Genomic DNA, 922,746 nt, shown 5'->3' on the forward strand with positions numbered 1-922,746 from the left:
TTATTATTTTATGTGTCTGCTCATTGTAAATAACCACTGCATTTTGTCCTGGAGACTGCTGTAACATCTCTTTTACATCAATCAATATTTGATCACCTTGATGTTCTTTATCTAACCTTATAAAAAGTGTATGTTCTTCATGCACTGCTTCTTCAACCTTTTCCTGTAATGGTTCTACCTCATTGATGATGAGTTGAAGCTGGTTATTTCGATCTTCCACCTTCCCTTTTATCACAAGTAAGGCCTCCATTTTTAAATGCTTGGAAAACTTTGTATAGGATTTAGGAAAAGCAACAGCTTCAAGCTCGCCCGAATCATCACTAATAGTTAGGAAGGCCATTACTTCCCCTTTTTTCGTTCGAATCGTTCTTTCTTTTGTAATAAAACCACCGATTACAATGTTTTGATGAAGATAGGTAGATGCCTCTGAAATTGAAATAGCACCATTTTTACGTAAATATTGTTCATAAGAGGAAAGCGGATGACTGGATAAATAAAAACCTAACGCCTCTTTTTCAAAGCGTAGCTTTTCCATTTCCTTAAATGGCTCGACCTCAACATATTTGGGCTTTAGTCCGAAATCATCCTCAAATGTAAGTTCAAACTGATTTTCCTCGTCCTTTGGTCGCACAAGTTCAGCGTGCTCAAGCGCAACATCTAACGTAGCTAAGAGTGTGGCTCTATGTTGATCAAATTCGTCAAACGCTCCCGAACATATTAAGGCCTCTATTGTTCGGCGATTTATACTTTTGGTTGATGTTCGTACGCAGAAATCGAATAAATCAGCAAAAGGTTTTACCTTCCTTGTTTCGATGATTTCCTTTAATGCAGAAACTCCTACTCCCTTAATTCCAGCTAAGCTAAATCGAATCGACTTTTTCTCTACAATGAAAGGAAAAAAGCTCTTATTAATGGAAGGTGGCAAGATACTTATCCCTTTTTGTTTTGCTTCACGTATATATTGCCCAAGCTTATCATCGTTCCCAATAACGCTTGTTAGTAATGCTGACATAAAATAAAGTGGGAAGTTCGCTTTTAAATATGCTAGTTGGTAGGCAATCATACTATATGCTACAGCATGGCTTCTATTAAAACCATAATTGGCAAAACGCACAATCAAATCGTATATGTCATGAGCTGTTTTTTCGCTATAACCCTTTGCAAGACTTCCTTGGACAAAGTGCTGTCTCTCTTGATCGAGTACTTCTTTTTTCTTTTTACTAACAGCTCTTCTTAATAAATCAGCTTCTCCAAGACTAAACCCTGCCATTTTGGAAGCAATTTGCATAATCTGTTCTTGATATACAATGACACCATATGTCATTTGAAGGAGCGACTCTAGGTCTGGGTGTGGGTATTGCACCGCTTCTTTCTTATGTTTACGAGAAATATACAATGGTATATTTTCCATTGGACCTGGTCGATATAATGCATTCACTGCTACAATATCCTCTAGCTCATTAGGTTGAAGTCGAGTTAACACACTTCTCATTCCACTTGATTCTAATTGGAAAACTCCTGTTGTATCACCTTGACTTAGTAACGTAAATGTCTTTTGATCATCTAACGGAATGGTAGAAAGGTCTATTCTTTTTCCGGTTCCCCGTTGAATGAGGGATTGTATATTTTGAATTAGGGTCAAATTTCGAAGACCAAGGAAATCCATTTTTAACAATCCTATTTCCTCGAGGATATCCATCGGAAATTGTGTTAAATACACGTCATTATGTCCTTCTTGGATTGCAATTAAATTAGTGAGTGGTTGTTCACTTATCACAACCCCGGCAGCATGAGTAGATGTATGCCTTGGAAGTCCTTCAATTTTTATCGCTGTTTCAAATATTTTACGTCCAATTTCAATATTTGTAATATAGTCACGTAATCCCTGTGATTCCTCATAGGCCTGTTTAAGCGTAATTCCTAGCCTACTAGGTACTTGTTTGGCAAGAAAGTCAGCTTCCTTAGGAGATATCCCCATCACTCTTCCGACGTCTCTAAGAGCTGCTCTAGCTGCAAGTGTTCCAAATGTAATAATTTGTGCGACATGAAGTCTACCATATTTTTTTGACACATATTCAATCATTTCATCTCGTCGGTTATCCGGAAAATCAATATCAATATCTGGCATTGATATTCTTTCAGGGTTTAAGAAACGTTCAAATAATAGCTGGTGTTCTAATGGATCAACATCCGTAATATGTAGAACATACGCGACCAATGAACCTGCTGCAGAACCCCTGCCAGGACCTGTGACAATGCCGTTCTCATGTGCATATTTCATAAAATCCCAAACGATTAAAAAGTAATCGCTAAAGTTCATCTTTCTAATAACTTCGAGCTCATATTGTAACCGGTCTAGCTGTTCATCGCTAGGATGTTGATACCTCTCATGTAACCCTTTTAAACAAATACGTGACAAATAATCCGCTGCGGGTTCATGATTGGGTACCGGATATTTTGGCAAAGCAAATTTTCCAAGTTCAATTTCCACATTACATTGCTGGGCGATCTTTAATGTATTTTCAATAACCACTGGTGTTTCAAAAAAAAGATCAATCATTTCGGTTGGCGATTTCAAATAATATTCTTTGCTCGGTAAGACAACTCGATCCTCATCTGCTAGCTTTGTACCATTTTTTATCGATAACAGGCATTCATGTGCAAATGAATCACTTTTCTCTATATATTGGACATGATTGGTAGCAACTACTGGTATTTCTAAATCATTGCCAATCATCAGTTTCAATTCATTGATCTTATCTTCATTATGTACGTTGTGGTTTTGCACTGATAAATAAAAAGAGCCTGGTTCAAATATTTGTTTATATGAATTAGCACATCTTTTAGCTTCCTCAACATTTCCAACTTTAAGGTTTTGTTCGACGTCTCCCATTCGCCCCGGAGAAATACCGATGAGTCCTTCACGATATTGACTTAACCATCTTCTAGGAAGTCCTGCTTTTGACTTAGTTTGGATGGCACTACTAATTTTTAATAGGTTTTGATATCCTTTATTATTTTTGGCGAGTAATACTAACGGATAAGCAGTACCTTGCCCGTCTTCTTCAGATAGTATCTGTGCAGTCAATCCAATAATAGGTTTTATTCCATACTTTCTACATTCTTTATAGAAGGCAACCGCCCCATACATCACATTTTCATCTGTTAACGCCAACGCTTTAAGTCCTAAGCTGCTCGCTTTTTTAACCAAATCTTCTAATTTTGCAGCGCTAGATAAAAGACTGTAGGCGCTTTGAACCTGTAAGTGAACAAAAGGCAATTAAATCCACACCTTTATCATGTTATATTTTTTCTCCTTTGGTACTAGCTTCTTCTAATTTTCATACCAAAAATACGTTCTTATCGTTACTTTCATTATAGTCTTATTTACAAAACAAGCAAAACAAAACTCATACTAGCAATGGTTTGTCCATATACATAGAGTTAAAGAGGATTAAAAAAGAAATGACTATTTAACAAATCCAAAAAGAGGGTGTCCATATGGAAGTTAAAGAGGCTTTTATGCCCGCATTTATTCATAGTTTTTTTATTGCGCTTGGAGTCTTATTAGGTGGATCCCTTATAGGCGGGCTTGGAGCATTTATCTCCGGTCAAGCTCCGTTATCTGAAATCTATTCAGTTGCGAGCAAGCTAAAAATTTGGGCACTTGTCGCCGCAATTGGTGGAACATTTGATGCTTTTTATAGCTTTGAAAGAGGAATTTTTCTTGGGCAAACAAAGGATGTCTTTAAGCAATTTTTATTAATTCTATCTGCAATGGGAGGCGCTCAGTTCGGTTGGAGAATCATTGAATGGTTAACGCAGGAGCATATCACCTAATGAGAGTGGCTCCATATTATCAAAAACCAGGTTGGCAAAGGTTTTTTGCTGGTATAGTTGTTGGCGCCTTAATAAGTTGGTTTGTCTTTTTATATCAGTTTGGAGTACTGCAAGAAAAACAGATTCAATTAATCACAGAACAAGAAAGTGAAATTAAGGACTTACAGGATAGTAAAGATATACTTATTGATGATATAAAAAAATTAAATACTGAGAACAAAAACAAACTAAAAGTCCAGGATTTCAAGGTCGAGTTTGCAAACCGTAAAAAATTTGACCTAAGTTCACTCAATCTCCATATTATGCAAAACGCAGTAATAGAGGATCTTAATTATCTAATTGGACAGGATATTCAAAGTCTATCAAAAAATAAAGAGTTACTACGAGGTACAATTGAGAATAGGGATTTTGAATTGGATGATAAAACCTATAAGCTTAAAATACACACGATCTATTTTGATACAACTTTAGAAATATCACTCAACATAGAGCTAGTTAAATAAATCTCTTTCTAAAAAGTTGAATATGTGAACCAACGTTTACGAGACCGCTTAGGATATCTATGTAATCTCAGATTACCATACAAAACTTAGTGTAGCCTCCTTCTAGGAGGCTTCAGACTGTAGACAAACGCTCGCATACGGTGTTGCTTACCTCGCTCGTCCGCTCATGAAGGCAACTTCTATTCGCGTCTTCGCTCGGGCAGCGCGCATTGTCTGACAAACGTTTTCAAGACAGTCTGGGTTCATAATCTTACGAGGGATTTTCATACTAAAAGAGTGCAGCCTCCTTCTGGGAGGCTTTTTCCTTTTTAAGATATGAAATTTTTGTTACAGATTTTTAAAAGTTTTTAGAAAATTATAAAATTATATAGTATTTCTGGGTAGAAATGAAATACAATAAACATATGAGGAGGAGGGAAAAAATGTATATTAATCGTAGAACGATGTTAAATGAAAAAATGGCACGAATAAAAAACGGGTACTCGGCTTATGCAGAATCCTCTGAAGTGGTGAATGCAATTAAGAAAGAAATACAAGCCTTAAATTTAAACGTACATGAGGAAGTAACAGAAGTGGGTTCATGGTTTATCCCAGAGAAAGTAAAAAACTAAAGAAAAAGTCGCACAAATTAGAGCGACTTTATTTTTTAGTTTACTTGATTGCAAACCTTTTGTATATCTGCAATTACTTTATCAACCTCTTGCCAGGAATAAATAGATGCTCCAGAAGCGAGTGGATGTCCCCCACCGTTATATTTTTTTGCTACTCCATTTATCACTGGTCCATTTGACCGAAGTCGAACACGTATTTGATCTTTTTCTTCTACGAAAAATGCCCATGCTTTGATATTTTCAATATTTCCTAAGCTGCTTACAAGTTGTGAGGCTTCAATTGGTGTTACATTAAATTTTTGAAGAATCTCATTTGATATCACCATTGCTCCTACACCATCTTCAGTGACCTTATAATTCTGATACACATAGCCACTAAGGCGAGCTACATTTTCTTTTGTTCGGTATAAATTTTCGTAAATATCGGGAAATGAAAAACCAAATTTAATTAATTCTCCAGCATATGTAAAGGTCTTTGGATTTGTACTGGGAAACAAGAACCTTCCAGTATCGCCTACAATTCCAGCAAAGATGAGCCTTGCTGCTTCCTTTGATAAGGTTAATCCTTGTTCTTTTCCATGTAAGTAAAATTCATACACCATTTCACTACACGAACTTGCATTTGTGTCCACCCATAGAAGATCACCATAGGGGTCCTCATTTGGATGATGGTCAATTTTTATTAGCTTAGTCCCACGATTATAGCGTGTATCTGATATTCGTCCTTGGTTGGCTGTATCGCACACAATTACAAGTGCATCTTTATATGTTTCATCCGGTATCTTATCCATTTCCTTCAGAAAAAGTAAAGAAGGTTCATCCTCCCCTACTACATACACTTTTTTCGTAGGAAAGGAGGCTTTTAGTATTTCCGCTAGTCCATTTTGTGATCCATACGCATCCGGGTCAGGACGGACATGCCTATGAATAATAATTGTTTCAAATTGTTTGATTGTATCAATAATTTCTTGAATCATTTTATTCTCCTTTTTACATTATATTGGCTCGTTCTTCACGAAGTTTCCACATTCTATTCACTAGCATTTTAGAAAACTACCCGTTACAATAGGAATAGCAATCTAGAATTGGAGGAAGCTTTTTCATGCAAATTTTAGTTATGTTAATTATCTTTTCTTTTGTATTTTATTTCTATTATAAAACAAAATATTTCCGTACGAGACGCCCAATCGAAAAACAATGGTTGTCTGCGAAATCCAGTATAGCTCTTGGCTTATTCGTTGCCCTATTTGGTATAAATACACTTTTTGTTCATCCTTCAGTAATTTCAACTGTCATTGGGATTATGCTCATATTAGTAGGCGGTGGAAGCACATGGGCAGGATTTCGCGCCTATAAGCATTACCTACCATTAGTAGTGAAAGAAGCAGCGGAACAACAAGGATAATTACAAAACCGCAAACGCCTCAAAAGAGGAACATCGACTAACATCTGCCACGTCCTGTGGCAAACGTCAAAATGTCAGCACATCCTATGCAAGTCCTACAAGAAAAACTCGAGGGACTAGGCGCTGAAACTGGATGTCGAAACGCTTATCCTAAATCCTTATGATTTATATAACGATAATAAAAAGGGACGCCCGAATGCGTCTCTTTTTTTATGTTAAGTAAGTATAGGATTCAGAAAATGCTTTCGTTGTCTAACTCCAGGAGCGCTTAACGCTTTTCTCTCTATCTTTCAATTAATTGAGCCATCATCATTGCTTTTCCAACAACGACACCGCCATTAAAAACTTCGACATCTACTTTTCCAAATTTTCTACCAACCTCTAAAATCCTCGGGCGGATTTCCAACATACTTTCAATTTGAACTGGTTTCATAAAATATACAGTCATGTTTTCGATTACTAAATCACCTTTTTTAAATGATTTGAGTACTCTGCTTGCTGCTTCTGTGACTATCGTTGTAAAAACACCATATGAGATAGTCCCTAAGTAGTTTGTCATTTGGGGAGTTACTTCACACTGATAGATTGCTTCACCCTCTGACGAAATATCAACAAATTGATTGGTTACAATGTCATCAAGTGTTTCTCCTACCTGTGGTTGACGTCCGACCATTTGTAATGCTTTTAGTACATCTTGACGACTAATAATTCCTTGTAAACGGTTGGATTGATCAACAACTGGTAAAACTTCAATTCCTTCCCATACCATCATATGTGAAACAGATGCTACAGATGTCTTTTCATTGACTGTCATTGGTTGTTTTGTCATTACTTTGTCAATAGTTGTTTGTAAATCCTGACCCATAATGTCTTTTGCTGTAACCATGCCGACAACTTTGGATTGTTTATCAATTACAGGATATCGACCATGACCCGTTTCGGTATTATATTGATACCATTGTTCAACCTTATCGGAGAGTTGAAGACTAATTGTTTCAGCTTTTGGAGTTAATATATCCTCAACTAGCACAATTTCTTTTTTTATAAGTTGATCATAAATAGCGCGGTTGATCATTGTTCCGACCGTAAAGGTATCATAGCTACTAGAGATGATAGGTAGTTGTAACTCATCTGCTAACTTTTTCACATGATCCTCTGTGTCAAAACCACCTGTTATTAATACTGCTGCTCCCGCATTTAATGCATACTCATGTGCTTTTGTTCGGTTACCTACAATCAAGAGATTACCTGCGCCTGTATAACGCATCATCGCTTCAAGCTTCATGGCACCAATAACAAATTTATTTAGCGTTTTATGTAGTCCCGCTTTTCCACCGAGCACTTGTCCATCTACAATATTAACAACCTCTGCAAATGTTAGCTTCTCAATGTTTTCCTTCTTTTTTCGTTCAATTCGGATTGTGCCAACTCGTTCAATCGTGCTCACATAGCCTTTATTTTCAGCTTCCTTAATTGCCCGATAAGCTGTCCCTTCACTTACCTTCATGTCCTTCGCAATCTGTCGAACAGAAATCTTCTCACCAATCGGAAGTGTATCGATATATTGCAAAATTTGCTCATGCTTTGTCGCCAAGCTCTTCACCCTCTAATAATCATAATCATTCTATTTCTATACCGTTGGTTTCTTATGTCTATTATACGGGTGAAAAAGGCTTTATTCAATCTTGGCTAGATTATGTGTCAAAAAGGAGGATGAAAAGGACCAAGAAGTTCGAGGCGGCGCTGTTTTGAGTAGCGGAACGTATGCAGTTAATACGTGAGCAACGGAAAAACAAGCCAACGAGCTTCCACAGGAAGTGGTGACTTCGACGTTCGACACAGGACGTGTCGGCAGGTAGTCGAAGCTCTTCTAGGGATGTGTCATTTTCACCGGACATTTTGACCATCCTTTATTGGTACATACGCATTCTTTGTCTTTTGTTTGAAGCAACTGTTACTGTTTTTGTCACTTTTTTTGTTGTTTTTGGATTGTATAAGAGTCCAATTAGATTTCCACTTACAACAATCAGTGCAAATACGAGCCATGAAAGGGCAAATATCCCCTCCAAGCCACTAGCTCCAACTGACAATCTTGGTACACCATAATACAGTAAAACCCCACACAGTAATAAGCATAGTAATAATCTATTGTGCATCCTTATTCCCTCCTTACTATATGCTTGTATCATTCTATGAAAGGTTGTACAAAAAAAGACGTGAATCATAGCATGATATTCACGTCTTTCTCCAATTTATAATTCAATTACGTCTCCAGGTGATAATACCTTGCCATCCGCAGAGGTAAGCCTTGACACATAATCTTCTGGATCCTGTTCAATTACAGGGAAGGTATTGTAATGAATTGGAACTACTATCTTTGCCTTTAGCCATTCTGCTGCAATTAGTGCATCGTCTGGTCCCATTGTGAAATTATCTCCAATTGGTAAAAAGGCAACATCGATATCATTAAGTTCCCCAATAAGCTTCATATCATAAAATAATGCTGTATCCCCTGCATGATAGATTGTTTTATCCTCAGCAGTAAAGACAATTCCACCTGGCATTCCTGTATAGATAAGCTCCTTTTCATCAGGTATCTCAACACTTGATCCGTGAAACGCAAGCGTATATTTCACTTTTCCAAAGTCAAACTGATGTGAACCACCAATATGCATCGGATGAACATTTATCCCTTGCCACCCTAGATAGACAGCAAGTTCATTTGGCGCAACCACCAAACTCGAATTACGCTTTGCCAGCTCAACAGTGTCTCCTAGGTGATCTCCGTGGCCATGTGTTAATAAGATTACATCAACTTTTTCTTCGGAAGCTATTAAATCGGTTTGAGGGTTCCCAGTAATAAAAGGATCAATGATAATTGACTTCCCCCCGGTTTCAATTTTTACAACAGAATGACCATGATAGGATATTTTCATATGTATCTCCCCTTTTTATTTAATCGTTACTAATAACTTCTTTATTCCTGCTTACATTCCTTCTTTTTTATACCCTTTTCCTCTTTAAAACAAACATACCTAACATGACAACATAGAATTGCTATAGTTTACAATTTTGATATTAATTGCTACTCTTAATTTATCTTTTTTAAAGGATGTGTCACTATGAATCAAAGATTAAAACAGCTTTCTAATTGGCTGGTGGAAAAGGATATTACATGTAGCTTCATTACTTCCACTCCCAATGTTTTTTATTTAACAAACTTCTATACAGAACCACATGAGAGACTTCTCGGATTGTTTGTTTTTCAAAATGAGGAACCAATATTGATTTGTCCTAATATGGAGGTGGGACAGGCTCGGACTGCTGGATGGCAGTATGAAATTATCGGTTTTAGTGATACTGATAATCCGTGGGAACTCATACAACAATCGTTCTCAAAACGAAACATAGCCGTCACAACAGTAGCTCTTGAAAAAGAACATCTAACTGTTGAAAGGTTTGAAAAGGTTCAAGAATTGTTCCCTTCATCCTCATTTGTATCTGCTGAGGAAAAATTACATACATTACGCATGATTAAAGAAGATAAAGAGGTTTCCATTCTGAGAGAGGCAGCTAAACTTGCTGATTATGGTGTTGAAGTTGGAGTGCAAGCCATAGCTGAGGGAAAAACAGAATTAGATATCCTTGCAACCATTGAATTTGAACTGAAGAAAAAAGGGATTCGTCAAATGTCCTTCGATACTATGGTCCTAACAGGTCTAAAAACTGCTGCACCACACGGTAAACCAGGGCTAGAAACGATTTCTAAAGGGGATTTTGTCCTTTTTGATTTAGGCGTTGTACTTGATGGATATTGTTCAGATATTACCCGAACTGTCGCGTTTGGAGAGATTTCCGATATACAGCGTGACGTGTATGATACTGTTTTAAAAGCTCAATTAGCTGCAGTAAATATAAGTAAGCCAGGTACAAAGGTTGGAGATATTGATCGTGCTGCACGTACGATTATTTCCGATGCTGGTTATGGAGAATATTTTACTCATCGAATTGGTCATGGGCTAGGTATTGATGTACACGAGTTCCCTTCCATGAATGAAACAAACAATATGCTATTACAAAAAGGAATGGCATATACGATTGAACCCGGTATCTACGTGCCTGAAATTGGCGGAGTACGCATTGAAGACGATATGCTGATTACGGCAGACGGTTCAGAAACACTTACAAAATTCCCAAAGGAATTACTAACAAGATAAGTATAAAGGACCTCACCTGGAGGTCCTTTACTTTTGTCTAATTATAGCCCCTTCTGCTCTCCGGTCTACGCAAATCGCTTCGGAAGGTATAATGTACCCTCTTCAACGCTCGTCTTATGCTTCTCGCCGATAAGCGAAGGGTTATGCTTTCTTAGTTCACGGCATTTTCTTCCTCTTCAAATTTTGAACAAAGATACTCAAACAGCTTATGATTAAAATTATCCTGATTCCGGACATAATCAAATAAAATATCGTATTGCTCTTTGTTAGACTGGATACTATTTAGAACCTTAAAGAATAATTCCTTTTGTTCATTAATGGTTTCAACTAGTTCGTGATCTCTTTCCTCTTTATTCTCAAAGCTCTTAGAAATGGTCTCTTTTATCAGTTCATGCCCTTTTAGTGATTCAACAATTTGGTCAAATTGTTCCTTTACAAGATTAATATTTTCAGAAACTTTCTGGTTAAACATTTCTTGATTTTGAACAATCCGTTGGAGAATTTCAAGCTGTTCCCTATGTTCCTCATGCTGTTTTGTGGCTGTCTCGTTGTATTTTTCTTGTTTCTTCATAAAGCCTACAACCACCTCCAATAGATTTTTCTGTTCTTTCATTTTTTTAGTGAGCTTTTCATCCTTCTCTGATTGATTTCGTTCTTGGTGGAAAAATTGCTGTTGCAACCCCTTTTGTTCGTCTACTAATTTCTTAATTAGTCCCTCATTGCTTTTCATAAATTCTTTAACTGTTTTATTATATTTTTCCTGTAATTTTATGTGTTCCATTACAAAGTTAGAATAATAGGTTGATTGATTTGGATTTTTTGGCATGGAAGCTGTAGCTGTTGGGCGATGAACATAGGGTGCTAATGATTGATTATAAAAAACTGGTGAACCCATCTACCTGCACTCCTCTCTCTTACCTTTATTCAGCAAAAAGTCCCTCACTTCTATAAGGGGGGAACGAATGCACTAAGAGTAAACAATTCAGATGCGACTAACCCGACTGAATTCAAGTTAAAACCACTGGCAGATACCTCGATTTTTAAAAGGAAATTTCTTCGAGCAGTAAGAGGTCAAAGACTAAATACGCCACTTCCTTTGGTCCTAAAAATCGGGCGCAAATACGCAAAGGTGCATTTGATTAAATGCCATACAACTATTCTATATCATATTTTTATGCCTAAAGAATGGTTACAATGATTAGTCAAAGCAAAAGGAAAAAGGATACCCTAAACAAAGGTACCCTTTCAACATTATTATTTATTTTCTAGTAGTGTTTTTGCATCTGAAAATGATGTTTCGTGTGCTTCTGCAACAGCTTGGAAGGTAACATATCCGTCCAATGTGTTAATTCCTTTTAGTAGCGCTTCATTCTCTACACATGCTTGTTTATAGCCCTTGTTTGCAATTTGTAATGCATAAGGAACTGTTACGTTGGTTAGTGCCATTGTTGATGTACGAGGAACAGCACCAGGCATGTTTGCAACTGCATAGTGAACAACATCGTGCTTTACATAGGTTGGGTTATCATGCGTTGTTATTCGGTCGGTTGTTTCAAAGATTCCACCTTGGTCAATTGCAATATCAACGACCACCGATCCTGGAGCCATCGTTTTTATCATATCCTCTGTGACGAGCTTAGGAGCCTTAGCACCTGGTATTAGAACTGCTCCAACCACAAGGTCAGATTCTTTCACAGCTTCTGCAATATTTAACGGATTTGACATTAAGGTTGTTACATCAGAACCAAAGATATCATCGAGCTGACGGAGACGTTCTGGATTCAAATCTATAATCGTTACCTGAGCACCAAGTCCAATTGCCATTTTGGCTGCATTGGTACCTGCCACTCCCCCACCAATAATCGTTACTTTACCACGCTGTACTCCTGGAACACCAGCTAATAAGATACCTTTTCCACCATGTGGTTTTTCTAAAAATTGGGCTCCTATTTGCGTTGCCATTCTGCCAGCTACTTCGCTCATCGGTGTTAAAAGTGGAAGAGAACGATTTGGTAACTGTACGGTTTCATAAGCAATTCCTATTACCTTACTATCAACAAGTGCTCTCGTTAATTCTGGCTCAGCAGCTAAATGTAAATACGTAAATAAGAGTAGGCCTTCACGGAAATATTGATATTCCTCTGAAAGGGGTTCTTTTACTTTCATTACCATGTCCATTGACCATGCTTCACTTGCTGTATTTACAATTGTTGCACCAGCTTCAGCATATTGTTCATCTGTAAAACCAGATCCAGTTCCAGCATTCGTTTCAATAAATACTTCGTGACCGAAGCTTACAAGATTAACAACACCAGCTGGCGTCATTGCAACCCGGTTTTCGTTATTTTTAATCTCTCGAGGTATACCAATACGCATGAAAATACACTCCTCTTTTAGTTATCAAACTTCATTTCCTATAAAATACAAGTCTTATTATATCAAGGATGAAAACACTTACATCATAGTATTTTTCTTTCTAATAATCAAGCGAAAGTTCACTATTTCTACAATTATGCTTCATATTCTTAGAGGAGGACAATGCTATATTAATACTAGAAAGACATTTCTATATTTTAGGGGGCTAATAATATGCTAGTTACCTATAAAAAAGTTCTTGTTGCTGTAGATGGATCTAAAGAAGCGGAATGGGCTTTAAAAAAAGCAATCGACGTATGTAAGCGCTATGATGCAGAGTTGTTTATTACACATGTAATTAACCAAAGACAATTTGCCGTTATTGGAGCTTATAATACAAATTTTACGCAACAAGCAGAGGAATATGGAAAGGATTTACTAACAAGCTATAAAGGTATTGTTAAGGATTCTGGTATTGAAAATTGTAAAACATTATTAGAATTTGGATCTCCAAAGATCAAAATTGCAAAGGATATCGCTACGAAGAATAATGTTGATTTAATAATTTGTGGTGCTACAGGATTAAATGCTGTTGAACGTTTATTAATGGGAAGCGTGTCTGAACATATAACTCGCTATGCAAAATGCGATGTTATGGTTGTGAGAACAGAAAAAGATCTATAAAAATATAGTATGGAAAACAAAAAAATCGTGATCGTCTCACGATTTTTTTGTTTTATTTATTTTCTGCAGTACCTTACGAACTTCATCAAAACCTGTTCCGCCAGCACTTTTACGACGTGATACTGCAGTCTTAGGCAATAGGACTTCATAAATATCCTCATCAAAGAGTAGGGATGAATCTTTAAATACCTCTAATGGTAAATCCCCTAAAAAGACACCACGTTCAATACAAGTTAATACAAGCTTTCCTACAACTTCATGAGCTTCTCTAAATGGTAGGCCCTTTGCCGCTAGGTAATCAGCAAGTTCCGTTGCATTTGAGAAATCTTTCTTAACAGCAGTTGCCATAACTTCGGTCTTTACCTTCATCGTTGACACCATTCCAGCAAATATCTTCAAGGATCCTTTTACTGTATTTACGGTATCAAACATGCCCTCTTTATCTTCTTGCATGTCTTTGTTGTATGCAAGTGGCGTCCCTTTAAGAACAGTTAATAGTCCAACAAGATTTCCATAGACTCTCCCTGTCTTCCCACGAATTAGCTCCGCCATATCTGGGTTTTTCTTCTGTGGCATAATACTGCTTCCAGTAGCAAAGGCATCATCCATTTCAATGAAATTAAATTCCTGTGAGGACCATAGAATAAGTTCTTCACAAAAACGTGAAAGATGCATCATAATTAATGAGCTATTGCTTAAAAACTCGATAATAAAGTCACGATCACTAACAGCATCAATACTATTTTCATAGATTTTATCAAAGCCTAAAAGCTCAGCACTATAATAACGATCGATTGGAAAGGTTGTACCCGCTAACGCACCTGCTCCTAATGGAGACATATTAATTCTCTTTACTGAATCTTGTAAGCGCTCCTTGTCCCTCTCGAGCATCCAATAATAAGCCAATAAATGGTGAGCAAAAGAAATCGGTTGTGCTCTCTGTAAATGGGTATAACCCGGTGCAATCGTTTCGACATGTTCGTTCGCTTGTTCAATTATAGATTCCTGGAGTTCTTCTACTAACCCAATGATTTCATCAACTTGGCTGCGAAGGTATAAATGCATATCCGTTGCAACTTGGTCATTTCTACTTCTTCCAGTATGGAGTTTTCCACCAACCTGACCGACTTCATCGATTAACATTTTTTCAATGTTTAAGTGAATGTCTTCATTTGCGATTGAATATTCCAATTGATCATTTTTCGCTTTTTCTAACAAGGTAAGAAGCCCTGTTTTTATAGTATCAACTTCGTCTTTGGAAATGATTCCACATTTTCCTAGCATTGTAACATGAGCGATACTACCTTCAATATCTTCCTTCACAAGTTCCTGATCAAAGGAGATAGATGCACCAAACTCATCTACCCATTGTTCAGCACTTTTTGTAAATCTGCCTCCCCAAAGCTTTTTCATACTTGTACCTTCTTACCGTTATTTACAATACTATTTACCTTTGTCGGTAAGCCCCATAATGAAATGAAACCAACAGCCGCTTTATGATCAAATTCATCGTCAGAAGTATAAGTAGCTAGTTTCTCATCATACAATGAATTTTCTGATTTACGTCCTTCTACAATTGCATGACCTTTAAATAATTTCACACGAACAGTTCCATTTACATATTTTTGCGTTTCTTTTAAGAAGCCAAGTAATGCATCTTTTAATGGGGAAAACCATAGTCCGTTGTAAATTAATTCAGTAAGCTTTTGCTCGATAACTGGTTTGAAATGTGCAACTTCTTTTACAAGTGTGAGGTCTTCTAGTTCCTTATGTGCTGTAATTAAAGTCATTGCACCTGGACATTCATATACTTCACGAGATTTAATCCCAACTAGACGGTTTTCCACATGGTCGATACGACCTACACCATGTTTACCAGCGATTTGGTTTAATTCGAGTATTAACTCAGCTAATGTATACTGCTGGCCATTAATTGTTTTTGGTACACCCTCTTCAAACCCGATTTCAATAATATCTGGTGTATTTGGTGATTCTTCAAGGGATACGGTTAATTCATACGCATCTGCTGGTGGAGCTGCCCAAGGGTCTTCTAAAATTCCACACTCATTACTGCGTCCCCAAAGATTCTGATCAATTGAAAATGGACTGTCTAAATTAATTGGAATAGGAATATTATGTTGTTTTGCATATTCAATTTCCTCTTCACGAGACCAGCTCCATTCACGAACAGGTGCTAAGACTTCAAGATTAGGATTTAATGCATTAATTGAAACCTCAAATCGAACTTGGTCATTTCCTTTTCCAGTACATCCATGTGCTACAGCTACAGCATTTTCTTGCTCTGCAACTTCAACTAGCTTTTTCGCAATCAACGGACGAGATAAAGCTGAAACTAATGGATATTTTCCTTCATAAAGTGTATGAGCTTGTAATGCCGCAAGTGCAAACTCTTGTGCAAATTCTTCTTTTGCATCAATTACATAGGAAGATACAGCTCCTACCGTAATCGCCTTTTCTTTAATAAAGGTAAGGTCTTTTCCTTCACCTACATCTAAACAACAAGCAACGACATCATATCCTTGCTCCTGTAACCACTTCACAGCAACGCTTGTATCTAAACCACCAGAATATGCTAAAACGACTTTCTTTTTACTCATGTTGTATCTCCCTCTCGAATAATAATTCATTTATTTTTATATTTATACATTTATAATGTATAACTTTAGCAACTCTTTCTACTTTTTTCAATAGCATTCTGAAGAAAATTTAAATTCTTTTTTTACATAGATAATAACAAGGCGGTATTGTAAAATAAGTACAGGAGCCAGTAGGAGTGGATATAATGGATATAATCAGTACCTTTTTTTCATATGACGAACGGCTGGGTATTCAACTTCCCCACCTTAATGATAGTTGGGAAGAGTATTCTGATGACGTTCAACAGTCAATCTTGTTAGAATGGGAAAAAATCAGGGGACATATTCCAGATCGGATTTCTGAGATTGAAACAGTTATAAACAAAAAACAAGAACAACTTGGCAATGAACTTAATTTTGAGCGTTCTTGTGAATTGAATAATGAGATTTCTGAGTGTGCCTCTATTATTAATGACTTATGGATTTGGTATAGAATGAATCAGGGAATATCTCAAAAAATTCATCACTAAAAAGGGCTAATCTGTTGTAAGAGATTAGCCCTTTTTTATATCCTTTTTTATCTCGTTAACTACATGCACAAGTTCAGGAAGAATTAACTTTGTCATCGCAAGCCGCACAGCTCCTGTAGAACCCGGTGTAGAAAAAACAGCTGTATCATGGATAACACCTGCGATTGCTCTTGAAAGTATAGCAGCTGAACCAATATCCTCCGTATAGCTTAGCATCCGAAACAGCTCCCCGAAACCAACAATTTCTTTATCTAGCAACCTCGAAACCGTTTCGATTGTTACATCACGCTTTGCGATACCTGTTCCGCCATTCAATAGGATTACATCGATTTCCTCGTTCTCATAACCCGCTTTAATAGCTTTTTCAATAAAGATTTGCTCATCCTTAACAATCTCGTATTCGTACACATTAAACCCACTATCCTGGAGCAGTGTTATCATTAATTGCCCACTTTTATCTGTTGACTTTGTCCTTGTATCACTTACTGTAATGATTTTACAATTAATCTGGGCTGATAATGCCTTTTTATGGTCTGTAACACTCATGCTACTTACTCCTTCTCTTTTAAATACCGCATCCTGTAGTAATTGTGAGCAAACTCACTAACCTGCCTGGTTAACTGATAATTCATTCCTGCACCGATTGCCATACTTATAAGTGGTATTCCTTGAATCATACGTTTTCTAAGCAACGAGATTGTTACCGCCTTAATAATATGCTTCAGAGGTAGCTCCAGCCATGTTTCATCAGTCAACTCATCGGAACCCTGATAGAAATATTGATTCTTATTGTAGCCTTCTGTTTCATCAATGAGAGCTTCCCAGCCGTTGTATCGCATTCTCTTTGGTAATGTTGCTGCATGGAACACCTTTAATGAAGTCATCATTTCATATGGTGTATTGACCTCGTATCCATATGTCATTGCAATTAATTGTACAATACGAAGGTTAAGCACTGTAATTGCAGGAATATCTGTACCAAGAAGGAGAAGTCCACCTGTACCTGACAGACCACCATGCGCAAATGAATAGAGACGATGTTTTGCAATTTGGTGTTCGGTTAGATAAATAAGCTGATCAATTGATAATTCCTTAAGATCTGAAATATCCTCAATTTCCGAGTTAAAGACGCGAGCGGATTGAATAAGACGTTGTCGAGCGTCCATTTGAAACTGGGTCCCTTGAAGTATTGCATGTAGATGAAATAACCAATTGTCTAGTTTGGAAAAGAACTCTGTTCGTACACCCTCTGGAATTAGCTGTAATGAGTTTTCAAGCCATCGATCATATGTCATTTCAAAGTCAGTTTGTTCATACTGTAATTTCTCCGACCATCTTTCAATATCAGTTAAAATTTGTTGTTCACGACTTGTGAGTTCCATAATAATCCTCCGTTTCCACCATTCACTATGAACGTATTATACCATAAAGTGTAAGCGGACAAGATGAGCCCACCAAAGAACAAATGCGGAGGCGTCTTGAAAGTGAACGTCCACTAAAGACTGCCACGTCCTGTGGCAAATGTGGACATCAGCACATCATGTGCAAGTCCCGACAAGCATAAGACGAGACGGTGAGAAGGTTGCTCTTTACCTTCTTTACGCATTGGCTTATGACCTCGAGGGGCTAGGCGCTGAAGCTAGATGTAGATAAACTCATACACAACTCATTCACAAGGTTGAATTTTAAAATTTCTTAAACAATGAAAAAGACAAAGCCAAAAAATGACTTTGTCTACTATATACGAACAACCTTTTTAAAAGTTTGTCCATTTGCTATTTAGTTAAACGAATTACATCGCGAGCAATCATAACTTCTTCATTTGTTGGAATTACAATTACTTTAACAGGGGAATGTGGATAACTAATAAACGTTTCCTTCCCTCTAACTTGATTTAAAACTGGGTCCCAGTATACGCCCATAAATTCTAGACCTGTAAGGACTCTTGCACGTATTGTATCACTATTTTCGCCAATACCAGCTGTAAAAATAATTGCATCAACACCATGCATACGAGCTGCATAGGAACCGATATATTTATGAATTCTGCTAGCAAAAACTTCTAGTGCCAGTTCCGCACGTTCATTACCTTTTCCAGCTTCTAGTTCAACATCACGTAAATCACTTGAAAAACCAGATACCCCTAACATACCACTTTTCTTATTTAAAACATCTAATACCTCATCTGCTGTCTTTCCTGTTTTTTCCATAATATATGGAATTAATGCTGGATCAATGTTACCAGATCGAGTTCCCATTGTTACACCAGCTAGAGGTGTAAAGCCCATCGATGTATCAATGGATTTACCCCCTTCAATTGCAGCAATACTCGCACCATTTCCAAGATGACAAGACAATAGACGAAGCTGTTCTAAAGGTCTACCTAATAATTCAGCAGCTCTCTCTGACACATATTTATGTGATGTTCCATGGAATCCATATTTTCTTATTCCATATTCTTTATAGTATTCATAAGGAAGACTATATAAGAAAGATTTTTCAGGCATTGTTTGATGGAAGGCTGTATCAAAAACTGCTACTGCAGGAACATTTGGTAATACTTCCTGAAACGCTCTAATCCCAGTCGCATTAGCTGTATTATGCAGCGGTGCTAATTCGGCAAGCTTTTCTATTTCCTGTAAAACCTCTTCAGTAATAGGAGCTGAATCATCAAAGGATTCACCACCATGAACAACCCTATGTCCAATACCTTCAATTTCATCTAACGATTTAATAATTCCTAACTCAGTTAATTTGCTTAGGAGTATTTTAACTGCTACCGAGTGATCAGGGATTTCTATTTCAGTTGTTTGTTTTTCATCATTAACTGAAATAGTAAAAACTCCTTGTTCAAGACCAATGCGTTCAAATATTCCTTTTGTAATTACTTCTTCACTTGGCATTTCAAATAATTGAAATTTTAGCGATGAGCTTCCTGCATTTATGGCAATTACTTTCGACATCGTATACGCTCCTTTTTTAAATTTATCCTTAGGTATGTATTTAGACCATTCTCCATTATTCTGTACAAAACAACACTCTTTCATCGATGACCACTATCATTTAAACACCGGGAGTTTGACATTTCAAGCACTATGCCATTTTGTTACCGTTTTCTCCATAAAGTTCTTTAATTCAGATAATAGAAAGCGCTGTTAAGAACAAAAGTGTAAGCGCCTCGTTCAGCCCTGACAAGCATAAGACGATTTAGAATAGAAGGTGCTCTTTGCCTTCAATTCTAAATTGACTTATGACCTCGAGGGGCTAGGCGCTGGAACTAGATGTTTAAACTCATCTCCGCAGTGCAAAATTTATTGCTTAATAATAACTAAAAAAGACCCTCTTATTTAGGGTCTCCTGATTTGTGAATATATTACGTACTAGTGTTTTTTTTCATTATTAAACCAGTTATCAATTTGTTCAATAATGCCTGACATTGCCACCTGATTCGAAAACTTAGGTAAATCTACTAATAGTGCTTGCTTTGGAACCTTTACTTCAGGTCCTTTCTTCTGGATGATAAATATACTTTTTGCTGCCTTTTCATTCTTAAATAAAGAAAGTGGTAGCTGAATCATGCCTTGGATGATAGCATGTTCTTTCAGATATTCATTTAACTCTTTTGCATGATCACTAGTAAATAAATTATTTGGTACTAGAAACAGAAGGTATCCGCCTTCTTTTGTATATGTAAGGCTTTGCTCAATAAAAAGATGATGTGCATAGGAATGCCCTTCCTTTGCGCGAAGCTTGAAATTCGCTGCACCAAATGCGTTTGGGTAATAGCCAACTGGCAAATCACACACAACTAAGTCTACAGGGTCTATGTATAGTGGTTGGAGACTATCTTGATTGAAAAGTTGGATCGAATGCTGTTGTAGATTTGCATTAACATACGCAACCTTAATAAGTAGGTCGTCAACATCAATCCCAAAAGCCTCGACTTCCTTAGATTGGTTTTGATTTAAAACAGTTGTTAATAAATTTCCGGTACCAACTGCTGGATCAAAGATACGAAGTTGCTTCCAGTCCTCGGAGAACTTTGATACTAGATATCCCATGAAGATAGCAACAGCATCTGGTGTCATTTCGTGATTTGGCTGTGTAGCCTCTTTCATACCTTTTAAGGCACTTAGTTGATAGGCTTTACGAATTTCTTCTACGCCGAAACGATCCAGCTTAATTTGACTGTACTCTTTCTCTAATCTTTTCTTAGATAGCTCACTTACCTCCTCTTGCAAGATTGTGTTTTGAAAGAGGTTTTCCCCTGTTTCTGCAACAGCTTCTAGATACGTACATGATAGCTCTTCTCTTAAAATCGTTGCTGTGTTATCTATTACTGTAAACAATTTCTCGACCGCTGATATTTTTTCCATATATTTTCTCCTTTTTCGAATCATAGCATATCTCTCTATTTTATAAGAAATCTATATGTAGTTCAAATAACAAGCTGTATGGTAGAAAAAAAGAACCCCAATTATGTCTGGGGTTCTCTTTATAGAGTAGTTTATTGAGCAGCCTTTGCCGCTTCTAATGCAGCTTCATAGTTCGGGTGATTTGTAGCCTCACTAACGTATTCAGCATATGTTACAGTGTCATTACTATCAACAACAAACACAGCTCGCGCTAGAAGACGAAGTTCTTTAATACCAACCCCATATGCTTCACCAAACGAAAGTTCACGATGATCGGATAAAGTTTGAACGTTTTCAATACCGTTTGCACCACACCAACGCTTTTGAGCAAATGGCAAATCAACACTCACTGTTAAGATCTTCACATTTTCAAGTGAAGCTGCTTCTTCGTTAAAACGTCGAGTCTGTGCATCACAAACACCTGTATCAAGGGAAGGGACTACACTTATTAAACGAACAGATCCTTTTGAATCTGCTAATGTTACTGGTGATAAATCATTTGCTAATACAGTAAAATCGGGAGCTTTGTCCCCAACCTTTACTTCATTTCCTAATAAAGTGACTGGATTGTTTTTAAATGTGATATTTGCCATTTTACCAAAATCCTCCTTTAAATTATATGTACAGTGTAAATGATATCTGTATTTTAAAATGATTGCAATGATTTCGACCAAAGAAAAGAGTTAACTGGGAACTGAACTGCCCCCTGTCAAGTAGACAGCGGAAATAATAAAAATGACCTAAGCGGCTTTAGCTCTATATTCCATAGGGCTGAGGCCGTTTAGTCGTTTTTGATATCTGTTGTGATTATAGAAATGGATATACTCATCTATTGCTTTAGACAAATCTTCAAACGTCCCATACTTATGTAAATAATACTTCTCGCATTTGAGTGTTCCCCAGAAAGATTCGATTGGCCCATTATCAATACATCTGCCTACTCGTGACATGCTTTGTGTCATCTTCGCTTTATCTATCCTGCGTTTGAACCCATGAGAGGTGTATTGGAATCCACGGTCACTATGAATAAGTGGACGATCCTCGTCCAATAGCTTTGTTGCTTTATCCAGGGTTTTAAATACAAGGTTATTATTATTTGAATGTCCCAAAACATAACTAACAATCGATCCATCATATAGGTCTCGAATGGCACTTAAATAAGCTTTCTTTGACGAACCATATTTGAATTCTGTTACATCCGTTACCCATTTTTGATTTGGTTTTTCTGCAGAAAATTCACGGTTTAATACGTTTTCCGTCACATGTTGAGGGGTTGAGCGCTTATAATGTTTCTTCTTTTTACGAATAACAGACTTTATTCCGGTCACTTTCATCAGTCTATAGAAGCGTTTGTGGTTGAATTTTTTCCCGAGTTTTCGATTTATGGTCATCATCATTCTACGGTAACCATAGATGCCTTCCACTTTTTCATGAAGAGCTTTTATCTCATTAATTATTTCTTCATTCTGAAGTTCACGCTCAGATGGTTTACGTTTCAACCACTTATAGTAAGCAGCTCGTGAAATAACAGCGATTTCACAAAGTAAGATAATACTCAAGCCTTCTTGTGCATGAAGTTCTTGAATTGCGATGTATTTGTCTTCAAATCGTAATTGGCCTACTTCCGCCTCCTTTCGATCTCCTCTAACTTTTTTAAGAATAAATTCTCCGCACGTAAGCGTTCATTTTCTCTTTCTAACTTTTTCATCTGAAGCTGCATAATCTTTTCTGAGGTTAATTCCGCTTCTTCTTTTTTCCTTCCACGCTTATCCTTCAGCGCTTCATCTCCGCCATTCTCATACTTCTTAACCCACTGGTATACCTGTTGATAAGAGACCTCATAGGTATCAGCTGTTCTTTGATACTCTTTTCCGTTCCCTAAACAATCCATTACTATTTCTATCCGTTCAACCCAAGTAGTTTTTCTCCCTTTAGTCATAGAGCTCGTCCTTCCTTTCGACGTATCCTTTAAATCTCTATGACTATTATACTTATTAATCCACTTAATGAGGACAGAATCACTTGATATTTCATATTTTCTAACAACTTCACGTATTGAATAATTACCTGAAAGATAATCCTTTACTGCAGAAAGTTTTAATACCCTAGTATATTGTTTCCAAGTTGATGATTCTTCGAGACCTTCGGTTCCGTATTTATCGAATTTATATTTCCACTCCAGAATAGAAGACACATTCACCTTATACTTCTTAGCAAGTTCCCTTAATGAATATGTACCTTCCTCCCACGCTTTTAAGACCTCGAGCTTATGCTCTACAGTGAAAGCTCTTTTGGACATAAAAAATACTCCCCTTTAGTAGTCAGATTTTTATTTTTTAATCTGTCTACATAAAGGGGAGCATATCAAACAGTCAACTCTCATTTCATTTATCTATCTTTTTAGATATCAAAATCCTGTTTCGGTTTGTCTTGATTTTCTTGATTTTGCTTGTCTTTACTATTGCTTTTTAGCATTTGTTGGATTTTATCAACGGCTTGTGGGGCAAGCTCAATTAGTTTTTCAAATAAGTGTGTACCTTCATCAAGATGAAGCATCTTAACGCCACTTGGGCTTACGATTAAGAAGGCGATTGGCGTGATAGAAACTCCACCACCACTACCTCCTCCAAACGGGAGCTTAGAGCCTTGTTGCTCTTTCTCTCCACCTTCCTTATCCTTTCCACCCTCACCTTGTGCTCCCTTGAATTCACTACCACCTGCAGCAAATCCAAAACCAACCTTGGACACCGTTAATATAACGCTACCATCTGGTGTTTCAACAGGGTCACCAATAATTGTATTTACATCAATCATTTGTTTTAGATTTTCCATCGCAGTTTTCATTAGACCCTGTATTGGATGATCAGACATTCTTAATTCCTCCTGACATTCTACACTGATTTTTTATCCGAGTCGGTTTCATTAAGCTTAGAAAGGGTTGGGGATTTGAACTTCGGTAACCCACCCCTCCACTTTTTAACCAATCTTATTCCGGCTACCATAGCTTGCCCGATTCGGAAGTGAAACATGCACCCTAGCTTTGTTTCTGAAACGGTATGTTGGAAATATGGGGTTATAGAGTAGTCAGGATGCACTTTAAGGTTTAGATAATGACTTATAACACCTACAATTGTTCCTTTAATTGACCAACCTACCCCTGTAACAATCCCGGTTTGCGCTGCATCACCAGTCCCAATTTGGGAATGCCACTCAAATTTTGTAATGGTTACCTTCTTTAAAAAGTCCTTTATTATAGGAATCAAGTCAACTACTCTGTTCAAGATAACTTTAGAATCGTGTGCATATGCCAGGAAGTCTTTTATAGGGTGTTTCTTTTTCTTCTCTTTTTTCTTTGAGATCCTATCCGTTTGAGTTTCTTTTTTACGTTCAATATCTGATGTATCCTTATCATCCTTGCCATTTGGGATAGTAATTGTATATCTTATCAAACCGAACCAGATACTAAACCTTATTTTTATTTGGTTATTGTTCTGTGAGTGATTTGCTTGAACATAGACAGTGAGCTTAGTTATTGCAATTAGTAGAATTAGAAAAATAATGAATAAAAGGAATAGAAATAGATATAATAGCCACTTCATACACTCACACCCTTTCAATGTTTCATTATCACCTACCAGGTAGAAAATAATACTTAAAAATCCATTGTTTGGTAATGTAAAAAAGAGTGCCCGATTGGACACTCTTTGAAAGACACGAACCGAAGCTCCGTATAACGATGTTGTAGTTCGTGTAAAAGAAAAAGAGTGTCCGTTTGGCTACTCTTTACTTATCCTCATGTACTACTGTTGTATCAGAAAATAAGTCATGTATTCCTTGTTTTTTAGGTAGAAAAGCAACAAGGATATAACCTATAAAAAATAGTTTTGAAATATATCTACCAATAAACTCTCTAAATAGAACAGTTTGCCAAGATAGATTAGGTTTATCAAGCGAGATAACTTTTATTCCAAAAATCATCTTTCCCAATGTTTGTCTAAAAAACTTTGTCATTAGTATAAAATATAGATAAAATACCGCAGCAGTAGAGATTGAAGCTGCACTAAAAATTTCCGCTTTTGATAATGGAATATCAAGTGCTCTGAACGCTGGATAAATAAGAATACGATTTATACTCCCGATAACAAGTAAATCCAATAAATAAGCCCAAAAACGCATCCAAAAGCCTGCGTAACGAGTCGGTACTTGAATAATTCGTTCCCCGGCGTTTTCGAGGACGTGATTATTTTCCTTAAGCCCATCATGTGTTACATCCATATTATTTTCTCCCCTCCTATTCCGCGTATAAATACATCATTCTAGGCGAATTTGGCTGTGATAGGAGATTAACTAAAGTAGCCATCTCTATTTCATCGCTGAAGATTTTTTTGGCACTCATAGAGAATAAAGAACCAAAACCAACATTAGTTTCATATTCAACCACTCTTACATTACCAAGTTTATGATCTTTTTTCATTGCTTCAACAGTATCCTCAAAATAGCCTAACTCATCTATAAGATTTATTTCTTTCGCTTGTCTACCGTCATAAATACGTCCATCTGCAATTTTCCGTACCTGCTCCTCTGACATATTTCTTCCTTGTGCAATAACGTCTACAAACCCTTGATATGCATTGTCGACCATTGATTGCATGATTTCTCGCTCTTCATCGGTCATTTCTCTGCTAGCAGACATAATGTCTTTGTATGGTCCACTCTTAATTGTTTCGAATGTAACACCATATTTCTCGGCAAGTCCACTATAGTTGATACCTTGCATAATAACACCTAACGAACCAGTCATCGTATCAGGTGTCGCAAATATTTTGTCAGCTGGTGCAGCAATGTAGTAACCTCCAGACGCAGCCATTGCTCCCATCGACACATAGATTGGTTTATCTGTAGCTTTCTTCAGATCTGTTAGTTTTTTATGTATTTCTGCACTTTCCACAACACCCCCGCCAGGAGAGTTAACCTTAAGAATAATTCCTTTCACAGTCTTATCTTCTTCTGCTTTTTCAATCATTTTTAAGAAAGACTCATGCTGGTAGCCAGCTGCTTGAAAAAATGAGGAAACATCTTCACCAGTGTCTTGAATGACTCCATTCACATGTAGAACAAGAATCTTATTTGTCCCCTTACCCTCGATCAAGACATTTTCTAGAAATTCTTCATTGGTCCCCGCAAGTAGATCATCGGATAATCTACTAAAATTCTTCGATGCTACATTTGATGCAAAATTAAAAAAGACTGAAAATACAAATATACCTGCAGCTATACCTAAGGCTGCCCATCTTTTCCCATTCATTTTACTTTCCTCCTAAAAATATGGATACTATTCAAAAAATGTTCAAAAATAAATACGATTCAGATGCGAAATAGTTTCATTTAATTGTTAAACTATTAGTAGAACCTTCAATAAATAGATATGGTAAGCAATAAAAAGATCCTTACTAGGGTTAAATGTTTTCATTCTTACTATTCATCCAAAACAAGGGAGTGTTATGTTACATGGATCGTCGTAACCTCTATTTCTTTTATCGAAAAGATAAAGAAACTGTTGAGTACGTAAACAAATTGTACAAGCTTGCGGAGGAACATCAATTCACAATTGTAGAAGATTATAATAAAGCGAACGTGATTGTAAGTATCGGTGGTGATGGAACTTTTCTTCAAGCTGTAAGAAAAACGAACTTTAGACAAGATTGTCTCTATGCAGGAATTTCAACAACGGGTGCACTAAACCTTTATTGCGATTTTCATTCAAATGAAACCGATAAAATGGTAGAAGCTATGCAAAATGAACAAATCGAGGTTCGCCGTTATCCTTTACTTGAGGTAAAAGTGGATGATAACCCTTCTTTTTATTGTTTAAATGAGTGTTCCATTCGTTCAGCAATCATCAAAACCTTTGTCCTTGAGGTTTACATTGATGACCTACATTTTGAGACATTCCGAGGTGATGGTTTAATTGTTTCGACACCAACTGGTAGTACAGCCTACAATAAGTCTGTTAAAGGGGCTGTTGTTGATCCATTACTTCCATGCATGCAAGTGAGTGAACTTGCTTCATTGAATACGAATCAATATAGAACATTGGGTTCTTCATTTATCTTAAGTGATGCTCGAAAATTAACATTACGAGATGTACAGGATGGAAATGACTTTCCAACAATCGGAATGGACAATGAAGCACTCAGCATTCGAAATGTGAAACAAATTGATATCAAGCTTAGTGACAAAAGAATTAAAACCGTTAAATTAAAGGATAATTCCTTTTGGGAAAAGGTTAAGCGTACATTTTTATAAACAAAAAGTAGTCTGAACTAAGACCAAGCTACCTATCAAGATAGCTTGGTCTTGTCCTTATCTCTCAAACATTACTGTATCATCGACAACTGTCATCATGACTTTTGTCTGTAAAATATCTTCCTCTACTATTTGAAAGATATCTTGTTCAAGAATCGTAAAATCTGCTTTATAACCCGGCGCAATCTTACCCATACAATCCTCTTTACCGATTGCATAAGCACTTCCGGTAGTAAATAGCTGCACTGCCTCGTAAACTGACAGCCTTTCTTCCGGCATATATATTTCTGTTTCCCCAGTTTTTTTTCTAGTTACCGCTGCATAAATTCCTTGGAGTGGATCTACTGGTTCAATGGGAGCATCTGATCCTCCAGCACAATGAAATCCTGCTTCTAACAGTGTTTTCCATGCATAGCAATAATCCATATTATGTTCACCAATTCTTTCAACGACCCACGGAAAGTCTGAAATAACAAATCTAGGTTGGATATCTAAAATAAGTGGCAATTGCATTGCGCGATCTACTAATTCTTTTCGTAGTATTTGTGCATGTATCAATCGATCCCGCTGATATGGTAATGGAGGAAATTCCTCTATCGCATCAAGGATATATTCGAAGGCTAAATCACCGATGGCATGTACCGCTACTGGCATTTTATATGAGCGTGCTTTCTGTACAAGCTTTTTCAGTTCTTCCAAAGAATAGATAGCTACTCCACTAGTATCCGGAGAATCATTGTAAGGATGACTAAGTAATGCTGTTCGACCACCTAGGGATCCGTCCGCAAAAATTTTCATTGCTCCAAATTCACAAAACTCCCCACCATCTCCAAATGAATACCCTGCGTGATGCATATCGTCTATAACCTCATGGTGAACGAGAAGGTTTGTCCTAAATTTTAGTCTATTCTTTTTGAAGGCTTTGTAGGTTCGTTCAAAACCCCCATAATAATTTAAATCCTCCGTGTGTCCTCCAACAAGCCCTAAGCGAAGGCAATCACGAATAGATATAGTAAGGGCATCCTGAATGTATTCCTCTGTTACCATTGGGATTACTGCTTTTACAAGTTCCTGTGCCTGATCCAATAAATAGCCTGTGGCATGTCCTTCTGCATCCCTCACAATGACTCCACCCTCTGGATTTGGAGTACTATCCGTTATTCCTGCTAGTTCAAGTGCCTTAGAATTTACCACGACTGCATGACGGCAGATCCTTTTTAATAGCATTGGATTTTGGGGTGATATCTCATCCAATTCGGTTCGATGGAAGATTTTTCGGTCTGGGAGATTATTCTCATTCCATCCCTCCCCGATAATCCATTCACCTACAGATTTTCCTTTACTATAATCTTTGAGTGCACAAATTATATCCTTTGAAGATGTCATTTCTGAAAAGTCGAGTTTCATTAATTTTTCACCGTGTCCTATCACGTGCATATGACTATCGACAAATCCTGGAAACATTGTATTTCCTTTTATATGAACTACCTTTGTTATTCTATCTTTGTATTTATTTTGCAAGTCTTGTTCTATCCCTGTAGCTACAATAATACCTTCCTCTACATAAATAGCTTCCACAACATCATGTTCTTTCTCCATGGTGTAGATTTTTCCACCTGTCCATAAGGTTCCCATATTTTTCACCTACTGTATAATACTGTTTTCTCTTTATTAATTTACCATAGAAAAAGCAGATAGTAATCATACTATCTGCTGACCTTTTTTCAAATTTTCACCTATTACCCTACTGGGAGGCTTTTAGTCCGGCTACTTCTGCCTGCCTAAGTTCAATCCTTCTAATTTTTCCAGAAGTCGTTTTAGGAAGATCCTCTACAAACTCTACCTTTCGAGGGTACTTATATGGAGCGGTTAATTCTTTTACATGGTCTTGCAAATCCTTCACAAGTTCGTCATTAGATATAATACCTTCACGTAAGACAACGAAAGCTTTAACAATATTGCCACGAACTTCGTCTGGACTCGCAACTACAGCACACTCTTTTACAGAAGGATGCTTTACAAGTGCATCTTCTACTTCAAATGGTCCAATTGTATAACCCGAGCTAATAATGATGTCATCTGACCGGCCTTCAAACCAGAAGTAGCCATCCTCATCCTTTTTGGCTTTATCACCGGTTATATAATAGTCTCCCCTATATTGCATAGCCGTTCTTTCTGGATCCTTATAGTACTCTTTGAAAAGAGCTGGTGTATCCACATGAACACCAATATCACCAACTTCTCCAACTTTACAAGGGTTCCCGTACTCATCTACAATTTCAACATTATTTCCTGGTGTTGGTAGACCCATTGATCCAGGTTTTATTTTCATTCCTTTTAATACACCAACTAACAAGGTGTTTTCCGTTTGTCCATATCCATCACGAACCTCTACATTAAACTCTCTTTTGAAGGTATCAATTACTTCCCGATTTAGTGGTTCTCCAGCAGACACTGCACTATGCAAAGCTGGAAGAGAGTATTCAGATAGATTTTTCACCTTTGCCATCAGGCGATATTCTGTCGGTGTACAACACAAGACATTAATTTTGTATGAGCTTAATAGTTCTAAGTATTTATTTGGGTCAAATTTACCGTTATACACAAAGCCTGTTGCACCACTTCCAAGTGTAGAGAGGAAAGGGCTCCAGATCCATTTTTGCCAGCCAGGTCCTGCAGTTGCCCATACTGTATCTCCTTCTCCAATGCTTAACCAATAAGGTGCTGCTGTCTTTAAATGAGCGTATGCCCATCCATGGGTATGGACTACTCCCTTTGGATTGCCTGTAGTCCCAGATGTATAGGATAAAAAGGCAGTATCATCTTTACCAGTTTCTACAGTAAGAAATTCATCAGATTGCTCTGTCATTTCCTGATCTAGGGAAATCCATCCTTCCGTTTTTTCTCCAACTACGAATTTATTTATGTGTTCAATATTATCAATACCTGAGAACTGGTCACAATACGGAAAATAACTAATGATTGCTTTTACATCACCATGTACGATTCGATATTGGAGGTCTTTTGCTCGAAGCATTTCTGAGCTAGGAATCACAACTAGTCCTGCTTTTAAGGCCCCCAAATAAACCATATATGCTTCAACTAGTCGAGGTATAATAACTAATACTGTATCACCTTTGGTAAGGCCATGCTTTTGAAAAGTATTCCCGATGCGGTTTACATTATTGAAGAGGTCTACATATGTAATTTCTTTTTGGTTGCCCTGTTCATCTTCCCACTTCAATGCAACCTTATTTGGGTCCTTCGTATATTTTTCGATTTCTTGAACCAAATTATAGCGTGCCGGTGCGAGTAAATCTTCTCTCTTCACAAACATACCTCCTCGTTTTTTATATTCTAATTATATAAAATATTTCAGACAATTTGGAGGTTTTTTGTGAATTTTTTATGACCAGGTAATATGTTCTGATAATAAAAAGGACGGGAAGAATCCCGTCCTTGTAGCCATCTATTTTTATTTTTAGAAAGAACCACCGCTCATATTTTGTTGAGCGAAAGATACTAAACGCTTAGTGATTTCTCCACCAACTGAACCGTTAGCGCGAGAAGTAGTATCTGCACCAAGGTTTACACCAAACTCTTGTGCAATTTCAAGTTTCATTTGGTCGATTGCTTGTTGAGCACCAGCTACTAAAAGTTGATTACTATTGTTGTTGTTTGCCATGTGCTATCACCTCCTTGTGAGTATAGATTGTGTAAAAACACATGGCAACATACATCCAATTCACTGGTAAATCTTCACAACAGATGTACGATTTTCTAATAAGATATCAAAAAGGTAAGCTACCTTTTAAAAGGCTAAAACAGCTCTTCCATTTCTTGTTTGTGAGATCCGTCAAGAGTTAATACTTCTGTATTTTTTACTGCCTTTTCAATTAAGCCCTCAAAATCAACATAGCTTTCATAGTGAGTTACCTTTTCAAGCTTAGGTCGGGTCTTTGGTGCTGCTGGTGCAAATATCGTACAACAGTCTTCATATGGTCTGATAGATATATCATGCGTATTGATTTTCTTGGCAAGATCAATAATATCAAATTTGTCTACTGCAATAAGTGGTCGAATAATAGGTGTTGTCGTAACATTATTAATCACATACATGCTTTCTAATGTTTGACTTGCTACCTGACCAAGACTTTCCCCTGTAGCAATCGCAAGGCCGTTCCGATTTTTGCGGATCGCATCTGTTATCCGTAACATCATCCTTCTTGTTGAAATGAGGGAGTAGTTCTCAGGGATTTGTCTTTGAATGACCTGTTGGATTTCTGTAAACGGGACAATGTGTAATTTAATCATTCCCGAGAATTGTGTTAACTGTTTTGCAAGATCGATTACCTTTTGCCTCGCACGTTCGCTTGTATATGGGGGACTATGGAAATGTACGGCCTCTATGGTTAGTCCCCGCTTCATTGATAGAAAGCCGGCTACAGGGCTATCTAGCCCTCCTGAAAGCATAAGCATCGCTTTCCCGCTAGTTCCAACTGGAAGACCGCCTAAGCCTGCCACATCTTTAAACGTGATATACGTAGCTTCCTTCCGAACCTCAACCCGGATATCTATATCCGGTGTATGCACATTTACATGTATGCTATCAATATTCTTTAATATATGACTTCCCAGTTCATGATTTAACTGATTGGTGTCTAAAGGAAAGCTTTTGTCTGAGCGTTTTGTTGAAATTTTAAAGGATCTGTCGCTATAGTCTAATTGTTTAAAGGCCGCTAGGACCCCATCTTTTATTTCGTTTAGCTCACTCTCCGTCTTTAACGCTAGGCTAAAGGATTGTATGCCAATAATATTTTTAAGCACTTCTACAATCCCTTCATGCGGTTCTCCATTTAGTTTGATATAAATTCGGTCTCTTGTTTTTTCAAACGTTAGCTTCTCATACTCTGTTAGCTTTACTTGTATATTTTTCGATAATTTATTGATAAACAGACTTCGATTTCGACCTTTTGTTGTTATCTCGCCAAATCGTATTAAAATGTGATCATATTCCATGACTTTACCTCATTACTTTTTGTAGTTTTTGTATAGATGTTCTGATACTTTCAATTATCATCGGAACCTCTTCCAACTGGTTCATGTATGATAGACTTATTCGAATGGAGCTATTTGCCTGAATCTCTGGTACTCCCATTGCAATCAGGGTTTTACTAGGTGTATTTTTTTTTGATGAACATGCTGAAGTAGTAGACACATATATATTTTTTTCCTCTAATAAATGTACAAAAACTTCCGGCTTTAATCCATTAATTGAAAAATTGATAATATGTGGAGCACTAGCTTTTTCTGGTGTCAGTATAGTAATACCTTCTATTTCTAAAAGTTGCTTTCTAATGTTTTCCTTTAACATTGAAAGATACTCAGTTTTTTCCCCAACATCCGTTAGCGTCAACCGTAGCGCCTTTGCGAGCGCTACAAATCCAGCTACATTTTCCGTTCCTGCACGTACTTGTAACTCTTGCTCTCCACCAGCTATTAATGACTTTAGTTTTACACCTTGACGAACATAGAGTAATCCTGTTCCTTTAACGCCATTAAATTTGTGTCCTGAAATCGTACATAAATCTATATGAGCCCTTTTAAAATCTAGCGGCACCTTACCTATTCCTTGAACATGATCAACGTGAAAAAAGATTTTAGGGTGCTTTGTTAAAAGTTCTCCAATTTCTTCAATTGGTTGAATTGTACCAACTTCATTATTTACATGAATCATCGAGACAAGAATCGTATCTTCACGAATCGCTTTCTCAACTGATTCAATTGAGACAACTCCTCCTTTATCCACAGGAAGATACGTTATTTCGAAGCCAAGGTCCGTAAGTTGATTACAAGTCTCACTTACAGAAGGATGCTCAATTGCTGTTGTAATGATATGCTTGCCTCTATTTCGGTGTTGCAGAGCGACACCCTTTATCGCTAAATTATTCCCTTCAGATCCACCAGAAGTAAAGATTATTTCTTGTGGCTTTACATGTAAAAGAGATGCGATTTGCGCTCTCGATTGGCTTAATAGTTTTTCTGCTTGTCCACCAATCCCATGTAAAGAGGAAGGATTCCCAAAGTAGTTTTTTGCTACTTTTATATAAGATTCAATAACATCATCGAATGGTTTTGTTGTTGCGCTATTATCTAAATAAATCATCTAGTTTACACCTCAACTAATAAATACTACGACTATCTTGAGCCCATTAGAGCAATTATTTGCTACAAAATCATACCATACATTTATGATTTTATAAAAAAAAAAGGACCACCTATTTGGGCCCTTAAATGTTAATTATCGATTTCAATTAATTGTTCAATTTTTTTCAATGCTCCTGGATCAACATCTTCTATTGCTGTTGCAGCTTGTTCTAACGCTAGTGCATATTCGTAATTTCTAAATGACATTTCGGCTTCAAGTAGACTACTAGCAATTTTCGGATTTCGGCTGCGGTAACGATTACCATATTGAATGACTTTTTCAGCTAAATATACCTGCTCAATCATTTCTTCTGTATTCTGATATGTTTTTGCTACTAAATCAAGTGCATTTTGTAATGTTTGATTTACTGTTTTCATGTTAAGTGGTTTTTCCTCTAAGCTTGAACCTACCTGCGTTAGTGCTAATTTAGCTTCTGACATAAGTTCCTTGTACTGAGAAGGTAGACCAGGAATGTTACTTTTTGATATGAGTCGTCTTGCATCGGCAAGTTGTTTTATCATTTCTGAAATCTGTTCTCTTGCATGTAGCTCATCCTTACGAAGGGTTTTTAGCATCTCTGAATATTGTAAATGCTCCTCCTTAACACCTTGGATGCTACCATAGATCTCATCTAATTCTTCTTTAATTATAGAGTATGCTATTTGATCTTGATCAAGTTTTGATTGAATCGTAACATACTGCTTTACTAGTTGTTTAATTTGCTTCACTAAGTTTCTGTGTTTCTCAAGATCCTGATCATGTAATTGATAGCTTTGTTGAACAAAGGCTGTTTCCTCCTCCGTCTTTTTACTACCTTCTTGTAGATCCTCTAGATCTTGTTCAATTTTTTCTACCTCATTTTTCACGAATTGATTTGCCTTCACTTCTTCCTCAAGCAAATCGTAAATCGTTTCAAGGGCTTCACTTATTTCTTCAATACCTTTTTTTACTTCTTCAAGCTTAAGCTCTTCGATTAATTTTACTAACTCCGTTACCCGCACTCTCATTCTCTCGATTTCTTTATCAACTTGATGATGCTCTAGAGCATACCCTTCTTGTTGCATTTGATTAAATCCTTCAGACACTTCATTTAGTTGATTTGGTATGCTTGTCTGGCATTCGTGTAATAAATGAGGAATCTCGTCCATTTGCTTACTAGTTGCAGATAATGAGTCCTTGATTAACAAAACAATTTCTCTCGCCTCAAAGTAATTTCCGTTCGATGTAGCTTCTTCAAACAACTTGAAACTCCCATTGATGCTATCAAGTTGAGTCTCTAACTGTGTTTCTGCTTGACCAAAAGTATGACGGTGGGCTAATAAGGTCTTTTTTAGCTCCCGGTATAATTTAGTAAATTCGTCAATTTCAATTCGATTTTTTTCTTCACTACCAACCAAGTCTTTAAGTTCATCTAAAATAACAACAATATTTGCTTCTGCATCATTTAAAATAGCTTCGATTTGCCCTAAAATTCTTTTCGCTTTTCCAAACCGGTATTTATCTGCTAAATCCTCAGCATCAAATAATAATTCTTCTACATCAGGAAGCATTACGGTTACAATTTCATCCCATTGCTTTCTCCATCGTTCAAATAATTCCTCAGTTTGTCCAGTCATATTAAGCTCTTTGACCTTCGCTATTTCATCCGTAACAGGTCGGTTCATCATATCGATCTTCCAAGCCTCCAGTTTATCCACGGCTTTATAGATCTTTTTTCTGGAATAAAAACCAAATATTACAATTACACTTGCTAATATAATTATGCCGATTATGATTTCCATAATTTGGCCTCCTTGCTCCCACAATCAATCTAGTCTAGATATATATGTAAAAATTACTTATATGTATATAAATTCTATTTGAATGTTTTTATAATGTATTTATGATACCATGTAAACGACATTTTTTGACTAAAACTTTTAAAATTTTTTACAAATTTTATATAAAAATGGAGGATTTGTCGATGAAAGCTGATGGTCATATTCATACACCCTTTTGTCCACATGGTACAAAGGATATTTTTGAGGAATATATTTCACGTGCAAAGCACTTAGGATTTACTGAAATTTCATTTACCGAGCATGCTCCATTGCCTTTGCGTTTCAGTGATCCGACTCCAGAAAAGGACAGTGGAATGGATTTTAAGGATTTGGATACTTACTTTTCTGTGTTGTCAGCCCTTCAAACTCGATTTGCTTCTGATATAAAAATTAATATTGGATTAGAGGTTGATTACATAGAGGGGTATGAAGAGGATACGAGGAACTTTTTAGATGAGTATGGTCGCTTTTTAGATGACAGCATTCTTTCCGTTCATTTTTTAAAGAACAACGAAGATTACTACTGTCTAGACTATAGTCCTGATACGTTTCAAACGATGATCCAAAAGTTTTCATCTGTTGAAGCTATTTATGAAGCCTATTTTACAACACTTTCACGTTCCATTGCATCCAATCTTGGACGTTATAAACCGAAAAGGATTGGACATATCACGCTAGTTCATAAATTTCAAAAAAAGTTTCCACTTGCTCAGTCTTTCGATAAAGAAATTCGTGATATATTAGACCAAATAGCTGAGCAAGGTTTGGCAATTGATTATAATGGAGCAGGTGTTAATAAACCCCTTTGTCGGGAAGTTTATCCGCCTGATCGAGTAATTAAGGAAGCTATCAAACGAAAAATCCCTCTTGTCTATGGATCAGATGCTCATAGCTCGAAGGATTTAAATCAAGGCTTTGACTCACTTTTAAATAATGCCAAACTAGAGTCACCTACAATATAATCTTAATCAAATATGCCTTGGGATGTTTGCTCCCAGATTTCGGCCCACGGGAAGTGGGACAAAAAGAACTTGCCATAGTAACTGGTGTTCTTAGTCATTGATCTAACTGCTTGAAAAACTTCGATCGAAAATCTGTGGCATCCCCCGGACTACTTTTTTCAGCATCTGCTGAAATAGAGTTAGATATTTACTGGCAATGGTGTTACTTTATATTTTATTCCTTGTATCTGTTTGCAAATTGTTGTGTTCACCCATTTTTCTATTTCATGGCAATATTGCTCGGTCACATACATTTCATATGGCATAATATGCAGAACTTCAGACATATATTGAGGATGTAAATAAGGCATTGAGAGCATACCCTTAAGCTGCATGATAGCATACGGGATTGGAATATGGGTGAATTCCTGTTGTTTGATTCCAGTCTCAAAAATAACTTGAAAATAATATTTTTCCTTTGTCATATAGGTTGTCATTACTTCCCGAATCAAGGTGGTATCGAATGTGATTTCCCTTAGGACAAACCTAGTTAAGTGACGATTGTCCTTTTGATATTCCATAATTCCTTTAATAGCAAGTAATAAACATTCTCTTGCGGATCTATTGTCTAGCTCAATATAGGCTGACTCTATCATTTTCAAATATCCTTCTAAGTAGGTTGAAACGAGGTGCTCTAATAAACCCTCTTTGTTTCCGAAGTAGTAGGAGATGTTAGCTACGTTACAATTTGCTTTTTTCGCAATTTCACGTACAGTTGTTCCATCGAAACCCTTTGTATTAAATAAAAATGCAGCCGATTCAATTACTTTTTGTTTCATGCTTTTATTTTTCATAACCAACCCACCTTACCCTTAATAGTATATAGATTTCGGTAATAAAAGGCAGATTCCTTTAAGATTTTATCGACAAGTCATGCGCTATAACCCGTTTTTTGATATTATTTATGTAGGAAATACTCAAATGGAGGAGAACTATCATGTTTCATGTCGAACAATATAAAGGCAACAAAGAAGAAGACTATCAACTTGTAATAAAACAGCTTCAGGCTTTACTAGAAGACGAACCGGATCAAATTGCAAACCTTGCAAATGCTTCGGCTTTATTAAATCAATTTTTGGACAAAATTAACTGGGTTGGCTTTTACATCATGAGGGATGGAGAACTTGTTTTAGGACCATTCCAAGGCCTACCAGCTTGTGTTCGGATTCCTGTCGGTCGTGGTGTTTGTGGAACTGCTGTACAAAATAAAGCTACCCAAAGAATTGCAGATGTTCACTTATTCCCTGGACATATTGCGTGTGACAGTGCCTCACAATCGGAAATTGTCATTCCACTTATGAAGGATGGCGAGGTTTTTGGAGTGTTGGATATTGACAGTCCAATCAAAGACCGTTTTACTGAAGTTGATCAAAAATGTTTAGAAGAACTGGTTACTGTACTTGAAAAGTATATCTAATTTATGAAAGGACAGTGAGGTTTCCCTCACTGTTTTTTTTATCCGTTTAACGCTTGATTTAAATCTTCCCATATATCCTCCCATGCTTCTAAACCAACTGAGAGACGAATTAAATTATCTGTTATTCCCATTTGCAGTCTTACCTCTTCTGGAACCACTGCATGGGTCATTGTTGCAGGATGTTGAATGAGGGTTTCCGTATCCCCAAGACTTACTGCAATTTTTATTAACGTAAGTCGATTAAGAATTTCTTGAGCGTCCTTTTTTGACCCGTTTATGGTAAAGGATAGTAAACCACCAGGCTGTCTCATTTGTTTTCTCATAATGTTATAATCTGTGTTATTTGGGTCCCCTGGGTAATATATAGTATTTATGTTTTTGTGTTCTTTTAGTAAGGTTGCGATTCTAGCCGCATTTTGACAGTGTCGGTCCATTCTGACAGGCAAGGTTTTTAAGCCGCGTAATAGAAGCCATGCATCGAAAGGTGAGATAATCCCGCCTATATCTTTTTTTGTTGTCATGGAAACAAGTTGAATAAATTCCTTCTTTCCTACTACAAGACCTGCAATCACATCACCATGCCCCCCAATATATTTGGTTGCACTATGAATCACAATGTCACACCCAAGCTTAATTGGTTGTTGTAAATATGGTGAGCTAAAGGTGTTATCGACTACAACAGGTATTTGATATTGCTTAGCTATCTTTACAACCTTTTGCAAATCAATTAGCTTCATTGTTGGATTTATTGGAGTTTCAATATAAATTAGTTTTGTATCCTGTCTAATCTTCGAAATTATTTCTTCCTCATCTTCCATGATGCTAAAATCATGCTCGATATTATATTTCTCTTTCATCATCTGAAGGAGGCCAAATGTACAACCATACAACCCCTGAGAACAAAGAATATGGTCACCTGAACTAGTTAATGAGAGTAAAACAGCTGACACAGCAGCCATTCCCGAACCAAAGGCTAGACCTGCTTCTCCATTCTCTAATAATGCGATTCTATCCTCTAATAGCTTTACAGTTGGGTTTCCTAATCTAGAATAAATATATCCCTCTTCCGCTCCAGCAAAACGTGCCTCCCCTTGCTCAGCAGTCTGAAATGTAAAGGTCGAAGTTTGGTAAAGTGGTGGTGTTAGGCTTCCATTGGAGGTTTCAGACTGCCCCCCGTGAATGGCTAATGTATCAAAATTTTTACTTTCCTTACTCATTTTCTCCTATTCCCCCTTGAATACATTGATTCTATCAATAGCATATGACAAGTAAGGTTGTTTTGAAAGCGTTTTCTAAAAACAGAGCGGTTTAGTCACTTTTTAGGAATGTTGTGTTAAATCAATAAAGTGTATATGAAGGAATTTGATCTTAAGATAAGTTGCACTGCCTTTCCAGTTGAGTTGATTGTCATGCCTTTTCCATTGCTTTTGTTACGTCCTTTTCCACCTTCTTTAATTCTTCATATTTACAAACATACAAAAAGACATTCCATTAGGAATGTCCCAGACTGTTGACAAACGCTCGCATACTGCGTTGCTTGCCTCTCTCGTCCGCTCATGAAGGCAACTTCTATTCGCGTCTTCGATCGGCTTCACGCCTTGTCTGACAAGCGTTTTCATGACAGTCTTAGTACATAATGTAACCAGAGATTTTCATACTAAGAGAGTGTAGACATTCCATTAGGAATGTCCTTCACTTACTGTATTTTCACTTGCTACAACTTGATTTTTACCTGATTGTTTCGCTACGTAGAGTGCATTGTCTGTTCGATGGAACAAACTTTGAAATGTTTCCTTAGAATCCTGATACCATGTTGCAACACCACATGATATAGTAACTTTTGGGTTGGAGTATTTTTCCACTCTTTTACCTAGTCGCTCAGCAACAGCTATGCCAGAAGGGAGATCCACTCTAGGTAAATAAATGGCCAATTCTTCACCACCCCATCTAGCTCCTATATCATTGTCGCGAATATTGTCTTTAATGAGATTTGCAATTTGAACAATTGCTTCATCCCCTACTTGATGTCCATATGTGTCATTAATCCCTTTGAAATTATCAATATCAATTAATATAAACGTCCCATAGGCATCTGTGTCCATTGATTCCTGTACACAATCTTCTAGATAATTACGAGAATAGAGCTTTGTTAAATAATCAGTTATCACTAATTTTTCAAGCTCTTCCCGTAAGATTGAGTTTGTAAATGCCAGGGATGAATGATGGATTAAAGATTGAAGAAGTTTAAACTTTTCAAACGAAAAGTAATATGGTAATTCATGTAAAATTATGGCTACCCCAAGAATTTCATCTCGTTGGATTATCGGGACAGACATCATTGAACGATAAGAAGCTCCTTTAAAAGTTGGTTCTAGTCGTAAATCCCCTATGAAGAGTGGCTCCTTTTCCGTTAAAATCCTACTCAGACTATATAGAACATATTGTTCCCCGTATCCACCCTCAAAAAAGGCAGTACTACCAGGAAGCACCTCTATTTGACTGCTTGTTTGTAGAAAGAATCCAACCTCATTTGCTCCAAAGGAACTTTTTATCTGGGATGACATAAAAGTCATAGTATCTGTTAACCGTAAGTTCGAATTGAGTTTATGCGATGTTTCATTAATCAACTGAAGATCAGCGATTAATTGTTTCGATTGTTGGTAGAGTTGAGCATTTTCAAACGCATTTCCTGCTGTATTTGCTAGCAGCTCAATAAATTGTATTTCCGATTTTGGCAAACCAATGGCGTAATGTGCATTTATTTGTAAGACCCCATATACTCCTTGTCTGCCTTTTAATGGAGCATAAATGATTGACTTTTTATCTTTCAAGGAATCCTCGAGCTGTAACTTTCCCGTTACAAACGCTTCCATTACAAGTGAATTTTCACCATGCTCATATTGTTGAATATCCTTTATAGGTATAACATTGTGTGTTGTGTTATCATGTGCAAGAAATAAGGTATAAGTAAAAGATGGGTATACATCTTGTAATGTATTGATAACCTCTTCTAGCACAGCATCTATATCCATTGTAGAATGAAACTTAGAGGTTACTCTAAATAGTTGCTCATATCTCATTTCTTCATTAGGAAACTTCATCATTATCACCCATCTGAAATCAAATGCGCCTTGGCGTATTTGCACCCGATTTATTTAGGCCCACACAATGTGGGTCACAATACGTTGCCACAGAATGTGGCTTTCTTAGTCCGAGGTATTCGCCGGAGGCTTTAACTTTATTCAACCGGGTTAGACCCCGCTTAAAATGTATACTATATATACCACCCACCCATCACACTACCTAAAAATAGTGGAAGTTTGATGAATATAGTTACATACTTTATAAATCTATTATAATAGATATTGTAGGAAAAGTGTTTCATTATCTCTCAAAAAAAGAAATTTATTACTATATTTGGGTAAAAAATAGCATTTTTGTAATTACAATTTACAATAACAGCTTATTACATGTATATTTCAGAGAAAACTTGACTTCCTTTTCTAAAAATCATATAATGAGCGTTGTGTAAAATATTGCAGCATTTGTGAGTAGGTTTTTGTTCTATTTTGTTCCTCTGCTGAGCATTTTGCTCTAAGATGGTGTATCTTGTAACTCTTTGCTGCTGGGGCGAGGATACATGAAAACAAAATAGTCGAGAGCGTCTAGCACATCTGTTTTTATTTTACAACAAAATAAAAACATTGAAGGAGGAGTCATTCATGGCTCGTTATACAGGTCCAAGCTGGAAATTATCCCGTCGTCTTGGCATTTCATTAAGTGGTACAGGTAAAGAATTAGAAAAGCGTCCTTACGCTCCTGGACAACATGGTCCAAACCAACGTAAGAAGCTTTCTGAGTATGGTTTACAATTACAAGAAAAGCAAAAGCTTCGTCATATGTATGGTATGAATGAGCGTCAATTCCGCAATTTATTTGATTCTGCAAGTAAAATGCAAGGTGTTGTTGGTGAAAACTTCATGATTCTTCTTGAATCACGTTTAGATAACCTAGTTTACCGTCTTGGTCTTGCTCGTACTCGTCGTGCAGCACGTCAATTAGTTAACCATGGTCATATTGTAGTTGATGGTAGTCGCGTTGACATCCCATCATACCGTGTAAAACCTGGTCAAACAATCTCAGTTCGTGAAAAGTCACGTAACTTAGTTGCGATCAAAGAAGCACTTGAAGCTACTAACTTTGTACCAGAATATCTAACATTTGATGCTGATAAACTAGAAGGAACTTTTACTCGTTTACCTGAGCGTTCTGAATTACCGGCAGAAATTAACGAAGCATTCATCGTTGAGTTCTACTCACGTTAATCTTCATAGAAAAGGAAAGGGAGTCTCCCTTTCCTTTTTTTGTTGGCAAAAATACCGGGTGCTCCTAGTAGGAACACCCGGTATTTTTTAGTATTTAATTAAGAAGTATTTTTTCTTGCCACGGCGAATCACGGTGAATTGACCTTCGATTCTATCTTGTTCAGTCAAATTTACCTCTATTTCTTGGACTCTTTCTCCGTTTACATAGATTGCACCATTTGCAATATCTTCACGCGCCTGACGTTTGGACGGCGATATTTTACTCATCACTAAAAGATCAACTAATCCTACCTCGGCTTCGCCTTTATATTCAAACGAAGGTACATCCTTAAATCCTTGTTTAACTTCCTCCGCCGTTAATTCACTAATAGACCCACTGAATAAAGCAGTTGAAATTTTTACAGCTTGCTCAAATGCTTCTGGTCCGTGTACCAACTTTGTAACCTCTTCTGCCAGTGTCTTTTGAGCGAGTCTTTTTTCTGGAGCTTCTTGGATTTCTGATTCAAGCTTTTCAATTTCTTCTTTTGATAGGAACGTAAAATATTTTAAATAACGAATTACATCTCGATCATCGGTATTAATCCAGAATTGATAGAATTCATATGGTGATGTTTTGTCTTTGTCTAGCCATATAGTCCCGCCTTCTGTCTTACCGAATTTCGTCCCATCGGATTTAGTCACAAGTGGGATTGTTAGTCCATACGCTTTCGCGTCATCTACTGTTTTACGGATTAATTCTAAGCCTGCTGTGATATTTCCCCATTGGTCACTTCCCCCAATTTGCAGGCGACAACCTTCGTTTTCATATAGCTTTAAGAAGTCGTAAGATTGTAATATCATATAGCTAAACTCTGTAAAGGATATTCCTGCATCTAAACGAGATTGTACAGAATCCTTTGCAAGCATGTAATTTAATCCAAAGCTTTTACCAATATCACGTAAGAACGTAATAAGATCTAAGCTACCTATCCAATCATAGTTATTTGCAATTTGTGCTGGATTTCCTTCAGCTTCAAAATCTAAAAAGCGAGAAAGTTGGTCCTTGATACTACTACTAAATTGCTCAACTACTTCTTTCGTATTTAATGTTCTTTCTGCCTTTTTGCCGCTAGGATCACCAATCAAACCTGTTGCACCACCCACGAGAGCAATTGGTTGATGGCCCGCTAATTGAAATCTTCTCAAAGATAAAACACCTACTAGATGACCGATATGTAAGCTGTCTGCTGTTGGATCAAATCCACAATATAATTTAATTTTTTCATTCTCAAGTGTGTTGCGAAGTCCTTCTTCATCAGTGACTTGATTAATAAGACCCCGATAAGCTAAATCTTGGATAACGTCCATGTTCTAATCTCCTTTTAATTGGTGTTCAAAAATCCGGTAAAATGACTTTGATTATCTGTCATTTTCATCCTCTTTTTTGAGTAACCTACTCTTAATCATATAGAGCTTTTCTATCATATTCAGATTCAAAATGTCAAATTAAATATTGGAAATTCACAAAATAATACTAAAGTCCGTACTGTATATGCTATAATGAACTTGGATTTTTAGGGGGATGATTATGAATTTTAATAAATCACAGATTTTTGAAAAGATTAGTTCAATTCATCAAAGAATTTCAACAAATAAACTAATTAAAGGAATAACTGGAAATAGAGTACGTAAAGGTGCGAGGGTTACATACGGTGTTGTATGGAATATGTTTTTAATCTTTTTCATCATTGCGCTTTTAGGTTTCGGCTTTGCTGGTGGCGCGGGCGCTGGCTATTTTGCTTCTCTTGTAAAGGACGAACCTGTACGGACTTATGAGAATTTGAAGAAAGACATTTATAATTATGAGGAAAATACAGAGGTGTATTTTGCAAATGAGGTCTATCTTGGCCAATTACGTGCAGACCTCCAGCGTGAGGAAATTACACTAAACGATGTTTCTGAGCATCTTAAAAATGCTGTTATCGCAACTGAAGATCAATATTTCTACGAGCATGACGGGGTTGTTCCAAAATCAATCCTACGTGCCATCTTACAGGATGTAACAAATTCGCCAATTCAAACGGGTGGAAGTACGTTAACACAACAATTGATTAAGAACCAGATACTTTCAAATGAAGTATCATTTGATCGGAAAGCGAAGGAAATCTTAATTGCTCTACGTCTTGAAAAGTTTTTTAATAAAGATGAAATCCTTGAAGCATATTTAAATATCATTCCATATGGTCGGAATTCTTCAGGTCGAAATATTGCTGGAGTACAAACAGCTGCAAAAGGTATTTTTGGTGTTGATGCGAAGGACTTATCCCTTCCACAAGCAGCCTATATTGCTGGATTACCTCAAAACCCATATGTATATACTCCTTTCTCTAATAAAGGTGGACAAGTGAAGGAAAATCTAGAACCTGGTATTAACAGAATGAAAACCGTCTTAGAACGCATGCTCTCAGCAGGATTCATTACAGAACAAGAATACGAAGAAGCACTCACCTATGATGTACGTGCAAATTTAGTTCCACCTAAGTCAGAGCCAACTGAAAAATATCCATGGCTGACTGTTGAAGTTGAAAAAAGAGCTACAGATATTTTAATGAAGAAACTGGCTAAGGAAGATGGATACGAAGAAAAGGATTTAGAAGAAAACGATGATTTAAGTTCACACTACAGGGTAATTGCTGATCGAAACCTCCGTCAAAATGGGTATAAAATATATACAACCATCGACAAGGATGTTTATGATGTCATGCAAGAGGCTGTAAAAAACTATCAATTTTTTGGTCCTGATAAAACGGAAACAAAGAAAGATCTTGAAACAAATCAAGATGTCCAAGTAGTAGAACCAGAGGAAGTAGGTTCCGTCCTAATTGAAAATAAGACTGGGCGAATTATTAGTTTTGTCGGTGGGCGTGACTTTGAACGTGAACAAACAAATCACGCACTAAAAGCAGTACGTCCTAACGGTTCAACGATGAAACCATTATTGGATTATGCACCGGCAATGGAATTAGGTACATTACAGCCAGGTAGTGTAATTGCAGACGTTAAGTTTTCATATGGTAAATACGCCCCACAAAACGTTGGTGGCGCTAATGATTTTGATGGTTTGATGTCTGCAAGACATGCTTTACAAGTTTCTAAAAACATACCTGCAATAAAAACATATTTAAATAACTTCGATAACCGTCCAATTACTTTCTTAGAGAAAATGGGGTTCACCTCATTAGATGAAAGAGACTACCATGCGCCAGCACTTGCAATTGGCGGTATGACTTACGGTGTTACAGTCGAAGAAAATGTAAATGCATATGCAACTTTTGCTAACGAAGGTAAGTTTATTGATGCATATATGATTGAAAAAATCGTCACAAACGATGGAGAAGTTGTATATGAACATGAAGTAAAACCTGTTGAGGTATTCTCTCCACAAACTGCTTATTTAACAATCGATATGATGCGAGATGTTATCAATGGCGGTACAGCGGCATCTATGAACAGCTACTTAAAGTTCAATGCCGATTGGGCTGGTAAGACAGGTACAACGAATAACTGGGAAGATATTTGGTTTGTTGCTACAAACCCAAATGTAACCTTTGGTACATGGATTGGCTATGATACACCAAAACCAGTAGCTCTAAACTATAAAGGGCTCTATAATTCAAGAAGAAATATTCAACTATGGGCACAACAATTAAATGCAGTATATGATATTAAACCTGAGCTTGTTAAGCCAAAAGAAAACTTTAAAATGCCAGGTGGAATTGTATCTCGTTCTTACTGCGGACTTTCTGGTTTACTTCCATCAGATTTATGTCGTGAAGCAGGTCTTGTTCAATCTGATATCTATAATGCAAAACATGTGCCGACAAAAGTTGATGATAATCTTGTAAAAGGCAAATATATTGAAGTCGATGGAAAAGCATATCGTGTTCCAGGAAGTGCACCTCAGGAATTTGTCCAAGAGGGAATCATGATTAAAAAAGAATTCTTAGAAAAGCATGGTTTAACAGATTCAAGAGCAATAGAACAGTTGCTTCCTAATAATAACCGTTGGAAGAACCTTGTTATAACAGAGACTGCAGAGTTAAAAGATAATGGCTCTGTTCCTTCACAGGTAACAGGTGCTTCAATCTCCTCTGGTGTTCTGAAATGGGCAAAGCATGGTCATAATGATGTAATTGGCTATCGTATTTATGGTGCAGCTAATTTCACAAAGGACTTCAAGAAAATTGGAAGTGTACCTGCTACAAAGAACCTACAATATTCAGTTGGAAATACAATCGGTGCTTATTATATTACAGCAGTTGATGTATCAGGGAATGAAACCCCGCTTTCTGATTCAGTATTAATAAAAAGTGGCGATTATAAACCAGAACCAGAGGTAGTTACTCCTCCACCACCCCCACCGACTAATGAAGTCGATGGAGATGGTCAGGAGAATGGTAATAAAAACGGAAATGGCAATGGTAAAGAAAAAGAAAACAACGGGAATAATGAATAAATAAAAACAAGAGGTGATCCAAATGGATCACCTCTTCTTCTTCCATCTACTATTAATCTTCCATTGTTGATAGATCTCCAGTTGGTAAATCTAGCTCCCATGCTTTTAGGACACGTCTCATGATTTTACCACTGCGTGTTTTTGGTAATTTATCCTTAAACTCAATCTCTCGAGGAGCTGCATGAGCAGCTAAGCCTTTTTTAACAAAGTCTCGTATTTCCTCTTTTAACAAATCTGTAGCCTCATAGCCTTCCCGTAAAGCTACAAACGCCTTAATTATTTCGCCTCGAACGGGGTCTGGTTTTCCTATAACACCCGCTTCTGCAATTGCAGGGTGTTCAACCAACTTACTTTCAACCTCGAATGGTCCTACCCTCTCACCGGAGGTCATGATGACATCATCTACTCGACCTTGGAACCAGAAATATCCATCTTCATCCATATAAGCAGAGTCACCTGAGACATACCAGTCACCAGGCATAAAGTAAGATTCATACTTTGCTTGATTGTTCCAAATCGTATGCATCATAGAAGGCCAACCCTTCTTTATAGCTAGGTTACCCATCCGGTATGGTGGAAGTTCATTCCCTTGGTCATCAACAATTGCTGCCTGAACTCCTGGGAAAGGTTTCCCCATAGATCCAGGTTTAATTTCCATACACGGATAGTTACTAATCAATTGAGCACCTGTTTCCGTCATCCACCAGTTATCATGAATTCGTAAATTAAAGACCTTTAGTCCCCATCTAACTACCTCCGGATTAAGTGGTTCTCCGACACTTAATACGTGGCGCAATGTGCGTAAGTCAAATTGTTTAACTAGCTCATCACCAGCACCCATTAACATTCTGAACGCAGTAGGTGCACTATACCAAATCGTAATACCAAAGTCCTCGATAGTTTGGTACCAGTTCTCTGGTCTAAAACGCCCCCCTACAATTACGTTAGATGCACCGTTTAACCATGGTCCAAAAATACCATATGAAGTTCCTGTAACCCATCCCGGGTCTGCAGTACACCAGTAAATGTCATCTTCTTTTAAGTCAAGAACCCATTTAGCCGTTTGATATTGTTGTACCATTGCATTATGAACATGTAATACGCCTTTTGGTTTCCCAGTTGAACCAGAAGTATAATGTAGAAGCATACCATCTGTTCTATCAACCCATTCAATTTGAAGCTCTTTACTAGCAGTTTTTAAACGACCATTAAAGTCTACAAATGGACCATCCTCGGTAATGTCTTCACCGACAAGGACAATATGTTGTAATGCAGGTAAATCTTTAAATGGAACTCGATCCAGAAGCTCCGGAGTCGTTACAATTACCTTTGCTTCACTATCTTCTAATCGATCACGGACTGCCCCTTCCATGAATGCTTCAAATAGTGGCCCTACGATAGCTCCTAGTTTAATAGCACCGAGTACCGCAAAATATAATTCAGGAGAACGTGGCATGAATACAAATACTCTGTCCCCTTTTTCTACATCAGCTGCTTGTTTTAAGACATTCGCAGCTCGATTGGTATATTCCTTCATTTCTTTGAATGTATATTTTTCTTCACGGGATGGATCACGATAATAAAGAGCTACTTTATTTTTTCGAGCACCCTCTGCATGGCGATCAATTGCTTCATAGGCAATATTGACTCTACCTGTTTCAGACCAAGTAAAGTTTTTTTCTACATCTGCCCAATTAAAGTTCGCATATGCTTCATCATAATCTTTTAAATTATAATTACCCTTCGTCACCGGTAGCGCTTCCACTTTCATTTGCATATCCCCCTTATGTAATTAATTTACTATTCTATTATAAATTATCTCACCTCTTTTCTCAATTTTTAAAATTTTATATATATATTAATTTTACATAAAATTGTATAATTATTGTAGATTAATTTGAAAACGCTTAATAATTTTCAGATTCATGTATAATCATATATGAATTTACAGATGGTGGTGACCAATGTGGAGCACAAAAAAACGTATAATGCAAAAGAACTAAAGACACCTCATGGTACGCTTATTATTGAAGGCCCAATTTCTGGTGAAGCTTTGGCTGGATATGAATTTCATCAGGATTTGGTAGCATTTCGTCAACCAACTCAGCAACATATGGCACTTATTGGGATTGCCGATTTGCCTGAAGGAAGAATTCTAATTGCTAGAGAACATAATACAATAGTCGGGTACGTTACATATCTCTACCCAGACCCACTAGAGCGATGGTCTGAGGGTAAAATAGAAAATTTAATAGAATTGGGTGCCATTGAGGTTATCCCCAAATATAGAGGGTGTGGAGTTGGAAAAAACCTACTAATTGTCTCAATGATGGATGATGCAATGGAAGACTATCTTATCATTACGACGGAATATTACTGGCATTGGGATTTAAAAGGGACTGGTCTTAATGTTTGGGAGTATCGAAAGGTTATGGAAAAAATGATGAACGCGGGCGGGCTTGAATGGTACGCAACAGATGACCCTGAAATTAGTTCACACCCTGCTAATTGTTTAATGGCGAGAATTGGAAAACGGATTGACCATGATACCGTTGAGAGGTTTGATAGACTTCGGTTCATGAATCGATTCATGTACTAAAGAAAGGGGATTACCATGATAGTTGAAGAAATAATGAAAAAAAATGTAACAACTCTTTCACCAGACGATTCCATTTCGACTGCAATAAATATTATGGACGAGAAAAAAATTAGGCATATTCCAATCACAAATCATAAAAATGAGATTGTTGGACTAATTAGTGACCGTGATATACGAGATGCAAAACCATCCATACTAGATTTCTCAGATCAGGAAAAAACGCTAGAGTCTCCTATTAAAGAGATTATGGTAAAAGAAGTTATCACAGGACATCCATTGGATTTTGTAGAAGAAGTATCCGCCATCTTTTTTGAGCATCGAATTGGCTGCCTTCCAATTGAATCGGATGGAAGATTAGTCGGAATCATTACTGAAACGGATTTACTACATACATTTGTTCAATTAACAGGTGCCAATCAACCGGGGTCTCAATTAGAAATCAAGGTTCCTAACCGTGCAGGTGCCTTGGCAGAGGTTGTTACTGTCATAAAAAATCATAATGTAAATATACATAGTGTTCTTGTCTATCCCGACAAAGACGGACAGTTTAAAATAATCGTTCTTCGGGTGCAAACAATGAATCCAACGGGGATCATTACAAATCTAAAAAAAGAAGGCTATACCGTAATGTGGCCAAATCTACCAGGGATTTCATCATGAAAAAGGAAGCTGTCTTTGTCTATTCAGATCAATTGTTAAAATATAGATTTAGTGATGATCATCCCTTTAATCAAACTCGAGTTAAATTGACTTATGATTTACTAAAGAATCTGAACATGTTAGATGAAATGGATATTATTAAACCTAGAATGGCAACAGATGAAGAACTAGAGCTTGTACATGACCCAAAATTTATAGAGGCAGTGAAGCTTGCTGGTGAAGGAAAGCTCTCTAAAGAAATAGGGTACAACTATGGAATAGGTACAGAAGATACCCCTATATTTCCAGGAATGCATGAGGCAAGTGCTTTACTTGTTGGAGCAACTCTATCGGCTGTTGACCATGTAATGTCTGGAAAATCAGAACATGCTTTAAATCTTAGTGGCGGTTTGCATCATGGGTTTCGAGGCAAAGCTTCAGGGTTTTGTGTATACAATGACAGTGCAGTAGCCATCCGTTATATGCAAAAGAAATATAATGTGAGGGTTCTATATGTAGATACTGATGCACATCATGGTGATGGAGTTCAATGGACCTTCTATGACGACCCTGATGTGTGTACCTTGTCCATTCATGAAACAGGTCGTTATCTCTTCCCTGGGACAGGAAATGTGACTGAGAGAGGTGCAGGGAAAGGCTATGGGTATTCCTTTAATATACCTGTAGATGCTTTTACCGAGGATGATTCATGGTTACACGCATATACGACTTCCCTTAAGGAAGTAACAGAATTCTTTAAGCCAGATGTTATTTTTACTCAAAATGGCGTTGACTCACATTATTTTGACCCGCTAACCCATTTATCTGCTACGATGAAAATTTACCGTGAGATCCCTAAGCTTGCTCACGAGCTTGCACATCAATATTGTAATGGAAGATGGATTGCAGTTGGCGGTGGTGGGTATGATATTTGGAGAGTTGTACCGCGAGCATGGTCCCTTATATGGCTAGAGATGATTGGAAAAGCAGATATATCTGGACCACTACCAGTTCAATGGATCAACAATTGGCAGCCAAAGGCAAAAGTAACCCTACCAGCATACTGGGATGACGAGGAAAATATCTACCCCCCTATCCCAAGAAAAGCCGAGATTGAGGAAAAAAATGCGTTGACTGTAACAAAGGCACTTTACCCAATACGAAATAAATAAAAACACGGCATTTAATTTGGTATGCCGTGTTTCCCTACTTATTGCTTGGTTGATTGTCTATATTCAATACGGTGTGGAAGTACCACAATCTCTTGGTCAACATTTTCTTTGTTCATGTACTTGGTTAAAAGTCTCATCGCAACCGCACCAATATCGTACATAGGTTGAACGACTGTTGTTAGTTGAGGACGAACCATGAGCGCCAATCTTGTATTATCAAACCCAATTACTTCAATATCATTTGGGATGGAGTAACCTAAGTCTTGAGCACTATGTATGACACCAAGTGCCATTTCATCCGTACCAACAAATACTGCAGTAGGTTTGTCAGCTAACTCATGAATCTTTTCAAAGCCTTCAATTGCAGAATCATATGTGTAATCTCCTTCGACTACATATTCTTCATTGAATGCTAAGCCAGCAGCTTCAATTGCACGCTTATATCCAGCTAATTTCTTTTCTCCATTAATTGGCTCATTTAAAGGACCACTTACAAAAGCAATCTTTTTATGTCCACGTCCGGCTAGTTCCGTCACTGCATCGAAAGCTGCTTGCTCTACATCAATGGTAACAGACGGAACAGTATTTGAACTCTCAACAGATGCCGCTAAAACAATCGGAGCAGGAGATTTTTTAAATTCTTCAACATGTTCAGCCGTAATGTTTCCGCTCATGAAAACAATTCCATCTACTTGCTTTCCGAGCATCGTATTTAATAAATGAAACTCTTTATCTTTATTTTGATCGGAATTACTAAGGATAATATTGTATTTATACATTGTAGCAATATCTTCTATACCACGCGCCAATTCCGAATAAAAGATATTTGAAATATCAGGAATAATAACCCCTACGGTTGTAGTCTTCTTACTAGCCAGTCCACGGGCAACTGCATTTGGGCGATAACCTAGTCTATCAATCGCCTCTAATACTTTCTTTCGTGTAGTTGGCTTTACATTTGGGTTGCCATTCACAACACGTGAAACGGTAGCCATCGATACATTGGCTTCCCTCGCAACATCATAAATTGTCACATTCATTGACAGCACTCCTTATATCAAATTACCACTTATATCTTATTATGAACTATTAAACAGAAACAAATGTCATGTTTGCTCACTTTATGTAGATTATCATACGATACTTACAGACTAAGGGCAATTACTTTGTGCACTTTTTAACAATATTCAGTGGAAAATTTACCATCAAAACAAAAAAATGTAAAAAGTGATAAAAAACCCTCCTACTTTTGGCAGTAGGAGGTTTTCATAAAGATGACTATACACGAACAGCTTGAGAAGCTTTAAGTTCTGTAATCCATTTTTCGAATTGATCAAAATCCATTTGCTGTGCTGAATCGGATAAAGCAATAGCTGGATCTGGATGAACCTCCGCCATAACACCATCTGCTCCAATTGCAAGAGCAGCTTTCGCACATGGCAATAATAAATCACGACGTCCAGTAGAATGTGTAACGTCAACAAATACTGGTAAATGTGTTTCTTGTTTTAAAATAGGAACTGCAGAAATATCTAGAGTATTACGAGTTGCTCTTTCGTAAGTACGGATACCTCTTTCACAAAGAATGATTTGGTCATTTCCTTGAGATATGATATATTCTGCTGCATTTACAAACTCATCTAATGTAGCAGCTAATCCTCGTTTTAACAACACCGGTTTTTTTACAGATCCTGCAGCTTTTAAAAGTTCGAAGTTCTGCATATTACGAGCACCGATTTGGATGACATCAATGTAGTCACATGCAACTTCAATATCAGCCGGGTTAACGATTTCACTGATTACAGCCATATCAAACTCATCCGCAACGCGTTTTAAAATCTTTAATCCTTCAAGCCCTAAACCTTGGAAATCGTAAGGAGATGTTCTAGGTTTGAAAGCACCACCACGTAATAGTTTTAGTCCATATTTCTTCGCTTCTGCAGCAACAGACGCTGTTTGTTCGTAACTTTCTACCGCACAAGGTCCTACAATAAAATGTTGTTGTCCATTTCCAATCTTTTCACCTTTAATATCAACGATTGTATTCTCAGGCTTTTTCTTTCGAGATACAAGAAGAGCTTTGCGGTGATCATCTTCCTGTATTTCAAGACCTGCTTTAAAGATTTCTTTGAAAATATGTTGAACCGTTGATGTTTCAAAAGGTCCTTCATTGTGTTCTAGAATGGTATTTAACATATCTCTTTCTCGTACGGGGTCATAACGGTTAACCCCTTGTGCTTCTTTCACTTTTCCTATTTCTTGAACTAACTTTCCACGTTCACTAATAAGCTTAAGAATTTCTAAGTTAATTTCTTCAACTCTTCCACGTAGGTTATCTAATTCTACTTTACTCATCTCAATCTTCCTCTCACCTTGTTAGTGTCGCAATATAATTGAAAATATGGTACATTTCTAGTAATTAGAATTCATTATAAACGAAAAATTTCAATATGTCACGATAAACTTTATTAATTAAACGCTTTTAAGCGATAAAGTATTGTATGACGTTTGTAAGTATAGGTGAATACGTTATGGAAAAAGATTCAACAATATTTGCACTTGATATTGGTACCCGAACAGTAGTCGGCCTCATCGTAAAAAAAACGGAATCTTCTTTTAAAGTTATCGATATCGTGATTCGGGAACATAAAGAAAGAGCCATGGTCGATGGACAAATTCACGATGTAATTGCCGTTTCAAATGTAATCCGTGAAATCAAAGAAATACTCGAGGTTAGACATGGAAAACTAACTAAAGCTGCAGTAGCCGCTGCAGGTAGAGCGCTAAAAACGGAACGATCAACTGTAACAATTGATATTTCCGCAAAACCACTAATTCAAAAAGAAGATATTCTACATTTAGAGCTTAGTGCTGTCCAACAAGCGCAATACGCCATTGCTGAACAGGACCAAACAGATAAAAGCTATGAGTATTATTGTGTCGGTTATTCAGTTATCCATTATTTTTTGGATAACCAAGAAATCGGTAACCTTATTGACCAACAAGGGAACAAAGCAAGTGTAGAAATTATTTCAACCTTTCTACCAAAGGTGGTTGTAGAATCACTAATTTCCGCCTTACAAAGAGCTGACCTAAGTATTCAGGCACTTACTCTTGAGCCGATCGCAGCAATAAATGTTCTCATTCCACAATCTATGAGAAGGCTGAATATTGCTTTGGTGGACATTGGAGCTGGTACCTCTGATATAGCGATAACAGATGAGGGAACTGTTGTTGCATATGGTATGGTTCCAATTGCGGGTGACGAAATAACAGAAGCTGTCAGTGATCAACTCCTGTTGGACTTTCCGTTAGCGGAACAAGCAAAACGAGATTTAGTATCTAAAGATGAAATTAAAGTAGTAGATATTTTAGGCTTTGAAACAGAGTTCCCCAAAAAGGTTGTAATTGAAAAGATCTCGGACTCGATAGACAAACTATCTGAATCCATAAAAAATGAAATACTACTCTTAAATAAAAACAACCCACCAAAAGCGGTCATGCTTGTTGGCGGTGGAAGTCTAACCCCAGAACTCCCTAAACGGTTAGCTGCTTCTCTTGGCTTACCAGAAAACCGAGTCGCAATTCGTGGGATAGATGCTATCGGACAGGTTGAAATCACCGAAAATATGAACAAAGGTCCTGAACTTGTAACTCCAATCGGGATTGCACTAGCATCCACCAAAACACCGGTTCACTATGTGAATGTAACTGTGAATCAAAGACCTGTACGGCTCTTTGAAATGAAACGACTGACTGTCGGTGATTGTTTACTTGCTGCTGGTATTAAGATGTACACATTATATGGAAAACCTGGTCTGGCAATGATTGTGAAGGTAAATAATCAATCAGTCACGATACCTGGCAGTCATGGTGCCCCCCCAATTATCTTAAGAAACGGAACCCCATGTTCCCTAGAAGATGAAATTTATAATGGTGACGATATATTTGTTAGTAAGGGAAAAGATGGGACAAAAGCGACAGTTATGATAAAAGATTTACTTGATGATATCCCTAGTAAGAGTATAACCATTAATGGGGAAACTTGTATGGTAAAGGCTACAATCACTCAAAATATGCAATCAGTACATCCTGAAAACTATGTTCATGACCATGATGAAATTTCATTCTATTTCCCCGAAACCATTGGAGAAGCACTATTAGCACTCAATCATCCGGTATGTAACGAAATATTGCAAGAGTACAGGATATCGTTAAATGATCAACCTATTCGTCTTAGTGAATATACAAGTACATTAATGAAAAACGGGATAGAGGTACCTTTACATTCTACATACATGAATCAAGATACTTTTGAGATAAAACAAGGTATGGTTCTTACTTTGAAGGGACTTGCTAACGCGCAAAAACTAAAAGTAGAGGATTCCATTCAAGTATTTTTTCAAGAAAAAGAAGTGACCCTTACCAAGCCTTTACTCGAATTTTATCGGCATGGCACTAAAGTAAACCTCCAAGATAGAATAAACCATGGAGATAAATTACAAATGACAACAAAAAACAGCGAACCTTTTATTTTTCAAGATTTGTTCCGTTTTATTGATCTTCAATTACCCGCGACCGCTTCAGGAGGGTTCAAACTCCTAAAAAATGGAGAAGAATGCACCTTCTATGATGTCCTCTCACCAGGAGATCACTTAGCTATTAACTGGCCGGAAAATACATGTATATAGGCACAGAAAAAGTCCACGTTTTAACGTGGACTTTAGACTGTTGACAAACGCTCGCATACTGCGTTGCTTGCCTCTCTCGTCCGCTCATGAAGGCAACTTCTATTCGCGTCTTCGATCGACTGCGCGCCTTGTCTGACAACCGTTTTCAAGACAGTCTGGGGAAAGTAATTTCTTTTTAGATATACTGTGAAAAATCGTGTAGACAAAGTCAGTACTGACTTTGTCTACACTCTGAAGTCCACGTTTTAACGTGGACTTTATTTGCATTCTTACTTATAAACAAAAAAGTATTATTCTCCAGCAGTTGCTAATGCTTCTTTTGTGATGTTTCGATGTGATGCATTCCATTTTACGGTACCATCTTCAAAAAGTAGAGCTTGTGGTGATTCATGTTTAATGCCAAAGTTTTGCGCAATATGGGTAGATAGTTCTTTTGCTTCTTGTACATATAGATAATATGTAGGTACATTTCCATGTTCAGAAACAAATTGTTCATATTCATCAAATGCAGCCTTACTTATTGGACATGTTAAGCTGTGTTTAACCAGAATAAATTTATTTTCCTTCTCAAGAACTTGATTAAAATCTTCAATAGATTCAACTTTTGTTTTCCCCATCTTTATTCACTCCTACTGATTTGTCTGTGTATTTTTTTCTGCGTCTGTTAATGCTTGCTGAGCTTCCGCAAGTTTTTCTTGGAACAACTTTTCGTTTGATTCATTTTCAGAGACAGTACTCTCGGTTGTAGCATTTCTAACCTGGTCCTCATTTTCTTGTTGACCTATAAATTCCTTTTGAGTGGGTACTTTAAGATCTTTTACTTTAGTAAGAATTTGATTTGATTGTTCTGAGAACGTTTTTGAAAGTGTATTCGTTTTTTCCTTCACAACAGATGCTTGGTCATTTATTTGTTGTCTTAATTCCTGTCCTGTTTTTGGTGCAAGAAACAACGCGGTTGCAGCTCCAACGGCTGCTCCGATAATTGTACCTAAAATAAAGGTTGAACTTCCATTATTTTTTCCCATTTTTTATCCCCTTTCTCGTTCCAAAGTATGTTTGTCATGCTTTTGTTTCTTATCTTTCCATTTATCCCAAATCTCTATTACAGCATTTCCTACTTGAACAACTTGTGAGATTTTGGTCTTATTTCTTTCCAATTGAACAGAAACCTCTTCTGACACATTGCCAACTGACTTATTAAAGCGTTGTAATGATACTCCGACATCTTTTACTGCGTCTACTACAGTATTTAGGCTTTCGGACTTATGTTGGATATCTTCTGCAAGCTGGTTGGTTTTATGTAAAAGGGCCGTTGTTTCACTAGTAACCCCCTCCATCTGTCTTTCTAACCCAGATAATGTTCCTGCGACATTGTCTAATGTCTTTTGCAGGGAACGAAGTGTCTTTGATAGATAAATCACTAAAATCAAAAATGCCACTGCAATAACCGCAACGCTTATGTACACGATGATAATCAATTGATGCACCTCCTTATATCTTTCTTACCCGATTTCAACGTAATTAATCAAATAATAAGCTTATAGTTTTACTTTCGACATTATCCACTGAATTCCTTCACATTTTTAATCTGATCGTACTATTCTATAAAATTTCCGTATTTGCACCAGATAATTTCTAGTTTGCTCGAAAATTATCTTTTAAAATCTGATGCTTCCTCCCGTCTTTAACTTAACTGGGTATTTAACACCAAATAATTACTCAATAAATCCTATTGATAAAAAGTTAAACAATTTGCATTTTTTCGGTTACAATATAGGAGTACATATGCAAATTGAATAATGGAGGCATTTTCTCATGAAGGATCCACGTATTGAAACACTGGCTAGAAATCTAATTAATTATTCCGTAAGGCTTCAAAAAGGAGAAAAAGTTCTGATCGAAAACTTTGGTTTGCAGCGTGAACTTGTGATTGCCCTAGTTAATGAAGCTTATAAAGCTGGCGGATATCCGTTTGTATCGTTAAAAGATCATCAGGTAGACCGTGCTTTATTACTTGGTGCACAAGAAGAACAATTCGAGATGAAGGCTGATTTTGAAGCAAATGTAATGAGTAACATGGATGCATATATCGGCCTACGTTCTGGTGATAATATCAATGAACATGCAGATGTTCCGGACGATAAAATGAAGATTGAAGGAAATACAGTTGGCAAAAAGGTACATCGTGAAATTCGTGTACCAAAAACAAAATGGGTCGTCCTTCGATACCCGAATTCTTCAATGGCTCAACTAGCAAAAATGAGTACCGAAGGATTCGAGGATTTTTACTTCAATGTATGTAATCTTGACTACGGAAAAATGAGCGACGCAATGGATTCACTTGTTGAACTCATGGATAAAACGGATAAGGTTCGTATTACTGGACCTGGAACAGACTTATCATTCTCAATTAAAGGAATTAAAGCAATCAAGTGTGCTGGTGAAATGAATATCCCAGATGGTGAAGTGTATACTGCACCTGTTCGTGATTCGGTCAATGGTACTCTTACATATAATACACCTTCTCCGTACCAAGGATTCACCTTTGAAAATGTTTCTTTAACTTTTAAAGACGGAAAGATTGTAGAGGCAACTGCAAACGATACTGACCGAATTAATAAAATTCTTGATACAGACGAAGGTGCACGTTATATTGGTGAGTTTGCAATCGGTGTAAACCCATATATCCAACATCCAATGCAAGATATATTATTTGACGAAAAAATTGATGGTAGTTTCCATTTTACACCTGGTCAATGCTATGATGATGCCTATAATGGAAACAAATCCAATATCCATTGGGATATGGTAAATATCCAACGTCCTGAATATGGCGGAGGAGAAATGTATTTTGATGATGTCCTCATTCGGAAAGATGGACGTTTTGTCATTCCAGAGCTAGATGCATTAAATCCAGAGAACTTGAAATAAGATAGAAATGCTCAAGCGCATTTAAAAACAGAAGATATGACGATTTAGAATAGAAGACGCTATTTGTATTCAATTCTAAATGGCTTATGACCTCGAGGGGCAAGGCGGTAGAGCTGGACATAATAGAGAAAAGGGACTTTGCAAATGAAATCGCAAGGTCCCTTTTCTTTTGAACTATACAACAAGTTCCTTTTCGTATGCATTTTGAAACTTTTGAATATCTCCCGCTCCCATAAATATTAACACACTATTTTCATGTGTCTTAAGTATAGAAGTGTTGTCTTCCGTAATTAATTCAGCTCCAGGGATTTTCCCTCGAAGGTCATCAATGGAGAGCTCGCCTTTATTCTCACGTGCTGAGCCAAAAATATCACAAAGATAGACTCGATCCGCCTTAGCAAGGCTTTCAGCAAAATCATCCAAAAATGTCTGAGTTCTCGTAAATGTATGTGGCTGAAAAATAGCTACGATTTCACGATCAGGATATTTTTGTCGGGCTGCTTCAATGGTTGCATTGATTTCAGTTGGATGATGAGCATAGTCATCAATTAATATTTGCTGTCCAAGCCTCTTTTCAGAGAACCTACGTTTAACACCCTGGAAGGATAAGAGTCGTTCTTGAATGATGGACACGTCAATATTTTCATAATGACAAAGCGCAATTACGCCAAGTGCATTTAACACATTATGATTTCCATATCCATGAATGGTAAAGCTTGCAAAAAAGGTATTTCTTACAAACACATCAAAAGTAGAGCCTTCAGTGTTTTTTTGAACATTACGAGCTTGGAAATCATTTTCTTCTCCAAATCCATAAAATACAACGGGAACCTTTGTATGAATGCTTTGGAGATACTCATCGTCTCCACAGGCAATAATTCCTTTTTTAACTTGTAATGCCATTTCCTGAAATGCATTAAAGACATCATCAACATTCGCGAAATAATCGGGATGATCAAAGTCAATATTTGTCATGATTGCATAGTCAGGATAATAGCTCAAGAAATGACGTCTGTATTCACATGCTTCAAAAACAAAGTATTTATTATTCTCAGACCCTTTTCCACTACCATCTCCAATTAAATATGAAGTCGGCTCTGCTCCCTGCATAACATGTGCAAGTAGTCCAGTAGTGGATGTTTTCCCATGTGAACCTGTAACGGCAACACTTGTATATTTCTTCATAAATTCACCTAAAAAACGGTGATATCGAATAACAGGTAACCCCATTTCGATTGCTTGCGTTATTTCCTCATGAGTATCAGGAAAGGCATTTCCGGCAATGACCGTAAGACCTTCACGAATATTTTCCTTGTTAAAAGGTAATATCTTTATTCCTCTTTGTTCCAACGGTAATTGTGTGAAATAAAACTTTTCATGGTCAGACCCCTGAACTTCATACTTCATGTCATGAAGTATCTGTGCCAATGAACTCATGCCAGTACCTTTAATTCCAACGAAGTGGTAAACTGTCATATAAAGAACCTCCAACATTGTCTATCTGTAAGACAGTATATGAAATTCATCTTGATTTGATAATTGTACCCATGATTTTGAGATAGGTGCTAATTAATTTGAACTTTTTATGTATATACAATCATCTCACATTTTTTCATTATAGCATTAATCAATGGTGAAGACCATTACGAAAAAGTAACTAGTACGTATTTTACATTTTGTAGATTTCTCCCAACCCATAATAGAATAGGCATGAATTATTTTTATTATGAACGTAGCACCTTATAATTAACCTAGTTGTTTATCTTAAATTGTTTGGTTTTAACAAAATTAAAGGTCTTTTCACCTGATCGTAAAGTCTCTTTTTGTTTCCAAATTAAGTAATCCAAAAAAAAGAAGACTGATTTTATCAGCCTTCATAAATTGTTGCTAATTCTTCTTCTGTTATTAGTACTTCTCTTGGTTTACTCCCACGCGATTCAGAAATAATTCCCTGATCTTCCATCATATCAATTAATCGTGCAGCACGGTTATAGCCAATCCTAAAACGTCTTTGTACACTAGAGGTTGATGCCCCTCCATGTTCCAGAACGAATTCACAAGCTTCTAAAAAGAGCTCATCCTCATCATTTGAAACTGCATTCTTTTTCAAAAGTTCGTCTTGCTCGAACATATAGGTTGGTTTCATTTCTGATTTAACAAATTCCACGACTTGCTCTATTTCATCATCCGAAACAAAATTCCCTTGAACACGAAACGGTTTTGAAGAGCCATTTTCTAAGAAAAGCATATCCCCTTTTCCTAGTAATTTTTCAGCTCCACTTGAATCAATAATAGTCCTAGAATCTATCTGTGAGGACACTGAAAACGCAATTCGAGTTGGGATATTTGCCTTAATTAAGCCAGTAATGACGTCAACAGACGGACGTTGTGTAGCCAATAACAAATGGATACCACAAGCTCTGGCTTTTTGAGCAATTCGAATAATAGAATCCTCGACGTCACCTGGTGCTACCATCATTAGATCAGCGAGCTCATCAATTATTATGACGAGATATGGAAGCTTCCCGCTTTTTTCATCGTGTCTTTTCACCATTTCATTGTATCTACCTATATCGCGAACACCACTATGTGCAAATAATTCATATCTTCTTTCCATCTCCTCAACAGCCCATTTAAGAGAAGCTGTTGCAGCCTTTACATCTGTTATGACAGGACTAACGAGGTGTGGAATATGATTGTATGGAGCAAGCTCCACCATTTTGGGATCTATCAACAAAAGCTTCACTTCATCAGGGGAAGCTTTATATAATAAACTCACCAACATAGCATTGATGCACACACTTTTACCGGACCCAGTTGCACCAGCAATTAGTCCATGCGGCATCTTTTGTAAGTCTGTAATAATGGGCTTTCCTGAAATATCTAACCCCATTGCTACAGTTAATGGAGATTTATTTGTTATGAATTCAGGACTTTGGAGAATTTCCTTTAAAAGTACCGGTTTACTTTTTTTATTTGGAACCTCAATTCCGATTGTATTTTTACCCGGAATGGGTGCTTCCATTCGAATATCCTTCGCAGCCATACTTAGTTTGATATCATCGGATAGATTTGTAATTTTATTTACCTTTACCCCAGGTTCTGGATGAACCTCAAATCTTGTAACAGCAGGTCCTTGCGTAACATTTACAACCTTTGCCCCTACTTTAAAGTTTCGCAACGTTAGGTCGAGTATATCGCGTTGTTCCATTAACCACTCACTATCGTCGTATTGTTCCGCTGGAGGGGACAGCAAAAATGAAAGTTCTGGAAAAGAATACCCTACCTTCATTTCAGTATCTGTATCTGTATCTGTATCTGTATCTGTATTGTCCTGTTGTTCAGGTGTTTCATTTATCTGGATAGGATCCATTTGTTTCTGTTCACTATCCTTTTGTGACATTTTTTGCTTATCCTTTTTAAACATAAGGACATTGAAAGGGATATGCGACCTTCTAGGTGTAGTATATTCCTTTTCTTGTTCAGTTTCTTCAGTATTGGTTTCATAAGAAGATTGTTCGGTTATATCTGGTTCAACATGAACTTGTTCCTGTTCTACAACCTGTGGTTCTATGTGCTCCTCAGCCTTAACATCAGAAGTTTCAAGGGTAGGCATATTCATTTCAGGTCTAACAATTTCTTCAAGAGTCTCTGGTTCACTGTGAGTTTGCGCTTTATCACCCTCATACGATGAGATACGCACATGTGACATCTGAGAATCATCCACTGATGTAAAGGTTGAAACCATTTTATTTTCTGCTTCTGTCATCGGCATTTCTGCTTTGACTACCTTTACCGTAACCTCTGACTCCTCTTGTTCTTTCATCAATTCATCTGCAAAGTTCATTACTTTTTCTTGTTCTACAACTGAAAAAGGAGATTCTATTCTGTTTCCTATTTCAACTGTGTCGGTTACTAGATTAGTAGAAGCAACCTCATCGTGAGCTTCCTTCCACGCCTTAGCAATTAGTTCTGTATCCTCAATAGGTGATGAAGGTAGTTCAAATTCTACAATGTCCTTTGATAATACAGGCTTAGTTAATCCATGTACAGGAGATGGTGTTTCAGTTGGCCGAAAGGGTTGTTTATCCTGTGCCTTGTATACGGGTTTAGGTGTTGACTGTTTTTTCGTTTGAGGAGTTCTCGTTCGATTTACTTGTACTTTTTCTACTTTAGTAGATTCGTTATCCGGAATTAATGGAAAACGAAAATTTCCTTTTGGGTATTGATATGTAACTCTTGCCTCAACATGTTTGTTTTGTCGGATTTGAGTTGGTTTCATCTCAATTGGATCATCATCGTCCGCATGTATATATTGTAGTAGTTTTTTTATCCAATTCACAACTATCACTCTTCTCCATTCGCGTTTCTATTATTTTATTGTATCAAGAAATAAGAAAAGCGCAAGATGTCCCATTGCCCGCTAAAACAGACATGACCTATGTTTATCACCGGATTGCACAACTTTAGCAAGGTAAATTAGCACAAAAGTTAGGGTCATTCTTCCCTTTTGGATTGATAGACTACTATGCCTTTCGTACCCCGTAACTATCAATTGAAAAAGCCACTAGATTTCCCTAGTGGCATTTCATCATAAATAATTCTATTTCTTTGGACGATTTTTCCCAAGTATGAAAATAGGCTCAAGTTCATTTTCTTCATAAAGGAAGGAAAGTGCTGTAATAGGTACTCTTCCCGCAGCAAAAAAACTCATTGTCATTTGTGCTAAGATGTCATACCCTGTATCGTTTTGAATATCGGCTATAAGTAAAACGTCCTGATGTGGGACAGCGACTGCCATTGTCCCTTTTATTTGCTGGCTCATTTTTTGTAAAAACGAATCATTAAGAATTCTGCTAGCGTCATAACCGTCATTTTGGTTTACAAAATAAAAGGTATTTCCGGCCACAACATCCGTTTTGTAGGAGACCTCCAATGAGCGGAGATTAAATTTTGCAATCTCACGAATTCGTTCAAACTTCCAATTTTCTTTTTGAAGAAGCTTTGTATCGATTAAGCGATAAGTCGTACCCAAATCGAGGGCATAATAAATTCTCGTTTCAGCAGTATGATCGTCGTATACGAGATCTATTCCTTCATTTGATTGAGTAGGAAACGATGTAGAACGGATAACAGGAAAAATATTTTTCTCTTTTCCTTCAAGATCCATCTCACTATTCATAACCGTTAAGGATTCTTCAATATAATAAATAACTTCATCAAGGCTTCCCGGGCCATCTTCCTTATATTTAGCAATAATACCTGGGAGTGTTACAGTAGTCCCTTTTTTCGTTTCCTTATCTTCAATACGTAAGGTGTCCTTTTCACGGTCAAATGTAAACTCCCAATTATGGCTTCCTAGTCTATCTTGAATCATCTTCTTTAGCTTTTTTGAGTCCATACTATTTGACCTCCTCTCTATTTTTTGGGTTTAAGAGAGACCTGTAATAAATTGTTCAATTTCTTCCTTAGTCTTTCTGTCCTTACTTACAAAACGTCCAGTCTCTTTCCCATCTTCGAATGCTACGAAACTTGGGATGCCAAAAACACTTAAGGCAGCACATAAATCTATGAATTCATCGCGGTCTACATAATAGAATGTATAGTCCGGAAAGGAGTTTTCAATCTCAGGCAAGACTGGGTCGATAAAACGACAGTCTGGGCACCAATCGGCTGAAAACATTAAAATATTCTTGCCTTTTTGTATTAGTTCTTCATATTGCTCTATACTTTTAAGCTTTTGCATTGTCATTCCCTCCAAATTACAAGTGTGATTCCATTATCATATATTCTCTATCTAAAAACAAATAAAAGCCCCTACCTCCTGTAGGGACTTATCACAGTTCTAATACTGAACAGATGAAATAATCTTCATCATCTCAGTCGCACTTTCTGAGATTTCACTAACCTTTGCTTCTGTTGTCATTTTTACGCCGCCAATACCAACCGATACAAGATAGTAATCATCATCTATTTCAAAAACTTTTACATACCCAAATCGTTCTTTATCAGTAAATGTTTTGTCAACTTCGAATTCTTTCGCATCGATTGCCTTATACAAAACATCACTTGTCGATGCTTCATTAGGATTCACAAATAATATATATGTTTGATTCCCTTCAGCAAGGATTACATTGTTCTCATCTTTTTCTTCAATCTTCATTGAAGTAGGTAAATAAAAGGAGACATCTCCATTTTCACTGTTTGTTTTTTCTGGCTGTGCCTGAAACGCACTTTCTACTGCTGTTTCCGTTTCCTTAGATTCTTCTTCTATTGATGCACAACCAGTCAAAAGTCCTATAAGTAAAAACGAGGATACGGTTAGGACTTTCCATAGTTTCATTTTCTCTATCACCCCTTAATCAAGTGCGTTTTTGGGTATTTACGCCTAATTTTTCGGTCCACCGAGGTGGGTCAGTAAGACAATTCCACGTGATGTGCGTCTTATGTTGCACGAAAAGGTTCATTTGAAAGATCGTGCACCCGCTGGAGGCTTTACCTTTATTCAGCAGAATTGAGGTGATTCTGCTGAATAAAGGTAATAAAGGTTTCTATTTATCTATTTTATATAATAAACCTATTAATTTCTCCATTGCAAGGGTATTCTATCAATTTCAATCAATAACCTTCATATGAAATAAGTACCAGTATCGATTTTGTCTTGCAAATACTTTATCTCTATACTGTTTTTATTTTGTAAGTATATTGGCCCACTAGAAGTTTTACAACATGACTAAACATTTCCGTACGATTTACATAGCTATTTGTAAAAATACCAATGGCTCCCTCTTTACTTCGAATATCCCTTTGTTTGGTGAATTCCACCATCACGTCGCCAAGCTCAACTCCATTTTCTAATTTTGCTGCTATTTCATCCGGCAAAAGAATTCTCGCTCCGCCGGCTATAATGGGTTTACTATCCTGATCAACAATGGCTCCCCAATTACATAAAAAAAGCCCAAATTCTGTAGAAACTACTCCACCTTCTAGGCCGATACCAAGTTCTGCATCCTCTTCTTGACGCGCGTTCCTTGCTCGATTTATCGCACCCTTTATCGTTTCCTCATCGGAAAACGGCTGAGCCGAAACTCCCGAAGCAACTGAAGTTGGTATAAAAGTTGCTTCTATACCAGCAAAACCACTTATTATGGCATCCACTTTCGCCGGATTTTTTGTACCAATCGCTACTCGTACCACATACTCACCTCTATTACAGTACTATTATTCATAAGGAAAGCTCGGTCGTAGCCGAGCTAGTAAAAAAATGGTTATATATGCCTTTCTGCTTACTGAAAGGTACCAAAATACAATGAAATGAGTGAGCAAGTAAGCTTACTTCTTGTATTTTGGTAAACTGATTTTAAAATTAATATAGTCTTTCAAATCAGCTATTTTGACGGATTGAATCCACTGTTGCACGATCTGAAGACTTTACAAGTTTCACTAGTAGCTCTTTTGCTGCTGCATAGTCATCCACATGAATCATAGATGCGTGTGTGTGAATATAACGTGAGCAAATACCAATAACGGCAGAAGGAACACCTTCGTTTGATAAATGGACTTGACCAGCATCAGTTCCTCCTTGTGAGACAAAGTACTGGTACTTAATATTATTAGACTCTGCAGTATCTAAAATAAATTCTCTCATACCACGGTGCGTGACCATTGTTCGGTCAAAGATTCGTAGTAAAGCTCCTTGACCAAGCTTTCCAAAAGCATTTTTATCACCAGACATATCATTAGCTGGACTTGCATCAAGTGCATAAAAAATGTCGGGATTAATCATAGTTGCTGCTGTTCGTGCTCCCCTTAATCCTACTTCCTCCTGAACTGTTGCTCCAGAATAAAGTGTATTAGGAAGGTCGACGCCCTGTAATTCCTTTAATAACTCAATGGAAAGTCCACATCCATAACGGTTATCCCAGGATTTTGCTAATATCTTCTTTTTATTTGCCATTGGTGTAAATGGACAGATTGGTAGTACTTGCTGACCAGGTTTTATCCCGATACGAATTGCATCTTCACGATCATCTGCTCCAATATCAATTAGCATATTCTTAATATCCATTGGCTTATTACGTTGGCTATCTTCTAAGAGATGTGGAGGAATTGAACCGATTACACCAATTACCGGCCCATTGTCTGTAATTACTTGGACTCGTTGTGCTAGTAAAACCTGGCTCCACCAGCCACCAAGTGTTTGGAAACGGATCATGCCATTTTCTGTGATAGAGGTTACCATAAATCCAACCTCATCCATATGTCCTGCAACCATGACGGTTGGTCCATTTTCATTTCCACGACGCACTCCAAAAATACTACCTAATCCATCTTGTAGGACCTCATCTGAGTATTTTTCAAGCTGAGAGCGCATAAACTTTCTTACCTGGTGTTCATTCCCTGGAGCCCCAGGTAGCTCGGTTAGGGTTTTAAATAGCTCTAAAGTATCCTGATTCAAAAGTATTCTCCTTCCGGTTAAAAAAAGTGGTAGGCAAGTAGTAACTACTAAGTGATTCTATCTATGTACATTATTTAGTATATCGAAATTGTTTTTTAGTTACCATAGGAAACATAGCGATTTTTTCATAATTTAGTATACTTATGATATCGAGTAAATTGCATAAGGAGGGATAAAATGAGCTGGAAAAAGTTTGTGCTTGGTTTTGGCGTTGGTTTCGCTAGTGCTCTTCTCCTAAAAGAAGTGATGAATGACTCCGCTATTCCCGGAGACAAAGCCCTTAGATTGGCTAAGGAGGCATTCAAGAAAAACGGCACGATTGATGGTTCTTGGATACAAATGAACCCTGAAGACTTCACAAAGTCAGGGATGCATTATCAGGTTTATAGAGGTGGCATTACCCGAAAAATGAATCAAGAAAGCCACCAATATGAATTTATCATGGATGCAAAAACAGGAACAATTCTAGAGGTAAACCCTTTATAGTAAATATAAATCAAACGGTATCTTGGGACAAAAGCCTTTAGGGTATAGTGCATAATTATCCTACATTAAGACCTAAAGGCTTTGTAACACCGAGATGATGCATATCATTCGTTTTTTTTGAACATCCTCTATAAATTATCTTTCCTGATCTTCTTTACAGAATCAATGATTTCTCCATTTTGATCCCATTTGATTGCTCGATAATATGCATCGTGATAAAAGGTATACCATGCCCCTTCAGAAGTTCCTACATTCATCCATTTTTGTTTTTGCTCAATTGATTTCATCGGATAATCATCGTAAGCCATTACCCATAAAACGTTTTGGTGAGCGTGGGTTGGCATGATATCTGCCATATGAATTGCTTTTTCATTTTTACTCTCAAATAAAATAATAGAATGTCCATCACTATGCCCACCCGTATGTATCATTGTAACCCCTTGTACAACCTCAATTTTATCCGAAAAAGTCTTCACTTGATCTTCAATGGCTTCCCAGTTATCCTTCCAGTAGGTGGATTTTGATCGTATATTTGGATTTCTCATTTCCTCCCACTCAACTTCTGAAGCAATAATGGTAGCGTTCTCAAAAGTCGGGACTAACTTACCATGTTCCCATTTCGTAAGACCACAAGCATGATCAAAATGAAGATGCGTCATTAGTACAAGATCAATATCTTTTGTAGTTAGACCTAGCTCTGATAATGAATCATCTAGAGATGATTCTTCAAGCACACCAAAATTTCGCTTTAGCTTATCTGAGAGTTTTTGATTCCCAATTCCTGATTCAATTAGTATGTTTTTCGAACCAGCTTTAACTAAAATCGGATCTGTTCGAAGCTCAATTTGGTTTTTTTCATTATGTGGATATTTTCTTGACCAAAGTGGTTTTGGTACAACACCAAACATGGCACCACCATCTAAATTTGTAACACCACCATTTAACCAAGTAAGTGTAATATCACCAATTGTTAGCTGTTCCATTCTTTCCCCACCCTTCTACCATATACACTCCCATTTTATCATTATTGTGAATTTTAATAAAATACTATAAAACGGAAGTGTAATAAAGGTTACAAAAAATAAGAAATCCCAAAACCTTAAAGGTACTTGGGATTGCAAGCTTATTTCTTATTCTGATATTTAACCTCAGATCGATAAATGGGATGACCCATTTCTGAGAATTTTTCTTCATACTCCGTCATGATATTGCCTTCAAAATCAGATTTATGCAAATCAAGACTTACAAAGGTAAGGAGAAGGCCATATTCCGAAAAACTGCGTAATGAGAATTCAAATAATCCACGATTATCTGTTTTAAAATGAATTTCTCCTTCTTCTACAAGTATATCCTCATACATTTGTAGGAATGATTTATACGTTAAGCGACGTTTTTCATGGCGTGTTTTAGGCCATGGATCAGAAAAGTTAAGATAGACGCGGTCAATTTCTCCCTTATCGAAGAATTCACGGAGGTTTACTGCATTCTTATTCAATAATTTAATGTTAGGAATGTCTGCCTCAATTACACGGTCTAAAGCCGCAACAATGACACTTTCATATACTTCAATCCCAATGTAATTGATGTCTGGATGGGCTTTTGCCATCTCCGTTACAAACCTACCTTTTCCAGTACCTACCTCTATATGAATCGGATTATCATTTCCAAATAATTGATTCCATTTTCCTTTATGTTTTGTCGGATTATCGATCACATACTGTGGGTATGATGCTAATTTCTCACTAGCCCACGGTTTATTACGTAAACGCATGATTGCCACCTCATTTAAGTTGTATCGCAAAAAAGGATAACATGTCCTTCTTATTCACGCAAGATATTATGCACATAAAGTTGACTTCATCTAATAAAGGTAAAAAAAAAACCCACCGGTCGGTGAGTTATGTTATATATTATTCATCGAATAAAAAAGGGCGTTTCTTGGAAATGTAGTATATATGACTACAATTAAAAAGGAAGTGTTCTTATGCCTATAAATCATACACATCAGATGGATATTTTAAAGGATATCCTATCAAATCATCAAATGGATTGCTGTGGTACTGTTGCTGAATGTCAACAATTAGAACGTTTGATTCAATCGCTAATTGCTAATCCAAGCATCGACCAAAATGTAAAACAAGTGTTAACGGATGTCTACTCTTATAGTCAACAAGGACAGTATACACAACATCTGGACAATCATATTGAATCACATCAAAACCAAATTAATCAATGGATAACTGATATTGACCAGTTTTCATAGTAGTTGATCTAAATAGTGAAGCCAATATTGAACTTCTTTATCCTTATTTTTTGACTGATACCACGTAAGAGAATTCAATGTCTGTGCAACGACATACCATTTCATACGTAAAAGCAAATGATCTGTAAATTCAATTCCGTAAAGACTGATCCATTCTGGCCAGTCTTCTTTTTTTATATACCAGTGTAGCAGCATCCCAATATCCATCGCAGGATCAGCAATCATCGCTCCATCCCAATCAATCAGGTAGAGCTCCTGGCTATCTGATAACAACCAATTGTTATGGTTAACATCAGAATGACATACCACATTGTGGTCATTTTTCACATTTCCTAATTGACTCTGTAGGAAATCGAGGGCTTTCGTAACACCAGTAACATGAGTTAATTCAGTATGTAACGTTCTTGTAACTTCATGTAAAATATCCTCAGGTAAGATAGGCTTCTTTCCCAAACGCCTCAACATATCTAATAACTCTTTTGAGCGATGAATTTTCTTAAGAAGTCCTGCTACATTGTCTCCATACATTTCAACTGGCTTTAATTCTCTCCCACTAAGCCATTTCTGTGCTGTTACGACATCACCATTTTCCAATCGTTTCGTCCAAATTAATTTTGGGACAATACCTTCTGCTGAAAGAACCGCAAGAAAGGGGGATGAGTTTCGTTTAAGAAATATTTTTTTATCATCAAGTTGAGCAAAATACGCATCTCCCGTTGCACCACCCGCTGGGGAGATTTCCCATTCATTGCCTAATACGTATGTAAGCCAGTTTATCTCCAATTTCAACACAACATTTCTTAATAATTATAAACAAATAAAAAAGACAGCTATTGAGATTCTATAAAACAATAGCTATCTTACTAGATTTTAGCGTTTTTTTACAATTGAAGTCAAGAAAAAGTCACTTTTGGAATGTAGAAAATAGTAAAATAATCACTAGAAAATGATACCAATTAGGCTTATTTTACCAAAAATGGCATACTCCTATGTTGAACCTCTACTTCAATAGGTAAGTGTCCAATTATTTCACCATCTGCATGGACTGCCATCTTCCCTCCAGATTCAAGCATTATACGCTTTCCCTGATGTTGGGTTATCTCTTTAAAAGTTGTGTGTACTCCAAAGAACACTGTCACAAACACAAAGAGAAGCTTTATTCTCGAGAGATTATGGACAACCGTAATATCAAAAAGACCATCAGTTGTACTTGCTTTTGGTGCAATCTTCATCCCACCACCATAATAGCGCTGATTTGAAACCGTAACAAACCACACATTTTGATAGTGGTACGTTTTCCCATCTATCTTTACATCCACTGTTGTAAGTTGATAGGTAAAAAGAAGTCGGATTAGAGCCCCTACATACGCTAGTGAACCAAGGTGAACTTTATTTAGGTATTTTTTCATTTTAGATTCATTTGTAAGTTTTGAAACAGCAGCATCGAACCCTGTTCCCAAGCTACTAACGAAATAAGTAGATTTTTTCTTACCTTTCATTCTACAATTTCCAATATCAAAAAGTTTTCCTTTGTTCCCTTTGTTCCGAATAATAAAAGTTAGAGCTTCTAAGGGTGACTTCGGAACGGAAAAACCTCTTGAAAAGTCATTACCTGAGCCTGCAGGTATATATCCTACTTTTACTTCGGGATAATCTACGATCCCGTTCACAACTTCATGAATGGTTCCATCCCCACCAACTGCAATAACCGCCTCCAGCTTTTCATCAAACATGGAACCAATCTGTCTGGCTAATTCTTCAGCGTGCTTGGGATGCTTGGTAAAAAAGGAACGATAATTGATATTCTTTTGCTCAAGCTCCTGCTTAAGCTTTGCCCATACCTTATATCCTTTACCATTTCCTGCATGTGTATTTACAATAAAAATCAATAGTTTCATAGTTTATCCTCAAGTAAAATACGACTTTCTATGCTCTAATAGTATTTTATAAACGCTATCTTTACAATAGAAAAAACAAAAGCGCCTTTAAAGTGAGCGTCCGCTAAAGACTGCACGTCCTGTGGCAAACGCGGACGTTAGCACTTCGTAGTGCAAGTCCGACAAGCATAAGGCGATTTAGAATAGAAGGTGCTCTTTGCCTTCAATTCTAAATTAGCTTATGACCTCGAGGGGGCTAGGCACTGGAACTAGATGGAAATGCTTAGCCTAAATTCTAAGCTTATAAAAAGGATGTACATCTCATACATCCTAATCCATTCTTCGTACACAAACTGTTTGGCAATATTGTAATAACGCGTTCCCCGCTTTTAACTGCATATGCTTTAATGGTGAAACAACATTGCGCAGACTGGAAAACCACGTTTCATAGTTTCTGCTTTCAATTAACTCGATATCATACGGTACCAAAGGAAAGTCAAAATATCCTGTCCGATTCAAAATGACCTTTCGTATTGGTAGTTCGATACTATGCAAGGAATATATAGTCCGCACAATCCCCTCCATCCGATCCAAAGCAATTAGTGGGGACAAGACCTTTTTCTCCTGCTTACCGTTACGTTCTGTCCAGAACCTTTCATTTGATCCTAAAAATACGCTATTTTCATCACCTTCAAGTATGGTGATTAACCAAGTTGTCGTAGGACTTACAAGAATTATTTCAACTTCAACTGGTGCTTTCTTAAGGAGAAATATAGGTCGATACAAAATGAGGTACGTATCAGGAAATCGTTGAAGAAAATATTTTAAATTTGGGTCCTGGTAAAACTCCTTGTCAACATATGATTTTTCTCGCACCGTTGAACTCGCCCATTTCATTTGAAAGTCAAGTATCTGATCCAAAAATTGTTGTTTCAGCTCACTCATCGTCCTTGGTTTTGAGGACCACTCTATTGTTTGCATACCCTCTTCATTTTTACTAGTAAAGGTATTGCCAGTATTCTGTTTAACAGGTCTTTTTAGAAAAGGCAGAAGTGGTCGTTTTTCCTCAAACTGGTCAAACTTATCATTCGTTATAGTAGGTTCGTATACAGTGTGAAGGGTTCCCTCCTCCCATGCATTCGTAACCTTTTCCCACTGTTGTTTTTTTAGGCGGATAAATTGGCTCGGATAACGGAACATATCAACCTCGTATCGCGATATATAATCTTGTAATTTTATAAGTTGTCCCAACGTCATTCCACCTTATTCAAATCTTAAAATAATAGAGAAATCATGACTGGTAAAATCATAGCCGTATAAATTGCACTTAATGTCATGGCAATCGAACTAATAGCTCCAGTGTTTGAACCAATTTCCAAGGCACGAGCCGTACCAATTCCATGTGAAGCCGTGCCGAATCCTAAGCCTATTCCCACATAATGATTAACTCTAAACAGTTTGAAAAGAATAGGACCTGTCATTGCTCCAAAGACACCCGCTATGGTCACATATACTGCAGCTAATGCCGGTATCCCACCTGTCATAGACGCAATATCCATCGCTACCGGTGTCGTCACAGATTTCGGACCAATTGAATAAATAATTTCAGGATCAATCGATAGTACTTTTGAGAGATAAAGACCGGATACAACTCCTACCGTTGCACCGGCGATGACACCAACAATAATCGGAACAAAAAACTCTTTTAGAGATTTCCGATTTTGATATAGGGGATAAGCCAGCGCTACAACTGCAGGACCCAATAGTTCATCAATCCATTTTCCACCTATCATATATGTCTTATAGGGGATGGAGAATACCAGCAATAATAAGATAATCAAAAATGTAGTCGTAATAATCGGCATTAATAAAGGAACGGTAAATCGTTTATAGAGCTTTGTCATGCAAAGATAAATAATGATGGTACTAGTAACCGCACCAATTGCATAGGCAGCGTTCATGCTCCAAAGCCCTCCTCTACTTTTTTGTTCTGCTTTTGTTGTTTTCTACTTGCCAATCTCTCTCCGACTACGCTAGATAATACCATGACAATAAATGTACTCACGAGTACAATACCTATGGTTACGAGTCCACTCCCTTTAAATAAAGGTAAGTAATCAATAAGTCCGACAAGTGCAGGTACAAATAAAAGAGTCAAATACGCTAGTAAATACTGAGCACCACTTGCAAGCCATTTCTCTTTTATTATATTTGTTTGCAATAGAACAAACAGTAATACCATGCCAATAATACTGCCTGGTATAGAAGTATGTAGGATGCCTTGTATGAACGTTCCTACCCAATAAATCAAATAAATGATAAAAATTTGAATAACTATTTGTATATATCTCATTTTACATCCCCATTATCGTTTAGTGAAAAAATAGATAAGGGCTGATACTTAGGCGTTCGTTTTAAATGAGTTTGATATAAAACAAAATGTTCAGCTGAAAATTCGCGCAGCTCTACCTTCGGCTGTACAATTTCATGTAACTGATTTGGGAAAAAGTTTGTCTCCGACTTCCATCTTCTTGCCAGTGTGATATGAGGGGTAAATCGACGTTTATCCAGAGTAAATCCCAACTCCGTACAAGCATAATACACATCATGCTGTAACGACCGTAAAGGCTCACTTTCTTCTACACCAGCCCATAGAATTCTAGGCGCTTCTTGTTTCCCAAACGTCCCTAACTCACTAAGCTGTAGAGTGAAAGCAGAATGTTGCTTCGCAATTTCTGGCATCTTCCTCTTAATCTCAGTAAGCTGTCCAAAAGTGGCCTGCCCTCCTAAAAAAGCAAGTGTAATATGTAAATCATCTGGATGAACCCAAGACTTAAAATGCATTCGAGGTTCAAGCAATTCCCGCCATTTGAATAATAGCTCTTTCGTTTGTCCCGGAAGTGCGAGTGCGAGAAAATAATGGGTTTGTTGTTCCATCTTAACGGCCCCTTTTTAATGACTTGTTTTATTCAGTTATTTTAGCAAACTTTGTACGAAAGGGAAACTTAAGGAGAGATGTTGGAGTCCACAACTACGAGAAAAAATATACTCTGTGTCGGAGATTGCCTTTGTGATTGAGGTTAAGGGATACTAGTATGTTGGGGGCGGCTGTTGGAAATGGCAAATTAAGAAAATCCCTAAGTTGACTATTTGTAATCGTGTTCCCAATGAGAAGCTGATAATCTGTTATCGAATTATTATAGGCCTTATTGGAGGAATACTGACAGGATGGACAAATCCATAGTCTCTGTGTCTTTGCATAGGAAGTTTTCCGCAATTGGGGTATGAAACTCCCTTTATTATTTCATTTTGGCTTCTATCGATTTTAACTTATTTTTCCGCAATAAAAGCCCGCACCTAGGCGGGCTTTCAAATACTTACTTTGCTAATTCATAAATCGCTTGTGCGTAAATAGCGGTTGCTTTTAGTAGATCGTCTACTACTATATATTCATCCTTTTGGTGGGCAACATCAGGGCGTCCTGGGAACAACGGTCCAAAGGCTACTCCCGCCTCCAATGATCTTGCATACGTGCCACCACCGATGGAAACTAAGGTAGCCTCTTCACCAGTTTGTTCTTCGTACACTTTTTGAAGTGTTTGAATTAATGGATTATTTTTATCAACATGGTGTGGGCGTGAATTACTAAAATTAACTACTTCAAACCCTGAATCTCCACATACCTCATTGATCTTCTTCTGTGTTGCTTCCATATTGTTAGTAACAGGGTAACGAAGATTTAATCCTAGCGTTCCACCTTCTTCATATGTATAGGAGAGCTTTCCAACATTGAGGGTTAAATCACCTGTGATATCATCGCTATAAGCCACTCCTAGTGATCTTCCTCTTGAATCATCTACAAAATATTTATTTACAAAGCGTAAATATTGCTGTGCTCTATCATCTAATGAATATTCCTTTAAAAACAAGGCTAGGTACAAGCCCGCATTTTTTCCATGATCTGGCTCCATCCCATGTGCGGATACACCTTCTACTTGGAAGGCAATCGTGTCTTCATCAAAGATGCCACGCCCCTTTAACGAATGACGCCGTAAAAAATCTTGAAACTCATTCACCATTTCTTGAAAGTTTCCTTCACCTTGGAGCTTCGCCTCTGCAAAGTCCGGGACCATATTGTAACGACGGCCAGACTGTAGCGACTCTAAACGCAATGCTCCTTCAGATGAAAGAGTGGATGTTTGAATAATATCAAAATCAGCAATCCCTTTTTCAGCATAGATGATAGGAAAATCTGCATCTGGTGCAAATCCCATTGTTGGCATTTCTTCATGCTTGAAATAATGGTCAACGCAGCGCCAATCACTTTCTTCATCTGTTCCTATAATCATTCGTACACGCTTTGAAAGTGGCAAATTCAATTCTTTCACTATTTTCATTGCATAGTATGCTGCCATTGTTGGACCTTTGTCATCTAATGAACCTCTTGCAATTATCTTACCATCATGAATTTCAGCCCCGAATGGATCGCTAGACCACCCATCACCCTCTGGGACTACATCAATGTGACATAGGACTCCGATTAATTCTTGTCCGCCCCCCATCTCCAAATGACCTGCTAATCCATCTAGATTTTTAGAAGTGAACCCGTCCTCGCTTCCTTTATCCAATAAAAAATGGAGTGCCTCATCAATTCCTGCTCCAAATGGTGCAGTCGGTGTGCCATTTTCTTCGTCAAGTACACTCTTAATTTTTAAAAAGTCTTGTGTATCCTTTATTAATTGCTCTTTACGTTTTGTTACTTCTTCTAACCAGTTTATTTGTTCCATACTAAATTCTCCTTTTAACCTACAAGATAAGTAGCAAAATTAGTAGTCCTACTATTGATAGTACAGGAATCGATATGAGATTCACAATATAGTGTTCCGCCTGCAAGCGTATACTATCATCTTTTCTTACAGTAATGATAAAGTGGTTTGACATAATACGTTTATATACAGTTTTTACCCACATTCTCAAAAAAACGTTCAACGCCAAGAATAGTAGACATTTTATCCAGATCGGTGGTATAGCAATAATTGCACCAATAGTGATTCCCGTAATTTGAAAATATTGAAGTAAATAGGTTTTGTTGCGGATAAAGGCCTTAATAAATAATTCCTGCAAGCTTTTCTGACGATTTCGTTTTTTATAGATACGTTTTGAATTTTTATAGAATATGGAACTCCTTTTCCTTTGACCTGGCACTTTTTCGACATATTCCGAAAAGACAAAAATGCTTTTTACATATTTTAATTTTTCCATCTTATCTACATAAACATCTTTGGAGAAGGTTGTAAGTAGCCTTACTCTTCTAGATGATTGTAAGAAAAATAGGAGCCATTGTACGAATCCAAGCACCACTAAAAATAAACTGTTTGTAGTAACGATCCACGGGACAAAAGAAATAGTAAAGGTCCCAACTGCAAGAAATAGGATTACTGTACAAAAGCCATTCTTCCACACAGAATTGATATCGTCTAAGGATTGTTTCAATCCAAGAATGAATGATTTTAGACTACTAAAGTAGAATGTGACCGACAGGATATCAAACCATGAAAGCTTGTATTCTTGATATAAAAATGGAGCCAATAGCATGACTACAGTTATGATTCCAAGACTATATCCAGTTAAATAGAAATTCCTTGTCTGCTTTTTTAATCGCATCACATGCGAACGTTTTTGGAGTAAAAATAACTGGTCTGCTTCCTCTAAAAATGTTCGTATACGTCCCTGCCAGCAGATGATATAAAGGATAATTATTATAATTGAAAGTGGAATTCGATCAAACCAACCTGGTATCTCGTTCCACCATGTATAATAGTGATACCCTCCAATTATTAGAGGAGGAATAAATATGTAGATGAATATTGTCCAATCTACTACACTTTTCCATACTCCCCATTGGTATGTACATTCTTTGCGTAGTCGATGTAAAAATAGGTTACCACTCATGAGTATTTCTTACCTTGGACGATACGATTAAAACAACGTAAAAGTGAGCCTTCAGGTAGATTCGAGTGAGCCCTAATTTCTTCTAGTTTTCCCTGGGCTTTCATTCTTCCACCTGCAACTAATAAAAACCGATCACACACCTTTTCAGCCGTATCCAAGACATGGGTACACATGAGAATTCCTGCACCACGTTGTTTCTCCATTTCAACTAGTGTTAAAAGGTCCTGCATCGCCATAGGATCCAGTCCAACAAAAGGTTCATCGATAATATAAATATCTGGTTTAATGAGGAATGCTGTTAGAAGCATCACCTTTTGCTGCATTCCTTTTGAAAATGTACTTGGGAGCTTATGTCTAACTTTTTCCATATGAAAGAGTGTTAGTAGCTTCTCAGCCCTTTCATGAAAATCATTGTCCTCAATTGACATAACCCCTGCTGCAAGATCCAGATGCTCCCATAATGTTAACTCATCATAGAATACTGGCCTTTCGGGAATATACGCATATGTGTGGTCATTAAAAAAATCAATTTTTCCATTACTATTCTCTAATAATCCCAAAATCGTTTTGATGGTTGTACTTTTCCCCGCTCCATTCGGTCCAATTAGCCCAACAATTTCACCTCGGTTTATGGTAAATGAAATATCCTCTATAACTTTACTATCTTCATACCCTGCATCTTTTATTGCTACTTCCAATAGTTTTCCGTTCACTTTCATCCCTCCATTACTACATACGAATTTCTTTAGGAAAGGTTACATTTTCTTATCTATGTAAACAGGCTTCACCTAACTGTAACCAAACTGTAAAAAACAGAATAGTAGAAATAATTTATGATAATAATAGAGATATAAGTAAAGCGCAAGGCGACCGTCTATCGGCGACAAGCACAAGACAAGCGGTGACAGAAGGCGTTTTTTGCCTTCAGAAGCGATTGGATCGTGAACTCGAGCCGATGGCACCTGAAGATAGACATCGAAAACTAAGTACGAAATTTTAGACTCTCTTTTCTTTTGAAAAATCTACCCTCAGTGAGGCTAGCCCCTCAATACGGGATAAATGTAGATTCTTGACAAATATTGCAGAAATAGTCATACTATTCAGATACAACTATATATATATAGCAAACGCACCTATACGAAAGATGAGGTGATATGGACATATATATACGATTGTTAGATAACCCGTTATTGATCGCTATTTTCGGATATTAATTTTGTTTAGTGATAGGTAAGACTGAAGCATGTTGATCATGGACAAATCTGATAAGGAGTGGTTTTTTGAAACCTTCAACAAACCGTATGTTAACTCGTATCAAATCAGTCTACATGTTTATTAATGAAAAAGGGACTGTAACAACACAAGAGCTTGTGGATGAATTTGGAATTACATCAAGAACCATTCAACGTGATTTGAATGTGTTAGCATATAATGATTTGGTTCGTAGCCCTAGTAGAGGAAAATGGACAATCACAAAGAAGAAAGTGAAAATAACATCCTAATAGTACAATACAGGGTACAAACGAAGGTAGCTACTAAACTTTACAAAATAAAGCCTTTTCAAATACAGCATACATATAGAAAACAAATTGCACAAAAAAGGGCTTGTCAGGATCGACAGCCCTTTTTCGAATGACTATTGACTTACTCGTAACTCGTATTAGGTAGTCTGAGAAGTAAAGATCAACCGAATCTTACGAATTAATTTATACTGACCTTTTATCATATTCTTTTAAAAGTAGTACCTCTTCATCCGTTAGCTCTCGATATTCACCTAGCTCTAATGTTTCATCTAGGGGCAGTGGACCCATCCTTGTTCTCTTCAGATATATCACTCTCTTACCTACCGCTTCAAACATTCTTTTCACCTGATGGTATTTGCCTTCTTCAATAATAACCTCAATTTCAGAGCGTAAGCCGCTACTACTAATCGTTAATATTGCGGGCATTGTTTCATACCCATCATCTAGAGTTACACCTTGGCGAAAGGCCTCTACATCTTCTTCTGTTACTTCGCCCTCAATAATAGCCATGTATGTCTTGGGAACATGTTTTTTCGGAGACAGTAATTGATGCGCAAGTTGTCCATCATTTGTTAACAATAATAACCCTTCCGTATCTTTATCTAAACGCCCTACAGGAAATGGTTTATATACAGCATCTTCCATTTCTAATAAATCAAGCACTGTATCTTGTTGGTAATCTTCAGTAGCCGAGATGACACCTTGAGGTTTATTGAGCATTAAATAGATAAATTCCTTATATTCAACAACCTCTCCATGTACAGTTATTTTGTCTATTTCAACCTTTACATGGGTACTAGAATCCTTTACTGGTACTCCATTAATTTGAACAGCACCTGATTTTAGAAGACCCTTTACCTCTTTACGGCTTCCAAAGCCCCGATTTGCTAATAGTTTATCAATTCGCATTCAAATTCCTCCTTAACTCTTCCGCTAATACCCAACTTTACGAGAATAGGCGTTTTATTCATAGCACAAACGCCCTCTATACATACACTAATATCGAATTTCAAAATAGATAAGGAGCGATACACACATGTATTATTATGATTATCGTCAACAACCTCAAGGCAGCTTTTTCCCGGGCTTTCCTGGATTTCCAGGTGGCGGTGGAAATGTAGACCGCCGTATTGAAAGACTTGAGCGTCAAATGCAAAGACTAGAGAACCAAATCGATCGTCTAGATCGTCGCGTTGATAGAATCGAGCGTCGCTTAGGCATAGGTACTTTCCAAGGCTAATTCCCAGAAAATACACCTACTAGCTACTAAGGTCTTACCTTAGCATCTCACACAAAAAAAGAAGGTATCAAAAAGGCGAGTGTAGACTCAAGTTTTTGGTGACTGTGTCTACACTCGTTTTACTTTACTGAACACCTTTTTCCTTATTCCGTGACAAGATTGAAAATCTATTTCCAAGAAGGACTTCTAATAATCGTGAACGATACGCTACAAATAGATATACAATAGCACCTACGGCAACGCCTATAAGGAGTACAAGTACAGATTGCCATCTCCCTGTTTCGAAGGAGATGACAAACGACAATAGCCATTCGACTAATAAAATCACGAAAGCCATAAATGTAGCAAATATCGCCATGAGAAGAGATCTTCTAGCAAACAGAGAAAAACGGTAGCCTGCATGTCTAGCTATCATCCAAAAGCTATATGCGATTGCTACAGTGTAACCCAGTGCGGTTGCAAGAATAGAACCAATTTCACCAAACCAAGTAATAAATGGACCATTAAATACAATCTTTAGGATTAGCCCCATAAACAAACTAACGACTGCGAATTTTTGCTTATTAATGCCTTGTAAAATGGCTGCTGAAATTGAAAAGAAAGAAAAGAGGATCGCGACCGGCGCATACCACCTTAAAATACGACCACCCTCAGCACTCATTTCAAAAAATGCATTAAAGGCTGGATACGCTAATACGGATAACCCTACAACTGCGGGTAATACCAATAAGACACAAATTTGAAACGTTTTATCAATTTGGCTCCTAAGTTGTTTAAAATCTCCTGAGGTAAATGAATTCGTGATTGTAGGTACAAGGGTCAAACTAAACGCTGTTGCTAGTGAGACTGGAATCATTACTAGTTTTGGAACCATAAATGTTACATATCCAAATAAGCCCTCTGTTACAGCTTTTTCCACTCCATTTTCAATCATGACTCTGTTAAAAGTAAGCTGGTCAACATATTGATAAAGTGGAATAGCCAAACCAACAATAACAAATGGTCCTGCGTACGATAACAATTCTTTGAACATTTCCTTAGTTGTCATGTCAGTTTGTGGTTTACTCTTAGCCAGCATTTCATCTAAGTAGGGCTTCCGTTTAAACCAAAACCAAAGGAGTACAGCCACGCCACCAAGTGCTCCTATAAATGCTGCAAAGGTAGATAACCCAACTGCAAGGACTCTTTCTCCATCGATCACCCTCATCACAATGAAAGCAGCAGAAAGCAAGAATAGAATACGTACAACCTGTTCAACCACCTGTGATATGGCAGTCGGCCCCATTGATTGATGCCCTTGGAAGAATCCCCGCTGTATACTCATGATTGGAACAACTAATAAGGCAAAACTGACCATTCTTATGACATACGTAACGTCCTCGACAGTATTTACAGCATCTTCCCCACCGAGAACAATCGGTGCTAAAAACGGTGCAGCAAGATTCAGTATTGCAAACCCTACTAAACCAGTAAGCCCCATTACAACAAGTCCCGATTTGTACATTCTCATTCCAGTATGATAATCACCTAATGAGTTATATTTTGAAACAAACTTTGAAACAGCAGCTGGAATACCTGCTGTAGATATAAATAAAAAGATGGTATATTGTGCGTAACCGTATGAATACAAAGCAGATCCAAATTTCCCGACTAAGTAAACGAAAGGAAATACATAAATCATCCCAAGTATTCTAGATATATATGTACCAAGGGTTAGGATAAAGGTTCCGCGTAGTAATTTCGAAGAATCTGACATACAAAATCCCCAATCTAATTTTTCAAATGCACCTTGACTATTTAGAGCTTACTGCTAGTTAAATGCAGTAAAGCCTTCCCCTAAAAAATCCGGGGCGTCCGCCGAAAGGCTAACTTATCAAGTTTAGCACATTTTTACTTTTACCAGCCTGCAATTGTTCTTTTTAATGAAATATTTGATAGTGTAAGAAATGGTGTATTTTCTTTTATCTCTTCAAAGGATTGATTCGTAACTACAATTGTAAATTCACCATAGGCTTCCTCTTCCATAAGTAGCATACCCGCATGTTCTCTTTGAAAAAGGATCCCAAACTCCTGTCTACTTGGAAGTTTAAAACAAAATATGTATGAATCTAATGATTGATTATAAAGCCATGCATAATCAAATGTATCGTTTTGAACGTGAAAAACTTCGTCAGGTAGCGGCACTGAAAGTAGCAAAATTTCCGTTTCCCCTTCGTGTCCCCAACCTGCATCCTCGGGATAGACTCCTTCGGAAACAGAAGGTGTATATGTCATGGTTTTTCCCCTTTCTTATCATGTATAGTTTAGACTTGTTACGCTCCATTTTCAACGATTTACTTAATTATCTATATATATCACAATCTTTGCCTCACATGCTATTATGTATGTATAGTTACAAAAGGGGCTGATGAGCAATGAAAGATATCATTCTATTTGATGGCGTCTGTAATTTTTGCAATAGCAGCATCCAATTCATTCTTAAAAGGGATTTAAAGGAACGTTATGTATTTGCATCTCTCCAAAGTGAAATCGGAAAAGAATTGCTAAGAAAATATAGCATTCCGGAAGATTTGAATAGTTTTGTATTAATTGAAGATGATTGCTTTTATACAAAATCAAGTGCGGCCTTACGGATTTGCCGGCATCTAAAGGGACCATATCGTTTTTTTTCCGTTTTAACTTTTATTCCGGCACCAATTCGAGATATATTTTATCACGTAATTGCCAATAATCGATATAAATGGTTTGGAAAAATGGATAGCTGTATGATCCCTTCCCCTGAAGTTCGGAAGCGATTTTTAGATTGACGGAAATTAGCTCCAATGAAGGTAAGTGGTATTTGGATTATAAGGAGTGTTTTAGTTGAAATACGATGTAGTCATTATTGGAGGAGGACCATCTGGCTTGATGGCTGCTATAGCAGCTGGAGAGCAGGGGGCAAAAGTTCTTCTCATTGATAAAGGAGACAAGCTTGGTAGAAAGCTTGCGATTTCTGGTGGTGGTCGTTGCAATGTAACAAACCGACTACCAATCGATGAAATTATCAAACATATTCCGGGTAATGGACGATTTTTATATAGTGCATTTTCTGTGTTTAACAATGAAGATATTATCGCTTTTTTTGAGAAATTGGGAATAGAGCTTAAGGAAGAAGACCACGGGCGAATGTTTCCCACAACAGATAAAGCACAGTCTGTTGTCGATGCACTTATCGACCGATTGAATTCTTTAGATGTACATCTTCGAACAAATACGCCAGTCGCTAAACTTGAATATAAGAATGAACAGATTGCTGGTGTTCACCTAAAAAATGGTGAATATATTGAGACTTCCTGTGTAGTTGTGGCAGTAGGTGGTAAGTCTGTCCCGCAGACAGGTTCAACAGGGGATGGTTATGCCTGGGCAAAAGCAGCAGGACACACCATCACAGATCTTTTCCCAACTGAGGTACCCGTTACCTCGGATGAGGACTTTATTAAGAATAAAAGCTTACAGGGGTTAGCCTTACGCGATATAGCATTAAGTGTGTTAAATCCTAAAGGGAAAACTGTGATTACACATAAAATGGACATGCTTTTCACCCATTTTGGGGTATCTGGTCCTGCTGTTCTTCGTTGTAGCCAGTTTGTTGTAAAAACGATGAAGAAATTTAACGTGAATCGTGTTGTCATGAGTATTGATGCGCTTCCATCAATGAACGAAGAGCAAATATTTCAACACATTATTAAGATAACGAAAGACGAGCCGAAAAAAGCATTAAAAAATAGTTTAAAAGGCTTTTTACCAGAACGGTACTTATTATTTCTTCTGGAAAAAAATCAAATTGATCCTCAAGTCACATATGCGAACCTCTCTCACGAAAGTGTTCGAGCATTTGCAAAGGATTGTAAACAATTTCAGTTTACGGTAAATGGTACGTTGCCAATCGAAAAGGCATTTGTAACAGGTGGTGGTGTCTCTGTTAAAGAGGTACATCCAAAAGAAATGGAGTCAAAGTTCATGAAGGGACTATTTTTCTGTGGAGAAATACTAGATATCCATGGGTATACTGGCGGGTATAATATTACTTCAGCACTTGTTACAGGTAGATTAGCTGGTGAAAATGCTGGAAAGCAAGCAACAGCCATTCAAAAGTAAACAATAGCCTAACCCTACCGTTTCATTGGGGTTAGGCTCTATATATAATCATCGCAGAAAAACAAAAGATTTGGTCATCCTCCTGATCACAGGAGACGCCGACCTGGTATTTAATATCAATAATATCTCCCTCACTAACCCTCTCTAGGAAACGATTCATTTCGTGCTCTAAATCTGATTCATGCTCTTCATCAAATACCTTTACTTTCAAACCCATTTTATCTACCTCCGTCATACTCAGTATTGACAGAGTTTTAGAATAATAAGCTTACAATCTATGCTTTTTTCATTTTTTTGCCTATAAAATATCCTCCGACTAATACAATCACAATAATAAATATATATATGGGTAGATTTGATTTACCCAGTTCATCTTGTAAATCCACTTCTTCTGTTGGTTTCTTGCCTTGACCTAGAATTTCTAGATCCTCACTGGCGTCAGATAACAGTGTCGTTCTTTCACAGTACCCTGTCTCCAAATTGTCATTGTCTCCATAGGCATATACGATATACTCCTTGTTTTTTTCAAATTCGTATCCACAGCTTGCATCATCTCTCGCTGTACGTACAATAGTTTGGGAAGAATTAACACCCTTCCAACTTTCATTAACCTCAAATAATACCTTTATCGGATCTGCACTTGAATTGAGTGCAATACTTTGTTTTTCTTCGACTATATCAATGACCTTTCCTGTAAAAACAGCCGTTTTTCTATCCAGTTCTGCCTTTACTGAATCTGGGTAGGCACAAGAGCATGCAGATACATCTCGAGGTAACAGACCGATAAAAACCATAAAAAGCAACAGCACAACAAGTATGCCTTTTATATATTTCAAATTTTCTCCCCCTTTTTAAATATAGTCGAAAAAAAGAGGAGAAAGTTTCAAAGTGCAAATACACAGTCGTTATTGTTATTTCAATATAATTACTTACGTTATAATAGAGTGTATACTGTTTTGGAGGTGAACTAGTTTGGTAAAAAATCTCCCTTTGCTAATCGCGATGTTACTGGTTGGCTGTAGTGCCTTAACCATTTCTTTAACAGCACAACTACCCCAGTTTGTGGAATGGCTATTGCTAGTAGTTGCTGTTGTTTTAAATACATGGAGTGCCATTGCATTGGTTATGCACGTGGGTCTACAAAAAGTTAGTCAAAACTAAAACGTCATCGATTAAGAGAATTCTAGCTAAAAGCTACGTATGTAAAACAAAACACTCAGCAAAGGATGTATTTGCGTCCTACTGAGTGTTTCATATCTTTTTAATTAGTTGATTAATGAGTTACTCTTTTTTCAAATACTCCCGTGAATAAGAAACAGGTTATGAATGCTACGAAGGTTACAAAGATTGCCATTACAAGTCCAATGAATGCCATAAATGTATCATCACCGGGAAATTGAGGTTCTAGTGTAACAATCCAATAAACAAAAACAAAAGTGAGAATGAGATAAAAGCTGCTTCCAACGAATCCACGAAGTATACGCCCCTTTTTATCACCATTCCAAGCATTAAGAAGTATAATCCAGACGAACAAACTAACGAATACTGCCCCTAACATAATGACAAGATGGATATAAGGGATTGTCAGGAAGCTCAGTCCATAAAGTATAAGCAAAGTGGTACCGAATAAAACTGCATTTAATACAAATAAAAACATCCCGCTACGCCACGGATTTTGAAACCATACATAACCTGAAAGTTTCTTAACCATTCGATTTTCTTCACCGAGTAAATTTACTAGTTTGTTACGAAAGATTCCTATAATAACTAGTAATACTATACCGAACAACAAAAAAAGTGACATTTTTCCCCTCCTAAATATACGTTATTGTTCATTTAGAGAATATGTGATTACAATTAGTTTACTAATTTACATATTGTTTTGCAATAAAAAAATATTGTTTTATTTCCGATAAAAATAAAAAACGTGAATCCGATAGTGAATTCACGTACTTTAGAATTTATTTAGATTTTGCATTCGAGTTACTTATTTCGTTTCTCCCATCCAATTCATCATCCCGCCGACCATGTTTCTTACCTTGTAGCCTTGGTCATCGAGGTACGCACAGACATTGAAGCTTCTTCCACCAGAACGACAAATAATAATATACTCTGTATCTTTATCAAAGTAGTCTAGATTATCAGGAATTTCTCCCATTTTTATATGTTTTGCTCCTGGGATCATCCCTCCTGCAACTTCTTCATCTTCACGAACATCAACTAGTTCTAGTTTTTCGCCATTTTCAAGCTTTTGCTTTAATTCTTCTGTTGTAATTTCCTCAATCATTACGATCATCCCTTCTAATGCTAATCTCAAACATTATAGCAAAGACAAAACTAAGATTACAATTTTACACAACCCAATACTCCATACAATCCCTACTACGCTTCATAAAACCGTATTCTATCAAGTGTCTTCTTACTAATACATGGTCATGATAAATCGTTTTTAAAACATCATTGACTTCCTTTTCTGTATAAGTAATCTCCATTTCAAAGTACTCCTGTACAATATGTTCTAAAAGGATTAATTTTCTTCGTTCTTTTCCTGGTAGCTGTTGTATTCTAGTCCCGTTTTTAAAATAAGTTGTGATGATTTCTTTTTTTTCAACCGAATCTATTTCATGTAATTTACTTTTCATTTTATACACCCCTTTGGTTAGATATATATCTAATTAGATAGTATTCAAATTATTAGTTTTTGTCAAACTAGAATTTCGATATAAAAAGGAGTATGATGTAACTAGCTTAGAAGAAGGGGGAAATAAACTTGGCTTATCCAAATACTGATGAAACAATTCAACTTATTAAGGAACTAGTTTCAATTCCTAGTCCATCAGGTAATACAAATGAAGTTATTACATATGTAGAAAAGCTTCTTGCTGAAATAAATATCGATACATACAGAAATCGAAAAGGTGGGCTTATCGCAACCTTGCCTGGTAAGAACACTCAAAAACATCGTATGCTTACTGCTCATGTTGATACGTTAGGAGCAATCGTGAAGGAAATTAAACCAAGTGGTCGATTAAAGCTAGATCTTATTGGTGGGTTTAAATATAACTCTATTGAAGGGGAATATTGCCGCATTGAAACCTCTACTGGTAAATTCTTTTCTGGAACAATTCTTATGCATCAGCAGTCTGTGCATGTATATAAGGATGCTGGTAAAGCAGAGAGAAACCAGGATAATATGGAAGTTCGTATTGATGAAAAAGTGAAAAACGCAGATGAGGTTCGTGCACTTGGTATCGAGGTAGGTGACTTTGTTTCTTTTGATCCACGAGTCGAGGTTACAGGAAATGGCTTTATCAAATCTCGTCACTTAGATGATAAAGCCAGTGTTGGTATTCTATTGCAATTGATCAAACAAGTAAAAACAGATAACATTGAACTTCCTTACACTACCCATTTCCTTATCTCAAACAATGAAGAAATAGGCTATGGTGGAAACTCAAACATTACACCTGAGACGATTGAATATCTAGCAGTCGATATGGGAGCAATGGGTGATGGTCAATCAACTGATGAATTTACGGTTTCTATTTGTGTGAAGGATGCAAGTGGTCCATATCACTATGAGTTCCGAAAAAAACTTGTACTACTTGCTGAAAAACATGAAATTGGGTATAAATTAGATATCTATCCTTACTATGGTTCTGATGCTTCTGCAGCTATTCGTTCCGGACATGATATCGTTCATGGATTAATTGGCCCTGGGATTGATTCTTCTCACGCATTTGAGCGTACACATAAGGATTCTATTGAAAATACAACCAAGCTCATCTATCACTATCTGCAATCAGAAATGGTCGAATAAGCTTACAAAGGGTGCCACTCGGCATCCTTTTTTACTTTTCATATCGCCTTATTTTCCCGGACTTTTGGGATGTTACTGGATATCTCTTCATAACGGGCTGATATAACTGAACCTTTGGATGTTACTGAAAACTCTCAATTTATAAACGCCTGCTATCTATGGGATTTTTTTAAATTTGCTTTTCACTCCAAAAATGAACTAAAAAAGCTCTCCATATATATGGAGAGCCGTTTCATTAATTCGCTACAATATTTACAAGCTTACCTGGTACTGCAATTACCTTACGTACCGTTTTACCTTCGATTTGCTCTTTCACAGGGTCTGCACCCATCGCGATTTGTTCAAGTACCTCTTTTGTTGCATCAGCAGGTACATGAAGTTTTGCTTTCATTTTACCATTTACTTGAATGACGATTTCAATTTCAGTTTCAACTAATTTTGCTTCATCAAATGCAGGCCATGATTCATATGCAATCGATCCTGTATTTCCAAGCTTCTCCCAAAGTTCTTCAGCAAGATGTGGTGCAACAGGAGAAAGTAATTTTACAAAGCCTTCAATAAATGACTTTGGTAATTCATTCACCTTATATGCGTCATTGATGAATACCATTAATTGAGAGATCGCAGTATTGAATCGTAGTCCTTCATAATCCTCAGTTACCTTTTTCACAGTTTGGTGATACACACGCTCAAGTGCTGTATCGTTTGAGTCCGCTTTTACTTTAGCTGTTAGATTGCCTTTGTCATCAACAAGTAGTCGCCATATACGATCTAGGAAACGACGTGATCCATCAAGTCCGTTTGTTGACCAAGCAATAGAAGCATCTAAAGGACCCATAAACATTTCATATAAACGTAAAGTATCTGCTCCGTGAGTTTCGATGATGTCATCAGGATTTACAACATTTCCTTTTGACTTACTCATTTTTTCGTTACCTTCCCCAAGTATCATTCCTTGGTTAAATAGCTTTTGGAAAGGTTCCTTGGTTGTAACTACCCCAATATCGTATAGCACTTTATGCCAGAATCTTGCATACAACAAGTGAAGTACCGCATGCTCTGCTCCACCAATATAGATATCCACTGGCAACCATTCTTTTAGCTTTTCTGGGTCTGCCAAAACTTCATCATTATGTGGATCAATGTATCGTAAATAGTACCAACAGCTTCCAGCCCATTGTGGCATAGTGTTGGTTTCACGACGTCCTTTTTTACCCGTTTTTTCATCCACTACATTTACCCATTCAGAAATGTTTGCTAGTGGAGATTCTCCTGTACCAGAAGGTTTAATTTCTGTCGTTTTCGGAAGCTCAAGTGGTAATTCCTCCAAAGGTACAGTCGTCATTGTGCCATCTTCCCATTGGATAACTGGAATTGGTTCACCCCAGTATCGCTGACGGCTAAATAACCAATCACGTAGTTTATAGGTGATTTCCTTTTTACCTAGTTTGTTTTCCTCTAACCAAGAGATCATCTTACTAATGGCATCTTCTTTATTTAATCCATTAAGGAATCCTGAATTTACATGTTCTCCGTCACCAGTGTATGCTTCCTTCGTAACATCTCCACCTGCAACAACCTCTTGGATTGGCAGGTCAAATTTCCCCGCAAATTCATAGTCACGTTCGTCATGCGCTGGAACTGCCATAATTGCACCGGTACCGTAGCTCATTAATACATAATCAGCAATCCAGATCGGCATTTTTTCTTGGTTTACAGGGTTAATCGCATAAGCACCAGTGAATACCCCTGTTTTATCTTTTGCTAAATCTGTACGTTCTAGATCACTCTTCGCCTTAACTTTATCTAGGTAAGCTTTAACAGCTTCCTTTTGTTCAGGAGTCGTAATTTTATCCACAAACGGATGCTCCGGAGCTAGTACCGCATAAGTTGCACCGAATAAGGTATCAGGACGAGTGGTAAAAACAGTGAATGTATCCTCATGTCCATCAATTGTAAAAGTTACATGTGCGCCTTCTGAACGGCCAATCCAGTTACGCTGCATTTCTTTTAAGCTTTCTGGCCAATCTAGTTCATCTAAATCCTCCAGCAAGCGATCTGCATAGGCAGTGATTTTTAAAACCCATTGTCTCATAGGGCGTCTTTCAACAGGATGCCCTCCACGTTCACTTTTTCCATCTATTACTTCTTCGTTTGCTAATACTGTTCCTAATGCAGGGCACCAGTTAACAGGTATCTCATCCACATATGCTAAGCCTTTTTCAAATAACTTTGTAAAAATCCATTGAGTCCATTTATAGTAACCAGGGTCTGTCGTATTGATTTCACGATCCCAATCATATGAAAAACCTAGTTCCTTAATTTGTCGACGGAAGGTATTGATATTTTTTTCTGTAAATTCAGCAGGGTCATTTCCTGTATCTAACGCATATTGCTCTGCTGGTAAACCGAATGCATCCCAGCCCATCGGATGAAGTACATTGTACCCTTGCATCCGCTTCATTCTTGATAATATATCTGTAGCCGTGTAGCCCTCGGGATGCCCTACATGAAGACCTGCACCAGATGGATATGGAAACATATCTAATGCGTAAAATTTACGTTTACCTTTGTCTTCTGTTGTTTTAAATGTTTTGTTCTGTTCCCAGTACTGTTGCCACTTTTTCTCGATCTTTTGGTGATTAAAACTCATAAGACTGCCTCCTAATCAAATACAAATTGCTAAAAGAACCTATATAAAACAAAAAACCTCTAATCCCAAAAGGGACGAGAGGATATGTATTCTTCCCGCGGTACCACCCACATTAGTGACAAATTGTGCACTCACTTCATTCATCCTTAACGCGGACCTCACGATAAGCACTAGTTTGCACAGCATTTCATGCTTATTACTCAAAGGCGAGTTCATGTTCATCAACGATTGACTTGCACCACCCGTCAATTCTCTAAGACGTGTATAGAACACTACTACTCCTTCTCATCGTATAAATTGATGTTCAAAACAGTCCGATGAAAATGACACATCGAATTTCTTCGTTGGCTTGTTTTTCCGTTGCTCACGTATTGACTACATACGTTCCGCTACTCAAAACTGCGCCGCCTCGAACTTCTTGGTCCTTTTCATCCTCCTTTTTGAACACTCTATTAGTAAATTATGATTATAATCAGTATTGTATAGAATTTAGATAAGAACTGCAAGCATAATAGAAAAAAATGGGCTTTTCCCCAAACATTCTTCCCATTTTTTTCTTTATATAAACTTTACTAAGGCCATTCGCACTATTTTATCCAGCCTTGTTTTCCTTCTATTGGACAATTGGTTCGAAGACTAATTTTGTGAAGAAAGAGTGTCAAAAAACCCACTACCAAAGGCATTAAAACACTTACCACTATTGGAACATTGCATATATGCTCACCTTTTCACAAACTGTACACAGAATACATTCGAAAGCGTGATTTATATCACCTTTCAGAGGGGCATCACGGAATAATATGAAGGTGTAGAAAGCAATTAATATCCTAAGGGGGTAAAATTCATGAACAAGCAAATTAAATTGATAGTAGCATCTATTGTGGGAGCTTCAATTGTTTTATCTGGTTGTGGAAAGCAAGACATTGCAGTTGAAAAAAAGGTAGAAGCCGAAACGACTGTTTCAGAGTCTACACAGGGAGAAATAATTACTCCTCACAAAGACCTTAACCAAGAACCTGTTCCATTAAAAGTTGAAAGAGTTTCAGAGAATGAAGTTAATGTTGAAATGACTGCGCAAATAACAGACATCGAGATTGACAAAGGCTATATCTATAAAGCATGGACTTTTAACGGGGAGGCTCCAGGACCTGTTGTAGTCGTAAATGAAGGCGACACAATTAACTTTACACTTAAAAATATGGATCCTGCGATTCCACATAGTATGGACTTTCACGCGGTACATGCGGCACCTTCAAAGGATTTCATTGATGTAATGCCAGATGAAACAGGAACATTCTCTTATCCTGCAAATAATCCAGGAGTATTCATGTACCACTGTGGTACAAAGCCCGTCCTCTCACATATCGCAAACGGTATGCACGGTACTATCATTGTTAAACCAAAAGACGGATACCCAACAGATAAGGAGATTGATAGAGAATACCTTATCATTCAAAATGAATGGTATAAATACAATGACCTAGAAGATTTCACAAATGGAGTGCCAAGCCAAGTAGTATTTGCAACAAAAGCACTTAAAGACGGAGACTTAAATACAAATGGTGATACATTCTCATTAAAAGAAACACCACTACTTGCAAAAGTTGGGGACAAAGTTAGACTCTACATTAACAACGTCGGTCCAAATGAAGTTAGCTCATTTCACGTAGTAGGTACAATTTTCGATGATGTGTACATGGATGGTAACCCATACAACCATATGAAAGGCTTACAAACAGTTATGCTTCCAGCCAGTGGTGGTGCTGTTGTAGAATTCACTGTAACTAGAGAAGGAACATACTCAATCGTTACTCACCAATTCAACCACGCTACTAAAGGAGCAGTTGCATTATTAAAGGTTACTGCAGACGGAAAAGATGACGGCAGTGCCGCAGTCGGACATTAAAAAAGACCCTATAAAAAGCGCATATATCGCACTTCTTTACAAGGTCAACAAAAAAGTCTAAATAAAGTTTACCATAAAAATAGAAAAAGAGAAGAAAAGAATCTCAGATTTTGAGATTCTTTTTTGATGTTATTGTGCAGTATAGCCACCATCAATTACACAAGCCTGACCAGTTATCCCTTTTGCATGATTGCTTGCCAAAAACATAACATAATTTGCAATTTCTTCTACATCTAATAGACGTCTCTGTGGAACAAGAGGGTAAATAACTTCCTCTAGGACCTTTTCGAGTTCCACATTTCGTGTGTTAGCTAAATCAGTTAACTGGTTTCTTACAAGTGGTGTATCAACATATCCAGGGCATACAGCATTTACCGTAATTCCATGTTCTGCTCCCTCTAAGGCTGCAACCTTCGTTAATCCAATAAGACCATGTTTTGCGCTATTATAAGCAGCTTTACCTGCAAATCCAATTAGTCCATTAATAGATGCCATATTTATTATTCGGCCATACCCCTGTTGTTTCATGATGGGAAACACATTCTGAATTGCTAGAAAGGGTGCTGTAAGCATGACTGATAGTAATAGTTCAAACTTTTGCTTTGGAAATGTTTCAATTGGTGATACATGCTGCAACCCAGCATTGTTTATCAAACAATCAATTCTTCCATTCTGATTAACTGTCTCTTTAACTACCTCACTAATTTCGGTTTCACTTGTGACATCACATCTTAAACCTTTTACATTATATCCCGATTCTTGAAGCTGCAAAGCGGACTTTTTCACCCTCGCTTCATCAATATCTGTTAATACAACACGAGCACCATTTCGCGCAAAAATGTTACCAATTTCAAAACCTATTCCACTTGCTGCACCGGTAATTAGTACAACCTGATTCGTAACCATAACGTCCTCCTAAATCCCAAGACCTAATGAGAATAAAATAATTGCTAAGATTAAACCAATTGTAGGAACAATAACTGTTAATGCCCCAACTGCACCATATGCATCCTTATGTGACTCTCCACATATTGAGCGAACGGTAGTTACAACATATCCATTATGTGGAAGTGAATCTAAGGCACCTGAAGAAATTGCAACAACCCTGTGAAGAGCTTCTGTATTAACTCCTGTTTCAATATAATGAGGAGCTAATAGCGGAAGCGCAATTGCCTGACCACCTGAGGCCGAACCTGTCATCCCAGCAATGACACTTACTGCAATTGCCCCACCGATTAAAGGACTACCAGGAATACTTGTCATTGCATCAACTGCTACCTGAAATGCCGGCACAGCCTTTGCAACACCACCAAACCCTACAACAGCTGCTGTATTACCAATAGCAATTAACGCACCAAGGGTTCCATCAGAAAGTGCTTTTCCAACAGATTTAAAATACTTGCGATTCAATAAATAGGTTGATATTACTCCACCTAACAAAGCAATAATAAGAGCGGATTGTGCAAGCTCTTCATGAAAAATAAATGAAATGATAAGAACAACAACTAACGGAATGAGTCCTGTGATTGGATGTGGCAACTCTTTATTTTCAACAATAGGGTCATTCTCTCTTGAAACGAAGGTTTCTCCTTTTGCAACTGCTTTAGTTATCATCCGTTTTAACCACCAGCCGCCGAAAATCATCATAAATAAGGCGACAATTGCGCTAACTTCCCATCCTGCTAAATGTGATGTACCTAAAAATTCAATTGGAATCCAATTTTGAATTTCTGGTGATCCTGCTGATGTCATCGTAAACGTAACAGATCCAAATGCTAGTGTAGCTGGAATAAATCTTCTTGGTAAATTCGCCTCTTTAAATAAGCTGATTGCCATTGGATAAACAGAAAAGGCTACAACAAATAAACTTACTCCGCCATATGTTAAAACAGCACATGCAAGAACAATAGCAAAAACTGCATATTTCATCCCAAGTTTATCAACAATCCACTTTGATACACTATCCGCAGCACCGCTATCCTCCATCACTTTTCCAAAAATGGCACCTAGTAAGAACATGAGGTACCATGATGTTACAAAGCTAGAAAATCCACTCATATAATTTCCAACAAAATTTGCTTCTCCTTCTCCCACCAACTGCGGAAATAATGGTAGTCCACTTAATAGTGCAACAAACAAAGCACATAACGGTCCTGCAATTAACAAGTTCATACCTCTCATTGTTAAAACAATAAGTAGCACTAAGCCACCCACTAACCCAATCATACTTAGCATCTTTTTGTATCCCCCTTATTCAAACTTTATTATTTTTACGTCCTCTACAATAAGAGTCGGCTCTGTCACGCTTTGAATCTCCTCAACCGTATACCCTTCCATAATCTCAACAAGTAGTAACCCTTTTTCTGTCACATCAATAACGGCTCTATCTGTAATGATTCGGTTCACTACTCTCTTTCCTGTTAAGGGTAAACTACAAGATTTTACGATCTTAGGGGCGCCATTTTTACTGACATGTTCCATAATCACAATGATTTTCTTTGCTCCATGTACCAGATCCATGGCACCACCCATACCTTTTATCATTTTCCCAGGAATCATCCAGTTCGCTAGATCACCAGATTCAGAGACTTCCATTCCACCTAAAATAGCAAGATCAATATGTCCCCCACGAATCATTGCAAAAGAATCTGCACTGTCAAAGAATGAAGATCCAGGGATAGCTGTAACAGTTTCTTTCCCTGCATTAATTAAATCCGGGTCTACCTCATCCTCCCTTGGATACGGTCCAATCCCTAATAATCCATTTTCAGATTGGAGAACTACCTGCTTTGAAGGATCTATGTAGTTCGCAACCAAAGTTGGCATTCCAATTCCAAGATTCACATAGTAACCGCTTTCAATTTCCTCCTGCGCTCTTTTAGCAATTTGTTCTCTACTTGTTTTAGTCATCATATTTTCCACACCTACTTCATTATTGTTAACCGCTCAATACGTTTTTCTTGTTTTCCCACGATTAGTTTTTGGACGTAAATACTTGGTGTGTGAATCTCATCTGGATTCAGGTCACCAATTTCAACTAACTCTTCTACCTCAACAATCGTTACATTTCCTGCAGCAGCAATCATTGGATTGAAATTTCGAGCTGTCTTGTTGTAGACGAGATTCCCCATTTTGTCTCCCCTGTGTGCTCGAATTAAGCTAAAATCGGCTACCAAAGCTTTTTCGAGTAGGTACTCTTTTCCCTTAAAGTTTCGTACCTCTTTCCCTGCCGCTACCGTAGTTCCTACACCTGCAGGGTATAAAATGCAGGAATGCCTGCACCTCCCGCTCGTATCTTCTCAGCGAGAGTTCCCTGTGGGAGTAGCTCAGCCTCTAACTCCCCAGATAATACTTGCCTCTCAAACTCTTTGTTTTCTCCTACATATGAACCAATCATTTTTTTGATTTGATGATTTTTTAATAAGAGTCCAAGCCCCCAATCATAAACTCCACAGTTATTTGATATAACCGTTAACTCTTTTACTTCCGTTTCAACAAGTGCCAGAATCAAATTTTCTGGAATACCAACAAGTCCGAATCCCCCAACCATAATTGTTGATCCATCTTTTATCTCTCTAACTGCTTCAATAAATGAATCGAATAGTGGCTTCAAATTTCGTTTACCTCCTTTTGTTAAGGTTCACCGTTATTTAATGCAAGTAGTGTGCCAAAACTAAAAAGGTCAATAAATCGCCATATTTTTGTTATATTTTATGGTTCTATTCCAGGATTCCGGAATCATAGATTTATCATTTTATTGAAAACGCATGTATATCAATAAAAAAAGAAGTCCAGAAAACTGGAATGTTATTCCGATTTTCTGGAAACTATTAATCTAGCTTACACTTTTTTAGTTTTTCATACATACTAGACTTACTAATACCAAGCGCTTTTGCGGCTAATTGTTTGTCATCATTGTACTTTTGAAGTGTTTTTTCAAGGACTCTTTTTTCAGTATCTTCAAGAATTTCCTTCAAAGACTTTTGTCCGATTAGTAATTTTGGATCATCAACTAAGTAATCAGGCAAAGAGCTAATCTGGATTCTTTCTCCACTTGTTAAATGGACTGCTGCTTCTATCACATTCTCAAGTTCACGTAAATTTCCCGGCCATTGGTGTTGACGAAAAATAGTCATCACCTCTTCATCAATGGAAGAAATCCTTTTTCCAGAACGCTTTGAGATTTTTTCAATAAAGAATTGAGTTAATGGTACAATATCTTCCGGTCGTTCCCTAAGTGGAGGGATGGTAAATGGAATCACATTGATTCGATAAAATAAATCCTCTCGAAATCGTTTTTCTTCAATCATTTGTTCTAATGGACGATTTGTCGCGGCTATTACGCGTACATCCACCGGTATTGGTTCTAATCCTCCAACAGGCTCTACCTCTTTTTCCTGGAGGACTCGTAAAAGCTTGATTTGCATGGGTAACGGCATATCCCCAACTTCATCTAGAAAAATCGTTCCGCCATGAGCAAGAACAAACTTTCCTTTTTTACCTCCTTTTTTGGCACCTGTGAAAGCCCCCTCTTCATAGCCAAACAACTCTGATTCCAACAAATGCTCCGGGATTGCACCACAATTGATTTTAATAAAAGGATTGTGACTTCTCCCGCTTAATTGATGAATACTATGGGCAAATAATTCCTTGCCAGTACCACTTTCTCCTCTAATTAGCACTGAGATATCGCCAGAGGCAATGCTTTTTACCTTTTCCTTTAATTCGAGAACCTGCCTTGACTGAGTTTTAATATCATTCAATGAATATTTAGCCCCATTGTTTTCTTGCCAATCCTCAATATAGGTTTGCAGTTGTGACATTAAACTTTTAATCTGGCTGTTCATTTTATTTAATTCCTTTGGATCTTTAAAAATAACCGTCCCAACAGCCCCAACAATCTTATCATCTGAAAGAATCGGAATTCGATTCGCAATCATATAGTTTCCTTTTATGTAATGCGGACTGCCAATCTCTTCCTTACCGGTTTGAACGACAATATGCATGCGGGTATTTTCAATGACGTCTGTTACATGTAATCCAATGACATCCTCTCGATTAACTTCTAGAAAATCACAATAATTTTTATTGAAGTAGATAATTCTCCCTTGATGATCGACTACAACAATCCATTCATAGGCGCTGTCAATGATTGTTTCGAGAATTTTGTTTTTGAACTCCACATCATCATTTATAAACATGTTTCTCACATCCCTTACCCATATATCATTCATCATATCATCCTAATCAGTATTCATTAAAGGGCAAAAAAAAAACCTGATACATGTAATTTGTATCAAGTCTTCTTTATTACGCACTTAGTACGACATTGTTTTTCTCTTTTATTTTCTTATCATAGATGATTGTTGTAAAAATGGAGACAAGTAATAGAACCGCTAATACGGTAAATAACATACTCATTCCGTATAAGTCGACTAGCACTCCACCCAAGAAAGGACCAATCATTCTTCCTCCAGTAGCTGCACTATTCACTATCCCTTGATAAAAGCCTTCACGCCCCTTAGGTGCAAGGTCATTTGCAATGGTCGGTACAGCTGGCCAAACAAACATTTCACCTATTGTTAAAATAATCATAGCGACCAAAAATCCGCTAAATGAGGAGGCTGTTGAAACAAGTAAAAAGGAACCAATAAAGATGATAATTCCTATGACAATTTGTTTCTTTAACGATTTTGCGATGAACTTTATCGCAAGATTTAGAAATGGCTGCCCAAGGACGATTAAACCACCATTAATAGTCCATAGTAAGCTATATTGCTTTAATGAGATTCCAATGTCCTGAGTATAACTTGAAATGGTTGCCTGCCATTGTACGTAAGCCACCCAGCAAATAATATATCCGACACAAAGCACGAGTAATGCCGTTAACTTGGAACGATTTTTAACAGTTTTTGATTGTTCTAGTAAGCTTGATTGGGATGCTTTTTCAGCTTGTATTCCTCGATAACCAAACAAAGCCACTAGGAAGAACAAGACATACATCACTGTATTTGCCATAAATATATAATCAAACGAATAGGAGGCAACAAATCCACCAAGACCTGAACCAACTGCTACCCCTAGGTTTTGTGCGATATAGACTGAGTTAAATGCCTTTCTTCCACCTTCAGGCCAGACAGCCCCAGCCATTGCAAACATTGCTGGAAATACCATGCCTGAACCAAAGCCGATGATTGTTAAGAAGATAACATAATGCGGCCATCCGTGATAAAAAGTAAGACCTGTGAGTGATACTAACGAGACTATGACTCCTGCAAGTATAGTTTTATACCCACCAATTTTATCAAATACGATACCACCAACTAAATTCCCAATTACGGTTGCACCCGCATTTACCATTAATACTAGACCAGCAACAGATAAAGACTTTCCAAGATGACCGTGAATATATATGGCATTTAAAGGCCATAAAAAGGACGATCCAGTTACATTTATAATCATACCAATAATAATCATCCAAAGTGCTCTCGGCATTACGGGCACCTCCTTTTTACGTTAATTTCATTTTCCAAAATAAATTCTATTCCTTTCCACTTCTATAATCAATTTAAAAAAGTATTCCGACAAGTGGACGAGTTGGTGTGGGGTGGGTGGGACTAAAATACTGAATGGGTGTTTAACGTAAGAAGTGATTTTGATATACCTTGTATGGCGAAAACTCAGCTAGCTTGTACCTCTAGAACCATCTTGACCTACATGCTTTGCCCGAATATCCTGCTAGCTTGAACCGCTAGAACCTTCTTAACCTACATGCTTAAGCGAAATCTACACGAGCGTGTACCGCCATTCACCCTTGACCTACACGTCTTGCCTAAATCTACATGGGTATGTACCGCAACATCCAGTTTTACCTACATTCTTCGTCGATACTCAAGCGTGCTTGTATTGTAAGGATGACCTCCGGCTAGAATACCTCAACAAAAAACTAAAAAATCAGCAAGTGGCATCCCACTTGCTGATTCATAATTATTCCGGACGTTGTTTTGATTTTATAGGTTGACCCTTTTTGAGATACTTTTGCTTTGATTCCTTTACTGGATCGTAATCTTGGCCAAACTCTAGATCATTACTGTTAACCCCATTTTTTGTTTTTTGCTCTGGATTGTTTTGCTTTGAACGCTTTTTCATGATTTCATCCCCTATTTATACTCTTGAATAATAGTTTCATCCAATGTCATATCATTTTGAAGCTGTTGTAACTGTATCCTCATGCGGTGCAATCGCTCACGCTGCTGATCATTACAGCTTTGTGCAAGCTTAGCTAATTCATTTGTTACTTCTTCTAATTGCATTTGAGCATCAGTATATTCCGTATCATTATAATGCTCTTGTTTCCTTGCAACTGTAATTTGTTCTTGGGCATACTGAATTGAATCTTCACAGCGTTGCAAAAACGCATCAACTGATTGTCGAGTAGCCATACTTCCCCTCCTAATCAAATGCTTCCGCACAAATAAGGTAACTTGAGAAGCAAAATCTTCTCCTTTATAGTTTGTTCATCCTCTATTACTTTTCTCAAAAAGTTATTTCCAATTTGTGTTTGCCACACGAAGTGGTCGAAAAGTTGTTGCCTCAGAAGTGACGTTCTTAAACTTTGATCTTTTAATTTCCATTTGAGTTACTAAAAGGACCCATGCTAAAATTCAATGAGGACTTTTTTAATAAGGAGGGGCTGAGCATGTCTCAGAGTAACCCGTTTACATTTTCTACAGATAACAAGAGATACCATACGTGGAATTACCACTTACGTCATACATTTGGTCATAAAGTGTTTAAGGTAGCACTTGATGGAGGTTTCGACTGTCCAAATCGAGATGGTACAGTTGCACATGGAGGCTGTACTTTTTGTAGTGTTTCTGGCTCAGGTGACTTCGCTGGCAACCGAGCGGATGATATTCTAACACAATTTACAACCATTAAAAATAAAATGCATGAAAAATGGAAAGATGGTAAGTACATGGCTTATTTTCAAGCCTTCACCAATACACATGCACCTGTTGAGGTACTTCGTGAGCGTTTCGAACCTGTTTTGCGTCAAGAAGGTGTCGTAGGCATATCCATTGCAACAAGACCCGATTGCCTACCTGACGATGTTGTTGAGTACTTAGCTGAATTAAATGAACGAACCTATTTATGGGTAGAATTAGGACTGCAAACTGTACATGAAGAAACAGCGAAGCTCATTAACCGTGCCCATGATTTTCAATGCTATGTTGACGGGGTAAATAAGCTACGCAAGCATAATATTCGGATATGCTCCCATATTATTAATGGGTTACCACAAGAAGACACAGAAATGATGATGGAAACTGCAAGAGAAGTTGCCAAATTAGATGTTCAAGGAATAAAAATTCACTTGTTACATTTGTTAAAAGGAACCCCAATGGTTAAGCAATATGAAAAAGGTCTTTTGGAATTTCTCTCTTTCGATGACTATATACAGTTAGTTTGTGATCAATTAGAAATTTTACCACCGGAAATGATTGTCCATCGCATTACAGGAGACGGACCCATTGATTTAATGGTTGGACCGATGTGGAGTGTCAACAAATGGGAAGTATTAAACACAATTGATGCCGAACTTAAACGACGTGACAGTTATCAAGGTAAATTTTACAAGAAGGTAGCTGAAACGATATGAAATTAGAGCGTATCCTACCTTTTTCGCGAAAATTACTCCAGTTAGCCATTTCAGAAGGGGATTTTGTTGTTGATGCAACAGTTGGCAACGGGCATGACACGCTAATGCTGGCAGGTTTAGTTGGTGACAACGGGCAAGTATTCGGTTATGACATTCAAGTAGAAGCTATAGAAAGCACAGCTACCCGGTTAGAAGAGCATAAAGTAAAGCATCGTGTCACATTATTTCATCAAAGTCATGATCAGCTCATGTCTTCTATCCCACAAGATGCACATGGAAAGATTAGTGGAGCAGTTTTTAACTTAGGCTATTTACCAGGCGGTAAAAAAGAAATTGTGACAAAACCCACCTCAACGATTGAAGCAATTGAGCAGTTACTCACTATAATGAAACCAGAGGGTATCATTGTAGTCGTTGTGTACCATGGCCATGAAGAGGGTGCCGTAGAAAGGGATAGGCTGTTAGAGTACTGTTCAACACTTGACCAAAAGAAAGCTCATGTCTTAATGTACCGATTTATGAATCAAGTGAACCATCCTCCATTTGTTATTGCAATTGAGAAAAGATAGAGGATTCTGTACTAAATTTTCGATGTCTGACACTAGGCGCAATCGGCTCTCTGGTATAAGTCAATCGCATTGAAGGCAAAAAGCGCCTTCTGTCGGCGCTTGACTTATACTTGTCGCCTAAGGCTGAGCGCCTTACGCTTTTCCTTATCCAAAAACGCTTTGCAATCGACGATAAGCTCGTCCATTTATATAAAAGAAAAAGGAAGTTTTTCCGCCAAGTCTAATCATTTTCTTAGCAATCTTCAATACACTCCGTTGGCTTCTTACCTTTTCGTCTGATAGATAAACTCCCAATAAACCTCGATTAATAAGACGATGAAATTTTTCATTCGGCAAACCTGCTGTATGCTTGTCAGCCTCAATCATAAAATGTTTTAGTCGACTAACAAGCTCATTTTCATGCGGGTAGTAAAAGCAAAAATTCAAATCGCCGCCTTTACGGTCTTCTTCCTGATCGATAAAATAATCCAAAAGAATATGTAAACCTTGGATATAAGGAAAGTAGCCGCTTCTAATTTTTTCAGCCATTTCATCATTAAATTCGTCATGAAACGCATACGCAACTAAGCAAAAAATACCTAGTGTGGAACCAGAGCAAGCAGAGAATTCATACCATTCCATAGTCGGTAAATTATGTTGATAGGTTTTAAACCACGTCTCTAATCGCGGTACACGCTCCTCTACCGTTACGTGCTTATGGACTTGTAAATCACAATAATAGCTAGACAGCTCTTGTAAGTAGCCAGAAATCTTATTATAGTGTGGAATGTTTTGTAGGACCTGCTGACATTTTTGCACGAGACTCTCTAAGTAGCCACCATCATCCTGTTCAGCTCTATATTTGTAATAATTTTTTGTAGGTTGCCAGGGTCGCAATGCATCTGGCATTGAATCGTGTAGGGTTCGAAAATCAACTGGATCTAGGGATGTACTGCGATCACAGAGATTATCTAGGTAATCACTTATCGTTTGATAGGCAACGATAAATTGAATACATTCGTCGATCTTACCCTCTGACAATAACGCAAGGATTGCTCCTCCTTCACAGTGAAAGGTTTTAGAATGAATACTTGCTAGAGCCTGTGTACGAAGCTCGTCATTTGGAATCGCTTCTGCTTTCTTTCTCCAGAAGGCCAATTCGCGGTGTACAATCGGAAATACCTCACGATACACTTTCTTCATTAAACCAATTGGGTGTGTTGGTACCAAGGATATCACCTCATTTTCTACAAACAGGATGTAATGTTAATTTACGATTATTGTGAAAGTTGCTACACTAACAGTAAATGATTTTTCTTCGAATATCAAATATAGTGAGAAAGGGCGTACCTATATGATTTATCCATACAAAGGGAAATATCCAACAATTGCTGATTCGGTTTTTATAGCTGATTATGCGACTATAACAGGTGATGTCACAATTGGTGAGGAAACGAATATTTGGTTTAATACCGTTATTCGTGGAGATGTTGCACCAACGGTTATTGGAAAAAGAGTTAGTATTCAAGATAATTCCACCCTTCACCAAAGTCCAAATAATACGTTACTCATTGAGGACGATGTCACAATTGGCCATCAGGTTATCCTACATAGCTCTATCGTTCGAAAAGATGCCTTAATTGGGATGGGTTCAATCATTCTAGACGGTGCAGAAATTGGAGAAGGGGCGTTTATCGGAGCAGGAAGCCTAGTTCCACAAGGTAAAAAAATACCACCTCATACATTAGCCTTTGGGAGACCGGCAAAGGTAATCCGCGAATTAAACGAAGCGGATAAAAAAGACATGGCAAGAATTCGCAGAGAGTATGTTGAAAAAGGTCAGCATTATAAAGAACTACAAGAAGAACAGAAGAAGAAATAAAAAGCTCGCCACCCTTGGCGAGCTTTTCTCCTATTATTTTGTTGCTTGTGTCTTAAGAGCCTCTGCTTTATCCGTACGCTCCCATGGTAGGTCAATATCATTTCTACCAAAATGACCATATGCAGCAGTTTGCTTATAGATTGGACGACGAAGATCTAACATCTTAATGATACCAGCTGGACGCAAGTCAAAATTAGTGCGAACTAAGTCAACTAGTACATCTTCTGAAACTGTTCCAGTTCCAAATGTATCTACAGAGATGGATACAGGTTGAGCAACACCGATAGCATAAGCAAGCTGAACTTCACATTTTTCTGCTAATCCAGCCGCAACAATATTCTTCGCTACGTAACGTGCAGCATATGCAGCAGAACGGTCTACTTTTGTAGGATCCTTTCCAGAGAATGCACCACCACCATGACGTGCATAACCTCCGTACGTATCAACGATAATTTTACGCCCTGTTAACCCAGCATCCCCTTGAGGACCTCCGATTACAAAACGTCCTGTTGGGTTAATAAAGTACTTTGTATTCTCATCAATAAGATCATTAGGAACAACAGGATTGATAACGTGTTCCTTAAGATTACGTTGAATTTGTTCTAAAGAGATTTCAGGATGGTGCTGAGTAGAAATAACAATTGTATCAATGCGCACAGGTTTGTCATTCTCATCGTATTCTACAGTAACCTGAGTTTTCCCGTCCGGACGTAGATATGGAAGAATTTCATCTTTACGAACTTCCGTTAATCTTCGTGCTAGCTTATGAGCTAATGAAATGGGAAGAGGCATTAATTCCTTCGTTTCATTACAAGCAAAACCAAACATTAAGCCTTGATCTCCTGCACCAATTGCATCAATTTGCTCATCTGTCATTTGACCTTCACGAGCTTCTAAGGCTTGGTCTACCCCCATAGCAATATCAGGTGATTGCTCATCGATAGAAGTTAACACAGCACAAGTTTCAGCATCAAAGCCATATTTCGCACGGGTATAACCAATCTCGCGCACCGTTTCACGAACAATTTTTGGGATATCTACATATGTAGAAGTTGTAATTTCACCTGCAACAAGTACAAGCCCTGTTGTAACAGAAGTTTCACACGCTACACGTGCATTTGCATCACTTGCTAAAATGGCATCTAAAATAGAATCTGATATTTGGTCACAGATTTTATCTGGATGGCCCTCTGTAACAGACTCGGAAGTAAATAAACGACGTCTATTTGTCACAAATGTTTCCTCCTTTAACATTCAGAATTCGAAAAGTTCGACTCTGACATTCTTTTTGATACGGTACTCATTCCCTTAGTATTGTTACCTACACAATTTTCTATCCTATCTTAACAAGCCTATAATAGGAACTTCGCTGCTAATTTATCGTGATGAGCACATCAAAGTGCTTGTGTTAGTAACATCTTGAAACCACAAGATCGTTTCAAAAAAAGAAATAAAAAACCTTTCCCACTTTGAGGAAAGGTATATTGTTCATTTCGCCTTTCACTCTTATCGATCAAGGTCATGCCTTGCTCAGGTTAGCACCTTATCACTTTTAACAGATTTTTACCTATATGTAATAGGGTTCGCATAAAATCGTTTGATATGTAAAAAAAAGTGATGGTTGCCGGGTTTCATTGGGCCTGTCCCTCCGCCAGCTCGGGATAAGAGAGTATCCGTTCAATGACCAATCATATCGCAGACATCCTTTTCATGTCAATAAATTTAATAAAAATATATGTAGAAACGTGTCATATTTTTTCATCAAAAAATTCGCACTGCAAAAAGGTCTATGCAACAATGACTATTTTACAATCTGTACGCACTTTTTGTAGATAAGTTACGTAAAATACGTTAAATAGTATAGACTATTTTTACTAATGTGTTATACTAATTGTAAAATCGAGTTTCTTTCTTTCGTATAAAAATAGAAAAAGGATGGTTTTTCATGAATTCAGTTGAAGTTTCAAATGAGCTGCTTTTGGAATTAGTCAATGGAAAAAATGCACTTCATAACCTATCTGTTCCTATTTTAGTTGAAAAAGTACTTGCTAGACAAGAGGGTATTCTTACTTCGACTGGTGCTGTACGTGCAACAACGGGAAAATACACAGGAAGATCACCAGAAGATAAATATATTGTAGAAGAAGCGTCTACTAAGGAAAAAATCGATTGGGGCAAAGTAAATCAGCCAATCTCAGAAACAGTATTTGATAATCTATATAAAAAAGTACTTACTTATTTAAAAGAAAAAGAAGAATTCTTTGTGTTCAATGGATTTGCAGGGGCTGACAAAAAGGTTCGTATGCCGATTCAAGTCATTAACGAATTCGCATGGCATAATCTTTTTTCACAACAATTGTTTATTCGACCAACAGAAGATGAGCTAAACACTCATAAACCAGAATTCACAGTCATAAGTGCACCAAATTTTAAAGCGGTTCCAGAAGTTGATGGCACGCACTCTGAAACCTTTATCATTATCTCTTTTGAGAAACGTACTATCTTAATCGGCGGAACTGAATATGCGGGAGAAATTAAAAAATCTATCTTCTCTGTTATGAACTATGTATTGCCAGAAAGAAATATCCTCTCTATGCATTGTTCCTCCAATGTAGGTTCAGAAGGAGATGTAGCGTTATTCTTTGGTTTGTCTGGAACCGGAAAGACAACGCTTTCAGCAGATCCAAAACGTCGTCTGATTGGAGATGATGAGCATGGCTGGTCTAGTTCTGGGGTGTTTAATATTGAAGGTGGATGTTATGCGAAATGTATTAATTTATCGCGTGAGAAAGAACCGCAAATATTCGATGCAATCAGATTTGGCTCTGTTCTAGAAAATGTAGCAGTTGATGAAGAAACCAGAATAGCAGATTATGATAATGGCTCCCTAACAGAAAACACAAGAGCAGCATACCAAATTGAAAACATCGATAATATTATTGTACCAAGTATAGCAGGGCACCCTACTACAATCGTCTTCCTAACAGCAGATGCATTCGGGGTACTGCCTCCTATTAGTAAATTAACAAAGGAACAAGCCATGTATCATTTCTTAAGTGGATACACAAGTAAGTTAGCTGGTACTGAGCGTGGAATTACGTCTCCACAAGCTACTTTCTCAACATGCTTTGGGTCCCCGTTCCTTCCATTACCTGCAACAGTATATGCAGAAATGCTTGGTAGAATGATAGATGAGCATAATGTAAAAGTCTTTTTAGTAAATACAGGTTGGACAGGTGGAGAATATGGAGTAGGAAGCCGTATGAAACTATCTTACACTCGTGCGATGGTTCAGGCTGCTTTAGAGGGTGAGTTAAATAATGCTGAAACCGTTAAAAATGATATATTCGGTTTAGAGATTCCGATTCATATACCAGGTGTTCCAGACGATGTTTTACAACCTTCCAAAACGTGGGCTGATCAAAGTGCTTATTATGTAAAAGCGAAGGAATTGGCCCTTAAGTTCAAAGAAAACTTTAAAAAGTTCTCTGAGGTTTCAAAGGATATTGAACTACTAGGGGGACCAAGGGTTTAAATAAACAATGTGCAAGCACCTAGTTCAGCCCCGACAAGCATAGACGATAAGAAATAGAAGGCTCTCTTTGCCTTCTATTTTTTTAGTGGTCATGACCACTGAGGGCTAGTCGCTGGAACTGAATGTGAAACGCCTACGCCTACCCTAAGTCCAAGAGATAAACTCTTTTTAAAGGCTTATAAGTCGTAGGAATTAATACATGAGATCCACTCAAATCCTTTATTTTTGCTCCCTTGCCTTCATCCATTCCGTCAGTCGTCTTACAGTATCTCGATTTTCACTCGGTGGAAAATAATGTGTGAAATTTGGAAAATACCAACTCTCTACTTCTTTCCCCAATTCCTTTACCCTTTTTTCAAGGCGATAGGAATGCTCAACCGATACATTTTTATCCTTCTCTCCATGAATAATAAGTAAGGGTGCCTTGAGATCTTCAAGTTGATATAAAGGAGTTCTCCACCTATATCGTTCAGGATATTTCGTAGGCGTTCCTCCGATAACTCGTTTCAGCATTCGTCGTAGGTCATTTCTTTCTACGTAGGTTAAGCTTAAATCACTTACCCCTCCCCACGATACAACCGAACAAACTTGAGGTTGATGAATGGCAGTTAATAATGCCATAACTCCGCCACGAGAAAAGCCAAAAACATGAATTCGCCTCGAATTTACTTTTTCGTGCTCTTCAAGAACTTTTACAGCTGAAAATGCATCATACCTATCCTGACCTGCAAAATCCTCATTGCCTTCTCCCCCTTGATTTCCGCGATAGAAGGGTGCCATCACAACAAATCCCTCAGAGGCAAATTGGACGATTCTTCCAATCCTTACCTTACCAACATTTTTTATTCCCCCGCGCAAGTATAAAAATCCGTCATAGCTTCCTTCCGCCTTGGGCTCAGCTAAATAACCTTTAATTTTTAATCCCTTGCTCCAATAGGTAATTAAAAATAAATCTATAACAGGATTTGGGGAAGGAAATCTCTGCTTTTCAATAATTGTGCCATCTACCATCAAATCCATCCTTTCTATATTGTTATTACCTCAAATGAAGAGTAAAACCCTTTTAGATTACATTTAAAAAAAGAAAAAAATAGGCATTCACACATTTTTGTCACGTCTCATATTCTATCTTAAAGTAATTACTAATGCCGACAGAAAGACTGTCAAGGAGGAATGTTTACATGCGTCGTTTTTTTGCTTTCATATTTGCATTACTGCTTATTGTACCATTAGCGGCCTGTAATAATGAGCAAGTTCAAAAAATACGGATTGCTGAAGTAACACGCTCTGTCTTTTATGCACCTCAGTATGTAGCTGTAACAGAAGGATTTTTTGAAGAGGAAGGTTTGGAAATCGAATTAACTACCGTTCCTGGTGGTGACAAGACCATGACTGCGTTAATTTCCGGTGGTGCCGATGTAGCCCTGGTCGGTTCCGAAACATCTATTTATGTTGAAGCACAGGGATCGACTGATCCTGTTATCAACTTTGCGGCTCTTACTCAAACGGACGGAACATTTTTAGTTGCAAGAGAGAAAATCGAAAACTTTAGTTGGGATCAAGTAAAGGATAGTACCTTCCTAGGTCAGCGAAAAGGTGGAATGCCACAAATGGTTGGGGAGTTCGTGCTAAAGAAACATGACATTGATCCTCAGTCCGACTTAAATCTCATTCAAAACATTGATTTTGCTAATATCTCAAGTGCATATGCTTCCGGAACTGGCGAGTTTGTACAATTATTTGAGCCGACTGCTAGTTTGTTTGAAAAAGAAGGCAGAGGATATATTGTTGCATCATTCGGTGAGGAGTCTGGAAAGGTTCCCTATACATCATTCATGACAAAGCAGAGCTTTATTGATGAAAAGGAAGAAGCAATCGAAAAGTTCACACGTGCTGTATATAAGGCACAACAATGGGTTGACTCCCACAGTGCAGAAGAAATCGCTAACTCCATTCAAGAGTTTTTCCCAGATACACCACTTGATTTAATTACTTCCTCTGTTGAGCGTTATAAAAGCCAGGGCTCTTATGCTACTAGTCCAGTATTAACTGAGGAAGCTTGGAATAACCTGCAGGACATTATGGATGAAGCGGGTGAACTACCAAAGAGAATTGATTACGAGACACTTGTTAATACAAGTATTGCAGAAAAAGTAATTTCCAAATAGGAGTGTTAGTATGAACTTCTTGTCAGTTAAAGATATACACCATGTTTATTTTTCAAAGGATCAGGCAACGACAGCACTCGAGGATATTTCACTAACAATTGAGGAGGGGGAATTTATTTCCCTTCTCGGCCCTAGTGGGTGTGGAAAAACAACACTACTCTCGATTATTGCAGGTTTGTTAAAACCTACATCTGGAGAAGTTTTGATAGAAGGAAAGTCTATCACTAAAGCTAAATCATATATTGGCTATATGCTTCAGCAGGATTACTTATTTCCATGGAAGACCATAGAAGAAAACATCCTCGTTGGGCTACAAATTATGAATCAACTAACCGAACAAAATAGAAAAAACACTTTGGACCTTCTTGAAGAAATTGGGTTAAAGGGTGTAGAAAAGTCTTACCCTAAGCAACTCTCTGGTGGAATGAGGCAACGTGCAGCGTTAGTTCGTACCCTTGCAACAAACCCAAAGATCCTTTTACTAGATGAACCATTTTCGGCATTAGACTTTCAAACAAAATTAAAACTAGAAGACCTCGTTTCAGATACATTAAAGGAATATGGTAAAACAGCCATTCTGGTTACTCACGATATTGGAGAAGCAATCGCAATGAGCGACCGCATTTTCATGCTATCAAAACGTCCGGGAAAAATTGAGAATATCTTTGATGTCCCTAAAACCCTTCGAGACCAATCACCATTTGACGCAAGACAGGACCCAGATTATTCAATCCTTTTTCAGCAAATTTGGGAGGAGTTAGATAAACTTGAAACAAAACCTGAACATTAAAGAACTACACCACCAATATTTACATTCCATCAAAAAAGAAAAGCAGCTGGTTCGCTCTTATCAACTCCTGATATTTATTGTCTTTTTCGGACTTTGGGAGATAGCCAGTCATAATAACTGGATAGATCCATTAATCTTTAGTGCACCTTCAAAGATATGGAATTTATTCTTGGATAAATTGAATGATGGAACATTATTGAACAATCTTGCGGTAACGCTATTTGAAACAGTACTTGGTTTTATCTTAGGAACCTTACTAGGTGCTGTCATTGCTGCAGTACTCTGGTGGTCTGAACGACTTTCAAACATTCTTGACCCTTATTTGGTAGTCCTTAATGCCATGCCAAAGGTTGCATTGGGACCAATCTTAATAGTTGCCCTAGGAACAGGATATGTATCAATCATTGCAATGGGTGCGATTATTTCCATCATCATCACAACAATAGTCGTGTACACTTCCTTCAAGGAAGTAGATTATAACTATATAAAAGTACTACAGACCTTTGGAGCAAACCGAAAACAAATTTTCCGCAATGTTATTCTCCCTTCCTCCTTTCCTGCAATAATATCAACCTTAAAGGTGAATGTTGGATTGTCATGGGTTGGGGTTATCGTTGGAGAATTTCTAGTCTCTAAACAAGGGTTAGGGTATTTAATTATCTATGGATTCCAAGTATTTAACTTCACACTCATTTTTTTAAGTTTATTACTAATCGCTGTTTGTGCTACGTTAATGTACCAAGGTGTAGAGTATCTTGAAAGAAAACTAATAAAAGATAAATAAAAAAGCTCTTCTAGTTTTTTACTAGAGAGCTTTTTTTGCCATAAGGTATTTTTCAACAAATTCGATGCTATGAGCTAACACATCATCCTTCATGATAAAACTATAGCCTCTGTCATTCTTAACAGTATCTAGGGGAATTTCATCGATCAACACGGGTCCCTTCGTTTCAAAATAATCCATCTGTTCAAGAATTCGTTCAATTTCTGCAAAATAAATATTTTTTATAATCGTTTTTCCTTTTCCAATAACCTTATATTGCCCAACATACTTTAGTTCCTTAACCTCTGCACCAGTTTCCTCCATTACTTCCCGAAAAGCTGCAGCTTCTGGGGTTTCGCCGTACTCTACCTTACCACCAGGAAATTCTAAGCCACGTTGTGAATGATTTGTTAAAAGCCATTGGTCTTGGTATCTGCAGATGACCCAAACATGCTTTGGGCTCGAAGAAAAAGGGGATGATTCAAAGGATAAATTTACTTCGTTATGGTACATATCATGAAAAACAATCATAGTATCTTTGTCTCCATTCAAATCAAATGCGCCTTGGCAAACCGTCCGTCCGATTTTTTTAGGAAAGTGTCCTACCTTTTAATCGAGGTTCTGCCGGTGGCTTTAACCTTATACATTATGGTTTATATCCAAATTGGATTTGAACCACCACAACCAGCAATGGTGAAGTTAAATAAAGTTAAATGAATTACTACTATCATATCATAAAGTTGAATTCGATTCAGTCAGGGGGAATGATGAGAAACAAAAAAACAAGCCGCTTCATTTTTGAAGTGGCCTAATCAATATTGCCTAATACATCAAGTATTCCTTGGGATTGAATGAAATCCTTTGCCTCTTGGTCTCCTAGCTGATATATCATTTTAAAAACCTGCAACATAGTTGAGTCATACTTGTCATTTGACGAGTCATTATGATACTCAACATACGGTACGTGAGCACGTAAAAATCCTTCTATCTCATTTGAATAGTTTTCGTTAAAAAGTGAACGCAATTTGTGAACTTCTTCATCCGTTGCTTCGATTTTATATTCCCAAGTGGAGCTCGATTTCGATTGGGAAATTTCCCCACTTCCAACAGAAATATAATACGTCTTCTTAGGTTGTTGTTCCAATATCTTCACTCCTAATACTGTCTTTCGTACTTTTAGCTTTTTCATCGCACACCAAAAATATTCACATATACGTGTCATATAAAATGATTCGCCTAATCACAATACTTTTAGTATCTTTTGTTACGTAACCCCATATACTAAATTCCAAGAAAAGAAGAAAAGCGCAAGACGCGCAGCCATAGGCGACAAGCATAAACAAGCGCCCGACAGAAGGTGCTTTTTCCTTCCGAAGCAATTGGCTTATGACCAGAAAGCCGATGGCGCCTGCAGCTAGATAGTAAAAACTAGGTTAAAAATGCGGAATTTGCGGAATTTAGGGGGAGCCATTTATGAAAATTATTGATGAAATTTACGACATGTACCGAGATAAATTAACTGGGGATGAGGAAGATGCGGATATCATTGCGTTTTCCGTACTCGAACAATTTGAGCGGGAAGACCTACTCTCTCTCGTAAATGATTTATCCGATCAAGAATTACGTAACCTTGTAGGTTTCTATATGATAGAAAATTTAAAAGCAAAAATGGCACGCGATGGAATTGGACACGCGAAGATGCTAACAATTGAACAACTGAGAGATATTCACTAAAATTTCGGGTAGAGATAGAGTCTCTTTTCAAAATAGTAGGCTCTATCGATTTTATATGTCAACTGCCAGTTTCAATAGTATTCACCCTAATTTAAATTTCCAACTAACAAAAAAGGATTATCGCGCCATGCTTTGACAATCCTTTTTAACAATAAAGTTATAATTTATTTACAATGCTTAGTGCTTTTTCAATTGACTCTCTGTCTACATCATAATGAGTGGTAAATCGAACTAACTCTGGTCCAAACGTAGAGACTAAAACACCGTGTTCCTTAAGAATTTCAGCAAACTGGCCAGAGTTCAAACCCCGGGCACTCACATCAACTAAAATAATGTTCGTTTCAACCTGATTCACAACATGTATGCCCTTGCTATTTCCAAGTCCCTCTGCAAGTATTTTTGCATGTTCATGGTCGATTGCAAGACGATCCACCATGCTTCGTAGAGCCACTAGCCCAGGAGCTGCTATGATTCCTACTTGTCTCAATCCACCACCTAGACGCTTTCTCCACTTACGAGCACGATTAATAAACTCTTGGCTTCCAGCGATGATAGAACCTACTGGGGCACCTAAACCTTTTGATAAACAAAACTGTACTGAATCCGTAAACTGTGCAATATCACTCACAGGGCGACCGAGTGCAACAGATGCGTTAAAAAGACGCGCTCCGTCCAAATGAACAGGGATACTATTTGTTGTGGCAATGTTATAGATTGCTTCCATGTTTTCTAGTGGTATGATCGCACCACCGGCTCGATTATGGGTATTCTCTATACAAATCAAACCCGTCTCAGGATTATGTACATCCTCCACTTGTATTGCAGCTTCTACTGCAGAAGGTTCCATTGCACCTCTGTTTCCTTTTATTGTTCGTGGCTGAACACCTGCAAATGCTGAAATAGCAGCACCTTCATAATTGAAAATATGTGAATCCTGTTCTACAATAATTTCATTTCCATTTCTGCAATGAGATAAAACAGCTATTTGATTTCCTTGAGTTCCGCTTGTGACGAACAATGCAGCTTGTTTACCAAGCATCTCAGCTGCCGTACTCTCTAACTCTATAACTGTTGGGTCCTCTTGGTATACATCATCACCAACTTCTGCTTCATAGGCAGCTCTTCTCATTTCAGCCGTTGGCTTAGTAACTGTATCACTTCGTAAATCAATCATCTTACTCTCCCCCTTATTAACTTAAATAGTACAAAAAAAACCATCTTTCTACAAGAAAGATGGGTCTGCTTACTAATAAGTTAGTTATAAATCTAAACGTAGTTTTTGCTGTCCTGTTCCACGCCTACCCCTTCAGGAAAGTTTCACCACTCTCACGGTGCACAATAGCCTCCTCGTCGGGGTTCGTAGCGCTTGCCAGGGCTGAGCAAGGAGTTTACGCATTTCGTTTTTATTTTCCTAAGAAGGATTGTAGCATCCATATATGCTTTTCGAGACTTTGGTGAATCGCAAGTAACATATCACCTGTCGTTTCGTCGTCTACTTCTTCAGCCACCTTCATTCCCTCTTTTAATTCACCTGTTAAAATCGAAAAATCATTTGAAATGTTTTCAACCATTTCTTCCGCATTTTCGCTTCCACTAGCTTCGCTTATTGAAGTAGCTTCTAGTATCTCTTTCATGGTTGCAACAGGATGTCCGCCTAGGGCTAGTAAACGCTCTGCTAATTCATCGATATGAACTGCTGCCTCATTATAAAACTCTTCGAACTTTACATGCAAGGTAAAAAATTGAGATCCTTTCACATACCAATGATAATTATGTAACTTAATATAAAGGACACTCCAGTTTGCAATTTGTTTATTAACCAATTCTGTTAATTGTGTATTCATTCCTATCTCCTCCTTATTTTTAACATACCCCCTTTCTTTGGTACCAAAACATTTTATTTTTCAAAATGTATTCCTTCGAATATTCTCGATTGAATTTTCAATGACCAACTTTATCTCTACATGATAAAATAAAGAAAAAGAGGGGGGTACTATGCTAACAGTATTAATTATTTCTATTATCATTGTTTTTGTTGTTTTGTTTTTAGCAGTAGGTACTACATCGAAAGCCTATAAATACAAACATACAGTAGACGAACTTGAAAACAATCCAAATGTGGAAAGTAATCATGATCATGAGGAGAATACAGATGGAAATTAAATTTCTTCAAGAGCTAGAGAGCACGTGGCTAACTGAAGCAACAATTGAATCCATTCAAGAGAAATTCGAGAAAGAGGAGCTTACTGCCAAACAGTTAGTGCTTATGTATTTACACAGAATATCTACCTTCGATTCTGAGATAAAATCAATTATCGAAATCAATCCAGATGCACTACATATCGCAATGGCATTAGATGCAGAGCGAAAGGAAATAGGCCCTCGTGGTCCACTCCATGGAATTCCAGTTCTACTAAAGGATAATATTAATACAAATGACAAAATGCATACATCTGCTGGATCTCTAGCGTTAGCAGAATCGTATGCCCCTGAGGATTCCTATGTTGCTTATCTATTGCGTGAGGCTGGTGCAATTATATTAGGTAAAACAAATATGACGGAATGGGCAAATTTTATGACGGAAGGAATGCCTAGTGGCTATAGTTCCCGTGGTGGACAAACGTTGAACCCTTATGGACCGGGTAAATTTGATGTTGGAGGATCCAGTGCTGGTTCTGGTGCCGCGATAGCCGCAAACTTTGCAGTAGTTGCCGTTGGAACGGAAACATCAGGTTCTATATTAAGTCCTGCTAGTCAAAACTCCCTCGTTGGCATTAAGCCAACCGTTGGTTTAGTTAGCCGTGAGGGAATTATTCCAATTGCGCACACTCAGGACACGGCTGGGCCAATGGCACGATCTGTAAAGGACGCAGCACTTTTACTATCTGCTTTAGCAGGAGTAGACGAACGAGATCCTATTACATATACAAGTAGAATTTTGACACAAACAGATTTTACACAATATTTAGACGTTAATGGCTTAAAGGGTGCGCGTATTGGTATAGCAAGAGAAGTGTATTTTGATTATCTTAGTGAGGATAAACGAAAGATACTAGACTCAGCAATTATGATGTTAGAGGAATTAGGAGCAACTATTATTGAAGATGTGAAAATTCCTTCTACAAGAATCAAATGGAGTTATGATGTACTAACCTATGAATTTAAAGTAGATCTTAACAATTATTTAGGAAAATTAGCACCTTCTGTAAAGGTACGAAATTTGGCGGATGTCATTGCTTTTAATAAGGAAAATGAAACCCAAATGCTTACGTACGGACAAGTGCTATTAGAAAGAGCGGAGGCTACTAGTGGAAAATTAAAAGAACTAGAATACATTCAAGCACTGGAACATGACCATTACCATTCAACCGAGAATGGCATTGATTATGTCCTAAAAGAGCATCAATTAGATGCTATCGTGTTTCCGAATAATATTGGAGCTGGCATTCCTGCAAAAGCAGGTTATCCATCCATTACAGTACCTGCTGGTTATACACCAGAAGGAGAACCTGTAGGTATTACATTTACTAGTACTGCTTTTTCAGAGCCGACACTCCTTAAGCTATCCTATGGATTTGAACAAGGGACAAAATATCGAATCCCACCTTCACTATAAATAAACAACCTCAGCCATCTGCTGAGGTTGTTCTTTGTGTCTTGCTTGCTACAGGAACATTTTGAATTCGGTGATTATCCAAAGACTTTATGAAGATCTTCTTTTGATTGTGAAAGCCAGAAACGCATTAATCGTTTCGCTCCCTCTAAATCATGAAGCTTCGCTTGGCCACATTGTGTTTCGTTTGCAGCAGGGATTTCTGTAATTTCTACAGCTGTTTTCATTGTATCTTCCATTAAATCAATAATTTCAGATACAGTGGGTTCCCCACTAACCACAAGATAGTAACCTGTTTGACATCCCATTGGTGAAATATCAATTATATCAAAATGGTTATATTTTTCAGCATGTTCGCGAAGGTTAAAAGCCAATAAATGCTCAAGGGTATGGATTACATCTGGTTTCATTGCTTGTTTATTCGGCTGACAAAAACGAATATCGAATTTATTTACAACTCCATCTGTACCGACTTTGTGTACACCACAATGTCTTACATAGGGAGCCTTTACTGCATTATGATCGAGTTCAAAACTTTCTACTGATGGCATTTAATGTCACTCCTTACTATTTTCTTCTCTTTATCATAACGCGAATTCCGATTTTTTTCATCTATTTAATTTGAAATAAATTTTCCATTCCAAGAAGTTGGTGGATTTCAGTAATGTACTTATTCCACATTCCAAGACTTACGGGGACGTGGCATTCTCTATCCTTCGTTATATCTTCTACTATTTACTGTAACTCTACTAGAATCGTTAGCTTTATATTTGGTTGTTCAATGATTTAAAATTCGGCTAACAATAGAAACAAGTGATATTGGTGCTTATAGAGACTCAAGAACGTGCTTTTATCAACCGCCTATAGTATAGTAAAAATACGCAAAACTAGTAAGGGATGTAGAAAAAATTGCTGCAAGCGGTATTCATAGGAATTATTCGTACCTATCAAAAGTTCATCTCTCCATTAAAGCCACCCACATGTCGCTTCTACCCTACTTGCTCACAGTATGGTCTTGAGGCAATAAAGCGTTTTGGAGCGATTAAAGGTGGATGGTTAACAATCAAACGTCTTCTTAAGTGTCACCCATTTCATCCTGGAGGGATAGATTTCGTTCCCGAAAAAAAGGAAGGGAAGCATCATCATTGATGTTTCCCTTTTGTAATCTTATTTTCATTTTATCGTTGTTGTCTTCTCTAAGTGTTCGTGTATGTCATCTTTTTCAATGTGAACTTGAATATGATATGTTCCCGTATCGGCAAACGTGTAGGCAGCTTGATAAGTACCATTTCCTGTCTCATTCGCATCTATAAACTCGTGTTTCTCTGCTTCTTCCTTCCAAACTTCAAATCGTACCCTAGCTTCTGTTAGCGGTTCACCCGATTCAGCAAACGAAACTTGTAGTGTTGTTTCTTTTCCTTTTGTATACTCATTTTCTAACGGGAAGTTGATAGAAACATGACCTTCTCCATGATGATGGTCACTTCCATGTTGATGTTCCTCTTTTTTAGTTTCATCTATTGGTGATGTTGTAAGATTTGGATTCCCAATAGTAAGTTCTACTTTTGGCATCGTATGCATACTTCTAGCTGTCACATGGGCTGTTACAAAATAAACTCCGTCTTCGTGAAATGTAGTAGTTGCAGTATACTCACCGTCTGCAGCATGCTCACCATCTATAAATTCACTGTCATCATTTCCCTTTTGCTCGATTTCAAATTGAACCTCATCAGCATCTTCAACTGATTCTTCTCCCTGTGTTACGTATGCATGTAATGTAACTTCTTCACCTGGATTTATCTTTTCTGGATCAATTTTTAAATCAACTGCAATTGGAATCAACTCAGGAGTATCCACATTCTTTGATTCTTTTTCAGTATTACAAGCAACAAGAGTTACTAGTAAACCCACTAAAATAAAAAGGAGTCCTTTTTTCATTTCCTTCACCTCTAGACTATAGTACATCAAATTATTATTTTTTCCTGTGTCTTTTTTATGACAGTTCCTAGTTATCATAGTAACCAATAAGTGCTCTCTTTTAACCCGTTTACAAGAATTTCAAAAAAAAAGAGGCCAAGAGACCCCTTATCTTATTTATTTCCTTTTACAACTACATCTAATTTTCCTGTTTCTGGATTTATGACGAGACCATGAACAGGTACATCCCGTGGAAGTAATGGATGATTCTGAACCATCTCTACACTATGTTTTACACTATCCTCAACACCACTAAATCCTTCAAACCATTTTTCAATTTGAATACCCGAGTATTTTAATGTATCTATTTTTCCTTGTGTTACTCCTCTATCTTTAATTTTATGTAAAATTCCTTCAGCATCGATATTACTCATACCGCAGTCATGATGACCGATAATACAAACCTCATCTGCACCTAATTCATACACAGCAACTAATATACTTCTCATCACACTACCAAATGGATGTGAAACAATCCCACCAGCAACTTTAATAAGTTTTACATCACCATTTCCAATATTCATCGCCTTAGGTAATAACTCAACTAGACGTGTATCCATGCAAGTTACGATTACCATTTTCTTATTGGGAAGCTTTGTTGTTTGATATTTTTCATATTCTTTGGTCTCTACAAATTGTTGGTTATACTTCAAGATACTATCTAATGACATATATTTCACCTTCTCTTTCATATTTCTCTTATTTTAACAAAAACTTTTCTTAGTGAGTATTATTTTATTTTTACTTATAGAAAAGAAATGACAAATACTACATATAATATCAATTGTGAAATAGTTTTTTGTTCTCAAATCGGAATAATTACGATATAATATGAAAGGATTTGAAACAGAGGCCTTTTTGGTACTCGAGAGGAGACATTCAAAATGAAACAAATAGGTAGATTTTTCGTTCTACTTTTATTCCTAACTATTCTTTCAGCTTGTGGGGCAGATAAAAATATAACTACAAATCAGAATGAGAAGCTTCTCATTTTTACAACTGTGTTTCCATTAACAGATTTCGCTCAAAAGATTGGTGGAGAGGATGTAACAGTTACAAGTGTATACCCTCCCGGAGCAGACGCACACTCCTTTGAGCCTACACCTAGAGACATGACCAAAATTGCAGATGCTGATGCATTTATTTATACAGGTGTTGGTGTTGAGGGGTTTGTAACTGCAGCATTAGAAACATTGAAAGATGAAAAAGTAAAAATGGTTGAAGCAGGTAATGGTATAGATTTTTTACATACTTCAGAACATGACCATAATCATGAGGACAGAAATCATGATCATGGAGATATTGACCCACATATATGGTTGGATCCGATATACTCCATACAACTTGCTGAAACTATAAAGAACGCACTAGTTGAATTAAATCCCTCCTCACAGGAACAATACGAAGAAAATTTCAGCACTTTAAAAAATCAATTGGAAAATATCAACTCTGAATTTGAAAAAGTAGTTGAATCTTCCAATAGAAAAGAGATTTTAGTTGCTCATTCTGCATACGGATATTGGGAAGAGCGCTACGGTATAAAACAAATAAGTATCACTGGCTATTCACCTACCAATGAGCCTTCTCAAAAAGAACTGAAAAATATAATCGAACTTGTAAAGGAACACGAACTGGAATATATTATTTTTGAACAAAACATTTCGTCTAGAATTGCTGAAACCGTCCAACGAGAAACTGGTACGAAATCCTTAACACTTCACAATCTAGAGGCAATAACAGAAAAAGAAATAACAAACAACGAAGACTATATAAGTTTGATGAAGCATAATCTTGATACCCTGAAACAGGCTCTAAACTAAATACCACCTTTGGGAGATGTTACTTGCATCTACACCTACTACTTGGAGAACCTAATAGGTGCTAGACCATATTCCTAAGAAAGAGGTGTAGTACATTGGCACAAGATGTTTTATGTGAGGTAAATAATTGTCATTATTGGGCAAAGGGAAATAAATGTAGTGCTGATGCAATTTATGTTGTAAGTCATACGGGAAAAACGGCATCTGAACAAACGGAAACAGACTGCAAAACCTTTGTTCCAGAAGGTGAAATATAATTTTGAATTGAGAAGGCAACTGAATCATTCAGTTGCCTTTTTGTTGTTCCACTCTTTAAAAAAATGTCGAACCTGAAACAATTTAAGAACTCACAGCATATTCTTTATATGCAGTAAAGAGTCTTACCCCATTAAAGGTAATGAATTGGGCCAATCCTGGCTCATTAACAAATACCATACGGCAAACAATACTGGTCCAAATTTCCCTATGCGTATTAAATAAAGTTTGATAATTAAAACAAATTAATTGACAAAAATAAAAAATGAACATATGATACTCTTAAAAGTTGCACACAGGAAACATTTATTCGTTTGGTAAAAAACTATTAAAATAAGAGGAGAATAGGCGATGTATGAAAATTTGCTACTTGCTTTTGGTTTAACCCTATTCGCAGGTCTTGCAACTGGAATCGGAAGTTTAATTTCGCTGTTTACATCAACAACTAATACAAAGTTCCTCTCATTAACTCTCGGCTTTTCTGCAGGGGTTATGATTTATGTATCCATGATAGAGATCTTCGTCAAAGCGAAAGATGCTCTTGTTTCCGAAATGGGACCACAATTAGGAAACTGGGTCACAGTTGGAGGATTTTTCGGGGGAATGCTCCTTATTGCTTTAATTGACAAATTTGTGCCTGAAAGTAGTAATCCTCATGAAGTTAAGAAAGTAGAAGATATGAATCTTTCTTCCGAAGAAGCTGAAAAGGCATCTTTATTAAAAATGGGAACATTCACGGCTCTTGCAATTGGTATTCACAATTTTCCTGAAGGCATTGCGACATTCACCTCTGCTTTACAGGATCCAGGATTAGGAATAGCAATTGCAGTTGCGGTGGCAATTCATAATATTCCTGAAGGCATTGCAGTTGCGGTGCCCGTGTATTTCGCAACTGGAGACAAAAAAAGAGCATTTAAGCTCTCTTTTCTCTCTGGATTAGCTGAGCCGATTGGCGCAATTGTAGCGTTCATTATTCTAATGCCTTTTTTAAATGATATTATGTTTGGGATAATTTTTGCTGCAGTAGCAGGGATTATGGTGTTTATTTCTCTTGATGAATTACTTCCTGCATCAAAGAGATATGATAGTGGCCATTTATCCATCTATGGGCTAATTGCAGGAATGGCTGTAATGGCCCTAAGTCTTTTGTTATTTATTTAAAGCAATAAAATCAATGATGACATTCATCCAGTAGCATTGCCGAACTTACATTATTATTGTAGAATAACTTTCTCTTTTGTTACTTTCTTAATCCAATTTCTATCTACTATATATCCAATCCCAGGCTGTTTTGGGACGGCAATGCAACCATTTTCGATTGTTACTTCCGGGGTAATGACATCCTTTGACCAATATCTCGAAGATGCAGAAATATCCCCTGGTATTGTAAAATTCGGAAGACTTGCTAACGCAATATTATGAGCTCTTGAAATGCCTGTTTCAAGCATTCCTCCACACCAGACAGGAATTTCATGAGACATACATAAGTTATGAATTCGAATAGCCTCAGTAATACCGCCAACGCGCCCAATCTTAATATTCATCACTCGACAGCTTCCCAGCTCAATCGCCTTACGGGCATCCTCAACAGTAGTAATACTTTCATCTAAGCAAATCGGAGTAATGATTTCTTTTTGTAACTTTGAATGGTCAACTATATCCTCTTCTCCCAAAGGCTGTTCAATCATCATTAATCCAAATTCATCTAGTGCTTTTAACTTCTCGATATCACGTAAAGTATACGCCGAATTAGCATCCACCATTAATGGTACAGTGGGGAATTCCCTTCTAATTTGTGTAAGAACGTTATAATCCATGCCTGGTTTAATTTTAATTTTTATCCTCTTGTATCCTTCGTCATTATGTTCTTTTATCTTATGCAAGACTTGTTCAATAGAATTGATGCTGACGACTACACCAGAGTCAATCGTGTCCCTTGTCCCACCAATCACTTTAGAAAGCGGTAACCCTTGTTTTTTGGCATATAGATCCCATAGAGCCATGTCAATACTTGCTTTTGCCATATGATTTCGTTTTACAAATTGAAAGCTTTCCTGTAGTTGCTCCGGATGTTCAATAACTTGTTTTAAAATGTGGGGAACTAAAAAGTCTGTTAGCATATGCCAGCTAGTTTTTATTGTTTCTTCTGTATACCAAGGTGACGAAAAGGCAACAACCTCCCCCCATCCTACTGCACCATCGGAATCCTCTAACTCGACTAGAATACTCTCCCTCTCACTAACTTTTCCTGCACTAGACACAAAAGGTGATAATAGGTTTTGTTCGATAAGATGTAGGGTAACTTTTTTAATTGTAATCATTCTCTATTATCCGCCTTTAGTAGCTCCATTAATTTGCGTCTCATCAGTTTGTTAGACGCATTGCGTGGGAGCTGATTCACAAAATAAATGGCTGTTGGAACCTTATACTTAGCAATCCGTTCCTTACAAAATGTGATGATTTCTTCTTCACTAATCATGCTCGCATCATCTATCTTCACAAAAGCAACAGGGACCTGTCCCCATTTTGCATCTTCAACACCAGTAACACCTGCTTCGATTATGTGTGGATGACCTAATAAAGTAGCTTCAATTTCAGCAGGATAAATATTCTCGCCACCCGATATAATAAGATCCGAACGTCTATCCATCACAAACAGAAATCCATCATCATCTACATATCCTATATCTCCGGTATAAAACCAGCCATTAACAATAGAGGCTTTTGTTGCGTCGCTTCGATTCAAATATCCCTTCGTAACATTAGGTGCTTTTACTAAAATTTCCCCAATCTCATTTGGGTTAGCCTTCCTTCCATCCTTCTCAATTCTAATCTGTACTGGAAAAAGAGGTTTTCCCGCAGAGCCTAACTTTGAAATGCTATATTCGGGAGCTAATGTCACAACCTGTGAGGCAGTTTCCGTCATACCATATGTTTGGAATACGGGTACATTGTGTTTTATACACTCCTCTAGCAATGGTTTTGGTGCTGGTCCACCTCCTAATAGCATACACCTAAATGTTTCAGGATAACTCCTGTTCTCTAAGTCCTTTAACATTCTTGTTAGCATGACACTGACAATAGACATAATCGTGACACCCTGATATAAAATCGCATGGTTTGCTTTCTTTTGATCAAAACCGTCATGTACAATAGCTGGAATCCCATATATAACGCTTCGGTAGAGGATCGACAACCCACTAATATGAAACATAGGAACAGTTAAAAGCCAACAATCGTCTTGATGTAACCCTAAGTTCAAACTAGATCCAATCGCACTCCACCAATGATTTCCGTATGTATGGATGACCCCTTTAGGCTTGCCTGTTGTACCTGATGTATACATAATTGTATCAACTGCATCAAGAGAAAACGTCTCTTGTATCGTACATTTTTTTTCAGGTAATACTTGAATGTCTTTAATCAGTAAAGTATGAAAATCGCTTACCTTTTCTACAAGTTGGTCTTCTGTAATAATTACCTTCGCACTAGAATCGTTGATTTGAAATGCTAGTTCATTACTTGTCAACTTAACATTAAGTAATACAGTAACAGCTCCTATGTATTTCAAAGCGTGTATTATTTCAATCATCTCAATACTATTTTTCATAAGTACTGCAACTACATCATCCTTATTAATACCTGCAGATGTTAATTGATTTGCCATTTTCTCTACCCGATTGTGCAGTGCAAGAAAAGACACTTCTGTTTGTTCCATTTTAACTGCAATTCGATTCGGTGTTAGGAAGGAACGTTGTTTGAGCCAATTAGGTATTTCTGTTGTATTCATGTACGTTTCAAACCCCTTATGCCGTAATAATGTAAAAAACAGCTTGATGAAGGATTCACCAAGCTGTAATCAAATGCTCCTAGGCGTAATTGCGCCAAGTTTTTTAGGCCCACATACGGTGGGTCATGATGAAGTTGCCACAGGCTATGGCGTTCTTAGTCTTCGAGGCAATGCTCGAAAAATTCCTTAAAAATCTGAGATATCCCCCGGAGGCTTAGCTTTATCCAGTTAGGGTCCTCCTCTGTTTGGAATGCATTACAACGCCCCTAAAAGAAAGTGGTACAACCCTGAATAAAGTTATTAAGGGAAACGCGGGAATTGCTTAAAGTCCGGCTTACGCTTTTCTTTAAACGAATCGCGTCCTTCCTTCGCTTCATCTGTTGTGTAATACAGAAGTGTAGCATCCCCAGCAAATTGTTGAAGACCTGCTAAACCATCCGTATCAGCGTTCATCGCAGCTTTTAAGAAACGAAGTGCAGTTGGGCTCTTATCAAGCATTTCTTCACACCATTGTATTGTTTCCTCTTCAAGTTTTTCTAAAGGAACAACGGTATTTACAAGACCCATATCCAATGCTTCTTGTGCATTATATTGACGACATAGGTACCATATTTCACGAGCCTTCTTATGTCCTACAATACGTGCAAGATATCCAGAACCATAACCTGCATCAAAGCTTCCCACTTTCGGACCTGTTTGTCCAAAAATGGCATTATCCGCAGCAATTGTTAAATCACAAACAATATGTAAAACATGCCCACCACCAATTGCATAACCTGAAACCATTGCAACAACTGGTTTAGGAATTACACGAATCAATCGTTGTAAATCCAGAACATTCAAGCGTGGAATTTGGTCTTCTCCAACATACCCACCGTGTCCTCTTACCTTTTGGTCACCTCCGGAACAGAATGCTTCATCTCCTGCACCAGCAAGAACGATAACTCCAATATTTGAATCGTCCCTTGCATATGCAAAAGCATCAATCATTTCTGTTACCGTTTTTGGAGTAAAGGCATTTCTAACTTCTGGACGGTTTATTGTTATTTTAGCGATGCCATTGTATGTTTCATATAAAATCTCATCATACTTGCGTTCGGCAACCCATTCAACTGTAGCCATTAGCTTGTCCTCCTTTATGTTGTTTGTAAGTAGTGATCAAACTGTTTGTTGATCAAAAACAAACTCATTTACTATTTTACCAAAAATATCTGGTTGTTCCACATGAATTGCATGACCAGCATTTTTTATTTTCTTCACGCTTGCATGATACATGCTAGAATTCATCTGTTCGGCGATGTTACAAAACTTTGAATCAAGTCCTCCACAAAGTAATAATGTTGGAATTGAAAGTTCTGATAACCGATGCCAATACGAAGGTTGAGCACCAGTTCCCATCCCTCGAAGGCTATTTGCTAAGCCCTTTGGATTATTTCTCAAACGTTGTTTCCGGATTTCTAATTGTTTTTCTTTTGATAGTAACCTTTGTGACGAAAATAGAGGGATAGTTTCCCAGTAGTCCACAAAACTTTTTATACCCTCTAGAACAATTTGTCTTGCTAATTGTTCGTCAGATTGTAATCGTAGAAACCTTTCTTCCTCCGTTCGTAAACCAGGAGAACTACTCTCAAGAATCAAGTTCTCAACCCTCGATTGATGTAGAATTGCTGTTGCTAAAGCTAGTCTGCCTCCCATAGAGTACCCAACAATTGTTACTTTTGGGATATCTAGTTGATCAAGAATTTGAATAATATCTTGAGCAACATGAGGAATAGAGTATCTATGAAAATCCGTTGGCGAATCTGTTTTACCATGTCCAATGATATCTATCAATACACATGTATAGTGATTTTTTAGGCTATCAGCTACCTGTTTCCAATTTGATATACTCCCCGTAAATCCATGAAGAAATAGTAAGGGCATCCCATTTCCGACAACTTTAACATGGTAATTGACTCCATGTGATGAAATAAACATAGTTTTATTGTTCCTCATTTAAATAATGATATATTTCCTGGGAAACATTATTCCACAATTTTCGATGAATCATGACATTTTCTTTTCTGTCAGATTTCACTTCAACAACTGTTAGCCCTTTGTTAGAAAGTGAAGTTAGGATCGTCTCCTTGAATTCTGTCCAATTTGTAACACTTATAAAGTTTCCTCCATACATTTTGACCGCATGCTCATAATCAAGACCGATAGGAGTACCAAATAGCGTCTCAAAGTGTTTTTCTTCTGCTGACTGAGGTAAGAATGAGAAGATACCGCCACCATCATTATTAATTAACACTATGGTAATGTTTAAATTATGCTGTTTTGCTGCTAACAATCCATTTAAGTCGTGATAAAAGGATAAATCCCCAATCACTAAAACGGTATGTTGGTGTTTTGAGCTAACTCCAATGGCTGTTGAAACAAGTCCATCAATTCCATTAGCACCACGATTTGCAAGTACTTTTATTGACTTCTCATTGTTTGTAAAGAAAGTATCTAAATCGCGGATAGGCATACTATTTCCAACAAACAATGTTGAATTCTTTGGTAAAATTTCTTGTAGTTCTGAAAAAACCTTTCCTTCAAATAAAGCTTCTTCCGTATGTACAGCGCTTAAATTCTGTTTCGTAATCTCATTTACTGTTATCCAAGCGTTTACCCAACTAGGATTATTTCTTTTTTGTATCCGCGCAACTACTTTGTTACAAAAATCAATTTCATCACAATACACCATATCTGTTGCTGATAGGGTTGGGTCTCGCCATCCACCATCGCCATCGACAATAATCTGTGTTGAGTCCTTGTGCTTTTGAATATATTGGAGTAATGACTTTGATACAGGCATCGCTCCAAAACGTATAATCACATCGGGAGAAAATCGATTTCGAAAATGCTCGTCCCGTAAAAATGCATCATATCCTTCTAGAACAAATGATTTCACATGTTCCCCACTCCGAAGTTGTGAAAGCGGATCAGCAAGAATCGGGAACTGGAGAGCCTCTGCCAAGTCTACGACGGCTTGTCCAAATTCATCATCAAAATGGGCACCACACACAATAATTCCTTTTTTTCCATTATTAATAAGTTCGATAATATGATGGGTATGTTCTTCACTCATTTTCGGTGTTCCAACAACTAAATTGATATTTTTCGTTGAGTAGTTTTCGTTTGAACACCATAAGTTATCTATCTCCAAATCGGGTATCAGCGGTTCACGAAACGGAAAATTCAAGTGAACAGGTCCTGCAGGTGCTGACAACGCTGTTCCAGCAGCTCTTCCCGCTACTGTGCGTACATATGACAGCATTTGCTCAGACTCTTCAGGTAGAGCCATTTCCACAAACCACTTTGCAAAATTCCCATAAAGCTGGTTTTGATTGATTGCTTGAGGAGCTCCTACGTCACGCAACTCATGAGGACGATCTGCCGTTAATACAATTAAAGGCACTCTTGAATGATAGGCCTCAACGATTGCCGGATAATAATTAGCTGCTGCTGTTCCAGAGGTACATAGGATGGCAACTGGCTTCTTTGTTGCCTTTGCAACTCCTAATGCATAAAACGCGGAAGAACGTTCATCTATATTCACTGTGATATTCATTTTCGGATGCTCGGCCATTAAAATTGCCATTGGTGTAGAACGAGAACCAGGACTTACAATCGTCTCGGTTACTCCTACACGGACAAGTTCATCAACAAATGAGGCCACATATCGAGTTAATGCATGATTATTCATTATCTAAGCCTCCTAGAGCAGACAGCATTGGTGTAAATTTAATCATTGTTTCCTTATATTCACTTTCCGGCTCGGAATCCCCAACAATTCCACAGCCAGCAAATAAGGAAGCTTTCTCTTCATTTAGTAAACCTGACCTTATCGCAACAGCAAACTCACCATTATCTTTTGAATCTAACCAACCTACTGGACTTCCATACCAACCTCTATCCAAAATCTCTAACTCACGAATAATTTCAATCGCTTTTTGCTTTGGCTGTCCCCCAAGTGCTGGTGTAGGGTGTAGGCGACCTACCATTGTGAGCAACGAAATATTTTGCTTCGCAATTCCTTTTACAGGTGTATATAAATGTTGGATATCCCTCATTTTCAAGATTCCAGGATGAGATGGTGCTGATATACTTGTGCATGAATTTTCCATCGCTTTTTTTATCATTTGTACGACAACATCATGCTCATGTAAATTTTTCGAATCACCGAGTAGCTCATCCTCTAGCTTTTCATCTTCAGAAGTTGTTTTTCCACGACGAATAGAACCAGCCAAACATGTTGTTAGGAATTCTTCACCTTTTTTCTTAATAAGCCTCTCAGGTGAAGCTCCAATAAAGCAGGATTCACCATATTCAATTGCAAATAAATAACTCATTGGTTGTTCTTCTTTTAGGCGAGCAAGCACTTGGCTTGCTTGAATTTTATTTTCAAAATGTAATTTAATCTCCCTGGCTAAAACAACCTTCTCAACCTCACCAGATTGAACCTTTTTAGCAGCATCGCGTACGGACTCCATCCACTCAGCAGGCTCAATTTCTTCCTTTGTAAAAGATGAGGTATGTTGAAACCTGTTCTCTTCTTCAAAGAGCAGCTTTAGCTGTTCCAAGCTAATTTCCGTACTAGAAGCTCCTGAAGGCTCACAGATAATATTCCTAGTGAGGAATGTCTTTCCCTTGTAAACTGATAGCATAATTGTGGGTAAAACAAATTTTGCATCATCAAAATTATTCCACAGAGCTGTCCTCTGTTTTAAAGGATCAAAAGAGAATCCTCCCATTAAAATAGGACCAGTCGAATAAGGGTGATTATTATCAACAATCATTTGATTTTTTATAAGGCTTTTCCACTTGTCTTCTACAATTTCAAAGTGTTCTGTAGATTGATTAACACTAATCGAAAAGGCTTCCCCAAGTCCGACGATAATTGTATCATTTGTAGGATTGGACCAAAAGCATCGCGTTTGAAAAGGCACCTTTTTTCCGACAGAAAAGAACAATAGGGGGTCAATGCTCTGTATTTCTGTCACCTGACTTACAAGTACAGGCTTGGAAAGCTCCTTTGCACGGATGATTCCTTGCTTTATGTAATCTTTCAAGTTTTTTTGTTGTATCATGACCAACTTTTATCCCCCCGACATTTGTTGCTACTTTATTTTTTCAATAAAATATGTAAGTATAGTATATCATTTACTCCAAGAATTACTGTGATAAAAATCCTAGAGAGGTATCCAAAACTTTCTTAAACATATACCTCATTATCACCAGATGTCAACAAACTTGATTCTACCATACACTAACGGATAATGACTACTTACTTCCTATTATAAGTATTTTTAGGTTTGGTTAGTCGGGGTTATGTCCGATTTGTAGGCTATTCGAACTGTGTGTCCATGACTTTGACTGTGGACTTTCTACGTCCCTTTTGTCTGTGCTTTCGTTTCCCTTATACGTTTCATTCTAGGTACCAATATTCAGGAGATGTTTTGCTACATTAAACCATTGACAGTGCTTGTCTAATTCACTAAACTTTATTGTGGATATACATGACTTGACGTGAGAGGAGAAGGTAATTATGCAAACAGGGCTTCAGTCAAATCAGAAGTTATCTAAGCCTTCAAATAGGTTTCAAGTATGGTGGAGACTTATGCGCCCACATACACTTACAGCATCATTTGTTCCAGTCATTTTAGGAACGGTTCTTGCATTTCCTGAAACAGAAATCAATCTACCTCTATTTTTGGTCATGTTATTGGCCTGCCTTCTTATTCAAGCAGCAACTAATATGATAAATGAATATTTTGATTACAAACGTGGACTAGATACTGCTGAATCAGTTGGAATTGGTGGAACCATTGTAAGGGACGGAGTGAAACCAAAGGTAATTTTAAACCTTGCATTCATATTCTTTGGAGTTTCAATGTTACTAGGAGTATATATTTGTTTAAATAGTAGCTGGTGGTTGGCGTTGATTGGTACCATTTGCATGTCAATTGGATACTTTTATACTGGTGGACCACTCCCGATTTCTTCCACACCTTTCGGAGAACTTGCATCAGGCTTTTTTATGGGTCTAATCATTATTTTACTATCATTTTTCATTCAAACTGGTACAGTTACTACAGTTAGTGTGTTAATCGCTTTACCTATTATGATTCTTGTAGGGGCAATTAATATGTCTAACAATATTAGGGACTTGGATGGGGATAAAAAGAATGGTCGTAGAACTCTACCGATATTATTAGGAAGAGAAAAATCCATTAAGTTCTTAGCTTTTCTTTTTACCATTTCATACTTATGGATAATTTTATTAACTTTTGCTGGTATTTCCCCTCTATGGAGTCTACTAGTTTTAGTTAGTATTCCTAAGGCTGTTCAAGCTGTGAAAGGGTTTGTTGGCAAATCAGAGCCAATTCAAATGATGCCTGCAATGAAAGCAACTGCTCAGACGAATACTTTCTTTGGATTTTTATTATCAATTGGTTTGTTTATTAGCTACTTCTTTTAAAAAACACGATTTTATATCGTGTTTTTTTATTTTTAGCTATGTTTAAGGCTAGATGAGCTGATTTAGTGGCATGGCTACAAAATACATCGACCGATATTTATGTTAGTTTCAATTTCTTGATAGTATCCAACATAGAATTAATCATGTAATGGTTAGCAAAATGATAGTTGAAAGTAGCTTATGTTCTATATACGTAACATATGATAAAATTAGACTGTGAGAATTTACCGAGGTTATTATATGTTATAAAATTCTTTGGAGGCGATTGCTCTATGGAAAAAAGAAGAAAATGGTGGAGCATAAGTCTACTAAAATATAGTAGTTCTGTGCGTATTTATTATTTTCTAACTTTGATTTTAATGATATTTGGGAGTAATGTTATCTTTAAGGCGTATTTTATGCTACCTGATATTGATTGGAAACTTTTTTCATCTATAGTAATTATTTTTGCATTCATATACACTCTTACACGTTGTATTAAAAAAGTGAAGAAAGAGTACGAAGAAAAAGAACTTGGTTATTAAACTATATCGTACTTTACTTGAGGGAACCTTTTTATATGGTTCCCTTTTCTGTTTGCATAAAACAACAATATTATTTAACATTCGGTTTTCATTGTCCAGCTCCAGGCGCCAACGGCTCTTTGGTCTAAGCCAGTCGCTTCAGAAGGTAAAATACACCTTCTGTCAGCGCTTTTCTTATACTTGTCGCCAATAAAGTACGCTTTATGGTTTTCTTAATCATACAAGCACTTTTTTACATTTATGATTTTTGTGTTTATGTAAATAATACATAACAAGATTAGTTACGAAAGTTATTATGGAAGGAGTGCTTTACATGTTAACGAATGAGCAATTATCAACCTTCCGTTCACAGTTGATAAAGGCAAAAAAAGAGGTTGAAGAGCAGTTAAGAGATGGTGATCATTTTGATTTAGAACAAGGTCATTTTCATGAATCCGTTGGAGAACTTTCCTCTTATGATAACCATCCTGGAGATGAGGCTACCGAATTATATGAGAGAGAGAAAGACATAGCATTAAATGAACATGTCGAAAAAGAACTAGAGGATATTAATTATGCCTTACAGGCTATTCAAGAAGGAACCTATGGTACATGTCAAAAATGCGGTAAAGACATCCCATTTGACCGTTTAGATGCAATTCCAACCACTACCTATTGTGTTGAACACAGTCCAACACAGGTTGTTTCTCATAACCGACCTATAGAGGAAGGGGTTTTGATGCCTCCGTTTGGAAAGTTTGAATTAGATGAAGAAGATGAGTCAGTGAGTTTTGATGCAGAGGATTCGTGGCAGGAAGTAGCACGATACGGAACATCTGAATCCCCTTCTGACCTAACTGATTCTGTTGATCACTACAATGAGGCTTTCATTGAATCTGGAGAAAATGTTGGTTATGTGGAAGATTACGAAAACTTTGTTGCAACTGATATTGAAGGTAAGGAAATAATCATCTATCCAAACAATCAACATGAACGTTATGAAGACGCGCTAGATGAAGAAGGACTAATGACGATATTTGGAGACCTCCCTCCGTACGAAAAGGAACCATATACCGAGGATGAAGCTGAAGACAAGTAAAAACTAGATAAAGAACAAAAAGGCAGTGGAGATTCACTGCCTTTTACTTTACTTCTTAGGCTTTAAGATAAGTCTATATCCATCCTTTTTATACCTTTCCCTATCATTGTATGTGATATGATATTTACCTGTTGTCCAATCATTGATTTGATCATGGTAAAATTTACTCAATACATGACCCGATTGCCCTGGGCCAACAACATTATAGCTTTGAGAAAGGTTTGATAGGTCCGTTACCGATCTCCACGCAGCTCCATGTGTCACTAAACCTGTTTTCTTATTGAAACTAGCCGCTGCAACGGTTATAGCACTTCCACCTATTGGGGTTGTTCCATTACTATTAAATAAATAATGCAAGGGTTTGATTGCAGACAATGGATGTTTAAATGGAACTTGGTGAAACTCACCCCATACCCATTTGCTTGGATTGTCTCCTTGTTGCTCCACTGCAAAATCTACTGCTCGTTGGAAGGACTTCAATGTTACCTCCTCCAACCCACCAGCTTCTGTTAACCAAATTCCTTCTTTACCTTTTACAGCGTTCCGAATCATTTCGTCTACAATTTGCCCTTTCCCTTCAAACAGTTTATCAATATCTTGTGGAATTGAGTCTTCAAACATAATATTCGCAAACTGTTCCATCCATTTATGAAATACTAACGGCTGTCCTGCCTCTATGCCATCTATATAGTCCCATGCTTCTAATTGTTTGATTACATCGATATCAATATCTCGAAGCTGTGCTTCCTTAGAAGATAAAACATTCAATAATAAAGGAACAAACTCCTCTGCTTGTAAATTATGGTGATCAAATTGAAGTTCAAGCATATCCTCTGTGGTGAAGACATCCTTACTTGTTAGTACATCACGAATCCTCTGTTGTCGGTATGGTTGAGCCCATGTGTTGGTTATATGGTACGGATACTCATCCGTAACAATTTTGTTATTAGCGGTTGAGATGAAGCCCTCATCTGGATTTACAATCGTCGGTAATTCCTCCCATGGAATAAACCCTTCCCATTCATATTCATCCGTCCAACCAGGGACAGGTAATGTGCTGTCACCATTTTTGCGTATAGGGATTAAACCATTTGCACGATAAGCAATTGTCCCGTCTGTCGCTGCAAAGACAAAATTTTGTGCTGGAGTATGAAACCTTGTTAGTGCCTCTTTGAATTCCTCCCAATTCTTAGCTTTATTAAATAGAAGTACTGCTTCCAATTCTGTCGAAGGATCCAAAGCTGTCCACCTTAATGATAAGGCAGTATCTTCCTGATGATCATGGGTGAATTCTGAGATGATTGGTCCATGTCGTGTAATTTGAACTTGATAAGGAATCGTTTCACCATCTTTGACCTTTATCGGCTCTTCAATGACGGTTGCTTCCTCCCATTTTCCCATATATTCAAATTGATTAGGATTACTTGGATTTCTCTTTTCAATATATAAATCCTGTACATCTGGTCCAACATTTGTTACTCCCCATGCAATATGCTGGTTACGTCCTAAAATAATCCCCGGAACCCCAGCAAATATGACACCACTCACATCCATCTCATCCGTTTGCAAATGTGTTTCATACCAAATAGATGGAGTGGCCAGACCTAAATGAGGATCATCCGCAAGTATGGGTAGACCTGATTCAGTTTTATCACCGCTTATGACCCAGTTATTACTTCCATTAAACTCATTTGGAAAAGGAGCCTTTGCAATACTTTTTGTAATGTCTAATGGATTGTCTTTTATAGCCTGAAGTACAGTTGCACCATTATCTGGATATGCAGGAAATAACTCTAGCACTTTTTCTTCAGAAACATGCTGTGCCATATAGTATCTGAATGCTTGCCCTTTATAATGTCCACCTAAATCATAGGCCATATATTTTCCAATCGTTAGTGAATCAATTGGACTCCATTCCACTGGTTCATATCCAGCTAGAGTAAATTCAGTAGGTAAGGTGCCCTTTTCTTTAGCTTCTCTAATAAAAGCATTTACACCATCGGCATATGTCTTTAACACAACCTGTGCCTCTTCAGAATACCCTTCAAAAGAAATTTCTGCTGCCCTACGTAAACCAAGGGTTCGAAAGTATTTATCCTGCTCGATCAATGATTCTCCAATTACTTCGCTTAACTCACCAGAAGCCTGTCTACGACTTAAATCCATTTGAAATAAGCGGTCCTGTGCCGTAACGTACCCTTGTGCAAAATATAAGTCATGCTCGTTATTTGCAAGTACATGTGGTACTCCATTCGAATCACGTAATACCTCTACTTCTTCGGTTACCCCTTCTACAAGAATCTCTCCTTCTATAACAGGTAAACTTTTTCTCAAAAATAAATAACCTGCTGCAATAGCTGAAACTAGAAGAAATGCAGCCACTATTCCAATTGTGAAAAGGGCTTTCCATCGTTTCTTCCTTGGCCATATCCTTTTTTTAACGGCTACATCTGGCTTCATAAGGTCCTCCTATCAATCATTATATCAAGAAAATTCTAAATATATTATAATATTCTTGTTTGTATTTGTCATTTAAATCCAGTCCCTTCTATTCGACATACTTCTTCCTCCAAGGGAATAATTTTCAACTTCTTTAGTCAGTCATAAAGGAAGATACTATTGTAATGGAGAATTACAAGTATATAAACATCTTTTTTTAGAAAGGAAGAAGACGTAATGAATGCACATGAGATTGAGTATAAGCTGTATGGAGATGACATGCAGTTTGTCGAGATAGAATTAGATCCACAAGAAAGTGTCATAGCTGAAGCAGGGGCTATGATGATGATGGAAGATGGTATATCGATGGAAACTATCTTTGGAGACGGATCAGACTCCAATGGTGGAGGTCTATTAGGAAAGCTTTTTGGTGCTGGGAAGCGAGTTCTAACAGGTGAAAGTCTATTTATGACTGTATTTACTAACAGCCATAGCGGAAAGAAACATGTTTCTTTTGCAGCCCCTTACCCGGGTAAAATAATTCCAATTGACTTAAGTGAGCTAGGGGGAAAAGTCATTTGTCAAAAGGATTCATTTCTTTGCGCGGCAAAAGGTGTATCAGTTGGAATCGATTTTCAACGGAAATTAGGTACTGGCTTTTTTGGTGGAGAAGGCTTCATCATGCAGAAATTAGAGGGAGATGGCCTTGCCTTTCTGCATGCGGGAGGAACAATTCATAAAAGGGTGTTAGAGCCAGGTGAAGTGTTACGAATTGATACGGGTTGTCTCGTAGGAATGACCAAAGAAGTGGATTACAATATTGAATTTGTAGGTAAAGTTAAAACAGCATTCTTTGGTGGTGAAGGATTATTTTATGCAACAGTAAGGGGACCTGGAGCTGTGTGGGTACAATCACTGCCATTTAGCCGTCTAGCAGATCGTATCTTCGCAAGTGCACCTAAGAATGGAGGAAGCACTGGTGAAGGAAGTATTCTAGGAGGAATCGGTAATTTGTTAAATGGTGATAACAGATAGCAAGAATAATTAAAGGTTTATCTGGGAGGATAATAAATGGAGGTGTAGAAGGTGAAACGTGAAGATGAAACTAACAGCGTGAAGCGCGATGCTCCATTATTTGATGCTCCTGATGATAAAATTTTAGCATTTGATATGTTTCGAGGAATATCCCCTGGAATATTTTCAGACGTTGATTTAAATAACCCAGGAAAAAAAATAGAAGACGATATCCTGGATCAAGACTAAAACACCTGGCAACAGGTGTTTTTGCATTCCTACAATTCCATTTTAGGGAGCAGTAGTAATGAAGAGAAAGGAGTACGATTAGAACGAAAACAAAGCACAAAACAGCTAAAAAACTGAAAGAACAAAAGCGCAAGCGTCTTGAAAGTAAACGCCCACTAAAGGCTGCCACGTCTTGTGGCAAACGCGGACGTCAGCACATTCCTCGAAAATGCTATGCATTTTCTTCGTGCGATGATTATGCTATCGAAGCTTCCCTTGTCCTGTGCATCCGACAAGCATAAGACTAAACGGCGAGAAGGTTGCTCTTTGACCTTCTTGACGGATTGGCTTATGACCTCGAGGGACTAGGCGCTGGAGCTAGATGTAGATAAACCCATTTATAACTTATCATAAGGTTGAATTTTTTAATTTCCTAAACAATAAAAAAAACGCTATGAGATATTCTCATAACGCTTGATGACCCGTACGGGATTCGAACCCGTGTTACCGCCGTGAAAGGGCGGTGTCTTAACCGCTTGACCAACGGGCCAGATTAATAAGATTGCTAGATTATTGAATATATAAATCACATGGCGGAGAAGGAGGGATTTGAACCCTCGCGCCGCTTACGCGACCTACACCCTTAGCAGGGGCGCCTCTTCAGCCACTTGAGTACTTCCCCAAAAAAAATGGCTCCACAGGCAGGATTCGAACCTGCGACCGATCGGTTAACAGCCGATAGCTCTACCACTGAGCTACTGTGGAATAAAATATGGTGGGCCTAAATGGACTCGAACCATCGACCTCACGCTTATCAGGCGTGCGCTCTAACCAGCTGAGCTATAGGCCCATTGATTTAAAAATATGGAGCGGGTGATGAGAATCGAACTCACGACATCAGCTTGGAAGGCTGAGGTTTTACCATTAAACTACACCCGCATAAAAATAATATAAGATATTTTATTCAACTAAAGCCTACGGATAATATATGGGGCGACTGATGGGAATCGAACCCACGAATGTCGGAACCACAATCCGATGCGTTAACCACTTCGCCACAATCGCCATTAAGTTTAGTAAAATATGGTGGCTCAGGACGGAATCGAACCGCCGACACAAGGATTTTCAGTCCTTTGCTCTACCGACTGAGCTACTGAGCCAACAAAATAATTAATATGGCGGTCCCGACCGGGATCGAACCGGCGATCTCCTGCGTGACAGGCAGGCATGTTAACCGCTACACCACGGGACCATTTGGTTGCGGGGACAGGATTTGAACCTGCGACCTTCGGGTTATGAGCCCGACGAGCTACCAGACTGCTCCACCCCGCGATAATAAGAATTATAAATTGTACTGTATGCGCCAAGCTTCTAATGACTGTCCCTTCCTCTGCTAGCCTAAGCAGGAAGTTTATCCGTCGGGACAACTCGCAGTTTATTCGACGAAGCAATGCTCGTTGCTCCACCCCGCGAAAATAAGAATTATAAGTCATTAAGTAAATATGGCGGAGGAAGAGGGATTCGAACCCCCGCGGGCTTTAACACCCCTGTCGGTTTTCAAGACCGATCCCTTCAGCCGGACTTGGGTATTCCTCCGTATAAGAAAGTTGAAAATGGTGGACCTTGTAGGACTCGAACCTACGACCGGACGGTTATGAGCCGTCTGCTCTAACCAGCTGAGCTAAAGGTCCTCTAGTATTTAAAATGGTAGCGGCGGAGGGGATCGAACCCCCGACCTCACGGGTATGAACCGTACGCTCTAGCCAGCTGAGCTACACCGCCATAATTAAGAATACTGTTAAGGTTTTTGGTGGAGCCTAGCGGGATCGAACCGCTGACCTCCTGCGTGCAAGGCAGGCGCTCTCCCAGCTGAGCTAAGGCCCCAAAACATTATTATTTAGATGGTCGGGAAGACAGGATTCGAACCTGCGACCCCTTGGTCCCAAACCAAGTGCTCTACCAAGCTGAGCTACTTCCCGTAATGGCGCGCCCGAAAGGAGTCGAACCCATAACCTTCTGATCCGTAGTCAGACGCTCTATCCAATTGAGCTACGGGCGCATTACTTATTAATATGGTGCCGAGGACCGGAATCGAACCGGTACGGTAGTCACCTACCGCAGGATTTTAAGTCCTGTGCGTCTGCCAGTTCCGCCACCCCGGCATTTAAAATGAAGTTCTGGAGCGGAAGACGGGATTCGAACCCGCGACCCCCACCTTGGCAAGGTGGTGTTCTACCACTGAACTACTTCCGCATAATGCGGGTGAAGGGACTCGAACCCCCACGTCAAAGACACTAGATCCTAAGTCTAGCGCGTCTGCCAATTCCGCCACACCCGCATATTAATTAAAATGGTGAGCCATGAAGGACTCGAACCTTCGACCCTCTGATTAAAAGTCAGATGCTCTACCAACTGAGCTAATGGCTCTCACAAATGGTGCCGGCGATAGGAGTCGAACCCACGACCTACTGATTACAAGTCAGTTGCTCTACCAACTGAGCTACACCGGCATATTATATAGGTAGTACATATGGTGGAGGATGACGGGATCGAACCGCCGACCCCCTGCTTGTAAGGCAGGTGCTCTCCCAGCTGAGCTAATCCTCCATCTCTTCCAACCTAGCGACGTCCTACTCTCACAGGGACAAAGTCCCAACTACCATCGGCGCTGAGAAGCTTAACTTCCGTGTTCGGTATGGGAACGGGTGTGACCTCTTCGCTATCGTCACTAGATAAAGTAGAGACAAGATATATTATACTATCTTTTCTACAAAAATCAAGAAGAATTTTTCATTTCTTCAAAACTAGATAACATAATTTCATTCATTGAAATGATTTGGTTAAGTCCTCGATCGATTAGTATCAGTCAGCTACACATGTCACCATGCTTACACCTCTGACCTATCAACCTCGTCATCTTCGAGGGATCTTACTAGTTTAACACTATGGGAAATCTCATCTTGAGGGGGGCTTCATGCTTAGATGCTTTCAGCACTTATCCCTTCCACACATAGCTACCCAGCGATGCCCTTGGCAGAACAACTGGTACACCAGCGGTGTGTCCATCCCGGTCCTCTCGTACTAAGGACAGCTCCTCTCAAATTTCCTACGCCCACGACGGATAGGGACCGAACTGTCTCACGACGTTCTGAACCCAGCTCGCGTACCGCTTTAATGGGCGAACAGCCCAACCCTTGGGACCGACTACAGCCCCAGGATGCGATGAGCCGACATCGAGGTGCCAAACCTCCCCGTCGATGTGGACTCTTGGGGGAGATAAGCCTGTTATCCCCGGGGTAGCTTTTATCCGTTGAGCGATGGCCCTTCCATGCGGAACCACCGGATCACTAAGCCCGACTTTCGTCCCTGCTCGACTTGTAGGTCTCGCAGTCAAGCTCCCTTGTGCCTTTACACTCTACGAATGATTTCCAACCATTCTGAGGGAACCTTTGGGCGCCTCCGTTACTTTTTAGGAGGCGACCGCCCCAGTCAAACTGCCCACCTGACACTGTCTCCAAGGCCGATAAGGCCTTCGGGTTAGAATTTCAATACAGCCAGGGTAGTATCCCACCGACGCCTCCACCGAAGCTAGCGCTCCGGCTTCCAAGGCTCCTACCTATCCTGTACAAGCTGTACCAAAATTCAATATCAGGCTGCAGTAAAGCTCCACGGGGTCTTTCCGTCCTGTCGCGGGTAACCTGCATCTTCACAGGTACTATAATTTCACCGAGTCTCTCGTTGAGACAGTGCCCAGATCGTTACACCTTTCGTGCGGGTCAGAACTTACCTGACAAGGAATTTCGCTACCTTAGGACCGTTATAGTTACGGCCGCCGTTTACTGGGGCTTCGATTCAGAGCTTCGCTTAGAGCTAACCCCTCCTCTTAACCTTCCAGCACCGGGCAGGTGTCAGCCCCTATACTTCGCCTTGCGGCTTCGCAGAGACCTGTGTTTTTGCTAAACAGTCGCCTGGGCCTATTCACTGCGGCTTTTCAGGGCTATTCACCCTAAAAAGCACCCCTTCTCCCGAAGTTACGGGGTCATTTTGCCGAGTTCCTTAACGAGAGTTCTCTCGATCACCTTAGGATTCTCTCCTCGCCTACCTGTGTCGGTTTGCGGTACGGGCACCATTTACCTCGCTAGAAGCTTTTCTTGGCAGTGTGGAATCAGGAACTTCGGTACTATATTTCCCTCGCCATCACAGCTCAACCTTCGCGGTAAGCGGATTTGCCTACTTACCAGTCTAACTGCTTGGACGCGCATATCCAACAGCGCGCTTACCCTATCCTCCTGCGTCCCTCCATCGCTCAAACGGTAAAGAGGTGGTACAGGAATATCAACCTGTTGTCCATCGCCTACGCCTTTCGGCCTCGGCTTAGGTCCCGACTAACCCTGAGCGGACGAGCCTTCCTCAGGAAACCTTAGGCATTCGGTGGAGGGGATTCTCACCCCTCTTTCGCTACTCATACCGGCATTCTCACTTCTAAGCGCTCCACCAGTCCTTCCGGTCTGACTTCGCTGCACTTAGAACGCTCTCCTACCATTGTTCGTAAGAACAATCCACAGCTTCGGTGATACGTTTAGCCCCGGTACATTTTCGGCGCAGAGTCACTCGACCAGTGAGCTATTACGCACTCTTTAAATGGTGGCTGCTTCTAAGCCAACATCCTGGTTGTCTAAGCAACTCCACATCCTTTTCCACTTAACGTATACTTTGGGACCTTAGCTGGTGGTCTGGGCTGTTTCCCTCTTGACTACGGATCTTATCACTCGCAGTCTGACTCCCGAGAATCAAGTCTTTGGCATTCGGAGTTTGACTGAATTCGGTAACCCGATGAGGGCCCCTAGTCCAATCAGTGCTCTACCTCCAAGACTCTATACTCGAGGCTAGCCCTAAAGCTATTTCGGAGAGAACCAGCTATCTCCAAGTTCGATTGGAATTTCTCCGCTACCCACACCTCATCCCCGCACTTTTCAACGTGCGTGGGTTCGGGCCTCCATTCAGTGTTACCTGAACTTCACCCTGGACATGGGTAGATCACCTGGTTTCGGGTCTACGACCACGTACTATTTCGCCCTATTCAGACTCGCTTTCGCTGCGGCTCCGTCTCTTCAACTTAACCTTGCACGGGATCGTAACTCGCCGGTTCATTCTACAAAAGGCACGCCATCACACATAAATGTGCTTTGACTACTTGTAGGCACACGGTTTCAGGTTCTATTTCACTCCCCTTCCGGGGTGCTTTTCACCTTTCCCTCACGGTACTGGTTCACTATCGGTCACTAGGGAGTATTTAGCCTTGGGAGATGGTCCTCCCAGCTTCCGACGGGATTTCTCGTGTCCCGCCGTACTCAGGATCCACTCAAGAGAGAACGAAGTTTCGACTACAGGGTTGTTACCTTCTCTGACGGACCTTTCCAGGTCGCTTCGTCTACTCCGTTCTTTTGTAACTCCGTATAGAGTGTCCTACAACCCCAAGAGGCAAGCCTCTTGGTTTGGGCTATCTTCCGTTTCGCTCGCCGCTACTCAGGAAATCGCGTTTGCTTTCTCTTCCTCCGGGTACTAAGATGTTTCAGTTCCCCGGGTCTACCTTCTCATACCCTATGAATTCAGGTATGGATACTACCCCATTACGGGCAGTGGGTTTCCCCATTCGGAAATCTTCGGATCAATGCTTACTTACAGCTCCCCGAAGCATATCGGTGTTAGTACCGTCCTTCATCGGCTCCTAGTGCCAAGGCATCCACCGTGCGCCCTTCATAACTTAACCTATTCGGCTTTGATAAGCGTCGAATCTCTTTGTCACCGCTGTCGTCATCATCCTCACGTACCCTAAAGTACGCTCCGGTGATTCCTCCATCGGTTCCTCGACCTTCTCGCTTCTCGTTCACCTTTAAGTTTTAAAGAACTTTACTTACTTCAATGAATGTTTTGTTACGTTATCTAGTTTTCAAGGAACGAGGCTACTGACTTCAATCACATCGTGATTAATCATCAGTGTTTCGGCATCATGCTGCCTTGCGCTGAGGAATCAATCATCTTCGATTCATCTTGTAGACGCAAGCGCAATGATTTTTGCAACAAGCAAAAATCTACCTTTGAGAGAAAAAGCACTCTCAAAACTGACCACAATACAAAGCGTCTTTTTATGAAGTTCGTAGAACTTCTAATGTCTAGTTACGGCTCCTAGCCTCTCGAGGTTGCTTCACTTCTTCTGTCAAAGTCTATTGACTTTTCCGACAGAAGCTCCAGCACTTGTCGAGGCTGTACAGTCGCCTTCACTTTTCGACTTTTTCCTTAGAAAGGAGGTGATCCAGCCGCACCTTCCGATACGGCTACCTTGTTACGACTTCACCCCAATCATCTGTCCCACCTTAGGCGGCTGGCTCCTTACGGTTACCCCACCGACTTCGGGTGTTACAAACTCTCGTGGTGTGACGGGCGGTGTGTACAAGGCCCGGGAACGTATTCACCGCGGCATGCTGATCCGCGATTACTAGCGATTCCGGCTTCATGCAGGCGAGTTGCAGCCTGCAATCCGAACTGAGAATGGTTTTATGGGATTTGCTTAACCTCGCGGTTTCGCTGCCCTTTGTACCATCCATTGTAGCACGTGTGTAGCCCAGGTCATAAGGGGCATGATGATTTGACGTCATCCCCACCTTCCTCCGGTTTGTCACCGGCAGTCACCTTAGAGTGCCCAACTGAATGCTGGCAACTAAGATCAAGGGTTGCGCTCGTTGCGGGACTTAACCCAACATCTCACGACACGAGCTGACGACAACCATGCACCACCTGTCACCATGTCCCCGAAGGGAAAGCCCTATCTCTAGAGTTGTCATGGGATGTCAAGACCTGGTAAGGTTCTTCGCGTTGCTTCGAATTAAACCACATGCTCCACCGCTTGTGCGGGCCCCCGTCAATTCCTTTGAGTTTCAGTCTTGCGACCGTACTCCCCAGGCGGAGTGCTTAATGCGTTTGCTGCAGCACTAAAGGGCGGAAACCCTCTAACACTTAGCACTCATCGTTTACGGCGTGGACTACCAGGGTATCTAATCCTGTTCGCTCCCCACGCTTTCGCGCCTCAGCGTCAGTTACAGACCAGAGAGCCGCCTTCGCCACTGGTGTTCCTCCACATCTCTACGCATTTCACCGCTACACGTGGAATTCCGCTCTCCTCTTCTGCACTCAAGTCCCCCAGTTTCCAATGACCCTCCACGGTTGAGCCGTGGGCTTTCACATCAGACTTAAAGGACCGCCTGCGCGCGCTTTACGCCCAATAATTCCGGATAACGCTTGCCACCTACGTATTACCGCGGCTGCTGGCACGTAGTTAGCCGTGGCTTTCTGGTTAGGTACCGTCAAGGTACCGCCCTATTCGAACGGTACTTGTTCTTCCCTAACAACAGAGCTTTACGACCCGAAGGCCTTCATCGCTCACGCGGCGTTGCTCCGTCAGACTTTCGTCCATTGCGGAAGATTCCCTACTGCTGCCTCCCGTAGGAGTCTGGGCCGTGTCTCAGTCCCAGTGTGGCCGATCACCCTCTCAGGTCGGCTACGCATCGTCGCCTTGGTGAGCCGTTACCTCACCAACTAGCTAATGCGCCGCGGGTCCATCTGTAAGTGATAGCTAAAAGCCATCTTTTAATATAAGACCATGTGGTCTTATATGTTATCCGGTATTAGCTCCGGTTTCCCGAAGTTATCCCAGTCTTACAGGCAGGTTACCCACGTGTTACTCACCCGTCCGCCGCTAATCTTTGGGAGCAAGCTCCCAAAGATCCGCTCGACTTGCATGTATTAGGCACGCCGCCAGCGTTCATCCTGAGCCAGGATCAAACTCTCCAATAAGAGTATTGATTGCTCAATAATTTGTTACTTAGAATTAAAACGTTGACGCTTGTATTGTGTTCAGTTTTCAAAGAACTTTTTAATCTGTCGCCCCGAAGCGACTTTTCTAATATAACATTTTCGTTAATGAGTGTCAACACTTTTTGAAAACTTTTTTCTGTTAGCACTCTTTAATTTGTCGCTTGTTTTGGCGACGAAGATTAATATATCATGTATTATTTTTAATTTCAATACTTTTTTAGAAAAAGTTTTTCATTTAAATAAGTTAATACACTTTAGCTTTCGATTTAATCTTAGATTGTTTTTATTATACATGTAATAGTTTTTCTATTATATAGTAGCTCCATTCTTCCTTCAAGTCAGGTTACTATTAACTCTATTACTTTCTATATCGATGTACGTAAATTCTCTATTATTTTAATCATAATTACTAGAATCGGTCATATATTTTACTAAAGAGTCTAGGAAGGAGGAAATGTGTTGTTTTTTGAATTTCTTAAAGCTTTTGGAATGCTTTTATCATTATCCATGTGTTTATTCTTATTTTCTTATGTATATATTGAGGGTTTAAAAATTAGTAATAATGAGGGAAAAATAGAAGTAAGTACTTTTATTACATTTGTTTCTTCTATCATTTTAGCCTTTGTTTTTAGCTTTTTTGCTAGTTCATTTTATTAAAATTGAGTTTCTCCTATTTGATGCTGACGTTCCTCCATAATTGGAACGTCAGTTTTTTTGGTTTTTTTTAAAAAATTTTATATTAAGATGAAAGACGGGGATTGTTTAATCGTCTAATTTATAAAGCAACTTTGTTAAGGGGGTTCACTGATTGGATCGAGTTTGCCAGATTGAGGAATGGTTTTACAAATATGGTGATGATGTTTATAACTATCTGATTTATTATACTGGTTCGTTAGATGTTGAGGATCTTGTCCAAGAAGTTTTTTTGAAAGCGTTAAAGTCATTATCTTCCTTTGAAGAACGTGCAAATCCTAAAACATGGTTACTATCAATTGCTAGAAACTTGGTAATCGATATAAGTCGCCGGAAAAAATTACTTTCATTCTTATCTTTAAGCGTAGTGTCAAATAAGCAATTACAAATTGATACCTCAAATCCTATAACAACTATAGTCTCTAACGAAGTTCTTTTAGAAATACACAGTACTATCCTTTCCCTTAGAAAGTCTTATATGGATGTGCTTGTTTCGCGCCTCATTTTAGAACTAAGCGTTGAAGAAACTGCTTCTATATTAAGTTGGTCAACTAGCAAAGTTTCATTAACTTACCATCGAGCTATTAAAGCTTTACAAAAGAGTCTCAAACAAAACTACGAAAGGAATGAAGCAGACTATGAAGGAATCTTACCTAAGTAAAGAGAGTAAATTTCCCAAACATAAGCTAAATCAAGAACAAAGGTCTCGTATCATTTCAACTATTAGCTTAGCAGGTCTCAGAAAGAATCATTATAAAAATCTTATTCCTTTATTTACGGGTGTAGTTATTCTTTTTCTTGCAATTGTGATTGGCAGTTACTCCTATCATTCCATTTTTATAAAAGAAAATAGAATTGCAAGTAATCCCTCTTCATTTACAATTAAACTTCCTTGTGAAATCTTAATTGAAGAACAGGAAGGGAACCATATTTTTCTGAAGGAAGGAACCGTTGTTGGTGGGGTTACCAAAATAGATGAAACAGAAAAACAACTACTTTTATCACAGCCAGGGATATATGAGAAGAATGCAATTGAAGACTTCAAGGAACCGACACAACGAGTTCTTATTCATGTGAAACAAATGCACGCCATACAAACTATCCATTATCTTATAGAACCCTCCGGAAAGAACATAATCTATGATTTATATTTTCACGCGAATACTCCTGGTTATTTTGGGACAATAGATTACAATACAGACATTGAGATGATTCACGAAATTGCTAAAACATTTCAGATTAAATAATATTCTTTCATTTCTAAAGCCTTTATTATGTTTTTGTCCTATTCACACTTACTATGAATTATTTGGTAAAAGTTGAAAATACTACAACTATGAATATAAAGGCTTGGAGGAAGAGGAATGAAAAAGTGTTTATTAGTTGGAGCTATCCTAGGATTCCAGCTGTCGTTCTTTTCGTTTGGGGTATCTGCAGAAGTTACTCCTACTGACTTACAGCAATACACGAACGAAACTGGTTTATCCGAGGATGAGCTCGAGGATTATTTGGCAGTTTACGATCTGTCTTTGAAGGACTTCGAAAATGTGAATGAATTGGTATCCTATCTAGGAGAACCAGTCAATTCGGAGACCATTCAAACTCTATTAGCAAAACACAACATTGATAAAGAAGAATTACATCATATCCTAGGTGGTTTTGGTGAATCTGTAGAAGACTACTTATTCATAAAAGATCTAGAGACCACAGTTGATTTTTATGTGAATCATGCAGAAGTTCTAGTAGAAGCTGAGAGAATGCTTTCAGAGATTGGATTAACACAAGATGAAATTGATGGTCTATTTCTTCATTTTTTAAGTCTAAATGATTTGAATCTGGAAGAGAAAATGAAGTCTATCAGCTCTAACTTAGAGCATTACTTTTCGTACAATGATTCAGAAGGGCTAACATCTGAACAGCAAAAAGAACTTCTTGTTATGTATGATAAAATGATTGAAATATTCGAATTACAGCCTAGATACTATTTACTTACAGATGGAGCAAAACAAGCAATTGCTTATAATCAACTTCTTGAAAAGGAATCCCTTGACGGTGCAGAACTCTTAGTTGAGCTATATAGAGCAAATGACGAATATCTTTTAGATCTTAAAGTGTCGGAGGAAATGCTTGCATCAGACTTTATTATTGAGCGTGGTGAGAAACTTCTGACTGTCGCTACTCTTGCAACCGAAATGAGTGTCAAGGTTCAAGGTAATAAGCTCCCTACAACTGCAAATCCATATATCAACCTTTTAATAGTAGGAGCTTTACTTATTATTATTGGTGTAAGTACAGTTTTCATTAATCGAAAATACGCCTAAATGGAAAAAAGCCATGTCTATCAATTTTGATAAACTGGCTTTTTGTTTTTAGCTTACACTTTGCTCAGATAATTGGACCTGCTGTTTTTTCTTCCTTTCTCCTACCGAATATAGCCAAATCCCTAGTACAATGATGACTGCGCCTATAACTTGTGTAAGAATGATTTTTTCAGACAAGATAAAATATGCGAGTATCGCAGCACCGACTGGTTCAAAAAGAATACTGACGGAAATCGTAGACGTACTAACCCATTTTAACGACCAATTAAAGAGATTATGTCCTAATAGAGTTGGGATAATTGCTAAAAGTAAAAAATACATCCAATCATGATTCGAGTATCCGCCTAAAGGGTATTTAAAGATAACTACATATAAAAACAATGTAATCGTACTTATGCTATAAACGACAAATGTATATGTCACAAGTGATAGTCGTTTTCGAACAGTTTGCCCGAATAAGAGATAAGCCGTTACCATGATACAAGATACAATTGCCAAGAAATCCCCAAACAAGGCACTTCCACTTATCTGGAAATCCCCCCAACTAATGACCATACTGCCTGCTAATGCAAGAAAAGTACTTAGTAAAGCACCCATACTTATTTTTTCTTTAAATATGAAATAAGTACCTATAAAAGCAAAAACAGGCTGCATTGTTACGAGTACAGTAGAACTAGTTACCGACGTGTAATTTAGCGATTCAAACCACAAGATAAAATGTAGTGCAAGGAACACACCTGAGATACTTGAGAACAGCCAGTCTTTTTTTGTGATGACTCGTAGTTCTTTTCTGTATTTCCATAAAAATACTGGTGACATTAGTAATACTGTAAAAAAAAGTCTGTAAAAAGCAATAACTGGCGCTGGTGCATTTGCCAGTTTAACAAAGATTGCTGAACTAGAAACCGCAACTACACCTATACCTAGTACGAGATACGGATTTATTTTTGGTTGATCCATTGATGTCCCTTCATTTCCTATATAATTAATCCTTAGTATATAAGAAATACATACAAAAAGGATAGAAGAAATTTCTACCCTTTTTTAAGTAATGTTATCTTAAGGACGCTTCCGTTATTTTCTTGTAGTCCTTACTGTTATAAGCAGATATCTTAGTTGGTGATAGCGCATAAAGTGTGTCGCCTATAGTTAACATACGTTGAATTTCATCTTCCCATGTTTCATACGGCCCTACGTGATGTGATAGTTTTGATTTTAAATGGATTCCTTCTGGACTCACGTCATACACGTAGGCACCTTGAAATTCAAATTTTTGTTCATATGCAGCACCTTCTATGTTTTGATAAACAGTTATTGGAAATGCAAATATTCCTTTATCTTTACTAAATAGTAGGGCCTTATGATCATAATTCAAAGAAGAATATGTCCCTCTTCCGCCAATTATTTCTGTAAATTTCTCCTTAGGATTATTCACATCTTGAATATCAAACAGGGAGATTTTTATTCCGTCTGTGTAAACCCTTGGTTCTCCACTAATTGATTTATCTGCTACAACCTTGGTATCATACCCAAAACCAATTAGATGGTTTTCATCATATGGATGTAGGTAGTTACTAAAGCCTGGAATTTTCAGTTCTCCAAGTACATTAGGATTTGAGGGATTACTTGCGTCAATTACAAACAATGGATCAACCTGTTTAAAAGTTACAATGTATATTCGTTCTCCCATAAACCGTGCAGAATAAATACGTTCACCCCTAGCTAAATCTTGCAATGAACCAATTTGTTTTAAATTTTCATCGTAGATAAAAAGATTATTTGCCGATGGACTGTTTACATCCCAGGTATCTCCTTTGGTTGTTGCTACACGGAAATTACCCTTGTATTCATCCATAGAAAACTGATTTAATATGGTACCAGGTACATCTGCAGAGCTATGAAATTGAACTTGATCCCCTTCCACTGAAAATTTGTAAATACTTGTATCAGGTGAGTACGATTGACTGTCTCTATATGGAATCGCATGATAGTTTGTAACGGCTATATAGATGTTCTCCTTAGACATATACAATTGATCCCCACTACCTAAGTAAGAAGTAATGGAAGCTTCACTCTCGGGTTCATCCAAATTAAAAGCTGCAAGTAAGGTAAAATTTGTTTCTTTTGAACCCGGCATATATTGAATCTTTTCATATGGGATGAAGGAGCTTTCCTCACTAGACACCGAGTCAGAGTATCGAGGCCGCAATTCTACATCATCATCCTTGATATCCTCCATGATCCAGTAATTCGGATAGTGATTTGCAACTAGATAGACGTAATTGTTAATTCTTCTGGATGTTACGTGATGCCCCTCTACCTCAACTCTTCGTATCTCCTTCGGCTTACTTGGGTCCTTAATGTCGTACACTATAGCCATTGTTGTCTCAAAGTGTCTAGGTGGATATATCATAGTACGCTTGTTGTTGGTAAAAGTATCACCATGAAATGAATGACCTATTGCAACGAGTTGATTCTCATATAGGAACATCTGGCTCGGTGAAAATGAGTGAGTAAAAGGTATGGATGCTACGAGCTTCATATCTGTAGCTGGTGCCGCTTTAATAATATTTAGCTTCCCATCTACAATTTGATAGATATGTTTTCCATCAGTCTTCACAATATCTGCTTCATCAACACCACTCACTTGAGTATTAGTTTCTGAATGACCTTCACTACTTTTTGCTGAGTTGTCCCCACCAGCAGCCTCTTCAGAAACGGCCATATCTTCACTTGAGGATTCTCTTGAAAAGAAGCTTGATTTCTGATTTTGTTTTTCCTCGGCTATGGCAGTCTGAAAGATTTCTTTTAGCTTTTCTCTGTTGCCAACGGTTGGAAGGTCTTCCTTCACAACAAAAGAGATATCCTTACCAGAACGTAACTTACGCCCAACTGGGGATTTTACATTTTTATCAATATGGAGAGTATATCTCTCGTCAGAAGCATAACCGTTCTTTGGGGGATGAATCGTAATTGCTTTTTGATCTGAGCTTAATGTTACTGTTACATCCTCCTTCTCTCCATTTGCATCTTGTACAAATATCAACGATTTAGCCACACTGGCTTTATCTATTTTCTCAGAAAATTGAATCGTCCATGCTTTATTCGCAAGAACAGTCTGAATCTCTGAATCATACTTGCTAATGATGGCTGGTTTTGAAAAGGTAATGACAGCAGTAATAACTGCGAATGTGAAGAGAAACGCAATAAATAATATCCATTTTCTACCCATTGATAACACCCCTTTACCAGTTAGACGATAATTGGCAGGATTTGTTACAAAAAAAAGCCCTCCTATATAGAAGGCTTTTTCTCGTTCGTATATTGATCTAGCAAGAGCTCGAAGGCTTTTAACATTTTTTGAATCGTTTTATCATCATAGGTGCTTAAACACGAGATTTGTAGCCACTTCTTTTCCTGTAGATAACTACTTTCATAATGAAGGTAGTACCCCTGAAGTGCCATATCATCACCGAAATCCTTTGAAGATATATGTTCCGGTAATAAAACGGTCATAATAGCCGGTGACGAATGTTTAGGTGGTGTTACTATATGAAGCCCAATGGATTCGATTCGCTCTCGGATGATTTGATAACGAGATTTAATTTCATTAAAATGGTTACCATTTTCATACTTTCGAAGCGCCTCTTGTAAGGCTTCTAGCATGTTCGAGGAATGCGAATAGGGAATACTATCATTACTCGCATACATCCCTAAATCAAGATATCTTGGAATGGATCGATTTGGCACCACATCAAGATTGTGGAATACAAACGATAAACCTGTATAGCCCCCGATTGCTTTTCCACTTACACCCGATGCCAAATATACATCTTGAAAATTTAAAGGAACGGCACCTATTGTACTAATGCAATCAAGACAGAGTTTCACATGATGATTTTTACAAAGCACCTTAAGTTCCTCTACATCTGTAAGCATTCCAGTTGAGGTTTCACTGTGAACTCCCCAAATCCATCTATAATCACCAGTTTGTAGCTCTTGTTCAATTTCAGCTCTCTTAATAGGAATACCCCATTCTTTTTCTAGCTTTTTAAAAGCTAATCCCGCTCGATTCGCATGATCGATTAGTCTTGCTCCAAATTCACCATTGCTCAAAATTATTCCCTTTCCACCTAATAGAGCAAGTTGTGCTGCAATCACATCATTTGCTAGAGTTCCTGAGCCTACTAGAATTTCAGCAAACTTAGAGTTAGTCATCCAGCAGAGTTTCTCTCTAACAGTATTCATTCGTCTCGTAAATTCATTTGAACGATGAGAAATCGGTTTTTGTTCAAGGGCCGCTTTCACATTGTCTTCAACTTTAATTGGCCCTGGTAAAAAACTAATTGGCTCTCGAACTATTCTTCCTGCCAATGACTCCTCAAAGGTTTGCTTCGTTAAATACATAGGCCAAAACGAAGCCTCCGAGGTTCCTGTTAATGAAGCAAATGGCTTAAAACCCATTTGACGATATAATTTTTCCTGTCTCGTTGTTCCAGAAATTAAAGCAAGGTCATAGCCTTCATTTAAACAATAATTAATCATTAGCTGGGCAAGCCCGAGGAATACACGGCCATGATTTCGATATTCTGGTTCAACTGCTAGCAGACGAATTTCACATGGCTTATTCATTTTCACAGGCAGCTTCTCTTCTAAATTAGAAAGCTTATGGTCTAATGAAAATGGACGGTTGCCTCGGACCGCAATCATACCGATTAATTCGTGGTTTTTCACACAAATTAAATAGGTATTTTCATTGTGAAATTTATCAATTAACATTCGTTCTTCATTTTGTTCATGCTGTGGAATCTCTTCCACAAATGTTTTGTAGTTTAATTTATGAATTTTTTTAAATTCTTCTTTTGTCCTTGCAATCTTATAGACAAATGACACGTACGAATCACTCCACTAATTAATTTTTACTTATTTTTTCCTTAAGGTTTTCACGGTGAGCAAATAACAATATAGCAATTACAAGAAAAACTAGAAAACATTCAAGGTTGGAATAATTCATAAACCAATAAATAATTGGCAATGTAAAAAACGCTGTCATGCCTGCCAGTGTAAAACTTCTTAAAAGAGCTAATAAGATAAGAAAAATAAGTCCAAATACTAGAAATGGCTGATAGGCCAATATAAGAAGTCCACCCGCCGCCGTAGCGATCCCTTTTCCACCTTTAAATCTAAGCGTAATCGGCCAAACATGTCCTACAACTACCGCAATCAATGAAACAATTTGTTCGTCAAATGAAAAATCAAGGTATTTCGCACCAACAACAACAAGCATCCCTTTTACAACATCGCCAATTGCCGTTAACAAAAAACCTTTCTTACCTAGTAATCTACCAGCATTCCTTGCACCTACATTTCCACTCCCAAGCTTACGAATATCCTCACCCTTGCTTACCATCATGACGACATAGGCAGTCATGATGGTTCCAATAAAATAGGAAGCCACTACATATAAATAAATCACGCGTTCACCACCATATCGAAGGTTTACTAAAATCTTACCATTTATTGTTTATTGTTTAAATTACTTTCTTACTAGAAATGGACAACTTCTTTTTAGTAGAAATATATGTTCTCTTGAACATCTACATGCAAAAAGAAATTCTAATTTTTAAAGCCTCATTGGAAACCAAGATAGATACTTATAACCATTTTCAAAAAATTAAAACTAATGCATTGACGGTTTATAATGAAAGTGCTAATATCTTACTAATCCTATTAGTTAACTAAGGATTAAGATGATTCCTTATGGAGATCCCAAAACAGTAAAAAGGAGTTTTGTACAATGATAAAGAAAAAATTTTTACATGTTGTAGCAACAGGATTGGCGGCAGTAGTCCTATTGGCAGGTTGTGGGTCAAGCACAAACACTGGCGCAGAGGCAGACTCCTCCAGCAGTGGTTCAGATGTTAGGAAGGTAAAAGTTGCTTATGACCAGGCATCAAAACCCATTTCCTGGTTAGACGAGGATGGGAAACCAACAGGATATGATGTAGAAGTGATGAAATTGGTTGATGAAATACTTACAGACTACGAATTTGAATATGTTGGAACGTCAAGTGAAGACTTATTAATTGGTGTCCAACAAGGCAAATACCATGTAGGTGTAAAAAATGCTTTTTGGACTGAGGAAAGAACCAAGAATTTTATCTATCCTAAGGAATTCCTTGGTCTTAGTAGCACTGGACTTATATTAAAGAAAGAAAACGAGCATATTAAATCTCTTGCAGATTTTGCATCTGCAGGGATGACGTTAGCACCGATTGCTGCTAACAACGCGCAATATACAGTTATTGATGAATATAATCAAGCAAATCCTAAAAACCCAGTCAAATTAAAAGCTGGTGATCAATTTTCAGTTGATGTTGTTCAATGGGTAAATGAAGGTCGTGTAGATGGTGGTGTCATGATTGAAGGTCCATTTAAAAAACAAGTGGTTGAAGAAGATGGTCCCTATCATAATTTAGCGAATGATGTGATTTACAATGAGTTTGCTGTTATTAAAACATGGCCTCTGTTCAATAAGGAAGAACAGGAATTTGCGGATGCGTATGATAAAGCTATCAAGCAGATCAAAGAAGAGAAGAAGACAAATGAGCTAAGCGAAACGTTTTATGGAAGAGATCTGTTTGAGGTATTGGACTCTGTAGAAAGATAAAAAAATAAGAAGTCAAAGTTAAAAAACAGTATTTATGACTTGTCACCTTCTATTTTAGGGGTCAATCCTACGTAGAATGTGACAGGTTTTTACATTTATGAATCTCATACATTGCTAAATATGGGTGGTGATGAAAGTTGGAAAAGTATTTTGACGCATCTTACATAATTGAGTCAATACCAATGTTACTTCCATTTTTAAAAGTAACATTTATGATAGCTGGTCTATCCGTACTGTTTGGAACAATCCTAGGTTTTATCCTAGCCATTATGAAACTAGGAAAAAATAAGATTGCTCAAAAAATTGCACATGGCTTTACCACTATTTTAAGGTGTACACCATCAATTGTTCTTCTTTTTTTAGTGTATTATGGCCTTCCAGCCATCGGTGATAATTTCGGGATCAACTTAAATGACCTTAATACTGCAATATTTGTCGTAATCACTTTTACACTTCAGTTTGGAGCTTTAATGTCTGAAGTAATTAGGTCGGCGTATGAATCAATTGACAAAGGACAATATGAAGCTGCAGTAAGTGTTGGGCTATCTAATACGCAGGCTTTATGGAGAATAATTTTACCACAGGCATTTGTAGTTGCCTTACCAAACTTCGGCAATAGCTTACTTGAATTACTAAAAGAAGGAGCTCTAGCCTATACAATTGGATTAATCGATATTATGGGAAAAGCAAACCTTATTATCGCAAGCAATATAAATGCGCATGCATTGGAGATTTATATCGGATTATCGATTATTTATTGGGTCCTTTCCATTGCCATTGAACAATTCTTCTTAAAGCTTGAAAGACTGTTTAGTAAAGGAAAACAAGTGATCAAAACTACATAAGGTGGTGAGACCCGTGTCAGATGGGCTTGACTATAAATTTTTAGTGGATACTTTTTTTGTAGCATTATCAGGGGTTCCAACAGCACTACTTATTACAATTATTTCCCTACTAATTGCGCTACCATTGGGTTTTTTATTGGCCTTAACAAGGATTAACCGGATCCCCATTTTACATCGTTTTGCACAAGTTTATGTTTCATTTGTAAGAGGGACACCGATTATCGTTCAAATATTTATAATCTACAACAGTGTCCCTATTTTACTCAATTCATTGTTTACTAAATTGGGGATTGAATCAAATGTTTATGACGTCAATCCAATTTGGTACGCTTTCATTGTCTTTTCCTTAAATACGACAGCAATTCTTATTGAAGTGTTTCGATCTGCTATCAGTACAGTTAGTAAGGGGCAACTGGAAGCTGCTCAGTCAGTTGGATTAACTAATACACAAGCATTTAGAAGAATCATTATTCCACAAACGTTAGTTGTAGCATTACCGAATATTTGTACGGCAACAGTCAATCTTATTAAAGCGACCTCTTTGGGCTATGCAATGTCATTGCAAGAGATAACGTTAAGAGCACAAGTGGCAGCCAATGTAGGCTACAATTATGTTGAAGCTTATATTGACATTTTCCTCATATATTTGATTATTTGTAGTTTAGTAGAGTATGCATTCAAACGATATGAAAAACGTTTAACAAAATTCAAAGTTGCAAGTGCCTGAGATAAAAGCAGGAGGCGAAAAACATGTTAGAAATAAAGAATATCCATAAATCATTCGGTAAAAATGAAATTTTAAGAGGCGTAGATTTAAAAATAGACAAAGGAGATGTCGTGGTTATCCTTGGGCCAAGTGGTTCTGGTAAAACAACTTTACTTCGTTGTATCAACTTTCTAGAAAAGGCAGATCAGGGACATGCAGTTTTCGGTAAAACTGAATTGAACCTTAAAACAGCTTCAAGAAAACAAATTCATGAAATCAGACAGAAGATAGCTTTTGTATTTCAAAATTATAATCTGTTTAATAATAAAACAGCAATTGAAAATGTTACAGAAGGGCTAATTGTCGTAAGAAAGGTACCAAAAGAAAAGGCATATGAGATTGGTAGGAAAGCGTTAGATAAAGTAGGGCTGTCAGAAAAATACGATGCTTATCCTAGTGAACTATCAGGTGGACAGCAACAACGTGTTGGTATTGCAAGAGCAGTTGCTTTAAATCCTGACATCATTTTGTTTGACGAGCCTACCTCCGCTCTTGACCCGGAACTAGTTGGTGAAGTGTTAACTGTTATGAAGAATATTGCCAAAGAAGGAACAACAATGTTGGTTGTTACACATGAAATGTCGTTTGCAAAGGATGTGGCAAACAGAGTGCTCTTTATGGATGATGGTGTCGTAGTTGAAGAAGGAACACCGAATGAATTTTTTAAGCATCCAAAAGAAGAAAGAACACGAAAGTTCTTAAAAAGAGTACTTCCAGAAGACTATACGTACTATATCTAAAAATTCAAAAAACTACCAATCATTTTAGAGATTGGTAGTTTTTTTATAAATCAATGTCTTGGCCAAGACGCCTTGTGTTTTGTTATTTACCTGCACTTTTAGCGAGTAACATGATTGTCATGTCATCCATCGGAGGATTGTGAAGACCGGCGCGGACATCACGATAATATCTTTGCAGTGGATTTTTTTGTGATAAGCTCCGAGCACCTACTACTCTCATAGCTAAGTCTACAACTACTATCGCCGCATTTGTAACAGCAAGTTTTACTGCACCTAATTCAGGTGTTAACTTATTTCGTTGTTCTTCACTTGATTCGTCCCACTGTTTTGCGACCGAATGTAGAAAATGTCTTGCTCTCATTAATTCTAATTCCATTTCCCCTATCTTTTGTTGCACATTTGGTAAGTCAAAAATGGAACCTTTAATACTATTTGGAGAATAGTCTTTTGCGAAATTAATCGCATAGGATTGGGCAGCTTGTGCTATGCCCAGGTAGCAAGCTGGAATATGAAGTAACCATCCGGATGCGCTCCTTTGACCAGGTTCAGCCAATTGGACTAGATATTCTTCATCCACTTTGACGTTATTTAATACTAAATCATGACTTCCTGTCCCTCGCATGGCGATACTATCCCAGGTTTCTTCTATTTCTAATCCTGCACTAGATTTAGGGATTAAGAAAAAACCCACTTCATCACTTTCTGGAATCGTCGCTGTCACGTTAAAATAATCGAGTATTGGAGACATAGTTGAGAAGGTTTTTACGCCGTTAATTACCCACCTGCCACCTTCTTTCACAGCAGTTGTTGTAGGCTTCCCTCCACGAGTGGGACTCCCGGTTTGTCGCTCTGATGCACAATTATTTATTAGTGCCCCATCCTTAACATCCCTAAATACCATCTGTAGCATTGATTCTTTCCACGGCTTTTTTTCTCCAAGATCTTTAACGATTCCCATGTGCCAACCTATTGATAAAGCCGTTGATCCATCGCCTCTTGCAATATACTCTTGAAAATGAACAAAGTCATAAAGAGAGATTCCTTCCCCACCATATTCTTTTGGTAAGGTTAATGAGGTATATCCAGAGCTTTTGAGCTCAGAAATATTTTCAAACGGAAAACTCATTTCTTCATCAATCTTTGCTGCCTTTGATAAAAAACGTTGGGACAATTCCTCCATTAATTGGAGCCGTTCCTCCATTCTATTTACATCTTGAAATCTCATAATACAATCATCACCCTTGTCTTTATTCTTATTGCGAAACATATAACATACTAATCCTATCGGTTTTTATATATAACCTTTATTATACAGTTATTTATGTTTTGTACCAATAAAGTTTTATAATTTTTTTGGGAATTTCTATTGTATTTTTTTTCTATATGTACTAAAGTTAAAAAAAATTGTTTTTTTCGAAAATTTCATATTTCATTCTTATCAAGAGAGACGGAGGGATTTGGCCCAATGATGTCTCAGCAACCAACCTGGTTAGGTCCGGTGCTAATTCCAATAGGTTACAACTACCTTGAAGATAAGAGGATTCTCAATATTAACTAGGGACCTTCTTCTTACAGAAGGTCCTCATTTTTTTATTTTTTTAGAGAGAAGGATGAATAACATGACAAACAGAAGTTTGGAAACAAGATTAGTACAATTAGGTAATAAGAGTGATAAGACAACAGGGGCAGTTAACCCTCCCATTTATTTATCAACTGCATATCAGCATGATGGCCTTGGTCAGTCGACTGGATACGACTATACGCGTACGAAAAATCCAACCCGTACAATATTGGAAGATGGAATCGCGAATTTAGAGTCAGGTGACCGCGGATACGCATGCAGTTCTGGAATGGCTGCCATTCAATTAGTCCTTTCTCTATTTCGTTCTGGGGATGAACTAATTGTTCCTGAAGATGTCTATGGTGGCACATTCCGTTTACTAGAATATTATTCAAATACTTATGATATTCAAACAACCTATTCACCTTTTAAAGATATTAACGAGACAGAGAAGTTAATAACACAGAAAACAAAGGCCATTTTCATTGAAACTCCCTCTAACCCACTAATGCAAGAAATTGATATTAAGGTGTACGCACAGCTTGCACAAGACTTCAACTTATTACTTATTGTTGATAACACCTTTTTAACACCTATTTTTCAAAGACCACTCGAATTAGGGGCAGATATTATAATTCATAGCGCTACTAAATATATAGGGGGCCATAATGACGTATTAGCAGGTATTGTCGTGGCCAAAGGAGACACTATTTGCGAGAGGTTATCTACCCTTCATAACGCAACTGGTGCTGTCCTTTCTCCTTTTGATTCTTGGCTCTTAATAAGGGGGATAAAAACACTTTCTTTACGAATGAAAAAACATGATGAAAATGCAAAGAAAATCGTTGAGTATTTACGTGATGAACCTCTGGTTACCGACGTTCTATACCCAGGGAAAGGTGGCATGCTTTCATTTCGGTTAAAGGAAAGCAAATGGATTAGCCCCTTTTTAGAAAATTTACAATTGATTACCTTTGCGGAAAGTCTGGGTGGTGTTGAAAGTTTTATCACATACCCTACGACACAGACACATGCAGATATTCCAGAAGAGGAACGAAAACGTCGTGGAATTTCTGATACCTTATTACGATTTTCTGTTGGTATTGAAGAGGCGGAAGACTTAATTACGGATTTAAAACATGTATTTTCTATATTAGTTCAGGAGGTTAATGTTTTATGAGCACCTACAAAACTAAATTAGAAACAAAGTTTATTCATTCCTCATTAGGCGTTGAGCAAAAAACAGGTGCGGTAAACACTCCTATTTATTTATCATCGACCTTTCATCAAGAAAGCTTTGATAAATTCGGTCCATTTGATTATAGTAGGTCGGGAAATCCGACTAGACAGGCCCTAGAACAGGCAATTGCCGAATTAGAGGGTGGTTCAAGAGGTCTCGCATTTGCATCTGGCATGGCAGCCATTTCTTCTGCGTTTATGTTACTTACTTCAGGTGACCATGTTGTTATTTCCGAAGATGTGTATGGTGGAACTTATCGTTTTGTTACTGAAGTATTAAATAAATACATGATTGATCATACCTTTGTAAATATGACAAATTTAGAAGAGGTATGTAGGGCTGTCCGACCAAATACAAAAGTTATTTACATGGAAACTCCATCAAATCCTTGTTTGAACATAACAGATATTGAAGGGGTTGTAAAAATTGCCAAGCAAAATCATTGCTTAACTTTTCTCGATAACACCTTTATGACACCACTTTATCAAAATCCAATTGAGTTAGGCGTAGACATTGTGTTACATAGCGCAACAAAGTTTTTATCAGGACATAGTGATATTATCGCTGGATTAGCTGTAACAAAAACGGAAGAACTTGGTGAAAAATTAGCCTTTATTCAAAATTCGTTTGGGGCTATTTTAGGTGCACAGGATTCATATCATTTAATCCAAGGAATTAAAACATTAGGTGCTAGGTTAAAACAATCATCAGAATCTGCACATATAATTGCAAATTATCTTAAGGATCACCCATTAGTTGAAGATGTTTTTTATCCAGGCTTACCTTCTCATCCAGGGTATGATATACACAAAAAACAATCAAAAGGCTTCGGGGCTGTTCTTTCGTTCCGATTACCCGATAAATTAACAGTGAAAGCATTTGTCGAACAAATTCAATTGCCTGTTTTTGCTGTCAGCCTCGGGGCTGTTGAATCGATTCTTTCATACCCAGCGCAAATGTCTCATGCAGCAATGCCTAGAAAGGAAAGAGAGAAACGAGGAATTTCCGACGGATTATTACGATTTTCAGTAGGACTCGAGCATGTTGATGATTTACTTTCAGATATTGAACAGGCACTCCGAGTAGCTAGTATTCAAGCTGAGACAGGAAGTTTAACAAAATAATAGATCGAATACGCCTTCACGTGTTGCCTGTCAGCTACCGAGCGGATTGGTACTTACTCGGGTTGAACTTCAACGGCTTACTGGGCATGCAAAAACTAAAACCCTTCTCTATTAAGAGAAGGGTTACTTTATATATTAAGTATACAGAGTCCCCGTGGTCCCTATCTCATCACGTTGAAGTATCTGGCTTCTGGGTGGGCGAATACCATGGCTGAGACGGATGCTTCTGGTTCCATCATGTAACCGTCGGTTAGGTGGACGCCGATTTCTTCTGGGTGGATGAGGCCGAATAATTTCTTTTGGTCCTCTAGTTCAGGGCAGGCTGGGTAGCCGAACGAGTAGCGCTGTCCTGGGTAGCGAGCCGCAAAGCGTTCCTGCATGGTAAAATCTACAGGGTCTGGGAAGCCCCAACGGTCGCGCATTTGCCGGTGAATTAATTCAGCAAAGCCTTCTGCGCTTTCAAGTGCTAATGACTGTAGGGCGTGACATTCCAGAAAACGTCCTTCCTGCTTCAACTGATCGGCTATCTCACGGATGCCGCGGCCTGCTGTAACAGTAAAGAATCCGACGTAATCCATCACCCCGCTGTCGACCGATTTTAAGTAATCAGGTAAACAAAGAAAGGGTTCTGAATCTTGACGTGGAAATTCAAATGTTTCAATGACTTTCTCCACGTTGTCAGGATCATAAATATAGATTTTTTCGCCATCTGATTGGGCCGGAAAGAATTGATAAACAGCAGCTGGTGTAATCCACTGATTGTTTTTTGCATCGAGCAGAAGGCGATCCACCGTTTCTTTTACCTTTACCGCTTTCTCATCCTTCTGCTCAAGTAAGTTCTTAATTTTACCTTTCACACCAAGATGATGGCCGAGCAGCATTTGCATATTTATATACGGCTCGATATGTGAGATCGAATATGAGCGCAACACATGTCGTTTTGTATCCTGAGGAACAAAGACCGGCACATCTGTTGATACACGCGGCTTTACCGCTAATGATGTCGTCGTCCGTCTTGGTAGGTCAATCGTGACAGGTTTGGCCGCTAATTTTTCTTCTTTTATCGCAAAAAGTCGTTCCCGCTCCTCAGTGGAATGTAAGGAATTTGCAAGGGACAGCCCTGACATCGCATCTTTCGCATAGAGAACAAGTCCATCATACTCCTTGGAAATTTTCGAATCCGTGAATTTACGAGAAAGCGCAGCACCGCCTACTAAAATGGGCAAGGAAATTCCCGCGGCTTTCATATCCTGTGCCGTTAGGACCATTTGCTGGGCTGATTTTACCAAAAGACCTGAGAGGCCAACGATATCCGGCTTTTCTTCACGGATTACTTTTATCAATTCAGCTGGCGCCACCTTGATTCCCAAATCAAGCACATCATAGCCGTTATTGCTAAGAATGATATCAACGAGATTTTTTCCGATATCATGGACATCGCCCTTCACCGTGGCGAGAACAATCTTCCCTTTAGAAGCGGAGACGTCCCCTTTTTCCATAAATGGCTCTAAATACGCAACAGATGCTTTCATTACCTCGGCACTTTGGAGAACTTCAGCGACAATTAGCTGGTTATCATTAAATAACCGGCCAACTTCCTTCATCCCATCCATTAAGGGTCCATTGATAATTTCAAGTGGGGCAGGATATTTTGCTAGTGCCTGCTCAAGGTCTGGAATTAATCCTTCCTTGGTACCTTCGACAACATAGTATGCTAACCGTTCCGCAAGACTCATATTGAGTACGGCACCCTTATCCTCTTTCTTCTTATCCCGATAAAAGTCGGTAAATACCGCTAATGCCTCATCGGTTGTTCTAAATAAAAGATCCTCCGCCAATTGAATCTCTTCTTTTGAAATTGAGGCAAACCGCTCTAGTTTCTCGGTATTCACAATCGCGTAATCAAGGCCCGCCTGTGTACAGTGGTAGAGAAAGACGGAGTTCAGGACTTCACGCCCGACTGGTGGTAGCCCAAAGGATACATTACTCACGCCAAGAATGGCTTGGACCTCAGGGAATCTTTCTTTTATCAACCGAATCCCTTCAACGGTTGCTTTTGCTGAGCCAATGTATTGCTCATCCCCCGTTCCAACCGGGAAGACCAATGGGTCAAAAATGAGATCCTGTGGCTTCATCTTATATTTATTCACGAGGATGTCATAGGAACGCTCGGCAATTTCCAACTTTCGTTCAGCGGTAACACCCATCCCTTCCTCATCAATTGTCCCGACAACAGCTGCAGCACCATAAAGATGGATCAATGGAACAACCGCTTCAAAGCGCTCTTCCCCATCCTCAAGGTTAATGGAATTGATAATCGCTTTTCCTTGCGAATATTTAAGTGCCCTTTCGATGACCTTCTCGTCTGTTGAGTCAATAACAAGAGGCACCTTGACCTTTTTCACAACTTCTTTTATAAAGTTCTCCATATCAGTAATCTCTTCACGGTCTGGGTCAGCAAGACAAAGGTCGATTACATGAGCCCCACCCTTCACTTGGGCACGTGCAATTTCGGCTGCCTCTTCAATTTTTCCTTCTTTAATTAACCGTTTGAATTTACGAGAGCCGATGACATTTGTCCGCTCTCCAACCATGATTGGTCGAAGTCTCGGATCATCATAAATAAATGGTTCAATTCCGGATACCATATGCAGGGAGTGTGACTTCATTTCCCTTGGCTGATGCTGTTTCATCTCCTTTGCAATGGCGCGAATATGCTCTGGTGTTGTTCCACAGCAGCCGCCAACGATATTCAGCCAGCCCTGTGCTGCAAACTCCCCAAGCTTCTTCGCAAGCATATCGGGTGTTTCATGATAATTTCCTTCCTCATCCGGCAGCCCCGCATTCGGATAACAGCTAACAGCCGCCTGTGCCAGCCCAGACAGAGAGCGAATATGGTCCTGCATGAATTCCGGTCCGGTGGCGCAATTCAATCCAACGGCTAGAGGATTCATATGCTCAATTGAAATGTAAAAGGAATCAATCGTCTGACCCGCAAGCGTTGTACCCATTGGTTCAATCGTACCGGAAACGATAAGCGGTATGATTTTTCCAGTTTGTTCAAAGGCTTTCTGCATGCCAATATAGGCCGCCTTCACATTCAGCAAGTCCTGACTTGTTTCTAAAAGTAAAAGATCCACGCCACCATCAATCAATCCGATTGTTTGCTCCTCGTAGCTGGCGGATAATTCATCAAAGGTAGCCCCCCCTGTCACACTCAGTGTTTTCGTGGTCGGTCCGATTGAACCTGCGACATACCGTGGCCAAGCCTCAGTGGACAATTTTTCCGCTTCCTTGACAGCAAGGTGTGCCGCGATTTTATTAATTTCATAGGCTTTGTACCCGATATTATATTCATTCAGGACGAGATTTGTCGCGCCAAAGGTATTGGTTTCAATGATATCGGCACCAGCTTCTAAATACTCGCGGTGAATTCTAGAAAGCACCTCAGGCGCTGTTAACACGAGATGTTCATTACAGCCATCATATTCCTCACCGCCAAAATCCTCAGGTGTCAGCCCCGCATTTTGAAGCATCGTCCCCATCGCACCATCCATGATAAGGATTCGTTTGTTGATTTGTTCACTAATTGGTTGTTTTGGCATAGTTGTTCCCCCTTATATCCTTTGCACGCTGACGGGCATATTGTGCCAACTCAACCGTCAGTTCATAGCGTAAAAATGGTGTAATTAAATAGATTCCATTGAATAAATCCAAAGTAGCATCAATGAGTGATTTGGTAATTTCAATCCCTTCTGCGGCCGACTGGACCGGGTCATTTTGTAAAAAGGCCATCCGTTCTCGGATACTATCGGCAATTTTGATTCCCGGTACTTCATTGTGTAAGAACTCTGCATTTTTACTATTTAAAAGTGGCATCAAACCGATGTAAATTGGTGCTTCTAAGTGTTTCGTATGTTCATAGATTTCAAGCAGCCTTTCCTCTGAAAAAACCGGTTGAGAGATGAAATAATCGGCCCCACAAGCAACCTTTTTTTCCAGCCTTTTTACCGCATTTTCTAATGATTTTACATTTGGATTAAAGGCACCTGCAATGCTAAATGCCGTCCTTGCCCCTAAGTCTTTTCCAGAATAGGACAGGCCTTGATTAAGTTGTTTGATCATTTGAATTAATTCAAATGAAGCCATATCATACACTGATGAAGCCCCAGGAAAATCACCGACGCGAGCAGGGTCTCCAGTAATTGCAAGCACATCATGTAAGCCGAGCGTATGCAGGCCCATGAGATGGGATTGCAAACCAATCAGATTCCGGTCTCGACAAGCGATATGAATGAGCGGCCTCATGCCGGAATCCCTTTTTAAAAGATAGCCAAGGGAGTCATTTGCGATTCTGACCTGGGCAAGAGAGTTATCCGCTAATGTGACCGCATCTATGCCCGCATTCTTAAGGGCACGTGCCCCTTCAAAGAATTTTGTCGTATCGAGCTTCCGTGGTGGGTCTAATTCGACAATCACGGATGGTCGTTCCTTCACAATTTCCTGGAGTGGCGGGAAGCTCCTTTTTCCTGCAAAATCGGATACGACAACTTGCGTTGGTGTTGCTTTCACTGTTTTTTCGGTAATTGGTGGGCAGTTAAGTAGAGATGTGGCAAAAGCTCGGATATGCTCAGGTGTTGTGCCACAGCATCCGCCAAGCAGCCGGACCCCTTGCTTTCGGAATTCAAGGGCTGCTCTTTCAAAATAGTCGGCATCTCCTCCATAATAGAATTTCCCGTCCGTATAAGCCGGCAGACTGGCATTCGGATAGGCAGAGAGGTAGGCATGCTTTGGTAGCTCAATTTGTTCAAGCGCCGTCAGCATATGGTGCGGCCCCAACCGACAATTCAGTCCGACGACATCTGCCCCAAGTCCTTCCAGTCTCTTGATTGCCTCATTTACTGGGGTGGATTCCTGCAAGATGCCAGGTTCCTGATGGGACACTTGGGCAATAATCGGCAGCTTCGTTTCCTTTCTCGCAATTGTCAGGACGGTTTCAAGTTCCTCAAGATCCCAGAACGTCTCGAGTATCAGCCCGTCTACTCCTTCTAGCAAAAGACAATAGAGCTGCTCCCGAAAGCTTCGCTTGATTTCGTCTAGCTTAATTGAACTAGCTTTCACTCCTCGGTTCCCGCCCAATGTCCCCAACACATAGACCTGTTTTTGATACTGATTTGAATTTTCATTTTGTGCTTGCAAAGCTTTTTTGGCATGACGTACTGCAGCGCTGTTGATGCTTTTCACACTGTCCTCAAGGCCATATCTGCCAAGCTTCAAATAATTCGCTGCATATGTATTGGTTTGAATCACATCTGCCCCCGCTTCGATATAGGCCCTATGAATGTTCTGGATTTGTTCTGGCTGCGACAGATTCAGTTCCTCGAAACAACTACCAGCGCCATAGGAGTAAAGCAGCGTCCCCATCGCTCCATCGCCAATCACAATTTGTGTCTCAAATTTTTTTAATAAGCTCATTGTCACTCTCCTTGTCATCATCAAAACTCTCAAATAAAAACAAAAAAGCCTTCTATTAAGAAGAAGACTTTTGTAAGTGAAATCACATTATCTTTCTCCTTATCTTGCAAATGAAAAATCACTCGCAGGAATTAGCACCTTTTCAATGGACAAAGCATTGAAGGTTGCTGAGGTGTCATCGGGCCTTTCCCTCAACCTCTCTCGATAAGAAACCGAAATATTTTACATTTTCTAAAATTTACTACAACTTGCCATAAGTGTCAAGTTCAATGATATTGTAAAAAATGATTGTCTATCAAAAAATGGCATGATATAATTTTGCTACATTCAAAATTCATACGGGGTTGTAGCTCAGGGGGAGAGCATTTGCCTGGCAGGCAAAGGGTCGTGGGTTCGATTCCCATCAACTCCATTTACAAAAAGCCATTTCTAGTTAAAGCTAGAAGTGGCTTTTTTCTTTCTATAAAATATACATAGCATGATTAGTAGAGTTAAACAATAATCCAAGCACAGTCGATAGGATTAGAAGTAGCTGTTGTAACACGAGTGGTCGAGTGACTTAACACCATAATTTTATTACAAATATAGATTGTCCCATAATGGTATCTGAAACAAGGAGTGATTGAATATGCAAAAAATAATGATTGTTGAGGATGATCCTAAAATTGCAGAACACTTGAAAACACATATTGAAAAATATAGCTACGATGTGACGTGCGTGATTGATTTTGAACATGTAACAAATACATTTAATGATATAAAACCAGATCTGGTTCTTTTAGACATTAATTTACCAAGTTTTGATGGGTATTATTGGTGCAGGCAGATTCGGAAAGAGTCAGTGTGCCCCGTGATTTTTATCTCGGCAAGGATTGGGGAAATGGATCAGGTGATGGCATTAGAAAATGGTGGAGATGATTATATTACCAAGCCATTTAGTTCGGAAATTGTTATGGCCAAAATCCGTAGCCAATTGCGCCGTGCTTATGGCGAATATGCCACAAGACATGAAGATCGGGTATTAGAAAATGCTGGTCTTACATTCTTTCCAGAAAGGATGGAGTTGATCTTTGGCAAAAAAACCATCTCCTTATCAAAGAAAGAAGCAGATATTATCGAAAGCTTGATGGAACGATATCCTCGGGTGGCTGGTCGTGAAGACTTACTTGAGAAACTTTGGGATGACCAAAGCTATGTCGATGAAAATACATTGAATGTGAATATCACGAGGGTTCGGAAAAAATTTCAGGAAATTGGATTACAAGATGCAGTGGAAACAGTCAGAGGGGCTGGGTATCGGTTAAACGTTTCATGGAAGGAAGATAAGGCATGAGATTGTTTTTTAAGGAATATTCCTTACTGATTATTGTACAGGCTGTTCAAATGCTCGTCATCCTTTCAATCTTCTGGTTTGATGGATATCGAGATATCCATCTATTTTTTTACGTAATTTTTCTCAATTTTTTCATTCTTGGTTGCTATCTACTTTATTATTATTTATCACGTCGGAAGTTGTACCAGCGCTTGAATCAGCCGCTAGAATCACTAGATGACAGCTTTCAAAAAACAGATGATACGCCGGTTTCTATTGCTTTTGATCAAGTATTGCGTAACCAATACAAGCTTTTTCAAAGTCAATTAGAATCAGTAGAAAAAGAGCAGGAGGAGCATCGAAAGTTTATGGATCAATGGGTTCATCAGATGAAAACCCCTTTGTCGGTTATAGAACTCACTGCCCAAAATTTAGATGAACCTGAGTCCTCCAGCATCCGAGAAGAGACCGAGCGGATGCAAACGGGCTTGAACACGGTCCTCTATATTGCACGGCTAAAAACGATTGAGCAGGATTTTCATATTAAGCCGGTGAATCTCGCGAAATTGGTAGATGAAGTGAACGGAGAGAATAAACGATTTTATATTCGCAACAAAGTCTATCCTAAGCTAGAAGTGGAAAAGGAAGGATTGACGGTGGAGACCGATGAAAAGTGGCTTTTTTTTATCCTCTCTCAGCTTATCAATAATGCCGTTAAATATTCTTCCGGAACCAGTAATCGGATTGTTATTTCCATTTATGAAAGAGGGAAAGAAGCCATCCTAGAGGTAAAAGACTTTGGAATTGGCATTCCTGATGCGGATCAACGGCGGATATTTGATCCCTTTTATACCGGGGAAAATGGCAGGAAATTTAGAGAATCCACGGGTATGGGGCTGTATTTGACGAAGGAGACACTAGACACCCTCGGGCACCGGATTGAAATGGAGTCAGAGTTTGGTAAAGGTACAACCTTCCGCATCATTTTTACAGAAACTCAAAACCTTACAAGCTTGTAAGGAAAGTGAAAGAAGAATCGATAGGTAAGATAGCGAAGAGCAAGGTATACTAATCACAGATCAGAATTTGGAAGGGGATCTTGTGATGTTAGAAGTAAAACAGGTTAGTAAAATTTATGAAGGTAAAATGGCCTATAAAGCATTAAACAATATTAATTTCTCCGTTGAAGATGGGGAATTTGTTGGTATCATGGGGCCATCTGGTAGTGGGAAAACGACCCTTTTGAATATGATTGCTACAATTGATGAACCAACAATCGGTGAGATATTGATCAATGGAAAGAATCCACATCAACTTAAAAGAGAGGCCTTGGCAAAATTCCGAAGACGAGAACTCGGATTTGTTTTCCAGGACTTTAATTTGCTTCATACCTTAACCGTGGAGGAAAATATTGTCCTTCCGTTGACTCTCGATGGAAAAAAGGTCAAAGAGATGAAGCAGAAGGCGCGTGTTATCGCGGAAAAATTGGGGATTACCCCTATTATGAACAAGCGCACCTATGAAATCTCTGGTGGTCAGGCACAAAGGGCAGCTGTTGCAAGGGCGATGATTCATGTGCCCAAGATGCTACTCGCTGATGAACCGACTGGGAACCTTGATACGAAGTCGTCGAAGGATGTCATGGAAATGTTGGAATCGATAAATAAGAATGAGCGTGCAACGATGTTATTGGTGACCCATGATCCACAAGCAGCTAGTTATTGCAATCGGGTCATTTTTATCCGGGACGGACAGTTCTTTTCAGAAATTCATCGTGGAGATAATCGCCAAGCCTTTTTCCAAAAGATCATCGATACTCTTTCTTTACTAGGAGGGGATGGCCATGACCTTTCGCAGATTCGCGTTTAATAATGTCGTTCGCAATAAACGGTTGTATGCAGCATACTTTTTAAGCAGCATATTTACGGTGATGGTATTTTTTACATTTTCGATTTTCGCCTTCCACCCGGTTTTAGCCGGAGGTGAGATGAATTCAAATGTACAAAAGGGGATGAATATTGTAGCAGGAATCATCTATGTCTTTTCCTTTTTCTTCATTCTATATTCGATGAGTTCATTCTTGAATACCCGGAAGAAAGAGTTCGGGTTATTGATGATACAGGGCATGTCCGTTAGGCAAATTCGTCTAATGGTATTCATGGAAAACCTGTTGATTGGCTTTTTCGCAACTTTAGGCGGGATATTGTTGGGATTGATTTTTTCTAAAGGGATTTTATTGATAGCGGAAAATGTGCTTGTCATGGATAACTCACTAGACTTTTATATTCCGATTCAAGCAGTTATCATAACTTTTGTTTCCTTTATTTTGTTATTTTTCTTCATTTCGTTATTTGTATCTTATGTATTACGTAGTCGAAAGCTGATCGACTTAATTAAAGGAAATAAGAAGTCAAAAGGCGAACCAAAGGCGAATATCTTTCTAACGATTTTAGCAGTATTTCTGATTGGAATCGGATATGCAGTTGCTTTAATTGTGGAGGGAACCACCGTAATATTCGCAATGCTTCCAGTGATTATTGTCGTGATCATCGGTACCTATTTGTTGTTCACCCAGTTAAGTGTTTATTTGATCCGCAAGATTAAAAAGAATGACAACATCTTTTGGAAGAAAACGAACATGATTTTATTATCCGATCTATCGTTCCGAATGAAGGATAATGCTCGCACCTTTTTTATGGTAGCGATTGTTTCCACTGTCGCATTTAGTGCAATCGGGACGTTGTTCGGGTTTCAAACCATTCTTACAGCAGGGATTAAAATTAACAATCCTTATACTTTTTCATATACAGCTGTTGACCCGGAAGAGCAGAATGTTGCTTTAATTAATGAAACGATCAGGGAAGAAAATATGGAAGCGAATCAAGAGCAAACGATGCTTACGTTTTATGAGATTGGGCAAGATTCTATCCTCATAGCTAGGGAATCGGATTTTAATCGATTTGCTATAATGCTTGGAGAAGATACAATTGATATTCAAAATGGCCAGCTTAAAGTTGTAGAATTTACGGGGAATGAATTTGGACAAACTGAAGAGCTGCTCGAGCAAACGATTGAATTGAATTCTGGTGTTACCTTACTTCCAGAGGAAGTGATTTATTCAAGAGCCCTACCAGCAACTGATTCTTATTATGTAGTTTCTGATCAGGATTTCGAGGAACTGCCAGCTCCGTCAAGGGAAGATCACTATCATGCATGGCAGGTAACGGATGGGGAAGAAAACATATTAGCAGCTTCCAGAAAGATAGTGGAAGTACTCCCTCCTTATGAATTTTCTGCTAGGGATTATAGGATCTATCAATTAAATAAGGATTATGGTCTTGTATTGTTTGTAGGGTTGTTTATCGGGATTGTCTTTTTTGTTTCGGCTGGAAGTTTCCTTTATTTCCGACTTTACGCTGATTTAGAAGAAGACAAACAAAAATTCCGTTCAATTGCAAAAATGGGCTTAACAGAGAAAGAATTGAAAAAGGTTCTTACTAGACAAACTGCCATTCTCTTCTTCACACCGATTCTAGTGGCACTGATTCATGGAGCGGTGGCTCTGACCGCTTTGTCTCACCTTTTTTATTATGACTTAACAAAAGTATCCATAGCGGTACTAGGTGTATTTTTACTAATCCAAATCGTGTACTTTTATATTGTCCGCTTTTTCTACACTAAGCAGGTTAGAACTGTCCTTTGATGTAAAAATGAAGCAATTGGATTTAGATATGAATTTAGAGTTCCTTACATTTTGTAAGGAACTTTTTTAGGTTTCTATTGGGATGCATAAGTATTACCTTCAAGGCAAAACTATTACAAGAAAATGCCAGAAATTAAGGTGGATCCTAATGAATGGAAAGCTGATTAGTGCAATTCATATATATGTTCTAATGATAATGTCTACCGGATTTATGGTACATGTCCTGCTAATACCAATACTATTATCAACCTCTAACAGGGTTTCTTGGTTAAGTGTCATTTTTAGTACAATACCTTTCATTCTCTTTATATTACTTGTCTTCTATCTTTATAAAAAAGTGGATAAAACAGAAGATATTCTATCATTACTTAAAAAAAAATGTAAAAGTAATTGGATTTATATTTTTCTTACCATTATAATTGTGGGTTATTTTTTTGTAGTTGCCTTAATTACGCTAAAGTTCACATTTTTATGGGCAAAAGGGAACTATACCCTCGATACTCCGGATTTGGTCATAATATTAGCTTTTGCTTTGGTTTGCTATTATTCGACATCGAAAGGATTACTGACGATAAGTACAATCTCTCTTCTAACTTTGCCGATTGTTTCTATGTTTGGATTTTTGGTCGGGATCGGAAATTCTCCAAATAAAAATTACGAATTGCTATTCCCAATTTTCGAAAATGGGTACAGCGAATTTTTGTACGGAATTATTTATTCTTGCTCTGGTTTATTTGATATCATTTTTTTATTGTTTTTAACCCCTTTTATTAAGAACAAACTAAAGGTTAAGTGGCTTATCGTAACTGGCGTCATCCTTGTGTGTTTAATAGTAGGACCACTTACAGGAGCCATATCTGAATTTGGGCCACATGAAGCAGTAAAATTAAGAAATCCTGCTTATGAGGAGTGGAGATTATTAAAGATAGGTGAACACATTACCCGTTTAGATTCTCTATCTATTTTTCAGTGGCTATCAGGGGCATTTATTCGAATAAGCTTATCTATGTTTATTGTTGAGAAGATCGTTACCTATAAAAAAAAGACAAAATGGGTACTTCCTACCCTTTATTTGATTGTATTCGTTAGTGCTTCTATTCAATGGGATGCAAACTCGTTTTATTTATTTTTAAAAAATTACTATTTTCCAATTAGCCTTGTCCTTCAAATCGGTATCTTACTAATTCTTTTAATAATGATTCATTCGGTAGGTGAACAACATGGAGAAAGTACAAACGAACCAAGTTAAAGTCATTATAAATAAATTAAAGATTTGGTTTGAAGGTTCCTCAGATGTCGTGGTAAAAAAGAAAACATATCAAGATCATACATTAGAATTTATGTATTGCCCCCAACTTGTAGATATGAATAATATGAATGAAGTAATTTTCCCCGCCATTTTTCATGTGTGGGAAACGAATGGATTCATAACCAATGACTTACTAAATAATGTACTAGAAACGAGTAGACTCAAAGATTTAAATAATGCAAAACAAGAGATAGAGGAAAAGATTTTTTCTGGTGAATTGCTCGTCTTTCATCATAATAGTAATGATCTTTTTTTTATCCCAGTATCAAAAATTCCAAAGCGAAGTCCTGAAGAATCAAATTTAGAATCCTCCATTAGAGGGCCAAGGGATGGACTAGTTGAGAATATTTCTGATAACATGGCGTTAATCCGTCAAAGGTTAAAAACCTCTTCACTTAAAAGTATCGAATTCTCACTAGGCGAAAGAAGTAGAACCAAAATAGTTCTACTGTATATAGACGATATTATAAACCCGTCTGTATTAGAAGAAGTCAAAAACCGAATCGAATCCATTAAAGTTGATATTCTCATTAGCAGTTATGAAATTGAGGAACGACTTTATGATAAAACCTTTTCTCTTTTTCCCTTATTGGATCATTCAGGAAGACCTGATTTCGCAGTTAAATCTTTAACCCAAGGTAGATTTGTCATTTTAGTAGATGGAAATCCATCATGTTTGATAGGTCCTACATCTTTTAACCAAACTCTATTTTCACCAGAGGACATGCACGATAGTTTTTTTTACATCAGTTTTGTTCGATTGTTTCGGTTCATCGCTCTCCTTACAACCATTTTTCTACCTGGGTTTTATATATCTTTAATAACCTTTCAGCTGGATCAGATACCCTATTCACTAGTCGCAACCATCTCAGCATCTCGATTAGGCCTCCCCTTATCCGCTCCGATGGAGACATTTTTGATGCTCGCCTTATTTGAATTATTTAAAGAGGCTGGAGTACGTCTTCCAAAACCAGTTGGACAAACAGTTGCTGTTCTAGGTGGATTATTTATTGGAGATGCAGCGATACGTGCAGGATTAACTTCTCCTTCTTGTTTAGTCGTTATCTCAATCACAGTTATTTCTGGTTATATACTTATTAATCAAACTATTTCAAATAATATTGTCATATTGCGATTTTTTGTATTATTCATCTCTTCTGCCTTAGGGTTATATGGTTTTTTCCTCGCCTTTTTAAGCATTACAACAGCACTCGTTTCTTTAGAGAGTTTTGGTTTTCCCTATTTATCAAACCTATCTCAACCTAATCTAGGTAATCTGATCAAGAGTTTTATTAGGGTACCCTTTCAATTCATGAAGAAACGTAACCAAGCATATCAACCTACTGATCGTGATACACAGAAGGAGTAGTATATGAAAAAAACACTTCTCTTTATAATACTTTGGGTTAGCCTTATGAGTCTTGTTGGCTGCGGCTCAAAGGAAATTCAAAGTCAAGCATATATTACAGGTATAGGGATTGATTACGCAGATGGTGAATTTACTGTATATACCCAGGCACAAAATTTTGCAAATATCGCAAAACAAGATGGTACAACTTCACTTCAACAACCCGTACCTATTTTGGTAGGGGAAGCTAAGGCTAAGAGCATACACACAGCGCTAAACACATTAGAACAAAATGCACCACTCCCATTTTATTATGGACATGTTAATACAATACTTTTAAGCGAGAGTGTCATTAAGGATAAATTAAATTCTGTTATTGAATTTATTGGACAAAATCCTTTCCTTCGATACAATATTTGGCTTTTTGGAACAAAGGAGAATGTTAAAGAAATTTTATTAGGTGAAAGTTTCTTTAATTTCCCTTCACATTACACAATTATTCATAATCCAGATTTACTTTTGAAAAATAACTTTTTCATTCCCATTGAAGAGTATAATAAATTTATTTCATCCTACTATCAGCCGGCTGGTTCGTTTATCATCCCTTCCCTTTCATTAAAGGATACATATTTCTCTGAGGATGATAAGAATAAGATTTCAATTGCTACTGGTGGGTTTGCTCTCTCACACAAAAAGTTCAAAGGATGGGTTTCTAAAGAGGATTTAGTCGGATTAAAATGGTTTTCAAAAGAAGCGAACAACATTAAATATACACTGTTTGAAGATAAAGTTAGCTTGATTGTGCAAAATCCTACATACAACATTAAGGTTATTAGTGGCTCAAGCCCCAGCTATCATTTAACTTTGAAAGTAAATGCCCAAATTGCCCAAAATCAGGAGAAGATGAGTTATGATCAAATAAAAAAGGAAGTAGAAAAGAAAATTACAGATGAAATTGTAACAACTATGGAGAAAAGTGAAGCATTGCAAACTGATCTATTAAATATAAGTAATAAAGCATATCGATATCACTTACATGAATGGGATATTGATACTATTAATTCGGTAAGTAAAGATTCCATTAAAAAGATAACAGTTAAAGTTAACATTATTAAAACTGTGCATTATAAGCAATAGGTTTTGAAAGCTAGTAATTTCGTTTCTTTAACGTAACAGAATGCAGAAACACCACCTATTAACTGGTGGTGTTTTCAATGTTTTCTCTTAACACATGTTCTTTCATTAGTGTAAGAAAAGTTGTAAGTTCCTTCGTTTGCTTTAGCTCCGGACACATTTCCAATGACAAAAGTGAACTCTCGATCAGGAAGAGACGCGGAGTTTTATTGTTCATTACTTCCTCTTGAATAAAATCGACTAATTGTTGATATTTCACTTTCTCCGGTTCGTTTTGATGAATTTTCATGATTGCTTTTTTCAGAGCGCTTGATTTATGGATAAAGTCGTTCTGAAAATTATCCTCATTATTCTTTTCTGGCACCCATGTTTTAAGCAGGTCTGGGTTAAGTAATTGTGAATTTGAATCATCTAAATCATTTACCAAAGTAATTAAGCGATCAACACAATACCGAATGATACCTACCCGATCTACTAATGGCCCATTTGCAAAAAAGTTATATTGAAAGGTTTGCTGTAACATTCCAGTAAACAGAATGGCACAATCTAACATATACCGACGTTTGTCTTCACCAAACAAATCAATGAACCGATAATACAACCATCTGATGTGTAACAATTGAACCCGCTTGATAAATACCTTTAAATCGGGATCATTTGATACATAAACCTCTTCAATTAAAGTAAATAGTTTATTACGTTTATTATTATAAAAGAAGAGTTCTAATTGCTTAATGAATATTTCAATATCCGCCAGGTTTTCTCCAATTAATAATTTATTCCGCTCTTCTTCATGTTTCTCTTGTATGGAGTTAAAAACTGCCTTAAAAAGCTCACTTTTAGAAGAAAAATAATTATAGAAGGTTCCCTTTGAAATACCGCTATAGTCAAGGATATCTTGGATGGATGTTGCCTGAAAACCTTTTTCCATAAACAACTGATGGGCTTTTGATAAAACATGTTGTTTTCGTTCGTTCATTTTATCTACCTACTTTGGAACTACGTTATTAAAATCATACTACATCAATTCAAGTGTGAATTCAATTTGACTGACCTTCTCTAATTGCACTTTATGCCAACTAAATAGAAAAATGTCGAAAAAAGCTGTCGGAATTTTTTTCCATAAATTGATTGATTACTAGTTTTAAAATGTTACCATTATACTGTAAGCGTTATCAAAATGACGCTTATATTGCTAGTTTTTTTACTATAAGGAGGAATAAAATGAGCCAATTAACAATTGCATTACGAGAAAAAGTAGAGGCATTCTTGAATGGGTCAAAGAAACTTTATATCAATGGAGAATTTGTAGAAAGTGCTTCCGGGAAAACCTTTGAATCTTATAACCCTGCTACTGGAGAAGTGTTAGCAACGGTTTATGAAGCAGGTCCAGAGGATATTGATCGTGCTGTAAAAGCTGCTCGAAAAGCCTTTGACGAAGGTCCTTGGTCAAAAATGACTGCAGCTGCGAGAAGTCGTTTAATGTATAAATTGGCAGATTTAATGGAACTACATAAAGACGAGTTGGCACAATTAGAAACATTGGATAATGGTAAACCAATTCGCGAAACAACAAATGCTGATATTCCCCTTGCAATTGAACATATGCGCTACTATGCAGGATGGTCTACGAAAATTGTTGGACAAACAATTCCTGTAAATGGACCATTTTTTAACTATACTCGCCATGAGGCAGTTGGGGTAGTTGGACAAATTATTCCTTGGAATTTCCCACTGTTGATGGCAATGTGGAAGCTTGGAGCAGCACTAGCTACTGGTTGTACAATTGTATTGAAACCAGCCGAGCAAACACCTCTTTCTGTCCTTTATTTAGCTGAGCTAGTAGAAGAAGCAGGATTCCCACCTGGCGTTTTAAATATCGTTCCTGGATTTGGTGAGACAGCTGGACAGCCTCTTGTGGACCATCCACAAGTTGATAAGATTGCGTTTACCGGATCAACTGAAGTTGGAAAGATGATTATGCAAAGAGCCTCTCAATCATTAAAGAGAGTAACTTTAGAGTTAGGTGGAAAATCTCCAAATATTATTTTACCTGATGCCGATCTTTCAAAAGCAATTCCTGGAGCATTAAACGGGGTTATGTTTAACCAAGGTCAGGTATGCTGTGCTGGCTCACGTGTATTCATTCAGAAGAAGCAATTTGACAATGTTGTGGCAGATATGGCCAGCCACGCAGAAAAAATCAAACAGGGCGCTGGACTTCATTCAGATACAGAAATTGGACCACTTGTTTCAATTGAACAACAAAAACGTGTCCTAGGCTATATTGAAAAAGGTCTAAATGAGGGTGCGGAGTTAGTAGTCGGCGGTCAAAATCCATATGAAGAAGGCTATTTTGTATCTCCAACTATTTTTGCCAACGTGAAAGATGAAATGACAATTGCAAAGGAAGAAATCTTCGGCCCAGTTATATCAGCAATGCCTTATGATGACCTTGATGAATTAATTGCCCGTGCAAATAATTCAGAGTATGGTCTTGCAGCAGGCGTATGGACGCAAGATGTAACGAAAGCACATTATATTGCAAATAACCTTCGCGCTGGAACAGTATGGGTGAACTGCTATAATGCCTTTGATGCAGCCTCACCATTTGGTGGATACAAGCAATCTGGAATTGGCCGTGAAATGGGATCCTATGCTCTAAACAACTACACAGAAGTTAAGAGTGTATGGATTTCTATGAATTAAAACAAAAGTGCAAGCGCCTCGTTCAGCCCCGACAAGCATAAGACGATTTAGAATAGAAGGTGCTCTTTGCCTTCAATTCTAAATTGGCTTATGACCTCGAGGGGCTAGGCGCTGGAACTGGATGTCGAAACGCTTAGCCTAAAGTCTTAATAATTAGAAAAGCGCAAGGCGCCCGCGTATCGGCGAGAATCATAAGTCAAGCCCAACCTTCCTAAGTGATTGGCTAGATCGGAGAGTCGAGATGCTTTTTTATCTATTAAGAAATTAGAAAGGCAAAACGAAAGCGAGAACCTTTTGGCTCTCGCTTTCTTAATGTATTGCAGCATTTTCTTGGTTCTGTTTTTGTTTATTTGAAAGCGACATTCTGCAGACAATATCTAATATTCTTGTACTAATAAATTGACCAATAACCGCAAAAATAATAATCTTCCAATCTACGATAATTCCTGTTGTAAGCAGAATGGTACCATTAATAGCAAAAAGCGTCTTCCCCGGTGAGTATCCTCTTAACTTAGATATAATTAATGCTAGTATATCCATTCCACCTGAAGAGGCACCCATACGAAATAAAATCCCAATCCCAACACCAAAAATAATTGATCCCAATAGTAAATCTAGTACAACATTTGTAATCTGCCCAGTTATAAAAGGAGAAATTAGACCAACTGTTACTGAGGTAACCGTTACACAATACAAAGTCCAAATGGCGGTTCCTTTTCCTAGCCATTTTATCGCAGCAAAGAGTAAACCTGCATTTAGTATCCAAAGCGTAATTTCGAAGGGAGTATTGAGAATATAATTAAACAATACAGCAAGACTTGCTGCTCCCCCTGTTGGGATAAAGTGTGGAAATAAGAACATAGCCATTGCAAATCCTTGAATACTGGCTGCAATGCCTAGCATCAAACCCTTACTAATCGTGTTCATAACATAACTCCCTATTTGTTCTCACTTTTTCTATATTTACTAGTAATCGTATCATTATTTTTCTGAAAGGTAAAACCCACATGGAGTTATGATTTCTCATTTTTATTATTTCCTTCGAGTCTAGCTAGCAATTCATAAGGGCGTACTTTGAAGGCTTCATATGGAACATAATCTCCTTTCATTGCATCAAGAACACGAGGTTTATATTTAGGTCGTTTGATGTATTGGTCAATATTGGATTCGTCAACTTTCACAAAAGAGACGTCCATTGTTTCATTTGAAGTTGTTAAATTGCCACTGACATATTCACCACGTAAAACAATGGTAACTACACTCCCATTCGAATATACTCCAGTTACACCCTTTATAACTACTTGAGCCCCTGTTTCCTCATAGATTTCCCTATAAAGAGCTTGATCCAGTGTCTCACCTTCATCTACTCCCCCTCCAGGGAGCTCCCAAGTATCAGAACGCCAGTATGTCTTTACCAATAATGTTTCCTGTTTAGCGTTGGTTATATATCCACTTACACTTACTGAGTGTTTTGGTGAATCGAATGTCCCTGTTGGAGATAAATAATCCTCCGTATAATCTAAAATAAGGCTTCTCATTTCCTCCATCTTTTCTTTTTGATTTTTCTTGTCCTTGTTCATTCTTTTTTCAATATTTATATATTCGTCATAGTTAGGGTACTCCCAGATTGCAATTATCTCACTGTTTGATTCAGTGATCCATTGCCCAACTAACTTTGCACCATTTCTAATCCCAATTGGAATAACAAAGGTATTCAAAAATTTAGTACAATCATAAGTCTTTTCGGGAAGAATTTGATAGGTAATTCTTTTAAAGAACATAAAATCATCCTTACTATCAAAGATTACTGTATCATACGTTATACTCTTCAAATTGTTTGGACGTAAAATATAAAAGACCTGCTTAGCTGATTCATTCAGATAAGCAGGTCTTTCTTTTTGATTAGTCTTTCCAAGTAATTTCACCCGATTTTGTTGTAGGATCGATTTCAACCTCGAAATCATGTTTTTCATAAAAATAGACGAGACGGTCCACATGGTCCCAATCTCTCTTCGCTATATCTCCAGTAATTACTGGAATGTTCTGTTCACGCGCAATATCCTTTAAGTGAGTAATGCAGATTGAACCATAACCTTGATTTGCAGGTCCTTTTATATCACCAATGTGAATCGCATGATCCTCTTGATATTGAGCCTGAAGGGAAAAATCCCAATTTCCTTTATAGGCTGAGTCACAGTCATTCACCATAATTTGACATCGATTTCCATCATCAAATGCAGAAACTATAACCCACTTTTCTTCCTTTGATTGGTCAATACCTATGATTTGATGTCTCTTTGAGATTTCCTTGATGTTATCTTGCATGCGGAAAAGCTGAAATTGCAATTCCTCTAAGTCCTGTTTGACCTCTGACGGGCTCTTGTCTAGATCCTCTTTCATTAGCAAACTTTGAAAATACATTACAAACACCTTTCTCGTATATTTTTTGCATAAAGCATTCTTTCCATTTATATGGATAAAAAGGGAAATGTTTACGTTTATTACAGCAAACATACAAATTCCTATTATAGTAGACTATTAGTGAAATTGCAAATAAAGCTCTTCTATACCTTTGTTGTCATATTATTATCAAATCCTTATAACATGTTTGTAATCAAATTGTCATTTTTATATGTTACGATTATGCCTTGAGTAGGACAAAGGTCTTATGAAGGAGGTAGGATACCATGAAAAAGAAACGAACCCTTCTCTATTTAACCGGTTTTCTATTCATTATTGGAGTAAGTATCTTCGTTACACAGCATCCCTCAGATGCCAAAACGATAGAGAAAAAGGACGAATATGCCCAAAAAGCAGCTAAAGAAGAATCCAATCAAAAAGAACAACATATAGAGCCTGTTCAGATGGCTTCTAAAAATTATAATATAAAGCAAGAAAATACAATTACCGGCCCTGAACTTGACGAACATCTAAAGGGAAATCTAAAGGGCTTAGGAACTAAGTTTGTAAAATCTGGTGAAGAGCATGAGATTGATCCAGTATTTTTAGCTGCATTAGCTGCACAAGAAACTGGATGGGGCAATTCAGATATCGCAGAGTCTCCATGGAATAATATTGGTGGGATTACTTGTATGCCAGATATTTATCAAGATATCTTCGGTGAGGACTATCCTAATCCAGGTTGTGAAGAGTTAGTGGCAGGTGGAACGAAGTGGCAAAAATTCCTTTCTACCGAAGATAGCATTCGTTTTAAAGCTATCTATTTAAAGAAATACTATGTGGAGAATGGAAAAAATACCATTAGTGAAATCCAATCTACCTACGCACCTAATGAAGCTTCAAATGATGCGACCGGTTTAAATAATCACTGGGTAAAAAATATAGTATCAATTATGAACGATGTAAAGGAAAAACAGACATTATAAAAGGTATCTCAATTTGAGGTACCTTTTTTTGTATTAATCACAAATATTTTTAGTGGCAGTGAACTTTTTCATAATATTATTCGTATTAAATTTGTAATTCAAAAATGAAATGTAAAGATAAGGGTGATAAGAATGACGGTGTTTTTTATCTTTTGGCTAGCTGCAACGATTGGGGCTATCGCGGTTATGCCGTATCAATTTAAAATGTTAAAAGGAAAAATGGAGGAAGATGCAAAAAACAATCCTACGAAAAAGATTCCCCCGACTCCGGTACTCGCTCTACTTAGTATCGTTCAAAGTGTTGTTTTGTTAGGCATATCTGCATTTGTTGGAACCCTTTTAGCTCCAAAAGTTGATCTACATTGGTGGTTAATTGATTACCTGTTACATCGTACCCCTATTCCGTACTCCATTTTGGACACGATCTTGTTTAGTATTGTAATTGGTTTTGTTGTGTCCGTCATACTTATCGTATTGGATTTCTTGTTCATGAAGAAAATGCCAAAGGTTCAAATGGATGAACCCTCAAAACTACAGGCACTTCTAGCTTCCTTTTACGGAGGCATATCAGAGGAAGTTTTAACGCGACTCTTTATAATGACCTTGGTTGTATATATTTCGAAACTTTTAGGTGTTGAAAATTTCGCCTATTGGATAGGAATACTATTTGCAGCGCTCCTCTTTGGTATCGGACATTTACCTGCAGCTATTTCGTTATTTGGAAAAACGAAACTGGTAATTATTCGAACCATAGTCCTTAATACGATTCCTGGAATCATGTTTGGATTATTATATTGGAAATATGGAATCGAGGTTGCAATGATTTCTCATTTTACTGGGGATATATTTTTGCACGTAATTTTTGGACCAATTATTAGAAAAAACGCGGTATAGTATACGCTCACGAGTCTTCGTGGGCTTTTCCGCTTGTTTGTTTAGTAAATTTTTACACCCATCACATTCAAACCTAATATACTACACAAACGATTTCTTTAGGAAGGAGCTCTATCATGTACTATTATGAACCCTGGGTGAATCGTACGGTTCCAACAAGGGGTAACAACGCTATCCAAAACAGAATTAAGGTGATTGGAGAAGGAACTGTAAAGGCTGTTCCCGATTCAGCAACCATCACCTTAGGTGTCATTACAGAAAATACTACCGTTACAATTGCGCAGGAGCAGAATAACGAAATCACTAAAAAGGTGATTGATGCTCTTATAGCCGCAGGAATCCCAAATGAGCAAATCAAGACTGTAGATTTTCGAATAGATATTATCTATGACTACGAAAATTCAACACAAACCCTAAAAGGTTATCGAGTTACTCATATGATCCAAATTTCGGGTGTGCCAATCGAAGCCGCCGGAGGCATTGTTGATACAGCTGTTCAAAATAGCGCGAATACGGTTACTAGTATTGACTTTACCATCCAAAGTCCACAAGCTTATTATGCGAGAGCACTAGGAGATGCTGTACAGGATGCTCAGGCAAAGGCTCGTACCATCGCAAATAACGTAAGAGTACAACTCCAAGAAACTCCTATTCATATGCAGGAACTCTCTCAACAATCTCCCCCAATCCCATTTCAAACGGCAATGTTTGCTAAGAGTGAAGCTGATACACCTCTTCAACCTGGAGAATTAACCATAAGCGCTAGAATTGAAGCCACATTTATTTTTATGATCTAAGTTGTAAAAAGGCACAAAATAGCGCTGCCTCAGAGTGTAGACAAAGTCAGTATTGACTTTGTCTACACGATTTTTCACAGTACTTCTAAAAATAAATTACTTTCCCCAGACTGTCTTGAAAACACTTGTCAGACAAGGCGCGCAGTCGATCGAAGACGCGAATTAAAGTTACCTTATGAGCCAGACGAGAGAGGCAAGCAACGCAGTATGCAAGAGTTTGTCAACAGTCTAAGGCACAAAGTAGGGCCTTTTTCATTTACATATAATCAAGCTCGATTAAATCCCAAGACGTAATGATACCTAAAGGCTTTCCATCCATCTTCCCATTTGCCGTGATAATGACAGCCTCGAGTTTTTTGCCATGTGCATGGCGTTTTTCAAACATTTCTTCTACTTCAAAAATTTCTCTATCTTTATCTACAAAATCAATCAAATGCTTTGTCTCATAGGGAATTATTTCACCTACTCGAATATCTCTTAGTTCTATGGTTTCCTGTGATAAACGCTTGGCCATCCATTTTAGAATTGCTCCCGAAGTTAAGATACCAATGCATGAGCCATTTTTATATATTGGGAACTTTGTATAAGTATTAGTTTGTATAGCAAGCACGACATCCTTAATAGAGGATTGAAAATTAAAATAAACAACAGGGCCATTGGAAAAAGATAGGGCTGTTCGAGGCATTTCCAATAGAGCAGCAATTTCCTCAATCCGTTCGACAACCTCTCTATGAGGCTCCGCAATATAAAAATCCGCTCGTAGTTTTTCATGAACAATTGCATTTCGAAGCTTTGCAAATTGATAGAGCTCATCTTTATAAGAACGGATAATTGCATGCCTTTTTGCACCATGTGTTACCAACTGACTAAAAATATCACCATTCACATTTTTTACCATTTTACTCAAAGCCTTATGAATACGATTGAAGGCTACTTCAAACCGCACTGATAACTCTATTTCTATTGCTTCCATTTCTGTACTCCCCCCTATTAGTAGTATAAGTTACTACGAATAAAGTAGGGCAAAAAAAGTAGCCAAATGGCTACTTTTTTTTAGTTACACTTATTTATTTTCTTTATCTTCAACTAAATCAAAATATAGTTTTCGTAGGATGTATGTTTTGTATGTCTCGAGCTTTTTTCGTTCAACCGGATGTTGATGAATTCCCTTTTCCTTTAGTAGCTTAATATACCAACCCTTTGATCCTGGATATGCCATTTTCTACTCCCCCTCTTTTCTCGCTTGTCCTAAATGTATGCTGGGAATATGGAAAGAATGACTATGGTGGTATTAGAACTCCTTAATTTTTTTAAAAAATAAGTGAAACGATTTCTAATTATAAATGCTAACCTAAGAATGTACAAAAGTGATTGTTTAAATATGTACACTTTTGACGAATTATCTGCATAATATTCTTGGAGGGGAATATCATGCATATGCAGATAAATATTAATACTGACATAGAAATTAATAGTCTATTAGATTTACCGAAATTAAAAATGTTAATGGAGAGCTTAAACATGAAAGTTAATAAGAGTAAATTAGCTCGAGATATGGGAGTTGATCGGAGGACGATTGAAAAATATCTTAATGGTTATCTGCCTAAAAAGAATCGAGATAGGTCATCAAAGATTGATGATTATTATGAAATTATAAAGCTACTTCTTTCGGAGGAGTCAAAACAAGTATTTTATTATAAACGAGTTTTATGGCAATACCTACAGGATAATCATGGATTAATGTGTGGTCAATCCACATTTCGAGCGTACATATCAAGCATACCTGAATTCCAAAGTTATTTTGATTCAGGAAATCGAAAGAGTTCCAACAGCGAAGTAATTCGATTTGAAACTCCACCAGGTGAACAAGCCCAGTTGGATTGGAAGGAAAATATTCGATACATCACTAAAGATGGGGAGATTTTGTATATAAATGTTTGTGTACTTTTACTCGCCCATTCAAGGTTTCGAACATTTAATCTATCAATCTCAAAATCACAAAGTGTGTTACTGTCATTTATTACGGAAAGTTTTGAGGTATTTGGGGGTGTTCCAAAAACGATTGTAACGGATAACATGAAGACGGTCATGGATGAAGCACGAACAGAGTATCAAAAAGGAAAAGTGAATGAACGGTTTTATCAATTCTCAAAGGATATGGGATTTGAAGTAAGGCCTTGTATAGCTGGAAGACCAAGAACCAAAGCAAAAGTGGAAGCCCCAATGAAATTTCTTGATGAAATTCATGCTTATCAAGGAAAATTTGATTATGAAGAACTACATCAATTTATACAAAAGTTATGTAATCGTATAAATAATAGTTACCACCAGGGTACAGGAAAAATACCAATATTAGCACTAAAAAAAGAAAGAAACCTCTTATCCCAATTACCACAAAAGAGAATAAGAGATTTCTATAAAATTGACCATATACCTGCGAAAGTGAATACATCAAATATGATCACTTTCAAGTCCAATCAGTATTCAGTCCCACCTGGATACATAGGAAAAACTCTTAGTTTACAAGTATATGATAACCATATCTTTGTTTATTATAACACGGATTTAATTGTCCAACACCCTATTAGCCATCAAAAACTTAATTACAAACCTGAACATTATGTTGATGCATTGGCTAGAGGGCTTCCTTCTTCGACCAATATTGAGGAGCTAGCAAGGAAAAATTTAGAGGCGATTAATGAGGTGTATAAAAATGAATAGTAGTTATAGCAAGCTAGTACAAAATTTAGAGTATTTAAAGTTGAAACAAATGATAGCTCATCTTGATGACACAATTGATTTTATGACTAAAAATCAATTGTCATTTACGGATACACTACTCAAACTTACGGACTATGAAATTGATATGAAAGAAATAAACATGGTGAAATCAATGGTAAAGGTAGGTGCCTTTCCACATTTCAAAGAAATTAAAGACTTTGATTTTGATTTTCAGCCTTCAATTAATAAACAGCAGATATTGGATTTCTCCACCTTACGGTTTATTGAGCAAAAAGAAAACATCGTTTTCTTAGGCACAAGTGGAGTTGGGAAAACCCATTTGGCGACCTCTATTGGAATAGCAGCTGCCAAGAAAAGGACGAGTACGTATTTTATAAAGTGTAATGATTTAATCATGAATCTAAAAAGAGCAAAACTTGAAAACCGCCTGGAAAATAGACTTAAACATTATGCGAAATATAAGCTGCTTATCATCGATGAGATTGGTTATTTGCCTATTGATGCAGAAGATGCCAAGTTGTTTTTTCAGTTGATTGACTTGCGGTATGAGCAGAAAAGTACCATTTTAACAACGAACGCTAGTTTTAAAACCTGGGGTGAGATATTTCAAGACCCCAAAATAGCCAATGCGATTTTAGATCGTGTCCTCCATCACGCAACAGTGGTGAATATTATCGGAGATTCATACCGTCTAAAAAACCATTTCGATAAAGAAAACAGCAAACAAGGAGATCGATGAAATGAATGCATTGGTGTTAACAGAAACTATAAAGTTCTTTCGCTCATACGGATTAAAATGTGATGAGAGGTTGGTTGAGGAATGGCTAGAAACTACTCCCGATACCAAAATATTTAATTTTCAAGTGTCTGAGGATGATCTTTACGATTTTAATGAATGGTGCAGATGGAAAGGTACAGCATGTGAGAATGGAATAGATGATAAGACGAAAATCGCAAGATTATTAGATGAAATAAACGAACTGAAATGTGAATTATCATTATTAAAAAAGGAGAAAGAACGTTTAGAAGGTAAACTAGAGATTTTTTGAATTAATAAATCCTCCCCTATCCTGATTAACGACTGCTTGGGGAGGATTCATAAAAATAGTTGAGAAGCAAAATTGTACATCCTTAAACGAGCGAAAATGTACATTTTATCATTGACATTTATACTAATTTGATGCGTCTAATTCTTTGAAGATTTCATTTCTCTCTTGCCTCTAATTACTCTCTCATAATTGGAGGCATTTTTTTCTTGCCCCTTATCTTATTTTTATATAGTCAAAAGCCCTCTAGGAATACCTAGAGGGCTTTTGTATATGATAAAAATATAGTGTGTTGGAAATAGTATGTAACAGAGGTGATTGTTTGAAGAAGGAGACAGTAAGTTGGCTGATTACAGGAATTGTAATTGCTTTATTTCTTAGCTCATTCTTTTACTTTAGCTCGGACATATTTCAAAAGTTCATTAGTGGATTTTGGGATTGATTAAGCTCCCCGCTATACTTGCTAGGGAGCTTGATTCTAGATTTCTTCTAATTCTGATACAGGCACAACATTTTTCTCATCTGCTCTCTCTCTTAAGTGTACCGTACACATATTTCCCTGCTCGTCACAGCTGTCAATCCAAACAGAAGTCCCTTGATAATGTACAGTCACATCATTTGGAGAAGATAATATCTGCTTCGCTCTCCGAATATCCATTCTTTTTTCACTCCTTTTATCTATTAGTAGTAGAATCATTCCCTTCAATAGTTTCTTTATTAACAGGAAATTTATGCAATCACAGCTAGCTTTTTGTACACACTATAAAGGAAGGTACTAAAAAAGAGGAGTTATATCATGAAGTTAAATGAGACTGATAAAAAGTCACTTAGTGATTCAATCGATAAATTAAATGAAGGCCTAGACGTCGTTATTCAGCTTTACAATGATGCCGAAGAGGATAAGCCGATTATTGAATTCGATCAAGAAGTCATCGAGGCAATTGAAAAAGCCAAAGAAACCTTTGGCGAAGAAGAAATAACACGTCGAATAAATACGATTATAAAAGAGATTTTTGCCTTTCTACCGAAAGATGAAAACAAAAAAGAATGATACCATCTTCATCTTTACGAAAGGAGTGGCACGCGTTTGTTATCTAGTATTTTATCGTCTTTCTTTAAACGTTTCCTATTTGCAAAATTAATTGGATTTGTATTAGCAGTTGTGTCAATCTTTGGTGTCCTCATTTATTTAATAGAGCCGGAAAGCTTTCCTACTATATTCGATGGTATCTGGTGGGCAATCGTAACGGCAGCTACAGTTGGTTACGGGGACTATGCTCCCGCTTCCTTCTTTGGAAGAATTGTAGGAATATTACTCATATTTATAGGAGTAGGATTAGTAACAAGGTATTTTGCGGCAATTTCCACATCTACCTTTGTGAATCAAAACGCCTACCTTGAAGGAACATCTGATTTTCTAGGAAAAAGACATATTATCATAATCGGTTGGAACGAACGTGTTAGAGAAACCATTTCTCTCCTACAAACACCTGGTTCTACAAAGGATATTATCTTAATCGATGAATCATTAGAAAAAAATCCTATGCCTGGAAACCACTTTCATTTCATAAAAGGGAACCCTACTCGTGATGAGACACTAAAAAAAGCAAATATACACGAAGCTGAAATGGTCCTTATCACAGCAGATCAAGGTAAAGACGAAGTTCAAGCTGACATGATTACAATCCTTACGCTACTGGCAGTAAAAGGCTTAAACCCAACAATCTATACGATTGTAGAAATCCTCACCATTCACCAGCTACAAAATGCAAAGCGCGGTGGTGCAGACGAAATTATCCAAACGAACAGGATTTCTAGCTTGGTTATGGTAAATAGCCTTCTCTCACACGGAGTTTCTGATGCTCTACTTGCCATGCTAGTAGATCTAAAAGGCTGTAAACTACAATTCTTAGATGTAACCTTTGATTTAATTGGCATGACCTTCCAAAGGTCAAGTGAAGCACTGTTAAAAGAGGGGAAAATTCTAATTGGGATAAAACGTGAGGAAGAAATTACAATCAATCCACCACTTGCACTTGAGATTCGAAAACATGATCAAGTTCTCATTATTAAAAGTTAAAGGGATTCCATTTCTAGGAATCCCTTCTAATATGCATTATAATCTTTTTTCTAGTTCTGCTTTCTTTTCTTCGTATCCAGGTTTACCTAATAGTGCAAACATATTTACTTTGTATGCTTCAACACCTGGTTGGTCAAATGGATTAACTCCTAATAAATACCCACTCATTGCACAAGCTTTTTCGAAGAAGTAAACAAGATAACCAAATGAATACTCGTCCATTTGCGGAACATTGACAATTAGGTTTGGTACGCCACCATCTGTATGTGCTAGCATAGTTCCTTGAAATGCCTTCTTATTTACGAAATCCACTGATTTTCCAGCTAAGTAATTTAGTCCATCTAAATCACTGTCTTCTGCCTCAACGATTAACTCATGACGTGATGTTTCGATATTGATCACTGTTTCAAATAAATCACGTCTACCTTCTTGCACATATTGGCCAAGTGAATGAAGGTCAGTCGAGAAGTTTGCAGATGATGGGAAAATTCCTTTTTGGTCCTTCCCTTCACTTTCTCCAAATAATTGCTTCCACCATTCAGAAAAATATTGAAGTCCTGGTTCATAATTTATTAGCATTTCAATCGTTTTTCCTTTATTATAGAGCGCATTACGAACGGCAGCATACTGGTAAGCTGGGTTTTCTTCGAGTTCAGATTTAGAAAAATCAACACTAGCTGCCTGTGCACCCTGCATCATTTCTTCGATGTTCGCACCGCTAACAGCAATTGGTAGTAAACCAACGGCAGTTAATACAGAATATCTGCCACCAACATCATCAGGTATCACAAATGATTCGTAGCCTTCCTCAGTTGCTAGTGTTTTTAATGCGCCACGAGCTTTATCTGTAGTTGCATAGATTCGCTTACGTGCCTCTTCTACTCCGTATTTTTCTACTAACAGCTTACGGAAAATACGGAAAGCAAGTGCTGGCTCTGTAGTTGTTCCAGACTTAGAAATAACGTTTAGAGAAAAGTCTTTCCCTTCTAGTAAATCCATGAGGTCCTTCATATATGTAGAACTAATACTGTTACCAACAAATACAATTTGTGGAGTCTTACGCTGTTCCTTCGTTAATGAATTATAAAAAGAATGATTTAACCAATCAATCGCAGCCTTTGCACCTAAATAAGAACCGCCAATTCCAATTACAAGTAAAATATCAGAATCTGATTTGATTTTTTCAGCACTTGTTACAATGCGTGAGAATTCTTCTTTATCATAATCTGTTGGAAGATCAACCCAACCTAAGAAATCACTACCTGCGCCTGTTTTTTCATGTATTGAATGGTGAGCGACCTTTACTGCATCACGTAGATATGTAACTTCATGTTCTCCGATAAAAGATAACGCCTTTGAATAGTCAAAACTTACATGTGTCATTTTTCCACTACCTCCACCCTGTATTTTCGAAATCTCTTTTCAACTGTAACCAAACTTATCCATGAAATCAAGACCGCTTAATTGCTGTAAGCGCAACCAATTAAAAGTTTTTTAAAATCGTCATTTTATTACAAATTTTGCATCTAGATAGGCATACCTATTTCCAAAATAAGAATTCCACATTTCGCCATATCATCTGTATAGCCATTAACATTCACTATGTTTGACAATTTACTATCTATAGGAGATCATTCTACAACTACTTTCTTGAGGATAAGGACTTGAATTCGTAACCGTTTCTAGTTCCTTATAGAGTATGTGTCAATTGTTATGTATGGTTATATATTATGGTTGTAGTATGTTCATAAATGAAAAAATGTATTTAGCGTGATAGGTAATATAACGGAAAAACCCAGCCACCCTTATAAAAAAGGAAGCTGGGTTGATTATTTTTATAAAGATGCACGTAGAATTTCAAGAGAATCTCGTTTAGTAAGTTGCTTAAATCTACCAAACTCACCATACACAACTGTTTTGTCTGCCATTAGTTCAAGGTTTTCTTCACCAATGCCATAATCAGCTAGTCTAGACGGTGCACCAATACTATTCCAAAACTCCCTGAGTTTTTCAATGCCTTCGAGTGCAACATCGCGATCCTCTTTCCCTTCCGTGGAAACATTGAATACTCGAACTGCCATTTGTTTGTAGCGACCTACATTTTCATCAAGAGTATGTTTCATCCAATTTGGAAAGATAATGGCAAGTCCACCACCATGTGGGATATCATACACGGCAGAAACAGCGTGTTCGATATTATGTGTTGCCCAATCACCACTATATCCCATATTTAACATACCATTTAGTGCAAGGGTTCCATTCAGCATAATAGTTGCTCTGTAATCGTAATTCTCTAAATCATTTAGTAACTTTGGAGCTGTTTCGATAACCGTGCGTAGAATGGATTCACACCATTGGTCCTGGGTGAGTGTGTTTGCCTCATGGTGAAAATAATGTTCAAATACATGGGACATCATATCCACCATTCCATACACTGTCTGGTCCTTTGGAAGACTATACGTATAAACTGGGTCTAAAATTGAGAACTTTGGAAATACAGCAGGACTTCCCCATCCATATTTTTCATTTGTTTCCCAATTTGTAATAACAGATCCAGCATTCATTTCTGAACCTGTTGCAGCGATCGTTAACACAGTCCCTAAAGGAAGGGCAGCTGTTGCTACTGCTTTGCGAGTCATGAAATCCCATACGTCTCCATCGTATTTAGCACCAGCAGCAATTGCTTTTGTACAGTCAATGACACTCCCACCACCAACTGCTAGTAAAAATTCAATCCCTTCACTTTGGCAAATATCGATTCCTTTTCGCACTGTAGACAAACGAGGATTTGGTTCAACACCTGGAAGTTCGTATACCTCTGCACCCATTTCACCAAGTATGCTACTTACTTGATCATACAAGCCGTTTCTTTTAATACTACCGCCGCCGTATACAAGTAACACCTTTTTACCGTATTGCGGAATCTCATTCTTAAGCTCCTCCAACTGCCCTTTCCCAAAAATAAGTTTGGTTGGATTATAATATGTAAAGTTTTGCATAAATACGCCTCCCGAAAAAGTTATGTAGATTAGCCTCTATATAGTATCCCTACCATTCTCCTAGGCATTCTTAAGAGAAGAAAAAGAGGCAATTACAAATCGCCTCTTCTTAGTAGTTATTAGTTAAAATTAGATTGTTCAATCCACTCTTCAAGCTTGTCTTTTAAAGTATTAAACCCTTGAGGAGATTCATTGTTTGTTTGTTGTGCTTGAGCTTGACGCTTTTTAGGCTTTGCTGTCGCTCTAGGTGCAGCTGCTGGCTTTTCTGGTGCTTCTTGTGTAGCACGAATTGATAAACCGATTTTACCCGCTGCTTCATCAATAGATAAGATTTTTACTTCAACCTCATCGCCAACCTTAACATGCTCATTAATATCCTTAACAAAGCCATGTGTTACCTCTGAAATATGAACTAAACCTTGTGTATTTTCGTCTAAAGCAACAAAAGCTCCGTAAGGCTGAATTCCTGTAATTTTACCTTTAACGACACTTCCTACTTCAAATGTTTCTGTCATGGTACCCAACTCCTAAAACTAAATTTATATACCTTTTACATACGCAATATAAAATTATATCACAAAAAAGCAATATATACAAAAAGGATTCATTTTTCAATATTAGATTTACCATAAACAGAAGAAAATATGAAGCAGGTAATATTTATCAATCATTTAGTAAACTTCCAATAAATACGTTATCCAACAAGGTTGTTATTCGTTAAAAATCTACCCATACGCTTGACTGCCTCTTGTAGCTGTTCAAGAGAAGATGCATACGAACAGCGGATAAAGCCTTCTCCACTTTCTCCAAATACATTCCCAGGAACAACTGCAACTTTTTCCTCCATAAGCAAACGATGGGCAAACTCTTCTGATGTCAAACCTGTTTGTTTAACAGATGGGAAGGCATAGAAAGCACCTCCCGGAAGATGACAAGGTAACCCAATTTCTTGTAGCGAAGTCACAAAGAAGTTTCTTCGCTGTCGATAGCTTTTTCTCATATATTCAACTTCAGATAGGCCGTTACGAAGTGCTTCAATTGCTCCGTATTGAGCCATTGTGGAAGCACACATCATTGTATATTGGTGAATTTTCAGCATAGCTTCTGCGATAACAGTTGGGGCTGCAGCATAGCCTAACCGCCATCCTGTCATTGCAAAACCCTTTGAGAAACCTGACACAAGGACTGTTCGTTCAAACATACCGGGTATACTCGAAAAACTCGTGTATGTATCTTCATAAGAAAGCTCTGCATAGATTTCATCTGAAATCACAAGTAAATCATATTTTTCTACTATTTTTGCAATCGCCTCAAGTTCACTCTTATCCAGCATAGTACCTGTTGGATTATTTGGAGAACAAATGATTATCGCTTTTGTACGATCAGTAACTACTTTTTCAATTTCATCCGGCTGGAGTTTAAACTCATTCTCACTTTTTGTATGTACTGGAACGGGGATTCCACCAGCCAGTGAAACGATTGGACTATATGCTACGAAGGTTGGTTCTACAATAATAACCTCATCACCGGGGTCAATTATTGACCGTATGGCTAAATCGATAGCCTGACTTCCCCCTACTGTCACGATAATATCCTTTTCAGGAGAATAGTCTATTTGGAATGATCTTTTTAAGTAAGAAGCAATTTCTTGACGCAATTCAAGTAATCCTGCATTTCCAGTATAAGACGTTATTCCACTTTCTATAGACTGGATACTTGCTTCTCTAATTGACCATGGTGTAACGAAATCAGGCTCACCTACACCTAATGAGATAACCCCCTCCATCGTCACCGCTAAATCAAAAAATCGGCGAATTCCAGAAGGCTTCAATTCTTGTACTTTTTTAGAAAGGTAGTGAGAGGTCATGGTGTCACCACAATCCGTTTGTCATCGTCACCTTGATCAAAAATAGTCCCATCGTGCTTATATTTCTTCAAAATAAAATGAGTCGTTGTAGAAAGGACAGAATCAAGAGTTGAGAGCTTTTGAGATACAAATGTTCCTACCTCTGACATTGTTTTTCCCTCGATAACAACCGACAAATCATATGCACCTGACATTAAATAAACAGACTTCACTTCCTTAAAGCGATAAATTCGTTTGGCAATTTCATCAAATCCAACGCCTCTTTTTGGGGTTACTTTAACATCTATCATAGCTGTTACACCCTCATGACCTTCAACTTTCCTCCAGTCAACTATCGTGTTATATTCCACTATAATTTTTTGCTCTTCAAGTTTATGAATAATGCCTTGTACTTCTTCGATAGTTTTGCCGACTAATTTTGCAATTGTTTCTACAGGGAGTCGTCCATTATTTTCAATTATCTCTAATATTTCTATTTCATTTTCCTGTAACTGCATATAGGTCACTCCTAGAAAATTTGTTTAATCAAATGCGCCCTGGCGTCATTGTGCCCAATTTTCCACTTTGAAAATCAGTGACATTTGCCAAAGCTACTTTATTCAAAAAAATGAAAATAATCATTCAGTCATCACTGAATAAAGTTATTGAATTATTTCAATTATTATACCAGAGATATGAATCGTATATTGAAAAAATTTTTAATTTCTTTAAAACTGATGTGTTTTTCGGAGGGGTTTGGTAAAAATAGGGATAATGCTTTTATACAGGATGTGGATTTTTCAGTAATGAATACAATACAAATTAACGGAATACATCTTCATTATGAATTATATCAACAGGATTCTGATAAGCCTGTTCTCGTTTTATTACATGGATTTCTTTCTTCTTCTTTTAGCTTCCGCAGGCTAATACCCTTTTTGAAAGAGAAGTACACAATCCTTTCAGTTGATATTCCACCTTTTGGAAAGAGTGAAAAATCAACTCGGTTTACCTACTCATATACAAACATAGCATCAGTTGTATGCAACTTAATCCGTTCCTTTCAATTTACTACTATAAACGTAGTAGGTCATTCAATGGGGGGGCAAATTTGTTTGTACATTGCAAAACAAGAACCAACGCTCGTGAATAGAGTTGTATTACTGTGTAGTTCAGGTTATTTGAAACGAATGCCAAGGTCTTTGATCTACTCGTCGTATCTTCCTTATTTCCATTTCATTGTGAAAAGAAAACTTGCAAAACAAGGTGTAACACATAACTTAAAAAATGTCGTCAACAACCATACCCTAATCGATCAAGAGATGATTGACGGATATATGGAGCCTTTTTCAGATAATCGTATTTTCATGGCGTTAACAAGAATGATTCGTCATCGAGAGGGTGATTTACCAAGTGAGGAATTAAAGAACATCAAACATCCTATCTTACTAATCTGGGGGGAAAAAGATCGTGTTGTCCCCATTTCTGTTGGAAAAAGACTTCATCACGATTTACCAAACTCAACATTTATTTCAATAAAGGATGCGGGACATTTAGTACCTGAGGAATGTCCGGAGAGCGTGTCTGCCTATATTTCGGAGTTTATTTAATCAAATGCGCTTTTGATGTATTTGAGCGCATTTTTTTGCCTACATGGTGTGGGTCACAAAGGCGTTGTCACAGGAGGTGGCGCTCTTAGACTTTGATCAAGTTAAAAAAAGATGGGATAGCTAGTCCCATCTTTTATCATGATATTATAATTCACATGTCGCATTATTTTTAATTGATAATAATGTAACAGCCATCGTTTCACATTCTTTTAATGGGATAATTTCCTCGAAGGAAAATTCAAAAATAGCTTGGATTTTTCTAGCTAATTTAGTAGGATCATTAATTTGATGAGTAGCCTGCAAAATATCTACAGCCTCAGTCTCATAGAAACCTATACCGTAACCTAGTGGATCCCACTCTTGAAGAACTATCATGATTTGCAAATTTGCATTTTGATTTTCCATACAATCACCTTATGAAAACCTTACTTGGTTATATTATTTTTTTCTTGTTCTAAAATTTGTCTCTCTAGTTCCTCAGCTTTTGCTTGTTCTTTTTTTGAAAGCTTGATAAACAAACGGAAGGCTAAAAAAGCGAAAATGACAAATACAATACTTGTTATTCCAGCCGGAATGTATTCTGACTTATCTTCAGGAAAATATAGAAACAGGTTTAATACCGAAATTAGCAGCATGTTTACACACCTTTCAAACCAAATTCGTAACTCGTATCATTATAACACAAACAAAAGTGAGTGTTATAGATGCTTGTTCAAGTTGGGTCAGTTATAATGGTCGTAGTAAAACTCTGTTATATCGTCCAAGAACATTTTACAAAGGGGTGCTAGAATTGACACAAACTGAATTTAACATAGGCGACATTGTAACTGGTATTTATAAAACGGGAAAATACATAGGAGAGATTACTGCTACTAAGCCCGAGCATTATCTAGTGAAGGTAAAGTCTGTTCTTAAACACCCAATGCAGGGTGATATTCATTCACCAAAGGATGTAAATGTTCCTCTCTTTCAGGAACGAAGAGCGCTAGCATTTAATGAGCAAACGAACGTGCCCAAAAAGATGGTGAGAATTTATTCTGATGATATTCCTGAATACAAGGTTTCTTTAAGAGAGGCTGTAGATCGCATTAAACAAGAGTTAGAAGACGAGGGAACAGAATGGGCAATGCGAAGCTTAGAAAATATGAAGGTATTAGAGAAGGATTATTTTAAATAATACAAGTTGATATTTATAACCATAACGAACCTACGGAAGTTGTTGTTTCCGTAGGTTTTTCTTTTAATATACTCGTTTTGCCCCCACATAATATTTGGACCAATACGAATTGTCCATTGAAACAACGTCAATCCCTTTAGAGGACGTTGCAGATATAAATTCATTGTTTCCAACGTAAAAACCAACATGTGATATTCTACCTGTGTCATTTACTGCAAAAAATACAAGATCTCCTGGTTGAAGATTAGCCTTAGAAACGGGTGTCCCCATATTATAATAACTTGCTGAGGTAGTTCGAGGTATATCAATTCCATGGCGTGAATGCATAAAGGAAACAAAGCCAGAGCAATCGAATCCAGCTGTTGTGGTTCCTCCCCATCGATACGGAACTCCGACAAAATTAAAAGAATCTTGTACCAATGCTTGAAGGACTTGCTCGCGATTTTGTACTCCTGACTCGGTCTGAGAATTTCCATTAACCTTTAGAACTTGTCCAATTGCAAGTGTATTGGTAGTTAGATTATTTAAACTTTTTAGTTCTGTAACGCTCATATTAGTAGCTCTTGCAATACCATATAAGGTATCACCAGCCTTAACTGTATATGTAGCACCTGCTACGTTTTGACCTGGGGATATTGTTGTTTCTCCAAGCTTTAGAGTCTGACCAACATAAATGGTTGCTGAAGATAGGTTATTATTCTTCATTATCTGATCCACAGTTGTATTCGAACGTTGTGCGATGGAATATAATGAATCCCCTGCTTGTACAACATAAGTCTGCCCTTGTACTTGAGTGGACTGTTGTACCGGACCTAATACCTGCAGAGATTCTCCTACTTGAAGGGTGTTAGATGTTAAATTATTCAATTGTTTTAATTGGTCGACACTCATATTATAGGCATTAGCAATTGAATAAAGCGTGTCGCCACGATTTACAGTATATGAAGATGTCGTTTTTTCAGGCACTGTTTCGCTAACAACGAGTGTTTGTCCGGGATATATCATATCACCAGTGAGATGGTTAAGCTGTTTAAGCTGAGGAACGGTTAAATTATATTGCCTTGCCAATCCATACAATGTATCTCCGTTGACTACGGTATGTGTTACTCTCGTTTGATTATCTACCTGGCTGTTACTGGCAGCCTCTACCGAGGACGTATTATGTCCCCCCACTAAAGATACTGAGGCAATTACAATTGAACCAAGCACCACTTTCACGACATTGGGATGAAGATTGGGTACCTTTTCTTTAAGGTACATTCGAATACTTTCGTTTAAATGGAGCTTTTTGCCATGATCCTGCTCTCCTAGTTCACTTGAAAATTCATGTAATTGAGGGTCAATAAATAATGTAATTGTTTGATTATTTTCTATCTTGTGGCCAATAAACATAAGCATCCCTCCTTTTTACGTTAGGATATCCTATCGGGATGCGATTATTGTTTCTTTTATTTGTTAAAAGTTGTCTTTAGTAATCAAATGCGCCTTGGCGTAATTGCGCCCAGATTTTTTAGGCCCACACGATGTGGGTCATGAAGACGTTGCCATAGGATGAGGCGTTCTTAGTCTTCGGTCCTATACTCGAAAAACTTACTCTAAAAAATCTGTGGTATCTGCCGGAGGCTTGCTTTATTCAGTCCGGGTTTGAACCCCACTTAGAATTACTTTTATCATTCATTTTCCACTTATAGAAGCGAGGGACTTCTGTTGAATAAGTTAAATAAAACCAATTCACTATTGTAGCGAATTGGTTGCTTATAAAGCGAATTTATTTAATACCTTTGAGAAATCAACTCTGTCTCCAATTGTTGTTGGCTCTGGTTTAGCTAAATAACGTTTATCATTTTCCACTAATTTGAAGATATTAAAAGTTGTGAGCGCATCATCTAGGGCACAGTGATGCTTGCCCGTCCCTTCTTTTCCATATTCCTGGACAGCCTTCCATAGACCTGTCTGATTTTGGTCCCCAAAGAAGCGTTTATACTCCATCGACAAATCCCGTTGCTTCCCTTTAAAAGGGAATATTATACCAGCACTTTGACAATTATGGCGAAGGACTTTCATATCCATATTCCCCCAAGTAACAATAGTGCTTGGAACGATAGTCTCATAATTAGATAGCATCTTGACAAGTTGGGAAAAGGGGATACCGTTGTCCACTTGTTCTTGAGAAATATTTAAGAAGGATTTGCATCGTTCTGTTAATTTTGGAAATTTAATTGGTTTTACATATGATGAGTATTGGTCAATTATTTTTTGATTTTTAACGGATACGAGACCAACTTCGATTATTTCGGGGTAAAATCCTTGTGGGTTGTATTTACCCTCAGGCATTGTAAATTCAAAGTCTATAAACAAATATTGATGTTGATCATTCACTCCCTTAACCTCCTTTTCATATTACTTTGTAAAAGCAAAACAATGAGCAATCATCATCCTCTTTCAGCTGCTCTTTTCGCTTACATATCATAAGTATGAAACAGAACTATTTCACCACTTGACGAACATCATTTTATATATTATAGCACGCTTTTTGTTATTTTTCAGAATATATTTATAAATATACAAGACTTTTAGTACTTTAATTACGTACAATAATATTCTATAATATTTAGTAAATCGAAATAATTGGAATGAGAAGGTGTTATCCATCCAAACAGCAAAACGAAATCTAATAATCATGTGGTTTGCGAATTTTTTCGTTGCTGCAAGCGCTACTATGATTATGCCATTTCTATCGTTATATATTGAAACATTTGGAGATTACTCTGATAGCTATGTACAACGTTGGGCAGGGATTGTATTTGCAGCAACATTTGTAACAGCTTTTTTTATGTCTCCTCTTTGGGGACGGTTTGGTGACCGAAATGGCTATAAAAAGATTCTTTTACTAACAGGGACGGGCATTGCGATTAGTATTTTCTTAATGGGATATGTGACTTCTGTTGAACAATTATTTTTCCTACGACTCTTCATGGGCGCAGTTACCGGATTTATTCCAACCTCCCTTGCCCTTATTTCGGCACAAACACCTAAAGAAATCGCCGGTAAAACATTAGGAACACTTCAAATGGGTAACGTCTCTGGGAGCTTATTTGGTCCTTTACTAGGCGGACTATTAGCAGACGCTGTAGGGTTCCAATATACGTTTGTTATTACTGCATCTGTTATTTTATTAGCAGTTGCTTTAGTCGGAATTGGTATTAAGGAAGTTAGGCCACAAGAAACAAACGAAAGAAGTAAGAAATATACTCGTAAAGAGGTCTTAGTCTATATCTTTAAACATCCTGTATTACTGACCGTTATGTTTATATCTTTATTAATTCAAGTCGCGAATTTTAGTGTACAGCCCCTACTTGCATTATATGTCACTCAATTAACAGACAGTAGTAATATTGTGTTTTTAGCTGGAATGGCTTTTTCTGCCACTGGTTTTGGTAATTTATTATTTACTAGGCAATGGGGCAAATTTGGGGACCGATTCGGCCACGAGAAAATAGTAACAATCCTTCTTATCTCGTCTTCCATCATGTTTATCCCCCAGGGACTTGTTAGCGAACTTTGGCAACTGGTACTATGTAGGTTTTTATTTGGAATGGCAGTTGGTGGATTAATCCCTTGTATGACAGCATATATTCGCCAGGTAGCACCACTTTCAATGCAGGGTGAGGTTCAGGGGTATAATGTTAGCTTTCGCTTCTTAGGAAATTTCATTGGTCCGGTATCTGGTGGAATACTAAGTGGATTTTTCGGTATTTCTACCGTCTTCTTTGTAACTAGTGGCCTTTTTCTAGTGGCTGGTATCATATTATGGCTAAGTGTTGCCCGTCACTCGGAGAAATCAGCGCAACGAGCAGCATAACTCAACAGATGGTGAACACCATCTGTTTTTTCATTTAATAATTTCTTATAATTAAAGAATCATATACCGAAAGAGTGTTTTGATATGAGACGACATACTGGATATTTCATTACCTTCAGTTTATTTTTAATGTTCATTTTTGTATTATTCCTAGTTAATGGTGAGTTAAAAGTTGCAAAAAGCTTTCCTGAAGTCTTAGATTCAGAAATCCCGATTGAGGACGTTTCACTTACGCAAACGAGCTATATCAAAGACACAAACGGTGCTATCGTATCTGAAATTCACCATAATGAATCTAGGACAGCTCTCCCTTTTGAAGAAATCCCACAGATTATTAAGGATTTGTTTATAACAATTGAGGATCAGCATTTTTTTGAACACCTTGGCTTTGACATTACCGGTATTGGCAGAGCTGCTTTTATTAATTTACACAATGATTCAATTGATCAAGGTGGAAGTACAATTACCCAACAGCTAGCTAGAAATTTGTATTTAACAAATGAAAAAACCTATAATCGAAAATTAAGTGAGCTACTTTATTCATATCAGTTGGAACGAGTACTAACAAAAGAGGAAATTTTAGGATTATACATTAACGCTATATACTTCCAAAATGGGGCTTACGGGATTGAGGCAGCCTCTCAGCTATATTTTAATCACTCTATTAAAGAGGCATCATTAGCTGAAATTGCATTTTTAAGTGCGATACCAAACAACCCAACACTATACAATCCCATCACTAATTTTTCAAAAACAAAAGAACGGCAGGAACGTATTTTAAGAGATTTAGTTGAAAAAAAAATTATTTCTAATGAGGAATATAACACAGCTGTTAATGATCCAATTAAGGTAACGATTCGAGAAAAAATTGATCTCTACCCCGATTATACAACCTATATTTTTAACGAATTTGAAGAATTAATTGCTCAAAAAGAAGGTTTTTTCAAAAAAATCAATCATACTACGACACCGAATGAAAAGGATAAGCTACAAAAGAGCTTGGACAACCGTGTTCGAGAAGTTCTGGAGTCAGGAATTATTATTGAAACAGCATTGAATCCGCAAATTCAAGAAAAAGCTGTACAGTCTCTGAATCAATACATACCACATGAAAACGTTCAAGGTGCAACTGCAGTTATTGATCATACAACAGATAAACTAGTAGCATTAGTTGGAGGAAAAAACTATGAAAAATTTTCCTTCCATAGAGGATTCCAAGCATATCGACAGCCAGGTTCCGCAATCAAGCCTTTGCTTGTGTATGCCCCTTATTTTGATCAAACTGGCGCATCAATTTCACAAACTATCAATGCGAATAACTATTGTAAAAATGGGTATTGCCCCAGAAATTATGGCGGTGGCCAATATGGAGATGTGAGTTTACGTACAGCTTTCAAGTATTCGTATAATACTCCCGCTGTAAGGTTATTAGAGAGGGTGGGAATTGAACAAGCATTTTCTTATTTAAACAAGCTTCAGTTTTCAAATGTTGTCAAAGACGATCAGAACTTGCCAGCTGCGATTGGAGGTTTCACATATGGAATGTCACCTTTAGAGATGACAAATGCATTTTCTGTATTTGCCAATAATGGGCAGTTTATTCGAGCACGAGGCATAACAAAGGTAACCGATTTACAAGGCACAATCCTTTATGAATGGGAGGAACAACCGGTATCAGTTTGGAGTACGGATACAACCAAAAAGATGAGGGCGCTGCTTTCAGACGTTGTAAAATCAGGAACTGGGAAGGAAGCGAATATCTCATCCGGCTATGTGGGTGGGAAAACTGGCACGACTAATCATGTAAAAGACCTCTGGTTTATCGGTTTAACAGATACATATACTGCTGGGGTTTGGGTAGGTAACGACCAATCGCAGAGTATTGAATTTATGGAATCAAGAAAACCTCAAATATATATATGGAAAGACATAATGGAGGCGAGCCAGTAACATGGCTCTTTTTTTATTAAATAGGCAAGCTTGCGATGATACTATTGTAAAGCCTTATACAGACATACGTAACCGTCATAAAAAAGGTAAACCAACTCAGTGTTTGAAAAAAAACCACCCCAATTAAACCACCAAGGCTAAGCTTATCTTGAATGCGATAGACGAAAAAAATAAAATAACCAAGGGTCACCAGTAAGAACAAGATAACAAGTCCATAAAACGATTGTACAAAGGCTAATGAAAGCCCTCCTCCAATTAAGTAAAAAAACGAACCTGTTCGAATCCTCGACAAGCTTTCACCATTATTATCTCTTGTAAAAAACAAAAGAGACAACTCCAATAATGTGTTTGCAATTAATTTTAATGCAGCAAAAATCATGAAATAAAATAAAAAAAAGAGAAAGAAGATCGAAAAATTAATCCAGGTTGGTGAGAAGAATTCTTGCATTCCGCGATAAATTCCAATCTGTTTTAACAGTTCTAATGTTTGTAGTTCCGTAAAAATAGCAAACGAAATACTAAATAGTATGATTGCAATAAGCGGAAAATAGCTTGTGAAATATGTATTTTTCATTCCAATATCCTCAGTTCCAACATTTTAACTATTTTTGATATTCTTTTACGATTTTAACATACATATTTTTGTAGTAAATCTCTTTTTGGTAAATACACTTAGACTACGGGGCTATTACTATAGGAAAGAGTACCTACAGTCCTAGTTGCTCCACTTTTAGAATAAGACTATTCATAACCAATGATTCAAAATAGTAGTATGCAGCAGGATGAGGGCTTTCTTCTCATCCTTTTTATTTCCCCTCAATTCGTATATATTCACGTGGTCTGAATTTAGGAAATATGAGAACTTCCTCTGTATTTTCTGAGTCTACTGTCTGTATTTGAAATTGTTGTTGGTTTTCTTCTTGCCCCTCAACTATGTATTCTCTTTTTGTTTGTTCATGAATCCACCATGCTCCAATAAACATAAAAGCAAAAATGGCTAATGCAACAATTCCTTTTTTGGCATTCACAAAAAATCACCTCTTGCTACTAGCATTTAATTAAAATAGTTCTTTTATACTGTTTAAAAAAAATTTTTTATAAATTTTCCCCTAAGAATACACGCGTTTCTACATATTTAATAACAGTGAGAAAACTTGGTGACACTATAAAGTGCGAGGCATGCAAGTTCGTAATAATTGGTATATAATTTTTAGAGATATAACTTTGTTCAGCAGTTGTCCTCTATGATTAGTGGGAGAATGCAAAAAGGATTTCCCATATGCATAGGAATTATAACCTAGGCTGAATAAAGTTAATGCCTCCGGCGGATGCCACGATATTTTAATGGAAACCTTTCGAGAATTGATCAAAGACTAAGAACGCCACTTCCTGTGGCAACGCTTTGTGATTTATTTCGTGTGGGCCTAAAAAAAATTCGGGCGGAAATACGCCAAGGCACATTGATAATTTGTTGAGGGGGTACTGTTTTGTCACTTGTACATTGGGCCATATTATCTCCATTTATTATGGCTATACTTATTCCGTTTTTACGCAAGTATTTGCGTGGAATTCATACAGGATGGTTTGTCCTAGTTCTACCTGTATTGTTGTTCACTTATTTCTTTCAATTTATGAAGGATACAATGAATGGAAATACAGTAATACATACTGCAGAATGGATGCCTTCAATTGGTGTGAATTTTATCGCCTATATTGATGGGTTAGGACTCTTGTTTACCTTACTGATTACCGGTATTGGTGCCTTAGTTGTCCTCTATTCTATTTATTACTTGTCTAAGGAAAAGGAATCCTTACATACGTTTTATGTGTATTTATTGTGTTTCATGGGTGCTATGCTCGGGGTGGTTCTTTCAGATAATGTGATTGTTCTCTATACATTTTGGGAACTAACGAGTTTATCTTCGTTCCTACTAATCGGTTATTGGCACAATCGTGAAAAATCAAGATACGGTGCACAAAAATCGATGTTAATTACCGTCTTTGGTGGATTATCCATGCTTGCTGGTTTTGTTTTACTATCTAACATGACCAATACGTTTAGTATTCGAGAAATGATAGCTCAGGTTGATATGCTACCAACAAATTCTCTGTTCATTCCAGCAATGCTATTAATTTTATTGGGTGCGTTTACTAAATCTGCTCAATTTCCATTCCATATTTGGTTGCCAGATGCGATGGAAGCACCAACTCCTGTCAGTGCTTATCTGCATTCTGCAACGATGGTAAAAGCAGGTATCTATCTTGTTGCGCGTTTAAGTCCTATTTTTGCAGGTTCTAGCGAATGGTTTTGGATTATTTCGATTTTCGGAATTGTTACCTTGTTCTGGGGATCTTTTAGCGCCGTTAAACAAACTGACTTAAAAGGGATACTAGCTTTTTCGACAGTAAGTCAGCTTGGGATGATTATGTCCATGCTTGGCATAGGCTCAGCAGCACTACATTACGGTGATGCGGAGAGTAACATATACCTAGCTGCAACGGTCGCTGCTATTTTTCACTTAATTAACCATGCTACATTTAAAGGAAGCTTGTTCATGATTGTTGGTATTGTTGATCATGAAACGGGGACCCGTGATATTCGAAAACTAGGTGGATTAATGACCGTTATGCCTATTTCATTCACGTTATCTGTCATCGGAGCCTTTTCTATGGCCGGACTACCTCCGTTTAACGGGTTTCTTAGTAAAGAGGCGTTTTTTACGGCGATGGTTAATGCAACAACACTAGATATTTTTAATATGGAAACCTTTGGAATCCTATTCCCAATCCTCGCTTGGATTGCTAGTGTATTTACTTTTATCTATAGCATGATTCTTGTTTTTAAGACTTTTACTGGAAAACAGCAATTTGAAAAGCTTGACAAAAAGCCTCATGAAGCACCAATTGGGATGTTGATTTCACCAATTATCTTAGCTTCATTAGTTATTATTTTTGGATTCTTTTCAAATATATTAGCTCCAACTGTGATTGAGCCAGCAGTGGCTTCTATCCTTCCAAGCTTATTAGGAGAGGGTATGAACTTTCATGTTCACTTTGAATATTTCCACGGATGGAACGCTCCACTATTCATGTCAATCGGTGTAGTCGTTCTTGGTACAATTATGTTCCTGTTGCTTACAAAATGGACAGGTATTTATAACCTATTTTCAAAGCGTTTGACGCTAAATAACTTGTATGACCATGGTCTTATATCGATGGAAAGATCAGCTTCATGGTTAAACCGTTTTTATATGACAGGTGTTATCCGTGACTATCTGGTTATCATATTTGCCTTCTTTATTTTGGCATTAGGAAGCTCACTTGTACTTAAAAATGGGTTTGCATTCGATTTAACACATGTGGCACCTGTACGACTTTTTGAAGCAGTACTTGCATTTGTTATGGTACTTGGAATTGCGACGATTCTGTTTGCCAAATCAAGACTAACAGCCATTATCGCACTTGGAGCTGTTGGATACACTGTTTCATTATTCTTTGTGTTATTCCGAGCACCTGACTTAGCATTAACACAGCTTGTTATTGAAACAGTTTCAGTAGCGTTATTCCTTTTATGTTTCTATCACTTACCAAAACTACAGAAAAAAGAAAAACCTTTACGTTTTAGATTTACGAATTTGATTATTTCATTAGGTGTAGGAACAATCGTGACTCTATTAGCTATCTCAGCAAATAGTACTCGACTTATTGATTCCATCTCTCGTTATTTTATTGAAAATAGCTATAATGAGGGTGGCGGCACAAATATGGTTAACGTCATCCTTGTTGACTTCCGTGGCTTTGATACATTGTTTGAAATTACCGTACTTGGTATTGCCGCTTTAGGTATTTTCACAATGATAAAATTACGCTTATCTAGGGGGAAAGAAGGATGAAAACGAACGATTTAATTTTACAAACGGCAACAAAGATTACTGTTTTCATCATTCTTGCCTACTCCCTCAATCTCTTTTTTGCAGGTCATAATACTCCAGGTGGAGGGTTTATCGGTGGTCTGATTACGGCTGCCGCAATTGTCCTCCTCCTTCTAGCTTTTGATATGAAAACAGTTAATAAAGTACTGCCTTTTGACTTTAAAAAGGTAGCTGCACTCGGCTTACTAATCGCAGTATTAACAGGTATGGGTTCATTCTTATTTAATGTCCCATTCTTATCGCATACCTTCGGTTACTTTAACTTACCTATTTTTGGTAAAACCGAGTTGGCAACTGCAGTATTATTTGATACCGGCGTGTATTTAGTTGTTGTTGGAGTAACCATGACCATTATTCAAACAATCGGGGAGGATGATGATTAATGGAAATTCTAATGTCTGTTTTAATCGGTATTTTATTTACTGCAGCAACCTATTTGATACTTTCAAAAAGCCTCATTAGGGTAATTGTGGGAACAGGCTTACTTAGCCATGGAGCTCATTTGCTAATACTCACAATGGGTGGACTAAAGCATGGAGCTGCACCGATAATCGTAGAAGGAACAAAGAACTATGTTGATCCACTTCCACAGGCTCTTATTCTAACAGCGATTGTTATTAGCTTCGGGGTAACTTCCTTTATCCTTGTGCTTGCCTACAGAGCGTATCAAGAACTAGGGACAGACAACATGGATAATTTGAGGGGAAATGATAGTAATGAATAATTTTGTAATCCTTCCAATTCTGATTCCTCTCTTGGCAGGAATCATTCTAATTTTTATAAATAATAATACGAAAGCTTCTAGGGTAGTAAGTTTACTTTCCACTCTTCTCACAGTTATTGTATCATTATCGCTTGTTCATCAAGTATATACTAATGGGATTCAAACGTTGCAGCTTGGTGATTGGAATGCTCCGTTTGGTATTGTGTTAGTAGCTGATATGCTTGCTGTTCTCCTTGTTACAACGGGTAGCATTGTTGTACTAGCCTGTATCATCTATTCGTTTCGTAATATTGGGAAAGAACGTGAATCTTTCTTTTATTATGCTTCCGTACAATTTTTAATGGTTGGGGTATTAGGCGCATTTTTAACAGGTGACTTATTCAACCTATTTGTATTTTTCGAGGTAATGCTTATGTCTTCCTACGTTCTTATCGTGCATGGAGGAACAAAGCCTCAATTACGTGAATCAATAAAATACATATTGGTGAATGTCATTTCATCTGCTCTTTTTGTTATTGCTGTAGCTTATCTATATGCAGTAACTGGTACAGTCAATATGGCAGATTTATCAGCAAAAATTAGTGAACTTGGACAACCTGGCATTGTAACTGTTATCTCCATCTTGTTTTTAATTGTGTTTGGTTTAAAAGGGGCAATATTTCCGTTGTTTTTCTGGTTACCGGGATCCTATAATGCTCCGCCAACACCGATTACAGCACTATTTGGGGCACTACTTACAAAGGTTGGGATATATTCGATAATACGTTCGTTTACAATTATCTTCCATCATGACACAGCCTTTACGCATACGTTAATCGGAATTCTAGCTGGATTTACTATTGTCGTTGGCGTTATTGGGGCAGTTGCATACTGGGATGTCAAACAAATTATTATTTATAATATATTAACTGCAGTTGGAGTCATCTTAGTAGGTGTTGCGACACTGACCCCAACATCCTTAACTGGGTCGATATACTATTTAATTCATGACATGATTGTGAAAGCAGCTCTCTTCTTATTAGTCGGAGCAATGATTGTAATAACTGGTACAAGCAATCTGAAGAAAATGGGTGGTCTCATCAACCACCATCCGTACTTAGGCTGGATGTTTTTTATTGCAACAATCTCACTTGCAGGCATTCCACCATTTAGTGGATTCATCGGAAAACTTCTCATTGTTAAGGGAAGTCTAGAAGCAGAGCATTACGCACTTGTCGCAGCAATTTTAATTTCAAGTCTTCTCGTTCTTTATTCGGTAATGAAGATATTCATGAACGGATTTTGGGGAGAAGCAAAGCTTAGGAAAGAAGAAGAAAAAGGATCGACAAAAGGACTTCTGTTTCCAATTACTCTTCTACTTTCACTCTCAATTGCACTTGGATTTGGTGCTGAATGGTTCTATCCGTATATCTCTCAAGCAGCTCAGGATTTAACGGATCCATCAATCTATATCCAAGCTGTATTAAAGGAGTAGATATTATGGCGTTACAATTAGTGTTAAATCTATTTATTGCAGTGACATGGATGTTTATCTCGAATGCATATGATTTTGGAGCATTTTTTGGCGGATATTTGATTGGACTATTTCTTATTTTTATTTTGCGACGATACTTCCCACAACGTTTTTACCTTAACAACGTATGGGCGGTCATCAAACTAATACTGATTTTTTTCAGGGAATTAATTCTATCAAATTATGCTATTATGAAGGTTGTTGTGAAACCAAGACTTGATATTAAACCTGGTATTTTTGCCTTACCAACGGAATTAGAAAAAGATTGGGAAATCATGGTGCTAGCTAATCTTATTACACTTACACCTGGTACCTTAGTAGTTGATATTTCAGACGATAGAAAATTACTGTATATACACGCTATGGATCTCCCGGATGCAGATGAGGCGATTGATTCCATTAAAAATACGTTTGAAAAAGCAATTATGGAGGTGAGCCGATAATGTTCGAAATACTACTTAATATTGCATTAGTTTGTTTATCGGTTTCGACAATTGCTTTTTTATACCGTGTAATTAAGGGACCTTCTATTCCTGACAAGGTTATAGCGCTTGATGCGATTGGAGTTAATCTAGTTGGAATAACTGCCATTATTTCAATTATCCTTCGGTCTAATTCGTTCCTTGAGGTCATCTTATTGATTGCCATTGTAGCATTTGTTGGTACGGTAGCCTTTTCGAAGTTCCTTGAGAAAGGGGTCGTAATTGAAAATGATCGAGACGCTTGAAATTCTTTTTGGGATTATTATCTTGTTCGGAGCACTTCTTAGTATCCTGAGCGCGATAGGTATCCTTCGCTTACCAGATGTTTATACGAGGAACCACGCCGTTTCAAAAAGCGCAACATTAGGAGTACTCGCTATACTCTTCGGAACATTTTTATATTTCTGGGTGATTGAGGGCTATATGAATGCGAGGGTACTTCTAGGGTTTGTTTTTCTATTTTTAACATCTCCTGTAGCTGGACATTTAATCGCTCGTGCGGCATATAATTCGAACGTTCCACTTTGGGAGAAAAGTGTTCAAGACGATTTAAAACATAAAGAACAACATGTAAAAGAGAATACTGGTCAGTAAAGAAGTAGCGAGGACTTTGTAGTCCTCGCTCTTTTAAATATAGCCTTGTATTTCGTACACACATTCTCGAAAATTGTGCCTTGTTCTCCTGTTATGTGCCAAATCCCTTTCTTTAAAAAAAGCAAGACTTCAAAGTCTCGCTCTCCTTGTTACTTTTTCAATTTTAGAACTGCCATTGTACAACGTGAGACACAAATAAGTTTCTCTTCTTCATCTACGATTTTTATATCCCATACCATCGTTGTTTTTCCTTTATGGAGTGGCGTGCCGATCGCTTTTACTACTCCGGATTTTTTCGAACGAATATGATTTGCATTGATTTCCAGACCTGCACAGCCCTCTGTATCCTGATCAACAAGATTATATGTCCCAATACTTGCTACTGTTTCAGCTAATGCAACAGAGGCACCACCATGTAATATACCAAAAGGTTGTCGTGTTCTTTCATCCACTGGCATAGTTGCAATAACCCGGTCTGGAGTCACTTCTTCAATTTTAATCCCCAATGTCGCTATCAATGTGTTTTCTACCATTCTTCTTCCCTACCCTCTTAAGCTACTCTTTAACACTGGATATCGGGAGTGAGAGGAGCTTGTCATCACCCTCTTTTGGATCCCCACGTCCATCTCGGTTATTTGTGATGGTGTAAAGGAATCCATCTTCAATATACACATCTCTCATCCGACTTTTTATATCAAGCACAACCTCAATATCTCCTGTTTGTAAATCATAGCTTCTTATTTTTGAATCCCGTAGTGTTGCTATATAAAGCTTTCCATTTGCATATTGAATTCCAGACGGTGCCCATGTATAGTCACCGGTATGATAGAGTGGTGTTTCCATATTTGAATCCTGCTCATCTCCTTCTATTACCGGCCACCCATAATTCATTCCAGGTTGTATGACATTGATTTCATCATGAGCACTTTGGCCATGCTCTGTACTATATAATTTGCCAGTTTCATCCCAAGCAAGGCCCTGCGGATTTCGGTGCCCATAAGAATAAACATACGAATCCGGAAAAGGATTTCCATCAGGTATGGAACCATCTAAGTCCATTCGAAGAATTTTCCCAGCTAAGCTCGTTAGGTCTTGAGCATTGTTTGGCTCCCCAGCATCCCCTGCTGTTACATAAAGTTTTTGGTCAGGACCGATTTTTATTCGACCACCATTATGAATTCTGCCCCCAGGGATTTTATCGAGTAAGACCCTCTTTTCTTCCCAAATGGTTCCATCTTTTTCAACAGTAATAACCCTGTTAAAGATTTGTCCATCCTCTCTATATGTATGATACATGAATGCCTGCATTGTTGTATCAAAATCAGGTGCTAGTGTAAAACCTAAAAGGCCACCCTCACCTTCATGCAAAATTTCTTTTGTTAGCTTTAGCTGCTGTGTTGTAACATTTTCATTTACTTGTGATAACCTACCCACTCGTTCTGTAAGAAAGAAAGTTTCATCCACCTTGGCAATGGTCCAAGGAATTTGAAGATTGGTTGCAAAGATAGTGGGAGATGAAACAACCTCCTTGCTCGGTTCTTCCTTTGCCTTTTGTTCCTGTTCTTGCTGTGTACATCCTACAAGTACAAATAAGAAGAGGCTTACAAAGATTTTTTTCATTACATACATCCTCTCAATGTGAAAGCCTTCGTAGCTTACGTGCCTTTTTTATCTTAACCATGATATAAAGAACGCATGCTCCAACTGCAATCCCGATAACAATGTCGTAGTATTTGAGAAATGCACTTATGAATTCCTCACCCGCAAAATACCCAACTGAAAAAATCATCGAAACCCAAAGAAAAATAGCACTATAAAGGATTGTAGCAAATTTAATAAAAGGGAACTTGCTAAAGCCAAATAGAAAGGGAAATAACACGCGAAATCCCGGCACAAAATAGCAAAAAGCCAGAGCAAACGTGTTATATTTTTCAATGAGTAACAAGGACTTCTCCACTTTGCTTCTCGTATTACTTTGCTTACTTAATAAGAAAAACATTGCTTTTCCAGCAAATCGTCCAAAGAGGTAACTTGTTGTAACAGCTGTCAGAATACCTAAATATGTGACAATCAAAATTTTCCATGGTACAAAAACATCTTCTGAAGCAAAAAATCCAATTGTTGAAACAATGACCTCATTTGGGATAGGGATTACAAACGCCCCTACCCACAGCCACAAATACAGTCCAATATATCCATGATCTTGAATAACACTGACAACTTCGTTTATATCCAATGACATCCCTGCCTTCATAGGGTAGGTATTAGATCCAATGCACCTTGGCTTGCTTGCCTGCCTATTTAGAGGTACTCACGAGGTAGGGCAAATACGTTGCCACAGGTCGTGGCGTTCTTAGTCTTTGATCTTACACTCGAGAATCCCCTTGAAAAACTTGGCATCCGCCTGAGCTTATCTTCATTCTACTGAGTTTGAACCACTTATTTAATTTGATACTCTACTTGCATTCATATCACCATTTTTATAGTGAAGGACTTCTTCTGAACAAAGTTATAGATACCAATCTTATTCTATTATAAGATTAAATGGATAATAATAGTAACTAATTTTTACTACTGAATTTGCTTTTTAAGGGAGAAGGAAAATGGGGAAACCAATTGTAATTATTACAGGTGCATCGAGTGGAATTGGACTTTTAACAGCGATTGAATTTTTTAAAAATGATTATCAAGTTATCGCCACTATGAGAGATATCAGTAAAAAGGAAAATCTTCAACACGAATTGGCACGCTCTGGTATCCATGAGGATATTCATTTTTGTCAATTGGATGTGACAGATTCTGATTCATTACTTACATTTAATGAAACTGTTCAAAAGCTTGGCAGAGTTGACATTCTAATAAATAATGCTGGATTTGCTGGAGCAGGGTTTGCAGAGGAAATTTCACTACGTGAATATAAGGCCCAATTTGATACTAATTTTTTTGGACTAATAGAGGTTACAAAGCTCGTTCTTCCGTTTATGAGGAAGCAGGGTAGTGGGAAAATCATTAATATTAGCAGTATCAGCGGTCAAATAGGGTTCCCGGGTCTTTCCCCTTATGTTGCATCAAAATACGCTCTAGAGGGCTGGAGCGAGTGTTTACAGCTCGAAGTCCGGCCATTTGGAATAGATGTCGCTCTTATTGAACCGGGATCTTTTAAGACGAATATTTGGAGCCGTGGAAAGGTAATAGCAGAAAAGTCAATGCTACCTACCTCTCCCTACCATAACATGTTGAAAAAAATTGAAGCTAGACTTGAAAACGGTCAGTCTTCATATGGTGACCCATTAGAAGTAGCAAAACTCATTACTCACCTTGCAGCACGGCCTAAAATGAAAAAACTCCGCTTTCCAATTGGGAAAGGCGTAAAAGGGTCAATTTTTCTTAAAAGGACACTTCCATGGGGAATATGGGAACGCATTGTATTGAAAATGTTACGTAATAGGCAGTAGTATAGACAAACTCCTATGGTCCTCTAAGTACCATCAAGATGCACCTTATCAATTTATTAACATATATTGTAAGGGAATTTTGATAAGGGAGGACTACCGTTGTACTACTATCAACCATTTATTTACGGGCATCAAGGACCCCCAAGAACTGTTTTATACCCAGGTTACTATTCAAACATTACAGGACACTCCATATTTCCTGAACAAAGGTCGTATTATCCTTACCAAGATCATCGAAAATTACCTGGTGTTGACCCAACATTATTTAATGAATCAGCCATACAAATGCGAAGTCTTATGAGAGATGCAAGCTTAGTACTTGCTAAATTAGCTGATTCAAAACCATTTGCGCAGCAGGTGATGGCTGCTGCACAGGAATCCAACGATCAAGAAGTAGAACGATTACTAAAGTCAACAGGAATAAAAGCACATGTCGACACATCCTTTAATCCGGATGGCATAAACCTAAAATTAACTTCCATGATTGGTAATGAGGAATGCTGTCACTTACTTATCACCTTGAGATGGCGTTAATGAATAAGGAACAATATCTTGAACGAAGGTAAAAAATGGCCTATCGTTCTTTTTTTATCCAGGAATGAATAGTGTACAAGTTAGGAAATGATAAGTACACGAGGAGGTATAAACAGTGGAAGATAGAGATACAGACAGACAAAAAGTCAATCAAAGCAAAGAAGAACAACTTGTGAACCAACTAGATCCCGAGTTAGATCTTCGAAATATAAATTTTGCTACTGGTGAAAATGAATATCTAAATAAACGATATGACGATTTTACAATCGAACAATAAATGCAAGTCACGGAGGTAGTTATGGCAAAAAAAGAGCAATTAAATGAAGAAGCAGCTATGAATAACAACTTACCTTCATCTATATATGCAAAAAATAGAACAACAAAACCAACTAAACAAGTGAGACAAAACGGGGCTAAGTAAGCAATGCCCCTTTTATGATTTTGAGTTGGATAACTCATTAAATCTTGTAATTGCTTCAGATTTATCAAAAGAAGAATACCATCGAAAATTCGCATTATCTAAAATTCGATAATGCTGGCTAATTACATTTTGTTGAAGACGAAATTCCCCAGAATGCTGAAGTTCCTTCCACCAAACTTTACCACCCATTGTACGTTCCTTTGCACGGTCAATTCCGTTATGTCCAACAATCTCAAGGACATCGATTGGATCTTCCCCTAAAGCTGCTTGAATTGTCTCACTATCCCGAAATAACGCACAGACTGCAACAACACAAGTCCAGCCTGCTTGAATTCTTCCTTTTTCAATTTGAACAAGAGTCTTTTTTGAAATTCCCAAAATCTCAGCCATCTTATCTTGCGTGTAACCCTTTTCGGTTCGAACTAATTTCATCTTTTCAGAAAGTAATTGTGTTATATATTCCTTGTCCATATCTACCACCTATTTTCTAATTCAAGTTTCATAAGAGAAGCCTAAGGCTCGCAGCCATAGGCGACAGCTGACAGAAGCTGCATTTACCTTCCAAGGCGACTGGCATAGACCAGAACGGGATGGCGCCTAGTGCTAGGCATTAATACCTACATAAATCCTTATCCTATAAAAAATAACCCTAGTGTAATTTTACACCAGGGTAACGCAATTCGCAATTTTGGCTGTCCTTAATAAATTAACTTTAAACCACTAATGAAAATGATCACACCAATTACCGTTTGTAATGGTTTCATCGGTACTTTTGCTGAGAGTGAGCTTCCGATGATAACACCAGGAATTGACCCACATAGTAAATTCGCAACCAATAAAAAGTCTACATTTCCAAACCCGACATGAAAAAAACTACTTACCGTAACCAAAATAAACGCGTGTGCAATATCTGTTCCCACTAATTCAGAAGCACGCAATCTATAGAACAGTAGCATCGCAAGAGCAAACAATGACCCAGATCCCACTGATGTTAACCCCACGATAAATCCTAAAATTGCTCCTAGTAATATGGTCGCCTTTGCTTTATCTTCAATTGGCTTTAAACTGTAAGAACTACTTGAAAAACGAGAGCTAAATAAGGTCTTTATAACAGTTGCGATTGCTACCATCATTAACACATATCCGAGGGCATGCTTCACAATTTCTTCTTGAAAAAATTTGTCTCCCCCTAGGAAGTGTAAAGACGTTACCGCTATGATTGCACTAGGAATACTGCCGATTGCTAAATATTTTACTAGTTTAAAATTTATCGTTTTCTGCCGAAAATGCTGTACAGATCCAAAAAATTTCGTGATTGAGTTATAGACGAAGTCTGTTCCAACTGCAACTAAGGGATTAATACCAATTAATATTAAAAATGGGGTCAATAAAGCCGCTCCACCAACACCAGTTAACCCGACTAAAAATCCGACAAAAAGGCCCATTAATACAATTCCTATACTCATTTCCGACCGCTCCCAACATTCTCGGATATGGGCATTATATTTTTAGGTCAACCCTTTTGACACATTTTTCTTTAATAGGACAGCTCATTTATTTTTCAGCAATAATAAATGGTGGAATCAATTTATCTTATTGATACTATAAGTGCAGGTACTTGTATGCTCTTTTAAACGTAAGAAATTGAAAAAGAAAATCGTCTACAAATATTTTATCAACGTTCTCAAAATCATATGACTCAAAAAATGCTTCAAGCACGTCACAATCTTCAAAATCCATTGTTCCTGCTATCCACAATGGGTATTGTAGTTTTTGATAAAGATGATGAAGTCCGTACGTTTCAAATAATTCTTCTACCTGTAACGGTGTCATTGTATCAACCTCCTTTAAAAAAGTATGGTTGATACAATTCATTTTTAAACCTCGCCTCTTGTAAACTATATATTTTTTTATGTTGACATATATTTTGTATTCATTTACTATTTTGTTAACTAATAATTTTTGGAGGTTAACATAAAATGAAAACTGTAGCTAAACCTAGGATTCGAGCTTTAGATATTACATATATAGGAATGTTTGCAGCATTAATGGCAATCGGGGCGAACATCACATCTTTTGCACCGTTTCTACAGGTAGCAGGTGTTCCCTTAACCATGCAGACCTTCTTTGCAGTTCTAGCAGGTCTTTTGCTTGGTAGTCGTTTAGGTGCTATTTCAATGATTGTCTATATGCTAATCGGGATAGCAGGTGCACCCGTTTTTTCAGGATTTGAGGCTGGTTTTGGTGTAATTTTAAGAAGTACAGGTGGATTTATTTTATCGTTTATCGCAGTTGCATTCTTTGCAGGAAAAGTTGTAGAGAAATCAAAAGCGGTACCAACCTTAAAAACCTTCATGATTGCTGCATTTATTGGCCTTTTCATGAATTATTTTATCGGCACAAATTATATGTATCTGGCTCTAAACTTCTGGCTTGAGGTCGATATGAGTTATGGAGCTGCTTGGGCAGTAATGGCATGGTTTATTGTGAAGGATATCGCGTTTACAATATTCGCAGCCCTTCTTTCACCAAGAATTTATCGTGCTGTTACACGTAAATCAGTTGCAGGCTTAAAGGAAGAATCAATAAAAGCTTCTTAATACAAATACCCCGCGAAAAAAATCGCGGGTATTTTTTATAATACAATGGCTGCAATCCAACCAAAAATAATAAGAGGAATATTATAGTGTAAAAATGTTGGTACACAAGTATCCCATATATGATTGTGCTGTCCATCTGCGTTAAGTCCAGAGGTTGGGCCAAGTGTACTATCTGATGCAGGTGAACCAGCATCACCTAGTGCTGCTGCTGTTCCAACAAGAGCTATAGTAGCCATAGGACTAAATCCTAATTCCAAACATAATGGAACAAAAATAGTGGCTATTATTGGAATTGTCGAAAACGACGAACCAATTCCCAATGTGATAAGGAGACCGACTATCAACATTACTAATGCAGCAAGTGATTGATTTCCACCAATAAGTGTTACAGATTGCTCCACTAGACGTTCTACATCCCCTGTTTCTCGAATGACACTTGCAAAACCTGCTGCAGAGATCATGACAAAACCAATAAATGACATCATCTGCATACCGCCAGTAAGTATTTCATCTGCTTTATTTAGCTTCATGGATCCACTCACATAAATAATTGCAATACCTGCTAATGCTCCAAATATCATCCCATCGACTTCGTGAACCTGTGAAAGATATAATTGCACAGCTAAGGTTACGAATACAGCTAGAAGAGCAAAAGTGATACTTTTTTTCGTATATACAGTTTCTGAATTAATTTCATCAGAGGTAGTGATTGTTTGGTATTGTTTAGGCTTTCGGTACGAGAAGAATGCACCTACTACAAGCCCCACAACCATTCCCCCAACAGGGATTAACATTGCTACAGGGATATCCTTCTTCGACACGTCTAAACCACTGTCGCTCATGTTTGTTTGCAGAATACCTTGGAATATCTCACCGAATCCTACAGGAAGTAAGATATAAGGCGCTGTTAATCCAAACGTAATAACAACAGCGATTACTCGACGATCTATTTCAAGTTCATTAAAAACCTTTAATAAAGGTGGTATTAAAATAGGTATAAATGCAATATGAACAGGAATCACATTTTGAGAAAAAATGGAGATTACTAATATAATAAAAATGATTAACACTTTTGAATATGCTTTCCGTTTACTATCACCTTGTTTTCCAACAATCTTTAATGCAAGATCAACCATTGCCTCTGGAAGGCCAGTTTTCGCAATGGCAACTGCAAAACCACCGAGTAACGCATAGCTTAAAGCTACTGTGGCGTTACCACCTAACCCTTCTGTGAAGGTAGAAATCGTAGTTTGAACGTCGAGTCCACCTGAGATTCCCCCGACAAATGCCCCAATGACAAGGGCAATTACAACATTTATTCGAAATAAACTTAAAATAAGCATGACAAGAACTGCTAACACAACTGCATTCATGATGAAAACTCCTAACTTTTGCTATTTATGCTTTTACTTTAGTATGGTAAATTGGTAGAGAATTAAAATACTAGATTACAATATCATAGGTCCTACTAGTGAGTCAATGGAATATTTTAGTTAACTAAAGTCCTCTCAGAAAAAAAGCCTACCCCATTAGGTAGACTTCTTTACTTTATTCTTCTATTGTTTCACCAAATCTTTCTACGAGCGTTGCTAGCGTACGAACCATTACTCCAGTTCCACCTGCTGGTCCAAGATTATGAGCTGATGTCGTAGTAGCTGTCCCTGCTATATCAAGATGAACCCATGGTGTTTCCTCAGCAAACTCACCAATAAATGTTCCTGCAAATATCGCATGACCATCACGTCCTGGAGAGTTGTTCAGGTCTGCAACCTGGCTTTTACGGACACGCTTTTTATGATTTTCCGTAATCGGCAGACGCCAAATCGGTTCACCCGCTTCGACGGATGCTTCTAATACCTGTTCAAAAAGTGCTTCATTGTTTGTCATAGCACCTGTAATATCATTTCCTAATGCAACGATGACCCCACCTGTTAATGTTGCAACATCCACTAAATAGGAAGCACCATGATGTTTCGCATAAGAAACACCATCCGCTAACGCAAGACGTCCTTCTGCATCGGTGTTTAGTATTTCGATTGTTTTACCGTTCATAGACGTTACTACATCATCAGGTTTAAATGCATCACCACTGATCATATTGTCAGTTGATGGAATAACGGCCACCACATTTTTATCAGGTCGCAGCTCACCAATTACTTCCATTGCACCTAATACAGCAGCAGCCCCTCCCATATCAGATTTCATGCCAACAATGCCATCCTTTGGCTTAATGGAATAGCCACCGGTATCAAACGTAATTCCTTTTCCAACTAGACCAATGACGTCCTTCCACTCATCTTTTCCTTGATATTTTAAAACAATCATTTTCGGTGGCTCTGCTGATCCTTTGTTGACCGCTAATAGAGCACCCATCCCTAGCTTTTCCATATCTTCTTTTTCTAAGATTTCAACTTCAAATTCATATTTTTTTGCTAGTTCAACTGCATAGTTTGCTAAGTCAGTCGCTGTTAGCATATTACCTGGAAGATTCACAAGGGTACGTGCTGAATTGGTACCTTTTCCATACGCATACCCAACTTCGAGGCTTGCTTCTACTTCCTCCGTGTTATTCTCAGTATATACGACAGCGCCTTCAATTTTCTTTTCAGGTTCATTAGACTTTTGCTTATAATCCGCAAATTTATAAGTAGAGAGTGCTAAGGCTTCTCCGAATGCATGGGCAACATCATATACATCGACCCCATCCGTTACAAAGGAGTCTAGTCCAATCGAAAAGCTTTCTACCTTTGCATCGGCTATGGATTTAATAGCCTTACCTAATGCTTCACGTAGCGACTCGAAGCTTAGCTTATCTTCCCTGCCAAGTCCCACAAAATAAAGACGCTTTACAGGGATTTTACCTAATGTATGTACCTTCGAAACTTTATTTTCCTTAGTGGATATGTCTCCTTCTTTTAACAGTTCAGTAATTTGACCGTTTAATATGGTATCCAACTCGTTAGTAAGTCCAGTTGTTTTTTGATTTTTTGCGAACAAACCAATGAGTAAAGCTTCTTGTGTTTCGTTAACAATTGCATTGTTTTTTACTATAAACATGATACACCTCCAACTTATTATCATTTTTATTATATACTTCGGGACTCTAAAATTCACGCTTCAACTTCATTCGTTTTGCAGCCTCCAACAAATTCTTTTATAATGGTAGTACCTCTTACATGAAGAAATAGCTACAATACTAGAGAATTCAACGTAATACTACGAAAAGGATAACATTCATTCATATTAAAAGAGAAAAATTGAGAGGAAGAAGCCTACATGGAATTTTTTACGAATTTCCCCCTTTGGGCGGCACTGGCGGCAATTGGTTTTGCGCAATTTGTTAAGGTACCCCTACATTTTATTGTATCGAGAAAAATTGACTGGTCTTTACTGACGAGCACAGGTGGAATGCCAAGTTCTCACTCAGCTGCTGTAACAGCTTTAACTACGGGAATCGGTCTTGAACAAGGTGTAGGTTCTCCTTTTTTTCGCCATTGCCACAGTCTTTGCTGTGATTGTAATGTTCGATGCATCTGGTGTTCGCAGACATGCTGGGGAACAAGCTACCGTATTAAATAGACTTGTTTCAGACTTTCAGAAATTCGCTGAGGACGCAAAGTTGTGGCCAAAGCTTAATGAGGATCAAAAAAGAAGTGAATTAAAGGAATTACTAGGGCATAAACCGATTGAAGTATTTTTTGGTGGACTAACTGGTATCTTATTAACGTTAGTACTCTATATTCTATAACGTGCTTTGATTGATATAGAACAATTTAAAAAATTGATAACCAAAATGGGCAAATGATAGGAACTCCTATAATTTGCCCGTTTTTCTATTATAAATGGAATTAGCTCTTTTCTCCTAAAATTTGTTGACGGAATACCTGCATGGATTTATCTTCATTCATAGCCGCAATTTCTTCTTCTGTTATTTTGCCGTCACCCATTTTGATGACATACACATCCAGGCTCTTTTTGCCCCATTTTTTATAAACATCATCAACTGTCTCATAATATAAATCAATCTTATTTCCTTTAATTGCTCCACCCTTATCTGCCACGACTCCATAGCCATAATCAGGGATAAAAAGGATGGTTCCGATTGGGAATACATCCAAATCTGCAGCAATTGTGGAGTACAAATCACGTTTTACTTTTACACCGGAATATGTGATTCCATAAGAAGGGTGACTCGCATCCTTGCCCGTTGATTCTACTCCTGCAGTATATCCGGTAGCTATAACTGTTTTGGTAGGATATTTTGAAAAGTCAATTGCTTCTTCTATCGGTAAAGTACTCTCAAGACTCGCATTTGATGCTGTGGTCGATTTTTCTACTCTTACAAAGTTTAGAATCTTTGAAATAATTCCCAGATTATTAGTCGTCCCTACTGATTGTGTTTGCTGAGTTACATGATTCTCATACCAATTAGCAATATCCTTTGCTTGGATACCTGAAAATGCTTGGAACGTCGTAATGAGTGCAATAGCAAATAAGATAGTCATTGCACCTCTTCTTAAAATGGTTCTTAATTGAAACACATTTTTCCACTCCTTCACGAATCTATTTCTTTCCAATTCGGAATGAAAATATTCGCAAAAGGAGAGGAAAGGGACTTTCGCCCTAAAATTCTCAAAAAAAATAAACGTAAGAATTTATTAAATACTAAATCCTTACGTTTGCATTTGTTTCATATTCTAGTGGACTAATAGAACGTTATTAAAACATTCGGTACCCTTTTTTCCTTAAGAGTTTAATTACCACTCCAGATAATATGGCACCAGCTAATCCACTTATTAAAATGGCGATATCAATTGCAGCTAGTGACATGACACTAGCACCTAGAGAAGAAAATGCCGTTCCTGGCGAAGTGAAGTAGTCCGTAAAGGATGCATCTTGAATGATTGCTAAGGCTACTATCGGATATATAATGGCCATAATCCATGACATACGTAAAAGCATGTTTAAAATGAACCCAATTCCAAAGAACAGAACAAAAAATAAAAGCATCGATATTAATAAAATCGGTAAAAAGCTTAGAGACATGGCAGTCACCTCCCGTACAAATCAATCCTAGTTTACTAAAGGGAGGTTGTCCAGTCAATTTATTTTATTTCCTATACGTTTAACAAAAAAAGAAGCTATAAACGGTGAGTGATATGCTCCCCCTTAGGTAGACAGATTAAAAAATATAATCTGTTTTACCTTAGGGGGAGTTTTTTATGTCCAATAAAATCTATTCTAGTCAGTTTAAGTATGAAGTAGTAACAGCTTATAAGAACGAAGATTATACAGTTAAAGAACTCACCGAGAGATATCAAATACCTAAAGTTACTTTATATAAATGGGTAGAGATATTTGATAAAGATGGGGAAAAAGGATTTGAATACTCTAGCACCTGGAAGTCCTATTCTAAAGAGGTGAAATTAGCCGCTGTTCTAGATTACACATCGGGGGAATATTCACAATATGAGATTGTTCGAAAGTATGAAATTTCAAGTAGAAGTGTCCTTCAGAGGTGGATTTCCAAGTATAATAGTCATAGAGAATTAAAGGATACGTCGAAGGGAAGGACGAGCTCTATGACTAAAGGGAGACAAACTACTTGGGTTGAACGAATTGAAATAGTAATGGATTGTATAGGGAACGGGAAGGATTTTAAGAAAACAGCTGAGGCTTATGAAGTATCCTATCAACAGGTATATCAATGGGTTAGGAAGTATGAAAATGGTGGAGATGAAGCGCTTAAGGATAATCGTGGTAGAAAAAAAGAAGAAACTGAGTTAACTCCAGAGGATAAGATCAAGTTACAGATGAGAAAGTTAGAAAGAGAAAATGAACGTTTGCGTGCGGAGAATTTGTTCTTAAAAAAGTTAGAGGAGATCGAAAGGAGGCGAAAATAAGCCAAATCCGATTTGAGGACAAGTACATCGCTATTAAGGAACTTCATGAGAAAGAAAATCTAAGCATCTTGTTACTTTGTGATATCGCTGGTATTACACGGGCAGCTTACTATAAGTGGCTAAAGCGTACTCCTTCTGAACGGGAACTACAGAATGAAGAAATTATTAAAGAGATGAAAGACCTTCATGAAGAGGTAGAAGGCATCTATGGATATCGGAGAATGACGATGACCATTAATAGAAAACTTGGGCAAAACTTCAACCACAAACGTTTTTATAGACTAATGAAAGTCGCTGGTATACAGTCTGTCATCCGGCAAAAGAAGAAACGTTATAAGCACTCTATCCCTCAACATGTTGCAGAAAATGTATTAAACCGCGAGTTCACGGCTGAAAAACCAAATGAAAAATGGGTAACTGATGTCACGGAATTTAAATATGGAACATCAAAGAAGGCCTATTTAAGCGCTATTCGTGATCTATATGATGGATCGATTGTGAGTTATGTATTAGGACATTCAAATAACAATAAACTTGTTTTTAAGACCCTCGATCAAGCTACACAATTGTTGGATGGAGACCATCCACTTATTCATAGCGATCGTGGTTTCCAATACACTTCTAACGGATTCAAAAGCAGAATAGACAAGGCAGAGATGACACAAAGCATGTCCAGAGTTGGAAGATGCATTGATAATGGACCTATGGAATCATTTTGGGGAACGCTTAAATGCGAGAAGTATTATTTGCGTAAGTATGGGACTTTTGAAGAATTATCTAAAGCGATAGACGAGTATATATTTTTCTATAATCATAATAGATATCAAAAACGACTAAACGGCCTCAGCCCTATGGAATATAGAGCTAAAGCCGCTTAGGTCATTTTTTATTATTTCCACTGTCTACTTGACAGGGGGCAGTTCATGAGAGTGTCTCCCACCGTTTATAGCTCAACTATTTTTTCCCACTTCCTGCACAGGAGGAACATGTCTCTGACCCACCAAGAATTAACTGAAAATATCCTTTTCCCGAACAATAAGGGCAATCTTTAATCTCAACTGTTTGATTGTTCATTTGTATCCCTCCATTATTTTAAGAATCTAAATTTTCAGATAATATAACATGTTTTTTTACATTTGAAAAGAAGACAATCCGGTTATTTTGCTTCATGTAAGCGAGTACATACACCTTTTTCTTCTTCTTACTTTTTCTTTCTAATTATTTTGCACTTTTAATAAAAGTTTAACTCAATAAAAAATGGGAATGCAGATGCTGCATCCCCGTTTTTATCAATTAGAAAAATTTCAGTTTTCCTTTTTTAAGAACAAGTGACGGACCGCCCACGATAAGAAGCGCACGATTATCAACTACTTTTTTCATGAATGCTGCTCTAGCACCCCAAATTTTTCTACCAAATACAACACCGATTCCATCATGTTCACCTAGTGAGCAAACGGAACCTTTGTTATCAAAAACAAATTCTGTAAGTTCACCTTGTCCACGTACAAGAACTGCAATATTCTTCGCAACTACCGCACCTTGCTGCATAGCAATTTGTGCAGTTGGTGGGTATGGACGATTGATTTCTTCATTAATTACTAAAGAGCTATCTCCAACAAAGAATACTTCATCATGCCCTGGTGCACGAAGATACTTGTCAACTTTAACCCGTCCACGCATTGCTTCAAAACCAGATGCTTCTACAACGGCATTTCCACGTACGCCCGCTGCCCATACAACTGTTTTAGCCTTGATTTCTTCAGTATGATCGTCCTTACCAACGATGATACCATCTGGTGTACATTCTTTGATTGCAGTGCCAATTTTGAATTCGACACCTTTTCTTTCAAGGTGATTTACTGCATATTCAACTAACTCAGGATCAAAGCCAGGTAAAGCAGATGGTGCTGCTTCAACACAGATAACCTTGACTTTATTTTGATCAACATCATACTCACGGCAAAGCTCAGGAATTCTATTTCCAAGTTCTCCTAAGAATTCAATTCCTGTAAATCCGGCTCCACCCACCACGATTGTTAAGCGAGTATCGTCCTTTTCTTCTTCATTGTTATATGTTGCAAATTGATATTCGATATGTTCACGTAATTGACGGGAAGTATTCACATTTGAAATGGTAAATGCGTATTCTTTTAATCCTTTAATACCAAATGTTTCTGATTCTCCACCTAGTGCAAAAACTAAGTAATCATATTCAACTTGCGTATCGTCTTCAAGGATTACACGTTTTTCTTCACGATTAACTGTTGCAACAGATCCTTTTACAAACTTCACTTTATGTCCGCTTATTACATCTTCAACTTGGTAACGAACTTTATCATGATGTAAAGTACCTGCAGAAGCTTCATGTAACCAAGTCGTTTCATAATGGTAATCATTTTTATTGATTAGTGTTATGTCCGCTTCATTCACACCTAATTGTTTTTGTAAGTTAACAGTTGTGGTTAATCCACCATAACCCGCACCTAATATTACGATCTTTGGCTTTTTCACTGTAATCACGCCCACCTTTTCTTTTCGCATTAGAAAATATAATACTCCTATTTTCCACTGCAACCTCTATTTTTATAGATTAAATTTTGTTTGTGATATCTTTCACGTAAGATACCATAGATGTACATAAATAATTACTAATTTTGTCATAAAATATTGCTATTTACTTCTCCATCTCATAATATGCCTTTTATATAGATATTTCAAGTGTTATAGAATCTTTTGTAATCTTGTAAATATTTAAAAAGAGGCCTTTGTTATAAACTGCTGTAAAATAAAAAAATGGGCTTTAACAGCCCATTTTTTTAGCATTCCTCTGGTGTACCCGAAACTTTTGCTGTGCGGAATGAGGAACCACAGCCACATGATGCAATTGCGTTTGGATTGTCGATGGTAAAGCCACCGCCCATTAAGGATTGCTTAAAATCAATTTTCACACCACGTAGAATAGGTGCATCTTCATTGTTTATGATTATCTTAATTCCATGTTGTTCATCTTGTCGATCAGTTTCACTGATTTCTTGTTCAAATCCCATTCCATATGACAACCCGCTACAACCGCCACCTTTAACAGCTACTCGTAAGAAAGAGCCTTCTTCCCCACTTTGCTTCATCATATCCTTAATTTGGAACGCAGCAGCTTCTGTAATGGTAACTACTTGTTCAGTCATATTCGTGACCTCCTTTTTATAGATTTTATATTTGGATTATTACTATAAGTATAATGTTAATTAGGGTTTGAAACAAATAATCCGATTAGTAGTAAAATTTACCTTCACATATAACTGTCGCTGGACCCTTCATGAGGACATCCCCAAAATCTGTCCATATAATAGAAAGATCGCCCCCAGCTAAGTGAACAATAACTTCTTTCCCTCTAACTGTTTTGTCATTAAGCACAGCAGCAACAACGGCAGCACAAGCACCTGTGCCGCATGCCTGTGTTATCCCTGAACCTCTTTCCCAAACGCGAAAATGAAGCTCCTCATCTGATACAACTTCTACAAATTCGACATTCACTCTATCAGGAAAACGTGAATCTTTTTCAATAATAGGTCCTAACGTTGTGAGTGGAGCTTCATTGATATCGTCCACAAAGAATACTGCATGAGGATTCCCCATCGATACACCAGTAAGGGTAAGAACTTGGTCCTGTATGGCAAAGGGTTCCGCAACAACCTTGTTTTGGTCTTCCCCTACCATTGGAATCTCACTACGTTTTAAACGAGGGTTTCCCATATTAACGGTCACACTAGTAACGACTTCATTAGCAACATGTACCTCGGCATCAACAATTCCCGATAATGTTTCAATTTTAAATGTCTTATCTTCTACTAATTTATGCTCATATGCGTATTTTGCAACACAGCGAAGACCATTTCCGCAGTTCTGTCCTTCTGAACCATCATTATTAAAAATTCTCATTTTCACAGGGGCAACTGTTGAAGGACAAATTAATATCATTCCGTCAGATCCAATCCCTGTATGGACATTGGCTACTTTTATCGCAAGCTCTGACAACATACTTTCTTCAATATGCTCCTCAAAGCAATTTACATATATATAGTTATTTCCAAGCCCGTGCATTTTCGTGAAGGTGAATGTGTTCATTATGTTCCTCCAATATTTTTCTTTCTCCTAGTATAAAATGATATTTTTTTGAACACAATGAATTTATCCCCCGTTTTTTTAGAAACTCTTCATTTTTAATGGAGGGTTTTCTTTTTTTACAAAGAAAAGCGCAATGTCCGCAGTCTTAATCGATAAGCACAAGACAAGCGATCACAGAAGTCGCTTTTTGCCTTCAAAAGCGATGGAATTGTGACGACCTCGAGCCGATGGGGCCTTGAGCAAGACATTGGAAACTACGAAATGAATTTTATATCTTCTTATCCTTTTAAAAAAAGCAGTACAATGACTGCTTTTGCGTACAAATATATATAATATGTTTCTTATTAGAACATTGGGTTTTCTTCTAAATGAGCATATATATTTTCTACAAGCTCTTCTGCTGTTTCACCAGTAACAACATCCCCATTTACAAGAGCATATAATGACTCAAAGCATCTTCCACAATAGCTTAGGCACCCGTATTCAATGATGTCTAAATTCGGATCTTTTTCAAGAATTTCCTTTGCTTTTTGAGAACCGCTTGCCAAATTACTAATACAAAATTCAATGATAGGAAACACTGGTCTTTTCACCTCACTACTACAAACATATCGTACTCTCTTTTTTTTCACACGTCAATTTTTGCTACTTTTATAGGAATTGAGTTGTTATTTTGACACATTTTCGCTATACTTTTAGTGTCTTTGAAAAGGATTACAGGTTAACTTTATTCAGCAGAAGTTCCCACGTCTACATGTGGTAGGATGAATGCAATATTATATTCATCGGGGGTTCAAACACTATCTGAATAAAGGTAGAGCCTCTGGCCGCTGCCTCGATTATTCAAAGAGAGAATTTTTAGAGTGAAAATAGTCGGGTGCAAAAACGTCAAGGCGCATTGGATTAGAACAGGTAATCGAACGAATAACTTAAGAACACTTTCAACTAAAGAGAGGAACAAAAAAGGGGATAAGCATCATGAAAAATCTTGTTATACTTGGGGGCGGGTATGGCGGCATGCGGTTATTACACAGACTCTTGCCAAATCATCTACCCGAAAACATCCAAATAACCTTAATTGACCGGGCACCTTATCATAGTCTAAAAACAGAATTTTATGCATTAGCAGCAGGAACAATTTCGGATTCGCATGTACGTGTATCCTTTCCCGAACACCCTCGACTTCATGTGAGATATGGAGAAGTTACAAGTATTGATTTACATGCTAAGCAAATTCAGATGAAAGATCAAGAATCCGTCACGTATGATGATTTAGTGATTGGATTGGGCTGCGAAGACAAATATCATAATGTTCCAGGCGCTCAAGAATACACTAATAGCATTCAGTCTATTGATAGTTCTAGACAAACATATCAAAAATTAAACAACCTTCATGCTAATGCTACTGTTGCTATCGTAGGAGCAGGTCTGAGTGGTGTTGAATTAGCGAGTGAGCTTTATGAAAGTAGACCAGATCTTAAGATCAAGCTCTTTGATAGGGGGAACCACATACTATCAGCCTTCCCAGAAAGATTAAGTTTGTATGTTGAGAATTGGTTTGATAAAAACCATATTGAAATTATTAACAATTCAAATATTACTAGAGTAGAAGAAAATGTGCTTTATAACAATGATGAACCGATTCCATGTGATGTGATTGTGTGGACTGCCGGTATTCAACCAAATAAAGTCGTGAGGGATTTAGATGTAGAAAAGGACCCTAGCGGCCGTGTTGTATTAACGAAACAACATAACCTACCAAATGATGAACATGTGTATGTTGTAGGGGATTGTGCTAGTCTGCCACATGCTCCTAGTGCACAGCTTGCAGAAGGCCAGGCTGAACAAATTGTTCAGGTACTTCAAAAGCGGTGGAAGGGTGAAGAGCCTCCAGCAGAATTCCCAACTATTAAACTAAAAGGTGTACTTGGCTCACTAGGAAAGAAAGAGGGCTTCGGATTGGTAGCAGACCGTACACTCACAGGACGTGTACCTCGTATGTTAAAATCAGGGGTATTGTGGATGTATAAATATCATAATGGTTGATGTTTAGAAAAGCACACGTGCCTTGGAGAGGAACCTCGAGGGCTAGGCGCTGGATTTAGACAATAAGAAAATCACGGTTACCAATTACCGTGATTTTTTATTTTGCATGGAGGTTTCTAAGTTTTAAGGCCAATTTTTACAAATGATAGAGTATTGTTTTTGAGCCCATCACTCAAAGACAGATCCAGCTTGGAATTTATATACTTTGTCCTTGTGAACCTCTCTCATAGACATTTTCTTCTAAACACCACTTTATTTTGTCCTTGAAAGCGTTGTCATAGACACTTCCAGGCGGAACTCTACTATAACTTGTCTTTTAGATGAGGAACATTTTCCTATCTTTGAGCACCAAAAAAGCAAGGAGGATAGCCTCCTTGCCTATTAATGATTAATGTTTTATTCAGCTGGTGTGTAGCCGTATTTTTCCATTTCTGCATAAATGGTTTTAAGCTTTGGGCTGCCTTCTCCTACAATGACACCCTCTAGTACAACGACAGGGTAAAACATATCTTCTTCAATTACTCGTGATGAGAATGCCTTTTTATCTTCATCCCCGGGTGGATTAAAAATGTCGATATGCGTTATATCGAATGGTTGATTTGGAAACTTTCTACTTAGCGCTGCCTCCAGCCACTCATATGTTTCTTTTGAGGAAGGAAGGTTTACACAACTAGGGCAAAGCACTTCCGCACCGTATACACAAATTTCAACCTTTTGCTTCTCCATCTCTCGCTCTCCTTTATCCAAACCAAATTCACCTTGGCGTGTTTGCGCCCAAATTTCTCCTTTGACACGAAAAGTTACCATTGAAGAACAGTAGCTTCCGTCTGAGGCCATATCTCCATATAGCATCCGGATTTTTACTAAATGAGGGTAAATCATTTCTTTTTTCATTGTACTAAAAATCTGGTAAAATAGACACAGTAAGGTTTTCTCAACTAAGAATCTTTAATTGAAAAATCTGAGGCATCTGCGGATGCTTACACATTATTCAGTTTGATTAAGTCTACACAGTTTTATTGCAAGATTCCACTGCCTTTTGTAGTGGTAAATTCTACTGAATAAAGGTAATAGATTTTTTCCAGTAAACAGATTATAATAATTATAAAGGTAAGATGAAAGGAGTCGATCGTAATGGCTGAATTAGATATTAGAGAACAAGTACAAGAAGTCTTAGATAAACTTCGTCCATTTTTACTTCGTGATGGCGGAGACTGTGATTTAGTTGACATAGAAGATGGAGTTGTTAAACTTCGCCTATTAGGTGCATGCGGAAGCTGCCCAAGCTCAACAATCACACTAAAAGCTGGTATCGAACGAGCATTATTAGAAGAAGTTCCTGGTATTGTTGAAGTCGAACAAGTATTCTAACAAATAAATTGAGGTGCCCCAAAAGTAACTTTATGGGGGCCTTTTTCTTTCTAGATGCAAAAAGCGAAACCTCCTTGGTTTCGCTTTTACTCATGTAAGGTTAGTGATGTTACTGTACTTCCTTTTTGTTCTATACTTACCTCTTCTACCTGATAATCTTCAAATTCAAGACAAAGTTCATCCTTCACCTGTTTACCCCGTCCATTTTCTGTAAAACAAATCACAGTAGGCCCTGCTCCACTTATCGCTACGCCAAATGCTCCCGCACGTTTTGCTACTTTACAGATTTTTTCGTATTCTGGAATAAGTTTTGTCCTGTATTGCTGATGAAATAAATCAAGATCCATCATTTTACCCATCACTGGCAAATCTTTTGTTAAAAGGGCAGCCACCATGACATTGCTAATTGAACTTGCTTTGACTGCCTCTTGATAGGATAGTTCACAGGGGAGTACGTTTCGTGCATCCTTGGTTTTTAGTTGATATGGTGGAATCACAACAACCATATCAAAGGATAGGTCATTCACGTGAATGAGATCTGTTTCTTCACTGCCACGATGACTCCCTATCACTAGCCCGCCGTAAAGCGACGCGCCAACATTATCAGGATGTCCTTCATATTCACATGCTAAATCAAGCTTTTGTTGACTTGTTAATTGTAGAGTACAGAGCTCATTTACTAACTCGATTGCTGCAATAATGGCAGCCGCACTACTCCCTAGCCCTCTAGCTAATGGTATGTCGCTATGAACAAATACCTTGCATGGAGGTAACACACATGAATAGGAAGAGGCTACCTTAGCTGCAATTTGATAAATAAAATTATCCGTACCAGCAGGTGTGTCAGCAATTTCTTTAGAGCCGGGAACAAACTCCCATTGGTTACTAGGTTCAACTTGTAAAGTTAAGTAACGATTTACAGCCAAACCTAGTGAATCAAACCCCGGTCCTAGATTAGCTGAGCTACCCGGAACTTTTATTTGAAAAGCTTTTTCAAACTTCATGTAAAACTGCACCTCTAATATGTTCATAGACAAGCTCTTGGTCGTTTGGTAACACAACAGGTTTAATAGATGTTGCTTCAATTGCCACATTTGGATCCTTTAATCCATTACCAGTTAATACGGCAACAACTCGACTACCCTTTTTAATTTCGCCACTTCGAACCTGCTTAATAACACCAGCTATGGACGCACAAGAACCTGGTTCTGCAAATACGCCTTCTTTTCTTGATAATAACGTATATGCCTCAAGGATTTCAGCATCTGAAACCTCATCAATTTTTCCATTTGATTCATTTGCAGCTTGAACTGCTTGATCCCAGCTTGCAGGGTTTCCAATTCGTATGGCAGTTGCAATAGTTTCTGGGTTTTCAATGACTTGATTCCTGGCAATTGCCGCTGCACCTTCTGCTTCAAATCCGCGCATCTCAGGAAGTCCTGTTTTATGACGTTCGTTATATTCCTTAAAGCCTTTCCAATAAGCAGTAATGTTTCCAGCGTTACCTACTGGTATTGCTAGCACATCGGGTGCACCATCAAGCTGTACACAAACTTCAAACGCTGCTGTTTTTTGGCCTTCAATTCGATATGGATTTACAGAGTTTACGAGAGTAATAGGTGCATTTTTGCTAATATTACGAACGATTTGTAGCGCCTGATCGAAATTTCCTTCAATGGAGATGATTTCAGCACCATACATAACGGCTTGTGCTAACTTCCCCATCGCAATTTTCCCTTCAGGAATGACAATAATACAACGAATCCCTGCACGTGCTGCATATGCTGCAGCTGCTGCGGAAGTATTTCCAGTTGAAGCACAAATGATGGTGTCACTTCCTTCTTCAACTGCTTTCGCTACTGCCATTACCATTCCACGATCCTTAAAAGAACCTGTTGGATTTGCACCTTCAACCTTTACATATAAATCGATTCCAAGATCCTCGGAAATTGAATGGAGAGGAAGTAATGGTGTATTGCCTTCGTTCAACGAAAGCATTGGCGTGTCTGTATTTACTGGTAAATATTCTTTAAATTGCTGTAATAATCCCTGCCATCTCATGCTAGGTCTCCCCCTTCAACTCGATAAGAGCTTTTTACCTCTTGAATGATTTGTAAATCACGAAGCTGTACTAAAATTTCCTCATAATCTCGTAAAGATGCTTTATGTGTAACAAGTACAATTTCCGCTAAGTCCTTATCCTTTAGTGGCAATTGCAATATTTTTTCAAAGCTAACACCGCGTTCAGAAAAGAGAGACGTAATGTTTGCAAATGCTCCAACTTGATCCTTTACGTGTATACGTAAGAAGTATTTAGAGAAAATCTCGGAATCTTCTTTTAGTTTTTTCTCATATTGAGGTGAAACTGCACTGCGCCCATTTACACCGAGTCTCATGTTCTTCATTACCCCTACTAAATCAGACACAATCGCAGTTGCAGTTGGTAAACTTCCTGCTCCAGGACCGTAAAACATGGTTTCTCCTACTGCCTCCCCATACACATAAACAGCATTATATTCGTTATTTACACCTGCAAGTGGGTGCGAATCTGGAAGGAGCGTTGGCTGAACACTTACTTCAACCTTTTCACCCGCACGATGTGCTGTACCAATTAGCTTAAGAGTATACCCTAAGCGTTTACTATAATCGATATCTTCACTTGATACAGAGGAAATTCCCTGAACCCGAACATCCTGAAGATTGATGTTCATCGAATAACCCAATGTTGCAAGGATTGCCATCTTTCGTGCTGCGTCAAGTCCTTCTACATCAGCTGTTGGATCTGCTTCCGCATAGCCAAGATCCTGTGCTTCTTTTAACACTTCCTCATAAGCACTTCCGTTTTTACTCATTTTGGTTAAGATAAAGTTCGTTGTTCCATTAACGATTCCCATCATTTTTATGATGCGGTCTGATGCTAAACCATCTACTAAACCACGAAGAATAGGAATTCCACCTGCTACACTAGCCTCGTAGAATAGGTCACAGCCGTTCTCACTGGCCACTCTATGTAGTTCCGGCCCGTATAAAGCCATTAAATCTTTATTCGCTGTCACTACATGCTTTTTGTTTCGTAAGGATTGAACTACAAGCTGTCTCGTATCCTCAACGCCACCCATTACTTCAATAACAACATCAATTTCCGGATCTTCAATTACTTCCGTAGCGTTTGTTGTTAACAAAGATGGGTCAATTTCTACAGCTCGGTTTTTATTTATGTCTTGAACAAGTATTTTTTTAATTTCTATCGGACACCCAACTTGATGCATTAATTTATCTTGATGGTTCTTTAAAATCGTAACTACACCACATCCAACAGTTCCTAAGCCTAATAGTCCTACAGAAATACTTTTCATATTTATACCGCCTCTCGTTATGTATTCCCTAGAAATACATTTGTCTTCCTATAAAAGACATTATAGTTGTGATAAACAGGTTTTACAAGTGTTATTTTTGAGTGTACTCATCCTGAAAACGCTTAACAGACTGATATGTATGGATTGCCTTTAATAAAAATATTTTTATTTATGCGAAAATTTAAAGTAAACAGGTGCCTACTAACATGTCTACTTTTTATTCGGTATTAGAAACACTAAAAGCACCTTCTAACGAAGATGCCTTAATCAAAAGTTACTAATATGATAATGACCAATCTTTGTTAACCAACGTTTTAGGTTGTTTATTTGTTAAAACGAGTTCAATGTTTTTACAACAAAGCTCCATCATGGTGTTCCGAGTTTCAGTACTTGCGCTACCAATATGAGGCAAGGCTACAACATTTGGGAGACTTACTAGCGGATGGTTTGGAGAGACTGGCTCTTTCTCAAAAACATCTAATCCTGCTGCTGCAATTTCCCCATCTACTAAAGCTTGATATAATGCCTCTTCATCCACAACTGGTCCTCTTGATACATTAATAAAGATTGCAGATTTTTTCATTTTCTTGAAGCTTTCCCTATTAAATAGTCCTCTCGTCTCCTCTGTTAATGGAGTTAAGCAAACTATAATATCTGCTGTTTCTATTAGCTCTTCAAATGAAGTATAAGAAGCACCAATTCGTTCCTCTACAGCTACTTTTCTTGAACGATTATGATACAGAATATCCATATCAAAGCCACTAGCACGCTTTGCGACTGCTTCACCAATTTTGCCCATTCCTACAATACCAATTGTTTTGTGATGGACATCATGGCCAGCTAGCAATAAAGGACTCCAGCTTTTCCACTTTCCTTCTTTTACAAACTCAGCTGCCTCGACAATTCTTCTTGCTGTTGCAAGCATAAGTGCAAATGTTAAATCTGCTGTAGTATCTGTCAACACATCCGGCGTATTGCAAACTGCGATTCCCTTTTCATTCGCATACTCGACATCAATATTATCAAATCCAACTGCCAAATTAGCTACGATCTTAAGTTTTGGTGCTAGATTTAGAAGTTCCTTGTCAATCTTGTCAGAAAGCATCGTTAAAAGTGCATCTGCTTTTTTCGCTTCTTCCAGAAGAATTTCCCTTGGGACTGCTTTCTCTTCCTCATTCCAAATATGCACATCTGCAACTTCCATTAGTGGTTGTATTGCTTCTTCAGAAAGTTTTCTGGTAATAAAAACATATGGTTTTGTCATGATCCACCTCGTAAGTATATTTGGTCAATGTGCCTTGGCGATTTTGTGCTCGATTTTTGGCCTACAAGAGGTAAGTCATAAGACGCTTTCTCTGGGACATGGCGTCCGTGGTGTTTGAACCTATGCTCGAAAGTTCCTTTATAAATCGTGGCATCCGCTAAAGGCTTAACCAGCCCCGAATGAATGAGGTTGGTTTGTCTTCTTTAATAGTACCATATATCTTTACTTTTGAAGCCAGCTTATGTTCGGAATTATTACTCTTTTTTGATTTACTCCTAAAGTGGAGAAAAAAGATGCCAAAAATTTTTCATTTTTATCAGATTCCTTCAGGATTGATTCTAATTTTTTAAGTTGTATCTCTTTTTTTCTTGCCGATTCTGTCATATAATACCCCTCAATACATTCAAAAAAGTGAACTGGAAACATCAAACGTGCGTAAAGTATCCTCCAGGAGAATAAAGATAATGGGGTTACACGCTCATATTCTGACATAAAGGAAGTAATTTGATCTCTTGAATCTCCGTTGAGGAATTGTTCACGAATAAACTCTGCCAAATCCCTCGTATGATGATCAAACACCCAGTCTGTTGGAAGCTTTGTAAATGTATCCTTATCCCAGGATGTATTTGTAAAACGATGATGGCAAACTGTCGCTGAATCAACTGGGCTAGGAACCACATCCAGTTCTGTGTCAACGAGATATTGGACTGCATTTTCCGTTAAGCCAATATAATATGGAAACGCATCAACAAATAATTTTTCAAAATAATTATCAGGGTGTTGTTTTACTTTCTCTTTCCAAAAGAGTTCCATTTGATCTAATCTTTTTTCCCATAAGTGTTTCCAATGCCCAATTCGTTTTAGGTTATTTACTTGATAAGGAAAACTTCTCCCCCGCTTGTGGAACCGTGCTAATTCATATCCTAAGGAATTTGTGATTCTATGACTAAATAGTGGAAACCGAATAATGGCTACTTCTTGTTCATTGACCATGGTGGTTAATTTCCCATCAGTTGTAGGTACAATCGAGCCTACTCGAACATCTCCTTTATGAATCATATAGTCGCTAAGTTGTTTTATTTCATATAATTCTTCTTGTTCCAAATCGGATATTGGCACAATACAATATAGTATATTCCTATAGATGATTGCTTCATGGCCAAATGCTTGAACTTGTCGCTCCGCTCTAATTTTGTACTGTTCAAAGAGAGTATCTCTCATAAATAGCCACTCCTCGCACATAATATGTAACTACGCACTCCATTTTGCGTAAACATCCTCTAAAAACATCTATATGAAACAAATTCCAGTTTCTTGTGGTAAACTAGAAAATAATAAGAAAAAGTTCACTTTATTCAGTGAATTCCACATCTTTTTAGTGGGATGAATCAATGGAATCTATTTGTGTGAATAACCCTCACTGAATAAAGGTAATGGCGCTGCCTTAGATTTTCAAATGAAGTTTTCGACTTAGGATCACTGACGAAGTACGTCACATCCTGAAGCAACGTCTTCATGCCCAACTCGTGAGGGCCTAAAATCTGGGCACAAATACGCCATGGCAATTTGATTTAGAAATTATAAGAAAATAGGTGAACTGTATGGGTGACGAAGCAAAAATGAATGAAATTGAACGGACAGCTAGACGCTGGTTAGAAGAAAGAGGCGTAACTATTCAGGATATTGCTGAATTGGTTTATTATTTACAAAGTAAATATCATCCTGATTTAAAAATGGAAGATTGTGTCCATAACGTAGATCGTGTGTTAACAAAGCGCGAGATTCAAAATGCTGTATTAACAGGAATCCAACTAGACAAATTAGCGGAAAAAGGGTTACTTGAGGAACCACTACTCTCTACAATTAAGGTGGATGAGGGCCTTTACGGTGTAGATGAAATCCTTGCCTTTTCAATCGTAAATGTATATGGCTCAATCGGATTTACAAACTATGGATATATTGATAAGAAGAAACCTGGCATTTTAGAACGTCTAAATGATAAATCTACAGGGGAATGCCACACATTCTTGGATGACATTGTAGGTGCAATTGCAGCTGCTGCATCAAGTCGATTGGCACATAGAGCAGCAAACGTGGAATAAGTGAAGCTTGTAAGACCGAATCAGGGGATTCGGTCTTTACTTCGTCCGGAGGCTTTTACCTTTTCGGTTTTGGTTAAATGTAAAAGCGCTCAAAGTGAGCGCTTTTTATATTCTATCCATCCATTCCTTTAAACTATCTATGGCATAAGTTGGTGGACGATCATAACTCCTTAATAATTCTGCTGTCGTTACACCGGTATGGACAAGCAATGTATCAATACCAGCATTCATCCCAGCCATTATATCTGTATCGTAATAGTCACCAACCATTAATGTATCTTCTTTTGGAATTCCTAGTCTCTGTTGGGCTTGCTCCATTATGATTTTTTCAGGCTTTCCTATAAAAATGGGTTGAACTGTTGTTGAAACAGAAATAACTGATGTGAGTGACCCATTCCCTGGTAGTAGCCCTCGCTCAGTTGGAATGGCAATGTCTCCATTTGTTGAGATAAAGATGGCTCCATTTCGAACGGCTAAACAAGCAATTGTTAATTTCTCGTATGTAATTGAACGATCAATTCCACAAACTACAAAATCAGGGTTATCGTCAGTGATTGTGAAGCCCTTCTCCTCCAATGCTTGACGAATCCCCTCCTCACCAATCACATAAACAGTTGCTTCTTTGTTTTGTTCCTGCTTTAAATCAAACATGTAATTTGCAGTTGCCTGACTAGTGGTAAAAACTTGGTTGGCTGTACACGCAATATCAAAATCACGTAGCTTTGCTGCAACCTGCTCAGGTGTTCTAGACGAGTTGTTTGTAACAAATAAATAAGGTATTTTCTTTTGGTCTAACTTATTTACCAAATCACAAGCCTCATTAATACGCTCAGTACCACGGTACATTGTACCGTCTAAGTCAAATAAATATCCTTTGTAAGTTTTCACTATATCTTCACCTTTTATTAATTTTTAAATGCTGAAACTGGTCCTAGTTCGTTTTCAAGATATGTTCTTATGGCTTGAGGAAAGCTTGCAAGGCTTTTTTTATATTCCTTTAATTTTAAAGACAGCTCTTCATGATTGATTTCGAGATAATCTTGAACAATCACCTTACGATATCGGATGATTTCCTTTAGTTCAGCTGCTTCATGTGTAGATACTACTTTTTCATCCTCAAGTATATCAATAATATCGTCGTAGCTTCCCGGATCACGCATAATAAAACCGTCAATCATTGAATTCCCTACATCCAATATCGATTCAATTACAAGCTGTGCAATGCGCTCTAACGCTTTTTGTTCAAGAACACTTGTCCACTTTGTATCAGATTTTAACAACTCTAAGTTTTCCTCGTAAAAATGAAGGGTTTTTTCAATTTTCTCCCGATCAACAAAATACATAGTATCACCCTCTATTTATAATCGTTATCCATTTTTACTTCTTCAGTACTACAAGTACTACACTATTTTACCATAAAGTTCTCTCACTATCATTGGTCACATTAAATCGTAAATGTTTTAGGAAATACGTTTTGTTTCATTTTCTATTTATTCCAGCTTTGATATGATAATACTAAGTGAATTTTTAAAGAAGGAGACTACAATGATGTCCGAGCGTTTTTTCTTATATGACGATACAATTGATACACAAACGAGATTTGTTAGCTTTATGGGGGAGCACCAACGATTTGACTTAGCGATTGTGAAATCTGACCGATACTATGGTAAGCTTGTTGTTTTAAATATATTGAGTAACCGTTTTGCTATTATTGGTAGAGATGACCTAGATGAGCCAGGATATATTGAATATGCATATCAGTTGCCAGAGGATGAAGCAGAGGAATTACGTTCTTTTCTGTATGAAATTGTCTAACATATTCTTTGAAGGTCTGAAAACACTAAGATAAAAAGGTAGAGAGGTGTTTTCATGACCAGAAAAGATAAAGAAGAAGTAAGTTATACCGATTTTTCAAATGTAGAGACAATGAGGAATTTTTTAACGTTTGAGGAGTTTCCCGAAGGTCCGGTGGGTCATCCGAGGGGAAAGGATGCGCCTGTTGAAAATAAAAGCACATCTTGGGAAGAAGGACAACGAACATACAGTAATTTTAATTATGAATTTAAATCACTACACCAAGACATTCCAAGACAGTTTCCAGGTGCCCATCCGACACACGATGACAAAAATGAGAATGCAGAACCCCCGTACGATTAATTGAAATGCTGAAGCGACTTGTCAGAACAAAAAAACTGGCCCGACTTAAACGCCACTCCTGGCAGAGTCGATACTACACTTCCAGTGCGTCGGAGACTCCCACAAAGAGGCGTTTTTTTCCTTGGGAGTTGAAGTGTCTGGGGCTCCTATTCTCTGAAGCTGGACAGCACGAATAAAGTACAGGCAAGTAACTAATGCCTGTACTTTATTTTTTTACTTTTTTTAATACAAAATACGCACAGCCGAAATTACAATACTCGTATAAATACTCGGACAGGGTACTGATCTTTGTATCAAAGGACGCTTTTTGGTTTTTATCATCAAAAAATCCCTTTAAACGGAGCTGCTCATATCCCCAATCTCCAACTATAAAGTCATATTTTGCAAGGATATCACTATATCTCGCTCGAAAAGCTTCTTCATTAAATCCTTCTTTTAGCTCTTCAACTAGTTCATATGTAGTGTTGTTAATACTTATCATGTTACTCACCTCGTACCCATAACTATATAATTTCATTATAGCCAATCAAACCATCAATTACTATGTGAAATTTTTGTTGAATTGGTCACCCTACTACTGAGGGGGTGTCAATTATGAAAAAGTACACAATCATAACTGGCTTATGTATACTTACAGCATTATCCGGCTGTGGTACAGCTGATGATAACGAAGCTGGAGTCTTCCATAAAAGCGGAAATACCATTAATCGTGCCGACCAAAACGAACTTTACAATGAACAAGGAATTCGTAATAAAGGAAAAGAAATGACGAACTTTGGCTATGTTCGTCATCAAAAAAGTCCAATTCCTGGTGATGCAAATGTATATAATACAATGCCTGCTATGAATAGGGAAAAGGTTGCAGATTTAATTAGTAAAATATGTACGACAATCCCACATGTGAAAGATGTAGGAACCCTTGTTACTGATGAAGAAGTGCTCATTGCATATGAGACGGATGCAAAGGACAGGATGCTAACCGCAGACCAGGTTAAGCGCTCTGCACTTTCAGTTGTACCAAGGTATTACCATGTTTATGTCTCAGATGATCCTAGCATGATAGAGCAAATTGAACGATTTGGTACATTGGATTCAGATAGTCGAAACGTCGATCAAATTATTACATCAACTATCCAACAAATGATTAAATCTCCGCAAGGTTATAAATTAAGTGAAGGTGAAAACGAAAATGGGGAAATTCAGGGTGGCTTGAATCCTGAGTATGAACGCAGGGCAAGGGAAAACCAAGACTTCCTAAAGAACCCTAGCTCTACCAATGAGGGTGGAGATGAACACGACACTGGTACAGGTGGTACCTTTGGGAATGATGAAACTGGTGATATGGAAAAATACACAAAACCTAAACAAAAACAAAATCAGGACAGAAAAGTACCAGGCGGGCAAGGATATCAATAAGTAAGTAAGAAAAGCATAAAAGACACTGTCAGTAGGTGCTTTTTACCTTCCGAAACGATTGGCTTTAATCCGAGAGCTGATGGCGCCTGGGCTAGACATCTTAAAAGAGAGGGGAACCCCCCTCTCTTTTTTATGCTTCTTTTAATTGTTGATTGGCTTTTGCAGCATTAACTTGCTCGTCTGCATGATAGGAAGAGCGAACGAGTGGACCTGCTTCACAGTGACTAAAGCCCTTACTTAATGCGATTTCTTTTAATTCAGCAAACTCATCAGGATGATAATATTTTTGTACCTTTAGATGTTTTTTCGAAGGTTGTAAATATTGTCCGATAGTCATGATATCAACATTATTTGCACGAAGGTCATCCATAGTCTCAATGATTTCCTCCTTCGTTTCCCCAAGACCTATCATAATGCTGGATTTAGTTGGAATATCAGGATTCATTTCCTTCCCTCTGCGTAAAAACTCAAGGGAACGTTCGTACTTTGCTCTTGCACGTACACGGTCTGATAAACGACGGACAGTTTCAATATTATGATTTAGAATATCAGGCTTAGCATCCATTAATGTTTCTAAATTTTCATATACTCCACCCATGTCTGATGGTAATACTTCAATAGAGGTAAACGGGTTTTTTCTACGAATCGCACGAACTGTTTCAGCAAACACCGCTGCTCCGCCATCCTTTAGGTCATCGCGAGCAACTGCTGTTACAACAACATGCTTTAATCCCATCATTGCGACAGAATCAGCAACACGTTCAGGTTCTTGCCAATCTAATTCATTTGGAAGACCAGTTTTCACGGCACAAAAACGGCATGCACGTGTACATGTATCACCTAAAATCATAAATGTAGCTGTCTTACGAACAGCCCAGCATTCATGAATATTTGGACATCTTGCTTCCTCACAAACAGTATGTAGTTTCTTCTCTCTCATCATTTTCTTTAATCCAGTGTAGTTATCATTCGTATTCAATTTTATTTTGAGCCATTCAGGCTTTCGAAGATATTCTTCATTTTTTGACATACTTTATCACTCCATTGCAAAGGCTATCTCTATTATACTCATAAAAAACATAAGAATCCAAGCATTCGCATATTTGAATAAATTTGATTTTCCAACAATTAGTTATAATGAAAACGAAAAGTTACAACAAACTAACAAGGAAGAGTACGCTAAATAACAAATTTTATCTATTCGTAGCCCCGCAGTTGTTGTTTTACGATATACCTTTGGAGAAAGGAGATTTACTGCGTGAATAAAAAACTTGGAATATTAGTCGTTATTTGTTTACTTTTTACTGGAATCCCTCAAATGGCTAGTGCAAATGAAGATCAACAAAAGGTATTTCAAGAACGAATGAACCTTTACACGAAGATGGAGACTGTCACACAAATCCCTTGGTATTATTATGCGGCTATTGATCAATATGAAAGAAGTATCCGTCGTGCTCGCAAGGATATACCAAAGGAAACGGGCTTGATTGGAATCTACATAAAACCGGAAGTATGGGCTGGTGCATTAAATCCAAATCTGAATGATACAAATCCGTATAGTATTCAGTTATTTGGAGGAATTGGCGTAGACGGAAATGACGATGGAGTCGCAGATCAGACAAATGATGAGGACATCTTATATGCGATTTCAGAACAAATTTTGCCTTATGGTACAGACCTTGATAATTTAAGAATAGGATTATGGGACTATTATAAACGAGATAAATCGGTATCACTTATAATGGGAATCGCTAAAATCTACTCAACATACGGTACGCTTGATTTAGATAAGCATGCGTTTCCTGTTCCACTTGGCTATAACCACAGCTATAAAAATACATGGGGCGATGCACGAGGTTGGGGTGGACGAAGAATGCATGAAGGTACCGACATTTTTGCCAGTTATGGTACACCCGTTCGAGCAACCTCTTATGGTGTGATTGAAATGAAAGGTTGGAATCGTTTTGGTGGTTGGAGAATTGGCATTCGTGATATTAATAATACGTATCACTATTTTGCACACTTGAATGGATTTGCAAAAGATATTGCAATCGGTCAAGTTGTTGAGCCCGGCACAATTATCGGCTCTGTCGGAAGTTCTGGCTACGGACCGCCAGGAACAGCAGGAAAGTTCCCTCCTCACCTTCATTATGGCATGTACAAAGACAATGGATATACAGAATGGTCTTTCGACCCCTACCCACATCTACGAGCTTGGGAAAGGGCAGAAAGAAAATCTAGGAAACGTTAAATAAGACAAATCACTTCTGAAGGCGCTGGTTGCCTTCACAAGCGATTTGTCTCAGACCCGAGAGCCGATGCCGTCTGTAGCTAGACACTGTCTACTACGTACAAGATTTTATATTTTTTATCTAAGTACAGAAGCGCAAGGTCCATAAAGCTGCCACGTCCTGGCAAACGTGGATGTAGTACATTCTCGAAAATGCTATGCATTTTCCATGCGATGATTGCTGTTAAAGCTTTCCTTATCCGTACAAGTCGACAAGGGACCTCGGGGTGTTAGGCACTGGCCTGGATCTCGAAACGGAACCTAAAGCTAGACCTACTAGTAAAGGCTGTGGTAAAAAATACCACAGCCTTCTTCCGTTCTAATTTTTGACCCCTCTTTTTATAATGTAACTTTTTTATCCTTGTTTTGCTTGTTTTGCCTTTTTAACAGCATGTGCAATACTTGCTACAAGGCCTCCCCATAGAATAACCATACCAATGATCATCATTGTAATAGCGCCACCGGTCATAGTCCTACCCCCTTGTCGTTACTGGAAGTATAATTGTTATCTAACGTCGCTCGACTCCATTTTTTAAGTGAAAGTAGAATTCCGATTACAATTACCCCAACTGCAATAAATACTCCTGGGAAGAGGATAAATGATGTTGCATACCCTTCATAGTTACCAGTTGCATTATCAAATTGTTGTAGGATATTTGTTTTTAGTAAGTCGAAAAGCATGTATCCAAGAACAAGTGGAGTAATAACACCTAAACAGATTTTCCACCATCCACCTGCACGAATATCTGAAATCGCATTTGCATGTGCTTGCAATGGATTCATCTGTCTGAATACCCAAGCGATTAGAATAACTTCAACCAATCCTGCGACAGCAATACCAAATTGGTTAATGAAGTAATCGACTACATCTAGGAAGTACAAGCCTCCATTTGTTGAGTACAAAATTGAAATAAGCGATGCTAATCCAGCACCATATAAAACTGCCTTGTTACGTGTAAGATTAAACTTATCTTGTACAGCCGCGATAAATACTTCACAAATTGAAATAAGTGAGGTTAACCCTGCAAATACTAAAGACAAGAAGAATAATGCACCAAAGAATTCTCCAAATGGCATCTGATTGATAATTTGCGGGAAGACTGCGAATGCAAGACCAACGCCAGCAGTTGCCACTTCATTTACAGGTACATCTGCTTGTGAAGCCATGAAGCCTAAAGCAGCAAATACCCCAATACCTGCTAATAATTCAAATCCTGAGTTTGCAAAACCAGTAATAAATGCGTTATTTGTAACATCGGACTTCTTTGGTAAATAACTCGCATAAGTAATCATAATGGCAAAACCAATTGATAAACTAAAGAAAATATGTCCGTATGCCGCTACCCAAACCTCACCTGACATAATTTTATCCCAGTTTGGTTCGAAGAATGCATTTAACCCTGCACCTGCTCCTTCGAGAGTTACTGCTCGAATTACAATAATTGTAAAAATAACTAACAAAGTAGGAATAAAAATCCGATTTGCTTTTTCAATACCCTTTTTAACACCCTTAAATAGAATGAATAATGTAATAGCCCAAACTACAACTAAGGGGCCAAAAACCCCAAGTACAGGTGCTCCAATATCACCAGGAGTTTCTGCTAGCTTAAGATGACTTCCGAACAAGAATCCTTGTGTATCTTCTCCCCACGCTTTATTAAATGAGAAGAACGTATACGAAATGGCCCATGCGATAATGACTGCATAATATGTAGCTATGACAAAGGAAATGAAAACCTGCCACCAGCCAAGCCATTCCATCTTTTTATTTAGTCTGAAGAATGATAGAGGAGCAGAGCCTCTAAACTTGTGACCAATAGTAAATTCTAAAATTAGGATTGGAATACCCGCTGTTAAAATTGCAAATAGATAAGGTATGAAGAATGCTCCTCCACCATTTTCATAAGCAACATATGGAAATCTCCATATATTACCCAAACCGACCGCAGAACCGATAGCAGCTAGAACGAAACCTGCTCGTGTCCCCCACTGTGGACGATTATCCATAACTTGTTCCTCCCCTTTTTCCTATCAACCCAATTACATTTTTTAGTTATTTAGCACTAGGCTGATATTGGAAAGTTTTATATTTTCAGATTATTGTTTATAATCTAATTTATAGTATAGCTAGTCTGTAGCCTTCTGTCAAAAGTTATTTGAAAATTAATTTTCTTTTTCAAAAAAAGAGACAAAGGTGATATTTCCCTTGTCTCTAACATATATTTAAGTTTATCTTTCTATTGCATGTATAATATTTTTTATGCGGTTTTCTTGTTTTTCATAGTGAATATAAAAGCAACTAACAATACGAAAGTAGTAAGTAATCCTAATACCGTACTTCCTGTTAGACCTAGTATTATATAACCGATTCCAGCAATCACTGCAGAAATCACTGCATATGGAAGTTGAGTCATAACGTGGTCAATATGATGACTACCTGCACCAGTTGAAGAAAGTATTGTTGTATCAGAGATTGGTGAACAGTGATCTCCAAAAACAGAACCTGCTAATACAGCTGCTAGAGCTGGAAGTAAAATTGTAATATCTGACGCTGCCGCAATATCTCCTGCTATAGGTAGCATCATTCCAAACGTTCCCCAAGAGGTTCCCGTTGCAAATGCCATAATACCCGCTACAACAAATAGAATAACCGGTAAAAATGCCACATTTACATTCCACTCTTGTACTTTACCTGCTAAATATGCTCCTGTTTCAATCTGACCAATTAAATCAACAATAACCCAAGCAAACAATAAAATGTATACCGCTGGAAGCATCGATTTAATTCCTTCAGTAATACCCTTAGTAAGGAGACCAATGCTGACTGCTTTTTTAGCATATACTTGAATAAAGAACAAAATAAGTGTTACAACGATTCCGAACAAACCACCATATAATAGGGATGCAGTTACATCCGTATTTTCGAATATTGTTAGGATTGTCGCATTTCCTTCTGAAGCTTTATAGCCTGTCCAAAATAAAGAACCAACCGTACCGATTACTAATGCAATAATCGGCCAAACTAAATCGCCAACAGAACCCTTTTCACTTTGAGGCAATTCCTGCTTTAACTCCCCTAATACTGGCTTTTCAGGGTCTGTAACCTCACCAGTTGTCATAGCACGAGATTCATGTGCCTTCATGCTACCTAGATTTATATTAAACACTGCAACTCCAAATACCATCAGAATTGCCGTAACAACATATAAATTCATAGGAATCATTTGAATAAACGTTGATAATGGCGAGTACTCTGCTAGACCATGCGTTGCTAGAATTGGTGCAAGTATGGCAATGATATATGCTCCCCAACTTGATATAGGTGAAATAACACAAATTGGAGCAGAAGTAGAGTCAATAATATATGCTAGTTTTGCACGTGAGACCTTATTACGGTCTGTAAGTGGTCTACTTACCTGACCAACCGCCAATGCATTAAAATAATCATCAATAAAAATAATAATCCCTAGTACAGCAGCTAAAATTTGTGCACCTGTTCTTGTTTTTACCTTTGATTGAGCCCATTCCCCAAAAGCACGACTTCCGCCTGAAATGGAAATGAAAGCTGTGATAATACCCAATAAGAATAAAAATAAAATAATATAAACATTCCATGTGTTTAGCGAACCTTCTGAAACAAAGACCGCTTTAATACTAGACCAAATTGTGAGAAAAACGTCTTGTAACCAAGCTCCTACTCCTTCACTTTTTAGGATATCTCCATGTAAGAGTAGTGCAGCTGATACTATTCCTACTCCAAGTGAAAGAAGTACTCTGCGGGTTAAGACAACCATAAGAAGAGCAATAATTGGTGGGATAATTGAATAAATTGTTCCAGACATGATGTGTTCCTCCAACATATTATTTGTGTGGAGGGCTATAAGAAGTGAATGTGAAGAAGATACTCTCATTTGCTATTTTTAAGCAAATAAAAAGAGAGTAATGATAGAAAATAACCATTATTACTCTCAGTAATGTATGTTATCCTCCATCACGATCAGTAGCCCTCCATTATAGATACATCTTTATCTATAATGACAGTGTTACCCTTTTTCAAGGCAACCCCAACAAAAATAACGTTGACTAATTATTTCTGCTTCGGCAAAAAACCCTTTCTACTATGATCACTGTTGTCATCCTCACATAGTGTACTTTTGTTTTCTGCACCTCTACCCCATCGATCCGATAAGGTGGTTTATTTAATTTTTTATTCCTATTGAAGTATAAACTATTTCCCTCTACTAATCAACTATTCTAGAATAGTATTTTTTGTCAATCAGTTGGAATTTCAATTGATGGTGATGATTCACTGCCATTGTTATAGAATTCAGGAACTTCATGCAAGATATTCTGATTAATCACTGGGATAATGGTTTCAATCTCCACCTCTCCTGTAGAAAAGGGTAATATAACTTGCATAGTAACAGTAGCCAACACATTATATTGGAACCACCCGTTATTAATTCCCCATTCATCAATTTTACCTTGTGGAGTTGTTTCTCCAAACCCAATCATATGAAACCTAATGGGTATTTCCGGACCGAGGTTACCTAGGATTGCATTGTTGGTCGCTTCCCCTAGTGGTACCTTAAATACGAAACCGGTCTGACCTGTCGAATCATCCGTTTCAATTTGCACGTCTGTGTGTTCGAGCTTATTGATATCTCCTTCATTCACATATTTTAGATACCTTTCAATATTCCCTAGCGTCTTTGTGGCCATTTGATTGATAACCTGTGTATTATAGCTTATTATCTTTCCTGTTTCATCCGTTTTAATAAAGCTTAGATCTTCCTGAACCAGTTCTTCCTCATTTATTTGTTGATTAATAGCATTTTTAATAACGGTTGCAGCCACTTTTTTTGTTTCATTTTCAGCATATGCCATAAGTGCAGGTTCAATTGCTTTGTTAATAATAAACAATCCAATTGCAGTCGAGAAGATAAAAAATACAAATGTTAATAAAAATACGTATCGAAAAGGCAAGGGCCCTTTCCTTCTTGGTTGTAGGCGACCTCTGTATTTTGCCAAACGAAAATCCCCCCTTACAAGCTATGTGTATGCAGGTAAGGAGGGATGTACGATAAGTTTTTCTATCTACCTTTACTTCTTGGTAAAAAATTTGGGCATCGATACCCATATAGTACGTGTTCAAAAACTCGACGAATCAGAAGCGAGAAGATCAAGGAACTCGCGGCTCGAGGACCGGAGCGTATGATTTTAATACGTGAGGGCCGGAGAGGCCGAGTGACGCCGAGATTGGAAGCTTATCATTTGGTGATTTTTTGAACATCATTTTATATAAGAAATACCTTCTCAGGTGTTTGTATTAGATCATCTTTAGTAGAGCATCTTTGCCTTTCATACCTACTGAAATGCCTCGGTTTTCGGCTTCCAATGTGATTGATTCAAGAGGGGCATCCAGTAACTGCTCGATTGTACGAACACCAACTGCCCTACCAGCAATTATGCCTCGTTCTTTTAGTTTTTCATTCAATAATGCAACATCCAGAGCTCCACACATAATATAACCATTTTCATTTGTTACGGCCATAAAATTAGTTTTCGGTAGTTTAACGGTAATGGCTGTAAATTGATGATTATCAATTATTATTGGTGTCATTGAGACCATTCCTAGCACACTCCTTTCCTAATTAATTTATGTGCCAGGAAAGAGAATTGTGTTAGAAATGGGTTAAGGCCAATGTACTGATTTACATTACATCCTTCTATCTAGTATGATTTAGATTGTTTTACCAATCTCCCTAATCTTTTCTGCTAAAAGGTCACGCAGGAGCTCTGGCATATAATACTTCTTATCTTTCGCATCTCGTATTACTGGAAATAACATTCCAAAGGTAAACATATCAATTGTAGCAAGAGAATAGGATCTATCCGGATTTAATTCTTCTCCATTGATTTTTATTTCTACTAAATGGTCCAATCCATCTGATAGCCTAGATGTTTCAAGTTGTACACCATCATAGATCATTTTACCCATTATTTTTCCACGAAACCCGAGACCTTTGATCTTGAGATTCTCCATTTCTTCCGTATTCGCCTGTAAAATAATTTCTTTAAGTTGATCACCTTTTATCCAGACCTTACAGGGATTTATCGGATGTGGACAGACACGATGAAGATCACCTCTTGTTACGTTTCCTTTAGGTAGAGAATCCAGCAACAGCCCCGCGTTAACCATAGAAATTTCTCCGTCGCACCATTCTCGTAACACCTTTGCTAAAAGTGTAGAAAAGGAGGATTCACCAAACCAATCAATTGTGAGATCTTCATTTATTTTGGATATGATGTCATCTTGTAGTGTTTTTGTGCTCTCTTTTAGATACTGCGAAAGAACTTTATTTGTTTCCTCACATTCTGGAAGGGTCTTTGTTGGAATGACATTTGCTTCGCTATCAAGTAAGGTTTTACGTATTGGATCAATTTTAAGTTCTACATGACCGATATAATTTCCGTATTTTTGAGCACAGCATAGCAAGGTATTGTTAACTCGTTTTCCTTTTTCCAAGAGATGATGTGTATGGCCACCCAGGAGAACATTAATTTCAGGAAATTCTCGAGCGATTTGTTCATCCTCATTAATTCCCAGATGTGAAAGTAACAAAATCATATCTGTTTTGTCTTCTAGTTCGTTCAGTGTCTCTCGTAAAACAATAAACGGATCTCTAATATTCCATCCTAATAATCTATATAACGCCATATAGTGAACCGTTAAGCCGATAACTCCTATTTTGAAACCGCTAGGTAATTCATAAATATCATATGGCACCGCCCATGTAGGAATCTTACCATTCTTGTCAAAAAGATTTGCAAGTATCACCTTAAAGTCTGCTTCTCCATATAAAGTGTTAAGATGCTCATAGCCCATCGTAATACCTTCATTGTTTCCAATCGTTGCATAATCATATTGGAGTTGATTTAAGAGCTTTACATTCACCTTACCGTAAGTTGCCTCTGAGATAGGATGAAAACGATCCATATGATCGCCTATATCGATTAATAACATTTCTTCATTTCGCATCTGATGTAATAGTCTCATCTGATTTATATATTTAGTGATTTTAGACCAACGATCAAAATGACTATGAAGATCATTTGTATGATAAATATGTAATGTTTCAATCATCTCTTCACCTCCTCTACCTTTATTGTAAGTGGTACTAATTGAATAAATCTAATTGGCGAGGCGCTAAACCATGATACTCGATTTCGAGCATCTCAATAAATTGTTTTGCATTGTCTGCCGCGTCACCGTCTGAATTATTATTAAATAGTATGTAGATTGTCTCACATTGCTCTTTAAGTTCTTCAATACGAAGTTTCCACTGTAACAGCTCATCTTTATTATACCTATATAAGTATCTTACATCACGCCAGTTTACTTCCTTCGGCTTGGTCCACCCATGTACATTACGACCATGAAAACGAACTAATGTTAACTTGTCGTTGGTCGGGTGAAGCACCGTTGGGATTGAACCAGAACCTGCTTGGGGCTCATCACAAATACTATGGATCCAGCCTTCTGTTTCCATGAATTGTAGCGTTTTATCACGTAGCTGTGGTAAAAACCATGATTGATGACGAAATTCAAGCGCAACAGGAACATCCCCCATTTGATGCTTACACCACCTTAAATAATCTACATTCTCACGTTTGCAATCATACCAAGGTGGAAATTGAAATAAAACCATCGCGAGCTTACTTGCCTCCTGGTAGGGTTCAAGTGACAAACGAAAGGCATCAAACATTTCTGTTTTCGATTGAAAAGGGATTTCTCCACGTTGATGACCTGTCAACCCTTGATATGCCTTAACAATAAATTGAAACGATTGAGGTGTGTTTCTCACCCACTTTTCAACATTTCGTTTTGGCTGTATCGCATAAAAGGAAGCATCTACTTCCACAATTGGGAAATGACCGGCATATTCCTTTAGTTTATCACCTGGTGAGGTGCCAGTAGTATAAAGACTATCATGGTCTCCCCAACCTGTTACTCCGATGTAGATCATATGGTCCACCTCCTTGTCATTATCTCGTTTGGTGTGTTACCTTTTTTTATCCCTTCACTCTGCTTGTGTTACCTTTAAATTCTCACATACATGAATTGGATTTGGAACACATCATTTTTGGTACAAAAATAACTCGCTTGAGGGAATCTCAAACGAGTTATTTCAAGTGCTTTGATTATCCGATAGAACCTTCCATTTCGAACTTGATGAGGCGGTTCATTTCGACCGCATACTCCATTGGAAGTTCTTTTGTAAATGGCTCGATGAAGCCCATTACGATCATTTCTGTAGCTTCTTGCTCAGAAACACCACGGCTCATGAGGTAGAATAATTGTTCTTCAGATACTTTTGATACTTTCGCTTCGTGCTCTAAAGAAATATTGTCGTTTAAGATTTCATTGTATGGAATTGTATCTGATGTTGATTGATTATCCATAATCAATGTATCACATTCAATATTTGAACGAGCACCTGTAGCTCTACGTCCAAAGTGTACAATACCACGATAAGTTACCTTACCACCATGTTTTGAAATTGATTTCGAAACGATAGTAGAAGACGTATTTGGAGCTAAGTGAGTCATTTTTGCACCTGCATCCTGGTGTTGACCTTTACCAGCGATTGCAATTGAAAGCGTCATACCTCGCGCACCTTCTCCACGAAGGATAACAGCTGGGTACTTCATTGTTAACTTAGAACCGATGTTACCATCAATCCACTCCATTGTAGCATTAGCATCACAAACGGCACGCTTTGTAACAAGGTTATAAACGTTGTTTGCCCAGTTTTGAATCGTTGTATAACGGCAATACGCATCTTTTTTAATGATAATTTCAACAACCGCACTGTGTAGTGAGTTAGTTGTATAAACAGGCGCTGTACAACCCTCAACATAGTGTACGTGTGCACCTTCGTCAACAATAATTAACGTACGCTCAAACTGCCCCATGTTTTCTGAGTTGATACGGAAATAAGCTTGAAGTGGTGTATCAACTTTAATACCTGGTGGCACATATATGAAGGATCCACCAGACCAAACTGCTGAGTTCAACGCTGCGAACTTGTTGTCAGTTGGAGGAATAACCTTTGCCCAGTGCTCACGGAAAATGTCTTCATTTTCTTTAAGTGCTGAGTCTGTATCTTTAAATACAATTCCTAATTCTTCGAGATCTTCCTTCATGTTGTGATATACAACCTCAGACTCATACTGTGCAGAAACACCTGCAAGGTATTTTTGTTCTGCTTCAGGTATACCTAATTTATCAAAAGTTGCTTTAATTTCTTCTGGTACTTCATCCCAAGACTTTTCAGATTTCTCAGATGGTTTTACATAATACGTAATTTCATCAAAGTTTAAGCTATTTAAGTCCCCGCCCCATTGTGGCATTGGCATGTTATAGAAATGCTCTAAAGACTTAAGACGGAAATCTAACATCCATTGAGGTTCTTCCTTCATACGAGAGATTTCTTCAACAATCTCTTTTGTTAAACCACGTTTTGAACGGAAGATTGAAACGTCTTTATCTGCAAAGCCATATTTATAATCGCCGATTTCAGGCATCTTCTTTGCCATACATCTTTCACTCCATTCTTCTTTGAGGAGCCTTCTTTATAGAAGATTCACTCACGATTCATTTTGTTCGTCCTTAAATCCCTTTTCCATAGCTTTCCAAGCTAGAGTTGCACACTTAATACGTGCAGGGAATTTCGAAACGCCCTGAAGTGCTTCAATGTCTCCTAAATCAATGTCTTCATCATACTCGTTTCCAAGCATCATTTCAGAAAAGATTTTTGACATTTTTAATGCATCTTCAATTTTTTTTCCTTTAATCGCCTGAGTCATCATGGAAGCAGATGACATTGAGATTGAACAACCTTCACCATCAAATTTTGCATCGATAACTTTCCCATCGTCCACCTTAAGGGTTAGATGTATTCTGTCACCACATGTGGGATTGTTCATATCAATAGTAAGAGAACCATCTTGTATAACTCCACGATTCCGAGGCTTTTTATAATGATCCATAATCACCTGACGATACAGGGTATCAAGATTTATCTTAGAATCCATTGCTGAAATACTCCTTTGTTTTTATGAGTCCTTCAACTAGTTTATCAATTTCTTCTTCAGTATTATAGAGGTAAAAACTTGCACGAGCAGTCGCAGAAACTTTTAACCACTTCATTAACGGTTGTGCACAATGATGACCAGCTCTTACTGCAATTCCTTCTGCATCTAAGACTGTTGCCACATCATGAGGATGTACATCCTCTATATTGAAGGTTACTAATCCTGCACGGTGACTTGGTCCATATAATGTAAAGCCATCAATTTGTGATAATCTCTCCATCGCATGCTTAGCTAATTTATGTTCATGCTCTAAAATATTGTCCAGGCCAACCTCTTCTAAAAAGTCAATTGCAGCACCTAGACCAATGGCTCCAGCAATGATTGGTGTTCCTGCTTCAAATTTCCACGGAAGTTCTTTCCATGTTGATTCATATAAGCCTACGAAATCAATCATTTCACCACCAGTTTCAACTGGTTCCATTTCTTCAAGTAAAGCTTTCTTTCCATATAAAACACCGATTCCCGTAGGTCCGCACATTTTATGGCCAGAAAAAGCAAGAAAATCACAATTAAGGTCTTTCACATCAATTTTCATATGTGGAGCAGCTTGTGCCCCATCAACTACCATGATTGCACCGTTACGATGCGCAATTTCTGTAATTTCTTTAATTGGATTAATTGCTCCAAGAACATTTGACACCATCATTACAGAGACAATTTTTGTCTGGTTCGTGATGGTTTCCTCTACATCCTTAAGATCAATCGAACCATCCTCCGCTAGAGGAATATATTTTAATGTTGCACCGGTTTGCTTCGCAACCTGCTGCCAAGGAATAATGTTGGCATGGTGCTCCATATGGGTAATAACAATTTCATCTCCCACTTTAAGGTTATCTCGTCCATAGCTTGCTGCAATTGTATTGATTGCAGTAGTTGTTCCCCGAGTGAAAATAACCTCTTGAATGGAAGAAGCATTGATAAATTTCCGAACCTTTTCTCGAGCATTCTCATAAGCATCTGTCGCTTTTGTTCCAAGCGTATGAACCCCACGATGAACATTTGAATTATACTCGCGATAATAGCGATCAACTGCTTCGATTACCTGTACAGGCTTTTGAGAAGTTGCTGCACTATCTAAATAGACTAGTGGTTTTCCATTTACCTCTTGATCTAAGATTGGGAACATGGAACGAATATCTTGGATATTCATTATTTTACTTTCCTTTCGATTATCTCTACTAGTTGCTTTTTAACTCCTTCAATTGGAAGTTGATTTACAACCGGAGCAAGGAATCCATGAATAACTAATCTTTCTGCCTCAACCTTTTCTATACCACGACTCATCAAGTAGTATAATTGAATTGGGTCAACCCTACCAACTGATGCAGCGTGACCAGCAGTTACGTCATCTTCATCGATAAGTAAAATTGGGTTTGCATCTCCACGAGCTTTTTCACTAAGCATTAATACCCTAGATTCTTGCTCTGCATTTGACTTTGAAGCGCCATGTTCAATTTTACCAATACCGTTGAAAATAGAGCTTGCACTATCCTTCATAACACCATGCTTCAGAATATAGCCTTCTGAATTTTTACCATGATGGATTACACTTGTTGTAAAGTTTTGCCTTTGCTCTCCACGACCGACAACTACAGTCTTAGTATCACCAAATGAGCCATCTCCAATTAAATGGGTAGTGTTTTCAGAAATTGTATCTCCATCATTCATTAACCCTAGAGCCCATTCAACTTTACTATCACGGCCAATAACACCACGACGGTTCACATAAGTTGTAATACCTTGTGCTAATGCATCTACAGCTCCGTACGTTACTTTCGCGTTTGAATGAGCAATTACTTCAGACACGATATTCACAACTGCATTTGCTGTCTCTGTAGTTGAAATATAGTTTTCAACATATGTGACAGAACTGTTATCTTCTGCAACAACAATCACATGGTTAAAAAGTGTAGCTTCCGCATTATCATGAACAAATACTGCATGTAAAGGTACAGTCACTTCTACATTCTTAGGAACATAGACAAATGCACCACCATTAACCAATGCAGCATGTAAAGCAGTAAGACGGTGTTCATCTACCTTCACAGCATCCTTCATAAAATACTTTTGAAGAAGGTCACCATGCTCGCGAGCAGCTGTATGAATATCTGTAAAGATAACGCCACTAGCCTTTACCTCATCAGATAGGGAAATAAAAGCTGGTGTATTATTACGTTGGATATATATATTTTTCTCTTCTTCAACATGAATCAATGTCTTGATTTCTTCAGGTAATTCGTCAATTGAGTTATATGGAGCACTTTCCACAGCATGATTCGCAAATTGAGTGAAGTTCCACTTGTCAATTTTGGTTTTATCCGGTCTTGGCATTGGAAGGTCTTCTGCTTTCTCAAGAGCTTGTAAGCGAAGTTCCTGTAACCAACTTGGTTCACCGAGATTAGACGAAAAACCTCTGACATAATCTTTATCAAATGGTAGTTTCGTATCTATTGTCATAATTATCCTCCTAACGCTTACGCTTCTTGACCTACAGTCTCATCTTCAATTCCTAGTTCTTGTTTGATCCAATCATAACCTTCTGCTTCTAAACGTTGTGCAAGTTCTGGACCACCTGTTTTCACAACACGGCCTTGCATCATTACAGATACTTTATCTGGAGTGATGTAGTTAAGTAAGCGTTGGTAGTGAGTGATGATTAAGCAACCAAAGTCTTCTCCACGCATTTGATTGATCCCTTTAGAAACAACTTTTAGTGCGTCGATGTCAAGTCCTGAGTCAATTTCATCAAGAATTGCAATCTTAGGTTGAAGCATCATTAATTGAAGAATTTCATTACGTTTCTTTTCTCCACCTGAGAATCCTTCGTTAAGGTAACGTTGTGCCATGTCAGGGTCCATTTCTAAATATTCCATGTTTTTATCCATTGTACGAATAAATTTCATTAATGAGATTTCATCGCCTTCTTCACGTCGTGCATTGATTGCAGAACGAAGGAAATCAGCGTTTGTAACACCACTTATCTCACTTGGATATTGCATAGCTAAGAAAAGACCAGCACGTGCACGCTCATCTACTTCCATTTCTAATACATCTTCACCATCTAACGTAATGCTACCACTAGTAACCTCATATTTAGGGTGACCCATGATTGCGGATGATAAAGTTGATTTACCAGTACCGTTTGGTCCCATTATTGCATGGATTTCTCCACCTTTTATCTCAAGGTTTACACCTTTTAATATCTCCTTGCCTTCAATTTCGACATGAAGATCCTTAATAACTAAAGTTGATCCTGCCATAACTACTACCTCCATTAGACAAAAAAATTATTTTGTATTGTATTGACAAAATGTGTCAAAACTTTATTCTCATTTTATTCTCATTACAATCTTATAACAAATTAAAAGTGATATCAACCTTTACACTTTTGTAATAAGAATACATTTTTCAGATGAGTTTACGTATATTTGTGCTACCTTCTCTTCTCATCTAGTACTTTTTGGTGAAAGACGTAAATTTAATGTGGCCAGAGCCATATATGTATCTTTATCACCATGACTATCCTTACCATACCATAAAAAACAGAACTATGTAAGAATCGTAACCATGGGCTTATTTTTCACATATTAGATGAAAACATTCTATAATATAATAGCCATATCAATTGCACCCTTGATGGAGTGAATATTTTTTTATATTTGACCAACAAAGTCATCATCCATCAATATAAACCGCAAGAAAAAATTAAAAACCCAGTGTTTGAAGCACTGAGTTTACTTTCTTCATTTATATATTTAAACGTGTACTCTCCGATCAAATTGCGCAACAATCATCTGTCCTTGTCTGTATTCTTCTTCGCGACTTTTTTCGACACGCAAACGTTCAGTGAATTTCCGACAATAGTCTGCATACCCTATCCCATGTGCCTGATGCATCGCTTTTTCCATTTCGCCCGTATAGTTTAAACGGATTTGATTGATAATGAACCAATCCCTTCATTTTTTTGTGTTTTCAGCTCGGCGAAACCGCGTCCTATTTTTGGACCAGTATAGTATTACACGCCGAAGTCTTTAACACAGTTATAATGGTAGCATCTTACAAAAATATCCTCAAACAGGGGATTTGATGATATTTTGGGCTCCCATTTCTTATTATGTAGAGATTGATACCTCAGGAACATTTGGTATTAAATTAATGCCATTTCCTCGGTTTTCCTTTGAAATATTCAAAAAAGAAGAGCACAGACCTTAAGGTAAGTACTCTTCTTTTGGAATTATTGAACGGAAATAACCGCTCCTGCATATTCTTCTTTGATAAATTGCTGAATTTCTTCTGATTTTAAAACTTCTACTAACGCTTTAATTTCTTCGCGGTCCTCGTCACCTTTGTTCACTACAATTAGGTTAGCTGGGACAACATTATCTCCTTCAAAGGCAATTCCGTCTTCCGCTATATTTACTCCACCTTCAAGCGCGTAGTTCGTGTTAATTACAACTGCATCTCCTTCACCATTTTCAAAGGAAGTTGCAAGTAATTTTGCTTCAATTAAAGTAGAGAAGTCAAGATTCTTAGGATTGTCAACGATATCCTCAACTCTTGCTTGGTCGCCAACACCCTCTTTAAGTTTAATAATACCTTCTCGTTCAAAAATCGGTAAAATACGGCCATGATCACTAAATGAGTTACTCATGATAATTTTTGCTCCATCTGGAAGCTCATTTAAATTTCTGTATTCTTTAGAATAAATACCAATTGGCTCTTTATGAATCTCACCAACACTTACAAAATCAAAATTAGGATTATCCTTTAATTGTAAGTCCAAGTATCCAGGTGTTTGGAAGTAGTTAGCGTCAATTTCTTTTTCGTGCAAAGCAACATTCGGTAAGATATAGTCAGTAAACTCTTGTATTTCAAGGTCAATTCCTTTTTCCTTTAATAAAGGTTTCGCTTGTTCAAGTACTTCAGCATGGGGTACTAATGTTGCACCCACAACAAGTTTCTTGTTTCCTTCTGCCTCTTGTGAATCTCCGCCATTGCCTGCATCTTCATTGGTACCACCGCAAGCTACTAATGCGATTGAAAGTAGTCCGATTACTAGTAAAAATAATAGTTTTTTCATACTGTATTCCCTCCTGTTATCTCTTGTCTGTTTGTTTTGTAAATAAATCACCCAAAAATTGAATGATAAATACCAGAATTAATATTGCAACTGTTGCGATCAATGTAATGACTGGCTTATTGCTTTGGAATCCATATAAATACGCAAAGTGTCCTAGTCCACCTGCCCCAATAACACCAGCCATCGCAGTAAAGCTTACTAAAGATATTGCTGTAACAGTAATCCCTGATATAAGTGCTGGTAGTGATTCAGGAATTAGCACTTTGAAAATAATCGTGCTATTCGTTGCCCCCATAGAATGGGAAGCCTCGATTACACCTTTATCAATTTCCCTCAATGCGATTTCAACCATTCTTGCGTAAAAGGGAGCTGATCCAATAATTAATGAAGGTAATGCTGCATTAGGACCAAGCATTGACCCCATAACTATTTTCGTAAAAGGGATCAATAATACAATCAATATAATAAACGGTATTGACCTAAAAATATTGACAAATGCAGATGCAATACGGTTGATGGTCTTGTTTTCCCATGCATTACCCTTATCAGTTAAAAATAAAACAAGACCTAAAAACAAACCTATAATAAAAGTAGCTAGTACAGAAATTGAGGTCATGTATAGTGTTTCTAATGTCGCTTCCCAAAGATTACCCCAGTCTAATGCTTGGTAATCATTAACCTGTTTCTCCCATTTGAGAAGTTCTTGAAATTGCTCAAGCATTTTCAATCACCTCAACTTCTACTCGATGTTGTCTAATAAATTCGATGGCTGAAGTAACCTCATTTTCAACACCATCAATATGAATAAATAAAGTACCATAAGATCCATTTTGTGTTTGTGAAATTTTCCCTTGTAAAATGTTCACTTCTACTTTAAAGTCCCGGATTAAGTTCGTTATTAGAGGCTTTTCTGCATCTTCACCTACAAACGAAAGTTGAATCACTTTTCCATCAGGATAGCGGTCTAGTAAGTGCTCTACTGTTTCCCTTGTTTCTTCAGGTTCTGTTACCTGCTGAACAAAGCGTTTTGTTATATTGGCTTGGGGCTTTTTAAATACATCTAACACTCGTCCTTGTTCTACAAATTGCCCAGCTTCCATCACAGCAACACGATGGCATATTTTTCGGATAACATGCATTTCGTGTGTGATAAGAACAATCGTTAATCCCAATCTCTCATTAATATCAACAAGCAAGTCCAAAATAGAATCAGTAGTTTGAGGATCGAGTGCAGACGTTGCTTCATCACATAGCAGCACCTTAGGATTATTTGCGAGTGCTCTGGCAATCCCTACCCTTTGCTTTTGACCGCCACTTAATTGTGACGGATAAGCATCCTCTCTACCTTCAAGTCCAACAAGCTTTATTAGCTCTGAGACTCGTTTCTCCCGCTCAGATTTGGGAACCTTTGAAATCTCAAGTGGAAATGAAATATTCTCTTTTACAGTCCGTGACCATAATAGATTGAAGTGTTGAAAAATCATACTTATTTCTTTACGAGCGTCCCTTAATGCTTTTCCTCTAATCGAGGTAATTTCATGACCTGCTACACTGACAGAACCTTCTGTCGGAGTTTCAAGACCATTAAGTAAGCGGATAAGCGAGCTCTTTCCTGCCCCACTATACCCAATAATCCCAAATATTTCGCCTTCATTAATTTGCAAATCAATATTATTAACGGCTGTAACGGAATTCGTTTTTGTTTGGTAAATTTTCTTCACATTTTTTAGAGATATCATTTTTGTCTCACCTTCTATTCAGAGAAAACTATACTTAGTGTACGCTTAAAACCAAATCAAATGCGCCTTAATCATTGATACCATTTTAATTAATTAAAATTGGCCCACTTGGTACGTTAACTTTAGTCAACCGGGGAAAGAATCCCCGGCTGACTAAAATCAAAAATGCCTTTCTGCGAAAGAGCAGAAAGGCACAATATACATTATTCCTTCCTCTCATCTTCCAAAGCATTAGCTTTGTGTGAATTGGCACCTTTTCAACAAATGTTGACGGTTGCTGGGTTTCATCGGGCACATCCCTCCACCACTCTAAATAAGAGTCACAAAAATATATTAAGTTTTAAGAGGTTGTTCAAAAAGTCCGGTGAAAATGACACATCGCTAGAGGATCTTCGACTAAGTACCGACACGTCCTGTGTCGAACGTCGAAGTCACCACATCCTGTGGAAGCTCGTTGGCTTGCTTTTCCGTTCCTCACGTATTAACTGCATACGCTCCGGTACTCATAGCTTCGCCGCCTCAAACTTCTTGGTCCTTTTCATCCTCCTTTTTAAACACGCACTTTAATAATCGTACAATAGTTACAACGAAGGTTATCTTATCATCTCTAAAACTATGTGTCAACGAAAAAATTAACCAATTAGACTGTTGGTACAGATGAAGTAGAAGACGTTCCATTTGCAACTTTAATTGCTTGTTCCAAATCCTCTAAAATATCATCAATGTTCTCAATTCCAACTGATAAACGAACTAAATCCTCAGTTACACCGGAGGCTTTTAAATCCTCGGAACTTAGCTGTTGGTGTGTAGTGCTAGCTGGGTGAATAATGAGACTTTTCGCATCCCCTACATTGGCAACATGTGACCAAAGCTCAACATTATTGATTAGCTTCTCACCAGCTTCTCTTCCACCTTTTATTCCGAATACAATTACCGAACCTGCACCATTTGGCAGGTATTTATCTGCTAGTTGTTTGTTCGGATGGTCCTCTTCACCTGGATACAATACCCATTCAACTCCAGGATGTTCTTTAAGATATGAAACAACTTTTTTCGTATTGGCGATATGCTCTTTCATACGAACGTGTAAAGTTTCAAGACCCAGATTGAATTGGAATGCGTTATACGGGCTTAGAGAAGGACCTAAATCACGAAGGAGTTGTACTCTTGCTTTAATGATATATGCTACAGGTCCTAAAGCATCTGCAAACACTAAGTCATGATAGCTTGGATCAGGTGTTGTAAACCCAGGGAATTTTGGAGAATTCCAATCAAATTTTCCACCATCAACAATAATACCACCCATCGTTGTTCCATTCCCTAACAACCATTTTGTAGCAGAATGAACAACAATATCTGCTCCATGCTCAATTGGTCTGCATAGATATGGAGTTGCAAATGTATTATCAACGATTAAAGGAATTCCTGCTTCATGAGCAATGTTTGCAACAGCTTCAATATCGAGTATGTCTAAGCTTGGATTTCCGATTGTTTCTGCAAAAACAGCCTTTGTATTAGGCGTAATAGCTTGACGGAAATTCTCAGGATTTGATGGATCTACGAATGTTGTTTTAATCCCATATTTCGGAAGTGTAGTTGCGAATAGGTTATACGTTCCACCATAAAGTGTTGCCGCTGATACGATATGATCACCTGCACCAGCAATATTAAGGATAGACGTCGTAATGGCTGCCATTCCACTTGAAACGGCTAATGCCCCAACTCCACCCTCTAACTGAGCTACTCTTTCTTCAAAAACAGTTGTGGTTGGGTTGTGAATACGTGTATAAATATAGCCATTTTCCTTTAAGCCAAACAGATTTGCGGCATGTTCCGTATTGTTGAATTTATATGCATTTGACTGATAAATCGGTACTGCTCTAGCACCTGTTACTGGATCTGCTTCAAGACCTCCGTGAATCGCAATCGTTTCTGGTCTGTAATTCTTTTGTTTTTCACTCATGTTTGAATCTCTCCTTTATATGTTTGTTATACGGGGATTGAGAGCTATTCTAGGTATGTCTCCCGCTAATATAGAAAACTTGACTCTATGTAAGTAACAAGTTTTGCACACATAATAAAAACCCTCTTCTTGATAAGAAGAGGGTGTATAATCGTTTCTCTTCTTATCTTTCAGACAAATTGTCTGTTGGATTTAGCACCGTGTAATAAACCGGTTGCCGGGCTTCATAGGGCCATTCCCTCCGCCACTCTTGATAAGACTTTCGATATGAAATTTTAATAGTTTAAATGGTTAATATAATAAAATGTTAAACCTTTTTCAATTACAAGTCAACAATAGTTTTCAAAAAAAATAATAAATTCTAAATTTGACATTAATTAGCATCATTTTATTGTTTCGACATGTTTGAATAATAATTCTGCGATTGTTGCACATCTCTGTTCCATTTCCCGAGAAATATGTCAGATTGCCCCGGTCATAAATTGAAGAACTATGAGGTTTTTAAAACCTTATTCTCTTCTTTTTGAAAAGACTTATCTCTAAATACTAGTAAGAAATAAAGTGACCCGATTAAATACAAGACAGAAGTTATTGTAAACACATATGCATAACCCCAGTATGCACCATTTAGCATCACGATGGTTGTTGATACTGGCCCCATTAAGGCCCATCCCAATGAAAAAACCATCTGATTTACCGAGTTGGCAAGTCCCTTCATGGAATCATCTACTCTCCCCATAACAAGTGATGCTTGAATAGGATTACCTGCATTCATAAGTGCCTGTCTAAACAGAAAACCTATTGCTGCTATGTATAGATTTTCTGTATAACCTGTAAGTAAAAGAAATGGGAGTGATGAAAGTTGTAAATACACAACTGCCCGTACCTCTCCTACCCTTCGAACAATTGCGGGTCCGATTATCATTGCGATAGCAGTTGCAGCTTGCCCTAAAGATAAAATGATTCCAATTATTGTGTTACTAGCTAGGAATCGATCTGCAAAATAGAGATTTAAGTATGGAATAACAAGTCCAGAACCAAAGCCAATAATCATTTGAGCCAACGCAAACATAGCAATTAACTTTAATTGTGATTTATTTGTCCTAAGCTTTTGTCTAAAAGGCACAGCCACCTTCGTTTTTGGTTTTTCTCTTTTCAACTCATACATTTTAAAGATTGGCAGAATCCCGACTAGATATATAATTGCTGCGATTACTAACGTAATTCGTACGCTCCAAAGCCCGCTTAAGTGAAAAACAAATTGAAAGGTGTCTGACAAAACACCTCCTGCAATGTTGCCGACAACTTGTGCCACCATCATAATTGCAGAATGAAAACTAAAAAGATGTACCCTCTGGTTAGGTGTTGAGTTTTCAGCTAACCAAGGAATACCAGAGACCTGTATAAACGCAGTGGATAAACCGGTTAAAAAGGCTGTTGCAACAAGTATTTGCTCCACCTCTAAAATACTCCTAGCAAAAAAGGCAAATGTTGAAACAGCAAGGCCAATGATCATAATTTTCTTTCTACCAAATCTATCGCTCATTAGACCTGCTGGCACCAGAATAATAGCAGATGCTAGAGCAGTCATTGCAATTATCGTCCCATTTGTTTGCTCAGAGTAACCTAGTTCTCTTACGTAGAAGTTATACATGATAGTAAACATTCCCATGCCTAACTGAGTGAATATAGTTGCTAAGATAAATAGTTTAATATTTTGGTTGTATGTTTTATATTGAGTTTTCCAATCATTGATTATGCTCATCTGTACTCCCCGCAAAAATTCTTCTACATTATGTATAAATACCAAGTGTATCCTAAAGTTTCGTATCCCTAAATATCATAACGTTTTTTAAGGAAATTGCAATAATCAAATATACTATTTGGTAGAATTTTTGTACATGTCAACTAGGCTTAGGATTACTACTACAGCTTGTAGAGCATGCACTCGCTTTTTGCTCACAGTCATGTACCTCACAATAGTCTTGCGGTGCATGCTTTGGATCACTTCTCTCAAGCTTTTGACATCTCTTCTATTTTGCAGTACACATTCCGATTCTTTCACTTTAAGCTTGTACGTTTGCAATCCTAGCAAATAAGCAGTAAATAAAAAAACACCGTCAAATACTGACGATGCTTCAGAGTGTAGACAAAGTCAGTACTGACTTTGTCTACACGATTTTTCACAGTATATCTAAAAAGAAATTACTTTCCCCAGACTGTCTTGAAAACGGTTGTCAGACAAGGCGCGCAGTCGATCGAAGACGCGAATAGAAGTTACCTTCATGAGCGGACGAGAGAGGCAAGCAACGCTGTATGCGAGCGTTTGTCAACAGTCTGAAACACCGTCAAATACTGACGATGTTTACGGTTTTGCTATTATTTCTAACAAATATGGGACTGAGTGAAAGGCATAATACTTCTCTAATACTTCTCCGTCCTTTATGTGCAACAAACATGGGACACTTTCAATTTGCCAATCAATCGCCTTACTCGGTAAATAATTGAGGTCACTTTTTCCAATCTCAACGTGTGGGAGCAACTCATCAACAACGGTGATCATTTTGGATGCAACCTGGCAAGTTCCACACATTGGAGTATACAGATACAACCAGAACCCACATGGATTTGTTAGTCGAGCATCAATTTCATTTTCGTTCCATTCTTTCATATATAAATACAACCTTTACTTTCTTGATTGCTTATTATTGTAACATGATTTCATCAAATTCGCCTCGACGTTTATGGAACCAGATTTTATAGGTCCACACGAGGTTGGTCATAAGACGTTGCCACATGATGTGGTGTTCTTAGTCAGTCTTTGGTCCTTGGCCGAAAAACTTCCTCTAAAATATCTAAGGCATTGCCGGAGATTTCCTTTATTCAGTCCGGGCAATCATCATTAACACGGAGTATTGCAGCAATGGGTTTATAATAAGAACTCCGCATGAACATCTATATTTGCAGAAAGCAAGACGGTTGCGATATGTTGTTCTGGAGCTGTTGCCACCTCTCGATATGTTTTATCTATAAACAAATGTTGAGCCTCTGGGAATTCTCGTTTGAATTGTTTTCTAAGTTTTTCCCCTGCGTTGTCTGCATCCACTAATATATAAACATCTTTATTGAATAAATGTTCAATTAACTCATCTAACCTGGATATACTAATGGTTCCGTTTGTACATATTATTTCAATTGGTTCGTTAATAACTGTTTGAACCTTTTTTTTATCTGACTTCCCCTCAACAATGATTACCTTTTCTGTATCATCAATAGCCACCATTCATCACCTTTTCGATTGTACATTCTTGCTACCTATATCTATTGCGGAATAAATTTTATATTCGTTGTGTACAACTGCTTTTCCTTCATTTTATAGCGAAGATTCTAAATTGGTGAATTAATTGCGCAGCATATGGAAAAAAAAGACAGTGGATATCCACTGCCTTTAGCACCAACCATTCTCGTCGTCACAGTCAACGTATTTCATATCTGGGTTAGTAGGTACATCAGCATAAGTAAAAATCTTATTGGCTTCTTGCTCATACCCTTGCTTTAATTCGTATTGTGCACCTTGGGTTGTAAAACGAATTTTACCAATTGGTTCTTTTTCAACAAATAAATTCATTTCTTCATTTCCAATTTTGCCTACAACCCGGTCTGTTACATCTATTCGAGTATGTTTCAATACCATAATAAACACCCTTCCAATCGGTATTTAGTAATAGAATATCCATATTGTCATACTTCATTCAGCAAAGAGCAATCAGCTCAGACAGCAAAAAAAAGAACCAATTATAGGTGTTTTCCTATAATGGTTCTCAGGAGTTCTATGGGCTTTCGTGTCTATGCGCCCGATTTATTTGAGCAAGTTTCACTAATACCCTGCAAAAAATTGTGGATTCCACCGGAGTCCTTTCCTTAATACACACAGGAGTTAAGACTCCAACTGTTTTAGGGTAATTAGTCTTCTTTTATCATTTCTTCGTATTGTTCAGCAGTCATTAAATTTTCAACGTCACTAGCATTTGATGGTTCAATTACGATCATCCAAGCTTTTTCGTATGGAGATTCGTTTACAAATTCTGGGCTATCATCGAGATCCTCATTAATCTCAACAACCTTACCACTAATTGGTGCATAAAGTTCAGAAACAGTTTTAACAGATTCAACACTTCCGAATGGCTCGTCCGCTTTAATTTCGTCACCAACCTCTGGTAATTCTACAAATACGATATCACCTAGTTCAGATTGTGCGAAATCCGTAATTCCAATACGTACTTTTTCCCCTTCAACCTTAACCCATTCATGTTCTTCTGAATAACGTAAGTCTTTAGGTGTGCTCATTGTTTATACCCTCCAGTAGTCAATTTATCTTGTTATCATTTTGTTTTAAAAAACAAAACTAATTATGTAAAAGTCCTTTTAAAAGGTCTTTCATCCTACTTTGGTTATTTCCATGTTTCTCCGAATACAGTTTCATTAAATCCTACTGTAACTTTTTGCCCATCTGTAGTGAGTGGGCGCTTGATAAGCATCCCGTCTGAGGATAATAGCTCAAGTAATTCATCTTCAGAAGCAGTACTAACCTTATCCTTTAATCCTAGTTCCCGATACTTTTGACCACTAGTATTGAAGAACTTCTTTAATTCCAATCCACTGTTCTTGTACATTTCTCTCAAGATTTCTTTGGAAGGCGGATTTTCAACAATATGAATTTCTTCAAAAGTAATTTGATTTTCTTCCAACCATTTTTTCGCTTTGCGACAGGTTCCGCATTTTGGATACCAATAAAATGTTAGTGCCAATTTATTTCACCACCTATAAACCAATACACCTTAGCGTAATTGTTCAGATCATAACTATTCTATTTACTATATTTTATCATATTAAAAATTGAATTAAAACGATAAGTAGCTATCAATGATTTAATTCGACCTAACTCCTGTTTATCCTGCCAACAATTTAGAAAGGCAAAAAAAGCCCCTTATTATGATAAGGAGCTTAAAATTTAATGCTTTGTGTTTCTGATGCCATACTACTGAATGTTAAACAGTGTATTTTTCTGCTTCGATAAGTGTTGCTGCAACTTCACGTTTTTTCGCAATTACATTAATAGGAGTGTGACGAGTTAACTTACGTAGAGCTGAAGTCATCATACGCAATACATCGCCTTCCTCAGTTGCAACAAGTGTTTCTTTTGCATGTGCTTCAATTTCATTGAATGCTTCTTGAACAAACACTTGAGTGTAAAGTAGCTTTTGTTTATTCTTATCTTCGCCAGACTTATTAATTGCCTTTTCTGTACGAAGAACAACTGATTCCATTGCATAGATATTAGCTGCAATATCTGCAATATTTGCTAAAATTTCTTGTTCTTTCTCAAGCTTTGGTCCGAACTTTTGTGCTGCTAGACCCGCAATCATTAAACCAATTTTCTTTGCATTGCGAACAAGAAATTTCTCTTGCTCAAGAACACCATCCGCAACTTCTTCAGGCATTAGCATCATTAATTCTTCTTGAAGCTGTTGTGCTTTTTGAAGTAATGGTAGTTCTCCTTTAAGTGCTTTACGAAGGAAAGTACCTGGTACTAATAAACGATTGATTTCGTTTGTTCCTTCAAAAATACGGTTGATACGTGAATCACGATATGCTCTTTCAATTTCATACTCCTGCATAAACCCATAACCACCATGGATTTGAACACCTTCATCAACTACATAATCTAATACTTCTGTGTTGAAGAATTTATTGATTGAACATTCAATAGCATATTCGGCAATTGATTTCGCTACTTCCTTACCATTGTTCACTTCTTCTTCCGTTAACTGACCCATACGGTCTTCAAAATAACCTACCGTACGATACACACTTGACTCGGCTGCATATATCTTTGTTGCCATTGTCGCTAATTTTTCTTGAATCAACGCAAACTTTGAAATAGGAGTTTTAAATTGTTGTCGTTGGTTCGCATATTTTACTGCCAGTTCAAACGCACTCTTTGATCCACCAACTGCACCTACACCAAGCTTGTAACGGCCAATATTTAAGATGTTAAACGCAATAACATGACCTCTTCCAACTTCACCAAGTAGGTTCTCAACTGGTACCTCCGCATCTTCAAGAATCAATGTACGTGTTGAAGAACTTTTAATACCCATTTTCTTTTCTTCTGCCCCAGTTGAAACTCCAGGATAATCTCTTTCAACAATGAATGCAGAGAATTTATCGCCATCAATTTTTGCATATACTACAAATACATCTGCAAAGCCTGCATTTGTAATCCATTGTTTTTCGCCATTTAAAATATAATGTGTACCTTCTGCATTTAATTTTGCTGTCGTTTTTGCACCAAGCGCATCTGAACCTGATCCTGGCTCTGTTAGCGCGTAAGCTGCAAGAAGCTCACCTGTTGCTAATTTAGGAAGGTATTTTTGCTTTTGCTCTTCGTTCCCAAACAATACGATTGGAAGGGAACCAATTCCAACGTGTGCACCATGAGAAATTGAGAATCCTCCTGCTCTTGCCATCTTTTCTGCTATTAATGCAGAACTTACTTTATCTAAACCGAGTCCACCATATTCTTCTGGTACGTCTACCCCTAATAATCCAAGCTCTCCTGCACTTTTAAGTAACTTTACAGAACGATCAAATTCATGATTTTCAAGATGTTCCACTTGTGGAAGTACTTCCTTTTCAACATAATCCTCTGTCGTCTTTGCAATCATTATATGTTCATCTGTGTAGTCCTCAGGAGTAAAAATTCGATCACTTTCAAGATCTTCGATTAAGAATCCCCCACCTAAAACGACTTTATCAGTAGCATTTGACATATTAAATTCCTCCTAGAAAAAAATTATCTTACATTTCTAATTAGCCTATTTATGGTCTAACACGAAGCGCTTGCCATTTCTGTTTTTAGGCTAGTAATTCAAATACTCCAGCGGCACCCATGCCGCCTCCGATACACATAGTTACAACACCAAATTGGACATTACGACGCTTCATTTCATGCATAAGAGTTAGGGTTAATTTAGATCCCGTACATCCTAGGGGATGACCAAGTGCGATAGCACCACCATTAACATTTACCTTTTCTTCATCAAGCCCTAGCTCTCGAATAACCTGTAAGGATTGAGAAGCAAATGCTTCGTTTAATTCAAATAAACCAATATCTGAAAGCTCTAAGCCTGCCATTTTAAGTGCTCTTGGTATTGCTGCAACTGGACCAATTCCCATAACTTCAGGTGGAACACCTGCTACTGCAAAGGATCTAAATTTCACCAATGGTGTTAACCCAAGACTAGTCGCCTTTTCGCGGTCCATTACCATAACTGCTGCAGCTCCGTCACTTGTTTGAGAAGCATTGCCTGCTGTCACTGATCCAGTTACTGAAAATGCAGGTCGAAGCTTAGCTAATACCTCAAGGTTAGTCTCTTCACGTACCCCTTCATCCTGAGAAAACTGTAGGTGCTTTTCCACTAGTTTATTATTTGAATCAACATATCTATGGGTAACATCTACCGAAACAATCTCGTCGTTAAATTTACCAGCTTTAATTGCTGCTGCAGCTTTTTGGTGACTCCTAACAGCAAAGGCATCTTGATCTTCACGGCTAATACCGTACTTTACCGCTACCTGCTCGGCTGTATGCCCCATCCCCATATAATATTCTGGAGCAGACTCTGCTAGTCTAGCATTTGGTCGTACAACATGACCCATCATTGGAACGAGACTCATAGATTCTGCACCACCAGCGATTGCCGTATCTGAATGACCTAACATAATCTTTTCTGCAGCGTATGCAATTGATTGAAGACCTGATGAACAATATCGGTTAATTGTGATAGCAGGAACTGTATGTGAAAGTCCTGCGAGAGCACCTATATTTCGGGCCATGTTTAACCCCTGTTCTGCTTCGGGCATTGCACAGCCAATAATGAGATCATCAATATTTCCTTCGTAATTTCCTGCACGCTTTAACGTTTCTTTTACAACTAACGCACCTAAATCATCTGGTCTTACGTTTGCAAGCGTACCTTTTTTCGCTTTTCCAACCGGGGTTCTTGCACCCGCTACTATGACTGCTTCTCTCAACAAAATTCCCCCCACTTCAATTTTAGGATGTTAAAAAAGTCCGGGAAAAAGTCCTGATGAATTTCTTTGTCACTCCGGTCCTCGCGTATTACATACATACGCTCCAGTCCTCTTGACTATCGTTCCACGACCTTCTCCGTCCTTTTTTGTACTTCCTTTTTTAACTACCGTTCAAAATCTCTAGTTACGTAATGGCTTTCCTTTTACAAGCATGTGCTGCATTCTTTGCTGTGTCTTAGGTTCACCGACAAGACTTAAGAATGCTTCACGCTCTAAGTCAAGTAAGTATTGTTCATCAACTTCAGTACCGTATGGAATATTTCCACCTGCAATTACCCAAGCAAGCTTCTTCGCAATTTTGAGATCATGCTCTGAAATATAACCAGAATATTTCATTGCTTGTGCACCTAGTAGAAGGGTTGCATAACCCGTTTCACCTACAACAGGTACTTTTTTACGAGCAGGTGCTTTATAGCCTTGTTCTGTTAAACTTAATACTGATTGTTTAGCGTCATATAGTAGGTGATCTCCATTAAAGCTCACACCATCTTCCTTCGTTAAGAAGTTATTTGTACGTGCTTCTTCTGCAGATGTTGAAACCTTCGCCATTGCTATTGTTTCAAATACTTTATTTGCTACATTTTGAAGATTCACTTCCACTCCTGATGGCAATCCTTGAAGATGATTGATATAGAGCTCCTTATTACCACCACCACCTGGGATTACTCCAACACCGACTTCAACTAGACCCATGTAAGTTTCACTTGATGCCTGAACCTTCGCAGCAGGTAAACAGATTTCTGCTCCACCTCCAAGTGTCATGCCAAATGGAGCGGCTACCACAGGTTTTTCACTATATTTAATATTCATCATTGCTTGTTGGAAATGACGAACTACTAGTTCGATATCATAAAAATTGTCATCTTGCGCTTCCATAAGAATCATGGCAAGGTTTGCTCCGACACAGAAGTTCTTCGCTTGATTTCCAATTACTAATCCTTTGTAATTACGTCCCACTTCTTCAAGGGAATAATTAATCATTTGAATAATATCAAAGCCGATTGCATTATTAGGGGACGTGAATTCCAATAATGCGACATCGTCACCTAAATCTATTAAACTAGCACCACTATTTTTCTTGATTACACCGTTTGTTTCTTTTAATGTCTTTAAATGGATGTTTTTTGGATTAACTTTTACAGGTTTATAATCACCATTTTTGAAATAGGAAACAGTTCCATTCTCTTTCTTATAGAAGGATGTATTCCCGTTTTCGAGCATTTCCTTTATCCAAGCTGGTACAACTGTTCCTTCTGCTTCCATTTTTTTAACTGAATTCTCTAGACCAATCGCATCCCACATTTCAAATGGGCCAACTTGCCATCCGAATCCCCACTTCATAGCCTCGTCAATCGCAACCACGTCATCTGCAATTTCACCTAGAAGGTTAGCAGAATAGATAAGAGTTGGGCTTGTAATATTCCATAACAGACGACCTGCACGATCCTCCGCATAAATAAGTGTTTTAAGTTTATTTGATAAGCCTTTTACTTGTTTTAAAGACTCTGTAATCGGTGTTTTCAATTTCTTACGTTCTTGATATTCCAAGGTTTGTGGGTTTAGTTCAAGAATTTCTTTCCCTTGTTTTAAGAAAAAGCCTTGACCTGTTTTACTTCCAAGCCATCCTTTTTCCTGCATCGTTTTCATAAAGGAAGGAACATCAAAAACTTCTTTTTCGTCCCCTTCTACTTGCTCGTAAACATTGTTTGCCACATGAATAAATGTATCAAGGCCGACAACATCTAAGGTACGAAAAGTTGCACTCTTTGGTCTCCCTATCATTGGGCCAGTCACAGAATCTACTTCTCCTACACTGTACCCTCCCTTAAGCATTTCACGTACAGTAACTAGTAATCCATATGTTCCGATACGGTTTGCGATAAAGTTTGGAGTGTCCTTTGCTTCAACAACTCCTTTACCTAGTACGTCTACACCGAATTCTTTCACGAAGGAGAGTACTCCAGGACTCGTATGTTTAGTAGGTATCACTTCAAGTAACTTCAGATAGCGTGGAGGGTTAAAGAAGTGTGTCCCTAAAAAGTGCTTTTGAAAATCCTCTGAACGTCCTTCAGCCATTGCTTCAACCGAAATACCTGAAGTATTTGAACTAACGATACTTCCTGGCTTTCTTACTTCGTCAACCTGACTAAACACCTTTTTCTTGATTTCAAGATTTTCCACTACAACCTCGATAATCCAATCAACTTCTGAAAGCTTAGCCATATCATCTTCAAAGTTCCCTGTTGTGATAAGAGAGATGTTTTCCTTAGATGTGAGTGGTGCTGGTTTTTGTTTTAATAGCTTTTCTACTGCTGTATTACTTAAACGATTCCGTACCTGTTTATCCTCTAATGTAAACCCTTTCTTTTTTTCGACTTCTAAAAGTTCACGAGGAACCATATCTAATAATAAAGTAGGTATTCCGATGTTTGCTAAGTGTGCAGCAATTCCTGAACCCATAACTCCCGAACCTAGAACTGCTGCTCTTTTAATGCTTTGGATCATTCACAGTTTCCCCCTTTAACTCATTTTGAATGAACACTCATTCATTTTTCCTTCAAAAAAATATCCATTTTTCACAATTGAATAGTATCGTTTCAGAAAGAATGAGTTCCTTTATATTTAAATATAAAGCAATATTTAAATTTTCGCAATATATTCACGGAACAATTTTTCTTTTTATTTGTAATTCGCATTGAAACAGTGTTGTCGGGTGATTCTAAAGGATGGAGGTGACACCAACTATGGCTAAAGTCGATAAAAACCCGTCAAAACGCGCTGTTAGTGCGGCGAGCGTTAAAGGAAACGCTGGTCCAGATACAAGGGCAAGAAGCGGTAAAACACAATCTACCAACCAACAATATGGGGCGCAAAACACTGGTGGAGATGAATAGTCTAAAAGCAGAATTACCTTGGGTGAAATACTAATGAAAGACATTCTCTAGTGAGATCCAGGGCTAAAAGTCCTTCATAACCATTATGAAGGACTTTTGTGAGAGACTTCGAGGGTACAAAGCTCTTCATACCAACGATGAAGAGTTTTTCAGTGCGATATCGAAGGTAAAATGCTCTTCATAACACCGATGAAGGGTTTTTCGAGCCGATATCAAGAGTTATAAGCTCTTCACTACATCGATGAAGAGTTTTTCAGACCCATATCGTGGGTAAAATGCTCTTCATAACACCGATGAAGAGTTTTTCGAACCGATATCAAGAGCAATAAGCTCTTCACTCTCTCAATGAAGATCGCACATACACGAACGATATGTCCTTCATATTTCAATCATAGTTCCGTTATCAAAAAAGCAGCGCGAGAAAAACATTTTGTTTTTCCTCGCACTGCTTTATATTTCAAGAAATTCACTTTCCAAAAACGCCTTTTAAGACAAAGGCTACATTAGCTGGACGTTCTGCAAGACGTCTCATAAAGTATCCATACCAGTCAGTTCCAAAAGGTACATATACGCGCATTGTATAGCCTTCTTTTACAAGTTCTTCATGGCGTTCAGTACGAATTCCGTATAGCATTTGGAACTCAAATTGGTCATGGCTAATTTTATGTTCTTTCACTAATTCCTTCGTATATTGAATCATCGCTTCATCATGTGTTGCGACTGCTGTATAATTCCCATTTAACAAATGCATTTTAATGATTTTTTTAAAGTTTTCATCCACATCTTTTTTCTCTGGGAAGGCAACTTCTGGTGATTCTTTATAGGCTCCCTTTACAAGACGAAGATTTGGATGATACTCATTTAGGTCTTCCATATCTTGAACTGTCCGGTACAAGTATGCTTGAATAACAGTACCTACATTATCAAACTCTTTTCGAAGCTCTTTGAAAATATCAATGGTCTTTTGACATCTAGAGTAGTCTTCCATATCAATCGTAACAAAGACACCATTATCTTTTGCCGCAGAAAGGATACGACGCATATTATTCATAACAACCTCATCGGATATATCTAAACCCATAGAGGTCATTTTTAGAGAAAGCTGTGCATTTAACTTTTCTCTACCAATCGCTTTAATTGCTTCAATTGAATGGTCAGCCATGTAATTTGCTTCATCTATATGCTCTACAAATTCTCCAAGATAATCAATTGTTACCGCAAGTCCTTTTGCATTAAGCTCTATTATTTTTTTTACAGCTAACTCTATGGTTTCTCCAGCAACAAATCTCGCTGCTCCAAAACGCAATCCATATTTTTTCGCTAACTTTGTAAACGCTTTATTTTTTGATAAGAATAAGAAAAAGTTACGTAAAACCTGTTCCATTCCAGTTCCCCCTCTTAAAGCACTCATGTTGTACTAGATTGCTAAATTCTCATCTATTCTATCATTTTTGGCAAGCTTTGAATATACATCTAAAAAAATTTTGTCGAACGCTTACATTGGATTACTCTCCTATATTTTATTGTATGTTTTGCATACAAAAATGTTTTGATTGGAAAGCTACTATTGAATACAGGATAAGGAGGCTTTATTATGCAACAACAGCAATCACAGCAACAACAACCTATGTATACGCCCAAAGGACCACAAATGTCTGAAACACCTGCTGTTATCACGTCTAAGGACCTGTTATACCTAACAGATATGATGTCTTGGAATTTAATGGCGCTGAAAAAGGCACATTTTTATGCTGGCCAATGTCACATTGACGAGATTTCACAAGCGCTTGAAAAAGCATGTCAAATGCATGAGCGTCATTATCGCCAAATTTTAGATCATATGCAAAAACACACAGGTCAACCGCCGCAGAACCCGAGCCAAAATCAAAATCAAGGGCAGCAAATGCAATAGGAAGGAGCTACATAATGAATCAACAAATGAATCAAAATCAAAATCAGGTTAAAAACCCAAAAACAACAGTTCCAAAAACTCCTGAAATGAATGATCGCGATTTTATTAATGATATGTTAGCAACCGAAAAATATATGACCGCTGCATACAGCACAGCTTTAAATGAGATGAGCCATGATGGACTTTACCAAGACATACGTTCCATTTTTAACGAAACACAGGATTGTCAAAGAGAGCTTTATAACCTTATGTTTAAAAACGGATGGTACAAGCTTGAGGAAGAGGACCAACAAAAAGTACAGCAAAAACTACAACAGTTTTACAACTATACAACTACACAGTTTCCAACACACAATACAATGCAATAGTAAAAGAGCAAGGAACCAGCTTATCGGTGACAGGCACCAGAAAATCGCTGACATAAGGCGCTTTTGGCCTTCAGAAGCGCTTGTCTTGTGAATCGAGTTCTATTCTAAATCTATACTTGTCAGGGCTGAACGAGGTGCTTGCACTTTTGACTTGTCTAGCTCCTGGTCATATCGGGCGCTCTTTGCCTTCAATTCTATATTCGCTTATGACCTTGAGGGGCTAGGCGCAGGAAAATGGTTGTCGAAACGAAAAGAGATGAAGCTCAATCGCAGCTCCATCTCTTACTTATTTTTCGACCGGTTTTCTTCATTTAATTTTTTTATTTCTGTAATAATTTCTTTTATGCCTTCCTTTGCATCGGGATATGTTTCATTCCAGTGCTTAGCAAGTGGTGGCATTGATTTCGAAATATGAGTATAAAGCGACCAAAGCTTGACCTTTTCCTTTAGTTCAGGAGAACTTTCCCCTAGTAAAAGCTCCGTATATTTTTCTAGCAAACCATCAATTTGTTCTTCTATTTTATGTTTCATTTTTATCTCCTAATTCATTTACAATTTAGTGGACAAGTTTTGCAACGATCTTCTGTTTTTGTTGTTTTATAATATAGACAACATGTTTTCCTGGTGCGAATGTGTTGATCATATTCCGGTTGATACACTTTCCTACCGTAATAACGTGTTAATGGATTAAATGCAATTTGTCCGAATAAGTTTCCATCTGCCTTCTTCACAAGAAAGTCAAAATCCTCTTGAATTGCCTGCCTATTTTCCTCAAACTGGGGTTTACTTAATACAGATTCATATAGCCAATATACATAGATCGCAATGTTTTCCCATAGCACCTTTTTTGATAATTCAGTTTGATTTGCTAGCAACAGTAAGACTTCATGGATATTCTCATGAAACAAGGCTCTAATTGTTTCTTTACGCCACTTTTCTCTTGATGCTGTTGGAGCGTCTGTTGCTGAGATGTCTTTAAAATAGAACTTGGGGTTCCAATACCACAGCTCCTCTTGATCATTTGTTTCTAATGAGATATTTGCAAGTGACACATTTAATCGCTTATTTAAAATTGTCATCGCATATAGATTGAGGACCGCAAAAAATCCATATCGCTTCATGAACATAGAACCTGCTACTCGTTCATCAGGGGCATCAATCTTCTGTCCGACATTTGCTAAATATCGATTCATCTTTTTGTCATCAAAAAGCTCGATCACAGGAATGGATAGTCTTGATTGAAATCTGTGTTCACTAAAACGGAACTCCTTTAATTGTTCCATTTCCTCTATGAGGAGGTTTGACATAGTTATACTCCTACCTTGTTTAAAATAGATCTTCCTTTACCATGTGGAATACATAGTGGTGTTCCAAATAGTGGGTCTTTGGTGACCTCACAATTCATTCCGAACACATCTTTTACAAGGCTAGCATTTACCACCATTTCTGGTCTACCTTGTGCATAGATATGTTTGTCCTTTATAGCAACAATGTGATGTGCATAACGGCAAGCTAAATTCAAATCGTGTAGAACCATGATAATCGTTCGCTGTTCCGTTTCGTTAAGCTCAAATAATAGATCCAGAATTTCTATTTGGTGTGTCATGTCCAAATACGTTGTTGGTTCATCTAGTAAAATAATATCAGTTTGCTGTGCAAGTGTCATAGCAATCCAAGCACGTTGACGTTGGCCCCCAGATAAGGAATCAACAGTTCGCTCCGCAAATTGAGCCATGTTGGTAGACTCAAGAGCATGATGCACCTGTTTTTCGTCTTCTTCCGTCCATTGTTTTAGCCAGTTTTGGTACGGGTAACGCCCCTGTTTGACAAGTTGGAGCACAGTTAATCCTTCAGGTGCTGTTGGTCCTTGCGGCAGGATAGCAAGTCTTCTAGCTACTTCTTTTGTTGGGAGCTTTGCGATTTGCTCTCCTTCTAGGAGGACAGCTCCTTGCTTAGGTTTTAACAGTCTTGCTAAAGAGCGTAGTAAGGTAGATTTTCCGCATCCGTTTCCACCAATAAATACTGTAATTTCGCCCTTTGGAATCTCAAGATGTAAATCTTCTATAATGATGGATTCACCATATGATAATGTCAGTGTATCCGTTTCGATTGCATTCATGAAGTACGCCCCCTAACAAAAAGTATGTTGACCTAAACCTTGGGCCTAGTAGCTGTGTAACTAGCGAAAGAGTTATCATTTAACGATTAATTTAATCTAACTATTTCTACTTTTATATAGTAAATAAATGAAGTAAGGTGCTCCAATTGCAGCTGTAAATACCCCTGCAGGCACTTCAGTCGGTGAAAACAAAGTTCTACCAATTAAATCAGCTACCATTACAAGAATACCACCAACTAAAGCGGCAGTTGGTAGTAATGCCCCAAAGGCAGATCCAACTAGTCTTCGTGCCATGTGTGGCGCCATTAATCCAACAAAGCCTATACCTCCAGCAAAAGCTACTGCACTGCCCGTTAATGCTGTACTAGTTAATAATAGGAGAAATCGCTGTTTTTGAACGGAGCTTCCTACTCCAGTTGCAAGCTCTTCGCCTAGTTCTTGTACGTTCAAGTTTCTTGCTAGAATAAAACAGATAATCAATAATATCACGACAACAGGGCTTAGAATTTGAACATTTGCCCAAGTAGAACCGTTCACAGTACCTGTAATCCAAATATTCGCCTGGCTAGCTTGATAGATAGGTCCCATTACCATAAATGTTGTTGTTAATGCTTGTGTGAGAGCAGACACTCCAATTCCTATTAAAACAAGGCGTATAGGAGAAACTCCATTTTTCCAAGACAGGACATAGACCAGAATAGCCACGATCGTTGCTCCCATAAACGCAGCAACTGGCATCCATTTTATACTTACAGTTAACGCATTACTAGAGTTCGAAAACATGGTTAAAAAAGCAACAACTGCAACTGATGCTCCACCTGTTAGTCCTAGTATATCCGGTGAAGCTAATGGATTTCGAATAAGACCTTGCAGAATACTTCCCGCTACAGCAAGTGCCATTCCTACCAGAAAAGCAATAATGATTCTTGGTAATCGAAATGATGTGACAACCAACTGTTCCATCCGCGTACCATATCCAAACAACGTTTTTACTACGGTAACAGGGTCAATTTTCATATCCCCAAGTCCCGTACTTACTAAAAACAAGGCAATTGTCACAACAACTAAAATAAAAAATGTAATAAGTGCTTTTTTATCCAATAAAAAGGAGACATCGCCCTTTTTACCAATTCGTAAGGATTTGTATTTACTCATACTTTTCGAAACCCCTTTCTCGCCACATAGATAAAGAAAGGCGTTCCAATTAAAGCAGTCATAACTCCTACTGGAACCTCTTCAGGCATTACTATATAACGTGCTGCTATGTCTGCTACTACTAATAGGAATCCACCAAGGATACCGCTAAAAGGGATAATCCACCGATGGTCAATCCCAACTATCGCCCTTGCTAGGTGAGGGATCACAATACCGATAAAACCAATCGGCCCAGCTACCGCTACTGCTCCGCCTGCCAATAAAATGACGGTAACAGCCGTTAGAAGTTTAACAGTACCTGTTCGTTGTCCTAATCCTTTGGCTATGTCCTCCCCCATTGACAGGACATTTATCTTGTTTGCTAAAAGGAGCGACGTTAGCCAAGCCAACGCTAAATATGGAAGAACACTTGTAAGCACTTCGAGTTTTCTTCCCTGAATCGATCCGGCAAGCCAGAATAATACCTGGTCTAGGGCCATTTCATCTACTACTAATAATCCTTGAGTAAAGGATGAAAACATAGCTGCCATGGCCGCTCCAGCCAATGTTAGTTTCATAGGGGTAAGGCCCTCACGGCCAAGTGAACCAATGAAATAAACGGTAAATGCAGCAATCGCAGCTCCCAAAAAGGCAACCCACGTAAAGGCTTGTAAGGAGTTAATTGAAAAAATCGATACAGCTACCACGATAAAGAATCCTGCTCCAGCATTTATTCCAAAAATACCTGGTGATGCTAATGGATTTTTTGTGAGGGCTTGCATTAATGTACCCGCCATTCCTAAACTAGCACCTACTGCTGTGGCAATTAGTGCTCTTGGCAGACGAATTGATTGAATAATAATATGCTCGTTTGAACCATTATAAGAAGTAAAGGCTTGATACGCGATATTCCAGGATGTATCCGTATATCCATAAACAATGCTTGCACACATTGAAAAAAGTAATAATAAAATTCCTATCATAAGTCCAATTAGTCTAGCGGAATTTGTTTTCAAAACCATTTGTTTAAAGACCCCTTATAACCATGAATTCCAATTAAATTCATGTATGACTTTCGTCAAACATGTTTATCTTAGTATTAGGTTACTTTTGTTTATACTTGCTTTTCATATGTCTTCTTATACATAGTAGTACATACAATTTATTTGCTCTTTTAGTCTATTGGAAATGAGAATGGCTGTCAATGCAATGAAAAACATTCTCAATTAATTATTGACTAAATTATATAAACAATTTATGATTTAAATGAAAACAATTCTCAACAGTAGGAGGTTCATAATGAGTAAACGAAAGCTATCATTTTTAAGTTTAGTAGCCATATTTTCACTACTTTTAGTAGCTTGTGGTGCAGCAGATAATACAGATAAGGGGAATCATGCCGGAGATACTGAGGGAGCAAATACATACACTGTTGAACATGCAATGGGTTCCACTCCAATTAACAAAGATCCTAAAAGGATTGTTGTCTTAACAAATGAAGGAACAGAAGCCCTGTTAGCAATGGGGGTCACACCAGTTGGTGCGGTTAAATCATGGATTGGTGACCCGTGGTATGAACATATTGAAGACCAAATGGAAGGCGTAGAAGTTGTAGGTGAAGAAAGCAATGTCAATATCGAAGCAATTGCTGCGCTTGAACCTGACTTAATTATTGGGAATAAAATGCGACAAGAGAATATATATGAGCAGTTAAAAGCAATAGCTCCAACTGTTTTTGCTGAGGATTTAAGAGGAGATTGGCAAAAGAACTTTACTCTCTACTCAAAAGCGATTAATAAAGAGAAAGAAGGAAAACAAATTCTTTCCGATTTTGAAGACCGTGTAAATGAAGTAAAAGAGAAAATCGATACAGATACAAAGGTGTCTGTTGTCCGTTTTATGGAAGGAAGAACCCGAATCTATTATACAGACTCATTCTCAGGTGTCATTTTTGATAAACTCGGACTAAAGCGTCCTGAACAGCAGGTTGACCTATTTGCAGAAGAACCTGAAGACCAATTTGTAAGAGAAGTGGACCAAGAGAAAATTCCATTAATGGATGGAGACGTTATCTTCTATTTCACGTATGAGACAGGAAATGGGGAAGCAACAGCAGTTGAGACTGAATGGACAGAGCATGAATTATGGAGAGGTCTGGACGCCGTTAAAGCAGGAAAGGTACACAAGGTTAGTGACCCAATATGGAACACGGCTGGCGGTGTACTCGCAGCAAACCTCATGCTAGATGATATTGAGAAATTCCTAGCAAAATAAGAACAAAATTGCGAGCGCCCCGTATGAGGAACGTCGACGTCAGCACATCCTCGAAAAAGCTATGCATTTTCTTCGTGCGATGATTATGCTGTCGAAGCTTCCCTTGTACTGTGCAAGTCCGACAAGCATAAGACGATTTAGAATAGACGGCGCTTTTTGCCTTCAATTCTAAATTGACATATGACCTCGAGGGCTAGGCGCTGGAACTGGATGTCAAAACACTTTCAGTTCCTGTTATAAATTTCCTAAACATGTAATCCCAAATCCCACTGAACATATTTTCAGTGGGATTTTTTTCATTTATTGTTGCCGTAGCTTTTCTAAGATAATCTGTGCTTCATATCCATCTTTAAAATCAAATAATCGACTCTCTTGACCAGATAGTGCAGAAACTAGATTATCTATCAATGTAGTCGACTCAGCTGTTTCTTGGGAAATTGGTTGAATCATTTCTCCAAGTTTTCCACCCTCAAGCTGAGACCAGTTCACTAGAGAAAGAGTTCCTTCTGATCCGTAGGCAGTATATGCAATTCGTTCTTCTCCCGCAACGCCGCTAATTCCATTTACAAGTAGAGGTGTTCCATCTGAAAGTTCTAAGATTGCAACTATACCTGTTTCACATTTTAACGTATCATTTGGTAACTCTAGTAGACTCTTACTATATGTAATGGGTCCGAAAATACGTTGTGTTAGCTGAATAAAATGAACCCCTACCTCCAAAACAAAGCCACCTTGTTCACGACCTGCCACCCATTCATTCTGCTGCCATAGGCGTGGCCAATTTGGAAAATTCATCGTAAGTTCTACTTTTCGTAGTTTTCCTATGTATCCATCTTTAATGAGTTGATCAAATGTATTGGCAGGTGCACTATAGTTTAAGGGGAAATTCATAGCATGAACGATACCCTTTTCCTGTGCCTTTTCAGACATTTCTTTCGCTTCTTCTACTGAATTAGCTAAAGGCTTTTCACATAAAACATGGATTCCCTGTTCAATGACATCCATTGTAATACTATAATGGTATTTTGGAGGTACAGCAACATACACAAGGTCCAGTTCTTCTTGGGTAATCATATCCTTATGATTGTTATACGAGTTAATACCTCCAAGCTTTTGTGCCATATTGATTGCTCTCTCTTTGTCAGTATCTGCTACTGCTACAACCGTGGTGTACTTGTTTGCTTTGAATCCTTGGATAAGTCTTTCCCCAATAGCTCCTAGACCCACAACTCCCACTTTTACCTGTTTCATTTTCACTCTCTCCCATACCTCAATTTTCTTCTATTATAATTTCAACCTTTAAAAATCGCCATCTATCCTCTAAGAAAAAAGAACCCCTTCTGGTTAGTACATCAAACCGAAGGGGTGAATTTCTTACACAAATGACTTGATATTGTATACATGACCATTGATTAATTCCTGATTATGTACCAGGTCCAGAATAACGCCTGCAACAAACTCAGGAGATCGCAGCATTCCCTTTTCATTGAACTCTATAAAGTCCTCGACCTCTGTAAAGTCCTCTTTACTGGTTTTTCTGATTACTTCTTGCATCTCAGTATCCATGACCCCTGGTGAAAATGAGATGATTGTAACAGGATGTTCTGCAGTTTCCTGTTCAACAGCAACTGAATTCGTGAACATATCAATTCCCGCTTTAGACGTAGAATACGCAGTCCAACCGTATCTTGCGTGATTGGCGGCACCTGACGAAATATTTACAATTACTTTTTTCGTTGCAAACGAAGAAGTATGACGTATAAAATATGTACTTAAAAGCATGGGTGCTAGCAGATTTACATGAATATTCTCTGTTAACTCTCTCGGACTTGCTTTTCCAATTGGTTTAATTGGATCAATCATTCCCGCGTTGTTCACTAAATAGATTCCTTCTGCATTTGAAAAATCAATCGATGAAAAAATCCGCTCCATTACTTTTTCAATTTCCTCTGTCTTTTGAAGATCACATGAGAAATAATACAAATTAACCCCTTTGGCACTAGCCATTTCCTTTAGTTCATTGTTTTGTTTTCTAGAGATACAAAATAGGGTGTGATTCTTGTCGATAATTTGTTTGACAATTGATTCCCCTAATCCCCTTGATGTTCCTGTAATAATAAAATATTTCAAATAAGACACCTCTGTTAGACTTTTAGCCTTTATTTCATGTACTGTTTGTGAAGGACTACTACTAGAATTAAAGGTAGTATGCTTATTCTTATTGAACACTGATAGCTGCCATAAAAGCAAGTAAAAAGTTATTTTCTTTCACTTCGGCTTATTATTGAATAATACCTGTTTCTGTAATCGTAACCTCTGCATGTACATCCATCTTAATATTAGGGTAATCTACCTTCCATTTCCCTTCTTCAAATCTTCGGTTGGTATGTCTAGCTAAATAACCAAGACCGACTGGATCTATATTTTTCTCTTGAAACTCCTTTAACATACTTTGTGATTGCTCCACAATTGTTTGCTCAAGTTCTTTAATGATTTTTTCGATTGTTTCAGGTGTTGCTTTTTGTCCTGAAAACTCACTTAGTATTCCCTCAAATTTTATCGTGATATGTACCTTCGGGTCACCGTCTACTTCTTCAACCTCTATTTTTCTTTTCGTAGAGATACGCTTAATTGAAGCGTAATCATCTGTACCACTTAATTTTAGGGTGTAGGATCCTTCACCATAGTTTTGAACCATTGCTTTAAAAAAGAATAATTCTGGTTCACTAATTCGAGCTACCATCTTCCCCTCTTGAAATAGTGCAAGTCCAATGAGCTCCATTTTATCTTTCTCTAATTTTAGAATGGGAAGGTAAGGATCCATTCCTTTTGCAAAATTCCTAAACAAGAAGGTGTGAAGATCAGATTTTGGTACATCTCTTTTCTCTGTATTATGTTCTAAAATTGTTGCCAAATATTCTCCGGTGCCCCTGTTTCCTAGTGACGTCTCTAACACATCTCGTGTCTTACCTTCAACAATCGCCAGGTAAACCTTTGCACCAATGCTTGCGTCACGTTGGAGGGCGTCAATATACCTTAGGATTCCTCTTTGGGCTAGTCCATCTTCATAAAGGACAACTCGTATACCACCTGTTACGAGTGGATCTGCTGATTTTTTTTGTAGTACATTAATAATTTCCTTTGCTAATACGGATTCACCTGCAAAACTAGCATTATCAATACTTTTATCCGCATTAAATACAGGGATAACAACTGTACCACTAATTTTATCTCCTGCTGCTTTATCAAACCCAACAGCTGTCACAACATTCACATCGTCGATAATCTCTTCTTGTACTGTCCCAAAAAACGCAGTGACAACTATGCCGACTAGTAATGCGAATCCTTTTAGAAATTTTTTCATTTTTTCTCCCTCAGCTTACGTATGACTAATGTAATAACAAAGAGCACAGGTATATATGTGAAAATAAAATAAAATCCAAATGTAGACATATATTCACTGAGCATATCAATTTGCTGACGTGACTTGATTAAACCACTCGCTAGGACGATTATTGGTAATATTACAAGTAAAACTTTTCGTTGTTGAACCGAAAATATACGTTTCACACCCCTGCTTGCTGCCCATACTGCAATACAGATATTAGGTAGTATGACAAGATACCATGAGGTAATGCCTACATATTCAAACCGTTCTACGAAGGGCATGATAACGATTTTAAACATCGACAGTGTTGCCCAAATGATTTTGTCTAGTTGACCGTGACTATAGAAAATAATTGTCGTTATAATAGTAGCCAAGTAGAGTAATGTGGTAGCTAACACACCTAACTGTGCCCATTTTTGTGACTGATTCGGGTTTTTAATAAATGGGTAATAGAGCAAAATCGCTTCAAACCCAATGATACTTAAGGTCATATCCTTTGTAGATTTTAAAATATCAGATATTGGATGATTTAGTATTGGCAGTAAATTTCGTGCTTGTCCGTAATCCAACGGATAAAATACCAAAAGAAGGATGTAAATCGGAAGGACAACACTAAAAAAACTAATACCGGTTACTGTTCGAAAACCACCAGTAATAATGTAGTACGTAAGAAGCATGGTAAAACAACCAAAAACCCACCCACTGAACTCAGGGAACATCCATACCTGCACTACCTCAACATAAGTCCGCAATACGGTTACAGCCATTGCAATAAAGTAGAACATTAAAAGAAGGCTCAAAAATCCCCCAATCCATTTCCCGAAAATCTCTTTATGGACCTCTACTATATCTCCTTTTGAATCTTTCAATATTTTATAAATCATCCATACGATAATATGCACAGCAAAACCTGCCAGAATAACGGAGATCCAACTGTCATATCCTGCTGATTTTGCTATGACCCTTTGGAAGCCAAGCATACCTACCCCTACTTGCATGGAGTGAATCAAGAAAAATACTAAAAAGGGAGACACTAAAGATGACTCTCTAATCCTTTCCATAGCTGCAACTCCTTAGACTTTCGGCTATTCATCAATATCCTTTTTGGCCCTAGCATCTTTTGCATTAAAACGGTTTTGTTTCTCTGCTCGTACATACACTGGTCGCTTTGTTAGCATAGAGTATGGTAAACGCACAAATGCATCCTTTAAATCCCTTAACCGTAATGGGTAAATCGGTTCTAAAAATGGCCTACCTAAGGATGTTAATCGTATTAAATGAGTTAATAAAAAACAAAAACATACTACAATTCCTAATAAACCCCATAACTGTGCAAAAATAAGAAATGGGAAACGAATGATACGAATTGTATTACCCATTGTAAATACAGGTGTTGTAAATGATGCGAGTGCAGCTAACGCTATCATAATGAGCAATACATTACTGGTTAGTCCTGCCTCAACAGACGCCGTTCCAATAACAATACCACCCACGATACCAATTGTTTGTCCAACCTTTGCCGGTAGTCTTGCCCCGGCCTCACGAAGCAGTTCAATGGTTAACTCTAAGAATAACGCTTCTAAAATAGGCGGCAATGGAACTTCACGCCTTGAAGTAATTAATGTCGCAAGTAGATCACGAGGGATTAATTCATGATGATAGGTAAGAACAGCGACATATACAGGTGTGATTAATATAGAAAAGGCTACTGAAAAAAGGCGAAGCAAACGTACAAACGAAGCAATGTACCAATTCATGAAATAGTCTTCAAATGATGAAAAGAACTCAACAAGAGTTGTCGGCGTAATGATTGCTTGTGGCGACCCCTCAGAGAGTATAACTATTTTCCCCTCAACTAATACAGAAGACGCCCGATCAGGTCGTTCTGTTTCTAACATCTGTGGAAAGGGAGAATTCGTATTATCAATAATCATTTGTGAGATAAAAGAACTATCACTTATTTGATCAAACTCGATATCGCTGATACGCTGCATAACAGTTTGTACGTTTTCCTTCTCTACGATACCTTCTATATAAAGCACCGCGACCTTTGTTTTTGATATCTTTCCGACAGTTAGCTCCTTCACACGCAATTCAGGAACAGGCAATCGTTTTCGAAGTAGGTTTAGGTTCATATCAATTGATTCAACAAAAGCCTCTTTTGGACCATTTACACTGAACTCTACTTCTGGAACACTGACTGCTCTTTTGGTGAAATTTTCAGCACTAATAAGAGCACAATACCCATCATGCTTATGAAATTGAATCATAATGCAGCCTTGCAAAATTTTTTCTTCTATCTGTTTAGTATCTTTCGTAATTACAATCTCTTTGTTAGGAATAATCCCCTTCAGATCACGGACTGAGTAGACTTTTGCATAAAGCAAATAAGGAAGAATACTTTCATGAAGGAGCTTTGAATCAATAATATTTCGTTGATAACAGATCCAAAATGGACGAATTGCTTGGCTATTAAATTGGCAGATAAAGTCGGCCGATTTACGGAAGGTTTGGTAGATTTCGTCAGTTAGTCTTGGTTTTTTCGTTTCTTTTTTGAACCAATTCGCCATAATAATCTCCTTTTTGCTTTTACAAGGTGATTTAAGGTTTTTTTAATACATTCCTTCTGTTAGTTATTCCTTGAAATGTATGGAATTTATGCATGGAATTTCTACTTTTGTGTGATTTGTATTCTTGAAACGAGTCGAAGATAAACTCTTCCAATGAAATTATTGGTATGACAGAAGTTCATCCAATCGAGGCATGAAACGATGTGTTCCGCAAGATACTAATAGGAAAAGCGTATGGTGCTTAGCCTTAGGGCGACAAGAGCTGTCAGAAGGCGCCTTTTGCCTTCAGAAACGATTGGATTGTGACCCCAAGAGACAACGGCGCCTAGAGCAGACAATAAAAATGAATGTTTGAGGTGGTAAAGTATGCGGAACAAAAAACGAATTTCAATCTTAGCATTAACAATTGCAATTGGACTTGCCCTATTTGTTTCCTTTTCGATATTTGATAATAAGAAACAAGATGTACCAAGATTGTCATCAACACCAACAAGCCCAGTACAATTAGGAAACAATAAACCAGATACGTCTCCTCAAATAATGAATGTGGACTCCATTCAGTTATACAACAACGTCCAAAAACAATTAGACACTCATCAGGAAATAGACGTTATTGACCATAATGGAAAAGACAAAAGTCATTACCATCATCATCAAGTAATCGTTGATTTTAAGGAACCATTATCACCCGCACAAATTAAAAAATTTGAAACTGAGATACAGGGGAAGCTTTTAAAGAAACTGGATTCTTCCTATATCTTTCAGTCAGATAACCTTAAGACTTCTGATTTGATTTCATACTTCGAAAAACAAAGTAATGTTGAGTTTGCTGAGCCGAATTTTATACTAATGCAAAATCAGCAACCAAATGATCTATTATATAATGATTTTCAGTGGAACCTACGAATGATTGAAACGGAAAGTGGATGGAGCGTGACAAAAGGGTCAGAAGATGTTGAAATTGCCATTATTGATACTGGCGTAGATCTTGATCACCCAGATTTGGAGAACCGAATTGTCGGTGGCTATAACATTCTCGAGGACAACAATAACCCGGATGATGACAACGGGCATGGGACACATGTTGCCGGAATAATTGCCTCTCAAACAAATAATCATGAAGGTGTAGCAGGGATTACCTGGTTTAACCCAATCATGCCTATAAAGGTAATGGGTTCGGATGGATATGGGTCCACATTTGATATCGCTAGAGGCATTATATGGGCAACTGATCATGGAGCAGATGTGATAAACCTTAGCCTTGGAAATTATCAGGGCTCAAACCTGTTAAAACGAGCGGTAGAATATGCTTACAAACACGACGTTGTAATGGTTGCAGCTTCCGGAAATGATAATTCTGGTCAACCAAGCTATCCATCTGCATATCCGCAGGTGTTAAGTGTGGCGGCAGTTGACTTTAATGGAGACAAGGCCAATTTTTCAAACTACGGAAATTATATTGATGTCGCAGCTCCAGGTGTAACGATTCCGAGCACGTATATTGATGAACAGTATGCAGCTCTCTCAGGTACATCAATGGCAGCACCCCATGTTGCCGCACTTGCTGGACTGATGAGATCCATAAATCCAAACCTTTCGAATAAAGAAATTATGAACATTATTAAAGGAACAAGTCTCGATCTAGGTAAAGTAGGAAAAGACATTTATTACGGCGAGGGGCTTATTGATGTTGTTGCTGCCCTTGAACAAGCATCTAGATAGAAAACTACAAGGTGCTTAGCCTAAGGCGTCAATCAAAGACAAGCGCTTACAGAAGGTGCATTATACCTTCCAAAGCGGTTGGTTAAAAGTAGATAGCCGATGACGCCTGAAGCTAGACACTTATTTTCTATTTAAAAAAGCACAAGCATATTAATATCTACACTGAAAGTGGGGGGTATCACCCACTTTTTTCTATTCTCATTCATAATCCAATCTTTTATGGTAATGATAAAAAATGGAATTCCAAAAAACTATCATTGTACGTTTCTGTTATGGAGGAAGGACATTGTCACATACTGGAACTCAACATAAAAGTGAGTATCGTCTCATCATAGCAGCACTACTACTAATCGTGATTTATGTTTCTCCTTATTTTATTCTTGGAGAAAATGCTCATTTACGGGTTCACGACAATCTAGATTCTAATATTGCGTGGTACCGGGTTTTAGCTGAAAGTAACCAAATGCTTGGTTCAGTTGATGCAACCATCCCCCAAATCATAAATGGTCATTTGCAAAGAGGCGCCTTTGGAACAGAATTTAGTGGGATTGTTTGGCTCCATTCCATTTTTCCACCCATGATTGCCTATGGATTAAGCCAATTTATCACAAGAGTATTTGCTTTTATCGGAATGTATTTGCTCTTAAAAAGGCACTTTCTTACCCAGGATAGATGGTCATGGATTCGTATTGGGGTATCTCTAGCCTTCGCATTAACTCCATTTTGGCCCTCTGGAATGTTAAGTACGCTTGGTATGCCTTTAGCGCTTTGGGCCTTGCTCAATATTCGTGCTGGTGAGAGATCATGGGTAAATTGGTTAACACTTACCTTGCTACCACTTTACGCGAGTATCGTCTTAGGTTTTTTCTTTTTTATTAGTGCAATAGGGGTACTTTGGGTCTTTGATGTAGTCCGAGGCAAGGGGTGGAATCCACGCTTTTTATGGGCACTTATCTATTTCACTTTGATATTTATGGTAGTTGAATACAGACTTGTTTATTCTTTTCTTTTTATGGATGAACCGAATAGCCGTGATGAATACTTTCATGCTCGCCTTTCTTTTCTACGCTCCTTACGGTTAGCATTAAAGAACTATGTATTGGGACATACCCATGTGCTTAGCGTTCATGGTCTGATCATTCTACCAGTTACATTTCTCGCGTTAAATATTGTGTTTTTAAAAAAGCAATGGAAACATGAGAAAGTATTTCTTTTCCTACATATTTTAAATGCAGTTTTATCAATTTGGTACGCGTTTTGGTTTTATAAGGGATGGGTACCTTTAACCGAACGGTTTCATTTTCTTAATACCTTTAACTTTGCACGGTACCATTTCCTTCGTCCCATGGTGATTTACGTCTTATTTGCCATTTCATTAAAAATCCTTTGGGAATACGGTTCTGGTTGGAAGCGGATAACCTTGCTTTTTATAGCTGCACAGTTACTTGTTCTGGGAGCATTTAATGAGGAAATTGTTTATAAAAAGAAGCCAAGCTTTCAGGAGTTCTATGCAGAAAAACAGTTTGAAGAGATTAAAACATATATAGGGTTGCCTCAAAATGAGTACCGTGTAGCCAGCATTGGGATTCACCCCGCCATTGCACAGTTTAATGGTTTTTATACGCTCGATACATACAACAATTTTTATCCACTTACCTATAAATATCAGTTTCGTGAAATTATAGAGAAGGAACTTGGAAAGAATGGTACGTTACAACAATATTTTGATGAATGGGGTGGCAGGTGCTATCTCTTTTTAGATGAACTTGGTAAACATTATATGTTCAAGAAGACCTCGAAAAAGAAAATTACAAAAATGGAACTTGACATGAATGTGTTTTATGAGATGGGCGGTCGATTTATATTTTCTGCGTTACCCATTCAAAATGCTACTGAAAATAACCTTGTTCTTGATAAGACCTTCGATTCTCCTGAATCTGCTTGGAGAATTTATTTGTATCGGGTATCTCTTAGTGAATAAAATTGATACCAATAAAATCTTAAAAGCTTGGGGGATTCATCATGAATGTACCTTTATTAACAATTGTTGTCCCTTGTTATAATGAAGAAGAAGTCTTACCGGAAAGTATGAAACAATTACGCACCCTTCTAGATGAACTTATTAGTGATAAACTAGTCTCTGAAAAGAGTCGACTGCTGTTTGTTGACGATGGTAGCAAAGATAAAACGTGGTCAATTATCTACAAAAAAGGGTTAGAAGATCCGAAAATTAAAGGATTAAAGCTTGCAAGAAATGTGGGCCACCAAAACGCACTGCTTGCCGGATTATTTGCAGCGAGACAACAATCTGACTGTCTTGTATCAATTGATGCTGATTTGCAAGATGATATAGCAGTAATCCGCGATTTTCTGATTCGATTTTCCGAAGGGTATGAAGTTGTTTACGGAGTTCGTAAACAACGTAAGACTGACACCTTCTTTAAACGACATACCGCACAAGGATTTTATAAACTCATGAATTTTATGGGGGTTAATCTAGTTTATAATCATGCAGATTATCGGTTAATGAGCAAACGGGCTGTTGAAGCACTTGAACAATTTGATGAAAGTAATCTTTTTTTACGTGGAGTTGTCCCTCTTGTTGGTTTCCAATCGACCTCTGTTTTTTATGACCGAAAGGAACGCTTAGCAGGCGAAACAAAATACCCTCTACGGAAGATGCTCTCTTTTGCACTTGACGGCATCACTTCCTTCAGTGTTACACCAATCCGTTTGATTTCCCTAATGGGTTTCGTCTCTTTCTTAGTTAGCTTTCTGTTTGGTGGTTATTTTTTCTATTTGAAATTTAGTGGACAAACCCAAACAGGCTGGACCTCTTTAATAACATCCATCTGGTTAATTGGTGGTCTTCAGTTAATTGCATTAGGATTTATCGGTGAATACATTGGGAAAATCTACAAGGAAACAAAGCGACGCCCGAAGTTTGTGGTAGATATCGATACGTATAACCTCGCTGTTCCCAAGGAAGAGCAAGCAACGGACTTAAAAGAAGGTGAATACCTACTTGATTACAACCCATTATCTGAAACCAACTAGCACCTTTATCCGTTTTATCATCGTAGGAGTCATGAATACGTTAGTTGGGCTATCCTCTATCTTTTTATTGTTACAAGTAGGCGGACTCTCTTATTGGGTATCTACATTTCTTGGTAATTCGATAGGGGCGGCATGTAGCTATGTATTAAATAGGCGTTTTACCTTTGGTAGCAAAGTATCATTCGGTAGGAGCATCCCATTGTTTATGATCGTAATCATGTGTTGCTACTTCGTCTCTTATTCCTTTAGTAGGGTAATGGCGAATCTTCTAGCAGGTTCATTTGGATACGTGGATTACACAAATGAGATAGCCGTTTTACTTGGGACTATACTTTATACCATTACCAACTATCTTGGTCAAAAATATTTCGTTTTCAAATAGAAAAGCACTCGATTTTATGCTCGAGTGCTTCTTATCGTTTTAACCAAGAAGAAAATAGCAATTGCAAATAAAACAATCATTAAAATACCTGGTATTGGGCTCTGCTTTATGGGTTCTACAGATGCACGAGTACTTAATGCTTCCTTCGGGATATCCATTTTTAGCTGTTTCGAAGCTATCTGTCTACCATCGTCCCCAATAACCTGTAGAACTCCCTTACTACTAATCATGATCTGGGTTTCTTCCTCTTTTTTGTGGGTGTACGCAAGAGGCTTGTCCAAACGATAACTTTCATTTTTATCACCTATAAAAGCCTGTTTTCCTTCAACCTGTGATACCTCAAAGTTTTGGAAGCCATATTCTAAAAGTGCAACTGTATCCTCATAAGCAATCTTATCTTGATCAGCTTGTAATACAATCGCAATCAAGGATAAGTCTCCACGTTCAGCAGAAGTGGAAAGTGTATAGCGTGATTCCGGTACAAACCCAGTCTTACCGCCGCTTATCCCTTCGAATGGTATTTCTCCCTTTACTAATAAATGATGACTAAAGAGGGTTGTTTTCCAGTTTTCTCCATCCCAATCTAGCTCCTCTGTTCCAAAAATGTCACGGAAAACTTTGTTTTGTAAGGCATATTTCGTGATTAAGGCTAGATCGTAGGCTGTTGTATAATGATTTTCTTCGAATAAGCCATGTGGATTAGAAAAGTGTGTATCCTTAACACCTATTTTTTCTTGTAAATATTTATTGATGGATGTAGAAAATGCTTCTACTGACCCATCCAAATGCTCAGCGATAGCAACCCCTGCATCATTTCCAGAATTAATGAGTAAGCCCTGAAGTAGCCTTTTAAGTGGAACCTGTTCTCCTTCTTCTAGATAAACACTCGTTCCTTCTGTATCCGTAGCATTTTTACTAATTGTTACAATATCATCTAATTTCCCATTTTCAATGGCGTAGATGGCTGTTGCCATTTTTGTTAAGCTTGCAGGATACATTTTGCTTTGGCTATTTTTCTCTAATAAAATTGAACCTGTATTCTCCTCTAGTAAAATAACGGCACCGCTCTTAATAGCAGGCTGTTCCTCTGCAAATACCATACCTGGTAAAAGAGAAGACATGAAAAACACTAGAATGAGAAACCTATAAAATTGTTTCATATCACTTCTCCTTTTCGGGATAAGTAGTAGGGACAAAAAGGACTTGCCCACGAATTTTTTGCTATCTGACAAAAGGGTCCCAAAAGATGTAAATGAGTTTTTATATTACAAGTAAACCTATTCGAAAGTCAAATTCATTTTATGACTTCATGGAATAAAGAAAAGCGCAGGGCGCCTGCCTATCGGCGACAAGCACAAGACAAGCGCTGACAGAAGGCGCTTTTTGCCTTCAGAAGCGATTGTCTTGTGACCTCGAGCCGATGGCGCCTGCAGCTAGACACCGAAAATTAAGTAGGTAATTTTATACTTTCTTTTCTGTGAACAAAAGCGCAAGCGCCTCGAAAGTGAACGTCTTCTACTAAAGACTGCTACGTCCTGTGGCTGTAGACGGAGTGAAAGTTCGACTACATAGGCATAGGACGTTTTAGAATAGAAGGCGTTCTTGCATTCTAAATTGGCTCATAACCTCAAGGGGCTGGCGCTGGAACTAGATGTCGAAATAATTATCAAAGTTCTAAATTTTTTTCATTTCCTCAACAACAAAAAAGACGCTTGCATGTTCATGCAATACGTCTTTCAAATTATTTATGATAGGTAAATATAGAACTCCACTCATGAATGAGATTTCTTGCCCACAAGTTTTGTTTGGCAAAATCTTCAGCCTTAACCATTAGTTTTTTTTCATCAATCTGTCCTTCAAAAACAGGGTTTACTTTGTAATATAAAAATGTATCAGATTCATGTTGGCGATATCTAACAAACGCAACAAAATTCTTTTCCTGAAAGACGGAATAAAATTTATGTGGTTGGTCTCCAAATAATGAGAAGTCCGTCCATCTAGTAATTTCATACCCTTCTGCTTCAGTCATCGGTACTAGATGCAAATCTATTTTAACATCTGATAATATGTCCGTAACTTTAAAATGCTCAACGATAATGATCGTATCTTCATTTAGGACGTGGCCATCATTTTGTAATGGTTTCTCCCAGCTGAATATGTGGTCTTCGATAAATTCATCTAAGGTAGAATTCTCGCCTTCCGCAATCCGTTGACCTAATTCACCTTTGATTTCACCAAACCGGATTTCGTAAAGGTCGGTAATTTGGAGGTTTGCTTTATGCTCATTTTTCTTAGTAAAGACTTGAACAATTTCGCCTACATCACTTTTTTCTTCGTCTGGCAATTGGTCATACCAGACCTTTGGAGTACAGGTAACTGTTTTTACACCTCGTAAAACTTCTTCCAGTAGTCTTTCATCATTCTCATCTCGACCCCAAAAATCAATTCGTTTCATATCAAATCACCTCTCCCCCTATATGAATTATATAATGAGAGGAGAGATTATTAAACAAAAATGTGCTAGCGGACTAGCTTAACGAAAATCGACAATAGCCTCGACACGAATTGTAACAACTTCGATGTAAGCATATCTTAAAAACATGCTTTGATTATGCTGCCGAAACTTCCTTGTACTCTGCAAGTCGAATAGTTAAATTTTGATTTTTTGGAGTCGTAGCGCATTTAGTACAACTGACACGGAACTGAACGCCATGGCTGCGCCTGCTAACCATGGGGCAAGGAAGCCAAGCGCTGCAATTGGTATACCAACTGTATTGTAACCGAAAGCCCAGAATAGGTTTTGTTTAATATTTTGTATCGTTTTCTTACTCATGTAGATAGCGTCGGCTATGCTGGTTAGATCTCCTCGAATAAGCGTGATGTCTGCAGCCTCCATAGCTACGTCTGTACCTGTTCCAATGGCCATCCCAATATCTGCAATGGCTAATGCTGGGGCATCATTGATTCCATCCCCGACCATTGCAACATTTTTACCTTGTAGCTGGAGCTTTTTCACTTCATCTGCCTTTCCTTCAGGTAAAACCTCTGCAATCACTTGCTTAATGCCCGCTTGTTTTGCAATTGCTTCAGCTGTACGCTTATTGTCCCCCGTCATCATAATAACTTCAAGTCCCATATCATGAAGACGTTTGACCGCTTCTTTCGATGTAGCTTTAATTGTATCTGCTACAGCAACCAAGCCTGCATATTGATTATCAATCGCTACAAGCATGGCCGTTTTTCCGTCCATTTCCATTTGCTCCATTGCAGGCAAGGCATGTGCAATATCAATGTTTGATTGAGACAGCAGCTTACGTGTACCAACTAGGATTGATTTGCCATTAACCACAGCCTTTATACCATAACCTGGAATAGCCTCGAACTCTTCAGGATCTTGTACCTCGATTCCCTTTGCACGGATTCCTGATACAATTGCCTCTGCTAACGGGTGCTCAGATTGCTTTTCAGCAGCTGCAATGACTTGTAAAAATTCTGTTTCAACTATTTCTGATGGAATCACATCAGTTAATGTCGGCTCACCATTTGTAACAGTTCCTGTTTTATCAAGGATAACTGTTGTAATACGGTGTGTTAGTTCTAAATGTTCTCCACCCTTAAATAAAATGCCATATTCGGCTGCCCGACCTGATCCTGCCATGATGGAAGTTGGAGTCGCAAGCCCGAGCGCACATGGACAAGCAATAACTAATACAGCAATTAGTTTTTCAAGCGCAACCGCAAATTCTCCAGGACTTACGATAAAATACCAAATTAAGAAGGTAACTATCGCAATTCCTACAACAATCGGGACAAACACACCTGAAATCTTATCAGCCAACCGTTGAATAGGTGCCTTGGATCCCTGTGCCTCCTCTACAATCTTTATGATTTGTGAAAGTGCTGTGTCACGCCCTACCTTTGTTGCCTTTACCTTTAAGAATCCGTTCTTATTGATTGTTGCTCCAATGACCGTATCTCCGGTTGTTTTATCAACAGGAACACTTTCCCCTGTAAGCATTGATTCATCTAGAGCAGAGCGCCCTTCGATAATCTCACCATCAACTGGTACCTTTTCCCCTGGTTTCACAAAAAGGATATCCCCAACAAGTACCTCTTCTAAAGGAACCTCCTGCTCAACACCATCTCTTACGACCGTTGCTGTTTTGGCCTGAAGACCCATTAATTTTTTGATAGCCTCTGAGGATCTTCCTTTCGCTTTTGCCTCAAATAATTTACCTAAGATAATTAATGTTAACAATACAGCACTTGTTTCATAATAAAGCTCAACCATGTGTGCGTCTGAGCCGATGGATAAAATCGATAAATACAAGCTATAAAAATATGCTGCTGATGTGCCTAAGGCAACGAGCACATCCATATTGGCACTACCATTTCTGAGTGCTTTATAGGCACCCACGTAAAACGGTTTTCCGATGATAAATTGAACGGGTGTAGCAAGTGCAAACTGTACCCATGGGTTTAAAAACATCTCTGGAACCCAAAGAAACTGCGTAAAACTAAAATGACTCACCATTGCCCAGAGAAGTGGAAGTGAAAGAATAGCCGAAAAGATAAACCTTCTTTTTTGTTTTTCAATTTCCTTCCGTCTGTAATCCTCAACCTCTGCTTGTTTTTCTTCTTTGATTTGTGCACCATAGCCAAGTTTTTCTACCTTTTTAATGATATCAGTTACAGATAATGCAGAAGGATTATATTCTACTGAGGCATTTTCTAAAGCAAGGTTGACGTTTGCTTTTGTAATGCCCTCCATCTTATTAAGACCTTTTTCAATCCGTGATGAACAGGCAGCACATGTCATCCCGGTTATTGTGAATTCAGCTTTTTCAGAGACGACACCGTAGCCCAGTGCTTCAATCTTTTCTTCTATATCTTCTACCTTGACGACATCTGGATTGAAGGTAACAGTCGAACGCTCTAAGGCATAATTGACATTAGCCTCTTCAACACCTTCTAGCTTTTTTAAACCCTTCTCAATCCGGTTCGCACATGCAGCACATGTCATTCCTGTTATTTGGAGACTTGCTTCCTTCTTACTCATTCCAAACCCTCCCTTATACTCCATAGGGGTATATTTTTAATTAAAAGAGAAGTGCTATAACTAGATAGCACAGCTCGCCTGCAGGTAATTACGCTACTTCATAGCCTTCTTCATCAATTGTTTCTTTTATTTTATCTAGTGTAACAACACTTTCATCAAATTCTACATCAACTTTACCTTCAGCTAAATCAACTGTAACTGCACTAACTCCTGCTAATTCCCCAACACTGCCTTCTACTGCTTTAACACAGTGACCACATGACATTCCCTGAACTTGTAGAGTAACTTTTTCCATTTATAAACATCTCCTTTATTTTTTCATTAGTTTGTGAACAGTAACAAGTACTTCATCTAATACCTCAAGATCCCCTTCTTGAATCCGTTCAATTACACATGTTTTTAAATGCCCTTCAAGCAATATCTTACTTACGCTATTCAGTGCAGATTGGACGGCAGCAATTTGTGTAATGACGTCATCACAATAGGTATCCTTTTCAATTAATCCTTTAACACCTCGTATTTGACCTTCAATACGGTTCAAACGAGTAACAAGGTTTTTTTTCACTTTATCGGAGTGATGACTTTTTCTATCACTATGGAGAGAACAACTGCTTTCTTGTTCCATTTCTAATTCCAAATCGTTTTGATCCGGTTCAATTTTTTCCATGAACTCCCCTCCTTGAATTTAATTTACCATACCCCCCTAGTGTATGTAAAGCGAAAATAACTAAAAAATAAAATTCGCTCTTTTTTGTATAGTATACCCCATTACCCTATCTTATTCAGTGAAAAAAGTCACTTATCTTGCATTTTTTTCATGTTTGAAGCCCTGCTTTATTACACATATTAAAAGAGGATTCACGAGGGAGCATAAACCCTTGAGGAGTCCAAAAAATTCTACTGGGAGGGTTCCGAATGAATAACAACAATCAGCAAATTCCAGCACAGGCACAGCAAGCTTTAAATCAGATCAGACAAATGGCGAGTAAGTTAAGCGAAACTGAGCAAATGAATGCTCAACAATTCCAACAAAGCTCACCACAAGCTAAGCAGGCTGCCCCTGGATTTGCAGGACGTGAATTGAATGCTGCTCAGCAGTTAAATCAGATAGAGCAGACCGCACAACAGCTCCAACAATCTGTTGGGCAACAACAATTCACTTCTTCTAACGGTTCCTCTTTCGGTACAGAATTTGCTAGCGAAACAAATGTTGAAGAAGTTCGTAGACAGAACCAACAATCTCAGCAAAACAAAAATCGCTAGTTTCCTCTCATAATATACCCCTACACCGTGTAGGGGTATTTTTAGGTTGGATTAGCTTCTCCTCTTCCGTGCCCCTTTTCTTCTCCCAAACCTACAATCCGGCATGATTTCGGCTTATTAATTGGCTAATTTTCCTACCTCACCACATTACATAAAAGAATGCAATTGACTCATACTACAAAATGAACTTCCATTAATGAAGAATGGAGATGATGTTATGGGTAGAGTAAAACGTGGAAATCCAAATGCACAGCGAAATAACAATGTGAAAAAAGGCAATCGTATAAGCGAGGAACTTGTAGAATTCGCATCCTATACAGAAGTAAAAGCAGAAAAGCAAAACGTTCAAAAAAAGAAGAAGTAAGTGAACAGGTCAAGGGCTACCTTGGCCTTTTCTGATATATCTTTTTTATGTTATAATTATCTCGAATTCAAGATAAATTAATAGGGGATCGTTAAGGGGGAAAAAATATGCGGTTGCTAGGTTTACATCATGTTTCGTTATTGACTGGTAAAGCTGAACGAAATTTTGAATTTTATACAAAAATTCTAGGTATGCGGTTAATAAAGAAAACTGTAAATCAGGATAACACTCAATCCTATCATCTTTTTTATGGGGATGCACAAGGAAGTCCTGGGACCGAAATTACATTCTTTGATATACCGGGCTTAGGGAGAACACATCCGGGTGTCTCAAGTATCTCCTCCACTTCCTTACGAGTGAATTCTACGGATTCACTACACCTTTGGAAGAATCGCTTGGCTGAATTTGGGATCACAACGGAAGAAATTGTGAAAAGAGCAAATCGTGATACAGTGGCCTTTCAGGATTTTGAAGGAAGTCAGATTATTCTTGTAGCTGATAACGGCGAGACTGGGGTTGCTGCAGGGGTACCTTGGGAAGTAGACGGTATCCCCACAGAGCATTCGATTCTAGGCCTTGGTCCAGTCACATTAACAGTGGCCGATTCGAAGCCAACTATTCGTACACTTACTGATATATTAGGTTTTCGAGAGGTCGGATCATATCCATCATTAGCAGGGGATTTTCCAGATATTCTCGTCTATGCAACAGGAGAGGGTGGTACCGGAGCAGAAGTTCACATCGAATCCCGTCCTGATTTACCAAAGGAACGATTAGGTCGTGGTGGTGTTCACCATGTGGCTTTCCGCATTCCAAATGAAGAAGAATACGAACAATGGTTTACTAAAATAAGACAAACTCGTTTGCCTAACTCAGGTAAAGTTGATCGATATTATTTCAAGGCTTTGTATTTTAGGGAACCAAATGGTATCCTGTTTGAACTGTCAACCGATACTCCAGGATTTGATGTTGATGAGCCTTTGGAAACATTAGGTGAACGACTTGCGTTACCAGCATTTTTAGAACCTAAACGGAGCGAAATTGAAGCGAACCTTAGACCACTGGAAATTTAGATATTCCCCCTAGAATATTAGGTTCTAGGGGGATTTATATACAGCGTTTTTGGTTCTATCGTTTTTATTTTCGTTCTATCGGCGTTATTTCAATTCTATCGGCGATATACTTCCTATCGGCGTTATTTTTTCTATCTGCGTTATTTCAAGCCTATCGACGATATTATCGTTCTATCGGCGTTCGATTGAATCCTATTAGCGCTTAGTCAGTTCTATCAGTACTAGAAAAAATTCACCAAAAAAACTTCTGATATACCCAATTTAGTGTAAACACGAAAACCCCGGCTGAGATATTAAACAATCCTAGAAATTTACTAACCTTTTGTTCTTTTTTCATTTCTGCATCTTTGTAAATTTTAAAATCGAAATGTAGAATCAAAATACCAGTAGCTACACTTAAAATGACAATGTAATTTGTATATCCGATATATAACATAGTAACTCCCTCGACAGACTATACTATTTTGCCTTTGTGCCTACTCTTCTAATTTTTGTTGTACACTGAACATCAAATGTTACATCACTGAATACTTCCCGCCATTTTTCTTTTGTTTTAATCTCTGTATTCCAATAATGAGGTTGTTTTGCTCTGACATACTCCCCAAATCCAAAAATATCAGACTGTTCAGCTTGTAATTTTTTGATTAGCTTCGTTGCCCCCTCTATTACCCCTTTTGAACCTTCATCAGCTATTTTCCGGACAATTTCGGGATTATCTAAATCTAATCCCCTAGTCCCTTCATCAATTACGCTTTCATAATGTATTCTTACAGTGAAATGAGGTTTTCCATTTTGAATGGTTGTTTTTATCGATGACTTCCGTTTGTCCGCTCTTACTAGTACTTTGGAGTCAGTCTCTGGTACTTCAACAAATACTTCATACCCACCTTTTTCTTCTCCTGTTATGGCCATAAATAAACCAATTTCCACAGGCTCCGTTTTGCCAACCATTTTGTCATCAATAAAATAGGCTAAGCCTGAAATTTGAATATTTCCCTCTTTCTTTACTTCAAGATATGGAAGGAAAGTATCCTGTCCTTTGCTTTGAAGCTTCGTCCAAAACAGCCCAATAAAATCATCAGGAAACTTTCCTAAGCCGACAGCATTTTCTACCATTGCAGACAAATATAATGTGGGTACACGTTCAAGTTTTGGAGCAACCTTCATAAAATGTCTTGCTTCCCCCTTAGAAATTACCATCCAAGCGGTTCTTCTTATTTCAGGATTTCGACGCAAATAATCATTAAATCTGATGACTCCTTCCTTAGCAATATCCTCACTAATCACAATAATTCGAAGATGACCAAAGAAAAGCCTGTCTGCAATTTCCTGCTGTAACACCGCTATCGCGTCATCAATTGAATATCCAACCACACTAATTAACCAAGTTGGTTCTTGATCAGCTCCTGCACCACCAGTTTGAGGTCCTAACGGAATACGTCCTGGCACTGCAATTTGAGCGCTTAGCTTGATTAACCCTTCTGTAGGTCTAGGAAAATTTTTCCCAAGGCCTGTAATTTGCTCAGCGTCTTCTTCTGATTCATCAGCTTTATCAATTGAAATACCTAATACAACTGCCCGCTGTTCAATATCATCACTATCCCAACATCCAGTTAAGAATAGGCCAGGGATTACAGCAATAAGTATTACTTTTATACCTACCTTCCAATTACGCTTTGATGTTGCCACCTTTTTTCACCTTTTTCTTTATAAGGTCTACGCAAATTAAAAGGGCTGGATAACCAATCGTTAGGATTAGACCTAATCTACCAACGATTTCGATCACATCGTATAATTGCACGATATTCTGCGGTATCATTGCGATAATGAATACTATTGGCAATACGAATAAAGAAAGCATTTTATGATCACGCAACCCTACCATTTGGCTTATTGACTGAACGGTAAACATATAACTTGAAAAAAGGGTAGTAAATACTGCGATAACCCAGACAGATAAAAAAACAACATCTAGTCTTTGAAGAATATTTCCAGGAATTGATGTCGTACGCGCTAATTCAAGTGTTGGCCATTGTAGGTTCAGCATTTCACCAGGTCCAAATACTGCAACAGTAGCTATTACAATCAAGAAGTACAAACCACCTGCAATCACCATACCCCATATACTTGCTTTTACAGCTTTCTGTGGATGCTTCATATAGGGAATAATCATTGAAAAGATAAAAGCGCCCTGAAATAATGCTGCAATGGTTAACGCTCCAACTACATAGTTTCCTGGTTCATTCCCCAGTATCGGAAATAAATATAACGTATTTGCATTTTTTAAGGATAAAGCTACCACTATGAGCCCTGGGGCTAATATGATTGGCAAATAAAAGTTATGAATGTACGCAAAAACATTTATTTCACTTCTTGTTGAGGTTGCAGCTAAGATGAGCATGATGATAACTGTTACTTCTAAAGGTGTTTGTTTAAGTACAGCAGTGATTACCACTGCCCCAAATTCACGTGAGGTTAGCCCAGTTAGAAATGCAAAAAAGAGAATAATACAAAGGCTAGAAAGTTTTCCTATCCATTTTCCTAAGATATCTTCACCATACAAAATGATGGATTTACCTGGGTGACGTATTCCCAGAAAAGTAATTAAACCTAGTCCTATTGATGCGATTGCTATTCCCATTAACGTTACAATTGGAGCACCTGTATCGGCGGTACGTACCGCAAAGAGTGGAAGTGCTAACAGACCAACGCCGATAATTGTGCTAATTAGTATTGTCGTTGCTTGAATGACTGTTATCTCGCGTGGATATTCCACCTGTACGTTCCCCCTCATGTTTTTCACTTTTAGTCTGTACTTGCTCCAAAGTACTACTCGGTGCTTTCTTTAACTCATCTTTCGTAGTACCTACCCGGACCGAGTTTTGAGGATGTAACATGGCAGGTCTTTTAGGCATCCACCAAAAAGGTGATCGTATGACGACATCCTTAAATCCTTGAAAATTGCCGGGAGTAACAGGGCTCATATAAGGGACTCCGAACGATTTCAACGAGAGCATATGATTAAATATAAAAATTACACCAATAACGACTCCATAAAGTCCAAAAAATCCTGCCATAATTACAATCGGGAATCTAAGCATACGGAGCGCAAATGCCGCACTATATGCCGGTGTTGCAAACGACCCTATAGTTGTTAAGGCGATTACAACAACTGTTATTGGACTTGCAATGCCAGCCTCAACTGCCGCTTGCCCGATAACGAGAACGCCAACGATTGAAAGAGCTCCACCTACTTGTTTTGGAAGGCGAACAGTCGCTTCACGTAAGACCTCCATCGCAACTTCAATTACTAATACTTCTATAACTGCGGGAAATGGTACACCTGCCCGTCCACCAGCAACAGCTACTGCAAATTCAGTTGGAAGTAGTTCGGGATTAAAAGAGATAAAGGACACATATAAAGATGGAAAAATCAAGGAAAAAACTAGAGCAACCAAACGTGCTAATCGGACAAAGCTCCCCATTAGGAATCTTGAAGAGTAATCCTCAAAGGTTTGATAAAACTGATTAAACACAACTGGAACAATTAGCGAAAATGGTGAACCATCAACTAGAATTGCAACCCTCCCTTCTAAAATACTTCCAACCGTTTTATCCGGTCGTTCTGTACTTTGAATTTGCGGAAAAGGCGACATATGGTTATCTTCAATGAATTGTTCAATATAACCTACATCTAGAATGGCATCGATATCAATTTTTCCTAATCGTTCCTTTACTTCATTCACTAATTCCTTTGTTGTGATTCCTTCTAAATAACATATAGCTACCGTTGATTTGGATAAGCGACCAAGTTCCATTGTTTCAATCCGGAAATCTGCAGTTTTCAATCGATTTCGTAAGAGGGCTAAGTTTGTTTGGAGAGATTCAATAAAACCTTCTCTAGGACCTAAAATGACCTGCTCGGTTTCGGGCTGTGATATAGATCGTTTTTCGATATTCTTTACAGCAAATCGGATACCCTTATCCAAGCCATCAATAAAAATAATGGCCTCTCCGCTAAGTAAGGCCTTTACTATTTTTTCACTATTGCTTTCTTCCTTTGTTTCACAATGAAACATCGTCTCGTTAAGAATGAAATCCTTTATAGTTGCTTTCGTTAGCTGTTCCAGGTTTGTATGTATTGGAACATACATTAAAGGTTTCATGATTTCATTATTAATAGCGTTTTTATCCACTAAGCTTGAAAAGTAAATAATCGCAGCGCGAAATGTACCATACATTTTAAAATGTCTACAGAAGAAATCCACATTTTTTCCTAATAGATTGGTAAAAAATTCGATGGTCTCATCTAGGTTTTCTCCTAGATTTTCTTTTTTCAACTCTTCTACCAATTGATGGGGGATGACCTTTTCAATTGTTTTGTCTGAATTTTTATCAGGTATAGTTGTTCTTTGTTTAGGACGTTTTCTGATCGTGGACCAAGACATCTTGATACCTCTTTCTTCAAGAAAGACATTTTACCTATATATTCCTCAATAAATGGTAATTTATTCTTATACAAAACAAAGACAGTTCCCATTAAGAGAACTGTCTTATTTTCATCTTATTAAAATTGTGATTTGTACCATTTGGCTGCTGCTGCTACCTCAGTACCAGTCAGCATATGACCGTTGTTTTCCCAGTGAACTTCTGTTTGTGCATGTGCCTGTTGTAAAAGCTCTTGAAGATCAATGGTTTCCTGTGCAGGACAAATGGGATCATTTTTACCAGCAGTGATGAAAACAGGAGTACCTGTTAAGTCAGGTAAATCAACATCACGTCTTGGTACCATTGGATGATGTAGAATGGCTCCTTTTAGTGCTGATTGGTAATGAAACAAAAGGCTTCCAGCAATATTTGCGCCGTTTGAATACCCGATTGCTACAATATTATTTCGGTCAAAAGAATAGGTTGTCGCTGCCTCATCAAGGAAATCATTTAGTTCCTTTGTTCTAAAAATGAGATCCTCCATATCAAAAACACCTTCTGCCAAGCGACGGAAAAAGCGAGGCATCCCATTCTCAGATACATTTCCTCTTACACTTAGTACCGAAGCTTCCTCATCTATATGGGACGCTAGTGGTAGTAAATCTGTTTCAGTTCCTCCAGTTCCATGTAATAAAAGGAGCGTTGGTTTTGTTTTATCTTTACCTTCACGGAAAATATGCTTCACAATTTATCCCTCCAAAAACAATAACTACTTCTAGTATTCCATAGGTAGTGATTGTTTATTTTATTTCGTTTTCAAATATCTTAACTTCAAGATAATATATTAGGTTCTATTTGTCAAACCCTCATGACATATCTTTTGGACAAGTATCATATCTTTATATATATCTGATAGGAGGGTTATTCCGTGATACAAAGGTTACGAATAATGATAGTACCATTTATTATACTTAGCTTTTTAGTGGGCTGTACCTCTTCATCTCCTACCGCTACTGAACTTTATCATACACTTGATAAGCAACTTTCAAAAGAAGACCAACTTTTATTAACTAGTTTCCAAAGCCACATACAAAGATTTGTTCAGTTAAACCAAGAATTGGAAATGCTTTTAGAGGAAATGAAAAACAATGATGAATTAGAGGCAGCGGTCGAAACGATGGAAATTGCAACAGAAGAAGCAATGTACATTTTTAATTTGATTGAACTTGAAGATAATCCAACTAATAAAAAATTCCGTGATTTAAAATTTGTAGTACAAGCTTCAATTGAGGACTACATGGAAGCAATGAAAACTCAACTTGAAGGAATTACTACTGGAGATCAAAAGAAGACTGACAAGGGATTTAAAAAAACAAAAGAAATTTATAAAGAGTTTAGTGATCTCCTAAAATCCATGAAAGAATAAAATTTGAATTTTTATCCATACTACCCATATATGTATTTGGGGAGGTGCGATCATGAAAAAATATAATATACGTTTATCAAGCTCCGAAATCAGTGGATTATGGACAACCTTCATTCAAGGTAGTATGACCGTATGTCTTATTAAATATTTTCTCCACCATTTAGAGGATGAAGAAATTAGGCCTCTATTGAAGGAATCTTTTCGAATCTATAGTACACAGATTAAGGACATAAAGCAGATCTTTACAGAAGAGAGGATACCCATTCCTGATCAGTTTTCTGATGAAGATCTAAATCTATCCGCACCGCGGCTGTTTTACGACCCATTTTCTTTAACCTTTATTTACTCTATGAGCCGAATGAATATGATTAATTTTAGTTTTATTACATCAAATATTGCTAGAGAAGACATAAGAGTATTTTTTTCAAATTGCTTATCAGATGCTTTAAAGCAATATAATGAATCGACGGAATTAATGCTTGAAAAGGGATTGTATGACCGGCCTCCAATGGTTGTGTACCCAACAAAAAATGAATACATAGAAAAAGTCTCCTATTTATCAAAGATAATCGGCGAGAAACGACCATTAAATGTGGTAGAGATTACAGATATGTTTTTTAATATTGAGCGTAATTACTTTGCGATTGTACTTTGCATAGGTTTCCAGCAGGTCATAAAAGACAAAGAAATTTCAGATTATGTAAAGGAAGGTAGATTGATATCTGAGAAACAAGTTACCTTTATTAATGACTTGTTAAAAGAGGAGCACCTGATGGGAACAGTATCCATTCCTTTAGAGGTCACAGATTCCACGGTATCACCATTTTCGGATAAACTTATCCTAACACTATTCCATGCACTTAATGGAATCGACATAACTTTAATTGGGCATGCCCAATCATTATCCATGAGAGCAGATTTAGTTGCATTTTATTCAAAAACGATTGCTGAGATTTTGATGTATGCTGCAAAAGGATTCAAGTTATTAGTGGATCGTCAATGGATTCAAGAGCCACCACATACGATTGATCGTACAAAATTACAAAAGTAGATAGTTAAAACGATATGCAAACTGGAGATGGCATATCGTTTTTATTGTTGGCTAACCTGGAGTGTCCGTGGCGATTCAATTTAGTACAATAATTAGAAAAACCACCCTTACGTAAGTAAGAGTGGTTGCAAACTTAATTTAGTGAAATAGTCGGCGCCTGGATATGTTCTTTTGGACGACGTGACTGAATAAACAAGATTGCGATTAGAGCAACAATACCTGCACCACCAAAGTAGATGTTCGGTGAAACGAGACTAAGCCCTGCAGCAAATAGGACAATTCGCTCCCAGATATATGCTCTCCTGATAAAGAAGCCAATCATCGCGGTACTTATGCCAACCATTCCAATTATTGCGGTTATGATTGAGATTGTTACGAATGAAATCTCATAATCAATTAAAAGCATTTGTGGGTTAATCACAAAAATAAACGGTATGATATACGCAGCAGCCGCCAGCTTTGTTGCGGTTACTCCGGTCATAAATGGATTTGCCCTCGCTAACCCCGCTCCGGCATATGCCGCTAGACAAACAGGTGGCGTTATGTCCGCTACAATTCCAAAATAGAAAACGAACATATGAGCTGCTAAAACTGGAACATCAAGTCCGAGGATTAAAGCAGGCGCTGCCATTGTTGCTGTTACAACATAATTCGCGGTTGTTGGTAGACCCATTCCGAGAATTAAACAGGCAATCATGGTAAAGAACAAAGTTAAAATAAGATTTCCTGAGCCTAATGCAATAATACCATCGGCGATGCGTCCCCCAAGACCTGTCTGAACAACGACACCAACAATAATACCCGCAGACGCACAGGCTGCAATTACTGGCAATGCAACTCGTGCCCCTTCTTCAAGCGCTTTTATGATTCCACGTAATGACATTCTTGTATCTTTTCGTACAAGACTTACTAAAAATGAAACTAGAATTGCAAGCAGGGCTGCACGCATTGGTGTTCGTCCTGTAAGCAATGTGTAGAATATGACAATGAGAGGTAACAATAAATACCCTCTCTCAAGCATTAATTGCTTTGCTCTTGGTAGGGTTTCCTTTGGAACGCCCACGATTCCTATTTTTTTTGATTCAAAATGAACGGCTAAAAAGACGCCTAGGAAATACAGTGCTGCTGGAATTATGGCAACTAGCATAATTTGGCTATACGGAATATTCGTATACGATGCCATAATAAACGCTGCAGCCCCCATAATTGGCGGCATGATTTGACCACCTGTTGAAGCCGAAGCCTCTGTTGCAGCCGCGAACTCTGGTTTATAGCCAGCCTTTTTCATCATCGGAATCGTAAAGGAGCCTGACCCCACCGTATTCGCTACCGAACTTCCGGATACCATCCCTTGTAGAGCACTTGCTACAACTGCCGCTTTGGCTTGACCACCAGTGAATCTGCCAGTTATGGCAAAGGCAATATCATTAAAAAATTGCCCTACCCCTGTTCGAATTAGCATCACACCAAATAACAGAAACAGGAAGATAAAAGTGGATGAAACTTGTATAGGTGTACTATATATCCCCTTCGTTGTTAAATATAGATCTGTCACAAGAGTATTCCATGAAAAGCCTCTGTGAGCAAATAGTTTCGTAGGTATTAAGTTACCGTATAATGCATACAGTATAGCCACACTTGAAACGATGACAATGGGAAGCCCCACACATCTTCTAGCAGCTTCTAGTACTAATAAAACCCCTAAGGTTGCCACTATAAAATCTGGCGTAGTATATCCAAATACAATACGCTCTGTTACCAATTCTTCGTAGAAGAAAACATTATAATACCCAACACCTAATGATACGACTGCTAAAATTACATCATACCAAGGTATTCCTTTTTGCTTCCGATGCAGTCCTTTTTTAATCGGATAAAGTAGAAAAATTAAAGCTAATGCTGTTCCTAAATGAATGGGTCCCTGGATACGAGCTTCAAAGGCTCCTCTGTATCCGGTATAAAGATGAAACACTGTAAGACCAACTGCGAGAATGAGAACAATCCACTTCCATTTACCAAGGTTACGACGATACGTACTTTCTCGGTCATATTTTTCAAGAATCTCCTCAGTGGATAGCTTTTCCGCTTCCTCAGCAGAAAGTTTGGTTTCTTTCATCTCCTTTTGCTTCCTCCATTTCATTTTCTCACCACCTGTACTTTTTTACGTTTTAGAAATAATGCACTGACAAAAAAATCTGAGTCGGTAAACCGGTTCAGATTTTTTACATTCTTGTAATCTTTTAAAAAGAGGGCCAGAACACATTGTGTCAAGCCCTCACGATCATAACGCCATGGTTTCATTTAAACAGTTTTTCAGAAACCTGTTTTACTTTACATATGAAGATATTAATCTAGAATACCAGCTTCTTTGTAATATTTTTCTGCACCAGGATGGATTGGTAAATCACCTAACCCACTTAGTGCATTTTCTTTTGTCATATGTGCTGCTTGTGCATGTGTATTTTCACTTGCTTTTTCAACCATCACCTTAGCAAGCTCATATGCTAGATCCTCATCTACTGTATCAGTATTGGCAACAAGAACAGCATATGCTGATACAACATTTGCATCCTCTTCTAACCATTCATAAGAGCCAGCCTTAATCGTATATCCTGTGTAACCGCTACTTTCTTCAACTGCTTTAAGTTCGTCACCAGTTACCTCTAGGAATTTTACATCTCCGACTGAAGCCTGAAGCTCATCGATACCCGCATCTGGCAGTCCAAGCAATCCGAATGAGGCATCAATCGTACCATCCTGAAGTTTCGATTTTGCATCACCGAAACCTTCTTGATATGCTTCATAGTCTCCGTCATTGATTCCATAAGCTGCTAATACTGCTTTTGTTGCAGCTTGTGTTCCACTTCCGGGAGGTCCAATTGCGACTCTTTTTCCTTTTAAATCAGCAATTGTTTCCACACCTGTGCTTTCACGTGTAATAATTTGAAGTACTTCAGGGTAAATATGTCCAATAAATGCGAAGTTCTCTACCTTTTTCCCCTCAAAGTCACCTGTTCCATTAAGTGCATCATAAGCTGGTAGATTAACTGTCATTCCAAGGTCGAATTCACCATTTGAAATTTTAGCAAGGTTTTCAACAGAAGCACCTGATTCTGTTGATGTTACGTTTACTGTTTCAATATTCTTATTCCATACATTCGCCATTTCTTGGCCAAGCGGAAAATATGTACCACCTTGGCTACCCGTACCCATAAGAAGGTCTGTTGTTTCTGATTTGCTATTTCCTTCTCCAGCATCATCCTTGTCGTCACCATTCGTGTTATCACTGCTACAAGCAGCAATGACTAAAACCAATGCTAGCAGCAAAGTAAGAAATGAGTACTTTCTAAGCATTTGCATTCCCCCTATAGAAATATTTTTTTTATGTAGACCCTCAAAACTTGAGGTTTACTACCAACCTACTATATTTGGTCTAAATTGGTATATTTACCAATAAAGTTCCTACTAATCTAGGGTAACATAGAATTTAAGTACTTTGCAAAAATTTTTAATATTTACTTAATACCATTGTAATATTCTTTTGAAAAAATATGCTTAAAGGCATTTTTACATGACAACTGCTTGTAGGGAAAAGAATTTTTACAAAACACAAAAAAACTGAAACCTTTTTTCCGCCTTCACCGTAAATATAATACATCCAAAATAGGGTAAAAACAGATTGCATACTATATACTGTATAGTACAATCAAGAAGGAACATTTTACGCAGGGGAGGACTTTTTTATGAAACGTACTGGAGAATTTGTATTAACCATCATAGGGGCTTGTCTATTTGCATTAATTAGCTTATTTGGTTTTATGTTTGTAGGCCTAAGTGATAACAATGAATTTACTCAGGAAATGGAAAATATGGTGGCAACTGACCCAGAATTGACTGGAGTAGACATGGGAATCATTACCGACCTGATTTCGACTGGAGGCTGGTATTTTATCATCGTTGGTATTCTTGCAATCATCCTTGGAATTGTATCTCTTGTTCTATTAAAAGGGAACAAACATCCAAAGGCTGCCGGTATCATCTTAATAATTGTAGCAATACTTAGCACACTTGCAACATTCTTAATTTCCATCATTGCTAGTATTCTATATCTTATTGCAGGAATTCTTTGTTTGGTACGAAAGCAGAAAGAAACATTTAATACTGAATACTAATACAACACTAAAGCTTGAAAGGAGAATTCCTTTCAAGCTTTTTTATTATCTTTATTTTTTAAGCTCTTTTTACTATTCGCAGCTTTTTTCGATTCTCCTCGCTATATGTCCTTCACGATATAAAAAAGAAAAAGACCCTAGAACTGTTCCAGGGCCATAAATTAAACTTTTACTATTACACTAGTCCACTAACTTGCCAGCCTTTTAATACATTCTGTATGGCCCATTTGTTTACCTCTTCTTCTGATAGTTGTCTTCTTTTCTCATTAATGATTGCACCTGGACCCTTATTAGTAGACTCATAGAGCCGTGCCTCTTCAGGATTAAGACCACTCATCGATGTCCAACCTTCATCTTTAATATGTTCTCCTAACTCACAGTTATGAATGAGAACAGATCCTATGGCATTTGGGTTGCCTCCTGCTGGCCAAGGTCTCCCCAAATAAACAGTATTTGCTTGAGCATCACTAGTGAACGTACTATCGGTAATCATTAATCCGAATGGTTCAGTAAGTAAGGTACTCGCTGCGGTTACATAACCATTAACCGAGGTAGACCCTCTGTCTAGCGAGTGAATGTGACATTGTTCAAATACAGCTTGAGCGGCTCCAAAAATAAAATCAACATCTCCAGCTACGTAACATTGATAAAAATACATAGTGCCTGTATGGACATATAATGTATCTTGTTTCCCAAGGAAACTAACATTTTTGAACAACACCCGATCCCCTGATACATAGGCTGCCACAGCTTGTCTACCATTAATCTTAGCGGGATCTACTTCTAAGGTATCATCAAAAGAATTCTCAATTGTAATGTTTTCTACGTGTATATCATCTGCTAAAAAGTATACAGATGAACTTCCACTAGTGCCTATTTTTTCACCGTTTTCTTTTTCTTTACCCGCATAATTATCATACGTAATTATCGTATTCGATTCACTTTCACCAATTATTTTGATAAATGGTTTATTCTCCGGAACAGTCACTACTTCTTTGTAAATACCGGACTTTATATAAAGGATTACTGGAGTTGTGTTGTTTACCGGTATTGAGTCAATGGCTCCTTGTACCGTTTCAAAATCACCCAAACCATCCTTTGATACGACTATTTTTTGACCTTCATTATGACTTACCATATAATCCCCTCCTTCTTGTTAGACTAGTAGGAAATTACTTTTTGATTTTTTGATAAGCCTCATTATATTCCTTAATTATATCGTCACCACCTGAGCTTCTCCAATCCTCAATTGCTGCTTTAAAGCCATCTAAGTCCAAATCACCTAGGATATACTGATAGGTTGCATCTGCTATCTTTTGAGCTAGCATTTCTCCCTTTTCTGCATAAGTGACTGAATCGAGTGCTGCAGTTGGATCCATTATCAAATACTTATCATTATCAACTGTCAGTTCCTCTGCCTTTGCTTTTACATCTAAATTATAAATGCTTTCATATTTTCCATTTGTTGTAGGTTCTCCAATTTCAATCGATTGGAACGGTTTCACATCTCGAGTAGAGAGATCACTTTCAATACCTAATGCCTTACCATCTTGAATTTCATAGTGTTCCCCTTCAATGCCCCAGAAAAGTAGATTTGCACCTTCTGGACTCATTAAGTAATCAAAGAAACTAAGAATCTCTTTTAATTCTTCTTCCGTCTCCACAGCAGACTTAGGGAATAATACGACATTCCCATACCCTGGTAATGCCCAAATTCCGTAATCACCATCTGGTCCTGTTATAACATTCTGCACATCAAATGTGGCATCTGGGTTAAGCTCAACTGTATCGCGATGAATACTAGTGATATCGCCCATTGGTCCAATAACCATACCCGCTGTACCATTTTTCACCAATGCACGATGATCTTCTTTACTAGTAACAGGAAAGTCGTTGTTCATATAATTGTTATCTCGTAAGTTCTTCATATAATTCATTGATTCAATGTACTCATCAAACATGAACTCAGGCAGAAGTTCTCCATCTTTCATACCCCAGTTATTTGGTGTACCATGCCAAGAGGATATAATCTTAAAAGCACCCCAATATAGATCATTGAAATCTGAAAGACCCATTGTATCATCCTTACCATTTCCATCAGGGTCATCTTCTGTAAATGCACGAGCCATTTCATATACATCTTCAATTGTTTCAGGTGTTGAAAGTCCTAATTTTTCTGCCCAATCTTTACGATAAATTAATCCGGAACGTGCAGCAGGTCGCCCTTGGTAAAGCGAGTAAACCTTTCCATCAACTGCCGTATTTTGTAGTGTTTGTTCATATAGTTTGCTTAAGTTTTCGTAATCCTTTAAATAAGGGCCAATTTCCCAAAACTGTCCGTCACGGATAGCTTGTCTAAACTTTACTAAGGAAGCTTGATTTTTTAAAAATGTTGCTTCTGCAAGTGTCTCTGTTGCAAATGCTGTGTTTAATTTTTCTTCGTAATTCGAATCTGGTGTCCATTGAAATGTTAGATCAAAGCCTGTGTTCTTTTCTAATAGTTTTTCAATTTTGTCAGTAGGTACTTCTGGCGTATGTAAGTTAGCCATGATTGTAATGTCAGAGATATCTTCTTTATTACTAGAAGTATCTTTACTAGAACAACCTGATATGACCAACCCCGCTACTGCCAAAATGGAAATACTGGTTTTGAACTTTGTTACTCCCCTCTTCACTTTCTCCACCCCTTTTCGTTTTTGTGAAACATATTTAACTATATAAAATAATTGGAATTTTACTAATAATCATTTTATTATATTAAATTTCATATATGGTAAAATAAGCCTTTTTCTCATATACTACCTGTTGAAATGATTATATTAAGAATGGCTTAAAGTCTTGAGGTTCTACTATTATTCAAACAAAAAAGTACCCTCATTTTTGACTTTGCGTCATAGGGTACTTTTCAATCACGTTTATTTATTTGAGGAGTTAATCGCCTGGCTAAATCGTTTTAGCCCCTCCTCTAAAATGGAACGAGGACAAGCAATATTTATTCGTGTGAAGCCTTCTCCTTCTTTTCCAAATATATAACCTTCATCAAAAGCTACTTTACCTTGTTTTTGAAGTAGATGCTCGAGTTCTTTGTGATCCAGTCCAAGTGCCCTACAATCCACCCAAGCTAAGTAGGTTGCTTCCGGTTCGATCACCTTTACTTCTGGATGATTCGATTGGATATACTCTTTGAGATATTCAAGGTTTCCTTTAAGGTACACGAGAAGTTGATCAAGCCATTCATCCCCTTCCTCGTATGCACTAATTAGCGCTGTTACTCCAAAGGTGTTTGATAGACCTAAGGCACGATCCTCAAGAGCTTTCGTAAAACTTTCGCGATACTCTTTATTCGGAATGATGATATTTGATGTTTGCAGACCAGCAAGGTTGAATGTTTTGCTTGGTGCCGTACATGTTATCGATTGTTGAGCGAATTCCTCAGAAATGGACGCAAATGGGATATGTACCTTACCGTCAAATACAAGGTCAAAATGAATTTCATCTGACACAATTAGGATATCGTGTTCCAAACAAATCGTACCTAGTTTCGTCAATTCTTCCTTGGTCCACACTCGTCCAACAGGATTATGCGGACTTGAGATAATGATCATTTTTACACTTGAATCAAGCTTTTTGACAAGGTCGTCAAAGTCCATTTCATACCGACCGTTTTCAAATGTTAACGGATTACTCACAATGTCCCTACCGTTTTTTTCAATGACACTAGTAAAAGGATAATAAACAGGTGGCTGTATGATAATTTTATCTCCTGGGTTGGTAAAGGATTGAACAATCACATTAAGAGCCGGTACAACACCAGGACAAAAACAAATCCAATCCTTTTCAATGGTCCAATTATGACGTCGTTTCATCCAACCAATTGTTGCTTCGTAATAGGATGTTGGTCTTGTTGTATATCCGTATATCCCATGCTCCACTCGTTTTTGTAAAGCATCCATGACGGGTTGAGGCGACTTAAAGTCCATGTCTGCCACCCACATTGGTAGCATATCTTTATCCCCAAATAGATTTTCTACTTCATCCCATTTTACAGAATTTGTTTGGTATCGATTTATGGATTCATCAAAATTATACTTCAAGATAATCCCTCACTTTGCGTATGTATTGGTGGATTTTCGTACTCCTAGTAAAGACTTTCTATGTCTACATTTTCCGGGAGTTTAAATGGATTCTCTTTGTTTATATGGTCGTAAAACATAATGCCATTTAGATGGTCTATTTCATGTTGCATGACGATAGATGCATAGCCCTTAAATCGCAACACAACCTCTTTACCATTTATGTCAACAGCTTTTATCTTTATTTTTTCATATCTTGGAACATAGCCCTCAACAGGACGGTCCACTGAAAGACATCCTTCTCCTTCAGGTAAATATGTCATGGAGACAGAATGGCTTACGATTTTTGGATTCACGAGATAGTATTCATGTAATTTGTCATCAAAGTCAGTAAAATAGGTGACAAACATTCGTTTATCAAGTCCAACCTGGTTGGCAGATAAACCAACTCCTGGCCTCAGGCCATACTTTTTTGCTACATCTGGATCCTGGCTATTTTTTAAATAGTTCATCATACTTATGAGGGATTCCTTGTCTTCTTCTAAAAGGGGAACTGAAACTTCTTGTGTTTTTTTAGCTAAGATTGGATGTCCCTCACGAACAATATCCTTCATTGTAATGATGTAATCTGATTTAAAATAATGCATGTATTTCATCTACCTTTTCATATTTTCTTTTTATTAATCTTATCTTTCCATGTTAGTAATGTCCATAGATATACTGTTTCTCTCATTTCAATTGATGTATTCTAGGTAAAAGAAAAAAATGCCTCCAGTTATCTGAGGCATAGCAAGTCTTGTTCCCTTTTTACCAGTAATGAAGAAAAGATTTCAGTACTTATTGTTTTGTAGCCTTCTCCTGTTAAATGAATCCCATCGTCACTAATGAAATGTAGTAGATCACCTGATTGATTCATAGCCGATCTAATATCTATTTTTACTACATCTAATTGTTCTGCTAGCATAGTGAGGCTTCGATTATATAGTCCATGCCAGTGTTCAATGCCTCCTTGAAGGCCAATCAAGTGAGAGATGGAACTCCCATATTTTTGCGAAAGTAATCGATAATAGCGAACAGGATCTAATGGTGGCAATGTCATAAGAATTGGCGTACTGTTTGATTCTCTAATTTTACCTACAAGTTGTTTGAGGTTTTCCACATATCGTTCTAATGGAACAATCGGTTGATGTTCTTCCTCAGGGTTCACCGCGACCTCATCCCATTTAAAATTACAATCATTCCCACCTATATTAATAATCACGTAATCAGGTTGCTCTGCAATGACATCCTTCTCTACCCGTGATAACAATAAATCAGAGTTATCATTAAAAACACCTTTGTTTATCACTGTAAGATTTGAATCAGACGCGAATTGTTGTAAAAATGCTGGATAGTTCTCTTTCAGTATTCTCATTCGTCCTTTAACAAATGAAACTCCTCTTGTTAAACTATCTCCAAAACATACAATCTTCATTTAACATCACCACTTATCCTATGAGTTATTTACAATACCAGTTCATGTAGTTTTCGTTACTACATATAATCATATACCCATTACGTTACGTAGTCAAGGTTTACTTCCGGGTACAAGTTAAGGTAAACTAGATACCAGAAAACTACTGGGATAATGAGGTTGTTAAAGATGGATAACGAATTAAAGGCACTTAAAAACTTAGAATTTGATAAGAATATTTTTTTAAAAGATATACCACAAATCGATTTATATATGGATCAAGTCATCCAGCTTTTTGAAAATACTTTTAGTTCTTCCAAGAGAAATGAAGAAGAAAAAGTCCTCACAAAAACAATGATTAATAATTATGCAAAAGGAAAATTATTGGTTCCGATAAAGAACAAACGGTATTCGAAAGAACACCTCATATTATTAAGTTTGATTTATCAGCTTAAAAGCGGGTTATCGATCAATGATATTAAGGTGACACTTGATGGAGTTAATAAGAGGATTCTTAGTGACGAAGCGTTTAATTTAGAGGAATTCTATCAAAGCTATCTCAACATTTATACGAAAAACGCAACTGAATTCAAAGAAGTTATTGATACAAAAGTTCGAGATGTTTCTGAAGAATTAGATGGCGTTGAGGATGCTAACGGGATAGAAAAGGTGCTCCTAATCCTTTCGTTTATTACGGCAAGTCAATTTTATCGTAGGGCTGCGGAGAACTTAGTGGACGAGCTCGTGAATATGCAGGAAGAAAAAAAAGAAAAGTGAGTTTCACTTTTCTTTTTTACTTCACACTATCAATCAACTCATACATCAATTCCTTGTCCATTGGTCCAACTATCTTCTTTCGAACGATTCCTTTAGAATCGATCAAGTAGCTGGTTGGAATGGTGAAGGCTTGATATGTTTGTCCTATTTCTCCTTGTTGGTCTAAAAGAATAGGAAATGTTAACTTATACTCATCTACAAATCGCGCAACATCTGAGCTCTTTTTCTCAGCTGTAGTCAAGTTAACGGAGAGTAATTCGACATCCTTGTTAATGTTTTCTTCATAAAATTCCTGCATGTGAGGCATTTCAGCTTTACATGGTGGGCACCATGAAGCCCAAAAGTTTAAAATGACTCTCTTTCCTCTAAGTGACGAAAGTGTGATTTCTTCCCCATCTAAGGTTTTTAAACTAAAATCTGGAGCCAACTGGCCCTCTGCAATTCCTACTTTGAGACCAACTTCCTCTGATATCGGTTCCTCTACTTCAGATGCGATTGCGCTATTCACTGTCCACACTACTAATCCTGTTAACCCTACGATGATGGCAGCCTTTTTCAACACTGGGAACACTTCCTTTTTTTGTTTTCCATTCACATATAGTGTTAGCAATAAAAGAAAGAATGCACACAACATTTTTATAAAATGAAGAATAAGTTGTTCCTTAAGCAAAAATAAAGCTAGTAAATCATAAATCATGAAGGCAGTAAATCCAACGATCATTACTGAGCGGATCAGAACGTTCTGTAAAACCTGACCCTTTCTTCCGTGATACAACAAGTAGAGAAAGATCATTACGATTGCGATAAATAACCCTTTTTCCCCACCTGTAAAATAAAGGAGTGACATCGGGCTTTCTAACACAAGCTTTGGTTCGAGTAACAACACGCTTCCCTTCCATGTAAGAAATCCTAAAAACACACTGTTCACTAAAAGGTCAAATATATTTTTGGTTATTTCCTTTGCTTGCGTTTTCGTTAGCCATAATCGAACGCTGAGCAGTCCACCTATTACAGCAAGTCCAAGTATGATCCACTTTGTCATTATTGCTAAAGAGCCAATTTGAATGAAATGCATATAGACCTCCGATAGTATTTACTATATTATACACATCATACCACACAGGGTATAAAACAGCAGAGTATTGACTGTTTGATAGGAAAAGATAAAACTATATACATTAATAATGGATTCATGTATTAATACATAGTATGGAGGACAATATGAGAGATTTTGAAGAAATTACAACAGTAGATGAAGTAAAAGATTTTGTAGCGACGCATTCTCTTTCCTTTCTGTACATATCAAGAACCAATTGCACTGTTTGTCATGCGTTGTTGCCCCAAGTAAAAGAGGTAATGGTTGATTTTCCTAAAATCGAATTGGGGTATGTCAATGCGGATGATGTAGAGGAGATTGCAGGGTATCTTTCTATTTTTACAGTACCAGTACTCATACTATTTGTGGAAGGCAAAGAGTATATACGGGAGGCACGCTTCGTACCCATGGAGCAGTTTACGGAAAAAATCTCAAAAGTCTATCAGAATTACCTAGGCTTGTAGCTTGGAGTCATGTCGTTATGCTGAAGTGAAAAACAATATTACATGATTAACAACAATATTTCGTAGTTATAAACAGTATTTGTATAATAACGACAGTAAGTAAATAAAGATGATAAAAAGAAATGAGGCTCCCACAACAGGAGCCTCATTCTTATTAGTTACCTGGTCGCCTGAACGGCCACCAGTTTGCAATACCAAAATTCTTAACCATGACTGGAATGAATAGTGGTAGGATGATAAACGCGTACAGCATAAGGCCGACGAGCGTTATGGATGCAATCTGGAGTAAGGATAGCATTCCAGAAGGCATCATTGCTGCAAATGTTCCACCTAGAATAATGGCTGCTGAAATAATTACAGTCCCCATTTTTTTCATAGAAAGAAGCATTGCTTCTGCTACCGGTATATCACGGTATTCGTTAAAGCGGTCCATTAAAAAGATACTGTAATCTACACCGAGTGCAACAAGGATTACAAATCCAAAGAATGGCACTGCCCAGCTTATTCCGGTATAACCTAGGAGATTAACAAAGATTACTTCATTAATAGCCATTGAGGTATAGAAGGTTAAAATCAATGAGCCAATAATATAGGCTGGCATGATGATTGAACGGAACAAGAATATTAGAATCAATGAAATACCAATTAACATTAAGACAATTGTACGTGAATAATCTTGTTCAGACATCGTGCTTAAATCCGTATTGGTACTTGTTATACCACCTATTGCCACATCTGCATTTTCAAGCTTCGTATCCTTTGTTGCTCTTGAAACAGCATCATTGATGACATCAATTTGAGCCATTGCCTCATTTGAATATGGACTTGCTTCAAAAATAACATCAAAGGTCATTACTTTGCGGTCACTTGTCATGTAAACGTCAAGTACCTGTGAAAAATCATCGCTTTCCAATACTTCTTCTGGCAAATAAAATGCATCTAATTCTTCAGAGCTAGAAAGGCTTAAGAGGTATTCTTGAGCCGATCCTAACCCATCAGAAACCTGTTCAAGTCCATCTGCACTTTGCGTCAATCCATCTGTTAGTTGAGTGATTTGACCACCAAGACTTCCGAAACCATCAAGCAACTGTTGTTGACCATCATTAATTCCGGTTAAGCCATTTGTAATTTGTGGCATACCTTTTACGATTTGTCCTTGGCCATTTGCTGCTTGGACAAGTCCACTTTTTAACTCTTCAAGACCAGCAATTAACTGACCGAGTCCAGCTGGTAGCGCTGCTTGTTCTGCAAGTAATTGTTCAAATCCTGCATTTGCTTGAACCATACCGGTATTCACTTCTGAAAGTTTACCGTTTAACGTCTTAATACCACCGGACATGGCAGGAATTCCAACTTGTAATTTTGTGATAGTTTCCTTCATTCCACTATAAACTGGTTCTTGTAAGATGCCTTCATGTCTACTTTCTAGGTCTTGGAAACCAGCTTCCGTAAATAGTTGTAACTGATTGTTCAGTTCATCAAGTTGGGAAGCAATTCCTGCATATTGTTCATGAATTAGTGCAATCCCGCCTTGTGCTTCCTTATATCCAACTAGGAGTTCACTATTATAATAGTTTAATAGTTCTTCTGCTCCTGCTTTTGCTTTGTCTACTTCAGCAATCATAGTATCAATACCGGCTGTACCATCACGAAGTCCTGATTCAATTTTTGAAAGATTTGTGTGAATTTCGGTAAGACCTGATTTCACTTGATTGGTACCAGTAATTAATTCACCGATTCCATCTGTTGCACTCTCAAGCTCGGGTTCCGATTTTGCTAATTCACTACCCGCTTCTTCTAGCCCTTCCTTGATTTGTGTTAAACCGTCTTTTCCTTCACCGAGTCCTTCTTCAAGCGTTTTCGCTTGCTTTGCCACAAAGAAATCTTCGATTGGTTCACCTGTTGGTCTTGTTACTGAACGAACCGTATCAACAAGGTCAACCTTTTCTACTTCGCGACTAATTTTCTCCGCTAATTCAATATATTCAGCAGAATCCATTTCCTCATCATTTTTTAACACGATTTGAGTTGGCATGGATTCACCTGGTCCAAAGCTTCCAGCAATCGCATTAAAAGCTTTTATCGAGTTCACATCACCACTTAATTCTTCTAGAGAATCATAGGATAATTCCCCATCATACGTAACTAAAAATGGTACAGTAATTGCAGCAACAACTGCTAATGATAGCAGTGGACGACCCAATGAGAATCTTCCTGCTACTGCCCAAATTTTACTATCACCGTGTTCTAAATTCTTTTTAGAAGGCCAGAATAGTTTTTTCCCTAACACAGCCATAAAGAAAGGAACAATTGTGAACAACGCTACAAGAAGAAGGGCAACCCCAACAGCTACGGCTACTGCAGATTGATATAAAATAAATTGTGAAAATCCAATTGCAGCGAATCCTACCATTACTGCGATACCGCTGAAAAAGACTGTGCGGCCAGCATTTTTATAAGTTGCAAGTATTGCATCTGCTATGCTTTCATGATGTGCAAGCTCTTCTTTATAACGACTTAAAAGCAGGATACAATAGTCTGTTCCTATTCCAAATAGGATAGCCACCAAGAAAATCTGCGTATAGGTTGAAATTGGGAAATCAAACTTATCAACTAACATTGAAACAATAGATTGTGAGGCAAGATACGAAAATCCAACTGTTACTAACGGGATAATTGGTGCTACGACAGATCTGAAAACAAGTAATAAAACGACAAGAATAAAGACTACGGTTATTCCTTCTGTCTTCTTCAAGCCTTCTTGTGAACTAGTAACTAGATCCTCACTAATAAGCCACTCACTTGTATAGTAGTGATCTACTTTGACTTCTTCAATTGTATTGTATAATGCTTCACTTACCTCTTTCGGTTCACGATCATTCCAGTTTAAAGTCACTGAAGTAAGAATCGATTTACCATCCTCTGACACTAGCTGTTCTTCTAGTGTTTCCTCATTAAAATGAGTGAGAATTTCTGTGATTCCAAGCTCATCTTGTTTGTTCTCAAGTAGACGGATTGCTCTTTCCGCTTCCTTGATTTCGTCTTCTGTTAATTTCTTTTCATTATGAAACACAAGTGCAACCTGTGTATCGTCTCCTCCACCCCCTTTGGACGTCGCATCCTCTAGGATTTGACCTGCAATAGTAGAAGAGTATTCATCTGGAACTGTTATTTGCCCTTTTTCACGAACAAGATCAGCCATATTCGGAGCAGCTAAAAACAAACTAGCCACAACGACTATCCATGCAATAAGAACAAACCATTTTCGTTTAATAATAAAATTCATGCTTATTCCTCCACCTTATTGCTTTTTACCTGTAGTAGGATTTCATTTAATTTTCCATAGGTTTTCAGGAATTGAACAATTTCCTCCTCTGAAAACTGACCAATAATTGATTCAACTAATGTATGAACTCTCTCCTCTGTCTTTGCGAAAAGTTCATTACCCTTATCAGACAGTGTTAAGTAAACAAGTCTACGATCGTTTTCATCCCGCGTTCTCTGAATGAGTCCTTTTTCCCAAAGACGATTAATAATTGCTGTAATGGCACTCTTTTTCACTTCAAATACCTCAGCAAGCTGTGTGGATGTACATGATCCGACTTTATTAATATAGCGAAGAGTATAGTGCTGATCATTTGTAAGATCGCTTCCGATTTCTGCTTTTACTAATGATTCCGCAATGGTATTCACTGAAAAAGATACTTCGAGATAAAGATCGACCAATTCCTTTATGTTGGGTTTATTCATTCCATCATTCACCTCACTTAAATAAGATTCACGCACTTAACTGTTCAACAATTTAACTATTAGCATAGATAACTATATTCCGGGTAGGGTTGAATGTCAATTATTTTGTTTGCGCCTTGAAAATTTTATTGCTTGTTAAAATCAATAGGCAAGTTTGTCCGAATTAGCGCATATGAATTAATACTTGCTTCTTGAAAAACTATAATTTAAATTGGGGTTTTGCGAATGATAATTGGTTTATTAGTATTACTTGTTCTCGTATTGTTTTTGCCATTCTCGGTCAAGCTTGTGGAGAAAAATTTAGAGATTTTTCTATTTTTCATGGGGGTACTTGCAGCAGTTGTTGGCGGAATTTTCAGTAGTGAATTATTTTTACGAGCGGCGATGGATCCAATTAAGATTACACTAGCCGTTTTCATAGCTGGCCTATTATTCAAATGGTTTCAAACACCATTACAAAGATTGATTGTTGGAATGAGTCGAAGGATTCCTTTTCGTTTATTTATTGCATTCGTGGTCATCTTTTTAGGATTGATTTCTAGTGTGATTACTGCCATTATTGCTGCACTCGTTCTGGTATTAATTGCAAGTTCATTACGACTTGACCGTGCTTCTGCCGTTCGCTTAGTTATTATCGCATGTTTCTCAATAGGATTGGGTGCAGCTTTGACTCCAATCGGTGAACCGTTATCTACCATTGCGATAAGTAAACTAAATGAGGAGTTTTTCTTCTTATTTCGTTTAATTGGCACAGAAATATTTATTTCATTTCTTATTTTTGGATTTCTTGCAGCTCTTGTTGTTGATCCACCAAAATCAATAAAAGTTGGAATTGGTAAGGATTCGAATAAGGAATCTTATGAGGATATTTTCGTACGAGCACTAAAAATTTACTTTTTCGTGATGGGGTTAACCTTATTAGGTGCCGGCTTTGAACCGATTATTAATCGCTATTTTATCGGGTTAGATCCAATGCTATTGTATTGGTTAAATATGATCTCAGCGGTTCTGGATAATGCTACATTAGCTGCAGCTGAAATAAGTCCCGCAATGGATCACTTTACCATTCAATCTATTTTACTAGGGTTGATGATTAGTGGTGGAATGCTTATACCAGGTAATATCCCGAATATTATTGCTGCAGGGAAATTAAAGATCACTAGTAAGGAATGGGCCAAGTTCGGAGTACCGCTTGGATTATGTGTGATGTTAGGATACTTCTTACTTATCTATTTCTTTGGTGATGTGACATAATCATGACAATGCCTATCGAGAAGAACTCGATAGGCTTTTTTACCTCTTACGTAACCTTCCTTAAACCTTTGCCATCTAAAATCTCCTGTACCCCTTCTTCGCAAACTCCATATGAACGCCAGGAACAGGAATCACAGACAACTTGAATATCAGAGGGAAGTACCTTTTGTTGAATTCTCATTTCAATTTCCTCCCAATGTAGAACTTGTCCGATTCTCAGTCCCATTTTCTCTAAAATAGTGGCATCCCGTTCGTATATTGAGTTGTCTTGGCAATGGTATTCACCTGAATTTGGGTATTTTTCACATAAATGATCTGGGCCATTTTCAATCTGTATGAACGTCTTTGGGTTCTCTCTTAACGTTTGATGTACAATCGTCATATTTTCTACATATTCTTTGGAATAGCCCATTCCCCTATAACCTAATAAACAAAAAAGATGATGTCCTCGCAACTTGTACATTAAAAACTCATCCCCCATCCGCCTACTTGTATTCTGTAAATTTGTTAACAAGAATAACAAACGAGTTAACATATACTAACATCATAACATATGAAACTAGCAGCTTGGAATATTCTGTATACAACAAAAACACCGAAATTCTCGGTGCTCTCTCACGTCTATCCTCTTATTATAATAAATACCATGTATGCAACATATGCGATAGCAAGGACACTTCCTTCCGTTTTCGCAATTCTGTAGTCAGACCTTGTAAAAATAAATAAGATGATAGTTAAGACAATCATTACAATAATATCTATAAAAATCTTGTTATCGACTGGCAATGGTGAAATAACAGAAGAGGCTCCTAGTACAAAGAATATGTTAAAAATATTGCTTCCCACAATGTTTCCTAAGGCAATTTCACTTTGTTTTTTTATGGCCGCTGTAACAGATGTCACAAGTTCAGGCAGGGATGTTCCAACTGCAACAATGGTAAGGCCGACAAGTGTTTCACTCATACCAAATGAATACGCAATCTTGATACTATTCTCTACAACTAAATGGCCGCCGAAGATAATTGCGGCTAATCCACCAACTGTGAGAAGGATGTTCTTCCCCCATTTTTTCTCAACAATTGCTGTTTCTATGACACTGTCATTATTCCGATTGTTCCGAGCTGCCTCTAAAATGTAGTACATAAACACACTAAAGAATAGTAAGAGGATAATACCTTCTGTACGTGAAATGGTATTAATACTTGCATTTTGCAAGGCCAAATCACTGATCACAACAAATAAAGCTATACTCCCCAAAAATGTAAATGGTATTTCCTTTCGAAGGGTAGCATTTTCCACTTTCAATGGATATAGCATCGCGGTGATTCCAACGACAAACGTTATATTAAAAATATTGCTCCCAACCACATTACCGACCGCAACATCCGCATTTCCTTCTAATGCTGCTATGATACTTACTGTTGCCTCGGGTGAACTTGTTCCGAAAGCAACAATGGTAAGACCTACTAAGATAGGAGGTACATTAAGAAGTCCTGCAATCTTCGAAGATCCTTCCACAAAATAGTCCGCTCCTTTTATCAATAACGCGAACCCGATTACTAAAAATAAATATGTCATGTATTCTCCTCCATACTCCTCTGTATAGACCTCGTGATTTACTTGTACTGTACAATTATATGCAATAGCCACTTTTCCAAAACGTTAAAATTAATAATCATGGAAATATCAGCCAAATATTCCGGAATTATGTTATTCTAAATCTGAGTCCCTGAATTCAGGTTGTTGGTCGTTGCATATGTCATTGGAATCCATGTTAAGGAGTTATACCATGCATATAAAAAAAATGAAACGAAATGATAGATTAGATGATTTTTGTAAACGAAATGATTTCTCTGGAGTTGTCCTTGCAAGACAAAACGATGATATCACAGTTCAATCAGCTTATGGCTTTTCAAACAGATCCGAAGAAATAGATAACAAAAGTAATACTAGGTTTGGCATTGCTTCTGGATGTAAGCTTTTTACTGCCATTGCCATTTGTCAACTGATTGAAAAAGGTCAATTGTCACTAACTGATAGACTGACAGATTGTTTGAATATTAACTTTCCACATTTCGATGAAACGATTACCGTACATCATTTGTTGACACATACTTCTGGTGTCCCTGATTATTTTGATGAAGCCGTTATGGATGATTTCGAAGAGTTATGGAAGGAAAACCCGATGTATTTGATTCAGAGTTTGAAGGATTTCCTCCCGCTGTTTCAAGAAAGTAAGATGATGTTTGTTCCTGGAGAGAAATTTCATTATAATAACGCAGGTTATATTCTATTAGGATTACTAGTTGAAGAAAGAACGGGACAGACTTTTACAGATTATGTAGAAGAAAATATTTTTGAACCATGCGGAATGGAAGATTCAGGTTATTTTTCTCTTAACAATCTCCCTAAAAATACAGCTCTTGGATATATAGATCATGAAAATGGAACATGGAGAACAAATCTGTATTCAATCCCAATTAAAGGTGGGTCTGATGGGGGCGCTTTTGTAACTGCACCTGATATGTTGAAATTTTGGGATGCGCTACTGAATCATAAACTACTAAGTAAAGAGTATACAGATCTACTTTTAACCCCTTACGCTCATGTCGAGGATGATGAGTATTATGGTTATGGAGTTTGGATCACCAAGAAGGAGACGGAAATCTTCAAGTATCATGTGATGGGATATGATCCCGGTGTCAGCTTTGCTTCTTCATACTATCCAGCATCTGATATAACCTTGGTTATTCCTTCGAACCAATCCTATGGACCACATGATATTACAGATCTTATTGAAGAAAGCTTATAAGAAGTTATAGAAAAGATGCTTCCAGGATTTAATTCCTAGAAGCATCTTTTTTATTTTGCTTGATTTTAGATAGCATCTTCGTCAAAATCGTCATCATTGTCATCTATTTCTTTTTCTAAAATGGTACCGTCATTTGAAGAGACTTTCAAGTCAACTTCCGTACCGTTGTATTTCAGTTCAATCTCGTAATAGCCGTCATCATCTAACTCAATCTCCTCAATGGTTCCTGGAGTATCTTTGGTAGCAATCGCTATGGCTTCTTCTTTTGAAATTATTACAGTAGTTCCTTTAGCCTGAGATGTAGCTTGATAGTTGTCATCATCATCATCATCATCGTCAACTCTTACCACTTCACCGGTTGTTGCGTTAACTACTACATCTGCATCATCATCATGTGCACCTTCAAATTCGATTTCATAGAAGAGTTCTCCATTTTTACGCTCAAGGTCAATATCTTCTATCTGCTTATTCTTAACTTCCCTAGCAGCGATTTCTTTTGCTTTATCAGATGAGATATCAGCTTCTTTTGTAAAAGCTCCAACCCCAACTGCTCCACCTAATACAAGTGCTCCTACTATACCAAGTACTACGACTTTTTTCTTCATGTTTTATTCCTCCTTTATTTGCTATACCTTTATCTTAGACAACAAAAATGAGGAATCTGAGAAAACAAAATGAGAAATTGATGAGAATTAGAGGAGAGTTCTCTCAATCATCCCAACTAATCGTTAGTACCTCCCCTGAAATCGCATGTACTTTTACCGTGGCATCTTCCTCCTGTGCCGTTTCAATTTCTACATAATAATAGGATTGCCCACCTTCCTGCTCCAGTTCAACATCATCTACTGTCCCTTTCACTTTAAGTAGGGCAAGTTGGATTGCCTCCTCCTCAGTGATGAGATTTGCTGTTTCTTTAGGAGGTGGTGGAGTTTCTTTAGCTGGCTGTTCTGTTTCCACTGGAGGTTCCTTTATAGGATTCGCTTGTTGAACAACATCCACAATATCACCTGTAGACGCACGTAACTTATAGGTCGCTTGCACATCATCCTTTTGCACAGTCGCATAAAAGAAAGCTTGATCTTGCTCCACTTTCTTTTCAATTGTCTTGATTTCTCCCACTTGTTCCTTGGCTAAAATATCTCGAATTTCATTTTCCGTTTTTTCTCGAGGCTCTTGAGATATCTTTGTTAGGTTTGTGACATCGCCTGTTTCTCGATCTACATCAATTACATATTTGCCTGATTCAATTTCAAACTGTATTTTATAGACATCCCCGTCTAGGCTTACCTCTGTATTCTTTCCACTGTACATTTTCTCGACAATATCAAGGGCTTCCTGTTCTGATAAAGGCTCCGCAGATGTTAAGGTTTTGGTCATTTGCCAAATGATAATCGTTGCAACCAAAATAACTCCTAACCCAATTATGCTTTTTTTCAAGGATATATTTCTCATCTTACTCACCCCACTATATTCGTTGAAATCACTATACTATCTTTTCATGAGAATTTAATGAGAAACCTCTTTGGTAAGCAGAATAGTAGCAGTTGTTCCTTGTCCTTCCACACTATCAAGGACTATCGTTGCCCCGATTACATCTGCTAGTTCCCTCGCAAGTGATAGTCCAAGACCATATCCACCTGTTTTTCTTGCTCTTGCCTTATCCACTCGGTAGAAACGATCAAAAACCTTTTTTACATCCTGAACTGGAATACCGATACCTTGGTCAATGATTTTAACACTCGCTTTATTTCTTTCCCTACCAATCACGACAATTATAGGTGCTTCGCTATACTTAAGGGCATTTTCCATTAAAATATAAAAAATCTGCTTAAGCTTTTGCTTATCTGTTTGTACAAGTGAATCTTCCTCTAGAATGACGTTAATTTCTCGTTTATACCCTTCACGAAACGAACGGACTGATTCCATGACAAGAGGCTGAACAGGAATGTTTTCGACCACCAGCTTCCACTGTTCTTCATGTTTTGCCATCAATAGAAGCTGCTGCGTTAATTCTCGCATATGTAGAGCTTCTGATTGAATCGCTTCTACTGCTTCTTCAAACAGCTTGGGGTCAGATTGTCCACGTCGTTTCAAAAGACTAGCATACGATTCAATAACAGTTAGAGGAGTTTTTAACTCATGAGACGCATTTGAAACAAAGTTTTCTTGTTTTTCATAGTTTACTTCTAATAAATCCATCATTTCATTGAATGTTTGTCCCATTTCGGATAATTCGTCATTTGTTTGTTTTGCCAATTCAATACGCTTGTACTGTCCGCTTTTTCGAATCTCGCGCATTGTTTGAATCATTGATGTAATAGGTAACGTAATGACATTACTTAAAAGCCTAGTCGAGATAACAACAGGTATGGTAGCAAGTAGAGTAACCCCAAATAAAACAAGGCTCAATGTTCGTAGATTATCTCCAGTTGTTGCGAGATTTTGAATCACTTGAAGTTCCGCTACATCCCCATTTTTCCAGATAACCGGGAAGGAAACAAATCCATGTGGTTCTCCATTAAAATCGACTATCTTTTGTTGTTCTGTTTTTTGATAGGTGGTTGGAAAATCTTTTAACCCTTGCTGTTCAGGAACCATAGATTGGCCTTCTACTGTCCCATCTGGACCTACTACTTGAAGCATTCCATTTACTGGTACGTAAGCACTTAGCAAAGCTTTGTCCTGTACTGAACCACTAGCCTTAGAAATTCCATTTAAGGCACGTATCGCTTCTGCCTCCGTACGCTCCAATTCACTTTGAAGCATCATATGACTAAAGGCAAAATACGATGCAATATTGATAAGAATGAGCAAAATGATAAACACAACGGCAGTATAGAGATTTATTTTTTTTCGAAGCTTCATTTTGTTTCCTTTATTACATAACCGACTCCTCGTACAGTGTGCAGGAGAGGCTCACTATACGGTTTGTCAATTTTATTTCGTAAATATCGAACATAGACATCTACAATGTTTGTGTCTCCAAAATAATCATAACCCCAAACCGCCGTTAACAATTGCTCTCTGTTTAGAACTTGACGTGGATGTTTCATTAGATGAGCTAACAAATCGAATTCACGAGGAGTTAGTTCAATGCTATCACCGTTACGTAGCACTTCATGTGTTCCTTCATTAAGTTTTAACTCTCCGACAGTTAGCCAACCTTCATCCTGTGTTGAATGCGTTGTGGCCTGTGGTTGACTACGTAATGCAACACGTATTCGTGCAAGTAGCTCTTCAATTTGAAAAGGCTTTGTCACATAATCATTCGCACCTAAATCGAGTCCAGAAACCTTATCCTCTACTGAGTCTTTGGCTGTGAGGAGAATAACAGGTGTTTTAGCCTGTGAGGCTCGTATCCGGCGAAGCACTTCAATCCCGCTGAGCCCTGGAAGCATGACATCAAGTAAGACAAGATTCCAGGACTCCTCTAGGAACATTTGTAATCCCTTGTTCCCATCAAAGGCCTTCCCTGTTTCATAGCCTTCGAAAGTCAATTCAAGCTCCAATACTCTAGCAATCTTTTCTTCATCCTCGACAATTAATATCCGTTGCTTTTGAATCTCCATAACAAAACCTCTTTTCTATGTAACTATTTCAATTCGGTTCTTTTTTTACAAGTTTGCCCAATAAGTATACGATACCACCAAGAGAAATGAGAGATAATATGATTTTCCCCACTGTCGTTCCTGATGTAACATGGTACACCGAGTATGCTTCCATGAGTAATGATGGTACCTTTCCGAGTGAGCTTGCGATTATAAATACGATGAAACTCATCTCACCGATAGCTGCAGTAAAGGTAATCAAACCCGATGGTACAAAAGGCAATAATCGTAAAAATAAAACAAGTGTAAAAGCGTCTTTCCCCTTTGCAGATAGTAGCTTATTTACTAGTGTATATGTTCGTTTCTTCTTATCAGTAATTTTCTTAAACCCTTTCCGGTATAACCCAAAGGAAACAATCGCACCGAGCACCTCACCCAAAAAAGAAATGAGGGTGCCTTGCCACACACCAAAAACAACTAAATTCGCAGCTGTTATAAACACACTTGGAAGTACTCCAAAAATGCTAACCACAATGCTAAGAAGTAAACTTATCATTATTGCATACTGTTCATAATTTGTTAGAATCTCTATTAGTTTTTCCTGCATGGTTATCCTCCGGAAGGGTTGTTGCTCTCATTATAGTCTAAATAAGAAACGCATGGATGAAAACAATCCATGCGACCTATTTTTCGTTACGTTCTATTCCTCTTCAATCTCTTCATCTTCGGATCCTGGTCTTCTTCCCCAAAAGAATTCCCAGGCATCAACACGATGAGATTCTTGTTCCTCACGATCCTGCATTTCTTTTTCGTTTTTTTTGTCTGACATACTATCTCTCCTCCCCAACTAGGCTATCGTATTATCGTATTCAATATGGTCTCCTATGTATGGGGATTCGCCTAGATGTGTAAAATATTTTGTTATGGAAAGCATATCGTGAAAAAGGTATACTTAAGTTGTAAAAATTTTGAAGAGGTGAATAGACAATGGCAAAATCAAATGCTCGAAAAAAGCGTGAAAGGCTAGTTCGTGAAGGAAAAAGAAACCCAGAAAATGGAAGAAGTCCATTTGCATTAACTGATCTGCAAACAAGAATGACGAAAACGAAAAAAGATTACTTATACCGCAATAAACATAAGAACCACTCATTCTCAGATGGAAATGATGGTTCTTTTTATTTTGGCTTTTTTGGTGGTTGAGTAGGAATGAACTGTTTTTATATGGACTAACCTTGTTTGTATGCTCTACTTTCTTCCAACTCGCGAAGTAGGCACGATTTTCACCCTTTTTTAACCTCTTTTTTCTATTCTTCTATCGATTGGGCACGATTCTCGTCTTTGCGTTTCTCCTTTCTTCTTTTCTTCTCTCGATTGGACACGATTCTCGTCTTTGCGTTTCCTCTTTCTCCTTTTCTTCTCTCAAGTGGGCACGATTCACAGCTCTACTCTCTAAAGTTAGTAATTATATTTCTTTTTACCCTGCATCGTTTATAAATCTAGTAAAGTGGACAAAATGGAATACTAATCAGATTAATATAGTGAGGAGAATCCTAGTGACGACAAATACGAGAAGGAAACTAATAAATACTGGTAGCTTTATATTTGGATTTGGATTTTTAGGTGCACTAGACGGAATCATTTTTCATCAATTGCTTCAATGGCATAGTGTATATATGGCAACAGATCGCCCCGGGCAAATTATGAGCGATGGAATCTTCCATTTTGCAGTAACACTCACTCTCATCATTGGTGGCGTTTTATTATGGCTTGCTGGAAACCCAAGTAATCTATCAAAGGGAATTCGTTTACTAGTTGGCTGGTTTTTAATTGGCGGCGGCGTGTTTAATTTGGTCGAAGGTATTATTAATCATCATCTGCTTCAAATCCATCGTGTAAAACCTGGAGATCCAAATGCACTATCCTATGACTTGGCATTTCTAGCATCTGGATTGTTATTGTTTATCATTGGTTATGTAATAAGACGAAACAAGGACGCACGGAGTTCAGCAGTAAGCTCATGAAAGCGGGAGAAACCATGTATCGAGTTATCAGTTTTGTTATTATTTTTAGCATCGTTACGTCCATGCTTTATTTACATAACCAAAGTAGTCATTTTAGCGCATCCAACCATGAGATGATGCATCAAGCCAACCAAATCGTTATTCCTCAAAACCATACTGCTCCGACCATTACAGGTTCAGTTACCCAGGACCTTACAGGGGCATGGTTGTTGGAAATTAAAACGGAGAATTTTACATTCGAACCTAAACTGGCTGGGTCCACTGAGATTTCTTATAATGAAGGGCACGCCCATATTTATGTGAATGAGAAGAAATTAAACCGGCTTTATGGGGAGTATTATAATTTAGATATGTTATCCTCTGGTACACATCAAATTAAGGTAACCCTAAATGGAAATAACCATGGGGTGTTCATGTATGAAGGAAAAGAAGTAGCATTTTCTGAGACTATACACGTACCATAAAAAATGCTGACAACACAATGTCAGCATCAGACTGTTGACAAACGCTCGCATACTGCGTTGCTTGCCTCTCTCGTCCGCTCATGAAGGCAACTTCTATTCGCGTCTTCGATCGGCTTCACGCCTTGTCTGACAACCGTTTTCAAGACATTCTGGGAAAAGTGATGTATATATAGCATCCGTACTATATCGTGTAGACAAAGTCAATACTGACCTTGTCTACACTCTAATACTATCAACACAATGTCAGCATTTGTTCTTTCTTATGATAAGATTCGTTTTTCTCCCTCTATTTCCTGGATTGGGGCTATATTTTGTGAGAACTCCATCGTTCCTATATATTCTCCAGCTTCATCCCTTACTGCAAAGTATCGGATATATACATATTTACCCTTTGCTTTAATCCAGAAATCCTCAACATCTTTTTTACCAGATTTGAAGTCTTCCAGTAATTCTTCAACGACATGAACACTTCTTGGAGGATGACAGTTCTGAACGGTTCTTCCAATAACCGCTTTTGTTCTTGCAAAAATTCGCTCCTTGCCTTTGGTGAAGTATCGAACGACATCATCCTTATCAATAAACGTAATATCAACAGGTAAATGATTTAGGAGTAGTTCAAGTTGTTTTAGAGATAAAATCCCTGTTTCCATTTTAATAAATCCTTTTGTCGTAATCTGTTCATCATCTATCACATTTCGTGCTGGCTTCCAATCATCTGGGGAAATCAAACAAAACCCAATTTCATCACTTTCATGAGCAATTTTTAACCACTCATCCTCTGTTAAATTATTTAATGACATCGGAAATAGGATATTTTCCTCACGATAAATCATTTCATCAACTTGATCTACAATAAAGGTAATAATTTCTACAACAGACCGTTTACCCCCATCGTAATCAGCAAGCACTTTTTTTGCATCTTTTATTGCATCAACTATAAAATCATCAATCTTCCACATCATATTTGTTGGACCATAAATTCCGTACTTTTCTAAATAGGGAAAGAGAAGCTGTTCTTTTCGTTCAAAATGCTTTCTGATATCGAGCAAAAGATTACAATCCTCAAGTAATGTAAATCTATTTTTTTGACTATCTTCATCCTCAAAAACTTGCAAATGCTTTTTAATTTTATCGTTAATTAACTTTTCAAGTTCCCTGTTCTCAAGCTTGAATGTATGAACTGGGTGTCCTGGTTGCTCCTCTGGATGTGAAGCCAACGTTTCTTCGATTAACTCTTTAAAGATTTCACGATGTTGTCTGCAGATTTCCGTTGCCTCACTTGCCTGGATATTTTCTTCTTCCAACAATACATGTTGTAGCCTGGAGATTTCCCCAATCGTAATATAACCAACCTTATTTGCTAAATGGGATTTTATCTCTTCTACGGATTTCCCATTATGTAAATCCTTGAAACTTTGTTTTATTATAGCTTCTCGCTCTGCATCACTTAGTACATGTTGTTCACGGTTATTTATAAGTTCACTCACATCAATTCTCCTTTCAAACTATGAGCTATGAAAAACACTTGTTATGTTTGAAAATAACATAGTTTCCGGAAAAGTTACGTGATTCGAATCACATGCAAAATAAAAAGACCCACTTGTAGTGAGTCCCTCAGCTGACCTATGCCTCTGGATATTGATACTCTAATTCATCTGTGTCCTCGTGGTAATCCACAAGTAGATTATGTCCATTAAAGAACCAGGTGTCATCTTCTTCCACATAAAAAACAATGTCATCTATTTTTTCACTTGTATGAATCTGGATTGGATCATCATCCTTTGAAAAGCCTAATGAATATTGTTCATGCATCGGACTTGAACCATAGAACTTTGGATAAAATCGAACGGTATCACCGTTTTTTACGCTTATATCTTCCTTAAACCATTTTAAAGCTGATTCGGTAATTGTGATTTTCATATGTATTGTACCTCCCTGCTATCCTTTTGATATTGTGCGCAGAAAAATGGACTTTATTAGTTTATACTACTAAAGATTCGGGGTGAAGTATAATCATTTAACTCTGAAATTTGTGTGAAGACGCAAAAATGCACGCAATTTCCATTGCGTGCACTTTACTTATAAGAGGAAAAAGATTGTTGTAGCACCAACAAGAATTAGTATACTAGCAACCTTCGCCCATTTGGGTAATGTGTCTTTTGTGTGTTGATTTACTTTTTCCTCTTGATCCTGGACTACCTTCCGATACTCAGGACTACAGCAACTCATTATGCCACCCGGTTGTAGTTAGAAATATCTTCTTCAAGCGGAAGATTTGCTGCACGAGCTTTTTTAGCTTGTCGGAAAAATAAAGCCACCAAGATGATCGTTCCTGCAAAACCACCGTACCATGAAATATCCATTGGTAAACGGAATCCAATCTGTGCATTCAAGATATACGTGATTACCATACAGAGCATGAATATTCCAGGAATGAGTGAAATCCAGTAGTTCTTTTTCGCAATGTATAAGTACATTGCACCTACAAATAACGCAATAACGGCTGTAGCTTGGTTCGCCCAGCTAAAGTATCTCCAAAGGATGTTAAAATCAATTTGTGTTAATACCACTGAAATTGCGAATAATGGAATTGCAATCCAAAGACGGCTTGACATTTTCTTTTGAGCTAGATTTAAATATTCAGCAATAATCATACGAGCACTACGGAAAGCAGTGTCCCCTGAAGTGATTGGTAAGACAATAACACCAAGTACTGCAAGTGTTCCACCAATTGCACCCAGCATTAATGTAGAAACTTCGCTAACAATTGCCCCTGGACCACCAGCTGCAAGTAGCTCTTGTAAACCACCGTATCCATCAAATAGGCTCATTGCTGCTGCTGCCCAGATCATTGCAATAATACCTTCAGCAATCATCATACCGTAGAAAATTTTACGGCCTTGCTTTTCTTTTTGCGTTGTACGTGAAATGATTGGCGTTTGTGTAGCATGGAACCCAGATAAAGCACCACAAGTGATTGTGAAGAACAACAATGGGAAAATAGGTGCATTATCAGGATGGAAATTTGATAATGAGATTTCTGGAATTGGTGCGCCCTTCACGATTAAACCAATACCGATTCCTACAGCACTGATTAATAGGATTGCTCCAAAGTATGGATATAGACGACCAATGATTTTATCGACAGGTAATAATGTTGCCAAGATATAATAAACAAAGATTGCGGCGATAAGAATTCCTAAAGCAACTTTCCCATCCAATAATAGGTTTAAAAGACTTGCCGGAGTTGATACGAATACTGTACCAACTAATAATAGAAGTAATACAGCAAATGCGTTAACAACATGCTTCATTGCTTTCCCTAAAAACTTAGTAGCAAGTTCTGGTAAATGAGCCCCTTTGTTACGGATTGAAATCATACCCGTTAAATAGTCATGAACTGCCCCAGCAAAAATACATCCGACAACAATCCAAATGAATGCTACAGGTCCGTAAAGCGCTCCCATAATAGGCCCGAATACAGGTCCAGTACCTGCAATATTTAGAAGCTGTATCAATGAGTTTTTCTTCGTGCTCATTGGGATGTAGTCCACGCCGTCTGCATTTACATATGCAGGTGTGGCACGTTCTTCCTTAACACCGAATACTTTTTCGACGTATTTACCATACGTAAAGTATCCAACGATCAACAAAGCAATACTAGCTAAAAATGTAATCATCTTTATTTTCCCCCTTTATCTTTTACTACTACTACCAATTATGAATGCGTTTACATTTATTATAGTAGATGAAATGATTTTTAGGAGATTAAAAGATTAAAAGGTAGAAATATGACAATAACATGTCAATTTTATGAACTAACATGCACAATTTCTACCTTATCAACTATTGAAGCAGGGACCAACTTTATATTTCTAATTTTGTTCGTAGTGCTTTCACATAATTACGACTTACAGATAGTTGTTCTTTTCTTCCTTCAATTTCTAACTGATAGGCACCATTAAACCAAGGAGTAAGACGTGTAACATATTTTAGATTTACGAGAAAGCTCTTATGGATTCGAAAGAAACCAAATGACTCGAGTCTACTTTCCAGGTCTTTGAGTTGTGTCTTTGTTTCGTACTCTCCCAACTTGGTAATGAGCTTTGTAAGTTTTTCATCTCTAACAATATATAAAATATCTATCGGTTCAAGGTAGAGGATTTCTCCTCCAGAATCAACCGCAAGCTTACCCGTTTGCTTTCCTTTTTCCTTTTCTTCTGGTGCTTGTAGGTGCTTTACAATTCGCTTTACCGTTTCCTCTAATTGTTCCTCATCATAAGGTTTTAACAAATAATCAATGGCATTATACCGAAACGCTTCCACAGCAAACTCAGGATATGCTGTTGCAAACACAATTAACGGGGGCTTTTTTAATTCCATTAAGGCCTTTGCAGCATCCATACCATTCCCCTTTGGCATTTCAACATCTAAAAAAACAACATCCGGCTGAAGCTGAATCGCTTTTAGAATAGCTGACTCACCTGAATCTCCTTCACCTACTACTTGAATGGAAGGATATGTTTCTATTAAATGGGTTAATTCATCACGACTATATAACTCATCATCCACTATAAGCGCTTTGATTTTCTGTTCCATATTGGATACCCTCCGTTAGTGGGATTACAAAAGATATTTTTGTTCCTTTATTTACTTCACTATTTATTGTTAAAGCTGATTTTTCCCCGTATAACATGGTCAGTCTTCGATTTACATTGTAGAGTGCAACACCGCTACCTTTTTCTGATTTAATCGGAGTAACGCAGATTTGGTTGGCACGTTCCTCACTCATACCTACACCATTATCTTCGACTTTTACAAGGACACCCTCTTCCCCCTTAAAAATCGAGATAATTACCTGAGAACTTTCATCTCGATCCTTCATTCCATGTTTGATAGCATTTTCGACAATTGGTTGTAGGGTGAGAGGCGGTATATGTTGATAGAGTGCTCCTTCTTCAATGTGATAAAATATCTTAAGCTTATCTACAAATCTCGTTTCTTCTATCTCTAAATACGCCTTAACATGCCTAAGCTCTTGCTCTAAAGTCGTTACATTTTGTGTTGTGACAGACAGGTTTTGACGTAAAAAATGCGAGAGGGAGACCAGTAATTTCCTCGCTTTTGTTGGATCTCTTCTTACAAGCGATAGTATCGTGTTCAATGTATTAAAAAGGAAATGTGGGCTAATCTGAGCTTGCAGTACTTTAATTTCTGCTTCCTTGGCAAGCTGAAAAGCTTTATCCGCCTCAGAAATTTCTAGTTGGTTACTTAAAAGAGCACTTAGACCAGAAATGAGTTCAGTTACAACAGGTGTAATCTCTTTTTCCGAACGAAAATAGAATTTTAACGTTCCAATCGTTTCATCTCTTCTTTTTAATGGAGCAATCACTGCAGCACCTAGCGGACAATCCTCATCACGGCATTGGATCATACTCTTGTTTGCAATTACAATAGTACCTTTTTGCAGAACATCTTGAGTAATTTGAGTTTGAATTGGCATTTGAGAGCGATGATGGTCATGTCCTAATCCAACATGTGCCAATATTTCATTCGTATTTGTCATCGCAACCGCTGTAGCCTGTATCTCATCCTGGATAATATGGCAAACTTTATTTGCCGTTTCACGGTTAAGTCCGTTTCTGAAATAAACAAGTGTCTTATCCGCAATTCGTAATGTCTTTTGAGCTTGTACAGCCCCCGCTCGTTCGCCTTCATTTATCACACTTTTAATGATCATAAGGAAAAGAACACAACCAAGTCCATTTGCAACAATCATCGGAATACCAATAATTTCAACTAATGCAAGTGCTTTTTCAAATGGCCTTGAAAATAGTAAAATCACTAGCATTTGCAGAGCTTCGGCTGAAGCTGCGATGATAAATGCAGTGCTTAGCTTGATATGCTTGTTTTTCTTGTAAAAATACCCCGATACAAATCCAGCAATAATTGAAGCAAAGCCACAGGAGAAAGCGGTAAATCCACCTAAGGTAAACCGGTGAATACCAGCAATCAGACCGGCACCAAGTCCTACCTTGTAGCCTCCTAGCAGCCCAGCTAGTACAACCCCAATTACACGCGAATTTGCTAAGGCTTCATCTGAAGTCAAATCAGCTGCCCATCGATCAAACTGTAAGCTTTCTGTATTAAGGCTTAATCCTGTGTATGTGCCAATAATTCCAAAAAAGCCAAAGAAGACAATGGCTACCAGCCTCTGCCACTGATTTAGCTGATCCTGGTACATCATCCCTCTAAAAAACTTCAATCTTGTTAAAATAAAAGCGATTGCAACAATAATGCCTAACCGCTCTACCATTGTAATTAAAAGTTCAAACATGGGATTTCTCCTTTTTGAGTCGTAATCTCAAAAGCTATTGTATTGTGTATCTTTATTTTAACAGAATTGGCGATTTCGGGTACCTTTTTTGGAGTGGAGGATGATGGAAGATTGAGGGATTGGAGATGGGTCTGGTGTGGGGTTGGATGAAGAACTTAACTTTTCAACCTAGCTTGAGTTTTGGGATTCATAGACGAGATGAAGAACTTAACTTGTAATCCTAGCTAGAGTTATGCTCTTCATAGACGTGATAAAGGACTTAACTTGTAATCCTAGCTAGAGTTTTGGGATTCATAGACCTGATGAAGGACTTAACTTGTAATCCTAGCTAGAGTTATGGTCTTCATAGACCTGATGAAGAACTTAACTTTTATTTCTAACTTGAGTTTTGCTCTTCATAACCTTGTTGAAAGACTTAACTATCTATCTAAGCTTGGTGAATAGCCTTCGCAACGTCAACAATCAAATAAATAGAAAACTCTACTCTTCTGCCACGTTTACCCATATACAGATGATACTAATTTCATCATACCTATCAAAAAAAACCAGCCCCATCAACCTGGAGCTGGCATCTTAGTATTACGAATATAGTTTTTGTCTATGTTTTTGATACAATAGGAAACTTACACCTACTAACATCAGTAGAAGTCCAAAAAGTAGTACATTAAATGTGTTCGTTGCTGTAATTGGTAGCTTAGAATCGGTTGAATCCTTTTCACCTGTTGTTTCTTTTGCTTTGTCATCAGTATTTGAATCGTCTTGTGGTTGTTCTGGACTTTCTTCAACTACCGGGTCTGGTGCTGGATCCGTTCCAGGGCTTGGTTCCGGCTCAGTTCCTGGAGTTGGTTCTGGATTGGTACCAGGTTCAGTGCCTGGGTCTGGATTCGGATTTGGAATTGGTTGCTGCACATCCTCACCTTTTGTAAAAGTGAAAATGTCAGAAACAGTTCTACCTGTAAAACCATCCTCAGCAACAGCATACCAGGAGTAGACTTTACCTGGTTCCAGTCCCTTCCAAACTGTCTCGGCAATGTCCCCGCTCTGGACATCTTCATCAATACCAATGACTGTATCGGAATAGACATTAACAGCAAAATAATCGGTTGCCACACGTTTTTCTGATGGTTCTAAATCCAGATTGATAATGAACTCGTCTTTCCCTGGATATGCATCTGTGTCATAGTAATTGTAATCATCTAAATGTGGTGAATACGTATTTACAAGAATCCGATTGTTATCTCGGTCAAAATGCAACAGTCTCATGTATCCTTGTCCACCCTCTGGACCTGCTTGATAATCTGCAAGCATTTGGGTAACCTGACGATCTGCAATACCATCACCATCATCATCAATTTCGTCTACTAAAGTTTGTGCCTCATGATAATGACCGCTTAATACGGCAATCACATTTTCATTCGGTACAACCACTTCGTTATATAATTTTTCACCAAGTGGATGGCGAGTACCTGTCGCAAGTAAATACTCATGGAAATTCAAAATAGCCATTCGGTCAGGATGAGCTTCTAACACATCATTCATCCATTGAATTCCTTCGTCTGTTACTCCCCAGCCAAGATATACCATAATATAATCATTTCCATCGACTGAAAGTAAGTCATAATGGCCTCGGTTGTTTAAATAAGAACCGCCATAGTAAGGCTTATCTTTGAAGCGATCCTCGCCAAAGTAACGATAATAATCGGTATAATCATTGTTTACTTGGTTAACATCATGATTCCCTGCCAATACACCATACGGAATTTCATTGTCATCAAGTACCTTCATATACGTATCTGCATGGTTCCACTGTTGTTCATCTGTTGAAATATTCACCAAATCACCTGTATGGAATACATACTCAATGTTTAGCTCTTCCTGTTTTTCTGCAATCCATTGCGTTTGTCTATCAAAGATATACGGAAAGCTTTCGGCATAATATTGAGTGTCAGACATCCACACAAATGTATAATCATATTCCTCAGGAGAGCTTGGAATTTCATCCTGAACAAGTACATTAATTTTCGATTCCTTCAAAAAGTCACTTACTGAAACAGTGCCTTTTAATTCAAAATCCTCTGTACCTGCAATTTTATAATCGATTAATTCCCAATCAGCTGTGTTGTGGTTCCAGGCATACATGGATACCTTTCTACCTTCTAACGAGTTTCCGTTCCAACTAAGTTCAACGATATCGTTCTTGTCTACAGCTTCATCCACAGTTACATCAAATCGATGATACGGGAACTGTGTACTAGAATCAGTCACTAAGTAGCTACCATCTTGCTCGGATACTAACGAGATATCTTCAGCAGAGAATCCTTGTTCACCAGCTGGAGCCATCTCTTGTGGTGGTTCTACATCAGTTGCGTTTTTAAATCCGTTTACACGATCTGTATGTGACGCATCATATTGATATCCTTGATAAAATGTAACATCCATATTGTCCCCTGCAGTATCCGACACCTTCACCTGAAGTGTAGGATCACCTTCGACTGGTGTTTCTGGTTGAATCGCTTCTGGTTTCTGTGGATTTTCATTTACTACGGAAAAATGCTGAATCACTTCTTCTGTATTGCCTACTTTATCAACCGCAACGATCGATAGCTTATGTTCGCCTGGAGCGAGCTTTGCAGAAGATGTTTCATACGGAACCGTGATTTCTGTATCATCAAGCTTCACTTGAACCGATTCAACATCTGCAAGTTCATCTGTGACAGTCACATCGATTGAAAAAGGACCTTTGTATTCTTTTCCATCAGTAATCGTTGATGAAATAGTTGGAGCTGTATTATCAACGACAACCTTTTTCGTAATCTCCTCATCTGAGTCCCTTACTTTAATCTCATGTTCTCCATCAACTACTGCACTAGTATCCCATTTATACGTTTTTGAGCGTGCTTGTTCATTTGTAATTTGGAATGTAAAATCAACAAACGGATTGGCATCATTCATTTTCAAAACTTGAGATGCGTTACTATAAGATGGATCCTTAATTACTGTTCCATCTGAAAGCACTAAGCGTACATTCCTCAAGTCGTAGTCATCACGATTTTCGAGTGAATCTAAATCAAACGGAGATGCCTTATTCCCTGAACGAACCGTGATTGTTGTTTGGGATTCCAGACGATTTGATTCAATTGGTATACTAAAAGTCTTCCATTGAGTTAACCAGTCATCATCCATCACATATAAAATTTCCTCACCCATAGTAACGGCATTTTGGAAATACGTATTTAACCCGTTTACCTCAAAAGCAAAATACGCTGTACGCTCAACAGAATGATACGTACTATCTGTAATTTCTTGGCCATCAATAACTAAGTCTAGATTCTCAGGCGCATCTTCTTCTGAGGTTGCCTTCAATACTTTTTCACCATTCAGGATATCATCGTCTTTTACATTTACACGTAAACTTGATTGATCAAGATCATTTGTAATCGTGACGCGATAATGATCACTTTCTACCTCTTGATGTCCATCTGATACGACAAAATAATAATCAACATTTTGATTTCCGATTAGATCGGGTGAGTAGATCGTATGATGATACAACATGTCATTGTAATCTTCTTGAATGATTGCTTCCTGGTATTCTGATTGATTATTCATTTTATAGAATAAACGAACAGAAGTAATTTGCGTATCGTCTTGTGCATTCGCAACGATGTGAATATCATCCTTCTGGTCAACTTTTGATACAGAAGTTAAATTTTCAATGGAAGGAGCAACAGTATCCTCGTCAATTTGAATTGGCTGAGCTGGCACTTGGAAGCTTTCAACTTTACCTGGTGTTGCATCCATAATTCCAACTTTGATTTGCTGAGTAGATTTATCCATTGGATAGCTGTACACAATCCCTTTGTCAGCAACTGTATCATCCACATTTGGCTCATCGTTGTAATACGCAACTGTAATTTCTTTATGCGTATTTGTCCCGATAACTAGTCCTCGCATACTACCATTTGCCATACCACCGCTATATATCCGAACAATATCCTCATTTTCTACTAAATTAGATCCATAATTCGCATTAAAATCAGCTACTGTTTGCTCCATATTTTGATCGTTAATGATCCAAAATACTAGGGTCTCACCAGCTGGAATGACAACATCTTCGGGTACAGATGGCCACACAACATCTGTTCCTGCATCAGTACCGTAACGATAATACATTTTATAGTCTTTAAAATTAATAGCTTTATCGCTATTGTTATAGATTTCGATAAATTCATAGCCATCCGCAGTTCCTACATTCGTAGAGTCTGGCACAACCTCAGTCACTAAAAACTTTGGAATTTGGGAAAAATCCACATCTGGCTGTTCAACCTGAACAATATATTTTTCAGTAGCAACAGGATTTGTTCCATCTGTTGCCTGAATATAATACGTCACATTCTTTTCCACATCTGCAGCTGGAATTTCGGTAGAATAGGTTGTCCCATCTGCAACTGTAGGATTCATTACCAAGGACGTAAAACTCTCAGCATCATCGGCTTTGTAAAATAGGGTAACAAAAGGTACTGCTTGATTATCAGTTACAGTAGCTTCAATTTTAATTGGAGTAAATGCATGACTACTTGTAACGGGTGTATGTGTTATTACAGGTGCTTCCGTATCTGTTGGTGCTTCTGGTAGATTCACAGGTGTCGAAGGTACTTGCCCTTCTAAGATACTACCAGGAGTTGGTTCCGCAACTACTTGTCGTTTTACCATTTCTGTACCGGTAGATGGATAGGTATATTGCACGACTTTTCCATTATTATCCGTTTCGTTCGCTAGGTAACCTGCTGATATAACCTCAGCCCCTGTGTTATCCTTTACTACAAGTGCTCGGTTTCCACCATTCGCAAAACCTGGGAATCCATCTTTGAACTGTACGACCTGTTCATTCACTAATTCCAAGCCAAAATTCGCATTAAATTCTGCCAGTGTTCTATCACCATTATTAAACCAAAATACCAGTGTTTCCTGTGGTTCGATTGTGGTGACAGGAATTTGGAAAGGTAATTCATTTCCTGTATCCGTATAGCGATAAATAAATGAATAATTGGTTAATGAGATTGGTTGATTTGTATTGTTATAAAGCTCAAAATACTCGTAGTAATCTGTTCCTCCACCAGCTGAATTCGGAGAAATCTCTGGTATCAATAATTGGGGCAAATGATCAAAATCCTCTTCTTCACGTTGAATTGATACCTCTACCTCTTGATTCTCAGGATATGATACACGATGGTGTGGAGTGGTTGCTGTCACATAATAACGCAACGTATCACTACTTACTTTTTCTTTTGGGATTACAGCCTCGTAAAGCTGACCTTCTTTTTTACTCATGACTGCTTTTTCAAAACTAGTATTTTCTGAAGTTTGATAGTAGAGATGTGCGCGTACATTACTATTACTATCTGTTATCTGTGCTTGAATCACTAGATTTTCTAAAGCATTTGCTTCAGTTACTGGTGTATGGGTAATTGTTGGTGATTCACTAGCTTCAACTTTTACCTCTTCTGCTGGAACTTGTTCGTTTTCGAAAGTTCCCGGTGTTGGCTGAGCCTTTTGTGCAAGCTTGCCCATTTCTCTTCCAGTTTCCGGATATGTATACTGAACGACTAATCCATCACCAATGTCTTCTAGCACATAATTTGCCCAGACAACCTCATTATCTTGAGGGTCTTTTACGACAACTGCCCGATTGCCACTATTGTAAAAGCTTGGTGGACCACTGTAATTCACAAGATTGTCTTCTGTTATGTTGGTAGTATAAAAACTATTAAAATCAGTAGCTGTTTTATTAGCTACATTGTTCCAAAAGACAATTGTGCTTTTAGGTGCAAGTGTTACAGGGGAGAATTCCATATCTACATCCTGCTTCCCACTTCCATCTGTATATCGTAATGAAAACGTGTAATGATCTAAGTTAATTGGTTGATTCGTGTTATTGTACACTTCAAAATACTCATAGTTATCAGCACCAGTATTATTTGGCATAATTTCTGTAATCAATAGAGGTGGAAGTAAATCAAAGTCTACTTCAATTGATTCAGTCGGTTCTTCCTCGGGTACTTCACTATATTGAGTTTGTTCTTCAAAATTAGTAGATTCCACTTCCCCTTCTTGTTGGTTTATAGGGTCACTTGAAGTTGGTTCTGATGGTGGGGTTTCTAGTATTGATTCATCTTGTTGAGTTTCAGATATGCTAGATTCTGTCTGAGGTTCCGTTGGTGTAGTATCTTCAGTAGAATCTTCAATTGTCCCATCTGTTGTTTTTTCTTCATTTTCAGAAGTTGGTTCATCAACAGTTGTTTCTCCAGTCGGTTGTTCTTTCGTTGTTTGTTCACTACTGCTTGTACTTTCCGCTAAAACGACCGTAGTTGGTAAAGCTAAAATTACGTTTGACACAAAGATAGATAGAATTAAAAAGTATGTAAAAACCCGTTTCCCCTTATTTCTCACTCGTTTTCCAACCCTCATATGTACCTCCTAATTTGTGAAGTTTTTAATTTACATGTAAAACTTTACTGTCATATCTTTAATATAAATATCGAATTGTGTAAATTTACTGTAAAATTTTTCAGTTGAACGATATAAGGAAATCCATTATGATTGCTGCATTGATTTTCAGGGATTGTTGAGTTCTATAGTTGCACTCCTTTTACTATGAAGGCTGGGACCTAACTTAAGCTTATTCTTGTTAACAGAAAAAATCCGCCCCCAAATTTGAAGGCAGATCTTTCTATTTGCTATATTAGTGCTTTAATTTATAGCTAAAATCGTGATTATTATAGTTCAAGTTTAATTCCTTTTCCCTGTAGGCCTACTCTAAGTTGCTCCTCGACATTTTCACCCGTGATAATTCGGTCTACTTTTTATGAAGGACTATTTACATATCGGCCACTAACATATAAACAACCTTCACCGGTCCATGCACTCCTACCACCAGGTTTAATTCAATATCTGCTGAGTTACTTGGTCCTGTAATGAAATTGATTGCTGAAGGAACCTTCTCTCCGTTTTTAGATTTTTCTCTAATGAGTTTTGCTGCCTGTGTCATTCGAGGGACGATTGTACTTTTGGGAACAATTACAATGGAATGAGTCGGTAGGAAACTGATTGTTCTACCTCGGTTTTTCCCGCTATACAATACAACTGTTCCAGATTCAGCCAACGTAATTTCACTTATTGTAATGCCAATATTCGCTTGTTCAGCCTTCGCAATATTTTCTTTTCCTAGGTTAGGATTCCATTCAAATACATCTTTCTGTTTGGAAGGAAGCTTTTCATGTAATAAGGATTGAAGGCCTAATAGTTTAAATCGTTCATCTTTCCAAGTAATGATTGGTCCACTTCCGAAGTCATTTATTTTCTTCTCCAAGTCATCCGCAAGAGTTTCTTTTGTAGATATAATCAGTTCCGTATGGATTTTCGTACATTGTACTTTTAAAACTTCTACTAACTCATCAACAGTTGCCCCTTTTAAAACCTCTTCCTGCGGGTTATACTTCCAAACGGGTTCTTCTAGAGTTGTTTTTCTATCTCTTCCTAGTTGTTTCGCAATTTGGTCAAGGAAGGAATTACGGTTTTGGATTGTTCCTTTCACGATTCGTCACCTCCTGTTGAGCGATTGTTGAACCAGTCTCTAAACCGTTCCTTGTTTGGTGCTGGAAGGTCACGCACATCGGTCCAACCTTTCAACATACCGATTCCCTTCGTAATCCTATCACCATCAGATAATGGCCTTGTTAAAGCTGGTGCCATCTTTGATCCCATTTGATAGAGTGACGATGATGATGCTCCAAACCCAAACGCCTTCATTAGAAGCTTCTCTGAAATTGGTGCACGACCTTCCTTTTCTACGATGACTTGACGATGCTTATGAATTAACTGATGAAGTGGGATCTTCACTGGACACACATCTGTACACGCACCGCATAAGGTAGATGCGTATGGCAATTCCTTGTGATCATCATAACCGTCTAATAATGGTGTTAACACAACCCCAATTGGTCCTGGATAGATAGAGCCATAGGAATGTCCACCAACATGACGATAAACAGGACAAACATTAATACAAGCAGCGCAGCGGATACATTGTAGGACTGATTGAAACTCTGTTCCAAGAATTTCCGAACGTCCATTATCTACTATTACAAGATGGAAATCCTCTGGTCCATCCACATCGCCTTCTTCACGTGGTCCTGTTAATGTCGTGATATAGCTAGTTAATTTTTGACCGACTGCACTTCTTGTTAGCATTCCAACAAGTACTTCCATTTCTTCAAACGAAGGGACGAGTCGCTCCATTCCCATTACTACAACCTGTGTTTTTGGCAGAGCAGCAACCAGGTCGGCATTTCCTTCATTTGTGACGAGGGTGATAGAACCAGTTTCCGCTATCGCAAAGTTACACCCCGTGATTCCCATGTCTGCTTGTAAAAACTCTTGTCGTAATGATTCTCGTGCAAACAAAGCGAGTTCCTCAGGCTTTTCCGAATTCTTGTAATCCATTTTATTCTTAAATACGTCTCGAATTTGTTCTTTATTTTTATGCAAGGCCGGCACAACGATATGGGATGGTGGATCATGGTCATCCATTTGCAGGATGTATTCGCCAAGGTCTGTTTCGACAACCCTGCAACCAGCTTCTTCTAGTCTTTCATTTAAACTGATTTCCTCTGTAACCATCGACTTCGCTTTCACAATATTTTTCGCTTTTTTCTCTTTAGCGAGATCACGAATGTACCTACTTGCATCCTCTGCTGTTTGTGCGAAGAAAACATGACCACCACGGTTAGCTACCTGTTCACTTAACTGATATAGATAATAATCTAGGTTTTCAAGGACATGTTGGCGTATTTCTTCCCCATGATTTCGCCATTCTTCCCAATTACCCAGTTCATCTGTAACCGTTTGTTTTCTTCCTTGTATGGTTTCCTGAGCTTTTGAAACGGCACCTCTCATAAAGGAATTCTTGACTTCCTTTTGCACACGTGTGTTAAACGTTTCGCTACTTGTCTTTACTGCCACTTGAACACCCCTCCTTTTTAGTTCCGGCGGTTTAATACCTCTGCAATATGTAGAACTTCAATTGGTTTTCCTTGACGATTTATTCTGCCACCAATATTCATAAGACAGCCTGCATCTGCCCCAATAAGATAATCTGCTTCAGTCGTTTCCACACATTGTACTTTCTCGTCTACCATCCGCTCAGAGATTGATCCCATTTTCACTGAGAATGTTCCACCAAATCCACAGCAATTTTCCTTACCTGGAAGGTCGACATATTCAACACCTTTGATATTTTTCAATAGTTTAATTGGAGGTTCCTTCACACCAAGTAGACGCGTCATATGGCAAGAAGAGTGATAGGTTACTTTTCCCTCAAAGCTTGATCCAACATCTGTAACTTGTAAAACCTCAACAATGAATTGTGATAGTTCATAGGTTTTCTCTGCTAATTGAATTGCTTTTGGTTCCCAAACTGGGTCACCTTTAAAGATATCTTTGTATTCGTGGAACATGTTTGCACAAGAACCCGAGGGACAAACGATATACTCTCCATCAATAAAGGAATCTATCATTTTTTTCATAGCCTTTTTTGTTTCTTCTACATATCCACTATTATAAGCAGGCTGTCCACAGCACACCTGACCTTGCGGAAACTCCACTTCACAGCCGAGATGCTCTAATAGTTCAACAGTCGCTTTTCCCACATTCGTTTGAAACATGTCAATAAGGCATGTGGCAAATAAAGTGACTTTCATCTAGTGCTTCCCCCCTTGATAAACATATGAGCAGGCCATATCTATATTCTATAATACAAGTACTCTACTAAGGCTAGAATCGCCATTGACTGCCCATATGGCATTCCTGTTACTGGAATCTCCTTATAAAACTCTAGGGTTTCTCCCATGGCTGTTCCAGCAGACACTTGCTGCAATTCTCCTGTTTCATCAATATTATCCAGCACAGCTTGAATTGCTTTAAAGCCCATATCGAGATACCTCTTATTTACATAACGTTTGCGAACCGCTTTTAATGTGCCAAAAGCAAAACCAGCCGTACATGATCCCTCCACATATGATGTAGGATCCAATAATAGAGTGTGCCACATACCATTTTCATTTTGATAGGTTTCCAGAGCTTCTAATTGTCTTTCTAATGTATTGACTAATATTTGATGAACAGCGTCAGTTTTAGGAAGATCTACCATATCTAAAAATTCAGGAATGGCGATTGTTATCCATGAGTTGCCGCGGCCCCATAAGGCCTCTGCAAAGTTATGATTTCCTTCAAAACTCCATCCATGGAACCATAATCCCGTTTTCTTATCAAAAAGATACTTAATATGAATAAGAAATTGTTTTTTTGCTTCCTCTATGTACTCCGGTTTTTCTAATAAAAGGCCAATTTTTGTAAGAGGCAATACACTCATCATTAATGTATCATCCCATAATTGCTGATCATTCTCTGAACCAAAAACAATATGTTGGAAGCCACCGTCTTTCGTTCTAGGCATATCGTGAAATAGCCAGTCACCCCATGTTTCTAAATATGGTAGATATGTTGGGTCCTTTGTTTCCTCATATAGATATGCAAGCGTTAACATTTGAACCATTGTGTTCACATTTTTCTCAACCGCTGGTTCTTTAAACTGGTCATCAAACCATTTAACAATGATGTTTAATACTTTTTCACTTTTTGTTAACTTATAGTATTTCATCATTCCATATAATCCTACACCGGCTGTCCATTCCCAGTAATTAAAACTCTTATTATCTATCTTTCTACCATCTGCTAAAGGAATGGCATACTTCCCATCAGGATCGTTTAAATGAACTAAGTTATCTATTACTAATTCAATTTTCTGCTCGATTTCATGTCTATGCATAATATATCTCCTCCTTATATTTATATTGGAAAACTCTTACTAACCCTTACTTTGCTAGTACTGGAATTTATTTGATTTCCTCCCTTTTCTACTATAATGAGAACACCCCTGCATCTTTAAAATACACTTTTATATACTGTTGAATAGAGCTCTGCAAAACACTTTTGATTGTTGAATCATACTTTATGCCCTTTGTTTGAATAAAAAATCATCCATGGATATTTCTTCTAGAACAGTGTCTAATGTTCCTTCTTTACTATGCTTTTTAGTTTCTTTGTAATCTACTAACGGTCAGTACTAAATATGCTAATGAATATAGGTGAGCTATTGAAACATGAAAAAAGCAACGCCACAACGTTGCTTTTTTCAAAATAATTTTATCTAACTGTCTTCAACGCTCTACCCCAAGCCACCACCTGGTCTAAAAGCATGTTCATATTATCATCGTGAATATTTTGTGGTTTAAAGACAGAACCATTTTCAAAGTCTAGGAATAGCGATAATGTTGGATGTGTACGAACATCAGCAATGTTTAATTCTCCACAGATACCACGTAGATGTTCTGCTGCACGCGCACCACCAGTTGAACCGTAGCTAACAATTCCTGCCGATTTGTTGTACCATGCTTCACGTGCTAGATCCATCGCATTTTTTAATGCTCCTGTAATACTGTGATTGTATTCAGCTACAACAAATATAAATCCATCTAGACTTGCTAATTTCTCATTCCATTTTGCAATTCCAGGTGCATCTCCTGTCCCTAGAAACGGTAAATCATAGTCTTTAATATCGACGATTTCGTAATTTGCATTACCTTTTTTATCACCATAACCCTTTACCCATTCACCAACTTGAGGACTTACACGACCTTCTCGTGTACTTCCAAGAATAATACCAATGTTTAATTTTTCTTCACTCATTTTTTGTTCCTCCATCGTTGTTTTTTTGCCAAACAATTTGTCTAAAAAACCCATTAGAAACACCACCTATGTAGGTACTGCGAATTCTTTGTAACAAAGTACTCAGTAGTAACTTCCCATTAACCACTTAAAACTATGCACACCTTGTTTGATCTAAATTACTTATGTTGTGTTCAATATCCTTTGCAAAAACTGTTTCGTCCGTTCTTCTTTTGGACTTTTTAACACTTCTTCTGGAACCCCTTGTTCCACAATGTAACCAGCATCCATAAAAAGGACCTTATCTGAGATTTCACCTGCAAATTGAATTTCATGGGTGACTATTAGCATCGTCCAGTTTTCATTGGCTAAATCTTTCATTACCCTTAAGACCTCTCCAATTAACTCCGGGTCCAAAGCTGACGTTGGTTCGTCAAACAATAATAATTCTGGCTTTAATGCCAAAGCCCTAGCTATCCCAACACGTTGCTGTTGACCGCCTGATAATTGATGAGGATAAAAATCGACTTTTTCCTTTAATCCAACTTTTTCTAACAGTACTTCTGCTTCGCTTCTTACTTCTGCCTTATTTCTTTTTTGAACAATTATAGGACCTTCCATCACGTTTTCAAGGGCTGTTTTATGCGGAAAAAGATTATAGGATTGAAACACCATCCCAGATTTCCGACTTAATCGGATGATGTCATGTTTATTGACCTTCCTTTCAAAGTCTATTTCTAATCCATCTTCAAACTGAAAACTTCCCTTATCAGGTTGCTCAAGCCCATTAAAACACCGGAGCAAGGTCGTTTTTCCCGATCCAGATGGGCCAATAATGGAAACTACTTCTCCTTTTTGAACATCCATATTTATATTCTTTAACACGTCATTTTCTGCAAAGGATTTCGCTAAGCCTTTTATCGATAGAAACATTTACTCACCTCTTTTACCTTGCCACAAACCGGTTTAATCTTCGTTCCAGTCCCTCTTGTAAAAGTGATAAAATGAAACAAATCACCCAGTAAATGAGAGCTGCTTCTATATATAATAAAAGGAAGTCATACGTACGAGCAGCTATTTCCTGGGCTTTACGAAATAATTCAGCGACTAAAACAAGTGATGCAAGGGATGTATCCTTTACTAGACTAATAAATGAATTTGATAATGGTGGAACGGACACTCGAGCGGCTTGAGGAAGAATAATGCGCCTTAGCGCAGTCCTTCTAGTCATACCAATTGTAAACGCCGCTTCCCATTGTCCTTTTGGTATCGATAAAATGGATGCTCGGATGATTTCTGATGCATATGCACCAACATTTAAAATAAATGCAATGGCAGCACTCGGAAACGGATCGATATAGATCCCTATATTCGGGAGTCCATAAAAAATAATAAACAATTGGACAAGTAAAGGAGTTCCCCGAATTGCAGATACATAAATAATAGCTGGTATCTGTACTACTCTTGATTTAGATATTCTCATCATTGCCGTGAGTAACGCTAGTAATAGTCCTCCAATAAAAGAAATGAGAGTGAGGGGAATCGTGTATTGAATGGCCCCAGAAACCATAGAAGGCAGGGAGTTCTTGAATAACTCCCATCCCTCCATATTGGCGGTGATCGTTAGTACAACGCTATTTTGTAGAAACATCTTCACCAAACCATTCCTGGGCAAGTTTTGTTAACGTTCCGTCTTCACGCATTGCAGTTAGTTGTTCATTAATTGCTTTAACTAATTCTTCATTTCCCTTGTTAAAGGTAAACGCCATCTCTGAAACGTCATCAGACTCTGCTGCAATCTTAATATTTTCATCACCTTGTGATTTGATGTAATCCAACACAGCTAACTTATCATTAACCGTTACTTCCGCACGTCCTTGCTTAATCAATTCCATCGATTGTGCAAGCCCTTCTACACCTATAATCTCTGCACCATTTTCTTCAGCAATAGCACCGTAATTACTTGTTAAAGACTGAGCAGACTTCTTCCCCTTTAATGCTTCAAAAGATGTAATATCGTTATTATCTTTCGGTACCACTATGACTGCGGATGAATACGTATAAGGCTCAGAGAACTGGTAGTTCGCTAAACGTTCTTCATTAATTCCCACTTGGTTCGCTATTAAATCAAATCGTTTTGAATTTAGCCCCGCAAACATAGAATCCCATTGCGTTTCCATAAATTCCACTTCTAGGTCCATTCGCTTTGCAACTTCTCTTATCACTTCTACGTCATAACCCGTTAATTCATCCTGTTCATTGTGGAAGGTGAATGGTGCATATGTCCCTTCCGTCCCAACGGTTAGGACGCCCTTTTCTTTAATTTCATCAAATGTAGAACCCGCTTGTTCTTCCTTATTATTTTCTTCATTCCCTGCATTGTTGTCTTCCTTAGCTCCACCACAAGCTACTAACAGTAACATGAATAGAAGCATTGTTAAAATTTGAAAAGTACGTTTTGTCATAAAATAACCCCCAGATTTAGCTAAATTTTCTACTTATGAATAGAATTCGCTAGTTGGGCTATTCTCATTCACATTACGGAGGCAAAAAAAGAAGCCAGCAGATTTTGCTGACTTTCATGCCATTATTCTTATAGTTGTTTCTCAACTTGTTTAATTACATTTTCAACGGTAAATCCGTATTCTTCAATCAGTTTGTCTCCATTACCCGATGCACCAAATGTATCGACAGCTAACACACTTCCGTTATCACCAACATATTTGTGCCAACCAAGTGAGGAGGCCATTTCGATTGCAACCCTTGCCTTCACATTTTTAGGGAGCACACTTCCTTTATAAGCTTCGTCCTGTTTTTCAAAGCGATCCCAGGACGGCATGCTGATAACATTCACATCAATGCCTTTATCCTTTAATTGTGCTTGGGCACGAACAGCAAGTTGTACCTCAGAACCAGTAGCAAGTAATAGTGCATCTGGTACTTCTTTTTCACCTTTACTTACAATATAAGCTCCTGCCTTTACTCCTTCATATGCATGTTCCTTCGTTCCATCTAATGTCGGAAGGTTTTGTCTTGTTAATACGAGTGCAGTTGGTTGATCCTTACTTTCAACAGCTAGTCGCCACGCTGCTTGTACTTCATTGCCATCTGCAGGTCGAATCACTGACAAATTTGGAATCGAACGTAAACCTGCAAGTTGTTCAACTGGTTCATGTGTAGGGCCATCCTCACCAACCGCTATCGAATCATGTGTAAGTACATAAGTGACAGGTGTGTTCATGAGAGCGGATAGACGGATAGCCGGTTTTAGATAGTCACTAAAAACAAAGAATGTCCCTCCGTACGCTTTTATCCCACCATGGAGCGCCATTCCATTTAATGCTGCACCCATAGCAAATTCACGTACACCAAACCAAATATTTCTTCCCGCATAGTTACTAGGTGTATAATCATCATCACTAGTAATTGTTGTTTTATTTGAACCAGCTAAGTCTGCACTTCCACCAATAAAGAATGGTACTGTTTTTGCAATCTCATTCAGCACTTTTCCAGAAGAGGCACGAGTTGCAAGTGTATCTTCGCCTGGTGTAAATACAGGTAGATTTTGCTCCCAGCCGGATGGTAGTTCACCATTTATCGCTATTTCTAACTCAACAGCTTCCTTAGAATATACCTCTTTATATGTCGTGAACATAGTATTCCAAGTATCTTCTGTAAGTTTACCTGGCTCAACAATTTTTTCCGTAAAATCATTGTATACTTCTTCTGGGACAGTAAAGTCCTCGTGGTCCCATTGATAAGCTTGTTTTGCAAGTTGTATTTCTTCTTTCCCAAGTGGCGAACCATGAGCATCAGAGGAACCTGCTTTATTTGGTGAGCCATAGCCGATCACTGTTTTAATTTCAATTAATGTTGGTTGACTTGTATTATCTTTTGCCTCTTGAATCGTTTTGCGAATTGCTTCTAGATCATTCCCATCCTCAACACGTAATACTTGCCAGCCATAAGCATTAAAACGTTCAACAGTGTTATCGGAAAATGAACGGTCTAGATCTCCATCTAAGGAAATATCATTTGAATCATATAAAACAACTAATTTTCCTAATTTTAAATGACCTGCAAGGGATGCAGCTTCGTGAGAAATACCCTCCATTAAATCTCCATCCCCAACAAGTGCATAGGTATGATGGTCAATGATTGGTAAATTTTCTTTGTTATATTTTGCAGCTAAAAAACGTTCTGCCATCGCCATACCAACAGACATCGCAATGCCTTGACCAAGTGGACCTGTCGTTGCTTCCACTCCATCTGTATGATGAACTTCTGGATGTCCAGGTGTCTTAGACCCGAATTGACGGAAGTTTTTCAGATCGTCGATGCTTACATTATAACCAGAAAGATGCAAAAGACTATATAAGAGAGCTGAACCATGACCAGCAGATAACACGAAGCGATCTCGATCAAACCATTTTGAATTCTTCGGATTATGCTTTAAAAAGTCTGCCCATAGTACATAAGCCATTGGGGCTGCACCCATTGGGAGCCCCGGATGACCTGAATTTGCTTTTTCAATCATATCAATTGATAATGTACGAATTGCATTTACAGATAATTGTTCGACAGATATTGTTTGTACCATTTTGTCTCCTCCTTTACGCATAAAACAAGAGCAACTGAAACAAATCAATTGCTCTTCACTTTTACTATTAAAGTAGCATCTAGTTAGTAACGAATTTCCCAGTAATCTAAAAATCGTTACCTTGTCAAACCACTACGGTATGGTTTCTAACATCATTTATCACATGTACCGTTTCCGTACAGCGTAAATGTCGATCATTCCCATTAATCATGATGGAATGTGTTATGAATGTATTCCGATCTCGTTTAATTCCGTTTAGTAGCATATTACTTGTAATACCAGTTGCTATAAATGCACAATCATCGGTTGCTACTAATTGCTCTAGCAGTAATCCTTTGTTTATATCACTAATCCCCATACTTATACAGCGATTACGCTCTTCATCTGTTTTTGGAAGAAGTCGTGCTTGCATGTCACCACCCAGGCTTTTTATGCCAACTGCTGCCAACACACCCTCAGGAGCGCCACCAATTCCGACAAATAAATCAATCTGTGTTGATTCAATACAAGTTGATATTGCAGGAATAACATCTCCATCTTCAAATAAATATGTTTTTGCACCCAACCTTCTTACCGTATCAATCCACACTTGGTGTCTTTCCCTATCCTGAATAGCAACAGTTAGTTCATGAACCTCTTTACCAGATGCTTTTGCAACCGCATACAAATTCTCTTCCAAGGAAGCACGAATATTAATTTTTCCAGCAGCTTTTGGGCCTGTAGCGATTTTTTCCATATACATATCTGGGGCATGAAGTAATGTCCCTTTCGGAGCTGCAGCAATAACAGCAATCGCATCATTTTGGCCTTTCGAAGTCGATGTTGTTCCATCAATTGGATCAACCGCTATATCAATTTGTTTTCCATTTCCTGTTCCAACTTTTTCACCGATAAATAGCATGGGAGCTTCATCAATCTCGCCTTCCCCAATTACTACGACACCATCCATTTCAATTTGATTCAGCGTCAATCTCATTGAATTAGTAGCAGCTCTATCGGCTTCTATTTTGTTACCGGTCCCAACCCAAGGCAGTGAAGCAATCGCGGCTGATTCTGTTACTCGCAAAAAATCATAGATTAATTGATTCAATGGAGGTCACTCCTTATCAAATGCGTCTTTGTGTATTCGCAAGTAATCTTTCTTTTCAAAAGCCAATTAATTACAAGAATTTATAGAGATTTCCTTACTAATCTCAGTGAAAAATTCCTTTTCTTTATCGACAATTTTATCAACTTTACGTTGAGAGCCACCTGCCCATTGAGAATTCAGATATGCGGCAACAACCTTTTTCGTAGCTTCCGATCCTAAAATTTGAGAACCAATGGTGATAATCTGAGCGTCATTGCTTAATTGTGCTCTCTCAGCTGAATAAACATCATGAGTTAGAGCAGCACGTATTCCTGGATATTTATTCGCAGCAATGCACATTCCAATTCCAGTACCACAAAGTAAAATACCTCGTGTCACTTCACCATCGCTTACACCAGCAGCAACTTTAAAAGCAACATCAGGATAATCTACTGCATCCTTTGAAAAACAGCCATAGTCCTCTACCTCATGACCAAGTTCCTCAACATAACTTTTTACGATTTCTTTCAAATCAAAAGCATTATTATCGCATCCAATACCAATTTTCATTTTCATATCCCCCTTCGTTTTTTCACATGAAGTCATTTATTACTAATAACATACTATTATTCTATTATATTTATTTTCTTTTTTCAATATTTATTTTCGTTTATTTTTGTTTTACTTGTTATTAATATATCATTACTCACGTAAATTAACCCTTGCCTTCTACTGTACTATTGATTAAACTTGAATTATAATATATTTAGGGAAACTTACTAAATTTACTTTTAATTATTTTTTACTTTTATTTTCAATCAAAATGAGGGATATAGATGAATAAATTATTTGCTACTGAAAGAAGACAATTAATATTAAACATACTCGAGGAAAAAAAGAGAGTAACCGTTAAGGATTTGGCACGGGATGTAAACGTTTCCGAAGCTACATTGCGAACAGATTTAAATGTATTAGAGGATGAGGGCTTATTGACACGTACACATGGTGGAGCTGTTTTAAATGAAGATCTATCCTCTGCCAAGGTCAGCTTTTCTGAACGGGAAAAGAGAAACCCTGATTCCAAAAACATCATTGCCCAAAAGGCAATTGATCTCATCAATCAAAAGGACTGTATTTTGCTTGATGCTAGCACAACAGCACTTTCACTAGCTAGATTAATAAGAGAGTCTACTTTAAATATCACTGTCGTAACGAACGGAATCTCTGCTGCGATTGAATTGAAAGAGAATCCAGGAATTAATGTTATTCTAGTTGGTGGAATGGCAAGAATGGGGTCAATGGCACTTGAAGGTTTATTAGGAACGAACGTATTGAATAAAATAAATATTGATACCATGTTTACATCCGCTAGGGGATTTTCAATTGAGGAAGGCCTAACAGATTTTAATGTATATGAAGTCGAATTAAAGAAGGTAATGGCTGATAAAGCAGATAAAATTGTTGCATTATTAGACCATTCGAAAATAGGAACAAGCTCGATTGCCACCTTCGCTACTTGTGACCAACTCGATACAATTGTATGTGATAAAGAATTGGATACGGACTTTAAAAGAGAACTAACAAAACGAAATATAAACATCATATAAATCAAAAAAGATACTCGCTTTGAGTATCTTTTTTGATTATTTTCATCCAAAACTATTGAATACGTTTATTAGATAAAGCTTGCAGTCGAGAAGTAAGGAATATCTTATGTAATCGTCAGACAACAGTCCGAAAGGGTACTCACTGTGAGTATCCTTTTGTATTTCACTGATATAAGTGCTTCTCAAGCTCACGAAGAAGGACTGTAAAAGTCTCCATATTCCAAGCTGTTCTTCCTACGAACAATCCATTCACATCCAGATGATCTATGTATTCTAAGGAATTCTCTAAGTTGACACTTCCTCCATATAGTAAGGGAATATCTTTTCCGTTTTCCGGAAACATTTCAAGTAATGTCTCACGTAAGAAAGAATGAATTTCTCCTACATACTGAGAGTCTGCAGGAATTCCGTTTTCACCGATTGCCCAAACAGGTTCATACGCAACTAGAACCTGTTGTGCCTGATCTTCTGTGAGGCCTTTTAAACATACCTTTAGTTGAGCAGAGAGTACCTCACGGGATATCCCGTTGTTTTTTTGCTTCATATTTTCTCCAATACAAACCAAAGGTTTCATTCCATATTTCAACGCAGCGACTACCTTTTTGTTAATATCAACATCATTTTCATTAAAATATTGTCTTCTTTCAGAATGTCCCAACTCAACTAAATCTAGCCCAATTTCATCAAGCATCTTTGGAGAAATTTCACCTGTATAGGCTCCAATATCTTCCCAGTGCATGTTTTGCGCACCAAGTTTGATTCTAGAGTCACCTATTTCTTTCTTTATTTCTATCAATGCAGTGTGAGACGGAATAATGAACAATTCAATATCAGGAGTGAGTTCATTTGCAATTTCCTTTAGTTCACTCGTATAGGAAATTCCTTCGGCTATTGTTTTTGTCATCTTCCAGTTGGTACCAATCCAAATCTTACTCATTGTCTTTCCCTTCTACCCATTCCTTCATTGATTTGAAGATAATCGAAACGGTTGTAGCACCAGCATCCTGATGTCCAACGGCTCTTTCACCTAATGATTTAGCTCGACCAAACTTCGCAACATAATCCTTTGAAGCCTCCACACCTTCAAGAGCAGCACTTTCTGCTTTTCGAAGTCCTTCTACCAAGCTAGTATTCTCTGTTGCACTTGTCTTTAAAGCTTCAACAGCAGGCTGAAATGCATCAATCATTGTTTTATCTCCTAATTCTGCCTTACCACGTTGCTTGATTGCGTCTAATGCCTTTTCATAAATCTCAGCTAATAGTGGTAAGTCCAGAGCTTCCTTAGGTTCTAGTCCCTTAATTCCTCCAACGAACATTGTTCCGAAAATAACACCTGATGCTCCACCCATTGAAGAAATCATAGACATACCAATTGTTTTAAAAACATCATTCACCGTTGTGAATTCATTGGCTTTTAAATTTTCCTCAGCCTTTGTGAAGCCCACTGACATTCCAATACCATGATCGCCGTCTCCAATAGCGCTATCAATCTTTGTTAAAAAAGGTTTACTTTCTATGACTTTTTCCCCTACGTATATAAACATATCCTTTACTTGACTTGCATTTAGACTGTTAACGATTTGTGTTGACATCATCTTACTCCTCCTTTAATTTTTTCTGCTTTGTTATAGTATGGTGAGCTTGCAGGAGCATCATATAAATCTTTTAATTCATCATCTAATTTTAAGAATGTAATAGAGAATCCGCCCATCTCTTGCGTTGTGCAATAGCTATTTACATCCATGTCATAAATAGTAATACCTTTTTCTACTAATACTTGAGCAACCCTACGATTCACAATCAATAATTCTAGTAAAGTAGTAGAACCTAAACCGTTTACATAAACAGCTACTTCGTCTCCTGCTACGATTTTACTCTCTTCAATTAATTTCAAAAGTAATTCATCTGTTAGCTCGTCCGCCGGCATAAGTTTTGTACGTTTCATGCCTGGTTCACCGTGAATTCCCATTCCAAGTTCAATCTCATCATCACCTAATACATATGGCGGTTCGCTTTCTCCTGGAATAGAGCCTGGTGAGGTTGCTACACCAATAGAAAATGTTTGATCTGCTGCCTTTTGAGTTGCACGAGCTACTTCATCAAGTGACCAACCTTTGTCTGAAGCAGCACCTGCAATCTTAATGACAAAAACGTCACCGGCAATACCTCTACGATCAGCTTTTCGCTCTTCTGGGGCAGATGCTACATCATCAGCTACTAGTACAGTTCTTGTTTGAATATCTTCAAAATCCAATAATTCGGCTGCCATATCAAAATTAAGAACATCGCCTGCGTAATTTCCATAAACAAATAAAACGCCTTTCCCTTGATCTACTGCTTTCGCGACGTCTTGAACTGTGTTTGGTGTCGGTGCTGCGAACACATTTCCAATAGCAACCCCATCTGCTAGACCTTCGCCGACAAATCCGAGGAATAATGGTTCATGCCCACTACCGCCACCTGTAACAATCGCAACTTTTTCCTTCAAATTTTTACGTATGATTCCGTTTACATTTTCTGCTTTTGTTAAGGAGTCTTTATATGCATACATGTACCCTTCAATTGCTTCCTGAACTACATTTCTAGGATTGTTGATGATCTTTTTCATTTCGGTATCCCCCCTGATAGAAAAATTTAATATTAGATTTTTATGTTATTTATTTATAACTTATATATGCTCAAGTATTAAAAAAGAAGGTGACTTTGGTAATATTTAACCTTAAGCACACCCCCTATTTTTAGTCTTTACTATTAATTTTCATGCCATTTACGTAACTTTGTTTTCATCTATCTCTGTTATGATGTTTTTTCGTTTTGAAAAATATTTTTGAAATAAAGGTGTAAACAATGTGAGAACTGCTAAACCTATTAAAATTGCAGATATTGGTCTTGTCACAAAAACTGTCCAATCACCATCAGCTATTACTAGACTTCTTCTTAAATTAGATTCCATCATTGGCCCTAAAATTAACGCTAAAATTAGTGGTGATGGTGGATAATCATGTTTTTTCAAGAAATAACCGATTAACCCTGCAAGTAGCATTACCCATACATCAAACATATTATTTCCAAGTGCATATGAACCAACAACACAAAGGATTAGAATCACAGCAGCAATGTATATTTTAGGAATACTAAGAACCTTTACGAAAAGTCTAATAGCCGGTAATCCAATAATCAATATCAGTAGATTTGCTAATATCATACCTATAAACAATGTATAAACAAGGCCCGCATTTTCAGTAAATAGTAAAGGTCCCGGCTGTAAACCTTGTACCATTAATGCTCCAAGCATTACAGCAGTAACAGCGTCACCCGGAATCCCTAGTGTAAGTAAAGGAATCATAGCGCCACCAGTTGTAGCATTGTTGGCTGCCTCTGATGCTGCAACTCCTTTTAATTCTCCTTCACCAAATTTTTCGTCTTTTTTTGCAAATCTTTTTGCTTCACCGTAAGCAACAAAACATGAAATATCTCCGCCAGCTCCTGGAATCATCCCAATGAATGTACCAATCCCAGTGGATCGTAATATTGTAATGATTAATGACTTAAACTCATTCCATTTGAGTTTTGCTTTATCTTTAATTCTGAGAACCTCACCACTTTTAAACGAATCTTCAATAGTTTGAAATGCTTCTGATGCAGCAAACAAACCAATCATGATCACTATAAAATCAACACCACCCATTAGGTTGGTTGAGCCAAAGTTAAATCTCGGAAAACCACCTACGGGGTCCATTCCTATGGATGCAATGAGGAGTCCAAGGAAACCCATAATAAAACCTTTAATAGGATATTTACCAGCAATCCCGGATATGATTGACAATCCAAAAACCGCTAAGGCAAATGATTCTGGGGCACTAAATTTGAGAGCAAATTGAGCCAACTTTGGTGCGATGAGGATTAAGATAACAACACTTAACACACCGCCAATGGCTGATGATACAGTTGAAACGGTTAACGCTTTTAATGCCTGGCCTTTTTTTGCCAATGGGTATCCATCAAGAGCCGTTGCAGCAGAAGATGGAGTACCTGGTGTGTTTAGCAAAATTGCTGCAATGGAACCACCATAGATTGCGCCAAAATAGACTCCAACTAATAATAAAATACCAACTACTGGATCCATCCCAAAGGTCATTGGAAGTATAAGAGCAACCCCCATTGTTGCCGTTAATCCTGGTAGCGACCCTATCGATATCCCAACAGCTACACCTAAAATTAATATAATTAGGACCCTGAAATCTAATATATTGGGTATTGCTTGTAGTAATTCCATATTTTCACCTCGATGTTATAAAAATAAACTTCCAACCGGAACAGGAACTAGTAACATTTTTTCGAAAAATAAAAATACAAACAAATTTGTTCCTACTGATACAAGGATGATTGTAATTATTTTCTTTACTCGACTTAACAATAAGAAAAGAATAATAAAAATTGCTGATACAAGATAAAAACCTAGATATGGAATTAAAAAGATATAGATTACGGAAAGAGCCATTATACCTACGACTAAACCAAAGTTCTCATAGATTGTTTGTGTTTCAGTCTTCTTATTTCTTATTTCTCTAATTCCCTGTATTAATAAAATTATGGAAAGTAAAGTTAGAATACCAGAGTACATTTTTGGCATAAAACCTGGACCCACATCTGCTGGATGTCCCACTGAAGGAAAATCAAGGCTTAAGACAAAGAAGAGACCAGCAATAATAAGAAATAGGATACTTCCAATTATTTTTTCGTTCCTCAAGATATCACATCCTTGTAGACTATTCGATGATAAATCATTGTAGTAAGATTTCTAAAAATGGGGAGAAGAGAGGATAACTAAAACCTACTCTTCTCCCAAACTAGTACTATTCTAAGTCTAAACTAGAGATAAGTTCTCCATAAATTTCATGGCTATCAACCATTAATTGATTAAATCCTGCTGAATCTCTTAACACAATTCCTAAACCATTATTTTTCATAAACTCTTTAAATTCTTCTTCTTCAGCAGCCTTTGTAAATGCATCAGTTAAAACTGATACAACTTCGTCAGGAGTATCCTTAGGTACTGCTACACCTCTCCAAACTCCAATTTCACCAACATCGTATCCAACTTCTTGGAATGTAGGAGAATCAGGTAATGTCTCTAAACGTTCATTCGCCATAATCGCTAGAACCTTTAATTCTCCTGCATTTACTTGTGCTAATACTTCAGGTGGTTGTACAGAAGCTGCTTCAATGTGACCACCTAGAAGAGCAGTTACCGCCGGTGCACTACCATCAAATGGCACATGGTTAAATTCTGTTTCTGTTGCTTTCTCCATTGCCATTGCAGATAAATGTCCTGTTGCACCTGTACCACCATTACCGATTCTTACTTTACCAGGGTTTTCCTTTGCATAAGCTAAAAATTCTTCAATAGTGTTATACGGAGCATCAGCAGGTACAACGATAGAAGATGGATCAAAGTTAAATTGTGCAATTGGCTTAAAATTCTCATGTGTTGTTGTAGTTAATCCTAAATGTGGCAACATAGTTACTTCAACTGTAAGCATTGTCAATGTATAACCATCAGCTTTAGAATTAGCACCTTCAGTCATACCAACAGCACCGCCACCACCGGTTTTATTAATTACACCAATTGATTGCCCAAGGTGTTCTTCAGCTGATGTAGCAATCGCCCTAGATACCGCATCAGTTCCTCCACCTGCAGAATATGGAACTATTAGACTCACTTGTTTCGTAGGAAAATTTACCTTCTTGTCACCGTCACTTTTCACTTCACCTTCAGTACCCTTCGTAGTACTACTACACCCAGCTACCACAAACGCAATCGCAATTAGTAAAAATAGAAACTTTTTCTTCATATTTCCGTTTCCCCCCTAAAATCTTTTAATTCCACTTTCACTTTTTCATTTGTTTTCTCTATGTATTGTCTACTTGCATTTGATTGGATTTATACGACATATACCGTAGAGATCATTAAAGAAAAAGCGTGAAACCCCTTTCATTTGAATCAAAATTTTTTAAAACCTTTAAATAAAGTATACTATATATTTTTGTTTATTCAATATTTTTTGTGAATTTATTTTTAGATATTTTTAAATAAGTAATAACTTTATTAGATTCGAAAGTAAATACGCAAATAAGTAAAAACAAAAGGAAAATATTAGTAATAGAAAAAGATCATAGATAATTCACCTAAATATCTTTTTCTATTACTAATTTTCCTATTAAACTAACTCTTCTTCTTTAGAAGCAACAAAGGTTAGGAATGTTGATAAGATGAAATAAGCTGATGTTGCTCCTGGATCTTGAGCACCTATTGATCTCTCACCTAGTCTACTAGAACGCCCAATTCTAGAAACGAGGTCCTTCGTTGATTTCATACCGTCTTCACCAGCTTCTACAGCTTCTGTAAATACTTCGATAAATCCTTTCGTTAATGGTGATTCCTTTACTAATACATCACCAAAAGGAATTAACGTATCTAAAATAGTTTTATCTCCTACTTTTGCTTTACCACGATCTCTTACACCATTAACAAAAGCAATCCAATAATCGATAAGATCAGCATTTGTCAATTCTGATTTACCCTTTACTACTTGCCCTGCTCTTATAAAACCTGTTGCATACAACGGCCCAACCGATGAACCAACTGCATTTAAGAATGTCATTCCAACAGTGGAGCTAATTTTCCCACAGTCACTTTCTTCTGCCAATTGATTGTTTAACTGGTCATTAATTGCTTGCCAGCCAATAGACATTGTTACACCGTGGTCTCCATCCCCTAGCTTACGATCCAATTCACAAAGGTAGTCTTTTTCTTTTTCTACAACTACAACCACTTGCTTCATATAATTTATCAAATCTGTTGCTGTGAATTTCATTATCATCATTCCTTTTCTTAGATTTAATGGGTAAAACTGATTCAACAATGCTCTTATTTGTGCAATATTATCTTTGTACGAACATTGGACAATCTACAGGGTGATCAATCATTTTCTTCATTTCATCATCTAGCTTGGTAAGAGTAATTGAACATCCCCCCATCTCAAGTGATGTAATGTAATCGCCTACATATGAACGATAAATGTTAATACCTTTTTCTTTTAGTACCTGCTCGACTCTTCTGAACATAATGTATAGTTCCATTCGAGGAGTAGATCCTAAACCATTAACCAGAACTGCTACTTCGTCTCCTTCTGTTAATGGCATATCTTCAAAAATAGGTCCTAACAACTGATCGGCTACATTATCAGCAGTATCGATTTTTGTCTTTCTAATACCCGGCTCACCATGGTGACCTAACCCAATTTCCATTTCATCGTCACCAATTTCAAAGCTTGGCTCACCAGTTTGTGGCAATGAACATGGACTTAATCCAACTCCCATAGATCGTGTTACATCGTTCGTTCTTCTTGCTATATTTGCAACATCTTCCAACTTGTATCCTAAGTCAGCAGCCGCTCCAGCCATCTTGTAAACAAAAAATTCCCCGGCAATTCCTCGTCTTTTTTCTTTTTCTTCTTTTGGTGCAGAAGCTACATCATCTGAAGCTAGAACCATTTCAACTTTTATGTCTTCCATTTCTGCTAGCTCTGCTGCCATTCCGAAGTTCATAACATCACCTGCATAATTACCATATAGATAAACTACACCAGCACCCTTATTAATTGCTTTTGTTACTTCTAGAATAGGCGCTGGAGGTGGGGATGCAAAGATATTCCCTACAGCTACACCATCAGCCATACCTTGACCAACATACCCCATAAAAGCAGGTTCATGACCAGAACCCCCACCAACTAAGATAGCAACCTTGCCTTCCTCTTTTGGATGAGCCGAAACCAATGCACGATCATTTTCTTCTAATCTTTTAATATAACTTGGATGGGCTTTTACATACCCTTCTATCATCTCTTCAACGACATTTTTAGGATCATTAATAAGTTTTTTCATATATATCACTCCATTTCTAATAGTGCAAATTCAGTATTTTTATAGAATACCTGCTTTTTTTAATATCTCATTTAGTACAAGCTTTTTCTCATCATTTAATACTCGTGCTGGGGGTAAAACATTCGTTGATATATTCATTCCTGTTAGATTCATTGCTTCTTTTACTACCCCGATAAACGGAGAATCCAGTTTGTACATATTTGGAAATATTGATATTTGTTGATTTAGTTTTACCGCCAGCTCCAAATCATTTTTCATAAATGCATCATATAATCCAAGTGCTACTTGGGGAGCAAAGTTTATACTTGCACAAATTGCACCATCCCCACCAAGACTTAACGTATTAAATAAATGGTTATCAAATCCTGCAAATACAGTAAAGGATGGAAATTTAGTCTTTACGGTTGAAATCATTGATTGTATGTGTTCAATAGAATCTATTGTTTCCTTTATCCCGACAATATTCTCGTGTTTCTCAACCAATTTTAAGACAAGTGATGGAGATAAATCCTGACCAGTTAAATTAGGAAAGTTATAGAGAAGTATAGGTAGTTTTACAGATTCAGCTATATCACCAAAATGCTTCAATAGATTTTCCTCTGTTAATGACCAGTAATATGGATTAATAACAACAATACCATCTGCACCGATTTCTTCTGCATGTTTACTCAATAAGATTGTTTCATTAGTACTTGAACTGCCAGTACCAATTAATACCGGCACTCTCTTCGAAACATATTTTGTTGTAAATTCTGCGACCTCAATGCGTTGTTCTGTAGACATTTGTGAGAATTCTCCACCACTACCAAGGAAGAACAATCCATCCACTTTTTCTCCAATCAAATAATCAATGACTTTTGCCATGCCTTGACGGTCTAATTCCCCATTTCGATCAAAAATAATTGAAACTGGTGGAATGATGCCATGAAATTTTTTATTCAACGATCTTAGCTCCCCTCGAAAGTTCATGTTAATTTATTAAACTGTCACTACTCCTAAAACGTCAGTTAAAATTTCTCTTAGGCTTGCCTCATTTTTATAGCAAGTATTCTTATCCCCTTTACCACGCACCTCCATTGCAACACGTAAACCATTTTCCTGTTGAATACCTAGTTCACTTGCTTTTTGAAGAATAGCAGCAATTCTTTTTGGCGTTAGAAAGCCAGGTTCACCAATGTCCATGTGAAAATCGCCATACATTTCGCTCTGAGAATCTAAAACTGCATTTGAAAAATGTATTTGATGAATAAGGTCTTTTCCTATTTCCAAAGCCTCAAGGATATTTTCTCCATTAAGCGCAGCATGTGCAGTGTCAAATGCTATACCGATATTATTATTTTTTTCTTTTACCCTCGATAATAACGCAACAGTTTCCTCTGTAGTTCCAATAATCCTTTTCTTATGGGAAAAACGATCCAATGGTTCAACTAACAGATTCATATTGTATTCATTTGCAGCCTCTGCAATCTCACATAGACTTTCAAAGAGGCCTTCAATACCTTCAGCCCAACGTTCGTTTCCAGGTGTATTCCCTGTGACAATCGCAATATTTTTCGCACCTATTTCCGCTGCTAAATATAAGCTGTTTTTTATTTGTCTAACCGTTTCTAATCTTAGGGAATTATCTAATGTTGAAACATCTAAATTATTCTCTTCTAGTAAAAACGTTAACCACTGAGTAACTTCAATGTTATTTTTTTCCGTTAAATCAGCAATTCTTTTTCTTTCGTTTTTATCAAAACCGTCACCTAATTCTATAGATCTATAAAAATCCTTAACCACTAACCTTTCAAGCACATCTACAGCAAAGTCTTTTTCCCTTTTAAAAGGATGAAAGACTTCTGGGAATAATAAAGAAGGGAGAAAGTTAGCCGTCATTATTTGTACACTCCTTTTACAATCGGGTGTAAATTTTTCTTTACATATTCACCAATCTCTACGATTGTATTACTCGTGTCTAATTGTGCTTCAGGTGTTTCTTCTTCCACAATAACCCAACCATCATAACCATTATCATGTAAAATCTGAACACATTGAGGAAAATCAATATCTCCCTCGCCCATTTTCATCCATTTATAATCTATAGAGGCGTCTTTAAAATGAACATGCTTAATTAATGGTAATGCCTCTTTGAATATCTCAACAGCATCCATTCCACCGAATGTTATGTGACCAACATCCGGAGTGTAGCCCATGTATCTTGGATCCAATCCATTAAATAACACTTCGTAGTCTTCCTTAAATCTCCAATAAGAAGTTTTATAGGAAATTGGATGTAACGATGTGATTATACCGTTCTCACTTGCACGCTTTCCAAGTTCATTCGCGCCTTTTATTATTTCTTTCTGCCTTTGATAAAGATTGTCACGATTGGCTCCAATTCTAGAAGGAACATTCATAATGGCACCAGGAAAATGTTTTAAATATGTAAAAAAGTATTCTTCTAATTCTCTTTCTTCTTGGGATGCTTCTCCCCCTGGAAATGCGTGAGGTATAGTAAGAGCTGCTAACTTAAGCCCTCTTTTATCTAATTCCTCCTTAAATCTTTCAGGTTCATTTCGATATCTTCCTAAAAGAGAGATTTGCATATCAAGTCCTGTAAATCCACCTCTTTGAACATCATCCATAATTTTATCCATTATGTCTGCTTCTATATCATAATCCAATACCCAGGTAGAACCTTGACAGCCAAAATCAATCGCCATCTTTATACCTCCTAGAAATATTATTTTTTGCATCCATTTTGCAAAATTTTAAATTAAGTATGTAAAACTATTATTCTATAAGTAATAAAACATCATTACTAAATATGATAACTTGTATTTTTTCTAAAAATTCTATATAGTTATTTGTAATCGTTTTCAGGATGCTTAAATAATATATTATCATTTATTTTCGATTTGTCAATGTTGTTATTGATTATCAACTATTTTTTGTCTAATAAGAGTTATATTAAACTCAAACGAAAAAAAATAACAAAATCAGTGATAATTCTTTATAAGTTTTGATTTTCAGAATATACGTTCGAAAATAATCACTAGCCGTGAAACCATTCCCCAAAATACTAAAATTCTACAGTTTGGTTCTGTGAATTGATTTTTTAAAAATAATAAGAGTCTACTTCCATAGCAGACTCTTCTTTCTACTAATTATCGATTAATGTTAACTCAACCCACGCCTAATAATATTTCGAATGGGCTCTTCCTTCGTTGATACAACCTTAACATTTGATAAACTTTGCTGGATTTTTTGCAGAACTTGATTTTTTATGTAGGGGTTGTGATGGAACACCCCTGTAAAACTACATTCGTCCTCTTGGATATTTGCCTTTCTAATTGCATTTTCCGCTAATAGAAATAGTTCTCTCACTGCTTCATCTAGAATTCGCTTACTTATCGATCTCCTAATCGAAAAGCTTTATCTACGATTGCTGCAAGGGCTCCTACATCATCAACGGAATACGCTCCAATATATGCCCAATTATAGAATTCTTTGAATATACCTTTTTATAAGAGTAGTGACGAAAAATATGATAGAATAATAGGATTATGTTTAGGCATCAGGAGGTCAGAAATATGAAAGCTAACAAAGGTATCCTTTTTATCTTACTCGGAGGTGCTTGCTATGGCTTTTCACCGATATTCGCAAAATTAGGGTTTAGCTATGGTTATACACTGGGACAAATTAATATTGTACAAATGGTTTTTTCCTTTCTACTCTTATGGTTTCTCACCCTCTGTAAACGATCTAGTTTTAAGGGGATTACTAAGAAAAACATACCCCAAATTATGATTACTGGATGTTTTATGGGGTTAACAAGTATCTTTTATTATGGTGCGATGCAACACTTACCCGCTTCTTTGGCGATTATCTTAATGTTTCAATTTGTGTGGATTGGGATTATTTTAGAGTGGGTTTATACGAAAGTAAAACCTAAAGCATTAACAATATGGTCTATTTTCTTTATTTTGGTGGGAGTCTTTTTTGCTTCTAATATTTTGGGTGGTACGATACAGGACCTTCCTGTTATAGGATTTGTTCTTGGAATACTATCTGCGTTTTCGTATGCAGGATTTCTGTTTTTCAGTGGGAAAGTTGCTGTCAATGTGGATCCATGGGTACGGAGCTCTTTTATGGGGACAGGCTCTATGGTCTTAGTACTTATTGTTTTCATGCGTGATATCCCTTCTGTTTTACCATTAGAAGGTAATCTATTCTTGACTGCTGTTGGGGTTTCATTATTTGGAACAATTCTCCCTCCATTATTTTTAGTCGTCGGTGCTCCTTTGGTTTCAGGGGGAGTCGTGAATATTTTAACCTCTATTGAATTACCGATTGCCATTCTATCAGCTAGTATCATATTATCGGAAACAGTGACACCTCTCCAATGGGTAGGAACAGCCATCATATTAGCAGCTATTGCATTAAATGAACTTGGTACTAACCTATTCCGGAAGAAAAAGAAGCGCAATCCTAATTCGAAATCTAAAACCGAGATTGCTACTTAAAATTGATTATAAATAAGCCATATCATCATGTAAAAGTGTTGATATGGCTTGTTTTTTATTTTACATTTCTTCCGTAGCTTCAATTTCTGTTAAGGATGGAAATTCATTTCTCTCAGCCATGGGGATATTATTTAATACTGGGATATTCTTACTGAGCCGCTAGGATATAAAAAAACCGTAGATTTCTCTACGGCTTTGTGGCTACTTTTATTTTTTCGTAAGTTTTTCGTATTCCTTCTTAATTTCTTCCATTGTTTCAGATAGTTGATCTCCCCAGTAATCGTTTGCTTTGTTAAAAACAACATTACCATCAGCATCTAACATCCCGTACCCTCTATAAGCTACATCCCCGTTTATCATATTAAACGTATCAATCATTTTGAATTCAGGGTCCGATACGAAAGGAAGACTTTCACCATACCTATCTTTTATAGCAGTATATAGCTCCAGTTGTTGCTCTGGAGTATCACCGCTAATAATGAAGGTAGTAACATCTAATTCCTTTAAGACGTCCAAATTTTCGTGCAACTGAACCAGTTGCTGTTGGCAGAGACTTCAGGTGTAAGTCGTAATAAAGAAAAATAGAGTTGGCTTCTCCTGTGGGAACGAGACTTCTACTTTATCTTGATTCAATAAAGTAATCGGCTCACTTATTTGGTTTGATCCGCAACCTGAAAGTACAATAGCAGAAATCATGAAAAGCAAAAGCAGTTTCAATTTCATACTGTTATCCTCTTTCTGTTACTTAAAACAATAATAGTTTCAATTATATCATCACATAATTTTTGATTCAATTTAATATGGTAGTAAAAATAGGTACCAAGCCCTTTGGTAAAAAATTTTCACTAAGTAAACACTCTTTCCCATTACGTTAATTTATTGCCTTTTTACAAAAACGTTGCCATAGACTAACACGAAACTGCTTTGTTACAATAGGGTTCGATGTTAAAAATGGGAGGGAGCAAAATGTTGCAAGGCGAGCAAAAGTATCTTGATTTAAAATTAGGTGAACGAGGTGCTATCTTAAGCATTACTGTTTACATTATATTATCAATAGTGAAATTAGGAATTGGTTATTTTTCTGCTCCGAGGCTTTAAAAGCCGATGGGTTAAATAATACAACTGATATCATTGCCTCAATCGCTGTATTAATTGGTTTAAAACTCTCCCAAAAACCAGCAGATGAAAATCATCCATACGGACATTGGAAGGCAGAAACTGTTGCATCTTTAATCGCATCCTTAATCATGATAGTTGTAGGACTTCAAGTTTTGTACGGTGCTATTTCATCCATATTTGCTGGAAAAATAGAAACGCCTGATATAGTAGCTGCTTGGACAGGGTTCTTTTCTGCTTTCATAATGTATTTCGTTTATCGTTACAATAAAATGCTAGCAACAAAAATAAAAAGCCACGCGCTAATGGCTGCTTCCAAAGATAACTTATCTGATACTTTAGTAAGTATAGGTACAGCTATTGGCATTTTGGCTTCACAATTAGGAATACCTTGGCTTGATCCTATTACGGCATTGGTAGTTGGTTTAATAATTTGTAAGACTGGATGGGACATATTTAAAGAATCATCCCATTATTTAACAGATGGATTTGATGTAACGAATCTAGATGAGTACAAACAGACAATATTGAATATAAATGGGGTCTTAAAGGTCCAAAATATAAAGGGTAGAACGTACGGAAACAGTAATATTGTTGATGTAGTGATAGCTGTTCCAAGTAATCTAGACATAATTGAAGCACATGAAATAGCATCTGAGGTGGAAGATACATTAATACAGAAATATAACGTATATGATGTACACGTACATGTTGAGCCTATAATCAATAGTTAATTATCTACATTGTAGAACTTTGTTTAGGGATTTTTCAATGAAACTATGTAAAGAGGAATAGGTTATAACCATCCTCTTCTTGTACTTACGTGGGGAAAATCATATAATTTTGCGTTATTTTTACCAGACCTATCCTTTGCTCTTTGTCTTTTTCTGTCTCTTTCAATTAGCCCATCTAATTTTTGTATTGCCTTTTCTAACTGTAGGTCATTTAGTTCCCCCTTGGCATATAAACTACATAACATACCATACGCAATTGCTTTTGTATCAATATCTACATTTACTACTAAGTCTACATCTGAGTTACCACTATTTCTTATCAGCGAATTTAGTTTGTTTTCAATAGGTTTCCGCATATCCACTTCTCCTTTTCTTTCAAAAAGGATACTAGTATCTTTCTAGTATCCCTCTTGAAAAAACATGATTAAAACTCAAAATCTTAGCGTTGGCGTTGATCCTGGTCTTGGTCTTGGTCCTGCTCTTGGTCAGAGTCTGCTTCTGATCTTGCACGTACTCTTGCTCGAGATTCGCTATCTACTCTAATATCAATATCCAATCTAGAGTTGCCACTATTAAATACTTTTGCATTTGCAACGTTTGTGTTCTTGTCTTTTACTCTCACATCATTTTCATTGTCTACATCTTGATCAGATCTAAAGTCAAAATCAGTATCTACATCACTACGAACTTCAGTTTCATTATTATTTCTAGAACCACTATTGTTACCAAAGATATCTGGGTTTCTCCATACTCTACTCATATCTCTTCCTCCTTTCCTATAGGTTACTGTATTTTATTCATAGAATATGGAATCGATTGGACAAGTGTAGGAAGACATTGGTGTATTTTTGCTTGAATGCTTAATATCATAAGTAGTTGTTTCTACCTGTTGTTATCAAACACAAAAAAATAAGAATTACAAAAGAAATAGTAATTATTGCTAAAAGAATGCAGATAAGTTAGAATAAAAACAAGAACACTTGTTCTGTTCGTGTAAGGAGGCAGGGTATATTGAAGACTTGGGAAGCATCTTATATTGCAGGTATAATTGATGGAGAAGGTAGTATTTCATTAACCAGAATGCATGGAAAAGAACATCGTAGACCATGTATTTCTATTGCGTCTACAGATATTGAACTCCTTGCATATATTCAAAAATTAACTGGGGGGCTAATTAATAGTAAAAAAAATTATAATCCTGATCGGCATAAGAACTCCTACACTCTCATGATAAAGAAAAAGGAAGATGTTTTTTATACACTAGAACACATTATGCCATTTTTAAGAGTAAATAAGAAAAAGAACCGCTCTGTTTGGATTCTTGAAAACTATAATAATGTTACCCCTCGAAATGGAAAATATAGCCCTGAATTATTAAAAAAGAAAGTAATTTTTGAAGATTACTTTTTCAAAATGTAAAACGGACCCACCATAATCGGTGAGTCCGTGTTCTATTCGTATTAAACCACCAAGTTTATGTATTTGGTGGAGACGGTGGGACGTGCTTTTCCATGCTTTCGTCATGGCACTGACTATATCTTGAACCTGAAGTTATCAGGTCCTCCGGCGTATTATGCGAAATATAATTTATACCTGTCAGGTAGAATTTCGCATCCTAGTACTACCAATTATGTCTGGCAGCCTATAAGTCGATACACGGCTGTTAGATTACTCTACATACCGCTCGGCATTGCCTTATCGCATCAAGTACGACTTAGGTTTCACCGATAAAGCCGGATTATCACTTATGTGTTACCACATAAGGCGACTAATTACTAATCGAACCCACGTCCAAAGATATTGGCACTTAAGCTTCTACGAGTGTAGTCGATATATTAGCATTTCGCTAACTTTTCAGCCTATCGACAGGCTTCCAAGCAGCTAGTCTGGTTGTTCTCTTCCTTTGTCCTCAGACGGTGAACTCCGGCGTAGCCCACTTAAAGTGAGTCCCTGACCCTACCACATGGGCGATGGAGGGAGGAACCGCTATAGACTGTTATTAAGCAGCTAAAGCGAAGTTGTTGTTTTCTTTGCCAGTTATAGGCGTTGACGTTTTAACGAGGCCGATCCCCTCGACTCGCAACTTAAGCTCAAACTACCCCTGTCGAATCCGTAGCGTCCCCATATGTCGAATGATAAGCGGCGATTCACTAAGTCAGCTCGCTCGTTCGAATCCTCACGTATATTAAATACGCTCCGGTTCTCACTCACTACGCTTCCTTGACCTTCTTGCTTCTAATTCACCATTCATTCTAAAATGATAATGATGAACTTAATCACCAGTTATCTGGGTGTTCGGATGAAGTGTTTTTGCTTTCGTTGACTATTCAATTGTCAACTACAAGTCTTATTATAACACATGGACTTTCAATTTCAATTGTAAGTTTTTGTAAGCTATTCCTTCTGTCTTTCACGGAAGGCACGTTCGATGTCACGCTTCGCTTCTTTTTTCTTCAGGTCTTCACGCTTATCGTATTTTTTCTTCCCTTTACCAAGACCTAATAATAGCTTAGCGTATCCATTTTTCAAGTAAATTTTAATCGGCACAAGTGCATAGCCTTCTTCTTTCGTAAGACCGATTAGCTTGCTAATCTCTTTTTTATGAAGAAGAAGCTTTCTTGTACGAAGTGGATCATGATTATAACGGTTACCTTGTTCATAAGGGCTAATATGCAGGTTATAGAGAAACATTTCCCCGTTATGTACACGTGCGTATGAATCCTTTAGATTGGCACGGCCATTACGTAGAGATTTGATTTCTGTACCTTGAAGAACAATCCCTGTTTCATATGTTTCTTCAATAAAATAATCATGATTTGCTTTTTTGTTTTGTGCGATTACCTTGCCTACACCTTTTGGCATATCTATTTCCCCCTTAAGACGGTACCTACTATTTTAGCAAAAACTGGACAATATCACAAGGAGAGGCTATTGATTACAAGGCAAACTTGCATCTCGCTCGTTTTCGACAAACCAAGAAATGATGGTTGTACTATCCCGAACATGATTCGATTGAATCGTCTTAAGCAATGATTCAACCGCTACCTCATTTGAGCTGTGCTCAAATTCCTTTTGTATTCTTTTAGGTTCCTCATAGGGTAAACCCGGACATTCCAGTAACCCATCTGTTGTCAGGAATAAATGGTTTAATCCCTTCCTTAATTCCTTACGTCCAGTGCTATAACAAGGTACAGGAAGTTCAAACGTATTCACTTGACCAATCCATTCGAAAAAATGGCGTTGATTTACTTGATATTGCCCAAGTCTTGCTAACTCTGGATGGAATAAATACAAGCTACAATCTCCAACTGAAAACCACCACATATAGTTATTTTTTCGTAAGACTAGTAAACAAGACGTTGACCCGCTAACTTGCCGACAAGAAGCTAGAAAGTCTTTGTTTTGAAAAATATGTAGTATCCTCTTTTCTATGTCCAAAAAGATCTCTCCTAAGGAACATGCTAATAAAGAAGTGATTGAACTTTTTCTTTTCGCCATCTCTTGTAAAATCAATGCTGCACTCTCTGCGCTTTGATGAGCATCAAGGAGGATTACGAACTCCCAATCCTCCAATTCATTCTGCCAGACAAGACAGCCATCTTCATTTTTATATTGCCCCGCTGAAGAATTACCACCAAATCTCCCTATAGTTATTTTATCTTGTTTATTAATAGATGATGTATCAACAAAAGGTTCCTGCGAACCAACCCAACTGAAATCATTCATGACTCGTTTTCTCCAATGCAATTCTAACTCTTCTACAAAGCTCTGCAATTTGCTCCTGATTTCCAACGGGTGCTTCTGGCCAATCGTAAACCGAACTTGGTCCCCAGAACTCCCTTGGAGTATTAGCATAACGTGGCACTAGGTGCATATGAAGATGCGGGACAGCGTTACCTGAAACTAGCGAATAAATATGTTCTGCGTTTTCCGATTCTTTTAATGCTTTACTCACCCTAGCCATAATCATTCCAAATGCCTTTGCCTCTTTCATCGTCATATCAGCAAGGCTAGGTGCATGTCTCTTTAAATCAATCATTACATGACCTAAATACCCATCTTCTCCATTATGATCAATATGACCAACAAAAACATACTCATCCTCATAAATCGTTTCCCCTGCAGTTTGAATCAACCCTTGATGCTTTTTACAAATAAAACAGTCCTTCATCTTTCTATCCCCCCTTGGTTCACACAAGTATATATTAGGTAGGGAAATTTTGGAATACGTTTTTATAAAAAATACCCCACATATAGTGGAGCATTTTTCCTTATCTTTTCTTCTTTTTCTTATTCTTTTGCTTTGGTGCATTTTCATAGTGTTTCTTCTTCTTACGAGGCTTTCGTGTTGACCATTCGCCACTATCTTTGTCAGTACTTGGCTTTTTATCATCATCACCAGATTTACGGCGACTTCTGCTTTTTTCGGATCTTATGATTTGAGGTTTTTCCTTCGAAAGGGTACGACGAGTACCTTTCATTCCCACCACCTCAAAGTCAACTGAACGCTCATCCTTATTTACATTGATGACACGAATAGTAATCTCATCCCCGATTCGGAATACATTTCCGGTACGCTCGCCAATCATGGCATAGCTTCTTTCATCATAACGGTAATAATCATCTGTTAGGTAACTAACATGAACGAGACCTTCAATCGTGTTCGGTAACTCTACAAACATTCCGAAGTTTGTAACTGAGCTAATGATTCCATCGTATTCCTCGCCGATTTTATCCATCATGTACTCGGCTTTTTTCATACTGTCTGTTTCGCGCTCAGCTTCAACAGCTCGACGCTCCATATTCGAAGAGTGCTCCGCAATTTCCGCAAGCTTCTCTTTCCACTTTTGCTGCGTCTCATTATCAAGCTTACCTAGAATTAAGTATGTTCGAATTAATCGGTGAACAATTAAGTCAGGATAACGTCTGATTGGTGACGTAAAGTGAGTGTAAAAATCAGTCGATAATCCAAAGTGACCAACGCTCTCAGGATCATACTTTGCTTGTTTCATTGAACGAAGCATAACGGTTGATACAACCATTTCCTCTGGCTTCCCTTGAACAGCCTCGATCACTTCCTGCAAAGCACGCGGGTGAATCGAGTTTCCAGAACCTCTTACAAGGTATCCAAAGTTCGTAATGAATTCAAGGAAACGTCTAAGTTTTTCTTCATTCGGGTCCTCATGAATTCTGTAAATAAACGGAACATTCATCCAGTGGAAATGTTCTGCGACCGTTTCATTCGCAAGCAACATGAATTCTTCAATTAATTTCTCCGCAACTGAGCGTTCACGGAGAACTACGTCATATGGCGCTCCCTCTTCATTTACAAGCACCTTTGCTTCTTTAAAATCAAAATCAATTGCTCCACGTTTCATCCGCTTTTCACGTAGAATTTCAGCAAGTCGTTCCATTTCCTCAAACATTGGAACAAGCGGCTCGTAGCGTGAACGGAGCTCTTCATCCTTCTCAACTAGAATGCTATTTACATCCGCATAGGTCATTCTTTCAGTCGTTTTGATGACACTTTGGAAAATGTCGTGTTTAACAACAGCACCTGTATGATCAACCTCCATCTCACAAGAGAGAGTCAATCGGTCGACCTTTGGGTTTAAGGAACAAATCCCATTTGATAAACGATGCGGTATCATTGGTATTACACGGTCAACAAGATAGATACTTGTTCCACGATCACTCGCTTCTTTATCAATTGGTGACCCTTCTGTTACATAATGAGTTACGTCTGCGATGTGAACGCCAAGCTTGTAATTTCCATTTTCAAGCTTTGTAACTGTTACGGCATCATCCAAGTCCTTTGCATCTGCCCCGTCGATTGTAACAATGACTTCATTACGTAAATCACGTCGGTTTTCTATTTCACTAGGGTCAATTGAATCAGGTGTATTGTTTGCCTGTTCAAGAACCTCTCTCGGAAACTCCTGTGGCAGCCCATGTTTGTGAATAACTGATAGAATATCAATCCCAGGATCATTTTTATGACCTAAGATCTCGACTACTTCCCCTTCTGCGCTCATGCGTCCCTCTGGGTAGGTTACTAGCTTCACAACAACCTTATGACCCTCAATAGCCCCATTGGATGCTTGCTTTGGAATAAAAATATCATTTGCTATTTTTTTATCATCTGGAATCACGAAACCAAAGCTTTTGCTTTCGGTATATGTACCAACAATTGTCTGAACCCCGCGCTCAATAATGCGGACAACCGTTCCTTCCTTCCGTTGACCAGAGGATTCCGAGCTTACCCGAACAAGAACCGTATCGCCATGCATTGCATTTTTCAATTCATTTGGCGGAATAAACACATCGTCTTGCATTTTATCTTCCGGTACGACAAACGCAAATCCCTTTGCATGACCAGTAACCTTACCGCGTATTAAATTCATTTTTTCTGGAAGCCCATAGCGATTACTTCTAGTGCGAACGACTAACCCTTGTTCCTCCATTACCACCAGTGCTTTTACAAAATCCTTGAATTCCGACGAATCGGAAATTCCGAATGCTTCCTCAAGCTCCTGTACAGTTAGGGGTTTATAGGCTTCTTCCTTCATAAAATCCAATAATTTATCAATATGAATCTGTATTTCTTGCTCCATTTTCTAAGCCTCCTTTTACCAATCTAATTGCTCTAAAAACTCATACACATCTTGGTGTAGTTGATCACGTTCTTTATCTAAAGTGATGACATGTCCTGATTCTTCATACCATTTTAGCTTTTTAAAATCATTTTCAACTGCTTCATATATAATATTCGCACTTTCTGGATTTATCATTTTGTCATGACGGGCCTGTGCGACAAACGTTGGACTATAGATCATGTCTACATTATCCCGAACTTCCGCAATGAGGTTTTGAAGTGCTTTTAGTGTATTCATTGGCGTTTTCTTAAACTCTTCCATTTCCTTCTCGATTTGTTCCGGTGACTTCCCTTCAAATCGCTTGTATTCTCGAGCATATTCAAGAACACCCTGGTACATGACCTCTTCACTTTTGATATACATAGGCGCGCACATAGTCACAATGCCTTTTATAGGTACAGTGTAACCCAATTTTAGTGAAAATACCCCGCCAAGAGATAATCCAGCAACAGCAATGTGCTCATGCCCTTTATCTTTTAGAAATTGATAGGCTTTTGTTACGTCCTCCCACCAATCCTCGGGCCCAGTATGGACCAATTCCTCTGGCGGAACACCATGGCCTTTATAAATGGGAGCATGGCATGTATAGCCCTTGCCCTCGAGGAATCGACCAAGCATCCGAACATCTGCCGAATTTCCGGTAAAACCGTGTAATAATAAAACAGCCCTCTCTCCACCTTCAAATGTAAATGGCTGTGGTAATTTAATCTTCATTATGTAAAAACTCCTTAGGATGATGCTCAAAAAATAAGGGTTGGAGTCTCCGTTATTCGGCTAGGTCTTAAAGGCGCTGGGACTCTGATATTTTTTGAACATACTTTTTTTCATTTTGTTATGGTTTATTTTGTGCTTTTTTTCAGTATTCTACTATCGTATCGTATGGACTATTTAAAAAGCAAAAATAAAGGGTTAGACATCGTGTCTAACCCCTTTTCGAACATTTTATAAATCAAAGTAAGCAACTGCAACTGTAAGAACAAAGAATAATACCGCTAAAACAACAGTGACACGATGTAAAACCGCATCAAGGCCACGAGCCTTTTGTTTTCCGAATAACTGTTCTGCACCACCCGAAATGGCACCAGATAAACCTGCGCTTTTTCCAGATTGTAATAGTACAACCACAATTAACGCGATACACACAATAACTAACAAAGTAACAAGAAATCCATGCAACATTGAAACTACACCTCCTGAACAAGAACGCATATGACGTTAACATAAATGTACCATAAAAATACCATGTGGACAATACTGCATTTTCTGACTTTATCAACTTTATGCTTACGAGCGTTCGACAATTTTCACTGAGGTAGTCCTTGCTAAGTACAGACTGCTTACAAATTAATAAAAAAAGAACTACCGAACTTTATTTATCAATAGCTTTGCTTCATCATACTTAATTTCCAAGCATTCACCTATATTATTTCCTATAGAAACGACCATATTAAGGATGACTACCTTGAAGGGAATGAACTAGATGATTAACTTAGATTTTGATGAAATGATTAAAGAAATGAAGAAACATAAAACAAACTATTTAGGTGAAAATACACAGCAAAATAAAGAAAAGAAACGAGCTCCTCAAAAGCGCAAATAAGAAGATCTCAAGGCTCGTAATAGTTTAGTCAGTGTAATACGAGATCGGTGTGTTCTGTATGAATGATGGAATCCTAAAGCATGCGTAAAAATACGCATGCTTTTATCTAGTTTGTTTAATGTAAGGCATTGAGAAATCTTTAATATGGAAGAAGCAACCAGCATTCCGATTATTTCTGTAATCCTTTTCCATATTTGAATGGTTTTCAAGAAAAAATCCGATAAAAGCATGCACAAATGATAAATGCTTTTGGTTAGCTCTTTAAGTCAAAAGCATTCAACAAATCCACAATCTGGTAATAAGTGTTTCAAAACAGGTCTTTTCTGTAACTTTTTTCCACATTCGAATGGTTTTCAAGAAAAAATCCGATAAAAGCATTCACAAATGATAAATACGAATGCTTTTGGTTAGTTCTTTAAGTCAAAACCATTCAACAAATCCATAATCTAGTAATAAGTGTTTCAGAACAGGTCTTTTCTGTAACATTTTTCCAAATTTGAATGGTTTTCAAGAGAAAATATGTTAATTGCATGCGCATATGAACATTGCGAATGCTTTTCACCAGCTTGTTACGTGTAAACCATTCAACAAGCCCATAATATGGTAAAGTACCAAACGTACTTAAATCCACTCACCCAAAAAAAACGACAAGCAGTCGAGCTGCTTGTCGTTTCCTTATGGTATAAATTAACCTCTTAGGTTATAGAATGCGTTTTGACCAGCGTAGATTGCTGTTTCAACTAGATTATCTTCGATACGAAGTAATTGGTTGTATTTTGCAACACGGTCAGTACGTGATGGTGCACCAGTCTTGATTTGACCAGCATTTGTAGCTACTGCGATGTCAGCAATTGTGCTGTCTTCAGTTTCACCAGAACGGTGAGAGATTACAGCAGTATAGCCTGCACGCTTCGCCATTTCAATTGCATCAAATGTTTCTGTTAATGTACCGATTTGGTTCACTTTGATAAGGATTGAGTTACCTACGCCTCTTTCAATACCTTCAGAAAGCTTCTTCGTATTTGTTACGAATAAGTCATCTCCAACTAATTGAACTTTTTTACCAAGACGCTCTGTTAAAAGCTTGTGGCCTTCCCAGTCGTTTTCGTCTAAGCCATCTTCAATTGAGATGATAGGGTATTTAGAAACAAGATCTTCATAGAAAGAAACCATTTCTTCAGAAGAAAGAACTTTTCCTTCACCTTTTAGATGGTATTTTCCATCTTCTTTGTTGTAGAACTCAGATGAAGCTGCGTCCATTGCAAGCTTCACTTGCTCACCTGGCTTGTAACCAGCTTTTTCGATTGCTTCAACGATTGTTTGAAGTGCTTCTTCGTTAGAACCTAGGTTTGGAGCAAATCCACCTTCGTCACCTACAGCAGTGTTTAAGCCTTTAGCTTGTAAAACAGCTTTTAGGTTATGGAAAATTTCAGCACCCATACGTACGGCTTCTTTGAAGTTTTCAGCACCAACAGGCATGATCATGAATTCTTGAATATCTACGTTATTATCTGCATGCTCACCGCCATTGATGATGTTCATCATTGGAGTTGGTAACGTTTTTGCATTGAAACCACCAAGGTATTGATAAAGTGGTACTTCAAGGAAGTCAGCTGCTGCACGAGCTGCTGCCATAGATACACCAAGAATTGCGTTTGCACCTAATTTACCTTTGTTTTCTGTTCCATCAAGCTCGATTAACGCTTTGTCAATTCCAACTTGGTCAGTAACATCGAATCCGATAATTTCTCCAGCAATGATTTCATTTACATTGTTAACTGCGTTTAGAACACCCTTACCTAAATAACGGCTCTTGTCTCCATCACGAAGTTCAACTGCTTCATATTCACCAGTTGATGCACCACTTGGTACTAATGCACGGCCAAATGCACCTGACTCAGTATATACTTCAACTTCAACTGTAGGGTTTCCACGAGAATCTAATACTTCACGAGCATACACGTCTATAATAATTGACATTTAAAATCTCTCCTTTTAATTTCAAATTATTTTAGTTTCCATTCAAAAAATTGAATGAAGTAGTTACTTTTTAATTAATGTAGTTCCTGTCATTTCAGCGGATTTTTGAACACCTAGTAGGTCAAGCATAGTAGGAGCTAAATCACCTAATTTGCCGCCCTCACGTAATGTAAATCCTTCTTTTGTTACGATGACTGGTACAGGGTTTGTTGTATGAGCTGTCATCGGACTACCTTCCAATGTTATAACTTCATCTGAGTTACCATGGTCAGCCGTGATAATCGCAGCCCCACCTTTAGCTAGGATCGCGTCAACGATTTCACCTAAACATTCATCGACAGTTTCAATCGCTTTAATTGTCGGCTCAAGCATTCCAGAATGTCCAACCATATCTGGATTTGCGAAATTCAAGATAATCGCGTCATGCTTATCAGCTGCAATTTCTTTTAGCAAGGCATCTTTTACTTCGTACGCACTCATTTCTGGCTGAAGGTCATACGTTGCAACCTTTGGAGAATTGATTAAAATTCGTTCCTCACCAGGAAATTCCTGCTCACGTCCACCACTCATAAAGAAGGTAACATGAGGATACTTTTCAGTTTCTGCAATACGAAGCTGTTTTAGACCATTTTGTGAAAGGACTTCTCCTAATGTGTTATCCAGGTTTGTTGGCTTAAATGCAACATACCCATCCACACTTTCACTAAAATGAGTTAAGCACACAAAGTATAAGTTCTTAGGATGCTTTTCCCCACGGTCAAACGAACGGAAATCGTCGTTTGTGAATGTGTTTGAAATTTGAATCGCACGGTCTGGTCTGAAATTATAAAATATAACTGCATCATCGTCTTGAATCGTACCCACTGGTGAACCGTCTTCTTTTACAATGACAGATGGCAGAACGAATTCGTCATGAATTCCGTTAGCATAGGAATCATCCACACATTCAAATCCATTTTTGTATGTAGGACCTTCTCCATACACCATCGCACGGTAAGATTTTTCAACGCGTTCCCAACGCTTGTCACGGTCCATTGAATAGTAACGACCAGACAAGGTTGCGATTTCACCTACACCGCATTCTTTGATGGTTTCATTTAATTCTTCCAAATAGCCTTTGGCTGTCTGTGGACCAACGTCTCTTCCATCTAAGAAGCCATGGATATACACTTTTTCTACACCTTCTGATGCAGCAAGCTTTAATAGTGCAAATAGATGCTGAATATGACTATGAACGCCTCCATCAGATAACAAACCGAAAAGGTGTAATGCAGTTCCCTTTTCTTTTACATGCTTGATTGCATCTAAGAACGTTTCATTTTTCTGGAATTCACCTTCGCGTATCGCAACGTTCACACGGGTTAAGCTTTGGTAGACAACACGACCTGCGCCGATATTAAGATGCCCTACCTCAGAATTCCCCATTTGACCCTCTGGTAAACCAACAGCTTCGCCACTTGCTTGAAGAGTTGCATGTGGATATTGGTTCCAATAACGATCAAAGTTTGGCTTTTTCGCTTGGGCAACAGCATTTCCTTTTACCTCATCACGAAAAGCAAATCCATCTAAAATGATTAGTGCAACTGGTTGTTTACTCATTACTACCTGCCTCCAAAAGCTTTACAAAAGAAGAAGCATCTAGACTAGCGCCACCAACAAGTGCACCGTCAATATCAGGTTGTGACATATATTCTTTAATGTTTTCAGGTTTCACACTACCACCGTACTGAATACGAACTGCATCTGCAATTTCCATGGAGAACTGTTCTGCAACCACTTTACGAATATGTGCACAAACCTCATTTGCATCTTCAGCTGATGAAGATTTACCAGTTCCAATCGCCCAGATTGGTTCATAAGCAATAACAACCTCTTTAGCTTGCTCATTTGTTAAACCAGCTAATGCTTTTTGAATTTGTGTTCCAACAAGGTCATTTGTTTGTCCTGCTTCACGTTGTTCTAGTGTTTCACCACAACATACGATTGGAGTAAGTCCATGCGCAAATGCTGCAAGTGTCTTTTGATTAACACTTTCATCAGTCTCTGCGAACATTTCTCTACGCTCAGAGTGACCTAGAATGACGTAATCGACTCCGATATCCTTTAAAGCAACAGGACTAATTTCTCCTGTGAATGCACCGCTCTCTTCGAAGTGCATGTTTTGTGCCCCGATTTTAAGGTCATAATTTCCGTCTTTTACATTCGTTACAAGACGATCTAGAAATAGTGCAGGCGCACATACAACAGATTCAACCTTCTCAGGTGATGGAATTAACCCATTGATTTCTTCCACAAATTGTACTGCCTCAGGTAAGACCTTATTCATTTTCCAGTTTCCTGCAATGATTGGCTTTCGCATAGTTCACCATCCCTAACTTTTGTTGATTTTAAATAGCAGGGTGCTTTTGTGGCACCAATTTTTATTGTCTAGCTCCAGGCGCCATTGCTCGAGGTCATAAGCCAATCGCTTCGGAAGGTAAAATGCACCTTCTGTCAGCGCTAGTCTTATGCTTGTCGCCGGTAGTCAGGCGCCTTGCGCTTTTCTTATTATTTATCGTTTAGTAGTACTACTCCTGGAAGCTCTTTACCTTCCATGAATTCTAAGGACGCACCGCCACCAGTAGAAATATGGCTCATTTTATCAGCTAATCCAAATTTCTCAACAGCTGCTGCTGAATCTCCACCACCGATGACAGAGTATGTATCAGTTGCATCTGCTAATGCCTGGCCAACTGCTTTTGTGCCGTTTGCGAATGTTTCTAGTTCAAACACACCCATTGGTCCGTTCCAGATTACTAGCTTAGAATTTAGAATTACATCACGATAAAGTTCAGCAGTTTTTGGTCCAATATCAAGTGCTTCCCAATCACTAGGAATCTCTTCAATTGGTACAATCTTAGTATTTGCATCATTTGAGAAGTCATCTGCTACCCTGACATCAACTGGCATATAGAAATTAACACCTTTTTCTTTTGCCATGTTAATGAATTGGTTCGCTAAGTCAATCTTATCTTCTTCTAATAGAGATTTTCCAATTTCATGGCCTTGTGCTTTTACAAAAGTATAAGCAAGACCTCCACCAATGATTAAGTTATCTACTTTTTCTAATAGATTTTCAATAACTCCAATTTTATCCTTCACTTTTGCTCCACCAATGATTGCTGTGAATGGACGCTCTGGATTTGAAAGTGCCTTACCCAGTACTTCAATCTCTTTTTCCATAAGGAAACCAGCAACCGCAGGAATGTGCTCTGCAATACCTGCAGTAGAAGCATGGGCACGGTGAGCGGCACCAAATGCGTCATTTACATACACATCTGCTAATGCTGCAAACTGCTTCGCAAGCTCTGGATCATTCTTTTCTTCACCAGGATAAAAACGTACGTTTTCAAGTAGAAGGACGTCTCCCTCGTTCATTTGTCCGATTGCTTGTTCAACCTCTGGACCATACGCTTCATCTGTTTTCGTAACTTCTATACCTAAGTGATCAGCAAGGCGCTTGGCAACTGGATCTAGTCGAAGTTCATCAACAGCCTTTCCTTTTGGACGACCAAGATGGCTCGCTAAAATGACCTTAGCTCCTTCTTTTCGAAGATACTCAATTGTTGGTAATGCTGCACGAATACGAGTTTCATCTGTTACCTGCCCATCTTTCATGGGAACATTAAAATCAACTCGGCAGAATACACGCTTGCCTTTTACATCAATATCTCTTACTGATTTCTTATTCATTAGGAAGGCCTCCATTCTATGTATAGATCTTGATTAGTCCGTGCTGTAACCACATTTTATTCCATGTGATAGCAAGCACTTTATCGTACTCATTGTGTGGATATGGGGTGGACAACAAAAAGGGAAGGGAACATTCCCTTCCCTTCACAATTTCTATTATAGTAGTTGTTACTTGGTAAACCAAGAACAATAGGTTCTACTATTTTATTAATGTGACATACTAATCGATAGACGATCTATTAAAGACCTTTTGATGCGATGTAATCAACTAGGTCAACAACACGGTGTGAATATCCACTTTCGTTGTCATACCAAGAGATAACTTTTACCATGCTGCCTTCCATAACCATTGTTGAAAGAGCATCGATAGTTGAAGAATTTGGATTTCCGTTGTAGTCACTTGAAACTAGTGGCTCTTCACTGTAACCCATGATTCCGTTTAATTCATTTTCAGAAGCTTTGCGTAATGCTGCATTTACTTCTTCAACAGTTACGTCTTTCTCTAACTCAGCTACTAAGTCTACAAGAGATACGTTTGGAGTTGGAACACGCATAGCTCCACCATTTAATTTACCTTTTAATTCAGGTAATACTAGAGAAACAGCTTTTGCTGCACCAGTTGAAGTTGGGATGATATTTTCAGCTGCTGCACGAGCACGACGGTAGTCCTTATGTGGTAAGTCAAGGATTTGTTGGTCGTTAGTGTAAGAGTGAACAGTTGTCATCATACCACGCTTAATTCCAAAGTTTTCGTTTAGAACTTTTGCAAATGGAGCTAGACAGTTTGTTGTACAAGAAGCATTAGAAATTACGTCATGGCTTGCTGCATCGTATTTATCTTCGTTAACACCCATAACGATTGTGATATCTTCATCAGTTGCAGGAGCAGAAATGATAACTTTCTTTGCGCCAGCTTCAATATGTTTTGCTGCATCAGAACGCTTAGTGAAACGACCAGTTGACTCGATTACAACGTCAACACCTAGGTCTCCCCATCCAAGTTGTGCTGGGTCACGCTCAGCTTTAACTAAGATTTCTTTTCCATTAACAACAAGGTTGTTTCCATTAACAGATACTTCTGCATCAAGAACACCGTGAACTGTATCATACTTTAATAGATGTGCTAACATATCTGCATCTGTTAAATCGTTTACTGCTACTACATCAACATTTGGATTTTTTAGTGCCGCACGTAATACGTTACGACCAATACGTCCAAAACCATTAATACCAACTTTTACTGCCATTTTTGATTTCCTCCTTAAAATTAAACCTAATGATTATAGGAAGGGTTTTACCCCTCTATTAACTTCTTTGCGGCACCCTCGTCTGTTATCAACAGTGTATCAGGTGCTTGCTTTAAGTATGCTTGGATAGCTTTCGCCTTCGATGCCCCACCAGCCACTGCGATTACATCATGGATAGATGATAGATCTTTCAGCTGGATCCCTATCGTTTGGACCCGATGGACGACTTTCCCATCCTCATCAAAATAATAGCCAAAGGCTTCTGCTACCGCCTTAGATTCAATGATCTTTTTCAGGTCACTTTCATCTGTTCTACGGCGCTTTGCCATTGTAATAGCGTCTCCTATTCCATGAACAACCATACTAGATGACTTGATTAAATTCAGTACATCTCGGATAGAAGGTTCTGCAACAAAAGAATGATACGCATCATTGCTTACAACATCTGGAACATGTAAGAGTCGATAATCCCCTGATGCTTTTTCAGCCATCTTGGCACAAATCGTATTTGCTTGATTTTCAACTCGTTCTCCTAAGCCACCTCTTGCAGGAACAAATAAAATGCTTCGCTCCTTGGAGTCTGGAGTCATCATTTCTGCAACTGCGGCTAAGGTTGTACCACCAGTAACTGCGACGATATTTTCTCCAAATAGCCTTTGTTTTATACGTAAAACGCAAGCTCTTCCCATTTCTTTTTGCACCCAAGGAGTTGTGTCACTGTCGCCAGAAACGACAATAACATCTTTTATCTTTAATTTTTCCTTAAGCTTTGATTCTAAAACCCGTAATCCTAAAACTTCTTTCATGACTTCCTCTAGGTCTTGTACAAGTTCCGAACCCTCTTTTGTAAGGCTCATTCCAGCTGTGCTAAACTCCACGAGGTTCTGTTCTTTTAAAAATTGTACTTCTGAACGTAATACCCGCTCACTATGGCCGAGACTCGTTGAAAGATTTCTTCTCCCAATTGGCTGCATAAGTCTTATGTATTTGAGGATCTCATGGCGCTTCTGCATAACCTCAAGTAAATCAGGTAATAATTTTTGTTGTACCTCAATGATAGGCCGCATGATTTCATTTCCCCTTTTTTTACCACAAGGGACTTTTTTTGTCCCGGTGTGACATATTATGTCCCACCTATAGTAAAAAAAAACAAACTTTTCTATTTGATTTTATCGTCGTGTTACAAATTTATAGTAACAGGAAAAAAGGGAGAAAGCAATAAATAAACTGCCTAATTTTCTAGGCAGTTTATGAAAACGTTTATATTTTTAGAAAATTCATCTTATTTGTTCGTGTATTTCGTTAGCCATTCTTTTACGGCTTCTTTATGGATGATCCCGTACTCTACCTCATGTCCATCAATTTCAACAACAGGAATCATGATTTGGTATTTCTCAAGAAGTGTATCATCCTGGTAAATATCAACTTCGTGGAGTTCTAACGGAAACTCTTCACGTAATTCCTCAATCACCTTCTTCGCTTTAGTGCAAAGAGAGCAGTTCTCCTTTGAATACATGGTTACTTGAATTTGGTTCAACTTCCTACACTTCCATTCTACTGACTGTACCTTTTTCGTTTTGATGAAGATGGAATATTTAATTGGTCACGGTATTTGGCAATCGTTCGTCTTGAAACCAGGATACCATGTACCTCCTCAAGTATACTGACAATTTCCTGGTCTGACAAAGGCTTTTGCTTATTTTCTTCAATAATGAGTTGTTTTAACACATTTTTCACTTGTGCCGATGACATGTCTGATTGACCTGTCGTTTGTATGTTGCGACTAAAAAAATGCTTCATCTCAAAAATGCCAAATGGAGTTTGCACGTACTTATCCTTTACAGCTCGACTTACTGTTGATTCATGAACTTCAAGGACATCTGCAACCTCACTCATAATAAGAGGCTTTAAGTGCGTTGGTCCTTTTATAAAAAAGTCCATCTGCCTGTTGATAATTTCATTCATTACATTTTGTAATGTATGTTTTCGTTGTTCTAGACTTTTGATAATCCATTGACATTGATCTACCTTTTCTTGAAGAAAGGATTTCGTTTTAGAATCTTTTTCTTGCAGGAACTGTTGATAGTATTGCAGATTCAAGGAGACCTTCGGAAGATAAGAGTCTTGAAGACTCGTTGTCACTATCCCGTTTTCAACTTGAATTTCAATATCAGGAACGATATATTGGGGTTCGCCACTTTGAAAGGCTGCACCAGGCCTTGGCTGTAAAGTTTGTATAAAATCTGCCACTTTCTGTATATCAAAAAGTTTCACATTGAGTTTCTTTGCAATCTCCTTCCATGACTTTTCTGCAAATAGTTCAAAATGGTCCTGAATGATTCTCTTTGCAAGATCATTTTGTTCTTTATGCGCCTCTAGTTGCAGTAGGAGACATTCCTGTAAAGAACGTGCACCTACGCCAATTGGGTCCAGGCTTTGGATAAATTGAATGTAGTCTGTTACGGTCTCGCTATCTATGGTAAGATCTTTCGCGATCTCTTCCGTTGAAAAATACAAGTATCCATTGCTATCTAGGAGCTGAATGATATACTCAATCATTTGTCTATCTGTTGTGCTTAGTTTCATATATGATAGTTGCGATACTAGATGCTCAAAAAGAGTTGTTTGCTTTTTTTCAATATAATCAATGGGATTGGTATAGGTTTCATTAGTGACCTTCGTTTTGTGACGACGATCAAATTCTGTTGGTGAATTAACTTCGATAAGGGGGTTCTCAATCGTTTGTTCTTCTAAAAATTTTATTAAATCTAAAGAAGAGTATTGAAGAAGAGTTATGGCTTGCGTCAATTCCTTTGTCATGACAAGCTTCAGTGATTGTTGTTGAAAAAGTCCAGTTTGCATATTCACTCATTTCTCCCCCTTTCTCCTATTATATAATAGGCTTACTATCCTTGGAAGGTATAAATGGAAGCGTTTTCTTAATTGGGTAAAATTAGTAACAGCCCATGTCCACCAAAGGCAATGATTGTGTCTTAATATATGGTATCGAAAAAGTTAAATTTTAGCACGCATTTAAAGTACTTTTTTGAAAGATTCTACTGCTAAGAGGTGAAATCTGTTGAAAAAAAATGAAATTATGTACACTGGCCCATTAACAGGCACAATTGATGAGGCGAAAAAGCAAAAAAACAAAGAAGAGTTTGCGGAAGAATTTGACCCGATTCAAACGATGTGGGCCGTGAACCCAGTAGATGAGGTTGAGTATGATGGTAAAAAGGGGTATAAGGATAATTAGGGAAAAGAGTTTCTATACGTAGCTTCGGTTTCTAAAATCGAATTTGTTAAGGGGTCGAGAATTGCTGCTACGTCCCCTCTTTTTAGATATTTCAAGCATCAGTGGGGACGATCTGCTTGCTTGCGCTCCCTCTTTTTCCGTTTTCGTGATTAGTGGGAACAATCTGCCTGTTTGCGATCCCGCTTTTTCAGTTTTCGTGTTCATCTGGGGTCGATTCGCTTAGTTGCGTTCCTGGATTGCTTGAAATTCTATTTATTTGCGCACGATTCATACAATTGTTCGGAACTTTCATTAAAGAAAAAAACAGTTTCCACTAAGTAGAAACGGGTTTTTATTACGCCCTCGGCAGGATTCGAACCCACGATAAGAGAACCGGAATCTCTTGTGCTATCCACTACACTACGAGGGCAAGTACGGAAAGAAGAACTGCATTCATCATTATAGGATAGTTAGGTTTTGAATGCAAGATTTATGTTTAAATTTATGGAATAAGGGTAAGATGGAATACGTATGAAATTACATTTTTCCTTGTCTCTTTGGCATGGGAAAAAAATGTAGAGAATAGAATGGTTTTAGAAGGCGAATTGTTTGACCTTTATTGACCTTACTAGTATTATGGAAATACATAGCAAAGATTTTTAAATTCCGTTTTTAAGGAGGAAGTAAAAATGAATTTAATCCCTACAGTTATTGAGCAAACAAACCGTGGAGAACGCGCATATGATATTTACTCACGTTTATTAAAAGACCGTATTATCATGCTAGGTAGTGCAATCGATGATAATGTAGCAAACTCAATTGTATCTCAGTTACTTTTCTTAGCTGCTGAGGATCCTGAAAAGGATATTTCATTATACATCAACAGCCCTGGTGGTTCTATCACTGCAGGTATGGCAATTTACGATACAATGCAGTTTATTAAGCCACAGGTTTCAACAATCTGTATTGGTATGGCTGCATCGATGGGTGCTTTCTTACTAGCTGCAGGTGAAAAAGGAAAACGTTTTGCACTTCCTAACAGTGAAGTTATGATTCACCAACCACTAGGTGGAGCACAAGGGCAAGCAACTGAAATTGAGATTGCAGCAAAGCGTATTCTATTCTTACGCGATAAACTAAACAAAATTTTAGCTGAGCGCACAGGTCAACCACTAGAGATTATTGAAAAAGATACTGATCGTGACAACTTCATGACTGCTGATAAAGCATTGGAATATGGATTAATCGATAAAGTGATGTTCCCACAAGATAATAAGTAATATTGAAAAGCAGAATGCGCCTGCCTATCGGCGACAAGCATAAGATAAGCGCTGACGGAAGGTGCTCTTTACCTTCAGAAGCGATTAGCTTATGACCTCGAGCCGATGGCGCATGGAGCTAGACATCGAAAACTAAGTACAAATTTTACACTTTCGGTAATTTAACAAAAAAACCTCTCACATCAGATCGTGAGAGGTTTTTACTATGCTTCTTTCTTTACAAACTCAGTTAATGCTTCTACTGCCGCTTCTTCATCATTGCCGTCTGCAATCAAGGTTACCGTTGAACCTGATCCAACCGCCAGACTCATCAATCCCATGATACTTTTAGCGTTTACTTTTTTGCCATCCTTCTCTAAAAAGATATCCGCTGAAAATTTATTAGCTTCTTGGACAAACAATGCTGCAGGACGTGCTTGTAAACCCGTTCTTAATGCAACCTCAACATGTCTCTCAACCATTTTTCTTCCTCCTCATTTTTCTGTAGCATTCTAAAGTTGATATTGATTTTTAGTTGTTTCCAATTCTACGTTTAAAGTACCTAAAAGGTTTCATTTTTTCACCAAAAATGATAACGCTTTATTTTTCTTCAAGTGAGTAAAACCTACTCACTTAATACCTTGGCCAGCACGAAGCTTATCTGCAATTTCATCGATTTTCCGTAGGCGGTGGTTAATCCCAGACTTGCTGATTTGGCCAGTTGTTACCATTTCCCCTAATTCTTTTAGTGTAACATCCTGATAGGCCACTCGTAGCTCTGCAATTTCTCGTAGTTTATCCGGTAAGATACCAAGACCAACTGTTTCATCTATATAGCGAATGTTCTCCACCTGTCTAATGGAAGCACCAATCGTTTTATTTAAATTTGCAGTTTCACAATTCACAAGACGGTTTACTGAATTTCGCATGTCACGAACAATTCGCACATCTTCAAAACGAAGAAGCGCTTGATGTGCCCCAATCACATTTAAGAATTCGGTAATCTTTTCTGCTTCCTTCAAATAGGTAATATGACCTTTTTTGCGTTCTAACGATTTTGCATTTAGGTCAAAAACGTTCATTAATTCACAAAGTGAATCATTATGTTCTTTATATAATGAAAAGATCTCAAGGTGGTACGAGGATGTTTCTGGATTATTTACAGAGCCTCCTGCTAAAAATGCCCCACGTAAATAGGACCGTTTGCAGCATTTCTTCGCAACTAAATCTGAAGAAATCTCTCGGCGTAGCGATACCCCTTCGAAAATCTTTAAATCTTCTAATATATCTCGAGCATCCTCGGTTAGACGAACAATATAAACATTGTTCTTCTTAAGCCTCATTTTTTTTCGAACCAAGAGTTCAACACTTACATTATAGCACTTTTTTAATAACGTATAAATTCTTCTCGCAATGGCGGCATTTTCGGTTTGAATATCGACCACAATCTTTTGATTGGAGAAGGAAAGTGCGCCATTCATTCGAATCAATGCAGAAAGCTCAGCTTTTGCGCAGCAATCTTTGATTTCTAGGTTAGTTAGTTCTTTTTTCGTTTCCGATGCAAATGACACAATTCCACCTCCCTTATTGTACTAATTAGTTTTTTTGAAGCAAGTCATATAACAGGTTCGCCACTTTAGTTGTATCATGCCTTATGACATTATTATCATATGAGATGATTTTATCATGTATAATTGACAACCCTAAAGTAGAAAGCCTTTCTGTATCATAAATTACTGGCTTTGCCAGTTCTTTTGCATATTTTTCTTTTATATGTTCAGGTACTTCTTCGTCATTTACAAGAATGGTATCGATGAACGATAGACCCATGTGATCATACAATGCTTGCACATGGTCACTGGCTGTAAAATTCAAGGTTTCTCCCGCCTGCGTCATTACATTGCAAATATACACTTTTTTCGCTTTCGCTTTGACCACTTCGTCACCGATTTTTGGGACAAGCAGGTTGGGTAAAATGCTTGTATACAGACTACCTGGTCCAAGGACAATCATATCTGCCTGTTGAATATTTTCAATTGTTTCATTTAATGGTTCGATATCATCAGGTGATAAGAAAACACGTTTTATTTTCTTCCCTGAATATGGAATTTTAGATTCACCAGATACGACCGTACCATCCTCCATTTCAGCATGTAACACAACGCTTTTATTGGCTGCTGGAAGGACTTTCCCTCTTACGTTAAGTACCTTACTCATTTCACCAATCGCATGGACAAAATCACCAGTTATCGTTGTCATGGCTGCTAGAATTAAGTTTCCTAACGAATGACCTGATAATCCATTTCCGCCTGCAAAGCGATGTTGAAACAAATCCTCAAACAGTGGTTCAACATCTGATAAAGCAGCTAATACATTCCGAATATCACCAGGTGGTGGAATATCCATCTCATCTCGAAGACGACCGGAGCTCCCTCCATCATCTGCAACTGTCACAATTGCCGTAATATCAACAGGTTGATATTTTAACCCTCGCAAAAGTACGGAAAGGCCAGTTCCTCCACCAATGATGACAATCTTAGGCTGTTTTGGTATGGTCATTACTTTCTTTCCTTTCTCCTCTCAATATCGCGGTGAGAAACATGGGTTTCATAGTCGTCCTTGAAATGCTTTGCGATATATTCGGCAAGTGTCACAGAGCGATGTTGTCCCCCTGTACAACCAATTCCAATTACAAGCTGGCTTTTTCCTTCTCGCTTATATTGTGGAAGCATAAAGGCAAGTAGGTCCGTTACCTTTTCAATAAACTTCTGTGTTTCGGTCCATTTTAGCACATAGCTAGAAACGTCATCATCTAGCCCTGTATTTGGTCTCATTGACTCAATGTAGTGTGGATTTGGGAGAAATCGTACATCAAACACGAGATCTGCATCGATTGGTATACCATATTTAAAACCAAATGACATCACATTGACTGAAAAAGTGGGTCTTGAATGTGATGCAAATTGCTTTAGTATTTTTTCACGTAATTCCCTCGGCTTTAAATCGGAAGTGTCATAAATATATTGAGCCCTTCCCTTTAGCTCTTCGAGTATTTCCCGCTCTGCTTGAATGCCTTCAAGTGGAGAACCTGTTGGTGCAAGAGGGTGTGAACGTCTTGTTTCCTTATAGCGTGTAACAAGAGTCGTATCCTTTGCATCAAGGAATAAAATTTGTGGAGCAATCCATGATTTTTCAGATAGATCATCAAGTGATTCAAACAGGCTATCGAAAAATTCACGACCCCTCAGGTCCATAACGAGTGCAACCTTATTCATTTTTCCGCCTGATTCCTTCATCAACTCAAGAAATTTCGGGAGCAATGTTGGAGGTAGGTTATCTACGCAAAAATAGCCTAAATCCTCAAAGCTTTGAATCGCTACCGTTTTTCCGGCACCTGACATCCCCGTAATAATGACTAATTGTATTTCACTTGTTGAACCAACACTCATTGCTATTGCCTCCCTAATGTCTAACTTGGATCTAATCTATATGATAATAATTGAAAATCTGGTGTATATGTAAATGTTCCATATATGACCCCAGAGCCTTTAAGTACGTAATCTAATATATGATAGTCACCAGGAGCCATCGGCAGATTCGATATATCTTGTATGTCCTGCCATTTAAGAATTCCTTCCTCGGATTCATCGACATTTTCTCCTTCATACTCAGTAGCTAAAAAAGAAAACATCATCCATTCGGAAGTAACCTTATCTCCCTCTTTTATAATAAACGTAAAGATCCCCTTAATATCAGGGTTCTTAATATAAATACCTGTTTCCTCACGGTATTCACGTATGCACGAATCACGAATCGATTCGCCCGGCTCCATTTTTCCTCCAGGGGCAACCCACCAGCCGCGTCGTGGCTTTTGTAATAGTAGAACTTTATTATCCTTGCGTAATAAACAGTTTGTTACTCTTTGCACTATCTTTCACCCCAAGTCGGTCGGTACACATTCGTAGTAGAACCGTTTGTAAGCAATTCTCATTGTTATTATTATACTATTTCTAACAAGTAGTCACAACGAACAAGATTTTCATATTTTTTTATAACTGAATTATTAATACTGGTAATAAGGAGGTTGAAAAGGACCGAGAATTTCAAGGCGGCGCAGCTTTGAGTACCGGAGCGTATGCAGTTAATACGTGAGGAACGGAGAAGCAAGCCAACGCGCTTCCACAGGATGTGGTGACATCGACGTTCGACACAGGATGTGTCGGTATTTAGTCGATGTTCCGCAATCGATGTGTCATTTTCGGCTGACTCAAAAAAAGGGGGCACAGGGGATGTGCCTGTGCCCAAAAAAATCTATTTTATAAAAAGGGGGTCAATTACTACTCTTATAATACTCAAAATATATTTCATGCGTGTTACAGGAGGGTTAAAACCAAATTACGATTTAACTTTGTTTTGTAAATTCCATTCATTCTAGAAATTGTAGATACAAGTAAGAGCTTTAACGAACCTTTACAACGAAATAATTGAGAGTCATTAAACGGTTATTCCCACTTCTAGTTCAAAATCTACTACTTTCTGCATATATTTCATTAAAAGTGTTTAACACCTTGGTATGAATGTTGGATTTTGCAAATAAAGGAGGAATGTGAATGATCGAAAAACTTACTGTTCGCCAAGAATTAGTGGAATTAGATAAAAAGCATTTCATGCATCCTACGTCACCGATTCAGCAACAACAAACGCAGGGACCAGCTTTTATTTTCACAAAGGGAGAAGGGGTCTTTCTTGAGGATGTAAATGGCAAACGTGTTCTTGATGGCATGTCCTCCCTCTGGAATGTGAATGTTGGTCACGGCCGAAAAGAATTGGGACAAGCGGCAATGGAACAAATGAATAAACTAGCATTCAGCTCATGCTTTGCGACCTTTAGCAATGAGCCCGCTATCCGTTTAGCAACAAAGCTCGCAGAAATTACCCCCGGTACGTTATCCACAACTTTTTTCACTTCAGGTGGCTCGGAAGCAAATGATACCGCATACAAACTAGCTAGGCATTACTGGATACTACGTGGGATGCCTGAAAAAAAGAAGATTATTTCACGTAAAAGATCATATCATGGAGTAGCAATGGGCTCAACTAGTGCAACTGGGTTGAAACCATTTCGCGATTTCACAAATTCATTAGCTCCAGATTTTTTCTATACAGATAACTTGTCAGCGGACGCATTGCGCGAAACCATCGAGGTCGAAGGACCAGATACAATTGCAGCGTTTGTGGCAGAGCCTGTACAAGGCGCTGGTGGTCTCCATATAGCTGAGGACTCTTATTTTAAAGAGGTGCGTAAGCTTTGTGACGAGTATAATATTCTATGGATCACGGATGAAGTGATTACGGGCTTTGGGCGGACTGGTCGCTATTTTGGTGTCGATCACTATGGGGTTGCTCCTGACATGATGTGCTTCGCAAAAGGAGTGACGAGTGGCTATGCCCAATTAGGCGGGGTCGTGTTAGCTGAATCCATATTTGACGATTTTAAAGAGCTATCAAGCGGAACTCTTCTGCATGGGTATACATATAGTGGCCATCCTATGGCTTGTGCAGTTGGGTTAAAAAATATTGAAATCATTGAAAATGAAGGTTTGATTGAGAACTCTATGAAAATGGGACAGAAAATGCTCGATGGATTTACATGGATTCAGGGAGAAAACAGCCTTGTGAGTAATGTAAGAGGACTCGGCCTTATGGGAGCCGTTGAGATTAATAGCCCTCAATACGTAAAAGGCCCTTTAGCGCCGACTATTGTAAATGAAGCAGCTAAAATCGGATTAATCTGTCGATCTGTTGTTTTTGACGGCATGGATACACTCGTGTTCGCTCCACCACTCTGTATTTCCAAACAAGAAGTTGAACTCCTAATTGAAATGCTCCATCACGCCATCTTCAGAGTAGAACGCAGTCTATGAATACTACTATTTCACAATAAATACCGCCCTTTATAAGGCGGTATCTTTTGTGGAGTTATTCACATGTGGATAAGTTTTCTACTCGGTAGGTATTTTCTTTTTGATGGGCTTTTGATTTTTTGTGATAATTTGATAGTAATCTGTTCTACGGTCTTTAAGTGGCGTTTCTGTCCCAATATTACGGTTTCGGCGTAGACTTTCAAGGTCAACTTCTCCCACCACAATGGTTTCAATATTTGGGTTACATTCGCCCACAATGCCATTACTAGAGAACGTAAAATCAGATGGTGAAAAGATCCCAGACTGTGCATATTGAACATCCATATGTGGGACATGGGAAAGGTTACCCACAGTTCCTGCAATGACGGTATACACTTGGTTTTCGACAGCACGAGCCTGTGAACAATAGCGAACCCGTAAATACCCCTGTTGATCCTCTGTGCTAAATGGCGTGAAGATAATTTGTGCGCCTTTATCCACCGCAATCCGAGCTAACTCTGGGAATTGAATATCATAGCTTACTAAGATTGAGATTTTACCACAATCCGTATCAAACACGTGCACTCCATGACCTGGTTGAACTCCCCACCACCTTCTTTCATCTGGCGTAATATGGAGCTTGTATTGCTTATCAATCGTTCCGTCTCGCCTAAAGAGGTAGGCAACATTATAAATTCCATTATCCTCTTCAACGAAATGCGACCCACCGACAATATTAATATTGTATTTTACGGCAAGCTGTGAAAAAAGATTAATATACTCCTCTGTATACTCAGCAACCTTTTTAATTTGTTTACTAGGAACTTGTTCATTTATAAAAGACAGCAACTGCATCGTGAAGGTTTCAGGGAAAACGGCAAAGTCTGAATGAAAGTTTGAGCTAGCATCAATAAAGTATTCACATTGTGTGGCAAAATCCTCAAAGGATTGTATCTTCTTCATCATGTATTGAATGACGGATATCCGTACCGGTAGCGCACGTGTATAGATTCGTCTCGTTTTCTTCGGTAAGTAATCAGGATTGTTCCATTCCATTAAGGTTGCATACCCCATGGAATCTCGGTCTGTTAAATAATTGGCATTCACCCGCTTTAGAACAAAACCATTCATCATTTGAAATGTGAGGGCAGGGTCATAGATGTTCTGCTGAATGACCTGTTCCACGTATTCCCTCGCTGTCATGTCAGCTGCATATTTATGATAGTTTGAGATTCTTCCTCCAATTATAATACTTTCCAAATTCAACTCTTGAGTAAGCTTACGTCTCGCTTCATACAGTCGGCGGCCTATTTTCATCCTACGATAATCTGGATGGACCATCACATCAATTCCATATAAATTTTTCCCATCTGGATCATGATTCCGGATATAGGAATTATCACTGATTTCGTTAAATGTGTGTTTATCATCATACTCATCAAAATCTACAATAAGACTGGAGCAGGAACCGATAATTCGTCCATCATATTCCACGCAAAATTGACCTTCCGGAAAAATAGATAAATGGCTTTCTAGCTGATCCCGCGCCCACGGCTCCATATTTGGAAAACAAATTTTTGACAGTTCAATAATCTCACCAATGTCCTCATGCCGAATATTCCGTAGCACAATCTTCTTTTCGAACCTTGATAAATCAATCGGTGACACAAAAATCTCCCTTTCTGGGGTTCTCGAACGGTGCACTAAAGCGACTGTCACCACTCGTAGGTTGTCAAAAATGATTTTCTACCCCTTTTATATAACTATATTAATGTAGGAGCTTTTATATTTCTTTTGGATAGGGTATTTTGATTGATTGCTTTTACTGTAATGGAATATGAACAAGCTTATGGTTGTATGTAGGACTTATTCCCATATACTAGTAATAGAGGATCATACGTCAGGTTGGGAAATGGAGTGAGCTAGATGATTTTTTCAGTGCTTGCGTTTTTATCTTTCATATTATTTTTCGTTACTATTGCTTTGGCGATTAGAGGGAAACACAACTATTATTGGGGGGCAGCGCTCTCAAGCTATATTTTTAGCTTTTTGGCAGGTTTTTCGATTGGTCAATTGACGGTGGGACTACCATTTATTTGTTTAATCCTTGCTATCGGTTATAGCTTTAAGTGGATTCGAACAAAGGTTCAAGCGTTACTATCTCTTGGAATCGGAATATTGATCGCGTATGTGTTGGTTATTTATGTAGATGATGCCTATTTGTTTTATCCGTTCTGGTTTTTCGTAAAATGAGAATGGTTGATTACTAATAAAAAAAGTCGAGCTCGATTACGTTTGCTCGACTTAATTAGTACCTTATCGAAGTGGTATTTCAAATTCTTCTTCATCCATTGTAACCTTGAGCACTAATGGCTTATCTGTTTCAGAAACAGTTTTCGGTACTTGGAAATAAATATGAACCTTTCCTTCTGTTAATGACGAGACACTCGCACTGCCGATTTTCGTACCTTCCTCTTCTTCAGTTCCAGCTAGGCCCTCAAATTCATGCTTTCCATCATAAAGTAAAAAGAATTTAACCGGAGCAAGCTTGTGTCCATAATGAAAAATGTCTGTTGTATCATTATTAATGGTTCCAGATATATGTAAAAAAGTCTCAGAATCCGAGTTAATTGTACGTGATCCTAGTACAGTATCAGCTTCTGCATTTGTAGCACTAAATTCTTGAACAAATGATGCATTCGTAAGTTTAATTTCTACAGCATCCTCAGCATAATAAAACACTTTATCTGAATCAAATAGGTTTTCTGTTGGTTCTGTATTTTGTTTATCGTCTTTACCAGAGGCCCTGAACACCTCTTCTTCCTTGCCATTTGATTCTTCACTATCTGCTGTGTCTTCTTTTTCTTGCTCGTCAGCTTTCTCTTCTTTCGTATTTGCCTCTGTCTCTTCTGTGCTTTCTCCCGACACTTTACCATTATCATCTGCAGCTTCATCAGAACCACCACAGGCTGTTAACGTAACTGCCAGTATGATTGTTAAAAACAAACCAATCCATTTTTTCTCCATTTTGTTTCCCCTCCAAAGTTCATTCACTCAAGGATTTATTATATTATCCAGATTTTGGGGCAACAACTAAAAAAGAGAGAAAGAAAGCAAAATGGGAAAAACATCCCTTGTCTCAAAATAAATTTCTCAATACCTTTTACCTATTATAGGGAGTAAATACCTATATCGAGTGCAATATATTTTTTTTGCATGTTTTAATATTGTCTATGGTGTTTGTGATAGCGGTAATCCATATATCGTTTCTCGGCTTAGTTTTATACTATTTAGGAGGTTATAAAATTCAGACTGGAAAATAAGGTTCAGTTATCGTTTTTTGGATATTTTATCCACTTTGGAATGGTATTTTGATAATTTGACGAGATTTGCATTCGCAAACCAGGGTTCCGCATGCTTTTGTGCGGCTGGTTCAAGAAAAACCATTCGCGATATCCAGTAGATGGAAAATACAACTCGGATAGTCGTCTTTTCCGGAAATTTTATCCACTTACGAATGGTATTTTAGACAATTGACGAGATTTGCATCCGCAAATCAGGGTTCCGCATGCTTTTGTGCGGCTGGTTCAAGAAAAACCATTCGCAACATCTGTATATGGTAAATCAGCATGCAGTTTAGGAAGTTTGCGCCATACCAGTAAAAAACACCCCCACAAGTGGAGGTGCTTCATATATTATGCTTTCATTTTTTCAAGTAGTTCTTCTACGTAGTGCTGAACGGATTGCGCTGCGATACTTCCATCACCAGTTGCTGTTACAACCTGACGAAGGGTTTTCTCACGGATATCCCCAGCTGCAAAAATGCCAGGTACTCTTGTTTCCATTTTTTCGTTTGTTTCGATATACCCGTTAGCATTTGTGATACCTAGGTTTTCAAACGGCTTTGAAAGTGGGAGCATTCCAACGTAGATAAATACTCCATCTGCACCAAATTCTGTTTCCTCACCAGTTTGTGTATTCACTAATGTTAGGCCGCCTACTTTACCATCTTTTTCGTGAATTTCCTTCACCGTATGGTTCCAGATAAAATCAACCTTTTCATTATCAAATGCACGTTGTTGCAGGATCTTTTGCGCACGAAGCTCATCACGACGATGAACGATCGTTACCTTTGAAGCAAAACGAGTTAAGTACACGCCTTCTTCAACTGCAGAATCTCCTCCACCTATAACGACAAGTTCTCTATTTTTAAAGAAAGCTCCATCACATACTGCACAATAAGAAACACCACGGCCACCAAGTTCTTGTTCACCCGGAACACCGACCTTCTTATATTCCGCACCAGTAGAGATGATGACAGCACGTGCTTTATACTCTTTGCCACCGGCAATCACTGTTTTATATTCTTCACCATCGATTACTTCTTTAATATCACCATATGCGTACTCTGCACCGAACTTCTTCGCATGCTCGAACATTTTTGTAGATAACTCAGGTCCTAAGATAGATTCAAAGCCAGGATAGTTTTCGATATCCTCCGTGTTCGCCATTTGTCCGCCTGGAATCCCACGCTCAAGCATCAACGTTGATAAATTCGCACGTGAGGTATATACAGCAGCAGTCATTCCTGCAGGTCCAGCACCGATAATAATGACATCATAAATTTTTTCTTCCGTCATTTTTATGTCTCTCCTTAATCCTCTGTTAAATTAGTTCTTTTTGTAGTATCTCCTACCTCTATCCTATAAAAACCTGTCAAAATCCGCTATTAATATGCTCACTGCAAGAGTTCTTTTACAAATTTTACATATTTCATAACTGTTGCCTTAGAAATCTTGTATTTCTCCGCAACTTGTTGTTGAGTAACCGTATGTGATTGATGATTACGCCAAATGTATTCAGTCGCAGCTGCCCATGCATGCCAATTAGACACATTAAACTCTCGCTTAACTGCTTCATCATAAATCATTAACCATGTTAGATAGAGCTCTTCGTTCGCTGAATCATCATGCTTATTATTTGTAAAAAGTGTATCCGCGATATGATAGCCATCAATGATATAGGATGGAATTTTGTTTGATTTTTTCTTTTTATGCAATACGTAATTGGCAAATTCTTGTTCAATTGTAGCATGGAATTGGATATGCTTTAAATCCGTCGGAACTAGAGAAGTATTTGTTTTGCTTGCTAAAAACAAACCATATAATCGCTCTTCAATAAAATCGCCAGTTAACCAGCGATCAAGCACATCACTAATCGGCTTCGTACGGTCAGATTCCCATGGTGCAGAGCCCTTTTTACTTGGGTTTTCCTCCAGAACTCTTTTCCACGCATTCTTCGCTACATCTTCATGTCCTGTGAAATAAGCCGAATGGGAGAGCCAATAATAGAACGTTTCATCCCCTTCAAAGCCGCTGCGCTGCAAGTTTCGGAGCCATTTAAAAGCAAGATCATGTCTGCCGACTAACCCAAATGTCGCACCAAGCTTATAGCGGTGCTCAAAAAGCATCGGAGAAACCATCGATAATCGTTTTGTGAGCTCTTTTACCTTCTGTGTTTTTCGCTGATAGTAAAGAAAAACAAGAGTATTACAGAGTGCATGAAGATTTCCAGGGTTTTTACTTAATACTTCTTCTAGTATCTTTGATGCATTTTCCACATCACCTGAATAAAAATAGGCAAGAGCTAGGTTATTATAGGCTGACCAAAACTCCGGATATTCACGAGTGATTTCCTTTAAATGAGTAACGGCTTCATCTAATCTTCCTGTTTCAAGAAACTCTCGAGCCTGTTCTTGTTTAACAATCAGTTCATCCTGATGATTTGCTGAGTCTTCAAAATCTCCCTCTTCAAGACGTAACAAATCAAGCAAATCCTCTGCATCCTCAGAAAAATCACCATTCGGTTCTCGTTCCAAATACATTTCAGCATACTTACCAGCCTCTTGAAACAGACCCAAATGCGCAAAATTATTTGCCTTAAAATAAAAACACTCTGGCATATCAGAATCCAGATCATCGGTTATTTTAGTAAGATATTGATTTGATAGGTGATAGTCGCCGACCTCAGTGAGCGCTACGGAAAGCTGACATAAAAACATAGGCTCCTTCGGTTCAAGCTGCACAGCACGTTTCAAGTGTTTTATCGATTTATATATATCATGTTGGCGATATGCCTTTAATCCTTTTTTGAAATAATATTCTCCCGTCTGGATAAACGGAATAACCTTTGCACTTCGCTGTCTTTCTTTTATGTTTTGTTTTTCCATCGGGTTCCTCCACAATAAATCAAATACGCCTTGCCGTATTTGCGACGATATAAATCGAGGCATCCTCGTAAGGCCATACCTTTACTCAGAAGGGATAATCCTCTACTGAATGTATATATTTATTTTATTTGATCTTCTACTAAATAAGTTTATTTCCCAACGTAGTATACCATATTAAACCGCTAGAAACATAGGGGTAGCTTGGTTTAAATCATAAACTTTTGTAAAGTTGTTATGTTATTTTGTGAATTATGTGGATATTGAGGATAAAATTGTTAATACACTCTCATGAAAGCATGAAAGAAAGGAGTTATTCACTATATTTTAAGATACAAGGTACGAGGCTGTGGATATTGTGGGTAATGTGGACAACATGTTCATAATCCTTTTATATAAAGGTAAAAAAAAGTGCTTACCTGTGGATAAGCACTTAATATAATTTATCTTCTTTTCTCCAATGCCGATAACACTTCGTTCAATGGTAACTTTTGCTCACGAAGAAGCACAAGTAGGTGGAACAATAAATCTGCCGCTTCCCACTTCAGTTCTTCATGACTGCGGTTTTTAGCAGCGATGATGACCTCAGACGCTTCTTCTCCTACTTTTTTAAGTATCTTATCTACCCCTTCTTGGAATAGATATGTAGTATACGAACCCTCAGGCATTTCAGCCTCACGCCCTGCAATAATGGTTTCAAGCTCATTAAGAATCGCAAAACGGTCACCCTTTACTTCCTCAGCTTCTCCTAGTGCAGATTCAGTAAAGCAAGAGTAGTTTCCTGTGTGGCAGGCAGGTCCTGTCGGTTCTACCAATACAAGAATCGCATCCTGGTCACAATCATATTTCAGATCAAGTATCTTTTGTGTATTTCCAGATGTTGCCCCTTTATGCCATAGTTCCTTGCGAGAGCGGCTATAAAACCATGTCTCTCGCGTTTCAATCGACTTGCGTAAGGATTCTTCATTCATATAAGCAAGTGTTAATACTTCTTTACTTCCTGCATCTTGTACAATTGCCGGAGCAAGTCCCTTTTCATCGAATTTAATGTCTGGTATGTTCATCGGACATTGACCCCTTTCTCTTTTAAAAAGTTTTTAACTTCCTTCACTGAAGTCTCTTTGTAATGAAAAATACTTGCTGCTAACGCCGCATCCGCCTTACCTTCTGTGAAAGCTTCCTCAAAATGGGCTGCATTCCCAGCACCACCTGAAGCAATTACTGGTACGGATACAGCTTCACTCACACGTCTTGTTAATTCAAGATTGAAGCCGTCCTTACTTCCATCCTTGTCCATGCTAGTCAATAAGATTTCTCCGGCACCACGAGTAATTGCTTCCTGTGCCCATGCAACAACTTCCCACTCAGTTGCTTTTCGACCACCATGTGTATAAACTCTCCAGCTTCCTAATTCCTCGTCATATCTAGCATCAATCGCGACCACGATGCATTGTGAACCAAAGAAATCTGCACCTTCCTTGATAACATCTGGGTTTAGTACGGCTGCTGTATTTAACGATACCTTATCCGCACCTGCACGGAGAATTTTTTTCATATCTTCTAAGGAATTGATTCCTCCACCCACCGTAAACGGAATGGCAAGTGTGGCAGCTACTTGCTCAACAACCTCTACCATTGTTTTACGACCTTCATGGGAAGCAGATATATCTAGAAAAACCAATTCATCCGCACCTTCAGAATCGTAGAATTTGGCTAATTCTACTGGGTCCCCGGCATCACGAAGCTCCACGAATTGGACCCCTTTTACAACACGGCCATCCTTCACATCTAGACAAGGGATGATACGCTTCGTAATCATGAGCTCTTCACCTCTTCTAATGCTTCCTTAACCGTAAATTGATTCGTGTAAAGGGCCTTTCCAACAATCGCACCACCTACACCTTGGTCTGCTAACTTACTTAGCGCTTTTAGATCTTCAATTGAACTAACTCCTCCAGACGCAATAACCTGTTTTCCAGTTACAGAAGCAAGGGTTGCAACAGCATCAATATTAGGTCCGCTTAGCATGCCGTCAGTCGCGATATCCGTAAAGATAAACACTTCAGCACCTGCGTTCGCTAGCTCAATTCCCAAATCGGTTGCTTTAACAGATGACGTATTTAACCAGCCCTCTGTTGCTACATAACCGTCTTTTGCGTCAATTCCAATCGCAATTTTCTCTTTGTATTGTTGGAGCATCTTTTTTACAAATTCAGGATTTGAAATGGCTGCACTTCCTAAGATTACACGATCCACACCGTTTTCGATGTAGTAAGCAACATCCTCTTCTGTTCGAATCCCACCACCAATTTGTACCTTTGCCGGAAGCTTCTGTGCAACCTCAAGCACATATTGGTCATTTACGCGTTTTCCAGCTTTTGCACCATCCAAGTCAACCATGTGAATCCACTGGCTACCTGCATCTGCAAATGTTTTTGCCATATCAAATGGAGAGTCTCCATAAACCGTCTCTTTATTGTAGTCCCCCTGAAGCAATCGAACGCATTTGCCGCCTCTCATATCAATTGCGGGGTAGATTGTAAAAGTACTCATATTGTCACCTTCTTTTCAACGATTGCAGCAAAGTTCTGGAGTATCTGTAACCCTAGCTCACTGCTCTTTTCTGGGTGAAACTGTGTTCCAAATACATTTCCTTTTCCTACTACTGCAGGAACCTCCACGTCATACACACTACTTGCGATTACATCCTCTGGATTGGGTGTTGAAACATAATAAGAGTGTACGAAATACACATGCCCACCTTGAATATTACGAAGCAGTGGAGAGGGATTGCGAAGCTCAAGATCATTCCAGCCCATATGCGGAACCTTGTAAGTCTCACCATTTGCCGTTACCCCGGGAATTTTTGTTATTTTGCCCTTTAAAAATCCAAGGCCTTGCGTGAGTCCATTTTCTTCGCTTTCTTCAAACAACAATTGCATCCCTAGGCAGATTCCTAATAAGGGTGTACCCTCTGCCACGGATTGTTTGATAAAGCCAACTAAACCTGTCTCATGTAAAATCCCCATCGCATCTTTGAAGGAACCAACACCAGGTAAAAGTAAGCCGTCAGCTTTGGCTAATTCGTCTGGTGAACTTGAGACGAAATAATCGTAGTTCATTCGCTCTAATGCCTTACTAACGCTGTATAAATTCCCCATGCCATAATCGATTATGCCTATCATTTACAACATCCCTTTCGTTGATGGGACCCCCTTAACTCTTGGGTCAATCATCGTTGCCTCATCAAGTGCACGACCTAGTGCCTTAAAAATGCCCTCAATCATGTGGTGTGTGTTGTGACCATAATGAACGATGACATGAAGGTTAATTCTCGCCTCTAAAGCAAACTTCCACAAGAATTCATGCACAAGTTCTGTATCAAACGTTCCAACTCGGGAACTTGGAAACTCCGCTTTCAACTCGAAATGTGGACGATTGCCCAAATCAATCACAACCTGCGCAAGTGCTTCATCCATCGGAACAAACGCATTTCCGTAGCGCTTAATTCCTTTTTTATCTCCAAGCGCTTCTCGTAATGCCTGTCCCAAACAAATCCCAATGTCTTCCGTTGTATGGTGATCATCAATCTCCGTATCACCATTTGCATCAACTGTCAGATTAAATTGACCATGCTTTGTAAAAAGGTCTAACATATGTGTCATAAAAGGAACACCAGTATCCAGCTTGGAAATTCCTTCTCCATCTACTGCGAAATTCAATTTGATATCTGTTTCATTTGTTTTACGTTCAACACTTGCTTGTCTTGTCATTTTTTACACCTACCGTAAGTTAAGTTATCCACATTGTCCATGGTTAGTTTCCATCCGAATTAGTATGATAATTCACATAATTGTGTATTATTATCCACATTATTCACAGTATCCACAGTACAATTGTGTAAATTGTGAATATTTATTTTTATAAGAAGGTTCTTCCTATTTCAATCGTTCTTCAATTGCTCTTGCATGTGCTTCAAGTCCTTCAAGTCTTGCAAATGCTGCAATTTTTGGTCCGTTATCAGCCATTGCCTGTTGGCTGTATGAGATGATACTTGATTTTTTCGTAAAGTCATCCACATTTAGAGGACTTGAAAAACGTGCCGTTCCGTTTGTCGGAAGCACATGGTTCGGACCTGCGAAATAATCTCCTACTGGTTCTGAGCTGTAACGACCTACAAAAATAGCTCCTGCATGCTTTATTTTACCAACCTGCTCCATCGGTTCATTCGTCATGATTTCAAGATGCTCCGGTGCAAGCTCATTTACTACTTGGATTGCTCGATCTAAGTCACTCGTGACATAGATTGCACCAAAGTCCTTGATCGAGGCTCTAGCAATATCTACACGTGGCAATAGCTCAAGCTGTCTTTCTACTTCTTCAGAAACTGCCTCAGCGAGCTCCATCGAAGATGTAACGAGAACACTAGATGCTCTTTCATCATGCTCTGCCTGTGAGAGTAAGTCCGCTGCGATTTCATTTGCACGGGCCGTTTCATCAGCTAACACTACGATTTCACTTGGCCCTGCAATCATATCGATATCCACATTACCAAATACCTCACGTTTAGCTAGTGCAACAAATATATTTCCTGGCCCGACGATTTTATCAACAGGTTGAATGGTTGCTGTTCCATACGCAAGAGCACCAATCGCTTGCGCTCCACCCACCTTATATATTTCGTCTACACCCAAGATGTCCGCTGCTACTAAAACACCCGCTGGGATACGGCCATCTTTTCCTGGTGGTGAAACCATCACAATCCGTTCCACACCTGCTACTTGAGCTGGAATAACATTCATTAAGACGGATGATGGATATGCTGCTTTCCCGCCTGGAACGTACACACCGACTGCATCAAGTGGTGTAATTTTCTGTCCAAGGATCGTCCCATTCTCCTTCATTGACATCCAGGACTGTTTTACCTGACGACTATGGTAATCACGGATATTTTCTGCTGCTTCCTTTATAATGCTAACAAGGCTACCATCTAGCTGTTGATAAGCATCCTTGATATCCGTGTCATTTACTTTTATATCTTGCAGTAAAACACCGTCAAACTTTTCAGTGTAGTGTTGAAGAGCCGTATCTCCATTTTCTTGTACATTTGCAAGAATTTCTAGAACTGCTTTTCTCTGTTCCTCTGTCCCACTATCAATTGTCCGTTTGAGGGAAACAGTGCTTGTTACACGTTCAATTCGCATGATGTGTTGGTCCTTTCTGCTGAATTAGATCGAAACGACTTTAGAAAGACGTTCTACGATTTCGTCAATTTGTTGATCCTTTAGGCGATAGCTGACAGGATTTACGATTAGACGAGACGTAATGTCTGCAATGTGCTCGAGCTCAACTAATCCGTTTTCCTTTAGTGTACGTCCTGTTGACACAATATCCACAATTCGGTCTGCCAATCCAATTAACGGAGCAAGTTCAATCGAACCGTTCAGTTTTATGATTTCAACCTGCTCGCCATTTTCACGAAAATAGCTTGAAGCAATGTTAGGATATTTTGTCGCAATTTTAGGAGCTACTCCCATTGTTTTCGCATCTGGAAGACCAGCAACTGCTAAATAGCATTGGCTGATTTGTAGGTCTAGCACCTCGTACACGTCACGCTCTTCCTCTAGCATTACATCTTTCCCTGCAATTCCAAGGTCGGCTACACCATGTTCTACATATGTCGTTACATCCATTGGTTTTGCAAGCATAAAACGAAAAGGTTCATCTGGTACGTCAATGATTAGTTTCCTTGAATCCTCAAATTCAGGAGGAAGCTTGTAGCCTGCCTTTTTTAAAAGATCTGCAGCCTCTTCAAAGATCCGTCCTTTTGGCATTGCAATTGTTAATTTGTTATTCATTCTTCATCCTCCTTCCTTGAGTTTCCTAAGAAAAAGGTGGTTTGTGCAAAAGCATTCGTGCATGCATCAACATCCTTGATACCTGCAATATCCTGAAGGATTACGCGCTCGCCTTGTTCTCGTTTCTTCATCGCAAATCGGATTGCTTCTTCTCGTTGTTCAGCACTAAAAATCACGCAATGAATCTCAGGCTTTGTTTGTGGCAAATCAAGTGCTTCAAGTAATCGATCCGTACGAATTCCAAAGCCCGTTGCCGGTGCTGGTCGATCAAACTTATCGAATAAACGATCATAGCGACCGCCATTCCCTACTAAAAAGCCAACATTTTCTGCATATATCTCAAAAAGAATACCAGTATAGTAGCTCATATGACTTACAAGATTAAAATCAATCTTAATATTCTCTGTTACACCGAATGCTTCTAACTTTCTCCAAAGCATTTCAAGCTCTTCAGCAGCATTTTTCCCTTCTTCGCTTTCAACAAGGTCCTTTGCTTTCGCAATCTTAGAATCATTTCCACGAAGCTGTAAAAGCGACAGCAACCGTTGCTTATCAATGGATGATAACGGTAGATTGTTAACATGCTCTCTATAGCCTACATAATTTTTTTCATATAAGTATCGTTGAAGGACATCAGCTCTCGCTTCATTCCCGACGATTTCCTTAAACAAGGCCTTTACATAGCCTATGTGACCGATTGGTACCGTAAAATGAGTGAGTCCCGCTTGCTTTAGTGAAGCAATCATAAGGGCAATAACCTCTGCATCAGCACTTGTTGTAGTATCGCCAATGTACTCAATACCAATTTGCTCGAATTCTGCAGGTCTTCCACCCTCTCGTTGCTGTGCACGAAACACGTTCGCCGCATAAGCAATACGGAGTGGATATCCGTCTTGATATAAACGGGAAGCAGCCACACGTGCAATTGGAGCCGTCATATCAGGTCGTAGCACAAGTGTATGTCCCTGTTGATCTAATAGCTTAAATAATTGACGATCAAGGATAGCAGATGCTTCTCCTATCGTTTCATAGTATTCAAGTGTTGGAGTCTCAATAAATCGATATCCCCAGCTTTCAATTTTTGAAGACATTGCATCGCGGAGTTTCTTTTTCGCTTCATATAAAGCCGGCAATGTATCTCTCATACCTAAAGGTTTTTCAAACATAAACACGATTTTGTCACCACCAAAGAATTATATATAAGAAGATTTACCTTCTATATTATATACTTGTTTTTATTTTACTTTAGTTCGCTAATATACTACCAAGATAAAGTATACTTTATTTTACACCTAACCGACTATAGCGTCAACACAAATGTCAGAATTTAGCCATTACTTTATGTCTTTGTGGATAATTTGTTCTGTGGATAAAATAATTTTAGTTTGTGGATACTGTGGATTAAGTTAATAACTTGATTCTGCCTTTGTTGATATTGTGTATATTGTTAATATCTGAATAATATATTTGTGGATTATGTTGATAAAGTGGATAACTAGCTAAAAAGTTGTAAGCAAGAGAGGAAGAAGAGAGGTAAAAGCTGGAATGTGAGAAGAAGGGTGTGAGTAATGTAGAAATGAAACGAGGATATAGACACGAGGATAAGAAGAGCACAAAAAAATGCCCATCTAATCACTGCTGAGTCTGATAGGCATTTGTTGTATATATTTATTGTCCTGAATCTTTTTCACGTTCTTCTCTTTGTTCTTTTGAATAAATTAGTTGCATTGGATTGCCGCCAACAAAGCTGCCCGCTGGGACATCCCTGTGAACGAGTGTGCCCGCAGAAACAATTGCACCATCACCGATTTCCACTCCAGGTAAAATCGTTGAATTGGCACCAATCATAACCTCGCTACCAATTTTCACATCACCAAGTCTGTATTCTTTAATCAAGTATTCATGAGCGAGGATAGTTGTGTTAAAGCCAATTACTGTATTGCTACCAACACTAATTTTTTCCGGGAACATGATGTCTGGTACCACCATTAAAGCGAAGGCTGTTTTATCCCCGACCTTCATCCCAAGAAAGGTACGATACAGCCAATTTTTCATTCCTAAGAATGGTGTATATCGCGCAAGCTGGATCACGATAAAGTTCCGTACAACCTTCCAAAAGGAGACGGTTTTATAAATCTGCCAAAGTGAATTAGCTCCTGAAACTGGATACCTTGTCGTTCGTCGTTTCACTATTACTTCATCCTTTTACGATTGGCTTGAATCTGAAATAATGTCAAATAAGTCACTCATTTTTTCAAGCATAAAATCAGGCTTATATTCAAGTAAAAACTCTCTTCCTTTGTGAGACCATGCCACCCCTGCTGTCTTTGTGCCTGCATTTTGTCCAGCAACAATGTCCTGATAATTATCACCAATCATAATCGCTTCTCCGGGTGTCGAGTCTAGTAACTTTAATGCAAGATGAACTGGTTCTGGATCAGGCTTTGGAGCTTTTACATCATCCAATGTAACAACGACATCAAAAAATTGATCCAACTTGGTTAGTTTTAATCCCATATTGACCGTATGCCTCATCTTTGTTGTTACAACACCAATTTTATAGCCTTTTTCCTTTAATGTTTTAATTGTATCAAAAACCTCAGGAAACTCTGTTACTAACTCGTCATGCTTTTCATGATTAAATTTTCGATATTCTGCGACCATTTCTTCCGCACGCTCTGGATCTACAGAAGAAAATGATTCTAGAAGTGTAGGTCCATTGAATGGAAGGACATCCTCTCGAGTAAACTGTCCAGGATAATATTTTTCAAATGTGTGTAAAAATGATTGAGCTATTAGTTCATTTGTATCAATTAATGTTCCGTCTAAATCAAATAAAAGTGTGTTAATTGCCATAGATAGGTTCCTTTCTGCTGTTTTGTTCTACGCGTCTCCAGATAAATGCTATTACCATTGTTAAGATAGTTGCGGTGGCTACTCGGATAAGCAATAAAGGCAATACAGGGATGCCAAGTGGAATAAAGATAAGTGTATCCTCCACAACAGCGTGACACGCGACAAGGAAAATAAACGCTAACGTTAAATCCTTCTTACTTACATTATCCTCTTTTACCGCCTGAATCATTACACCCGCACCAAACGCCAAGCCGAACAAGAGACCAGCTGCTAATGTGGTTGATGTATTTTCCTTCATTCCTAATGCTTTTGTTACTGGATTCATCCATTTTGAGAACACATTCAACCATTTCAATTCTTTTAGGATTTGAATCACTACCATCAACGGAATGACAATAAGTGCTAATTGGAGAATACCAAAAGATGCTTTCTCAATGCCATTTAACAGAATGTTGCCCCATCCTGAAATTTGTTCTTCATTTGTAGACACAAGTCCATATTTTGCTAGTTCACTTCCACCATTCCAAACTAGATTAATAACGAAGGCAGAAATGAATGCTAGCCCAAGTCTTACAACTACAATGATCCAAATCTTAATGCCTACTTTCGCGGCAACTGTAGATTCGATAATCATATTATGTGAGAATGATAGCATGACAGCTAAAATAAAAACTTCTTTTACGGTTAAATCTAGTGTGAGAATTGCCCCAATACCAGCATATAGATTCAAAAAGTTTCCTAACACGAGTGGAATGGCAGCATCACCTGATAAACCAAACCACCCCATAATTGGTGATATCCATTTAATCACCCAATCGAGTACAGGTGTGTACTGAAGCAATGTTACAAGCAGGGTAACGGGAAAGATCACTTTTCCCAATGTCCAAGTAGTTTTTAATCCTACCATGAAGCCTCTCTTGATTGTTTCTAGCAAGTTTCCCCTCTCCCTTTTAATAAATTTAGTTCTCTAAATATCTCTCTTTCGAATGCCCTTTTACTCTTCGGTAAACGAGTACAAGTAGCGCTCCCACAATGGATACAAATGAAACCAACTGTGCAACTCGTATATCGCCTAGCATTAAGCTGTCAGTTCGCAGACCTTCCACGAATAAGCGCCCAATTGAATACCAAATCACATACGAAAGGAACATTTCTCCGCGTCGTAAGTTTACTTTTCGTAGCATTAGTAGTAAAGCAAAACCAACTAAACTCCATAGTGATTCATATAAAAAGGTCGGGTGATAATACGTACCTTCAATAAACATTTGATCCATTATAAAATCAGGTAATACGTTGTAGAAGGTTTGGATATTTTCTTCTGCAATTGGTCCACCATGTGCTTCCTGATTCATAAAGTTTCCCCAGCGACCAATTGCCTGACCAAGGATAATACTTGGTGCTGCGATATCAGCTATTTTCCAGAAGGACAATCCCTTCATTTTTGCAAACACAATGGCAGTGACAACAGACCCTATTAAAGCACCATGAATCGCGATTCCACCCTCCCATATTGCGATAATCTTTGAAGGGTTTTGCGAATAGTACTCCCATTTAAAAATGACATAATAAATCCTCGCACAAATGATTGCAATTGGGACCGCAAATAACATGAGGTCCATAAAGGTATCCTTATGCATTCCTCTTCGCTCAGATTCCCTTATTGCAAGAAATAAGGCTAGTGCAGTCCCTAATCCAATAATTAACCCATACCATTGAATTGTTAACGGACCCAACTCAAGGAATGTTGGGTCTAATGGTTGAATGTTTCGTTCCACGTTCTCAGCTCCCTTTTATCTATATCCGTCTTATACGTCGTCATGATCCCCATATTCAATTGCACTTGTAAGTCGATTTGAAAATTGTTCTGCAGCGTTTAATCCCATTCGTTTTAAGCGGAAGTTCATAGCTGCAACCTCTATAATAACAGCAAGATTTCGTCCTGGACGAACTGGAATAGTATATTTCGTTAAATCCGTATCAATGATTTTCATTTTTTCTTCTTCAAGACCTAATCGGTCATATTGCTTTGTTTGATCCCAAAGCTCTAGGTTGATAACTAAGGTAATTCGTTTAAAATTCCGAATTGCTCCGGCTCCAAATAAAGTCATGACATTAATGATCCCTAATCCACGGATCTCAAGTAGATGTTCAATTAACTCTGGTGCACTGCCAATGAGTGTATCTTCATCCTCCTGGCGAATTTCCACACAATCATCAGCAACAAGACGATGTCCTCGTTTTACAAGTTCAAGGGCTGTTTCACTTTTACCAACACCGCTTTTTCCGATAATCAAAACTCCCACACCATAAACATCTACTAGTACACCATGGACAGCAGTTGTTGGGGCAAGCTTACTCTCTAAGAAGTTCGTTATTCTACTTGATAGTCTGGTTGTCTTCATCGTCGATTTGATTACAGGCACAGATTCACGTTCAGACGCTTCAATTAGCTCTTCTGGAACTTCTATATCACGTGAAATAATGATCGCAGGGGTAATATCAGTACAAAGCTTCTCCATCCGATACATTTTTTCATCACGTGTTAATTTTTCAAAAAAAGTAAGCTCTGTTTTTCCTAACAGTTGAATACGTTCAGAAGGGTAGTAGTCAAAAAAACCAGCTAGCTCAATACCCGGTCTCGAAATATCACTTGTGGTAATCGGGCGATTAATTCCCTCTTCTCCACTAATCAATTCTAGATTAAACTTCTCAATTAAATCCTTTGTGCTAACTTTTGGCACAGCCGTTCCTCCTTAGTTGTGTTTCCTGTAGTTATGTAAAGCTCCCACAAATGTGGTAGCTGTGTTTTTGATTTTTCTGTCAACTGAGTATGCCAGTGTAGAAAGAAGTAATATCAGCACCAGAAACTCATTCTCCTATTTTAGCATTTTTCTACGTATCACCAAAACTTTTCTAACTAAAATAGGGAAGTTTGTATGAATTACTTTAGAAGGAGGTTGCTAGGGCAGGGGGATATAGACATAGTAAAGTATTTCTTTGGCACTCAAAGACAGTTTGTAAATTATCGGTGATATGATCGTCATTGATAAGCAGGATCAAGGACATTTTCTCACGTTTCCAATGTGAATTTGTCTTTGTTGAGTGGTCTCAAACACAAATTTATCAAATTAGTAAGTCAGATGTCCTGTAGAGACATTTTCACCTTATCTTCAGCACGAACTGTCTTTACTACAAATTCGTTTTTTACTTTACTAATGAATACACATTCGTATCATACGGAACACCGTTTTGATACATATAGTTCCGTAAGACACCTTCTTTTTCAAAACCAAGTTTTTTCAACAGTTCATTAGATGAAGCATTTTCGATAAATACAACGGCTCCGATACGTGTTAATCCTAATTCAGTAAAACCGAATGTAATAACTTCTGAGATAGCTTCGGTTGCATAACCCTTCCGCCAATAGCTAGGGTGAAGCTCATACCCTATCTCTGCCCTCTTATGTTTTGGGGACCACACGTTAAAACCGATCGTTCCGATTATTCCTTTCTCTCCCTTCAATTCAATTCCCCATCTGATTCCTCGTTTTTCTTTGTAGTTCTTTGAGAAAAACGCCACAAACTGTTCTGCTTGCTCGATACTTGTTAAAGGGTCTTGTCCATAATAACGTGTGACTTCTTCATTTGAAAAACAGTTATAGATTCCAGCTGCATCTGCAATTGTGATTTCTCTTAATCTAAGTCTTTCGGTTTCTAGTAATGGAAACATTCTCTATGCCCCTCCTTAGTTTTACTTCAACCTGATTTCCGTGAAGTTTTCTTCGGTTATTTTTTCCTGTTCCAAAATAGATTGAAATGCTAAAAATAAATCTTGTATTTCTTTCTGATTATTTATTAATTGGATGCTTTTAAGATAATCTTCTTCACTTCTGTATTTCGAGATTTCCAGCCATTTGGTTTGGTCCTCGCTGCTTTGTAAATACGTTGTTTGCACATCTATGTATCTCCCATATAATTCACTGGTTCGTTTTTGAATGTGTACGAACTCTTTGTTTTTAGCTGGTTGAATGTGATAGCTATACACTTTTACAAACATATTCGACTCCTATAACTTACGACTTAGACTAACATTCAACAAAAAACAGCGTAATTCCTGCTGGAATTGACGCTGTCTTTCTAATAGGTAGATTTCCTACTTCTTTTTCTCTTGTAACGGCTCAACGATTACCTTTTGAATCAGTAAGTTTAGGACCGAGATAATAATTGCTGCGAGTACTGCTGTGCCAAAGCCTTCAATAACAAAGGAGTCTCCCATGATAGACTGCGTCAGCATCAAAGTAATGGCATTGATGACGAATAGGAATAATCCTAGAGATAAGACCGTAACAGGTAAGGTTAATAAAATAAGAATGGGCTTTACAATCACATTTAAGATAGACAGAATCACACTTGCTATGACTGCTGCACTAACACCTTCTAAATGAAAGGTATCAACATAGCCTGCTACAACCATTAAAATAACACTATTGACGATAATACTTGCAAGCCACCTCATTATCTATAGACATCCCCTTCATTTGGGACAATGAAAATCCAAGCAAGATAAATGAAACCGAGAGTGCCGACCCCTAAAATGAAGCCTAACACTGTTAAAATACGCAAGAGTGACGCATCAATACCCGTGTAATCCGCTAGACCACCAAGTACGCCGCCCAGCATTCTATTCCGAGTTGAGCGATATAATTTCTTTTTCATCTTATACACCTCAAAGTGGTTTTATCGTAATGTATCCTGTTTTTGTTTCAGCAAATAGATGTAGCTTTGGTTCTTTCTCTTGATTTGCCTTAAAACGAAGTGACTTTTGAACCACTTCATTTTTTTCTTCAATAACAGACATCATTGGAAGCTCTGATTTAAAGCTACCTAAATTCGATTTTAACTCTCCGTCGACTTGATAACCGTCAGCGATATAGATATTTAAGCTGCCAGCAGTTGCTTTTACATATGCAGTGTGGCAGCTTTCACCTTCAATATCACATGTGATATTCCCACTAAAGCTCTGTAAATCGACTTTTTCAAACTGACCCGTTGTGGTAATTGCACCATTAATTGTCTCTGCCTCAAAATCTTTGCTACTGATTTGGTTTGCTTTGATAGGTCCATTTGATGTTTCCAATTCAACAGTAGTTGTTTCAAGGTTCGTAACAGTAATAGCTCCGTTCGCTGTTTTTGCACGAAAATCCTTTACTCGTAAATTTTCCCCATTAATTGGACCATTAAACATTCTAGCCTTAATACTTTCATAGTTTTCCTGCGGGACATATATTTTTGCATGAACCTTCATTTGCTTTTTCTGTATGGAAAGGCGAAGTGTCCCATTTTCGATGGAGAAATGAACATCTTCTAAGAATGCGTCTCTTGCGCGATCCTGGTTCTCGATATTGTATACCTTCGCCTCACATTCAACACGTACGTCCTTTTCTTCCCAAGGAATGATCGTAATACTCCCATTTGACACGTCTAGGTCAAGCTTTGTAAAGATTACGTCCTTGTGTTGAAAAATATGTTCGACATCAGTCGCCGTACCAAAGTTGAAATCGAGGTCTAAATCCTTAATTTTCTTCACTGCTGTGTCGATAAAATCCATAAATTTGTGTTTCGTAGAACCCTTGCTTTCATATGAATGCTGGTTTTGCTGTTGGGATTGGTCATACTGAACCTGAGTCGAAAGCTCTGTATTCGGTTCTTGTGCAGGATCTTCTGTTTGAGTATGTTCCCCAGAATGAAGCTTTTCAATGAGGACAATCGCTTCCTCTGCTGTCAATTTCCCTTCTTCGACTAACTTTAAAATCCGTTTTTGTTCCTCTTTCATTTCATATTCCTCCCCTTAAAATTCATCTTGCGCTAATACTTGAATGCCTTTTACGATATTCCATATAACGATTCCAATATTAATGATCGCTAATAGTAGAAACACAAACACCATTGCTACCGCAAATGCTTCTACCGACCATATAAAGAAAAACGGAATAACAATAAAGATGACAGTTGCTACCGGAATAATATGTGATATTAGTGCATGCAATGCATGCCTTTTTACTGTTGGATTTTGAACAATAATGTAAACGATGATTGGTAATATAAACCCTGCGAAGAAAATACTGAAATAACACAATGCTGCAAGTAATTTATCTGTATTCACTCTTCATCTCTCCTTTATAACTCTATATACGAATTAAATGACAAAATGGTTTCAAGGAATTATGAACTTTTGAATCAAAGGGCAGTGGTTCTTTTGTTCATTTATTGATTACACTTTTATAAAAAAGATCCACTGGGTACTCCCAATGGACCTATTATTTCGGCTTACTTTCTACAAGACCTCTAAAGCTATCACGGTAATACCATGCTATGATTCCTTCTAACAAAGTTACAAAGATAGCTAGGAGTAACAATTCTGAATCTACAAAAATATGAAATGCTACGATATTTACAATAATGCTAGCTAGTACAACGAGTACCAATGGTACAAATCGACGAATTAGTAACAAAACACCTGCAATGATTTCAACACCTTTTTCAATGGCTAAAAAATATCCATCACCTAAAAATTCCATCGCAGCTGGGCTTGTTGGAGCAAATGGTTCAAACCCAAATAATACAGCATAGCCGTTTACTCCTGCGCCAAGAAATATGAGACCTAAGAGGATTTCCGCTAAACGAATCACTTTTTCCATAAGACACCCCTTTATGGTGTTTTTCAACAATCTATTACTAATAGGTATTGTGGAAGTCGCTCTTTTAATCCTTTTTTGATAGTAAAAATCTAATTTTCACTACACGAAAAACGTTTTATCATTCTACATTACTTATTCACTAGTTCCCTTGAAAGAACAGAACGTCGAAAGCCTCTTTGGCGGATAAAGTCTCGTATTTCCTCTGAGCTCATATAGGAAAGTCGAATGTGATAGTAGTTGATATATTCTACAATTGCAAATCCATAAAGGAATAGAAACCAATATAAACCTTTTGAAAATTGGGTCGCTTGAAAAAATAGGACAGGGATTCCAATCGCAAGTAATAGCAAATTACTGCTCCTAAAGAAACGAAAAAGCTGTCGTTGGCTCGTTGTTAGTAAGGCTTTTTGTCCCTCTTTAACACGTTTCCATTTCAGGAACCAATACAAACTTCCCTGGAACAGGATATACTCTAATACGACAAAGGCAAATATATGTGTATATGTCGTTAGATAATACGATGACCATTCGAAGGTTGGTATATAAAAAATCCAAAGAAGTGGAAATAAAACCGCAGCTGCAAGTTCACCAGTCATCAAATTAAATAGTCTTTTTTGTACTTGTTGTTTCATGAGCTATCACCTATCTGCAAGATTGTATATATTAGTAAAGTACCATAAATTGGTTTTAAATGGGGAATTGCTAAGAAAATTTCTATACAGTACACAGACTTTTTGAAGAACACAAAAAATCCCGTTTGTTGCGAAAACAAACAGGATTTTAAACTCTATTTCGGCACGGTCTCTTTTTCTATCAACAATTCCTTCATACGAATTCGGTCACGTTCTAGTACTGGTTTTAAGTAGCGACCTGTATGAGATGCTTCGATTTTCGTGATATCCTCTGGTGTTCCTGTACCTAGGATCGTTCCACCTTTATCGCCGCCTTCAGGTCCTAAGTCTACAATATAATCGGCAGCTTTGATGACATCGAGATTATGCTCGATTACGAGAACAGTATCACCATTTTCTACAAGACGTTGTAAAACCTTTAATAATCTTGAAATGTCATCTACATGTAATCCAGTTGTAGGTTCATCTAGAATATAGAATGTCTTCCCATTGGTACGACGATGTAATTCTGAAGCAAGCTTCACACGCTGCGCCTCACCACCTGAAAGGGTAGTTGCCGGTTGACCTAGTTTAACATACCCCAAACCTACATCATATAAAGTTTGTATTTTTCGTTTAATTCTCGGAAGGTTTTCGAAAAAGGATACCGCTGTCTCAACCGTCATATCTAGAATGTCCGAGATTGTTTTATCCTTATATTTTACTTCTAAGGTTTCACGGTTGTAGCGTTTCCCATGACAAACCTCACATGGAACATACACATCTGGGAGGAAGTGCATTTCTATTTTTATGATTCCATCACCTTTACAAGCCTCACAACGCCCACCTTTTACATTGAAGCTGAATCGGCCTTTTTTGTAGCCTCTTACCTTTGCTTCATTTGTGTTCGCAAAGAGATCACGTATATCGTCAAAAACGCCAGTATACGTTGCCGGATTGGAACGTGGGGTCCTTCCGATTGGAGACTGGTCAATATCAATAACTTTTTCTAAATGCTCAAGTCCCTTGATTTCTTTATGCTCTCCTGGCTTACTTTTTGCGCGGTTAAGTTTTTGTGCAAGTGATTTATGAAGAATCTCGTTTACTAATGTACTCTTACCAGAACCTGATACACCTGTAACAGCAATAAACAAACCTAATGGAAACTTTACAGATACATTCTTTAGGTTGTTATGTTTCGCTCCTTTAACTTCAATAAAACGACCATCTGCTTTTTTTCTTTCAACTGGGAGTGGGATAAACTTTCTTCCTGATAAATACTGTCCGGTTAAGGAGTTTTGATTTGCCATTACTTCTTCTGGGGTACCATACGAAATAACTTCGCCTCCATGAATACCAGCACCCGGCCCAATATCAATTAAGTAATCTGCTGCAAGCATCGTATCCTCGTCATGCTCAACTACAATTAATGTATTCCCAATATCTCTCATTACTTTTAGCGTATCAATAAGCCGGTCATTATCTCGTTGATGCAGACCGATAGATGGTTCATCTAGGATATAGAGAACACCTGTTAAGCGTGACCCAATCTGAGTTGCTAGACGAATTCGCTGAGCCTCACCACCTGATAGAGTCCCTGCTGCCCGACTTAGTGATAAATAATCTAGACCCACATTTACTAGAAACCCGAGACGTTCTTTGATTTCTTGAAAAATAAGGTGTGCAATTTGCATATCCTTTTCAGAAAGCTGTAAGTTTGTGAAAAACTCTAAGGACTCGTTAATAGAAAGCTCTGTTATCTCTGAGATATGCTTACCGGAGATTAAAACGGCCAAACTTTCCCTTTTAAGTCGATGCCCCTTACAGTTTGGACACTTCTTTTCACTCATGTATTTTTCCATTTGTTCGCGTATGAAATCAGAGCCAGTTTCCTTATAACGTCTTTCTACATTTCGAAGGACACCCTCAAAGACAATATAATTTTCACGCTTTTGACCGAAGTCATTTTCATAATAGAAGTAGATTTCTTCCCCGTCACTTCCATACAGGATTTTATCCATTAAATGCTTTGGTATATCCTTAACAGGAATGTCCATATCAATTCCATAGTGATTGCAAACAGACTCAAGCAATTGTGGGTAATATTGAGAACTTGTTGGCTCCCATGGTGCTATCGCATGCTTGCGAAGGGATAAATCCCAATCTGGTATGACAAGCTCCGGATCCACTTCAAGCTTACTTCCTAAACCATCACACTCTGGACAAGCCCCAAATGGACTGTTAAAGGAAAACATTCTTGGCTCTAGTTCTCCGATGGAAAATCCACATATTGGGCAGGAATGCAGTTCACTAAATAAGAGCTCCTCTTCCCCCATCACATCAATGATGACCCTTCCTTCACCTAGACGAAGGGCTGCTTCTAGGGAATCCGCTAATCTTGTTGCTACCCCTTCTTTCACTACTATACGGTCCACAACAACTTCAATGGAGTGCTTCTTATTTTTCTCAAGCTCAATATCATCAGAAAGCTCGACCATTTCCCCATCCACTCGTATCCTTACATAGCCCTGCTTTTTTATATCCTCTAGCACTTTTACGTGAGCACCTTTACGACCAGAAATTACAGGAGCTAGCACCTGTAATTTTGTACGGTCAGGGTATTCTAGTATTCGATCCACCATTTGCTCAATTGTTTGAGAAGTAATTTCGGTTCCATGGTTGGGACATACAGGTTTACCGACACGAGCATATAACAATCTAAAATAATCATAAATCTCTGTAACGGTTCCCACTGTTGACCTTGGGTTACGGCTTGTTGTTTTTTGGTCAATTGAAATGGCCGGCGAAAGCCCTTCGATTGAATCTACATCCGGTTTATCCATTTGTCCTAAAAATTGACGGGCATATGCTGACAATGACTCAACATAGCGTCTTTGCCCTTCCGCATATATAGTATCAAACGCAAGAGATGACTTTCCTGACCCAGAGAGTCCGGTAATAACAACTAATTTATCTCTCGGTATAGTAATATCTATATTTTTTAAGTTATTCGCTCTTGCACCTTTCACAACGATTTTATCTAATGCCATACTACTGTCATCCTTCCGCTTTTAACTCCAGAATTAAATCACGTAATTCAGCTGCTCGTTCAAAGTTAAGCGCCTTTGCAGCTTCTTTCATTTCTGCTTCCATTTCAGCAATTACTTTGTCTCGTTCCTTCTTCGATAATCCAGTTAGCTTAGGCACCGTCTCATAAGCTTCCGTCGCTTCGGCAGCTTGTGTTGCACGAATTACGTCACGAATATCCTTTTTAATGGTTTGTGGTGTAATTCCATGTTTTTTATTGTACGCCTCTTGAATTTCACGGCGTCGTTTTGTCTCATTAATAGCAATTTCCATGGAGTTTGTCATTTTGTCTGCATACATGATGACTTTTCCATTTTCATTTCTCGCTGCACGACCTATTGTTTGAATTAATGATCTTTCTGAACGCAGGAAACCTTCCTTATCGGCATCAAGTATTGCAACAAGCGAAACCTCTGGTATATCAAGGCCTTCACGGAGTAAGTTAATTCCCACAATAACATCATACTTACCCATCCGAAGTTCACGGATAATTTCAATCCGCTCTAGCGTTTTAATTTCCGAGTGTAAGTAGGTTACTTTTATCCCAATTTCCTTTAAGTAGTCTGTAAGATCCTCAGACATTTTTTTCGTAAGTGTTGTGATAAGAACTCGTTCATTACGTTCAACACGTTCTTGGATTTCGCCTATTAAATCATCTATCTGACCTTGAATAGGACGAACATCAATAATTGGGTCTAGCAATCCTGTCGGACGAATGATTTGCTCGACCATCACAGGTGTATGTTCGATTTCAAATGGTCCAGGTGTAGCTGAAACGTGAATGATCTGATTGATATGTTTCTCAAATTCTTCAAAGCGTAATGGACGATTATCTAGTGCCGATGGCAAACGGAAGCCATGATCGACTAGTACTTGTTTTCTTGCTTGGTCGCCGTTAAACATTCCTCGAATTTGAGGCAACGTTACATGTGACTCATCAACTACAATCAATAAATCTTCAGGAAAATAATCCAACAATGTATATGGAGTCGAACCAGAAGGTCGCAATGTCAAATGGCGTGAATAGTTCTCAATTCCAGAACAGAACCCCATTTCTCTCATCATTTCTAGATCATAATTCGTCCGTTGTTCCAGGCGCTGCGCTTGAAGAAGTTGACCATTTTCACGAAGCTCTGCAAGGCGTTCTTCTAGCTCTGCTTCTATATTTTTAATTGCTATTTGCATTTTTTCTTCACGGGTAACGAAGTGGGATGCTGGGAAAATCGCAATATGTTCTCGTTCTCCCAAGATTTCACCCGTCAACGCATCAACCTCACGAATTCGGTCAATTTCGTCACCAAAGAACTCAACCCGAACACAATGTTCGTCACGTGAAGCCGGAAAAATTTCTACTACGTCCCCTCTTACACGGAAGGTTCCCCGGCGGAAGTCTATATCGTTACGTTCATATTGAACATCTACTAGCTTTCGTAAGAGCTGATTTCGCTCAATTTCCATACCTGTCCGTAAAGAAACAACGAGTTCCCTATATTCTTCTGGCGAACCTAACCCATAAATGCAAGACACACTGGCAATGATGATTACATCGCGACGTTCAAAAAGAGCAGAAGTAGCCGAGTGACGTAGTTTATCAATTTCTTCATTCACACTTGAATCCTTTTCAATATATGTATCTGATGACGGCACATAGGCCTCTGGCTGGAAATAGTCATAGTAACTAACAAAGTACTCAACTGCATTATTCGGAAAGAATTCTTTGAACTCACTATACAGCTGTCCTGCTAATGTTTTATTGTGAGCAATAATTAGCGTTGGTCGGTTTACTTCTTTTATCACGTTTGAAATCGTAAAGGTTTTCCCTGTACCTGTTGCCCCAAGTAAGGTTTGATACTTCTTTCCCTCTTTGATTCCTTCAATAAGCTGTTTAATGGCTCTTGGTTGGTCACCCTGTGGGGAGTACTTCGAAACTAACTCAAATTGGTCCTTCACACGCATCCTCCATTCCAATTCCTATATTGTGATCTATTTAATCGATTATGTACTTTATAATTCACTGTCTTTTTCTTGATAGAAACATTGTACCACAAATTGACATAAAACAAACAAAAATACGAACTTATATTCGTTTTTTTGCTAATAAAAATGGTTCGCACTGTTATAGAATGAGCGAAAGTGATTGATGTAATTACAGCAAGGGGGATTTTACTTTTAAACAAGGAGATATTGATTGTGGACTAAAAAAAAATAGTGGGAATCTCCCACTATTTTTTTAACGTTTTGTTGCCTTTATCAAAACAGCTTCACCAAAAAATGATATGATTTGACCATCGCTCGCTTCAATTCGAAACTTTTGTTTTACCTTATCTGAAGCTTGTAACATGTAAGCATTTAATTCTATCTTCTCTGTTTCAGACAAACGCATACGTTCACACCAACTTGCAAACATAAATTGTTTATCGAAACGATATAATTCTTGGATCTCAAATCCTTCACTCTCTAGCATTTGAAGCCATTCTGACTTTTTCCATGCGCGAAAATGACTGTAGTCTCGCTTTTTTTCAATACTATTATAAAATTGATCATACTCATCTAACTCGGGTACCACATTATCATCTAATAAGAATTGCCCGCCATTTTTAAGTACTCGATAAACCTCACTAATAAACTTCTCAATGTTCGGGAAGTGGTGAGGCGCAATACGGCATGTAACGATCTCAAATACTTTATCAGCAAATGGTAGTTTTTCCGCATCACCTTCTACAAATTCAACATTTATTCGTCCATTCCCCTTAATAAAGTTTTCTGCGACAGCTAGCATTTCCGGAGTGAGGTCAAGTGCAGTAACCTTCTTTACAAGTGGGGCAAGAGCATTTGCCGTATGGCCACCACCTGTTGCTACATCAAGTGCCTCTTCGCTCCCAGTTGCCCTAGCCATAGCTACCAAGGTTTGCAAATCCCCGCCTTTACGGTGGATATCACTTGTTACATAAAAATCAGCACTTTTGCCGAACTGCTTCATCACATCTTTTTTCGTATCCATACTTTCTCCCCCACCCTATCCTTTTTACCATTATCATATGGCAATTTTACCGATAAGGAAATAATCAATAAATTATTGGTAGACATAAGAAAGAGTTATCCTTACACATTTATGATGTTTCACCTACTTAACAAGGAAACAATATAAAAATAGCTACCTATCTTTTCATAATATTTTTTGATAACTGAGGAATAATAATCAACATGGATTATATTGGAGGTATATTTGGAAATGAGTCATAACAATAGTAAATTAAGCTCTGCTGAATTATCTTTTCTATGGAACACGTATTTGGCAGATAGTATGTCTATTTGTGTTTTCACCTATTTTCTAAAACATATCGACGACAAAGAAACCGAACAATTAGTTACTCATGCCCTAGATATATCTCAGCAACATATTGAAATCATACGAGGGATCTTTTCAGAAGAGGGTATACAAGTGCCCGTAGGGTTTACTAAAAAAGATGTCAATTTAAAAGCAGGACGTTTATTTTCAGACGTTTTTTATTTGAAATATTTGAAGCACATGACAAATGGGGGTTTAGCAACCTACGGAAGAATTCTTCAGCATATCTATCGTCAAGACATCCGAGCATTTTTTTCTAAATGTTTAACTTCAACAATTGAGCTTTACAACGAAATCACCAGTGTTTTAATGGAAAAGGGAATAGATACTCGACCACCAACTATTCCATATCCAAATAAGATTGAGTTCATACATAAACAATCCTTTTTACTGGAGGGACTTGGAAGACGCAAGGCACTCACAGGAGAAGAGGTAAATCAGCTACATTTTAATATCCAAACGAACCATTTAGGAGCGGTTTTAGCAACAGCATTTGCTCAAATAACCACATCAAATAAAGTACAAAAATATATAGTAAGAGGAAAAGAAATCGCATTAAAACATATAAAAGTCTTCAGTGATTATTTAAAAAATAATTCACTTCCTATTCCGATGTCATTTGAAAATGAAGTAACAGCGTCAACTGAATCACCTTTTTCGGACAAATTGCTAATGTTTCACTATTCTATTATGATTTATTCAGGTGTAGGAAACTATGGGGCCGCCATTGCAGCTAGTAGACGGAGCGATTTAGTCGTTGATTATTCCCGCTTAACTGGTGAAATTTTAAAGTTTGCGGAGGATGGAATAAATATAATGATTGCCAATGAATGGCTAGAGCAACCACCATTAGCAATTGATAGAGAAAGCCTACAAAAATAAAAAGCTGTTTGGTTGTATCCATACAGCTTTTCCATTACTTTTTCGCTCGTTTTCCCATATTCCTTGCATATAAAAAGCCAGCTACAAGCGAGATGATATCTACAAAAATGATATAAATCGAATCCGTATAACCCTTATAGACGGATGCAATAATGAGAGCTATGGATAAGAGTAAACCAACATAATGATTATAGGTCACCCTAGTAAATAAAATCACAAGAATCCCAGGAAGAATGAGAGCCAGCAATAGTTTAAGTAGCATGATAGTTAAACCCTTTCAAGTTATCTTATTTTTACTATAGCAAAACCTGAAAACTAATTCACGAATTTGCCACCTAGTGTTATTCAAATAATTCCGGATAAAAGCCTTTTGCCATTGTCTCTACTGCAAACGCCATACGATTTCCTGGTAATACAGTCTCTAATGAAATCACAACAAATTTTTCATTTTTAACACTCTCTAGTTGTGACAGAGCCGGGTCATTTTTGATGTCTTTCATTTTTTGTTCGATTGAAGGTGCATCGTAGTCATGAATCAGAATGACATCTGGTTGTCTAGCCAACACTTCCTCGTAGCTCACTGTGGACCATTGTTTATCCGTTATATCATCGAAAATATTTTGTCCTCCAGCTAGCTCAATTAAGAGAGATTCAAAGTTTGTTCCCCCTGCAGTAAATACTCCGTTCCCACCACTGTCATACACTAAGACATCAAGTGGTTCTTGTCCCGCTACTTTCTTCTGCACCTCAGCAATTCTCTCTTTTTGCTGTGTCACAAATGCTTCTGCTTTATCCTCTATCTCAAAGATTTTACCTATATCCATGATTTCCTGGTAGATTTCCTCTACTGTTGTCGCACGATTTACATATGTTTTTATTCCATAGCTTTCGAGTTCTTCAATGTCTAGGCCTTCACTTCCAAACTCCCAGTCAATTCCATAAATAAAATCCGCTCCACTTGTTAGCACAGCCTCTCTCGTCGCATATCCATAGGATAACTCTGGTATTTTTGCATAATCCTTCTCATACTCAGGCAGCGCCCCACGACTGTGATTGTCTAACGTATTCCCAGTCACATAATCAGTTAGGCCCAGTGCAATAAAAAGCTCTGTAACGTTAGGACCAAATGTTAAAACCTTTGAAGGTTTCTCTGTTATTTCTACTTTTCTACCGTAATTATCAAGGATGAGAGAATCAGTGGTTGTCCCTTGTTTATCAGTTGAATGGTTTTCTGAGTTTTCGCCGCATCCCATTAACAAAAACAAAAGAATACTCATCCAAAGTAACATTTGTTTATTCATCTATTTTCTCCTTCTAGGAAACTATTTGGTATAAAATTAATTGTTATCCTGTTTGTCACAGGATGAATGTTTACATCGCAATGTACCCCATAAATCTCGTAAATTGCTTTTGGGGTCAGTACTTCTTGTGGTGTTCCTACCATATGAACTTGCCCATTTTTTATTGCATATATCCGATCACAGTAAAGAGCAGCAAGGTTTAGATCATGAATGGCAGATACGACGGTTACACCCAATCCTTTTATCAAATCAAACATTTGGAGCTGATGCTGGATATCTAGATGGTTTGTCGGTTCATCCAATAGCAGCAGATCTGTTTGCTGTGCCAATACTCTTCCAACTATAACACGCTGTTTTTCCCCACCAGATAGATTGATATAATTTCTTTTTTCCATGCTAGCCATTCCTATTTGATTAATAGCCTTTGTAACAATTTCCTTATCTTCCTTAGTATCTCCATTAAAAAGACCTTTATAGGGGCTTCTTCCCATTGCAACAATCTCATCTACTTTAAAATCAAATGGAATGTCATTTTCTTGACCGACCACACCCAATTTCATGGCCGTTTTTTTCACATTCATTTTATCTATACGTTCACCGTCCAAAAAGACAGCTCCGGAGTCTGGTTTTAAAGCACGATATATATTTTTTAAAAGCGTAGATTTCCCGCTTCCATTTGGTCCAATGATTCCAACAAATTCTCCTGTGGAGACATGTAGATTCATATCTTCTATTATCTGTTTTTCATTCAGAGAAAAGTATAAATCCTTAACCTGTAGTTTCAAAGTTTCCACCTCACGTGCGCGTTGACTTTTTCTTTAATAACCAAATAAAAAACGGGCCACCAACTAAAGCTGTTAAAATTCCGATTGGCAATTCTTCAGGTGCAATGATCATACGTGCAGCCACATCGGTCCACACAACGATAATACCTCCTAATATTGCGCTTATAGGTAATACACGCTTGTGATCGGAGCCTACAAGTAATCTTGTAATATGCGGAACCATTAACCCAATAAAACCAATCGTACCACTTACTGCAATTGTTACGCCAGCTAAAAGGGATGCAACTAAGATGAGAATCGTATGCAGTCTAGCCACATTGAAACCTAATGTCCCTGCTGTTTCATCACCAAACAGCAAAGCATTCAAAGCCCGATACTGACTCATTAAAACAACCAAGCAAAAAAGGGTAACAAGGAGTGGTAAGGTTAGATACCCCCATTTTGCACCCGCCAGACTTCCCGACATCCAAAACGTGGCATTATGTAATCCTAAGGCGTTAGGAGCGCTTAAGGTGATAAATCTTGTAAAAGCATCCATCATCAGTGCGATCGCGACGCCTGCGAGTAATAAATGCGTGACATTGATTCTGCCGTTTACTCTGGAAAGCGTATAGACTACTATAATGGTCACAGCTGCACCTATAAAAGCGCTTATTGAAAGCGAATACGTTCCAAAGATTGAGAAGGCTCCAAAAAGCATACCTAAAGTTGCCGTTGCCGATGCTCCTGAAGACACACCTAGTATAAACGGATCAGCCAAATGGTTTCGAACCAATGCCTGCATAACCACCCCAGTTACTGCTAAGGATGCACCGACAATCATCCCCAATAAGACCCTGGGTAAACGTAATGCCCAAACGATATTATGCTCTACTTGTGTCCAATCATTTTCAAGCGTAAGAAATGGCAGCTTCGCAAGTAAGAGTTTAGTAACTGTTGCCGGATGAACAGATACTGGTCCAATACCGATTGCTAAGAGGATGGAAACGATACTTATCGCAAACAACAGTATCATGATAACCTTCGTATTCGGCTCATCTTGATTGAAGATCTTTCGAATCGACTTCATAGCTGTTCCTTTCCATATAAAATCAACGCCCAGAGAGTGTCTGAGCGTTATGTGTTCGTTATTTAAAATATATCTATATTGTTCTAGCTTGGAGACAAAGTGTAGCTTCATCTGCGAGATCAGCCGCAAATAGACGATAGTTACACACTTTTATAATCGTTACTCTCAAACAAGTCGATAAGCTCAATGTCTTTATTCTTATCCGAAAAATATCGGTAGGTAAATTCATTTTCAAACAACACGACATAGCGATCATATCGGTCACGAACAAGTAAACTTCTTGAGTCAAATAGTCGAGTGTCAACATCCTTGTTCCCAATCCATCGTGGGATACGGTTACCAAGTGTTGTGAATTCAACCTGTACATTGTATTCAGCTTCTAATCGGTACTCAAATACGTCGTATTGAAGCTGACCTACTGCACCAAGAATAAACTCCTCGTTTGATTCTTGTTTGAATAATTGAATCGCACCCTCTTGTACTAGCTGCTCAATTCCTTTTCTAAATTGCTTTGCCTTCATAACATTCTTCACGCGAACTTTACGATACATTTCTGGCGGGAATACCGGCAATTCCTGATAGTGGATATCATCTTTACCAGCTGTTAATGTGTCACCAATTTGGTAGATATTCGGGTCATAAATCCCAATAATATCTCCTGGATAGGCCTCATCAACCGTTTCCCTGCTTGCAGCCATAAACTGCTGTGTTTGGTTTAATTTAATTGATTTGCCCGTCCGTGTAATTGTTACACCCATACCGCGTTCAAACTTCCCTGAGCAAACACGCAGGAAAGCAATACGGTCACGATGCTTCGTATTCATATTCGCTTGGATTTTAAAAATGTAACCAGAAAATGTTTCTTCCTCTGGTGGAATTAAACCTAGGTTAGTTTTTCTAGGCTTTGGCTCGGATGCAAAGCGTAAGAAAGTATTAAAGAATGTTTCTATACCAAAGTTTGCAAGCGCACTACCAAAGAAGACAGGAGTTAACTCACCGTTGACGACACGTTCTACATCAAAATCATTTCCTGCTTCATCTAGTAGCATCAACTCATCTTGTGTACTGCTATATACCGGGCTGTCTGTAATCGAAGGATGCTTGCCGTCTTCTAGCTCTTGCATTGGGATAATAATTTCATCCTCATTGCCTGAAAAATGAACAAATTGATCATTGTATCGATCAAAAATTCCTAAGAATCGTTTACCCATACCCACCGGCCAATTCATTGGGTAGGATTCAATACCGAGAACTTCTTCAATTTCAGATAAAAGGTCTAGTGGATCCTTTCCTTCACGGTCAAGCTTATTGATAAAGGTGAAAATTGGGATTCCTCTCATACGACAAACCTTAAATAATTTTATAGTTTGTGGTTCTACACCTTTTGTCGAATCAATGATCATCACAACACTATCAACAGCTGTTAATGTCCGGTACGTGTCTTCACTAAAATCTTCATGTCCTGGTGTATCGAGAATATTGACATAAAAGGTATCATAAGGGAAACTCATAACACTCGATGTAACAGAAATTCCACGTTGTTTTTCAATTTCCATCCAGTCCGATGCAGCAAACTTTCCTGATTTTTTCCCTTTTACCGTACCTGCTTCACGAATGACATTACCAAACAACAACAGTTTTTCCGTCATTGTGGTTTTCCCAGCATCTGGATGTGAGATAATGGCAAACGTTCTTCGTTTCTTCACTTCATCTATATAGCTCATATATATTTTCCTTCCGTTATCACGAATTAGAGGGTGTTCAAAAAATCGGGTGATAATGACACGTCCTGAGAGGATCTTCGACTAAATACCGACACGTCCTGTGTCGAACGTCGAAGTCACCACTTCCTGTGGAAGCTCGTTGGCTTGTTTTTCCGTTCCTCGGAAAAGAAAAACACTTTTCCGTCGTGCGAAGCGGATTCTTAGAAGCACTCCTTGTGCTCACGTATTAACTACATACGTTCCGCTACTCAAAACTGCGCCGCCTCGAACTTTCGACGCACAGGACGTGCTAGTGTCGACAATGCCACAGGACGTGGCGTTCTTGTCGACGGGTCCTTATCATCCTCCTTTTGAACACGCACTAGTATCGAAAAAAACTATATCACAATTAAAAAAGAACTACAACGAGATTTGGTGCCCATTTTATGGAGCATAAACAGAAAAAAGGCGATAACCTGTGATTCAAATCACATTCTTTAAAGAGGGTTCCCACTATACTGAAAGTAGAAATAGAAAAAATATTAATGAGGTGATGGTACATGTTTACAGCCTATTTCATTACATTTAGTCTAATGGTCGTTTGCGTGGGGTTTGCAGTATCTATCATGAATACAGTGAAAGAATTTGATAAAAAGGCATTAGAAAAAGAAATGTAAAAAGAAAATGGGAGTAGTTAGTTGTAAACTAACTCTCCCGTATTGTCGTCATCATAAAAGGATACCTTCCATTCTATAGCAACCCGGCGACCATAGAGTGTCCTCCTTAGGCCCGTGGCTTTGCGTCATCGTCTTTCAACAATTTTGCCTTTTGTATAGTCCGGTTTTTTTCTCTTGATGTTTTTATCTGACTGCTTTTATCATGCGTTGATATTTACGTTGGATACTAATAGAGCTGCGATTTAACCTTTTCCCAATATCCGAAAAAGGAGTACCTGTTGCAACTAGCTCGATCATGGAGTTAATTTCAACGGTTGTCCATGCTCGGTAATTGACTCTCTTACGCTTCGAACGTTCCCCTTCAACCCAATCAGGCTCAGGGACAATGGCATTTCGTTCAATTTTCGAGAAATCAACCCTGTCTTTATTGTTCTTCGCCCAACCCCAAAAGTCTTCAGGTTTGATAAAGTAAAATTTCCGTGTGTTTCGTGTTGCCTTTTTCGTGTACTTGAGTCCATGGTTATCAATCCAAAGTTTCACTGATTTCGGATCAATTTTTAATAGAGTCGCCAATTCATGCATGGTTAGCTGGCCCGTAAAAGATTTTGTATTCGAAAGTCCTAACCTCTTAATCTTTAATTCAACCGCCGTTTCTGTTCGGTCAAGCTGATTTGCGATTGTCGAGATTTTCATCCGTCCTACGTGATCCTTCAAAAACTCTATTTCCTCATACGTCCAAGTTCTTTTTTTCAAATCAAAAATCTCCTTTTCATTCTTAATAGCACTAAGAATGAAAGGCCTTTTGATGACATACTATTATCATATCATACTATCGAACTAAAAAAACACTAGTAATTTCAAATTCATAGACATTTGTCAAGTGCTATATAACCCATGGTATAGCCTCTACCTCCCATCGTTTTTACAATTAACCTCAATTCCCCCTTTGTGGTGTTTAAAGGAGGAAATTTCGTGAATATAATCTAACAATCTTGAAGGAATTACATACCAAGCTATATGCCAGGTAATAGACTATTACCAATTACGTAAGGCACTTTACTTACTGTCACTATTCCCCAAATACTGTTACTATATTTGAAATTACTGTCACTAAATGTAAAAATTCGGTCACTTACAATATTCACTGTCGTTTCCCAGGAAATACTGTCGTTATTTTCATATTTTGTCGGTATGGGTAAAATATAAAGGCCCAGACCTTTATTCCAGTCTGGACCTTTTCCTTTATAACTTCCGCTCTATCGTGTATTCCTCTGTTTTTTCAGTGAGCCAAGCTGTATATTCTGTCGACATTTTCTCGTCAAACAAGGTGTTATAAATCGTATCCTTGCTGTCTTCAAAATTCGCTTCGACAGCATCTTTTTTGTCAGTTACTTTGATGATGTGATAACCGTGACTCGTTTTTACAGGTTCGCTAATTTCGTTAACGTCTAAGGAGAAAGCCACCTCTTCAAATTCCGCTACCATTTCACCTTTCCCGAAAAGTCCTAAGTCCCCCCCAGACTCAGCATTCGCTGCATCGGTAGAATACTCTTTTGCTAACTCAGCAAAATCGGATCCATCTGCAAGCTTGGTTGCTACTTCATTTGCTGTTGCTTCATCCTCTACTAAAATATGACTAGCTTGAACTTGTTCCGATTGGGCAAAGGTATCCTTATTTTCTTCAAAGTATGTTTTTACTTCATCATCTGTAATTTCAATTCTCGGTTCGAGCAGTTTTTTCGTTAGAATAAATTGTGTAACATCGCTTTCTACATCTGCGCGGGTTACTCCACTTGTTTCAAGAACACTCGTAAAACTCTCTTCTCCTCCATATGAATCAATGAGGGCTTGCAGTTCTTCATCTATCTCTTTATCAGAAACTTTTATTTTTTCTTTTTCTGCTTCTTGTTGAATAATTTTTTCGGTAATAAGTGTTTCTAAAACATCGGAACCATAATATTGTTCTAATGCCGAGTGTAGTTCATCACGTTCGATTTCTACGCCACCTACACTCGCTACTACATCCTTCTTTAAAAATGTGAACCCGATTATTACTATGAGTGCGATACACAGTACCGACCCAAACAGCCAGGCTAATTTTGTTTTCCCCATTAATGTTAAATCCCTTCATCGCTATGCGTTATTCAATACCTGAGTTATTACTAGTTAATGTAAGCTTGGCGGTTTGTAGTTTTCCATCTCGATAGAAGCTTAGCTCCACTTCATCACCAATTTTGACTTTTGAATATAAATATTTACGGAGTTCCATCGAATTTTCTACTGTTGTATCGTTGATTTTAACAATAACATCTGTCATTTTTAAGCCTGCTTTTTCGGCTGCAGAGTTTTGTGCAACACTTGCTACGATAACCCCACCTGTAACATCCTCAGGAAGATCCGCATAATACATTTTTGGGACTTCCTCAAGGTCTGCTAATCCGATTCCGATAAATGGACGCTCAACCTTTCCATTTTCAATCAGATTGTTAATAATCGGAACAACATCATTACTTGGAATCGCAAACCCTAGCCCTTCAACACCGCTATTCGCAATCTTTAAGCTGTTAATTCCAATCACTTGACCTTGGGTGTTAAGGAGTGCACCACCACTATTACCAGGGTTAATGGCTGCATCAGTTTGGATAACATTTAATTCCCATTCCCCAGCTGATGTTGAAACAGAAATACTTCGGTCTTTCGCACTTACAATACCTGACGTAACGGTTCTAGATAAATCAAGTCCGAGTGGATTTCCGATGGCTAACACTTGATCTCCAGGACGAAGTGTCGCAGAGTCACCGAAAGGCAGAACCGCCTCAACGTGCTCGGAGTTAATTTCTAACACTGCTAAATCTGTTAACGGATCTGTACCGATAAGCTTTGCCATTGTTTTTTGTCCATTATAAAGAGAGATTTCTACCTCATTCGCATTTTCAATTACGTGGTTATTTGTTACGATATACGCCTTGTCGCCATCCTTTTGAAAAATAACCCCAGACCCTGTGCCGCTTTCTACACTTTGTGATGCACTTCTGTTAAATGGATTTTGCTGAGATTGCATACTCGTAATACCAACAATTCCTTTTGATGCCTGTTCAACCATGTCAGCGACAGAGGTTGTAGCATTCTTTACCTCTGTCGGTTGAATTTGCACTGGTCCATTCGCCTCAATCACTTCATTGTTTTGCTGTGTAGCAGGAGCATCTGAATTGAAATACCCCTGAAGCCCATCAATATGTGGTGCAACACCAAGAGTTAGTGCTGATCCTAGAACACCTGCCGTGAACATAGACAAAAAGCTCTTTACCTTGGAATTTGGCTTTTTCTCTTTTGGTTTTGCTGAGCGAAGTTCACTCTCCTCCATTGTTGCCGCTTGAGGTGGTACCTGTGACATAACTAACGATTCTCCTTCGTTAGATGATTGTTCCTCATCCCCCTTCTGCTCTTCCTGATGACTATTACTTGTGTATAATGTATTTTGTTCGTTGTTTTCTATGTTGTGTAATTCCTCTGGTTTATGATGAAAATCATTGCTGTTGTTTAATTCCTCTGGTTTATGATTCGTTTCATCGAAACGTTTTTCGTTCTCCATTTGAATTCCTCCTTAACTATCTCCATGTATTTATCTTACGCAATAAATATGAACAAACTATTAACAAACGTTGAAAGAACATGTAAAAATCAAACTAAAATGTGTAAAAAATTACGATTTCTTTCCTAACCAAAAATCCACCAATAACATGGTGGATTCACTCAGAGGGAAATCGAATTTCAAATTTCGTTCCTTTTCCTTTTTCACTAGATACTTCAATCCTACCATCATGCAACTGTACAAGTTGTTTCACAATCGAAAGTCCTAGGCCGAATTGCCCGAAAGGAGTCCCAGTCCGGGAAACATCTGCTTTGTAGAAACGATGCCAGATTTTTTCAATTTCAGCTGGATCAATTCCTGCACCAGTGTCTTCAATTTCGATAATCGTTTCGTTCTCACCCGCTTTACCTCGAACCCATATTGTTCCGTCCTGTGTAAACTGGATGCTGTTTTTTGTAATATTGATTAAAATTTGAATCAAGCGATCATAGTCGGCTGTAATTAGTAAGGTATCAGATACCTCGACAACGATCTGGTTATTTTTTTCTTCTGCCTGTGGCTCTAGTGTTTCTTTAATAACCTCAAGTACCTCAATTAGTTCAATTGTCTCCCTTTGGAGGGTAACCTGGTTCGAGCGAATTTTTTCATAATCTAAGTTTTCATTCACTAAGCGAATGAGCCTCTTTGTTTCCTGGCTTACCAATTGAATGCCCCGTTCTTTTTCCTCCTCAGGAATAAGGTCGTTTTTCAATCCTTCAATCACGCCACTAATTGTTGTTAAAGGGGTTCTCATTTCATGGGATACATCTGCCATGAATTTCCTTCTTCTACTTTCAAGACTTTCAATTTCATCCATGGATTGTTGTAACCGTTGCACCATCTTATTAAAATCATTTGACAGTTCACCAATTTCATCAAAATTCGAAGAAGGCAATTGGACAGAGTAATCCCCCTCGGATATCATCGAGGTTGCCTCTCGTAATCGTTTTACTCTCTTTACATGAATCGTGGACAGGACCCAAATCATCAAAAGAGCCACAACTAACGCGAGAAACATGGTGTAAAACAAATATTGATTGATTTCCTTAATCATTTCTTGAGTTCCACTAATTGGAGAGGCTAGTAGAATCCCTCCAACAAATGTATCACGAATCATATAAGGAACAACAACAAAGGTTACTTCTTGATCATAGCGCTTATAATCCTCTTTTACAGAAACAATATGGCCACTTCTAACCTTTTCCCATTCACGTTTCTTCAATTCAACTTGGGGCACAAAACCACCAATTGCATTCAAACTTATCCCATTTTCATCAAATACCGTGAAAAGAATGTTTCGCTCACTTAGCATCGTTGAATATGAATTAAGTACTGTATCAAGACGTGAGGTTTGACTCATATCACTAATGATATTTTCGCCATACCCAGTGAGTTCCTCCACCTTTTCCTCAAACACAAGATTTTCTACATAGTGCGCAAATACAATACTTAAAATGATAAAGGCAACAACAAGAACACTAATATGGCTAAAAAGCTGTTGGTACATGTATCTGAATTTCATTTTTCTTCCTTCTCAATGGTTTCATCAAATTTATAACCAACACCCCATACAGTATGAAAGAAGGGTTGATTGGCAGTACCTAGCTTTTTACGAAGTCGTTTAATGTGAACATCTACCGTTCGCTCATCTCCATAAAATTGATAACCCCAAACACGTTCTAACAGCTGATCTCTTGAAAACACCTGTTTTGGATGCTGCGCAAAGTAATATAGCAAATCAAATTCCTTTGGAGTTAGGTTCGTAATTGCTGTTCCATTTAAAATGACTTCTCTCGTATCTTTATTGATTTTAAAATGCTGTGTTTGAAGTGTTCCTTTGTCTGCTTCTTCTGACGGCATACTATTGTAGCGACGTGTTACAGCTTTTATTCTTGCCATTAATGCTAGCGGACTAAACGGTTTTGTCACATAATCATCTGCTCCCATTTCAAGACCCAATACCTGATCTGACTCACTATCCTTCGCAGTAAGCATAATAATGGGAACTGTACTTTTTTCTTCACGGATCTTGCGACAGATCGTCACCCCATCCATACCTGGCAGCATCCAATCCACAATAAGCAAATCCCAATTTTCCTGTTTAAAACGGTTATATCCTTCCAGACCGTCATGAACAAATTCGCCTTGAATTCCTTCCTTCGAAAAAAACATTTCGATCATGGAGCAAACACTTTCATTATCTTCAATTACGAGAACTCTCATGTTTCTCACATCTCCTATTTACAAACACTTATTAGTTTTATTTTACACAATTACTTCTTTTACCAAAAGTATACCGAATTCCGGATAATAACAATACTTTTCAACATTCTTCTCAGTTTTTTACAGATTACGAAACAATTTGTTCATAGTTTCTTTTGCTTATTTCACAAAATAAAACTTACTCATAAACAATAAATTAAAAAAGCACTCAATCTGAGTGCTTTCATTTTTTAACGAGTTGCCTCTCTCTTCCATAACAATCTTCATAATGTAGCTTAATTTGACCCTCATCCAAATAAAAGGTCACTGTCTCATTTACGAACTCGGCTTTACAAACAATCCTATTCCCCTCAACTTTTACAAGGTTAATAGGATAGGTATAGGGCACCCCATAGGTTTTGGTTACTGTTAAATACAATGAATTATTACTCTTTTTTTCGATTAAAAGCGGAGATGCGTCCTCACCTTCATAAATACCGATAAATTGGGGAAGATTTATTTCCAGATTGCTATTACTTGGAATAGTAGAGACACTCTTTATTTCCTTACCAAATACGATGTTAGCAAGGTCCTTACTCATTTTTTCTACAGGGGTTAGATTCAAATTTGATAACACTATAACCATGACTTTGCTTTCTAGATACATAACAAAGTCACTTACAAAGCCATTTATATCACCTGAATGACTCGCAATCTTTTCATTGTCATTTACCAAAAACCAGCCATATCCATAGCCATCAAGATTTGGAGTAAACATCTTATTAACTAGCTCTTGATTTACGACCCTTCCCTGCATTAAAGCTTTTCCCCACTTATATAAATCTTCTACAGTTGAATATAAACCATAAGCTCCTAACGGAAATGACATATCAATAAACTCACTGTGGATAACGGTCTTATGAACTGTATGGCCAGTAGCTAAATGTGAAATAATTGTTCGACCATCATCAACACCCGTATCATTCATCTGAAGAGGAGACAAAATCTTCTCTTTCAAAAATTCTGAGTATGTAAGACCAGAAGCCTTTTCAATCATAGCCGTTAATAATAGATAACCAGAATTACAATATTCCATTCTTTCTCCTGGCGAAAACTCAAGATGTATGTCCTTAAGAGAATCAATTAATTGGTCTATCGTAGCTGGTAGCCTCATCATTTTGCTCCAATAATCTGGCGATGAAGTAAAATCGGCAATTCCAGAGGAATGTGATAGCAAGTGATGGATAGTGATCCGATTTCCTTCTGGATAGTCGCTGAAAAAGGTATCGATTGTGGTAGTTAACTCAATTTTTCCTTCCTCCACAAGAATTAGAATTCCTGCAGCAGTAAACGCTTTTGATAGGGAACCAATTCGGAACTTTGTTTTTTGTGTGACGGGAACCTCATATTGAAAGCTTGCTAGCCCTGAATCCTGCTGTAGCAAGATGTTATCGTCTTTTGCAACTAGTACAGACCCATTAAAATAACCATAATCAGAAAGTGCCTTCAAGTAGTTTTTCAGATATTGTGTAGTGGACGTCTTTAGCATCATACATTTCCTCCTTTATATGTAAAAGGGACTATTGAATCATAGTCCCCAATAGTATCCTAAACCCTCATTTCCCCATGTTCAATCGTAGACTTTTCAATCTGTATCGTGGTGTGTTCGATTTTAAATGTTTCTCTTATTTTATCAATTGCCTGTTGTAAGATTTCCTGACTGTCTGAATCATCTTTGATTAAAATATGGCAGGTTAGTGAATCCATTCCGGAAGTAATCGTCCAAATATGAAGGTCATGAACATCAATGACACCTTCAATTTCTTCGAGTGTTGCTTTGACTTCCTTTTGATCGATTGTAATGGGAGTTCCCTCCATTAAAATATGAATCGAGTGCGTTAATACTCCCCAGGCACTTTTTAAAATAAGGACTGCGACAACGACAGAGATGATTGGATCTGCTACATACCAATCAAACACTAACATCAGTAACCCCGCAATAATCGCACCCACTGAGCCTAGCGCATCTCCAAGAACATGAAGGTATGCACTCCGTAGGTTGACGTTATTTTTCACATCGCCTTTACTGATCAGGGACCAGGCACTTAGCAAATTTGCCAATAACCCAACTCCCGCGATCATCATCATTGTTCCGCTTGCGACTGTCGGCGGCTCGAAAAATCTATCAAACGCCTCAAATACAATAAATCCTGCGATAACGAATAGGGTAACCGCGTTAAATAGAGCAGCTAAAATTTCAAATCTGTAGAAGCCATACGTTTTTTTTGGTGATGCAGGTCGAGTTGCAAACCAAAATGCAACCAAGCTTAAAAACAGGGAGCTTGCGTCACTCAACATATGTCCAGCATCAGATAACAAGGCCAAACTATTTGTAAAAATGCCTCCGAAAAATTCGAGTAGCATGATTCCTACAGTTATGCATAAAGCAATCAGTAAACCTTTCTTATTTCCCTCTCTCACTTCATCGAAATGATGGTGGTGACCATGGTGATGATGGTCGTGTCCGTGATGATGGTGATGGTGGTGATGACCCATCAGTTTCCCCTCCTATTCATGTTCGATATGATGGATGACTTGATGGAGCAAGGTGATAACATGATCATCATCATATGTATAAAGGAATGTATTTCCCTCTCGTTTATATGTCACTAAGCGAAGATTTCTGAGTAAGCTAAGTTGGTGTGAAACCGCGGATTGTGACATTTCGAGAACTTCTGCTATATGTGTGACTGAGCATTCTTCTTGTGATAATAAATAGAGAATTTTAATCCGTGTCGGATCTGCCAACGCTTTAAACATTCTCGCGGCTTCATCGATAGTTTTTTGTGCTAGAAAAGAATGATCTCTTTGTTCCATTTTTCAACCTTCTTTCTTGTCTGTTCCCTAGTTGTTTGCTCGGAAACCTTTATCCTGTAAATCCCGGTATATATAATCTGCATCGGCTGCGACTCCTTGGAGTAGTGCCGAGCCCCTCACAAATTGCCACGGTAAACCTAAAAAGTATAATCCATTTATGTTGGTTATCCCTCTTTTGTGTATTGGTTGCCTACTTTGATCGAAAAGGTTTGGAATATGCAGCCACTGATAAGCAGATTGAAACCCAGTTGACCACACCACGTTTGGTACAGCCAATTCACTTTTATCTTGGAAAATGAATGTATCATTTTTTATATCAATTACTCTAGACTTTATGGTAATTTTACCTCTCTTTATCGCTCGCTTTAACTCAAACCCGAATATTGGATCTGGACGTGATTTTAGAAAAGAACCTAGTTTCGAAGTAACACTCGCATTGAGTATACCCAATTTATCAAACCACCAAAAAATACTCTTCCCGCCAATATCCTGTGGCAACAAGGTGAGCTTTTGCCCTACCGAGAGAAACACCTCCCGCTCACCAGATAGCTCAGCAGCGATTTGAGCACCAGAATTTCCCCCACCTACTACTAGCACCGGACCATTCTTTAATTGAGATGGATTTTTATATTGTGAGGAATGCAGTTGAAACACACTACTTGATAGAGCCTGTTCAAAGCTTGGTATGAAAGGTGTTTGAAACGGCCCAGTAGCAACCACTACATTTCTTGATAAAACTTCATCCTTGCTTGTTTCAATCCTAAACCCAGTATCTGTTTGTGTAACCCTCTTTATTTCTGTTTCCAGCTGTACCGGAAGTGCTTGATATTCTGCATATTGTTCTAAATAATCAGCAACTTGATCTTTCGTTGGATAGCCTTGTTTTGATCCATTCATATTCAAGCCAGGAAGCTGACTATACTCTCTTGGTGTAAAAAGTGTTAGCGAATCATATCTAGTTCTCCATGATTCACCAATTTCCTTTGCCTTATCTAGAAGTACATATGAACAATTTGTCTTACTTAAATAATATCCCATGGACAAGCCTGCCTGACCTGCTCCAATGATTACGACATCATACATAATGAGCTCCACCCATCCAATAAAGTATATGAGCATATGTTCATATAGTATATTACAGCTGATTTATAAAGGTGTCAATTGTCGGTTGTGAATTTATTCGATTTTTCTAATAAATTTTGTAACGTTTGTTGAAAACAGGCTATTTGGGCGATATTTTTACGAAATTGTTGGAGTCATTCTGAGTAATTTTGATTCTATCCGCGTTAACTCATTTCTATCGGCGATAATATGATTCTATCAACGATAATTCAGTTCTATCGGCGAAAATATGCCTCCAATCGGCGATAGCCGTTTTATGTAAACTTCCAAACAAAAAAAGCATGAGAGCCAACTCATGCTTGTCTGCTTTTCATGGTTTCCCACTCTTCGCGTAGCAGGCCCATTCGAATCGAATCATAATAGACTCCATTGTAGTACCGACATTTTCTCATACGCCCTTCGAGTGTCATACCAAGTTTCTCGCCGACCTTCATCATTCGATAGTTGCCTGACCATGTAGTATAACCCACTCTTTCAATCTCAGGGATTGTTTCAAACAAGTAATCAATCCAAAGCTTAATCGTCTCGGTCCCGTATCCACCATTCCAATAGTCTTGTAGATATATGACAATCCCCATCTCAAGCCATCGAGTTGATTCGTTTTCCCAGTAGTACACAACAGTTCCAATTATCTTGCCGTCTGCCTCAATAAGGAGTTGCCTAGGAGGTTGATTCTGTTTTGTAAGCCGTTCAGTTGCCATTTTGATATAATTCTCTTTTTCAATATACTCATGTGGAAAGTATGGAGCATCCCACTTTTTCCACTCGGAGTTAGGATACCCAGCAAATTCTAGATCCCATAGGGTTTCTAAATCCTCTAGTTCAATCTGTCTTAGCGTTACCTTTTCTCCCTTTATTTGTACTCCGTTCATTGTGTTCCTCCATTTTCTTTATATAGTTCAATTAATGCAGAGGGTGAAAATGTGATGTTATTTGTTGGTAGTTGCTCTTGTACCTTCTTTGTTAAAAGCTCACCCTTCTGATTATGTTTCTTTTCAAGGATGTCCCCGCCTTTCACGATTGTATCTGATGCAAGATCTAGCCATGTGCCGAAGTCTTTGGCCCATTGCTCAAGTTCTCTTTTTACCTCATCCGAAATTGGGAAATCCTCTAATTCTATATTACAGCTACATTTTGCACACCAAATCGGGTCTGCTGAGAAGTCTCCTTCTATTTTTAAATCTCTCGTATCCTCTTTACATAGACATTTCATTCATGTTATCACCTCTGATTGTAGTGGTTACTAAAGTTCTATATTCGATATCTTTGATTAAAATCCTTTGTATCCTTGGAAAAAGAGGTTTTTACTGAGTTACTGTTTTTTCTTTGAAAAATACTGGCCTGTTCTCGGAAATTCTGTTTTTTAATACAAAAAAAGCATGCAGCTTACACCGCATACTTTAATTCGCTATCACTTCTAAAAAATTATCTTTAAATGTTTCTTCTTTCTTGAATTGCATTTCTTGTTGGTGTTCGATTTCTGAACGTCTTGTAGTCTCAAACTCTTTTAATCTCGTTTCACTAGGGTCATCATGTAGCAAGGCCTGTTCGATAATTGGTGCTAACATATGGGCATCCTTGATTGCACAGTTAATACCAATAGCTCCTGTTGGTGTCATGGTATGTGCTGCATCGCCCATGATGACTAGTCCATTTTTTACCCAGGTTTCTGTTCTCGAACTAAACACTTTCAAACAAACAAAGTTTTTCCAGGTTTGGATGTGTTCTCGGACTATAGGTTCTAATTCTGGAAAGCTACGAATGAGTGGCTCTAAGAATGGCTGTAGTTGCGTCTTCCGTAAAGAAGCAAATGTTCCTTCCGCGATATTCCATCCTATTTGAATTTTTCCACCGGTTTGTGTGAACAATGCAAGCTGGTGCCCATCTACTAGCACCATTCTTGTTGAAGGCTCCCAATTTGCTGGTGCAGGAATTTTAGCCCACAATACATCATAGCCGTGAGTTTCCTCGGAAACCTCTATGTTTGCAAGCTTTCTAACAGTCGAATAACGGCCGTCTGCTCCAACGATAATCGAACTTGAAATAGTGATTTCGTCTCCATTTTGTCTAACCTTTACACCTGTATAAAATCCACGTTCATCTTGGACTAGTGCCGTAACACTTGCATTTAATAATAGCCTGTAATTCGGATAGGTTTCCGACTCCTTCGAAACAGCTGTTAAAAAATGTGGCTGTGGAATATGGATTCCTACGTGGTCTTCTCCGGCTGGTGTGATTGATTTCACAATTTCACGGCCAAAAAGGTATTCCACTTTCTTCATTCGTAACAATCCAAGTTCCTCTATTTTCGTAAAGAGTTGATGTTCTCTTAAAATAGCTTCCGTTTCTCCATCGATATGCTCGCCTCTAAATTCCCGTTCGTTTCCAGACGTGCGCTCAACTACGATGGTAGATATCCCCTTCTTAGCTAATAGGTTGCCAAGAAGCGCGCCAGCCGGTCCTCCACCAACAATACATACATCTGTCTGTAGATTCATCTTAACCACCTTCTATAGTTGTCATATATATTCAAATGCGCCTTTGCGTATTTGGGCCAGATATTTAATGCCCACACGAGGTGGGGCATATAGACATTGCCACAGGATATGGCGTTAGTAGTCTTTGATCTTGTGCTCGAAAAGTTCATGTAATGAATCGTGCATCCTCCGAATCAATTGTACTTTATTCAATCGGGGATTGAACACTTACTATATTATATAATATTTGCAGTCACCCCACTTAAAGAAGTGAGTGACTATTGCAGAGTACTGCCAAAAGTTTTCTAATAAGAAACAAAGTTCACTATTAATAACCAAATGATAACAACGATCGTTACATAGGTCAACTGATATTCATTACCATTTGTAATAAGAATAGCCAAATCTCTACTACTTTTTCACGTACGTTATAAAATTGAAAGGATTCTTGTAAAATAAACTATTGGAGTGATTTTACAGGGGGTTATTAGATATGAGAAAAATACTGGTAGGGGCTGGAATCGTCTTTGTTTGTATGCTTACAGCAGGTTGTTCAAGTCAACAAACCTCACCATCCAAACAGAGTGAGGAAGAAGAAAAACCTGACACGTTCCAAATAGCAACAGCAATCCATGAAGAAGGTACCTATAGCATTAGCTTTCCTCAACTCATTCAGAAGCAAAACAGTGGTTTAGATATGATAAATGAACTGATCAAAAAAGAAGCAATCCTATTCTTGGAGCAATATAAAGATGGTGGTTCATCGTTATCTATGGATTATCAGATCACGTTTCAAACTGATGATACGGTAAGCATCCTTTATACAGGGGATTATTCTGGTGGCATGTATCCGACTCACCTGTTATTCACGACAAATATTGATCTAAAAAATGAACGAAAAATTGAATTACCCGATGTATTTGTTATAGATGAACAGTTTATAGAAACCTTTAGGGAAGCTTCTTATCTAGACCCTGATAACCCTGATTCACCAAATGTGGAAAAACAAGCAGCTGTCATCGAATATCTAACTAGCATGAACACACAAGAACTTACCAACGCTTTTTCAAAAGCAGATCGCACTAATCCAAAAGAAAATCTGTATGGAATATTTTCATACTATACGGAGGATTCCTTAATCATTAGCTTTCAGGTGCCACACGCTCTCGGGGATCACGCTGAGTTCAAGCTTAAGGTAGAAGATCTGAAGAAAAAATAGGATATAAAACAATCAAAAAGTCCCTCCTGTAAAAAGGAGGGACTGTTAACTGATTATAAACATCATAGACAAATGATTACATGCCTGCGGCTTAACTAAAAACTGGTTTTTTCTCGGTTAAACCAAGTGTTTGAGCAGTTGTAGTATGCACCTTGTCTAAAAGGACAGGATTTTCCATTAGTGACAACCCATATGAAGGGATCATTTCTTGAATTTTCGCTTCCCACTCTAATGTGCGTTCTGGGAAGCATTTTTTAATGACTTCAAGCATGACGTGTACAGCAGTAGAAGCTCCAGGAGATGCGCCAAGTAAAGCAGCAAGTGAACCGTCAGCAGCCGTAATTACTTCTGTACCAAATTGAAGTGTACCTTTTCCACCAGCTTCGGTATCTTTGATAACCTGTACGCGTTGTCCCGCTACTACTAAATCCCAATCCTCGCTTTTGGCATTCGGGATAAACTCACGAAGCTCTTCCATGCGTTGTTCCTTCGATAACATAACCTGCTGGATGAGATATTTGGTCAGTGACATCTCTTTAGCGCCTGCAGCTAACATCGTTAGGACATTGTTTGGTTTTACTGAAGTGATTAAGTCAAACATTGACCCACTTTTTAAGAATTTTGGCGAGAATCCAGCAAATGGCCCAAATAGGAGTGATTTTTTATTGTCGATATAGCGAGTATCAAGATGTGGAACTGACATTGGCGGAGCACCCACCTTCGCTTTACCGTAAACCTTCGCGTTGTGCTGTGCGACCACATCAGGATTCTTACATACCATAAATAAACCGCTTACCGGGAAGCCACCAATATGCTTTCCTTCAGGAATACCTGATTTTTGGAGTAAGTGAAGGCTTCCTCCTCCTCCACCGATAAAGACAAACTTTGCAGCATGTCGTTCAACGGAACCGCTATCAAGATTTTTTACTTTTAATTCCCATAATCCGTCACTTGTACGTTTCATATCAGTAACTGTACGTTTATGTTTTACATGAACATTTTTATTTTCTAAGTGTTTAAATAGCATGCGTGTTAAATTTCCAAAGTTGACATCTGTGCCAGAGTCACTTTTTGTTGCGGCGATAGGTTCATCTGATCCGCGGTCTTGCATGATAAGTGGAATCCATTCTGCTAGCTTTTTCGGATTATCTGAGAATTCCATTCCTTTGAATAACGGGTTTTTAGACATTGCTTCAAAACGTCTCTTTAAGAAAGCTACATTTTGTTCACCTTGTACTAGACTCATATGAGGTAGTGGCATAATGAAATCCTGTGGGTTCTTAATGAGCTTTCGTTTTACAAGATAAGACCAAAACTGCATAGAAACCTGGAATTGTTCATTAATGTTAACCGCTTTACTAATATCGACGGTTCCATCTGGTTTTTCAACCGTGTAGTTAAGCTCACATAATGCTGCATGCCCCGTACCAGCATTATTCCATTCATTGGAGCTTTCTTCTGCTACCTTGTCGAGCTTTTCAAATACTTTAATTTCCCATTCGGGTACTAATTCTTTTAAAAGAGTTCCTAATGTAGCACTCATGATTCCAGCGCCAATTAGAATGACGTCTGTTTTAGTTGTCTTGTTGCTCATAATTACCAACCTTTTCCCCTTTATTTATGAAAAGATGTAAGCATCACATCAAGTGAAAGCGCGACCAAGTCACACATCTTTTCTCTTACGTTTCTCTGATAAAATCATATCATAGATTATTAGAATTATTTTAGTTTACGCTTTCTATTATTATATGATAATTTTAAATTTTTTTAAAGGTGATTATAAGTGTACGGTGCAAATTTAGGCGTCAATGGGGATGAAAGTACTTGGTATACGTACATATTTCACAAATTATTATCGTGGTTTGACGAGTGGATTGCTACCTTATACAGCTAATTCCGACATCGAATTTCAATCCTACATTGGTACGGTGCATAGAAAAAGAGGGACTCCATTTACGAATGGATCCCCTCTTTCCTTGTATTGTTATAATTTCAAACAATAAATAGGTTCTGGATGATGCCCTTCCTCTACCTCGCCCGTTGGCTTAAAGCCAACCTTTTCATAGATTCGGATTGCTCGTTCATTATTATATATTACGGATAAATAGATTTCATTGCATGAATAGGACGTAACCATATCCTCTATAATGGCTTGTAATACAGGAACACCGTATCCTTTACCCTGATATTTATGGCCCAGCATCATACTAATCAGTTCATATCGATTGGTTTCTTTTTGATACCCATGGGACGTAAAGCCTATTAGCGTTTCACCATCATAAATTGCTTTTGGTGTGAACCCAAACACCTGACATGCTGCAAGAAAGTACGTGTTAGAGCCTACCCATCTTTCATAAATTTGGATATACTTTTCTTGATTCTCATCTGACTTCAAATTTATTACATCATAAAAATTTTTCTCTGTAACATCAACTAGTTTAATATTCATGAGCGTTCTCCCTTTACTAGTAAATACAAATATAAAATAAAATGTAGGCTATAATTTAATGTTTTCGAAATCGCCTTCTTTCAGCATGTAATGACCACAAAGTTATGTTCAACGAGAATTCAAAAAAATCCTCCTAGGATTTTTTGCTTTTTCTATAAAATACCATTATTTTTTTTTGAAACCTTTTCCTACCTGTATTGCCTCTAATAGTTGAAAGGAGGTTAGCCAAACATGTCATATTCGACAGAAATAGTACAACAGGCTATCGCTGGTAATAAACAGGCATTTGAACAATTGTTAAAATCGGAAAGTGAAAAATTATATAAAATTGCATTCCTCCACATGCGAAATAAAGAGGATGCCCTTGATGTTATTCAAGAAACGACGTATAAAGCCTACGTTTCGATTCATCAACTAAAGACGGTTGCTTATTTCAGTACCTGGCTTGTGAAAATCTTAATTCGGACTGCCTATAAAGAACTTGAACGAAAGAAAAAGCTGATACAATTGCCCGAAGAAACAATTACTTATCTTTTAGATACAAGCCATACGTTAGAACCTAGTCTAGCAATCGATTTATCAGATGCACTTTCATCACTTAATACGAACTATCGGAATGCTATACTGCTTTTCTATTATTATGATTTACCGATACGAACGATCTCTAGCATCCTTGATAAACCACAAGCAACCATTAAAACTTATTTACGGCGAGCAAAAGCTGATTTACGAAAAACATTGGGAGCTGATTATTATGGAAAAAGATTTACGTAATTCTTTTACAAGAGAGATAGACATTCCAACGGAAGAATTAAACCAAGCTATTAGCAGGGGCATTGAACGTGGTGAAAGGTACCGTAAAAGTAAAAAATACATAAAACCAATAAAACGTACATCCATGTTTACAGCTGGCGCAGCCGCAATGGTTCTGATATCTGGATTTATGTTTGCACCTGTAACAAATGTGTTAGCTCACGTTCCAATTATTGGAGATATTTATGCAAACTATCAAATGCCGATTGGGCAGGAATTAGCTGAACAACAACTCATAACTGAATTAAATCAAACAGTTGAAAATAATGGTGTCAAAATGAGTATTACCTCCATCTTTTATGATGGTGCGTATGTTGGATTAACATTCAAAGCAACCGGTAAAAATCTCTCCGATTCTATTGGAGGAGATACTGGGCCAGAATCTGGTTATACATATGAAATGGTTAAAGGTGACGATTCAACAACTTGGCCAGGTACGATGGGCTCATTAACGAAACAAGGTAATGATTATGTTGGTGCAATCATACTGGAGAACCCTGACCTCGACCAACCAAGTTCACTAAACCTTCCTATTACGTTTACTCATATGGCAGGTGTTCGAGGGGAATGGTCATTCCAACTATCTGCTAAGAAATTACCATCAAAAGAAATAGATATCAATCAAGCTGTTTATTCAGCCCAAGAGGAATATAGTGTAGAACTTAAGAATATCCAAATAGGAAAGACAAATGCCCTCATAACATATGAAGCGAGACATTCAGATGGCAAAGAAGTCGAGAATTTGCACTTTGAAATCGTGGACAACCACGGAGAGAAGGTATCGCTCTCTACCATTTCTGATTCGAAGGTTATTTTTGAAATGGATAGCAAACAACCGCCAACCTTCCTTTTGGTGAAGCCTTTTTATCAGATAGGAAAAGACGCGGTAGAACTTGATGAGGTAAAAGTTGAATTGAAATAACAGAAAAATCCCGGACCATACAATGGCCCGGATTTTCGTTTTTGTTACCTATGCCCATCGATTCGAGCTTGTTTATAACCGTAAAATGCACAGGTACCATTTCTGGTGGGATCCTTTACTTCAAATCCACACTTATCATAGAATGCGAAATTATTCGCTGAGGTATGCGCGAACCAATCCCCATGAGGAAGCTTCTGAACACAAAGTTCCACAAGTTTCTTTCCAATACCCTTCCCTCGATAGTCAGTAAGAACCGCTAGATCCATGATAGTGGCCGCCATTATTTGGTCTGAAATAACCCTAACCATACCGATCATGTTGTCTTGATCCCAGACTGTAAAAGCCCAGGTCGAATTTTTGAATATCAAGCCGAACTTTTCCTTTTGCCAATCCGGGGTGTTTCTCGCCCAACCAGCATCTTCAAATATTGCTTCAACCAGATCACCAGGAACTCCCTCGGTGCCCTCCCTTATCACGAGTCCATTGAAGTATTGATACAATTCATTCTCCCCCCTTTTTGTTCTGTTCATAAATCTTCATTAGTGTTGTATGTATGTTATTTAAACTAATAAAAATGAAACCTAGCATAACGAAAGTAACAAACTCACCTGAAAAAAAAGAGAGGACTCCCAAGACTAAAAAATAGAAACCATACCACCAGTTTTTCATTTGCACACCAACCTTTACTGCTGTTACATAATTTGGATTTTTACTATATGTAACAGTTCCACAAAAAAAGCGCTAATCCTTTAAATGGATTAACGCGATTATTGTATATATTGATAGATCTTAATGGAAAGCCAGAAAAATAGGAGGCCCCAAAGAACGAGGATGAACGATCCCGCTATCCAGTTTTTCGGCTTGCCTTGTTTCATCATTTCTTCTGCTTTGATTTCACAATCTGCTATAACAGCCTGGGGAATCATTTTTAATGCAAACATGATTCCAATTGGCACGAGGATTACCTCGTCAAGGTAGCCAAGAATCGGAATAAAATCTGGGATAAGGTCGATCGGACTAAATGTATAGGCCACAACACCCGCTGTAAAAGCTTTTGCATACCAAGGTACTCTTGTATCTTTACAAGCAAAATAAAGAATGAATATTTGTCTTTTTAGGCGTTTCGCCCAGTTTTTTATTTTTTCCATAGGTTCACCTGTTTGCCTTGATTCAGCATTCTATTCCATCCACACTATTCGCGTGAATGTACACCTAGAATTCCCTATTTTACCTGTTTTTATGACTTTATGACTTACTCAGTGGCTCTAATAATTGAATTAACTCCGGTGTAAAGCCTTTTACAGCTCGGTCTCCTACAACCGTAACAGGAACACCTAAGTACCCAAACTTCTCCACTTCTTCTTTAAATGCATCATTTTCTGCAATGTTGCGGACCTCAAATGGAATCCCATTTTCAGTGAGTACCTTTTTTACAAAGATGCATTCCACGCAATCATTCGTTGTATAGACAATTACTTGGCTTGTCATCTAGATATTCTCCTTTTATTCCGCTTTCGGACCAAATTTTCCGGCATGGTAATCTCGATATGCTTGTTGTATTTCTTCCTTTGTGTTCATTACAAATGGACCATACGCGACAATTTCCTCTCTTAAGGGCACTCCTGAATAAATAAGGACCTTGGAACGGCTATTTGCTTTTATATCAAACTCACTTTGATTTTGTCCATTTTCATTAAAAGTAAGGGTTGCTACACCTGTTTTCGTTAACGCTGTTTTACTTTCTCCAAATTCCAAATCACCCGACAAGACGTATAAAAAGGCATTATGATTTTCCGGTAATAGATGTGTATATGTTGCACCTTTTACTAGAGAAATTTCAGTCATTGTAATCGGAACGAGACTTTCCATTGGTCCTTTTACACCAGCAATTTCTCCAGCGTATACCTTTAACTCCCCGCCTTCTACCGTAACGCGAGGTGTATTCTCTACTAAAACATTATGATAGGAGGTTTGTGTGTTCTTTAATAACTTCGGTAGATTCAACCAGAGCTGAAGTGTATGGGCAATGTCATCATCAACCGCTTCCTCTGCATGTCTAGCACCACTACCTGCATTCATGTATTGGACATCTCCTGCTTCTAAAATGGAGTGACCTCCATGGTTATCGATATGCTCTAATCGCCCGTCAATAACGTATGTGATTGTCTGAAAACCGCGGTGCGGATGATCTGAAAAAGCACCACGCTTAAACCAATCCTCTGCCATAATCAAAAATGGGTCAAAATCCTGGAACCGATCCGGAGGCAATACAAATCCTTGCTGCACATGTGGAAAACCATTGTTGTTGTATTTTATATACCAGTGATCTTTTATATCTCGTTTAAAAAGGGAACTCATCTCGTTCACTCCTTGTAGGTTCTAACTAGTAGTCTTGCCTATTTCCATTTCATTTTCACATGTAAGAGGAAAATCCACAAAGGTTTTGCTCTAACTCTAACTGGAATATTTTTCTAGACAACCTTATAATGAATAAAAGGGCTATGAAAAATCCGTAAACTTTCTATCATCTTAGTAGTCTGTCAATTCATTATTGCAAGCAATTACCACATATGTAGATTTACCTATTCATTGGGGGTATTAGATGGCACTTAGCATTTTATTTCTTATGTTCATTTTGCAAGCAATAGATAGACTTGTAGGTAAGCGGTTAGAACCGGGATTTAATGTCATGGAGTCAGATGGACAACTGAAATACCGGGTAGGCACCTTCATTATACTTCTTCTCTTCTTAATAGGCGGGTATGCGTTGTTTGACATTGAGAACATTGAGCATTTCCGATGGCTACTAGTATTCTTTTTCATTGCCTATTGGAGTTTTCAGTCCTGGATGGAATTTAAATATGTAGAGGGAAAAAAATATCTGTTGTCTCTATCTCTAATGGTGGTGGGCGTCATGGCTGTCTCTATCCTTTTTTATGTTCATGGCATCATTACGAATACCACTCTTGGTGAGGAATTTAGCGCAATGATGAACAAAAGCCACCAAATAAACGATATTGAAATTTTCTGGACCAAAAAGATTGAGAAGGAAGGATATATAGATAAGAGGACAACGATAACAGATGAGGATTTGATACATAGATTGATTAACGCACCTTCAGATGTAGAGCTAAGTAAATCCGACTTCTATGATTGGACTGGAAACGAAATGTATATCACCTTTAACAATGAGCATCATTCTTACAACGTTTTTCTTAATAAGGAATTTCTTCAAATAGATGGCACTCACTATCGTGTAAATGGTGAGAACAAACTATTTTATCTTATCAAAAATGAGAAATTAGAATGGACCGTCGAGTGACCTCAACATAAAATAAGCCCCCTAAGTCAATCGCATTAGGAGGTTTTCAATAGGGATTCCATTTCCTCATCTGTAACAGGTTTCCATTTTATATCTTTAAATAGTTCTTTATCAAATGATTCAAGAAGCTTGTCAATTTCATCATAGGTAAACGTAACTGTACGATCTTTCATGTAGCCCACCTTACCTTTCACTACATGATTCGGTTCGATTTATGGAAATGTGAGGGTCAAGTTTAACTTATTTTATTAGGAGTGAAGAAATATGACAACCTCTCAATCTAAAAGGTTTCAAACCTTTGCAGTCAATGAATGTAAGGATTCAAGCAGATTATATGAATTTCTTTCCTTACAAATTGCCCGCGATAATGAAACACTTGAGTTAGCTTCACATGCGCAAGTTGGTCAGCCTACACCCAATTTGCTGTTAGGTGCAGTTCATTTTCTATTGCTAAAAGGCGCAGATCATCCGCTACGTGAATATTACCCTAGTATCGTGAGGAATCCTCGGATCGTGGAAGAATCGTTTGTACCTTTTAAAAGTTTTTGCCGGGAGTTTTCTAATGAAATTATCGAGCTTTTGCATAAAAAGTTGGTACAGACAAATGAGGTAAGACGGTGTTCATATCTTTTTCCAGCCTTTGGGCATATTTACGATATTGCGAAGAAACCGTTGGCTTTAATTGAAATTGGGACAAGTGCTGGCTTGCAGCTGCTATGGGATCACTATAGTTATTCGTATGGGACGAGTGAAGTTTATGGAAACAAAGGTTCCACCTTACAGCTTACAGCTGAGATATTAGGAGGGAAAACTCCTACTCTACAAGACTTCATTCCTCCAGTAGCTGCTCGAATCGGTATCGACCTACATCCCATTGATTTGAAAATTGAAGAAAATGTACGTTGGTTACAGGCACTCATTTGGCCAGAGCATCATGAGAGACGTGAACTTTTTGAAAAGGCTACAGAATATGTAAAGGCAAACGAGTTACAGTTGATCAAAGGGAATGGCGTTGAACTTCTACCTAAAATAGCCCAAGAGATTCCAAGGGAGCAAAGCATTTGTGTCTTTCATACCCATGTAGCAAACCAAATGCCGTTAGAGACAAAGGCTCAATTGTTGGAACAAATTTCGTTCATCGGGGCAAACCGAGAGATTTTTCATCTATATAACAATATACAAGACCGCTACCTCCACATTGATTATTATCTCCATGGAAAAGAGTACAAGCATGTCATTGGTGAAACGGAAGGTCACGGAAAGTGGTTTACGTGGGAATTATAATATAGGCAAAGCGTCGGGATTACTCTTCCAAATGCGTTGCCTTCTGTGTATCGGTTGGATTTCAGTACGCTAATCATCTATCAATTCATGTAATAATCTAGAATCATTCCGAAAAATGGCATCAAAAGCATGATTACTAAAGCTTGGATAAACGTTTTCTTGATGTCTTTCTTCCATGGATTAGCCTTAGGAAGACCGTGGTTTAGCCGTTGAAAAACAAGAAATACAACCCACAAGAATAGTAACCAATAAATGGCAGAACTAACGCTCTCGTAAAACAAGTGGTTCCCCTCCCCCGCGTTCATCACTTCTATTCTATCATTTTTATGTAAGAAAATTTCAATTAATGGAAAACTTTTCATTTTACTGATGGTAAAATAGATTTAGAGGTTTTTACAATAGGAGGTTTTTATTTGAAGAAAAAAATATTTTGGTCATGTATCATGCTCATCCTCCTTAGCTACATCGGAAATTATCTATATTTTCAATCGAAACAGTTAGATGCTCCTTTCTTTTTAGAACATTATTATGAAATGACCTTGAATGAAGAAGATGAGACAACACTTACCTTCTATTACCTAACAAATAAGTCAGATACATCGACAATCGATTTTGTAAGTATTGATGGTATTGAGGCCTATGCGACTTCCAATAATGACTTTTTTATGTTTGATTCCAATACACCGCAGTACGAACAGGAATATACCCACCATTATATAAAGGCGGTTCATGTTTCGTTTCATAACACACTGGTTGAGCAGGGTGAGGGACCTTGGTCATTTTCAAACATAGAGGTACATTTTTCTGATGGTGAAACAATTCTCGCTGACATTGGAAGCGTCGTTCTTCATAAAAAGACTAAATCACCAAGTGTCTTAGAAACTCGTATAAGTTCAAGCAGCAACCAACACACTAGTGAAACATCTTTGATTTCCTTACAGCCTATCACCATAGAAGAACTATCGATTCCATTTCCTATAGATTTGTCTGAGGATATCCTCGTAAAAATTGACCTTGACCAAGAGAAATTAGGTGAGTTCGAAACAATTATGGATGGTAGTGATCCACCTATGTGGTTTGAGGAAGATAAGGAAAAGGCTTGGAATGACTTACCAGGTACTTTAGTTAGTGATGAGATGTTTCCTCTTTCTTTAGAACAAAATGAATGGATTCGTTTTCTCATGCAGTTTAACCCTACTCGAACTTCCTACTTTCAATTCAGTATTAAACTTGTTGGTAAAACAGAATCAGGAGAAGTGTTCGTAACTGAGCTTCCCATCATTGACCACCCCCACTTAAGTCAAAAAGAGATAAATAAGATTGTCGAAATTGGAAATGGCGGTGGGAACAAATGAAAATAAATTTTAATCGAATGTTCTGGGGATTTATTTTCATTCTTTTAGACATACACATACTTGTAATCGATATCCTACCAGATCCCATAGGTTATTATTTAATTCTCTCTAGCTTAAGGTTTGTTACTCCAGAAAATCGTCTTGGAAACAGAATTAAGTGGCTTACTACCGGACTAATCATCATAAGTATTCCTACCATATTTGTTCAGCAAACAGTTGATCACTCACCCGGTTTTTCGCCTTGGTGGACCTACAGCTCTGCACTAGGAATCGGTAAGTTACTACTTGTTTTCTTTCTATTTCAGCTTATCATGGAGATCGTAACCTCTTTAGAGGATATAGCTCTTATTCATCGAAGCTCACAAACCTTTTCAATGTATATGTGGGTCATGGTTATCATTACATTCTCAGACGCTTTTCTTATCAATTTTTCAAATGATATACTTATAGGGTATCTCTTTATTACCCTCCCCTTAGGTATCCTGATGGAAATTATGTTCCTTCTCCTACTCAGAAAGCTCCATAAGCACGAGGGGCTACAGGGAATTGTATAAGACTTTATGTACAGTGCTTGGGGGAATGCCCCAAGCATTTTTTTACACGAATAAATGTCGTTCTGAGCGGAAATCTCCATCCTCGGTAAGTCCTTTATCGGATAAATGAAGTCCAAACCAGACGGCTCATCTTAGGTAAATCCTTCATCATGTTAAGAATAATTTATATATAAGAAACAATTATTACACCAACACCCACACATATGCACATAACTCCACCAAAACGTGTTGACCAGATATAGAGGGATGATGGTTCCGTTCCATCCTCCGTCTTCCAGCTTTCCGTAAGAGTCCAAACCAATGAAGGTTTTAGCAGTAAAACAACACCAACTATCAGTAAGAAAATCCCCATTGCTGTCATGTTATCTCCTCCTACTGTATGTACGATTCTACTGATGCCTTTGTTTCAGAATATTTATACTCTTTACACAAAGTTTTCACATCATCCAGTGGCAACATGTTCACGTTGACAACAAAACGATCTAGACGGTACGATATTTGGTATTCAATATGTGGAATATCTATCAAAGTAGTAATCTTTAAATATGTAATGAGAGTGAGGAATAGAAATGACTGCATATGTTTTATTGGGCGTATCCATTGTGGCTGAAGTGTTTGGAAGTTCCATGCTTAAAGCTACAAACGGTTTTAAAAAACTCTTTCCAACTCTTGGTGTAATAACTGGATACATGATAGCTTTTTATGCGTTATCTTTAACATTAAAGACGCTTCCACTTGGGGTCGTTTATGCCATTTGGGCTGGAGTAGGAACAGCTCTAACTGCACTAGTCGGGATCACTTTTTACAAAGAGAGTTTTAATGCTAAAAAGCTCTTCGGTTTGGTCCTAATTATTTGTGGAGTCGTTTTATTAAATATTGGCGGAGCCCATTAATTCTTGGAAAAGAGGAAGACAAATGAAGAGTTATCTGTATTTAGCAATTTCAATAATTGGAGAATTATTTGGTACTGCCATGCTAAAAATGTCTGATGGGTTTACTGTTATCATCCCGTCTGCAGGTGTAGTTGTTGGCTATGCTATCTCTTTTTATTGCTTATCCCTATGCCTAAGATCGATACCTTTGAGTTTAGCTTATGCTATTTGGTCAGGTGTAGGAACAGCGTTAACTGCCCTACTAGGTGTACTGATATGGGGAGAAGTGTTAAGTACCCTTAAAATTTTAGGAATTGTACTCATTATCGGGGGTGTTGTCTTATTGAACACATCGTCGAATGTAGAAACTGCAAAAGAACCTTCCTAGAAGATAGAAGGTTCTTTTTACTATCTAGTCAATTACCAGCATATTGCACTCATCAAACTCCCATGCTTCTCCATAGGCGACCTCCCAATAATAGCCATCAAGGTCTGTAAAATAACCGCCATACCCACCCCAATCGGTTTTCTTTGGCTCCTTCTGGATAATAGCACCCGCTCCTTCCGCTTTTTTTATGATTTCATCCACTTCCTCCATGGATTTTGCATTATAGGCTAGAGTTATTCCTGTAAAACCACTGGCAATCTTTGGCGGTTTATCTTGATTCACATCTACTGCTAATTCCTCAAGTGGATAAAGTGCAATTCGTGTTCCTTCATTCTTAAAAAAGATAATTGCAGGATTGGATTCAGGTCCCCTAACTGACGTTTCGAATCCTAGCTTTTTGAAAAACTCATGCGACTTTATAATATCTTTTGTTCCTAGGGTGATAATGTTTAGTCTATTCATATGTATCTCCTTTACTACTTTTTCCTTATTTTAAAACATTCTTTCTTATCAGCAAAAAATCCTTTATTGTTCTGATTATTAATAAATTGAGTAAAGAATTCGTATTGTAAACTGCCTAATTGGATAATTTAGTAATAACTAATTTACAAATATTGGTGTTTCGCAAATGAAATGGGAGGTAATCACTTGAGTTTAATAAATCCTATCAATGTATCTGAAGTAGGATCACTCTGGCAAACCTATCAGGAGAAAACGTTAATCATGAGATTTTTGGAGTATTTTATTGAAAAAGCTGATGACCCACAGGCAAGAAATATCTTGGGAGGATTGTGGCAGGAGTTGGATTTTTATGTGAAAGAAATGGAAGGAATCTTTTCTGATCAAGGAATGGTGAAGCCAGTCGGTTTTACTTCTTCTGATGTGAATTTGAACGCTCCAAAGCTCTATGATAATGGGTTTGACGTAATGTTTGTTCGAATCTTAAAGGAAGTCAGTATGGGACTTTATACGTTAGGATTAAATATGACGTACAATAAACAGGTAATGTCGATTTATGAGGGACTTACAACTGTTACTCAGAAAATCTATAAACTTTCCACTACTTATTTACTAGACAAGGGAATTCTATCCATGCCGCCTAAGGTCACAATGCCACAACAAACGGAATTTATAAAAAGCAAAAAGTATATGGAAGGGTTTAATCTACTTGGTGATAAGCGGTCTTTAAATGACCTTGAGGTCGGCATTATTCACCACAATCTTGAAGCAAATAATATTGGGATGCAGCTAATAACAGGATTTGCACAAGTTGCTCAGACCAAAGAAGTCAAACAATACTTTGTAAAAGGAGTCCAACTGGCTAAAAAACAAATTAAAGTGATGGAAGATATCCTTTTAAAGGCAGATGTGCACCTTTCCGCCACTTCTGGAGCTACAGTTACCACATCAACGGTTCCGCCCTTTTCCGACAAACTAATGATGCATTGTATTTATATTCTCAATGGATTTAGCATTGTTGGTGCTGGGTCAGGTGCCTACTTTAGCATGCGACATGATTTAGCTATGAAAACAATGTTACTTGCAAAAGATGTCTATACATACGCACAAGAGGGAATTGAAATAAAGATAAAAAATGGATGGTTTGAAGAACCCCCACAAATGGAGGATCGCACCCAAATAATCAACAAAGGGAAGTAAAGATAGGTTCACAAACTCATACATAAGTCGTCGCAAGGGTCTACATAATCGTATACCCTTGTTTCTATTTCAACAATGAAAAAGGACCTCGTAGACTCTAATTCACTATAATCCTTTCTAGTCTAGTAGCCTAGTACTCAATAGAATGTTGTTCTCATGTTAACTTCCATAGTTCTTTTATCCATAAATAGTTTGCAATTTGATTCTCCTTATTATGTAATAGATTATAATTTTCAACAGAAAGAAGCGTTAATCCTTCTTGGACCAACGCATAAATCTACGATTGTATTCCGCCCTTTACTAAGAAGAAGTGAGGCAAACATCCAAACAGTATCTACCTTCAATATTACCTTGGCCAACTCGAGACACTCGAATGATATCGGCATGATCAACCGTACCTGAACTAGTATTTCCAGGCGGAACAGTAAATTCAAGGGAGGTCTGATCTTTTCTTATCGCTAGGACATTTATTGTACTGGTGCTGTTGACGCTATTATAGATAGAAAGGAATACCGTAGCGTCCTTTTCATGCCACACCTCCCAAATATCTAATGTAGGTACCTGATTATTGAGTTGTAGATTTCCACAGATAGTTCCGCAGTCACACTTTTTTTCATCCACTTTATGTTTTTTGTTTTTTTTCTTCTTATCTGACATATCCTTTACACCTCTTCCAAACAAATATCTCTATATCCTATGTGTCTAGAAGACTATTGGATTGGACGAATACCGTAAGGAAATAGACTATAATTGTGAGATTTCATTAGGAAAGTTCAAGTACACCAACAGATTCAAGAATGGTACAAGTGTACATTCTCTAGTAAAATCCGCATTTGCATGGTACATGTTTCGAGTAAACTGCATTCTATAACAATGTGTTAAATTTTATGAAGGAGTTGATAGTATATGTGTGGATCTCATAGCAACAAAACATCATTTTGCTGCCCGGAGGCAAAGGTTTTTACAGAAGAAGTTTGCGGTCAACTACAAGGACCAATTAACCAAACAGTATGGACCGCCCCTACTCAAAGTGACTATTTTCAAGGTACCTTTACTGTAACAAACACTGGACCTTCACCATTTGTAATTTCCTTTAATAATGGTGCACCCTTTACAGTACCTGCTAGAAATACAGTTTCTGTCTCAGTGAATAACCCTACTAACTTTGACGTAACACTTGGCCCTGAAGATGACGGTAGATATTGCATCACTTTGTATAAGCGTGTTTTTGTTTAATAGGATGGTAACTTTAATTTGATTCATACCATTTGACCAGTAGTTTACTTTCACAAAATGAGTCACTTAGGAAGTACGCATTTAGTACTTCCTACTTTTTAGTTTCGGCTCCAAAACAAAAACACCCATCATACAGGGTGCACTATTCAATCCAATGCTTCGGAAATTGAAGCCCATTCGGTAATCTAGTCTTATGATTTCCATTTGCTGAGTTAATCTGTGCTTGTGTGAGAAAAATACTCCCCTCAAGGTTTGCCCCTCGTAAATCGGCGTCCCTCAAGTCTGCTCCAATAAAATCAGACATTCTTACATCTGCATCTCGTAGGTCGGCTGCTATTAGAAGGGCTCCTCTGAAGTTTGAACCCCTAAGGGAGTGTCTATTTAACTTGGCTCCAATTAAGTCTCGTCCAAGGTTCTTCCCCTTTACCTTGTTACACACAAGTTCGCTTGTACGTAGAAGCAGTTCGTTTACTGATGCTCTATGTGCTGAAAGATGAAGTTCTTTTAATTCACCTGGACTCTTATATGTAAGAGACTCTGTTTCTTCAAATATAGTTTTTAGTTCCTGCAAGATAGGTTTAACCTGTTCCAATTGAAGGGCTTCATGTATGTAGTAAAGCATTTCGTGTAGTTGCTGCATGATTGGAAACACATCAAACATTTCCGCCGCTACTTCTTGATTTCCACGCCATTCCTTTCCGCCAAAAGTAACCTTAGATACCTTCTGGCCAGCGCCAAAACATTCATATACCGTGCATCCTCGGTACCCTTTACTCCTAAGATTGCTGTGGATACTACAAGAATAGTCTGTTTTGAGATTGCTACATGGAGTTCCCCCATCTTTGTTACAGGCGAAATCTGCTGATTTTGCAAAAGGCAATGCTACACAGCATAATCCAAAACAGTTTTCACAGTCAGCTTGTAATTTATCCTTAAACTTCTTTGCTATTTTGCTAGACATCTTTACCACTCTCTATCTTTACTTTTCATTACATATCTATACCATTCTTCTTTTCCAACAAACCAATACCATTTCCTGTTGGATCAACTACATACGCCAGATAAAACTCGTCAAACTCCATCTTCTCACGTACAACCAAGGCACCATTTTCTACAGCCCTCTTGATTGTATCTTCAATTGATTTGACCTCTATTTGTATCCTTGTTCCATGAGGATAATCATGCGGCCCTTTGCTAATCCCTCCATCAATGCCTTTGTGCTTGGAGTCAGTCCCTGTTGAGACTGTCCAATATCCCCAATTTGGTTCAGATATCTTCCAACCAAATACCTCACCATAAAACTCCACTGCTTTTTCAGGATTTTGACTGCTAATTTCAAATCCAATTACCTTTCCCATAATTATCTCCCTTCCACCTTCGCTTTCACTTCATTTACTATCAGTTCCCTTATTTTTTTACCCAAATTGATTTTGTATAGGCTATTTTCATTCCTGCTCGTTCCATATTATTTTGGCTTACCGAACCAAACCTTGCTTGCCCAACTAGTAACTTACAATCTTGTTCTAACGCTTTTAGCATACGGTTCTTGATGATAGCCGATTGGATACCTCTATTACGATATTCCGGTAGTGTAGTTGCAGCAGCAAGGGTTGCAATCCCGTTTTTACTATATAAAACTCCTACACCTGCTGGTTCCTTCTCCACACTTGCGAGATAAAAGATCCAATTTTCATGACCATAAAGAATTTGATTGTTTTTCGCTATACTTTCTTTTAAGAAAGCAGGCATCTGAAACCCTTTTGTGTAAATATCAGCAAACAGGTCAAATTCATTTTTTTGCAATTCACGAATAGAGATTGTTTCATCAAAATGATTGTCCTGTATTTGTGAAAGATCTAGATAGAGCGTTGTATGAAAATCCCGTTGATAAAAACCCTGTTCACTTAAGTACGTCAACAAATCTGGTGAAGCCTGTCCAGGGGATATCTCAAATCGAACTGGAATTCTGTTTTGGTTGTAAAAATCTATCATTTGATCTATATACTCTTCATCGCCAGCTGATAATCCCTTTATTGTATTGAAGGATGGGCCTGGAATATTTTTAGCTGAAAATGCGGTTGCACTTCCAATATCTTTAATTGCGATGCCCATTGGATTTCCATCCATAGCCTGTATGGCAGTTAGTCTAGAACGCAGCATCTCAATTTCTGATGTTTCTAAGACTTGTGCTACTTCTGGGGTTACGATCACGGACACATCATCACTTCCTTACCTTTCCGATTTTTTACAAACATACACCATTTGTTGGCTATCCTGTATAAGAGGAGAGCCCTTCCAATCTTTATACCTACCAATTATTTCAAAGCCGTGTGTATTTAGCAGTCGTTCCATCTCCTGTGGAAACACGTAGCGTAATGTAATAGATGTTTTGGTTTCATTAATTACCTGACCAGTATGATCCTTTTCCCTTCTACTTGTGATGTAGTGCTGGATTTGCCTAATCGAATCATAGGTACTAGTTGTATAAACATCTACGTTTCTACCAATTTCATCCGTGTAGCTTTTCCAATATTCCTCCGTACTAGGCTGAAGCAATTCATCAGCACTCGGAAATCTTGTCCCAAAGATGAAAATGCCTCCTGTTTCGAGATGGCTATGAACAGAGCTTAACAACTGATCCTGTGCATCATTCGTAAGGAAATGCTGGATGGAGTTACCGACGATATAAATAAGAGGGCTTTTAACACCTAATTGAAGATCCGTGCAATCCTGTTCGATCCATTTAATCTGAAGGTTCGTATTTTCTGTTTTCCTTTTAGCCTGAGATAGCATGCCACTATGGATGTCTACACCTATAAGGTTATGTCCTGCTTCAGCTAATGGGATTGTTGCCCGACCTGTTCCACATGCCAAGTCAATAATGGGTCCTGTTACCTTTGAAGCCCATTTTTCTAAAAATACTACATCCTCCTGATAGGAGTCGTTTTCCTTATCGTACAGTTCTGGGTCATTATATTCCTCTAAATTATCTGCTGTGAAGTTCATGTAAATCTCCTTTTTGAGTGTTACTGTTTTACCTAATTACTTCCACAAAAAAGGAGTTATTTCCTTTTTTCTTTTTAAGCAAAATTATTTGCAATGAATTATGGTAATATTAAAAAGTAAAATTCTAAATCTGAAAGGCTTGGTTTTTGTGGCACAAACAAATAAGAAAAAACGTGTAGTAACAGAAATTAAACAATTAATCATGATAACCATTGGTGCAATTATTGCTGCTTTTGGACTCGAACTCTTCCTAGTTCCAAACGACATTTTAGACGGTGGGGTTATCGGTCTTTCCATCATTGCAGCAGAGATTTTTGGAGTTCCAATGAGTATTTTCCTCATTGTTTTAAACATACCGTTTCTGATCATCGGGTACCGAAAACTTGGGATGAAGTTTACTTTACATACATTATTCGGAGTTATTGTATTATCAGCCTGTACTGCGTACTTGCATCATTTTGAGCCAGTGACAAATGATTTGTTTTTAGCGACGATTGTAGGGGCAGTTATTTTAGGAACAGGTGTCGGTCTAGTGATTCGTACTGGTGGAGCTTTGGATGGTACCGAAATTCTAGCGATTATTGTAAGTAAAAAAAGACCTGTATCTGTCGGCCAATTTGTAATGATTATGAACGTGTTCATCTTTATCTTGGCTGCTCTACTCGTATTCAGCTGGGAAACTGCAATGTACTCAATTATCACATACTATATCGCTTTTAAAATGATTGATATTGTTGTGGAAGGTCTAGAAGAGTTGAAGTCTGTGACAATTATCTCGGATAAACCAGATGAGCTTGCAAATGAATTAATTAATGCACTAGGACGTGGAGTTACCTTTATCCACGGTGAAGGTGTCTACACAAACGAACCGAAAAAAATCATTTATACTATCGTTAGTCGTATTGAACTTTCTACTCTACGTACCATTGCTGATGAGATTGACCCTACTGCATTAGTAGCAATTGAAAATGTTGCGGATGTGAAAGGTAGTAACTTTGGTGGTAGTAGTACGGGACATTAATTGAGTTGAAATAGATTAGGAGACGAGTATGAGATCACAAAGATTTCATACTCTTTTTTTATGTTACGGAGCATCCATTTACTTGATTTAAAAATAAATAAGAGGGTTATGGAAATTATGTCGAAATATAAATAGTAGCGGAACATATACTCTATTTTCGACTGGAGCGAGAAAAAATGATTGTAATGATAAATGGGGCTTTTGGTGTTGGTAAAACCACTGTTTCCAATGAACTTTTAAAGGTCATTGATAACAGTATGGTATTTGACCCAGAAGAAGTGGGTTATTTGCTTAGAAATGTATTGCCCGTAGATATAAAACAACTTGAAGCAGAAACAGGAGATTTTCAAGACTTTCATCTTTGGAGAGAGTTGACCGTTCATGTAGGAAAGCTTATAAAATCTACCTATCATAGGAACCTTATTGTACCTATGACAATTAGAAAGCCCGAATACTTTACTCATATTTTTAATGGATTTAAAAGTATAGATAAACATACCTATCACTTTTGTTTAACTGCAAGTAAGGAGACGATTTACGAACGACTACGGGAGCGTGGAGAAGAGGAAGGTAATTGGTGTTTCCTACAATCAGATAGGTGTGTAAAGGCATTTGACGAGCATGATTTTAGAGAGTATATAGACACAGAGAATGTTACCATAGAGTCCGTTGTGAATACTATAAAAAGTAAGCTACCTATTGAGGGATTTTCAGAATAAGTCCATATAACAGGAAAATCTCAGAGTCAATAAAACGCTGAGATTTTTTACATGGTTCCTATTTTTCCAAGGTCATACCATTGGCATTCACAACATTTGTTGCTTGTTTTTTGATAATCAAAACAAACAGTGTTGCAACTATGCAAAGCACCCCTGCAGAAACAAAGGTAATGGTATAGCTATGGAACAATTCATAGAAATACCCTCCTAAAAATGCAGCAAAGCCTGAGCCAATTTGATGTGCTGCAAATACCCAACCATAGATAATGGCGCCATTTGTTTTACCAAAAAAGTCAGTCGCAAGGCGAACCGTTGGCGGGACGGTTGCAATCCAGTCTAACCCGTAAAACACGGCAAAAGCGATTAGCATCACATATGACTGCATTTGTAATGCGTACGGCAACACAAGCAAAGATAGACCCCGAAGACCATAAAACCAGAATAATAGCCATCTATTGTCGAATCGATCTGATAACCAACCCGCTACCATCGTTCCAATGATATTAAAAACACCCATGAACGCAAACAAGCTTGCGGCATGTACCTCTGGAATTCCATGATGGGTTGAGGCTGGGATAAAATGTGTTCCTAGCAGTCCAGCAGTTGAGAACCCACAAATAAAAAAACTACCAGATAGTAACCAAAAAGGGACAGAGCGCACGCCGATCCAAAGCACCTCAAAGGCTGATGTGATGGGGTTCTTTTTATTGTCCACCTTTACCTCTTCCTTGGTTGCACCATACGGAAGAAGGCCTTTATCCCGGGGGTGATCCTTCATCCAGAAGAAAATAATAGGGGTTACAAGTAAGCCTAGTACGATGAACACGGACATTCCCATTCTCCACGAATGCTCCTCTGTTACATACGATAGCAATGGTAAAAAGATCATCTGACCCGCTGCGGTTGCAGCCATAAGAAGGCCTAACACCATCCCGCGTTTTTCTTCAAACCAAATCGTTGCAACGTTTGCAGAAAGTACTGATAGAAATACGCCCGAACCAAGTCCGATGATAATTCCCCAGATCAGATGAAGTTGCCAGATTTCAACCATGAATAGACTCGTCACTAAACCAAAAACGAGTAGTAACATGGAGTAAGACATCGTCTTCCGAACTCCCAACTTTTCTAACCCCGCCGCAATGAATGGCCCTGATATGCCATAGAGTGTAAGATTGATGGCAAAAGCAAATGAAATGGAGGAACGGCTCCAATCAAACTCCTGCTCCAATGGAATAATGATTACTCCCGTAATGGAGCGAATACCTGCGGCGATTAAAACAGAAACAAATGTAATCCACACCACGATCCAACCATAATGCATTGTAAACACCCCTATCTGTCGGGAAAAAAGTTTATGTATTACAGATTTTCATAGATTTCAAGTAAGTTGCCAGCCGGATCACGAAAATGAGCAACCTTTAACATCCAATCCACCTGCTCATGTGGTTGGGTGATGAAATCAATTTTATCCTTATATTCTTGATAGGTTCTCTCTACACTATCTACTTTAAAAACGAGTGTCGTTTTATCCTGATTTGGTTGAAGTGCTACGTATTCGGAACCTATCGCTTTTACCATTTGTTTTCTTTCAAATAGTCCGAGCTTTGCTCCACCAATTCCCGTAAAATCTGCATACAAGGAATTTTCATCCCCCCAAGATACTTCAAACCCTAAAATATCACGATAAAACAAGAAACATTCTTGATAGTTATCTACTAATAAGCGGATATGTGTTACTTGCATCTTCAATCTCCTATTCGTCTACAATTTGATGGCAGTTTACCATCATTAATATATGTATCAATGAAAGTATTAAAAAAATCCGGCATAGCCATGGAAACTCCGTGTCCCATGTTAGGAAAAATTATAGCTGTACAGTTAGAGTTTGTTTCAACTAGATTCTTTGCAGACTTCTTCATTACTGCTTTTTCTTTTTCACCTACAGTAACCAATATCTTTCCGGTTGCTTTTTCAAAACCAGCAGGTATGTCAAATGACATGTTTTCTTCTAGTACTCTAACTAGAGTTTCAAGTTTCATTTGACTACTCTCTTCATAGTATTGTTCAAAGTAATCTTCGCCCACATATAAAGTGTTAGCTTGTAGCTTAGAAAACCATCTCATTTTGATTAATGGAAAGGAAAATCGAATCGTAGGTTGTATCCACTTTTTTGCGTTAGACATCGGCTGAACAAGTGCGCTATTTATGAAGGCAACATCGGCTAGATGAGGTTTCATGCTTAACATTTGAACGATGACTTGCGCACCTAAGGAGAAACCAATTAAGATGACTTTCTTTCCTTCAGCTTTGTCCTCGATTATTTTTATGACTTCCTCTGCACTTCCTTTTATTGAAAATGGAGGGCTGTCTTTGCTTTTGCCATGTTCCGGCAAGTCTAGAACAATGCAGTGATAGTCTGTAAAATAGGAAATTTGTTTATCCCACATCCAACCACTCACACCGCCACCGTGTAAAAACAGCATCAATGGAGCACTTTTATCACCGTATTCCTGATAATGTAGTCCCACATAAGTCACCTAATTTCTTTTTACCCTAAAAAAATACCCTTGAAATAAAGGGTATTTGGTTACTTCCATTATATGTTTTTCGTAAATTTCTGTCTATTTGTTTATTCGGCTTGAGTTACGCTCAAAAGGTTGTGTCACTAATGCCGGAAAGATGTCATATGCATCAATTTACTGTCGCTATTTCTAAATTACTGTCACTATGCACCAGTTTACTGTCACTATTTTAAAAATACTGTCACTATGCACCAGTTTACTGTCACTACCTATTTTTCACGTAACTGGAATCCAAATCTCTGAATAATAAGCAGGGTCGGATGGATTTCCACCAGGGTATACCTCGAACTCTGCCCCTCCTACATATTCGTACCCACTTGAAGGGAACCACTCTGAATAGATTTTTTTCCACGCAGTTTGCATCGCATGTGGCATCGCACCATGTACTTCAAACACCGCCCATGTTGCCGCCGGTATTACCAAAACCTCGTGATTTTCTGCGCCTTCATTCGTGCTCTCTACTGCTACCCAGTAGTCAATTGCGTTTTGTTTCCCCTCACTGTCACATACACCTAGAATACCTTTAATCTCACCATCCATAAGTGGAATCAATGAATCACAGGTCCCATCACTATTCACTTTATCCCAAAGCTTTGGTATCTCTGACAAATGCTCCTCATTCACGCATGAAAATTCACGCTTCACTCCTACAACGTTAAAACCTTCTCTTTCAACAATTCGATACTTCACTGGTTCTGCTCCTTTCAAACTCACCTGGATTACCAGGCGGCTATAAGATTGCAGCTTTCCAATCCCCTTTCGAACTTCACTAGGCGTGACGCCATGCTGTTTCCGAAAGGCTTTCGTAAAAGCCTCGGGAGTGTCGTAGCCAAATTTGTAGGCTAGATCAATAACCTTACTGTCTGTACGTGACAATTCTTCAGCCGCGAGTGTAAGCCGTCGACGGCGCAGATAGTCGCCTACTGTGATGTCCGTTAAAATGGAAAAGGTTCGTTGAAAATGATAGGGTGATGCATTTGCACGGTTTGCAATCTCATCGATTGAAACATCCTCGAGCAAGTGTTCCTCCATATAATCAATTGCGTTTTGTAATGATTCTAGCCAACTCATTTCCCTCACTCCTTACCTCTATTCTATCTGTGGGTAAATCTTCCATCCTGTCATTTTGTGCTTTGTTGTGACAGCTTTTTCATAAAAAACATACGGGTATCATCATGAGTGAGTGTTTGAATAGCCTGTTCTTTTGTAACAAACTGTATATCTGATATCTCCTCATCCCTCGGGGTCAAGGCATGTACATCACCTAGAAATTCAACAAGAAAAACCGTAGTCTCCTGTCGTTCAAACCCAATTTTCTTCTGTATCTCTGTAGGAAATTCAAAACAAATTTTCTCATCGAATTGTTCTATTATTTTATACTGAGACGAGCCCGTTTCCTCTGTCAGCTCGCGAAGAATAGTTACATGTAGAGAGCTATCATATGCTTCGCACCCTCCCTTAACGATGTCCCATTCTCCAGCTATTCTTTCTTGCCCCGCTCTAGTATGTATTTTCGTTTTATGTACGAGTAAGTAAGAATCCTCCTTGTAGACAATAGCCCCAACAGCATGTCTAATCATACCTTGTACGGCTCATCTCCTTCAGATTCTACTAGCCACATATTTTTAAAATAGAGACCCGAATCCTCTTCAATACCGTAGCCTTTTGAAACATTTAATTTCGAAACTGCATATGTTAGGTTTTCCTCTTCATCCCATGTTGAGAAATGGGCAGAAATAACACAATCCTTGATCAAACCTAATCCTTTTAAAAATAATTGTTGGTTTTTTGTATTATCTTTATCTGATATCACGCAGTGTTCAGGAGAAACAAGTGCTCCTGCAGAAAAACCTGCAACCGGGACTCCTCTGCTAAATTTGTCTTGAATGATTGCTCCAATCTGAGTATCAACAATATAATCACGATATAACTCGGTTTCTCCCCCACCAATAATAATTCCAGTACATCGTTCGAGCTGTTCCAACTGTTCTTTCGATGGATTAGATGAAAGACTTAGAAAAAAGAAATCTGATACATCATTGTCCCTCAAAACTTCTGTATAGAAAGCCATGTAATCTTGCCAACCCAATCTTTCAAGGAACAAGACCACTATTTTTGCATGTTCTTTTCCTGCAATAGTCACAAATCTCTCGCCTAAATTCTTTGTAAAAGGCGGGCCGCCACCGAATAAAAATAAATGTGTATCAGTCATTTTTCAACCTCCATTTGTTTCACATAGTAAGAAGATTCGCTACAGATGAGCTAAATCCTTCCATAAAAAAATGACTCGGTTTCCCGAGTCATTCATCCACCAATGCCTCTCTATCAATTGCGTGTGGAGGTTTTTCCATCCAGTGTTCGTCAATCATAATATTTGCGCCATCTTCTACATAACGTCCCACATCTAAAATAAATTTACCATACATCATACCAAGATCACGTCTACCATTAAGTGACATCGCATTTGCATAAGAACGGATTTTCATGGAGAACATGTCTATTTTATGAAAGAGCATTAGTTTATCTGAAAATGGCGCTACGGTTGATGATCCCACCAAATCATCTAATAACGGATGGGCTGGTACACCTCCACTGTGTAACTTCTCCATACAATCCTTTATGTGACCCATCGTAATTTCTTTGCCCCTGTGCATGAATTCTCTAACCTTCTTATGACTAGCTGACTGGCTAAATGCAAGTAAGAGGCCTTTACTCGTTACATTATTTTCGAGATTATCATACAGGTGTGCAATTTCTAGGGCATGCAGAGGTCTTTTATCACCCCAAAAACCATTTAAATAAGTCTGTTTTTCAACAAAAGTTACTTCCTCTGGAACCGGTATTACAGGGGGCTTTGTTAAGTAACCTTTCTTTTCTAATGTTTCATTTAATGAGACCAGTAAGTTAATTGTTTCTTTATCAAATTCGATGATCATGTCTCTAATATCTTTGCGGAGCATCATGGGTATCGCCGTGGAATAAAGGCTAAGTCCTGCTTTTGCTACATATTTTAAATAATGAAGATAAAATTCATCATCAAATAATCTAGGTACCCCTAAATTCACGTCCTTCTTTACATCAAAACCAATTGGAATCGGAAATCCTTCTTTGTTGTATACGTTTGTAATATCATTAATAATTTTTTTACAAATGCTCTCGGCTTTTATGAGTATTTCTCTTATTTCAGAATCCTCGACATGCTGTTGGTAGTAAGAAAGCACACATATGGACATTGAATTTCCCATATAAACCGCCCAAAGCTTTCCCATTTCGGCAGAAGTTAATTTTTCATTGGTGGTTTTCATCACTTAACTCCTCATAACTTTTTTTCCTAGTATTTGCGAAACTGGAAGATGTATTCATTTTGTGGCGTTTGAAAAAAGATGATAAATATTTTTCGACAAGTTTCTAAATGTTTAATCGTATTTAAACTATGTTCTTTCTGATACTCGCCCTGTTAAGAGTGATATACACAATTTCATCACGACAAAAATCAACAATATGGGTATTTTTTACATTTGATTTCAGTCGCCTAATCATGTAGTATACAAATACAAGCTACATTGTGCGTAATCATAATAAAGTTTAACCTTTGAACTGGAATAGGGAGTTTAACATCGAAACCAGAATGGCAGGCCTTCGTCCATGGCGACATGAAGGACATACAGGAACGTTTCTGAAAACACCCACTTTGAGGAGTGGTGGTTTTAAACTTTCTTAGCGTATTACGGCAATTGTGGCTTTTCCTATTTACAATAACCAATCCACTTTCCTGTTGGGGAGTGGATTTTATTTTTCAAGCTGAAATTCTTGACCTTTTTCTGGCTTTCCTTTTATAATTATGTTCATGTCCCAGTAGCTCAGTAGGATAGAGCGACAGCCTCCTAAGCTGTAGGTCGTAGGTTCGATTCCTATCTGGGACGTCAGAATGAAAGGATGTCCGAATGGACATCCTTTTTTTATTACCCCTCATACGCTTTCTTTAATGCTTCCATGTCTATTTTTGTCTTCATCTGCAAAAGGGCTTTCATGACTCTTTCCGACTTTTTAGGGTCCGCATCGGTGATCATTTCGGTTAATACAGCCGGTATCACTTGCCACGAAACACCGAATTTATCTTTTAGCCAGCCACAAACCTGTGCTTTTTCGTCGCCACCTTCAGAAAGCTTTTCCCAAAAGTAGTCGATTTCAGCTTGTGTCTCACAATTTACAATAAACGAGATTGCTTCCGTAAATTTATACCTTGGCCCACCATTTAATGCAACAAACCTTTGACCTTCCAATTCAAACTCTACGTTCATCACTGCCCCTTCCGCGATACCAGGGCTGTCATGTTTTTCTTTTCCATACCGCGTTATCCTAGTAATCGATGAATTTTTAAAAATAGAAGTATAGAACCTAGCAGCACTTTCTGCTTCATGGTCGAACCATAAATTTGTAGTAATTTTTTGCAGTTTGGTTTTCATGTTTTCCTCCTAAAATAACCATATAAAAAAAGAGGCTTAACGCCTCTTTGATATGCTCCCCCTTAGGTAGACAGATTAAAAAATATAATCTGTTTTACCTTAGGGGGAGTTTTTTATGTCCAATAAAATCTATTCTAGTCAGTTTAAGTATGAAGTAGTAACAGCTTATAAGAACGAAGATTATACAGTTAAAGAACTCACCGAGAGATATCAAATACCTAAAGTTACTTTATATAAATGGGTAGAGATATTTGATAAAGATGGGGAAAAAGGATTTGAATACTCTAGCACCTGGAAGTCCTATTCTAAAGAGGTGAAATTAGCCGCTGTTCTAGATTACACATCGGGGGAATATTCACAATATGAGATTGTTCGAAAGTATGAAATTTCAAGTAGAAGTGTCCTTCAGAGGTGGATTTCCAAGTATAATAGTCATAGAGAATTAAAGGATACGTCGAAGGGAAGGACGAGCTCTATGACTAAAGGGAGACAAACTACTTGGGTTGAACGAATTGAAATAGTAATGGATTGTATAGGGAACGGGAAGGATTTTAAGAAAACAGCTGAGGCTTATGAAGTATCCTATCAACAGGTATATCAATGGGTTAGGAAGTATGAAAATGGTGGAGATGAAGCGCTTAAGGATAATCGTGGTAGAAAAAAAGAAGAAACTGAGTTAACTCCAGAGGATAAGATCAAGTTACAGATGAGAAAGTTAGAAAGAGAAAATGAACGTTTGCGTGCGGAGAATTTGTTCTTAAAAAAGTTAGAGGAGATCGAAAGGAGGCGAAAATAAGCCAAATCCGATTTGAGGACAAGTACATCGCTATTAAGGAACTTCATGAGAAAGAAAATCTAAGCATCTTGTTACTTTGTGATATCGCTGGTATTACACGGGCAGCTTACTATAAGTGGCTAAAGCGTACTCCTTCTGAACGGGAACTACAGAATGAAGAAATTATTAAAGAGATGAAAGACCTTCATGAAGAGGTAGAAGGCATCTATGGATATCGGAGAATGACGATGACCATTAATAGAAAACTTGGGCAAAACTTCAACCACAAACGTTTTTATAGACTAATGAAAGTCGCTGGTATACAGTCTGTCATCCGGCAAAAGAAGAAACGTTATAAGCACTCTATCCCTCAACATGTTGCAGAAAATGTATTAAACCGCGAGTTCACGGCTGAAAAACCAAATGAAAAATGGGTAACTGATGTCACGGAATTTAAATATGGAACATCAAAGAAGGCCTATTTAAGCGCTATTCGTGATCTATATGATGGATCGATTGTGAGTTATGTATTAGGACATTCAAATAACAATAAACTTGTTTTTAAGACCCTCGATCAAGCTACACAATTGTTGGATGGAGACCATCCACTTATTCATAGCGATCGTGGTTTCCAATACACTTCTAACGGATTCAAAAGCAGAATAGACAAGGCAGAGATGACACAAAGCATGTCCAGAGTTGGAAGATGCATTGATAATGGACCTATGGAATCATTTTGGGGAACGCTTAAATGCGAGAAGTATTATTTGCGTAAGTATGGGACTTTTGAAGAATTATCTAAAGCGATAGACGAGTATATATTTTTCTATAATCATAATAGATATCAAAAACGACTAAACGGCCTCAGCCCTATGGAATATAGAGCTAAAGCCGCTTAGGTCATTTTTTATTATTTCCACTGTCTACTTGACAGGGGGCAGTTCACTAGACTTTCTTAGATTCCGTTTTTTTATCAGCATACGCTGAAACACCCTTACCAATTACACGATCTATATCGAGATATGGCTTCCCGCGAAGGGCATCATTCGAAAATATTTCAATGCTTTCTTCTTTTGTATCCTTAGACAACATGACCACCTCCACCCATGGCTTTCACTAGCCATATTTTAGGCAATCAGTGGAATGTTCATTCATTATTTTGCTCTGATTATTTGTTGCGGCTTGGAACCTTGAATTCGTTCAATGATTCCGCGAGCCTCGAGGTCTAATTTTACTGCAGTACAATACCAGGAAGGAGAACCTTCAAAAGTAGGCTTTACGCGAAGGGAAACCTCTTCCATCAGCTCTTTGAATACAATCATTCCTCTTTCATCGATAATATCTAAAATAGTATGTTTAACAAGTTCATATTTTTCTTCATCAATCGTTGCGCCCTTTTTTGCTGGATCCGGATTGAGCAATTGTATTTTCACAGGGTACACCTACTTCCATTCCAAAAATTCCAATCGGTTGCCAAATGGGTCATGAGCATAAAATCGAGTAGCACCTGGAAGTTTATTGTCTTCCATCACATCGACACCATTTTCTTGCAGATGTTGCATTAGGCTTGCAAGGTTCTCTATTTCGAATGCAGGATGTGCTTTCTTCGCAGGAAAAAATGGTTCCTCAATCCCAATGTGGATTTGGACATGCCCAAACTGGAACCAAACACCACCATTTGCTTTTAGAGTTTCTGGCTTTTCAATTTCTTCAAAACCTAATATGTCTTGATAAAAGCGTCGAGCTTGGAATTCGCCACCCTTAGGTGCAGCCAGTTGAATATGGTCAATTGCTTTCATTTTATAGCCCATCGATGTGCTCCCTCTTTTCAACGGTATTTACTCCATCGTACACCTTTTCAAGAGGTAAAAATATTCGGTTAAAATTATACTTCTATATAAGTTCCTCTTATTTACTAGGATACATTCCTTGCAAAAATTTGACTGATTGTGTGATGAGTTCCTTCAATACATCAACGTCAATATCGGCCACCTTGTTGACATAGACACACGCTTTTCCGGTAGTATGTTTCCCGAACTTTTGGAGCAACTCTTCACGCTTTTTGTCTCCTGGGGCAAAATAAAGGCTGATTTTTGCTTTGCGTGGTGAGAAGCCAACTAGTGGTGCATCGCCCTCATGGCCTGACTCATATTTATAATGATAGGAACCAAACCCAATAATGCTTGGCCCCCACATTTTTGCCTCGTAGCCTGTTGTTTCTGTGAAAATATCTAATAGCTTGTATGCATCCTCACGCTTTTTCGGACTATCCACGTTTTCAATAAACTCAATGACGCTACGATCCGTTTCTTTTGTTTTTAATTCGTACATGGTTTTGTTTTGCCTCCTTTGGAGTACTGGTTTGGTAGGATTCTGACTAGTGACAGTATTTTTGTAATAGTGACAGTATTTTTCAGATAGTGACAGTAATATCAAGATAGTGACAGTATTTTTCGAATAGTGACAGTAATTAAAGATTCACATCTATTATAGACTTATTCTATCTTTAATTATAAGGTCATGTTCTGATAAAATGTATGTTCTATCTTTGTATGTTCCTGTAGATTGTAGATTTAGTGAAGTTAGAATGTATTTTGCTGTAGAAATTGACTCTAAGTTGAGAAATTTACGTAATTGTCGATTTGTAATTTTGTTTCCACACAGAAGAATATACTCAATTAAAGAACTAGAATAGGGTTTGTAGGATGAATAGTGGCAAGTTGGGCATCGCCAGACCCTTTGCATCCGTTTCATTGGTAGATAGTCACACTTCGGGCAACGCACTCCCTTTATCAATTCAGATTCTGAGATTCCATATTGCTCTAAGATATCACCCTCGAATGGTGTATGCTTCTTAAGAAGCAATTTTGAGATCTTTTGTAATTGTTTTTTATCCAAAACTTTGTCACGATTACGTTTTTCAAATAACTCTATTTTAGGAATGAAACTTGGGCTTTTAATTACTTTATTGTAGTGTTTGAAATCAGGTGTAGCTGTAATAACAGCAGATTGGTTAGTGAAAATGACGAGGGTTTCGATGGAGATTGAAGGAAACTTAGCTGTTTCTAGTAGTTTAGTAAGCTGTAGTTGGTGTCTGTTAATTTGAGCGATTGGACAAGAGTATGATGTTTTCTTTTCGTTATAGGTTTGAATTAACTGATCAAACTTTCCATCAAAATGTAGTTCTCCGCGGTAATTTTTAGCATCAATGATTAATAGGAATGTCGGACTTATTAGAAGTATGTCTATTTCAAAATAATGATCCCCAGAGACATCTGGTAGTCGAAGATTATGAAAGATGAGGTAGTCTTGCTCTTTTAAAAAGCTTAAATAGTACTCCAGTGATTGTTCCCCTCTATAACCGGCCATCCTTCTGCGATATTCATCATTAATATCTTGGTACTTGGAATGGGATTCTTGCATTCTACTTAGTACGGCTCCTAATTTTCTAAGCCTAAGTGGTAGTTCCAACTCTTTTTTATTCAATAGAATCAACTCCTTTTGACTTCTACAGAAGTTTCTACAAGCATGGCAAAAAACCCTTCAAATTCTAAGGATTTTTTATTGTAACTTTATAATTACGGTTGATAATCTTTGTTTATTGTTTTTTTCATTTACTCCCAATTAATAAATTATCCAATATACCACACTTGCGAAAATCAAAAGTATTCCCAATTCAAACAGGATAAGGATATATTCTTTTTTCTCCCGTTCATACTTCCAATGGATAAAGAAGCGGAATGAATTTAGTATGATAAAAAAGCCTATCAGCACGGGAAATATATGATCGATATAAGACCAAGATATTATAAAATAAAAAATGATTAGTCCAATTTCAACTACGGTTTGCCACTTCGTTACAGGGCGATAGATAAACCCGCTTTTTTTTCTAATGTTGAACTTATTCTTTAAGTACCGGTCACCACCAAGTGCAACCACAAAAGCAACAAGCCCTATTAGCACAAGCTGTAAAAACATAAACAACCTCCCCCTCTATGAATCTATAATCCTATTATATTATTTCAATTATAAAATAATACTACTATCTGACCTAGAATTCCCGTTTAAATGCAACTTCAAAGCTATTTTAAACCATATTTTGGCTTTTGCGAATGAATCTTGGCAACGAATCTATCAAATGCATGCGTATTTTGCATTTACGCATGGTTTTCCTCTCTTATTCTTTTAAAACCATTCCCATCTGGATATTTCTTACAATTACTATCGATTTCGAAGCTGTTTTTACCTTATTTTGGATCTTACGAATGGAATCTGGTTACCTACTCTATCAAAACCATTCGTATTCTGCATTTGCGAATGGTTTTACTCTCTTTTTCTATTAAAACCATTCGCATATGGATATTTTTTACATTTAAGGTCGGTTTTCGATCCCCAATTCCCTTATTTTGGATTTTGCGAATGGAATCTTGTTACCTACTCTATCAAAACCAAGCGTATTTTGCCTTTGCGCATGGTTTTACTCTCTTTTTCTATTAAAGCCATTCACATGTGGATATTTTTACATTTAATGTCTTTCCATACCGATTTTAGACTTAACAATTCCTCGCCTCAAATTTAACATATCCTGGAACAATCCATAAATAAATCCTCCTAATCCAGGTTAAACTAATGGCACGATTTGAATGTAGGAGGCTACGAAGTTGAGTACGATTGAAAATGCGTTATCGATTTTTGCGTTGGGCGGTATCAATGAAATTGGGAAGAACATGTATGTCGTTCAATATGAGGATGACATCTTCGTGATTGACTGTGGAGGGAAGTTTCCAGACGAGAGTCTGCTTGGAATTGATTTGATCATACCAGACCTCACCTATCTCGAGGAAAATCAGGAAAAAATTCGCGGGCTACTCGTTACACATGGACATGAGGACCATATTGGCGGGATTCCTTACTTTTTAAAGAAGCTTAATGTCCCTATTTATGCGACTCATTTTACACTCGGGTTAATCGAACTAAAACTAACAGAGCACAGACTTCTTGCGGATACCAAATTAATTCCGATCGATTCCGAATCTAAGCTTGAGTTCGGAAAGGTCATCATTTCGTTCTTCAGTGTGAATCATAGTATTCCGGATTGTTTGGGGATTGTGTTTGATACGCCTGAAGGAAGGGTTGTCCATACCGGGGACTTCAAGTTTGATTTGACGCCTGTGAATGACCAGCATTCTGATATTCATCGCATGGCCGAAATCGGGAAAGAAGGCGTACTTGTATTATTATCTGAAAGTACAAACGCCGAACGCTCCGGCTCCACACCTTCAGAGCATAAAGTTGGAAACAAGATAGAGGAAGCTTTTATGAAAGCTACTAGGAAAGTGTTTGTTTCAACGTTTGCTTCGAATATTAGTCGGATTCAGCAGGTTGTCGAAGCAGCGATGAAGACTAATCGAAAGCTCGCGTTACTGGGAAGAAGTATGGTGAATGTGGTGGATGTCGCTGTTCAGCGTGGGTATTTAACTATTCCGGATGGTATGCTGATTGATGCGCAACAAGCGAATAGTTTAGCGCCCGAAAAGGTATGTATTTTATGTACAGGTAGCCAAGGGGAACCAATGGCGGCACTCGCACGGCTCTCCAACGCAAGCTACCGGGATGTTCAAGTCTTACCTGAGGATACCGTGATTCTAGCAGCAGGGCCGATTCCTGGTAATGAAAAAAATGTGTCCCGAATTATTGATAATCTGTTCCAGCTTGGTGCAGTTGTATTATATGGGGGAAGCGCCACTGGCATGCATGTTTCCGGTCATGGGTATCAGGAGGATCTGAAGCTTATGCTAACATTAATGAGACCGACCTATTTTATCCCGATTCACGGGGAATACCGCATGCTTTATCAGCACAAATTGCTAGCTGAATCAGTTGGAGTTGACTCAGAAAATGTATTCATTATTCAAAATGGTGATGTCGTAGATGTGAATCATTCTGAGGCAATTCAAACCCGGAAAATACCAGCTGGTGATACATATGTGGATGGAATTGGTGTTGGTGATGTGGGTGACATCATTTTACGAGACCGCAAACAGCTATCAGAGGATGGCATGGTAGTCATTGTTGTCACATTGAGTAGACGTGATCGTAAAATTCTGTCTGGCCCGGATACGATTACCCGTGGGTTCGTGTTCAATCGGGATTCTGAAGAGCTACTTAGAGAAACAAACCGTCGTGTAAAAAAGGTCATTCTGGATCTCCAAAGCGAAAACAGACATCAATGGAATGCCATGAAACAGGAAATTAAAAAGTCTGTTGGTCAATATTTATTTTCACAAACAAAGCGAAAGCCAATGATATTGCCTTTTATTATTGAAGTGTAGGAACAGGAACAGGATCATGATTAAAACGCTAGAACCCTCCATTCGGAGGGTTTTCTCATTTCCACACTTCATCAAGTTTATCAGAATAAAATTCGATTGCCCTCTTGTAGTTTTGAATGGACGTATCGTTTGATGTGTTAGCAATGCTTTTCAAAAGAATTTCCATTGCTTCTTGATGGCGTCCCAGATTATATAGCACCATTGCGTAAAATGATTTCATCGCATGATTTTCTGGAAAAAGCTTCACGCCTTTTTGCAATGTTTGTTCGGATTTTTCATAGTCTCCAAGGGTTCGGTATGTACTGCCTAATCCTAGTAGTGCACCTTCTAACTCTTCATCAGGTAAGCCTAGCTCAATCGACTTTTCATAGTAAGGTACGGCCTCTGTTTCCAAACCCAGCACATCAAAGCTCCAAGCACATTGATAAAGGAGGTGAGCATCATCGGGAGATTCTTTTACCAATCTCAGAATTAATTCATTCGACTCTTTGAGACGTCCTTCTTTACGATACTGAATAACTTTTTCTATCACTTTTGATAAGTCTCCTTATATTCCTCAAAATCTAGTACCTCGATCTGTTCTGACCAATGAAGAACAGTTCCGACAAAGTCCCGGATATCAAGACCCTCCATCTCGTATGTCTCACCATTATTCACAGTTCCAGTACCGTCTTCGATAAAGGTTACCTTATAACCTCTGTCATATCCTGCAATTGCTGTAAACATGCAGCAAAACTCTGTCTCAAAACCTGTAATAAAGATTTGCTTAACTCCTAGTTTCTCTAAAACACTCGCAAGCTCTGTTTGAAAAAAGGCACTCTGTGTTTCTTTTTCCACCACGTAATCCGCAAAATCCCTAACCGATTCATGAATTTCAGAACCCTCTGAGCCTCTATAGAGAGGACTTTCTTCTTGATTGTCTATGTGTTTCACCATAATCACGGGAAGTTCTTTTGCTTTAAAGTCCTTGATAATATGTTGGATTTTTGCAATTTCCAGGTCAAAGTCCTTAAAGTTTACAATTCCATTTTGTACATCAATAACCAATAATGCTTGCATTATACTATCCTCTCTTTTTAAATTGTGGACTCAGCTCACTCCACACATCGAATTTATTTCCATCAGGATCGGAGAACACGAAGTTTCTTCCTGCATGTCCACGGTCCTCAATATCACCGACTTCTATCTTGCGTTCCGAAAAATCTTTATGCAGCATCTCTAAAGCTTGTAATCCATCAACCTCAAAGGTTAGTGAAAAACGTTCATTCCCCTTTGCATCAATAAAATTTGATGTTTGTCCTTCCTTTGCCTGGACGAGGAAAAAGCTTTGGTCAGCAAAATTAAGAATGGCTTTATCGTCGTCGATATAAGTTAGAATGGCACCTAGATTTTCTTCATACCATGATGCTGAACGTTTTACATTTGAAACTGGAAGATATGTCGTGCCAACCCGCAGGAGTTTGTTTGTCATATTATAATCCCTCACTTTTCATCACGTTTCCCCATTGTCATATCGTCAAATGGAGTGTATGTATTACTCGGCAATCTCTTCTTTCGTACCAACTTTATCACTGAAAAACTTACGACTCCGACTACTATTGCTAAGAATACAATGGTCATTGGCTACTCTCCTTTTTTTAGTGCAGCTATTTTACTTCCTAAATAGAGAGTGCACCCCATTATTAATCCACTTAAAAAAATAATGCCGAAATAGATGGGGTGTAGGTGTGTTTCCGCTACGCCACCCCATGGGAATATGAAGTTGTAAACCATAGGAGCTAGCCAAAAGATAAATACATAAGACGCTACTATTGTAAGTATCACAGCTTTCATTGTATACACCTCGCCACCATGTTTGATTCCTAGCCTCAGTACATATATTTCGATTTTGGGTTTCCATTCTCCTTCCATTTTACTAAAGTTTCACGAACTTTATAAATGTTTCACTTGGTCTACACAAGGAACTGCTTCCGAATAGTATGCATGCCAACACAAAAAAGGCCTGACTCTAAAGCCAGGCAAACAATCTATTCAAACACTCCATAATGCATTACGTTTACGTCAGCCCGAACTTGTATATCTGCATTTTCATACAGGTCATTCCACTTTTTCAAATCCCAGCCTCGTGTTCTACTTTTTACCTCGAAACCTATACCTATTGGGTCAATATGTTGTTCTTGAAATTGTTTAATCAGTTTTGCAGCTCTGTCCTCAATATCTTCTGCGACCTCATTTTCAATATTCTTTTTTAGTTGCTTTGTAATGGTATCACCCGAAAATTCCGTGACGTAGGTATCCATTTTTATTTCAATGTTAATCTTTGGAGCACTCAAAGCATCCGTTACACGAAAAGACCTCTCAGAATTTGGTCTCTCAATCCGAATAAATTTATCCGTATTTTCTAAATGCAAAGTAAGGGAGTCCCTTAGTTCTGAATTACCCATGAGAAGTTTAAACACAAATGCATCCCCTAAATCTTCGATTGCCCCCATATACTTATCCCCATCAAAGAGAGCAATGCCCTTTATACTTATTCTACCTCCCTTCTTTTCTAGTAAAGGAAGAATAGGATCCATTCCTTCCTCCATATTGACGGAACGAAAAATATGTAAATTTGTTTTTGGAAGCATACCTATTTTTATATTGTGTTCAATCAAGTCAGAAATTACGCCACCAGCTTCCACTGGCGCTTCTTTCACTTTTAATAGTTCATTCGCACTCTCAGCTGCAACTGCTAAATAAACACGTGAGCCAATAACAGGATGTCTACGAACCTGGTCAATCAGATGAAGTATACCTCTTTCTGCTAACTTATCTTGAAGAACAACCACTTCTAACGTACCAAAAACAACTGGCTTACGTGATTGATTATTTACTAGCTTTATCAGGTCTTCTTCTAGTTTCCCTTGAACTTCATACACATCATTTTCTGACTGCCGATCAGGTTTAAAAATAGGAAATAAGTGGGTAACTTTAATTTGATCTTCCTCCAAGTCATATCCAAGACCGGTTATCAAATTAACATCTTCTACGATTACCTGCCCCACACATCCAGTTAATGTCGCTATTAAAAACAGTGCTACTAACAAAAGCTTTCTCATGATGTTTTCCTCACCTTTTTATAAATCAAATAACTAACAGCAAGTACAGGGATATAAACGTACAAGATATAAAAACCAATCCGCCCCAACATGTCTGTTATTATATAGATTGTTTCGATATCATTTATTAAGCATGTTGGAACATAGATGAGTACTAAAATGACAAGTAGAATGTTTTTTTGCCTAATCTTTAAAATTTGCTTACCAACCCGAGATGCAGCCCAGATAAACAAACATAGATTTGGCAAGATGACTAAAATCCAGGTTGTAATCCCTATATATTCAAATCTTTCAATGATTGGAAAACTAACTATTTTCCACATTGTAAGTGTGGCCCAGATCGTGTGAGATAATTTTGCTTCACTATAATACACAAAGGTGCTAAATGTGATTAAGAGATAAAGAAGTATTGTTGTTACATTGCCAAAATAAGCCCATTTCTCAGACTTTCGAGGATTCTTCAGGAATGGATAGTAAATCAATAGTGTTGAGACTCCCAAAAAGGAGTACGTCATATTCTTTGTTGCCAGCCATATATCATGAACAGAATGAGTGAAAATAGGTAGTAGATGCCGGGGTTCGCCAAAAAAGAAGGGTATGATAAAAGTCAGGGATAAATACGCAGGAATGACAATCCCAAAAAAGCATATACCGGTAACACTTCGGAATCCTTTTGAAACACCATAATAAACTAAAAGAAGGTAAATCAAAGAAAACTGCCAAACCTTCAAATCTGAAAACATCCATACCTGAATAACCATAAGGAACGAGCGGAGAATAGTGAAGGCTTGAAGTGTAAAATAGATGATAAAACAAGCATTCAATACATTTCCAATCCACTTTCCAACTAATTCTTGATGAATCGTATGGAGGTCACCATTTGATGCATGTAACATTTTATACATGAGCCAAATCACGATATGTATCATGATACCCGTAAGGATGACTGCCATCCACGCATCATACCCCGCATGCTGTGCGATATGGCGTTGAAAGCCCAAAATCCCTACCCCAACCTGTATCCCATGAATAAGATAAAAGACCAGAAAATGAGAAATCCGCGCCTGATCCTTAACATTTGTGTCCATCATTCACCAACTCTTCCCTTACACTTAATCATCAATGTCTTTCTTCTGTTTCGCCTTTTTTGTGCTAAATCGAACTGTGCTCTCTGTTTGAAGAGCGACTGGTCTTTTGGATTGAAAAGAAAATGGTAAACGGATAAATGAATCCTTAAAATCCCTCGTTCTTGGCGGATAAATCGGTTCCAAATAAGGTCTTCCAATCGAAGTCAAATTGACTAAATGTATCATTACAAAACAAAAACATAGTGCTATACCTGGTAACCCAAACATGAATGCGGCAAGTAAAAACGGAAATCGCAGGAATCGGATCGTGTTGCCCATTTGATAAACAGGTGTTGTAAACGAACCAAGTGCCGCAAGAGCAACAATAATTAACAGCACATTACTGGCCAGTCCAGCCTCAACTGATGCTGTTCCCAACACGATACCACCCACGATACCGATGGTTTGTCCGATTTTAGTTGGAAGTCTTGCTCCAGCTTCTCGTAATAGCTCGATCGCTACCTCGAGAAATAATGCCTCTAAAATTGGTGGCAACGGCACCCCTTGTCTTGATGCTACTAGAGTTATCAAAAGCTCCCTTGGAATCAACACATAGTGATAGGTGAGCGTTGCTACATAAACTGGAGTAGCCATAATGGAAAACAACACACTAATAAGTCGGATTAACCGAAACCCTGAAGAAAGCAGCCAATTTAAATAATAATCCTCAAACGAAGAGAAAAATTCCAAAAAGGTCGCCGGCAAAATAATCGAATGCGGCGAACCATCAACCAAAACAACAATACTTCCTTCCACTAATACGGAAGTAACACGATCAGGCCTTTCTGTATCCAGTGACTGCGGAAATGGAGACTTTGAATTATCAGATAATAACTGTGGAATATATGAGCTATCAACAACATGATCGATTTGTATATCCTCAATTCGCTGCCGGATTGTATTCACATTTTCTTCGTTGGCTATACCTTCTTTGTACAAGATTGCAACTTTTGTTTTCGTTTCCTCTCCTACCTTGATTTCTTCAATCGTTAGCATTGTATCTGGCAGACGATTGCGGATAAGATTAATATTCTTGTTGATATTCTCTACAAATGACTCTTTCGGTCCAACAACACTGAACTCAATCTCTGGAGGCGAGACCTGCCGCCCTTCCTTCTTCACACAATTAATCAGTGCACATTGCGTATCACTCTCTGATAGTAGGACCAATACAGCCCCTCGCAAGATCTTTGATTTCACTTTATTAACGTCATTAGTAATGGTAATACTCTCAATCGGAACTGCCTTTTTCACATCGTCTAGTGTTACTACCGGGAGTTCATTTACATTTTTCAGAATATCTCGATGTAGAATCTCTGAATCCACGATGGAACTAAAATAGTAGATGTAGAACCCCTGCGGTGATTGCGGATTGTAATATTCCACAAAATCCTTTGATTTTTTCAGGTCAACAAGCAATTCAGAAATTGTGGTATATTCCTTTTCCTGTTTCTTTTTTTGCTTAAACAATGGAAATCCCGCCCTATTGATTTCAGATGTTATATCTTGCCTAAAATGGAAATTTTTATACTTCATTTGATAGTTTGAGCTATCTGATCCTATAACTGGTTTATTTTGTTGTTTCTCATATAAAAAGGAAAATAGATATTTACTTTCATAATTTAATGTTATATATTTATAACAACATGTTAGAAATATATAACATTAAAACTAGAGGTGATGCTTTTGTTAAAAACCAAAATTAAGGAGTTTCGGGCAAAACACAATATGAATCAGCAAACGTTGGCAGAATTGGTCGGGGTACGACGAGAAACGATTGGTCATATGGAACGTGGAAATTACAATCCTTCACTAAAATTAGCGTGGGATATAGCGAAAGTCTTTAATGTTCCAATTGAAGAAATCTTTGACTATGAGGGGGAGGAATCATAATGGATGAAAGAAGTCAGAACCTAATTTCTAGAGGTATCGCTATAACCTTAGCACTCTTGTATGTTTTACTTTTTGTTTCGGCAATCTGGAAATATGTAAGTACTAAGAACATTTCAAATAGTACGGTTGAACTAATTTTTATCGTGATGATACCAGCATCAATCGCTTGGTTTGCACGTAAAGATGAGAGTTTAACTATACCTAAGATGGTATCAGGCGAACTACTTCCTACAGACTCAGATTCTCAATCTAAAAAGGTGAGGAAACGATATTATTTTTGGGAGTCGTTTGGGTTTGCTGTTACGGTTTTACTATTAACGATTATCACAACCTTCTTTATAGAAAGAGAGTGGGACCATCTCTTTCTGTTCCCACAATTGAGCGAAACAATGAATATCGTAACAGCGTTGTTTATTGAGTTTGTGATCTCGGTGTTCGTATTCTATGCTATTTCATTTGTGTGGGAGGAACTAACGATCAAATGTTACAACCGTAAGCTACAGGAATTGGAGGATAAGGATGAATAAATACGATGAAAAAGTTATTCAATATGCACCACAGGACACTGTTATTTATGAGCTTATTCGAAAGAAAAAACATGATACTGGCGGACAAATAGTCAATTTTTTATTGGAGGGTATTCTATCAGCCGGTACAGCTGTAAAACAGCTACAAACAGGTGGGGCTTATTATCTGTTAATGAATGACAAGAAAGCAGAGCTTGTTACGGTCCAACGTAATTTAGATCTTTCCCAGCAAGATGTATCACGTTTTGTAGGGCGCTCCTCTGGTAAAAAACACTTTCACTATGAGGGATATACTTACAAGCTGTTTCGGAAGGTTACACGCTAAAAACGACAAGAAGGCAGAGCAAATTCTATGAGAATTGCTCTGTTTATTTCAATACATTATTTTGTTAGTCTATCAATTTCTTGGGTATATGTTATGTACCATCTTTCCCATTGTTGACGTCGTTCTGTTACCTCTTCACCCGCTAACAAAGCACAAATAACATCTAGACATACATGCCAGCCTGCTAAATCTTTTGGAGTGTGTGGTGTTAAATCAGTTATTTTCTCAAGTAAAACTAGCTGACAACCTTCCTGTTCGGAGCTGAGTTCAAAGCGGACAAGGTCGTCTCCCCACGTATATTCTAAAACAGACTGGTCAGTAAAATCCGTAATGGTCATTTCCTCAGAGGTTCCGTCTCCCATATCAAAAAGAATTCGGCCACCCTTGCGAGGGTCTTCTACTTTTAGTTCTGAAAACCACTTCTGTAGTTTTTCATTATCCGTCAGCATCGCCCAAACATCCTCAACTGAGTTCGTAAAATGACGCTCAAATGTAGCTGCATAACCTGTTTCTTTTTTTTCAATAGCTGCAAGCATACGTTGTACCTCTTATGTACTTGTTGTGAAGATGGAGCTACTATCTTCCCATCCATAGACAACTTCCTTAAGATTTACCCCTCCGATTTCAACGTCAAGCCTATCCATTTTGCGTGCTCCGAGTGCTTCATAAAATAGACAGGACTTGTTCTCTTCCAATACTAATACTAGCATTGTATGAATATTCTTGTCTAAAAGCTGCTCCACAACAGGTGTCACAAGCCTTCTTCCTATTCCTTGACCTTGGTATTCTTGGAGGATATAGATGGTAGTATCGACTCTTTCTATCATACTTTGTGAGACACGAAGCTCTGCTGGGCCAGTATTCTCGCTACTTAGTAATTTACCGTCCTCAAAATGGTTTGAGACGTAATTCATCCCTAACAGGATAGAGATTCCAAGTACAACTACTATCCCCAATCTTTTCATCCGTCCCTCTCCTATCACTTAACTTCTAGAGCAAACGCGTAAAACGCATCGCCCTTTGAGACATTTTCCTCTTTTTCATCCAGCCACCACACACTATACGCATAGTAATACACCCCTTTTTCCTCAGGTGCTGTAAAACGATGGTTCTTTACTTCAACTTCTGTTTCTACATCCTCTTCAAAATACGACACATGTATCTCATTTGGCTGTGGTTCATAATCCATTACAAACGTGATTTCTTCCCCTGGCGTAACCTCAATCGGTTTCTTACCTTCTAGCAATTCTACAGGTCCAGCCGTATCTGCACAGAGGGATTGGAATGTACTGCTCCAGCAATAGGATCCTAATATCGTTGCGTACGTCTCGCCCCCAACCTTAATTACTGTCTCCGGCGGTTTACTCCCCGACAGCTTACCACTAGTACTACAGCCGATGAGTGACAACAAAATTACTGTTACTAGACCGATCATCCATTTCTTCATTTTTTTCCCCCAATTAAAGTGCTTTTACTTAACTGACGAATCTTTCGAAAAAAGGTTACGCATTTTGAAACCAAAACGGTTATCATTCCGTATAATTGGTATAATGAAAAGTAGGAATATTTGGAATTAGTGACTTACTTTCATAAGGAGGTTTTTTTATGACGGGTCTTGTTGCGGTGGTAATGGTGTTTTCAATTCCGCTTGTTGCAATCATTACGGATCATTTTCAAAAACAATCCAAATACAAACAAAAATTAATTCAAGAAGAATTAGAGCTTGAAAGATTAAAACATGAAAACTATTTACTCGAAACCGAAAAAATGCGTGCGGAGCTCGAACTGATGAAGCTTGAGGCTCCAAAGGATGAACGGAAAGTTCTTTAAGAAAAGTGGTGTAATTCTTCAAAATGGAGAATCACACCACTTTTTTTAGTCTACTAAGAACCTTAATAAATCCCCGAATATAATAGAATCTGATAGTGTCAACTCTTCTCTGACTACTTCTAAATAAGGTTCGCAATGCTGAGCCTCTACTACTTCTCCATTTTCTTTAGAGTAACAACTAGTATCCTTATAGATATAATCCTCTGAAATAAAGCTGCCATCCCTGAAAATAACGGGGTGGTCACTCTCCCTTGTGAAAAGGTTATGACCAAATGAATAACTATCTTCTGCATTCATTCCTAGAAGATGGAGTAGTGTTGGGCGGATATCGATTTCCCCGCCTTGAGTCGTAATTGTTTCTCCGTCTTGACCTGGAACATGGATAATGACAGGAACTTGTTTATGCTTTATTTGATTTCCTATATGAACCTCTTCACCTAATAGCTCATGTAAACTGTCTTCATATTCTTCAGATATACCATAATGGTCACCTGCTAAAACAAACACAGTATCCTCGTACATTCCTTTTTCCTTTAGGTCAGCAAAAAATGTTTCAATCGCCTTGTCTAAATAACGAACCGTTGTCACATAACGATTGACCACATCTTCCTCTGTATTTGCTGGTTCAATGAACATATCTTCCTCCTCCAACAAGAACGGAAAATGATTGGTCAAAGTAAGGAATTTTGCATAATACGGTTCAGGTAGGGTTTCTAAATATTGAATGGATTGCTCGAAAAAGGGAATATCTTTTAACCCATAGTTAATCGAGTTTTCTTCTGTTACTGTGTAGTACTCTTTTGAAAAGTATTTATCATAACCTAATGCTTTGTACATGACATCCCGGTTCCAAAACGTGCTCACATTTCCGTGAAAGGCTGCAGCATAGTAATCATTATTCTCTTTTAAGATGTGCGGTAAAGAATCGTACGTATTTTCAGGCCTTCTCACAAAAACAGACCCACTTGCTAAGGGATAGAGACTCGTATCAATCATAATTTCCGCATCAGATGTTTTCCCCTGGGCTGTTTGGTCGTACACTTGATTAAAATAGAAACTTTCCTTACTTAAGTCATTTAGAAAAGGAGTCACTTCTTCTCCGTTTACCACTAGATCTATCACAAAGTCTTGTGTAGATTCTAAACTGATAAAGATAATATTTTTGCCCTTTGCAATTCCGAATAAATCCGTCCGTTCGGTATCATCACGCTGTAAGTATTCTTGTGCTGCAACCGTATCTGCCTCGGTAACAATGAATCGTTGGAGGGGTGCTTTGATCCCTAACGCAATATCGTATACGTGATAATTTAGCGGACCCAAGGATTTGACCATTTGCTCACGATTATACGATTCTGAAAAAAGATGAACAGACTGCACCAAACCTAAACATATCGTCATGATAACAAGTGAAGAACTTACAACAATATATTTCTTCTTCGTTTGTTTTTGAACGGGTAGAGGGGTTTTCCTTGTTTTGAAAAGAAACCAGCCTACGAGAAATAGGTCAATAAACAGAAATAGGTCCCACGGACTCATCAATTCAATCGTGCTAGCACTCAAGCCTCCCACATTATCAAACTGAAACAGAATTGGTATGGTGACAAAGTCAATATAAAAGCGATAGTAAAGCAGGTCCCCATATAGGACACCGGTCCCAACAAATAATAGAATAAACAATACGGTACGTTTTACTTTTTCGCTAAAATAAAAGCTAATCCCCGCAACCACTAACAAAGAACCTATCGAACTTGTTAGCATCAGGACAATATCAAAAAATGATTGAATACTAAGATGAAATCCCAAAAAGCAAACTAAAACCGTTTTGATCCAAAGAATACCAGCTATACCTACAGCTAGACCTACGCCTGTTGTGTTTCGTAATCGTTGTAGCATCGTATTACACCATCTCACCTTTATGATCTCTCAATTGTTGAAATATAACTCTCTCAATATAGGAGTCTATTGTATTTGTTTGAATTTTACCATACTAAATGGGAAAAATAACCTTTTTCTTGCAATTGTTTTTTCTGCGTCATTTTCCACATCTCAGACATGGACATTCTGGTTTACATCGACTAATGAAAATCGCTCGCAAACAAGTAGCATATCCTCTGTATAGTCACGCCCAATCTTCCGTAATTCCTCTGTAAAGAAGCGAATATGAACATCCTTCCAATACTGATACGTTCGATCTCCCTCACCTTCAGCAATAGCAAACTCCTCTGGAACTTCATTCATTGGTTGAATGGTAACCTCAACCGTTTTAATGATTGCCACTGGCTCATCCTTGCTGTTTAATATGATGCTATAATCGCCAACCTTTGGAAGCGGCTCATTTTCAAGTTCATAAAAATCATACCCTGAGCAGGTTGCCGTCTTACTCCCATCAATCACCAATTTAGCAAGAGAATCAGGTCTGCACCAAACTGCCATGCAGTTACAGTCTTGGGCATTTCTTTCCCTTTCCAATATTGATTCCAATATTGGTGTGCTGCCATATTCATCATTCAACCCCCATTTCATACAATAAAAGAAACGCAGCGAATCATGAAAGGTCACTGCGTCGTTTTTGAGGTAATTTAGTACTATGTATTATCACTGATTATACCAAAGACTTATATGCTAGTAATCATTTTATTGTTTATCAAGCACCATTATTTAAGAAGGCCTGTATCTGTTTTTTTCCCTTTAGCTTTATTACAGTTTTATCCTTTGATAATCGTTCTAATCGTTCTTGCATCTTACGGATTCTAGGTTTGTAGGTCGTCCAGATGAATGTGATGAACTCCCAATCTATTTTTTCCGTACATCCGAGATCCGGTCGCTTTTTACCAATGTGTTTGAAATAGCGTTTCAGTACTCGGAAGAGGCACATATACCTTGGCAGCTCCAAATAAATAATCGTGTCAGCACGCTTGGCGCGAAGCTCAAATGTGTTACTATAGTTCCCATCAATAATCCAGCTATCGTTTGCTACAATTTCCTCCTGCGATTCTGTAAACTCTTCCAATGTTGCCTCTACCCAGCCTGGTTTCCAAAAATAACTGTCTAAATGGTATACATTAATTCCAAGCTTTTTTCCTAGATTCTTAGCAAAGGTAGACTTGCCAACTCCAGACGAAATTCCTATCACCATAATTTTTCTCATAAAAAACCTCACTTTTGTATCATGAATATCATGGTCTCATGCTATAATTTTAGTGAAATTATACCTAGAAGATGTTTTTAAAATTCAATTGGCACCCTGCCATGAGTCTTTTTTAACCAACCATTACTAGCTTTAAAGTCTTATATAAAGGAGAACATCAGCGTGTATCATTTTATTGCATCGATTGTTAAGAGCATACTTACAACGTCAGGCGGCATTAAGGTTTATAACAAAGCACAGCTGCCTCAAGAAGGTGCGTATGTTGTAGCATGCACACATACTGGTTATATTGATATCCTATGGCTTGGCGTTTCGTTGCTGCCAAGACAAATTCATTACATGGCAAAAAAGGAATTATTCGCGAACAAGTTGATTGGTGGCTTTTTAACAAAGCTGAATGCATTCCCAGTTGACCGTGACAATCCTGGGCCGAGCGTTTTAAAAATTCCATCAAGGCTACTTGCAAAAGGCGAGATCGTTGGCATTTTCCCGAGTGGAACACGTACGAATGAACAAACTGCTCTAAAACAAGGGGCAATCACGATTGCACAACGGAGCAAGGTTCCAGTTGTTCCCGCTGTGTATGTTGGACCAAACACTGTTAAAGAGTTGCTAACACGAAAAAAGGCAAAGTTGATCTTTGGTGAGCCGATGTTTATCTCTTCACCTGATATGGACGCCAAGCAAGCTCGTGAGTTTTTCACACAGGAACTCGAAAGACGATTTAGTAAACTTGAGAAGGAACTTACTAATAAAAAATAGCAACAAACGCTTGGATCTCCAGGCGTTTGTTACTACTCTTATAATTGAAATCTATCTTTTATCATAATTGCCACTTCTTCTGCACTTAAATTTGTATTGTTAATTTTGAGATAGTTTTGGAATGGTATTTCACCTTCAACTGAATTTAACCTATGTTTCTCCATTGTTTGTTTTATGTCATTTTCAGACCATTCTATATCTCTTTTCTTTGGCTTATGTTCAAGGCGATTCGGCGTTTTATTTCGCTCAAGTCTTTCGTCCAAATCAGCCTCAAGTTCCACGTAGTATACAGTTGCCCCCCTACTCTCAAAAAGCTCAGCTAGTTCTGCAACATAGTCCCAGTCTGATTTTAGATTAAACATCCAAACAAACGTGAAAATCATTCCATACAAGTCACTTTTAGATACTTCTTCAAATATCTCCTGGCGAAATAATTTCACCAATCTTTTTCCCTCGTCTGTTCCATAATCAAAAAAATGACTGACTAAATCAATTGTCATATGGTTATGAAATAGTTTTAAATCGGTTAGTTTCGTCAATTCTTGGCCTACTGTCATTTTGCCAACTGCTTGTGGCCCAAATAAGAGTACTAGTTTCATATGACACCTCCCATCAAATGCGCCTTGGCGTATTTCGCCCAGATTTAGGCCCACACGAAGTGGGTCACTCAGACGTTGCCACAGGAAGTGGTGTTCTTAGTCTGAGTTCCTTAATTTCAGACGAGTTGAAACCCGACTGAATTGTATACCTTTTGACATTCATCCCCCACTTATAAAAGTAGGGGACTTCTACTGAAAAAGTTAAAATGTTTTCAATATTTTAGCATATATTTACAGACTCTACTATCAGAAACAAACAATTCCTCTCTGAATCTGAATGATTATCATCTGAAACTTTTAGAAAAGTTCATTTGCCCAAACTTTAAAAGTAAGAATATGTTAATATAAGAGTAAAATATACCCATATTTTACAAGTGTATTTCGAATATATATATTAGGAAGGTTTGTAGGCATGTTAAAAAAACTTTTCGGCAAGAAGAAACATTCAGAGGATGAATACCGACTTATATACGATTTATTTTATGACCGTGTCTACCGTGATGCTTATTTTGTTACAAGGGATAAGTATTTAGCTGAAGATGTTGTTCAAGACACTTTTATAAAAGCATTTAGAGATATAGAAAGTTTACGAGATAAGTCTAAGATGGGTGCTTGGTTATCTACGATTGCAACCAGGACAGCCATTGACCTCATTCGCAAACAAAAAGTATGGAACGGAATCCCTACTGAAGACGTCTATTTAGAAATTGATAAAAATAATCATTCCAAATCCGTTGAACTTGAAGTTGAAATAAAACTTATGGTAGAAGAAGTAGAAGTGGTTCTCTCTGAAATGAATGTAGAGCATAGAGAGATTTTGCTATTAAAATACATACATGAGTTAAAAGATAAGGAAATATCTGAGCTACTTAATCTCAAAGAGGGTACTGTAAAATCTAGAATATTTCGGGCTAAAAAGGAGCTGAGAAATATAGTAGGTAGTAAGAATTTTACCCAGCAGATGGATGGTGAAGTATTATGAAAAACCTTGAGTCACTAGAACAAGATACCCTTAAGGATTCAATTAAATCAGAATATGAAAATGCCCCACTCCCACCTTCATCAAAAGAGGATACATGGTTAAAAATACAACAAGGTTTTGCAAGTAGTCAAAAGAAAAAGAAAATGAGTAAACCAAGTCTTCTTGCCGCTTCGTTATTTGTCACATTCATACTTGGCACATTGGTTTTCGAAAATAGTCAAGGAGATGCTTTTGGCTGGATCACTAAGTATTTTCAGAAGGATAACGGTACAATTACTCAAATAGAGGATTCAATTAGTCAAGGTGAAGCAAATAGTCCAACACTTCCTCCGCCTGATACGTTGCAGGAAATTGGTACATTAACAAAAGAGGAAATAATGAGTTTATCTGAAGCACAAGAGATCGCTGACTTTCACATAGTAACACCTTCTGAGTTACCAGATGGATATGAACTATTACATGTTACAGTTGTTTATGGAGAGAACGAAACGAGTAATGATATTATGTTAAACTACAATAACCAGCTCACGATCCAACAAATTAATACAGTCGGGGACATGGGAAATGCTTTAACAGTAGATAATGAAGATACAAACGTACAAACTGTTAATGTAAACGGAGAAAAAGCTACCCTCTTAACCTTTAAGGATGATACAACTAGGTTATCATTTAATTATTTAAAAACGAAAATAATCATAAGCGGTAGTCTTTCTGAAGAAGAGTTGTTATCCTTAGCAAAGTCTATGAAATAATGAAAAACCAACTCCAGTAGACCACTTAGGTTCTAATGGCGTTGGTTTTTTGTACTTCTATATCAAAAGTAATAGATAGAGCTTGAATAACTATTAATCGTTTCCGTTTTACTGCCCTCTGTCACTTTATGTACTCCTCGGGTACGATAATAATACCCCTTTGGAGCAATATAATCTACGAAGTTATACAAGGAATTGGTACTATATTTCACGAATTCCTTCCCACTACTATAATCAATCCATCTAGATCTTGACGTATCCCAAACCTGTAAGTACACCTTTGTAGTCATTTTATCAACAACAGTATAACTATCAGTATGTCCGGAGATTTTTAGGTAACTTCCATTATCATAAATCGAGACCTGTGCTGATTTAATAAAGTCAGTTGCTTGAATGGTGATTCCACCTGGTGTTTCGTCAATAGGTACCACTGATTCAGTTATAGGGGGTAATTCTGGCTTGTTAGGTTCAAGCTCTGGAATGATCAATTTATCACCTTTCTCTGCAAAGACCGTCTCTAAGCTTCCTAGATAGACAATGGCAAAAATAAAGGTAACGGTTAACACATACAATACTTTTTTCATAGTTCAATACTCCTTTTTGTTCTTTACTATGTAAGGCGTATAAACTTCTAAAATTGTTCCTTATAATCGGAATAATTACGCTGAATTATGATAAGTTTGAATAAATACTTAGTTCATTTTGAAGAAGAATTGATGGGCAATAAAGTGAGGTGAGCATAATGAAATAAACTGTTATCCTTTTTAGTTTTTTGTTTCTTTATCTATGTGGCTGTGGTACAAGTGATCAGAATATGGGTGACCCTGATACTTCTGAAACAATTCTAACAGGTTATATACTTGAAGTTGGAGACAGGGTTTTATTTAATGAAAAAATCACCAAAGAGGAATTTGAAGATAAAACGGAACAAGACATTCTGGATGAGTACTATTTATCTAGCATTTTTCTTTCGATTGAATCAATTGATAAGTCCACTGCTTCTAAGCTTGAGTTTGGTCAAAAGGTGAAGGTTGTTATCACAGGAGGAATTGCCGAATCGGCTCCGGCACAAGCAACGGCCGATTCCATTGAGATTATTGAGGAATGAAGGTAGATGGGAGCTGCGACTAAGAGGTCACAGCTCTATTTTTTATAGGATTACTTGATTACTGTCACTAGTTAATGAAATACTGTCACTGTTCCGTAAATACTGTCACTATTTTTAATTTACTGTCACTGTTCTCGAAAATACTGTCACTAAAAAAATTCCGCATGATAACATCTACTTTGTTCCTGCTACACTCGACTCCTCAAAGTACGTATGACTCTTCTGTTGAAATAAGAGGATTATCACCAATATAGCAAGAAAAATACTACTACCTGCTAGTGTCATAATCGTGTAGCGCAATGGTAAGAGATCTCCCATAATACCAATAAATAATAGGAACACAACTGACACCGCACTCTGCAATACGCTCACAATACTCGTAACACGCCCCATGATTTCCAGTGGCACATTGTTTTGATAAAACGTGGTGAATCCGGTTTTTGAAAAGGAAAAGAAGAATCCTAAAATAATAAATCCAGTAGCAGCTACCGCAAAGCTGGATGACAATGAGTAGACTAAATAACCAATTGCAAGCATTAGGAGTCCCAGTCCAATCATGACACGAATTGAGAGGAATCTTGAAATAAAAACTACAACTACCCCGCCTACAGCATAGCCAATTCCCGTTATACTCATCAGCATGCTGTACTCCACCTCAGACAAACCAATGACCCTTTGGGCAAATACTACCTCCTGCGAGTCCATCGCCAAAGTAAAAATATCCATCACTAAAAAGGAAGAATAAAGGGTAATTACAAAAACCTCTTTCTTTCCGAAACGGATTACCGCTTGCCAGTCCTCCATTAAATTTTTCAATTGTAGCTTAGTTGTTTCTTTCTGTTGATCACCGTCAAGGTTTGGTAAGAAAGCAATCAATGCGGCAGAAATGATAAATGAGATAGCGTTACAATAAATCGCCATTTCTAAACTGCCAATCATGAACAACACACCCGCTATAGCTGGACCTGTTATAAATGCCCCCGAGGATAGCAAACTATTAATGGAGTTAAAGGTTTTACGTTGCTCCTTTGGAATAAGTGCTGTTGTATACGTTGTTGATGTTGGCAGAAAAAAGGATTTCGCAATACTAATCACAAATAACACAACATAGATCATCCAAACACTTGAAAGAAGTGGGATGATGGCAACAGACACGGCCCGAATGATATCAGTGATAATCATAATTCTACGTTTATTCACTCTATCAATGATACTTCCCGACCAGCCGTTGACTAAGATGGAGGTGATTGGTCCAACCACCCATAAACCAGCAACCGCTGCTGCCGATCCTGTCATTTCTAAAACAAGTAGATTAATTGCAACAATATAGATAAAGTCCCCTAACATAGACAGTCCCGTTCCTGTTAAGAGTAATGCAGGAAATTTCCACTTTTCCATAAGCGTAACCATTAGATTGACCCCTTTTTCAAAAAATTCTCTACCTACTGAATAGTACACCAAAAATAACTTTACAGATAGCAATGCTCAAAACTTGATAATGACACATTCGTTACTTTAAGATGAAAGTACGTTGTACATAAGGAGTGGATAGCATGAAGAGCGTGTATGATTTCGAAGCGAAGTTACCAAATGGTGAACTAAAGTCTCTAAAGGAATTTGAAGGTAAGCCATTATTAATTGTAAATACAGCAAGTAAATGTGGGTTTACGCCCCAGTTTAAAGGTTTACAGGAGCTTAATGAAAAGTACAAAGAAGAAGGTTTGGTTGTACTTGGATTCCCAACGTCTCAATTTGGAAATCAGGAATTTGAAAATATTGATGAGACTACTGAATTTTGTGAATTAAATTACGGGGTAACTTTCCCTATGTTCGCAAAAATCGATGTGAATGGTGAAAACGCTGATCCACTTTTTGAGTTTTTAAAGGCACAGCAAAAAGGCCTGCTGTCAAAAGCGATAAAATGGAACTTTACAAAGTTCTTAATCGACCGCAACGGCCAAGTTGTGGAACGCTATGCTCCACAAACCGAGCCTGCAAAAATTGAAGAAGATATTAAAAAGTTACTATAAATAGTCGGTTGCACCCTTGTTGAGGTTGCAATTCAGAGTGTCGACAAAGTCAGTACTGACTTTGTCTATACGATTTTTAACAGGAGTTCTAAATAGACTGTCTTAAGACGCTTATCAGACAAGCGCGCACCCAATCGAAGATGCGAATAGAAGTTGCCTTCATGAGCGCAACTCAGTTTGCGGTCTTTGTCAACAGCCTTGGGTTTCACCTTCATTGAGGGTCAACTATCTTACATACTCCTTTATCACGTTCCAATCCTCCAGTTTACCTTCAAGGGTTTTGTTATATTTACCCGGCACGGGACTTGTGGAAGGAAGCTTCACTACCTCGATACCTGGAAACCGATCAAGCCCGATGTATTTTTGATAGCTTTTATATGCCTTAGTCCCATTACATGCAATTAGGCGAAGAGTAGGATACTTTTTCACAAATGCTTCAATCTCGTTTGGCTCTTCCTCCTTGATGTTCACATCAAGGCTTCCTTCACGAATGCAGCTATATAACACGTCCCAAAGGGCAATCTTTTTATCTTTTATAAAAGGAATTTTATCCTCGTATTCTTCAATTTCATAGTGATCAAACAGAAGGAACATGATTTTCCAAAAGTGATTCCGGTTGTTTCCGTAGTACTGCTGTTTACGAAGTGACTGCTCACTTGGCATTGAACCGAGGATGAGAACTCTTGGATCTTCCCCAACCACTGGATCTAGTCCAATAATCTTCCCCATAAAAATCACTCCTTTACGAATGTTTCGGTAATCTGCTATGGTAATCATAACAAATCAGAACGAGGTAAACACATGAAACAATCAATTATAATCGAAGCACCCATCACAGTTGTATTTGACTCTATCTCTAAAGCAGAACATCGTGAGAAATGGTTTATGAATGTCACTTCCATTCGTTATACAAACCCGAGCGACGATACTAAGTCCGGCGCTACTTTTCAACTCATGGCTGAGGAAGGTAAAGAAAAGGTCACGTTGCTAGGAAAAAATAAAGAGGTGCATTCACCCACAGTCTTTGCATTTGAGCTCGAGTCTCAAACCTATTTCATGAACTTTACGTACCGCCTTCATGCACAAGGTGGTCATACGCTAGTTGAACAGGAATTTGAAACAAAGTATCACAAAGCTTTTGCGAATCTAGTAGAAAAGTTTTTTAAAAGTTCATCAAAACAGACTGGGGACTATATTCTTAGTGGATTGAAGGATTACTGTGAAAAAGGGTAAAAGACGATTACAAAAAGCACCACATTCGGTGCTTTTTTACATCGCCTCAAATAAGAATAGTTCATCTTGAAATCTTTACTTTAGTTTTCTTTGATTTGTTTCAATAGTTCGATGATTTGTTCGTTTTGTTGGCTCGTTTTTCTTAATTTCCCGTCGATAGAAATACAGCTAATTGCTATTGCTATAACGCAAAGTATTATCACGAATTCCATAATCCTACCTTCTTTCCTTCACTCAGCGCCAATACTGAGCAGACTTGAACCAAGTCACGTATTAACTTTGAGCATACTTGAGATCCTGGTTTCCGTTTTTTCTTTTATTCTCTTCCAATTTTCCATATGTTTATAGATACAAAGTATAGTTAAGACAAATGTAACAAGTGTAGGGTATAAGGGGTACCCATATGTATAAGTTAGAATTCCCCAGGTTAGATACATTGCGAGGACACCGATCACTAGATAGTCGCTGATAAATGTGAAAATAAGTAGTAGTGCAAAACTAATTAATGCGACCCGCCAATCAATTGCAAAAGCAACTCCAATCATTGAGGCTGTCCCTTTTCCTCCATTAAATTTCATATTCACAGGAAAGATATGTCCGATAATAACAAATGCCCCGGTTAAAAATATGAGGAAATAAAAGGTGTTTCCTTCTAAATAAAGGGTACCTTCCAAGCTTTTTAATGATAAAACAGGTAGGACCCCTTTTCCGATGTCAATTAAAGCAACCATAATACCGTACTTCCACCCCAAAACAATCGCTGTGTTAGAAGCACCCGCATTTTTAACTCCACTTTCCTTAATATTAACCTTCTTCAGGTTACCAACGATGCTTGAGCCATGGATGCAACCACATAAATATCCGATAATCATGCAAATGATAAATAAAATAGTCCCAACTCCATTTCCATTAAAATCCCAGTTTAAAAGATGTCTCTAAAAGACAAGGACCTCGAAACCCTAACTACGAAAGATTCTATTGGCAAACACCTAAAGGATTACCGTCTGGGTCATAGAAAGTAAAAAACTTTGTTGTTCCTTCTCCACCAATTGGATTTACTTTTACATTCTTTTCGAGTAATAGTTTATGAGTTTCCTCGATATCCGTAGGTATAAAATTATAATATTTGCCTACCCCGAACTTATTTTCTGGAAACTTCATTGGTTGATGATCTACTACTCTAACAAGACAAACGACTGTCTGAGATTGTTCTCCAATTTTCATGACAGCAGCCTCTTCTTCGATATAAACAACTGAAAAACCTAGTATTTCCTCATACCATTTCGCTGATAATTGAGGGTTCTTAACCGGAATAAAAACTCCTTCCATCCCTTTAAGAAGTGGTTTAGCCATAGTATCTATCTCCTTGTGAAAGTTTGTATTATATTTACAATTCGATATACTATTAAAAAATCCTCTGATAGATTTTCGCTTAACTTATATACTGCACCTCATGCTACACAATCGGTTTCATGCAGTCGAGTTTATCAAAACGGTAGTTTATAAGTTACCCTCTAATAAATCATGAAGGGTTGTGTGATCTAGTAGGTCCGCAATTTTATCTCTAATAAGAGCCCAAAGTGGCTTTAGCATGCATCCCACTTCTAATGGACAACTTTCATAGGATGTAATGCTTACACAGCCCATTGGAGCCAGTGGTCCTTCTAAGTATCTATAGGTTGTAACCGTATCATATAACTCCCCCCATTATTAGTTACATTCTACATATGCTAATAAGATTATATTAAGAGGTTAAGTCAATAAACTCATCAGCATCTCTTACACACAATTGAATGCCCTTTTCCCAAAACTCTACTGTTGTAATGTCCTCTCCTAGGTGTTTCATCACCAGTTCTTCCGTGGACATACTTCCTGAATCACGTAGCAAGGCTACATACCTTTCCTCAAAACCTCTTCCAATTTCCTTTGCCTTTGCATAGATACATAGAGAAAATAAATATCCAAATGTGTACGGGAAGTTATAGAACGGTGTGTTTGTCAAATAGAAGTGTGGTGTCCAAGCCCATGAATGAACAGATACATGATCCATAGCACCTTCATATCCCTGTTCAATCGCTTCATGCATCAACTCATTTATCCGGGAAGTTGGAACAATTCCTTCTCGACGTTCCTTATAAAAATGTGATTCAAACAAGAACCGCGAATGAATATTCATGAAGTTCATGACACTACGTTTTAATTTTTCATCTAATAAAAAAAGACGCTCTACAGGAGTTTCTGCTTTTTCCAATGCAGCATCGAGTATAATTTGTTCAGATAAAGTTGAGGCCGTTTCAGCAATAATCATTGGATATTTCTTATGTAATGCGTTAACAGGTTTCATCGCATGATTATGGAATGCATGACCTAATTCGTGAGCAAGAGTTAGTACATTTGTAAATCTCCCACCATATGTTGTGAAAATCCTTGATTCATCCGAAAGAGGAAAGCTCACACAAAATGAGATAGCTGATTTATTAGGACGGTCCTCTGCTTCAATCCACCCTTTTTGAAACGCTTTTCGTGAAAAACGTTCTAATTCAGGCCCGAATCTACAAAAATGCTCCAATATAAAATCCACAGCATCGTCGTAATGGATACGTTGAGGATTTTCTGTAATTGGTGCCCAAAAGTTATACGATTTCATTTTTTCATCGCCAAAAATTTCCGCTTTTTGGTTAAGGTATTTAGAAAATGGATGTTTATAGTTAGAGACTGCTTGCCACATAGACGATAGGGTTTCCTCTTTTATACGATTATCCTTAAGTGTTGCATCTAGAACATTTTCATTATGACTTTTATATACCTGTAATCGAAAGCCGACAAGATGATTCATTATTTTTCCAAACAACTCTTCTTTCTCTACCCAAATGTTTTCTAATGCTGTATGAGACTCTTTACGTACGTCTTTGTCCGGGTGTGAACGTAGATTGATTGCTTGGGCAACTGATAAACATTCAATTGTTCCGCTAATTTTCACAGGAACATCAATACGACTCATCAGAGAATTGTAAAATTGTCCCCACCCATGATACCCATCAACCATTAAGTCCGATAGAAGATTTTCTTCTTTATCTGTAAGAAGATTTCTCGCTTTTTCACGCCATTCATTCAGTATGAACGTATAGTGAGTTAACAGATCAGTTTCTATAATCGCGTCCCATACTTTTTGATTTGTATGAGCAAACATCTTTTGTACTTTTTTCAAACTAGAGTCGAAACGTGCACTAATAGAGTTAATTTTTCCTCGGAGAATATTTGCATGTTGATCCTTCGGGTTTTGTGCAAGAAGACAGGTAAGAAAAGAAGTAGCTTGAGAGATTTTCAATTGGATGTCGGATATTTGTTCCATTATTTCTGCCACTCTATCCGAGTCATTTATGTCCTCAATGATATGAAAGTTCTCAGAAGTAGTTTTAAGCCTATTAACCTCATTTTCTAGGCTTGCCATAAGTTTCTTAAATTGAGGAGATTCACTACCACCTTGGAAAAATTCATCTAAATCCCATTTTTGACGATATTTTGTTTTCTCCATAAGTACCTCCGTTTCTCCTACCTTTAATACGAACATACTTTCCTATCCTATCATACTTTATTTGGAAAGGATATGACCGATTTAAACTCACAGCATTCCTATGATAAATCACTCATATTCCGAAAAAAGTGGGACACGGTACCTGTCCCCGTGTCCCATTACTTCGCATGTATCTCTCGTTCAAGTTCTTTAATCCGATTATAGTCCAATGGAGCATTTACAATCTTGTAGACTCGGTTTGAGGCAACGACATTTGGGTCAATGGTATAGACTTCTGTTCTTCTATCAGTGTATCCGAGGTATAAGTGAAATAGTTTATCATTATCGGAGACCCAGCCGTCTTTATTTGTGAGTCTTACCTGATATTGTTTAAAAAAGTCAGCTAGGTTATTTAATGTCTCTTGATCTACATTTATAAGTTCAAATTCATCTTGGTCTTTAAACTCAGTCAAAATATAGACCTTCTCTACATTATCCATTTCAAATAGCTCACTCAAATTCTGCTCACGATATACATAGAAGGCAACCAACGTAACAATGGTGATTACGATTAATGAAACATACAAATACTTCTTCACATGTTTCCTCCTACAGATTAGAATTTACCTGCTATACCAATTTATCAATGTTTCTTTATCACAAATTTTCGCTTCCAGTTTCATAGTTTCAACAATATGTAGGATGTTATTATCTTTTGCTAGCAGTAATGTGAAATGTGCGTCATATACATTCATAAAGGCAAAATCCCTATTTTCATCCGCTATAATTACTTCTTTATAGGCTAACTGATTCATCTCTAATGGAGTTAAGCCATTCATCTCCAAGCAATCTCGTTTATCCAGTATATAGTCATGGTAGACTAATCGATCTGCCCCCTTTGATCCCAAAATCTTCATTAACTGATATAGCAAAAATACTGAGGTAATATCTTCACCTGGATAAAACAAATCCTTATAACCATCTGAATTTAGTTTCTTAGCTAGATCCTCCCTAGCAAGGTCTCTGTTTAATGCACCAATATGCGCTTGTAACGCAAAAGCCAGTTCTTCTAATGTAAGTTTCCTATCTTGCATAACTTGTTGCCAACCAATTGGCTTACCAAATTGAAGGACTTCTTCATCCGTAGGAAAAATAGATTGATTAGTAACTTCTCTTTTTTTTACCCACCCGGACGGCATTTGGATAAATGGATGGAATAAAATAGCTGCCGATTGGAAGGGATCCGGTAATTGGTCTAAAATGGGTGAACGATCGTTTATCCATATATACGTTAGCATCAAAATCCCCTCATTTTTCAAAGATTTTCTTTTTAACATACTATTAGACAGATAGATTATTTTTCCTGCATTGACTTTGAAAGTGGCCTTACAGAATTAATTTTCATACATTGAATATATGTAAAAAAATTCTTAAATAAATATAGGGTACGTCTTTGCTAATTTATTACTCATAGGGGTGAACAAATGAAAGTTCAGGGTAAGGTAATTGTTGTGACTGGTGCAGGAGGTGGGATTGGAAGGGAACTCGTACTGCAGCTACTCGAAAAAGGAGCTACTGTTGCAGCTGTCATCAACAAAACAGGGTTATATGAAACCCAATCATTAGCAAGGGACTTTGGAGATAAGATCTCAACGCATATTGCCAATTTGGTCAACAAAGATGAAGTGGAAAAGCTTCCTGAAGAAATCATTGCCAAACATGGTAGAGTTGATGGAATTATCAATAACGCAGGCATTATCCAGCCATTTGTCAGCGTAAATGAACTTGATTATGAAAAAATAAAGCTGGTCATGGATGTAAATTTCTATGGCACGCTTTATATGTGTAAATCGTTCATACCCCATCTTTTAGAGAGACCAGAAGCCCACATTACAAACGTTTCTAGCATGGGCGGATTTCTTCCCGTCCCACATCAATCGATTTACTGTGCCTCAAAAGGTGCAGTTAAAATGTTTACGGAGGGACTGCATACTGAACTCATAAATACAAAAGTCGGCGTGACCGTCGTATTCCCTGGTGGAGTAGACACGAACATCGTTGAAAATTCCGGTGTAAGTAGAAACAAGGTGAACAGTCAAAATTATAAAATGCTACACCCAAAAGAAGCAGCTGAAATTACAATTAGAGCAATCGAAAAAGATGAGTTTCGAGTTTTAGCTGGCAAAGATTCAAAATTTATGGACCTTTTATACCGTCTTAATCCAAGAAAAGCAGCAGAGCTAATCGCCAAAAAAATTAAAGTGTAATGAAATGTAAACTCTTCTAGAAATAAATCATAATAAAAAGCACGAAGAATCCCCCATGCTTTAAGATATGTAGATGTAGATACTACTTCACTTATAATGAACTGGTTATGTCAGGCTTAGTTCATAATGATAAAATTGTGAATCTTGTATGTAACCATTTCTTTCATATAGCCTTTGTGCAGAATGATTATCTGGTGCTGTACTTAGACTGATACTCTTAGCGCCTGTCTCAATTGCATATTCTTTCGCTGCTTGTAACAGCATTTCTCCTACCCCTTGTTTTCTAGCCTCTTCGGACACGAATAAGTCATTTAATATCCATGCCTTTTTCATTGATATTGAAGAAAAAGTAGGATATAGCTGCGTAAAGCCTACATACTTTTGTTCATCCTTTATAACAAATATGACAGACTCGCTGTTTTCTAGACGTTCTCTTATGTACAATTTTGCACCATCTACATCCGATTTTTGTTGATAAAAAATTCGATACAAATTAAACAACTGCGATACTTCTTCTACATCTTCAATTCCCGCTTGATAGATCTCCAAACTGTTCTCACTCCTCGATATTAAATTTCAACCTTAATTGTACATGTAATTTTTAATTACTTATTGTGTTGCGCCTAATTTTTTTATTATATCTAAAAATCTAGTTCACTCTCAAATTAGTAACCCATATAGTAACATAAAAGCGAACAGGAGTAGATATCAATGGACAACCAAAATAGCAAGTTTAGATGGATTGTATTTGCTTCTGTATTGTTTACGTATCTAATTATGTCTGCCCAACGGACGGCTCCGGGGTTAATCACTGACCAATTAATGATTGATTTTACTATCACTGCATCAACGGTTGGATTGGTGACAAGCATCCAATTTTTTGTATACACTGGATTGCAAATTCCAATGGGGATTTTAGCGGATCGGTATGGACCTACTTATTTTCTAGTCGTGGGCGCCATACTCACAGGTGTGGGTACCATCATCTATAGTCTAGGAACACATGCGTTTGTCCTTTTTTTCGCTCGTATTTTAACCGGAATTGGGGATGCAACGATCTGGGTGAATATGGTGTTGATTTTAGGGCAATGGTTTACGAAAAAGGAGTTTACTCGATTAATTGGGGTTGCAGGAATGACAGGTAGCCTTGGTTTCCTGCTAGCTACCGTTCCGTTCTCTGCTTTAATTGGTTTACTTGATTGGCGAGGAGCTTTTTTTGCATCTGGAGTACTCTTGTGTGGATGTGGCATTCTTCTATATGTTGTGCTTATCAAAAAGTCAAAACAAAAAAGTCACACCAGTAATGTAAGACGACACGAAAATATTACTGTGATCGTAAGACGAGTCTTTTCCAACCGACAAGCTTGGGCATTATTCCTTTGTCACTTCGGGCTTGTTGGAGGGTATATTGGTTTTATTGGTTCGTGGGCAGTCCCATATGTCATGGACGTGTATGGTATGAGCCGCTTAGAAGCCAGTCAACTTTCAATGATTAGCCTGGTTGGGGCATTAATTGGGGCACCACTGATCGGCTGGTTCTCAAGTCGTATTGAGAAAATCAAACAACCTTATATTTTCTTTCATGTCCTTGTGCTACTTTGCTGGTCTAGCTTCCTATTATTTAAAGAGCATCCCCCATTTTATGTAGTTGTAATTCTCTTCTTCATTATAGGCTTTGGATTTGGGGCAAATTCATTAACATTTGCAGTTGTCCGACTCACTTTCCCTTCCTACGAATCTGGTATCGTTACTGGATTTGCCAATACAGGTGGATTTCTAAGTGCTGTTTTGCTACCAAGTATTTTCGGATTTATTTTGGACCACTTTCAGTCTGTTTCAGGTAGTATGAATGATGGATATTACTACGGATTCATTACACCAGTTGTCTTTGCTGTGGTTGGTATAATTGGAGTGATTCAGATTAAAGAAAAAGCTCAGAATGCGAGGGTACCTGTTGGTCAATAAGCACTCTAAAAGGCAAAAGCTAGGACATAATCTCCTAGCTTTGATATACATAGAACGATTTACTGTAATTCCGAGCGAATTTCACTTTTAATCACCAATTTGTTTTTCATCTACATACGTAAGAAACGCGTTTGCTTTCGCAAACTCTTTTTGTAAACTAGGCAGGATTTTTTCAGGGTCATCCGTTCCACTTTGAGCCATAATTTGTTCGTACATCATTAGAGCATGAATGTACTGCTCATATTCAGATGTTGTAAGAATTTCCTTACTTGATGGTAGTCCATTTAATTTATCAAAATAGGGCTGAATAGTAAGCATAGCTTCCTTTATTTCATGTAGCTCTTCTGTAGGTATTTTAGAATAATCAATATGACCATGCAGATTAGCGTAGTCGATTTTAGCAGCTGTAACAACCTTTACTAACTCCTTAAAACGTGAATATTCCTCTTTATCCAAATCACCCTTCGCCTGTGTTAATTTAGCGTCTAGGAGCAGGTAACCCTCCATAGTAGCACCCATTATATGTTTCTTAACATTTTCATAGGATCCGTACAACTCATCAGCTAGAAGGGTCTGATAAGCAAACGTACTAGTTGGTATAAGTAAGGATGCCGCTAAAGCACCAACCATCAATCGCTTCCTTACGTATTTTTTTATCTTTCCATCCATTTCTATTCTTGCTTGTTTTATTCCCAGCTTACTTCTTTCCCCGATCTCTGAAGGTATCTCTATGCTTTCAAACTCTTGTTTAAGATTATGATTCATAAGTACCGGCCTCCTTATAATTTTTACGGAGTTTATCTAATGCCCTGTATAAGATTGATTTTGCCGTTCCAAGGGGCATTTCTAATATTTTGGAAATCTCATGTAAAGTATGGTCTTGATAAAACCTTAGTAAGATCACGCTCTTTTCATCCTCCTGAAGCATATCCATGAATTCCTGTAAAGATAAGGATAGTAATAAATCTTGGTCTTCTGTACCAAGTAGTACTTCAAAATCCGGTTTAAATTGAACAACTTTTTTATTTTTTCGAATGACATTAATGGCACAATTCATCGTAACTTTCATCAGCCATGTCTTGAAGTATTCTGGTTTTTCTAATGTGTCAATTTTTCTAAAAGACTGATATGCTACTTCCTGTACGACATCTAATGCATCTTCACGATTCTTCACATAAACAAAAGCCATCCGATAAATATCCTTTTCATATTGTTGATACAGCTTCAAGAATGCTTTGTCGTTTCCTTTTTGAGCTTTTTTCACTAACCGTTTCATCAAATCCCCCTTTCTTTTCGTTCTACAACTATTAGACAAACAAGAGCCTAATTTGGCTTACCTTTTTCAAAAAAAATTTCTTTACTAACATAATCTACCAGATTACAAGTTGATTCAACCTGTAAGTTTTCCATCCAACGCCGGTTGTTGGTATAATTTAAATATCGTACTAGTCATGAAAGCTAATGCGTTTTGTTACTGTTAAAAAGCATATAGAGAAGATTCTATCGAAAAGCAAAATAGCCAAATATTTGGTCATAGGAATCATTGCATATATGGTTTGGATTATTTGGCCCCGTCAATATGGAGTAGTTAAACATTTCATAGAAAAATAGTAAAAGGAGGAGAGTAGTTTGACACTACGAAAAATTTCGGCTGAAGAATTATATCAAAAAACGAATACACAAGAAAAGGTCGTGCTTCTAGACGTTAGAGCTGAGGAAAAATACAATGACTACCACATAGAAGGTGCAACTATTGAGAACCTCAACATACATAAATCCAGTATAGTAGAGATGTTAGACCGAAACGAAAAGGACATGCATTCATTGCCAAAAGACAGAGAAATAGTCGTCACTTGTACAACAGGAAATTCTGCCACAAAATGTGCGACTATCCTTTCTCAACTTGACTATGATGTGGTTGTGTTAGAGGGTGGAGTTACTGCTTGGAAGGAATTTATAAAAACAAAATAGGTTTATGCCCATGTAAAAGTCACGCTCCCTGTGAAACCAAAGAGCGTGACTCTTTTATATGTAATAATCCGGCGCATTTCAACTTCAAGTTAATAACTCACGATCTGTCATAAGCCATTGGTGGTGTTTCCATCCAACCCTTATCAATTAAAAGATTTACTCCGTCATCAACAAATGCCCCAATGTTAACGAGAGTTCTTATATATAACATATCAATATCTCTTCTAGCCGTTACCGCGAGTGAGTTTCCGAATGACCGTATCTTCATTGCGAACATGTCTACTTTGTGAAAAAGCATAATTTTATCGGAAAATGGCGGGAATGTAGATCCTGTAACCAAATGGTCTAGGTACTCAGGTGAAGTCATGTGTTCAACGTGAAGCTTTTCCTTATATTGTTTTACAGCTTTATCGGTCATATTTAACCCTCTTTTAAACAAAGCCTTTATTTTTTCATCCTTCACGATTTGATAAAAACCCAATAATAATGCCTTACTTGTTGTGTTGTTCTCAATGTTATCCCACAAATGAACGATCTCTAATGCCTGTAAAGGTCGTACATCTCCAATAAAACCTCTTAAGTAGCTTTGATTATCAATTTTATCAATTCCTTCTGGTATAGGTATGATAGGAGGTTTTGCTATTAATTTTTTTGCTGTTAACACATTATTAATCTGCCCTAAAAAGACCGTCGTACATTGATTACAATAAATAAAAAACTCTCTTATATCTTCTCTCATCAATAAGGGAACAGCAACAGCGTATAAGCTTAGACCTGCTTTAGCAGCGTATTTTAAATAATGAGCGTAAAACTCATCTTCGTATAAACGAGGAGCGCCAAGGTTTACATCATCTTCGGAAAATCCACTAGGTATAGGAATATTCTCTTTATTTAAAAATACTTCTATCCTCTGAGTAAAATCCTTAGCTAAAGCAATCCCATTTTTTAAAAGTGTCTTAATATCTTCATCCTCACAATGTTGCGAAAAATAACTTAAGATTTGAATGGACATACTGTTTCCCATATAAGTTGCCCATAGTTTACCCATTTCAAATGCCGAAAAAGGTTGGCTTTCATCTCCTGCCTCAGAGCTAAGGTTTAGTGGTTTCATGATATTCATTGGATTTAATTCTTTATCGGCGGTCATACGAATCCCCTTTTCCCTTCATTTTTGTTTAGATTAACCATTTGAAGGCAATTTAATCCAACAAATCTATAGTTTCCCTTCAACAATCTATCTTAATGAAGCAAATTCTGTGCCTTATCATAGTAAGTCTAGTGATCCATCCTTACTTTGTATAAAGTATCTTCATTTCTACATTAAAAACAAGCAGCCATCTTATTCGTAAATTAGCTGCTTGTTTTTAAGCTAGAAACTGCACCTCGTCAAGTCTTTGTTTATTCGCTTGGGGTGCCTCAGGTGACTGCCCTTCTGCTTCACAATGCCTGATTAGATAAATTTGTTTCATAATTTCCCCTCCAGCCTTAAAGTATAGTAGCACCTTAACACAGTTAACGAGACTTCAGCTTACTAATCCGCTCACTAATAAACCGATAAAGATTGGTAGTAGCGAGATTTCTAGATATGAAAAAGTTACAGTAAGCACAAGAATATCAATCTTAGCTATAAATCCTATTATATAAAGGATTATCATCGATCCAAATGCTGCAGCTAATGAGGTTTTTCAAACTCCACCACTTCCACACTACTAAAATAATCATTCTTTGAACTCTTGCGTTATCCCTTCACTCTCACATCTTATTCGATAAAACATATGTACTAACGGATGAGTATCATCCTGAAATTTCATATCAATGAGGCTCCTTTTACCTACCCTTCTATCTAGCAAAGAATAGGCGCGAATAATCACGTTATCCGATTGCAATGCTTCCTGTATCGATAACGAACTGTATCTCATGAAGGGCTCATACAGATGATGGCTCTCAAATATACCTTTTTTTATCAAAATGGCTTCTGCAATTTCCGAGGCATCGACTAGCTCCTTACGTTCGTTTGAGTTAAACATTACCTTCCAGTCCTGGTTATAGGGAATACTTTTCAATTCATTTTCTTTAATGATTTGTTGATATAACTCTTCATGCTTAACTGCATACGTTATATCCGAGGCACTTACGATCTCTTTTTTATCAAATGTAATCCACACTCTCCCCGGACTATCATGAAATTTACGGTATACTGAGGCATGTAGTTGAATCCGCCCTCTCAAACTTTCACAAAGAAAGCTTTCAAGCCTTGCTTTTACTTTACTCCATTGCATCTTTTTTCACCTTTTCCTGCACAATCAAATATCCAAACAACAAAGCTTCGCTAACGATACTCTTACTAGTTTCATACGGTAAAAATTTGTAAAAGTTTCATTTAATACCTACTATTTTCATATAGCTTTCCTTTGTTCAATCCTCTGCTTCATTTCAGTAATGTCCTTCAAAACGAGTATGATCGATAAACTTTCAATAAGGGACCTCACAAGCTTTGAATTTCGCATCCAAGTCTTCTTTCTTTAGACAAAAGAAGAGCTGTCAAAAATCAGCCCTAGATGTTGTTAAAGTTATTTAGTAAAAAGTCATTCCCAATAACTGATATACAAATTACTAAAAAAACAAAACAGCCCCTACAAAGTAGGGGCTGTAAGTAAGCTATTATTAAGCTTTTTGAACGTTAGTAGCTTGTGGGCCACGTTGTCCTTGCTCGATATCAAATGTTACACTTTGACCTTCGTCTAAAGATTTGAAACCTTCGCCTTGGATTGCTGAGAAATGTACGAATACGTCTTCTCCAGCTTCACGCTCGATAAATCCAAAACCTTTTTCTGCATTAAACCATTTTACTTTACCTTGTTCCATATTGGTTGCCTCCTAGTGCGTATACCACACAATTTGTTACTATCCTTGCCCAAATACCTTAGACGAAAAACAAAATCTATTTTCGATCCGAATAAGAACAAAAATAATTCTTCTTTAGAATAACAGATATAGTAAGAAATAGCAAATGCTATTATTTTTTTATTTCTAATCAATGCTGTTCTTCTTTATAGGTACTGGTTCAAGATAGAGTTTTATTCTTTACATACAAGTAACATTTTATTCTTTGTTAAACCAAAGTTCTTCCTTATCATCCACATCGCCATTGTAATTGATTAGGATCTCTTCTCCTGCTTTTATATCTTTATAAGCAAAGAAGTCAAACGTGTGATTATCAAAATTAATATCGTATGTTGCATTTGGCTCGTAGGAATGATTAAACAACATTCCATACCCAAGAAGGATTGCTGTGTGATTAATTCCGTATTCGAAAGCATAATCAGCGAGTAACGTTTGCTCAATGTGGTGATGCTGATCGTTCGGATAGGAGATCACTGGAGCTTCATGGATAAGTTCCCCTTTTTTGATATCACGTGTCGCAAATACACCTCTATTAAATTCTCCATCACTAAGTGGAGATGTTTTTACTTCAATCATGTTGTTCGCCTACTCACTTTTTTTATTTTCTCTATTAACTGTACCATTAATTTGAGCAGAGGGCTCACTTTTTATGAAAAATTCCTTCTTACAGTCCTAAGGGTTCAAATTTACATTCCGTATAATTTTTACCTTAGATGAAAAATCTACCGATAGAGGTGATTACATTGAACATCATTTGGGGTATATTTGGCATCTTAGTTATTCTTGGAATAGGTTTATTGCTTTCACATAATCGACGTAAGATAAATCTACGTACAATCTTGGGTGGACTAGCGATACAACTTGCCTTCGCATTTATCGTTTTAAAATGGGAAGCAGGTAGAGCTGGTCTCAAGTGGATTACGATGAGAGTTCAGGATGTCATAAATTTCGCAAACGAGGGAATAGGCTTTCTTTTTGGTTCCCTTGCAGATACTGAAAAGTTTGGATTAATCTTTGCGTTTAATGTGTTAACCATTATTATTTTCTTCTCTTCTTTAATCTCTGTCCTTTATTATCTTGGGATTATGCAGTGGTTTATTAAGATTATCGGAGGGGGACTATCCAAACTTCTTGGAACAAGTATGACGGAATCAATGTCAGCTGCTGCTAATATCTTTGTTGGCCAGACAGAGGCACCGCTTGTGATTCGTCCATATTTACCTAACATGACAAACTCCGAACTATTCGCTGTAATGACTGGAGGTCTAGCTTCTGTTGCGGGTTCTGTACTAGTAGGTTATGCATTGTTGGGTGTACCATTAGAGTATCTTCTTGCTGCTAGTTTTATGGCAGCACCTGCTGGACTTATTTTAGCAAAAATAATCGTACCAGAAACTGAGGATTCAAATGTGAAAGAGTTTAAGATGGAAAAAGATTCGGATTCTGTTAATGTTATCGATGCAGCTGCACGAGGCGCAAGTGACGGCCTACAACTTGCGTTAAATGTTGGAGCCATGCTATTGGCATTTATCGCTCTTATTGCGTTGATTAACGGGATATTAAGTGGTCTTGGAGGCATCTTTGGCTATAATGCCTTAAGTCTTGAAGGAATACTGGGAATACTCTTTTCACCGATTGCATTTGCAGTAGGTGTTCCATGGTCTGAGGCTGTTACTGCTGGAAGCTTTATTGGACAAAAACTTGTCTTAAATGAATTTGTAGCGTATTCGTCTTTTGCACCACAAATAGATCAACTAACTGAGAAAACAGTCATTGTAGTGAGTTTTGCATTATGTGGATTTGCTAACTTTAGCTCGATGGCCATACTGCTTGGAGGTTTAGGTGGACTCGCACCAAGTCGTAGAGGCGATATTGCAAGATTGGGACTACGATCAGTTGCGGCGGGCATGCTCGCTTCATTGTTAAGTGCGGCTATCGCAGGGATGTTTCTTTGAGGAAGCGACACGTTTGTGTCGCTACTCTTTATTTAAGGAACTCATTCTTGATCAACAAGTATAACTGTTCCACTCTTATCTATCGTATATAGCCTCCACTATTTCCCTTTTTAACTTATCCATTCTTTTTTCACTCTTACCTACTTTCTCAACCTTCGCCCATCCAACGATGTACCGTAAATTTTCATCTGTCTTAAATAATTCTTCATTCTTATCATATATCTGTTTAAACCATTATGTTGATTGAAGGAATGTAATGTTCTTACTTATTTTTTCATCACTTGGTTGACCGCGTAGAAACATGACCATTGACAATCCAATATTCGCCAATATATCGATTAACACTTTTTCACCCACCTCCAATTTGAGCTACTTCCCGAATATGGTACTTGCTACAAACCCTAATGTAATAATGATAGACACAAGTAAGATCGGAATGAAAAATAGAAAAACGGTATGTAACAAACTCTTTGAATTTCTCCATTCTTGATTGAATGAAGCAAAACCACCTGTAAGAAAAAGGTTCCAAAATAAGTCCGATTTTTTACTTTCCCTTTTGTTTCTCATCCGTTCCCCCTCCAGAGACTCCATGAACTTATATACGGTTTACTTTAGATAATGTTTCAAAAGTTCATTCTATAATGGCATCTTCCGAACAAATCTGTGTCAGAAAATTCGGTTCATTGTTATAATTAGAAAAATCCTATCTACTAGTTATGAATACTATTCAACGAATGATGTACTAGATTTATTGACAAAAAGGAGAGAATGTAATGGAACAACTAGTAAAAGATTTAACTGCAATTCATGGGCCATGTGGCTTTGAAGAGGATGTGGCTAAATACATAGCAAGTCGATTAAAGGGGAAAGTGGACCATATGGAGGTTGATGGAGCAGGTAATCTCATTGTCTCCAAAAAAGGCAGCCAAGCAGGGCCTAAGATTGTCGTTGCTGCCCATATGGATGAGGTAGGCTTTATCGTAAAAAAAATTGAAGAAAATGGTCTTATTCGGTTTGAAAAGCTAGGAGGGCATGACGATCGTATCCTTCTATCACAACGTGTCCAAATAAAAACATCTAAAGGTTTACACTCAGGAGTTATTGGAACAATTTCGGCTCATATGGTGAAATATGATGACCCCAAAAAAGTACGACCACATCAGCGCCTTTACATCGATGCAGGTGCTTCCTCTAAAAAAGAGGCAGAGGAATTTGGGATTCGAATTGGAGATCCTATTACGTGGTACCCACATTTTGATCATTTGTCAGAAACTCGGATAGTTGGAAAAGCATTTGATGATCGAGCAGGTTGTGCCGTATTAATTCAAGCATTAGAGGAAATAAACAAGGATGATTTTTCGGGTGAATTCATAGGTGTCTTTACTGTCCAAGAGGAAGTAGGACTTCGAGGTGCACGAGTGGCAAGTCATCAGCAAAATGCCGATGTTGCAATTGCCATTGATACAACAGCAGTTAGCGATACGCCGGAAGAAATGATGGATCAAACACTAGCAATTGGGAATGGAACAGGAATAAAGGTACTAGATTTCAGCTTGATAGCAAACAAAAAGGTTCGTGATCACTTAATTGAACTAGCGGATACTCATACCATACCATACCAATTAGAGGTCTTCCCTGGAATTGGAACAGATGCAGGAGAATTAAGCCTTGCTCACCAAGGTATTCCTACGGGTGTACTATCTATACCTTCAAGATATGCGCATTCTTCCATTGAAGTAATTGACTTGAATGACCTTACAGCCACAAAGGACTTATTAGTTGCTTTTGTAAAGGGCATGAAATACTCGAACTCTTATAAATTCACGATTGAATAAGGGAGCACTCTAAAAGACGCAAAATTGCTTTGCGTCTTTTTTATTTTTTACTTTTTTGCTTTCATTTGTACTGATAAAACGAATAATTCCTTGTAAAGAGTAGAAAGTAAAACGAATGAAAATTAGGTCCGAATCATTGGAGGAGTGTTTATGGGTAAATGTGAGGTTTGTGGACGCAGTGAAGTCGAAACAACGATACACCATCTACTCCCTAAAGAGATGGGAGGCACCTTTAGTGACACCGCCAACCTATGTATCCCATGTCATAAACAAATACATGCAGTATATACAAATAAAGAGATTGCTACTCGGTTAACTACATTACGTGAACTTAGAAAAGACGAAAAGCTTTCAAGCTTTATTAAGTGGATTCGAAAGCAACCTCCTACCAAAATCATGAAAATTAGAAAGTCAAATGAACGAAAACGGAAAAAGAAGTAGCACGGTACATAAGAATGAATCCTCTGAACATACTAAGCGTACATACGTTTGGGAGGGATTGCAATGGACTCAAAGGATTTTAATCAAATTTATCAGGACTACAAGCAACAAAGTGAAGAGCAGGCTCGTATAGAAGCTGTAGAAACAGAGTCTACAAAGGAAAAAATCGTAGCAGTTCGTAAAAATGAAGATGGTGATATAATCGCTTTTAAGACAGAAAGTGGAAGGGAATTGGATTATATAACAGCTTTAAACGAGGCAAAAGCCGGTATGCTTGCCCATGTGGATGTATTCCATAAATATGGTAGAGACATTCTACGTAGTGAGCCAGATGGTGTAAAAGAAAACAACTTAGACAATCTTCCAGATTTTTAAGGAAAGCCCCTTTACACAAAGGGGTTCAAAGACTCCTTATGTTCCGGAACTCCATTTTATCGCTTTTTTAACTAATTCATTCACATAAAACGCTTTAGCTTCCTGGTACATATGTGTATCGTTTGGGAACTGTCTTGCCAATTTCATCTTTAGCTCTCCATACTTTTTCGCATCCTCTGGGTGCATAATGAGGTATTTCTTAAAAACTAAATGTATCATACTATTTTCATTACCTTCTTGATAGATATGTAAATGGTGAGTCCTCTTTTCCTTCCCTTTGGTAAAATATCTTCTACCCGCAATCCCATTTTCTCCTCGTGGGTTATACCCCAGCGAAACCATTTTTTCATTGTAATAGTCAATCTTTGCAATATCTCTTACAACAAGTAACAGATCAATAATAGGTTTCGCATATCCTATCGTTGGAATCGATGTGCTTCCTATATGGTACATTCCAATCATTTCATCATTAACTATATTCCCAAGTAATATTTCTTCCGATTTGTATAACGTTTCCCATTCTTCTGTCCAAGGTAGGATTTCCGTTTTTCTCATTGGCAGTCCTCCATTCTTTCTTGCTAAGCAGGGGAGAGAAAGGCTAGGATTTTTTCGGCCACCTCTTTGGGTCTTATATCTTTAGAAGGTAACTTGTCTATTTCAACCCACATTGGTTCATACGTGCCCCTATTCCGTTTTGAATCAGTAAATTCTTGGCCCATACCAGTGCCTATTTCACCATCAATAATAGTGGTTAAGAAAAAATACTGTGTCCCGTTGTACTCCACTTTATGAAAACACTCATTCACTTTAACTTTTACCCCTAACTCTTCAAACGCTTCTCTTTCAGCTGCAAGTTCGGGAGTCTCCCCTATTTCAACCCCGCCTCCAGGAAACACATAATAAATTTGACCATCTCTGTTTCGTTCTATCAGAACAACCTTTTGATTGTCTACTATAATTGCAGCACCCCTCGTTCTCAAAACACACCTCCTGATTCATCAATAAAAAACTGCCGTCAAATAGAGAAATAGATAAAACCCGACCGGAACTACAGTTAAAGTAAGCCCCATTACTCTTGAACGTTTTTTTAACTGAACAATGGACCCTGTTACCCACAAAAGAAAGAGCAGCATAAAGTACCATCTATATTCTGGTGTGTCTGTTTCCCCAATCCCCGGACCACTCATCCAAAGGGAAAACACCAGAACAAATAACCCCGAAAGCAAAAGCCAACCATATCTTATCAGTTTCATTTTATCCTCCGCTTCAATAGACATTACGGCGTATACTATGGTCTATTCTACAAGTGGGGTAATATTCCTTCTTAGACAAAAAAGGTAACCCTTCATTTATAGAAAGGCTACCTCATTTGTTACCACTATATCTCTATTTATGATCCTTCAAGTCTTCATCGCTTCTATATTCTAAAAGATCTCCAGGTTGACAGTCTAAAGCCTTGCAAATTGCCTCCAATGTGGATAATCGAACCGCTTTCGCCTTTCCATTTTTCAATATAGAAAGGTTCGCCATCGTGATTCCAACCCTTTCTGAAAGCTCCGTTACACTCATTTTCCTTTTTGCCAACATTACATCGATATTAATAATAATCGCCATTGTATTTCACCCCTAGACTGTTAAATCATTTTCTGATTTTATATTTATCGCTTCTTGTAGAAGTCTTTGGAGGACAGCAGCAAACACTGCAATAACCATTGGAGCAAAAATAAAGAGCATTCCAATCACTACAACACCCGGTGCGTCGTCTAACTGGGCAAAGATAAAGAAGAATGGCAATCCAACCACATATAAGCCACTGATTGTCATTGCACAATATTTTATCTTTTGTAAAGATTTTACAGAGATTTCCGAAAACGCTTTGTTCTTGTCAATATAACTTAATAGTTTAAAGGCTTGGTACAATGCCATGTAAAATGGGATTGCCGACACATACATCACTGCTACAATACCATAAAGTACATATGCGAACTCCGAATTACCTTCCGCTGCCTCTTTAACTAGAAACGGTAACCCCAATATACATAAAGCGAGAACCGGAGTTCCAATAAGAATAACAGCTATTTTTAAAAAGAGTGTTGACCCTCGTTTCATTAAAAGCACCTCACGTATGTATTTTTCATTTTGATTTTACCACAACATTTATCGTTTACCAATAAATATTTATTTTATAACACTCGTACACTATAGCTCATTCTTCTATATTATAACGAAATAAAAATCCCTATTTCCAATTGGAAATAGGGTATTCGATAGAAATTTTTATATTAGGCCTTCAAATACAGTAACACAATCAGGAAAATAATAAGTCCAATCATAAATACAGAACCAATACTAGCGCTGTATACAAGATAAACTTTCACATGTTGAACCACATGAACAATCAGTGCAATCAGCAAGCAAACCAAGCAAAAAATCACTATATTCACGTTTTTATTTCTGTACAAAGTATCAGCACCTTACCGAGATATAGTAGGGAAACAAAAGTGTTTTTATTAGTTATATATTTTACATTGGCATTTATTATTCGTAATTTCTCCGTATAGCGTAGTGTATCAGTTTGGGGGAAATAAATTTTGGTTGCGGTCTATCACTTATCGTTTCGCGACTTCCCTTTATACTGTTCCTCTCGTTTGCCGTATATCATTTATCGTTTTGCGGCTCCGCTTTAGACCGTTACTCTCATATAAAAAATCGACATAAAAAAAAGACTGGCACATTTGCCAATCTTTAACTAATTTCCTACTATTACAGAGACAAACTCTCAATCTCTTCTTCGCTCTTCTCAATTTTTGCTGGATAAACCTCAACCCTCAATATATGGTGTTCTTCCATATCCAGCACCTTAAACTCGAATCCTCCGAAAACTAAAGACTGGCCAATCTCGAGATCAAAGTTTTGGCTTAACATCCAGCCTCCTAGTGTGTCCATCTCTTCCTCTTCAATCTGTATTCCTAATAAATCATTTACTTCATCAATTAATACTTTAGAGTCAAAAATAAAATGATTCGATTGGACTTTTTGCACTTCAGATATTTCATCCGTGTCAAACTCATCCTGAATCTCACCGACAATTTCTTCTAAAATATCCTCTACTGTAACGAGACCTGCTGTCCCGCCATACTCATCAACCAAAATGGCCAAATGAACCCGTTCCTTTTGGAATTTAAGCAACAGGTCATGGATTGGCATAGACTCGATTACATGAAGAATAGGCTTTGTATAATGTTCAATCGTTTTATCAGATATGTCTTTCCCTTGTACAAAATCTGATAATGCTTCCTTTAGGTTAACAAGTCCAATGATTTGATCCTTGTCTCCTTCTTCCATAACCGGATAACGTGTGTATTTTTCATCTCGTGCTAATTCGATAAATTCAAAAATACTAGCATCCTTAGATACTGCTATGATCTCCGTTCGAGGAACCATGATCTCTTTTGCAATACGATTATCAAACTCAAAAATATTATTAACATATTTATACTCTGCCTGATTGATTTCCCCACTCTCCAAGCTCTCGGAAAGGATGATACGCAATTCCTCTTCACTGTGAGCTACTTCATGCTCAGAAGCCGGCTTCATTCCAAATAATCCTGTAAGCTTTCGAGCAGAACCGTTTAACAACCAAATAAATGGATACATCAATTTGTAGAAAAGAATAATTGGCTTAGCTAGGAATAAGGTTACCGCTTCCGCTTTCTGAATCGCAACAGTTTTTGGAGCCAACTCACCGACTACAACGTGTACAAACGTTACTACTGAGAAAGCGATTATAAGGGAAATGATATGAGATAGCCTTTCATCTAATTCATAATTTAAGAAGACTGGTTCTAGTAATGCCGCTATCGTTGGTTCCCCTAAGAAACCAAGTCCTAATGCCGTCATTGTAATTCCTAATTGACATGCTGAAAGATATCCATCTAGATTTGATATGACTTTTTTAGCAGCTACTGCCTTTTTATTTCCTTCAGCAATTAGTTGATCAATTCGAGTACTTCTAACCTTAACTACAGCGAATTCGGTTGCAACGAAAAATGCAGTTAATACAATCAATAATGCAAATAAAAGTAAGTTAATTGTTATCAAAAAAGTTCCTTCTCCACATTAAGCGGATAAGGAAACACCTCCTATGGTAATGTATATAGATTTGTTTCACTACATTTATGCTAAGAGCATAAGTAATGAATGGATTACTGTTACATGTTCAGGTGAGAGTCGCTTCAGAAGAAGTCTTTTTTCATCTTCGTCGAGTTTTTCGAGCAAAGGAAGTAAATCTTCCACATTTTCTTTGATAGTAATGATCTTTTCTTCTGTTTGTAATGCTTCTTGAGAAGGATCACTCTTTTTATTTTGCTCGTTTTTAGTAAGTAACTCTCTAATTTCCTCTAAAGACAAATTCTTTTGTTTGCAATCTTCTACGAATCTTAAAATCTCTAAGGATTCCTGTGAATAATATCTGTAATTCGAAGCAGTACGTTCTGCTTTTATTATTCCTAGATTAGTATAATAGTCAATTGTGCGTTTGGTTACATTCGCCATTTCTGCAAGTTCGCCAATCCGGTACTTCCCGATCCCATCGAAACACCACCTCCTAAATTCAAAAGTGCAAGCGCCTTGCTCAGCCCCGACCAGCATAAGACGATTTAGAATAGAAGGCGCTCTTTGCCTTCAATTCTAAATTGGCTTATGACCTCGAGGGGCTAGGCGCTGGAACTAGATGTCTAAACGCTTATCCAAATTTAAAGAATTTATTATTTTCTTGTCAAATAGCAAACCATCACGTGATGGTTTAAACAAAAAATAACTAATGATAGAGTATACGAGAATACCCCTAATAAGGTTTCAGAAATACTAATTTTTTTTACTATCTCATAGACTTCTTTCATTTTATCCTATTATTATACTTCATTCATTCTTTACGTCCTAGTAATCATATCGTTACACAATCTTAGCAGTTATACCTTTTCAACTCACTTATAATAAATATAATATGTAACTAATTAGGGAATAGGGGAGAGATGTGGTATGGGTTCACTTCAAACGACTAAGGATAATTGGAATGCGAGTTTATACGATACAAAGCACTCGTTTGTTTCAGCCTATGGAAACAGTTTAATTGAGTTGGTAAACCCAACTAATGGGGAGAGAATTCTTGATCTTGGTTGCGGAACCGGGGACCTTGCAAACAAATTACATGAGATGGGCGTAAAAGTACTAGGTGTCGATAAGTCCGAAAATATGATAAAACAGGCTAGTCAAAAATACCCTCATCTATCTTTTCAGGTTCATGATGCAACAAACCTAGATTTCGAGTGCGAATTTGATGCGGTATTTTCAAACGCCACACTACATTGGGTAAAACCCGCTCTCAATGTGTTACATACGGTTCATAAAAGTTTAAAACAAGGTGGAAGATTTGTGGCTGAATTTGGCGGAAAAGGCAATGTTCAATCCATAACAAATGAATTGATTCAGCAAATTCGGAACGCGGGCTTTGAGTATCAAGAACAACAATTTCCTTGGTTTTATCCAAGCATTGCCGAGTATTCTACATTGATGGAGGAAGCTGGATTTAGGGTTACGCTGGCTCAGCATTATGATCGTCCAACTCCATTAGAGGGAGAAAATGGACTTAGAAACTGGATTACTATGTTCGCCGACCAGATGTTTCAAGGAGTCTCAGAGGATGCAAAAAATGACATCATTACAAACGTTGAAATCAATTTAAAAGAATCATTATTTAATGGTGAAAGTTGGATTGCGGATTATAAACGAATTCGAGTCATTGGTAGTAAAGAATAAGACTGAAGAATGGGAGGATTAGGTCCTCCCTTATTCATTCTTGCTGGTAATCAATTAAATAAAAGTTTGCGTTACTTTACCTTTTCCACCCTCTACTTCAACTTCAGCATATGCCCCATTAATAAAAGTGATCTGCGGTGGAACATGGCCACAGTCCACATCATAGATAATCGGAATCTGAAGTTCCTCTGTAAGCTCCTTGTAGACATCTTCAACTGTATAACCGCCAACAGGTGTATTTGCAGGACTTCTTCCAAACAGGATACCTGAACAATGATCAAACCATCCTGCTAGCTTCATTTGTACAAGAGATCTTCGTAAGTCGGTAGTGGATAACTCGCAATTTTCAAGATACCAAATCACAGGATCTCCTTTTATATAGTTCTTTCTAAAGTGTTCGACATTCCCATAAGGTGTACCCACTAAATGCCGAATGACATCAATGCAGCCTCCAAGTAATCTTCCCTGCAACTTCACCTTTTCGTTCATTGTCGACTTCCAGTACGTCATTTCTGTTAGATGGAACAGATGTGGAGTTGGATTATCATGCTGCCACTCCCTCTGGTATTTCTCTGATGAATACTGAACAATGGATGCACGTTTTTCTGTTGATAAAACGGTCTGCCACAGCGCAGTAGTTTTATCTGAGTATTCTCCTCTTAGATCTAGCAGATTCGCACCATGCGCGGTAGCAATACCCGTTTTTAAAGTAATGGCTAGTAACAACACACTCGTATCCGAGTAACCCAGTATCCACTTAGGTGGAAGTGCATTAAAATCAATGAATTCAAGAATTTCAATCAGGAGCTCCCCTCCCCAAGGAGGAATAATGAGATCTACACCATTATTTTGTATCATAGTAGTAAACTCGTTTGCGCGCTTTTTTGCTGGAGCCGACTTTGACTTTTCCTCTGTCCAAACAATCTCGCCACAGATGACACGGAATCCCTTCTGTTCCATACGTCTACATGCTTCTTTTAGTAACGTATGTAATTCTTTTTCCACCCCTGATGATGGGGCAGTGACGCCAATTGTTGCTCCATTTTTCAATTGAGGATAGCTAATCATGAGAAATCCCCTCCCATTCAAAATTTATTCTCTTTCTATATGTAACTTCTCTAGAAGATATGCAAATAAAAAAACTTTTCTAAGCTGGTAATTCCAAAAGGATTTACCCTCTTATTAATCGAAATGTAATTGTATAGTAAAAATCTGGAGGTGTACGATGAGTAGTCAAGTTTGTGTGATTAGCATCTATGTTCCAAATGTAAATATAGCGTTAGACTTCTATACAAATGTATTAGGTTTTCAAGTAAACAAACAGTATAGTCCAAAGATTGTAACACTCGTAAACGGAGAAGTGCCTATTGTCTTAGAGGAAAACGAAGATAGTAGTGAGAATCATAAGAGTAACTCCCCTGGAGTGGTTTTAGCACTACGAACCGAAAATATGAACGAAACGATTTCGTTTTTAAAACAAAAAGAAGTGGATTTTGTTATAGAGGAACCAACTGATTGTCCACCCGGAAAGTATATTCGTATTCGAGACCCTTTTGGAAATGTATTAGAGTATATCCAATTTGAGAATATGTAACTGATACGTAAAGCCTAGCTTGGAATTATTGGGCTTTTATTATGACTCAAACTATCCCGTAACACCTTATTAGTACTATGTTCCACAAAAATGTCCGTGATTCCTTCTCTTTATTCGTTGAAAAAGAAAAAATGACGTGAGTAGCCCACGTCATTTTTCCTTCGATATTTGTTAAGAAGCTTTTTGCATCGTTTTCTTATTGCTTGGTGCAAACCAACCAATTAATGCGATTGCAATCAGTACGCCATAGAAGATTAGGGACCATGTTGTGCCATGAGGAAAGTCATGATCCAAGACCCCAATATCTTCGTGGGCAAGGGTAATGACTGCTAGTTTGACACCAACCCAAGCAACAATTGCATATGCTGTTGTTTCCAATGCTGGACGCTTCTCTAGAAGTTGTACGAACCAAGTTGCTGCAAACTTAATCAAGATTAAGCCAGCGATACCGCCAAGAACAACAACAATGAACTGCCCGCCGTCCATACCTCCGAAATCACCTAGTGGCGAATCTGGAAGGCCAAGTGCAAGGGCCACCGCAGCTAAAATGGAATCAATCGCAAAAGCCAGGTCAGCTAATGCAATTTTCCCAACTGTTGGCCAAAACCCTTTTCCCGCAGCTTCTTTTGCATCGTCTTTATGAATGTCTTCATTCTTCTTACCAAACTTCGCCTGGGCGACATGTTTTAACCCAAGGTATAGAAGGTAGAGCGCCCCAATTGCTTGGATTTGCCATACGTTCGCAATAAACGAAATCGCAAAAAGGGCTATAAAACGAAAGGCGAATGCCATTAATATCCCGTAGTTTATGGCTCTTTTCTTTTGATCCTCTGGTAAATGCCTTGCTATAACCGCTAGCACAAGGGCATTATCAGCAGATAACAGCCCCTCTAATCCGATTAGAATGAGTAATGCCCATGCATACTCTAACCATATCGATTCCATGCACTTCTCTCCCAACTCATAGAAAATTTCATGCAAAGGTGCTGTACCCTTAGAATTTCCCAACATGGTACAGCTATCCTAGATAAATATTTCTAGAATTCTTTAGTGAATTCCTTTTTTTAACATAAAAAATTATGGTCGGTTTGTAAGTTTTGTTATTCTTTCTTGTAACATCTCTACCCATTCATCCGCCAATTTATCGACAGCTAGTACTTTTTGGAGCCCTTCCATATCCCTTGGCCTTTGAAAATAAATCTCATTCGCTTCAAGTATAGAAACTTGTTTTGGGTGACGCTCCAACAGTCTAATCGGTGAATCCTTTCGGACAAGTCCTTCCTCTATCACCCGGCATAAATAACCGGTGAAGCCTGTTTGAACCATTAATTTTAACAAATACGGATTCTTCGTTCTTTTCGTGATTGTGCTACATGGAACTCTCCCTTGGGATACTTGAATAACCGCATCGCCAAGCTGATAAATATCACCAATGCAAACATCTTGTTCCAACATATTGGTAACCGTAATATTTTCGCCAAAGGTCGAGGGTGGAAAAGGCGTTAGAAACTCTTGTTGCCACAGTGCATAATGCTCATGAGGATACACACAAACCGCCCGATCTGGTCCTCCATGATGCTTTAGATCTGCCACTCCATCCCCTCGAAAACCATCCTTTGTTAAAAAAGCTTCCTCAACGGTTTCTTTGCAAATGGCTGAGGAGAATTCTTCATTTTTTCCATCCTTCAATTTTTTAGGTAAGCCAATTGAAAAATTCATTAATTTGATATTGTTACTAACCATGTTGTACCTACTTTCTTTTTATATACATTTTTATAAGGTAAGAATAAGTTTTGATAAGAAATGCGCAGCCAACGCTAACGGAACCTGAAAAACAAAACCAAGTAAGAAGAATGCTCCGAGTTTTCTTACCGTAATTTGTCTTGTATGTAAAAGATACTTTCCAGCAAAGAATGAATATGGAAGAAGCACCACAATCGTTGTGATGATCCCTGGTACATATTCTCTGAAAACGAAAAATTGTATGATGTGCCCAACACCATTTGCTGAGATAATTCCTGGTACTAAAAACGAGAGATACGTTGTCGGCTTCATTCCAAGAAACTTTTTACCTAGGACTGTTTGGTAACATCCAATTGTTGCAAGTATCCATAAAAACGAAAAAGCCACCCCGAGAGTTGACACACGAAACGGAATTGTATCCGATTGAGTGATAAGGAATTGTTCTATTGTTACAATCTCTTCTATATCATGAAGTAAATAGAGCAGCGGAAACAATATGAGTAACGTTTGCACATGTGTAAGATTATGCTTCACCCTATTCACATTTTCCATGTTCAATTAAATGGTCAATTTGCTCCTTATGATGCTGATCATGGTTATGTAATTCCAAAAGATAATCGAGCAACGTCATTTTTTCGTGTCCCATGAAAGACTCCTCCAAGGTATTCGTCGGAATTCTTTCTAGTAGAGAAGTGAGCTCCTTACGTTTCAGACTAAATTCTGAAAGAAGGTCATCTTTTGATATTCCTGACCTTGCATATTCCATCGCTTTTTTATTTATATCCTCCACTTCCACGTTAACAGTAGGAAATGGTTCCCCATTAAGGAGTGGGTTTACACGATAATTTATAACGAATGTATCCCATGAGATAAGATGAGAAATCACATCTGCAGTTGCCCATGAGCCTTCTTTAAAAGGGGTAAACCATCCTTCATCGGATATATTTCTTAATGACTCTACCCATTCATATAAATCGAATTTTGTTTTTAACTCTTCTCGATTCATTTTATTCCTCCATTAACCTATTTCGTTGGCCTTTGTAAAACTCACGAACATAATCGGGATCCTTAATTGTGTTCAGGTGATCTGCAATTGCTAGTGCGAACTCAACGTATGCATGGCCTTGTGCTGTAATCACAGAGTGTGCTTTCACTACTGGTTCGTAATGAAAGTATTCTTCTTTAAAACAACCAAGAAACTCACGCTGCTTTTGATGAAGAGTAACGGTATATGGCTTATCTTCTAAAATACCTGCCCTTGCCAAAACATAAGTACCACTGCAAATCGCGGCTGTTAGCTTTTTCAAGTCGTGTAGTTCCTTTGTAAGTTGGTATAGTCGGTGCGAGTCTTTTATATGGATCAGGTCACCACCAGGGATGATAATCCCTTCATACTCTGACGGATCTACCTCACTAAAAGTCAGATGAGGCATGAATTGAAGCCCAGATTCTCCCGTAATCATTTGTCGCGTTTCTGCGACCGTTTTAATTTGGAATGAACTTTTGAGCATTGCTGTTGCAACTGTTATTTCAAACTCTGAGAAAGAATCGTACATGACAAGCACTATTTTTTTCATATCCAGCACTCCCTTACCCTAAAAATTCTACAATGTATGAGCATATCCCTTCAAAATCTATTGTAAAAAAGCGAGGCGGCAGAACTGATTTTTTTGTCTTATATAAATTAGCCCTTTATTTATTGTGGTCTGAAGAATTAAAAGAATAAAACCGGCCATATATATATTTAAAACAACAGTTTAAAGCATAGAAAACGGCGTTACGTATAACCTAATAATGGAAAGTTCAAAACCGAGAAATAATAATTGACATACTTGTATATACAGGTTAAAATGAAAACGTAATCATAACTTGTATATACAGGATGTCCATACTGCATCCATGTAAGGGGGATTTATCAATGAGTAAGTACACAGATCCTGCGAAGGAATTGCTTGACCACATTGGTGGGAAAGAGAACGTGGCAGCTGTTACACACTGTGCAACAAGAATGCGCTTCGTTTTAAATGATCCTAAAAAAGCAGACATAGATAAAATTGAAGGAATTGGACTCGTAAAAGGTACGTTTACACAAGCAGGTCAATTCCAAGTAATCGTTGGAAATGAAGTTTCCACCTTCTACAACGAGTTTGTCAAACACGCAGGTGTTGACGGTACATCTAAAGAAGAAGCAAAGGTTGCTGCTAAGCAAAATATGAACTGGCTTCAACGTTTAATGGGGCATCTTGCTGATATTTTCACACCATTAATTCCTGCCCTTGTTGTTGGGGGTCTGATCTTAGGTTTCCGAAATGTCATCGGTGAAATTGAATTACTTGAAAACAACTCAAAAACAATTGTTGAGGTTTCTCAATTCTGGGCGGGTGTTCACGCATTCCTATGGTTAATTGGTGAAGCGATCTTCCACTTCTTGCCTGTTGGAATTACGTGGTCCATTACTCGTAAGATGGGTACGTCTCAAATTCTAGGTATTGTTTTAGGTATTACGCTTGTTTCTCCGCAATTGATGAATGCATACGGAGTTGCAGGTGCTGAGGAAATTCCAGTTTGGGATTTTGGATTCGCAACAATTGAAATGATTGGGTATCAAGCACAAGTTATTCCGGCTATTTTAGCAGCATTTGTACTTGTTTACTTAGAGCGCTTTTTCCGTAAGGTTTCACCAAATTCAATTTCAATGATTATCGTTCCATTTTTTGCACTAGTTCCGACTGTTTTAATTGCTCATACCATTCTTGGACCAATCGGTTGGACGATCGGTTCTTGGATTTCTGATGTTGTTTACACAAGCTTAACTTCAGCATTTGGTTGGTTATTTGCAGCTATCTTTGGATTTGCGTATGCACCACTTGTTATCACTGGTTTACACCATATGACTAACGCGATTGACCTACAATTGATGAGTGAGTTTGACGGAACAAACCTATGGCCAATGATTGCTTTATCTAATATTGCGCAAGGTTCAGCTGTTCTAGCAATGATTTATATTAATCGTAAAAATGAAGAAGAAAAGCAGGTTTCCATTCCAGCATGTATCTCTTGTTATCTAGGTGTAACAGAGCCAGCAATGTTCGGTATTAACTTAAAATATGGCTTCCCATTCCTAGCCGCAATGATTGGTTCCATGATCGCAGCGATTATCTCTGTAGGTAGCGGTGTTATGGCGAACTCAATCGGAGTTGGTGGAATCCCTGGAATCCTCTCTATCCAAGCCGCTCATTGGTTAATGTTTGCTATTGCAATGGCTGTAGCAATTGCAGTACCATTTATTCTAACAATCATTTTTGCGAAAGCAAATGTAGGAAAAATTTCATTTGGTAAAAAATAAAACAAGAGCGGAGGGGAATTACCCCTCCCTTTTTTTGCATTAACGCGGTAAAATGTAAGTGTAGAAAACATGAAAAGGGATTGGGTATTCTGTATGAACAACAAGTACTTAATGATTTATAGTGAAATCGTAGATCAAATAAAAAGCGGAAGTATCACAGCAAACAGCCTGTTGCCTTCTGAAAATGAACTCAAGGAAGAATACAATACCTCTCGCGAAACAATTCGCAAAGCACTGAACCTCCTTTCACAAAACGGGTATATTCAAAAAATGAAAGGCAAAGGCTCAATGGTGATTGACGTGAATAAGTTTGACTTCCCAGTTTCAGGTCTTGTTAGCTTTAAAGAGCTGTCGGAGAAAATGGGAGATAAACCAAAAACAATTGTCAATGAACTCACGCTTGGAAAACCAGACAATTTTATCAAACAACAGCTTCAGCTATCAAGCAAGGATCAAGTGTGGAAGGTGATTCGAACAAGAAAGATTAATGGCGAGAATATTATCTTGGACAAGGATTACATTTCAAAAAAATATGTACCAGAGCTAACGGAAGAGATTTGCGAAAATTCCATTTATGAGTATATTGAAAAGAAACTGAAATTGACAATCAGTTTTGCAAAAAAGGAAATTACCGTTGTCGAGCCCACAGAAGAGGACCGAGAACTTCTCGACCTGGATGGCTTTCATAATGTTGTTGTTATCAAAAACTTTGTATATCTGGACAATGCAAGTTTATTTCAATACACGGAATCTCGTCACCGTCCTGATAAGTTCCGATTCGTTGACTTTGCACGGCGAACGCATTTGTAGATTGGAGTTAAGTTTTTCTTAGGACGCTGCAATTATTCTCGCGAAGGTGCAATTATTCCTCGTACTCAACTTATATGATACGAAAAAACAGGATGTCCAAATGGATCATCCTGTTTTCTTATTATTAGCGTACTGTTTTTAATGCGCCGCTCCAAGATACAACTTGGTCTAACATTAGGTTAACGTTGTCTAAGTGTAGATCTTGTGGCTTAAAGTCTGCTCCGTTTTCGAAATCAGTGAATAATGAAAGAGTTGGATGTGTACGAACATCTGCGATCATTAATTCACCCATGATTCCACGTAGGTGTTCTGCAGCACGTGCACCACCAGTTGAACCGTAACTTACGATACCAGCAGCTTTGTTGTTCCAAGCTTCACGAGCTAGGTCTAAAGCATTTTTCAATGCGCCAGTAATACTGTGGTTATATTCTTGAACGATGAATACAAATCCATCAAGGTTAGCTAGTTTTTCATTCCAAGCAGCAATTCCAGGAGCATCTGCTTCTCCTAAGAATGGTAATTTGAAATCTGCGATATCTACGATTTCATAGTTTGCATCTCCACGCTTGTCAGCAATTTCCTTTACCCATGCTCCAACTTGTGGACTTACACGTCCTTGACGTGTACTACCTAAAATAATACCAATGTTTAATTTTTCGTTTGACATCTTTTCTTCCTCCTTTTGTTGATTACCAAAAAGCTTATCTAGTAAACCCATGTTGTCTCTCCTTTTATATATTAAAGGATATTTTTGTAAAATACCTTTAATTTATTTATCTCTGAAATAATTATCTTAACTTCAAGATAAATATTACATGAGAAAGAAACCTTTGTCAACCCAAATGCAAAAAAGTAAGATTTTTTCGGTTGAATATGCAAAAAGACCAAATCGGTAATGATTCGGCCTTCTATTTTTTTATTGAATTGGATTACCCGCACGAATTCGTTCAGGTATATGTCTTCTTATCGCAAACAATAATTCACCTAAAAAGTATAGTGCTACCGATGGCCAAATCCATGCCCAAAATTTCCCCACTGCTCCATATAAAGCGACGATGCCTGGATGAACTTAGACCAAACACCCTAGGGATAATACAATCCAGCAGATCGAATAGGAAAAACAAATATGTCCATGCAGCTGCAACTTATGGCCCGAGTAATCCCACCATTTGCGTCCAAAGAGTTTTTCTAGTAGAAAACCACTACCATACTCGACTAATGTTGGGATAAGGAAGCATAGTCCTACTACAATGGACCAATGCATGTCATTCCCGATTAAGAGGACTAGAAGGATGGGAGCAAATCCATACATCGGCTTAAAAGGACCAAAAAGAAAGTTATCCTTAAAAAACACTCTTTTCCTTACATAACTATAAGTGTTCTCCAGCAACCAGCCTAGAAACGAATAAATAGTAAAGAAAAAGATTACAATCATGGCACCATCCCAGGTAAAAAGCAAAGGCATTCCAAAATCAAAACCACTTCCTAAACTATGTAACACAGCTAAATCACCTCAAGGATAATATTCCCATTTAGGATTTACACTGCCACTTAAAAATATACTCTAGAAAGGATCTTAACCGAACATAAAAAATAGTACCAATATCCGAATTGGTACTATTTTTCAAATCGATTATCGTGACGTTTTTGGCGGCTGGCACACGTCACATTTACGTTGGTGATTATTTTTAAATTTCGTAAATGTCTTTTCAAAGTTGTTTCCACATGCACATTTAAAGAGTAGCTTTTGAGAAAACCCGTGATATTCTGTTGATAGCAGTTTACTATCTGAATTCTTCTCAACAAATTCATTAATCTTACCGATTGTCCATCGTTTGTTCATTTGTATACACCTCTATATTTTATCCGTTGCGGTAGCTTACCATGACTTCCGCTTCATACTTGGCTACTCATTATACCATAAGCCTTTGAACAATCAAAAATGGATTCGATTGAATTTGTTTTACCTATTCTCTACATATACGTCCTTTAGCCTGAGAATCTGACATAAACTATGACTAACCGATAAAAAAACAAAGATGCCCCAACGGACACCTTTATTTTACGTATAAAAGCGAATATAAACGGCTACAGCTATTAATGAGAGGAGGATTACAACTACATAGATTACAGTTAGGTTGATACTGTTTCGTTTCGTAGATTGACGGTAGTTTGCATCCCCTTTTCCCGCTATCATGATGGTTCCTACTAGTGCAGCAATTCCAATGATGATTACCAGAATAATTGCGATCTCCATACTATTTCACTCCCCCTAATACCTTATGTCTTTTGTTACTGCAGACTTTTTCGGAAGTCTTTCGCCTGTTTCTTGTACAATGATTACAGCTGCAATCACCATAATGATACCGGCATATTGCCACATCTGTAACTTTTCCTGAAAGATAAAGAAGCCGATAAGTGCTGCAACGACCGGCTCAATCGTTGCAATGATCGATGCTCTACTTGATTCGACATGCTGAAGCCCTTTGGTGTAAAGGATGAAAGCCATCATCGTAGATAGCAGTCCGAGTCCTACTATTGATATCCACGCTTTCACGTCCGCAAACAAATGCATCGCTGACCACAACCCACTAAATGGAGTAACTGCTATAGCAGCAAAGAGAAAGGTATAGACGGTCACAGTAAGAGAATCATATTTTTCAAGAGCGAACTTCCCAAAAATACTATAAAGCGCATAAAAGAAGCCCGAACCAATTCCAACAATCAATCCGTACAGTGAGATGGTTCCCGTAAAGTTTGGAAATACACCAATTACAAACGCACAACCAACTAAAGTGACAATCAGGGCTGCCATTTTTCGAAGTGTCAGTTTTTCTTTAAACAGAATTCGTGCAAAAATGGTTACAAATGCTGGGGCCGTATAAAGAAGTATAGCCGCAACAGAAATGGAGGTTTCCTCAATCGCTACAAACAAACACCAGTTGAACAACACGATACTAATGATCCCAGTTCCAATAAAATACTTACTATCAACCGGCTTGATTTTGAATGCTTGAGGATTCCTAAGCAACGTATATGTAAGTAAAAAAACAGAGGCCATTAGTGCCCTAGCAGCAACAACCTGCAAGGGAGAAAAGCCAATCTCATAAAGATTGTTTACAAATAAGCCGATGATTCCCCATAACGAAGCCCCAGCTGCAATTGACAAACCCGCAATTTTTTTATCCATTTGCGCCTCCCCCGATCACACAGTTTGCCCACATATTACCAGATATTCTTTCTATTTAAAAGATTTAATTACTATTATACCAAATGTTTACCAAATGAGCAGAAGTCGACTACTTATCTATATCCGAATAAAATAGATACTGATTTTTACCCTGCCGTTTCGCTACAAACATCGCCATATCCGCATGTTTCGACAGCAAATCTGTTGTCGTTCCATCCTTTGGGAACATTGCGATTCCAATACTTGATGTGACAAACACCGAAATATCCTCGAGTAGTACTGCCTCTTTTATAGAGTCAAGTAGTGATTGTGCTACTCGCTTCGTTTCCTCAACTGTCGTATTAGGAATAAAAATGGTAAACTCATCTCCTCCAATTCTTGAAATGATACCCTTTTGAGGCACACCTTCCCGTAATCGATTCGATATATTTTGAATTAACAAGTCCCCTGCATCATGTCCATAGGTGTCATTAATAGCCTTAAATCCATCTAAGTCAAGAAAAAGGACTGAAAGCTGCTTGTTTGTCTTTTCCATTTGTTCAATTGTTTTCGTTAGTTCTTTTGAGAAAAAACTTCTATTATACAGTCCTGTCAATGCATCTGAGTAGGCAAGCTGTTGCATCATATTCTCGGCTTCTTTACGCGCTGTTATATCCGAAAAAAACACTTGGACATAGGATTCCCCATCAATTTCATACGGAGAAGCTGAGACCTCTACAGAAATAGAGGTTTGATCAATACGAAGCATCTTTTCTTCAATTGGTTCAACCGATTTTCTTCCTTGACGAAGGCTTTTCCATCTATTTTTAATTAATTCATGGTAGTCAGGATGAATAAAGTTTAGAAAATGTTTTCCGATAATCTCTTCTTTGTTTTTTGCTCCAAGAATCTTGATTCCTGCAGGGTTTATGTAATGAATGATGCCATATTTATGAATCGTAATTCCAACTGGTGCTAACTCCACCAAGCGTTTGTAGTGCTCTTCACTTACCTTTAATCGTAGACGAAGTCTTTGGTCCATGCTTGCTTGGAAAAGAAGCAGGACCAGTAAAAGAAACAAAAATATACTGATTGTAGTCGCAATCGTATTCCCGGATAAGACATATCCACCCAAACTCTCGGGGTGATGAAATTCTTTCCTTTCAAAGGTTGTCGCACTCATTCCGACATAATGCATACCCACAATTCCAAGTCCTAATGCGACTGCTCCAGCGACTAAGTCCCACGTTTCATTTCGATATTTAGTAAAGATCCAAAATGCCAGCCCTGAGCCTAGAACTGCTGCTAGGAGCGAGAGTAGTAACAATAAGCTGGAATAGACAAGATTGGCTTCCATTTGCATGGACCTCATGCTGATAAAATGCATACCGAAAATGCCGATACCCATTAAGATACTGCTTACCACAAGCGTCCGCTCTTTTTTCCGATCTAGCATTAAAAAAGCCCATGTGGAAAAAAACACAATTCCTACAAGCGAGGTAAGTACAAGCAAAATATTATACGTGACTGTTACATCAATATGAACAGCTAGCATGCCAATAAAGTGTACAGCCCACACGCCACCACTAATAACTAAGGCTGAGGAAATAAGCCAAAATCGTTCCTTCTGAGTATGATTAATGTGTCTGCTTAACAAACGTAGTGCTACATATGAGGTAAAAATACCAACCAACACAGAGAGGATAACCATCCATAAATGATACCCCGTCGTATAGTTTTCGTGAGAATTCAGCATAAACAAAAACACCTTTTCCTTAAGGATTCGTAAAGAGTCTAAAACACCTCAAAAAATGAGTAGTATCAGTACACCCTTACGACCTACGATTTCAATACAATGCAAAAGTCCTTATCATTAGCATGGATGATTACAAAAAATGCATTCCAACAATTTTGGGTCACGCGTGCGGTGGGTCACGGGGACAGGTTCCCTGTCCCACAAAAAAGAACCCAAGAATCGGCATAGGTGCCATGCCGAATCTTGGTTCCTTCACTTCTAGTATTTTGTTGCGATTGGTTTTTGTCGTTTTAGGAAATGAAGCTTTGTTTCGGATATGATAATTGCACAAAGTATCAGTGCGGCACCTATTATCATTTTTACGGTTAAGATCTCATGTAAAATAATAACGGAGAATACCATACCCCAGAAGGCCTCTGTTGACAGAATGATTGCCGCATTGGTTTCTGTCGTATACTTTTGGGCAACTGTCTGCAATAAGAAGGCAATCGTTGTGGAGAATACCCCTAAGTAAAGCACATTTGAAACTCCTTCAAATTCTACAGAAACACTCGTTTCCCCTTTAAAAAGAACCACAATAAATCCTAATATCGTAGCGACGGCCATTTGAATAATTGTTAAATGGACGGGGTCTTCATCCTTCACAAATTGAGCCGTATAAAAGATATGAAAAGCAAATCCAACAGCACACAACAATGTCAAGAAGTCTCCTAGATTCACTCCCACTGAAAGCTTGAGAGATAAGACCCCAATACCAGTGATAGCCAAAATTGCACCTAGTATTTCAAACTTATCCATTTTTCGCTTATAGATGAAAAAGGCGATAAACGGAACGATGACAACATTCACCGCAGTTAAAAAAGCATTTTTCGATGGAGTGGTATATTGCAACCCCACCGTTTGCAAAGCAAATGCTACATATAAAAAGAATCCAATAAGCGAACCCTTCAGAAGCGTACTTTTCTTAATCGTCTTCAACTTCTTAAAAAATAATAAACTAAGTAATATCACACCAATCAGGAACCTGATTGCTAATATCTGATAGGGTGTATAGTACTCTAGCGATACCGCACTTGCTACAAACCCGCTCCCCCAAATGATCGCAACAATCGTAAGACCTATTTCCCCAATGTATTTCCGCATGTACCCCTCCGAAGATCTCTACCATTTTTTTATCTCATTCTATCACGAATTGCGGATCCAGTCATCGGGGATGGGTCAGGGGGACAGGCTCCCTGTCCCACCGTTCCAGATGCCTGTCTCAGGTCCCTATGATATACTAAATTCCATATTGTGATAGTGAGGTGGTTTTTTGAACTTTATCATGCAATTCTATAGAAAGATGACGCTGAAATATAAGATATTTTACATAATCGTTCTCCTTTGTTTTGTAGCAAGTCTTGTATTTGTTACCAACAACCATTCATTTTATGAAAAGCCGATTGCAAAAATAATTGAAACAAGCATAGTAGAGCAGACAGAAATGATTGATTCATTTGAGAATAAAGATATGATGTATACGCAACACATTCTGGCTGAAATAAAAAATGGAGACAAGAAAGGCAGTCAGATTAGGTTGGTCAATGAATACTCTTCGTCGAAAGCCTATGATTATGAGTATCGTGTCGGGAATGAAGTGTTTGTTACCTTTGATGAAACGAATGAAAGTGATACAGAGTTATCCGGAACCATTACAGAGTTAAAACGTGATACATATTTATTGTTTGTAGCTTGGGCTTTTGTTTTTATTTTACTATTGGTAGGTAAAAAACAAGGTCTATTTTCTATACTAAGCCTAGTCATCAATGCGGTCATTTTATCGTATGCATTGGATATTTATTTAGATAAACCAGACCGAAGCCTATTATTGATCTGTAGTGTCGGAATTATTTTATTTACCGTCATCTCTTTGCTACTCGTCAATGGATTTAATGAAAAAACATACTCAGCCATCCTCGCGACCTTACTTGGAACCTTTCTTTCATTATTCGTTGCAGTCATTGTCTTATGGGCAACCTCTGGACATGGCCTCCGTTTTGAGGAGTTACAATTTATTACTCGACCATATAAAACCGTCTTTATGGCTGGACTGTTTATCGGTTCCTTAGGAGCTGTAATGGATGTAGCTATCACGATGTCGTCTTCCATCTTTGGGTTATATGAAAAAAACAACAATATTTCAGTCAAAGCACTCGTGAAGTCAGGGATGGAGATTGGCAAGGATATCATGGGAACGATGACGAATATTTTGTTTTTCGCCTATATAAGTGGGTCCATCCCACTGCTGATTCTTTATTTTAAAAATGCATCTCCATTAGGTTTCACACTTACTATGAATCTTTCTCTGGAGCTGGCTCGAGCGTTAGCAGGAGGGATCGGTATTGTGTTAACTATACCTATTGGTCTGTATACGACTTTATTTTTCGTTTCTAGAAAGAGGGCAAGATCATGAATGCATTAGTCGTACTTGCTGCTATTTTGTTTCTTTCCATGGCCCTGATTGGTGGAAAAAAAGGGGTACGGTCATTTTTGGCGATATTCTTCAATTTTGGGGTAGTTATCGTTGCGATTATTCTTATGAATGATCCGAATCTGAATCCAATTTATATTACCCTAGTTGCCTGCGTTGCCATAAGTGGGATTAATTTGTTTTATATTAATGAGGTGAACAGCAAAACCAAAACTGCCTTCCTTTCTACAAGTATCACAACTGTGGTGTTGCTAATGTTTATCATTGTGCTAACCGAAAAAACAATGATTCAAGGATTTGGTGAAGAAGAAATTGAGGAACTTGGTGCGTTCTCTCTTTTTATTGGAGTAGACTTTGTCAAAATTGGTGCTTCGGTCATTATTATGAGTACCATTGGTGCGATTACAGATACGGCCATCGCGGTCTCCTCTCCCATGCGCGAAATCTATTATCACAATCCAACCCTTACTCGAAAAGAGTTATTCCTTTCTGGGTTGAGTATTGGTAGGGATATCCTTGGAACCAGCACAAACACATTATTTTTCGCCTTTTTCGGTGGTTACCTTGCGCTACTGATTTGGTTTAAGGATTTATCGTACTCGATGGGAGAAATTATCAATTCTAAAATATTCAGTGCTGAAATGATGACGATTCTATTTGCGGGAATTAGTGTAACACTTGTTATTCCAATTACGTCGTGGATCTCAGCTTTCATTTTCGTTAAAAAAAGGGAAGTTAGTGGAGCTTCAAAAGAATAGCTCAAAAAGCATCCCCTGTTTTAAAAAGACTGGGGATGCTCCTCATTCAATTGCTTTCATTTTCTTTTTGTAGAAAGCGATCTAATTTTTGGATAACCTCACTACTAATATGGGACTCGATTCGTTTCACTTCTTCGTTCTGCTCTACATCATGCCTATGAAGAGCTTTTCTCTTGAGTTTTCTAATCGTTCGGGGCTTCATCACGATTATGAAGGACTTTTCCTTCGAGACTGCTGCTCCATTTGGTCTTCATCACCCTTATGAAGGACTTTTCTCATATGTTTTCCAATCGCTCTGCTCTTCATCATGCCTATGAAGGACTTTTCCAATGACAGTGTTGCTTGATTTGGTCTTCATTCAACTAAATAAACATATTCTGTAAAAGATTTGGGTTAAATGGTTATATGTGAAGGTTTCCTAAATAAAAAAAGCCAATTCCCCTTATTAGGAAATTAGCTCTATTATGGTTGGACCAATTGGCCACACCCAAACTGGGTCAGGGAACCTGTCCCTCTGACCCAGTTACAGCGCTTCTTTGATTAGTTTCTTATAGTACAGTACAGATAGAATACCAAAGATTGAATAGAGCAGGGTGTATAGTACCATGACGATGATCATTGGGGTCCACATTTCTGTTCCGAACCAGAACCAGCCTGATTTTACAGCAAAGTAGCTGTGCGAGAGTCCGACGATTAATGGGATTCCGAAGTTAAATAACTGCTTAACCTTAATTCCATTTAGTAGATCAGTTCGCGTAAACCCTAATTTTCGTAAAATCGTGTAACTCGCTTTTTCCTCTTCTCCTTCGTCCATTTGCTTGAAGTAGAGGATGCATCCTGATGTAACGAGGAAGGCTAGTCCGAGGAATCCAACTATAAACATGATTAAGCCCATCATTTTTTTCTGATTGTTGAAGGTATCAAGTTGGGATTGATGTGCTGCCCATTCATCCAATTTTAGTTCATGAAACAGATCGTTTGCCTTCTCTACTTCATTTCTTTTTTCGATATCAATTCCAATTGAGACATCAAATTCGCTAGCTAATTCTGTATCAGCATCGGCCAACAATTGTTGGTACACCTTATCATCTACCACTGCAACTGGTAACCCGCCATTCGTTAATCGAAGTGGAAGCAGTTGCTTGTCTTCAAATCCTATAAACGTTAATTCGAGTGATCTTGTTTTCCCCTCTACCGTAAATTGACCTTTTTTAAATGTCATAAATGTCTTAATAGCGGAGTTGTGATTTACAAAGACGGACTCATTCTCCGCTACATCGATATCCCCGGCAGATTCATCTGAAACAACAACCAGCGGCATTTTCATGTCATCCTCACCACTTGTTGGGCTTTCAAGACTGATTTCCAGTATATTTGTTTGATCAGATTTAACGTGTAATAACGGAATCACAGACTTTGTATAGGCAATTTGATTTTGATCTAACACTCCTGTAAATTTGTTGGCATGCTCTTCATTTGGAATCGAAAAGTCATGAACAACACTCTCTTCTGCCGATTTTTCTGCTGAATAATACGAGATGTACGTAAGTGAAAGCAGACCTAGTGATAATGCCGAAACAGTTGTGATTACAGTGAGCAGGATTGAATTCGACCTCATCCGAAACATAATGGACGATAGTGACAACACCTTATGGACAGACAAATATCCGTTATTCTTTTTTCGAATCAAATTAAAAATAAAGCGAATCGAGCCTTTATAAAAGAAAAACGTCCCAATAATGACTGAGCCGAGGATTGTCACCATGGTTAGAAACATTTTCTCCACTGTTTGAAATTGCCCACTAAATAATTGCGTTGATAAATAGTAACCAAAGACAATCAGCCCGAGGCCTAGTATCCCGATTAGGATTTCTAGTACTGAGACCTTCCGCCTCTTCTCTTCTGTTGTTGAAGTGGAGTTAAACAAGGACAATATTTCTTGGCTTTTTATAAACAACGCATTGAAGACCATGATTATCACATAAAGGGCTGCGAACACAATTACTGTTTGAACAAGCGCCTCAGGTGAAAAACGAAGTTCAGCAACCTCCGATATTCCAATGGTTTTTAGAAGAATCATCATTACCAGTTTTGACGTAGCAAAACCAACCAAAATTCCAATAACCATCGACCCGAAATATAAAATCATATTCTCCACACTTAAAATCCAAAAGATTTTTCCCTTTGGTATTCCCACCAATTGAAACAAACCTATTTCTTTTCCACGGCGTTTGATGAATAAATTATTGGCATATACAAGGAATACCATAATGATTGCGATAAGCATTACAGAAGCTGATTTAAGAGCAGCTGCGCCTTTTACCGAACCAGTTGTGACATCCATTGATGGATCATATTGAAGCGTAACAAAGGCAAAATACAATGCAACGCTAAATACAAGTGCAAACACATACAGGTAGTAGTTTGTCACATTCTTTTTCAGATTTCGAAGGATGAGTTGATTAAAGCTCATGCTAAAACCCCACCTAACACACCCTGTGTCTTAATAATGTCATTAAAAAAGGACTGCCTGCTCTCTTCGCCTCGATTTAGTTTCGTGTAGATTTGCCCGTCTTTAATAAATATAACGCGGCTACAATAGCTTGCTGCAAGCGGATCATGGGTAACCATCACAATTGTGGCTTCCCGCTTATTGTTTAATTCACTAAGTTTATTGAGCAAATCAGAGGCTGATTTCGAATCAAGTGCTCCTGTCGGTTCATCTGCAAAAATGATACTCGGTTCATGAACAAAAGCACGTGCTGCAGAGGTTCGTTGCTTCTGTCCACCTGAAATTTCATTTGGATATTTATCCTTCACTTCATATATGCCTAATTCCTTTGCCACATTTTCAAACATGATTTGCGCGGCCTTATTTGATATCCGATTCACCGTAAGTGGCAACATAATATTTTCCTTCACCGTTAACGTATCGAGTAAATGATACTCCTGAAAAATAAACCCTAAATGACGTTTGCGAAACTCCGCCAATTGCTTATCCTTCATACTTGTAAATTCTTTTCCCTCAACTTGAATCGAACCCTGGGTCACACGATCAATTGAGGAAAGGACATTTAATAAGGTCGTTTTTCCAGATCCAGATGGACCCATGATGCCTACAAACTCTCCCTTTCTCACCTCTATATCAATGCCCTTAAGGACTTCTTGACGGTTCCATTTGTTTCCGTAGCTTTTACTAATTTTAGATCCTTCTAATATATTCAATCCTCTTCAACTCCTTTATTCTATCTCTATCTTAGATGGAATTTACGTTAGTTTCCTTCGAATCAGCGAACAAAACACGAAAGCATGTGACATTTTCGTCACATGCTAGTTAGTTCGGTAAAATCATTTTTCCTTGGGAAGATAAGGGTGAAACGTGTACCTTCTCCATATGTCGATTGCACATCAAAACGTATTTTTAAGGGTATCGATGCTTTTTTGGCTAGGTAAAGACCCATACCTGTTGCAGCGTGGTCCTTATGATTGCTTGTCGACGTAAAGCCTTTTTCAAATATTCGCGGGATATCCTTTGCCTTGATGCCTCGACCATAATCCTGGATTTCCAAGATTATGTTGCCATTTTTTTCATAGCTGCGAATTTCAATATCAGAGTCTTGGCTGTATTTGACAGCATTGGTTACGATTTGCCGGATGATAAAATGGAGCCACTTCTCGTCAGATAGGACTTCAGAATTCTGTATTGCCACATCAAATCCGACACCTTTTTGTAAGCACCATGATCTTAAAGATTTAATTTCTTCCATTAGTAGCTTTTCCAAATCAACCTTTTCAATGTATAGGTCATTCTCCATAAATGGGATTCGACGCTGATGGAGTTGTTGGTCGAGTAACAGATGAACCCGAAGCCATTCATACATGAGTTGGTCCTTTAACACACGATCCTCGATGCGACCTATCATTAACTGCATCGTCGTAAGTGGTGTTTTTACCTCATGAATCCATGATAATAATTCATCTTTCTCCTGCTCAACACTTGTGGAATGGCGATTGATTTCTTGTTTGTAAAACTCAATCTGTTGTTTCACTGCTTTTTCTATCATTCTTTCATATGGCGAACTTCCTTCTTGGATTCTTTCCACATCCACATTTGGATCCCATTCTTTCAGACTTTTATAAAATGAGATTTCTCTAGTGTAACGGATACTCAAAAATACTAGAAACAAGACAATGGATAAAAAGAAGATATAGAGTACGGATTGAAAAGATATGGCAGGGTCGAGATAGCCTATTAACAGTAGTAACCCTTGTAAAAAAAAGAAAAATAGAATCCAGCTTCGTTTTTCGATCAAATAATCCTTGATCATACGTTACTTCCTGCTTCTTTTGCCATATACCCTTGTCCTACCTTTGTTTCAATGCTTTGTCCTAGCCCAATTTCCTCCAAACGCTTTCGCAGACGATTAACATTCACGGTTAAGGTATTATCACTTACAAAACGCTCATCATTCCATAATTGTGTAATCAGTTCCTCGCGGCTCACAATTTGATTATTGTTTTCTACTAATATTTTCAATATGTACATTTCATTTTTCGTTAATTCAATCGCTCCTGCCTCATTTTGAACCGTGTTCTTCACGTAATCAATGGTTGCGGAGTTCCAGACTTTTAAGTGCATTTGTTGTTCCACGCTATAGTTATAGACACGTCGTAGGACTGCCTGGATTTTCGCAATGAGGACATCAAAATGAAACGGCTTCTGCACAAAATCATCTGCACCAAGTTGCATCGACATCACCATATCCGTCGGATGGTCGCGCGATGACAGAAAAATGATCGGGACCTTCGAGTGAGTACGAATCATCCGACACCAATGAAAGCCATCAAACTTAGGCAACTGAATATCAATAATCACCAAGTCCGGCTGGATGCTCGTAAACTCCTTCATCACACTACTAAAATCCTCAATCCCATACACATCATACGACCACTGAGACAACCGCTCATGAATCTCCTTATACAACGTCACATCATCTTCAATCAACAAAATCTTAAACACTACAATCACCTTCTAGGTCAGGGGGACAGGCTCCTTGTCCCACCATCTTATTGGGTCACGGGGACAGGTTCCTTGTCCCACTATCATGTTGGGTCACGGGGACAGGTTCCTTGTCCCACCCATGTATTACTCTCATTTTATACCAAAAAGTACCACACTGCACTCTTCTGGTATAATGAAGTCTACAAGAGGTGAGAGAATGCAAAAGCTCAAATTTGAAGATGCGTGGGACCGGACGATTTCGCTGAAGGATCGAGAAGAGATTACGAGAATCTTTCAAGAGTCAGTAGATTCTTTAGAGGAAGGGATTATTTTCACACCCGTCTGGATCGCGGAAAATTATAAGAAGGAACAGTTACTAACCGTTATCGTACATAATCAAACATCTGAGGATCTTTTGTTTGAAGATACTATCTTGCAGTTTTGTGATGGTGAGGTAGTGTTAGAGGAGCATAGCTTTACGATTCCAGCGGTGCATGTTGTATCGAGAACGAGTATGCCTTGGACATTTATTTTTCCAGAGAGTAGTGTTGAAGCAGTTCCTATAATGCATAATATAAGCTTACGCGTAAAAAGAGAGAAGTAGATTTCCTATTAGGAAATTACTTCTCTCTTTTCATTAGTGATCGCGAATTCAAATTCTGGGTCAAGGTTCCTGTCCCCCTGTCCCACGGGACATGGTAACCAGTCCCACCACTCAACTATCTAGCACTCAGATAGTAGGTGATGGATTGGTAGTCTCCGGAGCGTTGGGCGTGGTGGTAGTTGGCGCCGTTGAATTCTGTTGGTAGGGGTAGGCCGTGATACATTAGTTCGTCACCGTAGAATGCCCCAGCTAGGTTTTCAATTTTATATAAGACGTTTGGGTCTAAGCCTTTTAGCCCCAGGACTTGTTGTTTGTTTGGATTTGGGGTGGCGAGTACCTTATACCAGCCAACTAAAGCCTCTTTTTTGTCCTTTGAAACAATCATCCATGCAGTTTCATTGTTTTCAAACGGACTCACTAGTCGATAAAAATCCCCGTCACGCACAAGGTTTCGTTGTTTTTTATAAAACTGAACTTGCTCCTTAATGATCTTTCTTTCTTCCTCACTCAATTCAAGTGGATTCAGTTCATATCCGAATGTACCAAAGTACGCCGTATTGGCTCTTGTATCAATGGAAGTAGAACGCTTGGTTTGATGGTTTGGTGCCGCAGATACATGTGAACCCATACTATAAACCGGATACGCAAGTGAAGTCCCATACTGAATTTTTAAACGTTCCACGGCATCGGTATCATCACTTGTCCAGGCTTGTGGAGCGTAATAGAACATACCTGGATCAAATCGACCGCCACCGCCTGCACAGGATTCAAATAATACGTCAGGAAATTCAACTGTTAATTTTTCGTATAAGTCATACACACCTAAAATATACCGGTGGAAGAACTCACCTTGTTGGTCAGCATGCAAGGCAGCCGAATAGGCATCGGTAATATTACGATTCATGTCCCATTTAATATACGAAAGCTTTGTTCTTTTGATGATATCTGCCATCCTCCGATATAGAAAGTCCACGACATCACTTCTGGAGAAATCTAACACAAGCTGATTACGTCCAAATGTATGATGCTCTCCCTGTCTTCCTACCACCCATTCAGGGTGCTCATTGTATAATTGACTTCTCGGATTAATCATTTCTGGCTCAAACCATAACCCAAACTTCATGCCAATCTCGTTCAATTTTTGTGCTAATGAAGGTAAACCATGTGGTAATTTCTCTTCATTTTCAAACCAATCGCCGAGGGAGGATGTGTCGTCATTTCGTTTTCCAAACCAACCATCATCTAATACAAACAACTCAATCCCGAGTTCCTTCGCACTTTCCGCAATTTGGATAAGCTTATCTTCATTAAAATCAAAATAGGTTGCTTCCCAATTGTTTAGTAAAATAGGTCGCTCTTCTGTTTTCCACGGATCGCGGATTAACTGATTTCTGTATAAATCATGAAAGGTTTGGCTCATCCCATTTAACCCTTCGTCAGAAAACACCATCACTACCTCCGGTGCTTGGAAGCTTTCACCTGGTCTAACCTTCCACGAAAACTGATGTGGGTGTATCCCCATCATCACTCTTGTCACGTCATAATGGTCGACTTCCACTTGTGCTAAGAAATTGCTGCTATAGATAAAATTAAACCCGTATACCTCATTGACATGCTCAGTTGTGTCATTTCTCTTAAGTGCGAGAAACGGATTATGATGATGGGAACTTGCTCCACGAATACTAGAAATAGAGTGGGTTCCTTGCACCAATTCACGTTCTTTAATATGTCGTTCTCTAGACCAGGTTCCCGCTAAGTGGACCATTGAAAAATCCTTACTAGGAAGGTCGATTGAAGAACTCATAATTTTCTTAATAGTTAAGTCGTCCGAACCTACATTTCTCACAGCCACACTTCGCGTAATAACAGAATAGTGATGAAAAATTGAATACGATAAAAGTAACTCGGTATTTGCTGTATCATCTACTAAGGTAATATGTATGGTTGTTGCCTCATTACTATCTGCGTACGTAGCTGGTAACCCTTCAAGCTTTGGTTTCCCCTGTGAGATTTCGTAATCCTTAAAAGAAAATTGATTCCCAATTCGACCTTCACTCGTTTGGAGTTCAATCGCAGCATCCCGGAAATCCCCCTTCCCATAGACAGGGTATTCCTGGCGGATCGTTTCCAGTGAAAACGCTGGGTCATTTTCATAGTAGTGACAACTTGCAGGTGTAGGAACATCAGTAATCTGGAAATGTGAGAAATCCTCACGATGCCGAATTGCTTTTCCAAAATACAGCTGACCAAGACCTCCATTTTTTAACACATTGAAAATATAACTAATCTTACCATTCGTTAAATGAAACTGATTGGATTGTTCGTTCACAAAGATATACACAATATACACCCCTAACATATAGACCAGACAGGCTCCCTGCCTCAGTTTGGTGGGTCAGAGGGACAGGTTCCCTGTCAATTTGATGGGTCAGAGGGACAGGTTCCCTGTCCCACTTTTCAAATGGGTCACTTGACCTGTCCCCTGTCCCACCACCAATTTCCCTGTCCCACTTTATTTAATTGGTTGGATGATGAATTCAAATTCGATGTTTTGGTTTGGTTTGATTAGGTGTTCTGGGTATACGGGTGCGCCCCAGCTGTCGTCGCCGCCGACGCCCATTTGTTTGCCTGCTACGGTAACGACTGTATAGTGTACATTGGGCAATTCATAATGGTGTGCTGCGTTTTCGAGTTCAAATGCTGTATACGGTGAGAAATTACATTCTACTGGACTAGCAGACGCAGCAATTTTTATTCCATGTCCGTCATCATTTGTGAGGTTGACCCAGCGTACGCCCGTGCGATTTCCAGATTCTTGCGGTTTTACATATCCTGATAGATTGTCTGCAACCTTATTGGTGAATACCCCAAGTCGTGCCCCAGTTGCGCGGTCTGAATAGTTTTCTTCAGGTCCCATTGCGTACCATTCTAATTGGTCATAGTCAGCAGGAACCTTGAATGAAACTGCATAGATTGGCATTTGTGGAAGATTTTCCGCACCATGATAGACTGACTTTACACGCACACTTCCATCTGCAAATACGGTGAATGTATTTTTCACTTCAATTTCTGAGTGAATCGAGAATTTATAGGTAAAGGTAACATGTACTCTATCCTTCTGCTCCTCTACATCCCACCCAATTGATTTACGAGCAAGGCTAGCAGCATACCAGCATCCTGAGGTAAACCCTTGAGCATATCCTCTGTCATTATCGGTTGTCGCTCTCCAGAATAACGGAAGCAGTGGAGCTTCAATCATCTCTCTACCTCCATATTTCATAGAAATAAGACTTCCGGCTTTTCTACAAAACATAATTGAAAAATCTCTGCCGTGTACGCCCACGTTTTGTGTCCCATACGCTACTCGTATATCCCCACTAGGAATGGGAACTACACGCTTTTTCTCCTCAAACACATATTGTCCGAAGGCAATTTCATAACCAGCGTCTGCCCAAAGCTCTTCCTCTTTCAATGTAAAGGATGCATGAACGACATATTCACCTGCTTCACTTAGCAACTCAGCCGGCCATTGGAATTCAACCCTGCCCTCACTTTGCGCCGCAATTACCACTGTTTGGCCTATATTTCGGTATAATTCTTTTCCATCTAAAAATAAAACATATTCCAGATCATACTTAGAAGTATCTTCAAATAAACTCTCATTCTTTATCGCAACCCCTGTTTTATCAACAGTTAGTTTGATATTTTGATATAAATATTTTACTTCCTGCATCTTTGGTGATAGTTCACGATTTGCATAGACAATTCCATCTGTACAGAAACCATAGTCTGTAGGACGATCGCCAAAATCTCCTCCATATGCTAGGAACTCTTTGCCATAGCGGTCTTTTTTTACAATCGCTTGATCAATATAATCCCAGATAAATCCACCTTGGTACATCTCATATTTCGTTTCAAGGGCTGTATATTTGTCCATCCCTCCAAGCGAGTTACCCATGGCATGCATATACTCACAGCTAATATACGGCTTTTCTGGATTATCATTTAAATATTCCTCAATATCTGCTGGCTTTGCATACATACGGCTTTCCATATCACTGCTGTCATTGTAAGCACGGTTATGGAACACGCCCTCATAATGGACAAGTCGGCTAGGATCGACTGATTTAAAATAACGAGTTACATTCAAAATAACTTCACCTGCATATGACTCATTCCCACATGACCAGATCAAGATAGATGGGTGGTTTTTGTCTCGTTGAACCATTGAAATTGCTCGGTCTAACACAATATCTTGCCATTCTGGCTTGTTTCCTGGAATATTCCATGAAGGCTCCACTGCCCCATTTTTTTGCCAAGAACCATGTGTTTCCAAATTCATTTCATCAATCACATAGACTCCATACTCATCACATAACTCATACCAATAACTTTGATTTGGATAATGAGATGTACGAACTGCATTGATATTATGCTGCTTCAAGGTTTTGATATCCCAGAGCATATCTTCCTTTGTAATCGCACGCCCTTTTCGGTGGTTGAATTCATGGCGATTTACTCCTTTAAAAACAATTCTCTCGCCATTTAGTTTCATGATTTTATCTACAAGCTCGAACTTTCGGAACCCAACCTTTTGTGGAATGACCTCTACTAGTTCACCCAAAGCGTTATAGAGTTGAATATAAAGCTTATACAAATAAGGACTTTCCGCACTCCAAAGCTCTGGAGCTTCCACATCGATTGATACCGAACTAGTTTCACCACTAAGTTGACTACTTTGTTTCGCTACAAGTTTTCCTTTTTTATCACAAAGCTCTACGACTACCTTGGTTCCGACAGGAACATTTGGTAGTAGCTTTAGGTCTACTTTGAGCTCGCCATTTTTATAAGAAGAATCAAGATCTGTATGAATGTGTATATCCTGTGCATGAATGTCAGGCATTGTGTAAAGATAGACATCTCTAAAAATACCAGAAAATCTCCAGAAGTCTTGATCTTCAAGCCAGCTACCTGTACTACGTTGGAACACCTCTACCGCAAGCTTGTTTTCTCCTTCCGTTAAAAATGGAGTTAAGTCAAACTCAGCAGGAGTGAAGCTGTCCTCACTGTACCCAACAAATTCACCGTTCAACCAAACATAGAACGCAGACTCAACACCCTGGAACGAAATATAAACAGGCTTATTCTCCATGTTCGCAGGAACGGTAAAGTACTTCACATAACTGCCAACTGGGTTAAAATCCTTTGGGATTTCTGGTGGGCGCACATCGCTATGGCCATCCCAAGGATAAATCGTATTCACATATTGCGGCGTTCCATACCCTTGTAATTGAATATGGCCAGGAACCGTTATATCTCCCCAAGCCGAGCATTCAAAATCAAGCTCATAAAAACGCTCTGGTCTTGAATCTGGATTAATCGCATAATTAAATTTCCAGTTTCCGTTCAAGTCATAACGCATGTTCATTGGAGCAGCTTCCTTCGCTTCCTCCATTGTTGCATAGTACACATGATCCGAATGTGCCGGCACTCGGTTAACTGCGAACACATTCAAATCAGTCAACCAATCGATACTTGGATTTTTCACTAGTTTTGTGTCTTGCGTTTGAGTTTTAGTCATCATGTACTCTTCCTTTCTATAAAGCTACTTATTTTACTGATCCCATCATTCCAGCTACGAAATGTCTTTGAAGCAAGAAGAAGATGAGTGCTGTTGGTAATGTTGCAATAACAATTGTTGTCATAATAATCCCGAAATCTGGTGAATGACTAGACCCTAGATTCGATATGAGCAACGGAATCGTATGGTTTTCTGGAGACTGTAAAACCACGAGTGGCCACAAGTAATTGTTCCAGCTCGCCATGAACGTAATAATCGCAGCTGCTGCATAGGTTGTTTTCATTGTAGGCACGTAGATTCGGAAGAAAACACCAAGCTCTGTTAGGCCATCTATTCGTCCCGCTTCTAGTAGCTCTTTTGGGAACATCTTTGTATTTTGTCTGAAAAAGAAGATCAGAAATGCTGTTGTAATACTTGGCAACATGGCTGATGTTAATGTATCAATCCCAATCCCAGGTGCGAATTGAGAAATTGTCCCAAACATGCGGAATAACGGAATCATTAATGCCGCAAAAGGGATCATCATGGAAAGCAGCAAAATATTAAACACAACATCCTTCGCCTTACTTCTGTACATTTCAAATCCGTAACCAGCAAGTGATGCAATAACGAGAGCCAAAATCGTAGTAACAATCGATATAATGGCTGAGTTTGTTAAGGCTGGAACAAGGTCTACTGAATTAAGTAGATTACGGAAGTTCTCTAACAAATGGGTCCCTGGCAATAATCTCCCTTTTGTTACATCTACAGATTTATTCGTTGCGCTCACAATCATCCAAATAAATGGAAAGATCGAGACGATTGCGAAGATTGATAGAATAAGATACATGAAAAATCGTTTTAGTTTATCCATTTTTATCACCTGCTACTTTGAACTGAATGATAGAGAAGAAGATGATCATGATAACAATTGCGTATGAGACAGTCGCCGCATATCCAAAATCAGGTGTGTATTTGAATGAAAGATTATAGATATATTGCGAAATGGTTAAGGTTGAATTCCCTGGTCCACCCTTTGTAATATTCATAACTTCATCAAACAACTGAAGCGTACCAATCGTTGATGTAATTGATGTAAATAAGATAATTGGCTTTAGCATCGGAATCGTAATTTTAAAGAATTGTTGAAAGGCATTTGCACCATCAATTTTTGCTGCTTCATAAATAGAGTCATCCACGTTTTGAAGAGCGGATAGATAGAAAATCATGTTGTAACCTGTCCAACGCCATGTGATCGCAATAATAATTGTTACCTTTGCCCAGAACGGATCGGTTAGCCATTGGATCGGTTCCGAGATAAACGAAAGATCAATGAGCATTTTGTTAATGATGCCGTTTGTACCAAATAGGTATTTAAATACAACAGAATACGCAACAAGTGACGTAATACATGGTAAAAAGATGGCAGTTCGGAAGAATCCTTTTAGCTTCAATTTCTTGTCATTTAGCATAACAGAGATAACTAATGCCAGAATAATCATCACGGGTACTTGGATGATGAGGTAGATCACTGTGTTTTTCACGGCAGCAATAAAAGTCGGATCCGTAAATAATCGGAGATAATTATCGAAACCTACAAATGTTAGGTTGGTTCCAGCACCTGTTTGAAAAGATAGAATAAGTGCTTGGATCATTGGGTAAAAGTAGAACAAACAGATCATTACCGTTGCGATTGCGATAAAGGACCAACCGATTAGCCCACTTTTAAAACGAAGTTTATTCATAGGCTTTTTTGGGTTCGACTGAATGTTCTGCTTCGCAGTTGCTGGTATCAATTTTCTCAACTCCCTACTAATCTATCAAATGCGCCTTGGCGTATTGCTCCCGATTTTTCAGCCCACACGAGGTGGGTCATGAAGGGGTTGCGGGATGTGGCGTTCTTGGTCTTCGTTCCTATTTTCGAAGAATTCCCTTTAAAAAATCGCGACATTCGCCTGAGGCTTTTGGCCAACACGATGTTGGTCACTCAGACGTTGCCACAGGATGTGGCGTTCTTAGTCTGAGCCCCTGCATTTCAGTTGGGGTTTAATCACCACTGAAATGTTTACTCTTTTTTCATTCATCCCACTTATAGAAGTAGGTGACTTCTACTGAATAAAGTTATAAGAATAGCCTCGGAAGAGCTAACCTACCTGTAGCGTATAGGTTAAGCTGGCGAGTCCGAGGCTTATTAAGTTTAAACTGGTTATTTAATTTGCGTTTCCGCTTGTTGTTGTGCTTCTTCTAAGACTTTATCAAGGTCTTGACCATCAAGGTAACTCTGCATAGCAACCACTAAAATATCCTCAATTGCATATGTGTGCATACCATAGTTTACTTGTGGAATTTCTTCCGCCCACTTTGAAAAATCAGAGACTATTGATTGGCCACCGAAGAACTCATCTCCTGCCTTATACGCTTCTCCCTCAGATGCAGGAATATACGTACCGATTGCGCCAATTTCAGTAACTAATTTTTGATATAAATCAACATTTGAACCAAATGTCTTTGTTAGGAAATCTACTGCTTTTTCTTTACCTGGGACATCTAACACGTACCAAGATGCACCACCTAAGTTTGAAGCATTGACAGATTCCATACCTGGAAGACTAGGATGTGGCACAACTGCCCATTTTCCTGATTGTGAAGCTTCAGCCTTTATGGAAGGTGTAATCCAGTTACCAGTTGTTACTGTAGCTACTTCTCCACCGTTGAATGTTGCTAGGAATTGGTTCCAATCTGAGTGGAAATTCATTAGGTCATTATCAACAAGTTCTTTATAGATTTCAAATGATAGTTTAAGAGCATCATTATCTGCTAAATCAGGAGTCGTGCCGTCTTCTTTCACATACCATTTACCTGCTGTTTGAATCATTGTACGTAGAATACCTAAATCATTCGGGTCGTTTGTAAGCAGTCTTTTACCAGTTGCTTCTTTTACTTTTTTACCAATTTCAATGTATTCTTTCCAATCAATGTTTTGTAAATCATCAACTGTGTAGCCTGCTTCTTCTAAATAATCGGTTCTCACATATAATCCAGTTACTCCCGTATCAAATGGAAGTCCGTAATTTTCTCCATCTACACTTGTCGCTTCCACTTTATATTGAACAAAGTCATTTGTTTCATATGAGCCTGTCAGCGGATGGAACATGTCTGGGTATGCTTGAAGGAAACTTTTTGCACGATAATCTTCAATTAGTACGATATTTGGTAATCCCTTCGTTGTACCAGAACTTAAACTTGTATTTAATTTTTGAACAATATCATCTTGGGCATTTTCAATCACGTTGACTGTTAGGTCTGGATTCTCAGATGCATACGTTTCTTTAGCCAATTCTAATGCTTTGATGTTAAAGTTCGGATCCCATGCCCAAACCGTAATTTCATTTTTGTCTGAGCTCTCCTTTGATTCAGTACCATTTGAAGACCCAGAAGAACACGCAGCCAACAAAAGCATACTTACCATCACTAATGTGAATAGTTTCTTCATCTTTTAACCCCCTACGATCATCTGATTTATGTAAGCGTTATCTTCCTTACAATTCCTATGGTACCATCTCTTAGAGAGAGCTAGTTAGGACGATATTTTTGTAAATTTGTGATTTTTTTGTATGTTGAATGCGCTTCCATTAATTAACTTGTATTATTTTTAGAAACTATCATTTTTTTTAGATAGGAAGAGTAATCCGCACTTTTGTTCCTTCACCAATCTTACTTGTGATCGTAACACCATACGCATCACCATACAGTAGTTTAATACGTTCATTGACGTTTCGAACACCGATTCCACTGAACATCTGTTGTTTACGCTTCGTATCCGGAAGATTATTATCCTCAGAAACTTCCATTCCGTCACCATTATCGAGCACCTCACAAATCAGAGTCTCTCCTTCTTTCCATACAAGGACAGTTACATTTCCCCCACTCTTTTTCGTGAAGCCATGAAAAAAGGAGTTTTCGATAAATGGTTGTAGAATTAGTTTCGGAACTTGAACGTCATTACAATCGGGCCCTATAAAATAGTTCACACGAATTCGATCTCCATAGCGTTTTTGATTAAGTAAGACATAGCTTTTCAGATTGTCAACTTCTTGACTTAAGGTTATGGTTTCACTAATATTCCCTATCGTATTTTGCAATAATGATATCAATGCATTCACGGTTTCAGTTGCCTCTTCTTTTCCACCTTGCTGCACCATGAATTTGATTGACGTTAATGTATTGTATAAAAAATGTGGATTGATCTGCTGTTGCAGTGCTGCCAACTCCGCATTACGTTTCTGCTTTTGGCTTAGGACAAGCTTATCCACATAGTCATGGAGTTCATCAAGCATGGAGTTGAAGGCTTGGCCAATTTGTCTCGTTTCGTATGTACCCGCTACCGGAATATAATGATCAAAGTCACTTTTCGGAGTATTTTCAATTTGCTTTACAAGATTTGACAACGAATTTGTTAAACTTCTAGAAGCAAAAAATACAATGATAATCGCTAGTAAGATAAAAAAGATACATATAAAAATGATTGGTTTTTTATCAATGATATTCGCAAATGCTGCTTCTTTATCAATTACATTGACCAAATACAAATCAAAGGTAGGGAGGTATTCAGCCATTATTAGATGATCTTTACCGTTAAATTCTGCATCCATATAATTGGTTTGTTGCTCTTCTAGCTGATTCATATAAGTAAGAAGCTCTTCTTCTTTACTTCCAATATATTCATTTCGGTTACTGGATAAAATGGTCCCAGCCCGATCCATCACTAACACATCATTACCTAGGCTTGTATAGCTGCTATAGAACTTTCGAAAGTCCTTTTCTTGAATCGTAAAATACATCGATCCATACACATAATTTGAAGTTGGTTCCATAAAAGCCTTGGATGCAATAATGACCCAGTCTTCTTGATTCTTTTTTTGTTCAAGATGAAAAAACATCTTCTTAGGTTCCTCACGTGTAGCTTTGGTGATGAAGTGACTCTGTAACTCATCATCATGTAACACCCATGAAGGTCGATCCGTTGCATAACTTTCTCCATTAATACCATAGATTAAAATCCCTACATCGTAAGCTTCAACACTTGTTTTTAATGTATCCAGCTGGTTTTTCACATGATAATAATAGCTACCCAACATAGCATTTGTGTGCTTACCAGTGAGAAAGCTCTTTATCGTTCCGTTTTGCATAAGGTTATTTGAGGCAATCACAATTGAGTATTGAAATGTACCTAAGCTTTCATTGATCTGCCCCATAACCTTGCTATTATTAAAGGTAAACCGATCAATAAAAAATTTCTCAGACATACGGAATGTTGTCCAGGTGATAAGGGTAGAAACCGTAACTACGATTACAATGGTAATCAGAAACATTTTATAAAATAGGCTGTTATGTTTAAGTCGTTTCGGTAGTAGTCTCATATCTCGTATCCTTACGTGTGTTTTCTTCTAAATTTACTCGGTGACATTCCATTTATCTTTTTAAATACCTTACAGAAGTAACTATGATCTGAATAACCTACCATCCCACTAATCTCAGAAATAGGAGCTGAATCCTTAAGGAGAAGCTGGGAGGCCTTTTCAATTCGTACCTTATTCAAATACTCAATAAAACCTTCTTTTTTATGGGTTGAAAAATAGGAAGACAAATAAGAAGGATTAAAATGAAAATGCTCTGCTACACCTACAAGGCTGAGTTGTTCTGCATAATGGTCTTCAATATATTGCAGGATTTTTTTCATATTTGCATTACTTTGCTGATTTTTCTCCGAATCTGCGCATTTGTTCACTTGGTCTATAAAAGTAGCTAGTAATTCTACTGTTTCATTCGATGATCGTGCCTCGTTTATCTTTCTAAAGTAATCATACCTTGAACTCTCTAGCTCCGTGACGTCAAATTCCATGTTGGTAAGAATGACGGTTATGTGAAAAATGATATTTTCAAAGAATGATTTATATTCGAAAACATCCGTTGTGTAACATGTAGAATATTCAGAAACATATGCCTCTAAATAGCTGAAAGCTTCTTGAAAACGATGTTGTTTGCATTCGTTTGTAAACCATTCGATTTTAAAAGCCTCAATGGTTGGTGCTTCTTGTTGTAAATCCTTTTCCCGTAACAGAGGAATCTCTGGAAAGTAAAAACGATACTGTATCAACTTCGCTATTTTTTCTTTATAGATTATTCCAACTTGGGAGAAGTCAGTGAACTGTTCACTGAGAACAAATCCTAAATTATTATGGGTTTGTGCCATCTGAGTAACGAAATCAATGACCTCTTGAGACTGGTCAGTCATTACATTTAGAATAATCACCGTTTCTTTATCAAAGGTCATCGTATGATAGGATGCGTGTTTACTATGAGAAGCATACTGCTTCGTGATTTCGTCTTTAATCCGAGTGCGTTCTATTCGTGGAAGGTTCCCATTAGAGACGATACCTACTAAATAGAAATTTTCATTAGGGAATACCCTTGCTAGTAAGTCCGCATCGTAATCTGTTTCAATCCCCGATATGAGCTTTTCAATTACATTGTTCACAGATATTCGATCCTGCTGTTTTGAATCCATTGCATCAGTCGGGGACATTCTACTTACCGCTTTCCTTAGCGCGGCTAATAGGGTACCTCCATCAAGCTTAGGCTTTAAAATATAATCAACAACACCACTTTGGAACGTAGAACGAACATAGTCAAACTCCCCAAAACTGCTCAATATAATGACTTCGATATCTGGATATTTTGACTTCACGATTCTAGTCAATTCTTCTCCATCCATAATAGGCATTACAATATCAGTAATCACGATATTAGGATGAGTTTGTTCAATGATTTCAAGGGCTTCCTCACCATTTGAAGCCTCTCCCACAATTTGAAAGCCTTCCTGCTCCCAATTCATAAAGTGTTTGATTCCCTGTCTAATCAAGACCTCATCATCCACAATAACAATCTTACACAATTCAGTCATCGCCACCATTATCATCACCCCATACCAAATCCTACTTATCTTTATTCTATCATTAATATCTGGGTCAGGGGGACAGGTTCCCTGTCCCAAATCTCACATAAATCAGGGGCAAGGTTCCTGTCCCACAAAAAAAGAGAAGTAGAATCCAAACTTTGGATTCTCTTCTCTCAATGGGAGTGGGATAGGGTCCTTTGGGTCACGTGGGTCACGGGGACAGGTTCCCTGACCCATTTTTCCATATAATGGTGGGACAAGGGGCCTGTCCCCTTGTCCCTTAGGACAGATTCCTAGTCCCTATTTTGGTCGTTCAATATCAAATACTTCACCAATTTTTGCGTAGCTTGTTCCTGCTAATCGGCTTACTGCCGCTAGCCCTCTAGGGTCGATTCTCCCATTTTCATAAATACCTTCATCGATATGGAATTGAACGATTTTTCCTATGATAAAGTCACAGCCTGGAGATGTGTCCCCACCTAATTCTAATGAGTGCTCGAGGATACATTCCATTCTAATTTTAGCCTCTCTTACTCCAGGAACTGAGATTTTCTTACTATCAACTAGCGTTAGGCCCGCTAGCTCAATTTCACTTTGAGTAGGTGGCAGACTTGCAGCAGTTTTATTGATCTTTTCCACATTTTGTTCATCCACGATATGAATGACAAATTCCTTTTTATCTAGAATGCTTCTTGCAGTATCTTTTTGTCCCCCCTCTTTCCGTTGTATCGAAATTGATACCATCGGGGGATTAGATGATACGATGTTAAAATAACTGAATGGAGCCCCGTTTACTACTCCATCCTCAGACAAGGTTGTAATAAATGCGATAGGTCTCGGGATAATGCTCCCGATTAGGAATTTATAATTTTCTCTTTCACTAATTGAAGAAGGATCAATGGATAGCATTTTATCAGTCCTTTAATCTAATACTTTCACGTCAATTGGAATTAAACTATTCTCAAGACGTTCTCTAAATTGCTCATATTGTGCAGGAAGCATGAGTTGTTGACCCATCGTATCGTTCGATTCATCAATGGCGAATCCAGGTGGATCTGTTGCAATTTCAAATAGGATTTCTCCGTGCTCTCTAAAATAAACCGCGTTAAAATAGTTTCGGTCTCTAACATCAGTTACACCATACCCATGAGCAGCAACAACCTTTTGCCAGTCTAATTGGTCTTTGTCATCAATGGCTCTCCACGCAATATGATGGACTGTTCCCACACCCATTTGTCCTCTTCCATTTGAAGTCACCTTAAGGTCGATTATATTTCCAATGTCTGCAGTAGAACGATAACGGATGAAGTCGCCTTCCTTTTTTACAAGTTCAAGCCCCATCACATTTTCTAATAAATCTGCTGTTTTTTCCGGTTGTGAAGAAAATAAGGTCGCGCCACCAAATCCTTTTATAGCCACTTTAGGTGTTACTTCTCCGAACGTCCAATTATTTAACTCCCCTTCTTCTCTCTCAACGATTTCTAGATGTAGTCCATGAGGGTCATCGAACTGCAAGTAAGTTTCTCCGAATCGTTTACTTTTTGTAAAAGGGATCGAAAACTTTTCTAATCTCGCTTCCCAGAAATTCATAGCATCTTTTGGTACAGCATAGCTTGTAACACCAACTTGACCATCACCAATTCTTCCTTGATAGGCATTTGCCCAGGGGAAAAACGTAATGATTGTTCCAGGTTTTCCACCTTCATCTCCAAAATACAAATGATAGGTTCCCGGGTCATCGAAGTTTACCGTCTTTTTAACTAGTCGTAACCCTAGCACACCCGCGTAAAAATCAACATTTTCTTGTGGATGTCCAACAATTGCGGTAATATGGTGGATTCCCATTGTCTTTTTGCTCATCTTCTCTCACTCCTATATATCCTATTAGATAAAGTTTTCACTATCACAATAAAATTAGTCATTTTACATTTAATTAAATTATCTCGAATTCAAGATGAATGTAAAAAATATGTTATTCTTCGTTTCTCTTTTATCTTGAATTCAAGATAAATTTTAGTATAGATTATCCCTCAAGTCAATAACCTTTCCTTACACTTGCTTTTTCTTCTTTTTATTTGAGAGAACGAGAATGAGCATCAGAAGGGTGAGAAGACCAAATGTTGAAGTAAATGTATCAATTAGGCTCAACTTTAAGTGAAACATACTTATACTTAGAACTGCAATCAATTGAATCAACCAAAGAGAAAAGGCTTGTGTTAAACTTCCCTTTTTAGTAATCACCATAAAAACTAACGAGAAACCGATAAGGACTGTGACAAGCAACATCCATAGTCCAGCACTCATACGAACACCTCCATCCGACGCTTATACTACCTATACGTAAAAAAGATGGTAAGTTTCATCCCTTCAAAGTTAAAATGGATAATTTGGGTTGACTATTTTTATAAATAATGTAAGATATAAATTACATATGTAAGATATATATTGCAATCCGTAGGTGAAGTTATGAAGAACAATGTCAAAATAGCACGAATAAAAATGTCAATAACGCAACAACAGTTAGCCCAGAAAGTTGGAGTAACTAGACAAACAATTGGACTAATTGAAAAAGGAGAGTATAACCCTAGTCTTCAACTTTGTATTGCAATTGCAAAGGAACTACATAAAACGTTAGACGAACTATTTTGGGAGGTGGAGTTGTAATGAAATCGTGGATCACATTTTTATTACCAACTGACGAATATAAGGAAAAAAGGATCCTGTATTTTTTCTCAGAAGGAGCCATAATCCTTCTCCTTTCCCTTGTACTACTGGTAATTGGCAACAGGTTTCTAAACATTGACGTAGAAACCGCACTCTTAGTGGCCACTGGATTCTTTCTCTTTTATGTACTAGGAAGGTATATTATATCCGGCATTGAGTATACGGAGGTTGCAACAAAGGACTCTTATAAAAAAGAAACCAAGCAGATTTTCGGTAAAACGTTTCGTTTTGCGGGGATTTTTCTGTTGTTATTCTTCCTGTTCGATGGACTACCACGGGACAAGAACCAATGGATAGACCATATAGGCATAGTCGCAACTGCAAGTCTTTTATGGTTTTTCATCAGCTACCTTTCTTTAAGGCGTTCTTACAAAAAAAATAAGGAATTGTTATAACGATGAAAAAAGGGTATGCAGATGAGTTGCTTACCTTTTTTAGTTCCGTTTTTTATAAACTAAGGTGAAAAACAGAGTAAAATGGAGGAAAACTAAGAAAATAGGCTATATAACACGTTTTCATTATCATTGTTTTCGTTTTCACTGTTCTTGTTTCCGTTTTCAACAACATTGTTAAAAATTCTCTATTCCCCCATAATTAAGGTAACAAAACAAAAGGAGGAAATGGACATAAAAAAGTTAATACAAACGATTCTTGAAACTGTTGATTGGGTTACATACCTTCCACATGACAAAAAAACCATCTCACGTAAATAGTAGTGAAATGGTTTTTTTTATGTCCAAATTTAATCCTTCCACCAACAAAACAAGAGAAGGACACCCTTCTCCTATCAGACGTTGTTATACCGCTTTTCCTTTCCATCCCTTACCTTCTTCTACAAAAAGGATTCCAAGTTCATGATGCTCACCTTCATAAAGGGCGCGCTGGACATAGCGGACTTCATCGTGAATATCCAATACATCAAGCTTACACAATGCTCGATTTTTTTGAAGTGCTTGGTAAAATTCTTGGACAGTGTTTACCTGAACGCCATTTACTTTTGCAATGGTCTCACCGATTTTAATTTGCATTTTATCGGCTGGCGATTGTGGAATGATTCCCAATACGAGGAGACCTCGATTTCGTTTTGAAAAAATAGATTGTCTTGATTCATCCAAAAAGTAGTGTTGCAGTGAAATTAATTCTCTGAACGCTAATGCAAAGCAGGCTGCAATGATAGCCGTAACTGGGAACCAGATGCTTGCGATGGCTAAACCGGTAACGACAATTCCAAGAAGAATGACCCGTCTACCAACGATTGGAATACTTTGAGTTGGCAGCATGCTTTTTACTTTATGGTAAAAGCCAATTCCAAAGGGTACAACCACTAAAGAATAAGCTTCGCCTGATACAGTAAAAACTGGCCACCAATCATAATGCGTTGTGAGAGCATCACCGGGTACTAATAAAAATACCGGTGCTAGCCACAGCCTTTGAGTAATATGGGCACCAACCGGAAGCCCACGTTTGCTTTTTAATAGATCTGGCGATGTACCAATATGACCTTTTTTCAGGATTAAGAATCCTTCTGCAAGTACTAAGAGTCCTAGTAAAATCGCAATTGATGCTAGGCTTGTCTCACCTAAATCATCTAGTAAACTTGCAATCCATTTATTTTCAACTGATAGATTTGATAACAAAATAATTCCGAAAAAGGAGACGCCTAGAATATAGGCTGGCGATAATAAGCGTGTTTGAATCGGCAAGCTAAGTAGGAATGTAATGACTGCTATTAACACAATACTGCCGAATGGAATCACAATACCTGCACCAATTGTAACGATTGAAATGAATAGCCCCGCAATCCACCCACCTGGAAGCAAGGACCTCAAGTCATAATACCCATCCTCAACCCGAATATGAAAGGCACGACGTTCACGCTTTACACGAAAATACCCTAACAGGACGCAATAAGCCGTCAAATAATAAAACAATGGATGTAGAAAAAATCGTCCAATTCCTTTTGCAAACTCTAGTAACCATGCCTCAATCAACTTATTCACCACCTATATCAAATACGCCTTGGCGTATTTGCACCCAGATTTTATCGAGTTTGCTTGAAAAGCTCCTTTAAAAAATCTGAGGCATCCGCCGGAGGCTTGAACTTTATTCAGTAGAGGCAAGTCCCCTACTGAATTGTATCCTTTTAGTACATCACCTTATCGTTTAAGAAGTGGAAGACTTCATCTGAATAAAGTACTATGGATTTTTATGTAAAAACATCGTTTAATATACTAACTTTTATTGTACCAAATACTTGACATAAAGCATACGTTGATTTTTTTGGAAAATAAATAATTGAGTGGGATATTGAATTTGTAGTGAACTTGGGGTTTGTCCCATATATTTTTGGTTGTGTCCCATTTATGCAGAGTTATGTCCCATATATTTGTTTTTATGTCCCATATCATGCCAGCTTTGTCCCATATATCGGAAAGTTTGTCCCATATCCTCTAAAATCCCATTAATAGTCAGGTAGGCTTTTTGATGGAGATTGAGTGGGAACTGTTGGATTTGTTTCAAATTAAGGTGTGTCATAGATATTCTGAATTACGTCCCATATTTGGGGTTATGTCCCATATATGTTGAGTTGTGTCCCATATTCGGGGTTAAGTCCCATATATGTTGAGTTACGTCCCATATATTCGATAGTATGTCCCATATATTTGTCTTTCTGTCCCATATCCTCCACACTTTGTCCCATAAGCCAAAACCAATGACCAGCTCCCCCAAAATCAATCGAGGTCCAACACAAAAAACACCTCTCCAACCCTGGAGAGGTGCAATACTCATCTTATTTAAACAGAACTTCCATCGCTTTTTTCAGCTGCAGGTCATTCTTTTCGTCTCGGATGGCTTCGATGACTTTTGCTTCGATCGCACCCGCTGTTTTTTCATTAATGGTTCCTGTGTCTTCGATATCATTTTTGATTTGGAATGCCTTTACTGCTAGAACAGTTTCTCCGCTAAAGTATCCATCCTCACGACCTGGATCAAAGCCTAATCCTTTTAACATGATTTGTGCATTCTTTATTTTTTCATTGTTCATGTTTTGTGTCAGTTCTTTCTCGAACTGAATCGGATTAGCATAAAAGAATTCTGGCTGTTTCGCTTCTACTGTTGGTTCAATCCCTTTTTGGTGAATCCAATTTCCATCTGGAGTTAGCCACTTGAACATCGTTAACTTCAGGTTGCTTCCGTCACCCATATCTCTTGCCTGCTGAACAGTACCTTTACCGAATGTTTTTTCACCAACAATGTCATAGCCGCCTGCTTCTTTTAACGCACCCGCTAAAATTTCAGAGGCTGATGCACTACCTTGGTCCGTTAACACAACGATTGGGTAGTCCTTTTGTTTTTCAAGAGTGGAGAAGAAACGCTGCTTTTCTCCTTCTCTGTTTTCTATTTGAACATATGGCTTTTCTTTTGTAACCAATTGCTTCAAGATTTCTTCAACACTTTCTAAAAGTCCACCTGGATTACCGCGAACATCAATCACAAGACCTTCCATGTCCTGTTTCTCTAATTCGGTAAGTCCAGTGACGAAATCCTCAGCTGTTTTTTGGGCAAATGACGTAATCTCAATATAACCGATTTTCTTATTGTTATATTCCTTCAAATCCGTGTAAACTGTCTCAATTGGAATCGTATCGCGTGTTACCTTAACATCCATTAAGTCCGTTACACCCGGTCTCATAATTTGAAGGTTCACAATCGTTCCTTTTTCACCGCGGATTTTTAAAACCGCTTCGTAAAGATCAAGGCCTTCAATGCTCTCGCCGTCAATTTTAATGATTTGGTCATTCGGCTTGAGGCCCGCTTTTTCAGCTGGTGATTCCTTGAATGGAGCGACAATGGTTACCTTGCCTTCCATCATGCTTACCTCTGCTCCGATTCCTTCGAACGATGATTCCAGTGAGTCATTGAACTGTGATGCTGTTTCCTCATCCATATATGCGGAGTACGGATCTTCAAGAGTGCTTACCATTCCTTGAATCGCACCTTCTATTAATTGTTTCTCATCCACTTTTTCAACATAGCTTGATAAAATCATGTTATAGGCTTGACCAATTTTTGATAAATTGGCTGTGCTATCTTCTTTCTCTTCCCCTTTGTTGTCTTGGCTTGGTTGTTGGACAAGTGGTTGTTCGTTGTTGTTATCAGTCAGTTGAACAACAAGAAATGTGACACTCGCCCCTAATAGTAAGGATAATGCCATGTATAATGCGACAATTTTACGACTCACCTGTGTTCCTCCTCATCTCAGATCAAATGCAACTGCTTTGTTTAATTTTTGTAGCTTTTATGTTCTTATTCATTTTTTTCCTAGTATATGATAGTCAAAAATATGTATATTTCCGTCCAGCCTACGACCTTTTAACTACCCCTATAGGAAAGGCACCACACATGCGTTAGTGCGATGCCTTTGTATAAAAACTATATGAAATGCTTGTACACTTTATGACAGAAAAGAGACTGAACTCTACTATGCTTTTTGCAAAAAATAGTTTATTTTTGCGCATCGCTACTTATCCATTATAAAAGTTTCTTCTAATTGAAGTAAAGAAAAATGTAGTGATTGTGATGTTTCGGATGTATGATGTAGAAAATGAATTTTTAAGGGAGTGGGTATGGGTGGCATACGTAATTCGTGAATTGAAGACAGCAGATGAATGGAAAACGGCATATCCTGTGATGAAGCAGCTTCGAACACATTTGGATATCGATGAATTTGTTACATTGGTGACTGACATGCAGCAACAGGGCTACAGAATGTTCGCATTGGTTGAAAATGAAAAAGTGGCAGCTGTTACGGGTGTCGCAAATATGCTCAATCTCTATTATGGCAACCATATGTATGTGTACGATTTAGTGACTGACGAAGCACATCGTTCAAAGGGATATGGTGAGGCACTTCTTTCCTATATTCATGATCTTGCTGGCGAATTAGGTTGTGGAATTGTTGCGTTGAGTTCTGGGCTTCAACGTACGGATGCGCACCGTTTTTACGAGGATAAAATGGAGTATGCACGGAAGAGTTATGCGTTTGTGAAGGAATTGTAATAGGAGTTTGAGGTGCAAGGAGGTGTTGCACCTCTTTTTTGCTAATGACCGTAATTTTCGATTAACAAACGTAATTTCAAAATAAAACCGTCTTTCTCTCTTGTTGCCTACAGCAAACTCTCAATCAATAAATAGACACCCGTACTACTCAATAAAATATAAGTAAAGATGCGAAATATTCGTTGATTGATCCATTTGAACAGCATCTGACCGATATACAATCCTAGAAGCACAATTGGTATGGCATATAGGCTTGAAATCCAAATTGTTTGGTTCGTGCTAGTAAATACAATCTGGGTAATGAGGCTACACAAATAGATAAACAGATAAAAAGCGAGGGTAGTCGCACGTATCTTTTCTTTCCCCGTATTCGTTCCAGTAAAATATAGTAACAATGGTGGTCCTGGCATTCCAATACTTGTTGTTAATAAACCAGATATCCCTCCGACTACATAGTCTCGAAGCGGAGTTGCTTTAATACGTACATTAAAAAGCAGGAGCACTGTTAAGAGTAGAAGAAGAATGCTCACACCTATCTTAAACGCCACCATGTTAATCGACATATAAATGAAAATACCAAATGGGATACCAACTATACTACCGATTGTAAACCGTTTAAGCAGGGTAGTATCAATAAACCGTCTTATCTTCCAAATGAGGAGCAGCGAAATCAGTAATGATAGGATGATGTTTATTTGTATCGCTTCTTGGGGTAAAAATAACAATAACAGGAAAGGCGTAGCCATAATTGAAAAACCAAATCCCGTACTTGTTTGTAAGACAGAAGCTACTAAAATAATACTTATAAAAATAAAAATTGTATCCAAAAAAGACCTCCTATTAAGATTTCAATTCACCATTAAACCAAAGCTTAAGATAGGATACTCCCCGACAGATTAATTACTCAAAGTATACCATATCCTGTTTCACCAACGAAAAAGGCACTACCCCCTAAGAATAGTGCCCCAGATTACAAGATTATTAACTTGTTATAGTCTTTCGCTTTTCAAAATACAAAATAAGTGAATACGAGATGATCATAATAATTCCGATGACTAAGGTGAGCAAAAAGCCAACCATACCTTGTATACCAACCCATCCAATGGTAAACGTTAGGAAAAACAATGCGTAACACAGACCTGCCATTACAATCGCGACAGGCATGTTAAATGGAAATAAACGTTTCCAACTCATTGCTAGAAAAGCCGAGACAACTATTATGATAATCGAAACGATGATATGCAGTGAGCCCCATCGGAAACCTATACGAGACTGCGCGTCTTCACCTAAAGCTGGTGAGTGTTTTAATTCAACCATAGTGACGGTTGCCGTAATAATCCCGATTAATACAATGAGTATGAAAATAACCAATTTGTGATTTTAAAATTCTTCGTATTTTTCATACAATCACCCCTCCTCTTTGAAAATACCTCAAACCTGCACACTAAGTGTTAAAAAATGAGAAAGCTCAGTAGACATTTAATCGATGATAAGGTCTACCTTACATACCGATACTTTTAAAGAATATGAGCCTTGCTTACTATTTAATAGTTTGATTCTCCTAAATACATTGTCGGAATCTCATTTTCACGAATTTCTTTATTGACCTTTGAAACATAATACGCCTTCGCATGTGGTCTTGAGCTAACAGATGTATGCAGTGATTCATTTATAAAATGAAGTGCCGCTCCGTCGTCTACCGCATAGCCTTCTTTTATTGAACCCTTCATGATCAATCGGTGGTAAGACGGTCTCCGCTTATTTTCTCCATCATAATGTGGGCAATTACTCCCCTTTAAGAACCCTAACCCATCCAACTTATACAGTGGAGCATTCAATGGATCTGTTAGCCCTTCCTCAAACCAACACATCGAACCAGCACTTAGACCCGCTAGGATCACTCCATGTTCATAGGCCTTTTTCAGCGCCTTGTCCAAACCCCATTCCTTCCATAAAAGCAGCATATTTCTCGTGTTGCCACCACCGACATAAATCACATCCTGTTCCAATACAAAGCTCTCTATATCACGAAATTTGGGCTCAAATAAGGATAAATGGGTTGGCTGACATGGAAGTGTCTTGAATGCTTTATAAAATCGATCGATATAGGTTTGCTGGTCGCCACTCGCGGTTGGCACAAAACAAACCTTTGGTGCATCCTTTTTTACTTGTGAAATAATATAGCGGTCGAGTAGCAGGTTGTCCGGTTCCATTGAAAATCCGCCACCACCCATAGCAATAATCTGTCTCATGGTATCCCTCCTGTCTTTACTTTCTAGACGAAGGCATTGTTTCCCTCCCTTTTCCAACATCTCAAACACAAGAATAGGTAAAAATAATCATTCTAAGTGTCATTCCTAGATAATTGTGAAAATAACTACTAAAATGAAAAGGTATATGACAATAGGAGGTATGCATTGTGGTAGAAGTAAAAACAAAAGTAGAAAACAACCGTGTCGCAGCATATGACATTGACCCGACTGTGATTAACCGTTGGTCGCCACGTTCCTTTTTAGAAAAGGAAGTACCAGAAGAAACATTATTAAGTATTTTTGAAGCAGCACGCTGGGCACCATCTGGATTCAATCTTCAGCCATGGAGATTTATCCTCGCACGTACAAATGTAGATCTCGAGAGATTTCACTCCTTTATCTTACCTGGAAACTTATCTTGGTGTAAAAAAGCACCAGCGCTTGCACTTATCGTTTCTGATAAGACAACAGAAAAAGGTGAAAACCCCTACCATACGTATGATGCAGGCACAGCTTCCGGTTTTCTTTTATTAGAAGCAACCCGTAAAGGACTTAGCACACATGTGATGGGTGGAATTGATCGTGACAAGGCTCGTGAAGTATTACAAATTCCAGATCATTTCGAAATCCATAGTGTCATTGCCATCGGGTACCGTGGCGATAAGGACGTATTACCTGAAAACCTGCAGGAACGTGAGCAACCAAATTCACGTCTTCCTCTTGCTGATATATTATTCGAGGGTACATTCAAATAAACGTTTGTTTGAACGGGAAAATTCGATTCAATCAAACGTTTGTTTAATAAGAAAAGCGCAAGGCGCCAGCCTATCTGCGATAAGCACAAGACAAGCGCTGACAGAAGGCGCTTTTTGCCTTCAGAAGCGATTGGATTGTGACCTCGAGCCGATGGCGCCTGAAGCTAGACATGGAAAACTAAGTACGAAATTTTATACTCTCTTACCTTTAAACAACAAGGCATCGGGGTATCCCGATGCCTTGTTTTATAGCAGTTAATAACGATCTGATTCTCGTCCCATCTCTTTGGACTTCTCCACAGCTTCGTTTGCAGAAGCTGAACTGTTGTCAGTTGTATCCATTGCGTTTGAAAGGCCTTCTCTCACACGTCTTCCATAATCCTCATCTGCATTTGTAAAGTACTCAATCATCTTGTTTTGGATTTCAGGTCGACACACCTTTAGGTTATCCACCAAATTGCTGATGAGCTCATCTCTTTCCCAATCCTCAAGATTACGGTACGTTTCACCTGCTTGTCCAAAATCATTCGGACGGTCAATTTTTTCACGAACAACTTTGTCATTATAGTGTGGCTCGTGAACCTTTCCTTCCTGCTTCGCTTCTTTTAACCCACCAATTGTAGATGGCTCATAATTGACATGGTGGTTGCCGCTCGGCGGTACATCCACATGATAGGACATTTGACCCCCACGCTGATTTGTTGCAACACGCTTTTTTGGTGCATTAATTGGAAGCTGTAAATAGTTCGTTCCAACACGGTGGCGCTGTGTATCTGAGTAAGAGAACGTTCTACCCTGCAGCATTTTATCATCTGAAAAATCAAGCCCGTCCACAAGGACCCCTGTACCGAACGCTGCTTGCTCTACTTCATTGAAATAGTTTTCTGGATTCTTGTTTAACACCATTTTTCCAACCTTTAAGAACGGAAACTTATCTGTCGGCCAAAGCTTTGTATCATCCAGCGGATCAAAATCAAGCTCCTCATGGTATTCATCACTCATAATCTGTACACAAAATTCCCACTCTGGATAGTCACCGCGTTCAATTGCTTCATATAAATCCTGTGTTGCGTGACTCACATTTGTTGCTTGGATTTCATTTGCTTCCTTTTGTGTTAAATTTTTGATTCCTTGCTTCAATGGTTCCCAGTGGTATTTTACTAACACGGCCTCTCCATCACTGTTCACCCATTTGTATGTATTAACACCAGAGCCTTGCATTTGACGGTAGTTGGCCGGAATTCCCCATGGCGAAAACAGGAAAGTTACCATATGTGTTGCCTCAGGCGTATTTGCTAAAAAGTCAAACATTCTTTCAGGATTTGATAGATTCGATACAGGGTCTGGCTTGAATGCATGAATCATATCCGGAAACTTCATGGCATCACGGATAAAAAAGATTTTTAAATTATTTCCGACTAAATCCCAGTTTCCATCCTCTGTATAAAACTTAACGGCGAATCCACGTGGGTCACGCGCTGTTTCAGGAGACTCCATTGCACCTGCAACTGTTGAAAAACGTACAAACACAGGCGTACGCTTCCCTGCTTCTTGAAACAGTTTTGCACGCGTATACTTCGATACAGGCTCATCGCCCACTTTTCCATACGCCTCAAAATACCCATGTGCACCCGCACCTCTTGCATGTACCACACGTTCCGGAACACGTTCGCGATCAAAATGAGACATTTTTTCAAGAAAATCATAATTCTCTAAGGTTGATGGGCCACGGTTTCCGACTGTTCGGATATTCTGATTATCGGTAATAGGGTGACCTTGCCTATTTGTTAACGAATCTGCTGATTCACCTGTCCCCATTCGGTTATCCTGAGGACCGCCTACCCCCTCAACATTTCCGTATTGCTTCTTATCGTCCATGCCGCACTTCCTTTCATATAATAGAATCCGCCTTGGCGAAAGTGCACCTAGATTTTATAGTTCTGTTAGAACATCTGTGGCACCCGCCGAAAGCTTACCTTTATTCAGCAAACGCTCTTTTGAAAACCATTTATGTAAAATCCAGTGCCGAATAAAATAAGTCAATGTAATTATTTCCAATGCAAGTGTTTCCTATGTAATCGAAATATAAGTATATTTGTCGAAATTTTTCGTATTCTCAAAGACATTTTATAAATAGTATCTAATTGAAAAGTAATAGAGTTGGGGTGTACGAGCATAGGCTAGTAGTAAGGTTTATTTTTAGAAGGTAACAACCTAATATATAAGCTTATTCCTAGCATTTTTGTGCTTTCATCTCTTATAATAAATAGTGAATCTAATTATTTACTAGTTCTTACTTTATAATTATTATAAAAAAGTATTGATTTTTTATTGAGAGATGTTATCATTAGAAATGTAGTCAAAAACTATTAAAAAATATGAGGTGATCTAGTTGAATAACAAGAAACTTACTACAAGTTGGGGAGCTCCAGTTGGCGATAACCAAAACTCAATCACAGCTGGTTCAAGAGGACCAACATTAATCCAGGACGTACACCTCCTAGAAAAGTTAGCACATTTCAATAGAGAACGTGTTCCAGAACGTGTCGTTCACGCTAAAGGTGGCGGCGCCCACGGTTATTTCGAAGTAACAAATGATGTATCAAAATATACAAAAGCAAAAGTATTTAACGGGGTTGGCAAACGCACTCCTCTATTTATCCGCTTCTCTACGGTTGCTGGTGAAAATGGATCTGCTGACACAGTTCGTGACCCACGTGGTTTTGCAGTTAAATTTTATACAGAAGAAGGAAACTATGACATCGTTGGAAACAACACTCCTGTGTTCTTCATTCGCGATGCAATTAAGTTCCCAGATTTCATTCACACACAAAAACGTCATCCACAAACACACTTAAAAAATCCAACAGCTGTATGGGATTTCTGGTCTCATTCACCTGAATCATTACACCAAGTAACTTGGTTAATGGGTGACCGTGGTATTCCGGCGACATGGCGTCATATGCATGGATACGGAAGCCATACATTCAAGTGGACAAACGCTGAAGGCGAAGGCGTATGGATTAAGTACCACTTCCGTACTGAGCAAGGCGTGAAAGCATTAGCACCTGAGCTTGCTGAAAAACTGGCTGGAGAAAATCCAGATTACCATACGGAAGATCTTTTTAATGCGATTGAAAAAGGTGACTTCCCTGCTTGGAAGCTTTACGTTCAAATCATGCCATTGGAGGATGCGAATACATATCGCTTCGATCCATTCGATGTGACAAAAGTTTGGTCTCAAAAAGACTATCCATTAATTGAAGTTGGTCGTATGGTATTAGACCGTAACCCTGAAAACTACTTCGCGGAAGTAGAACAAGCTACATTCTCACCTGGAACATTGGTACCTGGTGTAGACGTATCACCAGACAAAATGCTTCAAGGTCGTCTATTTGCCTACCATGATGCACATCGTTACCGTGTTGGCGCAAACCACCAAGCACTACCAATCAACCGTGCAAAAGTGGAAGTAAACAACTATCAACGCGATGGTCAAATGCGCTTCGATAACAACGGTGGTAGCTCCGTATATTACGAGCCTAATAGTTTCGAAGGTCCAAAAGAAGCACCAGAAGCGAAGCAACATGCATATGCTGTTGAAGGAATTGCAGAAAGTGTAGCGTATGATCACAATGATCACTACACTCAAGCTGGTGACCTTTATCGCTTAATGAGCGAAGAAGAACGCACTCGCCTTGTTAACACAATTGTCGGTGCAATGAAACCAGTTGAATACGATGAAATCAAACTTCGTCAAATCGCTCACTTCTACAAAGCTGACCCTGAATACGGAACACGTATCGCAGAAGGCCTTGGACTAGAAGTGCCAGGAGAAGTGTTAGCTAAGTAATTTTCATCAAAAATTGCTTGGATACCTGAAGAAGCTCGAGGGTGAAGCGACTTCGAGGAACTGAGTGCAAACCTAATAAAACAGTAACATCTTCATTTTATTCTCACACAAATAGGTATTCGCAAAATGGATAGCTTAGAGTGTAGACAAAGTTAGAATGACTTTGTCTACACTCTTCTTATATAAAAGTCCATGGTTGCATGTTTATTCCAGACTGTTTTGATAGCGCTTGTCAGACAAGGCGCGCTGCCCGAGCGAAGACGCGAATAGAAGTTGCCTTCATGAGCGGACGAGAGAGGCAAGCAACGCAGTATGCGAGCGTTTGTCAACAGTCTGAGGTATCCGCACCCCGGATACCTATTCTTTTAAGAATGAAGAGTAAAAGAGGTTGGTACCCGTGCAAGAAGAACAAATAACTGAACTTATACCCTTTTTAAAAGAACGTGGCTTACGAATTACACCCCAACGAACCTTAATCTTACAAACAATCCTTTCATTGAAAGGCCATCCGACCGTGGAAGACATACACAAACAACTACCACATATTAGCCTTGCAACAATCTATAACAATGTGAAACTATTTGTATCACTAAAAATTTTAAAGGAATTGCCTTACGGGAATGGATTAAGCAAATATGAGCTAGCAAACCAACCAAATCATTATCATATTTTATGTGAGTCCTGCGGGGAGATTATTGATTTTTCCTATCCTGGTCTAAAAGAAATCGAACATGTTGCCTGCAGGCTAACACAGTTTAAAATCTATTCACACCAGATGGAAGTATATGGGCTTTGTCGTTCATGCCAGACTAAACAGTAAGAAGGTGAATCATCATGCAAAAACAAATTTGTTCAATCTGCCAATCGGAAATCAAAAACTTGAAACACAGTACAAGCTGCGAATGTGGCACGAAGTTGAAAAAGATAACGCTTGGTATGTAGAGCTCATCATATGGTGGGCTCTTTTTTACAGGTTCCTAACATTCCTCCAAAAAATGGGTAACAAATCTAGTAGTAGGTGAATATCCTATTTGTGCAAAGGAGGGATACTATGCACTACAATCCATATGGTATGAACATGCCACAGCCTGGCTATCCGGGACAGGATATTAAGCACACATGCCACAAGTACATGAATTATTATGTCGTTGGACAAATGCAAGATGGTACGCAAATGGAAGGGATCATCGAGGACATGGATGATGACGGAGTAACAATGCTTGTACCTGAAGAGGTAGAGGAAACAGAAATGACACCAGATCGCCAATTTGGCGGATATGGTGGGTTCGGAGGATATGGTGGTTATGGAGGATATGGAGGGTACGGTGGCTATGGCCGCAGACGATATCGTCGGTTCCGCCGTCGTCGGTTCCCATATAACACTTTCATATTCCCATTCTTCTTCCCGTTCCCGTTCTATTATTAAGAAAAGCGCAAGGCGCCTGCCTATCGGATCGGTGACAAGCACAAGACAAGCGCTGACAGAAGGCGCTTTTTGCCTTCAGAAGCGATTGGCTTATGACCTCGAGCCGATGGCGCCTGGAGCTAGACATCGAAAACTAAGTACGAAATTCTATACTTATTTTTCTTTTTAAAAAGGCACATCCATATTAGCCTTCTAGCTAATAAGATGTGCCTTTTATATTTCGTGTTCAAAAAGGAGGATGAAAAGGACCAAGAAGTTCGAGGCGGCGAAGCATTGAGTACCGGAACGTATGCAACTAATACGTGAGGAACGGAAAAGCAAGCCAACGAGCTTCCACAGGATGTGGTGACTTCGACGTTCGACACAGGACGTGTCGGTATTTAGTCGAAGATCCTATACTGATGTGTCATTTTCATCGGAGTTTTTGAACATCCTTTATGCTTTTAAGAATTTACGAACAGACATTAAACTTCCCCATACACCGATGAATGCACCAATTAGAAGCAATAACCCCGTTACTTGGTACGCAAATGGATTAAATGGCAGTAGTTGTAGGAATGTTCCGCTTAACTGTGGTTGAATCAAATCATACAAGAAATTATAGAAACCTAGAATAATTCCAATTGGAATCAATGCCCCTAATATTCCTAAGAATAGACCTTCTAGGAAAAACGGCCAGCGGATAAAGGCATTTGTTGCCCCTACTAGTTTCATAATCTCAATTTCTCTTCTTCTTGCAAAAATTGTGATTTTAATAGTATTTGAAATAAGGAACATCGCAGTGAAAAGAAGTCCGATAATCAGCCCGATTCCAACGTTTCGAGAAACTCCTACCGTACTGAAAATCTTTTCAACCTTCCCTTTCCCATAGTTAACACTATACACATGTTCGAGTTTTTCAACCTGTTCTGCAACCGTCATAATAGATGAAGGATTTTTTGTTTTCACGACAAATACATCATGAAGCGGATTGCTTTGCTCATACAGTGCAAAAATCTGTCCATCCTCACCAAAACTATCAATCATTTTCTCAAGTTCTTGGTCCTTTGATGAGAACGTAACTTCCGCAACCTCTGGAATTTTTACAATCTCTGCTTTTAACGCATCTTGTTGTTCCTTCGTAGATGTTAAATCCGTATGAACACTGATTCGAACATCCTTCTCAAGTGAAGTTGCCATGCTATTTAAATTCATCATGATGACTAAGAATACCCCAACAAGTAAAAGAGTTACGGTTACTGCACTGACGGATGCAAATGTCATCCATCCGTTACGTCCTAGATTTTTTGTACTTTCACGAAAATGCCGACGGAGTGTATTAATTTTCATATCCGTACTCACCCCTTACTTCATCACGTGCGATCTTTCCACCTTCTACGGCGATAACTCGCTTTTTAATGGTATTAACAATTTCACGGTTGTGTGTTGCCATAATAATTGTCGTACCACGGAAATTAATTTCCTCAAAGATGTTCATGATTTCCCAAGATGTTTCCGGATCAAGGTTTCCTGTAGGCTCGTCCGCAATAAGTGCGCCAGGAGAGTTTACAATTGAACGTGCAATCGACACACGTTGCTGCTCCCCACCAGAAAGCTCGTCTGGAAGAAATCTCGCTTTATGCTTCAGCCTTACAAGGTCAAGCACATCCATCACACGCTTTTTGATATTCTTTGGATTTTCTTCAATTACCTCTAACGCAAACGCTACATTCTCATACACCGTTAAACGAGGCAGTAGCTTGAAATCCTGGAACACAACTCCGATATTACGTCGTAAAAGAGGTACCTTTTTTTCTTTTAATTTCGCAAGGTCCATTCCATTTATAATAATGGAACCTTTTGTTGGCTTTTCCTCACGGTACATCATCTTAATGAATGTAGATTTCCCAGCACCACTCGGCCCAACTACATATACAAATTCACCTTGATTGATTTTTACATTTATTCCATTCACAGCCATCACGCCGTTTGGATACTTTTTAAACACATTTTGCATTTCTATCATTACAAATCACCTATCGTCATTTTATTGGTAGTACGTAGCTAGTAACCTATCAACTTTGTAAGCGCTTATGTCCTCTTAGACAGCTTCACGTATTTTGAAGAGCTACGGATTATATACGAAGGAATTATACGTTAAAATAAAGTGCCTTTTCATTCACATTCTCCATTATAACATCATCATTCGTCAAAAAACGACTAAAAATATTACATTTTCATTTCATAGCAGTAAAGTCGGTGTCGGGTTGGGCGTGAAAGAGGTGTGTGTAAATATTGGTATTGGTTATCGGAGGGGTGGGAGTGTATAGGATCTACCTTTGTTTTGACCGGTATGAGTGAGGTTCATGGAGGTTAGCATGCGGTAGGCTACTTTCCTTGAGGGGAGTTGTAAAAAGTCTCTCAGTTCTTCATTCGTAATTGTTGGATTAATAAGTAAGGCATAATCCTGAAGTGACTCTAGAAAAGCATCTTGAGACTTTGAACAACAACTTTCACAGTACCAGTACCCTTTCTTCCTTTCTATTGGGAAATTATTACACTTCGGACAGTGAACTCCTTTTCGAATTTCGGTTTCTAAAAGTGAAAATTGAGTTAGTAATTTGGGTTGTTTAGGGGTGTGGTGTTTTTCTACCGCTCCTGCTATCTTCCTCAATTCCTTCATACTTACTATCTCTTTCGTATATCGTTTTTCTATTTTTTCAAAGATAAATGGAAGATACGCGTTATGAATAATTTTTGTAAAAATGCTTGGTCTAGAGGACTTTATAATCGTTTTGGGGTCACTAATGATGACTAGATATTCGAGTGGTAGGATTGGAAGCTTTCGTTGTGTTAGCCAACCTCTTAATTGGCGGGAATGTCTTCTTGCTTGTAGAATTGGATTCGCCATACCTTCTTCCTCATTGTTCAAGGTACGAATCATTTGTTGTGATTCTTCTTCAAAATAGAGTGTTCCCGCTATATTTTTCACTTCTAGGAGTAAGAAAAAGTGTGGTGTAAGGATGAGTGTGTCAATTTGGAAGAAGGTTTTTCCGTCTCGAAGTCTGATATCGTGCAAAATGAGGAATTGCGGTGTATCGATTAAGTCTAAATAGTAATTTATTGAGAGTTCTCCTCGGTATCCCTTCTTTCTTTTGGCCAATTCGGTTTGTAATTGAGGAATTTTCGGATGATCAGGCTGTATCCTTCGCAGTAATCCTTCGAGGGCTAGTATTTCAAGTGGGATTGAACGTTTTTTTCTAATCAAATGTATCTGCTCCTTTCGTTTTTTATAAAATTCGACTCTAATTTTGATATTCCTTCTGATTTTTTGGGATTGTTATACTTTGGATTTGGTATTGGGATTTGATATGGGACATAAATTCGAATATATGGGACAGTGCTCCGACTATATGGGACACTCCACACCATTTATGGGACATAGCCCCAATTCAGCCCTCAACAAATGCCTTCCGGTTCACCCGGAAGGCCGACACTCTAATGGTTTCTTGATTTTCGGATATGGGACAAAGCTATGAACATATGGGACATTCATGGAGAGATATGGGACACTCTTTTAAATATATGGGACATTCCTCTGACTATATGGGACACACCACACCATTTATGGGACATAACCCTAATGCAGCCAAAATTAAAAGCCTTCCGGTTAACCCGGAAGGCCTCATTACATTTACAAACTTATTTTTTCTCAGATAACCAAGAAGCGACTGCGTCTTTTTCTTCACCTTGGATGATACCAGCACGCATTGCGCCTTGACCATGTTCGATGATATCTGAGATTTCTTCTGAGCTGTACTTAGACCCAACCTTTGTAAGGTCTGGACCTGCACCACCACTTAGATCTTGTCCGTGACATGCTGCACAGTTTTGTTGGAAGATTTCTTCAGCGTTTGCAGTTGTAGCTCCGCCTCCGTCTCCTCCGTTGTCACCTGCTGGCGCATCTCCTGCATTGTCGTCCCCACCACAAGCAGCTAATGCGAATACAAGTGTTGTACCCAATAGAAATCCAAATAGCTTACGTTTCACTGAATGAACCCCCTGTTAATAAAATTTTCCATTATACAACTTTTATTATACCCCTTTTAGGCCCTTTTAAAACCCTCGCCTAGTACCTCTGAAGCGTCCATAACGACCACAAACGCTGATGTATCAATGCTTCGAACCACTTGTTTCAATTTTGTGAACTCTGTCTGATTGACCACACACATGAGCATCGGACGCTCATCATCGGTGTATCCGCCATGTCCAGATAGCTTTGTAACCCCTCTGTCCAGTTTCGCAAAAATCTCCTGTCGCACTTCATCCTGCTTGTTTGTAATGATGAGTGCCATCTTTGAATTGCCGAGCCCCATCTGTACCAGGTCGATCGTTTTGCTTGTGACAAAAAGGCCAATGAGTGCATAGAGTCCACTTTCAATATCGAATACAATCGCTGCTGTTATAACAATTAAACCGTCAATGAAAGCAACACATTTTCCAAGAGAAATTTGTGTAAACTTATGAACAATCTGGGCGGCTAAGTCTGTCCCACCTGTTGATGCATTACCTCGAAATGTAATGCCAAGTCCCAAACCTACTCCAATCCCGCCAAATAGAGAACCGAGCAACGGGTCAAGAGTAGCAGGCTCCATATTTCTTGAAAGATAAACAACAAATGGTAAAAAGAGTGTGCCAATTAACGTTCGTGCACCATATACCTTTCCAAGAAAAATAACTCCTGCGATGAACAATGGGATGTTGAATGCCCACTGCACATAGGCTGCTTCCCAACCAAATAGGGTATGTAAAATGGTACTGATTCCACTCACACCGCCAGATGCAACCTTATTCGGTAACAAAAACAGATTGAATGACAAAGCCACCGTGGCTGAACCGAGTAGTATGTATATGAGTTCCTTCAACCGTTGTATAGTTGGATTTACTTGCTGACGTTTTCTTCTATTCATGAAAAAATACCTCCGTTTGCAAGGCTAATAGTTGCCTTGATAAGACGTAAACACGATTAACCTTTGGAAGTATATCACGGGTGCCAAAGTGTGTAAACGCCAGCAATATAACGTGTTAAAGCAACAAAATATACATCTACATGGATAGTTTGTTGCATTTTTCAAAAATTATTATACATTCTCTTATTGCATAGTATATTTTATCGTTTTAGCAAAAAAATAAGATGACCGCTTGGGATCATCTTATTTCTTATACTTCTATTGCAGCTGTTACAGTGCCAACTGCTTCAAGCATTTCCTCATAAGTATTCAGCTTAATTATCCCTCTACAACAACACCGCATGAAGTGTAGCCTTAATAATGTAGTAAATTAGCATGAATAAGATCCCCATAACTACTGAGGCGATGAGCATAAGTATCTTTTGTAAAACCCACGAAAATCTATTTAGTTTTTTATAAATAAATGGTCCTAAGCCTAATAAAAATAGTGTTACAAAAGTAAAGAATTTGAGAATTGGATTGTTTGTATTTTTGAAAACACCCAGTTCTATGTGATCGACCATAACGTTTTCCTAGTAAGAATAAAACTAGACAACTAACAAACTGAAGTGTGAACCACGCGCCAATAACGAGTGTAATTGTTTCAATAATTTGCGCTAACATGTTGTTTCACCCTACTTCCTACCAAACTTCCTACAAAAATACTGCATGCAGCATAACCTTGATAATATAGTAAATAATCATAAACACAATTCCCATAACGATAGTGATTCCTAGCATGAGGAGTCTCCTTACAAGCCATGAAAAACGGCCAAGTTTACTATAGATGAACGGCCCTAGTCCAAGTAAGAATAGTACGATAAAGGTAAAAAGTTTGAGGAATAGATTACTCGTGTTTCTAAAAACACCCGTTTCGACATGCTCCACCAGAGTATTTCCTAATAGGACTGTTAATGCACTGAGTCCAACTTGAAGTGACAACCATGCTCCGATAACAAGCGTGATTGTATCAATTATTTCTGCAGCATTACTCATCATTTTCACCCTACCTTAAGGTTTGCTTTCCTCTTGGATAATCAAAAACAGGCATCCGCCAAATAGCAGATGCCCGCATTTTTTATTACATGTCTTTTGAATCTCTTCTACGGATGATGCTTCGGCGTAGTGCAACTCCACCAGCAGCGGCAGCAGCCACAAGACCTACGATTGTACCTGCGAATAAGCTCTTGTTTTCATAGAACTTCACAAATACACTTTTTTCTACGATTTCGAATGGAACGACAAGCGTCTCCTCGTTGCCTGCTTCGTCAAATGCTACGACTTCAATCTCGTATTTGTTGATATCAGACAAGGTCGCAGAAATTACTTGTGTACCATTCACTTCCTTCACATCTCCGTCAAACAACTCTCCATTGATCATGACAGACTTCAGTGTGTCACTCGGATTGTCAAGGCTAATTGAAACAGTTACCGGATCACGATAGGTTTCGTTTTCCTTAACACCCTCCACAACAATGGTTGGAGCTGTTTTATCAATGATGAACTCAACGCTTAGCTGCTGAATATTTCCTGCTTTATCCTTTACCTCGAAGAAGAGTACGTGCTTACCTTCTTCCTCGATTGGGTCACCAAGATTATATGGCTGACCATTTAAGGTTTGTGAAATAATGTCATATGCATTGATATCCTCAATCAATAATTCTGGAAGCAGTGATTCGTTGAAATACTTCTCTGAAATAGCTTCCTTGAACGTAATGGATGGTGATGTTTTATCAATTGTAAATACGATCGTTCGGGTAGACACATTATTTGCTAAGTCATAAATCTCAGCTTTTAAAATGTAATCTCCTTCGTCACTTAACTGCGTACCGTTCACAAACGGACGGCCATTTAATGTCACCTTTGAACGACTTGAATCAAGATAGCGATCTGAGAATGTCACAGTTGGCGCTTGGTTCTTATTGAAGAATCCATCGAGTACTCCTGTGATATTCAGATTCGGCTTTGTTGTATCAAGAATAAAGCTAATATCGATTGTTGTTTCGTTTCCTGCTTTATCTCGTGCTAGGACACTGTACTTGTATGTCATTTCAAGTGAAGCCGTTGGGATTCGGCCAGTTACATTTGAACCATTCATTGTGACAGACACAATGGTGTCTTCTCCTTGATCAAGAGCAAATTCAGGTGTGAATACTTTATTGATATACTCGCCATCCTTGATTACTCGACTTTCACCTCTAAATTTCGGTGTAATAACTGGAGCTGTTTTATCGATTGTAAAAGTAATCTGGTCACTGTATTGGTTACCCGCTTTATCAACTGCTTCAACATTGATGACATAGTCACCTTCTTGGCTAAAATTATGACTGAGTCGTGCTGTTTGATTCGCAACCGCAAATCCACCAGCATTATAGCCTCTGCCATTTCGTGTTACCGTTACTCGATTCACATCAAGGTTTACATCGCGAATCGCAATATTTACAGGCTTATCTACATTGTAATGTGCTGCATTTTCAACACCTGTAATGTCAATTGCTGGTTTTGTTGTATCGATTGTAAATGTCTTGTTCGCTGCGATTGGACCGTTACCAGCCTTATCCTTCGTGCTTATAGCAATCGTGTACAATCCATCATCATTGAAATTGTAGCCTAAGCTTGAAAGCTTGTTATTGTTTTGCCACGTTCCGATATTAAAAGTCTTTCCATCCTTTGTTACTGAAAGCACAACATAATTCGTACCGAAATTCAGTTCATCAACAGAAACCGTTACTCTTTTACCAGTTGGGTTGAAGGACTGATGATCGACACCGTCAATGTTGACGACTGGGTTTGTTTTGTCGACGATAAATGCAATCTCATCATGAGTTGTTTTGTTACCTGACTTATCTGTTGCATTCAAGTACAATACATAACTGCCTTCGTCTTGAAATTGATGTGTCAAACTAGCCTTAGATCCTGAATTCGTAAGTGTTCCAACCTCATATGGCTTCCCATTTTTCGTGACGCGTAGTGATGTTTGGTCGATGTTTGTATCTCGCACTTCGAACGTCACTGGCTTTGTTACATTGTAGTTTGTCATATGCTCAACACCAGTAATGTTCAGAACTGGGAAGGTTTCATCGACTGTGAATTTTACTTCCTGCGCATCAGCTACATTTCCTGCAGCATCCGTTGCAGACACCTTAATTACATAGTCGCCATCCTCATTAAATGGAATCTCAAGACTTGATTGTACATCTTGATTTTTCCACTCATTGAATGGATATGGAGCACCATTTTTCGTTACATTGATTTTTACATTATTGTTGTTAAAGTTCAGTTCGTTTACCTTAATTGTCGCTGATTGCTTTTTGTCGTAATACGTACCATCTTTGACTTTTTCAATCTTGATTTCAGGTTTTACATTATCAACTGTGAACGAACGTTTCGCCTCAGCTGATTTATTTCCTGCAAAGTCCTCAGATTTTACGGTTACTTCATACTCTCCATCTTTCGGGAAGGTTTGTTTGAACCGATACCCTGTTGCTGTCTCTTCCCATTTCGCATCCTCAATTTTTTTCCCATTTACGAACACTTCATTTTTCTCCGCATTGAAATGTAGGTCGTTGATGTCGATGGTTAACTCATTGTTTTTCTGAACAAACGCACCGTTCTCAATCCCATTGATGAGAATCTCAGGTGACGTATGGTCAATTGTAAAAGCAAGCTCTTTTGTGCTTTCAACTTTGAATTCGTCCTTAGCTGTCACTTTTACCGCATACACGCCTTCGTCTTGAAGCGAAATCGTTTTGCGTTGGGTGATGATCCAGATGATTTCCTCTAGCCATCCGCCTGTTTCAACTTCTTCTGTTTTCCCGTTACGTGTTCTCGTAACAGTTATTTCTGGCATTTCTAACGTGTAATCCGCTACAGATACAGTTAGGTCAACCTTTTTATCATTGAAATACGTATCATTTTCGATTGAGTAAAGAATTTCAGGTCCTGTTTGGTCGACTTTGAAATTGATCGTCTTCGTACTCACATTTCCTGCTTTATCAGTCGATTCAATGACTACTGTGTAAACCCCATCCTCAGTAAAGGTATGCTCGGTTGTTGCCTCTTGGCCATCTAATGTGAATGGGTCTATTTTATAATTTTCACCATTATGTGTAGCCGATACTTTCGACTCACCCATATTGATGTCACGTACGGTGATGTTGACATGACGGTCTTCGTTGTACTTTCCACCTTCGCCGATGTTCGTCACTGCGATTTCCGGAAGGATTTGATCGATTGTGAATGTGACTTCTTTTTCCATTGACGTATTTCCTGCTTCGTCAGTGGACTTTAGGTTGAGAACATATACGCCATTTTCGGTAAAGGTATGCTTTGCCTCTGCTCGCTTTGGCTTATTCTCTTTTTTGAATTTAATATCGTCCGTTAGGTAGCTTTCGTCATCCTTTGTAATCGAGAGCTCAATTTTACTCAAATCAACATGTTGATCCTCGACTGTGAATACCACTTCTTTGTTACTGTTGTAGTATTCATTTTCACTCACACCAGTGATATCAACCTCTGGCTTCGAGTTATCGATGACAAATGTAATCGTTGAAAAATCAGCCTTGTTACCTGCTTTGTCAAAGTAATCTACGCTAATTTCATAGACTCCCTCATCCTTGAAGCTATGCGTTTTGTGTGCGTCCTTACCTGTAAAGGTTTCAGAGTCACCATCTTTTGTTACGGTTAACACCGTGCTGTTGTTATCAAGATTTGTGTCTTTCGCTACGATGTCCATATCGACTTTGCTGTTGTATTTTACGTTATTATCTATACCTGTCACAGATACTTCGGGCTTCGTTTTGTCGATTGTGAATGATTTCTTGATACTAACAGGTTCATTACCGGCTAGGTCAGTCGAGCTAAGCTCAACGGTATACACGCCTTCATCCTCAAACGTATGACTTGCTTCAGCTTTTGTTCCGTTTTGCTTTAACGTAATTTCTTCGGCATAGTCTGTTTCATTATGTTTTACTACTAAAGTTGTCTTTGTTAAATCAAGAGTTAGGTCTTCTACTGTAAAATGAACATCTTGATCGTTCGGATAGTATTTTTCATTCTCTATACCGGATATTGAAACCACCGGTTTTGTCGTATCGATTGTAAAACTTACCGCTGGGGATTTCTTTTCATTCCCCGCTTTGTCAAACACACTAAGTTCAACCGTATAGTTACCGTCTGTTAGCGTGCGTTCTCCAAGTGCATCAGCACCTGTAACTTGCGTCGCCTTTCCATCCTTTGTGATCGTCAATACAGATCTATTTTCATCAAGGTTTGGATCGGTTGCGGATGTTACTAGTTTCTTAGATTCTTTATATTTACTACCATTTGCAACACCTGTAATTGAAACTTCAGGAGCTGTTTTGTCGATGATGATGTTTTGAATTGTTCCTAGTTGTTCTGTATCTCTACGGTCAGTTACTTTGGCCGTAATGTCGTATGTTCCTTCTTCAGTAAGGGAGTAAGTTGCTTTCTTTTTGAAAATGAGTCCCTCAACTTCCATATTAACGTCTTTAGGTTCTTCACCATGCTTTGTATATGTTAGAATAGCTGATTTAATGTTTAATGGATTTTCTACAACAACCTGAACGTCTTCCTTGTAGAAGTTATTGTCTGTTTTATTATCAATTCGTAGGTCAGCACTCTTACTGATGTTCCCAAAGGCTATCGTTTTTGGGTCACTCTCGTTTCCTACTTTATCCTTTGCTGTAACTGTTATTTCATAATACCCAACCTGATCAAATGCAATGGTACCTATTCTTCCATTCCACTGTATCGGATTATTTGGGGTAAATTCTGACTCATCCTTTTTAATTGAGACAGTTACGTTGTCTTTATTGAAGTTTTCTTCTTCCACTCCAATATTTAAATGAATGGTATCTCGATAATACTTGCCGTCTTCTGGACCCCATAGCGTAACAACAGGTTTAGCGGTGTCCTTTTTTACGTAAAATGTAGTTTGACGAGTCGGTGGTTCATTCACCCATGTTTCACCACTGAACTCAATCTCCACTGGGATTTTTCCGTCTTTTCCTAAATCAGTGACCGTAACAGTGTATAATCCAGTGAATTCGCCTTCTGGCTCTTCTGTTATGTTAACAGTACCATTCGCTTTAATTTCAAATGGCACTCCGCCCTCGGGGATTTCACCCGCTGCTGGAGGGGTCGGTGCTGGTTCCTGTGGAGGATCCTCGTTCGTAGTTCCGTCTCCCGGAACTACTTCTTCACCGCTGTTATCCCCTTCCGGCTTCAAATAATTTTGATAGTCTTCTGTTAAATCAACTTGGAATTGCAAGGTTTCTCCACTTATGTACCACTCGTTCGAAAATTCCTTTCCAATTTCCCATTTTTCCTTGTTAAATGTTATATACTGCTTCGTTTCAACCTGTGATGATACGTTTAGGCTAAACAAAACCCCTGATAGCACCAAAACAAACGCAATCGGTAACCATAGTACCGATTTGTTTTTTCGGTAGCTTCTTGAAATCATCCCTATCACTTAACTACGCTCCTTTTATAATCAAATTCGCCTTGGCGTATTTGTGCCCAGATTTTAGGCCCACACGAGGTGGGTCATGAAGACGTTGCCACAGGATGTGGCGTTCTTAGTCTTCGGTCCTATGCTCGAAAAATTTCCTTTTAAAATCTGTGGCATCCGCTGGAGGCATTAACTTTATTCAGTCAAAATTTTTGAACACCTACTGAATGGAATTTCATCTTCCACTCGGAGTGGTAGTGGACTTCTGTTGAATAAAGTTAATTACCTTATTTGTATGAATAATCATGACATCTACTTCAATTTGGAAATCCAATTTCTCTTCTGTCTCTGTTAAAATCGCTGTTTCTCCATCACCTTCGAGAAGGATGGTTGTTTCATCGTCATCTACTAGTAAGGTTGTCTCCTCTTCTTCCTGTAAAAGAGCTGTTTCCTCCACATCACTAAGGAGAGAGGTTTCTTCAACTTCACCCGCTAACAACGAGGTTTCCTCCACAGTATTGCGTTTCTTTTGTAAAGAAGTAGGTGCCGTGTATTTGTCATCTGTTTCAAGCATAGAGGTTGGTTCGAGCTCCTGGCTCATCAACGCAGTATCCTCAACGGCTGCTGCAACCGGAATCTCTTTCTTTAGCTTGATTTCACTAGTCGTTCGTTTTGTCTCATGAACGCCAAGTGAAGCTGGATTGTTATTCTTCTTTTTCTGAAATCGATTTCCCGTTAAATCTGCAATCACTTGAGAGATTTGCAACTTCATATATACAATAATCGAGATGATTAGCGTAATCACAGCACCCGCTAATCCCCCGTAAAACATAATCTGGTATTCCAATCGAGAGCCTCCTTTCATAATGGATCATGGGTGGGTCAGGGGGACAGGTACTCTGACCCAGATGGGACAAGGAACCTGTCCCCCTGACCCAGACAAGGAACCTGTGACCCATGACCCACTAGCCTATGCCTAAGTTCGCCATTCGGCGTGAGAGCTTTTTATAGGCTTCGTTTTCCCCGGCACCGTCAAGCTTGCCAGCCTGGTCGTAGATGTTCTTGGCCTTACCATAGTTGCGCTCTGCTTCTGGCTTTCCTTGTTCAATGTCGAGCAACAGATTGCCGAGTCTCACATGCGCATTCAGGCTTTTCGGAAAGCTTTTGATGATGCCTTCAAATTGTTCAACCGCCTGTGAATACTCACCCATCTCCTGGTAATTCACACCGATATTGACCATAACCTCTTCCTTGTTGGTTACGTTCAAGTCTAAAAGATTGTTATAGTGTTCAATTGCTTGCTCATAATCTTCACGGGCTGCAACCTGATCCTCGGAATTAACACCTCGACTGTAAAAGGCTTGCGCGAGCTTTTGTTCAAACTCAATTTCATACTTCAAATCAAGCTGCTCATCCGAAGTCAACTCAAGGACTTCCTGCGCCTTTTGCACAACCGTAATGGCCTTCGTGTTTGCGTCCGCAATCTGACCTTTGTAGGAGATATAAATATTCGCCAATGAATTATAGTTATCTACCTTTTTCGCATTGTTTGGAAGGTTATCATTGTAAGACTCAAACTCTAACAGGTTTGTCGAGAACTGGTCGTAATCAATGTTCATCCCACCCAATGTCGTAGCAAGTGTGATATAGTAGCTCGCGTCTGGAATTTCTTTTTCATCAACTTGTTTAAAAAACTTCAGAGCTACTGGATAATCCCGTTTGCGATCGAAATACGTCATACCCAGCTTAAACAGCACTTCATTGTTTTTATGGATATTTCCATATTCCCCATTCACATAGGACTCGATTTTCGCTAAACCTGTATCCACTTCATTGCGGTTAATATACACATCAAGAAGGTTGATATAAGCGGATGCACGGCCCTTGTCAACAGAGATCGCTTTTTCAAGCAACTGGATTGCTTCCGTATCATCGCCCTCAATTAAGGAAATGCTAGATTCATTGACAAGCCCCATATAATCCTGGAACTGCTCATTTTCCATCCCTTTATAGCCAAACACGGTCGTCGTGGTAAAACCGACACATAATACAGCCGGGACCAAAAACAGGTACAGCTGCTTCATCATTTTTTTTCGATAGCCTGCGGTAAGCTTGTTGATGTTCTCTAAGTCGTATAAAAGCTCCTCACAGGTTTGGTAGCGATTTTCCGGCTCTGCCTGGGTACATTTTAAAATAATATGCTCAAGGCCTTCCGGAAGAGTCGGATCCCACTGACGAATCGGCCTTACTTCATACGGCGGATCACTCATGCTTTTACCTGTAATAAGTTGATACAGCGTTAATCCAAGACTATAAATATCCGTCCTAGCGTCCGTACGTTTACCTGATAATTGCTCAGGTGCTGCATAGGATTTTGTTCCGAGATTGGTCGTATCGGTTAGGCTTTCATCCTTGAACTCACGCGCGATTCCAAAGTCAATCAGCTTGATTTTCCCTTCAGGTGTAAGCATGATATTATCTGGCTTCATGTCACGATAAATAATCGGATGTGGCTTTCTCGTATGTAAGTAATGGAGCACTTGAGAAAGCTGCTTTGCCCAATCAATCACAAGCTTCGCCGAAATGATTTTTTCCCGATTCAGCTTCTGCTTAAGCGATTCTCCCTCGACATAGTCCATCACGACATAAATATCGCCCTCAGACTCGATAATGTCGTAAATCCTTGGGAGCGCACCATGGTCGAGCTTTTTGAGCATATTTGCTTCGACAACCAAGCTATTAATCAGAAGCTCATTGTTGCTGTTGTCTCGCTTACGGATATCCTTAACAACAAGGGACTTGTTGAGACGATTGTCCATCGCCAAATAGACAATACTCATCCCACCGCGCCCAATTTCCTTCAATATTTCATATCTATCATCAATAAATGTTCCGATTTTAATCAACGTAATTCCCCCAAATAAAGAAAAGCGCAAGTGCCTTGAAAGTGAACGTCCACTAAAGACTGCCACGTCCTGTGGCAAACGCGGACGTCAGCACTTCCTCGAAAATGCTATGCATTTTCTTCGTGCGATGATTATGCTATCGTAGCTTTCCTTGTCCTGTGCAAGTCTGACAAGCATACGACGATCTAGAGTAGAAGGCGCACTTTACCTTCAGAAGCGTTGTATTAGACCAGAGACCGATGGTGCCTGGAAGCTAGACACCGAAAACTATATTCGAAGTCTATTCTTTAAAGCTCTTCACGTTTACACTACATGCGCAAGAACAACGGAGATATTGTCAACCTCTCTCCGTTCCTTCACTGCATCAACTAGTTTAATAGCCTTGTATTTTAATTGCTTTTCCGTTAAAAATTGACTTGGGCGCAGTTCCTCGAGAAGCTCATCTTCCGTCACTTTATGGTAAAAACCGTCTGTACAAAGTAAGAACACGGTTCCGGCTTGCGTTTCTCCTGTTTGAATGACGACCTCAAGCTCCTTCGTTGCCCCTACACATTGTAAAAGCACATTGCGTCTTGGGTCCTTCAAGGCTTGCTCCCGGGTAATATTTCCGCGCTCAACCTCGCGTTCAACAAGTGTCTGGTCCTTTGTTAGCCTAGTTACCTGCTGCTGAATTTGATAGGCACGGGAATCCCCAATATGTACGATAAAATAGCGTGACTGAACGATGAGAAGTGCCGTTACGGTCGTTCCCACCTGGACCTCAAGCTGATCTCCATAGTCTAAAATTCTTTCATTTTGCTCTGTGATGCATGCTTCGAGGGCACCGCGGATGTCCTCGTCCTGCTTATCCGACTTAAGCAGCTCTGGCAGCTCCTGTTCAAACCATTCGGAGAGACCTCTTACTACGGTTGCACTCGCTAGTTCCCCATGGGCTAACCCACCCATTCCATCACATACAACAAACATCCCAACATAGCCATTCGGTGTCTTTGCCGTTTTGACGAGAATGGCATCCTGGTTTGTTTTCTTTTTTATTCCGACGTCAGTATGGTATGCATGTATGAACGCCATTATTTCACCCCGTTTTTAGTAGAAATGCGCAAGACGCTCAGCATTCGGCGACAAGCATAAGATAAGCGCTGACAGAAGGTGCTTTTTACCTTCCGAAGCACTTGGCTTAGACCAGAGAGCCGATGGCGCCTAGAGCTAGACATATTTTTAAAACAGCCTAAATACAAATTCCTCGTTTGCAAGCTTGATTTTATCCTCGTGCTTGATTTTCACTTTGTTTCTCGGTACAAGCTTAACTCCATTTACATAGCTTCCGTTACGTGACTCTTGGTCGACAATAAAATATTCCCCATTCTCGGAAACTAGTTCCGCATGCACACGGCCAACTACTTTATTTTGAGTCGTATAGTCGGCTTGATGTGGATCACGACCGATTTTAAAAGCTTGCTTTGTCACTACGATTTTCTCTTGAGTCGATGTAGCAACAAGGAATGGCTGTTGCTGAAGGGTTCTACCTACACCCAATGCTGTCGTTCCTTCCTCTTCTTCAGGCTCCCGGTAAGCAGTGAGGACCGTTGTGCCCTCTTCTTCTTCCTCGAGTTCATCTGCTTCAAACGAAATTGAACTACCTAGATTCGGTTTAATATTGATTGAAGTGCCACCCGCTAACAGGGAATTCCCTTCTCCAAGCTCCGTTCTTGTGATGCGTTTGTATTGGACCTCTTCTTCAATTTCAAGCTTTTGGTTTGTCTTTTTATCAACCTTTTTGCTGCTATATTCAGATGTAATCACACCATTTTCAGCTGACGCCTTGACTTCATTCTCTACACTGCCCGGACTGTAATAATTAGGTGCCTGTGGCTCCTCGTCCTCAATCGGCAACTTTGCAAAGGACTTTGTAGAAGCCGGCTTGTTCACTAATAGCTCATGCAGCTTCTTTTGTAGTGCATACAAATTGATTTCCTGCATCGACGCAAAATAATTATGGAGTCTGACAAAGAAGGACAGATCATCATTTTCATCATAGGAGTGGGAGTGTAAGAAAGTAGTGAAGAATTCCCGGATTGATACCTTTTCAAAAATATTATTTTTAATTGGCATGTATAGTAGAATTAATCTGTTTGAAAAATTATCAATAAAGATGTAGTTCTCATCAAAAACAAAGTTGTTCACATTTAATCCAAACCGCTCCGCTTCCATCAATGTTTCTACGATATTGGTGAAAAAGGAATACAGCTGCTCCTTTGTCATCTTGTCTGCGAAATGTTGAGTAAGGGTAACCTCAGAAATCATGTCATAGCGGAAGTATGCTTCATCATCCTTATTAATTACGACGCAAGGTAATAGTCCTGGAACCTGGTTGTTTTTTAGCTTATCAGCCTCTGTAAAATCCACTCGGAGTTCCCTAGGCACTTTGTAAAAAATGAATTTGGAAACACCATAGTTTTCGATATGTAAATCAACTTGTTTAATCATTTTCTTGCACTCCCATACTTTCAAAATGCGCCCGCCCGAGCTTGAAATGTTCTAGTAAAACTATGAGTAAGGGCAACCAGCCAGGCCAATTGCCCTCCTCATTGATTATTTAAATGCGCTAGCGTTATTGTTAATCGCTGTTTCAGCAGCGTTGTAGTTTGTAACTGTGTTGTCTAAGAATTTCGAGTAGCTATCAACTACTTGACGATATTCTTCAAAACGTGGAGCTAATGCGTTGAAATTGCCACGAATTGTGTTAGAAGCATCAGAGTTCCATGTAGCAGATAAGCCATTCATTTCCTTCTTAATGTCTTCTAATGCAGTCGCAAGCTGTTGGTTTAATGTACGGATTTGCCCAGCGGTTTTACTAACCTCGCCAAGGGATATTTTGATTCCATCCACTGACATAATGCCACCTCCTTTTTAACGGATGTTCAAAAAAGTCCGGTGAAAATGACACATCGAATTTCTTTGTTGGCTTGCTTTTCCGTTCCTCACGTATTAGTTGCATACGCTCCGGTACTCAAAGCTTCGCCGCCTCGAACTTTCGACGCACAGGATGTGCTAGTGTCGACAATGCCACAGGACGTGGCGTTCTTGTCGACGAGGTCCTTTTCATCCTCCTTTTTGAACTCTTATTTTAGTAGATTCATAGAGTAAGAGATTAGTTAGTTAAGCGACGTGCTTGGTTCACTACCTCGTTTTGTGTTTCACGGTATGTTTTTGAGCTAAGCTTTAAGAATTCAGAGTATTGTCTCATAAGGTTCGTCATTTTTTGGAAGTCATCCATGAAGCCCTTAATTTGAGATACATAAGCTAAGTTATCAGTACCTTGCCATGCTGCACCCATGCCTTCAACCTCTGTGTAAAGAGCTTTGTAAAGTCTCTCGTAGTCAGCAGATTGTTGGTCAATGCGAGTAGCCGCAGTGTCTAATTTCGCTGGATCAACTGTAATTGAACGTGCCATTGTTTTTTCACCTCCTTTAAATGGAATTATCTATAGAGTAAACTGCCATCTGGGCGCTGTTGCGTTGCCCGGGATGGGAGTGTACCTAGTGTGGTGGTACGATTTCATAATTTTTTAGAGTACTAATCTGCAATCCAAAATCTCAAATTCTTCTCAGGTTATGCCCAACTCTTCGGTATTGGTCGGCTGCATTCTGTAGGCTGGATGCGCTTTTTACAGAACCAATTCCTTTAAATTCGTGATTGAGTCCATTTGAGATCTCATCGAGTTCCCGAGTGATTGCATTGATTTCATAAATAATGCTATTAATCTTCTGTCGAACATGAGGCTTCATGGGGGCACCTCCTTTGGTTTTACTTTAGAATCCTTGCTTTCCCAACTAACTTCGTCTCGTTAGAATCCAACAATCTAGCAGTCGTGTTCAGGTAGTTAATATTTTGGTTCAGTTTGAACGAAAACTGGGTTAGGATGTCAGCCTTCAATACATGACGCATATCTAACAGGTCAACCTCCCAATAGAGAGAATCAATTTTATCGTTTAATGCGTTCACACGGCTTTTGATTCGTTCAAGCCTTTGTGCATAGTAATAAAGTCTGTCGATATTAACCTTTAAGTAAGGCTCAACCGGGAAGTAGCCGCCTAGCTTAGCAACAAATTTTACGAAAGCAACAAAAGCCTCTTTTGCCAAATCACTAAAATACTTCTTAATTTTCTCCTTTAGCACGAGTGAAAGCACAGCTACCTTTATGATCATCTTCGTCGCTTCATTTTTCACATATTCTGCGATTTTACGTAAGCCGCGTATACCAGATTCTAATATTTGCATTGTCGCTTCCCGTATATAAACAGTCACCTTATAATCTTTTATCTTAGGAAGATTTGAAACAATGTAAAAAATGGCGGCGGCGGCTGTATTATTTTTTTCACGAGCGTCAGATTGGCCATGAAATGATTTCTCAAAATCACCAGTAGGTGTAAAATTCACGCTATCCAGAAAATGGGGATACATCACGCCACCATCTGGATCATTGATATATACCGTTTTGTCTACATATGGAGCTGCCCCAAGGGAGGAAACAAAATCTCCTTCATGCACAATAAAGGTATTTCGATCTCCCATTAAAGCTTCTTGCTGCTCTTTCGTTAAGGTCCACCAGTATAACGGTGCGCCATTTACAATGTACGAGTTTAGACGTTCATCTAGATTGTTAACGAGAACATAGTTTGCAAGATTTCCTCCTTTAGAGTGGCCAAAGACATATTGCTGACCATCCAGGTCGGCTATATAGCGTTGATAAAAATCATTCGCTTCCCGTTGCTGCCGGATATTAACTCCAATTCCTGCGTCAATATTTGAAACCCAGTCTGTAGCAAAATGAGCAGGATTTGTCATACTTTCGCTTCCCCGATAAATCGCAGTTCCATTGCCGTCACGATCAGTAAATGCATATCCAACAAACCCACTATGAGATCTACCATCAGAGTTATTACCGCCATTTGGATTGTTATTCTGATAACCAACTAACCCAATCTCTTTAAGAGGCGAAAATTCATGTTCTTCACTATTCATGTAAGCCTTAATCGCATCAAACTTCTTCTGTGCACCCTCATCTAATGGTGTATGCTCAATTGCCTCGATAATTCGATCGATTGTCACTGGCTTTTTTTCACTTGGACGAACATGATCAGGTAGATCTAAATAAGATAACTGCAACAAAATATACTTTTCTTCCTCAGTTAGGTTATTTAGAGACATGGTATCACTCCTCAAACGCTTCGTAGTTCTCTATTACATTTGCAGGACCATGCATGATTACACTTGGATGAACGATATCGTCTGGATTTTCTGGGTCGAGTCGATCATCCACATTCACTTCACCGTACACCTTCGCCTTTAAATTGGACCATGGCAGATTGTTCACAAATGAAGATTTGATGTATTCCGTAATATCCTCAGATTGATCTACAAACCCCACAGAAATCGTATATAACTCTACATCTAACCCCTTCATAAGTTGAAAAAGGTTATAGATTCCTTCGCTATACTGATTGATATCTGGTTCACTGTCTGTTTTTACTCCAGCGATAAGTGAAACACTGACATCCTTTGTCTTACTGAGGTATTCATCTACAGACATATCAACCATTGTTTCGTCATATTGGTCATTACCAGCGGATAGATTCACCTTGAATTCTGTACCCTCTGGAAGCTCCTTCGCGATATCATTTTCTAATTTTTGTTGAAGCTCATAACCCCATTTGGCAGGTAAATAATTATCAATCCATTCACCCTCATCGTTATATTCCTTCACAATGAATACCACATTTGGCTCACCCTTCGGATGCACCGTAATCATGTCTCCACCATATAAATCTTGAAAAAGCTTGCTGCCCTCTTTGGCCCACATTAGCTCAAATTCTTTCCCATACTTATCTTCTAAATACTCAATAGCTTTATCCTCCGTACTCGCACTACTTGAACTCATACACCCTGTTCCTCCTATTAATAGAATGAATAGAAGAAGGAATAAGACTACCCTCTTTTGTAACCTCATTTGGCACCTTCCTAACGTAAAATAACTTTGATTACTTTTTTTGCGGGTCTTGGTGATTGATTTAAACCTGTTTTGCTGATGGTGAATGTCGCTTTTTACGTGATATGGGACAATGTTTGCGATATATGGGACATTCAATTGAATATACGGGACACAACATCAAACATATGGGACATTACCCACGCGATATGTGCCCTATCATTCAATAAATGGGACAATCCACAAAATCAACATCCGACAACCTACACCAACATCAATTTCTTCCCATTGATAAACCCTAATTCTTCCACCGTTTGGTTGATGTCAAAAATCGTGCCGGTCTCGTAGTCACAAACGATGGTTGTGTCTGTTGCAAGGAAGGAGCCGTTGGATAGTTCTGTCATCGTGTTGGCGAGTAAAAAGGTGACTTCATATAGCTTGCTTTTCACTGGAATGAACACATCATATGTTTCGCCAGCTGCCGGAATATAGACTTCGACTAATACTTTATCCATGATAGACCGCCTCCTCCTCACGAACTGCTGAACCAGTCAACAGCTTCACAAGCTTTGGCTTTCCTTTTACGAGTACATACCCGAAACCTTCTGGAATCTCTTGGTACATGCTGTTTGTTACTTTTGATATCTTCAATAAGAACTGGTCGGTCACGCCATTTCCAACCCAGATGCCGTCGCTGAGTGAGACTTGCTTTTTAAACCAAGGCTCAAATGCAACTGAATTCAAGCCATCTGCGCGATCTGAAATCACAAGATATACATTCAGTCCGTCTCCGCGTTCTAGGAACACTTTCAACTTATCTTGACCATCCTCTGACAGTGCCATCATCATGTCGCTAAACGAGTGGATGACACAGTAAAGTGGTTCAAACACTGGCGCCGGAGAACCTTCGGCAATTGCATCTTTTGTCGTATTGTTTCGGAACACAAGTGTGTTAAACAAGTAGACAATTGTCTCTTCAATCTCTGCAGAACTGGACACATATTTCCAACGTCCCTCCGCAACAAGCTCCTCATTTGGATCAAGTACAATCAGTTCATTTTTCTCATTTGCATGTATAACCTCAGATACTCCCTGCATCACACCTGCGCAGACCTCTCCACTGCTTCCAACAACGAGATTCACAAACGATTGCCCGACATCATAATAGGTAACGGCGAGTGAATCCTTTTCCACACCAATTGGTAGTTTCGTTGACTTATTGTAATGAAGCTCATCACGCAAGTACTCGATATCAACCTTATCAGGCAATACCGGAATCCGTTTTGCTCCGCCGGTATCATACTTATTGCGCAAGCTACGGCAATAGTCCGTAATGTACTGGTACATATCCTCAACACCCTCGGTAATCTGGGCGACCTGGAACTCATATACGCCGTCAGATTTGAAGATTCCTCTCCCCTTATGCTTAGAAGGGAAGACGCCATCCACATTTCCAAGAATTCCTGAGTACTCGGATGTGTCATTAAGCTGCAGCACATAGAGCTGTTTGAAGTTCTGCATCAAACGGTAGCGAATCGCACCTGTGTGAGCTGCCGTCAGGATAAAATAAATCCCGTACTTCGTTCCTTCACGTGTGAGGTAGGAAATCCCTTCCTCATGCGCTTCGTACATTTCTGAGAATGCCGAATAGTTGTGAATCACAATCACAATGGATGGCAAACCATCCTCTGATAGACGATTATATGTCTGCAAATCTCCACCATAATTGGACAACAGCTTTTTCCGTCTCTCAATTTCACTGTTCAGCATTTTAAAGAGATTATCAATCTTCTCACTATCATGTGACAGCAGGACATCCCCAACATGTGGCGCCTCGCGGAACCAGCTTAACGTCTCTGAGCTAAAATCTAGTAAATACGTGTGGAGCTCATTCGGTGTATGGGACTCCATTAACGAGTATAGGATTGTCGCAATAAACGTGGTTTTCCCGCTTCCCGCAACCCCATAGATGACAGTATTGCCATCTTGCGTGATTGGTAGTCTCATAACCATTTGACGTTGGTTTGCTGGGTCATCGTATTCCCCAACAACTGGATGTAGTTCAAAGCGATTTGTCACCACATTGCGGTATTTATCAGCCAAGCCATCCAAATAGATGGATGCTGGAATCGGCTCAAGCCATAGCTGCTTCACTTTGATATTTTCTTGTTTTGCTAGAGTTTCCAAATATTTTGTTACTTCATCAATTTGCTTCGGTGGATTTTTCACCTTTGTTTTGCGGTCGATTTTCGCACTCTTGATCACGCGACCAAGATGGTCGATGACGCTAATGCTATTATCCACACGTTTTTCGATCCTGTCGGTTGGATAATAGGGTGCTCCACCCCATGCTGATTGACCAAGCTCGAATAACTCGTTATACCCAACCTGTAGGTAAAAACGGCCAGTCGTAGAAAGCTCAGCAGCATCTGGTCGCTTGATGACCTCCATACTGTCCGCTTTTTCCTGAACCTTCAAGCTGATTCTGAATTTCGAGTTACTCCAAATTTGATCATCTACAACACCAGACGGCTTCTGAGTCGCGAGTATTAAGTGGACCCCTAAGCTTCGTCCGATACGAGCCGCACTGACCAACTGCTCCATGAACTCTGGCTGCTGTGTTTTCAGCTCGGCGAACTCATCGGAAATCATAAACAAATGCTGCAGTGGCTCTGTTACCATGCCTTCACGATATAATTTCTGGTATTTATAAATATCAATATTACTTTCATTCACACGTCGACTCGTCTCACTGAAGATCGCCTGGCGACGCTTCAGCTCACTTTGAATCGAGATTAACGATCGTTTAACCGCTGCTCCATCAAGGTTCGTAATCGTACCTGCAAGATGCGGCAGATTTAAAAAGGCATTCGCCATTCCCCCACCCTTGTAGTCGATTAAGATAAACGCTACCTCATCTGGGTGGTAGTTAACTGCAAGCGACAATATAAATGTCATGATGAACTCACTCTTACCTGAACCTGTCATACCAGCGATTAGCCCGTGTGGACCATGGTATTTTTCATGAAGGTCAAGTTTGAACAGTTCACCCATCGTATCCACACCAATTGGCGTTTCAATCGACAGCACCGGGTTGTTTTCCTTCCAGCGAGTAAGGGCGTTCAAGTGTTCAATCTTACTTACCCCAAACATCTCTAGGAACGTGAGCATCTCTGGTAATGTGTATGCCTCCACCGATGACGCAAGCTGGATATTCGCTAACCGAATCGCAAGCTCCTCCGCATCATCCTTCTCGTAAAATTCAGCATCGAACGCTGTATAGGAACCTGAAATATCGTCCTTGTCGTAAATCTTGGACATTTCATCCGTAAGCTCGACAACCATCGTACATTCCTTCGGTAGATTTTTCAGTTCATCATACAGCGTCACAAGGCTAATCCCGATGTTCTTTTTCTCTTCTAATAGAAGGTTGATCATCTCGGCCCTAGCTGCCAATGATTTACTCATTGAGAAAATCAAATAATGCTGGTCAGGGTCCTTTAACGCTTCTTCATCTAACTCGGCGCGGTAGGAGATTTCTTTTTCAAAATAGGAGGATAGCTCCTTCACCTCTGTTGCATCTGTTGCAATAAAGCGAATTTGCTTATTCTCATCCCACACATGTGGAAGCCATTTTGTAAATTTCCAATCCTCTGCCTCATCCTTGTCGTAAAGGAAAACAAGCTTCAATTCGTCATAACTGTGTAGAGCAGTTAATTGAAAAATAAGTCCCTTCACAAAATCCTGCACTCGACTACGTCTTCCAATCACACCGCTGACATACTCTTCCACAAAGGAAAGCGTAATTGGCACTTGCTTTAAAATGTGCGGAGCTTCCACAAGCTTGTAAAGTTCATCCTGCAGATTGTCATCCTCGAGCATGAATTTCTTCTCGGGGTACTTCAGCTCAGCATTTAATGGGAGGTCCCCAATCCCAAGGCGAACCTTGAGGAAATCATTTTGACCAATCCCACGCTCCCATAAATTCCGCTTTCGCATTGTAATCCGTGAAACCAAATTTTGTAGGGCAACATGGTTTTCATGAAGAATTTCACTTTGACGCACGCACTCTTCTTCAATCTTCTGTCCCATTTCTTCTATATATTTGGAATACTTTTTCTGACGTTTTGCTTCATGTTTAATGCGCTGCTTTTTCTCATGGCGCTTTGTTAAAATCGGCCAGAGTACGGTACCAATTAACATACTGAATGACATCATTAAGGTTGGCATTGCTTGCATGATGTCGCCATCTCGTGACATTACATTGTTTAGTGTAAACAAACCCATGAATAGCGAACCCATCCCCATTGTGAGTGAAGGTCCGAGCATGAACATCAACGGTGTCTCATCAAGATTCGGCTGCTGTGGCGGCGGGTCGATTCGAATTTCTGTTCTCTTTATGTCACGCTTAAATCGTGGGGAACGGTAAAATAGATCATCATGGATTTCTTCCGTCTGAAAATCATCAAGTGGCTCTTCAACCTCCACAATTGGCTGCTGCACCTCAAACGGACGGAAGGCATTGCGGTCAAGGAACACCAATTGATGAGGGTTGTTAAGGGAAAGCAGCTTCCCGTTAAAAATAATCTTTAACCCCATTATGTAAATGACATCACCAGTGGAAAGGATTCTTTCCTGAACGCGCTCTCCGTTGACATACGTGCCATTGGAGCTGTTGTTGTCACGGATGACGGCGTGGCCCTGTGCATCATATTGAATACTGCAGTGGGAGCTAGAAACGAGCTTATTCGAGAACCGGATGTGACAATCGTTCCCCCGCCCGATTCGAATACTGCTTCCGATCACCTCATGCTTTGTATACTCATTTCGATCGCTTGTCGGTGGCTCCACATATAATAGCGCTGACGCATCCTTGTTGCGCTGGATTGTATAAGTTTTAAATGGCTCAATTTCTTGTTTAACAAGCAACTCCTGCTTGTCATTTGTAAGAAACGCTGATTTGTTGGACTTCAAAAACCACTTGCCGTCCTCCGCCTCAATCGCCATCATATCTGCGCTTTTCCCATTCTTATCCTCAGACGTAACAATATAACGCCCCGTGATGCGCTCTGGCAAAACGAATGTAAAAGCCTTTTCCCGATCAAATAGAGTTAATATCAAAGCAAATCTCTCCCTTATAACAAATGCACAAGCGCCGAGTATGAGGAACATCGACTACCATCTGTATAGTAGCTCAAACGGTGGCGCAAAAATTGGAACTAGTACAAAGGCAATTGGTAAAAGAAAAACTACTACCACAAAGTTTGACTGCTCAATTTGTGAAGGTATGAAGTTACTATATTTCTTTACCTTTTTACTTATTGTTGCTTCTTCCAACAAAACCACTCCGTACGTGATGTTTCTTTAAAACTACCTACCTCAAACCGTTTTTTTCAGATTCTACCTATTCTTTTTTATGTACCTTATGGTTTATGATTTTCTTCCTCGTTACCTTTGGAATTCGGAATGACTCAAACTGAAATTTGCTAATCGTAACCAATAAAAATTCCGGCCATACGAACGCAATCGTATAGTGAAGGACGGTACATAAAAGTAAAACAAACAGAACACTGATCATATCCCCAAAGCCTGTTTCAGCATCTGACAATAGTTTCACGATTGCTCCACCCATCATGACTACGGCAAATCCAATCGGAATACCAATCTCAGCTTTAGAGCTTTTAAAATGATAGAGTCCATTTCCCTCTTTACGAAACTCTCCCATTTGAACCCGTTTACGAGCTCGTAGCGTTGCATACACCGTTAACACAAGCCCACCTATGAGAAGAATAACTCCAAAAGCACTTAGGTAACCTGGGGCCATTTTATCCTCGGTGGCTAGAAAGTAAAACGGGAAGAAATCGATCGATAGCTTAAAGCCAAAGAAGCTTAAGAAAACAGCTTGCATCAGTTGATATCGGTATGCATTCTTTTCTGGTGTATAGAAAACGGTGACAACCGCGTTCAGTATGAACAAGGCCATCTGCAGCTTATGAACACTGGGCCAGATAGGGTTTGTAATCAAAGGACTCTCGCTTAGTGCTAATGAAGTAAAACCGAGCATCATTCCGCTAAAAATGAGTGTTAACCAGAAGAATCCAGTGATTTTATCAGGTCGGAGCCTGCTCTCTGCAACCACTTTTAGTTTGTATACATCCTCTTCTTGTACTCCTTTTAGCATCGTTTCACTCCTACCCATTTACACTAAAGCTTCGCCTTCTTACCAGTTGATTTACGATCTTTCGGGAGTTCAACAATAAATGAAGCAAAGCGAAATTTACCATATGCAAGTAAAAAGAATTCCGGCCACACCATCGCAATGCCATATTGAATCACAATCGCGAGAATAAGGAGAAAAAACAATCCGGCCATGCTACCAAAAGATGAACCCATCGCAGAAAATGTTTGTGAGATAGCTCCACCTATCATTGTCGCTCCAAAGATAATCGGAATGCTTACATACCCCTTTGAATTCCCAAAGTCATATAAGCCTTTTCCATTTTCCTTTAGCTCACCTTTTTTCACTCTTCCGATGGCACGAATAACGGAAATCACCAACAACACGAAGCCAAAGGCAATTGCCAGTAAACCCGTTGTTGTCAGATACGTTGGTGCAAACCGGTCCTCTACTGCCATAAAATAAATTGGATAAAATTCAAGCGAAAGCTTTAGACTGAAAAAACATAAAAGCAACACTTGAAGTCGTTGAAATCGAAACGTATTTCTTTTAACCTTGTAAAAAATCAATACTAGCAAATGAAACACCAAAAGAATCAGATTCACTTGGATCAAAGTAGACCACATCGGGTTTGTAATATATACGCTATAGTTCACCGTATCACGCACGAAATACGTCATGAATGCACTTATTACAAAGGTGACCCAGAAAAATGCGATAATTGCATTCGGATGTAACCTGTCATAGGCCACATCTTCTATGAGATCAAAATCTTCAACATTGTATTTTTTTAACATCGATGCCTCCTACCAGAACACATCAGCTAGTTTCAACTAAACTTCCACTAACAAGTATCTCCATAAGGCGGAGGTTGTTGGGTTCAATTCTGGGATGTTGCGGCTACTTGAAGGACAATCGTTACATCATTTCTTAGATACTAGCAATCTGGCTACCTATCAATGAACGAAGAGATGAAAGGTATTGGAAAGTATTCTTAACCTGTGATCGTTAGTAATACCTGCGTTGTGGTAGTCTTGTTTCAGCTCGTTCTCGTGCTTCTTCCGCAGCCTTGCGCCTTGCCTCAGCCTCAGCACGTGCAGCCGCTTCCTCTTCACGCTTGATTTGGTTTGCAACTGACACGATATCAGGAGCAATTGACTCAAGCTTCGAAGCAATCGCATTTAATTCCTCATTAATGTCAATGATCGCTTGGTTAATATATTGAACTTCTGTCGCTTGCCAAGCAGAGTTGATATTCCCTTTAAATCCATTTAGAGAGCTCTTTAAGCTCCTTAGCTGCGAGGCATAATTACGTAATTGATTTGCCTGTGAAATGGCAGCCGAAACATTAATCCCCATACAGATCACCCGCTTATTGAATATATATAGTGAGCCCAATATTCCAGGGCAATGGTTACATACTTTGTTCACACAATTTCCAATTATATACTAAAAATTACTGCATAATTCGGATTAGGTCAATTTTTGCAGAATATTCCAATTTGTATAAAATGCGTGCTAAAGTCCTGTTTGTTCTACAAATTTCTACAAATATGATGCTGTTTCGGACCCGACTACTACCTATGATGTACTACTACACTAGTACCTTCGCAGATATAGTGATTCCTTTGAACGTTGATATAACTCGACAAAATATCTTGATTTAAGGCTTCTTGAAGCCCTTTATTACAATTCGTAGGAAATTAGTCCTTTTCTCGTACATATTTGTAACATAAATGTAACTTGACTGATAACCTCAATTCTGAGCAACGAAACTCAAAGCTACGAAAACCCTTTCATTATTGTAAAGAGAATTTACACGTATATCCTCTTCTATTGGCTGTCTCTTTCAAGAGATATGTGTAATCGATTTGTAAAAGAGGGGTATTTCTGAAAAAAGTGCTTGTTTTGAAGAGGGGATACTTGATTGGAGCATAGGCAATTAGTAATTTATTTGGTGAGAGGATTGGACTAAGAAGGGAGCTTGGTGCCAAATAAGTCCCGAGGTTCGAAAGCATTTTTCTACTCTTTCTTTCCTATTAAATACTGTACAAAAAAACTAGTCAAAGGATGACTAGGCTTTACGTACTCTATTTCATTGTAAAATCAATATTCGTACAGGTCCCCCAACACAACTACTTGGGCTCAAGCGTGCTCCATGCGAAGATCCCGACTGAAAATGTATTCGTATGGGAATGTTTCATTATTCTATATGGTCACACATTACCTTGTTGTCCCACCTGTTTGTCTATGTAAACCACTCCTTACAAATAAAACCGCTACATCATGAAGGTAGCGGTTCATCTTACTTACTGCTATTTCGCAGAACCAGATTAGTAGCTATTACTGTTTTCTTTGGAATTTGCCTGCCAGCCAACCGTTCCAAAAGGTTATCAACGGCGGTTTCCCCCATTACTTCGGTATGTATTTTAACCGTAGATAATGGCGGGAAGACATATTTGGAAACACTGATGTCATTAACACCAATAAGACTTACACGTTCAGGCACGGCCACTTTTTCCTCATTTAGTGCACGTAATGCACCAATAGCAAGTAGGTCATTTGCTGCAAAAAAGGCTGTCGGAAGCGAGTTCCCCTTTTCTTCAATCGCCTGCTTCATCATCCTGTACCCATCATCAACGGAGTAAGTTCCGATATACATATTGTTCTCATCAAGCAGATTTGCTTCTGCTAGATAAGATGTAAATGTCTTTTCTCGGATTTCTTCAATTTGAGCAGATTGGTCCGTAAATTCTTCACGGCCACCTAAATAACCAATTTCCGTATGTCCTTGCTGGATAAAATGGTTTAAAACACTTTTTGTTACCTTCTCAAAATCGATGACAACTGAATCATAAACATCCTCATCAGGGTTTGAATCGACAAACACAATATGCTCGGCAATTTTCGTCAGTTCCTCAACTTGCTTACTACTAAATTTCCCGACCGCAACTATCCCCTGCAAATCTTCATTCTTCATGCTCTCTATGTTGTTGTAAAAATGAACGGCCTGGATGCCCTGTTGTTCACAACGCTGTTCAATTCCTAACCGAATCGACATGTAATACAGATCATTTAATTCTTCTTTTTCTGTATACCAAAGGAGAATCCCAATCCGAGCAGAGTTGGATTTTTTAGTTGGACGCTTTTTATAGGATAACTCCTCGGCAATCTCAAATATCTTTTTCTTCGTTTCATCGCCAACAGATAAGGTGGAATCATAGTTGAGAACCCGTGAAACTGTAGCAATCGATACGCCTGCTTTTTCAGCAATGTCTTTAATGGTAGCCATGTTTCACCTCCTCGTGTGATGGGTAGGGATGTTATTAACTGGAATTGTGCCGGTCAGACTTGATAATTGCACCTTCGCGACCATATTTGCCCCGTTAACTAGGTTCTTGCACTTTCACGACTCTAGTTGCCGCCGTCAGCCAGGTTAATTGCACCTTCGCGACGATAATTGCGCCGGCAGCTACAACTATTCCAGGTTAACCCTATTTCGTTAAAAACGTATACTTAGTCTCCCAATGGTATTCCTGTCCTTTTTTCACAACGACAGATGGGAAATTCTCATGATGGATCGCATCTGGTGGAGCCTGTGTTTCTAGACAAATGCCCAGGTACGGTCTTGCTTCAACACCACGTGTCGTAAAGTCTTTCATGGTGTTACTTGTGTAAACAACAGCGGCAGGTTGGTTTGTCTCGACCACAAGGTAACGCCCACTTTTTTCATCATGAAGTTGAATTTCTTTGTCTTGATTTGCTGCTAACATAAACGGATGATCATACCCTCGCCCCACTATAACTGCTTGCTCATCGTCTGTTGTCGTTCCATCTGCGATTTTGCGTCCATTCTGGAAATCAAAAACCGTTCCAGATACATCAATGAGTTCACCGGTTGGAAGGGATTCTTCGTCTAGTTCCAGGTACTGCTCGCATTTTAGCGTTAGCTCATGCTCCAGAACATCCCGTTTCAGATCACCTGACAGGTTAAAATAAGCATGATTTGTCATATTTATCAGAGTATCGGCCTCTGGCACGCCTTTTATCGTAATCACAAATTCATTTTGATTGTTGAGTGCATACGTAACAACGAGTTCCACCGTACCTGGATAGCCGCCTTCACCATCCTTGCTAACATAGCGAAACTCAACACCCGCTATATTTTCATCCTGGATAATCGCAGAGTCCCATATAACCTTGTCAAATCCTTTTACCCCACCATGGATGTGGTTGCTGTTTTCATTTTGTTCAAGAGTGTAGGTATTGCCATTAAGATCAAATTGTCCGCCCTTAATGCGGCCAGCAGTTCGTCCAATAATTGCACCTTGAAATGTTTTGTCCGCGAGATAGTCTTCGATACTATCAAAACCAATAACAACATTTTCGAATACCCCGTTCTTATCAGGCGCTAGGATCTCTGTAATAATGCAACCATAATCAAGGCACGCAACAGTTAACCCTTGCTCATTTTTCAAAGTATAAGCCTGCACTGTTTGATTCTCAATTTGTCCAAACGTACGTGATGTAACTTCCATATGCTCATTCTCCTATTTTATAAAATGGTCTATAAATCTTTTAAAACCAGCTTGCCCGGCGTCATCCCGCTTATACACACCAGCATCCTCAAGCACGCGGATGAATTTCTTTCCGACTTCACGCTTCACAAGTTCATTTACGGTTTCTTTTGTTGGAATGTAGGCTTTTAACTCGTCAGCCCACGCTTGGTGAATTGGATTGATAGAATTCTGTTCACCAATTAAGTAGTTTTCAACCTCTTTAAGCTCTGACTCTAGCCGAGCCGGTAAAACCGCTAGTCCCATTACTTCTATCAGACCGATGTTTTCCTTTTTAATATGATGCACATCATCATGTGGATGGAAGATGCCTAGTGGGTGCTCGTCATTTGTCCGATTATTTCGAAGCACGAGGTCTAGCTCGTATTTGTCATTCCGTTTTCGAGCAATCGGTGTGATTGTGTTATGCGGTGTTTCACCAGTAAAGGCTACGATATCAACCTCTGGATCACTATACTGTCTCCATGCTTGTAAAATCTCGTCTCCGGCTCGAACCAATAATTCCTTATCTTCACTTCGTAAGCGAAGGACAGACATCGGCCATTTTACAGTTGAGAATTCAACGTTTTCATAACGGTCCCATGTGAATGTGATGTCATCTTCCGCCTGCGCCATCGCAAATTCATAGTTTCCACCTTGATAGTGATCATGCGTTAAAATCGAGCCGCCCACAATCGGAAGATCTGCGTTCGAACCCACGAAGTAATGCGGGATCCTTTCGACAAAGCCTAGCAAGCGCGTAAACGTATCACTGTTGATTTTCATATCACGATGTTCTTCACATAACACGATACAATGCTCGTTGTAGTACACATATGGTGAGTATTGCAAATACCACGTCTCATCTTGGAGTGGAACCGGGATAATTCGGTGGTTAGAACGAGCTGGATGGCCAATTCGACCCGCATACCCCTCATTTTCCACACAAAGCAAGCACTTTGGATAGGTTGAGCCAGTTGACTTCTTTTCTTTTTCCAATGCAATTTGCTTTGGATCCTTTTCAGGCTTCGACAAATTGATGGTGATATCAAGCTCACCATAGTCCGTCTCAACCTTATATTCAATGTTCTTTTCGATTCGCTTCATTTGAATATAGTTACTATTTTTACTTAACTCATAAAAATAGTTCGTTGCAGCAGTCGGGTCATTTTTATGAAGCTTGTAAAAATGGTGTGTAACGGCAGACGGAAGTGGAATCATTGTGTTCATGATTTGACTAGCAAGGATTTCCTTCGCGTCAAAATAGTCCTCGATGACTCCATTCTCACAGGCATACTCAAGTAGGTCTTCTAGCAGAGTTGGCATATCTTTTGGGGTTGAGACCTCTTTTATTGGCGCAAAGTCCTCAAGTTTCAGTAAGGCTAGAATCTGATTTCGAACATAAACACTGTCCTGTTTTTGAATCAATCCTACTGTGACTGCTTGCTGTGTTAGCTGTTGTACGGTCTCATAAATGTTCATGCTATCCCCTCAGCTTTCATACCCATTTGGGTGGTTGACATGCCAGTTCCACGCATCCTTAATGATTTCATTAATAGACGTACGCTTTGGCTCCCAGCCTAGTACTTCCTTTGCTTTTCCAGATGAAGCAATCAACGTACTTGGGTCACCTGCACGACGCTCACCAATGTTCACTGGAATATCACGCCCCGTAACAGCTTTTGCCGCCTCAACCATCTCCTTCACTGAAAAACCGCTGTTGCTTCCAAGGTTAAAATAGTTACTCTCCCCACCATTTTGGAGGTATTTTAACGCTAAAATATGTGCATTAATTAAGTCCTCAACATGGATGTAGTCGCGGATACAAGTGCCATCTGGCGTATCATAATCCTCACCAAAAATTGTGATGAAATCTCGTTGACCTAATGCCGCTTGTAAAATAACAGGGATTAAGTGTGTCTCTGGATCATGGTCTTCCCCAATTTCACCTGTTGAGCGTGCACCTGCTACGTTGAAATAACGAAGTGAAACAAACTTAATGTCATACGCAATCTCAGACCACTTCATCATCTTTTCCATCGCAAGCTTTGTTTCACCGTACGTGTTGGTTGGCATTGTTGGCATATCTTCTGTGATTGGCACCTGCTTTGGTTCACCATACGTAGCAGCCGTTGATGAGAAGACGATATATTTCACATTGTTATTTTTCATTGTTTCAAGCACAACCTGTGTTCCGAACACATTGTTGTCGTAGTATTCGAGTGGTTGTTCCATCGACACACCAACAAGTGAATTCGCAGCGAAATGGATCACCGCGTCAATGCTTTCTTTTTCAAAAACAGATTGTAAAAATGCGCGGTCACGAATATCCCCTTGGTAAAACTTCGCCTTCGGATGAACCGCTTCTTTATGGCCAGTCTGAAGATTATCAACAACCACAACCTCATTATTTGCATCAATTAACTGATACACCGCATGCGAGCCAATATAACCCGCTCCACCTAAAACTAAAATACTCATCTATTCTCTCTCCTTTTTTCGGTCAGTAGTGGGTCAGGGGACAGGTTCCGTGACCCAGATTTTAAAGGGAGTGGGTCAGGGAACCTGTCCCCGTGTCCCATTCTTTCGCTCCATCGCCAATGCTTACTTCATAGAATGAAGCTTTGTAGCCTATTTTGTTTTCATAGATTTTTCCGATTGCGTCAATGATTGTTTCGGCTTTGTCTTTTTCAACGAGCGCGATTGCACAGCCACCGAAGCCGGCACCTGTCATTCTTGCACCGAGTACACCATTCTGTGCCCATGCAGCTTCTGCTAGGGTATCAAGCTCAATGCCTGTTACTTCATAATCATCACGTAATGAGCGATGTGAAGCATTTAGTAAGCTACCGAATTCAGCCAGATCGCCACGTTTTAGGGCAGCGAGCGCCTTCAGTGTTCTCTCATTTTCGTACACCGCATGCCTAGCTCTTTTTACTAATACTTCGTTTGAAATCCGGTGTTTGTGCCGTTCAAACTGCTCTGATGAAATGTTTCCAAGTGCTTGGATGTCTAACTCCTGCTGGAGCTCCGAAAGTGCTTGTTCGCACTCACTGCGGCGCTCATTGTATTTTGACTCAGCGAGCTCACGACGCTTGTTCGTATTCATAATTAGAATCAAATGGTCGTCCAACTCAATAGGAGCATATTCATACTTTAATGTATCACAATCAAGTAAAATTCCGGCATTTTCTTTCCCCATACCAATTGCAAATTGATCCATGATTCCACTATTCACACCAATGAACTTATTTTCCACCTGTTGGCCAATTTTTACAAGTTCTACACGATCAATTTTTAAATCAAATAGTTTTTCAAACATCACTCCAGATACAAGCTCGATTGAGGCAGATGATGAAAGACCTGCCCCATTTGGGATGTTTCCGTAAAACAGAACGTCTACTCCAGTTGAAATGTCATACCCTATTTCACATATGTAACGGAGCATACCCTTCGGATAGTTTGCCCAGTCATGCTCTTTTTTGTAATCAAGGTTGGTAAGGTCAAACTTAATGATTCCGAGTTGATCAAAGTTCATCGAGTACATTCGTACGTATTGATCATCACGCTTTCTTGCGAGCGCATAGGTACCTTTCGTTATTGAAGCCGGAAACACATGACCACCGTTGTAATCCGTGTGCTCACCTATTAGATTAATACGGCCTGGTGCAAAAAAAACTCTGTAATTGCTTTCGTTAAATACTTCATTAAATTTATCTGAAAGTTGCTTGAACTCCATGTCGCTTACCCCCGTACTTTTTGTTTCTATATATATTGTAGACCCTCAAGTAAAACAGGTCAATTATTTTTAGTAAAAGTTTTACTAAAAGTTTTTTCGTGGGTCAGAGGGACAGGTTCCCTGTCCCAAAAATGTCAATGTGGGACACGGAACCTGTCCCCGTGTCCCACCACCACCTGTGTCCCACAGTTGGTACTTTTCACCTAGTGAATGAATTGTTCTTAGTTGTTTATGTTAATAGGTGAACGGCCTTTTTTAATAAATAAAGAAATTGAGGTGTTTACTATGAAAAGGCTTTTTTTGATACTCTTGGCATTCTGCCTTAGCTTTTCATTGGCTGCTTGTGGCGGGGATGACCATGCAGGGGATACAAATACGAAAGATAATACATCAGAGAAAGAATCATCAACAGAAAAGGAAACAACAACTGATAAAGATAAAGCAGAGTCAGAGCCAAAGCTAGAGATTATAGATGATACGAGCGGTGTATGGAAAGACTCGATTGATACTGTGTGGATTCATTCTGCAGCTATTTTTGAAAATACAGGTGATGTTCCCATTGAGATTGGGGAAACACAGATGAATTTTAAGGGCAAGGATGGAAGCATATTAGGCACTGCTCCAATGGTATATGCAGTCCCGGACATTATAGCCCCTGGTGAAAAAGCGTACATTGCGGAATCAACAATTCTTGAAGGGATTACTGACCCAAATCAATTTGGGGAGACTACGTATAACTTTTCATTTGATAGCACCGATAGAAAAGCAAACTCACTTGAGGTTTCGGGTGTAAAAGGATTCCCCGCAACAGATGATTATTCAAATCCTTATCGCGTTACCGGCATTGTAAAAAACACAACAGACGAATTACAAGATGACATTCGAATTTCTGCAGCCTTGCTTGCGGAAGATGGATCATTGTTAGGTGTTTTAGATGGTGGGATAGATGTTGGAGTAAACCCAGGAAGTGAAGCTGGTTTTGAACTAGACTATCCGGAAGTACCAAAAGATATTGCAGGTAAGGTTAAAACGATTGAGGTAAAGGCTTACGGTTGGAACTGGTAATGAAACTTGTTGTTAGGAGGTTGCTATGAAGAAAAAGCTTATTTTTTCCATAGTATTTATGTTATTATCTCTGACGGCCTGTTCTGGGTCTAATGAAGAAGACGCTACAAAAGATAATGAAAAAGCGGAAGAAAACAGCGAGCAAATCGCTGTTGATAAAGGTCTGTTAAATGTCGAGATTACACTGCCTCCTTCTTTTTTTGAAGGTGAAGAAGACCTAGAGAGTACGAAAGCTGAAGCAGAGAAAAAAGGGATTGAGGTTACAAAGAATGAAGATGGCTCCCTAACTTATAAAATGTCCAAAAAGCAACATAAGGAAATGATGCAAGAATTAAAGACCGATATGACCGCAACGGTTGATGAGTTGAAAAACGACGAGGAATTCAAATCCATCCAAGACATCACCCATGATGATTCATTCTCGGAGTTTACCATGGTTGTCGATAAAGAGGCATATGAAAACAGTTTTGATGCATTCGCTACCTTTAGCCTTGGTTTTGCAGGCATGTACTACCAGTTATTCAGTGGTGTCGATCCCGAAGACTATCAAGTAAAAATCAATGTTCAAGATGCAGCTACAAAAGAAATGATCAACGAAATAATCTACCCAGACGCATTAGAAGAAATGGAAGAAGAACAAGGCCAAGACCAAGAACACTCAGGCACCCACACCGGAAGTTAAAGTGGGTCAGAGGGACAGGTTCCCTGACCCACCTAATCATTCAAGTGGGTCGAGGGACCTGTCCCCATGTCCCACAACTGATTCCAGAAATGCCAAAAGGGGAGCACCCGATTATGGTTGCTCCCCTTTTGTTATGCGCAGTAATTAGTATATCTGAGAAAACAAATATTTATTCTTCAAGTACTTTATTTTTCTTTAAAAATCTCCATTAACTCAGTTGTTGCTTCGTCTGTGTTTTGAACGTATGAGACGAGGTGCTGCATTTGGTTGTTTTGGTTTTCGATTGATGCTGAGATTTCCTCAAGTGATGCGGTTGTTTCTTCGATAATCGCCGCAAATTCACTGACAGACGTTTCAATGGAAACAGATGAATTCCCGATTTGATTCGAAATTTTTTCAAAATGCTTAACAGTTTCGATTAATTCAGATACTGTCTCATCAATAACCATGAATACACCCTTCGTATCCTTCGTAAGCTGGACACTTTCTTCCATTTTTACAGCATTCTCAGTCATCTGCTTTTGAGTTAGAGTCGTGCTTTCATTTACCTCTTTCAAGTTATCCGAAATGAGATTCGCAGTATTCGATGTGACTTCTGAAAGTTTACGAATCTCACTCGCCACTACCGCAAAGCCTTTACCACTGTCACCAGCACGCGCCGCTTCAATCGATGCATTTAGTGCAAGTAAATTCGTTTGTGACGCAATTTCCTGAATACGGTCTGTAAAACCATTTGTCTCATTGATTTTTTCAACCAAATGATTCATGGTAGTAGTCATTGAATGAACAGATTCTTGGAAATCTGTAATTTTGGTAAGCAACAAGTCAATCGTTTCATTGCCATTATCGGCCGCTTTGTTTGTATTATCCGTTTGAATGCTAAGATGATTGGAACCTTTCACAAGCTCCTTCACCACTCGATTGAGATCCTCGATTGATTCAGTAATCGTCGTAGCTGCTTCATTTTGCGTATTCATACCAGCTGAAATCTCTGAAACAGCGATTGTCATTTCATTAAAGGAATGCATTTGTTCCTCACCTTGACGACGAATGTTCGTGATATTCTCACTAATTGTTTGAGAGCTCTCCTCTAGCTGAGTAGCATGTTGTCTTCTCGCCTCTAGAAGTTCCGCAGTCTGCTTATTCATGGTCTGAATATCAGCAATCATGCTACTTGTCACGATACTTTGGAAGAATAAAGTAACAATAATGATTGTAAAAATTAGATAGTAAACTATAATATCCTTCGTTGCAAAATCAAGCTCTTGAACATTTGTTACAAAAAATAAAGCGCTTAATCCAATTGCACAGAGCACACCAAAAATCAACGTTTTCCTCATATTGTAGATTGCAATTGTAGTTAATAGATATAATGGCAAAAGAATGATTGGTGCTGACTGCGAACTAGACATAATAATGAATAGCACAACGGATAGACCGATTATTGTAAAATACGGTGTTTGCCTTAAAAATAGATTTCGATAAATAAACAGACATAAAACACCAAGAAAAACAGCTCCTCCAATAGCGATGGTAAGGATCATCTGGAGTGGTTGTCCAATTGAAACTTCCACAACAATAGCTAGAATAATAGAAATAAGTGTAACAATAACAACTAATTTGTTCTTTCGGATGATATCCTGTCTCTTTAAATCTTCAATACCCAAAAACCCTTCGTTCATAGGCTTGTCCCCCATCTTCTCATATACCTCTATTTTACAATTTTTTCATTAAAATGAATATAGGTTGAAAAAGGAAATTATATTTCAAACAAACATTTGTTTAAATTGAATTCTGGCATTCAATCAAACGTTTGTTTAGCGGTTTTGATCAACAGCCATATATGGGTAGTGAATCTAATCAATCGTTTGTTTGAATTGAAATTTGTGGTTTAAACAAACGATTGTTTGAGGGGTTTGTTTGGTTTTAGGATGGAAATAGTAGCTTATCACCCTATAGGAATTAACATTGCTCCTCTCAGCAAATACTAGATGAAAATTTCGCTATTCATATCTATTAATCTATGTCGATATAAATTAAGTGGGAAATTTCGAAGTAGAAATGAGGAAGGATATGTTCTTAAAATCTTTATTCAAGAAAAAAGATACAACCAAAACTGATAACCAAATAATACATAAGTCAGATTCATCACATTCTGAGAAAACATTAACGCCGTTACAGCAAGAACGGGTAGCTGCTAGAAAAGGTGAAATAGGCGAATACAAAATCGATATTCAGCTTTCCCAATTACCTAAAGAATATAGGTATCTAAGTGACCTTTTAGTAAAAAACACGAAATCATCGTCCGGATTCTCCCAAATTGACCACATAGTTATAACTCCATATGGGCTATTTGTAATTGAAACAAAAAATTACCAAGGAACTATATATGCTAGCAGTGACAAAAAAACCTGGCTAGTAAATGGCAAGTTTAAAATGATGAATCCATTAATGCAAAACTATGGACATATTGAATCTATTAAAAATGTTATAGATAGTTCCTACCATAAACACTTTATATCAATAGTTTCTTTTACAAAAAGATGTACTTTTAAAATTGAGGAAAGCCTACGAAAAATAAAGTCAGACGAGTTAGTGATTTATGATGTTGAATTATCCGAATTCATAAATCGAAAAATTGCAGTACTTAAATTACAATACAGTAAACCACTATTGTCTATTGAAGACATCGAGAAGATATACAATACGCTATCAAAGGCTAATATCTTGGACGAGACACTTAGAATACAACATGTGGAGAGAATTCAAAAAAGGAAGAATGAAAATAAAGAGGCAAATGTAGGTAGATGTGCAATCTGTCAGAAACCTGTTTCTGATAAGGTAAAGTCTTACTGTTTATCTACCAAAAAGTTCCAAGGTGAGATCTACTGTTATGACCATCAAAAGAACATTAATTCATAGCACAATTCTTTTATATTTCATTTTTAGCAAAAAAATAATCAAATTAAATGCGCCTAATATAATCTATTTTCGATTAAATTAGGCGCATTGCAAAATCTTTATGAGATTCAATTATTCAATTATTCAACTATTTAAAATCAGTTATTAAAGATATATTTAGTTCAATTTTGAACGTAGGTAAGCATCAATAAACAAATCAATATCCCCATCCATGACGCTTCCGGTGTTCCCTACTTCTACGTTTGTACGATGGTCTTTGACCATGGAGTATGGATGGAAGACGTAGGAACGGATTTGGCTTCCCCAGCCGATTTCTTTTTGCTCACCACGAATTTCGTCCAATTCTGCTTGCTGTTTTTCAATCTCTAGCTGGTAGAGCTTTGATTTCAGCATCTTCATGGCTTGTTCGCGGTTTTTGATTTGGGAACGTTCGGTTTGACACGTTACCACAGTATTTGTCGGTAAGTGAGTGATACGAACGGCTGAGTCGGTGGTGTTGATGTGCTGTCCACCCGCTCCACTTGCACGGTACGTATCAATTTTTAAATCTTCCGTACGGATGTCAATTTCAATTTCATCATTAAACTCAGGCATGACCTCACAAGATACAAATGAAGTATGACGACGGCCTGAGGAATCAAACGGTGAAATACGAACAAGACGGTGTACCCCTTTTTCAGCCTTCAAATAACCGTAGGCATTATGGCCTTTGATTAAAAGGGTAACACTCTTAATTCCCGCTTCGTCTCCAGGAAGGTAATCAAGTGTTTCCACCTTGAAGCCCTTTTTCTCACCCCAACGCGTGTACATACGAAGAAGCATGGAGCCCCAGTCCTGTGATTCCGTGCCACCCGCTCCTGGGTGAAGCTCTAAAATCGCATTATTTTTATCATAAGGCTCACTTAAAAGAAGTTGAAGTTCAAATTCACTTAAACTCTTTGTTAGTTCGGTTAACTCTTCTTCAAGGTCAGCCTGTAAATCCTCGTCCGGCTCTTCCTTCACTAGTTGATACGTTAACTCTAGGTTTTCATAGGAATCATGTAGATTTGTAAATTCAACCACTTGATCCTTTAGTGCATTTGCTTCATTGATGACCGTTTGTGCTGCATTTTGGTCATTCCAGAAGTCTGGCATTGACATCATTTCATCAAGCTCGGTAATACGTGCTTGCTTGGCCTCTAAGTCAAAGAGACCCCCTAAAGCCCGCTAATTTCTTAGCCATTTTATCGAGTTCATGCTTAATTTCTGCTAATTCCATACAATTTTTCCTCCAAGATGTTTTGTTTATATCATGGGACCTTTCGTCATATCTTACTCATTTTTTCGAAAGGAGTCCGACTTTTTTCTAAGAAAACGTAGCACTCGCCAAGCAGCGAGTGCCATAACTACACTTATACATTCCTACGAGCCATGTAAAAGGTGAGAGGCTTACTCCCACCTTTACAAAAATTATAAACTGGGACAAGGGACCTGTCCCCCTGACCCACCTTAACTCATTATTGCCCGTGACAGTTCTTGAATTTTTTGCCGCTTCCACAGTAGCAAGGGTCGTTACGACCGATGTCAACTGATTTGGTAACTGGGCGTTTTTTCGGTTTTTCTTCGCCGCCTTCTTTTGGTTGAACAGCATGGCCTTGTGCCACTTCTTCACGTTGAAGGTTGTTACGGATTTGCGCCTTCATCACAAACTTAGACGCATCTTCTTCAATGGAGGCAACCATGTTTTCGAACATTGCAAAGCCTTCCATTTGGTATTCGCGAAGTGGGTCGGTTTGGCCGTATGCACGCAGATGAATCCCTTGACGTAGCTGATCCATTTGGTCAATGTGGTCAATCCACTTACTATCAACTGAACGGAGCACAACAACACGTTCAAATTCACGCATTTGTTCTGGATCCATTTGGGATTCTTTTTCATCGTAACGCTCTTTCACCTTCTCAAAGATCAGCTCTGACATTTCCTCAGGCTGTTTTCCTTTAAGGTCATTTTCCGTTACGTCACCCTCATTAAGCAGGTTCGCATTGAGGTAATCCACGATTCCCTTGTAATTCCAGTCTTCCTCCACCTCATCCTGTGGTGTATGAAGATTAACTACTCGGTCGATTGTTGACTGAATCATACGCTCAACAACGTCACGTAGATTTTCAGAATCAAGTACTTCTAAACGCTGGCTATAAATAACCTCACGTTGTTGACGAAGAACATCGTCATATTGTAAAAGCTGCTTACGTGCATCAAAGTTATTACCCTCAACACGTTTTTGCGCAGATTCAACAGCTCTTGATACCATTTTACTTTGAATTGGCTGGGTATCATCCATGCCAAGACGTTCCATCATGTTCTTCATATTATCGGAACCGAAACGGCGCATTAGTTCATCTTCCATTGAAAGATAGAACTGAGTTACCCCTGGGTCCCCTTGACGACCAGAACGTCCACGTAACTGGTTATCGATACGACGGCTCTCGTGTCGCTCTGTACCAATAACAGCAAGTCCACCAAGTTCTTTTACACCTTCACCAAGCTTGATATCCGTACCACGACCAGCCATGTTTGTCGCGATTGTAACTGCACCACGATGGCCAGCATGCTCAATAATTTCAGCCTCACGAGCGTGGTTCTTCGCGTTTAAGACATTATGTTTAACACCTTTTTTCGTTAAAAACTTCGAAATGATTTCAGATGTTTCAATCGCTACCGTACCTACTAAGACAGGTTGTCCCTTCGCATAACGCTCTGCAATATCATCAGCAACAGCACGGAATTTACCCTCTATTGATTTATAAATTAAATCAGGACGGTCATCACGAGCAATCGGACGATTTGTTGGAATGACGACAACATTCATATTGTAAATGTTACGGAATTCCTCTTCCTCTGTCTTCGCTGTACCCGTCATACCAGAAAGCTTCTCGTACATACGGAAGTAGTTCTGGAATGTAATCGTCGCAAGCGTCATACTCTCATTTTGAATTTCGACGCCTTCCTTTGCCTCAATCGCTTGGTGGAGACCTTCACTGTAACGACGTCCCTTCATCAGACGACCTGTGAATTGGTCAACAATCACGATTTGGTCTTCTTCAACCACATAATCAATGTCACGATGCATACTTGCATTTGCTTTTAACGCTTGATTGATATGGTGAATCAAGGCCACATTTGAAATATCAAACAGGTTCTCAACGCCAAACACTTTTTCAGCCTTTGAAATACCTTCTTCTGTCAACTGAACACCTTTTGTTTTTTCATCATACGTATAGTCTTCGTCTCTTTTTAAAGTAGAAACAAATCCATTCGCTTGTACATAAAGTGACGTTGATTTTTGAGCAGAACCGGAAATGATCAATGGTGTACGTGCTTCATCAATTAAAATCGAGTCAACCTCGTCAATTACGGCAAAATAAAGCGGACGCTGTACCATTTGTTCCTTGTAAAGAACCATGTTGTCACGTAAATAGTCGAAGCCAAATTCATTATTTGTACCATATGTAATATCAGCGCGATAAGCCTCAATTTTTTCTTCACGAGACATTGAATTTAAATTCAATCCAACAGTAAGACCTAAGAACTCATATAGTTGTCCCATCTCGTGAGCATCACGACCTGCTAGGTATTCGTTGACCGTAATGACGTGAACACCTTTACCAGTGATCGCATTTAGGTAAACAGGCATAGTGGAAGTTAACGTTTTACCTTCCCCTGTCTTCATCTCAGAAATATTTCCTTCATGAAGGGAAATACCCCCCATTAGCTGCACGCGATATGGGTGAAGACCCAACACACGCTTCGCTCCTTCACGAACAACAGCGAAAGCTTCAACTAGTAAATCATCAAGCTTTTCCCCTTTTTGATAACGTTCCTTGAACTCTTCGGTTTTGTTGCGAAGGGCCTCATCAGAAAGCTTCTCCATGTCAGGATGGAGAGCCTCAATTTTATCGGCAAGTGTTTCCAAGCGCTTAAGTGTGCGTTTATTTGGATCGAAAACTTTGTTTAATATCCCAAGCATTATGTACGCTCCTCTATCGTAAAAATTCACATCAGTAAAAATGATTTGCAGAATATGTAAAAATAGATATTACGAACTATCTTCCATTTTACCACTAAAGTGGACAAGGGTAAAATATTATCGGGTTTCGGATTGTGAGTGCATTCGACAAAAACAACAAAAAAACCCTATCCTAGAAGAATAAAGTTTTTACTTATACTATTCCAATGCTTTAGGTTTTGCAATATAGTACCCTTGCAGGAGGGGGCCCCTAGTTTTTTTGCTGTGAGAAAATCCAATTTGGCTTCAATTCCTTCTAAAGAGCAAAAAAAATAACAGGATATACTAGGATACCTGCCATTTGAAAATGTTTTCCTCTACTCTTTTCTTTTTTTGTAAGCCATTATGCGGGTACGTATGTAGCTTTGATGTTGCCGAAAAGTAATGTTACACTCTTACCTTTCCACATCTCACACATTTGTTAGTGTAGAAGCTAATTTTATGTCTTCTCTGAAAGAAGCAAATAATAGATTTAATCTTCAAGTGGAACATCCCCCTATGAATGAATAAATCCGGCAGCCCAGCCATCATAGCTTATACCTTAGACCCGTGACTTTGCGCCCCAAGCTTTCGCAAGGTTTGCCTTTAGCGTATATCCTTATTTTAACGTATTTACCACTATACGAATAGTATTAAATGGGCTTTATCCTGAATATCACTAATATCGCAAGTGAGTGCGGTTAGATAAGCAGAATTTTATGACTATTAACACTCTGCTCCACCTAAATAATGATAGAAAAGCAGCCTAATGATTCAGGCTGCCGCTTGTAATTTATGTTAGTTAACTAGGTTCAATTATTCCGTATTTGCCATCCTTACGACGATACACAACATTTGTTGTGTTACTTTCAGCGTTTGTGAAAACGAAGAAGTTGTGACCAAGCATATTCATTTGTAGAATCGCTTCTTCACTATCCATCGGTTTTAAGTCAAAACGCTTCGTACGAACTAATTCGTAGTCCTCATCCTCAAGGTCCTGAACAGCAGTAGCTGTTCCAGTTGCTGCTCCACCATTTTCAAACAATGTGCGCGTAGATCCTTTTTCACGAAGCTTACGGTTAACCTTTGTTTTATGTTTACGAATTTGACGCTCTAGCTTATCGGTCACGATATCGATAGCAGCGTACATATCTTCATTAGATTCCTCTGCACGAAGCATAAGCTGAGGCATTGGAATCGTAACCTCTATTCTATGATCCTTTGCATTATTTACTCTTAAGTTAACATTTACGTTTGCATCTGGAGTACCGTCAAAATAGCGTTCAAGCTTTCCTAATTTCTTCTCAACATACTCTCGCAATGCTGGAGTTACCTCAATGTTTTCACCACGAACGTTGTAATTCATACATGAACTCCTCCTTTTAACTCTAATGCATTGGACACAGCCAAGACCCTGTTTAGGGTATCCAACCTGTGAAACAATATAACCCTTGTTTTAATTTAAGGTTATACTAAGTATTTCTACACACACCTCCACAATCCCTGCTTTTTTGTAAAGGAAATATGAAGAAATTGTGAATTCCTGCACGTGAGGCGTGTGATCTTGCCGTTGGTCGCTGTGGGTCAGGGGGACAGGTTCCTTGTCCCATTACCCGCTACGACTATTCGTTAAAAATGTGTGAATTTGTAAACATTATGTGTAGGTGTTGAAGTATATGCATGTCTAAGGTGAGTTATGTGTGATTCTTGTGTAGGTTTCGTAGGTGTGAGTGCTTGAAGAATTCTTCATTAGTAGTATATCCAATTGGGGGTTGGAATATTGCCTTTTGGGAGAATTAATGTAGGTTGGATATATTATAGTCAATTCGTTTTTTAGTAGTAAAAAAGCCATCTCATTCAGAGGATGGCTCAGATTATTAACAAACGTTTACACCCCATGACGTCACAACAGGTACAAATCAAGAGTGCTTACCTTATGTAGTAAATGATTTTATATTTTGTTTTCCCCAATCGTACATCATTAACACAATCGGCATGATGCTTTGACCTAATTCTGTTAATGAATATTCCACTCTTGGCGGAACTTCCGGGAATACTCTCCGATGAACAATACCATCTTCCTCTAACTCTCTAACCTGGGTCGTTAACACCTTATGTGTTATTTTTGGAAACAGCTTTTTAATCTCACTAAAACGTAATGTCCCTTCAGTTCCCAGATAATAAATGATCGTAATTTTCCATTTTCCACTTAATATGGATAAGGTTAGTTCCTTTTCACAATTAAATTCACCATTCTCAAGCTTCTTTCTTACTTCCCTCCTTAAATCATCCACCAAATGACTAGCCCTCCTTTGGTCAATAGTATCCTTTAGGTAATCATCTCACAAAAAAGTGCGTTCTTCCAAAGAAAAGGTTTACTTTTTAGAATAAAGGTAAGATAGAGAATATTTCAATTCCCTGAATAACCGCTTTAAAACTCTATCAAATTTAGAACTCTTTGAGGTAAATGAATGGAGGAAGGAAGAATGGCAGGAAACAAAGCTGTAGTGTACAAAGGTCCAGGACGCGTTGCGATTGAAGATATTAGTTACCCAGATTTGATCCTTAGAGATGGGCCGGGAGTAAATCCATTAAATGTCGGTCGTAAGTGTCATCATGGGGTTATTCTAAAAGTTATCACGACCAATATTTGCGGAAGTGATCAGCATATGGTGCGCGGTCGGACAACTGCTCCAAGTGGGCTTGTTCTTGGACATGAGATTACAGGTGAGGTAATTGAAGTAGGACGCGATGTCGAATTTATAAAAAAAGGTGATCTAGTATCCGTCCCTTTTAATATTGCTTGTGGACGTTGCCGTAGTTGTAAGGAACGCAACACACATATTTGTGAAAATGTAAATCCAGATCGCCCTGGCTCCGCTTACGGGTATGTCGACATGGGCGGATGGGTTGGCGGACAATCCGAGTATGTAATGGTTCCCTATGCAGACTTCCAGCTGCTGAAATTCCCAGATAAAGACCAAGCGTTAGAAAAGATCCTTGATTTAACGATGCTTTCCGATATTTTCCCGACAGGTTATCATGGTGCGGTGAGTGCTGGCGTGAAGCCTGGTTCGACTGTATATGTTGCTGGAGCAGGACCTGTTGGTTTGGCTGCTGCCCATTCTGCTCAACTTCTCGGTGCCTCTGTTGTCATCGTCGGTGATTTGAACAGTGAGCGACTTGCACAAGCAAGGAGCTTTGGCTGTGAAACCGTAAACCTTAGAGAACATCCTGATCTCGGAGAGCAAATTGAACAAATTTTAGGAGTTCCAGAAGTCGATTGTGCCATTGACTGTGTCGGCTTTGAAGCCCATGGACACGGTGCAGGGGCCGGTGAAGCACCAGCTACAGTATTGAACTCGATTATGGAGGTTACTCGTGCTGGTGGACGACTTGGTATTCCAGGCTTATATGTGACAGGTGATCCAGGTGCAGTCGACGAAGATGCGAAAATCGGTACATTGAAGGTTCGTTTGGGTCTTGGTTGGGCCAAAGCACATACTTTCGTGACAGGACAGACACCGGTTATGCAATACCACCGGGACCTAATGATGGCAATACTTAGTGGAAAAGCTCAAATTGCGAAAGCTGTAAATGCAACATTGATTTCCTTAGATCAAGCACCAGCTGCTTATGCTGAATTTGATCAAGGAGCTTCCAAGAAATTTGTCATTGATCCACATGGATTTATCAATAAATAACTAAAAATAAGGAGGCGTTTCGTTTGAGTAAAATTACGTTAGAGTTAGCGAAAAAGGTAATTGCAGGTGCGGAAGAAGAAGCAAAAAAAATCGGTGTTTCCATGGTGATTTCTGTCGTGGATGAGGGTGGAAATCTGATTGCGACGCACCGAATGGATGATGCTTGGTTAGCCAGCATTGACATTGCCCAAAATAAAGCGTGGACATCGGTTGCATTAAAAATGCCGTCTGCAAACTTAGCCGATGCGACGGTCCCTGCTGCTGAACTGTATGGGTTAAATACAACAAACAGTGGACGTCTAGTCGTATTCGGTGGTGGAATCCCTCTAGTCATTGATGGAAGAGTGGTAGGAGCTGTGGGAGTAAGCGGTAGTACGGTTCCTCATGATGTACAAGTGGCTGAGGCTGCTGTGCAGGTGTTTAATAGTTTGCAGCTATAGATATACAGCATGTTGATATAAAAGGAAAGCAGCGAGGAAAATTATTTCACTCGCTGCTTCTATTGTTAGGACTACGTCCACTATTTCTTCTTGTCAAAAAACATCCCGTCAGCTGGTCCTGCATTGTAGGGATTGATGTATTTGGTTGTTGATTGCTTTCGCTTCTTTTGGTTTGTGATGTCAAGCTGGATCTCATTTTTAAGTAACTCTAGTTTTCCATCGATAAATTGATTCATTTTAACGATTTCAGTGCCAAGTTTCCGTTCCTCCTCAGTGTAAGGAGGGTTGACTTCTGAGATCAATTGTTCCCGTTCATCGATGAGGCTAGTGATCTTTTCGATTGCTTCATCACGCTGTTCTTGCTGAATGATCTCTATTACTAGGCTGTGTAATTCCTTCGTGATTCGGTAAAGTGTAATAACCGGATTCACTAGATTTGTCCACCTTGACCATGCTGGCGCTGGCGGTTTAGTTGAACAACGTCTTTCCATGTGTCACGAAATTCTGTTACAAGACCTTCAACCTCTGCAAGTATTTCCAGATCATTCTTCAAGTTAACTTCCATCAGACGGCGGTTGATGTAGTCATACATCGCCATCATGTTTTTGGACACTTCCACATTCATATCTAACGTCACCATAAACTCACGGATGATGTTTTGTGCCTTTTGGAGGTTTGTATTTTTTGCTTCGATATTTTTTTCTTCAATTCCTTTTCGTGCGAGTTTAATAAATTTCAAGCATCCATTATACAGTATCAACGTAAGCTCACCAGGTGTTGCCGTTGTCACTGAATTTGTTTGGTATGCTTGATACGGATTTCCAATTGCCATTTACGTTACACTCCTTATTATTAGCCACCCATGAATTGCTGCATGAGGTATGCGGATTGTTGGTTGGCTCTTAATATTGCTGATTCCATTGCCCCGAACTGTCTCCAGTAGCGGTCTTCGATTTGTGTGAGTCGGTCTTCGAAACGGTCTATTTGGCTATCAATGCTAGTTAGATTTCTACCAATTGTGAACTGTTGATTAGTCCAAGTAGTTTTACCAGCCTTTGTTTCAATATTTGTAATGGTTCCTTTAATAGAGTCTCTTAGTCTTCTAGCAATCCCTTTGTCTTCATATGAAGTCCCGTCAGCTGCAAATAACTGATGAACGGCATTAGGATCTTCTTGAAGCTTTATACGCAATTTATCTGGATCATCTATCAGTAATTTTCCTCTATCTAGATAATTGGAGGAAGTTTTAATACCAATTTGAGCTAGTTGACCAAAGCCTTCTTTTGCACCTGAAATTGGTGAATAAAAATCCATCCGCATTTGGTTAAGCCCACTTGATAAAATTGAATCATTTCGAAGCAAACCGCTTTGGGCCATCTCATCCCATTTTTCTGCCTGCTTGTCCGACATTGAATCCCGCTCTTCATCTGATAACGGATGATAATCACGATAACGAGTTTCTGACAACTTGCCATTTATCTTTTCAATCATTTCATTGTATTTTTCTACGAATTTTACGACTTTATCAAAGGCGTCTTCGGTGTTTTGGGAGACTGAAATAGATACTGGCCCATCTGTTTTAGCATTGAATTTTAATGTTAAATCGTTAATTGTGTATTCATTTTTAGATGTTTCAACCTCTAACACTCCGTTATAGGTGAATTTCGCATTGGTTCCACCTACTTCGTTAGAAGCCCATGGTTTGTCTGGATTATTAGTAGCTGTTCCTAGTTTCATCTGTAGTGTATTTGTTAAAAAACTAGCTGTATCACTACTAAAGCCTATTTCTGCACCTAAAAAATAATTTTCATCCTTGTTAAAATCGCCTGTGATAGTTCGCTCCATAACTACTTTGTCAGACGCACTGTCGTAAAAGGCACGAACACCTAGATTCGATTCTGTGATCTTTTTTAGGATATCGTTTAAGGAATCATTTTCAGTTGGTGTATAGCTGATTGTATTTTTTGATCCATCTTCATTAAACGTTTCGATTGTGAATCTCTCGTAAACAATTCCTGCTGAAAAAGCATCTTTCTGTTCACCTAACGTTTTATTAGGATCAATTTTAGTTGATCCTGAAATTTTAGACTGACTGGCACGAGCAGCTGCCGTGGCAACCTGTTTAACTTCGATTTTATAATTTCCATTTAATGCTGAGGTATTTGCAGTAGCTGTAACAGCACCAGGGTTAGAACTAGTAGCTGTCTTCGTTTGATAAGTCTTTTGTAAAGTCATATCAAACGCCATAGTATCTAACTCAGCTAATAATTTATTCATTTCACGATATTGATCACGTTGCCATTCATAAACCTGCTTTTGTTGATTGAGCTTGTTTAATGGAATACGCTCCGCCTTCATTAAATCATTGACGATTGTATCGATATCCATCCCACTTGCCAATCCACCAATTCTCATATTCATTGGTGCTCACCACCTTAAATCTTTTTATCTACTACGAATCCCAGAAATTCTGTCATTGCTGCATATATATCTAGTATTTTCTTAGAAGGAATTTCTCGTACAACTTCATGCGTCTCATTGTTAACGACTGTTACGTAATATTCATTCAGTTCCTCATGCAGTTCAAATTTCAGAGAGGTAGCATTAGGTTCTAGAAATTTATTTAGGCTGTCAATAACCTGTTTGACATTCTCTTTTGAGTCTTGTTTTTCATTCTGCCTTACATTCTGTAGAGGGATTGTGACACTTTCACCCTTATTTTCAATTTCATATGATTTTATTTGTTGAAAGTAGTCTGTGCTGTAGTTCATCGTTGTGCTAGAAGAGATTTTATCGATAGACATATAGTTTCCTCCTAAACGAAAAACCTTTATAAGTTATATCGGATATAAATAATAATTGTTTATCGTTTTTTATAATCATCTTACGAATTAATAGAATATTAATCTGAAGGTGAACTATTTATTTACTATTAAGTAGTTAAAAAGAGTTTTAAAGAAAGTCAATAGTTTCTTAAATAGGAGGCTGTAGAAGTCTTATTAATTCAATAATTGACATTTTACTAACATATTTTGAATAGAAAAATAAAACAAGAAACTTTCACAACCTTTTTTTGATTTAACATAGTGCTTTAGATATAAATCCATTTCAAATTGTAACTAAAGTATACTAATATGAAGCGTAACACTCTTTTCCTGAGCATTAATGTACACTGTATTGTTTGAAATAGGTACAAGTTGTAAAATTCCATAATTGTTGTTTGTTTTACAATAAACGTAATCCTCAACAAATTAAATCCCTAACTTTTACTAGTGTTGGTACACATAACAAAGACTCCAGATCGGGAGTCTAGAGTCTAAGAAAATTACTTTAGAAGAAAAGATTGGATTATTCCCTATGGCTGTGGGGTTGTTTATTTCACCACAACTTTATACGATACAAGACTATATGCTAATCTACATTTTGTCGTGGTTTTGTGCATATCAAAAATTTTTATTACCTTAGTTGGCTCATGGTAGTCCTAAAGACAGCTTTCTAGTCACTCCCCTAGAGTTAAATTCAAGAAATGAAAGTTTCCTCACTTATTACAAATATTATATCTACCATGGTATATAACTTCTTCACGTAAATTCATAATTGCTGGCTGTAGAACCGTTTGTATAGTTCTTAACACTATTTCAAAATTGTTCATGCTATACAACTTAATTAATAATTGAAGGGATTTAAATATGTTTTCAAATAACAACTTAATATTTTCATTAACATCAAAATTCCCTTCCACTTTTTCTTGTAATAATATTATTCCCTCAACAATAATAGATAATTGGTATTTTAGACCAGTAAAATCCTTTTCTAGATTTTTGCTAAGGTCTTCTACAATATCATTAAGGTTATTTATTAATAAATTATTTAGTCGTAAAATATATAAATAAAGTGATTCTTCTTTTAATTGTACATTATGTTGCGTCAAACAATATTTGTAATAAATAAATTTATATATTTGTTCCAACTTTGGTACAAAATTTGAAGCATTCATTAATGGGGATTTCTGCATTTGAGATCTAAGTGACCTTTTTATACTTTTTAATTTTTCTGAATTCAATGCAAGGTTTACACTCGTTTCTATATAATCTTCCGATGAATAAGAAATTAGATTATCTAAACCTACATTTGATAATAAACTTAACCCTACTCTAGATGAGTGTTTTTCACCAGCAAGAGTTATCACCGGAACCCCCATAAACATTGCTTCACAGGTTGTTGTTGTTCCATTATAAGGATAGGTATCTAATCCGATATCTACTTCATTATATATATCTAAATGGCTTGTTGAAGAATTAGTCCAGGGGATTATTTCTAAACGTCTTAAGTCCATTCCTAACTTTTCAAATCTTACCAGTACCCCCTTTACAATTTTCTGATCCCCAAAAATCTTATCCTTTAATAATAATTTAGAATCAGGTACTCTTTCCAGAATTTTAATCCAGTTTAAGATAATCTCGTCCGTCACTTTTGAATAATTATTAAAAGATGCAAACCTGATAATATCTCTATTATGATTTAATAAATTCGTTGGTGAAGATTCTAATGGCACATAACACAAGAAAGACTTTGGCATTCTAATAAGTTTTTCTGAGTAATTTTCATTCTCAAATGGATCGGTGTATTCATCTACTAATCTGTAATCCATTGTTTTAAGCCCTGTTGTATTGGGGTAACCAATCCAAGACACTTGAATTTTTGCAGGTTTTTTTGCAAAAACAGGAAGCCTATTATTCCCTGTATGGCCAGAAAGATCAACAAGTATATCTATATCATCTCTTTTAATTATTTCTGTAACCTCATCATTCGTTTTTCCACTTATATCTACAAAAGTTGATGAGTAACTCTGAAACCTTTCAGTGATATAATCAGGTTTTTTTACATCTGAATAACAAAACAATTCAAATTGCTCCTTATTATGCAATGCAAATGGACCATAGATAAAGTAGGCTACCGAATGCTCTCTAAAGTCTGCAGAGATATAACCTACCTTTAATCTTCTATTTATATTAGTTATACTTTCACTTTGCCCTGAAGATATATTTTCTTTGACACCATAAATATCATTAAATTTGAAGTGTTCTTCTTTAAGAATTTCTTCTTTAAGATTTGTATAGTTTAACATAAGCAAATAATTACTATAAATGAAAGCTTTAACGTCATTATCGTTAGCTAAATTTATACCTGTCTTATAATACTCCGCTGCAATATCAAAGCTACCTATACTTTTATACAAATTCCCCAAGTCATTATATGGGCGGTAGTCTTTCGGAGAAATTTCAATTGCCTTTTTAAATAAATACGCAGCTTTGGAAAATTCACCCCTTTTATTATAAATATCACCGATAAACATACATGAGTTTATATTCTTAGGATCAATCTTTAAAACCTCATTAAAATACTTTTCTGCTTCATAATATTCACCTAGGTGATAATAAGCCAATGCATTCCCATATAACGCCAATATACTTTTAGGTTCTTTCTTTAAGAGTTGGTTACAAAATTGAAAGATGTCTCCATACTTTTGTTTAAGTAGATACATTTTTATTATATTTTCTGTCGCATCTTTGTGTTTAGGATTAAATTCTAAAGCCTGAATATAATAATTTATTGCACTATCTATATCTTTCTCCATCGAACATAATGTACCTAAATTATTATACCCATCGGCATAATTCGGCCTAATCTCAATAGCCTTAATAAAATTTAATTTCGCATCTTTAATTTTATTTAGCAAAGCAAAGATAGTACCTAATTCATTGTAAATGATATGGATTTCATTATAATTTTTATTATACTTTATTATATTCTCAAGTATCTCAATAGCCTTTTGTACATTACTGTTTTTATAAGTTAAAGCTAATTTATAGTTATTAAGTAGCTCTTTTGATGTATACATTGTTTGCACTCCCTAAAGATAAAGAAAATTACTATTAAGGTTTGATTGATATATTAAATAAAAAATCCTTCTAGTAACATAATTTATGTTACTAGAAGGAATTATTACCAATTAACTTACGCCTTTAATTATCTAAGCAACTGTAAAACCCCTTGTGGTTGTTGATTTGCTTGTGCGAGCATTGCCTGCGCAGCCTGAGAAAGAATAGAATTTTTTGTCTGATTCATCATCTCTTTAGCCATATCTACATCACGGATTCGAGATTCAGCTGCAGTTAAATTTTCTGCAGATGTACCTAAGTTGTTAATTGTGTGTTCTAATCGATTTTGGAAAGCACCGAGCTTAGAACGTTCAGATGACACAGTTTCAATTGCATTATTAATTGTAGTAATTGCTGCATCAGCATCAGACTGTGAACTCACAGAAATCCCTTTAGCCGCAACTGCTTCAGTTACTACCTTTCCATTATTAGTAACTGCTGCATTAGATGCACTACTATCAATACTGATTGTCCCTGCTAACGTTGTATTAACAGACGCACTTTTGTCAAATGTTAAACCACTAAATTTAGAATCTGTAAAGGAAACAGAAGTTGCAGTTTTTGAAACATCTGTTGTTGCAGAATCCGTTCCACTTGAAGCTGTTACAGTTATTATATTGCTATTATCAGCACCACTAGCAAACGTACCTGTTGTAGCAACTCCACCTGTAAAAGTTGTTGAAGTATCAGAGGCAGCAGTAAATCCAGTACTTAACGAAGCTGCCGTTAAAGCCGTGTTAATTTGAGAAGCTAAAGTAGTTGCGTCTGTAGCTAATGATCCACTATCAGTTCCTGTACCAACTGTAATAGTAAGTTTTCCGGTAGAGGAATTAATATTAGCTGTTGAGGATGCGCTAGCTCCAGTAGCCTGCACAATCTCGATATCCTTACCATTCCATAAGTCGTCTTGATAAGCACCACCATCAACCGAAGAAATTTTAACTCCATCTATAGAAAAAGAGGATTGAACGTCCGCTTTTTGTTGAGCACTAATAGTAATTGATGCTCCATCAGCTAGAAGTGTACCAGGAGTTCCAACTACTTCTGCACCATTAATTCCAGTTGCTGAACTAACATCAGCAGTTGTCGCATTTGAAGCCACCCCTAAAGAAAATGCATCCATAGCTTTAATTGATATGGACATATTTTGACCAGAGTTTGCCCCGATTTGGAATGTTGAGTTATGTCCACCACCTAACAGATTCTTTGTATTAAACTCCGTTGTGTTTGAAATTCTTGTAAGCTCTTCAGCAAGTTGGTCTACTTCTTTTTGTATTTCAGTACGATCAGTTGATGTTGAAGTATCATTGGACGATTGTACCGCTAACTCACGCATACGTTGTAAGATATCATGTGTTTCGTTTAATGCACCTTCAGCAGTTTGTATTAAAGAGATACCATCCTGAGCGTTACGAGATGCTTGATCCAAACCACGAATTTGCCCACGCATTTTTTCAGAAATAGCTAGTCCAGCAGCGTCATCCCCTGCTTTATTAATACGAAGTCCTGACGCTAACTTTTCCATTGAATTTGATTGTGCATTTGAAGCACTAGTTAATTGACGGTGTGTATTTAACGCCGCAATATTGTGATTAATTCTCATTTTCTATTTCCTCCTTGAATGTTTGTTATCCCACGTCCTTGTGGAATTTAATATTTTTGCAAATAGTACGAAAGTCGGCCGTCTTTTATACTCATCTGCTTTACATACTTATTATCGACATGTTTTTTAAATGTTTAATAGTTTTTAGATTAATTTCTACAAAATTTTTAGGAAAAGAAAAATACCCGATATCTTTAATTAACGGGTATTTTTATAATTGATATTCAATTGCTTCAGCAAGTCGATCGAGGTTTGGGAGGCTTGGTTATTTTCATTTTGGATATCTAGAAAAACTTCTTTTCGATGGATTTCAATATGTCGAGGTGCATCAATCCCAATCTTAATTTGCTCTCCACTTAAGGATAAAATGGTAACCTCAATGTCATCTCCAATTTTAATGGACTCATTGAGCTTTCTGGTTAAAACAAGCATTCTCCCACCTCCTATTTCGCAGTTACTTTTTCAAAGATTACATGTTTTGTTTGGTAATTTGTATTCGTTAAGATAGCCTGTTTTCCAAGTTGTTTTTTGTTATTTAATACTATTGGAGCTTGTAGATTTGCTGTTGTTTTTTCAAACGGATCCTGAACGGTTAGAATTACATAGACAGTTACATCCTCTTCAGATTCGAGCTCGAGCTGTTCAACAGTTTGGTCATCGAGAGTAAATTCATACTCTTTAAAGAAGAAAAACGGGTTTGTTACTACAAATGCTAACCCTGGATTGCCTACTGACTGCATCACAGATATAAAAGTATCCTCTTCAAAAGGAAGAAATACAAATTTCCTTTCTTCTAGAAAGCCAGGTATTCCATTCGTAAATGTAATAATTTCTGTTTCCTCTATATGTACATCACCATGGTATTTCGTATCTATTTTCATATCATCACAACCTTATTCTTATATCTCTTGCTCGTAGTTTACACCGATATACTTTAGATTAGTAAAATCAATTTTCAAAGACTGTCTTTGTTCAAGACCAACATCGACTTTCCCTGGTGTATAATCATGGATTGGTTTATTTACACTGGAATTTATAACAGGTTTGTTTGTCTTCACCTGAATATCAACCTTTGCAGGGACATAATTAGTCTTAACACTAAAATGGGACGGTATCCATCCAATATTAAATTGCGGCTCCGGTCCTTCACTGTTTCTCTTTGCAATTTGCGTAATAGGACTCCCACCATTCTCAATTCTCATTAACTCGCTACCTTCTTGGGCTCGCCTGGCAATTCCTTCGAGTGAATCTTGATAGCCTTTATCCGCAGCTTCGGCAATACGGCGTGAAACATGTTTTAAATCCATATCTGCCCATGCCTCAGTCTGATCAATTGTTAATTTTCCTGGCGTAGTTTCAATTGCCATCTCTGCCTTTGGCTGTTCAATTGTGAGTTCTGCCTGAGGTTGTTGTATTTCCTGAATTGGCTTCGTTGTTTGGATCCCAATCTTAGCATATTGGGATTCTAAACGAATTTGAGCTAACTTCATGTCTTCACCTCTATCAAAAAAGCTATCTTAATTTAAGATAGCTTAACGTAAAAAGTCCATAAGTGTTGGTTGAATTATTTTAGATCCAACCCCAAGTGCTGCACGGTGTACAGCTTCGGCTGTTGTTAGGCCAATGATGACCTTTTCCATCTCAGCGTCTTCATTTTCAGAAATAATTTTCGTCGCAATTACTTCCTGCGAGCTAAGTCTATCATCAATTAATTCTATCCGATTATATCTTGCGCCTAAGTCTGCACGCACTCCCACTACATTCGAAATATGAGAATCTAATGTATCGAGGTAATTACCAATATCACCATCAGAATTAAGATCATTCACTAGATTAGTAAGTTCTGTGAAAAGGTCATTAGCATTACTGCCCTTTAGCAGGTCAGTAGATTTCACATTGACATTCATATAAACGCCTTTTGAAACCTCAAGCAAAACATCATTGCTAACGGTTGGTATCTGATTTGCATCTAGGTCTACTGGTTTATCCGTAGTATTGGTCCCATTAAATAAATACTTATTCCCGACCTTTGTATTCGCGATAGTAGCAATATGCTCTTTTAATTGTTCAACTTCTATTGCGATACTTTTCTTTTCATCTGCTCCATTTGTCCCAGTACTCGCTTGAACAGTCAATTCCCTCACACGTTGAAGTGCTTGAGTCATTTTATCCATCGCATCATCTGACGACTCCATCCATGTGTATGCTTCTGATAGGTTACGCTGGTACTGCTCAATTTCATTCAAGTCTGTCCGATAGCGCATTCCCTTGATCGCAATAACTGGATCATCAGATGGCTTTGTAATCTTCTTTTGTGTATTTAATTGATCCTGATATTTCCCTAATCGTTCGTAGCTACTACTTAAATTTCGTAACATGTTATTTGAGAGCATGGATTGTGTTACGCGCATTTTTTACACCTACCTTCCACCAGTACCGAGTCCGTTAATGACTTTATCAAGCATTTCATCAAGTACTGTTATCATTCTTGCTGAACCATTATAAGCGTGCTGGAATTTAATCATATTTGTCATTTCTTCATCTAAAGAAACTGCACTGACGGATTGACGGCGATTGTCTACTGCATCCTTCAATACCACAGCATTATCAGACATACGAATCGCTTCCTGTGAATCTACCCCCATTGAACCGATGAGAGATTCATAGAAGGATTGGATACTACCCGCTTCAATCGGAAAGCCGCCAGCCAATGTACCAAAATCAGCATTTTTCACATTTGCTAGATTCGTAGCATTGTAGCCATTTCCAGATTCACCTTGAATCGTTGAAACGGCAATATGACTTAGATTTTTAATGTTAGAAGAAACACCCATTGTAGCAGCTGCATTTTTATAACCATTGGTAAATGGTTTGAAGAAATCTCCACCTGCAACACTAGCCTCAGTTGATGTTTTCAATGTATACCCTTCTTTATGCACATTGTTAAACTGAGTGGCGAATGAATACGCCATTTTATCCAAATCATCTAGCATTTTTGAATAGATTCCTTTTTCCTCACCATTCTCCATATACCCATAAGACTCGATTAATCCCTTCATCTCCCCGCTCGGGATAAAGGAAATAGCCTGTCCATCTAGTTGAAGCCCAGTAACAGCACCTGTTGGCTGGTCCTTAACCCCATCATTATCAGAGTCATTGGCAGGATCTACTGAAATCTTTTTAAATGTACTTCCTTCAATCAATTTTGACTCGGCTCCATTTGGACCAACAATCGAGATATCCAATATCCCCTCAGCAACTGGGAGTGAATCCCCACCACTATTTCTTGGAGGATGAACTTTAATCTCTACAAATTTTGACAGTTCATCGATTAAGCGATCACGTTCGTCATATAAATCGTTTGGAAGATATCCTACTGGTTCAATCTCAGAAATTTGTTTGTTAATTTTACTGATTTGGTCAGAAAGTGAGTTTACTGTTTTAACAGTTACACTGATTTGTTTACCAAAATCATCTTTGATTGCAGTTAACGAGTTTGATAGGTAATTGAACGTATTTGCTACCATCTCACCACGTTGACGCACTACCGAACGTGCCCCTTGGTCTTCTGGGTTTGCAGCTAAATCCTGTAGTGATTGCCAAAATTGGTTCATTGTATTTGCTAAACCTGTTTCAGACGGCTCGTTCATGATTTCTTCCATCTTACCTAATGCAGTCGCTCGTGTGTCCCAATAACTTGTTTTCGTTTGTTCTCCGCGAAATTGAACATCCAAAAAGCTTTCACGCACACGTTGAATCGTACCTGCCTCTACACCTGTACCAAGTTGTCCAGGCATTCTTTCAGCATTTAAGCCAGGAGATGGAAATGGATTTGACTGGGTAAAATTAACACGTTGTCGTGAATATCCAGGAGTATTTGCATTCGCAATATTATGTCCAGTTGTATATAGTGCACTTTGCTGGGTAAGCATACCTCGACGTGCTGTTTCTAATCCATGAAAGGTTGATACCATTTTTCCATCCTCCGTTACGCCTTCGAATCAAACATCGGGCGACTTTGCTTTTTCTCTTTTGTTCCTGCAGGGTTTGCGTAGTTTACTGATTGTTCCTGTGGAAGAAGCATATCCAACGACATATTTACATATTGTAGTGACAGATGTGTGAGCTCCTGACTTAATTCATTTATTACTTTTAGTTCGTGGACAACTCTAACCAATTCTTTATGCAATCCTTCTAGCTCCGTACGAACTGGTTCATTCGTCATTTCGATACATTTTGATAACGTCTTCTCTCCTACACGTGGTCCGAGAATTTTATCGACGACTGAAATTCGCTCATTTTCCAATTGCCTAATTGCTAGTATATATTTTTGTTCTTCTTTCATTTGTTCACTGAGGGCATCAATGTCGCCTTTTTTCAGAATGTCTGTTTTTCGCTCAGAAAGCTTATATAATTTTTGATGTAAAGTAAGTATTTTTTTGAGTAACGTAACTAAGCTTTCAGATGACATAATGACCCTCCGTTCTCATTATTTTTTAAAATAAAAATCATACACGCTTTTTGCAACGTCCTCGGTGTTCACCTTATAGGTACCGTTTTGGACTTGTTGTTTTAACGCTTCTACCTTTTGTTGACGCTCAATCGTAATTGGCGATGTTTCCTGTAATTGTTTTGCAGCTGAAGAAATCTCAACCTTGTCTGCTTTGGTTTGTTTTTCTGTTGCTGCTACTTTGTTCATTTGATTTTTATACGGGTTAATTCCTACCGGTCCGAATGGATTAATTTTCATTGTAAATCCTCGCTTTCTATCCGAGCTTTACGCCTTTATCTTTATTATCGGCCGCAACACGTAAAAGTTTAGTCTTTTTTTCTATGCAAAATACGTCCCTTTTTTACGTTCTCTCAATTCTCTTTTACGCTCTTCCTCTTTTTCAAAGATCGATAATTCACTGCGAAGTTCTTTTGTACAGTCGCCACATAAGGTTCCTTCACGAATTAGGGTGCTACACTTTTGACAAGGATATCCAAGGTTAGGAAACTGCGCAAGCTTCAAACGTCCTGTCTTAATGAATTTAATGATAACTTCCTCGTCAACGCCTGTCCCCTCTGATGTCTCGATGATGGTCGCGGTGCGATTTTCCTTTTTACGTATAAATGTATAAACCGTTTGAAATGCTTTGTCCTCTTCCTTATAGCAGGTTTCACATACATCACGGATATTCGTTTTCACAAATAGACTGCCACAGTTTGGACAATTCATTAATTCTCCCATTGCTAACTCTCCTTAAAACACCTTTTTCTATCTATTATATCGGTGTTTTATCGGAATTTTATAGTGACAGTTTTTTGGAAATAACTATCCCCTCATCAACGTTAAACTGGATACTGATTTAGCTCCAGCCTTAAGCAATACTTCACCCGCTTGCCGTAGAGTAGAACCAGTTGTATAAATATCATCCACTAATAAAATATCTTTATCCTGAACAGACTCTACGACACGAAACACATTTTCACTCGAGATCCGTTCGTCCCGACTTTTCTTGGATTGCTTCTCAAGGTGGATTCTTGCTAATACCTCATTTACAGGTAAACCTAATAACCCCGCGAGTGCACTTGCCTGGTTAAACCCACGTTCATACAAACGCTCTTCACTTAATGGAATTGGAATAATCATAAATATGGAAGTAAAATACATTTTGAAAGCTTTTTTCAGGTGAGTTTTAAAAATTGAAGAAATAACAAAATCACCGCGGAATTTGTAGAGGGAGATAACATCTTTTGCAAAATCATTGTAGAGGTAAATGGATCGATTCTTTGTGAGCACTCCACGCCATCTCGGGTCTTTTTCCCATCGTATGCAGTCATAACAGAGGTTTCCCTTGCGATACTCATCGGCCAACTCCGAAAATGGACGTCCACAAATTTCACAAAGCTCACCATTAATTTTTACAAACTTTTCACTACAGGTCGAGCAAAGTGGATCTGGTTCAACCATTGAAAATAGTGTTGACCAAGAGTCCACTTCTTCAAAATAATTGTGACACACCAAACATATAGACATATCTCATCTCCTTATGAAATTTTCACATTGAGGATTTTCTGCAACCTTCTTTACAGCTTCCCCAATTTTCACATAGATGTTGGCCATCATTTGTTTATCGAAGTATTGCGCTTTCACATATGCCATGCCATTGTCCTTGGATACATAACGAGGATTCATTGAATTTAACGTTATGGCGAATACATCGTTTTTACACTGCGCACATTTACAAGGCATATTAATATCAGACCAATTCTTAAGTAACGCTTCAGCTACTAACGGCTCCATTGCATTAAAAACCTTCATGACCAACTCTCCAGTACTCTTTTAAAATCTATTATGACATATAGTGTAAATTTTTGTAAACTTTTTACTAATAAAAAAATTAACACCAATACCAGGTGTTAATTTTCTACCTTTTTCCCATAAAAGATAAAACGATGTGGTGCGTCCCCAAGGTATCCGAATGGGTAACAAGTTGTTACGACAAGCTCTTCTTCTGGTGCAGTCGATTTAATGATTGTCCGGTCGTCAGCATCCACGATTTTCGTGTCTACAATTTCATAGGTAAACTCGCCATACTCTAGTTTCACAACAAATTCGTCACCAATTTCCAGCTCATCAAAGCGTTTGAACAAGGTGTCTCTGTGGCCAGATAAAACAATTTGATCATTCTGGCTCGGCAATGCCGTACCTAAATAATGCCCAACACCCTTTGCGAGCTCCTCTTCATCTGTTCCTTCGATAATAGGCATCTTTTCTCCTAGCTTTGGAACTTCTAAGACTCCCATTGCTTCACCCTTTTCGTAGGTAGGAATCACAATTTCCTCCACAATTTCTTCAGATGGAGTGGAAATTAGCTCTTCCGCTTGTACGAGTGCTTCTTTTTGAGATTGATTGGAATCCCATATTTGAAAAATTGAGTAACCTGTTAATGAAACTCCACTGATGATTAATAGAAGTGCAAGTGAATAAACAACCTTTTTCATAGAGAACTTCACCACCTAATTTGTCTACCTTTATCATAATAAAAAGCAACTCTGAAATCAATCAATGAACCCATTTTGTATGGCTTCTTTATTCATGTTTTCGATATGTCTTTTTGCCTTAAGCATTTCCCTCGTTCTCCCGTAATGAAAAAATAAGATGTCACCAGTTGGAAACTGGGCGCTACGGCCAACCCTACCAGAAATTTGCACCAGAGCACTCTCGGTAAAAATCTTATCCTCCGCGCCTAAGACAGCAACATCAATATTCGGAACAGTTACGCCTCTTTCCAGAATTGTAGTTGTTACTAGGATTGGGATATCTCCTGTTCGGAACCTCGCGACCTTATCCTTCCGCTCCGAATCCTCCGCATGTACCCCTTCAATTCGAGAATCGAGACTCTGCAAGATTTCAACGATGCTTTCAAGATAAGTTATCCTAGGAACAAACAGAAATGCCTGTTTTCCGTTCTCCAAGTGCTCCTTAATCCAAGCTAGTACATTCCCTGGAAGTCTCTTCTTTTTCATGCCTTTCTGCCAATTCCCACACCAAATAAAGGTTGGAACAGGCAATGCATGACGATGGTACCTCGCAGGAATGGTCACAGCTTTTCGTTTCCCATCCTGTATTTCCTTTTTCCACGATTGATTGGGAGTTGCGGTGAGATAGATGCTTGAGGAGATATCCTTTTTGGCTTGGGTAACAGCAAACTGGAGCATTGGTTCAACGGAGTAGGGAAATGCATCGACCTCATCAATGATAATCATGTCAAAGGCTTTGTAGTAACGGAGGAGCTGGTGGGTAGTGGCAAGTGTGATGGGGGCTGTCTTGTTACGGTCCTCACTTCCTCCATATAAGGCAATCACATCAACATGCGGAAATGCGGCCTTAATCCGAGGGGCAAGCTCAATTACAACATCAGTCCGAGGAGTCGCAATACAAACATTCTTCCCAGACGTAAGTGCAACTTCAATCCCTTCAAAAAGGATTTCTGTTTTCCCCGCTCCACACACAGCCCAAATTAAGAGTTCGTCAACTGAACGAACGGCATTAATTAGCTCGGTCGACGCTCTTTGCTGCCCAGGCGAAAGAGTCCCCTCCCACACAAGTGGTTTCTCTGGTATATTTACCACAGTACTTGGCCCACTCCAGCTTACCAATACAGTACATTCACTCATTCTTCCCATGTTGATACATTTCCTGCAATACGTACATTCCTGCTTACAGCGCGCACAATCAAACGACGAAAAAAGCTTTTGATCCATGTTCCCACATCTAACACACGAATAGACGCCCTCGGTCTTCGTTATACATTTTCTATATTCCAAATAACCATTTACATAGTGCCTATGTAATTCTTCTAATGGAAAAGAGAGTTCTTCTAGTAGGAGTTGTTTGCCAAGGAGTGTTTGTTGGAGTTCATGGGAGTAATCAAATGCGGGGTTTAATAGTTGAGGAATAATAGATCCAAAATCGGATATTCGTTGAAGCTTAGAAAACTTCTTATCCAGTAAAAACTCAGGTAGTAGTATGTTTTTTTCTAGTAAAAAACGCATAAAAGACCTCCACTTTTTTGTTTAATAAACCTAAATTTGGGGACAATGATAGTATGGAAAGGTAGGGAATGACATGATGAAGTGGATTATTAAGCACGGATTGTTGCTTTGCATTGGTTCAATTTTACTCTTCGGAGCAAGTGCCGTTATATTTCAGGAAAGAATACAAATTACTTCTTCCACTTGGACTGTTCTGTTATTATTCTATTTTGTTGTACTCAGTTTGTATAGCAGTTATGAATATAGAAAAGTTCCCGTGGAAGATAATCAAGATGAGAATCCTCAAAAATAATATTTTGTTATTGAAATTAGGAATTCACTCCTAATTTTTTTTTGCCAAAAAGCGCCGCACCAAAGCACAGCGCCACAATCAAATTACTTCTTATACCACCCTAAGCCAACTGCACCCTCACCAAGGTGTGTGCCAATAACTGGTCCAAAATAGCTTAGTAAAAATTCAACGTGCGGATACTTTTTCTCAAGCTTAGCCTTAAGTTCCTTTGCTTCTTCCTCGATGTTACCATGAATGAGTACTGCTCTCATTGGTACAGCTTTACTTGCATCCTCATCGAACAAATCAAAGACTCGATTCAGCGCCTTTTTACGTGTACGGATTTTTTCAAAGGGAACAATCACTTTATCTTCAAAGTGAAGAATCGGCTTCACCTGAAGCAAGCTTCCCACAAAAGCCGCAGCACCGCTCAAACGGCCTCCACGCTGAAGATTTGTAAGATCATCCACCATAAAATAAGCTCTCATCGACAGTTTCATTTCCTCTAATCTTGCGAGAATCTCTTCCGCTGGCTTACCTTCACTTGCCATTTCTGCCGCTTCAAGTGCATAAAAACCTTGTACCATACAACTGATTTCAGAGTCAAACGCATAAACCTTCACACCTTCAACCATATCACCCGCTGTAACAGCTCCCTGGTAGGTACCGCTAATTCCGCTTGATAAGTGTACACTGATGATAGCATCATTTTCTTGCCCTAGCTTTTTAAAAAGCTCAACAAATTCGCCGATTGGTGGCTGTGAAGTGGTCGGTAATTCATTACGTGCTCGGAGTTCCTCATAGAAAGCCTCTGCAGTAATATCCACTTCTTCACGATAACTTTCACTACCAAAAACCACACTAAGGGGTATCATATGTATATTATGTTTTTCACGAAGTTCCTCTGGTATGTAGGCTGTACTATCCGTTACAATTGCCGTTTTCATATATTTTTACCATCCTGTCCTATTCTTATATTTCCCATTTTATATGAATTGGGTGGGGATGTCACTTGTTTATAGTATGTATATGTCGGACAAGTTATTTTAATTTATAAAATGATAGGTTTAGGAACCTGATTTCACGTATATATTTTTAAATCTTGGCCGGTTTCGTAATAATTACCTATCAAATTCACTCTACCTCAAACAATAATTCTTCCTTTAACGACGTTAGACCTCTGGCATTTATCCAAAACGAGAGGGTATACTCTCCTTTTTCTAATGTTGGTAAGGTTGCTGTAAATGACAAAGACTGATTTACAGGAAGTAACACATTCTTTATTACTTGTGCAAATACTTTATCATCAGAATAGCGATGAACTAATTCTCCTTTTTGATTATAAATTTCATAATCATACTGCTGAGCGGAAGGAAATTGCAGGTGAATATCCTTATCCCCCTTATTGTGAACGTCAAATACAATCGTAATGAGATTTTTTTCTACCTGCTTCGAAATAGAGGTTTCTAACTTGTTCATTCCAAAAAGTTCTAGTTTTTGTCTGGCTATTTTTTTGCGACCTTCTTGCATCTCACTCTCACTCTCCACTTTCATTGAATTCGTTTCCTGTTTAGGTTGGTCAACTCTCGCTTCTTGTAATCCGAATACAAGAAGGACGAGGACAATTAATGTAATCCCACCATATAAAAATATTCGTTTCCTCTTCATAAAAACCACCCTAAGCAACACGTTATATGTTGAATCATATTCGTTTTAGCTATATCTATTACAAAAAAAACCCTACCTTTACTAGGATTTTCTTTTAGTAAAGGTAGGATTCGTCATGCCTTATAGTGAAACGTTTTTATTTCTTCTACGCAGGATAAACAATGCACCAAGTCCAGCTAATAATAGGGTAGCCCCGATTAATAGGTAATTATAGATTGGTGTTGCAGTTGTTGGTAGTTTATTACCATTGTCATTGTTGTTTCCATCGTTATTCGAATTTCCTGGATTCTGCGGCTTTGGATCCTGTGGTTTCGGATTTTCTGGCTTTGGATTCTCAGGTTTTGGATTTTCCGGTTTTGGGTTCTCCGGCTTTGGATTTTCTGGTTTTGGATCTTCAGGCTTCGGGTCCTCTGATTTGACAATATTACTTACCTCGATAATTTGAACAGTTTCAGTTCCATCGCTGTTCTTCACATAGACCGTGTACGTGCCATTCTTAACTACAGAGAACGACTTAGCTTCGAGATCTATTTCCATTCCATCTTCCTGGAAGTCTGCAACTGTACGTTCACCTTCAAGCCACTTCATTGCTACCGCATCACTGTTCACATCAACTGAGATCAGAACTGGACCATTTGTTGGTTCAGTTGTTGACGGTGTAAGAGTAACGACAACAGGCTCAACCGGTTCTGTAATATTTTCAACAGTAATCGTTTGTACCGCTTCAGCGCCATCCAGATTTTTCACATAGACAGTATATGTGTCGTTTTCAACTACATTGAAGGATTTTGTCTCAGCGTCGATATCTGCTCCACCAGTTACAAAGTCCTCAGCAGTTTTCTCACCTTGTAGCCATTTCATTGCCACTAGCTCACTTTCACTATCTGTAGCAACTGTAATAGATACTGGACCTTCTGTTGGCTCAGTTGTTGAAGGTGTTAATTCAACTGTAATTGGTTTAACTGGCTTAATAATGTTATCAACTACAATCGTTTGTACCGCTTCAACACCTGCTGCATTCTTAGCGTAAACAGTGTACGTACCATTTGCAGCTACCTCAAATGATAATTGTTCAAGGCTAATTTCATTTCCTGCTTCTGCAAAATCAGCTACTGTCTTACTACCTTCTAACCATTTTACCGCTTCTAGTTCTTCTACACTGTCAGTAGCAACTGTTACAGTGATAGGACCTTCTGTCGGTTCTATTGTAGATGGTGTTAGTTCAATAGCAATTGGTGCTGGTGGTACAACAATATTTTCAATTGAAATAGTTTGTACTGCTTCCACACCTACACTATTCTTCGCATACACAGTGTATGTTCCATTTTCAGTTACATCAAATGACATTTGATCAAGGCTGATATCAATACCACCCTCTACAAAATCAACTGCTGTTTTTTCACCTTTTAACCACTTAACTGCAACGAGTTCCTCTTCACTGTCAGTAGCAACTGTTACAGTGACTGGACCTTCCGTTTGTTCAGTTGTGGATGGTGTTAATGAAACAGTAATTTCTTTTGGTTGCTCAGCTTCTTTTACATTCAATTTCACTGCTTGTTCTGCTGAGTTTGCTACGCTATCCTCAACTGCAAGAGCCAATGTATTTTCGCCAGCCTGTAAGCCTGTTAACGCAATTTCAAATGTACCGTCTTGTTCGATGGTAATTGAATCTCCACCAACCGTGCTTCCATCCTTATTTGTTAGTACATATGAAACTTCTAATTGATCGTTTACGTCATATGGTAGACCAAACATACCTTCAACTGTATCTTTAAAATCAATAAATTTATCGGTAATTGAACCCTTAACGATATATTCTGACCCTTCAATTTCTTCTAAGACTGTGTCGAATGAAATATCTGGTGCAGACGTTTTAATAAATAATGGTCCATCATCACCAAGGAAGGCTTCTGGTGTAAATGTTGCTGCATCCCATGAAAGCATATCAACTGTATACACACCTTCTGGTGCTACTGCAGCTTGACCAGTCTCCCAAGAAATGTATGATCCATCAATTCCGGATAATGTGTAATATCCTGCAGTCAGAGGTGTAGCAATCATATATCCAAGATAGCCATCACCAAATGCTCCACCATCAGGATTTACTGCATCCCATAATTCAACTGTAATTAGGTCCTCATCACCTAACAGCCCTAGATTTAAGCTTGTTTCATCAAGAGTTCCATCACCGTTTGGTGAGATTCCATAGTCATCAAGGAAGAAATATTCCAACCCTGAAGGGCCTTCATCCGAAAATGCAGCCGCATATGGTAACAGTAACTTTGTACCTTCACTAACGATATGGATGTATCCAAGTAATTCGTTACCCGGTGAATCCTCTCCTGCAGGTACTGTTAAAGTTACATTAATCGTTTCTTTGCCGTTAAGTGTAAATGATGACTTATCCACTGTTACTTTTGCATTTGCTAGTGCACCAGTAGCAGCTTTTGTTACCTCAACACTCACGTCAAAGTCATTTGATTTTCCTACTAGGTCTCTTACTTCAATTTGTTTTGTAACGACAGTTTCTTTCTCAGGATCAGGCACGACTTTTCCAAATGTAACTGTTCCTTTTTCGTAATCGTAAACCTTACTTTCAAACTCTGTACTGTCTAACGCATACGCCAATGCTTCTGCATTTATAGCCTGTAATGGTTGGACACGTCCTGGACCTTGTGCAAATACATCATATAGTTTAGTGTCTAATTGTTTTGCTGTGTTTGATAACGCTACTTTAATATCAGATGGTTCCAAATCTGGATTTTTCGATAACATTAATGCTGCTATTCCGGCAATGTGCGGAGTTGCCATACTTGTACCAGTAAAACGATCATAGCTTTGTGAATAATCTGCATCTGGATAGTCTTTTCCGTATGCAGGAACAGATGACATAATGTTTGTACCAGGTGCTGAAACATCTGGCTTAATATCAAAGGTTGGAGTAGATGGCCCACGTGAACTTGAATCGTTAATTCCATCACCCTCTGTTTTACTCTTTTCATAGTTGCTGAAAGTTACTTTTCCTACTTTTCCTTCTGTTGCAGCAATAGCTTCTCTGAATGCTGCACCGTCAGAAGTCGAAATATCAAATGTTGGGATAAATTTAAAAGAATCTCCAAGTAGGATATTAGCTGGTCCAGCATCAGCAACATTATTATGTATAATGATACCTAATGCACCAGCAGCTTTAGCAGCATAAATTTTCTCAACAAACGGGATTTCTCCACGTGACACTAGAGCTACCTTTCCATTTACATCTAGACTATTATAATCTGTAGCAGCTCCATATCCTGGTACAGCTACTACATCATATGTACCTGATAATGTTTTTTCAGGATCTGATGCAAATGTCCAACCCATCATGCCTACGTTATATTCATCACTAAAGTCGCCAGCTTCCACTGCCATCTTAGCTTCAATAATTGTTTCAGGTAAAGTAGAGTTACCTACCGAAATAGCAAGAGCAGCAGACGATGGATTACCAATAGTAGAACGGTTAGGTCCACTATTTCCTGTTGCAACTATTGCTGTAACTCCAGCTAGCACGGCATTGTTAATTGCTATTGAATCTGGTGCAGTTTGGCTATTACTACCTCCACCTAATGATAGATTAATAATATCCATGTTTTCTACAACTGACTTTTCAATTGCGGCAATAATTCCAGAAGTTGCCCCACTACCGTATGCACCTAAGACACGATACGCATATAGGTCAATTTTTGGCGCGATTCCTTTAATTCCGTATTCATTTGCACCAATTGCAGCGATTGTACCTGCAACGTGTGTTCCATGATCTGTATAGAAAGAGCTACCATTCGCATTGAATTCAGGCATATGAGCCGGCCAATCTTCAGGAGTTGTCTCATATGGATCATCCGCATCACGACCGCGAGCGTAATCACTTCCGTGTAAGACAAAGTTATGTCCACCTTTATAAATACCTTCAAACTCAGGGTGGTGATAATCGATTCCTGTATCAAGAACAGCTACTTTAACATTTTCACCTTCATATCCCATATCCCAAATCGCTGGGATATCTAAATGAGAGGTACTTGTATTCATTGTTGCAGAAACAGTTCCATCAACGGGCGTAATTTCTTTTAACGCATGTCTCTCACTATCTGGTTCAACTCGTACAACACCTTTAATGTTAACAAGCTTTTGAATGTCTTTAGCAGGTAACGTTAAAGACATACCATTAAATACTTGGTTATATGAGAATCCTTTTTTCCCTGCAATCTTCGCTTCTTTTAATTTTTTTTCAAATGAAGCCTGCTGTGCAGCAACTTTCTTCTTCACATCTGCTGCTTGTGCTGCAGAAAAGGACTGACCCTTTACCGCTTTCTTTCCTTGTTCAAGTGCAACTGGCGCTTCAGAAAGTTGCACGATAACTGATACTTCCTTGTTGCCATCTAAGTTTACTAAGGAAGGATGTATCGTTGGCTCTCCAGACAATAGAGCCTCCTGTTCTTCTATTACTTGCTTCATTACTGATATTCTTTTGTCTTCATTAATGTTTTTAGATAAAGTTTTTTCTGCGGATGCAAAGTTTGGAGCAAAAAATGAAAATACGAGCGTAAAGATTAGTAAACTAGTAAAAATTTTGTAGTACTTATTTCTTTTCGACAAGCCCATTCCCCTCTCTCTTTCCCATATCAAATGAGATCTTCGCTTAAAAATAATACTTTATTCTTTCTTCTCCCCCCTATCTTCCTACTAAATCTAGTCCCAATGGAACAACTTAAATGTTACAATAGTCCAATCAATTCATAAATACAAAAAATTCTAAATAAAACGACAAATTATTCACTTTTTGCGATTTTTTGTAATAAAATAGGGGATTATAAAAATTTGCTTTGCTATGAAATTCCATTAAATCCTATATTTCTTGGGATTTAAACAATTTACGTCGAAAGAACTAAAAAAACTGCATTGTCATTATTTGTCTATGAAATAGTTCTAAAGTACTAGTCAACGTCTTGTAACTTTTAACCTAACGACGAAAAAAATCACTAGCTTAACAAAACAACGCTAGTGATTTTTACACATAAATCCCCTAATGTCTCTAAATAAAAACAAAGGCTGAGCCACAGGGCTCAACCTTCCACCTTCCACTATTCTATTCTTTCCATTTACTAGTATAAGTAAATAGAATCAGAGTCTAAACTTCTTAACAGCCTCCTGTAATTCTTCCGCCATATAAGATAATGACGCTGCTGAAGAAGCGATTTCTTGCATCGATGCTAATTGTTCTTCAGTAGCTGCTGATACGTCCTGTGTTTGAGCAGTGTTTCTACTTGAAATTTCATCAACCTGCGCTACAGTTTCTACCACTTGTCCAGCACCTACCGCCATTTGTTCAATTGATGCAGAGACTTCTTGTATTTGAGAAGTAACATGATCAACGAATTGTTGAATTCGTCTAAAGGATTCTCCTGCACCATTTACAACTTGTATTCCTTTTTCAGTCTCGACAGTCCCCTTGTTCATGGACTCTACTGCTAGTTTCGTATCGTTTTGAATGGAACCAATTAGTTCCCGGATTGTATCCGTAGATTTTGCTGATTGCTCGGCTAGCTTTCTAACCTCGTCGGCCACCACTGCAAATCCTTTTCCGTGTTCTCCCGCTCTTGCTGCCTCAATTGCTGCATTTAAAGCTAAGAGATTCGTTTGACTCGCAATTTCCGAAATAACATTCACGATTTGATTGATTTCATCTGATCGCTTTCCTAACGTATCTACGATCGTTCCTAGATTTTCTACCGATTCATTGATGATTTGCATTTGTTCTATCGATTGTTTGATCGACTTTTCACCAGTAGAAACGACTCCCATTGCTTCAGTTGCCGTTTCGGAAACATGCTGTGTATTTCCTTTGATTTGCTGAATGCCCTTTGACATTTCTATGATAACTTCGTTTGTTTCCTTCATCATCGCCAACTGCTCGTCCGTACCTGCTGCTACTTCAGTTATAGCATTTGCAACCTGTTCCGTTGCCTGAGAGTTTTGTTCGGAGCTTGCAGACAATTGCTCTGATGATGCAGCCAATAGCTCTGACTTTTCACCCACATGAGTAATTAGTTCTCTCAATGAAAGTAACATCTTATTAAAACTGTTTCCTAGCTTCCCTAGTTCATCATTGTTTTTCACTTGAATCGTTTGAGTAAGGTCACCGTTACTTACCTTGTCGGTAACGTCCACTAATATTGACAATGGTTTAGTAATACTTCTTACAATAATTATTGCTAGAATGAGTCCAATAAAAATAAAAATTGCTACTACAATAAATGTTGTAAATAAAATGCCTTTTGTTGCTTCATCAATCTCATTTGCTTCCATTACACCAGCAACTTTCCAGCCAGTGAGTTCATTCGTGACAAATGATGTTTCATACCTATTACCTTGAAACTCGTCAGCAAGATGCCCTTTTTCTTTTTGGTAGATTAACTTGCTATAGGTTTCCCCTTGAGGTACTGTTCCAGTTTCTTGTGTGGGGTCTGCCAAGTACTTTTTCTGAGCAGATAAAATAAATGTGTACCCATTCTCACCAATTTTTATTCCAGTTGTTATGTCTTGGATTGCTTCTAAACTAAGGTCTAACCCAATTACCCCAGAACCATCCTTTAACTCTTGAGCTACTGTCACCAACATAGTCCCTGTTGCCAAATCTTCATAAGGTTCTGTAATAATCGCTTTTCCTGAATTAGCTACAGCCTGCTTATACCATTCTCTTTCCCTTGGATCGAAATCATCTGGCAGTGTAGCATTGGGGTATAAAAACATTTGTCCATCTTTTGTCCCTGAAAATACTGTTACAACATCAGGATGAAGAAGTGAATATTGTGTAAGTGTTTCAATTGTTTTTGGCGCTTCTGATTCCGTAAATGACTGAGCATTTAGCCTAGATCCAAAATACTCCACATCCGAAAACTTGGTTTTTATGGTATCTGTTATGAAGTTATCTAAGAGTTCCACATTTTCGGTTGAACTTGCTAGCATTTGGTTCTTAATTTCTTTTTGTGCAGTGTTGTAAGACATAAAACCAATTGTGAAACTTGGTAACAAGATAATAAAAATAAAGGTAAGATATAATTTCTTTCTAATTGTGAAATTAAATATATCTTTGAATCTAATACTCTCACGGTTGCTTTTCATAGTTGAATTTCCTTTCTGCTTTGTATTACGGATAATGGTTAATTATAGTATCACCTTTATTCTATCGGCAGAATTATAGTCTTCTTTAGTACGAACGATAGGTAAAATATACCCGTTCCGTAAATTAGGGCAACAAAAAAAGCCAAGCCCCGAAAAGAAGCTCAGCCATTTACCAATCTATTATTTAACTTCCACCCAGCCATTCTTAATAGCCACAACTACAGCCTGGGTACGATCGTTTACATTCATTTTTTGTAGTATATTACTTACGTGGTTTTTAACCGTTTTTTCACTAATATAGAGATCGTCACCAATTCCACGGTTGCTTCTTCCGTCTGTAAGAAGCTGTAGAACCTCGCATTCACGTCTAGTTAACAGATGTAATGGACGGCGAACCTCCACCTCTGCATATGAGTGTGCTGCAACGGATTGTCCACTTGCAACTGAAAGTCGACGAAACTCTTTTACTAGATTATGCGTTACTCTTGGATGTAAGTAGGATCCACCCTCTGCGACAATCTTAACCGCTTCTACTAGAGAATCCGCATCCATTTCTTTTAATAAATAACCAGTTGCTCCAGTTTTAAGGGCATGCGTCACATAGCTTTCATCATCGTGGATAGACAAAATAATGACCTTTGTATTAGGGTACGTGTCGATTAATTGTTTCGTTGCTTCAATTCCGTTCAAGTTAGGCATGTTAATGTCCATGATGACAACATCTGGTTTATGCTCCTCAATAAGAGTTAAGGCCTGTACTCCATCGTCACCCTCAGCTACGACTTGAAAGGTTGGTTCAAAATCTAGTATACGTTTTACGCCTTCGCGAAATAATTGATGATCATCAATAATAACTATGCTTGTTTTCATAATAACGCCTCCCCCTCTCATTTTACAATTGAGGCAATTTCGGTCAATACTCCATTAGGAGTATTTAACGATACTTGTTTTTCCCATAACTCATAGTTTTCCTATATTAATAAGCAGAATATCCAAGTTTGACCATTTCTTGTAACGTATCAGTACAAAAGTTCATGCGCCTCGATCAACCCCGACAAGCATAAGACGATTTAGAATAGAAGGCGCTCTTTGCCTTCAATTCTAAATTGGCTTATGACCTCGAGGGGCTAGGCGCTGGAACTGGATGTCAAAAAGCGCTAAGTGCGCACGTCTAACGGCCCCAAGCATAAGAAAATACCTCATATAAGGCGGTTCTTCGCCTTCCGAAGGGATTTACTTATGACCTCGAGCCCGATGGCGCCTAGAGCTAGACTTCAAGGTGGAAACCGAAAAAATCCTCATGCTATAAAGGGGATATCCCCATTAATTCAAGTCTTCTAATTTCAACACTTCTATGGCAATCAAACCTCAATCGGTACCTGAATCATCACAATCGTACCTGCTCCAATACTTGAATCTATTGTGAGATTACCATCTAGCAAATCTACTCGTTCACGTATTCCAATTAAACCAAAGGAGTCCTTCTTCTTCTCTCGAATATCAAAGCCATTTCCATTATCTTTCACAATGACCGTTACATGATGTCTACTTAATTCAAGTTTTACTACTATCTCCCTTGCATCAGCATGCTTTAATGCATTTTGTACGGCTTCTTGAACCATTCGGAATAAAGCTACCTCAAATTTTGAAGGTATTCTTTGCTCCGATCCGATGAATACAAAAGAAATCGTAGTATTCCCATTATACTCTTCGATAGTAGATAGGTACTTTTTGAGGGTAGGAATTAATCCAAGATCATCCAATGCCATCGGTCGTAAGTCATAAATGATCCGGCGGACCTCATACAGTGCTGAGCGAACCATTTTCCGAAGATCACTAATTTCCTGGTACCCTTTTTCAGGACTTTCACGATAGACCTTATCAATAATCTGTGAACGCAGCATAACATTTGCTAACATTTGGGCTGGGCCATCATGAATTTCACGGGAGAGCTTACGACGTTCTTCCTCTTGAGCCTCTATAATCTTTAGACCAAATGCCTGTTTTTGCTTCGCATCCTCAATGATTTCTCCTACCATTCTGAAATCACTATTTAAATAATTCAGGATAACCGAGATTTGACCAACAAGATGATCAGCTCGTTCAATCGTATCACTTAAGCCTACCAAACGTCTTTCAAGCTCATCACGGCGATCTCGCAACTGCTTTTCCTGTTCCTTTATTAGAGTTAGTTGCATTTGCATGTCATGTGCCTTCTCATACGCATTTCGAATTTCCTGCTCAGAGTATTTATTAAATTGACTGCTGACCTCTGAGAGTCGCTTCCTAGCAAATCGAGTATGAGTTTCCAACCGGTCAACTTCGTCAATAATCGTACTAACCTTTTCTTTGATTTCCTTTAATTCACTTGTTAAGCTTTCAAACTCATGGCGGGATTGCTCGCCAATACGAAATATTTCTTCCTTACTATGATCAACGGTATGCACCATTTTTTCCAAAATATGATCTAGAAGCTTACTATCAAGCCTTTTGGTGGCCATCCTTCCACCTCCATCTTTCTTCATTATATCTCGATTTGTTTTATATTGAGTTTCATATCAATTACATTTGTATTACATTCGTCCCATACCATAAACAAATCATTGCTGTAAAAATTATGTCGTTTTATAATAGAAGAATGGGCAAAAATTCTTATTTACAGTTTGCCATTATACAGTAGAAACCTCGGCAATTGCCGGCTTCTATAAATCCGGTACTAACCCAGCAAGGAGGTATACCGTAATGCTTCATTCCTATTATACAGTAAAAGGCTATGGCGAGCATGAAATAATTATTCAAAAGTCACGCTTTATCGCACATATCAACCGTGCCACAACGGAAGAAGAAGCACAAGATTTTATCCAGCAAATCAAAAAGAAACATTGGGATGCTACACATAATTGCTCTGCATATTTGATTGGTGAAAACGACCATATTCAAAAAGCAAATGATGATGGAGAACCTAATGGGACTGCTGGCGTCCCAATCTTAGAAGTACTGAAGAAAAAACATCTAAAAGATACCGTTGTAGTCATAACTAGGTACTTTGGAGGAATAAAATTAGGTGCAGGCGGGCTTATCCGTGCATACGGAAAGTCAACTTCAGAAGGTTTACAATCAACCGGCATAGTTGAACGAAAACTAATGAGAATCATGCATACAAAAATTGACTACACTTGGTTAGGTAAGGTAGAGAATGAACTAAGATCTTCTATTTACCAAATAAAAGAAATGAAGTATATAGATGCTGTTGAAATCGAAACATATGTAGAAGAGAGCCACACACCACAGTTCATCGAATGGATGACAGAGCTTACGAATGGACAGGCGGAGATTTCGGCGAGTGTTGTGGAGTATTTAGAGGCAGAAATTTAAATAATAAACATATTATTACTGAGGAGAAAAGCGAATGACCAAAAAAACTAATCGATATGATGTAAAGAAAAAAAGAAGAAAAAAGAAGATAATAAAATTTGTATTAGTTCCTTTATTGTTATTAATTGTAGCAGGTGGACTTTTTGGAGCATACCTAGTAAACAAAGCAGCAAATGTAGCAGCTGACTCTCAAACAGAGCTTAATCGTGGAGTTAAATCCGAGAAAAGAGTAGAACCTGTTAATCCAAAACATGATAATATATCTATCCTATTTATTGGTGTAGATGATAGTGAAAAGAGAAGCCAGGGAGATGCGACTCGGACAGATGCATTGATTTTAGCTACACTAAATGAGGAGCAGAAATCAATTGAGATGGTAAGTATCCCTCGTGATTCATTCGTATACGATCCAATGAGGAAGAAAAAAGATAAAATCAATCATGCTCATGTATACAATGGTGTTGACGGCACGATTGCAACAGTAGAGGAATTATTTGATATTCCAGTAGATTATTTTGTAAAAATGAACTTTGAGGCATTTATCGATGTTGTAGAAGCACTAGATGGTATTAATGTTGATGTTCCGGTTTCATTTACAGAGCAGGATAGTAAAGATCGTCCTGATGCAATCCAACTAAATAAAGGACTCCAAGAACTTAATGGAGAAGAAGCACTTGCTTTAGCTCGAACTAGAAAAATTGATAGTGATATTGAGCGTGGCAAAAGACAACAACTTGTCGTAAAAGGGATCATTGATAAGGCGATTTCTGTTGGTTCCATTTCAAAATACGGAAACGTCATTGATGCACTTGGAAACAACATTTCTACAAACCTTTCCTTTGGAGAAATGCTTTCACTATATGACTATGCCACATCAGGACAATCACTTAAAATGGAATCCCATGTATTAGAAGGTGCAGATGATTGGACAGACCGTGGATATTATTATCAAGTAGACGAAACGAAGCTTGTAGAACTTTCAAATACTCTAAAGGATCACCTAGGAATTACAGTTACTGGACAACGAAACGATAATTAGTTAGCTGAGAGCGGTCATTTCTATGACCGCTCTCTATTTTAATATAAGCAAAAAAGGCTCCACCTAGGTTTTATACCAAGATAGAGCCTTTTTTAGTACAGTTTATTTCATTCTTTGTTGTACTTTAATTCCTCGGAACATATTCAGAAGGGGTCTATATTCCTTCCCAATTAAACCAATCTTTTCAACAAAAAGTTCAATAGCAATGAGTAAAACGATAACTACGACTAATGAACCCCAAACGGTTGCTTGTGAAAAAATCACTGCAGAGAATCCAAATATAGCACTTATTCCATAGATAATTAATACTGTCTTCTTATGGCCATACCCTAATCGTAATAAACAGTGATGCAAATGGGATTTATCCGGAGCAGAAATTGGTTGTTTATTAACCAGACGACGAATAATCGCAAAAAAGGTATCAGATATTGGTACACCTAAGATAATAATTGGCACAATAAATGAAATCAATGTTACATTTTTAAATCCTAGTAGGGATAATACAGCTATCATATATCCTAGAAAAAGCGCACCAGTGTCCCCCATAAAGATCTTTGCTGGGTGGAAGTTATAAAATAAGAATCCTAATGTACTAAATAGTACTAATAAAGCGATACTTAATACAAATCCATCCCCCATAATAATTGCCATTCCGGATATTGTAATAAGAGCTATCGACGAAACTCCAGCAGCAAGACCATCCAGTCCGTCGATTAAATTGATTGCATTTGTAATTCCGACGATCCAAATAAGTGTTAATGGTATTGTAAGAAATCCTAGTTGAAATTCTCCAAGACCAAACGGTAAATTAACCATTTCAACGTCTACTCCATTAAATATTACAACAAATGCAGCAATTAATTGCCCAGCCAGTTTCAATTTAGGAGAAAGCTCATAAATATCATCTAAAAATCCAGTAATGATGATGATAATTGCCCCAATTAGAATTGGCCATTTATAAGGACTTTCCGGTTGTAAAATTAAATAGCCCATTAAAAAGCTTAAGAATATTGCTAAACCACCGAGTCGTGGCATTATTTTTTGATGAACTTTCCTTTGATTGGGCTTATCTGTAGCACCAATTTTTATAGCAAACCTTATAACAAGAGGGGTTATGAGGATAGAAACAATAAGGCAAATTAACGACGTAATGTATAGCATATAAAAGTCCTCCTCATCCTTACTTTATCCATTAAAGATGTTTTTATAATTTCTTTTTTATATATAAGTTCTTAAGAACCTTGCATTTTTTGTCGTAATGCGTTTCAACAAACCTAAATAGGATTATATCATATACCAACTGCTGAATGGAACAGATATTTTATGAAGTAAAAAATAGACTCCAAGAGTTAGACGTTATTTTATTTATATTTGTTACATTCTTTACGAAAAATCCTTGCCTAATAAGTATCGTACAAAGTCAGAGAATACTAACTCCAAAGACATTATGAAAAAACCCCAGAAGCTTAAAAAACCTCTGGGGAGAGCAAATTTCATACTTTTATTATATTCTTTTTACTTTTATTACTAAATAATGTAATATCGCTATTAAACACATTGTTTAAAGAAATTTTCTATAAGTTTCATAAATGCTATTACTGAATTTTTCCAAAGAGAACAGTTTTGATGCCTTAATATAGAGGTTCTCTCCTAGTACTTTCAACTCTTCATTATTTTTTAAAATAATATATTCCTCTAATGCATTACGTAAAGAATTTTCATTATCTACTGGAATCACTCTGCCTAATGTATCATCTGATATTAAATCCTTGACACCGCCGACATCTGTTGAAATTACAGGAACTTTTGCTCGTGCAGACTCTAGGATAACTAGAGGAAAGCTTTCACTAAACGAAGTAAGTATTTTTACATCAGCGATAGATAACAGACTATGTATATTTTGCTGATGCCCTAAAAAGGATACAATATCCTTTATTCCTAAGTCATCGACCGTTTTTTCTAGTTCACTTTTAATTGGGCCATCACCTACAAGTAAAAGCTTAATAAAAGGATATTCTTGCGCAAGATATTGAATAGCCTTAAATGCAGTAGTATGACCTTTCACCGGATGTAAACGAGCAATCATTATAATAACAAAGTCATTTTCTGATAAGCCTAACTCTTTTCTAGTAATAGCTGGTTCGTTTGGTATAGAAAAGTCAATGCCATTATAAATGGTTGTGACTTTATCAGACTTCACCCCAAAAGATTCAAGCATTTCTTTAAATCGAGTTGAGATGGCGAAAAAATGATCCATTCGTTTAAAAGAGAGAAAATTTAATCTCGTAAAGATTGTCCCCTTTAATCCACCTTTTAAGAAATCATCCCTCGGATCACTATGTATGGTTGTTACCCATTTACATTTTGTAAATCCCTTCATAATAAAGGCATACAAATTGGCTCTTGCTCCATGCGTGTGAACTATATCAATTCTATTTTCATTAATAAATTTAATTATCTGTTTGAAAATAGATAAATCGTATCTATTAGATTGTTGAAACACTATAACATGGATACCTAATTCTTTTGCCTTTTCAAACATTACCCCTTTTTCAAATACCCCCAGAATAAATTCGTCACGATTCAATTGGTTTAGAAGAGATAAGATGTGAATCATTCCTCCCCCAGTTTCAGCTCCTGCATTAAGGTGAAGAACTTTCATTCTTTAAAAAACTCCTTTATACTTTTTTCTACTGCTTATTTTTCTGTGTAATGACTTTTGTAACAAACCTAGGTAGTGCAAGCATCCTTTTCCATCTCCATGGTTGTTGGATAAGTCGATATAACCATTCAACATTCATTTTTTGCCATAGTAACGGCGCACGTTTAACATTTCCAGCTAGAACGTCAAAACTACCACCAACACCCATAAATAGCCCTTTTTCAAATTTGTGCATATTTTCATATATCCATTTTTCCTGCCTTGGGACTCCTAAGGCAACAAGTACTAAATCGGGCTTTAAATTTGCTATTTCTTCAGAAATTTGGTTGTTTTCAAAGTTAAAATAGCCATTTTGATAACCTGCAATATCAAGATCAGAGTATCTATCTCTTATATTTTCGACTGTCTTATTAAGCACTTCTTCTTCTGCACCAAGAAGATAAACCTTTAACTTTTTTGAATTTGCTATTCGTAGAAGCTCTAGCATCAAATCAAAGCCTGCTATTCTTTCTGGGAGTGGATTCTTCAAAATCTCAGCTGCCTTAATTATTCCAATTCCATCAGGTATAATATAATCTGCATTTTCCAAAGTACGAAAATAATCTTCACTCTCTACAGCGTGCATGACTATTTCTGGATTAGCAGTAACTATAAAGGTTTTGTTATCCGAATCAATTCTCTTTGTTAAAACCTGTAACAGCTCATTTTTATCACTTTTTGTAAAATTGACACCTAGTATGTTAACTGTATCTATATTCATACTCACTTTTTTCTACTCCTTAAAATTCGTGGTCAAATTCATTTTCCCGATAAATTCATACGTTCAAGTATGCATTTTTGTTTTTAGTAAGCTTAACGAAAACCAAATTAAGGCACTCGGAATCCTGTTAGCCTACATTTCATTATTTGCTTCTACCCTTTATCACCTTACCGACATTCTCCAAAATATATTGACGTATTTTGGAATCCAAGAGTAATGCGAGAATAATAAATAGTAGTAGAAATAGACCAATTCCAATAACTGGATGTAAGTAGTCCCTTAATAAAAAGTAAAGACCTATACTAATGAGTAGTGACATTACATTCCTATATGTACTCTTAAATAAAATTGCCACTCCAACCCTTTTACCTAATAGAGTAAAACCAAGCATTAATATTAATTCAATGATAAGAACATTTATTGCTCCACCTTGAGCTTGATAAACAGAACCTAGGAAATAGTATCCAGCAACAGCATAGATAACACCTATTAGCATGACTAAAGTTCTTTTTGTTTGATATCCCCTTGTAGTGAGTGAGTCTGCTAAAGGATAGTTAATGGACTGTAAAATTATCATAATTGATAATATTGTTAATAATGGTGAAACACCTTCCCACCCTTTTCCAAAAATGATCCCAACCCAAAAATCAGAGTAAAGAAGAAAAGGAAGAGTCATACAAATACCGAGCATTGTCATAAGCTTTCCTTCCAAAATACTCATTTTCAGTTGAAGTTCATGCTCTCCTTTTGAATTGTAATTAAATAACACTGGATAAAAGGCAGCTGCAATAACTCCAGGTATTTGGTACAAAATTGAAGGGATTCGATAAGCTGCAGAAAAATACCCAACCTCTTCCATACTTGTTACCTTTTCTAGTACAATGATTGGAACTTGTGGTAGAGCTAAAATAAGGAGGCCACCAAACGAAAAGCTCCATAAACCAAATAAAAGATTTTTATCCCAACCAAACTGTATTTTAGTATGTTTGGTTAATAAATATACACCTAAAGCTCCCCCAATTAGGCTTGAGCACCCATATATAGGAGCAATTATAGTAAGCGGCCACTTAGCTAATAGTCCTATTACAAGTGTTGCTGCCGTTACGAGACCAGCAAATGCATTAATGAAGGCTGTGTACTGCATCTTCTGTGTTGCTTGAAAAAAGACTACCCCCACTCCTTGCATTGATGCACCGATGATGGATGGGTATACAGTAAAATATATAATTTGTTTCAAAAAAGGATCATCATATAATAGCTCTACCAATATAAATAGTAGAATACTGACACTGATAACAAATATGGCCCGTATCTTAATATGGGAACCAACTAGGTTTGGAAGATCTACTTTCTTGTCTTTAGTTGCTTCCCTGATGAATGTTTGAGAAAGACCTAAGTCTGTAAAATAAGCTGCTACTGACGCAAAGGCCATAGCAATACTTAGAATACCAAAATCCTCAGCACCAAGATACCTAGCTATTAAGATCGAAACTAAGGCAGTAATTAGACGAATACCCGCATTACTTACAAATAAGTAAGAGGCATTTTTTAATATTAAGTTCATGTTATACCTCTCATTAACAAAATGTTTAGTGTAATAATGCTACTAATTTATTCTCAGTATTATTTTGGAGAAATACCAATAAATGATACCCCAATCATGATGAATAAACATCCTACAACCTTCCAGATAGTAATGGGTTCATTAAAGATAAAATAAGCTCCTACAATTGCCAATATGTAGGCAATACTTTGAATTGGATATGCAACACTTAATGGGACCTTGGTTAAGATAAACAACCATAATACAGTCGCCAGCCCATATAAAGACAATCCTCCAATAATAAAGGGAGTAAGGAACAGCTTAATAATTGAGATAATAGAATCAAACTCAACTTGCTTATTTTGTAATCCGAACTTCCACATAAACTGCCCTGAAACTAAAATTATTGTATTTATTAAAATTAAGAAGAAATTAGTTATATTCATATATGTCCCTTCCAAAATAGTTTTTTCCATTTGTTTATTATATATTATTTGTTTATATTTAAAAAGGTTTTGGCTGGCAAACACAATAAAAGGACTCAAGCTATTAACTTGAGTCCTTCTGTTAAGAATATTTGTTTATTTTTTGTAAACTGGCACATCAAATATTAATGTATACGAATTAATTAAGTTGTATAAGTCACTAATACGTTTCACTTGCTTTGTTGCCCAAGCAATGTCAGTTGCATACTGATGTGGTTCTTTTAGTAAATTTGGACTACCAGGGTTCCACTTCATTTTATAAAGTGTATCTTGTTTATAGTAATCGGAATTGACATATCCATTACCGATAAATTTTGCTCCCCCGATTATTGCAGCCTCTGGTGTAAACCACCCTTGAGAATATGCATATTCTGATCCACATCTTTCTGCACAACTATCCTTAGCATCTATTCCATACATATTATAAACTGTACGTGGTGGAACTGGCTCACCATTAACCTCTGAAACTACGATTCCTTTAGCTAGTCTAGATGTTCCATTACCTGTTTCATGCAATGCATGAGCCATTAAATATATCTCATTTACATTATAGGTGTACGCAGCATCTACAAAAGCTTGTCCCATACCAGTTAAAACGCCTTTATTACTAAGAATATTTCCATTTACTTCATCAACATTTACCCCTGCTGGCTCATCCAACACAAGATATTGATAAAATTCTACTGTATCTCTTCCATAACGATCTGGGTTGAGATATTTTAGAGTATCTTCAGCTCTTGCATTTCTCCAAGTAAGACCGATTCTATACCAGCCATTTCCAACTGATTCATAAATCAAAGCCTCATTACCATTATCACTCTTATAGAGCTTACCTACAACTGGGTGATTAGTTCCTGGACCACTTCTAACATTTAAAGCTGTAGTATTAATTAAAGTGCCGTACGAACCATTAATTTTCAAATATTCACCAGAAACATAGGCTGGTTCATTTCGGTATAAATCAGTTTGAGGAACTAAAGCCATTTGTAGATCTAACATTTCCTGTATAGTTCTATCATAGTGTGTATAACGGATTATTGGTCCTATTTTAACCTCTGATTTATAAACTAATCCACTTGTTCCTAGAAAATCAATTTCGTAGTGATCCGCATGGATTTTCAATACAGGGTACTTCTCTCCGCTTTTAATTGTACCTAGTTGTTGTTTCGAACCAGATATGACAGAGATATCGTTTTCCGCTAAAAATTGTACATCAAGTGGTTTTGCATCATTACTTTTTTTATCAATCGTTGTACCTAATGATGGCTGAGTTGACGCTTTCCATACAAAACCTAGCTCGTTTCCAACTTTTACTTGGTGCCAATCCCAATAGTCACGTACACGTACATATTCCTCACCAAGCTTCAATTTAGCAACTTCAACACTATCTTTCCCTCTGTTCACAAATACAGATAAATTATCTGTTGTGACTTTAAAGTATTTATCACTAGCAATAAAATCCATTTTAGTAGCTGATTTATTAATAAAACCTACTCGGCCTGCAATATCAACTTTAAACCAATTTGGATCTTCACTGATAAACGGATATTTTACACCCTTTTTTAAAGTAACATATGGTTTCTTCGGGCTTACAGATGTATCATAAACAACAATATCTGATACTACCTCAAATGATCTACCTGTAGTTGCCTCACTTTTAGATGCATTCTTGATTGAAGTACCTAATGAAGGCTGGGTTCCGCCTTCATAAACAAGTCCATATTCATTACCAATTCTGACTTGATGCCAATCACCTAAATCCTTTAAACGGAGGTACTCTTCACCCTCGCTTAACTCTGCTATTACTATACTAGTATTAGCACGATAAACCGATAGATTTGGAGATGTAACTTTAAAGTACTTATCAGAAGAAGTAAAACCAACTTTCGTACCTGATTTATTTACATAACCAATTCGCCCATTTACGTCTACTGCGAACCAATAAGGATCTTCGCTAATAATTGGATACTTAACACCCTTTTTAATAAAAGCAAATGCTTTACGTGGGCTTACAGAGGTATCGTAAACAATTGTATCCGCTAATGTTTCAAAAGTCTTACCGGTATTATTGCGACCATTGTTATGGTTCGTAATTGAATTTCCTGTTGAAGGCTCTGTACCACCCTCAAACACAAGACCATGTTCATTTCCGACTTTTATTAGGTGCCAGTCTCCATAATCACTTAACCGTTCGAATTCCTCACCAGCTGCCAATTCGGCTATAACTATATTAGAATTCGGGCGATAGACTACTAGATTCCAAGGTCTTACCTTAAAATACTTATCTGATGAAATGAATTCGGCCCTAGTCCCCCATTTGTTGATATATCCTACTCGTCCACCAAAATCAACTTTATACCAGTTTTGATCCTCACCGAGAATTGGAAATCTAACTCCTTCACGAACTGTTACAAAGGGTTTTCTAGGAGTTACTGAAGTATCATAGATGACCATTTCAGTCGTTGTAAAAAAGTATCTACCGTTAGAGCTTGAACCTTTATCCAAATTGGTAACTGTATCACCATTTCCTGGAACAGTTCCACCCTTATAAACCAGGCCATACTCATTACCAACCTTAACTTCGTGCCAATCCCCAAGATCTCTCACTCGAAGATATTCCTCCCCAGCTTTAAGTTCAGCAATTACAACGCTACTATTTGAACGGTATACAGGTATATTCGTTTTAGCGATAATGTATTTGCCAAAAGTTAGGGGTGTAGTAACTTGCGTCTTGCTTTCAGATTGTTGAATTGATTCCGTTTTTGCTAGTTCAACCTTTTCAATTTCAGTTGTCTTTTCAACTTCTACCGGTTGTTCAGTTGCAACTTCCTGAGTATCTACTACCTCTTGTTGGCTTTCAGGTACTTCAGGTACAATTGTTTCTTCTATTATTGGAGCCTCTTTATCTATTAATATAGTATTCTCTTTGTTAATATAAGCTATCCTATTACCAATGGTAATTTCATAGCTTTTCTCTTTTTCGAGATTAATAGAATACGATTCCCCTAGTTCAATTGTACCTATTTGTACATCCAAATTCTCAGAGTCAAATACAATAATAGATTGTGTACTCTTAATTAGTTTACTAGTGTTTTTCAATTGCTCACTAAAAGGAACATCATTTTCCTTCAAGGATTCCAAGGATATAATTTCTATTTCCTCTAATGGAATCCAAGCTAACTTTGAGTCCCATTGAAAATAAGCCTTGTCCTCAATAATGGATGAAATATACACGATAGAATCCTTTAATATTGAGCCAAGCTTATGATCATCCTCTACTGAAAATACCTCAGTATCAGTAAGAACCTTTGCGATATCAGGTCTCATTTCATCTTGTACCTGATCCTGATAAAGCTCCTCTGATTGAGCTAGCACTTGAGTTGGAATAATAATATTTACTAGCGAAAAAACTACAATTATACTGAAAAGAAAAATATTAAGTTTTTTAGATTGATTAAACAATTTATGCCTCCCCTTGTAAAATAATTATCAAAACTAAAGACATTATATCACTTTATGTCGAAACTTTGTACAGATTAATTTCGATTTTCACTACCAATTCATTTCCAAAACATACAAAAAGAGGTACCGATATGGCTGTTTTACTGGCCAATGGTAACCTCTTTTATATTTATACGTTATATAATTCTATCTTGACCGGTTTTCCTTCTACTTCCTATCGAACTTATCCCGAAACCTATAAATAAGAATATTAGTGGCATTAAAGGAAGATTATATCTGTCATACGCAAAATAAAAACTATTGATGTACGTAAAGTATAGTAAAAATAAGCCTAAGAATAAAAATTCTTTCCATCTTGATCTACTAAGTAAAAAGGAAATCAGCATACCTGCCAAAGATGCAAGAAGAATAAATGGATTTACTTTTTGAATCCATTCTCCTTTTACTCCAAAGATTTCAATCCAGTAAAATTGAGTTTCCCAAAGAATCTTCGGCTTTAGCACTGCAAATGTGTATATAAAAGACTTTTTATCGGTACTCCACCATTCCGCAAGTCTATCCTTTGCAATCTCCTCTTGATATTTCATGATTTCATACGCATCAGCATTTGGATGAGCATTGTTCACTTTATCTACTATATCATCATAGGTTTCGTCGTAAGGAAACCCTATCCCTTGAAATGTTCCTAAAAGAAGTGGATTCCCAGAACCACCAGTTAATGGTATAAAAGTATCAAAGTGCATATAGTTTCTAATCCACCAGGGTCCTAATATTAATAACAATAAGACAAATGCAATAGAAAACTGTTTAACAGCTAATTTAAGTGGATATTTCTTTAATAATAGATAGACCAATAATATAAAAGGGTAAAGAGCTATTGTTGGTCTAAAGTATATCGCAAGAAAATAAAAGAGCATTAACAGGTAAAAGTCAGTCATTTTTTTACTTTCCGCTAATTTTAACGAAAAATAAATCATATAGATTGAAAATGCTGTAAATGGTGACTCAGTAAGCAAAAGATTATCCGTTAAGATTTGAGGAATGAAAATTGCTAGTAAGAAAGCTGCAATAAGGCCAGCATTTTCACTTAGGATTTGCTTCCCGATTAAATATATACCGTATATACTTGATAATCCAAGCATAATCATCACGAACTTTGCTGCATAAATCCCCAAATCACCTTGTCCAAAAATAAAAAAGACAACAGCCAATAAAAATGTCTGACCCGGCATAATATGTACTGTAGGTGCATTAGGATCATGGTATATTAGCATGAATTTTTCTAACAGTACCATAGCACTTCGTGTGTACCCTGCATCGTCACTATTTAAAGATAGATTAAGACCATACTTATAAAGAGCATAAGCCCTAAGAAAGAATCCTATTAAAAGAATAAAGAAAATGATATTTTTTTTATTTAATATTGAATGTAATTTTTGATGTTCTAATTTTTCAGTCATTACTCATATGCCCCTTACTAACAAACTAAGACAGTTTTTTATCCTTGGTGGTAATTGTTCTTTGTTTTATCAGAATTTTTAAGCTCAGCTTTAAATTCCTCAATTTCTTTTTTCTGGAATGCCAATTCTTGAACAATATTCTTAACCTTTTCTTGATTATCAGAAAGAAGGGTTGTCTGATATAGTAAAATACTCAAAATGACTAGAAAAGCAAATAAATAAATTAACGTTGGCATGTATGAAACACCAATGTAAGAAGCAAAACGATTAATTGCCGGAAGTAATATGGCTATTAAGAATCCAATGGAAGCTACAATTAACCAAAAGAATGCCTGTTGATCTTTCAATTTATTTTTACTTGTAAAATACATTACTTGGATAATAAATAAAATTGAAGCAACGATTGAAATTATTTGAACTGACATTTTATCCCCCCTTAAAAAACTCTACGTATAAGTGAAAATAACGATACCTTCACCATATAGTAAATCGATTTTAATGGTGTTATTGATGAAATTCCACCTTGTCGATCTTTCATTTCAACCTTGATTTCTTTTACTTTATATTTCTTTTTGGTTAAATCCACCAATACTTCTACTTCGGGGTAATCTACAGGATACCTTTGTGCAAATTCCTTTAGTAGTTTTCTATTAACAATTCGATATCCAGATGTTGGGTCCGTCACTTTTATTCCAACTAAAACCCTTAACATATAGTAAAAGTAATAAATACCAAAGCGTCTAATCTTACTACCACTATAACCGGTTTGTTCAACAAATCGAGACCCAATAACCATGTCATAATTTGTATTTAAAATTTCATTTATTAACAGCTTTAAATCTTGAGGATCATGTTGTCCGTCAGCATCTAACTGTATTGCATAATCATAGTTATTGCGCCACGCATATTTATATCCAGTTTGCATAGCTCCCCCAATCCCTAGGTTCAGGGGCAAATTCAAATGGTTAAAATTATTATTTTTTAGGATCTCTAATGTACGATCTGTTGAACCATCATTGATTACAATATAATCAAAGTCAGAGGACTCCTTTAAATGAGTCACTGTTTGATATATTGATTCTTCTTCATTGTAAGCAGGAATAATTACTAAAATTTTGGTCATCTATTTTTTACCCCCTTTAATTCAGGAATGATCGATGAATTAGGTAATTTTTGATAATACTGTTTCCCATCGTGAATCCCATGAATTATTTCTTCCTACCTCTTGTCTTTTCATTACATCTATATCTTTATCTTTCTCCTCTAATTGCTTTTCTATAATAGCAATCAATTGTTCCTTACTTTCTCCAATTTCAACCACATCACTGTAATTTAATACCTCTGGTAAAGGTGTGGAGACAACGGGCTTACCTGCTGATAAGTACTCATATAATTTAATCGGATTTACACTTTTAGTTAATTTATTAATTCGGAAAGGAACTAAACAAATATCAAAAGCTTGAAGATAATTTGGCAAATTATTATAAGACTTTGTCCCTAAAAACGAAACGTTTGGGAGTTCCTTTAAACCTTTTACAGATGTATCTACTGGTCCAATAAAAACAAATGATACGTTTGGTAGTTCAGCTGCTACCTCTGTAATTAAAGGGATGTCTATCCAATCACTTATTCCTCCATAAAACCCTACAATGGGCTTCTTAATTGGCTCAATATCTATCGGATATGGAAGACCACCTTTTTGTGCAGGGGCGAAGTGTTCGTATTCAGCCCCGTTAGGAACCAAGTGGAAATTAGTACTCCACTCTTTTCGATCTTCCAATAACTGCTTGGCAGTAGCAAAGCATACATCTGTATTAGCCATCAACTCTTTTTCCATTTGATTGACAATTTCCGGATTAATTAAACCAGTAAAAGAGCCGTGGTCATCAACGCAATCATAAATGACTTTATTGAATGAAAAATACTTCAATAAATCAACAGAGTTTGGTAAAAATGTATATAAATCCAAAACAGCATTAGGTTGTTTTTTCAAGAACTTACGGATTGATTTAGATATTATCCACTGATTAATTTTATTTATTATACGGTACTTATTCCCAAATGGTAGAATCGGTGGTGGTGTGAGTACATATATCCCATCTTCTGTTTCCTTAACACCTTTAAGCCAGCGGTCCCAAACTTTTAAGGTTTCTCTATTTTTTAATGGTGCGATTAAAGTTGCTGGTGGTTCTACATAAATAACCTTCCAACCGCTTTTTGCACTTCTTTTCATAAAATGATGTGGACGATGCTGGACTCCCGACCATTCACCTGCAGAAAATGTGAGCATCACCTTTCTGTTGTTTGCCTGATCCATGCTACCTCTCCTTTTAAATCTTGTTGGCTTATTAATAGTTACTATTACTATTACTTTTATTTAATTTATTCAAATCCGTCTAATTATAATCTATCGGAAACATAGTTGCAACTTACCTAATTTAAATGATGCATAATGAAGAATATTTCCTGTTTTATTTACCACAAATGTAAAATGGTGTATCCTATTAGGGATTGAATAAATTTTGAGTGGGGTGGGATATTTAAACGATTTTTTTTTTGCTTTTTTTTCATAAAACCAGAAGGATATACGGAATATAAAATGAAATATATTTCGGTAAAATAAAAGATGTTAGTGAGGTTAGATTTTTTTATGCAAGCTAAATTGGAATCCTTTACACCATACTTTGAGAAATTTCTAATATTTTTTATCATTTTGCAGCCTATATTAGATTTAATTACTTCATTATCTATTCATTTATTACAAACAGAAATTACGTTAGGGATATTAGTTAGATTTCTTGTACTTGTACTAGGCTTTTTCTATATATTGACTGTAAAGGGTGCGACCAAAAAGAAGATAATAATCTCGTATTTAACTTTACTTTCTGTATTTTTCTTAATAAATATTATTAATAACTACTTTGTAAAAGACCCAATGAGTATCACTTCAGAGGTAAAGTTTGTTGCTAAAACTGGATACTTTATTTTTATCCTATTTACTTATTTATTCTTATTTAAGAGAATTCGTAGTACCAACAAGGACTGGGAATCCCTTATACAGAAGAATTTTGTTTTTGCAATGAATATTATCGGTGCTGTCATGGTGATATCAGCAATTACTGGGACTGCATTTAACAGTTATATAAAGGATAAAACTGGACATGTTGGCTGGTTTTTTGCCGGAAATGAATTAGGTGCCATAATGGCAATTTCTTTTGGAATTGTTATTTTGTACGCTATACGAAAGACTACTTCTTTTCAAAATATATACACCTGGGTACCTGTACTTTTAGTTATGTATTCACTTTTAGCAGTTGGAACAAAAGTTGGTTATGTTACTGTATTATTAATGTTACTAATCAGTTTATTTGTCCTTATTGTTGAAAAATTCAGGGATAAAAGAGCAGGAAAAATTAATTTAGTAATTCTTCTACTATTAATTGCTGGTTTTGCAGTTTACACTCCCTTTTCACCAATTGCTGAAAATACAAATATTCATTTAAATTTAATCAACGAACAAAATCAAACACAGGAACAACCAGAAACTGATCCTAATCATACTGCAAATAAGCCACACAAACCAAGTAATGATAAGACAGAACAACATCTAGGTAACAAGGAAATTGAAAATTTACTACTTAGTGGAAGAGGTACCTATCTTGAGGAGCATAAGCAATTCTTTAATGAGGCTGGAATATCACAAAAGTTATTTGGCCTAGGCTTCGGTGGCAACTATGAGACAGAGGCTAAAATGATTGAAATGGATTTCCACGATCTATTTTATTCCTTTGGTATTGTGGGGACAATTCTGTACCTTTTACCAATACTTTATTTTGGAATTAAGGTTTTCTTATTATTTATTCGAAAGATATCGATTCATTTTAATATTTCAAATGCTTTAATCGCTTCAGGTATCGTTATTGGTCTTGGTATTGCATATTCTGCAGGGCATGTACTAACCGCACCTGCTGTAAGCATTTATCTAGCCATACTGATAGCATATCTCGTAACTAGACTTGAAAAAGACTCAGATACAATTCTATAAAAACGTAGCACCGGTACTTACCGGTGCAGTTTTTCATATATCCCATTTTATACCAATGTACGTTTTGTGGAAAAGCGTGTTAAAAATACGATAATATGGTATGTATTAAATTTTCGTTAAAGTGAAGTGATAATAATGAATGATAAACTTAAGAACTGGTTATACGAATGTCTTATTACTGGGTTACACGCTATTCTTATTTCAATTCTAATCGAGTCAGTCCATAGATGGAGTATACTTGATGCACTAAAATGGCTATCATCCCATTCACTGGAATTTCTTTTTATTACTTTACTACTCTTTCTTCTATTAGTAACCTTTCGGATTTTCAATAAAAAGATGTACTATAGTTTGAGTTTAATCTGTCTTTTATTGTTCGGAATTCTTGCATTTGCTAGCTATACCAAACAATCACTCCGTGGAGACCCACTATTACCATCAGATTTATTACTTGTAAACGAAGCAAGGAACATGTTGGATTTCTTTTCCGAATCAATTCCATATATTTATATTATTGTAACTATACTTTTAATCATTGTATTAGCTTTTGTTATTTACAAAATACCAAAAGGAAGTAAACGAAATTTACTTCATTTTATTAGTAGTCCCTTAATATTTTTATTATTAGTTTTAATGGTAAGCCAAGAAATTAATCACACACATACTCTTATCAATAAGCTCTTTTCCATTCAAACTGACAATGAAAACCAAGTTGCTAATTATGATAAAAACGGTGTACTAACAAGTTTTATTAAGAATGTGAAAGTAAAGAACATGGATGAACCTAATAAGTATACAAAAAGAAAAATTGATGAAATCATTAATGATATTGATCGTCAACCAGAACTTAACCCTTCACCAAGGAAACCTAATATTATTGTAGTAATGAGTGAAGCCTTCTGGGATCCTACCATTATTGATTCGATAACTTTTAATAAGGATCCTTTACCAAACTTTCATGCCCTATCAGAAAGTCATACATCAGGCACAGTCTTGACCCCTGTCTTTGGTGGATCAACTGCAAATACCGAATTTGAGTTTTTAACAGGCTTATCTATGCAATTTTTATCAAATGGTTCAGTTCCTTACCAGCATAATATTGACAAACCAATACCAGCACTACCTCATATTCTTAAAAATAACGGTTACAAGACTATAGCATTACATTCATATCATAACTGGTTTTATAAAAGGTATGAGGTCTACAAATACCTTGGCTTTGATAATTTTAACAGCATAGAGTTTTTTGAAAAGCCCGAACCGGATGCAATGTATACAAGGGACACAGATATTACAAAGTTCATCTTAAATCAAATTAAACAGAGTGATACTCCTAATTTCATTTTTGCAGTCACAATGCAAAATCATGGACCATACAAGACAGATGCTAAAAAATATTATGCAAGTATGGAAATAACCGATGATCGAACAAATGGAACACTTACAAAGGACTCAACGAATATAATTGAATTTTTGGCGGATAATTTATATGATATCGATCAGGATTTTAATAAGTTCATTACAGAGCTTAATGAACTTGACGAAGAGACCATGGTTGTCTTTTTCGGGGACCATTTACCTTTGTTGGGTGACAATTATAAGGCATATAGGGAGACAGGGTATTACAAAGATGATAAAAGTTATGAGGAATATTTGAAGATGCATTCTACACCGTTATTAATTTGGGATAACTTCTCAACTGAGAAAGAGGAAATTCACTTAGGGACATCCTTCCTTGGTGCTTATATCCTGCAAAGGGCTGGCATTGAGGGGACATACTTAACCGATTTTCTTAATAATCAGAGACAAAATGGAATGTACAATATACCGCGTCTTGATTATGTTGATGACGCAAACTTAGACACACGTGATTTATTGTCCTATGAATACTTACAATATGATATTTTGTTTGGTAATATGTATGGTATTGAAAATCAATCTTCTATCCAACCAAGCAAAGAGTATCGGTTAGGAATGGTTGATCCAAAGATAAACAAGGTAACCTCAAAAGTTGAAGATGACGTGCCTTATTTATTAATAGAAGGCAAAAACTTTACTGTTGCTACAAAGGCATTCATTGACGATAATGAAGTTGAGACATATTTTGAGAATGGGGAACGTCTAAGGGCTTTTTACACCCCAAATAAAAACAATGAGGAAGTAGTCTTAAAAATAGTCGATTCAACTGGAAAATCATTAGCGAAGAGTAACACTTACAAGTTTCCCCAAAAACAAGAAACGAAATAAACACAAAAAGAACACCCTATACTCAAAATAGGGTGTCTTTTATTTGATGAGCGAGAAGGTTAGGATTATTGAAATGCCTCAGGTCGCTCATTTCTTCTGCCAAAGTGATATAAGATTGCTTGAACAATACGATAGGATGCTCTCCCATCACCATAAGGATTTGAAGCCTTGGCCATTTTATTATATTCAACTTCATTAACTAATAACTCTTGTGCTAGTGTATGAATCGTCTCTTCCTCTGTTCCCGCTAATTTCAGCGTACCCGCCTCGATACCCTCTGGTCTTTCCGTAGTATCTCTCAATACTAGCACAGGCACTCCTAAAGAAGGAGCTTCTTCTTGAACGCCACCTGAATCGGTTAGAATTAGATATGCTCTTGATGCAAAGTTGTGAAATTCTAGAACTCCTAGTGGTTCAATAAGATGAATTCGATTATTATTTCCCAGTATTTCGTCCGCAATTTCACGAACCGCAGGATTTAAATGTACAGGATATACCACTTGAACGTCATTATGTTCATTAACTAATCTTTTAATCGCATTAAACATATTTCTCATAGGTTCACCTAAGTTTTCTCTCCTATGGGCAGTTACCAGGATTAGCTTATCATCTCCAAGCTTTTCTAGAACCTCATGTTTAAATGAATCATTAACAGTAGTTTTTAGAGCATCAATTGCTGTATTACCAGTAATATATATATTACTTTTATCTTTATTTTCATTTATCAGATTCTCAAACGATTTAATTGTCGGTGAAAAATGAAGGTCTGCAATAACCCCAGTTATCTGACGATTAATCTCCTCTGGAAATGGAGAATACTTATTCCATGTTCTCAATCCAGCTTCTACATGTCCAACGGCAATTTGGTTATAAAAGGCTGCCAAGCCTGCTACAAATGTAGTCGTAGTATCGCCATGAACTAAAACAATATCAGGCTTTACTTCCTTCATAATCTTGTCTAGTCCTTCTAATGCTTTCGTAGTAACACTTACTAATGTTTGACGGTTTGTCATTACATTCAGATCAAAGTCTGGCTGTATATTAAACACCTCAAGGACCTGGTCTAACATCTCTCTATGTTGTGCTGTTACCGTTACAATTGATTCAATTTCATCAGGGTATTTTTCTAATTCAAGAATTAACGGGGCCATTTTAATGGCTTCTGGCCTTGTTCCAAATATGGTCATCACTTTAATCCGCTTTTCCACTACATAACACCTACTATTTATTTATTTAATTCAAGATCTATATTAGTAATGATAGCATTAATATTACTTGTATTCCATTGCTGTTATTTATTCTCTTTTATTATATTCTTAAAATGGTTTAGCAATTCTTCCTTTAATCCTTCTCGTTGGAGTGCAAAATCAATTGTAGCCTTAACAAAACCTAATTTATCTCCTAGGTCATAGCGGTTTCCTTCAAAGTAAAAGGCAATAACATTTTGAATTTCCGTTAAAAGTCTGATAGCTTCTGTTAACTGAATTTCACCACTTTTATCTGGAGTTAATTTATGTAAAATATCAAATATTTCAGGTTGTAGAATATATCTACCCATAATTGCTAAATTTGAGGGAGCTTGGATTGGTGCTGGCTTTTCAATAAGTGTATTTACAAAGAATATATTTTCATCAGGAATTTTCGTTTTATAACCCACTATCCCGTATTTAGTAACATCATTATACTCAACCTCTTGTACCCCAACTACTGTACAGCGGTACTTCTGGTATACTTCAATTAGCTGTTGGAGGCAAGGTTTACTAGGACTCTGGACGATATCATCTCCTAATAATACTGCAAATGGTTCATCTCCAATGAAGGTCCTAGCACAACTAATTGCATCACCTAAGCCCTTGGGTTCCTTTTGCCGAATATAATGAATATTAGCCAAGTTTGAAACTTTTCTTACATCCTCAAGTACATCCCATTTTCCCCTTTTGGTTAGTGTTTCTTCTAACTCATATGACTTATCAAAGTGGTCCTCAATAGATCTTTTTCCACGCCCACTTATGATAATGATATCCTCAATACCAGAATTAATTGCTTCTTCGACAATGTATTGGATCGTTGGAGTATCTACAATAGGTAACATTTCTTTTGGCTGTGCTTTTGTTGCAGGTAGGAACCTGGTTCCAAGTCCACCCGCTGGAATAATTGCCTTCCGTATCTTCAATATATCCCCTCCGATTATCAACGAATAGTTATTCAATACGCTATAGCTACATTCTATCATTAAACGCTTGAAATAAATTCTTCATAAAACACCTTACTATCCATTGTTTTAACAATTCTCTGAGAAAAATGCAACCTAAAACCATATTTAAGAAATAAAACTAAAGAAACCTATAGAATTTTATTCTATAGGACTAATTTTTGTATATGGAATGCTCCAATTATCTATTTTTATTTCAGTTTTATAATAATCAAACATAGTATAAATCTATGAGTTCAATTTTTATTTTATTCTGCTATAAAATATTTCACTAGGTATTGAAACCAAACCCGATGTCCCTGTTCACTCGGAACACCATCAATTAAATAAGGAGCTATGGCATCAGATTGATGGTCTGGCCAACTTTCCCAATGATTGAGATAAGTATAATTATTTTCCAAGGCATAAGTCTCTAATTTATCTACTTCATTTGGATAATGGATTGCATTATGTAGTGGATTTGCTGGTTGAAGCAAAATACTGACCTCGGGATACCCAACTTTAATTTTATTAATTATTTCAGTTAAATTTTCAAGCCTTGTTTCCAAGCGAACCTTCCCATTATCATATAGAATAAATGGCTCAAATAATAGAATATCTGGAGAAAGATCTATTATTTCTTGATATAACTCCTCTTGTAAAACCTGGTTCGAGGTTTTATCAGCAATTTCTTTGATTGTAATCTGTAAAACATCCCTACCATACGTAGTTTCTAACTTTTCCTTTAAATAAGTTGGCCAAGCATTTGGTTCTTCAGAAGTGGCACTCGAACCAGCTATTACGAAATGAACTGGATTCCCATCTTCAGTAGCAGAAATAAGCTTTGTTTGTATTTCTTCTGGTAGATTATTCGCGTACGCTTTAACTTTGATTACTTTATCTTCTTTATTTTCCTCAACTACAGTTTTTATTTTGACATCATCAGTTTTTGTAACTAGATTGGTTTTTGCAGTTGACTGAATTTTATTATTCCAATGCAACTTCCCTGTCACAACAATAGCAACAGAAAGTAGTATCACAATAATAACTAACGCCTTTTTCACTTTTTTTACCCCCATATAAAACACGACTAATTTTCTATATTATACAATATAACGTAAACTTTTTTATCCTTTTTAGGAGATTTTGTAATATTTCCTCGGAAATTGTAACTAGATATAAAAAAAGCTGACAAAAATTATCAGCTTTTTTTGTTTTTTATTAATTATTTAGTATCGATTCAAAAATAGCTTTAACTTTTGGAGTCACGTCATGGCTACCGTTCTTCACGTCTTCAATTAACATCGCAAGTAAGAGACTTGGATCTTCTGTATTTACCGCAACAAAAAATCCATTTTCCTTTCCAATCTCTTCCTTACTCTCCTTAAGCTCAGCCGTACCAGTTTTACCCGCAAGGAGCAATCCTTCTATCTTTGCATCTCTTGCAGTTCCATTTGGATTTTCCACAACTTGTACCAGATCCTCAAGTATTGTCTTCGCTGTCTCAGGTGATATAACATTTTCTTTCCACACTTCCGTTTCTGAACCATCCAATATAAGGCGTGGTTTCAAAAGGTTTCCTGAGTTGAGTAAGGGTGTATAGGTAATGGCCAGATGAACTAGATTCATTTCAAGCTGTCCCTGACCATAACCTGTATCTGCTACTAATATCTCTGAGTTTAGGCCATCGTTGGATACTTTCGATTCAAATAATGGATATTCAAACGAAAATGGCTCTTCAAACCCAAATTTCTTTAGTTCAACTTCGAATTTTTCACCACCAATAGCAAGTGCTGCCTGAGCAAAATATATATTGTCTGAGTAGATTAATGCATCTCTTAAATTTACAGGTTTTCCTGGGTCTGTTACCCTTGTAATTGAATAGCCACCCCAAGAACTATCTTTCTGCCATTGTTTGCCCTGGATATCAAGTGTTGTCTCGGGTCCAATTACTTTGTTCTCAAGTGCAATTCCTGCTGTAATTGGTTTAAAGGTAGACCCCGGTGCATATGTTGAACCAAAACGATTAAGTAAAGGTTTTAAGGGGTCTTCATTTAATTTATTCCATTCTTCGGTAGATATCCCTAAAACAAAAGCGTTTGGATCAAACGATGGACTACTTACAAGTGCTAGAGCTTCCCCTGTTAACGGATGTATTGCAGCTGCAGCACCAGCATTTCCCTGAATTTGGTCATACGCTTTAAGCTGAACATCAATATTAATGGCTAACGTAATCGTTTCGCCGTCCTCTGCGACCTTTTCTACTAATGTAATATCTTCTGCATTATTCGCTTTCTTAATATAAAGACGCGCCCCTTTTTCTCCTCTTAAACGGTCTTCTAATACCATCTCAAGACCTTTTTTACCTACAACATCCGTTTCAGTATAGCCTTTTCCCTCAAGTTTTTTTAAATCGTCTCCCGTCACGTTTCCAATATAACCAATTAAATGGGCGGTAGCCTCCTTAAACGGATAGACACGCGAATCTACCTTTTTCGAGAGTACGCCGTTAAGTTGCGTTACCTGCGTCGCAAGCTCCTGTTCCTGTAGGGAGAGCCTCTTGATTGGTACAAAATAGTCAGGTTGGACCCATGAAGCATTTAACTTTTTTTCAACTGTCTCAGGTGTTATTTTAAGTAGTTCGGCTACAGTTGCGATAGTCGTATCCTTGTTTTCTCCTAAATCCTGGGGTACTAGGCCGATTTCATAGACAAGTCCATTTTCCGCTAATTTAACACCATTTCGATCTAGAATTTCCCCTCGTATTGGAGATGTTATTGAAAGGCCAATTTCATCTCCTTCTTCCATGTTTGGAAAGAACATGGCTGGCTCCCATTTAACTGCCCATTTTTTCTCGTCATCCTTTTCTTCTAGAACAAGCGTTGCATGTTCAGAAAATTCAATGGGGCCGGCGAGCGTTTCCATCGAAAAGTCATACGAAAAAACAACCTCCCCTTTTTCATTAGGTTCGATGTTTTCTTCCGGAACTTTAAAATTAATGTTTAAGTTTTTAACATCAATATCTTTGTAAATTTTTGCGAAACGTTCTACGAATTCGACTTTTTGGACGTTTGCTTTTACATCGGAAGAAAATTGACTATATACCTTTTCAAAATCTTGCTCCTCCCAATCCCGAATAAATGCTTCAAAGCGATCCTCCGGAACAGGATCTTTTGTACAGCCTGTTAACAAAACAACACTTAATGTAAAGAATACTAGAAACGAGATGTAGCGCTTCACTTAACTTCACTCCTCCATTTTCCATAAATTCGGATTCTTTCTATATTATACATATTATAGTATATTTAGAGACTTTTCGATTTTTATTGTCTATTTTTACAAAGGGGTCTATAATTTTATAGTATTTACAGTTTCATACAAAAGGGAGATAGGTATGGAGAAAAAGAATAAGAATAGAATGAGTAAAACAAAAAAGTGGGTAATAAGTTTAGCAAGTATAGTAGGAATTGTTATTCTTGGTGTCGGAGGATATGCTCTATACCTATATAATTCTGTTGAAAATACGGTTGCGTCTATGCACAAACCAATTGAAAGAGAAAAGTCAGAGAAACGAACTGAAATAGTTGAATTCAAAGAACAAGATCCAATCTCAATTTTATTGATGGGGGTCGACCAAAGAACCGGGGACCGTGGTCGTTCAGATTCATTAATTATTCTAACTGTGAATCCAAATGAAAAGTCAACACAGATGGTAAGTATCCCTCGTGACACAAGAACTGAGATTGTAGGTAAGGGTTTCGATGATAAAATAAATCATGCGTTCGCATTCGGTGGGCCAGAAATGACAATTAATACGGTTGAAAATTTCCTAGATATTCCGATTGACTATTATGTTCAAGTGAACATGGAAAGCTTTAAGGATATTGTTGATGCAGTTGGCGGAGTTACTGTTACAAACTCGTTAGCTTTTTCTTCTGGTGGTTTTTCCTATGATACAGGCGATATTACTCTTAACGGTGAAAAAGCCCTAGCGTACTCACGTATGAGATATGAAGACCCAAGAGGTGACTTCGGACGCCAAGAGCGCCAACGTCAAATCATTCAGGCTGTTATTAAAAAAGGGGCATCGCTTTCTTCTCTACCCAAAGCAGGGGATATCCTAAATATTTTTGGTGATAATATCCAAACGAATATAACGTTTGATCAGATGATCGAGATTCAGAAAAATTATAAGACTGCTTCTTCAAAACTAGAACAAAGCCAAATTGCCGGAAGCGGAACAAGAATTGATGGAATCTACTATTATATTGTTCCAGAGGAAGAACGGATGGCATTGTCATCCAAACTAAAACAACATCTAGAATTGACAGAATCCGTAACAAAACGGTAGGGTGACAAACGTTTAGTACAAGGGGACACGTTACACTATTATAGACCCTGTAAGCATTTTGCTTATCGGGTCTTTTTTGTCATTTGGGAAAGTGCGAGATCCCTCACAAATAAACTTCTCTACTTTCAATAAAAAATCTTTTCATATTGCATTACTTTTCAACTGGGGTACGTCTAATTAGTGTATGGGGGGATGGGGGAATGAAAATTAGCGAAGATAGTATAAATGAATTGTCAAATGCGGATCTTGTCAATCAGCTCTTCGACTTGTATGGTCAAGACTTAAAACGAATTGCATTTATGTATGTAAATGACCTAACGATTTGCGAAGATATTATTCAGGATGTTTTTATTTCCTGTTATAAGAAAATATCTTCTTTCCGAAATGAATCACAATATAAAACTTGGCTTATACGTATCACAATTAACAAATGCAAGGATTATCAAAGAAAATGGAGCTTTCGAAATCTTATTTACATGCCTATCATGGAGCCTTTTATGAAATCTAACGAAACAGGAGCGGAAGATGTTTATCTAAAATCTGTTGAATCCAATCAAATTGTGGAGGCTTTTTCGAAACTTTCTCCTATTTACAAGGACATTCTCATTCTTTTTTATTATCAAGACTTATCAGTTGAGGAAATTAGTCAGATAAAAAAAGTGAAAGTGAACACCGTAAAAGCGAGATTAACTAGGGGTAGGTTTCAATTAAAGAATATACTGGTAAAGGAAGGTGTAGAATATGGATCTGTTCGATCAGAAGATTAACGAAGAAGTAAAATCATACCTTACAAGCCAAATCAAAATAGATCAAAAGGAAAAAGTCAAACTAAACGAAGCTATACTAAAAAGGAATAAGGAGCCTCGCAAATTCGGCTACTACGCTTCCATCGCCGGAGTAATTATTTTATTTATATTACTTATCACACCTATGATCAGCGATTTTAATAATAGTAACAAACCTGGTTCGAATATTGAAAGAGCAACTAACAACCACATTGAAAAAGAGAGCCATTTAACCCAAAAACAGGTACCCTATATTGAGGTGGATAAGGAGTTAGGAGAAACTGAACAGCCTCAGGAAAACACACCCGTTCACAATCCTATTGAAGAGTCACCTTCCCAAGCAATATCGAGTGATGAGGCTTTTTCTATAACGGAAAACCTATTCACCAATATCAAGCAGCTTTTCAATGAGGCTGGAGATAAGTATAAATGGAGTTATAAGTACGACAGGAATTTTGTCGAATCAGAATATGGTCCTTTCGCTCAGGAATTACGTCAGTTTGCTGCGGAAGAATTTGTACATGGTACATTATTTGAAACTGCAAAAGAGTTCTGCTACAGTGGCTGTGACCTCAAGTTTTTCCCGAATTTCTATGGTACAATCCGTCAAACCATTTCTCAACAGACGGAAAATATGGTTACACTTTCTTTCCTTGAAACACCAAATATGCTTCATTCAGGGAATATAACAAACATTACAATTCAAAGAGAAAATAATCAATGGAAGGTTTCCAACTTTGAAAGCACTGTCATGGAACTAATTGATTATCAAATTACAAGAGAAGAGGCGGATCAGCTAGTCTCACATAAGGAGGGGGTCACGTTCCAAAAGGAAGTTAAAGGTACCCACGAAAGGATATATTGGGACACTCCAGATACGACTGCCCTTAAAACCTTTGAAACCACCATCTATATTTATTACAATCCGGACGTTAATTCTTATATAGGTATTTATTCCGATGACGGCTCGATGGAAGAAAACAGCTATGTTCTTGAGGAGTATCTGAAATGACTCATTTTGTCTAATACGCTGCCATCGGATAAAGAGAACGTGTACACAAAACCCAAGGTAATTTGAACTGCACCCCAATTGTTAGACACCATCTAACAATTGGAGGTGCAATTTTTCTATGGCCAAATTTTCTGCAGAAGATAAATTACAAGCAGTTAAACGCTACTTAAATGGAAGTGAGAGTTCATCTGAAATAGCTAAATCTTTAGGGACCGATCATAAAGCAATCCTAAAATGGCTCAAACAATACGAATATAGTGGTATTGAAGCTTTTACTTTTCCCAATTTAGAATTACTTTTTTATTTTTCAGATTTTACTTAAAGGAAGACAGCAATCTTCGAGTTCCTATTTTCTGGACGATGAAGGCACCTTCCTGTTCCCCTTTAATTTTTGTTTGCAAAAAGTTATATATATGGTAAGGAGCAACTGCATCTCATCTAACTTATCTATACTATGAACGTCTTGAAATATATACCTCACAGTTTTCTTACAGACTTAGATTGTCTATCCAACTTTTACTTCTCCTCAAATTTAATACAATTATATAGGGTAGCGCACTTACTAAAGACAAGCTTTTGGATTGACCCCATGATTCTCATTTTTCTTCTTTTTCATCTGCCTGTTTCTTTAATTTATAGTAATCATCTTGTAAAATATGATGATTATAAAACTGCGAATTTTTAGCAAGCTCATCATTTACGTAATTTAAGCCAAGTTCCTCTTCCAAGGTGCTACGGTCAGAAAAGAGGTTAGTACCTAATCCTAAGCGTTCTCCTTCTATATTGACTCCCATACTGCCCAAAATGGTTGGGAACATGTCTAAATTAGTAAAGACTCTATTTTTTGACCGTATAGGCTCGACTGGCGAATTAATTATTGCATTATAAATCGTACGTTGATAGCCATCATAGGTGTATTTTTTGAAATAATCACTAGGTTGCATACTAAGATGGTCACCTATTATTACTAGTGTTGTATTACTAAAGAATTTTTGTTGCCGCAGCCAGTTGACAAATTCATCTACCTGTTTAGAGGAATAAGCAAAGACATTTTCATACTGAGTCTCATACAAATTCTCTGCACCACTCTCGACATAACCATCAGTAAAATGTGTATTTGCTGTTAGAAGTGTAAAACTAAATGGTTTTTCTTTATTAGCCAAGGAAGTTAATTCTTCTTTCGCCCATTCTAATAAATGAGAATCATCAAATCCCCACCATACCTTTTCACTTTCACGCATTTTACCTTCATTGATAGCTGTATTCAAATCAAACATTTCATAATTACCATGCATTGTGTAATAGTTTTTTCTTCCTCCGAAATTTGAATCTGAACCAAACATGGCCATTTGATTATAACCCTCTTTTTCCAAAATATCTCCCAGTGTATATGCTCCTGCTAGGAATGTTGTAGATGATGTATATGCGTTCCCGTCATCAACAGGGATTTTCAAAGGTATACCTGCTGTTGTTCCTACCAACGCCCCTACTGTCCAAGTGGTGCCATACACTGAGTAACCTCCACCTATTTTTTCTGAGTTTGAGAAGTTTACATTCTCCTTTGCCATTGTTTCTAGTTCAGGAATGACTGTGTAACTCCATCCTCCACCGTTTTCGTGGGTGATCATGGAATTTTCCATCGATTCCAAATAGAGAATAATTAAATTCCTCTTTTCTTCCGGGAAAGCAATCGTAATATTACTACCATTAATATAATGGTCATCGATAAAAGTAGAGTAGTCTCGTAAACTGCTTACATAGTTATTTACTCCCAGCATATAATAACCCGCCATAATGGTGAGTAAGAGGATAACACATGCATACAACAGGCGGAATTTGTACAAGAATTTATTAGGGAATACTTGAAAGTTAAACTCTCTATTTCTAATTATTAATTCGATTATATAATTCGTCCTTCTGTTGTTTAAGATCGGCATATATAACATACAAAAAAGCAGCAAAAATGTAAGTGGAATTGACTGAATAGCAGATAGAAATACATCACTTGAAGTCCCTTCCATACCACTTACCAAATAAAACAGCATCTCATCTATACTTTGGTCAGTAAATTCTTTACTAATATAGATAGAAAGGGAAAAAGCAAAGGCGCTTATCAGTAAAATACAAATGGTCACAATACTAATAATGGATTTACTTGTTTTCTTTTTCATAAACTGAATCAACCTTAATTTTCATTTTCACATTCAGCTCTATAAAACGATAAATTGTGACAAGTAAGATTGCTATACACACGGCCAAAATGCAGTATTTTACTGTAAAGGACATATTAAAAATCATTGGATCCTTTTTTAAAAGGATGAGAATTATATAACATATACTGTTTATACTTAAGATAAAGAAGGCTAGATGACATATCCCATCTAATACCTTAATGCTACTATTTCTAATTTTCAAGTAATAAAGAAGCGCTATAAAAGAAGGCATAATTAATGCCATTACCTCATTAAAAGTCATAATATCCCTCCGGAAAAATATACAAAGAAAACTTTTGACATAATACTACAATCGATGATTATAGTTCTTATGAAACATGTGTTAAAATGTGGTCCACCAGGTATGTATAATGTAGTATGTACCTTTACTCTGTTATGAAATCACAATCTTAGTTAAAATGCGTAATTTTTTAATCGGGAAGTGCACCTAAATAAATGCTAAAAACCCCACCTATGAATAAATGGGGTTTAGAAGTGCGATGCGCTTTTTTCTCGCTTATATTTGTGAATCAATTCTCAAATGCTCTTCAGGTATCCAACTACCTTGCCCTATATCGACCCAACCATCTTTTCGTTCATACACTAAATATGGAATAGGGTTGATTATTTTTCCTTTGAATGTTCCATTCGGTTTATTGTAATAATTCACTCCATAGCCTTCTGGATATCGGGAGGTAGCAGTATGCCTCTTGAAATCAACGTGCTCTAGGGGTACCCAAGAGCTTTTTCCTATATCCACATATCCATCATTTACAGCATACACGATATAAGGAATCTTATTTGTAATTCTACCTTTAAACCTTCCCCTTGGAGCATCGTAATAATTCACCCCATATCCATCTGGATATTTAGTGATTGCAACACCAATTCCTCTAGGTATTCCCTTTACTCTTTCCTCATTTACCCATTTGTTATAATAATTACGGACATCCTTTATAAATTGATCCCAAGTTACTCCATTCGGATTTAACCAACTTTCAGGATCTGACCGTCTTTGCGGATCCAGAACACTATGCTGAACCAAATGTTGCTCAGGTATTAATTGAAACTTATGACACAGGTATGCATGGTACCAGACATATCTGTCATATGATTGTTTAAATTCCCCTGTTCTACAAAGCTCAACCCCAATAGCAGCATCATTAGCATCATCCCCAAACATTCTATTATCTGCGGGCTTGTTGTAGTTAACGTGCCATGCCTTTTCATCAAGGGGAATAATTTCTAATATTTTTTTATCATCAATAAAGGTATGTGCAGAAGTATTAGCTGGATGACTGTTGAAATAGCGATAATGATCATCAGCATCAGCATTATCATTGAATGTCTCGTGTGCAACAACGAATAGAACTTTTTTAATCTTTTGACCAGACCTTGACTTACCGAATGAGATATATCGTCTTTCAATCTGGTATTTATCTTTTACATCCATTCACTTCTTCTCCTTTTTTAACAGAATATGCAACACGCCTTCCATTGGTACAGTTTTTACAGCAAAAACGTAAAGAAGCCTGGACTAAGATTTTTAATCGCTTTATGCTTCTTTTGCTATCTTAGAATTTCTTTTAAAATACCATCCAATTTTTATATAGTTGTTATTTTTCCGTTTTATAGCAATACAATGGTACTTTATACCTATTAACAATTCGACATAATACGACGATAATAATATAGTATTGGTTCGAATTCGTTCGATAATAGCAAAACCACTGAAAAGTGGACTACGCAAAGCTAAAGGGGCTAAAGTCCTATCGACTACGCCAGCCAGCTACCGAAGACGGGGAGGAAGTCAATTAATGAGCACATGGGTTACACCAGAAGAAATGGATCGGAAAAGAAAGAGAAATAAAATTTTCTTATATGTTTCATTTCCAATCTTAGCAATTTTAATTAGTGCAGCTACGACTCTACTTGCAAATAACTTATAAATTCATGAAAGGCCCAATAAGAATTTATTTTCTTATTGGGCCTTTCTGTTAGATATTCCTCCTTCTCCAAGTGTACAGAGGGACTGGCACTCTAGCTTTTTCATGCATCAATGTATAGGGTCACTGCTGACATATTAAAAAACTTCATTAAATCTTTATTTTAAAACAAAAGTAGATTTACAATTTAGAGTTATAATTTTATTCAAAATATAAGTCAGGAGGATTCCTTTGAGACTAATTTATCTTTTCTTGTTTGTGATCTGCTTTTTGTCTTTGGTAAGTACTCTGCTTTTTATTGTTGATAAAATTATTACTCAAACTTTTATTTATTAAATGGGGAGACCAGCATTATTTGCATATCCAACAAAAATATCCTTATAAATAGCCAAAAATAAAGAATTAAGAATTAAAGAGGCTGTTCCATTTCGTCCTATTGGACACGGAACCGGGACCTGTCTCCATTTTGAATCCCTTTACGGTTCCCGTATGTGCTCATCGCAATAGTCTTCGTCAGGTTCGGAGATTCCATCACAACCCTCAATTCTACAGGTTCTCCTTCTTTTAGGTTCATACGACGTCCAACCCCCATAATCTTCTAGAAGAAAATCATAATGTCGATCCCATTTTTCTTTACTCCACTGGTCCAGTTCAGCAGTACAACTGGGACAAAATGGTTCTTCGGTCACACCTGGGTATGAGCGTATGAGTACCTTATCCTCTTCTATTGTTTCATCACACCACCAACAATGACAGCTCATGGTTCCTTCCCCCATTCATCATATTTTCTATAAGCTTTCATACCTTGTTATTTATTCTTGGGAGGATCTTCTTTGTTTTTCCTCGGAAAACCAAGCAACCATATTCAGGTCGATGCGCTCTTCTTCGCTCGCACGATAATATTCATTTATTTTTGCTTCTATGTTTTTAATTTGCTTACCGAACGATTGTGACTCCTTAAAAAGGATATCTTGGACAACTTCAGGATATGAATGAAAACTTTGTACGTCATCTAGGATAGGTAACAACTTTTTCTCAAACTCCATTAAGGCACTTAGTTTCTTTTTTAATAAATAAACATAGTGATGCTCTATTCTCATACTCTCTCTTCCTTCCTACCAAACTTCTACTATAGGACAATGTATTGTCACCTGATTTTTATTATTAAAATACGAATACTTAAAATAATGAAATGGCTCAATCAGTCCACGTTCACCGTTAACAGGTAACACCAAACCAGTGGAGTGAATGTAAAAATCAGTATCATCCATAATACCTGGGAATTGCTCGACCAATAATTGGTATAGCAGAGTATCATTAGGAATAGCAAAGTTAGGCTCTAAATATAAAGCATACATATACGTGTCATTATATAATTCCATTAATTTATCAATTTTCACTTTTTCTTCCTCTTCTCTTTAACTTTTGTATTTTCTATAAAATCACTACTATTCTCCCCGAGTTTTTTAGTTATCGCGACACACTTATAATAATATAGTATAATTAAAATGTAAATAACAAAATAAAATTATGAAATATAAATATTACAAAATACAAAATCAGAATTGCAAAATTAATAAATTAGATTTAGAATGAGGTATAGAACTGCTGAAATTGGGATGTGAGAGAATTTTGTTATTTGCGATGGAATTTGAGGAATCTGAAATATATGATCTTCTTATATTACTAACGAAAAACAATCATGATGAATCATTAAAATTAGTAGAAAAGGCATTTAGAAGATGGTATTTAGATTTAAAAGACGATCGAATGATCGGTCCTCTTATCAATAGTCTTAAAAACATTAATGGGCGGCTAAATATACTGGATAAGGGGGATATTTCTGAAGAAGACCTAAAAGATTTAGTTAAAAGTTTTTGCCCGAATATTTTCACAGCGATATTATTCACACAAAACGAAACACTTAGATTATCGTTAAAAGAAATTGAATCTCTTATGGAGACTACACTTTTTAAGAAGTTTACAGCTACTACTGTTCAAAACTGGATACAAAAAGAACTTAAGGAAGTAATCGGACCACCAGAGCTTGGAAAAAAGTACTCCGTTAGACAAATTTCGTATCTTTTATTGGTGGATGATTTAAAAACATCAATTGGATCATACGAGATAAAAAAAATACTAAATCTATTGGATAAATATAGTGATAATCAGGAACTCCTTGTATTAAAATTAATAAAAATTTACACAAATATCGTTGAATTGAGTACACATATCCAAAAAAAGCTACTTAAGAATAAAACTATTTCAAAAGCCGAAATGGAGGAACTTTCTCTTATTCAAAATAATCCTTTACAGGTTATCAACAAGAAAATTAAAGGAAACTTCGATCATTTGAATGAAGAAATGGTTGAAAACCTTGCTCACATAACACTGGTTAGCTATCTCTCGAAGAATGCATCAATATTGAAATTTATGGCTAATGGAATGTTAGAAGATATTGATTTTGATTAAAATTGTAGACTATTATTAGTTCCTACTTAATCTGAGGGGTTGAGGTAATCTGGAATAGATTCCTGCCGTTATCATACTTCAGCGCTAGATAAACGATTGTTTGAATCCAAATTGTACGTTGATGAATACTTTCTAAAGCATAAAGCAGCGAGGGAAAACGGAATGTTCTTCCCTCGCTGCTTTGTTGTTATCTCTGGGTCAAGGAGCCTGTCCCCTTGACCCACCCTTGAACTATTCCCATTCCAGTACGATGCGGGAGTATGGGAGTGCCGTGATTTGGTAGGTTTGGCCTTGTTGGAAGATGTAGTCTTCTTGGCTTGCCACTTGGATGATAAATTCGTCTTGGTGATTGTTGTTGAGTTTAATATATTGGTAGTACTTGTCACTGAAACCTCTTGCGTTTTGGGAAGTTCTAGATTTGCGCTCAATGTAGGTTTCGATTACTTCACCTTCTGTTACGTATAAGTTATTCGCAACAACTGCCTGAATGTCGCGAACGGAAGCGACTATGGGATTTTGGATAAAAAAGTTAAGTAGTGCAAATAATAGAATTACATAGATTGCTTTTTTGATAACTGTACTTTTGTTTTTTTCACTCTTTGCTAGAAAAAAAGAGAGAATCATGAGAAATACTCCCGCTACAAATGGAAGTGTAAACGAGTTAGCTAAAGCAATACTGAAATAGGTAGAAGGAAAAAGAAGGGTTGCTAGCAGTAAGAGCACGGATAGAATACAAAGCGCTAGCCCTGTAAGTACTAAAATCTTTCTCAACTTCTTCATCAAATCACACCTCATTATAAAAAATTATCTTCCCATTCTTTAATTGAATCATTTACCACCGATGAATTCAATCATAAAAAGGATATGCTTCCCTTTTAGTTGCTGTTAAGGGAAGCATATTCATCACATGTAGATACTATTAATCTTATACTATTTTTCGTCTAACTCTACGAAGTACGACAAAGCCAATCCCTACCATAACTGTACCTATTAATAAAATATTATAGAGAGTTGTTGCCGTAGAAGGCAATTTGTTATCTTCATCATCTTCGTTTCTTGCATCATCATTGCTTGAATCACCATTTACCGGGGTAGTAGGCCTATCTGTATCGCCATCATCTTTGGAATCCCCTGGCTCGCCATCATTCGGATCAGTTATTCCTCCATCACCCGGTTTGTCTTCATCCGGATCAGAATCACCTGGGTCTCCGTTTCCTGGTTCCTCTGGATCCTTATCGGAATCGTCCTCGTCAGGCTCAATGACAAATGCCAACTCTACTACATCACTATTGTCTTGACCTGGTTTCACAGCGATTGCTTTAATGGTTGTTGTTTCTCCAACGTGTATTGGTAACGTATATTTCGTGCTTTCTTCTGTCGGTTCTGTTCCATCAGTTGTGTAATAGATACTAGCGTCAGATGTTAATGTGTATAGAGCTACAGATTGTGCCTCTTTGTACGTGCCTGGTTCTGGATTCGAAGCAGGAGCATCTACTTTTTCCCCTAAATCAATCACATTCGAAATGGTAACGTCATTTTCATCGACAACGAAAAGTCGAATGTTACTTGATTCATCAAGGTTAGCTAAAAGATTACTGATATCAAATTGAAGCGAATGGCCGTATAGTCCCTGGAATGTAGCCGCTTGACCAATCGTTTCCTGGACAACATCGTTAATAGTTTGGATCAGTATGGTTCCTTCCACTTCTTCAGGTACATTATTGTAAATGGTGAAGATTAGGTTATTACCTGCTATTCCCACTTCTGAAATGCGTAACAGGTTCCCATCATATGGATTTGTCAGTTTTGTAAAATTATAATGTAACCCGTTTTTGAATTCTTCATTTCCTTCAGCCACAACATAAAGCACGACATCATCGCTTTCAGGATTGAAATGTAGGTCCCCTATGGCAATCTCGAAATCTACGAAACGAGACTCTCCCGGTGCAAGACTTTCCACAACCATTGTCGCGACAACTTCACCATCTGTTCTGTCGGAAACGACCTTCACTTCTACATTCGTAGCAGTCTTGTACCCGATATTCTTCACTTCTGAAGTAAGCGTACGCGTAGCACCATCACCACTTATTACTGGTTTCGTTACCTCAATATTACTTTGACTAATTAGTACCTCAGCCTCGTTATTTGCAGTATTTGAATCAGTATCAGATAATGGACTCACTTTCACTTTTACAGAATAATCATGTAGATTTTCTGGTAAAGGATAAAGAATTTCGACATATTTTTCTTCACCAGATAATAGGCTAGGTTCCAGATTCTCTGTAAAAACGACTTCACCATTATGAGAAACTTCCACTTTTACCCCTTCGATTGTCTTTTGCCCCATGTTTGCAACATCAAAGCTCAATCGTAAATCTTCAGCTGGCTTCACACTATTGCTATCGAAGTTAATGCTGCTCAAAATGGCTAGATCAGAAGCTGGCGTAATCGTTGTTGTTTTTAAATCGACTCTACCAAATGGTCCCTCATCGGTATCAAATTTTTCCTCATTAACCTCTACAGAATTGAAAATAAATGTCGCGTTACCATTTTCATTCATAACGCCATTCACATCACGAAGACGGCTATCATCGTTAATGAGTTGAACTGGAAGCCCCCACTGTGAACGATTTTCATCATAGGTAACTCCGTAAACTTCTGTTTTGAAACCATTTTCCTGTTCCCAATATAACAAACGCTTATCATTGTTTGTCATAATATTGAAGTTTCCAATACCATCCCAATTAGAAACAACAGTTTTTACAGTACGAACATCTACATTCTCCATATAGTTAATTCCACCATCGGTATACCAGTATAGGTCAGTTCCGCTTGTTGTAGTGGTAAAAATCGGAGATCGATTTGTTCCTGTAGTCGTTACTTGAACTGGTGCTTGACTATCTCTTACTAGGTACAGATTGTCTTGCATGACATATGCAAGAACCCTTCCATTGTTTTGATAAGCAACATCTAGACCCGAAACTGTTGTTAATCCATCCACCACCATAGATGGTGATGTCCAACCCGAATCATTTGAATACGTCGATTCCATTATGCGATTTTCAGCTGACGTATCAAGGACATCATTCTTTTCATTTTCTGCCCAGATAATAGATAGATCTGTTCCATTGGATGCTATCTTTGGTACACTTGTAGGCACATTACTTCCGTTTGTTATGGTTTCAAAATCAACAAACTTTTCGCCCTCGTACTTCGCCACGCGAATACCTAAATCTTGAACCATATCATCCAGTGTTACACTTGCATCATTAAAGGCATTGCTAGAATTTTGCCAAGTCAAGTACACGTCGTTGTTATGAACAACAATACTTGGTGCAAAATCAGCTGTTCCATCATCTTCAACCTGTTGGGGTGTTGACCAGCTGCTTCCATTAAAAATGGAGTAATAGAGCGCCGTACGATTAGATGCGTCTCGCTGTCTGTCATCATCCATCCATACTAAAAGTTGATTTCCATTATTTATTGTAGTGAAAACTGGAGATGAATATGGATACACATTTTCCTTAATTACATTTAAAGCATTTACACTATTAGTTGCTTGTGACATGCTAAATGTACGTTTTTGATTATTCGCTACAAATCGTGACGGATCATTTGCATAATTCCTTGGCATTAAAGTAAATGAATTTGCATCATTATCTATTTGTAGTCGATTTAGCGAATTTGAACGTGATCTCGGATACAATTGTGTCTCATGAATCTTCCACGAATTTCTTCCATTAATGAACAATAACGCCTGATATTCAAAATAAAGATTCGCTGTAAAATCTAGTCCAAGATGATCACTTGGATTAAACTTACGTGTAAACGGAATATCCAAACTAGCTCCTAATGTTCCCTCTAGACCTGCTTCAACCCTAACCACCGCATCATGTCCAGCACCTACACCTAGTGTTGGTGTTAATTTCCCTTCGAAAGAGCCGTATACATCAACACCCTCCGATAAACTACCCGCTTCCTTAAGCTTTAGTTTTAAACCACTTTGAAGGGAGCCTGTTACGCCGAATTTCACATAAGCTACAGGAGCTGGCGGAAAACGATATCTCATATCGAATCCAGCAGTCTGCAGGATTACCACCTGTCCTTCTGCTAACTTATATCCATTTCGGGTATTCACCACGTCCACATATCCGAAGATGGTCTGGTCTCCTTTTATCACAAATCCACTGCTTTTCTTAATGAGACTGCGGTATGAATTATAAAAGTCTCGATTCGTGCTTTTTCCTACCTTACTCATAAGAGATTTAATGTTTTGGTATGTCTCTTTTCTTAATTTCTTAGCTTCATCCGTTAACGTGCCATCCGGATTCAAGTCGCCAGTACCTGTAACACTTAAATCTCCAAAAAATCCTGTAAACTTATCCTCTGAGGCATCATAGACAAGTTTGACTTTGTCATCTAGACCCAACTCCACCTCGAATGGTAGAGAGAACAATGAGAATTCATGGCCACCAAATGAAATCTCTGGCCCTTCAACATTTTCCGAAAAATCAATACCTTCCCCAAGGTCTAATGTTGGGTCTGCTTCCTTCACTTCAACAGGTATAGATGCAATCCGTCGACCATCTTCAGAGATCGCAAAAATTCTTGCAGTTCCTGCCGAGACCCCTCGCACAATCCCATTCGTAACTCTAGCGATGGATGGACTTGTTGAAAACCAGGAAGAAATGCGCTTATTTGAAGCATTTTCTGGTGTATATTTTAGCGATACCCGTTTGGATTGATTTATATTTAACTCTAGCTTGTCAGTTGAGAACGATATAGACTCTAATGATATCGCATCACCATTAACATTCACTGTAGCTTCAGCTATTTTACCCCCAGCTGCAGCAATTATTGTAGCCTTCCCACCAGATTTAGCTGTGATCTTTCCACTTGAATTAACTGTTGCTACATTAACATTGTCACTTAACCACGTCACATTTCCTCTAATCCCATTTAATGTTGCACGTAACGTTTCTACTTCGCCAACATTTAGGTGGACTTCTTCCTTATTCAAGGAAATTGTTCCATTTGATTCAGTTGTTACCTGTGGGAGAATTAGAGAAATTGGTACTGTTTTTTCATCCACATTTGAGGCATTCACCTTGATTGAATAGTCAACCGTTTGATCACTTGTTTGAGATGCTGCTAGCACAGTCCAATTAATGGTTTTTTCTTCACCAACCTCTAGATTGCCAAGTGAAATCTTTGGCTCTTGAGGTGTTAAAATAGATAAACCACTATTTTCTGGTAATTCAAGTGTGATAGTTGTATCGTTTGTACTCTCTGTCCCAATATTTCTAACATAACCTGTTATTGTGAATGGGTTTGAAAAATAATTTCCATTCTCAGCATCAACTTGTAGCTCTTGAGGTGCCGTAATACGAATCGATAGAGGTGGTTCGGTATCTGAAATGGCAAAATCACCAATGCCGTAATACGAATCGATTACTCTCGTCTCACCAGGTGCAATTGATTTCGGATTATGGTATATTGCAACCGCGCTATCCCATGTAACTGGCTTCTCTGCGGTTACCTCGTAGTCCCAGCTTGTATTATATATATCACCCCAATAAGCAAACTGCACTTTATCTGGACGCTCGAACAGTGAACGATAAAAAGTACCATTTGCCACTACACTTGGGCTTTCTAAGTTATCAAAGGCCTGCCAATATTGTGGAACCTGCGAGCCTACTAATTCTTGTTCAAAAAGAACTTCACCTACACCAGGTACTCTAAAAGGTGCCCCGTCATTGTATCCCAACATGGTATCGAGCATTATTCTAGTACCAGCTGAAAGCTCTTCCGCTCCATTATTCATAATCTCGTATCGAATATCTACAATATCAGCACGGTTTGTTGTTGAATTAATACTAAATGTTAAAATTTGCTTGACCGTTGCACTATTAATAGCTTGGGTAGAAATAATTTCGTTCTTGCTTTCATCTACAGATACTGCCTCAGCAGTAAATACATGATCCTCTCCGTTAATACGTACTGTCGTAAAGGATGTACCAGGATTTGGATGCCCGTAAAGTAAGATTTGATTATCATCACTATCTATACTTGGATTCCCTCCTGTGGTACCCAATGTAAATCTACCGGTTTGCTCTGTAGCTACGGATAAAAAGTCATTAGATATGTAGGCATTACCACTATCTAAAGTACTAAAACCTAGTGATGATGATTTTAACTTTTCTTGTTTTTGCTTTTGGTAATCCTTCGGTCCTACCTTTGGATCTAAAACACTTGATTCATTTTCCTTTACTAAAACCTCATCATCAATCTCAATTGCCTGTACATTAGCGTCAGCATTCGGTTTTTCAATCGCATTTGCAGCATGAACAGGCATAGTTGAGATTAACAATAAAAATGTTAGAAAGGAATAAAATAGCTTCTTCAATCCCCTTTTCATACACTTCTTACTCCCCACTCTTGTTTTTTTATTCACTAGAAACACAGTTGGCAAAACCATTACTATTAACCTAGTAAAATGTAAACTATTCCTATAATACCCACCTCCTACCAAACTAGGACTATTATACCACTTATTAAAACTGACTAGGTAAAATATTCTAAAAAATTACAAATTGTGGGTCAGGGGGACAGGTTCCGTGACCCAACTCATAAACGGGAAAATAGCTTTATCTACATCTCCGTCCTAATGTCTTCCTGTATTCTACTTATTTGGCTGTGTTAGTTGTAAGGACTGGAAAAATACCTTATCCCACATGACCCCTTTTTGAGCTATACCCCTCCCTATAACAATAGTAAAAGGGGGTTCAAGAAAATGAGAGTACAAATAGATTCAAGGCATGATTTACTGGGTTATTCAGAGTTTAAGGATATAGAGGAGTTTATAACCAATATAGAAATATGGCTCATTGACACACGTAAGAAGTTTACAAAGGGAGAATTGATTGGGTTAGAGCAGTTGATTCACTCATCATCGGACATACCTGGTGTTTGCCAAGAATCCATTGGCAAGATTGTTTGCTATGATTTTGAGAAAGATTTAAGAGGGATGATTTCACGATCAACCTTTAAGCGTATGGTAAGAAAGGGTATCGATCTTGGATTGTTGAAGGTTTATGAGACTAATAAACGAGATGGATCACAAGGTGGCAACCTGTATGTGTTTGCACCATACCCTCCCTTTCTAACTGAGGAGACTAAAATCGATTTTTTGACTAGATAATTTCAATAACAGAAATGATGAGGACAGAAATAGAAAAGTCTACTACGAGCTTAGGATAGTATTTCTGTCACTAATCCCACTATAACAGCCATAATTCTATTCTTTAAAAGCAACTAATCAAACGTTTGTTTGAAATTGAAATGGCCCGCGGCTAAACGAATAAACCGCTAAACAAACGTTTGTTTGAAACTAGATATTCCTCCCGAGAAGGGAAATCGATGGGGGCAATTCCTAAAAAACAACCCCCATTTAATGTAAATGGGGAGTTAATATCGATAAACTATCTTTTTATTAAATTCGTAGCTATAGGCAATATTATATATCACATATTCTACCTACCTTACACCCAACGCAATCGCCCCAGCCAACCCCGCATTATCTCCAAGTCCTGGTAAAACAATATAATTGTCTATATTCTCAGGTGTTAGTTCTGGAACTGCGACATAACCGTTTAGTAGTTCAAGTACCTGTTTGCGCACGAGTGGGATTAGGTGCTCCTGCTTCATCACGCCTCCACCAATGACGATCTTCTTCGGAGATAGAACAAGTATATAATTCATGAGCGCTTGTGCTAGATAGAAGGATTCAATTTCCCATACCTCAGGTTGGTCTGTTAGCTCTTGTCCTTTTCTGTTCCATCTTTTCTCAAGGGCTGGTCCTGCTGCTAGGCCCTCAAGGCAGTCTCCGTGATATGGGCAGAAGCCCTCGAAGGTATCATTCGGATGGCGTTTAACCAGGATATGACCCATTTCTGGGTGGGTTAACCCTTGGAATGGCTTTCCGTTAATGACAGCTCCAACACCAATTCCGGTTCCAACTGTCATATAGAGACAGCTGTCCATCCCCTCCGCTGCACCCCATGTAGATTCAGCCAATGCAGCTGCTGTTACATCTGTATGAAATCCAACCGGAACATCAAAATATTTTTTCAGTTCACCGACGATATTATAGTTCTTCCACTTTACTTTCGGAGTTTGCGTAATGTACCCGTAAGTAGGACTCGTTGTGTCTACATCGATTGGACCAAAAGAGCCAATTCCGATTGCTTCAATTGACTTATCAGCAAAAAATGAACATACACGTTCCATCGTTTCTTCAGGTGTCGTTGTTGGGAATGAAACTCTTTCAAAAATTTCTCCATGCTCGTTCCCAATTCCGCAAACAAATTTTGTTCCGCCCGCTTCAATTCCTCCAATTATCATTACAGCCAACCTTCTTTCTTGTTTAAATAGATAAGATGGGACATTGTGCCTTTCCTTGTGATACAAATCATGATGCTGGGTCAGCGAACCTGTCCCTCTGTCCCAAATCATTATGCTGGGTCAGTGAACCTGTCCCTTTGTCCCAAATCGTTATGCTGGGTCAGCGGACCTGTCCCTCTGTCCCAAATCTTATACTGGGTCACAGTACCTGTCCCTTTGTCCCAAATCGTTATGCTGGGTCAGCGGACCTGTCCCTCTGTCCCAAATCTTATGCTGGGTCACAGTACCTGTCCCTCTGTCCCAAATCTTATGCTGGGTCACAGTACCTGTCCCTCTGTCCCAAATCTTATGCTGGGTCACAGTACCTGTCCCTCTGTCCCAACTAGTTTCCCCGGGATATAACCTGCCCCACATTATCAAAAAAGTGGGACACGGAGCCTGTCCCCGTGTCCCAGACTAGCACTATTCGCCTACTACGATTCCTTTGACTACGTTGAGTTTTGGGTATTCTTTCATTATCTCTGGTAGTTCGTCTAGTGTAAAGCGGTGACTGAGTAGTGGCTTGATTTGGATTCTGCCTTGTTCGACTAAGGCGATTGCTTGTTCATGTGTGTGTGGGTTGATGAATGAACCCTTGATTGTTAATTCTTTTGAGAAAATCTCATATGGGTTGACCTCAATAGTTGTATCAGGTGCTGATACTCCGAAAAGTAACACCGTTCCACCTTTTCGTGCCATTTGTATGGCTTGGGTCATGCTTTCTTTACGCCCCACACATTCAATTACAATATCAAAACCAGCAGGTGGGACAGGGAACCTGTCCCCCTGACCCATGACAACATCCTGACCTAATTCGTTTGGTGTTATGGCTTGGTCTGCCCCTAGTTCCAATGCGAATGGGTGTTTTTTCTGGTCTGGTTCGCTGACGGTTACGTTGGTGCCGTACATTTTTGCCATTTGGAGCATCATGAGGCCGATGTAGCCGCCACCGATTACTAATACGGAAGCTCCTGGCCAAAAGTTTACTTGGCTTACTCCGTGTAGGACACAGCCAAGTGGCTCGATCATGGCGCCTTCTTCGTAGGAAAGCGTGTCTGGAAGTACGTAGCAGTTTGCGGATGGTACGGCACAGTATTCTTCCATACCACCGTTTCTTGTGACACCGACTGCTTGTAAGTCGTTACATAGATGTGGACGTCCGCCTCTACAGAATTCGCATTCTCCGCAATACATGTTTGGATCAATAGATACGCGGTCACCAGCTTTTAACGTCTTAACCTTTGCTCCCACTTTTACAACTTCACCTGCTAGTTCATGTCCTAACACGATTGGAAATTGAACCTCTGCGGAACCTGGTTGTCCATGATAAATATGTTGGTCCGTTCCGCAAATTCCACAGGCTTTCACGTTAACAATGACTTCATTGTCTCCTGGAGTTGGAATTGGTAGTTCTTGTACTTCCATTTTCATTTTATCTACTAAAACAGCAGCTTTCATGCTTCTCTCCACCTTATTGTACCGAATTGATTGCTGACACACGTAATTTACTGAAATCTACCTTTTCATCTTCAAGATGACCGATTTGGATCGTTTTTGTTTCGTTCGGTAATAAATCAAAGAAATTGTCACTAAAATGAATCTTCTTTGCTGGAATCTCTAGTTTTACCATTCTCGCCACATTGTCCGTACGAACAGTAATCCTTTGATTCTCTTCATCTACTTCAACAGCAAGCTGAGCTTGAGGCAGTTCTAGATCTTTGTGGTCTCTCAAATAATACACATTATGCTGTGCCTTGTTTTCTGTAGAAGAAAGACGAACCACAACCTCATTTGCAGGGTAACCTTTCAACAACTCTTCCTCTGTAAAGCTCGTTACTTTAACAGACGCATTAGCCTTTACCTCAACTGGAACGGTTGTAGTAAACAATTCTTCTCCACTAAAGCTCTCAACCTTCAACTCTAGTACATCGGTATATTTCTCCACATAATCATTCACAACCCAAATATTAAGATCGCTTCCTGCATCATGGTCAATCGTTAGCAATAGCGGATGGAAGAATTTCTTCGCATAGAAGTACGATGCTTTTGGAAGCTGATAGTAGTCGATCATCGACCAGCTAGTACCTGGCCAGCAATCATTGAGCTGCCATACGAGCGCACCGCTTGTAAATGGTTTATTACGACGGTAATGCTCGATTCCACACTTCAATCCCTCTGCTTGAGTAAGCATGGAGAAGTTAATGTATTCCTCAATGTCCGTCGGAATTCCTGTGTACCCTTCCATAAGCATAATTCCCTTTTGGTGATGATAGTCCTTGTTACGATAAGACATTTCATCACTGCCCCAGTAGAACGTACCTTCTGGAAGATTGTCTTCTAATGTAAATCGATTTGCCGAAGCATGCATACCAAATTCACTGCTGAAACGAGTATAATCCTTCTTATAGTTTTTAAAGGAAACACCTTCGACACTATAATCCTGTCCTAGGTTCTCACCAAATTGACGAGGTTCTACATTTCCATGCCATACTTGCCAGTTATGACGATCTCCCACCTCTTGTGAGTCATGGTCATTTCCACCAAATGGGGAGCTCGGCCAGTATAGACGACTTGTATCCATCTCTTCTAGCAATTCAGGAATCAACTCATGATAAATTTTTTCTCCGTAAAATGGCGTATTGATGTTGCCCGCTGCGTATTCAACTTCATAGAGCCAATCATTTTCATTGTTTCCACACCAAATCGCAATCGATGGGTGATTACGTAACATTTTAATCGCAGCTGTGATTTCTTTTCGAACATTTTCCATATAGTTATAGTTGTAATCCGGGTACAATGCACAAGCAAACATGAAGTCTTGCCATACAAGAAGTCCTAGGCGGTTACATTCTTGGTAGAAAATCTCTCTCTCATAGATTCCGCCGCCCCATACGCGAATCATGTTCATATGTGCTTCTTTTGCTTGGGTTAAAAGCTGGCTGTATCGAGAATCCGGAGTTGCTCCTATGAAACTATCAATTGGAATCCAGTTTGCACCTTTCGCAAAGATTTCAACACCATTTAATACAAATGTAAAACGGTTATGGCCTTCAGCATCCTTTTGCATCACTTCAATTGTACGTACACCAACATCGGTTGTTTCGGATGCAATCACTTCATCTTCGCACAAAAGTTCCACATCAAGAGTATACAAATGTGGTGTTCCTAGATCGTGCGTCCACCAGAGCTTCGGATTATCGAGTTCCACTGTGAACTTCGCCTTGTTTTTTGTAACCTCAGTCGTTTTAATTATCTCCGTTTCACCGTTATGGAACTTCATGCTAACGGACAATGGATGATTACGTACAAATGTCTTTGTTTCAATATCGATTTCAACGATTGCCTTGTCATTTTGCAATTCTACTGTTCTTGCAAACACGCTATCGATCTTAGCAATTTTTCTTTTCTCAAGATGAACATCTTTCCAGATACCAGCTGTTACGATTTGTGGACCCCAGTCCCATCCAAAATGAGATTGAGCTTTACGTGCCCAAATACGGTCTTTACTGTACCCTGACCAATAGTTCTTCTCTTTTTCCTTTAGAACATCTGCGACAACGTCAAATTTAACCGCAATGATGTTTTTTCCATTCACTACTTCTCTTGTTACATCAAATGTATGTGGGATATACATATTTTCAGTGGATGCAATCTCGCATCCATTCAGATATACAGTCGCGTACGTATCAAGTCCTTCAAAGATTAACTCGAGGCGTTCATCTGACTGAAGACTATTCTTGTCATAGTGAAATTCTGTACGATACCACCAGATTTTTTCCGAAACCCATTTTGATTTAAGGTCATTATGTCCGAAAAACGGATTCTCAATTAATCCCTTTTGAATCAATGTGGAATGAACATCTCCAGGTACGTTGGCAGACATCCAAAAATGGTCGATATAGTCTGGGGCAGCTACGAGTAAATCGCGAACTTCCCCCTGCTCAAAATGCTGAATCTTCCAGTTTTGAGTTAGTTTCATTACTCTCATCCTTTGCTCTTATGATTTGTTAATTCCTTTATAGGTCCGGTAATCAGTTGGTGTCATTCCCGTTTTCTTTCTGAACACCTGAACAAAATACTTATATTCCTTGTAGCCAACCTCAGTCGCAATTTCATAAATCCGGTCCGAAGTTTCCGTTAGCATCCTCATCGCTTTTTCAATCCGCAAATCATTTAAATATTCATTAAAGGATTTTCCGAGTTCCTTTTTAAAAATCATACTAAAATAATTCGGCGTAATATGGATTTCATTTGCTACCTCAGATGCCTTTAAATCACGGTGATAATTTTCTGAGATATATTCAATTGCCTTTTCTACACTCCAGCTTTTCTTCCCTTGATTTTCTTTTTCAAGAATGCCAAGCCACATGTCTAAATCTGATAGCAACAACTTCTTTAACCAATTTGACGTATTGTAAAAATGAAGATCGAGTTCAATCGTCACACGGTAGGAAACATCTGCAAAAGCAGTTTCCGTTAGCAGCCCTTTTAACTTTGTTTCAATGGTTTCATTCAGTTCATGGCAAACCACACGCATCTCGTTAAGATCATATTTTTCCTGAGACATGTTCGTAAAAAGTTCATCTACAAGTTGAGTAAGCTTCTCGTAATCATGAGTAAACAGTGTTTCATAAAGGTGCATATAGTCTACCTTTTTCAAAGGCTCTTGAGTTTGTTTGTATAGGAGGACTTTTTCAGTTGAAAGTTCCTTTGTAAAAATGGCGTCCACTGCTTGTCGATGGGCTTCGTATACCTGTAACGGATTTTTAAACACATCCGAAACACCAAATCGTAGCTGGAGTTCCAATTGTTCAAGTCCATTCCGAATTTCCTCATGATCCACTGAGAAAACCACAGCAACAAGAAGGTTTACATGTGCAAAAAAGGATATCGAATCCAAACATACACTAGAAATAGAGTCACTCCATGTCTTCCTAAATTCCTCAAGTTCTGTTGAAGTTAGTTCCTCCGATACCGTCGCATAGTCTGGTATCTCACTTACGACTACACAATACCTCTCTTCTTCAAAAAGATCAGGAGTCGCATTCGGTAGTTGTAACTGAGGATTCAGGATAAGCTGGGAAACAATTTCTCGCTTTTTTTCTTTTTCCACATTTGCTTCTTGATGCTTTTCAAGGAGTATTTCATTCTTTAATTGCTGTACTTTCTCTACTAATTCATCGATATCGACAGGCTTTAAGAGATAGTCCTTTACTTGATAACGAATTGCTTTCTGTGCATAGTCGAATTCATCATAGCCACTAATAATTATGACGTGAACATGAGGCATCGAATCATGAATAAACCTTGCGAGCTGTATTCCATCCATTTCAGGCATCCGGACATCGGTTAAGACAATATCCACCTGTTGGTTGGACAGGATTTCGGATGCTTCCTTTCCACTACCTGCTTCGCCAATGACCTCAATTCCATATTCATCCCATGGAATGGTTAATCGTAATCCTTGGCTAATAATTGGTTCATCGTCCACAATTAACATTTTCACAGTCATGAAACTCACCTATTCCTTCTCCACGCTTTTTAGGTTAGGCTTGTCACGGAATGCCGGAAGCTTTACCCTTACCCAAGTTCCTGGTTGCTCATGCTCCATAAACGTCATGCTATACTCATCCCCAAAAGCCATGATAATTCGGTCATTCACATTTGATAATGCAAAGCTTGTGCTGTCATCGATCGGCTCTCTCACGTACTCATTCATCTTCTTGACATCTACTCCGCTTCCATTATCAACGATGTCAATGATAATCTCCTCGTCTGCTTCGTGGACTGTTATTTGAATCATACCCATGTCCAGTTTTCCCTTGAAACCATGGACAATTGAGTTTTCAACAAGTGGCTGCAGTATTTGTTTCAATACCACTACATCCTGAATGCTTTCGTCACATGTGATTTGGTAGGACAACTTCGTACCAAGTCTTTTTTTCTGAAGCTCTAAGTAGCTTTCGACATAAGTTAGCTCCTCTTTTAATGATATCCAAAGCTGTCCCCTACTTAAGCTAATCCGGAACATTTTTGATAGTAGTTCGATTAATCGACTTGTCTCCATTGCCTTTTCCATCCGTGCCGTCCATCGAATCATATCCAATGTGTTATATAAAAAATGGGGATTGATCTGATTTTGAAGGGCCGTTAACTCAGATTCTCGTTGCTTTATTTCAAGACGATATTTTGTATTGATTAAATGCTGAATCTGACCCACCATTTGATTAAACCGGTGTTTGAGGCGACCGATTTCATCTTTTGAGTTGACGTCAACAAAAACAGAGAAGTCCCCTTCTTCTACTTGTTTCGTTTTCCTTGTTAAGTCGACAATTGGATTGATAATTGTAATATAGAAGCCAATGATGGCAATTAAACCTAATGCTGTCGTGACAACAAGGAAGATGTAGATTCCATATCTAATTCCCCGAAGTTCGTTAACAATATCTTCTTCATTTATCGTGGTAACAACCGTCCAGCCACCACTTTCACTAAACTTTGAAGCCACCAAAAGATCTTCGTTTTTAACTGAATACGAAAAACTATTGGTATCAGAGCCATTCATGATTTTCTTAAGTAGCCCTTGATCTGGGTACGCTTTACCTAATAGCATTTTGTCCTCATGGAGCACGACCTTGCCGGCCTGATCTAAAATAAAGGTTGTTCCATTATCAACTGGAAGGCCTGCGTTTAGCATTTTCGTCAATTCATCAACTTTTAATCGGATTGTAACTGAACCAATTTTTCGATTGATGTTATTGATATCGTTGATTACCCGAAACATGGACACGACATTTTCTTCACCAGTCCAGTAGCTGTGCACCGGGTAAGCCAAGCTCCATCTAATGTCACCTGCCGCTTGTTCTGCCTGTTCCTCCCAATACGTCTCATCCGCTTCAATCGGTTCTCCTAAATAAAGTTCATTCCCATTCACACCATCTACTGTAATGGAATTCAAATAATTCTTAGCCATGAGGTGAAAAACAAAGAATCCCACTAGGTCTTCCTCAAGCTCGGTATGAGCAAGAGTTCCATTTACCACTGTAGGACTTGATAGATAATCACGAAATTCATCACTAAAAATCATATACGTTGAGATGTCCTCGATGTCTTGGACAACTGTATGCAAACTATTTTCTACTGTATTCAAATGGCCTTCCGTATAATCAAGAGCCTGCTTTCTCATGACATTGTTCATCTCAACTATGATAACCGAACCAAGAATAAGAATCGGAAAGACGACGACAAGTAAAAAGATTAAGTTAGCCTTTACCCGAAGGCTCGCGTCTTTAAATGTAGGAAGTTTCCTCATAATACGTTGTCTCACTCTTTTCTACTTAGTATCTTCCCGATTCCTACCTGCTTATCCTTAGTTTATACAATCGAGTTCATTACTACTAATGAATTACCCTTTAACCGCTCCAGCAGTCATCCCTTTTACAATGTGTTTTTCCAATAAGATGTATAACAAGATTGTTGGAATGATAACCATCGTTAAGCCTGCCATCTGACCGGTGTAGTTAGTGTTGTACTGACCAGCAAAGTTTGCTAATCCAAGTGGGATTGTTTTCAGTGATGCATCATTTATTAATACTAATGCAAATGAAAACTCGTTCCAGCAGTGGATGAAGTTTAAGATTGTTACAGTTGCGATAGCTGGACGTGACATTGGTAAAATAATGGACCAGAAAATGCGGAATACGCCACAGCCATCCATGATTGCGGACTCTTCAATGTCCTTTGGAAAAGCCTTCATAAAGCTTGTTAAAATAAAGATTGTAATCGGTAGGTTGAAGGCTACATATGGAAATAGCAATGTCCAACCTGTATTTAGAAGACCCATTTTGTTCATTAAGATAAACATCGGTACAAGTGTTGCGTGTATTGGAATGATCATCCCGAAGATGAACATAACATAGATAAATTTGTTCATTTTAAAAGAAAAACGTGCTAAGAAATAAGATGCCAACGCACCGAATAATACAGTGATGACAACTGATGTGACAGCTACAAAGATACTATTGAAAAAGTAAGTTCCTAGATTCGCAGTCTGCCATGCTTCCACATAGTTTTCCCATCTCCACGTATCTGGTAAGAAGAATGGATCTAATGAAAACTCTTGCTCACTCTTAAAGGAGTTGATAACCATCCATGCAATTGGATAGACATTAATCAAACTAAAAATGATGAGCGCGATATAGATAATCGGTTGTTTTATGAACTTCTTGATGTTCACTTTTTTACTTGATTGAACATCGGCTTTGGTATTCTTTTTCATCGTTAATTGACTTTCCATGAGACTCACTCCCTTACTTCGATTTTCTTTGTAGGATTAGTTTTGAAATCCAGATTAACAATAAACTAAAGACAAAGATATATAATGACACGGCACTACCGTATCCGTATTTCATGGATGAGAATGTTTTTTCATACATATAGATGGCCATAACCTCAGTTGAGTGGGCTGGTCCACCGTTTGTCATAACATAAATAAGGTCAAACGTACGTAAACTTCCACTGATACAAAGAATAACGGCGATTAAGATTGAATCCCAAATCATTGGAATGGTAATAAACAAGGTACGCTTCCAGCCTGATGCTCCATCAATTTCAGCAGCCTCAAGCACTTCAGCAGGTACATTTTGCAATGCAGCTAGGAAGATAATGAAATAAAGACCAACGAACTGCCAAATGATAGTGACACATACGGAAATCATTGCCCATTTCGGGTCGCCTAGCCAGTTCTGTGCGATACTACCTAGTCCGATTGCTTCTAAAAAGCGGTTGATGAACCCGATTTCAGAGTTGTAAAACATGTTCCATGTTAAGGAAATAACAACAGTTGAAATAACAACAGGCATAAATCCGATTGTACGGAATAATTTAGCACCTTTGATTTTTCGATTTAATAAAAGAGCAAGTCCTAACGCAATTGGAATTTGACCAAATACTGAAGCAATTACAACATAAATATTGTTTTTAACGGCCTTCCAGAAGATTGGGTCTTTTGCGATATCTATAAAGTTTTGGAACCCGACAAACTTCATCGGACCGAATCCATTCCATTCCATAAATGAATAGTACATCGAGATCACAATCGGAATAATACTAAAAACTAGATAGATAAGTAGGGCGGGGATCAATCCGATGAGGATGGCAAGCTTATTTCTCTGTAGGATATGCATTTGTGTATTCCTCCTCTACCATAAACAAAGTGTAAATCTACTTTGCGTATGCGTGCTTTCTAAAAATTCAAGAACCAAGGAGAAGTTCTCCTTGGAAGGACAAGGCGCTTGTCCAAAAACTCTCCTTGATTCTTGTTTGGTTGGGACAGGGAGCCTGTCCCCTTGTCCCATTATTTAACTGCGTCTTGCATTTCTTGTGCTACTTTTTCAGGTGTTGATTGGCCGATTGAGATGGCTTGTAGTCCGTTGTTGATGATGTCTGTGATTTCAGCTGGTAATACAGCATCATATACAGGTGCGATACCACCGCTTGTTAGTTCAACAACCTCTTTGAACAGGTCACTTGTTTCTTCTGGCACTTCAACTGTAGCAGGTACAAGTGTACCAACGTTCATTAATTCTTGATATGTTTCTTCAGAGTATAAGAATTCAAAGAATTTCACTGCTGCTTCTTTTTTCTCGTCAGATAATTCGCTGTTTAACGCGATACCCCATCCAGTTGTACCAGAAACTTTTGTTGCTTCTCCGTTTCCACCTTCAACTGCAGGGAATTTTGCAACACCTAGGTTTTTACCTTCTGGTGCGTTGCTAATTAGTCCACTTAGTGCCCATGTACCATTTACGAACATTGCTGATTTTCCTTGTAGGAAGTAGTCAGCTGCTTGATTGTCATCAATACTGTTTGCATCACTATTGAATGTTCCTAAATCAGATAGTTCTGCGATTACACCTAATGCGTCAACAAACTCTTTATCCGTGAATTTCGCTTCACCCGCAAGTACTTTTTCTACGTATTCGCTTCCAGTAAAACGATCAGCAATTGTAGAGATGTATACAGACTGTAATGGCCATTTTGCTTTGTTACCTAGTGCGATAGGATTGATTTCTTCTTTTTTCAAGTTTTCTACTAGTACTTTTAAATCTTCATATGTTGTAGGGAATTCTTCGAAACCAGCTTTTGCTACCATGTCTTTGTCATAATAGATAATGCTTGTGAATACTTGGTTTCCTGGGATTGCATATTGCTTTCCATCGATTGCGTAATCTTCAAGTGTTTCAGCTGGAATAACAGTATCCTTCCAGTCACCAACGATATCATCGATTGGCATTAACACGCCACCTTCTGCTAGTGGACGTAATTCAGCACCCGGCCATGTTTGAATTAAATCTGGTAATTGCTTACCTGCAGCCTGTGTTTTAAGCTTTGTTTTATATTGATCCGGTGGAATCGATTCCATTTTTAACGTGATATCCGGATTTTCCTTTTTAAACGCTTCCACTCTGTCTAGCATTACATCATTTTCTGGGCTATCTTCAGACCAAGAGTTCCAGAATGAAAGTTCGATTTTGCCATCTTTACTTCCACTGCTCTTTTCTTCACTACTTCCACAAGCAGCTAAAAGCAATACTGACAGAATCACTGAAACTGACAATAATTTTTTCAACATAATATTTCCCCCTTCTACTCTTTAGGGAAAACGCTTACTTTTCCCTTACATCTTCATTATAGGTTTTTCCCTAGCTTATAAAATCCGAAAAAATTACGATAATATCCGAAAATTTCAACTAGCTATCACAAAATGATAAATTTTTAGGATAACATCTTATATTTGTGTATATTTTCCAATAGATTTTGAAAGTCCTTCTACATAAAAACAAACCCTTTAAAAGATAGAGTACCCAACGATATAGGTACCTATTTTTAAAGGGTTTACTGTCTTGTATTACGGTACTTACTAAAACTCCATTACCTTTCTTTCATTGAGGTATGTTTCGTGATTTCCGCTCCAGGCACTCGCTTTCCGCGGGCGGTCCGTGAGCCTCCTCGTGAGCTACGCTCCTGCGGGGTCTCACTTGGCCACGCATTTCCCGCAGGAGTCTCGTGCCATGCGCTCCAATCACCTACATAAGATAGTTTTTTTAGTAAACACTTAAAATGTATTACACATTTAACGCACGATAGATTTCTTCGATATGAACTTCTGCTAGTGCCATTACGTTGTCGGCACCGCCATAGTAGATTTTTACGATGTTATCTTCAAATAATACACCACATGTGAAGACAACATTTCCGAAGAAACCTTCTAGTTCATATTTTGCTTCTGGAACGAGAATTGGTTCATCTGTTTTTGCTAGAATCTTGTTTGGATCCTCTAGGTCTAGCAGGACAGCTCCAAGGGTATAGCGGTTGTTACGGTCTGCTCCATGGTAGATTTCAATCCATCCTTTTTCTGTCTTGAACGGAACTGCTCCACCACCGATTTTTTGAGATTGCCAGCCTTCTTCCACTCCCATTAGAAACTTATGCTCTCCCCAATGTGTCAGGTTCGGAGAAGTGGCTGTCCACATTTCGCCACGGCCAATTTGCTTTGGAACCGGACGATGTAAGGCAAAATAGTTCCCGTTAATTTTTTCAGGGAAAATTGTTACATCACGGTTTTCCGTTGTGAAAATAATGCCTAGTCTTTCTACTGACTTGAAATCTTCCGTTCTTGCTAATGCAGTTGTAATTCCTTTGTCAGAAACCGCTGTATAGTTAATATAGTAGCTTCCATCAATATAGGTAATACGTGGATCCTCAGCACCAAACGCCTCATAACGATTGTTCGGGAATAGGAATGGCTCTTCTTCCACAACAAAATCAACGCCATTCTTACTTCTAGCAATACGTAGGTGGGACATTGAAGTTAAATAGACATACGTATCAATATCGATTTGTTTCACTTTCCGCGGATCAGAAAAATCATACGCTGGATTGTTTCGATCAATATCTAATACATCAACATAGAACTTATCTCCATCCTGCTTTAATACAGGTACAGTCAATACTTCAGGATTTGTTTGAACAGGGCGCTCAGCAACACGCATAAGCAATATAACTTCATCTTCATAACGTGCAACTCCTGCATTGAAGACGCATTCAATTGTAAAATCAGGACGGGATGGTTTTACATCTTCCGGTGTAATAAGGGGATTTTTCACACTTCTCTTTATGTCAAGTTTCGTTATCATTTATGGTCTCCTCCTTTACTTTCCCATTCACAATAACAAAATGATAAGCGTTTTCATATCCAATAAAGTATGATATTGTCCAAATAATTTAAGATGGATAAGTCCATTCCAGTTGTGGGTCATGGGGACAGGTTCCTTGTCCCGGCTGTTTACGGGGCTAGGAGCCAAGCTCCCAAAACTCCTGCTCTCCCTCAAATTACTCGTATAACATTATTTCGTAGATTAGTAGTATAACAGCTTCTTTTTAAATACACATTCTCTCACTAAATAAACGTTTGTTTGAATTAGAAGAATACCAGCTGATGTTGATATAGATTGCCAATCAATCGTTTGTTTGAAATGGAAGTTAGCAAATTAGTACAGATTAATATAAAATAGCCTATTATTATTGAAAAAAAACAATCTCTTCTTGCAAAATTTATTAATATCCCCACTATAAACAATTCGAATTCTCCCCCAGAGCCCTTTAGGGCTTTCACAAAAAATAGTAATCATCAAACTTAATAACCCAATAACTATCACACCCAACAACTGGGACAGGGAACCTGTCCCTCTGTCCCACATTTTTTATGCATATACGAACTGACAGTTCCACTTTAAAGATACTAGAACTATCAGTTTCTTCACGAATCCTTTGATCTAGGCTTTACTTAATGTAGAGGTGGTTTTATGCTAAAGAAGGCAATTGGTCGTAAAATCAGAAGGATTCGAAAAGAGAAACAGATGTCACAGGAATACTTAGGGGGAGAAGTAGGTATATCTTCCACTTACTTAAGTAGAATTGAGCGTGGCGTAGCAAACCCTTCACTTGGTTTACTAGAAAAAATCTACAAAGAACTGGGTATTTATTCTAACGAGTTGTATTCAAAGGATGCTCCCGTTAGTAGTGACAAAGATATACGTAGTGAATTAACACATACAATTGCTGATATTTATGAAAAGATTCCAAACAAATATCATGATGAAATCATTGATTTAAATAAAAATTTCGCAAGCATCCTTACTAAATTAGAATCTGAAAAATAAAATGCCCCGAAAACATCCCTCATCTCATTTCTCTTTTCAATCATCCTTCACTTCGGTCGATTATCAGTCTAGTAAAAATCCCCGCTACAATACCCACTTAAGGAGAGAACCTCATGTCAGAAATCCAAACGGTATATGAAGTAACCCCTCAAACAATGGCCATTCTACCAACTGCCAATCTGGAGTATTCAGCTATTGTTATTGAGGAGCATCAAACGATCTATGTAAAACAAACACCACTCCAAATTATTAAAGCAGCTTGTTTAGAAGGTGGAGCCTCCTATGAAGGAAGGCGGAAGGCTGTCACCCATTTAACTGGAGCCATACAAAAGGTGCCACTTCCGATAAACCCCCGAAGAAATATCTTCGCATTTCCTACTCACTCTCCTACTGCGTTTGAGTGCAGCTGGATCTTCCAATACCATGTGAAAGCAATTGTACCAGCCATAATAACCAATCCAACATCTCAATCTAGTATCATTCTAAAAAATAATCAAACACTATCCATGGGTGAATCCCACTATACACTTCTAAAACAATATCAACGCACGGCCATGTGCATGTTACAATACACAACCCAAGAAACTGTGCAATCACAACCATTACTAGGAATCTAAAACTCTCTACTGGGACAGTGTGCCTGTCCCCTTGTCCCAAAAACTCAATCATAAAGGATGTAGACAAACATGACCGGAAATATTCTGCTAAATGATAGACCGCTTATTGTCGTACCGACTCTTGCAGTGACAATTGGCTTAAATGAAAGTATTATCTTACAACAGATCCATTATTGGCTTCAGCGTAGCAAACATATCTATCTTGACCGTAAATGGGTGTATCTAACCTACGATGAGTTCGTTGAACAAATCCCTTTCTTTTCCAAAAGCACCATTCGAAGAACCATTGCAAAATTAGAAAACGCAGGCTACCTTTCCTCCAATAACTTCAATAAACTCCGAATGGATAAAACGAAATGGTATTCCATTAATTACGAAGTTCTATCTGAGCTTAAACTTGATGAAAAAGAAGTGGAAGAAGACTACCAAAGTATGCCTTCTAAAATGAATGGGACAGTGGACATATCTACGTCATCTGTCCATTCTGAACAGGACGTCTGTTCAAATGCGGCAGTAGAAGTGCCCGAGATGAACAATCTGTATGTTCAAAGTGAGCAAAAGAGAAGTTCAACTCGCAGTGAAGAAATGGTCAACCTGAACACACCAATACCAGAGGTTTCTACAGAGATTACTACAAAGATTACATCAGAGAATTCATCTTCTTCATCAAAGGACTTAGAAAATGAAGATGACCCGCTTCAATTCTTTGAGCAAAACGGATTTGGAATGATAGGAAAATTTATTGAGGATAAAATAAATACTTGGTGTGGTAAAGTACCAAATGACCTTGTGATAGAGGCAATGAAACTCGCAATAGAAAATGGGGCACAGCGCTGGAACTACGTGGACGCTGTCTTACTAGATTGGGTGAACAAAGGTATTCAGACGGTGGAGGATATTCATGAGGATCGTCTTGCTTATAAACATTATCAGCAGAAGAAACACACCCTAATAAAGCCAATACGACAAGAACTACTGCCTGAATGGTTTAACAGTGAAAATCCACAGCTAGAACCCGAGCAGAATAAGAGCTTCGCTGAGAAAAAAAGGAGGTTTGAAGAGCAGTTAAAGAAATCGAATATAGGACACTAAACAGATTAAAATCTAATAAACTATGAACTTCTGCAGAACATAAAAATACACCTGACAGACATGTCAGGTGCTATCAATAGGTTATATTTAAATGGTTCTGGGACAAGGTACCTGTCCCCTTGACCCAGTTTACAGATACGTCTCTCCAGCTATTCTTTTTCTTATTGCTCTAGCTGGTGTTCCGTAAGCTACTACATGTGGTTCTAGGTCATGTAATACTGTCGATCCCGCTCCAACTACTGTATGTGCACCAATGGTTCGATTATGAATCACATTAGTACCCATTGAAATAACCGAATGGTTACCTATCGTCACACCACCAGCAACTGAAGCTCCGGGGGCTAATGTAACATATTCACCAAGTTTACAGTCATGGTCCAAAGATGCTTTTGTATTAATAATACAGTGATTATCAACTGTTGTATCACTATTTATGACTGCATTAGCCATAACGACTGACCCGTTTCCTATTTTTACATTTCTGCCAATTTGGGCCGAAGGATGAATAGCCCAGACAAAATGAAACTCTGGGTATAGGGATAGAACCTTTTTCACGATACTTGCCCTTTTCCAGTTTTCAGCTAACGCGACTATGCCACCAACTATCTTACCTTTGAGTTCAAGTAATGTTTCTTCTGCACCAATTACTTCATACCCCATTACTCTTGTTCCAACTTTTTTATATGGGTCTACTAATCCAAGAATATGATATTGACCGGACTTTTCAATGACATCAATAACTACTTTACTATGTCCACCCGATCCAAATACAACAATATGATTCATCGTGTACTCCCTTTTGATTCTATTAATAGTCTTCTTATGGATGTGAAACTATGAGTTGAAGGTTCCCTTTTAATTCAAAGTTTCCTAGGCTAGCAGGTAAGATAAAGTGTGATCCTTTCTCGATTGAAAAGCTTCCTTCTGTGGTCACAATTATTCCAGTCCCATGCAGGACACTACAAATAAGGAATGGCTTATCCTGATTGAAAGATGCCGATTCACTTATATTCCATTTATACACAGAGAAGTATTCTTCTCTTACGAAGGTGATAATAGTAGCTCCTGGGATTTGTTCAGTGCTAGGTTCTACAGTACTATCTTCATGTGGAACTGTAGTAACATCAATTGATTTTTGAATGTGTAAGTCACGTTTGTTTCCATTTTGATCAACACGGTCATAGTCATACACACGGTATGTGGTATCAGAGCTTTGCTGCGTTTCCAAGATGAGAACACCTGAGCAAAGAGCATGGATTGTTCCACTTGGCACATAAAAGAAATCTCCTGGCTTAACCTTTACTCGACGAAGTAGAGTACCCCATTCACCGTTCTCAATCAAGCTGACTAACTCTTCCTTCGTTTGCGCCGTATGCCCAAAGATAATCTCGGCATCTTCTTCACAATCGATGACGTACCAGCATTCAGTTTTACCTAGCTCACCATTTTCATTTACATTCGCATACTCATCATTAGGATGGACTTGAACTGACAAGTCATTGTTTGCATCTAGAATCTTTGTAAGTAATGGGAATGTATCCCCTTCAAGATTTCCAAATAAATTACGGTGCTCTTTCCATAATTCACCTAGTCGTATTCCCTCAAATGGTCCTTGACTCACAATACTCTGTCCATTAAAATGAGCAGAAACCGCCCAACACTCACCAGTTAAATCTGATTCTATTTGATATCCAAATTCAGTTCGTAGCTTGGTGCCACCCCAGATTCGTTCTTGGAATTGCGGAGTTAGGAAAATTGGTTGTTTCATTATTAATTGCACTTCCTTTACTTTACCTATCTATTAAATGCTTAATTTCATCTAAAATAGTTGTCCAACGTAAATTTAATAAATATAATCTTTCCACCTGTATTATAACGCTTTCAGCCGTTATTAATAGCCTATAAATCTATGAATATCTCTTATATTATTGTATTAGAAACTTGGTATATTCCACCCTATGATAATATTTAATCACCTTTAATATAATAAAATGATCATTATTGTTCCATGATTATCAAACTTATTCCTTTATTAACTTTATTGCTTTAAATTCATTATACTTATAATATTCTTAGCTATCTCCTCTGCATCATTTGAAACCGGACCCACTTTAATATTTTTTCCTATTTTAACGATAAACTCATTATCTATCTTTAACTTGAGAAGTACCTCCCAAGTAATCGTTTCACATAGCCCATGTTCTTTTAAATAGGAGATTGTGTTTTGATCCTCCTTCATGGACTTTCTATCTACAATTAATAATGGAGTTCTAGAACAAACTGATTCACTAACAGTACCCCATCCTGCTTTTGTTACAACTAAATCCGATGCAGCGATATAATTTTGTGATTCTATATAGTCTTCCGGGATGCTAAAAACATTAGATTTGTTAACACGTATATTTGAAGAAACAATAAAAGCAATCTCTGGGCTATTCCATATTGGTAGTTTCTCAATATCCTCAAGATCCATCTTCATACCTAATCCAAAGAATACAATCTTTTTAGTACCGATTGGATTTACTTCCTTTTTTATCTTTTCGACTTCAATCCAATCAAATTCCCTTGAATAAAATCCATAATCTTGTTTGCGACAGGTCCAAGTAGGTTCTCTACTACCGGCGAGAGCAAAGAAATATGTCATTTTTTCATATGCCTGTTTTAATGGTTCTAAGAGTGGTTCTTCTATGAGACTTTGGTATGCGGTGTACCATGTGAAGTTTGAGATTCCAATAGAGGGAATACCCAATTGATAAGCAGCTTCAAGTGCTTGCGGAGAGATATCTGATAACAAAAAGTCTACATGATTAGATGTAAGAAATGATTTTTCGATATTGATTGTAGGATTCCAATTAATCAAAAACTTATTATACTCAGTATTCATTCGATTCAAATCAGGCTCAATGGAACCATCCATCAAATAAAAGCCTATATCGGTTTGAACCTTCCTAAAAACAATTCTTGGATCATTTAAAGAACTTTTCAAAAGATCCAAAGAAGATGAATGACAAACAATAAGTCTGATATCCTTCTTTATCTCAAGTAACTTACGGATAATAGCAATGCTTCTGGCAACATGCCCAAAACCATATTCTGAAATATAGTAAGCAATCGTCTTCATTTTTTATATCTCCCCTACAAAGAAAAATTGGGAAAGAGTTAATCCTTTCCCAAATCAAATTTATTTTATTATATATAAATTACTTAGATCATTACAATCTACCACAATAGGAAATAGAATAACAGAAGCTTCTTCTTATAGAATAACCTTGGATTTCGACCTTTTAAAATGTTCAGTGACTTCATCCCAATAAAAATATAAACGAGTGAAATCCTCATTACTAATTTCAAAGCCTGTTTGGACCTCAATAAATTCAAGATCTGTTAGAGCATATATGCCATGTCTTTTTCCAGCAGGTAAATGTATGATATCTCCTGCTTTTACCCTATGGATATTGTCATTTAGAGCGATTTCACCTTCACCTTTAACAATTGTCCAAACCTCATCTCGAAGATTATGATAATGATAAGTTGAATTTTTACCTTCATTAATGCATATACGTTTTGTCACCATTTCTTGTCCATTATCATATTTAGCATAATCTAAAGTTCTTGACCAACCCCAAATCCGTTCCTCGTACATAGGTGGCTGTTTAATATCGCTAATCAATTCTTTAATTTGCGGACTAGATGCCTTATCTGAAACTAATATCCCATCTGGGCTAGCTGCTACAACAATATCTTTTACACCCAACACAGTTATAGGTATATCCAGCTCATTTATCAGGTGTGTATTAGATGAATCATTACTCATTATACCTTTTCCAATTTGTTTTGTTGCCATCTCTTCTGTAAGAGTATTCCAAGTTCCAAGATCTTTCCAATAACCATCATATGGAAGTACTACAATTTTGCTAGCCTTTTCAACTACTTCATAGTCAAAACTTATTTTTGGTAAATCTGAATATTTGCTTGATAATTGATCAAAATGAAGTGGTAAACCTTTATCTACTAGAATATTTACTAGATAACCAAGTTTAAAAGCAAAGACACCACAGTTCCATAACGCATTATTATCAATTAACGATTGAGCTTTATCTTCACTTGGTTTCTCAGTAAAGTGATCAACCGCCAAGTAGCTCTCCACATCGCTCTGTTTCTTAGGAACAATATAACCATACTTAGAGGATGGATACGTTGGATTTACACCAATTAATGCTAAATCAGCATCTGAATTAAGTAGAATCTGTTCCAAGTCTTTTATTCTTTCAAAAAAGCTATTCTCAACATAAGGATCTACTGGTAATACTACTACTACTTCATCCTCAGGCCTATTTTCTATTGAGTATAAATAAGATGTTGCTAAGGCAATGGCTGGAAACGTATCTCTACGCTCAGGTTCAATGATCAGAGGTACATCTGTCCCAAGTTGACCATGAATCATATCTCTTTGCATTTTAGAGGTAGCAATTATTGCTGAATCAGATAAATTTACTGCTTCTAATTGACTCCATACTCGTTGAACCATAGATTGTTTTCCATTATTATCCGACTCTAACACCTTAAGAAACTGTTTAGAACGAGTATCATTTGATAATGGCCAAAGTCTTTTACCAGAACCCCCAGAGAGTAGTACTAATTTCATTAATTATTCTCCTTTCAGTAGATGCTAGATACTTAACTTACAACTATTAAATCAGTAGATTTTGATTTCTCAGATAAAACTTGATTGAGATTAATTAAATCATCAATTAAAGTTGTACCTAGTGGAAATGGATTATCATGTGCCACTCTCCCAATAAATGGAACATCAGTTTCTGAAGCAGCAGTAAAATCAGTCATAGCATCACCAACCATTACTACTTCATTTTTGTTATAATTATATTCTTTCAATATATTATTTATAATTGTTGACTTATTTAAAGGTGAACCTAATATCTCTATAAAGTACTTCGACAATTCTCTCTCATCACATATTTTTATTATTTCTTCTTGTGGAGTTCCTGTTACTATAAAGAACTTATAGTCCATATAATGATTTGAAATAAATTCAAATGCACCTTTAACAAAATCACTATCTATCACTTTTTGAAAAACAAGGTTTGAAAATTCTTCTCCTAGTATTTGTAATTCCTGTTGATTTATTTCTTGATTGAGAAAATTATTGTAATAATGTTTGAATTTTTCAAATCGAGATATTCCACCGTTACTTTCATGATACGTTACAACTTTGTTAGCAATATCATTCCCATATTTCATAAACATCTCTCTAAAGGCTTGGGACTTTATATTTACCGATTCACAAATAACACCATCAAAATCAAATAAAATAGCTTTGAACATAGTATTTCCTCCTAATTTAGAAATATAATAATTGAAAAAATAGAAATAATAAGGAATGTTAGAAGTAATGGATACTTGTAACCGACATATTCCTTCTTTGAAGTAAAGAAAACTCCTAAAAACATCAAACTTTTTGATATGCAGGTCGCAATGGCTACTCCAAGGATTCCATATTCTTCTATAGATATATAATTTAATAGAATGTTTGCTAAAGCTGAAAGACCAGTTATTACTGAAATTGAAAGAGATTTTTTATTAATAAATAGTGGTACCACTACATATAGATAAGCCGTATGAAACAATGCAGAGATTATCAAAAAGTCTACAAATTCATAGTCTACATGATACATATCATCTGACATAAAATAAATCAATGGTTCCAAAATAAGGTTAAAAACAATACCTATCAATCCTATTAATACTAAGCTTGAAATAATAATTTTATTCATGAACCTTTGTTCTAATGCATTATTATCATGATATTTTCTCAATAAATTAGGTGTAATGGCTTGATTTAAAGATGTTACCACTATAGTTATTATCATCATAAATTGTGAACCGAGAGAATAAATACCAACTTGGTCTAATGTACTAAACTTTGCTAGCATGATTCTGTCACTTACACTTAATACTGACCAAGATAATAAGTGGATTATAAAAGGAAAAGAAAATATCAATATTCCCTTTATCTTACTTAAGTTTAAAAATTCCTTTGTTAATGATTTGACATATTTAATCATAAATGTAGAGAAAATAATAGCCATTATTAGTGAGCTAATAATAATAGCCTTTAAAGTACCGTTAGCCCCTTCTTCCACAATAACAACAAAGTAAATATTTAAGGCTATAAAGATTAATGATTGTATTAAGTTATAAAAAACAAAGCTATATGGCTTTTCTTTAACACGTAGTGCAGTGTTTGGCAAAATAGGGAATATACTTAAGAATGCAATAATTAGAAGATATATATATAACGTATTATCTTCCATATTTGGAAGCAAAACGGTCGAGATACTTTTTCTGAAAACAAATAGAATTATCGTAAAAGTCAAACTTGTTATAACAATAATAATAAACATTAGACCTAACATAGCATTTCGGTCTTTTTCCTCAGAATAATCATAATATAATCTGGTAGAAGAAGATTGTATTCCTAAAAGAAAGAATATAATAATTACAGAGGCTGTAGCATTTATTGTCGAAATTATCCCATAATCCTCTGGTGACAAATATATTGTGTATATGGGTAATAATAAAAAGGCTACTGCTTTTGGGAGCATTGCACCTATCATATAAACTAATGTATTTCTTATCAATTTAATTCAACCTCTTAACAATAGCTATCTTAATTTTTAAAAAAAGGAAGGCCACATAAAAGTGGCCCCTTCGTTGGTGGTCCTCATATTCTATATGAATATCAAAATTAATAATTGGTTTGGATTTAGCTAATTAATTTAGTAAGATCCTCTTTGAGTCCTTAATGTTTGAATTACTTAATAATCATTTCTAAAACATAATCTTTTTTCTACTCACTCTTTACCTCATTAATTACTGAGCCCAGTTGCGGACTACTAACTTCTACAACATCACCTGATTTTATCTCAAAAGGTCCAGCTGGTGTACCAGTTAAAATTATGTCCCCTTTTTCTAATGTTACTATTGATGAGAAATAGGAAACTATTTTTTCGAAAGATAAACTCATTTGTAAGGTACTAGAACATTGCTTTTGAACATTATTTAGATAACTTGAAATAGTAATTTCAGTTGGATGTTCTATTTCTATAAAGTCTCCCAAAGGTGTAAAAGTATCATATATTTTACCATTACCATATACATTAACTCCAAAAGCAGTTAGATCATTTGCAATAGCATATCCATTAATAACGTTTAAATCGATTACTTCTTGTTCAGAAATATTTCTTATAGTTTTATCTATTCTTATTGCAACCTCGACTTCTGCAAGAACCTGTTCAGCATCCTTTGGAATAATAATGGATTCCTTCGAATGAATTACACTTTGTAATGGTTTCATAAATAGTATTGGTCTAGCATTAAAGCTTATTTCTTTACTTTTTAATAAACACCTGTAATGAGGTCCTATTCCAATTATTTTTGGCACTTTACTTCTCCTAATATAGATTTTTTAATAAATTTTCTACAGATTCTTGTTCCATAATCGCTCTGGATTCTTTCGCATTTGAACCTATATGAGTTGTTAGGGTTATATTATCTAGTTCTCTTAATTTGCCATGATAAGGTTCTACTTTAAAAGTATCTAAACAAGCATAAGCAGAAGGATTATCTATTAACCATTCGTATAAATCCTCCTCATTTACTAATTCTCCTCTTGCAGCATTTATTAGAAGAACATCCTTCTTCATCATAGAAAGAGAAGTTCTATTAATCATATTAGCTGTCTCTTCAAGATTAGGAACATGTAAAGATATAATATCTGAATCAGCAAATAATTTTTCTAGCGTTACATATTCAATAAAGTCTAGCCCCTCATCTACAACGTCATAACCAAGAACTCTACATCCGAATATACTAGAGAATTCCGCAACCTCTTTACCTATTTTCCCCAACCCAACTATTCCTACAGTCTGATGACTTAGAAGTTTACCTTGTTTTTTAACCCATACTCCATTTCTTATTGAACGGTCACTTTGACCAATTTTTCTGATTCCATCAAACATAAGGCCAATTGTTAATTCTTTTACTGCCGGTGTGGGTGCATTAGGCGTTATAGTCACAGATATGCCTTTACTTTCAGCATATGCAATATCAACATTATCTTTACCAACGCCGCATCTTGAAATTGATTTTAAATTAGTTGCATTACTAAGCACTTTTCGCGTAATCGGCTCAGTCCCCGCGATAAGCCCAATAGGATTATACTTCTTAATAAGCTCAAGCAACTCATCTTCCGTAAGCTTGCGCTTAAAAGGATTTATCACAAAATGTAGTCCACGTTCAATGAATTGATCAAATATCTCTGGTCTTCCAACTCCAAAGGATGAAGTTGTAATTAGGATAGTTTCCATATTTTCACTCCTACAGTCCTTGCTTTATTTTAGATAAACCCTCTCTACATCGATCACCTAGGAATAATTCGTCAATACTATAAGCAATAAAATTATATCCCTCTTTTATTTTTTCAAGAGTACTATCTTCATTTGTAGGAACTACATGGAATCCAGCGGTTTTTCCCATTCTTTTCGATATTGACTTCACTCTATCTAAAGCTTCAATTACAGATGGATGATCAAATTGCCCCGGAACCCCTAATGAACCTGATAAATCATATGGTCCTATAATAAAGCCATCTACACCTTCAACACTTAGAATTTCCTCTAAATTATTTACACCATCTATATGCTCTATTTGGACAATTACAATACTTTCTTCATTTACCCATTTTTTATACCCCTCAAAGTTTGCCCCATACTTAGTTGCTCTAGCAAGACCAACTCCCCTAGTACCAAGTGGTGGATATTTTACTGACTCAACCGCCTTCTCTGCTTCTTCTTTGGTATTAACCAATGGAACGATGACACCATGAGCCCCTGTATCCATTACTCTTTTAATTAAATTTGCATCATTGACTCCCACTCTTACCAAGGGAGTGACGCCTGATAGTTCTATAACTTGTATTAAGCTTTGTGCATCAGAAAGTGAAATTACGCTATGTTCCATATCTACTACAAGCCATTCGAAGCCTGCTTGACTCATTATCTCAGCTATTGATGAATGTCCTAATGTTATCCAAGACCCTAAAGTTAACTCATTATTCTTAAGCTTTTGCTTTAACATTTTTATACCCCTACCTTTAATTTATTTTTTAACTTATAAAGAGACTCTGCAACTAAAAAGTCAAATTCTTCATCAATATCTTGGGCTTCGAACTTTGGGACTTCGAACATCCCAGGATTAATTCCAATTCTAGTATTTTTTTGGTTAAATGCATCTCTCGAAAATATATAAAAATTAGAGTTTTCTTCATAAACTGGTGGAAGATCTTGTGTTCTTAATAATTCTTCAGGATTATGATTAATTGCCGAAAAATCTTCGAAATATAATCTAGTCTGCAGTCTAGTTACAGAAAATAATGAATCAAATTCACTTTTAAAGAAATATTCTATAGCACCGTCTACTGTTTTTGACTCTAATAAGGGATTTGTAGAGTGTGTTTGTATAAAATACTCTCCTTGGATTTGTGATATATCATACTTGATGATATCATTCATCGAAACAAAGTCTCCTATTAGTTTAGCTGGTCTTTCAATGATCTTAACATCGTATTTTTCCAAAGCTAAATTTGCAATTAGCTCGCTATCTGTATCAATATAAACATCATTAATATTATTACATTCAGTCAATGTAGATAATATTTTGTAAAAAAGAGGTTCCCCTGCAAACGACCTAATATTCTTGCTTGGTACTCTTTCACTATGTCCTTTCATGGGAACTAGTGCATTCACCTTTTTCATTAATATCCCCCTTACAAATTATTTTTATTTGACATATTATCATCATAATTACCATCCAAAAGCTTATATACAAATGGTTATTTATTAGTAAGCTTTCTTTCATTCCATTACCTATAAAACATATTAATCCACTGATTAAACCGAGTATAATAAGTCTCTCATTTTCACTTGGAATTTTATTGAAATAGGTTTTTATTCCTTTGGATATTACTAAAATTAGAACTAAGAAAAAAATAATAAAACCTAAGTATCCATTAGAATAAATTATATTTATAAACATATTGTGTGCAGGTACTTTATCGAAAACTAGAAAATTTGTTAATCTAGGGTCTAAATAATCTTGCCCAGTTCCTAAGATCAGATTATCTTTAATAGAAGTCAGTGCGATCTCCCATAAAATAAATCTATCGGTAAGTTCCGTCATATTATTAAAATCGAAATTAATATACCTACTTTCATTTACACTTGAATTATCGGATGTTACCAAAATACCAGATATCAGTATTAATATTAATAATAATGAAGATATAACTTTTACAAAGATAGGCCCAAGTCTTTTATTCCGATTCCAGAATATAAATATTAAGAAAACAGTTAACACTAATGTGTATAAACCGCCCCTTGAATAAGATAAATAAACTGCTAAGATTTGTATCAATAATAGACAAAAATAAAACAACCTCACTCTAATATCCTTTTGCCATAAGCACCAAATCACAGTTAAAGGGATAAATAACCCAAGATATGATGCGTAAAAGTTATGAGATAAAAATGAACCGTGCGCTCTAAAAACATCCGTCCCAGGAACGTACGCTCTAATATGCTGGATATCTGCTAAATTAATGTAACTATTCATAAAATTAAATAGTCCCAAATAACGGTAATTTGTTATTAAACCAGAAAGGTATTGTCCATTGCTGAGGGTTTGTATTATACCAATTATCGCAATTATTGTCGTAACGTAAATAATAATCTTAATTAATCTGTTCATTTGGTTTTGATTTTGAATAATTCGATTCCCGATAAAAACAAGAGAAATTGGTAGCCCTAATTTAATTCCAGTAATAATAAATCTCTCTACATAACCCCCAGGTGAACCAAGTGTATAACTCATAATAGAAGTAATCCCAAAAATCATTATTAATATAAGTAGTCCTTTAGAAGTTTTAGAATGTGATTTAGAAAGATTAAAATTATGATAATTTTGTTTGGTTATAAACAAATTTAATAAAACTACTATTAGTAGAAATAAAATATATACTTCCAATAAGTTTAGACCTAGGATATATAACTGGTGTTCAAAAGGAACTAAAATTGCTAGTCCATATATTATATAAATCGGTTTTGAAATTATTAAAGAACTCTTTATTAGTAAGATTTCTAAAATTAAAATTCCAAGCAAAATAGGGTAATAGTCGGTTTTAGAGGACAAATATCCTATTAGGACGGAAAAAGTAAATACTATTAAAACTAAAAAGAGCTTTCTAGTTATTTTATATTTTGTATTATTGTAATACATATACATCCCTTCGCAATAATTAAAACGCATGATCAGTTTTAAAAATATTATTCTATCATGTTACTTTTATTTAAATTTTTGATCTTTACGATCGAATACCAATTGGTTTGGTGATCCAAATAATTTATTTATATCAAATATCCTATTTCTAAAACGAATAATTTCATTAAAATAAAAAAAGTATTTCAATATCTTCAAATATAAATAGAGCGGAACATTACCATCCAATTCACTTTTTAATAAGTTATTGGCTTCATTCAAATATTCTTGCATGTTATTGTACGACTTTTGTTTATTATTCAATCTAAAGGCACCTAATAGTGTATTAATAGAATATAATTTCTCATATCTAAAGTATCTTAACCATAAATCGAGATCATACGCCAATTTAAGATTAGTATTTACATATCCACCAGATTTCTCCCAAAGGTTTCTTCTCCAAAAGGTAGATTCTTGTTGTATCCATCTATAATTTCCTGATAACACCTTCAATCGATTCCACGATTCTACTGTTTTTGTACTGACAACCCTTCCACTCTCATCAATGAGAGTTGGGCAACCAGTTATCCAATTAATATTAATATTATCTCGAAAAATTTCCGATATTAAATCTAGTGTGTTTGGAAAAAGAATATCGTCTGAATTTATCCACGCCATTATTTCGCCAGTCGATTTAGTAAAACCTTTATTTAAAGCATCAGCATGCCCACTATCTGGTTCACTTACCCAATATGATATATACTTTTTGTATTTTTTTATTATATCTACACTATTATCAGTACTTCCTCCATCAATAATAATATATTCAAGATTTGAATACCCCTGGTTAATTACAGATAAGATTGTTTGTTCTAAAAACTCACCTTGATTAAAAGATGGGGTAATAATGCTAATTTTAGGAATTTCCATAGAAGACCCCTTACTTTTATTTTGAATATTTAAAACTATGTTTTGAATGCTCAACTATATATTCTATTCTATTTTATTAGCCAGTCTTTCCTTTAGGACTGGTATATAAGTGTTCCCTAATGTAAAATATTTTTTGCCATTACTTTCGCCATAATGAATTAATGAAGTTAGATAATCAACATGCTTATTATAATAGTCTTTATAAATTCTATCTCTGAAAAATGAAGGGTGTGTTTCAAAGACTGACTGCATTAAATCATCAAATTGAGCAATTGAACTATGTTTCCAAAAATACTTTTCATTCTTTTGCCTTCCATCAGCACCTAAAATATAGATGTTTTCTGCTATAGAAGAGGCAACTGGTAACATATATAGAGTTAAGATATTTGCAGATGATTTAACTCCGAAATTTGTATTTGATGGAAAATTAATGTTGTTTACTATAGGCATACCGATAACATTTTCCTCTATTTCTGGAAAATGCTCGGAGAAAAGTTCAGCATTATTTTCAGGCATAATACAATATGTGTTATATTTTTTTACAGCCTTATAAACGCATCTTCTAAACTCTGCCGAATAATTACATGGACTGAAATGAAATACAGGGTCAGCAAAGACTATAACATTTGGTCTAATATGTTCTAGTAATTCATCATTTTTCACAATACTATTACAAATAATATTAAAACTCTTATTAAAGCCATAATCAAAGGCCTTATCAATAGAAGGTCCAGTTCCAAAGACAGTTGCGTTTTTATATTCAGTTCCTATCGTTAATAACTCTTTATATCGACTTAGGTATTTTTCTCTATTATCATTTTTTGCAGATTTTGAAAGAGTGTTATTTAGGACATCTCTATATACTACACTCTCTTCATGAGAATAAAATGTGGGATCAACAATATAAACTTTTGGTAAGTTTTTTATGATTTTAGGATCTTTTAAAGCTCTTTTATCCCATAATAGGATACAATCAGAATCTATAATATCGCTATTTGTTATCTCATTTTTAATATCAAGTTTATTTATCAGTTCCTCTTTTAGATAGTTGTTCTGGGAGCTAGGGACAAATTCACCTAATTTCGTTGCACTGGGTATACTTGTTGCAAATTTGACGTTAACGTTACTCAAATCTGGTAGATACCAACAAATTCTATTTAATACGTCTCCCATATTTTTATTATCATTTATAATTGGGTAAAGTAAGATATTACTCCAACTTTCACCTGATTTATTAAAGCGTCTAGGTACTTTTAATAACCTATTAAAAAAATGCATAAAAAGTATCCTAGATACATTTCTTTTTGAATATGCTACATCCAATGATTTTCACCTCTGTTTATGTTTGTTTTTATAGTATGAAACAACAAGTCTTAAAAAATCTGAAATTATATAAGTAATTAAATATCTTTTTGGACATTGTAATACTGCAAAATTAACCCTAGATTTCAAATGAAAGGGAGATCTTCTATTCAGGAAATAATCCTTGAATAATTTCTTGTTCAATTCTGTATTATCGATTAGTTCGTTTGGCACTGTGTATACAACTGCTTCTCTGTCTAATAATAACTTATACCCATTCTTACTTGCTCTTAGGCTATATTCAGTGTCAGACATATAGTGGGGCAAGCTTTTAAAGTTAAAAAGACCGATATCGTATATAACATTTACCGGTATTAACGTTCCTCTTCCAATTAAGTATTCGCTCTCTACTATCCCCCTATGTTCATTTTTATTATAAATCTCATAATTATCATTTAAGGTTTCAATTTTAGAATAAAACCAATTTATATTTTTGATACCACCGAAAAGTATTTTAGGTTTATCTTCCTTTGTTAATGACAAAGAGCCAATAATAGCATTTGGATATTTCCTTGCACTTTCAATTAGTCTAGTTAAATAATTTTCATCAATTAAGACATCATTATTTAGAGTAAGAATATAATCAACATTTAAATTTTCTAGAGTAAACTCTATTGCTTTGTTAGTTCCTCCAGTCCACCATAACTCACCATTTCCTTCTATTATATAAACATATGGATATTCATTCTTTAATACTTCTTTCGTATTATCCGATGAGTTATCATCACAAATAATAATATCAAAGTGCTGATAAGTCTGTTTTTTTAGACAATCAAGACATTGCCTCGTTTCCTCTATCCTATTAAATACAGGTATAACTATACCTACCCTGTTACTCATACTTTTTCACCAACATTTTTTTTAAATATTATCAAGCATATACTTTTTAAGCTTCTTAATATAAATTTAGTATTTGTGATTAAATACCTTTTAAAAAGACGTTTGGGCTCTTGCAACAACCTATAAAACCATTCTAATCCAAGTTGTTGCATAATCATTGGCGCTCTCTTTAATGTACCAGAATGGTATGCAAATGCAGCCCCCACCCCTATAAGAATTGAGTTATTAATATACTTATAATTCTCATACATCCATACTTCTTGTTTAGGAGCTCCCAACCCTACCCATATAAAATTTGGAGCGACCTCATTTATTCTATTGATAATTTCTAAATTTTCTTTTTCTCTAAGAGGTCTAAACGGTGGGGAGTACATTCCTACTATCTTTATTCCCGGATATTTTACTTTTAACATTTGATTAAGTTTTTCGAGATTTTCTTCAGTACTGCCATAAAAATAATGTGTATATTCTTTAAACCTCTTATCAAGAAATATTAGATTCATTAAATCAGGACCAGTGATCCTTTCAATATTCTTTGCTTTATTAATTAATTTTGAATACCAAACTAATGGTTTTCCGTCAGGTAAACTTAAAAATGATTCATTGTTAATCTTCTTGAATTTTGGATTTTCGCTATTCATTACTGTAGTATGAACATTTGATACACATATATAATTATTAATATTATTATTATTCTGCAATAAGCTATCAATTTGGTTTAATACATCTGTACTATTTACATCAGATATCTTAATATCAAAAATCAAATTTTTATTTGTCATATAATTACCATCCATAGATCTTGATAACAAGGAGCTAAACAAGCCAAAACTTAGTATTTAATTTTGACTTGTCCGATTTTAATATTTTATTCTCACTTAATATATTGCTTAAATTTATCTTAGGAAAAATACTTAATCAAACATTCTAATAATTTTATTTTCTTTTGTTACTTTCTTTAAATCAGCTTCTACCATCGTACAAACCAATTTCTCAAAAGAAGTTTTTGTCGGGTTCCACCCTAACAGCGTCCTTGCTTTTGTCGGGTCTCCTAATAATTGTTCCACTTCAGCAGGCCGGAAAAACTTCGGATCTACTTCAACGATAACTTTACCAGTAGATTTGTTAATTCCTTTTTCTTCAACACCAGTACCAGTCCATTCTATTTCAATATCAACATGTTTAAATGCAAGTTCCACAAATTCACGTACTGAATGCATTTCCCCAGTAGCAATAACAAAGTCTTCTGGTTTCTCATGTTGAAGAATTAGCCACATACATTCTACATAGTCTTTCGCATAGCCCCAGTCACGTAAAGAATCTAAATTTCCAAGCATTAGTTTCTGTTGTTTTCCTTGTGCAATACGAGCGGCAGCAAGAGTGATTTTACGAGTAACAAATGTTTCTCCTCGTCTTTCTGATTCGTGGTTAAATAAAATTCCGTTTACCGCAAACATTCCGTAAGATTCACGATAGTTTTTTGTAATCCAGAAACCGTAAATTTTCGCTACACCATATGGTGAACGTGGGTAAAATGGTGTCGTTTCTTTTTGTGGTACTTCTTGAACTTTACCGAATAATTCAGAAGTTGAAGCTTGATACACTTTTGTTTTTTCCGTTAATCCTAAAATGCGTACAGCTTCTAATATATTTAATGTGCCTTTTGCATCTACATCTAATGTATAACCAGGCATGTCAAATGATACACGCACATGAGATTGTGCAGCTAAGTTATATATTTCATCAGGTTGAATTTCACCGATTAAACGAGTAATGTTTAAAGCATCTGTTACATCTCCGTAATGTAGATGGAAGTTTGTATTGTTTAATAATTGATCTGCTTCTTCTTCAGATAGAAGATCTTCTAGTCGTTCTTGATTGTAAGATGAGCTACGACGAATAACTCCGTGAATCTCATAACCCTTATCTAATAAAAATTCTGCTAAATACGAGCCATCTTGACCCGTTACCCCTGTAATTAATGCTTTTTTCATTGTATCCTCCAAATGTGTTTTATTTTTATTTCACTAATTCTTTTTCGTTTTGTAAGAACCAATTATAGGCTTTTTCTAAGCCTTCTTCTAATGAAGTAGAAGCTTTCCAACCTAGGTTATTTATTCTAGTTACATCAACGAGCTTGCGAGGTGTTCCGTCTGGTTTTGAGGTATCAAATCGAATTTCCCCATTATAGCCCACAACCTCTTTAATTTTTTGAGCTAATTCACCAATAGGTAGATCATCTCCTACACCAATGTTTACAATTTCATTGCCTTCATAGTTATTCATTAAGAATACACATGCATCTGCTAGGTCATCAGAGTATAAGAACTCTCGTTTGGGGGAACCAGTTCCCCATACTTCTACATATTCTGAATTATTTTCTTTAGCTTCATGAAACTTTCGAATCAACGCCGGTAATACATGTGAGGTATGAAGGTCAAAGTTATCATTCTCACCATATAAGTTTGTAGGCATTGCTGAAATATATTTTGTACCATATTGACGATTATATGACTCACACATTTTGATGCCAGCAATTTTCGCTATCGCATATGGTTCATTTGTTGGTTCTAGCTCACCAGTTAGAAGGTACTCTTCCTTAAGTGGCTGTGGTGCCATTTTTGGATAAATACAAGTGCTACCCAAGAATAATAATTTAGTTACACCATTGCGATATGATGCATCAATGACATTCGTTTGAATCATTAGATTGTCACGAATAAAATCTGCTGGATATTCATTGTTAGCAACAATCCCGCCCACCTTTGCGGCTGCTAAAAATACATATTCCACCTTCTCTTTTTCAAAGAAGGCATTGACTTGTATTGGATCTCTAAGATCCAGTTCGCTACTTGTTTTGCATATAAGGTTTTTAAACCCTTCCTTCTCTAGTTTACGTAAGATAGCAGAGCCCACAAGTCCTCTATGACCAGCAATATAAATTTTTGCATTTTTTTTCATAATACACCTTCATCCTTTCCCATTAGAACGCATCTTTCGAACCAAATAAGACCAACACAGTACGTAAAATAATTCCTATATCAACGAATACTGATCTTTTTTGAATGTATTGTAAATCTAGTTCTACCATATCCTCAAAACCGACGTTACTTCTACCACTTATTTGCCATAGTCCAGTGCATCCTGGTGTAACTAATAGGCGTTGTTTATGATAATCTGTGTACACATCAACTTCTCTAACCAATGGAGGCCTTGGGCCAACCAAGCTCATATCTCCCTTTAGAACATTAAATAACTGAGGGAGTTCGTCTATACTAGTCTTTCGGATGAATCGCCCAACTTTTGTTACTCTTGGGTCATTTTTCATTTTAAACATTGCACCTGACGTTTCATTATAATTTAATAATTCCGCTAATTTTTCTTCTGCATTCGATATCATAGAACGAAATTTATACATTTTAAATTTTACTCCATTTTTACCAACCCTTGTTTGCGAAAAGAATACCGGCCCTTTAGGATCTTCTATTTTAATAGCAATACTTACTACTAAAAATAGAATACTAGTTACTAACAAACCAAAGATAGCCCCAGTAACATCAATAAAACGTTTCGAAAAAGTATATGCCTTCTTTTCTTTTAATACAAGGGAGTTAGATATGCTGATAATATCACTTTTAGCTAATTCAGCCACCCTACATTCCCCTTCACTTAATAATCTGTTATCTTTTCCTTATTTAATACTTGTTTCATAAATCCCAATGTTTCTTTGCGTAATTCCTCATTTTGTAAAGCAAACTCAATTGTGGTTTTTATAAATCCGATTTTTTCTCCCACATCATAACGATCGCCTTCAAAGTCATATGCAAATACTCTTTGAATTTCGTTTAGTTTTTGAATCGCATCTGTTAATTGGATTTCCCCACCAGCACCTAATTCCTGTTGTTCTAAGAACATAAAGATTTCAGGAGTTAATATATATCGTCCCATAATTGCTAGATTTGATGGAGCAGTACCTTTTTTTGGCTTTTCAACGAATCGACTAACCTGATAGCGTCTACCTTGGTTAGATGATGGATCAATAATTCCGTATCTATGTGTTTCAGTTTCCGGAACTGTTTGAACACCGATTACAGAAGACAGCGTATTGTCATACTCGTTTATCAGCTGTTTTAAACACGGTGTATCTGCTTGTACAATATCATCACCTAGTAAGACCGCAAACGGCTCGTCCCCAATAAACTTTCTTGCACACCATACAGCATGCCCCAGGCCTTTTGGCTCTTTTTGACGAATATAATGAATGTCTACACTTGATGATTGTTGTACCTTTTCTAGTAAATCAAACTTCTCTTTTTCTAATAAGTTTTGTTCTAGTTCAAATGAGTTATCAAAATGATCTTCAATTGATCGTTTCCCTTTACCGGTTACGATAATGATATCTTCTATTCCTGATTCAATAGCCTCTTCCACTATGTATTGAATCGTCGGCTTATCTACAATTGGTAGCATTTCTTTCGGCATTGCTTTTGTTGCAGGTAGAAATCTTGTTCCAAGTCCTGCCGCAGGTATTATTGCTTTTCTTACTTTTTTCACTTTCTTCCCCCCCTTATGTTTTCAATCTTAAAAATTATAAGAATAGGTTTCTACTATTCTTGAATAGGAGAAACCTATTCTTACAAATCATAAATTGGGCATCAAACCCACCCTCACACCGCACTATCGACGACTAGCGTCTAAGGCATTAACACCCACAGTGAGACCGAGTATCTCCATTGATAGTGGTAAGGAAACATCACCATGACCATTTAACAGAAATGGTATATTTAGAGTAATTTCTTATAGTAAACTACTAGGTACGCATTTCAAACATATCTACAATGCGTACTTTATCAAATGAACAATTGTATGCTACTAATGGTGACTTTTAAACTTTTTCATATCTGTATACATATATAATAAATGGCTAAAGAGACACTCATATGGAGGTGCACTCTTTACCCAAATAACCCAAATAACTTCTTCTTTTGTTTAATTCTATCTGGTGTGTCTTTAATTATTGTTTTGCCCTCAACAAGTAGCTCTGCATTTTCCTTAAAATAATACTCTGCTGCAATTCCATATTCCTTTACGAGTTCAGCATATGCTGCTCTCATTCGAAATGGCCTCGTTGATAGATTATGAGCATCAGATGCTAGGAAATGAGTTAAATTTGATTCTACTAATTGTAGGGTAAACTTTTTGATTTTTTTTCCAAAGTGACCCGTTACACTAGATGTTGTGATTTGTGTACATGCTCCATTTTTCACAAACTTGTACAACAAATCTGGATTTTCGATAATTTCACTGTTTCGTTCAGGATGGACAATAACAGGCGTAAGTCCATTCAGCTGAAGATCAAATAACAACTGCTCTGCATAACGAGGTACATGTCCACTAGGAAACTCAACAAACAAGTATTTCCCACCATTATTTAATGAAAGGATTTCACCTTTGTTATAGTCCTTTAGGAGATCACCATCTATTCTGGGTTCTTGTCCTGGTAGTATGGTAAGGGGTATATTTCGTTGAGTTAATTCTCTATTTACCATCTCAACTGTTTGTAGGATATTCTCTTTTGAGTTTCGATATTCTGGTAGTTTATAATGGGGAGTCGCGATGATCTTTGTTATTCCTTCTTCATTGGCTCTCTTTGCCATCGCAATTGTTTCGGAGAAATCTTTTGCTCCGTCATCAAGTTGTGGCAATATATGACAATGTATATCAATCATAACCTATCACTCCCTCTTTTTCTTCGACAATTATTCTACCAAAATGCTTACATCTCATACTACCATAGTAGTATTTTCAAGGAAACGGGGGAAATTTGTCGAATGTTGCCGAAATAGCAGAAAGGAAATATTTACTGTGATAAATACTTCCTTTCTTGATTGTTTTCCCAACTAATTATTAAAAGTTTTTACTTTTGAGAATAGTAATAATAATATGAACTATCTGTTATCTTTTTATTATTTAAGACAACCCCTAGTAGTTTGGCACTTGCGTTCACAAGCAAATCTTTAGCTTTTATTGCTGCTTCATTTTCCGTTCTACCACTACTAACCACCAACACAACACCATCGGTTTTATTAGCTAAAACCTGTGCATCTGTTACTGCCAGTGCTGGAGGTGTGTCAAAAATGATAATATCGAAAAGGTCTTTCGCTTCGTTCAAAAACTCATCCATCGCCTTCGAGCCAAGTAGCTCTGCTGGGTTCGGGGGAATAGGTCCACTTGGTAGAACGTACAGATTTTTTTCGTCTGTGTCTCTAACTGCATTCTTAAGCTTTTCTTGCTTTGTTAATACATTCGTTAATCCAACATGGTTATCTATTCGGAATGAATAATGGGCTGTTGGTTTTCGCAAGTCAGAGTCAACTAATAATACCTTTTTTCCTTGCTGCGCAAATACAACTGCAATATTATTAGTCGTTGTTGATTTTCCTTCACCTGGTCCTGAAGATGTGACCATAATTGTCCGCATGTCCCCATCTACTGTGGAGAATTGGATATTCGTACGAACTGTACGATATTGTTCTGAAATTGGTGATTTTGGGTTCACCAATGTGACTAAACTACGATTCTGTTGCTGAAATTGTTTTCGATTTTTTTTACGCGCCAAGAGAATCACCTCTTCCTCTCGTCCGTTTTCCTGGCTCATTCGTACTTCTAGTTTCTGCTTCAAGATCAATTTGAGCAATTGCACCTAATACAGGCAGCCCCAGTGATTTTTCAATATCCTGTTCCGTTTTGATCGTATTATCTAGGTATTCTAATAGGAATGAGAGTCCTACTCCTGCCATTAATCCCACCACTAGCGCAATTGCCATGTTAAGCATAGGATTAGGTTTAACAGGCGACGGATTTTCCGGAAGTTCTGCAGGTGACAGAATACTTACATTGTCAACATTCATGTGCTTTACTATTTCCACTTTAAACACGTTAGCTGTTGTATTTGCAATTTCTACCGCCATCTTTGGATCAGTATGTTGAACGGTAAGCTTCATTAACTGTGTATTGTTTGCACTACCAACAGTGATCAGATCACCTAATGATTCAGTTAGATTTAGCTCTTCCTTTACAATATCCAAAATAGCAGGAGTTTTAATAATTTCGTTATACGTATTAATAAGGTCTATATTCGTTCTTATATCTGATTGGTTTAAGTATGGTTGATCTGAGGCTTTTTGGTTTACTAGAATTTGAGTAGAAGATTCATAGACTGGTGTTAAAAAGAAGAAGCTAACAACACCCACTGTTGCTACCGCCACAGCCGTAATCATTGTAATTAACCAAAGACGCTTTCGTATCGTCTGGAATATCTCTTTTAAACTAATTGTTTCTTCCATTTTTTCCTCCTGTATATCGTTTGTCGGTTAGTTAAGTCTAAAGGTTATTATAAACAAGGAATTTACAAATATCTACAAAAACTGAGTAAAAATTTATGCCACATTGTACCTATTCTACTAAATCAGTGCAAAATCACTACAGATTATGGGACACGGGGACAGGTTTCCTGGCCTAAATAAACGAGTAAAGTGGTGACATATCAATAGAATTGCACATTCATTTAAACAATTACACGTTACTAGCGTTTTCGACAAACTTAGATTAGGTACCTACATGTTTGTCGTTACTTTTTCTAACGTATCCTTGACAAATGATACTTTTGAATCTTTCATTTTTACCGATATGGTAATAGGTTATTTATGGTAAAATAAGTATAGTTTAACCATTAGTGGGGGTAATCTACTTGAAGAAAAAAAACCTATTCTCTCTATTATTTATATTAAGTTTGATGCTTACCTATAGCTTTCCCCATATCGTTTATGGGACGATGAATCCGGTTACTCCTGGAGATAAGGCAATTGATAATCCTAATCCTAGCCCAAATCCAGATTCTGAACCTGATCCACAACCCGAACCAAGTCCGGAAGAATCAAACCCAGAGCCGGAACCTGCTCCAGAACCTGAGCCTCAACCGGATTCGGAGAAAGTTCCCATACCTGTAACGAATCCGGATCCACAACCTAAACAGGAAACAACAAATCCTGTCCCTGAACAGACGAAACCTCAGGTTCCAACGCCTTCTGTACCTAATGAAGACAAGCCTGTTGCCCCAAAGCCTTCGACAGGGAATACAACTATTGAGAAACCTAGGAAAACCACAATAACACAACCGGCAGTACATACAGAAAAGTCTAATATGATTCAAGAAGACCTAACCCCAGAAGCTGTTCAGAAAGATGAAGAGGAAATTGAAGTAATCGAAGATAGTAGCAGCGAGCGAGAAAACGAACCCGAAGTGAATGAAGGACAAGAAGAAGTTGTAAAAACACACACTGAGATTAAGACTACTAATGTAGTTGCAAAAAATAACACCTCTACTACATTTATTGTCGGCATTAGTCTATTTGGATTATTGGTACTCGTTCTGATTTCCGGAGGTTTGTACTGGGGATTTCGAAAAAAAAGAAAGTATTATTAGTCTTACATGCCAAACGTTATTAATTGTCCCAAGTTTTCGCAGGTGGTAAGAGAAAATTCGCTACAAAATGTAACCCCTCATCTTGAGGGGCTTATTTTTTTGATACTATTACATTTCTTCAGCATAGATGATATATCTGTAAGGTGCATCTCCCATATAGCCAAAAGGATAGCAAGTAGTCACGATTAATTCTTCCTTTTCATTTTGCAGAGTAATAATTGTCATATCATCAGCATCAACAATTTCAGTATGTGTGATTTGATAGGAATACTCACCATAAGGGACTTCTACTATCATTTCATCCCCCACTTCAAGCTCTCCGACACGCTTAAAAACTGTGTCACGATGTCCTGATAACACGATTTGTCCGTCTTCATCTGGATAATAGGATCCTTTGTAATGCCCCACCCCTTTCCTCAACTCATTCGGATCGGTTCCTTCTACAATCGCTAAATCCGCTTGTATTTTTGGGATGGATAAGAGACCTACGATATCACCTTGTTCAGGAACAAATCTCTCCCTGCTTTTTTCTAAAACAGGTTCTTCTATGACTTTTTTTGCTTCTTCATATGTTTCATTTGCTTCTGCCTTGGAATACATGATGTCCCATGAGGCATACCCAATTACACCTACGCCTACTATTAATATGAGGTAGATAATATATTTTCCCATTCAGACGCCTCCATGTAGTGGATTCAATGAAGAAAGAGGACTCACTTGACTACCAAGCGAATCCTCTTAGTTTTTCTATTATATGTTAGCCATTAAGCCATTCTACGATTTCTTACGAGTAGTAGAACTCCACCAAGAGCAACAATTAACAAACCAAATGCTAATAGGTTATAGCTGTTCGTTGCAGTTACTGGTAGCTTGTGACCTTCAGTAGTGTTAGTTGAGCCAGCTTTCTCTACTGATCCTTTATGTGAATCATTAGTAGTAGAGGTATTGTCCTTCGTTTCAGTTGCAGGTTTGTCACCTGTTGTCTTGTCTGCACCAGCTGGAGCTGAAGCAACTTCGAATACACCGTATTCACTGAAGTGGGTAACTTCAGCAGAAATTACACCAGTTTCTTTATTGATCTTAACATTATGCGCTTCTTCTACTAATTTACCATCTTTAACATAGTATACTTTTACGTTGTCCCAGTTAATATTTTTGCCAGTAATATGGAATGATAATGTGATAGGACTCTTCTCGAATTCAGAAATAGTCTGTTTTGTTTCAAGATTCACCAATGTAAAGTCATAGACTTCAGAGATAGCACCCTTAATATTGGTAGGTGTAGGTTCTGCATTTAATTGGATTCCTTGCAGAAGTAGCGAAATAGGCAATTCAGCTTCCACTTTGCCACCAATGTTAATTGTAATGGATTTTGTGTTAGGACTTGTTTTTAATAATTGTTCAATGCTTTCCTTCGAAACAGTTACATTTACAGCAGAGTGAGCAGAATAATCAAGTACTTCTAGTTCACCTTTTTCATTTGTATGTAAGACAGCCTCAGCCACATATACGTCCTTTGTTACACCGTCACCATATACATGGTCGGTAACATCTTCGTATACATCTTCTGTCACGTCTTCATATACATCATCAGTAACATCCTCACCGTATACGTCTTCTGTTACTTCTTCATATACATTGTCAGTAACATCTTCACCGTATACATCTTCTGTTACTTCTTCATATACATTGTCAGTAACATCTTCTTCATACACATCTTCTGTCACTTCTTCACCATATACAACGTCTCTCACGCCATATACGTCAGCTGGTACTTCGTAAACATTGTTTACAACAGTTGAATCATCTTCTTTTTCTGCCGCAAATGTACTAGTCGCAAAAGGAGCCACTAGTAAAGCAAATGCTGTTAAACCACTAATAAATGATAGCTTTTTCTTCATTTTCATTTCCCCCTATAAACAATACATGTTATAGTACGAGATTTTCCACACCTCCTTCAGTTAAGTTATTGGAAAATAACAATTATCCCAACATTTACTAATATATACTACTATTTTACTAGTTGTCCAGATTTTTCAATTACTTTTAGCGAATTTTCGTTTCAAAAGTTGCATTTCTTCATCGAATTTTGTTGAATCTTGTGTTTTTTCTAGTTCTTTAGCCTTATCAACTTCACCCGTTTGATAATACGCTAGAGCAGTTAGTACTGCTAGTTTAAGCGACTTTTCCTCTGCCTTTTTATAGATATCTATTATTTCCTTATAATTTTCGTGCTTATAGTGTGCAAGACTTGCTTGATAGTGCACCGCATGTGTTACCCCAAATTTACGACTATTAAAAGCGGATGGCATCGACCTTTCAACTAGAAGCCGCTCCTCGTGTTTCATCCTTTCATAATCGCGAAGAGCTGATTCTACTAAGGCTGGATCATTTGCTTTGATTGCTTGATTTACCTTCGCCGCAATACTTAATTCATACAGCTTCGTATTATAACGATCGATTGCCAATGCAGCATTATAATAGGTAATTGCTTTATCAAAATTACCAAGTTGGTAATATGTCGATGCTGCTTTTACGAGAACACTAGAGTTATTTGGTTCTAAGACTATCAATTTCTCAAGAAGTACATTCAGCTTTTCCATTATATCTACTTCCGGTCCCTTCTCCTCTAGAGAACGAATATAGACATCGCTAAGGTCAAACAGATATCTTGTATTTTGTGGATGCTTCCTTACTGCGTTTTCCAAAAGTACCTGTTTAGCGTCGAGAGACTTTGTTCCTTTTGCCTGTTCATAGTTTTGTGAAGCCTTCATAAATTGAAACGAGAATACTAAGCATATAGCTACTGTAATCGTAAGAAGAGACATACTTATTATCGGAAGTCTTGTTGGCAATTTTCTTTCCTTAATTGGATTATCGGAAATCCCCATCACAAGTAACCAGAATACTAGTAACCAAACCGTTCCATAGGAAAAGTTAAAATCGATGAAACTATGAGCAAAAATCGTACTAACTGAAAGTAATACTCCGATATATATTGGATTATCTTTTTCTTTTAATAAAGAGCGGAATATATTCACAAGAAAATAACCAAAAACAGTTACAAAGAGTAGAATACCTAACCATCCTGTGTCTACTAACCATTCTAAAAACCCGTTATGGGCCTTATTCGACAAATAAGGAGTTTGTTGGTACTCCCTATAAACAGCACTCCAAGCTTCCCCACCTAACCCAATGATTGGGGATGTATTACTTATCTTTAATCCATCCTCTAAAAAGTGTATTCTTTCTGCTGCAGACGCAGTTGTTAAGTTGATGGTATCGACTCTATCCTGAAACTCTACAGGCAATGCCCTATAGATAAGACCCTCATTTTTCAGATCCAACAATCCAGCAATTCCAATGAATAGAATGAGTGCAGGAACAATAAAACGATAAATAGATCTTATTTCTTTTGTTTCCAAAGATTTATCTAGTACGTAATTTACAAAGAAAATAATTGCTGATGACAGTAGGATAATCATCCAAGCACCAAAAGAAAAACGATCTTGAACCGTCATCATCCTGTACGTTAAAAACGCAGAAAGTGAAGCAACGATTGTAATCGTTATATAGATTACTTGCTGTTTCACAGAGAGTAACCATAAACCTATAAAGATAACGAATGGAAGAACTACTAACATTCCCCTTGATTCCGACAACAGTATATTTAAGAGATGCGGCACCAATGGTATTGAGTAGAAAGCTATATATTTAAAAGAAAGATTCCGCTTTGTCAGCATTATAAGTGAAAAGAGGAAGAAGACTCCCAATACCATTGCAAATGTATTAGGATACTGAAAAACCCCTGAAGAACGACCAGCAACATAACTATTTCTGAACGATAGCCACCCAGCATCTATAAAAAGCATATGAAACGAAATCCATAATCCTGTGAGATTGAAGATTAGCGGCATCCACTTTTTAATTTCATGCTTCAAAGTTACCCAGTAAAGACCTAGGAAGAATGCTGTATAGGTTGTCCATCTTATTATTGAATCCCAGGCGCCTCTAGGGCTCTCTGCAATAAACAGAGGCAATAGGTAACATAAAGGTAAAAGTAAAATAATCATTACATTATTCAATTGTGCTATTTCTTTATATAAAGTCCATCTAAGGAAAAGCACTAGAAAGAGAGTTAACATAAATATACTGATTGGATAAAAATCCTTGGCAAAATATAATCCCTTTTGAAAAGGAGTAACAATGAATAGTACTGCTAAGATAAAAAAGGTAAACCAACGCATAATATAATTCCCCCGCTACAACTTACATAGAAGCTATGTCTCGTTATTCTCCTAATTCTTCAAATATATTTTTAAATAAACCAGAAGGTGATGTACCAAACCACATTCTATTCTCAGGCACGACTTCATCTGGCCCCATCCATACTGCTCCAACATATTTTTCATTAAAACCTACAAACCACCCATCAAACGAGGTTGTTCCTGTTTTCCCAGCAATCTGTTGTCCTGGAATATGGGCATTTTCTGCTGTTCCTTCATTTACGACATCCTGTAAAAGGGAAGTCATTGTTTCTGCTGTACTTTTTTCGAAGATTTTTGTTTTTTTAGCTTTTGGCTTATAATTGACTTTTCCACTCCGCGTTTCGATACGTTGTATAGTTTGAGCATCCACCATTACTCCATCATTTGCAAAAGATGTATAGGCTTGGGCTATCGCTAGAGGAGAAGTTCCTACCTTTGTAAATCCTAGTGCTAATTTATATTCGTCTGTCGGATCAATTTTAAATAAATCGAATTTGTTAATATACTCTAGGCCACTTTCCAATCCTATCTTATACAGTAACCATGCAGTCGGAACATTATAAGACATAACAAGACTTTCATGGAGAGTTACTTCACCATGAAATGTACCATCATGATTTTTTGGTTCGTAGCCATTAAATGAAAGCGGCTTATCCTTCAAACTGTCATCATGTTTCCACCCTTGCTCGATAGCCGGTCCATAAACGATGAGTGGTTTAAAGGTTGACGCAGGCTGTCTAGTCGTATCAGTTGAGCGATTATAGGTAGACATTTGATATTCCCGGCCACCCATAAGACCCGCAACTTGCCCAGTCTTACTTTCAAGGACGACCATTCCCCCTTCAACAATTGTCTTTTCATTCTCAGGGAATGTTTTTTGATCCATAAAAGAATCGTATAGGCGTAGCTGAAGGTTACGATTGAGATTTGTTGTAATCATGTAGCCTTCCTGGAAAATCTCATTTTCTTCCACATCTAATATGTTTTTTAGTTCATCAATTGCAAGATCTACATAGGATTGGGCAAACGTCGTTTTATGATGTAGACCTTTTAACAGTTCCGGAATACTAGATTGGTAGGTTATCATCTCTTCTTTTTCAATATAGTCTTTAGTAACTAAAGAAGTAATCAAATTATCTAAGTCAACCTGAATATTTCTGGATTCCAAATTCTTTGATTTGTATAATAGATATATCTGTTCTAAAGCGGATGTGTCTTTTAAACTTTTATTAAAATAATAATTTGCCGCATTTCCAAAACCTACTATACCATTGTCCAGATAGACCTTGTTTATGTATACTTCGTACATTTCATCCTCTGAATATGATGTCATGATTATATTTGTTAGTAATCTTTTAATGGTTTGAGTAGGATATAAGAGTCGACCTAGATCATCTGTTTCATTTTGAATATAAGTTGAGATTAGTTCAGGTACATTTTCTGATTGTACCCATGTATTCTTTGACTCTACTATTTCATTACCATCGTTATCTAGAAGGACAGTACTCATTGGACTTTTAAGGTCATTTTTGACCTCTACGGTTTGATTAATGATAAATAACATAAATGCTAGAGCGCTTCCTGCTATAACAATTAGTAATAAATACCTATACTTTTTCATTGTTACCCCCTAAAGAAAACAAAATCTAACAATATACTACAATAAAAATAGAAGGATATGTTAAAAAAGTACCAGTTCTTTTTAAGTTCTGGTACTTTTTTCGCGTGTACTATTTGTATTAGTAGATTAACATCTTGTAGTTTACTTACTTTTTGTGTTTCGAAAGGTTAAAGTATTTCCTTATTTTTCCTCGTGATAGTACCCCCATAAAAACTATTTTCATAGTATAATATTTTTTGGAATTAGGTACTTATGCCTATTTTATATTTTAGGGGGAATTTTTTTGCAGAAGCACAAGTTTATCAATTTTGTCGTAGTATTTACTCTGCTTTTTTCTATTGTATTGCCTGTATCGTCAACCCGAGCAGAGGATGGTATGAACCAGGAACATGCTTTAAGCTATGTATCAAGTAACAATACCGAATCATCAATTGAAATTACCTTACAACTTGATGGGCAAGTTGACCCAGCTGATGAGGTAAAATATATCATTTTGTATGGTCCTACGATTAACACCGTTAACTATGAAGGCCATACCCAGACGTTTACTTTTGATGGTTTAGAACCAGACACTCCTTATACCTTTCACTTCGAGGTAGAGAAAAATGGAGAAAGTATTGCTTCGTTATACGAGATTACTATGGTAACAGCAGGAGGACAGCAAGCACCCGCGTATTTTGAAGATGCTGGATTGGAAAGAGCTGTTAGAAACTCTTTAGGAATTGAGGATGATTCTTATCAGTTAGTTGATAGTGATATCGAACGTTTAGTGGAGCTTGAAGGAAGTACCTATGGGGATAGTTCATTTGAAATTACATCCTTAAAAGGACTCGAAATAGCAAAGAACTTAAAAACTATCACTATGTATAATAACAATATTTCTGACCTAAGCCCAATCTCTACCTTAACACAGCTAGAGAACTTGTATCTTGGTAACAACAATATCTCGGATCTATCACCTATTCAGAACCTTATTAACTTAAAACAATTAACAATAGGCGCTAACCCAATCTCAGATGTGACTGTACTAAAGAATTTTCCTAACTTAGACACATTGGACTTATCAGAGACGAATGTAGATATCTCTGTTGTTACATTACTTCCAAAATTGGACTACCTTAACCTAGATTCTGCGAACATTACTAGTAAGGACCTTGTTGCGGTTTCTTCATTAAAAAACTTATTGTATTTGCATCTAAATGATAATGATTTAACAGATGTTTCTGCATTAAGTAAGTTAGTCAATTTGAAGCAACTATTATTAGAAGATAATCACGTAACAAATTTGGCACCATTAAGCGGTTTAAAGAGTCTAGAATTCCTTATGTTAAACAATAATGGTATATCTAACTTATTACCATTGAGCAATTTAGTAAACCTTCGACAATTGTTCCTTGGGAATAATAATCTTTCAGATTTAACAACTCTAAGTTATTTAGATAACGTAGAATTACTTAATTTGAATACTAATGGCTTTTCAAAAATTGATAATCTCTTAGATATGGATTCTTTACAAATGGTGATACTATCCGACAATTCTCTTTATACTTCTGCGGAAAATGTCATTCATGCACTTGAAGAAAAAAGCATTTACGTGAGTGTTAACCAAGGTGATGTTGGTAAGGCTGGAGCTGAGCCTGCACCAATTATTGCTAAGCCAGTAGTAGAAAATGGGGTTGCAGCTATTAATCAAAGTATGATTGAAGATGCGGTAAAAGGAGCACCCGTTAAGATCGATGTGAGCCAGGCTGAGGAAGTAAAGGTTACATTGCCAGTAGAAATTGTGAATTCCTTAAAAGAAAGTGGTGCACCTATTACTCTTACAAGTAGTAAAGTTGCGCTTCACATTCCAACAAATAACCTACCCGCTGATAAAGAAATTTCAGCAGATGTTCAAAAATTAGAACCTGTAGAGAACGCTGTAAGTGATGTTTATGATTTTACAATCTTTGCAGATGGCGAGAGGGTCTCTCAATTCGAAGAGCCAATTACACTTACCTTTAATGTAGATGTTGAAAAAGTGAAAAATCCTGCTGATTTACAAGTTTACTATTTCAATGGCGTTTCGAGGGAATGGGAGTTAATTCCTGGAGCTGTTTATGAGGATGGAAAAGTACTTGTGACCACTGACCACTTTAGTATTTATTCTGTCTTTGAAGTTGCGGGTTCAGCCGAGGAAGTAACTGATGTTATTGCTGCTGAAGAACCTGTGATCGAAACAACAGACGAAATAACTGAAGGTTCTAGTGAAGAGCCTGTAGGCGAAACCGATGAAGAGGCTACTACGCCAGAAGTTGAAGAGACTAATCAGGAAGAAAACAGTAACGTTGTAGAAAATAATCAACAAGCTGTCGAAACAGGAAAGACCTCTGAAGAAGCAACAAACAATGAAGATAAGACAACAATGATAGAGAATACAGAAAAGAACACTGTAGTAGATAAAGATGAAGTTGAGGGTGGAGAAAAACTACCTGTTACTGCATCTTCATTATTTAATACATTACTACTCGGTTCTGTTATTCTATTAGCAGGTGTAACTATACTTTTCGTATATAGAAAAAGATTACAATAATTTGATTGGAAGTGACTCTGGTGGGTCACTTCTTTTTTATATTGGAATTATTAAACCCCGCCTAGACAGCGAGGTCCGGTACTCAGTTCATTATAATTTCGTTATATAATTAATTGCTTCGCGCTCATGGTATTGCATTTTTGATTCGAGATCTGTTTTTAGATCCTTTGCGAGACACTCCTGTAACAGTGCCCGGTTCTTATTAAATTGAAAGCTGTGCCAAACGTATTTTACCTTGTAAATAACCTTTTTCATGCATATTCTCCTCTCGATATGTACCATAAATCGACGGAGTTCGTGTTCGGAAACTGGCTGGCATAGTCCAAAAGACCTTAGCCCCTCTAGTTTTGCGTCATCATCTTTCAATAATTTTGCCATTTCGTACGATTTATGTATGATTCATATTTACTATATAATAGTGAGTAAACTCCTAAAAAGAGTCTTTAGACCTATTTTTCGTCATCTTTCGACATTAGGGCGGAGTGGGTGTCAGTGGGTCGGGGGGACAGGTTCCCTGACCCACTACCTTTTATAATGTGAAAAGGCCTGTCACTACGCAATACTCGGTAGTAACAGGCACTATTTTTAATCACTGGTTTCAATCCACCAGCCGGCTATATTAATCCCTTTATATAGAACTTCTTTTCCTTCGCTATCTTCATAGGAGAATTCTCCCCTCGCAAAGAAAAGATACCAGCTTGTATAGTCGTATATGATGGGCACAATCTCTGACTTAGTCATGAGGTTATCATCCTTATCTATATAGGTAGATACCTTTACACAATCATAGCCACTTGGACAGTATAGCTGTTTGTTCTCACTAACCCACTGCTGGAATGAGTCTGGGTGTTTTGGGACGCGGTGGATGCTAAAGATGAGTGCGATGATCAGTAGCCCGGTCCACCACAACTTCCGCCCGCCTTCTTTTAGGCTAAGAAGCAGCAGCACCATAACACCTGTGTAATACATAAGCCAAAGGAATATTTCATCCTTATAAATCAGCATTCCCGAGAAGAATATCATGAAGGATAATGCTAGATATTTTTGAAAGCGATAGTATACCGATGAATCAATTTCCTCCTGCTCATCGTCATCTTTGCTTACGAAAACTCGGATGGTAAAAAAAGAGATTGCTGCCACGAATAAAATAAATTTGACTATATCCATTTTTCCACCCCGATATTAGTAGATTTCATCTTCGTCAATTTGTTGCCAAAAAATCATTTGTATCATTCTTTCTTCAAACGTCCCTGTCAGCCTTGAATTAACTTCCTAAAATATGGTGGGACAAGGAACCTGTCCCTCTGACCCATAATTATTCCCATTGCTCTCTACTTATTCTAATGTTACCTTTAAGTGTAGCCCTTGCGAGGTTTAATTTTGCTAGGATTTAGACAGGAGGAAGTATGAAAAGATTTTTCTTCTATTTTAAAGTTGTTTCTTTAGCATTTATTTTCATTGGAGAATTAATGAGATATAAAACTAGTCGCAAAAGTAAAGAGAGGCAGGGAGCTTCAAGAAAGAGCAACCCACTACCTCCCAAATTAAGAAAAAAAGGTACCTCAAAGAACAAGCAGTAAAATTTCTAAACCTTTTTTCCTGAAAACTATTTACCGAGTAAATAATTTTCTACGTGTAGCTATGATAAATAACGTACCCGCTCCTACGAATAGCAAGCCAAACAGTAGTAAGTTGTAGCTGTTTGTTGCTGTTGTTGGGAGCTTTTTGCCGTTGTTTTTCTTTTCATCGTTCTTTTTATCTGTGTCTTTATCTGTTGTATCTTTCGAATCTGAACCTTTGTCAGAATCTTTACCAGGAGGTGTTACCTCGTCCGTTTCGTCAGCCGGCTGTTCTTCTTCAGGTGTTTCGCCTTCTTCGTCTCCTGTATCATCGCCAGGTTCTTCAGTTGATGTAGTCGACACCATTGTAGTTCCATAGATGAAACGCTCTTCATCATTTTCAACAAAGCCGTAGATTTCAATGGTGTATTCTGTCTCTGACTCTAGGTCTGTGAGCAGGTATTTCGTATCCTTTGTATCTACTTCAACTTCTTCTCCATTCACAAAAATAATATAGGAGAAGTCTTCGAATCCATCTGTTGTGACTGGTTTCCAGCTAAGCTCAATTTCGGCATCTGTTACATCACCGACCGTAATATCAAGGTATTCGTAGACAACCACTACCTCTTTTTCCTCTAGTTCTTTTATGATAGCAAGTGCATCCGATTCTTCTGATAGATCCAATGCATTTTCCATCAACATCACAATCATTAGATTAGGTAAAGTTAAAAGACTAGAAATATAACTAATTTCATTGTAGCTAATGTCTAAAAATTCGATGTTCAAATTGGATAAGGCGGAAATGTCTTTAATTTTATTTCGCTGTATGGTTAGGTATTTTAGATTCGTAAACCCAGCTAGCACACTGATATCCTCAATTTGATTTCCATCTAAACCAAGGTACTCGAGCTTTGTTACATCTTTTAATGGTGAGATATCTTCAATTTCATTATTTTGTGCTACTAGATAAAGTAAGTTTGTTAACCCTTTTAACGGGGTCAGGTCTGTGATTGAGTTTGACATGAGATTCAAATCTTCTAGATTTTTTGCGAATTCCAAACCTGTTAGATCTGATATACCTCTGTAGGAAGCATCAAGGCTAGTTACTATCGTTAGGTCACTCTCTACAATTTCTCGGGACGTAATCTGTAATGTTTCCTTAATTACTTCTTCTAATGCCGGGTCAGCAAATGTAACAACCTGACCTGAAGGAGCTGGAGGTGTCTGTACAGATGTGTACGCGCTTCCCCATATGAATCCCTCCTCGTCAACACCTTCAACTGCGATATAAACCTCTGATAGAGGGTCAAGTCCTGTTAGCTTATATGAAGGTTTTGAAGCTGGAGTGCTCCCTACAAGTTCTCCGTCTACGTATACATTATATGTTTGAATATGATCTGTAATCTCGTAAAAGTTCATATCAAATGTGACTGAGTTTTCCGTTACATCTGTTATGAAAAGCTCGTGCTGGATGTCTGACCATTCTACGCTGATTCCTTTTGCCTGTAATGCCTTTATTACATTCATGTCTGCAGACCCTTTTGTTAAACTGAGTCCATCATTTCCATACAGAGACACATGTGTTAAATTCGGTAACTCAAGTAGAGCCGAAATATCTGTTAATTCATTATAGGAGATAAATAGCATCTCGAGACTTTGTATCGTTTTAAGACTTTCAATCTTACTAATTAGATTAGAGTCCAAGTCAAGATATACAAGGTTTTCTAGGTTTTCAATTGGCGTTAGGTCTTGGATTTCATTTCCACTAACCATGAGGTCAGTTAGATTTGTTGCATATTCCAATCCTGCTAGGCTTTGAATTCCATAGTAGTTTGCATCCAGGTGAACTAATCTTTCCATATCCTCGACATAAATGCTGTCGCGGTGATAGATTTTTAGTGCCTCTTTTACAGCCTCCTTGAGGTTGTTATCAGCAAATGTGATTGGTTCCCCGACAGGAGGTGCAGTAGTCGTTGCCTTTTCCGTGATTGGTTCGACTGTACCGTCCTTATAGAAAATGTCTACTTTTAGCTGATAGGTTGTCTCTTGTGAAAGGTCTGTGTATGTATAGGTTGTTTCATATGGATCTGTAATGACCTCTACAACACTATCATCCAAGGAAACTTCATATTTTTCAATTTGTTCTGGCTCCCACGGTTCGTCCCAGAAGATGGAGATACTTTGCTCTGTCACTCCTTCAACGGATAATACCTTTTTGATCACTAATTGGTCGTCGTCTAGGGATATTTCAATTGGATTTAGTAGATAATCGCGGTCACTCTCTACCTTAAACTCCGCTGTGATTTCCTCTTCCGTTGAATAATTGAAGGTAACGAGTTCATAGGTTCCAACAGGTAGTTCAAGATTTCTTGTCTCATACTCATAATCTACAAAGTAGCCTTCGTCGTCTAAGTAACCATAATACTCTACGTCCGCTACATTTTCGGTTACTCCTTTTATGGAGTACTCAAATTCCCACGGGATATTGCCTTTTGTGGTAGAGACCTTAATATTAGTCATGACTACTTCGTCCGCTGCTACTGTTTCCTTTGGAGCTACTTTTGGTAGTTCAAGTTCTGTTACTGTTGGCTCACTTACAACCTCTTCCTCAGTGGTGGGTTTGAAGGTATGCTCCATTTTACCACTTGTAAGTTGATCTCCAGAGGAGGTTATCGCGGTAAGCTCATATGTATATAATGTGTTTGCCTCAAGTTCTGTATCTTCATATGAATACTGCTTGACACTTCCATCTTCTGATTCGTTTTGGGCTGGTTCAATTTCAATCGTTTGTCCATTTTTACTAAGATGATAGTTTATGATTTCCTCATTTTGAGAGATTGCAGCCTCCCACGAAAGCGTGATGCCATTCTCTGTTTCTGTCAAGCTCACTTGGCTTAGCCCTGTTTCAGCACGAGTTTTGCCACTAGCAATCGGACTCGTTAGCGATAACAGCAATACTAGGACCATACATACATGTAGCCATTTTCGATTACGCATTTCCTTCTCTTCCTCCTACGGAATACAAAATATTTGAAACTATCGGAGTAATTATATACCAGAGAAAGGAAAAAGAATATTTATTTTTTCCTATATTTAATATATTTCGAAGAGTGAAAATATTAAAATTTAGATATGTGGGACAGGGTACCTGTCCCTTTGTCCCGTTCTGGGTCAGGGGGACAGGTCCCTTGTCCCATTCGACAAACGTAGTAGTTATTTGTAGGAATTTGGTGAACGGTTTACATTGTATGTTCTGAAAATTAAAAATACAATATAGAAGTCTATGAATCTATTACAAAAGAAGGAGGACTTTAGATGCGTTTTATAAAAAAGAAAAAGCTGTCGATATTCGTATTACTAGCTATTATGTTTCAAGCCGTAATTGCGCCAATGGCATTTGCTGAGACAACTCCAGTGGACAAGCCTTCACTCGTCGCTCTTGGTGATTCAATTACCTTTGGTTGGAACTTATATGAGGGAGAAAACCCAGATAAGACAAAGCCGTCTGCTCATGCATTTCCGAATTATATTTTAGGTGGCGGGTTTGAGGTTACAAACTTAAGTTGGCCCGGTTGGACTTCAGGTGATTTACTTGGTGCAATAAAAACCAATCCAAGCTATGTTCCTTCCATTGCTAATGCAGATGTCATTACGTTAAATATCGGGAACAATGACTTACTTCAAGCTGTTGATCTAAATAATCTCCTTACTGAAGGTCCACTAACAGATGAAAAGATTGAAGAATTAAAAGGAAAAATTACAGCTGCATCCCTTCAAATGGGCGCGAATTTAACTGAAATTATGGGTATTATTAGACATCAAAATAAAGTCGCTCCTATTATTTTCTATAATATCTATAATCCTTTCGGACAACATGTTGAACAGCATGTACCAAAGCTTCATACGTTTGGAGAGGAAATTGTTACAGCTGTTAACCAAAGCGTAATCGCTCCCATTAGCGCACGGGTACCTGGGACTATTTTAGTAGATGCGTACTCCGCTTATAATGGTAAACAGCATATGTACGTTCGCCAATATCCAGATGTCCACCCTACAATTGAAGGACAGAAGGTACTAGCTTCTTTAGCAGACAAAGCTTTAGCTTCTTTATTACCGCCAGAGCTAGAAATTGCTCTAGCTGCTACACCGACTGAGGAAGTAGAAGGTCCCATAACGGTGAATATTGAAACAAACCATGAAGAAATTTTAGAGATGAAGTGGCTTCCAGGGGAATTAGCTGTCGAGGATTTCGGATCGGAAGGAAACGACATTTCACTAGATAAACGTTCATTTGAGGTTACCGAAAATGGATTTTACACGGTTTATGTATTAAGTGGTACTGGAGAAGAAAAGGTTAAATCGATTGAAATCACAAACATTCTTCCGAAAGTAGAAGAGCCACCGGTTGAGAAACCACCTGTGGAAGAACCTCCAGTGGAGGAGCCTCCTGTAGAAGAACCACCTGCGGAGGAGCCTCCAGTGAAAGAGGATCCGAAAGGGGAGCAGCCTACTAAAGAAGAGCCAACTAAAGAAGAGCCTGTTAAAGACGAAAATAAGGTAACTCCTGATAAAAAGGAAACGAAATCAGGTCCAAAGCTACCTAAAACTGCGAGCCCGCTTTATAACATGCTTGCAGTAGGAATCACAACTCTTCTTATTGGGTCGGCTGTACTAGCTATGTATTTGAGAAGAAATAGAACTGCCTAAACATAACAAATGCCTATCTACATTGAGCAAATCCTCTTAGTAGATAGGCATTTTATTTGGTTCCAGACATATTTCGTTTATTTGTAGCGTTGGGCGTTCAATCAACAGGTTGTCCAGAGGTGGGACAGGGAACCTGTCCCTTTGACCCATTCCCCTATCCCATTAGTTCTTTTTGTTTCCTGTGTTTCCGTTGTTGCCTTTGTTTCCGATTTTCACGTCATTTGTTGTTGTGTTACCAGCGTTGTCGACTGCAACTATTGTTACTGTTTGGTCTTTTGTTGCTGGTTGTGCTAGAACGTGTTGTGTTTCTCCATTTACATATGGAACGTCAAGGACAGGTTGTCCATCGACTAACACAGTCCAATAAGCAATACCACTTGTTTTGTCAGACACATCTACAGATACTGTTTGGCCGTCTTTTGCTAATTTTGTTTTTACTTTAGGTGTTGTAACGTCTAGCTTCACTGGGAATGTTAAACTTTGAACCTCAGCACCTTCATAGTCAAGTGTTGCATCTACTTGTAAGTAGTATTGACCTTCCGGAGCTCTCTTGCCATTGTTCATCGTACCATCCCATGTCCAGTCAGAGATTAGGTAGTACATTGCCCCTCTTCCACTGTCATAGTAGTTTTTACGCACAAATTCTTCCGAAGCAATTTCCTTCACTACTTTTCCTTGCTTGTTCAATACATTGAATGTTAACTCTTTTGCATTACGAAGGAGAGAGAAAATATAAGTCGCACTGTCATTATTACCATCACCATTTGGCGAGATGGCAATTAGGTCCGTATTATATTCACCTGTTGCTTGGTCAACTCCTAAGAAATTATAGCTTCCTCCACCAACATGAGTGACAACCCCAGTAGATCCGTAGAAAGACATCGGATCCCAAGTTGGTGTATCAAAAATTGGTGCTGCAGACCAGTCACCTTTAAATCCAACATACGGTACAACTAGATCAGGGTTTGTATCAGTTGGGTCTGTTAGTTTTACAAAACCTTCTAACCAATAGCCATTTGTAAATACAGATTTTAAATCTGCATCCCAGTCACTTACGTCAACTGTAACGTCAAATGTTGTTGTACCATTTGCAGGTACTTCTACTGTGCTAACTTGTTGACCATTAACTGTCGCTACCGCACCTAAATCTAATGCACCAAATAAGTTAGGAGCTGATACAAACACATCCCCTCCATTAACAGGAGAATCTGTTTGGGCATTTGCACGTACTTCATAAGTTGCAGCTGCATCAGAGTGGTTTTCTGCTGTTAGTGAGAATGTTACAACATTATCATTTACTTCTTTAAGAGCTACCTTGGCTTCACCTGTATTTGGATCAGTCACTGTGACAGGCGTTGATAATGCTGCGTGTAGCTGCATTAAACCTGCACCTTGACGACGTGGAGAAACTTGCGCCCCATCAAATTCTACTGGTTGAGATGTATTTAATAAGAATTTTTTCGCTAGTTTTGATCTTTCTGCATTTTCAAGACCAAATTCTTCGTCAACACGTTGCAATACTAATGCTGAACCACCCGATACATGTGGTGCCGCCATTGACGTACCACTCATCACTTGGTATTCGTTGTGATCAGCTGTAGAGTAAATTTGTCCACCTGGTGCAGTGATTTCTGGTTTAAAATCAAGGCTTGGCGTAATCCCCCACGAAGTGAAGGCACTCATTTTACCTGATTCACTGTTTGGTACTGTCATTTTACTGCTACCAAATGTTACTGTAACTGCTTGTCCATTTTGGAGTGCTTCTGCAAAACGATCTCCATCCGCTTTTAGCATGAATAATTGTGGAATAACGATTGTCGCATCGGATGCCATATTAACTGTTCCATCCGTATTGTTATACACAATTACACCAGCTGCTCCAGCATTTTGTGCATTTACAGCCTTTGTTACGAAGTCTAATTCGCCACGTTGAATGAGAGCAAATTTGCCTTCAAAATCCTTACCTTCAAGCTCATCTGGCTTTCCTAATCCACCATAAACCAATTCATAGCTTTCACCTACTGTTGGTGCAGTCTGACCAGCGGATAAGTACATTGCTTGTTCTGCTTCTCCACCATTAATTGAAACATTTGCTGCATCTACATCCATATACGTATTTTCAAACGATGCTACTGAAATAGAATCATTCGATACACTTGGAGATCCTACTACTCCATAATCAGGATTAGATGCATATGGGTAATAATAACCATCCGCATAAAGTGCAGAGTTACCTGCAGAAATGGCCACAACGACTCCGTTGTCAACTGCACGTTTCACCGCTTGTTGCTCTGGAGACTCAGCATCCACAAATCCCGCTGTAGAACCAAGACTCATATTTATAACATCAACGCCTAATTTAAATGCATCATCAATCGCTTTGATATAAATATCACCAGATGTTGTTGCTACATTTTCACCGAAAACTCGTAATGCTAGCAATTGCGCTTCTGGCGCTATCCCTTTTATTCCATTAGTTGCCTCGTCACCATTTGCTGCTACTGTACCTGCAACGTGCATCCCATGCATTCCGGTGTCTACATTGTCATCCTGGATATCATTATTGTTATCCGCGTAGTTCCACCCATAAGGGACTTTTTCCGTAAAGAAATGTCCTGGTAGTTCATGTTGAGAAACTGCCTCGGTTACTTCTTCTTCAGACAACTCAGCACTAGTATCCTCAGATAATACTAAATCTTTGTGCTCAGGGTCGATACCAGAATCAATGATCCCAACTACCATACCTTCTCCGTCATATCCAAAATCACGCCAAGCTTGTTGTGCCTGAACTAATTCTTTACTATATTTCATATCAGGCTCTTCATTTGGAATTGAATATTCAGTTGCTATGTAAACTTCCTTGACCTCTGGAACTTCTTTTAGTTTTGCAATGTCGCCGTATTTTACACTTGCACTGAATCCATTTACGACAGCATTAAATTCTTGCTCATATTTGATGTTTACCTTTTTGCCTTTGATTTTATCTTTTGCAGCTTTTTGCTTGTCCTTAGCTGCCTTTTCGAGTTGCTTTCGTTCCCCTTTGGAAAGCTTATCGTATTTTTTCCCCTTTTTCGTTGCTACTTCAACTGGCGATTCGCCATCCATTTCGACTACAACACGAACCTCTTTATTAGGATCAATGTCAGTTAAGCCGGTTGCTTTAAGGTTTGAGTTGTCCACCTTAGGCTTTTGTGCGTCTAGTTGTTCTGGAGTAAAGCCGCCTGTCACAGCAAAACCGCTACTTCCAAATGCCAGTAAAAAAACTAGCAATAAAGCCATAATTTTCTTCCCCATTTTTCTTCCTCCCCTTTATTGACAAAATAGCCGAAAATAGAACAAAATTTTCAGTCTATTCACACTATACTAAAATACCATTTATTGGACTAGCGCTAAAAGTCGTAGTTCAATGGTTGTGGTTTTGGGACGGAGGTTCTGCGGGTCGGGGGTTGGTGTGGGTCAGGGGGACAGGTTCCTTGACCCAGTTTTAAAGTTTAGGGAAGGTGAATATCGAAGAGGATAAACTGATATTGCTCTGTTTCTTTGTATGCTGGGTTATTTATGTATGTATTATTTTCCGCAAGACTAACAGATCTTTAGAAAAGCTTCATATATAGAGTGACGTATAAATAAACTAGATACTTGTTCATTAAAAAAGGGCACAATAAGCAGATACACTGCAGGTTGTGCCTTTGGTTTACTTTAATATAATTCTTTACTTTAATTTCCAATCGCAAATTTTGATCCACCAGCCTACTAGATTAGTACCTTTACAGAGTCAGCAGCTTGGACACCTGGATAATTCTTTTTGATTATAAATAATTAACCAAACCACCTTGCCACAATTGAGTAGGTTGGTAATTAGTTTGAAATAACTCATACAAATTCCTTTAGATTGACTGTCTGGCCATTGGTTTTTTCATATTTTTCGCTTAATGCACAACTCTAAATCACCCGTGCCAATCCCTCTCCAGCTATATTGAAATCCCTTCATACAGACCTCTTTTTTCAGCCTCTGCTAAAAAATTGTTGTTGGTTTTGTTTTAGGTACGATTTAATCCCGGTGTTTACTTGACCCAAATTCAGAAAGCAACTAGTACAAAAGATCCAGCAAACCCTCTAACGACCAATTCAATCAAACATCCAATTTTTATTTCATAATAAGAGAGGGAATATGAAATAGGCAAAAATAACTATAACTTGCAAGAAAACCATAAAATCAATTGAATCCTTTTTGCTATGTTGCTATACTGATATGGTGTTTTGTTCCAAAAAAGGAAGGAGGTTAGCACTAGTTCTAAAGACTTATTTCGGAAGAATTCATGATTATTAGTAGATTTAGGGGGTACAAGCAGTGAAGTTTTGTAAGGAATGTGGAAAAGAACTAAAGGAAAACGCATCATTTTGTAACGAATGCGGAACTCCATTAGTTCAAACAAATGGTAATCAACCTACCACTACCACAGTACAATCAGTTCCTAAAAAACCCATGTCAAAAAAGGCAAAAAGAGCATGGATTATTGGGATTGTCGCACTTATTATATTATTCGGTGTACATAAACTAGTAGATTCATTAATGTCTAAGGATCGGTTGATAGACAAATTTGAGACTGCACTTATAGAGAAAGATGCAAAGCAGGTTGCAAATCTATTAACGTCTAATGATAAAAAACTAGAAATCAATGAAAAATCAATTGCCGGCTTGATGAAGTATTTTAAAGAAAATCCAGATCAAGTTCAAGAAACAATAGCAACCTTAGAAGCTCAATCAAGATTGGTTGATAATGCGGATAAAGAAGGTAAATCATTAGTAGATTTATTTGCAGACGGTCTATCGGAGTACGGTCTGGTTACTTTGAAACAGGATGGGAAGTTCCTTTTCTACGATAAATTCCAATTAAATATTGCTTCAGTCTATCTTACACTCGAGACAAATTATAAGGACACCGTCTTATCAGTTGATGGCAAAGAAGTAGGTACCGCTGATAAACCAGATTATGAGGCAACCTATGGACCATTCCTCCCTGGTTATCATACGATTTCCGGAAAGTTAAAAACAGACTTTGTTGATTTGGAACAAAAAGAGGATATCTTCCTAAACGGTTACGATAACAAGGAACACGCTACACTTTATCTTGATGCAGAAGAAGTCACAGTTGAATTACCACCAATGGGGATGACAGAATTTGCTGCTAAATTATTTATTAACGGCAAAGATGTTGGAGTTAATCTTTATGAGAATCCAACATTTGGTCCTGTCTTAACAGATGGCTCTATGACGTTATCTGTTGAAGCGGATGCACCGTGGGGAACCGTAAAAACAGAAGAAATACCGATTGATGATGATTATCTAGATATTACATACATCAATGATGAACTTAAAAATACACTCATGGATACTGTTCACCTATACTTACAAGAATGGACAACAGCCTATACATCCGTTGATAATTCTGCGATCACTACAGCAGTACAAGGGGTGAAAGATGAGGTCATTGAAGAAGCTAATGAAAATAAAGAACAAGAATATGCGCTTGAAGCACAATATTTAGGTGTTGATTTCGATTTGGACTCATTTAGTTTATATAATCCTGATGGGGCATGGCAAGCAACAGTTTCTGTACTTGAGCACTGGAATCGAGATTATTTTTATAAAGGCGATGAAGTCGAATTAGAGGAAGACAGTGATGCTCGAGTATTTTATCTAATATACGATGAAACTCAAGGGAAATGGTTAGTAAGTGGTAGTGATTACTCTTGGGGCTTTGATGAAGACAACATAAAAGAATATACCATTAAAGAGCCAAAATCACTCGTTTCTACATGGCTTGGAAATTAAAAAGTTCAGCTAGTAAACTATTATAGGAATAAGGAGTTGTTAATATGTATTGCTCTAATTGCGGCCACCAAAATGACGGTGGTAAGTTTTGTGAAAAATGTGGCACCCCGCTTCAAGCTACATCTCAAAATCAGACTGCAGCAACAGTTGAAAATACAAACCAAAACTATGTACAACAACCTACACAAACACAAAATACTACCTCTAATCAAGTGTTAGAGGCGACAAAAAATATTTCAAAATTGTATTTTGGTTACTTTTTACAAGGGTTAAAATCACCAACCTCTATGGCTCAGAACGTAGATGGTTCCCAATTTATCAATGGTCTCATTACTATGATTTTATATGCGATTAGTATTCCACTTATGGTTTACTTTGGCTTCAAGGGAGACTATTTTTCACCAAGCTTTTCTGATGCCGTTATTACACCAACTATTTATTACCTAATCTTTATTGGATTCACGGCTTTAGTTACATTTATAGTTATTAAATTTGGTAAAGTACAAGCTTCTATTAAAGATGTTTTTGCTAGATTTGGAGCTTTCTTGATTGTACCTACTGCATTTTTACTAGTTGCATTACTATTCTCTCTAATTCAAATAAAGTTGTTTTTATTACTTCTACTATTTGGATTCTTAGGTTTATTCATAATCGTACCTTTTACAATTTATTCATATAAACAGAATAACCAAGGTGGATTAGACGGTATATACAGTACCTTCATTACATACCTTGCAATCATTATCTTATTATTAACTGTTGCAAGAGTAGCTATAGAAAGAATCATCGACTCTATAAGCTTTTTCTAATAATACAGTGGGTAATTCATTGTTCCCAAATAAAGACCAGGAATCTTTCCCGCTTGAAAAGTGGGAGGTACCTGGTCTTTTGAATTGGTAGTTCCACAAGGTTCTAGGGAAACCAGCGAAAAATTCTACTAAACTACTTTTACAATGGATGGCACTTAACTAATTACTATATTAGATTGATTATAAATGGAGGTAGTTATGAAATTTTGTAAACAATGTGGAAGTGAACTTTCCACAGAAGCAAAGTTCTGCAAAAACTGTGGGGCGCAAGTGATTTCCAGTGATTCAAGTGAAGAAACAGTTAAAAATGCAACTGCAGTAGCTCAGGACAAACCGCCGAAAAAGGTTCCGAAATGGGCAATTGGTGTGGGAGCTGCCGTGCTTTTAACCGTTGCCGGTATTGCGGGAGTAATGGCCCTGAATAATGGCGGAGAGAAAAAAACAATAGAGACTGTTGCAGAACCGAAGGAAGAAGTAGATTCCAAACCCCCAAGCATAAGTCAGGATGAGGTAACCACTCTTTTTCCAGATTGGCAATTGTCTAAAGAGGAAATCTTGAGGATCCATGATTCATATTATAACGTCCTTGTTATCGCAAACAATGAAGTTGAATTTGAAGAAAAAGTGAAAATCGCTGTTATCGATTATGATGGAAAGGCTGAAACTAATAAATGGAGCACAGTTTGGGAATCTGAAGAACACTATGCAGATCCTATTTTCGATATCGACTCGTATATCGGGGACTTATATGTTGTAAACCCTGAAGAAAGTAAAGTGGCGATGATTGTGTATAACGTCATGCATGGTGGTTCAGCACGAACCTATGAAACATATGCTGTTCAACTTGATAAAGACGGAACAGGTACAGTCATTTGGTCCGGTAACGGAAGCTTCATCGAGCAAGAAGAAGAATATATTGAAGTGATGACACACGGAGCTGTCCAGCTATCGGTTGATAAAAAAGGTGTGATAGTCACTGAAATACCTCGGAGTGAGGTAGGCTCAGATGATTCGTTACAAATAGAGTTTGTACTTGATTCGGAAGGACTTGTGATTCCAACCGAAGATGAAGAGGTCTATGTAAAAATTGGACAGCCAATTACGTTTGTACCGGCAAATAATGATACAAAGAAATTGTTCGACGAAGGAAAAATTGCTCTTTATTACAACAGCATGGATCAAGCACCTATCAGTACTTCAAACGCAAACCTAGTCTATGCTGGTAATGAATTTTCACTAACCGAAGAAGGTGATTACGGATTCTTACTCGATTATTACGAAGATGGTGAGGATTTCACTACACCACCCTATACATTTATCGTGCATATAGGGGATGGTGTTAAGCCTACAGAAAGTAAAAAAGAGGAAGAAGAGGTTTCTGCTTCAACCGACATTGACGCTCCTTTTCCACTGGGCGCACCATTAAGCGAATTAAAGGCGCATTATGGCGAACCTACCTATGATGATTATTATTCCGGTGCAAGGCTAGTCACTTTCGACAAGGAAGGGTATTTTATAGATGAACTTGAGGAAACCGTCATGGGTTATTTCTTTGCTGCACCAACCATATCCGTGTTCGGTGCAACTGTCGGCATGACGGCAGAAGAAATTAACAAAGTGCTTGCTGAATCAGTAGAACCATCTATAAGTGAATTATCCGGTGAATACATCCTTCCTTATTACAAAAATGGATATAAAATTTTCTTCGAACTCGAAACTAAAGACGGCCCAACCAAACTTGTAAGGTTAGTACGTGAATAAAAATTTTTTTAGCGTCAGTCTCTAAGAGATTGGCGCTATTTGCGCTAGGAACAATGCAGGATACATTAACTATTTCGGTCCCCACAGTGGGTCAGGGGGACAGGTTCCCTGACCCACCCCTGCCTTTTAAACAAATGAACACAAAAAAAGCCCACGCGGTAATCTTTATTAACACGCCAGGCCAATTAATAATTCTAAAGTACCATTATTTTGGTTTTTTCTCAGTATAACAGCCTAATTTTACAGCTAATGCTTGCGACTAATCAATCGTTTGGTTGAATTTCTCCTTCTATTACCGGCTAAGGATTACCCGCCATTCAAACGTTTGATTGAATTTAAAAACCGAGATTAATACAGATTTATATAAAATGGTATTTTACTATACTACGATACATATTCTAGACCGTAGCCACCACTTTACAAATTCTCCCCCACATAACGAAGCGTATCGTCCACATGCGAGGTAAGACTCACGTTATGTCCTGTGAATGGGAGAACGACTAAGCTCTTTTCTGCTTGTATGTAGTTATAAACGCCAAAAATAGTTTGTGGCGGACAAATCGGATCTTTCAGCGCAACCGTTACTCGAATCTTACTTTTTATCATAGAGGCAAAATTGAGATTATCAAAGTAAGTTAAGTTTTCGAAAACCTGATGTACCTTTTCCGGATATTTTGCTAGATAATTTTCGAGACTTACTAGCGATCCTTCAAATTTTTGCTGGATTGCTAGTTCAATATTACACATATTCGGAACATCCGCTATGACTAATTTAGGTCTATTATCTAAGGCCGCCACGGCTAGCGCAATTCCTCCGCCCATGCTGCCACCATAAATACAAATCCGACTTTTATCGATTTCAGGTCTCGAGAAAAGAAAATCAATCGCACGTTTGCAATCAATGTAGACTTTTCGATAATAATATTCGTCTTTGTCCAAAATCCCATGTAACACCCACGTACCATTTGTTCCAGTCATATAGCCAGAGTCATCGCTGCTCTCACCATGTCCTCGATTATCGATCGCTAAAACAGCAATTCCCTGTATGACCCATTTCATATAATCAGAAATAGAGCTTTTATCCATGCCATAACCATGGTAAATAACGATACAAGGTGTGTCTCCATTCGCATCTTTCGGTAAAAGATAATACCCTTTTATCGGCGATTCACCAAACCCTTGGTAGGTAACACGATAGGCATCGACTTGTTTAATTGGATAGTCTACTCTTTCTAACTTACTTTGTAACGGTAGTCGATTAGATTCTTCTAACGTATTTTCCCAAAAGGTGTGGAAATCCTTCGTCTTAGTTAAAGCAGGTTTATATGTTTCATATTCTTTGATTTGATTTTCAAAATATAGCATTTAGTCCTCCTCTTTCTATTTTAGAGATGTAATTTGGGTCAGGGAACCTGTCCCCCTGACCCACTATCCAAAAAACTGCTGATGAATGAATGCGATTTTCTTCTCTTCATGGAATTGGTTGTGTTCATGGACGTATTGTGGATAGGCATGGATGGTTTTGTTTTTGCTAGGTATATGGTTAAATGCTGCATATACAGTCGATGGTGGTGTTACTGGGTCCTCTAGCCCGCTTCCCATCAGAACTGGAACGAGGATATTTGTGCTAAAATGCAGTGAATCAACGTATGCAAGTGTCTGCAAAATGGCAGGTTTCGCTTCATTTTCTGGGTTATGTAATTTTAAATAATTGATGATTTCCATATATGGCCCTGATAAAGCAACTTCAAGCGCTCTCTCGAAATGTGTTAGAAATGGCCAATCTGCTACAACTAATTGAATTTTTTCTTCAAGGCCAGCTGCTACTAGGGCTAACCCTCCACCCTGCGAAGCTCCAAATACTCCTAGTTTACTTGGTTTTACAGGTGAGGTTGTTGAAATCCATTGTAGCTGCGCAATACTATCGCGGTGTACATTTGTCAGATAGTAATTATCTCGATCTAATATTCCAGATGTCATCCATCCGGTTACCCTGCTTCCATTCGGATACTTCGCATAATCTGGCGAATCCCCTTGACCCCTTACATCAAACGCAATCACAGTTATTCCCTGAAGCACCCATTTCAGGTAATCCGACGGCACACCCCTGCTCCCTGTATATCCATGGAAGCAAAGCAATACAGGGCCTTCTTGTATGTCCTTTGGTCGCATTAAATATCCTCTAATTGGAGTTCCATCCCAACTTGAGAGTGTTAAATCCGCAAGGTCTACCGAGGGTAAAGGATACTCAATCCATTCAACCTTCATGCTACAGTTTGAATCTTTCACACGTTTCTTCTCGATTTCCCAAAACGAGTCGAAATCATCCGGTTTGTTTAACTCAGGCTTATACGTGACTAATTTTTCTATAGGATAATCTCCTACATGTCTCCCCATTTAGCTTGGCCCCTTTTTCGCAAAAATGCGTGGGATGAAACTCTCTCTGTTGTTGGTAGCTATCACTGGTTCCCGCAACACACTACTTTGGGTCAAGGGACCTGTCCCCCTGACCCACCAGAACCAGCTTCCCACTCTTAAGTAATTCTACATAAACTCCTTGTGACCTTCTCCTTTTGAGATGATAATGTCGGTGTGGACATGCTTGGTTCCGAATTCCTTTTGTAATGCGAAAAATGTAGGGAAGGTTAGCCTTTTTAGTTGGTTGTCTGAATCATAAAAGTGAACCTCAAATCGATCCGTCAAAAATTCAATATACGCATCTAAATCCACTCCCGCTTTTTCCAGATAGCGGCTATCAAATTCAACGATACCAAGTGCTTTCTCACTATTCGCAAGAAGGTTCTCCATACCTTTTAACACCATAAACTCGTAGCCCTCTACATCAATTTTAAATAAAAGCCTTTGATTCTCTAGCTCTTCGTCTGTAAATAGGGAATCAACAGTAATTGCAGGTATTTCTACTTTTTCAACACTGTTTTTTTCTGATATTTGTACACCAGATGACGTGCCAGACCAATGGGTATCGATAAAGAATTCTTGTGTATTCTTTTCACTCTCCCCAGCGAATGCATGAATGATTTTCATTTGATCACCATTTATATGCTGTTGCCTTGATTGCTCGATATAATCTAATAAATATGTATTGGCTTCGATTCCAATGATTTTTGTGCCTTTTTCATACTTTCCGGAGAAAATACATTCCCCGTAATTCACACCCACATCTACCACAATGGAGGGGTTGTACGACTTAACTGCCTTCTCCCAAAATGCTGAAACACGTGATTGCGTTATTCCATCACTAATAAGGAGCGCACGTCCTCGATTCTCCGCATTGTTGATGAAAAGGACATTTCTAGATGGAAGAGTGATTTTATTCGGAAGTTTTGCTAGCTTTAGTGTCTTATACTTTAGAAAAATGCCAATATCTATAACGACCTTTGAAATAAGTGGGCTTGTCTCCCACAACTTCACAAAAATTGGCTTATTCAACACACCTTTAGGTATCTCCATTACTTGAACCTCCACTTCTGGGTCAGGGGGACCGGCCCCCTGACTCACAAACTAGTTACCTTCCATTATATGAGGTAAATATTAAGCGCTAGTAAAGGTATTATTAAATTGAGTGCATCGTCGAAATTCGTGAAATAAACATCTATTAAAGGTACGGTATGAAGCAAAGTTTCATCTCGAAAGCTAAATAGTACTCTTTTCACCACAAAAAAACCCTCGTATTTGAGGGTTTTAGTGTAAATGCTTATTATTTCCTTTCTCCGCTTGATAGCTGTTGATGATACCAGGGAGAATAATTCCTGATTCAAATCCTAATTGTTTCATCAGATGTTGAAAAATCATCTCCGCTATCTGCTCTTCCCCGAATGAATCAATATGCTTCACATTCACTCTGTATATTTTCCATCCAAACTCCAATTTCAAGAAATAATCCCGCTTCTTGTCAGCCTCTTTGTTATGATAATCCTCACAATCAATCTCGTAGCAAATCTTTTCTCCTTTTGCTCCTAGAAAGATAATGTCTTGGCTGCATCGGCCTGTTCTTAATTCAAATCCCGGCCCTTCAAACCGGTTGTCATTCCAGCACCTTTTGTAAAGCTCGTGGTACACCTCTTGTTGAACTTTGCTTGGTGTTGGTACAAATAATCCTTGGTTTACTCTTTCTTCTGGAAACAACATTTCCATTCCTCCTAATAAAATGTCGGAGAATGTTTCCTTTGTTTCCTCCAGTTATTCCTCTCTTAAGGTAAAGCTATTATTATATTTATCTCGTACAATATGTATTATATGAGCATCTGTCTATCCTAGAACTAAATTTTATAAGATTAAAATTCTTTTTTACAATAAATATAGCAAAAGGAATTACCACTGCAATGTGAAAGGGTATCTTTTTCCCAAAACCTTTCTCACCCAACCGACATAAACCGAGCCATACCGACGTATTCATTTATAATAGAGTCTAAGGACTCTTATCTATTAAAATAGTAAAATCTAGCGTGGTAACAGGCGGACTGGTCACTTGCCCAAAATGTGGGACAGGGAACCTGTCCCCCTGTCCCACCATCACAAAAATAAAAACACTAAGCTGGGACGCGGTACTTGTCACGATTGTGGGTCACGGTACCTGTCCCCCTGTCCCGTTCGGAGGTTTATGAATATGAAATCAGAAAATGAGTTTATTATGAAGACGTATTATCAGGGTTTTATTCCTGAGAATGATTTGAGGCATCCGGTTGAAATTCTTGGTGAGGCTTATATGGTGGAGCAGGAGAAGGATTTATATGACCTGTCTTACATACGCTTTGCGCAGGGTGAGGTTTATTTTCATTATAAGGATTATGAAGCAGCGATATATAAGTGGGAGAATATCTCGAACGAGCTTTCTCCATGGGCGAAGAAGAATATTGCGGATGCGTATTATAAGCTCGGACTGCTCTCTAACGCTGAAAAAGAGTACGGCTCCATTATTTCGAAAGATAAGACACTTACGAGTGAGGTTTCGTTAAACCTGTTCTCCGTTTATCTTGAGGATAATAAGGTAGATTCTGCCTACCGTGTTCTACAGGAAGCAATCAATGAAAATCCTGATTATCCGAATCTAACAACCATCGCCAAAGAATTTTACGAAAATCAAGGTGATTGGAATAATGCGATTGAGCTTGCGCTTAGTGAAGCAGAGCGAACGAAGGACCTCCAATGGTTTGATACGCTCACCCGTTATTGCAGAGCTGGTCATAGTAGCTTGTTTTCACCTGGCACATTTGTTCCACTTTTACAAAAGCTGTATGAACTTGACCAACATCGCTTTAAGCAGCTTATGATGGCCATCTGGGAAAGCTATAAGGGTACGGACCAATATGTGAGTTGGTTGCATGCAACGATTCAAATCATGAAGGATCTGGAAATTGACCCTTATGAAAATTGGTATCAGGTCTCCCATTTATATGAGGAAGCCTATTTCGAATTAACAACCGGTGGTTATTTACTACGCGACATTGGGCAGCTTGTACCCAAGTTTCTCATCCACTGGATGAATATTACGACGCCATCAAATGGACTGGCACCTGCAGCTGCTATCCTTGCGTGGAATGATATCTTCCCTTCGACAATAAAGTCCGTCATTGTAAGGGAAGCCGAAATTGTTCTGGACAATGCAAAAAGTAGCGCGATTTCCTTGGATGAAACCTTCCACTTTATGAAAGCCATCGTGGATTGGGCAAAACGAAATAATATTGAAACAAGTGAGCGACTTGTTTGGGGCTTTGATCAGCTTTTTGATAAGGACGCAACGAACATTCTTGTTCTTGGCAAAGGGAAAGGTACGTTTATTAACTCCCTGTTAGGAGAAGAAATCATTACACCAGCGCTTGCGAATTTCACAAGCATTCAATTTGGAGCGGAGAGGCAATTGACAGAAGTGACCGACACTGGGCGTGCTCCATTAGCGTCATTAGACGGTGTTACATCAAAAGATTCAATTTTAGATATCACGTTACCATCTTCTTTTTTACAAAAGCGAAGAATTAATACTACTGGATTAAAAGATTACTTTAATGAAAAAAGAAAAACATTTGGCTATTTACCTGTTGTAGATGGTGTGCTATTTGTCGCTGGGCAAGAAACCTTATCAGAGGATGACTATGATTATCTAGCGCAAATAAAACAAGCTGTAAAAGAAACGCCAGTTCATTTTGTGCTACCTAATAAGTTAGACGAAGCTAGAGTAAAAGAATATTTTCCAAACGCAGTTATATACTCGTCACATCCAGCGAGCAGTAACCAAACAAGCTTCAAGCAAGACAGACTTGGTAAAATACTATTTTTACTTAGAAAAATGATTTCGAGTCTACTCAAAAAACGAGTTGAAGCAGAAAACAAACTAGTTGAAACAATTGCACATAACGAGGAATTTATCACGAGACTCGCAGGATTTAAGAACAGTCTACACGATAAGGAACAAGAGCAAAGCAAAGAGATTGTTAATACTTTCTCAGCCGTAAAAACTGAGGTTAACAAGGTGCTTACCGAAAAAATACCGAAAATTCTTCAAGACTGCTCTAAGTATATAAAAGAAGACAGCAATCTCAACCATTTGCACATTGAGCTGAATCAGAAAATGAATGAAGAAATTCAAACCTTTTTTGACAATGAAATCGTACCGAATCTGTCCCAGTCACTGCAGGAATGGATGGAGAATTCGAATCAGAAGTTATCCGCAACGCAAAATTACCTAAATGAAATGACAGAATCGTTTGCTGAGGGGTATCCTGAAAAAGAGCTTCATTTGCAATGTGACTTCAAAGTGGTCGAGGATTGGAATCGCGACATCCATCGCATGACCTACCGAGTGGAAATTGAGAAGGAAAATATCATGGTTCGCAACAATCCAGCACAGGTGTTATTGAAGAGTGCCGGAAAAGTGTTAGGCTTGCTTCCACAAAAGCAGCACACATACGTATTCAACCAGTACAAAAAGTACGTGGAGAACACGCCATACACTGATATCACAGAGTCCATCCAACGGAAATTCTGGCAGCAATTCGACTTTTTCAAAAAATCATTGCAGCAGGATATCAGCCTATTCTACAAACAACCATTGCAACACCTAGCAAATATAACAACCGAAACAAATAACGCCGTAGAACAAGACCAACAAACACTGGCCAAAATGAAATCAAACCCAGAAGTCTACTACGACCCGCTCAAACTATTCGAGACAAGACTAGTCCAATACGAGCGGATAAGTCGGAAGAACGAGAAACAGAAAGACATATCCTTTATTAAGTAACTTAAAAAGACACATTTAAGCTGCACTCCGAGAGTTAGAAACAACTCAAAATCGGAGTGCAGTTTTTTGATTGAATAGAACAGGTGCACTTTATCGCGATAAAATTCCAATGTTGACCATTTTCAGAACTTTATTATATATTAAAATAGCAAAATTTAACTTAAATATTATAATTTTACTAGTACTGTAAAATCCAATCTCAATGAGGATATACCTAAACAATAAAGGAGTAATTTTTTTGAACTACTATGATGCAAAGGAAAAGGAAAAGCAATACAATAATTCGAAAAGTGCTTGGGAAAAAGTTCAAATTGAGCATGAATTAAATCAGAAAGGTTATGAAAGAAAACCCGGTTTTGGACAATGGAATTTTGATAAAAAGAAAGAAAGCGATGATTCAGAGTCAGATTATTATTACGAGTCAAATTCTGCATCAGCAGACTCTGCTTCAGGAATAGGCGTACTAATAATCTTAGGTCTATTTGTATTGCTAATTATTGCTGCGTTATTTATTTATAATACTAGTTTATTATTATTCTTTTCTTTATTTATTCCGTTCTTGTTAATTAGTTTTATTAAAAATAAATTTGTAAAAGACCTTTTATCATTAATTCCTTTATATTTTTTAATTGATAAGTGGATATTGGTATCTTTGATTATTCATCTTTTCCCAAAACGAGTTAAAAATGTCTTTAACATTCACTTATTCTCGGTTATATATTCAGGCATGGTTTTATACTTCGGTTTTATTCAATTCAATGAGCTACGATTGGAAAAAAACATAGGATTTATTGATGGTTTTGTTAGATATAATTGGTTTTCTTTGTTAAACTCGGATCCAAAAGTGCTTTATTGGATTATCCCTATATATTTAATTATTATGATTCCTTCTATAATAATCTCTAATAGAAAAAACACGTAAACAATAGATGATACTTAATATCAAACTAGTATAAATGGAGCGTAAGAGTGGGATATATGTTACGTAGGCTGCTTCCGCACGTAAGGCTCTTATTCTCTAACATCAGTAATGGATGATATCGCAAATTATATATTACAAAAGGAGCAACCTTTTAACAGAAAATATTATTATTCTTATTTTTACTTTACGAGGGGGTAGAAATGTTAAAAACTATAACATCAGCTGAGAAACTAGTATATAAAAAGGCATCCGAATGGTTAGTTAGTAATTATGAGGCTATCAAATTAATGGATCCAGAATCGGTACATACTTTCCAAAATAGCTCAAACTTTATTCAAGGCTTTGTATATAGATGCTTAAAGTCAGCTTCAAAAGAAGTTTTGAATGTAAATTACGATTGGAATGGGCTAAGCGTACATAAATATGTAACACCTACAGCTCTCACTATGTTCGAGAATAAGAAGAAATGTTCGTTTATTAAAGAACATGTAGTTTGTAAGAACATTTATTTTAAAGAAATTATTGAAGAGTTGAAAAAAGAAAATCCCGACAGTGAAACAATCTTTCATGTTCTATTAAGATATTACTTTACAGCTCTAATAACAAAAGAGGAAGATAAAAAATTAGATGAATATGGGCTAAGAAGAGTCATGTGCGTTGGTAAAGAGTGGGATAAAGAGAGTTTATTTGTTAGGTATGAAACGGCAGGAATACAGTTAGTTGATAATCCTTATTATGTCTTAAAGTAGATGGTATATGTCGAGGCATAACTGTTGGAATTGCAAAGGAGTCAATCAGACGGTTGTTTGAAATTTGAATCACCTGTAGCCGTATGACTAAACCCTCAAACAAACTTTTGTTTGAAGTAAAATGCTGCAATTAATATGGATTTTATAAAGTTAACTTTTTACAGAGCGTGAAACATGGAACTTGTCCCTCAATCCCCAAAAACAAGTAATCATTGTGTGTCATTACATCACTCACTATGCGTATACTAAATTAAAATCGGCCCAATGAGAAGTGGTTATTCCTCATCGGGCCTTATTTTATGCTGAAAGTATTAAATTATCTCCACAAAAACGCAAACGCACTCTCCATACGATTTGCCATTTCCATGAATCCTAAATCATTTGGATGAATCCCATCAACCGTGCACTCGTGCCAATGGTCGCCTAACAATGTAGATCCATCTATAAACGAAATATGCTGATCTCCCTGTTGCTGCATTTTTTCAACAGTTGTTTTTGAGTATTCTCTACGCTCTTGTTGTTCATTGTACCCTGTGACCTCATCCTGCGCAAACCTTATTCGTGACACGATGATCATAGGAACATCAGGATGATATTCTCGTAACGTTTCGATAAACGGTACGAGTGTTGCTTTATACTGCTCAAGAGTTGCATTCGCCTCATAATCAAGCACAAAACAAGCCGGCCTATCGATTTCGCGGATGGTTAATGCTACTTCCTGTTCACCTTTTCCACTTCCAGAGAATCCTAGATTAATAAATTCCAGATTTATTCTTCGACTAAGGATATTTGTATACGACATACCAGGGCGGCTCGCACAACCACCTTGCGTAATAGAAGTTCCATAGAAAATCACTCGCTTATCTGATAGAAACGGAGTCGGCATGTCAATGATTGCATCTTGATTTGTACCAATTAAAACCTCTTCGACCCCCACATACAAAGGAAAATTCAATGTTACTTCCCTTTCATGTTCCTTATCATTCACTTCCCAAATCACTCGTTCATACGATTGCTCATGCACGGCTGGATAGGCGGACGCATAATACTGTTGCTGGCCAGGTTCTCCAACGTACACATCAAAGCCACACTGTCCTGAAGCAGGCATATGTCCCATACCAGCAATAGCCGTTAGCTTTACTTTAATTACAAGCTTAGACGCATTTGTACGAAACCGAATTTGTCCACCCGACGTATTATTTGCTAATTCATCTACTGCTGTAGGTAAGCCATAATCAGGTTTACTCGGTAGTCGACGATACCGCTCTTCCTTCTCAAACCACGCAAACCCACTTATCCGAAACGGCCCTTCCTTTGGATCATACCATCGTATCCCTTCTCTCACCACTCATCCCTCTTTCTGGGTCAGAGGGACAGGTCCCTCGTCCCACCATATTTTTACAGGGTCAGGGAACCTGTCCCCCTGTCCCACCAATGACTCACACTTAGATACTTCCCGCTGACACTATCCGGTTGTAGGTTTCGCCTCTACCCAGTGTTACATTGTCAGGGAATTGTTCGGGGCCGTCATAGCGAAGTCGCTCAGCCTCAAGTTCTTCTAGTTTTGATACGCTACCATCTATCCATAAGCGCAGTCGGTATTCTGCTGATTCCAGCCTTGTCAATACTCCTCCGTAGCGAATATCTAGCACTTCCCATCCGAACGGTTTATTCAAGGAAAACCAGACATCTCGATGAGCCCTTCGTAATCTATCAATCTCTTCTTTTAAAACATGTATCTTTTCTAGATGCTGCGTAACTTCCTCTTTATTTTCCCTATCATAGGCTGATTTTATCTCAATACCCAACTCTGCCTTCAAGCTTAATACCCTTGCTAGCTGATGATAAAAACTAAACAATAGTTCCATGCCCCGGTTACGTTCTTTAGCCGGTCGTAACTCATCTGCTATGCCAAGGTAATGCTCAGCAACCGGCAGTCCCTTTATATTTTCGTCAAATAGCCCGACTAACACATCCTGCCAAAGCAAGAATTTTGAAGGATTTGAGGAATATAAATTATCCTCCATGACCCCTGGGATCTCGTCAAGCTGGTTCAATAGAAGAAAATCATTTAGCTTGTAACCTGTACATGAGGTAAAACGTTCTTCCAAATGCTCTTTACTTACTTCTTGATGATATGTATATTCCGCGAATAGTTGTAACCCCGGAAGAGCGGTTTGAATTGGGGTTTCTGCTCCATTATCTCCCCACATCGTCGCAAAAACCTCTTTCACTCCTGTTTTTCGGCAGGCTTTAAGAGCCGCCTCTGTATTCCTAAATGCCCTCGCGTAATTTGGAGATATCCCATTCCATGTCCACAACCCTCCAGCAAAAAGAGGATCTGGTACAATCTGTTTATGGGTATTTAGCATTTCCTCATAATGGCTTTCTTCTGAATGATAGTAATCCCAGTACACCATTTGTACGTTTGGAATGGATTGTTTAACTTCCTCCAACACCGCAGAATCAAAATCATAATAGTTTCCATTCTGTGAAGCTAATCGAAAGTACATATCACTCCAAATCATTGGTTTCAGCCCGTACTCCTCTGTAATGGATACAACTTCTTGAAGATGTTGATTCATGATTTCAAACCGGTTCTGATAGCCGTTTTTTTCAATGTATTTTCCACGGCCTAATTGCAGTGCTTCATCCATCCCAATATGAATCCTTTTCGTACGATATGTCCTCGTCGCTGCCTCAATCAGTCTCTTTAAAAATTCATAGGTTTTCGGTTCACCGACAAGCAAAATATCATCTGTATCCTTGATGTCATTTGCATAGCCCCATTTTAACGCTTCCTTTAAATGAGCCAATGTTTGGATACAAGGGATCATCTCTATTCCTAATTGGAAGGCGTAGTCATCACAGTCTCGAATTTCATCCTCTGTGTATCTTCCGCGCATATATCCAAAGTAAGGGATTCCTGGAACCTCGTAGGTTTCCTCTGTATAAACCATTACCATATTCAAGCCCATCACGGCCATATTACGCAGTAACATCTTAATCCCATCAACCGTTAGCACTGCGTTTCTAGAAACATCAATCATCGCACCACTAGTCTCAAATTGTGGTTCTTCAGTAAGATGGAATTCATTGCTTTTTTCAAAATGTTGAAGCCATAGCCCGATCCCTCTGAAAAAATGAATCTTGTTTTCAAAGCTGATCCGCCCTTTTCCATCCTCATTATGTACAACCAAAGGGCCTTGACGATGTATCACTTCAATTGGATATCCGTCTTCAACAACTTCTATCCCCAAATCAGCACAAAGAATCGTAATCCCTTCTAACACCTCGTTCACATCACCCGTAAAATGTATCTTCATCTTCCATACCTCCTTCACTGGGACAGGGGGACAGGTACTCTGACCCACCAAATTTTTACTGGGACAAGGAACCTGTCCCTCTGACCCACCACAACAACAGATCTGGTAGGTCCCGCTCCCAGACTTTCCATAGGTGTTCGTCTTCTGATTCTATGTATTTCACATTTGCATGAGTTTCTAGAAAGCTATTATGCAATTGGCGGTTTCTTGTCAAAATGTATAATTTCTCATCTGAAATTGAGGATACAAACTCGTCTTCGTAGATGCCGACTGTCTGGTAGACATACCATCCTGACAAATCCATATTCTCCAACTTCGCTATATCTCCATCTGAAATAGCCGGAGATTGAAGCAATACATGCGTCCACTTTTCCGGCTGTTCTAATGCAATATTTAAACTGATATTTCCTGCTAACGAATCCCCTAAGAGACCTCTTTTTAAAATATTCGTAGCACCCAAGTTTCTTTCAAACTCAGGTATAAACTCATCATTCATAAAACGTAGGTACTGCTGGAAGAAGGCTCCTTTTCTACTAAACGATTCCCATCTTTCAACTGAATCTCCTGGATGGATCAGAACGAAAACAAGATGCTTAGACAGCTCAGGATTTACACGCACTAAATCCTGAACCGCCTTTTCAAGTCCACCTAACTCTAAATAGTCCTTACCATCCTGGACATATAACACATATGCATCTTCAATATGTTCGCTAGTCGTGATAACCATATAATCGAGTGATTTATTTAAATGAGAACTATAAAATGTATGATTGCATTTTTTCAAAGTATTTAGCTCCTTTTTAGCTAAATTGGTGCAAGGAAATTGCCCCGTATAGTCCAGCTTTGTTGCCAAACTGTGATCTCAAAATTTTCACATCTGCGTAACTATCCATAATGTGTTGCTGAACTTTTTCAGAAACGAGTTTGATAGACAAATCTTGTTCCATAATTCCTCCACCTAAAATGACACATGGAGGGTTGAAGATATGAATTAAACTAGCAATACCAAGTGCCACTTCATTTGTCCACGTATCAAATACCTCAGACAACCTCTCGTCGCCATCTTGGATCATCTCAAACAGCTTCCTACCGTTTGTACAGTCCGGATTTACCTTTTTGGCTTCTCTAATCAATGCTGTTGTGGAGCCATATTGTTCATAGCAGCCTCGTTTCCCACAACCACAAGGGATTCCGTTAGGATAATGATTCGCATGGCCAAATTCACCCGCAATTCCCGTAACACCGCGATGTAGCTTTGAATCTATGACAATCGCACCGCCGATACCTGTCCCGAACGTTAAAAAGAGAAAATCGCGATAGTCCTTGCCAACTCCGTAATATTTTTCACCAAGAGCTGCTGCATTTACATCGTTTTCTACCTTAACAGGCACGTTACACTTTGCTTCTAAAAGGTCCTTTATTCGTGTACCAGTATAGTTTGGCAGATTATCATTTGCATAGATAATATACCCTTCCTCACTGTTCACTTGACCAGCGGTACTAACGCTAATTGCATCGATATCAGGGTACTGCGTAATAAGATCCTCTAATTTCTGAATGATCGCAGGACCACCCTTTTCTCTTTCCGTTTCAACTTCGTGAAAGGACACCAGTTTTCCACTCTCATCATTTACGCCATATTTTATCGATGTCCCGCCAATATCCGCAGCAAATATTTTCATCTCTCTCACCTCAATGTGGGTCACAGGGACAAGTCCACCGTCCCACCATTTTTTTACAGGGACAAGGAACCTGTCCCACTAGTTTTGCGTAGTTGTATTAAATTTGAAAAAAAGTAATATTTTTACATTTCTTTTTTCTCACGGGAGCAAAAACGACAATCTTAAATAAGATTGTTGTTTGTTCCCATTTTTTGGTATTTACTTCAATTACTTAATTTTCCGTTTAATACGTTTCTTTTTCTCACCGATTAGCGCAACACTACCATAGAATACTTTTTCCTCTGGTTTATCCGGAATCTTTTGTCGACCTTTTGAAGTCTTTTTAGGTTTAAATTCTAATGCGTTTATAAAGACTTCCCATGTTTTATCAAAGTAAGTTCTAATATTTGTAAGAATAAATTTTAGGCTTTTTTGTGATTTTGTTTTTAGCTTAACAATAAGTGTTAATATATAGGCAATCATCCCTATAAACATCTGGTTCCATATTCCTTGTGGCTTTGTACTCCAGACTTTTGTAAACCGCAAGGATTGCTTAACCCATTTAAAGAAAAGTTCAATAATCCAACGATTTTTATAAATTTCCGCAATCTCAGTTGCTTTTAAATCCCATCTAGTAGTAGCTAGCCTGTATACTTTACCCTCTTCATCAAGAAATTCCACTAGTCTAATTGGTTTCATCTTACCTGTTTCGCCCAAAATCACCTTAACATCTCTTTGGATATTTGACCCTTCGGGTACTTCATATTCTTCTAAGGTTCTTTCGACGAGTTTCCCTCTTAGTCGAACAACAAATTTAATTTCTTTCTTAATCCATTCGTTCATGCGAAAGAGGTCCATATAGCCACGGTCCATCACATATGTGGCATCTGATTTTTCTATTAACAGATCTCCACCTTCGTGATCTTGTACCTTACCGTTTGAAGGAACAATTTTATCTGGATAGTGTACGTCTGGTGAAGCGACAACCAAGCGTGTATGCATTTTTACAACTGTCCAGCCCTTGGTTACATAAGCCCATTTTGATAAAACGGATGGAAGTTTTATATGTGTCGCATCTACGATGCGAAGTTTTCCAACGTTCCGAGGTAGACCAGTGAATTCTTTTGTATAATATTCAAGTTCTTCTACTACTTTGAAAAAAAGGTTTTGGAGTATGTTGGTGTCTAACTCATTAATTCTCCGACTTAACTGTGAACTACTAATACTATCTACACCGATGTATTCCATTAGGTCTTTATGTGCGCCCATCTTTATATCAAATTCGGGATAAGATTCCCATTTACCCAATTGGGCAGCTACAAAAACTTTAACAAGTCCTTCAATTGTAAGTTTTTTCGAATCGTAGTTTAGAATAGGACAAGCCAAATCTTCTGTAGGTAATAATGACAAACATTGACGAATTACAGTATCTTCAGTTATCATAATCTTATTGTTTTTGAGGCTCCTTTGTAGAAAGTTTGTTTATGGGAACAAACATCTAACATTTCTACTTTAGGAGCTTTTTTTGTGTTTGTCTAGATATTTACCAGAGTGTTTACATTTTATGGAACCTATGCAAAGCTAGTGAACCTGTCCCCCTGACCCTCTCCTGTCCTAATCCTGTAGGACTTGTAAGAATCGTTTTGTAATTTCTTGTGGGCGTGTGATGGCAGACCCAACAACGGCTGAATGAACGCCTGTTGCAAAGACTTCCTTTAATTCTTCAGGTGACGAGATGCCGCCCTCAGCAATTACCGGTATCGATAAATGATCCACAAATTGCTTAATCAAATCAACGTTTGGTAATTTTACGCCCTTTGTGTACTCTGTATAGCCGCATAGTGTTGTTCCTGCAGCATCAAATCCCAATTTTTCTGCTTGAATGCCCTCTTCAAGTGTCGAGCAGTCCGCCATAAATAATTGATTTGGATATTTCCTTCTAATTTCTGGGAATATCTCTGCAATGGTATATCCATCCGGTCGCACTCGACTAGTGGCATCCAAAGCAATCATATCTACCCCTTCAGCTACGAGAAGGTCGATTTCCTTCATTGTGGGTGTGATAAACACATCCGAATTGTCATAGTCCTGTTTGATAATGCCGATAATGGGCAAGTCCGTTACTTTTTTAATTTCGTGAATGTCTTCTACCGTGTTAGCCCGAATTCCACTTGCACCTGCTTGGGTAGCAGCAATAGCCATTTTACTCATGATAAAGGAGCTATGCAGCGGTTCATTAGGCAATGCCTGGCAAGACACGACTAACTTTTTATGAATTTTGTCAAAAAACGCTTGTTTGTTATCCATTCGTTACACTCCAGTTAGTTACTAATCCAAAGGATTATTATTTGAAGGGTCTTCTAGTACGTTCCACCATTGGTAATCCTCGAGATACACCGTATCAAACAGCATTACTCCGTTGGTTCGTTCCTTACATAGCTGAACAGCCTTCTTAAATTGTTCAACATTGTCCGTATAATCCTTTAAATATAAACTAGCAATAACCGGGATTTTTCCATTAATAGCTTCCTTACTCATCTCAATGGCACCTTCTACACTATACCAACTAGCAGGTCTCCCATTGCTTTCCGCTTCTTCGATCGTAACCTCTGGGTAATAACAGCCAGTCATGATAAAATCAAATTCCTCTGCATAGCCAGATGTATGATACGTGTCAGCCGTCCATTCCAATGAAGGATGATAGGTTTCGCTCCCCCAGTTAACACCTTCGTTATAATAAAGTGGATACCATGAACCCACATAGATTGTAAAAATCAAATCAGAATTCTTTGTCTTAACCACATTTTTGGCTTTTTGAACAAAGTTTTTAATATTTTTTGCACGGAACTCTGCCCACTTCGGAAAAAGAGGACCAAAAACAGGTTTCTTTTCTTCAATCGTCATAATGTCCTCTGGCCAGTTTTTCACTTCTTGGCCAATATACGCTTCAAACTTCGATCTACTTAACTTGCTAAAATCCCCATAAATATTCGGATATCGGCATCTATCTAAGACAACGCCATCTAGGTCATAATTACGTATAATTTCTTGAATGATATTTAGTTCATATGCTTCAACCTCAGGGTGAATCGGATTTACAAAGACGGTTGGGTCATTGTGATTTTCCGCTGCTGTCAGCATATCTGAAAGTGCATCGTTATATTTCACAACCTGCCACTCGGGCTTGTCATATACCATTCCTTCTTTGTCGATTCCATTTCCTTCAGCAAATACATCAACATTTGCGATAACCTTCAAGCCAGAGCCTTGTGCATGATGAATCATTTCTTGAAGAAAATCTCTGCCTTTCCAAGCGTGGTACTGTTCATCCTTCATTTCACTCACATGATAGGCAAACTCACTCTGATAGGTAGTAAAGCCATATGGGATTTTTGCATCAATCACAAGATGTGTAATCCTACTTTTTACCGCATGCTGGATTAGCTCTTTCATTTTTTCTGGGTCTAGCAATCTCGTACCATTTGCTAAAAAATCCACCCATAGTATGTTTGATTGGTCCATTTTACTCACCCTTTCTTTAAAGGTTGTTCAAAACGTCCGGTGAAAATGACACATCGATTTCTATGTTGGCTTGCTTCTTCGTTCCTCACGTATTAGCTGCATGCAGTTGGTACGCGGGAGCTACGCAGCCTCAAACTTTCAACTCGTGTCGACAAGACGCACACGTCAACCGGTCCTTTTCACCCTACTTTTTGAACACGTATTTATAGGTCAATATCTTCTGGCCAATGTAGCTGAACGCCATTTTTCACTAATAGACTTTGATAGTCTTGTAAGTGTTTTTCCTCTTGTCGTACCTGATGTGGAGTAATATTGTTTACTAGCGCATACGCTGCTAGATAACCTGCAGACTCACCAATATTCCATTCCGTCGGATGAAGTCTATAGCATCCATTTGTGATCTGAGTCGTCCCGATATTTTTACAAGCAGGGAGTAGGTTCTTTACACGGATTGGTAATAGCGCACCAAGTGGTATTTCATACGGATAGTTCGGAATGTAAAAGCTTCGTTTTGAAACCGTTGTGTGATGCAAATCCAAATGATAGCTTCCAACACCTACACTATCGTAATACTCACATATCCCTTGATCGCCTCTTATTTCCTTACTAACATCATTTTCTGTGATGGTGTATACAGCCTTGATTCTCCTTGATTCACGGATATACGGGTATTTGGCAAGGCCGTCTTCTGTATCCAATACATCTTTACGGAGCCTTAAGCCAGGGTAGCCCTTCCCACCATCCAATCTTGGAGCTTCTGTTTGAAGCCAGTACAAGAGGGATAAGCTTTGTTGCTTCGCGTTGAATAAATTCTTTTCGACTTCCTCATCCGATACTCCGTAGATTGGTCCGAGAAAATAGTCATTCTGTGCCCAGTTGATGAGAGAAATATCACCTTCATATAAATCTCCATCTATATTCTCTGTATCTAGTATTCTTCGATATGTAAATAAGGAAGGAATCCCTTCATCATTAGGGAATAACGTAAATTGCTTGAGCTTTGATGTATCATCTGCATCTGTTGCATACCAGCTAAAAAGAGGCAGATGTGAGAAGCTGGGCATATACTCACGCCAAAAGTCATACTGTTTAGGCTTCTCGATGGTAAAATTTCCACCTTCAACATAATCAACCGCAAACACATACGTAAACGATTGCATATCGATCGGATTTGCTTCCTCAAGTGCATGTGGTTCGCCAGTTTCTTTTCTAGACTCCGCACCTGATACATATTCCACACCGGCAAGCGGTAGAACATCCCCACATTCAGTAGCATCTAAAAAGTATTGACCGACTAACTCGACTTTTTTAGGTTCGCTGATGTGAGCAACCATGACAGATTTTACGTTGTCCTCTTCTGTCTTCGCTTCTACCGGTTTATAGTTATAAAGAACTTTTATTTTCCCGCTGTTCAGGTACGGGGCAAGCATGTCTTCAATTACCTTTAAGGCAACCTTTGGTTCATGTGCTAGCCGACTAACCCAACCATTACCGGGGTTTAAGATTTCATTCTCTCTTGCTTCCTTCGTAAGTGGATAATTCTCTCGATAATATTGACGTACCCTATTTCTGAATTCTCTGTACGTCTCCGTGCTTCCATATTTCTCAATCCATTTATGTTCATCAGGAGGTACCGCCTGACTCGTCAACTGCCCACCAAGCCAATCCGTCTCTTCCGTCATAATGACCTTCAAACCCATCTTAGCGACAGCCAAGGATGCCATGCACCCACCTAAACCTCCACCAATCACAACAACATCAGCACACTCTTGTCTAACCATCACAAGCAACTCCTCCGTGGGACAGGGGGACAGGTCCACTGACCCACCATATTTTTACAGGGACAAGGAACCTGTCCCCCTGTCCCATTTTATTTAGGTATATGCTCTACATTCAGCCCGACTTCGAACATTCGGCTCCAAGGCATATAGCATTCTTTGATTACGATTTCGTTGTCGTCATCATTGAGATGTTCTTTCGTAAATTCATTCAATTTTTCCTGAACAATTTCAGAAACTTTTCCATTTGTTCCGTCTACAAGAAAATAGTCAAAACCTAGTTTAGGCAATATATTATTCGTGACATTTTTTCTGACAGAACTGCAATAGCCTGCATCTTCTACATAACGCAATGCTAGAAAATTCGTATGGGTTTGGTTGCTACCATATATATTGTGGAGCATCCCTTGCGCAATACAGGTTCCGAGTGTATTTGAACTCGTATTCCAACCTGCATATCCAGCTAATTTAAATAGAAGGTTCTTTCTTTTTAATAGCTTTAGGAGCCCCAAATCGGATCCGTTTGCAAATGCCACATCCCCCACTACAACTGGGATGTTTCTTTCTTTTATTGTAAAATCAAGCTGTTCCACAAAATCAATCAGATTTCGATTCACCTGATATACTGTACTTAAATTATCTTGGTATGCCGCCTCCATCATTGGTTCTACCGGCGAATTCACATATAACGCAAAATCTGCTTCATTCATATTGGAGGTGATCAGTCCACCTGCAGCCAGGATTTGATATTTAAGCGTCTCCATTAATGGCCGATCTTCATATAAAGGCGTTACAGATGGGCCTTGTTCACTTGAAAAAACTGGGTATACCAATGGTCTCTTACTCTTGAAGCTGTTGACCATTCTTGCCAACAACGTACATCCGACCTCATCTGCCCCTGGATACATATACACATCTAGTTCAAGATTCTGAGAGGCAATCGCACCTCGGACCTCTTGCTGATCAATCGCCGTCCATCCGTAAGGTGCGGAATCATCCTGAGGAATAATCAAGAAATCTATCAATCCATTATCCACATACTCAAGGACAAGTTTATTTACCTCAACATTGATTTTTCTCCGAGATAAATAGTCATCGACTACTTCTCGTGGTAGTTGTTGCTTTAGGTTTTCATACTGCTTTTGCTCTTCTTCAGATGAAAGATTGGCAGAAATGAGATGATGCAACCTCCCGTATTGAAAAATCTCACTACCCCACTCACCATAATAATCCGGTTCTTCATCATTACTTGAATACTTAGGGCATCTCATGATTAAGTTGAAGGCGTATATTTTCACGTCTGGATTTATTTCTTTTATTCGAGATAGCCTTGCGAGTGCGTCCCTACACTCTTCCAATGTAAGAGAGTGCAAGCGAGAAGGAATGATTCCCCCATATAACAATGTATCAATTGAAAGGATCAGACCATCTGAATCTGCCGCTGCCTCAAAGAGCCATTCCCAAATTTTTTCCGTGTTTCCTGATGTTTTTTTATTCCCCATCAGAGATAAAGGTGGTCTTACAAGACTCACTTCCCCGTGGGTCAAGGGACCTGTCCCTCTGTCCCACTCCTGGGACACGGGACCTGTCCCCCCGTCCCACTCTGTCATGAGGCTTGGGAAAGCGTAGTTGCATGGGCGTTCGTCTAATGGGATATAAGCAATTTTGTACATGTGATATCTCCCTTTTTCGTTATCCTTTTACTGCACCTGATATTCCTTCCATATAATACTTTTGTGTGAATAGGAACACGATGATGATTGGTAATACGGAGATTACCGTTCCAGCTGCGATCCACCCAAAGTTATATGAGAATTGACCATTTAAGAAGCTTAGTGCAGATGCTAATGGGTATTTTTCTGTTTCCAACACTATGATTGGCCATAGGAAACTATTCCAGTTCGCCATAAATTCAAATAATCCAACAACTGCGACAGCTGGTTTGATCATCGGCATCATTAATTGAACCCAGATTCTGAATTCAGAAGCGCCGTCCATTTTTCCGGAGTCTCTTATATCCGTTGGGATTCCCATGAATGCCTGTCTGAATAGGAATACATTAAATACGGAAACTAGCGTAGGTAGAACAACACCAGTGAAGGTATTGATTAATCCCATATTATTAATCGTTAAATAGTTAACAACAAGCGCTGCTGCTGCAGGAATAATCATTGTTGAAACGAGTAATAGGAAGATAAAATTTCTTCCCTTGAATCGAAAAATCGCTAATGGATATGCCGTTAACGCACTAAATATAATACTTAATGTGACACCTAGGAAGGTGATGATAACCGTATTCCATATATACTTAAGAAAATCCATATACTCCCATACTTCTATATAGTTCTTAAAGTCAATGAAGGTTGGAAGTATTGCAGGTGGAAAGGCAAAAATGTTTTTCCCAGGCATTAGTGATACGCTTAATAGCCAAAGGAATGGCCCCATCATGAAGAGGGCAAATATAAGTAACAATACATACACGAAAAATTTACTGATAACTTTTTTAGCTAGATTCGTATTTTTCATAGGGACATCCATATTAATATGGATTTACACCACCCTTCTTGTTAAATACGAAGACGAAAATACTGAAGAACATGATAATGAAACTTACGATTAATCCGAGTGCAGATGAATATCCAAATTCAAACTGTTCAAATCCTTGCTGGTAGATATACACACTACTTGTTAGTGTTGCATTACCAGGACCACCCGACGTTAAGACGAATACTTCATCAAATACACGAATCGCTGCCATTAAAGAAACGAGTGTACATAAGAACACATATGGTTTTAACAACGGAATGGTAATCTTACGAATGATTTGGAAGTTACTTGCACCATCGATTCTTGCTGCCTCAATACAATCGGTCGGTACAGCTTGAAGGCCCGCAAGATAAATCATCATATAATACCCTAGACCCTTCCATAAGGTAATAAACATAAGAGCCCATAATGCTGTATCTTTATCAGACAACCAGTTAATCTTTTCGTCTAGTAAACCAACAGACATTAAGAGATAGTTAAGTACCCCATTCGAGCTCATTAACCAACCCCAGATGATCGCAACTGCAACCATGGAAGTAACAACCGGAATATAATAAGCTGTTCTGAAAAACTTAATACCCGCTATATTTCGATTAACTAGAATGGCCATTAAGATGGAGATGATTTGGATAAAAGGCACGATAATCATATATAGTAGAGAGTTTTTAATCGAAGCAATAAAATCAACGTCAGAAAATGCACGCTTAAAGTTCTCAAGTCCTACGAAGGCTGTTTCACCTATAACCGAGTAGTTGGTAAATGCCAAAGGTAGACTGAAAATGATCGGCCAAAAGGTAAACAGGGCAAGCAATACTAACCCTGGTGCCATAAAAAGCCACGCTGTTTGAACCTCTGAAAATCTGCTATAACCAGTAGCCCTTTTCTTTCCCATAGGGTGTTTCCTCCTATCTAATCAATGCGCCTTGGCGAATTCGAGCTTAGACTTTTACTCCACACGAGGTGGGACATCGCTCGAAAAATTCCTTTGAAAAATCGCATGTCTCCGCCAAAGCCTTTACTTATTATTCAGACTTTGCTGAATAAAAGTAAATGGGCAGAAATTCATCTGCCCATTCAGTTTTCATATGATCAAATACGCCATTGCGTATTTGCAACCCGACTTTTTAGGCCACACGAGGTGGGTCACAAAGACGTTGCCACAGGATGTGGCGTTCTTAGTCTTTTATCTTACGCTCGAAAACTTCCTCTGAAAAATCGTGGCATCCGCTGGTGGCTAACTTTATAACCCCCAAGCAAATTAGGTCCACTTTTCATTCATCTCCCACCAAAAATGTGAGGGAAATCTTCTGAATAAAGTTAACGAGCTAGAATATCATTAACTTCTTTCTCAGCTGCTTCAAGCTCAGCATCTAGATCTTGATCATTAATGTAGATGTTTTGTAGATGTTTATTGATTGCACTATCTACATCTCCTGCGTTTTCAATACCAAGGTAGAAGTCTGTTGCTTTGTCTAAGCTTTCAACAGAAGCAGTTAGAGCTTGACCTTCTAATGTTCCATCGTTCTTATAGAAGTGCTCATCCTTCGCAGCTTCTTTAGTAGAAGGAAGTGTGTTTGCTACTTTCGAGAATGCTAATTGATTCGCATCATTTGTTACATAATGTGCAAATGCTGTTGCAGCGTCTACATTCTTAGATGCCTTAGGGACAACTAGATTCATAGTGTTTGTAAAACGAATACCTGCTTTACCAACTGGTGCTGGTACAGCGATTGTATTTTCATATACATCTGGTGAAGCTGTTTTTAATTGGTTAATAAAAGAAGAACTTGAGATAATCATACCTACTTGTTCACTACCAAATAATTGAACTTGCTTATCGAATGCTGGAATATCCTTAGGAATAACTCCTGCTTCAATTAGATCAATGTTGCCTTGGATGTATTCTTTTACTTCATCGTTATTGAAAATTGCTTTATCATCTTCTACAATTTTGAAACCTTCTTCAAGGATAGAACGTGTTTCCATTGTGAATACATATCCAAAAGAATCATTTTTCTCTGCAATTTGTTTACCCCAATTTGCAAGATCTGCTTTTGTTTCTGGAGGATTGCTTACATCAAGACCAGCTTTTTCAGCTAAATTCTTATTGATATAAAGAACCGGAATACCTGTATACCAAGGAAGTGCATAGGCACCATCACCTTGTGCAGTAGAATTATAGATTCCCTCAAAGTAAATACCTTTTTGCTCATCTGTTAATTGTTGGTTAAAATCAACTAAGGCATCTTTTGAAGCCATTTGTTGTGCCATAACTGTATTTAAGTTAACTACATCTGGAGCTTGTTTACTTGCAATACTTGTTAATAATTTGTTCTGAACCGCATCATACGGGAAGTCCTTCCAGTCAATTTTCACACCAGGATTTTCTTCTTCGTATTTTGCAATTAGATCATTGAAATAATCATTGAATGTTGGTTGAAGAGAGATTGTCCAGAATTCAACCGTTGTTTCTTTGTCCTTGCCGCCTTTTTCTGAATCTGAATCTTTTGCTCCCGTGTCTTCAGAGTTACATGCTGCCAATACTCCAAAAACTAATAAAAACATCATAGCTACTGTGACTACTTTTTTAAAACCTTTACTCATTGCAATTCACCCCACTGATATTTTTTATTTATGTAATATCTAGTTGTTTTGCATGCTCCATGAACGAGAACCAAAACCATCTTCATGAAGCGTTTTGATAAGAGAATCAGCTCCCTAATAAAAATGTATCACCTTTTGGAGATTTAATCCACCTTTTTATTTAAAAAATAAAAAAATCTCCATTTTTGTACTAAATTCACTCAATTCTAGTTTCTGTATTTTTTTCAAACATTGCAAAATATACAGTAAGCGCTATCAAACTAAAACTGATAAGTAACGGAATAAACTTTAGATAGATTGATAGAATAATGACTACCATCGTGATAAACATAACTAACAAAGGCTTTACTGGTTTTCTGATGAATAAAATAAAACTAGTAATAAAGAGCCTTCTTATACGAGACTCTCCTAAAATGAATAATTTTATGATATTGCTGCACATACCTGAGAAAAGAAGAACCAAGAGTATTGTAAAAGGTAGCAGGAAATTCTGTAACTCATTCGGCATATAAAACACAGCAATAATATCCCCAATTATTACTACTGAAGTAAAAAAGAGTACGACCCAGATTTTCATTCCTTTTTTCAAATACGTATAAAAAAGGGTGAAAAATTGTTTCCACGCTGGGACAGCTTCTTCCTCGGACATGGATTTAACTGCTCCAACTAGTGCTACAAACGAAGGTATTGCCGTTACGATTGGTAGGGAACATACAATGAACAAAAAATTGACGATCAGTAAATCAACGATATATTCAAGAACCTCAAACAATTTATTATTTTGGGGAACCATTCTATTTCACCTTTTCTATTACATGATTAATACAGCTTATCTAAAACGGACTCTGCTGTATTTTTGATTGCTGTAGATGCCTGTTCTTTGTTTTTGAGTGCTGCATTCGTTGCCAATACATCTAATAGAAGAAGCTGGGCAATTTTCGATGAGAAAATTCCTCCTTCAAATGGAGATTCTTTATTAGCCGCTAGAAAAATGAGATTCGCATATTTGGTAATAGGTGATCTTGCTTGGTTGGTAATACAAATGATATAGGCATGATTATCTTTTGCGATTTTTACTGCATCTACGACGTCTTTTGTACTCCCTGATGAGGAGATGGCAATAATTAAATCATCTTCCCCTAATAAAGAGGCAGTCATTGACATAATATGTGAATCAGAAACATGCTCCGTATTATATCCCAGCCTCATTAATCGATGTTTTCCATCTAGAGCCGTAAATCCAGATGACCCCACTCCAAAGAAATAGATTTTTTTAGCACTGTTAATCTTTTCAACTGCAGCTTCTAGAATACTTTCTTGATACAACGCCACTGTATCGTTTATCGCGCTAATGTTTTGGTTCGCTATTTTCTTTGTGATCACATCCACGGAATCATTTTCATCAATTTTTCCATAAACATGCTCGTCCACTTCCATTAAATTTTGTGCGACGGCTAATTTAAATTCCTGAAACCCTCGATAACCTAGTTTTCTACAAAAACGCAGAACCGTCGTTTCACCAACCCCAACCACTTCTGCTAAATCAGTGACAGAGGAATACACAGCTTCTGCATGATGGACCAAAATATAGTCGGCGACCTTTTGCTCGGTTTTCGTAAGCGAGTTATATACAGATTGAATAACCAAAAGAGGGTTCACTTTCTCAGTCTTCAGCATAAAAATTCTCCTTTATATAAAATCTCAATTTCCAATGAAGAAACGTTCCTCCATTTCACTTAAAAGAGGATATATCCTCCAACTCCAGAATACAAAATCTGGTACCATCCGTCAATGATTAGATGGGGGATTAAAAGTTTTGGATGGGTTTGGCAAGAGAACAAAGTTGGGTCACGGGGATGGGTTTTGGACAGGGCGAGTTTTGGTTTTGGGCCACGGGGGTGGGACACGGGGACAGGCTCCCTGACCCACCATTTTTTTACAGGGACAGGGAACCTGTCCCTCTGACCCACAATAGAGAGGACTTTTTCCTCATTTTTAAAAAATAGAAAGGATATATTCGTCATATATCGAATTGACATAAACATTGAGTTCCCATCTCAACCTCTACGCCATTTGACAATCATTATTGGGATTTCAATAAAATCGAGAGGAGGAAAAAGGAATGAAAATGAAGTCTGCTTTAGTTTTAGGTACTGTTTTATTTGGATTGCTACTGCCAAGTCAGTCGTATGCCAACGAAAATTATGTACCGATTGAAACCATTCAGCCTGCGGTTCATCTTGAAAAACCAGAATTAAAACAAACAGGAGGGAAGCTGATTCTCAGTGATTCACCAGAAACATACTCTGATAGTGGGGCGTTTTATCGTGATTCCGCCACAGGAGAATTCCGTGTATTCTGGCATCATCAAAATGTAAGCGGAGAGGATCGATATGTCAGCCTTGCTCTAACAAATACGTCAAATGAGGCAGTAAAGCTATATTCTAAGGGAGTTGGTGCGACAGCTAGCATTTATCCTGACGTAGCTGGAAAAGAAGCGTTAGTACAGTTCTTAGAGGAAAAGGCTAAAAAGAAATTCATTAAAACACTACAGCCTGGCGAAAGTTATTACCTTGAAACATTTGCAGTTGATGGAGACACGGTAAGCGGAATTGCTCAATATGATGTTTATACGAAACACGGTCATAAGCCGGGTACTGTTACTGCAACCATACTAAACTATGCAGAGCGTCCAACTGACCCACTTTCTGTTGAAATCTTACCGCCTGACTCACATGTTCGCGGAAGTTTTCCACATTTTGATCGCGAAGGTATACTTACGTATGATACAGCTTTAGGAAATGCCTATATTCGACTTTCATCTGCTGCGTATGGACAATGGAGCGATAAATTACCGGGTGAATATGAAGAAGGTATTAGTGTAGTCGATGGTAACAAACCAGTAATTAACAATGGCAACTACGGTGTGTTATATAATTTAGACGTTAACGTGGAAAATAGCCTACATCGCCCAGTGGAACTCTCCATCTATGACAACCCTGCAGGAGGATTTGGTCATTTTGTTATGCAATGGAATGGGCAACTTCAAACGACCGGGTTTCTAAGCTATGTAAATGCATGGAAGTTTGCATCCGAACAAATTGGAGCCAACGGCAATCAATACGACTTTGTCACAAGCCTTCCAGGCGGCGCATCAGGTCCATCCGTTATATACTTTGTACCAGAAAACTAAAAATAGTGGGTCACGGGGACAGGCTCCGTGACCCACCATTATTTTACAGGGACAAGGAACCTGTCCCCCTGACCCATTCACTGACCCATTTAGTCTTCTTTTAATTGTTGGATGTATGAACTTAGTTGTTCAGACACTTCATGCGATATATGTTTGCCTGCGTGTTTTTGAACAAATAGCTTTAGTTCTTCTAGTTTCTGGTTACCATTACGTATTGCTTCCTCAGCTTGTTCTACTGAACCATTTTCTTTTAGTTCCTCTGCTGAAACAAAATCGTTTTGCGCTTCTGCTAATCTGGCACGTACAGCTTGTTTAATGCCGTTATTATTGAAAGTAGCACCTTCAATAAACTCAACTACTCCATCAAATGTAACTTCTTCACCAATAACAGTTACCACTTGTTGGTGTGTTTTGAAACCATCAACATGTACAACGATTTCAATCTGATTTTCTCCAGGCTGAAGTGAAGACTGTGCAGAGAAATCACCATTAGATTCCACAGACGCTGCTACACCATTCACATAAACCTCGGCTTCTCCAGGTCCCACTACTTGAACCTTACCTTGATAGTCGAAACCTGCTGTTGAAAAAGTTTTCCCTTCGTAGTCTAAGGCGCCTCTTACCAAAGCAGATCGCACTTTATCTCCAATATCGAAGTTCGTAGCAAGCAGAACTCTTTTTTCACGTGCACCCGAACGGTCAAGCGCCGATAGGACGAAGCCACCTGATGGAATAAGACTATTATTATCTTCTACATTCGTCCAGTTCCAGTTCATCGCTTGTTGTTTATTCACCATTTTAATAACTTCACCGCTCGCATCAACAACTGCCTCTACGCCCCATTTATTAGTCGCCGTTGATTGCCCAAACGAGTCAGAGTACACGTTCAAATTATCATCATTCCGATTGATATTTAAGAAGTCGCCAACAAACGGTTTTTCTGGATCAGTAGGATTACTAATGCCCAATACATAATCCTTCACATATTCCTCATCTGCAATGGACGCTTTTATGACAGGGAAGTTAGCTTGTGAATAGTCAAACAGCATAAGTCCACTTGTATTTTGCAGACCCGCTTGGAATACCTCTCTTTGTAGGGCTGGGTCTTGTAAATTCACTAATGCCATACCTGAATATAGAGGTACTTGCCCATCTGTTAAAATATTTCCGAGAGTGATATATTTATTGATTTCCTGTGCTGTTGTTTGATATGTACCAATCATGAGGAAATCCAATTTATCTGTATATGCCGTTTGAGCATACTCTTCTCCATATAAACTTTCTTGCGGAAACTGCAATCGAGGATCATAGTCGAAAGTTGGACTTGACCAGTTTACCCCGTTTAAATAATACGACTCATACCACGAACCTACATAGGCTGATAATTGAATATCACGGTTATCTTTTACATTATATTGGTCTACTAAATCCCTTGTTTCTTCTACGAAACTATTAATAACGCCGGATCTGAATGTAAACCATTCATTGATCAGTGGACCATCCACACGATTACTACCTTCATAATAAAATACATCCTGTGGCCAGTTGGTTACCTTTTTTCCTTTTTCAGCAAGATACTTCTCAAATTGTGCTTTAGTTAGGTCACTAAAATCAGCAAAATAATTGTCATATCTGCCACGGTCTAGTAAGACACCGTCAACATCATAGTTTTTCATAACCTCTTCAAACGTTTTTAACTGATATTCTCGAACCTCAGGGTTAGAAGGGTTAACAAAGGTTACTAGCGCACCGCTTTTCCCATACTTACTTTCTCTTAATGGTAAAATGTCGCCGTTATCTTCCGAGCGATACACCATCTCTTCCCATTCTGGATAATCGTCTAAAACTGCAAACTCATTATGCGCGATTGAGCCTTCCGCAAATACATTAAAGGAAGCATGAACTTCCATATCTAATTGATGACCATGTTGAATAAATTCTTGTAATAAATCTAGGTTCGGATTTGACCCACTTCTTCCTTCTGCTGTCATTTCACTTACATATGGACGATTTGTCAGATCAGTTTTTTGATAAGAAGTGAAACCTTCAACGCCCTTTACATCTAAAACAACTGCCGTTACACCGGCATCTTTGGCTTCAAGTAGCGTGTTGAGAATATCTTGGCTAGTTTGGAACCTTCTTGCGTTTGGTCCTTGCTCAACCCAGAGAAAGACCTCTTTTTCAACAGATGGATTGTCCTGATAGTAAACAATTACTGATTTTTTATCATGTAAAATCTCATTCTTAAATATTTCTACATCTATATAATTGGTCCCTCGTGTTAATGCATAATCATATTGGAAGGAACCATCTTCCTGAAGCTCTATCTCTTGTCCATTTAGTAGTACTTGATAGTTTTCACCATTTTCATAGTTTTGGATGGATCCAGAGATCGTCTCTTGTGCTTTTGTAACCGTATACAGCAATTCGTTTTGTAAAGAAATACTTGCCTTCAATCCAGTACCTGTCATAAATTCTGTAATTGGAACGACATTACCATTCTTTCTTAGCTTAATTTCGTCGTTAATTTTAAAATTTGTAGCTAAGAATTTTCGGAAGTTTTTATTTGCCCAGGAGTCGTCATGTGCAAGAAGCACATATCCCCCTTCTGGTATTGCTAGATTTTGCTCATCCTCCCAAATAGGCGGCGCACCATTTACGGATTGATTGACCACTTTTGTTACTGTATTGTTCGCATCTACTTGAACCGCTACCCAGTTCTTTTTCACTAAAATTTCTGTTGCATACTCAGATGTGTAAAGCATAATAAAATCTGCTTTGCCCTCAATACTTTCATCAATGTAACTTATCACATGCTTAGGACCCATTGGATCAATGGAAGCGTCTAATGGAGCTGCCTCAACCTCAATCAAATCATCATTTGTCGATTGGGCAAATGGAGAAACCGGAAACAAGGAAACAATTAATAGTAAAGATAGAAAAACACTACATAACCTTCTGATTTTCACAACTTTCACTCCTTGTAAAATAGTAATTTGGACAAGCAAAAATGAGTACTTTCCACCTCCGATACAGAATTAGAAGGTAATAACCACCGAAATATTATAAAATTTCGGAATTATCCTCCTATTTTTAACATAGCTAAGTCCATAAACCAGGTCAACAAGAAAGTACAATCCCATCAACAAACAGGAAAAAAGTAGTAGAACTATAAGACTATTGTCCGGGATTGGGTCAGGGGGACAGGTTCCCTGACCCACAAAACATATTTGAGATTATCTCACTCATCCCATAAAAAAATAGGTATTCCATCTGGAACACCTATTTTTATGTTTATTTTGGGTCACAGGGACAGGTACTGTGTCCCACAGTCCCGCTTTGCTCGCTGTATTACGCTTCTTGAAATACCTGTTATCCGGGACAACTGCCTGATGCTTACCCCCTTCATACCTTTCAGCTGAAACAGGATGGCATCTCGCATTTCGCGATCCATCTGCTGTAATACACTCAATGTCGGAATGCCCATTTTTTGCATCAATTCCTTAACCTCACTATCAAGCATTCGTTTCATTTCCTCATACTCGAGGCACTCGTCATCGTTTCGTGCTTTCATAAACTCAATAAATTGCGGCACAGCCGACTCCCGCTCTGAAGAAAACAGAGTCAGAGCAAATTCAATATCTACTATATCTGTGTTATGGATATATTCAAATACGCTTGTCCAATTCGATTCAAATACGCCTCCGACTAACCCTGCTTTAACTGGATTTTGATGAATATAGCGAAGTACCGTTAAAAAATACCGCTTCGTCTCTACACTTTCACTCTTATACCGCTCCTGAAACAAGTGTCCACAACGCTCATATTTCGAATTGTAATAATAGACATAGCTTGAGCTTATTCTCTTTATGACATTTCCAATGGGATCGGCCGTCTCTCTCACTAGTAGATGAACATGATTATCCATCAAACAATATGCATACAGCTGGTAGTTGCTGATTTCCTTACAGCGTTTTAAAATATTGAGAAATCTAGATTTATCCTCATCGTCTTCGTAGATCAACTGTTTATTGACCCCTCGCAAAATAATGTGATATATCCCGTTCTTGCTCTTTATCCTAGCTTTTCTAGGCAACTAGCAATCATCCTTTCTATGTAAAATGGAAAAATCTAAATAGGGTTTAAAAAATGTAGGTGTTTTGAGGTGAATTTGAAGAATTACTTGGAGCATAGAACATGAGCAGATACATGCAATTTTGCTAGAATTCAATCCTTTCCTTCATATTATTTCTGCACCTTGAATCTACCAAATAGTCTAACAACTGTCAATATACGTGGGTCTGGTTTTGTGGTCGCAGGGTGGGTCACGGGGATGGGTCACGGGGACAGGTTCCTCGTCCCACCATATTTTTACAGGGTCAGGGAACCTGTCCCCCTGACCCACAAAAAAACCAGGAGAATTTCTCCCGGCACCTAATTCCCATTCTTTTTATCAATTGTTTCTCTAATCTTTTCGTTTCCTTCATCCACATACTCCCGCCATTCACGATTGCCATTGTCAACAGCTTCTCTCCATAACCTATTTCCTTCATCGACGGCGTAGCGCCATTTGCTATTTCCGTAATCAACGATGTCAGAGAATATTTTACGGGCTGGATGATCGTAGTCTTCGAATCGTTCCTTAAGATAAGCCTGCGCTTCTTTCATTCGTTCCTTCTCGCGCGTACTCTTCTCTTTCATGCTCTCTTTTGTGTTATAAGCCAATTCCTTTTTCTCTTCCTTTATTTCGTATGCCTGTTCTTTCCCGGCCTCTTTCCACTCATACCACAGCTTTTGAATTTCCTCATACTGAGCCCTCATGTATTTCTTTAAGTCTTGCTCAGAGTTAACATACGTAAACTCACCATTCCCGGCCGTTGCGACTTCTTTTAAAAGCTTTTGCCCGTCATTATCCACATCAAATCCAATGATATTCACAACTGTTTGGATATCTGCGGATACAAGGTTCTTAGCTTCTTGAACTGGGTCACCATTACACGTTTCAATCCCATCACTCACTACGTATACCACAACATCATCTGCAGTTTCTGGTATATCCTCCTTTACGGATTGCAAACCCAAAGCAATTGGCGTCCAGCCGACTGGCTTCACTTGGGCCAACGCATTTTGGAAACCACCTTTTTCAAAACTATCATTATATAAAACGTCCGAGCTGCTGCATGACAAACCTTTATCCGACTCACTATTCGAGCCTTTATGCCCGTATACCCGTAGCGAAATCGTTGCATTCTCTGGAACTTGTTCAGCAAATTCCATAACTGCTTCTTTTGCTGCATCCATTCTCGTCTTATTTCCTACCTTAGCCGCCATACTTCCGCTCGCATCAACTAAAATCGCATAGTGGGCTGTTTTTAAAGCAGGAGCATCCACCGTTTCATCTGGACGGTCAATTTCAACATCAATGCTTGAATCGAAAAATAACAGTGTTTCCATTTCCTCTTGATAATCCTCAGCAAATAGAAAAATCAGTTCCTCCATGTACTGCTCTTCTGTCAGATCTTCAGGTAATTGATCTAGTGCCTCATTCACTTTCGCCTCTTCGTAATTTTCACCACTAAAAACACCCGGTTTCCTCAGCATTTCCTGCTCTAGCTCTGTTAACTCCCTGTCAAGTCCTTCAATCTCATAATAAGCTGCTTCCTTCGGGGTATAACTTTCTTCTGTCTCCGCAACTTCAGTCTCTGATTCTTCCACCTTTGTTTCCTCAGGATCCGCCTGTACAGACTTCTTTCCCTCGTCCGAAGAACAAGCAGACAACAACACGAGCAACATCACCAAGCTAAAAACAAACCTCTTCATTACTTCTCCCCCCTGGGTCACGGGGACAGGCCCCGCGTCCCACCATATATTTATAGGGACACCGAACCCTTCCCTCTGTCCCACACTGCATATCTCCTAAAACAATACCGACTCTATAATACTTCAATTTCGACACATATTTTACTATATATGTAAAAACAGGTAATTAGTTTCATAAAAAATGATAAACAGGAAGAAAGGTGTAGGTCTTATGTCAGGCAAACAAACAGGTTCGTTTGTCCCCACTTTATGTGGGACAAGGAACCTGTCCCTCTGACCCAAAAAAGACCCCACCCGGAAAGTGTGTAAGCTTTTCCGGATAGGGTCTAGAATTGTAGGTGAACCAGGTGGGTCAGGGAACCTGTCCCCCTGTCCCGCTTATTCCCAAATTGCGTTTACGTTGTTGGTAAGTATTTCTTTTATTTCGCTGTCAGCTTTGCTGTTATCTAGGTGTTTTGTGAAGTCTTGTAGGTGTTTTTTAGCTTGTTGTACGTCGCCTTTGTCATAGTGATGTTGTGCTTGGTTTAATCGGTTAGTTAGTTGTTTTGCTAGTGAATGTTCAATTTGTCGAGTTGCTTCTAGCTCTCCAATCTGATTTGCTAATGTAGCTGTTGTGACTGTAACTGTCACGGTTAGCTTATTTGATGTGTACTCTTCATCCTGGTACGTCACGATTGCTTGAACCTCGGTATTTCCTGCATTTTTCCCAACAAATTTTCCGCCTTCTACCGTAGCAACAGTAGGTGAGCTACTTACCCACTCTACATCCACTTCATCTAAATCGACTGGTTCGCCATTTGTAAGGAGGACAGATAGTTCTGCTTCCATTTCCTCACCTTGAAGTAGGGTATCTTCTGCTGTAATCTCAACTTTATCTAATACAACTTCTCTTTCATACGCAAGTTTAAAATCATCGTAATATGCCCCTGAAGTTTGAAAGAAATTGGACGCGCCTGCAAATAATTTTGCAGAAACTGCATTCTCAGGTGCTTCAACCGTTGCACGAACCGTTTGCCATTGCTTATGTCCACCTCTTACATGAATGATGTTGACTCCATCCACATCCTTACCAACTTGCTTACCAGCACTATCAAAGTAACGGATGAAGAAGCTTGCACTGCCATCCTCTAAATACATTTCAACTGTACTCGTATACGTAACTCCAGCTGTAACTGGAATTGGATCTGACACAACAAAAACTGTTTCTTTATCAGACCTATCCGTAACTTTTAAGGAATTACTCCCTGTTTTAGCCTTCTCATTAGTTATCCCATATGACACATTGTTTGTAATGCCGAATAAAGACGACCAACCCGGAATTGAACCATTTTCTCCTACAGCACCTTCAAATCCTTCATTTTCAATAGATACTGGCACTGTTTCGTAGATAGGGACAACAGGGGGTTTTCCACCATCAATGACAGGTATCATTTTTAGATAATACTGATCACCGTCGATAAAATAAATATTTTGGTTGCCTTCGTTATCATATGCGAGTTCGATAAACGAGACTTCAGGTCCCGACTCTATTAAGCTCACATGTTTGAGATCGTCTGATTTTGGATCAACAACCGCTAGTTTTCCACCAATATCGGTATATAGTAACCCATCTTCACCAAACAGGATGTGAACAGGTCTCCACATTCCTCTATTTTTAATATTTGGATAGAGATTCTTAGATTTTACAACTTCAAGCGTTTCTGGATCCATTGCGAACAGGATCCCATCAACGGCTCCCCATAACAAACCGTCTTCATCAAACGTCAATCCACTAATCATTGGTGGGTTATCTAACTCTGGGAAGTCTAATTCAAACTCTGTGATTTTCTTTTGGCCTTCCACATCCCACACAAACATTTTCGCCTTTTTAGCAGTAGGCTCGATATCTAAGCCACCACGGATTGTTGTAGAGCCATAAATTTTACCATTCTTATAAGCAAGACCCACAATACTTTGATCTTGAACTACATTTCTATGCGTCTCTCTTTCACCAGTAATAGGATCATAGATTGTAAATGTCCCACCTAATTTTTGATAGTAGGGAATCGTTCCAATTAACAATTTCTCATTTTCGAATTTCATGATATATGGACGGTCTTGTTCGTACTCATCGTATAAATTGAAAAGTGTTTCAACCTCTAACGTATCCGTATTCATCTTCTGAATAGAAGCACCCGAGTAAATCCCGAAGTACATGTCAGAGCCATTCCCAGCAGCCATGCCTTCTGCTTGGCCTTGTGTATACGAGATCATTTCGCCTGTTTTTGTGTTATATCTTGCCCCTTTAGGACCTCCAGGATATGTAGTCATATACAGGTTTCCGTCTGGACCAAGCCCAAGACTATGTAATGCTAACGGCTGGTCTCCATTCATCGCCAATGGTAAATCAATTATTTTCTTAGCTTCCAAATCCACCGTCATGATTTCTCCGGATCTTTTTAGGGTAACAAGTCGTAAATCTGTGGAATCCTCTCCGAAATCAACAAACGCGCTTCCACGCCACCCCGCTGGATAACGGATCCCTGTTTCCTTTGTTTCCAGTGTGGCCAAATCCACTTCTAAAATATGGCGTTCATTAATGACATATGTTTTGCCATTATTCACAGCTAATTGAGTGTATCCAAAAGCTCCATAATCGTCCTCAGAACCATCGCCTTTTATACCACCAATTACTTTATCTACCCACTCTTGTGAAGTTAAATCATATAGCATAATAGTACTTACACCACTAAAACGTACAAATAAGTAGTTTCCAGCAACCTCCATATCATAGGCAAATTGCATTTCATTAAGAGTCTTCCCTAGGATTTCAGGTGCATTTTTGGTGATGTTTTCTTTTTCTAGCGTCTCGGTATGAATTCGGTATACATTCCCAGTAACACCCAATCCAGCGTAAAGATACCCATCATGGTAGGTTAATGAACGTACATAGCTTGCATCACCATCGACATCTACTTTTCCTAGATCAACAAATTTTTGCTGAGAGATATCATATTTGAAAATCTTACCTTCTTTTTCCTTATATGTTCCTATATAGACGTTCCCATCGTCATCGGTTGTGCTACTCCAGAATTGATGGCTTGCATCTGGAATACCGAGATTCTTAACGGTTTTTGTTTCTGGTGAATAGCTCCAAAGCTCACCTGCGTTACTTTCTGCTAATCCAGCAATATACACGGTTCCATCTGGAGCAATGATATGTGACCAAACCTGGCTTACCTTCCCTAATTGTGCATCAAAAATAACCTTATTGCTTTTCACATCAATAACATTAAACATCCCGCCATTTGCTGTTGTGTACACAATATCCTTGCCATCTTCCTTACCAAATACCGCATCGGTAGCAACCGCACCTGTAGCGGGTGTACCTAGGTTCTGCACTTCTTTAAATCCGCGCCCTTTTAATTTCGCAACCACTTGATCATCCTGATTCGTTTCGGCACTTACACTAAATTGAAAGAAACTAGTAATCAACACCATAACTAAGAGACTAGAAATCAACCTTCGAAAACGTTTTTTCCCCATTTGAGATCTCCCTTCAATTTAAAAGATTTAAGACTCGCAACGCCTACCTAAAATGGAAATCCACAAGCAGCGTTGTTACGAAAAATTGCATTCCTCCTCGCATTCAACAAATCAGAAAATTGCGAATCTACTTCGAATTATATATTTCAAATCATTTATGTAACAAGTCTTTAATAGGACTATAAGTTGTCTTTTCCACGTCTTTATGGTATAGGAAATTAGTCGTAGTGCAATATACCCTTGGTGATTTTGACATAAAAAAACTCCCCCTAAGCTTAGGAGGAGCGTGAATTGATCTGGTTCAGTTGTTCTGGTTGGGTCGTGCGTTGGGTCAGAGGGACAGGTTCCGTGACCCACAACAAAAACTGGGACAAGGTACCTGTCCCCGTGTCCCACTATTTTTGTTCTAGTACTTTAATGAATTCTCTCATATAGTCTGGTAGGTCTGGTGGGCGGCGGCTTGATACGAGGTGTCCGTCGGTGACAACTGGTTCGTCATACCAGGTAGCGCCTGCGTTTTCCATATCATCTTTGATGCCCGGGGTACTTGTAACTTTTTTTCCTTCCAAGATCTTAGCTGAAATCAGCACCCAGCCTGCATGGCAAATCTGTCCGATTGGTTTTTTGTCCTCTTCCATTTGCTGAAGCATTGTTAACACCTCAGGGAATCTGCGAATTTTATCTGGAGCCCAACCTCCAGGAACTAAAATGGCATCATACTCTGCTGCCTTTATGTCGCTATACGCATATTCGGACTCAGCAGGAACACCATACTTTCCAATATATTTCTGATTTCCTTTTTCTCCAACAAGGTCAACAATCGCACCTTCTTCTCGAAGTCTCAAAACAGGGTACCATAATTCTAGGTCTTCAAAATCGTGATGAACTAAAGCGATAACTTTTTTTCCTTTAAGTCTCATTGATTTAACACCCTTTCAGCTGTAGTTTTAATAAAGGTATCATTCAGTCTATTGTTTATCAACTTTTTAAAATTACAGAATAATTTAGTCCAAATTCTATTCCCGGTAACTAAGGTCACTAATAGATCTAATAGAACGATTACATAAATGGCAATGAATCTCAAATATTACTTGTTCTTATTTATGAAACAATGCAGATTAAAAAACTTTTATAAGTGGTAACTCTATAAATCCACTTTGCAATACGACAATATCATCCTACTAAATAATATTTTTCACCAAACTAAAAGACATGATATTGTTTTCATTCATGGCAATGACGGATTTGACATTATAAACGTATTATTGCACTCCCCAACGAAACGATCGAAATTAAAAACGGGATTGTTTTTGTAAATGGAGAGCCTATAGAGGAAAATTATACAATTGGCTCATCAACCGATATGCCCGCAATCCTAGTTGAAGAAGGTTCTTACTTTGTCATGGGTGATAATCGAACACCTGGAGAAAGCCTGGATAGCAGAAGCACTGATATCGGACTCATTCCTGCAACACAAATTAAAGGGGAGGCTTTTTTTTCAATAACTTCCTTTAAACCCTTATAAACTATCAAGGAATCCCTCAATCAAACCTATTCCCTCAAAATCTACCTAAAGTCACTGCCATTGATTAGGCAGTGACTTTGTCTATTAGTCCCTTCTATCCCCCAAACACAGCCCTCCCCATAACCGCATGTGTCGCACCAGCTTCATCTAAGAAGGGTAGGTGCTCGTATTTGACCCCTCCATCGACCCAAATTTCTCCCTGGAACTTGTGATTCTTTGCTACTTTCCTAACCTTCTCAACCATTTCCTTGTTGAACAATTGCCCTTGCCCATCTGGCTCTGAAGTCATAATTAATACAGCATCGAGTTGTTTCAATAAGTAAAGATAAGGTTCAATTGGGGTTATTGGATTAAATGCTAATCCACACCTGAGATTAGCTTTTTTAACTCTTGCTAGAAAATCACTTGGATAGGGAAGTGACTCAATATGAGCGAAAATGATACTTGGTGATAGGTCTTTTATCTGTTCTATGTATTCATAGGGATTGGTAACCATTAGATGAAACGAGAACGGAAGAGTTGTAACACTCCGAAGCGATTGGATTGTCTTTAACCCGAAAGTGATATTCGGGATAAAATTACCGTCCTCTATATCAATATGAAGATCATCATAATGATCCTGAATTTTCATTACTTCATGACCAAGCTGCAATTGGTTTGCTGATGCGATTGATGGTGAAATCTTCATGTGTACCTCCTCATCTTTGATTATAGTAAGCAGTAGTCCAAATTATGTCTCACAACATTAACCACAAAAGCAAATTCCCTAGATAAACTATCTAGAGAATTTGTTCCAATACATGCCTACACCAGTAGTCTGCCTTACTCCACATTTCTTACAGTATTCCGCGGCTAGTTTTTCTGGGTCAGGGTACCTGTCCCTCTGTCCCATACTGCTCTAGGAAAAGAAAAACTGGCTCCTACCGCAACAAATCTGCAGGTGGGTCAGGGAACCTGTCCCCTATCGCAACAGAACCGGAGGTGGGTCAGAGAACCTGTCCCCTTGACCCACTCTGTTAGTTCCTGAATCGTTTGACTTCGTCCATGAATTGTTTGACTCGGGTTTGGTCGACGTGGTTGTTGAAGTTTCCTTCGTATTTGAATGTGGTTCCGACGATGGCCCCGTCTGCGACTTCTAGTTGCTGCTCGAAGTTGTTGAGTCTGACTCCTGTGTTGGCGAAGAGGACGGTTTCTGGCACGGTATTTTTCACTCTTCGCATCAGCTGGGCATCGGTTTCGACACCAGCTGTCAGTCCGGACACACAGAGTGCGTCAGGTCGGTTATTAAAAACGGTTGATTTGGCAATGCTTTCGATATCCCTTGGCGCCAAATAGCTGGCAGCTTCAGGAATGATATTAAATAATACTTTTACATTATCAGCGCCGACATGATGCTTATGGCGGATGGTGTCTCCAACGTTTGTATTCCAAATCCCGAAGTCACTTGCATACGCTCCTGTAAAGATTTCTCTCACAAACAGTGCGTTTGTGGCAGCTGCTAAATCAAGTGATTTTTTGGCATCCCATAGGACATTTACGCCAAAAGGTATTTTGATTTCACTTTTTAATTCACCTATAATACGTGCCATTGCTGCAACTGTTTCAGTACGCACATCTGTCAAATAAGGCAGGCTGAATTCATTTGAAAACATGACCGCATCAACCCCACCATCTTGAAGGGCATGTAAATCCTTCCGAGCCATTGAGATCACATAGTCCATCCCTTTTTCAAGATCAAAGTTTGGATCACCAGGGAGTGGCAACAGATGACACATTGCAATAATACATTTTTCCGTTCCAATTACTTCACGTAACCAAGTCATACCTACACCTCTTGTTAGTCATTTTTTTAATTCATATTCTCCGAAGTAGGAGGCTTTCTGAAGAAATATAAGACTGCCGCGACGAACGCGATAATTAATAGCACGCCAACGATTTTTAACTTAGCGAATAAGGAGAACACATAAGCCACTAGATTACCAGCAGATAGCGCCGTAATTTCTGTTGCTCCTTCTGGGAAGTTAAAACCAGTGCTCATTGCAGTTTCAGTTATAACAGGAGCAAAATAACTTGCTAGCATTAAGATAATCGCCATGACAATGGTTCCACTTATTAAGGTTCTAAAGAAATCCCCTCTATGAATTGGAGTGGCCATTGCGATAAAAAAGGCAGTTGCAGCTAAGTCACCAAATGGAAGAGTTGTATTTAATGGGATAATCATTGCTAGAAGTAGAGTGATTGGGATTAGTAGGATTCCGATTGTGATGGTGGTTGAATGTCCAAGAGTTACTGCTGAATCAAGTCCGATATAAAACTCGGATCCCTTGAAGCGTTTTTCCAAGAAGGCTTTTGCGGCATCTGAAATTGGGACGAGACCTTCCATAATCACTTTGACCATACGTGGTAAAAGGAGCATAAGAGCAGCCATCGCTACACCTAATTCAAGTGTTTGCTTCACATCATAGCCAACAACTAAACCAATAAGGATACCTAGGAACAATCCAATCATAAATGGTTCACCGAATATACCTAGTTTTTGGTTAATCGCAGCTGAATCTATTTTTTTATTTTTAAAGCCTGGAATCCTGTCATACACCTTATCGAGAAGCATGTAAATAGGGACTGTCGTAATCGCGAATCCCTGAGGAATGGAGATACCTGGAATACCAATTTCTTTCTGGACCCTTTCTGCGGATGCATCGGCGATTTTCAGAGCAATGATTGCGTGCCCCGCTGCACCTAGTAATCCATACCAGAAATTGTTTGTAATCGACATAATAATTGCGCCTGAGAAAGCAAAGTGCCAATAGTTCCATATGTCGATATTGACGGTTTTGGTTTGCTTTGTTAAAAGCATGAGGAAATTGACAATAATGATAAAAGGAATAATAACGGCTCCTACCTTTGTAGCGAATGCTACACCCGCTGCAGCAGGCCAGCCCGCGTCCACAACAGATAAGTTCAAATCAAATTTTTCTATTAAGATAGTTGTTACTGGTCCCACATAGTCCCAAATAAGGTTTAAGACTAAGTTCAGACCTACAAACCCAATCCCTACTAACACACCCGCACGGATTGCCTTTCCAATGCTAAGACGGAACACAAGCCCGACGATCGCAATAATAATAGGAATCATAACGGTGGCACCTAAACCACTTATATAATCAAACACGCTAACAATAAAATCCATACACACTCCCCCTTATGTGTTAAAAACTATGAAAGACTCGCTAATATCTCTTTTTCTGTTTGCTCTGTACCTATTCCCGTAATAAAAGAAATACCTAAAACAATCGGAATTGAATATGAACGGTCGACCTTCATTGACGTCACAATCACATCTGCTTGATCCACATAGCGTGAAATATCACCTAGCGTACATTGAATAATGTTTGCTTGTATGTTCTGAGAGGTTAGTAGTTTTTGGACTCGGTCACAGATTAATGTTGATGTTGCGACACCTGCACCACAAGCTACGACTATAGTCTTCATTGCGCACCTCCTTTCTCAAGTAAGTATTGCTTTCCGAATGATGTATGAGTCGTGAGCGACTGTAAAAAATGAAAGAGCACATGTATGAGTGCTTTTACATCAGATAGACTGATTGTTTCGATTGGAGTGTGAGTATATCTTGTAGGAATGGAAAAACCAGCTGTCATAATGCCCTGCTCTGCAAATGAAATGAAGGCATTTTCCGTAATCACTCCGAGCGCAACCTCATGTTGCAGGGGTATATGCTGTTCCTCGGCTATCGTTACAATGTGTGTGAATAAACGTTGATCCGGTAGTACTCCGGCCAATGTCCCTCGACCATGAAAGTTCATACACGTGATTGCAGGCCCATTGCCTAGGACAACGTCAGAGTAGCCATTCATATCTGGTGTATCACATGAAGGAGTGACATCAATCCCTATCGAAACATCTGGGGATAGTTTTCGGACAACTGGCATAATGCCGCGAATGTTAAACTCCTCCTGTACACAAGCAACAAGATGAATATCCCATTGAAGTTTATCTTTTATCTTACTTAGCTCCTGAGCTAGCAGTAGCAAGCAGGCACAAGCTGCTCGATTATCCATGGCTTTGTTAGCGATAAGGTCACACGCTAATTCTGTAAAATCAGAATGATAGGTAATGAAGGAACCAACGGTAACACCCAGTTCTTTTGCGTGCTGTCGTGAACGTGCGCCAATGTCCACATACATGCCATCAGTAGGTACTTTTCCTTTTTGATCCTGCTTTGTAAAATGATGAGAAGTGGCTCCAATGAGACCTGGAAGAACCCCATTTGTACAGATTACATCCACTTTTAACCCTGGCAACACATTTACATGAACGCCACCGATTCGTTCAACCCGCAAAAAACCATTCTCCTCAACCTTTCGGACAATAAATCCGATTTCATCCATGTGAGCAAACAGCATGAGCTTTTTCGGATTCGGAACGTCTGAGTAAAAGGAACATGTCACATTCCCTAAAGGATCAATTTCAATTTGGTCGCCATATGGTTTTAAAGCTTTTACCATATAAGAAATGACCTCGTCTTCGCGAGAACTAATACCAGGAATGGATGTTAATTCTTTTATATATTGTTTGACCTGTTCCACTGATTCACCCCCTTCGAAATAGGTCTAGAACATCCTCTTTTGTTTCTGCTCGTTGAATGTTCTTCATAAATGCTTCATCTTGGAAAAGGGACATGATTGTCTGTAATACTTCTAAATGCTGTGACGAATGTTTCAACGCTAATAGAAACACGACACGTACCACTACCTCTTCATCTAGTGCACCCATGTTTCGGAAGGCTACATTATCTCCCAAAATGGCTATCGCAATTTTTTCTTCTATTACATAGGACGGGTCAGCATGAGGAATTGCAACCCCACAAGTGCTTGTGGCAAGGCCTGTTGGATACAGCACCTCCCTTTCTAAGAGGGCTTTTGTGTATCCGGGCACTGCATAGCCCTTCTCCGTTAATTCGTCACCAAGTTTACGCAGAAGTTGTTCGCTTGAATCGAATTTCCACCCTAGAAAAAGTAACTCTTCATCTAGTAATCCATTAAGTAGATTCACTCACATGTCCCCTTCCTCTTTGCCAGCTGTAATAATGTCAACAGAAAGCTTTTTCCACGACTGTAGATCCGTTGATTGTAAAATACCTTGGTCCGTAATAATCGTTTGAACCTCTACAATATCCGCAATCTTGATAAAAGAAATCGAATCAAATTTACTGCTATCTACTAATAAAAATCGTTCCTTACAAATATTGATAAAAGCTTTTTTCACACTTGATTCCTCTATATTCGAGTTCGTTATACCCTTGTCAATGTGTATCGCATCTGCACTAAGGAACACTTTATCCACATGGAATTGACCTATCATCATTTCTGTTATTGGTCCAATCAGGCTATAAACACCTTTTCTCTTTTGACCACCAAGAACGACTAGCTCTATTCCATCATTTTCTGCTAGGATCATCGCAACCTTTATATCATTTGTGATAACTGTGATATTTTCCATATCCTTAAGTTCTTCGGCTAGCATCAATGTCGTGGTTCCACTATCAAGGAGTATGGTTTCACCTGGAAATATATATTGTTTTGCCATTCTAGCAATCTGTTGTTTGCTCTCATGTGCAAATTGTTCCTTCATGCTTTGCTTCGGTTCAAAATTTGTTCCCTTTTTTACACTTTTCGCTCCACCATGCGTTCGAATGATGACACCTCGTTGTTCAAGTAATTGCAGATCCCGAACGATAGTGGGCTTTGACACTTGGCACAAGTCAATTAGTTCCGTAGTTTTCGCAAATCCTTTTTCATTGATGAATTGCAGTATTTTTTCAGCCCTTTCAGCCTGAAGCATAAAAAATAACCACCCTTCTTACAAACAATGTATGAACCGAAATGAGTGATTATGATTCAATATGATATGTTTTGATAAAAAAAGATGAGGCGTTTTGTTATACAGTCTAGTGGAAAATATAGGAAGAATCACAACGTTTCATAAGGGGAGGAAAAACCGAGGGAAAAGTGTTACAATATTTTACAATTTGAACCAATTGGGACAAAGGTGTGGGTCGGACGTTGGTCGTGGGTCGTGGGTCGGAGGGACAGGTCCGTTGACCCACTGGGTCACGGAACCTGTCCCCCTGTCCCACTTTAGTCCTGCAGCAATCCCATTTCTCGTGAGGATTGGAAGTCGAATGTTCCTTTTGGGTTGGCTTTTGTTGGGAGCATTTTTACAAAAGGGAACATTTCTTTTTTGGCCACTTCGTAGATTCGTCCGAGTTCTTTTACGGGATCCTCGTGCTCGTCCACTCTAAGGTCGACTAGCGGATATTCCTCGGTATCTACTACTTTTACAGCGGCAGATTGGCGGCCGCGCTTGTCTCCACCGGCATCTTGACCGGCCTGCAAGGCAACAATGAGTCTTTCTGCCAAAGGCAGGTCTTTATTGTCTTCAAAGGCTTTCGCCGTTTGGATAATGGTATCTTCCCCGACAAGCATATTACCGGCAACTCCGTAATTCTTTCCTACTTTTTGACCAAAATAGCCATCGCATTTTTCTCCAGAGAAAGCAACAGCCGTTCCATGCTTGTCAACAATCACAAATTGTCTAATCTCTGGCTCTGGGTCTTCCTCCAGAATCCGTTGTCTTACCTCTCCTGCTAATAAGCCCTCTTTTAAATACTTTAAGCCGTTAATCCCAATATAGGGATTTACAAAAGACTGGGTAGCAACTCCACCAACACCCGCTTCCACAAATGGGCAAAGTGCGCCTACTGCTGGAACTCTAGTTGTCACCGCTACTCCAAATTGTCCTGTTTTCTCACAACGAGCAGTAATTGAAAATGTCATCTTGCATACCTCCTAAAATCTTAATTTACCATTATATCTTCAATATAAGCCTTTAAGACATGTACCGCATACACACAGTCATTAAGGGATGTCCATTCACTCGGGTTGTGGCTGATTCCATCCTTGCTTCTAACAAACAGCATCGCAACAGGTACCTCCGCACCAAGAATCATCGCATCATGACCAGCCCCACTTGGAATATATGTTGGTTTAATCTCAAATTTCTCAAGTGCTTGTGCCAGTCTATCCTGAAGATCCTTCTTAATCGGTAGTGGCTTTATTTTTGTTTTGGTTGATACGCTTACCTCAATTCCTCTTTCGGTTGCTATGGTTTCTGCCTCTCTTACAACCAACTCTACTACTCTATCACGAGTTTCTTCATAAATGTCACGGATATCGACAATGACCTCTGCTTCTTGTGCAATGACATTGACACCATTTGGACGAACGGCTATTTTACCAACCGTAGCCACTGCTGTATCGGAAACTTTTCCTGGTAGCTCTTCTATATTCTTGATAAACATGCCAGCTGCGACTAATGGATCTTTTCGCCCAACCATTGGGGTATTTCCTGCATGACCAGCTTCACCTTTAAAAATCACTTCTATCCAAGCTGGTCCCGCAATTCCACTGACAATTCCAACAGGCTGATCCTCTCTTTCAAGAACCTTTCCTTGTTCAATATGGACCTCTACAAAAGTTTCGATGTCCATTGGTTGATTTCCTGCTTCTATATATTGTTCAAGGCTACTTCCATACGAATGGATGACCTCTTCAAACGTTTGTCCCTTTTCATCTCGTAGCTCGGACAGTTCCTCACGACTAATTCGCCCCATAAAAGCTCGGCTACCAGTTAACCCGCTTTTAAATCTAGAACCTTCCTCGTCCGAAAAAATCACAACCTGAAACGGCTTTTCTGGAGTATACCCCTGTTCTCTCCAGGATTCCACAACTTCCAATGCTGACAGGACACCTAAAGGTCCGTCAAAATGGCCCCCATTTGGGACACTATCCACATGGGACCCAGAGGCAACGAATGCCCCCGGTTTTTGTCCCTTCATTTTCCCAAAAACATTGCCTGCACCATCGGTTGTCACAGTTAATCGTGCTTCTTCCATCCAACCCATTACTAGTTCCTTCGCTTGCTTCTCTTTATCAGAATATCCGGGCCGAGTCACGCCACCATTTTCTAATAGTCCAATCTTAGAAAGCTCACTTAATCTTGAAGCGATTCTCTCCCCACTAATCCCAGAATGACTAAGGGCTTCATTATAATTTTTCATAAGTCTATCATACAAAGTTTGCACGCGAACACCTCGTTGTTTTTACCAAATTCTCTTCTTTTTCAATTCATATAGGAAATATCCAAAAATATAAAACATCAATGCACCTGAACCGATAATGCTAACCCAAATCATAATTGCAAACGCGCCTGCTGAAATTGTCATTTACGATTCCCCCCTATAGAAGACCCTACACGATAGAGATTATGCCAATCATAGTTGGCTGGTTTTACAAGACTACCAATCCAGCATACAAGGAATGATATCCATCCGCTGACAACTACACCTTGTAAATCACCAACTGTATAATACGCAATATATCCACCAATTACTGCAAACACCGCTGCCCAGAAGCTAACGTTTGAGTTAAGCTTTTTCCAAAATAGTCCATAGATAATCGGAAATACAAACGCTGCATTAATAACACCAAGGAAGATCAACATTTGTAGCATGGTTAAGAACTTAGGTAGACTGATTAACATCGCTAAGATTCCAATTACGACAGTCAACATCTTTCCTGCTTTTAGCAGCTTTTGATCGTCTGCCTTCGGGTTAATAGATTTGTAGACATCATTTAAGATCAATGAAACGAGTGAGTTTAGAATAGCCGCAATCGTAGAAGCCAACGCTGACCATACCCCTACAAGGAAGACCCAACTTACAAATTTCCCACCGTAAATCTCTGCGATAAACGGTGCTACCTGATTAATTTGAGCTGGTGCTTGACCTGTCCCTACCGCAACAAAAGCTAATGTTGCTGTAGCAAGTGGCACAAAGAACCAACCAATTCCTGCTAGTCCGAATATACTCATTAATTTGTCCTTTTTAACCGCGTACGCTCTTTGCCAGAAGGTATTATCCATAAATACTTCTCCAATTCCCATCATGGCACCCGCAAACATGAACAAGATTCCTGCCGGAAGAAGTACATCAAGCTTTTCAGGTGCAAGCTCAAGCATTCCATTGTACACAGGAGAAACACCTGTAGAGAAATAAACAATTGGCGGAACAACAATAACCACGATAAAAATCAGCATTACCTGGAAAAAGGCGATTCCTGTGATGGATGAGAAGCCACCCATTGATGAATAGATAATAACAATGACAAACGTTAAAATAACGGCTAACTCATAAGGAACATCGAATATTTGTTCAAGCAGTAAGCCTCCACCGATGCCCTGTGTCATGAGGAGACCAAAGATATAAATAAACACCATAACTAAAAAGAAGTAATAATTTTTATTGTCAAAACGATTTTTATAAAAGTCTCCCACTGTTTTTCCATTGGGAATGACTTCATGGATTCGTTTTCCTAATGGAGAAAAAGCAATTACCGCTACCCCACCTAGAAACGAGTAGGCAATGGCACCAATGACTCCCATCCCATATGCTGCTTCAGGAGCAGCCATAATCGTATTTCCTGTTACCCAAAACGCTAGGAGCGAGGTCGTTCCAAAAGCCACACCCAGCTTACCGTTACCAGATATGTACTCATCGGCTGTAGACACCTTTCGAGAAATAAACCAACTGGATGCGATAAACGCTACTCCTAATGCTAGGATGACTACTATATTACCCCACGGAACGGTCATGTTTCTTCTCCTCCTCCTTGTACTTCATCTCCCCATAAAGACCCACCATCGGACCAAACGCCGAAACCATCACAATCACAAACAACAAAATACTCGCCGTAATCCAAAACCCCATCTTCATCCTCCTAACTGGGACAGGGGGACAGGTTCCCTGTCCCAAATTCCTCTTATCCCTGATGATATTTATTCGTAATTTTATAGTATTCTGAAAATTAAGTATATGTCGAACCTGACAAAACAAATAAGCCGCAATTGTCCTATTTAGACAAATGCGACTTATCGAGATAGTGCCTTATTTTTAACGCAATGTATAGTTCCAACCCTTTTTCACCTGTGATTTCTTCAATTTCTAGTAGTTTTTTAATACTATTAATCCGATATTTAATCGTGTTTTCGTGTACAAATAGTTCCTGTGCCGTTTTCTTTGTATTGTGATTGTATGCTAAATACCATTCGAGCGTTTTGGCTAATTCAGCATTGTTCATCTCGTCATAATCAAGGATTTTCTTTAGATTCATATGCAGGTAGCTTTCTAGCTCTTGCGTTTCCACATTAAGAAAAAGACGGAATACTCCAAGGTCCTGATAGGTTGCGTATTGTACGTTGTTTTTATCGATTTGTTTTATGTATTCAATACACTTGAGAGAATCGTTTAGCGATGAATGGATATCTGTCAGTTCCGTAAAACTTCTCCCTAGGCCTGCACGAAGCTTGACCATATTCTGGTCCGCTAGCCTTGTTATAAAACTTTTTATTTGCTGATGGATTTCTTCCTCATCTAGTTTACTTTTTATCATAAATAAAATGGAATATCGCTTTAGATCCTCATAGACTAGTGTTTTATATGGTAATAGACTTAAATGCCAATGAAGGTATCTTGAAAAACTTTGCTTTGAACTATGTTTTACGCTTTCTACCGGTCCATCATCCTCAAACTCCACTGTTAGAATCACATATTGATCATGTTTACGATATAATCTATTCTTTTCAAGTATCACTTGTCCCTCGTCAGGTTTAAGTAAAATTTCCTTCATAATGAGACTTTCCTGGATGAAGTGATTTGAAATTTGTTGATGTAAGGATTGAAGCTCCAAAGCGAAAACAGTGGTTGCCTGTTCAATCGCAAAGATATCCAATGAATCTAATACTTCTCCTTTTTCAGCAGCTACAATTAGCTTTCCGGAGATTTCATTTTCTATTTTTATGGAAAAGAAGTAGACATCATAAGAAGTATTATCGATGTAAACAGGCTTCATCGTAAGGATATCATCGCTCCATACATCGTCCCCCTTCATTCCATCAGCAATCTCTTTCACACAGGTAGATGTATAAGATAGCAAATCTAAAAATTCATTACTTACGCCGACCGGTTTGTGAATGAGCTCAGCTAGTGTTTTTGTAATTTCATCTAAACTGTGATGGGACATATATACTCTTGTCAGTTCACGATGGATATGGTTGGATCGTTCGTTCTGGGAGATCAGAGTTGCATTTTCAATGGCAATCATTGCCTGATTTGCAAACGTCTGCAACAACACGAGACTTTCCTGAGTGAATTGAACACTCTCCGAAAAACTATCGATCGTAAGAACCCCATAACACTCACCTTGCGTAAGTAAGGGCGCACAAATGGTACTAGTGGGAAGCATATGTTTCTCTCCAAGTGCCTTTTGATAATACTCCAAATTCTTAGGTGAAAGGTCTGACATCCCTCTCGATGTATCTGTGCCCGATCTAAAAATTTGAGCTTGTTTTACGTTAAAGGTTTTGCCCGACATCCCCTCATTCGGTTGTAACGCAACCTTTTCCAAGTAACTCATCTCAAAACCTACCGCCGATTTCGCCGTTAGATGGTTTTTATGGGGATTGTATAAGAATAAAACACTCGCATCAGCCCATGAAAAAACACTTAGGACTTCCTTTATAAGGAGATTCAATACTTCATCTAAATTTCGCGTCGACGTTAACGCTTGGGTAGCCTTAATTAAACTTAAAAGCTCCTTCTCCGAGTTCATCTATGATTTCTGCCACCTTTCACCATGAAGATTACTAGAAAAAAAGAGAGTTCATTATAAATAAGATTAGTTCTCTTAAGTATATCATGTGTGATGTGGGTCAGGGGGGGTCAGGGGGACAGGTTCCTTGACCCACCATATATTTCCTCTTCTAGCGGAACTGCTCCTCTCCCCAATAAAGACATGTTTCCTAAATGGATTTCTACTTTTTTACCCATTCTGATTGTATTTATATTAAGATATGTATAGTGAAAATGATTATTAAGGTGTTGAAATGAATGTTTGGTATTATATTTCGGGGCATGGCGGTTGGTATTACAGAAACCGTTCCTGGTGTTAGTGGCAGTACAGTTGCGATGATTTTAGGGATATATGAACGATTACTATATTCAATAAGTCTTTTGACAACTAAACAACGAAAAGAGGCTTTACCTTTTCTCTTTACATTTGGGACAGGCATGGTCATCGGATTTGCTATTTCTATCTTTATTATCGACTATTTATTACATTCGTATCGGACTCCAACGCTACTATTTTTTGTTGGTATTATTGTAGGCTTCTTACCATTCCTTTGGAAAGAAACTCTCCATCACTCCAAGTACAAGCTAAAAATTAAACATTACCTAATCACTTTGTTGTTTTTTAGCTTGGTTGTATTCGCTCCTTTAGCAGGTGGCATGAATAACATCGATTTGAATCATCTGTCTATCACCGATTATCTATTCTTTGCAGTTGCGGGATTTATTGCAAGCACTGCTCTTGTGCTACCTGGAATAAGCGGCGCTTTAATTCTGACTATTTTAGGTCTATATGAAGTAGCGACAGCCTCTTTAAAATCAATGGATTTGCCTATCATTTTTGCGATAGGCTCAGGTATTGTGTTAGGAGTTTTACTTACTAGTAAACTTATTCGGTACTTACTATCGAATTACGTGGCAGAAACATATGCTGCAATGATTGGATTAGTTAGTGGTTCAATAGTTGCGATATTGTACAACTTAGATGGTGTATTTGGCACTTCTACTATTATTGTATCTATGGTCACATTTTTAGCTGGTATCGTATTTATCATTACGTTACAGCAAACTCAAAATAAGAAGTTTTAGTAGCATCACAATGAGTAATAATAATAGATAGCCTACTAATGCCGTTTATGTTGGGTATTACAGGCCTTTTACAAGAAAGACCATTCTTAGTACTAAATCCGCTCAAAAATCTCTATATAACAGCTGTATTTTCAACCCATTTATTGAGCCAATCAAACGTTTATTTGAATTATGATACAGTTGTGCCTGTAAGACTAAACCAGTAAACAAACATTTGATTGAATTAAAATATTGCGATTAGTACAGATTAGATTGAATCTATTATTCAACCGGGCTAAGACAAGGAACCTTTGACCCACTGGTTGGATTGTGCGTTGGAGGAGTAGCATATATGAAATTAGGCCGGAAGTTCAAATATAATCTTGTGCGTTTGCTGAGAGTGAAGGATAGCCCCCGTCAGGTGGCATTAGGTTTTACATTGGGGTTTATTCCAAATTGGTTTCCCACATTTGGACTTGGTGTGATTCTCTCAGTCGGTTTAGCAAAGCTGGTTAGGGTCAATACAGTGGCATCCTTTGTAGGCGGTGTTCTTGGATCTCCTTTGTGGCCTGCGTTGTTTTTGTTAAATTATAAAGTTGGCAGTCTCATTATAAATAAGCAAACGAAGATTGATGAACTTGGGGATGTTGACTATATAGAGGCGCTAGAACATACAGTAGATGGATTAAATAGCTTTGTTTCAAAAGGATATACATTTCTAGCAGGAGCCATGATAAATACATTTCTTTTCTCCATATGCATGTACTTTATCGTTAACTTCCTATTCAAAACATATCGTACGAATTTATTACGAATGGTAAGGGGGAAATCTACACCGGCTACTGGAATTCCAAAATAGAACAGGGACTCCCCTCATGGGTCACAGGGACAGGTTCCCTGTCCCACAAAAAAAAGCAGGGTAACAAAGTTTTCCCCCGCTGATTGTTTGATTCTACTGGGTCAAGGTTCCTGTCCCTCTGTCCCACAAAGCAGGGAAAACAAAGTACCCCCAGCTGATTGTTTGATTCACTGGGTCAAGGTTCCTGTCCCTCTGTCCCAACACAGACAGGTTCCCTGACCCACAAAAAAAGCAGGGTAACAAAGTTTTCCCCCGCTGATTGTTTGATTCTACTGGATCAAGGTTCCTGTCCCCCTGTCCCAACACGGACAGGTTCCCTGTCCCACTTTATAGACTTTTTCTTCTCTTAGCTACTGTTATTGTTCCTCCAACTAGTAGTAAAACCATACCTAGTATGAGGGAGTTATATAGGTTTGTAGCTGTTTTTGGAAGTTCGTTATCATTATTTTGTTCTTCGCTTCCGTCTTCTTCCGGATCATCTTTGCTTGGGGTTTTATCTCCGTTATCGGAATCATCGTTTCCGCTACCAGAATCGTCATTTTCGTTGCCGTCCGGTGTTCCACCCTTGTCATCTTGGTTGTCATCACCCTTGCCAGGCTCAGGTGTTGGTTCTGGCGTTGGTTCAGCTGTCACTTCAACTCCATCAACGACTAGCTTAATGTCGCTGAATGTAATGTCTGCATTACGTGCAACGAACATACCTACGTATACGTAATCTGGATCAACTTGGGTAAGTTTAAAATCAAACCCTCCCGTTACAGTTGCTTCTTTTCCAAATTTCACGGCATAACCGTCTGAGCTGCCTGCAATAGACAAATCGACGGTGTCTCCTTCAGAAATGGAGTTTTCAGCCGTACCACCCTGGACAAGCGCACCATTCTTTCTTGCAAAACCACTCCAGTACCCTCCAGATGCAGCTTTTGTAAGCTTCAATGGAGCCGCTGCGACATAGTCCCCCATTGGAGTACTCATGTTAGCATCGATATACATATCGTCCCTAGCCATTAGCCCAAAGGAAACTTGATCGTTTGCTTCGAATCTATTCACTTTTGCCTTAGCTGTTAGACTAAATGTACTGTCTACTGGTACTTTATAGTAGTACATCGCCATACCATCGACTGTACTGGATATTTTCCCCTTGTTATTTTGTACGGCTATATGCATATTGCCATTACTGTCTGTTTCAAGGGTTTGATTTGACGTACTTGGTGTGCCGCCAACAGAACCGAAAACCGTACCTTTCCAAATCCCATGATCTTGCCACAATGTACTCTGCGCTAGATCTCCATTATATGGTGGTTCCTGGTAATCTGGGTTAGTTACCAACGTATCTGCCTTAGTTGGCGCGTCTGCAGTAATCACATGTTCCGCAAGTCCACTCACATCTTGATCTTTAATCGCTTTAGTGACAAGGTATGCGTTATATGTCCCACCCCAAATATTTGTATGCGTATTATCTACAGTTGCCGGGTTAGATGAAGTCCAAGCATGTAAATATTGCGTTTCATCCGGGCCTAATTGGTCATATAGATCTTTGGTTAACGTAGTCATATCAATGACCGGTATCGTAAGTGCCTTACCCAAATCGCGAATGGCTTGTGAATAATCTCCTCCTTCATACTCTCCGGACGTTGCCGTAACATGTAGATTGGAGTTACTCCACTCACCTGTAGCGGTTCTTCTAACAATCGGAGTGGTCAGAATGACGTTCGTTCCTGCTGCTTGAGCCGGTTTAATATAATTCTCATACAAGGAATTCGCAAAAGATCCCGAATCCTGATAGGTTCCATTCGGATTTGTATATCTTTCTGGCTCATGTTTTTCATCATTATGGCCAAAGCCTACTAATAAATAATCTCCACTCTTCATCCCACTAAGCAATGTCTGGTATTCAGCATCAGTTGTATAGCTTTTTGAGCTTCTTCCTGACAACGCAATATTTTTGATAGTGAAGGAGCCATCGAGATAGTTTCCGATTTTAGTACCCCATCCATACCTTGGATAATAATAGCTATCGTTAAAACCACTTACTGTTGAATCACCGACAATCCAAATCGTTGGATCAGTTTTTGCTGTGACTATCACTTTTATCGTAACTCCATCAGCAAAGCCGTCTACTGTACCGTGGACTTCGACCGTTCCAACAGTACTCGTGTCAACTTGATCCCAGGTTACTACAACTTCCTTTTGTGTTCCATCACTGTATTCTGCTTTTACAGTTTGTGGAAGACTCACTGCATCGCCTTGCGTTACAGTAATATCCTCAGGTTGTACGATTGATGTGATTACAGGTTGTTCCGGTGCATCCGAAATACCGTCAATTAACTCTTGCGTCTCACCTGTCCAATACGTATCAAGCTCATTTGTATACACGCCGCTTTCATCCGGTGTAAAGACACGTACTTTGCTTTGCGAATCGACTTCAAATGTTATGCTGTTCTTACTGTCTACACCACCTACTCTTACAGGTGGAATCACATAGTTCGAGATGTTATATCCAAGTTCCTGCACCTCTTGAGCAAGTAACCCCCCGTTATAAAAGCCACCAATTTTGTTATTGTGAGTGGAATCTCCAGGATTCATGATCGCCCTTGCTGAAGGAGAGTTTCCATTACTTGCTTCAGGGTCATTCTGATATGCATTTTCATAGGAAGCTTTTGTTAACTCAAACATATCAATGACTTTAACGCCCTGTTCCTCACCTAACTGTTCCACAGCCTTTACATACGCATTATCGGACGTGGTAACCGTTCCAGTTGTCGTATCCGTTGCATCATGATGAGGTCTTATTGTACCATCCGGGTTAAAATATTGCCGTGATATAGGTGTCACTAAAATCGGTGTCGCACCTGCATCTCGTGCTACATCAATATATTGTTGCAAATACCACTTGTAGGTACCGCTTGAAAATGGATAATATGTCTCTCCGTACTTATCTATAAACATATCAGGAGTGGCTATTTTTTCGCCTGGATTCGATGGATACACACCGTTTTCATCCGGTTCTCCCAAGGAAACAAATCGTTCAACGAGATATCCTTGTGAATTTGCGGAATCATTATGTCCAAATTGAATCAGCAAATAGTCACCATCCGTAATAGTCGAAGCAATTTTATCGAGACTTCCTTCATTAATGAAGCTTCTTGAACTTCTGCCCCCGTTTGCATAGTTAACGACTTTCACCTTGTCCGAATTGAAATAGCTTTGTAAATATTCTCCCCAGCCCGCTGTATCTGAACTTGGTCCATATGTTTTTACCGTTGAATCACCCGCTAGATAAATATTGACACGCTCGCCATCTGGGATTTCATTTCCTCCACCTGACGACCCAACTTGAACAAGGTTTTCAAGTTTAATAGATTTCGGTGTGCCTTTTTTACCATTCACGGTTTCTGGTGTCACAACAGCCTTAATATAATTGCCTGCATCGTCACTTGCAATTTTGTATTGTTTTGATATATAAGCTGTTGTTGCTTTTATCAAGGTTTCCGTTCCATCCGGACTGACTCTGTACCACTGGATTAACGAACTATCATTTTGGTTATCGTTTGATTTTTCAAATTCATACCCTAAGCTAATCGTGTTTCCAGTATAAGGTATATTAATATCATCATCCGTTGAAAAGAACGGTTCAACCTTAAATGTTGGAGCCTCATCACTGTCAGCTGTATAGAAGGATGGAGTCCAATCTCCAAGATAATCGGCAACATTTATGGAAGAAGCATCTGTTAAAGCCGGTACTCTGCGCCCGGATGTGTCAACGGCTTCACCATTATACGTTGTGTTGTATTCTGCATAGTTTGCATTTTCAGGTTTGTTACCAGACATATCATGCCATCCCTTTGGATCGATGATGGAACTGTTTTGAAGCTTTGTATTTAAAAATGTTACTTTTGCTCCTGCTGCCCATGGCCTTCCGAAGTAACCTGATGAATGCATATTTTTTCCATCAGCTGTTACTGTACTATTTCTAAAAAGGTATCCATATGCTGCTGTATCCCTTGCTGCTGTTATATATCCACCTACAGCTTGGTTACTATATCCAGCAAAATTCAAGGTCACATTATCAAATACGACATTTCCATCTCCAAAAATATAATCCGTGTTACCTTCTATAAAAGAGTTTTTAAAGTAGCTACTATTTGTGCCGCTTCCACCCGTGTAAAGGGTATCCTGGCTTCCAAGAAAACTACAATTCAAAAATTCAGCATAGTTTCCTTCAATAATGATTGCTGCAGCTCTTTCAGTCGCTTCCTTGGAAGTAACATCTGTAAACGACTTTCTCTCTACATTTATGTTGCTAGAGCTTTGACTAGCAGCTAGCTCTACGCCATCAGCCAATTCCTCATCTGTCATATATTTGTTGAAAGAATTTTCAAATATGATGTTTTCCGCTTTAAAGTGTGTAGCAGTACTCGTGAGGTAAACAGTACCTCCCCATTTACTAGCAATATTCTTTGAATACTTGTCAAATGCTTTCTCTTCATTATAGAAGCCGTCAGGTCCGATACTGTGATATTTATAACCAATACCGTAATACCACGTGATTTTAACCTGTGTACTCGGGTCGCTTGTTGGATTTGGATGGGCATTTACAAGGGTAATATATGGTGTATCAATGACAAGCTGTGCCCTATATACACCCGGCGTAATATGAATCGTTATCCGGTGATCTTCATCAGTTGGATTCATTCGTGCTGCTGCATCAAGCGCTTCCTTAACGGTGCTGTAATTATTCTTTTTTGAGCTGTCCCCTACATATAAATCCGGAACCCATTTGAGTGGCTCTGGAGTCGTGTTGTTCACAAACAGAATATCCTTTGTGGTGTCCTGTCCATTTATAACCACATGCGAGCTTGTGCTATAATTTTCAGGAACATCTGCCGAAACGCTATATGCCCCATCTCTCAGAGATACCGTATATCCTCCGTTTGAAATTTTTCCGGTATACATATAGCCATCATCAACATTTGTAAAAGTAATACTTGAAATTTCTGCGGTTGATGATAATCCTTGGAATACACCTTTTGCAGTATGTACCGGTTTTTTCGCAACCGTAATATCCTGCACCGTGTCCGTACTTAGTTGTACGCTGCCGCCTTCTGCGATTTCATAATCGTTTACACCAGAAATAACGGCTGTATACTGTATGCCATCCTGAACATCAGCATGATATGTCAAGGTGTCTGTATCTACTGTAGCTGTAACTGCTGAGGCGAGGCTTCCCTCTGGAGGAGTAAATGTCATCTGTAGATTCTTAACGTTGTAATCGTTGTCAAAACCTTTGATAGCACCGCTAACATTAACAAGCTTATTCGCTATCACATCTAAGCTAACGTGTTTCCCTGCAGAAATGTCAGAGGTTGATGTGCTGATAACCTTTGTTTCGTCGGAAATTCGATAGCTTGCCACATCCTTAATCGTTGCAATATAATCATAATCCGTTGCAAGAACTGCATCAAAGCTATTGTCCGCATTAACACCAACAGTTGTTATATCTCCATTCGTCTGATTGGTCAACTGAAGGGCATAACCTGGTGAAATATCACTGCCGTTCAAATTCACAGTACCACTTACCTTCACTCCAGGCGTTCTGACTACTCGATGAATCCAAGGCTTTCCACCTGAATTAGCACTCACATAAATTTGATAGGATCCAGAGTATTGTGCGACAAAATCAACCTTTTGTGCTGTTGTCGTAAAAGGAGCTGTACTATCTTGAACTTCTGACGTATCCGGTGTAACGGTTACATTTTTACCGTCAACACTTACTGCCGCGTGAACGAAGTGAAGTTCTTCATCTCCATTGCTGGTTCCACCGTACACGCTAATTTTATCTCCCGCTGCTACATGATCTAGTGTCAAAAATCTTCTCATGGGACCTCCCGTGCCATTTGCGTAATAAACTCCGTCTGAATTATATCCGTCCTCATAGCTATGTTTCTGGTTTCCCCATGTACCTGAAGAATTTATACCTGGGGTCGTACCATCTGGCCCGTAGTAGTAAGAACGATCATTTGCATTCGGATTACCTATTGTTAAATCTCCAAATGCAGTTGTTTCAAATGTACCAGATTTAATAGTCGTTTTACTATCAAGAATTTCTGCTGTAATATGATTCTTGTATAAGTCCCCTGAAGTTTGAACTCCTCCAAAATCCCATATCTCAATGTTTCGGTTGTTGGAAGTGTCATTGGCATATGCTGTTGTTCCACCAAAATTGCTAGTTACGACGGTGAATAGCATCATAAATGCCAGTACTAGATTAATAGCTTTCTTTGACTTCATTTGTATTCCCCCACTCCTCTCACATAACGAAATTCTCGCAGAGAGCAAATATATGCTTTCGCTTTTATGTTCCTCCTTTCACCAATTTTATGCACCTCTACATTTGTTATTGTAAAGGTTGACACGGTGTCAGAGTCAATAAAGCGTTTACACTTATTTGATGGGTATACCAACTAATATATATTGCATGTCCTGGTCTTCTTCTACCACATTGGCAATGACAACTCCAATAATGTCACCAGCCATCTGTAAGTTATGCTCCTGCATATATTGGAATGGCTTTTTTAGCATAGACTCTTTTAAGTCCAGTGACTTGTTTTCCATATGTACCGGAAGTTTCACAACACTCATGAGAGACTTACGTTTATCGTATCTTTCCGTATATTCATTATCTGTTAGATTGAATCTCTCTACATCTACCATTTTCACTGCCCAACCGGCATTCAGAACGACTTGGTCTTGATCTACGTCTTCTTTTCTGATTAGGTAAACCCGCTGTACTTCGGGGGAATTATATAAATAGTCTTGTACGGTCATGAGTCTTTCAGGTTCTTTTAAAATTGTTTCCCCGCTTTGATAGATTACATAGGATAATGCAACACAATCTCTTATATAACATGTTTGGTTAGAGGCATCCGCTTTTTTCATTAAAACTAGATCATCTTTGACTCTATGTCTTAAATTCGATAAATAGGTAATCTGCATTTCAATGGTTTCCATTCTCTTCTCGAATGCAGAAATGATACCTGCCATTTCACTACTCTGCATACCTCCTATTTCTTCATGGGTAAACCCATACTTACGTAATAACTTTACATTCATAAACTTTGTGATATCAGGCTCACTATAATATCGGTAGTTATTTCGAGATCTCTCTGGTGTAATATAGCCCAACTTTTCATATCTTCTAATCGTGTTTGTAGAAACATTAAGAAGAGTAGCTAACTCACTAACATTATACTTCATACTGGTCCCCCTCAAAATTTTCCCAATTATCTTACACTTTTAATAGTATATCCTATCTCCTACCAAATGAAATGGGCAAGAGAGCCTATAAACTGAGCCAAAGGTTGGGTTTGGGGATGGGTCTGGTGGTGGGACAGGGGGACAGGTTCTCTGACCCAGACTGGATGTGGTGGGTCACGGGGACAGGTTCCCTGACCCAGGCATGTGGTGGGTCACAGGGACAGGCTCTCTGACCCAGTCTGGATGTGGTGGGTCACGGGGACAGGTTCCCTGACCCAGGCATGTTGTGGGTCACAGGGACAGGTTCCCTGACCCACACTCAAATGTGCTATTATACTAGTTAGAAGTTGAGAAGTACGGATATTACTAGGAGGAAAAAAATAGTGCAACGGATGAAAAAGTGGATATTTCTAGTAGTCTTGAGTTTGATTATTGTTGTTGCTTTTGTCTATGTTCCGTCATTCCTGCAAAATGAAGGAACACAGGCTGGAAGCAAAAGTGTTTCTGATCTGGTTCATAGAGAGCCACCATTAAAGAAAATCGCAACTATCACTCTTAACAAGGATCAAACCTTCCAAGGAGACTTGCTGTTAGTTAACAGTACCTTTCCTATTAAAGAAAATAGTATTAAAGATGATATTATTCCATTATCTTCAATAGAGGAATTGAAAGTCCAGTTCGGGTCAAGCATTGATTCTATCTCTCTATCAAACGAGGCTGCACTGGCATTTTTAAAGATGATTGAGGCGGCGAAACAGGATGGGCTGGTTAACTTCTCAGTCAACAGTGGGTTTCGGAACTTTGAAGAGCAAGCAAAACTCTACAAGGAGATGGGAACTGCATACGCATTAGCACCGGGATATAGTGAACATAATATGGGGTTATCAATCGATGTAGGTTCTACCTTGATGAAAATGGAAGATGCACCTGAAGGGAAATGGATGGCAGAAAACGCATGGAAATACGGGTTCATTCTCCGGTATCCAAAGGACAAAACAGATATCACCGGTATTGAATATGAGCCATGGCACTTTCGCTATGTCGGGTTGCCTCATAGTGCGCTTATGAAGGAAAAGGACTTTGTGTTGGAGGAATACATTGACTATCTTAAAAAGGAAAAAACCTTGCAGACAACGTTTGACGAGAAAGAATATTTTATCTCATACCATCCCGTGTCTGAATCTCTGGAAATCGTAGAACCAATCTTTTCTCAATATGAAATCTCGGGGAATAATGTGGATGGAGTTATCATTACGCGAGAACAATAGCATGAATGGGACAGAGGGACAGGTTCGTTGACCCACAGGGACAGGGAACCTGTCCCCCTGTCCCAAAAAACTATTTATCTATTTACTGAATATTGCTATAGTATTAATTAATAGTTCTTTTTTTAGGCGTGTTACTGGTTATGCAGGCAAGACCTAGATTTAGTTGCGTGTTTAGTGCTGCTAAATTTAGGTCTTTTTTATTTCTATCATTTGTGAAAGGGGTTTGTTAGTTATGATACGACCAGAGGAAATTGTAAGAAGTGGACCAAATCAGTATATTTGTAGAGAGGGAATTCTCAAGGATCTTCCTGATTTTATAAAGGGATTTCATTCCCCGGTAGTAGTGACCGGATTTAAATCCTATGAGGCCTTTACAGGCTATACGAGCTTACCACCTCATGTAGAGATCTACCAACACGATGGATATAGTTCAGATGAATCTATCAGAAACATTTCTCAATTCGCGAGTCAGGCTGATGTTATTATTGGGATTGGTGGAGGAGTTATTCTTGATACTGCTAAATCAGTGGCAGACGAGTTGGGCATTGATATTATTACCATTCCAACTGTTGCCGGAACTTGCGCAGCGGTAACTCCCTTAAGTGTAATTTATGACGACAATGGGGCATTTGTTCGAGTAGACTACCACAACCGAACCATTCACCTTACATTGGTCGACCCTGTGTTTCTACTTTCCTCCCCTATTGAATATTTTAAAAGTGGAATTGGTGATTCACTCGCAAAGTGGTATGAAGCAGAGGCAATCATTCGAAACAGCAAGAACGATGATCTTTCCATTATGGTTAAAGTAGGGCTAGACCATGCTTCATACATTAGAGATATACTGTTAGAAGAAAGTAATACAGCAATTGAAAGTAAGAAAACAAATACAATATCATCCTCCTTTATCAAAGTAGTTGAAGCAGTCATTCCTTTGGCCGGGACTGTAGGTGGATACGGTGGGCATTACGGCAGAATGTCAGGAGCCCATGCAATACACAATGGCTTAAGCTTCGTTGATGAAACTCACAGCATTCTTCATGGCCAAAAGGTTGCATATGGGATTTTGGTCCAGCTTATTCTCGAAGATCAAATAGATGAAGTAAAGCGCCTAATTCCTTTTTATGAAGGACTAGGGTTTCCAGTGAGGTTCGAAGACTTGAAGATTACAAGTGATCTAAATCAAAAACGTAAGATAGTTGCCTCTCACGCTGTGAAACCGGAAGAAACATTACAATTAATTGGCACTTTCCATGAACAAGACGTAATCGAGGCAATGGAAACATTGGAGAAAATATAAATATGATGTGGGTCAGGGGGACAGGTTCCTTGACCCACCATTTTTTTCCTGGGACAAAGAACCTGTCCCTGTGTCCCACCATCCCTGTGTCCCACCTGTGTCCCAATATAAAAGCCACTTACTCTCTCGCGGAGTAAGTGGCTTCTTTTAATTTAGCTCGTTATATGATACTAATCGATGAATATGAACGGCTAGATAGGTAATCTCGTCATTGGGAATGCTTTTGCCATAGACTTGTTTAATATATTCTTTGACTTTGAAAGCACCATCCATCGCATCTGGATAGAGGTTTGCAATTTGCTCGAACAGAATATCGTCCTGGTCGAGCATTTTATCTTCAAAGAACCGCTCTACAAAAAATTTCACATGGGTTATAAAGCGACTATAATGAATATTTTCCTTATCCATATTTATATTTAACGAGTAACGGATTAGGTTTACAATACTTCCGATCATTTTCGCATGCTTCATGCCATCTTTTGTTTCTTTTCCGCCGCCTTGCGCGTTAATTAAGTGAAACGCAACATTTGCTGCTTCTTCTTTTGGCAATTCAATGTTAAACTCTTGGTTCATTAACTCCACAGCGAACATACCGACCTTAAATTCATCTGGATAATAACTTTTTATTTCCCAGAATACGCGGTTCGTGATATTGATATTTTTCTTACATCTTTCCACAGCAAAACTTAAATGGTCCATTAAGGTGAAAAAGATACCTGAATTAAGCTTCGTATTAAGTCTCGCTTCAGCCTCGTTGACAATTTTCTGTGTTATTTCTATATATACTGGTTGAATAGAACCCAACAAACCTAAGAATTCTTTTGCCTTTGTATTCTCAATTGGCATAAACGTCTGATCGGCTTTATGTTCCTCTATGATGTTTCCGACCTTTTGTCCAAAACCAATCCCTTTACCAAGTAGAATAAATTCTTGTTTATCTTCATTCTCAACCAATACAACGCTAGTATTGAGGATTTTTTTTACCTTATTCACTGTAATCACCTTTCTAGCTGAAAGTAAAGCTGCTTAGTCTAAGTCTTCCCCGTTACTTTCTATTACCTTCTTATACCAATAAAACGAATCCTTACGACTGCGATCTAATGTACCATTTCCTTCATCATCCTGGTCGACATAGATAAAGCCATAGCGTTTAGACATTTGAGATGTACCAGCACTGATTATATCAATTGGACCCCAACTAGTATAACCAAACAGGTCAACCCCTTCTTCCACAGCTTCTTTCATTTGTTTAAAATGCTCTTTAAAGTAGCTGATTCTGTAGTCATCGTGGATTGATCCATCTTCTTCTACCTTATCGACCGCTCCCATTCCATTCTCAACGATGATTAGAGGCTTTTTGTAACGGTCATACAATTCAATTAACGATATTTTAAGCCCAACCGGGTCAATTTGCCAACCCCAATCTGTGGAAGGTAAATATGGATTTTTCACACCCATAATCGTATTTCCAGCAGCTTTTTCCATACCTTCCTGGGCCGACTCGGTTAATGACATATAGTAGCTGAATGAGATAAAATCAACCGTATGAGCCTTTAGAATCTCTCTATCACCTGGCTCCATTTTAATATGGATATTGTTACGCTCAAACATTCTTTCTATCATAACAGGATATTCTCCAAAAACCTGTACATCAGCATAAAAATAGTTTTGAAGATTCTTCTTAAGCGTTAACTCTACATCTTTCGGATGGCACGTATTCGGATACGTCGTAAGCTTTGTTAACATACAACCTACCTGACTACCCTCGATAATTCGATGACAATCCGCTGTAACCATAGCAGAAGCTACAAATTGGTGGTGTAATGCTTGATAAACCACTTCATCTTCTTTCCCTTCCGGACATCGATCAGGGATGATACCAGCAGTTGTAAACGGATGACGATTAATACTATCAATCTCGTTAAATGTTAGCCAATATTTTACTAAATCCTTATAGCGATGGAAGCAAACATTACTGAATCGTACGAAATCATCAATTACCTTTCTTTCGACCCATCCATTATACTTTAAGCTTAATTCTAGTGGCATTTCATAATGTGATAGCGTTACAATTGGTTCAATGCCTAAACGCTTCATCTCTGTAAATAAATTCTCATAGAACTGTAACCCTTTTTCATTCGGCTCTAGTTCCTCACCAGTTGGGAAAATACGACTCCAGGCAATCGATACGCGTAGCACCTTAAAGCCCATTTCTGCAAATAGCGCAAGATCTTCTTTGTAACGGTGATAAAAGTCAATCCCGCGACGCTTCGGATAAAATTTATCACTAAGATCCTTTCTAGCTCTTTCAACTGCTTCAGAAGTAATACCAACATGAGCGTCGTAATCTTCTACACTTACGTTAGCTTTATATGTTGCCATATCTGCAACCGATAGACCCTTCCCGTCAACATTCCATGCGCCTTCTACCTGATTGGCGGCTATAGCGCCGCCCCATAAAAAATTCTTTGGAAATCCTGTTTTTGTCATAAGTTTACTCTCCTATCGCAGTTACAACCATTAACGTGTCTCTATTATCAACATGTGACTTTTGGTCTGTAACTTTTATTGTATATTTTTCTTTATTCGTAACGACCGCAACTGTAACTGGGTCATACCCTTCTTCCACAATCTTCTCAACATCAAACGTCAATAATAGATCTCCAGCCTTTACTTGATCGCCAACTTTTACTTGAGGTTCAAAATATTTTCCTTCTAGTTGAACAGTATCTAGACCAACGTGGAACAATATTTCAGCACCATTCGTTGTTTCCATGCCAAGTGCATGATTCGTATCAAAAATCATTCCAATCCTGCCGTCAACTGGAGCATACAGCTCACCTTTTGATGGAATAACGGCAATTCCTTCTCCCATCACCTTAGAAGAGAAAACTGCATCTTTCACTTCAGATAATGGAATTTGTTGTCCTACGATTGGGCTTTTGAATTGGCTTTCTGAATCTAGCGTGTTAATAAACTCTTGTGTTTCATCTTGTTTTTGTTTATCTTTCACAAGGATAAACGCAACCACGAACGAAACAACAAACGAAATGACAAATCCTACACTAGCAAATAGGATATTTTTTGGTAGCGTTTCGGAAATAAACATTGACATACTCGCTAGACCAGGGCCTACTAGAACATAACCCTCAAGTCCGACAAGACCAATAAACGCTCCACCAACAAATGATCCGATGATAACACTCGTTAATACCTTCTTATTTTGGAGGGTAATCCCGTACAACGCAGGCTCTGTAATTCCAAAAAGGGCTGAAATACCAGCAGAAATGGCTGTAGCCTTTAAAGCCTTGTCCTTTGTTCGAAATGCAACCGCAAAACACGCACCACTTTCGGCAATGTTATGTGCGAGGGATGCCGGTAAGTAAAGAATCTCTTTCCCCATTGTTGTATAAGTAGAAATCGCATAAGGTAGCATCGCCTTGTGCATTCCCGTTGCCACCATAAATGGAAGAACTGCTGCTAAGATCGCCACTGCAATCCAGCCTACATAATCAAACATCGTTAAAATGATTCCTGCAAAACCTTCACCAAGGTTATAGCCTAGTGGTCCTAACACAAGTAAAGAAACGGGAACTGTAATGACTAAAGCCATCATTGGTACAAAGAAAATACGTATGGCTTTTGGTGAAATTTTCGTAAAGAGTTTTTCAAGCTGTGCATATAAAAGTACGGTTAATATTGCTGGGAATACCTGATAGGCATACGCAATATTTTGTAGCCCGAAACCAAATAGCTCTGCGCCTTCACTAAGCATCGTTGTCATATTCGGAAGCAATAATGCGCTTACAGCCGCAAGAGCAACTAAAGAATTTACTTTTAATTTATTCGCAGTCGTAATTGCCACTAATAGTGGAAGGAAGTATAAAGGCGCATCCCCAATCATCGTTAAAATTTGATACGTTTGGGTTTCCTTGTCCATCACACCCATTACAGCGAGTAGTAATAATAGAGACTTTAATACTCCTCCTCCGGCAATCGCTGGTATTAATGGTTGGAATACTCCTACTAGGAAATCAAGTAACACGCTACCTAGCTTTTGCTTCTTTTTAGGTTTCGTAGCCGATCCATTATCAGTTGCTGTAGTTCCTCCCATTAAATCCAGAACTTCATCATACACCTCGACTACATTGTTTCCGATAACCACTTGGCATTGAGCCGTCATTTTCACTGCTAAAACGCCAGGGATTTGCTGTAGTTTTTCCACTTTGGCTTTGCTATCGTCGTGTAATGAAAATCGTAAACGTGTGGAACAATGCTCAAAATGGGAAACGTTTTCTTTGCCGCCTACATTACTTAGAACTTCAGCTGCGATGTGTTTGTAGTCCATATCTATTCTCCTTTATACATAGAAGCAATTGGTAGTTTTGAAAAAAGGCAACAAAAAAAGGACCCAAAACGACAAATGTATCCCCATTCGTCATTCTAGATCCTGCCTGCTTTACCAGTCACATGTCTATGTTTATTATTTGATTTGACTAAATTATATATCACGTCTATGAAAGCGTCAACAAGTTTTTTCTTATTTCTATCGATACCAAAATGAGGAAAATAGTACCTCTTACATAGCATCTACTACCTACCATTTCCCCGGATAATAGAGCTGGTTAATAAAGTTTGAATTCGGCAAGGGAACCTTTGGGACAGAGGGACAGGTTCCCTGACCCACGATGCTCGAAAGAGTGGGTCACGGAACCTGTCCCCGTGACCCAACTAAGTATTCAATTGCAAATTCGAGTAGTTCGTCTCTGCCTTCGATTGCTGCTTCGCGTGTTCTTTCTACTTTTATATGTGGGTGAACGCCGATGGTATGGTGCTGGGAGCCGTCTACGTTTAGAGCCTGCATGCCTGTGAACCATGCTCCCATGTTTCCTGGTAATTTGATGAGATTGATCGCACCGTTTGTTCCAGCTGTCGGTTCTCCAATAATGGTTGCTAACTGATTCCCCTTAAAAACTTCGGCATAGTTTTCACATGCACTAATACAGCTTGCATCAATTAACGCGACATTGCGACTCTCAAGGGTTCCCTGCTTTGGGAGGAATTTATACTGGTTTACCTCAAAGCTAGGTAGCTGATTTGGTTTCACTACTTGTGGGACATTGATATACATGTCATACATGACATCGTCCGATAATCTATGAAGAATTTCTGAAAGACCGGAGCCAGGATAACCCCTCAAATCAAAGATGATTCCCTTTGCATCTTGAAGTTCCTCAAGTGCAGTCTCCACTTGGTCTTCGTCTAGATAATCGATATTTAGGTAATAGATATCGTTTCCTATATGCTTGTATCCTACCGAACCTGGGCGATTAAAGCGGTCAACCATCTTTGGTAGACTATATGCAGCTTTTACCTCAATCTCCTTCCCATCCCGCAGAATGGTGAATACTTCCTCCCCACGTCCATTTAAATCACGGACAAACCGTTTCAGCGAATTAAATTCCTTAAATTGCTTTGTGCCTGACTGACGTTTCGCTAGTTGATTGATATAATCAATAGCTGATTCACCCGAGCGTTCGAGTATTACATCACCTATTTTAAAAGGAGAATCCTCACTTACCGCAGTAACAACTACCTCGCCATCAAATATGTCAGCCCAAAATGGCAAATATCTTCCTACATGACTTTGTTTGTCTCTAATACTGAAATGGCCATCCTGTAGTGGAGTCAGCATTTTTTCAAGGACAATCTTAAAATCCTCATAATTCCCGAAATGGGTAGGGTGTAACAATTCCGTTACCGCATATGTAAGCTGCTGATTCATATCAACATCTACAATATCAAAATGTGGATAAAAGTATTTCACAATGTTCCATAGAATTACTGCGTTCGTGAGCTGGACGTTCTCATCAGTTGTATCAGCTGAAAAGACATCTATTTTCTTCAGTTGATTTTGCAGCACTCTGAATTCTTTATTTTCCCCACCGAACTTTGTACTCCCTTGGTATGCGGGCAAAGCAATTGGCAGTTGTACTTTTAACCCTTTATTTAGCGGTTCTTCAATTACGTCTGTTTCTTTTGGAAATTGATCAAACTGTGATCGAGCCCTTATTGAGACTGCGCCTCTTGCATACGAATAGTAAACGCGATTACTTTTATACACTGTGCTCAACGACGGTATTAACATTTTATCCTGCTGTTCAGCCTCTGTTAATAGAGGTAAAAAGGATAAGTTTTCTTTTATTTTCAATCCGGTATGCTGCCAAAAAACCATCTCATACGCAGGATTTTGAAGCCTATCGTAGTCAGGTACGTATGGTTCAATTTTTTCATCTGTAAAATATAGCTTAACTGTTGGAGCCAGTGGAAGAAAAAGTTCTTCTAATGCTTCCTTCAACTCGCTATCATTTTTTGAATCTATTATTTTTCCCATTCCATAGAGTGCGAGCTGGTTCCAATCAATCTCAGTCACCTCATCACTAGGATGAAAAAACCGAACATAGCCATATAGATTCGCAAACGCGGTCACATTTTCTAGCTGTCTTTCCTTATCAATCCACCCATTTGTCCCGCTTGCAGCCGTATATACCGGGGTTATTTTACCGGGGTTTGTCAATGAACTACTTATCAAAATCGCAAGACAAACAAGGCTCACAACCATTGGATTTTTTACAAATTTAATTAGCGGTGTCCGAAATCGGTCAAACCAAACTCCCTCTATAAAAAGTTGAAGTGAGCGGAACAATCTATTTTCTTGCTTTGCACTTTTCGTGTGAAATTGGATCCGTAGCCCTTCCCCAATGTACTGAAACGTGATCATTAAGATTGTAATCGCTAGCGCCGGGAACAGTGGTATCCAGAAGGCATGAAGGATTTCAGTGCGTCCACTTGCTAAAAAAGACAACCAATCAAAATCTGTGCTTTGCCATTCATAATCGCCAACATCTTTAATCACAAGCTTCTGGTTGAAAAAGTAGGAGAACAAGCCAAGTTGTCCGATTAATAAAGTGACACGGCTTGCTTCTAAGAAAAAGTTCGATACGAACCCTGCCCATAGATTCGGCAGATAATGTCTTACATACATTTGAAACGGATTATTTCCTTGAATGAGTCCAGCGTGCATATATTCTTTTTGCGCTAGTTGGATGATTTGCTGTTGAAAAAGTACTCCAATCCGACCTACCCCAACTATTGCAATCACTATAATCATTAGCTCTTTCCGCGCGGGGGATTGTTCCACATATGGTGTTGAAACTAAAAGCACTACCGCTAAAATAGGGGGAATACTTGAAAACAAATAGCTGAGCGCTTGAATGATCCAATCTGCTAGTCCCCGTTGATTGCTTGCTAAAAAAGCCAACGGAATTGCAATCAAAAAGGTAAATGTAGTGATAAGTAAGATGGTCTCTACTGTATCATCAAGCCCATGAATCAAAACGGAAAGAATATCAATCCCATCTGCGTCCGTACCAAGTGGATCTTGTGATGATGGTGGGAATGGCGCCTTTTCAAAACCTCCTCCTTCGAAAAAACGCAACCGTTCTGGTGTCAGCTCTTCATCAACGAGTGGTAGATTTGGACCCACTATCATCACAGTAAGAAGAATAAGAGTTAATAAGAGTCCTATGCGTAAGTACCAATTCCTCATAATGTTTCACCTCCCATTGCTCCTAGATGATATATAACAAAAAGAACGAGACACCAACTGACGCTATGATAAATAGAATCGTCTGACGTGTTACATCTTTTAGTAGATTTGCAGTTGTGTATAAAGGTGACACCACACGGAGTAAAAGCTTACTGATGAGGATGGATACGAAGTAAAGCAACATAAAGCCCACACTCAATTCTAGGATTAACCCAGTTTCTAACACTCTCTCCGTGTTCATTCCTGTTAATTTTTCCATCGCATTCTTTTGATCCATCAGTTTAAAAAGTCGATACGCCGCACCTTTGTACTCCGTCAACCATTCGACAAGCAACAGGTTTGATAACACATAGACCATCATTGACGGTATATGAGAACTAATCTGCACCAGACTGGTCCGTAGGATATGCTTGTATGTCACGATTTTTTCGATAAGTCCCTTTGATTTTGCTACAACCACAAATAACTGCTCGCTCTCCTCGTCAAGTGCGGACTTTGTCACCTTTGCAACATACAAAAGGGGATATAATGCCACCAAAAAGGAAGGAAGCAGAAAGCTATACCAATCATCGTGACCAAACCAGGATATGAAAGGGATGTAAAAAAGAATCAGCCATTGAAGGCATAGAAAAACAAAGAAGTCGGGCAATGACGAAAGAAATCCCGTTAGCCCCTCTCCTATTATCTTTTGATATGGTTTCCTTTTTCGAAAATCAAAGATGCCCTTCCAAACACCTACTACCAAAGCTAGTAAAAAAGCTGTGATGACAACTTTGCCACTTCTTGTAAAATGCTCTACCGCTACAGTTTCTATCAATTCCCCATTATCTAACGTTCCTAAGCTTTGATTTTTCCACGAGTCAGAAATCGTGTCTTGCAGAACAAGCTTGTACTCGTCCCATGTTTTCAGGGTACTTTCAGTTTCTGGTACATCCGGAACATATATCGTAATGCCCACAAAAACGGCAACAAGAAACACAATCGTTACAACATCTCTTACTCGAGCCTCTACATTTCTCATAACCTACCCCTTAAAAAGTAACAATATTCCGTCATTTATAATCTAGCATAAATTGAAATTTATTCCAACACAAAATGGGTCAGAGGGACAGGTTCCCTGACCCATTTTCGTGCGGGTTGTGGGTCACGGTACCTGTCCCCGTGTCCCACTAACCACGTTCACACCACCTGAAGCTGATATGACGCTACCTGTTATAAAGTCTGAGTTATCTTCACAGAGAAAGGCGATGATTCTAGCAATGTCTTCACCGGTACCTGGGCGACCGATTGGGGTTTTGAAATCGTGGATGGCACGTGCTGTGGTAATTCCTGCTTCTTTCATATCACCTGTGATGTCACCCGGGCAGACCATATTTGCGGTGATACCATGTTCTGCTTCCTCAAGGGCTACCGATTTTGTGAGAGAGACGAGGCCAACCTTTGCGGCACTAAAGGCTGCGCGGTATTTCCAACCAGGTGTTGTTTCAGCATCTTGAAAGCCATAGGTGATGACTCTACCAAAGTGTTGCTTCCGCATGATTGGAATGGTGAGTTTAAGAAAATGAAAGACAGCACTCAAATTGCCATCAATCATCTCTTTCCACTCATGCTCTTCGTACTCAACAAGTTTTTTCCGTTCAAAAATATACGGTCCAGCATTGTTAATGAGGTAGTCAATCCGGCCGAATCGATCCATTGCGCGGGTAACAATATTTGTGATATCTCCTTTTTTCGTAATATCACCTTGGACAAACTGCAAACATTCTAAGTATGGCCGCCATTCCTTTTTCAACTCTTCAATGCGTGCCTCGTCGCTCCTGTAATTCACCGTCACGGTGCAGCCCATTTTCAGCAATTCCTCTGTCACTTTCCTACCTAAACCCTTTGATCCCGCTGTTATGATTGCATGCCTCACCATCATCCCCCGCCTTTACTTGGTTTCTGGTCATTATGGGACGAGGAACTTTCCCACGTTTTCTCGTCTTTTGGGACAAGGGACCTGTCCCCCTGACCCATGCTTGGTTTTTCAGTCTCTCTTCAAATATACGAGAAAATTTTTCAATTATACTTCTCTCTGCATCCATCAACGACTAGGCCTAACCACTAGCTTGGTGAAGAGTATTCCTTTTTTCTCTCTGGAAATCACTATTCTGCTAATGGACTATACCCAGCTAATACGGTCTATTCATTCATATCTATGTTAGATTAGATCATTTTTAAAAATAAATCTTGCAGTTGGGACAAGGTACCTGTCCCCTTGACCCAAATCTTAGCTGGGTCACGGTACCTGTCCCCCTGTCCCACCCCTGACCCACTCCGCTCAAAAGAACTATTTTTTATACGACCTTTGTAGTATTTTTTCTGTTTTACATGGTTTTCCAATTGTTTTGGGTGTACCGGGTAAGGTTTTTCCGGTAAAATTTCCATGTTATAAGTCAAAAGATTCAAATTTTATATTATTGTTTTGAATGGGGGACTCCTTATGGTTTCAGATGTGATAAAAAATGAGGATCAGAGGAGGGATACGCATATCAACCAACTTGCAAGCGTCGGGCAAATTGCAGCAGGGATTGCTCATGAGGTACGAAACCCGTTAACGGCTGTGAAAGGTTTTTTGCAGTTGCTTCAACAAGAAAAGGAGCATAGTTACCTTGACATTGCGCAAAGCGAATTAGATCACGCACTTGTGACCTTGAACAATCTACTTCAAGTATCAAAGCCTGATTTAGAGGATGAAGAGGTACAAGTGATACATATTGCCGCAGAATTGGAGTCCATCCTCAATCTTTTTCTAGACAAATTATACGATATTGAGCTTGTTACAGATTTTAAGAATACGGATGCAACCATTGTGGGTAAGAAAAATCAGTTTAAAAAGGCATTTTTTAACCTGATAAAAAATTCGATTGAGTCCATTGATGGTAAAGGAAAAATTACGATTACACATCGATCAAGCGACAAGGATGTGGTAGTTACAATTGAAGATTCGGGTGTTGGGATCCCACAGGAAAAAATGAGGCTATTAGGAACACCCTTTTTTACAACGAAGGATGCTGGTACTGGAATGGGGCTAGCACAGGTATTCTCTGTTGTCTATCAGCAAGGTGGAGATATTTCCGTTGACAGCGAAGTGAATGTCGGAACAACATTTACAATCAAACTACCGAAACAACACAAACCAAATAATCGAGGTGTACGAAAATTGAATGTAGACTACAAAGATACCCATTCAATTAAAGAGTTTTTACTTGAGAATAAGGATTACTTCGAAGAGAAATTACTGGAAGAAGCGATCAATGTAAAAGACAAAATACAAGAGATTCATACTGTCGGAAATATCAATCTCCTCGATAATGCTCATAAACTCATTCTCTATGTGGTTGAAGAAAGAGATCATGAACTGATTACCTTAGCTAAGAAAGAAGGCGTAGCTTGGGCAAAAAATTCTCTCACAGTAGCCTTTAAGCTTGAGTGGATTCAAGCTATTCGCCGTACACTTTGGGACTTCCTGTATAATTACGAACTGTTATTAAATAAAGAATCCGGTCGAGACGAGTTCTACGCTCTTGAAAAAAAGGTGAATGCACTCATTGATCATTTCTTCACGCATTTTTTCATCAGTTATTCAAGATACAAGGACGAACTGTTAGAGTCTCAACGACAGCTTGTTGAGAACCTGTCTGTTCCAATCATCCCAATTAATCAGGACACTCACATTATTCCATTGATTGGTGCGATTGACCAACGCCGGGTTGTGACAATTGAGGATAAAATTCTCTCAAGTATTGAAAAGGAACATATTCGTACGCTGATTATGGACCTTTCTGGCGTGGCTGTGGTTGAGGATGGAGTGATTTATCGCTTTATGAAATTGATTGAAGGCATCAAAATGATGGGCTGCCAAACCGTCCTCACTGGAATCCGTGCTGAAATCGCGAAAAAGATAATTGCCCTGAATATTAATTTTGCTGATATTGCTGATTCTAAAGGAACTTTGCAACTTGCGTTGAATGATTATTTGTTTAAAAATGATGCGGGTGTTGGGGCGGAGTAGAACCTTGAATCCCTACATAATTTGGCCTTCAGAATTCCTCTGAAGGCCTCTTTTCACCTTACCTCAAAAACTATTATTCTCAATCACCATGGCAATGCCCTGCCCGCCACCAATACAAAGGCTAACCACAGCATATCTTTTATTCCTGCGTCGAAGTTCGTAGGCTGCAGAGAGTAAGATTCTTGTGCCACTTGCGCCGACTGGATGACCAAGTGCCACTGCGCCACCGTTAACGTTTGTTTTCTCACGATCAAGACCAAGCTCTTTTTCTACTGCAAGATATTGCGCTGCAAAGGCCTCATTCACCTCAACTAAATCCATATCCGCCAAAGTAAGCTTAGCTCGTTCTAATGCCTTTTTAATCGCTGGAACTGGGCCGATTCCCATAATGGTAGGATCTACCCCTGCTACACCCCACGAGATTACCTTGGCTAAAGGCTTCAATCCATTTTCACGAACGGACTTTTCTCCTGTAACGATGACAGAAGCTGCCCCATCATTGATTCCAGATGCATTTGCGGCAGTAACCGTTCCATCCGCTCTGAATGAAGGACGCAGCTTGCCCATCGATTCCAGATTGGCATTTGGCTTGATATGTTCATCCTTTTCTACAAAAATACTACCCTTTCTTGTTTTCACCTCAATAGCCACAATTTCTTCAGCAAAGGTTCCGTTCTCTGATGCGTTTGCTGCCCGTTGGTTGGACTCGATTGCAAATTTGTCCTGCTCTTCTCGGGTAATGGCATACTTTTCGGCTAGTTTTTCCGCTGTCATGCCCATTCCTTTGCCTGTGTATTGGTCTGTGAGTGTGGTTAGTAGCATGTCTTCAAATTGAAGAGTTCCCATCTTCGAACCACCAAATCTCTGGGCAAAATTCGAGTAAGGAGATTGGGACATATTCTCTGTTCCCCCTGCAAGCACAACACTCGCATCTCCGACAAGTATATGTTGGGCTGCTGACACAACGGACTGCAAACCAGATCCGCATAGGCGATTGACCATGAATGCAGGAACCTCCTGCGGAATTCCACTATGTAGAGCGATATGTCGAGCCAGATAGGACGCATTTTTTTCCGTATGAATCACATTACCGTAAATGACATGATCGATTTGGTTCGGGTCCACATTGGAGCGTTTCATTGTCTCCACTGCAGTAACACGCCCTAACTCGGTTGCCCCTGTCCCCGAAAATGAACCTCCAAAGCTAGTAAATGGAGTACGCGCTCCATCAATTATAAAAATTTGTTCCATACTAAAACCTCCCCTTTTTATAGGTTTATTCTATATACCAGTTTACCATGTTAGAAATAGTATGTAATGAATATTCTGACATATAAAACTTTGAGAAGAGGCAACACCAGGATGTCACCTTACTTAGACTCATTTAATTGTTTATGTCGATTCATGGTTGTTTAATAGTAGGTTGGGCAAAGCGAGTAAAACGGAGGAAATTAAGTAAAACGCTTACAATATACTATGTACGGAAGGTAACCTTAGACATCTATGTGTGGTCTGAAGCTGTCGTTCAACGTTGTTCATTCGTAGTTCTCTGCGGTGTTTTTGTTTGAGGTTATATCCTTATAATAATGAAAACATTGTCGAAAATCTGTGAAAAAAGTCACAGTAAGTTTGTCTATTTTGTGAACATTAAAATGCGGGTATACACAAAGTACTGCCCTATTTTTTGCTTCGTTACTTGAAGTACGTCGCTCTCATACGTTACATACGAGTCCCCGTCACTCCCCTCGTACGTCAAGTTTACCCTTTCGACCCCATGTTCAGTTAACGAGTAAAGTGGTCTTACCGGCGGAATACATGAAGAGCGCGTTCTTTAAAAGGACTATTTTACGTGGATTTTGATAAGCTTGCAGAACAGTATAAACCAATGATTTATCAGGTGATAAAACGGTTGCGATTGTATGGGGATAAGGAGAATTTTTACCAGATTGGGTTAATTGGACTTTGGGAGGCTTCGACCCGCTTTGATCCGAAAAAAGGCGTTGAGTTTTCCACTTTTGCCTACTCGACCATTCGAGGAAAACTTCTCGACCATCTGAAAAAGGAAGCACGTTATGAGAATCATTGCCAACCATCAGGTGAGCACATTTTTATAAATCTAGCAGATTCTATGGAAGCCTTTCCAACTGATTTGATTGAAGGGTACTGCCAAGGTTTGACGGAGAATCAAGTAAGGTGGGTTCAAGGACGAATCATTGAAGATAAAAGCTATAAGGAAATTGCGGTGGAGCATGGCGTCTCAGTTGATTCAGTGAAGTCCTGGGGTCGCCAAGCGATTAAAAAGTTGAGAGAAAATGTTATAGTCGAAAGCTAAACGAAGGGGTTATTTTTTCAAACAAACGTATGATTGAGCGGTTGATTTTGGCTTGTTCAAACATTTGATTGACATGAATCTATTCCTGGTTGTCTTGTGTAGCATTCAAATAAATGTTTGCTTGGATGTAATCAAGAGCTTGTTTGGAACTAGAGGTTGTTTTTCTAGGAAAATGCATGATTAGGAATATGACAAAGGGTAACAATGAATGTTGAGGTGAGGAAATGATTAAAAAGCTTCTGATTCTCGCAATCATTGTTGAGCTTGGCGTGTTTTGGTATGTCCATCAAGGGAAGGAACCTGTTCAGGTGGCAGAGCTGGGGCAGCGAGAGTTGCATCACGACATGATGAAGAATATGCCCGCCGATGAACCGCAGCCTGCAGTTGAAGCGTCTGTAACAAACGACCTTTTGGGTGAGATAAAAGAAAAATATAAAATCGAATTTGAAAACTTGGAAAAGGAAACAAAAAAGCAAGCAAACGAATTATTAGCGCGAGCCAAGGAAGAGTTTGTCGAAGAATCTAGTGAGGGTATGGCTGCCTTACAAGTTATGGGTACCTACTACAATGAATTTAAGACGCTTGAAAAGGAAACCGACGAAGCCTTTGAGGAAATCTATCTACAGCTCGAGACTGAGCTTGGGGCATCCGGTTATTCTACGGAGGAAGCTATCGAATTTCGTGATCAATATGAAGAAAAGAAGAAGCAATTATTGAAAAAGGCGTTAGAGGTACAGGGGAGTTATGAGTGATGAGTGCGATTGACTGGATTGTCCCAAATGAGATTAGCAAGGTTGCCTTTGACCAATTCTTGTTCTCGCACCTTATAGTGTTCTATATTCACACTTCTACCTTATCCAATCTCTAATCAGGTAAGCTTTTTATAGGTTTAACAGGGAAAACAAAAGTGTATACTGTAAGGGAAAGTAAGGAAAGGGTTATCTTAATGTATCTTTTAATAGTAGTAGTTGTTTACATTATATTTGCCAGATTTTTTGTTGACTGGCAAAACTGGAAATCATATTACCCTACAATTCAATACTTTATAATTTGTAATTTGTTATATAATTTTATATTTTATAACCATACGCTTTGGAGATATAAAGCCGTAACCGTTGACTGGTTAAACCACACATTCATAGATATCGCTTTTTCATTTATCATTGTACCAATAGTGATTATGATATATTTAAGATACTATCCAAAAGGGAAAAAGCAATATCTTTATTTGGGAATATGGATCGCATATTTTACTGCTATTGAATATTTATTCTATAAAAAGGGCCTCTTTATATATGAGAATAATTGGAATCTTTTTTGGTCTGGGGTCTTTAACTTTATTCTTTTTACTATGGTAAGAATTCATTTTAAAAACCCTTTAAAGGCTATTATTATTTCGATACCCATAATCGTTATTCTCTTAACCCTATTCCATCCTTCTTTGTCCGAATTGAAATAATTAATAGGTGATATAATGGTAACTGAGCAACTATCTACACCTGTATTTTTCCTTTTATTGTTCTTACTATATATTAGTATGTGGGTTTACCTATTTAGAAATAAAGATTAATTACCGGTTTGAGGTTTCTACAGTTTCATCATTAGAACCACATTGGTTATTTTACTCATAGATCAAACGAAATGACATACTCATCAATGTTGAATTACCTGGTTATATTGATTATAATATAGATATAATAAAAAAGATCAGGTGCTCCTAACACCCGATCCACACAATTACATGCCGCAAAGTGAGCGGCTAACCTATGGTTAGAATGGTAAACAAAGAGAGTAATCACCCAAATACCTTTGGTAGAGGCTGGGCGGTTACTTTTTTTTGTTTGCAACGAACAACATTACTACGATTGTAATGACACCTAGTACAACTAAGTTAGATTGAAGCGCCATAGACATTGCCTCATATGTCGTCAATTTTCCACCTCCTTTCATCAAGGAAGTGGCTAACCGCCCACCAGCTTTATGTAATTGTACTTCCATTTTAGCATTCAACTTTCTAGATTACTAGTATAAATACGAACATTTGTTCCTATTTTTTAACAAACAAATCTATCTTTGGTGATACTAGTATGTGGTAGAATATAGAAAAATGGGTAAAGGGGCGCGTCTAGCAATGAGAGAAAAACTACATTTACTAGAAAAGCTAGTTTCAGATTATGATGTTTCATTGGATCAGAATGGGGTGAGTGGGGAAAGACTTGCGAGCAGACTAGCAGCTTTATCTGAAATCGGATTAACAGCAGATCACGGGTCACACCGAATCGGCTATTCAAAGGAAGAAAAGGCTGCGAAGGATTTGGTAGTACAGTGGATGACAGAGGCTGGTCTTACTGTAACTACGGACGGAGCAGGAAATGTATTTGGTCGCGTTGACGGGAAAAATAAGAATTTACCTGCACTATTATCAGGTTCACATGTGGATAGTGTTCCAAATGGTGGCCATTTTGACGGCCCCCTTGGAGTGCTTGCGGCACTTGAAGTGGCTGAATCTTGGAAGCAAACGGGATACGTGCCAGATCGATCGTTTGAGGTTGTCATCTTTTCTGATGAAGAAGGATCCCGTTTTAACGGTGGCTTTAGCGGCAGTGCGTCGATGATTGGAGAGGCAACAAGGGAGGAGTATCTCCCGAAAACAGATATCAATGGAGACTCCTTTTCAAAGGTATTAGAGGATGTCGGACTTTCTGTTGATGAATTTTTCAATTCTAAAAGGGACTTATCACAGCTTGAGGCGTTTGTTGAAATCCATATTGAGCAAGGAAAACGATTGGAGAAGAAGGGTGTGCCGGTTGGAATTGTAACTGGTATAGCCGGACCATGCTGGTTGAAAATGACGTTTTCTGGTAACGCCGGTCATGCGGGTAACACACCAATGGATGATCGCAGAGACGCGTTGGTTGCGGCAGGACAATTTATTTATGAAGTCCAGTCCCTTCCCGGGCAGGTAAGTTCTTCCGCAGTTGCGACAGTTGGAAAAATTGATGTGCTCCCAAACGGGGTCAACGTCATACCTGGTGAAGTCCAGCTATCAGTGGATATTCGCGATATTCAGAGGGAAACCAGGGATAAGCTGGTTGAACTAGTAATTGAAAAAGCGAAATCAATTTGTGTTGCCCATGGAATTGGACTTCACTATGAAGAAACATTGCGCGAATCACCTGTTCCGATAGGTGACGACATGCAACAAAGACTTGAAAAGTGTGTAAAAGCGCAAGGAATTGAGCCTGTGTATTTACCAAGCGGTGCTGGTCATGATTCCATGATTGTCGGACATAAACTTCCCGTCGCAATGATTTTCGTTCAAAGCAAAGACGGAATCAGCCATAACCCAGCAGAATGGACTTCGCTGAGTGATTGCGTGCAATCTGTACATGTGCTGAAGGACTTTGTTGAGGGGTATGACCTGTAATTCTGGTTGAAGAAGAAGTAACTGCTGGTTACTTCTTTTTTTGTTGTTGTGTTAGGAGGGAATTGAGCCGTGAGATCTCATACTTGCACCGTCGCGCTGATTATTACGCCGTCACTCACACGAATTGCACCCTCATCCCGATAATTGCACCTTCAACCACAACAATTGCACGTTACCAACTATTTTCGACAAAATTCGCCCAAATAACATAATTTTCACCCCTCTTTCCAACTCCAACCATTTACAAATCCACCATGAACGCCTATAATTTGAAACATACGAATATCGGCATTCACTCATATAATCGCGGGGATATGGCTCGCAAGTTTCTACCAGTGCACCGGAAATGCGCTGACTATGAGTGAGCAATGGGAATGCACCTATTTGGTGTTTATTCCATTTCCTCTAAGGAAAAGCCTGAAGGTCATTGACTCACTCATTTATTGAGAAGTGCAATGATGTTCAGGCTTTTTTTACTTCAAAGGAGGAATTTCACATGCAACTGCTGCAACAAAAAATTCTAGATGAAGGTACCGTTCTTTCTGATCAGGTTTTGAAAGTGGATACGTTCTTAAATCATCAAATAGATCCTGTATTAATGGTGGAAATCGGTAAGGAATTTGCTCGCCTTTTCAAAAACAATGGGATTACAAAGGTATTAACACTTGAGTCTTCAGGCATTGCCCCAAGTATGACAACTGCCCTCGAGCTGGGTGTGAAGGTTGTATTTGCGAGAAAACGTAAATCACTTACTCTTGTAAATGATTTGCTTACTGCTTCCGTACATTCTTTTACGAAAAATGAAACGAATGAAATCTCTATATCTAGCAAATTTATCAATGAACATGACAATGTATTGATCATAGATGACTTTTTAGCAAATGGCCAGGCAGCTTTGGGATTAGTAGACATCGTCCAACAAGCTGGTGCTAATGTGGCTGGAATTGGAATTGTGATTGAAAAGTCCTTCCAAGAAGGCGGTAAATTGCTTCGCGATAAAGGTTTCAAAGTAGAATCTCTTGCTAGAATCCAATCTCTACAAGGTGGAAAAGTGACTTTTTTACAGGAAGCTGAGGTGGCTCGTTAATGGATAAGAATCTATTTAAGACAGCATCACTTGGTTTTCAACATGTTCTAGCTATGTATGCCGGGGCCGTTGTTGTACCGTTAATCGTAGGCGGCGCAATCGGCCTAACCGCTGAGCAGCTCACATACCTTGTTTCAATCGATATTTTAATGTGCGGAATCGCAACGATTTTACAAGTCTGGAAAAATAAATTCTTTGGCATTGGATTACCCGTTATGCTTGGTTGTACATTTACAGCAGTTGGACCGATGATTGCAATTGGTGGGGAATATGGTGTCTCCGCAATTTACGGTTCGATTATTGTCGGAGGTATTTTCGTTGCTCTCATTTCAACCGTCTTTGGTAAGCTCGTACGATTCTTCCCTCCTGTTGTGACAGGATCTGTTGTTACCATTATCGGGATTACACTAATCCCTGTTGCGATGAATGACATGGCTGGTGGCCAAGGCAGTGCTGATTTTGGTTCGATTCCAAATATCTCATTAGCGTTCGGAACACTTCTTTTCATCTTGGTCTTGTATCGTTTTGGAAAAGGGTTTATTCGTCAGATTGCGATTTTATTGGGAATTATTGGTGGGACAGCCGTTGCCTATTTTATGGGGAAGGTTGATTTTTCAAATGTTACAGACGCATCATGGTTACACATGGCGAAGCCTTTTTACTTCGGAATGCCGACATTTGAACCTTCTGCTATCATTACAATGATTCTCGTGTTACTCGTGGGACTTGTTGAGGCATCAGGGGTGTATTTCGCACTCGGAGATATTACTGATAAAAAAATTACGGAAAAAGAGTTGGCGGCTGGATACCGAGCTGAAGGTTTCGCCACTATTCTAGGCGGTATATTCAATGCATTTCCGTATACAACATATTCTCAAAACGTTGGGCTAATCCAACTTTCCGGTGTAAAAAAGAACAGCGTTATTTATGCAGCTGGCGCATTCTTAATTATTCTTGGATTCATTCCAAAGGTTGGTGCTTTCACAACTGTTATCCCAACTCCGGTTCTCGGTGGCGCTATGCTAGCAATGTTCGGAATGGTGATTTCAGCTGGTATCAAAATGCTAAGCAAGGTTGATTTTTCATCACAGGAAAATCTATTGATCATTGCATGTTCAATTGGAATGGGACTTGGTATCACGACTGTTCCAAGCCTATTCGCTAACCTACCAGAAGGCATCCAAATCCTTTCAAGTAACGGAATCGTGATCGGAAGCTTAACCGCGATCGTTATGAACATCATTTTCAACGTGGCTCCTAAAGCAAAAACGAAGATGGATGTGTTAGAGGGGCAGAAGGCTTCTTGACCTAGTGTTTATTAGTTTGCGAGTTAGATCATAAATATAAATCTAAAAGGTAAATCAATTTTTTATAATTGGTTTACCTTTTTTATTTAGAAAGAGTTTAGGCTATTTTAGATAACCATTGCTAGATTTTTGACGAGTTTTGACGATATTAATATTTTTAGGTTGGATAATTATGTTAAAATTTAGTAAAAGTGCCGCTATATCTTTAATTGAAAGAAGAAAAACGCAAGCAACAGTCTCACTATTAAGTGGAAATCCCTACAACGATTTTTACTACCTAATTAAGGTAGTGCAATATGCATGTGAGGTTGGTTAATTGGTATTTCAAGCGAAAGGAATGGTTTAAAAAAATGAAACAATTTACTAAGATTCTTTATTTCATTGTTGCTATCATGATGCTTTCAGGATGTTTTGGTAATGAGGATAAAGATGAGGCAACTGACTCTTCAGAAAACAGTTCCGTCTTAAAATCAACTGATGAACGTTCAAATGAAGTAGAAGAAACGACAGAAGTGAAAAAAAGTACGTCACCCGATGAGGTAGGGGAATCAGACGCGGATGATGTAAATAAAGTCTCCTCAGAAAAGTCGGGCAGTACCTCAGCTGAAAATAGCGATGTAAATGCAGATGCTAAAGATGGTAAAAATCCAATATCACAGTATTCCAGCCAACAAATTGAATACGCACGCGTGTGGATGCAACTTGGACCGAATCAAGAGATAGACGAATTGAATGTTCGACATATTCCAGTTGGCGAACCAATCAATCCCAATATTGACAACAGTGCTACCTTTCCAGAAGGTGTAATACAATTATCCGGGTCTCGTTTAATTGACGGATCAGTTACCTATAAAGGAAATGGGGATGGCACAATAAATGTATATAATACCCCCATGCGGTGGAGCGCTCCCCCTCCTAACGCAGAAAAAAGCGAACTACAAAAAGAGACAGAAGATATTCTTAAAAACACAAAATTAGTTTACATTCAACCAAGTGACGGAGATCAAATCATAAAATTAATAGAATTGCAGAAAGCTTATAACTAGGTATGGGACATGGGGACAGGTTCTTTGTCCCACCACTCTATTTATAAGGGAAAGTAAACCTATGCCACGTGGTGGAGACATCAAAAAATCCTCAATAAATATAAAAAAATAGCTACCTTTCCTCTTCCGGGGCAGGGTTGCTGTTTCAGCGTTGGATTCCAACAAGATTTCACACACACCACTTTCCCACTTCCGCCAATCACACGGCGCAATATGCTCCCGTTGTTCCCTTAGTGGCCCTTGATGTCGGGATAATACAATAGAGTTTCTATTCAGTTGCCAACTAATCTTTATGTAATTTATTGAATATCAACAACAAATGTATAAGAAATGGTTCCGTTAGGCCATTCAGCTACGACTTCATAGATATACTTACCCTCACTTGAAGGTAGTGTGAGTTGATTCGCCTCCATTCCAATTTCTTCTCCTCGTCCCTCTTCATTCCATAAATAAACATGAGTAGTCGGATTATCTTCAATCTTCATTTCAGCCTTTTGATTCGGACTTGCACTAATTGGTTCGATATTCTCCGCCATTTGATACGGTGATGCATGGTCTGTTGTCACAACTTCCGTTTCAAGACCCTTTTTTCGTTCCCATCTAAACGCGCCTGACTTCATCTGGTACTCTGTTTCATCAATCGTAATTACCCCACTCATGGATGGAGGAAATTCTTCCGTCTCTTCGCCTACATTATTTGAACAACCCATGACCAACAGTATGGAGAATGCTACAACCATACGAAACCAATCCTTTACTCTCAAACTACCCCCTCCTTTATTGATTTGACGTACGTTATTTTTAAAAGTTTCAGTATTTATATCGAAAAAATAATGCATGCGGTTGAAATAGCAGCTGAAATGAAAAAAGTAGCTTTTAATTTCGGGTAGCTACTTTTCTATCGATTTTATTTGGGTTCTATACGTTTTATTTCGTTTCTATCGATTTTAGCAGGTTATCACCTCGAAAAAAGAGGCATATCCTACCAATCCTACTTAAAACCTCACGCCCACACATCCCCTACTTCCGCCAATCTTATAGCACCATATGCACCAGCTGTGTTCCCTAGTTGGCCCCTAATAACAGGGATCGTTTCAATACCTGGTGCGGAGTAGGCTATGAAGCTTTCCTTTAACTTTTCTTCATATAAATCAAATGCGTCACTAAGCCCCCCACTTATAATAATGACCTCGGGATCGAGTGTACTGGCAATTGAAGCTAGTCCAACCCCTAATAGATGACCGACTTTCCCAAGTATCTTCAAGCATCGTCCATCCCCTTGTCTCGCCCTTCTACCAATTTCATGTGGGCTTAAGGGTGGAAATTGCTCTTGCCCCATTGATGCCAACGCCGTACCGGAGGCATGTCTTTCTAGGAAGCCGTGATTTTGATCAGGAGGTTCATGCATGTTCAGGTTAGTCCAACCAAATGCTCCTGCAGCACCTCGCCTCCCTTTTACTAATTTTCCACTAACCATAATTGCTCCACCAATACCAGTACCAATGCACATCAACACAGCATCTGTCCTACCGTGACCTGCACCTTTCCACATTTCCCCCAACAACGACATTTGGGCATCATTCCCGAGAAAAAGTGGTGAGCCTACTAAAGTCGCAATATCTTTTTTTAGATTTCTATTTTCTAAGTAAGGGATATTGGGTGCCCAATTCACTATTTCTTCTGTGAACGTTGCAGGAATTCCCAACCCAACACCCTCGATTTTATGTCCAAATGTGACATTCTCAATACATTCTAGAAACGCCTCATAACTACCAGGTGTAGGGATTTTTTCCAACAGAGTTACCTTATTGCCATCCCCTACCGCAAATTGGAGTTTGGTACCGCCGACATCAATTCCTAAATACATATGTTTATCCCCCCTTTTGTGGGACAGGGTACCTGTCCCCCTGACCCACTTATCCTTTTATGCCGGTCATGGCGATTCCTTCGACGAAGAATTTTTGGAGCCAGATGAATAGGCAGATGCTTGGTAGGATTCCGATGGTTGCGCCTGCCATGACGACGTTTGTGTATTCTACACTTGTTGTGTAGGAGCGGAGGCTGTTTAAGGCTAGGACAACTGTGTTCATTTCTGGTGTTTGCACGATGGTAAGTGGCCACAGAAAGTTGTTCCATTGAAAAACGAAGGCAAACAGCACTAATGCAGATGCAGCAGGTTTTAACAGTGGCACGATTACCTTCCAGAGCACTTTCCATTCGGATGCACCGTCTAGTTTTGCTGCTTCGATTAAGTCATCAGGTATCCCCTCGATAAACTGCTTCATTAGAAAGATTCCAAATGCATTCGCCATATTCGGTAAAATGAGACCAAACAGGGTGTTTACGAGATTCATACTATTTACCATGTGATACAACGGAACAATGAGAACAAACTGTGGCACCATCATAGTCGAGAGAACAATTACGAATAAGACATTCTTTCCTTTGAATTTGTATTTGGCAAATACATAACCTGCCATAATACTTGTGATCAGGATACTTACTGTCGCCCCTGTTGTCACTATAATTGAATTAAGTATTGATCTACCAAAAGGAATTAAATCAAAAATCTTTTGATATGCTTCAAACGACGGACTACCAGGCCACCAAACCGGAGGGAGTGCAGCGAGCTCTGTAGGTGTTTTTAAGCTTGAAACTGCCATCCAATAAAATGGAAAAATCATTATAAGTGAAATCAAAACCATCAATAGATATTTAATAAATGAAGAAACATATCCTTTTTGCTTCAACTGGTGCACCTCCTTTTTAGTGTTTTGCTCGAAATAGCCATAGTTGAACAATGGTAAATGCCAATACAATTACATATAAAACAAATGCCATTGCACTCGCTTGTCCTGCATTTCCAAAGTTAAAGGCCGTATCGAACATATGGTAGGACACAACATTGGTACTATTAGCTGGCCCCCCTTGGGTCAGAACGTAGATTGGATCAAATACCTGTAGCGTATTAATTGTCATAATAACTATTACAAATGCTAGTGACCGTTTTAAAAGAGGGAGAGTCAAAAAAATGAGTTTTTGAAAGGAGTTTGCACCATCAATGGAAGCAGCCTCATAATAGTCCTTCGGGATTTCCATCAGACCTGCTAGAACGATAATGACGTAATAACCTAATGTCTGCCAAATATTTAAAAGAATAATAGAAGTCATTGCTTGGTCAATCGATCCAAGCCATTTTTGTGGCGGTAAATGAAAGAAAGCTAATATTTCATTAAAAGGTCCATACATTGGAGAATATAAATAGCCCCACACAATCGCTACAGCAACTGGTGGAATGATATATGGAAGGAAAAGCAATGTGCGAACAAGGCCGTTTCCTTTTAATGTAATATTGTATAGAAAGATTCCCAACAACACGGCAAGCGGCACCATAAAGACAAGATTTAGTACCGAATATAGAAATGTATTCCCTAACGCCTTTTTAAACACATTCTGTTCAAAAATAGCTTGATAGTTTTTCAATCCAACGAAATCCATTTCTGTAAAAGACGTAAACATTGACCAATGGTTTAAACTAACCCATCCCGTTAATAGAATAGGGATTATGATAAAAATGGTTAGCAGGCCTACACCAGGGGTTAAAAAACCAATTGTTGCTGCTGAGTGAGGTTTTCTCATTACATCATCCCCTTTTTGATAAGAGAGAACTGCTGAATGCAATCCTCCCATTCCTTACTTTTTTACATATAGGCTAGTTACCGTAATGCTGTGACATTAAGTCTGACAACAACTCCTGGGATGTTTTGATTGTTTCTTCAACCGTAGCCTCCCCAAACTCCATTAACTCAATATTTTGCTGGAAGGTCGTTGTTAATTCATTGCCTCCAAGTACAATTGGGAAGCCTTTTGCATTTTTCAATTCATCCACATACGATTTCAAGAAAGGCGTGTTTAATGTTTCTTGATGAGCATCGATATCCGAATTTCGGCTTGGGATAATTCCCATTCCCATCAGGATATCACCCATTGCCGATGAACCATCTGCACCACTCTCATCAGAGTTTAGCCATTGTAAAAACTTCCATGCTGCCTCTTGTTGTACCTCATCAGACTTTGCATTTACAGTCGTTAACCATGAGTAAGACACGCTATGTGATGAGGAACCACTTGGACCAACAGGGACTGGAGCGGTTTTAATATGTTTGAAATTATCACCCATGCTATCCTGGAGAGCACTTTGCCACCAGTTTGCCATGATAATCATCGCCGTATTTTCATTTGCAAAGCTGTCTAGGTATGGACCTGTTGTGCTTGCATTTGCAGTTCCCATTGCAGGGTCTGTTGATTTAATCCCATTAATCAACTCATCATAGAGCTCCATTGTTTCCTTCGCTTCTTTAGAATCTAAAAGTGGCTTATGATTTTCGTCCAATAATTCACCACCATTAGAGTAGAGGAGCGACAACCACGGATGGACAACTCCACTGTTCCAACTATTTATAATCCCAATTCCTTGTTGCGTAATTCGGCCAGACGAGTCTGTTTTCGTTAATTTTTTGGCATAGTCTACTAACTCATCCCAATCCTTTGGTGGCCCGGAAAGACCGGCTTCTTGGAAAAGTTTTTCATTATAGTTCAATGCGTACAGATTCACTTCATTTGGATACCCATATACGGCGTTCTCAATTGTTATGGCGTTCGCAAGACCTTCAGGGTAATTTGCTTTTACATCATCTGCATTGTCTTGAGGTGCAGGTGCAGCGATTCCGTCTTTTACAAGCTGAGGCAACCAAAGATCGTAAATACTCGTTATCGTTGGTGCACCTGAACCTGAGGACTGAGTCGTTAAGGTTGTTAAGAGGTTTCCGAATGGAACAGCCCTTACCTCAATTTCAACATTTGGTTCAATTTCCTTGTATTTTTCAATCGCTGTTTTTAACTCCTCTACTTGTGGAGCAGCCCAATGCGTTAGGTAGGATATTTTCACCTTTTCATTTACATTGTCCCCGTCATCCTTTGATGTTCCTTCTGAACTACAAGCAACCATTGCAAACATTAACAAACCAATCAGAATTAAAAGTAGCCCCTTTTTCATCACTTTCCCCCCAGAATGTTTGACTAAAATCCTTTTCGAACAAGCTTCACAGTATAAAAAGTTTGATCAGCCCTCATGATGGAATGAACAAACTCAATCGGTTCATCCTGTGAGTACGACAAACGCTCGACACAAAAACCTGTCTCACCAAGGTCCACCTTTAAAAGCTCTTTTTCTTCTTCATCCAGTTGAACCGCCCTATATGTTTCGAGTGCCTGACTGACGATCACCTCATATTTTTCTTGAAGAATTTGATATAGTGACGTATTGTCTACGACATGATTCATTAATTCCGGGAACTTTTGCATGGGAAAATAGCTTGTTTGAATACCTAGTGGAATGTTGTCTGCTAGCATTAGTCGTCTAAAACACCATACTTTGTCACTTCTTTTTAACTGAAGCTTTGATTGAATGTTTTTTGAAGGGTTCATCCACCTTTTTGATAATAGGAGTGAACTTGGTTTCTTTCCCTTTCGTTTCATTTCTTCCGTAAAACTTAGGAGCTCCATTGTTTCATAGGAAAGCTCTGGGAGGGAAACGAATGTCCCTTTCCCCTGTTCACGAATGAGAAGGCCTTCCTCCACTAATCGTTCGAGCGCCTTTACCACGGTTATTCTACTTACATTAAACTGGGCACAAAGCTTTTGCTCTGTTGGAATTTGATAGCCTACTGGCCACTCACCATCATCTACTTTTTGTCTAATATAATCGGCTATCTGTCTATATAGTGGCAAACTCCCTTTTTGTTCTGCCCTCACATCATCTCCTCCTGCTAGTTACTTCCGTGATTTTTTCAAGCGCTCTCTGTACTCGATATAGACCTCCTGATTATGATTTTGGCTAATTCCTTCAACATTTGGTGATGCAAATGGTTTTACCTGATAATCTAGGTTTGCCAGTTCAAGAGCTGTCTCTGAAACAAGTGATTGAATAATAGCAATTGCAGATAATGTGGATAAGCCACCAACCTTGCCATTCACATTTGGAATTGGCACGACTGCATCCTCTGGTGTCACACCATTAAAAATAACCAGATCTGCTATGTCTCCTATCTTTTTGCCGCTGGAATGTGTGACCGGCTTGTTTTTATGATTTTCCTCTGATGTAATGGCAATCACATACAAGCCAGCCTCCTTAGCAGCTAGTGCTACTTCAACTGGTGCCGCATTTTGTCCGCCATGTGAAATGACAATTAACACATTGTCCTTATTCCACTCGTGATGCTGTAAAAAGACATTCATATACCCTTCTTGTCTCTCTAACCAAAGAAGCTCCTCCGCTCCACCAGGACCACTCACTGTCGTCCACATTAACCGCGGATCCATAATCGGATCAAACCCCACATATCCTCCATATCTCGGAAAACAATCCATCGTCGGAATAACAGAATGACCACTTCCGAACAATTGAACCCAGTTCCCGCTTTTGATGGTTTCTGCACACTTTTTCGCAGCTGCCTTAATAGATTCATTGTTTTCCTGCAATTGCGTCATTAACGTCCTTACCTCATTTAAAAATGTAACCTCACTCATTTCACATATCCCCCTAAAAATTCTTTTGTAATTGGCACCTACAAATTCCCCAGTTGCCCAATCGCATATTGATATATCCTTATTGCCATATTGATATGTCAAATTTGGAAGGAATAGTACTTTTGGCTTGTAATTTTTTTCTGGGTCACTGGGGATGGGTCACGGGGACAGGCCCCTTGTCCCACCATATATTCCCAATAACTTTTCAACTCTGGCTGGTGATGAATACTTTGAAAGATAAACAGATGCAGGTGTGGGAGGGGATTGAGAGGCAAATGTGAAGAAGTGTATACGATATTTAAGTGGCAGACTATATGTTTGAACTCAATCAGTCATAGCAACTTCATACAGCAAGCTAACAAAAAATAGTAGCTCGAAATCCTCTCGGAGGGGTTAGGATGGCTACCTTTCTATCGATACTATAGGGAGTCTATCGGTTTTATTTTTGTTCTATCGATTTTATTTTATATCTATCCGTTTTATTTTCGCTCTATCGACTTTATCTTGGTTCTATCGATTTTAGCAGGGCAATCTCTTCCAATAAAAAAAACGGCGTACCCCCAATTCAGAGGTACACCGCTATTCTCATTTCCCGCAGCACTTCTTATACTTTTTACCACTACCGCAAGGACATGGATCATTGCGACCTACCTTCTGTTCCTTCTGAACTGGTTGGTCGTTCATTTCCTTACTCATCGCCTCTCTTCTCCACGTTACTAAATGAGGATGGTGTTCACCAATAATTGTATAGTAGCTGTATGCCACTTGTTCGATATCTACTAGGTTTGCTCCTTCATATGGTGATTCCATATGAGCTTCTATTTCTGGTAATGCGTCTTTGGTGAAGTGATGGGAGAGTGCTTCAATAATGATTTCCTTATCATCGTCTTCTGCTTGATGATAGGCTTTTTTCAACACTTGAACAGCAAGGTCTGTTTTAATGTTTTCTACAATAGACGAGGCAAAGATGACTGATTCTGATTTCATTACATATGGCGCAACCGCTTGGACCACCTCATCCGATTGTAACTGGATTAACGTAGCTGCTACTTCCTCTAACAAAATATCTTCATCACGGGTTAATAGACCTGCTAGAATTGAAATATACTTATCTGCTCCAAGCAAACCGATCATGTAGACTGTTAGGATCCCGTTATAGGAAAACCAGTTATTCTCCTCAAGCTCTTCAATTAAAACCGCATCGATCTCAACTTCTGTAATCCAACCCTTTTCAACCATACACTTCGCCAATTTTTTCGCTTTGAAGTACGGCTTTGCCTCAAAAAATCTGGCTTTTTCTAACTCAACTAAAAATTCTTCATATTGTTCAAATACTTCATCCTTCGTGCCTTTTTCTATAAGTTCATATAATTCCCATGTTTCATTTGGGATATATTCACCAATCTGGTCCCTATATGATAAAGCAAGTGCCGGTTCAACCTCATTTACTAATTTTACTCCAAAGTGCTGAACGTCCCTGTTCAACTTTGGAATATTCTCCAATAGAATCTGTAGTGCTTCTTCATTTATTTTTTGATGATCGATATAAAGTAAAATGTCAGATTGATTTTCTTTGTTCGTAAAAGCTGCTTTCACTAATTCTACAACCCATTCCTCGGGTACGGCAGGATAATCATGAAGCGCATGCAATACTGTTTGCTGAACCAACCTATCATTGGATAGTAGATGCGGTTTTATTTTTTCTAAAAATGGCATTGTTTTTGTCCTTCCTCTTATTATGTATCTTAATCAAAATAATAACAGATAGTCCATATAGACACCAAAAAAGGCTATCCCAAATACTTCAGGATAGCTCTAGCCGATACTCTTATTCAAATAGAGGACTTACTGCTTTTTCATTGTGAATCCGATCAATTGCGTCAACTAGTAGTGGAGCAACAGAGATTGTCTTGATTTTGTCGATTTGTTTTTCCTCTGGTAATTGGATGGTGTTCGTAATGACTAGTTCTTGAATTGGTGAATATTGAATCCGTTCAATCGCTGGGCCAGATAATACTGGGTGAGTACAGCACGCATACACTGCTTTTGCACCTTTTTCAATCAACGCATTTGCAGCTAATGTGATCGTACCAGCTGTATCAATTAAGTCATCAATAAGAATGGCATTTTTGCCTTCGATGTTCCCAACAATGTTCATAATCTGAGCAACATTTGGTTTTGGACGACGTTTGTCAATAAATGCAATCGGTGCATTCAGATGGCTTGCCAATTTTCTAGCACGAACCACTCCACCTTGGTCAGGAGAAACGACGACGACATCCTCAAGTCCTTTTGCCGTAAAGTATTCTGAAAGAAGAGGTACACCAAGTAATTGGTCAACAGGAATATCAAAGAAACCTTGGATTTGTGGAGCATGTAAATCCATTGTGACGACTCTCGTAGCCCCTGCCTTTTCCAATAGATTTGCAACAAGCTTCGCTGTAATTGGTTCACGAGAACGTGCCTTTCTGTCCTGTCTAGCATACCCGTAATATGGAATAACAAGATTGATGCTCTTTGCAGACGCTCTTTTTAGTGCATCAATCATGATCAATAGTTCCATGATATGTTCATTCGCAGGTTGTGATGTTGATTGTACTAAATAGACTTCACTTCCTCGAACACTTTCGTCAATATTAATGTGTATTTCACCATCACTGAAACGAGATACAGAGCTCTTTCCTAGCTCACAGCCTAATAGATCGGCCATTTCTTTTGCTAGTTTTGCATTTGAATTAAGTGTAAACATTTTAAAACATTCATTTATTTGATAAGCCACTATGAATCCTCCATGAACAATGTTAAAATACTCTACTTATAATATAACCCAATTTAGCAACATCACATAGTGTAAATCCGAAATTCCTCGAAATTTGTAAAAAAACCTCGTGAAATATTTTTAGGAATTCTAGTTCTCTGCGGTCCCCCATCGATTTTTACCCAAGATAAAAATTTCACAACAAAAATTCTTATCCCAAATTGTAGAAATAGAGGATTTTTTGTCAGTCATAACGAATTATTACTCTCTTGGAACTTTTTTACTGATTCGCTTAAAAGATGGAGGAATCACTATGAACGTGATTATGGACACGGAACGGCTGATTTTAAAGGTGTTTGAAGAAACGGACGTGGAGGATGCAAAGTCATTTTGGGGCGACCAGGAAGTAATGGAATATTGCCTCGGAGCCACTCCTCATGACCTTCTAGGTAAAGTCTTGGAGGCATACGCATCTTGCCATGAAACTAAAGGACTTTCCGTATATGGTGTAGTTGAAAAAGAATCTGGAAGGGTTATTGGTGCAGCAGGATTTAATGTGCCAACGACCGTCGAATCAGTCGAACTGCTTTTTCATTTTGCTAAAAGTGCATGGGGAAAAGGCTATGCATCAGAAGCTGCTGCAGCATGTGTTGAGGTCGCAAAACGACACCCCAACGTTAAAAAAATTCATGCATCCGCTGATCCCAATAATGCGGGTTCATTAAAAATTTTAGATCGCATTGGATTTGAGTATAAAGGGCTGAAATGGTTCGAGGATACGAATCAGGAAGAACCTTATTATGAAATGAACCTTGATTAATTGTTAATATAATGTAAATTAATATAATTTTATTGTTAATCGATAATATTTGTGTTAAAATCGATTAGAAATAATGTAACGAATAAATACGGTTCAATAAAAAGTAAGAGTTTCTTAAGAATTTGATTAGGCTTTTCTTAACTTTTGTTTTTTATAGTAATGACAGAGAGATTGAAGGAGATGATTATGTTGGGTGAAAAAACGATATATATTCTATTAACGGATACCGGTACGATTTTTACAAGATTGATAAAAACCTATACGAAAAAGCCCTATAATCACGCCTCAATCTCCTTTGATGAAGAGTTAGTTGAGGTTTATAGTTTCGGGAGAAAAACGGCGAATAATCCTTTTATTGGCGGATTTGTTCGAGAAGATATTCATTCTATTTTATTTAAACAAGCACATTGTGCCATCTATTCATTAACAATTACTGATGAAGAATTTCAAAAGATGTATCAATATATTGAAGATATTGCAGCTAAGAAGGATCTCTATCGCTATAATTTACTCGGTTTATTTGGTGTCATGTTTAACAAACCGATCAAACGAAAGAATGCTTTCTTCTGTTCGCAGTTTGTCGCTACCGTCCTCAAGGAAGGAAACGTCATCGATTTTGAAAAAGAGATATGTTTGGTTGAACCAAGTAACTTGCCTCATTCTGCAAATTTTCAATTGGTTTATGAAGGTAGATTACGAGATTATCCACGAGTCATGAATGAACGAGTTCATATTCCGTATCCAATGGTTCGGATTGGGATGTAAAAGAACAAAAGCCAAAGCGCGTTGAAAGTGAACGTCCACTAAAGACTGCCACGTCTTGTGGCAAACGCGGACGTCAGCACATCCTCGAAAATGCTTTGCATTTTCTTCGTGCGATGATTATGCTCTCGAAGCTTCCCTTGTCCTGTGCAAGTCTGACAAGTATAAGACAAGACGGCGAGAAGGTTGCTCTTTGACCTTCTTGACGGATTGGCTTATGACCTCGAGGGGCTAGGCGCTGGAGCTAGATGTAGATAAACTCATTTATAACTTATCAAAAGGTTGAATTTTATCATTTCCTAAAACAACAAAGAAAAGGCACCACATTTTTTGATGTGGTGCTTTTTGGCTTATAAAGGGATTTCTCTCTTTCTGATTGTAACAGTAACCTCTTCGTCGCAATAGCGAACTAGTTCAATAAGATTTTTTACAAGTGCATGGTGATAGATTTCACCGTTTTCTTTTGTTGAAACGGTTGGATCGCCTACCACTCCTACATTTATAGCACCTTCACGATAACCTTCTACATCACTCGGCACAAACACCGTATCTCCCTCAACGAATGGATCATGCTGTAGGAATTGATGTTTAGTATGAACATTTTTCACTGCCTTGTATGGATCACATAGATCTGGATACAGATAATACATATGTGATGTTTCCATTTCAGCAGCATGTCCCACACCGCCCGGTTCAGAAACCTTAATTTCCTTCCCAATTTGCTTTGCAATATAAAAAGGATCTGCTATTGATAGAAAGGCTCCTGTTTCATTTCGAAGCTTTGTAATCGCAATTTTTAATGGCGGTAGATTTGCTTCACGGTGCCCATTCAAGATGATAATTTTTTCAAAGCCATGATAGATTAAACTTTTGCAAATATCATAAACGAGGTTTGTTAGTGTTTCAGGACGCAGCGTGATAGTCCCTGGGAATGCCATATGGTGTGGTGCCCAACCCACCCAGTTTGGAGGGGCTACTAGTGTTTGTGTTTTTTCCCCAACCTCTTCTGCGACACGAAGTGCCACAAAAGAATCGGTCCCAAGTGGCAAATGCTTTGCATGTTGCTCAACACTTCCTACTGGAACGATAATTGTTTTCTTTTTTTCAAGATATTGTTCTACATCTTCCCATTTGTTTTCTTGCAGCCAAACACTCTTCAATCTACTCATCTCCTATTATTCCTTCGTAATAGTTTCCATATCATTTTCGTCTAAATACTCCCAACGACTTCTCGAATATAAGAAGTAGAAAGCAGTTAGCAGCACAAGCCAGCTAATCCCTATTAACAGCGGAAGTGTTTGAATATACGTTAGTATCCAGATTGAGCCTATCGCTGCTACTATTGCAAGTACTGGTATGTTTTTTACATTTACTGGAAAACGAAAGGCCGGTTTTAGATGTGGTTGCTTTACACGCACCACAATTAACGCAACGTTCATAAGTGCCATCATTAACCAGTTAGCAAACACTGCTGCTCCTACTGCTATTGAAATTGCTTTCCCATATCCCATCGTGGCCATAAGGGTGGTACCTAGGGCAATAATGCCTGTAAACACAGTTGCTGTTACAGGAACATGTGTCTTCGAACTTACCTTTCCTAAGAATGCAGGAACTGCTTTTTCTCTGGCAGCTGCAAAGAGCATTCGTGATGAACCTAATAAACACCCAACTGTTGACGTACCAGTTGCTGTCAATGCTGCAATTGCAATGAGAACAGCACCTACACCCGGAAGAACTGTTTCAACTGCTAATGACAGTGGAGCAGTTGATGCTGCTAGGGCACTTGGATCTGCTGCAGACACAACACCAAAACCAGTTAAGCAATATAACACAACGACCGTTACTAGTGATGATATCTGTGCAAGCGGAAGATTTCGACGTGGATTTTTTGCTTCTTCACCAAGCGTTAAGACTGCCTCTACTTGCATTTGACCAAACGCGATTAATGCTGTAGCCGCAAATACACCTGTCCACCCGTTTGGTAAGAAGTCGCTATGCATAAATGGACCTGATGGATTATGAAAAATAGTAATAATCGCGATGGCAAATAACGCGACTACTTGAATGATTGAAAATATGGTATTCACCTTACCAGTTGTCTTTATTCCGACTAGAAGCAATGCGGTAATCGCAACTGAGACGATAGGTGCCACGATTGTTGGAGAAAGTGATGGAAAAATAAAATTAAAATACCCAGCAAATCCTAGGTTTACTGCACCTGCCGCAAATGCAAATGATAAGAAGTATAGCCCTGAACACCATAATGCCAATAACCTGCCTAAGTCTTTATGTATTGGAGAAAAGGCAAATTTCGAATACGCATAGGATGCTCCTTCATATGGCCAGTTTGATGCTAGTTCTGAGTAACTCATACTTGAAAGAATGGCAATGATACCAGCGATTAAAAAGGCAACAAATAATGCAGGACCCGCTTGAGCAACTGCTGGACCTATTACTGTGAAAATACCTCCACCAATTAATGCACCAACCCCTACACTCCAAAGGTCGATGAAACCTAATCCGCGACTAAGCTTACCCGTTCCGGTAGAAATTGGTTGTTGGCTCGTTTGTAGATTCATATAAAACCCTCCATTTCACTATATGAAATATGTATTTCATATTTTTAGAATATTGGACCTATTATAAACTATTTTTCGCTAGATTTCACTTAATTTTTATAATTTTTCCTCAAAAAGAAAAACAGGTAGCCTCATTTGACCACCTGTTTCTTCAATTTATTAAAACTTTTGTTGTATTTTCATGACACATTCATGCAATCTCGTAACCAACGGTTCTAGTGCTTCTTGTTCGAGATTACGATCCATTCCTATTACACTTAGCGCTGCAATTACGGTATGATTGACATTAAAAACAGGGACAGCAATCGCAATGGTTCCCTCGTGCAGCTCACCTTTACTAATTGAAAATCCTTTTTCTTTGATTTCACGCAGTTCCGTAACAACCTTAGCATGGTCAATTTTCGTATACGGAGTGAAAGAGGTATATGAATAACTTTCAATGATAGATTGTTGCTCCTCAACCGGCAAAAATGCTAATAACACACGTGGACATGCCGCTGCATATAATGGCACTCTTCTACCAATCTGAGGATATACACTAAAAGGTGTTAACGCTTCAAATTGCTCAATATAGACTGCTTCATTTCCGTCACGAATGGCTAGTTGGACACTTAGCCCTGTTTCATTGCGAAGGGAAAGCATCTCTTGTTTTGCAAGTTCACGAATGTCAAAATGACTATTTACAATTTCCCCTTTTTCCAAAAAGGCCATACCAAGTTTGAACTTAAGCTGTCCCTCTTGGCTAACCCTTTTTATATATCCAAACTTCTCTAAAGAAGAAATCAGACGGAAGACCGTCGGTTTTGGGAATCCCGTTTTCAATGAAAGCTCTTCCAATGTTAAGGAAGGGGTTCTCAAATCAAAGCACTCAATCACTTGCAGCGCTTTTTCGACGCTACCATTTTTGCTAGCTACCTCTCTCATATCCATACTCCTTTTAGCACTTAGTAGTTTAAGTGTAACAGGAACAAACTAAAAAAGTCACCACCCGTTTCTCCATGTACAGGTAGTGACATACTCACATAATTTTTATAGTTGCTTAAAACACAATCGTCTTATTATTATCCACGATGACTCGGTCTTCTAAATGCCATTTTACTCCGCGCGCTAATACGCTTCGTTCCACGGATTGGCCGATTTTCTTCAATCGATCTACATCATCACGATGATCAACTCGGGCGATATCTTGCTCAATGATTGGACCTTCATCTAAGTCGTTGGTTACGAAATGTGAAGTCGCCCCGATTAATTTCACCCCACGCGTATAGGCGCGCTCATATGGCCTAGCTCCGACGAATGCAGGCAGGAATGAGTGATGGATATTGATAATTTGATTTGGATACGCCGCAACAAAGTCAGGTGTTAACACCTGCATGTAACGCGCTAATACAATCAAATCAATGTCATACTCTTTTAAAAGCTGTAATTGCTGTTCCTCCACTTGTTTGCGGATATCCTTGTTTGCTGGAATATAGTAAAAAGGAATTCCAAGGTTTTCGACCACGCTTCTCGCATCTTCATGGTTACTAACGACTAGTGCGATATCTGTCATTAAGTCGCCACTCTGCCATTCCCATAAAAGCTCATGCAGACAGTGAAGCTGCTTTGACACAAAGATGGCCGTCCTTTTCACGTTCTGCACGTTAAGTAACTTCCAAGTCATCGAGAACTTTTCTGCTACTGACCCAAAGGCAGTCTCCATCTCAGTTATACGTTCCGGTAACGCTGGGCAGTCAAATTCAATTCGAAGATAAAAGGTACCCTCTTCATGATGGGTTGAATATTGACTAGACTCAATGATGTTTGCCTCAAACGAATATAAAAACTGGGAGATGGCCATCACAATACCCGGTTGATCCGGACAACTCACAAGCAGCCTACCACGATTCTGATACTTGCTACGAAACTCTTCAATCTTCACGTTACTGTTCATTTTCATGCTCACTACCTCACATTAATTAATGAGAGATATTATAACAGTATCAAAGCGAATTGTCTAAAAACTTTTGTAGGTCAGTTGTGGGTCAGGGGGACAGGTTCCCTGACCCACAACTTTCACCTGGGTCAGCGGACCTGTCCCCGTGTCCCTAATTTGCCAGTTTCATGATAAGTAGTGCGACTAATGCGCTTCGTACAGGCATTTGTGAGATGAAGAGGTGTTCGTTTTGGGCATGTGCTCCGTCTCCCACTGGGCCAAGGCCGTCTAGTGTTGGCGCGAATTGAGAGGCAAAGCTACCATCGCTTCCACCGCCACTTGGTTGTTCCTCTAAGTCAAAGCCAAGATACTCTTTTGCTAAGCTCTTTGCTGTTTCAAACATTTGTCCTATTTCAGGTGTCTTTTCTAGAGGCGGTCGGTTGATGCCACCTGTCACCTCAATGGTTAATCCTTTTCTTGATGGTGTTACATTTTTTATTAATGGAATGACCTTGTCGAATTCTGCGTTATTTTTTACACGCAAATCGACTTCTGCCTCGGCTTCCGCTGCAACTACATTTGATGCACTTCCACCTTTGATAACCCCGACATTTAAGGTTGTTCCTTTTTCATAGTCTGTTAGTTCGTGTAAATACAAGGTTTGGCGAGCCAATTCCTCGATGGCACTGATTCCTTTTTCAGGCTCAATCCCTGAGTGTGCCGCTTTCCCTTTGACTTTGATCGTAAACATCCCCACGCCTTTTCGAGAGGTTTTAAGCTTCCCTTTGGTTGAGCTTGCTGATTCTAGGACAAGCACGTACTTGCTCTTTTTAGCTTCCTCTTCAATTAACGAGCGTGAAGATTCACTTCCGATTTCCTCATCAGACGTAAACAGCATAACTACCTTGGATTTCAAAGGCACGTTCAACGTTTGGAGGGCATGCTGTGCAAACAGTCCTTGCACAATGCCACCTTTCATATCAAAGGATCCTGGTCCGTAGAGCTTGTCTCCCTCGATCCGGAATGGCAGTTCGTCAAGTGTCCCTTTTGGCCAAACTGTATCCATATGCGCCAAAATTAAGATCTGGTCGTCACCCTCACCGAATTCACAACGCAGATGGTCCCCACGTTCTTCATTTTTAATAACCTCAACTGTTCCACCAACATACTTTTTATAAAGCTCTTGAACCAGTTTCCCAACTTCATCAACCATTTCCTTCTCATGCGATGGTGACTCAATCTCAACTAACCCTCGTAAAACCTCCACCATCTCACTTTCCTTACCCTTTAAAAAATCAACCAGCTGTCGCTCCATCATTCTGCCACCTTACTTGGGTCAGGGGGACAGGTTCTTTGTCCCACCATTTTTTACCAGGGTCAAGGTACCTGTCCCCCTGTCCCATTCTATTTATTGATCCGTTACTATAGCGTATTACAGCACTGAGACCCATGCTACTATTTTCGTAACATGGGAGAAAATTCCTTCAATTATTTATACGATGACTCTTGCCAAAAAATGTTCTAAGAATCTTGTTTTGCCTACTTGTGTGCAAACATGAATCTTTGGGCTTGCCTCTCGGTTAGGTACGGTTTTTCCGACCTCTTCACCCTCTGTCAGTACTTTTACGTTTATGTATTTCGTATTTACAAACGTTTGATCAATCGCAACGCCAACTGCAAGTGGATCATGGAGTCCACATCCACCTATACCTGGATTAGCGGATTCATAAAAGTCGAGGTAAAACCCAACCATGTCTGCAAAAAACGGTCCGATATCAGTTCCAGCATTTCTCCATTTTTCCACCTCAGTCCTTGGTAACAAGGTTTGCATTGTTACGTCTAACCCAACCAATGTAATCGGTAGCCCTGAATTTAGAACTATTTCTGCTGCCTCAGGATCGGTTATGATGTTTGCTTCTGCGTGAGGTGTTTTGTTTCCCTTAACATAGACAGCACCACCCATGATGACCACTTCTTTCACCAACGATACAATCTCCGGTGCTTGTTGAATCGCAAGAGCAAGATTTGTTAACGGTCCGACTGCGATAATACAGAGTTCATGAGGCTGCTGTTTCACTTGTTGGATAATAAAATCAATCGCAGACAACGACTCAACAGTTCTAGCAGGCTCAAAATCCAATACATTTCCTAAGCCATCTTCCCCATGCACAAACTTCGCAAAGCCTTTCCTGTTTTCGCGTTCTAATGGTTTGGATGCCCCCTGATACACAGGAATATTTTTATCAAGCTTTTCCAATACTGCCAATGTATTTCGTGTCGCTTCCTCTACAGAGACATTGCCAAAACACGTTGTGAGCCCAATGATGTCAAGCTCTGGAGAATTCGCAGCATACGATATTGCCATTGCATCATCAATACCTGTATCCACATCAAATATAACCTTTTTCATTGTATGTACCTTCTTTCTATTCTTTTAAAAAGTTCTCCGTATCTTCAAGAGTCGGCATCGACACTTGTGCACCTTGCTTTGTCACAGTTATCGCACCAACAGCGTTTGCGAATTCTGTGGCAGCTTGTAAGTCCTTTCCGTTAACTAGTGCAGTTGCAAGCGCACCAGCAAACGCATCCCCCGCTGCAGTCGTATCTACAGCGGAAACAGTGATCGGATTCACGAAAAACCTCTCATTCCCACTCGACACGAGAACCCCTTTGCTGCCGAGTTTTGAAAAAACAGTATGTACGCCTTTTACCAAAAGCACCTTACTCGCAGCTGTTGCAGAGTCTATGTCTGTGATTTTTGAATCTGTAATAACCCCTAACTCACTTTCATTCGGAACTAAATACGTCACTTTTTCATAAAGCTCGTCCGGTAATGTCCTAGCTGGAGCCGGGTCAAGCATGAACGGAACACTGTATTTATGTGCGATTTCTGCAACCGCCATAACAGTTTCTAGTGGAATTTCCAACTGTACCATTACAAGCTTTGCATCACGAATTACACTCTTGTGTTTTTTCACGTACTCCGGTGTCACATACTCGTTTGCACCTGGAGACACAACGATACTATTTTCCCCGTCATCGTTCACACTAATCAACGCCACCCCGGAAGAAACGTTAGGGATCTTCTCAATCGAATTCGTATCAACGCCAACATCCTCCAGGCTCGATAACAGCTGTTCCCCAAAGATATCCTCGCCAACACAACCAAGCATTGCAACCGATCCGCCAAGCTTGGAAGCCGCATACGCCTGGTTTCCACCTTTTCCACCATTCCCCATGAAAAAGCCATGCCCCAGGACCGTTTCTCCCCATTCAGGTCGGTTACTCACATTTACAACCATATCCACATTCAAACTGCCTATTACGACGATATCGGCACTCATTTATATCCACTCCCAATCTTTAAACCAAACAATAACTTATATAAAATATTATAAGACAAAATAACAAACAGTTTCAAAAATCGAAAAAATTTATGCCAATACTACACCGAATTTCTAAAACTACACCAGATTGACTTTTAAATAGTTATAGGCAGGGTTTCCCCTGCCTACTTTTTTAATCCCTTTCAAAGTCCAACACGACCGCTGTTGCCGCACCCAACGACTGAGAAAAAGGCTCTTCATTAAATTTTATATTTGTAAATGAATACGGAATCTTAAGTGCGTTTTGTTCAAGATAGTTTACTAATGATTGCTGAAATGATGGGTATTGATTATATGGGCTATCAATCACAATCGTACCTGGATTTAATAAATGAATAATATTGGTGAGTGAGGTGCCTAAATAAATCCCAAACGTTTTCATTTGTTCAGCTATCAGGTGTTCTGATTCTGCAGGCTTATTCTTCTCAAATCTCTCATCCATGTTGTCCAGCCAGTCTCGGAAAGCTTTCCTACTAATCAATTTCTCTAGACAACCTCGCTGACCACATCCACATAGAGGTCCATTGGCATCAACTGAAATATGACCAATTTCCCCGGATGTCCAGCTGTCTCCGTTCCAAATATGACCTTCTGTTGTAAAGGCTCCTCCTATTCCATCGCCAATTCGAATATAAAAGGAGCTACCTGAACCTGCATGGTCGCCTATTCCTGTCGAGCATAAAGAAGCCATGTTTACATTATTTTGTACAAGTATTGGTACAGATACAGTATCCTTTAACTGGTCTAGGACATGTATGTTTTTCCATCCCAGATTTGTAGAATGATAGACAATTCCTTCGTTAGAATTCACAATACCTGGAATGCCAATGCCAATGCCTATCACTTCAGGATGTTCGAGTATTAACTCGCCCACTATCTTCCGAATTTCCCAAAATACCTTTTCCCAGTTCTTGCCCTCTACCTCACAAAAACCACTAGCAACAGATTGCAAATAAAAATCTGTCACCATATATTCAATTCCATCATGATGGATTGCCATACCAATTGCTTTAAAAGCATTCTGATTTAATTCAATAACGATTTTTGGGCGCCCAGCCCTTTTTAGATCCTTTATTCCAACTTCCTTAATGATTCCATCCTTTACATATTGATCCACAATAAGGGAAATCGTATTTTTGCTAACCCCCATGGCTTTGGCCAGGTCTTTTCTAGACGTTTGCTTATAATGACGCAGCAGGGACAATACCCTTTTCTGATTTTGTTCTCGTAAAACTCCCGGGCCTCTCGTTTTCATTTCTCTATCCTTTCTTCATCCAGTCAGATACCTTATTATACCAATTAGCCCGTTATAATTTCTTGATTTTGTGCTTAAAACGAGAAATAAACTGATTATTCCATTCATCGCCACCTGTTGCATTCCCACTCTTCCAAATTGGGGGCTGAATCCCTTGCTCCACTAGTTTTGCAGTGGCTTCCATAGAAATAGAGTTTAAGATAAAGGCATTCACGAATGTAGAAACTGCTCCAACTTTTTGCTCTAGATTTTCTATTTCAATCACCGCGTCGCCCACATCAATCTTTGAATCAATCGCTAAATCAACCACATCATGTAGGTTTTGCGTGGAAGGATGCCTGGCTGGATGTTCTTTTGGTGTCTGACATGCATGCTTTTTCGAGGAGACACCAATCGTTTTCACTCCTAGCCGTTTCGCTTCTAAGGCCGCATCTATTGTTGCCGCATTAATTCCATATGCATTGATAATAAGTAATAGATCACCAGATTGTAAGCCATAATCCTCTAAGACTATCTTTCCATATCCAGGTGTACGCTCAATCGCCATGGAACGCATGGCTCCTCCACTTAATAACGTTCCCTCATCCAAGATAGCACTTACATGCATCAACCCGCCTGCACGAAAAAACAACTCCTGGGATGCTAGATTTGAGTGCCCCCCAGGTCCGTATGCATAGACAATTTTGTCTTCTTTGATGTGGTTGGCTACCACATCCGCAGCTTTCATGATATTCTCAGACTCTGTTTCAATTACGTGCTCCATATATTCCTTCACTTTTTCATAATATTCTAGTGCATACCTCATTCCTGCTCACCCCTTATTAGCTGTTGCTTTCCTATAGATAACTTTTCCTTCTTTTACCGTCTCAACGATTTCCACCCTTTCCTTACCAGTCTCAAATAAGATAAGATCTGCGGGAGCCCCTACTTGAAGGCCCAAAGACTGATTCATCTTCATTATCTTTGCCGGTAATATAGATGCCTTATCAATTGCAGTGGGTACATCTGTAACCCCCATCTCAACAATTCGGTTAACACCCCAGAGAATACTTTGAGCGGAACCGGCAAGTAGTCTAGGTTCGCCTTTTAAATGAAGACGACCTTTTTCAGTTAACGTAACCTCTCCCCCAACGGCAGCCTTATAGTCCCCCGGTGGTAAGCCTGCTAGTGCAACACTGTCACTGATGATGACCATTTTCTCTTTTTTTACCTTTTCAATTACCTTTAATACGGATGGAGGCAAATGAAACCCGTCTGCAATCACTGATGCAGCTAATCCATCCTCGGCTAATTGATCCCACAAATAGTTAGGATGTCTTGGTAATAACACATGCGCACCGTTGCCCAAATGAGTGGACATTCTCGCCCCAGCTTTAACTGCATTTTGAATCTGTTTTGAGTTGGCATCTGTATGACCAATCGAAATAAGAACACCTGCGTCCGTAGCCATTTTAATAAATTCCTCCGCATTGTCCCATTCTGGCGATAGAGTCATGATGTTAACTAAGCCATTAGAGCGCTCATGGAGGGTTTTGAAAAACTGCCAATCAGGTGACTGAATATACTTCTGATTATGCGCACCTCTGGGGCCATCCTCTCTTGATAAAAATGGACCTTCAACATGAATCCCTGCAATCATTTGCCGAACTAATTTATTAGAAGCAACTGCACTGGCAATAACTCCAACAAGTTTCAATATATTTTCATTAGAGTTTGTAATAATCGTTGGGAAAAATGATGTTACACCCTGTTCAGCTAACTGAATACATACCGTTTCTATATCTATTTCACTAATAGTAAGAGAATTAAAATCAATACCCATATAGCCATTCACTTGTAAATCTACAAATCCCGGAGCAATATATGTTTCACTTTCTACATCGGCATACTCTACTGATTGGATGACACCATTATGGACCTCAATCCGAACCCCTGTATTTTCTTTATAATGAATTCCCTGAACGGTGGTTGTACTACTCTCCATGTTTTTCAATCCCGAATGAATCTTGATCTACATATAGATAGGCATTTCCATGTGTGCGTAAAATGGATGCCGGACATCCTGTACTAATTGGGCCATTTAAGGTATCGTAGACAGCCTGTCGCTTCGTACTTCCTGGAACCATGCAGTACATTGACTTTGCCGAAATAAGAGTGGGTACCGTTAAGGTTAATGCATGAGTTGGAACCTCTTGCAACGATGTGAAGCAACCGTCATTTACTTGTTGCTGCCTACATATTTCATCCAATTCTACCTTTTTTATAACCTGTGTATCGCGAAAATCTGCAACAGGTGGATCATTGAAAGCAATATGTCCATTTTCACCAATTCCCAGACAAACGATATCAATAGGTTTCTCCTGTAGAAGTGCGCTATATCGCTCTATTTCGTTCTCATTCGAACTATCAATTAAATGAACCTCTTTAAATGGAACTCTTGAAAACAATCTTTCTTTTAAAAAGTTTTGAAAAAGCTGTGGTGCTTCCTTATCAAGTCCTACGTATTCATCCATATGAAACGCAATGATTTGTTGCCAGTTGATCCGATCATCCTCTAGTAAGTACTGTAAAAACTCATTCTGTGACGGTGCAGCGGCAAACACCATGGTGAGCTCATCTTGCTTTTGCTGAATTTGTACGATTTGGTCTGCGACATCACGTGAAGCACGCTTCCCCATTTCGTCACGCGTTTCAAACACAAAATATGTCAATTTATCCTTCTGGCCAGTTTCGATTACTGTCATTCTTAATCACCCTCTAAGTATGTTTTCAACTGCACGTTGTATCGTATTTTCTGTTTCTATGTGAAAAGGGGCAGGTAAGCCAAAGTAATAAATAAAGTCCTCCGCCTCATAGCCACCTTCCATTAGCTGTTTTTGGGTTGGAATATAGCCGATCATTCCGTTGCTATATCCAAGTACTATTGTATTTGAATCTATGTTTTGTATATGTTCAGCATATTCTTGAACCATTTCACCATTAAAAAAGACAAAACGAAGTGAATGCCCCACTTCCATGTATTGAATCTCCAAAAAAGTTTCCTTTTTTTCTTTCCAATAAAGTTCCTTATGTTCTCTCCAAATCTGCAAAACATCAGATTCTATCCCCTCATTAGGGGTATATTCTTCTTGAAAACGTAATGGGAGTTGAAAGCTACTCACTCCAATTTTGTCGCATAGTATTGTATCTATGTCACAATCGGAACTAGCCGAAATGATATCCTGCGCTAGTTTCTCTCCCACTTTTTCCATGTCTAGGAGGGTTCCCCTATAAAACTCATTGTCTTTTATTAAAGCCGGCCTAATATCACCACAGCATCCTTGCAAGAACCCAATTACTGCCTGTGGATATTTCCTTTTTACTATCGAGCAGCAAACTCCTGTATATTCAGCTGAAACAACATTTGCATCTGTTGTTGTTGGATGACAAGGAAAATAAATCAACATCCCCTTCTTTTTTTGTGTTCTCGTTTCAAACGTGATAATTGTTACGTCATTGTTTATTGGGATACTGGGATTTGGTCCCATTTTTATCTTATTTTCATGTAACACCCTACGGTATATCCCTATGTCACTCTTTGTTCTGCTCCTTGTGACTGTCACTGGCTCTTTGTTATTTATGGCAGATTTGATACATGTACCTATTTTCTCCTCCAATGAATCAATAAAGCTCTGTTCTGGGATCCCTAATAGACTCGTAAAAGAATCACTTGTTTGTGGACCGGAATGATTATGGGTCGCATGAAAGCAGATAGATTCTGGCTTAATCGAATATTCCTCAGTAATCCTACGCCTCCATGTTTTCACCCATTGATTATCCCACCAGATAACATCTCCAATTAGGAGTAAAAATGCATCTTTATCCTTCTCAAAATAATATGTCTTCAGAAAAAGGGGAGAATGAACCTCGGTTGCCTTTCCCTCTCTGTGGGCAAATCCCGCCAAAGAAACTGGTACCTCTGGTGTAATGTCGATTTCACTTGTACCAAGAAGTAACGTCATCATTCACTCTCCTCTATCAAAACAGCTTTAGAATTAAAATAAAGTTGCGCAGGATATGAAAGGGATCCTTAACCGGCAATGCTACTACCTTTTGTAAAGGCTCGCCTTGTCTATCCCTAATTTGTATCCATTCACCAATATTCTTGATAGGATTAGGAAACGTAGAAAAGCTATATTCAAAAAACGTTTTATACCACTCTAAAAATTGTTCATCTTTTGTTTTCTTATATAATAATAGCAATGTATATAAAGCCTCTGAGTGCGGCCACCACAGCTTTGTATCCCACGTATCTTGAATTAATTTTTCATATGGATCGTGCACAAGCCTGCCCTGTGGCTCCTTGCCATTATGATGAACAAACCGAAGCAGTCCTCCATGTTCATGGTCCCACCCTACTTGAATGGCATACAATGTTGCCTTAGAAAGAAGCTGCAGTACCTCCGCCTGCTTCTTTTCCTCCCATTCATGTAAGCTATGAACATGAAACCAGATTGATTCGATCGCATGGCCTGGATTCACGTGGTTCGCAAGTAAAGTATCTTCGTCGCTTTGATTCTTTGCCCGTAACTCAACAATTCTGCCATCCTCCTGTATGAATTCCTGTACAATGTTCTTGCTAATTTCGTTTGCTTTTTTCGTCATTTGTCTAGAGAACCTTTGCGCTGTTTCCTCTACCTCTTGCGCCACGTTCATCATAATCATCTGAATCGAATGTGAGGAATACCCCTCTGCAATTGGGTAAGGTTCTGTTCGGAAGTTGCCTTTTTCAATTCGAGTTTGAATCGATTCATACACCTTATATCCTTGCTCAAATGCAGCTTCATTCCCAAATACATCTGCATACTTATTGACTCCGAGTACATAAAAGCAATCTGCAAAGACACTAATGTCTTCTTGTCCTTTAATAGGTGTACCATCATGGGTTACGGCATATAGGACGTGGTTATTTTCCATGACTACATGGTTAACTAGGAAACGATATGTTTTATCCGCCATCTCCTTTAAACGACTTTTATTCAAGGCAAGTTTTTCACGGTCCACTAATCGGAATAGTTCCGCACATAACCAGAGAAACCGCCCTTGTGACCAGGTGTATTTATCCTTACTCACAAGTTGACTTCCGTCATTGGAGAAGCAGGTGAAAACGCCACCCGCTTCATCATCAAATGCCTTTTCCCAAAACGGCCAAAAATTTTCTTCGATTTCATTTCTATAGAAGTTTACTAGTTTTTGAGTTTCCATAACGAATCTCCTTGTTAAACAGATGGTGTAATCGTGTTATCCTTTGCTAGCTCTTCATCAGATTTACTAATTGCTGATAGCATATCCTCGATTTCTGGCTTCACTGGTTTGTTTTTATTCAGTAAACCGAGACCAATATACACTAACCCAGACGCAAAGATTGGTGCACCTAACTCAATATAAAGTGGCCAATCTACGACATATTTGGTTAAAGCAAACATGGCAAACCCTGCTAGAACTGAGGAAATGGCTGCCTTGGAATCACTATACTTAAAGGCAGGAATCAAACCTAATAGCATTGGAATAGAAACTGGTCCGACTAGCGCTGCAAACCAAGTGATTAATAATCCTAAAACTCCTCCAAAATTATCTGAGAAGATTCCGATAATGAGCGTTAAAAATGTGAATGTAAATGTAACAATCCTTGCTATTTTTAATGAAGTCTTTTGGTCAAGACCTTTATATTTACGTGACAACACTGGGAGAATATCTCGTGTAATAACTGCTGAAATGGTATTTGCGTCTGAGGAAGTCATCGACATAGTTGCGGCAAATAATGAAGCTAGAACAAGACCTACTAATCCTGCTGGTAAAAGTTCTTGTGTGAGTAGCGCATAGGATTGGGTTGGATCAGCAATGTTTGGCAAAATAAGTGGAGCTGCCCACATTGGGAAGAATAAAATTAACGGCCAGATAAGATAGAGGACTCCAGAGAATATGGCCGATTTCTTTGCTTCTTTTCCAGAGGGTGATGCAATGTATCGTGCTGCAAGGTTCCACGTTCCACCATTATAGCTAAAGAATACGATGAATACGTAAACTAACACATAGCCTAACGTGTATGGTTCATTGAATGGTTGACTGTTTGCCTCAGGGAGTTTATCCCAGATGCCGGTAATAGATCCCCATCCACCCATTTGACTTAACACAACAAAGAACATGACAATACCCGCTACGATTTGGATAATGAACTGTGCGAAATCTGTCCATAGATCCGCCCATATACCTCCAACGGTAATATAAATAAGAGAAACAATTCCAGATAACAAGATTCCATAAATAATTGGGATACCCGTAAATACATTAAGTAAAAGTCCAATTGCTGCCCATTTTGCACCAACGTCAAACAATTTTACAAGTACGCCGCTCCACGCGACCAATTGCTGGGTTGGTACATTGTAACGCATGGCTAGGTACTCTGTCGGTGATTCAATATCAAGTTTGGTTCTCAGCTTTGACCATCTTGGTGCAATAATATAACCACCTAAAATAACGGAAACAAAAATCGGTAGTGCCCACCATACATACAAACTAAATCCGTGTGTATACGCTAATCCAGCATACGCTACAAACACTGCGCCTGAGTATCCACCAACATGGTGCGAAATTCCGCCTAACCACCAAGGAAGCTTTCCGCCTGCCACAAAGAAATCCTTCGACCCTTGTACTTTATTAAACGACCAAAACCCAATAACAACCATTAGTAAGAAAAATGCGATTATGACTCCCCAATCTAGACCACTCATGTTTCTCCCCCTTTTTAAGTTGTAATCTTGTCAAAACCTTTGCCGACACGTGCTAATCGGCTTACTATTCCTGTTTATTTTTCCACCTCCTTTAATTAATCCTAATATATGACTAATTAATGTATAAAATACCACACTTGATTTTAATTGTAAATTAAATTTTGAAAATTTAGTATCTTGGTAAATCGATGCTATTCTTCAAAACTGAAATCTAGAGGGTAGTTATTGGATAGGTAAATAATCTTTTCGTTAATACATAAACTAAATATAGATTTTCACTAGGTCTTCCGATAAGTAATTGGGTTGTTTCACGAAAAGATACAAATTTTATTCGACAAATTTCGAACCACTCTTTTAAATTTCAACAAATATGTAACTTTTTCTCTTCCCAAACGTCTAATACATGTGTACTATTTATACAGCTAGTATTCTATGAAAAAGGTGTTGATTACGATGAGTCGAACAGAGCGCCATTCGAAACAGAAGAAACAGAAAAAGAAATGGCCAAAAGTTGTTGGGATTATTGCTCTTCTTTTAGTGTTAGCAGTCGGTGGTTATGCCGCTTATTTATATCAATCTGTTGCAAGTACGGTTGGAAAAATGCATGAGGACAGAGATGGATCTGACAAACGCGCGAATAATATTGATATTTCGAAAAAGGATCCAATTTCAATTTTGCTCATGGGTGTTGATGAACGCTCCGGAGACAGAGGTCGTTCCGATACGCTCATTTTGGTATCTGTTAATCCAAACACAAATTCCATGCAGATGCTAAGTATCCCGCGTGATACACGTGTGGAGATCATCGGTAAAGGGATTCAAGATAAAATCAATCACGCATATGCTTTTGGTGGCGTGGACATGACGATAGATACGGTTGAGAACTTTTTAGATGTTCCCGTCGACTATTACGTGAGAGTGAACATGGAAGGACTTCAACAAATCGTAGATGCACTTGGTGGTGTCCAGGTTAACAATGAATTTGCTTTCTCTTATGATGGAGCTAATTTCGCAGAAGGTACACAAACGTTAAATGGGAAACAAGCACTCGCTTATGCTCGTATGCGTTATGATGATCCTCGTGGAGATTTCGGTAGACAGGATCGTCAAAAGCAGGTTATCCAAGGAATTATTGACAAAGGTGCAAGCTTTTCTACTGTCACAAAAGTGGATGATATTTTGGGCGCACTTGGAACGAATGTAAAAACAGATATTTCCTTTGATGAGATGAAGACAATTCAATCTAATTATAAAAACGCACGTCACAACATTGAACAATTTAGCATCAATGGTGTTGGGCAAACATTAGATAAATGGTACTACATTGTGTCAGAAGAAGAACGCTTGGCAGTTTCTTCTAGACTCAAGCAGCATCTGGAAATAAAATAGGTACAAAAGAAGCAACCGGTTATACGCCGGTTGTTTTTTTACTCTTTAATTGGGGGGATTACGATAATGCAATTACAGTTGAAATCGAATTACTCAAATAATCAAGACCTTCGAGAAAAACTTTATCCGTTATTTGATAAGGTTTTTGGAATCGAAGTCGATACATTCAAGGACTTTTACGCAAGAGGATTTTGGGATCCAACGTACACACCCTTTACCTTTTTTGAAGTTGAGAAAGCCGTCGCAAATGTATCAATGTTTGAAATGCCGATGATGATTCATGGAAAAATGCAAACAGTAGCTGGAATTCAATCTGTTATGACTCATCCCGATTATCGTGGAAAAGGATTGATGAAATCCTTGTTTCAACAAACACTTGAACACATTGACAACCATTTTGAACTTTCATTTTTACTAACATCAAACCCAAAGCTATATGAAAAGTATGGGTTTCGAGTTTTGAGAGAACATTATTTTGTGCAAAAACTTAGTCTTCCAAAACAGTACCACAATCCTTTAGTACCTCTAGATGTTTTTAACAGCAGTGACGCAGAAACCATACAAAGCCTTTTTAAAAAGAATGTCCCAAGTTCTCAACTGTTTTATCCATTGGCATATGAATCATCTTTCTACCTTAACATGTATAACCCAACCCTACATAAAATGGTGCATTACTCACCTGATTTGAATGTACTACTTATTTTCAGAGTGAATGAAGGAATCTGTGAGCTGTATGATATCGTTGGACCAACAATGCCAACACTTAAGCAACTATGCTCGGTTATACCAGATAATTTTACAGAGCTCCATCTGTACATTAGCCCTGATTTGTTTGAGGAGAATTTCACACCGGTCGAATATGAAACATCCGATTTCCTAATGGTAAGAGGTGAGATTGATTTAGAAAACAGCCTATTCAAACTCCCAATTCCTGCAGCCTTCTAAACCGTACATGTTTCCCTCCTTTTTCCATATACTAAGTGGGACAAGGGGACAGGTTCCTTGTCCCATTCTGTGACACAGAACCTGTCCTCCGCCCAAAGGAGGTACCTATGAACAAACGCACATTATTTTTTAGTATAGTATTACTGCTTTTCATCGCTGTTGCCCCAGCTTCAGCTGCGGAAAAATCTCCATTTTTCGGTGTCAGTGCAACGGTGGTACAGGTGGAGGATGGTACATTTGAGGTAAAAACAGCAGGCAAAGAGGAAAACGAAGGGTTTGTTTTTTCACCGCGTGGCGTGAAAGGTGGAATGACTATTCTGTATCAAGTTCAGGTGAAGGGTGAAGGTGCCGTCTATTTAAATGTAGATGAGACCGATCCACGAGGCACATTTTTAGCGGAAACGGTCTCACCTGTGATTGCCTTGCATGATTCATGGCGGACCATCCAGCTAGAGGTGGAACTCCAGGAGACCACCTCTCAAATTGACGCGATGGTGCTCACTAATAAAGCCGAGAAAACAAAATTCATGTTTCGTAATGTAAAAATAAGTGAAGTGGAATAAAGGATGCTATTGTTGCATCCTTTTTTCTATTTCTTTCTTTTCCAATAGTAAACCATTTCCTCTTCACCGATTAAGTTAAAATAATCCATACCCGTTTCAATCGTTGCCTCGGGGTTAATACATTCATCTGCCAAAAGCGGCCTCCACTCTTTATCACGCACATACCCATTATAGTTAATACGTTCTGCAGGTATTCTCTTCAAAAGTTCTGCCTGCTCCTCACATAAACTGCCCTCATTCGGACCAAAATCTAACCCAGGGTAATCTTGCTGCGTCGGGTCATCCTCCCAGCCGCAGATTTCACAAATATCATATGCAAATGCTTCATCTAATGTTTTAAAACCACAACACGGACATGTAAACATTATGTTTTGCTCCTTTCCTAAAAAGAGGTCTTAGTGTCAGCTGGGTCGAGGAACCTGTCCCCATGGCTCAGCATGGATTTGACAGCCTACTGGGTCACCGGACCTGTCCCCCTGTCCCACAAGTGTTTGACAGCTTGCTGGGTCACGGGACCTGTCCCCCTGTCCCACATGTTTGACAGCCTGCTGGGTCAAGGAACCTGTACCCCTGTCCCACAAGTGTTTGACAGCTTGCTGGGTCACGGGACCTGTCCCCCTGTCCCACATGTTTGACAGCCTGCTGGGTCAAGGGACCTGTCCCCCTGTCCCAAATAGTAAATTCCCTCATCCACATTAAAAGAAAGCTTGAGGTCCATTCCCCAAGCTTTCTGCTGACTGATTAGTTTAGTTTAAAGCGTTGTATTAAGGAGTTTAGTTCGCCTGCGTTTTCTTCTAGTTGTTTTGCGCTTCTAGCGACTTCTTCCATTGAGCTGCTCGATTGTTGGGCTGTTGCTGATACTTCCTCAACACCTGCTGCAGACTCTTCTGCTACAGCCGCAATTCCCTCGATCGAACCACTGATTACTTGTGTATCATCAAGCACTCCATACAATGAAGCTGACATTGTTTCAATTTGTGCGCCAATTTGTTCGATTGTCTGTTTTAAGTTATTAAAGGTTTTTCCAGTTGTTTGAATTTGAACTGTACCTTCTTCAACAGATTGATAGCCGTCATCTAATGATTGCACAACCTGCTTAGATTCTTGTTGAATATCTTTTACTATCAACGTGATTTCCGCAACCGACTTTCCAACCTGTTCGGCAAGCTTACGAACCTCGTCCGCCACAACAGCAAAGCCCTTCCCATGTTCACCCGCACGAGCTGCTTCAATTGCCGCGTTTAGTGCAAGTAGATTGGTTTGACCTGCGATTTCCTGAATCACATTCACAAGCTTTGTAATTTCATTTGTTTTATGGTCTAACCCTACAACCAGTGCGTGCGATTGCTTCATTTTTTCATTGATGCTGTTCATTTGTCCAATGGACGTTTCCATATATGCACTACCATCGTTTGTCATCTTAAGCATCCCTTGAGACTGTTCCTTAATGTCGTCCCCTTTTACAGCAACCTGCATGATTTCCTGTGAAAAATGAGACATCTTTTCAATTAAGGTAGTGGAAGATGTTGCTTGATCCTCCGCACCACGTGAAAGTTCATCCATCGTGACAGCAATTTGCTGGCTACCAGCCATAACCTCATCCGCGTACTGGGTCAATTCCTCACTCTGCCCCGTCACATTATCTGATACAACAGACATCTGCTTGACGACGCTCCTTAAATATTCATTCATATAATAAACCGAAGTAACGAGTTGACCGATTTCGTCCTTTAGCTTCGTTTTTATCGGTTCGGATTGAAGCTCACCCTTCGAAATCGCATTCATTCGATTGGCAATTTGCTTCACCGGTCTTGAAATAACCTCTGATGTGTAGATAGAAATGATAGCTCCTAACACAATCACAATTCCTGCTATAATGAGTCCCACTAGATTCGCGGATTCACCATAACTCACAACATTTTCTCCTGTTGATACAATCTGTCTTTCCTTATTATGTGCTAGATTTTCTACACGCTCCATTAAGCCACTTGCAGCAGGCTGAATATAAACCTGAAGATTGTGTTTAGCTAACTCTGCATCACCGTTATCATAAACATCTATGACATCCTTTTTAATTTGCTCTTTCCAGCTATTGCTTGCTCTTAAAAGCTCCTGTACCTCTTTGTCCTTCACATTAGCCAATTTTTTCTTCATCAGATCAAATTCCACCGAATACATGCCAAATTCCTCTTTGTAGGACTTATCTCCGTACAGAACATAACCCCTTGTCAAGGCAATACTTTGTGCAATATTGTATTTCAACGTGTCATATTCGATAAGTTCAGATAGCTCGGTAGAAGTAATCTCCTTGGTTTTATCATTCATACTTGAAACAGCTACAAAATTATATACCGATAGACCTATACAAAGTATGATGATGGCAAAAAAACTAACAGTTAGTCTCATTCTAATACTTTTCATATATATGCAACCCCCTTCTAGTAGTTAAGAAAATAAAAGAATAGAATAGAACAATCATACATTCTTCACACATAAAAATAGGCCATCACACAAGAATGGCCCGATAACGTTATACATTATTGGCAGCTAGGCTATCGTGGTACAAATTGTACGGTAGACCCTCAGCTTTGCGTCCTATCCTTTCGGAGAGTTTGCCTTTTCTTCAATTATACTAGTTTCTAAGTCCTAGTATACAAGTTATGGAGTCTTCCAACAATACTCGACATGTCATTTCTGTTACTTTTTGACTACCAAATCAAGAAGCATTTTATAAAATTCCTCTTTACTAGTTGGTAGTACCTCTGGTAATTCAAGATTCGCTTTCATACTATATTCCTCCATTCATTTCGACTCTATCTTCTCTAGTAATCTAGTATTGACATATTTTTCATAGATATACCTGATTACTAGAAAAAAAGAATAGAATGAGGATGAAGAATTGAGGATTTCAAACGTATCCCAAAATAAAAAAGATTAACCACAAAATAAGGAAGAAAAAAAGCCAGCTAGTGCTGACTTTTTATACTTAGTTATTTGATTTGTTCCAATGCCTGCTCAATCACACGCATGTTTTTGATTGTATCGGCCACAGAATACATTGGCTGCTTATTTGATAACACACACTCAGCAAAATGCTCTACCTGAAGCTTATACTGGTCACCTTGAACAGTCTCTTCACGTACACCTGCTTCCGTGCTTATTTCAATCAGTCCGTTTCCTTCTTGGTTGTCCGGACGGAAGGCACGCCCCACTAAAATAGAACCTTTTGTACCAACTACCTCATATTGAGCCTTAAACGGTTGTTCAAAGCTGCAGTCAAAGCTTGCAAGAATTCCACTTTCAAACGTAAGTGTACCCGCTGCTGTAACATCGACCTCATGGGTTGGATGGATGCTAGCTGTTGCAGTCACTTCAATTGGCTCTTCACCTGTGATCAAACGACTAGCATGAATGCAATAGCAGCCCACATCATACAATACCCCGCCACCAAGATGCTTCTGGAGTTTAATGCTATCAGGATTCATTGCATGGGGGAAGGAAAAAGTGGAACGAATTAGCTTTACATCTCCGATTTCCCCTGCTGAGATGATTTCCTTCACTCGAGTATGCTGTGGATGGAATTGATACATAAACCCTTCCATAAAGGTAACATTTTGTTCTGCAAACACCTTTTCCATTTCTTCAACTTCTTGAGAATTCAACGCTGCTGGCTTTTCACAAAGTACATGTTTGCCGTGCTTCGCAGCTTCGATTGCCCATTTTTTATGTAGTTGATTTGGAAGTGGAATGTAGACTGCATCAACTTCCGGATCCTGTAGTAGTTCTGTATATGTATCATAATACTTTTCGATTCCATGTTCTGCTGCAAAGCCTTCAGCTTTCCCGCTCTCACTCGCAACTGCCACGACTTCTACATTATGCGCTCTTTCCATTGAGGGCAGTAACGTAGTTCGCGCAATTTTTGCCGTACTTAATATACCAAAACGAATTTTTGTCATATTTGTTCCTCCTATTTATCTATTACTCTATTTTCTCATAAGTTCGATTTTTAGGAAAGGGCTTACATTTTGAGGGTTAAAAATAGGGGCTATTTCTGTAGCGAGAAAAAATGGGGATAATCCCCAAAAGTACTTACGCAGATTGACATTCTTTCAGTCTACCAATTAGATCACGCATGACCTCTTCGGTTGTAAGAGAAGCCGTTTCTTCAACCTTTTTCTGAATATCTACCATAATTTTTAAAAGTTGTTCAGATTCTATTTGAAAACTCATACTTTTTACCTACCAATCTTATTTTCCAATTAAAATCCATTTTACACTATTCGGCAAATTTTTCAAAGGTAAGTTGTGACAAATTTGTGACAAATGTTTGAATTTATTTTATATTGCAAGAGCTTTTTTCCATAAAAAAACAACCCTGATCGGATTGTTTTTTCACGTTTATATCACCCAAGTCCAGGTTGGCTTTCGTCGACAAGCTCTTTATACTTTTTCACTTCATCTAACAAGTACTTCTCAAGCTCCTTGTACTTAGTAGAAATACTATTTGCAGACACACCATACTCTTCGGCAAGCTCTTGTTGAGTTGAAGTGCCTTCGTATGGATAAATTTCTTCCACTAGATAAACCAACGCAGCTTCGTAAATACCTGTTTTTAGAATACGAGGATTTTTCAGTTCACAATATTTATGCCACATAAAAATACCCATTCCAGTAATATTCTCATCATAGCCATATTCCTTCATACGAACCTGGAATAATTCAGCGACCTCTTGCTGTTTCACTGTTTTCCATTCATAATCTTGCGCTGTAACTTTTGACTTTCCAAACATAAAGACCATAAATACATTGATAAATTCAGTCGACATGAATTCAACTGGATCCTTTTTTCCACTTTCTCTATAGAGTTCGAGAATCATATTTTTCATATTATCCGCGAATTCAATAGGCAATTCGAGAAAAGTTGGGAAGAAGATCGAGTTTACCCCAGCAGGCAGTAAGGTTCCGAACACAAAATATCCTGCCTTTACTTCTGTCTCGGATTCATAAATTCTGACACTATGCTCTACATCGGTAAAGATATCCTTTACCGTCATGTAAGAACCCTGGTCAACCTCTGTTACCATATACGCAGATGGTCTCGCTGCCTTCCATCCTTGTAAAAGATCTCGAGTTCGAGGTCTGCTATATTTCGGTCCGTACGCATCCACATACTCTTCTAAAATGGTTTTCCCTTCAACTGGAACAGAGCTGATGACCCATACTCTTGAAAAGAAAGCGAACAAATCATAGACATCCTCTGGGAGCTTTTCGAAAATCTCCTCATATTCAGCCATGCTTTCTTCAAAGAATTCCTCATACATATGAAGCGCATATTGAAAAACTTCATGCTGGATATCATTTAGTTCATTTTCCACTACTTGATCTATCGAAACTACGGCATTCTTCCCGCAGCATTTCTTAAATTTTTTCCCACTGCCACATGCGCAGGGTTCGTTTCGTCCAATAACCGCCATGCAATTGATTCACCTTTCTGTCTTAACTATGCATCTATCATATCATATTATTGGCGAATTAGAGGACATGGTAGACTTTTCAGAATAGGGAAAACAGTCGTAATATAAGGATCTATTGGCGATAGGTTGGTTCTATCGACGTTAAACTCGTTCTATCCGCGTTATTTTGTTCTATCGGCGTTAATCTCGTTCTATCCGCGTTATTTTGTTTCTATCGGCGTTAATTTGTTTCTATTTCTATCGGCGATAGACGTTCAATCACACAAATAAACCGCCAAATCTATAACTTACTGTCACTAATTCAAAAATACTGTCACTATCCGAGTACTTTCTGTCACTATTTTCAAAATACTGTCACTATCCCACAACTTACTGTCACTAGCAAAAAAATCCAAAAACCCGAATGCCTCATAAAGCATTCGGGTCCACTCCCTTATGATACCGGAATCCTCAACGTTTGACCTATACTGAGGATGTCTGAGGTTAGGTTGTTTTCTGACTTAATGGTAGCGACTGTTATGTTATAGCGTGCGGCGATGCCATACAAGGTATCACCCGAGACTACCGTGTAGGTCACAACATTAGTCGGTACTTTTAACGTTTGCCCCACATAGATCATATCTGATGTAAGGTTGTTGGCACTTTTAATTGCTGTTACGGTTGTACCATTTTTCGAAGCAATCCTAGACAGACTATCTCCAGCGACTACCGAGTAATTGATCGTATACACCGGCGCTGTAGTCGTTTGAGTTGGTGGTGGAGTTGGCTGCGTTGTACCACCTGACGAAACGGCTTCTTCTGTCGGGATTCGTAACACCTGCCCTATAGAGAGTGAATCTGATGTTAGGTTATTTGCTTCACGAACCGCACTCACCGTTGTGTCATTTCCATTTGCAATCCCCCAAAGTGTATCGCCGGAAGCCACCGTGTACGTTTTATAATTTTGAACCGGTGCCGTGTAGGCTGGTGAAACAACTGGAACTGTATTTGGCAAGGTGGTTGTGTAGCTGTTCCACACGTCTTTGTTTTCTTGTCCAAGACTCCAGTTTCCGACACCACGAATATTGTATTTGCCAACAAGCTCCAGCTTATGACGAATCGACTCTGCGTTTTCATACCAAATCGTATATGTTCCTGGTGCAAGAGCTTTCCCGCTCACAATTGTTACCGGGTCTCCTGCTTTAATGGTGATCGTCGCTTTTGGTGTTTTACTCACTTCATCGAATACGACGGTTCCATTGTACCGATTAATCAGCGTTTCTACTTGAGTATTGGAAATTCCATGACCACCATAGCTTTGTCCTTCCATCCAATAACGACCAAAATGAGCAATCCCGAGGACAATCTTATCTGGAGCGACATCTTGTGCAAGTGCATACTGAATTGATTTTTCAACCCACGAATAGCTTGCGACAGAGCCAGGGGCGCCACCTTCGTAGCTCTCGTCATATGCCATTATCATAAGGTAATCTGCATATTTGGCAAGGTTTGCGTAGTCATAGGACCCATGCCATCCTTTTGTCCAACCATTTGGATTTGCTGCAACCGCAACAGATACTTCCTTTGTTGGAGGAATTTTTTCACGTAGTAACCGCACAAATTCAGTATAATCTGCTTGGTCAACATCGCTTACATTTTCAATATCAACATTCACTCCATCAAGATTGTAGCGAGCGATTGCATCAGCGATTTGCTGGGCAGCAAGCTCTTTGTTTTGTAGCATCGCACGACCCACTTCACGGTTCCAATGATTACTTAAAAATGGAACAACGCGGATTCCTTGTCGATGCATCGTTTCTACAAAGTTCGGATCAACCTGGTAGGTTAGCTTTAACGTCCCATCGGCATTAATATCAAAATAGCTTGGTGAAACGATATTGACGGCATGTCCTGTTCCATTGACTGTGTTCACATATTCCTTCGTATTTCCAAAATACATGTACCCTAGATTGATGACCTCACTCGCCGTAATCGGCAGACGCAGCGTTTGATTCGGCTGAATTACGTCACTTGATAAATTATTAAGTGACATCAATGAATCCACGGTCGTGTTATAGCGTTTAGCCACCGCATATAAGGAATCACCTGCCGACACTGTGTACGTACTTAGGGATACATTCGTCACTTCACTCGTATTACCAGCAACATCCGTTTGTGTTACCGATGCCGAAGCTACCTTCGAAACTTGGTCGATATACATATCGACAGAATAAAAACCATTCTTGTCGGCCTTTGCCACACGTGTTACAAGCACATTTTTACCAGCATCAAAAAGAGAAACTTCAATTGTAGCGTTCGCTTCCGCCGTTCCAATTACCGTATAAATGTATTGTAGATTTTCATAACGGAACCCGTTCTTCGTTGCAACCGCATGTTCAACGACCGTATCCTTCACAATCGTTGTTGCTTCAGCAATGCTTCGATTTCCGGCTCGGTCGATTTGCCTTGCTTCAAATGTAAGTGGTCCGTCCTTCAAGCCTGTTAGATCAAAGTTTGCAGTGAAGGTGCCATTTGTGACAAGCGCAGTCCGTACGACTGTCGTTACCCCATCGCTGACGACCATTTCCACAGTCGCCCCTTCCTCAACACTTGACCCTGTTATTGTAAAATTGTTCTGATTGGTCTGATTCACAAAGTCTGGTTGATTTGTCACGACTCCAACGGGTGCACTCGTATCCTTTTCAATCGTAGATAGATGGGCTTGGCCAGTATTTCCAGCATTATCAGTCGCCCTAAATGTGGCGGTAAGCTCCCCATCACGTAGCGTACTTACGTCGAAAATCTCCTCAAACAGCCCGTCTTCATCTGTTTCAACGGTTTTCGTTATACTGTTGACACCATCACTTATTTCAATCGCAACTTTACTATGTGGCTCAACAATTCCACGAACCGGGTACACCAAGGCATTGTCTGTAAAAATCGGAAGCAATGTTTCTAGTTCAAATTCAGAAGGACCCACTGTATCCTTAACCAACGTTTTCGTCACAGCCTGGCTCACATTTCCCGCTGAGTCAGTCTGTGTTAACTCAAAGGAAAGGTCCCCATCTGTGAAATCTGTAAGATCAACTGGAATACTGTAGTCTCCATATTCATTTGCTGTCCCCGTTACTACCTGTTCCTGTCCAGCCTCATTCACAATCCTGATTGTGAGGTTTGTGTTTGCTTCCGCTTTTCCTCGCAATTCATAACTATCTTGATTTCCATTAGTGATAAATTCATTGCTTGTAAAAATAGGAGCCGTTGGTGCCTCTGTATCCTTATCAACCGAGATATTTGTGACATGACTTGAGATCCCAGAAGCGCTTGTTTGGAACGCCGTAATGGTTATACTCGTATCAACTAACCTACTCACATCTACTGCAATACTGTATTCACCGTTTTCATTTGCAGTTGTCGAGGTGAGGATATCAGGGTTGACCCCATCTGACACGGTAATATCAACGGTTGCCCCAGGTTGAGCTTTCCCAGAAATATGGTAGTTTTCAGCGGATTGACTGTTAATGATAGCATTATTGTTAATCACAGGTGGTGCTAGGGTTGTATCCTTAATGATTGTCGCCACTTCCACACCGCTTCGATTCCCGCTCTTATCGATGGCGGTTGCCGATACAAAAATTTCGCCGTCATTTAGTGGACGGAGGTCAACGCTCGTTCTGAACTCTCCTCTTTCGTCCGCAACTGCCTCCACCGTTATGTCAGGATTTACTCCATCTGACAACACAAGTTGGACAGTTGAACCAGGGTCAGCCATCCCTATTAACGTGTACCCATTCGCATTATCCAATGAAATTGTCTCCTGCGTACCAAGAACAGGTTCAGCTATAAACGTATCCTTTGTCACTACTATTTGAACTGGTTGAGAGCTATTTTTTACTTCATCCGTGCTTGTAGTGGTGATTGTAATCTCACCATCGTTCAGACCAGTTAGATCCAACACACCTTTGAAGTCACCATTTTCATCAGCAGGTAGATTGGTTTCAACTGCTGGATGAACTCCATCATTCACACGTATCGTAATCGTTGCATGCGGTTCAGCGGTTCCAATTAGCGTGTACTCTGATACATTTTGACTCGTAATATCATGGAACTCTTGAAAAACGGGTGCGATTACTGTTGTATCTTTTTTCACAGTGAGCTTTGTTGTGCCACTTTCATTTCCAGATGAATCAATGGCTTTTGTTGTAAAAGAAATCGGTCCATCACGTAAAGCACTTACGTTAAGAAATGTGCTGAATTCCCCTTTTTCATTCGCGAGTACTTCTTTCGTAATTGGTGGATTCACGCCATCCGAAAAAGTAATCACAACTCTTGAAGCCGGCTCAGCTGTACCTTTGATTGGGTATGCTTTCGCAAACTGGCTATTAATAACCTGCGTATTGATTAAGGTTGGCGCATCTGTCCTTGTGTCTTTTTTCATGATTTGAGTTGTTGGGGCGCTTGTGTTTCCCGCTTCGTCTGTTGCTGTTGCGGTTACCTTTAATGCACCATCATGCAGGGACGATACATCCACTCTCGTATTAAAAGCACCACTTCTGTCAGCCGTTACTTGGATGGTTTGAGATTGATTTGCCTCATCAACAAGAGTAAGTGTGACATGCGCATTCGCTTCTGTTGTACCGGACACCGTTAGATTCGACTGGTTGGCTGTTGATACCAAAGGAATCTGTAGTAGTGTTGGAGCAACAGGTGCTGTCGTGTCCGCAGGAGGTGTTAAAGGTTGTGATGGCACCTCCTCAGCTGGTGGTGGTGTCATCGTTTCCTCAACCGGTGGAGGTAGCGTTGCCGCTGTTCCACCTGACTGTGTTGGAATTGTAAGCACTTGACCAATCACAAGATTTGATGGTGTTACATTATTATTGGCCACTTGAAGCGCGTCAACCGTTGTATGAAATCGTTGGGCAATGCTATAAAGCGTATCACCCGCTGCAACTGTATAGGAACCTTGTGCCGGAGCTGCCTCAACAGGTTCCGGAACTGGTTCCGGTGGAGGTGTCACTGGTACCGGAGCAGGTGGTGGTGGCTGGATTTGTCCTGTTTCGCCAGATCCACTTCCCGGCACCTTTAACACCTGTCCAACGCTGAGTGTATTTGTGGTCATGTTGTTAAGTGACTTTATTTGATCGACAGAGGTTGAAAAGCGGTTCGCAATTCCATATAACGTATCACCCGCTACCACTGTATAAGTTGACGTTTCCTGAACCGGTGTAGGTACTGGTGTTGGCGTTGTCTCCTTTGCAGGCTCTGTTGTTCCAACTGGTTGAGTCTGTGGAATCCGCAATGTTTGGCCAATCATGAGCATGTCTGTTTTTAATTGGTTACTGTTACGGATTTGATCAACAGTTGTGTTAAACCGTTTTGCGATGCTATAGAGCGTATCCCCCGAGCTTACCATATAGGTAACAAACGGAAGACGGAGCTGTTGTCCTATATAAAGCGTATTTGACGTTAGTCCATTGACCTGCTTTAATGAATCGACCGATATATTGTAGCGTTTTGCAATGCTGTACAAGGTATCGCCCGCTTTTACGGTATACGTATCATACGCAGATTGAGTTTGACCACTGACTGCCTGCGCCCCGACATTTGGAGCTGCTACTCCTAAATAAAAGGTAGTGAGGAGAACGGAACCCGCGATGATTTTAGCCGCCTTAATCGGTAGGTGAGGAAACTTTTCTCTCACAAGCTCTCGGACTTGGTGGTTCATGTCCCTTTTTGGCTTTGAAGGACGTCCATTTAACTCTGATGCAAACTCCGTCATTTCTTGCTCCACATAGACCACTAATGTATAGTCAGTTTCATTTTTTACTAGTTCATATTTTCGTATTTCCAAATAGAACACCTCGTTTATCCATTCCTATCTTGTCTTAGTTTCTCAAGTTCCTATTTATTCATTCCTATTTTTAGATAAGATGGTAGTAGGAGGTTTTGCAATGCTACATCATGTTGAGATTTATGTATCGAGTTTAGAGAGGTCGAAGAAGTTTTGGGGTTGGCTGTTGGGAGAATTAGAGTACAAGGTGTATCAAGAGTGGGATGCCGGGATTAGCTATAAATATGGTAAAACCTATCTTGTGTTTGTCCAGGTAGAGGATCGGTTCGCGGATGTTCCTTATCATCGCTGCCGAGTCGGCTTAAACCACTTGGCGTTTCATGCGAAGTCTAGAGATCATGTAGATGAGTTGACCGAAAAACTAACCGAAAAAGGAGTTCACATCCTTTATGCTGATAAATCACCATATGCGGGTGGCCCAGGCTATTACGCTGTCTATTTTGAGGATCCTGATCGGATAAAGGTGGAATTGGTAGCTCCTGAATAAACATTGTGGCCTAAACATCGCTTAATGAACAGAATCACTCAGGCTTATTTTTACCCGCAATTCAAAAAGGCTTAGAGAAACGTACACTCTAAGCCTTCACTAAACAAATCAACTATTCGTTATTTTGTCTGCTCTTCTCACACTGAAATATGAGACCATTAAGGATAAAACAACAAACACGACCCAGTAACTATTGTTCTTTGTGGCTAGGACAATAGCAATACCTACTAACATCAAGGACATGATAAAGCCAATAACCGCCTTTACATCTTTTAATACAGGAAAATTCATTCTTTACCTCCATACTTATATTTACAATCCGTGACACAAATCCGTTCAACTATTCAGATTCCTCACTGAGATAATACTTTTTAAAAAAGTCTGAATACACACTAGTACTATCTTAACATAAATAATTGATTGTTTTCTTATTCTTATATAAAGAAGGAAAAACACAAACTTGCGATACCTTCTTTTATCTTTTAAATTACCTTGTGGCAACTACCCACAAAATTAAAAAAACGCTGTGATTCCCAAACTGCGAAAACCATAGCGTTCTTCCTGTTCCTTCGTGTGTGATTACGATATATTCTTCTTAGATTCGTATGGTGGTTCGGCCTTTATGCTTGTTGGCAGCATTTGAATGGAGTCAATGACACTATCTAGCTTCGTTTCAATTCGATGAAGAAGATAAAATGTCACGACCACCGGAAAGCCAACCTCTTGAATAAATGGTAGCAATTGATCCACCACGATTCCTCCTTTCACCCTCACGTAATAAATAAGTAAAGCCAACTCCCATAGAGAGTTGGCCCTTTTATCAATTAAACAATTTCAACTGTTTCTACATTGCGTTCAACAACACGTGCGCCTTTTTTCGCAACAAGGTCTCCACCAGATGTGAGAAAGACATTTGCAGAAAGGATGGTATCCATTGCAGCTGATACCGCTTGTGGATCAACTGGTTCTATTGGGTTTTCAATTGAGATAGATGCTGTTTTCCCATCCTCATTCGTAAATTGCATTTCTAGTGTTTTAGCCATTTGTTAGTCCCCCTTTAAAATGTTTGTAGTGATTAGTTTGATAACATAAATGTGTCATTACGCTCGATATTCACAGTTGATAAGCTTTGAAGACTTAGGATAGCTGTAGCAACTGCATACAATCCGTCAGCTGATGCAAAAGGATCGATGTTGTTGTAATTCTTGTTTTTGTAGATTGCTTTGCCTTTGTCATCCACACCACCATCAAGTACCAAACGTAATTGTGTTGCTTGAATCGCTTGTTCTGCCATGTCCCTCACCTCCTTTACACCTATGTTATAGAGGGGTAAGGGGCAAAAAGGGGCATCGATATTAAAATTAGGCAAAAAAAATACCTCCACGAGGGAGGTCCACAAAAATATATAAACAAAGGGGGGGAATACACTATTAATCTTGTCCCTATTTACACAATCTTATACATACTAAATTCGTAGAAATGAAAAAAATAAGAATAAATGTGCCACGTCGTACTCATTTGAGCTTGTTTGAATCATTCCTCTGAGAAATCGAGGCATCCGTATCCAGCCATGGTTTAATCCCATTCAAACATTGGTATTACTGGTTCGTTCCACCAGGCTAAAAAATATGAGCCTAAATAAAGGTAGTTCCAATAATTTCTCCTATATTGTTCATACTACTCGTATATTGCTATTGTCGAGGTGTACATATGTTATCTCTGTATTTGCCAGAGTTCAATGCCGCAAATGCTTTGTTTTCGCTCTATCTCGCACTTTTTTCCTCTATTATTTGTTTTGACATGGCTCTTAATTTGGTGCCAAAATCCCAAGGGAATTTGCGAACACTATGGATCTTACTATCATCCTTAACCCTTTCCTTAGGAACTTGGACAGCCAACTTAATGGGAATTTGCGCTTTGATGGACCCAACCGCACTCAACTTCCATTCCCCACAACTGCTCTATTCCATGTTTATCATGATGGTTTCTAGCTTTATTGGGCTATGGATTATGATACAAAAAAGAGTCACTTTTTGGATTACTGGGATTATCCTCTCCCTCGGCAACATTGGGATGTATTATTGCTTAGTGGTTGGAAGTCGAATACTTTCTATCTCAATTACGAGCATATGGTTTTTACTTGGGGTATTTTGTTGCACGGCTCTTTTTATAAGAGGAAGTTATTTGTTTGGGAAAGAGACAAATGATAGCGACGATGCGAAGGATAGTATCCGAATTGGATGTGTATTTGGTATTGCGGTTATTGCCGCCCATTATATTTCCCTATGGGGATTTCAACGCACCATTACTGATCACTGGCATCATTATGTGAACCTAGGGAAAGGGATGGTACCTTTCCTAATAGTGGGAGTTTCCTTCCTACTTATTAATGTGTTTATTGGAAACCTATATCAGCAAAGGCTCCTAAAAGAACAACGTAGATTGAAGTACCAAGAGCGTTATTATCAACCACTTTATGAACTGCATCCAGATGCGATTATTATGCTTGATACAAAAGGAAATATCCTTCGGTTAAATCCGGTTGCGGAGAAGATTGGAGGTATGGAAAAGGAGAATTTAATCGGCAAACACTTTCAGGATTTCATACCGACACATGAGCAAGACATCATCAAGCAAAGATTTGAAAGCGTACTGGCAGGTGAAGTGATTGAGTATGAAATCAGTATGTATAATGCTATCGGAAAAACCATTGATATTTATGTGAAGAATATACCAATCATCGTGGATAATAAAATCCTTGGGATCTACGGGATTATTAAGGATATTACAGAGGTTAAAAAGAACATTGAAAAAATCGAATTTATGGCTTATCACGCTCCACTTACAAATCTTCCAAACCAGCGGAGACTGATTGAGGACGTGGCTACTAAAATTGAAAGTAATATTGCTTTTAGTCTACTATTGTTGGATTTGAATGAGTTTAAAAAGACAAATGACCGATACGGTCACTTAGCTGGAGATGCTGTCTTAAAAGAAGTCGCAAAGCGTTTAGTAAAAACCAGTAATGGTGGAGTCGCCTATCATATTGGAGGGGACGAGTTTGTAGTGACACTTCCATGTGCGGAAACTTACACCATACAGGAAATTGCAATTACCATTGCCAAGGAGATTTGTTTACCAATACGTTATAACAAATTCACATTAGAAGTGTATACAAGTATAGGCATTGCCAGATTTCCTTCTGACGGACATTCCATCAATGAATTATTACAGAAGGCTGACCTTGCCATGTATGCTTCAAAAGAAAAAACAGACAACGAAATCGTCTTTTACAATGAAAACTTACTTAAAAAGGTAGAAGAACGCTTTTTACTTGAACAAGATCTAAAAGATGCTCTCGAGAAGAAACAATTCCAAATATATTTCCAACCACAATTTGATCTCTCTACCGGTAAATTTAGAGGCGCAGAAGCTTTAATTCGCTGGAACCATCCAGAAAAAGGGATCTTACAACCCGCCAATTTTATTCATGTACTTGAGGAAACAGGGTTAATCGTAGATGTAGGAGAGTGGATCCTTATTGAAGTATTAAAAGCGATGCAATCCTGGATTGATGCTGGATACGACTTTCAGCGTATTTCTGTGAACATCTCTGCACAGCATTTTGAAAAACAAAATTTGCATACTTTTATTGAGGATAAAATTAAAGTACATTCGGTATGTTTACGAAACCTAGATATTGAAATCACGGAAAGTGCCTTAATTAACCTAGAAAAGTCAATTGACTCCGTAATGCAACTTAAGGATCTTGGGATTAGTATAAGTCTCGACGATTTTGGAACAGGATATAGCTCACTAAATGTCCTACGAGAACTTCCGATCGATTGCTTAAAAATTGATCGCTCTTTTATTAGAAATTTTGATAGCGATTCAAAAATATTAATTGAAATGATTCTCAATATGGCAAAAAAATTAAATGTTAAAGTTGTTGCAGAAGGCATCGAAACAAAAGAACAGCTTGATTTTCTTATTGCAGAAGGCTGTGACTTTGGGCAAGGCTATTATTTTAGCAAGCCGCTCCCTAGAGAAGAGTTTGTGGAAAAATGGTTGAAAAGGTGAATCAGGGTTAATAAGTTGACTAAAAGAAAAGGTTTGATAAAAGTTTGAGCCATCCAAAAAATGCAATCCAAAGGGGTATGCTTAATGTGGTACCCCAAACCATTCCAACCGCCAGCTGGTTCGTATTTTCTTCCATCAAACCGCCCCCTCATCTAGAATCCTTTCTTCAATTATAACGGAATAATGACAACGGTTTCAAAATAACTTCCCAACAAATTCGGTCAATATATCCACCATGAAATGACAAATGCTGAACAAAAAACAGCCCCTGTGTATTTCCAAGGCTGTCATTAAAGCCAAAGCTCTCTTTTTGAAGTTGTGATAGCAGTAGCTCCTGCCTCCAGCGCTCCTTCTACTTCCTCTCGTGTTCGTATCAAACCACCTGCGAGCACTGGAATATTCAGACGTTCCTTCACTTCACGGATCATCCAAGGCATTGCTCCTGGAAGCACCTCTATATAATCGGGTTTGTTTTTCTCAATGAGCTTGTAACTTTTTTCAAGTGCATGTGTGTCAATCAGAAACATCCTCTGAATCGCATAAACGCCTTTTTGCTTCGCTTTTTGAATCACACTTGATTTCGTTGAAATGAGTCCATATGGTCGAAACTCCTGACAGATAAATTCGGTCGCATATTCATCATTTTTTATCCCATGTATCATATCCACATGATAAATCATTTTCTTATCATACTGTTTTGCCAACTTATTAATATGTTTCAACTGTGCAATATGTATCTCAGTAAACACACCAATTTCATACTTACTTCTCAAAAAATACTCAAATTCCTTTACCGTCGTAGACGCAGGCAAAATACGCTGATCCAACCCAATCCCTCCTTCTTACACCCATTATACACCAACTAGCAGTGGGTCAGGGGGACAGGCTCCTTGTCCCAGTTTAGTACCTGGGTCAGGGGGACAGGTTCCTTGTCCCAGTTTGGCACCTGGGTCAGGGGGACAGGCTCCTTGTCCCAGTTTAGTACCTGGGTCAGGGGGACAGGTTCCTTGTCCCAGTTTGGCACCTGGGTCAGAGGGACAGGTCCCTTGTCCCAAGTTTGGCACCTGGGTTAGAGGACAGGTCCCTTGTCCCAAGTTTGGTACCTGGGTCAGGGGGACAGGCTCCTTGTCCCAGTTTAGTACCTGGGTCAGGGGGACAGGTTCACTAGCTTTGCATAGGTTCCATAAAATGTAAACACTCTGGTAAATATCTAGACAAACACAAAAAAAGCTCCTAAAGTAGAAATGTTAGATGTTTGTTCCCATAAACAAACTTTCTACAAAGGAGCCTCAAAAACAATAAGATTATGATAACTGAAGATACTGTAATTCGTCAATGTTTGTCATTATTACCTACAGAAGATTTGGCTTGTCCTATTCTAAACTACGATTCGAAAAAACTTACAATTGAAGGACTTGTTAAAGTTTTTGTAGCTGCCCAATTGGGTAAATGGGAATCTTATCCCGAATTTGATATAAAGATGGGCGCACATAAAGACCTAATGGAATACATCGGTGTAGATAGTATTAGTAGTTCACAGTTAAGTCGGAGAATTAATGAGTTAGACACCAACATACTCCAAAACCTTTTTTTCAAAGTAGTAGAAGAACTTGAATATTATACAAAAGAATTCACTGGTCTACCTCGGAACGTTGGAAAACTTCGCATCGTAGATGCGACACATATAAAACTTCCATCCGTTTTATCAAAATGGGCTTATGTAACCAAGGGCTGGACAGTTGTAAAAATGCATACACGCTTGGTTGTCGCTTCACCAGACGTACACTATCCAGATAAAATTGTTCCTTCAAACGGTAAGGTACAAGATCACGAAGGTGGAGATCTGTTAATAGAAAAATCAGATGCCACATATGTGATGGACCGTGGCTATATGGACCTCTTTCGCATGAACGAATGGATTAAGAAAGAAATTAAATTTGTTGTTCGACTAAGAGGGAAACTCGTCGAAAGAACCTTAGAAGAATATGAAGTACCCGAAGGGTCAAATATCCAAAGAGATGTTAAGGTGATTTTGGGCGAAACAGGTAAGATGAAACCAATTAGACTAGTGGAATTTCTTGATGAAGAGGGTAAAGTATACAGGCTAGCTACTACTAGATGGGATTTAAAAGCAACTGAGATTGCGGAAATTTATAAAAATCGTTGGATTATTGAACTTTTCTTTAAATGGGTTAAGCAATCCTTGCGGTTTACAAAAGTCTGGAGTACAAAGCCACAAGGAATATGGAACCAGATGTTTATAGGGATGATTGCCTATATATTAACACTTATTGTTAAGCTAAAAACAAAATCACAAAAAAGCCTAAAATTTATTCTTACAAATATTAGAACTTACTTTGATAAAACATGGGAAGTCTTTATAAACGCATTAGAATTTAAACCTAAAAAGACTTCAAAAGGTCGACAAAAGATTCCGGATAAACCAGAGGAAAAAGTATTCTATGGTAGTGTTGCGCTAATCGGTGAGAAAAAGAAACGTATTAAACGGAAAATTAAGTAATTGAAGTAAATACCAAAAAATGGGAACAAACAACAATCTTATTTAAGATTGTCGTTTTTGCTCCCGTGAGAAAAAAGAAATGTAAAAATATTACTTTTTTTCAAATTTAATACAACTACGCAAAACTAGTGGGACAGGTTCCTTGTCCCAGTTTGGCACCTGGGTCAGAGGGACAGGTCCCTTGTCCCAAGTTTGGGTCTTCGACGACATAAGCACAAAAAAATGCCCTACACATGTGTAGGGCCAAAAGAGAAAAAAGTCTACAGGTAAAATATATAGTCAATTGCAGAAATCCCCATTCCTACAATAACTAACGGAAGATTAGATACTTGACTGATAATTATACTACCAATCTAGTATTTCACTATAATTATATAGTACCAATGTATTAGAAAAATGTATATTGGGAAAATCGGTGTAAAATTATAGCGATATTTGGTGTTTTTTTGAGGTGTCTTTCCTAAAAACCATACTTTTGACGAATTTTGTCTAAAAATTCACGAAAAAACTTCTTTTTATCTATCAAATTTCTACATTTTTAACATTTTGGACATGCTATGCTTTTTTTAATAGTTTTGTGTTATAATCTAAATATTATGAAAAATTATAAAAATTCATTATCTTTAAATTGGGGGAGGAAGCTAAAGTGCATTATTTTACATTTAAAGAAATTTGGACACCACTACGCATTGTTGGGATTCGTTTTTATAAACGAGACCAGGATCGACTCTTCTTCGTAAGACATGGAAATGGTCCACGTCGCCCGATATTAACTAGATTTAGTTGGATCTACCGTTAAGCCATAAATATGGCTTTTTTTGTTTAATCAATAATATTTAAATATAGAATTTCCTTTCCACAAACTTGTACTAGGACAACTCCTTCAAGGCATATCCATAATGTAAACAAGCGTAAGGAGGCTATTGTTTACATATGAGACGACGACCCAGAGTGCCGATTCAGTTGATTTTGCTAACTGTAGGAGCCATCATTTTGTTTATCTTTTTTCTATCTTTGTTTCGGTCATCTCCAGAGGAGGATGCGAAAGAGCTTGTTCATTCATTTTATAAATACGAGCAGGATGCTGATTTTGGTAGCTCGTGGGAGTTGTTCCATCCACTGATGCAGGAACGGTTTGACAAGGCAGACTATATTCAGCAACGAAACCATGTCTTCGTAGGCCATTTCGGGACCGACACCTTCAAATATACGGTAGAGGATGTTGAACAGGTAGACAGCTGGCAAATGGCGAAAAATACTACCACCTTCCAAGATGTCTACAAAGTCCCAATCACCCAAACCTACAAAAGCACCTATGGCACCTTCACCATCCACCAAGACGTCTTCATCGTTCGTGAAGATGGCGACCTCACCATATTGTGGTCCTATCATTAAGTGGGTCAGAGGGCAAGGTACCTTTTCCCAGTTTTGGGTCAATACATGTAAAGTCATTACGTCACATCATTGCGTAATGGCTTTTTTGTGTTGTCCTTGGTTATTTTCGTATAGGAAAATACGGGGACAAGGAATAAATCTTGAAAAAAGAGGAATCAACATCTTCATTTTTGCATTGAGCTTCATTTCATTCGTTATTTCATTAAAGCTTTTCTGGAATATCGCCGTTTATGTTGATGAGTTTGGAGCCAACCCTACAGATGTGTATGGTGGTGATTTCTGGCTGTATATGGCATGGGTACGGTTAGCATTACTCGCTATTCTTACATTACTCTCTGGATGGAAGATTAGTAGTGGCCGTACGTAAACCCAATACCTTCTGATGCATTAGTAAAGGCATTGCTCGAGCAATGCCTTTTTGTTTGTATTGAAAAAGTTAGGTGGGTCAGGGTGCTTGTCCCCCTGACCCGGTTTGGGGCTTTTGAAAAAAAGTGGGACAAGGAACCTGTCCCCGTGTCCCACTTACATCCCCGTGTTTTGCATGGGAACGAGTTTGTTTTGTACGGCGTAGATGACGACTTGGGAGCGACTTTTGACGTCGAATTTTTTAAAGATTTTGCTTACATGGATCTTGACGGTTTTGTCGCTGATAAAGAGTCGGTCAGCGATTTCTTTATTGCTTAGGCCTTCAACCAAACACTGAAGCACTTCTGTTTCACGCTCTGTTAAGGCGTTTTCCTTTGGTTGTTCTTGCTGTTGTTGATGAAAATTGAGGAGCTTTTTTGTCATTGACGGGTGGATCACCGATTCACCGCGCGCTACTGTACGAATGGCTTCCACCACTTGTTCGGATGGAGCATCCTTTAACAAATACCCATCTGCTCCCTCTCGGATTGCTGCCATGAAATATTCGTCATGGTTGTGCATGGTAAGGACCAATACTTTAATAGCAGGGTATTTCTTTTTTAGAATCCCTGTCACTTCGACTCCATTCTTTTTAGGCATGTTAATGTCCATTAAAATCACATCAGGTTGACATTCCGGTACCTTTTCAAGTGCTTCATCACCTGAAACAGCTTCTCCGACAACGCGTATATCATCCTCTAATTCTAAAATATTCCTAAGTCCGTCACGTAACACAGCGTGATCATCCACCAGCATAAGCTTGATCAACAGTACTACCTCCTTCAAGTCCCATTTTTGGAACAGTTAATATAATGTCTGTACCTTGACCCTCTTTTGTATCGATTTGGAGAGTTGCATTAATTTTTTCAGCTGCGTCATTCATATTTAAGATTCCAAAATGAGGGTTGTTTTGCGCCTTAATCATTGCTTGGAATAATGAAAACCCTACACCATTGTCCTTTAATTTTAGAATGATTTGTTCCTTTTGATAGCTTAACAGAACTTCAATTTTTGTGGCTTTGGCATGCTTAATTGTATTTTGTAATGATTCTTGAAATATATCAAATAATTCTTTTTCCACCATGGGGCTTAGCGGAACCTCCTGCCCCCTTATATCAAACGAGAATTGTATATCATATTCTTTTTTCACAATTTCAATACGCTTTCCAATGGCAGCCGATAGTCCTACTCGTTCCGTCGGATATGGCCGCAACTCGTAAATCGATTCCCGCACCTCTCTAAGACTTAGCCTTAGCTTATCCATGCTCTCACGAATGAGTTTGATTGTCTCCTCAGGACTTCGATGGAATTTCCTCTCTGCTGTTTCGAGTTTCATAACAGCACCCGCAAGTGTTTGGGCTACCCCATCATGAATTCCTCGGGCAATCCTGTTACGTTCCTCAAGGATGATCCGTTTTTCTTTTTCTTCAATTAATAGCCTTGATTTTACAGCAACTGCCAACTGGTTTGAAAGTGTCGCGATCGAGTGAATTTCATCGTCCCCAAAGCTACGAGCGCGACTTTTTGCCACAACAAGCATTCCAATGGTTTCATCCTCGACCACCATTGGCGAGTATACAAAGGCCTTCATATCCTTTTTAAAAAACTCATCAATCGGGCCTAATTTTCGGACTCGATCCTGATATACAATCGGTTGCTTTTTCCCATCAAAACGTGCTAATGCCTCACCTGTTAACGTGTTATCCTTAGGAATTATTCTACCATCTGAATATAAAATTCTCCATTCCTCGTTTTCCTTAACCCACAGCATGATTGCCTGCATATCAACGATTTGTGAAAAGGTATTTTTAAATGTTTCTACCCATTCCGTTGAATGAATATTTTTGTTAACCCTAGTTGTAATAGCAAAAAGAGCATTTAATCGTTTCTTCTCATTTTCAAGTGTTGATATAACCGAGTACAATAAGGATACAGCCACTAGAGGTGAGAAGAAGAAAAACAGGCTATATTCGTCAACGATACGGCCACCTAGATGAACCATTAAGATTCCATAAACAAGGGATACAACCGCACTGCAGATCTCGGTTAATGTTTTTGTATTAAACAAATAAAATGTATAAGGCTGTGGACGAATGAGTAATACAACATCCACGATAAGATTGTTCACAATATAAAATATAGAAAGAAACACTAGATAATGAATAATTCCTGCAATTGACTCAAAGTTTGTTGAAAAAAAGCTAATCGTATTGGTTTGGCTAATCACAGTTTCTGCTAAAAATATACTAATAACAAGCTGTGCCGGATTAAAGATAATAATTCGCAATGGGCGTTGATGAAGAATATTAATCGCTAATACAATCCCCGCGTAGATAATAACCGGATACGATATCCCGAACAGTTCATACATCACATATATATACGGAAAGGTTATCGTCGTATGTCCCCTCAATAATGGAATGGGAAAATACTCGGATATGACTAAAAAGATTGTAAGTAAGATAAGGATGGTGATTTCTTCCGTTGGTTGTATCGAAAAGAATGCATTAACAACAATAATCCAGCCAATTACACCAACCAACATCATATAAATCTTGGAATAAAATTCTCTTTTATGTGAGGATACCATAGGAAGCTTCACGTCTTTCCCCCTTATCATAAATTTCAGTCAATTACTACCATCATATATGTATCGTGCCAAAATCACAAATCATTTACGTTGTTAGAATGTAACCGTATACACATGTCGTTTTTTATTATTTTATAATTATATAGACCTAATAAAAACCCAGACTAGTCGAATGGCTTCAAAACCACTGACCAATGCTGGGTGACCACAAACACTTATATGTTTGTGGGAACAATTATGACAAAAAATCGCAAAGATTTCTATGACCCAAATTAATTATTTCTATAATCCAAAAGTAGTAGAACCTGTCCACTCACAACGCTAGAACCCTTCATACGACTGGTTTTAATCGTTTTTTTATTCACTTTTTAAAAGATGTAAGGGAAATACCTATTTAATGAAAAAATGCCTGTCTTCACCTAATTTGTAAAGAATAGGTGTACAGGCTTATTTGCGGATTATGTGTTGGAGGAGCCTTTGATATCGTTGGCCAAGTCTTGAATGAATTGTTTCGTATCAATTTCCTTAATTCTTTCGCCTTTCATATATGCACGGATCAATGCTTTTCGAACCCTATTCTCATCAATCATGCAGTCCTTACCCGCTGATTTACTGTCCAAATTATGTCACTCCTAGATGAAAAAACATATATATTTTAAACTGGCATGTAAAAGTTTGACCGTCCCTCGGTGAAGGATGGAGAAGCCTCCACCAAGTTGACAGTCTACATTTCTCAAGCAGTGCCTATCATAATGATGCGACACTTTAAAGAATGAAACCTTGTTCGAAGATGGATGGAGATAACCACCTCCGTCAAGTAATTACTATACAAGTACGCAGTGTCATTCTGTTTTGCGACTGTCCGAGCGAAACTTTTTAGAAATTTCAGGTAGAACACGTGAAAGGTACTGTCGTCCTTCAATCCTCTGAAAAAAATCGAGACTATTAGTGGGTTACTGACTTCAACATCAGCTTTTCATATTCACACATTCGTTTTGAAACATTTTGCGGTATAATAATAGGATATGGATTTACAATTTTAGCTCGTGGGGAGTGAGATTTCCTTGCTTCAAAATGATATTCCAAAGGAAAAGGTTATGCAGTTTTCCGAAAAGCTTCGTGACATGATCAGGTTTGACAACGAGGTAGACCGGACGTTAATAAAAAAGGGACTAAACCTCTACCGTCAGGGGAGTGTCTATAATGTAAAATTCAACGGACAGACATTAGAAGGTCGTGTTCAGGATGTTACGCCATGTGATGTGGCACTTGATTTAGACACATTAGAAATGAGTCAATGTACATGTCCGGATCCATCCTTCTGTCGTCATCGGATGGCCCTGTTTTTTTATATGTATGCAAGCGTGGACAGAGTTGGTTCATTACTCGAGCAGTGGAAAGGAGGTAGCATGAGGAATGCAACATTAGCATCTCTTCCAATTAAAAAAGCAAGTGAACTGCAACAACGAGTTCAGATCAATGAGAATTCCCTTGCAAGTTGGCTCGAGCTTTTCAACAAAGAGTATGAGCGGTTTGAATCAGGTCACCTTGAGAAGAATATATACTTTTTCGCAACAATTTATCATACCCTTTATCAAACATTAAAACGGAAAGCACCTTATTCCGAGGAACTCAAAAAGTTATATCAGATTCATGCAGCCTTGTTTTGCATTCAAAAAACCATTGAAAATATGGAACGAATGGAATTAAAAAATTTCCAAATTGATAATTATATTAAGCCTTATTTTCATAATTTTACAGACGTCGTACTTGATAACTCTTTAGAGATGAAACATGTTCTCCTTCCATTTGCTATTGATGGGCTACTTGAGGAAAGTATGGAACATATCAGACAGGCATTACTAGGTCAGTCGTTGTTTCAATATGAGCGTCTCCAAATGTACAGACTACTGTGGGCAACATTTTTCAACCGACAGAAATGGATCGAACTGGAACAGACAATACTTGAAGCTGAATCCATCCCTGATCACATCATCGCTAAGGCCCATCTGCGTTTTTTACAAAAGGACGATTCGACAGCGATCGAGATAATAAAGGAGATAGGAGACCAAGGGGTGCCTTATTGCTTCTGGTGGATTTCCTATCTATCTGAGTTAAAACAATGGTCTCGTGCTCGCGCCTGGATTGTTTATACATTGGAGGGAATCCGCAAGTATATATTTGGCATCTCAAGCTATGATGGAAAACGCCATATGACTCGTTATTATTTGCAGACCATTTCGCCTTATGCGGAGGAACAGGAACCAAGTGTTTATCTAAAAGCCATGAACAGTTTATTGCCATTTAGCTTTGTGGAATTTAATGATTACTTACTCGAAACCGAGGATTATAGAAGATGGGTCGAACTACAAACGTTAGTTGGCTATAATATTGACGAAGTTGACCGATATATTATTAAGCAAATCGAGGAACATGATCGTGCTGCCTTATTCCCTTTTTACCATCATGCAATAACAAGAGCGATTGAAGGAAAAAATCGGCCTAGCTACAAAAAGGCTGTGAAGTACCTACGCAGGGTACGAACTCTTTATAAGAAACTGAAGCAAGAAGATGTGTGGGAGGACTATATTACAAAACTTGCCACGATAAATAAACGTTTGCGTGCCTTTCAACAGGAACTTTTACGGGCATCAATGATCAAAGAGTAAAGGGGTGAAATGATGAATTTTACAGCAACACTTGTTATCCATGCTGAATGGGTTGAAGAGAATGGTTGTTATATATGGTGTACGGATGAGAATGACAAACCTCTCGAGCTTCATGCATGGAAACGAAACCTATTTATCTGGCATGATGCATCCTTTTACGGAACCTTTCTTGAAGAGACAACTTTTCATGACTATCCTGCTGTTTTGCTCACACCTTGGCAGGCTTTGACGTTTTTTGCAAACTCGCCTAAGAATTCCTTTATAAACATAGAGATGGGCGAGAATGCTGAACAGTATCATGCGATTTCAGAACCGTTACTACCGCTCGTAGAGGATGGACAGTTTATGCCAGACTTTGAGTTTTGGAGCGAATATGGCCGTTTCGGTTGGAAACCAGTTGGAATGGAGCTGACTGGATTCTCAGCAAACTGGTTCTCAGCCGCCATCAATGATTGGATTCAATCTGATTCCTCCCTTTCTGGCGCATGGGAGGACATTAAATCAACCTTCCCCCTTGTAAAAAGTACAGGTGGCTCAGCTTCCGTTGTTGATGAAAACAACTGGCTAGAACGGATTGGCTGGAAAGAGGATCTCACTCCATTTGATGTCTTGCTTCAAATCGATGAACCAGAGCTAGACAACGGGACTTGGAAGCTCGAAACGGTACTGCGCAGCAAGGCAAAGCCTCATAAAATGGTGACGTATCAGGGTTCGCTTCCTAAGGAATGGGGTCCTTTTGCGGAGCGAATTGGTAACGACCAAAAGATGTGGTGTAAGCTCGTTCCGTGGCTTGAGGATGAGGATGGGATCCTATATGAGCTAACCGAACGTCAGGCATGGGACTTTTTAACCGAAGCCAGCACAAAGCTAGTGGACGCAGGTGTCGGTATTCTGTTGCCATCTTGGTGGCAAGCAATCAAGGATGCCCAACTAGCAGTTAAGGCAAAGGTGAAATCTTCTTCAGGTGGTGGACGACAGTCCTTTGTTGGATTACAATCGATCGTTAACTTTGACTGGCGTTTTTCCACAAATGGCGTGGAGCTTTCTGAGGAGGAATTCATGTCACTCGTAAGCGAGCAAAGACGATTGATCAATATTCGCGGTAAGTGGATTAAGCTTGACCCCGCTTTTATTAAGCAGGTTCAATCAATCCTAGAGCGTGCAAATAAAGAAGGTCTTCATATCCGGGACGTTCTCGAACAGGAACTTCTTTCACTTTCCGAACGGGCAGAACAGGAAGAGCAAGATGCTACGGGTGCATTTGCAGGAGTGAAAATTGAGCTAAACCGCCATCTCTCGCAGATGATTAAGCAGCTGACAGACATTAAGGAAATTCCAACCGCGACCATACCAGATAGCTTCAAAGGAGAACTTCGTCCTTATCAGCAACAAGGTGTTGATTGGCTGTTATTTTTACGAAGGTTTGGATTTGGAGCTTGTCTTGCAGACGATATGGGACTTGGAAAAACGATTCAGATGATTGCTTACTTTTTAACCGTGAAAGAAAGTAGCTCTAAGCCTGCGCTCATTATTTGTCCGACTTCGGTTCTTGGAAACTGGCAAAAGGAGCTCGAGAAATTTGGCCCCTCTCTACGTGTCCATCTCCATTACGGAGCAAACCGATTAAAAGGTGAAGAGTTCACACAAGGAGTGAGTGAGGCAGACATCGTTCTCACCTCATACGGATTGTCCCATTTAGATGAAGAAGAGATTTCAGCTTATGAGTGGGGTACGATTTGTTTGGATGAAGCCCAAAATATTAAAAACGCACAAACCAAGCAGTCTCGTGCGATTAGGAAGCTTAAAAGCGACCATAATATTGCGTTAACTGGTACGCCAATGGAAAACCGCCTTACCGAGCTTTGGTCTATTTTTGATTTTATCAATCGTGGGTATTTAGGTGGCCTCGGAGGATTTCAAAAGCGCTATGTGTCTCCGATTGAAAAGGATCATGATCAGGAAACAATCGCAGATCTTCAACGCTTGATTAAGCCATTTTTACTAAGACGGACGAAGAATGATGAAGCGGTCGCGTTGAATCTACCAGACAAGCTTGAACAAAAGGAATTTTGTCCGTTAACCGTCGAACAGGCATCCATTTATGAACAGCTTGTAAAGGATACACTACAACAAGTGGAACAACTAGCAGGAATCCAGCGAAAAGGCCTTATTTTAAAAATGCTAGGGCAGTTGAAACAAGTTTGCGACCATCCAGCTCTATACTTGAAGGAAGAAGCTCCAACAAATATTGACGAGCGTTCTGCAAAAATGGAGAAGCTCCTGGAGCTTGTTGATCACATTCGAGACCAGGACGAAAGCTGTTTGATTTTCACACAATATATCCAAATGGGTGAAATGATTCAAGACGTGCTTCAAAAACGCTACAACGAATCGGTGCTGTTCTTGAACGGAAGTATCCCAAAGGTGCAGCGAGACAAGATGATTGATGGATTCCAAGACAGAGATTACAATATCCTGATTCTGTCACTAAAAGCTGGCGGAACCGGTCTGAATCTAACAGAAGCGAATCACGTTATCCACTATGACCGTTGGTGGAACCCGGCCGTTGAAAACCAAGCAACCGACCGTGCCTACCGAATTGGGCAAAAGCGCTTCGTTCACGTGCACAAGCTAATCGCAACCGGCACACTCGAAGAAAAAATCGACGAAATGCTCGAAAAGAAACAATCACTCAACGACGAAATCATCACCAGCGAAAACTGGATCACCGAACTCTCCACAAGCGAACTAAAAGATTTGTTGGGAGCGTTCTAGTTTGCCTTTGATCAGGGCGGCGTGGAACAGGGAGTTCTGTTTCCTGGGTCAGGGGGACAGGTTCCTTGTCCCAGCCTCGTGGGTCACAGGGACAGGTTCCCTGACCCACTTTTTAAGAACCCGCATACGCGTTAATATACGGATTTAACTTGGAGTGAAATACGCAAAACCAAAAGGGGCTGATTCATTTGGCAGAAAAAACGACCAAACCAAAGAGAAGAAAAAAATTTGTGCCAAGTGAAAAGCACAAAGACAAAACGGAGCCATGGCAAAAGCTCTATCAGCTAATGGAAGACAAACTGAAGAAAAACAAATGAGCTCAAGGTGCGCTGACCTTGAGCTTTTTATGTTGATACAATTCGTAACGTGCAATATTCGCGTAACGGTGCAATTATTCCCTGCGACGGATCAATTATCCTCACGAAGGTGCAATTCCGCCCTGCGCCGGATCAATTATCCTCACAAGGTGCAATTCTCCCCCACGACGGCGCAATTACCCTCACAAAGGTGCAATTATTCCGCACGACGGTGCAATTACCCTCACAAAAGTGTAATTCGCCCACAACGGCTCAATTCGCTCCCGCCAAGGTGCAATTCTCGCACACGAAGACGCAATCCCCAAATAAAGCACCCGTCCACAACATTACACTGCATCAAACAACCCTCAAATCCTCTTCAAATTGCTTAAAAAACACATACCTCTGTATGCCTCTCGTTTTCTCGAAGGCTAGTTGAGTTTGCTTAGCATATTCGTCATGATTGTCTGCTTTTTTTGCAATACCTGCTGCTAAGGCATGCTTCATCCACTCTTTCTTGATCTTTCCGCTAAGCTCTTGTGCTATTTCAATTTTTCCTTCTTCCACAGCTACGATTGCTTGATAGTAATATTTATACTCTGGAGGTTGTATATTCTCTATGTCCGGCTTCGCTCGTAAAATATCATTCTCATACAATGCAAACAACGTCTTAAACATTGCTTGCCTTGCAGGCTGCTTAAACTTACGAAGTAGTTGCTCTGTCGCCTCTTTTACATCGCCATCGATCCGATTCCCCATCCCGTAATACAGCTTAAACATTGGATTTTTCCGATACTTTAAAAGGTATGATTCTATTTTGGACAGGTCCTTCCCAAAATAAAGAGGGAAAAAGAATAAGTAGAATGAAAGACCAAAAATAACCAGAATGCTTATGATATAGCTAAGAAACTCATTCACTTCTAAAAATGCCAATAATACTCCTACCGTTATCGCAACCCCAAATAACACAACATATTTCATCACATTCATCCTCTACTGTAAGGTAGTCTTTCCTACCATTATACTTTATTTACCAGAATCGAAACATGATAGAAATATAAAAAAACCAACCACGTCTCAAACATGATTGGCTAAAAAGAATTAGAAGCTTAATTCATTTTTCTCATATAGCTTTTTCAACAAACGTCTGCCTCGAAAAAGCTTATTTTTCACAAACGTTATATCTTTGCACAACACTTCGCAAATCTCTTGATACGAATAATCCTTTAAATAATAGAGTGACAATGTTTGTTTATAATCCGTCGGCAATGCGTCTATATGTTGATAAAGTCTTTCCCTTTCAAAGCTCTCTATCATTTCTGACTCCACCGATTCTTTAGAGGTATATTGTAAATCTTCTAGATTCTCGGTTAAAACAGTCGGACGAACCACTCGACTGCGAAGATAATCAATACATTGATTGCATGTGATTCTGTATAACCACGATTTAATCTTTGTATTATCCTTAAATGAGTTCCATTTCAAAAAGATTTTCACATATACTTCTTGCATAATATCATCAACAGTCATCCAATCCCGGACATAGCGGAATGCAACAAATCGCAATTCGCCTTCAAACTTTGAAATGATTTGTTCTAATTCTTTTTCTTCCATGTTTCTCCACCCTATATTGTACTGTTATCCAGCTACTTCCACTGACTTACATAGCTTCTCTTATTTCAAAAATATACAATTTGGATTCTTTGTCTTTTTGATTTTTCACCTGTAGCTTGCCTTCGTATAATGAGTCTCCCGTATTCACGTCACCGATGGAGAGGATATATCCGTCATTAGTAGAACTGATAATATATAGTTTTTCATTCAAAAGTTTCACAGCAGGTGCATCTTTTGCGTCTTCCGATTGGTTGACAGCAAATGTTTGTTTATTTCCCCACTTTTCCGCTTCAATATCATATTGTTCAACGATTACACCATCTTCAACCTGATTTGGCACAAAGATGGTAGAACCAGATATAGTAGAATTACTTATTACACCAGATAACTCTTCTGGAACATCTACTTTTTTCGTTTGATTTTTTTCAATATCGTATACCATGACATCAGAAGCCACTATATTCTCAGCATCACCTTGGTAATATTCATACGTCTCTACTCTAAATAAAATATAGTTTTGAGGATGACTCGAAAACGTATCATTTAAAATTCTTACCTCTGACCACCCATCCTTAACTGGTAAAGAAGAGTGAATGACTTCATTATTTACTACCTTTTGATCAGCTATGTTTATCGTATAGGCAATTAAATCCTCTTCCCCACTTGTTCGAGAACCCCTGGCAATTACCTTCAAATTTCCATTCAGCAGCTGGACATCAATCACATCCACCCAATGGTAATTTTCCATATTAGGGATATCTAACTCCATCGAAGTTGATTCTTTTGATTTTATATCCATCACATCAATATCGAAAAAGGAATTCATTGGTGATGCATTGATCCCTTTTCCTTCTATACTGACATAGGCAACTACTTGGTCATCTTCATAGAAATAAGTAGGAAACCAATCTTTACTTCGCATAAATTTCCCGTACTTTTCAATTAATTTATTCCTTTCCGGGCTCATTCCAGTAAACTCTTGAATCATGGAGCGATTACTTACATTTGTTGTTTCATCATGTGTAATGAGCAAGGATTGATGAATATCTCCGACCACATAATCAGCATTTATTTCAAGACCTTTCGCTTCATTCTCATCGCCACTAACTTTTTCAAATTCAACCACAATATTTTCAACGGCAAGACTAGATTGAATGTAAAACGTTCCAATCACAACCACCGTAACGAGACAGATCGTAATAATTTTCCAATATCGTTTCATTTGCGATACCTCCTATCAAACTCTAATTTTTCTATTCAAAAGATAATTCCCTATCCAAATGGCACCAGCCAAAACAAGTAAGCCTGCCCCTATTTCCATGTAAAACAGTTCATATGGATAAAAATAATTGCCAAACATAAATTCATTCGCTAATACCGGGGCTAAAAATAGGAATAAGGACACTGCAATATAAAGAATCCCAATAAAAATCCCTTTCAAACGAAATGAACGTTCAAATAAAATGGCCGTAAAAACAACACAGACAGCGATTAGTCCCGTACCATACAAAAGGATGAAATCAAGTAAGGTCTTTGGATACAGTATGCTTAAAAAGTAAACACTTGAAATTTGGGATACAGGAAAATCAAGATAAAACTCATCTGGAGTCATCCACTCCAGCACTTGAATTTCAACAGGTATTAACAGTAACTGAACAGCGACTAGTCCAAACACGAAAATAGCAATTGTTGTAGCCTTTGCCAAATAAATATTCAATCGTGATGTTGGCAATACGAGCAAACGATAGCTAAACGTGTTTTTACCTAACCAATCTCGATACCAAATAAAGAACACATAAATCAACAACGTAACACCGCAAATGACAACCGGTCCCATAAACCAGCCTGACTGAGAAAAGTTATAAAAAGACATCTTTCCATATGAAGCGATAAAATCGGTCTTCGACATTAGATCCTCATAAATGGCTCTGTTCGCTCGAGCCACATAACGTCGTGCTTCAAAAAAAGCCCCTACCACCTGAAATAGGATTGTTATACCAATTAACACAAGATACAACTTAAAAAAACGAGCAAACTCAAAATTCACTAGCTTCAAATAACGGTTCATGCTTTATACACCTCTCTCATGACATCGATAACCGATTTCCCTTCATTCTCCCTAACTTCTTCTGTATCAAATTCTTTAAGTACAACACCATTATCTAGTAACACTACTTTATCAATTAAATGTTCAATATCATTAATTTCATGTGTCGTGATAATAACCCCACGGTCCTCGATCAAATGACTTGTGAAGACCTCTGCTATCTGCTCACGACTGAATATATCGATTCCTGAAAAAGGTTCATCCATTAGAACATAATCAACATCTAAGGCTAATCCAAGGATAAGGTTCACTTTTGCGGTATTTCCTTTAGAGAGCTCAGAGATTCGATCCGTTTCCTTTAATTTAAAAAACTGGAGAAGTTCTTCCGCTCGTTTTTGATTCCAACTATCATAAAAATCAGCCATAAATGTAAAGGCTTCTTGTATTTTCATTTGTGGCAACATCGTAATGGTGTCAGGGATAAAGGTAATTTTCTCATAGCTTCCTTTATGCACTTTTTCTCCATTAACCAGAATTTGTCCACCATCAATCGGAGTTAAAGCCATAATCGCTTTCATCACCGTTGTTTTCCCCACACCATTGATTCCGATTAAACACGTGATCTTTCCTTTTTCTGCCGTAAATGAAACACCCTTCAATACTGTTTTCCTACCAAATTTTTTGGTAACATCCTTTACTTCTATCATGAAAATCCCCCCTATTCCTTGCTATCTCTTTCGTACTCTTTCTCCACTAAATCCAACGCCTCTTGCAACGGTACATTGATGGATCGAACTGAATGAATGAACGAATACACTGCCTCTAAAATTAATTCCTCTCGAACCATTTTTAACACCTGCTCATCCTTCGTTATCCGACTTGGTAAATTTCCTTCCGTAAAAATCAACCTTTGTTCCTCCATTTCTTTGTACGCCCGCTGCGCCGTATTTGGATTAATCTTCAACTTGTTTGCTAGCTCTCGTCTTGATGGAATCTCCTGACCTGGTTCAAAATGCCCTTTTGCAATCTGTTCCTTAAAAAACTGAATGACTTGCACGTATACGGGATCCCGATTATTAAACTTAATATCCATGACACACCTCCCGAAATTGTATTAATTGCTTAATACACTATTCACAAAAATAAATGTGATTTGTATAAATAGTTGTATTTTCAACTGTATTATATGCATAATACAGCAAATCTAAAAAAAATCTCAGTGTATCAACTCATTAATACACCCTATGTCATGTATTATATGATTAATACACTTTCACTGTCAATAGACAAAAAATAAAAAAAGATAAGCATTGACAGATAAGAACAAATGTTCTAATATTAGATTTAGAAAAAGCCAAGCATGTCGAGAGCATGATTGGCTAATAAATGAGGATTTTATCCGTGGATATTTTCTCTCTCTAGGGGAACTATCTTGAAAAGGCGTATGCGGCTTCCTTGTTGCGAGGGTAGATGGATGTGGAAATTAAACTTTATATTTTTTTATGACTCTTATCATGATTGCTCTCCTTCTAACATGCTACTTATATGAAGTAATCGCTCACCATAGGTTCTATCTATTTGATCCATACGCTCACCAATTTGACCTTGAAGTGTCTCAAGATGTAAGGCAATACCCATTGCAAGCTTGTTAAGCTTTTCATTGATACTTTTTATTTCATCATGGTTCATCGTACATATCCTCCTATTTAGTTTTCTACTAACTCCCTTGGCTTGCCACCAAGAAACTTGACAGAATCTGCTAGTACTTCGGTTACATATACTTTTTTTCCGTCATTATTTTGATAGTTACGGGTTTGGATTCGTCCGGTTACACCTAAGATCGAACCCTTTCTACAATAGTTTGCCGTATTTTCTGCTGTCTTCTTCCAAAGCGTACAATTGACAAAATCCGTGTCGATACTTCCTCCAGCACTTTTGAAATTACGACTAACAGCGAGTGTTATACTGGCAACCGCTTTCCCATCTTGTGTGTAACGTAAATCAGGATCCTTCGTAAGACGGCCTACTAAAATTACTTGATTTATCATAATTTCCCTCCTTGGTTAAATGTAACAAAGCTATCATACTTCAGGATTCGACAATGGTAAAATGAGGGATATCCAATAATAGAAGTACCTTTTCCTGTAAAACTGGATTTTTTCTTATCCTTTTTCAACTTTTCTTCACTCTACTATATCGAATCAATCTTTATATACAGTTCTACAATTTTTTTGAGTAGTTACACCAATTTTTGGTTCTTTTCCGCTTCTACTTCATATAATAAGCAGGCAAATATGCTATAATTTTACTATCAAAGTCAGGGAACATGAGGAAGAGGAGGTCAGATGGTTGAAAACATTTAAATTAGTATCACTTACTGTTATTCATCAGGATGAACTGCCTAGCCGAGTTGAGGAAATACCGTTACTTGATGGATTAATTATTAACAAAGAAGATGGAGAAAATCGCTGGATTGTCGAAGCATATATCGAAAAGTCTTATAAGGCAATTTTTGAAAAAGCAAAGAATACTGAAACCGAGCTTAATCTCCAAGTTACCATTTCCAAAAAATCAAATGACCCAGCGTCATTAATGGGTTCAGTGAAAATATTAAAGAACTTGGACAAGAGTGTGAGTGTATTGTTGGAAGGAAAAATTGTGCCAGCCCGGTACAACAAAGCTGAAATGGTTCTCACAGACCTTATTAAACAAGGTCTAAAAGGTGACGGTCTACTTGCTGAGTTCAAAAACAGGCTACAAGAGAAAAAGAAACCAATCGAGAATTAATCATATATGCAAAAAAGGCAGGACTAAATCCCGCCTTTCTTACATCATTTCGAAGGCTTACTGGCCTCCACCTGCACCGCCAGCACCACCAGCGTCTCCACCAGTGCCACCGCCTGGAGCTTGTTCATCATCATCTAGAGTGTCACCAAGTTCATCTTTGTCATCTTTACCCATATCAACGTCACCGTCGTTATTATCATCTTCCATTAAATTACCGTCACCGTTTGTACCATTGCCATTATTACCGTTGTTCCCGCCATCTTCCTCAGGCGTTACATCAGGTACCACTTCATTATCCATTTCTTCATTCATATCCTCACCAGGAGTTTCAAGGCCGTCATCCTCTGGTGGCGGATCTTGGTCATCAGCGTTACAGCCTGTTACTAAAAACACAGCTAGGAGTGAACCTAACAGCTTAAGAAACCATTTGTTTTTCATTGCAATTTCTCCTTTCTGACTTCTTCTAAGTATGGTTGACCTATTCGGTCTTTGGTTAGCTTTCCCCGAACGTAAAGAATGTATCAACAAAATTACAAAAAAAAGTGCATAAAAAAACCAGATGGCAGTTCCATCCGGTTCCTCTATTATTCAGTCTTTTCGCCAAGAGCAAACATGATTTCAGTTTCGCAAACAAGTTCCCCGTCTACAGTAGCTACACCTTTTCCTTTTCCAAGCGAGCCTCTCAGACGAGTTATTTCTACTTCAAGACGAAGTTGATCTCCTGGTTTTACTTGCTTTTTAAAGCGACAGTTGTCGATCCCTGCAAAAAAGGCAAGTCTCCCCTTATTTTCTTCCTTTTTCAGCATCGCCACTGCACCCACCTGTGCAAGAGCTTCAACAATTAATACTCCTGGCATAACAGGGTATTCAGGAAAATGTCCATTGAAAAATTCTTCGTTTGCTGTTACGTTTTTAATTCCAACCACTCGTTTCCCTTCTTCAATCTCAAGGACACGGTCGACCAATAAAAAAGGGTAGCGATGAGGGATAATTTCTTTTATTTCATTAATATCTAACATAATTTCAATTTCCTCCTTATGTATCACTTTGTTATACTCCCACTTAAATGTTTGCTCCAGACTCTTTTCATGCTTTACATATATGCACAAAAGTCCTTTTAAACATTCATCATAGGCTCGTATAAAGTAAGCATCTTGTGCTTATTATAATACAAGTATTAGGGTATTGGGAAACATCCTAAAAACTCAAATCGAGTAGAGGGAAAATAACTTAATTTATTTCCGCCCCTCTCACAACACCGTACGTACGGTTCGCGTATACGGCGTTTCAATTTATATTCCAGTGTGTACTTTTAGGTAACGTTCCAAGGCAGAGGGAATTCCCCTCTGCTTTAGTCTTTTATTTGAAAGTGCTCTTTGAACTACTTTTGATAATCCTATATATCGGTAGCCTTTTCGACAAAAGGTTAATCCTTTCGCTTCTTCCTTTGGAATTCCTAGTTGAATTAGCGATTTGATTTGTTTTCTCGGTACCTTCCATTGTTTCCATATGATTACCCTAATTCTTGAGCGTAACTTCTCATCAATACGAGTCATTACCTTTTTCATATTTGATATTCTAAAGTAATTTACCCATCCGAAAATGACTTGTTTCAATTTCAATATTCGGTAATCTAACGGAATACTCCAGTTTCGCTTTGTCAATTGTCGAAGCTTCCTTTGAAATTTCTGTACAGAAGTTAGGTGTGGTTTCACTTGATATCTTCCGTTTTTAGCATCGTAGTAGTAACCAAAGCCTAAGAACTTCAAATCTCCCGGACGGGAGACTTTACTCTTTTCTGTGTTGACTAACAAGCCTAATTTCTCTTCTATAAATCTCACGATTGATTTCATCACTCTATTAGCTGCTTTCTCGCTCTTCACAAAGATAAGAGCATCGTCAGCGTACCTAACGAATCGTAGTCCTCTATTTTCTAGTTCCTTATCTAGTTCGTTCAACATAATGTTACTTAAGAGAGGGCTGAGATTGCCTCCTTGCGGAGTCCCGACTGGTGTTTCTTCATATCTACCATTCACCATGACCCCACTAACTAAGTATTTTCTTATTAGTGAGATAACATCTCCATCGTCTATTGTGTTGGATATAATTCGCATTAGTTTATCATGGTGGACTGTATCGAAAAACCTTTCAAGGTCAATGTCCACTACCCAATCGTGTTCATCATTCAGAAATTCCAAGCTTTTTATAATTGCCATCTCACAACTTCTTCTTGGTCTAAAGCCATAACTGAATTCACTGAACTGCTTTTCAAATATCGGACTAAGTACTTGATGAATGGCTTGTTGAACTACTCTATCCACTACTGTTGGTATTCCCAATTTGCGCATCTTTCCATTTTCTTTTGGGATTTCCACTCTTAAGGCAGCTTGTGGTTGGTATTTTCTTGTTCTGATGCGCGTGCGCAATTCATCCTTGTTCTCTTTCAGATATTGTTTAAGTTCGTTGACTGTTACTCCATCCACTCCACTTGTGCCTTTATTTTTATATACACGCAAGTAGGCTTCATTCATGTTTTGATTACTTAGAATTTGTTCTAAAATCGACACACTCGTTTCCCCTTTCCTCTCACGTAATAAGTGATAGCTCTATCTTTTGGTTATCCTTTGAGATACGCTCATACTTTCACCATTAACACATTCAGAGTTCGTCACTTACGCATTCGTGGTGTTGAAACACTATAAATTGTTCAGCCCTTCATGATTTAACTCATTACTATGGCTTCTGCTGACTTCTTGCGACTAACCTTTTCCGACTGTACTACTGTACATCCGCAAGACCTCCCAGGGTAAGACAACTATCTTTCCTCTTTTACTCGCCTGATTTACTCTACAAAGTACGCACATCTTTTGGACTTTGACTTGTTATGGAGCCTCATCCCCTTATAGAGCCTTAGTATCAGATTTCTGTACGTCGAGCCAAGATTTTATTCCACGCTTCCTCCAGCCCTTATCTCACGATAAGTACCTTGCGCTTCCTTAGTGGTTGGTGATGTGTACCCCCACAGTGGACTTTCACCACCTAGATAGCTGCCATGCCTGGCACACATAAAAAAAGAAGGCGATTGCCTCCTCGAATTTTTCGTTTATTTTTCAGCATCCTTATTTACAATGTCAACAATATGTTGCCAGGTTGATTTTTTCAAGGCATCACTCGGTTCACCATCTCCAATGACTCCGTATCCCACAACCACACCAATCAATATGCTGGCAGCAAAAAGAATAACGACAAGTAAAAGTCGCACCCAAATTGGAATTAAGCGTATCCGAATTTTTTTCTCACGCTTCTTTTTAGGTTCTTTTTCCGTATTCTTTTCATCTTCACGAGTTTTTCGAAATTCTTCTCGTGATTTTACTTGTGTATTGTTTAGTTCACTAGTCACAGAGATTTCTCCTTATCTTTTGGGGTTGTTCCGATTTTAGCCCTTGGACTTGGAATGCTTTATTGTAATAGTATTCCGCAGCTTACATTTTCTATGAATAAGTTCTTATCTGATACCATTCACAAGTCCCATCATTTGGTCAGAAAGCGAAATGGACTTCGCATTAAACTGATATGAGCGTTGTGTCAGCAGTAGATCAGACATTTCAGTTGTCAAATTTACATTCGACTGTTCAAGTGCTCCCTGTTGAATGCTGACTTGTTCACGCAAATCGCCTTGGAGGGAAACAAATACATCAGCTTCCGCTATTCCAAGCTCAGCTAAATCAGGTAATGCAAATTGATTTTCGCCAACTGCTTGAAGAAGTTGTGGCTTACTGATTTCAACCACACCTAGATTAAAAATTTGATTCGGTACTTGTCCTTCTGCTGGAATCACAGATATGGTTCCAGTTGGTGAAATTTGAATTTCCTTGAAATTATCGGTAAATACAATGGGGTCTCCATCTTGATCGAGGACCGCGTTTCCGTCGCTTGTTACAAGTGATACCTGATTTGTACCATCATTTGTCGGTGACAAATAGAGCGCACCATCTCTTGTAAAACGAGGAACCATCATTCCATTTTCCTCAACCAACACCTGCAAAAACTGATTTTCCCTTGTAAAGGCAATATCAAGTTCACGATCAGTTGTTTTGATAGCCCCCTGTGTCATCATCATATTTGTATGTCCAAGTCTAGCTCCCACACCGATCCGAATTCCATTTGGGGTTACACGGCCTTCTTCTTGAGTACCAACCGGTTGATTATTGAATTGTTGGGATAACAGCTCACTAAAGTTCACCTGTCGCTTCTTATAGCCGTTCGTATCTATGTTTGCTATATTATTCCCAATTGTATCAAGCTGCTTTTGTAGCTGACTCATCGTATTTGTTGCCGTAATCATCGAGCGCACTGGAATCACCCCTTACCGAATAAAAATATGTTAAATATCTAGCTTCAAAGACGAGCGCTTCGGTAGGTAGAATACACCTGCTGCCAGCGCTCGTCTTATGCTTCTTACCTAAAACTGGGCACCCTAAGCTTTTCTTATAATCTTCCAATCTCGTTAACAGCTTTATCCATACTTTTATCATACGCTTGTAGTACCTTTTGGTTTGCTTCAAAGGTACGGTATGCGGTCATCATTTCAGTCATTGCCTGTGTTACATCAACGGTTGATCCTTCGAGGAAGCCTTGTTTTAAGGCAAATGTGACTTCGGGATTCGCTGTTGCATTGGGTAGCTCGGCTCCATCATTTGTGCGAAACAACCCATTTCCTTCTTTTAGAAGAGACAACGGATTATCCGAAAAGGCAATCTGCAAGCGTGTTTGTGCTTGTCCATTTACAAGAATACTTCCATCTGCCGATACTTCGAACTGACTGCTTCCCAACGGAATTCGATTTCCATCCTCATTCAACACATGATATCCTTCATTCGTTGTTAGATAACCTGCTGCGTCCACAGTAAAATTCCCATTTCTCGTATATCTCACATCACCATTTGCATTTTGAACAGCAAAAAATAAAGAACCTGGTTTATTTGTTTCCTCATTAATTGGCAGATTCCCATTTACTAATGCAAGATCTGTCGTAAGTCCTGTTTCGCGGATATCTCCTTGCGTAAACAGCGGAATCATTTCTTGCATATATACGCCCGTGTTAAGGCCACCTATGCTACTAGCTGTCCGAATACTACCGCCACTTTTTGTAGGACTAGAAGCGCCCTCTAACCGTTGCATAAGCATTTCTGGAAAAGCGCGCAATGATCCTTGGTCCGCTTTATATCCTGGTGTATTCGCATTCGCAATATTATTGGTTAACATTTCCGTACGGCGCTGCTGTGCAAGCATTCCTGCTGCTGCAGAATAAAAACCACGTAACAATGAACTCACCCCATTTTTTCTTAACCGTTCGTCTTCTTTTGCTCCTTTTATTATAAAAGGAATTCCCTCATACTTCATCTGTAAAATATACCCACGTTAGCAACATTCAAATGAATAAAAAATTGAAAAATCCAAATTCTTCTGCGATTAATGTGCCAATCTACGAAGAACAAACCGGAAAGGACCTGTCAAATCCGAGAGGTCCTTTCCTATATATCTATTGTCAAACTAACTTTCTTCGTGGAAGCCTGTCCAAGTTTTCAAGCATAACACCGGTACCTATTGCAACACACTCCATTGGATTCTCAGCAATTAGAACAGGAACACGTAATTCTTCTGCAAGTAGCTGATCAATACCATGAAGCAATGCTCCACCGCCAGTTAGGATTACACCACGATCAATGATATCTGCTGATAGCTCAGGTGGTGTACGTTCAAGCACGCTTTTTGCAGCTTGTACGATCCCAGAAACCGGCTCACGTAGTGCCTTTTCTATTTCGTCAGATTTAATCGTTAGGGTACGTGGTAAACCAGTTACCATGTCACGTCCACGAATATCAATTTCTTCATTGCGTGAATCAGGGAATACAGTTGCAACTTGAATTTTAATGTTTTCAGCCGTTCTTTCCCCAATTAAGAGCTTGTACTCGCGTTTAATGTAGCTTAGGATTTCAGCATCGAATGTATCCCCAGCCATCTTTATAGAAGAGGCGGTAACAATATCACCCATTGATAGAACAGCAACATCTGTTGTACCGCCACCAATATCAACTACCATATTTCCGCTTGGTTGGAAGATATCCATGCCTGCTCCAATTGCAGCCACCTTTGGTTCTTCCTCAAGATAGATTTTCTTACCACCGCTTTTTTCAGCTGCTTCCTTAATTGCTTTTTGCTCAACAGATGTGATATTCGTTGGGCAACAAATGAGGATACGTGGTTTTGAAAGAAAACCTTTTACGTTTAGCTTATTGATAAAATGCTTTAACATTGCTTCTGTTACATCAAAATCGGCAATAACGCCATCCTTCAATGGTCGAATTGCAACTATATTTCCAGGTGTACGCCCAACCATTCTTCTTGCTTCTTCACCAACTGCTAATACCTTACCAGTGTTTTTATCTAATGCCACAACAGATGGCTCATTAAGTACAATTCCTTTACCTTTAACGTGAATAAGTACGTTTGCTGTCCCTAGATCGATACCGATATCTCTAGCTAACATTTGAGTAACTTTCCTCCTTGCATTTGAAACACAAATGCACATATTTTCCTAATAATATATTGTATCACAGTTTAACAAATATCATAGATATTTGTAAAAAAATGTGCGAATTTTTGTAGGAAAATGTCGTAAATGCAAGAAAGAAAGTCTCAACTTGTTATTTTACAGGCTCCTCTTGTAATTCTTCTTCCTTTTTATACTTTAGCTTTGTAGCTTCTCCACCCCGTAAATGCCTTATTGATTTATGATAATCAAGGATTTCTTTTACTTCATTAGCTAATTCGGGATTGATTTCAGGCAGCCTTTCGGTTAGATCCTTATGGACAGTACTTTTGGAAACGCCAAATTCCTTCGCAATGACGCGAACTGTTTTTCTTGTCTCCACGATATACTTTCCAATCTTGATAGTACGTTCTTTGATGTAATCGTGCACACTACTCGCCCTCCCTATGTGGATGTGAGAAGCGTGAAATGAGACGCGTTCATGCTTCAACGAAGAAGAAGTTTTGCTTGAACAAATATTCGTCATTTGAATTGCTAGATCTATGAAGACGATATACGCCCCCTCACCTCAAACACTCTCTTTGTTAGGTTTGTAACATTTTATTAGCTTGGTTGAGGGATTATGCTAAAAAGTCAAGAGGGACAAGGCTTTTATCGAAATATTTTTAAAAATTGCTTGTTTTTGTGTGTTGGACAAGTAGTTAAAGTCATTTTCTTCCATCTTAAAAGATGCAAAACGATACAAAAATTTGAACTCGCTAATATAAAAGGACACAATTATTTGTCTATTTTAGTTCCATGTTTGATAAAATGGATGTAATACCAAATTTTGTATGTATTCCATATAGGGGGATTTACGTGAATTATAAAATATTTGGAAATCAAGAAAGCCATTATGTTCTAGTTACACTACCTCCGCTTGGCGAACGGAAAGAAATCTATGAGGAGCTAGCCAATCACTTACCTGAATATAAAATGGTGGCCTTTGACTTACCTGGACATAATCAAGTGCTATCCGATAACTATTCCATTTCTACATTTATCCATCACATGATGAAGTGTTTGGACGAATTGAAGGTTTCAGAAGCACACTTTATAGGGAATTCAATCGGTGGTTGGATGATACAAGAAGTATATAATCTCTATCCTGAAAAAGTATCTTCCTTACTTTTACTTGATGGTGGTTTTTATTTTTTAGGTGAGCGTGAAAACATGGACGAATCTATTCATTTACCTATAATTGACAAGCTTGAAGATTTAAAAAATGCGGTTCATGAAACAGCTCACTCCATGGAAGGCTTAGAAGAACATACATATACGATTTTTAAAGATTATATGATGGATAACTTCGTTCGAAAGGATCAAGCCTATGTTCATCACAGTAATGAAGATGCATTAAATAGCTTAAGCAAAGAAATTGTATCTACAAACTATTGTTTGCAAACGGCTATACATACACCACTTGGACTGCTACTTGCCGAAACCATCTTAGATGACTTCGGAAAACAAAAACTCAATGAGTTTAAAAAGAAACATCCTCATGCAAAAGTAGAGGTTATAGACAACGGATATCATTTTTTACCTATCACAAATACAAAAGAGGTAGCACAATTTATTCGTACATTCACGAGTCTTAGTGCCATTCCAAATGTAAATGTATGAGGTAACATCTTAATCTATGAATAAAAAATGCAGCTACTCCTAAGTTAGCTGCATTTTCACATATATTTATTTTGATTCTCCGTTGCCTGTAAGAGTTCTCCCCATGTTCGTTTCCCGCGATCCTTAAAATGTTGAAGTAGTTCTACAAATAAATAGGCTGTTGTTAAGGCATCACCAGTTGCCGAATGACGCTGATACATTCTTGTTCCAAAGTTTTGCGCATATCTGTGTAAATCGCGCATGTCATATGACGGGGAGATATACCCGATTAGATCCAAGGTATCAATGGTCGGCATTCTTCGTAGGCTGTATTTTTCACGTTTCAATTCACATTTTAATGTCGCAATATCAAAAGCTACATAATGACCAACCAGACAGGAACTACCGTGGTCCTTAATAAAAGTAAATAGATTTAATATACCTTCAACGGATGTAGGTGCGTTTTCGACCATTTCATCGGTTATTCCCGTTAAATCGATTATTTCCTGAGAAATTTGTCGTTTCGGATTAATAAATGTATGAAATTGTTCGCTCTCATAAACAGTTAATCCGTGCACCTGTACAGCGGCAATTTCAATTAATCGATCTACCGTTGCTACCTGAAAACCTGTAGTTTCTGTGTCAAATATCGTAAAAGAAACCTCATCAATCGGTGTTGATAGAGGAATCTCCTTACTAAGTTGCTGGGTTAGGTATTTTTTTCTAAATAACAACATCTGGCTCCTTTCTATTAATCTAGATGGTAAAATGAGCATTTACTAGAGTCTGTAATTGCCTTAACACATTCACACTCACTATCAATTCTTCCTTTTCCTTTGTTGTGACGTGAGAGAAAGTTAGAATTGAGGTGAGCTGTTCCTTGTTTGTATACTGATTCCACCTTTGTTTTACATAAAACCTCATAACATCTGATATAGCCGCTTTAACATCCTTTGCAAAATTCGCAGAAAATGCTTTCTTTACCACGAGTTTATCGATTCTTTCAAATGGAGTCCCTGAAATAATTCCATAATCAATAGAAATGATTTGCAGGCAATGATGGTAAGGAAAAAGGATTTCCTTCTTTATATCAATCGACTTTTTATCTAACCGGAATAGTGCACGAATCGGTTGATCTAACGAAGGTATTTGATGTTCTTGTTCATGTAATCGATATAGGAGTATTTTTGCATTTCTCATTTCATTAAGAAGTTTTGTTTCGAACAAGTGATGTAGCATTTCATCCCCATATAATAAACGGTAGGAAAAGAAGTTCTGTGCTAGCAACAGATTCTGATTTGTCGCCTTGACACTCCATGTCCGGATTCTCCCTAACCAGGTTTCTACTGAACCTCGCCAAGCGGAATTACTAGCCATCATATTACCTCTACAGCGTGCATAGCCAGCCTTTTCTAATAGATCTACTATTTTTTCTCCTAGCTTTGAAAAATAGTGCACAGCATTTTCATTACTATTCTCATATACGAGAAAATGGTCTTGATCGGTTAGCAAAAATTGCTCTTCCCGACCTGCACTACCCATTTGATAAAAACAAAACGCAACTGGTGGTAGTAAACCCTCCTTTCTTGAAAGTTCCTCAATTGCCATCTCAATACACCTTTTAACAAGTCGGTCATATAACTTTGTTATGCTATCTAGTACTTTATAAATAGGCACATCATCCTGAAGCAGTGCATCAATGACAGCATAAATAGCAAGTTTTATAGAAGGCAAGTTATCCTCTGTTGCAAACTCAATGGATTTGATTACCTTCATCATATTGTCATTGTTTTTTCGCAACACATCGGAAAGTGTGATAATTCCTATTGCTCTGCCATTCTCCACAACCGGTAAATGCTTAACACCTTGTAAAACAAATATCGAAATTGCTTCATAACAGTACATGTCTCTTGAAATCGTTAATGGGTTTTCGGTCATGATGTCGGTTACCAAGTCATCTGGGTCCTTCCCTTTGACAATGACCCTAGTCACGAGATCGCTATCTGTGATAATTCCCTTCAGCATTTTGTTCTCCATCACAAGCACAGAACTAGTTCGATGATCGGACATAATGGTTGCTGCTTGGCAGATGGTTGCTGCAGAATCGACCGAAATAATATTTTTTGTCATCATGTCCTGTACCCTTCTAACGAATAAACCATTTGTCTGTTCCTTTTTTGCAATCGTTACTTGCTCTGCTAACGAATGATAAATTTCCTTCAATCGAACGGCGAGCTGAGTAAGAAGGTACTGGTGAAAGGCGCTGTCCTGGAGGCGTTTTTCAACCACTTTATTTGGGATTATAAGACACTGAACACCCTCGGTTGCAACCACACCAACCCTATACTCCGTATCTTGTAGATTTTCCCCAAATAGACCTGCAATACCCGAGAGTCCAATTAAATCTCCTGGTGCTAGTACTTCAAGTACTTCCGGGTTCTCCTTAGAACCAACAAATACCTCTGCTACGCCAGAAAGCAGCAGAAGTAAAGCCTCCCGCTGCTCATCAGCATCTAATAGTAAATCAGATTGTACAAATGTCTTTATCTGACAAGATGTAAGGAGTTCCGTGACTTCCTTCTTTGAAGCTCCCTTAAAAAAAGGATGGTCCTTCACAACCTCATATACCTGTTCCATGTGTCATCCCTCCTGATCAAATACACATCGGTGTATTTGTGTAGAAATAAGGTAAAACGGCTCTACAGGAATATCCCGTAGAACCGCTTGTGATTGTTATGAATTTGCATCTTCCTTCAACCAAACCTCGCCATCCTTGTAAACCATTTGTTCCGGATAACGCATATCGACAACCTCGTCTTGAATTTTTTGAGATGGCGCCTCCGTCATTAGTGAAACAATGATGTTTCCTAGGAAACCAGCGATTGCACCAAAAATACCTGCTCCAGTGTCAATGATGCCAAGGATCGTGAAGCCACCGTATTTCGCCGCAAAAATATACGAAAGCACGACAACCAGACCGATAATCATACCTGAAATAACGCCTTTCGCATTTGAACGCTTCCACCAAACCCCTAATACAAGGGCTGGGAAGAATGTACTTGATGCGATGGCAAATGCCCATGCTACTATCTGTGTAATAGCTCCTGGAGGATTTAATGCTACTAACCCTGCAATTAACGTAGCAATTACAATCGACCAACGAGCAACACTTAGACGTTTTTGTTCTGTTGCTTCTGGCTTTAGTACACGATAATACACATCATGTGCAAATGCAGATGATAGTGCAATCATCAAACCTCCAGCCGTAGATAATGCAGCTGCCATTGCACCTGCTGCCATTAATCCAATTACAAACACACCAAGGTTTGCAATTTCAGGAGTTGCCATAACGACGATATCATTCGCAATCGTCATTTCCTGCCATTGTAAAATACCATCGCTATTTGTATCCGCCAGTTTCAATAATCCTGTATCAACCCAACTCTTCGTCCATGCAGGTAATTCTGTCATCTTTTGACCAGCAACCTGTGTCATTAAGATGAAACGAGAGAATGCTGCATAAGCAGGTGCTGATAAGTATAATAATCCGATGAAGAGAAGAGCCCAAGCTCCTGACCAACGAGCAGCCTTCATCGTTGAAACCGTATAAAAACGGACGATAACGTGTGGAAGACCCGCTGTACCACACATTAACGTAAACATTAATGCAAGGAACTGCCACTTTGAGCCTGTTGCGAATGGCGCAAAATATTCAGTAAAGCCTAATTGACGATCCAACTCTCCGATTTCTTCAACAATCTTCCCGTAGGAGAGCCATGGTAATGGGTTGCTTGTTAATTGAAGCGATATGAAAATAACAGGTATTAGGTAGGCAACAATTAACACAATGTACTGTGCTACCTGTGTCCAGGTGATACCTTTCATTCCACCCATCGCTGCATAGAAAGCAATCAATACAACCCCAATCATTGTTCCAACTGCTGCATCGATTTCAAATAGTCTTCCAATTACAACCCCTGAACCAGATAACTGGCCGATTGAGTACGTAAATGAAATGATAATCGTACAGATTGCCGCAACAACCCTTGCTGTATGGCTATCAAATCGATCCCCGATAAATTCTGGAACTGTATATCGGCCATATTTTCTAAGCTGTGGTGCTAGGAGGAAGGTTAATAGTAAGTAACCACCTGTCCACCCCATGATATACGCTAAACCGCCATATCCGAGCGCCATAACTGTTCCTGCCATCCCAATAAAGGATGCTGCACTCATCCAGTCCGCACCAATCGCCATCCCATTGTAAATAGGAGGTACCCCACGGCCAGCTACATAAAAGTCCGAAGTCGCTTTTGCTCTATTAAAGATTGCAATTGCAATATAAAGGGCAAACGACGCTAAAATAATGATTAATGAGACCAGAAACTGTGTATCCAAATTTCCTCCCCCTTTAGGTTCGTATTTAGGCTCTACATCTAGTAGAGCAGCCTATTATTCTTTTAGTTGTAGTATTGTAGTTAGAGCTAAAATATGTGTTGTGGAGTGATTGTTACCAAAGCTTAAGACTGCTTTATTTTCACCATGATGATCGTTAGATGTAGGGGTTATTGCAATTCGTAGGGTCTAAGATATGAGTTCATTTCACTTTTAATGGTCTAACACTTTACCAGAGCTAATTTGTTCATTTTTACTTTCATCGATTCCGTATTTTCGATCAATACTGTCACTTAGCTTTGCATTCACAAATAACACAACAATGAAGGTTACAACTGCTCCCTGTGCTCCCATGAAATAATGGAAAGGTAATCCATTTATCGAAAACGTGGAAAGTGGTTCCGCAAACAAGACAACACCGAATGACACAAGAAAACCAATAATTAAATAGATTACAATATTCCTTGTGCGCTCTCTAAAGTACCCATCTGCGATTTGTTTATCAACCTTTTTCAACTACTAGCACCTCCATGAATTTTATAGTTTTTCGTATACTTTTCTACCTTCCTCTTCTCCACATCACCTCCCTATAAACATTCGTATCCGCCTAACTAAGGTTAAAAATAAATCGAATCGTCTCTCCTATAGGTGCCGGAAACATGATGATTTCAATAACAAAATAGATAAAGATAGACAGAAACGGGACAATTAGAAAGATGGGACGTTTTTTCTTAAAAGCCATGAACATACTAAATCCAACAATAACCAACATTAAATAGAGGATCATAAGAATCTGCCCACTCCTTTGTAAGCGTTGTCATCAAAAGGATAATAAAATAAAAGTACATTTACTATTTTACTAGTCACTTATCATAATATTACAAAAATTACTAATATTTATATTATGAATTTTTTTCCAATGCTCGTCAAGAAAAACATGAGACAAAATCCTAGAGAGGTGATGAAATAAGTAGAAGCTGGTAGCCTCAAAGTGAGGTAGAGATGGTTGTAGGTTCTTTGAAAAAAAGGTAATGTCATAATCTATTCTACCGAAACGTTTCTTACGGTAGAACCACTCTATTATTATGATTAACAGAAATTTTCCCACTACAACAGCACCGCGCCATACACAAGTGCCCCCACAATCACATAAGCAGGGTGAACCTTCCATTTTTCAAGTAACAAGAGACTCAATACAACCAAAATAATCGTATGAATCACTCCAGCATCAATATATGACTCATCAAAAAAACGATAGGCCATGGCACCTAGAAGAACAGCGATGGTCGGTCTGATGTAGTTTGTCATTCGTTTGACCTTTGGAGAGTGCTTAAACTTTGTGAGAATACTTAATAGACCAATCATAAGCAATAGTGAGGGAGCGACAGTTGCGAAGACTGCAACTACTGCGCCCAAGATTCCAGCCTGCTGAAAGCCGATATAGCCGGCCATTTTCGTTGCTATCGGACCAGGCAGGGCATTCCCAATTGCGATGACTTCACTAAATTCATGAACGGAAAGCCAATGGTAGCGATGGACCACCTCATTTTCCACAAGGGGAATGGAAGCTGGACCACCACCGTATCCTAGAATTCCCGGAATAAAAAACGCAATAAATAATTGAACGTAGATCATTCTTTTTTCACCTCCGGTTTGTCTTTCTTTAACAACGCAATTGCGAGTAACACACCAACTACAATTCCAGGATGTACGTTAAGCACCTCTAACAGGAGCCAACTTGCCACACCTAGTACGATTGCCCTTCCCCAGCCTAATCCGTTTTTGGCATGATTGAAAAACTCCCATGTCAACGAAGCAAGCATAACACCGACCACAGCTAATACTGCTATTGTCATACCCCGCACCCATTCAAGGTCTTTATAAGCAGAGAGCGATGTTAAAAGGAGAATCATTAAGATTATGGTCGGGAGTATGGTTGCAACTATCGCATTAATCATGCCGAGCCAACCACCTACTCGGTAGCCAATATAGCCTGCCATCTTTGTCGCGATTGGTCCGGGGAGAGTATTTCCAAGCGCGAGAATATCTCCAAAGTCGTCATCCTCTAGCCATTTGTACCGTTCAACTGCTTCCTTATGTACAAGTGGAATCGAGGACGGTCCGCCGCCATAGCCTAGTATTCCGACCTTAAAGAATGCATAAAAAATATGTAATTGCTTCATGCTTGATTCCCTTTCTTTACTTATTGCACTTTTGCACTCATAATTGCGCCGTAGTTCGCATTAATTGCACCCTCGCACTCTTTATTGCGCCGTCACCAACAGTAATTGCACCGTCACAATTTATCTCACCACAATCGCAATCTGCACAAACGAAAAAGGAAGCCATTATTGGCTTCCTCTTATTGTTTTCTATTCTGTTTCAACTATTCCCCAAGTACCTCAATCATCACTTTAATTGATTCCGTTAGGTCTGCTTGAGACCAGCTTGGAATCCCATTCTTATTCAGAGCTAGCTCGTGTGAGGCCGGAATATGAATAAATCCGGCAATCATCGGGAGCTGCTCTTGCTCAATTTTATGAAGAACCGAATACATGACATTGTTGCAAAGATAGGTACCTGCTGTATTCGAAATCGTGGCTGGGTATCCTTTTTCAACTGATGCATTTACAAATGTTCGAATCGGAAGCGTTGAAAAGTAACCAGCTGGTCCCGTTACTTCAATCGGGGAATCTTGTAGCTTTACCCCATTATTATCTGCTGCACCGTCCCGGCAATTGATCGCGATTCGTTCTGGTGTTACCTTACTTCTTCCTGCTGCCAGTCCTAACGATATCACTACATCTGGCTTTATCACATCGACATTTTCGATACATTGTTTTGCTGATTCCGAAAAATCAACGGGAAGAATTTTTCCGATAATTTCATACCCACCGATTGTTTGTCCCTGTAATACCTTCACAATTTCTTCGGTTGGATTAATCGGATTATCTAAAAATGGGACAAATCCTGTTAACAATAGCTTTTTCATGCCTTCCACCTCTTTTTTATGCTAGAAAAATTGCTCCATATCCTAGTGCTCCAAGTATTACGTAGGCCGGGTGAACCTTTAATTTTTCCAATAGAATAAAGCTAACAACAATCAGAATAAGTGTCTGAACTATTCCTGTATCTACGTAAGAAGTTGAAAAGAAGCTAATTGTCATAATTCCAAGTAATACGGCAATTGCCGGACGCACATAACTGGACATACGCTTAACCTTTGGTGAATCCTTATGTTTGTATAAAAATCCAAGCAGGACAATCATTAATATTAGAGATGGTGCCACAGTTGCAAAAATCCCTACAAGTGCACCAGGTATTCCCGCGATATCGTATCCAATGTAGCCCGCCATTTTTGTTGCAATCGGTCCAGGCAATGAATTCCCTACAGCAAGTACCTCACTGAATTCAGATACGGTTAACCAGCCGTACCGGTCCACGACCTCATTTTCAACAAGTGGAATCGATGCCGGTCCTCCACCATAGCCAACAATACCTGGTATAAAAAAGGCTAAAAAGATTTGCCAATAAATCACATGCCAACGCCCCTTTCAACCGGTTGCTCAACTTCTGGTTTTTTATCCTTTTTTGCAAGGGCAGCAACCAACAAGACTGCAATTATTATTCCTGGATGAATCCCTACAAACTCAATGAGCACAAAGCTTACGACAATAATCACAATCGCAAACTTCCACCCCAATGAGTCCTTCGATTTTTTGAAGAAATCCCAAGTTAAACTCGCAAGCATCACACCTACTACAGGGATAACAGCCTTTGTCATCCCTTGTACCCATGGCTGATCTTTGAGGGAAGATAAAAAGGTTAATAAGACGATCATTAGCAGAATGGTCGGTACGATTGTGGCCAATACCGCATTTATCATCCCCACTATTCCTGCAACACGATAGCCAATATAGCCTGCCATTTTCGTCGCGATTGGCCCTGGTAATGTATTTCCGAGTGCCAGCACATCTGAAAATTCATCGTCATTCATCCATTTGTATTTTTCAACGACCTCTTTATGAACGAGTGGGATGGAGGACGGGCCGCCGCCGTACCCTAACATCCCCACTCGGAAAAAAGCCAAAAACAATTGAAGCTGTTTCATTCTATCAACTCATTTCCTTATGATTACCATGATGCAATACTACCGTCTGTTCGTGCCTCAGTGCCTCCTGAAAGAACGCCTGTCTTTGAATTTCTCCAAATGATTTGTCCTCTACCGAAGCTGCCACCATCTAGAGCCACCTGAATTTGATGTCCGCGTCGAGCAAGTGCTTGTGCGATATGGGTTGGGAAGGTTGGTTCTACTAGCACTTTCTTCCCTTCCATCCATTGCCATCTTGGCGAGTCAAGCGCAGCCTGTGGGTTCAAATGAAAATCAATGGTATTCATGATTACCTGTGCATGACCTTGTGGCTGCATGTATCCACCCATTACTCCGAATGGACCAACCGCTTCCCCGTCCTTTGTTAAAAATCCTGGAATAATCGTATGGTACGTTTTCTTACCTGGCTCTAACGCATTTTCATGAGTTGGATCTAATGAGAAATCATGACCACGGTTTTGCATGGCAATCCCTGTTCCCGGAATGACAATTCCTGAACCGAAGCCCATGTAGTTACTTTGAATATAGGAAATCATATTTCCTTCAGAATCAGCCGCCGCTAAATAGACCGTACCTCCACTTGGTGGCGTACCTGGTTCTGGTGTTAGTGCTTCGTCACCAATTAAGCTTCTTCTCTGAGCTGCAAATTTTTCAGATAAAAGCTGTTCTGCATTCACAGACATTTTTTCTGGATCTGTTACATATTTCTTTCCATCCGCAAATGCTAGTTTCATAGCTTCAATTTGCTTATGATACGTGTCTACTGATTCTTTTTCCGTAATGTCAAACCCATTTAGCATATTTAGTGCCATTAATGCAACGATTCCTTGACCGTTTGGTGGTATCTCCCACACATCATACCCACGGTAGTTCACTGAAATCGGCTGGACCCACTCGGGTTGAAAGTCTGCTAGATCCTCTTTGGAGAGGAATCCGCCATGCTCCTTGAAATAGGAATCTATTTTTTCTGCTAGCTCGCCTTTATAAAAGCTTTCCGCATTTGTTTCTGCAATGGAGCGAAGTGTATCCGCGTGACCTTGAGACTTCCACACTTCACCAATTTCCGGTGCACGCCCTTCTGGAGCAAACGTATCAAACCAGCTCTGAAACTCTGGAGCTGTAAAGATTTCTTTGTATTTTTTATAAGCACCTTTCCAATACTTTGCGAGTACAGGTGATAGTGGATATCCTTCTTCCGCATATTGAATCGCTGGTTTTAACACCTCTGTTAATGGAAGCTTTCCAAAGCGTCGTGATAGCTCTGCCCATGCGGAAGGTACACCTGGCACCGTAACCGGAAGCATACCAAACGTCGGAATTTCTTTTTCATGACCTTTTGCTTTTACAGCATCAATCGATATCCCTTTTGGTGCCGGACCACTCGCATTTAAGCCATGTAGCTCACCCTTTACCCAGACAAGCGCAAAGGCATCCCCGCCGATCCCGTTTGAAGTAGGCTCCACAACTGTTAGACAAGCCGCCGTCGCAATGGCTGCATCAATCGCATTTCCACCCTTTTTTAGGATGTCCAACCCGGCTTGTGCCGCCAGTGGCTGTGAGGTTGCAACCATGCCATTTTTCGCGAACGTTGCCATCCGCTGGGATGCATACGGATAATTCATATAATCGATATTCATTTTATATTTCCTCCTTCTATGTACTTTGAACAATTGTTAGTTGTTTTTCAAAAATTAATTAACAAACGGAATGAATGTATATAATCATGATTATAAATGAAATGTAGAATATATTCTATATTTTTAATAAAATGAGGATGAAAAAGGATTTTAACAATTCGATGGCTTGTACGAATTTTTGATGTGAGTTTTCACTGTCGATGGTAAAATAAAGATAGGAAGTATACCGGTGAAAAGTGGTGATTCAATGAAAATTGATGATATTGATAAAAAAATACTTGAACTTTTAACGATAAACGGAAGAATGTCTTATGTGGATATCGGAAAAGAACTGGGCCTTTCACGAGTTTCCATTCGGGAACGCGTCAATCAACTTATGGAAAAAGGAGTGATTGAAAAGTTCTCGGTTGTGATTAACTCAGAAAAAGTAGGAAAAGGGGTCTCTGCCTTTTTCGAAGTAGACTGTGAGCCGTCCTCCCTTGTACGTGTTGCAGAAACACTCGCAAATAACCCAAGTGTAGCAAGCTGCTACCAAATGACTGGACCAAGTACTCTACACATGCACGTGCTAGTTGACGATTTTGCCAAGCTTGAAAAATTTATCAATGAAGAGCTTTATAGCCTTGAAGGAATCACGAGGGTAGAAAGCCATATCTTATTGAGGAGATTTAAGAGTCGGACAGGGTTGAAGTTATAATAATGAAAATGGTGTCAAGGCGAATGTACCTGACACCATTTTCTTTGTATTAATATCTAAAGTTTGTTCCTGCTAAGTCTGTTTGACCTTTGTATGTTGCGTACACATAGACGTTATAGTAGTAGCCTTTAGGTAGTTTAAATCCATCCGAGAGAGTTCCGTCCCAATCAAAATACTGATAGCCAGCTGGAACATTTTCATACACGGCAATGTCACCTAGATATCCAACAGGCTGACCATCTGCATTTGAGAGATACACAAAGAATTCGGCCTGCTCCGCTCCACCTGGGAAGAAGCCTCCAACTTGTGTTAAGTTCCCATTGTCATCAAAGGAAACCATTGCAGCTTCTGCACGTGGATAATCTGGTTCTTTCACAAATAAAATCGTTGGAACATCAAGGGTTTGTTCGCCATCACTGATTGTGATCGTTCCTTCATAATATCCAGGTTGGAGCTTTCCTGCATCCACTTGAACATTTAAGTTTACCTTTTGTGATTTACCAGCATTTACTTTAAGGTTGTTACTTGTTGAAACCTTAATACCCGCAGGGTTGTCCTTGAATGATACATCAAAGCTATAGGTCTTTCTTTCATTTGATAGATTGTTGATTGTAAAATGCTGCTTTTCAACTTGCTTCCCTTTGTCCTTATAAAATACGCCATACGAATGACTACCAGGAGTTGCTAATGTATTTGTGTTAATTGCATCAAGTGGACGGATACTTCCCGCACCTTGTGTATTGTGTGGATAGACATTTCCACTAGGATCTTTTAGTTCTACCGCAGTGTTCATTAGTGCTGCTTTAACTTCCTCAACACCCCATTCAGGATGTGCTTGTAGTAGTAATGCCGCAGCGCCTGCTACATGTGGAGATGCCATACTTGTCCCTTGCTTCGCACCATATCCGCCTGGAATTGTACTTGTAATATTTACACCAGGAGCAGAAACATCCGGCTTAATCATCCATGTCGAGGTAACTGGACCACGAGATGAGAAGTCTGCAATTGATTCGCCTACTCTGTGTGAGAATTCAATAGTAAAATCAACTGTACTGTTTCCTTTTTCAAGTTCGGCTAATAACTTACCGCCATCTTCCTGAGAAACTTTAATTGTTGGAACAGCCATCCCTTGCACATCTGGTTGTTCACCTGTAGTGTTGTTATAAATAATCGCACCAACTGCTCCTGCAGCCTTTGCAGCTAAGGCTTTATCAACAAATGCGATTCCAGCACCTCGGCTAATTAATGCAATCTTTCCAGTTAGATCTTTCCCTTCAAAATCAGCTGGAGCACCAAATCCAACATGAACAAATTCATATTCACCGTCGTTTAATGAAAGCATTTCCTCATCTGAAGGAAATCCTTGAACCTTTGCGGATGGATATGCTGCACCCTCAGAAGTAGATACTGAAGCATTATATACATTATACGCAAGCTGTGTTGCCCCTACAGAAATGGCATCACGTGATGTACCTGGTGATCCTACTGTCCAATTAGCTGGGCCAGCATTTCCATTAGAAGTTACAGCTACTACGCCTTCTGCCATGGCCCAATCAAGTGCAATACTTGTCGCATAGTCTGGATCGTTTAACGAGTTACCTAGTGATAGGTTCATAACATCAGCACCATCTTGAACTGCCTTCTCAATTCCAGCAATTACATTTTCAGAAGTACCACTACCACCTGGGCCTAATACACGGTAAGCAAGAAGAGTCGCCTCTGGAGCTACCCCTTTAATTGTACCGTTTGCTGCTACTGTACCAGAAACGTGCGTACCGTGGTCTGTTTTCGCACCACGCGGATCGCCTACTGGTGTTTCCTGTGGGTCGTTGTCATTGTCAACGAAGTCCCAGCCTTTGTATTCGCCAAAGGCATGTGCTAAATCAGGGTGAGTATAATCTGCACCAGTATCAATTACCGCGACTGTCACACCTTCACCTGTAAAACCAGCTTCCCATGCGTCATCCGCTCCAATGAATGGTGCACTTGATGCCATCTGTGGACTAAATACTTCTGGTGAAATCACTTCTCCTGATTCCTCTGTAATCGTATATTCCACATCTGGATATACAGCTTTAACCCCAGGTACCGCAAGAAGCGCAGGGATTTCGTTTGCTTTTAATTCTACAGAGAACCCAGAGAATACATAGTCGTACTCCGTGCTCACTTTACTAGATTTTGCTGCTTGTTTTACAGCCTCCTTAACTTTGTTCCGTTCTTTTGCTAGATTTGCCTTTGTTTGAGATTTTCCGTTGTGTTTTGCTTCTACAATTGATTCTTCTGTTAATTCCACAATCACTGTAGTAGCTTTTGAGGATGATAGGTTGATGTTTCCATACAGCTCTGCTAATTCTTTAGGAGCAGAGGATGTTGCGTTGTTTGATTCTGCAAATGCTCCCATTCCGAATGAAGAAAATACTAATAAAAATACGAATGAAACCAGTACTGATTTAAACGTTCTTTTTTTACCCATGACTTTGCTTCCTCTCCCTATACAAAACATTCTTATTGAGTTAGCCCTTCTTTCTCTATTAAATAGTCCCCTCTCTTTCATAAATTTTTACAGGCCTTCTCAATACTAGAAAGATTCCACCTCCCACGGTATTTGTCCTTGAGTCGTTTTGCTCATTATTCAGAAAATTAAATTAATACTTTGTGATTACATTTTAAATAAAAGTAAGGAGAGTGCTAGTCTAAGAAAACTATAAACGCAAAATTCGACGTATCACCTTCTATAAATGTAGGTCAAAACACACAAATAGATAGTGCTTCATTGAAGATAGGATACAAAAATAGCCAGGGAACAAGTCCTCTGGCCGTTTAAGTTTATGCTGCTCTTTCCTTCCTCGCAAAAAGATAGATTGCACTAGCAACTAATACGAGAATCAGTAATAGTGTGGTTGATAGGGACAGAACAAATTGTTTGTCTGGGCTGCCAGTTAAAAGCAACTGACTCGCATGTGTGGAAAGTCTAGCAGGACTCCACATCATCCATTTTGAAAATAGAGAGGTGATGGCGGACAGTCCAATTGCAACGAGGAGCGAAGCAAAGGCTACAAAGATGCCGCTTGTAAAAAGAGAGCTTAGCAATAAGGTGACCGTTACAAGAAATACAAGCCATGTTCCGTATACCAAGAAACCTTTCATAACCTCCCCGAACGCCATATCCCCTATTAAAATTCCTGTATAATACCAGGATGCAAGGAGTCCAAGAAAAAACGAGACTAGCGTCATCAACACGATGCTAACCCATTTACTTGTTAGATAGTTTGTAAAAGAAACAGGTTTTACAAGAATGATGTCTGATACTCCACTGTTCTTCTCTGCCGCAACAATACCCATGAATGCCAACACTAACACGAGTACACCTATCTGGCTGTATTGTCCTAGAGTTTGAACAAGCACCTCTTGTGCAGATGGTACGGGTATGTCAAACACAGCTCCCTCTGGTAGTTCACCCGCTGCTTTTAAAATTTCAGGTAAGTAGTATGATGTTAGCGGCTGCATGATTCCTAGTAAAATAAAGACAAGAGGTATCCAAAGAATTTTAAAATTTCTCGTCATTTCGATCCATTCTTTTTTGAACAAGATTGACCACTGACTCATGACTTCACCACCTTCATGAATACATCCTCGAGAGACGATTGACCAATTGTAAAGGATGTAACCGGGATATTTTTATTCAGTAAATCTTGTAATATAGCAGCTCTTGCTTGCTGAAGATGTTCTACTACGATAGTTGCAGTTGTACGCTCAGTTGTCACTTCAAGGATACCTTCTACGCTCGATAATCCTTGTGACCAAGTTGATAAATCTGTTTCAGATTTAATGGTAATCACATCATGCTGATGTTTCTTCCGTAAGCCCTCAAGTGAATCATGTAGGGCTAACTCACCTTTTCGAATAATGACAATGTCATCACAAACTTCTTCTGCATCGTGCAGTACATGTGTGGAAAATAGAATGGTAGTTTTCTTTTTCAATTCCCTCATCATATCAATGACTTCACGACGTCCAACAGGATCCAGAGCAGAAACTGGCTCATCCAACATCACTAATTTCGGTTCATGAATCATAGCCTGAGCGATCCCTAATCGTTGTTTCATTCCACCTGAAAAGCCACCAATTTTCTTTTTCTTTGCATCCGCTAGCCCAACTAGATCAAGGAGCTCATCAGCTCTTTGCTGTGATTCCTTTTTCGATAAATGGGCAAGCTGTCCCACATACACTAAGAACTCATTCGCCGTCATCCAGTTATAAAATACTGGGTGCTGTGGCAGGTACCCAATATACGGACGTAAATCGCTATTCTTTATACCATCAAACTCAATTTTCCCTGCGGTAGGATGAAGCAGACCTGCTAACATACGCAATGTCGTTGTTTTTCCCGCTCCGTTAGGTCCAAGCAAGGCCGTACAACTGCCTTTTTTAATATCGAACGACAAATCATGAACAGCAGTTTCCTTCCCAAACCGTTTCTCCAGATTCTCGATCGAAACAAGTGATTCTACCATCTATCTCTTCCTTCCGATTACAAAATAAAGGACTGGACCCAGTATGCTAATAAATAGGATGACAACCGCCCATAACGCCTTTGGTCCATTTGTTTCTTCACTTCTAAAAAGATCAACTAAAGCCGTCACCATTAAGATCAACTGAATCACGATGATTGGCGCAGCAAGTGCCCAATTAATATCTGTCATGTTGCATCACGTCCCCTTCTCAAGTTATTTCCGTAGATAATACGTTTGGGGTATGAAAAAAGTTCAGTATGAATTTTTATTTTTTAAAAGGAAAAAAACAGCAACCATATTAGCTGCTGTTCCCCCAGTTATTCCACTACTTCAATGATTTCCGTATGTATCTTCATAAAATAAGATTCTAGTACAAGCTCTAACTTGTTTTCTAGTTTATAGTATGCTTGATCTGCCTTTTCAATAACCTCATAGTATGGTTCTTCATCGATTTCCCCATTTTCCAAGGCAACAAATGCTTTCCACATCTCCTCGCCATACTGCTGTAAGATTGCGGAATAGTCTTGTGCACCGATCTTTTCAAAGATGTCACTTAACTGATTAACATAAGTAGCCATCCCAACTTCCTGAATATATTCACTCCACCAATTTAATAAAGCTTCATGCCCACCACTTTCAAGCTCTGCATGATATTGAAAGACAAGAAAAGCATCATTTAGCAATTTATTTTCCGATGGGAAGTCAAAGTCACATATTGTGTGGATGACCGCATTCCAAATATCAGCTGGGGTATTTAGCTCACTTTTTTTCATCTTCGGTTTCATCGCGATTTTCCTCTACTTTTTTAAACCATTATATATAAAAAAAACCGATTACTCTATTGGTTTTTGAGTAATCGGTTGGGATTATTTAATTAGCTTTAGTTGCCACCACAGTGATTAGACTACTGTTTCTCCAAGCTTATGCTTTTGCCATTCCGATTGAAGCATCAGTTGAGTTTGCATTTTCCTCATCTTTTGATCCTTCATCGTCAGCAGGAGCGTCTTCTTCATCGCTAGGTTTTTTACTATCTTCTGGTTTCTCTTCTTCTGCTGGTTGCTTTTCTTCGTCAGCTGGTTGCTTCTCTTCTTCTTTTACAGCTTCCTTGTCTTCTGTTCCTTTTTCAAGTGAAGTCACAGATTGACCAAAATGAGCAAGTGGATTTACAGCTACGCCGTTGTTACGGATTTCAAAGTGTACATGAATCGCAGCTTCCTGGTCAAACATGTTTTCACCAGCCATACCAAGGACATCGCCTTGTTCCACTACGTCACCTTTTGCCACTTTAAGATCTGCAAGGGATTGATACATTGTAACAACACCATCAGCATGCTCAATTTCAACTACATTTCCGTGCAATGGATCTTTTTCTGCACGATTGACTGTTCCAGCTAGTGATGCAACAACTTCAAATGTTTCGCCATTCTTAGCAACGATGTCAATTCCTTTATTAGGAGTATACGTATTATTATAGAATACAAGAGCAGCTTCTTGCTTTTCTGCTGATGCGTCTACATCGTAGAACTCTCTAAATACTTGAATTGCCTCTTCGTCAATGACTGGCATTTTGAAGTTCTCAGCCGCTGAGTTTACCGGTACGCTTGGATCATCGCCTGTAGCAGTTCCTGGTTGATTTTCACCATATTTCAAATCTTCCTCTGCCACATCACTGTTCCCTTGGAACCATAAAACCGCGGTTATAATGAGTGCTGCACTTACTAAATAGATTGCTGGGAATACCCAACGCTTTCTGAAAAAACGCTGTACACTTGATTTTTGAGAAGTACGTTTCTTTTCTTCCTCTCTCATGTTTATCACCTCAGCAACCATTCTGAACACATTCGCGGAATTATATACATTTTCAAAAAATTTTTTTCGATTATTTTTCGACAAAGGTTTAAAAATTATTCATAGAGTTGAAATTTTTTTACCAAAGTGACATTTTTTGTGTATCTGAAATTGAAGAAAAC

General features: G+C 38.3%; 855 protein-coding genes, 24 tRNA genes, 3 rRNA genes, 2 other RNA genes, 9 pseudogenes, 12 riboswitches and 1 other annotated feature (1 of these 906 cut by a window edge). Of the genes and pseudogenes, 236 read left to right on the forward strand and 657 right to left on the reverse strand.

The features are described 5' to 3' along the window. Nucleotides 1–3,280, reverse strand: partial view of a DNA polymerase III subunit alpha gene (gene dnaE, locus ACWNMY_RS05320; RefSeq protein WP_449537232.1) — the 5' portion only. Its footprint begins 92 nt before the window's first position; the window shows 3,280 of its 3,372 coding nt (coding positions 1–3,280); the start codon lies at nt 3,278–3,280; its stop codon lies off the left edge, out of view. Nucleotides 3,281–3,501: 221 nt separating this feature from the next. Here dnaE and ACWNMY_RS05325 point away from each other — a divergent pair, with 221 nt between their 5' ends. The 3 genes from ACWNMY_RS05325 (at nt 3,502) to ACWNMY_RS05335 (ending at nt 4,954) form a co-directional block, all read left to right on the forward strand. Next, on the forward strand, nt 3,502–3,840 hold the full coding sequence (locus tag ACWNMY_RS05325) for a YtrH family sporulation protein (protein ID WP_449537233.1): 339 nt from the start codon (nt 3,502–3,504) through the stop codon (nt 3,838–3,840). Beyond that, entirely contained in the window at nt 3,813–4,343 is a 531-nt protein-coding gene (gene ytrI, locus ACWNMY_RS05330) for a sporulation membrane protein YtrI (RefSeq protein ID WP_449537234.1), read from the forward strand. Before ACWNMY_RS05325 ends, ytrI begins: the two co-directional genes overlap by 28 nt. A 422-nt stretch (nt 4,344–4,765) precedes the next feature. Beyond that, nucleotides 4,766–4,954, forward strand: a complete 189-nt coding sequence (locus ACWNMY_RS05335) for a hypothetical protein (protein ID WP_449537235.1) — start codon at nt 4,766–4,768, stop codon at nt 4,952–4,954. Nucleotides 4,955–4,989: 35 nt separating this feature from the next. On the opposite strand, the gene ACWNMY_RS05340 is transcribed toward ACWNMY_RS05335, so the two are convergent. Further along, nucleotides 4,990–5,931 carry a DHH family phosphoesterase gene (locus ACWNMY_RS05340; RefSeq protein WP_449537236.1) on the reverse strand — a complete coding sequence of 314 codons (942 nt, stop codon included), beginning with the start codon at nt 5,929–5,931 and terminating at the stop codon, nt 4,990–4,992. 125 nt (nt 5,932–6,056) lie between these two features. On the opposite strand from ACWNMY_RS05340, the gene ACWNMY_RS05345 reads away from it, so the two are divergent. Then, nucleotides 6,057–6,359, forward strand: coding sequence for a YtpI family protein (locus ACWNMY_RS05345; RefSeq protein WP_449537237.1), 303 nt, complete (start codon nt 6,057–6,059; stop codon nt 6,357–6,359). A 283-nt stretch (nt 6,360–6,642) separates the two neighbouring features. Here the strand turns inward: ACWNMY_RS05345 and ACWNMY_RS05350 are convergent, their stop codons facing one another. From ACWNMY_RS05350 to ACWNMY_RS05360, 3 genes are all read right to left on the reverse strand, one after another. After that, nucleotides 6,643–7,953 carry a DRTGG domain-containing protein gene (locus ACWNMY_RS05350; RefSeq protein ID WP_449537238.1) on the reverse strand — a complete coding sequence of 437 codons (1,311 nt, stop codon included), beginning with the start codon at nt 7,951–7,953 and terminating at the stop codon, nt 6,643–6,645. A gap of 316 nt (nt 7,954–8,269) precedes the next feature. After that, the gene (locus tag ACWNMY_RS05355; protein WP_449537239.1) at nt 8,270–8,515 is read right to left on the reverse strand and encodes a hypothetical protein; all 246 of its coding nucleotides are present in this window, start codon (nt 8,513–8,515) and stop codon (nt 8,270–8,272) included. A 96-nt stretch (nt 8,516–8,611) separates the two neighbouring features. Then, nucleotides 8,612–9,295, reverse strand: coding sequence for a metal-dependent hydrolase (locus ACWNMY_RS05360; RefSeq protein ID WP_449537240.1), 684 nt, complete (start codon nt 9,293–9,295; stop codon nt 8,612–8,614). A 186-nt stretch (nt 9,296–9,481) separates the two neighbouring features. On the opposite strand from ACWNMY_RS05360, the gene ACWNMY_RS05365 reads away from it, so the two are divergent. Then, on the forward strand, nt 9,482–10,576 hold the full coding sequence (locus tag ACWNMY_RS05365) for a M24 family metallopeptidase (RefSeq protein ID WP_449537241.1): 1,095 nt from the start codon (nt 9,482–9,484) through the stop codon (nt 10,574–10,576). Nucleotides 10,577–10,727: 151 nt separating this feature from the next. Here the strand turns inward: ACWNMY_RS05365 and ACWNMY_RS05370 are convergent, their stop codons facing one another. Beyond that, on the reverse strand, nt 10,728–11,471 hold the full coding sequence (locus tag ACWNMY_RS05370; protein ID WP_449537242.1) for a hypothetical protein: 744 nt from the start codon (nt 11,469–11,471) through the stop codon (nt 10,728–10,730). Nucleotides 11,472–11,830: 359 nt separating this feature from the next. Then, nucleotides 11,831–12,952, reverse strand: a complete 1,122-nt coding sequence (gene ald / locus ACWNMY_RS05375) for an alanine dehydrogenase (RefSeq protein WP_449537243.1) — start codon at nt 12,950–12,952, stop codon at nt 11,831–11,833. Nucleotides 12,953–13,165: 213 nt separating this feature from the next. Here ald and ACWNMY_RS05380 point away from each other — a divergent pair, with 213 nt between their 5' ends. Then, nucleotides 13,166–13,615 (forward strand): universal stress protein, encoded by a 450-nt coding sequence (locus ACWNMY_RS05380; RefSeq protein WP_449537244.1) that lies wholly within the window; start codon nt 13,166–13,168, stop codon nt 13,613–13,615. Between the two features lie 36 nt (nt 13,616–13,651). Here ACWNMY_RS05380 and argH read toward each other — a convergent pair whose 3' ends face one another. Further along, nucleotides 13,652–15,028 carry an argininosuccinate lyase gene (gene argH / locus ACWNMY_RS05385; protein ID WP_449537245.1) on the reverse strand — a complete coding sequence of 459 codons (1,377 nt, stop codon included), beginning with the start codon at nt 15,026–15,028 and terminating at the stop codon, nt 13,652–13,654. After that, nucleotides 15,025–16,233: an argininosuccinate synthase gene (locus tag ACWNMY_RS05390; protein ID WP_449537246.1), complete on the reverse strand. Its 1,209-nt coding sequence runs from the start codon at nt 16,231–16,233 to the stop codon at nt 15,025–15,027. Before ACWNMY_RS05390 ends, argH begins: the two co-directional genes overlap by 4 nt. 194 nt (nt 16,234–16,427) lie before the next feature. On the opposite strand from ACWNMY_RS05390, the gene ACWNMY_RS05395 reads away from it, so the two are divergent. After that, nucleotides 16,428–16,742: a hypothetical protein gene (locus tag ACWNMY_RS05395; RefSeq protein WP_449538394.1), complete on the forward strand. Its 315-nt coding sequence runs from the start codon at nt 16,428–16,430 to the stop codon at nt 16,740–16,742. Between the two features lie 24 nt (nt 16,743–16,766). Here the strand turns inward: ACWNMY_RS05395 and ACWNMY_RS05400 are convergent, their stop codons facing one another. From ACWNMY_RS05400 to sppA, 10 genes are all read right to left on the reverse strand, one after another. Continuing rightward, nucleotides 16,767–17,288, reverse strand: coding sequence for a MogA/MoaB family molybdenum cofactor biosynthesis protein (locus ACWNMY_RS05400; protein WP_449537247.1), 522 nt, complete (start codon nt 17,286–17,288; stop codon nt 16,767–16,769). 5 nt (nt 17,289–17,293) lie between these two features. Then, nucleotides 17,294–18,124 (reverse strand): EcsC family protein, encoded by an 831-nt coding sequence (locus tag ACWNMY_RS05405; protein WP_449537248.1) that lies wholly within the window; start codon nt 18,122–18,124, stop codon nt 17,294–17,296. Between the two features lie 393 nt (nt 18,125–18,517). Continuing rightward, on the reverse strand, nt 18,518–19,705 hold the full coding sequence (locus tag ACWNMY_RS05410) for an acetate kinase (RefSeq protein WP_449537249.1): 1,188 nt from the start codon (nt 19,703–19,705) through the stop codon (nt 18,518–18,520). A 417-nt stretch (nt 19,706–20,122) separates the two neighbouring features. Further along, nucleotides 20,123–21,118 carry a class I SAM-dependent methyltransferase gene (locus ACWNMY_RS05415; protein ID WP_449537250.1) on the reverse strand — a complete coding sequence of 332 codons (996 nt, stop codon included), beginning with the start codon at nt 21,116–21,118 and terminating at the stop codon, nt 20,123–20,125. A gap of 131 nt (nt 21,119–21,249) precedes the next feature. Continuing rightward, a complete protein-coding gene (gene tpx / locus ACWNMY_RS05420; protein ID WP_449537251.1) occupies nt 21,250–21,750 on the reverse strand; it encodes a thiol peroxidase in 501 nt (166 codons plus the stop codon). Nucleotides 21,751–21,897: 147 nt separating this feature from the next. Beyond that, nucleotides 21,898–23,456 (reverse strand): IS3 family transposase gene (locus tag ACWNMY_RS05425; RefSeq protein ID WP_449536956.1). Its coding sequence is split into 2 segments (ribosomal slippage): nt 21,898–22,814 and nt 22,814–23,456, totalling 1,560 coding nucleotides; the frame shifts between segments, so codons are not numbered across the junction. 101 nt (nt 23,457–23,557) lie between these two features. Beyond that, nucleotides 23,558–24,028 (reverse strand): GerW family sporulation protein, encoded by a 471-nt coding sequence (gene ytfJ / locus ACWNMY_RS05430; RefSeq protein WP_449537252.1) that lies wholly within the window; start codon nt 24,026–24,028, stop codon nt 23,558–23,560. A gap of 20 nt (nt 24,029–24,048) precedes the next feature. Then, on the reverse strand, nt 24,049–24,756 hold the full coding sequence (locus tag ACWNMY_RS05435) for a DUF2953 domain-containing protein (RefSeq protein ID WP_449537253.1): 708 nt from the start codon (nt 24,754–24,756) through the stop codon (nt 24,049–24,051). A 184-nt stretch (nt 24,757–24,940) separates the two neighbouring features. Next, nucleotides 24,941–25,432 (reverse strand): RDD family protein, encoded by a 492-nt coding sequence (locus ACWNMY_RS05440; protein WP_449537254.1) that lies wholly within the window; start codon nt 25,430–25,432, stop codon nt 24,941–24,943. 16 nt (nt 25,433–25,448) lie between these two features. Further along, complete coding sequence (sppA, locus tag ACWNMY_RS05445; protein ID WP_449537255.1) at nt 25,449–26,462, reverse strand: signal peptide peptidase SppA; 1,014 nt, start codon at nt 26,460–26,462, stop codon at nt 25,449–25,451. Between the two features lie 203 nt (nt 26,463–26,665). Here sppA and ACWNMY_RS05450 point away from each other — a divergent pair, with 203 nt between their 5' ends. After that, on the forward strand, nt 26,666–27,463 hold the full coding sequence (locus tag ACWNMY_RS05450; RefSeq protein WP_449537256.1) for an NAD kinase: 798 nt from the start codon (nt 26,666–26,668) through the stop codon (nt 27,461–27,463). Nucleotides 27,464–27,520: 57 nt separating this feature from the next. Here ACWNMY_RS05450 and ACWNMY_RS05455 read toward each other — a convergent pair whose 3' ends face one another. The 6 genes from ACWNMY_RS05455 to ezrA form a co-directional block, all read right to left on the reverse strand. Further along, entirely contained in the window at nt 27,521–29,098 is a 1,578-nt protein-coding gene (locus ACWNMY_RS05455) for an amidohydrolase (RefSeq protein WP_449537257.1), read from the reverse strand. 109 nt (nt 29,099–29,207) lie between these two features. After that, a complete protein-coding gene (mbcS, locus tag ACWNMY_RS05460; RefSeq protein WP_449537258.1) occupies nt 29,208–30,794 on the reverse strand; it encodes an acyl-CoA synthetase MbcS in 1,587 nt (528 codons plus the stop codon). Nucleotides 30,795–30,944: 150 nt separating this feature from the next. Further along, nucleotides 30,945–31,148, reverse strand: coding sequence for a small, acid-soluble spore protein, alpha/beta type (locus ACWNMY_RS05465; protein ID WP_449537259.1), 204 nt, complete (start codon nt 31,146–31,148; stop codon nt 30,945–30,947). A gap of 134 nt (nt 31,149–31,282) precedes the next feature. Next, nucleotides 31,283–32,482, reverse strand: coding sequence for a tRNA uracil 4-sulfurtransferase ThiI (gene thiI / locus ACWNMY_RS05470; protein WP_449537260.1), 1,200 nt, complete (start codon nt 32,480–32,482; stop codon nt 31,283–31,285). 4 nt (nt 32,483–32,486) lie between these two features. Next, on the reverse strand, nt 32,487–33,629 hold the full coding sequence (locus ACWNMY_RS05475; protein WP_449537261.1) for a cysteine desulfurase family protein: 1,143 nt from the start codon (nt 33,627–33,629) through the stop codon (nt 32,487–32,489). A gap of 131 nt (nt 33,630–33,760) precedes the next feature. Further along, nucleotides 33,761–35,452, reverse strand: a complete 1,692-nt coding sequence (gene ezrA, locus ACWNMY_RS05480; RefSeq protein ID WP_449537262.1) for a septation ring formation regulator EzrA — start codon at nt 35,450–35,452, stop codon at nt 33,761–33,763. A gap of 182 nt (nt 35,453–35,634) precedes the next feature. Between ezrA and hisJ the strand changes: the two genes are divergently transcribed. After that, nucleotides 35,635–36,453 (forward strand): histidinol-phosphatase HisJ, encoded by an 819-nt coding sequence (gene hisJ / locus ACWNMY_RS05485; protein ID WP_449537263.1) that lies wholly within the window; start codon nt 35,635–35,637, stop codon nt 36,451–36,453. 179 nt (nt 36,454–36,632) lie between these two features. Here hisJ and refZ read toward each other — a convergent pair whose 3' ends face one another. Further along, nucleotides 36,633–37,286: a forespore capture DNA-binding protein RefZ gene (refZ, locus tag ACWNMY_RS05490; RefSeq protein ID WP_449537264.1), complete on the reverse strand. Its 654-nt coding sequence runs from the start codon at nt 37,284–37,286 to the stop codon at nt 36,633–36,635. A 143-nt stretch (nt 37,287–37,429) separates the two neighbouring features. Between refZ and ACWNMY_RS05495 the strand changes: the two genes are divergently transcribed. Then, complete coding sequence (locus ACWNMY_RS05495; RefSeq protein WP_449537265.1) at nt 37,430–37,909, forward strand: GAF domain-containing protein; 480 nt, start codon at nt 37,430–37,432, stop codon at nt 37,907–37,909. A 38-nt stretch (nt 37,910–37,947) separates the two neighbouring features. Here the strand turns inward: ACWNMY_RS05495 and megL are convergent, their stop codons facing one another. Beyond that, a complete protein-coding gene (gene megL, locus ACWNMY_RS05500; RefSeq protein ID WP_449537266.1) occupies nt 37,948–39,126 on the reverse strand; it encodes a methionine gamma-lyase in 1,179 nt (392 codons plus the stop codon). A 462-nt stretch (nt 39,127–39,588) separates the two neighbouring features. Continuing rightward, nucleotides 39,589–41,013 carry a sensor domain-containing diguanylate cyclase gene (locus ACWNMY_RS05505; RefSeq protein WP_449537267.1) on the reverse strand — a complete coding sequence of 475 codons (1,425 nt, stop codon included), beginning with the start codon at nt 41,011–41,013 and terminating at the stop codon, nt 39,589–39,591. Nucleotides 41,014–41,631: 618 nt separating this feature from the next. On the opposite strand from ACWNMY_RS05505, the gene rpsD reads away from it, so the two are divergent. After that, nucleotides 41,632–42,234, forward strand: a complete 603-nt coding sequence (gene rpsD / locus ACWNMY_RS05510; RefSeq protein ID WP_449537268.1) for a 30S ribosomal protein S4 — start codon at nt 41,632–41,634, stop codon at nt 42,232–42,234. Between the two features lie 87 nt (nt 42,235–42,321). Here rpsD and tyrS read toward each other — a convergent pair whose 3' ends face one another. Next, on the reverse strand, nt 42,322–43,581 hold the full coding sequence (tyrS, locus tag ACWNMY_RS05515; RefSeq protein ID WP_449537269.1) for a tyrosine--tRNA ligase: 1,260 nt from the start codon (nt 43,579–43,581) through the stop codon (nt 42,322–42,324). A gap of 220 nt (nt 43,582–43,801) precedes the next feature. Between tyrS and ACWNMY_RS05520 the strand changes: the two genes are divergently transcribed. Beyond that, nucleotides 43,802–46,729 (forward strand): transglycosylase domain-containing protein, encoded by a 2,928-nt coding sequence (locus tag ACWNMY_RS05520; protein WP_449537270.1) that lies wholly within the window; start codon nt 43,802–43,804, stop codon nt 46,727–46,729. Nucleotides 46,730–46,781: 52 nt separating this feature from the next. Here the strand turns inward: ACWNMY_RS05520 and acsA are convergent, their stop codons facing one another. After that, on the reverse strand, nt 46,782–48,500 hold the full coding sequence (gene acsA, locus ACWNMY_RS05525; protein WP_449537271.1) for an acetate--CoA ligase: 1,719 nt from the start codon (nt 48,498–48,500) through the stop codon (nt 46,782–46,784). A 195-nt stretch (nt 48,501–48,695) separates the two neighbouring features. Here acsA and ACWNMY_RS05530 point away from each other — a divergent pair, with 195 nt between their 5' ends. The 3 genes from ACWNMY_RS05530 to ACWNMY_RS05540 are packed head-to-tail and all read left to right on the forward strand — an operon-like array spanning nt 48,696 to nt 51,139. After that, the gene (locus tag ACWNMY_RS05530; RefSeq protein ID WP_449537272.1) at nt 48,696–49,328 is read left to right on the forward strand and encodes a GNAT family N-acetyltransferase; all 633 of its coding nucleotides are present in this window, start codon (nt 48,696–48,698) and stop codon (nt 49,326–49,328) included. A gap of 15 nt (nt 49,329–49,343) precedes the next feature. Continuing rightward, nucleotides 49,344–49,988: an acetoin utilization AcuB family protein gene (locus tag ACWNMY_RS05535; RefSeq protein WP_449537273.1), complete on the forward strand. Its 645-nt coding sequence runs from the start codon at nt 49,344–49,346 to the stop codon at nt 49,986–49,988. Beyond that, nucleotides 49,985–51,139 (forward strand): acetoin utilization protein AcuC, encoded by a 1,155-nt coding sequence (locus ACWNMY_RS05540; RefSeq protein ID WP_449537274.1) that lies wholly within the window; start codon nt 49,985–49,987, stop codon nt 51,137–51,139. Before ACWNMY_RS05535 ends, ACWNMY_RS05540 begins: the two co-directional genes overlap by 4 nt. 38 nt (nt 51,140–51,177) lie before the next feature. On the opposite strand, the gene ccpA is transcribed toward ACWNMY_RS05540, so the two are convergent. Then, the gene (gene ccpA, locus ACWNMY_RS05545) at nt 51,178–52,179 is read right to left on the reverse strand and encodes a catabolite control protein A (RefSeq protein ID WP_449537275.1); all 1,002 of its coding nucleotides are present in this window, start codon (nt 52,177–52,179) and stop codon (nt 51,178–51,180) included. A 238-nt stretch (nt 52,180–52,417) separates the two neighbouring features. Beyond that, nucleotides 52,418–53,494: a bifunctional 3-deoxy-7-phosphoheptulonate synthase/chorismate mutase gene (locus ACWNMY_RS05550; protein WP_449537276.1), complete on the reverse strand. Its 1,077-nt coding sequence runs from the start codon at nt 53,492–53,494 to the stop codon at nt 52,418–52,420. 176 nt (nt 53,495–53,670) lie between these two features. On the opposite strand from ACWNMY_RS05550, the gene ACWNMY_RS05555 reads away from it, so the two are divergent. Continuing rightward, nucleotides 53,671–55,830: a cell division FtsA domain-containing protein gene (locus ACWNMY_RS05555; protein ID WP_449537277.1), complete on the forward strand. Its 2,160-nt coding sequence runs from the start codon at nt 53,671–53,673 to the stop codon at nt 55,828–55,830. Between the two features lie 290 nt (nt 55,831–56,120). On the opposite strand, the gene ytxJ is transcribed toward ACWNMY_RS05555, so the two are convergent. Genes ytxJ through ACWNMY_RS05570 form a run of 3 tightly spaced genes read right to left on the reverse strand, consistent with a single transcriptional unit; the run spans nt 56,121 to nt 57,308 of the window. Continuing rightward, nucleotides 56,121–56,447 carry a bacillithiol system redox-active protein YtxJ gene (gene ytxJ / locus ACWNMY_RS05560; protein ID WP_449537278.1) on the reverse strand — a complete coding sequence of 109 codons (327 nt, stop codon included), beginning with the start codon at nt 56,445–56,447 and terminating at the stop codon, nt 56,121–56,123. 12 nt (nt 56,448–56,459) lie between these two features. After that, complete coding sequence (locus ACWNMY_RS05565) at nt 56,460–56,855, reverse strand: YtxH domain-containing protein (protein WP_449537279.1); 396 nt, start codon at nt 56,853–56,855, stop codon at nt 56,460–56,462. Nucleotides 56,856–56,858: 3 nt separating this feature from the next. Then, nucleotides 56,859–57,308, reverse strand: coding sequence for a DUF948 domain-containing protein (locus ACWNMY_RS05570; RefSeq protein ID WP_449537280.1), 450 nt, complete (start codon nt 57,306–57,308; stop codon nt 56,859–56,861). Nucleotides 57,309–57,645: 337 nt separating this feature from the next. Between ACWNMY_RS05570 and ACWNMY_RS05575 the strand changes: the two genes are divergently transcribed. After that, the gene (locus tag ACWNMY_RS05575) at nt 57,646–58,761 is read left to right on the forward strand and encodes an aminopeptidase (RefSeq protein WP_449537281.1); all 1,116 of its coding nucleotides are present in this window, start codon (nt 57,646–57,648) and stop codon (nt 58,759–58,761) included. A gap of 174 nt (nt 58,762–58,935) precedes the next feature. Here the strand turns inward: ACWNMY_RS05575 and murC are convergent, their stop codons facing one another. The 7 genes from murC to ACWNMY_RS05610 all read right to left on the reverse strand — a co-directional run bounded on the left by murC (nt 58,936) and on the right by ACWNMY_RS05610 (nt 67,219). After that, on the reverse strand, nt 58,936–60,237 hold the full coding sequence (gene murC, locus ACWNMY_RS05580) for a UDP-N-acetylmuramate--L-alanine ligase (protein WP_449537282.1): 1,302 nt from the start codon (nt 60,235–60,237) through the stop codon (nt 58,936–58,938). 391 nt (nt 60,238–60,628) lie between these two features. After that, nucleotides 60,629–63,103 (reverse strand): DNA translocase FtsK, encoded by a 2,475-nt coding sequence (locus tag ACWNMY_RS05585; RefSeq protein WP_449537283.1) that lies wholly within the window; start codon nt 63,101–63,103, stop codon nt 60,629–60,631. A gap of 261 nt (nt 63,104–63,364) precedes the next feature. Continuing rightward, nucleotides 63,365–64,162 carry a DUF1444 domain-containing protein gene (locus ACWNMY_RS05590; protein WP_449537284.1) on the reverse strand — a complete coding sequence of 266 codons (798 nt, stop codon included), beginning with the start codon at nt 64,160–64,162 and terminating at the stop codon, nt 63,365–63,367. A 30-nt stretch (nt 64,163–64,192) separates the two neighbouring features. Then, a complete protein-coding gene (locus ACWNMY_RS05595) occupies nt 64,193–64,507 on the reverse strand; it encodes a thioredoxin family protein (RefSeq protein ID WP_449537285.1) in 315 nt (104 codons plus the stop codon). 99 nt (nt 64,508–64,606) lie between these two features. Continuing rightward, on the reverse strand, nt 64,607–65,104 hold the full coding sequence (locus ACWNMY_RS05600; RefSeq protein ID WP_449537286.1) for a hypothetical protein: 498 nt from the start codon (nt 65,102–65,104) through the stop codon (nt 64,607–64,609). Between the two features lie 335 nt (nt 65,105–65,439). After that, nucleotides 65,440–65,958: a DUF84 family protein gene (locus tag ACWNMY_RS05605; RefSeq protein WP_449537287.1), complete on the reverse strand. Its 519-nt coding sequence runs from the start codon at nt 65,956–65,958 to the stop codon at nt 65,440–65,442. Nucleotides 65,959–66,145: 187 nt separating this feature from the next. Further along, nucleotides 66,146–67,219, reverse strand: coding sequence for a M42 family metallopeptidase (locus ACWNMY_RS05610; protein WP_449537288.1), 1,074 nt, complete (start codon nt 67,217–67,219; stop codon nt 66,146–66,148). 177 nt (nt 67,220–67,396) lie between these two features. Here ACWNMY_RS05610 and ACWNMY_RS05615 point away from each other — a divergent pair, with 177 nt between their 5' ends. After that, nucleotides 67,397–67,705 (forward strand): PepSY domain-containing protein, encoded by a 309-nt coding sequence (locus ACWNMY_RS05615; RefSeq protein ID WP_449537289.1) that lies wholly within the window; start codon nt 67,397–67,399, stop codon nt 67,703–67,705. Between the two features lie 128 nt (nt 67,706–67,833). Here ACWNMY_RS05615 and ACWNMY_RS05620 read toward each other — a convergent pair whose 3' ends face one another. Both ACWNMY_RS05620 and trmB read right to left on the reverse strand, forming a co-directional pair. Next, nucleotides 67,834–68,688, reverse strand: a complete 855-nt coding sequence (locus ACWNMY_RS05620) for a YtnP family quorum-quenching lactonase (protein WP_449537290.1) — start codon at nt 68,686–68,688, stop codon at nt 67,834–67,836. A gap of 140 nt (nt 68,689–68,828) precedes the next feature. Continuing rightward, nucleotides 68,829–69,476 (reverse strand): tRNA (guanosine(46)-N7)-methyltransferase TrmB, encoded by a 648-nt coding sequence (gene trmB, locus ACWNMY_RS05625; protein ID WP_449537291.1) that lies wholly within the window; start codon nt 69,474–69,476, stop codon nt 68,829–68,831. A 213-nt stretch (nt 69,477–69,689) separates the two neighbouring features. On the opposite strand from trmB, the gene ACWNMY_RS05630 reads away from it, so the two are divergent. Continuing rightward, entirely contained in the window at nt 69,690–69,968 is a 279-nt protein-coding gene (locus ACWNMY_RS05630; protein WP_449537292.1) for a YtzH-like family protein, read from the forward strand. Here the strand turns inward: ACWNMY_RS05630 and ACWNMY_RS05635 are convergent. From ACWNMY_RS05635 to ACWNMY_RS05675, 9 genes are all read right to left on the reverse strand, one after another. Further along, on the reverse strand, nt 69,963–70,751 hold the full coding sequence (locus ACWNMY_RS05635; RefSeq protein ID WP_449538395.1) for a phosphotransferase family protein: 789 nt from the start codon (nt 70,749–70,751) through the stop codon (nt 69,963–69,965). The two genes, ACWNMY_RS05630 and ACWNMY_RS05635, sit on opposite strands and share 6 nt — an antisense overlap. Nucleotides 70,752–70,930: 179 nt before the next feature. Continuing rightward, nucleotides 70,931–71,866 carry a diacylglycerol/lipid kinase family protein gene (locus ACWNMY_RS05640; RefSeq protein ID WP_449537293.1) on the reverse strand — a complete coding sequence of 312 codons (936 nt, stop codon included), beginning with the start codon at nt 71,864–71,866 and terminating at the stop codon, nt 70,931–70,933. A 309-nt stretch (nt 71,867–72,175) separates the two neighbouring features. Next, the gene (locus ACWNMY_RS05645; protein WP_449537294.1) at nt 72,176–73,096 is read right to left on the reverse strand and encodes an NERD domain-containing protein; all 921 of its coding nucleotides are present in this window, start codon (nt 73,094–73,096) and stop codon (nt 72,176–72,178) included. Between the two features lie 23 nt (nt 73,097–73,119). Continuing rightward, nucleotides 73,120–73,806 (reverse strand): LrgB family protein, encoded by a 687-nt coding sequence (locus ACWNMY_RS05650; RefSeq protein WP_449537295.1) that lies wholly within the window; start codon nt 73,804–73,806, stop codon nt 73,120–73,122. Beyond that, the gene (locus ACWNMY_RS05655) at nt 73,803–74,198 is read right to left on the reverse strand and encodes a CidA/LrgA family protein (protein ID WP_449537296.1); all 396 of its coding nucleotides are present in this window, start codon (nt 74,196–74,198) and stop codon (nt 73,803–73,805) included. Before ACWNMY_RS05655 ends, ACWNMY_RS05650 begins: the two co-directional genes overlap by 4 nt. Beyond that, the gene (gene thpR, locus ACWNMY_RS05660) at nt 74,195–74,782 is read right to left on the reverse strand and encodes an RNA 2',3'-cyclic phosphodiesterase (protein WP_449537297.1); all 588 of its coding nucleotides are present in this window, start codon (nt 74,780–74,782) and stop codon (nt 74,195–74,197) included. The genes ACWNMY_RS05655 and thpR overlap by 4 nt, the downstream gene beginning before the upstream one ends. Nucleotides 74,783–75,222: 440 nt before the next feature. Further along, complete coding sequence (gene pepV / locus ACWNMY_RS05665) at nt 75,223–76,632, reverse strand: dipeptidase PepV (protein ID WP_449537298.1); 1,410 nt, start codon at nt 76,630–76,632, stop codon at nt 75,223–75,225. A 19-nt stretch (nt 76,633–76,651) separates the two neighbouring features. After that, entirely contained in the window at nt 76,652–77,797 is a 1,146-nt protein-coding gene (locus tag ACWNMY_RS05670) for an ABC transporter permease (protein WP_449537299.1), read from the reverse strand. After that, entirely contained in the window at nt 77,794–78,516 is a 723-nt protein-coding gene (locus ACWNMY_RS05675; RefSeq protein ID WP_449537300.1) for an ABC transporter ATP-binding protein, read from the reverse strand. The genes ACWNMY_RS05670 and ACWNMY_RS05675 overlap by 4 nt, the downstream gene beginning before the upstream one ends. 561 nt (nt 78,517–79,077) lie before the next feature. Here ACWNMY_RS05675 and ACWNMY_RS05680 point away from each other — a divergent pair. After that, the gene (locus ACWNMY_RS05680) at nt 79,078–79,299 is read left to right on the forward strand and encodes a DeoR family transcriptional regulator (protein ID WP_449537301.1); all 222 of its coding nucleotides are present in this window, start codon (nt 79,078–79,080) and stop codon (nt 79,297–79,299) included. 204 nt (nt 79,300–79,503) lie between these two features. Here the strand turns inward: ACWNMY_RS05680 and ACWNMY_RS05685 are convergent, their stop codons facing one another. Beyond that, a complete protein-coding gene (locus tag ACWNMY_RS05685; RefSeq protein WP_449537302.1) occupies nt 79,504–80,229 on the reverse strand; it encodes a pseudouridine synthase in 726 nt (241 codons plus the stop codon). 127 nt (nt 80,230–80,356) lie between these two features. Here ACWNMY_RS05685 and ACWNMY_RS05690 point away from each other — a divergent pair, with 127 nt between their 5' ends. Continuing rightward, the gene (locus tag ACWNMY_RS05690) at nt 80,357–80,560 is read left to right on the forward strand and encodes a hypothetical protein (protein ID WP_449537303.1); all 204 of its coding nucleotides are present in this window, start codon (nt 80,357–80,359) and stop codon (nt 80,558–80,560) included. A 124-nt stretch (nt 80,561–80,684) separates the two neighbouring features. Here ACWNMY_RS05690 and ACWNMY_RS05695 read toward each other — a convergent pair whose 3' ends face one another. Both ACWNMY_RS05695 and ACWNMY_RS05700 read right to left on the reverse strand, forming a co-directional pair. Then, nucleotides 80,685–82,316 carry a putative polysaccharide biosynthesis protein gene (locus ACWNMY_RS05695; RefSeq protein ID WP_449537304.1) on the reverse strand — a complete coding sequence of 544 codons (1,632 nt, stop codon included), beginning with the start codon at nt 82,314–82,316 and terminating at the stop codon, nt 80,685–80,687. Nucleotides 82,317–82,456: 140 nt separating this feature from the next. Beyond that, nucleotides 82,457–82,834, reverse strand: a complete 378-nt coding sequence (locus ACWNMY_RS05700) for a hypothetical protein (protein ID WP_449537305.1) — start codon at nt 82,832–82,834, stop codon at nt 82,457–82,459. A 140-nt stretch (nt 82,835–82,974) separates the two neighbouring features. On the opposite strand from ACWNMY_RS05700, the gene ACWNMY_RS05705 reads away from it, so the two are divergent. After that, nucleotides 82,975–83,367, forward strand: coding sequence for a thiol-disulfide oxidoreductase DCC family protein (locus ACWNMY_RS05705; RefSeq protein WP_449537306.1), 393 nt, complete (start codon nt 82,975–82,977; stop codon nt 83,365–83,367). A gap of 55 nt (nt 83,368–83,422) precedes the next feature. After that, the gene (locus tag ACWNMY_RS05710; RefSeq protein ID WP_449537307.1) at nt 83,423–84,697 is read left to right on the forward strand and encodes an NAD(P)/FAD-dependent oxidoreductase; all 1,275 of its coding nucleotides are present in this window, start codon (nt 83,423–83,425) and stop codon (nt 84,695–84,697) included. 31 nt (nt 84,698–84,728) lie between these two features. Here ACWNMY_RS05710 and ACWNMY_RS05715 read toward each other — a convergent pair whose 3' ends face one another. Beyond that, on the reverse strand, nt 84,729–84,914 hold the full coding sequence (locus ACWNMY_RS05715) for a sporulation protein Cse60 (RefSeq protein WP_449537308.1): 186 nt from the start codon (nt 84,912–84,914) through the stop codon (nt 84,729–84,731). Between the two features lie 58 nt (nt 84,915–84,972). Further along, entirely contained in the window at nt 84,973–85,533 is a 561-nt protein-coding gene (locus ACWNMY_RS05720) for a hypothetical protein (protein WP_449537309.1), read from the reverse strand. Between the two features lie 136 nt (nt 85,534–85,669). Here ACWNMY_RS05720 and ACWNMY_RS05725 point away from each other — a divergent pair, with 136 nt between their 5' ends. Further along, on the forward strand, nt 85,670–85,858 hold the full coding sequence (locus tag ACWNMY_RS05725) for a hypothetical protein (RefSeq protein WP_449537310.1): 189 nt from the start codon (nt 85,670–85,672) through the stop codon (nt 85,856–85,858). 112 nt (nt 85,859–85,970) lie between these two features. Here the strand turns inward: ACWNMY_RS05725 and ACWNMY_RS05730 are convergent, their stop codons facing one another. The 3 genes from ACWNMY_RS05730 to ACWNMY_RS05740 form a co-directional block, all read right to left on the reverse strand. Next, nucleotides 85,971–86,501 carry a hypothetical protein gene (locus ACWNMY_RS05730; protein WP_449537311.1) on the reverse strand — a complete coding sequence of 177 codons (531 nt, stop codon included), beginning with the start codon at nt 86,499–86,501 and terminating at the stop codon, nt 85,971–85,973. Nucleotides 86,502–86,684: 183 nt separating this feature from the next. Continuing rightward, nucleotides 86,685–86,984 carry a rhodanese-like domain-containing protein gene (locus ACWNMY_RS05735; protein ID WP_449537312.1) on the reverse strand — a complete coding sequence of 100 codons (300 nt, stop codon included), beginning with the start codon at nt 86,982–86,984 and terminating at the stop codon, nt 86,685–86,687. Nucleotides 86,985–87,048: 64 nt separating this feature from the next. Then, nucleotides 87,049–87,339: a DUF2087 domain-containing protein gene (locus tag ACWNMY_RS05740; RefSeq protein WP_449537313.1), complete on the reverse strand. Its 291-nt coding sequence runs from the start codon at nt 87,337–87,339 to the stop codon at nt 87,049–87,051. Between the two features lie 128 nt (nt 87,340–87,467). Between ACWNMY_RS05740 and ACWNMY_RS05745 the strand changes: the two genes are divergently transcribed. After that, the gene (locus tag ACWNMY_RS05745) at nt 87,468–88,517 is read left to right on the forward strand and encodes a M42 family metallopeptidase (protein WP_449537314.1); all 1,050 of its coding nucleotides are present in this window, start codon (nt 87,468–87,470) and stop codon (nt 88,515–88,517) included. A 235-nt stretch (nt 88,518–88,752) separates the two neighbouring features. Here the strand turns inward: ACWNMY_RS05745 and leuS are convergent, their stop codons facing one another. Continuing rightward, on the reverse strand, nt 88,753–91,170 hold the full coding sequence (gene leuS, locus ACWNMY_RS05750) for a leucine--tRNA ligase (RefSeq protein WP_449537315.1): 2,418 nt from the start codon (nt 91,168–91,170) through the stop codon (nt 88,753–88,755). A gap of 67 nt (nt 91,171–91,237) precedes the next feature. Further along, nucleotides 91,238–91,468 (reverse strand) — a binding site (T-box leader). 546 nt (nt 91,469–92,014) lie between these two features. Between leuS and ACWNMY_RS05755 the strand changes: the two genes are divergently transcribed. Beyond that, nucleotides 92,015–93,076: a multicopper oxidase domain-containing protein gene (locus ACWNMY_RS05755; protein WP_449537316.1), complete on the forward strand. Its 1,062-nt coding sequence runs from the start codon at nt 92,015–92,017 to the stop codon at nt 93,074–93,076. 129 nt (nt 93,077–93,205) lie between these two features. Here ACWNMY_RS05755 and ACWNMY_RS05760 read toward each other — a convergent pair whose 3' ends face one another. The 8 genes and pseudogenes from ACWNMY_RS05760 to ACWNMY_RS05795 form a co-directional block, all read right to left on the reverse strand. Beyond that, entirely contained in the window at nt 93,206–93,982 is a 777-nt protein-coding gene (locus tag ACWNMY_RS05760) for a 3-hydroxybutyrate dehydrogenase (protein ID WP_449537317.1), read from the reverse strand. A 9-nt stretch (nt 93,983–93,991) separates the two neighbouring features. Then, nucleotides 93,992–95,311, reverse strand: coding sequence for a GntP family permease (locus tag ACWNMY_RS05765; RefSeq protein ID WP_449537318.1), 1,320 nt, complete (start codon nt 95,309–95,311; stop codon nt 93,992–93,994). A 15-nt stretch (nt 95,312–95,326) separates the two neighbouring features. Then, nucleotides 95,327–95,986 carry a CoA transferase subunit B gene (locus tag ACWNMY_RS05770; protein ID WP_449538396.1) on the reverse strand — a complete coding sequence of 220 codons (660 nt, stop codon included), beginning with the start codon at nt 95,984–95,986 and terminating at the stop codon, nt 95,327–95,329. A 14-nt stretch (nt 95,987–96,000) separates the two neighbouring features. After that, nucleotides 96,001–96,689: pseudogene (locus tag ACWNMY_RS05775) on the reverse strand (CoA transferase subunit A). Between the two features lie 217 nt (nt 96,690–96,906). Then, nucleotides 96,907–98,277 carry a sigma-54 interaction domain-containing protein gene (locus ACWNMY_RS05780; protein WP_449537319.1) on the reverse strand — a complete coding sequence of 457 codons (1,371 nt, stop codon included), beginning with the start codon at nt 98,275–98,277 and terminating at the stop codon, nt 96,907–96,909. Nucleotides 98,278–98,386: 109 nt separating this feature from the next. Continuing rightward, nucleotides 98,387–99,571 (reverse strand): MDR family MFS transporter, encoded by a 1,185-nt coding sequence (locus ACWNMY_RS05785; RefSeq protein WP_449537320.1) that lies wholly within the window; start codon nt 99,569–99,571, stop codon nt 98,387–98,389. 492 nt (nt 99,572–100,063) lie between these two features. Further along, a complete protein-coding gene (locus ACWNMY_RS05790) occupies nt 100,064–100,225 on the reverse strand; it encodes a glycogen biosynthesis protein GlgD (RefSeq protein WP_449537321.1) in 162 nt (53 codons plus the stop codon). Between the two features lie 11 nt (nt 100,226–100,236). Beyond that, a complete protein-coding gene (locus ACWNMY_RS05795) occupies nt 100,237–100,518 on the reverse strand; it encodes a YtzC family protein (RefSeq protein WP_449537322.1) in 282 nt (93 codons plus the stop codon). A 257-nt stretch (nt 100,519–100,775) separates the two neighbouring features. Here ACWNMY_RS05795 and ACWNMY_RS05800 point away from each other — a divergent pair, with 257 nt between their 5' ends. Then, nucleotides 100,776–101,738, forward strand: a complete 963-nt coding sequence (locus ACWNMY_RS05800) for a TIGR01212 family radical SAM protein (RefSeq protein ID WP_449537323.1) — start codon at nt 100,776–100,778, stop codon at nt 101,736–101,738. Further along, entirely contained in the window at nt 101,735–102,307 is a 573-nt protein-coding gene (locus ACWNMY_RS05805) for a class I SAM-dependent methyltransferase (protein ID WP_449537324.1), read from the forward strand. Before ACWNMY_RS05800 ends, ACWNMY_RS05805 begins: the two co-directional genes overlap by 4 nt. A 144-nt stretch (nt 102,308–102,451) precedes the next feature. Here ACWNMY_RS05805 and ACWNMY_RS05810 read toward each other — a convergent pair whose 3' ends face one another. Continuing rightward, nucleotides 102,452–103,489, reverse strand: a complete 1,038-nt coding sequence (locus ACWNMY_RS05810; protein WP_449538397.1) for a tetraprenyl-beta-curcumene synthase family protein — start codon at nt 103,487–103,489, stop codon at nt 102,452–102,454. 151 nt (nt 103,490–103,640) lie between these two features. On the opposite strand from ACWNMY_RS05810, the gene ACWNMY_RS05815 reads away from it, so the two are divergent. Next, on the forward strand, nt 103,641–104,168 hold the full coding sequence (locus ACWNMY_RS05815; protein WP_449537325.1) for a gamma carbonic anhydrase: 528 nt from the start codon (nt 103,641–103,643) through the stop codon (nt 104,166–104,168). Between the two features lie 33 nt (nt 104,169–104,201). Here the strand turns inward: ACWNMY_RS05815 and metK are convergent, their stop codons facing one another. Further along, the gene (gene metK / locus ACWNMY_RS05820; protein ID WP_449537326.1) at nt 104,202–105,401 is read right to left on the reverse strand and encodes a methionine adenosyltransferase; all 1,200 of its coding nucleotides are present in this window, start codon (nt 105,399–105,401) and stop codon (nt 104,202–104,204) included. Between the two features lie 270 nt (nt 105,402–105,671). Continuing rightward, a riboswitch (SAM riboswitch) is annotated at nt 105,672–105,836 on the reverse strand. 277 nt (nt 105,837–106,113) lie between these two features. On the opposite strand from metK, the gene pckA reads away from it, so the two are divergent. Beyond that, a complete protein-coding gene (gene pckA, locus ACWNMY_RS05825; RefSeq protein WP_449537327.1) occupies nt 106,114–107,703 on the forward strand; it encodes a phosphoenolpyruvate carboxykinase (ATP) in 1,590 nt (529 codons plus the stop codon). 219 nt (nt 107,704–107,922) lie between these two features. Here the strand turns inward: pckA and ACWNMY_RS05830 are convergent, their stop codons facing one another. Then, nucleotides 107,923–108,714: an alpha/beta hydrolase family protein gene (locus ACWNMY_RS05830; protein WP_449537328.1), complete on the reverse strand. Its 792-nt coding sequence runs from the start codon at nt 108,712–108,714 to the stop codon at nt 107,923–107,925. A 170-nt stretch (nt 108,715–108,884) separates the two neighbouring features. On the opposite strand from ACWNMY_RS05830, the gene ACWNMY_RS05835 reads away from it, so the two are divergent. The 3 genes from ACWNMY_RS05835 to ACWNMY_RS05845 are packed head-to-tail and all read left to right on the forward strand — an operon-like array spanning nt 108,885 to nt 111,445. Beyond that, nucleotides 108,885–109,871 carry an ABC transporter substrate-binding protein gene (locus tag ACWNMY_RS05835; protein WP_449537329.1) on the forward strand — a complete coding sequence of 329 codons (987 nt, stop codon included), beginning with the start codon at nt 108,885–108,887 and terminating at the stop codon, nt 109,869–109,871. Between the two features lie 10 nt (nt 109,872–109,881). Continuing rightward, nucleotides 109,882–110,661: an ABC transporter ATP-binding protein gene (locus ACWNMY_RS05840; protein ID WP_449537330.1), complete on the forward strand. Its 780-nt coding sequence runs from the start codon at nt 109,882–109,884 to the stop codon at nt 110,659–110,661. Beyond that, the gene (locus tag ACWNMY_RS05845; protein ID WP_449537331.1) at nt 110,639–111,445 is read left to right on the forward strand and encodes an ABC transporter permease; all 807 of its coding nucleotides are present in this window, start codon (nt 110,639–110,641) and stop codon (nt 111,443–111,445) included. Before ACWNMY_RS05840 ends, ACWNMY_RS05845 begins: the two co-directional genes overlap by 23 nt. Nucleotides 111,446–111,466: 21 nt before the next feature. Here the strand turns inward: ACWNMY_RS05845 and ytkD are convergent, their stop codons facing one another. Then, nucleotides 111,467–111,955, reverse strand: coding sequence for an RNA deprotection pyrophosphohydrolase (ytkD, locus tag ACWNMY_RS05850; protein WP_449537332.1), 489 nt, complete (start codon nt 111,953–111,955; stop codon nt 111,467–111,469). A gap of 277 nt (nt 111,956–112,232) precedes the next feature. After that, nucleotides 112,233–112,571: a hydrolase gene (locus ACWNMY_RS05855; protein WP_449538398.1), complete on the reverse strand. Its 339-nt coding sequence runs from the start codon at nt 112,569–112,571 to the stop codon at nt 112,233–112,235. Nucleotides 112,572–112,897: 326 nt separating this feature from the next. Between ACWNMY_RS05855 and ACWNMY_RS05860 the strand changes: the two genes are divergently transcribed. After that, the gene (locus ACWNMY_RS05860) at nt 112,898–113,158 is read left to right on the forward strand and encodes a DUF6154 family protein (protein ID WP_449537333.1); all 261 of its coding nucleotides are present in this window, start codon (nt 112,898–112,900) and stop codon (nt 113,156–113,158) included. A 157-nt stretch (nt 113,159–113,315) separates the two neighbouring features. On the opposite strand, the gene ltaE is transcribed toward ACWNMY_RS05860, so the two are convergent. Next, nucleotides 113,316–114,332 carry a low-specificity L-threonine aldolase gene (gene ltaE / locus ACWNMY_RS05865; protein ID WP_449537334.1) on the reverse strand — a complete coding sequence of 339 codons (1,017 nt, stop codon included), beginning with the start codon at nt 114,330–114,332 and terminating at the stop codon, nt 113,316–113,318. A 229-nt stretch (nt 114,333–114,561) separates the two neighbouring features. Beyond that, on the reverse strand, nt 114,562–115,002 hold the full coding sequence (locus tag ACWNMY_RS05870; RefSeq protein ID WP_449537335.1) for a Dps family protein: 441 nt from the start codon (nt 115,000–115,002) through the stop codon (nt 114,562–114,564). 151 nt (nt 115,003–115,153) lie between these two features. Between ACWNMY_RS05870 and ytzI the strand changes: the two genes are divergently transcribed. Together ytzI and ACWNMY_RS05880 are read left to right on the forward strand one after the other, a co-directional pair. After that, on the forward strand, nt 115,154–115,321 hold the full coding sequence (gene ytzI / locus ACWNMY_RS05875) for a YtzI protein (protein ID WP_449537336.1): 168 nt from the start codon (nt 115,154–115,156) through the stop codon (nt 115,319–115,321). Further along, nucleotides 115,311–116,774, forward strand: a complete 1,464-nt coding sequence (locus tag ACWNMY_RS05880) for an amidase family protein (RefSeq protein WP_449537337.1) — start codon at nt 115,311–115,313, stop codon at nt 116,772–116,774. Before ytzI ends, ACWNMY_RS05880 begins: the two co-directional genes overlap by 11 nt. Nucleotides 116,775–116,848: 74 nt before the next feature. Here ACWNMY_RS05880 and ACWNMY_RS05885 read toward each other — a convergent pair whose 3' ends face one another. Continuing rightward, nucleotides 116,849–117,322, reverse strand: coding sequence for an S-ribosylhomocysteine lyase (locus tag ACWNMY_RS05885; protein WP_449537338.1), 474 nt, complete (start codon nt 117,320–117,322; stop codon nt 116,849–116,851). 361 nt (nt 117,323–117,683) lie between these two features. Between ACWNMY_RS05885 and yidD the strand changes: the two genes are divergently transcribed. Next, complete coding sequence (gene yidD / locus ACWNMY_RS05890) at nt 117,684–117,920, forward strand: membrane protein insertion efficiency factor YidD (protein WP_449538399.1); 237 nt, start codon at nt 117,684–117,686, stop codon at nt 117,918–117,920. Between the two features lie 24 nt (nt 117,921–117,944). On the opposite strand, the gene ACWNMY_RS05895 is transcribed toward yidD, so the two are convergent. Together ACWNMY_RS05895 and ACWNMY_RS05900 are read right to left on the reverse strand one after the other, a co-directional pair. Beyond that, complete coding sequence (locus ACWNMY_RS05895; RefSeq protein WP_449537339.1) at nt 117,945–118,709, reverse strand: FixH family protein; 765 nt, start codon at nt 118,707–118,709, stop codon at nt 117,945–117,947. Nucleotides 118,710–118,861: 152 nt separating this feature from the next. After that, nucleotides 118,862–119,419: a beta-class carbonic anhydrase gene (locus tag ACWNMY_RS05900; protein ID WP_449537340.1), complete on the reverse strand. Its 558-nt coding sequence runs from the start codon at nt 119,417–119,419 to the stop codon at nt 118,862–118,864. A 213-nt stretch (nt 119,420–119,632) separates the two neighbouring features. Between ACWNMY_RS05900 and ACWNMY_RS05905 the strand changes: the two genes are divergently transcribed. From ACWNMY_RS05905 to zupT, 3 genes are all read left to right on the forward strand, one after another. Next, nucleotides 119,633–120,568: a metal ABC transporter substrate-binding protein gene (locus tag ACWNMY_RS05905; protein ID WP_449537341.1), complete on the forward strand. Its 936-nt coding sequence runs from the start codon at nt 119,633–119,635 to the stop codon at nt 120,566–120,568. A 95-nt stretch (nt 120,569–120,663) separates the two neighbouring features. Beyond that, nucleotides 120,664–120,825 (forward strand): DUF1540 domain-containing protein, encoded by a 162-nt coding sequence (locus tag ACWNMY_RS05910; protein ID WP_449537342.1) that lies wholly within the window; start codon nt 120,664–120,666, stop codon nt 120,823–120,825. A gap of 349 nt (nt 120,826–121,174) precedes the next feature. Then, the gene (gene zupT / locus ACWNMY_RS05915; protein ID WP_449537343.1) at nt 121,175–121,984 is read left to right on the forward strand and encodes a zinc transporter ZupT; all 810 of its coding nucleotides are present in this window, start codon (nt 121,175–121,177) and stop codon (nt 121,982–121,984) included. Between the two features lie 53 nt (nt 121,985–122,037). On the opposite strand, the gene menC is transcribed toward zupT, so the two are convergent. From menC to ACWNMY_RS05945, 6 genes are all read right to left on the reverse strand, one after another. After that, nucleotides 122,038–123,141 (reverse strand): o-succinylbenzoate synthase, encoded by a 1,104-nt coding sequence (gene menC / locus ACWNMY_RS05920; RefSeq protein ID WP_449538400.1) that lies wholly within the window; start codon nt 123,139–123,141, stop codon nt 122,038–122,040. Next, on the reverse strand, nt 123,141–124,613 hold the full coding sequence (locus tag ACWNMY_RS05925) for an o-succinylbenzoate--CoA ligase (protein WP_449537344.1): 1,473 nt from the start codon (nt 124,611–124,613) through the stop codon (nt 123,141–123,143). Before ACWNMY_RS05925 ends, menC begins: the two co-directional genes overlap by 1 nt. Nucleotides 124,614–124,913: 300 nt before the next feature. Next, nucleotides 124,914–125,735 carry a 1,4-dihydroxy-2-naphthoyl-CoA synthase gene (menB, locus tag ACWNMY_RS05930; protein ID WP_449537345.1) on the reverse strand — a complete coding sequence of 274 codons (822 nt, stop codon included), beginning with the start codon at nt 125,733–125,735 and terminating at the stop codon, nt 124,914–124,916. Nucleotides 125,736–125,771: 36 nt separating this feature from the next. Then, entirely contained in the window at nt 125,772–126,590 is an 819-nt protein-coding gene (menH, locus tag ACWNMY_RS05935) for a 2-succinyl-6-hydroxy-2,4-cyclohexadiene-1-carboxylate synthase (protein ID WP_449537346.1), read from the reverse strand. Between the two features lie 4 nt (nt 126,591–126,594). Then, nucleotides 126,595–128,346 carry a 2-succinyl-5-enolpyruvyl-6-hydroxy-3-cyclohexene-1-carboxylic-acid synthase gene (gene menD / locus ACWNMY_RS05940; protein WP_449537347.1) on the reverse strand — a complete coding sequence of 584 codons (1,752 nt, stop codon included), beginning with the start codon at nt 128,344–128,346 and terminating at the stop codon, nt 126,595–126,597. Next, nucleotides 128,339–129,730: an isochorismate synthase gene (locus ACWNMY_RS05945; RefSeq protein ID WP_449537348.1), complete on the reverse strand. Its 1,392-nt coding sequence runs from the start codon at nt 129,728–129,730 to the stop codon at nt 128,339–128,341. Before ACWNMY_RS05945 ends, menD begins: the two co-directional genes overlap by 8 nt. A 458-nt stretch (nt 129,731–130,188) precedes the next feature. On the opposite strand from ACWNMY_RS05945, the gene ACWNMY_RS05950 reads away from it, so the two are divergent. The 3 genes from ACWNMY_RS05950 to ACWNMY_RS05960 all read left to right on the forward strand — a co-directional run bounded on the left by ACWNMY_RS05950 (nt 130,189) and on the right by ACWNMY_RS05960 (nt 132,723). After that, entirely contained in the window at nt 130,189–131,121 is a 933-nt protein-coding gene (locus ACWNMY_RS05950; protein ID WP_449537349.1) for a 1,4-dihydroxy-2-naphthoate polyprenyltransferase, read from the forward strand. 272 nt (nt 131,122–131,393) lie between these two features. Further along, complete coding sequence (locus ACWNMY_RS05955; protein WP_449537350.1) at nt 131,394–131,645, forward strand: hypothetical protein; 252 nt, start codon at nt 131,394–131,396, stop codon at nt 131,643–131,645. A gap of 313 nt (nt 131,646–131,958) precedes the next feature. Then, nucleotides 131,959–132,723 (forward strand): yteA family sporulation protein, encoded by a 765-nt coding sequence (locus ACWNMY_RS05960; RefSeq protein ID WP_449537351.1) that lies wholly within the window; start codon nt 131,959–131,961, stop codon nt 132,721–132,723. Between the two features lie 48 nt (nt 132,724–132,771). On the opposite strand, the gene ACWNMY_RS05965 is transcribed toward ACWNMY_RS05960, so the two are convergent. Beyond that, nucleotides 132,772–135,183, reverse strand: coding sequence for a penicillin acylase family protein (locus ACWNMY_RS05965; protein ID WP_449537352.1), 2,412 nt, complete (start codon nt 135,181–135,183; stop codon nt 132,772–132,774). Nucleotides 135,184–135,399: 216 nt separating this feature from the next. On the opposite strand from ACWNMY_RS05965, the gene ACWNMY_RS05970 reads away from it, so the two are divergent. Continuing rightward, entirely contained in the window at nt 135,400–136,197 is a 798-nt protein-coding gene (locus tag ACWNMY_RS05970) for a TIGR00266 family protein (RefSeq protein WP_449537353.1), read from the forward strand. A 51-nt stretch (nt 136,198–136,248) separates the two neighbouring features. Continuing rightward, complete coding sequence (locus ACWNMY_RS05975; protein ID WP_449537354.1) at nt 136,249–136,425, forward strand: hypothetical protein; 177 nt, start codon at nt 136,249–136,251, stop codon at nt 136,423–136,425. Nucleotides 136,426–136,882: 457 nt separating this feature from the next. On the opposite strand, the gene ACWNMY_RS05980 is transcribed toward ACWNMY_RS05975, so the two are convergent. The 24 genes from ACWNMY_RS05980 to ACWNMY_RS06095 all read right to left on the reverse strand — a co-directional run bounded on the left by ACWNMY_RS05980 (nt 136,883) and on the right by ACWNMY_RS06095 (nt 144,255). Further along, nucleotides 136,883–136,954: transfer RNA gene (locus ACWNMY_RS05980), tRNA-Glu, on the reverse strand. Nucleotides 136,955–136,995: 41 nt separating this feature from the next. Then, nucleotides 136,996–137,086 (reverse strand) — tRNA-Ser (locus ACWNMY_RS05985). A gap of 8 nt (nt 137,087–137,094) precedes the next feature. Continuing rightward, nucleotides 137,095–137,169 (reverse strand) — tRNA-Asn (locus ACWNMY_RS05990). 8 nt (nt 137,170–137,177) lie between these two features. Further along, nucleotides 137,178–137,254, reverse strand: a tRNA-Ile gene (locus ACWNMY_RS05995). 15 nt (nt 137,255–137,269) lie between these two features. After that, a tRNA-Gly gene (locus ACWNMY_RS06000) sits at nt 137,270–137,343 on the reverse strand. A 50-nt stretch (nt 137,344–137,393) separates the two neighbouring features. After that, nucleotides 137,394–137,469, reverse strand: a tRNA-His gene (locus ACWNMY_RS06005). A gap of 19 nt (nt 137,470–137,488) precedes the next feature. Continuing rightward, nucleotides 137,489–137,564: transfer RNA gene (locus ACWNMY_RS06010), tRNA-Phe, on the reverse strand. Nucleotides 137,565–137,580: 16 nt separating this feature from the next. Then, nucleotides 137,581–137,656 (reverse strand) — tRNA-Asp (locus tag ACWNMY_RS06015). Nucleotides 137,657–137,659: 3 nt separating this feature from the next. Beyond that, a tRNA-Met gene (locus ACWNMY_RS06020) sits at nt 137,660–137,736 on the reverse strand. A 171-nt stretch (nt 137,737–137,907) separates the two neighbouring features. Further along, nucleotides 137,908–138,000, reverse strand: a tRNA-Ser gene (locus tag ACWNMY_RS06025). An 18-nt stretch (nt 138,001–138,018) separates the two neighbouring features. After that, a tRNA-Ile gene (locus ACWNMY_RS06030) sits at nt 138,019–138,095 on the reverse strand. A 14-nt stretch (nt 138,096–138,109) separates the two neighbouring features. Next, nucleotides 138,110–138,186: transfer RNA gene (locus ACWNMY_RS06035), tRNA-Met, on the reverse strand. 26 nt (nt 138,187–138,212) lie between these two features. Then, nucleotides 138,213–138,288, reverse strand: a tRNA-Ala gene (locus tag ACWNMY_RS06040). Between the two features lie 18 nt (nt 138,289–138,306). Then, nucleotides 138,307–138,383: transfer RNA gene (locus ACWNMY_RS06045), tRNA-Pro, on the reverse strand. A 3-nt stretch (nt 138,384–138,386) separates the two neighbouring features. Beyond that, nucleotides 138,387–138,463, reverse strand: a tRNA-Arg gene (locus ACWNMY_RS06050). Between the two features lie 14 nt (nt 138,464–138,477). After that, nucleotides 138,478–138,566, reverse strand: a tRNA-Leu gene (locus ACWNMY_RS06055). Between the two features lie 16 nt (nt 138,567–138,582). Further along, nucleotides 138,583–138,657: transfer RNA gene (locus ACWNMY_RS06060), tRNA-Gly, on the reverse strand. 4 nt (nt 138,658–138,661) lie between these two features. After that, nucleotides 138,662–138,742, reverse strand: a tRNA-Leu gene (locus ACWNMY_RS06065). 13 nt (nt 138,743–138,755) lie between these two features. Beyond that, a tRNA-Lys gene (locus ACWNMY_RS06070) sits at nt 138,756–138,831 on the reverse strand. 7 nt (nt 138,832–138,838) lie between these two features. Beyond that, a tRNA-Thr gene (locus ACWNMY_RS06075) sits at nt 138,839–138,914 on the reverse strand. Nucleotides 138,915–138,935: 21 nt separating this feature from the next. Beyond that, nucleotides 138,936–139,011 (reverse strand) — tRNA-Val (locus tag ACWNMY_RS06080). Between the two features lie 10 nt (nt 139,012–139,021). Beyond that, nucleotides 139,022–139,137: ribosomal RNA gene (gene rrf / locus ACWNMY_RS06085) — 5S ribosomal RNA — on the reverse strand. 103 nt (nt 139,138–139,240) lie between these two features. Next, a 23S ribosomal RNA gene (locus ACWNMY_RS06090) occupies nt 139,241–142,174 on the reverse strand. A gap of 531 nt (nt 142,175–142,705) precedes the next feature. Next, nucleotides 142,706–144,255, reverse strand: a 16S ribosomal RNA gene (locus ACWNMY_RS06095). The 16S, 23S and 5S rRNA genes sit together here with 21 tRNA genes alongside, the layout of an rRNA operon. 480 nt (nt 144,256–144,735) lie before the next feature. On the opposite strand from ACWNMY_RS06095, the gene ACWNMY_RS06100 reads away from it, so the two are divergent. From ACWNMY_RS06100 to ACWNMY_RS06115, 4 genes are all read left to right on the forward strand, one after another. After that, complete coding sequence (locus tag ACWNMY_RS06100; RefSeq protein WP_449537355.1) at nt 144,736–144,933, forward strand: hypothetical protein; 198 nt, start codon at nt 144,736–144,738, stop codon at nt 144,931–144,933. Between the two features lie 151 nt (nt 144,934–145,084). Then, nucleotides 145,085–145,630: an RNA polymerase sigma factor gene (locus ACWNMY_RS06105; RefSeq protein WP_449537356.1), complete on the forward strand. Its 546-nt coding sequence runs from the start codon at nt 145,085–145,087 to the stop codon at nt 145,628–145,630. Continuing rightward, on the forward strand, nt 145,608–146,216 hold the full coding sequence (locus ACWNMY_RS06110; RefSeq protein WP_449537357.1) for a hypothetical protein: 609 nt from the start codon (nt 145,608–145,610) through the stop codon (nt 146,214–146,216). Before ACWNMY_RS06105 ends, ACWNMY_RS06110 begins: the two co-directional genes overlap by 23 nt. 117 nt (nt 146,217–146,333) lie before the next feature. Next, nucleotides 146,334–147,290 (forward strand): processed acidic surface protein, encoded by a 957-nt coding sequence (locus ACWNMY_RS06115; RefSeq protein WP_449537358.1) that lies wholly within the window; start codon nt 146,334–146,336, stop codon nt 147,288–147,290. 48 nt (nt 147,291–147,338) lie between these two features. Here ACWNMY_RS06115 and ACWNMY_RS06120 read toward each other — a convergent pair whose 3' ends face one another. From ACWNMY_RS06120 to plsY, 4 genes are all read right to left on the reverse strand, one after another. Continuing rightward, a complete protein-coding gene (locus ACWNMY_RS06120; protein ID WP_449537359.1) occupies nt 147,339–148,250 on the reverse strand; it encodes a DMT family transporter in 912 nt (303 codons plus the stop codon). 94 nt (nt 148,251–148,344) lie between these two features. Then, nucleotides 148,345–150,522 (reverse strand): beta-propeller domain-containing protein, encoded by a 2,178-nt coding sequence (locus ACWNMY_RS06125; RefSeq protein WP_449537360.1) that lies wholly within the window; start codon nt 150,520–150,522, stop codon nt 148,345–148,347. A gap of 62 nt (nt 150,523–150,584) precedes the next feature. Then, entirely contained in the window at nt 150,585–152,183 is a 1,599-nt protein-coding gene (locus tag ACWNMY_RS06130) for an aminotransferase class V-fold PLP-dependent enzyme (RefSeq protein WP_449537361.1), read from the reverse strand. A gap of 19 nt (nt 152,184–152,202) precedes the next feature. After that, nucleotides 152,203–152,766: a glycerol-3-phosphate 1-O-acyltransferase PlsY gene (gene plsY / locus ACWNMY_RS06135; RefSeq protein WP_449537362.1), complete on the reverse strand. Its 564-nt coding sequence runs from the start codon at nt 152,764–152,766 to the stop codon at nt 152,203–152,205. 321 nt (nt 152,767–153,087) lie between these two features. Here plsY and ACWNMY_RS06140 point away from each other — a divergent pair, with 321 nt between their 5' ends. From ACWNMY_RS06140 to ACWNMY_RS06155, 4 genes are all read left to right on the forward strand, one after another. Continuing rightward, a complete protein-coding gene (locus ACWNMY_RS06140) occupies nt 153,088–153,960 on the forward strand; it encodes a transporter substrate-binding domain-containing protein (protein WP_449537363.1) in 873 nt (290 codons plus the stop codon). Between the two features lie 137 nt (nt 153,961–154,097). Continuing rightward, nucleotides 154,098–154,805, forward strand: coding sequence for an amino acid ABC transporter permease (locus ACWNMY_RS06145; RefSeq protein ID WP_449537364.1), 708 nt, complete (start codon nt 154,098–154,100; stop codon nt 154,803–154,805). A 13-nt stretch (nt 154,806–154,818) separates the two neighbouring features. Then, entirely contained in the window at nt 154,819–155,532 is a 714-nt protein-coding gene (locus ACWNMY_RS06150; RefSeq protein WP_449537365.1) for an amino acid ABC transporter permease, read from the forward strand. A gap of 23 nt (nt 155,533–155,555) precedes the next feature. Further along, nucleotides 155,556–156,311 (forward strand): amino acid ABC transporter ATP-binding protein, encoded by a 756-nt coding sequence (locus ACWNMY_RS06155; RefSeq protein WP_449537366.1) that lies wholly within the window; start codon nt 155,556–155,558, stop codon nt 156,309–156,311. A gap of 82 nt (nt 156,312–156,393) precedes the next feature. Here ACWNMY_RS06155 and ACWNMY_RS06160 read toward each other — a convergent pair whose 3' ends face one another. After that, nucleotides 156,394–157,536: an acyl-CoA dehydrogenase family protein gene (locus tag ACWNMY_RS06160; RefSeq protein WP_449537367.1), complete on the reverse strand. Its 1,143-nt coding sequence runs from the start codon at nt 157,534–157,536 to the stop codon at nt 156,394–156,396. Nucleotides 157,537–157,743: 207 nt separating this feature from the next. Continuing rightward, nucleotides 157,744–157,850, forward strand: a riboswitch (SAM riboswitch). 80 nt (nt 157,851–157,930) lie between these two features. Here ACWNMY_RS06160 and ACWNMY_RS06165 point away from each other — a divergent pair. Both ACWNMY_RS06165 and metC read left to right on the forward strand, forming a co-directional pair. Further along, a complete protein-coding gene (locus tag ACWNMY_RS06165) occupies nt 157,931–159,052 on the forward strand; it encodes a methionine biosynthesis PLP-dependent protein (RefSeq protein ID WP_449537368.1) in 1,122 nt (373 codons plus the stop codon). Beyond that, nucleotides 159,049–160,236: a cystathionine beta-lyase gene (gene metC / locus ACWNMY_RS06170; RefSeq protein WP_449537369.1), complete on the forward strand. Its 1,188-nt coding sequence runs from the start codon at nt 159,049–159,051 to the stop codon at nt 160,234–160,236. The genes ACWNMY_RS06165 and metC overlap by 4 nt, the downstream gene beginning before the upstream one ends. A gap of 161 nt (nt 160,237–160,397) precedes the next feature. Here metC and metH read toward each other — a convergent pair whose 3' ends face one another. Both metH and ACWNMY_RS06180 read right to left on the reverse strand, forming a co-directional pair. Continuing rightward, the gene (gene metH / locus ACWNMY_RS06175) at nt 160,398–163,841 is read right to left on the reverse strand and encodes a methionine synthase (protein WP_449537370.1); all 3,444 of its coding nucleotides are present in this window, start codon (nt 163,839–163,841) and stop codon (nt 160,398–160,400) included. Then, entirely contained in the window at nt 163,822–165,711 is a 1,890-nt protein-coding gene (locus ACWNMY_RS06180) for a bifunctional homocysteine S-methyltransferase/methylenetetrahydrofolate reductase (RefSeq protein WP_449537371.1), read from the reverse strand. Before ACWNMY_RS06180 ends, metH begins: the two co-directional genes overlap by 20 nt. 96 nt (nt 165,712–165,807) lie before the next feature. Further along, nucleotides 165,808–165,922, reverse strand: a riboswitch (SAM riboswitch). Between the two features lie 129 nt (nt 165,923–166,051). On the opposite strand from ACWNMY_RS06180, the gene ACWNMY_RS06185 reads away from it, so the two are divergent. The 8 genes from ACWNMY_RS06185 to ACWNMY_RS06220 all read left to right on the forward strand — a co-directional run bounded on the left by ACWNMY_RS06185 (nt 166,052) and on the right by ACWNMY_RS06220 (nt 174,520). Then, a tRNA-Ala gene (locus ACWNMY_RS06185) sits at nt 166,052–166,123 on the forward strand. Between the two features lie 216 nt (nt 166,124–166,339). Beyond that, nucleotides 166,340–167,044: a response regulator transcription factor gene (locus ACWNMY_RS06190; protein WP_449537372.1), complete on the forward strand. Its 705-nt coding sequence runs from the start codon at nt 166,340–166,342 to the stop codon at nt 167,042–167,044. Continuing rightward, nucleotides 167,041–168,042, forward strand: a complete 1,002-nt coding sequence (locus ACWNMY_RS06195; RefSeq protein ID WP_449537373.1) for a sensor histidine kinase — start codon at nt 167,041–167,043, stop codon at nt 168,040–168,042. Before ACWNMY_RS06190 ends, ACWNMY_RS06195 begins: the two co-directional genes overlap by 4 nt. Before the next feature lie 85 nt (nt 168,043–168,127). Next, nucleotides 168,128–168,892: an ABC transporter ATP-binding protein gene (locus tag ACWNMY_RS06200; protein WP_449537374.1), complete on the forward strand. Its 765-nt coding sequence runs from the start codon at nt 168,128–168,130 to the stop codon at nt 168,890–168,892. After that, a complete protein-coding gene (locus tag ACWNMY_RS06205; protein ID WP_449537375.1) occupies nt 168,867–170,726 on the forward strand; it encodes an ABC transporter permease in 1,860 nt (619 codons plus the stop codon). The genes ACWNMY_RS06200 and ACWNMY_RS06205 overlap by 26 nt, the downstream gene beginning before the upstream one ends. Nucleotides 170,727–170,874: 148 nt before the next feature. Continuing rightward, entirely contained in the window at nt 170,875–171,975 is a 1,101-nt protein-coding gene (locus ACWNMY_RS06210) for an endospore germination permease (RefSeq protein WP_449537376.1), read from the forward strand. Next, entirely contained in the window at nt 171,947–173,404 is a 1,458-nt protein-coding gene (locus ACWNMY_RS06215) for a spore germination protein (protein ID WP_449537377.1), read from the forward strand. Before ACWNMY_RS06210 ends, ACWNMY_RS06215 begins: the two co-directional genes overlap by 29 nt. A 3-nt stretch (nt 173,405–173,407) precedes the next feature. Next, nucleotides 173,408–174,520, forward strand: a complete 1,113-nt coding sequence (locus ACWNMY_RS06220; protein WP_449537378.1) for a Ger(x)C family spore germination protein — start codon at nt 173,408–173,410, stop codon at nt 174,518–174,520. Nucleotides 174,521–174,578: 58 nt separating this feature from the next. Here ACWNMY_RS06220 and ACWNMY_RS06225 read toward each other — a convergent pair whose 3' ends face one another. Next, a complete protein-coding gene (locus ACWNMY_RS06225) occupies nt 174,579–175,496 on the reverse strand; it encodes a TetR/AcrR family transcriptional regulator (RefSeq protein WP_449537379.1) in 918 nt (305 codons plus the stop codon). 245 nt (nt 175,497–175,741) lie between these two features. Between ACWNMY_RS06225 and ACWNMY_RS06230 the strand changes: the two genes are divergently transcribed. Then, nucleotides 175,742–177,226, forward strand: coding sequence for an aldehyde dehydrogenase family protein (locus ACWNMY_RS06230; RefSeq protein ID WP_449537380.1), 1,485 nt, complete (start codon nt 175,742–175,744; stop codon nt 177,224–177,226). 309 nt (nt 177,227–177,535) lie between these two features. Here the strand turns inward: ACWNMY_RS06230 and ACWNMY_RS06235 are convergent, their stop codons facing one another. From ACWNMY_RS06235 to ACWNMY_RS06245, 3 genes are all read right to left on the reverse strand, one after another. Then, entirely contained in the window at nt 177,536–178,153 is a 618-nt protein-coding gene (locus ACWNMY_RS06235) for a YitT family protein (RefSeq protein ID WP_449537381.1), read from the reverse strand. Between the two features lie 86 nt (nt 178,154–178,239). After that, complete coding sequence (locus tag ACWNMY_RS06240; protein ID WP_449537382.1) at nt 178,240–179,178, reverse strand: NUDIX domain-containing protein; 939 nt, start codon at nt 179,176–179,178, stop codon at nt 178,240–178,242. After that, entirely contained in the window at nt 179,129–179,647 is a 519-nt protein-coding gene (locus ACWNMY_RS06245) for a hypothetical protein (RefSeq protein WP_449537383.1), read from the reverse strand. Before ACWNMY_RS06245 ends, ACWNMY_RS06240 begins: the two co-directional genes overlap by 50 nt. A 266-nt stretch (nt 179,648–179,913) precedes the next feature. Between ACWNMY_RS06245 and ACWNMY_RS06250 the strand changes: the two genes are divergently transcribed. The 3 genes from ACWNMY_RS06250 (at nt 179,914) to ACWNMY_RS06260 (ending at nt 182,303) form a co-directional block, all read left to right on the forward strand. Next, complete coding sequence (locus ACWNMY_RS06250) at nt 179,914–180,612, forward strand: glucosaminidase domain-containing protein (protein ID WP_449537384.1); 699 nt, start codon at nt 179,914–179,916, stop codon at nt 180,610–180,612. A 132-nt stretch (nt 180,613–180,744) separates the two neighbouring features. Beyond that, nucleotides 180,745–181,506 (forward strand): CPBP family intramembrane glutamic endopeptidase, encoded by a 762-nt coding sequence (locus tag ACWNMY_RS06255; protein WP_449537385.1) that lies wholly within the window; start codon nt 180,745–180,747, stop codon nt 181,504–181,506. Between the two features lie 116 nt (nt 181,507–181,622). Then, the gene (locus tag ACWNMY_RS06260) at nt 181,623–182,303 is read left to right on the forward strand and encodes an SIMPL domain-containing protein (protein WP_449537386.1); all 681 of its coding nucleotides are present in this window, start codon (nt 181,623–181,625) and stop codon (nt 182,301–182,303) included. A 256-nt stretch (nt 182,304–182,559) separates the two neighbouring features. On the opposite strand, the gene ACWNMY_RS06265 is transcribed toward ACWNMY_RS06260, so the two are convergent. Both ACWNMY_RS06265 and ACWNMY_RS06270 read right to left on the reverse strand, forming a co-directional pair. Then, entirely contained in the window at nt 182,560–183,276 is a 717-nt protein-coding gene (locus ACWNMY_RS06265) for a CBS domain-containing protein (RefSeq protein WP_449537387.1), read from the reverse strand. Between the two features lie 90 nt (nt 183,277–183,366). After that, the gene (locus tag ACWNMY_RS06270; protein ID WP_449537388.1) at nt 183,367–183,522 is read right to left on the reverse strand and encodes a DUF2639 domain-containing protein; all 156 of its coding nucleotides are present in this window, start codon (nt 183,520–183,522) and stop codon (nt 183,367–183,369) included. Between the two features lie 212 nt (nt 183,523–183,734). Here ACWNMY_RS06270 and istA point away from each other — a divergent pair, with 212 nt between their 5' ends. Genes istA through ACWNMY_RS06285 form a run of 3 tightly spaced genes read left to right on the forward strand, consistent with a single transcriptional unit; the run spans nt 183,735 to nt 186,094 of the window. After that, nucleotides 183,735–185,024 carry an IS21 family transposase gene (gene istA, locus ACWNMY_RS06275; RefSeq protein WP_449536317.1) on the forward strand — a complete coding sequence of 430 codons (1,290 nt, stop codon included), beginning with the start codon at nt 183,735–183,737 and terminating at the stop codon, nt 185,022–185,024. Beyond that, nucleotides 185,017–185,784, forward strand: coding sequence for an IS21-like element helper ATPase IstB (gene istB / locus ACWNMY_RS06280; RefSeq protein WP_440274940.1), 768 nt, complete (start codon nt 185,017–185,019; stop codon nt 185,782–185,784). Before istA ends, istB begins: the two co-directional genes overlap by 8 nt. A 1-nt stretch (nt 185,785) precedes the next feature. Beyond that, nucleotides 185,786–186,094, forward strand: coding sequence for a hypothetical protein (locus ACWNMY_RS06285; protein WP_449536318.1), 309 nt, complete (start codon nt 185,786–185,788; stop codon nt 186,092–186,094). Between the two features lie 475 nt (nt 186,095–186,569). On the opposite strand, the gene ACWNMY_RS06290 is transcribed toward ACWNMY_RS06285, so the two are convergent. Then, nucleotides 186,570–186,749: an H-type small acid-soluble spore protein gene (locus tag ACWNMY_RS06290; RefSeq protein WP_449537389.1), complete on the reverse strand. Its 180-nt coding sequence runs from the start codon at nt 186,747–186,749 to the stop codon at nt 186,570–186,572. 138 nt (nt 186,750–186,887) lie between these two features. On the opposite strand from ACWNMY_RS06290, the gene ACWNMY_RS06295 reads away from it, so the two are divergent. After that, on the forward strand, nt 186,888–187,142 hold the full coding sequence (locus tag ACWNMY_RS06295) for an atypical membrane-integrating protein (Mistic protein) (RefSeq protein ID WP_449537390.1): 255 nt from the start codon (nt 186,888–186,890) through the stop codon (nt 187,140–187,142). A 21-nt stretch (nt 187,143–187,163) separates the two neighbouring features. Continuing rightward, nucleotides 187,164–188,171 (forward strand): annotated as a pseudogene (locus ACWNMY_RS06300) (potassium channel family protein); the annotation flags it as partial. A gap of 36 nt (nt 188,172–188,207) precedes the next feature. On the opposite strand, the gene ACWNMY_RS06305 reads toward ACWNMY_RS06300, so the two are convergent. The 5 genes from ACWNMY_RS06305 to ACWNMY_RS06325 all read right to left on the reverse strand — a co-directional run bounded on the left by ACWNMY_RS06305 (nt 188,208) and on the right by ACWNMY_RS06325 (nt 193,534). Further along, entirely contained in the window at nt 188,208–189,554 is a 1,347-nt protein-coding gene (locus tag ACWNMY_RS06305) for a glucose-6-phosphate isomerase (protein ID WP_449537391.1), read from the reverse strand. A 452-nt stretch (nt 189,555–190,006) separates the two neighbouring features. Beyond that, a complete protein-coding gene (locus ACWNMY_RS06310) occupies nt 190,007–191,170 on the reverse strand; it encodes an iron-containing alcohol dehydrogenase (RefSeq protein ID WP_449537392.1) in 1,164 nt (387 codons plus the stop codon). Nucleotides 191,171–191,289: 119 nt separating this feature from the next. Further along, a complete protein-coding gene (gene yugI / locus ACWNMY_RS06315; RefSeq protein ID WP_449537393.1) occupies nt 191,290–191,685 on the reverse strand; it encodes a S1 domain-containing post-transcriptional regulator GSP13 in 396 nt (131 codons plus the stop codon). A 179-nt stretch (nt 191,686–191,864) separates the two neighbouring features. Next, complete coding sequence (locus tag ACWNMY_RS06320) at nt 191,865–193,037, reverse strand: aminotransferase (protein WP_449537394.1); 1,173 nt, start codon at nt 193,035–193,037, stop codon at nt 191,865–191,867. Continuing rightward, nucleotides 193,034–193,534 (reverse strand): Lrp/AsnC family transcriptional regulator, encoded by a 501-nt coding sequence (locus tag ACWNMY_RS06325; protein ID WP_449537395.1) that lies wholly within the window; start codon nt 193,532–193,534, stop codon nt 193,034–193,036. The genes ACWNMY_RS06320 and ACWNMY_RS06325 overlap by 4 nt, the downstream gene beginning before the upstream one ends. Before the next feature lie 288 nt (nt 193,535–193,822). Between ACWNMY_RS06325 and ACWNMY_RS06330 the strand changes: the two genes are divergently transcribed. Continuing rightward, complete coding sequence (locus tag ACWNMY_RS06330) at nt 193,823–194,626, forward strand: alpha/beta fold hydrolase (RefSeq protein ID WP_449537396.1); 804 nt, start codon at nt 193,823–193,825, stop codon at nt 194,624–194,626. A 144-nt stretch (nt 194,627–194,770) separates the two neighbouring features. Here ACWNMY_RS06330 and ACWNMY_RS06335 read toward each other — a convergent pair whose 3' ends face one another. Both ACWNMY_RS06335 and ACWNMY_RS06340 read right to left on the reverse strand, forming a co-directional pair. Further along, nucleotides 194,771–195,031: a DUF1871 family protein gene (locus ACWNMY_RS06335; protein ID WP_449537397.1), complete on the reverse strand. Its 261-nt coding sequence runs from the start codon at nt 195,029–195,031 to the stop codon at nt 194,771–194,773. Nucleotides 195,032–195,051: 20 nt separating this feature from the next. Further along, nucleotides 195,052–195,261: a hypothetical protein gene (locus ACWNMY_RS06340; protein WP_449537398.1), complete on the reverse strand. Its 210-nt coding sequence runs from the start codon at nt 195,259–195,261 to the stop codon at nt 195,052–195,054. A 155-nt stretch (nt 195,262–195,416) separates the two neighbouring features. Here ACWNMY_RS06340 and ACWNMY_RS06345 point away from each other — a divergent pair, with 155 nt between their 5' ends. After that, nucleotides 195,417–195,803 (forward strand): kinase-associated lipoprotein B, encoded by a 387-nt coding sequence (locus tag ACWNMY_RS06345; RefSeq protein ID WP_449537399.1) that lies wholly within the window; start codon nt 195,417–195,419, stop codon nt 195,801–195,803. Between the two features lie 63 nt (nt 195,804–195,866). Here the strand turns inward: ACWNMY_RS06345 and ACWNMY_RS06350 are convergent, their stop codons facing one another. Both ACWNMY_RS06350 and kapD read right to left on the reverse strand, forming a co-directional pair. Beyond that, complete coding sequence (locus tag ACWNMY_RS06350; RefSeq protein WP_449537400.1) at nt 195,867–197,195, reverse strand: LysM peptidoglycan-binding domain-containing protein; 1,329 nt, start codon at nt 197,193–197,195, stop codon at nt 195,867–195,869. 363 nt (nt 197,196–197,558) lie between these two features. Then, nucleotides 197,559–198,182, reverse strand: a complete 624-nt coding sequence (kapD, locus tag ACWNMY_RS06355; protein ID WP_449537401.1) for a 3'-5' exonuclease KapD — start codon at nt 198,180–198,182, stop codon at nt 197,559–197,561. 301 nt (nt 198,183–198,483) lie between these two features. On the opposite strand from kapD, the gene ACWNMY_RS06360 reads away from it, so the two are divergent. Together ACWNMY_RS06360 and ACWNMY_RS06365 are read left to right on the forward strand one after the other, a co-directional pair. Further along, nucleotides 198,484–199,665, forward strand: coding sequence for an MFS transporter (locus ACWNMY_RS06360; RefSeq protein WP_449538401.1), 1,182 nt, complete (start codon nt 198,484–198,486; stop codon nt 199,663–199,665). A gap of 84 nt (nt 199,666–199,749) precedes the next feature. Continuing rightward, on the forward strand, nt 199,750–201,615 hold the full coding sequence (locus tag ACWNMY_RS06365) for a transglycosylase domain-containing protein (RefSeq protein WP_449537402.1): 1,866 nt from the start codon (nt 199,750–199,752) through the stop codon (nt 201,613–201,615). A gap of 16 nt (nt 201,616–201,631) precedes the next feature. On the opposite strand, the gene ACWNMY_RS06370 is transcribed toward ACWNMY_RS06365, so the two are convergent. Then, nucleotides 201,632–202,189 carry a DUF5366 family protein gene (locus tag ACWNMY_RS06370; protein WP_449537403.1) on the reverse strand — a complete coding sequence of 186 codons (558 nt, stop codon included), beginning with the start codon at nt 202,187–202,189 and terminating at the stop codon, nt 201,632–201,634. Between the two features lie 232 nt (nt 202,190–202,421). Beyond that, nucleotides 202,422–202,643, reverse strand: a complete 222-nt coding sequence (locus tag ACWNMY_RS06375) for a hypothetical protein (RefSeq protein ID WP_449537404.1) — start codon at nt 202,641–202,643, stop codon at nt 202,422–202,424. A gap of 459 nt (nt 202,644–203,102) precedes the next feature. Here ACWNMY_RS06375 and ACWNMY_RS06380 point away from each other — a divergent pair, with 459 nt between their 5' ends. From ACWNMY_RS06380 to mnhG, 7 genes are read left to right on the forward strand one after another with little or no spacing between them, the layout of a single operon-like run. Beyond that, nucleotides 203,103–205,508, forward strand: a complete 2,406-nt coding sequence (locus tag ACWNMY_RS06380; RefSeq protein ID WP_449537405.1) for a Na+/H+ antiporter subunit A — start codon at nt 203,103–203,105, stop codon at nt 205,506–205,508. Continuing rightward, nucleotides 205,505–205,930: a Na(+)/H(+) antiporter subunit B gene (locus ACWNMY_RS06385; RefSeq protein WP_449537406.1), complete on the forward strand. Its 426-nt coding sequence runs from the start codon at nt 205,505–205,507 to the stop codon at nt 205,928–205,930. The genes ACWNMY_RS06380 and ACWNMY_RS06385 overlap by 4 nt, the downstream gene beginning before the upstream one ends. Then, entirely contained in the window at nt 205,930–206,271 is a 342-nt protein-coding gene (locus ACWNMY_RS06390) for a Na(+)/H(+) antiporter subunit C (protein ID WP_449537407.1), read from the forward strand. Before ACWNMY_RS06385 ends, ACWNMY_RS06390 begins: the two co-directional genes overlap by 1 nt. Beyond that, nucleotides 206,264–207,745 (forward strand): Na+/H+ antiporter subunit D, encoded by a 1,482-nt coding sequence (locus ACWNMY_RS06395; RefSeq protein ID WP_449537408.1) that lies wholly within the window; start codon nt 206,264–206,266, stop codon nt 207,743–207,745. The genes ACWNMY_RS06390 and ACWNMY_RS06395 overlap by 8 nt, the downstream gene beginning before the upstream one ends. 5 nt (nt 207,746–207,750) lie before the next feature. Continuing rightward, nucleotides 207,751–208,227: a Na+/H+ antiporter subunit E gene (locus ACWNMY_RS06400; RefSeq protein WP_449537409.1), complete on the forward strand. Its 477-nt coding sequence runs from the start codon at nt 207,751–207,753 to the stop codon at nt 208,225–208,227. Next, nucleotides 208,227–208,511 carry a Na(+)/H(+) antiporter subunit F1 gene (locus ACWNMY_RS06405; RefSeq protein WP_449537410.1) on the forward strand — a complete coding sequence of 95 codons (285 nt, stop codon included), beginning with the start codon at nt 208,227–208,229 and terminating at the stop codon, nt 208,509–208,511. Before ACWNMY_RS06400 ends, ACWNMY_RS06405 begins: the two co-directional genes overlap by 1 nt. After that, nucleotides 208,495–208,860 (forward strand): monovalent cation/H(+) antiporter subunit G, encoded by a 366-nt coding sequence (gene mnhG, locus ACWNMY_RS06410; protein WP_449538402.1) that lies wholly within the window; start codon nt 208,495–208,497, stop codon nt 208,858–208,860. Before ACWNMY_RS06405 ends, mnhG begins: the two co-directional genes overlap by 17 nt. Before the next feature lie 149 nt (nt 208,861–209,009). Here the strand turns inward: mnhG and ACWNMY_RS06415 are convergent, their stop codons facing one another. Genes ACWNMY_RS06415 through ACWNMY_RS06425 form a run of 3 tightly spaced genes read right to left on the reverse strand, consistent with a single transcriptional unit; the run spans nt 209,010 to nt 211,102 of the window. Beyond that, nucleotides 209,010–209,393 carry a hotdog fold thioesterase gene (locus ACWNMY_RS06415; protein WP_449537411.1) on the reverse strand — a complete coding sequence of 128 codons (384 nt, stop codon included), beginning with the start codon at nt 209,391–209,393 and terminating at the stop codon, nt 209,010–209,012. A 22-nt stretch (nt 209,394–209,415) separates the two neighbouring features. Continuing rightward, nucleotides 209,416–210,480 carry a PQQ-dependent sugar dehydrogenase gene (locus tag ACWNMY_RS06420; RefSeq protein ID WP_449537412.1) on the reverse strand — a complete coding sequence of 355 codons (1,065 nt, stop codon included), beginning with the start codon at nt 210,478–210,480 and terminating at the stop codon, nt 209,416–209,418. A 13-nt stretch (nt 210,481–210,493) separates the two neighbouring features. Further along, the gene (locus ACWNMY_RS06425) at nt 210,494–211,102 is read right to left on the reverse strand and encodes a DedA family protein (protein WP_449537413.1); all 609 of its coding nucleotides are present in this window, start codon (nt 211,100–211,102) and stop codon (nt 210,494–210,496) included. Between the two features lie 361 nt (nt 211,103–211,463). Here ACWNMY_RS06425 and ACWNMY_RS06430 point away from each other — a divergent pair, with 361 nt between their 5' ends. The 4 genes from ACWNMY_RS06430 (at nt 211,464) to ACWNMY_RS06445 (ending at nt 213,270) form a co-directional block, all read left to right on the forward strand. After that, nucleotides 211,464–212,315: an SDR family oxidoreductase gene (locus ACWNMY_RS06430; RefSeq protein WP_449537414.1), complete on the forward strand. Its 852-nt coding sequence runs from the start codon at nt 211,464–211,466 to the stop codon at nt 212,313–212,315. A 99-nt stretch (nt 212,316–212,414) separates the two neighbouring features. Beyond that, a complete protein-coding gene (locus ACWNMY_RS06435) occupies nt 212,415–212,849 on the forward strand; it encodes a hypothetical protein (protein WP_449537415.1) in 435 nt (144 codons plus the stop codon). A gap of 115 nt (nt 212,850–212,964) precedes the next feature. Further along, nucleotides 212,965–213,126, forward strand: coding sequence for a hypothetical protein (locus tag ACWNMY_RS06440; protein ID WP_449537416.1), 162 nt, complete (start codon nt 212,965–212,967; stop codon nt 213,124–213,126). 21 nt (nt 213,127–213,147) lie between these two features. After that, nucleotides 213,148–213,270: a hypothetical protein gene (locus ACWNMY_RS06445; RefSeq protein ID WP_449537417.1), complete on the forward strand. Its 123-nt coding sequence runs from the start codon at nt 213,148–213,150 to the stop codon at nt 213,268–213,270. Nucleotides 213,271–213,282: 12 nt separating this feature from the next. Here ACWNMY_RS06445 and ACWNMY_RS06450 read toward each other — a convergent pair whose 3' ends face one another. The 3 genes from ACWNMY_RS06450 to ACWNMY_RS06460 all read right to left on the reverse strand — a co-directional run bounded on the left by ACWNMY_RS06450 (nt 213,283) and on the right by ACWNMY_RS06460 (nt 215,103). Beyond that, entirely contained in the window at nt 213,283–213,741 is a 459-nt protein-coding gene (locus ACWNMY_RS06450; RefSeq protein ID WP_449537418.1) for a helix-turn-helix domain-containing protein, read from the reverse strand. 227 nt (nt 213,742–213,968) lie between these two features. Further along, nucleotides 213,969–214,736, reverse strand: a complete 768-nt coding sequence (locus ACWNMY_RS06455; protein WP_449537419.1) for a sulfite exporter TauE/SafE family protein — start codon at nt 214,734–214,736, stop codon at nt 213,969–213,971. A gap of 136 nt (nt 214,737–214,872) precedes the next feature. Continuing rightward, nucleotides 214,873–215,103 (reverse strand): hypothetical protein, encoded by a 231-nt coding sequence (locus tag ACWNMY_RS06460; protein ID WP_449537420.1) that lies wholly within the window; start codon nt 215,101–215,103, stop codon nt 214,873–214,875. Nucleotides 215,104–215,249: 146 nt separating this feature from the next. Between ACWNMY_RS06460 and ACWNMY_RS06465 the strand changes: the two genes are divergently transcribed. Continuing rightward, the gene (locus ACWNMY_RS06465) at nt 215,250–215,870 is read left to right on the forward strand and encodes a biotin transporter BioY (protein WP_449537421.1); all 621 of its coding nucleotides are present in this window, start codon (nt 215,250–215,252) and stop codon (nt 215,868–215,870) included. 35 nt (nt 215,871–215,905) lie between these two features. Here ACWNMY_RS06465 and ACWNMY_RS06470 read toward each other — a convergent pair whose 3' ends face one another. Both ACWNMY_RS06470 and ACWNMY_RS06475 read right to left on the reverse strand, forming a co-directional pair. Next, complete coding sequence (locus tag ACWNMY_RS06470) at nt 215,906–217,243, reverse strand: Na+/H+ antiporter family protein (RefSeq protein WP_449537422.1); 1,338 nt, start codon at nt 217,241–217,243, stop codon at nt 215,906–215,908. A 175-nt stretch (nt 217,244–217,418) separates the two neighbouring features. After that, nucleotides 217,419–218,927, reverse strand: a complete 1,509-nt coding sequence (locus tag ACWNMY_RS06475) for a leucyl aminopeptidase (protein WP_449537423.1) — start codon at nt 218,925–218,927, stop codon at nt 217,419–217,421. Nucleotides 218,928–219,146: 219 nt separating this feature from the next. Here ACWNMY_RS06475 and ACWNMY_RS06480 point away from each other — a divergent pair. After that, a pseudogene (locus ACWNMY_RS06480) lies at nt 219,147–219,618 on the forward strand (divergent PAP2 family protein). A 100-nt stretch (nt 219,619–219,718) separates the two neighbouring features. Here the strand turns inward: ACWNMY_RS06480 and ACWNMY_RS06485 are convergent. Together ACWNMY_RS06485 and ACWNMY_RS06490 are read right to left on the reverse strand one after the other, a co-directional pair. Beyond that, complete coding sequence (locus ACWNMY_RS06485) at nt 219,719–220,411, reverse strand: 3D domain-containing protein (RefSeq protein ID WP_449537424.1); 693 nt, start codon at nt 220,409–220,411, stop codon at nt 219,719–219,721. A gap of 178 nt (nt 220,412–220,589) precedes the next feature. Continuing rightward, nucleotides 220,590–220,916 (reverse strand): YuiB family protein, encoded by a 327-nt coding sequence (locus ACWNMY_RS06490; RefSeq protein ID WP_449537425.1) that lies wholly within the window; start codon nt 220,914–220,916, stop codon nt 220,590–220,592. Nucleotides 220,917–221,092: 176 nt separating this feature from the next. Here ACWNMY_RS06490 and ACWNMY_RS06495 point away from each other — a divergent pair. Further along, a protein-coding gene (locus tag ACWNMY_RS06495; protein WP_449537189.1) for an IS3 family transposase occupies nt 221,093–222,651 on the forward strand; the annotation gives its coding sequence in 2 pieces (ribosomal slippage) (nt 221,093–221,735 and nt 221,735–222,651; 1,560 coding nt in all). Nucleotides 222,652–222,727: 76 nt separating this feature from the next. On the opposite strand, the gene ACWNMY_RS06500 is transcribed toward ACWNMY_RS06495, so the two are convergent. The 5 genes from ACWNMY_RS06500 to ACWNMY_RS06520 all read right to left on the reverse strand — a co-directional run bounded on the left by ACWNMY_RS06500 (nt 222,728) and on the right by ACWNMY_RS06520 (nt 226,476). Continuing rightward, nucleotides 222,728–222,847, reverse strand: coding sequence for a YuiA family protein (locus ACWNMY_RS06500; RefSeq protein ID WP_449537426.1), 120 nt, complete (start codon nt 222,845–222,847; stop codon nt 222,728–222,730). Nucleotides 222,848–223,066: 219 nt separating this feature from the next. Next, nucleotides 223,067–224,314 (reverse strand): NAD(P)/FAD-dependent oxidoreductase, encoded by a 1,248-nt coding sequence (locus ACWNMY_RS06505; RefSeq protein WP_449537427.1) that lies wholly within the window; start codon nt 224,312–224,314, stop codon nt 223,067–223,069. Nucleotides 224,315–224,589: 275 nt separating this feature from the next. After that, nucleotides 224,590–224,955, reverse strand: a complete 366-nt coding sequence (locus tag ACWNMY_RS06510; RefSeq protein WP_449537428.1) for a HesB/IscA family protein — start codon at nt 224,953–224,955, stop codon at nt 224,590–224,592. 85 nt (nt 224,956–225,040) lie between these two features. Further along, nucleotides 225,041–225,895 carry a diaminopimelate epimerase gene (gene dapF, locus ACWNMY_RS06515; RefSeq protein ID WP_449537429.1) on the reverse strand — a complete coding sequence of 285 codons (855 nt, stop codon included), beginning with the start codon at nt 225,893–225,895 and terminating at the stop codon, nt 225,041–225,043. A 344-nt stretch (nt 225,896–226,239) separates the two neighbouring features. Beyond that, a complete protein-coding gene (locus ACWNMY_RS06520) occupies nt 226,240–226,476 on the reverse strand; it encodes a YuzB family protein (RefSeq protein ID WP_449537430.1) in 237 nt (78 codons plus the stop codon). 397 nt (nt 226,477–226,873) lie between these two features. On the opposite strand from ACWNMY_RS06520, the gene ACWNMY_RS06525 reads away from it, so the two are divergent. Beyond that, the gene (locus ACWNMY_RS06525) at nt 226,874–227,941 is read left to right on the forward strand and encodes an NAD(P)/FAD-dependent oxidoreductase (RefSeq protein WP_449537431.1); all 1,068 of its coding nucleotides are present in this window, start codon (nt 226,874–226,876) and stop codon (nt 227,939–227,941) included. 396 nt (nt 227,942–228,337) lie between these two features. Here ACWNMY_RS06525 and ACWNMY_RS06530 read toward each other — a convergent pair whose 3' ends face one another. Continuing rightward, nucleotides 228,338–228,667: a YuzD family protein gene (locus tag ACWNMY_RS06530; protein WP_449537432.1), complete on the reverse strand. Its 330-nt coding sequence runs from the start codon at nt 228,665–228,667 to the stop codon at nt 228,338–228,340. Between the two features lie 408 nt (nt 228,668–229,075). On the opposite strand from ACWNMY_RS06530, the gene ACWNMY_RS06535 reads away from it, so the two are divergent. Continuing rightward, nucleotides 229,076–229,312, forward strand: a complete 237-nt coding sequence (locus ACWNMY_RS06535; protein WP_099352680.1) for a NifU family protein — start codon at nt 229,076–229,078, stop codon at nt 229,310–229,312. 86 nt (nt 229,313–229,398) lie between these two features. On the opposite strand, the gene thrB is transcribed toward ACWNMY_RS06535, so the two are convergent. The 5 genes from thrB to yutH all read right to left on the reverse strand — a co-directional run bounded on the left by thrB (nt 229,399) and on the right by yutH (nt 235,153). Beyond that, entirely contained in the window at nt 229,399–230,316 is a 918-nt protein-coding gene (gene thrB, locus ACWNMY_RS06540; RefSeq protein ID WP_449537433.1) for a homoserine kinase, read from the reverse strand. After that, nucleotides 230,306–231,373: a threonine synthase gene (gene thrC / locus ACWNMY_RS06545; RefSeq protein ID WP_449537434.1), complete on the reverse strand. Its 1,068-nt coding sequence runs from the start codon at nt 231,371–231,373 to the stop codon at nt 230,306–230,308. Before thrC ends, thrB begins: the two co-directional genes overlap by 11 nt. Next, nucleotides 231,370–232,668, reverse strand: coding sequence for a homoserine dehydrogenase (locus ACWNMY_RS06550; RefSeq protein ID WP_449537435.1), 1,299 nt, complete (start codon nt 232,666–232,668; stop codon nt 231,370–231,372). The genes thrC and ACWNMY_RS06550 overlap by 4 nt, the downstream gene beginning before the upstream one ends. Nucleotides 232,669–232,945: 277 nt before the next feature. Then, complete coding sequence (locus ACWNMY_RS06555) at nt 232,946–233,932, reverse strand: 2-hydroxyacid dehydrogenase (protein WP_449537436.1); 987 nt, start codon at nt 233,930–233,932, stop codon at nt 232,946–232,948. Between the two features lie 222 nt (nt 233,933–234,154). Next, nucleotides 234,155–235,153, reverse strand: coding sequence for a spore coat putative kinase YutH (gene yutH, locus ACWNMY_RS06560; protein ID WP_449537437.1), 999 nt, complete (start codon nt 235,151–235,153; stop codon nt 234,155–234,157). A 398-nt stretch (nt 235,154–235,551) separates the two neighbouring features. On the opposite strand from yutH, the gene ACWNMY_RS06565 reads away from it, so the two are divergent. Next, nucleotides 235,552–236,034, forward strand: a complete 483-nt coding sequence (locus ACWNMY_RS06565) for a phosphatidylglycerophosphatase A family protein (protein ID WP_449538403.1) — start codon at nt 235,552–235,554, stop codon at nt 236,032–236,034. Between the two features lie 105 nt (nt 236,035–236,139). Here the strand turns inward: ACWNMY_RS06565 and ACWNMY_RS06570 are convergent, their stop codons facing one another. Beyond that, a complete protein-coding gene (locus ACWNMY_RS06570) occupies nt 236,140–236,922 on the reverse strand; it encodes a TIGR01457 family HAD-type hydrolase (RefSeq protein ID WP_449537438.1) in 783 nt (260 codons plus the stop codon). Nucleotides 236,923–236,939: 17 nt separating this feature from the next. After that, a complete protein-coding gene (locus ACWNMY_RS06575; RefSeq protein WP_449537439.1) occupies nt 236,940–237,377 on the reverse strand; it encodes a DUF86 domain-containing protein in 438 nt (145 codons plus the stop codon). Nucleotides 237,378–237,582: 205 nt separating this feature from the next. Here ACWNMY_RS06575 and ACWNMY_RS06580 point away from each other — a divergent pair, with 205 nt between their 5' ends. After that, entirely contained in the window at nt 237,583–237,849 is a 267-nt protein-coding gene (locus tag ACWNMY_RS06580) for a DUF3055 domain-containing protein (RefSeq protein WP_449537440.1), read from the forward strand. Nucleotides 237,850–237,903: 54 nt separating this feature from the next. Next, nucleotides 237,904–238,191: a cytosolic protein gene (locus ACWNMY_RS06585; protein WP_449537441.1), complete on the forward strand. Its 288-nt coding sequence runs from the start codon at nt 237,904–237,906 to the stop codon at nt 238,189–238,191. A 205-nt stretch (nt 238,192–238,396) separates the two neighbouring features. Here ACWNMY_RS06585 and ACWNMY_RS06590 read toward each other — a convergent pair whose 3' ends face one another. Next, nucleotides 238,397–238,672, reverse strand: a complete 276-nt coding sequence (locus tag ACWNMY_RS06590; protein ID WP_449537442.1) for a YutD family protein — start codon at nt 238,670–238,672, stop codon at nt 238,397–238,399. A 113-nt stretch (nt 238,673–238,785) separates the two neighbouring features. Here ACWNMY_RS06590 and ACWNMY_RS06595 point away from each other — a divergent pair. Beyond that, nucleotides 238,786–239,433: pseudogene (locus tag ACWNMY_RS06595) on the forward strand (YhcN/YlaJ family sporulation lipoprotein); the annotation flags it as partial. 304 nt (nt 239,434–239,737) lie between these two features. Here ACWNMY_RS06595 and lipA read toward each other — a convergent pair. Next, entirely contained in the window at nt 239,738–240,637 is a 900-nt protein-coding gene (gene lipA, locus ACWNMY_RS06600) for a lipoyl synthase (protein ID WP_449537443.1), read from the reverse strand. 288 nt (nt 240,638–240,925) lie between these two features. Between lipA and ACWNMY_RS06605 the strand changes: the two genes are divergently transcribed. Then, entirely contained in the window at nt 240,926–241,858 is a 933-nt protein-coding gene (locus ACWNMY_RS06605; protein WP_449538404.1) for a M23 family metallopeptidase, read from the forward strand. 394 nt (nt 241,859–242,252) lie between these two features. Here the strand turns inward: ACWNMY_RS06605 and ACWNMY_RS06610 are convergent, their stop codons facing one another. The 26 genes from ACWNMY_RS06610 to ACWNMY_RS06735 form a co-directional block, all read right to left on the reverse strand. Further along, nucleotides 242,253–242,366, reverse strand: coding sequence for a methionine/alanine import family NSS transporter small subunit (locus tag ACWNMY_RS06610; protein WP_449537444.1), 114 nt, complete (start codon nt 242,364–242,366; stop codon nt 242,253–242,255). Next, nucleotides 242,363–243,904, reverse strand: a complete 1,542-nt coding sequence (locus ACWNMY_RS06615) for a sodium-dependent transporter (RefSeq protein ID WP_449537445.1) — start codon at nt 243,902–243,904, stop codon at nt 242,363–242,365. The genes ACWNMY_RS06610 and ACWNMY_RS06615 overlap by 4 nt, the downstream gene beginning before the upstream one ends. Nucleotides 243,905–244,155: 251 nt before the next feature. Then, nucleotides 244,156–245,739, reverse strand: coding sequence for a Na+/H+ antiporter NhaC family protein (locus ACWNMY_RS06620; protein WP_449537446.1), 1,584 nt, complete (start codon nt 245,737–245,739; stop codon nt 244,156–244,158). Between the two features lie 151 nt (nt 245,740–245,890). Continuing rightward, a riboswitch (Lysine riboswitch) is annotated at nt 245,891–246,077 on the reverse strand. 92 nt (nt 246,078–246,169) lie between these two features. Continuing rightward, on the reverse strand, nt 246,170–246,928 hold the full coding sequence (gene yunB / locus ACWNMY_RS06625) for a sporulation protein YunB (RefSeq protein WP_449537447.1): 759 nt from the start codon (nt 246,926–246,928) through the stop codon (nt 246,170–246,172). 298 nt (nt 246,929–247,226) lie between these two features. After that, complete coding sequence (locus tag ACWNMY_RS06630) at nt 247,227–247,529, reverse strand: YunC family protein (RefSeq protein WP_449537448.1); 303 nt, start codon at nt 247,527–247,529, stop codon at nt 247,227–247,229. A 111-nt stretch (nt 247,530–247,640) separates the two neighbouring features. After that, a complete protein-coding gene (locus ACWNMY_RS06635; protein WP_449537449.1) occupies nt 247,641–249,044 on the reverse strand; it encodes a bifunctional metallophosphatase/5'-nucleotidase in 1,404 nt (467 codons plus the stop codon). 34 nt (nt 249,045–249,078) lie between these two features. After that, entirely contained in the window at nt 249,079–249,927 is an 849-nt protein-coding gene (locus ACWNMY_RS06640) for a DUF72 domain-containing protein (protein ID WP_449537450.1), read from the reverse strand. Between the two features lie 175 nt (nt 249,928–250,102). After that, on the reverse strand, nt 250,103–251,500 hold the full coding sequence (sufB, locus tag ACWNMY_RS06645; RefSeq protein WP_449537451.1) for a Fe-S cluster assembly protein SufB: 1,398 nt from the start codon (nt 251,498–251,500) through the stop codon (nt 250,103–250,105). 51 nt (nt 251,501–251,551) lie between these two features. Beyond that, nucleotides 251,552–251,998: a Fe-S cluster assembly sulfur transfer protein SufU gene (gene sufU / locus ACWNMY_RS06650; protein ID WP_449537452.1), complete on the reverse strand. Its 447-nt coding sequence runs from the start codon at nt 251,996–251,998 to the stop codon at nt 251,552–251,554. Next, nucleotides 251,988–253,208, reverse strand: a complete 1,221-nt coding sequence (locus ACWNMY_RS06655) for a cysteine desulfurase (RefSeq protein ID WP_449537453.1) — start codon at nt 253,206–253,208, stop codon at nt 251,988–251,990. Before ACWNMY_RS06655 ends, sufU begins: the two co-directional genes overlap by 11 nt. Continuing rightward, complete coding sequence (gene sufD, locus ACWNMY_RS06660; RefSeq protein ID WP_449537454.1) at nt 253,208–254,515, reverse strand: Fe-S cluster assembly protein SufD; 1,308 nt, start codon at nt 254,513–254,515, stop codon at nt 253,208–253,210. Before sufD ends, ACWNMY_RS06655 begins: the two co-directional genes overlap by 1 nt. A gap of 17 nt (nt 254,516–254,532) precedes the next feature. Next, the gene (gene sufC / locus ACWNMY_RS06665) at nt 254,533–255,318 is read right to left on the reverse strand and encodes a Fe-S cluster assembly ATPase SufC (RefSeq protein WP_449537455.1); all 786 of its coding nucleotides are present in this window, start codon (nt 255,316–255,318) and stop codon (nt 254,533–254,535) included. 495 nt (nt 255,319–255,813) lie between these two features. After that, nucleotides 255,814–255,966, reverse strand: coding sequence for a hypothetical protein (locus ACWNMY_RS06670; RefSeq protein ID WP_449537456.1), 153 nt, complete (start codon nt 255,964–255,966; stop codon nt 255,814–255,816). Nucleotides 255,967–256,292: 326 nt separating this feature from the next. Next, entirely contained in the window at nt 256,293–257,138 is an 846-nt protein-coding gene (locus ACWNMY_RS06675) for a MetQ/NlpA family ABC transporter substrate-binding protein (RefSeq protein ID WP_449537457.1), read from the reverse strand. Nucleotides 257,139–257,154: 16 nt separating this feature from the next. Beyond that, complete coding sequence (locus tag ACWNMY_RS06680) at nt 257,155–257,859, reverse strand: methionine ABC transporter permease (protein ID WP_449537458.1); 705 nt, start codon at nt 257,857–257,859, stop codon at nt 257,155–257,157. Then, complete coding sequence (locus tag ACWNMY_RS06685; protein ID WP_449537459.1) at nt 257,852–258,877, reverse strand: methionine ABC transporter ATP-binding protein; 1,026 nt, start codon at nt 258,875–258,877, stop codon at nt 257,852–257,854. The genes ACWNMY_RS06680 and ACWNMY_RS06685 overlap by 8 nt, the downstream gene beginning before the upstream one ends. Before the next feature lie 213 nt (nt 258,878–259,090). Next, nucleotides 259,091–259,197, reverse strand: a riboswitch (SAM riboswitch). A 320-nt stretch (nt 259,198–259,517) separates the two neighbouring features. After that, nucleotides 259,518–260,840, reverse strand: a complete 1,323-nt coding sequence (locus ACWNMY_RS06690; protein ID WP_449537460.1) for an O-acetylhomoserine aminocarboxypropyltransferase/cysteine synthase family protein — start codon at nt 260,838–260,840, stop codon at nt 259,518–259,520. Nucleotides 260,841–261,000: 160 nt separating this feature from the next. Continuing rightward, nucleotides 261,001–261,100, reverse strand: a riboswitch (SAM riboswitch). A gap of 230 nt (nt 261,101–261,330) precedes the next feature. Then, a complete protein-coding gene (locus ACWNMY_RS06695; RefSeq protein ID WP_449537461.1) occupies nt 261,331–262,605 on the reverse strand; it encodes an MFS transporter in 1,275 nt (424 codons plus the stop codon). 600 nt (nt 262,606–263,205) lie between these two features. Continuing rightward, entirely contained in the window at nt 263,206–263,511 is a 306-nt protein-coding gene (locus ACWNMY_RS06700; RefSeq protein ID WP_449537462.1) for a thioredoxin family protein, read from the reverse strand. A gap of 258 nt (nt 263,512–263,769) precedes the next feature. Next, complete coding sequence (locus ACWNMY_RS06705; RefSeq protein ID WP_449537463.1) at nt 263,770–264,123, reverse strand: toprim domain-containing protein; 354 nt, start codon at nt 264,121–264,123, stop codon at nt 263,770–263,772. Between the two features lie 165 nt (nt 264,124–264,288). After that, on the reverse strand, nt 264,289–264,534 hold the full coding sequence (locus tag ACWNMY_RS06710; protein WP_449537464.1) for a YusG family protein: 246 nt from the start codon (nt 264,532–264,534) through the stop codon (nt 264,289–264,291). A gap of 269 nt (nt 264,535–264,803) precedes the next feature. After that, nucleotides 264,804–265,187 carry a glycine cleavage system protein GcvH gene (gene gcvH / locus ACWNMY_RS06715; RefSeq protein WP_449537465.1) on the reverse strand — a complete coding sequence of 128 codons (384 nt, stop codon included), beginning with the start codon at nt 265,185–265,187 and terminating at the stop codon, nt 264,804–264,806. 104 nt (nt 265,188–265,291) lie between these two features. Beyond that, nucleotides 265,292–265,648: an arsenate reductase family protein gene (locus ACWNMY_RS06720; protein WP_449537466.1), complete on the reverse strand. Its 357-nt coding sequence runs from the start codon at nt 265,646–265,648 to the stop codon at nt 265,292–265,294. Between the two features lie 240 nt (nt 265,649–265,888). Next, nucleotides 265,889–267,673, reverse strand: a complete 1,785-nt coding sequence (locus ACWNMY_RS06725) for an acyl-CoA dehydrogenase family protein (protein WP_449537467.1) — start codon at nt 267,671–267,673, stop codon at nt 265,889–265,891. Nucleotides 267,674–267,758: 85 nt separating this feature from the next. After that, complete coding sequence (locus ACWNMY_RS06730) at nt 267,759–268,937, reverse strand: acetyl-CoA C-acetyltransferase (RefSeq protein ID WP_449537468.1); 1,179 nt, start codon at nt 268,935–268,937, stop codon at nt 267,759–267,761. Nucleotides 268,938–269,117: 180 nt separating this feature from the next. After that, nucleotides 269,118–271,502: a 3-hydroxyacyl-CoA dehydrogenase NAD-binding domain-containing protein gene (locus tag ACWNMY_RS06735; protein ID WP_449537469.1), complete on the reverse strand. Its 2,385-nt coding sequence runs from the start codon at nt 271,500–271,502 to the stop codon at nt 269,118–269,120. Nucleotides 271,503–271,741: 239 nt separating this feature from the next. On the opposite strand from ACWNMY_RS06735, the gene ACWNMY_RS06740 reads away from it, so the two are divergent. Further along, entirely contained in the window at nt 271,742–271,891 is a 150-nt protein-coding gene (locus ACWNMY_RS06740; protein ID WP_449537470.1) for a YuzL family protein, read from the forward strand. 466 nt (nt 271,892–272,357) lie between these two features. Here the strand turns inward: ACWNMY_RS06740 and ACWNMY_RS06745 are convergent, their stop codons facing one another. Beyond that, nucleotides 272,358–273,275: a proline dehydrogenase family protein gene (locus ACWNMY_RS06745; RefSeq protein WP_449537471.1), complete on the reverse strand. Its 918-nt coding sequence runs from the start codon at nt 273,273–273,275 to the stop codon at nt 272,358–272,360. 210 nt (nt 273,276–273,485) lie between these two features. On the opposite strand from ACWNMY_RS06745, the gene ACWNMY_RS06750 reads away from it, so the two are divergent. Both ACWNMY_RS06750 and ACWNMY_RS06755 read left to right on the forward strand, forming a co-directional pair. Next, nucleotides 273,486–273,803: a hypothetical protein gene (locus ACWNMY_RS06750; protein WP_449537472.1), complete on the forward strand. Its 318-nt coding sequence runs from the start codon at nt 273,486–273,488 to the stop codon at nt 273,801–273,803. Nucleotides 273,804–273,817: 14 nt separating this feature from the next. Beyond that, the gene (locus ACWNMY_RS06755; protein WP_449537473.1) at nt 273,818–274,171 is read left to right on the forward strand and encodes a spore coat protein; all 354 of its coding nucleotides are present in this window, start codon (nt 273,818–273,820) and stop codon (nt 274,169–274,171) included. Nucleotides 274,172–274,453: 282 nt separating this feature from the next. Here the strand turns inward: ACWNMY_RS06755 and ACWNMY_RS06760 are convergent, their stop codons facing one another. From ACWNMY_RS06760 to ACWNMY_RS06780, 5 genes are all read right to left on the reverse strand, one after another. Next, the gene (locus ACWNMY_RS06760; RefSeq protein WP_449537474.1) at nt 274,454–274,702 is read right to left on the reverse strand and encodes a YusU family protein; all 249 of its coding nucleotides are present in this window, start codon (nt 274,700–274,702) and stop codon (nt 274,454–274,456) included. A 14-nt stretch (nt 274,703–274,716) separates the two neighbouring features. Next, nucleotides 274,717–275,478, reverse strand: coding sequence for an IucA/IucC family C-terminal-domain containing protein (locus ACWNMY_RS06765; protein ID WP_449537475.1), 762 nt, complete (start codon nt 275,476–275,478; stop codon nt 274,717–274,719). A gap of 2 nt (nt 275,479–275,480) precedes the next feature. Next, a complete protein-coding gene (locus ACWNMY_RS06770; protein ID WP_449537476.1) occupies nt 275,481–276,290 on the reverse strand; it encodes an ABC transporter ATP-binding protein in 810 nt (269 codons plus the stop codon). A 96-nt stretch (nt 276,291–276,386) separates the two neighbouring features. Next, nucleotides 276,387–277,445, reverse strand: a complete 1,059-nt coding sequence (locus ACWNMY_RS06775; RefSeq protein WP_449537477.1) for a FecCD family ABC transporter permease — start codon at nt 277,443–277,445, stop codon at nt 276,387–276,389. Further along, entirely contained in the window at nt 277,442–278,446 is a 1,005-nt protein-coding gene (locus ACWNMY_RS06780; protein WP_449537478.1) for a FecCD family ABC transporter permease, read from the reverse strand. The genes ACWNMY_RS06775 and ACWNMY_RS06780 overlap by 4 nt, the downstream gene beginning before the upstream one ends. A gap of 277 nt (nt 278,447–278,723) precedes the next feature. Between ACWNMY_RS06780 and ACWNMY_RS06785 the strand changes: the two genes are divergently transcribed. Beyond that, a complete protein-coding gene (locus tag ACWNMY_RS06785; RefSeq protein ID WP_449537479.1) occupies nt 278,724–279,698 on the forward strand; it encodes an ABC transporter substrate-binding protein in 975 nt (324 codons plus the stop codon). A gap of 300 nt (nt 279,699–279,998) precedes the next feature. Here ACWNMY_RS06785 and ACWNMY_RS06790 read toward each other — a convergent pair whose 3' ends face one another. From ACWNMY_RS06790 to ACWNMY_RS06810, 5 genes are all read right to left on the reverse strand, one after another. Further along, a complete protein-coding gene (locus tag ACWNMY_RS06790; protein ID WP_449537480.1) occupies nt 279,999–280,949 on the reverse strand; it encodes a Gfo/Idh/MocA family protein in 951 nt (316 codons plus the stop codon). Nucleotides 280,950–281,072: 123 nt separating this feature from the next. Continuing rightward, the gene (locus ACWNMY_RS06795) at nt 281,073–281,828 is read right to left on the reverse strand and encodes a (S)-benzoin forming benzil reductase (RefSeq protein ID WP_449537481.1); all 756 of its coding nucleotides are present in this window, start codon (nt 281,826–281,828) and stop codon (nt 281,073–281,075) included. 151 nt (nt 281,829–281,979) lie between these two features. Next, nucleotides 281,980–283,062, reverse strand: coding sequence for a Ger(x)C family spore germination protein (locus ACWNMY_RS06800; RefSeq protein WP_449537482.1), 1,083 nt, complete (start codon nt 283,060–283,062; stop codon nt 281,980–281,982). After that, entirely contained in the window at nt 283,059–284,147 is a 1,089-nt protein-coding gene (locus ACWNMY_RS06805) for a spore germination protein (protein WP_449537483.1), read from the reverse strand. The genes ACWNMY_RS06800 and ACWNMY_RS06805 overlap by 4 nt, the downstream gene beginning before the upstream one ends. A 24-nt stretch (nt 284,148–284,171) precedes the next feature. Then, the gene (locus tag ACWNMY_RS06810) at nt 284,172–285,656 is read right to left on the reverse strand and encodes a spore germination protein (protein WP_449537484.1); all 1,485 of its coding nucleotides are present in this window, start codon (nt 285,654–285,656) and stop codon (nt 284,172–284,174) included. A 366-nt stretch (nt 285,657–286,022) separates the two neighbouring features. Here ACWNMY_RS06810 and ACWNMY_RS06815 point away from each other — a divergent pair, with 366 nt between their 5' ends. The 4 genes from ACWNMY_RS06815 to ACWNMY_RS06830 all read left to right on the forward strand — a co-directional run bounded on the left by ACWNMY_RS06815 (nt 286,023) and on the right by ACWNMY_RS06830 (nt 290,817). Next, nucleotides 286,023–287,378, forward strand: coding sequence for a S8 family peptidase (locus tag ACWNMY_RS06815; protein ID WP_449537485.1), 1,356 nt, complete (start codon nt 286,023–286,025; stop codon nt 287,376–287,378). A 286-nt stretch (nt 287,379–287,664) separates the two neighbouring features. Beyond that, complete coding sequence (locus tag ACWNMY_RS06820) at nt 287,665–289,359, forward strand: DUF6044 family protein (protein WP_449537486.1); 1,695 nt, start codon at nt 287,665–287,667, stop codon at nt 289,357–289,359. A 41-nt stretch (nt 289,360–289,400) separates the two neighbouring features. Then, nucleotides 289,401–290,435 carry a glycosyltransferase family 2 protein gene (locus ACWNMY_RS06825; protein ID WP_449537487.1) on the forward strand — a complete coding sequence of 345 codons (1,035 nt, stop codon included), beginning with the start codon at nt 289,401–289,403 and terminating at the stop codon, nt 290,433–290,435. Further along, nucleotides 290,404–290,817 carry a GtrA family protein gene (locus ACWNMY_RS06830; RefSeq protein WP_449537488.1) on the forward strand — a complete coding sequence of 138 codons (414 nt, stop codon included), beginning with the start codon at nt 290,404–290,406 and terminating at the stop codon, nt 290,815–290,817. The genes ACWNMY_RS06825 and ACWNMY_RS06830 overlap by 32 nt, the downstream gene beginning before the upstream one ends. A 14-nt stretch (nt 290,818–290,831) precedes the next feature. Here ACWNMY_RS06830 and ACWNMY_RS06835 read toward each other — a convergent pair whose 3' ends face one another. From ACWNMY_RS06835 to ACWNMY_RS06855, 5 genes are all read right to left on the reverse strand, one after another. Next, entirely contained in the window at nt 290,832–291,977 is a 1,146-nt protein-coding gene (locus tag ACWNMY_RS06835) for a D-alanyl-D-alanine carboxypeptidase family protein (protein ID WP_449537489.1), read from the reverse strand. Between the two features lie 581 nt (nt 291,978–292,558). Further along, on the reverse strand, nt 292,559–293,272 hold the full coding sequence (locus ACWNMY_RS06840) for an ASCH domain-containing protein (RefSeq protein ID WP_449537490.1): 714 nt from the start codon (nt 293,270–293,272) through the stop codon (nt 292,559–292,561). A gap of 195 nt (nt 293,273–293,467) precedes the next feature. Beyond that, the gene (locus ACWNMY_RS06845; protein WP_449537491.1) at nt 293,468–295,876 is read right to left on the reverse strand and encodes a heavy metal translocating P-type ATPase; all 2,409 of its coding nucleotides are present in this window, start codon (nt 295,874–295,876) and stop codon (nt 293,468–293,470) included. Between the two features lie 88 nt (nt 295,877–295,964). Continuing rightward, on the reverse strand, nt 295,965–296,171 hold the full coding sequence (copZ, locus tag ACWNMY_RS06850; protein ID WP_449537492.1) for a copper chaperone CopZ: 207 nt from the start codon (nt 296,169–296,171) through the stop codon (nt 295,965–295,967). 15 nt (nt 296,172–296,186) lie between these two features. After that, entirely contained in the window at nt 296,187–296,543 is a 357-nt protein-coding gene (locus tag ACWNMY_RS06855) for a metal-sensitive transcriptional regulator (protein WP_449537493.1), read from the reverse strand. A 248-nt stretch (nt 296,544–296,791) separates the two neighbouring features. On the opposite strand from ACWNMY_RS06855, the gene ACWNMY_RS06860 reads away from it, so the two are divergent. The 3 genes from ACWNMY_RS06860 (at nt 296,792) to ACWNMY_RS06870 (ending at nt 298,576) form a co-directional block, all read left to right on the forward strand. After that, entirely contained in the window at nt 296,792–297,139 is a 348-nt protein-coding gene (locus ACWNMY_RS06860) for a gamma-type small acid-soluble spore protein (RefSeq protein WP_449537494.1), read from the forward strand. A 217-nt stretch (nt 297,140–297,356) separates the two neighbouring features. Further along, nucleotides 297,357–297,503: a hypothetical protein gene (locus ACWNMY_RS06865; RefSeq protein ID WP_449537495.1), complete on the forward strand. Its 147-nt coding sequence runs from the start codon at nt 297,357–297,359 to the stop codon at nt 297,501–297,503. Between the two features lie 107 nt (nt 297,504–297,610). Continuing rightward, nucleotides 297,611–298,576: a ring-cleaving dioxygenase gene (locus ACWNMY_RS06870; protein ID WP_449537496.1), complete on the forward strand. Its 966-nt coding sequence runs from the start codon at nt 297,611–297,613 to the stop codon at nt 298,574–298,576. Nucleotides 298,577–298,808: 232 nt separating this feature from the next. Here ACWNMY_RS06870 and ACWNMY_RS06875 read toward each other — a convergent pair whose 3' ends face one another. From ACWNMY_RS06875 to ACWNMY_RS06895, 5 genes are all read right to left on the reverse strand, one after another. Then, entirely contained in the window at nt 298,809–299,012 is a 204-nt protein-coding gene (locus ACWNMY_RS06875) for a CLC_0170 family protein (protein ID WP_449537497.1), read from the reverse strand. 23 nt (nt 299,013–299,035) lie between these two features. Then, nucleotides 299,036–300,265, reverse strand: a complete 1,230-nt coding sequence (locus ACWNMY_RS06880; RefSeq protein WP_449537498.1) for a Ger(x)C family spore germination protein — start codon at nt 300,263–300,265, stop codon at nt 299,036–299,038. Beyond that, nucleotides 300,246–301,352, reverse strand: a complete 1,107-nt coding sequence (locus ACWNMY_RS06885; protein ID WP_449537499.1) for a GerAB/ArcD/ProY family transporter — start codon at nt 301,350–301,352, stop codon at nt 300,246–300,248. Before ACWNMY_RS06885 ends, ACWNMY_RS06880 begins: the two co-directional genes overlap by 20 nt. Then, entirely contained in the window at nt 301,300–303,024 is a 1,725-nt protein-coding gene (locus ACWNMY_RS06890) for a spore germination protein (protein ID WP_449537500.1), read from the reverse strand. Before ACWNMY_RS06890 ends, ACWNMY_RS06885 begins: the two co-directional genes overlap by 53 nt. Nucleotides 303,025–303,143: 119 nt before the next feature. Next, the gene (locus tag ACWNMY_RS06895; RefSeq protein ID WP_449537501.1) at nt 303,144–303,749 is read right to left on the reverse strand and encodes an alpha/beta hydrolase; all 606 of its coding nucleotides are present in this window, start codon (nt 303,747–303,749) and stop codon (nt 303,144–303,146) included. A 183-nt stretch (nt 303,750–303,932) separates the two neighbouring features. Between ACWNMY_RS06895 and ACWNMY_RS06900 the strand changes: the two genes are divergently transcribed. Both ACWNMY_RS06900 and ACWNMY_RS06905 read left to right on the forward strand, forming a co-directional pair. Beyond that, nucleotides 303,933–304,430 (forward strand): hypothetical protein, encoded by a 498-nt coding sequence (locus tag ACWNMY_RS06900; protein ID WP_449537502.1) that lies wholly within the window; start codon nt 303,933–303,935, stop codon nt 304,428–304,430. A gap of 52 nt (nt 304,431–304,482) precedes the next feature. Next, nucleotides 304,483–305,481, forward strand: coding sequence for a DUF3231 family protein (locus ACWNMY_RS06905; protein WP_449537503.1), 999 nt, complete (start codon nt 304,483–304,485; stop codon nt 305,479–305,481). 133 nt (nt 305,482–305,614) lie between these two features. Here ACWNMY_RS06905 and ACWNMY_RS06910 read toward each other — a convergent pair whose 3' ends face one another. Then, entirely contained in the window at nt 305,615–307,621 is a 2,007-nt protein-coding gene (locus ACWNMY_RS06910; protein ID WP_449537504.1) for a TRAP transporter permease, read from the reverse strand. A 206-nt stretch (nt 307,622–307,827) separates the two neighbouring features. After that, nucleotides 307,828–308,835 carry a TAXI family TRAP transporter solute-binding subunit gene (locus ACWNMY_RS06915; protein WP_449537505.1) on the reverse strand — a complete coding sequence of 336 codons (1,008 nt, stop codon included), beginning with the start codon at nt 308,833–308,835 and terminating at the stop codon, nt 307,828–307,830. A 389-nt stretch (nt 308,836–309,224) separates the two neighbouring features. Here ACWNMY_RS06915 and ACWNMY_RS06920 point away from each other — a divergent pair, with 389 nt between their 5' ends. Continuing rightward, complete coding sequence (locus ACWNMY_RS06920) at nt 309,225–309,653, forward strand: DUF4064 domain-containing protein (RefSeq protein WP_449537506.1); 429 nt, start codon at nt 309,225–309,227, stop codon at nt 309,651–309,653. 175 nt (nt 309,654–309,828) lie between these two features. Here ACWNMY_RS06920 and ACWNMY_RS06925 read toward each other — a convergent pair whose 3' ends face one another. The 5 genes from ACWNMY_RS06925 to ACWNMY_RS06945 form a co-directional block, all read right to left on the reverse strand. Next, nucleotides 309,829–310,791 carry a pectinesterase family protein gene (locus tag ACWNMY_RS06925; protein ID WP_449537507.1) on the reverse strand — a complete coding sequence of 321 codons (963 nt, stop codon included), beginning with the start codon at nt 310,789–310,791 and terminating at the stop codon, nt 309,829–309,831. A 34-nt stretch (nt 310,792–310,825) separates the two neighbouring features. Beyond that, nucleotides 310,826–312,328: an extracellular solute-binding protein gene (locus ACWNMY_RS06930; RefSeq protein WP_449537508.1), complete on the reverse strand. Its 1,503-nt coding sequence runs from the start codon at nt 312,326–312,328 to the stop codon at nt 310,826–310,828. 240 nt (nt 312,329–312,568) lie between these two features. Next, nucleotides 312,569–313,747 (reverse strand): MalY/PatB family protein, encoded by a 1,179-nt coding sequence (locus ACWNMY_RS06935; protein ID WP_449537509.1) that lies wholly within the window; start codon nt 313,745–313,747, stop codon nt 312,569–312,571. A 44-nt stretch (nt 313,748–313,791) separates the two neighbouring features. Beyond that, nucleotides 313,792–314,373, reverse strand: coding sequence for a peptide deformylase (def, locus tag ACWNMY_RS06940; RefSeq protein ID WP_449537510.1), 582 nt, complete (start codon nt 314,371–314,373; stop codon nt 313,792–313,794). Between the two features lie 128 nt (nt 314,374–314,501). Continuing rightward, on the reverse strand, nt 314,502–315,200 hold the full coding sequence (locus ACWNMY_RS06945; protein WP_449537511.1) for an SGNH/GDSL hydrolase family protein: 699 nt from the start codon (nt 315,198–315,200) through the stop codon (nt 314,502–314,504). A gap of 168 nt (nt 315,201–315,368) precedes the next feature. On the opposite strand from ACWNMY_RS06945, the gene ACWNMY_RS06950 reads away from it, so the two are divergent. Further along, nucleotides 315,369–315,956, forward strand: coding sequence for a DUF1836 domain-containing protein (locus ACWNMY_RS06950; protein ID WP_449537512.1), 588 nt, complete (start codon nt 315,369–315,371; stop codon nt 315,954–315,956). A gap of 16 nt (nt 315,957–315,972) precedes the next feature. Here ACWNMY_RS06950 and ACWNMY_RS06955 read toward each other — a convergent pair whose 3' ends face one another. Continuing rightward, entirely contained in the window at nt 315,973–317,031 is a 1,059-nt protein-coding gene (locus ACWNMY_RS06955; RefSeq protein WP_449537513.1) for a peroxiredoxin family protein, read from the reverse strand. Nucleotides 317,032–317,177: 146 nt separating this feature from the next. Between ACWNMY_RS06955 and ACWNMY_RS06960 the strand changes: the two genes are divergently transcribed. Further along, nucleotides 317,178–317,516: a thioredoxin family protein gene (locus tag ACWNMY_RS06960; RefSeq protein ID WP_449537514.1), complete on the forward strand. Its 339-nt coding sequence runs from the start codon at nt 317,178–317,180 to the stop codon at nt 317,514–317,516. A 154-nt stretch (nt 317,517–317,670) separates the two neighbouring features. Here ACWNMY_RS06960 and ACWNMY_RS06965 read toward each other — a convergent pair whose 3' ends face one another. Continuing rightward, nucleotides 317,671–320,802, reverse strand: a complete 3,132-nt coding sequence (locus ACWNMY_RS06965) for an MMPL family transporter (protein ID WP_449537515.1) — start codon at nt 320,800–320,802, stop codon at nt 317,671–317,673. A gap of 2 nt (nt 320,803–320,804) precedes the next feature. After that, nucleotides 320,805–321,266, reverse strand: coding sequence for a MarR family winged helix-turn-helix transcriptional regulator (locus ACWNMY_RS06970; protein WP_449537516.1), 462 nt, complete (start codon nt 321,264–321,266; stop codon nt 320,805–320,807). Nucleotides 321,267–321,491: 225 nt separating this feature from the next. On the opposite strand from ACWNMY_RS06970, the gene ACWNMY_RS06975 reads away from it, so the two are divergent. Further along, a complete protein-coding gene (locus ACWNMY_RS06975; protein WP_449537517.1) occupies nt 321,492–322,520 on the forward strand; it encodes a DUF1646 family protein in 1,029 nt (342 codons plus the stop codon). Nucleotides 322,521–322,566: 46 nt separating this feature from the next. Here the strand turns inward: ACWNMY_RS06975 and ACWNMY_RS06980 are convergent, their stop codons facing one another. Both ACWNMY_RS06980 and ACWNMY_RS06985 read right to left on the reverse strand, forming a co-directional pair. Continuing rightward, nucleotides 322,567–322,983, reverse strand: coding sequence for a DUF1284 domain-containing protein (locus ACWNMY_RS06980; RefSeq protein ID WP_449537518.1), 417 nt, complete (start codon nt 322,981–322,983; stop codon nt 322,567–322,569). A gap of 158 nt (nt 322,984–323,141) precedes the next feature. Beyond that, nucleotides 323,142–324,098 (reverse strand): calcium/sodium antiporter, encoded by a 957-nt coding sequence (locus ACWNMY_RS06985; RefSeq protein WP_449537519.1) that lies wholly within the window; start codon nt 324,096–324,098, stop codon nt 323,142–323,144. A 211-nt stretch (nt 324,099–324,309) separates the two neighbouring features. Between ACWNMY_RS06985 and ACWNMY_RS06990 the strand changes: the two genes are divergently transcribed. Then, the gene (locus ACWNMY_RS06990; protein WP_449537520.1) at nt 324,310–325,332 is read left to right on the forward strand and encodes a serine hydrolase domain-containing protein; all 1,023 of its coding nucleotides are present in this window, start codon (nt 324,310–324,312) and stop codon (nt 325,330–325,332) included. A 65-nt stretch (nt 325,333–325,397) separates the two neighbouring features. On the opposite strand, the gene ACWNMY_RS06995 is transcribed toward ACWNMY_RS06990, so the two are convergent. From ACWNMY_RS06995 to ACWNMY_RS07020, 6 genes are all read right to left on the reverse strand, one after another. Beyond that, nucleotides 325,398–325,937, reverse strand: a complete 540-nt coding sequence (locus ACWNMY_RS06995) for a PepSY domain-containing protein (protein WP_449537521.1) — start codon at nt 325,935–325,937, stop codon at nt 325,398–325,400. Between the two features lie 103 nt (nt 325,938–326,040). Then, nucleotides 326,041–326,784, reverse strand: coding sequence for a PepSY domain-containing protein (locus ACWNMY_RS07000; RefSeq protein ID WP_449537522.1), 744 nt, complete (start codon nt 326,782–326,784; stop codon nt 326,041–326,043). 54 nt (nt 326,785–326,838) lie between these two features. Further along, a complete protein-coding gene (locus tag ACWNMY_RS07005) occupies nt 326,839–328,197 on the reverse strand; it encodes a sensor histidine kinase (protein WP_449537523.1) in 1,359 nt (452 codons plus the stop codon). Beyond that, the gene (locus ACWNMY_RS07010; RefSeq protein ID WP_449538405.1) at nt 328,194–328,895 is read right to left on the reverse strand and encodes a response regulator transcription factor; all 702 of its coding nucleotides are present in this window, start codon (nt 328,893–328,895) and stop codon (nt 328,194–328,196) included. Before ACWNMY_RS07010 ends, ACWNMY_RS07005 begins: the two co-directional genes overlap by 4 nt. Before the next feature lie 34 nt (nt 328,896–328,929). Next, nucleotides 328,930–329,487 (reverse strand): TVP38/TMEM64 family protein, encoded by a 558-nt coding sequence (locus tag ACWNMY_RS07015; RefSeq protein WP_449537524.1) that lies wholly within the window; start codon nt 329,485–329,487, stop codon nt 328,930–328,932. Between the two features lie 93 nt (nt 329,488–329,580). Further along, the gene (locus ACWNMY_RS07020) at nt 329,581–329,709 is read right to left on the reverse strand and encodes a hypothetical protein (protein ID WP_449537525.1); all 129 of its coding nucleotides are present in this window, start codon (nt 329,707–329,709) and stop codon (nt 329,581–329,583) included. Nucleotides 329,710–329,867: 158 nt separating this feature from the next. On the opposite strand from ACWNMY_RS07020, the gene ACWNMY_RS07025 reads away from it, so the two are divergent. From ACWNMY_RS07025 to ACWNMY_RS07035, 3 genes are all read left to right on the forward strand, one after another. Further along, nucleotides 329,868–330,080: a hypothetical protein gene (locus tag ACWNMY_RS07025; protein WP_449537526.1), complete on the forward strand. Its 213-nt coding sequence runs from the start codon at nt 329,868–329,870 to the stop codon at nt 330,078–330,080. Between the two features lie 353 nt (nt 330,081–330,433). Continuing rightward, nucleotides 330,434–330,901 (forward strand): DUF2243 domain-containing protein, encoded by a 468-nt coding sequence (locus ACWNMY_RS07030; protein ID WP_449537527.1) that lies wholly within the window; start codon nt 330,434–330,436, stop codon nt 330,899–330,901. Nucleotides 330,902–330,915: 14 nt separating this feature from the next. After that, nucleotides 330,916–331,365: a hypothetical protein gene (locus ACWNMY_RS07035; RefSeq protein ID WP_449537528.1), complete on the forward strand. Its 450-nt coding sequence runs from the start codon at nt 330,916–330,918 to the stop codon at nt 331,363–331,365. Between the two features lie 260 nt (nt 331,366–331,625). Here the strand turns inward: ACWNMY_RS07035 and ACWNMY_RS07040 are convergent, their stop codons facing one another. From ACWNMY_RS07040 to rpiB, 18 genes are all read right to left on the reverse strand, one after another. Further along, nucleotides 331,626–332,852, reverse strand: a complete 1,227-nt coding sequence (locus ACWNMY_RS07040; protein ID WP_449537529.1) for a DUF438 domain-containing protein — start codon at nt 332,850–332,852, stop codon at nt 331,626–331,628. 136 nt (nt 332,853–332,988) lie between these two features. Further along, complete coding sequence (locus tag ACWNMY_RS07045) at nt 332,989–333,285, reverse strand: HesB/YadR/YfhF family protein (protein WP_449537530.1); 297 nt, start codon at nt 333,283–333,285, stop codon at nt 332,989–332,991. Between the two features lie 159 nt (nt 333,286–333,444). Next, nucleotides 333,445–333,594, reverse strand: a complete 150-nt coding sequence (locus tag ACWNMY_RS07050; protein WP_449537531.1) for a hypothetical protein — start codon at nt 333,592–333,594, stop codon at nt 333,445–333,447. Continuing rightward, nucleotides 333,594–335,045, reverse strand: a complete 1,452-nt coding sequence (locus ACWNMY_RS07055) for a carbon starvation CstA family protein (protein ID WP_449537532.1) — start codon at nt 335,043–335,045, stop codon at nt 333,594–333,596. Before ACWNMY_RS07055 ends, ACWNMY_RS07050 begins: the two co-directional genes overlap by 1 nt. 187 nt (nt 335,046–335,232) lie before the next feature. After that, nucleotides 335,233–335,964 (reverse strand): LytR/AlgR family response regulator transcription factor, encoded by a 732-nt coding sequence (locus ACWNMY_RS07060; RefSeq protein WP_449537533.1) that lies wholly within the window; start codon nt 335,962–335,964, stop codon nt 335,233–335,235. Beyond that, nucleotides 335,930–337,702: a LytS/YhcK type 5TM receptor domain-containing protein gene (locus ACWNMY_RS07065; RefSeq protein WP_449537534.1), complete on the reverse strand. Its 1,773-nt coding sequence runs from the start codon at nt 337,700–337,702 to the stop codon at nt 335,930–335,932. The genes ACWNMY_RS07060 and ACWNMY_RS07065 overlap by 35 nt, the downstream gene beginning before the upstream one ends. Before the next feature lie 579 nt (nt 337,703–338,281). Next, nucleotides 338,282–344,170, reverse strand: a complete 5,889-nt coding sequence (locus ACWNMY_RS07070) for a lamin tail domain-containing protein (protein WP_449537535.1) — start codon at nt 344,168–344,170, stop codon at nt 338,282–338,284. Nucleotides 344,171–344,579: 409 nt separating this feature from the next. Beyond that, entirely contained in the window at nt 344,580–345,296 is a 717-nt protein-coding gene (locus ACWNMY_RS07075) for a LutC/YkgG family protein (protein WP_449537536.1), read from the reverse strand. Further along, complete coding sequence (locus ACWNMY_RS07080; protein ID WP_449537537.1) at nt 345,293–346,723, reverse strand: LutB/LldF family L-lactate oxidation iron-sulfur protein; 1,431 nt, start codon at nt 346,721–346,723, stop codon at nt 345,293–345,295. Before ACWNMY_RS07080 ends, ACWNMY_RS07075 begins: the two co-directional genes overlap by 4 nt. A gap of 17 nt (nt 346,724–346,740) precedes the next feature. Next, nucleotides 346,741–347,460 carry a (Fe-S)-binding protein gene (locus ACWNMY_RS07085; RefSeq protein WP_449537538.1) on the reverse strand — a complete coding sequence of 240 codons (720 nt, stop codon included), beginning with the start codon at nt 347,458–347,460 and terminating at the stop codon, nt 346,741–346,743. 41 nt (nt 347,461–347,501) lie between these two features. Next, complete coding sequence (gene bglB, locus ACWNMY_RS07090) at nt 347,502–348,587, reverse strand: beta-galactosidase BglB (RefSeq protein WP_449537539.1); 1,086 nt, start codon at nt 348,585–348,587, stop codon at nt 347,502–347,504. Between the two features lie 377 nt (nt 348,588–348,964). Beyond that, on the reverse strand, nt 348,965–349,561 hold the full coding sequence (locus ACWNMY_RS07095) for an NADPH-dependent FMN reductase (protein WP_449537540.1): 597 nt from the start codon (nt 349,559–349,561) through the stop codon (nt 348,965–348,967). A gap of 108 nt (nt 349,562–349,669) precedes the next feature. Next, nucleotides 349,670–350,419: an amino acid ABC transporter ATP-binding protein gene (locus ACWNMY_RS07100; RefSeq protein WP_449537541.1), complete on the reverse strand. Its 750-nt coding sequence runs from the start codon at nt 350,417–350,419 to the stop codon at nt 349,670–349,672. A gap of 13 nt (nt 350,420–350,432) precedes the next feature. Beyond that, nucleotides 350,433–351,137, reverse strand: a complete 705-nt coding sequence (locus tag ACWNMY_RS07105) for an amino acid ABC transporter permease (protein ID WP_449538406.1) — start codon at nt 351,135–351,137, stop codon at nt 350,433–350,435. Then, nucleotides 351,121–351,951 carry an amino acid ABC transporter substrate-binding protein gene (locus ACWNMY_RS07110; protein WP_449537542.1) on the reverse strand — a complete coding sequence of 277 codons (831 nt, stop codon included), beginning with the start codon at nt 351,949–351,951 and terminating at the stop codon, nt 351,121–351,123. The genes ACWNMY_RS07105 and ACWNMY_RS07110 overlap by 17 nt, the downstream gene beginning before the upstream one ends. A 128-nt stretch (nt 351,952–352,079) precedes the next feature. Further along, nucleotides 352,080–354,086: a transketolase gene (tkt, locus tag ACWNMY_RS07115; protein WP_449537543.1), complete on the reverse strand. Its 2,007-nt coding sequence runs from the start codon at nt 354,084–354,086 to the stop codon at nt 352,080–352,082. 124 nt (nt 354,087–354,210) lie between these two features. Next, nucleotides 354,211–355,176: a class II fructose-bisphosphatase gene (gene glpX, locus ACWNMY_RS07120; protein ID WP_449537544.1), complete on the reverse strand. Its 966-nt coding sequence runs from the start codon at nt 355,174–355,176 to the stop codon at nt 354,211–354,213. Nucleotides 355,177–355,242: 66 nt separating this feature from the next. Next, nucleotides 355,243–355,725: a ribose 5-phosphate isomerase B gene (rpiB, locus tag ACWNMY_RS07125; protein WP_449537545.1), complete on the reverse strand. Its 483-nt coding sequence runs from the start codon at nt 355,723–355,725 to the stop codon at nt 355,243–355,245. 266 nt (nt 355,726–355,991) lie between these two features. Between rpiB and ACWNMY_RS07130 the strand changes: the two genes are divergently transcribed. Further along, nucleotides 355,992–356,762 carry a DeoR/GlpR family DNA-binding transcription regulator gene (locus ACWNMY_RS07130; RefSeq protein WP_449537546.1) on the forward strand — a complete coding sequence of 257 codons (771 nt, stop codon included), beginning with the start codon at nt 355,992–355,994 and terminating at the stop codon, nt 356,760–356,762. Nucleotides 356,763–356,925: 163 nt separating this feature from the next. Here the strand turns inward: ACWNMY_RS07130 and ACWNMY_RS07135 are convergent, their stop codons facing one another. From ACWNMY_RS07135 to ACWNMY_RS07185, 11 genes are all read right to left on the reverse strand, one after another. Then, nucleotides 356,926–357,699 (reverse strand): triose-phosphate isomerase, encoded by a 774-nt coding sequence (locus ACWNMY_RS07135; protein ID WP_449537547.1) that lies wholly within the window; start codon nt 357,697–357,699, stop codon nt 356,926–356,928. Next, nucleotides 357,692–358,357, reverse strand: a complete 666-nt coding sequence (gene dhaL / locus ACWNMY_RS07140) for a dihydroxyacetone kinase subunit DhaL (RefSeq protein ID WP_449537548.1) — start codon at nt 358,355–358,357, stop codon at nt 357,692–357,694. The genes ACWNMY_RS07135 and dhaL (ACWNMY_RS07140) overlap by 8 nt, the downstream gene beginning before the upstream one ends. Then, nucleotides 358,354–359,370, reverse strand: a complete 1,017-nt coding sequence (locus ACWNMY_RS07145) for a dihydroxyacetone kinase subunit DhaK (protein WP_449537549.1) — start codon at nt 359,368–359,370, stop codon at nt 358,354–358,356. The genes dhaL (ACWNMY_RS07140) and ACWNMY_RS07145 overlap by 4 nt, the downstream gene beginning before the upstream one ends. A 159-nt stretch (nt 359,371–359,529) precedes the next feature. After that, a complete protein-coding gene (locus ACWNMY_RS07150; protein WP_449537550.1) occupies nt 359,530–361,038 on the reverse strand; it encodes a tripartite tricarboxylate transporter permease in 1,509 nt (502 codons plus the stop codon). A gap of 15 nt (nt 361,039–361,053) precedes the next feature. Then, the gene (locus ACWNMY_RS07155) at nt 361,054–361,512 is read right to left on the reverse strand and encodes a tripartite tricarboxylate transporter TctB family protein (RefSeq protein WP_449537551.1); all 459 of its coding nucleotides are present in this window, start codon (nt 361,510–361,512) and stop codon (nt 361,054–361,056) included. Between the two features lie 106 nt (nt 361,513–361,618). Next, complete coding sequence (locus ACWNMY_RS07160) at nt 361,619–362,617, reverse strand: tripartite tricarboxylate transporter substrate binding protein (RefSeq protein ID WP_449537552.1); 999 nt, start codon at nt 362,615–362,617, stop codon at nt 361,619–361,621. A gap of 366 nt (nt 362,618–362,983) precedes the next feature. Further along, entirely contained in the window at nt 362,984–363,640 is a 657-nt protein-coding gene (gene dhaL / locus ACWNMY_RS07165) for a dihydroxyacetone kinase subunit DhaL (protein WP_449537553.1), read from the reverse strand. Between the two features lie 67 nt (nt 363,641–363,707). Further along, nucleotides 363,708–364,709 carry a dihydroxyacetone kinase subunit DhaK gene (dhaK, locus tag ACWNMY_RS07170; protein ID WP_449537554.1) on the reverse strand — a complete coding sequence of 334 codons (1,002 nt, stop codon included), beginning with the start codon at nt 364,707–364,709 and terminating at the stop codon, nt 363,708–363,710. Nucleotides 364,710–364,748: 39 nt separating this feature from the next. Beyond that, nucleotides 364,749–365,651: a dihydrodipicolinate synthase family protein gene (locus ACWNMY_RS07175; RefSeq protein WP_449537555.1), complete on the reverse strand. Its 903-nt coding sequence runs from the start codon at nt 365,649–365,651 to the stop codon at nt 364,749–364,751. Between the two features lie 36 nt (nt 365,652–365,687). Further along, nucleotides 365,688–366,587 carry a sugar phosphate isomerase/epimerase family protein gene (locus ACWNMY_RS07180; RefSeq protein WP_449537556.1) on the reverse strand — a complete coding sequence of 300 codons (900 nt, stop codon included), beginning with the start codon at nt 366,585–366,587 and terminating at the stop codon, nt 365,688–365,690. Continuing rightward, on the reverse strand, nt 366,587–367,414 hold the full coding sequence (locus ACWNMY_RS07185; RefSeq protein ID WP_449537557.1) for a sugar phosphate isomerase/epimerase family protein: 828 nt from the start codon (nt 367,412–367,414) through the stop codon (nt 366,587–366,589). Before ACWNMY_RS07185 ends, ACWNMY_RS07180 begins: the two co-directional genes overlap by 1 nt. An 870-nt stretch (nt 367,415–368,284) precedes the next feature. Here ACWNMY_RS07185 and ACWNMY_RS07190 point away from each other — a divergent pair. Continuing rightward, on the forward strand, nt 368,285–369,217 hold the full coding sequence (locus ACWNMY_RS07190; RefSeq protein ID WP_449537558.1) for an EamA family transporter: 933 nt from the start codon (nt 368,285–368,287) through the stop codon (nt 369,215–369,217). Nucleotides 369,218–369,424: 207 nt separating this feature from the next. On the opposite strand, the gene ACWNMY_RS07195 is transcribed toward ACWNMY_RS07190, so the two are convergent. Together ACWNMY_RS07195 and ACWNMY_RS07200 are read right to left on the reverse strand one after the other, a co-directional pair. Next, nucleotides 369,425–369,754 (reverse strand): redoxin domain-containing protein, encoded by a 330-nt coding sequence (locus ACWNMY_RS07195; protein WP_449538407.1) that lies wholly within the window; start codon nt 369,752–369,754, stop codon nt 369,425–369,427. 18 nt (nt 369,755–369,772) lie between these two features. Then, entirely contained in the window at nt 369,773–369,940 is a 168-nt protein-coding gene (locus ACWNMY_RS07200) for a hypothetical protein (RefSeq protein ID WP_449537559.1), read from the reverse strand. 228 nt (nt 369,941–370,168) lie between these two features. Between ACWNMY_RS07200 and ACWNMY_RS07205 the strand changes: the two are divergent. Then, a pseudogene (locus ACWNMY_RS07205) lies at nt 370,169–371,067 on the forward strand (cation diffusion facilitator family transporter). 62 nt (nt 371,068–371,129) lie between these two features. Here the strand turns inward: ACWNMY_RS07205 and ACWNMY_RS07210 are convergent. Next, nucleotides 371,130–371,423: a hypothetical protein gene (locus ACWNMY_RS07210; RefSeq protein ID WP_449537560.1), complete on the reverse strand. Its 294-nt coding sequence runs from the start codon at nt 371,421–371,423 to the stop codon at nt 371,130–371,132. Nucleotides 371,424–371,506: 83 nt separating this feature from the next. After that, nucleotides 371,507–371,827 (reverse strand): hypothetical protein, encoded by a 321-nt coding sequence (locus tag ACWNMY_RS07215; protein ID WP_449537561.1) that lies wholly within the window; start codon nt 371,825–371,827, stop codon nt 371,507–371,509. Nucleotides 371,828–372,078: 251 nt separating this feature from the next. Here ACWNMY_RS07215 and ACWNMY_RS07220 point away from each other — a divergent pair, with 251 nt between their 5' ends. Continuing rightward, nucleotides 372,079–372,486 carry an LAGLIDADG family homing endonuclease gene (locus tag ACWNMY_RS07220; RefSeq protein WP_449537562.1) on the forward strand — a complete coding sequence of 136 codons (408 nt, stop codon included), beginning with the start codon at nt 372,079–372,081 and terminating at the stop codon, nt 372,484–372,486. Between the two features lie 357 nt (nt 372,487–372,843). On the opposite strand, the gene ssrA is transcribed toward ACWNMY_RS07220, so the two are convergent. The 15 genes from ssrA to rpoN form a co-directional block, all read right to left on the reverse strand. Further along, nucleotides 372,844–373,182, reverse strand: a transfer-messenger RNA (tmRNA) gene (gene ssrA, locus ACWNMY_RS07225). Between the two features lie 279 nt (nt 373,183–373,461). Next, nucleotides 373,462–373,929 (reverse strand): SsrA-binding protein SmpB, encoded by a 468-nt coding sequence (gene smpB / locus ACWNMY_RS07230; RefSeq protein ID WP_449537563.1) that lies wholly within the window; start codon nt 373,927–373,929, stop codon nt 373,462–373,464. A 66-nt stretch (nt 373,930–373,995) separates the two neighbouring features. Beyond that, nucleotides 373,996–374,793 carry a protein phosphatase 2C domain-containing protein gene (locus ACWNMY_RS07235; protein ID WP_449537564.1) on the reverse strand — a complete coding sequence of 266 codons (798 nt, stop codon included), beginning with the start codon at nt 374,791–374,793 and terminating at the stop codon, nt 373,996–373,998. Continuing rightward, entirely contained in the window at nt 374,786–375,238 is a 453-nt protein-coding gene (locus tag ACWNMY_RS07240) for an HIT family protein (protein ID WP_449537565.1), read from the reverse strand. The genes ACWNMY_RS07235 and ACWNMY_RS07240 overlap by 8 nt, the downstream gene beginning before the upstream one ends. A 100-nt stretch (nt 375,239–375,338) precedes the next feature. Next, the gene (gene rnr, locus ACWNMY_RS07245) at nt 375,339–377,681 is read right to left on the reverse strand and encodes a ribonuclease R (RefSeq protein WP_449537566.1); all 2,343 of its coding nucleotides are present in this window, start codon (nt 377,679–377,681) and stop codon (nt 375,339–375,341) included. Between the two features lie 15 nt (nt 377,682–377,696). Continuing rightward, the gene (locus ACWNMY_RS07250) at nt 377,697–378,437 is read right to left on the reverse strand and encodes an alpha/beta hydrolase (RefSeq protein WP_449537567.1); all 741 of its coding nucleotides are present in this window, start codon (nt 378,435–378,437) and stop codon (nt 377,697–377,699) included. A 228-nt stretch (nt 378,438–378,665) separates the two neighbouring features. Further along, entirely contained in the window at nt 378,666–378,899 is a 234-nt protein-coding gene (secG, locus tag ACWNMY_RS07255) for a preprotein translocase subunit SecG (RefSeq protein WP_449538408.1), read from the reverse strand. Between the two features lie 1,111 nt (nt 378,900–380,010). Beyond that, on the reverse strand, nt 380,011–381,303 hold the full coding sequence (eno, locus tag ACWNMY_RS07260) for a phosphopyruvate hydratase (RefSeq protein WP_449537568.1): 1,293 nt from the start codon (nt 381,301–381,303) through the stop codon (nt 380,011–380,013). 63 nt (nt 381,304–381,366) lie between these two features. Then, nucleotides 381,367–382,902 carry a 2,3-bisphosphoglycerate-independent phosphoglycerate mutase gene (gene gpmI, locus ACWNMY_RS07265; protein ID WP_449537569.1) on the reverse strand — a complete coding sequence of 512 codons (1,536 nt, stop codon included), beginning with the start codon at nt 382,900–382,902 and terminating at the stop codon, nt 381,367–381,369. Then, nucleotides 382,895–383,662, reverse strand: a complete 768-nt coding sequence (tpiA, locus tag ACWNMY_RS07270; RefSeq protein WP_449537570.1) for a triose-phosphate isomerase — start codon at nt 383,660–383,662, stop codon at nt 382,895–382,897. The genes gpmI and tpiA overlap by 8 nt, the downstream gene beginning before the upstream one ends. Nucleotides 383,663–383,850: 188 nt before the next feature. After that, on the reverse strand, nt 383,851–385,035 hold the full coding sequence (locus ACWNMY_RS07275; protein WP_449537571.1) for a phosphoglycerate kinase: 1,185 nt from the start codon (nt 385,033–385,035) through the stop codon (nt 383,851–383,853). Between the two features lie 239 nt (nt 385,036–385,274). Further along, nucleotides 385,275–386,282, reverse strand: a complete 1,008-nt coding sequence (gap, locus tag ACWNMY_RS07280) for a type I glyceraldehyde-3-phosphate dehydrogenase (protein WP_449537572.1) — start codon at nt 386,280–386,282, stop codon at nt 385,275–385,277. Nucleotides 386,283–386,329: 47 nt separating this feature from the next. After that, nucleotides 386,330–387,349, reverse strand: coding sequence for a sugar-binding transcriptional regulator (locus ACWNMY_RS07285; RefSeq protein WP_449537573.1), 1,020 nt, complete (start codon nt 387,347–387,349; stop codon nt 386,330–386,332). A 215-nt stretch (nt 387,350–387,564) separates the two neighbouring features. After that, nucleotides 387,565–387,819 (reverse strand): glutaredoxin family protein, encoded by a 255-nt coding sequence (locus tag ACWNMY_RS07290; RefSeq protein ID WP_449537574.1) that lies wholly within the window; start codon nt 387,817–387,819, stop codon nt 387,565–387,567. A gap of 17 nt (nt 387,820–387,836) precedes the next feature. Further along, nucleotides 387,837–389,144, reverse strand: coding sequence for an RNA polymerase factor sigma-54 (gene rpoN, locus ACWNMY_RS07295; RefSeq protein WP_449538409.1), 1,308 nt, complete (start codon nt 389,142–389,144; stop codon nt 387,837–387,839). A 217-nt stretch (nt 389,145–389,361) separates the two neighbouring features. Between rpoN and ACWNMY_RS07300 the strand changes: the two genes are divergently transcribed. Then, a complete protein-coding gene (locus ACWNMY_RS07300) occupies nt 389,362–389,538 on the forward strand; it encodes a hypothetical protein (RefSeq protein WP_449537575.1) in 177 nt (58 codons plus the stop codon). Nucleotides 389,539–389,875: 337 nt separating this feature from the next. On the opposite strand, the gene ACWNMY_RS07305 is transcribed toward ACWNMY_RS07300, so the two are convergent. Then, nucleotides 389,876–389,947: transfer RNA gene (locus tag ACWNMY_RS07305), tRNA-Arg, on the reverse strand. Between the two features lie 259 nt (nt 389,948–390,206). Here ACWNMY_RS07305 and clpP point away from each other — a divergent pair. Beyond that, entirely contained in the window at nt 390,207–390,797 is a 591-nt protein-coding gene (gene clpP / locus ACWNMY_RS07310) for an ATP-dependent Clp endopeptidase proteolytic subunit ClpP (RefSeq protein ID WP_449537576.1), read from the forward strand. A 203-nt stretch (nt 390,798–391,000) separates the two neighbouring features. Here clpP and ACWNMY_RS07315 read toward each other — a convergent pair whose 3' ends face one another. The 5 genes from ACWNMY_RS07315 to ACWNMY_RS07335 all read right to left on the reverse strand — a co-directional run bounded on the left by ACWNMY_RS07315 (nt 391,001) and on the right by ACWNMY_RS07335 (nt 394,704). Then, nucleotides 391,001–391,258, reverse strand: coding sequence for an HPr family phosphocarrier protein (locus ACWNMY_RS07315; protein ID WP_449537577.1), 258 nt, complete (start codon nt 391,256–391,258; stop codon nt 391,001–391,003). A gap of 147 nt (nt 391,259–391,405) precedes the next feature. Next, entirely contained in the window at nt 391,406–392,347 is a 942-nt protein-coding gene (gene whiA / locus ACWNMY_RS07320) for a DNA-binding protein WhiA (protein WP_449537578.1), read from the reverse strand. Between the two features lie 25 nt (nt 392,348–392,372). Continuing rightward, a complete protein-coding gene (locus tag ACWNMY_RS07325; RefSeq protein WP_449538410.1) occupies nt 392,373–393,329 on the reverse strand; it encodes a gluconeogenesis factor YvcK family protein in 957 nt (318 codons plus the stop codon). 5 nt (nt 393,330–393,334) lie between these two features. Next, on the reverse strand, nt 393,335–394,225 hold the full coding sequence (gene rapZ / locus ACWNMY_RS07330; protein WP_449537579.1) for an RNase adapter RapZ: 891 nt from the start codon (nt 394,223–394,225) through the stop codon (nt 393,335–393,337). Nucleotides 394,226–394,245: 20 nt separating this feature from the next. Beyond that, nucleotides 394,246–394,704 carry an NUDIX hydrolase gene (locus tag ACWNMY_RS07335; protein WP_449537580.1) on the reverse strand — a complete coding sequence of 153 codons (459 nt, stop codon included), beginning with the start codon at nt 394,702–394,704 and terminating at the stop codon, nt 394,246–394,248. Between the two features lie 682 nt (nt 394,705–395,386). Between ACWNMY_RS07335 and ACWNMY_RS07340 the strand changes: the two genes are divergently transcribed. Then, complete coding sequence (locus tag ACWNMY_RS07340) at nt 395,387–396,700, forward strand: aminotransferase family protein (protein ID WP_449537581.1); 1,314 nt, start codon at nt 395,387–395,389, stop codon at nt 396,698–396,700. Between the two features lie 78 nt (nt 396,701–396,778). Here the strand turns inward: ACWNMY_RS07340 and ACWNMY_RS07345 are convergent, their stop codons facing one another. After that, nucleotides 396,779–398,347 (reverse strand): GNAT family N-acetyltransferase, encoded by a 1,569-nt coding sequence (locus tag ACWNMY_RS07345; RefSeq protein ID WP_449537582.1) that lies wholly within the window; start codon nt 398,345–398,347, stop codon nt 396,779–396,781. 258 nt (nt 398,348–398,605) lie between these two features. On the opposite strand from ACWNMY_RS07345, the gene ACWNMY_RS07350 reads away from it, so the two are divergent. Further along, nucleotides 398,606–398,932, forward strand: coding sequence for a hypothetical protein (locus ACWNMY_RS07350; RefSeq protein WP_449537583.1), 327 nt, complete (start codon nt 398,606–398,608; stop codon nt 398,930–398,932). Nucleotides 398,933–398,995: 63 nt separating this feature from the next. On the opposite strand, the gene ACWNMY_RS07355 is transcribed toward ACWNMY_RS07350, so the two are convergent. The 27 genes from ACWNMY_RS07355 to ACWNMY_RS07485 form a co-directional block, all read right to left on the reverse strand. After that, on the reverse strand, nt 398,996–399,706 hold the full coding sequence (locus ACWNMY_RS07355; RefSeq protein WP_449537584.1) for a hypothetical protein: 711 nt from the start codon (nt 399,704–399,706) through the stop codon (nt 398,996–398,998). A 668-nt stretch (nt 399,707–400,374) separates the two neighbouring features. Then, nucleotides 400,375–401,319 carry a thioredoxin-disulfide reductase gene (gene trxB, locus ACWNMY_RS07360; RefSeq protein WP_449537585.1) on the reverse strand — a complete coding sequence of 315 codons (945 nt, stop codon included), beginning with the start codon at nt 401,317–401,319 and terminating at the stop codon, nt 400,375–400,377. 98 nt (nt 401,320–401,417) lie between these two features. Beyond that, nucleotides 401,418–402,908 (reverse strand): tetratricopeptide repeat protein, encoded by a 1,491-nt coding sequence (locus ACWNMY_RS07365; protein ID WP_449537586.1) that lies wholly within the window; start codon nt 402,906–402,908, stop codon nt 401,418–401,420. 440 nt (nt 402,909–403,348) lie between these two features. Beyond that, complete coding sequence (hisIE, locus tag ACWNMY_RS07370) at nt 403,349–403,969, reverse strand: bifunctional phosphoribosyl-AMP cyclohydrolase/phosphoribosyl-ATP diphosphatase HisIE (RefSeq protein WP_449537587.1); 621 nt, start codon at nt 403,967–403,969, stop codon at nt 403,349–403,351. Beyond that, nucleotides 403,966–404,724, reverse strand: a complete 759-nt coding sequence (gene hisF / locus ACWNMY_RS07375; protein ID WP_449537588.1) for an imidazole glycerol phosphate synthase subunit HisF — start codon at nt 404,722–404,724, stop codon at nt 403,966–403,968. The genes hisIE and hisF overlap by 4 nt, the downstream gene beginning before the upstream one ends. Continuing rightward, complete coding sequence (hisA, locus tag ACWNMY_RS07380) at nt 404,721–405,458, reverse strand: 1-(5-phosphoribosyl)-5-[(5-phosphoribosylamino)methylideneamino]imidazole-4-carboxamide isomerase (RefSeq protein ID WP_449537589.1); 738 nt, start codon at nt 405,456–405,458, stop codon at nt 404,721–404,723. The genes hisF and hisA overlap by 4 nt, the downstream gene beginning before the upstream one ends. Beyond that, nucleotides 405,455–406,090, reverse strand: a complete 636-nt coding sequence (gene hisH / locus ACWNMY_RS07385) for an imidazole glycerol phosphate synthase subunit HisH (RefSeq protein ID WP_449537590.1) — start codon at nt 406,088–406,090, stop codon at nt 405,455–405,457. The genes hisA and hisH overlap by 4 nt, the downstream gene beginning before the upstream one ends. Next, the gene (hisB, locus tag ACWNMY_RS07390) at nt 406,091–406,678 is read right to left on the reverse strand and encodes an imidazoleglycerol-phosphate dehydratase HisB (RefSeq protein WP_449537591.1); all 588 of its coding nucleotides are present in this window, start codon (nt 406,676–406,678) and stop codon (nt 406,091–406,093) included. 165 nt (nt 406,679–406,843) lie between these two features. Beyond that, on the reverse strand, nt 406,844–408,109 hold the full coding sequence (gene hisD, locus ACWNMY_RS07395; protein WP_449537592.1) for a histidinol dehydrogenase: 1,266 nt from the start codon (nt 408,107–408,109) through the stop codon (nt 406,844–406,846). Between the two features lie 24 nt (nt 408,110–408,133). Next, nucleotides 408,134–408,763, reverse strand: a complete 630-nt coding sequence (hisG, locus tag ACWNMY_RS07400; RefSeq protein ID WP_449537593.1) for an ATP phosphoribosyltransferase — start codon at nt 408,761–408,763, stop codon at nt 408,134–408,136. Then, the gene (locus ACWNMY_RS07405) at nt 408,760–409,935 is read right to left on the reverse strand and encodes an ATP phosphoribosyltransferase regulatory subunit (protein ID WP_449537594.1); all 1,176 of its coding nucleotides are present in this window, start codon (nt 409,933–409,935) and stop codon (nt 408,760–408,762) included. The genes hisG and ACWNMY_RS07405 overlap by 4 nt, the downstream gene beginning before the upstream one ends. 496 nt (nt 409,936–410,431) lie before the next feature. Then, a complete protein-coding gene (locus ACWNMY_RS07410; RefSeq protein ID WP_449537595.1) occupies nt 410,432–410,953 on the reverse strand; it encodes an acyltransferase in 522 nt (173 codons plus the stop codon). Nucleotides 410,954–410,968: 15 nt separating this feature from the next. After that, a complete protein-coding gene (ppaX, locus tag ACWNMY_RS07415; RefSeq protein WP_449537596.1) occupies nt 410,969–411,619 on the reverse strand; it encodes a pyrophosphatase PpaX in 651 nt (216 codons plus the stop codon). Beyond that, nucleotides 411,609–412,526, reverse strand: coding sequence for a nucleoside recognition domain-containing protein (locus ACWNMY_RS07420; protein ID WP_449538411.1), 918 nt, complete (start codon nt 412,524–412,526; stop codon nt 411,609–411,611). The genes ppaX and ACWNMY_RS07420 overlap by 11 nt, the downstream gene beginning before the upstream one ends. Nucleotides 412,527–412,578: 52 nt before the next feature. Continuing rightward, nucleotides 412,579–413,394 (reverse strand): prolipoprotein diacylglyceryl transferase, encoded by an 816-nt coding sequence (lgt, locus tag ACWNMY_RS07425; RefSeq protein ID WP_449537597.1) that lies wholly within the window; start codon nt 413,392–413,394, stop codon nt 412,579–412,581. A 30-nt stretch (nt 413,395–413,424) separates the two neighbouring features. Next, nucleotides 413,425–414,360 carry an HPr(Ser) kinase/phosphatase gene (hprK, locus tag ACWNMY_RS07430; protein ID WP_449537598.1) on the reverse strand — a complete coding sequence of 312 codons (936 nt, stop codon included), beginning with the start codon at nt 414,358–414,360 and terminating at the stop codon, nt 413,425–413,427. Between the two features lie 463 nt (nt 414,361–414,823). Then, nucleotides 414,824–415,348 (reverse strand): GNAT family N-acetyltransferase, encoded by a 525-nt coding sequence (locus ACWNMY_RS07435; protein ID WP_449537599.1) that lies wholly within the window; start codon nt 415,346–415,348, stop codon nt 414,824–414,826. Nucleotides 415,349–415,369: 21 nt separating this feature from the next. After that, nucleotides 415,370–415,675 (reverse strand): hypothetical protein, encoded by a 306-nt coding sequence (locus tag ACWNMY_RS07440; RefSeq protein ID WP_449537600.1) that lies wholly within the window; start codon nt 415,673–415,675, stop codon nt 415,370–415,372. Between the two features lie 96 nt (nt 415,676–415,771). Next, the gene (locus tag ACWNMY_RS07445; RefSeq protein ID WP_449537601.1) at nt 415,772–416,134 is read right to left on the reverse strand and encodes a phage holin family protein; all 363 of its coding nucleotides are present in this window, start codon (nt 416,132–416,134) and stop codon (nt 415,772–415,774) included. Further along, nucleotides 416,134–416,334: a PspC domain-containing protein gene (locus ACWNMY_RS07450; RefSeq protein ID WP_449537602.1), complete on the reverse strand. Its 201-nt coding sequence runs from the start codon at nt 416,332–416,334 to the stop codon at nt 416,134–416,136. The genes ACWNMY_RS07445 and ACWNMY_RS07450 overlap by 1 nt, the downstream gene beginning before the upstream one ends. Before the next feature lie 10 nt (nt 416,335–416,344). Further along, on the reverse strand, nt 416,345–417,451 hold the full coding sequence (locus tag ACWNMY_RS07455) for a DUF4097 family beta strand repeat-containing protein (RefSeq protein WP_449537603.1): 1,107 nt from the start codon (nt 417,449–417,451) through the stop codon (nt 416,345–416,347). A gap of 15 nt (nt 417,452–417,466) precedes the next feature. After that, nucleotides 417,467–417,781: a DUF4870 domain-containing protein gene (locus ACWNMY_RS07460; RefSeq protein WP_449537604.1), complete on the reverse strand. Its 315-nt coding sequence runs from the start codon at nt 417,779–417,781 to the stop codon at nt 417,467–417,469. A 154-nt stretch (nt 417,782–417,935) separates the two neighbouring features. Beyond that, nucleotides 417,936–418,316 carry a hypothetical protein gene (locus tag ACWNMY_RS07465; protein ID WP_449537605.1) on the reverse strand — a complete coding sequence of 127 codons (381 nt, stop codon included), beginning with the start codon at nt 418,314–418,316 and terminating at the stop codon, nt 417,936–417,938. Between the two features lie 128 nt (nt 418,317–418,444). Next, nucleotides 418,445–418,948 carry a hypothetical protein gene (locus ACWNMY_RS07470; protein WP_449537606.1) on the reverse strand — a complete coding sequence of 168 codons (504 nt, stop codon included), beginning with the start codon at nt 418,946–418,948 and terminating at the stop codon, nt 418,445–418,447. Between the two features lie 155 nt (nt 418,949–419,103). Then, on the reverse strand, nt 419,104–421,977 hold the full coding sequence (gene uvrA, locus ACWNMY_RS07475) for an excinuclease ABC subunit UvrA (RefSeq protein ID WP_449537607.1): 2,874 nt from the start codon (nt 421,975–421,977) through the stop codon (nt 419,104–419,106). Between the two features lie 7 nt (nt 421,978–421,984). Continuing rightward, nucleotides 421,985–423,964, reverse strand: coding sequence for an excinuclease ABC subunit UvrB (gene uvrB, locus ACWNMY_RS07480; protein ID WP_449537608.1), 1,980 nt, complete (start codon nt 423,962–423,964; stop codon nt 421,985–421,987). A gap of 280 nt (nt 423,965–424,244) precedes the next feature. Beyond that, the gene (locus ACWNMY_RS07485) at nt 424,245–425,015 is read right to left on the reverse strand and encodes a class I SAM-dependent methyltransferase (RefSeq protein ID WP_449537609.1); all 771 of its coding nucleotides are present in this window, start codon (nt 425,013–425,015) and stop codon (nt 424,245–424,247) included. A 231-nt stretch (nt 425,016–425,246) separates the two neighbouring features. On the opposite strand from ACWNMY_RS07485, the gene ACWNMY_RS07490 reads away from it, so the two are divergent. After that, the gene (locus tag ACWNMY_RS07490; RefSeq protein WP_449537610.1) at nt 425,247–426,245 is read left to right on the forward strand and encodes a DUF3231 family protein; all 999 of its coding nucleotides are present in this window, start codon (nt 425,247–425,249) and stop codon (nt 426,243–426,245) included. A gap of 34 nt (nt 426,246–426,279) precedes the next feature. On the opposite strand, the gene ACWNMY_RS07495 is transcribed toward ACWNMY_RS07490, so the two are convergent. The 17 genes from ACWNMY_RS07495 to ACWNMY_RS07575 all read right to left on the reverse strand — a co-directional run bounded on the left by ACWNMY_RS07495 (nt 426,280) and on the right by ACWNMY_RS07575 (nt 444,110). Then, on the reverse strand, nt 426,280–426,507 hold the full coding sequence (locus ACWNMY_RS07495) for a CsbA family protein (protein WP_449537611.1): 228 nt from the start codon (nt 426,505–426,507) through the stop codon (nt 426,280–426,282). 79 nt (nt 426,508–426,586) lie between these two features. Beyond that, entirely contained in the window at nt 426,587–427,546 is a 960-nt protein-coding gene (locus tag ACWNMY_RS07500) for an ABC transporter substrate-binding protein (RefSeq protein ID WP_449537612.1), read from the reverse strand. Further along, nucleotides 427,543–428,331, reverse strand: a complete 789-nt coding sequence (locus ACWNMY_RS07505; RefSeq protein ID WP_449537613.1) for an ABC transporter ATP-binding protein — start codon at nt 428,329–428,331, stop codon at nt 427,543–427,545. The genes ACWNMY_RS07500 and ACWNMY_RS07505 overlap by 4 nt, the downstream gene beginning before the upstream one ends. Nucleotides 428,332–428,341: 10 nt before the next feature. After that, entirely contained in the window at nt 428,342–429,400 is a 1,059-nt protein-coding gene (locus ACWNMY_RS07510; RefSeq protein WP_449537614.1) for a FecCD family ABC transporter permease, read from the reverse strand. Nucleotides 429,401–429,540: 140 nt separating this feature from the next. Beyond that, nucleotides 429,541–431,124, reverse strand: a complete 1,584-nt coding sequence (locus ACWNMY_RS07515) for a peptide chain release factor 3 (protein ID WP_449537615.1) — start codon at nt 431,122–431,124, stop codon at nt 429,541–429,543. A 730-nt stretch (nt 431,125–431,854) separates the two neighbouring features. Next, nucleotides 431,855–431,939: riboswitch (cyclic di-GMP riboswitch) on the reverse strand. Nucleotides 431,940–431,963: 24 nt separating this feature from the next. Next, a complete protein-coding gene (locus ACWNMY_RS07520; protein WP_449537616.1) occupies nt 431,964–432,533 on the reverse strand; it encodes a DNA-binding protein in 570 nt (189 codons plus the stop codon). Between the two features lie 489 nt (nt 432,534–433,022). Further along, a complete protein-coding gene (locus tag ACWNMY_RS07525; protein ID WP_449537617.1) occupies nt 433,023–433,892 on the reverse strand; it encodes a peptidylprolyl isomerase in 870 nt (289 codons plus the stop codon). A 28-nt stretch (nt 433,893–433,920) separates the two neighbouring features. Next, the gene (locus tag ACWNMY_RS07530) at nt 433,921–435,372 is read right to left on the reverse strand and encodes a trypsin-like peptidase domain-containing protein (RefSeq protein ID WP_449537618.1); all 1,452 of its coding nucleotides are present in this window, start codon (nt 435,370–435,372) and stop codon (nt 433,921–433,923) included. Nucleotides 435,373–435,529: 157 nt separating this feature from the next. Next, nucleotides 435,530–436,933: an ATP-binding protein gene (locus ACWNMY_RS07535; protein WP_449537619.1), complete on the reverse strand. Its 1,404-nt coding sequence runs from the start codon at nt 436,931–436,933 to the stop codon at nt 435,530–435,532. Next, on the reverse strand, nt 436,930–437,634 hold the full coding sequence (locus ACWNMY_RS07540; protein WP_449537620.1) for a winged helix-turn-helix domain-containing protein: 705 nt from the start codon (nt 437,632–437,634) through the stop codon (nt 436,930–436,932). Before ACWNMY_RS07540 ends, ACWNMY_RS07535 begins: the two co-directional genes overlap by 4 nt. 223 nt (nt 437,635–437,857) lie before the next feature. Further along, nucleotides 437,858–439,165 (reverse strand): serine hydrolase domain-containing protein, encoded by a 1,308-nt coding sequence (locus ACWNMY_RS07545; RefSeq protein ID WP_449537621.1) that lies wholly within the window; start codon nt 439,163–439,165, stop codon nt 437,858–437,860. A 56-nt stretch (nt 439,166–439,221) separates the two neighbouring features. Further along, nucleotides 439,222–440,169 carry a cation diffusion facilitator family transporter gene (locus tag ACWNMY_RS07550; protein ID WP_449537622.1) on the reverse strand — a complete coding sequence of 316 codons (948 nt, stop codon included), beginning with the start codon at nt 440,167–440,169 and terminating at the stop codon, nt 439,222–439,224. A 12-nt stretch (nt 440,170–440,181) separates the two neighbouring features. Beyond that, nucleotides 440,182–440,490 carry an ArsR/SmtB family transcription factor gene (locus tag ACWNMY_RS07555; protein WP_449537623.1) on the reverse strand — a complete coding sequence of 103 codons (309 nt, stop codon included), beginning with the start codon at nt 440,488–440,490 and terminating at the stop codon, nt 440,182–440,184. A 27-nt stretch (nt 440,491–440,517) separates the two neighbouring features. Continuing rightward, nucleotides 440,518–441,573, reverse strand: a complete 1,056-nt coding sequence (locus ACWNMY_RS07560; RefSeq protein WP_449537624.1) for a flavin-containing monooxygenase — start codon at nt 441,571–441,573, stop codon at nt 440,518–440,520. A gap of 332 nt (nt 441,574–441,905) precedes the next feature. Continuing rightward, nucleotides 441,906–442,484 (reverse strand): GNAT family N-acetyltransferase, encoded by a 579-nt coding sequence (locus tag ACWNMY_RS07565; RefSeq protein ID WP_449537625.1) that lies wholly within the window; start codon nt 442,482–442,484, stop codon nt 441,906–441,908. Then, entirely contained in the window at nt 442,481–442,825 is a 345-nt protein-coding gene (locus tag ACWNMY_RS07570; RefSeq protein ID WP_449537626.1) for a hypothetical protein, read from the reverse strand. The genes ACWNMY_RS07565 and ACWNMY_RS07570 overlap by 4 nt, the downstream gene beginning before the upstream one ends. Before the next feature lie 187 nt (nt 442,826–443,012). Next, nucleotides 443,013–444,110, reverse strand: coding sequence for an FAD-dependent monooxygenase (locus tag ACWNMY_RS07575; protein WP_449537627.1), 1,098 nt, complete (start codon nt 444,108–444,110; stop codon nt 443,013–443,015). Nucleotides 444,111–444,582: 472 nt separating this feature from the next. Here ACWNMY_RS07575 and ACWNMY_RS07580 point away from each other — a divergent pair, with 472 nt between their 5' ends. Beyond that, on the forward strand, nt 444,583–445,308 hold the full coding sequence (locus ACWNMY_RS07580; protein WP_449537628.1) for a hypothetical protein: 726 nt from the start codon (nt 444,583–444,585) through the stop codon (nt 445,306–445,308). Between the two features lie 91 nt (nt 445,309–445,399). On the opposite strand, the gene ACWNMY_RS07585 is transcribed toward ACWNMY_RS07580, so the two are convergent. Continuing rightward, the gene (locus ACWNMY_RS07585; protein WP_449537629.1) at nt 445,400–446,902 is read right to left on the reverse strand and encodes a malate:quinone oxidoreductase; all 1,503 of its coding nucleotides are present in this window, start codon (nt 446,900–446,902) and stop codon (nt 445,400–445,402) included. A 390-nt stretch (nt 446,903–447,292) separates the two neighbouring features. After that, nucleotides 447,293–447,757, reverse strand: a complete 465-nt coding sequence (locus ACWNMY_RS07590) for a GNAT family N-acetyltransferase (RefSeq protein ID WP_449537630.1) — start codon at nt 447,755–447,757, stop codon at nt 447,293–447,295. Nucleotides 447,758–447,988: 231 nt separating this feature from the next. On the opposite strand from ACWNMY_RS07590, the gene ACWNMY_RS07595 reads away from it, so the two are divergent. Continuing rightward, nucleotides 447,989–448,531: a sigma-70 family RNA polymerase sigma factor gene (locus tag ACWNMY_RS07595; protein WP_449537631.1), complete on the forward strand. Its 543-nt coding sequence runs from the start codon at nt 447,989–447,991 to the stop codon at nt 448,529–448,531. After that, nucleotides 448,512–449,492 (forward strand): DUF4179 domain-containing protein, encoded by a 981-nt coding sequence (locus ACWNMY_RS07600; protein ID WP_449537632.1) that lies wholly within the window; start codon nt 448,512–448,514, stop codon nt 449,490–449,492. The genes ACWNMY_RS07595 and ACWNMY_RS07600 overlap by 20 nt, the downstream gene beginning before the upstream one ends. A gap of 44 nt (nt 449,493–449,536) precedes the next feature. Here ACWNMY_RS07600 and ACWNMY_RS07605 read toward each other — a convergent pair whose 3' ends face one another. The 4 genes from ACWNMY_RS07605 to ACWNMY_RS07620 all read right to left on the reverse strand — a co-directional run bounded on the left by ACWNMY_RS07605 (nt 449,537) and on the right by ACWNMY_RS07620 (nt 451,850). Beyond that, the gene (locus ACWNMY_RS07605) at nt 449,537–449,992 is read right to left on the reverse strand and encodes a GNAT family N-acetyltransferase (RefSeq protein WP_449537633.1); all 456 of its coding nucleotides are present in this window, start codon (nt 449,990–449,992) and stop codon (nt 449,537–449,539) included. 267 nt (nt 449,993–450,259) lie between these two features. Beyond that, nucleotides 450,260–450,640: a YkvA family protein gene (locus ACWNMY_RS07610; protein ID WP_449537634.1), complete on the reverse strand. Its 381-nt coding sequence runs from the start codon at nt 450,638–450,640 to the stop codon at nt 450,260–450,262. A 97-nt stretch (nt 450,641–450,737) separates the two neighbouring features. Next, nucleotides 450,738–450,980 carry a glutaredoxin family protein gene (locus tag ACWNMY_RS07615; protein ID WP_449537635.1) on the reverse strand — a complete coding sequence of 81 codons (243 nt, stop codon included), beginning with the start codon at nt 450,978–450,980 and terminating at the stop codon, nt 450,738–450,740. Nucleotides 450,981–450,995: 15 nt separating this feature from the next. Continuing rightward, the gene (locus ACWNMY_RS07620) at nt 450,996–451,850 is read right to left on the reverse strand and encodes a pirin family protein (protein WP_449537636.1); all 855 of its coding nucleotides are present in this window, start codon (nt 451,848–451,850) and stop codon (nt 450,996–450,998) included. Nucleotides 451,851–452,094: 244 nt separating this feature from the next. On the opposite strand from ACWNMY_RS07620, the gene ACWNMY_RS07625 reads away from it, so the two are divergent. Then, entirely contained in the window at nt 452,095–452,814 is a 720-nt protein-coding gene (locus ACWNMY_RS07625) for a DUF4181 domain-containing protein (RefSeq protein ID WP_449537637.1), read from the forward strand. A gap of 35 nt (nt 452,815–452,849) precedes the next feature. Here ACWNMY_RS07625 and ACWNMY_RS07630 read toward each other — a convergent pair whose 3' ends face one another. Beyond that, a complete protein-coding gene (locus ACWNMY_RS07630; RefSeq protein ID WP_449537638.1) occupies nt 452,850–452,987 on the reverse strand; it encodes a hypothetical protein in 138 nt (45 codons plus the stop codon). Between the two features lie 91 nt (nt 452,988–453,078). Here ACWNMY_RS07630 and ACWNMY_RS07635 point away from each other — a divergent pair, with 91 nt between their 5' ends. Beyond that, on the forward strand, nt 453,079–454,098 hold the full coding sequence (locus tag ACWNMY_RS07635; RefSeq protein WP_449537639.1) for a DUF2332 domain-containing protein: 1,020 nt from the start codon (nt 453,079–453,081) through the stop codon (nt 454,096–454,098). An 80-nt stretch (nt 454,099–454,178) separates the two neighbouring features. Here ACWNMY_RS07635 and ACWNMY_RS07640 read toward each other — a convergent pair whose 3' ends face one another. Next, nucleotides 454,179–454,379, reverse strand: coding sequence for a hypothetical protein (locus ACWNMY_RS07640; protein WP_449537640.1), 201 nt, complete (start codon nt 454,377–454,379; stop codon nt 454,179–454,181). A gap of 132 nt (nt 454,380–454,511) precedes the next feature. Between ACWNMY_RS07640 and ACWNMY_RS07645 the strand changes: the two genes are divergently transcribed. Together ACWNMY_RS07645 and ACWNMY_RS07650 are read left to right on the forward strand one after the other, a co-directional pair. Continuing rightward, nucleotides 454,512–455,453, forward strand: coding sequence for a hypothetical protein (locus ACWNMY_RS07645; RefSeq protein WP_449537641.1), 942 nt, complete (start codon nt 454,512–454,514; stop codon nt 455,451–455,453). Beyond that, nucleotides 455,450–456,007, forward strand: coding sequence for a hypothetical protein (locus ACWNMY_RS07650; protein ID WP_449537642.1), 558 nt, complete (start codon nt 455,450–455,452; stop codon nt 456,005–456,007). The genes ACWNMY_RS07645 and ACWNMY_RS07650 overlap by 4 nt, the downstream gene beginning before the upstream one ends. Before the next feature lie 163 nt (nt 456,008–456,170). On the opposite strand, the gene ACWNMY_RS07655 is transcribed toward ACWNMY_RS07650, so the two are convergent. Further along, a complete protein-coding gene (locus tag ACWNMY_RS07655; RefSeq protein ID WP_449537643.1) occupies nt 456,171–456,368 on the reverse strand; it encodes a DUF6199 family natural product biosynthesis protein in 198 nt (65 codons plus the stop codon). 208 nt (nt 456,369–456,576) lie between these two features. Between ACWNMY_RS07655 and ACWNMY_RS07660 the strand changes: the two genes are divergently transcribed. Together ACWNMY_RS07660 and ACWNMY_RS07665 are read left to right on the forward strand one after the other, a co-directional pair. Continuing rightward, nucleotides 456,577–456,900, forward strand: a complete 324-nt coding sequence (locus ACWNMY_RS07660; protein ID WP_449537644.1) for a DMT family transporter — start codon at nt 456,577–456,579, stop codon at nt 456,898–456,900. 22 nt (nt 456,901–456,922) lie between these two features. Then, nucleotides 456,923–457,267 carry a DMT family transporter gene (locus ACWNMY_RS07665; protein WP_449537645.1) on the forward strand — a complete coding sequence of 115 codons (345 nt, stop codon included), beginning with the start codon at nt 456,923–456,925 and terminating at the stop codon, nt 457,265–457,267. 24 nt (nt 457,268–457,291) lie between these two features. On the opposite strand, the gene ACWNMY_RS07670 is transcribed toward ACWNMY_RS07665, so the two are convergent. Continuing rightward, nucleotides 457,292–457,729: a VOC family protein gene (locus ACWNMY_RS07670; protein WP_449537646.1), complete on the reverse strand. Its 438-nt coding sequence runs from the start codon at nt 457,727–457,729 to the stop codon at nt 457,292–457,294. Between the two features lie 186 nt (nt 457,730–457,915). On the opposite strand from ACWNMY_RS07670, the gene ACWNMY_RS07675 reads away from it, so the two are divergent. Beyond that, nucleotides 457,916–458,926, forward strand: a complete 1,011-nt coding sequence (locus tag ACWNMY_RS07675; RefSeq protein WP_449537647.1) for a DUF3231 family protein — start codon at nt 457,916–457,918, stop codon at nt 458,924–458,926. Between the two features lie 300 nt (nt 458,927–459,226). Here the strand turns inward: ACWNMY_RS07675 and ACWNMY_RS07680 are convergent, their stop codons facing one another. Then, nucleotides 459,227–459,583 (reverse strand): S-Ena type endospore appendage, encoded by a 357-nt coding sequence (locus tag ACWNMY_RS07680; RefSeq protein ID WP_449537648.1) that lies wholly within the window; start codon nt 459,581–459,583, stop codon nt 459,227–459,229. 249 nt (nt 459,584–459,832) lie between these two features. Between ACWNMY_RS07680 and ACWNMY_RS07685 the strand changes: the two genes are divergently transcribed. Next, nucleotides 459,833–460,162 (forward strand): S-Ena type endospore appendage, encoded by a 330-nt coding sequence (locus ACWNMY_RS07685; protein ID WP_449537649.1) that lies wholly within the window; start codon nt 459,833–459,835, stop codon nt 460,160–460,162. Nucleotides 460,163–460,304: 142 nt separating this feature from the next. Here the strand turns inward: ACWNMY_RS07685 and ACWNMY_RS07690 are convergent, their stop codons facing one another. Genes ACWNMY_RS07690 through ACWNMY_RS07705 form a run of 4 tightly spaced genes read right to left on the reverse strand, consistent with a single transcriptional unit; the run spans nt 460,305 to nt 463,168 of the window. Next, nucleotides 460,305–461,123, reverse strand: a complete 819-nt coding sequence (locus ACWNMY_RS07690; protein ID WP_449537650.1) for a pentapeptide repeat-containing protein — start codon at nt 461,121–461,123, stop codon at nt 460,305–460,307. A gap of 28 nt (nt 461,124–461,151) precedes the next feature. Further along, on the reverse strand, nt 461,152–461,520 hold the full coding sequence (locus ACWNMY_RS07695; protein WP_449537651.1) for a VOC family protein: 369 nt from the start codon (nt 461,518–461,520) through the stop codon (nt 461,152–461,154). Between the two features lie 49 nt (nt 461,521–461,569). After that, nucleotides 461,570–462,379 carry a GNAT family N-acetyltransferase gene (locus ACWNMY_RS07700; RefSeq protein ID WP_449537652.1) on the reverse strand — a complete coding sequence of 270 codons (810 nt, stop codon included), beginning with the start codon at nt 462,377–462,379 and terminating at the stop codon, nt 461,570–461,572. Nucleotides 462,380–462,391: 12 nt separating this feature from the next. Continuing rightward, the gene (locus ACWNMY_RS07705; protein WP_449537653.1) at nt 462,392–463,168 is read right to left on the reverse strand and encodes a class I SAM-dependent methyltransferase; all 777 of its coding nucleotides are present in this window, start codon (nt 463,166–463,168) and stop codon (nt 462,392–462,394) included. A gap of 202 nt (nt 463,169–463,370) precedes the next feature. Between ACWNMY_RS07705 and ACWNMY_RS07710 the strand changes: the two genes are divergently transcribed. Both ACWNMY_RS07710 and ACWNMY_RS07715 read left to right on the forward strand, forming a co-directional pair. Further along, nucleotides 463,371–464,189 (forward strand): YitT family protein, encoded by an 819-nt coding sequence (locus ACWNMY_RS07710; protein ID WP_449538412.1) that lies wholly within the window; start codon nt 463,371–463,373, stop codon nt 464,187–464,189. Between the two features lie 176 nt (nt 464,190–464,365). Beyond that, the gene (locus ACWNMY_RS07715) at nt 464,366–464,908 is read left to right on the forward strand and encodes an AAA family ATPase (RefSeq protein WP_449537654.1); all 543 of its coding nucleotides are present in this window, start codon (nt 464,366–464,368) and stop codon (nt 464,906–464,908) included. 58 nt (nt 464,909–464,966) lie between these two features. Here the strand turns inward: ACWNMY_RS07715 and ACWNMY_RS07720 are convergent, their stop codons facing one another. From ACWNMY_RS07720 to ACWNMY_RS07750, 7 genes are all read right to left on the reverse strand, one after another. After that, nucleotides 464,967–466,229, reverse strand: a complete 1,263-nt coding sequence (locus tag ACWNMY_RS07720) for an MFS transporter (protein WP_449537655.1) — start codon at nt 466,227–466,229, stop codon at nt 464,967–464,969. Nucleotides 466,230–466,267: 38 nt separating this feature from the next. After that, nucleotides 466,268–466,651, reverse strand: coding sequence for a VOC family protein (locus ACWNMY_RS07725; protein ID WP_449537656.1), 384 nt, complete (start codon nt 466,649–466,651; stop codon nt 466,268–466,270). Nucleotides 466,652–466,653: 2 nt separating this feature from the next. Then, complete coding sequence (locus ACWNMY_RS07730; RefSeq protein WP_449537657.1) at nt 466,654–467,436, reverse strand: alpha/beta fold hydrolase; 783 nt, start codon at nt 467,434–467,436, stop codon at nt 466,654–466,656. A 270-nt stretch (nt 467,437–467,706) separates the two neighbouring features. After that, nucleotides 467,707–468,561 (reverse strand): AraC family transcriptional regulator, encoded by an 855-nt coding sequence (locus ACWNMY_RS07735; protein WP_449537658.1) that lies wholly within the window; start codon nt 468,559–468,561, stop codon nt 467,707–467,709. Nucleotides 468,562–468,611: 50 nt separating this feature from the next. Beyond that, nucleotides 468,612–469,070: an NUDIX hydrolase gene (locus ACWNMY_RS07740; protein WP_449537659.1), complete on the reverse strand. Its 459-nt coding sequence runs from the start codon at nt 469,068–469,070 to the stop codon at nt 468,612–468,614. Continuing rightward, nucleotides 469,067–469,702, reverse strand: coding sequence for a Type 1 glutamine amidotransferase-like domain-containing protein (locus tag ACWNMY_RS07745; protein ID WP_449537660.1), 636 nt, complete (start codon nt 469,700–469,702; stop codon nt 469,067–469,069). Before ACWNMY_RS07745 ends, ACWNMY_RS07740 begins: the two co-directional genes overlap by 4 nt. Before the next feature lie 88 nt (nt 469,703–469,790). Next, nucleotides 469,791–470,795 (reverse strand): DUF3231 family protein, encoded by a 1,005-nt coding sequence (locus tag ACWNMY_RS07750; RefSeq protein ID WP_449537661.1) that lies wholly within the window; start codon nt 470,793–470,795, stop codon nt 469,791–469,793. A 247-nt stretch (nt 470,796–471,042) separates the two neighbouring features. On the opposite strand from ACWNMY_RS07750, the gene ssrS reads away from it, so the two are divergent. Next, nucleotides 471,043–471,237, forward strand: a non-coding RNA gene (gene ssrS, locus ACWNMY_RS07755) — 6S RNA. Between the two features lie 102 nt (nt 471,238–471,339). Next, nucleotides 471,340–471,413, forward strand: a tRNA-Arg gene (locus ACWNMY_RS07760). 39 nt (nt 471,414–471,452) lie between these two features. Here the strand turns inward: ACWNMY_RS07760 and ACWNMY_RS07765 are convergent. Further along, a complete protein-coding gene (locus tag ACWNMY_RS07765) occupies nt 471,453–471,956 on the reverse strand; it encodes a VOC family protein (RefSeq protein ID WP_449537662.1) in 504 nt (167 codons plus the stop codon). A gap of 376 nt (nt 471,957–472,332) precedes the next feature. On the opposite strand from ACWNMY_RS07765, the pseudogene ACWNMY_RS07770 reads away from it, so the two are divergent. Then, nucleotides 472,333–473,630, forward strand: a pseudogene (locus tag ACWNMY_RS07770) (IS3 family transposase); the annotation flags it as partial. Between the two features lie 46 nt (nt 473,631–473,676). Here the strand turns inward: ACWNMY_RS07770 and ACWNMY_RS07775 are convergent. From ACWNMY_RS07775 to ACWNMY_RS07800, 6 genes are all read right to left on the reverse strand, one after another. Continuing rightward, on the reverse strand, nt 473,677–473,823 hold the full coding sequence (locus ACWNMY_RS07775; protein ID WP_449537663.1) for a hypothetical protein: 147 nt from the start codon (nt 473,821–473,823) through the stop codon (nt 473,677–473,679). Between the two features lie 62 nt (nt 473,824–473,885). After that, complete coding sequence (locus ACWNMY_RS07780) at nt 473,886–474,164, reverse strand: DUF6958 family protein (RefSeq protein WP_449537664.1); 279 nt, start codon at nt 474,162–474,164, stop codon at nt 473,886–473,888. Between the two features lie 9 nt (nt 474,165–474,173). After that, nucleotides 474,174–474,542 carry a VOC family protein gene (locus tag ACWNMY_RS07785; RefSeq protein WP_449537665.1) on the reverse strand — a complete coding sequence of 123 codons (369 nt, stop codon included), beginning with the start codon at nt 474,540–474,542 and terminating at the stop codon, nt 474,174–474,176. Nucleotides 474,543–474,639: 97 nt separating this feature from the next. Beyond that, on the reverse strand, nt 474,640–475,062 hold the full coding sequence (locus tag ACWNMY_RS07790) for a DUF1801 domain-containing protein (RefSeq protein WP_449537666.1): 423 nt from the start codon (nt 475,060–475,062) through the stop codon (nt 474,640–474,642). Nucleotides 475,063–475,218: 156 nt separating this feature from the next. Next, nucleotides 475,219–476,217 (reverse strand): nuclease-related domain-containing protein, encoded by a 999-nt coding sequence (locus tag ACWNMY_RS07795; protein ID WP_449537667.1) that lies wholly within the window; start codon nt 476,215–476,217, stop codon nt 475,219–475,221. A 138-nt stretch (nt 476,218–476,355) separates the two neighbouring features. Then, complete coding sequence (locus tag ACWNMY_RS07800) at nt 476,356–476,709, reverse strand: DUF4181 domain-containing protein (protein WP_449537668.1); 354 nt, start codon at nt 476,707–476,709, stop codon at nt 476,356–476,358. A gap of 683 nt (nt 476,710–477,392) precedes the next feature. Between ACWNMY_RS07800 and ACWNMY_RS07805 the strand changes: the two genes are divergently transcribed. Further along, nucleotides 477,393–479,063 carry a ribonuclease J gene (locus ACWNMY_RS07805; RefSeq protein WP_449537669.1) on the forward strand — a complete coding sequence of 557 codons (1,671 nt, stop codon included), beginning with the start codon at nt 477,393–477,395 and terminating at the stop codon, nt 479,061–479,063. Nucleotides 479,064–479,118: 55 nt separating this feature from the next. On the opposite strand, the gene ACWNMY_RS07810 is transcribed toward ACWNMY_RS07805, so the two are convergent. The 7 genes from ACWNMY_RS07810 to ACWNMY_RS07840 all read right to left on the reverse strand — a co-directional run bounded on the left by ACWNMY_RS07810 (nt 479,119) and on the right by ACWNMY_RS07840 (nt 484,761). Beyond that, complete coding sequence (locus ACWNMY_RS07810; RefSeq protein ID WP_449537670.1) at nt 479,119–479,595, reverse strand: tetratricopeptide repeat protein; 477 nt, start codon at nt 479,593–479,595, stop codon at nt 479,119–479,121. Beyond that, nucleotides 479,592–480,122, reverse strand: a complete 531-nt coding sequence (locus ACWNMY_RS07815; protein WP_449537671.1) for a cysteine hydrolase family protein — start codon at nt 480,120–480,122, stop codon at nt 479,592–479,594. The genes ACWNMY_RS07810 and ACWNMY_RS07815 overlap by 4 nt, the downstream gene beginning before the upstream one ends. A 4-nt stretch (nt 480,123–480,126) precedes the next feature. Next, nucleotides 480,127–480,534, reverse strand: coding sequence for a VOC family protein (locus tag ACWNMY_RS07820; protein WP_449537672.1), 408 nt, complete (start codon nt 480,532–480,534; stop codon nt 480,127–480,129). 11 nt (nt 480,535–480,545) lie between these two features. Beyond that, a complete protein-coding gene (locus tag ACWNMY_RS07825; RefSeq protein WP_449537673.1) occupies nt 480,546–480,683 on the reverse strand; it encodes a FeoB-associated Cys-rich membrane protein in 138 nt (45 codons plus the stop codon). A 407-nt stretch (nt 480,684–481,090) separates the two neighbouring features. Beyond that, on the reverse strand, nt 481,091–482,164 hold the full coding sequence (locus tag ACWNMY_RS07830) for a Ger(x)C family spore germination protein (protein WP_449537674.1): 1,074 nt from the start codon (nt 482,162–482,164) through the stop codon (nt 481,091–481,093). Beyond that, nucleotides 482,161–483,255, reverse strand: a complete 1,095-nt coding sequence (locus tag ACWNMY_RS07835) for a GerAB/ArcD/ProY family transporter (RefSeq protein WP_449537675.1) — start codon at nt 483,253–483,255, stop codon at nt 482,161–482,163. Before ACWNMY_RS07835 ends, ACWNMY_RS07830 begins: the two co-directional genes overlap by 4 nt. Nucleotides 483,256–483,276: 21 nt before the next feature. Then, nucleotides 483,277–484,761 carry a spore germination protein gene (locus ACWNMY_RS07840; RefSeq protein WP_449537676.1) on the reverse strand — a complete coding sequence of 495 codons (1,485 nt, stop codon included), beginning with the start codon at nt 484,759–484,761 and terminating at the stop codon, nt 483,277–483,279. A 210-nt stretch (nt 484,762–484,971) separates the two neighbouring features. On the opposite strand from ACWNMY_RS07840, the gene ACWNMY_RS07845 reads away from it, so the two are divergent. The 3 genes from ACWNMY_RS07845 to ACWNMY_RS07855 are packed head-to-tail and all read left to right on the forward strand — an operon-like array spanning nt 484,972 to nt 486,036. After that, nucleotides 484,972–485,184, forward strand: a complete 213-nt coding sequence (locus ACWNMY_RS07845) for a helix-turn-helix transcriptional regulator (RefSeq protein WP_449537677.1) — start codon at nt 484,972–484,974, stop codon at nt 485,182–485,184. Continuing rightward, nucleotides 485,184–485,711, forward strand: a complete 528-nt coding sequence (locus ACWNMY_RS07850) for a hypothetical protein (RefSeq protein WP_449537678.1) — start codon at nt 485,184–485,186, stop codon at nt 485,709–485,711. The genes ACWNMY_RS07845 and ACWNMY_RS07850 overlap by 1 nt, the downstream gene beginning before the upstream one ends. Beyond that, nucleotides 485,704–486,036: a hypothetical protein gene (locus tag ACWNMY_RS07855; protein WP_449537679.1), complete on the forward strand. Its 333-nt coding sequence runs from the start codon at nt 485,704–485,706 to the stop codon at nt 486,034–486,036. The genes ACWNMY_RS07850 and ACWNMY_RS07855 overlap by 8 nt, the downstream gene beginning before the upstream one ends. A gap of 56 nt (nt 486,037–486,092) precedes the next feature. Here ACWNMY_RS07855 and ACWNMY_RS07860 read toward each other — a convergent pair whose 3' ends face one another. From ACWNMY_RS07860 to ACWNMY_RS07870, 3 genes are read right to left on the reverse strand one after another with little or no spacing between them, the layout of a single operon-like run. Further along, nucleotides 486,093–486,572, reverse strand: coding sequence for an SRPBCC family protein (locus ACWNMY_RS07860; protein ID WP_449537680.1), 480 nt, complete (start codon nt 486,570–486,572; stop codon nt 486,093–486,095). A 12-nt stretch (nt 486,573–486,584) separates the two neighbouring features. Next, nucleotides 486,585–487,001, reverse strand: a complete 417-nt coding sequence (locus ACWNMY_RS07865) for an N-acetyltransferase family protein (RefSeq protein ID WP_449537681.1) — start codon at nt 486,999–487,001, stop codon at nt 486,585–486,587. A 14-nt stretch (nt 487,002–487,015) separates the two neighbouring features. Then, on the reverse strand, nt 487,016–487,483 hold the full coding sequence (locus tag ACWNMY_RS07870; protein WP_449537682.1) for a hypothetical protein: 468 nt from the start codon (nt 487,481–487,483) through the stop codon (nt 487,016–487,018). A gap of 158 nt (nt 487,484–487,641) precedes the next feature. Between ACWNMY_RS07870 and ACWNMY_RS07875 the strand changes: the two genes are divergently transcribed. Next, nucleotides 487,642–487,866, forward strand: a complete 225-nt coding sequence (locus ACWNMY_RS07875) for a hypothetical protein (protein ID WP_449537683.1) — start codon at nt 487,642–487,644, stop codon at nt 487,864–487,866. A gap of 45 nt (nt 487,867–487,911) precedes the next feature. Here the strand turns inward: ACWNMY_RS07875 and ACWNMY_RS07880 are convergent, their stop codons facing one another. The 3 genes and pseudogenes from ACWNMY_RS07880 to ACWNMY_RS07890 all read right to left on the reverse strand — a co-directional run bounded on the left by ACWNMY_RS07880 (nt 487,912) and on the right by ACWNMY_RS07890 (nt 491,014). Next, entirely contained in the window at nt 487,912–489,759 is a 1,848-nt protein-coding gene (locus ACWNMY_RS07880) for an LTA synthase family protein (RefSeq protein WP_449537684.1), read from the reverse strand. A 153-nt stretch (nt 489,760–489,912) separates the two neighbouring features. Then, a pseudogene (locus tag ACWNMY_RS07885) lies at nt 489,913–490,370 on the reverse strand (ASCH domain-containing protein). Between the two features lie 140 nt (nt 490,371–490,510). Next, nucleotides 490,511–491,014, reverse strand: coding sequence for a topology modulation protein (locus ACWNMY_RS07890; protein WP_449537685.1), 504 nt, complete (start codon nt 491,012–491,014; stop codon nt 490,511–490,513). Between the two features lie 162 nt (nt 491,015–491,176). Between ACWNMY_RS07890 and ACWNMY_RS07895 the strand changes: the two genes are divergently transcribed. Continuing rightward, on the forward strand, nt 491,177–491,776 hold the full coding sequence (locus tag ACWNMY_RS07895) for a lysophospholipid acyltransferase family protein (protein WP_449537686.1): 600 nt from the start codon (nt 491,177–491,179) through the stop codon (nt 491,774–491,776). Between the two features lie 38 nt (nt 491,777–491,814). Here the strand turns inward: ACWNMY_RS07895 and ACWNMY_RS07900 are convergent, their stop codons facing one another. Next, entirely contained in the window at nt 491,815–492,375 is a 561-nt protein-coding gene (locus ACWNMY_RS07900; RefSeq protein WP_449537687.1) for an AAA family ATPase, read from the reverse strand. 412 nt (nt 492,376–492,787) lie between these two features. On the opposite strand from ACWNMY_RS07900, the gene ACWNMY_RS07905 reads away from it, so the two are divergent. Continuing rightward, nucleotides 492,788–493,357 (forward strand): RNA polymerase sigma factor, encoded by a 570-nt coding sequence (locus tag ACWNMY_RS07905; protein ID WP_449537688.1) that lies wholly within the window; start codon nt 492,788–492,790, stop codon nt 493,355–493,357. Next, complete coding sequence (locus ACWNMY_RS07910) at nt 493,354–494,109, forward strand: DUF4367 domain-containing protein (protein WP_449537689.1); 756 nt, start codon at nt 493,354–493,356, stop codon at nt 494,107–494,109. Before ACWNMY_RS07905 ends, ACWNMY_RS07910 begins: the two co-directional genes overlap by 4 nt. Before the next feature lie 62 nt (nt 494,110–494,171). Here the strand turns inward: ACWNMY_RS07910 and ACWNMY_RS07915 are convergent, their stop codons facing one another. Beyond that, the gene (locus tag ACWNMY_RS07915; RefSeq protein WP_449537690.1) at nt 494,172–494,693 is read right to left on the reverse strand and encodes a hypothetical protein; all 522 of its coding nucleotides are present in this window, start codon (nt 494,691–494,693) and stop codon (nt 494,172–494,174) included. A 230-nt stretch (nt 494,694–494,923) separates the two neighbouring features. Here ACWNMY_RS07915 and ACWNMY_RS07920 point away from each other — a divergent pair, with 230 nt between their 5' ends. Then, entirely contained in the window at nt 494,924–495,217 is a 294-nt protein-coding gene (locus ACWNMY_RS07920) for a DUF3221 domain-containing protein (protein ID WP_449537691.1), read from the forward strand. 174 nt (nt 495,218–495,391) lie between these two features. Here ACWNMY_RS07920 and ACWNMY_RS07925 read toward each other — a convergent pair whose 3' ends face one another. Further along, a complete protein-coding gene (locus ACWNMY_RS07925; RefSeq protein ID WP_449537692.1) occupies nt 495,392–496,627 on the reverse strand; it encodes an MFS transporter in 1,236 nt (411 codons plus the stop codon). Between the two features lie 143 nt (nt 496,628–496,770). On the opposite strand from ACWNMY_RS07925, the gene ACWNMY_RS07930 reads away from it, so the two are divergent. After that, nucleotides 496,771–497,247 (forward strand): glutathione peroxidase, encoded by a 477-nt coding sequence (locus ACWNMY_RS07930; RefSeq protein WP_449537693.1) that lies wholly within the window; start codon nt 496,771–496,773, stop codon nt 497,245–497,247. A gap of 225 nt (nt 497,248–497,472) precedes the next feature. Here ACWNMY_RS07930 and ACWNMY_RS07935 read toward each other — a convergent pair whose 3' ends face one another. Further along, on the reverse strand, nt 497,473–497,976 hold the full coding sequence (locus tag ACWNMY_RS07935) for a DNA-deoxyinosine glycosylase (RefSeq protein ID WP_449537694.1): 504 nt from the start codon (nt 497,974–497,976) through the stop codon (nt 497,473–497,475). Between the two features lie 72 nt (nt 497,977–498,048). Here ACWNMY_RS07935 and ACWNMY_RS07940 point away from each other — a divergent pair, with 72 nt between their 5' ends. Continuing rightward, nucleotides 498,049–498,480, forward strand: coding sequence for an SRPBCC family protein (locus tag ACWNMY_RS07940; protein ID WP_449537695.1), 432 nt, complete (start codon nt 498,049–498,051; stop codon nt 498,478–498,480). Between the two features lie 266 nt (nt 498,481–498,746). On the opposite strand, the gene ACWNMY_RS07945 is transcribed toward ACWNMY_RS07940, so the two are convergent. The 6 genes and pseudogenes from ACWNMY_RS07945 to ACWNMY_RS07970 all read right to left on the reverse strand — a co-directional run bounded on the left by ACWNMY_RS07945 (nt 498,747) and on the right by ACWNMY_RS07970 (nt 503,292). Further along, nucleotides 498,747–499,370: a glycerol-3-phosphate acyltransferase gene (locus ACWNMY_RS07945; RefSeq protein WP_449538413.1), complete on the reverse strand. Its 624-nt coding sequence runs from the start codon at nt 499,368–499,370 to the stop codon at nt 498,747–498,749. A gap of 85 nt (nt 499,371–499,455) precedes the next feature. Continuing rightward, a complete protein-coding gene (locus tag ACWNMY_RS07950) occupies nt 499,456–499,833 on the reverse strand; it encodes a VOC family protein (protein ID WP_449537696.1) in 378 nt (125 codons plus the stop codon). Nucleotides 499,834–499,980: 147 nt separating this feature from the next. Beyond that, nucleotides 499,981–500,145 (reverse strand): annotated as a pseudogene (locus tag ACWNMY_RS07955) (transcriptional regulator); the annotation flags it as partial. Nucleotides 500,146–500,224: 79 nt separating this feature from the next. Further along, nucleotides 500,225–502,015 (reverse strand): M3 family oligoendopeptidase, encoded by a 1,791-nt coding sequence (locus tag ACWNMY_RS07960; protein ID WP_449537697.1) that lies wholly within the window; start codon nt 502,013–502,015, stop codon nt 500,225–500,227. A 158-nt stretch (nt 502,016–502,173) separates the two neighbouring features. Then, on the reverse strand, nt 502,174–502,593 hold the full coding sequence (locus ACWNMY_RS07965; RefSeq protein ID WP_449537698.1) for a hypothetical protein: 420 nt from the start codon (nt 502,591–502,593) through the stop codon (nt 502,174–502,176). A 24-nt stretch (nt 502,594–502,617) separates the two neighbouring features. Then, nucleotides 502,618–503,292, reverse strand: a complete 675-nt coding sequence (locus tag ACWNMY_RS07970; protein ID WP_449537699.1) for a DUF2711 family protein — start codon at nt 503,290–503,292, stop codon at nt 502,618–502,620. A 186-nt stretch (nt 503,293–503,478) separates the two neighbouring features. Between ACWNMY_RS07970 and ACWNMY_RS07975 the strand changes: the two genes are divergently transcribed. Next, nucleotides 503,479–504,261 (forward strand): SDR family NAD(P)-dependent oxidoreductase, encoded by a 783-nt coding sequence (locus ACWNMY_RS07975; protein WP_449537700.1) that lies wholly within the window; start codon nt 503,479–503,481, stop codon nt 504,259–504,261. Nucleotides 504,262–504,366: 105 nt separating this feature from the next. On the opposite strand, the gene ACWNMY_RS07980 is transcribed toward ACWNMY_RS07975, so the two are convergent. Further along, a complete protein-coding gene (locus ACWNMY_RS07980) occupies nt 504,367–504,810 on the reverse strand; it encodes a GNAT family N-acetyltransferase (RefSeq protein WP_449537701.1) in 444 nt (147 codons plus the stop codon). Nucleotides 504,811–504,972: 162 nt separating this feature from the next. On the opposite strand from ACWNMY_RS07980, the gene ACWNMY_RS07985 reads away from it, so the two are divergent. Next, complete coding sequence (locus ACWNMY_RS07985; protein WP_449537702.1) at nt 504,973–506,226, forward strand: MFS transporter; 1,254 nt, start codon at nt 504,973–504,975, stop codon at nt 506,224–506,226. A gap of 87 nt (nt 506,227–506,313) precedes the next feature. Here the strand turns inward: ACWNMY_RS07985 and ACWNMY_RS07990 are convergent, their stop codons facing one another. Both ACWNMY_RS07990 and ACWNMY_RS07995 read right to left on the reverse strand, forming a co-directional pair. Beyond that, nucleotides 506,314–506,991 (reverse strand): DUF3600 domain-containing protein, encoded by a 678-nt coding sequence (locus ACWNMY_RS07990; protein ID WP_449537703.1) that lies wholly within the window; start codon nt 506,989–506,991, stop codon nt 506,314–506,316. Continuing rightward, nucleotides 506,981–507,502: a sigma-70 family RNA polymerase sigma factor gene (locus ACWNMY_RS07995; protein ID WP_449537704.1), complete on the reverse strand. Its 522-nt coding sequence runs from the start codon at nt 507,500–507,502 to the stop codon at nt 506,981–506,983. Before ACWNMY_RS07995 ends, ACWNMY_RS07990 begins: the two co-directional genes overlap by 11 nt. Before the next feature lie 353 nt (nt 507,503–507,855). Between ACWNMY_RS07995 and ACWNMY_RS08000 the strand changes: the two genes are divergently transcribed. Next, nucleotides 507,856–508,197 carry a rhodanese-like domain-containing protein gene (locus ACWNMY_RS08000; protein ID WP_449537705.1) on the forward strand — a complete coding sequence of 114 codons (342 nt, stop codon included), beginning with the start codon at nt 507,856–507,858 and terminating at the stop codon, nt 508,195–508,197. A gap of 97 nt (nt 508,198–508,294) precedes the next feature. On the opposite strand, the gene ACWNMY_RS08005 is transcribed toward ACWNMY_RS08000, so the two are convergent. The 4 genes from ACWNMY_RS08005 to ACWNMY_RS08020 form a co-directional block, all read right to left on the reverse strand. Further along, nucleotides 508,295–509,344 carry a DUF3231 family protein gene (locus tag ACWNMY_RS08005; protein ID WP_449537706.1) on the reverse strand — a complete coding sequence of 350 codons (1,050 nt, stop codon included), beginning with the start codon at nt 509,342–509,344 and terminating at the stop codon, nt 508,295–508,297. 571 nt (nt 509,345–509,915) lie between these two features. Next, complete coding sequence (locus tag ACWNMY_RS08010) at nt 509,916–510,476, reverse strand: SF0329 family protein (protein WP_449537707.1); 561 nt, start codon at nt 510,474–510,476, stop codon at nt 509,916–509,918. 385 nt (nt 510,477–510,861) lie between these two features. Continuing rightward, nucleotides 510,862–511,062 (reverse strand): cold-shock protein, encoded by a 201-nt coding sequence (locus ACWNMY_RS08015; protein WP_315667777.1) that lies wholly within the window; start codon nt 511,060–511,062, stop codon nt 510,862–510,864. A gap of 237 nt (nt 511,063–511,299) precedes the next feature. Continuing rightward, entirely contained in the window at nt 511,300–511,677 is a 378-nt protein-coding gene (locus ACWNMY_RS08020) for an SET domain-containing protein (protein WP_449537708.1), read from the reverse strand. Nucleotides 511,678–511,844: 167 nt separating this feature from the next. Between ACWNMY_RS08020 and ACWNMY_RS08025 the strand changes: the two genes are divergently transcribed. Continuing rightward, nucleotides 511,845–513,056, forward strand: a complete 1,212-nt coding sequence (locus ACWNMY_RS08025) for a NupC/NupG family nucleoside CNT transporter (RefSeq protein ID WP_449537709.1) — start codon at nt 511,845–511,847, stop codon at nt 513,054–513,056. Between the two features lie 369 nt (nt 513,057–513,425). On the opposite strand, the gene ACWNMY_RS08030 is transcribed toward ACWNMY_RS08025, so the two are convergent. Beyond that, nucleotides 513,426–513,623, reverse strand: a complete 198-nt coding sequence (locus ACWNMY_RS08030) for a hypothetical protein (RefSeq protein WP_449537710.1) — start codon at nt 513,621–513,623, stop codon at nt 513,426–513,428. A gap of 206 nt (nt 513,624–513,829) precedes the next feature. Here ACWNMY_RS08030 and ACWNMY_RS08035 point away from each other — a divergent pair, with 206 nt between their 5' ends. The 3 genes from ACWNMY_RS08035 to ACWNMY_RS08045 all read left to right on the forward strand — a co-directional run bounded on the left by ACWNMY_RS08035 (nt 513,830) and on the right by ACWNMY_RS08045 (nt 515,707). Further along, nucleotides 513,830–514,891, forward strand: a complete 1,062-nt coding sequence (locus ACWNMY_RS08035; protein ID WP_449537711.1) for a M42 family metallopeptidase — start codon at nt 513,830–513,832, stop codon at nt 514,889–514,891. A 150-nt stretch (nt 514,892–515,041) separates the two neighbouring features. After that, nucleotides 515,042–515,332, forward strand: a complete 291-nt coding sequence (locus ACWNMY_RS08040) for an HNH endonuclease (protein ID WP_449537712.1) — start codon at nt 515,042–515,044, stop codon at nt 515,330–515,332. A 63-nt stretch (nt 515,333–515,395) separates the two neighbouring features. Continuing rightward, a complete protein-coding gene (locus ACWNMY_RS08045; protein ID WP_449537713.1) occupies nt 515,396–515,707 on the forward strand; it encodes a DUF3892 domain-containing protein in 312 nt (103 codons plus the stop codon). 36 nt (nt 515,708–515,743) lie between these two features. On the opposite strand, the gene ACWNMY_RS08050 is transcribed toward ACWNMY_RS08045, so the two are convergent. The 7 genes from ACWNMY_RS08050 to ACWNMY_RS08080 form a co-directional block, all read right to left on the reverse strand. Continuing rightward, on the reverse strand, nt 515,744–516,262 hold the full coding sequence (locus ACWNMY_RS08050) for a GrpB family protein (protein ID WP_449537714.1): 519 nt from the start codon (nt 516,260–516,262) through the stop codon (nt 515,744–515,746). 23 nt (nt 516,263–516,285) lie between these two features. Then, nucleotides 516,286–516,687, reverse strand: a complete 402-nt coding sequence (locus tag ACWNMY_RS08055; RefSeq protein ID WP_449537715.1) for an NUDIX hydrolase — start codon at nt 516,685–516,687, stop codon at nt 516,286–516,288. A gap of 18 nt (nt 516,688–516,705) precedes the next feature. Next, nucleotides 516,706–516,960, reverse strand: a complete 255-nt coding sequence (locus ACWNMY_RS08060; RefSeq protein WP_449537716.1) for a hypothetical protein — start codon at nt 516,958–516,960, stop codon at nt 516,706–516,708. Nucleotides 516,961–517,093: 133 nt separating this feature from the next. Beyond that, nucleotides 517,094–517,321: a helix-turn-helix domain-containing protein gene (locus ACWNMY_RS08065; RefSeq protein WP_449537717.1), complete on the reverse strand. Its 228-nt coding sequence runs from the start codon at nt 517,319–517,321 to the stop codon at nt 517,094–517,096. A 12-nt stretch (nt 517,322–517,333) separates the two neighbouring features. Then, on the reverse strand, nt 517,334–517,816 hold the full coding sequence (locus ACWNMY_RS08070; RefSeq protein ID WP_449537718.1) for a DUF2975 domain-containing protein: 483 nt from the start codon (nt 517,814–517,816) through the stop codon (nt 517,334–517,336). A 654-nt stretch (nt 517,817–518,470) separates the two neighbouring features. Then, nucleotides 518,471–519,808, reverse strand: coding sequence for a hemolysin family protein (locus ACWNMY_RS08075; protein WP_449537719.1), 1,338 nt, complete (start codon nt 519,806–519,808; stop codon nt 518,471–518,473). A gap of 75 nt (nt 519,809–519,883) precedes the next feature. Continuing rightward, nucleotides 519,884–520,357: a MerR family transcriptional regulator gene (locus ACWNMY_RS08080; RefSeq protein WP_449537720.1), complete on the reverse strand. Its 474-nt coding sequence runs from the start codon at nt 520,355–520,357 to the stop codon at nt 519,884–519,886. Between the two features lie 390 nt (nt 520,358–520,747). Here ACWNMY_RS08080 and ACWNMY_RS08085 point away from each other — a divergent pair, with 390 nt between their 5' ends. Then, nucleotides 520,748–521,524 (forward strand): class I SAM-dependent methyltransferase, encoded by a 777-nt coding sequence (locus ACWNMY_RS08085; protein WP_449537721.1) that lies wholly within the window; start codon nt 520,748–520,750, stop codon nt 521,522–521,524. 54 nt (nt 521,525–521,578) lie between these two features. On the opposite strand, the gene ACWNMY_RS08090 is transcribed toward ACWNMY_RS08085, so the two are convergent. Further along, nucleotides 521,579–522,592 carry a S66 family peptidase gene (locus tag ACWNMY_RS08090; protein WP_449537722.1) on the reverse strand — a complete coding sequence of 338 codons (1,014 nt, stop codon included), beginning with the start codon at nt 522,590–522,592 and terminating at the stop codon, nt 521,579–521,581. Between the two features lie 157 nt (nt 522,593–522,749). On the opposite strand from ACWNMY_RS08090, the gene ACWNMY_RS08095 reads away from it, so the two are divergent. Next, nucleotides 522,750–523,118, forward strand: a complete 369-nt coding sequence (locus ACWNMY_RS08095) for a VOC family protein (RefSeq protein WP_449537723.1) — start codon at nt 522,750–522,752, stop codon at nt 523,116–523,118. A gap of 171 nt (nt 523,119–523,289) precedes the next feature. Here the strand turns inward: ACWNMY_RS08095 and ACWNMY_RS08100 are convergent, their stop codons facing one another. From ACWNMY_RS08100 to ACWNMY_RS08120, 5 genes are all read right to left on the reverse strand, one after another. Further along, nucleotides 523,290–524,063 carry a TerC family protein gene (locus tag ACWNMY_RS08100; RefSeq protein ID WP_449537724.1) on the reverse strand — a complete coding sequence of 258 codons (774 nt, stop codon included), beginning with the start codon at nt 524,061–524,063 and terminating at the stop codon, nt 523,290–523,292. 132 nt (nt 524,064–524,195) lie between these two features. Further along, a complete protein-coding gene (locus ACWNMY_RS08105; protein ID WP_449537725.1) occupies nt 524,196–524,861 on the reverse strand; it encodes an MOSC domain-containing protein in 666 nt (221 codons plus the stop codon). A 30-nt stretch (nt 524,862–524,891) separates the two neighbouring features. Next, nucleotides 524,892–525,395, reverse strand: coding sequence for an HXXEE domain-containing protein (locus ACWNMY_RS08110; protein ID WP_449537726.1), 504 nt, complete (start codon nt 525,393–525,395; stop codon nt 524,892–524,894). A gap of 1 nt (nt 525,396) precedes the next feature. Continuing rightward, the gene (locus tag ACWNMY_RS08115; protein ID WP_449537727.1) at nt 525,397–525,867 is read right to left on the reverse strand and encodes a DinB family protein; all 471 of its coding nucleotides are present in this window, start codon (nt 525,865–525,867) and stop codon (nt 525,397–525,399) included. 1 nt (nt 525,868) lies between these two features. Continuing rightward, nucleotides 525,869–526,438 (reverse strand): DJ-1/PfpI family protein, encoded by a 570-nt coding sequence (locus tag ACWNMY_RS08120; RefSeq protein ID WP_449537728.1) that lies wholly within the window; start codon nt 526,436–526,438, stop codon nt 525,869–525,871. 341 nt (nt 526,439–526,779) lie between these two features. On the opposite strand from ACWNMY_RS08120, the gene treP reads away from it, so the two are divergent. Beyond that, nucleotides 526,780–528,207 carry a PTS system trehalose-specific EIIBC component gene (gene treP, locus ACWNMY_RS08125; protein WP_449537729.1) on the forward strand — a complete coding sequence of 476 codons (1,428 nt, stop codon included), beginning with the start codon at nt 526,780–526,782 and terminating at the stop codon, nt 528,205–528,207. Between the two features lie 93 nt (nt 528,208–528,300). Further along, on the forward strand, nt 528,301–529,017 hold the full coding sequence (gene treR, locus ACWNMY_RS08130; RefSeq protein WP_449538414.1) for a trehalose operon repressor: 717 nt from the start codon (nt 528,301–528,303) through the stop codon (nt 529,015–529,017). Nucleotides 529,018–529,141: 124 nt separating this feature from the next. Here treR and ACWNMY_RS08135 read toward each other — a convergent pair whose 3' ends face one another. The 7 genes from ACWNMY_RS08135 to ACWNMY_RS08165 all read right to left on the reverse strand — a co-directional run bounded on the left by ACWNMY_RS08135 (nt 529,142) and on the right by ACWNMY_RS08165 (nt 535,085). Next, a complete protein-coding gene (locus ACWNMY_RS08135; protein WP_449537730.1) occupies nt 529,142–529,735 on the reverse strand; it encodes an NADPH-dependent FMN reductase in 594 nt (197 codons plus the stop codon). Nucleotides 529,736–530,086: 351 nt separating this feature from the next. Beyond that, nucleotides 530,087–530,518, reverse strand: coding sequence for a putative ABC transporter permease (locus tag ACWNMY_RS08140; RefSeq protein ID WP_449537731.1), 432 nt, complete (start codon nt 530,516–530,518; stop codon nt 530,087–530,089). Between the two features lie 132 nt (nt 530,519–530,650). After that, entirely contained in the window at nt 530,651–530,860 is a 210-nt protein-coding gene (locus tag ACWNMY_RS08145; protein ID WP_449537732.1) for a hypothetical protein, read from the reverse strand. A gap of 219 nt (nt 530,861–531,079) precedes the next feature. Next, entirely contained in the window at nt 531,080–531,274 is a 195-nt protein-coding gene (locus ACWNMY_RS08150; RefSeq protein ID WP_449537733.1) for a hypothetical protein, read from the reverse strand. A gap of 15 nt (nt 531,275–531,289) precedes the next feature. Continuing rightward, on the reverse strand, nt 531,290–532,207 hold the full coding sequence (locus ACWNMY_RS08155; RefSeq protein WP_449537734.1) for a DMT family transporter: 918 nt from the start codon (nt 532,205–532,207) through the stop codon (nt 531,290–531,292). 109 nt (nt 532,208–532,316) lie between these two features. Beyond that, entirely contained in the window at nt 532,317–533,942 is a 1,626-nt protein-coding gene (locus tag ACWNMY_RS08160) for a diguanylate cyclase domain-containing protein (RefSeq protein WP_449537735.1), read from the reverse strand. Nucleotides 533,943–534,200: 258 nt separating this feature from the next. Next, nucleotides 534,201–535,085 (reverse strand): DMT family transporter, encoded by an 885-nt coding sequence (locus ACWNMY_RS08165; RefSeq protein WP_449537736.1) that lies wholly within the window; start codon nt 535,083–535,085, stop codon nt 534,201–534,203. Nucleotides 535,086–535,266: 181 nt separating this feature from the next. On the opposite strand from ACWNMY_RS08165, the gene ACWNMY_RS08170 reads away from it, so the two are divergent. Together ACWNMY_RS08170 and ACWNMY_RS08175 are read left to right on the forward strand one after the other, a co-directional pair. Continuing rightward, the gene (locus tag ACWNMY_RS08170) at nt 535,267–536,394 is read left to right on the forward strand and encodes a YibE/F family protein (protein ID WP_449538415.1); all 1,128 of its coding nucleotides are present in this window, start codon (nt 535,267–535,269) and stop codon (nt 536,392–536,394) included. Continuing rightward, a complete protein-coding gene (locus tag ACWNMY_RS08175) occupies nt 536,391–537,170 on the forward strand; it encodes a YibE/F family protein (RefSeq protein WP_449537737.1) in 780 nt (259 codons plus the stop codon). The genes ACWNMY_RS08170 and ACWNMY_RS08175 overlap by 4 nt, the downstream gene beginning before the upstream one ends. Nucleotides 537,171–537,693: 523 nt before the next feature. Here ACWNMY_RS08175 and ACWNMY_RS08180 read toward each other — a convergent pair. From ACWNMY_RS08180 to ACWNMY_RS08195, 4 genes are all read right to left on the reverse strand, one after another. After that, nucleotides 537,694–539,643 carry an ABC transporter permease gene (locus tag ACWNMY_RS08180; protein ID WP_449537738.1) on the reverse strand — a complete coding sequence of 650 codons (1,950 nt, stop codon included), beginning with the start codon at nt 539,641–539,643 and terminating at the stop codon, nt 537,694–537,696. Continuing rightward, nucleotides 539,640–540,395, reverse strand: coding sequence for an ABC transporter ATP-binding protein (locus ACWNMY_RS08185; RefSeq protein WP_449537739.1), 756 nt, complete (start codon nt 540,393–540,395; stop codon nt 539,640–539,642). Before ACWNMY_RS08185 ends, ACWNMY_RS08180 begins: the two co-directional genes overlap by 4 nt. Before the next feature lie 98 nt (nt 540,396–540,493). Beyond that, the gene (locus ACWNMY_RS08190; protein ID WP_449537740.1) at nt 540,494–541,498 is read right to left on the reverse strand and encodes an ATP-binding protein; all 1,005 of its coding nucleotides are present in this window, start codon (nt 541,496–541,498) and stop codon (nt 540,494–540,496) included. Further along, a complete protein-coding gene (locus ACWNMY_RS08195) occupies nt 541,495–542,190 on the reverse strand; it encodes a response regulator (RefSeq protein WP_449537741.1) in 696 nt (231 codons plus the stop codon). Before ACWNMY_RS08195 ends, ACWNMY_RS08190 begins: the two co-directional genes overlap by 4 nt. 199 nt (nt 542,191–542,389) lie before the next feature. Between ACWNMY_RS08195 and ACWNMY_RS08200 the strand changes: the two genes are divergently transcribed. After that, a complete protein-coding gene (locus ACWNMY_RS08200) occupies nt 542,390–542,776 on the forward strand; it encodes an SLAP domain-containing protein (protein ID WP_449537742.1) in 387 nt (128 codons plus the stop codon). A gap of 115 nt (nt 542,777–542,891) precedes the next feature. On the opposite strand, the gene ACWNMY_RS08205 is transcribed toward ACWNMY_RS08200, so the two are convergent. The 10 genes from ACWNMY_RS08205 to ACWNMY_RS08250 form a co-directional block, all read right to left on the reverse strand. Beyond that, nucleotides 542,892–545,117, reverse strand: coding sequence for an alpha-galactosidase (locus tag ACWNMY_RS08205; RefSeq protein ID WP_449537743.1), 2,226 nt, complete (start codon nt 545,115–545,117; stop codon nt 542,892–542,894). Nucleotides 545,118–545,288: 171 nt separating this feature from the next. After that, entirely contained in the window at nt 545,289–548,357 is a 3,069-nt protein-coding gene (locus tag ACWNMY_RS08210; RefSeq protein WP_449537744.1) for a glycoside hydrolase family 2 TIM barrel-domain containing protein, read from the reverse strand. A 28-nt stretch (nt 548,358–548,385) separates the two neighbouring features. Next, nucleotides 548,386–549,210, reverse strand: a complete 825-nt coding sequence (locus tag ACWNMY_RS08215) for a carbohydrate ABC transporter permease (protein ID WP_449537745.1) — start codon at nt 549,208–549,210, stop codon at nt 548,386–548,388. Beyond that, nucleotides 549,203–550,081, reverse strand: a complete 879-nt coding sequence (locus tag ACWNMY_RS08220; RefSeq protein WP_449538416.1) for a carbohydrate ABC transporter permease — start codon at nt 550,079–550,081, stop codon at nt 549,203–549,205. The genes ACWNMY_RS08215 and ACWNMY_RS08220 overlap by 8 nt, the downstream gene beginning before the upstream one ends. Before the next feature lie 461 nt (nt 550,082–550,542). Then, on the reverse strand, nt 550,543–551,829 hold the full coding sequence (locus ACWNMY_RS08225; protein WP_449537746.1) for an ABC transporter substrate-binding protein: 1,287 nt from the start codon (nt 551,827–551,829) through the stop codon (nt 550,543–550,545). 178 nt (nt 551,830–552,007) lie between these two features. Then, on the reverse strand, nt 552,008–553,756 hold the full coding sequence (locus tag ACWNMY_RS08230; RefSeq protein ID WP_449537747.1) for a cache domain-containing sensor histidine kinase: 1,749 nt from the start codon (nt 553,754–553,756) through the stop codon (nt 552,008–552,010). 11 nt (nt 553,757–553,767) lie between these two features. Next, the gene (locus ACWNMY_RS08235) at nt 553,768–555,309 is read right to left on the reverse strand and encodes a response regulator transcription factor (protein ID WP_449537748.1); all 1,542 of its coding nucleotides are present in this window, start codon (nt 555,307–555,309) and stop codon (nt 553,768–553,770) included. A 285-nt stretch (nt 555,310–555,594) separates the two neighbouring features. Beyond that, a complete protein-coding gene (locus tag ACWNMY_RS08240; protein WP_449537749.1) occupies nt 555,595–556,203 on the reverse strand; it encodes a flavin reductase family protein in 609 nt (202 codons plus the stop codon). A 12-nt stretch (nt 556,204–556,215) separates the two neighbouring features. Next, nucleotides 556,216–557,154 carry a ring-cleaving dioxygenase gene (locus ACWNMY_RS08245; RefSeq protein WP_449537750.1) on the reverse strand — a complete coding sequence of 313 codons (939 nt, stop codon included), beginning with the start codon at nt 557,152–557,154 and terminating at the stop codon, nt 556,216–556,218. 189 nt (nt 557,155–557,343) lie between these two features. After that, a complete protein-coding gene (locus tag ACWNMY_RS08250) occupies nt 557,344–557,598 on the reverse strand; it encodes a hypothetical protein (protein ID WP_449537751.1) in 255 nt (84 codons plus the stop codon). Nucleotides 557,599–557,760: 162 nt separating this feature from the next. Between ACWNMY_RS08250 and ACWNMY_RS08255 the strand changes: the two genes are divergently transcribed. After that, nucleotides 557,761–557,958, forward strand: a complete 198-nt coding sequence (locus tag ACWNMY_RS08255) for a helix-turn-helix transcriptional regulator (RefSeq protein WP_449537752.1) — start codon at nt 557,761–557,763, stop codon at nt 557,956–557,958. Beyond that, nucleotides 557,958–558,413, forward strand: a complete 456-nt coding sequence (locus ACWNMY_RS08260) for a hypothetical protein (protein WP_449537753.1) — start codon at nt 557,958–557,960, stop codon at nt 558,411–558,413. Before ACWNMY_RS08255 ends, ACWNMY_RS08260 begins: the two co-directional genes overlap by 1 nt. Nucleotides 558,414–558,815: 402 nt before the next feature. Here the strand turns inward: ACWNMY_RS08260 and ACWNMY_RS08265 are convergent, their stop codons facing one another. Then, complete coding sequence (locus tag ACWNMY_RS08265) at nt 558,816–560,009, reverse strand: PDZ domain-containing protein (RefSeq protein WP_449537754.1); 1,194 nt, start codon at nt 560,007–560,009, stop codon at nt 558,816–558,818. 800 nt (nt 560,010–560,809) lie between these two features. Then, nucleotides 560,810–562,261: a S41 family peptidase gene (locus ACWNMY_RS08270; RefSeq protein ID WP_449537755.1), complete on the reverse strand. Its 1,452-nt coding sequence runs from the start codon at nt 562,259–562,261 to the stop codon at nt 560,810–560,812. Nucleotides 562,262–562,650: 389 nt separating this feature from the next. On the opposite strand from ACWNMY_RS08270, the gene ACWNMY_RS08275 reads away from it, so the two are divergent. Then, on the forward strand, nt 562,651–563,079 hold the full coding sequence (locus ACWNMY_RS08275; protein ID WP_449537756.1) for a GNAT family N-acetyltransferase: 429 nt from the start codon (nt 562,651–562,653) through the stop codon (nt 563,077–563,079). A 107-nt stretch (nt 563,080–563,186) separates the two neighbouring features. Here the strand turns inward: ACWNMY_RS08275 and ACWNMY_RS08280 are convergent, their stop codons facing one another. From ACWNMY_RS08280 to ACWNMY_RS08290, 3 genes are all read right to left on the reverse strand, one after another. Further along, complete coding sequence (locus tag ACWNMY_RS08280) at nt 563,187–563,906, reverse strand: sulfite exporter TauE/SafE family protein (RefSeq protein WP_449537757.1); 720 nt, start codon at nt 563,904–563,906, stop codon at nt 563,187–563,189. A gap of 154 nt (nt 563,907–564,060) precedes the next feature. Further along, complete coding sequence (locus ACWNMY_RS08285) at nt 564,061–564,450, reverse strand: RND transporter (protein ID WP_449537758.1); 390 nt, start codon at nt 564,448–564,450, stop codon at nt 564,061–564,063. Nucleotides 564,451–564,623: 173 nt separating this feature from the next. Next, nucleotides 564,624–565,331, reverse strand: coding sequence for a Type 1 glutamine amidotransferase-like domain-containing protein (locus ACWNMY_RS08290; protein ID WP_449537759.1), 708 nt, complete (start codon nt 565,329–565,331; stop codon nt 564,624–564,626). A gap of 167 nt (nt 565,332–565,498) precedes the next feature. Between ACWNMY_RS08290 and ACWNMY_RS08295 the strand changes: the two genes are divergently transcribed. After that, the gene (locus ACWNMY_RS08295; protein ID WP_449537760.1) at nt 565,499–566,086 is read left to right on the forward strand and encodes a nitroreductase family protein; all 588 of its coding nucleotides are present in this window, start codon (nt 565,499–565,501) and stop codon (nt 566,084–566,086) included. Between the two features lie 255 nt (nt 566,087–566,341). Here ACWNMY_RS08295 and ACWNMY_RS08300 read toward each other — a convergent pair whose 3' ends face one another. Next, entirely contained in the window at nt 566,342–567,904 is a 1,563-nt protein-coding gene (locus ACWNMY_RS08300) for a catalase (RefSeq protein ID WP_449538417.1), read from the reverse strand. Nucleotides 567,905–568,478: 574 nt separating this feature from the next. Here ACWNMY_RS08300 and katA point away from each other — a divergent pair. From katA to ACWNMY_RS08315, 3 genes are all read left to right on the forward strand, one after another. Beyond that, nucleotides 568,479–569,939, forward strand: a complete 1,461-nt coding sequence (gene katA / locus ACWNMY_RS08305; RefSeq protein ID WP_449537761.1) for a catalase KatA — start codon at nt 568,479–568,481, stop codon at nt 569,937–569,939. A 397-nt stretch (nt 569,940–570,336) separates the two neighbouring features. Then, a complete protein-coding gene (locus ACWNMY_RS08310) occupies nt 570,337–570,759 on the forward strand; it encodes a Fur family transcriptional regulator (RefSeq protein ID WP_449537762.1) in 423 nt (140 codons plus the stop codon). A gap of 231 nt (nt 570,760–570,990) precedes the next feature. Further along, nucleotides 570,991–571,365, forward strand: coding sequence for a hypothetical protein (locus ACWNMY_RS08315; protein WP_449537763.1), 375 nt, complete (start codon nt 570,991–570,993; stop codon nt 571,363–571,365). A gap of 435 nt (nt 571,366–571,800) precedes the next feature. Here the strand turns inward: ACWNMY_RS08315 and ftsX are convergent, their stop codons facing one another. The 27 genes from ftsX to ACWNMY_RS08450 all read right to left on the reverse strand — a co-directional run bounded on the left by ftsX (nt 571,801) and on the right by ACWNMY_RS08450 (nt 606,196). Further along, nucleotides 571,801–572,694, reverse strand: a complete 894-nt coding sequence (gene ftsX / locus ACWNMY_RS08320; RefSeq protein ID WP_449537764.1) for a permease-like cell division protein FtsX — start codon at nt 572,692–572,694, stop codon at nt 571,801–571,803. Then, nucleotides 572,684–573,370, reverse strand: coding sequence for a cell division ATP-binding protein FtsE (gene ftsE, locus ACWNMY_RS08325; protein ID WP_449537765.1), 687 nt, complete (start codon nt 573,368–573,370; stop codon nt 572,684–572,686). The genes ftsX and ftsE overlap by 11 nt, the downstream gene beginning before the upstream one ends. A 279-nt stretch (nt 573,371–573,649) precedes the next feature. Then, a complete protein-coding gene (locus tag ACWNMY_RS08330; RefSeq protein ID WP_449537766.1) occupies nt 573,650–574,612 on the reverse strand; it encodes a nuclease-related domain-containing protein in 963 nt (320 codons plus the stop codon). Between the two features lie 434 nt (nt 574,613–575,046). After that, nucleotides 575,047–575,394 carry a cytochrome c551 gene (gene cccB, locus ACWNMY_RS08335; protein ID WP_449537767.1) on the reverse strand — a complete coding sequence of 116 codons (348 nt, stop codon included), beginning with the start codon at nt 575,392–575,394 and terminating at the stop codon, nt 575,047–575,049. A gap of 56 nt (nt 575,395–575,450) precedes the next feature. Continuing rightward, entirely contained in the window at nt 575,451–576,314 is an 864-nt protein-coding gene (locus ACWNMY_RS08340; RefSeq protein WP_449537768.1) for a YitT family protein, read from the reverse strand. Between the two features lie 693 nt (nt 576,315–577,007). Further along, nucleotides 577,008–577,349 (reverse strand): hypothetical protein, encoded by a 342-nt coding sequence (locus ACWNMY_RS08345; protein ID WP_449537769.1) that lies wholly within the window; start codon nt 577,347–577,349, stop codon nt 577,008–577,010. A gap of 85 nt (nt 577,350–577,434) precedes the next feature. Continuing rightward, nucleotides 577,435–582,840, reverse strand: coding sequence for an Ig-like domain-containing protein (locus ACWNMY_RS08350; RefSeq protein ID WP_449538418.1), 5,406 nt, complete (start codon nt 582,838–582,840; stop codon nt 577,435–577,437). Nucleotides 582,841–583,063: 223 nt separating this feature from the next. Continuing rightward, nucleotides 583,064–583,675 carry a hypothetical protein gene (locus tag ACWNMY_RS08355; RefSeq protein WP_449537770.1) on the reverse strand — a complete coding sequence of 204 codons (612 nt, stop codon included), beginning with the start codon at nt 583,673–583,675 and terminating at the stop codon, nt 583,064–583,066. 118 nt (nt 583,676–583,793) lie between these two features. Further along, the gene (locus ACWNMY_RS08360) at nt 583,794–585,734 is read right to left on the reverse strand and encodes a protein kinase domain-containing protein (protein ID WP_449537771.1); all 1,941 of its coding nucleotides are present in this window, start codon (nt 585,732–585,734) and stop codon (nt 583,794–583,796) included. 303 nt (nt 585,735–586,037) lie between these two features. Further along, nucleotides 586,038–586,805 carry a PP2C family protein-serine/threonine phosphatase gene (locus tag ACWNMY_RS08365; protein WP_449537772.1) on the reverse strand — a complete coding sequence of 256 codons (768 nt, stop codon included), beginning with the start codon at nt 586,803–586,805 and terminating at the stop codon, nt 586,038–586,040. 147 nt (nt 586,806–586,952) lie between these two features. Beyond that, nucleotides 586,953–588,221, reverse strand: coding sequence for a DUF6382 domain-containing protein (locus ACWNMY_RS08370; protein ID WP_449537773.1), 1,269 nt, complete (start codon nt 588,219–588,221; stop codon nt 586,953–586,955). 105 nt (nt 588,222–588,326) lie between these two features. Further along, entirely contained in the window at nt 588,327–588,629 is a 303-nt protein-coding gene (locus ACWNMY_RS08375) for a pore-forming ESAT-6 family protein (protein WP_449537774.1), read from the reverse strand. Nucleotides 588,630–588,885: 256 nt separating this feature from the next. Next, nucleotides 588,886–589,188, reverse strand: a complete 303-nt coding sequence (locus tag ACWNMY_RS08380; protein WP_010676861.1) for a WXG100 family type VII secretion target — start codon at nt 589,186–589,188, stop codon at nt 588,886–588,888. Nucleotides 589,189–589,330: 142 nt separating this feature from the next. Continuing rightward, nucleotides 589,331–589,522 (reverse strand): hypothetical protein, encoded by a 192-nt coding sequence (locus ACWNMY_RS08385; RefSeq protein WP_449537775.1) that lies wholly within the window; start codon nt 589,520–589,522, stop codon nt 589,331–589,333. Nucleotides 589,523–589,541: 19 nt separating this feature from the next. After that, nucleotides 589,542–590,945, reverse strand: a complete 1,404-nt coding sequence (locus tag ACWNMY_RS08390) for an Mbeg1-like protein (RefSeq protein WP_449537776.1) — start codon at nt 590,943–590,945, stop codon at nt 589,542–589,544. A 4-nt stretch (nt 590,946–590,949) separates the two neighbouring features. Continuing rightward, nucleotides 590,950–591,675, reverse strand: a complete 726-nt coding sequence (locus ACWNMY_RS08395) for a hypothetical protein (RefSeq protein WP_449537777.1) — start codon at nt 591,673–591,675, stop codon at nt 590,950–590,952. A gap of 311 nt (nt 591,676–591,986) precedes the next feature. Continuing rightward, nucleotides 591,987–592,238 carry a methyltransferase gene (locus tag ACWNMY_RS08400; protein WP_449537778.1) on the reverse strand — a complete coding sequence of 84 codons (252 nt, stop codon included), beginning with the start codon at nt 592,236–592,238 and terminating at the stop codon, nt 591,987–591,989. Beyond that, nucleotides 592,231–596,844, reverse strand: a complete 4,614-nt coding sequence (essC, locus tag ACWNMY_RS08405; protein WP_449537779.1) for a type VII secretion protein EssC — start codon at nt 596,842–596,844, stop codon at nt 592,231–592,233. Before essC ends, ACWNMY_RS08400 begins: the two co-directional genes overlap by 8 nt. Nucleotides 596,845–597,127: 283 nt before the next feature. Beyond that, a complete protein-coding gene (locus ACWNMY_RS08410; RefSeq protein WP_449537780.1) occupies nt 597,128–597,904 on the reverse strand; it encodes a hypothetical protein in 777 nt (258 codons plus the stop codon). Nucleotides 597,905–597,927: 23 nt separating this feature from the next. Beyond that, nucleotides 597,928–598,698: a hypothetical protein gene (locus ACWNMY_RS08415; protein ID WP_449537781.1), complete on the reverse strand. Its 771-nt coding sequence runs from the start codon at nt 598,696–598,698 to the stop codon at nt 597,928–597,930. Between the two features lie 211 nt (nt 598,699–598,909). After that, entirely contained in the window at nt 598,910–599,260 is a 351-nt protein-coding gene (locus ACWNMY_RS08420) for a hypothetical protein (protein ID WP_449537782.1), read from the reverse strand. Nucleotides 599,261–600,036: 776 nt separating this feature from the next. Further along, nucleotides 600,037–600,105, reverse strand: a complete 69-nt coding sequence (locus ACWNMY_RS08425; RefSeq protein ID WP_449538419.1) for a hypothetical protein — start codon at nt 600,103–600,105, stop codon at nt 600,037–600,039. A gap of 101 nt (nt 600,106–600,206) precedes the next feature. Next, entirely contained in the window at nt 600,207–601,193 is a 987-nt protein-coding gene (locus ACWNMY_RS08430) for a LacI family DNA-binding transcriptional regulator (RefSeq protein WP_449537783.1), read from the reverse strand. 202 nt (nt 601,194–601,395) lie between these two features. Further along, nucleotides 601,396–602,439 (reverse strand): aldose epimerase family protein, encoded by a 1,044-nt coding sequence (locus ACWNMY_RS08435; protein ID WP_449537784.1) that lies wholly within the window; start codon nt 602,437–602,439, stop codon nt 601,396–601,398. Between the two features lie 12 nt (nt 602,440–602,451). Beyond that, nucleotides 602,452–603,939, reverse strand: coding sequence for a UDP-glucose--hexose-1-phosphate uridylyltransferase (galT, locus tag ACWNMY_RS08440; RefSeq protein WP_449537785.1), 1,488 nt, complete (start codon nt 603,937–603,939; stop codon nt 602,452–602,454). A gap of 9 nt (nt 603,940–603,948) precedes the next feature. Further along, the gene (gene galE, locus ACWNMY_RS08445; RefSeq protein ID WP_449537786.1) at nt 603,949–604,938 is read right to left on the reverse strand and encodes a UDP-glucose 4-epimerase GalE; all 990 of its coding nucleotides are present in this window, start codon (nt 604,936–604,938) and stop codon (nt 603,949–603,951) included. Between the two features lie 61 nt (nt 604,939–604,999). Next, nucleotides 605,000–606,196, reverse strand: coding sequence for a galactokinase (locus ACWNMY_RS08450; protein WP_449537787.1), 1,197 nt, complete (start codon nt 606,194–606,196; stop codon nt 605,000–605,002). 285 nt (nt 606,197–606,481) lie between these two features. On the opposite strand from ACWNMY_RS08450, the gene ACWNMY_RS08455 reads away from it, so the two are divergent. Beyond that, nucleotides 606,482–607,261, forward strand: a complete 780-nt coding sequence (locus tag ACWNMY_RS08455) for a hypothetical protein (RefSeq protein ID WP_449537788.1) — start codon at nt 606,482–606,484, stop codon at nt 607,259–607,261. 25 nt (nt 607,262–607,286) lie between these two features. Next, nucleotides 607,287–607,943: a hypothetical protein gene (locus ACWNMY_RS08460; RefSeq protein ID WP_449537789.1), complete on the forward strand. Its 657-nt coding sequence runs from the start codon at nt 607,287–607,289 to the stop codon at nt 607,941–607,943. Between the two features lie 185 nt (nt 607,944–608,128). Here the strand turns inward: ACWNMY_RS08460 and ACWNMY_RS08465 are convergent, their stop codons facing one another. Further along, a complete protein-coding gene (locus ACWNMY_RS08465; RefSeq protein WP_449537790.1) occupies nt 608,129–609,625 on the reverse strand; it encodes a methyl-accepting chemotaxis protein in 1,497 nt (498 codons plus the stop codon). Between the two features lie 391 nt (nt 609,626–610,016). Between ACWNMY_RS08465 and ACWNMY_RS08470 the strand changes: the two genes are divergently transcribed. Then, on the forward strand, nt 610,017–610,865 hold the full coding sequence (locus ACWNMY_RS08470) for a nuclease-related domain-containing protein (RefSeq protein ID WP_449537791.1): 849 nt from the start codon (nt 610,017–610,019) through the stop codon (nt 610,863–610,865). A gap of 156 nt (nt 610,866–611,021) precedes the next feature. Here ACWNMY_RS08470 and prfB read toward each other — a convergent pair. The 4 genes from prfB to ACWNMY_RS08490 all read right to left on the reverse strand — a co-directional run bounded on the left by prfB (nt 611,022) and on the right by ACWNMY_RS08490 (nt 617,187). Then, nucleotides 611,022–612,123 (reverse strand): peptide chain release factor 2 gene (gene prfB, locus ACWNMY_RS08475; protein ID WP_449537792.1). Its coding sequence is split into 2 segments (ribosomal slippage): nt 611,022–612,050 and nt 612,052–612,123, totalling 1,101 coding nucleotides; the frame shifts between segments, so codons are not numbered across the junction. Nucleotides 612,124–612,361: 238 nt separating this feature from the next. Next, nucleotides 612,362–614,872, reverse strand: a complete 2,511-nt coding sequence (gene secA / locus ACWNMY_RS08480) for a preprotein translocase subunit SecA (protein WP_449537793.1) — start codon at nt 614,870–614,872, stop codon at nt 612,362–612,364. Between the two features lie 550 nt (nt 614,873–615,422). Further along, nucleotides 615,423–615,505, reverse strand: a riboswitch (cyclic di-GMP riboswitch). A 187-nt stretch (nt 615,506–615,692) separates the two neighbouring features. Then, the gene (gene hpf, locus ACWNMY_RS08485; protein WP_449537794.1) at nt 615,693–616,256 is read right to left on the reverse strand and encodes a ribosome hibernation-promoting factor, HPF/YfiA family; all 564 of its coding nucleotides are present in this window, start codon (nt 616,254–616,256) and stop codon (nt 615,693–615,695) included. A 568-nt stretch (nt 616,257–616,824) separates the two neighbouring features. Then, nucleotides 616,825–617,187, reverse strand: a complete 363-nt coding sequence (locus tag ACWNMY_RS08490; protein ID WP_449537795.1) for a winged helix-turn-helix transcriptional regulator — start codon at nt 617,185–617,187, stop codon at nt 616,825–616,827. A 189-nt stretch (nt 617,188–617,376) separates the two neighbouring features. Here ACWNMY_RS08490 and fdhA point away from each other — a divergent pair, with 189 nt between their 5' ends. After that, complete coding sequence (fdhA, locus tag ACWNMY_RS08495) at nt 617,377–618,594, forward strand: formaldehyde dehydrogenase, glutathione-independent (RefSeq protein ID WP_449537796.1); 1,218 nt, start codon at nt 617,377–617,379, stop codon at nt 618,592–618,594. Nucleotides 618,595–618,617: 23 nt separating this feature from the next. After that, a complete protein-coding gene (locus ACWNMY_RS08500) occupies nt 618,618–619,034 on the forward strand; it encodes a GlcG/HbpS family heme-binding protein (RefSeq protein ID WP_449537797.1) in 417 nt (138 codons plus the stop codon). Between the two features lie 80 nt (nt 619,035–619,114). Here the strand turns inward: ACWNMY_RS08500 and ACWNMY_RS08505 are convergent, their stop codons facing one another. From ACWNMY_RS08505 to ACWNMY_RS08590, 18 genes are all read right to left on the reverse strand, one after another. After that, complete coding sequence (locus ACWNMY_RS08505; protein WP_449537798.1) at nt 619,115–619,465, reverse strand: flagellar protein FliT; 351 nt, start codon at nt 619,463–619,465, stop codon at nt 619,115–619,117. Continuing rightward, a complete protein-coding gene (gene fliS / locus ACWNMY_RS08510; protein WP_449537799.1) occupies nt 619,465–619,866 on the reverse strand; it encodes a flagellar export chaperone FliS in 402 nt (133 codons plus the stop codon). Before fliS ends, ACWNMY_RS08505 begins: the two co-directional genes overlap by 1 nt. 20 nt (nt 619,867–619,886) lie before the next feature. Continuing rightward, on the reverse strand, nt 619,887–621,455 hold the full coding sequence (locus ACWNMY_RS08515; protein WP_449537800.1) for a flagellar hook-associated protein 2: 1,569 nt from the start codon (nt 621,453–621,455) through the stop codon (nt 619,887–619,889). Between the two features lie 14 nt (nt 621,456–621,469). Further along, nucleotides 621,470–621,838 carry a flagellar protein FlaG gene (gene flaG, locus ACWNMY_RS08520; RefSeq protein WP_449537801.1) on the reverse strand — a complete coding sequence of 123 codons (369 nt, stop codon included), beginning with the start codon at nt 621,836–621,838 and terminating at the stop codon, nt 621,470–621,472. 734 nt (nt 621,839–622,572) lie between these two features. Continuing rightward, the gene (locus tag ACWNMY_RS08525; RefSeq protein ID WP_449537802.1) at nt 622,573–624,936 is read right to left on the reverse strand and encodes an O-linked N-acetylglucosamine transferase, SPINDLY family protein; all 2,364 of its coding nucleotides are present in this window, start codon (nt 624,934–624,936) and stop codon (nt 622,573–622,575) included. A gap of 128 nt (nt 624,937–625,064) precedes the next feature. Then, nucleotides 625,065–626,579, reverse strand: a complete 1,515-nt coding sequence (locus ACWNMY_RS08530; protein WP_449537803.1) for a flagellin N-terminal helical domain-containing protein — start codon at nt 626,577–626,579, stop codon at nt 625,065–625,067. Nucleotides 626,580–626,777: 198 nt separating this feature from the next. Continuing rightward, on the reverse strand, nt 626,778–627,011 hold the full coding sequence (gene csrA / locus ACWNMY_RS08535; protein WP_449537804.1) for a carbon storage regulator CsrA: 234 nt from the start codon (nt 627,009–627,011) through the stop codon (nt 626,778–626,780). Between the two features lie 11 nt (nt 627,012–627,022). Continuing rightward, entirely contained in the window at nt 627,023–627,460 is a 438-nt protein-coding gene (fliW, locus tag ACWNMY_RS08540; protein ID WP_449537805.1) for a flagellar assembly protein FliW, read from the reverse strand. Nucleotides 627,461–627,478: 18 nt separating this feature from the next. After that, entirely contained in the window at nt 627,479–628,069 is a 591-nt protein-coding gene (locus ACWNMY_RS08545; RefSeq protein WP_449537806.1) for a DUF6470 family protein, read from the reverse strand. Between the two features lie 42 nt (nt 628,070–628,111). Next, on the reverse strand, nt 628,112–628,990 hold the full coding sequence (gene flgL / locus ACWNMY_RS08550) for a flagellar hook-associated protein FlgL (protein WP_449537807.1): 879 nt from the start codon (nt 628,988–628,990) through the stop codon (nt 628,112–628,114). 9 nt (nt 628,991–628,999) lie between these two features. After that, nucleotides 629,000–630,553, reverse strand: coding sequence for a flagellar hook-associated protein FlgK (flgK, locus tag ACWNMY_RS08555; RefSeq protein WP_449537808.1), 1,554 nt, complete (start codon nt 630,551–630,553; stop codon nt 629,000–629,002). Nucleotides 630,554–630,567: 14 nt separating this feature from the next. After that, nucleotides 630,568–631,050, reverse strand: a complete 483-nt coding sequence (locus tag ACWNMY_RS08560) for a flagellar protein FlgN (RefSeq protein ID WP_449537809.1) — start codon at nt 631,048–631,050, stop codon at nt 630,568–630,570. 18 nt (nt 631,051–631,068) lie between these two features. Continuing rightward, the gene (flgM, locus tag ACWNMY_RS08565) at nt 631,069–631,329 is read right to left on the reverse strand and encodes a flagellar biosynthesis anti-sigma factor FlgM (protein ID WP_449537810.1); all 261 of its coding nucleotides are present in this window, start codon (nt 631,327–631,329) and stop codon (nt 631,069–631,071) included. 81 nt (nt 631,330–631,410) lie between these two features. Next, nucleotides 631,411–631,812 (reverse strand): TIGR03826 family flagellar region protein, encoded by a 402-nt coding sequence (locus ACWNMY_RS08570; protein ID WP_449537811.1) that lies wholly within the window; start codon nt 631,810–631,812, stop codon nt 631,411–631,413. A gap of 84 nt (nt 631,813–631,896) precedes the next feature. Further along, the gene (locus tag ACWNMY_RS08575; protein ID WP_449537812.1) at nt 631,897–632,601 is read right to left on the reverse strand and encodes a phosphoribosyltransferase family protein; all 705 of its coding nucleotides are present in this window, start codon (nt 632,599–632,601) and stop codon (nt 631,897–631,899) included. A 3-nt stretch (nt 632,602–632,604) separates the two neighbouring features. Then, the gene (locus tag ACWNMY_RS08580) at nt 632,605–632,886 is read right to left on the reverse strand and encodes a late competence development ComFB family protein (RefSeq protein ID WP_449537813.1); all 282 of its coding nucleotides are present in this window, start codon (nt 632,884–632,886) and stop codon (nt 632,605–632,607) included. 98 nt (nt 632,887–632,984) lie between these two features. Then, nucleotides 632,985–633,569 (reverse strand): class D sortase, encoded by a 585-nt coding sequence (locus ACWNMY_RS08585; protein ID WP_449537814.1) that lies wholly within the window; start codon nt 633,567–633,569, stop codon nt 632,985–632,987. Between the two features lie 57 nt (nt 633,570–633,626). Further along, nucleotides 633,627–635,123 carry a DEAD/DEAH box helicase gene (locus ACWNMY_RS08590; RefSeq protein ID WP_449537815.1) on the reverse strand — a complete coding sequence of 499 codons (1,497 nt, stop codon included), beginning with the start codon at nt 635,121–635,123 and terminating at the stop codon, nt 633,627–633,629. A gap of 73 nt (nt 635,124–635,196) precedes the next feature. Here ACWNMY_RS08590 and ACWNMY_RS08595 point away from each other — a divergent pair, with 73 nt between their 5' ends. Beyond that, nucleotides 635,197–635,415: a hypothetical protein gene (locus tag ACWNMY_RS08595; protein WP_449537816.1), complete on the forward strand. Its 219-nt coding sequence runs from the start codon at nt 635,197–635,199 to the stop codon at nt 635,413–635,415. Between the two features lie 83 nt (nt 635,416–635,498). Here ACWNMY_RS08595 and ACWNMY_RS08600 read toward each other — a convergent pair whose 3' ends face one another. From ACWNMY_RS08600 to ACWNMY_RS08625, 6 genes are all read right to left on the reverse strand, one after another. Beyond that, nucleotides 635,499–636,341, reverse strand: coding sequence for a DegV family protein (locus ACWNMY_RS08600; RefSeq protein ID WP_449537817.1), 843 nt, complete (start codon nt 636,339–636,341; stop codon nt 635,499–635,501). Nucleotides 636,342–636,528: 187 nt separating this feature from the next. Further along, nucleotides 636,529–637,062, reverse strand: a complete 534-nt coding sequence (locus ACWNMY_RS08605) for a BsuPI-related putative proteinase inhibitor (RefSeq protein WP_449537818.1) — start codon at nt 637,060–637,062, stop codon at nt 636,529–636,531. 120 nt (nt 637,063–637,182) lie between these two features. After that, the gene (locus ACWNMY_RS08610; RefSeq protein WP_449537819.1) at nt 637,183–641,691 is read right to left on the reverse strand and encodes a S8 family serine peptidase; all 4,509 of its coding nucleotides are present in this window, start codon (nt 641,689–641,691) and stop codon (nt 637,183–637,185) included. A gap of 525 nt (nt 641,692–642,216) precedes the next feature. Further along, the gene (locus tag ACWNMY_RS08615; protein ID WP_449537820.1) at nt 642,217–644,217 is read right to left on the reverse strand and encodes a methyl-accepting chemotaxis protein; all 2,001 of its coding nucleotides are present in this window, start codon (nt 644,215–644,217) and stop codon (nt 642,217–642,219) included. A 180-nt stretch (nt 644,218–644,397) separates the two neighbouring features. Continuing rightward, on the reverse strand, nt 644,398–645,090 hold the full coding sequence (locus tag ACWNMY_RS08620) for a response regulator (protein ID WP_449538420.1): 693 nt from the start codon (nt 645,088–645,090) through the stop codon (nt 644,398–644,400). A gap of 488 nt (nt 645,091–645,578) precedes the next feature. After that, nucleotides 645,579–646,718: a sensor histidine kinase gene (locus tag ACWNMY_RS08625; RefSeq protein WP_449537821.1), complete on the reverse strand. Its 1,140-nt coding sequence runs from the start codon at nt 646,716–646,718 to the stop codon at nt 645,579–645,581. A gap of 241 nt (nt 646,719–646,959) precedes the next feature. Between ACWNMY_RS08625 and ACWNMY_RS08630 the strand changes: the two genes are divergently transcribed. Beyond that, nucleotides 646,960–647,592 (forward strand): YigZ family protein, encoded by a 633-nt coding sequence (locus ACWNMY_RS08630; protein WP_449537822.1) that lies wholly within the window; start codon nt 646,960–646,962, stop codon nt 647,590–647,592. Nucleotides 647,593–647,626: 34 nt separating this feature from the next. Further along, entirely contained in the window at nt 647,627–648,631 is a 1,005-nt protein-coding gene (locus ACWNMY_RS08635; protein WP_449537823.1) for an LCP family protein, read from the forward strand. Nucleotides 648,632–648,733: 102 nt separating this feature from the next. Here ACWNMY_RS08635 and ACWNMY_RS08640 read toward each other — a convergent pair whose 3' ends face one another. From ACWNMY_RS08640 to ACWNMY_RS08685, 10 genes are all read right to left on the reverse strand, one after another. Continuing rightward, the gene (locus ACWNMY_RS08640; protein WP_449537824.1) at nt 648,734–649,792 is read right to left on the reverse strand and encodes a glycosyltransferase family 4 protein; all 1,059 of its coding nucleotides are present in this window, start codon (nt 649,790–649,792) and stop codon (nt 648,734–648,736) included. Nucleotides 649,793–650,192: 400 nt separating this feature from the next. Continuing rightward, on the reverse strand, nt 650,193–651,293 hold the full coding sequence (locus ACWNMY_RS08645; protein WP_449537825.1) for a glycosyltransferase: 1,101 nt from the start codon (nt 651,291–651,293) through the stop codon (nt 650,193–650,195). A 28-nt stretch (nt 651,294–651,321) separates the two neighbouring features. After that, nucleotides 651,322–652,053 (reverse strand): WecB/TagA/CpsF family glycosyltransferase, encoded by a 732-nt coding sequence (locus ACWNMY_RS08650; protein WP_449538421.1) that lies wholly within the window; start codon nt 652,051–652,053, stop codon nt 651,322–651,324. Between the two features lie 142 nt (nt 652,054–652,195). Further along, nucleotides 652,196–653,617, reverse strand: a complete 1,422-nt coding sequence (locus ACWNMY_RS08655) for a flippase (RefSeq protein WP_449537826.1) — start codon at nt 653,615–653,617, stop codon at nt 652,196–652,198. Nucleotides 653,618–653,676: 59 nt separating this feature from the next. Then, nucleotides 653,677–654,042 carry an EamA family transporter gene (locus ACWNMY_RS08660; protein ID WP_449537827.1) on the reverse strand — a complete coding sequence of 122 codons (366 nt, stop codon included), beginning with the start codon at nt 654,040–654,042 and terminating at the stop codon, nt 653,677–653,679. 135 nt (nt 654,043–654,177) lie between these two features. Next, the gene (locus ACWNMY_RS08665) at nt 654,178–657,543 is read right to left on the reverse strand and encodes an SH3 domain-containing protein (protein ID WP_449537828.1); all 3,366 of its coding nucleotides are present in this window, start codon (nt 657,541–657,543) and stop codon (nt 654,178–654,180) included. A gap of 176 nt (nt 657,544–657,719) precedes the next feature. Beyond that, nucleotides 657,720–659,003 carry a glycosyltransferase family 39 protein gene (locus ACWNMY_RS08670; RefSeq protein WP_449537829.1) on the reverse strand — a complete coding sequence of 428 codons (1,284 nt, stop codon included), beginning with the start codon at nt 659,001–659,003 and terminating at the stop codon, nt 657,720–657,722. 38 nt (nt 659,004–659,041) lie between these two features. After that, nucleotides 659,042–659,428: a DUF2304 domain-containing protein gene (locus tag ACWNMY_RS08675; protein WP_449537830.1), complete on the reverse strand. Its 387-nt coding sequence runs from the start codon at nt 659,426–659,428 to the stop codon at nt 659,042–659,044. 11 nt (nt 659,429–659,439) lie between these two features. After that, on the reverse strand, nt 659,440–660,126 hold the full coding sequence (locus ACWNMY_RS08680) for a glycosyltransferase family 2 protein (RefSeq protein WP_449537831.1): 687 nt from the start codon (nt 660,124–660,126) through the stop codon (nt 659,440–659,442). Nucleotides 660,127–660,165: 39 nt separating this feature from the next. After that, on the reverse strand, nt 660,166–661,320 hold the full coding sequence (locus ACWNMY_RS08685) for a glycosyltransferase (protein WP_449537832.1): 1,155 nt from the start codon (nt 661,318–661,320) through the stop codon (nt 660,166–660,168). Nucleotides 661,321–661,653: 333 nt separating this feature from the next. On the opposite strand from ACWNMY_RS08685, the gene ACWNMY_RS08690 reads away from it, so the two are divergent. Together ACWNMY_RS08690 and ACWNMY_RS08695 are read left to right on the forward strand one after the other, a co-directional pair. Next, complete coding sequence (locus ACWNMY_RS08690; RefSeq protein ID WP_449537833.1) at nt 661,654–663,048, forward strand: O-antigen ligase family protein; 1,395 nt, start codon at nt 661,654–661,656, stop codon at nt 663,046–663,048. A gap of 135 nt (nt 663,049–663,183) precedes the next feature. Further along, entirely contained in the window at nt 663,184–665,295 is a 2,112-nt protein-coding gene (locus ACWNMY_RS08695) for an LTA synthase family protein (RefSeq protein WP_449537834.1), read from the forward strand. A 65-nt stretch (nt 665,296–665,360) separates the two neighbouring features. Here ACWNMY_RS08695 and wecB read toward each other — a convergent pair whose 3' ends face one another. From wecB to ACWNMY_RS08715, 4 genes are all read right to left on the reverse strand, one after another. After that, nucleotides 665,361–666,503, reverse strand: coding sequence for a non-hydrolyzing UDP-N-acetylglucosamine 2-epimerase (gene wecB / locus ACWNMY_RS08700; protein WP_449537835.1), 1,143 nt, complete (start codon nt 666,501–666,503; stop codon nt 665,361–665,363). Between the two features lie 83 nt (nt 666,504–666,586). Next, nucleotides 666,587–667,468, reverse strand: coding sequence for a UTP--glucose-1-phosphate uridylyltransferase GalU (gene galU, locus ACWNMY_RS08705; RefSeq protein ID WP_449537836.1), 882 nt, complete (start codon nt 667,466–667,468; stop codon nt 666,587–666,589). 287 nt (nt 667,469–667,755) lie between these two features. Next, nucleotides 667,756–668,550, reverse strand: a complete 795-nt coding sequence (locus ACWNMY_RS08710; RefSeq protein WP_449537837.1) for an SGNH/GDSL hydrolase family protein — start codon at nt 668,548–668,550, stop codon at nt 667,756–667,758. 157 nt (nt 668,551–668,707) lie between these two features. Then, nucleotides 668,708–670,726: a penicillin-binding transpeptidase domain-containing protein gene (locus ACWNMY_RS08715; RefSeq protein WP_449537838.1), complete on the reverse strand. Its 2,019-nt coding sequence runs from the start codon at nt 670,724–670,726 to the stop codon at nt 668,708–668,710. Nucleotides 670,727–670,880: 154 nt separating this feature from the next. Here ACWNMY_RS08715 and tagU point away from each other — a divergent pair, with 154 nt between their 5' ends. The 4 genes from tagU (at nt 670,881) to ACWNMY_RS08735 (ending at nt 673,956) form a co-directional block, all read left to right on the forward strand. Next, nucleotides 670,881–671,837, forward strand: a complete 957-nt coding sequence (tagU, locus tag ACWNMY_RS08720) for a polyisoprenyl-teichoic acid--peptidoglycan teichoic acid transferase TagU (RefSeq protein ID WP_449537839.1) — start codon at nt 670,881–670,883, stop codon at nt 671,835–671,837. Nucleotides 671,838–672,037: 200 nt separating this feature from the next. After that, a complete protein-coding gene (locus ACWNMY_RS08725; protein WP_449537840.1) occupies nt 672,038–672,604 on the forward strand; it encodes a sigma-70 family RNA polymerase sigma factor in 567 nt (188 codons plus the stop codon). Then, nucleotides 672,579–673,634 carry a hypothetical protein gene (locus ACWNMY_RS08730; protein ID WP_449537841.1) on the forward strand — a complete coding sequence of 352 codons (1,056 nt, stop codon included), beginning with the start codon at nt 672,579–672,581 and terminating at the stop codon, nt 673,632–673,634. Before ACWNMY_RS08725 ends, ACWNMY_RS08730 begins: the two co-directional genes overlap by 26 nt. Nucleotides 673,635–673,752: 118 nt before the next feature. Next, nucleotides 673,753–673,956 (forward strand): transposase, encoded by a 204-nt coding sequence (locus ACWNMY_RS08735; RefSeq protein WP_449537842.1) that lies wholly within the window; start codon nt 673,753–673,755, stop codon nt 673,954–673,956. A 274-nt stretch (nt 673,957–674,230) separates the two neighbouring features. On the opposite strand, the gene ACWNMY_RS08740 is transcribed toward ACWNMY_RS08735, so the two are convergent. The 3 genes and pseudogenes from ACWNMY_RS08740 to ACWNMY_RS08750 all read right to left on the reverse strand — a co-directional run. Further along, entirely contained in the window at nt 674,231–675,805 is a 1,575-nt protein-coding gene (locus tag ACWNMY_RS08740; protein WP_449537843.1) for an LTA synthase family protein, read from the reverse strand. Next, a complete protein-coding gene (locus ACWNMY_RS08745; protein ID WP_449537844.1) occupies nt 675,786–676,109 on the reverse strand; it encodes a hypothetical protein in 324 nt (107 codons plus the stop codon). The genes ACWNMY_RS08740 and ACWNMY_RS08745 overlap by 20 nt, the downstream gene beginning before the upstream one ends. Before the next feature lie 672 nt (nt 676,110–676,781). Next, nucleotides 676,782–677,300, reverse strand: a pseudogene (locus tag ACWNMY_RS08750) (peptidoglycan recognition protein family protein); the annotation flags it as partial. Between the two features lie 257 nt (nt 677,301–677,557). Further along, nucleotides 677,558–677,644, forward strand: a riboswitch (cyclic di-GMP riboswitch). 20 nt (nt 677,645–677,664) lie between these two features. Between ACWNMY_RS08750 and ACWNMY_RS08755 the strand changes: the two are divergent. Then, nucleotides 677,665–677,796, forward strand: a complete 132-nt coding sequence (locus ACWNMY_RS08755; RefSeq protein ID WP_449537845.1) for a hypothetical protein — start codon at nt 677,665–677,667, stop codon at nt 677,794–677,796. Between the two features lie 473 nt (nt 677,797–678,269). Here ACWNMY_RS08755 and ACWNMY_RS08760 read toward each other — a convergent pair whose 3' ends face one another. Genes ACWNMY_RS08760 through ACWNMY_RS08770 form a run of 3 tightly spaced genes read right to left on the reverse strand, consistent with a single transcriptional unit; the run spans nt 678,270 to nt 679,193 of the window. Then, nucleotides 678,270–678,554 (reverse strand): hypothetical protein, encoded by a 285-nt coding sequence (locus tag ACWNMY_RS08760; protein WP_449537846.1) that lies wholly within the window; start codon nt 678,552–678,554, stop codon nt 678,270–678,272. Nucleotides 678,555–678,605: 51 nt separating this feature from the next. Then, nucleotides 678,606–678,893, reverse strand: a complete 288-nt coding sequence (locus tag ACWNMY_RS08765) for a hypothetical protein (RefSeq protein ID WP_449537847.1) — start codon at nt 678,891–678,893, stop codon at nt 678,606–678,608. 15 nt (nt 678,894–678,908) lie between these two features. Then, nucleotides 678,909–679,193, reverse strand: a complete 285-nt coding sequence (locus tag ACWNMY_RS08770) for a hypothetical protein (RefSeq protein WP_449537848.1) — start codon at nt 679,191–679,193, stop codon at nt 678,909–678,911. 232 nt (nt 679,194–679,425) lie between these two features. Between ACWNMY_RS08770 and ACWNMY_RS08775 the strand changes: the two genes are divergently transcribed. Next, complete coding sequence (locus tag ACWNMY_RS08775; protein ID WP_449537849.1) at nt 679,426–680,265, forward strand: DUF1836 domain-containing protein; 840 nt, start codon at nt 679,426–679,428, stop codon at nt 680,263–680,265. Nucleotides 680,266–680,496: 231 nt separating this feature from the next. Here the strand turns inward: ACWNMY_RS08775 and ACWNMY_RS08780 are convergent, their stop codons facing one another. After that, on the reverse strand, nt 680,497–681,045 hold the full coding sequence (locus ACWNMY_RS08780) for a hypothetical protein (protein WP_449537850.1): 549 nt from the start codon (nt 681,043–681,045) through the stop codon (nt 680,497–680,499). Between the two features lie 145 nt (nt 681,046–681,190). Next, nucleotides 681,191–686,683, reverse strand: coding sequence for a chitobiase/beta-hexosaminidase C-terminal domain-containing protein (locus ACWNMY_RS08785; protein WP_449537851.1), 5,493 nt, complete (start codon nt 686,681–686,683; stop codon nt 681,191–681,193). A 375-nt stretch (nt 686,684–687,058) separates the two neighbouring features. On the opposite strand from ACWNMY_RS08785, the gene ACWNMY_RS08790 reads away from it, so the two are divergent. Further along, entirely contained in the window at nt 687,059–687,466 is a 408-nt protein-coding gene (locus tag ACWNMY_RS08790; protein ID WP_449537852.1) for a hypothetical protein, read from the forward strand. Nucleotides 687,467–687,801: 335 nt separating this feature from the next. Here the strand turns inward: ACWNMY_RS08790 and ACWNMY_RS08795 are convergent, their stop codons facing one another. The 9 genes from ACWNMY_RS08795 to ACWNMY_RS08835 all read right to left on the reverse strand — a co-directional run bounded on the left by ACWNMY_RS08795 (nt 687,802) and on the right by ACWNMY_RS08835 (nt 700,904). Then, nucleotides 687,802–688,668 carry an ROK family protein gene (locus tag ACWNMY_RS08795; protein ID WP_449537853.1) on the reverse strand — a complete coding sequence of 289 codons (867 nt, stop codon included), beginning with the start codon at nt 688,666–688,668 and terminating at the stop codon, nt 687,802–687,804. 462 nt (nt 688,669–689,130) lie between these two features. Continuing rightward, on the reverse strand, nt 689,131–690,165 hold the full coding sequence (locus ACWNMY_RS08800; RefSeq protein ID WP_449537854.1) for a zinc-dependent alcohol dehydrogenase family protein: 1,035 nt from the start codon (nt 690,163–690,165) through the stop codon (nt 689,131–689,133). 13 nt (nt 690,166–690,178) lie between these two features. Further along, nucleotides 690,179–692,686, reverse strand: a complete 2,508-nt coding sequence (locus tag ACWNMY_RS08805) for a beta-mannosidase (RefSeq protein WP_449537855.1) — start codon at nt 692,684–692,686, stop codon at nt 690,179–690,181. Between the two features lie 18 nt (nt 692,687–692,704). Then, a complete protein-coding gene (locus tag ACWNMY_RS08810) occupies nt 692,705–694,219 on the reverse strand; it encodes a response regulator transcription factor (protein ID WP_449537856.1) in 1,515 nt (504 codons plus the stop codon). Nucleotides 694,220–694,228: 9 nt separating this feature from the next. Then, nucleotides 694,229–696,019: a cache domain-containing sensor histidine kinase gene (locus ACWNMY_RS08815; protein ID WP_449537857.1), complete on the reverse strand. Its 1,791-nt coding sequence runs from the start codon at nt 696,017–696,019 to the stop codon at nt 694,229–694,231. 93 nt (nt 696,020–696,112) lie between these two features. Then, a complete protein-coding gene (locus tag ACWNMY_RS08820) occupies nt 696,113–697,003 on the reverse strand; it encodes a carbohydrate ABC transporter permease (protein WP_449537858.1) in 891 nt (296 codons plus the stop codon). Nucleotides 697,004–697,016: 13 nt separating this feature from the next. Continuing rightward, complete coding sequence (locus ACWNMY_RS08825) at nt 697,017–697,892, reverse strand: carbohydrate ABC transporter permease (RefSeq protein ID WP_449537859.1); 876 nt, start codon at nt 697,890–697,892, stop codon at nt 697,017–697,019. Nucleotides 697,893–698,062: 170 nt separating this feature from the next. Next, nucleotides 698,063–699,340 (reverse strand): extracellular solute-binding protein, encoded by a 1,278-nt coding sequence (locus ACWNMY_RS08830; RefSeq protein ID WP_449537860.1) that lies wholly within the window; start codon nt 699,338–699,340, stop codon nt 698,063–698,065. Nucleotides 699,341–699,833: 493 nt separating this feature from the next. After that, nucleotides 699,834–700,904: a glycoside hydrolase family 130 protein gene (locus ACWNMY_RS08835; RefSeq protein ID WP_449537861.1), complete on the reverse strand. Its 1,071-nt coding sequence runs from the start codon at nt 700,902–700,904 to the stop codon at nt 699,834–699,836. 669 nt (nt 700,905–701,573) lie between these two features. On the opposite strand from ACWNMY_RS08835, the gene ACWNMY_RS08840 reads away from it, so the two are divergent. From ACWNMY_RS08840 to ACWNMY_RS08850, 3 genes are all read left to right on the forward strand, one after another. Next, the gene (locus ACWNMY_RS08840; RefSeq protein WP_449537862.1) at nt 701,574–701,930 is read left to right on the forward strand and encodes a helix-turn-helix domain-containing protein; all 357 of its coding nucleotides are present in this window, start codon (nt 701,574–701,576) and stop codon (nt 701,928–701,930) included. A 113-nt stretch (nt 701,931–702,043) separates the two neighbouring features. Then, nucleotides 702,044–702,547, forward strand: a complete 504-nt coding sequence (locus ACWNMY_RS08845) for a competence protein ComK (protein ID WP_449537863.1) — start codon at nt 702,044–702,046, stop codon at nt 702,545–702,547. Nucleotides 702,548–702,616: 69 nt separating this feature from the next. Further along, a complete protein-coding gene (locus ACWNMY_RS08850) occupies nt 702,617–703,639 on the forward strand; it encodes a DnaD domain-containing protein (protein WP_449537864.1) in 1,023 nt (340 codons plus the stop codon). A gap of 129 nt (nt 703,640–703,768) precedes the next feature. On the opposite strand, the gene ACWNMY_RS08855 is transcribed toward ACWNMY_RS08850, so the two are convergent. From ACWNMY_RS08855 to ACWNMY_RS08960, 22 genes are all read right to left on the reverse strand, one after another. Beyond that, nucleotides 703,769–704,425 (reverse strand): acetyltransferase, encoded by a 657-nt coding sequence (locus tag ACWNMY_RS08855; RefSeq protein WP_449537865.1) that lies wholly within the window; start codon nt 704,423–704,425, stop codon nt 703,769–703,771. Between the two features lie 34 nt (nt 704,426–704,459). Continuing rightward, a complete protein-coding gene (gene manA, locus ACWNMY_RS08860) occupies nt 704,460–705,407 on the reverse strand; it encodes a mannose-6-phosphate isomerase, class I (RefSeq protein ID WP_449537866.1) in 948 nt (315 codons plus the stop codon). A gap of 270 nt (nt 705,408–705,677) precedes the next feature. Continuing rightward, complete coding sequence (locus tag ACWNMY_RS08865; RefSeq protein ID WP_449537867.1) at nt 705,678–706,760, reverse strand: glycosyltransferase; 1,083 nt, start codon at nt 706,758–706,760, stop codon at nt 705,678–705,680. A 135-nt stretch (nt 706,761–706,895) separates the two neighbouring features. Further along, nucleotides 706,896–708,284 carry a sugar phosphate nucleotidyltransferase gene (locus ACWNMY_RS08870; protein WP_449537868.1) on the reverse strand — a complete coding sequence of 463 codons (1,389 nt, stop codon included), beginning with the start codon at nt 708,282–708,284 and terminating at the stop codon, nt 706,896–706,898. Between the two features lie 32 nt (nt 708,285–708,316). Further along, entirely contained in the window at nt 708,317–708,982 is a 666-nt protein-coding gene (locus ACWNMY_RS08875; RefSeq protein WP_449537869.1) for an HAD family hydrolase, read from the reverse strand. An 11-nt stretch (nt 708,983–708,993) separates the two neighbouring features. Beyond that, entirely contained in the window at nt 708,994–710,298 is a 1,305-nt protein-coding gene (locus ACWNMY_RS08880; RefSeq protein ID WP_449537870.1) for a lipopolysaccharide biosynthesis protein, read from the reverse strand. A gap of 209 nt (nt 710,299–710,507) precedes the next feature. After that, nucleotides 710,508–711,101 (reverse strand): fumarylacetoacetate hydrolase family protein, encoded by a 594-nt coding sequence (locus tag ACWNMY_RS08885; protein ID WP_449537871.1) that lies wholly within the window; start codon nt 711,099–711,101, stop codon nt 710,508–710,510. A 10-nt stretch (nt 711,102–711,111) separates the two neighbouring features. Continuing rightward, a complete protein-coding gene (locus ACWNMY_RS08890; protein ID WP_449537872.1) occupies nt 711,112–712,026 on the reverse strand; it encodes a phosphoglycerate dehydrogenase in 915 nt (304 codons plus the stop codon). A 10-nt stretch (nt 712,027–712,036) separates the two neighbouring features. After that, entirely contained in the window at nt 712,037–712,795 is a 759-nt protein-coding gene (locus ACWNMY_RS08895; protein ID WP_449537873.1) for an HpcH/HpaI aldolase family protein, read from the reverse strand. Between the two features lie 2 nt (nt 712,796–712,797). Continuing rightward, entirely contained in the window at nt 712,798–713,472 is a 675-nt protein-coding gene (locus ACWNMY_RS08900; RefSeq protein WP_449537874.1) for an acylneuraminate cytidylyltransferase family protein, read from the reverse strand. Beyond that, on the reverse strand, nt 713,432–714,991 hold the full coding sequence (locus ACWNMY_RS08905) for an O-antigen ligase family protein (RefSeq protein WP_449537875.1): 1,560 nt from the start codon (nt 714,989–714,991) through the stop codon (nt 713,432–713,434). The genes ACWNMY_RS08900 and ACWNMY_RS08905 overlap by 41 nt, the downstream gene beginning before the upstream one ends. Before the next feature lie 66 nt (nt 714,992–715,057). After that, the gene (locus ACWNMY_RS08910) at nt 715,058–715,900 is read right to left on the reverse strand and encodes a glycosyltransferase family 2 protein (RefSeq protein ID WP_449537876.1); all 843 of its coding nucleotides are present in this window, start codon (nt 715,898–715,900) and stop codon (nt 715,058–715,060) included. Nucleotides 715,901–715,963: 63 nt separating this feature from the next. Beyond that, nucleotides 715,964–717,223 carry a hypothetical protein gene (locus ACWNMY_RS08915; protein WP_449537877.1) on the reverse strand — a complete coding sequence of 420 codons (1,260 nt, stop codon included), beginning with the start codon at nt 717,221–717,223 and terminating at the stop codon, nt 715,964–715,966. Nucleotides 717,224–717,229: 6 nt separating this feature from the next. Then, nucleotides 717,230–718,102, reverse strand: a complete 873-nt coding sequence (locus tag ACWNMY_RS08920; RefSeq protein ID WP_449537878.1) for a glycosyltransferase family 2 protein — start codon at nt 718,100–718,102, stop codon at nt 717,230–717,232. Further along, nucleotides 718,099–718,884, reverse strand: a complete 786-nt coding sequence (locus ACWNMY_RS08925) for a WecB/TagA/CpsF family glycosyltransferase (protein ID WP_449537879.1) — start codon at nt 718,882–718,884, stop codon at nt 718,099–718,101. Before ACWNMY_RS08925 ends, ACWNMY_RS08920 begins: the two co-directional genes overlap by 4 nt. A 132-nt stretch (nt 718,885–719,016) precedes the next feature. Next, the gene (gene gmd, locus ACWNMY_RS08930) at nt 719,017–720,096 is read right to left on the reverse strand and encodes a GDP-mannose 4,6-dehydratase (protein ID WP_449537880.1); all 1,080 of its coding nucleotides are present in this window, start codon (nt 720,094–720,096) and stop codon (nt 719,017–719,019) included. A gap of 25 nt (nt 720,097–720,121) precedes the next feature. After that, nucleotides 720,122–721,063, reverse strand: coding sequence for a GDP-L-fucose synthase (gene fcl / locus ACWNMY_RS08935; RefSeq protein ID WP_449537881.1), 942 nt, complete (start codon nt 721,061–721,063; stop codon nt 720,122–720,124). 22 nt (nt 721,064–721,085) lie between these two features. Then, the gene (locus ACWNMY_RS08940; RefSeq protein ID WP_449538422.1) at nt 721,086–721,730 is read right to left on the reverse strand and encodes a sugar transferase; all 645 of its coding nucleotides are present in this window, start codon (nt 721,728–721,730) and stop codon (nt 721,086–721,088) included. A gap of 41 nt (nt 721,731–721,771) precedes the next feature. Continuing rightward, the gene (galU, locus tag ACWNMY_RS08945) at nt 721,772–722,656 is read right to left on the reverse strand and encodes a UTP--glucose-1-phosphate uridylyltransferase GalU (RefSeq protein WP_449537882.1); all 885 of its coding nucleotides are present in this window, start codon (nt 722,654–722,656) and stop codon (nt 721,772–721,774) included. 401 nt (nt 722,657–723,057) lie between these two features. Further along, nucleotides 723,058–723,831, reverse strand: coding sequence for a tyrosine-protein phosphatase (locus ACWNMY_RS08950; protein ID WP_449537883.1), 774 nt, complete (start codon nt 723,829–723,831; stop codon nt 723,058–723,060). Nucleotides 723,832–724,019: 188 nt separating this feature from the next. Continuing rightward, nucleotides 724,020–724,760 (reverse strand): CpsD/CapB family tyrosine-protein kinase, encoded by a 741-nt coding sequence (locus ACWNMY_RS08955; protein ID WP_449537884.1) that lies wholly within the window; start codon nt 724,758–724,760, stop codon nt 724,020–724,022. Further along, nucleotides 724,711–725,448 (reverse strand): YveK family protein, encoded by a 738-nt coding sequence (locus tag ACWNMY_RS08960; protein WP_449537885.1) that lies wholly within the window; start codon nt 725,446–725,448, stop codon nt 724,711–724,713. Before ACWNMY_RS08960 ends, ACWNMY_RS08955 begins: the two co-directional genes overlap by 50 nt. A 404-nt stretch (nt 725,449–725,852) precedes the next feature. Here ACWNMY_RS08960 and ACWNMY_RS08965 point away from each other — a divergent pair, with 404 nt between their 5' ends. Further along, nucleotides 725,853–726,587, forward strand: a complete 735-nt coding sequence (locus ACWNMY_RS08965) for a hypothetical protein (protein WP_449537886.1) — start codon at nt 725,853–725,855, stop codon at nt 726,585–726,587. Between the two features lie 108 nt (nt 726,588–726,695). On the opposite strand, the gene ACWNMY_RS08970 is transcribed toward ACWNMY_RS08965, so the two are convergent. The 4 genes from ACWNMY_RS08970 to ACWNMY_RS08985 form a co-directional block, all read right to left on the reverse strand. Continuing rightward, on the reverse strand, nt 726,696–727,259 hold the full coding sequence (locus ACWNMY_RS08970) for a class D sortase (protein ID WP_449537887.1): 564 nt from the start codon (nt 727,257–727,259) through the stop codon (nt 726,696–726,698). 92 nt (nt 727,260–727,351) lie between these two features. Further along, nucleotides 727,352–728,488, reverse strand: coding sequence for an LPXTG cell wall anchor domain-containing protein (locus ACWNMY_RS08975; protein ID WP_449537888.1), 1,137 nt, complete (start codon nt 728,486–728,488; stop codon nt 727,352–727,354). A gap of 135 nt (nt 728,489–728,623) precedes the next feature. Then, on the reverse strand, nt 728,624–730,834 hold the full coding sequence (locus ACWNMY_RS08980; RefSeq protein ID WP_449537889.1) for an O-antigen ligase family protein: 2,211 nt from the start codon (nt 730,832–730,834) through the stop codon (nt 728,624–728,626). A gap of 43 nt (nt 730,835–730,877) precedes the next feature. Further along, nucleotides 730,878–732,476 carry a transglycosylase domain-containing protein gene (locus tag ACWNMY_RS08985; RefSeq protein WP_449537890.1) on the reverse strand — a complete coding sequence of 533 codons (1,599 nt, stop codon included), beginning with the start codon at nt 732,474–732,476 and terminating at the stop codon, nt 730,878–730,880. Between the two features lie 283 nt (nt 732,477–732,759). Here ACWNMY_RS08985 and ACWNMY_RS08990 point away from each other — a divergent pair, with 283 nt between their 5' ends. After that, complete coding sequence (locus tag ACWNMY_RS08990; RefSeq protein WP_449537891.1) at nt 732,760–735,048, forward strand: leucine-rich repeat domain-containing protein; 2,289 nt, start codon at nt 732,760–732,762, stop codon at nt 735,046–735,048. Between the two features lie 90 nt (nt 735,049–735,138). Here the strand turns inward: ACWNMY_RS08990 and ACWNMY_RS08995 are convergent, their stop codons facing one another. The 3 genes from ACWNMY_RS08995 to ACWNMY_RS09005 form a co-directional block, all read right to left on the reverse strand. Beyond that, nucleotides 735,139–735,303, reverse strand: a complete 165-nt coding sequence (locus ACWNMY_RS08995) for a hypothetical protein (protein WP_449537892.1) — start codon at nt 735,301–735,303, stop codon at nt 735,139–735,141. A gap of 45 nt (nt 735,304–735,348) precedes the next feature. Continuing rightward, nucleotides 735,349–735,434: riboswitch (cyclic di-GMP riboswitch) on the reverse strand. A 199-nt stretch (nt 735,435–735,633) separates the two neighbouring features. Further along, entirely contained in the window at nt 735,634–736,215 is a 582-nt protein-coding gene (locus ACWNMY_RS09000; protein WP_449537893.1) for a hypothetical protein, read from the reverse strand. 443 nt (nt 736,216–736,658) lie between these two features. Next, entirely contained in the window at nt 736,659–739,604 is a 2,946-nt protein-coding gene (locus tag ACWNMY_RS09005; RefSeq protein WP_449537894.1) for a leucine-rich repeat domain-containing protein, read from the reverse strand. Between the two features lie 318 nt (nt 739,605–739,922). Between ACWNMY_RS09005 and ACWNMY_RS09010 the strand changes: the two genes are divergently transcribed. Beyond that, a complete protein-coding gene (locus ACWNMY_RS09010) occupies nt 739,923–741,314 on the forward strand; it encodes an SGNH/GDSL hydrolase family protein (RefSeq protein ID WP_449537895.1) in 1,392 nt (463 codons plus the stop codon). A 162-nt stretch (nt 741,315–741,476) separates the two neighbouring features. On the opposite strand, the gene ACWNMY_RS09015 is transcribed toward ACWNMY_RS09010, so the two are convergent. Beyond that, the gene (locus ACWNMY_RS09015) at nt 741,477–744,608 is read right to left on the reverse strand and encodes a S8 family serine peptidase (RefSeq protein ID WP_449537896.1); all 3,132 of its coding nucleotides are present in this window, start codon (nt 744,606–744,608) and stop codon (nt 741,477–741,479) included. A 1,057-nt stretch (nt 744,609–745,665) separates the two neighbouring features. On the opposite strand from ACWNMY_RS09015, the gene ACWNMY_RS09020 reads away from it, so the two are divergent. From ACWNMY_RS09020 to ACWNMY_RS09030, 3 genes are all read left to right on the forward strand, one after another. Beyond that, entirely contained in the window at nt 745,666–747,150 is a 1,485-nt protein-coding gene (locus ACWNMY_RS09020) for a zinc ribbon domain-containing protein (protein WP_449537897.1), read from the forward strand. 44 nt (nt 747,151–747,194) lie between these two features. Beyond that, nucleotides 747,195–747,959 (forward strand): zinc ribbon domain-containing protein, encoded by a 765-nt coding sequence (locus ACWNMY_RS09025; RefSeq protein WP_449537898.1) that lies wholly within the window; start codon nt 747,195–747,197, stop codon nt 747,957–747,959. Between the two features lie 198 nt (nt 747,960–748,157). Next, nucleotides 748,158–749,720, forward strand: coding sequence for a zinc-ribbon domain-containing protein (locus ACWNMY_RS09030; protein WP_449537899.1), 1,563 nt, complete (start codon nt 748,158–748,160; stop codon nt 749,718–749,720). 417 nt (nt 749,721–750,137) lie between these two features. On the opposite strand, the gene ACWNMY_RS09035 is transcribed toward ACWNMY_RS09030, so the two are convergent. The 4 genes from ACWNMY_RS09035 to ACWNMY_RS09050 form a co-directional block, all read right to left on the reverse strand. After that, on the reverse strand, nt 750,138–751,085 hold the full coding sequence (locus ACWNMY_RS09035) for an acetylxylan esterase (protein ID WP_449537900.1): 948 nt from the start codon (nt 751,083–751,085) through the stop codon (nt 750,138–750,140). 63 nt (nt 751,086–751,148) lie between these two features. Beyond that, nucleotides 751,149–752,117, reverse strand: a complete 969-nt coding sequence (locus ACWNMY_RS09040) for an acetylxylan esterase (protein WP_449537901.1) — start codon at nt 752,115–752,117, stop codon at nt 751,149–751,151. A gap of 147 nt (nt 752,118–752,264) precedes the next feature. Further along, complete coding sequence (locus ACWNMY_RS09045; protein WP_449537902.1) at nt 752,265–753,191, reverse strand: FkbM family methyltransferase; 927 nt, start codon at nt 753,189–753,191, stop codon at nt 752,265–752,267. A gap of 231 nt (nt 753,192–753,422) precedes the next feature. Beyond that, nucleotides 753,423–753,869 carry a hypothetical protein gene (locus tag ACWNMY_RS09050; protein ID WP_449537903.1) on the reverse strand — a complete coding sequence of 149 codons (447 nt, stop codon included), beginning with the start codon at nt 753,867–753,869 and terminating at the stop codon, nt 753,423–753,425. A 478-nt stretch (nt 753,870–754,347) separates the two neighbouring features. On the opposite strand from ACWNMY_RS09050, the gene ACWNMY_RS09055 reads away from it, so the two are divergent. The 3 genes from ACWNMY_RS09055 to ACWNMY_RS09065 all read left to right on the forward strand — a co-directional run bounded on the left by ACWNMY_RS09055 (nt 754,348) and on the right by ACWNMY_RS09065 (nt 758,649). Then, nucleotides 754,348–756,978 carry a GTP-binding protein gene (locus ACWNMY_RS09055; RefSeq protein ID WP_449537904.1) on the forward strand — a complete coding sequence of 877 codons (2,631 nt, stop codon included), beginning with the start codon at nt 754,348–754,350 and terminating at the stop codon, nt 756,976–756,978. Nucleotides 756,979–757,216: 238 nt separating this feature from the next. After that, entirely contained in the window at nt 757,217–757,900 is a 684-nt protein-coding gene (locus ACWNMY_RS09060; RefSeq protein WP_449537905.1) for a hypothetical protein, read from the forward strand. A gap of 200 nt (nt 757,901–758,100) precedes the next feature. Continuing rightward, nucleotides 758,101–758,649, forward strand: a complete 549-nt coding sequence (locus tag ACWNMY_RS09065; RefSeq protein ID WP_449537906.1) for a hypothetical protein — start codon at nt 758,101–758,103, stop codon at nt 758,647–758,649. Between the two features lie 316 nt (nt 758,650–758,965). Here the strand turns inward: ACWNMY_RS09065 and ACWNMY_RS09070 are convergent, their stop codons facing one another. From ACWNMY_RS09070 to ACWNMY_RS09135, 14 genes are all read right to left on the reverse strand, one after another. Continuing rightward, a complete protein-coding gene (locus ACWNMY_RS09070; RefSeq protein WP_449537907.1) occupies nt 758,966–759,994 on the reverse strand; it encodes an SGNH/GDSL hydrolase family protein in 1,029 nt (342 codons plus the stop codon). A 100-nt stretch (nt 759,995–760,094) separates the two neighbouring features. After that, the gene (locus tag ACWNMY_RS09075; protein WP_449537908.1) at nt 760,095–761,975 is read right to left on the reverse strand and encodes a family 20 glycosylhydrolase; all 1,881 of its coding nucleotides are present in this window, start codon (nt 761,973–761,975) and stop codon (nt 760,095–760,097) included. Nucleotides 761,976–762,030: 55 nt separating this feature from the next. Beyond that, nucleotides 762,031–762,759: an alpha/beta hydrolase gene (locus tag ACWNMY_RS09080; protein ID WP_449537909.1), complete on the reverse strand. Its 729-nt coding sequence runs from the start codon at nt 762,757–762,759 to the stop codon at nt 762,031–762,033. A 16-nt stretch (nt 762,760–762,775) separates the two neighbouring features. Beyond that, nucleotides 762,776–763,657, reverse strand: coding sequence for an ROK family protein (locus ACWNMY_RS09085; RefSeq protein WP_449537910.1), 882 nt, complete (start codon nt 763,655–763,657; stop codon nt 762,776–762,778). A 207-nt stretch (nt 763,658–763,864) separates the two neighbouring features. Next, entirely contained in the window at nt 763,865–765,079 is a 1,215-nt protein-coding gene (locus tag ACWNMY_RS09090) for an IS4 family transposase (RefSeq protein ID WP_449537911.1), read from the reverse strand. 171 nt (nt 765,080–765,250) lie between these two features. Continuing rightward, nucleotides 765,251–765,943 (reverse strand): N-acetylmannosamine-6-phosphate 2-epimerase, encoded by a 693-nt coding sequence (locus ACWNMY_RS09095; protein WP_449537912.1) that lies wholly within the window; start codon nt 765,941–765,943, stop codon nt 765,251–765,253. A gap of 21 nt (nt 765,944–765,964) precedes the next feature. After that, complete coding sequence (locus tag ACWNMY_RS09100; RefSeq protein ID WP_449537913.1) at nt 765,965–767,158, reverse strand: alpha amylase family protein; 1,194 nt, start codon at nt 767,156–767,158, stop codon at nt 765,965–765,967. A 203-nt stretch (nt 767,159–767,361) separates the two neighbouring features. After that, the gene (locus tag ACWNMY_RS09105) at nt 767,362–768,939 is read right to left on the reverse strand and encodes an FAD-dependent oxidoreductase (protein WP_449537914.1); all 1,578 of its coding nucleotides are present in this window, start codon (nt 768,937–768,939) and stop codon (nt 767,362–767,364) included. An 89-nt stretch (nt 768,940–769,028) separates the two neighbouring features. Continuing rightward, complete coding sequence (locus tag ACWNMY_RS09110; RefSeq protein ID WP_449537915.1) at nt 769,029–770,609, reverse strand: DUF4127 family protein; 1,581 nt, start codon at nt 770,607–770,609, stop codon at nt 769,029–769,031. Nucleotides 770,610–770,628: 19 nt separating this feature from the next. Continuing rightward, the gene (locus tag ACWNMY_RS09115; RefSeq protein WP_449537916.1) at nt 770,629–771,462 is read right to left on the reverse strand and encodes a carbohydrate ABC transporter permease; all 834 of its coding nucleotides are present in this window, start codon (nt 771,460–771,462) and stop codon (nt 770,629–770,631) included. Nucleotides 771,463–771,475: 13 nt separating this feature from the next. Beyond that, on the reverse strand, nt 771,476–772,375 hold the full coding sequence (locus tag ACWNMY_RS09120; protein WP_449537917.1) for a carbohydrate ABC transporter permease: 900 nt from the start codon (nt 772,373–772,375) through the stop codon (nt 771,476–771,478). Between the two features lie 425 nt (nt 772,376–772,800). Beyond that, nucleotides 772,801–774,087: an ABC transporter substrate-binding protein gene (locus ACWNMY_RS09125; RefSeq protein ID WP_449537918.1), complete on the reverse strand. Its 1,287-nt coding sequence runs from the start codon at nt 774,085–774,087 to the stop codon at nt 772,801–772,803. Nucleotides 774,088–774,283: 196 nt separating this feature from the next. Beyond that, nucleotides 774,284–774,880, reverse strand: coding sequence for a DUF624 domain-containing protein (locus ACWNMY_RS09130; protein WP_449537919.1), 597 nt, complete (start codon nt 774,878–774,880; stop codon nt 774,284–774,286). A 26-nt stretch (nt 774,881–774,906) separates the two neighbouring features. Then, nucleotides 774,907–775,764 carry a MurR/RpiR family transcriptional regulator gene (locus ACWNMY_RS09135; protein ID WP_449537920.1) on the reverse strand — a complete coding sequence of 286 codons (858 nt, stop codon included), beginning with the start codon at nt 775,762–775,764 and terminating at the stop codon, nt 774,907–774,909. Nucleotides 775,765–776,209: 445 nt separating this feature from the next. Here ACWNMY_RS09135 and ACWNMY_RS09140 point away from each other — a divergent pair, with 445 nt between their 5' ends. Then, nucleotides 776,210–777,280 (forward strand): hypothetical protein, encoded by a 1,071-nt coding sequence (locus ACWNMY_RS09140; protein ID WP_449537921.1) that lies wholly within the window; start codon nt 776,210–776,212, stop codon nt 777,278–777,280. An 89-nt stretch (nt 777,281–777,369) separates the two neighbouring features. Here the strand turns inward: ACWNMY_RS09140 and ACWNMY_RS09145 are convergent, their stop codons facing one another. The 5 genes from ACWNMY_RS09145 to ACWNMY_RS09165 all read right to left on the reverse strand — a co-directional run bounded on the left by ACWNMY_RS09145 (nt 777,370) and on the right by ACWNMY_RS09165 (nt 787,545). Beyond that, the gene (locus ACWNMY_RS09145; protein WP_449537922.1) at nt 777,370–780,249 is read right to left on the reverse strand and encodes a family 10 glycosylhydrolase; all 2,880 of its coding nucleotides are present in this window, start codon (nt 780,247–780,249) and stop codon (nt 777,370–777,372) included. A gap of 335 nt (nt 780,250–780,584) precedes the next feature. Then, nucleotides 780,585–781,376, reverse strand: coding sequence for a transposase (locus tag ACWNMY_RS09150; RefSeq protein WP_449537923.1), 792 nt, complete (start codon nt 781,374–781,376; stop codon nt 780,585–780,587). Between the two features lie 338 nt (nt 781,377–781,714). Beyond that, nucleotides 781,715–783,100, reverse strand: a complete 1,386-nt coding sequence (locus tag ACWNMY_RS09155) for a VWA domain-containing protein (protein ID WP_449537924.1) — start codon at nt 783,098–783,100, stop codon at nt 781,715–781,717. A 378-nt stretch (nt 783,101–783,478) separates the two neighbouring features. After that, nucleotides 783,479–786,625 carry an FIMAH domain-containing protein gene (locus ACWNMY_RS09160; protein WP_449537925.1) on the reverse strand — a complete coding sequence of 1,049 codons (3,147 nt, stop codon included), beginning with the start codon at nt 786,623–786,625 and terminating at the stop codon, nt 783,479–783,481. 395 nt (nt 786,626–787,020) lie between these two features. Continuing rightward, nucleotides 787,021–787,545: a type 1 glutamine amidotransferase domain-containing protein gene (locus tag ACWNMY_RS09165; RefSeq protein WP_449537926.1), complete on the reverse strand. Its 525-nt coding sequence runs from the start codon at nt 787,543–787,545 to the stop codon at nt 787,021–787,023. Nucleotides 787,546–787,928: 383 nt separating this feature from the next. Between ACWNMY_RS09165 and ACWNMY_RS09170 the strand changes: the two genes are divergently transcribed. Continuing rightward, the gene (locus ACWNMY_RS09170) at nt 787,929–788,150 is read left to right on the forward strand and encodes a S26 family signal peptidase (protein ID WP_449538423.1); all 222 of its coding nucleotides are present in this window, start codon (nt 787,929–787,931) and stop codon (nt 788,148–788,150) included. Between the two features lie 94 nt (nt 788,151–788,244). Here ACWNMY_RS09170 and ACWNMY_RS09175 read toward each other — a convergent pair whose 3' ends face one another. The 13 genes from ACWNMY_RS09175 to ACWNMY_RS09235 form a co-directional block, all read right to left on the reverse strand. After that, nucleotides 788,245–788,838, reverse strand: a complete 594-nt coding sequence (locus ACWNMY_RS09175) for a ribulose-phosphate 3-epimerase (protein WP_449537927.1) — start codon at nt 788,836–788,838, stop codon at nt 788,245–788,247. A 328-nt stretch (nt 788,839–789,166) separates the two neighbouring features. Next, nucleotides 789,167–789,973 carry a BtpA/SgcQ family protein gene (locus tag ACWNMY_RS09180; RefSeq protein ID WP_449537928.1) on the reverse strand — a complete coding sequence of 269 codons (807 nt, stop codon included), beginning with the start codon at nt 789,971–789,973 and terminating at the stop codon, nt 789,167–789,169. A 26-nt stretch (nt 789,974–789,999) separates the two neighbouring features. Continuing rightward, nucleotides 790,000–791,340, reverse strand: a complete 1,341-nt coding sequence (locus ACWNMY_RS09185) for a PTS galactitol transporter subunit IIC (RefSeq protein WP_449537929.1) — start codon at nt 791,338–791,340, stop codon at nt 790,000–790,002. 26 nt (nt 791,341–791,366) lie between these two features. Then, nucleotides 791,367–791,642 (reverse strand): PTS sugar transporter subunit IIB, encoded by a 276-nt coding sequence (locus tag ACWNMY_RS09190; protein ID WP_449537930.1) that lies wholly within the window; start codon nt 791,640–791,642, stop codon nt 791,367–791,369. Further along, entirely contained in the window at nt 791,639–792,757 is a 1,119-nt protein-coding gene (locus tag ACWNMY_RS09195; protein WP_449537931.1) for a M42 family metallopeptidase, read from the reverse strand. Before ACWNMY_RS09195 ends, ACWNMY_RS09190 begins: the two co-directional genes overlap by 4 nt. A 4-nt stretch (nt 792,758–792,761) precedes the next feature. Beyond that, the gene (locus tag ACWNMY_RS09200) at nt 792,762–793,223 is read right to left on the reverse strand and encodes a PTS sugar transporter subunit IIA (RefSeq protein WP_449537932.1); all 462 of its coding nucleotides are present in this window, start codon (nt 793,221–793,223) and stop codon (nt 792,762–792,764) included. Continuing rightward, a complete protein-coding gene (locus ACWNMY_RS09205) occupies nt 793,224–794,012 on the reverse strand; it encodes a DeoR/GlpR family DNA-binding transcription regulator (RefSeq protein ID WP_449537933.1) in 789 nt (262 codons plus the stop codon). 296 nt (nt 794,013–794,308) lie between these two features. Then, nucleotides 794,309–795,007, reverse strand: coding sequence for a DUF1028 domain-containing protein (locus ACWNMY_RS09210; RefSeq protein ID WP_449537934.1), 699 nt, complete (start codon nt 795,005–795,007; stop codon nt 794,309–794,311). A gap of 20 nt (nt 795,008–795,027) precedes the next feature. Beyond that, nucleotides 795,028–796,290, reverse strand: coding sequence for a M20 family metallo-hydrolase (locus ACWNMY_RS09215; protein WP_449538424.1), 1,263 nt, complete (start codon nt 796,288–796,290; stop codon nt 795,028–795,030). 42 nt (nt 796,291–796,332) lie between these two features. Next, nucleotides 796,333–796,455: a hypothetical protein gene (locus ACWNMY_RS09220; RefSeq protein WP_449537935.1), complete on the reverse strand. Its 123-nt coding sequence runs from the start codon at nt 796,453–796,455 to the stop codon at nt 796,333–796,335. Further along, nucleotides 796,452–797,882 carry a sodium:solute symporter family transporter gene (locus tag ACWNMY_RS09225; protein WP_449537936.1) on the reverse strand — a complete coding sequence of 477 codons (1,431 nt, stop codon included), beginning with the start codon at nt 797,880–797,882 and terminating at the stop codon, nt 796,452–796,454. The genes ACWNMY_RS09220 and ACWNMY_RS09225 overlap by 4 nt, the downstream gene beginning before the upstream one ends. Beyond that, nucleotides 797,863–797,997, reverse strand: a complete 135-nt coding sequence (locus ACWNMY_RS09230) for a hypothetical protein (protein WP_449537937.1) — start codon at nt 797,995–797,997, stop codon at nt 797,863–797,865. Before ACWNMY_RS09230 ends, ACWNMY_RS09225 begins: the two co-directional genes overlap by 20 nt. Nucleotides 797,998–798,139: 142 nt before the next feature. Beyond that, nucleotides 798,140–799,897, reverse strand: coding sequence for a helix-turn-helix domain-containing protein (locus tag ACWNMY_RS09235; protein WP_449537938.1), 1,758 nt, complete (start codon nt 799,895–799,897; stop codon nt 798,140–798,142). Nucleotides 799,898–800,175: 278 nt separating this feature from the next. Between ACWNMY_RS09235 and ACWNMY_RS09240 the strand changes: the two genes are divergently transcribed. Together ACWNMY_RS09240 and ACWNMY_RS09245 are read left to right on the forward strand one after the other, a co-directional pair. Then, nucleotides 800,176–801,003 (forward strand): DUF368 domain-containing protein, encoded by an 828-nt coding sequence (locus ACWNMY_RS09240; protein ID WP_449537939.1) that lies wholly within the window; start codon nt 800,176–800,178, stop codon nt 801,001–801,003. 331 nt (nt 801,004–801,334) lie between these two features. After that, complete coding sequence (locus tag ACWNMY_RS09245) at nt 801,335–801,841, forward strand: DUF2062 domain-containing protein (RefSeq protein WP_449537940.1); 507 nt, start codon at nt 801,335–801,337, stop codon at nt 801,839–801,841. 327 nt (nt 801,842–802,168) lie between these two features. Here the strand turns inward: ACWNMY_RS09245 and ACWNMY_RS09250 are convergent, their stop codons facing one another. Both ACWNMY_RS09250 and ACWNMY_RS09255 read right to left on the reverse strand, forming a co-directional pair. Then, on the reverse strand, nt 802,169–808,129 hold the full coding sequence (locus ACWNMY_RS09250) for a pectinesterase family protein (RefSeq protein ID WP_449537941.1): 5,961 nt from the start codon (nt 808,127–808,129) through the stop codon (nt 802,169–802,171). Nucleotides 808,130–808,282: 153 nt separating this feature from the next. Continuing rightward, the gene (locus ACWNMY_RS09255) at nt 808,283–809,095 is read right to left on the reverse strand and encodes a MerR family transcriptional regulator (protein ID WP_449537942.1); all 813 of its coding nucleotides are present in this window, start codon (nt 809,093–809,095) and stop codon (nt 808,283–808,285) included. A 392-nt stretch (nt 809,096–809,487) separates the two neighbouring features. On the opposite strand from ACWNMY_RS09255, the gene ACWNMY_RS09260 reads away from it, so the two are divergent. Further along, nucleotides 809,488–810,363, forward strand: coding sequence for a M15 family metallopeptidase (locus ACWNMY_RS09260; protein WP_449538425.1), 876 nt, complete (start codon nt 809,488–809,490; stop codon nt 810,361–810,363). Between the two features lie 235 nt (nt 810,364–810,598). Further along, nucleotides 810,599–811,663 (forward strand): iron-containing alcohol dehydrogenase family protein, encoded by a 1,065-nt coding sequence (locus ACWNMY_RS09265; RefSeq protein WP_449538426.1) that lies wholly within the window; start codon nt 810,599–810,601, stop codon nt 811,661–811,663. Nucleotides 811,664–811,810: 147 nt separating this feature from the next. Here the strand turns inward: ACWNMY_RS09265 and ACWNMY_RS09270 are convergent, their stop codons facing one another. The 6 genes from ACWNMY_RS09270 to ACWNMY_RS09295 all read right to left on the reverse strand — a co-directional run bounded on the left by ACWNMY_RS09270 (nt 811,811) and on the right by ACWNMY_RS09295 (nt 821,187). Then, nucleotides 811,811–812,656, reverse strand: a complete 846-nt coding sequence (locus ACWNMY_RS09270) for a BglG family transcription antiterminator (RefSeq protein WP_449537943.1) — start codon at nt 812,654–812,656, stop codon at nt 811,811–811,813. A 33-nt stretch (nt 812,657–812,689) separates the two neighbouring features. Then, complete coding sequence (locus ACWNMY_RS09275) at nt 812,690–814,153, reverse strand: glycoside hydrolase family 1 protein (RefSeq protein WP_449537944.1); 1,464 nt, start codon at nt 814,151–814,153, stop codon at nt 812,690–812,692. Between the two features lie 4 nt (nt 814,154–814,157). Next, nucleotides 814,158–816,011, reverse strand: coding sequence for a beta-glucoside-specific PTS transporter subunit IIABC (locus ACWNMY_RS09280; protein WP_449537945.1), 1,854 nt, complete (start codon nt 816,009–816,011; stop codon nt 814,158–814,160). Between the two features lie 357 nt (nt 816,012–816,368). Then, on the reverse strand, nt 816,369–819,272 hold the full coding sequence (locus ACWNMY_RS09285; protein ID WP_449537946.1) for a S41 family peptidase: 2,904 nt from the start codon (nt 819,270–819,272) through the stop codon (nt 816,369–816,371). Nucleotides 819,273–819,294: 22 nt separating this feature from the next. Further along, nucleotides 819,295–820,293, reverse strand: a complete 999-nt coding sequence (locus ACWNMY_RS09290) for an ABC transporter permease subunit (protein WP_449537947.1) — start codon at nt 820,291–820,293, stop codon at nt 819,295–819,297. A gap of 123 nt (nt 820,294–820,416) precedes the next feature. Further along, the gene (locus ACWNMY_RS09295; RefSeq protein WP_449537948.1) at nt 820,417–821,187 is read right to left on the reverse strand and encodes an SDR family oxidoreductase; all 771 of its coding nucleotides are present in this window, start codon (nt 821,185–821,187) and stop codon (nt 820,417–820,419) included. A gap of 567 nt (nt 821,188–821,754) precedes the next feature. On the opposite strand from ACWNMY_RS09295, the gene ACWNMY_RS09300 reads away from it, so the two are divergent. Then, nucleotides 821,755–823,326 (forward strand): ATP-binding protein, encoded by a 1,572-nt coding sequence (locus tag ACWNMY_RS09300; RefSeq protein WP_449537949.1) that lies wholly within the window; start codon nt 821,755–821,757, stop codon nt 823,324–823,326. A gap of 63 nt (nt 823,327–823,389) precedes the next feature. Here ACWNMY_RS09300 and ACWNMY_RS09305 read toward each other — a convergent pair whose 3' ends face one another. Then, a complete protein-coding gene (locus ACWNMY_RS09305) occupies nt 823,390–824,577 on the reverse strand; it encodes an acetyl-CoA C-acetyltransferase (protein ID WP_449537950.1) in 1,188 nt (395 codons plus the stop codon). Nucleotides 824,578–825,175: 598 nt separating this feature from the next. On the opposite strand from ACWNMY_RS09305, the gene ACWNMY_RS09310 reads away from it, so the two are divergent. From ACWNMY_RS09310 to ACWNMY_RS09345, 8 genes are all read left to right on the forward strand, one after another. Continuing rightward, nucleotides 825,176–825,658, forward strand: coding sequence for a sigma-70 family RNA polymerase sigma factor (locus ACWNMY_RS09310; RefSeq protein ID WP_449537951.1), 483 nt, complete (start codon nt 825,176–825,178; stop codon nt 825,656–825,658). A 224-nt stretch (nt 825,659–825,882) separates the two neighbouring features. Next, on the forward strand, nt 825,883–826,410 hold the full coding sequence (locus ACWNMY_RS09315) for a hypothetical protein (protein ID WP_449537952.1): 528 nt from the start codon (nt 825,883–825,885) through the stop codon (nt 826,408–826,410). 194 nt (nt 826,411–826,604) lie between these two features. Then, a complete protein-coding gene (locus ACWNMY_RS09320) occupies nt 826,605–827,117 on the forward strand; it encodes a CBO0543 family protein (RefSeq protein WP_449538427.1) in 513 nt (170 codons plus the stop codon). Nucleotides 827,118–827,789: 672 nt separating this feature from the next. Next, nucleotides 827,790–829,085 carry a M20 family metallo-hydrolase gene (locus tag ACWNMY_RS09325; protein ID WP_449537953.1) on the forward strand — a complete coding sequence of 432 codons (1,296 nt, stop codon included), beginning with the start codon at nt 827,790–827,792 and terminating at the stop codon, nt 829,083–829,085. 276 nt (nt 829,086–829,361) lie between these two features. Next, nucleotides 829,362–829,463: riboswitch (purine riboswitch) on the forward strand. Between the two features lie 118 nt (nt 829,464–829,581). Next, entirely contained in the window at nt 829,582–830,172 is a 591-nt protein-coding gene (locus tag ACWNMY_RS09330) for a xanthine phosphoribosyltransferase (protein WP_449537954.1), read from the forward strand. Then, nucleotides 830,172–831,479, forward strand: a complete 1,308-nt coding sequence (locus ACWNMY_RS09335) for a nucleobase:cation symporter-2 family protein (RefSeq protein ID WP_449537955.1) — start codon at nt 830,172–830,174, stop codon at nt 831,477–831,479. Before ACWNMY_RS09330 ends, ACWNMY_RS09335 begins: the two co-directional genes overlap by 1 nt. A gap of 172 nt (nt 831,480–831,651) precedes the next feature. Continuing rightward, complete coding sequence (locus tag ACWNMY_RS09340; protein ID WP_449537956.1) at nt 831,652–831,795, forward strand: hypothetical protein; 144 nt, start codon at nt 831,652–831,654, stop codon at nt 831,793–831,795. 34 nt (nt 831,796–831,829) lie between these two features. Further along, the gene (locus ACWNMY_RS09345; RefSeq protein WP_449537957.1) at nt 831,830–832,525 is read left to right on the forward strand and encodes a hypothetical protein; all 696 of its coding nucleotides are present in this window, start codon (nt 831,830–831,832) and stop codon (nt 832,523–832,525) included. Between the two features lie 299 nt (nt 832,526–832,824). Here the strand turns inward: ACWNMY_RS09345 and ACWNMY_RS09350 are convergent, their stop codons facing one another. From ACWNMY_RS09350 to ACWNMY_RS09390, 9 genes are all read right to left on the reverse strand, one after another. After that, a complete protein-coding gene (locus tag ACWNMY_RS09350; RefSeq protein ID WP_449537958.1) occupies nt 832,825–833,289 on the reverse strand; it encodes a hypothetical protein in 465 nt (154 codons plus the stop codon). Between the two features lie 239 nt (nt 833,290–833,528). Next, nucleotides 833,529–834,392 (reverse strand): ROK family protein, encoded by an 864-nt coding sequence (locus tag ACWNMY_RS09355; protein WP_449537959.1) that lies wholly within the window; start codon nt 834,390–834,392, stop codon nt 833,529–833,531. A 49-nt stretch (nt 834,393–834,441) separates the two neighbouring features. After that, on the reverse strand, nt 834,442–835,275 hold the full coding sequence (locus ACWNMY_RS09360) for a carbohydrate ABC transporter permease (protein WP_449537960.1): 834 nt from the start codon (nt 835,273–835,275) through the stop codon (nt 834,442–834,444). Between the two features lie 16 nt (nt 835,276–835,291). Next, nucleotides 835,292–836,164, reverse strand: a complete 873-nt coding sequence (locus ACWNMY_RS09365) for a carbohydrate ABC transporter permease (protein ID WP_449537961.1) — start codon at nt 836,162–836,164, stop codon at nt 835,292–835,294. Nucleotides 836,165–836,237: 73 nt separating this feature from the next. Further along, nucleotides 836,238–837,581, reverse strand: coding sequence for an extracellular solute-binding protein (locus ACWNMY_RS09370; RefSeq protein WP_449537962.1), 1,344 nt, complete (start codon nt 837,579–837,581; stop codon nt 836,238–836,240). A gap of 23 nt (nt 837,582–837,604) precedes the next feature. Next, complete coding sequence (locus ACWNMY_RS09375; RefSeq protein WP_449537963.1) at nt 837,605–838,339, reverse strand: GntR family transcriptional regulator; 735 nt, start codon at nt 838,337–838,339, stop codon at nt 837,605–837,607. An 18-nt stretch (nt 838,340–838,357) separates the two neighbouring features. Beyond that, complete coding sequence (locus tag ACWNMY_RS09380; protein ID WP_449537964.1) at nt 838,358–839,113, reverse strand: sugar isomerase domain-containing protein; 756 nt, start codon at nt 839,111–839,113, stop codon at nt 838,358–838,360. A 585-nt stretch (nt 839,114–839,698) separates the two neighbouring features. After that, entirely contained in the window at nt 839,699–840,829 is a 1,131-nt protein-coding gene (locus ACWNMY_RS09385) for a YecA family protein (RefSeq protein ID WP_449537965.1), read from the reverse strand. A 112-nt stretch (nt 840,830–840,941) separates the two neighbouring features. Next, nucleotides 840,942–841,862, reverse strand: a complete 921-nt coding sequence (locus ACWNMY_RS09390; RefSeq protein ID WP_449538428.1) for a ribose-phosphate diphosphokinase — start codon at nt 841,860–841,862, stop codon at nt 840,942–840,944. Between the two features lie 322 nt (nt 841,863–842,184). On the opposite strand from ACWNMY_RS09390, the gene ACWNMY_RS09395 reads away from it, so the two are divergent. Then, a complete protein-coding gene (locus ACWNMY_RS09395) occupies nt 842,185–842,691 on the forward strand; it encodes a GNAT family N-acetyltransferase (RefSeq protein WP_449537966.1) in 507 nt (168 codons plus the stop codon). A gap of 186 nt (nt 842,692–842,877) precedes the next feature. Then, nucleotides 842,878–843,456 (forward strand): hypothetical protein, encoded by a 579-nt coding sequence (locus ACWNMY_RS09400; protein ID WP_449537967.1) that lies wholly within the window; start codon nt 842,878–842,880, stop codon nt 843,454–843,456. Between the two features lie 347 nt (nt 843,457–843,803). Here the strand turns inward: ACWNMY_RS09400 and ACWNMY_RS09405 are convergent, their stop codons facing one another. The 14 genes from ACWNMY_RS09405 to ACWNMY_RS09470 all read right to left on the reverse strand — a co-directional run bounded on the left by ACWNMY_RS09405 (nt 843,804) and on the right by ACWNMY_RS09470 (nt 859,358). Further along, nucleotides 843,804–844,613, reverse strand: a complete 810-nt coding sequence (locus ACWNMY_RS09405) for a creatininase family protein (protein WP_449537968.1) — start codon at nt 844,611–844,613, stop codon at nt 843,804–843,806. A gap of 15 nt (nt 844,614–844,628) precedes the next feature. After that, nucleotides 844,629–846,032, reverse strand: a complete 1,404-nt coding sequence (locus ACWNMY_RS09410; RefSeq protein ID WP_449537969.1) for an APC family permease — start codon at nt 846,030–846,032, stop codon at nt 844,629–844,631. Between the two features lie 159 nt (nt 846,033–846,191). Further along, complete coding sequence (locus ACWNMY_RS09415) at nt 846,192–846,956, reverse strand: IclR family transcriptional regulator (protein ID WP_449537970.1); 765 nt, start codon at nt 846,954–846,956, stop codon at nt 846,192–846,194. 115 nt (nt 846,957–847,071) lie between these two features. Beyond that, a complete protein-coding gene (purU, locus tag ACWNMY_RS09420; RefSeq protein ID WP_449538429.1) occupies nt 847,072–847,965 on the reverse strand; it encodes a formyltetrahydrofolate deformylase in 894 nt (297 codons plus the stop codon). Nucleotides 847,966–848,119: 154 nt separating this feature from the next. After that, on the reverse strand, nt 848,120–849,262 hold the full coding sequence (locus ACWNMY_RS09425) for a M20 family metallopeptidase (protein ID WP_449537971.1): 1,143 nt from the start codon (nt 849,260–849,262) through the stop codon (nt 848,120–848,122). A 177-nt stretch (nt 849,263–849,439) separates the two neighbouring features. Next, on the reverse strand, nt 849,440–850,357 hold the full coding sequence (locus ACWNMY_RS09430; RefSeq protein WP_449537972.1) for a nucleoside hydrolase: 918 nt from the start codon (nt 850,355–850,357) through the stop codon (nt 849,440–849,442). A gap of 16 nt (nt 850,358–850,373) precedes the next feature. Next, the gene (gene rbsK, locus ACWNMY_RS09435; protein WP_449537973.1) at nt 850,374–851,291 is read right to left on the reverse strand and encodes a ribokinase; all 918 of its coding nucleotides are present in this window, start codon (nt 851,289–851,291) and stop codon (nt 850,374–850,376) included. Between the two features lie 175 nt (nt 851,292–851,466). Beyond that, on the reverse strand, nt 851,467–852,588 hold the full coding sequence (locus ACWNMY_RS09440; RefSeq protein ID WP_449537974.1) for an ROK family protein: 1,122 nt from the start codon (nt 852,586–852,588) through the stop codon (nt 851,467–851,469). 52 nt (nt 852,589–852,640) lie between these two features. After that, a complete protein-coding gene (locus ACWNMY_RS09445) occupies nt 852,641–853,393 on the reverse strand; it encodes a sugar isomerase domain-containing protein (protein ID WP_449537975.1) in 753 nt (250 codons plus the stop codon). 6 nt (nt 853,394–853,399) lie between these two features. After that, nucleotides 853,400–854,572, reverse strand: coding sequence for an N-acetylglucosamine-6-phosphate deacetylase (locus ACWNMY_RS09450; protein WP_449537976.1), 1,173 nt, complete (start codon nt 854,570–854,572; stop codon nt 853,400–853,402). Then, a complete protein-coding gene (locus tag ACWNMY_RS09455) occupies nt 854,562–855,332 on the reverse strand; it encodes a glucosamine-6-phosphate deaminase (protein ID WP_449537977.1) in 771 nt (256 codons plus the stop codon). Before ACWNMY_RS09455 ends, ACWNMY_RS09450 begins: the two co-directional genes overlap by 11 nt. Nucleotides 855,333–855,338: 6 nt before the next feature. Continuing rightward, nucleotides 855,339–856,592 carry a neutral/alkaline non-lysosomal ceramidase N-terminal domain-containing protein gene (locus tag ACWNMY_RS09460; protein WP_449537978.1) on the reverse strand — a complete coding sequence of 418 codons (1,254 nt, stop codon included), beginning with the start codon at nt 856,590–856,592 and terminating at the stop codon, nt 855,339–855,341. A gap of 13 nt (nt 856,593–856,605) precedes the next feature. Next, nucleotides 856,606–857,832: an AGE family epimerase/isomerase gene (locus ACWNMY_RS09465; protein ID WP_449537979.1), complete on the reverse strand. Its 1,227-nt coding sequence runs from the start codon at nt 857,830–857,832 to the stop codon at nt 856,606–856,608. A 14-nt stretch (nt 857,833–857,846) separates the two neighbouring features. Next, nucleotides 857,847–859,358: a sodium:solute symporter family protein gene (locus ACWNMY_RS09470; protein WP_449537980.1), complete on the reverse strand. Its 1,512-nt coding sequence runs from the start codon at nt 859,356–859,358 to the stop codon at nt 857,847–857,849. Between the two features lie 453 nt (nt 859,359–859,811). On the opposite strand from ACWNMY_RS09470, the gene ACWNMY_RS09475 reads away from it, so the two are divergent. The 3 genes from ACWNMY_RS09475 (at nt 859,812) to ACWNMY_RS09485 (ending at nt 862,255) form a co-directional block, all read left to right on the forward strand. Further along, nucleotides 859,812–860,747 (forward strand): LCP family glycopolymer transferase, encoded by a 936-nt coding sequence (locus ACWNMY_RS09475; RefSeq protein WP_449537981.1) that lies wholly within the window; start codon nt 859,812–859,814, stop codon nt 860,745–860,747. Nucleotides 860,748–860,813: 66 nt separating this feature from the next. Continuing rightward, the gene (locus ACWNMY_RS09480; RefSeq protein WP_449537982.1) at nt 860,814–861,692 is read left to right on the forward strand and encodes a GNAT family N-acetyltransferase; all 879 of its coding nucleotides are present in this window, start codon (nt 860,814–860,816) and stop codon (nt 861,690–861,692) included. A gap of 107 nt (nt 861,693–861,799) precedes the next feature. Further along, complete coding sequence (locus ACWNMY_RS09485; RefSeq protein ID WP_449537983.1) at nt 861,800–862,255, forward strand: hypothetical protein; 456 nt, start codon at nt 861,800–861,802, stop codon at nt 862,253–862,255. 26 nt (nt 862,256–862,281) lie between these two features. Here the strand turns inward: ACWNMY_RS09485 and ACWNMY_RS09490 are convergent, their stop codons facing one another. From ACWNMY_RS09490 to ACWNMY_RS09515, 6 genes are all read right to left on the reverse strand, one after another. Further along, nucleotides 862,282–862,620, reverse strand: a complete 339-nt coding sequence (locus ACWNMY_RS09490) for a CPCC family cysteine-rich protein (RefSeq protein WP_449537984.1) — start codon at nt 862,618–862,620, stop codon at nt 862,282–862,284. A 376-nt stretch (nt 862,621–862,996) separates the two neighbouring features. Next, nucleotides 862,997–864,676, reverse strand: a complete 1,680-nt coding sequence (locus tag ACWNMY_RS09495) for a methyl-accepting chemotaxis protein (protein WP_449537985.1) — start codon at nt 864,674–864,676, stop codon at nt 862,997–862,999. 118 nt (nt 864,677–864,794) lie between these two features. After that, a riboswitch (cyclic di-GMP riboswitch) is annotated at nt 864,795–864,882 on the reverse strand. A gap of 363 nt (nt 864,883–865,245) precedes the next feature. Beyond that, nucleotides 865,246–866,214, reverse strand: a complete 969-nt coding sequence (locus ACWNMY_RS09500; protein ID WP_449537986.1) for a Gfo/Idh/MocA family protein — start codon at nt 866,212–866,214, stop codon at nt 865,246–865,248. Between the two features lie 133 nt (nt 866,215–866,347). Beyond that, on the reverse strand, nt 866,348–866,488 hold the full coding sequence (locus ACWNMY_RS09505; RefSeq protein ID WP_449537987.1) for a hypothetical protein: 141 nt from the start codon (nt 866,486–866,488) through the stop codon (nt 866,348–866,350). 173 nt (nt 866,489–866,661) lie between these two features. Then, nucleotides 866,662–867,732 (reverse strand): SEC-C metal-binding domain-containing protein, encoded by a 1,071-nt coding sequence (locus ACWNMY_RS09510; protein ID WP_449537988.1) that lies wholly within the window; start codon nt 867,730–867,732, stop codon nt 866,662–866,664. A gap of 433 nt (nt 867,733–868,165) precedes the next feature. Further along, nucleotides 868,166–873,562, reverse strand: a complete 5,397-nt coding sequence (locus ACWNMY_RS09515; protein WP_449537989.1) for a LysM peptidoglycan-binding domain-containing protein — start codon at nt 873,560–873,562, stop codon at nt 868,166–868,168. 100 nt (nt 873,563–873,662) lie between these two features. Here ACWNMY_RS09515 and ACWNMY_RS09520 point away from each other — a divergent pair, with 100 nt between their 5' ends. Continuing rightward, nucleotides 873,663–874,049: a VOC family protein gene (locus ACWNMY_RS09520; protein ID WP_449537990.1), complete on the forward strand. Its 387-nt coding sequence runs from the start codon at nt 873,663–873,665 to the stop codon at nt 874,047–874,049. Between the two features lie 108 nt (nt 874,050–874,157). Here ACWNMY_RS09520 and ACWNMY_RS09525 read toward each other — a convergent pair whose 3' ends face one another. The 4 genes from ACWNMY_RS09525 to ACWNMY_RS09540 all read right to left on the reverse strand — a co-directional run bounded on the left by ACWNMY_RS09525 (nt 874,158) and on the right by ACWNMY_RS09540 (nt 875,343). Further along, the gene (locus ACWNMY_RS09525) at nt 874,158–874,340 is read right to left on the reverse strand and encodes a hypothetical protein (protein ID WP_449537991.1); all 183 of its coding nucleotides are present in this window, start codon (nt 874,338–874,340) and stop codon (nt 874,158–874,160) included. A gap of 288 nt (nt 874,341–874,628) precedes the next feature. Beyond that, complete coding sequence (locus ACWNMY_RS09530) at nt 874,629–874,799, reverse strand: YvrJ family protein (protein ID WP_449537992.1); 171 nt, start codon at nt 874,797–874,799, stop codon at nt 874,629–874,631. A gap of 74 nt (nt 874,800–874,873) precedes the next feature. Continuing rightward, nucleotides 874,874–875,092: a DUF2922 domain-containing protein gene (locus tag ACWNMY_RS09535; protein ID WP_449537993.1), complete on the reverse strand. Its 219-nt coding sequence runs from the start codon at nt 875,090–875,092 to the stop codon at nt 874,874–874,876. Between the two features lie 32 nt (nt 875,093–875,124). Then, the gene (locus ACWNMY_RS09540) at nt 875,125–875,343 is read right to left on the reverse strand and encodes a DUF1659 domain-containing protein (RefSeq protein WP_449537994.1); all 219 of its coding nucleotides are present in this window, start codon (nt 875,341–875,343) and stop codon (nt 875,125–875,127) included. Nucleotides 875,344–876,233: 890 nt separating this feature from the next. On the opposite strand from ACWNMY_RS09540, the gene ACWNMY_RS09545 reads away from it, so the two are divergent. Beyond that, nucleotides 876,234–878,129, forward strand: coding sequence for a putative bifunctional diguanylate cyclase/phosphodiesterase (locus ACWNMY_RS09545; protein WP_449537995.1), 1,896 nt, complete (start codon nt 876,234–876,236; stop codon nt 878,127–878,129). Nucleotides 878,130–878,419: 290 nt separating this feature from the next. Here ACWNMY_RS09545 and ACWNMY_RS09550 read toward each other — a convergent pair whose 3' ends face one another. Further along, a complete protein-coding gene (locus ACWNMY_RS09550; protein WP_449537996.1) occupies nt 878,420–878,956 on the reverse strand; it encodes a glycerol-3-phosphate responsive antiterminator in 537 nt (178 codons plus the stop codon). A 479-nt stretch (nt 878,957–879,435) separates the two neighbouring features. Between ACWNMY_RS09550 and ACWNMY_RS09555 the strand changes: the two genes are divergently transcribed. From ACWNMY_RS09555 to ACWNMY_RS09570, 4 genes are all read left to right on the forward strand, one after another. Then, entirely contained in the window at nt 879,436–880,650 is a 1,215-nt protein-coding gene (locus ACWNMY_RS09555) for an IS4 family transposase (protein WP_449537911.1), read from the forward strand. Nucleotides 880,651–881,296: 646 nt separating this feature from the next. Then, nucleotides 881,297–881,449, forward strand: a complete 153-nt coding sequence (locus tag ACWNMY_RS09560; protein WP_449537997.1) for a hypothetical protein — start codon at nt 881,297–881,299, stop codon at nt 881,447–881,449. Nucleotides 881,450–881,583: 134 nt separating this feature from the next. Then, complete coding sequence (locus tag ACWNMY_RS09565; protein WP_449537998.1) at nt 881,584–882,045, forward strand: hypothetical protein; 462 nt, start codon at nt 881,584–881,586, stop codon at nt 882,043–882,045. A 175-nt stretch (nt 882,046–882,220) separates the two neighbouring features. Beyond that, entirely contained in the window at nt 882,221–882,412 is a 192-nt protein-coding gene (locus ACWNMY_RS09570; protein ID WP_449537999.1) for a hypothetical protein, read from the forward strand. A gap of 155 nt (nt 882,413–882,567) precedes the next feature. On the opposite strand, the gene ACWNMY_RS09575 is transcribed toward ACWNMY_RS09570, so the two are convergent. The 3 genes from ACWNMY_RS09575 to ACWNMY_RS09585 all read right to left on the reverse strand — a co-directional run bounded on the left by ACWNMY_RS09575 (nt 882,568) and on the right by ACWNMY_RS09585 (nt 885,660). Beyond that, the gene (locus ACWNMY_RS09575; RefSeq protein WP_449538000.1) at nt 882,568–883,218 is read right to left on the reverse strand and encodes a response regulator; all 651 of its coding nucleotides are present in this window, start codon (nt 883,216–883,218) and stop codon (nt 882,568–882,570) included. Next, complete coding sequence (locus tag ACWNMY_RS09580) at nt 883,193–885,052, reverse strand: GAF domain-containing sensor histidine kinase (protein ID WP_449538001.1); 1,860 nt, start codon at nt 885,050–885,052, stop codon at nt 883,193–883,195. The genes ACWNMY_RS09575 and ACWNMY_RS09580 overlap by 26 nt, the downstream gene beginning before the upstream one ends. Nucleotides 885,053–885,498: 446 nt before the next feature. Beyond that, on the reverse strand, nt 885,499–885,660 hold the full coding sequence (locus tag ACWNMY_RS09585; RefSeq protein ID WP_449538002.1) for a hypothetical protein: 162 nt from the start codon (nt 885,658–885,660) through the stop codon (nt 885,499–885,501). A 444-nt stretch (nt 885,661–886,104) separates the two neighbouring features. Here ACWNMY_RS09585 and ACWNMY_RS09590 point away from each other — a divergent pair, with 444 nt between their 5' ends. The 3 genes from ACWNMY_RS09590 to ACWNMY_RS09600 all read left to right on the forward strand — a co-directional run bounded on the left by ACWNMY_RS09590 (nt 886,105) and on the right by ACWNMY_RS09600 (nt 890,801). Beyond that, nucleotides 886,105–887,709, forward strand: a complete 1,605-nt coding sequence (locus tag ACWNMY_RS09590; protein ID WP_449538003.1) for an SWIM zinc finger family protein — start codon at nt 886,105–886,107, stop codon at nt 887,707–887,709. Nucleotides 887,710–887,721: 12 nt separating this feature from the next. Further along, nucleotides 887,722–890,484 carry a DEAD/DEAH box helicase gene (locus ACWNMY_RS09595; protein WP_449538004.1) on the forward strand — a complete coding sequence of 921 codons (2,763 nt, stop codon included), beginning with the start codon at nt 887,722–887,724 and terminating at the stop codon, nt 890,482–890,484. A 188-nt stretch (nt 890,485–890,672) separates the two neighbouring features. Next, nucleotides 890,673–890,801, forward strand: coding sequence for a hypothetical protein (locus ACWNMY_RS09600; protein ID WP_449538005.1), 129 nt, complete (start codon nt 890,673–890,675; stop codon nt 890,799–890,801). Between the two features lie 336 nt (nt 890,802–891,137). Here ACWNMY_RS09600 and ACWNMY_RS09605 read toward each other — a convergent pair whose 3' ends face one another. The 8 genes from ACWNMY_RS09605 to ssb all read right to left on the reverse strand — a co-directional run bounded on the left by ACWNMY_RS09605 (nt 891,138) and on the right by ssb (nt 896,489). Continuing rightward, entirely contained in the window at nt 891,138–891,761 is a 624-nt protein-coding gene (locus tag ACWNMY_RS09605) for a hypothetical protein (protein WP_449538006.1), read from the reverse strand. Nucleotides 891,762–891,881: 120 nt separating this feature from the next. Continuing rightward, nucleotides 891,882–892,394 carry an RNA polymerase sigma factor gene (locus ACWNMY_RS09610; RefSeq protein WP_449538007.1) on the reverse strand — a complete coding sequence of 171 codons (513 nt, stop codon included), beginning with the start codon at nt 892,392–892,394 and terminating at the stop codon, nt 891,882–891,884. Between the two features lie 46 nt (nt 892,395–892,440). Beyond that, nucleotides 892,441–893,616 (reverse strand): hypothetical protein, encoded by a 1,176-nt coding sequence (locus tag ACWNMY_RS09615; RefSeq protein ID WP_449538008.1) that lies wholly within the window; start codon nt 893,614–893,616, stop codon nt 892,441–892,443. A 15-nt stretch (nt 893,617–893,631) separates the two neighbouring features. Then, a complete protein-coding gene (locus ACWNMY_RS09620) occupies nt 893,632–894,462 on the reverse strand; it encodes a hypothetical protein (protein ID WP_449538009.1) in 831 nt (276 codons plus the stop codon). Next, nucleotides 894,459–895,148: an ABC transporter ATP-binding protein gene (locus tag ACWNMY_RS09625; protein WP_449538010.1), complete on the reverse strand. Its 690-nt coding sequence runs from the start codon at nt 895,146–895,148 to the stop codon at nt 894,459–894,461. Before ACWNMY_RS09625 ends, ACWNMY_RS09620 begins: the two co-directional genes overlap by 4 nt. 11 nt (nt 895,149–895,159) lie before the next feature. Beyond that, on the reverse strand, nt 895,160–895,534 hold the full coding sequence (locus ACWNMY_RS09630; protein ID WP_449538011.1) for a GntR family transcriptional regulator: 375 nt from the start codon (nt 895,532–895,534) through the stop codon (nt 895,160–895,162). 419 nt (nt 895,535–895,953) lie between these two features. Next, on the reverse strand, nt 895,954–896,130 hold the full coding sequence (locus tag ACWNMY_RS09635) for a hypothetical protein (RefSeq protein ID WP_449538012.1): 177 nt from the start codon (nt 896,128–896,130) through the stop codon (nt 895,954–895,956). Nucleotides 896,131–896,147: 17 nt separating this feature from the next. Further along, complete coding sequence (gene ssb / locus ACWNMY_RS09640) at nt 896,148–896,489, reverse strand: single-stranded DNA-binding protein (protein ID WP_449538013.1); 342 nt, start codon at nt 896,487–896,489, stop codon at nt 896,148–896,150. A gap of 301 nt (nt 896,490–896,790) precedes the next feature. Here ssb and ACWNMY_RS09645 point away from each other — a divergent pair, with 301 nt between their 5' ends. Next, nucleotides 896,791–897,228, forward strand: a complete 438-nt coding sequence (locus tag ACWNMY_RS09645) for a YwpF-like family protein (RefSeq protein ID WP_449538014.1) — start codon at nt 896,791–896,793, stop codon at nt 897,226–897,228. A gap of 57 nt (nt 897,229–897,285) precedes the next feature. On the opposite strand, the gene ACWNMY_RS09650 is transcribed toward ACWNMY_RS09645, so the two are convergent. The 8 genes from ACWNMY_RS09650 to spoIIID form a co-directional block, all read right to left on the reverse strand. After that, nucleotides 897,286–897,666, reverse strand: a complete 381-nt coding sequence (locus ACWNMY_RS09650; protein ID WP_449538015.1) for a hypothetical protein — start codon at nt 897,664–897,666, stop codon at nt 897,286–897,288. 146 nt (nt 897,667–897,812) lie between these two features. Then, nucleotides 897,813–898,247: a 3-hydroxyacyl-ACP dehydratase FabZ gene (gene fabZ / locus ACWNMY_RS09655; protein WP_449538430.1), complete on the reverse strand. Its 435-nt coding sequence runs from the start codon at nt 898,245–898,247 to the stop codon at nt 897,813–897,815. Between the two features lie 273 nt (nt 898,248–898,520). Beyond that, the gene (gene ltrA, locus ACWNMY_RS09660) at nt 898,521–899,795 is read right to left on the reverse strand and encodes a group II intron reverse transcriptase/maturase (RefSeq protein WP_449536735.1); all 1,275 of its coding nucleotides are present in this window, start codon (nt 899,793–899,795) and stop codon (nt 898,521–898,523) included. Nucleotides 899,796–900,331: 536 nt separating this feature from the next. Next, on the reverse strand, nt 900,332–900,628 hold the full coding sequence (locus ACWNMY_RS09665) for a DNA-directed RNA polymerase subunit beta (RefSeq protein ID WP_449538016.1): 297 nt from the start codon (nt 900,626–900,628) through the stop codon (nt 900,332–900,334). 105 nt (nt 900,629–900,733) lie between these two features. Then, entirely contained in the window at nt 900,734–901,573 is an 840-nt protein-coding gene (locus tag ACWNMY_RS09670; protein WP_449538431.1) for a flagellar hook-basal body protein, read from the reverse strand. A 143-nt stretch (nt 901,574–901,716) separates the two neighbouring features. Continuing rightward, a complete protein-coding gene (locus tag ACWNMY_RS09675) occupies nt 901,717–902,553 on the reverse strand; it encodes a flagellar hook-basal body protein (protein WP_449538432.1) in 837 nt (278 codons plus the stop codon). Nucleotides 902,554–902,776: 223 nt separating this feature from the next. Next, nucleotides 902,777–903,778 (reverse strand): rod shape-determining protein MreB, encoded by a 1,002-nt coding sequence (gene mreB, locus ACWNMY_RS09680; RefSeq protein WP_449538017.1) that lies wholly within the window; start codon nt 903,776–903,778, stop codon nt 902,777–902,779. Nucleotides 903,779–903,935: 157 nt separating this feature from the next. After that, nucleotides 903,936–904,211, reverse strand: coding sequence for a sporulation transcriptional regulator SpoIIID (gene spoIIID / locus ACWNMY_RS09685; RefSeq protein ID WP_010677153.1), 276 nt, complete (start codon nt 904,209–904,211; stop codon nt 903,936–903,938). A gap of 428 nt (nt 904,212–904,639) precedes the next feature. On the opposite strand from spoIIID, the gene ACWNMY_RS09690 reads away from it, so the two are divergent. Then, the gene (locus tag ACWNMY_RS09690) at nt 904,640–905,443 is read left to right on the forward strand and encodes an alpha/beta fold hydrolase (protein ID WP_449538018.1); all 804 of its coding nucleotides are present in this window, start codon (nt 904,640–904,642) and stop codon (nt 905,441–905,443) included. A 56-nt stretch (nt 905,444–905,499) separates the two neighbouring features. Here the strand turns inward: ACWNMY_RS09690 and ACWNMY_RS09695 are convergent, their stop codons facing one another. The 11 genes from ACWNMY_RS09695 to ggt form a co-directional block, all read right to left on the reverse strand. Next, nucleotides 905,500–906,156: a 3'-5' exonuclease gene (locus ACWNMY_RS09695; protein ID WP_449538019.1), complete on the reverse strand. Its 657-nt coding sequence runs from the start codon at nt 906,154–906,156 to the stop codon at nt 905,500–905,502. A 22-nt stretch (nt 906,157–906,178) separates the two neighbouring features. Beyond that, on the reverse strand, nt 906,179–908,059 hold the full coding sequence (locus tag ACWNMY_RS09700) for a DUF294 nucleotidyltransferase-like domain-containing protein (RefSeq protein ID WP_449538020.1): 1,881 nt from the start codon (nt 908,057–908,059) through the stop codon (nt 906,179–906,181). Between the two features lie 96 nt (nt 908,060–908,155). Beyond that, the gene (locus ACWNMY_RS09705) at nt 908,156–909,820 is read right to left on the reverse strand and encodes a sodium:solute symporter family protein (RefSeq protein ID WP_449538021.1); all 1,665 of its coding nucleotides are present in this window, start codon (nt 909,818–909,820) and stop codon (nt 908,156–908,158) included. Between the two features lie 210 nt (nt 909,821–910,030). Then, a complete protein-coding gene (locus ACWNMY_RS09710; RefSeq protein WP_449538022.1) occupies nt 910,031–910,333 on the reverse strand; it encodes a DUF4212 domain-containing protein in 303 nt (100 codons plus the stop codon). Between the two features lie 91 nt (nt 910,334–910,424). After that, the gene (locus ACWNMY_RS09715) at nt 910,425–910,604 is read right to left on the reverse strand and encodes a hypothetical protein (RefSeq protein WP_449538023.1); all 180 of its coding nucleotides are present in this window, start codon (nt 910,602–910,604) and stop codon (nt 910,425–910,427) included. A gap of 320 nt (nt 910,605–910,924) precedes the next feature. Beyond that, entirely contained in the window at nt 910,925–911,452 is a 528-nt protein-coding gene (locus ACWNMY_RS09720; RefSeq protein WP_449538024.1) for a chromate transporter, read from the reverse strand. Next, a complete protein-coding gene (locus tag ACWNMY_RS09725) occupies nt 911,449–912,000 on the reverse strand; it encodes a chromate transporter (RefSeq protein WP_449538025.1) in 552 nt (183 codons plus the stop codon). Before ACWNMY_RS09725 ends, ACWNMY_RS09720 begins: the two co-directional genes overlap by 4 nt. Nucleotides 912,001–912,203: 203 nt before the next feature. After that, nucleotides 912,204–912,809, reverse strand: a complete 606-nt coding sequence (pcp, locus tag ACWNMY_RS09730; RefSeq protein ID WP_449538026.1) for a pyroglutamyl-peptidase I — start codon at nt 912,807–912,809, stop codon at nt 912,204–912,206. 16 nt (nt 912,810–912,825) lie between these two features. After that, nucleotides 912,826–913,356, reverse strand: a complete 531-nt coding sequence (locus ACWNMY_RS09735) for a chromate transporter (protein ID WP_449538027.1) — start codon at nt 913,354–913,356, stop codon at nt 912,826–912,828. Further along, complete coding sequence (locus tag ACWNMY_RS09740; RefSeq protein WP_449538028.1) at nt 913,353–913,928, reverse strand: chromate transporter; 576 nt, start codon at nt 913,926–913,928, stop codon at nt 913,353–913,355. Before ACWNMY_RS09740 ends, ACWNMY_RS09735 begins: the two co-directional genes overlap by 4 nt. Nucleotides 913,929–913,951: 23 nt before the next feature. After that, nucleotides 913,952–915,565, reverse strand: coding sequence for a gamma-glutamyltransferase (gene ggt / locus ACWNMY_RS09745; protein ID WP_449538029.1), 1,614 nt, complete (start codon nt 915,563–915,565; stop codon nt 913,952–913,954). A 247-nt stretch (nt 915,566–915,812) separates the two neighbouring features. Here ggt and ACWNMY_RS09750 point away from each other — a divergent pair, with 247 nt between their 5' ends. Beyond that, the gene (locus ACWNMY_RS09750) at nt 915,813–916,262 is read left to right on the forward strand and encodes an Lrp/AsnC family transcriptional regulator (protein WP_449538433.1); all 450 of its coding nucleotides are present in this window, start codon (nt 915,813–915,815) and stop codon (nt 916,260–916,262) included. Between the two features lie 49 nt (nt 916,263–916,311). On the opposite strand, the gene ACWNMY_RS09755 is transcribed toward ACWNMY_RS09750, so the two are convergent. From ACWNMY_RS09755 to ACWNMY_RS09780, 6 genes are all read right to left on the reverse strand, one after another. Beyond that, nucleotides 916,312–918,735 (reverse strand): S8 family serine peptidase, encoded by a 2,424-nt coding sequence (locus ACWNMY_RS09755; protein ID WP_449538030.1) that lies wholly within the window; start codon nt 918,733–918,735, stop codon nt 916,312–916,314. A 353-nt stretch (nt 918,736–919,088) separates the two neighbouring features. Then, complete coding sequence (locus ACWNMY_RS09760; RefSeq protein ID WP_449538031.1) at nt 919,089–919,868, reverse strand: ABC transporter permease; 780 nt, start codon at nt 919,866–919,868, stop codon at nt 919,089–919,091. Beyond that, a complete protein-coding gene (locus ACWNMY_RS09765) occupies nt 919,865–920,776 on the reverse strand; it encodes an ABC transporter ATP-binding protein (RefSeq protein ID WP_449538032.1) in 912 nt (303 codons plus the stop codon). The genes ACWNMY_RS09760 and ACWNMY_RS09765 overlap by 4 nt, the downstream gene beginning before the upstream one ends. Further along, entirely contained in the window at nt 920,777–920,965 is a 189-nt protein-coding gene (locus ACWNMY_RS09770) for a PLD nuclease N-terminal domain-containing protein (protein WP_449538033.1), read from the reverse strand. It abuts the gene before it with no gap. Between the two features lie 128 nt (nt 920,966–921,093). Continuing rightward, entirely contained in the window at nt 921,094–921,561 is a 468-nt protein-coding gene (locus tag ACWNMY_RS09775; RefSeq protein ID WP_449538034.1) for a DMP19 family protein, read from the reverse strand. Between the two features lie 136 nt (nt 921,562–921,697). Beyond that, nucleotides 921,698–922,585: a peptidoglycan DD-metalloendopeptidase family protein gene (locus ACWNMY_RS09780; RefSeq protein ID WP_449538035.1), complete on the reverse strand. Its 888-nt coding sequence runs from the start codon at nt 922,583–922,585 to the stop codon at nt 921,698–921,700. Between the last annotated feature and the right edge of the window lie 161 nt (nt 922,586–922,746).

The sequence above is a fragment of the Ferdinandcohnia sp. Marseille-Q9671 genome (assembly GCF_976954385.1).

Excerpts from the sequence above, each read along its gene's own strand:
- ACWNMY_RS05325 (WP_449537233.1), top strand. The coding sequence starts at position 3,502 with ATGGAAGTTAAAGAGGCTTTTATGCCCGCATTTATTCATAGTTTTTTT.
- ytrI (WP_449537234.1), top strand. The coding sequence starts at position 3,813 with ATGGTTAACGCAGGAGCATATCACCTAATGAGAGTGGCTCCATATTAT.
- ACWNMY_RS05335 (WP_449537235.1), top strand. The coding sequence starts at position 4,766 with ATGTATATTAATCGTAGAACGATGTTAAATGAAAAAATGGCACGAATA.
- ACWNMY_RS05340 (WP_449537236.1), bottom strand. The coding sequence starts at position 5,931 with ATGATTCAAGAAATTATTGATACAATCAAACAATTTGAAACAATTATT.
- ACWNMY_RS05345 (WP_449537237.1), top strand. The coding sequence starts at position 6,057 with ATGCAAATTTTAGTTATGTTAATTATCTTTTCTTTTGTATTTTATTTC.
- ACWNMY_RS05355 (WP_449537239.1), bottom strand. The coding sequence starts at position 8,515 with ATGCACAATAGATTATTACTATGCTTATTACTGTGTGGGGTTTTACTG.
- ACWNMY_RS05360 (WP_449537240.1), bottom strand. The coding sequence starts at position 9,295 with ATGAAAATATCCTATCATGGTCATTCTGTTGTAAAAATTGAAACCGGG.
- ACWNMY_RS05365 (WP_449537241.1), top strand. The coding sequence starts at position 9,482 with ATGAATCAAAGATTAAAACAGCTTTCTAATTGGCTGGTGGAAAAGGAT.
- ACWNMY_RS05370 (WP_449537242.1), bottom strand. The coding sequence starts at position 11,471 with ATGGGTTCACCAGTTTTTTATAATCAATCATTAGCACCCTATGTTCAT.
- ald (WP_449537243.1), bottom strand. The coding sequence starts at position 12,952 with ATGCGTATTGGTATACCTCGAGAGATTAAAAATAACGAAAACCGGGTT.
- ACWNMY_RS05380 (WP_449537244.1), top strand. The coding sequence starts at position 13,166 with ATGCTAGTTACCTATAAAAAAGTTCTTGTTGCTGTAGATGGATCTAAA.
- argH (WP_449537245.1), bottom strand. The coding sequence starts at position 15,028 with ATGAAAAAGCTTTGGGGAGGCAGATTTACAAAAAGTGCTGAACAATGG.
- ACWNMY_RS05390 (WP_449537246.1), bottom strand. The coding sequence starts at position 16,233 with ATGAGTAAAAAGAAAGTCGTTTTAGCATATTCTGGTGGTTTAGATACA.
- ACWNMY_RS05400 (WP_449537247.1), bottom strand. The coding sequence starts at position 17,288 with ATGAGTGTTACAGACCATAAAAAGGCATTATCAGCCCAGATTAATTGT.
- ACWNMY_RS05405 (WP_449537248.1), bottom strand. The coding sequence starts at position 18,124 with ATGGAACTCACAAGTCGTGAACAACAAATTTTAACTGATATTGAAAGA.
- ACWNMY_RS05410 (WP_449537249.1), bottom strand. The coding sequence starts at position 19,705 with ATGTCGAAAGTAATTGCCATAAATGCAGGAAGCTCATCGCTAAAATTT.
- ACWNMY_RS05415 (WP_449537250.1), bottom strand. The coding sequence starts at position 21,118 with ATGGAAAAAATATCAGCGGTCGAGAAATTGTTTACAGTAATAGATAAC.
- tpx (WP_449537251.1), bottom strand. The coding sequence starts at position 21,750 with ATGGCAAATATCACATTTAAAAACAATCCAGTCACTTTATTAGGAAAT.
- ytfJ (WP_449537252.1), bottom strand. The coding sequence starts at position 24,028 with ATGTCTGATCATCCAATACAGGGTCTAATGAAAACTGCGATGGAAAAT.
- ACWNMY_RS05435 (WP_449537253.1), bottom strand. The coding sequence starts at position 24,756 with ATGAAGTGGCTATTATATCTATTTCTATTCCTTTTATTCATTATTTTT.
- ACWNMY_RS05440 (WP_449537254.1), bottom strand. The coding sequence starts at position 25,432 with ATGGATGTAACACATGATGGGCTTAAGGAAAATAATCACGTCCTCGAA.
- sppA (WP_449537255.1), bottom strand. The coding sequence starts at position 26,462 with ATGAATGGGAAAAGATGGGCAGCCTTAGGTATAGCTGCAGGTATATTT.
- ACWNMY_RS05450 (WP_449537256.1), top strand. The coding sequence starts at position 26,666 with ATGGATCGTCGTAACCTCTATTTCTTTTATCGAAAAGATAAAGAAACT.
- ACWNMY_RS05455 (WP_449537257.1), bottom strand. The coding sequence starts at position 29,098 with ATGGGAACCTTATGGACAGGTGGAAAAATCTACACCATGGAGAAAGAA.
- ACWNMY_RS05465 (WP_449537259.1), bottom strand. The coding sequence starts at position 31,148 with ATGGCAAACAACAACAATAGTAATCAACTTTTAGTAGCTGGTGCTCAA.
- thiI (WP_449537260.1), bottom strand. The coding sequence starts at position 32,482 with ATGGAATATGATCACATTTTAATACGATTTGGCGAGATAACAACAAAA.
- ACWNMY_RS05475 (WP_449537261.1), bottom strand. The coding sequence starts at position 33,629 with ATGATTTATTTAGATAATAGCGCAACAACAAAACCATTCGATGATGTT.
- ezrA (WP_449537262.1), bottom strand. The coding sequence starts at position 35,452 with ATGGAAATCATAATCGGCATAATTATATTAGCAAGTGTAATTGTAATA.
- hisJ (WP_449537263.1), top strand. The coding sequence starts at position 35,635 with ATGAAAGCTGATGGTCATATTCATACACCCTTTTGTCCACATGGTACA.
- refZ (WP_449537264.1), bottom strand. The coding sequence starts at position 37,286 with ATGAAAAATAAAAGCATGAAACAAAAAGTAATTGAATCGGCTGCATTT.
- ACWNMY_RS05495 (WP_449537265.1), top strand. The coding sequence starts at position 37,430 with ATGTTTCATGTCGAACAATATAAAGGCAACAAAGAAGAAGACTATCAA.
- megL (WP_449537266.1), bottom strand. The coding sequence starts at position 39,126 with ATGAGTAAGGAAAGTAAAAATTTTGATACATTAGCCATTCACGGGGGG.
- ACWNMY_RS05505 (WP_449537267.1), bottom strand. The coding sequence starts at position 41,013 with ATGATGAAGTTTCCTAATGAAGAAATGAGATATGAGCAACTATTTAGA.
- rpsD (WP_449537268.1), top strand. The coding sequence starts at position 41,632 with ATGGCTCGTTATACAGGTCCAAGCTGGAAATTATCCCGTCGTCTTGGC.
- tyrS (WP_449537269.1), bottom strand. The coding sequence starts at position 43,581 with ATGGACGTTATCCAAGATTTAGCTTATCGGGGTCTTATTAATCAAGTC.
- ACWNMY_RS05520 (WP_449537270.1), top strand. The coding sequence starts at position 43,802 with ATGAATTTTAATAAATCACAGATTTTTGAAAAGATTAGTTCAATTCAT.
- acsA (WP_449537271.1), bottom strand. The coding sequence starts at position 48,500 with ATGAAAGTGGAAGCGCTACCGGTGACGAAGGGTAATTATAATTTAAAA.
- ACWNMY_RS05535 (WP_449537273.1), top strand. The coding sequence starts at position 49,344 with ATGATAGTTGAAGAAATAATGAAAAAAAATGTAACAACTCTTTCACCA.
- ACWNMY_RS05540 (WP_449537274.1), top strand. The coding sequence starts at position 49,985 with ATGAAAAAGGAAGCTGTCTTTGTCTATTCAGATCAATTGTTAAAATAT.
- ccpA (WP_449537275.1), bottom strand. The coding sequence starts at position 52,179 with ATGAATGTGACAATTTATGATGTTGCGAGGGAAGCCAATGTATCGATG.
- ACWNMY_RS05550 (WP_449537276.1), bottom strand. The coding sequence starts at position 53,494 with ATGAGTAAAGTAGAATTAGATAACCTACGTGGAAGAGTTGAAGAAATT.
- ACWNMY_RS05555 (WP_449537277.1), top strand. The coding sequence starts at position 53,671 with ATGGAAAAAGATTCAACAATATTTGCACTTGATATTGGTACCCGAACA.
- ytxJ (WP_449537278.1), bottom strand. The coding sequence starts at position 56,447 with ATGGGGAAAACAAAAGTTGAATCTATTGAAGATTTTAATCAAGTTCTT.
- ACWNMY_RS05565 (WP_449537279.1), bottom strand. The coding sequence starts at position 56,855 with ATGGGAAAAAATAATGGAAGTTCAACCTTTATTTTAGGTACAATTATC.
- ACWNMY_RS05575 (WP_449537281.1), top strand. The coding sequence starts at position 57,646 with ATGAAGGATCCACGTATTGAAACACTGGCTAGAAATCTAATTAATTAT.
- murC (WP_449537282.1), bottom strand. The coding sequence starts at position 60,237 with ATGACAGTTTACCACTTCGTTGGAATTAAAGGTACTGGCATGAGTTCA.
- ACWNMY_RS05590 (WP_449537284.1), bottom strand. The coding sequence starts at position 64,162 with ATGGACTCAAAAAAGCTAAAGAAGATGATTCAAGATAGACTAGGAAGC.
- ACWNMY_RS05595 (WP_449537285.1), bottom strand. The coding sequence starts at position 64,507 with ATGCAAAAGCTTAAAAGTATAGAGCAATATGAAGAACTAATACAAAAA.
- ACWNMY_RS05600 (WP_449537286.1), bottom strand. The coding sequence starts at position 65,104 with ATGAAACTATGGAAAGTCCTAACCGTATCCTCGTTTTTACTTATAGGA.
- ACWNMY_RS05615 (WP_449537289.1), top strand. The coding sequence starts at position 67,397 with ATGAGCTGGAAAAAGTTTGTGCTTGGTTTTGGCGTTGGTTTCGCTAGT.
- ACWNMY_RS05620 (WP_449537290.1), bottom strand. The coding sequence starts at position 68,688 with ATGGAACAGCTAACAATTGGTGATATTACACTTACTTGGTTAAATGGT.
- trmB (WP_449537291.1), bottom strand. The coding sequence starts at position 69,476 with ATGCGTTTACGTAATAAACCGTGGGCTAGTGAGAAATTAGCATCATAC.
- ACWNMY_RS05630 (WP_449537292.1), top strand. The coding sequence starts at position 69,690 with ATGCCTATAAATCATACACATCAGATGGATATTTTAAAGGATATCCTA.
- ACWNMY_RS05640 (WP_449537293.1), bottom strand. The coding sequence starts at position 71,866 with ATGAAACTATTGATTTTTATTGTAAATACACATGCAGGAAATGGTAAA.
- ACWNMY_RS05650 (WP_449537295.1), bottom strand. The coding sequence starts at position 73,806 with ATGAACGCTGCCTATGCAATTGGTGCGGTTACTAGTACCATCATTATT.
- ACWNMY_RS05655 (WP_449537296.1), bottom strand. The coding sequence starts at position 74,198 with ATGAGATATATACAAATAGTTATTCAAATTTTTATCATTTATTTGATT.
- thpR (WP_449537297.1), bottom strand. The coding sequence starts at position 74,782 with ATGGAACAACAAACCCATTATTTTCTCGCACTCGCACTTCCGGGACAA.
- pepV (WP_449537298.1), bottom strand. The coding sequence starts at position 76,632 with ATGGAACAAATAAACTGGTTAGAAGAAGTAACAAAACGTAAAGAGCAA.
- ACWNMY_RS05670 (WP_449537299.1), bottom strand. The coding sequence starts at position 77,797 with ATGAGTGGTAACCTATTTTTACATCGACTACGCAAAGAATGTACATAC.
- ACWNMY_RS05675 (WP_449537300.1), bottom strand. The coding sequence starts at position 78,516 with ATGAAAGTGAACGGAAAACTATTGGAAGTAGCAATAAAAGATGCAGGG.
- ACWNMY_RS05685 (WP_449537302.1), bottom strand. The coding sequence starts at position 80,229 with ATGCGAATTGATAAACTATTAGCAAATCGGGGCTTTGGAAGCCGTAAA.
- ACWNMY_RS05690 (WP_449537303.1), top strand. The coding sequence starts at position 80,357 with ATGTATTATTATGATTATCGTCAACAACCTCAAGGCAGCTTTTTCCCG.
- ACWNMY_RS05695 (WP_449537304.1), bottom strand. The coding sequence starts at position 82,316 with ATGTCAGATTCTTCGAAATTACTACGCGGAACCTTTATCCTAACCCTT.
- ACWNMY_RS05700 (WP_449537305.1), bottom strand. The coding sequence starts at position 82,834 with ATGACATATACACCTTCTGTTTCCGAAGGAGTCTATCCCGAGGATGCA.
- ACWNMY_RS05705 (WP_449537306.1), top strand. The coding sequence starts at position 82,975 with ATGAAAGATATCATTCTATTTGATGGCGTCTGTAATTTTTGCAATAGC.
- ACWNMY_RS05715 (WP_449537308.1), bottom strand. The coding sequence starts at position 84,914 with ATGGGTTTGAAAGTAAAGGTATTTGATGAAGAGCATGAATCAGATTTA.
- ACWNMY_RS05730 (WP_449537311.1), bottom strand. The coding sequence starts at position 86,501 with ATGTCACTTTTTTTGTTGTTCGGTATAGTATTACTAGTTATTATAGGA.
- ACWNMY_RS05735 (WP_449537312.1), bottom strand. The coding sequence starts at position 86,984 with ATGATTGAGGAAATTACAACAGAAGAATTAAAGCAAAAGCTTGAAAAT.
- ACWNMY_RS05740 (WP_449537313.1), bottom strand. The coding sequence starts at position 87,339 with ATGAAAAGTAAATTACATGAAATAGATTCGGTTGAAAAAAAAGAAATC.
- leuS (WP_449537315.1), bottom strand. The coding sequence starts at position 91,170 with ATGAGTTTTAATCACCAAAAGATCGAGAAAAAGTGGCAACAGTACTGG.
- ACWNMY_RS05755 (WP_449537316.1), top strand. The coding sequence starts at position 92,015 with ATGAACAAGCAAATTAAATTGATAGTAGCATCTATTGTGGGAGCTTCA.
- ACWNMY_RS05760 (WP_449537317.1), bottom strand. The coding sequence starts at position 93,982 with ATGGTTACGAATCAGGTTGTACTAATTACCGGTGCAGCAAGTGGAATA.
- ACWNMY_RS05765 (WP_449537318.1), bottom strand. The coding sequence starts at position 95,311 with ATGCTAAGTATGATTGGGTTAGTGGGTGGCTTAGTGCTACTTATTGTT.
- ACWNMY_RS05770 (WP_449538396.1), bottom strand. The coding sequence starts at position 95,986 with ATGACTAAAACAAGTAGAGAACAAATTGCTAAAAGAGCGCAGGAGGAA.
- ACWNMY_RS05780 (WP_449537319.1), bottom strand. The coding sequence starts at position 98,277 with ATGTTTATAAATGATGATGTGGAGTTCAAAAACAAAATTCTCGAAACA.
- ACWNMY_RS05785 (WP_449537320.1), bottom strand. The coding sequence starts at position 99,571 with ATGCCGAGAGCACTTTGGATGATTATTATTGGTATGATTATAAATGTA.
- ACWNMY_RS05790 (WP_449537321.1), bottom strand. The coding sequence starts at position 100,225 with ATGAAAAAGCGTTCAAAGCAAAACAATCCAGAGCAAAAAACAAAAAAT.
- ACWNMY_RS05795 (WP_449537322.1), bottom strand. The coding sequence starts at position 100,518 with ATGGCTACTCGACAATCAGTTGATGCGTTTTTGCAACGCTGTGAAGAT.
- ACWNMY_RS05800 (WP_449537323.1), top strand. The coding sequence starts at position 100,776 with ATGTCTCAGAGTAACCCGTTTACATTTTCTACAGATAACAAGAGATAC.
- ACWNMY_RS05805 (WP_449537324.1), top strand. The coding sequence starts at position 101,735 with ATGAAATTAGAGCGTATCCTACCTTTTTCGCGAAAATTACTCCAGTTA.
- ACWNMY_RS05810 (WP_449538397.1), bottom strand. The coding sequence starts at position 103,489 with ATGAAGAAAGTGTATCGTGAGGTATTTCCGATTGTACACCGCGAATTG.
- ACWNMY_RS05815 (WP_449537325.1), top strand. The coding sequence starts at position 103,641 with ATGATTTATCCATACAAAGGGAAATATCCAACAATTGCTGATTCGGTT.
- pckA (WP_449537327.1), top strand. The coding sequence starts at position 106,114 with ATGAATTCAGTTGAAGTTTCAAATGAGCTGCTTTTGGAATTAGTCAAT.
- ACWNMY_RS05830 (WP_449537328.1), bottom strand. The coding sequence starts at position 108,714 with ATGGTAGATGGCACAATTATTGAAAAGCAGAGATTTCCTTCCCCAAAT.
- ACWNMY_RS05835 (WP_449537329.1), top strand. The coding sequence starts at position 108,885 with ATGCGTCGTTTTTTTGCTTTCATATTTGCATTACTGCTTATTGTACCA.
- ACWNMY_RS05840 (WP_449537330.1), top strand. The coding sequence starts at position 109,882 with ATGAACTTCTTGTCAGTTAAAGATATACACCATGTTTATTTTTCAAAG.
- ytkD (WP_449537332.1), bottom strand. The coding sequence starts at position 111,955 with ATGATTGTTTTTCATGATATGTACCATAACGAAGTAAATTTATCCTTT.
- ACWNMY_RS05860 (WP_449537333.1), top strand. The coding sequence starts at position 112,898 with ATGAAAATTATTGATGAAATTTACGACATGTACCGAGATAAATTAACT.
- ltaE (WP_449537334.1), bottom strand. The coding sequence starts at position 114,332 with ATGATTGATTTACGAAGTGATACAGTTACTAAGCCAACGGCTGAAATG.
- ACWNMY_RS05870 (WP_449537335.1), bottom strand. The coding sequence starts at position 115,002 with ATGAATACACAATTAACAGAATTGGTTAATAAACAAATTGCAAACTGG.
- ytzI (WP_449537336.1), top strand. The coding sequence starts at position 115,154 with ATGCTAACAGTATTAATTATTTCTATTATCATTGTTTTTGTTGTTTTG.
- ACWNMY_RS05880 (WP_449537337.1), top strand. The coding sequence starts at position 115,311 with ATGGAAATTAAATTTCTTCAAGAGCTAGAGAGCACGTGGCTAACTGAA.
- ACWNMY_RS05885 (WP_449537338.1), bottom strand. The coding sequence starts at position 117,322 with ATGCCATCAGTAGAAAGTTTTGAACTCGATCATAATGCAGTAAAGGCT.
- ACWNMY_RS05895 (WP_449537339.1), bottom strand. The coding sequence starts at position 118,709 with ATGAAAAAAGGACTCCTTTTTATTTTAGTGGGTTTACTAGTAACTCTT.
- ACWNMY_RS05900 (WP_449537340.1), bottom strand. The coding sequence starts at position 119,419 with ATGTCATTAGATAGTATCTTGAAGTATAACCAACAATTTGTAGAGACC.
- ACWNMY_RS05905 (WP_449537341.1), top strand. The coding sequence starts at position 119,633 with ATGAAACAAATAGGTAGATTTTTCGTTCTACTTTTATTCCTAACTATT.
- zupT (WP_449537343.1), top strand. The coding sequence starts at position 121,175 with ATGTATGAAAATTTGCTACTTGCTTTTGGTTTAACCCTATTCGCAGGT.
- ACWNMY_RS05925 (WP_449537344.1), bottom strand. The coding sequence starts at position 124,613 with ATGAATACAACAGAAATACCTAATTGGCTCAAACAACGTTCCTTCCTA.
- menB (WP_449537345.1), bottom strand. The coding sequence starts at position 125,735 with ATGGCTACAGTTGAATGGGTTGCCGAACGCAAGTATGATGAGATTTTA.
- menH (WP_449537346.1), bottom strand. The coding sequence starts at position 126,590 with ATGTTTATTTCATCACATGGAGTCAATTACCATGTTAAAGTTGTCGGA.
- menD (WP_449537347.1), bottom strand. The coding sequence starts at position 128,346 with ATGAATAATCATGCATTAACTCGATATGTGGCCTCATTTGTTGATGAA.
- ACWNMY_RS05945 (WP_449537348.1), bottom strand. The coding sequence starts at position 129,730 with ATGATACAACAAAAAAACTTGAAAGATTACATAAAGCAAGGAATCATC.
- ACWNMY_RS05950 (WP_449537349.1), top strand. The coding sequence starts at position 130,189 with ATGCAAACAGGGCTTCAGTCAAATCAGAAGTTATCTAAGCCTTCAAAT.
- ACWNMY_RS05955 (WP_449537350.1), top strand. The coding sequence starts at position 131,394 with ATGGAAAAAAGAAGAAAATGGTGGAGCATAAGTCTACTAAAATATAGT.
- ACWNMY_RS05960 (WP_449537351.1), top strand. The coding sequence starts at position 131,959 with ATGTTAACGAATGAGCAATTATCAACCTTCCGTTCACAGTTGATAAAG.
- ACWNMY_RS05965 (WP_449537352.1), bottom strand. The coding sequence starts at position 135,183 with ATGAAGCCAGATGTAGCCGTTAAAAAAAGGATATGGCCAAGGAAGAAA.
- ACWNMY_RS05970 (WP_449537353.1), top strand. The coding sequence starts at position 135,400 with ATGAATGCACATGAGATTGAGTATAAGCTGTATGGAGATGACATGCAG.
- ACWNMY_RS06110 (WP_449537357.1), top strand. The coding sequence starts at position 145,608 with ATGAAGGAATCTTACCTAAGTAAAGAGAGTAAATTTCCCAAACATAAG.
- ACWNMY_RS06115 (WP_449537358.1), top strand. The coding sequence starts at position 146,334 with ATGAAAAAGTGTTTATTAGTTGGAGCTATCCTAGGATTCCAGCTGTCG.
- ACWNMY_RS06120 (WP_449537359.1), bottom strand. The coding sequence starts at position 148,250 with ATGGATCAACCAAAAATAAATCCGTATCTCGTACTAGGTATAGGTGTA.
- ACWNMY_RS06125 (WP_449537360.1), bottom strand. The coding sequence starts at position 150,522 with ATGGGTAGAAAATGGATATTATTTATTGCGTTTCTCTTCACATTCGCA.
- ACWNMY_RS06140 (WP_449537363.1), top strand. The coding sequence starts at position 153,088 with ATGATAAAGAAAAAATTTTTACATGTTGTAGCAACAGGATTGGCGGCA.
- ACWNMY_RS06155 (WP_449537366.1), top strand. The coding sequence starts at position 155,556 with ATGTTAGAAATAAAGAATATCCATAAATCATTCGGTAAAAATGAAATT.
- ACWNMY_RS06160 (WP_449537367.1), bottom strand. The coding sequence starts at position 157,536 with ATGAGATTTCAAGATGTAAATAGAATGGAGGAACGGCTCCAATTAATG.
- ACWNMY_RS06165 (WP_449537368.1), top strand. The coding sequence starts at position 157,931 with ATGACAAACAGAAGTTTGGAAACAAGATTAGTACAATTAGGTAATAAG.
- metC (WP_449537369.1), top strand. The coding sequence starts at position 159,049 with ATGAGCACCTACAAAACTAAATTAGAAACAAAGTTTATTCATTCCTCA.
- metH (WP_449537370.1), bottom strand. The coding sequence starts at position 163,841 with ATGCCAAAACAACCAATTAGTGAACAAATCAACAAACGAATCCTTATC.
- ACWNMY_RS06180 (WP_449537371.1), bottom strand. The coding sequence starts at position 165,711 with ATGAGCTTATTAAAAAAATTTGAGACACAAATTGTGATTGGCGATGGA.
- ACWNMY_RS06190 (WP_449537372.1), top strand. The coding sequence starts at position 166,340 with ATGCAAAAAATAATGATTGTTGAGGATGATCCTAAAATTGCAGAACAC.
- ACWNMY_RS06195 (WP_449537373.1), top strand. The coding sequence starts at position 167,041 with ATGAGATTGTTTTTTAAGGAATATTCCTTACTGATTATTGTACAGGCT.
- ACWNMY_RS06200 (WP_449537374.1), top strand. The coding sequence starts at position 168,128 with ATGTTAGAAGTAAAACAGGTTAGTAAAATTTATGAAGGTAAAATGGCC.
- ACWNMY_RS06205 (WP_449537375.1), top strand. The coding sequence starts at position 168,867 with ATGACCTTTCGCAGATTCGCGTTTAATAATGTCGTTCGCAATAAACGG.
- ACWNMY_RS06210 (WP_449537376.1), top strand. The coding sequence starts at position 170,875 with ATGAATGGAAAGCTGATTAGTGCAATTCATATATATGTTCTAATGATA.
- ACWNMY_RS06215 (WP_449537377.1), top strand. The coding sequence starts at position 171,947 with ATGGAGAAAGTACAAACGAACCAAGTTAAAGTCATTATAAATAAATTA.
- ACWNMY_RS06220 (WP_449537378.1), top strand. The coding sequence starts at position 173,408 with ATGAAAAAAACACTTCTCTTTATAATACTTTGGGTTAGCCTTATGAGT.
- ACWNMY_RS06225 (WP_449537379.1), bottom strand. The coding sequence starts at position 175,496 with ATGAACGAACGAAAACAACATGTTTTATCAAAAGCCCATCAGTTGTTT.
- ACWNMY_RS06230 (WP_449537380.1), top strand. The coding sequence starts at position 175,742 with ATGAGCCAATTAACAATTGCATTACGAGAAAAAGTAGAGGCATTCTTG.
- ACWNMY_RS06235 (WP_449537381.1), bottom strand. The coding sequence starts at position 178,153 with ATGAACACGATTAGTAAGGGTTTGATGCTAGGCATTGCAGCCAGTATT.
- ACWNMY_RS06245 (WP_449537383.1), bottom strand. The coding sequence starts at position 179,647 with ATGTATTTTCAAAGTTTGCTAATGAAAGAGGATCTAGACAAGAGCCCG.
- ACWNMY_RS06250 (WP_449537384.1), top strand. The coding sequence starts at position 179,914 with ATGAAAAAGAAACGAACCCTTCTCTATTTAACCGGTTTTCTATTCATT.
- ACWNMY_RS06255 (WP_449537385.1), top strand. The coding sequence starts at position 180,745 with ATGACGGTGTTTTTTATCTTTTGGCTAGCTGCAACGATTGGGGCTATC.
- ACWNMY_RS06260 (WP_449537386.1), top strand. The coding sequence starts at position 181,623 with ATGTACTATTATGAACCCTGGGTGAATCGTACGGTTCCAACAAGGGGT.
- ACWNMY_RS06265 (WP_449537387.1), bottom strand. The coding sequence starts at position 183,276 with ATGGAAGCAATAGAAATAGAGTTATCAGTGCGGTTTGAAGTAGCCTTC.
- ACWNMY_RS06270 (WP_449537388.1), bottom strand. The coding sequence starts at position 183,522 with ATGGCATATCCAGGATCAAAGGGTTGGTATATTAAGCTACTAAAGGAA.
- istA (WP_449536317.1), top strand. The coding sequence starts at position 183,735 with ATGCATATGCAGATAAATATTAATACTGACATAGAAATTAATAGTCTA.
- istB (WP_440274940.1), top strand. The coding sequence starts at position 185,017 with ATGAATAGTAGTTATAGCAAGCTAGTACAAAATTTAGAGTATTTAAAG.
- ACWNMY_RS06285 (WP_449536318.1), top strand. The coding sequence starts at position 185,786 with ATGAATGCATTGGTGTTAACAGAAACTATAAAGTTCTTTCGCTCATAC.
- ACWNMY_RS06290 (WP_449537389.1), bottom strand. The coding sequence starts at position 186,749 with ATGGATATTCGGAGAGCGAAGCAGATATTATCTTCTCCAAATGATGTG.
- ACWNMY_RS06295 (WP_449537390.1), top strand. The coding sequence starts at position 186,888 with ATGAAGTTAAATGAGACTGATAAAAAGTCACTTAGTGATTCAATCGAT.
- ACWNMY_RS06305 (WP_449537391.1), bottom strand. The coding sequence starts at position 189,554 with ATGACACATGTAAGTTTTGACTATTCAAAGGCGTTATCTTTTATCGGA.
- ACWNMY_RS06310 (WP_449537392.1), bottom strand. The coding sequence starts at position 191,170 with ATGCAAAACTTTACATATTATAATCCAACCAAACTTATTTTTGGGAAA.
- yugI (WP_449537393.1), bottom strand. The coding sequence starts at position 191,685 with ATGACAGAAACATTTGAAGTAGGAAGTGTCGTTAAAGGTAAAATTACA.
- ACWNMY_RS06320 (WP_449537394.1), bottom strand. The coding sequence starts at position 193,037 with ATGACCTCTCACTACCTTTCTAAAAAAGTACAAGAATTGAAGCCTTCT.
- ACWNMY_RS06325 (WP_449537395.1), bottom strand. The coding sequence starts at position 193,534 with ATGCAGTTACAGGAAAATGAAATAGAAATATTAGAGATAATTGAAAAT.
- ACWNMY_RS06330 (WP_449537396.1), top strand. The coding sequence starts at position 193,823 with ATGAATACAATACAAATTAACGGAATACATCTTCATTATGAATTATAT.
- ACWNMY_RS06335 (WP_449537397.1), bottom strand. The coding sequence starts at position 195,031 with ATGGAAAATCAAAATGCAAATTTGCAAATCATGATAGTTCTTCAAGAG.
- ACWNMY_RS06340 (WP_449537398.1), bottom strand. The coding sequence starts at position 195,261 with ATGCTGCTAATTTCGGTATTAAACCTGTTTCTATATTTTCCTGAAGAT.
- ACWNMY_RS06350 (WP_449537400.1), bottom strand. The coding sequence starts at position 197,195 with ATGTTTATTGGCCACAAGATAGAAAATAATCAAACAATTACATTATTT.
- ACWNMY_RS06360 (WP_449538401.1), top strand. The coding sequence starts at position 198,484 with ATGTGGTTTGCGAATTTTTTCGTTGCTGCAAGCGCTACTATGATTATG.
- ACWNMY_RS06365 (WP_449537402.1), top strand. The coding sequence starts at position 199,750 with ATGAGACGACATACTGGATATTTCATTACCTTCAGTTTATTTTTAATG.
- ACWNMY_RS06370 (WP_449537403.1), bottom strand. The coding sequence starts at position 202,189 with ATGAAAAATACATATTTCACAAGCTATTTTCCGCTTATTGCAATCATA.
- ACWNMY_RS06385 (WP_449537406.1), top strand. The coding sequence starts at position 205,505 with ATGAAAACGAACGATTTAATTTTACAAACGGCAACAAAGATTACTGTT.
- ACWNMY_RS06390 (WP_449537407.1), top strand. The coding sequence starts at position 205,930 with ATGGAAATTCTAATGTCTGTTTTAATCGGTATTTTATTTACTGCAGCA.
- ACWNMY_RS06395 (WP_449537408.1), top strand. The coding sequence starts at position 206,264 with ATGAATAATTTTGTAATCCTTCCAATTCTGATTCCTCTCTTGGCAGGA.
- ACWNMY_RS06400 (WP_449537409.1), top strand. The coding sequence starts at position 207,751 with ATGGCGTTACAATTAGTGTTAAATCTATTTATTGCAGTGACATGGATG.
- ACWNMY_RS06405 (WP_449537410.1), top strand. The coding sequence starts at position 208,227 with ATGTTCGAAATACTACTTAATATTGCATTAGTTTGTTTATCGGTTTCG.
- mnhG (WP_449538402.1), top strand. The coding sequence starts at position 208,495 with ATGATCGAGACGCTTGAAATTCTTTTTGGGATTATTATCTTGTTCGGA.
- ACWNMY_RS06415 (WP_449537411.1), bottom strand. The coding sequence starts at position 209,393 with ATGGTAGAAAACACATTGATAGCGACATTGGGGATTAAAATTGAAGAA.
- ACWNMY_RS06420 (WP_449537412.1), bottom strand. The coding sequence starts at position 210,480 with ATGAAAAAAATCTTTGTAAGCCTCTTCTTATTTGTACTTGTAGGATGT.
- ACWNMY_RS06425 (WP_449537413.1), bottom strand. The coding sequence starts at position 211,102 with ATGTCATTGGATATAAACGAAGTTGTCAGTGTTATTCAAGATCATGGA.
- ACWNMY_RS06430 (WP_449537414.1), top strand. The coding sequence starts at position 211,464 with ATGGGGAAACCAATTGTAATTATTACAGGTGCATCGAGTGGAATTGGA.
- ACWNMY_RS06445 (WP_449537417.1), top strand. The coding sequence starts at position 213,148 with ATGGCAAAAAAAGAGCAATTAAATGAAGAAGCAGCTATGAATAACAAC.
- ACWNMY_RS06450 (WP_449537418.1), bottom strand. The coding sequence starts at position 213,741 with ATGGACAAGGAATATATAACACAATTACTTTCTGAAAAGATGAAATTA.
- ACWNMY_RS06455 (WP_449537419.1), bottom strand. The coding sequence starts at position 214,736 with ATGAGTATAGGAATTGTATTAATGGGCCTTTTTGTCGGATTTTTAGTC.
- ACWNMY_RS06460 (WP_449537420.1), bottom strand. The coding sequence starts at position 215,103 with ATGACACCGTTACAGGTAGAAGAATTATTTGAAACGTACGGACTTCAT.
- ACWNMY_RS06465 (WP_449537421.1), top strand. The coding sequence starts at position 215,250 with ATGAAAACTGTAGCTAAACCTAGGATTCGAGCTTTAGATATTACATAT.
- ACWNMY_RS06470 (WP_449537422.1), bottom strand. The coding sequence starts at position 217,243 with ATGAATGCAGTTGTGTTAGCAGTTCTTGTCATGCTTATTTTAAGTTTA.
- ACWNMY_RS06475 (WP_449537423.1), bottom strand. The coding sequence starts at position 218,927 with ATGTTTATAGTAAAAAACAATGCAATTGTTAACGAAACACAAGAAGCT.
- ACWNMY_RS06490 (WP_449537425.1), bottom strand. The coding sequence starts at position 220,916 with ATGTCTCTAAGCTTTTTACCGATTTTATTAATATCGATGCTTTTATTT.
- ACWNMY_RS06500 (WP_449537426.1), bottom strand. The coding sequence starts at position 222,847 with ATGAACAATCAAACAGTTGAGATTAAAGATTGCCCTTATTGTTCGGGA.
- ACWNMY_RS06505 (WP_449537427.1), bottom strand. The coding sequence starts at position 224,314 with ATGCGAAAAGAAAAGGTGGGCGTGATTACAGTGAAAAAGCCAAAGATC.
- ACWNMY_RS06510 (WP_449537428.1), bottom strand. The coding sequence starts at position 224,955 with ATGACTGAACAAGTAGTTACCATTACAGAAGCTGCTGCGTTCCAAATT.
- dapF (WP_449537429.1), bottom strand. The coding sequence starts at position 225,895 with ATGAACACATTCACCTTCACGAAAATGCACGGGCTTGGAAATAACTAT.
- ACWNMY_RS06525 (WP_449537431.1), top strand. The coding sequence starts at position 226,874 with ATGAAAAATCTTGTTATACTTGGGGGCGGGTATGGCGGCATGCGGTTA.
- ACWNMY_RS06530 (WP_449537432.1), bottom strand. The coding sequence starts at position 228,667 with ATGGAGAAGCAAAAGGTTGAAATTTGTGTATACGGTGCGGAAGTGCTT.
- ACWNMY_RS06535 (WP_099352680.1), top strand. The coding sequence starts at position 229,076 with ATGGCTGAATTAGATATTAGAGAACAAGTACAAGAAGTCTTAGATAAA.
- thrB (WP_449537433.1), bottom strand. The coding sequence starts at position 230,316 with ATGAAGTTTGAAAAAGCTTTTCAAATAAAAGTTCCGGGTAGCTCAGCT.
- thrC (WP_449537434.1), bottom strand. The coding sequence starts at position 231,373 with ATGAGATGGCAGGGATTATTACAGCAATTTAAAGAATATTTACCAGTA.
- ACWNMY_RS06550 (WP_449537435.1), bottom strand. The coding sequence starts at position 232,668 with ATGAAAAGTATTTCTGTAGGACTATTAGGCTTAGGAACTGTTGGATGT.
- ACWNMY_RS06555 (WP_449537436.1), bottom strand. The coding sequence starts at position 233,932 with ATGACAAAACCATATGTTTTTATTACCAGAAAACTTTCTGAAGAAGCA.
- yutH (WP_449537437.1), bottom strand. The coding sequence starts at position 235,153 with ATGAGAGATACTCTCTTTGAACAGTACAAAATTAGAGCGGAGCGACAA.
- ACWNMY_RS06565 (WP_449538403.1), top strand. The coding sequence starts at position 235,552 with ATGAATGAAATTGAACGGACAGCTAGACGCTGGTTAGAAGAAAGAGGC.
- ACWNMY_RS06575 (WP_449537439.1), bottom strand. The coding sequence starts at position 237,377 with ATGTATTTTGTTGATCGGGAGAAAATTGAAAAAACCCTTCATTTTTAC.
- ACWNMY_RS06580 (WP_449537440.1), top strand. The coding sequence starts at position 237,583 with ATGTCCGAGCGTTTTTTCTTATATGACGATACAATTGATACACAAACG.
- ACWNMY_RS06585 (WP_449537441.1), top strand. The coding sequence starts at position 237,904 with ATGACCAGAAAAGATAAAGAAGAAGTAAGTTATACCGATTTTTCAAAT.
- ACWNMY_RS06590 (WP_449537442.1), bottom strand. The coding sequence starts at position 238,672 with ATGATAAGTATTAACAACACTACATATGAACTAGTTGAAGAGCTAAAA.
- lipA (WP_449537443.1), bottom strand. The coding sequence starts at position 240,637 with ATGTCAAAAAATGAAGAATATCTTCGAAAGCCTGAATGGCTCAAAATA.
- ACWNMY_RS06605 (WP_449538404.1), top strand. The coding sequence starts at position 240,926 with ATGGCTAGTGCAAATGAAGATCAACAAAAGGTATTTCAAGAACGAATG.
- ACWNMY_RS06610 (WP_449537444.1), bottom strand. The coding sequence starts at position 242,366 with ATGACCGGTGGCGCTATTACAATGATGATCATTGGTATGGTTATTCTA.
- ACWNMY_RS06615 (WP_449537445.1), bottom strand. The coding sequence starts at position 243,904 with ATGGATAATCGTCCACAGTGGGGGACACGAGCAGGTTTCGTTCTAGCT.
- ACWNMY_RS06620 (WP_449537446.1), bottom strand. The coding sequence starts at position 245,739 with ATGTCTGGAACAATTTATTCAATTATCCCACCAATTATTGCTCTTCTT.
- ACWNMY_RS06630 (WP_449537448.1), bottom strand. The coding sequence starts at position 247,529 with ATGGTCTCAATGACACCAATAATAATTGATAATCATCAATTTACAGCC.
- ACWNMY_RS06635 (WP_449537449.1), bottom strand. The coding sequence starts at position 249,044 with ATGATTGAAACATTACATATTTATCATACAAATGATCTTCATAGTCAT.
- ACWNMY_RS06640 (WP_449537450.1), bottom strand. The coding sequence starts at position 249,927 with ATGATCTACATCGGAGTAACAGGTTGGGGAGACCATGATAGTCTTTAT.
- sufB (WP_449537451.1), bottom strand. The coding sequence starts at position 251,500 with ATGGCAAAGAAGATGCCTGAAATCGGCGATTATAAATATGGCTTTGCA.
- sufU (WP_449537452.1), bottom strand. The coding sequence starts at position 251,998 with ATGGATTCTAAGATAAATCTTGATACCCTGTATCGTCAGGTGATTATG.
- ACWNMY_RS06655 (WP_449537453.1), bottom strand. The coding sequence starts at position 253,208 with ATGAATATCCAAGATATTCGTTCCATGTTCCCAATCTTAGATCAAGAG.
- sufD (WP_449537454.1), bottom strand. The coding sequence starts at position 254,515 with ATGACAATAGATACGAAACTACCATTTGATAAAGATTATGTCAGAGGT.
- sufC (WP_449537455.1), bottom strand. The coding sequence starts at position 255,318 with ATGGCAGGATCAACTTTAGTTATTAAGGATCTTCATGTCGAAATTGAA.
- ACWNMY_RS06670 (WP_449537456.1), bottom strand. The coding sequence starts at position 255,966 with ATGGAAAAAGCGATGCATCAGGCACATGGGATAGGGTATGCAGACTAT.
- ACWNMY_RS06675 (WP_449537457.1), bottom strand. The coding sequence starts at position 257,138 with ATGAAAAAACTATTATTTTTACTAGTAATCGGACTACTTTCAATCGCA.
- ACWNMY_RS06680 (WP_449537458.1), bottom strand. The coding sequence starts at position 257,859 with ATGCTTGAGCAATTTCAAGAACTTCTCAAATGGGAGAAACAGGTTAAT.
- ACWNMY_RS06685 (WP_449537459.1), bottom strand. The coding sequence starts at position 258,877 with ATGATATCTCTAAAAAATGTGAAGAAAATTTACCAAACAAAAACGAAT.
- ACWNMY_RS06690 (WP_449537460.1), bottom strand. The coding sequence starts at position 260,840 with ATGAGTGAAAAACAAAAGAATTACAGACCAGAAACGATTGCGATTCAC.
- ACWNMY_RS06695 (WP_449537461.1), bottom strand. The coding sequence starts at position 262,605 with ATGAGCATAATCAATGATTGGAAAACTCAATATAAAACATACAACCAA.
- ACWNMY_RS06700 (WP_449537462.1), bottom strand. The coding sequence starts at position 263,511 with ATGAAAGAATGGAACGAAAATGAAATTGATGCTCGACTAACAAATCCA.
- ACWNMY_RS06705 (WP_449537463.1), bottom strand. The coding sequence starts at position 264,123 with ATGGTGGCTATTGATGATACAGAAAAGGTAATCATTGTTGAGGGGAAG.
- ACWNMY_RS06710 (WP_449537464.1), bottom strand. The coding sequence starts at position 264,534 with ATGGTATTGAAACATACTCGAATAGATGTAACAGACCGGGTTGTAGGC.
- gcvH (WP_449537465.1), bottom strand. The coding sequence starts at position 265,187 with ATGAGCACACCTAAAGACTTACGTTATTCAGAAGAACATGAATGGGTT.
- ACWNMY_RS06725 (WP_449537467.1), bottom strand. The coding sequence starts at position 267,673 with ATGTCAAATGCTACTGATAAAGTCGTTTTAGGTGGGGGATTCTTAATC.
- ACWNMY_RS06735 (WP_449537469.1), bottom strand. The coding sequence starts at position 271,502 with ATGATCCAAAGCATTAAAAGAGCAGCAGTTCTAGGTTCGGGAGTTATG.
- ACWNMY_RS06740 (WP_449537470.1), top strand. The coding sequence starts at position 271,742 with ATGGCTAAAGTCGATAAAAACCCGTCAAAACGCGCTGTTAGTGCGGCG.
- ACWNMY_RS06745 (WP_449537471.1), bottom strand. The coding sequence starts at position 273,275 with ATGGAACAGGTTTTACGTAACTTTTTCTTATTCTTATCAAAAAATAAA.
- ACWNMY_RS06750 (WP_449537472.1), top strand. The coding sequence starts at position 273,486 with ATGCAACAACAGCAATCACAGCAACAACAACCTATGTATACGCCCAAA.
- ACWNMY_RS06755 (WP_449537473.1), top strand. The coding sequence starts at position 273,818 with ATGAATCAACAAATGAATCAAAATCAAAATCAGGTTAAAAACCCAAAA.
- ACWNMY_RS06760 (WP_449537474.1), bottom strand. The coding sequence starts at position 274,702 with ATGAAACATAAAATAGAAGAACAAATTGATGGTTTGCTAGAAAAATAT.
- ACWNMY_RS06765 (WP_449537475.1), bottom strand. The coding sequence starts at position 275,478 with ATGTCAAACCTCCTCATAGAGGAAATGGAACAATTAAAGGAGTTCCGT.
- ACWNMY_RS06770 (WP_449537476.1), bottom strand. The coding sequence starts at position 276,290 with ATGAATGCAATCGAAACGGATACACTGACATTATCATATGGTGAATCC.
- ACWNMY_RS06775 (WP_449537477.1), bottom strand. The coding sequence starts at position 277,445 with ATGAGTAAATACAAATCCTTACGAATTGGTAAAAAGGGCGATGTCTCC.
- ACWNMY_RS06780 (WP_449537478.1), bottom strand. The coding sequence starts at position 278,446 with ATGGTTTTGAAAACAAATTCCGCTAGACTAATTGGACTTATGATAGGA.
- ACWNMY_RS06785 (WP_449537479.1), top strand. The coding sequence starts at position 278,724 with ATGAGTAAACGAAAGCTATCATTTTTAAGTTTAGTAGCCATATTTTCA.
- ACWNMY_RS06790 (WP_449537480.1), bottom strand. The coding sequence starts at position 280,949 with ATGAAACAGGTAAAAGTGGGAGTTGTGGGTCTAGGAGCTATTGGGGAA.
- ACWNMY_RS06800 (WP_449537482.1), bottom strand. The coding sequence starts at position 283,062 with ATGAAAAAATTTCTAAAAGGATTCGCATTACTAGTCGGCATAGTTGTC.
- ACWNMY_RS06805 (WP_449537483.1), bottom strand. The coding sequence starts at position 284,147 with ATGGAAAGGATTAGAGAGTCATCTTTAGTGTCTCCCTTTTTAGTATTT.
- ACWNMY_RS06810 (WP_449537484.1), bottom strand. The coding sequence starts at position 285,656 with ATGGCGAATTGGTTCAAAAAAGAAACGAAAAAACCAAGACTAACTGAC.
- ACWNMY_RS06815 (WP_449537485.1), top strand. The coding sequence starts at position 286,023 with ATGCGGAACAAAAAACGAATTTCAATCTTAGCATTAACAATTGCAATT.
- ACWNMY_RS06825 (WP_449537487.1), top strand. The coding sequence starts at position 289,401 with ATGAATGTACCTTTATTAACAATTGTTGTCCCTTGTTATAATGAAGAA.
- ACWNMY_RS06835 (WP_449537489.1), bottom strand. The coding sequence starts at position 291,977 with ATGAAACAATTTTATAGGTTTCTCATTCTAGTGTTTTTCATGTCTTCT.
- ACWNMY_RS06840 (WP_449537490.1), bottom strand. The coding sequence starts at position 293,272 with ATGAAACGAATTGATTTTTGGGGTCGAGATGAGAATGATGAAAGACTA.
- ACWNMY_RS06845 (WP_449537491.1), bottom strand. The coding sequence starts at position 295,876 with ATGAGTAAGAAGGAAGCAAGTCTCCAAATAACAGGAATGACATGTGCT.
- copZ (WP_449537492.1), bottom strand. The coding sequence starts at position 296,171 with ATGGAAAAAGTTACTCTACAAGTTCAGGGAATGTCATGTGGTCACTGT.
- ACWNMY_RS06855 (WP_449537493.1), bottom strand. The coding sequence starts at position 296,543 with ATGGAAAAAATTGAACCGGATCAAAACGATTTGGAATTAGAAATGGAA.
- ACWNMY_RS06860 (WP_449537494.1), top strand. The coding sequence starts at position 296,792 with ATGAATAACAACAATCAGCAAATTCCAGCACAGGCACAGCAAGCTTTA.
- ACWNMY_RS06865 (WP_449537495.1), top strand. The coding sequence starts at position 297,357 with ATGGGTAGAGTAAAACGTGGAAATCCAAATGCACAGCGAAATAACAAT.
- ACWNMY_RS06870 (WP_449537496.1), top strand. The coding sequence starts at position 297,611 with ATGCGGTTGCTAGGTTTACATCATGTTTCGTTATTGACTGGTAAAGCT.
- ACWNMY_RS06875 (WP_449537497.1), bottom strand. The coding sequence starts at position 299,012 with ATGTTATATATCGGATATACAAATTACATTGTCATTTTAAGTGTAGCT.
- ACWNMY_RS06890 (WP_449537500.1), bottom strand. The coding sequence starts at position 303,024 with ATGTCTTGGTCCACGATCAGAAAACGTCCTAAACAAAGAACAACTATA.
- ACWNMY_RS06905 (WP_449537503.1), top strand. The coding sequence starts at position 304,483 with ATGAAAAAATATAATATACGTTTATCAAGCTCCGAAATCAGTGGATTA.
- ACWNMY_RS06910 (WP_449537504.1), bottom strand. The coding sequence starts at position 307,621 with ATGAAATGGAGGAAGCAAAAGGAGATGAAAGAAACCAAACTTTCTGCT.
- ACWNMY_RS06915 (WP_449537505.1), bottom strand. The coding sequence starts at position 308,835 with ATGCTTAGAAAGTACTCATTTCTTACTTTGCTGCTAGCATTGGTTTTA.
- ACWNMY_RS06920 (WP_449537506.1), top strand. The coding sequence starts at position 309,225 with ATGAAACGTACTGGAGAATTTGTATTAACCATCATAGGGGCTTGTCTA.
- ACWNMY_RS06925 (WP_449537507.1), bottom strand. The coding sequence starts at position 310,791 with ATGGTAAGTCATAATGAAGGTCAAAAAATAGTCGTATCAAAGGATGGT.
- def (WP_449537510.1), bottom strand. The coding sequence starts at position 314,373 with ATGCATTATTTTAAATCAGATTACATCATTACAATGAAGGATATTGTT.
- ACWNMY_RS06945 (WP_449537511.1), bottom strand. The coding sequence starts at position 315,200 with ATGAAGATTGTATGTTTTGGAGATAGTTTAACAAGAGGAGTTTCATTT.
- ACWNMY_RS06950 (WP_449537512.1), top strand. The coding sequence starts at position 315,369 with ATGGATAACGAATTAAAGGCACTTAAAAACTTAGAATTTGATAAGAAT.
- ACWNMY_RS06955 (WP_449537513.1), bottom strand. The coding sequence starts at position 317,031 with ATGCATTTCATTCAAATTGGCTCTTTAGCAATAATGACAAAGTGGATC.
- ACWNMY_RS06960 (WP_449537514.1), top strand. The coding sequence starts at position 317,178 with ATGAGAGATTTTGAAGAAATTACAACAGTAGATGAAGTAAAAGATTTT.
- ACWNMY_RS06965 (WP_449537515.1), bottom strand. The coding sequence starts at position 320,802 with ATGAATTTTATTATTAAACGAAAATGGTTTGTTCTTATTGCATGGATA.
- ACWNMY_RS06970 (WP_449537516.1), bottom strand. The coding sequence starts at position 321,266 with ATGAATAAACCCAACATAAAGGAATTGGTCGATCTTTATCTCGAAGTA.
- ACWNMY_RS06975 (WP_449537517.1), top strand. The coding sequence starts at position 321,492 with ATGATAATTGGTTTATTAGTATTACTTGTTCTCGTATTGTTTTTGCCA.
- ACWNMY_RS06980 (WP_449537518.1), bottom strand. The coding sequence starts at position 322,983 with ATGTACAAGTTGCGAGGACATCATCTTTTTTGTTTATTAGGTTATAGG.
- ACWNMY_RS06985 (WP_449537519.1), bottom strand. The coding sequence starts at position 324,098 with ATGACATATTTATTTTTAGTAATCGGGTTCGCGTTATTGATAAAAGGA.
- ACWNMY_RS06990 (WP_449537520.1), top strand. The coding sequence starts at position 324,310 with ATGCATATAAAAAAAATGAAACGAAATGATAGATTAGATGATTTTTGT.
- ACWNMY_RS06995 (WP_449537521.1), bottom strand. The coding sequence starts at position 325,937 with ATGAAGAAAAAAGTCGTAGTACTTGGTATAGTAGGAGCACTTGTATTA.
- ACWNMY_RS07000 (WP_449537522.1), bottom strand. The coding sequence starts at position 326,784 with ATGAGAAATATATCCTTGAAAAAAAGCATAATTGGGTTAGGAGTTATT.
- ACWNMY_RS07005 (WP_449537523.1), bottom strand. The coding sequence starts at position 328,197 with ATGAAGCTTCGAAAAAAAATAAATCTCTATACTGCCGTTGTGTTTATC.
- ACWNMY_RS07015 (WP_449537524.1), bottom strand. The coding sequence starts at position 329,487 with ATGCAGGAAAAACTAATAGAGATTCTAACAAATTATGAACAGTATGCA.
- ACWNMY_RS07020 (WP_449537525.1), bottom strand. The coding sequence starts at position 329,709 with ATGTCAGACAAAAAAAACGAAAAAGAAATGCAGGATCGTGAGGAACAA.
- ACWNMY_RS07025 (WP_449537526.1), top strand. The coding sequence starts at position 329,868 with ATGGCAAAATCAAATGCTCGAAAAAAGCGTGAAAGGCTAGTTCGTGAA.
- ACWNMY_RS07035 (WP_449537528.1), top strand. The coding sequence starts at position 330,916 with ATGTATCGAGTTATCAGTTTTGTTATTATTTTTAGCATCGTTACGTCC.
- ACWNMY_RS07045 (WP_449537530.1), bottom strand. The coding sequence starts at position 333,285 with ATGAAAATCACAATTACCGAATCAGCTTTAAAATGGTTTAAGGAAGAT.
- ACWNMY_RS07050 (WP_449537531.1), bottom strand. The coding sequence starts at position 333,594 with ATGAGTTGCTGTAGTCCTGAGTATCGGAAGGTAGTCCAGGATCAAGAG.
- ACWNMY_RS07055 (WP_449537532.1), bottom strand. The coding sequence starts at position 335,045 with ATGATTACATTTTTAGCTAGTATTGCTTTGTTGATCGTTGGATACTTT.
- ACWNMY_RS07060 (WP_449537533.1), bottom strand. The coding sequence starts at position 335,964 with ATGGAACAGAAAATCAAAGCGCTTATAGTGGATGATGAGTTATATAGT.
- ACWNMY_RS07065 (WP_449537534.1), bottom strand. The coding sequence starts at position 337,702 with ATGTTTGAACTTTTAATTACAATGGTAGAGCGGTTAGGCATTATTGTT.
- ACWNMY_RS07070 (WP_449537535.1), bottom strand. The coding sequence starts at position 344,170 with ATGAGGGTTGGAAAACGAGTGAGAAATAAGGGGAAACGGGTTTTTACA.
- ACWNMY_RS07085 (WP_449537538.1), bottom strand. The coding sequence starts at position 347,460 with ATGAAAGTCACTTTATTTGCCACATGCCTTATTGACATGTTTCAAACG.
- bglB (WP_449537539.1), bottom strand. The coding sequence starts at position 348,587 with ATGCATAGACATGAAATCGAGCAGAAAATTGAATTAGTAATAGATAAC.
- ACWNMY_RS07095 (WP_449537540.1), bottom strand. The coding sequence starts at position 349,561 with ATGGGTTTTTTAGACAAATTGTTTGGCAAAAAAACAACGATGGAGGAA.
- ACWNMY_RS07100 (WP_449537541.1), bottom strand. The coding sequence starts at position 350,419 with ATGTTTCTATCGATAAAAGGCTTAGCGAAATCCTTTGCAGAAAATGAC.
- ACWNMY_RS07105 (WP_449538406.1), bottom strand. The coding sequence starts at position 351,137 with ATGTTTCTACAAAATAGCGTTGTACTAACGATCACCGCCAATATGGAG.
- ACWNMY_RS07110 (WP_449537542.1), bottom strand. The coding sequence starts at position 351,951 with ATGACAAAACGTACTTTTCAAATTTTAACAATGCTTCTATTCATGTTA.
- tkt (WP_449537543.1), bottom strand. The coding sequence starts at position 354,086 with ATGGTACAAACAATATCTGTCGAACAATTATCTGTAAATGCAATTCGT.
- rpiB (WP_449537545.1), bottom strand. The coding sequence starts at position 355,725 with ATGAAAATTGGTATTGGATGCGATAATAATGCTTTTGATTTGAAAGAA.
- ACWNMY_RS07130 (WP_449537546.1), top strand. The coding sequence starts at position 355,992 with ATGAATAAATTATTTGCTACTGAAAGAAGACAATTAATATTAAACATA.
- ACWNMY_RS07135 (WP_449537547.1), bottom strand. The coding sequence starts at position 357,699 with ATGAGTAAGATTTGGATTGGTACCAACTGGAAGATGACAAAAACAATA.
- dhaL (WP_449537548.1), bottom strand. The coding sequence starts at position 358,357 with ATGATGTCAACACAAATCGTTAACAGTCTAAATGCAAGTCAAGTAAAG.
- ACWNMY_RS07145 (WP_449537549.1), bottom strand. The coding sequence starts at position 359,370 with ATGAAAAAGATCATCAACAATCCTAGAAATGTAGTTCAGGAAGCAATT.
- ACWNMY_RS07150 (WP_449537550.1), bottom strand. The coding sequence starts at position 361,038 with ATGGAATTACTACAAGCAATACCCAATATATTAGATTTCAGGGTCCTA.
- ACWNMY_RS07160 (WP_449537552.1), bottom strand. The coding sequence starts at position 362,617 with ATGAAGAAAAAGTTTCTATTTTTACTAATTGCGATTGCGTTTGTGGTA.
- dhaL (WP_449537553.1), bottom strand. The coding sequence starts at position 363,640 with ATGAAATTCACAGCAACAGATTTGATAAATTATATGAAGCAAGTGGTT.
- dhaK (WP_449537554.1), bottom strand. The coding sequence starts at position 364,709 with ATGAAAAAACTTATTAATGATCCTAAAAATGTCGTTGAAGAGATGATA.
- ACWNMY_RS07180 (WP_449537556.1), bottom strand. The coding sequence starts at position 366,587 with ATGACGGCTAACTTTCTCCCTTCTTTATTATTCCCAGAAGTCTTTCAT.
- ACWNMY_RS07185 (WP_449537557.1), bottom strand. The coding sequence starts at position 367,414 with ATGGCGATTGATTTTGGCTGTCAAGGTTCTACCTGGGTATTGGATTAT.
- ACWNMY_RS07190 (WP_449537558.1), top strand. The coding sequence starts at position 368,285 with ATGAAAGCTAACAAAGGTATCCTTTTTATCTTACTCGGAGGTGCTTGC.
- ACWNMY_RS07200 (WP_449537559.1), bottom strand. The coding sequence starts at position 369,940 with ATGAAATTGAAACTGCTTTTGCTTTTCATGATTTCTGCTATTGTACTT.
- ACWNMY_RS07210 (WP_449537560.1), bottom strand. The coding sequence starts at position 371,423 with ATGCGGAAACCTATTGAAAACAAACTAAATTCGCTGATAAGAAATAGT.
- ACWNMY_RS07215 (WP_449537561.1), bottom strand. The coding sequence starts at position 371,827 with ATGAGTAGAGTATGGAGAAACCCAGATATCTTTGGTAACAATAGTGGT.
- smpB (WP_449537563.1), bottom strand. The coding sequence starts at position 373,929 with ATGCCAAAAGGTGTAGGCAAGGTAATCGCACAAAACAAAAAAGCAAAT.
- ACWNMY_RS07235 (WP_449537564.1), bottom strand. The coding sequence starts at position 374,793 with ATGAATGATTTCAGTTGGGTTGGTTCGCAGGAACCTTTTGTTGATACA.
- ACWNMY_RS07240 (WP_449537565.1), bottom strand. The coding sequence starts at position 375,238 with ATGAAGGACTGTTTTATTTGTAAAAAGCATCAAGGGTTGATTCAAACT.
- rnr (WP_449537566.1), bottom strand. The coding sequence starts at position 377,681 with ATGGAGCAAGAAATACAGATTCATATTGATAAATTATTGGATTTTATG.
- ACWNMY_RS07250 (WP_449537567.1), bottom strand. The coding sequence starts at position 378,437 with ATGAAGATTAAATTACCACAGCCATTTACATTTGAAGGTGGAGAGAGG.
- eno (WP_449537568.1), bottom strand. The coding sequence starts at position 381,303 with ATGTCAATTATTATAGACGTGTATGCTCGTGAAGTATTAGATTCTCGT.
- gpmI (WP_449537569.1), bottom strand. The coding sequence starts at position 382,902 with ATGAGTAAACAACCAGTTGCACTAATCATTTTAGATGGATTTGCTTTT.
- tpiA (WP_449537570.1), bottom strand. The coding sequence starts at position 383,662 with ATGCGAAAGCCAATCATTGCAGGAAACTGGAAAATGAATAAGGTCTTA.
- ACWNMY_RS07275 (WP_449537571.1), bottom strand. The coding sequence starts at position 385,035 with ATGAATAAGAAATCAGTAAGAGATATTGATGTAAAAGGCAAGCGTGTA.
- gap (WP_449537572.1), bottom strand. The coding sequence starts at position 386,282 with ATGGCAGTAAAAGTTGGTATTAATGGTTTTGGACGTATTGGTCGTAAC.
- ACWNMY_RS07285 (WP_449537573.1), bottom strand. The coding sequence starts at position 387,349 with ATGCGGCCTATCATTGAGGTACAACAAAAATTATTACCTGATTTACTT.
- rpoN (WP_449538409.1), bottom strand. The coding sequence starts at position 389,144 with ATGCAAACTGGACTTTTTCAACAACAATCACTGAAGCTTGTCATGACA.
- clpP (WP_449537576.1), top strand. The coding sequence starts at position 390,207 with ATGAATTTAATCCCTACAGTTATTGAGCAAACAAACCGTGGAGAACGC.
- ACWNMY_RS07315 (WP_449537577.1), bottom strand. The coding sequence starts at position 391,258 with ATGGTTGAGAGACATGTTGAGGTTGCATTAAGAACGGGTTTACAAGCA.
- rapZ (WP_449537579.1), bottom strand. The coding sequence starts at position 394,225 with ATGAGTGTTGGTTCAACAAGTGAAATACAATTAGTCATTATTACGGGG.
- ACWNMY_RS07340 (WP_449537581.1), top strand. The coding sequence starts at position 395,387 with ATGATCGAAAAACTTACTGTTCGCCAAGAATTAGTGGAATTAGATAAA.
- ACWNMY_RS07350 (WP_449537583.1), top strand. The coding sequence starts at position 398,606 with ATGATTTTTTCAGTGCTTGCGTTTTTATCTTTCATATTATTTTTCGTT.
- ACWNMY_RS07355 (WP_449537584.1), bottom strand. The coding sequence starts at position 399,706 with ATGGAGAAAAAATGGATTGGTTTGTTTTTAACAATCATACTGGCAGTT.
- trxB (WP_449537585.1), bottom strand. The coding sequence starts at position 401,319 with ATGACGGAAGAAAAAATTTATGATGTCATTATTATCGGTGCTGGACCT.
- ACWNMY_RS07365 (WP_449537586.1), bottom strand. The coding sequence starts at position 402,908 with ATGGAAAAACAAAACATAAAAGAAAGACAGCGAAGTGCAAAGGTTATT.
- hisIE (WP_449537587.1), bottom strand. The coding sequence starts at position 403,969 with ATGAACATACCAGACATTAAATTCGATGAAAAGGGACTTGCTCCGGCA.
- hisF (WP_449537588.1), bottom strand. The coding sequence starts at position 404,724 with ATGATTACGAAGCGTATCATCCCTTGTCTAGATGTGAAGGATGGCCGT.
- hisA (WP_449537589.1), bottom strand. The coding sequence starts at position 405,458 with ATGAGTACTTTTACAATCTACCCCGCAATTGATATGAGAGGCGGCAAA.
- hisH (WP_449537590.1), bottom strand. The coding sequence starts at position 406,090 with ATGATAGGCATAATCGATTATGGCATGGGGAATTTATACAGCGTTAGT.
- hisB (WP_449537591.1), bottom strand. The coding sequence starts at position 406,678 with ATGACAAGACAAGCAAGTGTTGAACGTAAAACAAATGAAACAGATATC.
- hisD (WP_449537592.1), bottom strand. The coding sequence starts at position 408,109 with ATGCGAATTGAACGTGTAACAAGCACTGTTTCCCTCAAACGGACAATT.
- hisG (WP_449537593.1), bottom strand. The coding sequence starts at position 408,763 with ATGAATAACAAATTAACAATTGCAATGCCAAAAGGACGGATCTTTGAA.
- ppaX (WP_449537596.1), bottom strand. The coding sequence starts at position 411,619 with ATGGCAATTAACACACTTTTATTTGATTTAGACGGAACATTAATTGAT.
- ACWNMY_RS07420 (WP_449538411.1), bottom strand. The coding sequence starts at position 412,526 with ATGGTAGGATTAAAAACTACTTGGACATTGGGAAAAGTGATCTTTCCC.
- ACWNMY_RS07435 (WP_449537599.1), bottom strand. The coding sequence starts at position 415,348 with ATGTTTCCATTACTAGAAACCGAAAGACTTAGATTAAGAGAAATCACA.
- ACWNMY_RS07440 (WP_449537600.1), bottom strand. The coding sequence starts at position 415,675 with ATGTTTGTAAAAGTGTATAGCTATCACATTCAACCAGCTAAAAACAAA.
- ACWNMY_RS07445 (WP_449537601.1), bottom strand. The coding sequence starts at position 416,134 with ATGAGGTGGCTTGCAAGTATTATCGTCAATAGTGTTATTTTAATGGTT.
- ACWNMY_RS07450 (WP_449537602.1), bottom strand. The coding sequence starts at position 416,334 with ATGAAAAAGAAATTATATCGCTCAACTCGGAATAGAATGCTGGGCGGC.
- ACWNMY_RS07455 (WP_449537603.1), bottom strand. The coding sequence starts at position 417,451 with ATGAAAGAGGAACAAAAACGGATTTTAAAGTTAGTCGAAGAAGGGAAA.
- ACWNMY_RS07465 (WP_449537605.1), bottom strand. The coding sequence starts at position 418,316 with ATGGAAAAAGTGATTCGTTTAGCGGAAATCCTCTTAGGTCTCATATTT.
- ACWNMY_RS07470 (WP_449537606.1), bottom strand. The coding sequence starts at position 418,948 with ATGAAACAACAAGTACAAAAAAGACTATTTAATTTGATGACTGGTGAA.
- uvrA (WP_449537607.1), bottom strand. The coding sequence starts at position 421,977 with ATGGCATTAGATAAAATCGTTGTGAAAGGTGCAAGAGCGAATAACTTA.
- ACWNMY_RS07485 (WP_449537609.1), bottom strand. The coding sequence starts at position 425,015 with ATGGATACGAAAAAAGATGTGATGAAGCAGTTCGGCAAAAGTGCTGAT.
- ACWNMY_RS07490 (WP_449537610.1), top strand. The coding sequence starts at position 425,247 with ATGAGTCATAACAATAGTAAATTAAGCTCTGCTGAATTATCTTTTCTA.
- ACWNMY_RS07495 (WP_449537611.1), bottom strand. The coding sequence starts at position 426,507 with ATGCTACTTAAACTATTGCTGGCTCTCATTCTTCCTGGGATTCTTGTG.
- ACWNMY_RS07500 (WP_449537612.1), bottom strand. The coding sequence starts at position 427,546 with ATGAATAAACAAATGTTACTTTGGATGAGTATTCTTTTGTTTTTGTTA.
- ACWNMY_RS07510 (WP_449537614.1), bottom strand. The coding sequence starts at position 429,400 with ATGAAGTCGATTCGAAAGATCTTCAATCAAGATGAGCCGAATACGAAG.
- ACWNMY_RS07515 (WP_449537615.1), bottom strand. The coding sequence starts at position 431,124 with ATGAGCTATATAGATGAAGTGAAGAAACGAAGAACGTTTGCCATTATC.
- ACWNMY_RS07525 (WP_449537617.1), bottom strand. The coding sequence starts at position 433,892 with ATGGGGAAAACAAAATTAGCCTGGCTGTTTGGGTCGGTACTGTGTATC.
- ACWNMY_RS07530 (WP_449537618.1), bottom strand. The coding sequence starts at position 435,372 with ATGGAGAACGAAAAACGTTTCGATGAAACGAATCATAAACCAGAGGAA.
- ACWNMY_RS07535 (WP_449537619.1), bottom strand. The coding sequence starts at position 436,933 with ATGAAATTCAGATACATGTACCAACAGCTTTTTAGCCATATTAGTGTT.
- ACWNMY_RS07540 (WP_449537620.1), bottom strand. The coding sequence starts at position 437,634 with ATGAGAGTTCTCGTAATTGAAGATAATGAAAGTGTTTGCTCCATGATC.
- ACWNMY_RS07545 (WP_449537621.1), bottom strand. The coding sequence starts at position 439,165 with ATGATGCTAAAGACGTCCACTACACAATATCTGAAAAACTACTTGAAG.
- ACWNMY_RS07550 (WP_449537622.1), bottom strand. The coding sequence starts at position 440,169 with ATGGGTCATCACCACCATCACCATCATCACGGACACGACCATCATCAC.
- ACWNMY_RS07555 (WP_449537623.1), bottom strand. The coding sequence starts at position 440,490 with ATGGAACAAAGAGATCATTCTTTTCTAGCACAAAAAACTATCGATGAA.
- ACWNMY_RS07560 (WP_449537624.1), bottom strand. The coding sequence starts at position 441,573 with ATGTATGATGTCGTAATCATTGGAGCAGGTCAGGCAGGCTTGTCCATG.
- ACWNMY_RS07565 (WP_449537625.1), bottom strand. The coding sequence starts at position 442,484 with ATGAACGGAGTACAAATAAAGGGAGAAAAGGTAACGCTAAGACAGATT.
- ACWNMY_RS07570 (WP_449537626.1), bottom strand. The coding sequence starts at position 442,825 with ATGAAATGTCTATGTAAAGAGGATACGAGAGATTTAAAAATAGAAGGA.
- ACWNMY_RS07575 (WP_449537627.1), bottom strand. The coding sequence starts at position 444,110 with ATGAATCTACAGACAGATGTATGTATTGTTGGTGGAGGACCGGCTGGC.
- ACWNMY_RS07580 (WP_449537628.1), top strand. The coding sequence starts at position 444,583 with ATGAGAAAAATACTGGTAGGGGCTGGAATCGTCTTTGTTTGTATGCTT.
- ACWNMY_RS07585 (WP_449537629.1), bottom strand. The coding sequence starts at position 446,902 with ATGAGCAACAAGACAACTAAAACAGACGTCATTCTAATTGGCGCTGGA.
- ACWNMY_RS07590 (WP_449537630.1), bottom strand. The coding sequence starts at position 447,757 with ATGAATATTAAACTAGTTGATGTTACAGAGAAAAATTTTTATGATGTA.
- ACWNMY_RS07595 (WP_449537631.1), top strand. The coding sequence starts at position 447,989 with ATGTCATATTCGACAGAAATAGTACAACAGGCTATCGCTGGTAATAAA.
- ACWNMY_RS07600 (WP_449537632.1), top strand. The coding sequence starts at position 448,512 with ATGGAAAAAGATTTACGTAATTCTTTTACAAGAGAGATAGACATTCCA.
- ACWNMY_RS07610 (WP_449537634.1), bottom strand. The coding sequence starts at position 450,640 with ATGGAAAAAATAAAAAACTGGGCGAAACGCCTAAAAAGACAAATATTC.
- ACWNMY_RS07615 (WP_449537635.1), bottom strand. The coding sequence starts at position 450,980 with ATGACAAGCCAAGTAATTGTCTATACAACGAATGATTGCGTGGAATGC.
- ACWNMY_RS07620 (WP_449537636.1), bottom strand. The coding sequence starts at position 451,850 with ATGAGTTCCCTTTTTAAACGAGATATAAAAGATCACTGGTATATAAAA.
- ACWNMY_RS07625 (WP_449537637.1), top strand. The coding sequence starts at position 452,095 with ATGGCACTTAGCATTTTATTTCTTATGTTCATTTTGCAAGCAATAGAT.
- ACWNMY_RS07630 (WP_449537638.1), bottom strand. The coding sequence starts at position 452,987 with ATGAAAGATCGTACAGTTACGTTTACCTATGATGAAATTGACAAGCTT.
- ACWNMY_RS07635 (WP_449537639.1), top strand. The coding sequence starts at position 453,079 with ATGACAACCTCTCAATCTAAAAGGTTTCAAACCTTTGCAGTCAATGAA.
- ACWNMY_RS07650 (WP_449537642.1), top strand. The coding sequence starts at position 455,450 with ATGAAAATAAATTTTAATCGAATGTTCTGGGGATTTATTTTCATTCTT.
- ACWNMY_RS07655 (WP_449537643.1), bottom strand. The coding sequence starts at position 456,368 with ATGACAGCAATGGGGATTTTCTTACTGATAGTTGGTGTTGTTTTACTG.
- ACWNMY_RS07660 (WP_449537644.1), top strand. The coding sequence starts at position 456,577 with ATGACTGCATATGTTTTATTGGGCGTATCCATTGTGGCTGAAGTGTTT.
- ACWNMY_RS07665 (WP_449537645.1), top strand. The coding sequence starts at position 456,923 with ATGAAGAGTTATCTGTATTTAGCAATTTCAATAATTGGAGAATTATTT.
- ACWNMY_RS07670 (WP_449537646.1), bottom strand. The coding sequence starts at position 457,729 with ATGAATAGACTAAACATTATCACCCTAGGAACAAAAGATATTATAAAG.
- ACWNMY_RS07680 (WP_449537648.1), bottom strand. The coding sequence starts at position 459,583 with ATGTCAGATAAGAAGAAAAAAAACAAAAAACATAAAGTGGATGAAAAA.
- ACWNMY_RS07685 (WP_449537649.1), top strand. The coding sequence starts at position 459,833 with ATGTGTGGATCTCATAGCAACAAAACATCATTTTGCTGCCCGGAGGCA.
- ACWNMY_RS07690 (WP_449537650.1), bottom strand. The coding sequence starts at position 461,123 with ATGTCTAGCAAAATAGCAAAGAAGTTTAAGGATAAATTACAAGCTGAC.
- ACWNMY_RS07695 (WP_449537651.1), bottom strand. The coding sequence starts at position 461,520 with ATGGGAAAGGTAATTGGATTTGAAATTAGCAGTCAAAATCCTGAAAAA.
- ACWNMY_RS07705 (WP_449537653.1), bottom strand. The coding sequence starts at position 463,168 with ATGAACTTCACAGCAGATAATTTAGAGGAATATAATGACCCAGAACTG.
- ACWNMY_RS07710 (WP_449538412.1), top strand. The coding sequence starts at position 463,371 with ATGATAACCATTGGTGCAATTATTGCTGCTTTTGGACTCGAACTCTTC.
- ACWNMY_RS07715 (WP_449537654.1), top strand. The coding sequence starts at position 464,366 with ATGATTGTAATGATAAATGGGGCTTTTGGTGTTGGTAAAACCACTGTT.
- ACWNMY_RS07720 (WP_449537655.1), bottom strand. The coding sequence starts at position 466,229 with ATGCATTATGGTTGGATCGTGGTGTGGATTACATTTGTTTCTGTTTTA.
- ACWNMY_RS07725 (WP_449537656.1), bottom strand. The coding sequence starts at position 466,651 with ATGCAAGTAACACATATCCGCTTATTAGTAGATAACTATCAAGAATGT.
- ACWNMY_RS07735 (WP_449537658.1), bottom strand. The coding sequence starts at position 468,561 with ATGAGTTGGCTAGAATCATTACAAAACGCAATTGATTATATGGAGGAA.
- ACWNMY_RS07740 (WP_449537659.1), bottom strand. The coding sequence starts at position 469,070 with ATGATTAGACATGCTGTTGGGGCTATTGTCTACAAGGAGGATTCTTAC.
- ACWNMY_RS07745 (WP_449537660.1), bottom strand. The coding sequence starts at position 469,702 with ATGACTGATACACATTTATTTTTATTCGGTGGCGGCCCGCCTTTTACA.
- ACWNMY_RS07750 (WP_449537661.1), bottom strand. The coding sequence starts at position 470,795 with ATGAAAACCACCAATGAAAAATTAACTTCTGCCGAAATGGGAAAGCTT.
- ACWNMY_RS07765 (WP_449537662.1), bottom strand. The coding sequence starts at position 471,956 with ATGAAAACCAAACTGCAAAAAATTACTACAAATTTATGGTTCGACCAT.
- ACWNMY_RS07775 (WP_449537663.1), bottom strand. The coding sequence starts at position 473,823 with ATGTTGTCTAAGGATACAAAAGAAGAAAGCATTGAAATATTTTCGAAT.
- ACWNMY_RS07785 (WP_449537665.1), bottom strand. The coding sequence starts at position 474,542 with ATGGGCTATAAAATGAAAGCAATTGACCATATTCAACTGGCTGCACCT.
- ACWNMY_RS07790 (WP_449537666.1), bottom strand. The coding sequence starts at position 475,062 with ATGTACGAATTAAAAACAAAAGAAACGGATCGTAGCGTCATTGAGTTT.
- ACWNMY_RS07800 (WP_449537668.1), bottom strand. The coding sequence starts at position 476,709 with ATGTTTTTACAGCTTGTGCTAATAGGGCTTGTTGCTTTTGTGGTTGCA.
- ACWNMY_RS07815 (WP_449537671.1), bottom strand. The coding sequence starts at position 480,122 with ATGCAAGCATTATTGGTTATTGATGTACAAAATGGAATTGTAAACTTT.
- ACWNMY_RS07820 (WP_449537672.1), bottom strand. The coding sequence starts at position 480,534 with ATGACAAACAAACTCCTGCGGGTTGGCACGACATATCTTCCAGTTTCA.
- ACWNMY_RS07825 (WP_449537673.1), bottom strand. The coding sequence starts at position 480,683 with ATGACCATTGTATTCTTAGCAATAGTAGTCGGAGTCGTAAGTTTTTCA.
- ACWNMY_RS07830 (WP_449537674.1), bottom strand. The coding sequence starts at position 482,164 with ATGAGAAAGCTTTTGTTAGTAGCACTGTTTTTAATAGCGACATTAACT.
- ACWNMY_RS07835 (WP_449537675.1), bottom strand. The coding sequence starts at position 483,255 with ATGATGGACACAAATGTTAAGGATCAGGCGCGGATTTCTCATTTTCTG.
- ACWNMY_RS07845 (WP_449537677.1), top strand. The coding sequence starts at position 484,972 with ATGCTTTTGTTAAAAACCAAAATTAAGGAGTTTCGGGCAAAACACAAT.
- ACWNMY_RS07850 (WP_449537678.1), top strand. The coding sequence starts at position 485,184 with ATGGATGAAAGAAGTCAGAACCTAATTTCTAGAGGTATCGCTATAACC.
- ACWNMY_RS07855 (WP_449537679.1), top strand. The coding sequence starts at position 485,704 with ATGAATAAATACGATGAAAAAGTTATTCAATATGCACCACAGGACACT.
- ACWNMY_RS07860 (WP_449537680.1), bottom strand. The coding sequence starts at position 486,572 with ATGCTTGCAGCTATTGAAAAAAAAGAAACAGGTTATGCAGCTACATTT.
- ACWNMY_RS07865 (WP_449537681.1), bottom strand. The coding sequence starts at position 487,001 with ATGAAAAGATTGGGGATAGTAGTTGTACTTGGAATCTCTATCCTGTTA.
- ACWNMY_RS07870 (WP_449537682.1), bottom strand. The coding sequence starts at position 487,483 with ATGAAGAAATGGATGATCGGTCTAGTAACAGTAATTTTGTTGTCACTC.
- ACWNMY_RS07875 (WP_449537683.1), top strand. The coding sequence starts at position 487,642 with ATGACGGGTCTTGTTGCGGTGGTAATGGTGTTTTCAATTCCGCTTGTT.
- ACWNMY_RS07880 (WP_449537684.1), bottom strand. The coding sequence starts at position 489,759 with ATGCTACAACGATTACGAAACACAACAGGCGTAGGTCTAGCTGTAGGT.
- ACWNMY_RS07890 (WP_449537685.1), bottom strand. The coding sequence starts at position 491,014 with ATGAGAAAAATTATGGTGATAGGAATTTCGTCTGGAGTTGGCAAGTCT.
- ACWNMY_RS07900 (WP_449537687.1), bottom strand. The coding sequence starts at position 492,375 with ATGAAACTAGTACTCTTATTTGGGCCACAAGCAGTTGGCAAAATGACA.
- ACWNMY_RS07905 (WP_449537688.1), top strand. The coding sequence starts at position 492,788 with ATGTTAAAAAAACTTTTCGGCAAGAAGAAACATTCAGAGGATGAATAC.
- ACWNMY_RS07910 (WP_449537689.1), top strand. The coding sequence starts at position 493,354 with ATGAAAAACCTTGAGTCACTAGAACAAGATACCCTTAAGGATTCAATT.
- ACWNMY_RS07915 (WP_449537690.1), bottom strand. The coding sequence starts at position 494,693 with ATGAAAAAAGTATTGTATGTGTTAACCGTTACCTTTATTTTTGCCATT.
- ACWNMY_RS07920 (WP_449537691.1), top strand. The coding sequence starts at position 494,924 with ATGGGTGACCCTGATACTTCTGAAACAATTCTAACAGGTTATATACTT.
- ACWNMY_RS07925 (WP_449537692.1), bottom strand. The coding sequence starts at position 496,627 with ATGGTTACGCTTATGGAAAAGTGGAAATTTCCTGCATTACTCTTAACA.
- ACWNMY_RS07930 (WP_449537693.1), top strand. The coding sequence starts at position 496,771 with ATGAAGAGCGTGTATGATTTCGAAGCGAAGTTACCAAATGGTGAACTA.
- ACWNMY_RS07935 (WP_449537694.1), bottom strand. The coding sequence starts at position 497,976 with ATGGGGAAGATTATTGGACTAGATCCAGTGGTTGGGGAAGATCCAAGA.
- ACWNMY_RS07940 (WP_449537695.1), top strand. The coding sequence starts at position 498,049 with ATGAAACAATCAATTATAATCGAAGCACCCATCACAGTTGTATTTGAC.
- ACWNMY_RS07950 (WP_449537696.1), bottom strand. The coding sequence starts at position 499,833 with ATGGCTAAACCACTTCTTAAAGGGATGGAAGGAGTTTTTATTCCGGTT.
- ACWNMY_RS07960 (WP_449537697.1), bottom strand. The coding sequence starts at position 502,015 with ATGGAGAAAACAAAATATCGTCAAAAATGGGATTTAGATGAATTTTTC.
- ACWNMY_RS07970 (WP_449537699.1), bottom strand. The coding sequence starts at position 503,292 with ATGCTAACGTATATATGGATAAACGATCGTTCACCCATTTTAGACCAA.
- ACWNMY_RS07975 (WP_449537700.1), top strand. The coding sequence starts at position 503,479 with ATGAAAGTTCAGGGTAAGGTAATTGTTGTGACTGGTGCAGGAGGTGGG.
- ACWNMY_RS07985 (WP_449537702.1), top strand. The coding sequence starts at position 504,973 with ATGGACAACCAAAATAGCAAGTTTAGATGGATTGTATTTGCTTCTGTA.
- ACWNMY_RS07990 (WP_449537703.1), bottom strand. The coding sequence starts at position 506,991 with ATGAATCATAATCTTAAACAAGAGTTTGAAAGCATAGAGATACCTTCA.
- ACWNMY_RS07995 (WP_449537704.1), bottom strand. The coding sequence starts at position 507,502 with ATGAAACGGTTAGTGAAAAAAGCTCAAAAAGGAAACGACAAAGCATTC.
- ACWNMY_RS08005 (WP_449537706.1), bottom strand. The coding sequence starts at position 509,344 with ATGACCGCCGATAAAGAATTAAATCCAATGAATATCATGAAACCACTA.
- ACWNMY_RS08010 (WP_449537707.1), bottom strand. The coding sequence starts at position 510,476 with ATGCAATGGAGTAAAGTAAAAGCAAGGCTTGAAAGCTTTCTTTGTGAA.
- ACWNMY_RS08015 (WP_315667777.1), bottom strand. The coding sequence starts at position 511,062 with ATGGAACAAGGTAAAGTAAAATGGTTTAATGCAGAAAAAGGTTTTGGA.
- ACWNMY_RS08020 (WP_449537708.1), bottom strand. The coding sequence starts at position 511,677 with ATGATTGAAGTAAAAACATCTCCACTTAGTGATGGAGAATTTAATAGA.
- ACWNMY_RS08030 (WP_449537710.1), bottom strand. The coding sequence starts at position 513,623 with ATGAGAAACAAAAGGGAAAGTAAAAAATCGGACTTATTTTGGAACCTT.
- ACWNMY_RS08035 (WP_449537711.1), top strand. The coding sequence starts at position 513,830 with ATGGAACAACTAGTAAAAGATTTAACTGCAATTCATGGGCCATGTGGC.
- ACWNMY_RS08040 (WP_449537712.1), top strand. The coding sequence starts at position 515,042 with ATGGGTAAATGTGAGGTTTGTGGACGCAGTGAAGTCGAAACAACGATA.
- ACWNMY_RS08045 (WP_449537713.1), top strand. The coding sequence starts at position 515,396 with ATGGACTCAAAGGATTTTAATCAAATTTATCAGGACTACAAGCAACAA.
- ACWNMY_RS08050 (WP_449537714.1), bottom strand. The coding sequence starts at position 516,262 with ATGAGAAAAACGGAAATCCTACCTTGGACAGAAGAATGGGAAACGTTA.
- ACWNMY_RS08060 (WP_449537716.1), bottom strand. The coding sequence starts at position 516,960 with ATGAAACTGATAAGATATGGTTGGCTTTTGCTTTCGGGGTTATTTGTT.
- ACWNMY_RS08065 (WP_449537717.1), bottom strand. The coding sequence starts at position 517,321 with ATGGCGATTATTATTAATATCGATGTAATGTTGGCAAAAAGGAAAATG.
- ACWNMY_RS08070 (WP_449537718.1), bottom strand. The coding sequence starts at position 517,816 with ATGAAACGAGGGTCAACACTCTTTTTAAAAATAGCTGTTATTCTTATT.
- ACWNMY_RS08080 (WP_449537720.1), bottom strand. The coding sequence starts at position 520,357 with ATGCTGGTCGGGGCTGAGCAAGGCGCTTGCACTTTTGAATTTAGGAGG.
- ACWNMY_RS08085 (WP_449537721.1), top strand. The coding sequence starts at position 520,748 with ATGGGTTCACTTCAAACGACTAAGGATAATTGGAATGCGAGTTTATAC.
- ACWNMY_RS08090 (WP_449537722.1), bottom strand. The coding sequence starts at position 522,592 with ATGATTAGCTATCCTCAATTGAAAAATGGAGCAACAATTGGCGTCACT.
- ACWNMY_RS08095 (WP_449537723.1), top strand. The coding sequence starts at position 522,750 with ATGAGTAGTCAAGTTTGTGTGATTAGCATCTATGTTCCAAATGTAAAT.
- ACWNMY_RS08100 (WP_449537724.1), bottom strand. The coding sequence starts at position 524,063 with ATGGAATCGATATGGTTAGAGTATGCATGGGCATTACTCATTCTAATC.
- ACWNMY_RS08105 (WP_449537725.1), bottom strand. The coding sequence starts at position 524,861 with ATGGTTAGTAACAATATCAAATTAATGAATTTTTCAATTGGCTTACCT.
- ACWNMY_RS08115 (WP_449537727.1), bottom strand. The coding sequence starts at position 525,867 with ATGAATCGAGAAGAGTTAAAAACAAAATTCGATTTATATGAATGGGTA.
- ACWNMY_RS08120 (WP_449537728.1), bottom strand. The coding sequence starts at position 526,438 with ATGAAAAAAATAGTGCTTGTCATGTACGATTCTTTCTCAGAGTTTGAA.
- treP (WP_449537729.1), top strand. The coding sequence starts at position 526,780 with ATGAGTAAGTACACAGATCCTGCGAAGGAATTGCTTGACCACATTGGT.
- treR (WP_449538414.1), top strand. The coding sequence starts at position 528,301 with ATGAACAACAAGTACTTAATGATTTATAGTGAAATCGTAGATCAAATA.
- ACWNMY_RS08135 (WP_449537730.1), bottom strand. The coding sequence starts at position 529,735 with ATGGGTTTACTAGATAAGCTTTTTGGTAATCAACAAAAGGAGGAAGAA.
- ACWNMY_RS08145 (WP_449537732.1), bottom strand. The coding sequence starts at position 530,860 with ATGAACAAACGATGGACAATCGGTAAGATTAATGAATTTGTTGAGAAG.
- ACWNMY_RS08150 (WP_449537733.1), bottom strand. The coding sequence starts at position 531,274 with ATGGAGATCGCAATTATTCTGGTAATCATCATTGGAATTGCTGCACTA.
- ACWNMY_RS08155 (WP_449537734.1), bottom strand. The coding sequence starts at position 532,207 with ATGGATAAAAAAATTGCGGGTTTGTCAATTGCAGCTGGGGCTTCGTTA.
- ACWNMY_RS08160 (WP_449537735.1), bottom strand. The coding sequence starts at position 533,942 with ATGCTGAATTCTCACGAAAACTATACGACGGGGTATCATTTATGGATG.
- ACWNMY_RS08165 (WP_449537736.1), bottom strand. The coding sequence starts at position 535,085 with ATGCGGAAATACATTGGGGAAATAGGTCTTACGATTGTTGCGATCATT.
- ACWNMY_RS08170 (WP_449538415.1), top strand. The coding sequence starts at position 535,267 with ATGCAATTCTATAGAAAGATGACGCTGAAATATAAGATATTTTACATA.
- ACWNMY_RS08175 (WP_449537737.1), top strand. The coding sequence starts at position 536,391 with ATGAATGCATTAGTCGTACTTGCTGCTATTTTGTTTCTTTCCATGGCC.
- ACWNMY_RS08180 (WP_449537738.1), bottom strand. The coding sequence starts at position 539,643 with ATGAGCTTTAATCAACTCATCCTTCGAAATCTGAAAAAGAATGTGACA.
- ACWNMY_RS08190 (WP_449537740.1), bottom strand. The coding sequence starts at position 541,498 with ATGATCAAGGATTATTTGATCGAAAAACGAAGCTGGATTCTATTTTTC.
- ACWNMY_RS08200 (WP_449537742.1), top strand. The coding sequence starts at position 542,390 with ATGCAAAAGCTCAAATTTGAAGATGCGTGGGACCGGACGATTTCGCTG.
- ACWNMY_RS08210 (WP_449537744.1), bottom strand. The coding sequence starts at position 548,357 with ATGACTAAAACTCAAACGCAAGACACAAAACTAGTGAAAAATCCAAGT.
- ACWNMY_RS08215 (WP_449537745.1), bottom strand. The coding sequence starts at position 549,210 with ATGGATAAACTAAAACGATTTTTCATGTATCTTATTCTATCAATCTTC.
- ACWNMY_RS08220 (WP_449538416.1), bottom strand. The coding sequence starts at position 550,081 with ATGAATAAACTTCGTTTTAAAAGTGGGCTAATCGGTTGGTCCTTTATC.
- ACWNMY_RS08225 (WP_449537746.1), bottom strand. The coding sequence starts at position 551,829 with ATGAAGAAACTATTCACATTAGTGATGGTAAGTATGCTTTTGTTGGCT.
- ACWNMY_RS08230 (WP_449537747.1), bottom strand. The coding sequence starts at position 553,756 with ATGAGACTACTACCGAAACGACTTAAACATAACAGCCTATTTTATAAA.
- ACWNMY_RS08235 (WP_449537748.1), bottom strand. The coding sequence starts at position 555,309 with ATGGTGGCGATGACTGAATTGTGTAAGATTGTTATTGTGGATGATGAG.
- ACWNMY_RS08240 (WP_449537749.1), bottom strand. The coding sequence starts at position 556,203 with ATGCTATCCATTGATCCTTCTTCAATTAGTGAAAGAGAAAATTATAAA.
- ACWNMY_RS08245 (WP_449537750.1), bottom strand. The coding sequence starts at position 557,154 with ATGAGCAAAAAGACAATGGGAATCCACCATATTACCGCAATTGTTGGA.
- ACWNMY_RS08250 (WP_449537751.1), bottom strand. The coding sequence starts at position 557,598 with ATGAGTGCTGGACTATGGATGTTGCTTGTCACAGTCCTTATCGGTTTC.
- ACWNMY_RS08255 (WP_449537752.1), top strand. The coding sequence starts at position 557,761 with ATGAAGAACAATGTCAAAATAGCACGAATAAAAATGTCAATAACGCAA.
- ACWNMY_RS08260 (WP_449537753.1), top strand. The coding sequence starts at position 557,958 with ATGAAATCGTGGATCACATTTTTATTACCAACTGACGAATATAAGGAA.
- ACWNMY_RS08290 (WP_449537759.1), bottom strand. The coding sequence starts at position 565,331 with ATGAGACAGATTATTGCTATGGGTGGTGGCGGATTTTCAATGGAACCG.
- ACWNMY_RS08300 (WP_449538417.1), bottom strand. The coding sequence starts at position 567,904 with ATGGGGACAGGTGAATCAGCAGATTCGTTAACAAATAGGCAAGGTCAC.
- ACWNMY_RS08315 (WP_449537763.1), top strand. The coding sequence starts at position 570,991 with ATGCACTACAATCCATATGGTATGAACATGCCACAGCCTGGCTATCCG.
- ftsX (WP_449537764.1), bottom strand. The coding sequence starts at position 572,694 with ATGAAAATTAATACACTCCGTCGGCATTTTCGTGAAAGTACAAAAAAT.
- ftsE (WP_449537765.1), bottom strand. The coding sequence starts at position 573,370 with ATGATAGAAATGCAAAATGTGTTTAAAAAGTATCCAAACGGCGTGATG.
- ACWNMY_RS08340 (WP_449537768.1), bottom strand. The coding sequence starts at position 576,314 with ATGAATAGAAGAAAACGTCAGCAAGTAAATCCAACTATACAACGGTTG.
- ACWNMY_RS08345 (WP_449537769.1), bottom strand. The coding sequence starts at position 577,349 with ATGAGTAATGCTGCAGAAATAATTGATACAATCACGCTTGTTATCGGA.
- ACWNMY_RS08350 (WP_449538418.1), bottom strand. The coding sequence starts at position 582,840 with ATGATTTCAAGAAGCTACCGAAAAAACAAATCGGTACTATGGTTACCG.
- ACWNMY_RS08365 (WP_449537772.1), bottom strand. The coding sequence starts at position 586,805 with ATGGCGTTCATACATGCATACCATACTGACGTCGGAATAAAAAAGAAA.
- ACWNMY_RS08370 (WP_449537773.1), bottom strand. The coding sequence starts at position 588,221 with ATGATTAAACAAGTTGATTTACATATCGAAAACTATGGTGTTTCCAAA.
- ACWNMY_RS08375 (WP_449537774.1), bottom strand. The coding sequence starts at position 588,629 with ATGTCAGTGGATGGAATCAAAATATCCCTTGGCGAGGTTAGTAAAACC.
- ACWNMY_RS08380 (WP_010676861.1), bottom strand. The coding sequence starts at position 589,188 with ATGGCACGTTCAATTACAGTTGATCCAGCGAAATTAGACACTGCGGCT.
- ACWNMY_RS08385 (WP_449537775.1), bottom strand. The coding sequence starts at position 589,522 with ATGAAGCCTCATGTTCGACAGAAGATTAATAGCATTATTTATGAAATC.
- ACWNMY_RS08390 (WP_449537776.1), bottom strand. The coding sequence starts at position 590,945 with ATGTCTCTAAATAACCTAACTGAGGAAGAAAAGTATATTTTGTTGCAG.
- ACWNMY_RS08395 (WP_449537777.1), bottom strand. The coding sequence starts at position 591,675 with ATGAGTTCAAGTAGTGCGAGTACGGAGGATAAAGCTATTGAGTATTTA.
- ACWNMY_RS08400 (WP_449537778.1), bottom strand. The coding sequence starts at position 592,238 with ATGGATAAAGTATTAGTCGAAGTCTATATTCCGGCAGCTGGCGAAACA.
- ACWNMY_RS08410 (WP_449537780.1), bottom strand. The coding sequence starts at position 597,904 with ATGCTAAAAGGAGTACAAGAAGAGGATGTATACAAACTAAAAGTGGTT.
- ACWNMY_RS08415 (WP_449537781.1), bottom strand. The coding sequence starts at position 598,698 with ATGTTAAAAAAATACAATGTTGAAGATTTTGATCTCATAGAAGATGTG.
- ACWNMY_RS08420 (WP_449537782.1), bottom strand. The coding sequence starts at position 599,260 with ATGGGGATTAATGTTTCGGCTGCCATTTCACAGGCAAATCAATTACGT.
- ACWNMY_RS08430 (WP_449537783.1), bottom strand. The coding sequence starts at position 601,193 with ATGGCTACCATTAAAGACATTGCTGAAAAAGCAGGCGTATCGATTGCT.
- ACWNMY_RS08435 (WP_449537784.1), bottom strand. The coding sequence starts at position 602,439 with ATGGAAGTTACATCACGTACGTTTGGACAAATTGAGAATCAAACAGTG.
- galT (WP_449537785.1), bottom strand. The coding sequence starts at position 603,939 with ATGAACATTTATGAGACCGTACAACAGCTAACACAGCAAGCAGTCACA.
- galE (WP_449537786.1), bottom strand. The coding sequence starts at position 604,938 with ATGAGTATTTTAGTTTTAGGTGGAGCGGGTTATATTGGCTCGCATGCG.
- ACWNMY_RS08450 (WP_449537787.1), bottom strand. The coding sequence starts at position 606,196 with ATGGAGTTCAAGCAACTTTCAGATAAATTTAATGAAGTATTTAACGAA.
- ACWNMY_RS08455 (WP_449537788.1), top strand. The coding sequence starts at position 606,482 with ATGAAAAGGCTTTTTTTGATACTCTTGGCATTCTGCCTTAGCTTTTCA.
- ACWNMY_RS08460 (WP_449537789.1), top strand. The coding sequence starts at position 607,287 with ATGAAGAAAAAGCTTATTTTTTCCATAGTATTTATGTTATTATCTCTG.
- ACWNMY_RS08465 (WP_449537790.1), bottom strand. The coding sequence starts at position 609,625 with ATGAACGAAGGGTTTTTGGGTATTGAAGATTTAAAGAGACAGGATATC.
- ACWNMY_RS08470 (WP_449537791.1), top strand. The coding sequence starts at position 610,017 with ATGTTCTTAAAATCTTTATTCAAGAAAAAAGATACAACCAAAACTGAT.
- secA (WP_449537793.1), bottom strand. The coding sequence starts at position 614,872 with ATGCTTGGGATATTAAACAAAGTTTTCGATCCAAATAAACGCACACTT.
- hpf (WP_449537794.1), bottom strand. The coding sequence starts at position 616,256 with ATGAATTACAACGTTCGTGGTGAAAACATTGAGGTAACTCCAGCATTG.
- fdhA (WP_449537796.1), top strand. The coding sequence starts at position 617,377 with ATGGCAGGAAACAAAGCTGTAGTGTACAAAGGTCCAGGACGCGTTGCG.
- fliS (WP_449537799.1), bottom strand. The coding sequence starts at position 619,866 with ATGGCAATTGGAAATCCGTATCAAGCATACCAAACAAATTCAGTGACA.
- ACWNMY_RS08515 (WP_449537800.1), bottom strand. The coding sequence starts at position 621,455 with ATGAATATGAGAATTGGTGGATTGGCAAGTGGGATGGATATCGATACA.
- flaG (WP_449537801.1), bottom strand. The coding sequence starts at position 621,838 with ATGTCTATCGATAAAATCTCTTCTAGCACAACGATGAACTACAGCACA.
- ACWNMY_RS08525 (WP_449537802.1), bottom strand. The coding sequence starts at position 624,936 with ATGTATACATCAAAAGAGCTACTTAATAACTATAAATTAGCTTTAACT.
- ACWNMY_RS08530 (WP_449537803.1), bottom strand. The coding sequence starts at position 626,579 with ATGAGAATTAATCACAATATTGCGGCGTTAAATACACACCGTCAATTA.
- csrA (WP_449537804.1), bottom strand. The coding sequence starts at position 627,011 with ATGCTTGTTTTAACCAGAAAGCTCAATGAGTCCATTAAAATTGGAGAT.
- fliW (WP_449537805.1), bottom strand. The coding sequence starts at position 627,460 with ATGAAAATAGATACGAAATACCATGGTGATGTACATATAGAGGAAACA.
- ACWNMY_RS08545 (WP_449537806.1), bottom strand. The coding sequence starts at position 628,069 with ATGAAGTTAGCTCAAATTCGTTTAGAATCCCAATATGCTAAGATTGGG.
- flgL (WP_449537807.1), bottom strand. The coding sequence starts at position 628,990 with ATGCGCGTAACACAATCCATGCTCTCAAATAACATGTTACGAAATTTA.
- flgK (WP_449537808.1), bottom strand. The coding sequence starts at position 630,553 with ATGGTATCAACCTTTCATGGATTAGAAACAGCACGTCGAGGTATGCTT.
- ACWNMY_RS08560 (WP_449537809.1), bottom strand. The coding sequence starts at position 631,050 with ATGTCATCTGAAAGCTTAGTTACGTTACTCAAAAAAATACTTACTTTA.
- flgM (WP_449537810.1), bottom strand. The coding sequence starts at position 631,329 with ATGAAAATTAATCCATTCGGACCGGTAGGAATTAACCCGTATAAAAAT.
- ACWNMY_RS08570 (WP_449537811.1), bottom strand. The coding sequence starts at position 631,812 with ATGGGAGAATTAATGAATTGTCCAAACTGTGGCAGTCTATTTGTGAAA.
- ACWNMY_RS08575 (WP_449537812.1), bottom strand. The coding sequence starts at position 632,601 with ATGTCTATATGTTTGGTGTGTCACAATTATTTTGAAGAAGTGGACTCT.
- ACWNMY_RS08580 (WP_449537813.1), bottom strand. The coding sequence starts at position 632,886 with ATGAAGGTTTTTAATGCAATGGAGCCGTTAGTAGCTGAAGCGTTACTT.
- ACWNMY_RS08585 (WP_449537814.1), bottom strand. The coding sequence starts at position 633,569 with ATGAAAAAGGTTGTTTATTCACTTGCACTTCTATTAATCATCAGTGGA.
- ACWNMY_RS08590 (WP_449537815.1), bottom strand. The coding sequence starts at position 635,123 with ATGCGTTTTTTACTAGAAAAAAACATACTACTACCTGAGTTTTTACTG.
- ACWNMY_RS08595 (WP_449537816.1), top strand. The coding sequence starts at position 635,197 with ATGATGAAGTGGATTATTAAGCACGGATTGTTGCTTTGCATTGGTTCA.
- ACWNMY_RS08600 (WP_449537817.1), bottom strand. The coding sequence starts at position 636,341 with ATGAAAACGGCAATTGTAACGGATAGTACAGCCTACATACCAGAGGAA.
- ACWNMY_RS08605 (WP_449537818.1), bottom strand. The coding sequence starts at position 637,062 with ATGAAGAGGAAACGAATATTTTTATATGGTGGGATTACATTAATTGTC.
- ACWNMY_RS08615 (WP_449537820.1), bottom strand. The coding sequence starts at position 644,217 with ATGAAAAGCAACCGTGAGAGTATTAGATTCAAAGATATATTTAATTTC.
- ACWNMY_RS08625 (WP_449537821.1), bottom strand. The coding sequence starts at position 646,718 with ATGGCCACCAAAAGGCTTGATAGTAAGCTTCTAGATCATATTTTGGAA.
- ACWNMY_RS08630 (WP_449537822.1), top strand. The coding sequence starts at position 646,960 with ATGCTTCATTCCTATTATACAGTAAAAGGCTATGGCGAGCATGAAATA.
- ACWNMY_RS08635 (WP_449537823.1), top strand. The coding sequence starts at position 647,627 with ATGACCAAAAAAACTAATCGATATGATGTAAAGAAAAAAAGAAGAAAA.
- ACWNMY_RS08640 (WP_449537824.1), bottom strand. The coding sequence starts at position 649,792 with ATGCTATACATTACGTCGTTAATTTGCCTTATTGTTTCTATCCTCATA.
- ACWNMY_RS08645 (WP_449537825.1), bottom strand. The coding sequence starts at position 651,293 with ATGAAAGTTCTTCACCTTAATGCAGGAGCTGAAACTGGGGGAGGAATG.
- ACWNMY_RS08650 (WP_449538421.1), bottom strand. The coding sequence starts at position 652,053 with ATGAATATAGATACAGTTAACATACTAGGTGTCAATTTTACAAAAAGT.
- ACWNMY_RS08655 (WP_449537826.1), bottom strand. The coding sequence starts at position 653,617 with ATGAACTTAATATTAAAAAATGCCTCTTACTTATTTGTAAGTAATGCG.
- ACWNMY_RS08660 (WP_449537827.1), bottom strand. The coding sequence starts at position 654,042 with ATGAATATAACTAATTTCTTCTTAATTTTAATAAATACAATAATTTTA.
- ACWNMY_RS08670 (WP_449537829.1), bottom strand. The coding sequence starts at position 659,003 with ATGACTGAAAAATTAGAACATCAAAAATTACATTCAATATTAAATAAA.
- ACWNMY_RS08675 (WP_449537830.1), bottom strand. The coding sequence starts at position 659,428 with ATGTCAGTTCAAATAATTTCAATCGTTGCTTCAATTTTATTTATTATC.
- ACWNMY_RS08680 (WP_449537831.1), bottom strand. The coding sequence starts at position 660,126 with ATGACCAAAATTTTAGTAATTATTCCTGCTTACAATGAAGAAGAATCA.
- ACWNMY_RS08685 (WP_449537832.1), bottom strand. The coding sequence starts at position 661,320 with ATGGATCAGGCAAACAACAGAAAGGTGATGCTCACATTTTCTGCAGGT.
- ACWNMY_RS08690 (WP_449537833.1), top strand. The coding sequence starts at position 661,654 with ATGCAAGCTAAATTGGAATCCTTTACACCATACTTTGAGAAATTTCTA.
- ACWNMY_RS08695 (WP_449537834.1), top strand. The coding sequence starts at position 663,184 with ATGAATGATAAACTTAAGAACTGGTTATACGAATGTCTTATTACTGGG.
- tagU (WP_449537839.1), top strand. The coding sequence starts at position 670,881 with ATGGAGAAAAAGAATAAGAATAGAATGAGTAAAACAAAAAAGTGGGTA.
- ACWNMY_RS08725 (WP_449537840.1), top strand. The coding sequence starts at position 672,038 with ATGAAAATTAGCGAAGATAGTATAAATGAATTGTCAAATGCGGATCTT.
- ACWNMY_RS08730 (WP_449537841.1), top strand. The coding sequence starts at position 672,579 with ATGGATCTGTTCGATCAGAAGATTAACGAAGAAGTAAAATCATACCTT.
- ACWNMY_RS08735 (WP_449537842.1), top strand. The coding sequence starts at position 673,753 with ATGGCCAAATTTTCTGCAGAAGATAAATTACAAGCAGTTAAACGCTAC.
- ACWNMY_RS08740 (WP_449537843.1), bottom strand. The coding sequence starts at position 675,805 with ATGAAAAAGAAAACAAGTAAATCCATTATTAGTATTGTGACCATTTGT.
- ACWNMY_RS08745 (WP_449537844.1), bottom strand. The coding sequence starts at position 676,109 with ATGACTTTTAATGAGGTAATGGCATTAATTATGCCTTCTTTTATAGCG.
- ACWNMY_RS08755 (WP_449537845.1), top strand. The coding sequence starts at position 677,665 with ATGAGCACATGGGTTACACCAGAAGAAATGGATCGGAAAAGAAAGAGA.
- ACWNMY_RS08760 (WP_449537846.1), bottom strand. The coding sequence starts at position 678,554 with ATGAGCTGTCATTGTTGGTGGTGTGATGAAACAATAGAAGAGGATAAG.
- ACWNMY_RS08765 (WP_449537847.1), bottom strand. The coding sequence starts at position 678,893 with ATGAGAATAGAGCATCACTATGTTTATTTATTAAAAAAGAAACTAAGT.
- ACWNMY_RS08780 (WP_449537850.1), bottom strand. The coding sequence starts at position 681,045 with ATGAAGAAGTTGAGAAAGATTTTAGTACTTACAGGGCTAGCGCTTTGT.
- ACWNMY_RS08785 (WP_449537851.1), bottom strand. The coding sequence starts at position 686,683 with ATGAAAAGGGGATTGAAGAAGCTATTTTATTCCTTTCTAACATTTTTA.
- ACWNMY_RS08790 (WP_449537852.1), top strand. The coding sequence starts at position 687,059 with ATGAGAGTACAAATAGATTCAAGGCATGATTTACTGGGTTATTCAGAG.
- ACWNMY_RS08795 (WP_449537853.1), bottom strand. The coding sequence starts at position 688,668 with ATGATAATTGGAGGAATTGAAGCGGGCGGAACAAAATTTGTTTGCGGA.
- ACWNMY_RS08800 (WP_449537854.1), bottom strand. The coding sequence starts at position 690,165 with ATGAAAGCTGCTGTTTTAGTAGATAAAATGAAAATGGAAGTACAAGAA.
- ACWNMY_RS08805 (WP_449537855.1), bottom strand. The coding sequence starts at position 692,686 with ATGAAACTAACTCAAAACTGGAAGATTCAGCATTTTGAGCAGGGGGAA.
- ACWNMY_RS08810 (WP_449537856.1), bottom strand. The coding sequence starts at position 694,219 with ATGACTGTGAAAATGTTAATTGTGGACGATGAACCAATTATTAGCCAA.
- ACWNMY_RS08815 (WP_449537857.1), bottom strand. The coding sequence starts at position 696,019 with ATGAGGAAACTTCCTACATTTAAAGACGCGAGCCTTCGGGTAAAGGCT.
- ACWNMY_RS08820 (WP_449537858.1), bottom strand. The coding sequence starts at position 697,003 with ATGGAAAGTCAATTAACGATGAAAAAGAATACCAAAGCCGATGTTCAA.
- ACWNMY_RS08825 (WP_449537859.1), bottom strand. The coding sequence starts at position 697,892 with ATGCATATCCTACAGAGAAATAAGCTTGCCATCCTCATCGGATTGATC.
- ACWNMY_RS08830 (WP_449537860.1), bottom strand. The coding sequence starts at position 699,340 with ATGTTGAAAAAATTATTGTCAGTTTCAGTGATTCTGTCAGTATTGCTT.
- ACWNMY_RS08835 (WP_449537861.1), bottom strand. The coding sequence starts at position 700,904 with ATGATAACGAAACTTGACATAAAGAGAAGTGTGAAAAATCCCCTTATT.
- ACWNMY_RS08840 (WP_449537862.1), top strand. The coding sequence starts at position 701,574 with ATGCTAAAGAAGGCAATTGGTCGTAAAATCAGAAGGATTCGAAAAGAG.
- ACWNMY_RS08845 (WP_449537863.1), top strand. The coding sequence starts at position 702,044 with ATGTCAGAAATCCAAACGGTATATGAAGTAACCCCTCAAACAATGGCC.
- ACWNMY_RS08850 (WP_449537864.1), top strand. The coding sequence starts at position 702,617 with ATGACCGGAAATATTCTGCTAAATGATAGACCGCTTATTGTCGTACCG.
- ACWNMY_RS08855 (WP_449537865.1), bottom strand. The coding sequence starts at position 704,425 with ATGAATCATATTGTTGTATTTGGATCGGGTGGACATAGTAAAGTAGTT.
- manA (WP_449537866.1), bottom strand. The coding sequence starts at position 705,407 with ATGAAACAACCAATTTTCCTAACTCCGCAATTCCAAGAACGAATCTGG.
- ACWNMY_RS08865 (WP_449537867.1), bottom strand. The coding sequence starts at position 706,760 with ATGAAGACGATTGCTTACTATATTTCAGAATATGGTTTTGGGCATGTT.
- ACWNMY_RS08870 (WP_449537868.1), bottom strand. The coding sequence starts at position 708,284 with ATGAAATTAGTACTACTCTCTGGGGGTTCTGGTAAAAGACTTTGGCCA.
- ACWNMY_RS08875 (WP_449537869.1), bottom strand. The coding sequence starts at position 708,982 with ATGTTCAAAGCTATTTTATTTGATTTTGATGGTGTTATTTGTGAATCG.
- ACWNMY_RS08890 (WP_449537872.1), bottom strand. The coding sequence starts at position 712,026 with ATGGAAACTATCCTAATTACAACTTCATCCTTTGGAGTTGGAAGACCA.
- ACWNMY_RS08895 (WP_449537873.1), bottom strand. The coding sequence starts at position 712,795 with ATGTTAAAGCAAAAGCTTAAGAATAATGAGTTAACTTTAGGGTCTTGG.
- ACWNMY_RS08900 (WP_449537874.1), bottom strand. The coding sequence starts at position 713,472 with ATGAAAAAGGTGAATGCACTAGTTCCCATGAAAGGACATAGTGAAAGA.
- ACWNMY_RS08905 (WP_449537875.1), bottom strand. The coding sequence starts at position 714,991 with ATGTATTACAATAATACAAAATATAAAATAACTAGAAAGCTCTTTTTA.
- ACWNMY_RS08910 (WP_449537876.1), bottom strand. The coding sequence starts at position 715,900 with ATGGAAATTCCTAAAATTAGCATTATTACCCCATCTTTTAATCAAGGT.
- ACWNMY_RS08920 (WP_449537878.1), bottom strand. The coding sequence starts at position 718,102 with ATGAGTAACAGGGTAGGTATAGTTATACCTGTATTTAATAGGATAGAG.
- ACWNMY_RS08925 (WP_449537879.1), bottom strand. The coding sequence starts at position 718,884 with ATGACAAATAAAAATTTGATTTTTGATATTAAGATATCTGATGTAAAT.
- gmd (WP_449537880.1), bottom strand. The coding sequence starts at position 720,096 with ATGAAAAAAGCATTAATTACAGGGGTAACGGGTCAAGATGGCTCGTAT.
- fcl (WP_449537881.1), bottom strand. The coding sequence starts at position 721,063 with ATGAAAAAAAATGCAAAAATTTATATTGCTGGTCATAGAGGACTTGTG.
- ACWNMY_RS08950 (WP_449537883.1), bottom strand. The coding sequence starts at position 723,831 with ATGATTGATATACATTGTCATATATTGCCACAACTTGATGACGGAGCA.
- ACWNMY_RS08955 (WP_449537884.1), bottom strand. The coding sequence starts at position 724,760 with ATGAGCCAGGAAAACGGACGAGAGGAAGAGGTGATTCTCTTGGCGCGT.
- ACWNMY_RS08960 (WP_449537885.1), bottom strand. The coding sequence starts at position 725,448 with ATGGAAGAAACAATTAGTTTAAAAGAGATATTCCAGACGATACGAAAG.
- ACWNMY_RS08970 (WP_449537887.1), bottom strand. The coding sequence starts at position 727,259 with ATGGGAAAATATATTATCTACCTCATATTAATAGTAGGCGTAGGTGTA.
- ACWNMY_RS08975 (WP_449537888.1), bottom strand. The coding sequence starts at position 728,488 with ATGAAGAAAAAGCTATCATTTATTAGTGGTTTAACAGCATTTGCTTTA.
- ACWNMY_RS08980 (WP_449537889.1), bottom strand. The coding sequence starts at position 730,834 with ATGCGTTGGTTTACCTTTTTTATCTTAGCAGTACTATTCATTGTTACT.
- ACWNMY_RS08985 (WP_449537890.1), bottom strand. The coding sequence starts at position 732,476 with ATGAAAAAGTATAGGTATTTATTACTAATTGTTATAGCAGGAAGCGCT.
- ACWNMY_RS08995 (WP_449537892.1), bottom strand. The coding sequence starts at position 735,303 with ATGAAAAAGGTTATTTACAAGGTAAAATACGTTTGGCACAGCTTTCAA.
- ACWNMY_RS09000 (WP_449537893.1), bottom strand. The coding sequence starts at position 736,215 with ATGGATATAGTCAAATTTATTTTATTCGTGGCAGCAATCTCTTTTTTT.
- ACWNMY_RS09005 (WP_449537894.1), bottom strand. The coding sequence starts at position 739,604 with ATGCGTAATCGAAAATGGCTACATGTATGTATGGTCCTAGTATTGCTG.
- ACWNMY_RS09010 (WP_449537895.1), top strand. The coding sequence starts at position 739,923 with ATGCGTTTTATAAAAAAGAAAAAGCTGTCGATATTCGTATTACTAGCT.
- ACWNMY_RS09015 (WP_449537896.1), bottom strand. The coding sequence starts at position 744,608 with ATGGGGAAGAAAATTATGGCTTTATTGCTAGTTTTTTTACTGGCATTT.
- ACWNMY_RS09025 (WP_449537898.1), top strand. The coding sequence starts at position 747,195 with ATGTATTGCTCTAATTGCGGCCACCAAAATGACGGTGGTAAGTTTTGT.
- ACWNMY_RS09030 (WP_449537899.1), top strand. The coding sequence starts at position 748,158 with ATGAAATTTTGTAAACAATGTGGAAGTGAACTTTCCACAGAAGCAAAG.
- ACWNMY_RS09035 (WP_449537900.1), bottom strand. The coding sequence starts at position 751,085 with ATGCTATATTTTGAAAATCAAATCAAAGAATATGAAACATATAAACCT.
- ACWNMY_RS09040 (WP_449537901.1), bottom strand. The coding sequence starts at position 752,117 with ATGGGGAGACATGTAGGAGATTATCCTATAGAAAAATTAGTCACGTAT.
- ACWNMY_RS09045 (WP_449537902.1), bottom strand. The coding sequence starts at position 753,191 with ATGGAGATACCTAAAGGTGTGTTGAATAAGCCAATTTTTGTGAAGTTG.
- ACWNMY_RS09050 (WP_449537903.1), bottom strand. The coding sequence starts at position 753,869 with ATGTTGTTTCCAGAAGAAAGAGTAAACCAAGGATTATTTGTACCAACA.
- ACWNMY_RS09055 (WP_449537904.1), top strand. The coding sequence starts at position 754,348 with ATGAAATCAGAAAATGAGTTTATTATGAAGACGTATTATCAGGGTTTT.
- ACWNMY_RS09065 (WP_449537906.1), top strand. The coding sequence starts at position 758,101 with ATGTTAAAAACTATAACATCAGCTGAGAAACTAGTATATAAAAAGGCA.
- ACWNMY_RS09075 (WP_449537908.1), bottom strand. The coding sequence starts at position 761,975 with ATGAAGATACATTTTACGGGTGATGTGAACGAGGTGTTAGAAGGGATT.
- ACWNMY_RS09085 (WP_449537910.1), bottom strand. The coding sequence starts at position 763,657 with ATGAAAATATTTGCTGCGGATATTGGCGGGACATCGATAAAATATGGC.
- ACWNMY_RS09090 (WP_449537911.1), bottom strand. The coding sequence starts at position 765,079 with ATGATAACTGAAGATACTGTAATTCGTCAATGTTTGTCATTATTACCT.
- ACWNMY_RS09095 (WP_449537912.1), bottom strand. The coding sequence starts at position 765,943 with ATGGATAACAAACAAGCGTTTTTTGACAAAATTCATAAAAAGTTAGTC.
- ACWNMY_RS09100 (WP_449537913.1), bottom strand. The coding sequence starts at position 767,158 with ATGGACCAATCAAACATACTATGGGTGGATTTTTTAGCAAATGGTACG.
- ACWNMY_RS09105 (WP_449537914.1), bottom strand. The coding sequence starts at position 768,939 with ATGGTTAGACAAGAGTGTGCTGATGTTGTTGTGATTGGTGGAGGTTTA.
- ACWNMY_RS09110 (WP_449537915.1), bottom strand. The coding sequence starts at position 770,609 with ATGTACAAAATTGCTTATATCCCATTAGACGAACGCCCATGCAACTAC.
- ACWNMY_RS09115 (WP_449537916.1), bottom strand. The coding sequence starts at position 771,462 with ATGAAAAATACGAATCTAGCTAAAAAAGTTATCAGTAAATTTTTCGTG.
- ACWNMY_RS09120 (WP_449537917.1), bottom strand. The coding sequence starts at position 772,375 with ATGGGAAAGAAAAGGGCTACTGGTTATAGCAGATTTTCAGAGGTTCAA.
- ACWNMY_RS09125 (WP_449537918.1), bottom strand. The coding sequence starts at position 774,087 with ATGAGTAAAGGTTTTAAAAAAGTAGTCACAGTAGCTATGATGTTTTTA.
- ACWNMY_RS09130 (WP_449537919.1), bottom strand. The coding sequence starts at position 774,880 with ATGGTTCCCCAAAATAATAAATTGTTTGAGGTTCTTGAATATATCGTT.
- ACWNMY_RS09135 (WP_449537920.1), bottom strand. The coding sequence starts at position 775,764 with ATGCTGAAGACTGAGAAAGTGAACCCTCTTTTGGTTATTCAATCTGTA.
- ACWNMY_RS09140 (WP_449537921.1), top strand. The coding sequence starts at position 776,210 with ATGAAAATGAAGTCTGCTTTAGTTTTAGGTACTGTTTTATTTGGATTG.
- ACWNMY_RS09155 (WP_449537924.1), bottom strand. The coding sequence starts at position 783,100 with ATGAAGAGGTTTGTTTTTAGCTTGGTGATGTTGCTCGTGTTGTTGTCT.
- ACWNMY_RS09160 (WP_449537925.1), bottom strand. The coding sequence starts at position 786,625 with ATGGGGAAAAAACGTTTTCGAAGGTTGATTTCTAGTCTCTTAGTTATG.
- ACWNMY_RS09165 (WP_449537926.1), bottom strand. The coding sequence starts at position 787,545 with ATGAGACTTAAAGGAAAAAAAGTTATCGCTTTAGTTCATCACGATTTT.
- ACWNMY_RS09175 (WP_449537927.1), bottom strand. The coding sequence starts at position 788,838 with ATGAAGATTTCACCATCAATCGCATCAGCAAACCAATTGCAGCTTGGT.
- ACWNMY_RS09180 (WP_449537928.1), bottom strand. The coding sequence starts at position 789,973 with ATGACTTGGTTACGTGAAGTAATTGGAACGGAAAAATGTATTATTGCA.
- ACWNMY_RS09185 (WP_449537929.1), bottom strand. The coding sequence starts at position 791,340 with ATGGATTTTATTGTTAGCGTGTTTGATTATATAAGTGGTTTAGGTGCC.
- ACWNMY_RS09190 (WP_449537930.1), bottom strand. The coding sequence starts at position 791,642 with ATGAAGACTATAGTCGTAGCTTGTGGTGCAGGTGTCGCAACATCAACA.
- ACWNMY_RS09205 (WP_449537933.1), bottom strand. The coding sequence starts at position 794,012 with ATGCTTCAGGCTGAAAGGGCTGAAAAAATACTGCAATTCATCAATGAA.
- ACWNMY_RS09210 (WP_449537934.1), bottom strand. The coding sequence starts at position 795,007 with ATGACATTTTCAATTACTGCTCGTTGTGAGAAAACAGGACAATTTGGA.
- ACWNMY_RS09215 (WP_449538424.1), bottom strand. The coding sequence starts at position 796,290 with ATGAAAAATTATAATGAAGCCCTTAGTCATTCTGGGATTAGTGGGGAG.
- ACWNMY_RS09220 (WP_449537935.1), bottom strand. The coding sequence starts at position 796,455 with ATGACAATTTCAGCAGGCGCGTTTGCAATTATGATTTGGGTTAGCATT.
- ACWNMY_RS09225 (WP_449537936.1), bottom strand. The coding sequence starts at position 797,882 with ATGACCGTTCCGTGGGGTAATATAGTAGTCATCCTAGCATTAGGAGTA.
- ACWNMY_RS09230 (WP_449537937.1), bottom strand. The coding sequence starts at position 797,997 with ATGGGGTTTTGGATTACGGCGAGTATTTTGTTGTTTGTGATTGTGATG.
- ACWNMY_RS09235 (WP_449537938.1), bottom strand. The coding sequence starts at position 799,897 with ATGAACTCGGAGAAGGAGCTTTTAAGTTTAATTAAGGCTACCCAAGCG.
- ACWNMY_RS09240 (WP_449537939.1), top strand. The coding sequence starts at position 800,176 with ATGTTTGGTATTATATTTCGGGGCATGGCGGTTGGTATTACAGAAACC.
- ACWNMY_RS09245 (WP_449537940.1), top strand. The coding sequence starts at position 801,335 with ATGAAATTAGGCCGGAAGTTCAAATATAATCTTGTGCGTTTGCTGAGA.
- ACWNMY_RS09250 (WP_449537941.1), bottom strand. The coding sequence starts at position 808,129 with ATGAAGTCAAAGAAAGCTATTAATCTAGTACTGGCATTTATGATGCTA.
- ACWNMY_RS09255 (WP_449537942.1), bottom strand. The coding sequence starts at position 809,095 with ATGAAGTATAATGTTAGTGAGTTAGCTACTCTTCTTAATGTTTCTACA.
- ACWNMY_RS09260 (WP_449538425.1), top strand. The coding sequence starts at position 809,488 with ATGAAAAAGTGGATATTTCTAGTAGTCTTGAGTTTGATTATTGTTGTT.
- ACWNMY_RS09275 (WP_449537944.1), bottom strand. The coding sequence starts at position 814,153 with ATGACAAAAACAGGATTTCCAAAGAATTTTTTATGGGGCGGCGCTATA.
- ACWNMY_RS09280 (WP_449537945.1), bottom strand. The coding sequence starts at position 816,011 with ATGGACTACAAACACATCGCAGCTGAAGTTCTAAGTAATGTAGGCGGC.
- ACWNMY_RS09285 (WP_449537946.1), bottom strand. The coding sequence starts at position 819,272 with ATGAGGAATTGGTACTTACGCATAGGACTCTTATTAACTCTTATTCTT.
- ACWNMY_RS09290 (WP_449537947.1), bottom strand. The coding sequence starts at position 820,293 with ATGAGAAATGTAGAGGCTCGAGTAAGAGATGTTGTAACGATTGTGTTT.
- ACWNMY_RS09300 (WP_449537949.1), top strand. The coding sequence starts at position 821,755 with ATGGTTTCAGATGTGATAAAAAATGAGGATCAGAGGAGGGATACGCAT.
- ACWNMY_RS09305 (WP_449537950.1), bottom strand. The coding sequence starts at position 824,577 with ATGGAACAAATTTTTATAATTGATGGAGCGCGTACTCCATTTACTAGC.
- ACWNMY_RS09315 (WP_449537952.1), top strand. The coding sequence starts at position 825,883 with ATGATTAAAAAGCTTCTGATTCTCGCAATCATTGTTGAGCTTGGCGTG.
- ACWNMY_RS09320 (WP_449538427.1), top strand. The coding sequence starts at position 826,605 with ATGTATCTTTTAATAGTAGTAGTTGTTTACATTATATTTGCCAGATTT.
- ACWNMY_RS09325 (WP_449537953.1), top strand. The coding sequence starts at position 827,790 with ATGAGAGAAAAACTACATTTACTAGAAAAGCTAGTTTCAGATTATGAT.
- ACWNMY_RS09330 (WP_449537954.1), top strand. The coding sequence starts at position 829,582 with ATGCAACTGCTGCAACAAAAAATTCTAGATGAAGGTACCGTTCTTTCT.
- ACWNMY_RS09335 (WP_449537955.1), top strand. The coding sequence starts at position 830,172 with ATGGATAAGAATCTATTTAAGACAGCATCACTTGGTTTTCAACATGTT.
- ACWNMY_RS09340 (WP_449537956.1), top strand. The coding sequence starts at position 831,652 with ATGTTAAAATTTAGTAAAAGTGCCGCTATATCTTTAATTGAAAGAAGA.
- ACWNMY_RS09345 (WP_449537957.1), top strand. The coding sequence starts at position 831,830 with ATGAAACAATTTACTAAGATTCTTTATTTCATTGTTGCTATCATGATG.
- ACWNMY_RS09355 (WP_449537959.1), bottom strand. The coding sequence starts at position 834,392 with ATGTATTTAGGAATTGATGTCGGCGGTACCAAACTCCAATTTGCGGTA.
- ACWNMY_RS09365 (WP_449537961.1), bottom strand. The coding sequence starts at position 836,164 with ATGAGAAAACCTCACTCAGCAGCAACAATTGGTTTTTTAACCCCTGGT.
- ACWNMY_RS09370 (WP_449537962.1), bottom strand. The coding sequence starts at position 837,581 with ATGAAAAAGGGGCTACTTTTAATTCTGATTGGTTTGTTAATGTTTGCA.
- ACWNMY_RS09380 (WP_449537964.1), bottom strand. The coding sequence starts at position 839,113 with ATGAGTGAGGTTACATTTTTAAATGAGGTAAGGACGTTAATGACGCAA.
- ACWNMY_RS09385 (WP_449537965.1), bottom strand. The coding sequence starts at position 840,829 with ATGCCATTTTTAGAAAAAATAAAACCGCATCTACTATCCAATGATAGG.
- ACWNMY_RS09390 (WP_449538428.1), bottom strand. The coding sequence starts at position 841,862 with ATGTTTACACTTAATTCAAATGCAAAACTAGCAAAAGAAATGGCCGAT.
- ACWNMY_RS09395 (WP_449537966.1), top strand. The coding sequence starts at position 842,185 with ATGAACGTGATTATGGACACGGAACGGCTGATTTTAAAGGTGTTTGAA.
- ACWNMY_RS09400 (WP_449537967.1), top strand. The coding sequence starts at position 842,878 with ATGTTGGGTGAAAAAACGATATATATTCTATTAACGGATACCGGTACG.
- ACWNMY_RS09410 (WP_449537969.1), bottom strand. The coding sequence starts at position 846,032 with ATGAATCTACAAACGAGCCAACAACCAATTTCTACCGGAACGGGTAAG.
- ACWNMY_RS09415 (WP_449537970.1), bottom strand. The coding sequence starts at position 846,956 with ATGAGAGAGGTAGCTAGCAAAAATGGTAGCGTCGAAAAAGCGCTGCAA.
- purU (WP_449538429.1), bottom strand. The coding sequence starts at position 847,965 with ATGAACAGTAACGTGAAGATTGAAGAGTTTCGTAGCAAGTATCAGAAT.
- ACWNMY_RS09425 (WP_449537971.1), bottom strand. The coding sequence starts at position 849,262 with ATGGAGCGACAGCTGGTTGATTTTTTAAAGGGTAAGGAAAGTGAGATG.
- ACWNMY_RS09430 (WP_449537972.1), bottom strand. The coding sequence starts at position 850,357 with ATGAAAAAGGTTATATTTGATGTGGATACAGGTATTGATGATGCAATG.
- rbsK (WP_449537973.1), bottom strand. The coding sequence starts at position 851,291 with ATGAGTGCCGATATCGTCGTAATAGGCAGTTTGAATGTGGATATGGTT.
- ACWNMY_RS09440 (WP_449537974.1), bottom strand. The coding sequence starts at position 852,588 with ATGAAAACGAGAGGCCCGGGAGTTTTACGAGAACAAAATCAGAAAAGG.
- ACWNMY_RS09445 (WP_449537975.1), bottom strand. The coding sequence starts at position 853,393 with ATGAGGTATGCACTAGAATATTATGAAAAAGTGAAGGAATATATGGAG.
- ACWNMY_RS09450 (WP_449537976.1), bottom strand. The coding sequence starts at position 854,572 with ATGGAGAGTAGTACAACCACCGTTCAGGGAATTCATTATAAAGAAAAT.
- ACWNMY_RS09455 (WP_449537977.1), bottom strand. The coding sequence starts at position 855,332 with ATGACAGTAATCGAAACTGGCCAGAAGGATAAATTGACATATTTTGTG.
- ACWNMY_RS09460 (WP_449537978.1), bottom strand. The coding sequence starts at position 856,592 with ATGATGACGTTACTTCTTGGTACAAGTGAAATCGACATTACACCAGAG.
- ACWNMY_RS09465 (WP_449537979.1), bottom strand. The coding sequence starts at position 857,832 with ATGGAAACTCAAAAACTAGTAAACTTCTATAGAAATGAAATCGAAGAA.
- ACWNMY_RS09470 (WP_449537980.1), bottom strand. The coding sequence starts at position 859,358 with ATGAGTGGTCTAGATTGGGGAGTCATAATCGCATTTTTCTTACTAATG.
- ACWNMY_RS09475 (WP_449537981.1), top strand. The coding sequence starts at position 859,812 with ATGAGTCGAACAGAGCGCCATTCGAAACAGAAGAAACAGAAAAAGAAA.
- ACWNMY_RS09480 (WP_449537982.1), top strand. The coding sequence starts at position 860,814 with ATGCAATTACAGTTGAAATCGAATTACTCAAATAATCAAGACCTTCGA.
- ACWNMY_RS09485 (WP_449537983.1), top strand. The coding sequence starts at position 861,800 with ATGAACAAACGCACATTATTTTTTAGTATAGTATTACTGCTTTTCATC.
- ACWNMY_RS09490 (WP_449537984.1), bottom strand. The coding sequence starts at position 862,620 with ATGTTTACATGTCCGTGTTGTGGTTTTAAAACATTAGATGAAGCATTT.
- ACWNMY_RS09495 (WP_449537985.1), bottom strand. The coding sequence starts at position 864,676 with ATGAAAAGTATTAGAATGAGACTAACTGTTAGTTTTTTTGCCATCATC.
- ACWNMY_RS09500 (WP_449537986.1), bottom strand. The coding sequence starts at position 866,214 with ATGACAAAAATTCGTTTTGGTATATTAAGTACGGCAAAAATTGCGCGA.
- ACWNMY_RS09505 (WP_449537987.1), bottom strand. The coding sequence starts at position 866,488 with ATGAGTTTTCAAATAGAATCTGAACAACTTTTAAAAATTATGGTAGAT.
- ACWNMY_RS09510 (WP_449537988.1), bottom strand. The coding sequence starts at position 867,732 with ATGGCGGTTATTGGACGAAACGAACCCTGCGCATGTGGCAGTGGGAAA.
- ACWNMY_RS09520 (WP_449537990.1), top strand. The coding sequence starts at position 873,663 with ATGCTACATCATGTTGAGATTTATGTATCGAGTTTAGAGAGGTCGAAG.
- ACWNMY_RS09525 (WP_449537991.1), bottom strand. The coding sequence starts at position 874,340 with ATGAATTTTCCTGTATTAAAAGATGTAAAGGCGGTTATTGGCTTTATC.
- ACWNMY_RS09535 (WP_449537993.1), bottom strand. The coding sequence starts at position 875,092 with ATGGCTAAAACACTAGAAATGCAATTTACGAATGAGGATGGGAAAACA.
- ACWNMY_RS09540 (WP_449537994.1), bottom strand. The coding sequence starts at position 875,343 with ATGGCAGAACAAGCGATTCAAGCAACACAATTACGTTTGGTACTTGAT.
- ACWNMY_RS09555 (WP_449537911.1), top strand. The coding sequence starts at position 879,436 with ATGATAACTGAAGATACTGTAATTCGTCAATGTTTGTCATTATTACCT.
- ACWNMY_RS09565 (WP_449537998.1), top strand. The coding sequence starts at position 881,584 with ATGAGACGACGACCCAGAGTGCCGATTCAGTTGATTTTGCTAACTGTA.
- ACWNMY_RS09595 (WP_449538004.1), top strand. The coding sequence starts at position 887,722 with ATGAATTTTACAGCAACACTTGTTATCCATGCTGAATGGGTTGAAGAG.
- ACWNMY_RS09605 (WP_449538006.1), bottom strand. The coding sequence starts at position 891,761 with ATGAAATATGTTGTGTTATTTGGGGTTGCGATAACGGTAGGAGTATTA.
- ACWNMY_RS09610 (WP_449538007.1), bottom strand. The coding sequence starts at position 892,394 with ATGGAAGAAAAAGAATTAGAACAAATCATTTCAAAGTTTGAAGGCGAA.
- ACWNMY_RS09615 (WP_449538008.1), bottom strand. The coding sequence starts at position 893,616 with ATGAAACGATATTGGAAAATTATTACGATCTGTCTCGTTACGGTGGTT.
- ACWNMY_RS09620 (WP_449538009.1), bottom strand. The coding sequence starts at position 894,462 with ATGAACCGTTATTTGAAGCTAGTGAATTTTGAGTTTGCTCGTTTTTTT.
- ACWNMY_RS09625 (WP_449538010.1), bottom strand. The coding sequence starts at position 895,148 with ATGATAGAAGTAAAGGATGTTACCAAAAAATTTGGTAGGAAAACAGTA.
- ACWNMY_RS09630 (WP_449538011.1), bottom strand. The coding sequence starts at position 895,534 with ATGGATATTAAGTTTAATAATCGGGATCCCGTATACGTGCAAGTCATT.
- ACWNMY_RS09635 (WP_449538012.1), bottom strand. The coding sequence starts at position 896,130 with ATGAACCATGATGAAATAAAAAGTATCAATGAAAAGCTTAACAAGCTT.
- ssb (WP_449538013.1), bottom strand. The coding sequence starts at position 896,489 with ATGATAAATCAAGTAATTTTAGTAGGCCGTCTTACGAAGGATCCTGAT.
- ACWNMY_RS09650 (WP_449538015.1), bottom strand. The coding sequence starts at position 897,666 with ATGAAAAACAAATGGTTTCTTAAGCTGTTAGGTTCACTCCTAGCTGTG.
- fabZ (WP_449538430.1), bottom strand. The coding sequence starts at position 898,247 with ATGTTAGATATTAATGAAATAAAAGAAATTATCCCTCATCGCTACCCT.
- ACWNMY_RS09670 (WP_449538431.1), bottom strand. The coding sequence starts at position 901,573 with ATGATTACGGCAACAAATACGATGAGTCAGCTACAAAAGCAGCTTGAT.
- mreB (WP_449538017.1), bottom strand. The coding sequence starts at position 903,778 with ATGTTAGCTAGAGATATCGGTATCGATCTAGGGACAGCAAACGTACTT.
- ACWNMY_RS09700 (WP_449538020.1), bottom strand. The coding sequence starts at position 908,059 with ATGGAACAGGTATATGAGGTTGTGAAGGACCATCCTTTTTTTAAGGGA.
- ACWNMY_RS09715 (WP_449538023.1), bottom strand. The coding sequence starts at position 910,604 with ATGATCCTCTATTTAATGTTGGTTATTGTTGGATTTAGTATGTTCATG.
- ACWNMY_RS09720 (WP_449538024.1), bottom strand. The coding sequence starts at position 911,452 with ATGATCTACGTTCAATTATTTATTGCGTTTTTTATTCCGGGAATTCTA.
- ACWNMY_RS09725 (WP_449538025.1), bottom strand. The coding sequence starts at position 912,000 with ATGAAGCAATTACATATTTTTTATGCATTCTTTAAGGTCGGAATACTA.
- pcp (WP_449538026.1), bottom strand. The coding sequence starts at position 912,809 with ATGAAAAAGCTATTGTTAACAGGATTTGTCCCATTTTTAGATAATCCG.
- ACWNMY_RS09740 (WP_449538028.1), bottom strand. The coding sequence starts at position 913,928 with ATGAAACAGCTTCAATTGTTTTTGGCTTTTTTCCGAGTGGGGATGTTA.
- ggt (WP_449538029.1), bottom strand. The coding sequence starts at position 915,565 with ATGAATATCGATTATATGAATTATCCGTATGCATCCCAGCGGATGGCA.
- ACWNMY_RS09750 (WP_449538433.1), top strand. The coding sequence starts at position 915,813 with ATGAAAATTGATGATATTGATAAAAAAATACTTGAACTTTTAACGATA.
- ACWNMY_RS09755 (WP_449538030.1), bottom strand. The coding sequence starts at position 918,735 with ATGGGTAAAAAAAGAACGTTTAAATCAGTACTGGTTTCATTCGTATTT.
- ACWNMY_RS09760 (WP_449538031.1), bottom strand. The coding sequence starts at position 919,868 with ATGAGTCAGTGGTCAATCTTGTTCAAAAAAGAATGGATCGAAATGACG.
- ACWNMY_RS09765 (WP_449538032.1), bottom strand. The coding sequence starts at position 920,776 with ATGGTAGAATCACTTGTTTCGATCGAGAATCTGGAGAAACGGTTTGGG.
- ACWNMY_RS09770 (WP_449538033.1), bottom strand. The coding sequence starts at position 920,965 with ATGACAGATATTAATTGGGCACTTGCTGCGCCAATCATCGTGATTCAG.
- ACWNMY_RS09775 (WP_449538034.1), bottom strand. The coding sequence starts at position 921,561 with ATGAAACCGAAGATGAAAAAAAGTGAGCTAAATACCCCAGCTGATATT.
- ACWNMY_RS09780 (WP_449538035.1), bottom strand. The coding sequence starts at position 922,585 with ATGAGAGAGGAAGAAAAGAAACGTACTTCTCAAAAATCAAGTGTACAG.